General features: G+C 47.1%; 714 protein-coding genes, 4 tRNA genes, 32 pseudogenes and 3 riboswitches (1 of these 753 running past the window's edge). Of the genes and pseudogenes, 383 read left to right on the forward strand and 367 right to left on the reverse strand.

The annotated features are described in order from the left end of the window. Positions 1–71 carry the 3' end of a hypothetical protein gene (locus CEQ48_RS01645; protein WP_181710974.1) on the forward strand. Its footprint begins 118 nt before the window's first position, so only the last 71 of its 189 coding nucleotides appear in the window; its start codon lies beyond the left edge, outside the window; it ends in the stop codon at positions 69–71. A gap of 302 nt (positions 72–373) precedes the next feature. Here the strand turns inward: CEQ48_RS01645 and CEQ48_RS01655 are convergent, their stop codons facing one another. Then, entirely contained in the window at positions 374–952 is a 579-nt protein-coding gene (locus tag CEQ48_RS01655) for a class I SAM-dependent DNA methyltransferase (RefSeq protein ID WP_181713491.1), read from the reverse strand. Between the two features lie 180 nt (positions 953–1132). Between CEQ48_RS01655 and CEQ48_RS01660 the strand changes: the two are divergent. Further along, positions 1133–1312 (forward strand): annotated as a pseudogene (locus CEQ48_RS01660) (cation transporter); the annotation flags it as partial. A 31-nt stretch (positions 1313–1343) separates the two neighbouring features. On the opposite strand, the gene yddG reads toward CEQ48_RS01660, so the two are convergent. From yddG to CEQ48_RS01680, 4 genes are all read right to left on the reverse strand, one after another. Next, positions 1344–2291, reverse strand: coding sequence for an aromatic amino acid DMT transporter YddG (gene yddG, locus CEQ48_RS01665; RefSeq protein ID WP_198301108.1), 948 nt, complete (start codon positions 2289–2291; stop codon positions 1344–1346). Between the two features lie 76 nt (positions 2292–2367). Next, positions 2368–2940: a sugar O-acetyltransferase gene (locus tag CEQ48_RS01670; RefSeq protein ID WP_198301109.1), complete on the reverse strand. Its 573-nt coding sequence runs from the start codon at positions 2938–2940 to the stop codon at positions 2368–2370. Between the two features lie 143 nt (positions 2941–3083). Next, positions 3084–4397: a polyamine export protein PaeA gene (paeA, locus tag CEQ48_RS01675; protein WP_089069981.1), complete on the reverse strand. Its 1314-nt coding sequence runs from the start codon at positions 4395–4397 to the stop codon at positions 3084–3086. A gap of 154 nt (positions 4398–4551) precedes the next feature. Further along, complete coding sequence (locus CEQ48_RS01680; protein WP_089069982.1) at positions 4552–4956, reverse strand: OsmC family protein; 405 nt, start codon at positions 4954–4956, stop codon at positions 4552–4554. Between the two features lie 962 nt (positions 4957–5918). Between CEQ48_RS01680 and CEQ48_RS01690 the strand changes: the two genes are divergently transcribed. The 3 genes from CEQ48_RS01690 to CEQ48_RS01700 all read left to right on the forward strand — a co-directional run bounded on the left by CEQ48_RS01690 (position 5919) and on the right by CEQ48_RS01700 (position 9040). Further along, positions 5919–6404, forward strand: a complete 486-nt coding sequence (locus tag CEQ48_RS01690; protein WP_000624159.1) for a dCMP deaminase family protein — start codon at positions 5919–5921, stop codon at positions 6402–6404. A gap of 674 nt (positions 6405–7078) precedes the next feature. Then, complete coding sequence (locus CEQ48_RS01695; RefSeq protein WP_181710980.1) at positions 7079–8515, forward strand: glyceraldehyde-3-phosphate dehydrogenase; 1437 nt, start codon at positions 7079–7081, stop codon at positions 8513–8515. A gap of 300 nt (positions 8516–8815) precedes the next feature. Further along, a complete protein-coding gene (locus CEQ48_RS01700) occupies positions 8816–9040 on the forward strand; it encodes a hypothetical protein (RefSeq protein WP_089069985.1) in 225 nt (74 codons plus the stop codon). 40 nt (positions 9041–9080) lie between these two features. Here the strand turns inward: CEQ48_RS01700 and CEQ48_RS01705 are convergent, their stop codons facing one another. Next, entirely contained in the window at positions 9081–9695 is a 615-nt protein-coding gene (locus tag CEQ48_RS01705) for a LysE family translocator (protein WP_089069986.1), read from the reverse strand. Between the two features lie 186 nt (positions 9696–9881). Between CEQ48_RS01705 and yjeH the strand changes: the two genes are divergently transcribed. Beyond that, positions 9882–11126, forward strand: a complete 1245-nt coding sequence (gene yjeH, locus CEQ48_RS01710) for an L-methionine/branched-chain amino acid transporter (RefSeq protein WP_089069987.1) — start codon at positions 9882–9884, stop codon at positions 11124–11126. Positions 11127–11168: 42 nt separating this feature from the next. On the opposite strand, the gene CEQ48_RS01715 is transcribed toward yjeH, so the two are convergent. From CEQ48_RS01715 to CEQ48_RS01765, 10 genes are all read right to left on the reverse strand, one after another. After that, complete coding sequence (locus CEQ48_RS01715) at positions 11169–12149, reverse strand: GGDEF domain-containing protein (RefSeq protein WP_089069988.1); 981 nt, start codon at positions 12147–12149, stop codon at positions 11169–11171. Positions 12150–12279: 130 nt separating this feature from the next. Further along, positions 12280–24669, reverse strand: a complete 12390-nt coding sequence (locus CEQ48_RS01720; RefSeq protein ID WP_089069989.1) for a retention module-containing protein — start codon at positions 24667–24669, stop codon at positions 12280–12282. A 436-nt stretch (positions 24670–25105) separates the two neighbouring features. Continuing rightward, positions 25106–25891 carry a LytR/AlgR family response regulator transcription factor gene (locus tag CEQ48_RS01730; RefSeq protein ID WP_089069991.1) on the reverse strand — a complete coding sequence of 262 codons (786 nt, stop codon included), beginning with the start codon at positions 25889–25891 and terminating at the stop codon, positions 25106–25108. 128 nt (positions 25892–26019) lie between these two features. Next, positions 26020–27087, reverse strand: coding sequence for a sensor histidine kinase (locus CEQ48_RS01735; protein ID WP_089069992.1), 1068 nt, complete (start codon positions 27085–27087; stop codon positions 26020–26022). Next, a complete protein-coding gene (locus CEQ48_RS01740; protein WP_089069993.1) occupies positions 27088–28332 on the reverse strand; it encodes a hypothetical protein in 1245 nt (414 codons plus the stop codon). A 4-nt stretch (positions 28333–28336) separates the two neighbouring features. Then, a complete protein-coding gene (locus CEQ48_RS01745; protein WP_089069994.1) occupies positions 28337–29080 on the reverse strand; it encodes an outer membrane lipoprotein-sorting protein in 744 nt (247 codons plus the stop codon). Then, positions 29073–30332: an ABC transporter permease gene (locus CEQ48_RS01750; protein WP_089069995.1), complete on the reverse strand. Its 1260-nt coding sequence runs from the start codon at positions 30330–30332 to the stop codon at positions 29073–29075. Before CEQ48_RS01750 ends, CEQ48_RS01745 begins: the two co-directional genes overlap by 8 nt. Continuing rightward, positions 30320–31003, reverse strand: a complete 684-nt coding sequence (locus CEQ48_RS01755; protein ID WP_089069996.1) for an ABC transporter ATP-binding protein — start codon at positions 31001–31003, stop codon at positions 30320–30322. Before CEQ48_RS01755 ends, CEQ48_RS01750 begins: the two co-directional genes overlap by 13 nt. An 8-nt stretch (positions 31004–31011) precedes the next feature. Further along, positions 31012–31662 carry a hypothetical protein gene (locus CEQ48_RS01760; RefSeq protein WP_089069997.1) on the reverse strand — a complete coding sequence of 217 codons (651 nt, stop codon included), beginning with the start codon at positions 31660–31662 and terminating at the stop codon, positions 31012–31014. A gap of 437 nt (positions 31663–32099) precedes the next feature. Beyond that, complete coding sequence (locus CEQ48_RS01765; RefSeq protein WP_001187219.1) at positions 32100–33023, reverse strand: aldo/keto reductase; 924 nt, start codon at positions 33021–33023, stop codon at positions 32100–32102. 290 nt (positions 33024–33313) lie between these two features. Here CEQ48_RS01765 and CEQ48_RS01770 point away from each other — a divergent pair, with 290 nt between their 5' ends. Further along, a complete protein-coding gene (locus tag CEQ48_RS01770) occupies positions 33314–35386 on the forward strand; it encodes an alpha-amylase (protein WP_089069998.1) in 2073 nt (690 codons plus the stop codon). An 81-nt stretch (positions 35387–35467) separates the two neighbouring features. Here CEQ48_RS01770 and hapA read toward each other — a convergent pair whose 3' ends face one another. Then, positions 35468–37297, reverse strand: coding sequence for a hemagglutinin/proteinase HapA (hapA, locus tag CEQ48_RS01775; protein WP_089069999.1), 1830 nt, complete (start codon positions 37295–37297; stop codon positions 35468–35470). A gap of 15 nt (positions 37298–37312) precedes the next feature. Between hapA and CEQ48_RS20365 the strand changes: the two are divergent. Then, a pseudogene (locus CEQ48_RS20365) lies at positions 37313–37522 on the forward strand (hypothetical protein). A 221-nt stretch (positions 37523–37743) separates the two neighbouring features. On the opposite strand, the pseudogene CEQ48_RS01780 reads toward CEQ48_RS20365, so the two are convergent. Then, a pseudogene (locus CEQ48_RS01780) lies at positions 37744–37992 on the reverse strand (transposase domain-containing protein); the annotation flags it as partial. Between the two features lie 154 nt (positions 37993–38146). Here CEQ48_RS01780 and CEQ48_RS01785 point away from each other — a divergent pair. Beyond that, positions 38147–38989: a potassium channel family protein gene (locus tag CEQ48_RS01785; protein ID WP_089070000.1), complete on the forward strand. Its 843-nt coding sequence runs from the start codon at positions 38147–38149 to the stop codon at positions 38987–38989. 1 nt (position 38990) lies between these two features. Here CEQ48_RS01785 and CEQ48_RS01790 read toward each other — a convergent pair whose 3' ends face one another. Then, complete coding sequence (locus CEQ48_RS01790; RefSeq protein WP_198301130.1) at positions 38991–40274, reverse strand: Na+/H+ antiporter NhaC family protein; 1284 nt, start codon at positions 40272–40274, stop codon at positions 38991–38993. 242 nt (positions 40275–40516) lie between these two features. Between CEQ48_RS01790 and CEQ48_RS01795 the strand changes: the two genes are divergently transcribed. Continuing rightward, positions 40517–41512, forward strand: coding sequence for a 2-hydroxyacid dehydrogenase (locus tag CEQ48_RS01795; RefSeq protein WP_089070002.1), 996 nt, complete (start codon positions 40517–40519; stop codon positions 41510–41512). Here the strand turns inward: CEQ48_RS01795 and CEQ48_RS01800 are convergent. The 6 genes from CEQ48_RS01800 to CEQ48_RS01825 all read right to left on the reverse strand — a co-directional run bounded on the left by CEQ48_RS01800 (position 41501) and on the right by CEQ48_RS01825 (position 46097). Beyond that, positions 41501–42973, reverse strand: coding sequence for an NAD(P)H-hydrate dehydratase (locus CEQ48_RS01800; protein WP_198301110.1), 1473 nt, complete (start codon positions 42971–42973; stop codon positions 41501–41503). The genes CEQ48_RS01795 and CEQ48_RS01800 overlap by 12 nt on opposite strands. A 53-nt stretch (positions 42974–43026) precedes the next feature. Beyond that, entirely contained in the window at positions 43027–43470 is a 444-nt protein-coding gene (locus tag CEQ48_RS01805) for a PAS domain-containing protein (RefSeq protein ID WP_089070003.1), read from the reverse strand. Continuing rightward, positions 43470–44474 carry a response regulator gene (locus tag CEQ48_RS01810; RefSeq protein WP_089070004.1) on the reverse strand — a complete coding sequence of 335 codons (1005 nt, stop codon included), beginning with the start codon at positions 44472–44474 and terminating at the stop codon, positions 43470–43472. The genes CEQ48_RS01805 and CEQ48_RS01810 overlap by 1 nt, the downstream gene beginning before the upstream one ends. A gap of 86 nt (positions 44475–44560) precedes the next feature. Further along, a complete protein-coding gene (locus tag CEQ48_RS01815; RefSeq protein ID WP_181710925.1) occupies positions 44561–44800 on the reverse strand; it encodes a hypothetical protein in 240 nt (79 codons plus the stop codon). Between the two features lie 313 nt (positions 44801–45113). Next, entirely contained in the window at positions 45114–45491 is a 378-nt protein-coding gene (locus CEQ48_RS01820) for an NADH:ubiquinone oxidoreductase (protein WP_089070006.1), read from the reverse strand. A gap of 378 nt (positions 45492–45869) precedes the next feature. Continuing rightward, the gene (locus CEQ48_RS01825; RefSeq protein ID WP_000792012.1) at positions 45870–46097 is read right to left on the reverse strand and encodes an alternative ribosome-rescue factor A; all 228 of its coding nucleotides are present in this window, start codon (positions 46095–46097) and stop codon (positions 45870–45872) included. 358 nt (positions 46098–46455) lie between these two features. Between CEQ48_RS01825 and CEQ48_RS01830 the strand changes: the two genes are divergently transcribed. After that, entirely contained in the window at positions 46456–46665 is a 210-nt protein-coding gene (locus CEQ48_RS01830; RefSeq protein ID WP_000106983.1) for a cold-shock protein, read from the forward strand. Positions 46666–46809: 144 nt separating this feature from the next. Here the strand turns inward: CEQ48_RS01830 and hmpA are convergent, their stop codons facing one another. Next, positions 46810–47994: an NO-inducible flavohemoprotein gene (gene hmpA, locus CEQ48_RS01835; protein ID WP_089070007.1), complete on the reverse strand. Its 1185-nt coding sequence runs from the start codon at positions 47992–47994 to the stop codon at positions 46810–46812. Positions 47995–48184: 190 nt separating this feature from the next. Here hmpA and norR point away from each other — a divergent pair, with 190 nt between their 5' ends. Further along, entirely contained in the window at positions 48185–49777 is a 1593-nt protein-coding gene (norR, locus tag CEQ48_RS01840; RefSeq protein WP_089070008.1) for a nitric oxide reductase transcriptional regulator NorR, read from the forward strand. Here the strand turns inward: norR and CEQ48_RS01845 are convergent. The 3 genes from CEQ48_RS01845 to CEQ48_RS01855 form a co-directional block, all read right to left on the reverse strand. Further along, entirely contained in the window at positions 49774–50649 is an 876-nt protein-coding gene (locus tag CEQ48_RS01845; RefSeq protein WP_089070009.1) for a mechanosensitive ion channel family protein, read from the reverse strand. The two genes, norR and CEQ48_RS01845, sit on opposite strands and share 4 nt — an antisense overlap. Before the next feature lie 170 nt (positions 50650–50819). Further along, positions 50820–52052, reverse strand: coding sequence for a peptidase T (gene pepT / locus CEQ48_RS01850; protein WP_089070010.1), 1233 nt, complete (start codon positions 52050–52052; stop codon positions 50820–50822). Between the two features lie 234 nt (positions 52053–52286). Next, positions 52287–53495: a NupC/NupG family nucleoside CNT transporter gene (locus tag CEQ48_RS01855; protein ID WP_000986003.1), complete on the reverse strand. Its 1209-nt coding sequence runs from the start codon at positions 53493–53495 to the stop codon at positions 52287–52289. 646 nt (positions 53496–54141) lie between these two features. Here CEQ48_RS01855 and CEQ48_RS01860 point away from each other — a divergent pair. After that, positions 54142–54796, forward strand: a pseudogene (locus CEQ48_RS01860) (DsbA family oxidoreductase). A gap of 275 nt (positions 54797–55071) precedes the next feature. Here CEQ48_RS01860 and CEQ48_RS01865 read toward each other — a convergent pair. After that, complete coding sequence (locus CEQ48_RS01865) at positions 55072–55272, reverse strand: chromosome segregation ATPase (protein ID WP_000997601.1); 201 nt, start codon at positions 55270–55272, stop codon at positions 55072–55074. 59 nt (positions 55273–55331) lie between these two features. Continuing rightward, complete coding sequence (locus tag CEQ48_RS01870) at positions 55332–57248, reverse strand: methyl-accepting chemotaxis protein (RefSeq protein ID WP_089070011.1); 1917 nt, start codon at positions 57246–57248, stop codon at positions 55332–55334. 427 nt (positions 57249–57675) lie between these two features. Here CEQ48_RS01870 and CEQ48_RS01875 point away from each other — a divergent pair, with 427 nt between their 5' ends. The 7 genes from CEQ48_RS01875 to CEQ48_RS01905 all read left to right on the forward strand — a co-directional run bounded on the left by CEQ48_RS01875 (position 57676) and on the right by CEQ48_RS01905 (position 65407). Further along, on the forward strand, positions 57676–58632 hold the full coding sequence (locus CEQ48_RS01875) for an AAA family ATPase (protein WP_089070012.1): 957 nt from the start codon (positions 57676–57678) through the stop codon (positions 58630–58632). Between the two features lie 3 nt (positions 58633–58635). Further along, positions 58636–59568, forward strand: coding sequence for a DUF58 domain-containing protein (locus CEQ48_RS01880; RefSeq protein ID WP_044126829.1), 933 nt, complete (start codon positions 58636–58638; stop codon positions 59566–59568). Beyond that, entirely contained in the window at positions 59565–60053 is a 489-nt protein-coding gene (locus CEQ48_RS01885) for a DUF4381 domain-containing protein (protein WP_000665196.1), read from the forward strand. Before CEQ48_RS01880 ends, CEQ48_RS01885 begins: the two co-directional genes overlap by 4 nt. A gap of 16 nt (positions 60054–60069) precedes the next feature. Beyond that, on the forward strand, positions 60070–60996 hold the full coding sequence (locus CEQ48_RS01890) for a vWA domain-containing protein (protein WP_373419681.1): 927 nt from the start codon (positions 60070–60072) through the stop codon (positions 60994–60996). Position 60997: 1 nt separating this feature from the next. Further along, positions 60998–62884 carry a VWA domain-containing protein gene (locus tag CEQ48_RS01895; protein WP_089070014.1) on the forward strand — a complete coding sequence of 629 codons (1887 nt, stop codon included), beginning with the start codon at positions 60998–61000 and terminating at the stop codon, positions 62882–62884. Beyond that, complete coding sequence (locus CEQ48_RS01900) at positions 62878–64530, forward strand: BatD family protein (protein WP_089070015.1); 1653 nt, start codon at positions 62878–62880, stop codon at positions 64528–64530. The genes CEQ48_RS01895 and CEQ48_RS01900 overlap by 7 nt, the downstream gene beginning before the upstream one ends. 160 nt (positions 64531–64690) lie before the next feature. Further along, a complete protein-coding gene (locus CEQ48_RS01905; protein WP_089070016.1) occupies positions 64691–65407 on the forward strand; it encodes an SIMPL domain-containing protein in 717 nt (238 codons plus the stop codon). A 229-nt stretch (positions 65408–65636) separates the two neighbouring features. Here CEQ48_RS01905 and cspE (CEQ48_RS01915) read toward each other — a convergent pair whose 3' ends face one another. Together cspE (CEQ48_RS01915) and CEQ48_RS01920 are read right to left on the reverse strand one after the other, a co-directional pair. Further along, a complete protein-coding gene (gene cspE, locus CEQ48_RS01915) occupies positions 65637–65849 on the reverse strand; it encodes a transcription antiterminator/RNA stability regulator CspE (protein WP_000078819.1) in 213 nt (70 codons plus the stop codon). A 245-nt stretch (positions 65850–66094) separates the two neighbouring features. Continuing rightward, the gene (locus tag CEQ48_RS01920; RefSeq protein ID WP_198301131.1) at positions 66095–68092 is read right to left on the reverse strand and encodes a GGDEF domain-containing protein; all 1998 of its coding nucleotides are present in this window, start codon (positions 68090–68092) and stop codon (positions 66095–66097) included. Between the two features lie 552 nt (positions 68093–68644). Between CEQ48_RS01920 and CEQ48_RS01925 the strand changes: the two genes are divergently transcribed. Next, entirely contained in the window at positions 68645–69127 is a 483-nt protein-coding gene (locus CEQ48_RS01925; protein ID WP_089070019.1) for a L,D-transpeptidase family protein, read from the forward strand. Between the two features lie 69 nt (positions 69128–69196). Here CEQ48_RS01925 and CEQ48_RS01930 read toward each other — a convergent pair whose 3' ends face one another. Beyond that, complete coding sequence (locus CEQ48_RS01930) at positions 69197–69409, reverse strand: DUF3820 family protein (RefSeq protein ID WP_000462097.1); 213 nt, start codon at positions 69407–69409, stop codon at positions 69197–69199. A gap of 243 nt (positions 69410–69652) precedes the next feature. Here CEQ48_RS01930 and tnaC point away from each other — a divergent pair, with 243 nt between their 5' ends. The 3 genes from tnaC (at position 69653) to CEQ48_RS01945 (ending at position 72922) form a co-directional block, all read left to right on the forward strand. Next, positions 69653–69718 (forward strand): tryptophanase leader peptide, encoded by a 66-nt coding sequence (tnaC, locus tag CEQ48_RS20570; protein ID WP_369074896.1) that lies wholly within the window; start codon positions 69653–69655, stop codon positions 69716–69718. Positions 69719–70189: 471 nt separating this feature from the next. Next, complete coding sequence (tnaA, locus tag CEQ48_RS01940; protein WP_089070020.1) at positions 70190–71608, forward strand: tryptophanase; 1419 nt, start codon at positions 70190–70192, stop codon at positions 71606–71608. Between the two features lie 99 nt (positions 71609–71707). Beyond that, on the forward strand, positions 71708–72922 hold the full coding sequence (locus CEQ48_RS01945) for an aromatic amino acid transporter (protein WP_198301111.1): 1215 nt from the start codon (positions 71708–71710) through the stop codon (positions 72920–72922). A 42-nt stretch (positions 72923–72964) separates the two neighbouring features. Here the strand turns inward: CEQ48_RS01945 and CEQ48_RS01950 are convergent, their stop codons facing one another. The 8 genes from CEQ48_RS01950 to CEQ48_RS01990 all read right to left on the reverse strand — a co-directional run bounded on the left by CEQ48_RS01950 (position 72965) and on the right by CEQ48_RS01990 (position 86290). Then, a complete protein-coding gene (locus CEQ48_RS01950; RefSeq protein WP_089070022.1) occupies positions 72965–73849 on the reverse strand; it encodes an ATP-binding cassette domain-containing protein in 885 nt (294 codons plus the stop codon). A gap of 6 nt (positions 73850–73855) precedes the next feature. Next, positions 73856–75187: a ferredoxin reductase family protein gene (locus CEQ48_RS01955; protein WP_089070023.1), complete on the reverse strand. Its 1332-nt coding sequence runs from the start codon at positions 75185–75187 to the stop codon at positions 73856–73858. Positions 75188–75336: 149 nt separating this feature from the next. Further along, entirely contained in the window at positions 75337–75843 is a 507-nt protein-coding gene (gene def, locus CEQ48_RS01960; protein WP_000279461.1) for a peptide deformylase, read from the reverse strand. Positions 75844–75990: 147 nt separating this feature from the next. Then, on the reverse strand, positions 75991–79728 hold the full coding sequence (locus tag CEQ48_RS01965; RefSeq protein ID WP_089070024.1) for a M66 family metalloprotease: 3738 nt from the start codon (positions 79726–79728) through the stop codon (positions 75991–75993). 371 nt (positions 79729–80099) lie between these two features. Beyond that, positions 80100–81311 (reverse strand): L-2-hydroxyglutarate dehydrogenase, encoded by a 1212-nt coding sequence (lhgD, locus tag CEQ48_RS01970; RefSeq protein ID WP_089070025.1) that lies wholly within the window; start codon positions 81309–81311, stop codon positions 80100–80102. Next, positions 81308–83449 carry a TRAP transporter permease gene (locus CEQ48_RS01975; RefSeq protein WP_089070026.1) on the reverse strand — a complete coding sequence of 714 codons (2142 nt, stop codon included), beginning with the start codon at positions 83447–83449 and terminating at the stop codon, positions 81308–81310. The genes lhgD and CEQ48_RS01975 overlap by 4 nt, the downstream gene beginning before the upstream one ends. A 179-nt stretch (positions 83450–83628) precedes the next feature. Further along, positions 83629–84636, reverse strand: coding sequence for a TAXI family TRAP transporter solute-binding subunit (locus tag CEQ48_RS01980; protein ID WP_089070027.1), 1008 nt, complete (start codon positions 84634–84636; stop codon positions 83629–83631). Between the two features lie 301 nt (positions 84637–84937). After that, positions 84938–86290 (reverse strand): sigma-54-dependent transcriptional regulator, encoded by a 1353-nt coding sequence (locus CEQ48_RS01990; protein WP_089070028.1) that lies wholly within the window; start codon positions 86288–86290, stop codon positions 84938–84940. A gap of 289 nt (positions 86291–86579) precedes the next feature. Between CEQ48_RS01990 and CEQ48_RS01995 the strand changes: the two genes are divergently transcribed. Then, a complete protein-coding gene (locus CEQ48_RS01995) occupies positions 86580–88634 on the forward strand; it encodes a sensor histidine kinase (protein WP_089070029.1) in 2055 nt (684 codons plus the stop codon). Between the two features lie 112 nt (positions 88635–88746). Here CEQ48_RS01995 and CEQ48_RS02000 read toward each other — a convergent pair whose 3' ends face one another. Next, positions 88747–89916, reverse strand: coding sequence for a lytic polysaccharide monooxygenase (locus CEQ48_RS02000; protein ID WP_089070030.1), 1170 nt, complete (start codon positions 89914–89916; stop codon positions 88747–88749). Between the two features lie 568 nt (positions 89917–90484). Between CEQ48_RS02000 and CEQ48_RS02005 the strand changes: the two genes are divergently transcribed. From CEQ48_RS02005 to glpQ, 3 genes are all read left to right on the forward strand, one after another. After that, positions 90485–90832: a DUF3316 domain-containing protein gene (locus CEQ48_RS02005; protein ID WP_089070031.1), complete on the forward strand. Its 348-nt coding sequence runs from the start codon at positions 90485–90487 to the stop codon at positions 90830–90832. A gap of 420 nt (positions 90833–91252) precedes the next feature. Further along, complete coding sequence (glpT, locus tag CEQ48_RS02010) at positions 91253–92611, forward strand: glycerol-3-phosphate transporter (protein WP_089070032.1); 1359 nt, start codon at positions 91253–91255, stop codon at positions 92609–92611. A gap of 153 nt (positions 92612–92764) precedes the next feature. Next, positions 92765–93832, forward strand: a complete 1068-nt coding sequence (gene glpQ / locus CEQ48_RS02015) for a glycerophosphodiester phosphodiesterase (protein ID WP_089070033.1) — start codon at positions 92765–92767, stop codon at positions 93830–93832. A gap of 127 nt (positions 93833–93959) precedes the next feature. On the opposite strand, the gene CEQ48_RS02020 is transcribed toward glpQ, so the two are convergent. The 6 genes from CEQ48_RS02020 to rbsD all read right to left on the reverse strand — a co-directional run bounded on the left by CEQ48_RS02020 (position 93960) and on the right by rbsD (position 99917). Further along, positions 93960–94964 (reverse strand): substrate-binding domain-containing protein, encoded by a 1005-nt coding sequence (locus CEQ48_RS02020; protein ID WP_089070034.1) that lies wholly within the window; start codon positions 94962–94964, stop codon positions 93960–93962. Positions 94965–94973: 9 nt separating this feature from the next. Beyond that, complete coding sequence (rbsK, locus tag CEQ48_RS02025) at positions 94974–95894, reverse strand: ribokinase (protein ID WP_089070035.1); 921 nt, start codon at positions 95892–95894, stop codon at positions 94974–94976. 137 nt (positions 95895–96031) lie between these two features. Next, entirely contained in the window at positions 96032–96910 is an 879-nt protein-coding gene (gene rbsB / locus CEQ48_RS02030) for a ribose ABC transporter substrate-binding protein RbsB (protein WP_198301112.1), read from the reverse strand. 60 nt (positions 96911–96970) lie between these two features. Beyond that, positions 96971–97939: a ribose ABC transporter permease gene (gene rbsC, locus CEQ48_RS02035; RefSeq protein ID WP_198301132.1), complete on the reverse strand. Its 969-nt coding sequence runs from the start codon at positions 97937–97939 to the stop codon at positions 96971–96973. Positions 97940–97968: 29 nt separating this feature from the next. Next, a complete protein-coding gene (gene rbsA, locus CEQ48_RS02040; RefSeq protein ID WP_000189455.1) occupies positions 97969–99471 on the reverse strand; it encodes a ribose ABC transporter ATP-binding protein RbsA in 1503 nt (500 codons plus the stop codon). Positions 99472–99497: 26 nt separating this feature from the next. Beyond that, positions 99498–99917, reverse strand: a complete 420-nt coding sequence (rbsD, locus tag CEQ48_RS02045; protein WP_000749918.1) for a D-ribose pyranase — start codon at positions 99915–99917, stop codon at positions 99498–99500. 281 nt (positions 99918–100198) lie between these two features. Between rbsD and CEQ48_RS02050 the strand changes: the two genes are divergently transcribed. Further along, entirely contained in the window at positions 100199–100459 is a 261-nt protein-coding gene (locus tag CEQ48_RS02050) for a DUF3012 domain-containing protein (RefSeq protein ID WP_000786206.1), read from the forward strand. A 71-nt stretch (positions 100460–100530) separates the two neighbouring features. Here CEQ48_RS02050 and CEQ48_RS02055 read toward each other — a convergent pair whose 3' ends face one another. The 19 genes from CEQ48_RS02055 to CEQ48_RS02150 form a co-directional block, all read right to left on the reverse strand. After that, positions 100531–100974 carry a hypothetical protein gene (locus tag CEQ48_RS02055; protein ID WP_032473734.1) on the reverse strand — a complete coding sequence of 148 codons (444 nt, stop codon included), beginning with the start codon at positions 100972–100974 and terminating at the stop codon, positions 100531–100533. Continuing rightward, positions 100961–104026 carry a type VI secretion system tip protein TssI/VgrG gene (gene tssI, locus CEQ48_RS02060; protein ID WP_089070038.1) on the reverse strand — a complete coding sequence of 1022 codons (3066 nt, stop codon included), beginning with the start codon at positions 104024–104026 and terminating at the stop codon, positions 100961–100963. The genes CEQ48_RS02055 and tssI overlap by 14 nt, the downstream gene beginning before the upstream one ends. 252 nt (positions 104027–104278) lie before the next feature. Next, positions 104279–105541, reverse strand: a complete 1263-nt coding sequence (locus CEQ48_RS02070) for a type VI secretion system protein TssA (protein ID WP_198301113.1) — start codon at positions 105539–105541, stop codon at positions 104279–104281. Between the two features lie 50 nt (positions 105542–105591). Then, a complete protein-coding gene (tssM, locus tag CEQ48_RS02075) occupies positions 105592–109137 on the reverse strand; it encodes a type VI secretion system membrane subunit TssM (protein ID WP_089070040.1) in 3546 nt (1181 codons plus the stop codon). A 15-nt stretch (positions 109138–109152) separates the two neighbouring features. Further along, entirely contained in the window at positions 109153–110562 is a 1410-nt protein-coding gene (gene vasJ / locus CEQ48_RS02080; RefSeq protein WP_000426086.1) for a TssA family type VI secretion system protein VasJ, read from the reverse strand. A gap of 9 nt (positions 110563–110571) precedes the next feature. After that, positions 110572–111228 (reverse strand): type VI secretion system-associated protein VasI, encoded by a 657-nt coding sequence (vasI, locus tag CEQ48_RS02085; protein WP_198301114.1) that lies wholly within the window; start codon positions 111226–111228, stop codon positions 110572–110574. After that, a complete protein-coding gene (gene vasH, locus CEQ48_RS02090; protein ID WP_002156682.1) occupies positions 111225–112817 on the reverse strand; it encodes a sigma-54 dependent T6SS transcriptional regulator VasH in 1593 nt (530 codons plus the stop codon). The genes vasI and vasH overlap by 4 nt, the downstream gene beginning before the upstream one ends. Positions 112818–112819: 2 nt before the next feature. Continuing rightward, positions 112820–115429, reverse strand: a complete 2610-nt coding sequence (tssH, locus tag CEQ48_RS02095) for a type VI secretion system ATPase TssH (RefSeq protein WP_089070042.1) — start codon at positions 115427–115429, stop codon at positions 112820–112822. A 25-nt stretch (positions 115430–115454) separates the two neighbouring features. Then, positions 115455–116228: a type IVB secretion system protein IcmH/DotU gene (gene icmH / locus CEQ48_RS02100; RefSeq protein WP_000083407.1), complete on the reverse strand. Its 774-nt coding sequence runs from the start codon at positions 116226–116228 to the stop codon at positions 115455–115457. A gap of 2 nt (positions 116229–116230) precedes the next feature. After that, complete coding sequence (tssK, locus tag CEQ48_RS02105) at positions 116231–117565, reverse strand: type VI secretion system baseplate subunit TssK (RefSeq protein ID WP_000458007.1); 1335 nt, start codon at positions 117563–117565, stop codon at positions 116231–116233. A gap of 6 nt (positions 117566–117571) precedes the next feature. Next, the gene (gene tssJ / locus CEQ48_RS02110; protein ID WP_089070043.1) at positions 117572–118048 is read right to left on the reverse strand and encodes a type VI secretion system lipoprotein TssJ; all 477 of its coding nucleotides are present in this window, start codon (positions 118046–118048) and stop codon (positions 117572–117574) included. 2 nt (positions 118049–118050) lie between these two features. Continuing rightward, positions 118051–119538 (reverse strand): type VI secretion system-associated FHA domain protein TagH, encoded by a 1488-nt coding sequence (gene tagH, locus CEQ48_RS02115; RefSeq protein ID WP_089070044.1) that lies wholly within the window; start codon positions 119536–119538, stop codon positions 118051–118053. 2 nt (positions 119539–119540) lie between these two features. Next, positions 119541–120557: a type VI secretion system baseplate subunit TssG gene (tssG, locus tag CEQ48_RS02120; protein ID WP_089070045.1), complete on the reverse strand. Its 1017-nt coding sequence runs from the start codon at positions 120555–120557 to the stop codon at positions 119541–119543. Continuing rightward, complete coding sequence (tssF, locus tag CEQ48_RS02125) at positions 120521–122290, reverse strand: type VI secretion system baseplate subunit TssF (RefSeq protein ID WP_089070046.1); 1770 nt, start codon at positions 122288–122290, stop codon at positions 120521–120523. The genes tssG and tssF overlap by 37 nt, the downstream gene beginning before the upstream one ends. A gap of 5 nt (positions 122291–122295) precedes the next feature. Then, complete coding sequence (gene tssE, locus CEQ48_RS02130; RefSeq protein ID WP_000221000.1) at positions 122296–122733, reverse strand: type VI secretion system baseplate subunit TssE; 438 nt, start codon at positions 122731–122733, stop codon at positions 122296–122298. Between the two features lie 2 nt (positions 122734–122735). Continuing rightward, the gene (gene tssC / locus CEQ48_RS02135) at positions 122736–124211 is read right to left on the reverse strand and encodes a type VI secretion system contractile sheath large subunit (protein ID WP_181710700.1); all 1476 of its coding nucleotides are present in this window, start codon (positions 124209–124211) and stop codon (positions 122736–122738) included. 39 nt (positions 124212–124250) lie between these two features. Next, positions 124251–124757: a type VI secretion system contractile sheath small subunit gene (gene tssB / locus CEQ48_RS02140; protein ID WP_089070048.1), complete on the reverse strand. Its 507-nt coding sequence runs from the start codon at positions 124755–124757 to the stop codon at positions 124251–124253. A 437-nt stretch (positions 124758–125194) separates the two neighbouring features. Then, the gene (locus CEQ48_RS02145) at positions 125195–126115 is read right to left on the reverse strand and encodes an SEL1-like repeat protein (protein ID WP_181710709.1); all 921 of its coding nucleotides are present in this window, start codon (positions 126113–126115) and stop codon (positions 125195–125197) included. A gap of 67 nt (positions 126116–126182) precedes the next feature. Beyond that, positions 126183–126467 (reverse strand): type VI secretion system PAAR protein, encoded by a 285-nt coding sequence (locus CEQ48_RS02150; RefSeq protein WP_089070050.1) that lies wholly within the window; start codon positions 126465–126467, stop codon positions 126183–126185. Positions 126468–127091: 624 nt separating this feature from the next. On the opposite strand from CEQ48_RS02150, the gene CEQ48_RS02155 reads away from it, so the two are divergent. Next, on the forward strand, positions 127092–128771 hold the full coding sequence (locus CEQ48_RS02155) for an RluA family pseudouridine synthase (protein ID WP_089070051.1): 1680 nt from the start codon (positions 127092–127094) through the stop codon (positions 128769–128771). A gap of 41 nt (positions 128772–128812) precedes the next feature. On the opposite strand, the gene CEQ48_RS02160 is transcribed toward CEQ48_RS02155, so the two are convergent. Next, complete coding sequence (locus CEQ48_RS02160; protein WP_089070052.1) at positions 128813–130591, reverse strand: SulP family inorganic anion transporter; 1779 nt, start codon at positions 130589–130591, stop codon at positions 128813–128815. Positions 130592–130779: 188 nt separating this feature from the next. Here CEQ48_RS02160 and CEQ48_RS02165 point away from each other — a divergent pair, with 188 nt between their 5' ends. From CEQ48_RS02165 to CEQ48_RS02175, 3 genes are all read left to right on the forward strand, one after another. Further along, positions 130780–131418, forward strand: a complete 639-nt coding sequence (locus CEQ48_RS02165) for an HAD family hydrolase (protein ID WP_181710699.1) — start codon at positions 130780–130782, stop codon at positions 131416–131418. An 83-nt stretch (positions 131419–131501) separates the two neighbouring features. Next, a complete protein-coding gene (locus CEQ48_RS02170; RefSeq protein ID WP_089070054.1) occupies positions 131502–133058 on the forward strand; it encodes an EAL domain-containing protein in 1557 nt (518 codons plus the stop codon). Between the two features lie 58 nt (positions 133059–133116). Next, on the forward strand, positions 133117–133473 hold the full coding sequence (locus CEQ48_RS02175) for a rhodanese-like domain-containing protein (protein ID WP_089070055.1): 357 nt from the start codon (positions 133117–133119) through the stop codon (positions 133471–133473). 35 nt (positions 133474–133508) lie between these two features. On the opposite strand, the gene CEQ48_RS02180 is transcribed toward CEQ48_RS02175, so the two are convergent. Together CEQ48_RS02180 and pncB are read right to left on the reverse strand one after the other, a co-directional pair. After that, positions 133509–134549 (reverse strand): oxidoreductase, encoded by a 1041-nt coding sequence (locus CEQ48_RS02180; protein WP_089070056.1) that lies wholly within the window; start codon positions 134547–134549, stop codon positions 133509–133511. Positions 134550–134579: 30 nt separating this feature from the next. Continuing rightward, positions 134580–135887, reverse strand: coding sequence for a nicotinate phosphoribosyltransferase (pncB, locus tag CEQ48_RS02185; RefSeq protein WP_032472740.1), 1308 nt, complete (start codon positions 135885–135887; stop codon positions 134580–134582). Between the two features lie 283 nt (positions 135888–136170). Here pncB and CEQ48_RS02195 point away from each other — a divergent pair, with 283 nt between their 5' ends. Beyond that, positions 136171–136887, forward strand: coding sequence for an NUDIX hydrolase (locus CEQ48_RS02195; RefSeq protein WP_001887720.1), 717 nt, complete (start codon positions 136171–136173; stop codon positions 136885–136887). Positions 136888–136896: 9 nt separating this feature from the next. Here the strand turns inward: CEQ48_RS02195 and CEQ48_RS02200 are convergent, their stop codons facing one another. The 3 genes and pseudogenes from CEQ48_RS02200 to CEQ48_RS02215 form a co-directional block, all read right to left on the reverse strand. Then, a complete protein-coding gene (locus CEQ48_RS02200) occupies positions 136897–138120 on the reverse strand; it encodes a zinc-dependent metalloprotease family protein (RefSeq protein ID WP_089070057.1) in 1224 nt (407 codons plus the stop codon). Positions 138121–138162: 42 nt separating this feature from the next. Continuing rightward, positions 138163–138853, reverse strand: a pseudogene (locus tag CEQ48_RS02205) (protease inhibitor BamI-like protein). Between the two features lie 277 nt (positions 138854–139130). Further along, positions 139131–139487, reverse strand: a complete 357-nt coding sequence (locus CEQ48_RS02215; RefSeq protein WP_001887716.1) for a winged helix-turn-helix transcriptional regulator — start codon at positions 139485–139487, stop codon at positions 139131–139133. Positions 139488–139865: 378 nt separating this feature from the next. On the opposite strand from CEQ48_RS02215, the gene CEQ48_RS02220 reads away from it, so the two are divergent. Further along, positions 139866–140495: an esterase/lipase family protein gene (locus tag CEQ48_RS02220; RefSeq protein WP_089070060.1), complete on the forward strand. Its 630-nt coding sequence runs from the start codon at positions 139866–139868 to the stop codon at positions 140493–140495. A 170-nt stretch (positions 140496–140665) separates the two neighbouring features. On the opposite strand, the pseudogene CEQ48_RS20370 reads toward CEQ48_RS02220, so the two are convergent. Beyond that, a pseudogene (locus CEQ48_RS20370) lies at positions 140666–140963 on the reverse strand (DUF134 domain-containing protein). Between the two features lie 127 nt (positions 140964–141090). Then, positions 141091–142182, reverse strand: a complete 1092-nt coding sequence (locus CEQ48_RS02230; protein WP_089070061.1) for an ElyC/SanA/YdcF family protein — start codon at positions 142180–142182, stop codon at positions 141091–141093. Positions 142183–142482: 300 nt separating this feature from the next. Between CEQ48_RS02230 and CEQ48_RS02235 the strand changes: the two genes are divergently transcribed. Continuing rightward, positions 142483–143376: a DMT family transporter gene (locus CEQ48_RS02235; RefSeq protein ID WP_089070062.1), complete on the forward strand. Its 894-nt coding sequence runs from the start codon at positions 142483–142485 to the stop codon at positions 143374–143376. 264 nt (positions 143377–143640) lie between these two features. Then, complete coding sequence (locus CEQ48_RS02240) at positions 143641–144942, forward strand: dicarboxylate/amino acid:cation symporter (RefSeq protein WP_113598062.1); 1302 nt, start codon at positions 143641–143643, stop codon at positions 144940–144942. Between the two features lie 209 nt (positions 144943–145151). Here the strand turns inward: CEQ48_RS02240 and CEQ48_RS02250 are convergent, their stop codons facing one another. After that, positions 145152–145619 (reverse strand): YjiG family protein, encoded by a 468-nt coding sequence (locus CEQ48_RS02250; protein WP_000073204.1) that lies wholly within the window; start codon positions 145617–145619, stop codon positions 145152–145154. After that, positions 145616–146347, reverse strand: a complete 732-nt coding sequence (locus CEQ48_RS02255) for a nucleoside recognition domain-containing protein (RefSeq protein WP_000083618.1) — start codon at positions 146345–146347, stop codon at positions 145616–145618. Before CEQ48_RS02255 ends, CEQ48_RS02250 begins: the two co-directional genes overlap by 4 nt. Before the next feature lie 393 nt (positions 146348–146740). Here CEQ48_RS02255 and nhaD point away from each other — a divergent pair, with 393 nt between their 5' ends. Further along, a complete protein-coding gene (nhaD, locus tag CEQ48_RS02260) occupies positions 146741–148174 on the forward strand; it encodes a sodium:proton antiporter NhaD (RefSeq protein WP_089070063.1) in 1434 nt (477 codons plus the stop codon). A 65-nt stretch (positions 148175–148239) separates the two neighbouring features. Here nhaD and CEQ48_RS02265 read toward each other — a convergent pair whose 3' ends face one another. From CEQ48_RS02265 to CEQ48_RS02275, 3 genes are read right to left on the reverse strand one after another with little or no spacing between them, the layout of a single operon-like run. Next, complete coding sequence (locus CEQ48_RS02265; protein ID WP_001099812.1) at positions 148240–148641, reverse strand: hypothetical protein; 402 nt, start codon at positions 148639–148641, stop codon at positions 148240–148242. Between the two features lie 10 nt (positions 148642–148651). Beyond that, the gene (locus CEQ48_RS02270; protein WP_089070064.1) at positions 148652–149125 is read right to left on the reverse strand and encodes a methylated-DNA--[protein]-cysteine S-methyltransferase; all 474 of its coding nucleotides are present in this window, start codon (positions 149123–149125) and stop codon (positions 148652–148654) included. Next, complete coding sequence (locus CEQ48_RS02275) at positions 149126–150484, reverse strand: DNA-3-methyladenine glycosylase 2 family protein (protein ID WP_089070065.1); 1359 nt, start codon at positions 150482–150484, stop codon at positions 149126–149128. It abuts the gene before it with no gap. Between the two features lie 258 nt (positions 150485–150742). On the opposite strand from CEQ48_RS02275, the gene CEQ48_RS02280 reads away from it, so the two are divergent. Then, positions 150743–151186, forward strand: a complete 444-nt coding sequence (locus CEQ48_RS02280; RefSeq protein WP_029628525.1) for a DoxX family protein — start codon at positions 150743–150745, stop codon at positions 151184–151186. Between the two features lie 78 nt (positions 151187–151264). Here CEQ48_RS02280 and CEQ48_RS02285 read toward each other — a convergent pair whose 3' ends face one another. Continuing rightward, positions 151265–152149, reverse strand: a complete 885-nt coding sequence (locus CEQ48_RS02285; protein ID WP_000382702.1) for a LysR family transcriptional regulator — start codon at positions 152147–152149, stop codon at positions 151265–151267. Between the two features lie 150 nt (positions 152150–152299). On the opposite strand from CEQ48_RS02285, the pseudogene CEQ48_RS02290 reads away from it, so the two are divergent. Both CEQ48_RS02290 and CEQ48_RS02295 read left to right on the forward strand, forming a co-directional pair. Then, positions 152300–152660: pseudogene (locus tag CEQ48_RS02290) on the forward strand (MaoP family protein). Between the two features lie 78 nt (positions 152661–152738). Beyond that, positions 152739–154730, forward strand: coding sequence for a flavohemoglobin expression-modulating QEGLA motif protein (locus tag CEQ48_RS02295; RefSeq protein WP_001133570.1), 1992 nt, complete (start codon positions 152739–152741; stop codon positions 154728–154730). A gap of 125 nt (positions 154731–154855) precedes the next feature. Here the strand turns inward: CEQ48_RS02295 and CEQ48_RS02300 are convergent, their stop codons facing one another. Then, positions 154856–155107: a DUF3081 domain-containing protein gene (locus CEQ48_RS02300; RefSeq protein ID WP_089070066.1), complete on the reverse strand. Its 252-nt coding sequence runs from the start codon at positions 155105–155107 to the stop codon at positions 154856–154858. A 362-nt stretch (positions 155108–155469) separates the two neighbouring features. Between CEQ48_RS02300 and nagB the strand changes: the two genes are divergently transcribed. Next, on the forward strand, positions 155470–156270 hold the full coding sequence (nagB, locus tag CEQ48_RS02305) for a glucosamine-6-phosphate deaminase (protein WP_001237050.1): 801 nt from the start codon (positions 155470–155472) through the stop codon (positions 156268–156270). Positions 156271–156399: 129 nt separating this feature from the next. Here nagB and CEQ48_RS02310 read toward each other — a convergent pair whose 3' ends face one another. From CEQ48_RS02310 to lamB, 3 genes are all read right to left on the reverse strand, one after another. Then, on the reverse strand, positions 156400–157557 hold the full coding sequence (locus tag CEQ48_RS02310; RefSeq protein ID WP_089070067.1) for a tetratricopeptide repeat protein: 1158 nt from the start codon (positions 157555–157557) through the stop codon (positions 156400–156402). 152 nt (positions 157558–157709) lie between these two features. Next, positions 157710–158546, reverse strand: coding sequence for a MalM family protein (locus tag CEQ48_RS02315; protein WP_089070068.1), 837 nt, complete (start codon positions 158544–158546; stop codon positions 157710–157712). A 203-nt stretch (positions 158547–158749) separates the two neighbouring features. Next, a complete protein-coding gene (lamB, locus tag CEQ48_RS02320; RefSeq protein ID WP_198301115.1) occupies positions 158750–159931 on the reverse strand; it encodes a maltoporin LamB in 1182 nt (393 codons plus the stop codon). Positions 159932–160362: 431 nt separating this feature from the next. Here lamB and glgX point away from each other — a divergent pair, with 431 nt between their 5' ends. The 3 genes from glgX to CEQ48_RS02335 all read left to right on the forward strand — a co-directional run bounded on the left by glgX (position 160363) and on the right by CEQ48_RS02335 (position 164795). Continuing rightward, positions 160363–162333, forward strand: a complete 1971-nt coding sequence (gene glgX / locus CEQ48_RS02325) for a glycogen debranching protein GlgX (protein WP_089070070.1) — start codon at positions 160363–160365, stop codon at positions 162331–162333. A gap of 134 nt (positions 162334–162467) precedes the next feature. Then, the gene (locus CEQ48_RS02330; RefSeq protein WP_089070071.1) at positions 162468–162719 is read left to right on the forward strand and encodes a DUF2999 family protein; all 252 of its coding nucleotides are present in this window, start codon (positions 162468–162470) and stop codon (positions 162717–162719) included. A gap of 444 nt (positions 162720–163163) precedes the next feature. Next, positions 163164–164795, forward strand: a complete 1632-nt coding sequence (locus tag CEQ48_RS02335) for a methyl-accepting chemotaxis protein (RefSeq protein ID WP_089070072.1) — start codon at positions 163164–163166, stop codon at positions 164793–164795. Between the two features lie 71 nt (positions 164796–164866). Here the strand turns inward: CEQ48_RS02335 and CEQ48_RS02340 are convergent, their stop codons facing one another. Next, positions 164867–166294, reverse strand: coding sequence for an ABC transporter substrate-binding protein (locus CEQ48_RS02340; RefSeq protein WP_089070073.1), 1428 nt, complete (start codon positions 166292–166294; stop codon positions 164867–164869). A gap of 8 nt (positions 166295–166302) precedes the next feature. Further along, positions 166303–168283, reverse strand: a pseudogene (locus CEQ48_RS02345) (HAMP domain-containing methyl-accepting chemotaxis protein). Positions 168284–168486: 203 nt separating this feature from the next. On the opposite strand from CEQ48_RS02345, the gene CEQ48_RS02350 reads away from it, so the two are divergent. Continuing rightward, complete coding sequence (locus tag CEQ48_RS02350) at positions 168487–168735, forward strand: DUF3297 family protein (RefSeq protein WP_001000416.1); 249 nt, start codon at positions 168487–168489, stop codon at positions 168733–168735. A gap of 116 nt (positions 168736–168851) precedes the next feature. On the opposite strand, the gene CEQ48_RS02355 is transcribed toward CEQ48_RS02350, so the two are convergent. Both CEQ48_RS02355 and grxC read right to left on the reverse strand, forming a co-directional pair. Then, the gene (locus CEQ48_RS02355) at positions 168852–169334 is read right to left on the reverse strand and encodes a YkgB family protein (protein ID WP_089070074.1); all 483 of its coding nucleotides are present in this window, start codon (positions 169332–169334) and stop codon (positions 168852–168854) included. A 42-nt stretch (positions 169335–169376) separates the two neighbouring features. Then, complete coding sequence (grxC, locus tag CEQ48_RS02360) at positions 169377–169643, reverse strand: glutaredoxin 3 (protein WP_089070075.1); 267 nt, start codon at positions 169641–169643, stop codon at positions 169377–169379. Positions 169644–169758: 115 nt separating this feature from the next. Between grxC and CEQ48_RS02365 the strand changes: the two genes are divergently transcribed. Continuing rightward, the gene (locus CEQ48_RS02365; protein ID WP_089070076.1) at positions 169759–170610 is read left to right on the forward strand and encodes an AraC family transcriptional regulator; all 852 of its coding nucleotides are present in this window, start codon (positions 169759–169761) and stop codon (positions 170608–170610) included. 142 nt (positions 170611–170752) lie between these two features. On the opposite strand, the gene CEQ48_RS02370 is transcribed toward CEQ48_RS02365, so the two are convergent. Genes CEQ48_RS02370 through CEQ48_RS20375 form a run of 3 tightly spaced genes read right to left on the reverse strand, consistent with a single transcriptional unit; the run spans position 170753 to position 172319 of the window. Then, positions 170753–171187, reverse strand: a complete 435-nt coding sequence (locus CEQ48_RS02370) for a hypothetical protein (RefSeq protein WP_232477827.1) — start codon at positions 171185–171187, stop codon at positions 170753–170755. Further along, on the reverse strand, positions 171169–171741 hold the full coding sequence (locus CEQ48_RS02375) for a type VI secretion system amidase effector protein Tae4 (protein ID WP_089070077.1): 573 nt from the start codon (positions 171739–171741) through the stop codon (positions 171169–171171). The genes CEQ48_RS02370 and CEQ48_RS02375 overlap by 19 nt, the downstream gene beginning before the upstream one ends. Next, positions 171741–172319: a type VI secretion system PAAR protein gene (locus tag CEQ48_RS20375; RefSeq protein ID WP_308507407.1), complete on the reverse strand. Its 579-nt coding sequence runs from the start codon at positions 172317–172319 to the stop codon at positions 171741–171743. The genes CEQ48_RS02375 and CEQ48_RS20375 overlap by 1 nt, the downstream gene beginning before the upstream one ends. Before the next feature lie 369 nt (positions 172320–172688). On the opposite strand from CEQ48_RS20375, the gene CEQ48_RS20455 reads away from it, so the two are divergent. Further along, positions 172689–172814, forward strand: coding sequence for a hypothetical protein (locus CEQ48_RS20455; protein WP_258164891.1), 126 nt, complete (start codon positions 172689–172691; stop codon positions 172812–172814). A gap of 7 nt (positions 172815–172821) precedes the next feature. Continuing rightward, complete coding sequence (locus CEQ48_RS20380) at positions 172822–173187, forward strand: hypothetical protein (RefSeq protein WP_232477831.1); 366 nt, start codon at positions 172822–172824, stop codon at positions 173185–173187. Here the strand turns inward: CEQ48_RS20380 and CEQ48_RS02390 are convergent. Together CEQ48_RS02390 and ctlX are read right to left on the reverse strand one after the other, a co-directional pair. Next, entirely contained in the window at positions 173158–174462 is a 1305-nt protein-coding gene (locus CEQ48_RS02390) for a DEAD/DEAH box helicase (RefSeq protein WP_089070078.1), read from the reverse strand. The genes CEQ48_RS20380 and CEQ48_RS02390 overlap by 30 nt on opposite strands. Before the next feature lie 243 nt (positions 174463–174705). After that, positions 174706–175677: a citrulline utilization hydrolase CtlX gene (gene ctlX / locus CEQ48_RS02395; protein ID WP_198301116.1), complete on the reverse strand. Its 972-nt coding sequence runs from the start codon at positions 175675–175677 to the stop codon at positions 174706–174708. A 408-nt stretch (positions 175678–176085) separates the two neighbouring features. Here ctlX and vcaM point away from each other — a divergent pair, with 408 nt between their 5' ends. Together vcaM and CEQ48_RS02405 are read left to right on the forward strand one after the other, a co-directional pair. Further along, positions 176086–177945, forward strand: a complete 1860-nt coding sequence (vcaM, locus tag CEQ48_RS02400) for a multidrug efflux ABC transporter VcaM (protein ID WP_089070080.1) — start codon at positions 176086–176088, stop codon at positions 177943–177945. 151 nt (positions 177946–178096) lie between these two features. Continuing rightward, on the forward strand, positions 178097–178801 hold the full coding sequence (locus CEQ48_RS02405; RefSeq protein WP_055027956.1) for a DUF445 family protein: 705 nt from the start codon (positions 178097–178099) through the stop codon (positions 178799–178801). A gap of 75 nt (positions 178802–178876) precedes the next feature. Here CEQ48_RS02405 and CEQ48_RS02410 read toward each other — a convergent pair whose 3' ends face one another. Then, complete coding sequence (locus CEQ48_RS02410) at positions 178877–179920, reverse strand: alkene reductase (protein ID WP_089070082.1); 1044 nt, start codon at positions 179918–179920, stop codon at positions 178877–178879. Between the two features lie 149 nt (positions 179921–180069). On the opposite strand from CEQ48_RS02410, the gene CEQ48_RS02415 reads away from it, so the two are divergent. Beyond that, the gene (locus tag CEQ48_RS02415; RefSeq protein WP_001261552.1) at positions 180070–180645 is read left to right on the forward strand and encodes a TetR/AcrR family transcriptional regulator; all 576 of its coding nucleotides are present in this window, start codon (positions 180070–180072) and stop codon (positions 180643–180645) included. 71 nt (positions 180646–180716) lie between these two features. Here CEQ48_RS02415 and CEQ48_RS02420 read toward each other — a convergent pair whose 3' ends face one another. After that, positions 180717–181346, reverse strand: coding sequence for a LysE family translocator (locus tag CEQ48_RS02420; protein ID WP_089070083.1), 630 nt, complete (start codon positions 181344–181346; stop codon positions 180717–180719). A gap of 203 nt (positions 181347–181549) precedes the next feature. Here CEQ48_RS02420 and CEQ48_RS02425 point away from each other — a divergent pair, with 203 nt between their 5' ends. The 3 genes from CEQ48_RS02425 to CEQ48_RS02435 all read left to right on the forward strand — a co-directional run bounded on the left by CEQ48_RS02425 (position 181550) and on the right by CEQ48_RS02435 (position 183565). Next, positions 181550–182380 carry a helix-turn-helix transcriptional regulator gene (locus tag CEQ48_RS02425; RefSeq protein ID WP_198301117.1) on the forward strand — a complete coding sequence of 277 codons (831 nt, stop codon included), beginning with the start codon at positions 181550–181552 and terminating at the stop codon, positions 182378–182380. A 151-nt stretch (positions 182381–182531) separates the two neighbouring features. Then, positions 182532–183251: an AzlC family ABC transporter permease gene (locus tag CEQ48_RS02430; RefSeq protein ID WP_089070085.1), complete on the forward strand. Its 720-nt coding sequence runs from the start codon at positions 182532–182534 to the stop codon at positions 183249–183251. After that, complete coding sequence (locus CEQ48_RS02435) at positions 183248–183565, forward strand: AzlD domain-containing protein (protein ID WP_000605633.1); 318 nt, start codon at positions 183248–183250, stop codon at positions 183563–183565. The genes CEQ48_RS02430 and CEQ48_RS02435 overlap by 4 nt, the downstream gene beginning before the upstream one ends. 50 nt (positions 183566–183615) lie before the next feature. Here the strand turns inward: CEQ48_RS02435 and CEQ48_RS02440 are convergent, their stop codons facing one another. Beyond that, on the reverse strand, positions 183616–184230 hold the full coding sequence (locus tag CEQ48_RS02440) for a fumarylacetoacetate hydrolase family protein (RefSeq protein WP_089070086.1): 615 nt from the start codon (positions 184228–184230) through the stop codon (positions 183616–183618). A 253-nt stretch (positions 184231–184483) separates the two neighbouring features. Between CEQ48_RS02440 and CEQ48_RS02445 the strand changes: the two genes are divergently transcribed. From CEQ48_RS02445 to CEQ48_RS02455, 3 genes are all read left to right on the forward strand, one after another. Then, positions 184484–185479 (forward strand): anion-selective porin, encoded by a 996-nt coding sequence (locus tag CEQ48_RS02445; protein ID WP_089070087.1) that lies wholly within the window; start codon positions 184484–184486, stop codon positions 185477–185479. A 199-nt stretch (positions 185480–185678) separates the two neighbouring features. Beyond that, positions 185679–186536, forward strand: coding sequence for a DMT family transporter (locus CEQ48_RS02450; protein WP_181714843.1), 858 nt, complete (start codon positions 185679–185681; stop codon positions 186534–186536). Between the two features lie 46 nt (positions 186537–186582). Further along, positions 186583–187200 (forward strand): glutaredoxin domain-containing protein, encoded by a 618-nt coding sequence (locus tag CEQ48_RS02455; protein WP_089070089.1) that lies wholly within the window; start codon positions 186583–186585, stop codon positions 187198–187200. Between the two features lie 132 nt (positions 187201–187332). Here CEQ48_RS02455 and CEQ48_RS20460 read toward each other — a convergent pair whose 3' ends face one another. The 3 genes from CEQ48_RS20460 to CEQ48_RS02470 form a co-directional block, all read right to left on the reverse strand. Then, positions 187333–187467 (reverse strand): hypothetical protein, encoded by a 135-nt coding sequence (locus CEQ48_RS20460; protein WP_001058399.1) that lies wholly within the window; start codon positions 187465–187467, stop codon positions 187333–187335. Positions 187468–187570: 103 nt separating this feature from the next. Next, positions 187571–187921, reverse strand: a complete 351-nt coding sequence (locus CEQ48_RS02465) for a hypothetical protein (RefSeq protein ID WP_089070090.1) — start codon at positions 187919–187921, stop codon at positions 187571–187573. A gap of 132 nt (positions 187922–188053) precedes the next feature. Next, positions 188054–189265 (reverse strand): multidrug effflux MFS transporter, encoded by a 1212-nt coding sequence (locus tag CEQ48_RS02470; protein ID WP_089070091.1) that lies wholly within the window; start codon positions 189263–189265, stop codon positions 188054–188056. 89 nt (positions 189266–189354) lie between these two features. On the opposite strand from CEQ48_RS02470, the gene CEQ48_RS02475 reads away from it, so the two are divergent. After that, positions 189355–190242 (forward strand): LysR family transcriptional regulator, encoded by an 888-nt coding sequence (locus CEQ48_RS02475; RefSeq protein ID WP_089070092.1) that lies wholly within the window; start codon positions 189355–189357, stop codon positions 190240–190242. A gap of 267 nt (positions 190243–190509) precedes the next feature. Then, the gene (locus CEQ48_RS02480) at positions 190510–192351 is read left to right on the forward strand and encodes a putative bifunctional diguanylate cyclase/phosphodiesterase (RefSeq protein WP_089070093.1); all 1842 of its coding nucleotides are present in this window, start codon (positions 190510–190512) and stop codon (positions 192349–192351) included. 52 nt (positions 192352–192403) lie between these two features. Here CEQ48_RS02480 and shyA read toward each other — a convergent pair whose 3' ends face one another. After that, positions 192404–193696, reverse strand: coding sequence for a peptidoglycan DD-endopeptidase ShyA (gene shyA / locus CEQ48_RS02485; protein ID WP_089070556.1), 1293 nt, complete (start codon positions 193694–193696; stop codon positions 192404–192406). A 191-nt stretch (positions 193697–193887) separates the two neighbouring features. Continuing rightward, complete coding sequence (locus CEQ48_RS02490) at positions 193888–194187, reverse strand: isoamylase early set domain-containing protein (RefSeq protein WP_181710694.1); 300 nt, start codon at positions 194185–194187, stop codon at positions 193888–193890. 338 nt (positions 194188–194525) lie between these two features. Between CEQ48_RS02490 and CEQ48_RS02495 the strand changes: the two genes are divergently transcribed. The 4 genes from CEQ48_RS02495 to CEQ48_RS02515 all read left to right on the forward strand — a co-directional run bounded on the left by CEQ48_RS02495 (position 194526) and on the right by CEQ48_RS02515 (position 199801). Continuing rightward, entirely contained in the window at positions 194526–196187 is a 1662-nt protein-coding gene (locus CEQ48_RS02495) for a SulP family inorganic anion transporter (protein ID WP_089070095.1), read from the forward strand. A gap of 381 nt (positions 196188–196568) precedes the next feature. Then, positions 196569–197945, forward strand: coding sequence for a YjiH family protein (locus CEQ48_RS02500; protein WP_089070096.1), 1377 nt, complete (start codon positions 196569–196571; stop codon positions 197943–197945). A gap of 291 nt (positions 197946–198236) precedes the next feature. Continuing rightward, entirely contained in the window at positions 198237–198704 is a 468-nt protein-coding gene (locus CEQ48_RS02510) for a putative pterin-binding protein (RefSeq protein WP_089070097.1), read from the forward strand. Continuing rightward, a complete protein-coding gene (locus CEQ48_RS02515; RefSeq protein WP_089070098.1) occupies positions 198701–199801 on the forward strand; it encodes a GGDEF domain-containing protein in 1101 nt (366 codons plus the stop codon). The genes CEQ48_RS02510 and CEQ48_RS02515 overlap by 4 nt, the downstream gene beginning before the upstream one ends. Positions 199802–200002: 201 nt before the next feature. Here the strand turns inward: CEQ48_RS02515 and pstB are convergent, their stop codons facing one another. The 4 genes from pstB to CEQ48_RS02535 all read right to left on the reverse strand — a co-directional run bounded on the left by pstB (position 200003) and on the right by CEQ48_RS02535 (position 203476). Further along, positions 200003–200758, reverse strand: a complete 756-nt coding sequence (pstB, locus tag CEQ48_RS02520; RefSeq protein WP_220125351.1) for a phosphate ABC transporter ATP-binding protein PstB — start codon at positions 200756–200758, stop codon at positions 200003–200005. 28 nt (positions 200759–200786) lie between these two features. Continuing rightward, positions 200787–201650, reverse strand: coding sequence for a phosphate ABC transporter permease PstA (gene pstA, locus CEQ48_RS02525; protein WP_089070557.1), 864 nt, complete (start codon positions 201648–201650; stop codon positions 200787–200789). A 5-nt stretch (positions 201651–201655) separates the two neighbouring features. Beyond that, positions 201656–202576, reverse strand: a complete 921-nt coding sequence (pstC, locus tag CEQ48_RS02530; protein ID WP_089070100.1) for a phosphate ABC transporter permease subunit PstC — start codon at positions 202574–202576, stop codon at positions 201656–201658. Between the two features lie 78 nt (positions 202577–202654). Then, a complete protein-coding gene (locus CEQ48_RS02535; protein ID WP_089070101.1) occupies positions 202655–203476 on the reverse strand; it encodes a phosphate ABC transporter substrate-binding protein in 822 nt (273 codons plus the stop codon). 370 nt (positions 203477–203846) lie between these two features. On the opposite strand from CEQ48_RS02535, the gene CEQ48_RS02540 reads away from it, so the two are divergent. Further along, a complete protein-coding gene (locus tag CEQ48_RS02540; protein WP_089070102.1) occupies positions 203847–205490 on the forward strand; it encodes a methyl-accepting chemotaxis protein in 1644 nt (547 codons plus the stop codon). 130 nt (positions 205491–205620) lie between these two features. On the opposite strand, the gene CEQ48_RS02545 is transcribed toward CEQ48_RS02540, so the two are convergent. The 6 genes from CEQ48_RS02545 to CEQ48_RS02570 all read right to left on the reverse strand — a co-directional run bounded on the left by CEQ48_RS02545 (position 205621) and on the right by CEQ48_RS02570 (position 215634). Beyond that, positions 205621–206184 carry an Lcl C-terminal domain-containing protein gene (locus CEQ48_RS02545; RefSeq protein WP_001964121.1) on the reverse strand — a complete coding sequence of 188 codons (564 nt, stop codon included), beginning with the start codon at positions 206182–206184 and terminating at the stop codon, positions 205621–205623. After that, positions 206181–207623, reverse strand: coding sequence for an Lcl C-terminal domain-containing protein (locus CEQ48_RS02550; protein ID WP_089070103.1), 1443 nt, complete (start codon positions 207621–207623; stop codon positions 206181–206183). Before CEQ48_RS02550 ends, CEQ48_RS02545 begins: the two co-directional genes overlap by 4 nt. After that, positions 207620–209926, reverse strand: a complete 2307-nt coding sequence (locus CEQ48_RS02555) for a proprotein convertase P-domain-containing protein (protein WP_089070104.1) — start codon at positions 209924–209926, stop codon at positions 207620–207622. The genes CEQ48_RS02550 and CEQ48_RS02555 overlap by 4 nt, the downstream gene beginning before the upstream one ends. A 9-nt stretch (positions 209927–209935) precedes the next feature. Continuing rightward, on the reverse strand, positions 209936–212077 hold the full coding sequence (locus tag CEQ48_RS02560; RefSeq protein ID WP_089070105.1) for a TonB-dependent hemoglobin/transferrin/lactoferrin family receptor: 2142 nt from the start codon (positions 212075–212077) through the stop codon (positions 209936–209938). After that, positions 212077–214074 (reverse strand): prolyl oligopeptidase family serine peptidase, encoded by a 1998-nt coding sequence (locus tag CEQ48_RS02565; RefSeq protein ID WP_089070106.1) that lies wholly within the window; start codon positions 214072–214074, stop codon positions 212077–212079. The genes CEQ48_RS02560 and CEQ48_RS02565 overlap by 1 nt, the downstream gene beginning before the upstream one ends. A gap of 213 nt (positions 214075–214287) precedes the next feature. Continuing rightward, complete coding sequence (locus CEQ48_RS02570; protein WP_198301118.1) at positions 214288–215634, reverse strand: DEAD/DEAH box helicase; 1347 nt, start codon at positions 215632–215634, stop codon at positions 214288–214290. Positions 215635–216176: 542 nt separating this feature from the next. Here CEQ48_RS02570 and CEQ48_RS02575 point away from each other — a divergent pair. Next, a complete protein-coding gene (locus CEQ48_RS02575; RefSeq protein WP_001038496.1) occupies positions 216177–216425 on the forward strand; it encodes an Lpp/OprI family alanine-zipper lipoprotein in 249 nt (82 codons plus the stop codon). Positions 216426–216509: 84 nt separating this feature from the next. On the opposite strand, the gene CEQ48_RS02580 is transcribed toward CEQ48_RS02575, so the two are convergent. The 4 genes from CEQ48_RS02580 to CEQ48_RS02595 are packed head-to-tail and all read right to left on the reverse strand — an operon-like array spanning position 216510 to position 220604. After that, complete coding sequence (locus CEQ48_RS02580) at positions 216510–217436, reverse strand: L,D-transpeptidase family protein (RefSeq protein ID WP_089070108.1); 927 nt, start codon at positions 217434–217436, stop codon at positions 216510–216512. A gap of 8 nt (positions 217437–217444) precedes the next feature. Further along, positions 217445–218854 carry a deoxyribodipyrimidine photo-lyase gene (gene phrB, locus CEQ48_RS02585; protein WP_089070109.1) on the reverse strand — a complete coding sequence of 470 codons (1410 nt, stop codon included), beginning with the start codon at positions 218852–218854 and terminating at the stop codon, positions 217445–217447. Between the two features lie 9 nt (positions 218855–218863). After that, positions 218864–219661, reverse strand: a complete 798-nt coding sequence (locus tag CEQ48_RS02590) for a MerR family transcriptional regulator (protein WP_089070110.1) — start codon at positions 219659–219661, stop codon at positions 218864–218866. Then, positions 219651–220604 carry a YbgA family protein gene (locus CEQ48_RS02595; RefSeq protein WP_181710692.1) on the reverse strand — a complete coding sequence of 318 codons (954 nt, stop codon included), beginning with the start codon at positions 220602–220604 and terminating at the stop codon, positions 219651–219653. The genes CEQ48_RS02590 and CEQ48_RS02595 overlap by 11 nt, the downstream gene beginning before the upstream one ends. A 321-nt stretch (positions 220605–220925) precedes the next feature. Between CEQ48_RS02595 and deoD the strand changes: the two genes are divergently transcribed. The 4 genes from deoD (at position 220926) to CEQ48_RS02615 (ending at position 226375) form a co-directional block, all read left to right on the forward strand. Continuing rightward, positions 220926–221636: a purine-nucleoside phosphorylase gene (gene deoD / locus CEQ48_RS02600; RefSeq protein ID WP_000224891.1), complete on the forward strand. Its 711-nt coding sequence runs from the start codon at positions 220926–220928 to the stop codon at positions 221634–221636. Between the two features lie 66 nt (positions 221637–221702). Next, positions 221703–223172 (forward strand): lactate dehydrogenase, encoded by a 1470-nt coding sequence (locus tag CEQ48_RS02605; protein ID WP_089070112.1) that lies wholly within the window; start codon positions 221703–221705, stop codon positions 223170–223172. 154 nt (positions 223173–223326) lie between these two features. After that, on the forward strand, positions 223327–224814 hold the full coding sequence (locus tag CEQ48_RS02610) for a tetratricopeptide repeat protein (RefSeq protein ID WP_181710707.1): 1488 nt from the start codon (positions 223327–223329) through the stop codon (positions 224812–224814). Then, positions 224795–226375, forward strand: a complete 1581-nt coding sequence (locus CEQ48_RS02615) for a GGDEF domain-containing protein (RefSeq protein ID WP_089070113.1) — start codon at positions 224795–224797, stop codon at positions 226373–226375. The genes CEQ48_RS02610 and CEQ48_RS02615 overlap by 20 nt, the downstream gene beginning before the upstream one ends. 150 nt (positions 226376–226525) lie before the next feature. On the opposite strand, the gene CEQ48_RS02620 is transcribed toward CEQ48_RS02615, so the two are convergent. Further along, positions 226526–229780 carry a S41 family peptidase gene (locus CEQ48_RS02620; RefSeq protein WP_089070114.1) on the reverse strand — a complete coding sequence of 1085 codons (3255 nt, stop codon included), beginning with the start codon at positions 229778–229780 and terminating at the stop codon, positions 226526–226528. Positions 229781–229884: 104 nt separating this feature from the next. Continuing rightward, a complete protein-coding gene (locus CEQ48_RS02625) occupies positions 229885–230172 on the reverse strand; it encodes a GNAT family N-acetyltransferase (RefSeq protein ID WP_089070115.1) in 288 nt (95 codons plus the stop codon). Between the two features lie 131 nt (positions 230173–230303). On the opposite strand from CEQ48_RS02625, the gene CEQ48_RS02630 reads away from it, so the two are divergent. After that, positions 230304–231062, forward strand: coding sequence for a PilZ domain-containing protein (locus CEQ48_RS02630; RefSeq protein WP_089070116.1), 759 nt, complete (start codon positions 230304–230306; stop codon positions 231060–231062). 78 nt (positions 231063–231140) lie between these two features. On the opposite strand, the gene gltS is transcribed toward CEQ48_RS02630, so the two are convergent. After that, entirely contained in the window at positions 231141–232367 is a 1227-nt protein-coding gene (gene gltS / locus CEQ48_RS02635; RefSeq protein ID WP_089070117.1) for a sodium/glutamate symporter, read from the reverse strand. A 554-nt stretch (positions 232368–232921) separates the two neighbouring features. Between gltS and CEQ48_RS02645 the strand changes: the two genes are divergently transcribed. The 5 genes from CEQ48_RS02645 (at position 232922) to sstT (ending at position 237086) form a co-directional block, all read left to right on the forward strand. After that, positions 232922–233833 (forward strand): polyprenyl-phosphate transporter, encoded by a 912-nt coding sequence (locus CEQ48_RS02645; protein ID WP_001108567.1) that lies wholly within the window; start codon positions 232922–232924, stop codon positions 233831–233833. A gap of 201 nt (positions 233834–234034) precedes the next feature. Further along, positions 234035–234454: a hypothetical protein gene (locus CEQ48_RS02650; protein WP_000992651.1), complete on the forward strand. Its 420-nt coding sequence runs from the start codon at positions 234035–234037 to the stop codon at positions 234452–234454. Further along, the gene (locus tag CEQ48_RS02655) at positions 234451–235041 is read left to right on the forward strand and encodes an SCO family protein (protein WP_089070119.1); all 591 of its coding nucleotides are present in this window, start codon (positions 234451–234453) and stop codon (positions 235039–235041) included. Before CEQ48_RS02650 ends, CEQ48_RS02655 begins: the two co-directional genes overlap by 4 nt. A 4-nt stretch (positions 235042–235045) precedes the next feature. Further along, the gene (locus CEQ48_RS02660; protein WP_089070120.1) at positions 235046–235498 is read left to right on the forward strand and encodes a copper chaperone PCu(A)C; all 453 of its coding nucleotides are present in this window, start codon (positions 235046–235048) and stop codon (positions 235496–235498) included. Between the two features lie 364 nt (positions 235499–235862). Further along, positions 235863–237086 (forward strand): serine/threonine transporter SstT, encoded by a 1224-nt coding sequence (gene sstT / locus CEQ48_RS02665; protein WP_089070121.1) that lies wholly within the window; start codon positions 235863–235865, stop codon positions 237084–237086. Positions 237087–237166: 80 nt separating this feature from the next. On the opposite strand, the gene CEQ48_RS02670 is transcribed toward sstT, so the two are convergent. Then, on the reverse strand, positions 237167–237919 hold the full coding sequence (locus tag CEQ48_RS02670; RefSeq protein ID WP_089070122.1) for a phosphatase PAP2 family protein: 753 nt from the start codon (positions 237917–237919) through the stop codon (positions 237167–237169). A gap of 230 nt (positions 237920–238149) precedes the next feature. Here CEQ48_RS02670 and CEQ48_RS02675 point away from each other — a divergent pair, with 230 nt between their 5' ends. Beyond that, positions 238150–238980, forward strand: coding sequence for an HDOD domain-containing protein (locus CEQ48_RS02675; protein ID WP_000240501.1), 831 nt, complete (start codon positions 238150–238152; stop codon positions 238978–238980). Positions 238981–239040: 60 nt separating this feature from the next. On the opposite strand, the pseudogene CEQ48_RS02680 reads toward CEQ48_RS02675, so the two are convergent. Then, positions 239041–240919, reverse strand: a pseudogene (locus CEQ48_RS02680) (PhoX family protein). Between the two features lie 398 nt (positions 240920–241317). On the opposite strand from CEQ48_RS02680, the gene CEQ48_RS02685 reads away from it, so the two are divergent. Further along, a complete protein-coding gene (locus CEQ48_RS02685; protein WP_089070123.1) occupies positions 241318–241878 on the forward strand; it encodes a hypothetical protein in 561 nt (186 codons plus the stop codon). A gap of 97 nt (positions 241879–241975) precedes the next feature. Further along, positions 241976–243541 carry a methyl-accepting chemotaxis protein gene (locus CEQ48_RS02690; protein WP_089070124.1) on the forward strand — a complete coding sequence of 522 codons (1566 nt, stop codon included), beginning with the start codon at positions 241976–241978 and terminating at the stop codon, positions 243539–243541. Positions 243542–243661: 120 nt separating this feature from the next. On the opposite strand, the gene CEQ48_RS02695 is transcribed toward CEQ48_RS02690, so the two are convergent. From CEQ48_RS02695 to CEQ48_RS02705, 3 genes are all read right to left on the reverse strand, one after another. Beyond that, a complete protein-coding gene (locus CEQ48_RS02695; RefSeq protein WP_181712686.1) occupies positions 243662–244498 on the reverse strand; it encodes an arginase family protein in 837 nt (278 codons plus the stop codon). Positions 244499–244504: 6 nt separating this feature from the next. Beyond that, complete coding sequence (locus tag CEQ48_RS02700; RefSeq protein ID WP_001006058.1) at positions 244505–245239, reverse strand: IclR family transcriptional regulator; 735 nt, start codon at positions 245237–245239, stop codon at positions 244505–244507. Positions 245240–245625: 386 nt separating this feature from the next. Continuing rightward, the gene (locus CEQ48_RS02705; RefSeq protein ID WP_089070126.1) at positions 245626–248175 is read right to left on the reverse strand and encodes a glycosyl hydrolase family 18 protein; all 2550 of its coding nucleotides are present in this window, start codon (positions 248173–248175) and stop codon (positions 245626–245628) included. A 434-nt stretch (positions 248176–248609) separates the two neighbouring features. Between CEQ48_RS02705 and CEQ48_RS02710 the strand changes: the two genes are divergently transcribed. Next, complete coding sequence (locus tag CEQ48_RS02710) at positions 248610–249245, forward strand: DUF2057 domain-containing protein (RefSeq protein WP_089070127.1); 636 nt, start codon at positions 248610–248612, stop codon at positions 249243–249245. Positions 249246–249340: 95 nt separating this feature from the next. On the opposite strand, the gene CEQ48_RS02715 is transcribed toward CEQ48_RS02710, so the two are convergent. Continuing rightward, complete coding sequence (locus CEQ48_RS02715; protein ID WP_055031279.1) at positions 249341–250729, reverse strand: SLC13 family permease; 1389 nt, start codon at positions 250727–250729, stop codon at positions 249341–249343. Between the two features lie 313 nt (positions 250730–251042). On the opposite strand from CEQ48_RS02715, the gene CEQ48_RS02720 reads away from it, so the two are divergent. Continuing rightward, positions 251043–251999: an AEC family transporter gene (locus CEQ48_RS02720; protein WP_055029271.1), complete on the forward strand. Its 957-nt coding sequence runs from the start codon at positions 251043–251045 to the stop codon at positions 251997–251999. A 130-nt stretch (positions 252000–252129) separates the two neighbouring features. After that, positions 252130–253155, forward strand: a complete 1026-nt coding sequence (locus tag CEQ48_RS02725) for an acyltransferase (RefSeq protein ID WP_198301119.1) — start codon at positions 252130–252132, stop codon at positions 253153–253155. Positions 253156–253327: 172 nt separating this feature from the next. Here CEQ48_RS02725 and CEQ48_RS02730 read toward each other — a convergent pair whose 3' ends face one another. The 12 genes and pseudogenes from CEQ48_RS02730 to CEQ48_RS02790 all read right to left on the reverse strand — a co-directional run bounded on the left by CEQ48_RS02730 (position 253328) and on the right by CEQ48_RS02790 (position 271603). Next, positions 253328–253729 carry an MAPEG family protein gene (locus CEQ48_RS02730; RefSeq protein ID WP_089070129.1) on the reverse strand — a complete coding sequence of 134 codons (402 nt, stop codon included), beginning with the start codon at positions 253727–253729 and terminating at the stop codon, positions 253328–253330. A 102-nt stretch (positions 253730–253831) separates the two neighbouring features. Beyond that, on the reverse strand, positions 253832–254560 hold the full coding sequence (locus CEQ48_RS02735; protein ID WP_055029268.1) for an immunity protein TsiV2 protein: 729 nt from the start codon (positions 254558–254560) through the stop codon (positions 253832–253834). Between the two features lie 388 nt (positions 254561–254948). Continuing rightward, entirely contained in the window at positions 254949–255677 is a 729-nt protein-coding gene (locus tag CEQ48_RS02745) for an immunity protein TsiV2 protein (RefSeq protein WP_089070130.1), read from the reverse strand. Continuing rightward, a pseudogene (locus tag CEQ48_RS02750) lies at positions 255678–255869 on the reverse strand (hypothetical protein); the annotation flags it as partial. A 163-nt stretch (positions 255870–256032) separates the two neighbouring features. Beyond that, positions 256033–256980, reverse strand: a complete 948-nt coding sequence (locus CEQ48_RS02755; RefSeq protein ID WP_089070131.1) for a hypothetical protein — start codon at positions 256978–256980, stop codon at positions 256033–256035. A 37-nt stretch (positions 256981–257017) separates the two neighbouring features. After that, positions 257018–260554 carry a toxin VasX gene (locus CEQ48_RS02760; RefSeq protein ID WP_089070132.1) on the reverse strand — a complete coding sequence of 1179 codons (3537 nt, stop codon included), beginning with the start codon at positions 260552–260554 and terminating at the stop codon, positions 257018–257020. After that, a complete protein-coding gene (locus CEQ48_RS02765) occupies positions 260544–261347 on the reverse strand; it encodes a DUF4123 domain-containing protein (protein WP_198301120.1) in 804 nt (267 codons plus the stop codon). Before CEQ48_RS02765 ends, CEQ48_RS02760 begins: the two co-directional genes overlap by 11 nt. Then, positions 261347–263449, reverse strand: coding sequence for a type VI secretion system Vgr family protein (locus CEQ48_RS02770; protein WP_089070134.1), 2103 nt, complete (start codon positions 263447–263449; stop codon positions 261347–261349). Before CEQ48_RS02770 ends, CEQ48_RS02765 begins: the two co-directional genes overlap by 1 nt. A 127-nt stretch (positions 263450–263576) precedes the next feature. Further along, the gene (hcp-2, locus tag CEQ48_RS02775) at positions 263577–264095 is read right to left on the reverse strand and encodes a type VI secretion system effector Hcp-2 (protein ID WP_001142947.1); all 519 of its coding nucleotides are present in this window, start codon (positions 264093–264095) and stop codon (positions 263577–263579) included. A 393-nt stretch (positions 264096–264488) separates the two neighbouring features. Beyond that, positions 264489–266678 (reverse strand): 1,4-alpha-glucan branching protein GlgB, encoded by a 2190-nt coding sequence (glgB, locus tag CEQ48_RS02780; RefSeq protein ID WP_089070135.1) that lies wholly within the window; start codon positions 266676–266678, stop codon positions 264489–264491. A 205-nt stretch (positions 266679–266883) separates the two neighbouring features. Further along, positions 266884–269064 (reverse strand): 4-alpha-glucanotransferase, encoded by a 2181-nt coding sequence (malQ, locus tag CEQ48_RS02785; RefSeq protein ID WP_089070136.1) that lies wholly within the window; start codon positions 269062–269064, stop codon positions 266884–266886. 85 nt (positions 269065–269149) lie between these two features. Beyond that, positions 269150–271603 carry a glycogen/starch/alpha-glucan phosphorylase gene (locus CEQ48_RS02790; RefSeq protein ID WP_001886544.1) on the reverse strand — a complete coding sequence of 818 codons (2454 nt, stop codon included), beginning with the start codon at positions 271601–271603 and terminating at the stop codon, positions 269150–269152. Between the two features lie 577 nt (positions 271604–272180). On the opposite strand from CEQ48_RS02790, the gene malT reads away from it, so the two are divergent. After that, positions 272181–274889 carry an HTH-type transcriptional regulator MalT gene (gene malT, locus CEQ48_RS02795; RefSeq protein WP_181710688.1) on the forward strand — a complete coding sequence of 903 codons (2709 nt, stop codon included), beginning with the start codon at positions 272181–272183 and terminating at the stop codon, positions 274887–274889. Positions 274890–274956: 67 nt separating this feature from the next. On the opposite strand, the gene CEQ48_RS02800 is transcribed toward malT, so the two are convergent. After that, positions 274957–275313, reverse strand: coding sequence for a YibL family ribosome-associated protein (locus CEQ48_RS02800; RefSeq protein WP_089070138.1), 357 nt, complete (start codon positions 275311–275313; stop codon positions 274957–274959). 154 nt (positions 275314–275467) lie between these two features. Between CEQ48_RS02800 and CEQ48_RS02805 the strand changes: the two genes are divergently transcribed. Beyond that, positions 275468–277129, forward strand: a complete 1662-nt coding sequence (locus CEQ48_RS02805; RefSeq protein WP_089070139.1) for a methyl-accepting chemotaxis protein — start codon at positions 275468–275470, stop codon at positions 277127–277129. 101 nt (positions 277130–277230) lie between these two features. Here CEQ48_RS02805 and CEQ48_RS02810 read toward each other — a convergent pair. The 4 genes and pseudogenes from CEQ48_RS02810 to CEQ48_RS02825 form a co-directional block, all read right to left on the reverse strand. Beyond that, positions 277231–278127 (reverse strand): annotated as a pseudogene (locus CEQ48_RS02810) (NAD(P)-dependent oxidoreductase); the annotation flags it as partial. Between the two features lie 54 nt (positions 278128–278181). Next, positions 278182–278901, reverse strand: a complete 720-nt coding sequence (locus CEQ48_RS02815) for a YebC/PmpR family DNA-binding transcriptional regulator (RefSeq protein ID WP_000533704.1) — start codon at positions 278899–278901, stop codon at positions 278182–278184. A gap of 80 nt (positions 278902–278981) precedes the next feature. After that, positions 278982–279191, reverse strand: coding sequence for a DUF3283 family protein (locus tag CEQ48_RS02820; RefSeq protein ID WP_057555229.1), 210 nt, complete (start codon positions 279189–279191; stop codon positions 278982–278984). Between the two features lie 162 nt (positions 279192–279353). Beyond that, complete coding sequence (locus CEQ48_RS02825) at positions 279354–279551, reverse strand: PA3496 family putative envelope integrity protein (RefSeq protein ID WP_089070142.1); 198 nt, start codon at positions 279549–279551, stop codon at positions 279354–279356. Positions 279552–279869: 318 nt separating this feature from the next. Between CEQ48_RS02825 and CEQ48_RS02830 the strand changes: the two genes are divergently transcribed. The 3 genes from CEQ48_RS02830 to CEQ48_RS02840 are packed head-to-tail and all read left to right on the forward strand — an operon-like array spanning position 279870 to position 282099. After that, positions 279870–280712 (forward strand): ABC transporter ATP-binding protein, encoded by an 843-nt coding sequence (locus CEQ48_RS02830; RefSeq protein WP_089070143.1) that lies wholly within the window; start codon positions 279870–279872, stop codon positions 280710–280712. Further along, complete coding sequence (locus CEQ48_RS02835; RefSeq protein ID WP_089070144.1) at positions 280709–281641, forward strand: ABC transporter ATP-binding protein; 933 nt, start codon at positions 280709–280711, stop codon at positions 281639–281641. Before CEQ48_RS02830 ends, CEQ48_RS02835 begins: the two co-directional genes overlap by 4 nt. Continuing rightward, positions 281638–282099 carry a transcriptional regulator gene (locus tag CEQ48_RS02840; RefSeq protein WP_089070145.1) on the forward strand — a complete coding sequence of 154 codons (462 nt, stop codon included), beginning with the start codon at positions 281638–281640 and terminating at the stop codon, positions 282097–282099. The genes CEQ48_RS02835 and CEQ48_RS02840 overlap by 4 nt, the downstream gene beginning before the upstream one ends. Positions 282100–282318: 219 nt before the next feature. On the opposite strand, the gene CEQ48_RS02845 is transcribed toward CEQ48_RS02840, so the two are convergent. Beyond that, positions 282319–284295, reverse strand: a complete 1977-nt coding sequence (locus CEQ48_RS02845; protein ID WP_057558401.1) for a replication initiator protein RctB domain-containing protein — start codon at positions 284293–284295, stop codon at positions 282319–282321. Between the two features lie 1233 nt (positions 284296–285528). On the opposite strand from CEQ48_RS02845, the gene CEQ48_RS02855 reads away from it, so the two are divergent. Together CEQ48_RS02855 and CEQ48_RS02860 are read left to right on the forward strand one after the other, a co-directional pair. Continuing rightward, positions 285529–286746, forward strand: a complete 1218-nt coding sequence (locus tag CEQ48_RS02855) for an AAA family ATPase (protein WP_089070147.1) — start codon at positions 285529–285531, stop codon at positions 286744–286746. Positions 286747–286753: 7 nt separating this feature from the next. After that, complete coding sequence (locus tag CEQ48_RS02860; protein WP_000985780.1) at positions 286754–287725, forward strand: ParB/RepB/Spo0J family partition protein; 972 nt, start codon at positions 286754–286756, stop codon at positions 287723–287725. A 59-nt stretch (positions 287726–287784) separates the two neighbouring features. Here the strand turns inward: CEQ48_RS02860 and CEQ48_RS02865 are convergent, their stop codons facing one another. Continuing rightward, on the reverse strand, positions 287785–288816 hold the full coding sequence (locus CEQ48_RS02865) for an ABC transporter substrate-binding protein (protein ID WP_000846694.1): 1032 nt from the start codon (positions 288814–288816) through the stop codon (positions 287785–287787). A gap of 220 nt (positions 288817–289036) precedes the next feature. Here CEQ48_RS02865 and CEQ48_RS02870 point away from each other — a divergent pair, with 220 nt between their 5' ends. The 8 genes from CEQ48_RS02870 to CEQ48_RS02905 all read left to right on the forward strand — a co-directional run bounded on the left by CEQ48_RS02870 (position 289037) and on the right by CEQ48_RS02905 (position 297654). Next, positions 289037–291085, forward strand: coding sequence for a GNAT family N-acetyltransferase (locus CEQ48_RS02870; protein WP_089070148.1), 2049 nt, complete (start codon positions 289037–289039; stop codon positions 291083–291085). Positions 291086–291258: 173 nt separating this feature from the next. Then, positions 291259–291861 carry a thermostable hemolysin gene (locus CEQ48_RS02875; protein WP_071186894.1) on the forward strand — a complete coding sequence of 201 codons (603 nt, stop codon included), beginning with the start codon at positions 291259–291261 and terminating at the stop codon, positions 291859–291861. A gap of 10 nt (positions 291862–291871) precedes the next feature. Further along, positions 291872–293395 carry an AMP-dependent synthetase/ligase gene (locus CEQ48_RS02880; RefSeq protein WP_089070149.1) on the forward strand — a complete coding sequence of 508 codons (1524 nt, stop codon included), beginning with the start codon at positions 291872–291874 and terminating at the stop codon, positions 293393–293395. 42 nt (positions 293396–293437) lie between these two features. Continuing rightward, positions 293438–294121, forward strand: coding sequence for an iron-containing redox enzyme family protein (locus CEQ48_RS02885; protein ID WP_198301121.1), 684 nt, complete (start codon positions 293438–293440; stop codon positions 294119–294121). Between the two features lie 9 nt (positions 294122–294130). Continuing rightward, positions 294131–294928 carry an SDR family oxidoreductase gene (locus CEQ48_RS02890; protein WP_089070151.1) on the forward strand — a complete coding sequence of 266 codons (798 nt, stop codon included), beginning with the start codon at positions 294131–294133 and terminating at the stop codon, positions 294926–294928. 27 nt (positions 294929–294955) lie between these two features. Further along, positions 294956–295588 carry a tetratricopeptide repeat protein gene (locus CEQ48_RS02895; protein ID WP_001024366.1) on the forward strand — a complete coding sequence of 211 codons (633 nt, stop codon included), beginning with the start codon at positions 294956–294958 and terminating at the stop codon, positions 295586–295588. Positions 295589–295592: 4 nt separating this feature from the next. Then, the gene (locus CEQ48_RS02900) at positions 295593–296249 is read left to right on the forward strand and encodes a response regulator (protein ID WP_089070152.1); all 657 of its coding nucleotides are present in this window, start codon (positions 295593–295595) and stop codon (positions 296247–296249) included. A 61-nt stretch (positions 296250–296310) separates the two neighbouring features. Further along, complete coding sequence (locus CEQ48_RS02905; protein ID WP_089070560.1) at positions 296311–297654, forward strand: sensor histidine kinase; 1344 nt, start codon at positions 296311–296313, stop codon at positions 297652–297654. A 151-nt stretch (positions 297655–297805) separates the two neighbouring features. Here the strand turns inward: CEQ48_RS02905 and CEQ48_RS02910 are convergent, their stop codons facing one another. The 5 genes from CEQ48_RS02910 to CEQ48_RS02930 form a co-directional block, all read right to left on the reverse strand. Further along, complete coding sequence (locus tag CEQ48_RS02910; protein WP_089070153.1) at positions 297806–299440, reverse strand: phosphoethanolamine transferase; 1635 nt, start codon at positions 299438–299440, stop codon at positions 297806–297808. A 372-nt stretch (positions 299441–299812) separates the two neighbouring features. Next, positions 299813–301195, reverse strand: coding sequence for an ABC transporter ATP-binding protein (locus CEQ48_RS02915; RefSeq protein ID WP_198301122.1), 1383 nt, complete (start codon positions 301193–301195; stop codon positions 299813–299815). Further along, positions 301192–301983, reverse strand: a complete 792-nt coding sequence (locus tag CEQ48_RS02920) for an ABC transporter permease (protein WP_198301123.1) — start codon at positions 301981–301983, stop codon at positions 301192–301194. The genes CEQ48_RS02915 and CEQ48_RS02920 overlap by 4 nt, the downstream gene beginning before the upstream one ends. 1 nt (position 301984) lies before the next feature. Continuing rightward, positions 301985–302941 (reverse strand): ABC transporter permease, encoded by a 957-nt coding sequence (locus CEQ48_RS02925; RefSeq protein ID WP_089070156.1) that lies wholly within the window; start codon positions 302939–302941, stop codon positions 301985–301987. Beyond that, positions 302934–304466 (reverse strand): ABC transporter substrate-binding protein, encoded by a 1533-nt coding sequence (locus tag CEQ48_RS02930; protein ID WP_198301124.1) that lies wholly within the window; start codon positions 304464–304466, stop codon positions 302934–302936. The genes CEQ48_RS02925 and CEQ48_RS02930 overlap by 8 nt, the downstream gene beginning before the upstream one ends. 262 nt (positions 304467–304728) lie before the next feature. Here CEQ48_RS02930 and CEQ48_RS02935 point away from each other — a divergent pair, with 262 nt between their 5' ends. The 21 genes from CEQ48_RS02935 (at position 304729) to CEQ48_RS03035 (ending at position 327375) form a co-directional block, all read left to right on the forward strand. Beyond that, positions 304729–304998 (forward strand): STAS domain-containing protein, encoded by a 270-nt coding sequence (locus CEQ48_RS02935; RefSeq protein WP_089070158.1) that lies wholly within the window; start codon positions 304729–304731, stop codon positions 304996–304998. 10 nt (positions 304999–305008) lie between these two features. After that, on the forward strand, positions 305009–305368 hold the full coding sequence (locus CEQ48_RS02940; protein WP_181710683.1) for a response regulator: 360 nt from the start codon (positions 305009–305011) through the stop codon (positions 305366–305368). A gap of 47 nt (positions 305369–305415) precedes the next feature. After that, on the forward strand, positions 305416–307581 hold the full coding sequence (locus CEQ48_RS02945; protein WP_089070160.1) for a chemotaxis protein CheA: 2166 nt from the start codon (positions 305416–305418) through the stop codon (positions 307579–307581). 9 nt (positions 307582–307590) lie between these two features. Then, on the forward strand, positions 307591–308118 hold the full coding sequence (locus CEQ48_RS02950) for a chemotaxis protein CheW (RefSeq protein WP_089070161.1): 528 nt from the start codon (positions 307591–307593) through the stop codon (positions 308116–308118). Then, on the forward strand, positions 308115–308576 hold the full coding sequence (locus CEQ48_RS02955) for a chemotaxis protein CheW (RefSeq protein ID WP_089070162.1): 462 nt from the start codon (positions 308115–308117) through the stop codon (positions 308574–308576). The genes CEQ48_RS02950 and CEQ48_RS02955 overlap by 4 nt, the downstream gene beginning before the upstream one ends. Positions 308577–308589: 13 nt before the next feature. Continuing rightward, entirely contained in the window at positions 308590–310626 is a 2037-nt protein-coding gene (locus CEQ48_RS02960) for a methyl-accepting chemotaxis protein (RefSeq protein WP_089070163.1), read from the forward strand. 14 nt (positions 310627–310640) lie between these two features. After that, positions 310641–311471: a CheR family methyltransferase gene (locus CEQ48_RS02965; protein ID WP_089070164.1), complete on the forward strand. Its 831-nt coding sequence runs from the start codon at positions 310641–310643 to the stop codon at positions 311469–311471. Beyond that, complete coding sequence (gene cheD / locus CEQ48_RS02970; RefSeq protein ID WP_113624041.1) at positions 311458–312111, forward strand: chemoreceptor glutamine deamidase CheD; 654 nt, start codon at positions 311458–311460, stop codon at positions 312109–312111. The genes CEQ48_RS02965 and cheD overlap by 14 nt, the downstream gene beginning before the upstream one ends. Beyond that, entirely contained in the window at positions 312108–313148 is a 1041-nt protein-coding gene (locus CEQ48_RS02975; RefSeq protein ID WP_089070166.1) for a protein-glutamate methylesterase/protein-glutamine glutaminase, read from the forward strand. The genes cheD and CEQ48_RS02975 overlap by 4 nt, the downstream gene beginning before the upstream one ends. Before the next feature lie 42 nt (positions 313149–313190). Continuing rightward, positions 313191–314345 (forward strand): methyl-accepting chemotaxis protein, encoded by a 1155-nt coding sequence (locus CEQ48_RS02980; protein ID WP_089070167.1) that lies wholly within the window; start codon positions 313191–313193, stop codon positions 314343–314345. A gap of 9 nt (positions 314346–314354) precedes the next feature. After that, the gene (locus CEQ48_RS02985) at positions 314355–314654 is read left to right on the forward strand and encodes an STAS domain-containing protein (RefSeq protein WP_000110728.1); all 300 of its coding nucleotides are present in this window, start codon (positions 314355–314357) and stop codon (positions 314652–314654) included. Between the two features lie 32 nt (positions 314655–314686). Then, positions 314687–316369, forward strand: a complete 1683-nt coding sequence (locus tag CEQ48_RS02990; RefSeq protein WP_181710705.1) for an ATP-binding SpoIIE family protein phosphatase — start codon at positions 314687–314689, stop codon at positions 316367–316369. A 372-nt stretch (positions 316370–316741) separates the two neighbouring features. Then, complete coding sequence (locus CEQ48_RS02995; protein WP_089070169.1) at positions 316742–317551, forward strand: BtpA/SgcQ family protein; 810 nt, start codon at positions 316742–316744, stop codon at positions 317549–317551. Positions 317552–317632: 81 nt separating this feature from the next. Next, the gene (locus tag CEQ48_RS03000; protein WP_089070170.1) at positions 317633–318616 is read left to right on the forward strand and encodes an autoinducer 2 ABC transporter substrate-binding protein; all 984 of its coding nucleotides are present in this window, start codon (positions 317633–317635) and stop codon (positions 318614–318616) included. A 17-nt stretch (positions 318617–318633) separates the two neighbouring features. Further along, positions 318634–320139: a sugar ABC transporter ATP-binding protein gene (locus CEQ48_RS03005; protein WP_089070171.1), complete on the forward strand. Its 1506-nt coding sequence runs from the start codon at positions 318634–318636 to the stop codon at positions 320137–320139. Next, positions 320136–321164, forward strand: a complete 1029-nt coding sequence (locus tag CEQ48_RS03010; protein ID WP_089070172.1) for an ABC transporter permease — start codon at positions 320136–320138, stop codon at positions 321162–321164. Before CEQ48_RS03005 ends, CEQ48_RS03010 begins: the two co-directional genes overlap by 4 nt. Then, positions 321164–322174, forward strand: a complete 1011-nt coding sequence (locus tag CEQ48_RS03015; RefSeq protein ID WP_089070173.1) for an ABC transporter permease — start codon at positions 321164–321166, stop codon at positions 322172–322174. The genes CEQ48_RS03010 and CEQ48_RS03015 overlap by 1 nt, the downstream gene beginning before the upstream one ends. Then, positions 322174–323244, forward strand: coding sequence for an aminopeptidase (locus CEQ48_RS03020; RefSeq protein WP_089070174.1), 1071 nt, complete (start codon positions 322174–322176; stop codon positions 323242–323244). The genes CEQ48_RS03015 and CEQ48_RS03020 overlap by 1 nt, the downstream gene beginning before the upstream one ends. Before the next feature lie 15 nt (positions 323245–323259). Continuing rightward, positions 323260–324789, forward strand: a complete 1530-nt coding sequence (locus CEQ48_RS03025) for an FGGY-family carbohydrate kinase (RefSeq protein WP_089070175.1) — start codon at positions 323260–323262, stop codon at positions 324787–324789. A 3-nt stretch (positions 324790–324792) separates the two neighbouring features. Continuing rightward, positions 324793–325551, forward strand: coding sequence for a DeoR/GlpR family DNA-binding transcription regulator (locus tag CEQ48_RS03030; RefSeq protein WP_089070176.1), 759 nt, complete (start codon positions 324793–324795; stop codon positions 325549–325551). Between the two features lie 153 nt (positions 325552–325704). Further along, a complete protein-coding gene (locus CEQ48_RS03035) occupies positions 325705–327375 on the forward strand; it encodes a flagellar assembly protein A (protein WP_089070177.1) in 1671 nt (556 codons plus the stop codon). A 73-nt stretch (positions 327376–327448) separates the two neighbouring features. Here the strand turns inward: CEQ48_RS03035 and CEQ48_RS03040 are convergent, their stop codons facing one another. From CEQ48_RS03040 to CEQ48_RS03060, 5 genes and pseudogenes are all read right to left on the reverse strand, one after another. Beyond that, complete coding sequence (locus tag CEQ48_RS03040) at positions 327449–329377, reverse strand: metallophosphoesterase (RefSeq protein ID WP_089070178.1); 1929 nt, start codon at positions 329375–329377, stop codon at positions 327449–327451. A 185-nt stretch (positions 329378–329562) separates the two neighbouring features. Continuing rightward, entirely contained in the window at positions 329563–331677 is a 2115-nt protein-coding gene (locus CEQ48_RS03045) for a type I secretion system permease/ATPase (protein ID WP_089070179.1), read from the reverse strand. 14 nt (positions 331678–331691) lie between these two features. Next, positions 331692–333602 carry a bifunctional diguanylate cyclase/phosphodiesterase gene (locus CEQ48_RS03050; protein WP_089070180.1) on the reverse strand — a complete coding sequence of 637 codons (1911 nt, stop codon included), beginning with the start codon at positions 333600–333602 and terminating at the stop codon, positions 331692–331694. A 5-nt stretch (positions 333603–333607) separates the two neighbouring features. Then, positions 333608–334269 (reverse strand): annotated as a pseudogene (locus tag CEQ48_RS03055) (transglutaminase-like cysteine peptidase). Between the two features lie 8 nt (positions 334270–334277). Next, a complete protein-coding gene (locus CEQ48_RS03060) occupies positions 334278–335669 on the reverse strand; it encodes an HlyD family type I secretion periplasmic adaptor subunit (RefSeq protein ID WP_089070181.1) in 1392 nt (463 codons plus the stop codon). 223 nt (positions 335670–335892) lie between these two features. On the opposite strand from CEQ48_RS03060, the gene pdxH reads away from it, so the two are divergent. After that, a complete protein-coding gene (gene pdxH / locus CEQ48_RS03065; RefSeq protein WP_089070182.1) occupies positions 335893–336528 on the forward strand; it encodes a pyridoxamine 5'-phosphate oxidase in 636 nt (211 codons plus the stop codon). A gap of 29 nt (positions 336529–336557) precedes the next feature. On the opposite strand, the gene CEQ48_RS03070 is transcribed toward pdxH, so the two are convergent. The 3 genes from CEQ48_RS03070 to CEQ48_RS03080 all read right to left on the reverse strand — a co-directional run bounded on the left by CEQ48_RS03070 (position 336558) and on the right by CEQ48_RS03080 (position 340700). Further along, positions 336558–337298, reverse strand: coding sequence for a helix-turn-helix transcriptional regulator (locus CEQ48_RS03070; protein WP_089070183.1), 741 nt, complete (start codon positions 337296–337298; stop codon positions 336558–336560). A gap of 318 nt (positions 337299–337616) precedes the next feature. Beyond that, the gene (locus CEQ48_RS03075; protein WP_089070184.1) at positions 337617–339434 is read right to left on the reverse strand and encodes an SUMF1/EgtB/PvdO family nonheme iron enzyme; all 1818 of its coding nucleotides are present in this window, start codon (positions 339432–339434) and stop codon (positions 337617–337619) included. Positions 339435–339593: 159 nt separating this feature from the next. Then, on the reverse strand, positions 339594–340700 hold the full coding sequence (locus CEQ48_RS03080; protein WP_181710682.1) for a PEGA domain-containing protein: 1107 nt from the start codon (positions 340698–340700) through the stop codon (positions 339594–339596). 390 nt (positions 340701–341090) lie between these two features. On the opposite strand from CEQ48_RS03080, the gene CEQ48_RS03085 reads away from it, so the two are divergent. The 7 genes from CEQ48_RS03085 (at position 341091) to CEQ48_RS03120 (ending at position 350448) form a co-directional block, all read left to right on the forward strand. Next, positions 341091–341954 (forward strand): AraC family transcriptional regulator, encoded by an 864-nt coding sequence (locus CEQ48_RS03085; protein WP_089070186.1) that lies wholly within the window; start codon positions 341091–341093, stop codon positions 341952–341954. Positions 341955–342301: 347 nt separating this feature from the next. Next, positions 342302–345421: a bifunctional proline dehydrogenase/L-glutamate gamma-semialdehyde dehydrogenase PutA gene (gene putA / locus CEQ48_RS03090; RefSeq protein ID WP_089070187.1), complete on the forward strand. Its 3120-nt coding sequence runs from the start codon at positions 342302–342304 to the stop codon at positions 345419–345421. A gap of 21 nt (positions 345422–345442) precedes the next feature. After that, positions 345443–346141, forward strand: a complete 699-nt coding sequence (locus tag CEQ48_RS03095) for a 1-pyrroline-5-carboxylate dehydrogenase (RefSeq protein WP_000233685.1) — start codon at positions 345443–345445, stop codon at positions 346139–346141. A 72-nt stretch (positions 346142–346213) separates the two neighbouring features. Beyond that, the gene (putP, locus tag CEQ48_RS03100) at positions 346214–347704 is read left to right on the forward strand and encodes a sodium/proline symporter PutP (RefSeq protein ID WP_089070188.1); all 1491 of its coding nucleotides are present in this window, start codon (positions 346214–346216) and stop codon (positions 347702–347704) included. 183 nt (positions 347705–347887) lie between these two features. After that, positions 347888–348118 carry a hypothetical protein gene (locus tag CEQ48_RS03105; protein ID WP_089070189.1) on the forward strand — a complete coding sequence of 77 codons (231 nt, stop codon included), beginning with the start codon at positions 347888–347890 and terminating at the stop codon, positions 348116–348118. A gap of 230 nt (positions 348119–348348) precedes the next feature. Further along, positions 348349–348831: an Lrp/AsnC family transcriptional regulator gene (locus CEQ48_RS03110; RefSeq protein WP_000050915.1), complete on the forward strand. Its 483-nt coding sequence runs from the start codon at positions 348349–348351 to the stop codon at positions 348829–348831. A gap of 174 nt (positions 348832–349005) precedes the next feature. Further along, positions 349006–350448, forward strand: coding sequence for a coniferyl aldehyde dehydrogenase (locus tag CEQ48_RS03120; RefSeq protein ID WP_089070190.1), 1443 nt, complete (start codon positions 349006–349008; stop codon positions 350446–350448). Between the two features lie 121 nt (positions 350449–350569). On the opposite strand, the gene CEQ48_RS03125 is transcribed toward CEQ48_RS03120, so the two are convergent. After that, positions 350570–351739, reverse strand: coding sequence for a malate transporter (locus CEQ48_RS03125; RefSeq protein ID WP_089070191.1), 1170 nt, complete (start codon positions 351737–351739; stop codon positions 350570–350572). After that, positions 351739–352512, reverse strand: coding sequence for an outer membrane lipoprotein-sorting protein (locus tag CEQ48_RS03130; RefSeq protein WP_000269387.1), 774 nt, complete (start codon positions 352510–352512; stop codon positions 351739–351741). The genes CEQ48_RS03125 and CEQ48_RS03130 overlap by 1 nt, the downstream gene beginning before the upstream one ends. A 180-nt stretch (positions 352513–352692) precedes the next feature. Between CEQ48_RS03130 and CEQ48_RS03135 the strand changes: the two genes are divergently transcribed. The 3 genes from CEQ48_RS03135 to CEQ48_RS03145 are packed head-to-tail and all read left to right on the forward strand — an operon-like array spanning position 352693 to position 356768. Next, entirely contained in the window at positions 352693–353694 is a 1002-nt protein-coding gene (locus CEQ48_RS03135) for an AvrD family protein (protein ID WP_089070192.1), read from the forward strand. Further along, the gene (locus CEQ48_RS03140) at positions 353691–354413 is read left to right on the forward strand and encodes an ATP/GTP-binding protein (RefSeq protein ID WP_089070193.1); all 723 of its coding nucleotides are present in this window, start codon (positions 353691–353693) and stop codon (positions 354411–354413) included. Before CEQ48_RS03135 ends, CEQ48_RS03140 begins: the two co-directional genes overlap by 4 nt. 24 nt (positions 354414–354437) lie before the next feature. After that, positions 354438–356768 (forward strand): efflux RND transporter permease subunit, encoded by a 2331-nt coding sequence (locus CEQ48_RS03145; RefSeq protein WP_089070194.1) that lies wholly within the window; start codon positions 354438–354440, stop codon positions 356766–356768. A 53-nt stretch (positions 356769–356821) separates the two neighbouring features. Here CEQ48_RS03145 and CEQ48_RS03150 read toward each other — a convergent pair whose 3' ends face one another. Beyond that, on the reverse strand, positions 356822–357496 hold the full coding sequence (locus tag CEQ48_RS03150; protein WP_089070195.1) for a response regulator transcription factor: 675 nt from the start codon (positions 357494–357496) through the stop codon (positions 356822–356824). Between the two features lie 630 nt (positions 357497–358126). Here CEQ48_RS03150 and speFL point away from each other — a divergent pair. From speFL to potE, 3 genes are all read left to right on the forward strand, one after another. Beyond that, on the forward strand, positions 358127–358243 hold the full coding sequence (speFL, locus tag CEQ48_RS03155; RefSeq protein WP_001893294.1) for a leader peptide SpeFL: 117 nt from the start codon (positions 358127–358129) through the stop codon (positions 358241–358243). A gap of 341 nt (positions 358244–358584) precedes the next feature. Continuing rightward, complete coding sequence (gene speF, locus CEQ48_RS03160) at positions 358585–360747, forward strand: ornithine decarboxylase SpeF (RefSeq protein ID WP_089070196.1); 2163 nt, start codon at positions 358585–358587, stop codon at positions 360745–360747. A 67-nt stretch (positions 360748–360814) separates the two neighbouring features. After that, positions 360815–362134 (forward strand): putrescine-ornithine antiporter, encoded by a 1320-nt coding sequence (gene potE, locus CEQ48_RS03165; protein WP_089070197.1) that lies wholly within the window; start codon positions 360815–360817, stop codon positions 362132–362134. A gap of 21 nt (positions 362135–362155) precedes the next feature. On the opposite strand, the pseudogene CEQ48_RS19875 reads toward potE, so the two are convergent. Further along, positions 362156–362288 (reverse strand): annotated as a pseudogene (locus CEQ48_RS19875) (histidine kinase). 53 nt (positions 362289–362341) lie between these two features. Then, positions 362342–362480: riboswitch (FMN riboswitch) on the forward strand. A gap of 114 nt (positions 362481–362594) precedes the next feature. Between CEQ48_RS19875 and ribB the strand changes: the two are divergent. Together ribB and CEQ48_RS03175 are read left to right on the forward strand one after the other, a co-directional pair. Then, complete coding sequence (gene ribB, locus CEQ48_RS03170) at positions 362595–363251, forward strand: 3,4-dihydroxy-2-butanone-4-phosphate synthase (protein WP_002045535.1); 657 nt, start codon at positions 362595–362597, stop codon at positions 363249–363251. A 173-nt stretch (positions 363252–363424) separates the two neighbouring features. Beyond that, positions 363425–364579, forward strand: a complete 1155-nt coding sequence (locus tag CEQ48_RS03175; RefSeq protein ID WP_089070198.1) for a chemotaxis protein — start codon at positions 363425–363427, stop codon at positions 364577–364579. Positions 364580–364672: 93 nt separating this feature from the next. On the opposite strand, the gene trmY is transcribed toward CEQ48_RS03175, so the two are convergent. Both trmY and CEQ48_RS03190 read right to left on the reverse strand, forming a co-directional pair. Further along, positions 364673–365278 (reverse strand): tRNA (pseudouridine(54)-N(1))-methyltransferase TrmY, encoded by a 606-nt coding sequence (gene trmY, locus CEQ48_RS03180; protein WP_001256106.1) that lies wholly within the window; start codon positions 365276–365278, stop codon positions 364673–364675. A gap of 105 nt (positions 365279–365383) precedes the next feature. After that, positions 365384–366289 (reverse strand): LysR family transcriptional regulator, encoded by a 906-nt coding sequence (locus tag CEQ48_RS03190; RefSeq protein WP_089070200.1) that lies wholly within the window; start codon positions 366287–366289, stop codon positions 365384–365386. A 147-nt stretch (positions 366290–366436) separates the two neighbouring features. Between CEQ48_RS03190 and CEQ48_RS03195 the strand changes: the two genes are divergently transcribed. Further along, a complete protein-coding gene (locus tag CEQ48_RS03195; RefSeq protein ID WP_089070201.1) occupies positions 366437–367156 on the forward strand; it encodes an SDR family oxidoreductase in 720 nt (239 codons plus the stop codon). A 269-nt stretch (positions 367157–367425) separates the two neighbouring features. Further along, positions 367426–369729 (forward strand): methyl-accepting chemotaxis protein, encoded by a 2304-nt coding sequence (locus CEQ48_RS03200; protein WP_089070202.1) that lies wholly within the window; start codon positions 367426–367428, stop codon positions 369727–369729. Positions 369730–369771: 42 nt separating this feature from the next. Here the strand turns inward: CEQ48_RS03200 and CEQ48_RS03205 are convergent, their stop codons facing one another. Next, positions 369772–370662 carry a LysR family transcriptional regulator gene (locus CEQ48_RS03205; protein WP_181713408.1) on the reverse strand — a complete coding sequence of 297 codons (891 nt, stop codon included), beginning with the start codon at positions 370660–370662 and terminating at the stop codon, positions 369772–369774. Positions 370663–370794: 132 nt separating this feature from the next. On the opposite strand from CEQ48_RS03205, the gene CEQ48_RS03210 reads away from it, so the two are divergent. Further along, entirely contained in the window at positions 370795–371433 is a 639-nt protein-coding gene (locus CEQ48_RS03210; RefSeq protein WP_089070204.1) for an NAD(P)-dependent oxidoreductase, read from the forward strand. 113 nt (positions 371434–371546) lie between these two features. Here CEQ48_RS03210 and CEQ48_RS03215 read toward each other — a convergent pair whose 3' ends face one another. Further along, complete coding sequence (locus CEQ48_RS03215) at positions 371547–372440, reverse strand: DMT family transporter (protein ID WP_089070205.1); 894 nt, start codon at positions 372438–372440, stop codon at positions 371547–371549. Positions 372441–372543: 103 nt separating this feature from the next. Next, on the reverse strand, positions 372544–373476 hold the full coding sequence (locus CEQ48_RS03220; RefSeq protein WP_089070206.1) for an NADP-dependent oxidoreductase: 933 nt from the start codon (positions 373474–373476) through the stop codon (positions 372544–372546). A 167-nt stretch (positions 373477–373643) separates the two neighbouring features. On the opposite strand from CEQ48_RS03220, the gene CEQ48_RS03225 reads away from it, so the two are divergent. From CEQ48_RS03225 to CEQ48_RS03250, 6 genes and pseudogenes are all read left to right on the forward strand, one after another. Next, positions 373644–374273, forward strand: coding sequence for a DsbA family oxidoreductase (locus CEQ48_RS03225; RefSeq protein WP_089070207.1), 630 nt, complete (start codon positions 373644–373646; stop codon positions 374271–374273). 30 nt (positions 374274–374303) lie between these two features. Further along, positions 374304–374903 (forward strand): NAD(P)H:quinone oxidoreductase, encoded by a 600-nt coding sequence (gene wrbA, locus CEQ48_RS03230; protein WP_089070208.1) that lies wholly within the window; start codon positions 374304–374306, stop codon positions 374901–374903. Between the two features lie 180 nt (positions 374904–375083). Continuing rightward, a complete protein-coding gene (locus tag CEQ48_RS03235) occupies positions 375084–375983 on the forward strand; it encodes a LysR family transcriptional regulator (protein WP_089070209.1) in 900 nt (299 codons plus the stop codon). Positions 375984–376109: 126 nt separating this feature from the next. Next, positions 376110–376506, forward strand: a pseudogene (locus CEQ48_RS03240) (rhodanese-like domain-containing protein). Between the two features lie 194 nt (positions 376507–376700). Further along, complete coding sequence (locus CEQ48_RS03245; protein ID WP_089070210.1) at positions 376701–377423, forward strand: sulfite exporter TauE/SafE family protein; 723 nt, start codon at positions 376701–376703, stop codon at positions 377421–377423. Positions 377424–377498: 75 nt separating this feature from the next. Beyond that, complete coding sequence (locus tag CEQ48_RS03250) at positions 377499–377930, forward strand: YccF domain-containing protein (RefSeq protein WP_089070211.1); 432 nt, start codon at positions 377499–377501, stop codon at positions 377928–377930. Here the strand turns inward: CEQ48_RS03250 and CEQ48_RS03255 are convergent. The 10 genes and pseudogenes from CEQ48_RS03255 to CEQ48_RS03305 form a co-directional block, all read right to left on the reverse strand. Further along, entirely contained in the window at positions 377927–378793 is an 867-nt protein-coding gene (locus CEQ48_RS03255; protein WP_089070212.1) for a glycerol kinase, read from the reverse strand. The genes CEQ48_RS03250 and CEQ48_RS03255 overlap by 4 nt on opposite strands. A gap of 16 nt (positions 378794–378809) precedes the next feature. Then, positions 378810–379730 carry a Gfo/Idh/MocA family protein gene (locus CEQ48_RS03260; protein ID WP_089070213.1) on the reverse strand — a complete coding sequence of 307 codons (921 nt, stop codon included), beginning with the start codon at positions 379728–379730 and terminating at the stop codon, positions 378810–378812. Between the two features lie 115 nt (positions 379731–379845). Continuing rightward, positions 379846–380376 carry an MltR family transcriptional regulator gene (locus CEQ48_RS03265; RefSeq protein WP_000818298.1) on the reverse strand — a complete coding sequence of 177 codons (531 nt, stop codon included), beginning with the start codon at positions 380374–380376 and terminating at the stop codon, positions 379846–379848. A gap of 99 nt (positions 380377–380475) precedes the next feature. Next, positions 380476–381630 (reverse strand): mannitol-1-phosphate 5-dehydrogenase, encoded by a 1155-nt coding sequence (locus CEQ48_RS03270; RefSeq protein WP_089070214.1) that lies wholly within the window; start codon positions 381628–381630, stop codon positions 380476–380478. Between the two features lie 100 nt (positions 381631–381730). Further along, entirely contained in the window at positions 381731–383680 is a 1950-nt protein-coding gene (locus CEQ48_RS03275) for a PTS mannitol transporter subunit IICBA (protein WP_089070215.1), read from the reverse strand. Positions 383681–384352: 672 nt separating this feature from the next. Further along, positions 384353–386056, reverse strand: coding sequence for a phospho-sugar mutase (locus tag CEQ48_RS03285; RefSeq protein ID WP_089070216.1), 1704 nt, complete (start codon positions 386054–386056; stop codon positions 384353–384355). A 238-nt stretch (positions 386057–386294) separates the two neighbouring features. Continuing rightward, entirely contained in the window at positions 386295–387191 is an 897-nt protein-coding gene (locus CEQ48_RS03290; RefSeq protein ID WP_089070217.1) for an amino acid ABC transporter permease, read from the reverse strand. After that, entirely contained in the window at positions 387192–388028 is an 837-nt protein-coding gene (locus CEQ48_RS03295) for a transporter substrate-binding domain-containing protein (RefSeq protein ID WP_001175792.1), read from the reverse strand. A gap of 24 nt (positions 388029–388052) precedes the next feature. Next, positions 388053–388851 (reverse strand): annotated as a pseudogene (locus CEQ48_RS03300) (amino acid ABC transporter permease). Further along, positions 388851–389564, reverse strand: coding sequence for an amino acid ABC transporter ATP-binding protein (locus CEQ48_RS03305; protein ID WP_198301136.1), 714 nt, complete (start codon positions 389562–389564; stop codon positions 388851–388853). Before CEQ48_RS03305 ends, CEQ48_RS03300 begins: the two are co-directional and overlap by 1 nt. A 329-nt stretch (positions 389565–389893) precedes the next feature. Here CEQ48_RS03305 and aroG point away from each other — a divergent pair, with 329 nt between their 5' ends. Next, entirely contained in the window at positions 389894–390946 is a 1053-nt protein-coding gene (gene aroG / locus CEQ48_RS03310) for a 3-deoxy-7-phosphoheptulonate synthase AroG (RefSeq protein WP_089070219.1), read from the forward strand. Between the two features lie 57 nt (positions 390947–391003). On the opposite strand, the gene CEQ48_RS03315 is transcribed toward aroG, so the two are convergent. The 5 genes from CEQ48_RS03315 to CEQ48_RS03335 all read right to left on the reverse strand — a co-directional run bounded on the left by CEQ48_RS03315 (position 391004) and on the right by CEQ48_RS03335 (position 400668). Continuing rightward, a complete protein-coding gene (locus CEQ48_RS03315; protein WP_089070220.1) occupies positions 391004–392338 on the reverse strand; it encodes an MATE family efflux transporter in 1335 nt (444 codons plus the stop codon). Positions 392339–392735: 397 nt separating this feature from the next. Continuing rightward, positions 392736–394292 carry a methyl-accepting chemotaxis protein gene (locus CEQ48_RS03320; RefSeq protein ID WP_089070221.1) on the reverse strand — a complete coding sequence of 519 codons (1557 nt, stop codon included), beginning with the start codon at positions 394290–394292 and terminating at the stop codon, positions 392736–392738. Positions 394293–394735: 443 nt separating this feature from the next. Continuing rightward, on the reverse strand, positions 394736–397615 hold the full coding sequence (locus tag CEQ48_RS03325) for an FAD-binding and (Fe-S)-binding domain-containing protein (RefSeq protein WP_089070222.1): 2880 nt from the start codon (positions 397613–397615) through the stop codon (positions 394736–394738). 99 nt (positions 397616–397714) lie between these two features. After that, positions 397715–398851 (reverse strand): FMN-dependent L-lactate dehydrogenase LldD, encoded by a 1137-nt coding sequence (gene lldD, locus CEQ48_RS03330; protein ID WP_089070223.1) that lies wholly within the window; start codon positions 398849–398851, stop codon positions 397715–397717. A 122-nt stretch (positions 398852–398973) separates the two neighbouring features. After that, entirely contained in the window at positions 398974–400668 is a 1695-nt protein-coding gene (locus tag CEQ48_RS03335) for an L-lactate permease (protein ID WP_198301074.1), read from the reverse strand. Here CEQ48_RS03335 and CEQ48_RS20040 point away from each other — a divergent pair. Then, positions 400628–400774: a hypothetical protein gene (locus tag CEQ48_RS20040; protein WP_001897441.1), complete on the forward strand. Its 147-nt coding sequence runs from the start codon at positions 400628–400630 to the stop codon at positions 400772–400774. The two genes, CEQ48_RS03335 and CEQ48_RS20040, sit on opposite strands and share 41 nt — an antisense overlap. A gap of 99 nt (positions 400775–400873) precedes the next feature. Next, positions 400874–401773, forward strand: a complete 900-nt coding sequence (locus CEQ48_RS03340; RefSeq protein WP_001200835.1) for a LysR family transcriptional regulator — start codon at positions 400874–400876, stop codon at positions 401771–401773. A 182-nt stretch (positions 401774–401955) separates the two neighbouring features. Here CEQ48_RS03340 and CEQ48_RS03345 read toward each other — a convergent pair whose 3' ends face one another. Continuing rightward, complete coding sequence (locus tag CEQ48_RS03345; protein WP_089070225.1) at positions 401956–403575, reverse strand: ABC transporter ATP-binding protein; 1620 nt, start codon at positions 403573–403575, stop codon at positions 401956–401958. A gap of 13 nt (positions 403576–403588) precedes the next feature. Continuing rightward, a complete protein-coding gene (locus CEQ48_RS03350; RefSeq protein WP_089070226.1) occupies positions 403589–404083 on the reverse strand; it encodes a hypothetical protein in 495 nt (164 codons plus the stop codon). A 203-nt stretch (positions 404084–404286) separates the two neighbouring features. Between CEQ48_RS03350 and CEQ48_RS03355 the strand changes: the two genes are divergently transcribed. From CEQ48_RS03355 to CEQ48_RS03370, 3 genes are all read left to right on the forward strand, one after another. Continuing rightward, entirely contained in the window at positions 404287–406647 is a 2361-nt protein-coding gene (locus tag CEQ48_RS03355; protein ID WP_089070227.1) for a Lon protease family protein, read from the forward strand. A 270-nt stretch (positions 406648–406917) separates the two neighbouring features. Continuing rightward, positions 406918–408546: a methyl-accepting chemotaxis protein gene (locus CEQ48_RS03360; protein ID WP_181713410.1), complete on the forward strand. Its 1629-nt coding sequence runs from the start codon at positions 406918–406920 to the stop codon at positions 408544–408546. A 290-nt stretch (positions 408547–408836) separates the two neighbouring features. Beyond that, the gene (locus tag CEQ48_RS03370; RefSeq protein ID WP_089070229.1) at positions 408837–410114 is read left to right on the forward strand and encodes an MDR family MFS transporter; all 1278 of its coding nucleotides are present in this window, start codon (positions 408837–408839) and stop codon (positions 410112–410114) included. A gap of 8 nt (positions 410115–410122) precedes the next feature. Here CEQ48_RS03370 and CEQ48_RS03375 read toward each other — a convergent pair whose 3' ends face one another. Beyond that, on the reverse strand, positions 410123–410563 hold the full coding sequence (locus tag CEQ48_RS03375) for a DUF2850 domain-containing protein (protein WP_089070230.1): 441 nt from the start codon (positions 410561–410563) through the stop codon (positions 410123–410125). A gap of 394 nt (positions 410564–410957) precedes the next feature. Between CEQ48_RS03375 and ppnP the strand changes: the two genes are divergently transcribed. Then, positions 410958–411245: a pyrimidine/purine nucleoside phosphorylase gene (ppnP, locus tag CEQ48_RS03380; RefSeq protein WP_181712719.1), complete on the forward strand. Its 288-nt coding sequence runs from the start codon at positions 410958–410960 to the stop codon at positions 411243–411245. A gap of 365 nt (positions 411246–411610) precedes the next feature. Here the strand turns inward: ppnP and CEQ48_RS03385 are convergent, their stop codons facing one another. Beyond that, complete coding sequence (locus CEQ48_RS03385; RefSeq protein ID WP_089070232.1) at positions 411611–412459, reverse strand: pirin family protein; 849 nt, start codon at positions 412457–412459, stop codon at positions 411611–411613. A gap of 174 nt (positions 412460–412633) precedes the next feature. Between CEQ48_RS03385 and CEQ48_RS03390 the strand changes: the two genes are divergently transcribed. Further along, positions 412634–412930 carry a hypothetical protein gene (locus CEQ48_RS03390; RefSeq protein WP_089070233.1) on the forward strand — a complete coding sequence of 99 codons (297 nt, stop codon included), beginning with the start codon at positions 412634–412636 and terminating at the stop codon, positions 412928–412930. Positions 412931–412932: 2 nt separating this feature from the next. Here CEQ48_RS03390 and CEQ48_RS03395 read toward each other — a convergent pair whose 3' ends face one another. Further along, positions 412933–414111: a GGDEF domain-containing protein gene (locus tag CEQ48_RS03395; RefSeq protein WP_089070234.1), complete on the reverse strand. Its 1179-nt coding sequence runs from the start codon at positions 414109–414111 to the stop codon at positions 412933–412935. Positions 414112–414279: 168 nt separating this feature from the next. Continuing rightward, positions 414280–415185: a LysR substrate-binding domain-containing protein gene (locus CEQ48_RS03400; RefSeq protein ID WP_089070235.1), complete on the reverse strand. Its 906-nt coding sequence runs from the start codon at positions 415183–415185 to the stop codon at positions 414280–414282. A gap of 100 nt (positions 415186–415285) precedes the next feature. On the opposite strand from CEQ48_RS03400, the gene CEQ48_RS03405 reads away from it, so the two are divergent. Next, entirely contained in the window at positions 415286–416224 is a 939-nt protein-coding gene (locus tag CEQ48_RS03405; RefSeq protein WP_089070236.1) for a DMT family transporter, read from the forward strand. Positions 416225–416360: 136 nt separating this feature from the next. Here CEQ48_RS03405 and CEQ48_RS03410 read toward each other — a convergent pair whose 3' ends face one another. Further along, complete coding sequence (locus tag CEQ48_RS03410; RefSeq protein ID WP_089070237.1) at positions 416361–417563, reverse strand: DUF3541 domain-containing protein; 1203 nt, start codon at positions 417561–417563, stop codon at positions 416361–416363. Positions 417564–417851: 288 nt separating this feature from the next. Then, positions 417852–418460, reverse strand: a complete 609-nt coding sequence (locus CEQ48_RS03415) for an alpha-ketoglutarate-dependent dioxygenase AlkB family protein (RefSeq protein ID WP_089070238.1) — start codon at positions 418458–418460, stop codon at positions 417852–417854. A gap of 179 nt (positions 418461–418639) precedes the next feature. Between CEQ48_RS03415 and CEQ48_RS03420 the strand changes: the two genes are divergently transcribed. Further along, positions 418640–420013, forward strand: a complete 1374-nt coding sequence (locus CEQ48_RS03420) for a diguanylate cyclase (RefSeq protein ID WP_089070239.1) — start codon at positions 418640–418642, stop codon at positions 420011–420013. Between the two features lie 279 nt (positions 420014–420292). On the opposite strand, the gene CEQ48_RS03430 is transcribed toward CEQ48_RS03420, so the two are convergent. After that, a complete protein-coding gene (locus tag CEQ48_RS03430; RefSeq protein WP_198301075.1) occupies positions 420293–421726 on the reverse strand; it encodes a DUF3612 domain-containing protein in 1434 nt (477 codons plus the stop codon). A gap of 232 nt (positions 421727–421958) precedes the next feature. Between CEQ48_RS03430 and CEQ48_RS03435 the strand changes: the two genes are divergently transcribed. After that, positions 421959–422537: an aldolase/citrate lyase/malate synthase family protein gene (locus tag CEQ48_RS03435; RefSeq protein ID WP_001056770.1), complete on the forward strand. Its 579-nt coding sequence runs from the start codon at positions 421959–421961 to the stop codon at positions 422535–422537. Between the two features lie 118 nt (positions 422538–422655). On the opposite strand, the gene vdcA is transcribed toward CEQ48_RS03435, so the two are convergent. After that, positions 422656–423672 (reverse strand): diguanylate cyclase VdcA, encoded by a 1017-nt coding sequence (gene vdcA, locus CEQ48_RS03440; RefSeq protein ID WP_181710676.1) that lies wholly within the window; start codon positions 423670–423672, stop codon positions 422656–422658. Between the two features lie 171 nt (positions 423673–423843). Between vdcA and CEQ48_RS03445 the strand changes: the two genes are divergently transcribed. Then, positions 423844–424371 carry a MarR family winged helix-turn-helix transcriptional regulator gene (locus CEQ48_RS03445; protein ID WP_089070242.1) on the forward strand — a complete coding sequence of 176 codons (528 nt, stop codon included), beginning with the start codon at positions 423844–423846 and terminating at the stop codon, positions 424369–424371. Positions 424372–424445: 74 nt separating this feature from the next. Here CEQ48_RS03445 and CEQ48_RS03450 read toward each other — a convergent pair whose 3' ends face one another. Further along, positions 424446–425366 (reverse strand): chemotaxis protein, encoded by a 921-nt coding sequence (locus CEQ48_RS03450; RefSeq protein WP_089070243.1) that lies wholly within the window; start codon positions 425364–425366, stop codon positions 424446–424448. Between the two features lie 174 nt (positions 425367–425540). Between CEQ48_RS03450 and ppiC the strand changes: the two genes are divergently transcribed. Further along, the gene (gene ppiC / locus CEQ48_RS03455) at positions 425541–425819 is read left to right on the forward strand and encodes a peptidylprolyl isomerase PpiC (RefSeq protein WP_089070244.1); all 279 of its coding nucleotides are present in this window, start codon (positions 425541–425543) and stop codon (positions 425817–425819) included. 562 nt (positions 425820–426381) lie between these two features. After that, complete coding sequence (vpsT, locus tag CEQ48_RS03460) at positions 426382–427056, forward strand: LuxR family transcriptional regulator VpsT (protein ID WP_089070245.1); 675 nt, start codon at positions 426382–426384, stop codon at positions 427054–427056. 171 nt (positions 427057–427227) lie between these two features. On the opposite strand, the gene CEQ48_RS03465 is transcribed toward vpsT, so the two are convergent. Then, a complete protein-coding gene (locus CEQ48_RS03465; protein WP_089070246.1) occupies positions 427228–427548 on the reverse strand; it encodes a heavy metal-binding domain-containing protein in 321 nt (106 codons plus the stop codon). A gap of 216 nt (positions 427549–427764) precedes the next feature. Between CEQ48_RS03465 and CEQ48_RS03470 the strand changes: the two genes are divergently transcribed. After that, complete coding sequence (locus tag CEQ48_RS03470) at positions 427765–428373, forward strand: 2OG-Fe(II) oxygenase (RefSeq protein WP_181710675.1); 609 nt, start codon at positions 427765–427767, stop codon at positions 428371–428373. 87 nt (positions 428374–428460) lie between these two features. Here the strand turns inward: CEQ48_RS03470 and CEQ48_RS03475 are convergent, their stop codons facing one another. From CEQ48_RS03475 to malK, 3 genes are all read right to left on the reverse strand, one after another. Then, positions 428461–428706, reverse strand: a complete 246-nt coding sequence (locus CEQ48_RS03475) for a Rho-binding antiterminator (RefSeq protein ID WP_000253074.1) — start codon at positions 428704–428706, stop codon at positions 428461–428463. A 4-nt stretch (positions 428707–428710) separates the two neighbouring features. After that, the gene (speG, locus tag CEQ48_RS03480) at positions 428711–429232 is read right to left on the reverse strand and encodes a spermidine N1-acetyltransferase (RefSeq protein ID WP_001088091.1); all 522 of its coding nucleotides are present in this window, start codon (positions 429230–429232) and stop codon (positions 428711–428713) included. Between the two features lie 198 nt (positions 429233–429430). Further along, positions 429431–430552 carry a maltose/maltodextrin ABC transporter ATP-binding protein MalK gene (gene malK / locus CEQ48_RS03485; protein ID WP_069503848.1) on the reverse strand — a complete coding sequence of 374 codons (1122 nt, stop codon included), beginning with the start codon at positions 430550–430552 and terminating at the stop codon, positions 429431–429433. A 672-nt stretch (positions 430553–431224) separates the two neighbouring features. Between malK and malE the strand changes: the two genes are divergently transcribed. The 3 genes and pseudogenes from malE to malG all read left to right on the forward strand — a co-directional run bounded on the left by malE (position 431225) and on the right by malG (position 434958). Continuing rightward, positions 431225–432406, forward strand: a complete 1182-nt coding sequence (gene malE, locus CEQ48_RS03490) for a maltose/maltodextrin ABC transporter substrate-binding protein MalE (protein WP_089070248.1) — start codon at positions 431225–431227, stop codon at positions 432404–432406. A gap of 74 nt (positions 432407–432480) precedes the next feature. Next, positions 432481–434056, forward strand: a pseudogene (gene malF, locus CEQ48_RS03495) (maltose ABC transporter permease MalF). A gap of 11 nt (positions 434057–434067) precedes the next feature. Next, on the forward strand, positions 434068–434958 hold the full coding sequence (gene malG / locus CEQ48_RS03500) for a maltose ABC transporter permease MalG (RefSeq protein ID WP_089070249.1): 891 nt from the start codon (positions 434068–434070) through the stop codon (positions 434956–434958). 321 nt (positions 434959–435279) lie between these two features. Here the strand turns inward: malG and CEQ48_RS03505 are convergent, their stop codons facing one another. The 5 genes from CEQ48_RS03505 to CEQ48_RS03525 all read right to left on the reverse strand — a co-directional run bounded on the left by CEQ48_RS03505 (position 435280) and on the right by CEQ48_RS03525 (position 439189). Next, on the reverse strand, positions 435280–435531 hold the full coding sequence (locus CEQ48_RS03505; RefSeq protein WP_175249590.1) for a hypothetical protein: 252 nt from the start codon (positions 435529–435531) through the stop codon (positions 435280–435282). Between the two features lie 110 nt (positions 435532–435641). Then, complete coding sequence (locus CEQ48_RS03510; protein WP_089070251.1) at positions 435642–436130, reverse strand: acyl-CoA thioesterase; 489 nt, start codon at positions 436128–436130, stop codon at positions 435642–435644. Between the two features lie 163 nt (positions 436131–436293). Then, a complete protein-coding gene (locus CEQ48_RS03515; RefSeq protein ID WP_089070252.1) occupies positions 436294–437055 on the reverse strand; it encodes a DeoR/GlpR family transcriptional regulator in 762 nt (253 codons plus the stop codon). Positions 437056–437205: 150 nt separating this feature from the next. After that, positions 437206–438132, reverse strand: coding sequence for a diguanylate cyclase (locus tag CEQ48_RS03520; RefSeq protein ID WP_181710674.1), 927 nt, complete (start codon positions 438130–438132; stop codon positions 437206–437208). A gap of 157 nt (positions 438133–438289) precedes the next feature. After that, positions 438290–439189: a DMT family transporter gene (locus CEQ48_RS03525; protein WP_089070254.1), complete on the reverse strand. Its 900-nt coding sequence runs from the start codon at positions 439187–439189 to the stop codon at positions 438290–438292. A gap of 99 nt (positions 439190–439288) precedes the next feature. On the opposite strand from CEQ48_RS03525, the gene CEQ48_RS03530 reads away from it, so the two are divergent. Further along, positions 439289–440080: an AraC family transcriptional regulator gene (locus CEQ48_RS03530; RefSeq protein WP_089070255.1), complete on the forward strand. Its 792-nt coding sequence runs from the start codon at positions 439289–439291 to the stop codon at positions 440078–440080. Here the strand turns inward: CEQ48_RS03530 and CEQ48_RS03535 are convergent. Together CEQ48_RS03535 and cspE (CEQ48_RS03545) are read right to left on the reverse strand one after the other, a co-directional pair. Beyond that, entirely contained in the window at positions 440069–440998 is a 930-nt protein-coding gene (locus CEQ48_RS03535; protein WP_089070256.1) for a M14 family metallopeptidase, read from the reverse strand. The two genes, CEQ48_RS03530 and CEQ48_RS03535, sit on opposite strands and share 12 nt — an antisense overlap. Positions 440999–441544: 546 nt before the next feature. Further along, positions 441545–441745, reverse strand: a complete 201-nt coding sequence (cspE, locus tag CEQ48_RS03545; RefSeq protein ID WP_000148120.1) for a transcription antiterminator/RNA stability regulator CspE — start codon at positions 441743–441745, stop codon at positions 441545–441547. 455 nt (positions 441746–442200) lie between these two features. On the opposite strand from cspE (CEQ48_RS03545), the gene CEQ48_RS03550 reads away from it, so the two are divergent. Both CEQ48_RS03550 and rlmC read left to right on the forward strand, forming a co-directional pair. Next, positions 442201–443136, forward strand: coding sequence for a DUF808 domain-containing protein (locus CEQ48_RS03550; RefSeq protein WP_089070259.1), 936 nt, complete (start codon positions 442201–442203; stop codon positions 443134–443136). 113 nt (positions 443137–443249) lie between these two features. Beyond that, a complete protein-coding gene (gene rlmC, locus CEQ48_RS03555) occupies positions 443250–444383 on the forward strand; it encodes a 23S rRNA (uracil(747)-C(5))-methyltransferase RlmC (protein ID WP_089070260.1) in 1134 nt (377 codons plus the stop codon). Positions 444384–444432: 49 nt separating this feature from the next. Here the strand turns inward: rlmC and pyrC are convergent, their stop codons facing one another. Then, positions 444433–445461 (reverse strand): dihydroorotase, encoded by a 1029-nt coding sequence (gene pyrC, locus CEQ48_RS03560; protein ID WP_089070261.1) that lies wholly within the window; start codon positions 445459–445461, stop codon positions 444433–444435. A 423-nt stretch (positions 445462–445884) separates the two neighbouring features. On the opposite strand from pyrC, the gene CEQ48_RS03565 reads away from it, so the two are divergent. Beyond that, on the forward strand, positions 445885–447702 hold the full coding sequence (locus CEQ48_RS03565) for a hybrid-cluster NAD(P)-dependent oxidoreductase (protein ID WP_089070262.1): 1818 nt from the start codon (positions 445885–445887) through the stop codon (positions 447700–447702). A gap of 62 nt (positions 447703–447764) precedes the next feature. Here the strand turns inward: CEQ48_RS03565 and CEQ48_RS03570 are convergent, their stop codons facing one another. Next, positions 447765–449636, reverse strand: coding sequence for a methyl-accepting chemotaxis protein (locus CEQ48_RS03570; protein WP_089070263.1), 1872 nt, complete (start codon positions 449634–449636; stop codon positions 447765–447767). A 154-nt stretch (positions 449637–449790) separates the two neighbouring features. Then, the gene (locus CEQ48_RS03575; protein WP_089070264.1) at positions 449791–450399 is read right to left on the reverse strand and encodes an AraC family transcriptional regulator; all 609 of its coding nucleotides are present in this window, start codon (positions 450397–450399) and stop codon (positions 449791–449793) included. 177 nt (positions 450400–450576) lie between these two features. On the opposite strand from CEQ48_RS03575, the gene CEQ48_RS03580 reads away from it, so the two are divergent. Beyond that, a complete protein-coding gene (locus CEQ48_RS03580; RefSeq protein WP_181715081.1) occupies positions 450577–451683 on the forward strand; it encodes a 1-acyl-sn-glycerol-3-phosphate acyltransferase in 1107 nt (368 codons plus the stop codon). A gap of 56 nt (positions 451684–451739) precedes the next feature. Here the strand turns inward: CEQ48_RS03580 and CEQ48_RS03585 are convergent, their stop codons facing one another. Together CEQ48_RS03585 and CEQ48_RS03590 are read right to left on the reverse strand one after the other, a co-directional pair. Continuing rightward, positions 451740–452339 (reverse strand): leucine-rich repeat domain-containing protein, encoded by a 600-nt coding sequence (locus CEQ48_RS03585; protein ID WP_089070266.1) that lies wholly within the window; start codon positions 452337–452339, stop codon positions 451740–451742. A gap of 328 nt (positions 452340–452667) precedes the next feature. Beyond that, positions 452668–452970: a YfcZ/YiiS family protein gene (locus CEQ48_RS03590; protein ID WP_071179396.1), complete on the reverse strand. Its 303-nt coding sequence runs from the start codon at positions 452968–452970 to the stop codon at positions 452668–452670. Between the two features lie 521 nt (positions 452971–453491). Between CEQ48_RS03590 and CEQ48_RS03595 the strand changes: the two genes are divergently transcribed. Then, the gene (locus CEQ48_RS03595) at positions 453492–453953 is read left to right on the forward strand and encodes a TetR family transcriptional regulator (RefSeq protein WP_089070267.1); all 462 of its coding nucleotides are present in this window, start codon (positions 453492–453494) and stop codon (positions 453951–453953) included. A gap of 209 nt (positions 453954–454162) precedes the next feature. Here CEQ48_RS03595 and CEQ48_RS03600 read toward each other — a convergent pair whose 3' ends face one another. The 6 genes from CEQ48_RS03600 to CEQ48_RS03625 are packed head-to-tail and all read right to left on the reverse strand — an operon-like array spanning position 454163 to position 458647. Beyond that, on the reverse strand, positions 454163–454942 hold the full coding sequence (locus tag CEQ48_RS03600; RefSeq protein WP_089070268.1) for a heme ABC transporter ATP-binding protein: 780 nt from the start codon (positions 454940–454942) through the stop codon (positions 454163–454165). Further along, the gene (locus CEQ48_RS03605) at positions 454942–455973 is read right to left on the reverse strand and encodes a FecCD family ABC transporter permease (RefSeq protein ID WP_089070269.1); all 1032 of its coding nucleotides are present in this window, start codon (positions 455971–455973) and stop codon (positions 454942–454944) included. Before CEQ48_RS03605 ends, CEQ48_RS03600 begins: the two co-directional genes overlap by 1 nt. Positions 455974–455984: 11 nt before the next feature. Continuing rightward, positions 455985–456818 (reverse strand): heme/hemin ABC transporter substrate-binding protein, encoded by an 834-nt coding sequence (locus tag CEQ48_RS03610; protein ID WP_089070270.1) that lies wholly within the window; start codon positions 456816–456818, stop codon positions 455985–455987. 10 nt (positions 456819–456828) lie between these two features. Next, on the reverse strand, positions 456829–457245 hold the full coding sequence (locus CEQ48_RS03615; protein ID WP_000597688.1) for an ExbD/TolR family protein: 417 nt from the start codon (positions 457243–457245) through the stop codon (positions 456829–456831). Continuing rightward, positions 457242–457928, reverse strand: coding sequence for a MotA/TolQ/ExbB proton channel family protein (locus CEQ48_RS03620; protein ID WP_089070271.1), 687 nt, complete (start codon positions 457926–457928; stop codon positions 457242–457244). Before CEQ48_RS03620 ends, CEQ48_RS03615 begins: the two co-directional genes overlap by 4 nt. Then, positions 457928–458647: an energy transducer TonB gene (locus tag CEQ48_RS03625; protein WP_198301076.1), complete on the reverse strand. Its 720-nt coding sequence runs from the start codon at positions 458645–458647 to the stop codon at positions 457928–457930. The genes CEQ48_RS03620 and CEQ48_RS03625 overlap by 1 nt, the downstream gene beginning before the upstream one ends. Before the next feature lie 276 nt (positions 458648–458923). Here CEQ48_RS03625 and hutW point away from each other — a divergent pair, with 276 nt between their 5' ends. The 9 genes from hutW (at position 458924) to CEQ48_RS03670 (ending at position 469624) form a co-directional block, all read left to right on the forward strand. Next, entirely contained in the window at positions 458924–460285 is a 1362-nt protein-coding gene (gene hutW, locus CEQ48_RS03630; RefSeq protein ID WP_089070272.1) for a heme anaerobic degradation radical SAM methyltransferase ChuW/HutW, read from the forward strand. 23 nt (positions 460286–460308) lie between these two features. After that, positions 460309–460812, forward strand: coding sequence for a heme utilization cystosolic carrier protein HutX (gene hutX, locus CEQ48_RS03635; protein WP_089070273.1), 504 nt, complete (start codon positions 460309–460311; stop codon positions 460810–460812). Between the two features lie 23 nt (positions 460813–460835). Further along, entirely contained in the window at positions 460836–461366 is a 531-nt protein-coding gene (gene hutZ, locus CEQ48_RS03640; protein WP_089070274.1) for a heme utilization protein HutZ, read from the forward strand. 307 nt (positions 461367–461673) lie between these two features. Then, the gene (locus tag CEQ48_RS03645; protein ID WP_089070562.1) at positions 461674–463410 is read left to right on the forward strand and encodes a methyl-accepting chemotaxis protein; all 1737 of its coding nucleotides are present in this window, start codon (positions 461674–461676) and stop codon (positions 463408–463410) included. 314 nt (positions 463411–463724) lie between these two features. Continuing rightward, on the forward strand, positions 463725–464711 hold the full coding sequence (locus CEQ48_RS03650) for a cytochrome-c peroxidase (RefSeq protein ID WP_089070275.1): 987 nt from the start codon (positions 463725–463727) through the stop codon (positions 464709–464711). Positions 464712–464847: 136 nt separating this feature from the next. Then, positions 464848–465987 carry a PucR family transcriptional regulator gene (locus CEQ48_RS03655; RefSeq protein ID WP_089070276.1) on the forward strand — a complete coding sequence of 380 codons (1140 nt, stop codon included), beginning with the start codon at positions 464848–464850 and terminating at the stop codon, positions 465985–465987. A gap of 159 nt (positions 465988–466146) precedes the next feature. Further along, positions 466147–467499, forward strand: coding sequence for a GntP family permease (locus CEQ48_RS03660; RefSeq protein WP_089070277.1), 1353 nt, complete (start codon positions 466147–466149; stop codon positions 467497–467499). Positions 467500–467517: 18 nt separating this feature from the next. Beyond that, positions 467518–468651, forward strand: a complete 1134-nt coding sequence (locus tag CEQ48_RS03665; protein ID WP_089070278.1) for a glycerate kinase — start codon at positions 467518–467520, stop codon at positions 468649–468651. Between the two features lie 136 nt (positions 468652–468787). Further along, entirely contained in the window at positions 468788–469624 is an 837-nt protein-coding gene (locus CEQ48_RS03670) for a DUF6279 family lipoprotein (RefSeq protein WP_089070279.1), read from the forward strand. A gap of 33 nt (positions 469625–469657) precedes the next feature. Here the strand turns inward: CEQ48_RS03670 and CEQ48_RS03675 are convergent, their stop codons facing one another. The 6 genes from CEQ48_RS03675 to zwf form a co-directional block, all read right to left on the reverse strand. Beyond that, positions 469658–470287: a DsbA family protein gene (locus CEQ48_RS03675; RefSeq protein WP_089070280.1), complete on the reverse strand. Its 630-nt coding sequence runs from the start codon at positions 470285–470287 to the stop codon at positions 469658–469660. Further along, positions 470281–471144: an MBL fold metallo-hydrolase gene (locus CEQ48_RS03680; protein WP_089070281.1), complete on the reverse strand. Its 864-nt coding sequence runs from the start codon at positions 471142–471144 to the stop codon at positions 470281–470283. The genes CEQ48_RS03675 and CEQ48_RS03680 overlap by 7 nt, the downstream gene beginning before the upstream one ends. A 324-nt stretch (positions 471145–471468) precedes the next feature. Further along, positions 471469–471609, reverse strand: a complete 141-nt coding sequence (locus CEQ48_RS03685) for a hypothetical protein (protein ID WP_162484533.1) — start codon at positions 471607–471609, stop codon at positions 471469–471471. A gap of 153 nt (positions 471610–471762) precedes the next feature. Further along, entirely contained in the window at positions 471763–473211 is a 1449-nt protein-coding gene (gene gnd / locus CEQ48_RS03690) for a decarboxylating NADP(+)-dependent phosphogluconate dehydrogenase (protein WP_089070282.1), read from the reverse strand. A gap of 13 nt (positions 473212–473224) precedes the next feature. After that, positions 473225–473941: a 6-phosphogluconolactonase gene (gene pgl, locus CEQ48_RS03695; protein ID WP_089070283.1), complete on the reverse strand. Its 717-nt coding sequence runs from the start codon at positions 473939–473941 to the stop codon at positions 473225–473227. Further along, a complete protein-coding gene (gene zwf, locus CEQ48_RS03700) occupies positions 473938–475440 on the reverse strand; it encodes a glucose-6-phosphate dehydrogenase (RefSeq protein WP_181712714.1) in 1503 nt (500 codons plus the stop codon). Before zwf ends, pgl begins: the two co-directional genes overlap by 4 nt. Positions 475441–475966: 526 nt before the next feature. Here zwf and CEQ48_RS03705 point away from each other — a divergent pair. The 4 genes from CEQ48_RS03705 (at position 475967) to CEQ48_RS03720 (ending at position 479201) form a co-directional block, all read left to right on the forward strand. After that, complete coding sequence (locus CEQ48_RS03705; protein ID WP_089070285.1) at positions 475967–476713, forward strand: phosphatase; 747 nt, start codon at positions 475967–475969, stop codon at positions 476711–476713. A 76-nt stretch (positions 476714–476789) separates the two neighbouring features. Continuing rightward, positions 476790–477173 carry a cytochrome b562 gene (locus tag CEQ48_RS03710; protein WP_089070286.1) on the forward strand — a complete coding sequence of 128 codons (384 nt, stop codon included), beginning with the start codon at positions 476790–476792 and terminating at the stop codon, positions 477171–477173. A 156-nt stretch (positions 477174–477329) separates the two neighbouring features. After that, entirely contained in the window at positions 477330–477677 is a 348-nt protein-coding gene (locus tag CEQ48_RS03715; RefSeq protein ID WP_113599614.1) for a hypothetical protein, read from the forward strand. 111 nt (positions 477678–477788) lie between these two features. Then, positions 477789–479201, forward strand: coding sequence for a PepSY-associated TM helix domain-containing protein (locus CEQ48_RS03720; protein WP_089070288.1), 1413 nt, complete (start codon positions 477789–477791; stop codon positions 479199–479201). Between the two features lie 77 nt (positions 479202–479278). Here CEQ48_RS03720 and gloA2 read toward each other — a convergent pair whose 3' ends face one another. From gloA2 to CEQ48_RS03735, 3 genes are all read right to left on the reverse strand, one after another. Then, positions 479279–479662 carry an SMU1112c/YaeR family gloxylase I-like metalloprotein gene (gene gloA2, locus CEQ48_RS03725; RefSeq protein ID WP_089070289.1) on the reverse strand — a complete coding sequence of 128 codons (384 nt, stop codon included), beginning with the start codon at positions 479660–479662 and terminating at the stop codon, positions 479279–479281. Next, positions 479656–480594 carry a LysR family transcriptional regulator gene (locus CEQ48_RS03730; RefSeq protein WP_089070290.1) on the reverse strand — a complete coding sequence of 313 codons (939 nt, stop codon included), beginning with the start codon at positions 480592–480594 and terminating at the stop codon, positions 479656–479658. Before CEQ48_RS03730 ends, gloA2 begins: the two co-directional genes overlap by 7 nt. Positions 480595–480746: 152 nt before the next feature. Next, positions 480747–482015 carry an O-acetylhomoserine aminocarboxypropyltransferase/cysteine synthase family protein gene (locus CEQ48_RS03735; RefSeq protein ID WP_032474352.1) on the reverse strand — a complete coding sequence of 423 codons (1269 nt, stop codon included), beginning with the start codon at positions 482013–482015 and terminating at the stop codon, positions 480747–480749. Positions 482016–482325: 310 nt separating this feature from the next. Here CEQ48_RS03735 and CEQ48_RS03740 point away from each other — a divergent pair, with 310 nt between their 5' ends. Further along, positions 482326–483519, forward strand: coding sequence for a glycine C-acetyltransferase (locus CEQ48_RS03740; protein ID WP_089070291.1), 1194 nt, complete (start codon positions 482326–482328; stop codon positions 483517–483519). A gap of 2 nt (positions 483520–483521) precedes the next feature. Then, on the forward strand, positions 483522–484553 hold the full coding sequence (gene tdh, locus CEQ48_RS03745; protein ID WP_055030177.1) for an L-threonine 3-dehydrogenase: 1032 nt from the start codon (positions 483522–483524) through the stop codon (positions 484551–484553). A 902-nt stretch (positions 484554–485455) separates the two neighbouring features. On the opposite strand, the gene CEQ48_RS03750 is transcribed toward tdh, so the two are convergent. From CEQ48_RS03750 to CEQ48_RS03775, 5 genes are all read right to left on the reverse strand, one after another. Further along, the gene (locus CEQ48_RS03750; protein WP_089070292.1) at positions 485456–489355 is read right to left on the reverse strand and encodes an esterase/lipase family protein; all 3900 of its coding nucleotides are present in this window, start codon (positions 489353–489355) and stop codon (positions 485456–485458) included. Positions 489356–489781: 426 nt separating this feature from the next. Next, positions 489782–491005, reverse strand: a complete 1224-nt coding sequence (locus tag CEQ48_RS03760) for a tyrosine-type recombinase/integrase (RefSeq protein WP_089070294.1) — start codon at positions 491003–491005, stop codon at positions 489782–489784. Next, complete coding sequence (locus CEQ48_RS03765) at positions 490987–491169, reverse strand: hypothetical protein (RefSeq protein ID WP_089070295.1); 183 nt, start codon at positions 491167–491169, stop codon at positions 490987–490989. The genes CEQ48_RS03760 and CEQ48_RS03765 overlap by 19 nt, the downstream gene beginning before the upstream one ends. A 5-nt stretch (positions 491170–491174) precedes the next feature. Further along, positions 491175–491438, reverse strand: a complete 264-nt coding sequence (locus CEQ48_RS03770) for a hypothetical protein (RefSeq protein ID WP_089070296.1) — start codon at positions 491436–491438, stop codon at positions 491175–491177. A 218-nt stretch (positions 491439–491656) separates the two neighbouring features. Beyond that, a complete protein-coding gene (locus CEQ48_RS03775; protein WP_000781499.1) occupies positions 491657–492322 on the reverse strand; it encodes a LexA family protein in 666 nt (221 codons plus the stop codon). Between the two features lie 118 nt (positions 492323–492440). On the opposite strand from CEQ48_RS03775, the gene CEQ48_RS03780 reads away from it, so the two are divergent. The 31 genes from CEQ48_RS03780 to CEQ48_RS03920 all read left to right on the forward strand — a co-directional run bounded on the left by CEQ48_RS03780 (position 492441) and on the right by CEQ48_RS03920 (position 518763). After that, positions 492441–492677 carry a helix-turn-helix transcriptional regulator gene (locus CEQ48_RS03780; RefSeq protein ID WP_089070297.1) on the forward strand — a complete coding sequence of 79 codons (237 nt, stop codon included), beginning with the start codon at positions 492441–492443 and terminating at the stop codon, positions 492675–492677. Between the two features lie 300 nt (positions 492678–492977). Continuing rightward, positions 492978–493142: a hypothetical protein gene (locus CEQ48_RS20045; RefSeq protein WP_000532438.1), complete on the forward strand. Its 165-nt coding sequence runs from the start codon at positions 492978–492980 to the stop codon at positions 493140–493142. A 168-nt stretch (positions 493143–493310) separates the two neighbouring features. Beyond that, positions 493311–494279 carry a helix-turn-helix domain-containing protein gene (locus CEQ48_RS03790; protein ID WP_089070298.1) on the forward strand — a complete coding sequence of 323 codons (969 nt, stop codon included), beginning with the start codon at positions 493311–493313 and terminating at the stop codon, positions 494277–494279. A gap of 63 nt (positions 494280–494342) precedes the next feature. Continuing rightward, entirely contained in the window at positions 494343–495161 is an 819-nt protein-coding gene (locus tag CEQ48_RS03795; RefSeq protein ID WP_089070299.1) for a TIGR02642 family protein, read from the forward strand. A 113-nt stretch (positions 495162–495274) separates the two neighbouring features. After that, positions 495275–496120 carry a hypothetical protein gene (locus CEQ48_RS03800; RefSeq protein ID WP_089070300.1) on the forward strand — a complete coding sequence of 282 codons (846 nt, stop codon included), beginning with the start codon at positions 495275–495277 and terminating at the stop codon, positions 496118–496120. Then, on the forward strand, positions 496113–497810 hold the full coding sequence (locus CEQ48_RS03805) for a terminase large subunit (protein WP_089070301.1): 1698 nt from the start codon (positions 496113–496115) through the stop codon (positions 497808–497810). Before CEQ48_RS03800 ends, CEQ48_RS03805 begins: the two co-directional genes overlap by 8 nt. Further along, positions 497807–499894: a portal protein gene (locus CEQ48_RS03810; RefSeq protein ID WP_089070302.1), complete on the forward strand. Its 2088-nt coding sequence runs from the start codon at positions 497807–497809 to the stop codon at positions 499892–499894. The genes CEQ48_RS03805 and CEQ48_RS03810 overlap by 4 nt, the downstream gene beginning before the upstream one ends. A gap of 358 nt (positions 499895–500252) precedes the next feature. Next, positions 500253–501116 carry an endonuclease/exonuclease/phosphatase family protein gene (locus tag CEQ48_RS03815; protein WP_089070303.1) on the forward strand — a complete coding sequence of 288 codons (864 nt, stop codon included), beginning with the start codon at positions 500253–500255 and terminating at the stop codon, positions 501114–501116. Positions 501117–501450: 334 nt separating this feature from the next. Then, the gene (locus CEQ48_RS03820; protein ID WP_001128531.1) at positions 501451–501762 is read left to right on the forward strand and encodes a phage holin family protein; all 312 of its coding nucleotides are present in this window, start codon (positions 501451–501453) and stop codon (positions 501760–501762) included. 68 nt (positions 501763–501830) lie between these two features. Beyond that, complete coding sequence (locus CEQ48_RS03825; protein ID WP_089070304.1) at positions 501831–502349, forward strand: glycoside hydrolase family 108 protein; 519 nt, start codon at positions 501831–501833, stop codon at positions 502347–502349. 9 nt (positions 502350–502358) lie between these two features. Continuing rightward, complete coding sequence (locus CEQ48_RS20050) at positions 502359–502505, forward strand: hypothetical protein (protein ID WP_198301077.1); 147 nt, start codon at positions 502359–502361, stop codon at positions 502503–502505. Positions 502506–502509: 4 nt separating this feature from the next. Beyond that, positions 502510–502686, forward strand: a complete 177-nt coding sequence (locus CEQ48_RS20055) for a hypothetical protein (protein WP_000545258.1) — start codon at positions 502510–502512, stop codon at positions 502684–502686. A 94-nt stretch (positions 502687–502780) separates the two neighbouring features. Next, the gene (locus CEQ48_RS03830) at positions 502781–503002 is read left to right on the forward strand and encodes a hypothetical protein (protein WP_000835322.1); all 222 of its coding nucleotides are present in this window, start codon (positions 502781–502783) and stop codon (positions 503000–503002) included. 2 nt (positions 503003–503004) lie between these two features. Then, entirely contained in the window at positions 503005–503583 is a 579-nt protein-coding gene (locus tag CEQ48_RS03835) for a hypothetical protein (RefSeq protein WP_000228309.1), read from the forward strand. An 11-nt stretch (positions 503584–503594) separates the two neighbouring features. Then, positions 503595–503855, forward strand: a complete 261-nt coding sequence (locus CEQ48_RS03840; RefSeq protein ID WP_089070563.1) for a hypothetical protein — start codon at positions 503595–503597, stop codon at positions 503853–503855. A 117-nt stretch (positions 503856–503972) separates the two neighbouring features. Next, positions 503973–504977, forward strand: a complete 1005-nt coding sequence (locus tag CEQ48_RS03845; RefSeq protein ID WP_033933208.1) for a hypothetical protein — start codon at positions 503973–503975, stop codon at positions 504975–504977. 62 nt (positions 504978–505039) lie between these two features. Further along, a complete protein-coding gene (locus CEQ48_RS03850; RefSeq protein WP_000207893.1) occupies positions 505040–506245 on the forward strand; it encodes a phage capsid family protein in 1206 nt (401 codons plus the stop codon). 14 nt (positions 506246–506259) lie between these two features. Then, positions 506260–506640, forward strand: a complete 381-nt coding sequence (locus CEQ48_RS03855; RefSeq protein ID WP_089070305.1) for a hypothetical protein — start codon at positions 506260–506262, stop codon at positions 506638–506640. Between the two features lie 57 nt (positions 506641–506697). Continuing rightward, positions 506698–507162: a hypothetical protein gene (locus CEQ48_RS03860; RefSeq protein WP_089070306.1), complete on the forward strand. Its 465-nt coding sequence runs from the start codon at positions 506698–506700 to the stop codon at positions 507160–507162. A 2-nt stretch (positions 507163–507164) separates the two neighbouring features. Beyond that, positions 507165–507764 carry a hypothetical protein gene (locus CEQ48_RS03865; RefSeq protein ID WP_089070307.1) on the forward strand — a complete coding sequence of 200 codons (600 nt, stop codon included), beginning with the start codon at positions 507165–507167 and terminating at the stop codon, positions 507762–507764. Then, positions 507764–508393, forward strand: coding sequence for a phage adaptor protein (locus tag CEQ48_RS03870; RefSeq protein WP_069217328.1), 630 nt, complete (start codon positions 507764–507766; stop codon positions 508391–508393). Before CEQ48_RS03865 ends, CEQ48_RS03870 begins: the two co-directional genes overlap by 1 nt. After that, positions 508393–510912, forward strand: coding sequence for a right-handed parallel beta-helix repeat-containing protein (locus tag CEQ48_RS03875; RefSeq protein ID WP_232477796.1), 2520 nt, complete (start codon positions 508393–508395; stop codon positions 510910–510912). Before CEQ48_RS03870 ends, CEQ48_RS03875 begins: the two co-directional genes overlap by 1 nt. 72 nt (positions 510913–510984) lie before the next feature. Further along, the gene (locus CEQ48_RS03880) at positions 510985–512592 is read left to right on the forward strand and encodes a hypothetical protein (protein WP_089070309.1); all 1608 of its coding nucleotides are present in this window, start codon (positions 510985–510987) and stop codon (positions 512590–512592) included. Beyond that, positions 512592–514568, forward strand: coding sequence for a phage tail tip fiber protein (locus CEQ48_RS03885; RefSeq protein WP_089070310.1), 1977 nt, complete (start codon positions 512592–512594; stop codon positions 514566–514568). The genes CEQ48_RS03880 and CEQ48_RS03885 overlap by 1 nt, the downstream gene beginning before the upstream one ends. A gap of 4 nt (positions 514569–514572) precedes the next feature. After that, positions 514573–514935 carry a hypothetical protein gene (locus CEQ48_RS03890; protein ID WP_000989817.1) on the forward strand — a complete coding sequence of 121 codons (363 nt, stop codon included), beginning with the start codon at positions 514573–514575 and terminating at the stop codon, positions 514933–514935. Positions 514936–514975: 40 nt separating this feature from the next. Further along, a complete protein-coding gene (locus tag CEQ48_RS03895) occupies positions 514976–515317 on the forward strand; it encodes a hypothetical protein (protein WP_089070564.1) in 342 nt (113 codons plus the stop codon). Continuing rightward, positions 515317–515967: a hypothetical protein gene (locus CEQ48_RS03900; RefSeq protein WP_089070311.1), complete on the forward strand. Its 651-nt coding sequence runs from the start codon at positions 515317–515319 to the stop codon at positions 515965–515967. The genes CEQ48_RS03895 and CEQ48_RS03900 overlap by 1 nt, the downstream gene beginning before the upstream one ends. Positions 515968–515970: 3 nt before the next feature. Further along, positions 515971–516348: a hypothetical protein gene (locus CEQ48_RS03905; RefSeq protein WP_089070312.1), complete on the forward strand. Its 378-nt coding sequence runs from the start codon at positions 515971–515973 to the stop codon at positions 516346–516348. 2 nt (positions 516349–516350) lie between these two features. Further along, a complete protein-coding gene (locus tag CEQ48_RS03910; protein ID WP_000331793.1) occupies positions 516351–516611 on the forward strand; it encodes a hypothetical protein in 261 nt (86 codons plus the stop codon). Further along, positions 516611–518086, forward strand: coding sequence for an ATPase (locus tag CEQ48_RS03915; RefSeq protein WP_089070313.1), 1476 nt, complete (start codon positions 516611–516613; stop codon positions 518084–518086). Before CEQ48_RS03910 ends, CEQ48_RS03915 begins: the two co-directional genes overlap by 1 nt. A 242-nt stretch (positions 518087–518328) precedes the next feature. Beyond that, positions 518329–518763 carry an aegerolysin family protein gene (locus CEQ48_RS03920; RefSeq protein WP_089070314.1) on the forward strand — a complete coding sequence of 145 codons (435 nt, stop codon included), beginning with the start codon at positions 518329–518331 and terminating at the stop codon, positions 518761–518763. Positions 518764–519049: 286 nt separating this feature from the next. Here CEQ48_RS03920 and CEQ48_RS03925 read toward each other — a convergent pair whose 3' ends face one another. The 5 genes from CEQ48_RS03925 to CEQ48_RS20465 are packed head-to-tail and all read right to left on the reverse strand — an operon-like array spanning position 519050 to position 522992. Next, positions 519050–520147 carry an ABC transporter substrate-binding protein gene (locus CEQ48_RS03925; protein WP_198301078.1) on the reverse strand — a complete coding sequence of 366 codons (1098 nt, stop codon included), beginning with the start codon at positions 520145–520147 and terminating at the stop codon, positions 519050–519052. Then, positions 520144–521046 carry an ABC transporter permease gene (locus CEQ48_RS03930; RefSeq protein WP_198301079.1) on the reverse strand — a complete coding sequence of 301 codons (903 nt, stop codon included), beginning with the start codon at positions 521044–521046 and terminating at the stop codon, positions 520144–520146. The genes CEQ48_RS03925 and CEQ48_RS03930 overlap by 4 nt, the downstream gene beginning before the upstream one ends. Beyond that, a complete protein-coding gene (locus CEQ48_RS03935) occupies positions 521046–521915 on the reverse strand; it encodes an ABC transporter permease (protein WP_089070316.1) in 870 nt (289 codons plus the stop codon). The genes CEQ48_RS03930 and CEQ48_RS03935 overlap by 1 nt, the downstream gene beginning before the upstream one ends. Further along, positions 521915–522715: an ABC transporter ATP-binding protein gene (locus CEQ48_RS03940; RefSeq protein ID WP_258164890.1), complete on the reverse strand. Its 801-nt coding sequence runs from the start codon at positions 522713–522715 to the stop codon at positions 521915–521917. Before CEQ48_RS03940 ends, CEQ48_RS03935 begins: the two co-directional genes overlap by 1 nt. Further along, the gene (locus tag CEQ48_RS20465) at positions 522639–522992 is read right to left on the reverse strand and encodes an ATP-binding cassette domain-containing protein (protein WP_198301081.1); all 354 of its coding nucleotides are present in this window, start codon (positions 522990–522992) and stop codon (positions 522639–522641) included. Before CEQ48_RS20465 ends, CEQ48_RS03940 begins: the two co-directional genes overlap by 77 nt. A gap of 213 nt (positions 522993–523205) precedes the next feature. Between CEQ48_RS20465 and CEQ48_RS03945 the strand changes: the two genes are divergently transcribed. Both CEQ48_RS03945 and CEQ48_RS03950 read left to right on the forward strand, forming a co-directional pair. Next, the gene (locus CEQ48_RS03945) at positions 523206–524036 is read left to right on the forward strand and encodes a glycerophosphodiester phosphodiesterase (protein WP_089070317.1); all 831 of its coding nucleotides are present in this window, start codon (positions 523206–523208) and stop codon (positions 524034–524036) included. Between the two features lie 17 nt (positions 524037–524053). Next, positions 524054–525094, forward strand: coding sequence for an ROK family transcriptional regulator (locus CEQ48_RS03950; RefSeq protein ID WP_181710668.1), 1041 nt, complete (start codon positions 524054–524056; stop codon positions 525092–525094). 286 nt (positions 525095–525380) lie between these two features. Here the strand turns inward: CEQ48_RS03950 and CEQ48_RS03955 are convergent. Further along, positions 525381–525657: pseudogene (locus CEQ48_RS03955) on the reverse strand (IS5/IS1182 family transposase); the annotation flags it as partial. Between CEQ48_RS03955 and CEQ48_RS03960 the strand changes: the two are divergent. After that, positions 525654–526113 (forward strand): annotated as a pseudogene (locus CEQ48_RS03960) (IS5 family transposase); the annotation flags it as partial. The pseudogenes CEQ48_RS03955 and CEQ48_RS03960 sit on opposite strands and share 4 nt — an antisense overlap. A 131-nt stretch (positions 526114–526244) precedes the next feature. Here CEQ48_RS03960 and CEQ48_RS20575 read toward each other — a convergent pair. Next, positions 526245–526415 (reverse strand): hypothetical protein, encoded by a 171-nt coding sequence (locus CEQ48_RS20575; RefSeq protein WP_373419677.1) that lies wholly within the window; start codon positions 526413–526415, stop codon positions 526245–526247. A gap of 416 nt (positions 526416–526831) precedes the next feature. Then, entirely contained in the window at positions 526832–528388 is a 1557-nt protein-coding gene (locus CEQ48_RS03970) for a M85 family metallopeptidase (RefSeq protein WP_089070319.1), read from the reverse strand. A 168-nt stretch (positions 528389–528556) separates the two neighbouring features. Here CEQ48_RS03970 and CEQ48_RS20385 point away from each other — a divergent pair. Next, positions 528557–528743: pseudogene (locus tag CEQ48_RS20385) on the forward strand (IS5/IS1182 family transposase); the annotation flags it as partial. 75 nt (positions 528744–528818) lie between these two features. On the opposite strand, the pseudogene CEQ48_RS03975 reads toward CEQ48_RS20385, so the two are convergent. Next, positions 528819–529004, reverse strand: a pseudogene (locus CEQ48_RS03975) (IS5/IS1182 family transposase); the annotation flags it as partial. Between the two features lie 559 nt (positions 529005–529563). Between CEQ48_RS03975 and CEQ48_RS20580 the strand changes: the two are divergent. Further along, positions 529564–535401, forward strand: a complete 5838-nt coding sequence (locus tag CEQ48_RS20580; RefSeq protein WP_373419678.1) for a DUF8437 domain-containing protein — start codon at positions 529564–529566, stop codon at positions 535399–535401. Next, positions 535398–542273, forward strand: a complete 6876-nt coding sequence (locus CEQ48_RS20585) for a PLxRFG domain-containing protein (protein WP_373419679.1) — start codon at positions 535398–535400, stop codon at positions 542271–542273. The genes CEQ48_RS20580 and CEQ48_RS20585 overlap by 4 nt, the downstream gene beginning before the upstream one ends. A 145-nt stretch (positions 542274–542418) precedes the next feature. Here the strand turns inward: CEQ48_RS20585 and CEQ48_RS03985 are convergent, their stop codons facing one another. Then, complete coding sequence (locus CEQ48_RS03985) at positions 542419–544131, reverse strand: glycerophosphodiester phosphodiesterase family protein (protein WP_089070320.1); 1713 nt, start codon at positions 544129–544131, stop codon at positions 542419–542421. Between the two features lie 1123 nt (positions 544132–545254). On the opposite strand from CEQ48_RS03985, the gene CEQ48_RS03990 reads away from it, so the two are divergent. Next, complete coding sequence (locus tag CEQ48_RS03990; protein WP_089070566.1) at positions 545255–545482, forward strand: hypothetical protein; 228 nt, start codon at positions 545255–545257, stop codon at positions 545480–545482. Between the two features lie 155 nt (positions 545483–545637). Next, a pseudogene (locus CEQ48_RS03995) lies at positions 545638–545799 on the forward strand (L-threonine 3-dehydrogenase); the annotation flags it as partial. Positions 545800–546044: 245 nt separating this feature from the next. Here CEQ48_RS03995 and CEQ48_RS04000 read toward each other — a convergent pair. After that, the gene (locus CEQ48_RS04000; RefSeq protein WP_089070322.1) at positions 546045–546248 is read right to left on the reverse strand and encodes a hypothetical protein; all 204 of its coding nucleotides are present in this window, start codon (positions 546246–546248) and stop codon (positions 546045–546047) included. 989 nt (positions 546249–547237) lie between these two features. On the opposite strand from CEQ48_RS04000, the gene CEQ48_RS04005 reads away from it, so the two are divergent. Continuing rightward, positions 547238–547450, forward strand: a complete 213-nt coding sequence (locus tag CEQ48_RS04005; protein WP_089070323.1) for a cold-shock protein — start codon at positions 547238–547240, stop codon at positions 547448–547450. 308 nt (positions 547451–547758) lie between these two features. Further along, on the forward strand, positions 547759–549975 hold the full coding sequence (rnr, locus tag CEQ48_RS04010) for a ribonuclease R (RefSeq protein ID WP_089070324.1): 2217 nt from the start codon (positions 547759–547761) through the stop codon (positions 549973–549975). 123 nt (positions 549976–550098) lie between these two features. Here the strand turns inward: rnr and pbpG are convergent, their stop codons facing one another. Continuing rightward, positions 550099–551049 carry a D-alanyl-D-alanine endopeptidase gene (gene pbpG, locus CEQ48_RS04015; RefSeq protein WP_089070325.1) on the reverse strand — a complete coding sequence of 317 codons (951 nt, stop codon included), beginning with the start codon at positions 551047–551049 and terminating at the stop codon, positions 550099–550101. A 35-nt stretch (positions 551050–551084) separates the two neighbouring features. On the opposite strand from pbpG, the gene CEQ48_RS20065 reads away from it, so the two are divergent. Next, positions 551085–551228, forward strand: coding sequence for a hypothetical protein (locus CEQ48_RS20065; RefSeq protein ID WP_198301082.1), 144 nt, complete (start codon positions 551085–551087; stop codon positions 551226–551228). 297 nt (positions 551229–551525) lie between these two features. Here CEQ48_RS20065 and CEQ48_RS04020 read toward each other — a convergent pair whose 3' ends face one another. Further along, the gene (locus CEQ48_RS04020; RefSeq protein WP_089070567.1) at positions 551526–551762 is read right to left on the reverse strand and encodes a hypothetical protein; all 237 of its coding nucleotides are present in this window, start codon (positions 551760–551762) and stop codon (positions 551526–551528) included. Positions 551763–552002: 240 nt separating this feature from the next. Here CEQ48_RS04020 and ompW point away from each other — a divergent pair, with 240 nt between their 5' ends. Both ompW and CEQ48_RS04030 read left to right on the forward strand, forming a co-directional pair. After that, complete coding sequence (gene ompW / locus CEQ48_RS04025) at positions 552003–552647, forward strand: outer membrane protein OmpW (protein WP_089070326.1); 645 nt, start codon at positions 552003–552005, stop codon at positions 552645–552647. 124 nt (positions 552648–552771) lie between these two features. Then, positions 552772–553065, forward strand: a pseudogene (locus CEQ48_RS04030) (transposase domain-containing protein); the annotation flags it as partial. On the opposite strand, the gene CEQ48_RS04035 reads toward CEQ48_RS04030, so the two are convergent. After that, positions 553065–553613: an outer membrane beta-barrel protein gene (locus tag CEQ48_RS04035; protein ID WP_000251270.1), complete on the reverse strand. Its 549-nt coding sequence runs from the start codon at positions 553611–553613 to the stop codon at positions 553065–553067. The pseudogene CEQ48_RS04030 and the gene CEQ48_RS04035 sit on opposite strands and share 1 nt — an antisense overlap. A 657-nt stretch (positions 553614–554270) precedes the next feature. Here CEQ48_RS04035 and CEQ48_RS04045 point away from each other — a divergent pair. Continuing rightward, entirely contained in the window at positions 554271–555314 is a 1044-nt protein-coding gene (locus CEQ48_RS04045) for a GMP reductase (protein ID WP_001217706.1), read from the forward strand. Between the two features lie 75 nt (positions 555315–555389). Here the strand turns inward: CEQ48_RS04045 and CEQ48_RS04050 are convergent, their stop codons facing one another. From CEQ48_RS04050 to nadE, 3 genes are all read right to left on the reverse strand, one after another. After that, positions 555390–556784: a DEAD/DEAH box helicase gene (locus tag CEQ48_RS04050; protein WP_089070328.1), complete on the reverse strand. Its 1395-nt coding sequence runs from the start codon at positions 556782–556784 to the stop codon at positions 555390–555392. 191 nt (positions 556785–556975) lie between these two features. Then, entirely contained in the window at positions 556976–558304 is a 1329-nt protein-coding gene (locus CEQ48_RS04055) for an anaerobic C4-dicarboxylate transporter (protein WP_000967523.1), read from the reverse strand. 250 nt (positions 558305–558554) lie between these two features. After that, positions 558555–559385, reverse strand: a complete 831-nt coding sequence (nadE, locus tag CEQ48_RS04060) for an NAD(+) synthase (RefSeq protein WP_089070329.1) — start codon at positions 559383–559385, stop codon at positions 558555–558557. A gap of 102 nt (positions 559386–559487) precedes the next feature. Here nadE and CEQ48_RS04065 point away from each other — a divergent pair, with 102 nt between their 5' ends. After that, positions 559488–560015, forward strand: coding sequence for a nicotinate-nicotinamide nucleotide adenylyltransferase (locus tag CEQ48_RS04065; RefSeq protein ID WP_089070330.1), 528 nt, complete (start codon positions 559488–559490; stop codon positions 560013–560015). Between the two features lie 154 nt (positions 560016–560169). Further along, positions 560170–561711: a DUF3369 domain-containing protein gene (locus tag CEQ48_RS04070; protein ID WP_089070331.1), complete on the forward strand. Its 1542-nt coding sequence runs from the start codon at positions 560170–560172 to the stop codon at positions 561709–561711. A 30-nt stretch (positions 561712–561741) separates the two neighbouring features. Here CEQ48_RS04070 and CEQ48_RS04075 read toward each other — a convergent pair whose 3' ends face one another. Continuing rightward, positions 561742–563688: an ATP-binding protein gene (locus tag CEQ48_RS04075; protein ID WP_089070332.1), complete on the reverse strand. Its 1947-nt coding sequence runs from the start codon at positions 563686–563688 to the stop codon at positions 561742–561744. Positions 563689–563824: 136 nt separating this feature from the next. Here CEQ48_RS04075 and CEQ48_RS04080 point away from each other — a divergent pair, with 136 nt between their 5' ends. Next, positions 563825–564799 (forward strand): ABC transporter substrate-binding protein, encoded by a 975-nt coding sequence (locus CEQ48_RS04080; protein WP_089070333.1) that lies wholly within the window; start codon positions 563825–563827, stop codon positions 564797–564799. 77 nt (positions 564800–564876) lie between these two features. Here the strand turns inward: CEQ48_RS04080 and CEQ48_RS04085 are convergent, their stop codons facing one another. Together CEQ48_RS04085 and emrD are read right to left on the reverse strand one after the other, a co-directional pair. Further along, entirely contained in the window at positions 564877–566457 is a 1581-nt protein-coding gene (locus tag CEQ48_RS04085; protein WP_181713473.1) for a Na+/H+ antiporter NhaC family protein, read from the reverse strand. Between the two features lie 78 nt (positions 566458–566535). Beyond that, a riboswitch (Lysine riboswitch) is annotated at positions 566536–566708 on the reverse strand. A gap of 152 nt (positions 566709–566860) precedes the next feature. Further along, entirely contained in the window at positions 566861–568066 is a 1206-nt protein-coding gene (gene emrD / locus CEQ48_RS04090) for a multidrug efflux MFS transporter EmrD (RefSeq protein ID WP_181710608.1), read from the reverse strand. Positions 568067–568318: 252 nt separating this feature from the next. On the opposite strand from emrD, the gene CEQ48_RS04095 reads away from it, so the two are divergent. Continuing rightward, a complete protein-coding gene (locus tag CEQ48_RS04095) occupies positions 568319–568585 on the forward strand; it encodes a hypothetical protein (protein WP_089070336.1) in 267 nt (88 codons plus the stop codon). Positions 568586–568687: 102 nt separating this feature from the next. On the opposite strand, the gene CEQ48_RS04100 is transcribed toward CEQ48_RS04095, so the two are convergent. Continuing rightward, entirely contained in the window at positions 568688–569944 is a 1257-nt protein-coding gene (locus tag CEQ48_RS04100) for an SGNH/GDSL hydrolase family protein (RefSeq protein ID WP_089070337.1), read from the reverse strand. A 721-nt stretch (positions 569945–570665) separates the two neighbouring features. On the opposite strand from CEQ48_RS04100, the gene hlyA reads away from it, so the two are divergent. Then, complete coding sequence (hlyA, locus tag CEQ48_RS04105) at positions 570666–572891, forward strand: cytolysin VCC (RefSeq protein ID WP_089070338.1); 2226 nt, start codon at positions 570666–570668, stop codon at positions 572889–572891. Between the two features lie 283 nt (positions 572892–573174). Beyond that, the gene (locus CEQ48_RS04110) at positions 573175–574821 is read left to right on the forward strand and encodes a methyl-accepting chemotaxis protein (protein WP_089070339.1); all 1647 of its coding nucleotides are present in this window, start codon (positions 573175–573177) and stop codon (positions 574819–574821) included. 145 nt (positions 574822–574966) lie between these two features. Here CEQ48_RS04110 and prtV read toward each other — a convergent pair whose 3' ends face one another. Continuing rightward, on the reverse strand, positions 574967–577723 hold the full coding sequence (gene prtV / locus CEQ48_RS04115; protein WP_089070340.1) for a M6 family metalloprotease PrtV: 2757 nt from the start codon (positions 577721–577723) through the stop codon (positions 574967–574969). A gap of 84 nt (positions 577724–577807) precedes the next feature. Beyond that, on the reverse strand, positions 577808–578080 hold the full coding sequence (locus CEQ48_RS04120) for a hypothetical protein (RefSeq protein WP_198301083.1): 273 nt from the start codon (positions 578078–578080) through the stop codon (positions 577808–577810). Positions 578081–578759: 679 nt separating this feature from the next. Here CEQ48_RS04120 and CEQ48_RS04125 point away from each other — a divergent pair. From CEQ48_RS04125 to vctC, 5 genes are all read left to right on the forward strand, one after another. Then, the gene (locus CEQ48_RS04125) at positions 578760–579518 is read left to right on the forward strand and encodes a class II glutamine amidotransferase (RefSeq protein ID WP_000336884.1); all 759 of its coding nucleotides are present in this window, start codon (positions 578760–578762) and stop codon (positions 579516–579518) included. Positions 579519–579923: 405 nt separating this feature from the next. Further along, positions 579924–580835, forward strand: coding sequence for a siderophore ABC transporter substrate-binding protein (gene vctP, locus CEQ48_RS04130; RefSeq protein ID WP_198301084.1), 912 nt, complete (start codon positions 579924–579926; stop codon positions 580833–580835). Between the two features lie 52 nt (positions 580836–580887). After that, positions 580888–581826 (forward strand): iron chelate uptake ABC transporter permease subunit VctD, encoded by a 939-nt coding sequence (vctD, locus tag CEQ48_RS04135; protein WP_089070343.1) that lies wholly within the window; start codon positions 580888–580890, stop codon positions 581824–581826. Continuing rightward, positions 581816–582766 (forward strand): iron chelate uptake ABC transporter permease subunit VctG, encoded by a 951-nt coding sequence (vctG, locus tag CEQ48_RS04140; protein ID WP_089070344.1) that lies wholly within the window; start codon positions 581816–581818, stop codon positions 582764–582766. The genes vctD and vctG overlap by 11 nt, the downstream gene beginning before the upstream one ends. 2 nt (positions 582767–582768) lie before the next feature. After that, the gene (gene vctC / locus CEQ48_RS04145; protein ID WP_000615306.1) at positions 582769–583533 is read left to right on the forward strand and encodes an iron chelate ABC transporter ATP-binding protein VctC; all 765 of its coding nucleotides are present in this window, start codon (positions 582769–582771) and stop codon (positions 583531–583533) included. Between the two features lie 46 nt (positions 583534–583579). Here vctC and CEQ48_RS04150 read toward each other — a convergent pair whose 3' ends face one another. Continuing rightward, positions 583580–584596, reverse strand: coding sequence for an AraC family transcriptional regulator (locus CEQ48_RS04150; RefSeq protein ID WP_198301085.1), 1017 nt, complete (start codon positions 584594–584596; stop codon positions 583580–583582). An 86-nt stretch (positions 584597–584682) separates the two neighbouring features. On the opposite strand from CEQ48_RS04150, the gene vctA reads away from it, so the two are divergent. Then, positions 584683–586662, forward strand: coding sequence for a TonB-dependent iron chelate receptor VctA (vctA, locus tag CEQ48_RS04155; RefSeq protein WP_089070346.1), 1980 nt, complete (start codon positions 584683–584685; stop codon positions 586660–586662). A 314-nt stretch (positions 586663–586976) separates the two neighbouring features. On the opposite strand, the gene CEQ48_RS04160 is transcribed toward vctA, so the two are convergent. Then, positions 586977–587819: a LysR family transcriptional regulator gene (locus tag CEQ48_RS04160; RefSeq protein WP_232477800.1), complete on the reverse strand. Its 843-nt coding sequence runs from the start codon at positions 587817–587819 to the stop codon at positions 586977–586979. 153 nt (positions 587820–587972) lie between these two features. Between CEQ48_RS04160 and CEQ48_RS04165 the strand changes: the two genes are divergently transcribed. From CEQ48_RS04165 to CEQ48_RS04225, 12 genes and pseudogenes are all read left to right on the forward strand, one after another. Beyond that, positions 587973–588995: an ABC transporter substrate-binding protein gene (locus CEQ48_RS04165; RefSeq protein ID WP_232477802.1), complete on the forward strand. Its 1023-nt coding sequence runs from the start codon at positions 587973–587975 to the stop codon at positions 588993–588995. 6 nt (positions 588996–589001) lie between these two features. Next, positions 589002–590036, forward strand: a complete 1035-nt coding sequence (locus tag CEQ48_RS04170) for a FecCD family ABC transporter permease (RefSeq protein ID WP_089070347.1) — start codon at positions 589002–589004, stop codon at positions 590034–590036. Then, positions 590033–590785, forward strand: a complete 753-nt coding sequence (locus tag CEQ48_RS04175; protein ID WP_089070348.1) for an ABC transporter ATP-binding protein — start codon at positions 590033–590035, stop codon at positions 590783–590785. The genes CEQ48_RS04170 and CEQ48_RS04175 overlap by 4 nt, the downstream gene beginning before the upstream one ends. Positions 590786–590887: 102 nt before the next feature. Next, complete coding sequence (locus CEQ48_RS04180) at positions 590888–591766, forward strand: DMT family transporter (protein WP_089070349.1); 879 nt, start codon at positions 590888–590890, stop codon at positions 591764–591766. A gap of 35 nt (positions 591767–591801) precedes the next feature. Beyond that, a pseudogene (locus CEQ48_RS04185) lies at positions 591802–591987 on the forward strand (DUF2218 domain-containing protein); the annotation flags it as partial. Positions 591988–592256: 269 nt separating this feature from the next. Next, a complete protein-coding gene (locus CEQ48_RS04190) occupies positions 592257–593450 on the forward strand; it encodes an acetate/propionate family kinase (protein WP_089070350.1) in 1194 nt (397 codons plus the stop codon). A 436-nt stretch (positions 593451–593886) separates the two neighbouring features. Then, positions 593887–596529, forward strand: a complete 2643-nt coding sequence (locus CEQ48_RS20070) for a hypothetical protein (RefSeq protein WP_198301086.1) — start codon at positions 593887–593889, stop codon at positions 596527–596529. A gap of 252 nt (positions 596530–596781) precedes the next feature. Beyond that, positions 596782–597684: an N-acetylmuramic acid 6-phosphate etherase gene (gene murQ / locus CEQ48_RS04205; protein ID WP_089070351.1), complete on the forward strand. Its 903-nt coding sequence runs from the start codon at positions 596782–596784 to the stop codon at positions 597682–597684. Between the two features lies 1 nt (position 597685). After that, positions 597686–599053 carry a PTS transporter subunit EIIC gene (locus CEQ48_RS04210; RefSeq protein WP_089070352.1) on the forward strand — a complete coding sequence of 456 codons (1368 nt, stop codon included), beginning with the start codon at positions 597686–597688 and terminating at the stop codon, positions 599051–599053. 66 nt (positions 599054–599119) lie between these two features. Beyond that, positions 599120–599965 (forward strand): MurR/RpiR family transcriptional regulator, encoded by an 846-nt coding sequence (locus tag CEQ48_RS04215; RefSeq protein ID WP_089070353.1) that lies wholly within the window; start codon positions 599120–599122, stop codon positions 599963–599965. Positions 599966–599987: 22 nt separating this feature from the next. Next, the gene (locus CEQ48_RS04220; RefSeq protein ID WP_089070354.1) at positions 599988–600323 is read left to right on the forward strand and encodes a YidH family protein; all 336 of its coding nucleotides are present in this window, start codon (positions 599988–599990) and stop codon (positions 600321–600323) included. 5 nt (positions 600324–600328) lie between these two features. Continuing rightward, entirely contained in the window at positions 600329–600634 is a 306-nt protein-coding gene (locus CEQ48_RS04225; protein WP_232477803.1) for a DUF202 domain-containing protein, read from the forward strand. 51 nt (positions 600635–600685) lie between these two features. On the opposite strand, the gene CEQ48_RS04230 is transcribed toward CEQ48_RS04225, so the two are convergent. The 7 genes from CEQ48_RS04230 to CEQ48_RS04260 all read right to left on the reverse strand — a co-directional run bounded on the left by CEQ48_RS04230 (position 600686) and on the right by CEQ48_RS04260 (position 606716). Then, entirely contained in the window at positions 600686–601117 is a 432-nt protein-coding gene (locus CEQ48_RS04230) for a hypothetical protein (RefSeq protein ID WP_089070355.1), read from the reverse strand. 156 nt (positions 601118–601273) lie between these two features. Beyond that, positions 601274–602158: an L-ribulose-5-phosphate 3-epimerase gene (locus tag CEQ48_RS04235; protein ID WP_000284305.1), complete on the reverse strand. Its 885-nt coding sequence runs from the start codon at positions 602156–602158 to the stop codon at positions 601274–601276. A 12-nt stretch (positions 602159–602170) separates the two neighbouring features. Next, positions 602171–602818, reverse strand: coding sequence for a 3-keto-L-gulonate-6-phosphate decarboxylase UlaD (locus CEQ48_RS04240; protein ID WP_089070356.1), 648 nt, complete (start codon positions 602816–602818; stop codon positions 602171–602173). Between the two features lie 5 nt (positions 602819–602823). After that, a complete protein-coding gene (locus CEQ48_RS04245; RefSeq protein ID WP_089070357.1) occupies positions 602824–603645 on the reverse strand; it encodes a Cof-type HAD-IIB family hydrolase in 822 nt (273 codons plus the stop codon). A 5-nt stretch (positions 603646–603650) separates the two neighbouring features. Then, positions 603651–604343 carry an L-ribulose-5-phosphate 4-epimerase gene (locus tag CEQ48_RS04250; protein ID WP_000286764.1) on the reverse strand — a complete coding sequence of 231 codons (693 nt, stop codon included), beginning with the start codon at positions 604341–604343 and terminating at the stop codon, positions 603651–603653. 8 nt (positions 604344–604351) lie between these two features. Next, on the reverse strand, positions 604352–604858 hold the full coding sequence (locus CEQ48_RS04255; RefSeq protein ID WP_000523582.1) for a PTS sugar transporter subunit IIA: 507 nt from the start codon (positions 604856–604858) through the stop codon (positions 604352–604354). Between the two features lie 97 nt (positions 604859–604955). Further along, the gene (locus CEQ48_RS04260; RefSeq protein ID WP_089070358.1) at positions 604956–606716 is read right to left on the reverse strand and encodes a PTS ascorbate-specific subunit IIBC; all 1761 of its coding nucleotides are present in this window, start codon (positions 606714–606716) and stop codon (positions 604956–604958) included. 364 nt (positions 606717–607080) lie between these two features. On the opposite strand from CEQ48_RS04260, the gene ulaR reads away from it, so the two are divergent. Together ulaR and ulaG are read left to right on the forward strand one after the other, a co-directional pair. Then, a complete protein-coding gene (gene ulaR, locus CEQ48_RS04265) occupies positions 607081–607836 on the forward strand; it encodes an HTH-type transcriptional regulator UlaR (RefSeq protein WP_089070359.1) in 756 nt (251 codons plus the stop codon). Positions 607837–607961: 125 nt separating this feature from the next. Next, positions 607962–609029 carry an L-ascorbate 6-phosphate lactonase gene (ulaG, locus tag CEQ48_RS04270; RefSeq protein WP_000049013.1) on the forward strand — a complete coding sequence of 356 codons (1068 nt, stop codon included), beginning with the start codon at positions 607962–607964 and terminating at the stop codon, positions 609027–609029. A 168-nt stretch (positions 609030–609197) separates the two neighbouring features. Here the strand turns inward: ulaG and CEQ48_RS04280 are convergent, their stop codons facing one another. The 6 genes from CEQ48_RS04280 to CEQ48_RS04305 form a co-directional block, all read right to left on the reverse strand. After that, positions 609198–611429 (reverse strand): glycoside hydrolase, encoded by a 2232-nt coding sequence (locus CEQ48_RS04280; protein WP_157724683.1) that lies wholly within the window; start codon positions 611427–611429, stop codon positions 609198–609200. An 88-nt stretch (positions 611430–611517) separates the two neighbouring features. Beyond that, the gene (locus tag CEQ48_RS04285; protein ID WP_089070361.1) at positions 611518–612348 is read right to left on the reverse strand and encodes a DUF2861 family protein; all 831 of its coding nucleotides are present in this window, start codon (positions 612346–612348) and stop codon (positions 611518–611520) included. After that, positions 612345–612995 (reverse strand): response regulator transcription factor, encoded by a 651-nt coding sequence (locus CEQ48_RS04290; protein ID WP_198301087.1) that lies wholly within the window; start codon positions 612993–612995, stop codon positions 612345–612347. The genes CEQ48_RS04285 and CEQ48_RS04290 overlap by 4 nt, the downstream gene beginning before the upstream one ends. After that, complete coding sequence (locus tag CEQ48_RS04295) at positions 612992–614446, reverse strand: ATP-binding protein (protein ID WP_089070363.1); 1455 nt, start codon at positions 614444–614446, stop codon at positions 612992–612994. Before CEQ48_RS04295 ends, CEQ48_RS04290 begins: the two co-directional genes overlap by 4 nt. Positions 614447–614593: 147 nt before the next feature. Next, entirely contained in the window at positions 614594–615136 is a 543-nt protein-coding gene (locus CEQ48_RS04300; protein WP_089070364.1) for a GNAT family N-acetyltransferase, read from the reverse strand. A 10-nt stretch (positions 615137–615146) separates the two neighbouring features. Further along, positions 615147–616325: a MerR family transcriptional regulator gene (locus CEQ48_RS04305; RefSeq protein WP_089070365.1), complete on the reverse strand. Its 1179-nt coding sequence runs from the start codon at positions 616323–616325 to the stop codon at positions 615147–615149. Positions 616326–616508: 183 nt separating this feature from the next. On the opposite strand from CEQ48_RS04305, the gene CEQ48_RS04310 reads away from it, so the two are divergent. Further along, positions 616509–616889: a hypothetical protein gene (locus tag CEQ48_RS04310; protein WP_089070366.1), complete on the forward strand. Its 381-nt coding sequence runs from the start codon at positions 616509–616511 to the stop codon at positions 616887–616889. Positions 616890–616999: 110 nt separating this feature from the next. Here CEQ48_RS04310 and gbpA read toward each other — a convergent pair whose 3' ends face one another. Continuing rightward, the gene (gene gbpA, locus CEQ48_RS04315) at positions 617000–618457 is read right to left on the reverse strand and encodes an N-acetylglucosamine-binding protein GbpA (protein ID WP_089070570.1); all 1458 of its coding nucleotides are present in this window, start codon (positions 618455–618457) and stop codon (positions 617000–617002) included. Positions 618458–618574: 117 nt separating this feature from the next. After that, a riboswitch (cyclic di-GMP riboswitch) is annotated at positions 618575–618675 on the reverse strand. Positions 618676–618944: 269 nt separating this feature from the next. On the opposite strand from gbpA, the gene CEQ48_RS04320 reads away from it, so the two are divergent. Then, complete coding sequence (locus CEQ48_RS04320) at positions 618945–620495, forward strand: cryptochrome/photolyase family protein (protein ID WP_089070367.1); 1551 nt, start codon at positions 618945–618947, stop codon at positions 620493–620495. A gap of 321 nt (positions 620496–620816) precedes the next feature. Next, positions 620817–621488 carry a MaoC family dehydratase gene (locus CEQ48_RS04325; RefSeq protein WP_198301088.1) on the forward strand — a complete coding sequence of 224 codons (672 nt, stop codon included), beginning with the start codon at positions 620817–620819 and terminating at the stop codon, positions 621486–621488. A gap of 145 nt (positions 621489–621633) precedes the next feature. Here the strand turns inward: CEQ48_RS04325 and CEQ48_RS04330 are convergent, their stop codons facing one another. Next, on the reverse strand, positions 621634–622470 hold the full coding sequence (locus CEQ48_RS04330) for a phosphate ABC transporter substrate-binding protein PstS family protein (protein WP_089070369.1): 837 nt from the start codon (positions 622468–622470) through the stop codon (positions 621634–621636). Between the two features lie 208 nt (positions 622471–622678). Here CEQ48_RS04330 and CEQ48_RS04335 point away from each other — a divergent pair, with 208 nt between their 5' ends. Next, complete coding sequence (locus tag CEQ48_RS04335; RefSeq protein WP_089070571.1) at positions 622679–623032, forward strand: DUF3024 domain-containing protein; 354 nt, start codon at positions 622679–622681, stop codon at positions 623030–623032. Positions 623033–623098: 66 nt separating this feature from the next. Here the strand turns inward: CEQ48_RS04335 and CEQ48_RS04340 are convergent, their stop codons facing one another. The 17 genes and pseudogenes from CEQ48_RS04340 to CEQ48_RS04420 all read right to left on the reverse strand — a co-directional run bounded on the left by CEQ48_RS04340 (position 623099) and on the right by CEQ48_RS04420 (position 638337). Next, on the reverse strand, positions 623099–624328 hold the full coding sequence (locus CEQ48_RS04340; RefSeq protein WP_089070370.1) for a beta-ketoacyl-ACP synthase: 1230 nt from the start codon (positions 624326–624328) through the stop codon (positions 623099–623101). After that, positions 624325–625050, reverse strand: coding sequence for a 3-ketoacyl-ACP reductase FabG2 (locus CEQ48_RS04345; protein ID WP_089070371.1), 726 nt, complete (start codon positions 625048–625050; stop codon positions 624325–624327). The genes CEQ48_RS04340 and CEQ48_RS04345 overlap by 4 nt, the downstream gene beginning before the upstream one ends. Beyond that, the gene (locus CEQ48_RS04350) at positions 625047–625511 is read right to left on the reverse strand and encodes a hotdog family protein (RefSeq protein WP_089070372.1); all 465 of its coding nucleotides are present in this window, start codon (positions 625509–625511) and stop codon (positions 625047–625049) included. The genes CEQ48_RS04345 and CEQ48_RS04350 overlap by 4 nt, the downstream gene beginning before the upstream one ends. Further along, complete coding sequence (locus tag CEQ48_RS04355) at positions 625504–626691, reverse strand: beta-ketoacyl-[acyl-carrier-protein] synthase family protein (RefSeq protein WP_089070373.1); 1188 nt, start codon at positions 626689–626691, stop codon at positions 625504–625506. The genes CEQ48_RS04350 and CEQ48_RS04355 overlap by 8 nt, the downstream gene beginning before the upstream one ends. A gap of 14 nt (positions 626692–626705) precedes the next feature. After that, a pseudogene (locus CEQ48_RS04360) lies at positions 626706–627255 on the reverse strand (DUF3261 domain-containing protein). Positions 627256–627311: 56 nt separating this feature from the next. Then, complete coding sequence (locus CEQ48_RS04365) at positions 627312–629621, reverse strand: MMPL family transporter (protein ID WP_089070374.1); 2310 nt, start codon at positions 629619–629621, stop codon at positions 627312–627314. Further along, the gene (locus CEQ48_RS04370) at positions 629611–630231 is read right to left on the reverse strand and encodes an outer membrane lipoprotein carrier protein LolA (protein ID WP_089070375.1); all 621 of its coding nucleotides are present in this window, start codon (positions 630229–630231) and stop codon (positions 629611–629613) included. The genes CEQ48_RS04365 and CEQ48_RS04370 overlap by 11 nt, the downstream gene beginning before the upstream one ends. After that, complete coding sequence (locus CEQ48_RS04375) at positions 630225–630671, reverse strand: acyl-CoA thioesterase (RefSeq protein WP_089070376.1); 447 nt, start codon at positions 630669–630671, stop codon at positions 630225–630227. The genes CEQ48_RS04370 and CEQ48_RS04375 overlap by 7 nt, the downstream gene beginning before the upstream one ends. Before the next feature lie 8 nt (positions 630672–630679). After that, complete coding sequence (locus CEQ48_RS04380) at positions 630680–632224, reverse strand: HAL/PAL/TAL family ammonia-lyase (RefSeq protein WP_089070377.1); 1545 nt, start codon at positions 632222–632224, stop codon at positions 630680–630682. Next, positions 632202–633911, reverse strand: a complete 1710-nt coding sequence (locus CEQ48_RS04385; RefSeq protein ID WP_089070378.1) for a glycosyltransferase family 2 protein — start codon at positions 633909–633911, stop codon at positions 632202–632204. The genes CEQ48_RS04380 and CEQ48_RS04385 overlap by 23 nt, the downstream gene beginning before the upstream one ends. Beyond that, complete coding sequence (locus tag CEQ48_RS04390) at positions 633904–634275, reverse strand: ApeI family dehydratase (protein ID WP_039433870.1); 372 nt, start codon at positions 634273–634275, stop codon at positions 633904–633906. Before CEQ48_RS04390 ends, CEQ48_RS04385 begins: the two co-directional genes overlap by 8 nt. Positions 634276–634295: 20 nt before the next feature. Then, the gene (locus CEQ48_RS04395) at positions 634296–635669 is read right to left on the reverse strand and encodes an AMP-binding protein (RefSeq protein ID WP_089070379.1); all 1374 of its coding nucleotides are present in this window, start codon (positions 635667–635669) and stop codon (positions 634296–634298) included. A 7-nt stretch (positions 635670–635676) separates the two neighbouring features. Further along, positions 635677–636234 (reverse strand): COG4648 family protein, encoded by a 558-nt coding sequence (locus tag CEQ48_RS04400; RefSeq protein ID WP_089070380.1) that lies wholly within the window; start codon positions 636232–636234, stop codon positions 635677–635679. 3 nt (positions 636235–636237) lie between these two features. Continuing rightward, on the reverse strand, positions 636238–636492 hold the full coding sequence (locus tag CEQ48_RS04405) for an acyl carrier protein (RefSeq protein ID WP_039424926.1): 255 nt from the start codon (positions 636490–636492) through the stop codon (positions 636238–636240). 16 nt (positions 636493–636508) lie between these two features. Further along, entirely contained in the window at positions 636509–636769 is a 261-nt protein-coding gene (locus CEQ48_RS04410; RefSeq protein ID WP_045570971.1) for a phosphopantetheine-binding protein, read from the reverse strand. 81 nt (positions 636770–636850) lie between these two features. Further along, positions 636851–637609: a lysophospholipid acyltransferase family protein gene (locus tag CEQ48_RS04415; RefSeq protein WP_089070381.1), complete on the reverse strand. Its 759-nt coding sequence runs from the start codon at positions 637607–637609 to the stop codon at positions 636851–636853. Continuing rightward, on the reverse strand, positions 637606–638337 hold the full coding sequence (locus CEQ48_RS04420) for a beta-ketoacyl synthase chain length factor (protein WP_089070382.1): 732 nt from the start codon (positions 638335–638337) through the stop codon (positions 637606–637608). Before CEQ48_RS04420 ends, CEQ48_RS04415 begins: the two co-directional genes overlap by 4 nt. Positions 638338–638411: 74 nt before the next feature. Here CEQ48_RS04420 and CEQ48_RS04425 point away from each other — a divergent pair, with 74 nt between their 5' ends. The 4 genes and pseudogenes from CEQ48_RS04425 to CEQ48_RS04435 all read left to right on the forward strand — a co-directional run. Next, on the forward strand, positions 638412–638798 hold the full coding sequence (locus tag CEQ48_RS04425) for a hypothetical protein (RefSeq protein WP_089070383.1): 387 nt from the start codon (positions 638412–638414) through the stop codon (positions 638796–638798). A gap of 32 nt (positions 638799–638830) precedes the next feature. Further along, the gene (locus CEQ48_RS04430; RefSeq protein ID WP_089070384.1) at positions 638831–639904 is read left to right on the forward strand and encodes a class I SAM-dependent methyltransferase; all 1074 of its coding nucleotides are present in this window, start codon (positions 638831–638833) and stop codon (positions 639902–639904) included. A 20-nt stretch (positions 639905–639924) separates the two neighbouring features. Beyond that, positions 639925–640080, forward strand: coding sequence for an NAD(P)-binding protein (locus CEQ48_RS20590; RefSeq protein WP_373419680.1), 156 nt, complete (start codon positions 639925–639927; stop codon positions 640078–640080). Continuing rightward, positions 640029–640647, forward strand: a pseudogene (locus tag CEQ48_RS04435) (NAD(P)/FAD-dependent oxidoreductase); the annotation flags it as partial. The gene CEQ48_RS20590 and the pseudogene CEQ48_RS04435, both read left to right, overlap by 52 nt. Positions 640648–640728: 81 nt before the next feature. Here the strand turns inward: CEQ48_RS04435 and rnb are convergent. Then, positions 640729–642765: an exoribonuclease II gene (gene rnb, locus CEQ48_RS04440; protein ID WP_089070385.1), complete on the reverse strand. Its 2037-nt coding sequence runs from the start codon at positions 642763–642765 to the stop codon at positions 640729–640731. Between the two features lie 373 nt (positions 642766–643138). Between rnb and CEQ48_RS04445 the strand changes: the two genes are divergently transcribed. The 3 genes from CEQ48_RS04445 to CEQ48_RS04455 all read left to right on the forward strand — a co-directional run bounded on the left by CEQ48_RS04445 (position 643139) and on the right by CEQ48_RS04455 (position 648260). Continuing rightward, on the forward strand, positions 643139–645070 hold the full coding sequence (locus tag CEQ48_RS04445; RefSeq protein ID WP_198301089.1) for a DEAD/DEAH box helicase: 1932 nt from the start codon (positions 643139–643141) through the stop codon (positions 645068–645070). Between the two features lie 142 nt (positions 645071–645212). Next, positions 645213–646205 carry a GlyGly-anchored extracellular serine protease VesA gene (vesA, locus tag CEQ48_RS04450; protein ID WP_089070387.1) on the forward strand — a complete coding sequence of 331 codons (993 nt, stop codon included), beginning with the start codon at positions 645213–645215 and terminating at the stop codon, positions 646203–646205. A 90-nt stretch (positions 646206–646295) separates the two neighbouring features. Next, positions 646296–648260: an LTA synthase family protein gene (locus tag CEQ48_RS04455; protein ID WP_089070388.1), complete on the forward strand. Its 1965-nt coding sequence runs from the start codon at positions 646296–646298 to the stop codon at positions 648258–648260. 95 nt (positions 648261–648355) lie between these two features. On the opposite strand, the gene CEQ48_RS04460 is transcribed toward CEQ48_RS04455, so the two are convergent. Continuing rightward, positions 648356–649660, reverse strand: a complete 1305-nt coding sequence (locus CEQ48_RS04460) for an inosine/guanosine kinase (protein WP_089070572.1) — start codon at positions 649658–649660, stop codon at positions 648356–648358. A gap of 117 nt (positions 649661–649777) precedes the next feature. Next, on the reverse strand, positions 649778–650260 hold the full coding sequence (locus CEQ48_RS04465; RefSeq protein ID WP_089070389.1) for a CreA family protein: 483 nt from the start codon (positions 650258–650260) through the stop codon (positions 649778–649780). Between the two features lie 327 nt (positions 650261–650587). On the opposite strand from CEQ48_RS04465, the gene CEQ48_RS04470 reads away from it, so the two are divergent. After that, positions 650588–651094, forward strand: coding sequence for a hypothetical protein (locus tag CEQ48_RS04470; protein ID WP_089070390.1), 507 nt, complete (start codon positions 650588–650590; stop codon positions 651092–651094). 143 nt (positions 651095–651237) lie between these two features. Further along, a complete protein-coding gene (locus CEQ48_RS04475) occupies positions 651238–651918 on the forward strand; it encodes an HAD family hydrolase (protein ID WP_089070391.1) in 681 nt (226 codons plus the stop codon). 157 nt (positions 651919–652075) lie between these two features. On the opposite strand, the gene CEQ48_RS04480 is transcribed toward CEQ48_RS04475, so the two are convergent. After that, positions 652076–652297, reverse strand: coding sequence for a transcription initiation factor TFIIIB (locus tag CEQ48_RS04480; protein WP_089070392.1), 222 nt, complete (start codon positions 652295–652297; stop codon positions 652076–652078). Between the two features lie 284 nt (positions 652298–652581). Between CEQ48_RS04480 and cutA the strand changes: the two genes are divergently transcribed. Next, entirely contained in the window at positions 652582–652920 is a 339-nt protein-coding gene (cutA, locus tag CEQ48_RS04485; RefSeq protein ID WP_089070393.1) for a divalent-cation tolerance protein CutA, read from the forward strand. On the opposite strand, the gene CEQ48_RS04490 is transcribed toward cutA, so the two are convergent. After that, positions 652917–653504: a DUF2238 domain-containing protein gene (locus CEQ48_RS04490; protein ID WP_089070394.1), complete on the reverse strand. Its 588-nt coding sequence runs from the start codon at positions 653502–653504 to the stop codon at positions 652917–652919. The two genes, cutA and CEQ48_RS04490, sit on opposite strands and share 4 nt — an antisense overlap. 235 nt (positions 653505–653739) lie before the next feature. Here CEQ48_RS04490 and CEQ48_RS04495 point away from each other — a divergent pair, with 235 nt between their 5' ends. Further along, entirely contained in the window at positions 653740–654363 is a 624-nt protein-coding gene (locus CEQ48_RS04495) for a DNA-J related domain-containing protein (protein WP_089070395.1), read from the forward strand. Positions 654364–654445: 82 nt separating this feature from the next. On the opposite strand, the gene CEQ48_RS04500 is transcribed toward CEQ48_RS04495, so the two are convergent. From CEQ48_RS04500 to tesA, 4 genes are all read right to left on the reverse strand, one after another. After that, positions 654446–656095 carry an ABC-ATPase domain-containing protein gene (locus CEQ48_RS04500; protein WP_089070396.1) on the reverse strand — a complete coding sequence of 550 codons (1650 nt, stop codon included), beginning with the start codon at positions 656093–656095 and terminating at the stop codon, positions 654446–654448. A 128-nt stretch (positions 656096–656223) separates the two neighbouring features. Continuing rightward, positions 656224–658107, reverse strand: coding sequence for a sensor domain-containing phosphodiesterase (locus CEQ48_RS04505; protein ID WP_089070397.1), 1884 nt, complete (start codon positions 658105–658107; stop codon positions 656224–656226). A gap of 167 nt (positions 658108–658274) precedes the next feature. Continuing rightward, positions 658275–659483, reverse strand: coding sequence for an enoyl-ACP reductase FabV (gene fabV, locus CEQ48_RS04510; protein WP_089070398.1), 1209 nt, complete (start codon positions 659481–659483; stop codon positions 658275–658277). An 89-nt stretch (positions 659484–659572) separates the two neighbouring features. Then, the gene (gene tesA / locus CEQ48_RS04515) at positions 659573–660172 is read right to left on the reverse strand and encodes a multifunctional acyl-CoA thioesterase I/protease I/lysophospholipase L1 (protein ID WP_157724684.1); all 600 of its coding nucleotides are present in this window, start codon (positions 660170–660172) and stop codon (positions 659573–659575) included. Here tesA and CEQ48_RS04520 point away from each other — a divergent pair. From CEQ48_RS04520 to CEQ48_RS04535, 4 genes and pseudogenes are all read left to right on the forward strand, one after another. Beyond that, the gene (locus CEQ48_RS04520; RefSeq protein ID WP_089070400.1) at positions 660171–660848 is read left to right on the forward strand and encodes an ABC transporter ATP-binding protein; all 678 of its coding nucleotides are present in this window, start codon (positions 660171–660173) and stop codon (positions 660846–660848) included. The genes tesA and CEQ48_RS04520 overlap by 2 nt on opposite strands. Next, complete coding sequence (locus tag CEQ48_RS04525; protein WP_089070401.1) at positions 660845–663292, forward strand: ABC transporter permease; 2448 nt, start codon at positions 660845–660847, stop codon at positions 663290–663292. Before CEQ48_RS04520 ends, CEQ48_RS04525 begins: the two co-directional genes overlap by 4 nt. A 390-nt stretch (positions 663293–663682) precedes the next feature. Further along, positions 663683–664848: pseudogene (locus CEQ48_RS04530) on the forward strand (nucleotide sugar dehydrogenase). A gap of 108 nt (positions 664849–664956) precedes the next feature. Then, a complete protein-coding gene (locus CEQ48_RS04535) occupies positions 664957–666390 on the forward strand; it encodes an FAD-dependent oxidoreductase (protein ID WP_089070402.1) in 1434 nt (477 codons plus the stop codon). Positions 666391–666426: 36 nt separating this feature from the next. Here the strand turns inward: CEQ48_RS04535 and CEQ48_RS04540 are convergent, their stop codons facing one another. From CEQ48_RS04540 to CEQ48_RS04550, 3 genes are all read right to left on the reverse strand, one after another. Continuing rightward, positions 666427–667356: a 5-oxoprolinase subunit C family protein gene (locus CEQ48_RS04540; RefSeq protein WP_089070403.1), complete on the reverse strand. Its 930-nt coding sequence runs from the start codon at positions 667354–667356 to the stop codon at positions 666427–666429. Between the two features lie 70 nt (positions 667357–667426). Beyond that, the gene (locus tag CEQ48_RS04545) at positions 667427–668137 is read right to left on the reverse strand and encodes a 5-oxoprolinase subunit B family protein (protein WP_089070404.1); all 711 of its coding nucleotides are present in this window, start codon (positions 668135–668137) and stop codon (positions 667427–667429) included. Between the two features lie 3 nt (positions 668138–668140). Further along, positions 668141–668881: a 5-oxoprolinase subunit PxpA gene (locus tag CEQ48_RS04550; protein WP_089070405.1), complete on the reverse strand. Its 741-nt coding sequence runs from the start codon at positions 668879–668881 to the stop codon at positions 668141–668143. Between the two features lie 326 nt (positions 668882–669207). Here CEQ48_RS04550 and galE point away from each other — a divergent pair, with 326 nt between their 5' ends. Next, on the forward strand, positions 669208–670224 hold the full coding sequence (gene galE, locus CEQ48_RS04555) for a UDP-glucose 4-epimerase GalE (protein ID WP_000866935.1): 1017 nt from the start codon (positions 669208–669210) through the stop codon (positions 670222–670224). A 90-nt stretch (positions 670225–670314) separates the two neighbouring features. Here the strand turns inward: galE and CEQ48_RS04560 are convergent. Then, positions 670315–671736 (reverse strand): annotated as a pseudogene (locus CEQ48_RS04560) (methyl-accepting chemotaxis protein). A 227-nt stretch (positions 671737–671963) separates the two neighbouring features. Beyond that, positions 671964–673166, reverse strand: a complete 1203-nt coding sequence (locus CEQ48_RS04565; protein WP_089070406.1) for an aromatic amino acid transport family protein — start codon at positions 673164–673166, stop codon at positions 671964–671966. 575 nt (positions 673167–673741) lie between these two features. Here CEQ48_RS04565 and CEQ48_RS04575 point away from each other — a divergent pair. Next, on the forward strand, positions 673742–675010 hold the full coding sequence (locus CEQ48_RS04575) for a DEAD/DEAH box helicase (protein WP_089070407.1): 1269 nt from the start codon (positions 673742–673744) through the stop codon (positions 675008–675010). 98 nt (positions 675011–675108) lie between these two features. Here the strand turns inward: CEQ48_RS04575 and CEQ48_RS04580 are convergent, their stop codons facing one another. From CEQ48_RS04580 to CEQ48_RS04595, 4 genes are all read right to left on the reverse strand, one after another. Beyond that, a complete protein-coding gene (locus CEQ48_RS04580) occupies positions 675109–675843 on the reverse strand; it encodes a TetR/AcrR family transcriptional regulator (protein WP_089070408.1) in 735 nt (244 codons plus the stop codon). A 103-nt stretch (positions 675844–675946) separates the two neighbouring features. Next, the gene (locus CEQ48_RS04585; RefSeq protein WP_001266838.1) at positions 675947–676255 is read right to left on the reverse strand and encodes a c-type cytochrome; all 309 of its coding nucleotides are present in this window, start codon (positions 676253–676255) and stop codon (positions 675947–675949) included. Positions 676256–676382: 127 nt separating this feature from the next. Then, positions 676383–677390: a low-specificity L-threonine aldolase gene (gene ltaE, locus CEQ48_RS04590; RefSeq protein ID WP_000347564.1), complete on the reverse strand. Its 1008-nt coding sequence runs from the start codon at positions 677388–677390 to the stop codon at positions 676383–676385. A gap of 8 nt (positions 677391–677398) precedes the next feature. Beyond that, positions 677399–677914 (reverse strand): NUDIX hydrolase, encoded by a 516-nt coding sequence (locus CEQ48_RS04595; RefSeq protein ID WP_089070409.1) that lies wholly within the window; start codon positions 677912–677914, stop codon positions 677399–677401. Positions 677915–678250: 336 nt separating this feature from the next. Between CEQ48_RS04595 and CEQ48_RS04600 the strand changes: the two genes are divergently transcribed. The 9 genes from CEQ48_RS04600 to CEQ48_RS04640 all read left to right on the forward strand — a co-directional run bounded on the left by CEQ48_RS04600 (position 678251) and on the right by CEQ48_RS04640 (position 685213). After that, a complete protein-coding gene (locus tag CEQ48_RS04600) occupies positions 678251–679909 on the forward strand; it encodes an ATPase RavA domain-containing protein (protein ID WP_089070410.1) in 1659 nt (552 codons plus the stop codon). An 8-nt stretch (positions 679910–679917) separates the two neighbouring features. Then, positions 679918–681363 (forward strand): ATPase RavA stimulator ViaA, encoded by a 1446-nt coding sequence (gene viaA / locus CEQ48_RS04605; protein ID WP_089070411.1) that lies wholly within the window; start codon positions 679918–679920, stop codon positions 681361–681363. Between the two features lie 223 nt (positions 681364–681586). Then, a tRNA-Cys gene (locus CEQ48_RS04610) sits at positions 681587–681660 on the forward strand. Positions 681661–681955: 295 nt separating this feature from the next. Next, on the forward strand, positions 681956–682684 hold the full coding sequence (gene artP, locus CEQ48_RS04615) for an arginine ABC transporter ATP-binding protein ArtP (RefSeq protein ID WP_001964440.1): 729 nt from the start codon (positions 681956–681958) through the stop codon (positions 682682–682684). 73 nt (positions 682685–682757) lie between these two features. Continuing rightward, positions 682758–683489: an arginine ABC transporter substrate-binding protein gene (locus tag CEQ48_RS04620; protein WP_000722143.1), complete on the forward strand. Its 732-nt coding sequence runs from the start codon at positions 682758–682760 to the stop codon at positions 683487–683489. Position 683490: 1 nt separating this feature from the next. Further along, positions 683491–684180, forward strand: a complete 690-nt coding sequence (gene artQ / locus CEQ48_RS04625) for an arginine ABC transporter permease ArtQ (protein ID WP_055033684.1) — start codon at positions 683491–683493, stop codon at positions 684178–684180. Beyond that, on the forward strand, positions 684177–684845 hold the full coding sequence (gene artM, locus CEQ48_RS04630; RefSeq protein WP_089070412.1) for an arginine ABC transporter permease ArtM: 669 nt from the start codon (positions 684177–684179) through the stop codon (positions 684843–684845). Before artQ ends, artM begins: the two co-directional genes overlap by 4 nt. 184 nt (positions 684846–685029) lie before the next feature. Then, a tRNA-Leu gene (locus CEQ48_RS04635) sits at positions 685030–685116 on the forward strand. 23 nt (positions 685117–685139) lie between these two features. After that, positions 685140–685213, forward strand: a tRNA-Cys gene (locus CEQ48_RS04640). Between the two features lie 32 nt (positions 685214–685245). Here CEQ48_RS04640 and CEQ48_RS04645 read toward each other — a convergent pair. Then, positions 685246–686034, reverse strand: a complete 789-nt coding sequence (locus CEQ48_RS04645; protein WP_000803303.1) for a lipase family protein — start codon at positions 686032–686034, stop codon at positions 685246–685248. 362 nt (positions 686035–686396) lie between these two features. On the opposite strand from CEQ48_RS04645, the gene CEQ48_RS04650 reads away from it, so the two are divergent. Then, entirely contained in the window at positions 686397–686804 is a 408-nt protein-coding gene (locus tag CEQ48_RS04650) for a nitrous oxide-stimulated promoter family protein (RefSeq protein WP_089070413.1), read from the forward strand. 6 nt (positions 686805–686810) lie between these two features. Here the strand turns inward: CEQ48_RS04650 and CEQ48_RS04655 are convergent, their stop codons facing one another. Beyond that, the gene (locus CEQ48_RS04655) at positions 686811–687965 is read right to left on the reverse strand and encodes an MFS transporter (RefSeq protein ID WP_089070414.1); all 1155 of its coding nucleotides are present in this window, start codon (positions 687963–687965) and stop codon (positions 686811–686813) included. Between the two features lie 188 nt (positions 687966–688153). Continuing rightward, on the reverse strand, positions 688154–688588 hold the full coding sequence (gene trxC / locus CEQ48_RS04660; RefSeq protein WP_089070415.1) for a thioredoxin TrxC: 435 nt from the start codon (positions 688586–688588) through the stop codon (positions 688154–688156). 168 nt (positions 688589–688756) lie between these two features. Between trxC and CEQ48_RS04665 the strand changes: the two genes are divergently transcribed. After that, on the forward strand, positions 688757–689845 hold the full coding sequence (locus CEQ48_RS04665) for a ketoacyl-ACP synthase III (RefSeq protein WP_089070416.1): 1089 nt from the start codon (positions 688757–688759) through the stop codon (positions 689843–689845). A 141-nt stretch (positions 689846–689986) separates the two neighbouring features. Here the strand turns inward: CEQ48_RS04665 and glpC are convergent, their stop codons facing one another. From glpC to glpA, 3 genes are read right to left on the reverse strand one after another with little or no spacing between them, the layout of a single operon-like run. Then, positions 689987–691228 (reverse strand): anaerobic glycerol-3-phosphate dehydrogenase subunit GlpC, encoded by a 1242-nt coding sequence (glpC, locus tag CEQ48_RS04670; RefSeq protein WP_089070417.1) that lies wholly within the window; start codon positions 691226–691228, stop codon positions 689987–689989. Next, positions 691225–692535 (reverse strand): glycerol-3-phosphate dehydrogenase subunit GlpB, encoded by a 1311-nt coding sequence (gene glpB, locus CEQ48_RS04675; protein WP_089070418.1) that lies wholly within the window; start codon positions 692533–692535, stop codon positions 691225–691227. The genes glpC and glpB overlap by 4 nt, the downstream gene beginning before the upstream one ends. Continuing rightward, the gene (glpA, locus tag CEQ48_RS04680; protein ID WP_089070419.1) at positions 692532–694175 is read right to left on the reverse strand and encodes an anaerobic glycerol-3-phosphate dehydrogenase subunit A; all 1644 of its coding nucleotides are present in this window, start codon (positions 694173–694175) and stop codon (positions 692532–692534) included. Before glpA ends, glpB begins: the two co-directional genes overlap by 4 nt. A 654-nt stretch (positions 694176–694829) precedes the next feature. On the opposite strand from glpA, the gene CEQ48_RS04685 reads away from it, so the two are divergent. Then, the gene (locus tag CEQ48_RS04685; protein ID WP_089070420.1) at positions 694830–695684 is read left to right on the forward strand and encodes an MIP/aquaporin family protein; all 855 of its coding nucleotides are present in this window, start codon (positions 694830–694832) and stop codon (positions 695682–695684) included. Positions 695685–695813: 129 nt separating this feature from the next. Further along, on the forward strand, positions 695814–697331 hold the full coding sequence (glpK, locus tag CEQ48_RS04690; protein WP_000139396.1) for a glycerol kinase GlpK: 1518 nt from the start codon (positions 695814–695816) through the stop codon (positions 697329–697331). Positions 697332–697391: 60 nt separating this feature from the next. On the opposite strand, the gene CEQ48_RS04695 is transcribed toward glpK, so the two are convergent. The 3 genes from CEQ48_RS04695 to CEQ48_RS04705 all read right to left on the reverse strand — a co-directional run bounded on the left by CEQ48_RS04695 (position 697392) and on the right by CEQ48_RS04705 (position 698376). After that, the gene (locus CEQ48_RS04695) at positions 697392–697643 is read right to left on the reverse strand and encodes a YgjV family protein (RefSeq protein WP_089070421.1); all 252 of its coding nucleotides are present in this window, start codon (positions 697641–697643) and stop codon (positions 697392–697394) included. A 263-nt stretch (positions 697644–697906) separates the two neighbouring features. Next, positions 697907–698056, reverse strand: a complete 150-nt coding sequence (locus CEQ48_RS04700) for a hypothetical protein (protein WP_089070422.1) — start codon at positions 698054–698056, stop codon at positions 697907–697909. After that, positions 698056–698376: a DUF496 family protein gene (locus CEQ48_RS04705; RefSeq protein ID WP_001089529.1), complete on the reverse strand. Its 321-nt coding sequence runs from the start codon at positions 698374–698376 to the stop codon at positions 698056–698058. The genes CEQ48_RS04700 and CEQ48_RS04705 overlap by 1 nt, the downstream gene beginning before the upstream one ends. A 187-nt stretch (positions 698377–698563) precedes the next feature. Here CEQ48_RS04705 and CEQ48_RS04710 point away from each other — a divergent pair, with 187 nt between their 5' ends. From CEQ48_RS04710 to luxQ, 6 genes are all read left to right on the forward strand, one after another. Then, positions 698564–698761 (forward strand): hypothetical protein, encoded by a 198-nt coding sequence (locus CEQ48_RS04710; RefSeq protein WP_089070423.1) that lies wholly within the window; start codon positions 698564–698566, stop codon positions 698759–698761. A 41-nt stretch (positions 698762–698802) separates the two neighbouring features. Then, the gene (locus CEQ48_RS04715; protein ID WP_089070424.1) at positions 698803–699453 is read left to right on the forward strand and encodes a YceH family protein; all 651 of its coding nucleotides are present in this window, start codon (positions 698803–698805) and stop codon (positions 699451–699453) included. After that, the gene (locus tag CEQ48_RS04720; protein ID WP_089070425.1) at positions 699453–699758 is read left to right on the forward strand and encodes a GIY-YIG nuclease family protein; all 306 of its coding nucleotides are present in this window, start codon (positions 699453–699455) and stop codon (positions 699756–699758) included. Before CEQ48_RS04715 ends, CEQ48_RS04720 begins: the two co-directional genes overlap by 1 nt. A gap of 101 nt (positions 699759–699859) precedes the next feature. Next, positions 699860–701020: a conjugal transfer protein TraF gene (locus tag CEQ48_RS04725; RefSeq protein WP_089070426.1), complete on the forward strand. Its 1161-nt coding sequence runs from the start codon at positions 699860–699862 to the stop codon at positions 701018–701020. Between the two features lie 211 nt (positions 701021–701231). Then, entirely contained in the window at positions 701232–702326 is a 1095-nt protein-coding gene (locus CEQ48_RS04730; RefSeq protein ID WP_089070427.1) for an autoinducer 2-binding periplasmic protein LuxP, read from the forward strand. Between the two features lie 18 nt (positions 702327–702344). Further along, positions 702345–704918 (forward strand): quorum-sensing autoinducer 2 sensor kinase/phosphatase LuxQ, encoded by a 2574-nt coding sequence (gene luxQ / locus CEQ48_RS04735; protein WP_089070428.1) that lies wholly within the window; start codon positions 702345–702347, stop codon positions 704916–704918. Here the strand turns inward: luxQ and CEQ48_RS04740 are convergent. Continuing rightward, positions 704910–705575, reverse strand: coding sequence for a PilZ domain-containing protein (locus CEQ48_RS04740; protein WP_181713321.1), 666 nt, complete (start codon positions 705573–705575; stop codon positions 704910–704912). The two genes, luxQ and CEQ48_RS04740, sit on opposite strands and share 9 nt — an antisense overlap. A gap of 222 nt (positions 705576–705797) precedes the next feature. Further along, positions 705798–706316: a hypothetical protein gene (locus CEQ48_RS04745; protein ID WP_181710619.1), complete on the reverse strand. Its 519-nt coding sequence runs from the start codon at positions 706314–706316 to the stop codon at positions 705798–705800. A gap of 1 nt (position 706317) precedes the next feature. Here CEQ48_RS04745 and CEQ48_RS20525 point away from each other — a divergent pair, with 1 nt between their 5' ends. Next, a complete protein-coding gene (locus CEQ48_RS20525) occupies positions 706318–706497 on the forward strand; it encodes a hypothetical protein (protein ID WP_089070573.1) in 180 nt (59 codons plus the stop codon). 65 nt (positions 706498–706562) lie between these two features. On the opposite strand, the gene CEQ48_RS04755 is transcribed toward CEQ48_RS20525, so the two are convergent. Continuing rightward, entirely contained in the window at positions 706563–706961 is a 399-nt protein-coding gene (locus CEQ48_RS04755; protein ID WP_089070431.1) for a YgiW/YdeI family stress tolerance OB fold protein, read from the reverse strand. 177 nt (positions 706962–707138) lie between these two features. Here CEQ48_RS04755 and CEQ48_RS04760 point away from each other — a divergent pair, with 177 nt between their 5' ends. Genes CEQ48_RS04760 through modC form a run of 4 tightly spaced genes read left to right on the forward strand, consistent with a single transcriptional unit; the run spans position 707139 to position 711185 of the window. Continuing rightward, positions 707139–708602: a cobyric acid synthase gene (locus CEQ48_RS04760; RefSeq protein ID WP_089070432.1), complete on the forward strand. Its 1464-nt coding sequence runs from the start codon at positions 707139–707141 to the stop codon at positions 708600–708602. Between the two features lie 11 nt (positions 708603–708613). Then, the gene (gene modA, locus CEQ48_RS04765; RefSeq protein WP_198301090.1) at positions 708614–709372 is read left to right on the forward strand and encodes a molybdate ABC transporter substrate-binding protein; all 759 of its coding nucleotides are present in this window, start codon (positions 708614–708616) and stop codon (positions 709370–709372) included. 3 nt (positions 709373–709375) lie between these two features. Next, positions 709376–710071: a molybdate ABC transporter permease subunit gene (gene modB / locus CEQ48_RS04770; protein ID WP_181710621.1), complete on the forward strand. Its 696-nt coding sequence runs from the start codon at positions 709376–709378 to the stop codon at positions 710069–710071. A gap of 13 nt (positions 710072–710084) precedes the next feature. Next, the gene (gene modC / locus CEQ48_RS04775; protein WP_089070435.1) at positions 710085–711185 is read left to right on the forward strand and encodes a molybdenum ABC transporter ATP-binding protein ModC; all 1101 of its coding nucleotides are present in this window, start codon (positions 710085–710087) and stop codon (positions 711183–711185) included. Between the two features lie 110 nt (positions 711186–711295). Here modC and CEQ48_RS04780 read toward each other — a convergent pair whose 3' ends face one another. From CEQ48_RS04780 to CEQ48_RS04790, 3 genes are all read right to left on the reverse strand, one after another. After that, positions 711296–712549: a hydroxymethylglutaryl-CoA reductase gene (locus CEQ48_RS04780; RefSeq protein ID WP_089070436.1), complete on the reverse strand. Its 1254-nt coding sequence runs from the start codon at positions 712547–712549 to the stop codon at positions 711296–711298. Positions 712550–712635: 86 nt separating this feature from the next. Continuing rightward, positions 712636–712926 (reverse strand): hypothetical protein, encoded by a 291-nt coding sequence (locus CEQ48_RS04785; RefSeq protein WP_089070437.1) that lies wholly within the window; start codon positions 712924–712926, stop codon positions 712636–712638. 56 nt (positions 712927–712982) lie between these two features. After that, the gene (locus tag CEQ48_RS04790; protein ID WP_181714629.1) at positions 712983–713207 is read right to left on the reverse strand and encodes a hypothetical protein; all 225 of its coding nucleotides are present in this window, start codon (positions 713205–713207) and stop codon (positions 712983–712985) included. Between the two features lie 279 nt (positions 713208–713486). Here CEQ48_RS04790 and CEQ48_RS04795 point away from each other — a divergent pair, with 279 nt between their 5' ends. Together CEQ48_RS04795 and CEQ48_RS04800 are read left to right on the forward strand one after the other, a co-directional pair. Next, on the forward strand, positions 713487–714032 hold the full coding sequence (locus CEQ48_RS04795) for a heme NO-binding domain-containing protein (protein WP_181710636.1): 546 nt from the start codon (positions 713487–713489) through the stop codon (positions 714030–714032). Next, complete coding sequence (locus CEQ48_RS04800; protein ID WP_089070440.1) at positions 714029–714976, forward strand: sensor histidine kinase; 948 nt, start codon at positions 714029–714031, stop codon at positions 714974–714976. The genes CEQ48_RS04795 and CEQ48_RS04800 overlap by 4 nt, the downstream gene beginning before the upstream one ends. Before the next feature lie 9 nt (positions 714977–714985). Here the strand turns inward: CEQ48_RS04800 and yccS are convergent, their stop codons facing one another. Further along, positions 714986–717151: a YccS family putative transporter gene (yccS, locus tag CEQ48_RS04805; protein ID WP_146779565.1), complete on the reverse strand. Its 2166-nt coding sequence runs from the start codon at positions 717149–717151 to the stop codon at positions 714986–714988. Positions 717152–717349: 198 nt separating this feature from the next. Between yccS and helD the strand changes: the two genes are divergently transcribed. Continuing rightward, the gene (gene helD / locus CEQ48_RS04810; RefSeq protein ID WP_089070574.1) at positions 717350–719413 is read left to right on the forward strand and encodes a DNA helicase IV; all 2064 of its coding nucleotides are present in this window, start codon (positions 717350–717352) and stop codon (positions 719411–719413) included. A gap of 55 nt (positions 719414–719468) precedes the next feature. Here helD and CEQ48_RS04815 read toward each other — a convergent pair whose 3' ends face one another. The 3 genes from CEQ48_RS04815 to CEQ48_RS04825 all read right to left on the reverse strand — a co-directional run bounded on the left by CEQ48_RS04815 (position 719469) and on the right by CEQ48_RS04825 (position 720805). After that, positions 719469–720005 (reverse strand): cytochrome b/b6 domain-containing protein, encoded by a 537-nt coding sequence (locus CEQ48_RS04815; protein WP_001118402.1) that lies wholly within the window; start codon positions 720003–720005, stop codon positions 719469–719471. Further along, positions 719998–720282: a PepSY domain-containing protein gene (locus CEQ48_RS04820; RefSeq protein ID WP_000054775.1), complete on the reverse strand. Its 285-nt coding sequence runs from the start codon at positions 720280–720282 to the stop codon at positions 719998–720000. Before CEQ48_RS04820 ends, CEQ48_RS04815 begins: the two co-directional genes overlap by 8 nt. Before the next feature lie 166 nt (positions 720283–720448). Next, entirely contained in the window at positions 720449–720805 is a 357-nt protein-coding gene (locus CEQ48_RS04825) for a diacylglycerol kinase (protein WP_032470187.1), read from the reverse strand. A 443-nt stretch (positions 720806–721248) separates the two neighbouring features. Here CEQ48_RS04825 and CEQ48_RS04830 point away from each other — a divergent pair, with 443 nt between their 5' ends. After that, positions 721249–721791 carry a phosphatase PAP2 family protein gene (locus CEQ48_RS04830; RefSeq protein ID WP_181713318.1) on the forward strand — a complete coding sequence of 181 codons (543 nt, stop codon included), beginning with the start codon at positions 721249–721251 and terminating at the stop codon, positions 721789–721791. 96 nt (positions 721792–721887) lie between these two features. Then, the gene (gene pncA / locus CEQ48_RS04835; RefSeq protein ID WP_089070443.1) at positions 721888–722508 is read left to right on the forward strand and encodes a bifunctional nicotinamidase/pyrazinamidase; all 621 of its coding nucleotides are present in this window, start codon (positions 721888–721890) and stop codon (positions 722506–722508) included. A gap of 68 nt (positions 722509–722576) precedes the next feature. Here the strand turns inward: pncA and CEQ48_RS04840 are convergent, their stop codons facing one another. Then, positions 722577–723032, reverse strand: coding sequence for a methylglyoxal synthase (locus CEQ48_RS04840; RefSeq protein ID WP_000754102.1), 456 nt, complete (start codon positions 723030–723032; stop codon positions 722577–722579). Between the two features lie 54 nt (positions 723033–723086). Next, the gene (gene torT / locus CEQ48_RS04845; protein WP_181710622.1) at positions 723087–724079 is read right to left on the reverse strand and encodes a TMAO reductase system periplasmic protein TorT; all 993 of its coding nucleotides are present in this window, start codon (positions 724077–724079) and stop codon (positions 723087–723089) included. Positions 724080–724166: 87 nt separating this feature from the next. On the opposite strand from torT, the gene torS reads away from it, so the two are divergent. Further along, complete coding sequence (gene torS, locus CEQ48_RS04850) at positions 724167–727067, forward strand: TMAO reductase system sensor histidine kinase/response regulator TorS (RefSeq protein ID WP_089070445.1); 2901 nt, start codon at positions 724167–724169, stop codon at positions 727065–727067. A gap of 125 nt (positions 727068–727192) precedes the next feature. On the opposite strand, the gene pyk is transcribed toward torS, so the two are convergent. Further along, on the reverse strand, positions 727193–728653 hold the full coding sequence (pyk, locus tag CEQ48_RS04855) for a pyruvate kinase (protein ID WP_089070446.1): 1461 nt from the start codon (positions 728651–728653) through the stop codon (positions 727193–727195). 81 nt (positions 728654–728734) lie between these two features. Beyond that, positions 728735–730114, reverse strand: a complete 1380-nt coding sequence (locus CEQ48_RS04860) for an MFS transporter (RefSeq protein WP_089070447.1) — start codon at positions 730112–730114, stop codon at positions 728735–728737. 276 nt (positions 730115–730390) lie between these two features. On the opposite strand from CEQ48_RS04860, the gene CEQ48_RS04865 reads away from it, so the two are divergent. Genes CEQ48_RS04865 through CEQ48_RS04875 form a run of 3 tightly spaced genes read left to right on the forward strand, consistent with a single transcriptional unit; the run spans position 730391 to position 735292 of the window. After that, positions 730391–731686 carry an ABC transporter substrate-binding protein gene (locus tag CEQ48_RS04865; protein ID WP_181710623.1) on the forward strand — a complete coding sequence of 432 codons (1296 nt, stop codon included), beginning with the start codon at positions 730391–730393 and terminating at the stop codon, positions 731684–731686. Then, entirely contained in the window at positions 731683–734055 is a 2373-nt protein-coding gene (locus CEQ48_RS04870; RefSeq protein WP_089070449.1) for a sensor histidine kinase, read from the forward strand. Before CEQ48_RS04865 ends, CEQ48_RS04870 begins: the two co-directional genes overlap by 4 nt. Further along, positions 734030–735292, forward strand: coding sequence for a sigma-54-dependent transcriptional regulator (locus CEQ48_RS04875; RefSeq protein WP_089070450.1), 1263 nt, complete (start codon positions 734030–734032; stop codon positions 735290–735292). The genes CEQ48_RS04870 and CEQ48_RS04875 overlap by 26 nt, the downstream gene beginning before the upstream one ends. Here the strand turns inward: CEQ48_RS04875 and CEQ48_RS04880 are convergent. Continuing rightward, entirely contained in the window at positions 735289–735906 is a 618-nt protein-coding gene (locus tag CEQ48_RS04880; protein WP_198301091.1) for a lysoplasmalogenase, read from the reverse strand. The genes CEQ48_RS04875 and CEQ48_RS04880 overlap by 4 nt on opposite strands. A 128-nt stretch (positions 735907–736034) precedes the next feature. Further along, a pseudogene (locus CEQ48_RS04885) lies at positions 736035–737182 on the reverse strand (iron-containing alcohol dehydrogenase). Between the two features lie 545 nt (positions 737183–737727). Here CEQ48_RS04885 and CEQ48_RS04890 point away from each other — a divergent pair. Continuing rightward, on the forward strand, positions 737728–740886 hold the full coding sequence (locus tag CEQ48_RS04890; protein WP_089070452.1) for a chitinase C-terminal domain-containing protein: 3159 nt from the start codon (positions 737728–737730) through the stop codon (positions 740884–740886). A gap of 124 nt (positions 740887–741010) precedes the next feature. Here the strand turns inward: CEQ48_RS04890 and glgC are convergent, their stop codons facing one another. After that, positions 741011–742234: a glucose-1-phosphate adenylyltransferase gene (glgC, locus tag CEQ48_RS04895; RefSeq protein ID WP_089070453.1), complete on the reverse strand. Its 1224-nt coding sequence runs from the start codon at positions 742232–742234 to the stop codon at positions 741011–741013. A gap of 302 nt (positions 742235–742536) precedes the next feature. After that, positions 742537–744420, reverse strand: a complete 1884-nt coding sequence (locus tag CEQ48_RS04900; RefSeq protein ID WP_089070454.1) for a sensor domain-containing diguanylate cyclase — start codon at positions 744418–744420, stop codon at positions 742537–742539. A 421-nt stretch (positions 744421–744841) separates the two neighbouring features. Between CEQ48_RS04900 and CEQ48_RS04910 the strand changes: the two genes are divergently transcribed. The 15 genes and pseudogenes from CEQ48_RS04910 to CEQ48_RS04975 all read left to right on the forward strand — a co-directional run bounded on the left by CEQ48_RS04910 (position 744842) and on the right by CEQ48_RS04975 (position 761428). Beyond that, the gene (locus tag CEQ48_RS04910) at positions 744842–745498 is read left to right on the forward strand and encodes an SH3 domain-containing protein (RefSeq protein ID WP_198301139.1); all 657 of its coding nucleotides are present in this window, start codon (positions 744842–744844) and stop codon (positions 745496–745498) included. A 76-nt stretch (positions 745499–745574) separates the two neighbouring features. Continuing rightward, a complete protein-coding gene (locus CEQ48_RS04915) occupies positions 745575–746030 on the forward strand; it encodes a hypothetical protein (RefSeq protein WP_089070457.1) in 456 nt (151 codons plus the stop codon). 71 nt (positions 746031–746101) lie between these two features. Continuing rightward, positions 746102–747941: pseudogene (gene secD, locus CEQ48_RS04920) on the forward strand (protein translocase subunit SecD). A gap of 3 nt (positions 747942–747944) precedes the next feature. After that, positions 747945–748847, forward strand: coding sequence for a protein translocase subunit SecF (gene secF, locus CEQ48_RS04925; RefSeq protein WP_089070458.1), 903 nt, complete (start codon positions 747945–747947; stop codon positions 748845–748847). A 373-nt stretch (positions 748848–749220) separates the two neighbouring features. Beyond that, positions 749221–749547, forward strand: coding sequence for a PTS sugar transporter subunit IIB (locus CEQ48_RS04930; protein WP_005507415.1), 327 nt, complete (start codon positions 749221–749223; stop codon positions 749545–749547). A 3-nt stretch (positions 749548–749550) separates the two neighbouring features. Continuing rightward, on the forward strand, positions 749551–750894 hold the full coding sequence (locus tag CEQ48_RS04935) for a PTS sugar transporter subunit IIC (RefSeq protein WP_089070459.1): 1344 nt from the start codon (positions 749551–749553) through the stop codon (positions 750892–750894). Beyond that, positions 750878–751240 carry a PTS lactose/cellobiose transporter subunit IIA gene (locus CEQ48_RS04940; RefSeq protein ID WP_001100169.1) on the forward strand — a complete coding sequence of 121 codons (363 nt, stop codon included), beginning with the start codon at positions 750878–750880 and terminating at the stop codon, positions 751238–751240. The genes CEQ48_RS04935 and CEQ48_RS04940 overlap by 17 nt, the downstream gene beginning before the upstream one ends. Then, positions 751221–752101, forward strand: a pseudogene (locus CEQ48_RS04945) (DUF7916 family protein). The gene CEQ48_RS04940 and the pseudogene CEQ48_RS04945 overlap by 20 nt, the downstream one beginning before the upstream one ends. Before the next feature lie 137 nt (positions 752102–752238). Next, complete coding sequence (locus CEQ48_RS20390) at positions 752239–752538, forward strand: hypothetical protein (RefSeq protein ID WP_232477808.1); 300 nt, start codon at positions 752239–752241, stop codon at positions 752536–752538. A 203-nt stretch (positions 752539–752741) separates the two neighbouring features. Continuing rightward, the gene (locus CEQ48_RS04950) at positions 752742–755015 is read left to right on the forward strand and encodes a family 20 glycosylhydrolase (protein WP_232477835.1); all 2274 of its coding nucleotides are present in this window, start codon (positions 752742–752744) and stop codon (positions 755013–755015) included. Between the two features lie 646 nt (positions 755016–755661). Next, positions 755662–756402, forward strand: a complete 741-nt coding sequence (locus tag CEQ48_RS04955; RefSeq protein ID WP_089070460.1) for an SDR family oxidoreductase — start codon at positions 755662–755664, stop codon at positions 756400–756402. 12 nt (positions 756403–756414) lie between these two features. Continuing rightward, positions 756415–757620, forward strand: a complete 1206-nt coding sequence (locus tag CEQ48_RS04960) for an acetyl-CoA C-acetyltransferase (RefSeq protein WP_089070461.1) — start codon at positions 756415–756417, stop codon at positions 757618–757620. Positions 757621–757649: 29 nt separating this feature from the next. After that, a complete protein-coding gene (locus tag CEQ48_RS04965) occupies positions 757650–757997 on the forward strand; it encodes a phasin family protein (protein WP_000287820.1) in 348 nt (115 codons plus the stop codon). 57 nt (positions 757998–758054) lie between these two features. Then, positions 758055–759830, forward strand: coding sequence for a class I poly(R)-hydroxyalkanoic acid synthase (locus tag CEQ48_RS04970; RefSeq protein ID WP_089070462.1), 1776 nt, complete (start codon positions 758055–758057; stop codon positions 759828–759830). Between the two features lie 329 nt (positions 759831–760159). Next, positions 760160–761428: an HD-GYP domain-containing protein gene (locus tag CEQ48_RS04975; RefSeq protein WP_089070463.1), complete on the forward strand. Its 1269-nt coding sequence runs from the start codon at positions 760160–760162 to the stop codon at positions 761426–761428. A gap of 43 nt (positions 761429–761471) precedes the next feature. Here the strand turns inward: CEQ48_RS04975 and CEQ48_RS04980 are convergent, their stop codons facing one another. The 6 genes from CEQ48_RS04980 to napF all read right to left on the reverse strand — a co-directional run bounded on the left by CEQ48_RS04980 (position 761472) and on the right by napF (position 766054). Next, positions 761472–761600 (reverse strand): TIGR02808 family protein, encoded by a 129-nt coding sequence (locus tag CEQ48_RS04980; protein WP_000105479.1) that lies wholly within the window; start codon positions 761598–761600, stop codon positions 761472–761474. 11 nt (positions 761601–761611) lie between these two features. Next, a complete protein-coding gene (locus CEQ48_RS04985; protein WP_000670286.1) occupies positions 761612–762187 on the reverse strand; it encodes a NapC/NirT family cytochrome c in 576 nt (191 codons plus the stop codon). 17 nt (positions 762188–762204) lie between these two features. Continuing rightward, a complete protein-coding gene (locus CEQ48_RS04990; protein WP_000744358.1) occupies positions 762205–762660 on the reverse strand; it encodes a nitrate reductase cytochrome c-type subunit in 456 nt (151 codons plus the stop codon). Between the two features lie 66 nt (positions 762661–762726). After that, positions 762727–765216 (reverse strand): periplasmic nitrate reductase subunit alpha, encoded by a 2490-nt coding sequence (gene napA, locus CEQ48_RS04995; RefSeq protein ID WP_089070464.1) that lies wholly within the window; start codon positions 765214–765216, stop codon positions 762727–762729. Further along, positions 765213–765533, reverse strand: a complete 321-nt coding sequence (locus CEQ48_RS05000) for a chaperone NapD (protein ID WP_181715215.1) — start codon at positions 765531–765533, stop codon at positions 765213–765215. Before CEQ48_RS05000 ends, napA begins: the two co-directional genes overlap by 4 nt. Positions 765534–765559: 26 nt before the next feature. Further along, entirely contained in the window at positions 765560–766054 is a 495-nt protein-coding gene (napF, locus tag CEQ48_RS05005) for a ferredoxin-type protein NapF (RefSeq protein ID WP_198301092.1), read from the reverse strand. A gap of 232 nt (positions 766055–766286) precedes the next feature. Here napF and narQ point away from each other — a divergent pair, with 232 nt between their 5' ends. The 3 genes from narQ (at position 766287) to CEQ48_RS05020 (ending at position 770174) form a co-directional block, all read left to right on the forward strand. Further along, positions 766287–767975, forward strand: a complete 1689-nt coding sequence (narQ, locus tag CEQ48_RS05010) for a nitrate/nitrite two-component system sensor histidine kinase NarQ (RefSeq protein ID WP_232477836.1) — start codon at positions 766287–766289, stop codon at positions 767973–767975. After that, positions 767965–768588: a response regulator gene (locus tag CEQ48_RS05015; protein ID WP_089070468.1), complete on the forward strand. Its 624-nt coding sequence runs from the start codon at positions 767965–767967 to the stop codon at positions 768586–768588. The genes narQ and CEQ48_RS05015 overlap by 11 nt, the downstream gene beginning before the upstream one ends. A 215-nt stretch (positions 768589–768803) precedes the next feature. Beyond that, complete coding sequence (locus CEQ48_RS05020) at positions 768804–770174, forward strand: L-serine ammonia-lyase (RefSeq protein WP_089070469.1); 1371 nt, start codon at positions 768804–768806, stop codon at positions 770172–770174. Between the two features lie 97 nt (positions 770175–770271). On the opposite strand, the gene dcuC is transcribed toward CEQ48_RS05020, so the two are convergent. Then, positions 770272–771639, reverse strand: a complete 1368-nt coding sequence (gene dcuC, locus CEQ48_RS05025; RefSeq protein ID WP_146779273.1) for an anaerobic C4-dicarboxylate transporter DcuC — start codon at positions 771637–771639, stop codon at positions 770272–770274. A 347-nt stretch (positions 771640–771986) separates the two neighbouring features. After that, positions 771987–773765 (reverse strand): methyl-accepting chemotaxis protein, encoded by a 1779-nt coding sequence (locus tag CEQ48_RS05030; protein ID WP_089070471.1) that lies wholly within the window; start codon positions 773763–773765, stop codon positions 771987–771989. 135 nt (positions 773766–773900) lie between these two features. Between CEQ48_RS05030 and CEQ48_RS05035 the strand changes: the two genes are divergently transcribed. Next, positions 773901–774539, forward strand: coding sequence for a beta-phosphoglucomutase family hydrolase (locus CEQ48_RS05035; protein ID WP_089070472.1), 639 nt, complete (start codon positions 773901–773903; stop codon positions 774537–774539). A 198-nt stretch (positions 774540–774737) separates the two neighbouring features. Here CEQ48_RS05035 and bamJ read toward each other — a convergent pair whose 3' ends face one another. Beyond that, positions 774738–775211 carry a BamJ family beta-barrel-assembly machinery protein gene (gene bamJ / locus CEQ48_RS05040; RefSeq protein WP_089070473.1) on the reverse strand — a complete coding sequence of 158 codons (474 nt, stop codon included), beginning with the start codon at positions 775209–775211 and terminating at the stop codon, positions 774738–774740. A 222-nt stretch (positions 775212–775433) separates the two neighbouring features. Between bamJ and CEQ48_RS05045 the strand changes: the two genes are divergently transcribed. Then, complete coding sequence (locus CEQ48_RS05045; RefSeq protein WP_181710626.1) at positions 775434–776048, forward strand: OmpA family protein; 615 nt, start codon at positions 775434–775436, stop codon at positions 776046–776048. Between the two features lie 118 nt (positions 776049–776166). Here CEQ48_RS05045 and glpD read toward each other — a convergent pair. Then, positions 776167–777706: pseudogene (gene glpD / locus CEQ48_RS05050) on the reverse strand (glycerol-3-phosphate dehydrogenase). A 397-nt stretch (positions 777707–778103) separates the two neighbouring features. Between glpD and cscK the strand changes: the two are divergent. Beyond that, on the forward strand, positions 778104–779024 hold the full coding sequence (gene cscK / locus CEQ48_RS05055) for a fructokinase (protein ID WP_198301093.1): 921 nt from the start codon (positions 778104–778106) through the stop codon (positions 779022–779024). Between the two features lie 121 nt (positions 779025–779145). On the opposite strand, the gene CEQ48_RS05060 is transcribed toward cscK, so the two are convergent. Together CEQ48_RS05060 and CEQ48_RS05065 are read right to left on the reverse strand one after the other, a co-directional pair. After that, a complete protein-coding gene (locus CEQ48_RS05060) occupies positions 779146–780792 on the reverse strand; it encodes a glycoside hydrolase family 32 protein (protein ID WP_089070476.1) in 1647 nt (548 codons plus the stop codon). Positions 780793–780867: 75 nt separating this feature from the next. Continuing rightward, the gene (locus CEQ48_RS05065; RefSeq protein WP_089070477.1) at positions 780868–781860 is read right to left on the reverse strand and encodes a LacI family DNA-binding transcriptional regulator; all 993 of its coding nucleotides are present in this window, start codon (positions 781858–781860) and stop codon (positions 780868–780870) included. A 301-nt stretch (positions 781861–782161) separates the two neighbouring features. Here CEQ48_RS05065 and CEQ48_RS05070 point away from each other — a divergent pair, with 301 nt between their 5' ends. Then, positions 782162–783601, forward strand: a complete 1440-nt coding sequence (locus CEQ48_RS05070; RefSeq protein ID WP_089070478.1) for a sucrose-specific PTS transporter subunit IIBC — start codon at positions 782162–782164, stop codon at positions 783599–783601. A 182-nt stretch (positions 783602–783783) separates the two neighbouring features. Here the strand turns inward: CEQ48_RS05070 and CEQ48_RS05075 are convergent, their stop codons facing one another. Further along, positions 783784–784221, reverse strand: a complete 438-nt coding sequence (locus CEQ48_RS05075) for a DUF3069 domain-containing protein (protein WP_000005282.1) — start codon at positions 784219–784221, stop codon at positions 783784–783786. 271 nt (positions 784222–784492) lie between these two features. On the opposite strand from CEQ48_RS05075, the gene CEQ48_RS05080 reads away from it, so the two are divergent. From CEQ48_RS05080 to CEQ48_RS05110, 7 genes are all read left to right on the forward strand, one after another. Beyond that, positions 784493–785074 carry a DedA family protein gene (locus CEQ48_RS05080; protein WP_089070479.1) on the forward strand — a complete coding sequence of 194 codons (582 nt, stop codon included), beginning with the start codon at positions 784493–784495 and terminating at the stop codon, positions 785072–785074. Beyond that, on the forward strand, positions 785071–786207 hold the full coding sequence (locus CEQ48_RS05085) for an ATP-grasp domain-containing protein (RefSeq protein ID WP_089070480.1): 1137 nt from the start codon (positions 785071–785073) through the stop codon (positions 786205–786207). Before CEQ48_RS05080 ends, CEQ48_RS05085 begins: the two co-directional genes overlap by 4 nt. 88 nt (positions 786208–786295) lie before the next feature. Next, on the forward strand, positions 786296–786838 hold the full coding sequence (locus tag CEQ48_RS05090) for a hypothetical protein (RefSeq protein ID WP_000881788.1): 543 nt from the start codon (positions 786296–786298) through the stop codon (positions 786836–786838). After that, positions 786838–787584, forward strand: coding sequence for an NRDE family protein (locus CEQ48_RS05095; RefSeq protein WP_089070481.1), 747 nt, complete (start codon positions 786838–786840; stop codon positions 787582–787584). Before CEQ48_RS05090 ends, CEQ48_RS05095 begins: the two co-directional genes overlap by 1 nt. 10 nt (positions 787585–787594) lie before the next feature. Continuing rightward, on the forward strand, positions 787595–788041 hold the full coding sequence (locus CEQ48_RS05100; protein WP_000878533.1) for a YHS domain-containing (seleno)protein: 447 nt from the start codon (positions 787595–787597) through the stop codon (positions 788039–788041). After that, positions 788041–789774 (forward strand): bifunctional lysophospholipid acyltransferase family protein/GNAT family N-acetyltransferase, encoded by a 1734-nt coding sequence (locus tag CEQ48_RS05105; protein ID WP_198301140.1) that lies wholly within the window; start codon positions 788041–788043, stop codon positions 789772–789774. Before CEQ48_RS05100 ends, CEQ48_RS05105 begins: the two co-directional genes overlap by 1 nt. A 124-nt stretch (positions 789775–789898) precedes the next feature. Then, positions 789899–790279 (forward strand): VOC family protein, encoded by a 381-nt coding sequence (locus CEQ48_RS05110; protein WP_089070483.1) that lies wholly within the window; start codon positions 789899–789901, stop codon positions 790277–790279. Between the two features lie 102 nt (positions 790280–790381). Here CEQ48_RS05110 and CEQ48_RS05115 read toward each other — a convergent pair whose 3' ends face one another. Together CEQ48_RS05115 and CEQ48_RS05120 are read right to left on the reverse strand one after the other, a co-directional pair. Beyond that, positions 790382–791401, reverse strand: a complete 1020-nt coding sequence (locus CEQ48_RS05115; protein WP_089070484.1) for a DUF2955 domain-containing protein — start codon at positions 791399–791401, stop codon at positions 790382–790384. Positions 791402–791409: 8 nt separating this feature from the next. Continuing rightward, positions 791410–792474, reverse strand: coding sequence for an HlyD family secretion protein (locus tag CEQ48_RS05120; protein WP_089070485.1), 1065 nt, complete (start codon positions 792472–792474; stop codon positions 791410–791412). Between the two features lie 100 nt (positions 792475–792574). On the opposite strand from CEQ48_RS05120, the gene CEQ48_RS05125 reads away from it, so the two are divergent. Beyond that, complete coding sequence (locus CEQ48_RS05125; RefSeq protein WP_089070486.1) at positions 792575–793435, forward strand: LysR family transcriptional regulator; 861 nt, start codon at positions 792575–792577, stop codon at positions 793433–793435. 230 nt (positions 793436–793665) lie between these two features. Here the strand turns inward: CEQ48_RS05125 and narL are convergent, their stop codons facing one another. Next, complete coding sequence (gene narL / locus CEQ48_RS05130; RefSeq protein ID WP_089070487.1) at positions 793666–794346, reverse strand: two-component system response regulator NarL; 681 nt, start codon at positions 794344–794346, stop codon at positions 793666–793668. A gap of 1 nt (position 794347) precedes the next feature. After that, a complete protein-coding gene (locus CEQ48_RS05135; RefSeq protein WP_232477811.1) occupies positions 794348–795946 on the reverse strand; it encodes a histidine kinase in 1599 nt (532 codons plus the stop codon). A gap of 449 nt (positions 795947–796395) precedes the next feature. Here CEQ48_RS05135 and CEQ48_RS05140 point away from each other — a divergent pair, with 449 nt between their 5' ends. The 6 genes from CEQ48_RS05140 to CEQ48_RS05165 all read left to right on the forward strand — a co-directional run bounded on the left by CEQ48_RS05140 (position 796396) and on the right by CEQ48_RS05165 (position 805168). After that, positions 796396–797796 carry a NarK family nitrate/nitrite MFS transporter gene (locus tag CEQ48_RS05140; RefSeq protein WP_232477813.1) on the forward strand — a complete coding sequence of 467 codons (1401 nt, stop codon included), beginning with the start codon at positions 796396–796398 and terminating at the stop codon, positions 797794–797796. 102 nt (positions 797797–797898) lie between these two features. Then, positions 797899–801663 carry a nitrate reductase subunit alpha gene (locus CEQ48_RS05145; RefSeq protein ID WP_089070489.1) on the forward strand — a complete coding sequence of 1255 codons (3765 nt, stop codon included), beginning with the start codon at positions 797899–797901 and terminating at the stop codon, positions 801661–801663. Positions 801664–801665: 2 nt separating this feature from the next. Beyond that, on the forward strand, positions 801666–803204 hold the full coding sequence (gene narH / locus CEQ48_RS05150; RefSeq protein ID WP_089070490.1) for a nitrate reductase subunit beta: 1539 nt from the start codon (positions 801666–801668) through the stop codon (positions 803202–803204). Beyond that, positions 803204–803926 carry a nitrate reductase molybdenum cofactor assembly chaperone gene (gene narJ, locus CEQ48_RS05155; RefSeq protein ID WP_089070491.1) on the forward strand — a complete coding sequence of 241 codons (723 nt, stop codon included), beginning with the start codon at positions 803204–803206 and terminating at the stop codon, positions 803924–803926. The genes narH and narJ overlap by 1 nt, the downstream gene beginning before the upstream one ends. Next, positions 803923–804600 (forward strand): respiratory nitrate reductase subunit gamma, encoded by a 678-nt coding sequence (narI, locus tag CEQ48_RS05160; protein ID WP_089070492.1) that lies wholly within the window; start codon positions 803923–803925, stop codon positions 804598–804600. Before narJ ends, narI begins: the two co-directional genes overlap by 4 nt. Positions 804601–804697: 97 nt before the next feature. Continuing rightward, positions 804698–805168: a hypothetical protein gene (locus CEQ48_RS05165; protein WP_089070493.1), complete on the forward strand. Its 471-nt coding sequence runs from the start codon at positions 804698–804700 to the stop codon at positions 805166–805168. A 153-nt stretch (positions 805169–805321) separates the two neighbouring features. Here CEQ48_RS05165 and CEQ48_RS05170 read toward each other — a convergent pair whose 3' ends face one another. Beyond that, a complete protein-coding gene (locus CEQ48_RS05170) occupies positions 805322–807127 on the reverse strand; it encodes an amidohydrolase (protein WP_089070494.1) in 1806 nt (601 codons plus the stop codon). Between the two features lie 168 nt (positions 807128–807295). On the opposite strand from CEQ48_RS05170, the gene CEQ48_RS05175 reads away from it, so the two are divergent. Both CEQ48_RS05175 and CEQ48_RS05180 read left to right on the forward strand, forming a co-directional pair. Next, a complete protein-coding gene (locus tag CEQ48_RS05175; protein WP_089070495.1) occupies positions 807296–807835 on the forward strand; it encodes an isochorismatase family protein in 540 nt (179 codons plus the stop codon). A gap of 396 nt (positions 807836–808231) precedes the next feature. After that, entirely contained in the window at positions 808232–811009 is a 2778-nt protein-coding gene (locus CEQ48_RS05180) for an alkaline phosphatase family protein (protein ID WP_198301141.1), read from the forward strand. A 38-nt stretch (positions 811010–811047) separates the two neighbouring features. Here CEQ48_RS05180 and CEQ48_RS05185 read toward each other — a convergent pair whose 3' ends face one another. Continuing rightward, a complete protein-coding gene (locus tag CEQ48_RS05185) occupies positions 811048–811893 on the reverse strand; it encodes an AraC family transcriptional regulator (protein ID WP_001961797.1) in 846 nt (281 codons plus the stop codon). 121 nt (positions 811894–812014) lie between these two features. Between CEQ48_RS05185 and CEQ48_RS05190 the strand changes: the two genes are divergently transcribed. The 5 genes from CEQ48_RS05190 (at position 812015) to CEQ48_RS05210 (ending at position 817623) form a co-directional block, all read left to right on the forward strand. Next, a complete protein-coding gene (locus CEQ48_RS05190) occupies positions 812015–812548 on the forward strand; it encodes a carboxymuconolactone decarboxylase family protein (RefSeq protein ID WP_089070497.1) in 534 nt (177 codons plus the stop codon). 441 nt (positions 812549–812989) lie between these two features. Next, positions 812990–815110 (forward strand): anaerobic ribonucleoside-triphosphate reductase, encoded by a 2121-nt coding sequence (gene nrdD / locus CEQ48_RS05195; RefSeq protein ID WP_089070498.1) that lies wholly within the window; start codon positions 812990–812992, stop codon positions 815108–815110. 4 nt (positions 815111–815114) lie between these two features. After that, a complete protein-coding gene (gene nrdG / locus CEQ48_RS05200) occupies positions 815115–815582 on the forward strand; it encodes an anaerobic ribonucleoside-triphosphate reductase-activating protein (protein WP_089070499.1) in 468 nt (155 codons plus the stop codon). Between the two features lie 121 nt (positions 815583–815703). Continuing rightward, on the forward strand, positions 815704–816885 hold the full coding sequence (locus tag CEQ48_RS05205) for an amino acid aminotransferase (RefSeq protein ID WP_071178050.1): 1182 nt from the start codon (positions 815704–815706) through the stop codon (positions 816883–816885). Between the two features lie 57 nt (positions 816886–816942). After that, positions 816943–817623: an ATP-dependent zinc protease family protein gene (locus tag CEQ48_RS05210; RefSeq protein ID WP_089070500.1), complete on the forward strand. Its 681-nt coding sequence runs from the start codon at positions 816943–816945 to the stop codon at positions 817621–817623. 227 nt (positions 817624–817850) lie between these two features. On the opposite strand, the gene fruA is transcribed toward CEQ48_RS05210, so the two are convergent. Genes fruA through fruB form a run of 3 tightly spaced genes read right to left on the reverse strand, consistent with a single transcriptional unit; the run spans position 817851 to position 821757 of the window. Beyond that, the gene (fruA, locus tag CEQ48_RS05215; protein WP_198301094.1) at positions 817851–819587 is read right to left on the reverse strand and encodes a PTS fructose transporter subunit IIBC; all 1737 of its coding nucleotides are present in this window, start codon (positions 819585–819587) and stop codon (positions 817851–817853) included. Positions 819588–819605: 18 nt separating this feature from the next. After that, complete coding sequence (pfkB, locus tag CEQ48_RS05220; protein ID WP_089070502.1) at positions 819606–820559, reverse strand: 1-phosphofructokinase; 954 nt, start codon at positions 820557–820559, stop codon at positions 819606–819608. Between the two features lie 10 nt (positions 820560–820569). Next, the gene (gene fruB / locus CEQ48_RS05225) at positions 820570–821757 is read right to left on the reverse strand and encodes a fused PTS fructose transporter subunit IIA/HPr protein (protein WP_089070503.1); all 1188 of its coding nucleotides are present in this window, start codon (positions 821755–821757) and stop codon (positions 820570–820572) included. A gap of 337 nt (positions 821758–822094) precedes the next feature. Here fruB and cra point away from each other — a divergent pair, with 337 nt between their 5' ends. The 4 genes from cra (at position 822095) to cqsS (ending at position 829469) form a co-directional block, all read left to right on the forward strand. Further along, positions 822095–823075 carry a catabolite repressor/activator gene (gene cra / locus CEQ48_RS05230; RefSeq protein ID WP_089070504.1) on the forward strand — a complete coding sequence of 327 codons (981 nt, stop codon included), beginning with the start codon at positions 822095–822097 and terminating at the stop codon, positions 823073–823075. A gap of 53 nt (positions 823076–823128) precedes the next feature. Next, positions 823129–824268: an exonuclease SbcCD subunit D gene (locus CEQ48_RS05235; protein WP_089070505.1), complete on the forward strand. Its 1140-nt coding sequence runs from the start codon at positions 823129–823131 to the stop codon at positions 824266–824268. Between the two features lies 1 nt (position 824269). Then, complete coding sequence (locus tag CEQ48_RS05240; RefSeq protein WP_089070506.1) at positions 824270–827311, forward strand: AAA family ATPase; 3042 nt, start codon at positions 824270–824272, stop codon at positions 827309–827311. A gap of 97 nt (positions 827312–827408) precedes the next feature. After that, positions 827409–829469, forward strand: a complete 2061-nt coding sequence (gene cqsS / locus CEQ48_RS05245) for a quorum-sensing CAI-1 autoinducer sensor kinase/phosphatase CqsS (protein WP_089070507.1) — start codon at positions 827409–827411, stop codon at positions 829467–829469. 48 nt (positions 829470–829517) lie between these two features. Here the strand turns inward: cqsS and cqsA are convergent, their stop codons facing one another. The 3 genes from cqsA to clcA form a co-directional block, all read right to left on the reverse strand. Next, the gene (gene cqsA, locus CEQ48_RS05250; RefSeq protein ID WP_089070508.1) at positions 829518–830687 is read right to left on the reverse strand and encodes an alpha-hydroxyketone-type quorum-sensing autoinducer synthase; all 1170 of its coding nucleotides are present in this window, start codon (positions 830685–830687) and stop codon (positions 829518–829520) included. A 196-nt stretch (positions 830688–830883) separates the two neighbouring features. Continuing rightward, positions 830884–831846 (reverse strand): TDT family transporter, encoded by a 963-nt coding sequence (locus CEQ48_RS05255; protein WP_089070509.1) that lies wholly within the window; start codon positions 831844–831846, stop codon positions 830884–830886. 146 nt (positions 831847–831992) lie between these two features. Further along, a complete protein-coding gene (gene clcA / locus CEQ48_RS05260) occupies positions 831993–833399 on the reverse strand; it encodes a H(+)/Cl(-) exchange transporter ClcA (RefSeq protein ID WP_089070510.1) in 1407 nt (468 codons plus the stop codon). A gap of 466 nt (positions 833400–833865) precedes the next feature. Here clcA and CEQ48_RS05265 point away from each other — a divergent pair. Then, positions 833866–834854, forward strand: a pseudogene (locus CEQ48_RS05265) (CobW family GTP-binding protein). A 69-nt stretch (positions 834855–834923) separates the two neighbouring features. Here CEQ48_RS05265 and ylqF read toward each other — a convergent pair. After that, positions 834924–835868 carry a ribosome biogenesis GTPase YlqF gene (ylqF, locus tag CEQ48_RS05270; protein WP_089070511.1) on the reverse strand — a complete coding sequence of 315 codons (945 nt, stop codon included), beginning with the start codon at positions 835866–835868 and terminating at the stop codon, positions 834924–834926. A 353-nt stretch (positions 835869–836221) separates the two neighbouring features. Here ylqF and CEQ48_RS05275 point away from each other — a divergent pair, with 353 nt between their 5' ends. Next, entirely contained in the window at positions 836222–837844 is a 1623-nt protein-coding gene (locus tag CEQ48_RS05275; RefSeq protein WP_089070512.1) for a methyl-accepting chemotaxis protein, read from the forward strand. 72 nt (positions 837845–837916) lie between these two features. On the opposite strand, the gene CEQ48_RS05280 is transcribed toward CEQ48_RS05275, so the two are convergent. Next, positions 837917–838714, reverse strand: coding sequence for an EAL domain-containing protein (locus CEQ48_RS05280; protein ID WP_089070513.1), 798 nt, complete (start codon positions 838712–838714; stop codon positions 837917–837919). A 394-nt stretch (positions 838715–839108) separates the two neighbouring features. Next, on the reverse strand, positions 839109–839744 hold the full coding sequence (locus tag CEQ48_RS05285; RefSeq protein WP_089070514.1) for a hypothetical protein: 636 nt from the start codon (positions 839742–839744) through the stop codon (positions 839109–839111). Between the two features lie 386 nt (positions 839745–840130). Here CEQ48_RS05285 and CEQ48_RS05290 point away from each other — a divergent pair, with 386 nt between their 5' ends. Both CEQ48_RS05290 and CEQ48_RS05295 read left to right on the forward strand, forming a co-directional pair. Next, positions 840131–840676, forward strand: a complete 546-nt coding sequence (locus CEQ48_RS05290; protein WP_000797827.1) for a cytochrome b — start codon at positions 840131–840133, stop codon at positions 840674–840676. After that, on the forward strand, positions 840673–841242 hold the full coding sequence (locus CEQ48_RS05295; protein WP_089070515.1) for a YceI family protein: 570 nt from the start codon (positions 840673–840675) through the stop codon (positions 841240–841242). The genes CEQ48_RS05290 and CEQ48_RS05295 overlap by 4 nt, the downstream gene beginning before the upstream one ends. Positions 841243–841349: 107 nt before the next feature. On the opposite strand, the gene focA is transcribed toward CEQ48_RS05295, so the two are convergent. After that, positions 841350–842801 (reverse strand): formate transporter FocA, encoded by a 1452-nt coding sequence (gene focA, locus CEQ48_RS05300; protein WP_089070516.1) that lies wholly within the window; start codon positions 842799–842801, stop codon positions 841350–841352. Positions 842802–843017: 216 nt separating this feature from the next. Here focA and CEQ48_RS05305 point away from each other — a divergent pair, with 216 nt between their 5' ends. Both CEQ48_RS05305 and CEQ48_RS05310 read left to right on the forward strand, forming a co-directional pair. Beyond that, positions 843018–843923 carry a LysR substrate-binding domain-containing protein gene (locus tag CEQ48_RS05305; RefSeq protein WP_001270755.1) on the forward strand — a complete coding sequence of 302 codons (906 nt, stop codon included), beginning with the start codon at positions 843018–843020 and terminating at the stop codon, positions 843921–843923. A gap of 176 nt (positions 843924–844099) precedes the next feature. After that, entirely contained in the window at positions 844100–844597 is a 498-nt protein-coding gene (locus CEQ48_RS05310) for a DUF1097 domain-containing protein (RefSeq protein WP_198301095.1), read from the forward strand. Positions 844598–844831: 234 nt separating this feature from the next. On the opposite strand, the gene CEQ48_RS05315 is transcribed toward CEQ48_RS05310, so the two are convergent. Beyond that, a complete protein-coding gene (locus CEQ48_RS05315; RefSeq protein ID WP_198301096.1) occupies positions 844832–846463 on the reverse strand; it encodes an ATP-dependent endonuclease in 1632 nt (543 codons plus the stop codon). Between the two features lie 252 nt (positions 846464–846715). On the opposite strand from CEQ48_RS05315, the gene CEQ48_RS05320 reads away from it, so the two are divergent. The 3 genes from CEQ48_RS05320 to CEQ48_RS05330 all read left to right on the forward strand — a co-directional run bounded on the left by CEQ48_RS05320 (position 846716) and on the right by CEQ48_RS05330 (position 850453). After that, positions 846716–848458 carry a bifunctional metallophosphatase/5'-nucleotidase gene (locus CEQ48_RS05320; protein WP_089070519.1) on the forward strand — a complete coding sequence of 581 codons (1743 nt, stop codon included), beginning with the start codon at positions 846716–846718 and terminating at the stop codon, positions 848456–848458. A gap of 558 nt (positions 848459–849016) precedes the next feature. Beyond that, a complete protein-coding gene (locus tag CEQ48_RS05325; protein ID WP_089070520.1) occupies positions 849017–849973 on the forward strand; it encodes a TerC/Alx family metal homeostasis membrane protein in 957 nt (318 codons plus the stop codon). A gap of 291 nt (positions 849974–850264) precedes the next feature. Beyond that, complete coding sequence (locus tag CEQ48_RS05330) at positions 850265–850453, forward strand: hypothetical protein (RefSeq protein WP_089070521.1); 189 nt, start codon at positions 850265–850267, stop codon at positions 850451–850453. A 150-nt stretch (positions 850454–850603) separates the two neighbouring features. Here CEQ48_RS05330 and CEQ48_RS05335 read toward each other — a convergent pair whose 3' ends face one another. Further along, entirely contained in the window at positions 850604–851170 is a 567-nt protein-coding gene (locus CEQ48_RS05335; RefSeq protein WP_000102406.1) for a PhnA domain-containing protein, read from the reverse strand. Between the two features lie 192 nt (positions 851171–851362). On the opposite strand from CEQ48_RS05335, the gene CEQ48_RS05340 reads away from it, so the two are divergent. Beyond that, positions 851363–852445, forward strand: coding sequence for a site-2 protease family protein (locus tag CEQ48_RS05340; RefSeq protein WP_089070522.1), 1083 nt, complete (start codon positions 851363–851365; stop codon positions 852443–852445). Between the two features lie 53 nt (positions 852446–852498). On the opposite strand, the gene CEQ48_RS05345 is transcribed toward CEQ48_RS05340, so the two are convergent. From CEQ48_RS05345 to CEQ48_RS05360, 3 genes are all read right to left on the reverse strand, one after another. Beyond that, the gene (locus tag CEQ48_RS05345; protein ID WP_198301097.1) at positions 852499–852684 is read right to left on the reverse strand and encodes a hypothetical protein; all 186 of its coding nucleotides are present in this window, start codon (positions 852682–852684) and stop codon (positions 852499–852501) included. A 335-nt stretch (positions 852685–853019) separates the two neighbouring features. Continuing rightward, complete coding sequence (locus tag CEQ48_RS05350) at positions 853020–855377, reverse strand: fatty acid cis/trans isomerase (RefSeq protein ID WP_198301098.1); 2358 nt, start codon at positions 855375–855377, stop codon at positions 853020–853022. A 353-nt stretch (positions 855378–855730) separates the two neighbouring features. Then, complete coding sequence (locus CEQ48_RS05360; protein WP_089070525.1) at positions 855731–856963, reverse strand: L-lactate MFS transporter; 1233 nt, start codon at positions 856961–856963, stop codon at positions 855731–855733. A 421-nt stretch (positions 856964–857384) separates the two neighbouring features. Between CEQ48_RS05360 and CEQ48_RS05365 the strand changes: the two genes are divergently transcribed. The 5 genes from CEQ48_RS05365 to CEQ48_RS05385 all read left to right on the forward strand — a co-directional run bounded on the left by CEQ48_RS05365 (position 857385) and on the right by CEQ48_RS05385 (position 862547). Further along, positions 857385–857927 carry a DUF3332 domain-containing protein gene (locus tag CEQ48_RS05365; RefSeq protein WP_181713397.1) on the forward strand — a complete coding sequence of 181 codons (543 nt, stop codon included), beginning with the start codon at positions 857385–857387 and terminating at the stop codon, positions 857925–857927. Positions 857928–858240: 313 nt separating this feature from the next. Then, positions 858241–859626 (forward strand): transporter substrate-binding domain-containing diguanylate cyclase, encoded by a 1386-nt coding sequence (locus CEQ48_RS05370; RefSeq protein ID WP_198301099.1) that lies wholly within the window; start codon positions 858241–858243, stop codon positions 859624–859626. 123 nt (positions 859627–859749) lie between these two features. Continuing rightward, positions 859750–859824, forward strand: a tRNA-Gly gene (locus CEQ48_RS05375). A 96-nt stretch (positions 859825–859920) separates the two neighbouring features. Next, positions 859921–861489, forward strand: coding sequence for a gamma-glutamyltransferase family protein (locus CEQ48_RS05380; RefSeq protein WP_089070528.1), 1569 nt, complete (start codon positions 859921–859923; stop codon positions 861487–861489). A 119-nt stretch (positions 861490–861608) separates the two neighbouring features. After that, positions 861609–862547: a Solitary outer membrane autotransporter beta-barrel domain gene (locus CEQ48_RS05385; protein ID WP_232477837.1), complete on the forward strand. Its 939-nt coding sequence runs from the start codon at positions 861609–861611 to the stop codon at positions 862545–862547. Here CEQ48_RS05385 and CEQ48_RS05390 read toward each other — a convergent pair. Continuing rightward, complete coding sequence (locus tag CEQ48_RS05390) at positions 862544–863782, reverse strand: GGDEF domain-containing protein (RefSeq protein ID WP_089070530.1); 1239 nt, start codon at positions 863780–863782, stop codon at positions 862544–862546. The genes CEQ48_RS05385 and CEQ48_RS05390 overlap by 4 nt on opposite strands. 330 nt (positions 863783–864112) lie before the next feature. On the opposite strand from CEQ48_RS05390, the gene CEQ48_RS05395 reads away from it, so the two are divergent. From CEQ48_RS05395 to CEQ48_RS05435, 9 genes are all read left to right on the forward strand, one after another. After that, complete coding sequence (locus CEQ48_RS05395) at positions 864113–864487, forward strand: late competence development ComFB family protein (RefSeq protein WP_001177156.1); 375 nt, start codon at positions 864113–864115, stop codon at positions 864485–864487. Positions 864488–864496: 9 nt separating this feature from the next. Further along, positions 864497–864775, forward strand: coding sequence for an HlyU family transcriptional regulator (locus tag CEQ48_RS05400; RefSeq protein WP_089070531.1), 279 nt, complete (start codon positions 864497–864499; stop codon positions 864773–864775). A gap of 292 nt (positions 864776–865067) precedes the next feature. Beyond that, positions 865068–866606, forward strand: a complete 1539-nt coding sequence (locus tag CEQ48_RS05405; RefSeq protein ID WP_089070532.1) for a Re/Si-specific NAD(P)(+) transhydrogenase subunit alpha — start codon at positions 865068–865070, stop codon at positions 866604–866606. Between the two features lie 11 nt (positions 866607–866617). Beyond that, complete coding sequence (gene pntB, locus CEQ48_RS05410; RefSeq protein WP_001272522.1) at positions 866618–867994, forward strand: Re/Si-specific NAD(P)(+) transhydrogenase subunit beta; 1377 nt, start codon at positions 866618–866620, stop codon at positions 867992–867994. A 118-nt stretch (positions 867995–868112) separates the two neighbouring features. Beyond that, a complete protein-coding gene (gene vxrA, locus CEQ48_RS05415; protein WP_000891056.1) occupies positions 868113–869594 on the forward strand; it encodes a sensor histidine kinase VxrA in 1482 nt (493 codons plus the stop codon). Next, positions 869569–870225: a response regulator transcription factor VxrB gene (vxrB, locus tag CEQ48_RS05420; protein ID WP_000815041.1), complete on the forward strand. Its 657-nt coding sequence runs from the start codon at positions 869569–869571 to the stop codon at positions 870223–870225. The genes vxrA and vxrB overlap by 26 nt, the downstream gene beginning before the upstream one ends. A 2-nt stretch (positions 870226–870227) precedes the next feature. Continuing rightward, the gene (locus CEQ48_RS05425; RefSeq protein ID WP_000240569.1) at positions 870228–871112 is read left to right on the forward strand and encodes a DUF2861 family protein; all 885 of its coding nucleotides are present in this window, start codon (positions 870228–870230) and stop codon (positions 871110–871112) included. A 60-nt stretch (positions 871113–871172) separates the two neighbouring features. Beyond that, the gene (locus CEQ48_RS05430; protein ID WP_089070533.1) at positions 871173–872339 is read left to right on the forward strand and encodes a conjugal transfer protein TraF; all 1167 of its coding nucleotides are present in this window, start codon (positions 871173–871175) and stop codon (positions 872337–872339) included. 40 nt (positions 872340–872379) lie between these two features. Beyond that, on the forward strand, positions 872380–872541 hold the full coding sequence (locus CEQ48_RS05435; RefSeq protein ID WP_000459082.1) for a YoaH family protein: 162 nt from the start codon (positions 872380–872382) through the stop codon (positions 872539–872541). 836 nt (positions 872542–873377) lie between these two features. Here the strand turns inward: CEQ48_RS05435 and CEQ48_RS05450 are convergent. Beyond that, positions 873378–873776 carry a helix-turn-helix transcriptional regulator gene (locus tag CEQ48_RS05450; protein ID WP_089070534.1) on the reverse strand — a complete coding sequence of 133 codons (399 nt, stop codon included), beginning with the start codon at positions 873774–873776 and terminating at the stop codon, positions 873378–873380. A gap of 121 nt (positions 873777–873897) precedes the next feature. Between CEQ48_RS05450 and CEQ48_RS05455 the strand changes: the two genes are divergently transcribed. The 4 genes from CEQ48_RS05455 to CEQ48_RS19890 all read left to right on the forward strand — a co-directional run bounded on the left by CEQ48_RS05455 (position 873898) and on the right by CEQ48_RS19890 (position 876480). Then, positions 873898–875193, forward strand: coding sequence for a phage/plasmid replication protein, II/X family (locus tag CEQ48_RS05455; protein WP_089070535.1), 1296 nt, complete (start codon positions 873898–873900; stop codon positions 875191–875193). Between the two features lie 76 nt (positions 875194–875269). Further along, the gene (locus tag CEQ48_RS05460) at positions 875270–875548 is read left to right on the forward strand and encodes a single-stranded DNA-binding protein (RefSeq protein ID WP_089069804.1); all 279 of its coding nucleotides are present in this window, start codon (positions 875270–875272) and stop codon (positions 875546–875548) included. Between the two features lie 16 nt (positions 875549–875564). Next, on the forward strand, positions 875565–876224 hold the full coding sequence (locus CEQ48_RS05465; RefSeq protein WP_089069805.1) for a gcrA cell cycle regulator family protein: 660 nt from the start codon (positions 875565–875567) through the stop codon (positions 876222–876224). Between the two features lies 1 nt (position 876225). After that, on the forward strand, positions 876226–876480 hold the full coding sequence (locus CEQ48_RS19890) for a hypothetical protein (protein ID WP_061051257.1): 255 nt from the start codon (positions 876226–876228) through the stop codon (positions 876478–876480). Positions 876481–876873: the final 393 nt, after the last annotated feature.

Below are 876873 nucleotides of genomic sequence, written 5' to 3' on the forward strand. Positions count from 1 at the left end.
TACTCGGGAAACTGAGCGTCGTCTTTGATTATTCAATCATTAGTTTAGGCGCAAGGTTGGATTTTTGTTAGTGAAAAGAAGTAAATGGCCAATTTACGATTTGGAAAAGATAGGTAAATCACACTGTAAACGAAATTGAAATGCAATAACCCAATGAATGAAACAGTGGCGGTAAGATTTATACCCAAACAACTTGGAGTTGCAGGTAGGCGGCAAGTGAGTGAGTTCCCATGAGCATAGATAGACTATGTGATTGGGGTGAACGAACGTAACCAACACCGCTGCAGCTTCAAGTAGGAAGGGGATAGCAAGAAGCGAAAAAATAAAGCCGCTGTACAAGTAGCGGCTATAACGAACAATGTGAATCGATGAATTACTTACGAGCAATTCCAACAACGACAGATTGTGTGCCTTGTGCGGTAGTGACATCAAACGCCATCTGAGTCTCCACTGAAGAGAAACCCGCATTGTGAAGTACAGATTCAATGTCTGTCGTAGCCAAGCCAGTTTCAGATTTACCATCGGCTAACCAATCGAAATGCACAAAATATCCCCCCTCATCCACTAGAGTGAAGATAATATCGGCCACATCTTGTAGATTTGGTAAGAAAGCGCACACCGACGAAGCAACGACCAAATCAAACTGTTTACGAAAGGCAGGATGTTGAGCAACCAAACCGCGAGTTAAGGAATCAACGACTGGTTCTACATTGCGCAATTCTTTGCGATCAAGCTCCTCAATCATGGCCTCTGATGAGTCCAGCGCAACAATATCACGAGCAAGCGGTGACATCCGCTGACTAAGCAATCCTGTACCACAGCCAAAATCCAAAATATGTTTTCCCTGCAAAGGGAGGATTTTTGTCAGATGTTCAAATACGCTTTGCGCAAAAGCATGGGTCGCTGGGTCTTTTTCCCAATTTGCTGCGTACTCATCCCAGTCGTGTGCCATCATGGCCTCCGTATTACTTCTTGTATTCGGGCAATGCTGCCAAGAGTAAACCAAAATGAAGTCAAGTTCATAGAGTTACAACGCATTCTTTATTAAGAAAATCCGTTTCGACTCCATTTGTCGAGAATTTGTACCGATAAACAATACATCGAATTTTGCTTATGATCCCAAGAGTTTGACCCGCTTGAGCGTCATGACGTGACCAATGTCGGGCTTGAGTTACGTGATGAGGCAGCGCTAAAAACGGCCACGAATGATTCAGTTGAGGTAGAAGATATTGAGCGTATCGAAAACCACTTGCAGCAAAGCTTGGCGGCATTACCTTACCAATTACAGCTCACGGTGAGCGTTGCTCGCTAACTCATCTCAGCCCGCTGTCGCGGGCTGAATATTAACTTTGTTCTTTAAGCGGCGGGGGCGTTTCAGGCTCTTCCCCTGTTGATGAACTCGACTCGCGAGTCACCCACCAGCAGATCAGCGAACCGAATGTCACCATGATCACTCCCTGCCAGAAACTTAACCCGAGAACCACCCCTAAAATCAGCGATGAAAATAGGGTTGAGATAACCGGCGTAAAGTAAGAAAGCGTTGCCAGCAGCAACATGTTCCCCCGCAAAATGGCCACATTCCATAGTGCATAACCACTTCCCATCACAATGCCCGTTAATAACAGCGTCACCATGCTCGACCCAGTAAAAGAGAGTGCCGGCTCATTACTCAAAGCGTATTGGAGCCAGAGTGTGGCAGCGGTCGCGGCAAAAAACAGTACGATGGCATTCTGCCCTCGAGCTAAACGTTGGGTCACATTGCAGTAAATCGCCCAGATAAAAGCGCCCGTCAATGCCATAGCATAAACCGCTGGATTGGTAGCGATGCGAGCGGAAAAATCGGCGAGCGAAATGCCTTGTTCGGCGACAATAGTCCACGCGACACCAGCGAAAGCCAAACCGACGCTCGGGTAAACCCAAAAGCTGACCGCACGCTGACTGAGCAACACCGCGATCAATACGGTTAAGGCTGGCCAAAGGTAGTTAATCACCGACATCTCTATCGCTTGTAAACGATCGCTCGCCATACCGAGTGCTAAGGCAAGGCAAATTTCGTAACTGACAAACAGCGCACCGCCAATCAGAATATAGCGGCTCGATCCCGCTTTGAGTCGAGGCATCCCCATCGTAAACAGCAAAAACAGCGTACTCACTGTGTAGATGAGTGCTGCACCGCCAATCGGTGAAAACTCCTCAGCAACACGACGCGTTAATGCCATCAGGCTTCCCCAAAGCAAAATGGCCGCGACACCATACAAGGTGTGTTTATGAGTGATGAATTGCTGTTTCACAGTAAACCTCAAAGTGGTAACCCCTTCCCTACCTATCACGTCAAGCAGTTGAGGGATAAAACGCCAAGCCGTACGATCATTTTGCCATTAATTCGGCAGGATCTTTCAGTGAGCGCAAAATACGCGCAGGAGTGCCACCGACTAACGTATCAGGCGGAACATCCTGATTGACCACGGAATTCGCCGCCACGACAGAACGAGCACCAATCGTGACCCCTTGATTAATGACGACATTTCCGCCAATCCAGACATCATCTTCAATCACAATCGGTTTGCAGATGGTTTCCCACGCTTGGCGACGACGATAATCTAAAGAGTGCGATGCGGTGTAAAATTGAGTACTCGGGCCGATTAATACGTGATGGCCAATCGTGATGGGTGCGCCATCCAACATCACTACGTTCATGTTGATGAAGGTGTGATCGCCAATACGAATGGTTTTGCCAAACTCACAGTGAAAAGGAGGCTGTACGCAACTTTTATGACCGAGATGACCAAACAGCTCACGTTGCAGTGCATAGCGCTCTGCTTCATCAAGACTTTGGTTGATCTCGAGCTTGAGCCTTCCCGCTTGGCTGCGCAGTGCCTCAATTTCCGCGGATGCGCCGTCAAAGTGTTCACCCTTGAGCATTTTTTCTAATTCGCTCATCTTCATTCCCCCGTGATTTATGAACGTCCATTACTCAGCTATCCCCCAACCATTTGGCGATGGTGCCTCCAGTCGTAAGGGGATAACATGGTTAATCACCCATCAGTAAATGAAAAGTGCAAATAAGAGCAAATCGGTTTCCTCTATTCTTCTTTGACGATAGGTTCGAGAGGTTCAACGCGACTCACCAGGAGCTGATCGACTTTGTAATTATCGATGTCCACCACTTCAAATTTATAGCCGGCATAGACCACTGAATCCGTACGACGCGGGATCTTACGCAGCATATACATCATAAATCCTGCGATCGTTTCGTAGTTTTGTTGCTGAGGAAACTCTTCAATCGCAAAGGAGCGCATCACGTCGGTGATCGGTGTCACCCCGTCTACTAGCCATGAATTGCCATCACGCGCGACGATTTGCTCTTCCCCTTCGGCAAGCACCCAAGTGCCCATGACTGCGCTTTGTAAGTCGTTGAACGTCACAACGCCCACGACAAGCGCGTATTCGTTCATCACCACCGCAAAATCAACGCGGTTAATTTTGAAGTACTCCAACGCTTCCGAAAGGCTTAACGTATCGGGAATAATCGGACAACCAATGACCACATTGCTCTCTTTGAGATTCATTCCTTGACCATTAATCACTCGAATTAACAAGGCCTTCGAGTCAACGTAACCTTTGATCTGATCCAACTGCCCATCACAAACCAAGAATTTGTTGTGCGGATGCTGAGAAATTTTCTGCTTGATCACTTCCTCACTGTCGCTGAGGTTAAGAAACACCAAACTTTCGCGCGCCGTCATGGCCGATGTCACTGGAATGCTCTGCATTTCAAACACGCTTTCCATCATCTGTTGTTCGCCTTTATCCAGCACTCCGGCTTCTGCGCCTGCATCCATTACGGCATAAATGTCGTCAGAGGTGATCTCATCATTACGTTCGGTCGGCACACTTAATGCGCGAAACAGCAAGTTCGCCAATCCATTGAAGAACCAGACAAACGGCTTTAGCAGGGTAATGCAAATCTGCATGCCTCCCACCAAACTGGTCGCGATTCTTTCCGGCATCGCCATCGCAATCCGTTTAGGCATCAAATCCGCAATCAAAATAAACATACTGGTTACGAGCATAAAGGAGAGCACAAAACTCGCTTGTGACAGAAGATTGGCTGGGATCAATCCTTCCAGCAGCGCTCTGATATAAGGGGTAAACGCCGATTCACCCACAATACCGCCCATAATGGCAACCGCATTGAGGCCAATTTGCACCACAGTGAAAAAATTGCCTGGCCGAGCTTGCAGCTCTAACACCCGCTCGGCACGTTCATTGCCTTCATCGGCCATCTGCCGCAAACGAATTTTGCGCGCCGCAGCCAAAGAAATTTCTGACATAGAAAAGAAACAACTGGCAGCAATCAGCGCCATGATGATCGAGATGTTTTCGAAAAAACTCATAGGTGTACACCCAAAATCAATAAAACCAAACGGCTTAAAACACGAGTAACAGAGAAGATAAGCGAGAGATAAACACCTCTTTATCCGCCTCGTTCAGCATAGACGAACACGAGACGGATAGAGAGGCACACTGCAACGTCAAGCAGGAAAAGGATTATTCGGTGCGGATTTCCCACGAATGAGTCATCTCAACACCTTTTCCGAGCATTAAACATACTGAGCAGTATTTCTCTAGAGAATCAGCGGTGACGCGCGCTACGATCTCTTGATCCAGATCTTCACCACTGACGACAAAATGGATCTTGACTTGAGTGAACAGTTTCGGCGCGGCATCACGACGCTCAGCAGACAATTGCGCGGTGCAACCATGGATTTTTTGTCCCGCTTTTTTCATGCCATCCACAACATCGACAGAGCTGCATCCACCCGCGGCCATCAACACCATTTCCATTGGACTTGGAGCACTCGCTCCACCGTTCCCATCCATCACAATCGAATGACCGGAATTAGATAACCCAATAAAACGAAAATCTTCAACCCATTTGACTTGCGCTTGCATAACGGAACCTCACTAAAGTAAATGACCGCCAGTATGTTAGCACAGTGGCATACGGAAAGATGCCAAGAGACAAAAGCGAAGCTAAAAAAGAAAACCCCACTAAGCCTAAGCTTAGTGGGGTTCAGTTCTCACTCGCAGCAATCCCGCTACTAATAGGTGCTCCCTGCATCTATTCCTTGATAGTCTGCTGTGTCCTTCAGCGCAATCCGTTTCATCGCCTTCCTAGCGGTGTCCCTTCCTCTGTCATCCTGACAGAACTCGCTTAGTCCTTTAAGTTGTCCATTAACTCTCCGTTTATAACCATCCTAGTTATTAAGCGTCCAGCTAACGTCCTTTGCTCTCCTTGCCGACCATTCATCCTGAACAATCGAAATCTTCGTCCTGAAGATGACCAATCCTTGGGTCTTTCCTGTTCCGTGTCCGCTTCCTGCTGACGAATTGACTTTACGATATGAGCGTATTTCAGCAACCTATGTTGGGCGTTTTTATTACCGACTCACAGGAAAACCTTAATAAAAAATAAATTTAAATCAACAAGATAAAATAAAAACAAATTTAAAGTCTGCAATCAAAAACTAAAATATCTTACATCAGGTGTAAGAGATCTCGCACAAGATGAATCCTAAAATAAGAACGTTATACTTTTTCGACCGCCACGCAATCTGCGATGCAGATCGCAAGATATTTTCCACTCTTCCAACCCAAGAAGAAGCGCCGTTTTTGGCACAGGTATATACCCAAACGACTTGGAGTTGCCGATGGGCGGCCAGTGAGTTCATCCCCATGGGCATAAACAAAATCTATGCTTGGAGTGAATAAACGTAACCAACACCGCTGCCGCTTCCAGTAGAAAGGGTATAGACTCTTATCACAAAAATCAGGATAGTATCAGCGAGAGTAATGTATTTTGCGTACGTACTTGATGGCTTGACCAATGTCGCGAATGAATGAGGAACAACGACATGATTTCAAAATGGGCGCAACGTTTTTTCCAAATGGCTGAATTAGTTGGCTCGTGGAGTAAAGATCCTTCCACGCAGGTAGGCGCTGTGATCACCAAACAAAACCGAATTGTCTCCGTCGGCTTCAATGGCTACCCACACGGTATTTCTGACAGTGCCAGCACCGATGATCGTGATATGAAGTATTTGAAAACGCTGCACGCGGAAGAGAATGCGATTTTGTTTGCCAAGCGTGATTTGGATGGCTGTGAGATTTACGTCACCCACTTCCCTTGCCCTAATTGCGCGGCCAAGATTATCCAAACTGGGATCTCTGCCGTACATTGTCCTGAGCAATCCGAAGATTTTCTGTCACGCTGGGGCGATAAAATCAAAGTCAGCCAAGACATGTTCTTGCAAGCTGGGGTTAAAGTGCATTGGCTACCTTTGGTTGAGCTCAAACACATCAATACCATTGAACTGCCTTCAGAATCGAGCAATCCATAAACGAAGACGATAACCAGCAACCATCGCACTTAAAAATGGGACACTTTTGTCCCATTTTTGATCTTGATAACTGCGCCCTTCTTCCACTTTATCTGCTGGTTTTCTCTGTCTTATACTCAGATGACAAAGATCACCTTTCAACACTTTATTCCGCGATTTTTCGCGAATTAGCGCGCATTCAATTGCAAAAACTAAGGATTCTTACCAAAGAAACTTTGAACTTAGTCATTATCAGAACGAAATAAGTCACTGAGTCTGCCAATGTCAACCCTAACCAAACCTCGGTAAATAGACCAAACACTCGTCAAAATCGTCACTATTACGTGATATATCAATGCATTATTTTTCCTAGCAGAAAAACGATCACAACTTTACAATCGCGCCACATAAAAATAACAACCATCCGCTTGGGTATGCCGAAATCGGATATCCCAAACCACTTGGCGTTGCAGATAAGAGGTAGGTGAGTTCATCCCGATGGGTATAGGCAAACGCTATGCTCAGGGTGAATGAATCTAGCCAGCACAGCTGCAGCTTCAAGTAGGAAGAGTATAGGATGGCGCACACTCCCCTACTTAAGTGTGTATAACAATAATCTGTATCAACACTCTCCCGAAGCTATGGCGATGCGTAGCGAGGGAATTAACTCTAACGTGAAAGGTCCCAAGTCAACCATGAGCCCAGAGAACTACTTCCTAGACTGGCAAAAAAGCCAAACCCTTGCAGAAACCCTGTCTCCCTTAATTAGTCAGCTCTATCGCCAGAAAGGGGTTGAGGCCGTGTTATGCGGTAAAACCCTGATTAATGCGACCACGATCGACATCATTAAGACTCATCGTGTCGCTCGGCGCTATTTAAGTGAGCCTTTGCCACTCGATAAGACCTTACCCTTAGTGCAGCAGTTATCGACTCTCGAGCTAGCCCCCTGCCGAATTGATATTGGCCAACTTGCCAGCCAGTATTGGCAGCAACATGAGGATGAGCGTGGTTTACATGATTTTCTGCACACAGCATTAGACGCTGCGCTACAGCCCGCTCAGGCTATTGAGCCCAAAGATGTGGTGCTGTATGGATTTGGTCGGATTGGCCGTCTACTCGCTCGCTTACTGATTGAAAAGAGCGGCGCAGGTTATCCGTTGCGTCTACGGGCGATTGTTGTACGTGGGGGAAAAGAGGGCGATCTTGAAAAACGTGCCAGTCTGCTCCGTCGAGACTCGGTTCATGGTCAATTCAACGGCAGTATTACTATAGATAAAGAGCGTAAGGCACTGATCGCAAATGGTAACTTCATCAACGTCATTTATGCGAATTCCCCACAAGATGTCGACTATACCGCTTACGGCATTCATAACGCTTTGGTGGTGGATAACACGGGCGTATGGCGCGACAGCGAAGGCTTAAGCCAGCACCTTGCCTCTCCGGGGGCAAGTAAGGTTCTGCTTACTGCGCCGGGTAAAGGCGATATTAAAAACGTGGTGTTTGGGGTCAATGAATCGGTGATTCAGCCGGAAGACACCATTATTTCAGCAGCAAGTTGCACCACAAACGCGATTACTCCGGTGTTAAAAGCTGTGAATGACCGTTTCGGCATTACTTCTGGACACATCGAAACCGTCCACTCTTTTACCAATGATCAAAACCTGATCGATAACTTCCACAAAGGTGAGCGTCGTGGTCGAGCAGCATCACTCAATATGGTGCTTACTGAGACAGGCGCGGCTAAAGCCGTTGCTAAAGCGCTTCCTGAGTTAACTGGCAAACTGACGGGTAATTCGATTCGCGTCCCGACTCCGAATGTGTCGATGGCGATAGCCAATCTCAATTTAGCTCATGCCACGACTAAGCAAGAGCTGAATGCTTACTTGCGAGAAATGGCAACCCATTCTCCACTCTCAGGACAAATTGATTACACCGAGTCGACTGAAATTGTTTCCAGCGATCTGGTGGGTTCACGTTATGCGGGCGTGGTCGATGCCACAGCAACGATTGCACAAGATAGTCGTTGTGTTCTGTATGTTTGGTATGACAATGAATTTGGCTATAGCTGCCAAGTGGTACATTGCATGGAACAGATGATGGGTGTGCGTTACCCGACCTATCCCGCTCAATAAATCACCGTCTCCACAACAGACCCAAACTGCGTGCAGCGAAGCTCGATAGTCTCGTGGCAGGTGGAATGGGTCAAACAATAACAACCATAAGTCGTGCTGCGCTGATCGCTTCGGCGATGAGCAACACCGACCTCTCCCTCCTTGCCGCCTCACTGATGTGGGCGGTTTTTTTTTGTAACTACTCACCCGCTCTAGGTCAGAAATACGTCAAGTTTGTCCTGTTATGGTGAAAATGAACATTGTTCATTTTCGATTAATCTAGTTCAGGGTATGGTGGTTCTATTACTTGGAGGAACCATTATGAACCGATTCCTGATCACCTTACTGTCACTGATTACTGGCGTATTCGCTTTGATCTTCAGTCTGCTGCTCGCGATTCCATTGACTATCGCAGCGTTAATCACAGGCAAACGTTTAGAAAAACAGCTCAAAGCGCGTGCTTACCAATTTCATCAGCAAGCGGCCTACACCACTCATTCAAATGTTATTGAAGGTGAGTACGAAGAGATTTCGCCCCGGCGATAGCCTTAGGGTTTGAGTGAATCTCAAACCCAGAAAGGACGACTTATACCGTCCAGATCACTCGAATAGCCAGAGCTATCAACACGAGGCCAGAGAGGCGGTCAATCAGTACCGCGCGAGCACGCAGTTTGTCGAGCAAGCGTGGTGAAGACAAGATCAACGTAATAAACGTGTACCAAAGCCCATCGACGATAAACGGTGTAAACACAATCGCGGCTTTGCTCATAAAATCGGAACCGACCGCGACATATTGACTAAACAGCGCAATAAAAAACAAAGCAATTTTCGGACTGAGCAGCGAGATTAACAACCCTTCTCTGGCCGATTGCCAAACGCTGACCGATTCGCCCGACTCTAACTTAGCCGCTACCCCACCTTTTGAACGCAAAGCGTTCCAGCCCAAGTAGGCAAGATAGGCTGCACCCGCATAGCTAATGGTTATAAAAAGCACAGGAGATTGATGCAGCACGACGGCCAATCCAATCAGCGTAATAAAAGCATACACCCCAATACCAAAGGCATGAGCCCAAGCAGCGGCAAAGCCGTTCTTACGTCCCCCTGCCAAACTGTGTTTAGCCACCATAGCCAAACTCGGCCCCGGCGACATCGCCCCTAAAATACAAATCGTAAATAGCGATAACCACACTGTCAGTGTCATGCAAGCTCCTAAACTTATTCACTCTGCGAGCCACAATATAAGTAAACGGTTGGGAAATATAGATAAATGAGAGAGAAATATCGCTTCGAATTTTTGATTGAATGATTTTTGAGTGAATGTTTATTCTGTGAAAGGCCCTATGAAAGAGAGTATGCTAAAGCTCAAATTCTGTGCAGGTGGCGTAAAGTGAATCAACTGAAAAAGGATATTTCTCTGGGAGCAGGAATCGCTCAACTTTCCACGACGTTAATGGGGACCGGACTGTTTATGGTTCCAGCGATTGCCGCAGGGATCGCCGGTGTATTCTCACTCTGGGCATGGCTGCTGCTGTTTGTTGCGATTTGCCCGATCGCCTTGACCTTTGCGCAATTAGGTAAACGTTACCCCAATGCGGGGGGCACCGCTTACTTTGTACGCCAAGCATTTAATCCACGCCTTGAACGTGCAGTGGCATGGTTGTTTCTCAGCGTTATTCCTGTGGGCGTTCCGGCGGCAGTCACGCTCGCCGCCAGTTTTCTGCAAGCCTTACTCCCAGCGCCTTTGGCTAACCCACTGCTGACCCAAACTCTAACTATATTGCTCTTAGTTGGGGTTAATTTGGCGGGTACTAAGTCATCAGGCCGTTTACAAACCCTCATCGCGTTGGCCATTTTCAGTTTGGTGATTGCTCTTTGGTGGCGTGGTGAAGTAACCACGCAAGATTTGGTCATGCCTGCATTAACGCAGGAGGGATGGGCTTCGATCGGAGCCGCGCTGGCGGTCATGTTCTGGTGTTTTGTCGGCATTGAGGCTTTTGCCCATATGGGAGAAGAGTTTCGTAATCCGCAACGCGATTTTCCATTGGCGATTTTGATCGGCAGTTTTGTCGCTGGATTGACCTACTGGGCGTGTTCCGTCGTCGTACTGAAATTTGGTGCGTTTGGCACTCCTCAATTTGATAGTGGCGCGATTCCTTGGCTCAGTGACCAACTGTTTGGCACTCGCTGGGCAATCATGATCAGTGTGATTGGCTTTTTAGCCTGTTTTGCCAGTCTGAACCTTTACACTCAAAGCTTAGCGCGCATGGTGTGGGCACAAGCACGAGAATATCGTCCTGAAAGTGCGATCGCTCGCGTCTCGATTCGGGGAGTTCCTGCTCACGCAACGATACTCGTCGGAGTGGTGCTGTTTGCTTCTTGCTTTATTGGCCATTTGACTGGGCTTGATCTCGAATTCTTCCTCAAGCTGGCGAATGGTATTTTTGTATTGGTTTACTTATTGGCGATGTTAGCCGCATTCAAACTCCTGACGGGATGGAGTAAACACCTTGCTGGCTTAGCTTTGGTTTTGTGTGCTGGAGTGTTTATCTGTTTAGGCTGGTCAATGCTATACGCTCTAGGCGTCTTTGTGCTATTGATTCGGCCATGGCAAGCTCGGGTGCAAACAATCTAATGGTGTGGAGTGGTAGTTAAGATTAAGAAGGGAAACAGCGCTTTAGAAAAGTTCAACGTCATCAGAAAATGGCCGTTGCGCGCTGGCAATTTTACCGTTCTCACACAGCTGTTCATAGCAGTGCACCTGATTTCGACCATGCTCTTTGGCGTAATACAGTGCTTTATCGGCATGATCGAGAATGGTAGGTAAATAGTCGCCTGGTCTGAGTGAGCAAAAACCAGCGCTAAAGCTCAGTTCACCAATTCTCGGGAAGTTATGGCGTCGGATCTGCTGGCGAAAGCCATCCAACTGCTGTTTGATTTGTTGTTCATCTCCGCTTGAAAAAATAATCACAAACTCCTCACCACCAAAGCGAAATAGCTGAGAAGACGGGCCGAAATAGTGCTGCATCTGTTGAGCAAATATCAGCAGAATTTCATCACCTATCATGTGACCGAAGTGATCATTGATCGCTTTAAAATGGTCAATATCCAACATCGCGATCCAGAGTTTATGATTCTCTTCTATCGAGGGATTGATGGCAAAGGTGTGGCGTAATCGGTCTTCTAACGTGCGACGATTCAGTAATCCGGTCAGCTTATCGCGCTCACTCTCATGCAAAATCATCGTGTAATTACGATAAATTTTCGCAAACCCGTCGATCAACATACGATAAGGTTCAGGATCTTTATTGAGGATTAAGCAGAGTTCTGCGGAAAAATGCTCTTCTATCGGAATCGGGCAAAAGCATTGATATTGACCATTCGCTTGTTTAGAAAAGGCCATTGTAGATTGGGAATGCTGATAACCATTGTCAGCACACACTTGATCATATTGCCACTGGTACTGTTTTTTACCTGCAGCATCTTTGGTAATCATTAGGCGTGCCACCATAAGGGTTGAACGTCCAAGATGGTGAAATAAGGTCGCCGTGGAGAGCGGTAGCAATTCCGATAAGGTCGCCAAAATGCTGTAACTGAGTGTCAAAGAGTTTTTCTGCTCAGTAATTTCAATAACCGATTCAAGCACCTTATCATTCATACGTTTTTCTATCCGACTGAGAACCGCGTTTACTCAATTATAGAAAAGGAAATAAAGAATAGAAAAATCGCGAGAGGAAAAAATCAGCCCCTAAAAGAAGGGGCTGATGATTCAGTCGTAGAATGGATCGTTAGTCGTGACGCAACAAATTCTGATCCAACAAAGTGCCGATAATGTCCAGTGAACTCATTCCAGTGAAATCAATTTGAGTCGCGAGGTTTTCGATCACAATGGTTTGTTGAACCTGATTGTCGGCTGTCACTTGTAAGGTGACATCACTGTTCACGACTTGTGCCATCAACTGATTGGAGGAGCTCAAGTTAACCAACAGTTGGTCTAGATCCAGATTGTTGTTCAAATCTTGCACGACGTCCGTCAAATCAATGCTATCGCCTTCACTTACGTTGAAATCACGAATGCGATCTACCTTGTCATCAACACCGTCAAGCGTCCACTTGAACAAATCTGCGCCAGCACCACCCTCCAATATGTCAGCACCCAAACCGCCCACCAGTACATCGTCACCCGCACCGCCTTGAACAAAGTCATCACCGCTACCGGACAATAGCGTCATGCCGCTATTGTCCGCCACCAGCAAGCTATCATCGGTTGCACTGCGATGATCCAGCAGTGAACCATCTGCCGCAATCTCAATCCGATAATCGATGCTGTTTGCGGATGGCGCGCTGCTACCATCACTCTCGGTAGACAGTGCTGTAAGCGACAAGGTGTGTAATCCCTCCTCCAAACCGACTACTTTGAGACTCTCTAGCGCATCAGGAGAGACTTCCCAGAGGCCATTACCTAAATCGGTCACTGAGCCTGTCGTGCTGCTTAAGCTCGCCCCCGCTGGAAGATGATCGACACGCAAACTCAAGGTTTCATGTAAATCCGTTAAGGCCGCAATCGCGCCTAAAAGAGCAATCCCTTGTGCACTCACGCTCTGATTAGCATAAATCTGCTGGGCATAACCGAAGGCAGGATTCATGCTCAAGCTTGGCGCGTTAGCCACCGGATTGACCTGAATCGGGTAAGTTTTGCTCTCTTCCAATGCCATGCCTGAGGCATTTTCGAAGTAGACGCCCATATCCTGCGCAGTCACGGTGAGATTGATTTGCGTCCCTGCGATAGTCGCTGCATCCACAAATAAGCCGTAAGCGGAGTCACTATGGTTCAGTAGCGCGTTAATCGCCTCTGGACTGCCTTCGAGGATCACACTGCCATCCAATGCATAACTGACGGCCACTGAGCTGCCTGCTGGCACTTGTGCACTCAAAGTACCTTCGCTGACACTCAACGTCACCTTCATCAGATCATTGGCGTGAACACCCGCGTAATCGACATCTGAGACCGTAATGCCAGTCAGTTTTTGTCCTGATGCTTCATCAATTTGTGTGGTCATCGAAGTCGCATCAATCTCAGGTTTATCATTGATTGCGGTTACCTCAATCACAAACTGCGCGCTGTTATCGTGTGCGGTTGAAGCATCGCCCGCGATTTCAATCCCTGAGTTGCCGTTGTCGTTTACATTCAGTGTCACGGCTACCTGACCATAGAAATCTGGCGCTGGCACAAATTTAACCACTCCTGACGCAATCGCCGCATTGATATCTGCCACATTACCCGTGATGGAAAGCGCCCCCGTACCATCGCCCTGAATGGTCAAACCGCTGCTAAGCGATGAGTCGATGATCAGCACGCCGCTATTCACTCCGATTTGCAGCGTATAATCCGTATTCGGGTCATCCAACTGGGCATCAATATCAGCCAACGTGAAGCTATTGAGCAGTAGAGGTGTATCCTCTTCCGTCACTTGATCCTGCACGTTAATCAATTCTGGACGATCGTTCACCGCCGTCACATCTACATGCACATCAAACTCTTGCGCACTACCAAGGTGCTGATCACCTGCCAATCCGGTATCCACGGACTGCACTTTAAAATGCAGATTGCCATTCCAATTCAGTTGGTTGTTATCGCCGGAATTGAACACCACTTTATCAAGCTGCTGCGCATTAATTTCAAATACCCAAACGCCGCCACCAAGAGAGGTTCCCAAGGTGCCATCCGCCAAGCTCAAGGATGCGCCATCCGGCACACCGGAGATCTCAACACGCAAAGTCTCTGGGCTGTTTTCGGTGTAATTCGCCCCCCCCGGTAAGCTTGGTGCTTTATCGAGAATTTGCGCACCAAGAGCGATGTCGATCGCTTGTCCTTCATTGCCCACCACATCTTGCGCTGGCGTAATATCCACATCGTCGCCGACCGGCGTTATATTTAGGGTAAATTGGCCAGTATGTTCCACAGGTTGGTTAAGCAATGACTCTTGGGTATAGACCTTGATCCCCAATTGCACTTCACCACTGAAATCTTTGGCCGGTTTAATCGCCAGCGCTGATAGATCCAAGCTGGTTAAATTCGGATTGCGAATTTGCACGCTCCACTCGCCGCCGCCGTTATTTTTCACCACATAGTCACTCGACAGTGACTTGACGAGGAAATCGGTCGGCAATCCAGTGAGAACCAAGGAAACAAATTGCTCCGAGCCATCATTGTCATTCAGGCTAACGTTAAACGCACTGCCTTGATCGGCAAGGGCAATCCAACTGTCTTCATCCCCGGTCACCGAAATCGGACTACCAGAGCCAATCGTGATATCGTCCACCACAGGTTTCACTTCAAAGCTGACTTGAGAGGTGAAGGTTTTATCAGCATCGCTGCTGCTCACACCTTGTGAACTGGCGTTGGTTTCATCAAATACGGTGCTGTCAGTGACTTTTCCGGCCACAGTAATTCCCACGGTATTGATGTCGTTACCGCTTGGATAGTTCGGCGCAGGCTTGAAGTATATTTCGCCGAGTGCAGCCGGCAGCTGTGCTTGAGTGAGCGTAATGCTGGTTCCCAAACTTTGGCCATTGGCATCGACAAATACGCCCGCATTGGTGTCATTCAACGTCAGGGTGACTTCAGTTAATATTTCTTGCCCTTGCGTATTACCATTGAGGCTATCCGCCAAACCAATCGCGAGATTGAGGTGCACAATGCCATCTTCATAGGCGATACCGTCTTGCGTTGGCGTATCGTTCGCCAAATCGGTCGGTTGATGGTTTGCATCCAGTCCCAGCGTCTCTTGCACATTGAGTGTAATGCTTGGGGTCACATGATTATCGAGTGGCTGATCGCCACTGCTGCTGAGTACATCCGCAACCGGAGAGATCGCGACAGGCACTTGCGCCGTCAATGTTTTCTCATCACCCGACTGAGTATCTGTCGTCACAAACGTGATCGGCAGCTTAAAATCCCCCGCAAAATCGCGCGGTGGGATCAGCACCAATCCTTCCAATCCAGAAATCGAACCATCGGCATTCAACGTGCCTTTAAACACGTATTGGCCATCAACAAAGTTGAAATCTTGCCCACCAATCGAGGCTCCGGCAGGCAGATCGCTCGCGTTAATCACAATACTCAGTTCATCGGCTACCGCATCAAAGCCGGTGGCATTGACCATGAGTTTGTCTTGGATCTGTTGTCCCAAATCCACCGTGTTATCTTCTTTGCCAATCACCAAATCATCGGCATCGCCAACCCAGTTGAGCTGCGCGGCAACGCTGTTATTACCCGTGACCACGGTGGGGAAACTCAACGTTAACTCCGTGCTCACCTGCTCGGTGATTTTCGCTTCATTGCTGTCTTCACCTTGGTCATAGACTTTGGCGGTGATGGTGATCTTGATGTCGTTGAAACCGTTGTTATCCGGGTCGTTATTACTGCTGTACACCAAACCATTGGGCGCTTTGATGCTGAAATCAGCTTCGTTGGTGATTGTCCATGTGCCATCACCGTTGTTGATTGCGCCAGTGATCAGCAGTTGGTTCAATACCTCCGGCGGTACGTTGCCAAAACTGACCACCAGTTGATCCACCAACTCAGCGGACTGATAACTGCCTGCGGTGTTGCTATCAAGGTTATCAAAGCGAATCACATTCGCCCCCGCTTGACCGCCACTCGCATCATTGATGGTGAAATCAATCTTGCCACTGGCATCAGCTTGTACCGTTTGAGTAGCGCTGCCCGCGTTTTCGACTAACAGTTGCCCATCCGGCTCAGCGATCGGGTTCACTTTCACGCCAATCGAACCGTGGATCACTTCCTCAGCAATACCTTGACCTGGATTACCCGCATCCACGTACTCGTGATCTTGCTCTTTCACGGTAATCGTCGTATCCAGTGTGAAGTCGGTACTGGAGTTGTGCGGAGGAATGACCTGAATGTAGCCTGCCGCGGAAACCTGATTTGAGAAATCGAGATCCGATTGTCCTACTGCAGGTTCAAGTACCAGCACGCCATTGACTAAGGTCACTTCCACATTATTGACGAACACTCGGCTACCATCTGGGAAGCCAGAGATTTCAACTCGGCTGAAGTACTCTTGCGCATCAGGGTTTTGAATATTCCCCGGCGTGTTTTGCGGCACCCAAGTGACATGAATACGGCTGTCTTCATTGCCAGACACGGCATTGTGGTAGTTTTCGGTCACATCAATTTTGGGCTCAACCAAAATACGGATGGTTTCGTCCACTTGGCGTACATGACCATCGTTTTCGGTGACAATCACCGTCGCCTTAATATCAATATTGGCGGTTGATGAAGCCACTGGCTGAACCTGAATGCCGGTGATCACTTGCGCAGTCGTTAAGTTGGCTTGGTAAATCGGTTTATGGTTGCTGTCGTAGCCAGCAAACACCAAATCGACGCTCGTACCGTCACTGTCAAACAGCTTTACACCGTCCGGAATGTTCGAGAGCAGTACCGAAATGGTTTCTGAGCTGTCCGTCGGGCTGTCCGCGATTTCACCAGAAATGATACTGAAGTTGAGATCGACTAAGCTATCTTCCGCTACGGTAGCCATCACGCCTTGATGAGTACCGTCATTAAATGACTGCCATTGCGTATTGCCGCTAATAAAATCAACATTCGGAAGATCGGCGACTCCTTTCACGGTGACATTGACGGTTTTGCTGCCTAGCGATTCAATATCCTGAGCTTGACCCGTTGATAGGTTAGCCGTGTCTTTCACAATGCCTTCAACCACAAACGAGAAATTCTCGTTGCTGTGTTTCGTTGGTAGAACCTCAACCTGAGATAGCGCACTCTGCGGGATCTCATAGTAAGTTTCCCCGTTAGGGTAGGTTCCAACCGTGATCAGACTTGGGGCAGAGCCTAACCACACCAAAGTGGCGCCCGTGTCGGTAAAATCGGACAGACGAACGAACAGCGCTTCTGAGCCATCCGCATCGTTTGAGCCAGTCATGGAAATCACTTCACTGAGCAGGAGAGGATCGTGCTCAACACTCGGATCAACCGCATTTTGATTGGAAGCGTTATCTTCAAAAATCGAAATACGATTAACGGTAAAGCTGCCGCGATCCGCTTCTGGCGCAACATCAATCACAATCTCTTTGGTTTCTGATTGCGCCGTCTGCTTGCCAGCAACGTAATTGGTGGACTCTTTAGTGATGGCCGTGACATCCAGTTTGATTTGGCCTGCGAAGTTATCCGCCGGGTCGACCTGAACTTGGGCTATCTTGTTAGCTGGCACTTCATAGTAAGTACCATTAGCATCGGTTTTGGTTGGGATCGGCGAGCCATCGCTATACACCAAGTTGGCGTTTGCGCCATTTTCAGTAAAACGAATCTGGTAGGTGATCGCCTCAGGATTACTGTTGTCTTGAGTCTCCGCTGCGATATTGAGGCTAACATTACTGCCATCTTCCACCGCATCATAGTGAAACTCACTGCTGCTCTTCCACGTCGCAATATCCGCTACGCTTTCAATCTCGATGCGCATATTGCCGTTGGTGACATGGTCAAGCACACCATTGTGCAGAATTTCCACTCTCACAGAGGCATTCATGCCTCCATTGCCTGTCGAGTAGTGACGATCTGGCACAAAGTAGAGGTTTTCGACCGTGGCAATAGTGCCATTGATCGATTGTTGCAACAGTGCAGCAGGCAACACAACATGTCCGCTCGCCGGATCGACATCCAGTTTCACTAGTTGGTTGCCGCTATCCAAATAATAGAAATCGCCACGGATCTGGTTTGGATTCCAAATCGAGACTTCACCTAAGCTTTCCCCTTGGTCTACGTCATACAGGTTGACCTGCAAGGCGAGTTTCAGAGCTTCAACTGGCAATCCACCCAAGTTATCTTGCGCATTGCTTTGCTCACCCGCAGGCACCAAGTTCAGCGCCGCATCGTGGCCTTGGTCTTCATAGCCCGTAAATTTCTGCTGAGTAATGGTCGCCTTATGATCGGAAATCGTGATATTGAGCTGCTCAGTGGACGTGTCCTTGTCATAATCGGTCGCCGTCACATCTACTGTGAAATTGATGTCGTTCCCGTCAGCATGATCCAACTGCGCAACCGGAGTGAAACGCGCCTCGCCATTCGGTTGAATGGTTAGCGTACCAAGATCGCGACTCACGCCATTAACAATTTCCACCACAGTGACAGTTTTCACTGCGCCATTGAGCTCAATATCATTGCTCAGCACACTACCTTCACGGAACTGGATATCACGCCCCGCTTCGTCTACTGCGCTAAAGTGAGTCACTACTCCGCGATCAGCGCCTTGCGTATCTGGGCTTAAGTTATTGTCTCGCGAGAACAGGTTCACCGACGATGCCGCCGCCCCCTCCTGCACGGCGATATTTTTATCATGCAGGATCGGTACATCATCCACGATAGTGACAGGCAAGGTGATCGGTGAGGTATCGCCGTCCACATCTTGCGCGAGCACCGGAATATTCAGCGTTAGCTCATTGGCATTGAGTGGATGATCCACCACGCCATTTAAGGTAAAGCTGTAACTGCCATCGGCTCTTAACACGAGAGTAAATATCACTGCGCTATTGGCGATACCTTGATAGGTATAGACTTGACCACTACTGGTTGTAGTTATACTAGGCGCGCCCCATACCACAGGCTGACCTTGTGAAGTGAGCCCGGTGTCGCTACTTGTGCTGGTATCAATCTGATAATGGGCAATGCCATCTGCACCTTGGGCGGTCGTAAATTGGCCATTGGCGGTGGTTGATTCTTTGCTCTGATCTGTACCAGTGGCTAAATCATCTTCATTGACCGACAAGGCTTGCGCGCTGATCACTGAAGGCTGGTCATCAACCACGGTCACCGGCAATACAATGCTTGAGGTATCGCCATCGTAATCCGTCGCCACCACTTTGAAATTCAACAGCAATTCATCACTGCTTGCGGCGTGATCCAGTGGTCCTGACAAGGTGAACTGATAACTACCATCAACATTCAACTGTAATGTGAAAATCACGCTACCATCGGGTTTAGTTGCAGTGTAATTGTGGTTGCCACTGGCATCGATACTGTCTGCCAAGGTGAGCGCTTGCCCGCCGGAAGTCACTCCAGCTAACGGATTGCTGGCAAGATTCAGCGTGTAGGAAACCACATGATCCGCGCCTTGCGTTGTCGTGAAATGACCTGTAGCGGTTAAGGATTCTTTACTGGTATCCGAGCCTTGAGTCAGATCGTCTTCATCAACCGACAGCGCTTGTACAGCGGTAATGGTCGGTTTGTCATCGGCAATCGTGACGGGCAGATTGACACTGGCTTTGTCACCATCAAAATCCACCGCCAATACTTTAAAGTTCAGTTGTTTACTGTCACTGCCTACGGCGTGGTCAATCGTTCCTGACAGAGTAAAGGTATAGCTGCCATCAGTATTCAGCACTAAGGTGAAAATTGGATTACTACCCGCCGTTGCCGTGTACGTGAGATTGCCGTTACCATCATCTACAGGTGCAGAGAGCACCACTGCAACACCATTTGACGTTAGCCCTTGCACCGGATTGACGCTGCTATCGAGCGCAAAGCTCGCGACTGTATCTGCCCCTTCCACCAACTGGAATTGGCCATTAACGGAGACTGGCTCTTTAGTCGTATCCGAGCCTTGCGGCAGATCGTTTTCATGTACGTACAAGCCCTGCACATTGGTGAAGTAAGGCTTGTCGTCATTGATTTTGACGGGCAACACGATACTGTCGCTGTCGCCATCATAGTCGGTGGCAATCACTTGGAAGTTGAGCGTTAAATCGTTGCTATTGAGCGCATGGTCAACCGGCGCCGCCAACGTGAAGCTGTAGGTGCCATCGGTATTCAGAGTCAAGGTAAAGACGGTGACTGAACCTGCCGTCGCGGTGTAAGTCAGGTTACCATTGCCATCATCGACAGGCGCTGACAGCGTCACCGCCACGCCATTCGACATCAGTCCTTGAACTGGATTGACGCTGCTATCGAGCGCAAAGCTCGCGACCGTATCTGCCCCTTGCACCAACTGGAATTGGCCATTAACGGAGACTGGCTCTTTAGTCGTATCCGAGCCTTGCGGCAGATCGTTTTCATGTACGTACAAGCCCTGCACATTGGTGAAGTAAGGCTTGTCGTCATTGATTTTGACGGGCAACACGATGCTGTCGCTATCGCCATCATAGTCGGTGGCAATCACTTGGAAGTTGAGCGTTAAATCGTTGCTATTGAGCGCATGGTCAACCGGCGCTGCCAGCGTGAAGCTGTAGGTGCCATCGGTATTCAGAGTCAAGGTAAAGACGGTGACTGAACCTGCCGTCGCGGTGTAAGTCAGGTTACCATTGCCATCATCGACAGGCGCTGACAGCGTCACCGCCACGCCATTGGATGTCAGTCCTTGCACAGGATTGACGCTGCTATCGAGCGCAAAGCTCGCGACCGTATCTGCCCCTTGCACCAACTGGAATTGGCCATTAACGGAGACTGGCTCTTTAGTCGTATCCGAGCCTTGCGGCAGATCGTTTTCATGTACGTACAAGCCCTGCACATTGGTGAAGTAAGGCTTGTCGTCATTGATTTTGACGGGCAACACGATGCTGTCGCTATCGCCATCATAGTCGGTGGCAATCACTTGGAAGTTGAGCGTTAAATCGTTGCTATTGAGCGCATGATCGACCGGAGCCGCCAGCGTGAAGCTGTAGGTGCCATCGGTATTCAGAGTCAAGGTAAAGACGGTGACTGAACCTGCCGTCGCGGTGTAAGTCAGGTTACCATTGCCATCATCGACAGGCGCTGACAGCGTGACCGCCACGCCATTCGACATCAGTCCTTGTACAGGATTTACGCTGCTATCGAGCGCAAAGCTCGCGACTGTATCTGCCCCTTCCACCAACTGGAATTGGCCATTAACGGAGACTGGCTCTTTAGTCGTATCCGAGCCTTGCGGCAGATCGTTTTCGTGCACGTACAAGCCCTGTACATTGGTGAAGTAAGGCTTGTCGTCATTGATTTTGACGGGCAACACGATGCTGTCGCTATCGCCATCATAGTCGGTGGCAATCACTTGGAAGTTGAGCGTTAAATCGTTGCTATTGAGCGCATGGTCAACCGGCGCCGCCAGCGTGAAACTGTAGGTGCCATCGGTATTCAGAGTCAAGGTAAAGACGGTGACTGAACCTGCCGTCGCGGTGTAAGTCAGGTTACCATTGCCATCATTGACAGGCGCTGACAGCGTGACCGCCACGCCATTCGACATCAGTCCTTGAACTGGATTTACGCTGCTATCGAGCGCAAAGCTCGCGACTGTATCTGCCCCTTCCACCAACTGGAATTGGCCATTAACGGAGACTGGCTCTTTAGTCGTATCCGAGCCTTGCGGCAGATCGTTTTCGTGCACGTACAAGCCCTGTACATTGGTGAAGTAAGGCTTGTCGTCATTGATTTTGACGGGCAACACGATGCTGTCGCTATCGCCATCATAGTCGGTGGCAATCACTTGGAAGTTGAGCGTTAAATCGTTGCTATTGAGCGCATGGTCAACCGGCGCCGCCAGCGTGAAACTGTAGGTGCCATCGGTATTCAGAGTCAAGGTAAAGACGGTGACTGAACCTGCCGTCGCGGTGTAAGTCAGGTTACCATTGCCATCATTGACAGGCGCTGACAGCGTGACCGCCACGCCATTCGACATCAGTCCTTGAACTGGATTTACGCTGCTATCGAGCGCAAAGCTCGCGACTGTATCTGCCCCTTCCACCAACTGGAATTGGCCATTAACGGAGACTGGCTCTTTAGTCGTATCCGAGCCTTGCGGCAGATCGTTTTCATGTACGTACAAGCCCTGCACATTGGTGAAGTAAGGCTTGTCGTCATTGATTTTGACGGGCAACACGATGCTGTCGCTATCGCCATCATAGTCGGTGGCAATCACTTGGAAGTTGAGCGTTAAATCGTTGCTATTAAGCGCATGGTCAACCGGCGCCGCCAGCGTGAAGCTGTAGGTGCCATCGGTATTCAGAGTCAAGGTAAAGACGGTGACTGAACCTGCCGTCGCGGTGTAAGTCAGGTTACCATTGCCATCATTGACAGGCGCTGACAGCGTCACCGCCACGCCATTCGACATCAGTCCTTGAACTGGATTGACGCTGCCATCGAGCGCAAAGCTCGCTACGCGATCCGAACCCTGCACTAATTCAAACTGACCACTCGCAGTGAGTGGTTCTTTCGTCAAATCAGAACCTTGCGGCAGATCGTTTTCGTGCACGTACAAGCCCTGCACGTTAGTGAAATAAGGTTTGTCGTCTTTTACCGTCACTGGCAAGGTTATGCTTGCCGTATCGCCATCAAAATCGGTCGCGACCACGGTGAAGTTGACCAACAACTCATCGCTGTTGACCGCGTGATCGAATGAGCTTTGTAAGGTAAAGCGGTAGCTGCCATCTTGGTTCAGCAGCAGAGTAAATACCGGCTCACCGCCAGCCATCGCGATGTAAGTGTAATTGCCGTTGGCATCAACCGATTCGGTTAACGTCACCGCCACACCACCTGACGTAATACCTGCTACGGCATCGGTTAAGCTGTCTAAGCGGTAGGACACTACTCCATCTGAGCCTTGGGTGGTGGCAAAGTTGCCATCAGCAATTAAATCTGCTCCACCACCAATCGAACCGTCATCCAAAGTTTTTTCAGCAACAGTGAGCGACTCTGCTCCAATAATGATCGGCTTGTCATCTTGAATTTCGATGTTCAAGTTGCCCGGCTCTGAGCTGTCGTTATCGTAATCTATCGCAACAATTGGCAAGCTAATGGTCAGAGCATCACTGCCCGCAGCATGATCCAGTGTGCCTTGTAACACAAACTGGTAACTGCCGTCAGCATTGAGCGTCAGTTGGAAAATATCACGCCCACCCGCAGTGGCTTGATAAACGCGGTTGCCATCAATCAGAGTTGGCTCGCCTAATATGACCGCGTCACCTTGCGAAGTAAGCCCAGCGATAGGATTAGCAGTGCTGGGATCAATTTGATAGAACGCCACCTGATCGGAGCCTAACTGAGTATCAAACTGGCCAGACACGGTCAGTGGATCCGCGCCATCCGATCCGGTTGGCAGATCATTTTCATTCAGACTTAGGGTAGGTTCATCGACCATCACCGGCGCGCTACCATCATTAATGGCAACAACAATATCAATCGGTGCTTGGATCGGGTTGCCGTTACTGTCGGTGCCAGTAAGTTGTAAGGCAATCGAAATTTGATCGCCAGTGATCGACACTAAACCGCCCCCTACAGAAGGCAAATGGTCAATCGGCTGATTCAGTGTTGTGGTGATCGTCAGGTTTAGATCTCGCCCAACAGATTCGGCGCCAATCGCGATATTCAGTACTTCGCTGCCATTTTGCTCACCAATAATACTGTTCGTCGCCGCATCATAACGGAAAACCACAGGCTGACCAGACGAGGTAATGTCTTGGTTCAGCTCGGCGAGCAGTGAGGTCAAAAAGGCCGCTTCAGGTACAAAGGAAGCAGGTAACAACGCAAGGCTACCCGCAGTAATAAAACTGGTCACGATAGATGTTTGGGGGTATGTACCAAGCGACAAGGAGCCTTCGGTAACTTGCGCGCTCAAGCTTTCACCACCAGCTGCAAAACGTAGTGGGTTAACCAGAATTTGAGTCGTCGAAAAAGCTTGGCTATAGCCTTGAGTGTCAAAAGCAGTACTGGCGAGCACTTCCAAAAAATTATAAGCGATAGTAATCGCGCCACCGTTAGCCGAACCTCCCGCACCCGCACCTGCGCCTGCAGCGGCCGCTTCTAATGCGGTAGTTGGATCGACACCGTCTAAAATCGCTTGCTGAATCGCTGCGATGGCTTGCTCATCAAAGTTCGCGGTATCCAGTTGGGTTAAATCTACGTTGATTTCCCCTTGAACGGGTGTGGCTTGCACTTCAGGTTGCCCATCTGCCGCGAACTCTGGCAGGCAAGCAACGCAGTTAGCATCAACCTGCACAGCACCTTGTGTGGTTTGTAGCGTAATCCCGGACTCATTCACCGTGATGATGATGTCACCAGGCTGCAATGCATCTCCTGCATTCACAATCCGTGCTTGGCCTTGCGCATTCACAACAACAACATTGCCAGACAAGCTTGTGACTGTTACAGGTTGAGTGACGACTTGAGACTCCATACTGCCCCCATTTCTCGCGGTAGATAATCGGTAATACGTCTATTTTTATTGGAATAGTATTTATTGTTTTGTAACTAAACTTCCTGCTTAAGTTATAAGCGAAACATAACTAAATAACTACTGACAAGATGGTTAAATAACACAAGTCTCAATTGTGAAATGACTCGCAAGCCCTGATGTAATTTAAATTTTACCCCCCCCCCCCCAACGACTTGGAGTTGCAGGTAGGCAGAACATGAGTGGCAAATTGGCCTGAAACAAATTTGCACTGCCGTCGGTTGGCCTTTGGTGAGAACCAAAGATGGCTCTGATGGTCCATGAGCATAAACAAACTATGTGATTGAGGTGAATGAAGGTAACCAACACCGCTGTAGCTTCAGGTAAGAAGGGGATAGACGACAGGGAAAGGACAAAAATAGGACGGAGTTCCGTTAGGTTAGCTCGCTTTAAACAGGTGTTGCAGTGCTCGGCTCACTGGCAGTTGAACCCTCTCAATATGTACCCACATTTTGCCGCCGAAATCGCGGGTAACCTTATCGATTTTCGCTACATTGACCACAATAGAACGGTGGATTTGCCAAAACTGGTTAGGATCGAGCTGCGCAAGCAGCTCTTTCAAGGATGAACGTAACAAATATTCCTGCGTTGTCACACCATGCATTTTGTACAAAGAAAGATACTTATCCTCCGCTTTCACGTAGAGCAGCTCATTCACGGCAATAAGGTGAATCTCCTCGCCTTTACTGGCCTTTAACCAGACTTGATATTCTGGTTTAACACTACGAGTCAGTTGTTCAAATTGACTCAGCAACTGAGCTAAGTCGCTGCTTGGGGTGATATTTCGCCGCAACTGTTGCCGCAGTTTTTCGCAACAGATCGCTAACCGAGAAGATGAAAGTGGCTTTAGCAGATAGTCGATAGCATGCGTTTCAAACGCGCTGACCGCGTACTCATCATACGCGGTGATGAAAACTACTAATGGAACTTTCGATTGTTGAAGTAGACGCCGAGCCACTTCGATGCCATCGATTTTCGGCATTCTAATGTCTAAAAAAACCACATCAGGCTGATGCTGTTCAATTGCCTGCAGAGCGATTTGACCATTTTCCGCACTGGCCACAATCTCCAGCGCTGGCCATAACTCAGCCAAGAGCTTATTGAGATGATGGCGCAGTAAAGGTTCATCATCCGCAAGAACCGCTGTATAGGTCTGATTCATCATTCGACGTCTCTTTTTCTATTTTTATTCCCAAGGGTGGCTGAATTAACGAGCAGTCATTTCAGTTCCAATTGGACAAGTAAACTGGAGTGTAGGAATGTAGCCAACGCCACTTCCAGTTTAGTGCAACTTCAACGAGTAAGAGGATAAGCATAGAAGGAGCGCTGCAATGTCTGCAAATGATGCAAACGGATACGAATTGTGGCCGTAACACCGCCAGAGCAATTTTGCGCCACCGTCAGCAAACCTTCATGCCCAAAGAGTCCGGACAGCCGATCACGAACATTCTGCAAAGCAATACCGTTGCCCTTGGGGGTATCACTTAACCCCATACCATCATCTTCAACCGATAGATCAAACCAGCCATCGACCACTTCAATATCGATCCGGACCGAGCCGCCCTCGGCTTTAGGTTCAATACCATGTGACACCGCATTTTCCACCAAAGGTTGGATCAGCATAGGCGGCATGCCGAGTGTGCCCCATTCAGACAACTCGGGCAGGGTGTATTCCAACCTGTCTCCTAAGCGTATCTTCTGAATGCCTAGATACGCGTCAATAAGTTGTATCTCTTCACGCAAATCCCCTGTATTGCCGCGTCGCAAGCGCATAGTTCCGCGCAGTAACTCGGTGAGTTTTTCCAACATTAACTGAGCTTTGTAGGGTTCTACCGCAATCAAAGCATTTATATTGGCCAATGTATTGAATAGAAAATGGGGCTCCATCTGGCTTTGTAGCTGCTTGAGCTGGCTCAATAACAGGGCTTTTTCTTGCTCCGACTGACGGCGGCGAGCCGCTTCTAATGCGCCTTGAGCCAAGATTTTTTGCTCGTGAGAATAGAAATACAGGAAACAGACTGCCGAGAAAATAAAACCCAAAAAAATGATTGGCTTATAAGCGGAAAATTCATCAAAACCGGGGTAGTTGTGCAGCCACAAATAGGCACTACCTGTGCCCAGTACCACCGCACAGCTTAAGGCTAAGATATTCACTAAACGTTTTGATAATTCAGGCCAGCGTCGTGCAATCCATTGTGCTGAGATAAAAGCACTGTAACCATAACTAAAACTAATGGCGAGATGCTCTCCAAATAGCCCGCCCCAAATTGACATAGTCGCGAGGGCGATCACGATGCAAAACAGTGTGGTAAAACCAAAACTTTTCAAATCTTGTGCTGAAATATCAAAGCGCTCCATCATCTAGAATTTTCCTTTTAGATTGAACAAAACCCTAACGCTATCGGGCAAGTTGGCATACGCCGAATCCGTTTCACCACCAAAGAAACGCGCGGCCAGTTCCAGTTCCAAAGAGGCAGAGCCCGTGTCGTAAGCCTGCCAATTGATCCATTGGGTAATCATCCAACCGCCATCTTCTGGCGACCACAAAACATCAAGAGTTGGTGTGAGGTCATCAATTCCAAGCAGTTGACCATTACGGCTATCCCATGTCCAATGCAGCATAAAATTATGCGCCATCAGGTTCGTTGCTTGATAGCCTTGTGCATACGCAAAAGCCATTGACGACCGTCCCTGTTGATGCAGCAAAGTCGCGTCAGCCAGTGTTTGCTGCCATTCATCGGCATTCCAACTGCGTCCGTCGTACCAATATTCGGCTATGACATTGTGCCCCTCTGGGTTTGCCCAGTTTACGCCAAACAAAAACTGCGCCGCATGTTGTTGTTTAACCAATTCGATCGGCTGCTCAGTTTGTCTCTGGTATTGCCAATATTCTCGTTGATAAAGCCAAGAGCTGTGCATGCCCCATGCGCTATTGAGTACAGAAACCCACGAGCCGCCTACTAAACCGCGCCGGACATTGTCGTAATAGACGATGCCTTGGATTTCACTGTCTCCGACTAAGCGATAATGGCGTAATCCAATGCCTTGTTGTTCATTTTGAGTCACTAACTGCGCTTCGCTCGAACGCCCCCAAGCACTATCCGTGGCGATCAAAGTCCATTCACCTAACTCTTGATAGGAGGAGAGCGCGAGCACACCAGCCCCTTCTTCCACTTGAATACCTAATGGATTGCGCCGATAGGGTAAAAAAAGATCCAGCGGTCGATAACCATAGCCCACCCCCCAATCGAGGCGAATTTTTCCGGCGGTAATATCTAGCGTTTGTCCAGCAAGCGTGCTTTCTCCTTGCCAAAACAGTTCACTGAGTGTCAGCCTCGTTTCTTTTGCCTGCTCATCACTTCGATAGAGCGCGCGGCTAGTGAACGCCAAACTCGCCGTCCAACCTTGCCAACGAGACTGTAAATCGAGCCCGATATCCACTTGCTGCTGTTCATCATCTTGAGCAGCAGCCCACACCAAGGAGTCATTACGTTGAGCATGCGAAGCGCTCACCATCCAATCCCAGTCTAACTTGAGCGGCTCTTGTGTCCATGCAGGAGGACAACTCAGTAGCCCAATAATTCCTAACGCCTGAGCACACCTCATAGCATTACTCCAAGGCAGGATTTTGAATCAAATACGCGGGGTTGTAGAACTTATCCTCCAAACGTTTCGGCAGTACGGATTGATATTCGATCACGGTTCGTCGCAAGGGTTGAATTTTATCCAGCAACGTCATCTCAACCACCCGATCACCTTGCACGGTAAACCAAGCCACCTTGGCCAGTTTGCCGGAATGCAGATAGAGTTCAGCTTTGACTGGTGAAGCATCCGCACGATTAAGCCATAAGGTGAGCGCTTGATAGCTGGCCCCTGCGGTTTTCGCTTTGAGCGCCAAACGGTACGTTTCAACGCTGGATTGATCTTCACGTTGCACCGAGTCTTCTCCCTCCAAACTCGCTTGATAATCATCACTCCAAGTCAGTGTTGAAATATCACCGACTGAAGCTTCACCGAGCAGTTTTTGCATCGGTGTAATACGGATTGGGCGGCGACTTTTCGGCATCAGTAACCAGTAGTTATCTCCGAGCATCAACATTTTTTGTCCCGCTTCTGTCGCCGATTGAAACAGCACTAGCGATTCGCGATTTTCACGCACATAGACATCATACTGATTGGTTTTTTCCAACTGGCCATCATGATAAAGCTGCACCACAGAGACGACTTTCGCTGCCGCTTCTTTAAGCCGATACTCATCGGCACGCTGCACCATGCTGCTCACATCCATCTCGACCGCGAAAGATCGACCCATCACCACAAGCCCTAAAACGGCCATAAAAATGAGTTTATACATACGCTAACGCCTCCGTAATTGGCTTGTTCACACCTTTGCGTGCAGAAAACCACGCCGCCAGTACACAAATCAGCACTGTGCCTAGGGTGCAAAACCCAACCAGAGTGAAGGAAAAATAGAGATCGAGCGGATAGCCTTCGGTTCTTCCCGGTGGAGGTGGCATTTGAATCTTAGCCACTCGCACTACTGCGATAGTCAGCAGATTCAGTAACGTGCCGCATACACTGCCACACAGCGCCAACAGCGTCGCTTCGCGCACAAAACCCGCCAAAATGTCGCTTGGGTACGCGCCAAGGGCCGACAAGGTTCCGATTTCACGAGTTCGCTCACTGACCGACATGGTTAAGGTATTGAAGAGCGCAACAAACACCACCATCGCCATCACGGTTCCCATCACGCCAAACAGTCGGTCATACAAATCTTTCACTCCGGCGTAGAAGAAAGCGCGCTGCGGCCAAGGTGTCACTTGCAGATCTTGTGCTAAGGACAACTGATTCAGTTGATTTTCCACCCACGTTTGTAGCGTTTGAGTATTCTCGGTGTTAAACAGATACACAGACAAGGTGCTGACTTTACTGGAGTTGAGCAGCTCTTGAGCCGATGCTAAGTGCAAATAGAGCTGCCGTTTATCCAACTCAGGCACTCCTGTCGAATACAGACCACGCACTTGAAAATCCAGTGCGTTCAGTGCGCCATCCGCCGTGGTGGCGAGCAGCGTCACCCAATCACCAACGGCAACATTGAGGTTGCGAGCCAGATCCACGCCAAGCATCACCTGAGGTTGAGTCGGGTCAAAGCGCGGAGACTTAGGATCTTGCAAGGTTTGCCCTGCTCGCAGATCCAAAAACGGGCCTTTCATATCAAACTCTTTGTCATCCACACCAAGACCAACAAAAATCGTTGATTTTTGGCCATTCGAAACCAGCCCTGTTAACTCAATACGTGGCTGGATGCCACGAATCGCCGGATTCGCCAGCAACACTTGGCGAATGTGGTCGCTGCCTTCTAATCCATTCGCCAAAGGTGTCTCTTCCTCTTGTGCAAAATAGCCACGCTGGCTCAGCGTTAAATGTCCGACATCCCGCGCGGTCGATTCACGTAGCGAATCATAGGTATAAAGACCAAAGCCGCCTGCAGATGTTAATGCCAATACTGCAATCGCGATGATCGAAATAGAGAGTAAACTGCGGCGACGATTACGCTGCAGGTTTAACGCCGCCAATCGCCATGCTTGTGAGATCAACTTGCCCATTGCATCGCCTCCAATGAAATTTGTCCGTCCACCAGATTGAGGGTGCGATCGCACTGAGCTGCCATGCGCCCGTCATGAGTGGCAACCACAAAAGTCGTGCCTAACTCATGGCCAAGACTTTTCATTAAATTGATCACAAGGTTGGCTGTTTGACTATCCAGACTCGCGGTCGGCTCATCCGCGACCACCAATTTCGGGTTGTGAACCAAAGCCCGAGCTATCGCCACACGCTGCTGCTGACCACCTGAAAGATGATCTGGCCGCTGCTGCATCACCGCTTCTAATCCAACCTTGGTTAGCATGTCATGTGCTAACTTGTGCTGATCACGACGGCTAAAACCGTTAAGCATCAAGGGATATGCGACATTCTCTAGTGCCGTCATCACGGGTACTAAGTTGAATTTTTGGAACACAAAACCAAACTGGGTACGACGCAGTAAGGCGGCAGACTTACCATTGCGCGGGTATACGCATCCCTCTAACGCCACGTCACCTTGGTAATTAGGGTCAAGTAATCCCAAGATGTTGAGCAACGTGCTTTTACCTGAACCGGAAGGGCCACACAGCGCTAACATCTCACCTTGCTGTACCACACCGCTCACACCACGTAGAGCTGGCACGCTTTGGACTCCCAATGAGTACTGTTTTTCTATACTTTGAAAATGCAGCATGCGCCCTCCTACCCCTGACTCAGCAGGGCTTGTACTTGCTGGGTATCGGGATGTTGAGCATCTGCTTGCTGCATGGTTTCTAGCCAAAGGCGGGCTTGCGCTTCATCTTTGGCGCGCAAGGCAGCAACAATAGCTAAACGATAGATCCATGCGGTAGCCGCAAACGGCTGTGTTTGAAATTGCGGGTCGGCCAATAGATTCAGGTAGAGATCGTATCCGCGTTCAAAGTGGTTAAACATATCCGGCATCGAAGTATAAGTGGCCGCCGCCACTGCCATAGCAAGCATTTGAACTGGTAAACCGTTGCGTATCTCTTCTGAATTTGACGTGTTGGCACTTAATAAAGAAAGCCCTTTTTCTATCATGGCAAGCCCCTCTTCGCTATAACGCATTTTCTTCCACGGTAAAAAAGCATCGCGTCCCATCAAGGTGCGTGTACTGCCCAAATAGACCAAGCTCAGTGCTGTCGCCCCTTCTTGCGCAACCAATTTTTCTAAATCGGCGTACAAGGGTTCTACTAACTTTTCATCACCTTGTGCGGCTTGGTTATAACGTTGGATCATGGCTTCGCTTGGCAGCGCAAATACAGGCCAAGCAGATAAGGTAAACAACAAAACGGCGACATAAGCAGTCAAGCTTAACGAAGTTCGAATTTTCATGTGAACGGTCCTTTTCAGTAACGTAATTGTCAGTAACGTAAACGTCCTCAACTGCTCATCGTGTTTGTGCCACGACGCAGCAGCCATCAAGAATGGAGTGAGCTTACTGAACTTCGTCTGTCGTTATCGAGCTTTGCGACCAATGGTCTTTATGGGGCGTGAATGGACAATATCGGGAGCGAATGGGTGGCAAGAAGTGAAGAGCTATACCCAAACTACTTGGAGTTGCAGGTAGGCGGCAAGTGAGTTCATCCCCATGAGCATAGATACACTATGTGATTGGGGTGAACGAACGTAGCCAACACCGCTGCAGCTTCAAGTAGGAAGGGTATAGGATGACTTGAGAAAAACTGCGCCAGTACAAAGACTGGCGCAAGAGTATCTCCTCAAACAACGTGGAGCTGCAGGGTGGAAGAAGATTGAGCCGTAATAACCCGTTATGGCACGCCATGACCTTTGGATGCGACCCACACCCGATACCACTGCTCACGAGAAAGCTCTAACGACAAGGCTGCTATTGCACTTTGAACTCGCTCGATTTTTCCGGATCCGATAATCGGTAATGGTTGGCTCGGTAAACGACGCACCCACGCATAAATCACCTGCTCAATCGACTCTGCGCCGAGCTCAACTCGGATCTCTTCCAGCACAGCTCGTACGCGCTGCGTTTGCTCGGTTTGGCCTGAGAAAATCGCGCCGCCACCGAGGCATGACCATGCCATTGGGCGAATGCGCAGACGCTGCAGTTGATCCAAGGTGCCATCGTGTGCCACATCAAAATTGAGTGGATTGATTTCGACTTGGTTAGTCACCAATAGCTTACCTAAGCGTGACTGCAGCAAATCAAACTGCGCTGGGCTGAAGTTTGAAACACCAAAGTGTTTCACTTTACCGACCTTGTGCAGTTCAGAAAACGCTTCCGCGACTTCATCAGCATTCATCAGTACATCTGGGCGGTGGATCAGCAAGACATCAATCTCATTGACTCCCAAACGCTCAAGCGAGTGATTGACCGATTGATAGATATGCGCCGCGCTGGTGTCGTAGTGATTAATTTTGCGCTCAGGAAAGCGATCGCTACACAGTTTAATGTCGCATTTGGTCACAATCTCGATCTGCTCGCGCAGTGAAGGTTCCAACGCGAGGGCTTCACCAAACAGTGTTTCACATTGATAGTTGCCGTAAATGTCCGCGTGATCAACGGTACTGATCCCCAGCTCAATATGCTGCTTCAAAAAGGTTAAGCGCTGCTGAGGCGTCATGTTCCATTCCGCCAGTCGCCAGTAACCTTGAACCAGTTCAGACAGCTCTGGCCCTTGTTGCGCCATGGTCACTTTCTGTACGGTTGCTTGTTGTTGCATGGTTATTCTCCTGTTTTTCACTCAGCACATCCTATGCAGCTGGCCGTCTATGTGCAAAAACTATCAATATCGAACCATAAAGTTGTGACTTGAATTAGATTTTAGACGATAACGCATGGCGGCAACATGGCTTTCTACGCCCTATCCTGTTGGGTTGTGACGCAGTGCAAATTAACAAGGCGTAGCGCTAAGAATGATGTTGAGTGACGCGGTGCAATTTATCCTTTATCGATACAAAAATCGGCGCCATTTGGGTAGGAAAGCCGAATCAATAATAAGAAGGATAGACAATGAAACTGAACGCCTTGACCCTATCGCTGCTCTCAGCTCTAGCTTTGCCAGCGCTGGCCTCGCCAGCTTCCACTGCGAATTTAACGGTAGCAACCACCACCAACAGCCGCGATTTTCCGCTGCAAGCCGATGAACCACTGGTGATCCCGCTCACTAAGGGCGACTACACCTTGACCATTAGCGGGATTGGCGGTGATTGCCCACCTGCCCCCGAACAAGAGATCAAATTCAATACGCCAATCGCTCTCAATTGCCATGTCCCGACTCAGTTACCTTTGAGTATCCGTTTTACCGGGGATTACGCATTTCAGTGGCAAGCGCAAAACAATACGCTCACCTTCGTGCGTCAAACCACTAAGGCAGCCAAAACTGAGTTTCGTCGCCCGATCCCAAACGTCAGTTGCGAAGTGTATCAAGGCGGTGAAGTGACTTTAGATCTGGCGAGCAGCTTTGCCGATGGAACCGAGTTGCAAGATGCTATGACTGGGCAAGTAGTGACCGTCGAGCAAGGCAAAGTGCGCTTAACCCCTTCCGCTAACAGCGGCGGCTTGGTGTTGTTGGAACCCAAACAGACAGCAAAAGCCGAGCCCAAACAGCCCTTTACCTATCGAAATGCCAATATTTATTTTGTGATGGTTGATCGCTTCTACAACGCTGACCCAAGCAATGATGGCAGTTATGGTCGTCACAAAGATGGCCAAGAGGAGATCGGAACGTTTCATGGCGGCGATCTCAAGGGTGTGATTGCAAAACTTGACCATATCCAAAGCTTAGGCACGGATGCTATCTGGCTCTCTCCGATTGTCGAACAGGTACATGGGTTTGTCGGCGGTGGTGAGAAAGGATCATTCCCGTTTTATGCCTATCACGGCTATTGGACCCGCGATTTCACCAAGATCGATGCCAACTTTGGGAAAGATGAGGATTTACAAACCTTAGTGCGTGAGGCGCATCGTCGCGGCATTAAAATTTTGATGGATGCGGTGATCAATCATGCAGGTTACGCGACACTCGCTGATTTACAGCAAGATGCGGTACAAGTGGTGAACGCACCTATGCTGCCTGAACGTTGGAATGACTGGAAACCCAGCGCCGACGAAAACTGGCACAGTTTCCATCAAGCCGTTGATTACCAGAGCAAGAATTGGCAACAGTGGTGGGGGCCAGACTGGGTACGCGCAGGCTTACCGGGCTATCCTGCGCCGGGCAGCAGTGACATCACCATGAATCTCGCCGGTTTACCGGATTTTCGCACTGAATCCCCCCAAGCCGTTACCCCGCCACAGTGGCTACTCAACAATCCCGGCACACGAGTGGTGAGCAAACCCAATTACACTGTCGCTGACTATTTAATTGAATGGCAAAGCGATTGGGTACGCCGCTTTGGGATCGACGGTTTTCGCATCGACACCGTCAAACATGTGGAAGGGGAAGTGTGGCAACGCTTAAAACAGCGCGCGACGGAAAGCCTTGCAGCGTGGCGTAAAGACAATAATCAAAGCGGTGAGCCGTTTTGGATGATGGGCGAAGTGTGGGGGCACGCTGCCTATCGCAGCCCTTACTTTGATGATGGCTTTGATGCACTGATTAACTTTGATATTCAAAAACGTATGGATAACGGCGCAGCCTGTTTGAGCCAGATGGCGATGGTGTATCGCGATTACGCGCAAACCCTCGCCAAATATCCCGACTTTAACCCCGTCAGTTATATGTCTTCGCACGATACTGAGCTGTTTTTCGGACGCTTTAAATCACTGGATATGCAGCGTAACGCCGCCAATGCCCTGCTACTGACACCGGGTGCTATCCAAGTGTATTACGGCGATGAAGTCGCCCGCGAAGCGGGACCGTACGCAGACGATTTCCATCAAGGCACTCGCTCTGATATGCCTTGGGAATGGAATACCGAACGCCAAGCACTGCTCAAGCATTGGCAAACCTTAGGTCAATTCCGTCAACGTCACCCTGCGATAGGAGCGGGAGATCATCGCGAAATCGCCCAATCCAACGCTTATGTTTTCACTCGCACATTGGGTGAAGATAAGGTGGTCGTGGCGTTCGTTGGCCGCTAAGTCAGTCCATCAGGAACATACACTGTATGCTCCTGAACTTTTACTGTACTAAGGGTTTTGCGTTATACGGCAAGGAAGTTCTTAGTCCAAGCGTAAAGTCACACCAGAATAGTTACTGTAACCACGTAACATGACATGGTATGTCGTACCCACAACCGCAGAGATGGAACACTGCTCGACATTGCCTGAACGGTATGGACGACAATCCCAAGAAGAAGTGGTGGGTTTGCTGCCTGCTTTGACATACAGATCCGCATCGCCTGTCCCACCACTGATGGACACAACGACACTGCCTGAATTGGTCACAGTGAAGGTATAGAAATCTTCTCCTCCACGTGAGCCGCTCAGTCCCGTGATCGGTTTACCTTTCTCAAGCACTTTGCCGACAGGTGGTGGCGTGGTGCCACAAGAAGCATTGACCCCCACGGTATTAAAGGCTGCCACGACGTCTGCGGTGTTGTAGTTGAGATCCTGTGCAGCTTTCACTACCCCACAGCCACCTTGATCAAACGTACTGTTCGGTGTCCAGTACAACTGGTTAGCCACGGCAAACACTTCAAAGCCTTTGCGTACGTTCCAACCCGTTTTATTGGCTAATAGGTAAAACGCGCGGTTAAACACGCCACTCGAATGGTGAACGTCAATGCCGCTGTAATACTGTGAAACATGATCTATCGAGCGGCCATCACGTGACGGCTGATCGAAATAACGTAGACCACCGGAGGATTTAAAAATATCCGCGCCGACAATCCAGTCGACATTGCCACGCATAAAGTACTCTGCCGCTTCCCCTGCGATATCCGAGAATGCTTCGTTAATACCACCGGACATATCTCGGTAAACGAGGCCTGAATTCTGCTCAGTAAAACCGTGGCTGACCTCATGGGCACTAACGTTGATATCCACCAAAGGATAGAAACGGGTATAGCCATCACCAAAAGTCATGGCGCGGCCATCCCAGAAGGCATTTTCATAGTTATTACCATAGTGCACACGCATGGTTAATTGGAAAGTCAGCGGCGAAGTATTCAACCACTGCTGATACATATCAAACACCACTTTTCCAAAGAAGTGCGCATCGTTAAGCGGAGAGTAAGCACCATTCACGGTTTTCACGCTGTTGTAATTAGTGCTGCTGTTACAAGCATAACTGAACGCCGTGTTACCGGATGTGCCACCATTGAGGTTAACGGTTTTTACTGCACTGTTGCTCATCGTGCAGGTGGTTCCCGTCTTATCAATCGTAAAACCGGGTAAACCGTTACTGCCGTATTCATAGCGTCCCGTTTTTTGGTTACCGCCAGGGCCTGTTCCTGTCGCCTGTGCGTGGTTAATGCCATCCCATTGATCTAGCACTTCTCCCGTTGCTGCACTGATAAAGTAGAACGGACGAGCTGGCGTTTCTGAAGCAACAAAAAAGTCGACCAAGTACACTAACTGGGCCTGTTGGTTATCATCCAGGCGTACCATCAGTTGCACGTTTTCGTTTTCAACCGGGAGCAATTCTCCAGCGTGTTGTTCACCAAAATGGCTAACCGCTAAAGCGATGGCCTGCTGACTTTCAATGTCGGGGGTCACGGTTGGGAGATCAGCATCCAACTGCTGAGCCATTTGACCATACACTTGCGAAATCCCTTTACTGGATTCGGTTGCCACCACAACGGTGCCATAGACAGGAACCCCGTTATACATCTGCTGGTAACGCACTTTCACCTTACCATTCGGCAACTTTACCGTATTGACGGCTTTAAAACCGCTGGCGGCAGACACCATGCTGTACTGTTGCTGCGCCAGAGCTTGTTCAACCATTGATGCATCATCAATTGTGACCATTTGTGCCGCATAGAGAGGGAAGCCAGTTGCCGCTCCGGCCAGAACTAACCAATTCAGAGGACGTTGTATCATTTTCATTTCTCAATCCTAGAGATGTTGAATGTATTAAGCGTTGAACCGCTCCCATCAACGCCGATTGCACGCGTTATTTCGCGTTCAATCACAGTGGTACAGGTCAATTGAAAACACCAAATCTAGGTTAATGAAATGTTAATGTTCAATGTGAAGTTTACGTGTCACAAACTACTCAGTAAGCAGGAATGCTCTATAAAAAAGCCTGTAATAAAGAGGAGAAAATCATGAGGATAGGATCTTACTGATAGATTTGCGCCTTTAGAATTTGACACCTAATTTAACAGTGTCAGAAAGGAATTGGCGTGCGTCTCGTGTTCTGGATGGACATCACCTTAGAAAACCACCATTACAAGCGCAATGGTTTAGTGATGACAAAAAAGCCCCATTAAGCTAACTCCTATCACTTAACGTGTTTGGAACGAACAGGGTAGCGAGTTTTACTCATACGAACCTAAAGAGTTAGATAGTTTTAGATCTAACTTCTCCAAAACATCAGTAGTAGGTCTATCGCGATACAAGCCAATACCGACTAGTAGCCAAACGACCAACTCAGCAGGTAGCTTTCGTCTTCTCATGCTGGCTTTATTCGTTTCATCAAGCGCTTGATTTATCCATTCTAATGGAAGCTCTTTTTGAAAAAGCGCAAGTGAATCAGGAGAAGCGAAGTCATCAACATCAATAAGCCAGTGAGCCAACATAAAAAAATACCCTCAAACATGAAATGCTTGAGGGTATTTTCAACCAACCACAGGATCGTTCAACTGATCATTTGCTTAACTGATCGGAGTTAACACTTAGACAGCATTTTTTGATAGGCTAAGGCCACGATTTGCTATTGACCACTTTCGTTTTATGAAACTCACCCTTCGCAAAAAGCTGTTAGAAAAAGTAGAAAACACGACAGAAACCCCGATGCTGATCCTTTCTGTCGTTTATGTTGTCGTCGCGTTGCTGCCTGACATTGCCGTTTTATCTCCCGACGATCTTGAGTTTCTTGATGGCTTACTCTGGATTGTGTGGGGCATTTTTGCGACAGAGCTGTTAGTCAAAATCTTCGTCAGCCCTAAACCACTGCAATATATGATGCAGAATTGGCCGGACGTACTTATCGTGGCGATGCCGTTTCTGCGTCCCCTGCGTTTCCTACGTATTTTGTTGGTACTGCCCAAAGCGTGGAGACAAACCAAATCGGTTCTGCGCCAAAAAACCTTCAGCTTTATCGGTCTGACGAGTCTTTCTACTGTGCTGCTCTCTGCAGCGTTTGTGTATCTGGTTGAGAAAGGAACGCCTAGCCCCATCAATAGCTATGCCGATGCGCTGTGGTGGGCGATGTCGACCATTACCACGGTAGGTTATGGGGATATGTACCCGGTAACTGGGTTTGGACGTGGAGTGGCGGTGTTTTTGATGCTGACAGGGATCACCCTGTTCGGGCTATTAACCGCGAGTGTGGCTTCTTTTTTTGTTGAGGATGATACGGCCAAGCAAGACCATGTCTCCCTCAATCTCTTGCTTGAAAAAAACCAGCAGTTGGAAACACAGTTGAATCAATTGGTTGAAACTCAGCAACCTAGAAAGCGTTTTCATCTAGCGAGCTACCGTCGGCAGCTCGCGGAACGTGAAACAGAACGGAAAAATCAGAAACCAAAGCGTCGTCGATTAAAACTTCCGTCGCAAGACAATCGCAACTCCTAATTCAGGCGTGACGCATGGTGTGGCGGCGAAATACCGCCACTGATGCGGCAACCGCCAAAAAGAAGCAGTAATAAGAGTAACTCACCACACTCAATGGCGACATTTGAAAAATAGAGCCAAGCAATAACGCTTGTGCACCATAAGGCAACACACCTTGCATGATGCACGAGAAGATATCCAGCAAGCTGGCAGAACGCTTTGCGGTCACGCCATTGTGTTCAGCCAGCTCTTTAGCCACTCCGCCACTCACAATGATGGCAACCGTGTTGTTCGCCGTGCACACATTAGTCAGTGCCACCAAGCCTGCAATCCCCAATTCACTGGCTCGCATTTTTTGTACGCTGCTGCGTGAGCGAGCAAATTTATTGATCAATCGACTAATTTGGTGAGTGAGGAACGCCAATCCGCCTTGCTGTTTCATCAGTTCACCCATACCACCGATCAGCATCGATAATAGGAAAATCTCCTGCATGTTGCCAAAACCCGCGTAAACATCTTTGGTTAATGCTGACAAGGAGTAACCGTCACTCAAACCACCGACACCTGCGGCCATTAAAATGCCCACCAGCAGTACAAGGAACACATTCAACCCCATCACGGCCAGCACGAGAATGGTGAGGTAAGGCAGCACTTTTAGCCATTCAATGTCACTGGTTTGCGGTGATTGTGCCGTTTGGCTACTGAAGGTGAACACCACAAGCGCCAACAGCGCCGCTGGCAAAGCAATGCGGATATTCTCTTTAAATTTGTCACGCATATGGCAGCCTTGTGAACGGGTCGCCGCAATGGTGGTATCCGAAATGATCGAAAGATTATCACCAAACATGGCTCCGCTCAGCACGACCCCAGCCGTTAAACCAAGATTCAAATCCGCCGCTTGGGCAATACCTAACGCCACGGGTGCAATCGCTGCAATCGTCCCCATTGAGGTGCCCATTGCTGTGGCAACAAAGGCTGAAATGACAAACAGCCCCGGCAGAATGAGACTCGCTGGCAGCAATGCTAAACCAAGATTCACTGTGGCATCCACGCCACCAGTGGCTTTGGCGACGGCGGCAAAGGCTCCGGCAAGCAGATAAATGATGCACATCGCCATAATATCGCTGTGACCCACACCACGTAAAAACTGCTCGATAGCTCGATTGAGCGACTCTTTGCTCAAGGCAATTGCCAAAACGACCGCTGGTATAACAGCGACAGGGGCAGGCAGTTGATAGAACGCAAACTCAACCCCTTGCCAAGTGAGATAGCTACCCACCCCCATAAAGAGCAGTAAGAAAACCATGAGTGGCAATAGGGCAAAGGCATTCGGTTGTTGAGGCTTTGAAGACGGAGTGTAGTGCATACAAATAACAAATTGTGGTCTCGAAATTGGGCGCAAAGCCTAAAGGTAAGCCGAATGCATGTCAACAGTCTAGACGTCCAAACATCCATTTGTTGCACATTTATACCTAATGATTTTGGGGTTTATTTTTCCCACTAATGGGTATATCTATAGGCCAGATACTCTAAGAGACAGGAATTACTATGCTCAACGTCATTTTTTTTAGTGCAAAACACTACGATATCGCCTCTTTCAACAAGTTGGTTGATCCCACAAAACTGTCTTTACACTTTCATGATTTCCGATTGACCGATAAAACGGCTCAGATGGCAAAAGGCTGCGAAGTGGTCTGCGCTTTTGTCAATGATGAGCTTCACGCCAGCGTATTAGAACAGCTTTACCAAGGGGGAACTCGTCTTATTGCCATGCGCTGTGCTGGCTTTGATAAAGTCGACCTTGAAGCGGCGAAGCGACTTGGAATGCAAGTCGTCAGAGTGCCAGCCTATTCGCCAGAAGCGGTGGCTGAACATACGGTGGGGATGATGCTGTGCTTGAATCGCCGCTTCCATAAAGCGTATCAGCGTACCCGTGATGCCAACTTCTCTCTTGATGGCTTGGTGGGTTTTAACTTCCACGGCAAAACGGTCGGGGTGATCGGCTCAGGCAAAATCGGGGTGGCAACCATGCGCATTCTGCAAGGGCTCGGTATGCAGATCCTCTGTTTTGACCCTTATCCCAATCCCGATGCGATTGCACTGGGTGCGCGCTATGTAGAGTTGTCCGAACTTTTCGCGCAAAGTGATGTGATCACCCTGCACTGCCCGATGAGCAAAGAGAACTATCATTTGCTCAATGAGTCAGCGTTTGAACAGATGAAAGATGGGGTGATGATCATTAACACCAGCCGAGGGGAATTGCTTGATTCTGTGGCAGCGATTGAAGCATTGAAACGGGGGCGAATTGGCGCGCTAGGCTTGGATGTTTACGACAATGAGAAAGATCTGTTCTTCCAAGACAAGTCTAACGATGTGATCGTCGATGACGTATTCCGCCGCCTTTCTGCTTGTCACAACGTGTTGTTCACCGGTCACCAAGCTTTCTTGACCGAGGATGCACTGAGCAATATTGCGCAAACTACGCTCAATAACATCCAGCTCTTTTTTGACAATCAAGCATCGGGTAATGAATTAATTCAATAGCTCACGCAGGTGAGGCAATAAATCGCTGGCCAGAAGTCCTCTCTGGCCATGCGATTTGGTATTGAGATCCGCAGCGCTACTGTGTAGCCAAACCCCGAGTTTTGCCGCATCCGCTAAGGGAATTTTTTGCGCTAATAGCGCCACAATAATGCCGGTAAGTACATCGCCCATTCCCCCACTGGCCATTCCTGGATTCCCCTGTAAGCAGACCGCGATCTCTTTCCCATCATCCACTAAAGTCCCCGCACCTTTGAGCACGACAACACCTCCATAGCGTTGCTGAAGCTGACGAATAGCCGCAAAACGATCTCGCTCCACCTCTTCCACTTCACAGCCCAATAAACGCGCCGCTTCGACGGGATGCGGTGTAATGATCCGCTGTTCATCATAGCTGGGGTTATGCGCTAGAAAATAGAGTGCATCCGCATCCCACACTTTCGGAACCTTCAAGCTACTTAAGCGCTGCATAATCTGCTGCGCTTGAGCATCTCGCCCTAATCCGGGGCCCAAAGCAAGGGCATCACACCATTCAATGCGCTCTTCAAATAAATGATGTTTGTTCCAGCTCGTGCTCATCACTTCCGGTGTAATCGTCAGCATAGCGGTAACGTTATCGGGATGGGTCATTGCCGCGCTCAGCCCTGCTCCCGAATGAGCACAAGCGGAAGCACACAAAATCAAGGCTCCGCCCATACCTTCATTGCCCCCGACAATCAAAGCTTTACCATTTTGGCCTTTGTGAGTACAAGCTTGACGTGGCGGCAGTAAACTGTGTCTTAGCTTGCCTTCTATCGCGACCAAAGATGGCGAATTGTGCAGGGCAAACACTTCTTCAATCCCTAATCCCGCATAGTGTAGCGTGCCGACATAGCAGCGCGCTTGTCCAGTCACCAAGCCTTGCTTCAAACCAATCAAGCTCACCGTGTGTTGCGCTTTAATGCAAGCGCCCATCACTTGGCCAGTATCGGCACACAGCCCTGAAGGCACATCGACCGCCACAATCGGCTTGCCGCTTTGATTGAGTAACTCGACTAACGGCACAACCTGCGGCCGTAACGCCTCTTTCAAGCCAATGCCAAATAACGCATCAATAATCACATCTGTCGATGGCGGCAGTTCAGATTGTGGGGCATAGACAACACCGCCCAACTCTTTCCATTGCAGATAAGCACGATGGGCATCGGCTGGGAATTTTTCAGGGTCGCCTAACTGCCATACCGTGACATCAATCCCCATATGCCTGGCTAATACCGCAACGATATAGCCGTCCCCACCATTATTTCCACCACCGCAACAAATTAACCAGTGATGACTGGTTGGAAACTGAGCAAAAGCAATGGTAAACACCGCTTGTCCTGCGCGCTCCATTAAATGAAAGAGCTCAAGACCTCGCTCACTCGCGGCATCTTGTTCACCCTGTTTGAGTTGCTGCGTAGTATAAAAATGGCTGGGTAACGGCATAATGGTGTCCAACAACTGACAAAACGGCCATATCCATGGCCGTTTTGAATTTATTAAGAAGATGCTTGTAGCGAAACAAGGGCTTCACTTGTTGCATCCTGAATCGATAAGAATAGTGAATTTATCGCGCCTGTTGGCGTACGCATTGGGTTAAGCGTAACGTTTTGATACATAAATTTGGCTTGCTGAGTCACAGGACGCACATTACGGCAATGGAACAAATAAGGGCGCTGCTGCCAAGTAATAAAACTACGGCAACCCAGATCGTACACAGGTTTGGTTTTTAACTTAAACCACTCCACAGGGATCTCTGGAAAAATCTCGAACAGAGATTTACCAATAACATCATGAGCTTGCTTACCGCTATGATGGGTCATAAACCCATTCCACACTTGCACGTTATAGTCTCGGTTAATCACAATCAATCCCATATCGACATTCTGAACCATATCGACCATCCAATGGAATTGCTCAAACTCCGCAGGTAACGCTAGCATCAGAAGTCCTCCATTAAATAGGAAAGTTTGTTATCCAGCAGCGGTAACGATTCATCGACAAACATAAACAGTAAATCACAACGAATCGAGGTGCCTTCAATGTTATAACTCACCTCAAAGGTCATGGTTTTTCTAAATGCCCCTTCAGTCGACTGAATCACAGAATCAATGGAGATGTGCTGCCCCAATAATACGGGCGAGCTTTGGAAAAAACGCACTTCAGCTTGGTGGCCTAAACCATTTAAAAATGAGCCCACCAGAATATTAGAAACATCCATCAGCAGCTCTAACTCTTGCAAGTCTTCACTATCGACCGGCACCTTCATCAGTTTTTTGAGATCCGCAACGCTAGAATCGCTCAATAACACCAGAGCTTCACCCGCAATCCCTTCGCCGCTAAAACCCTGACAAACGCCCGAAACTTGACTGTTTTCAGCCAAATCACGAAGTGCCATGTGTAACTCACTCACCTCAAAGATGTTCACATTGGGCAGAGGTAATTGGACAAACACATCAAAGTGGCGCGCCAAGGCATCAGCAGCTCGACCAATCGACACGTTAGCGACTTCCATGTAAATATCGCGTCGTTTTAAAATCGGCAACTCAAGCGAAACTGGCGTGACAATGCGTGGCTGCGTGGGCGGTTCCACCAACATTTTCAGCACATCATTGAGCACATTCTTATCGATGGGCTTTTGAATGAAGGCTTTGGCTCCGAGCGCTAACACCCGCTCTTTGGCTTTCGGTTGAATATCCCCCGATACCACCACTACAGGCGTCGTGTAGCCTTTTTTCCCCATTGCTTCTAATGTCTCGAAGCCGTCTAACTCCGGCATCGTGAGATCCAAAAACATGAGCTTAAAACTTTGCTTCTCTAAAATGCCCATCGCATCCAAACCATGTACCGCAAAGGTAATGTCTGCGTTAAGCGATGCAGGAAGCGAACGCGCCATCTGTTTGCGCGCGAGTGGAGAGTCATCACAGATGAGAACAGGGAAAGACATGCCACCACCTTATTGGTTTTATCAGTAACTAAAGTGTATACCCAAAATTCACACTACAGCTAGGTAAAAGGTGGTGGGATCGTAAATCAAATGGCTGGCCAGAAGGTCATAAGAGCAATTCGTAAGATAACAGCAAACACAATACAACTCACTCCGAGCCGATACCACTTATACTCTTCAATTGTCATTGGGATGCGTTTATAGAACATAGTCACCACCCCTTTCCAATCTTGACTGCGACGGCCGTAACGCATAACTCCGGTCAACACCAATAAAATTCCGCCAACCAGGATCATTTTTTCCACCCAAAACAGTACGACTTCCATGATCATTTCCTCTGATTCAGTTTTCCTCAGTGTAATCATTGTGCTGAGATTTGGCTGTTGTACAAAAGTCTAAGGTTTACGCTACCTTGACCTGATGGTGAGATGAACAAAGTGAGGTGATTAGGATGAGCCAAGCCAGTAAGCGTGGCGACAGTTTCAAGTCGGCGTCGAAAGAGAATAGACAATCCATCGAATCGCTACGCAAAACAATCACCACCGCTAAAAGCGGTGGTTTAAGGATGACAATCAAAAAGCAGAGCTCAGTGGCTCTGCTTAATTGTTTGGTAAGTGCTGTTAATTAAAAAGCTAATGGTTAGTGAGAGTGCGATTGGTGCTGCGTCGCGCTAATTTTGGCTTTGAGCTTTGCCACCAACTCACGATAGCGAAACCAGAAATAAGTCGCGACAATCGAGAAGAAGAGATAAGACAACGCAAAGACAAACGGTGAGGTCATCAGTTCATTTGAAATTCCCCACATCACGCCCACGACGGTCACAGCAACCTTAGCAAAGAAACCGCACAGGAGCAGAAAAACGGCGAGTTGCGGAAAACGCGTACTGCGAAACGCAAGCCAGTAACAGCTACCAACGGCTAAAGAAGCCACACCGAAACCGAGAATAAATGATTGGATGTGATCCGCTGATGCGATGCCACCCGATACAGAAAGCATGAGAATTAAAAACAGTTTCATGATGCACCTACCTTAAATTACCACTAAAAGCATCCATTCATTTTTGAAAACTCATTTTTAGTTAATTTTGAACCTTCAAAAAATTATTTCAAGCTCAAAAAACATGCAGAATTTGTATCCAAATTTTAATGAAACCTATTGTTACACAATGGTTAAATGCAAATAGCTTGAGAATACTAGGCAAATGACAAGGCAAAGCGCCAGAAGCAACAAAACTAAACATTTGAAACAAGATTGTTACATTTCAGAATTGCCAGAATTTATCTATTTTGAGATGTAAGACTAGTTTCACAGCATCGATAGCAGATGCGTTACATCAAAGAGAAATGACTTAAAAGGAAAAGAGGAGGAAAGAGGCAAAACACAGACTAGAGAGCCTTACGCAAACACAACGAAATCCGTAAGGTTTGCGTAAGGCTCTTTGCCTTTGTACTTCATTTTACGTGAATAGCTACCTTTACCTTTTTTCGCCTTTTCCACTCGGCAGCGAAATAAGGTACTGGTGACGACGGCTTTCAAAGCATTGTCTTTCACTACACCACGCCCACACTCCGTATCCCCTACGGATGAAGTCGATACTGGTATTACTTCTGGTTTGTTTTTCATTGATAGAACTCCATACAATTTACTGCCACATTTCGGCAGTCACGACATTTTGTGCGCAATTTAAGCAGTGTCAACTCATAAATGAGCGGAACAAAGAGAAAACTTAGTTACATAGAAATGGCATTCACTGCAAAAATTTGGACTATTTTTGTTAACGGGTTTCGACTCTGTTCAAGATTCGATTGACAACCCAAAGGTTTACACTAGACTCGATCGCGGCTAGAAAGAGTTCTTTGTATACACATCGCTTGGTTGGATTATTCGTAACCGTCCGTGTCGTACGCAATAGCAAGCTACTTTTCCACGCTATCCGCGCCGTAATCGGCCTACGTTAAAAAATGTTTTTAGGATATTTATTATGTCTACTCCAGTTACTGGTACCGTGAAATGGTTCAACGAAACTAAAGGCTTTGGTTTCATCAAGCAAGAAAACGGTCCTGACGTTTTTGCTCACTTCAGCGCAATCCAAGGTGACGGTTTCCGCACTCTGGCTGAAGGTCAAAAAGTGGAATTCGTGATCACTCAAGGCCAGAAAGGTCCACAAGCTGAAAGCATCAAAGTTCTGTAATAGACTTGCCAAAGATTTTAATAGCCAGCCTCACTAGGCTGGCTATTTTTATGCTTCTTTTATATCGATTTTACAAAAGCTCCGATTAGAAAAGGGACATCAGCGGTTACTTAATGGCTTAGATGCCTCAAAAGACAGAGACTCTTACGCCGCAAGCTGTGCATGTGGGCCAAACACTTCGTAGTGAATTCGCGCCTTATCTACCCCAAGCTCTAGCAACTGCTTAACCACATACTGCATAAAACCGATCGGACCACACAAATAGAAATCTCCATCCTCAATCGGCAGAGTAAGCTCGGCTAACTGCATTTCACCTTGTAAAACATCATCTGCACTTTCATCACGGTACCACACTTGCTGCATCCAGCCCCGTTGCGCAATGAGCTGCGCGGTTTCCTGAGCAAAAGTATGTTCCTTAGCAGAATTACACGCATAAAGATAAGTCACTCCAGGCTTATTTTGCTTGGCTAAGGTGTGCAGGATAGCCTGCATGGGCGTTGCGCCAACACCAGCAGAAATCAGTACCACAGGCCGCTCACGCTCAACATAGAAAAAATCTCCGGCGGGAGCATAGAGTTTAACGCTGTCCCCAACTTTGACGTTGTTGTGCAGATAGTGAGAAACCAGCCCCAGATTATCACTGCCCACCCCTTCGCGCTTAACCGAAATGCGATACTCACGACCATTCGATGCATGCGACAAGGAGTATTGACGAATTTCTCGATAATCACTTCCCTCTGGCGTCACTTCAATCCCAATGTATTGCCCCGGTTGATAATCCAGTAGCGCACCACCATCAGCGGGTACGAGCACAAAACTGGTCACGTAAGCAGACTCTACCTGTTTCTCGCGTACAACAAAGGTTCGGCCATCACGCCATCCACCTAAAGCTTGTTTGCGCTCTAAATAGAGTGCGCCTTCGCGGTCGATAAAAACTTGAGCCAAAAAGAAATACGCGGCTGTCCAAGCCTCTTCAACCGGTTGGGTAAAGGCATCTGGGGCTAATTCACGTAAAGTCTCCAGCAGATGATGCCCGACAATCTGATAATGCTCTGGCTGGATATTAAAACTGGTGTGTTTATGGGCGATACGTTCAACGGCACTGGTTAATGCGGCTAAATTATCGATATGCTTGGCATAAGCCGCAATGGCTTCAAACAGCGCAACACTTTGACGTCCTGTTTTCTGGTGGGTCATATTAAAAATATGCTTCAGCTCTGGATTATGGCTGAACATACGTTGGTAAAAATGTTGCGTCAGCGCAGGACCTGCAGACTCTAGCAAAGGAATGGTGCTTTTAATGATATTGATGTGTTCTTGGGTGAGCATAACTTCTCCTCGATAGGCAAAACGGTGGCTTGAGCCACTCTACACAAGCCTTCTTAATGAGCAGATTGCATGCCAAAATATAATTTATTGAAAAATAACAATAAGCCATTTTTCAACAGGTCAATTTAACTCTTCTCACCATGTCGATTTGACACTACACTATCAAAAAATCCGAACCTAAGAAGCCAAGATGCAAGAATTCTCCTTGAGTACTTTGTTAGAAATGACCGTCGGGCTCGCCAGCGGAGCCAACAACGAAGAGCGTTTTCATCGCCTATTGGATGCAGTACGTAAAGCGGTGATCTGTGACTGCGTCGTTCTAATGTCTCTGCACAACGACACCTTAACTCCTCTGGCGATGCAGGGATTAACTCGCGACACCCTAGGCCGCCGTTTCGTAGTCAGTGAACATCCTAGATTGGCTCGAATTTGCAGCGCGGATTTACCCGTCCGTTTTGCGGCGGATTGCCCACTCCCCGACCCTTTTGATGGACTGCTACTCGACAGCGAAGACGATCTGCCTATGCACTCATGTATGGGCTTACCCCTCCATTTTGGTGAGCAGTTACTGGGTATATTGACGCTCGATAGCTTAAAGCCCGATGCGTTTGATCATCTCTCACCTCGCAGTTTAGAAATGCTTGCGGCCATTGCAGCAGCAACGTTGAAAATGGCGCTCACCTTTTCTGAGCTGGAAAACCAAGCCAAACAGACACAATTACGGCTGGAAGAGCTCAACCAAGAAGCATGGAGCCGTGACAGTGTCGAAATTATTGGTAATAGCGGCCCCATGCTCGCCATGAAAGCGGATATTGATGTGGTTGCGCCCTCGCAATTCAATATTCTGATCCACGGTGAAACCGGTGTAGGTAAGGAGCTGGTTGCTCGCACCATACACCAGCGCTCAAATCGCAAACGGCAGCCTCTGGTGTATGTCAACTGCGCCGCTATCCCTGAAAACCTGTTGGAAAGCGAACTGTTTGGCCATGTTAAAGGGGCGTTTACCGGAGCTGACCGCGCGCGAATGGGTAAGTTTGCTCTGGCGGATGGCGGCACACTGTTTCTCGATGAGATAGGTGAATTACCCCTCAGTGCGCAAAGCAAAATTCTGCGCGCACTGCAAAACCATGAAATTCAACCTGTTGGCCAAGATCGAGTACAAACCGTCGATGTGCGGATTCTAGCAGCCACCAACCGTGATTTGAAAAAAGAGGTCGAAGCTGGCCGTTTTCGAGCCGATCTCTATCACAGATTGAGCGTGTATCCGATCTACGTGCCGCCACTGCGTGAACGCAAAGGCGATCTCTCTTTACTCGCGGGATACTTCGTGGAACAAGCGCGACGTAAACTCGGCATCACTCAACTAAAGCTGCATAGCGATGTGTTAAGTCAGCTTATCCAATACCCTTGGCCGGGGAATGTGCGAGAGCTAGAGCATGTGATTAACCGCGCGGCACTCAAAGCCAAAGCACGCCAGCGGGGGCGCCCAGTCACGACATTAAAAGTTGAAGACTTAGGGGAATTACAAGGGCCAAGAGCAGCGATGGTTGAACCGACAGCGCAAGATGAACCTATGCTGGGTGAATGGATTGGTGAGTTGGGTTTACGTGACGCGACGGATGAATTTCAACGCCACTTGATCAGCGAAACCCTCACCCAAGCTGACTTTAATTGGGCAGAGGCGGCACGCCGCCTCCAGACCGACAGAGCCAACCTGACACGGCTGGCCAAACGACTCGGCATTACTGTATCCCGCAGCCACTCAATAGAAAGGTCTCGTTAATTGGCGCTAGGCACAGGAACTATCGGCGTGGGAGTTGAGCGTGGAAATGCCCGCTCATACTCCTGCATAAAATCACGCCGGATCAGTTGTTCAAGTTGGTTCGCGCGTTCGGTCGGGCAGAAAATCATCACATGCACCACTTGCTCTCCCGTTGATGAACTGCTGATTTCAATGTGCGGCTCAGCACTGGGCAAATCCACTCCAGCATGGCGCTCAATCACCGTATTGTAGCGGCGTGCCACTTCCATAAAGTGGGCAAAATGCCCTTCAATCCTTTCGTGCAGTATCGGCACCAGTGGGAAAAGATTCACAAATTCTGGCACCACAATCTTGAAGTTATGGAACACATAGCGCTTCATAAAATTGAGGTTTTTCACCGGATAAGAGAAAAACATACTGTTCGGTAACGTCGCGGTTTTTCCGGTGTAGTTATACTGGCCGTGGTGTAAATCGATCTCTTGGATCACGGTCGCCATGAGGTTGTGCTCAATCACCTCGCCACACACACTCCCTACTTCAATCCAGTCCCCGATCCGAAATGAACGAGAACTCGCGCGCTGAATCGATCCGGTGAAACACAAAATGATCTCTTTTGAGGCCACCACAATCGCTACTGCAATCGCCGTCACCGAGAGTGCAAATTCGCTAATTTCCGATTGCCAAAGCATGAACAGGGCAAGCAAAGTGACCGTAAATACGCCGTTTTTGGTACGTGACATCCATTTGCGTTGCTTTTCGGTGATGAGCGCCGCATCACCACGAATATGTTCTAAAACAAGGCGGCGCACTGAAATCACGCCCAATAAAATCAACGCTGTCAGCAGCAACTTATGGGTGAGCAAAAAATCGACCGCTATGCTCAGATGTTCCATCTCTTTCTCCTACTACGGCTTAACCCGCCTCTTTATCTCGTGGTGTTGCGTGTCGCGCAATTTCAACATTGAATCCCCTTGCCTGACAAGCGCTATCCCCAAACTCTTGGCTGCTCGGCAAATTTCATCATAAAAAAAGCCGCTTAAGCGGCTTTTCAAAGGAAAAACGTTTATTGCCGATAATGCAGTGCCGTTTTCTCTACAAGTTTCACAATCACTTGTACCGCAGCTTCCATCCCTTCAATGGTGATGAACTCATGAATGCCGTGGAAATTATAGCCACCAGTGAAAATGTTTGGACAAGGCAATCCCATAAATGACAACCGCGCCCCATCCGTCCCACCACGGATAGGTTTAATGTTCGGCTCAACATCGCAAGCCACCATCGCCTGTTTGGCCAACTCAATAATATGTGGATGCGGCTCAACCTTCTCCTTCATATTGGAGTAGCTCTGCTCGAAACTCACCTCGACACGACCTTTTTTAAGCTGCTGATTGAGCTCGGCTACTTTAGCTTGCATTAACGCTTGGCGAGCTTGTAAACCGCTCGCCTCAAAGTCACGCAAAATGTATTTGAGCTCTGATTTCGCAACACTCATGGTCGCGCCAGAAAGATGGTAGAAACCTTGGTAGCCTTCGGTATACTGAGGCGTTTCGTTTTCTGGCATCATCAGAATAAATTGCGCTGCAATGTGCATAGCATTGACCATTTTGTCTTTGGCTGTCCCCGGATGCACATTCACTCCATGACAAACAACGGTCGCAGTGGCGGCGTTGAAGTTCTCATACTCCAGCTCTCCAATCGGGCCGCCATCGATGGTATATGCCCACTGCGCCGCAAATTTCGCCACATCAAAATGATTGGCACCGCGGCCAATCTCTTCATCTGGCGTGAATGCAATCGAGATATCGCCATGGGGAATCGAAGGATCAGCAAGCAAGATTTCCATCGCGGTGATGATTTCTGCAATCCCCGCTTTGTTATCTGCACCCAATAAGGTTGTGCCATCGGTCGTGATGAGGTTATGGCCATGCAGCAGATGCAAGTCAGGGTATTGAATGGGCGACAACACTTCGTCCCCTTTACCAAGGGCAATATCACCACCTTGATAATCTTCAACGATTTGCGGTTTAACATGCTTACCGCAAGCATCTGGAGAGGTGTCCATGTGGGCAATAAAGCCAATCGCGGGCACTGGGTAGTTCACATTCGATGGGAGTTTGGCCATCACATAGCCATGATCATCCAGCGAAACATCACTTAAGCCTAATTCAAGTAGCTCTTCATACAGCGCTTGGGCAAAGACTTTCTGACCCGTAGAGCTTGGGCAGTGATGGTTTTTCGGTTTCGATTGAGTATCAAAAGTGACATAGCGCATAAAGCGCCCAACAAGATTTTTCATAAACAAGCACTCATCATTCAAATACGCAGCGTTGATTTAACCTCGCTGAAAGGGAGCATAAGCAGTGAATTGCACCCCATACTACGTATTCTCAGCGCCGATGAGTTGTTACAAATCAGTTTTTCACCGATTAATCAAAATCAGCGATACCCAAACGGCTTAACAACCAAACGGCTTAGCAAATAAAAAAGCCTATCCGATGGGATAGGCTCAATAGGTTGCTTGTTGAAGCGATTATAGCGAGATGAAAATCCCCGCTAAGCAAGCGCTCATTAGGTTGGCTAAAGTGCCAGCAATGACCGCTTTAATGCCTAGGTTCGCCACTTCCGAGCGGCGCTCAGGGGCTATCACGCCAATGGAGCCTAATTGGATCGCGATAGAGCCAATGTTGGCAAAACCACACAATGCAAACGTGATGATGACTTGGCTATGCTCAGAAAGCAGCGCTTTATGCTCAACAAAGTCAATGAAAGCCACAAATTCGTTCATCACCACTTTCTGACCGATGTAGGAACCTGCCGCCAGCACTTCGTGACTTGGAATGCCAATCACCCATGCCAGTGGAGCAAACAGATAACCGAACATGGCTTGTAAGGTAATGCCGCTAAACCCAACCAGATCGCCCAGATTTTCAAGGCCAGTGTTGACCATAGCGATCACGCTGACGAACGCAATCAACATAGTCCCCACTGCAACGGCGACTTTCATACCATTCATCGCACCGCTAGCGAGAGCATCAATCAAGTTGCTGTCTTGCGCTTTATCTAACTCGACTTGGCTTTGATCGATTGGCACACCACGCTCAGGAACGATGATTTTCGCCATCATTAAACTGCCCGGCGCCGCCATGAAGCTCGCTGCAATCAGGTATTTCAGCTCAACCCCTAAACCTGCGTAACCACCCAGCACAGAGCCAGCTACCGATGCCATACCGCCTGCCATGACCGCAAACAGTTCAGAGCGTGTCATATTGGCAAGGAATGGGCGCACCAAAAGTGGCGATTCGCCTTGTGATAGGAAAATATTGCCTGTCGCGACCAGTGATTCCGCCTTACTGGTGCCTAAGAAGCGTTGGATGCCACCGCCGATCAGGGCGATCACTTTTTGCATCACACCAAGGTAATAAAGGGCAGAAATCAGCGCACTGAAGAAGATGATGATAGGTAATACACGAACAGCAAAAATAAAGCCCGTATCGGCAAGATCACCAAACAGAAAGCGAATGCCGACATCGGCAAAACCGAGCAAACCAGAAACCCCATTACTCAAGCTGCTTAGCGCGGTTTGCCCCAATGGGAAATAAAGCACAAGAGCCGCAAAACCAATTTGCAACAACAAGGCTCGGGAAATGGTTTTCCAATTAATCGCACTGCGACTTTCAGAGAGCAGATACGCGCATAAGATCAGTACCGTAACACCGATGATTCCAAACAAAATCGCCATAATTTACCTAGAAAAATGTGAGTAAAAACAGGGAAACCCATGGCTTGATCAGTGTGTAGGCAGAGGCAACCTCAAAAGGAGGGAATAAAGTTTTATTGCTCACAGGCCATCAACATCAACAGACACAAGCTTGGGAAATAGCTGGTCCTGTCCTTGGGGTCATTCACATTTCCTTGTGACGGCTTGTACTGGCAGAGCAACCGGCTCTTAGCCGGGCGCAAAGTATAACGATAAAAAAATGAGTTTCATCACATTTTTTCGCGCAAACGTTTATTTCGGGTATTTTTTATCTCATCGCTCACTAGGCGTGCAGCGCTTTACAAAAATGGCTCTTTATCATGACAGTTCAAGAACTTGTTACTTATTGAATGGAACACATATCACAAAGTTGCATTCTTTTATCGATTGGTCGAAAAACAAGCTGGCATAAAAGTGCGAAGCAGCCTAGCTTTAATGCAATTTGATTATTCTGAATAACCATTACTAACAACGTCAGTGTCAACGCCTCACGTGTTTCAAAGAAGCCGTGAGGCGTTTTTTCAGCGCTATCCCCATGACTCGGAGTTGCAAGTCACTCACACGTCACTCGCTGTACATTTAATCAGAAAGCCTATACTTTTCATCAGCACTGATTAAGGAGGAAACGATGCACAAGCTAACGATAGATCTTGTCTCAGACATCGTCTGCCCTTGGTGCGTGATTGGCTATTTAAGATTGCGCCATGCCCTCGCTCGGCTGCCAGAGGTCGATGTCACACTCAGGTGGCATCCTTATGAACTGAACCCACGGTTAGCCATGGGCGGAGAGAACCTGCGCGAGCACCTGAATAAAAAATATGGCACCAGCCTTGAGGCGAGCCAGCAAGCACGTAAAACGCTGACTGAGCTTGGAAACGACGTGGGATTTGCGTTTCACTTTTTTTGATGAAATGCGCATCTACAACACGCGCAAAGCCCACCAGTTACTGCTATGGGCTCATCAGCAAGACAAGCAGTTGCCTCTCACCTTAGCCCTCTGGTCAGCCTACTTTCAGCAAGGCAAAGCGATAGATGAGGATGAGGTACTGCTGGAAATCGCGCAGACGGTGGGTTTAGACCGTAGCGCCTGCCAACAGATCCTCGCCGATGAATCATGGGCGAACGCAGTAGCCAATACTGAGCAACAGTGGCTACAAGCAGGCATTCATGCCGTGCCGACCTTGATCATTGAGCAGAAATATTTAATCTCAGGCGCACAAACCAGCGAGATTTTGCTGGATGTGTTGCAGCGCCTGACCATAAAAACGGATCGCGAGCACTAAGCGCCTCTCACTTTCACTTCAACGGCTTGAGCGGAACCCTCACCTTGAGAAGCATGGTGCAGAACACAAATATTATGAATATACCCCTCCTACTTGAAGCTGCAGCGGTGTTGGCTACGTTCGTTCATCCCAATACATAGTCTATCTATGCTCATGGGGACTTACTCACTTGCCGCCTACCTGCAACTCCAAGTGGTTTGGGTATAGGACAAGCCGATAAACATCGAGCCGCAAAGCGGCTCGATGATGACATCTGGACTAACTCGGTACCCACCTTAGTGAATAGGCGTTTCCGTTTTCGCGTAATACTGACCAAAATAGGCTTCAAGCACTTCTGGGGTCAATTTGCCTTCGGCTTCCAACTGTTTGAGTTTTTCTGCAATCGCTTTTTGCTCATCCAGACTGGGCAGTTGCGTTTCTGGCTCTTCTGCAACTTGCTGAGACATCAACTCCAGCTCTTTTTCGAAATCGTTCATCACTCTGTACCTACTTGGTTTTTACTGGCCGGAAGTGTAACGAACTCCCGGCAAGGTTTCTAGAGTTTAAAGTTGCCCACCAACTTATCTAAACGGCCAGAGAGTTCACGCAATGATTTGCTCGCATCAGCCAGCTCTTCTGCCGTTGAGGTGGTCACTTCATTAATCGCGTTAATCTCTTCGATATTTTGGTTAATGGTGTGTACAACGGTCGATTGCTCTTCGGTTGCTGTAGCGACTTGTGTGTTGCGATCTGAAATATCGTGGATTCGATCCGAAATACTCATCAGCACCTGTACTGCTTCATCAGAAGCGGCAACCCCTTGATGAGTCACCGTTTTACCCGCATCCATTGCCGATACGGCATTCTTAGCATCATTTTGCAGTTGGTTAATCATCTTCTGAATTTCTTCCGTCGAGGATGCCGTACGACTCGCTAAGTTACGCACTTCATCGGCCACCACCGCAAAACCGCGGCCTTGATCGCCAGCACGAGCGGCTTCAATCGCCGCGTTCAGTGCCAGCAAGTTGGTTTGCTCTGAAATGCCGCGGATTGCATCCAAAATCGACCCAATCTCTTGAGTGGTCGACGCCAATTGTTCCACCACTTTGCCCGTGTTTTCAATATCGTGAGCTAAGCGGCTGATCGCCTCTTTGGCTTTATTGACGACATTACGCCCTTGATCCGCATTACCAGACGCTTGATTCGCCGTTTCGGCCGCAGTCGCCGCGTTAGAGGCGATTTCACTGATCGTCGCCCCCATTTGGTTGATGGCGGTAACCACTTGGATCGTTTGGTCGCGCTGCTGCTGGCTATTATCGTGGGTGACTAACGCTTTACGTGATACCCCTTCGGCGGCCACTTGCAACTCACGGCTGGTTTGGGCAACGTCTTTTATCGATTGATGGATCTTGTCAATAAAGCCATTAAAGCCTTTGGAAAGCTGAGCGATTTCATCATTGCCTTTCACTTCAATACGCTGCGAGAGATCACCATCCCCTCTGCCCAAATCGGTAAAGCGTTTGGCTATCTGATTGATCGGCATAGCGATACTGTTAGCCAGGAAAATCCCCATAAAAATAAAGATGGCAGCTACCGCCAGCGTCGTGAGCATCATACGCTGTGCTACGGCATCCAATTCCGCAAACACCTCATGCACAGGCACGGTGCCGACCAAGAACCAGTCCATGCTGTCGATGTAGAGGCTGGCTACCATCACTTTTTGACCTTGATCGTCAGCCGAAATCAAATTGAAGCCCGATTTGTTCAGCAGCGCACTCGCGTCTGAACCATAAATTTGCTGCAAGCTCGATTTCACTTGCTCTTTCTGCCGATGGATTTGTACCTCACCCTGTGCATTGGTCAAAAACACAAAACCGGTGTCTTCAATTTTAAAACTGTTGAGCAGACGCACCATGTCATCCATCGACTTAGACATACCAGACATGGTATTGCCATTCACCAACTGGTAGTTGGCAAACATTTTGACTTCGCCATTCGCCTCTTGGAACATGCTGACCATGGTCGGCTTTCCTGAGCCGATAAAGCCAAAAAACCACCCGTCTTGCTGCTGATTCAGCTCGCGCAGAAAGCCGTTTTGGTTCCAGTAATACGCCGTTTTTCGGTTGGCTACCGACGCATCATTCAAGCGGTATTGATCGCGTAAGTTGTTCAACTGCTTCACTAATAACGCTTCTGTTGCCGGATCTCTTTCTGTGGTAGCAATCGCTTGCTGCACAAACTCATTGCTGGCAATTTGCTGAGCAGAAGCAAGCAGTTGTAGCACTTCATGGTCAATATCACTCTTGATCAGCTTCAAAATATCGGGTAATTCCAAATTAACTAAGCGATGCTCTAGCACTTCTCGCGCTTGGCGCTGTGCCATCACACCCACAATCAGGGTGGATGCCAGTACGGCGAGTGTGACCCCTAACACAACCTTTTGCTTAATACTCATCTGATGCAGTTTGAACATATTCTCCGCCTAATCATGGCTATCTACGAAACCTCTACATTATCGACTTAAGATCACGCCACTTAAGAAAATTCTCACAAAATCCAGCTTCAAAGTTGCTATACATCACACTTTCGACTGAAAATATCCAAGTGCTGTTTATAAATCGCTGCTTATACCCAAACAACTTGGAGTTGCAGGTAGGCGGCAAGTGAGTTCATCCCCATGAGCATAGATACACTATGTGATTGGGGTGAACGAACGTAGCCAACACCGCTGCAGCTTCAAGTAGGAAGGGTATAGCATTCACTAAAATAGTCGCTTTTTATGTTCAACCACATACAAATGCGCATTTTTTCAACACCCATGCTGGCTGTGGGATTTTTTGTGGAACTTTCTGGATGTTACGCCACACTAACCGCTGAGAAATCTAGGAGTAGAAGTTTTCATGTCGTTTCAATCCTTTCAAACTTTGCAGCACTACCTAAACCAACAAGTCATAGGTCAAATGGATTTAATCAACCAACTGCTGATTGCTCTGCTGGCTGATGGACATATTCTGGTGGAAGGCCCGCCGGGGCTGGCGAAAACACGTGCCGTCAAATCACTGGCTGATTGTATTGAAGGTGATTTTCACCGCATTCAATTTACCCCTGACTTACTCCCAGCCGATCTAACCGGCAGCGATGTGTATCGTCCAGAAACGGGCGAATTTGTCTTTCAATCTGGCCCCATTTTTAACGCCTTGGTGCTGGCCGATGAGATAAACCGTGCCCCCGCTAAAGTGCAGGCGGCAATGCTCGAAGCGATGGCGGAGAAACAGATTTCTGCAGGCCGTAAAACCTATCGTTTACCTGAACTTTTTTTGGTGATGGCAACCCAAAACCCGATTGAGCAAGAGGGGACTTACCCGCTTCCAGAAGCTCAGCTCGACCGCTTTTTACTGCATTTAGAGGTGAACTACCCCAATGCGGAAGATGAGTTGGCGATTTTGCGCCTCAACCGAGGTGAGGCAAAAGGGCAACAAGCCATCAATAAACCTTTGCTAACCCAGCAGCAGGTGTTTAGTGCTCGCCAAGAGGTGCTCAATGTGCATATGGCTGAAGCGATTGAAAACTACCTCGTACGACTGGTGATGGCGACACGCCATCCTGCCAACTACGATGCCAAACTGGCACAATGGCTGACGATGGGAGTCAGCCCACGCGCGACGATTGCGCTGGATCGCTGCGCCCGTGCTCACGCTTGGTTACAAGGACGCGATTTTGTCACGCCGGATGATGTACAAGTAATGGCATTCTCTGTGCTGCGCCATCGACTGTTGCTCAGCTATCAGGCGCAAGCGGAAGGAATTCACCCAAATCAAATCATCTCACATCTGTTGTCACTGGTTGGTAGTGCATAAATCATGACGATGCCACACGCCCTCCCCTTACATGCTAATGGGGTGTCTTTGTGTTTGGAAGAGTTGCTCGCTTATGAGCAGCAGACCGTGCATTTTTTACCCCCAGCACGTCAAATTTGGTCACAGCGCGTCGGCCAGCATCAGAGTCGGCGTTTAGGACGTGGGATGGATTTCTCGGAAGTGCGCCAATATCAAGCGGGTGATGACATTCGTTCGATTGATTGGCGAGTCACCGCACGAACAGGTAAACCCCATACTAAGCTGTTCAGTGAAGAGCGCGAAAGAACGGTGGTGCTCTATATCGATCTCAGTCCCTCGATGCAGTTTGGTTCCTGTTTACTGCTGAAATCGGTGCAAGCGGCGCATTTGGCAAGCTTGCTAAGCTGGCTTGCCGTGAAACAACAAGACCGAGTTGGCGCAGTGATTGATTTGGGGCATCGGCTGATCGAAATCAAACCCGGTAGCCGCCAGCGCGGCGTGCTTGCCATCTTAGCGGCATGCGTTGAAGCGCAGCATATTCCACCCACACAACCCACGACGCGCACACTGGCGCTGCATGAGGTGCTCAGTACCCTTAACCGTTTGTGCCCAAAAGGCAGTGAAGTGGTGCTGATCAGCGATTTTGTCGATTTGGATACCGAGCAACACGCACTATCGCTGCGTCAACTCTGTCGCCATAATCGCGTGCGGCTGGTACAGATTCATGATCCTTTAGAGCAAGGAGACACCTCATTTCGTGGTATTGAGCAAGTACAAAATAACCAAGAGACGCGCTGGCTCAACTTTTCGATAAATAGTACGCGGGCAGGTATCAAAAAAGCCTTTGAAACTCAAAAAGAAAAACTAAAATCACTCTGTCTATTATTGGAAATGGACTACCGCTCAGTTTCAAGCGGGATACCTTTGCTGCAACAATTATCGGACCATAAGAAATGAAGGAATCGTCAACCACATCACTGGATCTCAACGGCCTACATCTGCCTGAACTCCCTAGCTGGTTTCCATTGGCTTGGGGATGGTGGGCAAGTTTAGCCGGCATTCTTATCGTGATGCTTATTATCGGATTGGCAGTGCGTTGGCATCGCCGTCGGCTGGCCCCTAAAAAAACCGCATTACGCCTTTTGAGTTTGACAGTGACTCCGCAAACGCCCTCTTCTGCTATTGAATTGGTTCGTCAGGCGGCACTGTGCTACTACCCTCGCGAGGAGATTGCGCATTTAACCGGTAAAGATTGGTACGCCTTTTTAGATGCCCAAGTGGGCCATCCACTCTTCGTACCCAACGAAACCTTGTGGCAGCAAGCCTTATACCAGAAACAAAAAGTGAACAATGCTGATGAGCTGGTTCACCACTGTTATCACTGGGTAGAAAGCGCCTTGCCGCCGAAAAAGCGGAGAAAATCAGGCATTGGCAAGTTTTGAGTTTATTTGGTGGTGGATGCTGTTTTTTCTACCACTGCCTTGGGTTATCTATTTTTTTACTCCAGCCCTCAAACCTCGGGCGGCGATTAAGCTGCCCTACCTTCCCAGCACATCAGGTTCACGCCCCGCGACTTGGCTTCCTCGATTACTCGCGGTTGGTGTATGGTTTTTGCTGCTCACCGCTGCGGCAAGACCCGTGTGGTACGGAGATCCTATCAGCACCAGTACGTCACATCGCGACCTAATGCTGGTGGTCGACCTCTCCTACTCGATGAGTCAAGAGGATATGCAGTCCGGTCAGCAGATGGTGGATAGGTTAACTGCAGTCAAACAGGTATTGTCTGAATTCATCGCCAAGCGCGAAGGCGATCGCATCGGACTGATCCTGTTTGCCGATCACGCCTATCTGCAAACGCCTTTGACGTTGGATCGGCAAACCGTCGCCAACCAGCTTAATCAAGCGGTACTTAAACTTATCGGCACTCAAACTGCAATTGGTGAAGGGATTGGACTCGCGACCAAAACCTTTATCGACAGTAATGCGCCGCAACGCGTGATGATTTTGCTCAGTGATGGCAGCAATACCGCGGGAGTGCTTGACCCGCTTGAAGCCGCCAATATCGCCAAACAGTACCACACCACGATTTATACCGTCGGCGTCGGTGCAGGTGAAATGGTGGTCAAAGATTTCCTGTTCAGTCGTAAGGTGAATACCGCGCAAGATCTGGATGAAAAGACACTGCAAACCATCGCGACCACCACAGGTGGACACTATTTCCGCGCCCGTAATCAACAAGATTTGCAAAACATCTATGACACCATTAACCAACTGGAGCCAATTAGCCAATCCAATCAAACTTGGCGCCCACAAACCGAGTGGTTTTCCTATCCACTGGGTTTGGCACTGCTGCTCTCGGTCATTTTGGTTATCGTGAGGAGATAACATGTCATCGTTGATTTTTCTCTACCCACACTGGTTAGGGTTGTTGATGCCTCTGTTGTTGCTCGCCGCTTGGCGAGGGCTGCGCCAAAACCAACGGGGATTGATTGCCCCTCATCTCGCGCAAGCGTTGGGGATTGAAACTCGCACGCGGCGCTCTTTTGGGGGTGTATTGGTACTCAGTTGGATCGTCGCTACCCTTGCGATGGCGGGCCCAAGCTGGCAATCCGCTGAACGTCCGAGTGTGCAAAATAGCGCCGCACGTGTGTTAATTATGGATATGTCACGCTCGATGTACGCAACCGACCTAACGCCAAACCGTTTAACACAGGCGCGTTATAAGGCACTTGATCTCCTAAAAGGTTGGCAAGAAGGCAGCACGGGCTTAGTGGCTTACGCCGCCGATGCTTATGTGGTGAGTCCGCTGACGAGTGACAGTGCAACGCTCGCCAATCTGCTGCCGAATCTCTCCCCAGACATCATGCCTTATCAAGGCTCAGATGCCGCTGCCGCAGTGAGTTTAGCGATCACCATGCTCCAGCAATCAGGTCATCAGCAAGGGGATCTGATTCTTATCACCGATGATATGAGTGTGACAGAACGAGAAAAACTGATCTCGTTGTTACAAGGTAGCCCATGGCGTTTGGTGACGCTTGCGATCGGTACTCCTAGCGGCGCGCCCATCCCTTTAGGGGATGGTAGCCTGCTAAAAGATCGTCAAGGCCAGACCGTGATTGCCAAAACCGCATTTGACCAATTACAGCAGCTCTCACAACGCGTTCAAGGCGTGCTGACCGCGTATCGTGCGGATGGCGCAGATGTGGCGCACATCCTCAGCCTGACTCAGCAGCCGATTGATATTGCCGAATCGACTTCTCGTCAAGCCATCACGGAGCGCGTCAATAACGGTTACTGGTTAATATTGCCCCTCCTGATCGCCGCTTTATGCCTATTTCGCCGTGGGGTGATTTTCAGCTTACTGCTGCTTTTCGGAGTGAGTTTGCCCAACCAGCAGGCTTGGGCCTCTGCATGGTTAAATCAAGATCAGCAAGCGATGCGCATGTTCAACAATGAGCAATATGCGCAAGCCGCTGAAGCCTTTCTCGATCCACACTGGCAAGGTGCGGCTCGTTACTATGCCAAAGATTACCAAGGGGCAATTGACGCCTATTCGCAAATCGCTAACCCTGATACTGCCACGCAGTACAATCTCGCCAATGCTTATGCGCAAGCAGGAGAGTTACAGAAAGCGCAGGATTTGTACGAACAAGTGCTCAAGCAAGAGCCGAATCATCAAGATGCACGACACAATTTAGACGTGGTCAAAGCTGCACAGCAACAGCAACAGCAACAGCAACAGCAACAGCAACAGCAACAGCAACAGCAACAGCAACAGCAACAGCAACAGCAACAGCAGGATTCGTCATCAGGCGCCTCCGGTCAAGAAGCGCAAGAAGGCTCATCAGCAAATCCCTCAAATACAGCTCAGGAGCAAGAGGCGAGCTCTCAAACAAAAGGCGCATCGGCGCCTGACCCACAGCAGGACCAACAAGAGAGTAACGAGCCCAAAGCGAATGCAAAACCACAGGAGCAACCAAGCGCTGTGGATGATGCGCAAGCTGGGGAACCCAACGCGCACCAGGAGCAATCAAAAGATCCGAAAAATGGGCAGCCAAGTGGAACCGAGCAAAACGATGAGCAGAGTGACAAAGCCAATGCCGCTCAGCCCTCCGAGTCGGTCACCACCTCTTCTGATCCCAATCTTGACCCTATGTTACGTAAGTTGGAGCAAGTCGAGAGTGCTCGCGATCCGAGTGCACTACTGCGCGCGCAATTTATTCTGCAAGCCCAACGTAAACCTAAACCCACGGAACCCGATCAGCCATGGTAAAGATACACGCACCGTTTCAATCCGTACTTTTTTGGCTAACGCTGCTGGTAAGTTTGCTGGCACTTCCCGCGCATTCCGCTGATTTAGTGGCCAGTGTCAGCAAAAATAAAGTGGTCAAAAATGAAGTATTTCAGCTGCGAATCGTCAGTCATGACAAAGTCTCTGCCGATGCCCTCGATTTTTCCCAACTGGAGCCTGACTTTTTTGTTGGTCAGCCGAGTTTTGCCTCCTCGACCAATATCATCAATGGCAACTACTCACAACGCAGTGAATGGACCGTTGCTCTTGCGGCGCAAAAAGTAGGCATAGTGACTATCCCAAGTTTCCAGTTAGGGAGTCACCAAACCTCCCCCATCGCGATCCAAGTGGCTGAAGATCAAGACCAACCTGCCCAAGAAGAGTTGGCGGAGGTACGCAGCCGTTTAGAACGAACAGAGCTTTATCCTGGTGAAAGCACACTATTCCACGCGCAGTTGATCATTAAAGAAGACATTCGTCGCCTGCGCGACCCCGACATTACCCCACCGAAAGTCGAGGGCATGCGTTTAGAATCGGCGAGCGAGCCGAAACAGTATCCGAGTGTGCTCAATGGGGTAGAAGTGACGATTGTCGAACAATCCTTTCGCGTCACCGCTGAACAGGCAGGCCAGTTTACCTTAAGTGAGCCTGTGCTTAAGGCCGGCTTACTGTATGGTAACCAATACAGTGGCAATACTCGCTTAATCACAATACTGACTAAGGCCAAAAACTACTCAATCCAAGTATTAGAAAAACCCAAACACTATCAGGGCACTTGGCTGCCCACCGCCAAGCTGAGCCTGACTCAAGAGTGGCAGGATGGGCAACAAAAGCTCGAATCAACCACTGCCTACTCGACTCAAGTTGGTCATGCCATTACACGTGAGATTCGTCTGCAAGTCAGTGGGTTGACTCAACAACAATTGCCAAACATCCACATCCCATACCCAGAGAGCATCAGCGTCTATGCTGAGAAGCCGCAATTTAGTACGCTGGATAATGGCGATACCGTAATGACCTTCAAGCAAGTGCTGATCCCGCGTCAGGCAGGAGATATTCACTTACCCGAGTTCAGCCTCAACTGGTGGAACACCCAGACACAAGCGGAGCAGACCAGCCAAGTGGCAGGCATGACTTTGCAAGTCAAACCCAGCGAAGAAACGCCTGTATTACCCACGCCGAGCCAGCCCAGTGCTCCTGAGATCCAGCAGGTCGTCGACGCTGGCTATTGGCCATATATCACTCTGCTGTTTACGCTGCTGTGGCTCAGTACGGCCCTCTTGGCTTGGATGTTGTGGCGTCACAAGCACACCGACTCTCAGGCGAACCATAAAACGAAAGCGGCCTCTAACGCACCGTCTTGCGCCTATCAAGCCGTGCTACAAGCTATCGAGCAACAAGACTTACTGGCTCTGAGCCCAGCGTTACGTACTTGGCAAAAGGAAGTGATACTGAATCAAGAAGAGGAGCAAACCCTGACGGCTCTTGTCCATACATTACAGCAAGCTTGTTTCTCGGAGCGGACAGAGCAACCGGATTTCAATCCCTTGAAAAATTGGCTTGTGGCTAAACAGAAACAGCAAGGAAAAATGCAGCGCAGCCGCTCATCCACGTTACCGCCGTTATAACTTTGGCTTTGACAGGAGGCTGACAATTTCATGTCCTCAAGGGATAGCTTGTTAAGCGTGGTAAGAGTAATTTAGAGCGCGATGAAAAATGGTGGAGAATGTGACTAGGTGTAATACTTCTCTGTCGTCAGTTAAAAGGTCAATCAATGGGAGGACATCCATGACCAATATCAATACCAAAGCCGCCACTGTGCTGGGACTGAGCCTGATTATCGGGCTTTCCGCACTGGGCTTCTTGGTACAACAAATGGCGGTTAAGTTTAAAGAGTACGAGCGCGTTGTGACGGTGAAAGGGCTGTCTGAACGTGAAGTGGTGGCCGATACCGTCATCTGGCCCATTCAGTTTACCGTTGCGGATAATCAACTCTCTTCTCTGTTTGCCACTGTCGATCAGCAAACTCAGCTTATTACCCAATTCTTAGTGGAAAAAGGCGTGGATCGCGCAGCGATTTCCCTTTCAGCACCTGCAGTGATCGATAAAAAAGCTCAACAATATGGTGAAGATCGCGCTGAGTTTCGCTATTTAGCGACTCAAACCTTGACCGTGTACAGCAAACAAGTCGATCAAGTACGAAAAATCATTAGCGAAATTGGTCAGCTGGGTAAGCAAGGCGTGGTTTTTAACCAAGATCCTTACAACAATCGCGTTGAATTTAGCTTCACCGGGCTCAATGACATCAAACCAGACATGATTGAAGAGGCGACGAAGCAGGCAAGAGAAGTCGCGCAGAAGTTTGCAAAAGATTCGCAAAGCACACTAGGTAAGATCAAAACGGCTTCACAAGGACAGTTTTCCATTACTGATCGTGATAACAATACGCCATACATCAAAAATGTACGCGTGGTCACCACCGTTGAGTATTACCTGTCCGATTGATACACCCTAACCACTTCTTGCAGCAACAGTGTGGGCAAGATGAGAATCGCGTCTTGTCTATGCTGATAAGGATGAGGCTGATGGGGATGAACTCACTGACCAGCAACACTAGGGTGTTTGGGATAAGAGCGCATTCATCGAAAGCAAAAAATGAATGGAAAACCATTCATTAGAAAGTAAAAAGGGGCGTGGTTTTCACCACGCCCCTTTTAGAATCAATCTGAGCTAATTACAGCGCAGTAACTTGAGCAGCTTGTGGGCCTTTTTTGCCTTGCTCAACGGTGAAGCTTACACGCTGGCCTTCAGCCAGAGTTTTGAAGCCTTCAGAAACGATAGACTTGAAGTGTACGAACACGTCTTGACCGCCGTTGTCTTGAGAGATGAAACCAAAACCTTTAGTTTCGTTGAACCATTTTACTGAACCAGTCATTTTCTGAGACATAGTAACCTCTGATATATATTTGCTATGAGTTTATTTGGCTGATAACGAAAGCTATTGAATGGTATATCAAGACAAAGTTGACGCAGGTTTAACGAGATATCGAAAACGATCTGAGATTGAACTTTCACTGAATTTAACATTAACAACTCTTACCTAAGAGCCGAGGTAAACTATACACGTATTTTTTCGAAACGCTACATTTATTTGTGTTATTTGCCAAAGCGTAAGAAATCTGCTGGATAATGCTACATTTCTGCCTGTATGCAGTCGATATTTTCAACAATAACGCCAATAACCTGATTCCGTCCTTGGCTTTTCGCTCTATACAAGGCTTTATCCGCCTCTGCATAGAGCTGATCAAATTGAATCTCTCGCGGTTTATAGCGAGAGGCTGCATAACCGATCGATACGGTCAGTAGCTCACCACTGGGATTTTCGCAGTGTTCAATACATTCTGCTTCAATACTTTTACGAATATTTTCAGCCAGTAAATGAATCTCTTCAGCGCTGCGATTCGCCACCAAGAGCAGAAACTCCTCCCCACCAATACGACAGAACAGTTCATGCTCAGATTGCGCATGTCGACTGAGGATATTACCAATCCGCATCAGAGCAATATCGCCTTCAAGATGCCCATAGCAGTTGTTGAAAAGCCCGAAATGGTCAATATCGAGCAAGATCACGCCATAATTGACCACCTCTTTGATGGTCTGTTCGCAAGTTTGCTCCAGTTGGTGCTCAAGCATACGGCGATTACCTAAACGAGTCAGCGGATCTAATTTCGCCATTAAATCGAGTTTTTCGTTGGCCTTTTGCAAATCACGAGTGCGATTGCGCACCTCAAGTTCCAGCGTTTCATTGAGTACCGAGATCGCTTCTTGGGCTTTGGCTCGCATCAAGACTTCGGTGAGGTTTGAAGCAAACATACGAATCACTTCACGCAGTTGTGAAGTCAAGGGGGAACGTCGGATCAAATTATCAGCCGCAATAAAGGCAATCGGGGTGCCTTTGTCGGTGAGCATGGTCATCGCCGTCCAACCATAACCGACAATTTTACAGTCGTGATAGATGGGAACCCCCTCTTTAAACACCACTTCGTTTGGGTACACTTTGGCAAGGTCGACAATGTCATTTTCATGCGTTGAACCACGGAAATAGGATTCATCGACAATGTTGCCTTGAATATCCGTCCCCCACGTTCCCTGAATATAAGAGCAAGCTTCATCCGTCAAAAACACCGCCATGCGATCAATCCCCATTCGGTTGATCGCAAAGGTGACTGCCGATTTACACACTTCACTGACTGTCATACAGCGAGACAGTTCGACCATGCTGGCATGCAGCATACGTACGTTTTGTTCCTGCTTTTTACGAATATAAATTTGCGCGAGCAGTGAGCCAAACGACTCAAGCATCTGTTTTTGATACTCGGTAATCGGCTGCCGATTGATATAGTTGTCGATGGCAATCCAGCCTATGGTGTCATTACCATCACGCAAAATCAGCATGGCGTTCCAGCCTTGTCCCACCACCTGTCCGACGGTGTACAGAGGCACATCTTCCACCACCATCAAAGTGCACTCTTCATTGGATAAAGCTTCGAGATATTGAGGCTCTAATTGGTGCAGATCATACTGGGTGTGCTGTTCATCAATCGTATTACCGTGCTCATCGGTACCATAAGTACCACTGAAGCAACGCTTTTTCATATCAAGCAACAATAGCGCGGATCGATCAAACCCGAGACGATGTCGCATTACTTCGACCGATGCACGGTGTAACTCATCAAGATTGGCGGGGTTGGACAACTCGAGCGCGACTTGATGCACCAGCTTCATGTTGTCAATAAACTGCTCTCGCTGACGAATTTCACTAAGGTACTGCGCCTCACGTAAATCACGATTTTTAAACTCTTTCGATGCTTCAATTTCCGCTCGTAAGCATTGCCATTTCGCCGCAATTAACTGTAAAAAATCCAACTCACCAGATTGGGTACTCAGGTGTATTTTTTCGACGCATGCCGCTTGAATGATCAGGTAAGTCCGATGCTGAGGATGGTTATCCAGCATAAAAATAAACGAATCGCCGCCCATCACCGGCAAATAGTTCCAACGACAGGTATTGATGGCAAAAGGGATCAAGCCATCGGAAGTATCAAACTGCGCAGCCCATGCCCAAAAGGCTTCAGGGTACGCTTCTAGCGGCGTAAATGTGTTGGAAGAGAGTAAGGTGTGACCTGCCACGTCTTGAGATGGTGCTCGTACGATCCCTGCTGATTGCGATAATAAAAATGTCGTTAAGTACTCAAACGTGGTCTCGGCCAACATTCGATAATTACGACTTGAAGTAACTCTTTTGAGTAGGATTCGAGGAAACATGCGCAGCCTGACTTAATATTTGTTTTATGCGAAATCATGGCCGAAATTCTGATAAGCAATCAATTGGTTATCCTTCTGGCTGTTAACTACGCCGCACTTTTTTTAGATAACTGATCGCATCCTCGGCACAGCCAGCATTTTTGCGAGGTTGTTTCCATTTATTGCATCAATGATACATACTTTTTGAGTAATTTCTCATTATTGAATCATTTTTTATTATCACACCCTACTTGTAATAGGCACTGATTTCTTAAATCTATCCCCAAACAAACTCTTTGGAATTGCCTGTAGACAGCAAGTGAGTTCATCACAAGGAGCTTAGGCGAACAATGTAATTAGCCAACACTGCTGCAGCTTCAAGTAGGAAGGAGATATCTGCTAGAATTAGGCGCAGTTTGTTTCCATCTTGGGTCTCCTATGCGTCTTTTCTCTGCCGTACTGCTGTTATTGCTGATTTTCCCTAACCTGAGTTATGCGCAAGTCGATTTAGTCAGAGTGGATAAATCAAAGCGGCGTATGTACTTACTCCAAGGCAATGAAGTCATTCGTGAGTATCGTATTGCTCTAGGAAAATCCCCTAAAGGACATAAGCAGCAAGAAGGCGATCAACGCACACCAGAGGGATACTATCTTTTAGATTTTATTATTGAAGATTCGAGCTTCTACCGTTCGATACACATTAGCTATCCCAATGCTCACGATCAGCAGCTCGCTCAATTGCGCGGCGTATATCCCGGTGGCGATATTAAGATTCATGGCTTAAAAAACGGTGATGAGAGAGAGCCGGGTTTCGTACAAAGCTTTGACTGGACGAACGGCTGCATTGCAATTACCAATCAAGAAATGGATGAGTTTTTAAGCCTAGTTCAGCCCGGTGTGCCCATCCATATTGAGTGGTAAATGAGTTGGTCTCGCGCTGAAAGCGCTGACCAAGAGATCGCCACAACATGGCGCAGCAATCCAGTTTGGTTACTGTTTTAAAGGTTTGACTAAGGATTCTAGCCCCTCAATTTTGATCGCTAGGCAGAGCTCCAGTAACACGCCTAGCTCTCCTTCTGGAAAACCTTGTTTTTGAAACCAAAGTAAATAAGGTTCTGGCAAATCAATCAAAACTCGACCTGCGTATTTACCAAATGGCATTTTCATTTGTGCCAATTTTATAAGATGCGTTTTCTCAAACATTGTGAATATTGAATATCGTCGATAACTCAGCGGGCAGACTAAAGTGAAGCGTGAGAAAAGTAAATATCTTCCTGCATCTGGATGCAGAGAAAAATAGCGGAATAAATGTGATTCACCACCCACTGTTTTATTTTTTGTTAGCGTATTCTCAATTTGTTCATTTGTCAGATGACGAATGGCTATTTTCATCCATAATCAAAGTGGGTTTGAAATGAATCATTTCAAATAGGTGAAAATATGAGAATGCACAACAACTCTAGTATCTGGTTTACCCTCGATTATAAAATCGCTTTCTTCTTTCCTGCGTAATCCCTTCTCGCGTGAATGACTAGGCATGTTTTGCAGTCAATCGACTGCAATCCGGTTTTGTTATTCCGCTTTCTTACTCGCTTGACGCATGGCTTTATATACCCAAACCACTTGGAATTGCAGGTAGCTGGCAAGGGTGTTCATCCCCATGAGCATAGATAAACTCTGTGATTGGAGTGAACGAACGTTGCCAACACCGCTGCAGCTTCATGTAAGCATGGGGACATCGCTTACTGCCAGATATCGACAATTTTAAGTCTATCCAATGACTTATATTGGTATTTATCTGTGTTTAGTTAAGCCATTGAAGAAAATATAAATATGCGTTTTAAGCTTTGTAAGCATTAAATATGCATTCGCTTCGACGTAGATATTATTTACGTCATAGCTGCATAGTGAATCAATCTCAGCACAAGGAATTTAATTTATTCCTTGCACGACTTTATATTTTAATTTTTAGGAATACCCAGCATGGAAAATTTTAAACACTTACCAGAACCTTTTCGTATTCGTGTTATTGAACCTGTTAAACGTACCACACGGGAATATCGTGAAAAAGCGATTTTAAATGCCGGAATGAACCCCTTTTTGCTCGATAGTGAAGATGTATTTATTGACCTGCTCACCGACAGCGGCACTGGCGCTATCACCCAGGAGATGCAAGCCGCCATGTTCCGTGGTGATGAAGCCTACAGCGGCAGCCGAAGCTACCACGCACTCGCGAGAGCGGTTAAAGATATTTTTGGTTATGAATACACGATTCCGACCCACCAAGGACGTGGTGCAGAGCAGATTTATATTCCTGTTTTGATTAAAAAGCGTGAAAAAGAGAAAGGACTCGATCGCAGTAAAATGGTCGCCCTATCTAACTACTTTTTCGATACCACTCAAGGCCATACCCAAATCAACTGCTGTGTTGCCAAAAACGTATATACCGAAGAAGCGTTTGATACTGGCGTAAAGGCCGATTTTAAAGGCAATTTCGACTTAGAAAAGCTCGAACAAGCGATCCTTGAAGCGGGCCCAGCAAACGTCCCATATATTGTCAGCACCATCACTTGTAACTCTGCTGGCGGCCAACCGGTTTCGATTGCTAACTTGAAAGCCGTGTATGAGATTGCCCAACGCTACGACATCCCCGTGATCATGGATTCCGCTCGTTTTGCTGAAAACGCGTATTTTATTCAGCAACGAGAACGCGATTATCGCAACTGGAGTATCGAAGAGATCACGCGTGAAGCTTACAAATACGCAGATGGGCTCGCGATGTCGGCCAAAAAAGATGCCATGGTGCAGATGGGCGGCTTACTCTGCTTTAAAGACAAAAGCTTCTTTGATGTGTACACCGAATGCCGAACTCTGTGTGTGGTTCAAGAAGGCTTCCCAACCTACGGCGGCCTAGAAGGCGGCGCGATGGAACGTTTGGCGGTTGGCTTGTATGACGGTATGCGCCAAGATTGGCTCGCATATCGCATTAATCAAGTCGAGTATTTGGTGAACGGTCTTGAAGCGATTGGCGTGGTTTGCCAACAAGCCGGTGGCCATGCCGCGTTTGTCGATGCGGGAAAATTGCTACCTCACATCCCAGCAGATCAATTCCCTGCACATGCTTTAGCTTGTGAACTCTATAAAGTCGCAGGTATTCGCGCAGTAGAAATTGGCTCACTCTTGCTTGGCCGTGACCCGGCAACGGGCAAACAGCACCCTTGCCCTGCCGAATTGCTCCGTTTGACCATTCCTCGCGCGACTTATACGCAAACCCATATGGATTTCATCATCGAAGCGTTTGAGAAAGTCAAAGCCAATGCGCATAAGGTCAAAGGGTTAGAGTTTACCTACGAGCCTCCAGTGTTGCGCCACTTCACTGCGCGTTTAAAAGAAAAAGCCTAATACGGTGTTTAAAAAGTGCAGCCTGCAAAGGCTGCCTTTTTTTGACCTAAACAACATAACAACAAAATCAACAATAACGTGAAACCCAAGGATTTTATCATGTCGAAACAACCCTCTCTGTTTGGGGGAGCCTGCATTATTGCCAGCGTCTGCGTAGGTGCTGGTATGCTTGGTCTCCCCAGCGCAGGTGCCGGAGCATGGACTCTCTGGTCTATGTTGGCGCTCGCTTTAACCATGGCGGTCATGACGCTTTCAGGCTGGATGCTACTTGAAGCCTTTAAACACTATGATCTTCGAGTCTCGTTTAATACCGTGACCAAAGATATGCTAGGCAGCCATATCAATCGCTTTAACAACCTGACCGTTTACTTTGTCGGCGGCATCTTGCTGTACGCCTACATCACCTCTTCTGGTTTGATTTTGCAGGATTTACTGCATATCAATAGCAAAATAGCCTCGATACTCTTCGTGGCGGTATTTTCCGCTTTCGTTTGGCATTCGACTCGCGCAGTGGATCGTATCTCGGTTATTTTGATCGTGTTTATGGTTCTGAGCTTTATTTTTGGTGTTTCAGGATTAGCGATCAATGTGAAAACATCCATCCTATTTGACACCCTAAATAAAAGTGGTGAGTACGCTCCTTATGCGATGGCAATGCTGCCCGTTGCGCTGACCTCGTTTGGTTATCATCACTCCGTTTCATCCATGCGTGCCTATTACGGCGAAGAGCACAAAGCCAAGTACGCGATTTTGGGAGGCACAGTGATTGCGTTAAGTCTTTATGCGCTTTGGCTGTTCAGCATTTTTGGCAATTTACCTCGTGCCGATTTTGCGCCTGTCATACAGCAAGGTGGGAATGTGGATGTGCTTTTAAAAGCCTTAGGTTCGGTGGTGGAGTCGGAGAAAGTCTCACAAGCGATCAACGCCTTTTCGATGGCCGCGATCCTATCTTCCTTTATCGGCGTTGGCTTAGGCGTATTTGATTTTCTGGCCGATTTATTTCAGTTCAGCAACTGTAAACAAGGGCGTACCAAAACTTGGCTGGTCACCTTTTTGCCACCTCTCATTCTCTCTTTGCTGTTCCCATTCGGCTTTATCATTGCGATCGGTTACGCAGGCGCAGCCGCCACTATTTGGGCCTGTATTATCCCAGTACTGCTTGCGCGTAAATCGCGCACTTTAGCCAATGGAGCACAAGGTTTTGTTGTACCAGGTGGTAATGTGGCGCTGGGTGTCGTGTTGATCTTTGGTGTGCTGACTGCGGTTTTCCACATGATGGCGATGGCCAATTGGTTACCGACTTTTACTGGGTAAAATGATAACCACCTACTTAATAAGTAGGTGGTTATTCACTTGTTACTCAAGACTCCAGCATTTTTCTACCTGCGCTTCTGCCACAAAATAATCATCATGACTGACGATAATCAATGCGCCTTGGTAATGCGCCAGTGCCTTGGCTAAGGCTTGTTTGGACTCCAAATCGAGATGATTATCAGGCTCCTCGAGCAGCAAAATAGGTTCATTGGCAACATGGCTGACCATGAGCATCGCCAATTTCATTTTTTCACCGCCACTGAGGTGTTTGGCAAGCCGATACACCGTGTCTCCCCGAAAACCAATCCCCGTCAAATTGTCGAGCAGTGACTGGTTTAAATCCACTAACCCATAATGCTGATCGAGATACATCACAGGCGCGTTGCGCTGGATATGGCCTTGATATTCATCATGCAAACTCGCAACCGCTTTCAGAAAACGGCTTTTACCGCCTCCATTGGCAGCCGAAAGACGGCAATGCTCTCCCTGCCTTAGAAGCAAAGTCAGTGGTAAATGGTTAACCCCGTCAGCGCGGTAATTCTCGACACTCAACAAGGTACGTTTTTTACCGTTACTGATCTCGGTAAGATAAAGTTTGGGATCCGACTCTCGCACCAACGTCGATTGCAACCCTTGCAATTGCTGCTGATTTCGCTGGCGTTGGTTGTGATCGTTCACTAACGCCGCAGAGCGGATTTTCTCGGTACTGTTCTTTTTCGCATCCATCAATATTTTCGGTTGGCTACCCGATTTCAGCGCTTTAGCACCTTGATTGGCACGCTTTTGCGCCTTTTCCTGACTCTTTTGTATTTCACGCTCAATCGCTTTCTGATCATTTTGTAATTGAACCACACGCCGACTCAGCGCCTCTTGTTGTCGCTGCCATTGCTGTTGATAGTGAGCGTAGTTTCCTTCAAACCAATGCAAAGGAAATTAGCGCATGACAAATTGCTCTTCGTGGAACTGGCGCGGCAGGTCAACTTGGTACGGTTTAAGCGCTTTTTTCAGACTATTAGAAAATGCGATTGGCCCACAGAAATAGATTTCGAAACGGCTTAAATCTCCACATCGGCGCGCAATGTCATCCGCTGACAGATGAGGATCAACACTCGAATCTATGATGGTTAATAAAACTCCAGCCAACTGCGCTTTGTGGCGAAGTTCTGCGCACAAATTCGGATCCATTTGATGGCAACAGAAAAACAGATGTACTGGTGGATGTGCTCTCTCCGTCATTAACCAATCGAGTCCAGCCATAAATGGCGCAATCCCAACGCCACCACCGATCCAAATCTGAGGTTGCTGAGTCGAAAAATCAAACTTGCCATAAGGGCCTTCGACTTCCAAAGTTTCTCCGTTTTGTAAGCGCTGATGCAGCCCCGTTGTAAAATCACCCAGCTCTTTAATCAAAAAGCGAAGTTGGGAGCCCTGATGAGCACAGGCGATGGTGAACGGATGTGGTTCTTCACCGGCAAACTTTAAGTACGCAAACTGCCCAGCCTTGTGGCCTAACCAAGGTTTATCTAACTGAATGGTTAAATCCAAGGTTTGACTGTTAGGGCAGTAATGAAACGCCTCAACATGAGCCGGATAACGAGATTGTCGACCAACTAAACCGAGCAAGCTATAACATGCAGCCCATGAACCCACCACAATAAACAGCATTGTTAGCCAGTAAATTGGCTCGCCCCAATAGGCTTTTTTCAGCAAGATCACACTGTGCAAAGCAATCAACAAATACACCACCGCCATCAAGCGGTGAGTCAGTCGAAACGGTTTGTATTTAATGGCCGACCAAAGCGAAACCACCAACAGCACAATCAAGGCGTAGAATCCCCACTCCCCGACTTCCATCGCCAAAGGCTTAGCCTCTTTCAGCCATAAAGCCAAACCAGATAGGTTACCATGTGGACCAGTGCCGTTAAGGCGGGCGGGTTTCGTCAGTAGTTCGAGTGAGATGAGCCATTTAGGAATCTGGTAAGCCAGCCAATGCAAGATCCCCAGTAAGAGCGCGGTGATCCCGAGCCATTTATGAATGCGATAGCCTTTGTCTATGCCACGCGTCCAGCGTTCTACCGAAGGTAAACGTAGCGCTAATAACATCGCCAACGACATCAACATGAGCGCCAGAATACCGGAGAACTGCACTAAACCTGATCGCCACTGAAATAAGTTTGTTGACCCAAACAGTGTAGGTTCAGCCTGTACCCATAACAGAGTGACGATGCCAACCATTACCCAGAGAGTATATTTAACCCTGCTCATAACCTAATTCCGCTTTATCAATAAGGTTATTTTAGAGTAACAAACCTAATGTAAAGCGCTGTCGCAGAAGGGTAAAGTTGAGTAAAGATCAAAAAGGCCGCCCGTTATACAGGCGGCCTTTTTATTTTGAAATAATCAAGGTGTCACGATTAACGTGCGCGATTCTTCACATGTTTTTTGACTTTTTTCATCGCCATTTGCTGTTTTAGTGGTGATAGATAGTCGATAAACAGATTGCCAGAAAGGTGGTCAATTTCGTGTTGCATGACAATGGCAAGGAAATCGCTCGTTTCGATGCGCAGTGGCTTACCCTCACGATCCAGCGCTTCCACCACGACAGAAGTATAACGCTCCACATCCGCGTAGTAGTCTGGCACCGATAGGCAACCTTCTTGACCCATCTCTTTATTGCTGCCACTGACCACTTTTGGGTTGATCAGCACAAGTGGCTGGTCACGATTGTCTGACAAATCAATCACCACAATCGCTTCTTCGCGGCCTACTTGCGGCGCTGCCAGACCAATACCGTTGTCCGTGGCGTACAGGGTATCAAGCAGGTCGTCAATTAAGGTTTGTACTGAGGCCACATCCGTGACCTGTTTGGATTGAACACGAAGTCTTGGATCGGGTGCAGTAAGAATCTCTAGAACAGCCATGGTTTCCTTGGAGCATTAGTTGAATAAAAATAACGCGGCGTAAGATAGTGTTTTCTCTCCCAGTTGTAAACCAAGGCCGATAGTTGCAAAAACAATGTTTGGCGAAAAAATAAAGCCAGTCAAACGACTGGCTTTGCAATGAATAACTTAAAACTGGCCTAGATATTCCCAGTGTCCATTGGTTGGATTGGGATCGGTTGGGTAAGGAAAATAACCGTATTTCGTCACTTTTAAGCGGTAGTAGTGGTAGCCACCTCTAAACGCATATTGATAAATATCGTTCACGTTGCCACGCTGACCATCACTGCCCCACACGCCCATAGTGTCTTGTTGATACCATTCCAGCAGCATCCGCTCAAAGCTGGCCAGATCGCGATTGAGCTCAGTAAGAGTCTCTTGAATAGAAGAGTCACTGCCTAGCCAAATCCAATCTTGGTTTGACGCTCCGCGCGTTGGGAATGCCTCCCCTTCGCCCGGACGTTTTTGGATGAAGTAATGGTTTTCCCCCTCGATTTGACCAACAAACACTGCGTTAGAAGCGTTGTCCCACGTGGTTGAGGTGCGTTCATCCCATGTCAGCAAGCGAGATACACCAAAGTAGCTTTGCACACGTGCTTCAACGCTCACACCCTCGGCTCTGTTGAGCTTGATTGGGTTGAAAGCAAAGTTAACGTGATCATCTGCCGAACCAAGGTATTTCCAACCTTGATCACTGGTTTGGTCGGTCGGGAACGCCCCAGCTTCAAGCGTGCGCATCACAAAGTAGTCGCGCGTGCCCGTTTCTGGATTCGGGTAAACATACAACGCCCCTGCACGGCGCTCCGCTTTTGTCACACCATTGTTGAGCACGCCGCGCCCATAGTGTTCGGCCACAAACGCATCAAACTCAGCGATGGTCGCAAAATCCGTGTTCAGCAAAGTCTGGTTCTGGGCGAAGGTTTTCGTCATATCGATGACTTGGCTGTAACCGTATTCCTGACCGATGATGATTGGACCTTTGAGCTTATCCAGCGGCGGATTCTGATCTGGCGTCATTCGAGTCAACTCCGTCTCACCCTCGCGGTTAGAACAGTGCAGGCTCACTTGCGTGGGAACCCCACGCTCCATCGATAAGTTAACGTGGAACTTGTTACTTTCATTACCAGCATGACGAGAGGCACTCAATTGCACTTGCTCACGCACACCGCCAGCAAACTCAACATCTAATTGGCACTGGCCCTGAGCCTGATAGGTTGGACGCAACACCTCATTGCCACGGAGCGCATATCGCCACGTTTGACCATTTTTATGCATCACCCCTGTGATCTGTTCACATTGGTTGCCGACAACAAATCCGGCGCCATCGTGATCCTGTCCTGACTTATTGAGTGTGCATAGGTTGACTTCACCAACATCGGCCGTCGGCGTGTACGTCACCGCACCACGACCATACTTAGAGAGCAGCTCATAATCGCCTGGCGCAGAAGTCATGTTCATATTGATATTCCACTTCACATCACGTCCAGCAGAACAGCGGTCAGTACTGGCTTCCACACCACCAACAAACTGAGCGCGATCGCCATTGGCCGCTTGGAAAGTAAACTTACACAGCCGTTGCTGCTCACCATCCATGCGCAATGTTTGCCAAATATCGCTATCGAGCTGTGCCTGAGTCAAGTGAGCTGCCGCTTGCCAACCTTCTAGCTGATACTCACCTTGCTCTGGCTGTGGCAGCTCAAACAGGTTGCCATAATTTGAATAAACCAGAGGATAGATTTGGCTAGGGTTCTCATTCTGCGGATCGTAAATCCCCAATAAGGTCACTACCGGCACACCCACTTGCTGGGGTTTGGCTGTATCCGTTTCGACGGCTTTATAACGTTGCGTCGCCTGATCCCATTGCACATAGCCGCTTGGGCTGCTGCTATCTAGGTTGAAGCCGTTGTTCATCCAACGCTGTGCTTTGCGCGACTGAGCCGGATGCTCCAAGGTAAAGCGGCTGATGGTGCCAACGTACTCTTGCTCTCCGCCATTTTGCGCATCACGTAAGAAACGGAAGGCATCTTTAAACGGTGGCACAATATCATCACCTTGCTGTTGAGTGTAAACATCGCCTTTCCAGTGTAAGTTACCAATAAAGCGTTGGTGGAACGCATCCCAACCCCAGCCGGACTCCATATCGTGAATCGAGGCCATGTACGGCCAATGACCTAAGCCATAGTTATGCCCAAGCTCATGAGACCACTCGTTACCTGTCGTCGCCTCCAATGTCACGATGCCGCCGCCACCACTGCCGCCATGCACGACGACTTGCGGCAAATCCGTGTCTTTTTTGGTGTAGATGCCCACGTTGGTATGGGCAGTGATGTGGTTAAAACGTCGATTGTACTGCTGCGAATAACCCGCACTGCTCACAATACCGACGTTGGCATTGTTGATACCCGTAGAGACCATGGCTTTACCGATCGCTTCACGCATATCACCGCTGTGCCAACCGCCCGTACTTGCACTCTTATCGGTATACACCACACCGTTTGGCATGGTCACGACTGGGAAATGCGCAGGGGTATAATCGGCCATCACCAGTTTAGAGGCAGGAATTTTCTGGAAATAATCCGCCGCAAGCGTAGGCAAATTTTGGATCATGGTGTTGCGATCCCGCGGTGGCATTAACATGCCGATATCGATGTTCTGGATCACCAACTCAGGCGCACCGCCAAACTGGATTTCACCTTGGCTGAGCACACCCTCACGGCCTAAGTTGTCAGTCAGGCGCAGCGATAGTCCCGGCTTCATCCAATCCCATTGCAGGGGCAGCGACCATGCATGATGCGAAAACACCACTTTCATGCGACCATTCTCTGGCTGATCCGACGCAGCCAGAGCACTGGGCGGCAGCATCAGGGTGGTTTGCACTACTTCGCCATCGAGTAACACGTCGGCGCGGACTTGGTTAATCTCCTCACCTTGCTGCGGCGTAAACAGCAGTAAAGCTTCACGATGCATGATCGCATCGAGATGGCCTTGCCCAGTCAGCTCATTGCCCTTGGGCGCAACCGAAGTATGGGTTTGCGTGATGCTCAACCCGCCTTCTAAACTGCCTTGCAAATGGTTCGGGGTTGGGATCTCATCAGCAAAGCCAACTCGAGCTTCCTGAGTCGTGAAGCGCACCACTTTCGGCTCAGCGCAATCGACCTGACTGCAGGAACTGATGGCAATTTCATACTGGGTTTCTGGCTTAAGCCCACCCACAAAGAATCCCGCGGAAACATGGTCATAACGACGAACATCACTGTGATCACTGAGGTTGGTAACCGTGAGTGTCACTGAGTCCGTTTCGTTTTGCCCAAGCCAGTCAAATGACACACCAGCATCAGACAGGCTCGAAACGGTTAACGAGGCAATCTCTGGCTTGACTAACGCACCGCAATCATTGGTTTCGGTGCGATAGATGACATCGCGCTCCCAAATGTAGCTGCCATCGGCGCGCTTAGAGCCGTGTGACGCAGGAATGTATTCAATAAAGCAGCCTTGCTCGTCTGATTCGTAAACACCAAATTCGCGGCTCATGAGATAAAAACCGCCGTCATACATCATGAATTCCCAACTCTGATCGACAAAGTCAATCACGTTGCGATAAGGCGTATCATCGCCGCCTTGATAAGGCAGAAAAGGGAACTGCAGATCATTTTTGTAGCTCAGGCGATAGTCCGTCCCTTTGTAACGGATCCAGCGTTCGCCATTGCGCTCAAACACCCCTTCTCCGCGTTCGGCCATCGCTTTAATCGATTCTAGCCGCTCAACGGTTTTTTCGCCGATCTGCACTAGCGTGAGCTCATGTTGCGCCCACGCCGATGTGCTTCCCAATAGCCCAGCTATCAGAAGCGTTAATGGTTTCTTGTTCATGGTTGGATTTCTCATTTTGTTTTTCTTGTGGTTAGCGTGCGTGATGTGACCTGAATTTCGGCCGCAGTAACCCTCGAAACCTAGGGTATTCACACCACAATAGGTTCCGGACATAGACAACCGAGTTACGGATTTATTATTAGTTACCGAATGGCATTTCGGTAGATTCACTACATCGACAACGAGATAAGGGTTCCAACTCTGTGAAGATGGTTTCTTAAAAATGAGAATCCGTGCCAAAAAACATGCAAATAACTACACATGAAATCAGCAAATAGTTACACAACAATCAATTAAAGATAATGATATGTAAGCACTTTACAATTCGAGGTGAAGAAAATGCCCACCTTCATTGATGGGCATTGAGAGGTTCAAGCGAGCGATTTTTCCGCGATTTTGTCGCACAGATATTCGCCGATTGGCATTGCGGAAGTGGCCGCTGGAGAAGGCGCGTTACACACATGCAAACTGCGCGGACTTTCGGCAAACAAGAAATCGTGCACCAGCGTGCCATCACTTAATACCGCTTGTGCACGAATGCCCGCAGGGTAAGGTTCAAGATCGGTCAGTTCAATACTTGGGCAGTATTTACGTACCAACTGTAAATAGCCCGCTTTCCACCATGAGTTTTTCATTTCAACCATGCCGGTTTTAAAGTGCTTAGTGCTCACTTTCCAAAAGCCGGGGAAGCGAAGCATATCCCACACATCGCGTAGGCTAACATTCCATTTACCATAACCTTCACGCTTAAAACCTTGTACGGCATTGGGGCCAACGGTCACGCTGCCATCAATCATGCGGGTTAAATGTACGCCGAGAAACGGTAATTCAGGATCGGGGATCGGGTAGATAAGATGGCGCACCACTTGGTTATGCTTGGGGGCCAAACGATAGTATTCGCCACGGTAAGGAATGATCTGAAAATCGGTCGGCAAACCGAGCATCTTGGTTAAGCGATCGGCCATTAAGCCCGAGCAGGTCACTAGAAATCGCGTCTGATAACTCACGCGTTGGTTCTTCTGTTGGCAAGTCAGCGTGACCAAGGATGGCGTTTCTTCCAAGCCCACCACTTCCGTGCCAATTTTCACGTCACCCCCCAACTGCATAAAGGCTTCAGCCATTTTCTCTGTCACCAGACGATAATTGACGATACTGGTCGCTTTCACCAAGATCGCCCCCAAGCCACGAATATTGGGCTCCGCCAGCTTCAACTGCACAGCATCCAGCTTTTCAACATCAATCTGATTTTGTAAGCAGCGATCATAGAGTGCGTGCATGCGTTCGAGTTCTTGCTCATTGGTGGCCACCAGTAACTTGCCACAGTTTTCCACTGGAATATTGTTTTGTGCACAAAACGCCAAGGTGCGTTCGACCCCTCGCTTACAAAAATCGGCCTTCAAACTGCCGGGAGCATAATAAACCCCCGCATGGATCACTCCGCTGTTGTGACCGGTTTGATGGCGGGAAAACCCCGCCTCTTTCTCAATCAACAGCACCGATTTTTTCGGATAACGCTGTTTAAGCTGCCAAGCCGTGGAGACGCCGACAATCCCACCGCCAACAATCACATAATCATAAGTCATGCGGATTTTGCTCCCCGTACTGCGCTGTGGGCACGCTCAACACGCGCTGCCGTTTTTCCAGAGTAGATAAAGATAGCGATAAACAGCGCCACACAGACTAAACGGATCCACATTGGCAAATTTGGCCACACCAGCAGCACACCAATCACCGCCAGCAGCAAACGCCATAAGAGATTCAGCTGCCCTTCCAGATAGCCTTCAATCGCGCCAATCATGGCGTAAGTGCCAAAAATCGCAAAGATGCCGATGGTGACAACCGTGGTCGCATCCCAACTGATGAGTTGGGTATAGGCAATCAACACGGGAACCAAATACAAGCCTTTGGCAATTTTCCACGCGGTAAATCCGGTGCGCATCGGCGGGGTTTTGGCGATGGTGGCCGCTGCAAAGGCCGTCAAACACACCGGTGGCGTCACGTTACTGTCTTGCGAGAGCCAGAAGATAATAAGGTGCGCCGAAAGCAGAGCCAGACCAATCGCTTCTAACCCTAAGCTTTGTTGTAGCAAGGTTTCCACAAAATCCGCGGGGACAAGACTAATCAGCTCATGGGCTTTTTCCGCCGCCATAGGTGCATTGAGCAAGCTCAATTGATCCGGCGCCGCCAGCATGAAAATCGCTTTGGCTTGTTCCGGTAATTGCCCCGAAACCATTAAGTCCACCAACTGGCTTTCGGCCAACAGTTTGTACAGCGCAGGGGCCGAAAGCGTACCCAAAACAATGTACGCTGCTGTTACTGGCAGCCCCATACCAAGCACCAAAGAGGCCAAGGTAATCAGCACCAACATGGTCAGCAGATCGCCATTCGCCCAGTTGTTGATCATCAATGAGAAGGTATTGCCGATGCCCGTTGTACTGATCACATTAATCACCAAGCCGATACCGACCAGCAATACCGCGGTCGTCGCCATGTTTTTCGCCCCTTGCTCCAACGCTTCAATGATCGCTTTAGGACCCATTTTGTGATTTTTGGAAAACCACGAAGCAACAATCACCGACAGAATCGACAAGCCCGCCGCGTACGTTGGGGTAAAGCCTACCACCAATAAGGTCACTAACACGGCGAGCGGGATCAAGTTATGCCAACCCGACAGCAGCACTTTCATAAACGGCTCTTGGCTCGCCGCGACAATTTGCACGCCCATGCGTTTGGCTTCAATCCGCACGAAAAACGCAACAGAAAGGAAATAGATGAGTGCAGGAATAAACGACACCGCGACAATATCCACATACGGAATTTGCGTGTACGACGCCATGATGAACGCGCCTGCGCCCATCACCGGCGGCATGAGTTGCCCGCCGGTCGAAGCTGCGGCTTCCACCCCTGCGGCGAAACGTGCGGGAAAGCCCGCTTTTTTCATCATGGGAATGGTGATGACACCCGTAGAGACCGTGTTCGCGACACTAGATCCAGACACCGACCCCATCAAACCCGAAGCCAGTACAGCAATAAAACCGGGGCCTCCCACCACTTTACCTGCCGCAGCGCGTGACACATCCATGATGTAATCGCCGACACCAGAGCGCACTAAGAAGGCACCAAACAGGATGAACATGAACACGAAGCTCCAGCTTATCGCCGCAATCGAGCCAAACATGCCTTCCGAGGAATAGAAACTGCGATAGAGCAGGGTTTCGGCACTTAAGCCGGGGAAATGGAAAATGCCGCCAGCCCATTTGCCCCAGACCGAAACATAGGTCAGACAGATCAAAATCAGCGTGGGGATAAACCAACCCATGGTGCGGCGGATCATCTCCATCACAATCAAGATCGCGAGAATTGAGAACACCCAATCGCTGGTGACAAATTTCACGCCGCGCTCATAGAGTGCATCTTCTGCCAGCATCAAATAGATCAAGCACGCCAGCGCCAGCAGCGCTAACAACACATCAAACGCCAGCGCAACTTTGCTCTCGCGCCAACGAGGCAAGGCGGGATACCACAGCGCGCAAATCATCGCGAACCCCGCGAAGTGGATAGCCGAAATCCACAATTCTGACCACGTGGATAACGTATTAAACCAAATGTGCGCCAGTGACAGCAGCACACACAGTACGGAAATCGTGCGCGTGACCCAGCCAAAACGGGTACGGGTCGGCACTTCGAACTTTTCCAGTTCTTGTTCTACTGAATTGCTCATTGCGTTACTCCAACAGCGAGACAACTAAGCCATATCCCCCCGCGAAGCGGCCGTATGGCAACCACTTCCGGCGGTTTGGGGATAGACGAATGGAAACAGAGATGCCCTTTCTTTAGATTGACTTCATGTTGAAAGGGCAAGACTGCCCGCTCCCGAGCAGTCTTTCGCGTTCACCGAACTTACTGTGGCATCAAGTGGGCTGGAATTTTAATTCCCACTTCTTGGTAGTAACGCGCCGCACCGGCGTGCAGTGGCATGGGCAAGCCTTCGATGGCTTTTTCAATCGCCATATCTTTGGTCGCTTTGTGGATGCCTTGTAGGAAAGCTAAGTTCTCGTACATGGCTTTAGTGAGCTGATATACATCCTCTTCCGATATGTCGGTGCGTACCGCGAGGAAATTCGGCTGAGCAATGGTGGTGATGGTTTTATCGACGCCCGGATAGGTGTTCGCCGGAATATCAAACTTGGTCCATAAGTTGTAGTTACCGTTGGCTTGTTTGATCTGCTCATCAGTGAAAGAGAGGATCTTGATGTCGCTGCCCATCGCTGCAAAAGCTTGAGTCACCGCGCCCACGGGCACACCTGCTGGCGTGTTCATGCCATCAATGGTGCCGTTTTGCAGCGCACTAGCACTCCCGCCGTAGCCCAAATAAGCCAGATTAAAGGTATCAGGGTCAACGCCAATCCCTTGCATGATCTGCCGACCCGAAAATTCCGTGCCCGAGTTTTTCGAACCAATCGAGAACTTTTTCCCTTTCATGCTGGCTAGATCGGCAATGGTTCCGGTTGGCGCAAGATCAGAGCGCACAATAAAGTGTTCCACGTTCTGCCACAGCATAGAAACCGAACGTAATTGGTTTTGACGCTCCGCATACGGGCCTTCGCCCGCCCATGCCCAAGCACCGTACAAACCTTGCAAAATCGCGAACTGGGCTTCGTTATCGTTCATCAACTTCACGTTTTCACCCGATCCGGCCGAGCTAATCGCGGAGAGTGAAAAGTGGTAGCTCGGGGTGAGTTTGACTTTGGTCAGGGTCGCCAGAGCTACACCTACGGGGTAATAGGTTCCTCCGGTTGACGCGGTGGCAAGAATGTAGCTGCGTTCTTCGGCTGCATAAGCTCCACCGATTAAACCAAACGAAGTGATGGCGGCTAATAGGGTTTGCGTAAGGCGCTTTTGTTTCATCGTGACTCTCCATGTTGTGATTATTTTTCGATGCTGCACCGTTTCCAAACGTACAGCATGAGCAATATCAGTAAGAGCAAAGAAGATGCCAAAAAATAATCCATTGTTTTATAAGGTATTAATTTTCCAAACAGATAAAAATGAGCAAAATCTTGCTGATTGAGCCTCAAGTACATCAGCAAAAAACCGCCGATCATCGAGCGTGTTTTAGGCTCAAAAATCAGGAGAGCGATCACGCAAGGTTAACTAAATGTGATCGATGTTAATAAAAACTATTGAAAAGTGATGAGCAAAATTTTGCTCATTCCTCTTGCGCAGTAAAATCACCGCGAAGCAAACCAAACTTCTGCATTTTCTGATTCAGAGTGCGCCTTGGCAAATCCAGCTCTTTCATCACTTCACTGATGTTACCTTGATGGCGATGCAACGCTTGAGCGATCACTTTACGTTCAAAGTTGTGCACTTGAATCGCCAGCGGTAACCCCGCCGAGGCTTCTTCTTCAGTCATTCCCGGACGTGAAACCAGAATTTCCCCAACACTAATGCTGTCATCCAGCGCATAACGCAGCGCGACATTACGCAGCTCGCGCACGTTGCCCGGCCAACGATAAGTAAGCAGCGCCAACCGATCCGCTTCACTTAAGCTGCCCCAAGTCGGTTTCACTTGTACACAGAAGTGTTCAAACAGCAGCAAAATATCGTCGCCTCGCTCACGCAGCGGCGGTAAATAGAGATGCGCGACATTGAGGCGGTAGAACAGATCTTGGCGAAATTCCGCGTGTTGACGCAGCTCTTCCTTGGCTGCCGCGATGACCCGCAGATCAATGGTGATCGGCTGATTACTGCCCACCCGCTCTACCACATGATCTTGCAGCACGCGGAGCACTTTCACCTGCATGGCCAGCGGCATGCTCTCGATTTCATCCAGAAACAGCGTACCTTTATCGGCCAGTTCGAGCTTGCCAATCCGCCGCTTTACCGCGCCAGTAAACGCGCCCGCTTCATGACCGAACAGTTCACTTTCAAACAGGTTTTCTGGGATCGCGCCACAGTTGATTGCCACAAACTGACCACGCTGACGCTCGCTGGCTTGATGCAGACACTGCGCCACCAGTTCTTTGCCACAGCCGGTTTCGCCGTAAATGATAACGTTGGTATCCATCGCTGCGACTTTGGCGATTTGCTCGCGCAGCAGTTGAATCGACTTACACTGCCCAATCAAGATCTGCTCTAACCCTTTGGCAGAGGCAAGATAGTGGGCACGCGACTGCGATGACAGCGCGTTTTGGTACTGACTGACCGCTTGCGCCACCGTGTTGGCAAGGCGTTCTGGTTGAAATGGCTTCTCGATAAAATCGAACGCGCCTTGATGCAGCGCTTTCACCGCCATATCGACATCGCCATGTCCAGTGATCAAAATTACTGGCGTTAGCGGCTGCACATTTTTCAACGCCACCAACAGACTCAACCCATCGGTATCGGGCAGGCGTACATCACTCACCACGGCCGCGAAATTCTGCTGCTCAATCGCCTCTAACGCGGATGTGCCATCAGCAAACATCTCCACGTCAAACCCCGCCAGTTGTAACCACTGGCCTGTGGCTTGGCGCACAATGTCGTCGTCCTCAATCAATGCAATCCGTTGGCTTTCCACACTTGACCCCTTGTTCTATACCCAAACAACTTGGAGTTGCAGGTAGGCGGCAAGTGAGTGAGTCCCCATGAGCATAGATAGACTATGTGATTGGGGTGAACGAACGTAGCCAACACCGCTGCAGCTTCAAGTAGGAAGGGTATACTTGTTGTGCGGCTAAAGTAAGCAAATTTGTCGGGCTTGGAAAGGAGCCGCCTCTCACTTCTGAGTTACCCGTCATTAACATTTATCGCTTTCGTTGCTAAGTTGAACCGTCAATCTCGGTGCTCGTTTTAAATAGGGAAATGCTTTGAAGCTCAATAAAGCAAGTTGGATAGTGTTGGTGATTTTACTGCTGATCGCGGTGCGATGGGGCTCGCATGCCGTCAGTGAAAACTGGCAGCTGAGGCAAGCGCAGCGCCACGGCGAGCAGCGTTTGCTCGATTACATTAGTGATGTGAGGCGCACTCTCAGTCGCTTTTATCATTTGCCCTACTTGATGACCAATGAAGCCAACACACTCAAACTGTTTCAGGGCGATGATCGCCCGCAAGCCCAATTACAGCAACAATTGGCGCAACTCGATAAAGCCGCGAATACCAAAGGTTGGTACATACTGACACTTTCCGGTTCACTGGTAACGGCCAGTAAAAATGCTGAAAACTGGAAGCTCTCTGATGGCAAAGCCATCATCCATAAGATTTTGCAGCAGCGCGAAGGGATTTCGATTGTCACCAAATCCGTTGGCAGCACCCCCACCTATTTTGTTGCTGCGCCAGTTTATCTGGATGTCGAGATCGTCGGTGCGGTTGCCGTACAAGTGGATTTAAACGTGCTTGCCGATCAATGGTTTGCCAGTGATGAGTTAATCCTTTTTCAAAATGCTCAACGCCATTATTTTCTCTCCAGCAGTTCAGTTTACAGCGCAGACTGGATAGCGACTCACCCCGAAGTGGTCGCAGCGGCGCAAAAACGTAGCTTATTTGATGGAACACGCCTAACACTGTGGCAAGTTGAACAAGCGCCTTATCTTGCCCAATCCGTCACGCTGGATGATCTGAATTGGACGCTCACTTACCTCACGCCGCTTAAAAATCTTAATGCCACGGTTAACTGGATCAGCACCAGTGCTATGGTCGGCGTATTATTGCTGCTATTACTGATGCGTCTGCGTTACGAGCAGTATCAAAAGCGCCTCAGTGAAGCCAAGATTCAACAAGTGTTGTTTGAGGCCGAAGAGCGCCAACGCAATATGATCAACAAAACTCATGTTGGACTGCTGCTGATCGATGGACAAGGCCGCATTGAAGAGATCAATCCGATGGCGAAGCGCTATTTCAGCCTCTCGGAAAGTATGGTGCGTCAGCTGCAAGCGTGGTCGCTGTTTGATACTGGAAACCCGAATGCCACCGTACCACTGCTGCTGAAAAATCTCACCGAGCATCAAGAGCTGGCCGACATCACCAACGTGGAAACAGTCGCTCGGCGCAGTGATGGCAGTTTGTTTCCGGTACTGTTCTCCCTGATTGCGGTCAGTTGGAAAGATCGCCGCCACTATTTGGTGACTCTGATTGATATCAGTAAACGCAAGAAGGCGGAAATCGCACTACAGAATGCCAACCACGATTTGCAAGAGCGGGTGGAAGAGCGCACCGCTGCGCTGAAATCCGCTCAACAAGAGCTGATTGAAGCGAGCAAAATGGCCGCACTGGGACGTATGTCAAGTGCGATCACCCATGAGCTCAATCAGCCCCTTACCGGTTTGCGCACCCTACTTTCTAGCAACGAATTGCTCCTTGAACGCGGTGAAACTCAGCTGCTCAAAGCCAATACCAAGCTGGTGCATTCTTTGATTGATCGTATGGCGGCGATGACCTCCCAACTCAAATCCTTCGCGTTCAATCGACCCGACGCTTTGCAAGCCATCTCGCTGCCCGATGCGTTACAGGAGATTTTGCGCATTCATCAAGCACGCTTAACTCCGGTGGATGTTCGAGTTCGACTTTCTAGCGATCTGCCGTTGGTGATGGGGGAAGAACAACGCTTGCGCCAAGTGCTCGGTAACTTGGTGTCAAATGCGTTAGATGCGATGAGTCAAACCTTAGAACCGAAGCTCAGCATTAGCGCCGTGAGTGAAGAAGATCAAGTGATCGTGCGCGTGAGTGACAACGGTTGTGGGATTGCCCCCGAGCTTCTCACCACCATGTTTGAGCCGTTTCAAACCAGCAAGAAAATGGGCGAAGGATTAGGGCTTGGCCTAGCGATTGTCGCCAATAGCCTGCGAGATATGCAAGGCAGTATTGTGGCAACGAATAATCCCGATGCGGGCATGAGCTTTGAGATCCGCTTGCATGCCGCACAATAGCGGCAACCTGCTTGTTAAAAAGAAAAACAGGTTGTGCGAGACAACCTGTTTTGGCGAGTGACAGCCCTTTTGACTGCATATAAACGCTCAGTTCGTCAAATAGGCAGCGCGCTTAGCGCCACACACCCCATTCGCCCGTGGTTCCCGGCTCTTCACCTTGTGTCCACCACTGGGCAGTCCAGCTCTTGCCTTTATGAGTGACTACCGCGCCTGCGGTATAAGTCTTGCTCTTATCCCATGCATTTTCGGGTTGAGTCGGTGGAGTGGCATCTCCTTTGGTGAGCGATAAGCGGTAAGTGAGGTTACTGTTTGGCGCAAACACTTGGTTGGCGTACAGATTTTGCGTATCAAACATGTAGTGGTTCATCTCTTGGTGCCAAATACCAATAAACCATTCGCCGTTTTTGAGTTGATTGAACTGACCCGCTAGCTCGGCAGGCCAAGTCTCCAAATTGTTGGCACGGATTGGCAAGGCAATATCTGTCGTCTCCATACCTGTCGCATCAAATGTTCGCAAGCGAACACTATCTCCGACTTCAACAGGGCCAAACCCTTGCGGTACGTAGTAACCCAAAGCGGTGAGCTTAACCGGATCGGTCGGGTCCGTCGGATCTGGTGGCGTGGTAGCGCCGCCAAAGGTGATGTCACTACAGTTGTAGAAACCTTCACCACCTGCATCTACCCGCTGCCAGCGCGTGTAAAGAATCGCATCACCACTGCGATCTTGTGGCAAGGTGACTTTGAAACGGTATTTCTTATCACTTCCCGCGGCCACATCGTCCGAGCTGCCGACCAATTCCAAGTCATCCCACGTCAGTGGCTTGGTGTGGTCGTAAGTCGCTTTACTTAAATAAAATTGCCAATACGAGGGATTGTGAGGCGTTGCCGCATGGAACACGACCTCAATTTGACCATTGGCATCTAGGGTGATTCCGGTTTTTTGCCAATGGGCAGAAGGCACATTCAAGCCCGCTTTGGCTTTATCACCCGCCGAACAGAGCTCGCCATCTTTCACCACCGCTTTTACTGCGGCCATATCCCGATACTTCTGCACATTGGCCGAGACCTCATTGCGCTGCACAAACGGAAAAGCGCCGGACACATCATACGCCGCCTTACACGCTTGATTCGGAATGGCGTTATCCCAAAATCCGCCGTCGAGGTAACAGGTGTTTTGCCTAGCACTTGGGAACTCCACCCAGCCATGCGCTTGTACCTGCGGCGTCGCCAAAACGCCAAGAGCGACTGAGCCTAGCGCACTGATTTTTAATCCGTATTTCATGGTTATTCCTCTTCAATTGTGACTTTTATTATTCGCCATTACTTATTTACAAATGGCTAACAAAAGCTAGCAACAACCCCAAAATAGCGTGTCAATTTCAACACAATGCATTGATAAAAATGGTCAATTTGCCATCTGCTTTCCAGCACTTATATGCAATAGCAACCCATTACGATTAATCTTCGAGGCACTTCAAAACCGTCACAACAACAATATGGTGCAAATAGAAGATCGGATTTTTGGCTAATCACTAACAATGTCAGTAAAACCGCCAGAAAGCCGCTTAATCTCAAAAAATTCAACCGTACATTTTCAAAAGCTTTACGGTACTTGACAGACTCTTTACACAACCATTGATAGGATAAACATATCTCTCGAATACTAGAGAGTCAGCCATCATTTTTAATAATAAATAACATTTGCTATCCCAAAACTGCTTGGAGTTGTAGGTAGGCGACAATAAAGTTCACCTCTATGGGCATAGATTGATTCTATGTTTGGAGTGGATGAATGTAGCCAGAACCGCCACAGCTTTAAGTAGGAAGGGATAAACAAGAAGGAAATCTAGATGAGAAAAATTACCCTAGGGCTTGCTACTTTTATCCTCAGCACCAACGTTTTTGCATCCATGGATACTAGCTATGAAGCTCGTACCCTAGATGCTGGTATCTATACCACTCAAGACCAAGCTTATGCTGCTGGGGCTAAGAAAACAGAGCAGTTAAAAACTCTGCCAACCAAGACGCTCGCGAATGAACTATCCGTGTGGGGCAGCAAAGTTTTACCGCAAACCTTAAAAATCGATAACACTGAGGTATTAGTCGAGTCGATATCCGCGAAAGCGGGTGATACCGAATATCGCTCCATGGTGAAAGTCAACTATCACTATCAAATACGCGATAATGATCGTAACTAACACCCTTATTTAAGATGGCAAAGGATTGCCATTCATTCACTTTCTACCCGTTGAATCTATATTTTTTCGCTCCTTCTTCGTATCATCCATTCGATTAACGAAAGCATTTCATTTTCGTTAAATCCACATTTAATTTCAGACGAAAATTTCACCGCCACAAAAGCAATGGAAATGATCCAAACGCTTAATTTTGCGATTAAAGTCAACAAAACCGAAAATTTACAATTTGTTTCTATTCGTAAAATAATTCACGTGCTACATCAATCACAGTAATAACAATTCATAAACATAAGAATCTCGATACTTTCGAACGAAAATAAATTGCTCGTTCGCCATTTCTTTACTGCAGTGGTGCTCACTTCTGTACTGTGAGTTCCGATAGTAGAGGTTTATACCATCGCAAAAAACAATGAGGTCACTATGTTCGAGCTCTTCAAACCGGCTGCGCATACGCAGCGGCTGCCATCCGATAAGGTGGACAGCGTCTATTCACGCCTTCGTTGGCAACTTTTCATCGGTATTTTTGTTGGTTATGCGGGTTACTATCTGGTCCGTAAGAACTTTAGTTTGGCAATGCCTTACCTGATTGAACAAGGCTTTAGTCGTGGCGATCTGGGTGTGGCATTAGGTGCGGTTTCGATCGCATATGGTCTATCTAAATTTTTAATGGGTAACGTTTCGGACCGCTCGAACCCTCGCTACTTCCTCAGCGCGGGTCTACTCCTTTCTGCCTTAGTTATGTTCTGCTTCGGTTTTATGCCGTGGGCAACTAGCAGTATTACTGCAATGTTTATTCTGTTGTTTTTAAACGGTTGGTTCCAAGGTATGGGTTGGCCGGCTTGTGGTCGAACCATGGTGCACTGGTGGTCACGTAAAGAGCGGGGGGAGATTGTTTCAGTATGGAACGTCGCTCACAACGTCGGTGGTGGCTTGATTGGCCCTATTTTCCTGCTCGGCTTATGGATGTTTAACGATGATTGGCGCACCGCCTTCTATGTACCTGCTTTCTTTGCGGTTCTGGTTGCTATTTTTGCTTGGGTCATTATGCGTGATACGCCGCAATCTTGTGGTTTACCCCCCATTGAAGACTACAAAAACGACTATCCCGATGATTACGATACATCACATGAAAATGAGATGAATGCGAAAGAGATCTTCTTTAAGTATGTCTTCAACAACAAACTGCTTTGGTCGATTGCGATTGCTAACGCCTTCGTTTACCTGATCCGCTACGGTGTACTTGACTGGGCTCCGGTTTACCTCAAAGAAGCCAAACACTTCACGGTTGATAAATCTTCTTGGGCTTACTTCCTGTACGAGTGGGCGGGCATCCCGGGTACTTTGTTGTGTGGTTGGATTTCCGACAAAGTGTTTAAAGGCCGCCGTGCGCCAGCGGGCATCCTGTTTATGGTGTTGGTAACGCTTGCGGTTCTGGTTTACTGGTTCAACCCAGCAGGCAACCCAACTGTGGATATGGCCGCTCTGGTCGCGATCGGCTTTTTGATCTACGGCCCTGTGATGCTGATTGGCCTTTACGCTCTGGAACTGGCTCCGAAGAAAGCCGCCGGTACCGCAGCAGGTCTGACTGGTCTCTTTGGCTACTTAGGTGGTGCTGTGGCAGCTAACGCGATATTGGGCTACACCGTTGACCACTTCGGTTGGGATGGCGGCTTCATGGTATTGGTTGCCTCTTGTGTACTCTCAGTGATCTGCTTGATTTACGCTTTCGTTGGCGAACGCGCTCACCATAACGATAAGCTTAAACAAGCGACCATTTAAGAGCGTGTGTCATCAAGCAATAACATCGTCAGTGTAGCTTGTCCCCCTCGCCGCGCACTTGCCTGATTAGGAGCGCGGCAACTCTCTCTCCCACCCTAACGTCACGTGCCATTTGACGCCTTAGGGCTGGGAAGAACAAAAAAGGAATTCATGATGCTAAAACCATTCTCGCTTTCTCTGCTGGCTCTGGCCTGCTCAACCTCGCTATTTTCAAGCATTCTTTCTGCAGAACCGTTAGTGATTGCTCACCGCGGAGCCTCTGGCTACTTGCCAGAACATACTCTAGAAGCCAAAACACTGGCTTATGCGATGAAACCGGATTACATCGAGCAAGATGTGGTGATGACCAAAGACGATCAATTGGTGGTATTACATGATCACTATTTGGATCGCGTCACCGATGTTGCGGAGCGTTTCCCTAACCGCGCACGAGCCGATGGCCGTTATTACGCGATTGACTTTACCTTAGCCGAAATCAAAACCCTGCGCGTGACAGAAGGGTTCGACATTGATGATCAAGGTAACAAAGTCGCGGGTTTTCCTGATCGTTTTCCGATCTGGAAAAGTGATTTCACCGTGCCGACTTTTGCGGAAGAAATTGAGCTGATCCAAGGGCTCAACAAGACGCTCGGTTATAACATTGGTATCTACCCTGAAATCAAAGCGCCTTGGTTTCACCGCCACGAAGGCAAAGATATTTCTCAAGCAGTCCTCAAAGTGCTAAAGCAGTATGGTTACGACAGCAAAGACGACAAAATCTATCTGCAATGTTTTGACCCTATCGAGCTAAAACGCATTCATGATGAACTGCAGCCAGCGATGAAGATGGATCTCAATCTAGTTCAGCTACTAGCGTACACCGACTGGAATGAAACCATGGTTTATCAAGCAGACCAAGCCACCCCCTATGACTATGACTGGATGTTTGCCGAAGGCGGCATGGCCAAAGTCGCGCAATACGCCGATGGCATCGGCCCTTGGAAACCTATGTTGGTTGATGATGTTTCCACCAAAGACAACATCATTATTAAGCCGTTGATGAAACAAGCGAAAGAGGCTGGCCTCGTGGTGCATCCTTACACCTTCCGTGCCGATAAAGGGCGCATTGCACCTTGGGCAGACAACTTCGAAGGGATGCTGGATGTGTTCTACAACCAAGTGAAAGTCGATGGTCTGTTTACGGACTTCCCTGATAAAGCGGTGGCTTTCTTAAATCAATAATACGTTAAGCAGAAATGTTTGAAGTGATTGGCCATCAAAGAACCAGCGGGGTGAAAGCCGCTGATTCCTCCAATTTAGATTAAGACTGTCGTTATCCAAGAGCATGTAACAAGCTAATAAACCTGCTTTAACTCAGCTCTCTCACACTATTACGTACCGTTAAAGTCGGCTCTAATTGCACAACTTGCGCGGTAGTGTCTGGGTTTTCCAAGCGATAAAGCAAGGTATCCACCGCCGCTTTGCCGAGACGGTATTTGGGTTGATGAATGGTGGTTAACGCCGGGGTCATAAACTTAGCAATATGCACATCATCGTAACCAATCAAGGAAAGATCGTCCGGGATTCGCAAACCTCGTTGGCTGGCGGCTTGAATCACGCCCATCGCCATCATGTCGTTACACACAAACAGTGCGCTTGGCAGCTTTCCTCGCTCATACAGCTTTTCAAAAGCTTGGTAGCCACCTTCACATTCGAAGTCAGATTCAATAATCCAGTCAGGATGAATTCCAAGCCCAGCTTCCGCTAACGCACGTTTGTAACCTTCATAACGCATCTGTGCTTGGTGGCGAATCAGCGGACCTGTGATACAACCAATCTCTTTATGTCCACACTCGATCAGATGTTTGGCCGCCATGTAGCCGCCTTGCAGTGAGTTGTCTTGAATTTTGTCACTGGCAAACAGGATTGGGCCCCAGTCCATCACGACAACAGGAATATCGGGATAACGATCAAACACATCCAACCGTTCTCCCTCAAGGGTTGAACACATCAGCAATAAACCATCGACACGCTTTTGCAGCAAGGTATTGATGCTGGCTTTCATGCGTTGGTTATCGCCTTCGGTGTTACACAGAATCAGGTTATAACCTTTGTGATAACAACTACGTTCTACGCCTTTTACCACTTCACCAAAAAATGGGTTGGTTGAAGTGGTCACTAACATACCGATGGTTTTGGTGCGGTTCATTTTTAGGCTACGCGCGAGGGCGGAAGGCGCGTAATTGAGTTGCTGAGCCGCGTTGTTCACCCGCTCAGCAATTTCATCACTCACAAAACGGCTTTTATTGATGACATGGCTCACGGTTGAAGTGGAGACGCCTGCAAGTCGAGCGATATCCTTCATGGTGGCCATGTTTATCTCCTATGAGTGTTCTTTTAAAAAGGTATCGACTTCCATACGAGTGGGAATCGAAGTTTGCGCGCCAAAGCGCGTCACTGAGAGCGCCGCAGCAGCATGGGCAAACTTAATGGCTGATTCTAGTGGCATTTCTTGCAACAAGCCAGTCACCAATGCACCGTTAAAGGTATCACCTGCGGCAGTGGTGTCCGTGGCTTTCACCACAAAACCGGGAATTCGTTGCCCACGACCATTTTCGCTTAGCCAAACACCTTTTGAGCCAAGAGTAATGATAACAATCTCGATGCCTTTACAGTGTAAAGCGTCCGCCGCTTGCTGCGCACTGGCCTCATCCGAGACCGTAATTCCGGTGAGCACTTCCGCTTCGGTTTCATTCGGCGTGATCAAATCTACACACTTCAGCAGTTCATCTGGCAATTCACGGGCAGGCGCAGGGTTAAGAATCACATTGGTTTTAGCCGCTTTGGCCTCTTGCGCCGCTTTTAAAATGCCATCAAGCGGCGTTTCTAGTTGCATCAGCAGATAACGTGCATCCCGAATCGCCGTAAGATCGGGCTCAATAGCAGCGGCCGTCAGCTTGGCATTCGCTTCCGCAGATATGCAGATACTGTTCTCACCACTATCTGAGACTTGAATCATCGCAATGCCGGTTGGGCAGTTCGGTTGCAGCTTCACGCCCGCCGTATTGATGCCATCTAGCTTAAAACTTTCACGAATATTAATGCCAAACGAATCATCGCCAACACAGGCAATGAAACCCACATCCGCTTGCATACGCGCGGCGGCAACCGCTTGGTTTGCCCCTTTTCCGCCCGGAATGACTTGATAATTGCGCCCGTGTAGGGTTTCTCCTGGGCGAGGAAATGAAGGCACTTGCAGCACATGGTCTGCATTGACGCTACCCAGAACCACCAACTTATTCATACGGTTATCCTTTGTATTGATGAGGAAAAACAGAGTGGTTTAATGGCTGATACCCTTTTTATTTGTTGGGCAGCAGAGGAAAATAAAACCAGTAAACCGCTCGGTTTTCCCTCCTCATGCGAGGAGGGAAACGGGTATTATTTTGAAATCACTTTCAGAGCGACAGGGATGTAAGCTTCCACTTTTTCACCCTTGAGCATTTTGTCAGCGGTTTCAACACCAATTGCGCCGATCATGTCTGGCTGCTGTGCGACAGTGGCTGCTAATTGGCCGCGCTCTACCGCTGCGATGCCATCATCGGTGCCATCAAAGCCAACAATCATCACAGACTTGCCTGACGCTTGAATCGCACGCAGTGCACCCAATGCCATTTCATCGTTTTGCGCGAAAACCGCTTGAACATCTGGGTTCGCTGCCAGTAGGTTTTCCATCACGTTCAAACCTTTAGTGCGGTCGAAGTCCGCTGGTTGACTGGCCAGCAGTTGCATCTTGCTGCCTTTCACCGCACTCATGAAACCTTCACCACGCTCACGCGCCGCTGAAGTTCCGGCGATACCTTCCAGTTGGATCACTTTGGCATCGCTGCCCATTTTCGCTTCAATAAAGTGGCCGGCCATTTCGCCGCCGACTACGTTGTCGGACGCAATGTGGCTCACTACCTCACCACGGCTCGCGCCACGGTCAAGCGTCAGCACTGGGATCTTTGAGCGGTTCGCGATACGAATCGCGTTAGAAACCGCATCCGAATCGGTCGGGTTGATCAGAATCGCTTTTACGCCGCGCACAGTGAGGTCTTCCACGTTCGAAAGCTCTTTGCTTGGGTCATTTTGCGAGTCCAGTACAATCAGGTTGTAGCCAAGTTCTTTGGCTTTCGCTTCTGCCCCATCCTTCATGGTCACGAAAAACGGGTTGTTCAGCGTTGAAAGTACAATCGCCACGGTATCTTGCGCTTGCGCCGCAAAAGAAACCGAAGTGGAAAGTAGAGCAGCAGAGATAAGAGTGGTCAGTTTTTTCATTCTCATAGTCCTTTTTGGTTGCGCCTCGCAGTTCTTGCCCTGCTGAGGCGGATTCACGTTTTATTTATTTTTGTTGTCTACCAAGACCGCCAGCAAAATAACCACAGCTTTCGCAATCATTTGGTAGTAGGAGGAAACATCGAGCAAGTTCAATGCGTTGTTTAAAAATCCGATGATGAGAGCGCCGATCAGCGTGCCCATGATGCGGCCTTTACCGCCCATCAAACTGGTGCCCCCGAGCACCACAGCCGCAATCGCGTCCAATTCATAGCCCATACCTGCGGTAGGTTGCGCTGAAGAAAGGCGAGAAGTGACAATAATGCCCGCCAGCGCAGCCAGTAGACCACAGATGGCATACACGCCGATTTTGACGCGATCTACGTTGATACCTGAAAGGCGAGTCGCCGATTCGTTACCGCCCACCGCATACACATAGCGGCCAAAGCGAGTGTGATTGAGCAAGTACCAAGCGCCGGCAAATACCACGACCATCAGCCATACCGGAACCGGAATACCCAACGCGTAGCCAGTACCAAACCATGCAAAGGTGTCCGCTGTATCGGTAAATCCGGTCGAAATCGGACGACCATCGGTGTACACCATAGTGACACCGCGCAGCAGAGTCATGGTTACTAATGTCGCGATAAAGGCCTGCACTTTACCTTTGGCAATGATGATGCCGCTGATTGCACCAAGCGCAGCACCAGCCAGCAAAGCCGTAGGCACAGCTACCAGAACAGGAACTTCCATCGACACTAAGGTGGCCGCAAAAGCGCCACATAAGGCGAGCACAGAACCGACGCTCAAATCAATCCCTGCGGTTAAGATGACCAAGGTCATACCCACCGCGATGATCGCGTTGACCGAAGTTTGGCGCAGAATGTTCAGTAAGTTATCAACCGTGAAAAAATTCGGGTTTAAGAAAGAGACGACAACCACTAAAAACAGCAGTGCGATCAGCGATTTTTGTTCAATCAACCACTCTTTGCTGAGCAGTTTTTTACGGTTATCAGATGTCGTATTAGTCATGGTTCGGGTACTCATGCTGTATCCTTGTTTCATGCTGCGTGAGCAGGGTTACGCCCTACCGCACACGCCATTAATTTTTCTTGATCGGCTTCGCTCGCCATAAACTCGCCGCTAATGCGCCCTTCATGCATCACCAGAATACGGTCACTCATGCCAAGCACTTCGGGCATTTCTGAGGAGACTAAAATGATGCTCATGCCTTCAGCTTTGAATTGGTTGATCAGTTGGTAGATCTCTTTTTTCGCGCCAACGTCAACACCGCGAGTCGGTTCGTCCAATATCAGCACTTTGGGTTTGGTCATCAGCCCTTTGGCGATCGCCACTTTCTGCTGATTGCCCCCAGAAAGGTTGCCAATGATTTGCTCACGACTTGGGGTTTTGATGTTGAACAGACGAATAAAGTCATCCACAGCAATCACTTCATCGGCATGACGAATTTGCACACCTTTGCTCAGTTGATCGAGCGCGCAAAGTGACATGTTCTCTTTCACCGAAAGGCCAAGCACCAAGCCATCGCCTTTACGATCTTCAGAGATATAGGCGATGCCATTGGCCAAACCATCTTGCGGGCTGACGGGGTTAACAGTGCGCCCGTTGAGGTTAATGACGCCACGCTCCGAAGGCAGCGCGCCATAAATCACCTTCATCAGTTCAGTCCGCCCAGCCCCCATCAGGCCAGAAACGCCAAGTATTTCGCCTTTTTTGAGCGTAAAGCTGACATCGTGCACACCCGAGCCAGTTAAGCCAATCACCTCAAGGCTGATGTCACCTTGCTGGGCGGCAATACGTGGGTACTGCTCTTCCAGTTTACGGCCAACCATCATCTCAATCAGGCCATCTTCATTGGTATCGCACACGCGGCACTCACCAATAAATTTGCCGTCACGCAGCACGGTGATGTCGTCACAAATCTCAAAAATCTCTTTCAAACGGTGCGAGATATACACAATGCCGCAGCCTTGTTCGCGCAGTTCATTAATGACATTGAACAGCGATTCGGTTTCGGTATCGGTCAGCGCATCGGTCGGTTCATCCATGATGATGACTTTCGATTCAAACGACAGCGCTTTGGCAATTTCCACCATCTGCTGCTCACCCAAGCTCAGCTCTCCGAGCAAGGTTTTGGCACTGTGTTTCACATTCAAACGTGCGAGCAGTTGATCCGCTTTACGATGCATTTCATCCCACAGAATGCGTCCGAATGGCGACGTCATCTCGCGGCCAAGGAAAATATTTTCCGCAATCGTCAGCTGCGGGATCAGGTTGAGCTCTTGGTGAATAATGCTGATGCCCGCCAGTTGCGAATCACGCGGACCTTTAAAACTGACAGGTTGGCCTTGATACTCGATGCTGCCCGCATCTTTGCTGTATATCCCAGTCAGTACTTTCATCAAGGTTGATTTGCCAGCACCGTTTTCACCCATTAACGCCATTACCCGCCCCGGATAGACATTCAGGCTCGCTTTGTCCAAGGCTTTTACGCCAGGGAACGCTTTTTCAATTTGGCTCAGGGCTAAAATTGCTTGAGTCATAGTGGTTCCTCCATGGTTGGGCGTGGTTAAAACACGACACCCGCTTGGAAAATCACATTGGCGTAAGGTGTACATTCACCGGTGCGCACTACGGCGCGGCTTTGCAACGTGCGTTGTTTAAACGCTTCATGGCTGATGTATTGGATGGCAATTGGCTTACCGCACAACTGTTCTTCTGCTTTCAGCTCGCGACATAAGGCTTCATGCAACACCGGGCTTACTTGAGCAAACTCTTGTGCCACGATGACACTTTCGATCTGCGATTCAGACAAAATCACCCGTACTGTTTCCAAAAAAGAAGGCACCCCGTGAGTCAGCGCGAGATCAATACGCGTCACTTCATCCGGAATTGGCAGCCCAGCATCACAGATCGTGATTTCATCGGTATGGCCGAGTGTTGCCACCAAGTAAGAGAGTTCAGAGTTTAGTAGGGTACTTTTTTTCATGGTGATACCTTTTATTGATTCACGTTTGAATAACGACAGCATCACTTTCAATTGGCGAAAAAATGCACATCGAAACGTTTCGATGACATAATAGTTTACTCAATTAAGTTTGCACGCGACAAATCGGCAGAATGTGAAAACGATCAGCAAAATGAGGCTTCACATACGCAACTGAATGAGTTCAATTCGAGATTGCACCATCTTTTCGCGCTGATTTAACACAGCGACCTCATGGTTCGGTATAGTGACGCCAACAAACTAAAGCAGTGAATGAGGATCGAATGAAAAACGCTCTACTAGTAATCTTGAGTGCGCTAGCGCTTTCAGCCTGTAGCGAAGTCGGCAGCAAAGCTTGGTGTGAAGATATGCGCGAAAAACCGAAAAGCGAGTGGAATACTCAAGACACGCTCGACTTCGCCAAACACTGCATTTTCAACAATGAAGTCGGCAGCAAATCTTGGTGCGAAGATATGGATGAGAAATCCAAAGGTGACTGGACAGCCAAAGAAGCAGGCTCTTACGCTAAATATTGTGTGCTGTGAGAAGGAAAGACCCCAGAGCACATTTGGCTCTGGGAGCAAAGTTTCACAATAATTTTTAGAAGTTAGAATATTTAATCACAGCCAAGTGCAGAATCAGTGTCACAAGCTAACTTTGTTGATAGATCACTAAGGCGATCGATATGTACAGTTTCACATTCGTAATTTGATTCTTTTTTGTTGTTTATATTAGCAACAATTATTCCACGTTTTTCCTGATTGCTCTCATAATTACTGAAAATAGTATATTTGTACTCTAAATTAATAAATGAAACATTGAAATAGTCGGTTTGAAACCTTGAGTAATGATTATATTTAAAGCCTAAAAATCCATCACCTTTTGACTCAAAGACAATCTCATTTTTCTTATCTTTTACTAAGGTGTAACTAAGTACACCTTGACTTTCCTCCAGAAAAACTGTTCCCTTTTTTGTATCACAAGAAAAATACAATTCATTTCCAAATGATGAACCACAATATAAAAATGACAACAGTGCAATAAATTTATAATAGGTCATTGTAATTTTTCTCCATTTTCAAATCATAACCTTTCTGTCTTGGACCATTATATCTTCTGGCGAATGAAAGCCAGTTTTTAGAGCGTATAGAACTAAGTAGAACCTTATCAGACTTAATGAAGTTAACAAATGATTTCAGTTGATTTTTCTCAGATTTACTTATGTCTAGAATAAAATCTTCTGGACTTGAATACCCTGCTTCTACATAATTCGATGCTAAGATCTGAAATTTACCCCAAGACACGGATTTTAATGCTGCTCTTTTATCGAGAGCATATGCCTTCATTAATTTAGAATACTGCGTTGATATAGTTCCGTAGCCACCAGCGATAGGATTCGATATGTCTTCATACATGTCATATTTTCCGTTTGTATATTTATGAAAATGATGTCTTTCAAACAATATAGCGGGAACATCATCATCACCTTGTCCAAAATTAAAATATGCACCATAAGAGCCTGTTTCAGTTTTTGCTACAGCTTTAATTGCAGCCACCTCACAATTTAACTCTCTTGCAGCTTCCTCATAATCAGACTCTTCAATTTCATCACCATTATAAAAATTGAGAAACTCTATTGGTGCTAATTCTCCATTAACCAAAGTCATAGGGAATCGGGGACTTTCATACACCCACCCATCCATCAAGGCTTCGTCTAGAGCCAGTAGTGTACCTTTGCCGACAATACCGTCAACGGGGCCAATGCTGTAAGACGGGTGTGTTTGGTGGCTTGGTTGATAGCTTTTCTGGAACTGCTCAATCGCGGTTTTAGTTTTGCTCCCAAAGTCACCATCAGCTCCTGCTTTCCCGAGATCAAACCCAAGTTTTATTAGCGCTTCTTGTAATAACTTAACCTCATCGCTGTGATTACCTTGACGATAAGCACTCGCTTGTCGCTTGGCGAGTTTCTCTAACTCATCGGATGGTTTGAGAAGATCGGATTTTAAAATTCGCTCCGGTGTTTTCTCTTCGGCCACAGGCTCATCATTTGCCGTGTTATTGGCTGAACTCGGCATCATAGTGGGGAGTGATGTCACATCAATAACACGCGCCGCGCCTGATTGCATTGAGGCAGCAATATCCGGCTGAACCAATTCTCCTACTGGTTTAGCTTGCGCTAACATTCTCGGTGCTGCCGCTAATTGCCCGCCATAAGCGCTACCGCTGCCTGCACTGCCGCCCGCGTTTAGGTTAATGGCAGGACCGACTAAGTGCACGCCACCTGCATCGACTTTTACAAAGCTGCCCCCTGCTTTTAGGGTTAACTCCGCTCCGGCTTCAACCACGATTTTTGCGCCGCTTTTGAGTGAAATCTCTTTGCCCGCCTCGACAGCAATGCGTTGCCCTACTTTGTGTTGTCGTGACGCGCCGACTTCATGGCTGCTATCGAGTGCGATTTTGCTACGGACTTCACCTTCAACCGTCAAATGTTGGTTGCGCTGAATGCGAGTAAAGCGATCATTGTCCACAGTGAGATGCTGATCGTGGCGAATCACTTCGGTGTGATCATGCTCAATCAACGCATCCCAATCTTTTTGCGCATGCAGCAAAATCTGTTCGCTGCCCGCTTGATCCTCAAAACTCAGTTCGTTGTAACCTTGCCCTTGATGAGTCTCAGTGCGCAGCACGGTTTTGGTTTTGTGATCAGGCAAGGCGTAAGGCGCGGTATTGGTCGCATGGTACGTACGACCCGTGATGATGGGTTGATCCGGGTCGCCATTGAGGAACGAAACAATCACTTCATGGCCAACTCGCGGAATCGCCATGCTACCGTATTGGCTACCCGCCCATTCTTGTGCCACTCGCACCCAGCAAGAGCTTTTTTCGTTGCTACTTGAATAGCGATCCCACGGGAAATGCACTTTCACACGACCAAAGTTATCGCAATAAATCTCTTCACCTTGTGGCCCAACCACGGTGGCGATCATGGGGCCATCCACTTGCGGCTTAGCACAAGGCCTTGCTCGCCAAGTGATGTGAGCAGGGATAAGTTTTAGCTGATTGCTATAAGTGGTGGCACCTGAACCGCCCTCTTCTTGTAACGCTTGTGGCTGCGTCCCTTGGTGATTGGCTTGTACCACGAGCCAATCTCGATTCATTGCGAGATCAAGGTGATCTTGCAAGTCAAAACGTACTCCAGCCAACAGCAAAGGTTCGCCACTCTTCGCATAAGCCAGCAAAGCATCGCGGCGTAAATACTCTAAGCGAATTTGGCTAAAGGCCTTGCCATTTGCATCGTCTTTGTAGCGTCCCGGAGCATCAAAATGCTCATAATTTGGCTGCTGATAAGCGATGTCTTTGCCCTGCGTGCGCTGAGTAAATCCGTAAGCAGGCTTTTTAAAGCTGTAATCCTTTAGCTCGGTATGGCTCACTTGTGCGGTGGTTTTGAATTGCAGATCGACCACATAAGGGAGATTGATCTCGCCACCCGCCAGCGCATTATAAGGTACTGGCTTGGCTAACTTCGGTTGGCTGTCCGAGCTATCGGTAAACAACAAGGTGTGTTTCTGCGCTTCATGTAGGTGACTGTATACCAAGCCTTCTTCGGCGGCGATACGGTGTAAAAACTGCAAATCCGTTTCACGATACTGTACACAAAACTCTCGCTGGGCACACTCACGCTTAAGGGCAAAGGCGTAATCTTCAATCCCCATCTCTTGCAGCAAAATAGAGATAATTTCCGGCACGCTTTGCTGCTGGAAAATACGGCTATTACTGCGTAAAGAAAGCCTTTCCAACGCAGGAACTAGCGTTAATGAATAGAAAGTATGTCGATGGCCGGTATCCCCTTTGCTGAATTGACGCACAATACCGTTTATTTGCTGCACCACTTGCCCGTCACGCAGAATGGTTAAATGCGCGGTTTGGTCGACAAATTGCTCAGCCGTGAGGTTACTTAGCGCACTGGCTAAATCAACCTGATAGCGAAAACCATAGCAGGGTTCACTGCTCCATACAGAATCAGACAAGGACTCTTGCCCTTCAAATCCGCGTACGACGAGGGATTCATCCTCAAGGCCATCCACCTTTAATTGAAACTGTAACCTTGCCATGCTGTTTTCCTTGTTCTTTTTTTCGACGATAGCACTCGATATGTGGCCATCTTAAGTTCGATGAAAATGGTTCGTTGAAAATGGTTCGTTGAAAATATTGTGTGGCAGTCAATGGCAAACTCAATGCCAGCTTTTTGTCTACTTTTCCCTATTTCGCACCAGGGTTAACGCTGATCACTGAGCAATCCCTTGCCCCAATCAAGCAAAAAACTGCCTATGAGCGAGTTTTTGCCCCACCTCTTCCTTCAGCCATCACTGCAACAAAGCCGCATCGCCGATACGCTGCTCAAGCTCGGCAATTTTCCAACTTAGGCTATCTAGCCTTTGTTTGAGGATCGCAAACTCTTTCTGGGCATTTGTGACATCGCCCTGTTCAAGGAGGCCTTGCACATAGTCAACTCGACCATAAATCGGTGATAGGCTGACCGCGAACTCTTCTAATGATTTGGTCTGCTTTTCTAATTCAGCCCATTTCCCCCGCTTAGCCAGTAACGAGATATTGGCCATTTTGGTGCGAATTTCGCTGAACTTAGCCACGAACAGCGCGGTTTGCTCCAACGCTTGTTGCTGCTGAAGGGCAAACTCTTGACTCAGTGCATTCACTTGCTCGTTTTCAGGATAAAGAGTGCGCAATAGATTCAGCTGAGTGATGGCATGTCGCTTAGGTTCACTAAACGAGATGGTTAAATTCTGCTGCAAAGTATCGCGATACAGCGGGATCAGATCATGTTGCCAACGCGCACGCTCACTTGTGGAAGAGTCGTTGAGCAGTGCTTGAGTTTGAGAGGCCTCATTCAACGTGGTGATGCGCTGTGGCGCGGCATAAGGCGTGGTATAAAACCAAGGCCCCCCCCAGTAGCCCCCCACTACTCCCAGTGCAACCCCAAGTACACCTAGAGTGAACAACGCGTAACCGCGCTGCCAAAACTTAAGCTTAGGTGGCTGAGCCTTCTCCTGCTTTTTCAATAAGCTGTGGTATTGGGTTTCAATTCTGTCTATGTGTTCAAACAGAGCAAACCCGACCCCTTCAAAGTCTACTTTGTATTCGGTTTGTTGTTGTTCAAACAGCTGATGTAACCGCTCGCAATGGCGCTCAGCCCGATACAGATCTCGCAGCGACTCATAAGTTGGTTTAAGTGCTTTCAGTTCCTGCACCACGCGTGCATTAACCCAATCAAGGATCTCCTTGCGTACTTTGGCGCTTTTCACATCACACTCACCTTGGTTGGCAAGGCTTGCACTCATCAGCTCCATGCCCGTGGCATACCCCGTCAGCCCCTGAGTTTTCAGGCAGGCTACCGCATAGTAACCACAGATTAGAAAATCCATTCCTTGGTTACAGGCCAGTTGTTCACAGTACTCTTTTACCACTTCCCAATCCGTGCCCCCAGCAATCGGATTGAAGCGGCGGTTTATCTCCTCACGAACCTTCGCATAGGGCTCTAATCCGCGAATCTCCTCAGAATCATTGGTTAATCGGTAGCAAACGTTATCAATAAAAATCACATTGGACATCACAACTTCGTCCTAAAAAGCCAGAGCGAAAAACTCGCTCTGGCAACTTATTAATAGAGTGTTTTAGATAGTTTGAACGACTTGAACAGGCGTTCGGTAAATGGGTTGGCATCGGCCTCTGCGTTAATGCGGTAGATCATCTCACCGCCATCGACGATAAATTTGAAATCAACCGACGTTTGACTCGCCGAAACCACATCACCTTGATCCAATAAGCGGAAGAATGCCCACGGTCCTTGGATTTGCAAACTGCGCGGTGACATATTGGTTTGGGTTGGAATCAAGGTCACCTTAGACACCACAGAATCACGCAGCGTGTTAGGCCAAATAAGCTCCACATTTTCACGCGGGCCATGGCTGTAAGCTAAGAACTGACCATCCACATTCAGCACACTACGACGCTTGTTGTTACTCAAACTGAGCGGCTCAACCGAGAAGCTGACATCCAAAATCCCTTTACGATTGAAGAAAGCCTCACGAATTTTCTGCGCTTGCTTGATCTGATCCAGCACTTCTTTACGAATGATCGACTGCGCTGAGTCATCCGACGCTACGCTGATGTTCTCATCAATAAACATCTTCAGTTGCTGATTGTAGAAGTTGTCTAACGTGCCATTCGGCGCAAAGAAGGCTTCAAAATCGGCCAAGGCCACATCTTTATTTGATGCGGGGTTGAATGGATAACGCCCAGCCAGCTTGCTTTGGAAGGTTTTATACACATCCTCCGTCCAGCGTACTTCCAGATGCTTAATCGCTTCTTGCTTGACCACATACCAGCTCTCATCTGCAAGCTTCGCCATCATGCTATCCAGCGGCTTCGGCAGTCCTGACGAGATTCGTTTTAAGGTATAGATAGGGTCAGCATTAACCAGCTTGACCCGCGCTTTGGTCGCATCGAGCGCAGCCATACCGACATCGGGAGCATCTTGAATCGATTTCAAGTAGCTTTTCAGCTCATCCACCGAAGCCAAGACTTCCGTCATGTACGCTGGTTTGCTGCCCACCGGTTTGAGCATACCGTTCAGATCAGCAAACGGAGTTTCAATCATCGAAGCCACTTTGTATTTCGGGCTTTTCAGCAGCTCTTTTAACGCCGATTCATCTTTAGGTAACGCACTGTACAGTTGGGTGTTGTCATCTAATGTGCGCAGTAGACGCTGCATCGGCTCAAGGTTACTGGTGATATTTTCCAAAACCATGACCGCATCATTGATGTCATTGAAATACTTCACATCAATTTCATTGAGTGCCGCGCGCCATGTGTTGGTGTAATCCGCCACATAAAGATCGCGGATTTTTTCGCGCAGTGCCTGCTTGTCTGCTTCACTAAACTGCGCCGTTTTGCTCTGTCCCAGAACCCAACTGTCAATCAGTGCCAACTCAGAGACCGATTCAGATTGCGGCATAAAGTAGTCATCAAAACCACGCTTGGTGAGCATTTGAGGAATAAACAGGCTGCTACTGTTAAGAACGCGCTCTTCAAACACCACATCGAACACCGGCCCAATCAAGCTGCGCAAGTTAACCGAAGGACCAAGCACCGTTTGTGCGCTCAACTTCAAGTTACGATAGACGCGCTGGTCGTTTGGCATTGAACCCAGTTCAACCTGAGCACGAGCAATCACTTTATCGTAAGGGCGCATCACCTGCTCCGCCCCTTTATCACCATTGAGACGCTCTGCAGTGAGATCAGTATGACGCATCGCGTAATCTAAGTGGCCGAGCAGCTCTTCCTGAATTTGACGCTGACCTGAGAAGGATTTTTGCCAATACTTCGCAAAATAATCCATCACATAGTCTTGGTAACGACCACTTTTATCGACCAGCATGCGATACACGCGCAGCACCGCTAATTTTTCTTCATCTGTCTCAGCTTGATTGAGCGCAACAATGGTGTCCGCCATCAACAGAGGTAAGAAGCGAGTTTCGAGTAAGTTTAAGTAGGTCTCTTCTACTTTCGGGCCAATGGTGTGCCCTTGGTAGAGACCAAAATCGGAGATGTACTGAGGTTTATCACGGAAGAAACCAAACTCCAGTGTCGCCTCACGGATCTTGTTCAACGGATCCAATACCTCTCTTTGTGAGGCCAGTGAACGGCTGGTCGGGAACTGCTCTTTATACTGATTCACTTTGGTTAATACAGTATCGGCGTGTTGCACGTTATTGAGGTAGTTACGATGCCAAGTACCTGCCAACAGCAAAGTCGCCACTGAGCATGCGACAAAAGAGAGCCCCATCAAACGGCGTTTGTTTTTTGCAACCCGGAAATTATCCGACGCTAAACCCGCTTCAGGATAGATGATGTGGGTAAACAGTTTTTGCGTGAAATAGACCGTGGAGTTTTTCGCGCGCTGCGCCGTATTAATCGCATGAGACAGACCATAACGACGGGAAGCCGCATCATCAAAAGCGTTGGTGGGTACACCTTGTTGGTAAACCGACGTGAAATAGGCACCACGCACCAGCGCTGACGTTGAGAATTGATCGCTCGCCAAAGCCTCTTGGAAAAACTGTTGCAAAATCTCTTTCAAACCTGAGAGTTGACGCGTGAAGCTGTAAATCGCGTTACGTTCTTCAAGCGTCATTGGCGCTGCGACCGCATGTGGCAGCATGCCATTAACTCGTGACACAAATTGGGTGTACTCGCTGGCAAACTCTTCCAACCAAGAATCTAGGTTATCTACCGAGTCCATTGAGAAGGTAAAACCCAACACCTCTTCGCGCTGACTTTTGGTGTAGTGCTTAAAGAAAGGCTCAAAACCGTGCAGTAAGTCGAGCTTAGTCAGTGCAATGTACACCGGCAGGCGAGTCGATAAGGTTTCCATCAACTCACGCAGACGAGTACGCAGCAAATTGGCATAAGCTTTACGCTCTGAGGCGGTGGCGGTAGCAAGATGCGCCACATCCAACGCCAACACGATGCCGTTCAGCGGGCGGCGGCTACGAGTGCGGTCGAGCCAATCGACAAAATGCAACCATAAACGGCGCTCTAACGCACCATCATTCTCTTCACTACGATTGCCTTGCGTTAACAGCTCACCATCAGGATCAATCAGGACAGATTCATCACCAATCCACCAATCAAACGAGTATGGGTTTTCGCTTTTTTGTCCCGAAGCTCGCATGACCGAAGAGAACACAAAGTTCTGACCAGAACGGTTGATCAGGCTGGTTTTACCCGCATTTTCTAAACCCAGAACCAAATACCAAGGTAGTGCATACAAGTAGTTGTGTTTATTTAGGCTCTGCTTCATGTTGAGCATCACCTGATTCAGTTCAACCTCTTGGCGCTGCTCATACACTTTGATCGGATCTTGGCGCAGTTGCTCTTCGCGCTTTTGTTCCGATTTGAAGGCTTGCAACTTACGCCACTGCCAAATGCCCCACACGGCTAAACAGCCGAGAGTAAACAGACTGCTTGCCACAACTCGAGCCATGATCGACTCCAGCGGTTTATAGCCAGCCACTTCCAACCAAGGGCCTGCCCACCAAATGGCAACGTTCAGCAAAATGAACGTAGTGAATAGCAAAATGGGAAGTGCTGCCACCACCGTGGGTTTAAGCCGCCTTACTATTCCAACAATGAATTTCCACATGAATTGTGTCCTTGTTTACTCTGACGTTGTATATCTTTGAATTTGTTCCACTAAACTCGGCTCCCACTCAGGAACAGACAGCGTCGTTACCTGATTGAGCAGAGTTTGATACTGTTCACCAGCCATCGCATCGAGATGATTTGCCCGCAGCAGATCCGCCGATAGCAATCGCCAGTAAAATTTGTCTCGCGGCTCCACCGCACTGACCAAGCCATCATTGAGCATGGAAAGTGCCACCGCGATTCCGCCTTCTTTGGCCAGTTGAAACGCCTCTTTACGCTTCTCTTGCCAATCTCCGCCGACCGATTGCCCCGCAGCACCTTGGCTCTGACCTACGCTCGCCAGCCACTCTTTGACCGAATCGCTGACAAACGGCTCTCCGCCTTTGAATTTGAGCTCAAGCAGCGAAGGCAAACGACGTAAAAACTGTTGTGTTTCTTCGGCAATCGCCTGACACCAATCACTTTTTCCCAGTTGCTGGGCAATGGTGTAACTCATCCACTGTCCTTCAAACCAATAAGGAGCCATGGTTAAGCTCTGTTCGACTTTGCGCCACAAGGCTAAATCGGGGTGACGGAGTTGATCTTGGTAATCCTTGACGCGATCCGCCTGCATTCCACGCAGCAGTGTTTCACCATCGGGTTTATGATCGGGCAATGAGGTAATGCTGCCCCACACCGCAAAGCGGCGCAGACGAATCGAAAGAGCGATACCAAACTCTTGTTCGGCAAGAAAATCGGCCACTTTGAGTAGGGTTTGTTTCGCTGCTTTGTCACTCGAATGATCCACCACCATGCTCGCCGCAGGAGAAGGCGTTGCAGCACTTGGTGTTTCACGCTCCGCGCTGCTTTGCGCCGTCACTTGCTGGCGCTGCTCTGCGCGTTTGATCTCCGCGGTAATTCGCACCACCACAGACTCCACCAACTCAGAAGAGAGCCCTTGTTTCTCAACGGCTTGTTGCCACTCTTCAACCGCCGCTTGCAGCGCTTGGCGATCCGCTTCATCCAGATGATGAAAATCGAACTTTTCGATCACCGTTGTAAAACGTTGCGCCATCTGGCTGAAAAATTTACGTCGCGGCAGATTGCCACGCGCGCCCGGCGCTGGGTAACTGTCGTTCCAATATTGATTGAGGAACTCACTCATCACCGCAAACGAGGTAATAAGGCGCGTCGGGGTAACTTGGTTATGCAGACACTGCAGCAGGTAAACCAAAAGCTTGATGTCTTTACTCTGTTCACCAAGCAGTTTGAGTGTGCTGTGCTCCACTTCATCCCACTGCACTGAAGCGTGAGATAGAGAACCCACTTTCATCATCTGATCTTCAATAAAATCAAACAGTGGGTGATCGACTAGCCGCTCTCCGACAGGATTGCTACTGCTGATCGGTTTGGCCACACACTGACGGTATTCAGTCATTTCCATACGGGCTCCTTACCAACCACAGCGTTCGCGCAAAGCATCAAGGGCTTGATTGACACCTCGAGTATCAAACTGCAACCCGTCAGCAAACGGCGCATTAGAGCGCAGCAACAGGCGAGGCTCACTGGCGGCCAATTTCATCATTTCGATCGCAGGCATGCCGCGAGCCGAGGAAAACAGTACGCCGTGATCGTCACTGCGCCAGAACTGTGTCTCTTGTCGGATAGAGACTTGAATCCGTGCATCAGCCACTTCTTTCGGTAAAGCCAGCTCAATGCGGCTCAGGTTATTAATGCAACTGAGCAAGAGCACTGGCGGAGATGTTTCCCCTGAGCTGCGATTTTGCGCAGGCAAAGCAATCCAAGCGCTGCTGCCCCGCCCTTCACCTTGCGTGCCTAATACCCAACCCGCTTCGGACTGCGACTCAGACAATGCCGCCATGGCGCGTTGCCACTCTGCGGGATAAGGATTGGACGGTGCGATAGCCACTTGCTCAAGGGGCGTGGCAAAGACACGGTCAAAACAGGCCAAACGCTCTAAACGCGCAGGTATCTCGCGGCACAGCTCAGCTTGCTCAACCTGTGATCCCGACGCTTGCGATGCCGCTAAAACATGCGCAAAGCCCGCGCAACCCAAGATCAAACTGGCCATTAAAACGGTAATTCTCATGGGGTTTTGATCTCCAATTTCAGGCACTTGTAGGCTAAGGTACGCTTAGGGATACCGAGACTTTTCGCCGCTTTCGCGCGATCGCCAGCAAAGCGGTTCAAACGCTCACTGATGATCAACGCTTCAAACTGACTGACCGCCTGTTTCAAATCATGGATAACCGCAAAATTCGGTTCTCCAGCCAACGCAACCGAGGGTTCAAGATCCACGTTCTCAGTTTCGACGGAAACGGCTACCGGCGTCGCCTCAGGCGCAAGACAGGGTAGGGTTTGTAAACGATGGGCAAAGCAACTAGCTTCCACCTGCGTACCATCTGCTGTTTGCGCGCAGCCAAACTCAATCAAATGTTTCAGCTCACGCACATTTCCCGGGAAGTCGTACTGCTTAAGGCAGTCGATGGCTCGATAGTTCAAACCACGAATGCGCGTGTTATGTTGCAAGTTGAACACGCGCACAAAGTGCTCACTGAGCAGCTCAATATCTTCCAAGCGTGCCGCCAGACGCGGCAAGGTGATCGGATACTGGAATAGACGGTAATAGAGATCTTGGCGAAATTCTTTTTTGCGTACTTGATCCAGCAGATTGACGTGTGTGGCCGATACCAGACGGAAATCGGAACTGAGCTCCTGCTTACCACCGAGCGGTCGGAAAGTACGCGATTCAAGCACACGCAATAATTTGGCTTGTAAGGTGAGCGGCATATCGCCGATCTCATCCAAAAATAGCGTGCCACCATTCGCTTGTGCGATAAGTCCCTGTTTATCGCTGTCCGCTCCAGAAAATGCCCCTTTGCAGTAACCAAACAGTTCACTTTCCAGTAGATGCTCAGGGATCGCCGCACAGTTGATCGCAACAAACGGCGCAGACTTACGTGACGAAAGTTCATGCACGGCCGCGGCGACTAACTCTTTACCCGTGCCAGTTTCACCTTGCACCATGACCGAGAGCTGAGAGTTGGCGGCAGAGACAATCTGCTCACGCAGCTTTTGCATCGCAGCGCTTTCACCAATCAAAGTACGCGATAATGCATTGGCCAGTGAGCGCTGCGCCGAGTCGCGTTCAATATCCGTCAGCGATTGTTTCAGCTCCAAGCGGCGCTGCTCTTCACGTTCCATATCGTTGAGCAGTGACCATTGCTGGGAAAAAACCTCGATAAACTTCAAAAAGTCCGCGTTTTCAAAAGCGCTCACGATACCGTGACTCTCGCCCATCAACAGCAAGATCGAGTGTACTTGGCGAGTATCCATCGGCAGGGGTTGGATCCATACCGAATCAAACATCCCCACACGAGAGGTTAACTGGCTAAAAATGCGATTGGATTGCCAAAATACCAACTCTTCCGCAGTCAAATGCATCGCATTCGATGACTGCAAAACATGGGCAAAAGGCACATCAAAATCCGTCACTGACCACGCGAACTGACGCTGTGGATCATGAGGCACAAGTAAACGCCCATCCGACGATGGCAACAACAAAAGGCTATCACTCAGATCTAAGCCTTGAGTCAGCAGATCAACAAATTGCAGCGCAAGCTGGTGGGACTTCCTTACTCCCACCAATTGGGTTGCAAACGCCAGCCATTGACTCATGGTTACGCTACCTCTCCGATAAATTCACCCGCTTCTGCCGCTAAACGAATGCGCTCAACGGGCGCTCTTTCGGCGAGTTTATTCAGCAGCGCCAATGAAACGGGCGGCAGCAATTGCCCTTCAATGATCGCCTCCAGCATACGCGCACCGTTTTCGCTGCGTGTCGCACGGCTTAAGATTTCGTCAATTAAGCTCTCTTCAATCACCACTTCTGCGTTGTAACGTGTCTTGAACAGTTTCTCGAGACGAGCCAGCTTGCCGCGAACAATCTGTGCCAACACTTCTTTACCCAGTGGTAAGTAAGGGATCACTTCCATACGCGCCAGCAGAGCAGGTTTAAAGAAAGCGGCCAATTCAGGGTAAAGCGCTTCATCAAGCTTGGCGGGCTCATCGGCATAATCGACTATGGTTTGGTAGCCTAAGTTCGATGTCAGGAAGAACACAATGTTTTGGCAGTCGATGACACGACCTTCACCATCGGCGATTTCGCCTTTATCAAAGCCTTGGTAGAAGATATTTAAAACTTCTGGATGGGCTTTTTCGACTTCATCAAGCAGAACCACCGAATAAGGCATCTTACGGATAGCCTCCGTCAGCACACCACCTTCACCGTAACCAACATAACCCGGAGGTGAACCAATCAGGCGGGAAACGGTGTGTTTCTCTTGGTATTCCGACATGTTGATGGTGGTGAGGAACTGTTTACCACCGTAAAGCTGCTCTGCTAGTTGCACTACCGTTTCGGTTTTACCTACACCGCTTGGCCCCACCAGCAGGAATGCCCCTTTCGGACGTCCCGGACGACGCAGATCGGCACGCGCTGTCAGTAAATGACGATGGATACGTTCGATGGCCGTTTCTTGGCCTTTGATCGCTTGGCCTAAAATCGAGGTCAAATGGGTGATTTTATGCAGCTCATCGGTGTTCATCTGATCAACAGGCACGCCCGTCCAATCGGCGATCACTTCAGCAATCTGATCCGCATCGACTTGCGGGTGCATCAAACGCTCAGCATGATCAATCGCATCGAGTGCTTGATACTGCTCTTGCAGCGCCGTACGCACCACCAATAAATGGTCGGGATCTTGCTCTTGCGCTTGGCTTAACTCCATCAGCTCAGCACGCAGTGCGATGATCGACTCCACCAAGCTTTTTTGCTGCTGCCAACTCTGTGTCAACGCGGCTTTTTCCGCTTCATCGGCCAACTCTTGATTACGCAGAACATCAAGGCGCTCGCTATCGACCTCTTGGCCAAGGAATTGCGCCCGCTCTAGCATATCAATTTCGAGTTGACGCTGATGGCACAAGGTTTCAAGTAGCGCTAAACGCTTAGGTGGCGTGGTCATATTGATCGCAATCCGCGCACAAGCGGTATCCAGCACATCAATCGCTTTATCGGGCAGTTGACGACCTGAGATGTAACGCGCTGACAGTTCAGCGGCAGCTTTTAGTGCATCATCAGTGATGAGTACGTTGTGTGCCTTTTCATAGACACTGTTAAGACCGCGCAGAATATCGACGGCTTGATCGATCGTTGGTTCATCGAGTTTGACCAGTTGGAAACGGCGCGTCAGCGCGGGATCTTTTTCAAAATACTTTTTGTACTCTTTCCACGTCGTCGCCGCCACTGTGCTTAACTCACCACGCGCCAGCGCAGGCTTGAGCAAGTTTGCCGCATCACTGCCCCCTTCTTGGTTACCAGAACCAATTAAGGTGTGCGCTTCATCGATGAATAAAATGATCGGTTTAGGCGATTGCTTAATCGCATCAATCACCCCTTTTAGGCGCTTTTCGAACTCGCCTTTCACCGATGCACCCGCTTGCAAGCGACCAAGATCCAACGAATAGAGTTCTACATTTTGCAGTTGGGTGGGCACTTTGCCAGCCACCACACGCAGCGCCAAACCTTCAATCATGGCACTTTTACCAACACCTGCTTCCCCCACCACAATCGGGTTGTTTTTGCGGCGACGGCACAGAATATCCACCATCAAGTTGAGTTCATTTTCACGGCTCAGGACAGGATCAAGCTCACCGTTACGGGCTTGCTCAGTCACATTCGTGCAAAAGCGTCCGAGTGGTGTTTCTGCGGCGGCTTGCAGTGGATTGGCCGCGTTTTTCTCTGTTTTAGCCACTGCGGTTTCTGCAGAATCACTTAAGATCATCGCAAAGTGTTTTTTGAGGTTTTCGCGGTTGATGCCTTCAAACAAGCTGATCAATTTGAACGACAGATAACGGTCTGCACGGGTGAGCGCGGCTAAGAAAATCGCCCCTGAACGCAGCTCAGCCTGCTCTAACTCGGTACTGGAAAGCAGCCAAGCTTCTTGCAGTAACTCGACCAGCAGTGGCGAAAACGCTGGATAGGTATCCAAGACCTGTTCACGGCTATAGGTTGAGGCGATGGCCTGTTTCACCTGATCGACTTCCAGCCCCGCTTGCTTGAGTACGAGACGCACATCAGAGAGGGGATTATCCAGTAACACATCCAGATAATGTTCTAGAGTGACTTCAGGGTGTTGGCGCTCAATACAGAGAGAGGCCGCTTGCTCCAGAGCCAATTTGCTTTGTGCATTCAGTTTTGCAATAAGAGTGGGTAATTCAATACGGATCACAACGTACCACCTAGCCTAATTATGTTTAAAGTATTTGATTGAGTTGATTGAGCACATCGCTGGATTTGCTATGCAGCACATAGCTGTAGCCGAGAAATAGACCTATCCAAAGCACGATAAAGCCAGCAAACACAGACCAAACAGGCATCTGTCTGCTTAGGGTGTATTTCGCACGCACCACATGATCGGTCGGACGGGTTAAGTCTTGTGGCTCGCTCTCTTCCAAGCTGCTCAGCAGTTGATGCAGGCGGCTGATCACTTTTTCGCGCTCAGCTTGTCCCCCTTCCATCACACGGTATTTGCCTTCAAAGCCCAAAATCAGGCAGTGATAAATAAAGGCCAATAGCGCTTGGTAACGGTGTGGTTCACCCTCAAGACGGCTCAAAATCGTAAACACTTTCTCGCCACCCCACGTTTCATTATGGAAGCGTGACAGCATGGAGTGCTCGGCCCATAAACTGGACGCGCCCCACTCGGTTCCCATCACGGATTCATCCAAAAAGGCGCACAAGATGTAGCGATAGGCCATCAAAATGGCGTGTTCGTAACCTTGCTCCGTCAACTCAATTTCAATCGCTTTGATCTCTTCAATCGTCTGACGGTATATCTGTTCAATGTTGTCGCATTCGGTGAGGGTGCGAACCCGCAGAGAAAGCCCAAACAAGGGTGTCGCGGCATCAATCAGCACATTCGGATTGTCCCCACGCAATTGGAACCAGTAGTCTTGGTCGTGGTTAATTTTTTCCACATCGTCGAACAACAAACTGGCTAATGGCGTCTCTTTTTTACTCTGTGACATGGTTAGCTCCTGATAGCCCAGAATTGCAGCTCAAGATCATCAAAAGCTGCAGCAACGTGGAACGCAAAACCGCTGGAATGAGTCAACATCGCCCATGCAGCGCTGGTTTTATCCAGTTGGTAGTAGGTGTAGCCAGCGTGGTAAGGCAATTGGCGCGGTGCGACGGGTAATGGCGTCAATGGAATACCCGGCAGTTGCAGTGAGATGAGTTCACGAATTTTCTCAACCGATGCCACTTTGGTTTGCTGAGTAAACAGACGACGTAGCTCATCCAACGGCATGCGAGCTTTAACCGCGATGATAAACTCTGCACTCTCCATCAGTTGCGGATCATGGATTGGCGCAACCATCAAACCGTACTTACGTTTATCCAGTTGGATAGAGACGGCGCGCGGCTCTAGCACCACGCTCAAGCTCTGACGCAAGCTGCGGATCAGCGGCTGGAAAGAGTGGCTGGGTGAATCATGGTTATAGCTTGGCAAACTGGGCGGCAGACGACTTTCGTCCGTAAAGGTAGCAAGCTCACCGCACACACACGAGAGACATTCAAACAGACGCTCTGGGTGTAAGCTGCGCAGCTCTGCCAAATGCTTCATTTGTGGTTGCAGACGGTTTAAAGCTTGCAGCAACATAAAGTCCGAAACATCAGCAACCCCACCTTGTGCTGGAGAGCTGATCCGCTGAGCAATATTTTTCGCTCGCTCACGCATCAGGCCTGACATCTCATTAATAAAGCGGTGCAGCGCAGAGATGCCCACAACATTCAAGTGACAAGGGATGAAATCCGGATCGAGCACCACGCTGCCATCAGGACGTTTTTCTAAAATACGGCCAATAGCAATTGAGGCATACGCACTGCGATCCTCTCGCTCAAGCATGAGTTGCAAACGCACAGGGGAAACATCAATCGTCGTGGTATCACCCTGCACGCTGTGGACATCACGGACTTCGAGACGACGGCTGACATAGCGCCCCGTACCACGCTCTTCTGGCCAGTTAATCTCCATCAGCGACTCACTACGTAGCGGTACGGCTAAGTAGACAATCTGGTTTGCCAATGACGCATCGGTCACTTCGAGCGCATCGGGAAGATGATCTTCTTGAGGAATACGAAAGGTGGTGCCATCGGGCATCACGCCGACCGCACGCTCAATCGCAATACGGCCAAACGAGAGGTATTCCGGGTTGAGCGACAACTCGGAAATCCCATACAAGTAACGGCTCACGGTGCTCAGGCGCTCGTCTAGGCAGTACTCCGTATATCTCTGCTGTTGCTGGAAATGTTGCGGCTTAATAAATAGCCCTTCATTCCAGATCACTCGGTTACGCGCAAACATCGTTTGTTATTCCACCCTATCCAATTTCACATCGTAGTCTTTAAACAGCATCAGCAAGTGATACTCTCGCCCTTTATTGATCACCTTGACCGCTTTCTTCCATTCGCTGAGTTCAGGCTCGGCAAAATGAGCCATCACGCCGATGTAGTTGGTCTCCTCATCGACTTCGAAAGCGTTGACGAATTTGAACTGCCCTGGAGTCAGTACATAGTCGTAGTTTTTAACAAAGTTACTGCGCAGCGCTTTTTTATAATCGGTTTTGATCTGGTCGTAGTCGGACGACATAAACATCGAGTCATCCTTTAGCTCAAACACTTGAATTTCTATCGGTGACGCTTCACCCCAGATGTTTGGGTTCACTCCTTCATCGCTGACCAAGCTAAAGGTCACCTTGGTTGGCTCTTGCTCAGGCTCATACTTATCAGACGAACTGCACGCGGTCAGCACCGTCAAGGCAAACAGCATCCACAGCACTTTGTTCACGGTTATAGCTCCAGTTGCTTCTCGCGAATTTTGCGATCGTAGGCTTGCTCAAAGATCTCCCAGAACAACTTCTCAAAGCCGCGTTGGCGGTTAGAGGTCAGCTCTTGGTAGTAGCTGCAGTACATATTCCACGCCCAAGCATCCGTTGAAGTTTGTGTGGTATCAGAATTGCGCTTGTAGTGGTGGAAACGGCGCAGCATCACCTGTGGTGAGAAAGCGTTGAGAATTTGGCTCAAGGCTTCTGAAGTGGCAAACTGCATCGCTTCATTATGATCGCGAACGGTTTTTAGGCTTTCAGCAATCGCCGCAGGGGCAGAAAGGTGCACAACGCTCTTATCAGCATCGTACAGAGTGCGGATCGTCTCTTCATAGGAGAGACCTAAACGCAGCGGGTTATCTTCAATGGGTTGCAGATTACGGTTCAAAGTACCGAAACGGCTTTCACTCACTTGTTGATGCAAATCGAGTAAACCGCGCACACAAGCTTGTAAAGACTCACCCAACTCTTGCGATAGAAGATGCATACGATTCATATCATTTTCATCGCTCAGGTCTACGCCGAGCCCTTCCAAGATCGGACCTGTGACCAAGTGGTTAGCTTGGCTGGTTGAGCTTGTGTGCATAGTGGAATACGCGCTCTTCTCCAACTGCGGCTGGAAACTTTTCGCGACTTCCTCTTCTAACAAATCCAGTACTTTTTCATCCATTGTGAAGCCCTCTGATACGTTGCTTTCGCTGGTTTTATATTGAGAAATTGTGGGGGTGGTAGAAGTCACGCTCGGTGCTTCTGTTTTGGTTTGCTTAGCAAAAGTGGCCTTCGCAAACCCAAGAATTTTCTTAAGGCGGATCGATGAAGTCATCTCATACTCACTGTCCGCTTGTGGCGTAAAATCGGCATTTTGCAGCACTAAGTTATCTTGTGGCACGAGGTTAGGTTGGGCGGATAACGGCTGCTCACTTTTCGGATCATCCAGTAAGGAGGTCGAACTGCCCGCCGCACCCATCAGGTTATCGAGCGCCTGTAATGGGTCTGTATTGGTTGGTAATTCGTTTTTTTCTGGTTCGATGTCGAGCGTCAGATCGGCCAGCAGATCCTCATCCTTAGAGGCAAACAGCGCATCTAAAGATCCATATTGTTCTTCCACTTCGATGGCGTTACCAAACAGCACTCGCAAACGGTAAGGCCCCACACTCACTTCATCTTTGTGGGTCAGGCGTGCCATTCGCCCAACACCCAGTGGCATGTCTGCCCCGTTGACATACGTGCTACCGCAGCTGTCTTTTAAACAATACGCCCCGTCCACCATCATCACTTCACAGTGCATGGGTTTTACACTGCCTTGCGCATCGACCAAACGCCACTGCGCATTCGGCGATGAGCCGATCACCCCACCTGACGAGGTCCACGTGTGCTGAGCGGACAAGCCAGACTCTAAGTGCTGAGCATTGGTGACTAATAGGGTCAACGAAGGTAATGTCTCTGAGTTCATGGTTATTGCCTTACTTGAATTAACACATGTTTATTGGCTGCATCTTGGCCAAGAAACGAAGTCCAGCCGAGGGCGATATTCTGTTTGGCATCCAGACAAAACAGCGGCGCTTCCCGTTCATCCATCGCCAGCTCGAGGTCATACGCCATCTGTTCGCGCAAAATAAACTCCACTAGCTTACAAAGCGGCTGATACTCTTTACCTGAAGGTAAAAAGTCGGCAAAACGGTTGCGAGATAACTGATTGATACAGATGATAAACTTTCCACTACAATCAATAACGGACTCGCCGATCACTGTATCCATCCCCAACCGAGCATTCTGCTTGCCCAGCGCCAGTTGCTGACTCGGATCAATCGATACCCGACGTCTAACCCACTGGCGAATAGATACATCCGGTAAGTCAAAACAGTGGGCAATAATGCCTGCCACGACTTGTGGTGAGCGGCTGCGCCCTGCCAAAGTGCCCGCGTACGCCAGCATTTTGCACCAGTTGATCGGCGTTTCGCCGCGCAGATCAGGGTCGCCCAATCCCACCAGCGCAAACAGTTGTGCAGAGAACACATCCTGCGCGCCGGACTGAAAACGTACGTAGTAACGGTATTTACGCCAAACGCGATAAACCAAATTAATCAATCTGTTATTGAAAAAATCGAGAAACGGCTGCTTATACCCCCCAGGCTCTTCCGTCACCAATTGCTCAAGGATGAACCCCGGCAGAGGTGACTGTGCACCGGAAAGGCCAAAAAAGTTGGTCAACATAACCCAACGCTCATCGTCACGCGCTTCAAGCGCCATCACATCACTGGGCGAAAATCCAAGGCTCGGGTTAGCACTGAACACCAAGCGGCAATCGCGCTCCCACTCTTCCGATTCGGGATTGATATCAGCCAGTTTTTGCAACAGCTCAACCAGTTGGTAGAAGTTGTATTCCCGTACATTGCCCGGCAAGCTCAACGGAGAGGCTTGCGCTGGATCTGAATTCAGATCAACGGCTGCATTCCGCTCTGTGTGCCCCATGAGTACTTCTCTTGATTGCTGATGTTAACCACGACTAATTCGTGAAATGAGTTGATGCTGGCGTAAAGTGCAAAGAAATGACTGAGTACCGTACCAAACAGGAACAAATCACCTTCTGAGCCAAATCCCGTTTGATCCACATACAAAGTCGATTGCAAACCACGCACTGGCAGACCACGTAGGATTTTATCAACCGGTTTAGATTCAATTTTAACTATGCCATCGAGGCGCATGCGGGCTACGCGCTCAGCTTGTCTATCCACCAAGGCGCGAAAATCATAGGCACGCAACACACAACCTAAGGCATCTTTTGATAGCAGTGATAAGTAGTTCAGCGATAGGTTCGAAATCAGCGTCCACAGCAAACTGCCATCGAGTACTGGGCGTAGTGACTGTGATGGCACAGTAATATTTTTAAATGTGGCAAAAGGTGGTGAGCTGTCGGTCGCCACACAAATATCCCCCACCCCAAGTTCCAATGGCAGCAAGCGATTGGTGCAGGTGAGTTTGATCGATACGGCTTCATCCACGCCCATTGATAAGGTTTCATCACCGCGCACAAAAGAGATAAATGAATCAAAACCATCCCCCCGGATGCTCTCTTTGACTCGTGTGCGATAGTAAAGCGCTTGACGATGACGAACCCGTTCCACTTCATGTTGGAAGCTTTCAAAAGAAGAGTAGATACGTTTCTCTCCGCGGATCCGTTTGCCTTCTGACTGGGTATCTTGCCAACCAACCACTTGATCCACGCTGAAAATTTCATAGTGGGCAGGATAGCGACTGGACGGGACGATTCGATACTCTGAACGACGCCCAGTCAAATCGATCGGATCGGCATCATGCTCAAACAGATTGATGACCGGTGTGCAATAGAGTTGAAAATTGTCCTGACGCACTCGCGTATCAGCAGGCAATGTTTTCGAAAAATGGATGCGTAAGGTGAAATCACCGCTGACCGCTTTCGGTAAAGCTTTGGCAAAACCTTTTACATCAAAGAAGTGAAAGGCTTCAGGAAACGACAGGTACTCTTGCAAAATACGATAACCGTCATAGACATTCTTTGGATAAGGCAGCAAAGCTTGGTCACTTGAGAAACCAACGGTTGAAAACGCATCAGCAGGCAGTGCGAACTCGACCCCCTGCACTTCAATGGTCATTTTTTGTAGATAATGGTGTAACCAAAGATAGAGAATCTGCGAGCTGTATTTATCACCACCTAAGTAAAAACGTACGGTATCGAGCTTAGCGTCGCCTACTGTCATATCGCCCAGCATGCGCAACGAGATCTGAATGGTCGTGGCTTCACGTGTGTGTTCGGCATGAACACCTTGACACTGCATCGGATACAGCGCGACATCACGGCAAGTGTTGAAATGACACGCCGTGCCAAAGACTGGCTTGCTATCCAATTGGGTATTACGTGGGATGACTTGCTTCTCGCTGACACTTTTGTCAGGTTCAAACGCCACCACACTCATGCTCGGGATAGGGCGCAGATAATTTGGCCACAGCATGTTAATGATGGAGTGAGTAAGTTCAGGGAACTCATCCTCCACCTTTTCGCGCAAACGCGCGGTAAGAAATGCAAAACCTTCCAAAAGACGCTCAACGTCAGGATCGGTCGTACGGCCATGAAGAAAACGCGAAAGCTGAGGGTGAATTTCGGTAAATTCTTTCCCCTGCTCTTTTAAAAAAGCGAGCTCTTCCCTGAAATACTTGTCTTGCGTCATAGAGGTTAAAACACTCGATATTTTCTGCTTTGATCCAATAACAGACTGAACTGGACTTTTTCGTGTAACGCTTCGCTATTGATGGTCGCGGTAATGTGGAACCTTAAAGTCAGCGGGTTAAAGCTATCTTGATCCGCTCTCACCAGAACGCGAGTTAAACGCGGCTCATAGCGCTCAAGGCACTGTTGAATCGCCAATTTAATTCGCACGGAGAGATCTAAGGTTTCCAGCGTTGCATCATTAAAATCCACCAACCCGAGATGAGGGGCACTTTGCGCTCCACCAATTCGAGTGTTCAGAATGTTAGAGACATTCCGTTTGATCGATTCGAGTACATCCCACGCGTCTGGCCCACGGGTCAGCGACATAGGTTTGGCGTTGGCTTCCAAACGTTCGAAAAAGCCAACACCAAATGCACTCTCTTCAGGTGCGATGTACGTCATAATCAGGCTTGATCAAGACGTCCAACTAATGACAACTCAAAGTTCGCACCCATGTACTTAAAGTGAGGACGAACCGAGAGTGACACCTGATACCAACCTGGATTGCCTTCCACATCCATCACTTCAATGCGCGCAGCACGAAGTGGACGGCGGCTACGTACGTCTGCGGGTGGGTTCTCTTGATCAGCAACGTATTGTTTGATCCATGAGTTCAGTTCACGCTCAAGATCTTGACGCTCTTTCCAAGCACCGATCTGCTCACGTTGTAGAACTTTCACATAATGCGCCAAACGGTTGATGATCATCATGTACGGCAATTGGGTACCCAACTTGTAGTTGGTTTCCGCTTCTTTGCCTTCTTTGGTATTTGGGAAAACCTTAGGTTTTTGAATTGAGTTTGCAGAGAAGAACGCTGCGTTATCACTGCCTTTACGCATGGTAAGTGCAATAAAACCTTCTTCCGCCAGTTCAAACTCTTTGCGGTCAGTGATCAGGACTTCGGTTGGGATCTTACTTTGCAATGCACCCATAGACTCAAAGACATGCACAGGCAAGTCTTCAACTGCCCCGCCGCTTTGTGGACCGATGATGTTTGGACACCAACGGTATTTAGCAAAGCTATCCGTCAAACGAGTTGCGAAGGCAAATGCCGTGTTACCCCACAGGTAGTGCTCGTGCGATGCACTGACGTTTTCCGCATAGTTGAACGACTTCACTGGATTTTCGATAGGATCGTAAGGCACACGCAGAAGGAAACGAGGCGCTGTTAAACCAAGATAACGAGCATCTTCTGATTCACGCAGAGCACGCCATTTGGCGTATTTAGGGCTTTCAAAAGTAGACTTGAGATCTTTAATATTAGGCAGTTCTTCAAAGGAATCGATGCCAAAGAACTCAGGTCCTACGCTTGAAATGAAAGGAGCATGCGCCATGGCACCTAGTGCGCCCATGTATTGCAGCAACTTCATATCTGGGGTTGAAGGGGTAAACGCATAGTTACCAATGATCGCGCCAACAGGTTCACCACCAAATTGACCATAGCCCGCAGAATAAACGTGTTTGTAAAGACCGGACTGAGCCGTTTCTGGAGCAAACTCGAAATCTTCCAACAGTTCGTCTTTGGTTACGTGAAGGATTTCGACTTTGTTATTTTCACGAAAATCAGTGCGATCCACGAACAGCTTCAAACCACACCACGCCGATTCCATTGCTTGGAATTGCGAGTTGTGCAGGATTTCATCCATCTGTGCGCTGATTTTTTTATCCAGTTCAACCAACATTTGGTCAACCAGAGATTTGTTGACAGGTTCAGCAGAGTGCTGTGAACCCATGAGGTTTTCGATAAACGCTGCAACACCTTTTTTCGCGATGTCATAACCCTCTTCGCTTGGTGCGATGCGGGTTTGCGCCATAATTTCATCAAGAAGGCTGCCTTGATCAAGTTGCGGTCTTTCCAATACCTTTTCAGTAGTAGACATCATTAGATTCCTAAAGAGTAATGAATTGATAACGTTTGCTTACGCTTGTGGCTCTTCTTGACCACTGAGCAGATTCAGTTCTGCCAACAGTTTTTCTCTCGACTCTTCTGAGTTGAGTAATGACTGTAAACGCTCACGAAATGCAGGAATGTTGCCTAGAGGCCCTTTAAGGGCGACTAACGCTTCACGCAACTCAATCAATTTTTTCAGTTCAGGAACTTGCGATGCCACAGCATCAGGAGCGAAATCGGCTAAAGATTTGAAATTGAGTTCAACAGGAAACTCGGCATTCTCATCGTCAGTCAGCTTGTTTTTCACCGTTGCGGTGATTTTCAGCTCGCTCTCGCGCATTACGGCTTCAAAGTTGTTCTTATCTACCGTTACTGTTGCACGTTCTTCCAATGGGGTTTGCTCCGCATGCCCTTTGAAATCACCTACAATCAGCGTTTTGAGCGGTAGCTCAACCTCAGCCTGTGCATCTCCCGTCGCAGGAATATACTTGATATTAATCCGCTCTTTGGGAGCTACACTTCCTTCTTTAGACATATTACGTCTCCAATACCTATGCCAAACGTTGTCAATGAAACCGTTGATTGAAATACGTTCAATCAACCCAGAATCTTGAACTTCTCCTTAGTGAGAACTAAAGATCGCTCATTTCAAAATATGAAATAGAGCCAATCACTTCCGTAACACTGCAAGATAAAAAATCTCGCACTAAGCCATGCGTTTACAGAGTGTTGTTGTATTTTGATGTATTGATGAATATATGGGCTTATTATATAAACTTGTCATTAGCATCTTTTTATTACTAATGGCGAGTCATCTAATCTAAATATCGTTTACTACGATCTAATACCCAACAAATATGAGATGGCATTCTATTCATGGAGATAAAAAAGTAATCGAAAAAAAAACCAAAGCGTGATCTTTTACCCAAAAATATATTCAACAACCATACTTAAATAATATTTAACAAGGAACTAATTATCCCAATAGGTATCATGGTTGAAAAAAGGCTGATAGTTTTCGAGTTGAAGATCTATTTTCTTTGCAATTTCTTTTTCATGCTCATTTAATTGCATTGAAATATCAAGCAGTTGCTTCTGGCTATTTTGATAAATATGACTCAACCGATCAGTGCCGGCAACGTCTAAATATCGATTGAAGTAAGCTTTGGCTTGCTTGAGATCTGGCTCGATAAAGCGGTAAAGCTCACTTTGCCCACTGAGAATGCCCCCCATAGCCACCAAAGAGGTGAGATCGCCACGCTGTACGGCTTGCTGACGCCAATAATAGGCATCTTGGTATTTCCCTTTATTTTCAAGAAGTTGAATATAGTTTCTTATCGCAGGGATATAGCCCGTTTCCGCCGCTTTCAGATACGTTTTTCGGGCTTCGGTTGATCGGCTACCAGGCATGGGATAACTGCCCTCTCCTTGCTCAATCTGTTGCGCCATAAGCATCAAAGCTGCAGGGTGTTCAAATTCAACTGCAATCGTTAAATAATGCAGGGCAAGCTTGGAGTTCTCCTTTTGATGGTACAGCGCGAGCTCATAAGCGGCCTGACTCGGTTCACGAGAGCCTAATTCAATCAAAGTATCGTAATAAGTTTGTTGCCATAAACTGCGTTCTGCAGCTCTGAGCCACTCACCGTTTTGATACAACACTCGCATCGCTTGACGGCTTCCACCTTGGGCAGCGAGCAACAAATAGTGCTGACTTTCAGGGGGAGTTCGAATGGTAGTACGATAGTTTGCTACTTCCATTGCATATAGATAAGCCGCATTAGGCTCACCAAGGTCTGCCGCGTATTTCAAGTATTCGCGAGCCGCTAAATTCTTAAATTGCGCACGCAGCAAACGACCATTTTCGTAGGCTTGCTGAGCACTCAACTGCCGCATATCGTAGTTTATTTCTTCGCTAATACTACGCCCTGCAAACAGAAGAGTTACTATAAAAATTAGGGCTTTAACCGATATTGACACTGCTTGCTCCCTGTAATACGCCACCACAATCGACCGCATCTCCAGCCCTTGCGGCGGGTTTACCATCAATCATCACCGTGCCTGAGCCTGCGGCAATCGCACGGCCATGGGGAGGATGCTTTGGTTTGTCATGAGGAGCTAAAGGATCACCAATCCGAGCCGCTGGAATCCCATCATAACGCACAGTTGATGAGCCTGCGGTCACTGGCGTTGGCGGGAAGCCATCATGATCTGTACCTAAATGCCCTACTACGATTCCGTTGCCCATATTCTGTCCTCACCTGTTAGTGGAATAAGTGAAAGCAATTAACGTTCCAGGCGTTTTAGTCAATTTTTTGCTTATTAACCGCACATTCGAGCAATTTATTGCCCAGAAAAAGCCAATATTCACAATAGCGGGCAATAAATTGCCTAAGCCTATGCGTGTCAAAACAATGTCAATAAAATTGAAATTAATATCAAGATGCGATACTTGTCCATTAAATACGTGATTATTAATTACGAACCGTAATTTAAAATCAAATATGTCTCTATTTTGAGATTCTAGACTAATTAAACCCTAATAATTAAATATGCATTATTGGTTTATTTTGGATAATATCTCAATATTGAGATTGGCGAGGTTCAGAATGAATTTGTTGAACTTATATTTAATGCCAAGCATTGAAATAAGTTTGATATGTTAATTATCAATTAATGTAATTTACTACTAATGGCTTATGTCCCAATGACTGACGTAACAGGCAGGAGACACGTATGTGAATAACATTTTTAAATAACTGACATACAGGGTTCTTTTAATAACCCAAAAGTGTGCTGACCCAAACTCTACCTGACAAGTTTCCCACAAGCAGGTAAGATGCGTCTTTGCTTTACCCACTCTGTCATTTGTATGTCTGCACTGCCCGATTGCTTCACTCGTTTTACTTCTGTCATCGCCCATATCGCGCTACCCGAGCGCTTTACTTATCCATTTTGTTATCAGCCACACCCACTGTCTGAAATCGCAGCCGATGAGCTGCAGCAACATTTGCTCACTCAAACCGATTGGTATCACCCTTTTGGTTTAACGGAAACCGATCCACAGGCTCACGGCAAAATGTTTGGGGTACTGGTTGTGCAGCACCGCTCTGGAACCTTGGGTTATTTGGCGGCGTTCTCTGGTCAACTGGCTGAACAAAATCGGTTGCCGGGATTTGTTCCTCCTGTGTTTGATCGCTTTGCTGATGCGTCTTTTTTCAGAGTGGATGGCGATCAGATTGCGGTCATTAACCAACAAGTGCGAGAGCAAGAAACTGATCCGGAGCTTGCGGAACTCGCTAGTGCCCTTAAGCAATCTCAGTTACAAGCCGAGCATGAGCTGAGCCAGCGGCGTACATTGCACAGCAAGCTGCGTCACTTTAGAAAACAGCAGCGCTTACAAGCAGAAGAGTTACCAGAAAAAGAAAAACACACTCTGTTGGCCCGCTTGGCGGAAGAAAGTGTGCAACAAAAGCGTCAGTTACAGTGCCTCAAACAAGAGTGGGAACAGCGTATTGCGGCTTTACAGCATAGGTTAGATCATAAACTCATGCGCATTGAGCAACTGAAACAGCAACGTAAACAGCGCTCTGCGGCGCTGCAGAAAAAACTGTTCTCCGCCTATCGTTTTGCTAATATCCGTGGCGTTGAAAAGGATTTGGTTGAGCTATTTTCCGTGACCAAAAATCCGCTCCCACCCGCAGGTTCAGGCGAGTGCGCGGCTCCAAAACTATTACACTATGCGTTCCAACATCAGCTGCGACCCATTGCATTGGCAGAGTTCTGGTGGGGGCGTTCCCCCAAATCGGAAATTCGTCAGCATAAGAAGTTCTATCCTGCTTGTCAGAGCAAATGCCAACCGATTTTGGCGCACATGCTAGAAGGGATGACGCTGGAAGACAATCCACTACTCAGCAATCCGGCGCAAGGTCAAGACATCACCATTGTGTATCAAGATGACGCCATCGTGGTGGTCAATAAGCCTGCTGAATTTCTCTCTGTCCCCGGTGTGCATGTGCATGATTCTGTATTGACGCGCTTAAAGGCTCAATTTACCCAAGCAGAAGGGGTATTTGCCCTACATCGTCTCGATATGTCTACTTCTGGACTTTTGGTGTTTGCGCTGACGCGACGTGCTAACAAACAGTTGCAAAAGCAGTTTATTTCTCGAGCCGTCCAAAAGCGCTATGTCGCACTTATCGAAGGAAAATTGAGCGAAACACAAGGAGAGATCCAGTTGCCTTTGTGTGGCGATCTGGATGATAGACCAAGACAAAAAGTGTGTTGGCAGCAAGGTAAGCCTGCACTCACTCGTTGGGAAACCGTGCAAGTGGAGCAAAACCGAACTCGTGTTTACCTCTACCCACATACAGGACGTACCCATCAATTGCGGGTACATTGCGCCCATCACCTTGGCTTAAATGCGCCGATTGTCGGTGACGATTTATATGGCTTGCAAGACAAACGTTTGTTTTTGCATGCCGAACAACTGAGTTTTGCTCATCCCTACACTAAGCAGCCCATGACTTTCCAAGTCGATGCGGATTTTTAACCGAAAAAGAAAAGGGGCTCAACTTGAGCCCCTAACCATTCTTAAGCCACTTCGGTCGTGGTTGGTTTTAACAGCACACTGATGTCTGGCTCCTTCTGTACCGCAGGGACATGTCCTTCTTCCATCGCACTTAAGTAACAACCACTTAGTTTGATGGCTAAGTACATATCGGCACGCAGGACGATTCCACCTTCTGCAGTATTGATCCCAGTAAGGTCACACCAATGGCGTAAACTGCGTTTGCGTCCCGCCAGAATGAGGCGGATACCGCGTTTTTTCAGGATGCCATGTAAGTCAGCTAGCATCGCCATCACACTCAGATCTAAGTGGGTAAAACTGGCCACGGCATCAATGATCACACAACCCACTTGGGTGCCTTCACGCTCCGTCTGATCGAGAATACGCCGCTTAAAATAAGGCGCGTTAAAATAGGTCAGCGGAGAATTGAAACGGAAAATCACCATGCCGGGGATCGGTTTTGCTTTCTCTGAACCATCGAGTGTGCGCAGCGTTCCTTCCTCATCCAATCCCATCATTTGATCGGTGGGGCGCATCACCAACTTGAGAAATTGGAATAAACCAAGCAGTACCGCCAAGGTGATCCCAGGGATCACCCCAATCACTAACACTGCGATAAAGGTGATGAGTGCGAGGTAAAACGCATCTTTATCACGCTTTCTTAAATTCCAAACGCCTTTTAAATCGAGCAAAGACAATGAGGCGATGATCAGCACCACGCCCAAAGCCGCGACAGGGATAAATTGCAAAGGCTGATAAGCAAAAACCGCCACCAGCGCAATAAACAAGGCTGCGATGACCGAAACCAGTTGCGATTTACCACCATTGGCGTCATTGACTGCGGTACGGGAATCGGCACCACTGATCGCAAAGCCTTGCGAAAAGGCTGCTGCGACATTCGCGACACCAAGCGCTCGGAACTCTTTATCCGCATCAATATCGTAGCCATTTTTAGCCGCAAAGCTGCGAGCGGTGAGCATCATACTCACAAAGCTCACCATCGCTAAGTTGAGCGCAGGCATAACGAGTTCACGGCTGATCCCTAAATCAAAAGCCGGAGCTTGGAACTCAGGTAAACCGCCTTGGATAACCCCCACCACTTGTACACCCACGCTTTCAAGATTCAGTGCCCACACCAGCAAGGCCGCGACCATGATTGCAAACATCGCCGCAGGCCATCTCGGCTGCCAGCGCTTGATCACTAAGTAAATCGCTAAAGTGAGCGCACTCAAACCCAAGGTTTGCCAATGCAAGGAGTACAGCAGCTCTGGCGCTTCAACAATCCGCTCGAGCAGATAACGTTTTTCATACTTGAGTCCCAATACTTTGGCAAACTGACCAACAATAATCGTCAGCGCCACACCGTTGAGCAGGCCTAATAAAATCGGCCGCGAAAGAAAATCGGCAAAAATACCCAGTTTGAGTCGGCTCGCCAGTAAGCACCATAAACCAGTCATGGCGGTCATGGTCATCACCAACTGCCAATGTTTGGTGGTATCACCCGCTGCCAGCGGGGTCACCACGGCCGCAATCACCGCACAAGTGGCGGCATCTGGCCCCACAATCAATTGGCGTGAGGTACCCATCAGCGCATACACCAGCATAGGCAGAACACACGAATAGAGCCCGACAATAGCAGGCACACCGGTTAACTGCGCATAAGCGATCGCGACAGGCAGCGCTACAGCAACAACAGAAAAGGCCGCTCGCACATCATCGGTTAACCATCCCCGTTCGTAATCTTTAAATTGGTAGAGTCCGGGGAACCACTGCCTTATCCACACTGCTTTCACTTCATTCACCTGCTGACACTAAATTGTCATTGTTTTGCAACAGAGTTTAGCGGAAATTGCCGCAACACTCTCGCTAATTTGCTGATCTAAAATGCACTTATGCGCAGATCCAACCACTGTAGTTTCAAGTTTGGGTTCTCTTGCATCAAGAAAGTATGGAACAATAGCCGCTCACTTTTCTGTGGTAGGTGGGAACGATGACATTTCAAGCCGCTATTTTTGATATGGATGGTCTATTGCTCGATACAGAGCGTGTCTGTATGCGAGTGTTTCAAGAGGCGTGCGCCGCTTGCGGATTGCCTTTTCAGCAAGAGGTGTATCTCTCGGTGATAGGCTGTAATGCCAAAACCATTAATGGCATTTTGAGCCAAGCTTATGGTGAAGAGTTACCAAGGTTGCATAACGAGTGGCGGCAGCGTTATAACGCGGTTGTGTTGCATGAAGCCATTCCACATAAAGATGGGGTGATCGCACTACTGGAATGGCTGAAAGCCCGTTCAATTCCAATGGCGGTGGCGACCTCTACCCAAAAAGAAGTGGCGCTCATCAAGTTGCAATTGGCTGGTTTAGATCACTATTTTGCGAATATCACCACGGGCTGTGAAGTGACTCAAGGTAAACCTCATCCCGAGATCTATTTACTCGCGGCAGAGCGCTTAGGTGTCGAACCTCAGCAATGCCTTGCGTTTGAAGACTCGAATAATGGCATCAAAGCCGCTATGGCAGCGCAAATGCAGGCCTTCCAAATCCCTGATTTAGTCAAACCGAGTCTCGAGGTGATCGCTCTTGGTCATCCTATTTGCACGAGCCTAAATGATGTGATCGACCTGTTATAAGTCTCAACCTGCAAAGCAATGCATTGCTTTGCATTACATTGTGTTACATAGTTTGGACTAATCTGCCACGCTGAAGCACCATAATGGCTAAGGAAACGGCTGTGATTTCAAAAGTACCGAAAAGAATCGCGTTTGCCATTCTACTCTCGCCACTGATTATTTTCCTACTGACTCAGAAACTCTGGGCTTCCCTTGTCGCACAACACTTACTTAATCAAAAATTTACTCAAATTAATCAGTACCTCGAACAACGCAGTGTTGCTTTAGACAGCATGATCACGCAACAAGTACAATTGCTGACGTTTACCTGTAATAGCGATGATCTAAAGCTGATCCGTGACCCACAGTTTTATAACCGATTTGTTCGTTTAATTGGCATTGAAAAAGCACAAGGCGATGGTTGTTCTACCATAGGTTATTCCATTGAGCTCGGATCGAATTCATCCACATCTGAGCCGATGGGTTTCACTCTATCAGCAACACCCAAAACCCAAACCGCCTCACGAGAATTGTTGATCCAGTATAGCGAGCCAAGAGGTCGCGTATTTTGGGTAGTGGATGGCAGTTGGGCACAAGAGCTGCTTCGCGAACCTTGCTCTGACTGCTTTTATCTAAAGTTTCATTTCTTAGATCCAGCCCTCAGAGAACTCGACATTCGGCGTGGTCAGCCCGAGATACTTGAGCAAGCGGCAGGAATTTCTGTACATCGAGTAACTGGGGCTGCACCGTTTCACAGTGAACAAACCTTATCTGCTGGTGACGCATTACGCCACTATGTTCGCCAACATGCGCTCATTTGGGGAGTACCGATCACGCTGCTACTTGGCCTTCTTTTGACTTGCGGCTATCTGGTGTTACGTAACTATCGTAATTCCATTGAAGGGCTGATCGAGAAGGGGTTGCGCGATGAAGAATTTATTCCCTATTACCAACCCATTGTTGACTCACGAACCTGCAAAGTGGTCGGCTATGAAGTGTTGTTACGCTGGCAAAAAGGCCATCAATTGGTTCCACCTGGGTTATTTATTGCTGCCGCAGAAAGCTCAGGTTTGGTAGTAAAAATTACTAATCAACTCATGCATCAGGTCTATAGAGACCTCGCCCAGCTTCCTAATTCACACTGGGTTAGCATCAATGTTGTAGCAGAGCATCTCGAACAACATCATCTCTCTCATTTACTTCAAGAGCTGCAATGGCCATACCACGAACGCCTGAAGTTCGAACTGACCGAACGTGTCCCGATCAAAGCCATGACTCAAGCGCAAGAAGAAGTGTTTTACCTCTTGAAAAAAGGGTATCAGTTTAAAATTGATGATTTTGGTACTGGCTACGGTGGCTTTGCATATATTCAAAACTTGCAAATCAGTAGTATCAAAATCGACAAAATGTTCGTCGATACCATAGATACCAGCGACGTAAAAATCAGTGTTTTAGATTCGATTATCGCCTCCGCCAAGCATGGCAATATCGAAGTGATCGCCGAAGGTGTAGAAGGCCAACATCAAGTTGATTACCTCGCGGAGCGTGGCGTTTATTGGATTCAGGGCTATTTTTACGCCAAACCCATGCCACTGGCTGAAGCCTTGGCTTTTGAAGCCCCAGAGAAACGTTGCTATGAGAGTAATGCCCAAACAGTTTGACCTTGTAGCGAGATAAGATAAAACAAACCATCAATAGTTATAGAATGGAGTCGTTAATATGCAGAAAAATTGGCTTAAAGCTGTTTTAGCCTTGTTCACCGCGGGAGTTGGTGTCGGCGCACAAGCTTCCGAACGCGCGGATATCGCATGGCAAATGATACGGGAAGGCGCGTTATTAGTTGACGTCCGCACAACTGAAGAATATGCCCAAGGCCATCTAGACAATGCTTTAAACTGGCCACTCAGCGAGGTAGAAACTGCGTTTCAATCCATCGCTAAAGATCGACCGATTGTAGTTTATTGTCGCAGCGGCAATCGTTCAGGGATGGCTCAAAAACACTTAATAGGCCAAGGTTACACACAAGTACACAATGGCGGTGGCTATGAAGAAATACGCCAAGCAGCGAAGAAATAACGTCGCCACTTAGCATAAAAGTGAATACCTTAACGTTAGAGAGCAACCGTTAAGCGTTGGCCTTTGGCACTGCTTTCTAAAGCTAACTCAATCAGTTGGATCGATTGCAGTGCCGATTCTGCACTCACTGGGTTGGCCTTGCCATGACGAATCGCCAACGCAACTTGTTGAAAGTAGTGTTGATATCCACCTTGCTCAGTCGGAATAATCTCGCTTCCCTCAGCGTGATAGAAAACCCCAAACTGCTCTGACGTTTCTTGCGCCCATTCGGGAGTACAAGGCACAACACCCGTTTTCAAACGATCTTCCTGCGGATCTAATCCGTATTTCAAGAACTTACCTAAGCTACCGAGCACTTGATAACGCACGTTTGGTTCCGGGCTATACAAGTTCGCGTGCAAGCGCACCACATGCTGTGGGTAATACAATTGCAGATCAAAATAATCAATCGTGCTCGCCTCTGGCCTCATGATTCGGCAATCCGCCGATAACGACTGCGGAAGACCAAACAACGCTAAAGCTTGATCAAGTAGGTGTGGCGCTAAATCGAACAAAATGCCGCCGCCTTCTTGGGCTTGCTCACGCCAACGTTGACGAACGATGGGGCGATAACGATCAAAATGCGATTCAAACACCTTCACTTCACCTAGTCGACCTTGTTCAATCAGCTTTTTGACTGTCAGAAAATCCCCGTCCCAACGACGATTGTGGAACACACTCAATACCAGGTTTTTCTGTTGTGCTAATTCGATGAGGGTTTTACCTTGCTCAATGCGCGTAACAAAAGGCTTTTCCACAATCACGTGTTTGCCCTGTTCTAACGCCAGTTTAGCGAGAGAAAAATGCACATCATTTGGCGCGGTGATAATCACCAAGTCGACATCACTTTCTGTGATGAGCCGCTGCGCCGAATCAAAGTAGGCGATCTGTGGCCAATCTGCTTGTACCACTTGCTGCTGGCTAGAGCTGATCGCGCTTAAGGTGAGCGATTCTAACGTGTCAATAAACGGCAAATGAAACGTTTTCGCAGAGTATCCATAACCGATAACGCCAACCTTAAGTGGGGTATTGGGCATAGCAAGTCGCCTCCAATGGCTTCGCGGCGATTAGGCCGCTGAAATATAGTGTCGTGGTGAACGCTTTTGATGACGCAGCTCTTGGATAAGCGCATCCACATCCAATTCGATGTTAAAGCGCCGTTTGAGATTGGCCAAAAAGATCGGATCTTCACACATGGCTTTTTCCGGTTGATCGCTGATTTTCGCCACAGGGCGACCTTGACACTCCGCAAGCTTAATCACAATCGAGAGTGGGCGATACTCAACCCCCGCCGCATTACGCCAATTCGCTAAATCATTGGTTAAAAAGGTGCCGATCCCGAAAGAAATCTTCACTCGCCCAGCAAAATATTCACACAGATCCAGTGCCTGATCGAAATCCAAACCATCCGAGAAAATGAAAAGCTTGGTGGTGGGATCAATCCCCAACTGCTGGTAGTGGGCAATCATTTTATCCCCCCAACGGAATGGGCAGCCCGAATCATGGCGCACACCATCATAAGCGTTTGCCAAATGACGGTTGAAATCATTCAAGAAGGCATCGATGGTTAAAGTATCGGTCGGGGCAATGGCGAGCATGCCATCAAACGCCGTCAACCAGCGCTCTAACGCCACTTGTTGTGAATCGCGCTCATTAACCAAAGCTTGATGCCCCATAAACCATTCATGGGCTATGGTACCAATCGGCTTTAAATCAAATTCGCGAGCGAAATGATAGTTGCTGGTACCCAGCACCCATTGTGGGATCTCTTGCTTAAGGCAAGCCAACACATCACGCTGCACTTGGCTAGAAAAGCGGCGACGGGTCCCCATTTCGGTCAAAGAAAAGTTGTTGATCCCACGACGCTCAATCTCCGCTTTTAATTGTTCAAGCTTGGTTTTGAGCACCTTCAGTGGTAAATCAGCAGGTACCTCAGCCCAACGCTGACGACTGCGTACTTCAGATACGATCGCCATGACTAAGGTTTCATACAAAATCGTGTCACGCCAACTGCCACGAATACTGATCCGCAGTTGCTGTTTTCCACCTTGTTTGACAATCCCCATTTCTACTTGCTCTTCAGGCACAAAATGGAAATAACGCAACGATTGCAAGAAGGTCGCCTTGAGATGCGGCGCATGCTGAGTCAAATAATGAATATCGGCATCCGAAAAGCGCAATCTGCCAAGATGAGCGATCTCTTGACGTATTTCATCAAGAAGTCCGCTGGCATCCTCTTCACTGCGGACTATCAATTCATAGCGCACCGACACATCCGGATAAAAATGGTGTATCGCTTGCATCATATTGATTTTATAAGCATCAAGATCGAGCAAGCTACGAACGATGTGGGGAGAAAACAGGCGTGGATTCATGATTGCCGTCCTTCAGTTCACTTCGGATGTTAGTAACATTTTGTTGCTAACTTTTGCAGGCACGATAATGGAGCCCTCTATGTTTGTCAACTTTTGTGACAAACCCACAATAAAGAGCAGGAATCCTCGGTTAAAGCACCATCAACGTGCTGCCAATACTCTTTCTATTGTGTTCAGCCTGCAATAAACTGCCCAACATTCAGTTAGTCACATTTCGTTATTTACATTTGACCCTTACCATTCAGTTACCTAGAATAGCCGCATCCCAATGTAGGAAGCTTGTATGATTGTCACCATTGATATGATCTGTTTGCGCCTTGCCCCCAAGGGCATTGAGACGTTATTAGTCAAACGCAGCAATCCGAACCGCCCTGATTGCGGTCTTTGGGCAATTCCCGGCGGCTGGGTGTTTGATGAAGATCTCAGCGCGCAAGGTGGCGAGCCCGCTGACAAAGATTTTGATTCTGCGCGTCGACGCATCTGCCGCCAAAAGATCCATACTTACCCCAACTTCATCAGTGACCCTTTAGTGGATGGCAATCCTAAGCGCGATCCAAGCGGTTGGAGCATCAGTATTTCTCACTATGCTCTGCTCAATGATTCCAACGTCAAACAGATTGAAGAGGCCGGGATGGATAAGAGCCGTGTCGATTGGTTTGCGTTAGAGACAATTTTGCAAGGTAAACAAGTGCTGGCGTTTGATCACGTTGCACAAATTCAGCATGCATGGAAGAAACTGCGCGCAGCGGTTGAATACACCTCTGTGGTGCTATTTTCACTCGAACAAGAGTTTCTGGTGGCGGATATTATTGAGGCTTACGCCAAATTCGGGGTGGACGTGAATCGCATGACGGTAAAACGCCGGCTGATTGATACTGGGGTGATTGTCAGCACCAATAAAATTGCCGCCTCTAACAAAGGTAAAGGCGGCAAACCTGCAACAATTTATCGTTTAGCTAGCAATGAAGTGATCTATTTTCAGACCTGTTTACGTGGCTAGCAGAAAAACTTATTGGAAGGTGATTTGGAACTTGTTCAACGTTCCCACTTTGCCACCAAAGTGATCTTTAATGTCAAGACGCCACTCCCCTTCAGTCGCTGATGGGTCAATGTCATTCAAAGTGAACTTCACTTTATAACTTTGGTTACGATCGTAACGGTTGACTTGTTTCAGCATCCAGTAACTTTTATCGGGGGCATGCAGAATAAGGCTCAGATCGCCACGGTATTGATGAGTAATATCAATGTCAACTTGCGCAGTGGTCGATTGCTGAGCACTCACTTTGATCGGTAAAGTCAAGGTTTTTTTATCTGGTAACGCGAGTGGGACTTTTACCGCAAAGACTTTATTCGCATTGTCTGTGGGCTCTGCTCCTCCTAGGGTTCCTTCATCATTAGGTGTAGCCGTGCTGTTATAAGCCTTGGCAATATGCGGCGAAGTAAGGCCAATCGCGCGCACAGAGTTGGCGTAATCTTTCACACCACAGGGTGTGCCTTCACACTGTAAATCTGGGCTAGAAAACTTATAACTGCGCCCTACGCCAAATAAGTGTGGGTATGCCATGATGGTGGCAAATTGGTTTTTCACACCATAACCATAAGCATCCACCGCAGTTCCATTGCTGAGATGAGGGAGCCCTTTGTACTGTTCGTGGGCATGGTTCAGACCGAAATTATGTCCTAATTCATGGATAAAGGTTTCCGCTCCACACTCATTTAAATAGCTATGGCTGTACATGCGCTTCTTAGCATGTTGCGGATAGTTCCACTCCGAGGGAGCTACAATCCAAGCTACACCGCAGCTCATTGAGTAACGACCGTTCGAGAAACGCTCATAATCGGGCGAGTTATTGACATCAAGGTAACGGAAAATGGCCACCATATCCGCACCAACCTTTTGACGATAAGCTTCAACATCCGCAAAAGCAGGGTCGATTCGATTAAATGGAGTAGCAGCATTTAACACTTGATCCAGAGATTTTTTTTGTCCCGGTTGCGTGTCGTAGTTGACCTCTTTGGTCGCCGCCAAGTTCACTTGAATATCCAAGCCACTGTCTTTCAACACTTTATTGGCCACATTCACGCTGTGCTGCATTTGAGCGACATGCTCTTGTTTAAACCCTTTTGCGGTATCTGGGGTGTATAAGCCTAACACATCAATTTGGGTTGTTGCCCAAATTGCGGGTGAGCAAAACCCGACACTTATGGCCAGTGCCAATGACGCCTTTTTCATAATAACTCCTAGTTTTTGTGTAAATGCGCAATACGCGCAAGGTTAATGAGCGCGATCGTGTAATGTCGGATCGTGCTCGAAGCCATGGCTATCTGGGACTTGGTACACCCATGCTTGATGTCCAGTCCCTTCTATTTTGATGGAGCCTTGCGGGTGGCCGATAAACCCCATGATTGAATTCTGGCCAAACGTAAACGTGACCGGAAAAGTGCTGCCTTGCGTTTCAAAGTTTCCAGCCCACGTTTGTACGCCTTGGGTTTGAGTGCGTGATTCATCAATCAAGACTTGAATGCTTTCCCCATTCGGAAGCAACAATGTGGCGGAATCCCCCTCCATTAACACGCGAAACTGTTCGATGTTCTCAAATTCAATCGCTTGAATATCCGTGACGGCTTGGCTCTTCGGCTTCAGATCAGCCAGTTCAGGCGTTGGGTTGATGGGTAACCAGACTTGCTCTACGTTTTGTGGCTCGGTTACTCGAGGATCTTCATCTTGCCTCTCCAGCTCTTCCATCAAATTCACAGCCTTACTTTCCGTTGACTCAACCTCAACAACAGAATGATCATGCACCGATAACTCAACCTCAGGTACAGGTTTAGGAGTCATGACGTGTTCTTGCCTTTCATCAGGCAAGTCATAGTGAGGGGTTTGTGAATAGGTAAAATAGAGTAAGGAAATACCTAAAAAAAATAGAATAACAAACGATAAAAAAAAATAGCCTCGATGCCTTCATTTGATACACACCTATGATGAATAATTTTTATGTTTATAAATAAAAATGCCATAGGATCACAACCTATACTGTGTGATGCTGTGCCAAAAATAAAAATCAATATTGTAAAATTAAATAAATCACTGAATGGTGATCAAATTTTACCAACACCTGCATTTATCATAAATTATTCCATGACATGGATTTTAATATTTCATGACATTATTAAAACAATTTAGATTAGGCAAATAAAAAGCCTGCAAATGAAATTGCAGGCTAGAAAGAGTTAATTCGTTACTTAATTACTTTCTAAAAGTAGTTCTCGTTCATTTTCGACGACTTGATCTATCCACCGATATAACCCGTTCGCCACGACTCTACCCGAGTTGGTCAAGCCGTAATAAACCGTTACAGGTATGGTAGGCTGCTGCTCACGCCATACCCAGCCAATCTCTTCAAGCATTTTCAACCTGTGGCTTAACATTTTTGCTGAAATGCCACTCAATGAATATTGAAGTTCTCCAAAACGAGCAGACTCCGACGAGTCTAAATACCAAAGTATATGCGTGACCCACTTGGCTGATATTCTTTCCAACTGTTGCAATGCGACGGTATCATTAATAGGTATTCTTGAAGATATTATTTTTACGTCCACGTAATATTCTCTATTTCTTGCTGTGTTTGACTTATCATCATAACATTTGAATAGATTCATTCAAATTATTAACCCACAATGATTAACTTACTATTTGTAAGTAAGTTAATCATTTTTTACCTATTCTTTCTTAAGCAAAAAATAATTGCTTTGCTTAGGACGCTTAGTTTCATATTAAATGCAATCCATGAAACATATTCGCAACAAAAACCATGTTGATGGCTAAATCTTAATCTAACTTTTGTTCTGTTTTTCTGAATAACAAAATTTGGACATTGTCATTCCTCTCTGCCATTAATCCTTTGTTTACACTCTTTTTATTCCTACTCAAGCATGGTTAGATAAGAGGCATTACTCTCGGCAAAGGTTCTGTAACTGATGAAGATTGTTATTCTGCACGGTTTGTATATGCATGGGTTGGTGATGCAACCACTCGCGCAGCGCCTCAATAAACTCGGATATCAGACAGAAGTGATCAGCTACAACACTTTAGCCATCGATGATGAGAAAGTGTTTCAGGCTATCGATCGCGCACTGGCAAATGATCGCATCAACGTGTTGGTGGGGCATAGCTTAGGTGGGTTGATGATCAAACACTACCTACGCTCTCGCCATCCTTCACCCAATGTGATTTCCCATGTGGTTGCTTTAGGCTCACCACTCAAAGGAGCATCGATTGTCGCTAAAATCCAGCAGCTAGGGCTTGGTGCCATGTTAGGTAACGCTCATCTGTATGGTTTGCAGTTGCATCAAGATAGCTGGAACTTGCCACAATTGCTGGGCTCTATAGCAGGGACGTTACGTATCGGATTTCGTCCTATTTTACTCGGTGGATCAGGGCTGTGTGATGGTACTGTCACCGTTGCAGAGACTCAAATCTCAGGAATGACAGATCATATTCTGCTGCATCAAAGCCATACTGGATTGGTCTATAGTCATCAAACCGCTCATCAAATTGACTACTTCATTCGCCACAATCAATTTCAGCATAAAAAAATCCCCGAATGAGATGATAAGGCTCTATTCGGGGGAGCCAGGTGAATAATGCTTTTGGCAAAAGAACCACTCTCAACGCATGGATAGAAGAAGAAAGTGGTTGGTCACAGCGGTTCTGTGACAGACAATCTATCACTCACTCTGGCATTTCGCAGGTTGTTTATCCCAATTGGTTTAATAGCTTAATCCGATGACTCATTATCAATAGATTGAATATAAAGTGCTTTTTGATTAAGCAAACAGTCGACTACTTTAAAACGTGCCGCTTTGACTAAATTGGCTAAGGTTTGCCGAGACACCTGCATTTGCAATGCCGCTTGCTGTTGCTGTAAGCCGAGCTGATCAACCAATCTCAATGCTTCAAGCTCATCGGGCGCAAGTTGAGTACTTTCGAGCTGACTTAACGGCATCCCGTTAGGTTTAAAAACACGATGCGGGTGGGTGACACCCAATTCGGCGTGGAATTTTAGGACGAGCCACGAGAAAGATTCCTTTTGCTATTCACCGAGCTATTGAAAAGCAAATACGGAGGGAATTCAACTGACAAAGCACCGCACAAACACAGAGGCCGCAATAACGCGACCTCAAATTTACATCTTTAATCAACTTAGCGAGATTCTAATGGGTAAGAGCGATAGCTCCACATGCCGTAAGTACGCAGCGCATCGCGGTAAATCCCTAGCAGTTCACTACTCGAAGCCTTTTCAAGCTCATTTAAAGGTTTGTCAGGATAGGAAATGGTATCGAAAGTAATACCTTTCGGACCTGTTTGCCAACTCGCAATTTCAAACAAGGCTTGCCCGCGACGAACATGGCTTGCCGAGCTGATGATGGTCGCATGCTTAATACCATGACGAGCTAAGGCGTAGCTACTGAACAAGGCGTTATCTACTGTACTCGTCGCGTAGTTTTCCTCAATAATTCGTGCTGCACTCACTCCGCGCTCGATCAACCAATCCGCCATCAATTTCCCTTCGGTTTTATGGTTTTGCGGTACGCCGCCGGTCAAAATGATCACGGCGTCAGGGTTTGCTTTCGCCATTTCAAGTGTAGTTTCCAAGCGTTTGATCAAAACTTCATGCATTGAACCATCGGGATTCAGTGCATAGCCCAAGGTAACTATCGCACCATCTTTACCTAGTTTTTGGGTCGCTTCTGCTTTCAACGGCGTTGCCACGATTCGGTCAACCGTATCCAAAATACGTTGCAAATCTGCCGCTCGTCCTACATTTAAAGATTGCACCGCTTTAACGTGTTTCTGGTAATCCGCATCATTGCCTTTAAATTTTTGCCATACTGCAAGATAAGTGTGCAGATCAACGTCATCCGGCGCGACACTGAGCGCTTGGTTGAACAGTTCAATCGCTTGATCAACATTCTTGTTGTAAATCTGCGCATTCGCAGCAGAAATCAGTAAGTCGGTGCGATAAGGCTCCAGTTGATAAGCTTCAAGCAGGCGCTGAGTCACAATTTCCATGTTGCTCGGCATTTTGGCCGTAAATCCAGCATGAGAGACTCGCGCTGGAGACTTAAATGCAGTTAATGCCTCTTCGAGAAGTTGATCCACCACCTGGCGTTGGGTAACAAACTGACTGTATTCCACACTCGGCTTAGCTACATTCTCCTTCGCCACTACCGAGTAAGGTAGGGAAAAAGCCACGACACTGGTGATAGCAAGGGTAAGTAGTTTTTTATTCATTATGATGATTTCCTTATTTAGAGCAGCAAAAAAAAGAATTTATGAATTCACCACCAAACAAACCGTGACTTATTTCGCATAGTAAAAATTCATTATTGATAAACAAATCTAATATTGGCGGAGCTCTCATTTTCTTGTTGACTTCACGCCTCTATGCTTCACCTTTGAGGCAATCGCTTGATTACCTCACTTTGTGCGCTAATCGACATACGCCATTTCCGACAATCTAATTGATTTGCTGATTGCATATTTTCTCTTTGTAGCCGAGAGTGAGTGCTCTTTAGATTGAGGGAGAGAGGTATGTCGTTAGCGAACTTGCTGCAACTGTTATGTTTAGCTGCGATTTGGGGGGGATCATTTCTTTTTATGCGAATTGCTGCCCACAGCTTTGGTCCTGCTTACCTGATAGAAGCTCGCGTAGGATTTGCCGCGCTCAGTCTCTTTTTGGTGGCACAGCTATTCAGGCGATCGCTGCCGATACGCCAGCATTGGTCGCATTTTTTAATCTTGGGTTTAATCAATACCGCCGTTCCCTTTTTACTCTTCGCTTATGCGGCGTTAACACTGAATGTTTCAACACTTTCCATACTCAATTCCACGGCTCCCATTTGGGGAGCCGTGATTGGCTTTCTCTGGCATGGTACCCCCCTCTCCCGTAAAGCGGTTGCTGGACTTCTGTTAGGCGTAAGCGGTGTGGCTGTGATTGTAGGATGGGATATGGTGGCGATGGGTAATCAAGCTGTGCTGCCGATGATATGTGCCGCGCTCGCCGCAGCCAGTTACGGCTTAGCCACCAACTACACCAAACAAGCACCACAAGTCACTGCTTTTGAAAATGCCCATGGCAGTATGTGGGCGGCTTGTTTATGGGTTGCCCCATTGATGTGGTTTATACCTCTAAATGAAATGCCTTCCAACCTTGAATGGGGAGCGGTGATATTGCTTGGAGTCATATGTACTGGGTTGGCCTACTTGATCTATTTCCGTTTGGTGAAAGCGATTGGCGCTGCATCAACGCTTTCCGTCACCTTCCTCATCCCCGTTTTTGGCATCTTGTGGGGCTACTGGATCCTCGATGAACCGATAGGGCTCAACACCCTGTTCGGTACTTTATTAGTCTTGGCAGGTACCATGTTGGTTACCGGTTTTTCTCTACGTAGCGCCCTATTTTCACGCCAGCCACAGCCGCATTAACCCTCTTCAACAACGCCATTTTCACCCGATGAGAATGGCGTTTTTTGTTGCATATTCAAATTTATATGTTGAATTTGATAAGAAAGACAAGATTTAAAGCTAAAACTTTGTTACCAAATACGACAAAAACCAGCCATTTAAGTGATAAAGATCACAACCAAACAGCGAGATTTGCTTTTTATTTTCGAGTTTTTGATTACGCCTGCTAACCTCCGGCTCGCTTTGCAATGATGTCAGAGCGAAAAACTATAAGGAGTGTTCTGGATGAATACCAAAAAACCGTTATCGCTCACCGCTAAGGTCATCCTTGGTATGGTAGCCGGTATTTTGACTGGATTTGCGATTCGCGCCCTGTTTGCAGGAAATGGATTTGTAGACGCATATATCGTTAATGGACTGTTTGATGTTGGCGGCAAGATTTTTATCGCCAGCTTGAAAATGTTAGTCGTGCCACTGGTGTTTGTTTCACTGGTATGTGGTACGAGCTCACTCAAAGATCTCTCCACATTGGGCAGAATGGGCAGTAAAACCTTAGGTTTTTATCTCGCCACCACCGCGATTGCCATCACTCTTGCACTCACTATGGGCAGCTTATTTCAACCGGGAGCAGGGGCAGATTTAACCGCCGCCAGCAATTTTACCTCGGCGGAAGCCCCGTCTCTGGGTAAAGTGATTGTGGATATGTTCCCAACTAACCCAATCAGTGCAATGGCGCAAGGCAATACCTTGCAGATCATTATCTTTGCCGTTCTGTTTGGTGTGGCGATCAGTGCTGCTGGCAAACCCGGAGAGCGTATTGCTCAGGTGTTCAATGATCTCAATGAAGTGATCATGAAGCTGGTTGCGATGCTAATGCACTTGGCGCCTTACGGCGTATTTTTCTTGATGGCCAAGCTCTTCACCGGACTCGGACTGGGGGCAATTTTGAATTTAGCGGAATACTTTGTGGTGCTGGCGGGGACTTTGTTACTGCATGCCTTCGTCACCTATGGGTTAATGCTGAAAACCTTTGCAGGCCTGAACCCAATGGTGTTTTTCCGCAAAATGGAAGATGCGATTATGTTTGCATTTTCGACCGCGTCATCCAATGCCACCATTCCTGTCACCATGGAAACGGTGAAAAACCGTTTGGGCGTCGATAACAAAGTGGCTTCTTTCACCGTACCACTTGGTGCAACGGTGAACATGGATGGTACTGCGATCATGCAAGGTGTCGCGACCGCGTTTATTGCGCAGGCCTTTAACATCGACCTCACCATGACCGATTACCTGATGGTGATTCTGACCGCGACACTGGCTTCTGTCGGCACCGCGGGTGTGCCTGGCGTTGGCTTAGTTATGCTCGCCATGGTACTTAACCAAGTGGGTCTGCCACTGGAAGGGATTGCGCTTATTATGGGTGTCGACCGCCTACTGGATATGATCCGCACTGCGGTGAATATCACTGGCGATGCCTGTGTCTCTTGTATTGTGGCGAAATCTGAAAACGCCTTGGATGAAGCACGTTTTGCCGATCCAAAAGCGGGTGAAAAAGAAGAAGCGGTTCACTTATCTCAAGCTCAGTAAACTTAGCGACTTCACTGAATGTAACGTAGAAAAGGCCTCGCACTGTGCGAGGCCTTTTCTATTTTAGCGAGGAGATTATACCCAAACTACTTGGAGTTACAGGTAGGCGGCAAGTGAGTTCATCCCCATGAACATAGATACACTATGTGATTGGGGTGAACGAACGTAGCCAACACCGCTGCAGCTTCAAGTAGGAAGGGTATAGCTGATTATAAAAACAGGTTCATTACCCACATCGCACCAAACGCGTTCAATACTGAAATACCAATCATCACCGGGATGTAGCGCCCTTCAGTACCAATGGGACCAAGAATACGGCCGATGTATTGCACTTGTGAGCCCATCAGATAGATAGCAGGAGCCAAAATTGCGATGTGCGTACCGTTCAAAATCCCTTGGTCAAACAAAGTGATCACGACACCCACAGCGCCGCCCATCGACATCCATGCACCAATCAGCACCGCAGCCGCTTCACCCGGCAATCCAAAGACCGCCATCACTGGAGAAAATACTGTCCCCATCAGCTCCAACGCGCCGGTAATTTGCAACGCTTTGATGATCACAAACGCCATCAATACATTAGGTACAGTTGAAGTCGTGGCAATTACCCAGCCTTTCTTCGCCCCTTCGACAAAAATATCCGTCACCATTGGTTTTTTCATATTGACGTTACTCATCGGGTCGCTTCCTCTAGTTGGGTCTCTGGGTTAGATGATTCTTCTTTGCCTTCCGTAAGATTTAGATAGAGACGGAACAGGTTGGCACCGACAATTTTAAAGATAAACATCACACCAACCGCAAGACCGATAGAAGAAGTGACCGCCGCGGAACCATCCGCTAACGTGAGCGTAAACAGCACCGCACCCGATGAGAAAAAGTTAACTATGGTGGCACCTGCAGAGAATTGGAACATGGTAAACACATCCGCTTCACGCTTAGTCATATGCCCTTCATCTTTGAGCTGACGAGTCATCGCCGCACCCGCATCCGTACTTTGCAGTGAAGCAATTAATGCCAAGCCAGTATTACCCGGAATTCCCATGATTGGGCGAAGTAGAGGGGTCAATAGCTTACGTGCCGCATCAAGCGCACCGTAATGCTCCAGCACATTGATCATGCCTAGTGCAAACATCACGGTTGGAATTAAGGTCAGTGCGAAAAGAAAACCATCACGCGCACCGCTACCGCCTTGACCACGCAAAGAGGTGGTCGCCACTTGTAGGCCGTCGGCCGTTTCACTCACGTTGTAAGCAACCTTGCCAAAGGCACCGTTTAACGTGGTGAAATCAAATACTCCATACCACTGGTTGGATTGCAGCAAGCCAGAAAAAAAGACTACGGCGAAAGCTAACGCAATGTAGCATCCCCAAGTCACTTTTCGCTCCTGCGCTGTCGATTGACTCATAATTACCTCTATGAAGTTAGAACAGATTTAGCATCATGGTGCACGGATTGCGTGCTAGAGATAATGATCGAGGTCAATGAGTCGATGAAACTAATCTCACAATGAAAAATAAAATTTTATTTTGTTAAAACAATACGAGAAAGCATGATGAATTAATTTATTTCAGCCCAAAACCACAACAAACCACTTCACGCCATCTATGGCATACACCCCTTTTCTAATGTTAAGCAAGTCGCACCTTCCTAAAAATTGATGAATAAACAACCATTTCTAAGCTAAGTCACAACTTCAAATTCCGCATAGGTCTACTCTTTCTCAGGACTTTCTCCCATCACCACCTTGCACACTTGAAGTCTCTCTTCAAGAAAAGGGGATATCAACAGGAGCTTTGTTATGACGGGCCGGATCGCACTATTTTTTCTTACGCTTTTTTCGCCACTCAGTTTAGCATCTACCCCAGATGGACAAGCTTTAGATTTCACCCATTCGACGATCGGCTATGCCGCACTCCTCATTTTCGCCATTGCTTATACCTTGGTGATGCTGGAAGAGTATCTACATCTGCGTAAATCGAAACCGGTATTGCTGGCTGCGGGGCTGATTTGGGCCATGATTGGCTATGTTTACCAACAAACAGGCTCGACCGAGATAGCGCGTCAGGCGTTAGAACACAATTTGCTTGAATACGCCGAGCTGCTGCTGTTTTTATTGGTCGCCATGACCTACATCAGTGCGATGGAAGAGCGGCGTCTGTTTGATGCACTCAAAGCGTGGATGATCAACAGAGGCTTTAATTTTCACACTCTATTTTGGATAACGGGTTGGCTGGCGTTTTTCATTTCCCCGATTGCCGATAACCTGACCACGGCATTATTGATGTGTGCCGTGGTACTGAAAGTCGGAGGCGAAAACCCTAAATTCGTCAGTTTAGCTTGCATTAATATCGTGATTGCGGCCAACGCGGGGGGAGCCTTCAGTCCCTTTGGCGATATCACCACTCTTATGGTATGGCAGGCTGGGCATGTTAGCTTCCTTGAGTTTATGGATCTGTTTATCCCATCATTAGCCAACTATCTGGTGCCTGCCTTGATCATGTCGCTCTTTGTCCCGCATCAAACGCCGTCCAGTATCCAAGAAGTGGTCGAGCTGAAACGCGGAGCAAAACGCATCGTCGTTCTGTTTCTCTTTACCATCCTCTCGGCCATCGGTTTCCATGCATTTTTCCACTTCCCGCCAGTGATCGGCATGATGATGGGACTTGCCTATTTGCAGTTTTTTGGCTATTTCCTACGCAAAACGCTGGCCAGTTCACTGGCTAAGAAAACAGCGATTGCCATGGCAAAGAATGATGAAGCAGCACTTAAACGTATTGGCTCTGTGGTGCCTTTTGATGTCTTTCGCAGCATTTCTCACGCCGAATGGGACACCTTGCTGTTTTTCTATGGGGTCGTGATGTGTGTCGGAGGCTTGAGCTTACTCGGCTATCTAGGTTTAGTATCGGAAATCCTCTATACCGAATGGAACCCCATCTGGGCTAACGTACTGGTTGGGCTGCTTTCTTCGGTGGTCGATAACATTCCTGTGATGTTTGCTGTACTGTCGATGCAGCCCGAGATGTCTCTCGGCAACTGGTTACTGGTCACTCTCACCGCAGGAGTCGGCGGCAGTTTGCTATCGATTGGCTCTGCAGCAGGTGTGGCGCTCATGGGTGCGGCTCATGGCAAATACACGTTCTTGAGCCACTTGAAATGGACTCCCGTCATTCTGCTTGGTTATGTGGTCAGTATCGTGTTGCATTTGCTGCTCAATCATCAATCATTCACATAACATGTCTGATTGAAGCTGCTACCCGCGTCAAATGGTTCCAAAGAAACCACCTCTCTACGTTTGACTCATTGAGTGTTGCTGGCTGACGCATTTTGCGGTTCTGCGTTCAACTTGACCCAGTTATTACTGAGATGGAACATGGCACAAGCGCTGCAAGTGAGGACTTCACCTTGTCCATGAATGGTCATGACCAAATCATCACGTTTTTCTTTGGAGTTATTACGGATCTGGATCCGTAATGTTTTGCCATCAACGCTAAATGGGCGCTCCCATTTTTGCTGCGCCGAATGCATGTACACGACGCCCTGCCTAAACTCCAACACATCTTTGTTGTGCGGATTATCATACAGACCATTAAAGGCCAAGGTTTCGCGGTTCACAAAGTTTTCCAGCTCCTCTTGAAAACAGCCGCTTAATAGCAATACGCTCAAAATGAGAATGATGGGTTTCAAGTTGGCCACGTTCATAATCTTATCCTTATCTTCGTTGCTCCAACTCCAGCAGGAAGGCTTTACGTTCTAAACCACCCGCATATCCGGTCAGTTGGCCATTTTTTCCAACGACGCGATGGCAAGGCACAATGATCGAAATCGGGTTCTTACCATTCGCTAGTCCAACGGCTCTTACTGCCTTAGGGTTGCCTATTGCTTCTGCCAGTTGTTGATAGCTCCATATTTCCCCATAAGGGATCTTGCATAGTGCGTGCCAAACCGACTGCTGAAATGCCGTGCCGCTGGCGGCCAACGGTAGCTCGAATTGAGTGCGCTGACCTGAAAAATACTCATCCAGTTGGCGTATCGTTTTGTTAAGTATAGGACATTCTTTCACATAGTCGCCCAAATGCTCAGGTTGAGTCATTTGGGTAGCAAACCATACGCCTAATAAGCCTTGAGAGCTCGCTTGTAAGGTCATTGGCCCGAGGGGGGATGAGTAGTAAGTAAAATGGCTCATTTAGTGGCTCCAGCAATGAAAAGTGGCATAACTGCCCCAAGGGGCGACCGATTCGGCAGTTAACTGAGGAAATTTCGCCAGTGCTTTTTTCACGATCAAATCTCCGGTTAGAAAACAGTGGCTACGTGATTCACCGCGCAATTGCGCGTAGTCGACGGTCCAAGGACCAATCCCACTTAGCGATAACCACGCCATTGGTGAATCCATAGGATGCAACCGGACGTAGTCCGCCAAACGTTTTAAGGTTTCCTTACGCCTTTCCGGCATACGTAAAAAGCTTAAGTCGCTCATTTGCACTTGTTCTGGGGTTGGGAAATAACGCATTGACCCTTCGCTCGCCGCCAGCGTGGACACTAACAAGTTCAATTGTCCAATTGCGGCTTTGACTGAAACTTGTTGACCGAGCACTGCACGCACTCCCGCTTCCCATGCATTCCATACCCCGGGGATACGGATCCCGGTGCGCCGTACCAATCCCGGAGCTAACTGCTCTAAATAAGCCTCAATACTGATCAGGTCTGCATCGAGATCAAACATTCGTCGCAGCCGAGCGACTAAGTGGCGAAGATCACTCAAACGCTCCATCTCAAACTCAATATCCAAATGCGACTGTGCCATGCTCGCCTTAAACCATCCTTTACCTTCACCAAGGATAAAATAACGTTGATAACTCTGTTCATCGACCTGTTCCATGCCTTCAATCGCTCGCAGACGATAAAAATCCAACATATGCGCCCAGTCAAAAGGGCCGCGAAAAGCTAAGCTCAGATGATTTCGAGAAGGAAGGGCGGCTCGTTCTCGCCGAACTTGGGTCGGCGTCAACCGAAATAATTTTTGGAACGCATCATTAAAACGGCGGGTGCTCTGAAATCCACTGGCGTAAGCCACTTCGGTAATCGAAATTTGGCTCGTATGCAGTAATTGTTTGGCAAACATGAGCTGCTGGATCTGCGCATATTGTTTAGGCGGCATCCCTAAATGGCGCTGAAAAAGCTGGCGCAGATAACGGTCACTGATACCTAAGCGTGAGGCTAAAGTCTCTAAACTGCCGTCCAGCTCTCCCTGCTCAATCAGAGTCAAGGCACGTAGAAATGTGGTTTCGGCTCCTTTCCACGCCCATGAATGGGGAGCGCTTTCTGGCCGGCAGCGCAAACAAGGTCGATAGCCCGCCGATACCGCTAACGCTTGCGAGGAAAAATACTCAACATTCTCTTCTTTCGGTAGGTTGGCTGGGCAAATCGGGCGGCAAAAAATCCCTGTGGTTTTAACCGCAACAAAAAAACGCCCATCAAACCGTGGATCTCGGCTCATCCGAGCGCGTTGGCACACCTCTGCGGATAATTCATTAAGCAATGTCATCCAAGCCTCCTGCTCGCTTTTTTGTTCAGTCTACCCAGTTCCGCTGTCTAGACTAGCCATTTTCGGAACAGAATGCAGAGACTAAGCCGCAAAAGTTTCTTCAATAATTATGAACAAGAACGTCAGCCTAATGGGATTCTCTGCGCAAGGCTCATCCCATAAACTTCATTTCATCAAACATACAGACCATTTGAGTCGTTCGAAAATTTCAACCCAGTCTATCACCGTATAGCCTGAGTCAACCGAGAGGATTTATTGATGAATACTTTATTAAAAACTGCTCTAACTTCACCAAGTTCATGGGCTCCCCTAGCACTGCGCCTTCCCCTAGCCATCATTTTTATGGCGCACGGTGCACAAAAGTTGTTTGGTTGGTTCGGCGGTTACGGCCTTGAAGGCACAGGTCAATGGATGGCTTCGATTGGCTTAGAGCCTGGCGTAGCGATGGCATTTCTGGCCGGAAGTGGGGAGTTTTTTGGCGGATTAGCCATTTTGCTAGGTCTGCTGACACGTCCTGCCGCACTGGTACTCTCCGTCACCATGCTGGTCGCGATTTTTAGCGTGCACTTTAGCCACGGCTTATTCTTAAGCAACGGCGGTTACGAGTTTGGCTTGGCTCTGTTGGCAGGCTCTGTTTCACTGCTGATTTCAGGTGCAGGTCGTCTGAGCCTCGATAATCTGCTACTAAAGCGTCTGGCATAAGTCACTTCAGGCAGAAAGGGGGGAATCGTGTTAAACGATTCCCTCCTTTCTCGTACCTACGACTTAATCAGTACTCAATCACACGGCTTCCACTTTGCCCACCGTACGCACCACACTGAAAGGATCTAACGTTTTCATCAACTTCTCCACCTGCACTATCGCCTCAATGGAAGAGCTGTTTTTGCGATAGCTCAGATAAAGTGGGCGCTGCCAATCATTTACTTCGGACACACGATGTAATTGACCTGCATCCAATAAGGGTTGCACCATGGTTTGCGGTAAGTAAGCGCTGCCCCCTTTCTCCAAAATGAAATCTAACGCAATTCTTGCCGTCGACGTTCTTAAAAAAGGCGCTGGCGCTTTAGGGTGGCGGTCGGCATGCTCTGAAGCAAAACGCGCGCCCCAATCGACATAAACGTAGCGATTTTCAAACACGCTATCGGCATCGTCAGGCTTGGTTGATACCAACACGAGAACCAAATCAGCCACTTTTTTGCATTGCAATTCTTCGGCTTTGATCGGATCCAGAGCGAAAGCCATATCCAAAGTACGCTCTAGCAAGCCGCGATTGAGTTGCTCTCGCCCCATCACTTCCGCCAAAAAGCCATAGCCTTCAAATGTATCGGTGATGCGGCTTAAACAGTGCTGTAAGTAAGCATCCCAAATGTTTGGCGTACCGCCTAATGTGAGCTGCAAAGCCTTACCGCTTTCAAGTGATAATTCAAATTTCGCCTGCTGCAGCGTTGCAACCATGACCTCGGCATACCCCACCAAACGCTCGCCTGCTGAGGTCAATTTGATGTTGTTACGGTCACGGGTAAACAACTGAGCATCGAAATGATTTTCAAGTTGCTTGATGCGCGCACTCACCGCCGCTTGCGTCAAATACAGATTTTCAGCAGCACGACCAAAATGGCGAACTTTGGCCAGTTCAAGAAAGGTGCGAAAGACTTTTACGTCCATATAGTTTCCTCTGATGTTACCCGTGAAGATTAACAAGTAAGAAGTATTATGACGATAAAAAATTTTTGTTTTTCTTTTCCGAAGATTACGCCTAACTTTCGCCGTGACCCACGGCTACAAGGTGGTTGAACATATTCACACGAGGTTGACATGTCTGAGACAGCATTTCGTCAAGGAAAAAAAACGTTTTTTCGATACTAAGAAGTTCCCAAGAGGCTTTGCTAAATCTGGAGACTTTACTCTAGCAGAAGAGGATATCCTAACTCGGTATGGCGACACTATGCTCGGTTTGGAGAGTGGTGAGCTACAGCCCGAAAATGCCGATGAAGAACATTTTCTAAAAGTGCTCGCAAACCCAGAGTTAGCAGAAAACAAATTAGACAAAGCTTGGTTGAAATACACCCGTCTGGCTCGTGGCCGCAAGCGTTTCCATACCTTGAATGGCCGCAACAAGCCTGATGGCGTTGAAGATTACACCGACGACGAACCAAGCTTGACTGAGGAAGATTAATCTTTCCTTCGGGCTACATAAATCATTTGTAGCCCTCTGACATGGATGGACGACTATTGGCGTCCTTTGGGAGGAAAGATGCCCAACCCAGTTTCTAACGTTTATTCTCTTGAAGAGATGTTATCGCTGATCCAGCGAGAGCAGCCTTTCGCCGGAGAGCTCGAATCTGCTGGCTGTTTTATCAAGATAGAAGACTATCTGCCCGTGGTTTGTACTGCTATCCATGCAGGAAGCCGTTTACGCGAAGATTTGCTCAAACAGTGCCAACTGAGCAAAACGGAACGTAATCTTGAAGAAGCACCTTATACCGATCAATTTATTGCCTCCCAGCCCATCACTTTGTGTGGCCTCGATTCTCGCTTCGAGTACGATCTGAACCGCGCGAAAACCCTCAGTACCCGCTATAAATCTGCCTGGAATCGCCCTTTGAGCGATAAACAGCGTACAGAGAGCCATCGTAAGCACAGCGAGTTTTATCAACTCTATGAGGCGTTAATCCGCAAACTTGAAGCGATGCATGGCATGGTGATTGTGTTTGATATGTACGCTTACAACTATAAACAGCTGGGTGATAAACCCACTCCAGTGTTTAACGTAGGTACCGCACAAATCGACATGCAACGTTGGGGCTCCGTGGTGAAGCGTTTCTGTGCTGAACTGAGTAAAATTCAGCTACCGCACATCGAAAATAGCACCGAAATCAACGCGGTATTTGAAGGCCGTGGCTATTTAATTGCCCATACCAACGCTCATTTTGACCGAACGTTAGTACTCCCCACCGAAGTAAAAAAAGTCTTCATGGAGGAGGATACTGGCACTGTCTATCCCTTGGTGTTAAACGCGCTGTGTAGCGGCCTTAAAGGTGCATTGAGCCAAACCAGTGCCTATTTTCAGCGTCGTCATAATCGTCGCCGAATAAGCAAAGCGAAAATGCTTGGCTCATCGATTGAACCAGCGATTTTGAGTATTGATGATGCGCTGTCCAAACTGACGCGCAAAGTTGAGACACTTAAATACGTCAACCCAACCAATATCAATATTGAGCAAAAGCGTTTTGAAGCGGCACCGAGTCGCTACAAACCCGAGTTTCGCTACAAACAGTTACCCATCAATGCCAATGAATTTAAACAGCAACTGTATCAATTGCCAATCGAGACCATTTCCGATCCTGATTTGAAACAGTTGTACGGCTCGATGGTCGATAAACTGAGCGAAAAAATCGACTTGCTCACCAGCATAGGTCAGGAATCCTTCCTGTATAACTCGCTGCGTTTTTATGGCCGACCGAATCGTACCGCGATAGAAAACGCGAAATTTCTACTCTACGCCAAGACGTTACCGGAAGAGAAAGGCGAGCTGTATAACGCGGATCAAGCCGCTGAAATCATGCTCAAAAAAGCACAGGAATGGGGTATGCATTGCCATATTACACCCACCGCATCACTGGCAGCGCGGGCTATGGTGAGTGGCAAAAAGCCTCCAACCTTATATCTCAATAGCAAGGTGATGTACTCACATGCAGAGATACAGCGCCTAATTCAGCATGAAATTGGCGTTCATCTCGCCACTACCTTTAACGGCCGCATGCAGCCTTTGCGCGTGTTTTCGATTGGTTTACCCGGCGCAACAGAGTCACAAGAAGGGTTAGCCATTTTGGCGGAATACAAAGCGGGTTATATGTCGCATGAGCGACTCAAAACCTTGGCAACGCGAGTGTTGGCGGTCGATTCCATGCTTAAAGAGCACAATTTCTACCAAACCTTCAGCTACTTAACCGAAGAGTATGGTGTCGATCGAGAAAGCGCCTTTGTGACCACCACACGGGTATATCGCGGCGGAGGTTTCACCAAAGATCACCTTTATCTCGAAGGGTTTATCAATACCTTACAGCAAGCGCAAAAGCGCAGTTTAGATAATCTATTGGTCGGGAAATGTAGCTATCAATATCTTGATTTAATTGATGAACTGGTCGAGCGCGGTTGGCTGATTAAACCCCAATTCCGTTTCGATGATTTAGGCAGCGAGCCAGAGCCCACCCTCAAATATTTGATTGAGTCGCTACGCCACTAACTCACTCGATGCAATAGGATCTTTCTCCTAAAGCCCTGACGCAGGCCACTGCTCAGGGCTTTTTTAGGGAGATGAATCAGCACTATATCCAAATGACTTAAAACATCAGGTAAAAATATCCTGTTTTATTTCGCCAACATGCTCAGTTTTTTCAGAAAACTGTCACGTAAGTGCTCCTGCTCATAGGCCAAATGGTAGGTATTGTGGAAGCCAATTTTCAGCTCAACTCCATTACCACGCATGAAAATGTTGTAGCCATCATAATCCGCATACGCTTCAATCCCTTCATAGATCTTGCCGAACTCGGTAGGTGAGCCATTTGCCATTACCGTTTCATACGCCGATAAGACTTTGCTCGGTTCCAGTTCATTTTTCATGATCTTGTTCCTCGACATGTGCCCATAATCAGTATTGGCAGTTAGACGCCAGCTTGCCAGTTTATGATCTGCGCTAGCGCAAAAAACCACTTAATTTTGGCCATAAATTTTTTGTAATCCGTTATATTGGCTGGAACTTACTTTGATAGTATACGGCTCTAAATTGCCGAACATACACTCAATTTAAGCCTATTGGCTGGTCGCTTTTATCAAGAGTATAATTTTTTGACCTAAAACAATGGCGGTTCAAACTTACTTATTTTATAATGCAAATTAACATAAACCCAATCTACTTTGTTTGCGCCATTGCATTCAGTAGGAAGGGAAAGCAGGCATCATAAATTCAAATCTAGGGGCAATACATGAGACTTATCCCACTGAAAGCGGCAGCACAAGTTGGTAAATGGGCAGCTGCACACATTGTTAAGCGTATCAACGAGTTTCAACCAACGGCTGAACGTCCTTTTGTATTGGGACTCCCTACTGGTGGTACGCCACTAGCGACTTATAAAGCGCTGATCGAAATGCATAAAGCGGGTGAAGTGAGCTTCAAACACGTCGTCACTTTCAACATGGATGAGTATGTTGGCCTCGCCGCAGACCACCCTGAGTCTTATCGCTCATTTATGTACAACAACTTCTTCAATCACATTGATATTCAAGAAGAAAACATCAATCTGCTGAACGGCAATACTGATGATCACGAAGCAGAATGCAAACGCTACGAAGACAAGATCAAGTCATACGGCAAGATCAACCTATTCATGGGTGGTGTAGGTAATGATGGCCATATCGCCTTCAATGAACCAGCGTCTTCTCTTTCTTCACGCACTCGCATCAAAACCCTGACCGAAGATACTCGTATCGCTAACTCACGTTTCTTTGATGGTGATATCAACCAAGTACCTAAGTATGCACTGACTATCGGTGTGGGCACTTTGTTGGATGCACAAGAGATCATGATTCTGGTGACTGGCCACAACAAGGCGCTGGCGCTGCAAGCGGCAGTTGAAGGTAGCGTAAACCACCTATGGACGGTGTCTGCACTGCAACTGCACCCTAAAGCCGTGATCGTGTGTGATGAACCGTCAACCCAAGAGCTGAAAGTGAAAACCGTTAAATATTTCACTGAGTTAGAAGCCAAAAACATCGTAGGCTTCTAAGATAAATCTCAATCAAGCTAATAAAAACGCCCCGATATTCGGGGCGTTTTTATTGCTATCTCTGCTCAACCGACTGCGAGTTGCGACTCAAGTAAGAAGAGCCTCGATAGAAGTAGAGTCTTTTCCTCATTATCTTTTGTCAAACGGGAGGCTATCGATTGGGCCTTGTGAGAAATCCAATCGCTCACTGGTAGCATGAGACACGTCATTGAGAGCATTAGGTTCAATTAAATCAATTAAAGACTCGGCTTCTTGTTCTGCCACCGGATCCACGACATGCTTCGTCGGGATGGGGATTTGGCGTTTATACAGTTTATTCAGCGCACGAATCATCGAATGTTTAGTCACCGAACTGGTGGCTAATTTACGTTGCAGCGGTTTGGCCAAGGCTTGTAAACCGACAATCGATTCCACTCCGAGCTTACCACCCACCAAATCACGCAGATTTTTCGCAGGCTCATACCCCATAGAAGCCGAAAGGAACAACCAAATATACGCAATTGCTTTACCGTGAGCACCACGGTCAATCCACGCTTCACCGGCATGATACATGGCTTCAGGGTGCCCTTTTTCTGAGGCACGCTCTAACCAGTAACACGCCATCGGGAAATCACTGGCCCCACCAATGCCGTGCAACAGATTTTGTCCCAACTTCATCATGCCTTCGGCACTTCCCATATGGGCAGCTTTGCTGTACCAGAAGGTAGAATCGGCAGGCGTTGGAGCAATGTTATCTTTCGAAACACACCACCCTCCCATAAACAATATTGCATCAATGAAATTGGCCTCTGCCGCCTCTTGAATTAACCCGATACCTTTCGAAACGTTAACTTCGATTCCTCGCCCGTAAAGCCATGCTACGCCAGTTTCAAATTTGGCGGCCAGATCGCCTTCTAAACCGCGCACACACGTTTGCCAAAACTTTGCCTTCTCTTTCGCAATCACATCTTCACGGATACGTTGGCAAACACGCACAATGCCGTACATGGCTGGGATATTGTCGAGATGGGCGGCTTTTTCATACCAAAACAAGGCTTCTTTTAAGCTGTTGCGTTCCGCTTCTTTGGCTAAAAACAAAATGGTTGGAATGTGTCCTGATTCAGCTTTAAACAATCTTTCTTTACGTTCTTGCTCTCGGTTGCGCTCTAAGGCTTTGCGATACGCTTCTTCTCTGGCTCTGCGTTCTGCTTCTAACCGCTTACGTCTTACGGATAACACAATCATCCAGACGAAGATCAGGATAAGTGTTAGCCCGGTAGCGCCAATCGCAATTCCGATAATATTCATAGTTTCTCTAACTGGGTCACTGCATTTGCCATCAACGATTGAAGGCAGGCAAAACTAAACGATGATTGAATTGTACTGTACATCCAACGTAGAAACTATGTGCGATAAAAAATGGGTGGAGATCCTCCACCCATTTTTGTTGGTCGGTCTGATTATTTGCGAACGTTAACCGCTTTCACAAACACTTCTTGGGCGCCTTCAATTCCCAGTGCTTTCGCTTCATCTAACAGACTCAGCGCCTTAGGTAAATCATTCGCTTGTACGGCTCGTTCTATGGAAGAGAAGTAATAGGTTTGCGTATCTGGCTGAACCTGAATTTGAGTTTTCGCAGCATCCGTTGATGTCGCGGATTGGCGATCTTCACTGCGTACAAAGGACAAGAAAGAAGGCCCAGACACATCCAGTTCAATCGTTCCAGTTAAGGTATGCGGTACAGGAATATCTTTCACTTCAGGTAGATAGTTTCCCCGAGCCTCGGCATCAATCCTCGCGGGATGAGCAACATATGTGACGCCTTGTAAATCTTGCTGTTTGGTATAAACCAAAACAAACAGCGATTTGTAACCTTGTGGCGGATAAAAATCCAACTCCGCGACTAAGCGATTCCCTAAATGTAAACGGGGTTTACGGTACTCAAAGGTCGTCTCTTCGTAGGATTCCACGACTTGACCTTGAGCATCGACAATCATCACATGCGGGTAAAACACCGAATCACCAATTTCACTGGTGATCGTCAATGTCATTTGGCCACGATCTGCGGGGATCTCAAACAATGCGACAGGGCTTGCAATCACCTGATTGCGCAAATACTGCGTTTCCTTGGTCAACGCCATCTTAGTCGTGCTAGGCAACTTCACTTTCGTCGCTTGCAATTGACCAATCTGCTGAACCTCCTGCCCTGCATTAGATTTTACTTGCTCAACGACAGTTGCACTCTGACAACCGGCTAATGCAATGCATCCCCCGAGTAATAAGGCTCTAAACATCATAACAACTCCTTTTTTATCATTTTTTTAAAGACTCTCATCAAACCTACTGGCAAGAAACTAGAACTGTACAAATTTGTGCGTTAGCCCCGAACTAGGTGGTCTTGTCGCTTCACTTTTGAGGTGATATGAGCCTTGAAAAAAATAGCCGATCTGCATCGGCTATTTGAATTATGGACAATAAATTTTAAAAATCAGTGGATTAATTACCACCAAGCTTCAACTTGAATACCCATCACGAAATCTGAATCACCTTTGTTACCAAAAGTCGTACCTTCATGATCCGTCAGGTATGAGCCGTAAACACGCAGTTCAGGACGAGCCCAGAAGCTGTTACCCATTGCCCAAGCTTGAGCAACGGTGAACTTGCTGTATTCGAAATCTTCGCCTTTGTCGTTGTCACCGCTGTTGTAACCGGCTTCAAACACAGTGCGCATAGTGTCGTTCCACTTGTACATTGGACGAACAACTACTGAGTACTGATCGATATCTGCTTTAGCAGTACCAATGTCAGAGCCTGATAGATAAGCCAATTGATGGCCCATTTCCCACGCTTCACCAAGGTTAATCACACCCCAGTTCAATAGACGGAAACCGTTCGCATCATTGTTGTCTGCAGAGCCGCGACCATAGTAAGTACCCGCCCCCCAGAAATTAGCCACTTGAGCGCCGTAACCTGCAGTACCGTATTGGAATACAGTTTGGTTAAAACCATTGCTCAGACCTTGATGCAGAATCGCCGTACCCATTACACCGTCATCAGCCAGTTCAGTTTTACCATCTTTCTCAGTGGCGAAGTTGTATGCCACTGCTAATTCAAGAGTCGCGTTTTCCCACAGACCGATATTCGCTAGGCGAGCATCAAAAATGTAACCGGAAGAATTGGTATTATCGCCATCTTGAACCAAAGCGACTGACAGTTTTTGATTACCGACAGACAGATTTTCAATACCACCACCAGTACCAGATGTGTTTAGGAAGTAGAAATCCGTGATGTGAATATCTTTACGTTGGTAGTAACGCTTACCCGCCCACATCACCGCTTCCTGATCAGATGCAAGTAAACCTTTAGCCTGAACGTTGAACTGTGCTACGTTAAAATCGCCATCTTCCCAGCCATTTGCGCCGTTATTGCCTTGCGCAATCATTGACTCCACTTTCCACGTTTGTTCACCGGTTTTCAGCTCTTCTGAAAAACCAAACTCATAGTAGTTGTCGTTTTCGTTACCAAGACGACCAACACCCGCTTTTTGAAACGCAATGTCCGCATTGCCGTTACCACTAATTCCAGTACCTGCGCGGAAGTAGCCATTGAAATCGACAGCGAAAGCAGAACCAGCTGCGAGCGTCGCGGCCACTGCGGCAGCAATTACACTTACTTTTTTCATCGTTAACTCCATTTAGGGTTTTTATTTTGGATTCTTGACCCTCTTTTCTGTCGAGCCCCCAAAGGCAGAAAGTTGGCAGCATAAAAAGAGAGGTAAGATGGGAACGAGTCCCCAGTTGTTTCAACTGTGGTGAGATTACGTGAGGAGGATAAAAGGCACTTCCTCCACCCCATTTTTATTTGGGGGGGAGGAGAAAGGATGAGAAAAATTACAGTATGTTGTTTTTAAAACTTAGATCACGTTATTTGGGGGGAGTAGGTTAGCCACTTTCTAAATAAACCAATACAAAGTGTCTAAACGATCACTATTCAGCCCAATTTCCACGTTCAATATGAAAGAAAATTACAGATAAATATTTGTGACAGCGCGCTTGACCTAAGACAAGCAAAGCCTTTTACTTAATAACGTGGTGCGCTAAAAAACGATTAAAAATGAAAATGAACCTGTCAACGCCTTTCCCATTAGGAGCAACACTCGATGCAGAGGGTTGTAACTTTGCGATTTATGCTCCAGCCAATCGAGATATTCTCTTGGCTCTCTTTCATGCTGACGGTAGCTATGAAACACATCAGCTTGAACATGAATATGCAGGGGTCAAACATACGCATATTTCTGGCATTCATGCTGGGCAGAAATACGGTTATTTAATCCAGCTCAATGATGAATTGCATTATATTTCTGACCCTTACGCGCGAGCGTTAGAAGGGCCGCTGCATTATGCTCCCCCATTTGACAGCCATAAAAGTTTTGATCTGCCAAAATGTGTAGTCACAGATACCCACTTTGATTGGCAAAACGTGGCTAAGCCGCGTATCGCCCGAGATGAAATGGTGTTATTTGAAACCCATGTCAAAGGGTTAACCCAATTAAATCCGGATGTAGAAAAAGCACTGCGTGGCAAATATTTAGGTTTGGTGAGCCAGCCTATGCTGGATTTTTATCGCCAGCAAAATATTAATACCCTGCAGCTACTCCCAATTGCAGCTTGTATGCATGAGCCCCATCTCTTGGAAAGTGGCAAGGTCAATTATTGGGGCTATAACCCTTATGTATTTATGGCCCCCGATCCACGTTACGCAAGTAAAGACGCCGTCAATGAACTAAAAACCACCATCCGTGAGCTGCATCGCAACGGCATCCAAGTCATTTTGGATGTGGTGTATAACCACACGGCAGAAGGTGGAACCAATGGACCGGTGTTCAACCTCAAAACCCTTGATCCAAACTACTATCTGCACCATGGCGATCACTACGCCAACTATACTGGATGTGGCAACACGGTCGATCTCTCCAACCAAGCGGCACTGAATTTGGTGATGGACACGCTTCGCTGTTGGGTAACGGAATATCAGATTGACGGTTTTCGTTTCGATTTAGCCGCCACCCTCGGCCGCCGTGGTGATGAGTTCAGCAAAGAAGCGGCCTTTTTCAAAGCCGTTGCACAAGATCCGGTGCTGCGCGAAGTGAAGCTGATTGCCGAACCTTGGGATATTGGCCCCAATGGCTACCAAGTGGGTAACTTTCCTTTTGGTTGGAATGAAACCAACGACAAACTACGCGATATTACCCGTAGCTTCTGGCGTGGCGACCTAGGCTTTTTGAAGGAGTTTGCGACACGCCTCATGGGTTCACGCGACCTCTACAGCGCGGCTAACTGGCCTTACAAACTGACCGTCAACTACATCACCTATCACGATGGGTTTACGCTGCAAGATTTAGTGTCTTATAAACACAAACACAACGAAGCGAATGGCGAACAAAACCGCGATGGCCATGGTGATAACCGCTCAGACAACTACGGTTTTGAAGGTGACACCGACAGTATCGTGATCCGCGCGACTCGTGAGCGGCAGAAACGTAACTTTATGGCCAGCCTGCTGTTTGCTTTCGGTATTCCACACATTCTCACCGCCGATGTGCTCTCACACACTCAAAAAGGCAACAATAACGCTTACTGTCAAGACAACGACATCAGCTGGTTAAACTGGGAAAACAACGAAACCAAACAAGATTTTCGTGAATGGCTTGCCGGAATGGTAGCGGCAAGACAAACCTACATGGTGCCCTTTATTCGCGCATTTAGTGGCGAAAACCGTAACAATAACCGTATTGCTTGGCGTAGGGTGGATGGCAAACCTATGGAAATGGATGACTGGAATCGCCTCTCCTCGGTCGCTTTGCATATCGGCATTGGTAGTGATGGCCCTGAAATGTTGTATTTGATTAATCAAACCAACGCGCCAGCGCGCTTTGTGCTCCCCAAAGATAGGCAGCAGGATTGGCGTTTGATTTGCGATACCAATATGCGCCATGCTCAACATGGTCATGCTGAAGGTGAAGTGTTGCAACTGCCTGTTTCAATGTCGATTTTGCACTATCAACCGAAGAAAAAATCGGCTTAAAAGTAGCGAAGAGAGCAGCAAGCTGCGACAATGGCGACCTTTAGAGCGGCACCGTCTCGTGCCGTTTACACCAACAGAAGCAACGTTCTCGTTGCTTTCGCGTTACAGAGCTATAGAAAAACAGAGGAAATTGAATGAACCCCATTCTAGCGATGCTGAAAGAAAACAATATCAGTAACGAGCAGATCAACGAGTTGTTTCAAACTCTGACCCAAAACCCGCTTGCCGCCATGGCCACATTAGCGCAATTGGGACTTCCCCAAGACAAATTGCAAATGCTGCTTGCGCAAGTGATGCAAAATCCAGCGCTGATCAAACAAGCCGTTGAAGAGCTGGGACTCGACTTCGCGAAAGTGGAAGAAGCGAAAGCCAAACTTCAACAATAAGCTCGTTATCCACTCATAAAAATCATGCCCAAACTACTTGGAGTTGCCGGTAAGCGGCAAGTGAGTAAATATCCATGAGCATAGACAGACTATGTGATTGGAGTGAACGAACGTAACCAACACCGCTGCAGCTTCAAGTAGGAAGGGGATATTAGGTTGGATACTTACACCCAATAGTCTATCCGAAACCGCCATAGGACTAGAACCCCGCTATATCACACAGGCCAAATACGGTTTAAATCTCATTTTCATGTCATTTATCATTTTTTTGCATAAAAATGCGATATCAATCGCAAAAATGCATGTCATTAGTAGAATTGGTGTTATACTCAGGCGAAATCATTCACCAGCTTTATGTAATTTGGCTAGTGAAACGCAACTTGGATAGCACATTCAACATATGGACGTGACCAACCCGCTTCACCACAAGGTCACAAAATCTTTATGGTTTTCTTCAAAAATTTAGCGATAGGCAAAAAAATTGCAGCCGCGTTTGGTGTGATTGCCTTAATCAACTTTGCTTTTGGTAGCTACCTTTATAATTCCCTTCATACCATTAAAAGCGACGTACTCAATCTGACCAACGATACTATACCTTCGATGATGTTGGTGAATAGTATCAAATACAACATGGCCTCAGTGCGTAGAGCGCAAGTCCGCCTTCTCTCATCAACCGATGAAGCAGAAATCGCGGACGACATTCGCTGGATGAACGACCGCTACGAACAAATTGTCCAAGATCTGAGTCGATATGAGAACAGCATTTGGACCGATCATGAACGCAGCATCTTCATGCCAGTGAAAAATCTATGGCAAGAATATTTACGTCAGCCTGGTTCTTACAATAACGATATTCAACGAAAAGAGATGATTACGGCGCGGCAAGATCTGCAACGCTCTCTGCCAACGTTTGAAAAGCTGGAATCAGCGATTGATGAACTGCTGAAACTCAACCTCTCTTACGTGGATAATAACCGCAATGAGTTGACCGAGCTCATCGATAAAATTAGCCAGTTTTCTGTCACCAGTATTGTTGCCTTACTTGCCTTTATGAGTGCGGTGACTTGGTTATTAACCAACCTAATCTGCCGCCCACTGATGCAAGTGGTGACACAGGCCAACGCGATTGCCGAAGGTAATTTATCGCACCGCTTAGATCGCAAAACCATCGGTCATGACGAATTAGGCGAACTGGCTGATGCCTGCAGCAAAATGCAAAATAACTTGCGCCTGATGGTCGAAGAGATCATTACTAGCGCCACTCAATTGGCTCATGCGGTTGATGAAGTGAGCGCCGTTTCAGAGCAAACATCACAAGGCATGCAGATCCAGCAAGAAGAAGTGATGCAGATTGCAACAGCCATGGCCGAGATGAAATCGACCGTAGCAGAAGTAGCACGCAATACCGAAGTGGCTTCGGATGCATCCCGTGACAGCAGCCAATATGCAAATGTAGGCTCACAACAAATGTGCGCTGTGAATGAATCAATTCAGCATGTGAATCAAGAGATCAGCCACACCGAGCAGCGTGTACTTGAGCTAGAAAGCCAAGCACAACAAATCAACATGGTGGTTGATGTGATCAGTAACATCGCAGAGCAGACCAACCTACTCGCACTTAACGCAGCGATTGAAGCGGCGCGTGCGGGTGAACAAGGCCGTGGCTTTGCGGTGGTCGCCGATGAAGTACGTTCGCTGGCAGGTAAAACCCAGCAGTCCACAGGCGATATCGTTGAGATCATTCAAAACTTACAAGCCTGCGCACAAAAAGCACGTGAAACCACCAACAACAGTCGTGAATTGATCAACCACTGTGTAGAGCAAAGCCAAGAAACACAACAAGCGATTGAACAAATTCGTCACCAAAGTAGCCAAATTGCGGAGATGACGATTCAAATTGCCAGCGCCTGTGGTGAGCAAGATTCGGTAAGCGAAGAGCTAAGCCGTAACATTGAGCGAATCAACGAGTCGGCCAAGCAAGTCGCACAGGGCTCATCTAGCGCTGCGCAATCTTGCGCAGAACTCAGCCAGCTAGCGAGTCAATTGCAACATACGGTACAACGCTTCAGTTTATAACCTCATCTTGCGATGAAAAACGGCCTGATATCAGGCCGTTTTTCATTGTATAACCATCACGCTCAAACGCTCTATTCCTGCTTGGGAATAACGATGGGTAATATCAGCTCAACAGCATCCGAAAACTGACTTTCTTCATCATTAATTACGGCTTGTCTCGCTGATTCAGCATTATCCGTTGCCGCAGCCACAGGCGACACTACAGCTGGGGCAGGAGGCATAAAGCCTTGCTCAACACATTGACACTCTTGCTCTTTCGCTTTACGAGTTTGATGGGGAGCGTACCAGCGTTTTAAACCTTGCTCTAGACGCTCTGCCGCAGCGGTTGGTGTCATTTTGCCAACTAATACCGCTTGGCTCACTTCGGCAAGCTCATCACCTAACTTAGGTTGACCACGCGAAAGAATTTGAGTGGCAACCCGAATGGTTGAGTCACATTGATCGCGCCACTCCATCATTTCACGCGCCGCAGGATTGGTGACGTCAAAGAAGTGGTTAGACAACGAGAAAAAACCCGGTAGCGAATTGGTATACAACTCAGCAAACTCTGGTGTGGTTAACCATTGTAAAAAGGCCATCGCTGCTTGCGGATTTTTGCTAGCCGGGTTCATCCCCATACCGATGTCAGTATGGTCAGTAAAGAAGCAGCCATCTCCTTGCTTCGAGACAGGAGGACGTATAACCCCAAAATCGACTTTATCGGTAAATGGTGCAATTTCCCATGAACCCGCCACATAAAGTGCGGCTTTACCCGAGGTAAAGAGCTCATTACTGGTGCCATAATCCCTCAGCTCACCGCCCTCACCTAAGTAGTCTCGCCAACGCGCTAGCTCTTCAAACACCTTCACGTACTGTGGATCGCCTAAGTGCTCTTGGCCATTAATCAACGCCAAACGACCATCTTCCCCTTTCCAATAATTGGGGCCGATGTTTTGATAGCCCAATTCAGATGCGACCCAGCTTTCAGAACCACTCATCGATAAGGGGATATAACGTCCATCCACTTTCACTTTATCGAGAACGGTAAAAAACTGTTCACGGGTTTGCGGAACACTCAGTCCTAACTCATTGAAAATTTTCTTATTATAGAAAAAACCATGTATCACTGAAGCCATAGGGACACAGAAGGTTTGTGCCCCAGAATCGGTTTGCCAAGGCGCTTGGGCAAAGCTCGGGAAATTTTCCATCCCAGCCATTTCGGTGATTTCTGCCAAGTGTCCAGCTTTGAAAAGTGCCAAAGAATCATCAAACGGGCGGCAAGTGATCAAATCTCCCGCTTTTCCAGCTTTTAAGTTTTCCCACAACGTTGGCGTATAGTTCACATTCGGCACTGGGTTAAATTTAACTTTGATGCCAGGATTCGCAGCTTCAAAAGCGGGGATGATTTTTTGCTCCCACAGCGCCTTATCATCGGCGCGCCAACTTTCAATCACCAATTCGCTGGCCATCAACTGACCCGATAGTAGGAGACCTAGAGCTCCAATCCACTTGTTCGTCATAAGCCCTCCTAGACCTTAAAGTGTGCAATGAGTTGCTGCTGCTTAGCCGCGAGATCGGCCAACACTTCACTGCTGTTGGCCGATTCACGCGCTTCACACTCCGTTTCATGGGCAACTTCTGCAATCCCAGTTACATGGTGCGCAACACTTTGACTGACTACGATTTGCTCTTGCGCCGCATGGGCAACTTGATCGGCCATCTCTTTAATCGTTCCCATACGATCAGCGATCGATTGCAGCGCAGAATCCATTTCCCTTGTTTGCTCAACACAAGCACGAGTCTGCTCTTGGCTGCGTCCCATCACCTCAACCACTTGCTTACTCGACTCCTGCAAGTTCTCAATCATATGTTGGATCTCTTCGGTCGAGGTTTGAGTGCGCGTAGCCAAAGCACGAACTTCATCCGCCACCACCGCAAAACCGCGTCCGGCATCTCCGGCACGCGCGGCCTCAATCGCCGCATTGAGTGCCAACAAATTGGTTTGCTCGGCGATACCGCGGATCACATCCAAAATACTGCCAATGTTGTTACTAAACTCGCCCAGTTTATGGGTAATGCCCACGGCCGATTCCATATCACTCGCTAACTGCTCGGTAATACGACGTGTCGTGGCGACCTTTTGACGTCCTTGTTTTGCTTCTGCATCCGCGCGATCCACCTCGTCTTTCGCGCCATCGGTTGAACGCGCTACTTCGGTTGCACTGACTTCAAGCTCAGTAATGGCCGCCGCCACTTGGTCGGTTTGGCTCTTTTGTTCTTGCACCCGCGCCATAGCGCGTTCACTGATCTCAGCTGAGCGGCTCGCTTCATTCACCAGATGGCGTGAACCGGCGTTGATTTGTGACAGCAGCTCACCGGTTTTGTCCGCCAGAATATCAATTGAGCGAGAAAGCGCACCAAACTCGCAACGAGTTGGGTAGTTAATGCGCCGAGTCATATCGCCTCTGGCCATATAAGCCAGCTCGTGATTAATTTTTTGCAACGGCTTTTGAATACTGCGCGCAGTGGTGTAACCAATCACTAAGGCAACAGCAGCGGAAATCGCCGAGACCGCCATAATCCAGAAATTCGCACTGCTCACCGCAGCATCCGCCAGCACACGACTTTGCTGAGCAATTGAGCCGGCATATTTCGCCATGTCATCCAGTTTCGCTAAGCTATTGGCAAGACTGGCATCGACCTGTTGGTTTTGAATGAGCAGAGCATTTTCCAACTGCTGCGCTTTACGCATGGTTGCCAGCAAACCATTTTGACCCAAAGCGAGCTCTTGTAGGCGGTTGAGGTTTGCGATGTAGCGCGCTTTTACATCGTCAGGAACGAATACACGATCGAGCCGTTTTCGTGCCATTTCGATGTCTTTACTGAGTACTTTTTCCAGTTCATTTAAATCTGTCTTGGCATCCGCTCGGCGAATATTTTTTTAAATCGCGGGCAATTCCTGACGTGATCAACTCGGCTTTGTTACGCATCGAACGTTGACCCGAGCTCTGTTGTAATAACAAATCGGCAGCCCATTGATAGGTATCTTCTAAACGAATAAAGGCAATTTCTAATTTGCGACGTTGCACCAGCGCATTCACCCATTCACTATGTTGAGCCAGTACTTGATCCGCTTGGCTATAAAACTGATTGGTGGCCTGTAACACATCTTGGAACTGCTTTTGGCTCTCGGTTGAATCCGTCAATGCGTTCATTTGCTGACTCAATTGTCGAAAGCGAGCTTGCTGATCTTTGAACTTGTTCGACAGTTGGGGGAGTTCACCAGCCTCTTCACTAGTGCGAAATTCCAGCACCCAACGGTTGCTCTCTTGTAACGCTTCCTTAAGGCCCGCAACCGCCATCACTAAAGGTGTGGCTCGATCTGACACTTCTGATAACCCATCGTTAATACCGCGGATTTTCAAAGTACTAATGACACCTAATAGGATTAACAACAGGAGCATCAATACGAAGCCAGCGATAATGCGCTGCACGATAGATAAACCCATGAACCTATCCTCATGATTCAATGAAAAGATACGTTAAACATAGACAGATTAAATAAAAGCCGCGAGTTGAACATCACGATTTGTGACACGCACTTTTCGCGGTTGTTTAAATTAGGAAGGCTTGGTGTGGGATATTGGCATACTTGAACCCTACGCACGCTCTGTCTACAATGGCGCACTTTTATCGAGTCAGGTCACATACAATGAACGACACTACAGCAAAACCAACCCTACCCGATCGCTTATCCGGTAATTCACGCAGCCCATTTTTTATCAAAGAGTGCTTTGAGCACCAAATCGGTATTCGTTTTAACGGTAAAGAGCGTACCGATGTAGAAGAGTACTGCATCAGCGAAGGCTGGATTAAAATTCCATCACCAAAAGCGAAAGATCGCTACGGCAACCCTATGCTGATCCAATTAAAAGGCACGGTTGAAGCTTATTACGTGTAAGCGCTCACTTTGAGGCTAAGCTTGCTATGGCAACCTTCTTCTCTCAACACGCCAATAAAAAATCCGCCCTATAAAAGAAGGCGGATTTTTTATTGGTGCTTTATTTGCGAGCGTGATTATTCGTCACGCAGCAGCGCTTTGGCAAGCAGTGATACTGCGGCAGAAAGCAACACAATATCTTTTAACAGGAATTGCCCCGGTACAACGGAGATAGCTGGGAAACCACCCAAACTTGGTTCTGTAATTGGAGCGCTCAGCAAGAAGCTACTGGTTACCGCAAACGTAACAGTGGCACTTGCTGCACCTAGCACGGCAACCGTACGGTGATAAGGCGCCAGCAGCAAAGCAACCGCGGTTGTCACCTCAACCAAACCAATCAGGTTTGATGCGCCTTGCAAACTGAATACACTGTACAGCCAACTGGTCAGTGGACTTGAAGCCACTAATCCTTCAATCGCTCCGGCTTCATAGCTGGTAAATTTCATCGCGCCGATCCAAGCTAACACAATAGCAATGGAGAGACGCACGGCGTTAGCAGCCACTTTATCTAACGTTGATACCCAAACAGGGTGATGTTGAGCATGATGATGGGTTTTCATTTTGTATTCCTTCTAAAAACAAATTTATCTATGAATGCTGCGTTATCGGTTAGTCTGACTCATTAGCACTTGCGTAAATTGGCCATTCTTTATGGCGGCTATTAGGTCGTCATGACCACCGATATGCACGCCACCAACAAAAATTTGCGGTACGGTTTTGCGTTGGCTGCGATTAATCATTTCGTTAAACAAAACCTGACTAGTGCTGACTTCGATTTCGCGATAACTCAATCCCATTCCGGTCAGAGTTTGCTTTGCCGCTTTGCAGTAGGGGCAGTAGCTTTTGGTATATATTTCAATTTTCGCCATAGTCGTTACCTCGTTGCGTTGTGTATGGTGCTACTTTAGGGCTTGCCATTCGGACCATCTATGCATGACAATCTTGAATTAATACATCGATCGTACATTCATAATGAGGATTCAAATGGAAGTGATGAGCGACATTCTCCGCGCGATACGGGTGTCTGGCAGCGTCTATTTTTGCAGTCAAGTTGAAGCACCTTGGACAAAAAACTTTCATGATGCCGAACAAGCCAGCTTTCACATGATTCGCCGTGGTACTTGCTGGGCAAATGTGGATGGCTATGTTGAACGATTAGAAACGGGGGATTTGATTTTTCTTGGCCCAGGGCAAGAGCATGTACTTTCTAGCCAATCTCCCGTTAAAGGACAACCCGATTTTGAAGAGTCAACTCTGCTGCTGTGTGGATCATTCAGCTTCACACGCACGGCGACTACACCACTATTGAGTGTGTTTCCCCGCGTTACGATAGTGCGAGACAAGGACTTTACTAAGTACCCTTGGCTGCGCAGCACTTTTGACCAGTTAAGTGCGGAATACCTTTCGCAAGGCCCCGGATCTGAGTTGATTGTGAATAAACTGACCGAGATCATTTTGGTTGAGCTGATCCGAATTAACTTTGGCCGTGAACAAAACAGCCCATTCTTAGAGGCATTGAACGACAAACGTATTTCTCGCGCTCTACAACTGTTGCATAATCACCCTCAGCAAAGTTGGACACTCGAATCACTCGCTAACCAAATTGGCATGTCGCGCGCCGCTTTTGCTAATCGTTTTTCCACCTTGGTTGGCCGCCCGATGTTTGAGTATTTAACTCACCTGCGGATGCAAAAAGCGCAGGAATTGCTGCAAGAATCCCTGCTACCCATTGATGACATTGCCGAGCAAGTGGGCTATGAATCCGAGCGCGCTTTCACCCTGACCTTTAAAAAGCACACAGGCACAACGCCGAAACGCTTTAGGTCACAAAGCTAACAAAGCAAAAATATATTCTGTGGGGTAGCTTCCCCTTTCAGATTTCTATTTTGATTTATTCGCCTTGCCTTGAAACAGCTTAACGCTCTTTTTATTCTGCGTGCGGCGGTATTTTTTCCGATCATGTGAAATTAGATTAATACTATTTTTCAGTTATATAAGAATCTTGACTGACAATAAAATCATTGAATTTCTTAGATTGAGAGGCTCTAAAACATCCATAACTCTTAGAGGTTTCGCCATTTTTCATATAACCGAGTAAATGAACAGCCTCATCGATCAAAACACTAGCCGCCTTCGCATACGGGTCGTGTTCAGTATCGAATGTCTCTTCGTTTTGAACAACCATATGTCCGCCATTACCCATAAAAGAGAAAGCCCGTTTGCTGTATTTCAAGTCTTCAGCCAACGTACTTTTGGGATCAATAGCAATCAAACAAGTCACCAGTGCATAATCTTTTAGCTGATTCCTAGCATCAAGTACTTGTTCATTTGAAACACTTACAGATGCAACACACCCTATTGAGAAAAAGAAAACAGAGAGAAGTAGAGAATGAACTAATTTTTTAGTTCCCATAGCATTACCCTTTTAGGCTTCACAGCCCCATTATAATGTTCGTAGTAACCTAACTCTTGGTAGCGACTTCCATCTCCGGTAGATGAACCATTCCAAAGCGTCACGTGCCCAGACGCATCACCCCATCCGCTGACTTCAATAATGATCAATCCTTTTTTTCCAGAAATTGCTGAAATATCAGAAGGACTCATATCGTATTCCGGTTTACCCCAATTAAATTCAATATACTTAATTAGATCTTTAACTCGAAGTATATAAACTTTATTGTCAGCACCTCTGACACGATATATTGGGTAGGTTTCAATAATTGTTCCACCAGGAATAAGAAAACCACCATAGTTGAAACCGCGGCTCATCCTTAGAGCACAAGCATTTGCATAACTTGTATTGTCAGATTCATAAAGTTCAAAGGCTCGTCCTCCGACTAACTCATACACTTCTGGAGCTGGTTTGAAACCAACTTCTAAATAAGCAGACCAGAGGTCTGAAAAACGAGGACGCTTAATATTTACTGTTGTCGCAGAGTTTCCAGCACTTGCAGTAATATTTCCCATTACATTACCTTCCCTTCAAGTTCCAAGCGGCTATCTTTCAAAACATCAGCAATACAAACTTCACCTCTTTCGTCAACATACCCAATGACAGTTTTGTTGACCACTCCAGTTAATATGATTGAAACTGCCTCCCCAGAAAGGTAACCAACTGTTTTTGCATGTACATTAACATCGGTATAGTGGCGAGATACTTCCGAGAGTATTCGCCTATCTGAACCATAAGAAAAGAAAACCTGAGTAATCCTCTTCGGCACTCCTACACCTAATGGCAGGCTATTTCCAGTCGATGGTGCATCACCAATATTAACTGTACCACCACCAATAGTGATACCACCGCAACTTATCGCACCACCAGTAATTGCAGCCGCTACCCCATTAATAAACACAGTAGAAGAACCAGATGCGATAGCACGACCGTGTGGTGGATGTTTTGGTTTATCGTGAGGTTCTAATGGATCACCAACTCGAGCAGCAGGAATACCATCAAATTTCACATTAGGTGAGCCTACAGTCACTGGTGTGGGTGGGAAACCATCGTGATCAGTTCCTATGTCACCAACTCTAACTGCCTTCATAATCACATCGTCCTTGTCATTTGATGGACTCTTATTTAAAGGATTCCATAACAGTAGGCAAGCTCGCTATGTTTAAACCTGAACACAGGTCATTAGCAGGCAAGTTCTTGCTTGATAGGAAAAATTAGCCCAAAGATCGATTTAAAAGCCTAATGAACACAACTCGTTAAAACACACCAACTCTATCTCAGCGAATCAAAAAAGAGGGACATCCAGTACTGCAGCTGAAATTACAAGATGATCTTCATACTCAACATACTTTCATTCACCATGCCAATCTCATACCTGTGATCTTGCTGCTTTATCTATGCTTTCGCGCACGCTGTTGGTAGTTTCAACGCTTACTCTGGCTATCCAACTCATGCTATTAAAATGACGGATAAAGAGATCGAACTGAGCATCAATACTCAGATCGCTTGGATGAAAGATGAAGGGGCTTTTACCGATATGGCCGCCTGCATTGGCAAACCAGAAGGCACCATCATTAAAGGTACTTGAGAAGTGTATGAAAGGTGATGAGAGTCAATATGAGCTGTGTTACAGCAATGGATTTAAGTCTGTACTCGGGGTGACAAATGAACACTTAGAAGCCTGCATGGACCAATACGGCGACGATGAAGAAGATCAGTATTACGCGCTACAAGAGAAAGAAGAGAAGTTAAGGGTTGAGCTCGATGAACTGCAAAGCCGCAATGACCACTCAGGCGCCCATTGGAGTAAAATCGAATCGCTCGAGCAGCAAGAGCTACGTAAACACTATCATGCTCCGAGTGGCACTTTCCTCGATAAAATAGATGAGAATTACCCCAAATGTCATCTTATGGTTCCAGCCACAAATAGCTTACTTAGCTCGAGGCACGGATGGTTTTGACTTACCTTGAAACTGCTTAACGCTCTTTTTATTTTGCGTGCGGCGGTTGGCCTGTTTATCACGCGGAGCACGTTTGCTTTCACCTGTTGATGGCTGATCGGTCACTGGAAAACCATCCAGATTCTGTATGGGTAAATCACGTTGGGTTAGGGTGCGAATGGCATTCAGTGCATCCATTTCTCCGTGACACACTAACGAGAGCGCAATGCCTTGCTGCCCCGCTCTGGCGGTGCGGCCTACACGGTGCACGTACGTTTCTGCGTACATCGGCAATTCAAAGTTGATCACAACGGGAAGCTGCTCAATATGAATGCCGCGAGCGAGCAGATCGGTGGCAATCAATACTTGGGTTGAGCCGTTTTTAAATTCTGCCAGTGCCGCTTCACGTTCCGATTGGCTTTTATCACCATGCAGCGCAGTTGCCACTATACCCGCTTTGTTGAGTTTTTTGGTCAAACTATCGGCATTCTCTTTTGCGCCGATAAACACCAGCACTTGCGGCCATTGGTGCTGCTTTAAAAGGGCTACCAAGGCTTGCGTTTTACTCCCCTTATTCACCAAATACAGCGTTTCTTGCACCGCTTGGTTAATGCTGTTCTCAGGGTTAGCAGAGACTTGGGTTGGCGCATGCATCAATTGCTGCGCTTTGAGTTTCAAATCATCAGAGAAGGTCGCAGAACACATCACGGTTTGGCGCACACCGGCGGTTTGACTGGCTAACGCTTGCACTTGCGGCCAAAAGCCCATGTCGAGCAGACGATCGGCTTCGTCTAACACCAGCGTCGTTACGCGGTTCAAGCTCAATCCACTTTGGGTTAAATCGAACAAACGTCCCGTGGTTGCCACCAGAATATTCGGGTTCTCAGCCAGCGCATTTTGCTGCTCAGTCTTATTTACCCCACCGCACAAGCAGAGCGTGTTCAGCCCTAATGCTGTACCAACGTGAGTGAGCACTTCGCTCACCTGCATGGCTAATTCACGCGTGGGTACCAACACTAAGGCTTGCTGCTCAGGGCTAGTTTTTAAACGTTCAAGCAGAGGCAGACCGTAAGCCAAGGTTTTTCCACTTCCCGTATTCGCCAACGCCAACACATCTTTGCCCGTTAACATGGCTGGGATCACCAAAGTTTGAATGGCGGTGGGTTGGGTGATCGCTTTAGGCAGAGCTTGGATTAGATCAGCGCTTAACGCGAGAGAGGAAAATGACATGGGTTGAGTACCTGAATATTCAAAAAACAATATGGGGCGAATTATCGCAGGCGTGGACTTTATCACAAGCGCATTTAAGAATACTCAGTATTTCAAGATCCAAACAACTTGGAGTTGTAGATATACCCTTCCTACTTGAAGCTGCAGCGGTGTTGGCTACGCTCGTTCACCCCAATCACATAGCTTGCCTATGCTCATGGGGATTCACTTACTTGCCGCCTACCTGCAACTCCAAGTTGTTTGGGTATAGGTAGCTATATGTAAAGCAAAGGAAGATCACCTCATCTCCCTTTGTTTTGCTGATTCACCTTACGCTTGTTTTGGCAAGAACAACTCAGCCAACATACAGCGCACACTGCCGCCACCAATGGTTTCTATGGTAGGCACAGAAAATGGCAGTAACTTACCGTGGGTGGCAAGTTGGTTAAGTTGAGCGGGAGTAAAAGCCTCATAAGCCGATTGCGACATTGCAATCACTTTCTGGCCGTCAGCGGTTTCGAGTTGCAGGATATTGCCGCAAAAGCGGTTCATCTGCTCAATCGAAATCGAAATTACCTGTTTATCTTTAGCGAGAGACTTTACGACAAATCGGCGCTCATATTCGGGGATAGCTTCATCGCAAATCACGCAGAAATGCTCGCCTATCGCCATCATCACATTGGTGTGATAAATCGGCGAGCCAGAGGGCAATCGAGTTTGGAACGAAACCACGCGCGAATAGCCGATCTGTTCGGCATACACTTCCAACACTTCACGATCACAGCGCTGTGAAAGCCCCGCATAAATGGTGCGATTAGGGTGATCCATTACCATCACGCCGGTGCTTTCCAAAAACGCTTGCTGCTCAGTAAACGCCAGTAAAGAGTGCTGTTTTTTCACAGCAAAGCCTTGCTTTTGTAAGGTATCAATCAAAGCTTCAGGGCGCACTTCCAAACGGCGGTTGGCGCACGCCATCGGAAACAAAAACAGCTCGCCCGCGTCAGTGGTACTGAACCAGTTATTCGGGAACACCGCATCCGGTGTTTCACCTTGGCCTAGGGGGTAATCAAATATCACAACGTCAACGCCCGCTTGGCGAAGACCGTTTACCATGGCGTTAAATTCGGCCATAGCGCGCTGCAAAATGGTTTCAGCGCTGAGTGCCAGCGGGTTTTGAAACGCATTATCTTGCGCAGTTTGCCCATTAAAGCCGAACTCTTTTGGCGGCACCATAACGACAGCGCGAGCCGTTTGCGCAGCAGAGCGCGGAATCAACATATTGGGTTGTAGATGAACATTCATAATAGGCACTCATCACCGATTTCACCCCAAAAGTGTAAACAGAATGTTAACTAAAGATTTGCTGATTTTGATGAATTTCAATCGATAAATTTTATCTTTTTACTGAAAAAATGGTTCATCACAGTCAAATTTGCTGGCGTTATGGATTACATCGGCTGGATTCGCTTAGAAATACCACGCCAAACGAATTAGCTCACTCGCCTGTAAGCAAACAACTTGGAGTGGCAGCTTCGACTCGGAAGGTCTATACGCAAATGACTTGGCGTTGCAGGTCGCAAGGGTATAACTTCAAGTCACCAATGGATAACGTTATACTGCTTCCGTTTTAACAGAAAATCACATTTTGGCGGACGCTCGCACGCGTGCTCTCTCCCTCACTGCCGCCCTATCACAGCAAGGATCTTGTTCATGTTTAAGCTATTTGAAGGTTTCACCGAACCGTTTCCCAAAGGTGAACCCCAACGCCCACCCAATACTTTGTGGGCATTCTGTCGTCACTACACTCGTGGCTTTGAAAAACCGCTGATGGTGATGGCGTTACTCAGCACTTCAATCGCGATCATTGAAGTTTCCCTGTTTGGTTTTATGGGAAAACTGGTGGATTGGCTTTCCACTAGCCACCCAGAAACCTTTTTGGCGGAGAATCAAAGCACACTGATTGGACTAGGTTTACTGGTACTGATTGGTATGCCGATGCTCATCGCCCTCTATTCGTTGCTGATCCATCAAACACTCCTCGGTAATTACCCGATGTCGATCCGTTGGTTGGCTCATCGCTATCTGCTCAAGCAAAGCGTGTCGTTTTATCAAGACGAATTTGCAGGGCGCATCTCAACCAAAGTGATGCAAACGGCGCTCGCGGTACGTGAAACCGTGATGAAAAGCCTCGATGTGTTTGTGTATGTGATGGTCTATTTCACCGCGATTGTGGTGATTTTGGCACAGGCCGATTGGCGCTTAATGATCCCGATGCTGATTTGGCTAGCGATTTACGTTACGGTGCAAATGTATTACGTGCCTAAGCTGAAAAAGGTCTCTTCCGAACAAGCCGATGCCCGTTCACTGATGAGTGGCCGTATCGTCGATAGCTACACCAACATCATGACCGTAAAGCTGTTTTCACATAGCCAACGTGAAACGCAATACGCCGAAGAAGGCATGCAAGATTTTCTGGGCACCGTACATCGCCAAATGCGTTTGGTGACCGGTTTTAATATTTGGGTTGAAATGGCCAACTACTTGTTGGTGTTTACCATTGCTGCCCTGTCGATTTATCTCTGGACCACTAGCGCCATCAGCGTCGGTGCCATTGCGGTTGCGGTCAGTTTATCCTTGCGTATCAACGGCATGTCTAAATGGATCATGTGGGAAGTCAGCGCCCTGTTTGAAAACATCGGTACCGTTGTGGATGGCATGACCATGCTGGGCAAACCCATCACAGTCACCGACAAACCTGACGCGAAACCCTTGGTGGTTAAGCATGGTGGCATTACGTTTGATGATGTGAGCTTCCACTACGGTGAAAACAAAGGCGTGATCAATCATCTCAACCTCAACATCAAACCGGGTGAAAAAGTCGGTTTAGTGGGGCGTTCGGGAGCCGGTAAATCGACCTTGGTGAACCTGTTACTGCGTTTTCATGATGTGGAAAGCGGCCGCATTCTCATTGATGGTCAACCCATTTCGGAAGTGACCCAAGAATCGCTGCGCAGCAAAATCGGCATGGTGACACAAGATACGTCACTGCTGCACCGCTCCATTCGCGACAACATTTTGTACGGCAATCCGAACGCCACCGAGGAGCAGCTGTTGAAAGCCACAGCGCAAGCCCACGCTCATGAGTTCATCCTCGGTTTAACCGATCCACATGGCAACAGCGGTTATGATGCACAGGTCGGTGAACGTGGCGTCAAACTCTCCGGCGGGCAACGCCAGCGGGTTGCGATCTCTCGCGTTCTGCTCAAAGATGCGCCTTTGTTGGTGCTCGATGAAGCGACTTCCGCGCTCGATTCCGAAGTGGAAGCGGCGATCCAAGAGAGCCTCAATGAGCTGATGCAAGGCAAAACCGTGATTGCGATTGCGCATCGTCTTTCGACCATCGCCGCGATGGATCGCCTGATCGTGCTCGATAAAGGCCAAATTGTTGAGCAAGGCTCGCACCAAGAGTTGATTGCGCAAAACGGCATTTATGCTCACTTGTGGGCGCATCAAACCGGTGGCTTTATCGGTTGTGATGAAGACGAAGCGGAAGAAGCCATACTGGCGTAACTCGAATCAGCACAGAATAAGCCCGCGACCATTCGCTGGCTTTCCTCTTTCAGGGCTTTTGACTTAGAATTTCGCTACTTTTTCCATGCATCAACCAAGAAGCGCTTGGCCGTTATGCCAAGGTGAGACTTTGAGTAACGAAGAGAACACCATGAATAAAAGCCTTATTACCAATGTAGTGGCGCTGGCCCTGATGGGTGTCGGCTATTTCCTGCCTAACCACTATGCCTTTTACGCGGGGCTGTTTGCCTTTTCCGGCGCGATCACCAACTGGCTCGCCATCCATATGCTGTTTGAAAAAGTGCCAGGACTGTATGGCTCCGGCGTGATTCCCGCACGTTTTGAAGATTTCAAAGCCGCCATCAAAAATCTGATGATGGAGCAGTTTTTTACCGATGCCAATATCGACCGTTTCCTCAATAAAGAGATGAATGGCGCGCTGAACCTCGATCTGCAACCGGTGATCGCCAAAGTCGATTTCAACCCGACGTTTGATTCTCTGGTTGAAGTGATTAGCCAATCCTCATTCGGTGGCATGTTGGCGATGTTTGGTGGTGCGCAAGCGCTTGAGCCATTGAAACAACCCTTTGTGGAGAAGATGCAAGATGCGATTGTTGAGATCAGCCAGAGCGAGTCGGTACGTGAAGCCCTAAAGGGGCAACTGGAATCCCCAGCGATGCTGGATGAGATTAAAGCCAATATCGAAGGCATCATCGATCAGCGCTTAAATGAACTGACCCCGCAATTGGTCAAAGAAATCGTGCAGAAGATGATTAAAGAACACCTTGGCTGGCTAGTGATTTGGGGCGGCGTGTTTGGTGGCGTGATTGGCCTTGTTTCCGCGGCTTTGGTTTAAACATCCGCACTGTAAACCTAAAAAAATCAGCCCCAATAATGGGGCTGATTTTATCAATAAAGGTAAAACACCGAGTTAATAAAGCTCCGTTAACATCGAATCTTGGTACGCTTTTAGCTCTTCACCCTGTTGAACACGGGCGATGTAATCTGGGTTAGCGATAAATGGACGACCAATCGCGAGCAGATCAAACTCATTATTTTCAATCGCAGTGGCACCCGTTTCTGCGCTAAAACCGCCTACACCCATCAGCGTTTTTGAGTAGTGCTGACGCAAGTAAGTCGACACTCGGCCACCTAAGAAATCAAAGGTCACACTGTCATCAAACATCCCTTCATGCAGATAGGCCAAATTGCGTTTTTCCAGCTCCGGCAATAGGTAATCAAACACTTCACGATCACGCGGGTCCGCTTTGATGTTGAAATACGCCCCCGGAGACACACGCAGCGCAGTGCGCTCTGCACCAATACGTGCGATCACGGCATCCACCACTTCCAAAGCAAAACGCGCCATATTGGCCGGCGTTTCGCCGTACTCATCGCTGCGTTGGTTCGAATCAAAATGCAGGAACTGGTCAATGAGATAGCCGTTCGCGCCATGAATCTCGACGCCATCAAAACCTGCCAAGCGTGCATTTTCCGCTGCTTGTGCGTAATCGGCCACCAGTTGCTTGATCTCCGCTTGGCTCGCCGCTTTCGGTACTGTGTACTGCAATTCACGGCGACGTGGCACGCTGCCTTCAACACCGAGAGCTGAAGGCGCTAAAACATATTCGCCCGCAAAAAAGGCAGGGTGCGCCACGCGTCCGGTATGCCATAGCTGAGCGAAAATCTTACCGCCATTGGCATGCACCGCTTCTGTCACTTTCTTCCAACCAGCAATTTGTGCCTGTGTAAACAGCCCAGGAGTATTCGGGTAGCCTTGCCCGTCGGGGCGAATAATCGTGGCTTCGGAAATGATCAGCCCAGCATCGGCACGGCGTGCGTAATACGCCACCATGGCATCGGTCGGCACCAAATCATCATCAGTCATGCAGCGCGTCAGTGGCGCCATCGCAATTCGGTTGTTTAAAGTAATCACATCATTGAGCGCGTATGGCTGAAAAAGAATATCGGTCATTTGAGTTGTCCTGTGGTTGTCTGTTGCGCTTATGCTAGATCATTCTTGAACAATCGTTCAAGAACTTTTTTGAATGAACGTTCAAGATACTTTGTCATCGACTCGGTTTAGCGCTAGAATCGCGCCATGTTCGATGAAGAGAGTGTGTTGTGCGAGTAGCTGAATTTGACCGAGAGCAGGTGTTGAGATCCGCGATGGATGAATTTATGTCCAAAGGATTCAACAAAACCAGCATGCAAGATTTAAAACGCGTGACCGGTTTACACCCCGGCTCGATTTACTGCGCGTTTGAAAATAAGCGCGGTTTGCTGATTGCCGCCCTTGAGCAATACACCAAACAACGCGTCTCGGAATTTAATGCGATTTTCGCCGCACATCCCACCATCTTAGCGGGACTAGAGCAGTACATGGCGATGGTGGTGGATGAGTGTGAACGCGATGAGATCAAAGATTGCTTGCTGCAAAAAGCGCTCAATGAACTCTCTTGTCAGGATGAAGAAGTCGAAACGCTGATCCGCGCCACAGTGGGTACTTGGAAACAAGGCATGCTTGCGCAATTACAAGAAGCACAGCAGCGCGGCGAGATAAACCCAGACAGTGACTGCGTGCTGCTCACCGAATATTTGGTGATGGGCATTTATGGTTTACGCTCGTTTGCCCACACTCGGCCGGAAAAGGGCTTACTCAGAAAGCTCGCCGATAAACTGTTGGACGCGATTCGCTGATCCGCCAATGTTGGTCGTTCTGACAAAAAAGCCACAGATGCGGTCTGTGGCTTTTCACTTTTTTGGCGATATCACACAAAATCGCTGAGCATCCAGAGCGCCAGCAGCAAAAACACCGCGCCCATCACTTTGTGCTGGTAAGTGCGAAAACGCTGATTGTCGACCAGCGAGTGACCAAACACGCCAATCAAAGCCACCAGCAGCAGATTAAACAGCAAGCCGCACACATTCAGCACCATACCTAGCGCGAACATCTGTTCGGCGGAGCTCGCCGCGATATTGGTTGAAACAAACTGCGGCAAAAACAGCACAAAGAACACCAAGGCTTTGGGGTTCAGCAAATTACTCACTAAAGCCCGTTGGTAAAAGGTTTTTGCTACCGCTTGTGCCTCATCCAAGGTGGGCGCTTGCGCCGCATCGGCGCGTAGGCAATCCCACGCCATTTTGAGCAGGTATGCTCCACCCAACAAATGCAGCACATTGAGCGCCAACGGGTTCATAGCAATCAGCGCGGAAACCCCAAGCGCTGCGAGTAAGGTTAAAATCATCCCTGATGTGGCATTGCCCAAGCTGGCAAACAAACCGACTCGGCGTCCGTAGCTCATACTAGAGCTCGCAATCAGCAGCATATCTGGCCCTGGGATCAGCAACAGCGCCAATACCGCGGTGAGATAAACTGGTAATACCGAAACATCAATCATGTTGAAAATCTTGTTAAAGCTGGAAAGCGGCGGATTTTATAGGAGACATACCGCCATTTCCATATGAAAGATAATCCAAATAAACTCATTTCTAGCCAGAGATAAAATAGTGCGGATTTCGATTAGTACAGAAGCGCAATTTTGTACAAAAACTTTCCTGCACTTTGCAGTAGACTCATTAGGGAAAAGCACAAGGAAGCGTGATGGGCGACTCAGCAGGCAAAATTAAAGAACAAGCAAAATTTCAGATTGCCGAAGAGTTTGGCGGCCTAGAGCTGCTCGATGCGCAATACGAAACGCAGAATTTTTCTCGCCACAGCCATGAAGGCTATACCGTGGGAGTGATTGAGCGCGGTGCACAATCTTTCTACCGCACCGGCGGCAATCATATTGCGCCGCAAGACAGCATTATTTTGGTCAACGCCGATGAAGTGCACACCGGACACTCCGCCGTCGAAGGTGGTTGGGCGTATAAAGCCATGTACCCGCTGCCCGAGCAGTTTGCCACGGTTGCCAAAGAGATTGGCGCCAATACCGGAGCGCCTTATTTTCCACAAGCGGTGGTGTATGACCCCGAGCTTGCGAGCCAACTGCGCTTAGTGTTTGAAACCCTTGAAAAATCGACTAACCGCTTGCTACGTGAAACCCTAATTTACGCCAGCTTAGTCAAGTTGATGACGCGCCACGGCCGCACTGCGCCAAAAACCGATCAACCGCTATCTGCACTGCGGCCATTGTTGCTGGTTAAAGAGTTTCTGGATGACTTTCCGCAGGCCGATGTTTCACTCGAAGAACTGGCACAACTGGCGGGATTAAGTCCTTTTCATCTGGTGCGTACCTTTCAAAAGCAGTTTGGTTTACCACCCCACGCTTATCAAATCCAAGCCCGCTTGCGCCTCGCGAAAACCCTGTTAAAGCAAGGCGTAAGTATCTCGGAAACCGCGCAAGAGTGTGGCTTTCACGATCAAAGCCATCTGCATCGCCACTTTAAAAAAGCGCTCGGCATCACCCCAAAACAGTACGCAAGACCTTAGATAATTAGCACTCGTCACCTGAACGCTACCGCGCAAGATTATCCAAGCTTATCGGCTTATCCCTGTGTTCTGATAACCCTGACGATACCCAAATCTCTTGGAGTTTCAGGTAGGAAGGGTATAAGGTTTTCTTCTATAAATTGGAAAGAGTATGAATAGCCAAGTGTTAACCATTGATGATTCACCCACCCCCACCCGGCTGTTTTGGCAGGGCACAGTCGCTATGCTGCCGTTGAGCATTGTGGTATTACCTTGGGGTTTACTGGCCGGCTCGTTTGCGATTGAAGCGGGGTTATCGGTCATCGAGAGCCAAGCCTTGTCTGCAATCTTGTTTGCAGGAGCGGCACAGTTAGTCGCTATCGGCATGTTTAAAACGGGGGCGGGGTTACTGAGTTTGTTGATAGCCACTTTTTTTATTACCTCACGCCATTTTCTGTACAGCGTATCAATGCGCAGCAAAATCAGCCCATTACCCTTGCGCTGGCGGCTGACACTGGGCTTTTTGCTCACCGATGAGCTGTTTGCGATTTGCGGCGCGCAGTCCGATAAGCAGTTTAATCGCTGGTATGCGTTAGGCGCAGGGCTGAGTTTTTATCTGATTTGGAATTTAGCCAGCTTGGTCGGCATTGTCGCAGGCAGCTATCTGCCCGATCTCAATCAGTGGGGATTGGAATTCGCGGTCGCCGCCACTTTCATCGCGATTGTGATCCCGAATATCAAAAGCTGGCCTGTGCTGATTTCGGTACTGACCGCCTTGGTGTTATCAGTATTACTCACCGTGATGGGGATTGAAGGCAGCCTAATGTTCGCCAGTATTGGCGCCATGCTCGCCGGCTACGGTACTGAACGTTTATTAGGAGCTCACCCATGATCATGCTTTCGATATTCGCGATGACGGCACTGGTATTTCTCAGCCGTTATCTGTTTCTTGAACCTAAGCTACCCCTGCGTTTGAGCCCCACGTTGCAACGCTTACTTAGCTACTCGGGGCCTGCAGTACTCACCGCGATTTGGGCGCCGATTGTGTTTATGCCAGAAAAAACCTTGTGGTTAGAGTGGCACAACCCCTATCTTCTCGCCGCACTACTTTCCGGTGTGCTGGCTTGGTTAAGCAAAAATGTCCTGCTGACGACCGTCGTGGGGATGGGGAGTTTCTTACTGCTCAAGCTGGTGGTATTGGCCTAAGCCCGTAAAAACGGGCTTAGTGTATGTTGGGCGAGAGGGCGAAAGCTCGGTTATTCAGCCAACCATTCCACTTCAATCAAGGTCTGTTCACCACATTTCAGGCGGCCCACAAAACGGTCGCCTTGATGTACTTCTCCAACGCCTTGTGGTGTACCAGTCATCACCACATCACCATCTTCCAAAGTCAGATAGCTTTTGAGCTCTTGCAATACCGCTTGAGGCGAGTAAAGCATTTGGCTGACATGCCCTTTTTGCACACGTACGCAGTTGATCAGCAGTTCCAAATTGAGATCGGCGGCATCCAACCCGTCAAGCGCAACAAATCGGCTCAAGACTGCAGCACCATCAAACGCTTTAGCGCGCTCCCAAGGCAAGCCTTTGGACTTGAGATAACTCTGCATTTGGCGCTTGGTCAAATCTAGGCCAATTCCCACCGCGACATATTGTCCCTTTTCAACCAGAAAACAGATCTCTGCTTCATAATGCAAAGGCTCTTGATGGAAGGCGCGCAGCTGCGATGTAACCGCTGACGAAGGCTTATGAAACAGCACCATCTGTTCTGGAATGCTATTGTGCAGTTCCTGAATGTGTTCAACATAGTTACGCCCGACACACAGCACTTTACCCACGGATATGTTTCGGTTGGCAAATTGGATATGACTCATCTCTCTTCCTTGACCAGACACAAAGCCGCGATTCTAAACTAACCTCGGCTCAACTACGCAGAAATGAATCACACAATTGTGGAAAATGCACACCGCAGCCTTGTCATCATTTTGCCTTATATCTGTCATCCCTGCGCCATAAAAAAACAATCAAACCGTCACCGAACAGAAACGCATTATTCATTTTCAATCAGTACCTTAGCGGCATCACAAGTCGGGCAGTAAAGCCCAATCAAACTAATAGGGTAGAAAAATGAAAAAGGCAGCAATCGCAGTAGCAGTTCTTTCCGCAGTGGTATCTGGCTCAACCTTAGCCGCAACCGTATATGATGCAGAAGGCACTTCACTCAAAGTGGGTGGTCGTCTGGAGTTCCGTGGTGACTTTAATGGCGACGACAAAGGCAAAGAAATTGAAGGCACAATGCTCAACAAGAGCCGTGTGCGTTTGAATGTAGCCGGTGAAACCGACATTGGTGCCGGCATGAAAGGCTTTGGCTTCTGGGAAGCAGAGCAAGGCGTAAAATCGTCCGCAGGAACGTCAACAGAGCAAGAAACCACATTCAAACAACGTTATATGTACGTGGGTATGAAAGGCGATTTTGGTAGCCTCTCCTTTGGCCGCCAAAACACCGCTGGCGTGCAAATTTCTGATATGTCTGATATCGGTACCTTTACTGGCGATCAAAAAGCCTTCATCAGCGCAGGTAACGAGCAGATCAACAACACTATCGCGTATGGTTATGACTTCGAAAGCTTCAAGCTAAAAGCAAGCTACATTGCTGATGATGAGAAAAATGCCGATGGCTATGGCCTGTCAGGCATCTACTCAGCGCCATTTGGTTTGGATATCGGTTTAGGTTATGCCGCGAATGATCTGGGTACAGATAAAGGTTCAGCGGATCAAATTATTGCGGGTTTGGGTTACACCATGGGTGACCTCTACTTCGGGGCCACTTACACCACGGGTGATAAAAATGACAAAGCAGACACGGAATTTACCGGTATCGAAGTCTCTGCACAGTACAAAATCACCAAAGAATTTCGCCTGATCGCGGCTTACCAAAACCAAGAAGAAGAGACCAAGAATGTCACTAAAGACACTGCGGACTTCTTTGAGTTAACTGGCCGCTATGATTTCACGAAAAACTTCCGCTCTTACATCGCTTACAAAGCGAATGGGCTGGATGACAAAGATGCTGGCTACAAAGTCGAAGACACCATCCGCCTAGGTCTACGTTACGATTTTTAATCACACTGCCTTAAACTCCTGAATATTGTCCTTCTTTGGCCAAGCGATTGCTTGGCCTTTTTTGTTGCAGAATTTCGAACGTCATGAGCAACCACAGCGATTGGTTTTCTCACTATTACCACGTATGATTCAGCCCACTTTCTGACTACCTCTTTGATTCATGAGCATTAAACATCACCCATTGCAAGGTGCGCTTTGGATGCTGACGGCAGGCCTCGCGTTCGCCATCGTCAATAGCGTCGCACAATACGCCAGCATTCAATTTGGCCTTCCTTCCACCACCGTTGCCTTAGTGCAGTACGCGATTGCGATTGTGGTTATCCTGCCTTATCTCAAAACCCTTGGCATTCGTCAGTCACTGCGTACTCAGCGCTTTGGTGCACATTTGTTGCGCGTGTTTCTAGCGGTAATCGGCATTCAACTCTGGTTGTGGGCGCTGGCTTACCCTGTTCCCATCTGGCAAGGTATTGCATTGCTAATGACTTCTCCCCTGTTTGCCACCATCGGCTCTGGCTTATGGCTACGTGAGAAAGTCGGCATGGCACGTTGGCTCGCGACTGTCACAGGATTCATCGGTGCGATGATCATCTTGGAGCCTTGGGCGGACGATTTTAATCTTGCCTCTCTATTGCCGGTGGGAGCAGCCTTCTTCTGGGCATGTTACTCGCTGATGGTGAAAAAGCTTTCCGCTCATGATTCGCCTTCGACCATGGTGGTTTACCTGCTGCTGCTGATCACCCCCTTCAATCTGCTCCTTGCGCTCCCCGACTGGCAGATGCCAAGTGGCCAAATGCTATGGGGATTACTGATTGGCGCAGGGGTCATGACTGCGCTGGCTCAATGGGCGATAGCCAAAGCCTACGCGGTTGCTGATGCATCTTTTGTACAACCGTTTGATCACGCAAAACTTCCCTTAAACGTGCTGGCTGGCTGGTTAGTGTTTGGTTGGGTACCACCGGGCAGACTCTGGCTAGGCGCAGCAATTATCGTTCTATCTGTCGCGTTCATTACTCAGTGGGAAACAAAAAAATCACGGCGTGAAAGAAACATCGCCTAAAACCTTTCCTATCTTTTAATGAAAAGATTTGTATGAGGAATACCTGATGACCACGCCAATTAAAGTCACACTCTATCGCTGGGCTGGCAGTTTTGGCCCATTTAAAGTGAACATTCCCTGTGGAGAATGCACGCTGACGAAAGATATTTTGGCCGATACCTTTGCCAATGAATTGGCTGGCGTGCCGATTGAATTAGAGGTAAAAGATTGGCTTAGCTACTGGTGGGAACCCTTAAAGCTTAGGGCATGGCATGCGCCGATTGTGGTCATAGCAGGCAAAGTGATCAGCCAAGGAGAAGCCCTAAACCGCGGTGTATTGGTGCAATCCATCATCAAAGAGTGGACTAAACAAGACACGTTACAAGGCAATATTGTCTTTGGCAAAGCCACCTGCCCTTACTGCGTGAAAGCAAAACAGTTGCTGGATACTGCAGGAATCGACTATCGCTACCACGATGTAGTGAAAGAGAGTGCTGCGCTATACCGAATGATCCCTGAAGTGAAAGCGATCATCGGTGAAAAAACACCCGTCACGGTACCGCAGATCTGGTTAAATGGTCAGTACATTGGGGGCTGTGATGCGTTGGAAAAATGGCTGCAGGATAACCCGCATTCGCTACCTGATAACGTGGTAGAAATCGAAACTACGCGTGTAGCTCAGTAATTCAAATCGTTTGGGTATAGCCAAAATCAGCAAAAAAATCGCCCCACTCATTTGTGGGGCGATATCATTCTTAGCCTAGCGTTTTCCAGCTTTCGACTGAAAATTCAAACGTGAAAGCTTAATCAAATAAGCTTACTGGCTGAATTTTTGACGCATTCTCTGTAATAAAGAGCGCTTTTTCGTTTTGCTTTTGCCAAACTGAGCTTGATGCATCGCTTGTTTAGCGATCATTTGGCCTAGATAAACAGAACCGAGTTCATTATTCATAACGCATGCCTCTTTGTTGTTGAGTGACATTTTTCGCTCAATATAACAGCAAAAGACAACAAAACAAGAGTATGATCACGTTTTTTTGTAGTTTTATTACAAATTAATGGCGCTTTGGTTGTTTGTAAGTTTTACCTGCTGCTTGGTAAACGTCTTTTTGCTTGATATCGAAAAAGCCATCAAAAAACCAAGCAACAAATTTCACCACATCATCACCCTCGTTCATGATGTGCTCAACATATTCTTGCTCTTCGCCCTGTTCATCCACTTCAGTCGTCACATGGTAAATACGTTGCTCACCTTCCACTTCTGCTAAAGCAAACTGGCCAGAGAGTGACTGTGCCGCTTCGGCAATCGCTTCATCTTCGCTATTCTTCAGTAGCGTTAATGCTGCCGGTAACGTGGTTTGCTCACATAAAAGTTTAATTAAGGCTTCAAATTGACTCTGTTGCATGATGATCCCCGTAGAGAGTGCTTTCCCGTAAAAATAAGCGCCGATTATATACACTTCTCACGGCAAGCGGCAGTAGAACCTGTATTTACCTGCCCTACGGGCGATTGAACTGAGTTTTCATCACACCCGCTCTCATGCCTGCATTTGTACTGCGCTCTCTGGTACGTGGGCTTTTTTCGTTGCGATCAACACACTCAACATCGTGATACCGACCAGAATATAAAACACACCCATTGCATGTTGGTTAGTCACACAATGCTCAACCAAAAAACCACCCAATAAACCCGCGATCGCCATTTGAATGGAACCCGACAGCGCAGAAACGGCCCCCGCTTGTGATTTATGAGGTGATAACAAAAGCGTGGTTGCCAGCGGAAAAGAGATGCCCTGCGCGATACTCAGCCAAGTAAATGCCCAAATGAGATTGAAAACAGAAAACTCAGTAAGCAATAACCACAGCCCGGAAAACACCATCAAGCTAATCGCACAGGCAAGTAACTGGCGCGAGGAAAATCGAGAGGTCAACATATTTACCAACAGGCTTCCTACCAGTAAACCTGCTGAAGGTATGATTAAGGTAGAGCCATAATCCGCCGCCGTCATTCCGAGCTGTTTTTGCAACAAGAAGGGAAGAATCGACAATGTCACTAAACTGGCTAAATAGCTCAGCCAGTTATAACTGGCACTGCTGGTGACTTGGTGATTGGTCAGTAGTTTCGCATAATTCATCACAATGCCACGCCACTGAACACGCCGCTTCGGGTAAGGCAACGTTTCCGGCAAAATCATAACGCCGAGCGTAAAAATGGCCCCGATATAAATCAATACAAACATAAACACGGACTGCCAACTCAAATGATAGGCCATCCAGCCCCCGAGCACTGGCGCAATAATCGGCATGATCGATGCAGTAATCGACAAATAGGAGAGTGCTTTAGTGAGATGGAAACCATCATAGCTGTCGCGTAATACGCTACGCCCAAGCACAGAAGCGCTTCCAGCCCCCAACCCTTGCAGTAAACGACCAAACTCAAGCGCCTGAAAATGATCTGACATCATCACACACACGATCGTGCCAATAAGGTAAATACCTTGACCGAGCAAGAAAGTGGGACGTCGGCCTACCGCATCAGAAAGTGCGCCATAAAACAGCTGCGAGCCACCAAAACCCAGCAAAAACAGCGTGACAAGCATCTGCGCACTCGCTTGATCCACCTGTAAATCACGGCTAATCAGAGGCAGTGAGGGTAAATAAATGCTCACGCCCACTTGGCCAGTCGCGATGATCATCATCGCAAGTAGCATTGGGGTGCGGCGAAAACGGGAGGAGGTTTGTGCGTTCATGGCGAAGAGTCTATATTGGCAACTCTAATTTGATAATCTCGCAAATTGGAAATAAATTAGTTCCAATAAAGAATGAGTAAGGTCATGAGATGGATTGGTTACAGAGCGCAAAAACTTACATCAAAGTCGTTGAGGAAGGCAGCTTCAATGGAGCGGCGCGCAAACTCAACACCACCAGTTCAGCGGTCAGTAAGCGTATTCACTGGCTTGAAGATCGCATTGGTGTCCAGCTGCTTAAACGCACGACACGTTCAGTCACACAGACCGAAGCCGGAGCGCTTTTTTATCAACGAGCCAAAGCGCAGTTAGAAAGCTGGCAATCCGTGGTCGATGAAACGCGCTCCGTCAACCAGACACCCGCCGGATTGCTACGCATCGGTGCAACCTTGGCGGTCGGTTCTAAATTTTTGATGCAATACCTCGACGAGTTTTTACAACGCTATCCTGATATTCGCATTCAGCTCATCACCACCACACCAGGCCAGTTGCCTGAATTGCATCTCGATCTTTTTATCAGCCGTGAAATTGAGCAGCTCAATTCGCTTAGTTTCAAAGCCACTCCTCTATTTGAGTATCAAGCAGCGTTTTATGCCTCTCCGAGCTATTTGGCTAAACATGGGGTTCCACAATCGTTACAAGAGTTAACCCAGCACAATGTGCTGTGCTGGGGGGAGCAAACGTATCGCGAAGTAAAAACAGCTCAAGGTAAGCGCCTCACTTTGACAGGCAATTTCGCCACCACCAACCCTGAAGCTCTGTTCTATGCTGGAAAATCAGGCATGGGGATTATTGTCACTGGGCATATCATGATCAAAGAAGAGCTGAAACAGGGCAATTTGGTTCGCATACTGCCCGATGTCACCATAGATCAGGCCACCGTATATGCGTACTACCCTAAATTGGAGTACCAACATACCCGAACTCAGCTATTCCTTGATCATTTGAAGCAGAAGCTAGTACCAAACAAGGCCGAATAACTGACTTCAATATCAATTAATCATGTTAAATTCCTACTGATACTCTGATTTTTTTGTTCAGTAAGCGATTGAAATAAAAAAGTAAGCCTAAATAGTCATGGCTAATCCATAAAAATTGAGTGGAAAATCACCCAGAACTCATCAATAGTAACAACATGCATATAAACCCAAGTAGTTTGGAAGCAAAGACTACCTTCCAACTTATCGGGTAGAGAGCTTTGCAACGACAAGCTCCACGTTGTCAGTTACCGCTAGAGAGATCACAGTATGACGAGCACTCAATTGAAATCAGAGAAACTGAGTCTGGATGCCATACATCACTTCAATGGGCTTTGCGGTTCAGAGCTACTTTCTCAAGCCACGCAGTTTCTCCATAAAACGTTTAATAGCCACAGTTCAATGGTGATTGAGCTCGACAAAATGCGCTATAAAGCACGCAACTTGTCTTGTGCCAGCATTGAACCCAGTGGTTTAGAGCCTGATTACGAGCTGCATGGCACACCATGTGAGCAAGTTGGGCTGATGCAGCAACCTTACTGCCTATTCACTCATCAAGTCGCCGAACGGTTTCCTACGGATGGCTATTTGGTAGAAAACCAGATTGAAGCCTATCTCGGGATCCCAATTTCGTTCTCCAATGGCGAAAACTACGGCATCCTGATCTCAACCTTTACTCGACCACTAGAAGAATACGATAACTTAGTTTTGACCCATCAAATCTTGGCTCAAATGATTGCACATGATTTGGAATGTCAGCAGATCGCCGTCCGCTCGCAGAGTTTAGTCAATCAACTGCGCCATGAAATTTCCCACGATAACTTGACTGGGTTAATGAACCGTAATGATCTGGCCGATAAACTAGCCACACTCGTTCATGAAGATCGGCACCATTTCACCCTAGCGTTTCTTGATATTGATGAATTTCGTTCGATAAACGATCTGTATGGTCATTATTTGGGGGACCGAGTACTCAAATTTGTCGCAGAAGCGATAAAGCAGGCCGTACCTGAGGAAGGATACGCTTTTCGAATCGCAGCCGATGAATTTGCGTTTTTGACCACAGCTCGTGAGCCGATGAAAATATGCCAAGCCATACTCAACAAACTAGCGCAAGACTATATCGATCAAGATCGGCGACTCAAAATCAGTGTCAGTATTGGTATTGCCAAATACAATGGTGAAAAGCTCAATGCTGATCAGTTACTGTTTAATGCAAGCCTCGCTTTAAAAGAGTGTAAACGGAACCATAACACTCGTATTCGTTTTTACGATAACTTACTTAGCAATCAATACTACCGACGCACACAAATCATAGATGCTTTGCGTAGTGAATTGAGTAAACCGATTCATCAAACTGAACTGTATGTGGTCGTACAACCTATTGTGAAAAAACATCAAAACCGTTGGGACTATTTTGAGATCTTAACCCGTTGGAACAGCAGCGCACTCGGTTTGGTAACACCTCTGGAATTCATTGAAGCAGCAGAGCAATCTGGTCTGATTGTCGAATTTGGTGAACGTATTCTCGAATTAGCCTGTATCGCAAAACAGGAATTAGAACAAGGCATTGGCCAAAAAATTCGCTTAAGCATCAATTGTTCAGCCGATGAGCTGACACATTCCAACCGCTACCTTGAGCATCTATTAAAAACCATTAAAGTCTATGGTTTTCAAGCTAACGAGTTCACGATTGAGCTGACAGAAACCGTATTACTCTCCAAAGCTGCAGAAGTGTGCAGTATTCTTACCATATTGCGCGAACTGGGTTTTAAAATTGCCTTGGATGACTTCGGGACGGGCTATTCGAGCCTTAACTATATTCACAGTTACCCGATTGATTGCATCAAGATTGATGCAACATTTGTGCGTAACTTACTCACCAACCAAACTTCTGAAAGTATTGTGTGGTTGATTATTCAGCTTGCCAACCAGTTGAAGCTAGATCTCGTCGCTGAGGGAGTAGAGAACCAACAAGCGTTGGATAAGCTCTACCAAATGGGCTGTGAGCAAATACAAGGCTATTACTTTAGTAAACCCGACTTACCCAGTGTCATGGTCGAGCGGCAGTTATCTTCAACCCAGCAAACTCCGGCCAACCCGAATCACTAAGATGCAGAAAAAACAAAGCCCCTGATAGGGGCTTTGTTTTGAAAGTTTGGTGCTATTGCACAGCAAGCATGCTTTCTTGGCGAGCAAGCATCTGGTCAAGCTCTTTGCGCTTAGCAATAAATTGCGCCATCTCTTTCTTAGGTACTGAACTTGCCATCGGAATATTGGCTTTCATGGCATTGACAGGACGACCACGCACGATTAACTCATAGTGCAGATGAGGCCCAGTCACACGCCCTGTATTACCCGACAAACCTATGCGCTGGCCACGTGACACTTTTTGCCCTTTCTTGACCAAAATTTTGCTCAAGTGCAAATAACGCGTCATATATGCGCTGCCATGCTGAATCACCACATAGTTACCCGCATAAGGATGGCTACGAGTCATGACCACAACACCATCACCGGAAGTGTACACTGGGTTACCAATTGGCATCGCAAAATCTGTACCGTTGTGTGGTGCTACGCGCTTGGTAACTGGATGCAAGCGTCTTGGATCAAAGTTCGACGATATGCGCCACTTGCTATCCACAGGATAACGCTGGAATGCCCGTTGTAAGCTATCACCATTCTTATCGTAATACTGACCATCTTGGTGCAGATACGCGGTGATCTCTTTGCCACGATTGAAAATCTTAATCGCCTGAATTTCAGAGTTGCCAGTCAGTTTCTCTCCGACAAACTGACGCGATAATACGACTTCAAAACGATCACCACGGCGCAGATCTCGACCAAAATTGATTTTGTCTTTCAGCAAAGTGACGATCTGATCTACATCAGCTGAACCTAGTCCAGCACGATTGGCCGAGAGAGAAAAGCTGCCATCCACTTCACCAATCAGTGGTTCAACCTTCCACGTACCAGGAATTTTTTGCTCTTCAAATTCGTAGCTACCATCGTTCAGACGCGTATAGACTGCGCGATCAACGAGGCTGAATTCCAGTTCCATTTTGGTCAACGTATTATCACTGCCTTTCCAAAAACGCAGCACGTTGCCCGGCCTTAATGTATCAAGAGCAAGATAGTTTAAGTCGGTTTCCATGACTTTCATCAGCTCGGTATAAGCAAAACCAAGCTGATTAAAAATTGTACTTAAGTTATCGCCCGGCTTAATTTCATACTCATAATCCGGATGACCTACTTTGACCACTTCTACAGTATGTTCTGCTGAAGATAACTGTACGAGCGGAGATTCTGGAAGGGACAACTCAATACGTTGTTGCCGCGTGGGGCTGTTCAGCGAAGAAGATATCGCGGCCACAGCCAAAAGCGGCAAACCTACTAGTGTCGCTTTCTTTCGCATTGAAAGCTCAGAAAACCGCAAAATAATAGATTTAGATATCACCAGTTTACCTGTGGAAAAAAGCCAAAACTCGGCCAAGAGTAAGGGTTTCAGCGAGGTTTGTCACCTACGCTTTCGTCAATTTAAAGCAAAAAAGGCACATTTGTGCCTTTCAAAAATAAAAGATTTTGTATGCAGACAGCAACTTAGTTGTTTGTGATTTTTTGAGCTTTCGTCAAAAAATGCTACCCAAATCACTGATAAGTGGTTAACAAGCAGTTTTCTTCACCAAAACCGTTAGCGATGTACTGATCGGCATGAGGGTCATTGACCCATTCTTGTTTATCGAGCAGATAACGGAACTGAAATTCGCGATCTTTCGGCAAACGAGTTTTAAATTTGAAGGTACTCGATTTGGCCATTTTTTTCATAGGCTCAGGCTGCCAATCTAAAAAGTCCGCCACAATCGCCACTTCAGAGGCCGCTTGCGGGGCATCGCATTCAAAAGTGACTTCCACTTCATCTTTTGTTTTAAGGAACTTCTTGTTAATCATGTCAAACTCCATCTTCGAACAAAAAATAATCAACCGAAAGAATCATAGGTAATTTGCCATCTATACTCAACCTACAATCCCTCAATTAAGTGCATATCTTGAAAATCATCAGCACTCTATTTTTCCACATGATATTCCAATTAATCACAGATCCTTGAGTTAACGTTGGGAAAACATGGCGTTACATGAGGTTAATATAATGAAATTAAAAGATTAATTCCTTTAACGCGGTATGTTTGAATATAGGCTAGTCAACTGAAGCAGCCCTTTACAGCCTATAAAATGAGCGTAGAATCCTCGGCGTTTTCATTTCCCTATTTTTGTTAAGGTGATCAACTATGTTTGCCATCTATGAATCCTATAAAGCCGGTCAGTTGCAACCCAAACAATGGGTCAACAATATTACAGCGGGGTTGATAGTTGGGGTGGTTGCACTGCCGTTAGCCATGGCATTTGCCATTGCATCGGGAGTAAAACCAGAACAAGGAATTTATACCGCTATCATCGCGGGGATCATTGTTTCCCTGTTTGGTGGTTCACGCGTACAAATCGCCGGCCCAACCGGCGCGTTTATTGTTATTCTTGCTGGCATCGTAGCCGAACACGGCGTTGCTGGATTACAAATCGCCACGATTATGGCTGGCTTTATTCTCGTGGTATTAGGGCTCGCACGTTTAGGTAGCATCATTCGCTATATTCCTGACCCAGTTATCGTGGGTTTTACCTCAGGTATTGGGGTGATTATTTGGGTGGGTCAATGGCGTGACTTCTTTGGCCTTCCTGAAATTAAAGGTGAGCACTTCCACCAAAAACTGGTGGCGATTTTTCATGCTTTCCCGCAATTTCATCTCACAACAACGTTGTTAGCGATGCTGTCTCTGGCTTTAGTGATCTTTGGGCCGAAAATTCCCAAACTCTCAAAAATTCCGGGGCCACTCTTGGCCCTAGTGGTGGTTACTTCACTACAATATGTGATGGGATTTGAGGGAGTCAGAACCATTGGGTCAGCGTTTGACGGTATTCCACAAGGCTTACCTGAATTTGCGCTACCGGATCTTAGCCTAAGCCAAATGATTCAACTGATTGGCCCTGCCTTTGCAATTGCGATGCTGGGTGCGATTGAATCTTTACTATCAGCTGTGGTTGCTGACGGTATGGCGGGCACCAAACACAACTCAAACCAAGAGTTGGTTGGACAAGGAATTGCAAATATTGTGGCCCCTCTATTTGGTGGTATTGCTGCAACCGGTGCGATCGCGCGAACCGCGACCAACATTCGTAACGGCGGCAACAGCCCAATCGCTGGTATCATGCACGCCCTGACGCTGGTCATTATTCTGTTGGTACTCGCGCCTTTAGCGGTGAATATTCCTCTCGCGACTTTGAGCGCGATTCTGTTTGTGGTGGCTTGGAATATGAGTGAAGCGCCACATTTCGTGCAACTGGCTAAACGCGCGCCGCGTGCTGATGTGGCCATTCTACTGCTCACCTTTGGTTTGACGGTGTTTGCCGATCTGGTCGTAGCGGTGAATATCGGTGTGATCATTGCCATGTTACACTTTGTGAAACGCATGGCATCGAGTGTTGAAGTCAAAGCCAACGGCTCGCAAGAGATGAGTTATGAACTGGCACAGCATGGCAAAACTACCTTGCCACGCGAGCTCGCAGTGTACGCACTGGAAGGACCCTTCTTCTTTGCTGCAGCAGAAACGTTTGAACGCGTGATGGGCAGCATTCAAGAAACGCCGCAGATCCTAATCCTGCGTTTAAAATGGGTGCCTTTTATGGATATTACTGGCATTCAAACGCTGGAAGAGATTATTCAGAGTTTCCATAAGCGTGGAATTAAGGTTTTGATTTCAGGTGCCAATAGTCGAGTCTCACAAAAGCTGATCAAAGCAGGCATTATCAAACTCGTCGGCGAACAAAATGTCTACCCGGTCTTTGAAGGCGCGCTCAACGCGGCATTAAGCGAAATTGAAACCAAACCGACAGAATAACCGACCTTAACAACCTGACGTTGTAGCTTCAACCTAGTATGGAAAGATTTTATTCCAACCAAAAGCCTCCTATGCCAAGGAGGCTTTTTTATTTTTATGCTTTTGCGCCGCATCTTTACCAACAAATCTATTTACGATGCTATTCGACAACAATGATAGATTTAACAATAAATATACAAAAAACCATCAAGGCTTGAAACATCAGGAAATTAATTTGAATGTATACCCAAAATAAATGAATAGTATTGCGTAGGGTGTCAAAAATAGATATTCTTGCGCACGCTGATTAAATACGGAAATGCAGTGAATTTTTATGCCAAGGTGTGGCAAATTTCGACTGAACAGTGTGTCTGAATGACGCAGCATGAATAGAGATGAATAATGCAAGATAACGCGCAAACCTTAGAGCCACCAGTAAAGGCTAACACGGGTAATCTGTGGATGTTCCTGATCCCTTCTCTGATCGGGCTTTTCCTCTTTATGGCTCCCATCAGTTACGATGGATCGTTAACCATTCCAGTGGCGGTGTTGGCCAAGTCCGTTCAAGCGCTGTTTGGGGATTATCTGGTGACTGTCGTTACGGCAATCATCGCCTTTATGTCAGCCGCTTCTGTTATCTGCAAAGTCTTTAAACCAAGTTGGGTAATGTCTCGTCCTTTCTTAAACAGTTTGTTTAATCCTTCTTGGCTTTGGTTAACCGTGCGTGTGATTGGCGGAGCTGCCGTGATCATGACATTTTTCCAAATCGGTCCAAAAGTGATTTGGGAAGAAAACACGGGTGGACTGGTCTTGCAAGGCCTGCTCCCAACACTATTTTCAGTGTTTATTTTCGCAGGCTTACTGCTGCCTTTGCTGCTTAACTTTGGCTTATTAGAGCTGTTTGGCAGCTTACTGAGCAAAGTGATGCGCCCTTTATTCAATCTACCGGGTCGCAGCGCCATTGACTGTATGGCTTCATGGCTGGGCGATGGTAGCGTAGGCATCCTGCTCACCAGTAAACAATACGAAGAAAAATTCTACACCCAACGTGAAGCGGCGGTAGTCGGCACAACATTCTCTGCGGTATCGATTACTTTTAGCTTAGTGGTGATCGCCCAAGTAGAGCTTGAACACCTATTCCTACCTTTCTATGGTGCGGTCTGTTTAGCGGGTGTGGTGGCAGCGGTAGTTATTCCTCGCCTTCCTCCTTTGTCATGGAAAAAAGATACTTATATCGATGGTAGCAAGCCTCATCCTGATGCTGATGCAATTCCTGAAGGCCACACTGCGTTTTCTTGGGGTATGGAACAGGCTTTAGCCAAAGCAGCAAAAGTTAACTCTGTGAAATCTGTGATTGGCGAAGGGGTGCGTAACGCGGTCGATATGGTGTTTGGCGTACTGCCTGTTGTAATGGGACTAGGCACTATCGCCTTGGTGATTGCTGAATACACTTCCGTATTCTCTCTGCTTGGCCAACCTTTCATTCCATTTTTAGAGCTACTCGGAGTGCCAGAAGCCGTCGCAGCCTCGAAAACCATTGTGGTTGGCTTTGCGGATATGTTTATTCCAGCCATTTTAGCGGCTTCCATCGATAACGAAATGACACGTTTTGTGATTGCGGCCATGTCTGTAACTCAGCTTATCTATATGTCTGAAGTCGGCGCACTACTGCTGGGTAGCCGTATCCCAGTCAATATTGTCGAGCTGTTTGTCATTTTCATTTTGCGTACCCTGATCACCTTACCTGTGATTGCCGCGGTAGCACATCTGCTGTTCTAATCTGTCTCCCTATTAAGAAGCGCCATCAACATGGCGCTTTTCTTATAAAAAGTCTCAATACTGAGTCTTTTTATCATCAATCTTGTTAATATCAGTGATTTTCATATCAGCCGACACCGCCTATAATTCAACCAATTAACGATAACTAACTATAAAGTTGTAATCAGTACCACTGCAACTTTGGGTTGAAAAATAAAACACAATCGATACCCAAACTACTTGGAAACGAACGTAGCCAACACCACCGCTGCTTCAAGTAGGAAGGGGAATAACAGTGCGGAATAACCAATAATGAGATGGATATTGCTGATCTTAACCCTGTGGTGCAGCTCTTTCGCTTTTGCATCGAACATCACGATACAAGTAGCAGACGCGCCACCTAAGGTTCTTTCCTTGCAAGAGTTGACCACCAAACTGCCTGCGGTCTCTTTTACCACCGAACTACCATGGCTTCATGGTTCACATCGCTTCACAGGCTTTAAAGTAAGCGATTTGCTCGAGTATTTGCAGCAGAGTCAAGTGAGTTCGGTGACTTTTATGGCATTGAATGACTACGCTGCTAATATTTCGATAGCGGATATTCAACAATATGAACCGATTGTTGCGTACTTCATGGACGGTAATGAAATGAAAATTCGCAACAAAGGCCCTTTTTGGTTGGTGTATAACTTAGATCAAAATCCAAAACTGAAAAACACCGTTTACTATACCCATATGGTTTGGCAAATAAGTCAAATTTTGATTCATAAGAAGCCATGAATACACAAACTCAGAAAACGCTCCACCCGCTGATCTTACATGCCAAAACACTGCTGATCTTCATGTCGGCATTTTTGATTTTGGCGAATTTGTATTTGATCAACAATACTCGCGATTTATCTAAGTCCTACTCTTCGCACACCAACCAAGCGATCTGGTTCTTATTCCAACTGAATAAAGAGTTTACTGAACTGCTGGCACTCTCTCCTTATCTATTGGAATCCGAGAACAATCAACGCAGTGTGATGGTGAAATATGAGCTTGCTTGGAGCCGTTTTGATCTGATCCTCAATAGCAAAGAGGCCGACGGCATTATAGGTATGCCAAGCACTCGCGAATTCTTCCAAGCCGCTTTTGCTCGGTTTAAACAACTTGAGCCGCTACTGCTCGCCGCCAAAAACCCAGAAAGCTTACAAAGTTTTATTTTGGCAGCCCAACAAGAGATGGATATTTTTATTCAGTTCATAAACCGCACATTTGGGGTACAAAGCCCTTTGTATGTGGAGCAAAAAGAGCAACTGAATTACCTCAGTCGCATCCAGTTTGCGCTGATGTTATTGATGTTTAGCTGTGTCGGGCTGGTGAGTTTTATTTTGCATAAAGAAGCGGCATACCATCGGATTTTGGCATTGACAGATCCATTAACGGGGTTGGAAAACCGCACGGCTATGTTCGCCGAATTAGAACGCCATCGCCGTAGTGGCGGTTTCTCATTGTTTTTGCTCGATCTCAATGGATTTAAAATGATTAATGATACTTACGGTCATCAAATGGGCGATGCGGTGCTCAAACAGGTCGCTTATCGCTTAAATCATTCGATTCCTGCATTCGATTATCGCGTTTTCCGGATGGGAGGAGATGAATTTGCCATCATCTTAAGCAGCATCAACCCTACCGAACAGATGATGATGCAGCGCATGATTAAGCAATCTTTCGATCAAGAATTTGAGTTAACTGGTGATTTACGAGCCAAGCTCAACACGAGTATCGGGGTCAGCACCTATCCACTCGACACCACTAATTTGAACCAGTTGATTTATCTGGCGGATAAAAACATGTATGAAATGAAGTTTCTACAAAAAAGCCCCTCATCATGAGGGGCAAAGTTTACCATCGCTTATAGTTATAATTCGCCAGTTCTATAAACCTATACCCAAACTACTTGGAGTTGCAGGTAGACGGTAGACGGTAACAACCCTCATTGCCATGAGCATTGACCGGCACGGTGATTAGGGTGTACGAACATAGCCAACACCACTGCAACGTCTACTTCTAGTAGCAAGGAGATCAAGGAGATATTAGCCGAAGTCACCATTCACATAACCACGGGTGCGATCATCACGTGGGTTACTGAAAATGACTTGAGTCTCATCGTGTTCAACCAACTCACCCATTAAGAAGAACGCGGTACGGTCTGAAATACGGCGGGCTTGCTGCATTGAGTGAGTCACGATAACAATGGTGTAGTTCTTCTTCAGATCTTCCATCAGCTCTTCAATTTTGTGGGTCGCAATCGGGTCAAGTGCCGAAGTCGGCTCATCCATCAAGATCACATCGGGTTCCATAGCGATGGTGCGCGCGATACAAAGACGCTGCTGCTGACCGCCTGATAAACCAAAGGCATGAGATTTAAGACGATCTTTCACCTCATCCCACAGCGCTGCGCCACGCAGTGAACGTTCAACCACTTCATCAAGATGCTTTTTATCCTTGATACCTTGTGCACGCAAACCATACGCCACGTTTTCATAAATGCTCATTGGGAATGGGTTTGGCTTTTGGAACACCATACCAACGCGGATACGCAAGTCAGACACATCGATATTGCCATACACATCTTGGCCATCCATGGTCAGCTTACCGGTAATCGTGACTCCCTCAATGAGATCATTCATACGATTCAGGCAGCGCAACAGGGTTGATTTACCGCAACCAGAGGGGCCAATCAGTGCTGTCACTTGACGCGTAGGAATCGGCAGATTAATCGATTTCAGGGCTTGGTTCTCACCGTAAAACAGGTCGAGGTTTTCAATATTGAATTTGGTCGTTTTCATTGTGTTATCTCTAAATTCTGTCAATGACTTAATAGGTCGCAGTATTGAATCGTTTGGCGATGAGCTTGGTGATCATGTTGATCAGCAAAACCACAACAATCAGCACAGTGGCGGTGCCATAAGCTTGGTTCCATTCTTCAATGGTGAACAGCTCTGTGGTCAGTTTGTACAAGTGAACGGTCAAGGTGCGTCCAGAATCGAGCAGAGAATCTGGAATACGCGCCACCATACCCGCGGTTAAAAATACTGGGGCAGATTCACCAATGACACGGCCAATACTCAAAATGACAGAAGTTAAAATCCCCGGCATAGCACTTGGCAAAATTAGCCGGCGGATGGTGTAAATTTTTGAAGCGCCCACGCCATACGAGCCTTCACGATAGGTTTGTGGTACCGCCATTAAGGCTTCTTCCGTGGTACGGATAATGACTGGCAGGATCAAGATACTGAGAGTTAATGCACCGGAAAGAATCGAGAAGCCTAAGCCCAAAATCGCCACGAAGAAGGTCATACCAAACAGACCAAAAATGATCGAGGGGATACCCGCCAATGACTCGGTACAGAAGCGGATGATTTTGACCAAACGGCTGCCGACTTTGGCGTATTCCGTCAAGTAAATCGCCGTCATGATACCGATAGGTGCGGCCACCGCGATCGAAGCAACAACCATATATACGGTCGAGACAATCATCGGGAAAATACCGTGTTCATCGCCCGTGTGGGTGTAGTTGTCGGTAATGAATTTCCAGTTAACGTGTTGCAGACCATTAGACAAGATGTACCAGATGATCCAGAACAGGAAGCCGACGGTCAGCGCCGCAGAAATCCAGATAAAGGCACGCAAGACATTATCTTTGAGCACACGCGCTTGTTTCAGTTTTACGCGATCCATCGTCATTACCTCGCTTTCTCACGGTTTAAATACAACAACGCACCGTTCAGCATCATGATGAACACCAACAACACCACGCCGGTAGCGTAAAGCGCGTTAGCATGGATACCACTGGCGTAAGACATTTCAATCGCAATGTTGGCGGTCAGAGTACGCGCCGAATCGAGTATGCCTTCTGGCATCGCAGGTGCGTTACCCATCACCATGATAATCGCCATGGTTTCACCCAAAGCGCGGCCGATGCCTAAGATAACGCCCGTCATGATCCCCGAACGAGCAGCAGGAACCAGCAGTTTGAAGATGGTGTAGATGCTTGAAGCACCCAGTGCGAGTGAACCTTCTTTGTAAGCACGCGGTACCGCGCGAATCGAGGTTTCAGAGACCGTAATCACGGTGGGAAGGATCATGACGCCCAACACTATGATACCTGCCAGAATCGTGTTACCCGCAGGCACATTAAAGACATCTTGAATCAGCGGAACGATGATCACCAAGCCAAAGAAGCCATAGACCACAGAAGGAATACCGGCGAGCAATTCAACTGCAGGGCGTATCACATCCGCTACCCGTTTGGGAGCCACTTCAGCTATAAAAATAGCCGTGAGAACGCCAACCGGAACCCCCACAATCACAGCCCCAAAGGTTGAGACGACAGAAGCGACAATCATGGTCGCGACACCGTACAGGGCAGGTGGTAACCAGTCTTGTCCAAGCACTATGCCAGTTACTCCCGCTTCTTGGAAAGCAGGGATACTTTCACGAACAATGAAGTAAGCAATGATGGCAAGAGACAGAATACCGATCACGGCACTGGTTAAAAACAAACCGTGAAAGATACGTTCTTTCCAGTCAACACGTCGTTGCTCACGCAAACTACGCATAGAGGTATTATCCATAAGCTTGTCACTATTTGTTGCGATGGTCATAAAATCACCTATCGAACTAAGGTCGATGTAAACAAAGTACCCGACCCAAATTGGGTCGGGAAAAGGGAGCAAAGCGTATTAGTTAACTGTGATGTAGCCTTTGTCAGCGACAATCTTCTGTGCGTCAGCAGAGAGCATCCACTCTAGGAATTTTTTCGCTTCCGCAGATGGCTTGTCTTGTTTGTACAGAACTAGGAATGGACGAGATACTTTGTAAGTACCGTTTTTCACGTTATCTACGCTAGCTTCAACACCGTTCACAGCCAGTGCGTGAACTGAAGTATCAACAGTACCGAGTGAAATATAACCAATCGCATAAGGGTTAGAAGCGACCATAGTTTTCAGTGCGCCGTTACCGTTTGCGACTTGAGCACGTTGAGAAATAGCAGAGACTTCTTTATCCGCCACTTTCTTTTTCAATTCCATGATGTCTTCGAATGCACCACGAGTACCCGAAGCGGTGTCACGAGTGATGGCAACGATTGGCTTATCTTCACCACCAACTTGTTTCCAGTTAGTGATTTCGCCTTTGTAGATTTCAGAAACTTGTTCTGCTGTCAGACCTTTCACCGCATTGCTTGGGTGAACGACGACTGCGATACCGTCAAGCGCGATCGCTTCTTCAACCAGAGTCGCTTCTTTTTCAGAATCTTTCAGATTGCGCGATGACATACCGATGTCCGCGCTACCATTTTTTGCGGCTTTGATACCCGCAGAAGAACCTGGACCTTGTACTTCAATGAAAACTTCAGGATTCATTTTGGCGTAAGTTTCAGAAAACACTTCCATCAGCGGAGTAACACTGCTTGAGCCCACTGCTGAGATTGTCTCTTTTGCCATCACTGGAGTTACTGCAAGTGCGCCCATAAGAGCGATAGCACCGATTACTGTCTTTTTCATCACGAATTTCCTATAAGTGGCTGGGTTGCCGTTGTGTTTCACTTGAACGAGGCTCACTTTAGGCGGTGAATATGACAATTATGTTTCACTTAATTGAACCCTCTATGACACCTTTCGCTTATTGTTCATAAAATCCACAGACATAGCGTTTTCACCCAAGCCGTTATCAGGGCTGCAACAAAAAATTCACCCCTAAGGCTAAATGTTTCTTCTATCCAAAAAAATGCGCAAAAATGCGACCGAAATCAACATATTGTTGTAACTACTGGTTTACTAACGATTGCAATCTCATCGGTGATACTTATTATCAATGGCCAATTATTCAAAATAACAATAACAATTCTTACTTATATTTCAGAAGAGGACCATCATGCGCCAGTTACTCAGCGGTTTGTCTATCAAACTGCAGGTTGTAGTACCTGTGTTTTTCACAATGCTTTTACTCGGTAGCGGAATCGTGTTCAGTACATCGACACTCAAAACGGCTTTCAGCCAAGTTTCTGATTCCACCGAACACCTTATTATCGACAAGGACAATCTCACCAACATCATAGACAACACTTATGCGATGCGTATCAGCGCAATCTATAGCCTCTTTCGCCCTGATGAAGTGAAGGTATTAGCTTCCGTACTCAGAGACAAACAAAGTCAAAACTTACAACTGATGCAGGTTTTCAGTGATAACCCAGAGCTACAAGATGAAGTACATGCGTTAACTAAAGCCATCCAACACTATGTGGATTACTCCATCAATACCATGATTCCGCTGCTCAATATCAAACACAATGCAGAGCAAGACAGTACAGATTTTGACAGAAAGTACCAACAAGCCTCCGACGCTTATCGCGCTGCAGGGAATGATATGGTGAAAGCGATCAGCGAACTTTCTCAAGCCTTGAATACGTTGGCTATGCGCACTCTTAAAGAGAGTGAAGCACAACATGATGGTGTACTGAGCAATTCGACCATTTCATTGATTGCGGTTCTGTTAGCAGCGGCAGTATTAAGCTGGTTTTTGGCAGGCATTATTGTGAAACCGCTGCGTCAGCTTCAGCAGACGGTTCGTGAAGTCGCAAAAGGCAATTTGCTGGTTGAAGTCCAAGAAGAAGGTAATAACGAAATCACCCTTCTGGCACGTGATGTCAATGCTACCGTTACTCAACTGCGCCAAACCGTAGCATGCCTAGTGCGCATCAGTACCGATGTCGCTTCCGCTTCGACCGAATTAGCGACCGTAATGACCCAATCCAGTGTCAACTCCGATCAAGAGAAGCAGGAAGTGGAACTTGTGGCATCGGCGGTCAACCAGCTGCAAAGCACCGCGCAGAGTGTGACTGACCATGCACACAGTGCGGATGGCGCAGCACAACAAGCCAACCAACTGGCATCTCAAAGCTTACGGATGTTTGAAGAGAGCCACCGCGCAACCGCGAAAATGGCTGATCAACTCACAGAAGCCGCACAAGTGGTCAATCAACTGAAGGAGCAGTCTGAACGCATTGGTAATGTGACAGACGTAATCCGTAGTATTTCTGAGCAGACTAACCTTCTGGCACTGAATGCCGCGATTGAAGCGGCTCGCGCCGGAGAAAGCGGACGCGGTTTTGCTGTAGTAGCCGATGAAGTACGTATGTTAGCCGCGCGCACACAGACCTCGACTCAAGAGATCCAAGCCATTATTGAAGAGCTGCAAAACCAATCCAATACCGCTAACAGCAGTATGCACTCAAGCTTAAGCCTGCTTGAGCAAAACCAATCTTTAGCAGCCAAAGTCAGTGCATCTCTCACTGAAATCAATCATTCGATCAGTGCCTTGGGGCAGATCAACGCGCAAGTGGCAACCGCTTCGGAAGAGCAAAGCCAAGTGACCAAAGACATCAACCGCAACCTCAGCAATATTTATGAACTGGTTAGCCAAAATGTGACCGGCATTACTCAATCAGCAGCAGCAAGCCATGAGCTGTCCAATCTTGCTGAGCAGCAACACCAGCAGCTCCAGTATTTCCGAGTGTAAACGAGTCGACGTTCTTGATGACATAAAAAAGGTCTGGATAAACCAGACCTTTGTCTTTTTCGTGCCACTTACTTTTAGAGCTAACACCACCGCCCTTCAAGCAAGATGGGGATAGCAGAAATAAGCATGCCTATTGCTCATCCGCCACAAGGAGCAACCCCATCTCATGGGCGTGAATCGAGTACGCATAAATCTCGCCGTTAATCGCATCCCACGTCCAAGCTTCTTCACGCTCAATACGCGTGGTATTACTCCATAAATAAGCGGCATAGTTGCCCACCTCGGTCACTAAGCCAGAGGCAAACGCCGTCTCATTCGCCGCTGGCGCAAAGCAGGCTTGTTCGGTCAAACTGCTCAGCTCTTTGATGTTTGGCATGCGCCACTGTTTAACACCCGCAAACTGGTGTAAACGGTGACGGCTACCCGGGTGATTGATCGCTTGCACTTCTTGGAGTGCCGCTTGCCAGCGCAGAGGTTGCGCCTGTCCTGTACAACGTCCTTGCTCAGCATTCCACTCCTTACCAAAGGTGCAGCGCATCCACGTTAACCCTGTGTGCAGGTCTTTTACTGTTCCTTGGGTGCTGTAAACATAACGTAAGTTGGGTGCGGTGCGCACAATATCACTCGCACACTCTTGCGCCATTACCGGTAAGCTCAACGCCAACAGAGTAGCCATAGTCGAGAGGGTTTTCATTCTTGATTCTCCACTGGGTTGGCAACCATACGCACTGGAAGCAGCAAGGAGCTACCCGAATCCGCTTCTTTATTCTGGTCATAGATTTCGATCACGCTGACTTCACCCTTAGCTAAGCCTAAGTGACTAATAAATCTGTAGGAGTGGGAGCCATTAGCCATTAATAACGAATAATTCATATAACTCACGGCAGAAGTCCAAGTATGTCCAGAGTAATCTTCGTTCTGGCTTTGCTGCGGAAAATAGCTCACGCTCAATGCCTGCGCCTCTTCGCCCGTCTCGCCAAAATCAAACAGGTTGAACAACTCTAGGCTGGTTGGTAATCGCCAATGACGGATCCCACAACGCGCAGTTTGGTTTAGATGTGTAATGTATTGCGCCGTCGTACAGACTTCATCACCAGCACTATTGCAGGTGGCTTCTTCCACATCCTCAGCATAAGGACTAAAACGCCCAGGGATCTCAAGGGCAAACAGGCGTTCTTTGTGATTAAGCGAGGTCGTATCTGCACTTTTCACTTCCCACACCAATCCGGTTACTTCATCGCGTACACAAGACCATTCACTTGCGCTGTCGCTCAGTGGGTTGCCCGCTGCATCGAGTTTGCGCATCGTGAAGGCTGACTTGCCCGATAGAGCATCACGACCATACTCGGCATCCTGCTCTGGATAATCACTGTTGGGGATATAACCGACGATCCCCCCTTCTTCATAAAAAGTGACCAGCCCAGTATCGTTTAGTGGCACTTGGCGAGGAACGCGTTTCGCCAACTGTGTCACGTACTCCGTAAGCTGCGCCTCATCCAAAGCATTGTGCACTATGCCGGGATGTTCATCACCAAAGGTTTGCGCTAAAGCGGCTAGCACTTGCGTGCGCTGCTCAGTGGCGATGAGTGGCAAAATCTCCAGCATATTGGCTTCAAGCTGGGCTAACGAATTTTGCGTAAACAGCGCCTGCAGATCTCGAGGGGCGGAGATGCCACGTTGTTCAAGCTGCGCGAGAAAGAGTTTAATTGCGTCGGCTTCCGTGTAACCAGCCACCATTAACGCCGCAAACAGGGTGCTCACACCGTTGATGAGTCGATCCCCCGCTCGGTTTAACCCCGGAGCGGCAAGCACAATATTGGCTGAATCATTGTCTGCCGAGCGCGCAGCACTGGCACGGCTCACTTCAGCCAAAATAGGCAATGAATAGAGTGATTTATCCAAGCTTCTTAGCGTAAAACGACCATTGCTGTCCGCTTGGATGGTGAGTTCGCCGCTATCACAAGTAAAGTTTTGGTTACGGTCTAAGCAGATTTTGCTGTTCAGTGCGACGTTTTGCGCGCTCAACGAGCCCGATAAAACGTATTCAGGCAGACTCGTCTCCTGCGCAGCATCTTCACCACCACAACCAGCCATCAGTAGCGCCATACTGATCAAAGAGTAGTGAAATTTCATGATTGAGTCCCCTTGTTAGCCCAACGACGACGAGAGAAAGCACCCAGCAGAAGCAGCAAGCCTAAAGTGAGAGAACCACTGCCCGCCGCGACGTCTTCTTCACTATTGGTCGTGCTTGTTTGATCTTTGACTTCTTTATCACAGGTGTAGTGGGTCACTTCACCGACTCCCCATAAATGTAAAGTACCCACATTGCCCACGACATTATCGAGGATCTCCAAGCGCCAATTACCATCTAAGCGTTCACCGCGTAACACGTGTAGTGCCTTTTGGTGAGCCAATACCCAGTAGTCATCTAACTGAGCAACCGGCGTGGTTTGGTTGTTGAGGATCTCGACTCGGGTGCCTTGCGGTGAAATCAAGGTGATACGCAAATCCTGTATATTGCTGTGGCTGAGTTTCAAACTCAGCGCAAAATCATCGTCAACGGTGCGCTCTTCTCCAGTAACAAAGAAGTTGTAACTTTTGAAACCCGAAGCAAGTTGACCATCACTGCCCAACTGCGCATCACGCAAGGTTGAGTTCAAGGTCGTAAAGGTTTGTGTCATCTTAGGAAGACCAAACACAACGGGTAACTCCGCCTGCCAAGTTTGCTGTCCTAAAAAGTCTGCATACTGGTAATTAAGGTCAACCTTAACCGAGGTCGCGACACCACATTGGTAATCGGTTGGTGCAGGCAATCGCCACACCACATTAGCCAGATTGTCTTGGCTAAAAGTATGAGTTTGTCCAGCAATCACCACCGTGGCTTGCGTCGTTGCCGAGCGCTCTATCGCGTTGACGTAAAGGTTTTGAGTTGCGAGCGGATCAAGGTACTTTTTAGCGAATGCCGCTTGGAACGGCGCTTGCAGTAAACCGTGATGCTGCAAATTGCGCTGTAAGATCTGCTTATAGTCTTTATCTGGATACAGTGCGTTGGCCACATACAGCATGTTTTGTGCAAGGTCGTGCATCAATACCCCACGCCCTACGCCAAACATGGACTCCAACACTACAGTATTGAACTCATCAAAGGCGCTTACCCCATATTGCTCAACCGCCTGCTTCAAGCTTTGAAACAAAGGGGTCGACCAGAGTTCATCACCTAAATGACCCGCTTCACGCTCATGGGCACGATACCCCCCCGCTGAGTAATAACGCGCCGCGAGGTTAGCCAAACTGCGGGTGGAAATTGTGGTTCCAAAATAACCATCCCAGTTGAACAGGGTATCAATTTCAAACGCTTTGCCTTGTTCATACTGGTTACGGTAGCTGTGCGATCCCGCCCAATAGTCGCCAAAACCTTCGCCTAATGCGCCAGTATGACCGTATGCCCAGTCCGGCACCATGTGGTAGTGGATGGCATGGCCAAGTTCATGCCAGATGATGTCGGCATCCAGCGCATCGGGAGAGACGCCTTCGCCAAATAAGATGGTATTGGGGCCCAAATAATATGAGGAGTTGTTGGTTGGGAGTGCTGCAGCATCAAACAACACCGGCTCAGTGCCTGAGCCATCAGCTTTATCAAACAGGTGATAGCCGAGCGAATTCAAATAACGCAGCGAATTATCCAGATGTACAAACGCCATCATCTGCTTAAAACCGCTATCCCCCAGTTTTGTAGCTTGCAACTCGGCGAGTGAACTCCAGCTCGTTATTGCGCTATCAACCGGTGAAAGGCTAATACCGCTATTAATGTAGTTATTACTGTCTGCTTCTTTTCTTAAGATGGCTTGCGCATCCACCATCTGCACTCTTGTGTTAGCAAGATAGTATTTCCCACCCGATGCCAGCAATTCCACATTCGCTTTAACGTATTGTGGCGGGTTTGAGTAGCCATCCATCGACGTCCAAGGCGTAGCAGGGGCTGCCAGACCGTCCATCGTGCGCAAATCGGGATCAAAAATTGGCAGTTCAACATTCAACGTAACCCCAGTGTTCAGTTCTGGCACACGCAAAGCATTAAGACGTTGTGGCGCGACAAGCTCAGCCGCGATGCTCGGAACACCATTGACCAGCACGGTATTATTCAGGCTTTTAAACACTCGGGTGACATTACCCTGCTTATCGGTGGAGATAACCACCGTTTTTTGTGCCTGCACTTCCCCATTTTGGGTCAAGTCAAAATTGTAATGGGTACCAAGCAGGCTGGTTTTGCGATAACGCAGTGCTGGCTGGCCCACTTGTGGATAGTACTTTTCGACAAACGCTAGTGCCTGCGCCTCGTTCAGCACTTTATCGCTGGTGGCCGGATAATCCCACTGCGCCGCTGAGGCTAAGGGGGCCAATAGACTGGCTATAATTAAGGTCAACGTTGATTTCATCTTAAGCTCCTAGAACACATACTTAGCGTGCACGGTGAAATAGCGTCCCGGCTCAGTGGAATAACGCGTGTCACTTGGCGTCACACCAGCGACATCTTGATAGCGCGTGTATTCTCGATCGAGCAGGTTAACCACGTTGAAACTGGCACTCAGTTGTGCGTTCCATTGGTAGTTGAGGCCGATGTCCCAACTCACCCAACCTGTGGTCGTGGCACATTCAGTTTCTTTGCCTTGCTCTGTGGTGCAAGTCGGCACTCGGCTCATGGCACTCGCCCAGTTCAGTCGGCTGTAAGCGTCCCATCGATCTCGTTGGTAGTTGAGCTGCACACTCCCTTCTAGTGGGGTTAAGGTGCGCACGTATTGGTTTTCACCATCTTTACCATCGACGTATCCGAGTTTATTTTCGACACTCCAACGATCATCTAGACGATGCACTAACGACATTTCAGCCCCGTAGGTTTTGACGCCAGCGATATTTTGGTACTGCTGGATAACTGATCCTGTCGTATCGTCATAATCAATTTGTTTGATATCGATAAAGTTATCGAAGATGGAATAAAACACGGCTACATAGAGCTGAGTCTGACCATTGTCGTATTTGCTGCCCAACTCGAAACTGTCGCTGGTTTCAGCGCGTAACTTATTGTTGGGCTTGATGATAAATGGCGTTAGCGGGACGAAACTGTGATCGCTTGCGCCATACGCTTTGTCATAACTTGGCGCACGGAAGCCGTGGTTGTAGCTCAGATAAGTATTCCATTCTGGATGCCATTGATAAGAGATTGAGGCACTGGGTGACCACTCACTGCTCCCCATGGTCACCACTTTGTAGCCATGAATACGATCGGTATTTTTAGGGCTCAATTTTTGCGCATCAAAACGCAAACCCGCAGCCAGCGTCCAATCTCCTAAGAGGAGATTGTCTTGTCCGTAGACGCCAAAACGGTACTCACGCGCAGGAGCAAACGGCTCATCGGCTTGTAAATCGTCACCTGAAGATTCCATCCGTCGAATCGATTTCGGACGCTGGTAATCATGACCATCAACGCTCATACCGTAAGCAAACTGATGCAGCCACTCACCTTGTTGCCACTCTTTTTGCGCATTGAGCGTGGCTCCTAATGCCTCATCATTGAACCCTTCATCACGCAGTTCACGGCGATAGGAGAGGATGCCAGCGCCAGACCGATCATTCGCCATCAAACGGTTCGTCTGTGTGATGTTTTCTGTACTGCGCCAGTAGAGTTTGCCTTCCAGCGTATCCATCCAACTTAGATTAGCCGTGTAATCAGCACCAACGCTGGCCAGACGCGTTTGGCTGCGTTGATACTCGTAAAAGCTGACCAGATCCCACTTGTCGTCTTTTTGAATAGAAGAGGTGCCTTCGCGACGCTTGGCATAATCATCAAAATACTCTAAGTGCGTTTTTAAACGCAGCGCATCGTTTAACCAGTAGTGGTGGGTGAAGCCAAGGTTGTAACCATCCACTTCGCGGTTATACAGATCTTGGTTGAAGTTACGCGTCTCTTCACCTTGCCAGTAGTCGATCGTGAGCAGCGTCTCGCCATCACCGCGACGCATGGCTAACGCGTGATTGCCTTGGTAGCGGTTGCTGATGCCTGAGTAGGTCAATGCGGCATCCACGTAATAATCACGGTGATACAGATAATCTTCCGGCGCTTTACTTTCGATGATCACCACGCCACCAATCGCACCAGAACCGTATAGGGTTGAGCTTGCGCCTTTCACCACTTGGATCTGTTTCACATTGCTCAGGTTAAATGTGTTACGACCATACTTATCGTTGATGTCTGCTGCACCATAACCATCCGCACTTTGAATACCATCACGGACAATCGCTATCCGGTTGCCGGTCATGCCACGAATCGTAATATTTTGTGGGCGTCCCGCTCCGCCAGTCACGCTGACACCCGGCTCCTGATTCAATGCATCGTACAACTCGGTCTTGCCTTGCTTTTCAAGGGTTTCCCCTTCAAGCACTGCCACTGACCCCGCCACTTCTGACAAAGGCTGCTCAATGCGATTGGCCGTCACCACCACTTCTTCGTAGTGGCTAGGCTCAGTTTCGGCATGAGCGAACCCGGCCGCGAGTACGCTAAGTACCGCAGCTGATACTGGAGAAAGCTTCATTACTGCCCCGCTTTTCTGGTTTTATCTAAGGTGAGAAAGAAAGCATATTCACGCGCCTGCTTTTCGAGCGCTTGACGCCGATCACTGGAGTGACCCGCCTGAAAATCGGTTGATAAAAGGTAAGGTCCAGCCCCTTGTGAGACCTCACGCAAACGTGCCAAATAGTGAGCGCCTTCCCAATAGGGCACTCGATTGTCCCACCAACCAACGTTAACCAACGTCGGAGGATAAGGGGCAGTACGTAGATTGCTGAGTGGATCATAAGCTTGCATCACTTGACGCTGCTCTGGCCGTTGAGGATTACCCCATTCTTGATACTGTTGCACCGTCAAGGCTTGACTGGTATCACTCATACTGGCTAACACATCGACAAACGGCACTTGCAGCACAGCTCCCGCAAATACGTTGGGCTGCTGATTGAGCGCCGCAGCAACCAAGGTGCCGCCGGCACTTCCGCCTATCGCATAAATGGCGCGCTCACCTTGCTGAAAATGGGTGAGATATCGAGCAGCCGCGAGGAAATCATCAATGCCGTTTTGTTTATTGAGTCCAGCGCCAGCTTGATGCCAAGCCTCGCCAAGGTATCCACCACCACGAACATGAGCGATCGCGTAAATCATGCCTCGATCAAGCAAGCTGACCATTTGTGGCATGAAATAGGGCTTCATCGTCACGCCATAAGCGCCATAGCCATACAGCACCACACTGCTATTGGGGGTCAGCTTGTCAGAACGGTAGGCCAGTGTCACCGGAACTTGGATGGCACCTTGCGTCACCCATACCGTTTGGGTTTGATACTGTTTCGGGTCAAAGTCTGCATAGTGATCTTGGCTTAACCGTTGCCACTGTAGCTTCGCCACATCCAACTCATGCCAGCTAGCAGGCTCCGTCATTGACATGGCGCGTACACGTAGCCGATTGCTGGCGGCATCACCATTACGAGAGATCCACGCCACTTGACCTAAATCTCTTAGTTCAAAGTGAGTACGCACTTCGCCTTGGTCATCGAGAATCCAAACTTTCGGTGCTAAGGTTTGGTTCTCCACTAACACAATCCCAGCATTAAACAGATAAAAGTTGCTCAGTGAGCCGATCTCTTTATGTGTGGTGACGCTTTGCCAGTCCTGTTTAGCGTGTAGCGGCTGACGATAGAGACGAAATGCCCCCTGATGGTTACTATTGATGTAAAGCGTTTCACCCAATACATCGGCGTAGTATTCCAGCCCCGGTTCGATAGCGCGCAGCCATGGCATCAGCTCACCGGTTTGGGTATCCAAAAGGCGTTGCTGAGTCGAGCTTTCATTATTTTGCTGTACCACGATATAGCGTGGATTGCTGGCAGAATAGAGCGAGAACAGCCACTCTGCCGAGCGCCACTCAGCGAGCGGTGTTGATTGACTATTTTCCAGCTCAAAACGCTGCAGTTGGGTAGACCCATTGAGATCAGATAAGTAGTAGAGGCTTTTGCCATCGGCCGCCCAAGCAAAGTAAGTGCTCGCTGTTTCTGAAACGATCTGCTCGGTGCGATCGGCTAAACGCACGATCGTCAGCTTAAACTGCTCGTCACCCCGCGTATCTTCTGTCAACGCTACCCATTGGGTTGAGCGATCAAGTGACCAAGAAACCAATTGGTAATAATCAAACGGCTCTGCACGCGCGCTAAGATTCAGCAGCGGCTCAATTTGGCCTTGTGCACTGATTTTGACGATGTGTCGATAACCATTCCATTGAATGTCGTTGTACTGCTGCTTTGCGTAGATAAGCGCTGGGGGAGACGCTTTATGCTGAGCCATTTGCTGCCATTCATTAGCCAACTCTTCCACCAAGGGCTTGGCAGGTGCAAACCAATGATCGGTTTTTCGGTTATGCTCAGCCAAAAACTGCTTCACCGCAGGTTCCGAACGCGAGTCATCGCGTAACCATTGATAATCCGTCTCTGCGTAAGTAGAAAAAACCGACAGAGATGTCGTTAACAGCAATACATTGAGCAGTTTCATCGAAAATGTGACAACTATAACAAATAAAAATCGGTCGCCACTCTAACACAAACGCAAACAATATCAATTATCATTTGTATTATTTTAGAGTAAAGATTCTATTTTTTTAGAAATGCACCACTAAACCACTTTACTGGGCATAAAAAAACCGCCCATCACAGGCGGTTTTTTCATTCAAAATCAACACTTGCATTCAAAGCTGCGCAACATCGCTTATTCGGTTTCGTCTTCCCGATCCACTTCTGGCTTAGGCGCGACTTTCTTTTTCGGGATAAAAACCGTGTCGCCCACAGCCACATTTTGGTAGAAACTCTTGTCACGCGGCGCGGCTTTCTTGGCTTTGCTTGGCGCTTTCGCTTTGTTAACCCGTTGACCTAGCGCAGCTTTAGGTGTCACTTGACGTGGCTTCAACCCTTTGAACTTACCTTCTAAGCCTTCTAAGACTTCAAACTGAATGTCTTGCTGTAAAAAGGCTTCCACCCGCTTAAAGCTATCCCAGTCTTTTGGCCCGACGAGAGACATCGCATCACCTTTATTTCCCGCACGGCCAGTACGACCGACACGGTGAACATACTCTTCGGTATGCTTTGGCATATCAAAGTTGATCACGTGAGTTACAGCAGGAATATCAAGGCCACGTGAAGCAACATCCGTCGTCACGAGAATCTTAAATACCGCACGCTCAAATTGCCCCATGATGGTGTTGCGCTGCGTTTGATTAAGATTACCACTGAGTGCAACCGCTTTGAGGTTGTTTTGATTGAGCTTCTCAGTCAGGCGATCGGTATCAGCACGCGTTGCTGTAAAGATGATCACTTGACGGTACTCAGCATCGGCCAAAATACGATCGAGCAGCGCTTCCTTGTGATCCAGATGGTCACACAAGTAGAAATGCTGAGTAATGTCTTTGTGCTCTTCGCTGCCCACCCCGATCGCGATGCGTTTCGGTTCATTAAGCAGCTCCATCGCCATATCATTCACATCTGCATGATCTAATGTGGCAGAGAACATCAAGGTTTGGCGACGACGGTGCTTTGCCGCGTTATGGATACGGCGCAGCTCTTTGGCAAAGCCTAAATCCAACATACGATCCGCTTCATCCAGCACTAGCGTTTCTAGGCCTTCCAAAAACAGCGAACGATGGTCAAGATGATCGGCTAAACGTCCTGGAGTTGCGACAATAAAGCGAGGCCCACGCGCTAACGCTTTCACTTGGTCATTAAAGTTTTCACCGCCCGTGATCAAGGTTGCCGTATAACTTAAACCACCCAACATGGAGCGCAGCTCACCATAAACCTGCTTTGCCAACTCACGGGTTGGAACCAAAATCAAGCCACGCGGATCTTTAGCTGAAAAGGCTTTGGTTTTTAAAGATTTATGCAGCATAGGCAGCACGAATGCCAACGTTTTGCCCGAACCTGTCTTAGAGGAGGCCAACAAATCACGTCCCGCAATAGTGAGCGGTATCGCCTGTTGTTGGATCTCCGTCGCTTGTTTGAAATTGTAATGCGCTAGATTTTTCAATAAGCGATTATCTAAGCCTAAATCTTTGAATTGCAAAGTACTCTCCATCTTGGGTTGTGCTTAAAACTGTAAAGCAGATCACGAAAAAGGCCATTATAATAGCGCAAATCGGCTCTCTATAGATAGCTGACCTATAAAATAATCCCAAAATCCATAAGGCAAGTCTGGGTATACCAAAACTACTTGGCGTTGCAGGTAGGCAGCAAGTTGAGTGACAAATTTGTCTGGAACAAATTTGCACATCCATCGGCTGATCTTTGGTGAGAGCCAAGGATGGCTCTCACCATCCCCTATGAGCATCGACAAACTCTGTGATTGGAGCGAACGAACGTAGCCAATATCGTTGCGACTTCAAGTAGAAAGGGGATATCGGTTTATCGAATAGAAAACGCATTATTCATAATCTAATAATTAAGATGTCGGACAATTAATTGATTCGTTGTCAAAATCTTGGATTTTTTTAGCTTTTGAGGGCTAGTTTTGCGCGAAATTGCGACTACAATAATTCCGTCCATATTTTAATTTTCGATAAGTATAGGACGTCAATAACACCGACTTACCAAGTTAAGGAGTTCTCTATGAACAAGATGTTAATCGCAGCAGCAGCGTCTTCCGTACTTCTACTAGCGGGTTGCGCCTCTGGTCCTGATGAAGCTACCACTGCAAAAATGAACGAAATCAGCACTCAGGTCAGCGAACTGAATTCGCAAGTTGCTGCACTGGCATCAAAAGTGGATCAAGCTGCTGAAGCAGCGAAAGCCGCTCAAGAAGAAGCTGCACGCGCTAACGAACGTATCGACAATATTGCTCAGTCTTACACTAAGTAATCTTTGAGTGATATAAATTTAAAGAGCCAGCATTTGCTGGCTCTTTCTTTTTCTCACACAACGAGTTTTGACTAAGGACAATGGCTATTGAGCTATCGATTCCGATTCCCATTGCGGTGGAGCAATCTCCACCGGAACCCCATTTTGCGCTAAAACCGCCGCGCGAGCTTTCGCATCGGAGATTTGGTGCTCTTGCAGCCACCAACTCAGCTCTTCAGGCATCACCAAGCTTTTTTTCACTCCATTGCTGCGAGTAAGCGGCTCATGAACTTCGATAAATACACTACGATCAGGTTCAAGAGCAACCTTGATTGGTTCGTTGATGATCCGTACTTTTTCTCCGCGGTCCACTTGCTGAAAGAGCCATTCAATGTCTTTCGGATCCATACGAATACAGCCAGCGCTGACCCGCATCCCGATCCCAAAGTCTTTATTGGTGCCGTGGATCAAATATTCGCCAGATCCGTAGGCGAGACGCATCGCGTAATCACCGAGCGGGTTTTCTGGGCCTGCGGGCACGACTGGCGGCAAATCAATCCCTTTGGCTTTGTATTCTTTACGAATCGACGCTGGTGGCGTCCAAGTTGGGGATTTGCGTTTGCTGCTGATTGACGTTTGCATCACAGGTGTATCGCGGCCGATACGCCCAATGCCAACGGGGAAGATATGCACTTTACCTTCATTAGGACGGAAATAATAAAGGCGTAACTCAGCAAGGTTAATCACAATGCCTTCATAGGCCACTTTCGGCAAAATGATCTTTGCGGGGATGGAAATGACAAAGCCTTCTTGGGGTAAGAAAGGGTCAACGCCGCGGTTGGCAGCCATTAACGCTAGGAAACCAATATCATATTTTTTTGCAATGTCGGCTAAAGTCTCACCTTTCTCAATTTTATGATATTGCGTGTTACCGACTATGCTACTGCCTTCGATAGGTAGATCAAACACGGCGGCATTGATACTCCAACTGACCGCCAATGCACAACCGATTACCCAAACTTTCCACCACATCTTTTTGGTTATCCCTTCGCTGTTTTATACAGACGTAAGGTTACTTCTCTTTCCTGCTTATGATCAACTAGTCGCGCAGGATATAACACGCTATTGACAGCCGGATAAGTCCAAGGTTGGTGAATATAAGCCGAAGAAACTGAACGCAGCTCCGGCACCCAACGGCGGATGAAGTCGCCATTCGGGTCAAATTTCTCCCCCTGACTGACCGGATTAAAAATCCGAAAATAGGGCTGTCCATCACACCCAGTGGATGCACACCACTGCCAACCACCATTGTTGGCCGCATAATCACCATCAATCAGGCGACTCATGAAATAGCGCTCACCCCAGCGCCAGTCGATATGCAGATCTTTGGTAAGAAAGCTCGCCACGATCATCCGTAGCCGGTTGTGCATCCATCCGGTTTGGTTCAGTTGGCGCATTGCCGCATCGACGATCGGATACCCTGTCTTACCTTCACACCAAAGCTGGAACTTTTCGTTATCATTCCACCACTCCAAACGCGCCCTCCACTCCACAAAGTCACGACTTTTCGAGAGATTAGGCTCAATCGCGACCAAATGCTGGTAAAACTCGCGCCAGATGAGTTCACTCAACCAGACTTGCGCCCCTTCACTGAGTGCGCCGGTTGACGACTCGCGATACAAACGAGCCACGCATTGCCGTGCCGATAACACGCCAATCGCCAAGTAGGGTGAGAGCGAACTGGTGCCTTCCCGAGCCGGGAAATCGCGCGCTTGATGGTAGTCCTGCACTCGTTCACGACAAAAATCGCGCAATTGAGCGCGCACAGTCTCAAAGTCCACGGCCCATGGCGTGCTGTCTACTCTGGGGTAATCCAATGTTTGTTCTGGATGCCAAACCAATTCGGCCAACGCACTCGGTACGTTCCAAAGCGCTGCGGGACGATTTTTTCCAATCACAGGCGGCTGAAATAGAGTGAGCCATGCGCGCTTGAAAGGGGTGAACACTTTAAAAAATTCGCCCTGTTTCGTGCGCACCGAACCAGGAGGTAATACACATTTATCATCAAAAGCAGACCATGTTATCCCTTGCTCAGCCAGTAACTGCTGTGCCGATTGATCACGTTGCTGCTCGTCCAATTCGTAATCACGATTGGCGAGAACTTGTGTGGCATTAAGCGTTTTCGCCAACTGGCTAACCGCCACAGCCGCCGCTTGAAAATCCGCGACTTGCTGATAAAAAAGTGGCACGTTAAGCACAGCAAGCTCTTGTTGCAACTCTGCCAAACGTCGCCAAATCAAATCGGCTTGAATAGGCGCTAGATGGTGCTGATGCCACTGCTCTGGAGTAGCGATATACATCGCCGCAACCGGATCACCACTGTTTAACGCAGCGGTGAGCGCTGTATTATCAAAGCTGCGCAGATCACGACGAAACCAAACCAGTTTCATACAAGCTCCCTAAGATTGTAGCTGTTGTAGTACATTCGATAGTACACACTGCTCGCCAAACTGCTGTTGGAGGCTCGCTAAAGCTGACTGTTGAGCCGCAGGTAGTGCTCGATGGGCGTGCAGAGCCAGAATCTGGTATTGCGCTAATCCCGGATTCTCTAGCAAACCACGAATATCGTCGACGGCTTCCAACAGCGTCACTTGGTGACCATTTTCAGCCCACGCTAGAGCCCACAACCAAGCATTCAGCGAACCGGCTTCATCCAAACTAATGCATAAGCATTTGCCTTTCACCGCCGCTTTGTTCTCGGCATCAAGAATAGAAGCTAATTTGCTGAGCATGAGCGTGCGAAACAGGCCAATCTGTAGTGAACGTAAAGGCCCTTTCACTCGCTCAAGGGCTTCTGTGACTGGTTGTACAAACTGTGCTTGCATCACACTGAGCGGATACTCTTTAAGCACGGTGGCAATAATCTGCTCCGCTTTGGAACGTTGTAGCGCGGCCAGCGCAGTGAGGAGTGTTTCGCACTCTTCCAACTGGCCGACAGTTTGCGGGGCGGATTCGCTCTCCGACACCCCACTTTGTAGTAACGCGCCCACTTTTCCAATCGCGACCCCTTTCGCCAACCAACTCTGGATCTGACGGATCATCTCTATGTCCTGATCAGTAAACAGGCGATGCCCTTTCTCGGTACGATCGGGTTGCACTAGGTTATATCGACGCTGCCACGCGCGCAGAGTAACCGGTTTAACCCCCGTAATTTCCGCGACTTCACGGATCGCGTAGCGTTTTTCATCACAAACCATAACGTAATTTCAACTCCTGAGGATGAGGGTTTAGATAGCGCTGCTGAGCGAGATAAGCATCAGGAAACAGGGCTAGATAATGTTTGAGAAGCGTGATTGGCGCTAACAGTGGCAGCTCACCCACCCGATAGCTTTCGATCACTTGAGCCAGCTCGGCTTTTTGTAATTTGTTCAGCGAGCGCTTGAAATAACCTTGCAAATGCATCAGCACATTCGTGTTATTTTTGCGGCTGGCACGGAGAGCCAGAGCTTGCATCAAACCTAAACGGTACTCTTGGATAAAAGAATCCAATGGATACTGTTTCACATTCGCCACTAAGCGCCCTAACGCGCGGTACGCCTGCGGGTTATGTGCCATCAAGGTTAATTTGTAGCGAGAGTGAAATTCGACGATTTTTTTCGCGCTCGGAGCATCGCCCATGCTGGTGTAAAAATCATGCAAGCAGAAGACTCGGGTGATGTAGTTTTCCCGCAATACCGGATCATTCAATCGACCATCTTCTTCAATGGGTAGCCACGGCATTTTTTCCATCAAAATTCGAGTATAGAGGCCAACGCCGTCTTTTTCGGTGCCATTGTGCTTGTAGACTTTGACACGCTCCATACCACAACTGGGTGATTTTGCGCAGACGATGTAGCCACACAACTCAGCATTTTGTAACTCAGCAACTTTCTGCTGTGAGTAGCTCTCTAACGCTGCGGTGTGATCACGCGAGCTGTCTTTGGTTTCCACCAACGCAATCCGTTCATTTTCCGAGATAAGTCGTAATGTGGGACGCGGGACAGGTAGCCCCATTCCCATTTCTGGACAAACGGAAACAAACTCCGCATAACGTTCGAGTTCATTGGTCACGAAGTGGCTAATTTTATGCCCGCCATCGAAGCGTACTTTTGCTCCAAGTAGACAAGCACTGATCCCAATTTTGAGTGGCGTGGTCTGCATACGAGTCTCCAACACTTATCTATACAATGAAAATTTCCGTACAAGATCTATAGCACGCTGCCTATCACTGTACAAATAATTTTTTTGTACAGAAATTTTCAATACCACCAGCCAAACGATTAGCTCAACGTTTGCCTTATCAGTTTCAACATATTTCGTTATCAATAAGTCGTTTCGATTTTAAAAGAGAGTATTTTGTGACAACCCTCTCAAGGAGCCCTGTAGATACTGGCTAGTATTGGCACAACAGATAAGCCTTGAGCCAACAATATCCGTAATTAGTATCTTTGTCTGTTGGCTAAATTGAATTGGAGAGTAACCATGGCAACCCCACACATTAACGCTCAACCTGGTGATTTTGCTGAAACCGTATTGATGCCGGGCGATCCACTACGTGCGAAGTACATTGCAGAAACCTTCTTGGAAGACGTCAAGCAAGTGTGCGATGTACGTAGCATGTTTGGCTTTACGGGCACATATAAAGGCAAAAAAGTCTCTGTGATGGGTCATGGCATGGGTATCCCTTCTTGCAGCATTTATGTGCATGAATTGATTGCAGAATATGGTGTTAAAAACATCATTCGTATCGGCAGTTGTGGTGCAGTACGTGATGACGTCAAACTGATGGACGTGGTGATCGGTATGGGAGCATCAACCGACTCAAAAGTGAACCGCATCCGCTTCAGCGGCCATGATTTTGCGGCCATCGCCGACTACGACTTGCTGGAAACGGCGGTTAACCAAGCTCGTGCTCAGCAAGTGCCAGTGAAAGTGGGTAACGTATTTTCTGCAGATCTGTTCTACACCCCTGAGCCTGAGATTTTCGAAAAGATGAAAAAACTCGGCATTTTAGGTGTGGATATGGAAGCAGCAGGTATCTATGGTGTAGCCGCTGATCTCGGCGCACGTGCGCTGACCATTCTGACGGTGTCTGACCACATCTTACGTGGTGAAAAACTCAGCTCTGAAGATCGTCAAAAGTCTTTTAACGACATGATGAAAGTGGCGCTTGAAACCGCAATCAACATCTAATTTATCTTGTCATCACCGTCAGGCTGAAATACTCCTGACGGTCAGAAATACCCCGAGGGGGAGATCGTGCCTAACGACCAACTACCACCGGACGCAGAAGGTTTACAACTCAACTTTTGTAAAACATTGGCGTGTGACAACTTTGGATTGAGTGAGGCAAAGCATTACGTTTTGCAGCGCGTAAACCCGAAACGGCCAGCGATGGTTTGTCGTGAATGTGGAGCTTTCCCCCCCTTACTTAATAACCGCGATGTGGTGAACGAACTGCACCGCTTACGCCAACTGCATAGTGATGGCCTACCGGCTTGCCATAACCCGGCATGCCCGAATACCGGATTATCCGTCCATACTCACAAACAGCTTTATCACGCCTTTGGTTACAGTGGCGATCGCCAGCGTTATCGTTGCAAAGCCTGCCATGCCACTTTTGTTGATAAATGGTCAGGTGCCAACCATAAACTCCACTTTCAAGAGTCACTGCTTGGGTTGCTGTTTACGGGCTACTCGGTTCGCGAAATCTGCCGCAAGCTGTCAATCAATCCAAAAACCTTTTACGACCATCTCGACCACATCGCTAGCCGCTGCCGACGTAAATTAGCGATGATCGACGCTCGCTGGGTTAACCATGCCAAAGCATATCAGTTTGCCTCGCATTACCAACCTTTGCAGGCACACAGCCATAATGGCGTTTACTGGCTTGCCACTGGTGATGCGCAAACGGGTTACATTCTGTGCCAACATCTTAACTACTCTGCTGATGAACAGCCGACGGGCAACCTAGACCACGATCCTTACCAAATGCCAGCGCGTTTTGTGCCGCAAGGGTATGTCGCAGAAGCACAAGCTGCACCCCATAAACCGTTAACCTTGTTGCGAGAACGGATTGATAACCGCTACCAGCTAATTTTGGCGCGTGCCAACGTAGAAGATCCGATGGGTAATTTGACGCAGTTCCACTACCCCTCAAAAGGTGCGGTGATCCGTCCGCCTTACACCTCTTACGCGCATTATCTGCATGTGCTGGATATGTGCGACCCAGGCAAACGGGTTTCAATCTTCATGCCGCAAGATCCTCTATTACGTTCTGCGGCGTTAAGCGTCAGCTTGTCCCGAATCCGATGTCAAAATGTTGACCTTATGTACGTAGAGGAAGATCCAGATTGGCAGGCACAAAGCCCATTGGAGAAAACCGATATTGTGCACATGGGGTGGTGGCGTGATCGTTGGGCTATCGCTCATTCAGGCACCAAAGCCAAAGGGATTTGTTACCTAGCGGGCAACAACCCTGACCCACAACACTGGTTACAGCACGCTTCTATCCGACAAATCGAATACTATCAAAATCGATTCCAACTCCTGTTTGAGTCCTTCATTAATGAGCCGCGTCGCAAACTGCGGCCGGGCGGGATCCAGCCTCTGCTGGACATATTCCGTGCATGGCACAATTTATGCTACCAAGATAAACATGGATTTACTGCGGCACAAAACCTAGGTTTATCGCAGCATCCTCTAACATTAAAGGAACTTTTGTCCTAAATTGCTTAGAGGAAGAGTGTGAGATAACACTAATTATTATCGAATGACTTGATAAAAGTGTCCGTTTTTTCACATGAATTCGTGTTTAATGGCGTCTTCTCCCTATAATGGGCAAGTCATGACGAGCATGAAATCGCCTAAGGACGACTGTATTTTGGACAAAAGCCAGTATCTTCTTGAACTAGAAATAGAACAGCTCAGGTTACGTATCGAATCTGAGCCTGAGAAGGTATTGACCCAAGCAGAACAGTGCTTAATCCGAGCTCGGCAAATTCACTTCACCTCAGCGATTATCGAGTCTTTGATCATCATGTCCCGTTGCCTCTGGTGCAAGATGGACTACCGAACAGGGCTTAAGTACATCAAAGAGGCTTACCAAAATCAACTTAACCTTGAGACAGACCATTTCCTGCCTGAAATTTTGCACATTCACGCCTTGCATCACTGGGGGCAAGCCAAATACTACACTGCTCAACAGTTTTGGATTAATGCCCTAGAGCAATCCGCTCTGGTGGATGAACCGCAAATCGAGATTGAGTGCCTGATTGGCCTTGGCAACATCTGGCGAATCACGGGCGAATACAAACTCGCGTGTTCCACCCACGAGCTGGCAGTCAAGGTCGCCAATAACACCCGCATTGATTGGTTGGAAGGCAAAGCGCGAATTTTGTGGGCATGGGATCTGTACCATCTCAATCAATACGTGGATATGCTAACCGTGCTCGATGGCGCTGAAGAGGTGCTGCAAAATAACAGCAATGTGACATGGCAGGCCGAAGTATGGGACTTCCGCGGCTTGGCTCTGCTTGGCTTAGAGCGGATTGAAGATGCCGAAGAAGCCACCCGTAAAGCCCATGAATTGGCGGTTGAAAATAATCTCACTTGGATGAAAGCCCACTCATTTATCAGCCGCGCTCGTCTAGAACTGCTGCGTAAGAATTTTTCGGTGGCTGCCGAGCTACTCAGCAATGCAGAAAAAGCCGCCAGCTCCTTTGATAACGGCGAGCTTCTTTCGCAAATCTGTTATCAACAATCCCGCGTTGCGGAAGAAAATGGCGACCCTCAGGCGGCGTTAATCGCCTTTAAAAAATACCGTCGCTACACAGTGATGATGCTGCGCGAACAGACGATGCGCGTGGGCATGGACAAAGCCCGCTCATCCAAACGCCAACTTGAGCAACGTGCGCGCAAACTGATCAACCGAATTCGTGGACAACACGAGTTTGACCCGGAAAAACATCTCTCCAACGTGGTATCAGAAACCTATTGGTGGGAACAATTGGTACTGTTCAAAACCGAGCTGAAAAAATCCAATCACGCCGTTGTTGTCATCCAGCACCCTAACGCCAAATACATTGATGTGTGCACCGAAGTAATTCACTCACTCTGCGCTCCGCAAGATTTATTGTCGCGGATCAGCAGCGACCGTTTGGGGCTACTGCTGGCAGAAAAAGGCGATGCGGCGCTAGAAATATTCCAAGTGATGGCCAAAATGATTGAAATTTATCCTTGGCACCGTAAGGGATTAGATGGACCACTGCCCAAAATCATGCTGCAAGATATTCTGTCCTTCCCGTTTACGCTGGAACAGTTGATTGGTAACCAAGCACAGGAAAAGTCGTATGGAAACCCTGCTCAATAAGATCAAAGAAGCGGGACTGGATGCGACCGCTGTCGCTGGTGAAGAGGCGATCATTTTCTGGAACCATGTCAGACAGCATGTGGCTACCACAGCCCAAGAGCGCGCACAAAGTTACATCATCAGCGCCGAATATCGCCGTGAAATGAAACAGTGGCAAACCAGTATTGAAGAGCTGCGCGCTGCCCTCTCCCTTTTAGAGTTACCCGCGGATCTGGAATTACTGCTCTCGGTCAAACACAGCTTGAGTGAACGTTTACTCGATCATGGTGAATATGTCGCGGCACTGTCTGAATACGTCGCGATTTCCAACATTGCTGTTGAGCATGGCATGATTGATGATTACGTGCTTGCTGTGCTCGGAATGGGCAATTTATGTGATGCTTATGGCGATCACAGTCGCGCGTTACGCTACTATCAAAAAATTGACAGCATAGATCATGCGATTTCTAGCCGCTCACTCCGCCTGCGTTACAAACTGTATATGTTGGCTTGCTACATCAGTCTTGGTCGTTATGCCGCCGCCAATGATCTGATCAAAGAGTGTGAAGAGTTGAGTATTCTGGTCAGCGATAAACTGCTGACTGGGCAGATCATGCTCTATCAAGCCAAACTGTATCTGCAACAAGGCAAAGTACAAAGGGCGATGATGACACTCGCCAGCGCCCAGTATTCCTCGTCGCTTACCCCATCGGATTGGCTCTCAAGCATGCTGCGTATTGAATTAGCACATTGCCTTTCAAGAGCGGGAAAAGCGCACTTTGCCACCCTAATTCTCAGTAGCACAGAAAAGCGCTTACAAAACGTCCACTCGCCTTTCCTTGAAAAACGCCTCTATGAAGCGTTCAGCGAAGTGTGTGAACTCGAAGGGATGTTCAAAACCGCACTAGTTTATGAAAAGAAAGTATTTCGCATCGAAAGCGATTTAATGAAGCGAATCCCAATCAGTGAATTAGGCCCAATTCAGCTGCGTCGCCTATCCCGCTTTGAGCTGCAACTTAAACTGATTTTGTCGGAATTAGAAAATCGTGAACTTAAAGAAACCACGGAAAATCAAAAAAATACCGTGTTGCAACTACAGCAAGATGTGTTCACTGACCCATTGACGAAACTGCATAATCGCCGTTGGTTGGATGTGAAACTGAAAGATCTGCTGCTACACGAGACCCCGTTTGCTTTCTTGGTGGTGGATATTGACCACTTCAAATCGATCAATGATGAATTGAGCCACCTCGTAGGAGATAAAGCGATCGTCAATGTGTCCAGTGAACTCGCAACCTACTTTAAATTCCGCGGAGCCTCCTGCGTACGCTTTGGTGGCGAGGAATTTCTGGTAATTTTGGAAAACGTCACCAGTGAAATGGCACAAATGCATGCAGAAACCTATCGACAGCGTATTTTTGATTTCCCATGGCAAGACGTGCTTGGCGAACGGGGACTGACGGTCAGTATCGGTATCACCTTGCATCGCGAGGGGGAAAATACCCAACGCACGTTCTACCGTGCTGACAAAGCTTTATATCGCGCCAAAGCCAATGGCCGTAACCAAGTGTGTGTTGAATAAAGTACTGACACCCAAGCTACTTGAATTTGCTGGTAGGAAAGGGATATCCGCATGAAAAGTTGGCAGAACTCCCTCTACCTTGATCACTGATCGCCTTTCGATTAATCGCCAAAGCCGCTCAATCGAGCGGCTTTTTTGTTGGCTTACTGTTTATTTTGAGGAGATCTCGAGCAGCAGGGCTTCTACGGCGGCAGCCAACTGGCGATCCTCGCCAGCGACAACCGATTCTGGATCGTTATAAACCAAAATATCCGGGATGATTTCTTGGTTTTCGAACCAACGACCTTGCTCATCCTTGATACCGAGTTGTGGTACTCCGTAGATCAATCCGGGTTCTTGTTGCTTCTCCCAAATCACAGCCGTGCCAGTGCCGGGAACTCTTTCTCCAACCAGTTTCCCTAGCCCTTCTCTTTGATAAAAATACGGCACGATCGAACCGTCCGAATAGCTGTCCGCGTTAGCGAGCATAATGCTCGGTTTAGCCCAGCGACGCTCTGGGAAAGAGGAGACCACATAACCATCACGCGTCTGCAATATCGAATGTCGGGTTCCTGATAGTATCTCCATCACTTGATCATGCAGCCAACCGCCAGCATTAAAACGCACGTCAACCACTAAGCCTAATTTGTCTTTTTCAAGGCCAAACATATCATTCTGCATCTGCTCAAAACTGGCTGCATCCATCGCGGCGAGGTGCACATACCCAAGACGTCCGTCGGAGAGTTTCTCGACCAAAGCTCGGCGCTGCTCAACCCACTGCTCATAAAGCAGCTCACTTTCCTCTGCAAGACTGATAGGCACTAACGTAAAGTTCTGCGCTTTCTCCGCACCCGGTACCAGCACACTTAAACGGGTCAATTTACCTTGGGTAAAATTCAGGAACGGATAAATATCCTGTTGATCACTAATCTCTTTGCCGTTTACGGAGTAAATAATCGCTCCTGCTTTGATGGGCGATTGATAGGCATCCGCTGGGCCTCCGGGCAACAGTGACTTCACACGTATTCCCTTACCTCGATAACGATCATCATAATAAAGCCCTAAGGATGCAGGCTCCTCCCAACTGGAATCGCCAGCCATAAAAAAGGCTCCGGTATGCGAGGCATTCAACTCGCCCACCATTTCACTTAATAGCTCGGCAAAATCGCTGTAGGTACGGATGCTCGACAAGTGTTTACGATACAAATCACCATGCTGTTTCCAATCCACACCATGCATTTGTGGGTCATAAAATTTGGTTTGAGTGAGCCGCCAGACATGCTCAAACAAGTAGGCGATTTCCGCACGAAAATCGAAATTGGCCTTTGCTTCGTAACGCACAAACTTGCTCTCACCCGTCACGACATTTAGGCTCTCGATACCGTGTTCACCCATGATCAGAAGGCTTTCATCATCAGAAGCCATAGCAAGTAAAGCCGCATCCTCACTCAAGCGGCTAAACAGCACAGTCACCTCACCATTGCGCAGATTGATTTCTGAGATTTGTACTGAATCTCCCGACTGATAAGCGACGATCAACGCTTGGTTATCGTGCGTCAAATGTTTGAAAATAAGATTGAGTGAGGTTGGTGTCAGGCGTATAGTGCGCTGCTTAAGCCCTTTGTTTTCCACCGCCGTTAACTCTGCTGGCGGGTTTTGGCTAGGCTCAAGATTTTTCTCAGACGCAATTTTATCGTCAAACCATAACTGCTCTTCAGTTTTCTTGAAGTTAAACTTAGCCTCACGGTTTAGCGCAACGCCATGCACATCATATTGCACAGCAATATCATCAATGCCGCGCAAGCTTTGTGCATCGGTTAACCAGTAAACCCACTGCCCATCGGCACTAAATTGTGGGGCAAATTCAGAAAATCCACTTTGGCTCAAATTGATAGGCGCTTCACTTACATCAAATTTTAGAAGTTGAATATCGCTATTCCACATCGCCCGATCACGCGTGACTAAATATTCGCTATCTGGCGACCACTGGTAGCTAAGATCCTTGTCGAAATAAGAGTAAATGGCGTGAGCGTCCAACAGGGTATAGGTTTTATCTTGTTCAATGTCATACACTTTGAGCGTATTACGATTCTCGCGGTAAGCAACTCGCTTAAGGTTAGGGGAATAAAGTGGCTGAATGACATCTTGCTCGGTCATCAGCACTGGCTCTTCAACAATATCCAATGAGGAGGAGAAGCTTTTCCCGCTATCATTCACATAGCTTTGATAAAGATTCCAACTGCCCTCGCGCTCAGAAGCGTAGATCAACCGATACCCATCACTGGAAAAAGAGACATCTCGCTCTGCTTCTGAGGTATCCGTAACTCGTTGCGTTAAACCTGAAAGCAAAGACACGACATAAACATCCCCACGCGCCACAATCGCCACTTCAGCGGCATTCGGCGCGACCACCATTTCTGTGGCTTCAAGGTTAAAATTCACATTGTGACGGCCATCAGGCATAGTGCTACGACGAATGGAAACCGCCACTTTTTCTGGTTGCTTAGCACCCGCTTTAAGTCGCCAAATTTCGCCATCAAAGCCGTAGGCCAAATCGCCTTGTAAGCTGGCACTTAAGAAACGAACGGGCAGCTTTTGGTGGTCGGTGATTTGTACGGGTTCTGAACCATCAAATCGCTGCTGCCAGACGTTGAAACTGCCCGCTTGTTCAGACAGATAGTACATAGAGGAGCCATCTGCACTCCACACAGGGTTGCGGTCTTCGCCGCGAAAAGTGGTGATTTGGGTATGTTTGCCCGTGAGCGGGGACCATTGCCAAATGTCACGTGTAGCATCGGATACCGCACCTTTACGCCACGGTTGTTCATCGGATGGTTGATTGGTATAGAGGATGTCGCTATGGGAAGGCGATATGGCTAAATCGCTGACGGCAATAGGCAAAACGCGTTGCTCACGTCCTCCCGCTGCAGGCACCGAGTAAAGCTGAGCCATAAAGCTGCCCTGTTTAACATTCGCATTGGCTTTATCATCGCCCAGTCGGCGAGAAGAGAAATAGAGCTGCTGACCATCAGCCGAAAACGCATATGGAATATCTTTCGCTCCGTGGTAGGTTAACCGACGGCTCTCCCCCCCTTGAATCGAGAGAATAAAGACGTCACCAAGGCCATATCGATCAGCCGTAAAGGCGATCGATTGGCTGTCAGGCGACCAAATCGGGGTTTCGCTGTACACGCCACTTTCCGTGAGCGCCACGGCATCACCACCTTGAGCGGGTACAAGCCAAATTTGTCCTGCATAGGTAAACGCTATCTTTTGGCCATCAGGGGACAACGCAATATCCCTTAACCAGGTCGGCCGAATCTGCGTGGCATCTTCAGTTTGGTTGGTGCTTGCAAACCCGAGATTCGATATCCCAAACGACGTCAGCAGGAGTACTGAACTCAGAGTAAAATGTGGCAAATGCATCGCCCGTCCTTATCAATATTTTAGATTTCAACAATAAGTTACCTCAATATGACTAGGACGTCTAAATCATTTAAAGCCAGCGATGCTCTTTAACATCTCCCCTTTCAGACGGGGCGATAGCGCAAATGCTGCCACTCAGGGTGACGCTCAAGATAATGTGCGACATAGCTACAGACGGGCACAATCGTTAAACCCGCACGCTCAATTTCAGGCAACACACTTTCCATCATCACTTTGCCGTATCCCTTACCTTGCAGCTCATCCGGTACACGGGTTGAGGTAATATGCAGCACCGTTCCCTGCTGCTGATATTTCACTACGGCTTGATACTCTCCTTCCAAAGCGACACGATAACAGTGGTTTGTCGCATCATGCTGCACAATATTGTTCATACTAAATCCTTTTCTGATAGATAGATCAAATTAGTTGGTGACTCGCTGAATTGAATCTACACTTATCTCACCATAGAATTCAATGGACTCTACGACCCTATCGACGTCGTATCGCAACACGGAGAAGTTAAATGAATTCACGGCCCGCTGAAAAAATTGATGATAATGATGGCCAAACGCACATTCAACGCAGCAAAACGGTTTCGACCATCAACAGCACGGACGCGTTGGCCATGGTTGAACACAGTAGTGAGCTGACCTTAAGTATTACTACACCAGTGGGGACAAAATTTGTCTGCCGCACCCCGTTTATTGGCACTCATACCGACAAGTTTTTACTGGTGGAGATGCCCAAAATATCGGCTGACGATTTGCAGTTTTTTTTCCAAGAAGGGTTTTGGATGAATATCCGCGCTATTTCACCACGAGGAGAAGGAGCGCTGATCCATTTTCGCAGTCAACTGATGCATATCTTGATAGAGCCAGTACCCATGGCTTTTCTCTCTATTCCCAATACCATGCAAGTCTCTCAATTGCGCAAAGAGCCGAGATTTGAGCTAAATTTAGCCGGCAAAGTACTGTTTGATGAGCATCGTGGGGATTGTGAATTGCGTGATTTATCACGCAGTGGCTGCCGATTTATCACGCCGCCTTTAGGCAAAACGTATCAAGTGGGTGATTTGGTCGCGTTAGAGATTTTTTCAGACTTACGGGGCACAAAAACCTTCCCGCCGTTGACCGGAAAAATCTGTAACTTACAACGCTCACTTCACCATGCTCGTTATGGTTTAGAGTTTAATGATGAGGGTCGAAGTAACGCCAAACACTTGCTCGCACAACTTAAGTTTAATGGCACTAAACTGACTCTCAACGCCGATAAGAAAACGTAACTGATTTGAATAGAAAACCCCCAGCCACGAAGAACGCGACTGGGGGTTTTTCTCAGTGAAGTGGAGAGCTAGCAGGCGTTATCCCAAAAACGAAATATACCCCTGCAAGATGATTAGGTTAACGATATCGATAAAGAAAGCACCGACGATCGGCACTACCATAAACGCTTGCGGTGAAGGGCCAAAGCGTTTTACGACCGATCCCATATTCATCACCGCGGTGGGCGTAGCCCCCAAACCAAAGCCACAATGCCCTGCAGAAATCACCGCCGCATCATAGTTAGCCCCCATCACTTTGAAGGTGACAAAGTAGCAAAAAATGCCAAGCACGACGGATTGAATGGCGAGGATCACCAAAAACGGTAGTGCTAGATCGAAGATATTCCACAATTTCAGGCTCATCAGAGCCATAGCGAGAAACAGCGACAAAGAAACCGTGCCTAAAATATCCACCGTCTCCGCATCCACCTTACGCAGCTTAGTGACTTCGAGTAGATTGGTGATAAAGACACCAATAAACAGGGCGTAAACGAAGTCAGGGATCATTAACCAACGGATTTCAAAGGTTTTAACCCAAGCTTCAAGATATTTTGCTCCGGTAACGCATATGAGCAAGATAAACAATATTTCGATCACCTTCTTGGCCGTGACTTTATCTTCTTCATATTCGTTATAAGTGACCAGTTCAGGGAAACGAGAATGCGTTTGCGTGCCTCGCCCGTACTCGGATTCAATACCATGTTTATCAATCAGCTTTTGCGCGACTGGACTGCCGATAATCCCACCGATGATCAAACCAAAAGTGGCAGATGCCATCGCGATTTCTAACGTATTGGCGAGGCCATAATTTTCGGCAAACGTGTTTGCCCAAGCCGCTCCCGTACCATGGCCTCCGGAGAGTGTGATAGAGCCTGCGATCAAGCCCAATAAAGGATCTAAGCCTAAACCCGCTGCAAGCGAAACGCCCACACCGTTTTGAATAATGATGAACACCGAAGCCACGGCTAAAAACAGAAACACCTTCGCGCCACCCTTAATCAGTTGGGTGTAGTTGGCCGCAAGGCCCACCGTACTAAAGAACATCAACATGAAGACATTTTGCAGCGGCAGTGAAAATTCCATATCAATACCGTGAAAGTGCAACGCAGTAATCACACAGGCGACGATAAGCCCACCCACAATCGGCTCTGGAATGTTGAACTTGGTTAAAATGGGCAGTTTGGCATTAATAAAGTGACCTAAAAACAGGACACTGATAGCAATAAGAAAAGACTCTAATGCTCCAATTGAAATGATCTGATTCATAGTACCTCTTTATTTTTCAGGCTCATCTCTCCTTGATAAGCGGGTGTCTTGACCCGTTAGGACGACACCAAAACACAACATCAGCGATAGTTATCCTCTAATAAACGGCCACAAGGCCACATAAAGCAATGATATTGCACGGACAAATTTCCATTTAATGCTAATTTTCAGCAAAAAAGCAGTGAAAATAGCGGGCGATAATACCCAAAAGACAAAAAAATAGCCAATCGCAAGAACCGCGATTGGCTTATATATGATGTGAACAATACTATTCACTAACAACGTCAGTTGGCTAGGTGACCCTCGGCTTAACAAGGGTCGCTTATAAATAAGCACGAAGCGTGCCAACTAATTAACCCCTAATTTTTGTGATACTTTGTCAGAAAATAATCACTTCACTCATTGTTTGTTGCAATTTGCAATTTGCAATTTGCAACAAGCCGCAATATGAATATGAACCTTATTGTTGAGCAAGAAAGAGACACGTTGTGTCTGGCTGCAAGTTAACAAAGAACAGGTATAATGACGGCCTTATTCAATTGGCAGGAAAAACAATGAACTACTTGAGCACCTATTTAAAAGGTCTAGCTATGGGCGCCGCTGATGTGGTACCGGGTGTATCAGGCGGCACAATCGCCTTTATTACTGGCATTTACGATACTCTGCTTGAAAGTATTCGCCGCATCAATCCTAGCTTACTCAAGGTATGGAAAGCGCAAGGCTTGGCGGGGGTATTTCGTCACATCAACGGCCTGTTTTTGATCACGCTATTCGGTGGCATTTTTACCAGCATCGCAACCTTAGCCAAACTTATCTCTTGGCTATTAGTCACGCATCCTATTCCTATTTGGTCATTCTTCTTCGGCCTGATTTTGGTGTCGGTATGGCATATGCTGCGCCAAGTCGAACAAAAAAAGCTTTCTCGTCTCCTGTGGCTGATTGCCGGAGCCATTTTCGCCTACGGCATTACCGTGCTTAAACCACTACACCTTGAGCCCACTTACATCAATGTGCTGATTTCTGGTGCGATTGCGATTTGTGCCATGATCCTACCTGGCATTTCCGGCAGCTTTATCTTACTACTGATCGGTATGTATGCGCCTGTTTTGGGCGCAGTGAAAACCTTCCAACTGGACATTCTGCTGATTTTCTTAACCGGATGTGTGATTGGATTACTCAGTTTTTCCCATGTTCTGTCATGGCTTTTACGCCGTTACCGCGATGTGACTCTGACCTTCCTAACCGGATTGATGCTCGGCACTCTGCCTAAAATTTGGCCATGGAAAGAAACGCTCTCTTGGCGGGTAAATTCCAGCGGAGAGCAAGTACCACTACTGCAACGCAACCTATCACCGTTTGAATTTGAAACGCTTACGTCACAGCCATCACAGTGGTTGTTAGCGCTGGTACTCATGCTAGCCGCAGTCGCTTTAGTTCTCGGTTTAGAAAAATACGCCGAAAAGTAGCCAACCCCTTTGAAACAGGCTCACCACCGCACAATGCGGTGGTGAAGTTACCTCACTAGTACTGCGGTTTCTGCAAGTAGAAAGACAATATCACCTTGATTTTTCTAAGAGCCACGGCACATTTCCTCGGTGTTCAATCTCGACACAGATAGAGAGCATGCTAACATCTTCCCCACTCACGCAACTTCGGAATACGATGTGATGAACGCACTGAAAGGGATTGCGATCCTGCTGGCTCTTGGGGCTGGCTTTTTTGCCAGCGACCTTGTTGCTTGGTTCCAGTCGCCTCAACCTGATCTTAACGATTACTGTCAACTATCACAGCAAAGCTGTGAGCAAGCGGGTGTCACCATGACGCTAGCTCAAGATAAAGCCCACCCATTAATTGCTAATCGACTCACCGTACACTGGCCCAATACGGATGCACAAAATTTGATCCTCACTTTAGAGGGACTTGAGATGAATATGGGCAGTGCCAAGTTTTCTTTATCCTCCAACGGTGATGGCCTATACAGTGCCGACATTATTCTGCCCGTTTGTACTTCGGATGCGATGACTTGGATTGGTGAGCTCAGCGATGGCAAACAGACGGTTTACCCAGCAATTAGGATGGAACGATGAGTAAAAATTGGTCATTGATATTAGTGATGGCGTTTACCCTAGGATTTGGTGTCAAAGCCTATTTGGATAGCCAACAGAAATTAGCCGCACAGGTGACTACCCCACTGACCTTATCGGGAGAAAATCAGCAAGCTGTCGCCATTTTCGATCAAGCCGATCCACGAATTCGAATTGTCTATTTTGGCTTTACACGTTGTCCAGATGTCTGCCCAACCTCTTTAGCCATGCTCTCCGCAGCCTTAAACCAAGTCGATGATAAAACGAAGGCGCAGTTACGCCCGATGTTTATCTCCCTTGATCCGGAGCGAGATGATGCCAAACTCGCCGCACAATACGCCCACTACTTTCATCCGATGATTGAAGGTTTATCTGGCTCCGTTGCAACCACCAACCAGATTGCAGAAAAATACGGTGTGATTTTTCGTAAAGCTGAATTGCCCAATTCTGAGTTGAAATACACCTTAGATCACAGCTCTTATTTCTATTTCTTGCAGCCGGATGGCACCTTGATCAATAAAGTGCCACATACCCAAGACCCCACACCCATAGTGGATGCCATCAAGAAAATCATTCAATCAAAAGGATAATTTAATGAAACTGAACGCCTTGCTTCTTGCTAGCCTACTGCTTAGCACATCTGCCTTAGCTCAATCAGACATCATGGTTCACCAAGCTTATGCGCGCGCGACTCCTCCTGCCGCAGTCAATAGCGCCTTTTTTGGTGAAGTCATGAACCACAGTGATGTGGAGCGCTACATTGTTTCCGCCAGCAGCGAAGTGGCTGCCAAAGTGGAGCTGCATGACGTCATTAAAGAAGGCGATGTGATGAAAATGCGCCAAGTTCCTGAGTTTGCGATCCCCGCTCAAGGGACTTTAGTGCTCAAACCGGGCAGTTTTCACATCATGCTGCTTGAATTGAAAAAACCACTGCAAGAGGGCGAGAACATCGAAGTGGAAATCACGTTCAAAAATGGTGAGAAACAGGTGATCACTGCGCCAGTGAAAAAAGTGATGTCCGGTATGGCTGAGCACAGCTCACACTAAGTCTCGTTGGGCAAATACCTTGCTCAACAACACACCTCTTAGATAACACATTGCTATACCCAAACTACTTGGTGTTGCAGCCAAAGAAGCTGCAGCTTCAAGTAGGAGGGGTATATCTAAAAAATTAAGGGCGATGATACATTCACTTTTTTTTGTTGCCCTTGTTATGCCCAAACGAAACGGAATCTCATCTTTATCAAGGTTAAGCAACAAATTACTTACTTCCTCTCAAAATAAGCAACTTATCACGCTAAATATCAATTATCGGTAGACACATTATCTTGTGCGGTTAATATTGGAATCCTTCAGGATTAATGACTGAAGCTACAATAATTCAAATTTTTTATGATTCGCAGGGATAACTATGCAAAACAACTCGTTTCTAGCCCGTTTGGTGCGTGGAAATCTGGTCTTACAAATTTTAGCCGGCATCCTACTTGGCGCAGCACTGGCTACTTTTTCACCAGAAAACGCTCAAAAAGCGGGATTAATTGGTAATTTATTCGTAGGGGCACTCAAAGCTGTAGCTCCCGTGCTGGTGTTTATTTTGGTTGCATCTTCGATCGCCAACCAGAAGAAGAACCAACACACCTATATGCGTCCGATCGTTGTGCTGTACCTATTTGGCACCTTTTCAGCAGCACTGACCGCCGTTATTTTAAGTTTCCTATTTCCGACCACGCTCGTACTTGCAACCGGCGCTGAAGGCGCAACACCGCCACAAGGCATTGCCGAAGTACTCAACACCTTGTTGTTCAAGTTGGTCGATAACCCAGTCAGCGCTTTGATGAATGCAAACTACATCGGCATTTTAGCTTGGGGCGTGGGGCTAGGTTTGGCGCTACACCATGCTTCCTCCACCACAAAAGCAGTATTTGAAGATCTTAGCCATGGCATCTCCCAAATCGTGCGTTTTATCATTCGTCTCGCACCATTCGGTATTTTTGGCTTAGTGGCCTCAACTTTTGCCACCACAGGCTTTGATGCGCTTGCTGGTTATGCGCAGTTGCTGGCGGTACTACTTGGCGCAATGGCCTTTATCGCACTTGTTGTCAATCCAGTGATTGTTTACTACAAAATTCGCCGTAACCCTTTCCCTCTGGTTTTACAATGCCTACGCGAAAGTGGTGTTACCGCATTTTTCACGCGTTCCAGTGCTGCCAATATTCCGGTCAACATGGCGCTGTGTGAAAAACTCAAATTGGATGAAGATACATACTCAGTCTCTATCCCACTGGGAGCCACTATCAACATGGCGGGCGCAGCCATCACCATTACCGTACTGACTCTTGCTGCGGTACACACCATGGGTATTGAAGTGGATTTGATGACAGCACTGCTTCTGAGTGTGGTTGCTGCAGTCTCGGCTTGTGGTGCTTCTGGGGTTGCGGGCGGTTCATTGTTACTCATCCCACTCGCGTGTGGTTTATTTGGGATTTCCAATGACATCGCAATGCAGGTTGTTGCGGTAGGTTTCATCATCGGCGTAATTCAAGACTCTGCCGAAACGGCACTGAATAGTTCAACCGATGTAATTTTTACTGCGGCAGTATGCCAAGCTGAGCATGAACAAAATCGTACGAGCTAATATTAATATGTATCATCAACGCTGCTACTAAAGAGAGCAGTTGAGATACACATAAAAAATGGGCATTAAATGCCCATTTTTTATACCAGATGCATTCGCTGTAACCACGGTTTAAAACGTGGGTGTTGCAATGGGTACTGCTGTGGCACCAACAAATACAAAGCACCAACCAATAAAGCTGCACCCAGAAGATCGACCGGATGGTGCATACCAAGCCACAATCGACTATACGCCACTCCACCCGCCCAAATCAGTAACGCCCCTACGCTGATATAGCGTTTTTTCTCCGCCAATAAGCTACCAAAATAGAGCAGGCAAACCATCACAAACACTGTGTGTCCAGAAGGGAAAGAAAAATCCGTTTCACCTTGCCAATGCATTACCCGCCAAGGGCTTACTTTATCTTCCATTGCCAACAATAAGGCTTCTTGCTTAGGATGTGCCAGCTTATAAAAATGGCCAGCATTAGGCAGCAGTAAGGATTGGGTCATCAGCTCAGTATAGGGTCTTGGCTCTTGAGTGATCGCTTTTATACCCACTTTCATCACCATGGCTAAACCGAGTAACAGCATTAATTGAATGGATTTATTCAGCCATTGATGACGAGGAATTTGACAACGCCATCCAACCCAGCACACCAAAAAGAGCAATGTGAATAGAAAGCCCTCTTTACCTGCGGAATGCGTTAAGTAAGTCATTGCACGACCAACCGGATCAGTCACGGGTTGCGTAAAATCCAGCTGCAGCGACAACAGGGTTAAAGGAATTAATAGAAGGATAAACGTCAGCAGCAATACCAAGGCACGTTTGCAGCTCATGATGCGTGCTTTCATAACCATACTCCACCCGAACACAGTATGCGCATTGTAGAAAACCTCTGTCCGGTAATGCCAATATCGTGTCAATTTGCTGGAAAAAAAACGTTCATTTTCCCCTTCGGTTTGCCACTAAATTTATTAACCCCCAAATAACAATAATGTAACTAAATTTTTCATGCCTAGGTTGGATAGTAGAAAAAGCTTTGCCTATAGTTTGGATTAGTCACCAGATAAGGAGAATGAACATGGTGAAAAACACAATGCTCAACCGTTTAAATGAGCTACCAAGACTGTCTAAAGTTCTGCAAGAATTGCTGGATATGGCCAATCAGCCTGATGTGGATTTTCATCAGCTCAGCAAAAAAATCACGCTGGATCAAATCCTGACAGCGCGTTTGCTCCGCATGGCTAATTCTGCTTATTTTGGTGGTAACGGACATATCGCTACCGTAAACGATGCCATCATCAGGGTCGGCATTGAGTCGGTTCGTACTCTTGTTGTTGCTTCCGTCCTCTCCAGTACTTTTCCAAAAATTGAAACTCTCGATCTGAATGATTACTGGACCAATACCTTTGAAACAGCGTTAATTGCCAGCAAGATTGCCGAACAAGTCGGTTTGGATAAGTCAGAAACGTTTACCACTGGCGTGCTGCATAACATTGGCGAACTCATGATTCATACTTTGATGCCCACCGAGGCCTCACTGATCCAACAGAAAATCGCCCAAGGCATGGATCCGCTCAGCGCTCAAGAAGAGGTCTTAGGTATTTCAGCGCCTCGCATTGGTGCGATGTTGGCAAAAGAGTGGAAATTCCCTTCGGAAATGGTTGATGCCATTAAACATTTTGATGAACCCCGTGAAGCCGAAATCTCCCCCAAACTGGCGGTGGCGATTCACTTTGCCCGCGATATTAACTTCAGTTGGGATAAGCTCACGGAAAGCAAAGAGAAATCGATCTACCTTGCTGACCATCCTGACTCGCGTTTACTCAGCATTTCTGCTGCCTTTCAATCCACCATTGATCGGGTACGCGGCAATGGAAAGGAGTTGGCCACACAGATGATGGCGGCCTAAAAAAAACATCCCAAGAAGAGGCTGGTTCTTCTTGGGATGAAAAGGGCAATTGATAACGCTTTATGCGCCGATGACACCACCGTCTTCACGGGTGATCATCATGATGGTTGAACGAGGTTTGCTTGTACCACCGTAAGGGAAATGCGATGGAGCAGCCTCTTCACCCGGGTGCTGAACACCAACAAACATGGTTTTGTGATCAGGGCTGAAGGTTAATCCCGTGATCTCACACGCGATAGGGCCAGTTAAGAAGCGTTTCACCTCACCTGTGATTGGGTCACCACACAGCATTTGGTTATTCCCCTGTCCAGCAAAATCACCTTGGTTAGAGTAGTTACCATCGGTTTGGATCCACAAGCGACCTGCAGCGTCAAAAACCAATCCCATCAGGGCTGTTAAACATATTGTCAGCCGAAATGTTTTCGCTACCTGCGTATAGGGTGCCTTTGTGAACGGTTGGATTACCTGCAATTAAGTAGAGGTCCCAAGCGAACACATCACTGGTGTGATCACCCTGTGCTGGCATCCAACGAACGATCTGCCCGTAGTTATTCTTCTCGCGTGGATTCGGGCCACCAACAGGTTGACCTTCTTTACCACGGTTTTTGTTGTTGGTGAGCGTACAGAACACATGCTTTTTATCAGGATGCACGGCTACCCATTCTGGTCGATCCATAGTCGTTGCACCCACTTGGGTCGCTGCACGACGAGCAAAAATCAGCACTTCAGCTTGATCTTTGAATCCATTTTCAGGAGTGAGGCCATTCTTGCCAAAGCTCAGCTCCATCCAGCGTCCGCTGCCTTTCAGTTCGTTTTCATTGATATCGAACTTAGCGACATACAAGGTGCCCTCTTCCAGCAGATTACGGTTTTGCTGATCATTACCAGCTTGGTAGCGATGCTTGGAAACGAATTTATACAGATGTTCGCCGCGCTCATCATCACCAAGATAAACCACCACATGGCCATCGTTATTAATCACCAGTGCCGCATTTTCATGTTTAAAACGGCCAAGAGCGGTACGTTTCAGTGGCGTAGAGTTCGGATTATGCGGATCAATTTCGACAACCCAACCAAAGCGGTTTGGTTCATTTGGATTTTTTGCCACATCAAAACGTGCATCGTGCTTGTGCCACTGATAGTCAGATTCACCCGTTTTAACACCATAACGTTTATGTTGATCGGTCAACTTGTTTTGTTCGTCATCAGAACCAAAATAGCCATTGAAATTTTCTTCACAAGTTAAGTAGGTTCCCCAAGGCGTCTCACCATTCGCACAGTTATTCAACGTGCCGAGAACATTCAGTCCTGTTGGGTCTTCTGCTGTTTTCAACAAATCATGTCCCGCTGCAGGGCCTGTCACTAACATCGGAGTGTAAGCCGTAATGCGACGATTACGTTGACCTTCGCGATCAATTTGCCAAGTGTTGCCTCGCTTGATGATTTCCACAATAGTCACACCATGCGCGGCTTGCGCTTTACGTACATCATCCGCCGTCATCGCTTTACCTTGATGATCAAACAGATACTCGTAATTGGTGTATTCATTGTTGATCGCGAGCACACCGCGATCTTCGCTGATCGGGAAAAAGCTCATGCCATCCGTATTATCGCCAAACTGTTTCTCTTGTGCTTTTGAGTCTTGCTTGCCGCTTTGGTCAAATTCTGGCGCATTCGTAAAAATAGGATCGCCCCAAGACATGAGTGGAGTGGCTTTATAGCCTTTAGGCACAATCACTTTATCTTCTGTTGACACTGGGATTGCTGAGAAATTCAGTAGGTTTGATGTGGCTGGCGCAGCCACCGCACTCGCAACCGGATTTAAGGCTAAAAACGCGCCGGCACTCACTGCCGCACTGCCCGCCAAAAAATGGCGTCTAGACAGTTGCGCTTCAATCATTTCACTAAACTGGGATTCTTGCTCATCACGCTTCCACATTGGGGGCTCCTTGACTTTGTGTTTATATCCTGAGAATTCAGGTTAATTAGATGTTGCGCAAGAGTAGCTACCCAAGATGACTACTCGGTGAAATTTCTGTTGCTAAAACATGACAATACAAAAAATAAGACTAAAGAGTTAATTCATTTTTTAACTATCAAACCAAGCAACATTCAACAATCTGTACTACTTTTTCTCTAGCAGCCATTCTTTAATCAACTGGTTGGATACCGAAACAGCATGGGGTTGTAAGCAAGTGATGAGTGAGTTCTTTTATCAGCATGAAGAAATTCTATGCATTGAGAGCCCGCGTATATCACGGCCGCTTTATGCAAAAGATAGATAACCATTGTTCAATACCCACTTGACACTGTGTATCAAGTAGATAAGGAGTTTTTATGCACAAATCTTTGGCACTCTTAGTTCTCGCTAGCCTCCCAGCAATGGCCAACGACTACCAAGTCCAGCTCACGGAATACGTTCAAACAGAGTTAAAACAAATCGCAACCGAACCATTGATTGTCGAAGCAATCAAAGCGCAAAACGCTAAAAATGCAAACCTAACTCAAGGCGACATCGATCAGTTGGATAAAAAGTGGCGTGCTGAGGTAGGGAAAAATGACACTCCAATGATCCAATCTGTGCTGAATACACCAGCCTCACAAAAGCTGATGGAGATTCAAAACGCCAGCAGCGGCAAAATTACCGAAGTATTTATCATGGATAATAAAGGCCTCAACGTCGCTCAAAGTGAAGTTACCTCCGACTATTGGCAAGGTGATGAAGCCAAATGGCAAAACAGCTACTCGAAAGGCGCTGGAGCATTCGATATCAGTGATATTGAACAAGATGAATCGACCCAAGTATTTCAGGCTCAAGTGAGTTATACCGTGACTGATCCAAGCTCAGGTGAAGCGATTGGTGCGATCACTGTTGGGATCAATGTTGACGCCTTGTAATACCCTATTCGCGAGCCCAGCCTTAAAGCTGCAGAGCGAGTCTCTGCAGCTTTAAGTCGATAAAAACAAAGCTCATACACTTTGATTTGGTGGACTTATGAAGTTAAACATTAGTCGTGTTCTTTTGCTGAGCGTATCCATTCTCTTCTCCCTTGCGCTGTTGTCTATAACGTATTTGACCTGGGCGAAAAGCGTGAAGGAGATGAACACCATCAGTGCTGAGACTTTCGAGAAAACGTCACTTTCTCTGGCTGACAATATTGCGACTGCTGTTCGTTTTAATAAAACCAACGCAATTTCGGAGCGCGTGACTATTGAACTCAACGCCAATCCAGTGCAACTCAAAAATGTGTATGCCTTCAACACCAAGGGAGAAGTGCTGTTTAACGCAAAAAATACCAACGATATTCCTACCAACCTGAATCAGTGGGTTGCTCAACCACCGTTAGATCAAGCTGTTCGTATAAGTACTAATGGCAATCAAGGGCTTCGGATTATCGTACCGCTCAAAGCTGGGAAAAATGCAGATTTAGTAGGCTATCTGGTTACAGAATGGGCATTTGACCAAGTTCAACAAGCCGCAGCTCAATTACGCAACCAAGCATTTATGTTCAGTATTGGTTGTCTCTTGGTGGCTTTAATTGCACTGTACTGGCTATTACAACGTACATTATTTGGCCCTTTAAATGATTTAAAAGTGCTTTGTAACGCTCTGGCAAATGGCAATTGTGACCTAAGCTCACGAATTAACTTTCGTAAAGACAATGAACTTGGCCAACTAGCCAACGCGATTGATAACTTTATCGCCAAAGTGGAAAGCACCTTTGCGCCCATTAAAGACCGCATTGTGGAAGTCACCGATATCAGCCATAAAGTGGAGCAACAAATTAGCCGCTTAGAACACAATATACATAACCAACAGAATGAGATTTCCAGTTCAGTCACTATCGGTCATCAAAGCAAAGACAGCATCAAAGCGGTCACTGAGAGTATTTATGCAGCCTCAGAGTCTTTAAAACAAGCAGTCACCAGCAGTGAAGACAGTAAAGCCCAGCTCCGTGAGGCACAAACCCAAAATCAGCAACTGGTCGAAAAAGCTGAAATCACCACAAAAACCGCGACTGAATTGAATACACAAGTCGAAAAAGTGACCGACATCTTACAAATGATCCGCAGTATTGCTGACCAAACCAACCTCTTAGCTCTAAATGCAGCAATTGAAGCCGCCAGAGCGGGGGATAATGGCCGTGGTTTTGCTGTCGTCGCCGATGAAGTACGCCACTTAGCAGAGAAAACTTCCGCCTCAACCAATCAAGTAGAAACGCTATTAACTCAACTCGCGGGTTACTCAAAAAACCTGATTGGCTATATGGAAGAGAGCTTAGTCGCGGCGCGAAATTGCGTACAAGCCATCGAAAGTGGCTCAAATTTGGTCGATAAAGCGATTATCGATGTTAATCAAGCCAACAGTACAAACCAAAACGCCGTGCATGATAGCGAGCAGCAGAATCGCTTGGTTGAACAACTGCTTGATCAACTGCGTTTGTTGGACAACCATGCCCGTGAACTATTAACGGATAGCGCAACGATAAGTGAGCACAGTAAAGAGCTACTCCGCTCCGCAAGCCAGACCCGCAGTAACCTCAAGCAACTTTCACATTAAGATGAGTGTTATAAACCAACGACTTGGGGTTACTGGCAGGCGGCAAGTGAATTCATCCCTATGAACTTAGATACACTCTATGATTCGGTTGAACGCATCAATCACGCCAAGAAGAAAGCGCTATGCTGCATGCACCAAGTGTGGAGCTAAATTCATCAGTTCATCGACAATTTCTTTAGCCTGCTTTGAGTAAATTAGCTTATCTTTTGCGCCGACCAACTGGATGTAACGAACTTTGCCAGACAGTATCATTTGTCGCAGGACACGTAATACCACTTGATTGTCCAAAACCTTATGGGTTTCCAAACCGTTCCCAGGGACTAAAGAAGCAAGGTCAATATTGATCACCAACTGCTCACAGTGTTCGACATAACCACTCAGTTGGGCTTTGAGTTGAGTGCGATTTAAAAAACCGCACTCTTCATGACTGACCCAATCGCACCCCAGATCCTCGGCATACTCTAAGGTCTGGGCGTGGGTGTGCTCTGTATCAATCCCAATACAAAACAGCTTAGCTTGTGCAAAGCGCGATAAAGCAAAGTGAAAAGCGCTGCCCACTTGCAGATCCAGTGTTTGCTTAAGTTCAAAACCATGCCCGATATGCACCATTCCTACACTGGCACCGTCTTGCGTTAACGCAGGCAAACTGTGCAATAAAATTTCATGGCAGTTAGTTAAAGCAACAGGGATACTCCCAAGAGCCACCGATTGATTCAAGGCTTGTTGGTATTTAGCCTGAGTTTGGCCATCCAACACATAATGACTGGCATCGGCGTATTTCGGCGTAGATTGCTGCTGATACAACCAATCTGAAGCGACATCCAAGCTTTGCTGCGCAAACTCAAACTCTACCAGCGACATCGGCTTTACGCGCTGACACACGGTCATAAAGCCAAACGTAGACGTTGGATGACTGGATGTACGATGTAAACGGTAGCGTTTGAATAAGCTAAGCATGATCAATTACCTTTCTGGTGGCAACGCCCGTGCGGCTTGCAATACATGTAAAATTATCCGTTGCTTGTTGCTTTCGACTCGGTGGGCTGGCGCCATCACCGAAATTGCCCCAATCAACTTACTCCCTTTCATCACCGGAGCACTGATCCCCGAAACACCGGGATCAATTTCAGAGGTACTCACGGCATATCCATGGCGACGTATTTTTTCAAACTCGCTCTGCCACTTATCTAAGGTCGGATCTTCGCCAAAATAGCGCAGGATCTTTTCACAACGAGCGGCAGGCATGTACGCCAACATCACTTTAGATGAGGCACCTCGAAGCAGTGGTTGACTTTGACCCTGGACGAAGCTGCATCGAAGCGCCTGCATACTTTCTCTTTGGCTAACGCATAGGGCTCGATAACCGACAGGCACCATATACGCGGCCATTTCCCCAGTCTGTTTTTGTAGACGACTTAACACAGCTTCAACCGCATCGAGGTTATGTTGGCTGGTTTCGTAACTTCTCATCAGCAGTAATGCCGCTGGACCGATGATCAAGGTTTTGTCGTGCGGACTCTCTTCAATCAAGTTCCATTCTTTCAGCAGCTTCAAATGTCGATACAGGCTACTGAGCGGTACTTGCAGTTGTTCACTGAGTCCTTTTGCAGAGACAGGTTCTGGGTTTACTGCGACTTGCATCAGCAATTGCAGTGATTTTTCATTAACTTGGTTTGCTGAAATCTTTGTTTCGTTCATGTGTGCTTTTTAGCCTTTAATGGTGGGCACCTCAAATCTTGATTCTTGTATATCGAGAAATAGAGAAGAATTAAAGGATTGCATTCCCACATGGTGAGAATGAACGAAAAATTGGGCAAATTAACCAGAAAATAAGGCTCACTTAGGCTTGAGACGAAGCTTGCTCAACTTAACTGCCCCAATTTGCTTAACCGTTGTTTGCGCTTTTCAAAAGAGGATATCGTCATGCTATTCCCTTCTCCTCCAAGAAAGTAGCAACCTAATCATGTCCATTACGCTGCAAATTCGCAGCAAAAACACGTCAATAGAAAGAGGCTCTACATCTGTAGAGCCTCTCTATAGGTTGAGAATCGTTACATCACTGAGGCAAGCTCAGATGAGGCCGATTAATGAGTAGAACAGCTCGCGGCACCGAGATCTTTCCACACACCCCACTCACCAGATTTACTTGGGTCTTCTCCGCGAGTCCACCATTTGGCTTCCCACGTTTTTCCGGCCCAAGCCACTTGCTGACCACCTGTGTAAATGACATCAGCACTCCACAAGTTAGTGCAGGCATCACCACCAGTACTCGCTTTTTTCTCAACCAATACAACGGCAGATGCCTTACTGGTTGCTTTGCCATCACTCACGGTAACAGTGAAGTTTAAGCTGGTGTCTTGGCTATATTCACCAGCAACAAAAGTCACTTTTGCACCTTGTACTGTGGCGTTAATGCCAACAGGCAGATCCCAAGTAAAACTCAACGGATCTTGATCAACATCACTCGACACTGAGGCATCGATCACCACCGTAGCACCTGCTTTTACTGACGCTGGGGCTGAAACTGCCGCAACGGGTGCTGTGTTCACAGGTGTCGTGGACTTCGGATTCACCGTAACCACCACAGTATCAGTTGCCGTAGCACCTTTGTTGTCTGTCACCGTCAGTTTGAATGTAAGCGTTTGCTTCTCCGTCACTTCTGCGGCGTTAAAGCTCGCTTTCGCGCTATTAGCTGCCGTTAACGTCACTGTCGTGCCTGCAGTTTGTTCCCACAAGTAGCTAGCAATGCTGCCATCACTGTCTTTTGAAGCGCTTCCATCTAAAGAAACCGCTGAAGGACCAGTGACTGTTACATCCGCTCCAGCATTTGCAACTGGTGCTTTGTTCACTGGAGGAGTGGTTGTGCCACCCGCTAAGCTCTCATGCATTGCATTGAGGATGTCGCCGTTGTCCGCATCAATTTCCCATGAGAACAAGCCTGCCAAACCAAGGTTACGTACGTAAGAACCTTTCGCTTTGATAGAACGATCGTCATCAAAAGTGACGAGCTGACCGGTTGTACGGTTCCAAACCCAAGGCGCTTCCGCTTGCTCATCGTAACCGTATTCAAAACCATTCACGCCTGTTTTGTTAGCGCCAAGCATGTACGTTTTAATACCTTTATAGTCGATGACACCCGCTTCCCAAACACCTTGTGTCGTTGTGCCTTTCAGCTTGCCATTACCAACACCCGTCATCGGGTCGTTAGGATCTTTCAGTGAGGCTGGAGTCACACCTTCCCAACCACGACCATACATAGCTGCACCCACTACAAGCTTGCTCGGTGGAACACCTTGTGCGAGCAGTAATTGAATACCATTGTCGGTAGTATAAGCTGGGCCTTTGTACGGTTCGCCGTTTTCATCCACGCCTTTACCATCACATTGACCAGGGCGCATGAAGGAACCACAGTACAACGCCGTTTGGTGACCCAATACGTTATTCCAGCCACCGTAGAAGTCATAAGTCATCGCGAAGATGTAATCCATGTACTGAACCGCTTGACCGTAGTTCACATCTTCAATCTTGTCGTGGCCGACACCGATTGCTGAAGTCAGTTCATACTGACGGCCAGTTTCCGCTTCAAGCTCATCGAGCATAGCGCGCAGCTCTGCCATCAATGCTACGTACGCTGGACCATCTTTTACTGGATCACCCAGGTTAGCCGCTTGGCCGCCGCCACCAGGGAATTCCCAGTCAATATCGACACCGTCGTAGAATTTCCATGTTTTCAGGAAACGTTTCACAGAAGCGACAAACACGTCACGCTTCGCTTTGTCGGTAAAGCTGAAGAATGGATCTGAGAGTGTCCAACCACCGATCGATGGGATGATTTTCAGATCAGGATAAGTTTTTTTCAGCGCCATCAACATGGCGTAGTTACCTTTGATCGGTGAGCTGTACTGATGACCCGCTTGCGGGAAGCTCTTCTGATAAGCAGCCCAAGGATCGTGGATGACCACTTCAAAATCAGGCACACCCTGACACGCGGTTTGCAGAGCGTTAAAGCTGTTGCCGCCAACTGATTTCAACGATTCGTTTGGACCACAGATCGGAATAAAACCATACAGAATATGAGTGAGATTCTGCCCAGGGATGTTATCCACTGTGTATTTACGATCATAAATTCCCCACTCAACAAAATAAGTCCCAACCACAGTATTTTGTGGAATGGTGTAAGACTTGTTGTTAGGGTCAATATTCATCGTCAACGGCTTGAGGTGCGAACCATCGGTATCCGCAATAGTGATTTCACTTGGCGCACTTTTAGAACAGCCCGTGGCATCACACGCTTCGATCACTAATTGATAAACACCACCTTTAGGATAGGTAAACTTGGCGGTAGTTTGGCTACCAGTGATTGGGCCGGTGGCGACTTCAACTCCATCAAAATAGATCTTATAGGTATTCCCTGTCACACCACTCCACTGGTTGAACTTGAGAGTGATGGGGGCTTCTTCATGGTATTTGACCATTTGGTTGTAACCCGCAGTGGTTTCCATTGCGAGTTCAACTTTCGAAAATTGCAGATTGTTCGACCCATACACGTCAACACTAGGAGCCGAGGGTGCTGCCATCGCGGTACTCGCAAGAGCACATGCGATACTTGCGGCGCACAAAGTCATTCGATTCATAAGTTATATCTCTCTTCCTTAGATATTTCATTTTTATCAATGGCTGCCAGCACACTCAGTACATTGCATGAAGGCATCGATTGTCAGTATCAGAGAGACTTTTTTATTTGCGAAAAAAAATTAATCACTTTTCGAGTCACAAGTCGCTAATTTTCCGAAATCAGCGAGGAGTTGCAGAAATTAAGCAATCTTGAGTCAAGAATTCAGAATTTTGACAAAACAAATTGGTATTAATTATTGATTTACGCTAACAGGCTCCATGTTTACAGCATATTTACCCTATATTGTACGAAATGCAGCCAGATCCGTTTTTCTGTTAAGTTTCAGTGAATTTGCTTCACTTTGTGGGAGTCAAACCTTGCCTTTTCGCCATCAAAAGCGCACCCTTTGCAACACTCGTCACAGAACGAAATACACAAGAAAAGGATTGAAAAATGAAACCTATGCAGCGTCTTACTTGTTTGCTTGCCCTCTGTTTTGCTGCTTCTACAAGTGCCAAAGTCACTATGGAGATCCCAGATACGATTGATCTATTGGTCGTAAATGGCAGCAGCCCTAAACTTTCTGGCGGCTTTTTTGACGCCACGAAAAAGCTAGAATTAGACGATGGTGAACAGCAAATTGTCTTTCGTTATGCGCCATATTTCAGCCAAGGTAATGATCGCATCATCATCGATAGCGAAGTGGTGATTGCGACTTTTGACGCTGCCAACCAAGAACTCCGTTTTGATATGCCTAAGTATCGAGATGCTCCTCAGGCGACCAAAGCCATCAAAACCATGCAGTGGCAACTACTTGATCAACAAGGTAAAGCTGTAGAATTACGCCAAGATCGTCTTATCAAAGAAGGCATGCAGATTGGGCGTAACTTTGAGTTTGAAACCGCTGAATATAATAAGAAAGGGGGCGTGGCGGCCTTAACCAGCTCAATGGCGGTTCAGCCTATCGCTCAGCAAGAGATTTCCAATGCGACGGCCATAGCTGCAGCCGAAGAAATGCTGCACTTTTGGTACAACAAAGCGGATGCTGAGACCAAAGCTCGCTTTAAAGCCTTTGTTAATCAACAATAAATACTCTTTTTCTGCTGATTGCTCTACACAAAGCGGAATACAAAACTAAACGAGGCCTCAAGGGCCTCGTTTTTTATCGCTCTATAAACAGTGACTTACTGCCAAAACAGCATCGCAATCGCGGTGAGCAGTCCAATACACGCAATATTGAGATAGAGCCCTACGCGCATCATCTCACTCTGCTTGATATGACCGGAGGCAAACACAATAGCATTCGGCGGGGTTGCCACTGGCAGCATAAAGGCGCAAGAGGCCGCAACTGCAATCAATACCGACAAGAGCACTGGCGACATGCCAAACGCTTCTGCCACGGTGGCAAAAACAGGGATCAGCAGAGCCGCACTAGCGGTGTTACTCGCAAACTCAGTTAAAAACACCACAAAGGTCGCCACGACTAGAATCACCACGAAGATCCCCATATGGGAAACCATATCGCTCAGAGCGTTGGCTAAAAATACACTGGTTCCGGTTTGTTTCAGCACGTTACTCAAACACAGGCCGCCACCAAACAGTAGCAAGACGCCCCAATCAGCGGTTTTCTGGATCTCTTTCCAATGCACCACACGTGCAAAGCTGAGCATTAAAATCGCCCCTAGCGCCACCAACGTATCAAAGCTTTTGAAACCACCCAGCGCAGCGTTGATTGGGCTACTGAAAATCCATAAAAATACGGTTAAGCCAAAGATGCCAAGGGTAACAACTTTGCCTTTATCCCAATTAACAGGAGTATGATCTAATTCAAACGTGCCATTGAGCGTTGGCTTTAACAGGAAGTAAAGGATTGCAATCGCCATTGGCAACATCATCATCGCCGTCGGTAAACCAAACTTCATCCAGTCAGTAAACGAGAGTCCGACCTCAGCCGCTGCAATCGCATTCGGAGGACTACCAACCAGAGTCGCGATACCGCCAATGCTCGCGCTGTAAGCAACGCCCAACAGAACAAACACGTAAGTGCTGCGTTGTTTGTCTGCATCGACTTTACTTAATACCCCCAACACCAGAGGTAACATCATTGCGGCTGTGGCGGTATTGCTGATCCACATCGAGAGCAGCGCAGTAACACCAAACAGCATAAACACCGCCACGCTCATCTTGCCTTGTGCCATTGCGAGGACTTTATCGGCAATCACTTTATCCAGTCCTTGATGATGCATGGCTGCCGCCAGTGCAAAACCACCTAAAAATAGGAAAATGATCGAGTTAGCGAAGTTATTCAGCGCCGCTTGGGTTTCGAAAATACCAAAAAAAACCGCCATCACGGGGACGAGAATCGCGGTGACAGTGACGTGCAGCGCTTCAGTTAACCAAAGCACCGCAATGAAGGCGAGCATACTGATCCCCAACACCACATTGTGTTCGAAGGGGAGAAAATGGTAGAGCGCGAGAAAAAGTGCAACATCCGCCAAAACAATCAGGCTGTTACGATGAAGAAACCATTCTCGGGTATTGGTGGGCAAAGGGACACTATCGTTTCTGTTCATTATTATTTTCCTTATGAGGGCCTTCAGGCGACGCCATGATCCCACAAATTCAAACAGAAAAGATAATTGTCATTACAAATTTGTTAACCACATCAAAGGCGTGATTACAATTTTAACACATTGAAATAATTTGAGATTAATCAGGAGCACGCTTAGTAATCAGATGAGTTATACGAGTGTTTAAAACTCATTCACCACTTGGATATAAACACAACAAAAGTCGCAGACTGATAATTGCCGCAAATTCCAATTTGCCTTCATATCGATCTGTGGAAGAATGCAAAGCTTGCGAGCGTATATCCAAAGGATTGATATGACAGACATCATTGCTCAACTACAGTTTTCCGCCACCATCACAGGCCCCATCTGCCTTATGCTCGGTTTGGGCGTGTTTTTTAAACGGATTAACCTGATCAATGAAAATTTTATTGAAGTCGCATCGCGGATTGTTTTTCAGGTAACCCTCCCAGCAATGCTGTTTTTGAGCATCGTCAGTTCAAAACACGATTTTTCCTCAAGCACTTCCTTAGTGATATACAGCTTAATCGCTAATGTGCTGTTTTTTCTCTTCACTCTCTTTAGCACTCGAAAACTGATCGACAAGCCTCATGATTGGGGAGTGATCACGCAAGGCGGATTTCGAGCCAACACCGCCATTATTGGTTTGGCTTATGTCGCGAACACTTATGGCAACGCGGGTGTTGCTCTGGCGGCTATCTACGTCGCCTCAACCACAGTTTTATTCAACATTCAGGCGGTGATTGCCCTCACCCCGCGAGGAGAACACAACGGGTGGCAGGCAGGAAAATTGATGTTTAAAACACTGACCAAAAACCCGTTGATCATCTCCATCGTGCTTGGTTTTCTATTCTATCTCGCCAGTGTACCTGTTCCTAAAATTGTGACGGATGCTGGACACTACTTTGCCAATATGACCCTGCCATTAGCCCTGCTTTGTACAGGAGGTTCGCTGAATCTCAACTCGTTGAAGGATGATCGTAACTCCGCTTGGTTTGCGACCGGTTATAAGCTGCTTCTCTCGCCTTTACTGATCACAGGAGGAGCTTGGTTATTTGGTTTTAGAGGTTTAGATCTTGGTTTGCTTTTCTTAATGACTTCCGCCCCCACAGCAGCAGCTAGCTATGTGATGGCACGAGCGATGGGAGGGAATTCAGCTCTTGCCGCTAATATAATCGCCCTCACCACCGTATTTTCACTCTTTACCTGTACGCTTGGTATTTTCTTGCTTTCTAGTTTTGGATTGATCTAATCACCACAGGTGAGCACTGGATCGCAAATTGGCGATCTCCTTTTTTGACAGCAAAAAAAGGCGATGGAAATCAAAAGAATGACCATTTGATTAACGTAATGTCGGCCTTTTCATTTTGCCGAGTGTCGTTATGCCTAATAATCCGAAAATCGCCAGCCTTGAGCTTGGGCGAGTGATCGCCATGCTGGCCATTATTGCTTTGCATTGCCAACTGTTTACCACTTATTGGTTCCTCGATGATGAACCGTGGGTAGCTTATTTATTTAACCAATCCACCCGTTTTGCCGTTCCACTGTTTTTCCTTATTTCGGGCTATTTAATTCAACCCAAACTCAGCCACAACCCAATACAAACCTTACGTAATTACTGCTCACCATTACTGAGGATATGGGTAATTTGGAGTGTGATTAGCCTATTGATGCCCTTCAATCTCGAAGTGATGGTAAATCAAGGCTACCTTGCCGAACGCTCTGGCTATTGGGGATTTTTGCTGCAACACCCGCTTAACTCACTGTTTGAAGGCGGACTGGTACACCTTTGGTTTTTACCTGCACTGATGATTGCGGTTGCCATCATGGCACTGTTGATCCGCCAACAAAAAACACACTGGATGCTACCGATTGCCATCGGGTTATACCTCTACGGTGAATTTGCAGGAAGCAGCGCAGTCGTCACTGGCATGAGCGCGCCCATCTATACTCGTAACGGCCCATTTTTCAGCACCTTGTTTGTCGTGGTCGGTTATCTGATTCGTGAAAGGCACATCCTGTGGCAAGCGCGCTCTGCGCTGTTATTGGCGATGATGGGAATGGCTTTTCACTTCGTCGAAGCCTATGGCTTACATCAACACAGGCAGGTGTTTAACACCAATGATTATCTGTTTGGCACCGCTTTGTGGGCGATTGGGCTGTTTCTTTTCCTACTCGCCAAACCCGATCTAGGCCGAAAGCCTTGGGTATTTTCACTATCACAAAGCATCCTCGGCTTTTACGTTAGTCACTTGTTAGTGGTGATCATGATGATGAACCTTGCCAGATTTTTAGGGCTTACTGGATTAGAAAAAGACACACTGGTTCTATTTGGCACTTTGCTCACCACTTATCTACTCGTAAAAGGCTTAGAACGTACACCATTCAAGCACCTGTTATTTCGATAGCAATAAACGTGAAACCACAAAGGGAGCCATGGCTCCCTTTACTGTTTACCGGAAATAGTACTTATCCCCAAACAACTTGGAGTTGCAGGTAGGCGGCAAATGAGTTCATCCCCATGAGCATAGACAAACTATGTGATTGGGGTGAACGAACGAAGCCAACACCGCTGCAGCTTCAAGTAGGAAGGGGATAGAAGAACTTGCTATAAGGCAATGCCCATAGGTTTAACACCATCAGCACTGCTAAGGAGCCAAAAGTGAGCTGCATACCGCGCACACGATTAGGAATGGTGGCTTTAAACATCGAATCAGCGTGTAACACCCGCCCTACCACAAAGGCCACGCCGAGTGCGTGAATCCACCACACATTAACCCCATTAATTTCAGCTAAACCGAGTAGGATTAGGAAAATGGGAATGTATTCCGTCGCATTACTCTGCGCACTGCGCGCCCGAACTAAGGCATCCACACCACCATCGGCAAACAGCACCTGATGTTTACGTCGCTGACGAATCACCTGTACGGCTAAATAAATCAACCAGCCGCACAGCACGACGGCATATCCTGTTGTGACCATAATCTATCCTTATTCCTTATTGGCTTGACGTGATGAGTGTAAGTGCAAATCAGAGAAAAACAAAAGCGCCGCAATGCGGCGCCGAGCGTAAGTAGTTCTGAGCTATTCTTCTTTCAGCTCTTGCTGATATTTACGATGCTCAAATTGATCATTAACTCGCTGTAATAGACAATAGTCGACATTGTGGTGAAGACCTTTAACCAGCTCAATAAAGCGTTGCTTTTCATCAAATGAGCCAAAAAATAGCGATCTCCTAAATCTCGGGTCTCTCACCGATTCTGTATTCAAAATCACCATCTTCTCCTTGATTGGATCAAAAACAATCAATTGGTCAGCAAAGTAAACATTCTCATGATCCACTGTCGGACGAAAATTGGTCAAACCAAAGGCCAGCAGGGCAAAACCGCCCGCACCGACAAACGCTAACGGGCCAACGACGGCTAAGGCCAGCAAACAGACCGCAATCCCCACCCAAGCAAAACCGCGTACAAAAGTGTAGGCCGCATCCGGGATCACTTCTTGATCGGTATAATGCACACCCGCTTGCGTTAAGCTGTAACAATAGCGGTGGTCGGGCATAAAAAGGTATCTCACTGCAGCCATGCCCGCAGCGCCAAAGCTGATAAAGCCCCAAAACTCTGTACTGTTAAAAGCAATATCCCCGAACACAAGAAATAGTGAGGGAAGCAAAAAACCAACACCGATCGCGGTAAGCCAACGTGATAAATAACTCTCATTCATATCACCTGTCGTACACTCCCACTGATACAAAACCTCACTATTGTGTAATTGTTCCTTTAACCGCTCTAACTCATCTTTATCAATTAACATTTAACCCTTTCCTACAACGAGATTTCTTGTGGCAATATCATTCGCCTCTGCAGATTGTAAATCTAATTCCCCCACGCGAGTTCCGCGGGCGCAAAATTTGAGGCTCAGCTCCTTGCCCTCTGTCCATGCCCCATACGCCCCGTTGTTGATTGTTAACATGCTATCGCTTAAAGGCTTTGTTGCGTAAAAGAATAATCTACTTCATCAGTTATTCCTCAAGCGGTAACAAGCCCATTAAAGCCTTATCTCTTGGTAGATAGCTGGAATCACCGAAGAGTTTTGTTCTGAATTTTGGCTCCGATTATTCGTGAATTCACTATTACGCAACAAAGCCTCGCTTAAATAACAAAAGCGCCGCAATGCGGCGCCGAGCGTAAGTAGTTCTGAGCTATTCCTCTTTTAATTCTTGATTAAAGATTGGATGCTTGTACTGATCGTTAACTCGCTGTAACGGAAGATAGTCGACATTATTATGAATACTCTTCACGAGCTCAATAAAACGTGTTTTTTCATCAAAGGAACTAAAAAAAAGTGTTCTACTAAATCGAGGATGTCTTCTGCTTTCGGAATTCAATTTCACCATCTTTTCTTTGATCGGATCAAAAACAATCAATTGGTCAGCAAAGTAAACATCTTTCTGATGTACGGTGGGATGGAATTTGGTCAAACCAAAGGCTAGCAGGGCAAAACCGCCTGCACCAACAAACGCTAACGGACCAACGACGGCTAAAGCTAGCAAACAGACCGCAATCCCCACCCAAGCAAAACCGCGTACAAAAGTGTAGGCCGCATCCGGGATCACTTCTTGATCGGTATAATGCACACCCGCTTGCGTTAAGCTGTAACAATAGCGGTGGTCGGGCATCAAAAGATACCTTCCCGCCGACATGCCTGCCAAGCCAAAGCTGATAAGCCCCCAAAACTCAGTACTGTTAAAAGCAATATCCCCGAACACAAGAAATAGTGAGGGAAGCAAAAAGCCTGCAATGACGGCAATAATCCAACGAGCGATATCACCTCGTCGCTCTGAAAATGCCACACATTCCCACTGATACAAAACCTCACTGCTGTGTAAATTTGCCTTTAACTGCTCTAACTCATCTTTATCAATTAACATTTAACCCTTTCCTACAACGAGATTTCTTGTGGCAATATCATTCGCCTCTGCAGATTGTAAATCCAATTCTCCGGCGTGAGTTCCGCGGGCGCAAAATTTGAGACTCTGTTCCTTGACCCAGTGCAGGGGCAGTGCAACGCAAACTCCAACGGTATCCTTCTCACTGCCACCCAGTGTAATGCGATACACTGGCTTGACCTCTGTCCATGATCCATATGCCCCGTTGTTGATTGTTAACCTGCGATCGCTTAAATAACAAAAGCGCCGCAATGCGGCGCTGGGGATCGTCCATACTAAACAAAACTATACAAACGATAAGCAATAAACCTCGTTTAGATAAAGGCAGTATCCATCACTAAGATGGTGAAAAAACATTCAATACTGGGCCGCTATCTGGCTGATTTTTTTGCTGCTCTGCGATTTTTTTCAGAGTTTGCTGGTATTCTTCATCACTCATATCACGCCAGTATCGCGGATTGCGTCCAGTCTGCTTATCATAGGCGGCAGTGGTTGGGTCTCTTTCACGTGCAGGCTCAAGCACTAAAATATCGGGCATGGGTTGGCTGATATCCATGTAACGTTGGATCATATTCCACAACCGATAATACTCTGCCACCCTCTCATTACTGCCAATTAGATTACCGATAGGCACCCCAACGGAATAATCATGGTATCGATGCACCAACATCAGGTTGTAATTTAAGTGCCCTTGTGGGCTAGGGGCGGACATCAACACACAATCAAACTCAATAAACGGATGGCTAAAATGCTCTTTATTGCCTTTTTTAAACAGCGTTACCATGCCAGTTTGGCGATTGAGGCTATACACTCGTTTACTTTTTAAAAAGGGAGCCAGAAAAAGATGCCCAGCACTAACCAACTTAAAATGACCATAAATAAGTAAAAAAGGAAATGTTATATATAGGGTTAATCCATAAAAGGTTTCAGAACGAGCAGACCATTCACCACTTCCAAATATTAAGCCTATAAAAATCAAAAAATATGCAAGCGGTAAGAAAAAAAACAATGCTGCTTTAGCTAGACCTACAATAAATAAGTACAACTGAGTCCAATTCGAAAAAGTTTCACTATTTAAACGTTCTTCATTCCAATAAGACGATTTGCCTTCTTCTTTCTCGAGCTCCTGATGATATGAAGGTGTAATTTCCCCCGCTAAAGAGAGAGCAATGGTCTCATTGGCTTTCGTAAAAGGAAATACCTGCCCTTTGGTTAAGACGCGTCGTAAAAAACCTTGCGCTTCTTTAGGTGGTTGGAGGGTTAATTGCTCTGAGTTATAAGCCATTATCATTCCTAATTTTTTCGATAATCGATTCTACGCTTTACGCTAATACGGTATTTTGCGCCCAATCTTGATCACTGTTGTTATCTAAACGAAACGTTGGAACCACATTCACAGCGCGAGAATCATCACGCTCTTCTAATGCTAACGTGGGAAAGCAGGCCTGCTCAACGTGCAGCTTGGTTCTGAGCACAAAAACAGGCTGGTAGCGATACTGATAAGAACGCATCATCAGTAGGCTAAAATCGGTACTGTATTCGGGTACGGTTAAATCATATTTAACAAAATAGGCAGTACCTTCATTACGCTGCTCTTGATGGATAACACTGACATTGTGCGAGCTTAAGTTAATCAGTTCACTGGTTTCCCTTGAACCCGTTCGGCTACTTGTTATGGTCTTTTTTTCAATCGCTTGTCGAGCATAAAACTCAACCGTGACCGATTGAGCATTGAGTAACGCCGCTAAATTGGTGTTGACATGAATAACATGGGTAGCACCTAATGCTTGCATCTGCTGAGTAAACACCTCGGAGAATTCGGTTTGTGGGCCTAAGCGGTACGCTTTAACCGATAGAGTAAAAATCAACCCAATAAACCGCTCAAACGCCGTCGTCGGGTCTTGCAAATGTGCGTAAGTCGCCGAGGGTGACTGACCAAACGGGCCGTTTTTCAGCCACGCCTCCATTGGGGTATCCTTCCAAAACATGTAGAGCGCGAAACCTACAACAGACAGCCCAATCCCTAACCATGCCACAGGTCCCATACCAAATAACACCGGAGCGCTGGTAGTAAAAAAACCCGTTGCGACGGTGGTGGTTAACGTCCCTATCGCCACCATACCCATCGCAACGCTGGCATCAAGATCATTTTCTTGCCAACGGCGCATCGCATCCCAACCAGCAATACCCGCAGTTAAAAAACCAGCACCAATACTTATGACACCTAATCGACTGATGCTGGAAACCAAACGCACCTTACCATTATCAAACGTCATTTTTTTCACAAGGAAATCAGGCATAACAACTGCGGTTTTATGTGAAGCTGTTGCCAAGCGAGAGGCATTTTGTGTATACAGATTTGAAGCATGAGTGAGCGCAATACTAAGATCCGCCGCGGCACTTAGCGCGTTAGCAAGTGAATATGAATAGTTCGAATCTACACCTATAAATGTATTTATTAAATGCTGCTGATTATTTTTCAGGTTAATCAATTCCACTACAGCAATAAAGTAAGGAATTCTGAATTTTTCATAAGCATTACTGACGTTGAGATCCGTACGATTCATATCCCGTAACGCTCTTTGCGTATTCGCTTGATTTAGGGCCGCAGCCATGCGGCTTTCTTGAGAGATCACCACCACTTTAAGTGGTGATTTAGCCCCGACTGAACCTCGACTTTCTGAAATCAGATCACTAGAGCTAAAAGCATTTTTATTGGTCGATGCCACCAATTTGCCCGAACGATCATACAAACGACCAAACGCTGATTTCTTTTTCGAGTCGACAAATTCACGATCAGCAGCGCTCAATCCATAACTCAAGCCATGACCATGCACACCAACCACCGTACCTTTCAGCTCAGCACCACTGACGGGTACATAAGTGATATCTCCCCACATTTTGGCATTAGTGGCTTTCATTAAACCGAGTACAGGGGCATAAGCGGCGTTAAATTGGATCACTTTCGCTTCACTGATGAGATCTTGGCTTAGGTTCAGCAACGTATCAAAGTAACCCTTTAAAATATCATTCATGATACCGGCAATACGCCGTTCAAGGTTAAAAGCCTTTTCCTGGTTGCTATTGGAAGGCGACATAAAAGCCAGATCCATCACTTGTAACTGCTCATCTTGAATGAGCATCTCCTCTTTCGACCACAAAGCTAACGATTCAAGCGTTGCATATCCAGATCCCGAGTTAAATGGCGGTGGTGCGCTATAGCTAGCTTGCTCCAAATTTATCGTACCTTCTTCTGGAAATAATATTCGGTGCAAAGGATGGTTATCTTTTGGAGAGAGGATTTGTCTAGCGGTTTCTAAATAAGGTGAACGAACGTCACTTTCAGGGTTTGACATTTGATCCAATTTATCAAAATTCACGCTCAGAGCGCTCAGCGCATAGCCAACAATCACATGCGCAGCCGATGCGTTAATATCGTTCATTGAACTGATATCACGCAGCACATGAGCCAATCTCTTCTGGTTCACCTGCAATTGGAGTTTCTCTTGCAATACCTTTACATCTTGGCAACAAAACTGTCGCTCAGTAGTACGTAATGTTCTGTGGAAAACGCCTCCATAGTAATTGTCTATAGCATTACGATATTGATAGTAAGGATTTTCTTGTTGTCCGAACTTGGCTGGAACCACCAATTTTTGCACTAGCTCTGCAGTGCGATAGTACTTTTGTTGACTCATATCGATATAGACTTGCTGTAAATACCCAACAGCAGATTGAGTAAGAAAAGCGTGATGTCTTAAGTCAAAAAGAGGATCGTCCAATACAATTGCTCTCAGATGACGCTTTTTTGCATCTTCTAAAAAATCTTTCGAGTCATCAATAGTCCACAACTTAGCTTGATTTGGATCTGAGTTGATAATCTCAATCAGTGCGGCTTGCTTAATAGCATATTCATATCGATGAGGTTGAGCATATTTAAAAACCTGTACCGCCTTATCACCGTCGTCATTCGCGGATAAGATTTCCTCTTTAATGGTTTGGTAAGTGCGTGTTACCCACTCCCCAGAGAGATCACGGTTGAGATTACTTGGCTCAGCAAGAAACAACTCCAACTCTGGCGCTCTTATTCGCATTGGTGGCAGTAAGCTAGCTTTCAATACATCGACATTGCTATCCACATTCAACTGATGAAATGCAACAGCTCGTTGAACTAACTCGTTTTGATTCGCCTCAAGATAATTAAGGTATTGTGCACTCCACTGAACTTCTGAAAAGGCAAGATGGATCCGTGCCCCCTTGTTATTCTCTTTAGCCGGTATCCAAATCTCTTTTAGTGCCACACCAGTTGCGATTCGAGCTTCATCTTTAAACGGTTTATCTCTACCAGTACGATATTGGTAAAGATTGACATCTTTAAGAGAGTAATCACCGCTATCTTCTGGGCTAATTTGAATTTCACGCCATACTTTATGGTTGTAAAAGATATAAATAAAACCTGCTCGAACAGGAGCAATTCTCTCTTTATAAGTTAACGATGATTGATAAGTAGGTAAAAGCGTTAAAGGTAAAACTGCATGTACCAAATAATCTTGCTCGTCTTTCTTTCTTGGTATGTCTGCTACATTTTGAAAAAGCGGTAATTTGATTGGATCACCTTCCGCTTCAATTTTCAGCCAAACATTTCGATTGGCACTCTCATCACACCAATCCCAACTGTATACCGTACTTTCATCAAGTTCAGGATCAATACTCTTTTTCGCTTCTAGAGCAGCCAGCTGTGACATATCAGTTAAGTCATAAAACTCAAAGTCTTGTTCAGAGCCATGTTGTATACCCGTTACTTCAATGAAAAACTTTTTACCATCACAGCTCGGACTTGAAGCAAACTTAGTAGACATATGCGTTCTCCCTAGACATTAAGTATTCTATGTGTTCGACGATATTTTCTGATGTTTGATGTGACTTCGAATGAAAATTAAGATCATTGAGGGCAACATCATAGCGCTGTATTAAATGGCGTAATCGAGAAGAAATTTTAGGCTCTGTTATCTGGTGTTGTGAGCAGAATAAATGAACCATTTTCTGTTTCTGCCAATTCAACTCTTTAATATTGTTTTCTGTAGCCCACTGCACGATCTCATTTTCATGATATTTATCATTGAGCGCATTTTCCTGAGATTCTGTAAGAAGCCAAAGATTTAAAGCAAGCTCCCCCCCCTCACCAACGACTTTGCTCCATTTAGCTAAATCACTGTATGTTTGACGATAAAAATAAAGGCTGCTGAAACATCCCAACCATTTGCCAGTATCGTTCGTATATGAACGCTCAAAAAAATAACTTGCCACTGAAGGACAATAATAATGAAACAGCCCTCTTCGATTACCTGAGAATTGAATATGTAATCGATTCCTTAGTTGAGCTAAGGCAACATTAAAAGAGACATTAAGTGGTGCAGAAAAATACAGTGTATGTTCTTTAGGTAAGATGTTTGTCATTGGATCTTGCTCATACAATGCAATCAACAAAGGGCTACGATCTAGTAATGACTCAACTGATGTCGATAAATATAACGGCTCAACCAAATGTCCAGAGATGTTGTTATAAACCTCAGCGTGCATATTATGATAATGATTAACTAGAGCGAACCAGTTAACTGTAACTCCATTGCAATGGCTATCGAGAACTAACATTATTTATTGTTCCCACAAGGGCAATCACTTAACGGGCAGCTTCCATCAGAGCGCTTTTGACATACCTGAGTGATCGGCATTTCTATTTTTACATCAGCAATGACCTGCTGGATTAGGCTTGCTGTCGGTAAGATAAAATCTATCTCATCTGGCGCACTTAGAGCCTCTAATCCAAATGGCAACTCGGCCATTTTACCGCCATAGCCTGAACCGCTGCCTGCGCTGCCGCCGGAGTTGAGGTTAATAGCAGAGCCGACGACGTGCACACCGCCGGCATCGACTTTGATAAAACTGCCACCCGCTTTTATTGTAAGCTCGTTGCCTGCTTCCAAGACCAGTTTGTTACCCGCTTTAAGGTGAACCTCTGTGCCTGCATCGTAAATCGCTTTGCTGCCGATTTTTTGCTGCAATGAACCACCGATTTCGCTACTGCTGTCGAGTTTGACGAGCGTACGACTCTCCCCCTCGACCGTCAGGTGCTGGTTGTGCTTAATCTGAGTAAATTGGTCGTTTTCAACGGTCAGGTGTTGGTCATGGCGAATGACCGCGGTGTGGTCGTTTTCAATCAAACCATCGAAGTCTTTCTGCGCATGCAGGTAGATTTGCTCTTTGCCCGCTTGGTCTTCAAAACTGAGCTCGTTAAACCCTTCCCCTTGGTGCGTCTCGGTGCGCAGCACGGTTTTGGTTTTGTGCTCTGGCAGGGTATACGGCGGCGTGTTGGTCGCGTGATAAGTACGTCCGGTGATAATGGGTTGGTCTGGGTCACCATTTAAGAAGGAAACAATCACTTCATGGCCGATGCGCGGAATGGCGATAAAACCATACTGACTGCCCGCCCAACCTTGCGACACCCGTACCCAACAGGAGCTTTGCTCGTTACCGTTCGAGTAGCGGTCCCACGGGAAATAGATTTTCACCCGCCCATGTTCATCACAGAAGATTTCTTCGTCTTCAGGGCCTACGACCGTGGCGATCATTGGGCCATCGACTTGCGGTTTGGGTTGTGGCTCGGCGCGCCAGTGGAGATGCCCCGGAATTAAGCTGAACTGATTACTGTAGGTAGTGGCACCACTGCCGCCCTCTTCTTGTAGCGCTTGCGGCTGCTCACCTTGGTGGTTAATGGAGACCACCACCCAATCGCGGTTCATCGCGGGGTCAAGGTGCTCTTGCAGGTCAAACTTATAGCCAGCACGCAGCAGCGGTTCATTACTCTGCCCTGTTGCGGTGTGGGCATGGCGGCGCAGGTAATCTAAACGGATTTGGCTAAAGGCGGCACCGTTCACATCATCTTTGTAGCGCCCCGGCGCATCAAAATGTTGGTAGCGTGTTTGCTGATAATCCAGCTCAGTACCCTGCACGGTTTGTAAAAAGGAGTAGGCTGGCTTTTTGAAGCTGTAGTCTTTGAGCAGAACTTCGCTCACTTCTGCTTGGGTGCGATAGGTTAAGCCGTGGATATACGGCGTATCCATCGTACCGCCCGCTAAAGCGTTGTAAGGGATGGGCTCCGGCAGTTTGCTTAAGCTGTCACTGGCATCACTGAAATAGAGGGTATGTTTGCCCGCTTCGTGGACAAAGCTGTACACCAAACCTTCTTCAGCGGCGAGGCGGTGCAGAAAGTCGATATCACTTTCACGGTACTGCACACAGAACTCACGCTGCGCGCAATCACGCTTGAGCGCAAAAGCGTAATCGTTGATGCCCATCTCTTGCAGCAAGATAGAAATAATCTCAGGGACAGTTTGCTTTTGGAAAATGCGGCTATTGTGGCGCAGGGATAAGCGCTCTAAGGCAGGCACTAAGGTGAGTTCGTAGAAGGTGTGGTGATGGCCGATATCGCCTTGGCTAAAGGCGCGCACAATGCCGTGTACGCGCTGCACCAACTGTGAATTGCGGTAAAGCTTGAGCTCAGCACGCTTATCCACCATCTGCTCGGCAGTCAGATTGGATACCCGACTCGCCAGTTGCACTTGATAGCGAAACCCGTAACAGGGTTGCCCTAAAAAAACACTGTTGGAGAGTGACTCCTGCCCGTGAAAGCCTCTGACCACCAGAGTCTCATCTTCCAGCCCTTCCACCTCAATGCTGTACGCTAATGTCGCCATCCTGCCTTTCCTTCCCCTACATTAAAAATGGCAAAACCTTAAACCCACAATACCGCGCCAAACGATACTCTGGGTTTAAGGTTCACAGCCGCCCACCCGAAGGTGAGCGACATTCTCGCAGCGTAAATTACGCTTCGATTGGCTTACGCCAGTCATCAGAGCCTGAGGTGCCCGCGTTAACGTGGTCCCAAGTGATTTTGCGGTAAGACAGAGACACAGTCACATTCTGAGTAAAGTCAGATTTTGCTGGGTCTTGGCAGTGTGGCATTTCACAGTGGATATCAACGATAGACGCGTTTTCCAGCTTAGTGGTGAAGAAGTTTTCTTGTTTGCCTTCGATAGAGGTACGGTACCATTTCAGCTCAACGGTTTTCAGCTTCTCACCAGAAGAGAGCGCGTTGTACAGCAGAGGAACCGCTTTGTTCAGCGCCACAGTGAATTTGAATGGCTTGTGCACACGTTGGCCTGAAGGCTGACCAGATTGTGGGTCAGTCGGTACAGTCACAACGTGGTCAAACTGCTGAACCAGCATCTCATCTTCGTGGCCTTCAACGAATGAATCGCCGATAGAGTCAGCAGTACATGCGCCTGCAGTGATAAGACCCTGAGTTTGGCCTTCGATAGAGATATAACATGGAGTTGGCATGGCTATTTCCTTTCAATAAATCATTTTTAAATAAATGAATGAGTTAACGCGCTCTGCGCACCGTCGCGATACAAAGAGCAAGTGGGATGCCAACTTTCACACCATTCAAAATCAATAAGTTATAGAAATAACCCCATCAGCAAAGCAAAAAGCTGCCCAAGACTGAGCAAGATCTTGCTTGGCGGGCAAAAAGTCACGAGTTTAGGAAGCTGAGATCTTTGGCAAAGATCCCGTATTCAGAGAGATCCACTCACCACTTAGCGCTGCAGGTAGAAGATCATGAGTAGGGAATCAACAAAAAACCGCCGCAGCGGTTTTTTTCATAAGGTATACCCTTCCTACTTGGCGTTGCAGCTCCAAGTAGGAAGGGTATATAACAACAAACGGGAAGAGCTACTTCGCACTCCATTGATAAAATAGCGTCGCGAGCGGCGGCACACTCAATAGCAGCGATTGCTCCAAGCCTTCACTGCTGATCGCTTCCGTGCTCACATCCTGCAATACCCGATAATCACTGCCGTTGTACTGCTTGGCATCGGTATTGAGCAACAAGCGGTACTTCCCTGTTTTAGGAACGCCTAAGCGAAATGCCTGCTGTGGAACAGGCGTGAAGTTGGTGATCACTAACACACGATTACCAGCTTCATCCATCCGTTCATGAGCGATCACGCTGAGATCGGCATTATCTTGTAAGCGCCATTCGAAGCCGCGCGGATCGCAATCAAGCTGATGCAACGCGGTTTGGGCTTGGTACAGATGGTTCAAATCACGCACTAGGCGCTGAACCCCAGCATGGCGTTCAAATTGCGTTAAAAACCACTGCAACTGACCATCGTGATCCCACTCCGCAGTCTGTCCTAACTCAGTGCCCATAAAGTTGAGTTTTTTGCCCGGCTGACCATACATATAACCCAAGTAGGCGCGTAAGTTGGCGGTTTGCTGCCACTCATCACCCGGCATTTTGTACATAAGTGAGCGCTTACCATACACCACTTCATCGTGTGATAAAGAGAGCACATAGTTTTCACTAAACGCGTAAATCAGCGGGAAAGTCAGGGTATTGTGGTGGTATTTACGATGCACCGGATCCTCTTTAATGTACGACAAGCTATCGTGCATCCAGCCCATGTTCCACTTAAAACCAAACCCTAGACCGCCCATAAAGGTCGGGGCAGAAACACCGGGAAACGCGGTCGACTCTTCGGCAATCGTCATCGCATTCGGGAAGTGTTTGTACACCTCCTCGTTCATCCATTTGAAGGTAGCAATCGCATCGTAGTTTTCACGTCCACCATCAACATTCGGGATCCATTGATCATGGCTACGCGAATAATCGAGATAGAGCATCGACGCGACCGCATCAACGCGAATGCCATCGATATGGAACATCTCAAACCAATACAGCGCATTAGCGACTAAGAAACGGCGCACATGCTCGCGACCAAGATCGTAGATGTAAGAGTTCCAGTCTTGGTGCCAACCGCGGCGTGGATCCGGATCATGGAATAAGGGCGTGCCATCAAAATTGGCCAGACCGTGAGAATCTGATGGGAAGTGCGCAGGCACCCAATCGAGCACCACACCAATCCCCGCTTGGTGGCACAAATCGACAAAATATTTGAAATCATCCGGCGAGCCGTAACGGCTAGTGGGCGCAAACAGACCAACCGGTTGATAGCCCCAAGAACCATAAAATGGGTGCTCAGCGACAGGCATTAACTCAACATGGGTATAACCCATCTCAACCAGATAAGGCACCAATTGATCGGCCAATTCACGGTAATTGAGGAATTCACCGTTTTCGCCTCGCTTCCATGAGCCAACGTGCAGCTCATAAAACGAGAGCGCTTGTTTACGCTTTTCAGTCACAGGGCGCTGCTGCCAAGCCGTATCTTGCCACTGATAACGACGATGATCATAAGTCACAGAAGCAAAAGAAGGGTATTGCTCAGCATAAAAACCCCACGGATCCGCTTTATGCGGCAGACCTTCTCCATGTGGGCCTTTCAACTCAAATTTGTATTGCGTGCCTTCCGGCAAGCCGGGGATAAAAATTCCCCAAATTCCGTAATCGAGACGCTGCATCGGATGGCGACGCCCATCCCAATGGTTAAACGCACCAATCAAACTGCACGCCGCAGCGTGAGGGGCATACACCAGAAAACGTACGCCAGAAACCATTTTTCCATCACGCTCTAGGGTGACAAACTGCGCCCCCATATGGTGATACATCTGCTTTGGCGTATGCAGATCTTCATATTCAGCGTAGAGGCCGTGATATTGATACGGATCATCGAGTAACTGCTCGGTACCCGCCCAATCGACAGCCAATTGGTAGTGCGTAAAACGCAGATTACGGCCATCTTTCAGCACAAAGCCGCCCTCGCCTTCACGCTCTAACGCCACACGAGCTTGCCCTTCAACCACCAACGCGACGTTATCAGCCCCCGGCATCCACACTCGCAGCGCACCTTGTTCAGCGGGAATGTAAGGGCCTAGAAATGAAAAGGGATCAGCAAACGCTGCACGCGCCAACTGATCATAAAATTGTTGAACCTTGGATGGTTTTTTTGTGATCTTCAAACCTAACTCCTAACCTAACTAGCGAATATCCCCTTCCGGCTTAAAGATCGGCGTGTTAGCGCCTCTTCAAGGTATTTGGGTATAGCAGAAAGCCCGCAAACCGCGGGCAAAGCGTGTGTCCATCTTACCGGACTTCTCAAGGAGGAAAGAGTGACCAACCCTCAACTTCTTTGGGTCATAGTTAAGAAATTGGTCACTGAGTTCCTTATTGGCTGGCTTTGCTGCGCACTTCGGTCAGACGTGCCGCAATGCGGTTCACTTCTTCGCGCGCAAAAATCTCGTCCAGATTCATCGATAACTTACGTCGCCAGTTCGGGTATTCATTGACCGTTCCCGGAATATTGACTGGCTTATCCATCTCTAGCCAATCTTCCAACTGCACGCTCAGTAACGCGGAAGAGCCTGCCGCCACATGCAGTTGCAGAGCTTCGCTCAAGTAGGAATCCATCGGAACCTGAGTCGCATCACGTCCAACGCCATCCGGCAAATAGCCGTGCCACGCCACTGAATCGAGAATGCCCTGTTTGGATTTCAGGCGATCATCAAACAAACCTTGCAGCTGCTCTTCATCGGGATAGAAGCCTATTTCACGTCCCATTTTAAGATCATCACAGTGCCAGAAGCCGCGCAGGGTTGGCATGTCATGGGTACAGAGTGCCGCCATGGATTGCTCTGCGTAATGCGCCGGAGAAACGTAACCGCCATCTTCCTTCGACGTTTCGAAGAAGAAGACTTTGTACGAATGCACGCCCGCATCGCGCAGCAGCTCAACAATTTCATCCGGTACGGTTCCCAGATCTTCGCCAATCACGCTGCACTGGTGACGGTGAGATTCGAGCGCCAAAATCGCCAACATATCTTTGACTGGGTAGTAAATGTACGCGCCTTTCGTCGCGTTTTCACCTTTCGGGATCCACCATAAACGCAGCAAGCCGAGCACATGGTCGATACGCAAGGCGCCGCAGTGCTTCATATTGGCACGCAGCAGTTTGATGTAAGCGTCATACGCCGTCGCTTGTAACACTTGCGGATTGAGTGGCGGTAAACCCCAGTTCTGCCCCAAAGGCCCAAGCACATCTGGCGGCGCACCAATGCTGACATCTTGCAGCAAGTTGCCCTGATCGGCCCACGTTTCGCTGCCAGAATCGGCCACGCCAACCGCGAGATCGCGGTATAAGCCAACTGCCATACCTTTTTCTTCGGCCAGTGATTGCACTTCGTGGATCTGTGTATCGGCAATCCACTGTAAGTACATGTAGATGTGCACCGTATCTTGATGATCTTCAATAAATTTTTGTACCGCACTGTTATCAAAACGGCGATATTTCTCTGGGAAAACAGGCCAGCCCCACACCGACGCATCTTGTGCATGTAACTCGGCATGCAGCGCATCAAATGCCGCTTGATGCAGTAAGCTCTCACCGCCCTGTTCCACGAAATTCAAGAAAGCATGAGCACGATCAGAATGCTTATCCAGATGACGTTTTTTAAATTCGGCAAACAACAGCGGTAATACGCTCATTTTAAGCTCAGCCACTTCGCTGTAGTTTACCCAATGGGCATCACGCACTTTTTGCAGGCGCAGCTGGAACTCTGGACTCCCCACTTTTTGCTGTGCTTCGGCACTGAGTGCAAACTCAGGCACTGAGCTGACATCAATGTACAGAATGTTGAGCCAACGGCGAGAGGATGGGCTGTACGGACTTGCGCCCTCTGGGTTGGCTGGAAACAGCGCATGGATCGGGTTTAAGCCAACAAAATCGCCGCCGCGTGATGCAATATCCGCCACGAGCTGTTTCAAATCACCAAAGTCTCCCATGCCCCAGTTGTGCTGAGTACGCAGGGTATATAGTTGAACGCTCGGTCCCCACAGCTTTTTGCCTTGTGCCAAGGCTGGTTGCTTGTAGCAAGCTTGTGGCGTCACAATCAGTGTCATTTCGTAAGGTGCTTTGCGACGCTTACGGGCAATCAATAAGGTGTGATAACCGAGCGGCAGATCATTCGGCAGAGCAAACACCAGTGGGCCGCCTTCGGCACGTTCATCACGTACAATTTGTGATTGCAGATAGCCTTCCAGCACCTCGCCTTGCTCGGTCTGCAAGCGCCAATCAAATTCGCTTTCGCGCGCACTCACGCCAAGGTAGAGCGGGACTTCGATCGCCGAACCTTGATGTACAACGAGTACCGGATCCACCACATCTTTTTTGTGTTTCTTCTCTGCCGATTGCAGCAAGGCTTCATCGCTACTGGTGTCATAGCCAAGAGACGCCAAAAGACGACGGATCGTGTCATCTTCCACTTGAGCTTCACTGCCCCACGCGCTGACATATCGATCGGCAATTTTTGCCATTGCAGCGACTTGTTTTAATGCATTGTCTTGATTCATCGCTCTCTCCGAAGGGACTGCTTTCCCCTTCCGTGTAGGGTATGTAAAAAAGGTGAGCCAGAGGGGTCTGACTCACCAAAGGGGCTTAACGCTGTACAGCGCTCAGTTTCCAAATGTTATTCACGTAGTCGCGGATACTGCGGTCGGAGCTGAATTTGCCCACTAACGCGGTATTGAGGATGGCTTTTTTCGCCCAGCCCGCTTGGTCACGATACTGTTTATCGATCGCTTCATGCGCTTTCACGTAAGAGGCGAAATCTGCCAGCACCAGATATGGGTCACCACCATCGAGCAAGCTGTCATAGGTCGCGCGCAGTTTGCCCGGAGCACCCGGCGTAAACTCTTCACCCACCAGCAGATCCAGCGATGCTTTGAGGAGCGGATCGGCATGATAGAAATCGTATGGGTTATAACCACGCGCTTTCAGTGCTTCCACGCCATCCACTTCCAAACCGAAGATGTAGATGTTGTCATCGCCCACTTCTTCACGAATTTCGACGTTCGCGCCGTCCATCGTACCTATGGTCAGAGCACCATTGAGCGCCATCTTCATGTTGCCAGTACCGGATGCTTCTTTACCTGCGGTTGAGATCTGCTCAGACACATCTGCCGCTGGAATGATGATTTCGGCCATGCTGACGCGATAGTCAGGGATGAATACCACTTTCAGCTTGTTGCCGACCCGCGGATCGTTATTGACTTTCTGCGCGATCATGTTGATGGCGTAGATGATCTCTTTCGCCAAGTGGTAGCCCGGCGCCGCTTTTGCCGCGAAGAACACCACACGTGGATGCATGTCAAAGCTTGGATCATTGATGAGACGGTGATAGAGCGACAAAATGTGCAGCATATTGAGGTGCTGACGCTTGTACTCATGCAGACGTTTGATCTGCACATCAAAAATCGCATTGGTATCGAGCTCGATGCCCATGTGATCTTTCACCCACTCAGCCAGACGCGCTTTGTTGGCTTTTTTCACTTCCATAAAGCGTTTTTGGAACGCCGCATCTTCGGCGTACTGCGCCACTTTGGTCAGTTGATCCAGCTTCGCAGGCCACTCATGGCCAATCTTCTCTGAAATCAGCGCCGATAAACCAGGGTTACAGAACTTCAGCCAGCGACGTGGCGTGATACCGTTGGTCACGTTCTGGATTTTGCCCGGATAGAGCTCAACAAATTCAGGGAACAGGTCACGCTTCACCAATTCTGAGTGCAGCGCCGCTACGCCGTTCACCGCATAAGAGCCGACCACACACAGGTTGGCCATGCGCACCATGCGGTGGAAGCCTTCTTCGATGATCGAGAGCTTTTGCTGTTTCGCCACATCACCCGGCCATTTGGCACGCACTTGTTGCAAGAAACGGTGGTTGATCTCGTAGATGATCTCCATGTGACGTGGCAGCAGGCGTTGGATCAGTGACTCACTCCACGTTTCCAGCGCTTCTGGCAGCAGAGTGTGGTTGGTGTAAGCAAAAGTGTGCGAACAGATCGCCCACGCCGCTTCCCACGACATCAGCTTTTCATCGATCAGAATGCGCATCAGCTCAGGAATGGCGATGGTTGGGTGCGTATCGTTAAGCTGAATGGTTTCGTATTTCGGCAGATCCGCCAACGCGTGTCCTGCCGCCTCATGACGACGAAGAATATCGCGCACCGACGCTGCACTGTGGAAATACTGCTGCATCAAACGCAGGGTTTTGCCTTTTTCGTGGTTGTCGTTTGGATACAAAACTTTGGTGATGTTGCCAGCATCGATCAGCGCATGCTGCGCTTCAAAGTAGTTACCGTTATTGAAACTTTCTAGCGAGAAAGGCGCAATCGCGCGACATTCCCACAAACGCAGCGGGTAAACCGTATCACTTTGGTAGCCGACAATCGGCAGATCCCACGGCATCGCTTGCACCAGCATGCCCGGTACCCAACGACGACGCTCTTTGCCATTTTCATTGACGACTTCAACGTGGCCGTAGAAGCCAATTTCCTGCTTCAGCTCAGGACGCGCTACTTCCCACGGGTAGCCTTCGACTCCACACCATGCATCCGGCGCTTCTTTTTGACGGCCTTCTTCAAAAGACTGTTTAAACAGACCATATTCGTAATGCAGACCGTAACCCACGGTCGGATATTCTTGCGCCGCGCAAGAATCCATAAAACAGGCGGCAAGACGGCCTAAACCACCGTTACCTAATGATGGGTCGCGCTCTTCTTCCAGCAAGTCACTCAAGTTCTGGCCAAGCTCTTCCATCGCTTGCCCTACGGCTTCATACACACCCATGCTGATCAAGTTGTTGCCCGTTAAGCGGCCAATCAAAAACTCCAGCGATAGGTAGTTCAGGCTTTTGCTATTGAGAATGCGTTCATCCTGTTCGGTTTCCAGCAAATCAAACGTCGTAAATTCAGCAAGGGCACGTCCCATCGCCAAATACCAAGCACGCGCCGAAGCGTGCTCTACTGTTGTGGCATAAGTTGCGGTCAAATGACGCTTCACATTTTCTTGGAACAACTTCTTGTCAAACTGTTTCTGTTGAGTAGGTTTCATTGTGAACTCTCACTGTTTGGTTCTAATCCATCTGAGCCCTATCCTGCCTCTACGACTTTGGCAAAACATCCTCCCACTTTTCTCATACATTGGGAGGAGGAGCCAAGGCGTAGAGGCACAGGAGTCCGGTAGTGAGTGATCTAGCTCTCATCAATGCTCGGTTCAGCCAGAGATAGCAGTGATTCGGATCACACCACCTGCCGATTAACCATAGCTAGGCTTTATGAAGGTTCGGAAAACAAGAGGTTGAACATTTGTCCACTCTGCTAAATAGATCACAATAAATTCGCTTTCGTTACCCATTTTTCACTCAATAACGTAGAGGCAAGAGCAATATCGTCAGCCAAAGAAAGATTGATTAGTGATAATCATCACAAATATAGGGCGTAATGAGTATCGAAACGTGAAGAGCACAGAAAAGTCAGTATGGATCAATAAACGCACCGAATAACTTCAAGTAACATTCGTCCATCTGAGTGTGATACGCCTCGCGTATTCACCTCTGCCATAGGCTTGGAACTTGCGTTTCAAGTTAAAAGAGCATGAGGCTCTGACTGAAATAGACGAGAGAAAGAAGATGTGGATCCCTTCGAAACTGACTCGCCCAGGACGTTTGCATAACGCCATCGTCCGCCCCCGTGTGCTGGATTTATTGCAACACGCCACTTGTTATAAATTGGTGCTGTTTCGTTCCCCCGCTGGCTATGGCAAAACCACTATGGCAGCGCAGTGGCTTGCCGATAAGCCGAATCTGGGTTGGTACAGCATTGATGATAGCGATAACGATCCGTTCCGCTTTATGAACTACCTGCTGCAAGCGATTAATAAAGCAACCCATAACGCCTGCCCCAATGCGCAGAAATTGGCAGAAAAGCGTCAGTTTTCGTCATCACATTCGCTGTTTAGTGAGGTGTTTGCCGAGATGGCTGACTACCACGGCGAGTGCTATGTGGTGCTGGACGATTATCATCTGATCCATGATGAAGCCATCCACGAAGCAATGCGCTTTTTTTTAAAGCACATGCCCGATAACTTAACCTTGGTGGTAACGAGCCGTTCAACTCCTCCTTTGGGTACGGCTAACCTGCGCGTGCGTGATTTAATGATTGAGATCGGCAATGAGCTTTTGGCGTTTGATACCGAAGAGACGACGCGCTTTTTCAACCAACGCGTTTCCGATGGGATTGATACGCTGACCGCCAATCACCTACGCGATTATGTGGAAGGTTGGCCTTCTGCGATGCAGCTCATCGCTCTCCAAGCGCAGCATCAGCACCGCACGCTCGCTCAAACCATAGAATCAGTTTCGCACTTTAATCATGCGCATCTTTGGGATTATCTGGTCGAAGAAGTGTTTGATCTACTCGACGATGAAACTCGCTATTTCTTGATGCAGTGCTCGGTACTCGACCATTTTGACGATGCGTTAGTCAGCAGCTTAACAGGGCGTGACGATGCTCTGGCGATGATTGAGTCACTTAACCGCTTCGGGCTATTTATCTCACCGCTGGAAGGGGAAACCAACTGGTATCGCTTCCACAATCTGTTTGCTGAGTTTTTAGCGCACCAACGTCAAGCGCGCATTCCGCAGCAAGAACAAGATTTGCAACGCGCTGCCGCCAAAGCGTGGTTAGAAGCCGCAGCACCTCATCAAGCGCTGCGTCATGCTCATTTAGCACAAGATACCGAGCTGCTGGCGAGCATTTTGAGCCAATATGGTTGGAAAATGTTTAACCAAGGCGAACTCGAAGTGTTGGAAGCGGCGATCAATCAGCTCTCGCCTGTCCAACTGTATCGCGAGCCCAAATTATGCATGTTGCAAGCTTGGCTGGCGCAGAGTCAGCATAGATACAATGATGTCGGCGCACTACTTGCCAAAGCGGCGAAAGAGATGAAAGAGCTCAACGTTGAGCTCTCCACCAAAGAGCAAGGCGAATTTAACGCCCTGCGTGCCCAAGTCGCGATTAACCAAAACGAGCCAGAAAAAGCGCTGGAACTGGCTGAACTCGCGTTAAGCCAGTTGGATCACACGACCTATCGCAGCCGCATTGTCGCGACCTCTGTCGTTGGTGAAGTGAACCACGTATTAGGTCATCTCAGCCGCGCACTCTCCATGATGCAGCAAACGGAAAAACTGGCGCGCCAATATCAGGTGTATCACCAAGCTTTATGGGCACTGCTGCAACAGAGCGAAATTTTACTGGCGCAGGGATACGTGCAAGCGGCTTACGAAGTTCAGGATAACGCGTTTAAGTTGATTGAAGAGCAGCAACTGCACCAAGTACCGCTGCATGAGTTTTTGCTGCGGATTCGCGCGCAAATTTTATGGTGTTGGAACCGCTTAGATGAAGCCGAACAAGCTGCTTATAAGGGGCTGAACGTGCTAGAAAACCATTCGCAAAGTAAGCACCTGCACTGTTATTCGATGCTGGCTAGAATTGCGATTGGCCGAGGCGAGTTGGATAAAGCCGGACGCTTCATTGAACAGATACAGCATTTACTCAAGCAATCAACTTACCATGTGGATTGGACGGCGAATGCGTCGCTCTCTTTGCTGCTCTATTGGCAAGCTAAAGAGAACAGCACCGAGATCCGCCAGTGGCTACAAACCAGCACTCGGCCGGATAAGGCGTGTAACCACTTCTCCCAATTGCAGTGGCGTAATATCGCGCGTGCGCAGATCCAACTGGGTGAACTCAGCGAAGCGCACCATACCTTGGACTTTATTCAAGAGCAGGCGCAAAAATATCAACTCGTCACCGACATTAATCGCAATTTGATTGTAGAAGCGCTTCTCGCCATCACCGAAGGCAATGATCAGCAAGCCTGTGATAAGTTAAAGCAAGCGCTACGCCTTACCAATCAAACCGGCATGATTGGTAATTTCTTAATTGATGGCGGCAAGATTGGTTATCTGCTCGAAAAACTGGTGCACAAAGGTGAATTAGGCGATTTGGAACGCCATCGCGCTCATTTGCTGCTCAAGGAAATCTCAACCACTCAACGCAGCCGCTCCATTCATTTTGATGAAGAGTTTGTCGAAAAGCTGGTTAATCACCCGAACATTCCAGAACTGGTACGCACTAGCCCGCTCACGCAGCGTGAATGGCAAGTGCTTGGACTTATCTACTCTGGTTTCAGTAATGAGCAAATTGCCCATGAATTAGATGTGGCAGGTACTACCATCAAAACCCACATTCGCAACCTGTATCAGAAGCTCAATATCGCCAACCGTAAAGAAGCGGTACAAACGGCAGAGCAGTTGTTGCAACTGATGGGCTACTAGGTTTTCCTTGGCCAAACGCAAAAGAGCCAGCAAACGCTGGCTCTTTTCATCTCTATGCTTTGCTCAATTAGAAAGGCTTAGGCGCAAAACCTGTCATCACTTCTACACGCATTGCTTTACCGATTTTAGTGGTGGGATGCACGATCACTAACCCTTTCACCAACTTTTTCAACTTACCTAAATCCGCTTGCTCAAGCTTAGTCAGCTCACGAGAAAAAGGCATATCGGCAATGGTTTTACGCATTTTATTGAGATCGTAATCTTGTTTGCCTTTCACGCTATTCAAACGTTTAGTCAGGACTTCTAATTCATCGGTGAACTTGCTGACCATCTCTGAATCGGCGCGACTTTTTGCAGCATCCAACTTACGGCGGCAAGTATCGATGCGATTGTTGAGTTGTTGAATATCGGTTTTAAGGTTCATGATGGTCGCTCTATCGAACAGAAAGGGCGCAGAGTATAGCACGCTCTGTCAGCTTATACTCAAACAACTTCTAGCACTCAGCTACACAAACTCCCTTTTTGAACTAGGCTTATTACTAAAGTTCTCATGATAACTAATGACGTGAGCCACCACTATGAGCCTAACCATTCGACAACGCCTGTACATCCTTTCCTTGGTACCTTTACTTATCATAGCGTTAAGTATGATGTACTTTACCTTTAGCGAAACCCGTCTGCTCAGTCAAGAACAGATGCGCAATACCCGTGAAACCATGATGGAAATGAAGCAAGCTGAGCTGAAATCTTATCTACAAATCGCGGATACCGCGCTCGCTCCACTCAAAGCTCGCCAAGCTACCCTCGATGAAGCACTCGAGATATTGCGTGAAATTCAGTTTGGGCAAAGTGGTTATATCTTCGGTTACGATGCGAAAGGCACTCGCCTGTTATTGGGTAAAGCGACGAATGGCCTAGGCGACAATTTTATGAACATGCAAGACACCCAAGGCAACTATCTCATTCAAGATTTGCTGAAAAATGCCAAATTGGACAAGTTCACGACTTATTATTTCCCCAAACCCGGTGAACAGACTCCCTTGCCTAAACTGAGTTATTCAGTCTATCTCCCGCATTGGGATCTCACCATTGGCACTGGTTTTTATACCGACGATGTGGATGCTGAAATTGCAACAATGGAGGCGCGTGCAGAAGAAAGACTAGAGCAAGGGTTGTATACACTGGCCGGCATTACGCTGCTCATTGTCATTTTGGTTAGTGTGATGGCGATTATGATTAACCGTAGCATCATGCGCCCACTCGAGCTGTTTGATGCATCCATCAGCTCATTTGCCAGTGGCGATGCCGATTTAACCGCACGCATGGAGAGATTCAGTGTTCCTGAATTCCATAAACTGAGCCACAACTTCAACCGCTTTGTAGAGAGCTTGCAAAACATCATTAAACGGGTCAATCAAGTTGGACAGCAGGTCGTTGAAGAAACGAATGCCATGAGTCAACGGGCCACTCAAGTTGACCATTTAGCGTCGAACCAAAGAGAAGAGACCGAACAAGTGGCCACTGCGATGACCGAGATGACGACCACAGCTCAAGAGATCTCTAACAACGCAAATAATGCCGCGCAGTCAGCCAAAGATGCAGAAGATAATGCAACCGACGTTCATAACATCGTTAACGCTGCAGCTCGCTCAGTCCAAGCCTTAGCGGAAGAAGTGGCTGATGCGAGCAGCGTTATTGCGAAACTCGAAGGGGATGTCAACAACATCACTAGCTCATTAGCTGTAATTCAAGATATTGCCGAACAAACTAACCTACTCGCCCTCAACGCGGCAATTGAAGCTGCCCGGGCGGGAGATCAAGGCCGCGGGTTTGCAGTGGTAGCCGATGAAGTTCGTAAGCTTGCCAGCCGCACCCAAGAGAGTACTCAGCAAATTCATACCATGATCCAACAGTTGAAAGCGGGCTCAGACGCTGCAGTGAAAGCGATGGGATCTAGCCAACAGCGCAGCATTACCACAGTGCGTGAAGCCAACGCAGCGGCCGAAGCCTTACAAAAAATCCAAGCGTCAATTGGCACTATTATGGATATGAACGCGCTCATCGCGACAGCAACCGAAGAGCAGAGCATTGTCGGTCAAGAGATCTCACAGCGTATTGTGGTGATTTCTGATCAAAGTAGCGAATCGGCATCTCTGGCAAACCAAAATCGCCAAGGTAGCCAGACATTAAATGGAAGAGCTCGCGAACTGTATGAGCTGGTGGCGCGCTTTAAGGTGTAAGTTGTTTACAGTGTAAATTGAATCGTAATACCACGAACCGCCCCAAGGTCACCGATGACAAAAGCGCCTCTCTCACTGAGGCACTTTTGTTGTAAGCGTGGTTATTTCTTACCTGCGCCTTTTACCGCTTGAATCAGTACGGAAGTATCCATACGACCTAACCCCTGCGCAGAAAGGTACTGGTAAGCGGCCATCGTGTTTTCTGTCATCGATAATCTCAGGCCTAACTGCGCGGCTTCATCAAGGCAGAAACCCAAATCTTTGATCATCCAATCAATCGCAAAGCCAAAATCAAACTTCTCTTGGCTCATAGTGAGCGCGCGATTTTCCATCTGCCAAGAGCCAGCCGCGCCATTTTTCAAACACGCCACGAGATTCGGGATATCCAGCCCAGCTTGCTCTGCCAGCATCAATCCCTCAGAGAGGCCATTCAACACACCCGCAATACAGATTTGATTGACCATTTTGGCACGCTGCCCCTGCCCTGCCGCGCCCATCAAAACTGAAGAGCGTCCGTAAGCAGCAAAGATAGTTTGCATCTCAGTAAAGAGTGCTTCATCACCACCACACATGATGGTCAAGACACCATTCTCAGCCCCAGCCTGACCGCCAGAAACAGGGGCATCCATAAAACGTAAACCCGCTTGCTGCGCTGCAGCAGAAAGTTCCTGCGCCAGCTGCGCTGAAGTCGTGGTGTGATCAATCAAGACAGAGCCGGGCTTCATCGCCTGAAAAGCGCCATCAGCGGCTGTCGTCATACTGCGCACATCATCGTCATTACCTACGCAAGTCAGCACCACATCAGCGTTCTTGACACATTCTGCCACCGTTTCAGCATACTGCCCGCCAAACTGTTTCGCCCACGCAGCGGCTTTCGCTTGAGTACGGTTAAAAACCGTCACCTCAAAACCGGCTTTTTGCAGATGTCCCGCCATGGGATAGCCCATCACGCCTAATCCAATAAAGCTGACTTTCATTTTGTTCTCCTTTTTATTTTTTGTTCTTTCCCTAAAAGAAAAAGCCGAGCTTTCGCTCGGCTTCCAAGATAACGATTATTCGATATCCGCGTTATGGTAAACCTGCTGTACATCGTCGCAATCATCCAGCATGTCGAGGAACTTCTGGAATTTTTCTGCGTCTTCACCGCTTACTACTGTGCGGTTTTGTGGAACGAAAGTGATCTCTTCTACATCCAAAGTCAGGTCTGGAAAAGCTTCGTTCAACGCGGTTTTTACTTTGAAGAATTCGGTGTTAGGTGCAAATACGGTGATCACCCCATCCTCTTGCTCGATGTCTGTCACTTCCGCGTCAGCCATCATCAGCGCTTCAAGAATCGCTTCTTCATCATCGCCTTGAAATTGGAACACCGCTTGGTGATCAAACATGTGCGCAACCACACCTGGAGTACCAATTTTCGCACCCGTTTTCACGAAGCATTGGCGAACGTCTTGATATGTACGGTTACCGTTGTCACTTAGACAGTCAACGATCACACTCGCGCCACCAGGGCCAAAACCTTCGTAACGTGCTGGTTGGTAATCTTCACCTGCGCCACCGCTGGCTTTATCCAGTGCTTTTTCGATAACGTGTGCGGGTACTTGGTCTTTTTTCGCTTTCGTGATCAGATGACGCAGCGATAAGTTCATGTCAGGGTCAGTACCGCCGTTTTTCGCACAAACGTAAATCTCTTTACCGTATTTTGAGTAAACTTTAATCTTTGCGCCTTGAGTTTTCGCCATTGAGGCTTTGCGCACTTCAAAACTTCTTCCCATTGGGATGTTCTCTCTAATTCAATGTGTTGCGACGGATTTTAGCAGAAGGCTTGTTGTTTGCCACCTGCAGAGCATAGGCGCTACACAGCGCCCATCACTCTTTTGTACTTATCTATCGACTGTTGAAACCACTGCTTTTCGCTTTCAGAAGCAATCTTGGCCATCTGCTTAGTGATCTCTTCCGGTCCTGCTTTTGCTTGCTTAAGGCGCCAAACAAGGTAAGAAGCTTGTTTATCAAGCTCTACTCTGTTTTTTTCTTCCGCAGTCAGTAGTGCAAGGTTGAAAGACATTAGTAAGCCCACAATCAATAAAATCGTGGGGCGAAATATAACATAGGAATGCGGAAAATTAAGAGTCAAAATGTTGCTTTGGGTGCTTCAAATCAACTAAAGCAATAAAAATAAGTAAGGGTGACCTAAGTCACCCTTCATCGATATCTTTGATACCAAAGGCTAGTGCAACAAACCCAGCTCTTTAGCTTCCTCGATAGTCAAACCACTTTCACGTATCTCACGTAGCGTTTCAATACGGCGTCGAGCTTGCGCTGACTTCAAGTTCTTTGTTGGTCGCTGTGACTCAATTTCCTCAATTGAATCCCATTTGTTGGCAATGTTCGTCATGTCATCATGGTCAATAGAATTAATGGACATAGATACCTCCGATAAACCATGCTAGGAACAGCTAATCTGTAGCAAAGGCGCAGCGCTTTGTTAAGTAGATTTAATCCATATTGTGATTGTGGCAATACTTCAGAAAACCTATCAATAGAACTATAGATATTCTTTTTGCTAATACCCAAACTCATCGCTAAATTGGCGCGTTGATTCGATAGTTTTCCGCAAAACTCTATTGTGCATAACCTTGCACCAATCCTCACTTCTTCGAGTCAAGTCACTTTTTTAATGCTGCATATTCTTACGTTATCTTTAACATAAACGATAATTATTATTATTTATGTTAGGTAAGCTATGACAACCCACACTTTGGCTTTTCACTCAGACCCTTTACTGCGAATACGTAATCTTTGCGTTGATTACATTACTGATCATGGTGATTTCGCAGCAGTTAAATCGGTCAGTTTTGATATTGGTAAAGGCGAAATTTTCGGCCTTGCCGGTGAATCAGGTTGCGGTAAAAGCACTATTGCTTTTGCTATCAATCAGCTGCATAAAGCTCCAGCCAGAATCTCTAGCGGGGAGATATGGTTTGAAGATAAGGATTTACTGCGTCTCGCTCCGAATGAAGTCAATGCATTACGCTGGAGCCAAATCGCGATGGTTTTCCAAAGCGCAATGAACTCTCTCAATCCTGTCCTCACCATTAAAGAGCAATTTGCCGATGTACTGCGCTTTCACTTAGGGATGACCAATCAACAAGCGCAAGATCGTGCAGAAAAACTGCTTGATTTAGTGAATATTCCGCGGCATCGATTGAGCGAATATCCGCATCAATTCAGTGGTGGAATGAGACAAAGGCTGGTCATAGCGATTGCGCTCTCGCTCAATCCTAAAATGATCGTTATGGATGAGCCAACTACGGCATTAGATGTTGTGGTTCAGCGTGAAATACTGCAGCAGATTTATCAATTAAAACAGGAGTTTGGCTTCTCAATATTATTCATTACCCACGATTTAGCGCTCATGACACAGCTTTGCGATCGTATCGCGATCATGCGTCACGGCGAAATTGTCGAAGTCAACACTTCTCATCAAATCCGCAACAACCCTCAACATGCTTATACCCAAAAATTATGGGCTTCGTTCCCTAATATCCATAGTGCTCGCCATCAACAACAAGGAGTCGTCGCATGAGTGACTGCATTTTAGAAATGAAAAACGTGGTGAAAGATTTCACTGTGGGTGGAGGTTTAGCGAAAACGGATATTTTTCGGGCACTTACAGGTGTGAGTTTTAAATTACGTGCAGGAAGAACTTTAGCGCTAGTAGGAGAATCCGGTTGCGGTAAAAGTACCTGTGCCCGTCTGATCACTAAAGTTTATCCAGCGACCGAAGGCGACATCCTGTTTTACGGCCAGAGTATAGATGAGATTAAAGGGCGCAAGGCACTCCTTAATTACCGCAGTAAAGTGCAAATGGTGTTTCAAGATCCGTTTGGATCCCTCAACCCTACTCATACCATAGCGCACCATCTTACACGTCCATTAAAAATACATAAGCAAATGACTGATCCATCGCAGATCCCCAAGCGCCTTGATGAATTATTGCAATTAGTTGAATTATCTCCCGACACTTTAGCAAAATACCCTCACGAGCTCAGCGGTGGTCAGCGGCAGAGAGTGAATTTAGCGCGTGCTTTAGCTGTGGGGGCGGAATTAATTCTAGCCGACGAGCCAACTTCAATGCTTGACGTTTCAATCCGTCTTGGAATTTTGAATCTGATGCAGCGGATGAAAAAGGAGCTCAATATTGGCTTTTTGTACATCACCCATGATTTGGCCACTGCCCATTACATAGCCGAAGAAACGGCAGTCATGTATAAGGGTCAAATTGTTGAATGGGGAGACACATTATCAATTTTGACCAATCCTCAACATCCTTATACCCGTTTGTTGATTTCAGCCGTTCCCGATCCCGATGTGTCATTTGGCAGACTGGTTGATAATGAGCCAAACTACTCAGTAGAGGCGGATCAAATCCGAGAAAAAAGTGCTTCTCTTCAGCCTCATATTGATCAAATCGGATCAAATCACTTTGTCAGACGTTGGGATCTTGCCGCATGAGTGAACTACACCACTGGCTGAATACTGTTCACCAATGGTATCAACACAAAACAGGTGAACATGTAGCCAATTTGCAACCTTTGATTTTGAATGCCCCAGCTCAGATCTGGGGCCCAAACGTTGATGAAACGCAAAGCAAAGCGATTGCCTGCTGGCTTGATGCCTGTTTGCGTCAATTTGAGTTTTATCGCGAGACGGATACCGAGAAGGCCTTGCAATATCTCAATTTGGCTTACGGTCGATTCCAGCTCTGCGCCGCTCAACCTGAGTGTGACTTGGAGTTGAAATCTTGGTGCTTGCTACGGATGCAACAGCTGATGGTGCTGAGTCTTGAACATCTCAACCATCAAGTGGGTGGAGAATCTCAATCTCACGCATTGATCGATGCGCATGTACGTTTTATGGCGTTTCATGCTTGGAACGATGATCAAGGAACTCGAGATCCGATGCGCGGATAGTCGGGATCGAAAGCACTGAGTCGGGATTTTGCCAAATCGTAGGCAAAAAAAGAGCGAGCTATTTAAACTCGCTTAAAACATATGAGCCAATCTACAATTCATCAGATAGGACAAAAGGTTGTCTATTCGTGAAGCAGTGTATCGGCGGTTATTCGGTTCAATGTCAGACTGTTGTCAGGTTTAAGTCACAAAACCAACACCCAGCCTAATCCGTTTTGGTTAGGCTCCCGCGGCCATCTCATCTAAGGCTCGATACACCGTCTCGTCAATGTGCCCATCTTGAACCAATTTACAGACTTTACGGCGTACCGCTAAACCTGCGATCAATTTTTCGATCGACAGATGTTTACTCTCATTTTGGCTGTTGTAGAGCTCAAGCAGCTTGCTCAAGGTCGGGTATTGGATCACATCGTTTTCAACACGCAGCCAATCTAGCTTGTCTATGAGCTCTACACACTCTTCTTTGATTGATGAAGGGGCATGTCCCGTCATAGCCGCTAAAGCCGTTATACTGCGTTCTAGCGCTTCTGGAGATGTATAACGCGATAGAGTAATGGTGATTTCATCAGCATTGATTTCGACCAGATGTTTACGTAGCTTCACGCGCCGACCTAAGCGGCCTCTCGGCGAAGGGGCTTTGCGCTGGATTGGTTCAAATTCACCATCGATGATGCTCGATAACTCAGCCAGTTTCTGCTTGGAAACCAGCTCGTTACGTAAAGGGTTAGGCAAGGTTGGAGCCATATTGCGTTTACCCGCGTTGGTGGTTTTGGCTCGTGAATAGCGCAGTACCTCTTCCACATCACATTTGATATCGACTTGGTAATCCACCACTTTGCCTTTTTCTTCGATGCTTTTCACTGTCAAGTGGTAACCCCAAAGATTGACCACAAACAGATCCTCGCTTCCCTTCCCTTCGGAGAGACGACGAAGTTCGCGGATCAGATCCATAGAAAAACGGCGCCATTCGATATTTCTGGCCAATTTTTGGTTGAGTTCACTCAGCATCATCACATCGGTATGACGACGAGACATTCGGCTACGAAAATAGGAGTAGAGCTGGAATACCAAGGTATGCTGTTTCAAGATCTCCGGTGGAAACAGGAAGAAATAATCTCGCGTTAACAGCTCTTCAAAAAACGAAGGCTCCCACACCAGAATGTACAGATTGGGTTTGATACGGATCTCGCCATCACTGCCCTCCACCGGAGCCTCTTCGGAGGCGGTGATGGTGCGTGCTAAAAAGCGAAAACGATCGCTTTTAAAGCCTTCGGGCATGTTCTCACTGAGCCAACGCCCCGTCAGTTCATGCAGCTGAAAATCGGTAAATTCAATACGATCAATACTGTCTCGAATCGAGTCACGCGCTGGGCCGCTGTCTTTTTTGCCACGCAAAGAGAGAATATCGGTGATATACAGCGGTGTTTTGTTTGGTGCTTGTTTGGCGTTGAAATGGTAATCATCTTGGTGATGATCATGGTACTGCACCGTTAAAGTGAACAGTGCAAACAAGGTCATCAGATCATCGACTGTCATGATATTTTTTGACGACCGTGTTTCAATCACAGCGCGAGTACCCGATATAGAAACCATGGACTTTTGGTAACTTTTGCGAGTTCTGGGTGGGGCTAACGCTTGATCTATGATCCCAGCCCAATTCGTGGGTGAGACCACAAACTGTTCAGCTTCATCTTTCATGGCTGGCGGGGTATTTAAACCATGTTCATGCAGTAAACGTTGATTGACTTGCGTCTGCGCTAACGCTTTCGAACGCTTTTGCTTTTCATTTTGCTTAACCGATTCAGTGACTAAGCTGGTTGAGCCGAGTACCGAGATCAATTGGTTGGGGTTAATGAAACGATGGAGCATGGTTTTGCCAGCCAGCCCCTCTTCAAAACGGACTGGGATTTGTTTGAATAATCCAACAGCTACCGCTGCTCTCAACCGCTGCTGGATGGCTGCACGCGTCAGCTGCCCATCGGTTGCATCAATCAGTTCTGTGGTTGAAACTAAGCCATCTCTACTGCGTAATCCACGCAGTGAGATCAGATTCAAAAGTTCAACAATGCTTTTCGTGACACCTTTAAAGTGTTGATACTGTTCAATCCAGTCAATCGCTGCTTCAGAGACTTCAAAAAGATGACCATCTTTGTGAGTTCTTGGCAGTTTGATCAATCGTTTTTCTTCTGAGCTCATGGTTAGATCCGTATCACACTTACCGTAATATCACTATAGTTCCAAGAGAATAAAGAAAAAGAGATCATAAATAAAGAAAAATTTGTTGTTTTTAAATAACTGATCTTTCTGATTTAAATGATTAAATATGATTAGAGTGATCTAATGATCTGTGACGGTTTTTAGTTCTAATTTATTGTAATAAAAAGAGATTATTTTTAGCCATTCAGAAGCATGATCATGTATTGATGGAAACCATGATCAATACAAGATCGAAAGCATGATCATTTGTTCCTCTAAGCATGATCATCAGTCAACAGAATCAATGATCAACGTAAGCTTCTAAGCATGATCAAGGTGCTCACACAGTTTATCCACAACCTGAGCGGATGACATCAAAATAGGTCGTTGCATCTCCTACCCCTAGTGCTCTCATTACCACGGAAAGATGATCAAGAGAGGATGATTTCTTGGCCATATCGCAATGAATGCTTGTGGCTTGTGCTTCCAATTGACATCTTCAGCGCCATACTAGGCTGACTAAGGTGTCTGAGCGGGATTTCGAATGCATGATCATGGCTGTTGTTCTGCTTATCTTGTTTTGATTGAGACTTGTAAGGATAGACTGTTTTTCATCACTGACTAGCCAAAGCCTTACTCTGCCTGACATCGACCGTAAATTGATAATGAATTTACATGCTTCCGCGACTATTTACCTCTTGATCATCGATCCGATTAAAGATCTTCAATTATTGATTCTCTTGCGTCGATTTATAGCCAAGATGAACTCTTGATCATGTTTCCTTACCTCCTTATTTTTACGGAAGAATGATCAAGATGCTGCTCTTGATCATCGTTTCGGTTATACCTATTCACTGGAGGAAAGATAGGCATTCTCTCATCTTGCTTGAATCCTGCGTATGATTTCAATCAGAATGGCACTCACCGTAACTTAGTGGTGCTGTTTAATCGTTCCGCTTACTGCACGCTTTTATTTCTTCATCATTGCTTCAAAATGTGGCTTTACATTGTAAATAAGTGACACTGTAATATTTAAAATATTTTCGTCTGATAGAAGCAATAGGAGGTTATTTAAACGCGATTTTTATGCCTAACTTTGTTCGTTTGGTATCAATTTTCTGTTAATACTCCAATATGTGTGATTTTGATTCATTGTTTTGTGTTCACCTTTTTGTTGTTTTAAGTAAATTATGCTGTACAATCTGTTTGAAGCCCTAATAACGGAAATTGGCAATGAAAAGAGAACAAACGATAGAGAATCTCTACCAGCTTGCACAACTTACCCAACAAGTGCAGGCCGATCGTATTGAGATTGTATTAGAGGAACGCCGTGATGAGCATTTTCCTCCAATGTCTAAAGCCCTTATGGAAACTCGCTCTGGCTTAACACGTCGCAAGCTTGATGAAGCTATCGCTAAGATGGAAGAAGCGGGACATCAATTTACTAAAAATAACGCGAATCACTACTCTATCTCTCTTTCTGAAGCGCATATGTTGATGGATGCCGCTGGCGTGCCTAAATTCCATGAGCGCAAAAAAAATAATGAGAATAAACCGTGGATCATCAACGTGCAGAACCAAAAGGGTGGTACGGGGAAATCAATGACCGCGGTACACCTTGCCGCTTGTTTAGCGCTCAATTTGGATAAGCGTTACCGCATCTGCTTGATTGACTTAGACCCACAAGGTTCATTGCGCCTATTTTTGAATCCACAAATCAGTCTGGCTGAGCATACGAATATCTATTCCGCGGTTGATATCATGCTGGATAATGTGCCAGATGGGGTGCAAGTGGACACTGAGTTTTTGCGCAAAAACGTGATGTTGCCAACTCAATATCCGAATTTGAAAACCATTTCTGCGTTTCCTGAAGATGCGATGTTTAACGCAGAGGCGTGGCAATATCTCTCACAAAATCAATCACTAGATATTGTTCGCTTACTCAAAGAGAAGCTGATCGATAAAATTGCCAGCGATTTTGACATCATCATGATTGATACTGGTCCACACGTTGATCCACTGGTATGGAACGCGATGTATGCCTCGAATGCCTTGCTGATCCCTTGTGCGGCGAAGCGACTGGACTGGGCTTCTACGGTCAATTTCTTCCAACATTTGCCCACGGTGTACGAGATGTTCCCTGAAGATTGGAAAGGGCTCGAATTTGTACGCCTGATGCCAACCATGTTTGAGGATGACAACAAGAAGCAGGTGTCGGTACTGACCGAAATGAATTATTTGTTGGGCGATCAAGTCATGATGGCGACCATCCCACGCAGCCGCGCGTTTGAAACCTGTGCGGATACTTACAGTACCGTCTTTGATTTGACCGTTAACGATTTCGAGGGCGGTAAAAAAACGCTGGCGACCGCGCAGGATGCGGTACAAAAAAGTGCGTTAGAGATTGAGCGCGTACTTCATTCATATTGGTCTTCACTGAATCAGGGGTAAGTAACTTATGGCAATTAAAACTTCTGAACTGAACGCAAAGCTGTTTGGAAAGGCGGATAAGCGCCGTGCAACGACGCCTGCAGAAGCGCAATCTGCGGTGAAAGCGCAAGCACAGATGATTGAGTTGGCTGTAGCGGGTGAAGAGGTAGTGACCTTTGAACTAATGCGAATTCCGGCTGATGAAGTCGCGGAAAAAACCGTGGTGTTTGCTCAAAATGCCCGTGAACAGGCGTTTTTAACCGAACATGCCTTGGCTGATGTTCTGACCACATTGCGTGAGCGTGGACAGCAATACCCAGCCGTTGGCCGTAAAACCGCAGATGGCAAAATCGAAGTGCTCGATGGTAGCCGTCGTCGCATGTCTTGTATCTTGGCGGGCAAAGAGTTTTTGGTGTATGTGGCTGAAAATATCAATGCTGAGCACGCTAAGTTTTTGTCTGATGTCGCGAATGCGCATAAACCTCTTTCTCTGTATGAGAAAGGTAAAGAGATGCAAGCCAAGCTCGATAGTGGTGAAGCGGAAGACCAAAAAGCGCTTGCCAAAATGTTCCAGTGCAGTGAGGCATTGGTCAGTGGTGCCTTAAAAGCCGCCGCTTTACCGCTAGAGCTTTTGCAGGCGTATCCGAGTGTTGTCGAGCTGGGCCGCCCTACTATCGTTAAATTACATAAACAGTTTAACGAGTTGAATGAGGCTCAGCGTGAGCAATTATTAGCGAAATGCCATCAAGAAAATGGTTTCGTGTGGCAGCAATCTCAAGCTCAAGGTGTGGCGCGTATTACCAAAGAAGTCACGGAAACTATCGAAAGCTGGATTCAAGATGTGTTACCTCCTAAGCGCACCGAAACACCGAAGGTGGAGCTCATCAAAGGCCGCGCCAGCTATGCTCGTAAAGGCAATAATTTGGTGCTGAATTTGAAGAAAATTGATGATGAGCTGATGCAAGATATTCTTGATTTTGTGCAGCGTAAGCTAAACTGAGTCAACTCAAATAACAAAGCCCGCTGATGCGGGCTTTGTGCGTTTTAGGGGCCTTAGCCTTATTGGTTTCTTAGGCGCTGCCAGTACTTCTCATAAATCGCCAGCGTCTCTGGGCCGACATCGTTGATGAACTCGCCTTTTTTCATATCTTCATCCGATGGGAAGATAGTCGGGTTATCACGCAGTTCTGCCGGTAGCAGCGCTCGGCCGCCTTTGGTTGCTGAGGCATAACCTAAGCTTTGTACAATCTCAGCTTGGTTTTCTGGTTGGTACATAAAGTTAATAAACTTGTGCGCCAACGGAATGTTCTTGCTGCCTGAAGGAATGGTGAAGTTATCCATCCACAGTACAGCGCCTTCTTCTGGCATAACGAATTTCAGCTCAGGCATTTCCACTTGGCCTTGGTAAGCGTTGCCGTTCCACTGCATGCCCAGTGTGGCTTCGCCAGAAACGTAAGGCACGTGTGGTGCATCTGAGTTATACAGCAATACGTTTTTCTTCAGTGCCACCAGAGATTCGTACGCTTTCTTGATTTCCTCTTCATTTTTGGTGTTGATGCTAAAGCCGTTAAGCTTTAGAGCCATACCAAACACGTCGCGGATATCGTCAATCAGCATGACTTGTTGTTCGTATTGCTTATCCCATAGATCTGCCCATTTTGTGATGCCGTTAGGCAGGGTCGACGAGTTGTAGTACAGACCCGTAATCCCCCAAATGTAAGGGAGTGAGAATTTGTTTTGAGGATCGTGCGCCAGTCCTAATACGGTTGGCATTGCATCTTTCATGTTCGGGATTTGGTTATGATCGATTTCTGCCAGTAGCCCTTCACGGCCCATCTTTTCGATAAAATAAGCGGACGCAAACACGACATCGTAACCAGTGCCTTTCAGAAGTTTGAGTTTGGTATACATTGACTCATTATTCTCAAAGGTTGAATAGTTAATAGTAACGCCTTCTTGTTGTTCAAAAGCTTTCAGCGACTTCTCTGGCAGATAGCCACCCCACGCATACACGTTTAGGGTTTGCTCTGCATAAACCTGAGAAGAGGCAACGACTGCAGAAAGTACCAATCCTTTAATGAAAGTTTTCATTGCATTTTGATTCCTTTTTAGCCCAGCCCAATGCCGGGGTTAGAGTGCATAATTAGTGAATTTTTTGCTGTGATAAAGCAAATATAATTTGTCGTTAAGAAAAAATATTTTAGCCTTCTGTTAACAAATGTTTCCTCTTTCTTACGATGCCTTTCAAGGCGTTACAGCGATCGGTTGGGCTTGTGCTAACATGACGCATCATTTTTGAATATCGCTCGTTATGACTCAGCCAATCACCTATTTATTGCAACTTCAGCAGCTCGCCAAGCAAGGACAGACTCGCTTTGGCTGTTGGCTGCGTGGTGATGCACAGTGGCAGCATCACTTATTGAAAACACTTGTTCCGCACTTTGCCGAACAACCGATATTGATGTTAGGACAAACTGAGCTAGAGGGTGTGACTTGTGTCGACTATCGCCAAGGTCAGCAATGGTTAGGGCGAGAATGCCAACTTCTGATCGTAGATTTAACGCAAGGTTGGGATGCCAATAGCTTTAATGCGGTGCTGGGTACCTTGGTGGGCGGTGGATTACTGTTGGTGGTTGGCGAACCGACGACCCTCAACCATTGTGCACGAGTCTGGCTAGAGCGCGCTTGTCATCGCTTGCTTGTGATTACGCCACAAACGGTCCCGGCTTTACCCCATTCGGCTTCGGTTACGCGAACGAATACCGAACAAATTTATACCGAACAAACTTATACCGAACAGAAAGTGGCGATCGACAGCATCATTAAAGTCGTGACTGGGCATCGCAAGCGTCCTTTAGTGCTGACTGCGGATCGCGGGCGTGGAAAAACCAGCGCACTGGGATTGGCGGCCGCAGAGCTGATGTCATCGCGCTCTATTCATATTGTGGTGACTGCGCCTACTTTGGCTGCCGTGGAGCCGCTGTTTGCGCATGCTCAGCGCATATTACCGCAAGCCCATCGCCAGCGCGGTGAGGTGCAAACGGAACAGTCAAGCTTACGATTTATGGCTCCGGATGAGCTACTGCGCACTCAACCTGAGTGTGATTTATTGTTGGTTGATGAAGCCGCTGCGCTGCCGTTGCCATTTTTAAAACGTTTTGTGGAGCGCTATCACCGCGCAGTATTTTCTTCGACCATTCATGGCTACGAAGGGTGTGGGCGCGGTTTTTCTCTGAAATTTCAGAGTTGGTTGCAAGTACAGCGTCCGCAGATGCGTTCACTGCATCTTGAGCAGCCGATCCGCTGGGCGGCGGGAGATGCGCTGGAACAGTGGCAAAATCAGGTATTTCTTCTACAAAGTGAGTTGCCTGAAGTTGCCCTGGGGCAGGCGAGAGAGCCACTGTCTTTTTCTTTATTCAGTCAGCCTGAGTGTGTTGAGCAACCTGAACGGTTAGCACAAGTGTTTGCACTTTTGGTCAATGCGCATTATCAAACCTCGCCTAACGATCTCTTTGCTTTACTGCAAGATGAAGCGATGATGTTGTTCGTCGCTTATCAAGGAGAGGTGTGCGTCGGTTGCGTTTTGGCGGTCCGTGAAGGGGAGTTAGATGCGCCAATGATTGAGGCGATTCAACTTGGAACGCGGCGTCCGAAAGGGCATTTAACGCCCGTGACTTTGGCGAATCAATTAGGAATTAGCCAAGCGGCGCGCCAATCTTGCTGGCGAATATTACGCATTGCCGTCCATCCCGACTGCCAACGCCAAGGTATGGGTAGCCAATTGTTGACCCATTTTATTGCGCAGCATCACGCGGATTATTACGCCACCAGCTTCGGGGTGAGTGAAGATTTGTTGCCATTTTGGCTAGCTAACCACTTCGTACCAATAAAACTCGGTTCACATCGAGATCAGGCGAGTGGTTGTTACTCTCTCTTGATGGTGCGCGGAGAGCATCTCGATTGGTTGGAGCAAGCCAAAGAGCAGTTTAGTGCACATTGGATTTTTGAACTCAGTGATTCTCTGCAAGCGTTGGAGCCACAAATCATCCAACAGCTTTTACCTAGCACTGTCGCCTTGCCTCAACCTCAGATCCCTTTGGATTTGATCGAGCGTTACGCGCGAGGTGGAGCAAATTACGAAAGCGTGGCGGTGTGGCTTTATGCTTGGCTACTGGCAACGGCTCCATCACTAGAGAGCCTATCCCCTTTGTTGATCAGTAAAATTCTGCAGCGTAAAAGTTGGGTGGCCTGTGCCGAGCAGTTTCAGTTAAGTGGGAAGCGGCAAGTCGAGCAAGCGGTGCGAACGGAAATCTTGGCTTTGCTAGCGAATTTACAGTGTAAATATACTCTTCCTATTTGACGTTGTGGCGGTGCTGGCTAGGTGGGTTTGCCTCAAGCATCGAGTTTGTCTCTGCTCATCAGGATGAACGCACTGGCTGGCGAGCTGACACTTTAAGTCGTTTCGGTATATTAAGGGATTCTTAAGTTAGGTGGATTACTTTTGACTTACAGAGTAAGCAAAGGGAAACACCAATGAAACCTCTACCTTGTCTAGCCGATTTGACACTGGAAGTCATTACACCCACGCATCCACGTTGGAATGAGGCGATCAAACTGGTTGATGAGCGCTATCAGCAAGCGTTTGATGCCCACCTCACCGCTTATATGCCTGCTTATTTAGCGCTACTTGATAAACAGGTCATGAAGTCTGTTTGTGGATACCGGATTGCAGAGCAAGAGCCGCTGTTTCTTGAGCAATATCTGGATGAGCCTGCCGATCGTCTTCTTGCACAACGTTTTGCATGTTCCATTCCTCGTGGCAAGTTGATTGAATTTGGCCATCTTGCTTCTTTTGGTCGCGGGCTTTCAGCGTTTCACTTTCGTTTGATGGCACAGCAGTTGGTCGCCATGGGGTTTGAGTGGTGCATTTTTACTGCAACCGATCCTCTGCATGCCCTGATGCGTCGTTTTGGCCTGCAACCCACCTTAATTGCTCAAGCTTCTCCAGCTCGTATTCCCAATGCCTCTCAAATCTGGGGAACTTATTATCAGCACCGTCCGCGTATTTTGGCGGGCAATTTAGTACATGGTTGCACCCATCTCAATCAATTACACCTTAATCAAAAGCAAGCGTGAGTAGTGAAAGATGAATCGAATTCTCGCTGCGCTGCAGCAGCATGCCTTGCACCAACCGCAGAAAATGGCTTTTGTTGGCCATAACTCTCAGCAAGAGAGGATTGCTCTCAATTATTCTCAACTGTTAGAGCGAGTCGAGCTGATCGCCAATCAGCTGCAGCGGTTATCCGCAAACTGCATCGCACTACGTGCACAAAACAGTGTCGACTGGGTTGCGCTCGATTTAGCCGCGATGTGGTCACACATCGTTATGGTTCCTGTCCCGACCTTTTTTACATCAGAACAAGTCGCTCATTTACTGAATGAGGCGAATGTCGAACTCTGTCTTGGTGATTGGCCTGAGTTGGGTTCGCCTTCACTGACAGTCGGTGGCTTTGACGCTTGGCACTATCAGGGCAATAAACCGAGCAATAGACCCAATCGCGTTTTGGCGGGTACACAAAAAATCACGTTCACCTCTGGCTCAACAGGCACTCCGAAAGGGGTTTGTTTGAGTGAAGAGAATCTAGAGAGCGTTACGCTGGCGATCGCAGAGCAGATGAGCGCGCAAGTTGAGCAGCATTTGGTGATGTTGCCGCTCGCCACGCTGCTGGAAAATATCACAGGAATTTACGTGCCTTTGCTGCTCGGGGTAACTTCAAGCGTACTGTTTGGTGAAGCGGTGGGGCTGTCTGGCTCTAGTCAATTTTCTCCCACTCAGTTTGTCAACGCATTGAGCGTTTATCAGCCATCCAGTTTGGTTCTTACCCCAGCGTTATTGATGGCGCTGATTCAGGTGGTGAAACAGGCTCCCGAGTTGGCGAAGTCACTGCAATGGGTGGCGGTCGGGGGGGCGCGTGTTGCGGCTGAACTTATCCATAGCGCACGAGCTCTGGGCATTCCTGCTTATGAAGGCTATGGACTTTCTGAATGCGCCTCGGTGGTTAGCATGAATACGCCGCAACATGACCAGCCCGGTAGTTGTGGCAAGCCGCTGAGCCATCTACAAATCCAATTGGCTGAAGATGGTGAATTGTGGGTTCGTGGCAATAGTGCGCTGGGTTATATCGGCGAGCCATTGACCGACGAATGGCTTGCCACGGGTGATCTGGCGACACTCGATGAGCAGGGATTTCTTTGTATCGTAGGGCGCAAAAAAAATCTCATCATTACTCCCTTTGGGCGCAACATCGCACCGGAATGGATTGAGTCTCAAGCGCAAGTTTGGTTACCGCAATGTCGTTTCGTGGTGGTCGGCGATGATGAGGTGGGGTTAGTGGCTGTGATTGATCGCCTAATGCCCGATCTAGAGCAACGTGTGCAACAAATAAATCGTCAGTTACCCGACTACGCACAGATCCAACAACTGCTTTTCGTCAATCAACCGAGTACATGGCAGGCTTGGTTGACGGCCAATGGCCGACCCAAGCGAGCGTTGATTGAGAACGCGCAGCACACTTTTCGTCGAGTGCGTAATGCGCCCGACCTCAATTGGCAATACCTGTATCCCCTTCCGGCAAGAAGTGGTAGCGGTATTGGCGACATTTCACGGTAAGTCGTTCGGGCCTCTTTGAGGCTCACGATGAGGAGAACTCTCATGACAGGATTTTTTCAACGTTTACAAAAAGAGACGCAAGCGGCTCAGCAACAGATGTTACAAGCTCCAGTATTTGCAGCTTGTGCTCGCGGCGAGATCACGCTTGACATGTACCTAAGCTTTTTGACCCAAGCCTACCATCACGTCAAACATACCGTACCACTGTTAATGGCGTGTGGGGGACGATTGAGTGATCGTTATGAGTGGGTGCGTATTGCCATTGCCGACTATATCGATGAGGAGAAAGGTCACCAAGAATGGATCCTCAATGATATTCGAGCTTGCGGTGGTGATGCTCAAGCAGTGCGAAATAACCAAGGGGTGGGTCAAGTCAGTACACCGATTGAATTGATGGTCGCTTATCTCTACCACCAGATTGATCGCGCCAATCCGCTCGCGTTGTTTGGTATGGTCTGGGTGCTCGAAGGGACGAGTGTTGGCGTGGGCGGCAACATAGCGTACTTGGTCAAACAGCAGCTCAATTTACCTGCTAAAGCCATGAGCTATCTCACCTCACACAGTGAACTGGATCAAGACCACATTCGCTTCTTCGAATCCTTAATGGACAAAATTACCGTGGAAGAGGATCAGCAAGCGATTATCCACTCGGCGAATCAGGTGTTTTATCTGTATGGGCAGATGTTGCGTGAATTGCTGCCCCAGACCCAGCAACAGGCAGCTTAGGAGGCGTTTATGGACATTCATCAACAATATGTGTTGTTAACGGGCGCTTCAGGTGGCATTGGCGAGCCTATCGCCCATACTTTAGCGGCGCGTGGTGCGCGGTTAATCTTGTTAGCGCGTGATGCACAAAAACTTGAAGCATTGCGTCAATCACTCCCCAAGCCTGAGCTGCATCGGGTTGTGAGCGCAGATTTAACCAGTGAAGCGGGAATGGAGCAACTGCAGGCTTTGGTGGAAGAATTAAACCGCGCCCAGCAGCGCATCGCCGTCGTGATCAATAATGCAGGGACCAATCAGTTCTGTTTGCTGGCGCGTCGTTCGATGGAGTCGGTGCAGCGTGAGTTAGCTCTGAATTTAATGACGCCAATCCAAATCATGCACCACGTTTTGCAATGGAGTCATAAACCGCAGATGGTCATCAATATTGGTTCCAGTCTCGGGGCGATAGGGTATCCGGGCTATGCCAGCTATTGTGCTGCGAAAGCGGGATTGCACCGTTTTAGCGAAGCGATGAACCGAGAGCTCGCGGGGACGGGAATGAAAGTGCTCTATTTAGCGCCACGAGCCACCAATACTTCGCTCAACAGTGAGGCCGTTCAGCAGCTCAATCGAGCACTGGGGAATCGCAGTGATGAGCCTTCCTTGGTTGCTGCGCAGGTGGCCAAAATGATCGAAACGGAGCAAAACGTCATGTGGATCGGTTGGCCGGAGAAACTTCTGGTGCGTCTTAACCAATTAGTGCCGAGCTTGGTTTCTCGGGCAATTAGAAAGCAACAACCCGTCTTATTGTCATTTTTAAATCGCTAAAGCGTGATAATTCAAGGAGAAGAGTTTATGAACATTATGCTTAAATGGATGAGTCTTAGCGCACTGTTGCTCGGGTATGCCCACTCAAGTTACGCGATTACGCCTTTAGAACAAGTGCAAACGGATTGGGCAAAATGCCAATACCGTACCGCTTCTGCTAAGGAGCAAGAGCGCTGTTTTGAACGCACGATCGCGCGTAATCGACTGGAGTTAACGATTTCGGGCGATAACCCTGAGTTGAAAGTGTGGCTGGCCATCAATCAATCTTCTTTAGCGGGAGTGAGGGGCGGATTGGGGGCTTTATCGCTGGTGAAAGAGGCCAAAAGTTTATTTGAAGAGGTCATCGCGCAAGCGCCAAATACTCTGGAAGGCTCCGCGTTGACCAGTTTGGGCACGCTATACTATAAAGTGCCTGGTTGGCCTGTCGCTTTTGGGGATAAAGAAAAAGCAGAGCAGTTGCTCAAACAAGCCTTGACTGTGAATCCCAATGGCATTGATGCCAACTATTTCTACGGAGATTTTTTGCTGCAAGAAGGCCGTAGCGCAGAGGCAAAGCGCTATTTGCTGCAAGCTCAGCATGCACCCGCAAGACCGAAACGAGAAATTGCGGATGCGGGACGTCAGGAAGAGATTGCGCACTTATTGGAGAGCATCAAGTAACCTTATGCGTTTATTATTAGTTGAAGATGACACGTTGCTCGGTGAATCAATGCAAGTAGCGTTAAGCCGACAAGGCTATACGGTTGACTGGCTGGAGCGGGGTGGTGGCGTAGTGACCGCCCTGAAAACCGAGCAATTTACGGCACTGATTTTGGACCTCACCTTGCCAGATATGGATGGCTTGGAAGTCCTGCGCCAAATTCGGCGAGCGGGTTACACATTGCCTGTCATGATACTCACGGCACGGGATGACATCCGTGATCGGGTCAAAGGGTTGGATGGCGGTGCAGATGAGTACATAGGTAAGCCGTTTGCCCTCGAAGAGCTGCTCGCACGTTTACGCTTGATCATTCGTCGTAGCTCAGGGAGTGCAGAGGAGCTCATCTCCGTGGGGGATCTTGACCTTTCGCTCTCTAAACAAGAAATTTACTACGCTCAGCAAGCTCTGAAATTAACGCGGAATGAGTACAAAATCCTCGCCAGTTTAATGACGCAAGCAGGAAGAGTGATGAGTAAAGAGCTTTTGCAGCAAGCGCTGCACGGCTGGGAGGAAGGCAGCAGTGATAACGCAATCGAAGTACATATTCATAATCTGCGCAAAAAATTGCCGGATAATCTGGTTAAAAACGTACGAGGTGTGGGGTACATGATTGAAAAATAAACCTCTTTTTTCCATTAAACGCCGACTTACCCTGACTTCTGTTTTGCTGAGTACCGGTTTGATGCTGGTCTCGTTTGGGTTCAGTTATTCCAACGCCCAACATGAAGTGGGAGAAGTGTACGATGCCCGTCTTGGGCAGTCCGCCAAATTATTACTGATCGCCACTTCTGTTTCGGCCAATGAATTTGCAGATCGTAATCAGCATGAGCAGTTCGATCTTTGGATGCAGCATATTCAGCGCCTTTCCAAAGCCAATGATGATGTCGCCACACTCTTTGGCCACCCGTATGAACAGTATTTATTATTCCAGTTTTATCGAGAGGGCGAGCTTCTCTTTAGCTCTGATACTCACTTGCCTGCGCTGAGTCTCGGCCGTGATGCGAATGGTTTTAGTGATATCACGCTCAATGGTGAAAGCTGGCGTTATTTCCAGTTGAGTCTCCCTGATCAAGAAAAGGGTAAACAGTATGTTTTGGTTGCAGAAAAGCAGAGCATTCGTGATGAAGCGATTAATGAGATCGCCTTATCCACCGCACTTCCGCAATTAATCTTAATTCTGTGCTTGATTGTGGTTTTGGTGGTGCTGATTGAACGTAGCTTTCAGCCAATCCAAGCGCTGAAAGCAGCGATTGCTCTGCGCAGCATCCATAAGCTAGATCGAATTTATGTCGAAAAGCCTACGGTGGAACTTTTGCCTTTAGTGGAGACGTTGAATCAACTGCTCAATGAGCTAGAGCAAGCATGGCAGCGTGAGAAACGTTTTACTCGAATGGCGGCACATGAGTTAAAAACCCCGCTGACCGTTTTAAGATTGAATGCTGAAAATGCCCTGCGTAGCACCAATCCGGAACAGTTAAAGCAAGATTTAGAACGTATTTTCAAAGGTATAGAACGCACCGATAGATTGATTCATCAGCTCTTAATGCTGGCCAAAGTAGAAAGTACACATACCTTAGCGAAACAGCCGGTTGAGCTGGCAAACCTCATTAAACAAGTGATAGCGGATTTGGCGCCTATCGCTTTTAAGCAGGATCAGCAGCTGAGTTTTGATGGCGAAAGTTCGCGTTTATGGGGAGATGAGTTACTCCTAGGCATTTTATTTAAAAATCTGCTGGATAATGCCATTCGTTATTCCGGCCACTCTAGCCAGATAGCGGTAGAGCTAAGTGACCACGATGGTGAGATTGAAGTGCGTGTGTCGGATACGGGGTCTGCGATTGACGATCTGACTCGTGAAAAAATGTTTGATAACTTCTATCGTGCCAACAGCCAAAAAGGCGATGGCGCAGGGCTTGGCATGTCGATTTGTCGTGATATTGCAGCGCTTCATGGCGGTCAAGTACTCTTGCTGCCACGTACTGATGAGCGCAATACCTTTGTTGTTCGTTTTCGCAATTGCGAATAACGTCCTAACTTATCATGTGACTTTATCCGCTTCCTGCTTAACGTTGTCGCGGTGTTGGCTACGTTCGTTTACCCCAAGCCATAGAGCGTGCCTATGCTCTTGGGGATGCACTCATTTGCCCGCTACCTAAGGCTAAGTTGTTTGGGTATGGCTAAGATTGGCTGGTTCTACACTTCGCAAACAGATCCAAATTGGCTTGGTACGCTTTGGTTGATACATCCATCACGCCGAGCAGTGAGTGAAACAGATTCTGGTGCGCATAAGGTAATTCACTGTTACTGCGCAGGCATGCAACATCAATCCCTTTACTTTGGCTAAACCCAGAGGACATCCAGATGAGGAGAGGGACTCGAGTCTGGTACTCAGGCGCTAGGCTATAGGGCATACCATGCAAAAACAGGCCATTTTCACCTAATGATTCACCATGATCGGAGATATAAATCAGCGCGGTATTATATCGGTCTTGCAGTGAGTCGAGCTTGGCGAGGAGCTGCGACATCACATAGTCGCTGTAGCGAATGGTGTTGTCATACGTGTTTACGATCTGCTCGACGCTACAGTTTTCAATATCTGCTCTTGGGCAGTCAGGCTGGTAAACTGCCATTTCTTTTGGGTAGCGTTTAAAGTAAGTGGGGCCGTGGCTACCGATGAAATGCATGAAAATCATTCGGTTGCCCTGCTGCGTGGCGATCTCCTGATCTAAATTCTCTAACATCGCAATGTCGTAACAGGTGTCGCCATCGCAAAGCCCTTCTCGGTTATCTCTAGCTAACTCTTTTCGCGGGATATTCTTCGCGACATTTTTATCGCCACCGTCATTTTCCTTCCAGAGCAGACTGATGCCCGCACGCTGCAGAATATCCAGCACATTGTCTTGGTTGTCCGCTCGGGAGCGATCAAAATTTTGGCGATTCATGTTGGAGAACATACAAGGCACTGAAACGGCGGTTGCTGTACCGCAACTCGCCACATCTTTAAAAAAGATCGGCTGGAAAGGGGCGGTGTAAGTATTGGTATCGCGCGGATAACCGAAGTATTGGTAGTTTTGTACTCGTGCGGTTTCACCTAACACAAAAAACACTAAGGTCGGCTTTTGGGTTGCGTGACGAACGGCGCTTGGCTTTTGCTGCGCATCCTGACCGATCTCCTGATACACCATTGGCTCCGTGAAATAACGCTGTTTGACTAACCCAAAACTGCTGTAGAGAAAATGGGTCGGGATGATCATTTTTTTGAGTGAGCTGTTGTTGCGTCCAACGGACGAGTAATTCTGATAATAAAGCCCAGCGATCACCCCAATCACGACAACGGAAACCAGCATGGATAGCCCCTTTTTCATCAAAAAACGCAGGGCACTTTTTTCTGGGCGGATCGGGGTAAAAAGCAGAGCTAGCGCAGGCACGAGGCCCAACCCGAGCAACCAAAGTACAGAGTAGATCGTGAGATAAGATCCCGCTTCGCCGCGGTCGGTTTCCAACACATTCACTAACATATCTTGATCGACAATCACACCGTATTGAAAGCCAGCGAAGCTGATTAAGGCCGACAGCACAAGTAACACAGCAAAAAAGGGCTTGAACAAGTAAGGCCAACTGAAAATCTGGAAGATAAAATTCAGAGCAAACAGGAAAAAAAGCGGAATAGAAAGAGCAAACCCCCAATGAATTTGAGAAGCCTGAGCGAAGATTTGCTCTAACTTGGCGTAAACCGGTAGATTGATCGGCAATGCGAAATAGACTGCCAGCAGAAATACCAACTGATTATATGAAAAGGCTTTTAGCTTCATGATTCGTATGCATACCTCAAAATTGCGATTCCATTGATGGATGCTGACTCCCAACAGTTTCTTGGCGATACAACACTTAAAAACTCAACGAAGAGTAATGAAGAGGCTCTCCGCACAAGTGAATGAGGTAGGATATTTTCAACATGAGCTCTTATACATGAACCCATATAAGAAAAGTCACCTAAACTAATTAGAAACTTAGCAACGGTTTCTTAATAAAACCTTAAGAAAACCAGAATCAACTTCATTATATGCATTTGCTAACATATAAATTGATATGTAGTGTTGCTTTCAAAAATAATTGCGATCTATGTCTATCATCTCAGTCCATTTACCCTGTAAAAGGGCTGAGATGATTTGGCCTCATGTGGGTTACAAAGTGAGGATGCGATGACAAGTTTTCTCAAGCATGGTTTTTTCATGGCTAATTAACACCAATGCACAGCCAATTTCTTGAGTTAATTCGATAATCAGTCTGAGAGTGCTGGTGGCCGTGATGGGATCCAACCGAGAGGTAGGTTCATCCGCCACTAAGATCTTGGGGCGAGTCAGTAAAGCGCGCAGAATCGCAAAACGTTGTAATTCTCCGCCTGAAACTTGATTGGCTTTGCGTGACAGTAAGTTAGGTGACAAAGCGAGGCGTTCCAGTAAACGAGGAATTTGGCTGCGTTCGACCGTATGCTGACGACACACATCTTCCAATAGTGTCTGTAAAGTGACGCTTTTCGCCAAGGCGCTAGGCGGATCTTGATAGAGTTTTAGTGCTTTACCTACCGGGATCGCTTGTGGGCGATGAATACGGCCTTGGCTGGGCTTGAGTAACCCGAGTAATAGATCGGCAAGGGTAGATTTTCCGCAGCCGCTGTCACCACTGATGCCAAGAACTTCCCCGGCGCTGAGGGTAAAACTGAGCGAATCAAACAAGCACTTCTCCCCGCGATGCATGGCGATATTGTCCACGGTCAACAGGGGCTCTCCTGTTTTACTCTGCGGTGTTGTTGGCCAATATCTGGGGTCGGCGCTAATCAGCGCCTTGGTGTAATCTGATTGAGGATGGCTCAACACTTGTTGGGCTGGCCCTTGCTCTTGAATAACACCTTTGCGCATCACAATGATGGTTCCACCCAGCTTTTCGGCAACTTCGATATCGTGAGTGATGGTTAACAACGCGCCACGAGTTAATTGTGCTTGCAATAAGGCAATGATTTGATCGCGGCGGCTGGCATCTAAACCTTTGGTTGGTTCATCGGCGATAAGTAAAGGCGCCTGCGTTTGGGTGGCACACAAATAGGCGACGCGCTGCGCCATGCCGCCAGAGAGCTGATGTGGGTACTTGCTCTGATCCTGATGAAGTGCCACTTGCTGAAAAGCGGAGTCGGTTAATGCTGCGCTAGCGGCGTGATTGCCCATCACCAAGCGATGCACCTCCGCCACTTGTTCGCCCGCGCGCATGATCGGGTTGAGCGCATGCCAAGGCTCTTGGGGCAAGACGGCAAGTTGTTTTCCCCATAGCGCTTCACGTTCTGCTTGAGTTCGCTGATGTTGATATTGGCCAAATAACGCAATCTTACCTTGGCTGCGCAGCCCGGCGGGCAAATTGCCAATAATCGCATTCGCCAATAAGCTTTTTCCCGAGCCCGTTTCACCTAATATCGTCAGCGCTTGGTGAGCATGCAGTTCAAAGGACAAGCTTTCGACTAAGGTTTCTTGCACACTAGAAATCGCGAGTTGTTGTACAGAGAGGAGCGCGGTCACGATATTTTTCCTTTGGCCAGCAGTTGAAAACTTAACACTAAAATAAACACCACTAAGATGGGTTGGGCGAGTACCCAAGGGGCTTGGTGATAGTAGCGAAAGAGCTCCACCATCATCATGCCTAATTCCGCTTGGGGTGGCTTAAGTCCAACATAAAGAAAGCCGATGGAGGCGAGCGCTAAAATCGCGTTGCCCGCACCAAAACAGGCCAGCGTGAAGAGATCTTCCCTTAGCTCAGGCCAAAGATGTCGGCGAAATAGATACCAAGCATTGAAGCCATACAATCGTGAGGCTTCAATTTGTGGCTGTTCAAGTAATGAGAGGGTTTTGCTGCGCACTACGCGGAAAAATTCCACCCATAACATTAAGGCAATGGCGAGATAGAGGATGAAAAAAGAGCCCGGCACCATAGCGCCAAACAGTAACACCAAGATTAAACCAGGCATGGCCAGCAACATGTTGAGTAGCCAAGAAAAGCCTCTATCCCACCAACCGCGTTTCCATGCTGCGACCACGCCAGTGACTAACCCCAGTAACGCGGAACTGCTTACGCAAGCGACGGCCATGGTTAACGAGGTCGCAATTGCAGAGCTTAAACGTGCGAAGTTACTGCGCCCATAGTGATCGGTACCCAGCGGTTCACCCCAACTGGGGGCGGCTAAAGCGCGATTGAGATCTTGTTTGGCCGGATCGCCGCCATACAGCAGATGTTCGATCAGCACGAGCGTCACGAGCAAAATCAGCAGGCTAACGCCAAGCCATTGTGGTTTCGATAAGTGCAGTTTCATGTTAGGCCTCTGGTTGAACATGTCGGCTTAAACGCAGTCGAGGGTCTAATGCGTATTGGGCTAAGTCGACCAGCGTATTGAGCGCGACAAACAGTAATCCCATCACCAGTGCAGAGCCTTGGATCATTGGAATATCGCGTTGGAAAATCGCATGTGACAAGGCATGCCCCACACCGGGCCAAGAGAACAGGGATTCAATCATCACTATCCCTTCTACTAAGCTCACCGCCTGAATGCCGACAAACGCCATAACAGGAAGGGCGATATTACGCTGTGCGTGGCGCGTAAAGGCTTGCTCGTGATTCAAACCTTTCAAACGCGCGAAAGCGTAATAGGGAGATTGCAACACTTGAGCGGTGGCATTACGGATCATGCGACTCGACATTGCTGCCATACCCAGTGCTAAAGCCAGCGCAGGCAGAATAATGAACTTGGGATGACCAAATCCAGCAACAGGCAACCAATTCAGTTGTAAGGCAAACAGGATGACAAGCCCTAAACCAATCAAAAATACTGGCTGCGCTTTAATCATGATTGAGGCGAGCAGGGCAAGGTTATCTGCCCACCGATCTGTGCGTTTACCGCAATAGACCCCAACTGGGATCGCGATAAACAGCGAGATTAGTGTCGCAGCGCCCGCAAGTAAAAGGCTGTGTCCGAGATTATGCATAATCGCATCAATGACGGGCTCACTACTGACCAGAGAATTGCCTAAATTGAGATGCAGTAAATCCCACAGCCATTGCAAGTAAAGCTCAAAAGCGGAGCGATCCAAACCTAACTCAGCACGTACCGCAAGCGCGGCTTCGGCATTGACATAATCATAGCCGTAGCGACCGGCTGCAATGCGATAAGCCACATCGCCCGGGATAAAGCGCATCAAAATAAAGGTCAGTGTGCCAACGGACCAGGCCACAAAGAGGGCCTGGTAAAAACGGTGAACAAGAATCTTAGTCATTGAAACTCATCTGTGCGACGCGGTAGTTAATTTCAAAGGGATCGAATGAGAACCCCGCGACTCGTTTATTGACCGACACAATTTGACGGTAATAAGTAACAGGGATGAGCGGCATCTCATCGGCCAGTAATTGAGAGGCTTGGGCGGCCAATTGCTGATAACGCGCATTGTCTGATTCGGTCGAAAGCTCAGCCAGCAGCTGGCTAAATTGAGGTGATGACCAATTGGTAGGTCCCCAATCAGAGCCTTGATGTGTTGCAAAATCACTCAAAAGCAGTGGCAGCGGATCGGCAATGGTGCCGAAGTTGCGAGCAATCAATGCCATTTCTAGGGTGCCATCATGATGTTTGGCGGGGATGGCACTTGAGTTATCAATCGCAATATCCACTTGAATGCCAATCTCTTTGAGCTGGGCTTGTAGCGCGGTGGCGATCAAAGGTAGTTCAGGGCGATCAGCATAAGTCAGCAATTGAACTCGGAACGCTTGGCCCTCTCGCTCCAGTAAACCTTGGTCATTGAGTGTCCAGCCTTGATTGGCTAGCAGGGTTTGCGCGGTGACTAAATTACGTTGCGGTTGTGTTTTTTCTGCTAAGTACCAAGCTCCGAGTGCGGGAGAAAAGAGCTGATACGCTTCTGATCCCGGTAACTTAAGTACCGATTGAGCAATACCTTCACGATTGATTGCCAAACTGATTGCTTGACGTACGTCGGCGTGATTAAGCAAAGGGTGTTCGTTATTGAGTTTGATCAGAACCGTACGCGGCATGGATTCAATATAGAGATCCAAATCATTACTCTGCTGCAAGCTGGGGATGCTAATAGGATCAAGCGTGTAGACCAGATCGGCCTGCCCAGTTTGTGCTAACAAAGCGCGGCTTTCTGAACGATGGCCTGCAAGATAATTGATGGTTTCGATATTGGCTGGCTTACCCCAATAGTGGCTAAAACGGGTGACGCTCGCCTTATGAGGAGCTTGCAACTGCGCGATTTGATACGGGCCAGTACCAGAGAGTCGAATCACGTTACCGCTGGCATCATAAGAGCTCGGTGCAGCAATCGCGAGTGAGTAGTGAGCAAGTACAGCTGCCATCGGACGATATACAGTATTAAGTTCAATCACCACGTCATTGTTTTGAGAGGTAATCGCTTTGATCGGCACTTGTTTTATCACCCCAGGTTTACTCAGCGCATGATTAAGCGCCGTTGCCACCGCTTGTGCTGTTAATTGACTGCCATCGTGAAATTGCACCTCGGGACGTACTTGAAAACGCCACACCAATCCATCGTCACTCACTGTCCAGCTTTTTGCCAACAAAGGGTATGGCTGTGAGTTCTCATTGATGCCGACCAAGGATTCAACCACTTGCAGACGCGAAAACAGGAATCCGTCTTTAGACAAATCTTGGCTATTAAACTCAAAGGGGCCTGAAATCTCTAGCGAACTCGGTGCAGGTTCCGTTTTAGTCAGCCAAAACGCTGCGCTACCGAGTGCCAAAACTAAACCGAACAACAACCTTTTTTTCATCAAAATGTCCTTAATTAAAATGTTATAACATAACAGTCAATTAAATCATGAGAATGAAAATCATGTCCATATGTGTCTGGTTGAAAAAAGAAACAATCTTGATATTCGCTGATGTTTGCTGATTGTTGAAGGCTCATCACACTACGACTTTGGTGAGAGATATTCTTGTTGCATTTGATAATTGGCTAATCCCTCCTAAACTCAAAAACAGAAAGTAGGAAAATAGTTGATTATTCGATTCATCTGAAAGGTTTGAATTTCCATGTTGATACTGAATGAAATTCTGGACATTGCGCACGTACAAGAGTGCAAGCAGCAGTTTTTGCCGTGGATGACCCAAGACGAACCGATAGTGATTGATGGAAGCGCGGTTGCTAGAGTCGATGCGGCTGGTATTCAACTGTTGGCTTCCTTATTTATCACCGCACAACACAATGGACAGCAGATCCATTTTGAACAGTTATCCGACGTGTTAGCAGAAGGACTTGCCCTACTGGGGATGGCCGACCTGATGCAGCTAAAGAGTGAATGAGGGAAACACTATGGCAAAAGTTTTGGCAGTGGATGATTCAATTTCGATTCGACAAATGGTGTCTCATACTTTGCAAGATGCGGGCTATGAAGTTGAAACGGCAGCCGATGGGCGTGAAGCTTTAACCAAAGCACAGAAAACTCGTTTTGACGTCATAATATCGGATGTCAACATGCCCATCATGACTGGTTTTGAGTTTGTGAAAGCGGTGCGCATGCAAAGCCAGTACAAATTCACTCCCATTTTGATGTTAACCACTGAAACCAGCCCAGAAAAAAAACAAGAGGGTAAGGCAGTCGGAGCGACAGGATGGCTAGTCAAACCCTTTAACCCAGAAACCCTGCTAAAAACTTTGCAGCGCGTTTTGTAAAAGCTGAACTCTCAAATAATCAAAACTATTCAGTGGGCGGGTGAGTTATGGCTTTAGATATGGAACAACTGCGCAAGATTTTTCATGTCGAATGCCGTGAAAATCTTGAGACTTTAGAAGGGGAACTGTTGCAACTGGACCCTTCTCAGGTCGATCTTGAGGTGCTCAATACGATTTTTCGTGCGGCTCACTCGATAAAAGGGGGAGCCGGAACTTTCAATTTGCATGAGATCAGCGAATTCACTCATGCGGTTGAAACCTACCTCGATTTAATCCGTAACCAGAAAAAACAGCTCACCGCTCAAGGTGTCAATACACTGCTCAAAAGCTGCGATGTGATCCGCAACATGCTGGATAGTCGGGAGCAAGAAACTGCGATTGACGAAGCCTTGAAACAACAAGTTGGGGCAGAGCTGCAAGCTTTGTTAGCGGATCAGGGAGCAGACAAGGTCGTCGATAGGGCAACCAGTCAAGTGCAGCCAGTGGCATCCAATACAAAAGCCAATTCTATTGAAACCCCTGACGCTACAGTTATGGCGCAAGGTTGGTGCATTCGTTTTGTTCCTCATCAAACGCTGTTTTATAGCGGTAATGACCCGCTGCGCATCTTACGTGAGCTGCGTGAGTTAGGATCTGAATATCAAATAGAGTTAGACCATCAAGCCTTACCCGAGTTGGCCGAAATCGATCCTGAACTCTGCTATTTAAGTTGGACGATTCGATTAACAGGAGAGGTTTCGGAAAACGACATTCGTGAGTTGTTTGACTGGGTTGAAGATGAGTGTGATTTACACATATCCCCAATACTCTGTGACGATGCCATCGGTCAGATCGGGGATGAGCAGGACGCTTCTTCAGTTGCCCTTCAAATCAGCACCCAAGCTCAGGTCGAGCCCGTTGCCATCGCTAACTTACCTGCGGTAGAACCGCCGGTTGCAACTGTCGCTCCTGTCATCTCTAACCCCAAAGAGTCCGCGACTAACAAGCCTGCGAAAACGGACTCAAGTGTTTCCTCTATTCGCGTCGATATCGAGAAAGTCGATAACCTGATCAATCTGGTCGGTGAGTTGGTGATTACTCAATCCATGCTCACCGAACTGGGCAATGACTTTTCTATGGATAAGTTGGATAAGTTAAAAGCCGGTTTAGCGCAGCTGCTGCAAAACAGTAAAGATCTGCAAGAAAACGTACTCAACATTCGCATGTTGCCGATGAGTTTTGCATTTAGCCGTTTTCCTCGTTTAGTGCGAGATTTGTGTGGTCGATTGGGAAAAAAAGTCGAATTACAAATCCAAGGTGAACAAACGGAACTGGATAAAACCGTGCTCGAACGGATTGTTGATCCTCTCGTGCATTTGGTGCGCAACGGAATCGATCATGGTGTTGAAATGCCGGATGTCCGCCTTGCCAAAGATAAACCTGAAACGGGAGTGATCACGTTAAAAGCCTTTCACCAAGGTGGCTCGATCATTGTTGAAATCAGTGATGATGGCGCTGGAATTGATTGTGACAAATTGTGGCGCAAAGCGGTGGAAAAAGGGGTGTTAGAACCCCAGACCCAACGTAGCGATCTGACTGATAAACAGATCATCAATTTAATTTTTGCGCCCGGTTTTTCTACCGCAGAACAAGTGTCTGACATCTCTGGCCGTGGCGTCGGCATGGATGTGGTGAGACGCAATATTGAAGAGCTCGGTGGACAGATTGAAGTGGATTCAGTATTAGGCCGCGGAAGCCGTTTTACCATCAGCCTGCCTCTGACCTTAGCGATTTTGGATGGTCAATTGGTCAAAGTAGCTGATCAGGTTTATGTCATTCCGCTACTGACGATTGTCGAATCGATTCAGATCAACACTGCCAGTGTTAAACATGCTGCAGGCGGGATCGAACTCTACCGATTGCGCGAAGAGAATATCCCGATTTTACGTTTGCAAGATGAGCTTGCGATGGGCCGCAGTGGCAGCTTAGAGAAACGCTTGCTCTGCTTTGTCGAATCGGCAGGGCACAGGGTTGGTTTGCTGGTGGATGATCTGCTTGATCAACAGCAGGTGGTGATCAAAAGCCTAGAATCGAATTACGCCAAAGTGGCTGGCATCTCAGGAGCCACGATTTTGGGGGATGGCTCCGTCTCTTTGATCCTCGATATTCCTGGGTTGATCGCGCACTTTATGAAGCGTAGTTCATCTTCCTCTAATAAAGGTATAGCGGCATAAGGAGTAGGCATGAATTCAGCGAATCTGACCACATCATCCAGTTCTTTCCTTGAGCCAATCTTATCGATGGATATGGGGCTGACTGGGGGCGCAGATTTTTTAAGCTTCATCTTGGGAACTGAGCTTTACGGCGTGACCTTATCTCATGTGGAAGAGATCCGCGTTTGGGAAAAACCTACGCCTATCCCGAGAGCGCCGCATTTTGTTAAAGGGGTGATTAACCTGCGCGGCATGATTGTTCCCATTATCGATTTACGTCAACGATTTGGACTCACCCAATACGAGTATTTGCCAACAACGGTTGTCTTGATCTTGAGTGCTCGCGAACAAGAGCAAAAACGCCTGATGGGTTTAGTGGTTGATTCCGTCAGCGATGTGATTGGGCAAGGCGATTCGCCACTGCACCCTGCGATAGGTGAGAGTATGGTGGTGCCTTTTTTAAGCGGCATTTTGAATGTCGGGGATGAGGTGATGTCACTGCTGGACAGTGATGCGTTGCTGGATATGGACCGAATCCTCAGTGAGGGACAAGCATGATGCAGCGTGAATTTCTCAGTTTCGTTTTAGATGATGAAGAGTACGGCATCCCGATCCTAGAAGTGCGTGAAGTGCGTGGGTGGAGCCCAGTGCGCATCCTGCCTAATGCGCCACCGTTTGTGATTGGCTTGCTGGATATTCGTGGCGAGTACATCCCGATTGTCGATCTCAAACGCCGTTTAGGCTTAGTTCCGGTTGAAATCAACGCGACCACAGTCGTGGTGGTGATTAACGCGGCGAACCAGCAACCGTTGGGGCTGATTGTTGATGCAGTGGCTGAGGTGTATGCCTTGTCTGAGCAAGAGATCAAACATGCGCCCAGTATTTCCACTGTGATCGGCAACCAATACGTGAAAGGGATTGCGGCAGTGAAAAACAAACACTTAGTTCTTATTGATATTGATGCGTTGTTTGATGTTGAGACGCTGCGCTTAAGCACCACTGCCGAAAGCATATAACGAGGGAAGACACATGGCATTTTGGAATCGTAAACAACAGGTTGCGCCCCAGTTTGTTGAGCCAACCAAGGAGAGCGTCAGTAGCGAATTTGACGAGCCAGAAACTCAAAATGGCTTATCCAACTATCAGCTACTTTCCGCACTCAATGCAGCGCAAACGGCATTGATGATGATAGATCGCGATTTTCGGATCACCTTCTTCAATAATCAAACGCTCAAGTTGCTGAAGAAACATGAAGCCTTGTTTCGCACGGTATGGCCTGATTTTCGTGCCGAAGCCGATTTTTTACAGGGTTATTGCATCGACCATTTTCATCTTAATCCTCGCCATCAGCGCACCATGCTCGCAGATCCGAGCCATTTACCCTATACCACAGTGATCAACATCAAAGGGGTCAAAATCGAGTTGATTGTAGGCGCGATTATTGATGATCGCGGTGGGTACATTGGCAATACCTTGGAATGGCGTGATGTGACAGAAGAGCTCCTGCGTGAGCAGCAAATAGGTCGTTTAGCTTCGGCGGTCGAAGGCATGACGACCAACCTGATGATGGCGGATAAAGAGGGAATTATTCAATATCTTAACCCCGCACTGTTGCAACTGTTGACCCACCGTGAACCAGAACTCGCGCAGGCCTTTCCCGGCTTTAAAGCCGCAGAGTTGGTGGGGAAAAATATCGACATTTTCCATAAAAATCCTGCACATCAGCGTTCGATCATCAGTAACCCCGAACGTCTGCCCTTTACCTCCATGATTAAAGTTGGGTCTTTAGAATTTAACCTGACTTGTATTGCGATGCGCGATACGAAAGGGCAATACATAGGCCCCGCTCTGCAGTGGATGGATATTACCGAGCAACGTGATGGTCAGCGCCAAGTGGAATCCTTGATCCAAAAAGCGATCAAAGGTGACTTACACGACCGGATTAACACCAGTGCTTACAACGGCTTTATGCGTGAATTAGGTGATGGCATCAATAACTTGCTTAACACGCTTGTGGAGCCATTGGGCCAGTGTATTACGGTGATGAGTCGAGTGGCAGAAGGCGATCTCAATACCAGCATGTCTGAAGAGTACCAAGGCGAATTTGGTCGATTAGCTAGCGCTGTCAACGCTTCGATTGTGAACTTACGCAATATGGTCGACAAAATTACCGTCTCATCTGCTCGCGTCGCGACCGCTTCTACAGAGATAGCGGATGGCAATAACGATCTCAGCCAACGGGTAGAAGCTCAGGCCTCTAACTTGGAAGAGACCGCCGCCAGCATGGAAGAGATCACGGCGACGGTGCGCCAAAATGCGGATAACGCGAAAGATGCCAATGTACTTGCGACCGATGCCGCGAAAAAAGCGACCAGAGGTGGCGAAGTGGTTGGTGAAGCCATCAATGCAATGGGGGCGATTAACACCGCCAGTAAGAAAATTGCTGACATCATTAGCGTGATTGATGAAATCGCTTTCCAAACCAATTTGTTGGCCCTCAATGCAGCGGTGGAAGCCGCGCGGGCTGGCGAGCAAGGCCGCGGCTTTGCCGTGGTTGCCGGAGAGGTGCGCAATCTCGCCCAGCGTAGTGCTGGAGCGGCAAAAGAGATCAAAGGTCTGATTAACGATAGTGTCGATAAAGTGAATGAAGGCTCCCGCTTAGTGAATGAATCTGGCTCGACACTCAAAGAAATCGTCGAAGCCGTGGTGAGAGTCTCAGATTTGATTGCACAGATTGCCGCTTCCAGTGTTGAGCAATCAACCGGTATTGATGAAATCAACCGAGCGATTGCTGCCATGGATGAAATGACTCAGCAGAATGCTTCGCTGGTGGAAGAAACATCGGCGGCGAGCCAATCACTCAAAGACGAAGGGAAAGAGCTGCTCAATCTGATGAATTACTTTGTCACCGAGAACAATGTCACCACCTTTGAGCGCAAACCTCGCCAGTCAACGCCACCAAAAACCAAGCCTGCTGTTGGCATGCATAAAACGCCAGTACATCAGGCTGTGCATAAAATGCCGCCTCGTACTGCAGAAGAAGGTGACGAGTGGGAAGAATTCTAATTTAGGGATAACGTATGTTGGCGGTCAATGAGCAAGAGTTTGAACTCACAGATAAAGATTTCAAATTCATTCAATGGTTTATGCATAAAACGGTTGGCATTTATCTACCGGACTCCAAGCGTACCATGGTGTATGGTCGCCTGAGTCGGCAGATGCGCCGTAAGGGTTTGCGCCGTTTTAAAGAATTTCGTGAGCTGATTGAAAGTGATGAGCAAGAGCGTATTCACTTCGTTAATACTTTGACCACCAATAAAACTGAATTTTTCCGCGAGAGTCACCATTTTGATTTTGTTGAGAAAGTGCTGGTGGAAGAGTGGAGTAAACAGAGCGTAGGTCAACTGCGTTTTTGGTCGGCGGGATGCTCAACCGGCGAAGAGCCTTACACCTTAGTGTCAGTTTTAGACCACGCGGGAGTCATGAATTTTTGCCCTGATGTCAAAATCTGGGCAACCGATCTGGATACCGCAGTGTTAGAGAAAGCGCGTTTAGGGATTTATCCGATTGAATCGCAAAACTCGATTCCTGAGCGGTATTTGCATCGTTGCTTCGTCCGTGGGGTGAAAGATCAACAAGGCAACATGAAAATTAAACAGAGTTTGCAACGCTATATCGACTTTCGCCAACTGAATCTGATCCAAGAATGGCCGTTTAAACAGAAGCTGGATCTGATTCTGTGCCGTAATGTGATGATCTATTTTGATCGCCCGACCCAAGAAAAGTTGATCGAACGCTTTCACCAGCAACTCAAACCGGGTGGGGTGTTAATGTTGGGGCACTCAGAGAGTGTCGGCCGATGCAGTTCTCTTTTCCATCATTTGGGGCATACCATTTATGTCAGACAGTAAACTTGCCACCAAGCGCAGATTGAAACAGGAAGAAGCGAATGGTCACTACCATCGCTTTAACCACCCTAGCGATCATAGACACTGGGTCAAAGTCATGCCGGGCGGTGTGTATGCTACGTCTGATCAGGAAATCATCCATACTGGCTTGGGCTCTTGTGTGTCGGCTTGTGCTTGGGATATTGAGATGAAAGTGGGAGGTATGAACCACTTCTTACTGCCTTTTCATAGCCAGTTTGAAAGCCAGCATTGGCATCCACAAGCTTTACTGTCGGACTCCTCTCGCTATGGATGTTATGCAATGGAACTACTGATCAACCGATTATTGTCTATGGGGGCTGAACGAGAAAGATTGAATTTCAAACTGTTTGGTGGCGCTCACTTACTGGGGTATCAGTCGCTGGTTGGGGAAAAAAACGTCGAGTTTGTTCTTGAGTATGCCAAACGTGAGAAGCTCAACGTAGTGGCTCAAGATTTGGGGGGAGCGCAACCGAGAAAACTGCTGTTTGACCCACAAACGGGTCAAGCGTGGGTTAAACGCATTGGTTTTGGTTTGGCACATACGATTAAACAGGATGAAGAGCTCTACCAGCACAACATAGGCAAGAAAATCCCCTCTGGTGATGTGGAGTTATTTCAATGAAAAAAATCAAAGTATTGATTGTGGATGATTCTCCGGTATTTCGGGCTTTATTAACCCAGTTGATTGATAGTGACCTTGCGCTACAGGTGGTGGATTGTGCTGAAGATCCTTATCAAGCGCGTGAACTCATTAAGCACCATCAACCCGATGTGGTGACCTTAGATGTTGAAATGCCGAAAATGAATGGTGTGCAATTTCTTAAAAATTTGATGCGCCTTCATCCATTACCTGTGGTGATGATTTCAACCTTAACCCAGCATGGTGCAGAGGCGACTTTAGCGGCTCTTGAGCTTGGTGCTGTGGATTATTTCCCTAAGCCTTCCTCTGATAATCCGGCAGAAATGCTCAACTATAAAAACTTGGTGAATGACAAAATCAAAATGGCAGCGCAAGCCAATGTAGGGTATGCGCAAAATACAGTGGTTCCCGCGCCCATTAAGGAGCGAGTATCCACTGATTACCAGTTGATTGCGATAGGTTCCTCCACTGGTGGTACCGAAGCGGTCAAACAAGTCCTCTCTGCATTGCCTTCTGGTTTACCTCCTATCGTTATGACACAGCATATCGGTGCGCAGTTCACGGCCTCGTTAGCGAAGCGGTTAAATGACAGTAGTGCTCTTCATGTTCAAGAGGTAACGCAACAGATGACAGCGCTTGAGAACGGTTGCGCCTATCTGGCTCCCGGTGACAAGCATATCGTTATCGTGAAACGGGCGGGGAAGCTGTATGTCGAGTTGGATGACAGACCTGCGGTTAATCGGCACAAGCCTTCGGTTGATGTGATGTTTGATTCGATTGCCCAGCATGTAGGCAGTAAAGCAATAGGGATTTTGTTGACTGGAATGGGACAAGATGGCGCGAAAGGCATGTTGGCGATGCATCAACAAGGAGCGGCGACCGCAGCGCAGGATGAGCAATCAAGCGTGGTTTGGGGCATGCCGCGAGTAGCGATTGAGCTCGGCGCGACCGATGTGGTTAAGCCTTTAGGGGCAATAGCAGCTTGGATTGTTGAACAACTGCAAAGAAAGCACGCATAACCGCAGCATGCATAACACCAGAAAGACGTCGAGAGGCTTAGGATGATAACGAGAATACACAAAATAACGGCGATACTGATTGGGCAAATACTCTTGCTGCTGGTGATTTTTCAGTTTGGTCAGATTTGGTGGTTAGGATTGATCGCTATCTGTATTGGATTACTGCCATGGTTGGCGGGGGTTACCCCGCAACCGAGTATCGCAAAAGCTCAACCAACGGACGATGTCCGCTTATCGGCAGAGCAACAACAGGCTCTCAGCCTGCTTGAACAGGTTTTAAAAGAAAACATTCAGCGTGTTGCAGAACCTTTAGAAAAACAGCGCCTTATAATCAATAGTTCAGCGGAGACACTCAACAACAGTTTTTTTGGCTTGCAAAGAGTCAGCGAAGAGCAATCTTCCGTTTCAACTCAATTAGTGGACAACTTAATGGCCAACCAAGGCAGTGAGTTTGATCTGATGCAGGTGTTACCGAAGACAGAAGCGATCATTCAGCAGTTTGTACAAATCTTGGTTGATATCTCAGAGAAAAGCATCTCAGCGGTTCACAGCATTCACGATATGTCGCAAAAGCTGGATGTAGTGTTCAAGCTTTTAAAGCAAGTGCGAGGGTTGTCTGAACAAACCAATTTACTTGCGCTTAATGCTGCCATTGAAGCAGCGCGAGCCGGAGAGGCTGGGCGAGGCTTTGCGGTGGTAGCGCAAGAAGTGCGTAATCTCTCTATTCAGGCTGCAAATCTGAACACTCAAATTGAAACTGAAATGAAAATTGCGCAAGAAACGGTGGCGCTCGCTAACCGAACCGTAGGCGAAATGGCGTCATTTGATATGACTCAAGCGATTGAGTCGAAAGAAAAAGTGGATTACATGCTGCGTGGCGTTCAGCAACTCAATACCGAAATAGAACAAGAAGTGAATAAACTTCAACGGCTAGGGCAACAACTCACTCAACAAGTTCGTGAAGGCACTCGGGCATTGCAATTTACGGATATTGTTTCTCAACAAGGCGAGTATGCATTCGGCTCAATCACCTTTTTACAAGAAACGTCCAACTTGCTGAAAGCAGTTCAATCCAACTCACGTAATGCGCAACAACTCATTGAGAGCATTAAAGCATTACAAGAACGTTCACGTGAACGTGGAGCATTGGCTGCGAACCAACACAGCATAGATGAAGGCGAAGTCGAGTTATTTTAGGAGAACACCATGAGTGTGCATACGGACATTGATAGTCACAACAAACACATCACCATTTCGATTGAAGGGGCTTTTTGCTTCAACCTTGTTCACGACTTTCGCGCGAGTTATGCCAAACGGCATGATCATCGATTCACCATAGATTTGCGCAAAGTTGACTACATCGATAGCGCTGGGCTGGGCATGCTGCTCAATATGCAGAAATATCTCGAGCAAGCTGATGGTGCTATCCGGATTGTCAACGTCTTACCTCAGGTGAGAAAAATCCTCCTGATATCGCGTTTTAATAAGAAATTCGATATCGAATAAATCGCTCACAAGGAGAGATAGCGGTGAGAGTAATGATAGTGGATGATCACGGTACTAACCGTGAATTGTGCCGGTTTATCTTGGCGCACATCGCATCACACATAGATACGTTTGAAAATGGGCAGCAAGCGATTGATGCGATGCGAGAAATGGAAATCTTGCCTGATATCATTCTGCTGGATGTGATGATGCCGATTAAAGACGGGTTTGCGACAGCAAAAGAGATCCGCCAAGCGTTTGTGAAGCACCACATCCCGATCATTTTTCTAACGGTATTGGACGACCGTGATTCGTTTGAAAAGTGTTTGGCACTGGGTGACGATTTCATCCTAAAGCCGGTGGAACGCAGTGTGCTGATTGCCAAAGTGCAGGCGCATTATCGCATCGTGAAGATGCACAATGAGGTTATGGAACAGCGCGATGAGCTGCGCCATTTCCGTGAGCAAGTCCAATATGACTATGCGATTTCTGAATCGATTTTCACTAATTTGATGGAAGAAATGTGCCATCAAGTTGAGCACATTTTCGGGATCCACTATATCTCGACAGCATCAACCATTTTTAATGGTGATTTGATTGTGGTCGCGAACCGACCTCACGGTGGGGTATACGTCATGATTGCGGATGCCACAGGCCATGGTTTGCCTGCGGCTATCTCGACCATCCCTGCCACTCGAACTTTCTTCTCCACCGCACAAAAAGGCTTATCGCTGGGAGAAATGGTGATTGAACTCAATCACTCTTTAGAGCGTTTTTTACCGGTAGGAATGATGCTGGCCGCCAGCGTGTTTGAGGTGCGTGCCAATGGCTTTGAAATTTCTTGGTGGGGCGGTGGTTTGCCAGAAGCATATTTACTTGATCATCAAGGGAATATTGTGAGTCGCTTAATCTCCAACCATATGCCGCTTGGCGTATTGCCTTCTAATGAGTTTGAAGCGGATGTGCAGCATTTCAAACTGGAGCCTAACCAAAAGCTGGTGTGCTATACCGATGGCATCATCGAAGCGATGAACGAAAAAGGTGAGCATTTTGGCCAAGCTCGTCTTGAGCAAGTACTCACCAAAGCTTATTCAGAAGCCTTGATCCCTACTTTGTATGATGCGGTTAAAAAATTCTCCAATCGCGGGAAAGGGGATGATCTCTCCATCTTGACCATGACTTTCCCTATTACCAATAGCAACTCGAGCGATAAAGCCTTGCCCAAGGTGGTGCTGAGCTGTATCCCACTACAGACGGAATTGCATTTCCCAGCCGATGTACTGCGAAAAGTTTCACTGATGAATGAGGTACGTCGCTTTTTAACTGGGATTGTCAGTGGTGGCGAAGATCTCGATTTACTCTGCTCTGTACTGTCGGAGCTTTTTGCCAATGCCATAGAGCACGGGCTATTGGAGCTTGATTCCTCATTGAAAGAGACACCGGACGGATTTTTTGAATTTTATCAGCTACGTGATAAGCGCTTAAAAATCTTGCCGGAGTATCACTGGCTGATCCTCAAGGTCAACTATCAACCTGACAAGCAGCGTATCGAAATCGATTTAGAACACAGTGGTAAAGGTTTTGACTGCCAAGCTTTAAAGGATACGAACAATCAGAAAAGCTATGGGCGAGGTATTATGCTGGCTACCCAGTTGTGTGAATCACTGGAATACTCGAATCAAGGCCGCCGCGTCACGGCGACATACATTTTTAATTCTCGGGATACCTTCATCTAACCGTCGGTTTTACAGTGTAAAGTGTCAGTGTTGAATATAAAAGCAGCCTGTAAACCACGTTAAATCTCCCATTGTTTGCGCTCAATCTGCCTTTTTGATGAGTGGTTTGAGTTGGGAGAACACTTACTTTCCCTGCTTTCCTTCCCCGCTCTTCTGTATTCATCTCGATGAGTATTGTCGTTGTTTTTGGCTAATAAACGCTCATTTTTTGTGATTGTTTCTTTGATTGTTCAATCACATCTTGTTCAATATCTACTCAAAAACCCGAAATAGTGTGATGTGTGTCGATATTTTAATCTCTATTAGTAATTAGTTTTCTCTTTAGCGTAACCGAGGGAACTTGGTTTCCTTTCCTTGTTAAGAGAGCGAATTATGAACTGGACAAAGCAGATTTTAAAAACCGACAAACCGATCATCGCCATGTGTCACATCCGTGCCTTGCCGGGCGATCCGGGGTATGACAAAGCGGCAGGAATGAAATGGGTCATTGAAAAAGCCCGTGAAGATTTACATGCACTGCAAGCAGGTGGAGTGGATTCAGTCATGTTCTCCAATGAGTTTTCGTTGCCCTACCTGACCAAAGTGAAAACGGAAACGGTGGCGGCGATGGCGCGCATCATTGGTGAATTAATGCCAGAGATCGATGTGCCTTTTGGCGTCAATGTGCTGTGGGATCCTGTGGCTTCTATGGACTTGGCTCAGGCAACAGGGGCGAAATTTGTACGCGAAATCTTTACCGGCGTATATGCCAGTGATTTCGGAATATGGGATACCAATTGCGGTGAGACGATTCGCCACCAATACCGGATTGGTGCGGATGAAGTGAAAACCTTATTCAACATTGTTCCTGAAGCAGCGCAGTATCTCGCGCATCGTGATATTGCCAGCATTGCTAAGACCACCGTCTTTAACTGTAAGCCGGACGCGGTTTGTGTTTCAGGTATGACGGCAGGGGCGGCGACCGACACCAATATGCTGACGCAGGTCAAGCAAGCCATTCCTAATACGCTAGTGTTTGCAAACACTGGGGTACGAGTGAATACCGTGCGAGAGCAGTTATCCATTGCGGATGGCGCGGTGGTAGGCACTACTTTTAAACAAGATGGAGACTTCAATAAATTTGTCGATGAACAACGAGTTAGAGAATTTATGTCAGAAGTGAAGCGTTTACGTAACCAATAAACGCCGCTTGATAAGTCCAGCCGAATAACGCCAACCAAGTGTTCGAGCTGATTAACGAAAGGATTTACAGGGAGTAAGGGTATGAAACTGTCTACAACAAAAGTGCTGGCGGCATCGTTGCTTGCCGGATGCATTTCCAGTGTAGCGAACGCTGCCGACAAAGAGTTTGTCACCGTGCCAAAAGCGGTTGGACTCAACTGGTTTAACCGAATGGAAGAAGGGGTGGTGCGCTTTGGTACGGACAATCCGGGAATCGCGACTTTCCAACAAGGTCCATCCAAGTTTGATGCAGCGTTGCAGGTACAGGTGATTGAAGATCTGATTGCGCGCAAAGTCGATGCGATCAATGTGGTGCCATTTCAAGCCGAGTCGCTTGAGCCAGTACTGAAGAAGGCTCGTTCACAAGGCATTGTGGTGGTCGCGCATGAAGCATCCAACCTCACCAATATCGACTATGACGTAGAGGCGTTTGACAATCAGGCGTATGGCCGCTTCTTAATGGATCAATTGGCGCAAGGGATGAATCAAGAAGGCCAATATGCAGTGTTTGTCGGAAGTTTAACGTCCACCACTCACATGACTTGGGTTAATGCAGCGATTGATTATCAAAAAGCCACGTACCCCAAAATGGAGTTGGTGGGAGGCATTAACGAAAGCAGTGATGACATCAAAAATTCTTACGCGAAAACCCGAGAATTATTGAGAACCTATCCGAAACTAAAAGGCATCCAAGGATCCTCTGCATTGGATGTGGTGGGTGCAGGTCAAGCCATTGAAGAAGCAGGGCTAGAAGATAAAGTCACTGTAGTTGGAACCAGTATCGTCTCTTATGCCGGTGATCTGCTGAAAACCGGAGCCATCGATGTGATCACCGCTTGGGATCCCGCCGTTGCAGGCTACGCAATGAATAAAGTCGCCAGCATGGTGATCAATGGAGAATCGATCACTGACGGTATGGATCTTGGTGTTGAGGGTTACAACAAAATCACCTTGGATGGCAAAGTGATTTATGGCTCAGCGTGGATCCGTGTCACCAAAGACAACATGTCTGACTATAACTTCTAGGTTAGGGGGAAGCGTCAATGCAAGGCCTACCACTCGTTCAAGTGAAAAATGTCAGTAAAAGCTTTGCCGGTGTGCGGGCCTTAAATGACGTCTCATTCAGTATTTATCCGGGTGAGCGTCTGACTCTAGTCGGGGAAAATGGTTCAGGGAAATCCACCATCATCAAAATCATCGCGGGAGTCCAACCGTATGATGAAGGCGAGATTCTGATTGCAGGGCATGATTACCCCAAGCTAACGCCAAAAGAAGCGATTAGCGCAGGCATTCAAGTGATTTACCAAGACTTCTCGCTTTTCCCCAATCTTACCGTGGCGGAAAACCTTGCGTTTAATGCCCATGTTGCATCGGGTGATTGGCGGATGGATTGGCATCAAACGGAACAGATTGCCAAGCAAGCCTTGGCGAGGATTGGGGTAGAAATCCCGCTCGATGAACTGGCGGGTAATCTTTCCGCTGCGGATCGCCAATTGATTGCCATCGCCAAAGCTCTGCTTAAAAACACGTCGCTGATCATTATGGATGAACCCACCACCGCACTGACCAAGAAAGAGGTGAAAAACCTACTGTGGATTATTGATGAACTGAAGGCGCAAGGCATCGCCATCGTCTTTGTCAGCCACAAAATGGAAGAAGTGTTGACCGTTTCGGATCGCGTCGTGGTACTGCGTAACGGTGAACTGATCATGGAACAGCCGATCGAAGTGTTAGATCGCCAAGCGATTGTCGAGGCCATGTCAGGGGTTCGACTTGAAGAGACCAAAGCGCAAGCCAAACCGCGAACGGGTCAGCCTCTACTCACAGTAAAAAGCTTGGCATTACCCCCCGCGTTAGTTGATGCCAGTTTTGATCTCTACCCTGGGCAAGTGTTGGGAGTCACGGGCTTGCTTGGTTCAGGCCGTGCCGAATTGGCGCGTGCTTTAATGGGGATTGTCCCGGCAAGTTCGGGCGTTTTGTGCATTGATGGACACCCCGTCACCATCGGCAATGTTGCCGATGCTTTGCAACATCGTATCGCTTTAGTACCGGAAGATCGCTTGTCTGAAGGCTTATTCATCGATAATTCCATCGGCTTTAACATGATGTGTCGGGTTCTGCACGAGTTTGAATCAGAGCTGAAGTTATTGGATTGGGCAGCACTTAAGCAGAAAGCCCAGCAGTGGGTCGACGCCTTAAAAGTCAAAACCAATGACTGTCGGCTGCCGGTCAGTTCACTCTCTGGTGGTAACCAGCAAAAGGTGGTGTTAGCCAAATGGCTGGCCTTTAACCCGCGAATTTTAATTCTGGTTGGCCCGACCGTGGGGGTCGATATTCGAGCCAAAATGGAAATCATCGACAAAATTCATCAGTTGGCTGAACAAGGGCTGAGCGTCATTGTGATCACCGATGATATTCCCGAGCTACTGCAAGTTTCCAATGCCGTGATGGTCATGACCAGAGGCCGCTCATCCGAGGTGGTATCGATTGATGAAGTGGATGAGCAATGGGTCATTCGACAGCTGGCTTTTGAGGGAGAAGAGGCATGAAAGCATTTTTAAAATCACATGAGTTCATTATTTTGTCTGCCATCGTGTTGTATGGCGCGACCGTTGCGGTGATCAACCCTGAAGCCTTTTTTACCCTCTCAACCTTATTCGACCTTTTAAAAGGGGCTTCGATTCACGGCATTTTGGCGCTTGGAGTACTGTTGGTGATTTTGACCGGTGGGGTCGATCTCTCTTTCCCTGCAGTCGGTGCATTTTCGAGTTATGTCGCGATCTTGCTTTTTAAATCCATGGGGTGGTCATCACTAGCCGGAATTTTTGCGGTGGCGATAGTGATCGGGATTGTGCTCGGCATGTTCAATGGCTATTTGGTACATAAGCTGCGAGCTCCTGCCATGATTGTGACACTGGGGACTTCAAGCGTGCTTTACGGCACCTTGCTGTTTGTGTTTGGCAGTACCGTGATCTTCTCGCTGCCTGTTGCGTTGCGGAAATTTTCAAATACAGCCGTTGTATCGGCGGAATCCGTTGCGGGTACCACCTCATTGCATCCCGTTGTACTTATCTGGCTGGCTCTGGCGGCGCTGTGCTTTTTCTTTCTCACTTACACTTTACGTGGACGGTTCTTGTATGCCGCAGGGGGCAACTACAGCGTATGTGAGCGTGCGGGCATTCACATGCTTGGGCTGCAAATCATGGTCTTCTCCGTAGTAGGTGCTTTGTCTGCGATTGCAGCGGTGTCCTTCAGTGGCCTGTATCGAATGGCATCTCCGATCACCTTTTTAGGAGAAGAGTTAGATGTGATTGCCGCTGTGGTTTTAGGGGGTACCTCAATCATGGGGGGGCGCGGAACCGTATTAGGCACTCTACTTGGGGTTTTGCTGATCACCTTGATGAAAAACAGCTTAATCCTGATTGGTATCCCCTCTGAGTGGCAAAAATTTATGGTGGGTGTGTTGCTACTGATTGGCGTGACAGGCCCAATACTCCATCAACGCTATAAACAGAAAAGTGCGGTGAAAGCTCGTGCTAAAGCTCCCCTGACTCTTCATATGGAGAAAAGATAATGTTTGGTCGATTTTCATCGGATCACGGCATGCTAAGTCGCCCGCAAGAACGCTTACATGTGCGTGTACTCGCTATCGCGATTGCGATTGTGTTGGTGGTTTTACTTGCGGTACAAGGCAGCCAATTTTTATCGGTCACCAACTTCCAGTCGATGGCATTTCAAAGTGCGGAGTTAGGGCTTCTGACATTAGCCATGGCCTTGGCGATTTTGTTAGCTGGGATAGATCTGTCCATACTGGCTATCGCTAACCTCTCAGCCATCGCGGTGGCCAGTTACTTGAAAAGTGTGGATGGCGCGGCGTTTGGGCTTTTCGATGTTGGCATTGCGGTCATGATTGCCATTGTGGTTGGGGTAGTGTGTGGCGCAATCAATGGCTTGTTGATCGGTTTCCTCTCTGTTCCTGCAATTTTGGCGACACTAGCCACGATGACGTTATATGGCGGTTTTGCCATCGGGTTTACTGGGGGTTCAGCCATTTCAGCCATGCCAGAGGGATTTGCTGTGCTCGGTAATGGGACTCTCTTCGGGGTGCCCGTCCCTCTATTGATTTTCTTGCTGTTTGGTCTTGGGTTATGGCTGATTTTGGAAAAAACCATTTTGGGTACAGAGATGTATTGCGTCGGCAGTAACCCGAAAGCTTCACTTTATAGCGGTATCGATATCCGTTGGGTTTATTTTAAAACCCATACCCTCATCGGTGTTATCGCTGCGATTACTGGGTTAGTTATCCTATCGCGCACCAACTCCGCGAACCCCGATTATGGTTCTTCTTACATTTTGAGCACCATATTGATTGTGGCACTTGGCGGCATCTCCGTCTTAGGGGGAAAAGGCAAGATTTCAGGGGTGATACTTGCCATAGCACTACTACAGCTCTTTTCTACAGGTCTAAACATGATGCTGTACAAAACCAGCGGCAGTAATTTTCTTAAGGATGTGATTTGGGGGCTGTTACTGCTCTTCGTCATCGCCGTCATGCACTTTTTCCAACAACAAGGACGAAAATAATGAAAGATAAAAGAATTCATGAATTAGCAGAGTTGCTGGTTCACCACTCTTTGGCGATTCAACCCGGTGAGAAGGTGATGATCGCCGCGATGGAAGAGTGCAGCATTCCATTTGCAAAAGCATTGAATCGCGAAATTGTGAAAGTAGGAGGGAACGTGCAAGTGCAGTTTCTCAGTGAGGAGATGCGCCATGATCTGATGAAATATGGTTCTACGGAGCAGATGGCTTGGATCCCTGAGATTGAGCGTTACGGGATGGAGTGGGCTGATGTGTACATTGCACTTCGCGGTGCTTCAAACCTCTATATGCATTGGGACATCGCGCCAGAACATAAAGCGATTAGCCAAAAAACGCAGGGGATCATCTCGACCGATCGCTGGATGAAAACCCGCTGGTGCTTACTGCGTATTCCTAATCTCAACATGGCGCACCAAGCCAAAATGGATGAAGAAACCTTGACTGAGCAGTTCTTCAACGCCTGTTTGCTCGACTGGGATAGCTATACAGCAGATTGGCAGAGATTGTGCGATCAGCTAGAGCAAGGCAGCGAAATTCGCATCGTCGCGCAAGGGACCGATTTGAGCTTCTCAACCAAGGGGCGCAAGTGGGTAGTGTTTGATGGCCGAGCCAATATGCCGGATGGCGAAATTGCTACCGCTCCGCTCACCGAGACCATTAATGGTTACATCTCGTTTGAGACACCGGGCGTGTTAGGCGGACAACTGATCGAAAACATCTATCTTGAGTGGGCGGATGGAAAATTAGTGAAAGCGAATGCCAGCTCGAATCTTGATTATCTACAGAAGATCCTTGCCACCGACGAAGGCGCGGGGTTGATTGGCGAATTTGCTTTCGGACTCAACCCAGAAATGAAGTTTTTTACCAATGACATTCTGATCGATGAAAAGATTGGTGGCAGCTTACATATCGCACTGGGTCGAGCCTATCCGCAATGCGGTGGAACCAATATGTCCTCAATTCACTGGGATATCATTAAAGATACTCGTGAAGAGGGAGAAGTGTATTTGGATGGCAAACTGATCTTTAAAGCTGGACAGTTCTTGTTCTAAACCACAGAGGTCATTATGGGTGCGTATTATTTAGGGATCGACATTGGTACATACTCCAGCAAAGGCGTGATCGTGGATGAACAAGGCAAAGTGGTGGTCTCCCATGGCATTAACCACTCATTGAGCATTCCTCACGATGGATGGGCAGAGCACGATGCGAAGCAGGTTTGGTGGGGTGAGTTTATCGAAATTTGCCAAACTTTATTGCGCAAATCAGGTATCACACCAGCACAAATCAAAGCGGTAGGCCATAGTGCGATGTCTCCCTGTATCTTGTGTGCTGATGAACAAGGTGAGCCATTACACAACGCGATTTTGTATGGCATAGATACTCGAGCGGTAGAGCAGCAGCGCAACATTGAACAGCAGATTGGCCATGACCAAATTTATCAACTCAGTGGCGTCACGCTCTCTTCTCAATCGGTCACGCCCAAACTGCGTTGGATTCAAGAACATTTACCGCAGGTGTGGCAAAAAGCTCACTTCTTGTTCTCGGCCTCCGGCTATCTGACTTATCAATTGACGGGACAATATTGCCTGAATTACTACGATGCGATTGGTTATCCCGGTTTGTATGATGTAGAAAACCGCACGTGGTCAGAACAATTTCGTCGCGCATTAATCGGCGATAAAGCGCTACCTGATTTGCTTTGGGCGAGTGAATTTGCTGGGTACATCACAGCGCAAGCCGCCAAGTTAACAGGCTTACAAGAAGGCACACCAGTATTACCCGGTTGTGCTGATGCGGCCTCTGAAGCATTGGCGGCAGGGATAAAAGCCGTTGGCGATACTATGATGATGTACGGCAGCTCCACCTTTTTCATTAGCCGAACCAAGCGCTTACCCCATTCCCCCATTTTTTGGGGAAACCACTTTTTAGAGCCTGAAACCTATGTGATTTCAGGTGGAACAGCAACCTGTGGCAGTTTGATCACATGGTATCTCAAGCAATTTGGAGCAGAAGCCTATTGTATTGCGACGGAAACTCAGCAAAGCCCCTATGCGGTTTTGATGCAAGAGTTTTCCATGTCCACTCCTGGAGCGAATGGGCTTATTTGTTTGCCATACTTTTCTGGCGAGCGAACGCCAGTATTGGATAACCGAGCAAAAGGAGTGCTAATGGGACTTTCACTTCATCATACCCATGCGGATGTTTATCGCTCCGTACTGGAAGGGATTGCGATGAGCCTTCGACACAATCTGGAGACGCTATCGAAAGAGGGATTTGCTATCGCACAACTTTTTGCCGTCGGAGGCGGAACGCACAATCCTTATTTAATGCAGGCGGTGAGCGATATTGCGCAAAAAGAGCAGCGAGTTCCGCAAGTGGATTTGGGCGCGTGTTATGGAGACTGTTTGATGGCCGCAAAAGCGGTAGGGCAATTTACCTCATTAGATGAGGCAGTAGAGCATTGGGTTACACATACGCGTCACTATACACCGCAGGCGCTAACGAACATCTACGACCCTTTATATTCGCTATACCTTGAACTCTATACGCACACCAAACCACTCATGCAACAACTTCATCAGCTAAAGGGGTGAATTATGCAGGCAACTCAGCGGCGGCAACAAATCCTGCGTTATGTTTGGCAGCACGGAGAAATACTTACCAACCAAGCCATTGAACTATTTGGTTTTTCCGCGCCTACCGTACGGCGAGATTTTCTCAAGTTAGTGCAGTCACATCCCTCCATTCATCGTATTCATGGCGGCATTCGCTTTAATCAACAGAAAACCGATTTGGAGTTTGAATTCGATATCAAGCTGCAGTTACAAACCAAGGCCAAGCAAGAAATTGCGGCCAAAGCTGTGGCACACATAGAGCCTAACGATTGTTTGTTTCTTGATTCAGGCTCAACTTGTTATGAATTGGCCAAATATTTAAAAGAGATGGAAGTCACCGTCATCACTACCGATTTGAACATTGCTCATTTATTAGCAGGAACCTCAAAAGTGGATGTGTACATTGTGGGTGGAAAAGTGAGAAATGGTTTCTTCTCTATCGGAGACAGCATGGCGGTTGAATCTCTGCGCCAGTTTTCTGCCGCTAAAGCCTTCATGTCTTGTGATGCAATATCACTCAACTCTGGCATCACCAACTCCTCCATGTTTGAAGTAGGAGTCAAAAAGAACGTCATTCAACAATGTCAGGCTGTGTATATGTTGGCAGATGACAGCAAGTTTGAACGAACAGAGCCTTATGCAGTGGCCGCGCTTTCGGTTATCTCGTACCTGATTACAAACACAGACCTCGATAGCTCTTTAAAAAAACAGTACTTAGCCCGTGGTATACAGATGATCTGAACCTTTCTCTTTTATAAACCGCAGAGTATATCGACAAATTCCATACTCACAGAGTGACATAAGCCTTAATTTGCAGGCAGCAACATTCAGCTATCTGCATTCTTCTTATACACTTAGTTCATGGATATTCTGTACCGTAAAAGATAAAGCGCTATGTGGAAAGAGATACTCGAATTCACGCCAGATAAACAAAAAGTGATCGCGAAATTAGGGGCGCAAGGAGCAGCAAAAGCGCTTAATCGCAGCGAATTGCCTATGGTGTTGGCGCAAATTGGAGCGGGTAAACTGTTCATATTGGATGAGGAAGTCACTCGTTTTATCAATTGTGTTAAAGAAAGCAAACGTCCTGCGTTTGAAGGCATAGCGATTGCTGAAGTGCGTAATGCGACGGTTTCCGTTGCACTTGGCGAAAAAGAAATGCTAGCCAGTATGGTGGTGACCGGTGCCTATGGGGGGCGTGGTCTACGTGGCAATGAGTTGGTGCATGCCCTAGCACAGGCCAGTGTTCTCAAAGGCATCAATAAACTGGCGCTAAAAAAAGTGCTGTTAGTGAGTAGCCAATTAAAACCGGGTGAAGTGTTTACTCAGCCCGTAGCGCGAGGCAAGGAGCCAATCCAAGGGCGTGATACTCAATTTGTTCCATTAGTGGAAGATGTCTCGAAGCGTGTGCTGCGCCCTCAGCAAAAAGCGGGTGAAAGCAAACTCGATATGCGCAACTTAGGTGAAACCATCACAGTCGGTGAAAATGATCCTGTGATGCGTCGTTTGCCCGCGACTAAAGGTGAAATGGGTTATACCGTTCAGGGTAAGCAGATCCCACCCAAACCCGGTAAGGAATCGGCTTTGGTTGCAGGTAAAGGTACTCATATCTCACCCAATGACCCCAATTTATTACTCGCTAGCCAAGCGGGCATGCCTATTATCAAAAAGAACACCATAGAAGTGGATAGTGCGCTTTGCCTCAATCATGTCAGTGTGGCCACTGGGCATATCCGTTTTAAAGGCAATGTCGTGATTACTGGGGATATTGAACCTGGAATGATTGTTCGCGCGACGGGGTCGATTACAGTTGGTGGTTTTATTGAATCCGCCAATGTTCAAGCGCAAGGTGATATTGAAGTCGGCAAAGGCATCATAGGCCATATGGTGACGGATGACGAAGAGCGTAGCTGTGTTGTGAAATCAGGAGGCTGTATTCGCGCTAACTATGCGCAGTATGTTGAGCTACAAGCCGCAGACTCGATCCATCTTGGGGTACACAGTATCGGCAATATTATTCGCTGCGGGAACGATCTGACAGTACTCGATAGCAAAATGACTCAAGGCACCTTAAGCGCAGGGAGCGCCAAAGTTGGTGGTAAAGTGCTCTGCTTTAATCTCGGTGTGGAGGGCGACACAGCAACCCATGTTGAGGCTTTTGCGCGTTACCAAAACTATAAAGAAAGAATCAACAAACACAAAGATCTTTACAAGCAAGCGCAAGACACCACTATGGTACTGATTCGCCGTGAAATTGAGTTCAAAAAACGCCCCAAAGCGGAGCGTAGTGATGAAGAGGCTCAAGATATCGAGACCGAGAAAGCCGATGCTGCGACTCAGATGGAAAAAATTAAACTCGCCTTGGATATGCTCAATGAAGAGTTTGAGCAGCAGTTATTGGAAAATACGGTGGAGGCGAAAAATAAAGTTTTTACCCATGTCACTATCCAGTTTGGTGATGAAAAAGTATTGACCAAACGTGAACATGGCGCTTCGATTTTTAGCTTTAATCAATACGATATTAAACTCTCTTCGCTATTGGAATCCGAAGATATTGGGATTTGAGCGATAAAAGGGCACTTAAGTGCCCTTAGCTTGAAAAGCATACATATCATCATTGTTTGCTCAAAGAATTACTCTATTGAATAGGCGTTTTCGTCACACCACTTTCTTTACTCGCGATGAAGTGTAAAAATTGTCCGTTTTCAAATTCTACACCCTGAACGAATTTATTATTCTGGTAGTCTTCATGGTGGTGGACATCAATAGCTAAGACTTTATTGGCATACAAATAAGTTGGTTTATCAAATACTGTATGCCCAATCATCATTTTCTGAGCATTAAAGAGGTTTAGCCCTCGCTCGACTTCTTGTTGAGTGACTAAGTTTCGAGCAATGTCCCTATCCCAATAAAAGCGTGAGACTAAATAGAAGTTTCTGTCTGATGAGTTATAACCATTAATGCTATGTTGTCGGCCAATACTATTAATCTCATCTAGAGGAATTGAGCCATCGCTAATTCTGTCGATCAACTCAGATGTAAAACCCGCATGCACAAATAGATACTCTCCGGCGACTTCTACGATGTTTTTGGATCTGAGCCAACGACCGAGCTCTGTATTTTCCCCATACATTTCAATTAATGGTTTACCTACATATGCGGCATTCTTGTAGTAACGTGGGTGAACATATCGAAAGTCACCATAGAGATTCATCATATCGTGGTTACCCATGAGGAAATGGACGTTACCTCCTGCCGCTTGGGCTTGGGTTTCTAAGTGATAAAGAAGCCACAGAGATTCAGCAACATAATCCCCACGATCAAAGAGATCACCTATGTGATAAAGGTGCCCAGTACCATATGTCCAGTGAAAATCTTTATCCATAATTCCCGCATTGATTAACATATAAACTAAGGCTTCGATATTCCCTTCAATGTCAGAGGTTACGAAAAATTTTCCAGGCGCTTCATAACGAAATGGCGGTGGAGTAAATTCACTTTGTAACTGAACATCAAATTGGCCTAATTCTGCAGGGAGTGTCACCGTTACTTTTGCATCATTGTAGCTATTGTAACGTTGACTTTTGAAACTATTCTCTGTGAAGGTGTTAACGACAACTTGCTCATTTTGATAGAAGACATATGGGCCATCCGAGTAACCTTGATAAACATCAATTGACTTTAAAGTGGCATCAAATGCGATGTCAGAGCTGGAAATTGTTTGGTTGACAACATGGACGGCCAGTACATTCTTACCTTGGTTCAGTGCACTTGCCGGAATGACGAATGTGAACTCATCGTTAGGAAATGCGGTTGCAGTTGGCAACGTGGAATCATTTTTTATTTCACCTGAGACCATGTATGGAGTCCGAGCAATCTCTGCACCATTTACATAAATCACAGCCGCATCATCGACAATCATTTTCAGATAAACATCTTTCACAACGTTTATGTTGTCTACAGTCAGCTCTTTTCTGAAGTAATAAGAGGTAGGCTTATCTCCTCCAAAATTTTGAGTGGAGTAATTCGCTAAAAATGTATTTTGCGCATCAACACCATATCCAAACAAACCACGGCCCGTTTTCCAGTTACTGTCATCAAAAGTGACTGAGGCCCAATCTTCTGCCTTAGGAAGGCCATCATCTGAATATTTCCAATAAGAGCCATAGCTAAAATAGAGTTTTTGATTAGAACGACCACTGATACTAAATTGGATGCTGGCAACAGATTGAGCGGAAGTAAGTTTATCCGTTACTGTTAGTTTTAAAAGATAGTTGCCATCTTGTAATGTGGTCAAATTTACGTCACTTTCTGTGGAAAGTGTTTCTCCATTTAATTGCCACAAGTATTCAGCACGAATATTCGTATCTACTTTTGCCTGTGCTGTTATTGCTTGGTTACCCATGATTTGGGCGGGTATCCCTTCTATTGATATTGAAAATGCTGTTGTTGAACTTTGGTTAGTTGATTGATTTGAATCAGCAGTTTCGCCGTTACAGGCAGAAATGAATAATGTGATCAGCATTAATCTAATAGTCCGGCATCTCATGACGCTTAAAAATTTCACAATAGTACTCCATTTAGGTAAAGCACCAATTGTTATTTTCTAATGTGAAGTAAGGTCGACAGTTTAATGACGTTTTTATGTATAAATAGGTTTTTGTTAAGTAAAACACAGTAAAAATGATGTTTTTTACTGTAATAAAAAGCCAAGGGGATCTAATGATCCCCTTGGCTTTTACCTCACTTTATCTATTGCACTGCGCGTACATTACCTTGGCGCAGGTCATTTAGCACTTCATGCTTTGGACCATCGGCAATAATGCAGCCTTTCTCCATCACAATCACGCGGTCAACCACATCCAGCATCGAGGTTTTGTGGGTGATAAGGATCAGCGTCTCACCAGGCTTTAGTTGGCTAAGTTGCTGCTTAATGTGCATCTCTGAGCGGTTATCCATCGCGCTGGTGGGTTCATCCATCAACAAAACGGGAGGGCGGCCAAGAAAAGCGCGCGCAATCGAAACCGATTGACGTTGACCACCCGAAAGCAGCATACCTCCTTCACCTACTTGGCGTTCCAGCCCCGCAGGATCTTGCTGGGTAAATACCGTAACCCCCGCTCGGTTGGCAGCATCCATCACCTCACGATCATCGGAGAGTGGGCGGCCAAGGGTAATGTTGTCGCGAATCGAGCCATAAAACAGCACACTGTCTTGCGGTACACAACCAATATTGCGGCGAATATCGATGTGATGCAGCTGCGAGATATCCGTATCATCGATTCGCACATGCCCTTCAGTCGGTTTGTACAGTCCCATGATCAAGCGTTCAAGCGTGGTTTTACCCGAACCAATTCGACCAATAATCGCCACTTTTTCACCCGGATGAATGGTAAGGCTCAAATCACGGACGGACGCGATAGGCGAGTTCGGATAGTGGAAAGTGACTCGGTCCAGCTCAATCTTGCCTTGAATGATGGGACGGTGGATATAGCGTTTACCTTCTTCTTGTTCATCTGGCATCGACATCACTTGTTCAATGATGGTCATGGATGATTTGGCTTGGTTGTAACGGGTTGAAAGTAGTGAGAGCTGCACTAAAGGGCCAATCGCGCGGCCACTCAGCATAGTCGCGGCAATCAGTCCACCCATGGTCAGGTCACCGTTGGAAATCAGGTAGACCCCAACAATGATCATGCCAATATTGGCGGCTTGCTGCACAAAACCTGCGGTATTTTGAATGCTATCTGTGATACGACGGCTTTTAATGTTCCAGTTAGCCATGTGCGCTACGGCTTCTTCCCAGCGGTACTGGAACTGTCCTTGCGCGCCAAACAGCTTCACCGTTTCTAGTCCTGCTAAGCTTTCGATGAGGTTGGCATACTTTTGTGAGGCGAGTCTTGAGCCTTCTTCAATCGCCCGTTTTAAGCGGCTTTGAATGAGAATCGAGTAAATCACCAAAATCAGTACACCGACGACGGGCACCCACACCAAATGTCCAGCCATTAACCAGATCAACACTAAAAAGAGCAGGGCAAATGGCAGATCAATCAGCGAAGAAATCGTCGCGGATGTAAAAAATTCACGAATCGATTCAAACTCTTGCAAATGGCGTGCAAAAGCACCAACCGAAGGTGGGCGAGCCTCCATACGGATGCCCATCACTTTGCTAAACAGTTTGGAAGAGATCAGAATGTCCGACTTTTTTCCGGCGACATCAATGAAGTAGTTGCGCAGCATTTTGAACACGAAATCGAACAAAAAGATCACTAAGATGCCGCTAGAGAGTACCCACAAGGTTTCAAAAGCCAAGTTGGGGACGACTTTGTCGTACACAATCCGTGAAAACATCGGGGCGGCAATCGCAAATAAGTTAATCAGCAGTGATGCGATCAACACATCACGATAAATGTGTTTGGATTTATAAATGGTGCTCCAAAACCAGTGCCCATCTCTTGGTTTCAAGACTTCCGGTGAACGCTCATCAAAGCGAAACTGCTTTTTGACCATAAAGTAACGGCCAATATACATCGCTTCTAAATCGCTGATCGAGTAGGCGACAGGCACCAATCCCGATTCAGCGGTGACAATTTCAGCCTCTTGTGTTTCTTGGTTGATACTACTGAGTACGCAAGCTTCACCGCCTTTGAGCAGTAATACCACAGGAAAAACCAGATGGGGAATTTGGCCTAACGGCGCGCGGTTTTCTTTAGCGATTAGCCCAGCTCTTTCTGCCGAGCGAGGAAACAGAAAAGGCGTGAGCTTGCCGTCAGCCAATGGTAGGCCGTTGATCAGTGCTTCAGGAGAATTCGCTAAACCATAATAACGGCTTACGTAAACCAGCGAATTGAGTAACGTATCTTGCATGCCTCTGACCTTGGTTACTTATCAACAATGAAGCCTTGGAAGACTTCGATAAAATGTTCTGAAAGAAAATCGAGCTGAGTTTGTGTTTCAACCCGTGATGCAATGGTGGTGATCCCTAAGTTGTGCGCGGTGCGCGAAATAGAGGTAAGGGTAAATTTCTGACGTTCATTATCTAAATGGTGAGTAAACAGATAATCCAGTTTGACGTACTTAGGACGGAATTCATTGATGTAGTCGAGAGATTGGAAGTTACGTCCGTAGTTATCTACCCCAAAATCTGCCCCTGCGTTACGTACCGCGTTACAAAATAGCGCGGTGTAATGCGGTTCATTGACGAAACAGCCTTCTGGGATCTCAAAATGCAGTAAGTTGGCTACAGAAAGATGTTTGTTTAAGGTTTGGCTGATCCAACGGATAAAGCTTGGCTGAGAGATACTGCCTTGCGCGATGTTGATCGCGAGTGGTTCCGTTTGTTCACCTTTTTCAAGCTGGCTGATCACTTGCTCAATCACGTATTGATCGAAAATATGGCTAGCATTGAGCTGTTCAAGGGCAAACAGGAATTGGTTTGCGGTATAACGAACCCCATCTTTCTCAAATGCAGAAAATACTTCGCGATGGAACGTTTTGCCCCAACTGCTGTTGGCAGCTTGGTAGCGGAAAGTGAACCAGTCGTTATGGATTGCCTCTTCAACCAGAGTTTTCCACTGTTTTTTACCTAAAATGATCTTATCAGTATCACCACTAATGAAGCCATAACTCAAATCTGGATTGGTTTTTGCTTTTGCCAAGGCATTATCCAGCAGAGAAAGGAGCGTCGTACTACTCGATTGACGTTTATTGCTGACCACTCCGAGCGATAGATTGGCTTTCGCCATGCCCGTTGGATCGGGGTTAATGTCTTCCACACAAGTCACAATGCTATCAGCGACAATTCTGAGTTCGGTTTCATCCATATTCGGCATAATGATACCGAACTCGTAAGTGGAGATACGGGCAATCGAGATATCCTTAACGGTGATTGAATGTTTAAGGCGATCCGCCAATTCGCGAACCATGCCATCGCCCGCTTCATAGCCCTTATCTTCATAAAGCTCTTTGATGAATTCTGCTTGTAAGATAGCCACGCCACCAATACCGCTTTCAGCGAGCCAACCACTCAATTGACTCATGTAATAAGCACGGTTACCGAGGTGAGACACTGGGTCAAGATAAGCGCGTTCACGCAACTGTTGCGCTTCTTTTGCTTGCGCTTTAAAGGCCTTTTCAACTTGTTCGGACATCTTATTGATGCCATCTACCACATAAATCAGGTCTTGTGTGTTTGGGCGTGGTAGCGGCTCACCAAATTGGTTGTTGGCGACCTGTTCCATTTTGTTGACGATCAGTTGTAGTGGTCTCAGAGAGCGTTTCAAAATGAAGGCGACGGCAAACATACCAATCACTAAAATGGCTAAAAACGCGATACATAAACGAATCAAGGCTTTCCAGAGTTGAGCGTAAGCCGCCCCAGGATGGCTGACGATTTCCACTTCCGCCAACTGCATCCAGCCACTGGTCACGACGCGCCGATCATGGATAGGTTCAAACAGATTTAACTGAGTAAACCAAGCAGGCACGTCATTAGGTTCGATTGGATAGGAGCGGAGAATTTCAGTACCGTCATCGAGGAAAATTAGACGTACGATCGAGTAGCTGCTGCCATCAAATAGCGCATTGATCACTGATTCTACCGCAATGGTGTCTTTCTTCTCCAAATAAGGCGCTAAAGCCAAACCCACCGTATTTATGGTGTTGTTGACCTCAGAACGTTGTTGTTGCTCGAGACTGTTGCGAGTGGTGTTGAATTCGATAGTAAAAACCGAAATCAACAACAGAATAAACACCGCAATCATCCCTGCGACTAGTTGTTTGTATAGCGTCATAGTGCCTACTCATCATAGCTAACTAGAGGTTTATTTAATTTTAGTGAGCGCTCTCTGGCTCTTAAGTCATTCCACAAACTGAGTCTCGACGACTCCCCAGCAAGTTGGCCGTTATTCGATTTCATTAACCACAAATTCTTACCGTTAAAGCTGTAAATCGGCAGTAAATCTTTGCGTTTCGAAGCGGGTTTAATCTGTGGGTTTATATTGTCCAAAATCACCGGTTCGGCACTCGGGTAGAGTAATACGCCAACACCATATGAAATTGATTTAGCTCAATAGCTTTAACATACACGAGACGAAGTTTCTTATCTGATACACCGAGTTCTAACAGCGAGAAATACTTCGCAATTGTGAAATCTTCACAATCTCCCGCGTTACTGCCGAGAAACTCTAACGGGGTCGCCCAGTAGTCTTTAGAGCCCCATAGGTGAATATCGTTGACAAAGTTGAGCTGATTAAAAAAGGCATTCACTTCTTTTAATTGCTCTTGCTCCGATGTGGAAGCAAGCTCTGCCATCTTGCGACGCCATGTTTCGACGCGTTTGCCTGCTCGCTGGCCATACGTTGCCTTCACCGCATTTACCCACTGCTGCTCTTTGGTATTGAGCGCTAGCGAGAATGAGGAGGCACAAATAACCAGAGACAGCACAATCCAACGTTTCATAGGGCGGGCTATTCTCTCAGCGCATTGCTTTGCGCACTTAAAATTGGTTTCAGCAGATAATCCAGCACGGTTCTTTTACCGGTAATAATATCGACGGAGGCAGTCATCCCCGGGATGATCGGCAAGTTCTGATCATGGCCTAGAGTGGTTTCTTTGGTTCGTACTCGAACCAGATAGAAGCTATTCCCCTCCTCGTCCTGTGTGGTATCGGCACTGATGTGTTCGAGCGTGCCTTCCAAGCCACCATAGCGAGTGAAATCATAAGCACTAAACTTCACAATAGCGGGGAGATCTGGGCGCAGAAACGCAATGTCTTGCGGTGCAATTTGAGCTTCGACCAGCAAGGTATCTTCAGTCGGTACGATTTCGATGATGTTCATCCCCGGTTGAATTACGCCGCCCACTGTATTCACATAGAGAGTTTTGACGGTGCCTGTTACGGGGGAAATCACCACCGTACGATTCACTTTATCCTCAAGTCCAACCGCCGATTCGGTGAGCGCCGAAAGCTTATCTTGCGCTTGGTTGAGTTTATCTTGCTGTTCAGTTCGGAATTTTTGCGCAGCATTAATTCGACTGAGCATCGCTTCACGTACTGCTGACTTGAGTACAGGAATTTTTAGCTCAGTGGAGGTTAATTCTCGGCGAGTATCATTCAGTTGGCGTTGTAGCTTCAGCAGTTCAATTCTCGGCACTACGCCTTCGTTGGCGAGTGGCTCAGTGATGTCGAGCTCTTTTTTCGCGTAATCATAACTTTGACGAAGGTTGATGATCCGCGCTTCTGATTCAATCAAATCTTGTTGTTTTTGCTTGATTTGTTGAGAGAGAACGGACAATTGGTTGCGCAGGTTATCGAGATCTTGGCGGTATTGATCTCGTTGACGTTCAACCAAATCCGGTTGGCTATCACTCAATACAGGAGGAAAAGCGAGCTTACTGTAATCAAGACGTACGCTGTTGGACCAGTTTTTTTCTTCAAAATTCTCATCGATAATCACACTCGAAATCGAGGCGGAAAGCTGTAGAACACTGGCGGTTAAGTTTGCAACTTGCTGCTCGCGCTCGCGGAAATCGGAGCGAAAGCGTGTATCGTCAATCAAAATAAGTTGTTGGCCTTTTTGAACTTGTTCCCCCTCACGGACGAGGATCTGCTTAACCAGTCCCCCTTCCAAGTTTTGGATGACTTGCACTTGTGAGGAGGGAACCACTTTCCCTTGGCCGACCGTGACCTTATCGATTTCTGCCCATGAGGCCCAAGCGAGCGCTAGAATAAAAAATGCCACCATGATCCAGAGAATAATTCGTGCGCTGTGCGGCGTATTGAGCAGCAGTGCGGCGGTTTTATCGTCCACATAGTCTAATTCTTCGGTGGTGAGCTTGTTATAACTGCGATTGCTCATGAGTGGTTCCTGTTCACACCATTGATAGTCGGTTGATTTTATTACGTGGGCTAATAATTGTTAAGGATATGCTATCTGCGACGAAAGGCCTATTCGGCATTTTAATAAATTACTTAATTTTTAGAATTTGTGATCTTATTTTGACGTGCTTGGCATATCTTTGCTCGCTTGAGTTATCAGCGGGATAGGCGCACAATCGGGCAAAAATCAGTGAGGAGCAGAAATGGATCTTTCAGATATTCGCCGCGAATACATTCATGGTGGTCTAAGAAGAAAAGATTTGCAGGCCAACCCAATTGACCAGTTTAATCTTTGGTTACAGCAGGCGATTGACGCTAACTTGTCCGATCCAACCGCGATGACGGTCGCGACGGTAGATGAACATGGGCAACCTTTTCAGCGTATCGTGTTACTGAAAAATGTCGATGATGCCGGTTTTGTGTTTTACACCAACTTGGGCAGTCGCAAGGCGCAGCATATTGCGCACAACAACAAAATCAGCCTCCATTTCCCGTGGCATCCGCTGGAGCGCCAAGTGCATATCACTGGTGTGGCGGAAAAACTCACCGCCTTGGAAAACATGAAGTATTTCATGTCGCGTCCGAAAGAGAGCCAGATAGCGGCAATCGCCAGCCATCAAAGTAGCCGAATCTCCGCTCGTGGAGTGTTGGAAGGTAAGTATCTTGAGCTTAAGCAGAAGTTTGCAAACGGTGAGATTCCTGTGCCTAGCTTCTGGGGTGGCTACCGCATCAAGCCTGAAAGTATGGAGTTTTGGCAAGGTGGTGAGCATCGCCTGCATGACCGCTTCTTATATTCGCGAGAAGGTGACGTTTGGTCTGTGGATAGACTTGCGCCATAAACCCCAATCAATAAGCTTGAAGTTGCCGCTTACTGGGCTGCAACTTCAAGCCGTTTGGGTATTGTGTGATCGCTCAACACAACGGAAAGCTGTTTTCTAAGCAAGGTCTTCGGGATCACCGAGCCGAATCCCCTATCCAACGCGAGATCAATCATTTGATCTTTGCTTAATGCACCAAATTTACTGCGTAGTTTGGCTTCATATCCTTCCACGGTTTTAATCGAGATCCCCATCACTCGTGCAATGTGTTGTGGCTTTTTGCCATACAAGAGCAAAAACAGAACTTCGGATTCACGGGCGGTCAATTTCAACGTATCGCGATCGGCGACCGATTTAAAAGTGGTGGAGGTGGATAACCCGGTTGCGCGGCATACCCAATGACCGACTTCTAGAATGGCTGTGTCGGTTAAATCCTGCCCGAAAAAAATGGTGCCTTGGATCTTACCTTGGTTATCATGCCAAGGCGTCTTAGTAAAAATATGCGCATGCCAGTGACCATCGGGGTAGGGGTGAATATCAAGCACTTTGACGGAGTGCCCCGTTTCAATCACATAGCGATCTTGCTGTTGAAAGTCGGCGGCACAGGCTGCCGTTGGGCTAGGCATGTCGAAATCGGTGCGCCCGATGCAATCTTCGGCGCGCTTTAACCCGATCAATTCGCCATAGGCTTGGTTGGCATACACAAAAACCGAGTTTAAGTCCTTGCATCCCCAATAACCGGGTAATTGTTTGAATAAAGAAATCTGCTCTAATGTCAGATGGTTAGGCACGCCATATCCTCCGTTGGAAATGCGGCGATATGATACCAAGAGCATTTCTTGTTGTAAGCTGATCTTGCCTGTTTTGGGACTGTTTGGATGAAAAAAAGCCAGCCTGAAGACGGGCTGGCATAAATACAAGAAACATATCTTGTCGACGTGTAGAAGAGGTTCCATGAATCCAGCGAGGGTCTGCTGAATACACAGAGGTATCATATTGATACCAAGCATCAGTCATGCAACTCATGCTCTGATTTGTACTTTACCGAACGCGGTACAAATGAAAAAGGGGGGAAATCCCCCCTTTATGCATGATTGTTCGAGTAAACATTACAGCTCGCGCAACACTCGGAAACCGACATAATTGGCCGCTGTCGTTGGGCCAACAAAGAGCTCACTATAGGCTTTTGCCATTTCAGGCGAGAAGCTCCAAGCGCCGCCTTTGGCCAAACCGCGTGAATCGCCAGTCCATTCCCAAACATTACCTACCATGTCGTAAAACCCTAAGGCGTTAGGAGCGAAGGCTTTGACTGGGGAGGTACTTTTGTTAGACCAAGAGGTTCCTGCCCACCCGGTGTTGGCTTTACCAGCACCAAATTTATTGCCCCACCAGTAATCGGTTTTACTGCCTGCACGAGCGGCGATCTCCCACTCTTCTTCGGTTGGCAAACGGTACGTAAAGCCCGTTTCTTTGGAAAGCCAACGAGCATAAGCTTTGGCATCATTCTGACTAACACACACGACGGGGGAATCTTTACTCTGTTTGAAACCTGGGTTGCGCCAATCGCTATCTGATACCGGAGCAATTTCCGATTCATTCACCGAAATACAGAGGTTTTTGAGCTCAGCATCAGTTTTATATTTGGCTTGAGTAACGAAGTTTTCAAACTGGCTAACCGTGACTGGCGTTGAGCTGAGTGCGAAAGCATGATCAAGGTTGTATTGCTTGGCGGCATTTTCACCCAACAGATACTGCCCCGGTAGAATGGTGATCACCTCAGGAGCGCTGACTTTACCTTTCCCTGAATCGGCAAATTTTTGCCCGACACGTAAAGGATTGGCCTTTTCATGTAGATTAACCCGTATGGTTTGATCGGAGGTGATGTTGACTTCTTGCTCAAAAGTGCGGAAGCCCTCTTTTTCAATTCTTACTTTATGCTTACCGACAGGCAGCAATATTTCAACCGGAGTACTGCCATAATTGACACCACCAATGGTCACTCGATCACCATGTTGATTGGAGCGGATGGCTAAGTTAATCCAAGCTACCTCTTGTTGTTGCTGTGATATATCACCTTGACCCGGTGCAAAGCAGTATTGCGAGTCAATATTCAAGAGCTTACAAGGCGTGTTTTCTGCAGGGCGAGCTTCAAATTGGGCATTCACTATGCTTCGAAAACGCATGCCGTCATAGAAGCCAGAATCGACCACGTCATGTTTTAGCAGATGAATATTGAGTGATACATTACTCAATTGAGCTTTGATCGTGTTGGATTCACTGCTTTCATCGATAAGCCAAAGTTGGAATTGGCTTACCGCTTTCTGCAACGCCAAATCCGTGGTTTGTTTGCTACATTGCGCAAAAGTCATATCCGCACTACACAGATTGGTGAAGCTGACTTTTTGCTCACCAGAGCGTTGCAACTCCTCGCGCAGTCTATCCACGCGGGCGCGCATTTTGTCTTGTTGGAGTAGTGCAATACTCTGCTCTATGGTCTGCTGTTGTACCTGGTATTGTGCCAATACTGACTGCATCTCTTGCAGTTTTTGTTCAGCATCCAAACGTGCGACTTGGTTCTGTTTGACCTGAGCCCATGCGGCTTGATACGCGTTTTGTGATGGCTGGATGTCGAGATCTGGCTCATCAATCATTTTTTGATAATCACGCTCAAGGTTCGTTTTGGCTGCTTTTAACGCCGCATCCAAAGCTTTCGCTTGCTGAGTCAAGCGATTGAGCTCGGCCTGTTGGTTACCGACGGCCACTTTTTGAAGCTTGGCCGCATCCGTGGCATTTTGCAGCTCGGTATGTTTGCCAAACAGCGCATCGTCAATGGCAAGAACAGAAGAGGTGACTTCTTCTGCTAGCACTGGTGCTGCCATTAAGCAAGGTGAAAGTGCTAATAATAAAGCGGGAATCCCTTGTCGCATGGTGGTCTACTTCAAGTTAGGAAATTAAGTCTAAGTTATGAGCATTCTAAACGAAAACGCCATTTTGTCAGAAGTCATCTTTCAATAACTTAGTGACAAAATGGCGTTTTATCGACAGGTTTGTGAATTCCGACAAGAAATCGTTGGATTTTTGTGCGGCTAGCTGTCTTTGTTTGGTCTGAGTTTTACCCATACCGTGTCATTACTATTGACCGTAATCACACGATTGTAGGTTTCATAACCTTCTTTTGATACGGTGACTTGGTGTTTACCCGCTGGCAATACGAGCTCAACAGGGGTACTACCATAGTTGACGCCATTAATGGTCACAGAATCATTGTATTGATCAGAGCGCACTGTCACGTTCGCCCACTGTTTATCTTGTTTCTTGGGCGCCGCTTGTTCTGACTCACCCTTTAAACAGTAACGGGTTTCCACATTCAGCAGTTTGCACGCCGCTACAGCTTCTGGTTTTGCTTGTAGCTGAGCTTGCATTTGAGTGAAGTACTCGTTATTACCTTCAAAACCCGAGCGGATCATTTGGCTCTCTTGAACGTGAATATTGAATTCAACGCCTTTTAAGTTTTGTTTCGCAATCGCCGATTCAGTGACATCATTGATGAGATTGTCGCGGAAGGTTTTCACCGCTTTTTGCTTCGTCAGGTATTGACCCTGATTAGCACATTCACCCAGTGTCATGGTGGTTGAACAGGTCGTCTTGAAGGTAGTTTCCAACACGCTACTTTCACGCAGTTCTGCCGCTAAACGCTTAACGCGAGCCTCAATTTTGGCTTCTTCCAAATTGGTCAGCTCAGTATCCAAACGTGCTTGTCGCTGTTTGATTTGCGACAGACGCATTTCAATTTCAGTCACTGCTTGTTCGTTGTCGAGCTTTTGTGACTGATTTGATTTGAGCGCATTCCACGTTTCTTGGTAGCGTTTTTGAAAGGTGACTAGGTCAGTGTCTGGATCTTCAAGAAGGCGAGTATACTGTTTGTCCAACTCTGACTTAGCACGATTACGCTTGGCGTCTAACTCTTCGCCTTCACGTTTCAATCGACTCTGCTCGTTTTTCAGTTGTTGCAGTTTACCGCTCTCCACCTCGTAGTCGGTGAGGATCGCGTTGATTTCATTCTGTTTGTTACTCAATTTCTCATCGATAGCCGCAACGGGGTCAGCTTGAGTGACCTCCTCTGCGTACACCGATGCAGATACCCATAAAGGGGATAGCGCAAGCAAAAGCGCTGGGATGCGACGTTTAATCATAGGTCCCTGCAACATATTTATGTTTAGCCACATAAAGTGGGAAAGACAAACTTTTGACAGCTTTGTAGATAGCTGAATTATTAATGCAAATATTATTCCGCTTAGTCAGAAATCATCACAAATCTGTGCACTAGGTGACTGATTTTTTGAACTTTAGATCTAAGCATTTTTATTTTGAGCAGATTCGAGAAATATGCAAGCTGAGTTTTCCGATCTACTTTAACGTTTTTTAATTGAGTACACATTGACCGTAATTTATGTGCACTTGATCATTGTTCCGAGATGAGAATTGAACCCAATTGCAGCCAAGATTTTTAATCAATATGTGTGTAATTGGTTATTAATGCCTCTAAATGGGAGTGATTTCGTTTTGGAACAATTTGAGATACCATGGCCGCGCAAATACCACCCGATGAGGTTGAAATGGCTCAATCGAATGCCCCAGAGGCTGGCAAGGCTTCTTCCATTGCCAAAGTTTTGTCGCCTAAACCAGCAGAATTGATCACTTTGCCTTCGCATATGGCTTGCCATGATCATAGTTACACGCAAATTGTGATTGGTTTGAAAGGGCAAGCTGAATTTGAAGTACGTGGTATGGGGAATATTGTCGGGCCCGGGCAGGGTTGTGTGGTGACATCGGGGTCTGATCATGCGTTTGGTGGTGTCGTGGGGCAGTCGGATATTCTGGTGCTCAATATGCCGATTCCGAGTGATGATGATCCGTTATTGCTGCGTAAACTGAATGAACTTGCGGTGGGCGATGTCTATTTTCAACTCGATGGTCAGATCCAACGTTTAATTCAAATGCTGGTGCAGGAGATGCAAGCCAGTCCTGATGATCTTCTGCTTGGCCGAGCTTGTAACGATACGGTCGTTGCGCTTTTGCAGCGCCACATCAGCGCGCTTGCCAGTGCGCATAAAGAATCCCGTTTTGATATGGAAGTGGTGGATCGCTATATCGAGCAGCACTTGGCGCACCGTATTTCCGTTGCGCAGCTGGCGGGAAGCGTGTTCTTAAGTGAAAGCCAATTCCATGCTTTGTTCAAAGAACAGATGGGGCTCACTCCACATCAATATGTGTTGAATAAGCGCGTCGATATGGCGAAAAAGCTGATTGAGCAAGGTCGGCTCAATTTGGGGCAAATTGCCGAATTGACGGGATTTTCCAATCAAAGCACTTTCGCGCATACCTTTTCTCGGTTGCATGGCATTTCTCCCTCACACTATAAGCGACGTTTTTCTTCTACGTCCTAATTTTATGGATCCTAACAATCCTCTCTCATCGTGTTCACTAAGATCGCGAGGCTCTCAATCTCTATAACATTTCTTCTTGATGGCAAAACAATAATGAATACACATCTGTTTGCTTATTGATGACGGGTGGCTCACTTTTTATCGTTGTTGAGTTGCAATGATTGCAAAATAATTGGCGATGAAACTTGCTTGAATTGGTGTGATCTTGTTTTTGTTTTGTTAAAACTCAGAGTTATTGACAAAATACTAGGACTTTTTGACAAGTTTTCTTCTCACGCTCAAAATACACTGCCAGCCATTGCAGGAAACCTGACTCAATCTGTCAGGTATGAGATGAAGGAATCCACATGTTTACAGCAACCGATGTGTTGAACGCAGCGTTTATCGAGCAGCCGCTGGATAAACTATGGTCGCTGATCTCGCCACTGTATATGGTGGACGAATCCCAATGGCTGACCCAATTATTGCCTCTCGCAACGCCAAGCCATGCTGAAAAAGTAGCAATGGCGGAGAAAACCACGCGCTTAATTGAAGCGATCCGCAGCGATAAAAAAGCGGTGCAGATGATTGATGCACTGCTTTTGGAATACAGCTTGGATACCCAAGAAGGTATTTTGCTGATGTGTTTGGCTGAAGCGTTAATGCGCATTCCTGATGCAGAAACGGCTGACGCGTTTATTAAAGATCGCTTGGGCGTTGCGGATTGGAAATCCCACCTGAAAAATTCAGATTCGGTATTCGTGAATGCTTCAACTTGGGGCTTGATGCTCACCGGTAAAGTGATTGGCTTGGCTGATGGGGATACCGCAAGCCCAGTGCAAGCGGTGAATCGTTTAGTCAATAAGTTGACTGAGCCTGTGATCCGCAAAGCCATGCATCAAGCGATGAAGATCATGGGCCATCAATTTGTGCTTGGACGCACCATTGAAGAAGCGCAGAAAAATGGCCGACCCATGCGTGATAAGGGTTATACCTATTCGTTTGACATGTTGGGTGAAGCGGCGCTGACTTCCGCCGATGCACACAAGTATTTCAAAGATTACTTGATGGCGATTGAAGCGGTAGGCCGCGACAAATATGGTCTGGATACCAGCCCAGCGCCGTCGGTCTCGATCAAACTTTCTGCTTTGCATCCTCGCTACCAAGTGGCGAATGCCGATCGTGTGATGACCGAGCTGTACAGCACACTTATCCAACTGCTTGAACGCGCGAAAGAGCTGGATGTCGCCATCACGATTGATGCCGAAGAAGCGGATCGTTTAGAGCTGTCACTGCATCTGTTTGAAAAGCTCTATCGCAGCGACACGCTGCGTGGTTGGGGCAAGTTTGGTTTGGTGGTTCAAGCCTACTCCAAACGTGCGTTGCCAGTATTGGTTTGGCTGACGGCACTCGCGAAAGAGCAGGGCGATCTCATCCCTGTCCGTTTAGTCAAAGGCGCGTATTGGGATAGCGAAATTAAGATGTCACAGCAACGCGGTTTTACTGGCTATCCGGTTTATACGCGCAAAGAAGCGACCGATGTTTCTTACCTCGCTTGTGCTCGTTTCTTACTGAGCGAATCGGTACGCGGCAATCTGTTCCCGCAATTTGCTAGCCATAACGCGCAAACCGTTACCGCGATTGCGGTGATGGCACAACACAAAGATTTTGAGTTCCAGCGTTTGCATGGCATGGGGGATGCGCTTTATCACCATGCGAAAGCGGCTTATCAGCAGTCGGTACGGATTTATGCCCCCGTGGGCAGCCATAAAGATCTGCTGCCCTATCTGGTGCGTCGATTACTGGAAAATGGTGCAAACAGTTCGTTCGTACATCGCTTGGTGGATTCTCGTTGCCCGGTTGGTGCGTTGACTCAGCATCCAGTCGATATGCTGCTTGCGTTTGAAACCTTAAATAACCGTAAGATCCCACTGCCAACGGAGATTTTTGCCGAGCGCAAAAACTCATTGGGGATCAACATTGATATTGAGAGTGAAGCGAAGCCGTTTGAAGCTAAGATCCACGCTTGGTTAGATAAGACGTGGCAAGCGGCACCGATCATTGGCGGGCACTCTTATTACGAAAGCATGATCAAGGCTGATCACAGTGCAGAGCCCGTCACTGCGCCTTACGATCGCCGTATCCAAGTCGGTCAGGTGTTTCACGCTAACCTTGATCATGTTTCCGCTGCGATCGAATCCGCTCAACAAGCTTTTGCAACTTGGAATGCGCTCGATGCCAGTGAGCGTGCGAGTAAATTGGATGCGCTGGCAGATCTGCTTGAACTGCATATGCCTGAGTTGGTGGCCTTGTGTCATCAAGAAGCGGGCAAAACCATTCACGACAGCATTGATGAAGTGCGTGAAGCGGTTGATTTCTGTCGTTATTACGCCAAACAAGTCGATGTGCTGGGCGAGTTCAGTGTTGAAAGCTTTGATGGTTCAACACGTCGTGTCAGCCATCAAGGTCGTGGTGTGTTTGTGTGTATTAGCCCGTGGAACTTCCCGCTGGCGATTTTCCTTGGCCAAATCAGTGCCGCCTTGGTGGCTGGAAATACCGTGATTGCCAAACCTGCCGAGCAAACCAGTTTGATCGCGTATCGCGCGGTTGAGCTGATGCAAGAAGCGGGTTTCCCTGCTGGAACCATCCAACTTTTACCGGGGCGCGGTGCCGATATCGGCTGCGCACTCACTTCTCATCCGGCTATCGCGGGTGTGGCGTTTACCGGTTCAACCGCCACGGCGCAACGTATTAATCAAACCCTCGCGCAACGTGAAGCGGCTCCGGTGCCATTTATTGCAGAAACCGGTGGCCAAAACGCCATGATTGTGGACAGTACCGCGCTGCCAGAGCAAGTGGTGCGTGATGTGCTGCGTTCCGCTTTTGCCTCTGCTGGCCAACGCTGTTCGGCACTGCGTGTGCTGTTTGTACAGCAGGATATTGCCGATCGCGTGATCACTTTGATTCAGGGCGCGATGCAAGAGCTGAAAGTCGGTGTACCACATCTGCATCAAACCGATGTCGGGCCAGTGATTGATGAGAAAGCCAAACAGAAACTGTTGGCGCACATTGAACACATGAGCCAAACCCAGAAGAAAATCGCTCAGCTTACTTTGAGTGAAGCTTGCCAGCATGGCGACTTTGTTGCGCCAACTGCCTTTGAAATTGATGACATTGCCGCGCTGAGTGAAGAGCAGTTTGGCCCGATCTTGCACATAGTGCGGTTTAAAGCGCGCGAACTGGCGCAGATCGTCGACAAAATCAACCAAACTGGTTTTGGTTTAACCATGGGCATTCATAGCCGTAACGAAACCACGTATCGCTGGATTGAAAAACATGCCCGAGTGGGCAACTGCTACATCAACCGCGATCAAGTCGGGGCTGTGGTGGGGGTACAACCGTTTGGCGGACAAGGGTTGTCTGGTACCGGACCGAAAGCGGGCGGGCCTCACTATCTTTACCGCTTTACTCAAGTGCAATACCAGTAACCCACAGCAAGGAGACGTATCATGGTGCATCAAGTAACCCGTTTTTCAGACGCCTTTTCTGCTTGGGAAAATTGGAATCTGACCGACTTTGACTCGAAATGTGAGTGTTTACTCGCGTTGAAATCTTTATTGGAAAATAGCATGCCCGGTGTGGCAAAAGTGATTTCCTACCATCTTCAACAGGCATCGACTTTGTTGGCGCATACGCACCAACTGATTGGGCCTACCGGAGAAACCAATGAGCTTTATACCGCAGGGCGTGGTGTTGCCCTGATCATCCAAGAGGATAACGGTATTCAAGCCAAACAAGCCGTAGTGGCTCAACTGACTGCTGCACTCGTAGCGGGGAACAGTGTCGTTTTTTGCAGTGACGATAAAGAGTTGAGTTCTGCGTTAGTGGCTGCTTACCAGCAGTCATCTCTTCCGGCAAATTTGTTGCAGTTTGCTTCTTTCGATGCGTATCACCAACTGATCGAATCAGATGTGAGATGCGTTGGATATGTCGGAACCCCGTCGGTTGAGGCCACGATCAACCGTCAGCTCGCGAAACGTACAGGCGCGATTGTCAGTCTCGTTTCAGAAACGGATCTGCTTACCTTGCCGGTGGCACATGATCCACATTTATCACTGCGCTTTATTACCGAGCGCACACGCACAATAAATATAACAGCAGTGGGTGGAAACGCGACGCTCTTGGAGCTAGGTGTGGATACTCATTAGTCCTTTCTGCGTTTGCCCCCTTTGGATAAGAGGGGGCATGAAAGGCGATCTTGAAAAAGAGGACAAAACACAATGGAAAATAGCTTCGCTATTACAACCACCTTTATCGTCTACCTCATTTTGATGTTGGCGATTGGGGTTTACGCTTATCAGCGAACGAAAAACTCAGCCGATTACTTTCTGGGTGGCCGTTCATTAGGGCCATGGCCTGCAGCACTCTCTGCTGGCGCATCCGACATGAGTGGCTGGTTACTGCTCGGTCTGCCGGGTTACGCGTATGCCGCCGGTATTGAATCATTCTGGTTGGCTGGCGGCTTGCTCGTTGGTACTTGGGCTAACTGGTTAGTGAACGCTAAGCGTCTGCGTACCTACAGTATCACCACGGATTCTCTGACTTTACCTGAGTTTTTGTCACGCCGTTTTAACGACAACTCAAAACTGATCCAAACCATTTCTGCGTTTTTCATTCTGCTGTTCTTCCTTTTCTATACCAGTTCGGGTTTGGTTGCCGGCGGCAAACTGTTTGAAACCGTATTCGGCTTGGATTACTCCACTGCGGTGATTGTGGGTACGGTTTGTGTGGTGTCGTACACCTTGTTTGGTGGCTTCTTAGCGGTATCCTGGACTGACTTGGTGCAAGGCTTGCTGATGGCAGCGGCGCTGATGATTGTGCCAATTACTGCGATGGAAGGGGGCTTTACTCAGCTTGATCACGATTTGACGGCGATTAACCCTGAGTTGCTGACTCTGTGGAATGATGCGAAAGGTGAACCTCTGTCTGCGATTGCGATTATCTCTTTAGTGGCTTGGGGCTTGGGCTATTTTGGTCAGCCGCACATTTTGGCGCGTTTCAAAGCCTCACGTTCTAATAAAGATCTGACCACGGCGCGCCGTATTGCCGTGATATGGACTGGCATTTCAATGGCGGGTGCGATTCTGGTCGGTTTAACGGGTCTGATTTTCGTTACTCAATCAGGCACGATTGGTTTGGATGATGGCGAAAAAATCTTCATGCTATTAGTGAACTCGCTGTTCCACCCAGTCATCGCTGGTATTTTGCTGGCCGCAATTTTGGCGGCAATCATGAGTACGGCCGATTCGCAGCTGCTGGTCTCTTCATCGGCGCTCGCGGAAGATTTCTACAAGCAAGTGTTCAAAACCGATGCCAGCTCAGAAGAGATTGTGCGCGTTGGCCGTGCCGCAGTTGTGATCATCTCGCTGATTGCACTGTTTTTAGCGATGACCCCAGATAGCTCAGTGCTGGGTTTGGTGTCCTACGCTTGGGCTGGCTTTGGTGCGGCATTTGGTCCTGCGCTGGTATTGAGCCTCTACTGGTCACGCATGAACCGCCATGGTGCGCTAACGGGGATCATTGTCGGTGGTGTGACGATTGTGGTTTGGAAACAACTCTCTGGCGGTTGGTTTGATGTGTACGAAATCGTACCGGGAATTATCCTTTCAACCCTGTCAATCGTTGTGGTCAGCCTGCTCACCGGTGAACCTGATGAGAAGGTGAAAGCGCAACACGCTATCTTCAAAAAACAGCTGATTGAACTGGAATAAACTTCTTTTACTCTATGGAACAAGCCTCGCTTCGCGAGGCTTTCTTTTTGCTCTGCATTGGTATTATTGAGTAATTTTCAAATATAGGTCACGAAATTTGCACAAAAAATTATGTCTTCGGAACTTACCGCTGCAAAATGCGTCAACTGTCAATAGTAACCAATCAGATAGGAGATCTCCGTCATGCCTAAAGCGTATTGTCGTGGTTGTGGTAAACACACCGCACACAAAATGGTGATGAAACGTGTGCAGTCACAACCTGAAGGCTGGCAAGGTTTCCAACAATTTCTCACCATGTTGATGCAAGGCCAACACTACTATCAGATGGAGAAACGCTATTTCTGCCGAGTCTGTAACCTGCAGAATGAGCGCGTTAAGTCGCATGATCTGCTAACGAGTGCACGAGTTTCTTAAATTCGATCGCTGCCAATTTCACTCAATATCAAACAGTATCACGCCTTTCTGACGTGGTTGATGTTCATGCGGATTGATTTCCGCTGCACTCATTTTCTTTTGTTTCCCTTTATCACCCTCGCTTAATGCCCTTTTGCGTGAGGTACATCACGCCTTGCCGCACACTATTTCTGCCGATTGGGGGTTATCAGTATTGTATTCGGGTCTAAACAGTCAAAGGATGTTGCTGTATGAGTCTGGATCGAGTTGACCGCGATATTTTGCGGATCTTACATGCCAAAGGGCGTTTACCGGTCGTTGAGCTGGCCAAGTTGGTTAATCTCACGACATCGCCCTGTTCAGAGCGGGTAAAACGTTTAGAAAAAGAGGGATACATTCGCGGTTACCACGCGGATCTCGATCCGGGAAAGTTAGGCTTGGATGTGCAGGTCTTTATCCATATTCGGCTTGATCAAAGCAGCTTCTCAATTTTTGAACGTTTTGCTCATGCTGTTGCGGATATCCCAGAAATCGAAGCCTGTTACTCGCTCTCTGGTGATTTTGACACCATGATTAAAGTGCGCGTCAAAGACATGAAAGCGTATCAAGCGTTTATGTCGGGCAAGCTGGGCTCTTTACCCGGCGTGATTCAAACCCGTAGTGAGTTTGTGATTGAAGAGCACAAAACCAGTTTTGGTATCAACCCTGAGCTGATTTACAGCTTGCCAAGTTAAGATACTCTACGCCCGAGGGGTGCTTATACCCTTCCTACTTGAAGCTGCAGCGGTGTTGGCTACGTTCGTTCACCCCAATCACATAGTGTATCTATGCTCATGGGGATGAACTCACTTGCCGCCTACCTGCAACTCCAAGTAGTTTGGGTATATTTTATTTCTGCGGAGTTTACTATGGTTCAACTCTCTGTGGTGTCTCGTGCTGAGTCACCGGAAATCTCGTCAGCAATCGAAGCTTTGCAGGCTGAATTTACGCGCCTAAAAAGGCAGTATGCCAATACGCCTTATCCGAGTTTGACCCACCGTTTGCAACGTTTAACCCAGCTCAAACAGGCTTTATTGCGTGAAAACGAAGCCCTGATTGCCGCCGTGAATCAAGATTACGGTTTCCGTAGTCGTTTTGATAGCGGCCTGTGCGATTTACTGCCAACGTTAAATCATCTCAATTACACGGCTAAGCAACTGAAAAAGTGGATGAAGCCGCAGCGGCGACATGCAGGATGGATGCTGCTGCCTTCACGTGTTGAAGTGCAATTTCAGCCCTTGGGCGTCGTGGGGGTAATGGTGCCTTGGAATTTTCCTATTTTGCTTAGTCTTGCACCACTGATCACCGCTGTTGCTGCGGGAAATCAAGTGATGGTGAAATTGAGCGAGTACACACCTGCCACCAATCAGGTGTTAGCGCGTGTGATTGCCGCGTTAGGCGATATCGCGGTTTGCGTACAAGGTGATGCGAAGGTTGCCGCGGCTTTTAGTGCCTTGCGATTTGATCATCTGCTGTTTACAGGCTCAACCGCCGTAGGCAAGTTAGTGGCGCAAGCGGCTGCGAAAAATTTAACACCTGTGACGTTAGAGTTAGGGGGCAAATCTCCAGTGATCATCGCTGACGATGCGGATCTCGCGCGCAGCGTGGATAACATCATGCTGGGTAAAACCACCAATGCCGGGCAGATCTGCGTAGCACCGGATTATGTCATGCTGCCGCAAGCGAAAGTCGCGACCTTCGTTGAGCTTTATTTGCAGCGTTTTGCGCGCCGTTTTATCCGTCATGGTCGTATGGATGTGACACAAATCATTAACCAAGCGCAGTTTGACCGATTACAACACTGTTTGGATGATGCACAGCAAAAAGGTGCCAAACTCAATACTGTGGTGGGCAAAACGGTAGAACTCGAAGCAAGGCAGATGCTGCCGTATCTGTTAACCGAAGTCAGTGATGACATGCTGGTGATGCAACAAGAGATCTTTGGCCCGATCCTGCCGGTGATCGGTTATCGCAATATTGAAGAAGCGATTGAGCGAGTCAATCAAGGCCCACGGCCATTGGCGCTGTACGTGATGACCAAAGAGAGCCATCTGGCTAATCATATTTTGCAGCGTACCCACAGTGGTGGTGCGTGTGTGAACGATACCTTAATGCATGTTGCGGCGGATGATGCGCCATTTGGCGGCATTGGTGAATCAGGGCAGGGGCATTACCACGGAATCGAAGGCTTTAAGACTTTTTCGCACAGTAAGACGGTGCTGCGTTCAGCCGCGTGGTTGCCACGTAGTGGTTGGCTGCTGACTTATCGTAAATCCGTGCAGCGTCTGCTAACACGGTTTTTCTTACGTTAATTCACGATGATTAATAGTTACTTCAAGCCGAGTTTCAATTCGGCTTGAAGGTTTTTAAATTCTCGATCATTAAACCCAAGATGTATACCCAACCTACAGCTTCAAGTAGGAAGGGTATAGGTTAAAAGTAGAATTCAGCTTTAATAGAGAGATAACTTTCACTGCTCAGGTAAGCCATCGGCTCATTATTGGCCATGGCAGATAAATAGTAACTCTCAGCCACCCAGCGCCAGTGATGGTTAATCCGACCGGAGGCAGTGAGTTTATAAATCTGCGAAGCATCCTCTAAATCAAACAGACCGGAGAGCAACAGTTCGGTATCACTCACATCGTTGGCTTGCCAACGTAGCCCTAAAAATAGGTCGTTGTCATAAATGGTTGCCGGGGCAGAAGTATCTCGGTTATCCCAAGTGTATTCCGCAATCAGTCCCAATTGCCCTTGAGAAAAACTAAAACCATACAGGGAATATTCAAAGCCAGCGACGAGTGTTCCGTAGGTACTGCCTTCTCCCGATTTCAGTGTTCCTTCCCCTTTGACTAAAAGATCATCCTTTGTCCATTGCAGCTCAGTGCCGAACTGAAAAATTTTGGCGTAACTTTGTTGCCATTCACTCGCTGCTTCTATCAGCAAGGGCTCACGGCTATTGCCATAGAAAGCGCTCAAGGCAATATCCAATTCATCCTGCCAGAAACTCACACGGCTCGCCAAATCGAGAGGCTGTTCGCCGTCAGGATAAAGTGCATCACGGCTTACAGGTTTAGTTAAAGCTCGCCTTTGATTGGGGTCACGCCACGTTCTGGTTTGATGAAATGGCAGTATAAGAAACTGCGTTTCTCCCCACTCTGGCAACCAGCGCATTTGCAGCATAGGTTGCCCCATTTTTTCCTCGTAACCCAATGCGATGCGCCCATCATACTGATTCACAATATTGACGGGTTGGTAGACTTCCGTAACGCCCCAATACACCAATCCATAGCCAATGAGCCACTCAGTGGTTTCCGCAGCATAGGTCAGGTTTGCTTCCCGAAAATTGATCAACCCTTGTTCGGATGGTGCTTCGTATTCCATATAAGGGGTGACGTTTACGGTCCACCCTTGTTCATTCCACCAAGACATTCTGGGTGCAAGGATTAGGCTTGCTGCAAAATGATCACAACACGCCGAGCTGGGAGAGGACTCTTGATAAAAGTCCGCAGCAAGGCCGATATACCCTTCAACTTTCTCCTCGGCGCCGGAGAATGACGCCCAAAGAGAGAATGGCAATAGGGCGTAAATCAGTTTGTTCGCCATCAGTTATGCCTGTATGCATTGCGAAGTTGATTCGGTTCAAAATAAGAAGCGGGAACGTCAACACCCAGCTGCATGTTTTGCCAAATCAGTGTTGAGCTGCGCTGGTTTTGCAGATTGTCCATTTGCGCGAATTTGGGTCGCCAGTAACGCTGGTTAAACTGCTGATACTCCGTTAAAGAAAGCTGCTTAAATAAGCTGCCTTTACGGTCGTAATACTCAATCTTTCTGGGTTGGTAGATGGATTGGTCGATCCAGGCGACCAGTTTGGAATAGCCAGAGTTTTCATATTGTGGGTAGCACGCCAATAGCCAGAATTGCTGGCCGTTTTCCGTCTTTTCCTCAATTAGCTCGTAACGATATTTATCCAGTTCCCAAGAACTCATGTCTTCATAAGCGAATTCACTACCCATAAATGGACCTGAACGGTTATTGGATGAAATGCGTTTAACCCGTTTGACCGAAGGCAGGTAGAGCCATTGATCATCCGCCTCAATCGCGTGGCTGAACGTGAGTAACGCGGTTCCCGCAATGTCCAAAGGTGCTTGAAAATAGGTCACGATTTTGTCGCCATCGTTCTCTTGTTCAATTCCTTTGATCATCAATTGGCGCGTCACGGTATCACCATTCGATGCACTGATTTTCATTTGAACATCAGCGGTATAAGAGAGATAGCCACTATCTCGATTCACCATTTCCGTTGCGATATCTAACCCTGACAGAGTTTGTTGTGCCATCACACTACTGGAAAGTGCTAGCAACATGGCTGACCACATTCTCATCTTCATTTCCTTATAAAAATCCCAATCTCGCAAGCAAAGTACCGGAGTTCGGAGAAAGTGGAACCTGTCCAAGTGGACAGGTTTAAGATCTGAGTGGACAGGGTAAAAATAGAAGGGCAATAGGTAGCATAAAAACTCCAATACACAAATTGTTACGTAAGGAGTTTTTATATTATGGAATTAGAACTGATTAATCTGAGAAGCCAAGGAAAAGAAATCATTGCAACGATTGATGATATTCTTGGCCCTGCTGAACAGCGTTATTTTGGTGAGGGTTATAAGCGCACTCAGTATCAATGTAGTATTCATTATCAAGAAAAACACGCTCAGGGATTAATTAGCGTTTCTTATAAAAATGATTGGTCTAAGAAAAAAACCAAAGAACGAAAGCCGCATTTGAGTACGATCGATGCATTTTTAATTGCAGGCCAAATTTCTTATGGTCTTATTAAGAGAAGCTTCCATCTTTCTAAAGATCAAATGGCACAATCATGGATTAGAAATATATCCATAAAAGCAGGGGCAGAAGCTTTGGAAAATTTAGACTCCGTCATTGTGAATGCTACTTTGATTAATTCTGAACCATCTATAGACAGTATGTTTGGTATGCTCAGTCGTGTAAAAACAACATTAGATAGTATGGAAGTTGAAGTCATCATTGATCATTCCATCGGGAAGTTGAATCTTTGTGAATTATCTTCAGAAGATAATGATGAATATTTTAGCGATGATTTCCGTCTTAGACGCTGTCAATTGGAAAATAGCACATTTAGCGACTCCGTCTGTGCGGTTTCCAGTGAATTAGTTTTCCAATGCCCTGAAAAACAATCTGTTGGTGCTATGGGGCAATACCCTAATGCATTAATGATGGTGGATTGGCTTACCTGTTTTGCTCAATTAGCTCAGCTCATCATGTACCGACTGGATAACTTGGATCGTAGTAATACTCACAACCTTTGGATGCGCTCAGTTTCTGTATCTACACCATATCCCATTATCCCTCGTCGTAAGCACATACTTACATTGAGAAGTTTAAAGAATGCTTTAGTCAGCAAGAATGACCAATCATGGCGTTTATCCACGGTATCCGGCTCTGTTGCGGGACACCCTGAGTTCAACTTAACAGCCAAGCTTTGCCACCAATTACCACAGATGCCACAAGGAGAAGTAGCGTGAAAATTGCCATATCAGGAACCTATTCCACAGGAAAGACAACATTAACCGAAGCGCTTTCTATCGCTACTCAAGTACCACGTACTCAGGCAAGAACAATGCGTGAGATCCTTCCGGATGCTGTACCTGGAAAAACGCTAGAGCAGTGTAACCCTGCTGAGTTGCTTAATTTAGGTTTAAGTCGTTTAAGTGAACGAGTTGTCAATGAAGAGCGGTGCGGTAACAAATTTTTCTCAGATGGCTCATGTTTACACGAATGGGTTTATGGGGCTGCACGCCTTGAAACAGGAATTAACCCTAACGACAGTGATTTAGTGTTGGCTATAAAACGTTTAATGGGGAAACCTTATTTATCGGTTCATCGTGGTTATATTGATGCATTTGGAAATGTCGCTAAACGCCATGCTAAGAAGACGTATACAAAATTTGTCCATTTGCCCATTGAATTTGATCTGGTAGCTGATGGTCATCGACCTGTATCAGAAAGATTTCGACAACTTTCGAATGATCTTCTTTTATCAACAGTTAAAGAGCTGAATATTCCCTATATCACAGTAGGTGGGGATCTTCGAAACCGATTAATTACGATTGCTGAGCATTTTAATTTGCCAATCTATGTTGATGTTGATGAAGCAATAGAAATGGCAGTAAAGAAAGTGAAAACAGAAGCGATTGCGATAGAAAATTACCGACTTTCTATTTTGTCTCCACAAAAAGCTTAAATAATATATAGGAAATAATTCACCATGGAAAAATGGACAACGCCCAGAGCTTGGCTAGTTATAATGGCGTGGCTTGCTGTTATGGTTATTGCTTTTATGGGGCTAGGTAAACTCAGCCTAAATAATGATTACAAAGTCTTTTTTAGTAAGGACAACCCAGACTTAGTGGCTTTCGAAGCAATTGAAAATAAATACAACAGCAATGACAGCGTGTTGATTGTTGTACATCCAAAATTGGGTGATGTATTTCAGCCGGAGGTATTGCAAGCGGTATTGGAACTTACCGATTACGCATGGCAAACCCCGCACTCATATCGTGTGGATTCGATAAGCAATTACCAGTACACCTATGCGAAAAATGATGATCTGATCGTTGAAGACTTCATCACTCAGGCCAACTTGAATCAGCCTCAAGGCTTACAAGAGAAGAAAGCGTATGCGATAAAGCAACCGGAGTTAGTGAACCGCTACTTGGCTCAGGATGCACACTCGACAGCGATTAATGTGCTCGTCAGTTTGACCACCGAAGGGCAATCTGAAGAAGTGCGTGAAATTGCTCAATTTTGGCAAGACAAGAAGCAAGAGATGCAAGCTCGCTATCCAAACCTTTCTTTCTACTTGACTGGGCAAGTGATGCAGAACGATGCGTTTGGTGAGGCCGCCCAACGTGATATGGGGAGTTTGGTTCCAGCAGCATTACTGCTGATCATTGTTGGAACGGGCATTTACCTACGTAGTGTCTGGAGTTCAGTCGTGATGACACTCACGATCGTCTCATCCATCTTTATCGCTTTAGGATCAGCCGGGTGGCTTGGTATGGCCATTACCTCGCCATCGGCTTCTGCTCCTTTGATCATCTTAACGATGGCGGTAGCGGATTGTATCCATTTCCTCCAAGGATACCGACAAGGGATTCAAAATGGGCTGGTGAAAAAAGACGCGCTTCAGTACTCCATGCGTAAACACCGCTTACCGATCATTTTGACCAGCTTGACCACCGCGGTGGGCTTCCTTTCGATGAACTTCAGTGATTCTCCACCGTTTAACGATCTGGGTAATATCACGGCTATGGGTGTGCTCGCTGCCATGTTGTTGACCTTATTCTTGGTCCCCGCATTGCTTGCTGTGCTGCCGGTAGGCCGTCAGCGTAAAGTGAAACCGCTGCCCGTTTCAAACCCACAAGGTTCAGCAAAGCCACTAGAGCGTATTGCTCAGTGGTCAATGGTCAAACCAGTGTTGAAAATCGCGGTTGTTGTGGTGTGCAGTCTAGTTGTCGCCGTGAATATGGTTCGCAACGACATTGATGACACTCTATTTGAGTATTTCGATCACTCTTATGCGGTGCGCCAAGCGAATGATTTTACCTATGCGAATCTCACTGGTGTAGCGAGTATTCAATACGCGATCAGACCGGAAAAAGGAGAGCTGGTGACATCGCCCGATTTCCTGAACAAGCTAGACCGCTTTGTGGCAACCGCGCGTGAAACACAGGGTGTTTATCATGTGCAGTCACTCACTGACATCATGAAGCGTTTGAATAGCAGCTTGCACAACGATGATCCGGCTTTCTACCAATTGCCAACGGATCCCGATTTGTCTGCGCAAACCTTGCTGCTTTATGACATGTCTCTGCCTTATGGTTTAACCCTCAGCAATCAAGTTGCACTGGATAAACAAGAGCTGCGAGTGGTTGTGACGGCGAAGAAGATGTCTTCCAACGATTTGGTGAGCCTTGAAGCAAACTTACGCCAACAATTGTTAGCTCTATTTCCTGAATCGAGCGTAAGCCCTGGAGTAAGTGCCGACATCATGTTTGCTCATATTGGTTACCGTAATAACGTCAGCATGTTAACGGCATCTGCGGGAGCTTTGCTGGTGATTTCATTGCTCATTGGCCTTGTGCTGCGTTCGGTACGTTTAGGCTTAATTAGTCTGTTACCTAACGTGCTACCTGCTTCCATCGCATTTGGTCTGTGGGGCATTCTGGTGGGCGAAGTTGGGCTTAGTCTATCCGTCATTGCGAGTATGACATTAGGTATTGTGGTCGATGACACTATCCATTTGCTCTATCGTTTCCATACTGCGCGTAAAGAAGGGCAATCAGAAAATGAGGCGATTGTGGCAGCAATCAGAGAAACAGGTGTCGCCATTATCGGTACCACTTTGGTGCTCAGCGCTGGTTTCTTGGTGTTGGCAAGCAGCAGCTTTAAGATGAACGCCGATATGGGCTTGATGACGGCCATTACAATAATGATTGCACTTATCTTGGATCTCTTGTTGGTTCCTGCATTACTCAAAGTCACAGGACAATCGAAGAAAGTGCTGAGACAGCAAACGCAGACTGCCTCAGTTTAGCAATGTATCTTGATGATAGGCTTAGGAATTTCTAAGCCTATCCATTTTGTTGTTTATTCTTTGTACCAACCGAGCTCAATCGCTTTCGCAATCGCATGGGTACGATTATGCGTTTCCAGTTTCCGATAAATGTTTTGCAGATGGTACTTCACTGTGCGTTCACTGATGTTCAATAGTCGGCTGATTTCCCAGTTACTTTTTCCTAGCTTTAACCATGGCAGCAGTTCGCATTCTCGATCGGTTAATGGATTGAGAGGCGGAGGTAGATGCAACTGCTGTGCTTGGTGTGCGATAGCGTCTGACGCACTATACAAATGGGGCGTGAGTAAATAGAGCGTATCGATTTCATCACTGGATGGGTGCCTATTGCCAAAGGAAGTCAGAAAAATCGCTTTCTTTTCGCCATGTTGGCCAGCGAGAAGTAATCTTTTTCCGTAATCGGGATGATTATAGGGATCCATTAAAGCCATTATTCCTCGTCCAGATTGCAGTACTGCCGCGACGAAAGGATCGTTTTCTGCTCTTTTATGGCCAAAGCAAGTAGAAAATTGGGTTGGAGAGAATCCATAGCAGAGTGGTTCTAGAGGCGAACGCTCTCCAAATGTGCCTAATATGCTGAATTCAAATGAAATGTCTTTTTTAAGCTCATCGAACCAATGGTGTATCGATGCTGAGTTTTCTGCGCACCTAAGTTGGTTGGCTAATTCAAAAATCCGATGCTTATCCATAAGCTATTGTGTGTCCTAGCGATTGGGTGTTGAGTTGTAACATGAAAGAAAGGATCTCGTTCTTCTTTTCCCTCTGTTTATCTCATTACTACTTGAGACTGCAGCCGTGTTGGCGGCAACGTCAAGTCATTTGGGTACATGCCGGAGTGACTTGAAGTGCAATCAGTTGCGGCATTGTGCGGCAATTTTTGCTAGGTGAGCAAGTGCCAAATATTGGTTTCCTTAGATTACACGCATTTTGGGGTGATACGAATGTTGTACAGTTCTTTTGATGGTGGGTAGCAGGATGTCACGTCAAATTGAAAAATAGCAGTGTTATTGAATGTAATTAAATATGTGGTATTTGTTATTAGAGTTGCATTTTTTCTCTTTGTTTATGGGGTGATAAATAGTGTGTTGTGCTGTTTTAATGCGGATTTTGTAATTCAATCAACGTATAAATAGGCGTCTATATTGAGGTATATATGGTAATACCTATTATTGTTGGTAAATAAATCTAAAATATATATCTATGCTTATTAAGGTGTGATGATGGTCAAATTTTAATTTTTCCTTGGGGTATAGAATGCGCCTGCTTTCTAAGCAAAACGACGTAAACTGGTTTCTTGATTATTTGTAACGGAGTTGTATATGAAAAAGAAATCAAAAATCATGGCACACATTCGCAGGACTCGGCACATCATGATGCCGTCTCACCGTGACTACTTTGACTACTCTTTCTTTACCCAATCGACATCTCATCTGTAACGAGAGCTTTAGGCTGCTTGTCAGCTAAAGGTTCGTCCTATACCTGCTTTCCTCATGTTGAGGTATTAAGGCATATTCATTGATTTTTACGCCCTTTGGCGTGATGTGAAATCATGTTGGTTTTGCCTGCTCCTACCGTAACTGAGTGAATCTCTAGGTATGCCCAAGAAAAAATATCATTATTAAGCAAAAGAATATTCACTGGTTCTTAGGCTGAGGCTCTCCATTATTTCTATCTCAGCCTTTGTGACGGCAATATTTATTTTGCTGAGCGATTTCCTGCACGCTAAAAATAATTTGGCTTGGAATTCGTTTATTCAAAAAAATAAGAAAGGCTAAATATGAATTCATTAAAAATTGCTACGAGTTTATCGGTTCGCTCTTGCTTCACGACCCAACGTGAAGTGGTGGATGTACTGAAAACCGACTTCTGTGACATCGGTGCGGCGGTGGTTTCCGTCGAAGACGTACAAAACGGCGTCATAGATAAAATGAATGCGACCGGTTTGAAACTGCCGATCTTTGTTGCTGTGTGCTGCGAAGACCAATTCCCAGATGATTTTTGCGCTGATATCACCGGGGTATTTGAGCTGTGTGATGCCAAAGTCGAGTTCTACGGTAAGCAAGTGGAAACTGCCGTACGTCGTTATCAAGAAAGCCTGTTGCCACCTTTCTTTGGTACATTGAAAAAATACGTAGACATGGGGAACTCCACTTTTGCTTGCCCAGGCCATCAAGGTGGTCAGTTCTTCCGTAAGCATCCGGTTGGTCGCCAGTTCTTTGATTTCTTTGGTGAAACCTTGTTCCGATCGGATATGTGTAACGCAGACGTGCGTTTGGGCGACTTGCTGATCCATGAAGGCGCCCCACATGATGCGCAGGCTTATGCTGCGAAAGTGTACAATGCGGATAAAACCTACTTCGTACTCAACGGCACATCGGCCTCCAACAAAGTGGTGTGTAACGCGCTGCTGACACCGGGAGATTTGGTGCTGTTTGACCGCAACAACCATAAATCCAACCACCACGGTGCGTTAATTCAAGCGGGTGCGACACCGGTTTACTTAGAAACGGCTCGTAACCCATTTGGTTTTATCGGCGGGATTGATGCACACTGCTTTAACGAATCTTACCTGCGTGATGCGGTACGTAATGTCGACCCAAGCCGCGCGGAAGCGAAACGCCCATTCCGTCTTGCCATTATTCAGCTCGGTACTTACGACGGCACGATTTACAACGCGCGTCAGGTGGTGGATCGCATCGGTCATTTGTGTGACTACATCCTGTTTGACTCAGCGTGGGTCGGCTATGAACAGTTCATCCCAATGATGAAAGACTGCTCGCCACTTCTTCTCGATTTGAAGCCTGAAGATCCGGGCATCATCGTGACTCAGTCCGTGCATAAACAGCAGGCGGGTTTCTCACAAACTTCGCAAATCCACAAGAAAGATCACCACATCAAAGGTCAAGAGCGTTACTGCAACCATAAACGCTTTAACAACGCCTTTATGCTGCACGCCTCAACCAGCCCATTCTACCCGCTGTTTGCGGCGCTCGATGTGAACGCCAAGATGCACGAAGGGGACAGTGGCCGCTACCTATGGCGTGAAGCGGTGAAAACTGGTATTGAAGCCCGTAAGCTTCTGATGAAAAAATGCAAATACATCAAGCCGTTCATCCCACCAATGATCGAAGGTAAACCTTGGCAATCTCACCCCACCGAGCAAATTGCCGATGATTTACGTTTCTTTGAATTTGAGCCGGGTCAGAAATGGCATGCGTTTGAAGGTTACGAACATGGTCAGTATTTTGTTGACCCTTGTAAGTTCCTGCTCACCACACCGGGGATTGACCCAGAAACCGGCGAATACGAGCACTTTGGTATTCCGGCCACCATACTGGCCAACTTCCTGCGTGAGAACAACATCATCCCAGAGAAGTGCGATTTGAACTCGATCCTCTTTTTGCTCACCCCAGCCGAAGATATGGCGAAGATGCAGCATTTAGTGGCGCAAATTGCTCGTTTTGAACGCTTGATTGAAGAAGATGCACCACTGAGCGAAGTATTGCCGAACGTGTACCGTGCGAATCGCGAGCGTTACAAAGGCTACACCATCCGTCAGTTGTGTCAGGAAATGCACGATCTGTATGTCAGCCATGATGTGAAACAGCTGCAAAAAGAGATGTTCCGCGCGCGTTATTTCCCACGTGCGGTAATGAACCCACAAGAAGCGAACTTGGCCTTTGTTCGTGGTCAGGTTGAGCTAGTCCCACTGCGTGAAGTGGAAGGCCGTATCGCCGCTGAAGGCGCACTGCCTTACCCTCCAGGCGTGTTGTGTGTGGTTCCGGGAGAAATATGGGGCGGTTCAGTACAGCGTTACTTCCTCGCTCTAGAAGAAGGCATTAACTTGCTGCCGGGTTTTGCGCCTGAATTGCAAGGGGTGTATCTGGAGCCGACAGGCGAGGGACGAGTGCAAGCCATGGGTTATGTACTGAAACGTTAATCGGGGCATCGGGGCAGAGGTTTCTGCCCCGATGACAACACGAAAAGACCCATAGAAGGGGAATACCATGAGTAAATCCAATAACAAAATTGGTGTAGTGCAACTCACCATTCTGACCATCGTAAACATGATGGGGTCGGGCATCATTATGCTCCCGACTCAACTTGCCCAAGTCGGCACCATTTCTATCTTATCTTGGTTAGTCACTGCCGCAGGCTCAACTGCCTTGGCGTTTGCCTTTGCAAAATGCGGTATGTTCAGTAAAAAATCCGGTGGTATGGGTGGTTACGCCGAATACGCGTTTGGCCGCAGTGGCAACTTTATGGCCAACTATACCTATGCTGTTTCCTTGTTGATCGCCAACGTGGCGATTGCCATTTCCGCTGTCGGCTATGCCGATGTGCTGTTTGATTTTCATCTCACTCCGATTGAAACCTGTATTGCGACTATTTTGGTATTGTGGGTAGCCACTGTGGCCAACTTTGGTGGTGCGCGTATTACTGGCCAAGTCTCGAGTGTCACTGTTTGGGGCATCATCATTCCGGTGATTGGAGTATCGATCATCGGTTGGTACTGGTTTGATTTTGACTTGTATCGTGCGGCATGGAACCCACATGGCTTGCCATTCTTCCAAGCGCTCGGCGGCTCAATTGCAATGACGCTCTGGGCATTCTTAGGTTTGGAGTCGGCGTGTGCTAATGCTGATGCGGTGGAAAACCCAGAGAAAAACGTACCGATTGCGGTCATGGGCGGCACCTTGGGGGCTGCGGTGATTTACATCATCTCGACCAACGTGATTGCTGGGATTGTACCAAACGCCGATCTGGCTAACTCGAATGCACCGTTTGGTCTGGCTTTTGCGCAGATGTTTAACCCAACCATGGGCGCGATTGTCATGGCGTGTGCGATCGTGTCTTGTACTGGCTCTCTGCTTGGCTGGCAATTTACCATCGCGCAAGTGTTTAAAGCCTCGGCCGATGAAGGTTTCTTCCCGAAATTGTTCTCTAAAGTGACCAAAGCCGATGCTCCTGTGGTGGGTATGCTGACCATCGTGTGTATTCAAACCGTGTTGAGTTTGATGACCATCAGTCCCTCACTCAATAAGCAGTTTGAGGCGTTAGTGAATTTGGCGGTCGTGACCAATATTATTCCGTACATCCTCTCTATGGCCGCGCTGGGCGTGATGCAAAAGCAGCTCAATGTGCCTGTCAGCCAAGCGAAAGTGGCCAACGTGATGGCCTTTATTGGTGCCATGTACAGCTTCTATGCGTTGTACAGTTCAGGTGAAACCGCGGTCATGCTTGGTTCGATTGCGACCTTCTTCGGTTGGGTGCTGTACGGTGCGATCTCGCGCTCACAGCAAAATACCCCGTTGAAACACGCCTGATCAGGGTTAAAGCTTAAGCCATCAGGTCAACAGCGCAGCGAGTCTGCGCTGTTTTTCTATCCGCGCGGTTTTCTCTCTGATGCTTCTGTTTCATCGACTTTTCTTGCTCAAAAACGGTGATATTCAAAACAAGTTTATCCATAACGCTTTTCAGCGCCTGTTGAACTGACTACACTAAGCGGCGTTTCAGAATCGTCTGAAACACAACAATATTCTCAGGGCGGGGCGAAATTCCCCACCGGTGGTATGCCGCAAGGCGAGCCCACGAGCGCTCGATTCGTCGAGGTCAGCAGATCTGGTGAGAAGCCAGAGCCGACGGTTACAGTCCGGATGAGAGAGAATGACAAACACACTGAATCTCAAGGTGCGGCGTTGCTACATCTTTCGGTTTTCAGTGCTTTTCGTTTTGGATTTTGATCCCTCATAAGCCCTGATTCTGGTCATTTTTTGGAGTATTACCATGAATCAGTCCTCATTACTTGCCGAATTCGGCGACCCAATTACTCGTGTAGAAAACGCACTGCAAGCCTTACGTGAAGGGCGTGGTGTGCTGCTGCTCGATGATGAAGATCGCGAAAACGAAGGCGATATTATCTACGCAGTAGAATCTCTTACTACAGCGCAAATGGCGCTGATGATCCGTGAATGCAGCGGCATTGTCTGTTTGTGCCTAACAGAAACACAAGCCGATCGTTTAGCCCTGCCGCCTATGGTGGTCAACAACAACAGCGCTAACCAAACGGCGTTTACGGTATCCATTGAGGCCAAACACGGCGTAACCACGGGAGTTTCCGCGCAAGATCGCGTCACCACCATCAAAACCGCAGCGAACCCACAAGCAAAGCCAGAAGATTTGGCGCGTCCCGGCCATGTATTCCCATTGCGTGCTCGTGCGGGCGGGGTATTGGCGCGCCGTGGTCATACCGAAGGTACGGTCGATTTGATGCAGATGGCAGGCTTACAACCAGCCGGTGTGTTGTGCGAACTGACCAACCCAGATGGCAGCATGGCAAAAACGCCCGAAATCATCGAGTTTGGCAAACTGCACAATATGCCCGTGTTGACCATTGAAGATATGGTGCAATACCGCATTCAGTTTGATCTAAAACTGGCTTAAAGTTCCACATAATGAAAGCCCATGATTCGTCGCTAACACATGGGCTTTCATTATTCTTTTCTGTTGTAAACTCTTTTTATTTCAGCTAAATCCACTTTATGTATCGGTATTCTTATATTTTTCTGACGTAATAGTGCTAGCATTGCAGCCAATTGTTATACAGGAGGTTGTGTATGAGTTTTCGCCATATAATTACCAGCATCATGGCATCGCTCTCCTTGCTACTCGGTGGGTGTTCTTTATTGGAAGTGAAGCTGGATAGCCAAACTACGCCATTGACTCAGCAAGAGTTGAATATGCGGCTGATGACTCGCGAATATGCCCACCAGTTTTTCTCTGCGGTCGAGCAAAGTGCCGATCAAATCGCTGCGCAATATGAAGCGCAAGATAAGTTGCATCAATCCTATGTCTTACTCTGGAAAATCAATGCGGAAGAAGGTTTACAGCGTTCGGCTTATCAACTTTCACCCATGGCTGCACTGATTGATAGTTGGGTATTTACGCAACAGATGGACAATTTTTTCCAAACAGGGAAAGGGCAATCTATTTTTAACGGTGAGCAGGCTAAGCAAACGGCAGCCCGATTAACTCGCGATATGGAGCAATTGGCTCAGTCGTTGCTGAAAAAAGAGCGTTATCAAACGACGCAAACCTTTGTGAAATCTTTTGCTGTCGCGCACCCTTTTACTGATCTCACTTTCACGCGCACTCCGGCTTATCGAGCTTGGTTGCAAGAGAATCAGATTGATGAAGCGCAAGCCATTTCCACATTGGGAACTATGCCAGAAGCGATGAGTGATGTTTCGGATCGGCTCAGTCTAGTATCGGAACAGACCCCGAAAATCATGACGTGGAAAGCGCAGTTGATTGCGATGAATAGTGCGCTGAGTGGCGAGCAATTGACGGAAACGCTACAAAGCATTCAAGCTTCATCCGCATCATTTCAAGATTTCGTGAATAATAATCCTGAATACATGCGCAACCTTGCAGAATATATGGTCATTGAGCTGCAACCCTTGGTGGAAGATATTGACCAGAAAACCCAGCAACACTTGGATAAACTCAGTGATGAGCGAGCGGCGTTGGAGGTGATGGTAGCCAGAGAGCGAGCTGAAATCGCGGCGATTATCCATACCGAACGTGCACAATTTGCCGCCGATATCGATCAGATTTCGCAGAATGTGTTGGCGTTAGCGATGGATAAAGTCACGCAATTTATTAAGAGCACCATCATATACTTTGTGCTGTTTATCGGGGTGATCTTTTTTGCCCCGCTCGGTCTGGGTTACTGGCTGGGTAAACGCTCTACTGGAAAACGAACAAGCTAAGTTGTTCTGTAATAGAAAAAGGCGGGATTCCCGCCTTTTTGCTTGTATGCTACCAATTGGGCGAATGTTTATTTCGCCCACAAATTGTTCTGCTTACCAACCCGCTTCTTGGTGATCAATCTCGTTATGGATGAGGGTGACACACTGTGAAGCAAACAGCATTTTGGGGCCAAGGCTGATTTTTTCTACCCCGAGACGCTTCATCGAGTTACCGCTCTTTTTCGGCATCGGGATATGGTCGGTCAGAATAAAACACGGGTTCGGGCCAATCTTAATATCGCGAATGGAATCGCCTTTTTTATCCATCATGTACAGCGAATGATGCTCCGCCAGCTCACCGAGTAGGGCTTCAAAGCTGATGGTACGCACGGTTAAGCCCGGTTGAACCACACGCGTTTGTTCTTTGCCCATGCCAACAGAGGCATCCAGCGCTTTCACCAATAGAGCTATCAAGGCCGCTTCATGGAAGCCGCCCACATCGCTGATTTCATTCGCTTCGACGGTGATGGTGCGTGAATAATCGCGCGTGCTTTCCAATACCAGATGAATCACCACATCTTCACGATGCGACTGCGCGGTAAACAGGCTGTTCATCATGCAGTGCGCTAAAATTTCGGTATGGCATTTGCCACCAATTTCGTCCAGTAGGCGTTGGCTATCGGTCGGTGCGGAGCGAGCTCGAAGGATAAAACTGCGCATGGTATTTCTCATTCGTTGTCATTCAAAGTGCGGTATTGTCGCTAAGCGCGCCGAACTTGACCAGTCTTTTATGCTGCCGGACTACGAGAGTCGTGACTCGCCGATTTATTCGATGACGCTCTGCTCAAAATAACGCTTACTGAACTCAATAAACCGCTTTAAGCGCACCGGTTGATATTTGTCTTTATGGTAGATCAGGGAAAACTCAACGCTTGGGATATGCCAATCCAGAAACACTTCGACCAATTCGCCGCGGGCGATCTCTTGGTGGCAGTAGAAAGTGGGTACGCGAATGATGCCGTTATGCGCCAATGCTGCTCGAACTAACACTCGGCCGTTTTTACACTGTAAATCTCCATCAACAGGCACATCGAGAGTTTGCTTCGTCTCTTGGTGTTGGTAGCTCCAACGTTTTACCGAACCGGTTAAGCAGCGATGCTCGGCGAGTTGTTTGGGATGTTGAGGTTGACCACACTGCGTAAAGTACGTGGGGCTAGCGAGCGTGCTCATGCGGATTTCAGTGAGTTTACGCGCCACAAAGCTGGCATCTTCTAATTTGCCCATCCGAAATGCTACGTCAAAGCCTTCTTCAATCAAATCAACACGATGACTACTGAAATCAAGGTGAATACGCACATCGGGGTTTTCCTGCATAAAAGCACTGCAAATATCGGCAATTAACTCTTCCCCAATATGCCCGCCCACACTGTTGATGCGTAGCTCACCGCGCGCTTCTTGCACATCATCTACAGCGGCTAACACGGCTTGTTCAATACTGCTCAGGGCTTGTTCACATTGACGATAGAAGAGTTCTCCGGCATCCGTGAGCGAAAGGCTGCGTGTGGTGCGGATGACAAGAGTGACGCCCATGCTGTTTTCCAACTGGCTCAACTGGCGTGAAACATGTGAGCGAGAAACCTCTAGCTCTTCCGCCGCTTTGGTGAAATTGCCGAGTTTGGCAATCAGTACAAAGGCGCGAATGTCGGCCAGATTGAGTTGGTTAAGTTGCATTGAGAGTCCCTTTTATTTGTCATTATATGGCAACAGTTTGTGAACCTGTCGACTATATATCAACAATCTGCTTTCGCCTAGACTGCACGCATTGCAACGAACTCCTGTGTTCAGGAGAATTTTTCTCAGAATCAATAAGGTAATCCCATGAAATCATTAGTCGTTATTACAGGTGCAAGTTCTGGTATTGGTGAAGCTATCGCACGCCGTTTCAGTGAAGCGGGTCATCCACTGCTGTTGGTGGCACGCCGTGTGGAGCGTTTAGAGGCGCTGAATCTGCCCAATACACTGTGTGAAAAAGTGGATGTGACGGAGGCCGCGACCTTAGTGGCTACGATTGGGAAAGCCGAAGCGCTGTATGGCCCTGCGGATCTGCTGGTGAACAATGCTGGTGTCATGCTGCTTGGGCAGATTGATACTCAAGAAGCGAATGAATGGAAGCGCATGTTTGATGTGAATGTGCTAGGCCTGCTCAATAGTATGCACGCCGTGTTGGCCGATATGAAAGAGCGCAACCACGGTACGATCGTGAACATCAGTTCTATTGCGGGTAAGAAAACCTTCCCGAATCATGCTGCTTACTGTGGAACTAAGTTTGCGGTACATGCGATTTCTGAAAACGTGCGTGAGGAAGTGGCCGCCAGCAATGTGCGCGTGACGACGATTGCTCCAGGAGCGGTAGAAACAGAGCTGCTTTCACACACCACATCAAGCGAAATTAAGGAGGGCTACGATGCTTGGAAAGTGGATATGGGCGGTGTGTTGGCAGCGGATGATGTGGCGCGTGCGGTGCTGTTTGCTTATCAGCAGCCACAAAATGTGTGCATTCGTGAGATTGCGTTGGCACCGACTAAACAGCAGCCATAGTCGCACATGGATGAAATGTTCATCCAACGTTGAACAGTTGAAGAGAGCGATCTGAGAGGGTCGCTTTTTTGCTAATTAATCAACTTGTTGAGCTTGAATTATTAATGAGCCTACAACTTTTGTTGTATTTTTTTTGTGAAAAGAAAGTGTGCTAGCTATGCTTGTTATGAGTGTTCATTCCTATTACAAAATAGTTTTAATTTGATGACATATTTCGTTGGCGAATTTTTGAATCTAAGCAGGGCTGAATATTTTTCAGGGGTACAATAATGAAAATTGCCAACAAAATCGTGTTTTCAATGACTTTACTTTCAGTTATTGCGGTGGTTCTTGCAGGGGTGTGGATCGGTTGGAGTGCGGTAAATCTTTCCAAGCAAGCGATCTATCAACGAGCATCCCATCAACTTTTGTCGGTACGAGAAACCAAAAAAACTGAAATTGAGCGCTATTTAAAACGAGTTGCTGGTCAGTTGATCACACTCGCCAATGTCGTTTCGACAGTTGATGCGATGGAAAAGTTAACCCAGGCCTACCAAGCTTACCCCGTTGATCAAGTTCCTGCTTCTTCGTTTAGTGCTTTGAAGGATTACTACACAGCTCAATTTGGTCAGAATTACCAGAAGTTAAATAACGGCCAAGAAGCAAACCCGTTAACGCGTTTGAGCCTGTTATCCAAACCTGCGGAATCGTTACAAGCACGTTATATCGCCAGCAACCCTAATCCGCTCGGTTCCAAGCATGAATGGGTGAGTGATTCGCTAGGCAGCGAGTATGATGCTCTACATCAAAAGTACCATCCTGGAATTAAGCAGTATCTGGAGCAGTTCGGTTTATACGATGTGTTTATGGTCGATAACGACGGTAATGTGGTGTATACCGTATTCAAAGAGCTTGATTTTGCGACTAATTTACTTAATGGGCCCTACAAAGATAGCGGGCTAGCAAGAGCTTATGTGCAAGCCCAAACATTAGCCAATAATCAGTATTACCTCGATGATTTTGCTCCTTACTATCCTTCTTATGAGGCTGCGGCTTCGTTCATTTCGACCCCTATTTTTAACGGTAGCACCCGAGTCGGGGTACTTATCTTTCAGATGCCAGTGGATGAAATCAATAGCATTATGACGTTCGATTCACGCTGGAAAGAGAACGGGCTGGGCAAAACGGGGCAGAGTTATTTAGTGGGCAGTGATCAACTGATGCGCAGCCAGCCTCGTTTATTATTGGAAGATGAATCGGCCTTCATTGGGTCATTAGCGAGCGACAGAGCGGCAGTCAATCAAATTCGCAGTAAACACTCAGCGATTGGCTTGCTTAAGGTCAGTTCACAAGCGGTGGACAATGCCTTGAAAGGAGAAAATGGGCTAGTGATGGAGAGTCACATTTTGGGCACTGCTTTACTTTCCGCATACACTCCACTTGATGCATTGGGTCTACGCTGGGCGCTGGTTACTGAAATACAGGCGGATGAAGCCTTGACGGATGTTGCGAAGCTTTCCAACGAAGTGATTGTGAAAGTGCTGGTCGCCATCGTCGTCGGTGCGGTTATTGCGACACTTGCGGCGCTGATGGTGGGCAATGGGATTTCTAAACCCATTCGTGATTCGATTAGCCAGATTCAACTGATGAGTCGAGATAATGATTTAACCATGCGGTTGTCCGAACAAGGCAGTGATGAAATCCGTCAGTTGGCGCAAGCGCTCAATAGCATGTTGAACCATCTGCAAGAGACTATTCGTCAGTTTGCGCAAGCGACTGATAAATTGAATTCCCATACCCAAGTTATTGCACACAATATGACGGGAGCGCGTAATTCGGTTTCCGACCAGCACGAACGCACCGAATCTGTGGTCACCGCGGTGAACGAAATGAGCGCGTCGATTACCGAAGTTTCTGAATTTGCGCAGCGAGCAGCAACGTTCGTGCAGGAAGCCAATCAAAAGGGCCACGGCGGTGTCTCGGTGGGCAATGAGCTAGCACGAGATATGACATCAATAAACCAACAAATGGCCTCGGCCGTTGAAGCGATTTCACGGCTAAATCATGAAAGCCAATCTATCGCCTCGGTACTGGATGTGATCCAAGCCATTGCCGAGCAGACCAACTTGTTGGCCTTGAATGCCGCAATTGAGGCCGCTCGTGCTGGAGAGCAAGGGCGAGGTTTTGCGGTAGTAGCGGATGAGGTGCGTAACCTTGCTGCAAAAACGCAAACATCGACCGAAGAGATCCGCAATAAAATTGATCGCTTGCAACAGGAAACACAATCTGTAGTCAGTTGTATCGAAGGGGCGAATAATACCGTGCTTCGCGGTGTCACGACCTGTAACAGCAATACTGACATGCTCAAGCAGATCGTCGATATGCTCAATGACTTGAACGAGATGAACATCCAAATCGCCACTGCAACTGAGCAACAGCGTGGTGTTACCGAAGACATTAACGCCAATATGACTTCAATTTCAGATGTTTCTGCTTCCGTGACGGTTCAAGTTGGCGAGGTGGGCTCTATCGTGAATGATCTGTCTTATGAAGCGACGGAGTTAAGCAAACGGATGGGGCAGTTCCGTTATTAGTCTCTAGAAAGCGTCCCCGATTGTAAAATCGGGGATTGGCTTTTATGGCCACAGCAAATCTTCTTGCCAACGCTCGGCGAGAAAATCAATGAACTGTCTGACTAAAGGTGTCTGGTAACTGCGTGACAGATATACCGCCCAGATTGAACTGCTTGGCAGATAATAGTTCGGTAGCAAGGCTTGCAGTTGTCCAGCTTGCAACAGCGGATTGGCCAAATCACAGGGTAGACGAATGATCCCCTTATGATTTAATGCGGCGCGGCACAAGGTGCCCATATCATTGGCGCGAATATTGCCATTGACCAAAACGCTAAACTGCTCGTTATTTTTTACGAAATCCCATTTATTGCCACTGATATGCACTAAGCAGTTATGGTGTGCCAAATCTTGTGGCAATTCGATAGGCGCATGTTGTACTAAATATTCCTGAGTGGCGCACACCACCATTCCGACTTCAAGCAAGCGGCGCGCGATCAAGTTTTCATCGGGCTGTTGCGTAAAGCGCAGCGCGATATCGACACGTTCATCGACCAATTGTGAAAAACGATCGGAGGCAAGCACATCAAAATGGACTTGCGGATGCAGATCGGTAAAGGCGATTACGGCATCGAGCAGCATGTTTTGTGTTAAACCTATCGGTGCCGAAATGCGAATGCTGCCGCGTAATGCCCCTGATTGCTCCAGTGCGCGCATTTCCAGCTCCATGGTCTGATGGAGAATTTGCTCACAGCGTTGTAGCGCTTCCTCACCGGCTGCAGTCAGGCTGACTCGGCGTGTCGTACGATGCAACAAGCGCTGCTTAAGCCAATCCTCAATCTCTTGAACATGGCGCGATACCTGTAAACGGCTGAGGTTTAGGTTATCTGCCGCTTGGGTAAAACTGGCGGTATTAGCGACTTCAATAAAGCTGCGCATGGCCGTTAGGCGATCCATAAGTGCTCTCATTTGCAAACTAACTAGATACAATGTACATCATTTTTGCGCATTTATCGCTCTCGATGCGACAAACTATACTTATCCTCGTTGAACACACTCATCTAAATAGATTCAAGAGGAAGGTAAAAAATGAAAGTCGCAATTCTAGGTGCATCTGGTTGGATTGGTAGTCATTTAGCTGCTGAAGCGAAAATGCGCGGACATGAAGTGGTTGCGATCGTTCGTGACCCTGCCAAAGTCACCCTCAAAGGCGTAGCGATACAGCAACTGGATATCCTAAACCCAGAGAGCTCACTCAAATCTGTGCTAGAAGGCGTGGATGCTGTGATTGCCTCTATCGGCGGTCGTGCCGCAGGCAACCATGAAATGGTCGCGAAGACCGCGCAGCGTCTACTCAATGAGCTGCCACAAGCTGGTGTTGCTCGTTTGTTATGGGTTGGTGGTGCTGGTTCTTTGGAAGTGGCTTCGGGTGTGAAATTAGTCACCGTTCCGGGTTTCCCAGAAGAGTACAAAGGTGAAGCTCTAGCACAAGGCGAAGCGTTGGAAGTTTTCCGCGCAAGCAACAGCGATGTGAACTGGACTTTCGTCAGCCCAGCGGCCGAAATTTTCCCAGGCGACAAACAAGGCCAATACCGTGTGGGTGGCGATCAACTGCTGACCGACAGCGAAGGCAACAGCCGTATTTCGGTTGCTGACTATGCGGTAGCGCTGATTGATGAATTGGAATACGCCGATCATCCTCGCCAGCGCATTGGTGTAGCGTATTAATCCAAACAAGCGGTTTAATCAAAGGATGGCTCAGAAAGGTGCGCGGCATCTTTCTGAGTTTTGATATCCACTTCTTATTGGACGTTACTGCGGTGTTAGCGAGATTCGCTTCTTCACTTTGCGAGAACAGAACGGTTAGGTTTCGAGTAGCGAAACGGCCAGAATTGGAACAGCAAGATAGCGCCCAAGATCCCCGCCAAACTCAATAGTGTACGATTATCCACAGCACCATCTTGCACTAAAACAGACAGTAACACCCCCACGGTAGGTACCAGATAGTTACTCAAAGAGGCGTAAGCAGGGCCTTTGCTCATAATCAGTTGCATAAAGAGAATGTAAACCACACCGCCGCAGAAGACCCCCAGATAAAGGCTAGCCAGACCGGATTGGATTGAAATGTGGCTATACGTGAGCTCACTGCTCAGTAATGCTACGGGCAGTAATTGTAGTGCCGACAGCACAATCACATCACGAGCGACCACAATGGGATTTAGTTGATCGAGTTTTTTAACCAAAATCATGCTCAGGGCGAAACTGAGCGCAGCAATAAAAATGGCCGTAGCACCATAAAAACTGCTCACGCCTTGCACCTGTAACTGGGGATAGAACAGATACAGTAAGCTTGTAAAGCCTAACATGCCGCAAATCAGTGATTTGGCATCCAAACAAGCGTTTTTCAAAAACAGCGGAGCAAGCAAAATGGTGAGCAGTGGATTCATACCCGTAATGACGGCCGCATGGCTTGATGGGGTTGTTTGTTGCCCCCATGCCACCAAGAGAAACGGCAAGGTAGCTTCCAATGTCGCGATTAAAAACAGCAACGGCCAGTGTCCATGTTCGCGCTTCAATTTCAACCAATAACACGCCACAATCAGGATCAGCGCACCGAAGGCTGAGCGTAGAGCGGCAATCCAAATCGCAGGGATTGATTCCAATGCAATACGATTGAACTCGTATTGTGATCCCCACAAAATCCCGCACATAACCAACATAACTAAATATTTCATAACGAGTCCTTATTCCTACCCATTTGCCGCTAAGCTTCAACGGCAAATGGTGCAGATGTAAATCAAGGCGCGGATGCGCCTTGGTTGTAACATCCCGCCACGGCTAAATTTGCAGGACAATTTTTCCTTGCACGTGTTCGGTTTCAGACAATGCATGCGCTTGTGCCACTTGCTCAAAAGGCATTTCTTGAATGTTCGGCAGTCGGATCTCACCGTTATCAATCAGTGTGGCAATGTGTGATAACTGCTCGCCACTTGGCATCACCAGTACGCGCTCGTGGGCAAAAGTGTAGTGAGCCGGGATCTGGTGTGTTTTTAGCGTTGAAATGTATTTGCCTGATGGCTTCACTGTGTCGTAGATACCACGCGCATCGTTATCCACCACATCAAACACATAATCAAACTGACCAAGTGTTTGCAGATAATTGGGTAATCGGTAATCCACCACTTCTTCAGCACCGAGTGATTTAAGGTAGTTATGATTATTGGCAGAGGCGATGGCGGTTACCTTCGCACCTAAGTGAACCGAAAACTGTACTGCGAAGCTCCCTACACCGCCACTGGCTCCGTGAATGAGAATTGATTGTCCTGGTTTTATCTCAGCTAACTGGGTTATGGCTTGCCACGCCGTTAATGAAGTAAGGGGCACCGCAGCAGCCTGAGCAAAGGTGAGAGTGCGTGGTTTTTTCGCCACTAAAGACGCATCAACACGGATGTATTGTGCATAAGCGCCATCTTTGGTTAAGTCACCAAAAGCAAACACTTCGTCTCCAATTTGAAACTGCGAAACTTGTTTCCCAATTTGAACCACTACTCCAGAAAGATCCCAACCTAGGATCAGCGGTAGTTGATGCAAGTTCTCACTCGCTAACCAGCCTTCACGCACTTTCCAGTCAACAGGATTGATCCCGCTGTATTTCACCGCGATCAGCACATCATGTACGCCGATTTTGGGAATCGCCACTTGCTCTGTAAGTAGGGTTTGTTGCCCTCCGTATTGATGTATACGGATCGCTTTCATGGTTGTCACATCCATTTTTGTTGCTCCTCACTGTCATACTTAAGTCATTGGGTGTGAAACAAGAGTAAGGAGATGAGGCGATTATTTCTTCGCAAAAAGTAGGTAGGTATTAGTCACTTTGTTCATTCGTCGTAAGGCAAAAACCGCCTTAGGATGAAAGCACATTCACAGAGGATACGACTATGAACAAACAACTTACTCGTCAAATTGAATTCTTCCATGATGCGGTCTGTGGCTGGTGTTATGTGCTCAGCCCACGTCTGCGTAAGCTCGCCAAACAGCAAAATATCCAGATTGTGCAGCGCTGTTTTGTGTTGCAGCGCAGTGATGAAGAGATGATTGAGCGCTTCGGCTCATTAGCGCAGGCCAAAAGTGAAATTCTCAACCACTGGATCGCTTGTCAGCAGGCCGCGGATGACAAGACGTTATTCAATATTGAAGGAATGCGCGCTCAACCTTTCCACTATCCGAGCGGTTATTTAGCCGCTGTTGGTGCAAAAGCCGCAGAGCGATTAGCAGGCAATGAGGCGCATTGGGACTTCTTTGACGAGATCCAACGCTTGCACCTACTGGTGAACGACAACATTGGCGATTTGGAAACGATCGTCAAAGCCGCCGTCAATATTGGTTTAGATGAAGTGGCGTTTCGCCAGATGTTTCATGCGCAAGAAACGCTTGATGCCGTGGAACAGGATCTCGCATTGGCACGCCAATACCACATTCGCAGCATCCCAACCCTTGTTATCAATGGTGAACAAGTGATCTCAAAAGCGCTGACTAACGAAGAGTTAGCACAGATTTTCCTCAACTGATCGAACAATTAAGCATTCAAGGAAACGAACATGACAAAAGTATTGGTTCTGTATTATTCGAGCTACGGCCACATCGAAACCATGGCAGACTACATTGCCCAAGGTGCGCGTAGCGTAGAAGGGGTGAGCGTGGACATTCGCCGTGTGCCTGAGTTGGTACCGCAGGAAATTGCGACAAAATCGGGCATCAAGCTGGATCAAGTTGCGCCGTTGGCGAAAGTTGAGGAACTCGCCGATTATGACGCGATCATCTTTGGCACGCCAACCCGTTTTGGCAACATGGCTGCTCAGATGCGTAATTTTCTCGATCAAACCGGTGGTTTATGGGCTGCAGGGAAACTGGTTGGTAAAGTGGGCAGTGTATTTACCTCGACAGGTACTGGCGGTGGTAATGAAACGACGATCCAATCATTCCACACCACTTTATTTCATCATGGCATGGTGGTCGTTGGTTTGCCTTATGGCATTCCGGAAACCATGGATGTCAGCGAAGTGAAAGGCGGTTCTCCGCTGGGGGCGGCGTGTATTGCCGGGCCTGATGGCAGCCGAGCGCCTTCTGAGAAAGAGCAAGCCACCGCTATATATCAAGGGCGTCACGTTGCGTCAATTGCTGCCAAACTTGCGCGATAAATGTCACAGGCGGTGCAGAAGCACCGCGCTTTTACAGAGTGTAATCAAATATCTTTCTTGCCACTTTCGGTTCGGTATACTCTTTTTCCATTTACTGCCATTGACGGCATTAATAAAGCGCGTAGCGATGAGGTTAGTGGGTTACGCACGCGCTGAAAATGGGATGAGAAGGATACGAGAATGTCAGCAAGGATCTCTCTGGAAATGTGGCGTGCGTTTATCGCTGTCGCGGAACATGGCAGCACAGTCAAAGCTGCTGAGCAGTTGCACAAAAGCCAGTCAGCCATTTCTCACAGCATCAACAAAATGGCAACCATGCTGGGTCAAGAGCTGTTTATCATAGAAGGTCGCCAGTCGGTGCTCACTGAGCTTGGTAAACAGCTTCTGCCTAAAGCACAAGAACTGCACCACAATGCATTGCAAATCGAAAAGCTGGCGATGAAATTTCAAGGCGAACTTGCGCAGGAAATCAGCATTGCTGTGGATGTATTATTGCCTGCCCGTTTTGTGTTGGAAGTGATCGACCGCTTTCATTTGGTTTATCCGCATATCTCACTGCGTGTTTATGAAACCGCATTGTCCGGTGCTTCACAACTACTTAATGATGGCAGTGTTTCTCTTGCTATCGCTAGCTCGTTGCCTAAAGGCATCATTCTTGAATCCTTGTTTGAAGTGGACATGCTGTGTGTTTGCGCCAGTGATTTCGAGTTGGCGCAACGAAAAAACATCATGCAGGCAGAGCTGAAAACGTTTCGTCATATTGTGATTCGGGATTCTGGCAATCAGGATGTGGATAGCGGTTGGATCGGTTCCCACTTACGTTTAACCGTGACTCATCCTAGTACCGCACTCAGTAGCATTATTGATGGTATCGGGTTTGGTTGGCTACCGAAGCACCTAGTTCAGCCATACTTAAATGATGGACGTTTGGTGTTGGTGGATCTCGAACATGGGCAAAAGCGCAGCGTAAAATTTCAATTGGGCATGAGAGCAGATTCATTGCAAAACAGCGAGTTGATGACCTTATTTGAATTTTTTAACGCCTTGTGCACCATGCCAACGGTGTTGAATGAAGAGTGACAATTGAGCGATGAAATAAGCTAGGTTCATCGAATAAAACCAAGATCTTTTTCTTCGCAGCAGCTTGGTTTGCTTATCCACCTTGTGGCACACTGCATGCTCATTAAACCGACAAGGAGAAGTCGAATGTCTAGTGCCGTATCTCGCGTGCCTGCGGCGTCCAGTGCCGATGCTCTGGCGCATTTTGAAGCGTTGTTGCAGTTTGAAACCGATTGTTGGGACGTGCACCACGCGATCACCAATGAAAGACAAGATTTTGTGTTACTCGATGTTCGCGGTGAAGCCCTGTATGCCGAAGGACATGTGCCATACGCCATCAGCTTGCCGCACTCACGCTTGAACGAAAAAAACCTTAGCCGATTACCCTATGGACACACTGTTTGTGGTCTATTGCGCGGGGCCTCACTGCAATGGCACTGAAAAAGCGGCGATTCGCTTAGCCAAATTAGGTCGCCCAGTGAAGAAAATGATCGGCGGTGTGACCGGTTGGTTGGACGAAGGTTTTACGTTGGTTACTGAGTAACGTGTTTCGACACTCCACCATTTGGATGCCATGTAAGATAAGCGGTCGCCTTTGTAAGCGGCCGCTGGTCGTTTTTATTGGTGAGTGAGTCTAAATTTCTGATAAGCCCGTTCGGGCGAAACGTTTCTATTGCGAAAAATTGCTGAACTGATACCGTCAGTGTCATTCGATACATCGCAGTACAAGGGAACGAAATGGAGTATTTAGGCGCGAGTGCGTGGATTGCCATGCTATTGGTTTTCATGGGTTCCTTTGTGCAGACCGCGATCGGCTTTGGGCTCGCGGTCGTTGCATCGCCGCTGCTGTTTCTTATTTCGCCGGATTATGTGCCATCACCAATCTGCTTAGTCGCGTTGTTTATTTCGGTGCTCAATGCGATGAAACATCGCGAGAGTATTTCGATTGGCGGCTTAAAAATGGCCTTAATCGGGCGCATTCCGGGATCGATTGTGGGTGGTTTGCTGCTGATGTGGATTTCCACGCAGGCGTTGGCGCTGTGGCTTGGCTTGTTGGTGCTGTTTGCGGTGGCGGTAAGTTTGCTGCCACTGCGCATTGAGCCGAACCCAACTCGAATGGGGATTGCGGGATTTTTCTCGGGCGTATTTGGTACCAGCAGTGGCATCGGCGGTCCTCCTATGGCGCTCCTGCTGCAGCATCAAGAAGCTAATCAATTGCGCGGTAATTTGTCAGCCTTCTTCGTGTTTAGCTCGATCATCTCTTTGATGGTGCAGTGGCCGACGGGTTTTTTAACGTGGCACCATGTGCTACTGACTCTGCCGCTGCTCCCCGCCGCATGGCTGGGCTATGTGTTAGCTCGTAAAACCACTCACTCATTGCCGAAAGAAAAAATTCGCTTTGCGGCGCTGGCGCTCTGTTTGGTGAGTGGTGCGACTGCGGTGTGGCATGGATTTTTCTGATCATTCATTTTCTGTTCATGGTCGCCGAATTAGCGTTAGGCGCATGAAACACCTTCAACAACGTGAGGTAAGGTAATGTTAAGAACACTAGGCAACATTATTTGGTTTTTATGCGGTGGCATAGTGATGGGATTGGCTTGGTGGCTATTTGGCGTGCTGGCGTTTATCAGCATCATTGGTATTCCGTGGGGACGTGCTTGCTTCGTAATGGGGAATTTCTCATTTTGGCCGTTTGGTTATGAAGCCATTTCCCGTGATGAATTGACTGATCAAACCGACATAGGTACCAGTGGCTTTGGCGTTTTGGGCAATATTATTTGGTTTATTTTGGCCGGTTTTTGGTTGGCGGTGGGGCATATTTTGTCTGCGGTGGCCTGTTTTATCACCATCATCGGCATTCCGTTTGCCCTGCAGCATTTAAAATTGGCGGTAATCTCATTGGCGCCGATTGGTAAAACCGTGGTGCCAATTGAAGAGGCCGCGCGAGCGCGTTATCGCGCTCGTTAATACGCTTTAATGCCGAATTCACGCAATTTGGCGGGTAAAATGTCATCCAGTTGCGTGATCTCATGAGATTGGATCTCAATCAGTGCTAACCCGTGTGCTTGATAAAGTGCGCGGGTTTTTTGTTGCTCACTCGGGGCAATGTCACCTTCATCTGTTCCCCAAAATTGCAAATAGACCTTGCCGCTTGGCAGATAAAAATCACTGGTCACTTCTTCTTCAATCGGCAGTGGGCGCTGATAAGCGTGTACCACGCCAGCCAGATACAGCCAGTTATCAATCAGCAGTTCACCCGTTGAACGCACATAATGCCCATCCAAAGTACGGTGTTTGGCAGCAAACTTCTGGCGAAAGCTGGAATAAGATTTATCGGTCGCGTGAGCCTGTGCTTCTTGGCCGAGAAATTCCACCACGGATTGGCGTAAGTGGCGGTTACGCAGGATGGCTTCATGCCAGACCACAAACCCATTACCTGAGCTTTTCTCTTCACGCTGCTGCGCTCCGGCACGTAGGCCGCTCTCGGTGGCGTGCCACCCCGACTCGCTGCGCGCTATCCAGCCTAATTCACTGAATAACTGATTCATTTTCTTCGGGTTTAATTTGAAGTATTCCCCGACTTGCGTGGCGGTGAGTGTCTGGCCTGAAGTGGCGTGTAAGTCGATCAGCAAGTTTTCCGGCCAGACAATAAAACGCCCATACTTAGGGTGCTGGGCATATTCTCCCCCAAATTTGGTGCCGAGATCGGTCAATATCCACTGCTCATCGTGGCGATGGATGTAACCTGCGGTTTTCAAATCCTGAAACAGCTGTTTGGCATCTTGCTGGCGCTTTTTTGCCAAGGCGGAGGTGGAAAGTTTGTTGACCATGCGAACTTCCTTTGTGTTACTGACTTAAGTGCTGACAAATGGCATCAGCCAGTTGGTGACTGGCTAAGTTACGTTCAATGATATGAGTGGGTAGTTTGCCTGCCGCTGCAACCTGTAACCAATCTTGCACCATAGCTTCAAAGCCTTTACTGGCGAGCATCGGTGTCCAATCTTTTAAGGCCACTCGACTTTCTTGGTTATCTCGCCACCTTTTTCCTTGAGTAAAGGAATCAAACTGATAAGCCACATTGTCATAGCTCGCGGTCACCTGTTCGGTAGTGATACCAAACTGACGGTTCATCGAAGCGTGCAGTAAGGTATCGCCCGCTTGCCATTGAACATCAAGGCGTGCAAGTTGCCCGCCGCTGATGTGATGGGTCAAATGAATATCGTCTAAGTTGCGTTGACGCGAAAGGTTGACGCTATCTAGAGGATGAATGAAATCATCAAACACAAACGTGCGAATATCGCCGGGCAGGGCATGGCGATGTTTTTCCCAACGTAGTGAACGCAGTGCACCGCATTCCTGTTGGTGCAGCTCGGGCAGATGTTGGTTATAAAGCGGGATATGGCGACGGTTAAATCCGACATAAAGTGGCTGGCGATGCTTTTCGGCAAGCTCATACAAGGTTTCACATTCTTGTGCGCTCGCCGCGAGCGGTTTATCGACAAAGGTTGGAATGCCTTGAGCGAGGAAAAAGGCCGCCAAGGTGCTGTGTACCTCTGTTGCGGCGTGGATCATCACCGCCTCGACACCATGCTTCAACACATCACGATAGTCAGTGCATGCGGCACTGACTCGATAGCGTGCAGCCAATGCTTGCAGAGTGTGCGAGTTGCGAGTACATAAAATCAGTTCAACATCGGGTAGTTGGGCTAATACGGGCAGGTAGGCTTTTTGGGCGATATCCCCTAGACCAATCATAGCGATTTTCATGCTTCACTCATCTGTCATCCGAAATAGGTCTCAGGCTAACACGATACGCAAACAAGATGAAAAATGGATGTGGAAGTTGAGCGGAGATCACGCGAAATCGGCGTGCACCTAAACGTTAAAACGGGCTGTCTTTGTTGAGTGCATTACAAATTTGAATGATTGCCAGAGAGAGCCCAGATTTGATCACTTGTTGTTGGCGCTGCAACTGCAGGTGGTAAAAGCTGAGGTCAATATCGTCATCGGGCTCCACCACGTTTAAGTGCAACATGCCCATTTTTTTGACCAGATTGAGTGCTTTGATTGGCGCAAGAATTTGCGGGTCAGTGAATTGGTACTCGGTGGCATCATGGTTGAGCTGATTACGCAGTTTGATCAGGTGTTCAATATCGTGGAATACCTCATCTGGGATCACGCCCAAACCAAACAAAAGTTTTAGGCGAACGGTAAGATCACCCAGCGGCCCTGTATCGTGCAAGAGTGGTTCGACTACGGATTTCACCGCGAAATTGTCTTTACGGAAAATACGTTGCATCAGTGCATCAATGGCTTCGGTTAGCACATCAACCGTTGTAATGAAGAATCCTCGTACCGTGTGGGTCTGATTCAAGCGCTCCAGAATGTCGGATTCGTTAATTTTTTCTGCCATAAACTGATCTGTTGTTGAGTTAAGTCGAGAGCGAGTGACAGCTCTCGACATTTTAAGACTACCGATAACCGCATTTTTTCAAACGGTTATCCTGATACTTCAATCCATTTGTTGATAGAGAGCTTCAATTTGTTGCGCTTCAATACTGTCTGCTGCCAACCCTGTATAGCGGGCAAGTGTAGAGCGAATGCCTTCTTTTTCAATACTTTGTTGTAATTCGACGGCTTGGGGATCACTGCTATTGCGATATTTCAGCGCTGCGGCAATCCCTTTCAATAACATGCTGTTTGGTAAGCCGTACTCAATTGTACCGAGTAAAGGTTTGATTAATCTATCATTTGTGCCAAGTTTTCTCAGCGGTTGGCGCCCAACGCGATCCACTTCATCCACCAGATAAGGATTGGCAAAGCGGCTTAGGATTTTCTCGATGTAGGCGCTGTGCAGGGCGCGATCAAAACCATAGCGGCGGATCAGCACTTCACCGCTCTCCTGCATCGCTTGTTTCACCTGTGCATGAATGCTCGGATCTTCAATCGCTTCACGGATGGTGCGGTGACCTTTTAAACAGCCCAGATAAGCCGTCACACAGTGACCTGTGTTGAGGGTAAACAGTTTGCGCTCGACAAACGCCATCAGATTGTTCGTTTTTTCCATCCCCTCAATTTGTGGGATCTCGCCTTTAAACTGCTGCTCATCAACAATCCATTCGCTGAAGCTTTCTACGGTCACTTCCAGCGGGTCGTCGTTAGCCGCTTGCAACGGTGGCACAATGCGATCGACTGCGGAATCCACAAAGCCCACTAATGCATCGGCTTGTTGTTGTTCTTCGGTAGTGAGGAATTGATACACCTGCTGCTTAAGGTGAGTCGTGCCGCGCACCATATTTTCACAGGCGATGATATTGAGCGGTTGCGTATTACCCGCAGCAAAGCGAGCGCTCAAACCCTTGGCGATGGTTTTGGCAATAATATCGAGTACCGTTGGCCCCACTGCTGTGGTGACTAAATCGGTTTTGATAATCCGCTCGATCAAAGCCTCACTGGCACTGTTGACAGCGGTGACGTGGCTAACGGTTTCCATTTTGCATTCGCTACCGACCACTTTGACTTTGTATGCTTGTTGATGACTTAGTTGATCCACGAGAGGCTCGTTGACATCGGCGAAGGTGACGGCAATGTCCGCATCCGCCAGAAGTTTGCCAATAAAACCGCGGCCAATGTTGCCTGCACCAAAATGAACTGCATTCTTTTTCATCTTTACCTACCTCAATGTTGAATATTTCTCTCACTGCCTGAGGTGAGGTCAGCCACATAGGGGGCGTCGCTGACCTCGTTTTGCCTCAGGAGCAAAAACGTTATGCCGCTTGGCTGGTGGCCAAAATGCTCAATACATCACTCACATCCTTGGTGGAGGTGAGTTTATCGATAGCATTTGGGTCATCGAGGGCATTGGTAATGGTGGTAATGACTTGAATATGTTCATCATTCTTGGCCGCGATACCAATCACGAGTTTGGCGACATCGCCGCTGTCTTCACTAAAGGCTACGCCTTGTGGGTATTGGCAAATCACAATGCCGGTTTTAATCACGCGATCTTTGGCATCCACAGTACCGTGCGGTACGGCAATAGATTCACCGAGGTAGGTCGAAACCAGCTTTTCACGCTCGAACATGGCATCGACGTACTCTGGGTGGGCGTAACCCAGTTCAACTAATTTGTTACCAGCGAAGCGAATCGCCTCTTCTTTATTTTTGGCGTTCAGGCCAAGGTGAATGTTCTCTTTTTGCAGTTGGAATACGCTTGGCTGCTGTACTTCATAGCTGTCATCGTTAGCAGCCAGAATCGAAGGCTTGATCAGCTGACTATCGTTGGCCGCTTGGCGCTTTGCGGCGATAAGCTGAGTCACGAGCTGGCTGTATAGCGCACTGTCTAGGAAGTTATTGAGTGAAATATGCTCGGCATTTGGCGCATGTTTGCGTGCACGGTCTGTCAAATCTTGATGGGTAATCACGATATCCACATCCGCGGGCAGTGAGTTAATCGCCATATTGGTCACTTTGACAGGCAAGCCGACTTCCTGCACTTTTTTGCGCAACATGCTCGCACCCATGGCACTGGAACCCATACCCGCATCACAAGCGACGATGATGCTTTGTACATTCGCCATGTCGATTTTTTTGCTTTGAGTAGCTGCTGGTGCCGCTTGACCTTTTGAACCCGCTTTCATCTCTTGCATTTTCGAGGTGGCTTTCACCAACGCGTCTTTATCGCCATCTTGTTCTGTCGAGGTTTGTGCTTTCATCAGTAGCGCTGCGACGGCGAAAGAAACCGCTGCTGCTGCAAAGATAGAGCACAGCACGCCTAAGATTGAGCCCTTATTGGTCATCAGCAGAACCGCGAAAATCGAGCCGGGAGAGGCTGGAGATACCAGACCTGCATTAAATACGGTGAGCGTAAACACACCGGTCATACCGCCCGCAATCGCCGCCAAAATCAGGCGTGGATTCATCAGGATGTAAGGGAAATAGATTTCGTGGATACCACCAAAGAAGTGGATGATGGTCGCGCCGCCCGCGGTTTGGCGAGCCGTACCCTTACCAAACACCATGTAGGCAAGCAAAATACCAAGGCCAGGACCTGGGTTGGCTTCAATCAAGAAGAAAATAGATTGGCCTGTTTCATTGGCTTGTTGGATCCCCAGTGGTGAGAAAATACCGTGGTTGATCGCGTTGTTGAGGAACAGGATTTTGGCTGGCTCAACAAAGATGGACGTCAGAGGGAGCAGGTGAGCGGTTACGAGGAAGTTAACCCCAGCCGCTAATGCGCCTGACAACACTTTCACAAATGGGCCGATCAGGAAGAAGGCGATGATGGCACAGAGCATCCCAATGATGCCGGCTGAGAAGTTGTTCACCAACATTTCAAAGCCACTACGTACTTTGCCATCCACTTTGTTATCGAAAGTTTTGATCGCCCAACCGCCCATTGGGCCGACGATCATTGCGCCCATGAACATGGGAATATCAGTACCGACAATCACGCCCATCGTGGTGATGGCGCCCACCACCGCACCGCGCTCGCCGCCGACCAGTTTACCGCCGGTATAACCGATCAAAAGCGGCAGTAAATACGTAATCATAGGGCCAACCAAAGAGGCTAACGTCTCATTGGGTACCCAACCTGTTGGAATGAAAAGCGCAGTAATAAAACCCCACGCAATAAAAGCGCCGATATTCGGCATGACCATGTTTGATAAGAAACGGCCAAAATTTTGTATCTTGACCTTGGCGTCTGATGATATCATCGCGTCCCCCGTTGGATGTTCCGTTTGAATTTAATCGTAGTAACGGTTTGGCAAAAAACCGTTGATTGCTTAGTACACAATCACTCTACCACACAAATTTCGAATGGAATCACCAACGGGTTTTTTGTGATCTTTGTGGCGAATATGTTGAGTAAATGCCGATTTTTTAGTGATCGCTTTCAACTTTTTGTCATGTAAATTTAATACAAATTCTGCTTATTTATTTTGTCAATCTATTTTTAATGCTCAATATCTCAATTTTGTTATTTTAAATAAAAATAAAATAGCGACTTTGCTCACAATTGTGAGTTACCAATAGACGGAAAATAAGTCCGATGGTGATTCTTGTCACATTTGATGCCTATTCTTTGCGTGCTCATCCTATACCTTATTTTAATTATTGTTCGTTTTGTAATTTAGCTACGAAATATACCCTTTAACTTTTAGCCTTGCAGCGTTAAGCCGCTAGGTAATAGCACTGCGTTGTTGTCAAAAAGGAGAGGTTGGCCTCTCCTTCGCATTATGGATTATCCCCTTCCTACTTGAAGCTGCAGGGGTGTTGGCTACGTTCGTTCACCCCAATCACATAGTTTCTCTATGCTCATGGGGACTCACTCACTTGCCGCCTACCTGCAACTCCAAGTTGTTTGGGTATATCTTGTTTTTTGAGTGTTACAAGCTGGTTTGATGCTCTGCAATCAGCAGCGACATCTGCTCATCGGCCCGCTCTTGCGCGCTCACAAAATCTTCCCCAGCCGCAAACGGAGTCACCACCTCGTAGTAGCACTTGAGCTTAGGTTCAGTACCCGATGGACGCACAATCACGCGAGCGCCACCGTCCAGATGGTAAATGAGCACATCACTGGTTGGCAGGGTAATCGCTTCGGTTTTACCATCGGCAAAGGTGCGGCGTGCCAGTTTAAAATCTTCCACGATGAGCACTTTACGCCCTGCAATGTCCTTTGGTGGCGTGGCTCGCAATTTATCGCCCACCGGTGGCGAGTTCGGAGCCAGCGCAATGCTGCGCTGCGCATTCACGTGCAGACCATGCTGGCGATACAGGGCTTCAAGCTGATCCCATACCGTTTTGCCTTGTGCATTAAGCTCTGCCGCCAGTTGAGCAAATGCGACTAGAGCAGAAAGGCCATCCTTATCCCACACTGTGCTACCAATGGTGTATCCCAAGGCTTCTTCATAAGCGAACAGGAATTGGTGCTGCTCGGTTTGCTCTTGCATCGCCACGTTGGTCAACCATTTAAAACCAGTGAGGGTTTGGTAATAACGCGCGCCATGAGCTGCGGCGATTTTACTGAGCAAGCTGGAAGAGACGATAGTGTTGCCGACCAGTTGACGATGAGCATCGGTTTGCGAGAGCAGATAGTGACCAAACAGTGAGCCGACTTGATCGCCGGTCAGCATTTGATATTCGCCATCGGCTTTACGCGCGGCAACCGCAAAGCGATCTGCATCTGGGTCATTAGCACAAGCAAGCTGAGCGCCGACTTTTTTGGCCAGTGCCATCACCATATCCATCGCGCCCGCTTCTTCAGGGTTCGGGAAGTTGACCGTTGGGAATGTGCCATCCGGCTCGCGCTGTTCCTTCACGCTGCTGACGTGAGTAAAACCGACATCGGCGAGTAAGGTTTCTGCCATATTGGCACCCACGCCATGCATCGCGGTGTAAGCCAAGCTTAGCGCTTGCGGCTTAGTGTGATGTTGCAACAGTGGGCTTGCACCAATCGTTTTACGGTAAGTTTGGTAATACTCATCACGCAGCCAATGCAGCAGGCCTTGTTGCTCTGCCTGTTCAAGGGCTAGGTAAGGGATCGCTTGCTGCGCCGCTTGGTCAATACAAGCCGCAATACCTGCATCATGCGGCGGAATAATTTGCGCGCCGTTTTCCCAATACACTTTAAATCCGTTGTATTCCGGCGGGTTGTGGCTTGCGGTTACTACAACCGCGGCGGCCGCATTGAAATGGCGTACGCCGAAAGCCACGATAGGGGTCGCCGCGACTTGATACGTCAAATACGTTTTGATGCCGAGTGAAGTCAGCACGCTTGCGGTATCATGAGCGAACTGCTGTGAATCTGGGCGGCCATCGTAACCAATCACAACGCCGCGTTTTTTGGCATCGGGTAATTGAGCAATCAAGTACTGCCCCAGACCCGCCGCCGTTTCTTGGATCACTAAACGGTTCATTCGGTTCGGGCCACAGCCGACTTTGCCACGCAAACCCGCAGTACCAAATTCAAGGCGTGATTGAAAGCGCTCGGCAATCTGCGCGTCTTGCTGAGTATCGATCAACTGTTGCAGTTCTTGACGAGTTTTAGGATCCGGATCTCTGGCCAACCAGTGTGTGACTTGTGAATTCATGGGGTCACCTTTGTCTATTGAGGTTTTGATAATTCAGTCTATACCCTTCCTACTTGAAGCTGCAGCGGTGTTGGCTACGTTCGTTCACCCCAATCACATAGTTTCTCTATGCTCATGGGGATTCACTCTCTTGCCGCCTACCTGCAGCTCCAAGTAGTTTGAGTCTAATTGATATTTATTCTCAAAAATATCGAAGCAATCGCTAAACTGGCGTTGCTTCGATACCGTCTTTCATCGTTCAACGGCTTAAATGGCGTAAGCTGCGCTTCTCTACTTGTTTAAACAGCATAGACAGGGATAAGCAAAGCATCAGATAGGCTGCGCCGACAATCAGCCAAATCTCAAAAATTAGTCCAGATGAGTTGGCGATTTCGCTGCCGACAAAGGTCAGTTCTTGAATCGAAATCAGCGAGATGATCGACGTGTCTTTGATGAGGGATATCGTCTGTCCTGCCAGCGCTGGGGTAATGGCGGTCAGCACTTGTGGGGCAATCACATAGCGGTATTTGACCCACGTTGGCAAGCCAAGCGAATCCGCAGCTTCCCATTGTCCTTGCGGGATGTTGGCAAGTCCCGCCCGCACGATTTCGGCAATGTAAGCAGAAGAGAGCAGCCCAATACACAACACACCGGATAACAAGTTTTCCCACAAGCGGGCAGGACCAAACAGCCAAGTGATCAGCGGGTGAACTTCCGCTGTGTGGTCGCGCAGTAGCTCATCCAACCCCAGCAGCGGAATAAGTTGATTGGAGATGAAAAAATAGAAGATGAAGACAAACACCAGTGGTGGAATATTGCGTACTAGCTGCACAAATGCGTTAGCGGGTAAACGCACAAACCACGCCTTTTGGCTGCGCGCGATGCCGATCAATGACCCTAACACTAAAGCCAGTACCATGCCCCACAAGCTTAAACGTAACGTTGCGCCTAAGCCTTGTAAGAAGTAGGGTAAGCTGCCATCGGCACGCGGCGTGAAAATTAGCGTCCACGCTTCACGCCAATGCCACTGATAGTGAATGCCTACTTCCGAACGGTAATAGAGCCAGCCGATTAGGCTGGCGATTGCGAGCAGTAATCCGCCATCCAGCAAAGTAAAACGATAGCCCGAGGAGGATTTTGCGCCATAGTTATTCATTTACTGACCTGAGGCGATCTGATCCTGCCAATCTAAAGTGGAGAACCAGTATTCGTAACGCGCTTGTAACCAGCCATCGGCCGTGCGATCTGCAATCCATTGATCAAAATAGGCTTTCTTGTCTTCTTCCCCTAAACGCACTGCAAACGCTTCATTGCCTTTACTTAAACGTTCACTGAAAGGAAGGAACAGCGAATCACTGTGTTTGATGCTTTCATGCTCGGGTTTTGGGCTTGAAGCAATCACCGCATGCGCGTTGCCGTTGATCACTTCTTGGAAAGCTTGGGCATCGTCATCAAATTGCAGCACGCTGGCTTTCGGGAAGGTTTCACGCGCCACTTGCACGGTGAAAGCGCCACGGCGAGCCGCGATTTTTACGTTGCGCTTGTTAAAGTCTTCGAGCTTAGCGAAGCCTTCAGCGAGCTTTTTGCTTGCGGCCAGTTGCACACCAGAGTGAGAGTAGGGTGCCGTAAACAGCACACTTTTGGAACGCTCAGGCGTGACTGACATTCCGCCGATGATTACATCAAATTTTTTGGCCAGTAGCGCCGGAATAATGCCATCCCATGCGGTCGGCACAAATTCCACTTGCCAACCTGAATCGGCGGCTAAGCGTTTAGCGACATCAATCTCAAAGCCAATCAGTTCACCCTGCTTATCGCGCATTGCCCAAGGCACAAAGGTCGACATACCCACGCGCAGCGTGCCGCGCTCTTTAATCGCATCAAGATTGGGTGTGTCGTTCGCCACTGCTGGCAAAGTGAAAGCCAGCCCCAACAAGCCCGTAAGTAAGGTTTTGACGCTGAATCGACCTAAACGTTGTCCGAATAATTGCATAAGAGTTCCTTCTTTATTTCATCGTTACTGTGAGCGCCACTGCGCGCCCAATTTATGTTCTAGCCAAGCTGATAATGCTGACAGAGTCAGGGTTAACAACAGATAGATCGCCGCGACGCTGAACCAGATCTCAAACGGCATCGCGGTTTCCGAGACGATATTGCGCCCCTGAGTGGTGAGATCAAAAATCGCCATCACACTGACAATAGACGAGTTTTTAATCAGCGACACCATTTCATTGGTCAGTGGCGGTAATGTACGTTGCAGAAGTTGCGGCAGGATCACATCGTAAAAGGTAAAAAAAACGCGATAAGCCGAGTGAGTGTGCCGCTTCATATTGGCCTTGCGGAATGCTGTTTAACCCGCCGCGAAACACCTCTGCGGTATACGCACCTTGAAACAGAGCGAGGGCAAGCACCGCGGTGGCAAAACGGTCGAGCCCTATCACTGGGCCAAACACAAAGTAGAGGAGGTATATTTGTACCAAAAGCGGCGTGTTACGCACCACCGCGATGTATCCGGTGCCTAAAGCGCGCCCGACCAGGGAGTGTGACTGACGCAGCAAAGCGGTGGTTAAACCCAGAGCCAAGGTGAAAATCAAACTGATCCCAGTCAGCTGTAAGGTGACCAACAGGCCGTGCAGCAAATCACCTGCCCACCACTGCCCATCTTCAAAAATCAGCACATACTCAGGCACGCGGTGCCACTGCCATGTATAGCCCATGGCTTGTGCGCCAGAATCAAGCAACCAGACCAATCCGGCAAATACCAAGATCATTTGCAGGGTGGCAAACAGCAGTGGGCGAAGAAAGCGTTTTATCATCAATGGCTCAAGATCTGATTGAGAAATTGTTGGGTACGCGGATGCGTTGGGTTTTGGAACAACTGTTCAGGTGAACCCACTTCGAGAATTTCCCCTTCATCCATAAACATCACGCGGTGCGCGACTTTACGCGCAAAGCCCATTTCATGGGTGACGCACATCATGGTAATACCATCTTGCGCGAGGTCGACCATCACTTCGAGCACCTCGTTAATGGTTTCAGGATCGAGGGCAGACGTGGGTTCATCAAACAACAAAATCTCCGGCTGCATACAGAGAGAGCGAGCAATCGCGGCTCGTTGCTGCTGGCCGCCAGAGAGTTGAATCGGGTACTTATGTGCCTGATCGGTGATTTTCACGCGCTGTAGAAAATGATAAGCCCGCTCTTGGGCTTCTTGCGCCGAGAGCTTGAGAGTGCGAATGGGGGCGAGAGTGAGGTTCTCCAATACCGTTAAGTGTGGAAACAGGTTGAAATGCTGAAACACCATGCCGATCTTGCCACTGCGTCGGGTTCGCTCATCAAGATCGGGCAACACTCGAATTTCCCCATCATCGATATTTTCTAGGCCATTCACGGTGCGGATCAGGGTTGATTTACCGGAGCCTGAAGGCCCGCAAATCACCACAATTTCCCCTTTATTCACGGTCAGAGAAATGGATTTGAGTGCTTGAAATTGACCGTACCATTTGCTGACTTGGTGAAATTCTATCACTTTCATATTGTTATCTTTGTTGTTCTTCTTGGCATACCTTAGCAACATAAAACTCACATTGCATTAATTGATTCATCCCCATCGGCAGCATTTTTTGTTTGTATCAATACAGATATGGTTTGCGATCTTGGGGGAAATGGGTGTAATTAATTTTTTACGGATTGCTTTGTTTGTAAAGAAAGGTGGAATCTTGCCTTTGTTTAAAAATAGTGCTTGCGATATTTTGCGAGTGCCGATAAGTTACCCGAAGAAACGACAGGTGCAGTGATTACCAAGGCTAGAGCCGTTGACTTGGCTAGGTAAACTAAAAAGTAAAGGAAGAAGTAAAGATGTTGCAAACCGATGATGTAAAAATTAAGAAGATCAAAGAACTACTGCCACCGGTCGCAGTGTTAGAAAAATTTCCAGCGACAGAAACCTCGGCATCGACCACGTTTCAAGCGCGTGAAGCGATTCATAATATGCTGCAAGATAAAGATGATCGCCTGTTGGTGGTGATTGGCCCTTGTTCTATTCATGATCCGAAAGCGGCCATCGAATATGGTCAACGTTTAAAAGTGTTGCGTGATGAGCTCAGTGGTCAGCTAGAAATCGTGATGCGTGTGTACTTTGAAAAACCACGTACCACAGTGGGTTGGAAAGGGCTAATCAATGATCCGTACCTCAATGACACCTATGAAATTAACGATGGTCTGCGTATGGGGCGCAAACTGCTGCTTGATTTGACCGATATCGGCATGCCGACCGCCAGTGAGTTTCTCGATATGATCACGCCGCAGTATGTGGCGGATTTGATCAGTTGGGGCGCGATCGGAGCACGCACCACGGAATCACAAGTGCATCGTGAATTGGCATCTGGGCTGTCTTGCCCTGTGGGTTTCAAAAACGGTACCGATGGCAACATTAAAATCGCCTCTGATGCGATTCGCTCAGCAGGTGCTTCTCACCACTTTTTGTCGGTGACCAAGTTTGGTCATTCGGCGATTGTCGAAACCGCAGGTAACCCTGATTGCCACATTATTTTGCGTGGCGGTAAAGAGCCAAACTACAGCGCGGCGCACGTAAGCAATATCAAGCAAGAGCTGGAAGTGGCTGGCTTACCTCAGAAAGTGATGATTGATTTCAGCCACGCGAACAGCTCTAAGCAGTTCAAACGTCAAATGGTCGTGGCGGAAGATGTTGCGGCGCAGATTGCTCAAGGCGAGCATGCGATCTTCGGGGTGATGATTGAATCGCATCTCGTTGAGGGACGTCAGGATCTGACCCCAGGCTGTAACCTGACTTATGGTCAATCCATCACGGATGCGTGTATTGGCTGGAAAGACACCGAAACAGTACTTCGTCAACTGGCTGCCGCGATTGAAGCGCGTCGTCAGCGATAAGTGAACGACAATTAAAAATGGGCTTCCAAATCGGAAGCCCATTTTGCTTTGCAGGCACTAAACCTGTGCGGAGGTGAACTGAGTTTCCTCCAGTTGACGCAAGGCTTTTTGATAAGCGAGCCATGCTGCCCAACCCGCAATAATGTTGCCGACTAACACACCGATAAGAAGCCCTTTTATCGCGTAGAAATGCGCACCGATCCACAAACATGGTATGTAAAAAGCAAACAAGCGCAGCGCTGAGATAGTCAAAGCCAAGTAAGACTTTCCAAGCGCGTTAGCTACGGACACCATCAACATACAGATCCCGAGTGCGCCAAGGCTTATTGGTACAATCACCAAGTGTAGATTCAGTATTTGGCTTACCTCGGTTTCGCTGGTCATCAGCTCGGCTAACGGTGTGGCAAAAACATACGTCACCAGAGCGATCAGCAGTTGAAAACCTAACACAAATTGACAGGCGATCCGCACCAATTGCCGAATATGGGTGATCTCTTTAGCTCCTAACATGCGACCAATCATAGGCGGCAGTGACATGGTCATCGCTAACACGGCCACTAAGGCGAAAAATTCAACGCGCGAGCCAAGTGCCCACGCGGCGACGGTGGCAGTACCAAAACTTGCCAGTAGTTTGGTGGCAAACATGGAAGATATCGGAGGTAACAGTTGGCTTAACATCGCCGGTCCCATGATATGGCCAAGTGCGGTGAGGCTTTGCGAGATATTCAGATCTTGCCACTGATAACTCGTCCATTGGCGCTGGGCAACCTTAGGTGCGACGATAGCGATACCGATGCCAAAAGCAATAATAGTGGCGATCGCTGCACCATCAATCCCAAGATCGAAAGTAAAGATAAAAATCGGGTCGAGGATGAGGTTCAGGACACTGGTCACCATCATCATGGTTCCTGGCAGTAGAGTATTGCCATTGGCGCGGCAGACACTGTAATAGAAGTACAGCATAGCGCCTGTCCATGCACTGGTAAGCCACCAAAGCCAGTAGTTATCTATGATGGCAAAGACGGTTTCCGGCGCTCCGAGTAGGCCGAGCAAAGGTTGGCGTAATAGGTAAAGCACAAGGGCAATCAGCGCTACTCCTATACCTCCGATGACGATCACCAAACCGCCTAACTGTTTGGCGTATTGAGTTTTTCCTGCACCGATGGCTCGAGAAATCACGGCAGTGGTGGCGATACCTAAACCGACTTGAATACCGATGATCACCATCTGAATCGGCATAGTAAAGCCTTGAGCAGCAAGAGGCAGAACCCCGAGCTGACCGATAAAGGCGCTATCGATCAACTGAAAACTCATCAGTGATAGGACGCCAAACAGCATGGGCCAAGTCATCTGAAATAACTGCTTGGCTATGGAAGAAGTTGAAGTTTGCATACACTCTCGCGCTTTATGAGGAAATTATCCCCTTCCTACTTGTGGCTGTGTTGGCTACCTTTGTTCATCCCAACCGCATCATAGTTTGTCTATGCTCATGGGGATTATGAGAGGCAATCATGTCTCTCACCAAAGGCTAACCTTTGGCAGTACAAATTTGTTCCCAGCAAATTTGTTACTCACTGGCAGCCTACCTGCAACTCCAAGTCGTTTGGGTATACAGCCTATGTTGGGGTGAAATGATTTTTCACAAGATAGGGTTTGTAATTGTCACGAAAATGTTATGTTTTCACTAGGATGGCTTGCGTTCAAAAAAATTCGCCCCAAATTAGATTGAGGGCGAATTTCCTATCTGCAATACCAAGCTTGTTGATTAAATTATGCTTTTTGTCTCGCCCTATACACGACGAAATTGAGCAACCAAACTTGTCTGCTGAGCAAGATTTTGTACTAGTTGACTACACTCTTTTTGAGTATTTTCGGCTAATCCTAGCGTTTCAGTCGAGACATCACTGATGGATTGCACACTGCGGTTCATATCTTCTGCAACGTTGGCCATCTCTTCGATAGCGGTCGCGATTTGCTCATTACGCAGTGTTATGTCTGAAACCTGTGATAGCAGAGCAGTCAATTTATCTCCTGATACATGTGCACTTTCGACACAAGAGACGGAGAGTTTATTTCCTTGCTCAATGGTATTAACGGCGTTACGGGTACTGGTTTGAATTGAAGTAATGACACCTTTAATTTCTTCCGTTGATTCTGTGCTGCGCTGAGCTAGTTTACGAACTTCATCGGCAACCACAGCAAAACCACGCCCTTGCTCGCCAGCACGTGCCGCTTCAATGGCCGCATTTAGTGCTAACAGGTTGGTCTGCTCGGCGATACTCTGAATGACTTCCATGACTTGTCCAATCATCGCACTTTGTGAAGAGAGCTGCTCAATCACAGAAGACGCAGTTTTTAGTTGGCTCGCCATTTGCCCAATCGCATCTACGGTTTGCTCGACAGCATACATACCATCGCGTGCGGCATTTTTTGCATGTACTGTGGCATCGGATGCCGCTTGGGCATTTTGAGCAATTTCAGTGGCGGTGATGTTCATTTGAGTAATCGCTGTGGCCAACTGTTCAGTTTCGCGAGTTTGGGCATCGAGATTATCTGCGGTTGTCTCACTGTTTTTGGACGACATTTTGGCGGCTTCACCGATTTGAATGCTGGAGTCTTGAATTCGGCCAACTATTGCATTGAGTTCAGATTGGCGCATCTTCATCGCAAGTCGAATCTCAGATAAATCGTCTACTCTATCGTTGTACACCAGTTCCATCAGCGGGTTATCAAACACTTTGCGTGCATCTTGTGAAATAGCCTCTAGGCGACGAGTCAATTGAAAGGCTATAAGAATGGTTAACAGAAGCATCAAAGGCAGCCCTGCTCCGGCGAGAAACAGATCGGCCGCAAAACTTAATCCAGCCGCTACGATAAAACCTAAACCAAGGCGCTGCCATAGCCGAGTCCGTGGCATTTTTAAACGCCAATGGGTTTTACCTGCTCGAATTTGTTGATAGAGCTTTTCTGCGTTGTCGACATGTTGCCGGCTGGGGCATAAGCGCACCGATTGATATTCCACCACCTTGCCGTTTTCTTTGATTGGCGAAGCAAAGGCATCCACCCAGTAGTGATCACCGTTTTTGCAGCGGTTTTTCACCATCCCCATCCATGATTTCCCTGCTTTAAGGTGCTCCCACATATCCTTAAATGCTTCTGGCGGCATATCGGGATGGCGAACCATGTTATGCGGTTGATTGACGAGCTCATCAAGTGTGTAACCTGCGACATCGCAAAATTCTTTACTGGCGTATTTAATATGACTGCTGAGAGTAGTGGTCGACAAAAGGTTAAAATGAGGTGGATAAGTGACTTCCTTTTGAGTAACCGGTTGATTAATGCGCATAAAAAAGCTCCAAATCCTAGGTTTTGTTGCGCCAAATACTGTGCGTTGTAATTGTGATAATGCTTGTCTTTTAATGTATAGGTGGGGTTTTGTGAGTAAGCAACTGCGGAAAGATAAATTTTATGAACCTAAGGGTGAATCAGGTGTTTGCCTTTATCTTTATCCCATTTCTACCTGAATCTGTAGCAGTGTTGGCTACTTTCGTTCACCTCAATAATATAGTTTGTCTATGCTCATGGGGATTATGAGAGCCGTCCTTGGCTCTCAAGGCCAACACACCTGCAGCTCCAAGTAGTTTGGGTATGGTTATGACTGATGTTGTGAAAGGGCAGAAAAGTCAGCCTTAGTTTGTTCTAACTTCTGTCGTTATAAGGTTTGGTTGGTGAAAGGGGCGCAAGCGCCCCTTCTCTTTTCCCAAATTGATCGGTTTGGAAAAGTATTTTTTATGCGTACTCGCTTGGCTGCTCTGTACTCTCTTGCGTTGCCAACCGTGGTTTGGCGACTTCATCCACCAGATACAAGATGGATTGATAAGGAATGCCGCTGTGGTGTGATAAGCCGATTTCACACGTGCGGCTGTTACTAAACCCACGGCTGCAGTGCGCTGGCACTTGCTCTTTGAGCGAATGGACCGCGGCGGCATTGAGCTCAGGCGTAGTAAAACCTTTGTCACCCGCCCAACCACAGCACTGAATGTGCTCAGGCACAATAACTTCACTGGCGCAGGCTTTGGCCAATTTCAGCATATCGCCTTCTAAGCCGAGGCGGCGCGAGCTACAAGTGATATGCAGCATGATGGTTTCTTGCTTTGGCGCGAGTGTGAGGTGATCCAGTAAGTAACGACTTACCAACCCAGTTGGCTCCAGAATTTCCATCGGTTTGGTGAACTGCTCAATGCTGCGTTTGGCGCACGGGCTGGTGTCCATCAATATCGGATAACGCCCTTCTTGGCTAGCTTGCCATAAAGCGTTCTCTAATTGCAGAGCTTTGCTCTGTGCAATCTCAGTCATCCCTTTGCTGTCATAAGGCATACCGCAGCACTGGCTGCTGAGCTCTGTAGGCAGGATCACTTCAAAGCCGGCTTTATTGAGCAGGGAGAGGGTAACTTCCGTCAATGGACGCTGATCGGTCGCGCTTGCTTGTTGCCCCATATTGCGGCTGGCACAGGAGGGCAGGTAAACCACTTTTTTGTCACTACGCGGTAGATTTTCGACGGCGAGTTCCAGCGAGTGAGTGTTTGCTTGCGGCATTTCCGGCATCCACAAAGGGGTTTTGCCTTTGCTGATCCGGCGCAGACCATTCACCATCGTACCCACCGATTTTTCTCCGAGCACTTTGGTCGCCAGTTGGTTAGCTTTTAAGCCTATGCGAGCGAGTGTGGTGGTCGCGCTAAAGTGCTCTGCTGTCCAATGCGCAATCGGGGTGAATTTTTGGTATTTGGCGGTGCGCAGTTTTTTGACCAAATCGCCCGTATTGATCCCGACGGGACAACGCTCGGCGCACAATCCAGTCGCGGCGCAGGTATCTAACCCTTGGTATTCAAACACTTGCTCTAGCTCGCTAGAAGCCACGTTTTCACCCGCTGCGCGGCGGCGTTTCAATTCGCGATACAACACAATGCGTTGGCGTGGTGATAACGTGAGGGTGCGTGATGGGCAGACCGGCTCACAGAAACCACATTCGATACAGCGATCCACCAAGTTATCGGCTGCAGGCATGGGTTTGAGGTTACTGATGTGCGAATGCTTATCTTCGTTGATGATAACGCCGGGGTTGAGTAAGCGTTTGGGGTCAAAGAGCGCTTTGATTTTCTGCATCAAGGCGTAGCCTTCTTTACCCCATTCCAGCTCAACATAAGGCGCCATGTTGCGCCCTGTACCGTGTTCCGCTTTCAGTGAGCCTTGGTATTTCACGGCGACGAGTTCGGCCACATCGTCCATAAACGCGCCGTAACGTTCGATTTCACTTTGTTTATCAAAGCCTTGAGTGAACACAAAATGCAGGTTGCCTTCAAGAGCGTGACCAAAGATGATCGCTTCGCTGTAGTGGTATTTGTCAAACAGAGCTTGCAGATCGCGCACACCGGCCGCGAGGTTTTCCACCGGAAAGGCCACATCTTCAATGATGACCGTAGTGCCCACTTCGCGTACAGCCCCCACCGCTGGGAACATGCCTTTACGAATGCCCCATAAGGTCGCTACGGTTTTGCTCTCGGAAGTAAACGGAACCGATTCGATAATGTGGAAGCGTTGCAGCGCGCTCATTACTTGTTCGCACTGAGCGTGTAAGGTTTGCGCATCACTAGCGTGGGATTCAACCAGCAGCGCCGCGGCTTCTAAATCGAGCTTGGCGATAAACTCTGGCATGCCTTTTTTATCGGCCACTGAGCGCAGCGCACGTCCATCCATCATTTCTACCGCTGCCACAGGCGTTTTGGAAAGCGTGGTCACTGCTTGGCTGGCTTGTTCTATATCGGCAAACACCAGTAGTGCAGAGGCTTTGTGTGCGTGTTCAATCACGGTGTGATAGGTGATGTCGGCGATAAAGCCGAGTGTGCCTTCTGAGCCAATCATCAAGTGGGTCAGCACTTCGATTGGATCAGAAAAATCAACCAAGGCGTTCAACGCATAGCCTGTGGTGTTTTTTAGGCGGTATTTGTGGCGGATGCGTTCGGTGAGCTCAGAATTGGCTAGAGTCTCTTGGCACAGCGCATTAATGCCTTCCACCAAGTCGGCACGCTCTTGTTTAAAGCGTGCCACGCTGCCTGAGTCGCGTGTGTCGAGCACATAACCGTCGGCAAACACAATTTGCATGCCATCAACGGTGCGATATGAGTTTTGCGCCGTACCGCAGCACATGCCGCTGGCGTTATTGGCCGCAATGCCACCGATTTTACAGGTGTTGATGGAGGCGGGATCGGGGCCGATTTTGCGCTGAAACGGGGCAAGATACTTGTTGGCATCGGCGCCAATCACCCCCGGTTGCAGGCGAATTTTCAAGCCTTGGTTTTGCACTTCATGCCCGCGCCAATCGTCGGTTAAGGTGATGAGTACCGAGTCGGAAACCGCTTGACCCGATAAGCTGGTGCCTGCCGCGCGAAAAGTAAAATGAATGCCAAGTTGGCCACAACTCTGAATAGCAAAAATCACTTCATCGAGTGATTTGAGGCGTAACACGATTTTGGGGATCAACCGATAAAAGCTGGCATCGGTACCGTAGGCGAGCCGTTTCGCTTCTTGAGTAATAATGCGCTGCGGATCAATTCGGCTCGCTAAAATCTGTTCGAGCTGCTGATAGAGACGATCGGCGATCGGTGGGGTCATATTGTGCTTCCTCGTGTGTTCCCTCAATTCACTTTTTACCTGAAGTTGCAGGAGTATTGGCTGCAACTCCAAGTCGTTTAAGGTTAGGGGATATTTTTATTATCTTTTGACTAATGAATCGCGTGACAGTTCGGCAATGCTCTTTGCGCCAGTCAGCGTCATGGCAACCCGCATCTCTTTTTCATACAGATCGAGCAGGTTTTCTACCCCTGTGCGTCCTTGTGCTGCCAGAGCGTAGATAAATGAGCGGCCGAGCATGGTGCAATCTGCGCCGAGTGCCAACATGCGTACCACGTCTAGACCGGTGCGGATACCCGAATCGACCAGAATTTTCAGGTCGCCTTTCACCGCATCGGCAATCGCGGGTAGCGCTTGTACGGTAGAAAGCACCCCATCTAACTGGCGGCCACCGTGGTTAGACACCACAATGCCGTCTGCGCCGAAACGCACCGCATCTTTTGCATCTTCCGTATCCAAAATGCCCTTGATGATCATTGGGCCGTCCCAGAAATCACGGATCCACTCCAAGTCTTTCCATGAAATGGAAGGATCAAAGTTCGCGCCCAGCCAGCCGATGTAGTCTTCCAGTTTGGTTGGTGAGCCACGGTATTTGGAGATGTTGCCCAAATCATGCGGCTTACCAAGCAAACCCACATCCCATGCCCAGCTTGGATGTACCATGGCTTGCAATACGCGGCGCATCGCTGCGTTAGGGCCACTCATACCGGAATGCATATCGCGGTAACGGGCGCCCGGTACTGGCATATCGACGGTGAACACCAGATTTTTTACGCCAGCGGCTTTAGCACGTTCCAACACGTTTTTCATAAAACCGCGATCTTTTAAAACGTAAAGCTGGAACCAGATAGGACGCTGAATCGAAGGCGCCACTTCTTCAATCGGGCAGACTGAAACGGTAGACAGTGTAAAAGGAATACCTTTCGCTTGTGCGGCTTGTGCGGCTTGCACTTCGCCACGGCGGGCGTACATGCCGGTTAAGCCGACAGGAGAAAGGGCGATCGGCAGCGCCATTTTTTCGCCAAACAGCTCGGTTTCTAAACTCAGCTCAGACATATCACTCAGCACGCGCTGGCGCAGGGCAATGTCGGCCAGATCATCGGTATTGCGTCTGAGCGTGTGTTCTCCATACGAGCCGCCATCGATGTAGTGGAACAAAAAGGGCGGGAGTTTGGCTTTGGCTGCCGCGCGGTAATCGGTCGAAGCGGAAATGATCATAATGCAATCCTATTCTGGGCCTATTCTGTGAATGTTTCTTTTTTGCTCAAGCCCATACACGAGGTGCAAGGTGAGTTTGAGCGATGAGAGCGAGACGCTCGCTCTCGGTACTGATTAAAGTTTTAGTGGTTCATTAAAGCATCGGTCATGTTGAAGCCGTAAATCACGGTCATGCCGATGATGCCGGTCAAAACAAGATAGTAGAGGGTTGGCAAAACGGTTTTGCGCAGTGTCGCACCTTCACGACCGAGCAGGCCAACCGTCGCGGATGCCGCGACCACGTTATGGATGGCAATCATGTTACCGGCGGCTGCACCAACGGCTTGCAGGGCGATGATCACCACGCTAGAGATGGTCAGCGTTTGTGCCACTTCAAACTGGAATTGGCTGAACATCATGTTGGACACTGTGTTAGAGCCGGCAATGAAAGCGCCTAGCGCACCGACGGTCGCACTCAGCATTGGGAAAGCTTCACCCACTAAACCTGCTGCAAAGTTGGCGGTCGTCACAGGCATACTGGCTAAATCTGCGCCGTTAACACCAGAGTTAATGAAAATCCGCACCATCGGGATGGTAAACACCAGTACAAAGCCTGCGCCAATCAAGGTTTTGGTCGATTCACCAAACGCTTTGCCCATCGGTGCTAAGCTGCGAGCTTGAGTGAGAACCGCAATCAAGGCCACAAACACCAGAATGCCACCAGGTAGATAAAGCGGCTCAATGGCAGTGCTGATGCCGGTTTCACCTAAAATATTGCTAAAGGAAACCTTGATACCCAGTAGCAACGCTTTGAAATCCGCACTCACACGGCTAGCGACAAGGATCACCGCGAGCAGCACATAAGGTGCCCATGCGAGAGCAAGGCTCATCGGCTTGGCTTTGACCTCATCCAGATCCATTTTCAGTGAGCCTAACCACTCCGCAGGCCATTCGTTTTCAGGACGAAAATCCCATTGGGTTTTGGGTACCAAGAAGCCTTTTTTCGCCGCTGTTACCACAATTGCAAGGCCAACGAGACCGCCCATTAGTGAAGGAAACTCAGGGCCGAGGAACACGCCGGTCAGCGCGTAAGGAACAGTAAAGGCAAGGCCTGAAAAAATCGCGAAAGGCAGAATGTCCAAACCTTCCGTCCAGCTACGATTCTTACCGAAGAAACGGGTCAACATCATCGCCATCAAAATGGGCATCAGTGTGCCGACTGAGGCGTGGATCAGTGCCACACTGGTGGTGATTTGCTGCAGATACACATCCCAGTTTGAACCGTTAGCCAGCAGCGCTTCCGTGATGTTGTGGGTGTCCAGACCTTTGTTGACGCCAACAATGATTGGCGTACCAACGGCGCCAAATGAAACGGGCGTCGATTGGATCATCATGCCCATTAACACCGCCGCAAGGGCTGGGAAGCCAATCGCAACCAGAAGCGGTGCTGCAATGGCTGCAGGCGTTCCGAAACCGGAAGCCCCTTCAATAAAGGAGCCAAAACACCAAGCGATGATGATGGCTTGCACGCGGCGATCCGGTGAAATGTTGGTAAAGCCGTTACGAATCGTGGTAATTGCGCCAGTGTATTTAAGCGTGTTGAGCAGGAAAATCGCACCAAACACAATCCACAACACAGAGACCGTGATGCCCAAACCTTGCAATACGGAGGCGATCACGCGGTTAGCCGACATATCCCAAAATATCAGGGCAATCGCAACGGTAAGGGCGAAAGCCACGGGCATGGCTTTCTTGGCTGGCCAGTTGAGGCCGACCAGTAAAATAGCGGCCACCACTATGGGTGAAAAGGCCACCAGTGCGAGCAGTGTTTCATTCATGGAGTACTTCCTCGTCCTTGAACTCTCCATCAATCGGGATGAGCTAACGCGCACAGAATGTAGGGTACGGCTAACCAGTAAGAGTTCGGTTGTTGATTTTTTATAGTTGTGATGGGGTTGTTAATCTGGCGTGAATTTACTGCTTTATTTTTTGTGGATATAGGGAAATAATGAAATTCATTATTTCCAAAAATAACAAAATCAGATGCGTGCCGATGACTTAATTTTGTTTTATCAAGTTATTGAATTGGGGAGTTTCAGTAAGGTTGCAGAGCAAAATGGCCTTACAAATTCGGTGGTTAGCAAAAGATTGGCGCGATTGGAAGAAGAACTCGGCGTGCAGCTATTGTATCGAACAACGCGTAAATTGACCTTGACTGAGGCAGGCAAGGCACTGTTGCACGGTGCTAAAAATGTGAAGCAAGCCACTCAAGAAGCGCTGGATGCGGTGGTGGGATTTGGCGAAAACGTCAGTGGCCACATCAAAATGTCGGTGCCGACCATCTCGGGTGACTTGATTTTGGCCGATGCGGTCGCTGAGTTTTGTAACCTGCATCCGGGGCTGACGGTAGATATGTCGCTGGATAATCGCTTTGTGGATTTGGTGGAAGGCGGCTATGACTTGGTGATCCGCACCGGTTATTTGGAAGATTCGAGCTTGATTGCGCGGCATATTTTGGACTCGCAGTGGGTAGTGTGCGCGTCTCCCGCTTACATTGCCCGCAATGGTAAGCCGCTCAAGCCAGAAGATTTAGCCAGACACAACTGCTTGCAATACGCCTATCAAACCACGGGGGCGACCGATTGGGAATTTAAAGGGGCAAAAGGCAACTACATAGTCAAAGTATCCGGCACCTTTTCGACCGATAACGCCACCGCACTGCGTAAAGCCGCGCTTGGTGGGCATGGCATTGCTTATGTACCGCGCTGTTTGGTGTATCACGATTTTCGTAATGGCGAATTGGTGGATGTGTTTCCGGAACAGGTCGGCAAAAAACTCGGCATCTATGCGGTTTATCCTTTTACGCGCCAACCGCCCAACAAAGTGCGTTTGTTGATTGAGCATATCCGTACGCGCTATCTGACCATTTCTCACTATTTCTGAGGCTCTTCACTCAGAGGCGATGATGGTCCGTTAGAAATAAAAAACTCGCTCAACTTGAGCGAGTTTTTGTTGTCGGCGGCCAAACCGAAAAGGCAGCTATGCCATGGAAAATCAGTGTAATGTACGTTTAATCTTCATTAGTCTGTAGTAAGTGTAGACGTCATTCGTGAAGTTAATATGAATCATGCTGCATTTTCTTCCAGAATGTCGAAGGAAGCGGCGATCAGCTTTTTGGTGTACTCATGCTGCGGATTATGGAAGATGGATTCCGCGCTGCCTTGTTCCATCACTTGCCCTTTTTGCATCACCAACACGCGATCCGATAAGGCTTTTACCACCGCAAGATCGTGGCTGATGAACAGATAGCCGATGTTGCGTCGTTTTTGAATCTCTTTCAGCAGTTCAATCACTGTCAGTTGTACGGAGCGATCCAGCGCTGAAGTGGGCTCGTCCAACAAAATAAAGGAAGGCTCGAGGATCAACGCTCGCGCAATCGCAATCCGCTGACGCTGACCGCCGGAAAATTCATGTGGGTAACGGTTAATCGAATTCGGATCTAACCGCACTTCTTCGAGCGCGCGTCTTGCCCGTTGCATGCGTTCCAACTTACTGATGTGCGGTTGATGGACCAAAAGCCCTTCAGTGATGATTTCACCTACGGTCATGCGCGGAGAAAGGGAACCATAAGGGTCTTGAAACACCATCTGAATGTCTTTCTTCAGGGCTAAGCGCTGTTTCTCGCTTAAAGCGCGAAAGTCTTGTCCTTTAAAAGCAATATGACCGGTTGAAGGCAGCAAGCCGATTAAAGCGCGACCTAAAGTGGATTTTCCGCTGCCGGATTCGCCAACGATGCCGAGGGTTTCACCTTGTTTAAGTTCGAGAGAAATGCCTTTTACCGCCTCAAAGTATTGGCTTCGTCTGCTGATAAAGTGTGGTTTGACCAAAAACTTCACGCGAATGTCTTCGGCTTTCAGCAAGGGTAGCGCATCGAGCGCTACTGGGTCTTTACTGCCTTTGGGTATCGAGTTAATCAGCATGCGTGTGTAATCATGCTCAGGTTGCTGGAAAAGCTGTTCAGTAGAGCCTTGCTCCACCACATCCCCTTTACACATTACCAGCACCCGGTCGGCAACAAATTTCACCACACCTAAATCGTGGGTGATAAACAAAATCGCCATGCCCATATTGGCTTGGATCTCTTTGATGAGTCGGAGCACTTCGGCTTGAACTGTTACATCGAGCGCCGTGGTCGGTTCATCGGCGATCAAAATATCCGGCTCATTGATCAGTGCCATCGCAATCATAATGCGCTGTAACTGACCGCCGGAAAACTCATGCGGGAATTTTTGGTAAGCGCCTTTGGGGTCGGGCAGATGAACGAGCTGGAACAGCTCCAATACTCGCTGTTTCGCTTGATTCTGGCTGACATTGCGGTGGCAACGAATGGCTTCAGCAACTTGAACGCCAACACGCATATAGGGATTGAGCGAAGTCATCGGCTCTTGAAAGATCATGCCAATCCGATCCCCACGGATGCGGCGCATCTGTGTGTCCGTTTTATTGAGCAGCTCTTCACCTTCAAACATGATGCTCGATTCTGGATGGATCCGCGCGTTTTTAGGCAGCAGTTGCATCAAGGCGTTGGTGGAAACCGATTTACCACTGCCAGACTCACCTACAATCGCAAGGGTTTCTCCTGGGCGAATGTCAAAACTGACGTTTTTCACCGCATCGACAACACCATCATTGGTAGTAAAGCTCACGCTTAAATTTCGAACTTGCAAAAGTGGATTGGGTGACATTGTACTTCCTTATTCAATTTATCACGGGTGATACGGTAGGTAGAGCCATGCTGCTTCTTAACTGGTTAAAGTAGAAGTGTGCTTTCTCCACTTGTTGATATTCCAACTGCCATTCGGCACTGCGCTGTGCGTAGCAAAAGGCATTGATATGGCGCAGCAGGTATTCGCTCACTTGGCATAAGGTAGAATTGAGGCGGCGCATCAAGTCAACTTCTTCAATCGATAGAAACTGCAACAGAGCATAGGTTTGATTGAGTACATCAAACGCGCGTTGGCACTGGCCGATGTTGTTGAAAATTTCAGACTGTGCAATCGCGGCATCACGCAGTCCGGTGATCAAGCAAGCCATCTGGCATGGTTTTGTTTGCTCATCATGCGCGGCACTCTGAATATGTTGCGGCATGTAGTGTAGAACATCTTCTAACAAGTAATGGGCTTGCGGCCAGTGCCCTTGCTTGAGCAACTGTTCGGCCTGCAAAAAACTGTTCCAACACTGCTGTAATTCCATGGTCTATTCTCCCCACCAAGAAAGTGATATTTAAATGCAATTCATTCTCAAATGCAAATAATTACCGTTTTGTATTTGGGCGGTTTTGGCGATTATTTGTCCGCTTGGTCTTGAATTAGGAATAAGTCACTAAAAAGACAATGATTTATCTCTACACTTGAGCTACATATGAAGTAAAGAACCTCGAAGGAAGGAGTGGAGCCATGGCGATTCAGCATCTGAGTTTTGAGCAGCTCTACCAAGTCGCAAAACTGGAAAAGCTAGAGTGTAAGTCAACCAAAGAACTTGCACCGATCGATGAGATCGTTGGACAAGAGCGAGCGCAGAAGGCGGTCGAGTTTGCGATGTCAATCAAAGAGAAGGGATACAACATCTACGCGATTGGCCGCAATGGGCTAGGCAAGCGCACCATGATTTTGCGTTATCTCAGCCGCCATCAACACGATGTCAATAAACTGTATGACTGGTGTTATGTGGCGAATTTTGAGGATGTGCGCGTACCTAAAGTGCTGAAATTACCCTGTGGGATAGGCATTCAATTCCGTCAAGATATTGAAAAACTGATGACTAAGCTGGTCACGGCTATCCCATTGGCATTCGATAATGAAATCTACTTCAGCCGTGCTGAAAAGCTAAAAAACCAGCTTGCACAAAAGCAAGAAAGTGAACTGGAAAGCATCACTCGCACGGCGAAAGAGCGGGGAGTGAGTTTAACCTTGACTCCTCAAGGGGAATATCAGTTTGTCGCACTGAATGGTGAGGAGATGCACACCGAAGAGACGTTTGATGCGCTCTCTAAACGTGAGCAAGAGCAGTTCAGTAATACGATTGATGAGTTGGAAGTCAGCTTGCGCAATATGGTGCGTCAATTGACCGAGTGGGAAGAATCATACAGCGAGAAAATCAAGAAACTGAATGATGAAGTCACCTTAGATGTCATTGCCCACTTTATTAAAAAACTGAAGCTAGATTATAGTAAGTACCCGGAAATTAAGGCGTATTTGACCGATCTGCAAAAAGATATTGTTGAAAATGTCGAGATTTTTCTTGATGAAGGCGGCGACCAAGGTGAGCTTGCGAATGCGTCTTTGGATAAAAAATTGCCGCGTCGTTATAAGGTGAACGTGCTGGTCAGCCGCAATGCACAAGAGTTTCCCATCGTGGTTGAGGAGAGCCCAAACTACCACTCACTGTTTGGCTACATTGAAACCGCGACCTACAAAGGCACAGTGTTTACCGACTTCTCTCTGATCCGCCCCGGCAGTTTGCACAAAGCCAATGGTGGTGTGCTGCTGATGGACGCGGTAAAAGTACTTGAACAGCCTTACGTGTGGGATGGCTTGAAGCGTGCGTTGCGTTCGCGCCAACTCAGTTTCACTTCGCTAGAGAAAGAGGTGACCTTAACGGGAACCGTGTCACTGGATCCAGAGCCTATCCCACTCGATGTGAAAATTATCCTGTTTGGTGACTACCGCACTTATGAACTGCTGGCGCATTATGATCCTGAGTTCAGTGAGCTGTTTCGCGTGACTGCCGATTTTTCGGATGAGATGCCGCGTGATGCCGACTCCGAGCTGCACTACGCGCGCTTTATCTCCAGTATTGTGCATGATGCCAATATGCTGCACTGTGATCGTAAAGCGATCGCGCGCATTATCGAGCACAGTTCGCGCACCACGGGCGATCAAACCAAACTGTCGTTGCATTCGGCCCATATTGCCAATTTGCTGCGCGAAACCAACTATGTGGCCAAGCAGGCCAATGCAAACCTGATCCGCCAAAGTCATGTGGAGGAAGCGCTGCGTAACCAAGAACTGCGCGTGAACCGCCTGCAACAGAGCATGATGGAAACTTTCGTCAATGGCACCACGCTTATTCAAACTGAAGGCGTGGCGGTTGGGCAAGTGAATGCGTTGTCGGTATTGGCAACCAGTGATCACGCGTTTGGTATGCCGAATCGAATCACGGCCACTACCTCATATGGCGAGGGAGAGATCATTGATATTGAACGCAATGTCGATCTTGGCGGCAGTATTCACTCCAAAGGGGTGATGATTTTATCTGCCTACCTCAGCTCGGTGTTTGGGCGTACCGCACGTATTCCGTTGACCACTACCATTACCTTTGAGCAGTCCTATGGTGGGGTGGATGGTGACAGTGCGAGCATGGCGGAGTTTTGTGCGATTGTTTCTGCGTTTTCGAAACAACCGAATCGACAAGATATCGCGATTACTGGATCCATGAACCAGTTTGGCGAATCGCAGCCGATTGGCGGCTTAAACGAGAAGATCGAAGGCTTCTTTGATGTGTGTGCCATCAAAGGACGTAAAGATACCCAAGGGGTGATCATTCCACGCTCTAATATGCATAACCTGATGCTGCGTGCTGATATTGTGAAAGCGGTGGAAAAAGGTGATTTCCATATTTGGGCGATTGATCACGTCACCGAAGCAATCGAGATTTTCACTGGCAAACCGGCTGGCATTGCCACCGATGATGGCAGCTATCCGGTCGATACGGTGTTTGGTCTTGCTCAAGCTAAGCTCAACGCATTACGTAAGTAACGTCTCCTCTCTCTGCCAAGAATATGAACACAACAATGAGTTCGTGTTCATATTCTTTCATATAAGAGCATAAATTGTCATTTACGCAGTATTTGTCATTATTTTGGCTCATTTTTGTATTTTTGACGCTTATATACTCATAAATATCTGAAAAATAAACTCATTTAATCTGGACAATTATGTGATTAAGATCTAGTATTTTGGCGATTTTTTGTGCTGGGAATACTCCCATTTGCATGGATGCACGTGTTATGTTTAAAGAGGTTAAGCATGCCATTTTCTCTGAAAAACTTGTCCATCCGGTTTCAAGTTTTACTTCCTGTTTTGTTTACTATGATCGCGTTGGTGATTGCTCTATGGATCACTAAAGCCAACCTAACTCATGAGCAAAAAGCGATTGCTGATAACACCCATGCGTTGGTGCATTATAAAGACACTATCGCTCAAGTCGACGATACGATTTATCCGCTACGCATTAGCGCTGTGTATGCCATTTATGATGCTGAGCGCCGTAATAGCTTCATCGCTGAACTGCGTGAAGGTTTGAAAGATGTGCAATCTGCGCTGAGCTCGATGGAACAAGACGCGCAATTTAGTCGCGATGTTCGTGTGGCGAAGCTGTCTATTGAAGAGTATGTGGCTGAATCGCAAAAAATGGTCACGCTGTTTAATCGTTTAGATCAAGGGTTAGCTACTCGAGAAGAAGCAAACGCCTTCATCCAGAACTTTCGCGAAACAGGCAACCGCATGATCAATGCGGTCAACGAACTGTCTCAGAAAGTAAACCACTACGCGACCACTTCTATGGATCAGAGCACACAAAGCAATGCGGTTGTGATGCGTAATGCGATGATCACTGTACTGTCGGTATTGGTGCTGTCTGTTGTTGCTGCTTGGTTGCTATCAGGCCAAATTGTTGCTCCGATCAACAGTTTGCAAGCGGTGATGCGTAAATTGGCGCAGGGTGATCTGTCGGTTAAAGCGGATGACACTGGTGAAAATGAGATCGCCAAATTAAGCCAAGATGTGAATACCACGGTTAAACAACTGCACACCACCGTTGAGCAACTGACCCGTATTAGTGAAGAGGTGGCATCGGCATCGACAGAGCTTGCAGCAGTGATGACTCAAGCTGAGTCGAATGCACAGATGGAACTGATGGAAATTGAACAAGTGGCTTCAGCGGTGAATGAACTCGCGAGCACGGCAGATAACGTGAGCGATAATGCCTCTGCTGCGGATGCGACAGCGCGTGAAGCCGATGAGCTGGCAAAATCAGGTCTAGCTATTTTCAAAGAAAGCAGCCAAGCCAGTGAACAAATGGCGCTGGCTCTGAATGATGCTGCGCGTGTGGTTCTGCGTTTGAAAGAGCAATCTGAGCAGATCAGCAACGTGATTGAAGTGATCCGTGGTGTGTCTGATCAAACGAACTTGTTGGCACTGAACGCAGCGATTGAAGCCGCTCGTGCAGGTGAGTCTGGCCGTGGTTTTGCTGTGGTAGCTGATGAAGTTCGTATGTTGGCTGCACGCACGCAATCATCTACGAAAGAGATCCAAGCGATTATTGAAGAGTTACAAACTCAGTCAACGATGGCGAACGACAGCATGCAAACAAGTTTGGATATGTTGACTCAAAATAAAGCGCTGACATCCAAAGCGAATGACGCCTTAATCGGTATTACAGAATCGGTTTCTGATATTAACGATTCGAATGCCCAAGTGGCGACTGCGGCTGAGCAGCAGTCTCATGTGACTCAGGACATCAATCGTAACGTATCGAACATGTCGACTTTAGTGCATCAAAACGTGACTGGCATCAGCCAAAGCGCCAGTGCCAGTAATGAGCTTTCGCACCTAGCTGAAAAGCAAAAAGCGCAACTGTCTTTCTTCAAGCTATAAAGAAAAACGAGAATTTAGCGAGCCGCATCCAACCAAGTGTTAAACGCTAAATAAACTATCGAAAAGCCGCAGGATAATGATGATCCTGCGGCTTTTTTCTTTTCATTCAGAATAGATAACTACCTGTTTAGGAAGGGGTTAATTATATCGTTGCAACATTTATTTTTGTTCTTAATGGCTTGCTAAATTCAGCTATCTTTCCCCATTTTTTCTCTTTATATTGAGGGAATAATGAACAAAGTGTGATGTAAGTCGCCAAACAATGTCAGTACACAAGGGAAGGAAAAGGTATGGGGAAAAGTACGGAAAAATGCACAGAAAGAAGTGAGAGTTTGTTTCAGTGGGAAAGGGTGAGGCGATTTAATTTTCCCGTATGGACTGTGCTAATTGGCACTTTATTTGCGCGCACCAGCTTTTTTATGGCTTGGCCATTTTTAGTCGTTTTTCTGTATCAGGATTATCATGCTACGGCGACGGAAGTCGGTGCGATGTTGGCAACATCGGCATTGGTGGGGTCGTTAACTGGGCTTTATTCAGGGTATTTATCTGATAAATTTGGCCGCAAATGGGTCATGGTGAGTGGGAGCCTTATCGCGACGTTTGCTTACGCTGGTATTGGGCTTTCAAATCAAATCTGGCAATTTTTCATCATGATCGTATTGACGGGTTTAATGCGGCCTATGATTGAAGCGCCCGGTAAAGCGGTGATTGGTGATAACTTACCCGATGAAAAAGATCGTGAATTGGCGCTCAATGTACGTTATTTCCTGCTCAACCTAGGGGGAGCCATTGGCCCATTAATAGGAATTACCCTTGCGCTTGCTCATCCGCAAGTGCTGTTTATGGTCACAGGCATCGCTTATTTGCTGTTTGGTTTGTGGTTGCTTGCCACTTTAGAACGTAAAGGACGCTTTCAACAACCCGATCGCTCACTTCTGCCCAATTTTTCTGCCACTATGCGAGTGATCAGTAAAGACAATGTGTTTGTTAAAATGATGCTGGCCAACTTTCTGATGATGTTTGTTTATGGTCAGGTCGAGTCCTCGTTGCCGCAAGTGATTGTGCGCTCTGGGATTGCTGATGCTGCGCAGTTGGTGGCTGGATTGGTATTGGTCAATACTATGACCATCATTTTGTTCCAATTTCCAACGTTGAAACTATTGGAAAACGTGCCGCTGTTTACACGGACGCGATTGGGAATGGCTCTAATGGGCATTGCACAAGTCGGTTTTATGTTTACCCCAGAAGCCTTTCCACTAGGTTGGTATTTGGCTTGCTTTATATTGAGTATGGGCGAGGTGATCGCATTCCCGACGTTAAATGTGCAGATTGACCGTTTAGCACCCGCCCATTTACGGGGTTCCTATTTTGGTGCGGCAGCTCTCTATTCGTTAGGTTTTGCGATTGCCCCGCTGGCAGGAGGTATGATGATCGAATATCTCAACGCCCAGTGGCTGTATGGGCTCTGTTTTGTATTGTGCTTAGCTATGATTGGCCTGTATTACTTAGCGCAACGAGAACAAGAAACGGGAGAGAAAGAGAGGTTATCTCGAGCAACGGAGTGTTAAAAGGGACGTTATTTTTCGTTGAAGTGTTCGGATAACGCCGAGCGCCTGAGCTGCGCGGCGTTATTTCCTTGATCACTGACAGTCTGCTCAAAACCTTGTCGAATAAAACGCTGTACAGGGTTGGTTGGTTGAATTCGTTTCAGTTGTGGTGAGTTAAAAGTACCAGACAGCTCGTAGATGAAGGTGCCATTACCTGTGCGAATGGTGATGGCGGTTCCGTCAAATTCAAAGTTGGTACTGATCAAGCGATCATTACGATAGACGCCTTGCTCATTAAAGCGTAGCACTTCGGTTTGGTAATTTGGCGCACCGATTTCAATCCAAGAACCAAAAACGTGTTTAGGATTCACGTAGTCTTGGTAACTCACGTAGAGCAGCATAGCAAACGCCCCCCCGAGAATAGAGAGTGATGACCAGAATACAGATTTAAATACCAGCTCTTTTGACATGTTCTCACTTGGTTTATGACAAACAGCGAATCACCCAACACCCAGTGTTGAAGTGTAGTTTATGGTGTCAACAGTATCAGACAATCCAAAATCTTGGGCTCGGCGATAGAACTCGTCCTTTAGTTTATGCCGCTGCTTAGCTTGTGCTAAGCGACTTCTAACCGCAAAATGCATACGGTAAAAGCGTGATTTTATCCCCAAATATAATGGGTACTTAATGAGGGATGTTTCATATCCGATAACTAGCCAACCTTACAGCCATTGCTATGAGTATATACCTCCTAGCAAAAGGCGTATTGCTGGCACTTGTACAAAGTGAAGTGATGAGTTACAACTCTCGCTTGAATTTTGCAGTTAAACGACTGTAGTGATTGATGACAGACAGGAAGAAAAAATGATCAAGGAAAACGTGTATTTTGATGGCAACGTAAAGTCACTGGGTTTCAGTCAGCAAGACGGTGAGAGTACGGTGGGCGTGATGGCTCCTGGGCAATACACTTTCGGCACTGGCGCTCCAGAGCGCATGACTGTGGTGAAAGGGGCGCTTACCATTAAGCGTGTGAATGATGCTGATTGGGTTACCTTTACTGCCGGTGAAGCGTTTGAGGTGGCGGGTAATTCCTCTTTTGATCTGCAGGTTGAAGTGGCAACGGCTTATCTGTGTGAATTTTTGCCTGCCTAACTTGAAAAAAAGCCACACCTTTACAGGTGTGGCAAACCCTTTGTGATATCTCGCCCATGTGCCATTTCCCTTTGCTACTCAACGCTGCAACGGTGTTGGCGAAGTTCATGCATCCCAATCACATAGTCTGACTATGCTCATCGGGATAAACTCACTCGCTGCCTACTTGTAACACCAAGCAGCTCAGGATAGCCATAATCTTTGTTATGACACATTAGGCTGGCAGTGGATCTTCACTCTGGTTGTCCCCAATCATTAGGACTTAGTTAAGCACCTCAAATCTCTTACTTAACGTGCTCGTAGGATTGGCCATCTGGCAATACCTCTGCTGCGTCAAATAAGGAATATAGGCACTCTAAAAAGTATCAGTAGGTCTCAAAATAGCCAGCGTTGTAATCGCGTATTGCTTGCTCAATCTCCGCCATGCTATTCATCACGAATGGACCATAATGCACAACAGGTTCATCAATCGGCTGCCCCATTAAAAGCAAACTGCCGTTGGGTTGTTCTGCATGCAGAGTGAGGTACTCTCCTGCTGTTAGCATTGCGATGTGTCCCGCTTTGACCAATTGTTTTCCTACGCTCAGGCTCCCACGATAGACGTACAACATGGCATTAAAGTGAGGCGGCGTATTGATGCTGATGTTTTGACCAGCTTCAGCTCGCCAATCGACGACGGTGGCAGGCACGCCAGTATCGGTTAATGGGCCTGTTATCGTTTGACTCTCTACCTCGATGGAACCGGCAATCACACGCAGTAAACCTTGTTGTGGATGATGGCGTTCAACAATATTTTCTGGCTGAAAATCTTGATATTTCGCGGACGACATTTTGTTGCGAGCTGGTTGGTTAATCCAGATTTGGAAGCCGTGTAATTGACCTTCTTGCATAATCGGCATCTCACTGTGGATCACACCACGCCCTGCTGCCATCCATTGTGCGCCGCCGGATCGTAATTCACCCACATTTCCCATCTGATCTCGGTGCTGAAAATGCCCTTGCAGCATATAAGTCAAGGTTTCAATACCGCGATGCGGATGAGGTGGAAAGCCGCCGATGTAGTCGGCTTGGGAATCGGCTTTAAGTTCATCGAGCATCAAGAACGGTGAGAAATTTGGACGTTGGAATCCTGCAATGCGCTGAATTTTTACGCCATCACCGTCTGAAGTGGGTTGTGCGGGAACTGTTTGGCGAATTTCGCGGTCTTTAGTCATAAGGCTTCTCCATTGCAGACTGAGCGCTGATGGAGAGAATTGTAGATAAGCCAGAGATGAATGAGCAGCAGAGGAAGTTGAGCTTCATATTCGAGAAATTTGAATGATTGGGAGCCATGACGTGGGTCAATCCAAGATTAGCCGTTACACTCAACAATAAGGGACAACGCATGAATGGGAGGGATTGCCATGGCCATTTTGCCCAAACATAACGATCGATATCCTAATTACGATCCAAGCAAAGATTTGACTAAAGAGCAGTTGCAGCGTTTCACACAGACCGCGAATTCTGCCCAGCATAAGCGTGAAGAAATACGCGAAGCGGATCCTAGCCTTATGCAATACGCTAAACGGACGGCGTTAAAACAGGTAGTAAAACCTAAGCCTGACAAGCCTAACATGGCTCGCTATGCAGCATGGATGACAGTATTTGGCGCAGTATGTTTATGGCTGATGTACATGTTTGGGTAAGCTTAATGCGCTTTTTTCAGCGGAGTCACATTGGGTGCATCGACAGGAGTATCATCTAATACGGTTTCAATCGCAGGAGGAAAAGCAGCATCATGGTAGTAGCGATACTGATTTTTCCCGCCATGTTTGGCAGCATACATGGCTTTATCCGCGCAGCGGGTCAATTCGTGTAGAGTTATGGCATCTTTTGGATAAATCGCCACACCTATACTCACAGTAAGGTTGTTGAGCATATCTGTCTCTGGATAGCGGTCGATAAACAGGTAACAGATACGACTCAGAATATTATCGAGATCGCGTAAATTACGTATGCCATACAGCAACAACACAAACTCATCACCGGCAAAACGAGCGATTGAGTAATCATGCTGATTGGTTGTCCGATCTTTATTACGGATATTATTGCGTAAACGGTGCGCGAAATGTTTTAGTACCTGATCGCCGACATCGTGGCCGTAATTGTCATTAATGCGTTTAAAATTATCGATATCAAGAAAAATGAGCGCGGTTATGGAATTTGATTCCTGTTGCTCTTTGATTTTTTCTGTCGCCCAAGTTTCAAAGCTCCAACGATTGGCTAAACCCGTTAACGGATCAAGATAAGCCAACTCTTCAATGCCTTCTTGGTATAGGGTGTGAATATAATTAATCGCTCTTGAGAAAAAGAAAGAAGCGGTATTACAGATAATCGTTAGCGCAAATAAGCTCATTAAAAAGTAATTGTGTGCAATGTGGTGGTTAGAGCCTGTTTGGAGATGATTCAAAAGTATTGAGGCTGTCATCGCTAGACAGATCGTGGCACTGTAAACTAAGCCCATCCGAAAAGGGTTGATCATGACTAAAGTGGTGATAAGCGGATATAACCATAAGAGATGCGATAATTCATGCTGAGTATTGCTGACTAAGGCAACCGCATAAGTGAGTAGGATTAATGAAAGAATTAAATCAGCTTGAGTATGTAATTCGCGATGACGATTAAGCGAAAGCATATTCAATAAAGTGGCTATGCCACTCAGCAGCAATAAACCCGATGACAGAGGCTGGTGGTTAAAATAGTAGTAAAGTGCAAACACCAGAAAAATAGCGGTAGCAACACCAGAGCTGATCAGGACAATATGCTGCTTACGAGCAAAACGCATCTCTGTCATCTCTTTTAATTGGTTGCCAGCAAAGCTATCCATCCCAAATTCAATCCATTCAGTGAAGTTAGATAAAGTTTAGATGAAATTGGCTTATTTGAAGTCTGAAAATAACGAAATAGTGTGATTTTATTCATCTTTTAGAAATGCAATATGGTTATATTTCCATAAATACAATGACCCTAGTCGAGTATAAAGAAAAATAATCTACTACTTTTGAGTGTTTTGATTTTTCCTAAATTCATGACGCAACCAACTTCTTAGTGTCAATACCGCTTCAGAACGTAATGCTTCAGGCCGGCAAGCGAAATAGTATCCCTGATCGCGATGAGTCACGGGTTGACCAATTTCTTTTAAAATCCCACTCTCCAATTCTTGTTTAATAAAAAGTTTGTGGGTGACAAATACTCCTAAACCACTCAGTGTGGCTTGCAGCGCTTGCGCTGATGCCGAAAAAGAAAGATTGCGCTGTTGTGGTGGTGGTGTGACTTGATTGGCTTGACACCAAATATCCCAATCGGTTTGCCGCCTTGGATTATTCACAAAAATCGCTGGAAATTGAGCCAATGCCTGTTGGGCTGTCATCGTCGCCGAAACCATGGTTTGGCTGACGACCATCACCAGTTCGTCATCGGCTAATTGTTCACAATAGTAGTCTTGCCATTCACGTAATTGACCGTGGATTAAAGCAACATCGACGCCTTGTTCCTCCAAAGAAAAAGCACCGGTTAAGGTTGAAATGCGTACATCAACATCTGGCGCAAAGGCTTGAAAACTGCTGACGCGTGGAATCCACCAGTGGAGTGCCAATGAGTTGATCATATTTAAAGTGATGCGATTGGAGTGCGTTGGTTTTAGTAAAGACTCCGTTGCCTCGACAATTTGTTCGAGAGCCGGCGCTACTTTTTGGTAATAGCGTTTGCCTGCACTATTAAGGACAACTTGACGACCCACTCGATGAAAAAGCGGCTGACCGAGTTGCGATTCTAATGACTTTATCGCTTGGCTGATGGCCGAGTGACTGACGTTGAGTGCCTCTGCTGCCAGTGTCATGCTGCCTGTTTCCGCCACAGCGACAAAAGAGTAGAGGGATTTTAAGGGGGCCAATTTACGCATAAGGTGATCTGTAAGTATCTCTAACAGGTTTAGTCAATATTACTCGTTATTTTTTATCCGGTCATCTGCTTACAATTGGCGGCAACGTAAGGAGAGTTGTATGCCAAACCATGTTTTCCCAGTGTTATTTATGTTGTTATCTACCTTTAGTTTGTCGCTAACCGGTTTACTGACTCAATATTTGTCGCACATTATCCCCATCACCCTATTGGGATTTTTACGTTTTATTATTCCGGCGCTATTTTTACTGGTTGCAATGAAGTTGACCCATTTTCGTTGGCCGCAGAGAAACATGTGGTTTTCTTTGTTGATCCGTGCTGTCTGTATTGCTGGTAGTCAGATCTGTTTTATCTATGCATTGCAATCCCTTTCGCTGGTGGAAAGCGTCGTGCTATTCAGTACTGGTCCATTCTTCATTCCTTTATTAGAAAAATTGTTATGGGGTGGTCAATTGGCTTGGCGAACGGTGCTGAGTGTATGCATTATCTTCGTCGGAGTGATTATGCTGGCAGGCAATACGGGCTCGATTGAGTGGCGACCAGAATTGCTTGCAGGTCTGAGCGCAGGTTTATTTAATGCGGGTTCGCAGTTAAGTTTGTATCGTGCAGCGCAAAGTGACATGCGCTCGATAGAAATTCATGGCTGGACATTTTTGGTCGCAGCGTTATTACTCAGTCCACTGTTATTGTTGGTGCCTTGGAGTAGCGATGTTGGGGCAAGTTTAGGGATGAGTTGGGATATCTCAGGAGCTGTGACATTCGCGGCTTTATTGCTCAGCGCCATCCTCGTCGTCAATACACAAGTATTTCGCGCAAAAGCTTATCGCTTAGCGAAATCGGGCTCGCAACTGGCTCCACTTATCTTTACGAATCTGTTGTTCAGTGCCCTATGGCAAGGGCTGTTTTTTGATGTCGACTACACTTTCGCTCAGCAACTGGGGCTGGCAGTGATCATAGTCACCACCGTGATTAATGGGATTCTTCCTCGTTTAATAGAGCGTAAAACCAGATTAAAAGCCGCTTATACCCAAACTCATTGAACATGCAGATAGGCGGCAAGTGAGTCCCCATGAGCATGAATACACAATGTGGTTGGGGTAAACGAATGTAGACAACACCGCTACAGCTTCAGTAGAAAGGGTATTGTCACATGACTGGTCGAGGATTATTTCATCTTTAGTCTTTTAATGGTTTGGGTAACTGTTTGATTAAGCCATAAGGCAAACCAGTAAATACATCGGGGTGTTGACTTGCCAGCGGGGCTGGGTTTACCGAACGCCAATCAAGCAGCATAATCGCCAATACATTACGGTGTTCACCAAGGGATAAATCGAAATCACCTGAGGTGGAAGGGATCATTCCTCGCTCTTTATCTACGGCTGATTGAATAAATTGGCGAGTTTTGAGCACCACAGGATCATCTTCTAGCCCAGCAAGTAGGAAAGAAATGCCCACTTCGGCCACAATATCCGGTTTGGCGCGCAGCAAGATAGTCTCTATGTTGGCGCGGAAATAGTCGTAGATCCATTGATGTTGCTGCTGACTCACCGAATGTTGGTAGTACTCTGAGTCCGCAAAGATAATGTGCGTCATACCATACAGTTTATTGCCGTACTGTTGGTCATTCAGTTCACTATCACGCTGATCCGGATAGGTATCGCGAAAGGCTTGAATAAAAGGCTCAACCACGTCTTGTTCACCGAGTTGGCGTAACCAATACACCTGATTAGCTAGTTGTGCCGCCCAAGCTTCAATCATCGCTCTCTCTGTAGCATAGGGGGTGAAATCATACCGACGTATAACTTGGCGCAGTTTAGCGTCTTCCTTATGTTGAAGCCCATATTCGTTGGCGCGAGCCATTGAACCGAGCAAATCGATCCCGAGATAGAGGTACTCCGGTATTGTTTGAGTTGCTGCGAAGCGGCGTTGGGTGCGCTCATCATCACTCTGTTGATAGTTTTTTAGACGTTTCTGAGCGTAGCGTTGAATTTGCTCTGGTGTGTTCACTTCAGCGGAAAAATAGTTTAAACGGCTGGCCACTCGCGATAAATCACTACCAATCGCCGCAGCGTATTTGCTGTCTAACGTTTGGCGATACATACGCAGTGCATAATGACCTTCTTTAAAACTGGGTAGTGTAAACAGTTGACTTTCATAAGTTTGCTTTATGAGGTTAGCTGTCGCCTTAAACGGAATTTGCGCCGCTATGCTGAATGATGGCTCTGTATGGTGGCTTAAGTTTTCGAGAGAACTTTGCGCGCTATTTTCGGCTTCAGGTGGTGTGGCTACAGCATGAGTTTGTGCGTAACTCGTAAAAGTGGTGAGAAGCAGTGCCGCGATAAGGCTAGACACAACCGCTATTTGAGTTTTGTTCATCATTACAGTACCTGATCAATTTTGCGCATTTTTAGACCAAAAAACTCTAGCGCAGTGGAACTGGGTCGATGTGAGGCTCTGGTTAGTGGTATGTCAATAATCCGAGTTTGTGTCAGCACTTCTCATTTATTATCAGCAACACAAGCGACAAGGTATGAACACTTTGAATTAATATCCCCTTTCTACTTGAAGCTGCAGCGGTGTTGGCTACGTTCGTTCACCCCAATCACCTGTTTACCTATGCTCATGAGGATAAACTCAGCCTACCTGCAACGCCAAGTAGTTTGGGTATTAAAGAATATTACGGAAAGTAAGATTAATCCGTGTTTGCTTGGTTTGACGAGTTTTAGGGATGGCGTGTTGCCAGAAGTGCTGAGTATTCCCTGCCATAATCAGCAAATCCCCATGATTCAATTCGCATTCGACTTGCAACGCATGATCCTTGTGATGGCGCAACAGAAATCGGCGACTCTCTCCTAAAGAGAGGGAGGCGATCACCGGATTAGGGCCTAATTCAGGCTCATTGTCTTGATGCCAGCCCATCGAGTCTTGTCCATCGCGATAAAGGTTCGCGAGCACAGAATTAAAGGGGGCTTGTGCGGCCTGTTCGCACTGCGTCTTTAAAGTAAGCAACGGTGGCGGGAAGGGTTGAGCAGATAAAGAGAGACCCGAATAACGGTAGCCTTTTTCTCCATACCAAGCGATAAGTCGAGGTTGAAGCACGCTTTTACCAAACAGGTGAATACTCTTCTGCTGCCAATCCAAGTGCGCGAGCATTTGCTGAAAAGCTTGGTCGGCTTGAACGGCGGTGAGGAATTGTGGAAACCAGTAGAGCAAACCATCCGTTAAAGTTATCTCACCAGAAGCGGAATGAGTGTTCAAAAGCAGTTTTTTTATCATGGGTTATATTTACAAATTTATAATCAGTTAGTTTCTTTATTGTACATTTACGTTAATCTATTAAATATACCCAAACTCCTTGGAGTTGCAGGTAGAAGGTAAGTTGTAGTGCGTTTGCGAATGGATCTGTGTGGTTCACTCAGTAATCAATAAACAATAATAAAACTGAGGGTTGGGGGATGGGGTTAACCTCGCACAAATATAAGTATGTCTCAATTTATTTTCTGGCTTTACTCTTTTTAGGCATAGCGGTGATTGAGTCCCTTCACCTCAATTACAAACGTACTCTGCAAGATGATTTACGTAAGCATGCTAAAGAAGAGCTCTCCATTGTACGTTTTCAATTGGAAGCAGAGATTTTGGGCGATATCTATGCCGTAAAAGGTTTAACAACATTGTTAACCTTAGATCCTGAGCTCAATATCTACCAATGGGAACCGCTTTCGGCTGCTGTGATCAGGAATAGCGATCACTTAAGCTCATTGGGCATCGCACCCAATGATGTGATCGCTTTCAGCCATCCGCTTCCTCAAACTAATGCGCTGCTCGGTTTGGATTACCGCACCGTGCCTCAGCAGTGGCAGTCAATAAAAAAAGCACGCGAAATCAAACAAACTTTTGTCTCTGGCCCCGTCGATCTTGTTCAAGGAGGTCGTGCGCTAGTAATTCGAGAGCCGATATTTTACGACCCACCCAATAATTCTCATTATTGGGGAGTGCTAAGTGTCGTGATGGATTGGGATTCTTTGCTTTCAGCCACCAGCATTTACAGCTTTGGCGAACATTTTCAGATTGCGATTCGTGGACTAGACAGCCGTGGCAGCGAAGGAGAGGTGTTTTTTGGAGAGCCTCGGGTATTTGAGCACGCTTTCGCGCAAGAGAATGTCTACTTCCCTTACGGGAGTTGGCGAATTGCTCTGGCTGAGAAGCAAGATTTACTGCAACAGTTACCTTGGTATACCCGAAATTTAGTGCGCTTGCAGGGTTACTCGGTGCTATTGATGTTGATGGCAGGATTTGGCGTAATCATGCGTCTTTATCAAGTAGCTGAAGAGCGCGCATTACATGACCCTTTAACTCAACTGCCAAATCGGCGTTATTTTATCTATACCATTGAGCGTTACTTTGAAAACGCTAAGCGTTCGCATAGTGAAGGTAATTTTGCTTTGTTGAATATTGATATTGATCGTTTTAAATCGATCAACGATTCCCATGGTCATAGCGCTGGCGATAAAGTGTTGATTGCTTGTGCGGAGCGGATTAAATCTGGCTTGCGGGTTTCCGATCTGGTGGCGCGGATAGGGGGAGATGAGTTCTTAGTGTTGATCCCACGTATTCATCGTGATCAAGATGTGCTCAAAGTCAGTGAAAACATTCTAAAAAGCATTTCTGAAACGCCCATCATTTATGAAGACAAGCTCATCCATGTTCGTGTGAGTATTGGATATGCCTTGTATGATCAGGCTTTTGCCACATCTGATGAAATGTTCAAACTGGCCGATGAACGTATGTATACCGCTAAGCGTAGGCAAAACCCACTCTATCGCTTTTGAGCTTTACCAAGCTCACTTTTGCATTTTGCTAATTTATATTTTGCAATTTGCAAGTAAAATCGCATTTCGTCATTCATTTATGAGTGTGGTTGTAATGAAACTGTTCGTTTTTTGCCCGATTTTCATGTAAAAGTCGCTAATGAAAAGTTGGCACGCAATCTGCATTTATTAGATTGACCCTTCTAAGCCGAGGGTCACCTAGCCAACTGACGTTGTTAGTGAACACCATTGTTCACACTTATAGACGGCCAATCACACTTCTTGTGGTTGGCCTTTTTTTTATTCACCACATTCGCCATAGCATCTTGGCTTTCGTGGACAAACCGCGCCGCGTGAACAAATTAATCTCGCTTCATTCTCGATACCTCGTTCAACCCAGTTGATGTTGAGAATTTTGGCGATAGTGCGCAAATCACGTTTAATCGGCGCTGGAATCGCGGTGGTTCCTCCTTTCTGCACACAACTCATTTTGAGCTCTTGAGCAATAGCGAGAGCGTCACCACCTTGCGCATTAATCGCAGGATTCAGGTCGATGCCCGCACACAATACACGGTTGTTGCCGGCAGGATCGACAACGTTGAGTGATTCACAGCAATAAATCCGTGGCTCATCACCCACAGTTAAAATCGAAATTTGGGCTGAACTGCCTTGCTGTGGCTGTGAAAGACGACGAAAAACGGCCCAATGCTGACAAGGGTCATTCACTTTACGCATATTTCCCCAAGGAAGTGGGATACCATTTCCACGGTATACGGCCTTGAGTTTCCCTTCACCATAGGCATCAAAATAGTGCCAGTGAGGGTAGGGAGAAACGACGGTCATCCGCCGCATGGCGACAGAAGGTGAGACTCCCGCTTTCTGATGAACGCTGATTTCATATCCGTTACGATCGAGCAGTTGTCGAAAGGGCACCTTAGGGCACAGTAGTGCCCCAGCAAAAAAGCTGGATTCAAAATCTCGCCAAGCTTGCAAGATATCTTGTGAGTTCAGCTCTGAAGAGGGGGAGGTTTCCACCATCTCATCCCACCCTTGAGTGTGACCGACGGAGAGGACGCTTTTTAGGCCATCTTTGTTGTGCAGCACATTATGTCCGATATAAACCGCAAGGTCATATTTCAATCGCGTTGGGTATTCACGCAGGATCTCATTCAGGTAAATGCGCCCAGGCGGCTCAAAAAAAGAGGTAACGAGCTGTTTGGCACTCACCCCAAGTTCGTCTGTTACATCATGCGGCGTACGCTTTACCCAACGCACGTCCAATCCAAGCCCTTTGGCAATGTCCAGCAAATCGGTGACAGATAAATTAAGGCGTTTTAGCCCCACCTCTTCTGCAGCGCGTTCAAGATCCGGGAAATGATTTTGCAGACTTTCTTGATGGGCTCGAATTAAGAGATGAGCAAATTGGCGGCCAGTAATCCCAGTTTGCGAGAGCATCTCGGGAATAGCAATTTGTAAAATATCATTGGAAAACAAAAAACTGGGCTCAAGAGCCATTCCACTAATGCCACCTCGATTGCCTTTTTCGGGAGTGATATCAATGTGCTCTGGCTCATCATCTAAAAACCAGATGGGATCTTTTTGAAACACTTCCGCGATCACTTCCAGCATCTCAACGCTCGGTACTCGTTTTCCGCGCTCAATCATAGAGAGATAAGAAACTGATGGTGCGTATTCAGGACTAACACGAATGCAGCGCGCAGAAAGATCCTCCATAGTTAAGTGGTTCCTTTTCCGAAGGTTTCTGACTTTAGTGCCCAGAAAATGGGACTGTCGAACAAGACTTTTAGACACACTCATTTTGTAAAATTCACATTGTAAAATTTTTGTTGTGAAATTGTAGTCAAAAATCCGCTAGTCTTCCAAGTAAGCGAAGTCACAAATCCGGCGAAAATATCGCCAGTGTCTTTGCAGCAAAATGACATTGAATCTGGACGAGGGAACGACGATGAACATGCTGACGTTTGATAAAACAGAAATCCAACACCAAAACAAACCCTTTATCGCTGAAGCTGTGTTCGCCGTAGAAACGGTCGCCGCCAATCAACAGCGTGAAAAACAAACCAAAGCCAAACAGTTATTGGATCGCCTGTTTCCGCTTGAAAATGGTACTCACCAAGATGTGACCGCATACGTGATTGATTACAATCACCTGCTCGCTTACTTTCAAGATGGCCGTCATAGTGGCTTGAAATACCCAAAACAGTTTGTGGCGTTTAATGGCAGTAAAGAAAATCCAAGCCATCTTCTGTTTCGTGATGGGCAAGGTAGTCACGTCGAAATGACATTAGGTTGCCAGCGCGGCACGGGTTGCATTGAGTTACGAGAAATCGCAGATATTCAATTAGAAACGTGCACGGTACTCAATCATTCCAATGATCACGCACAACCAAGCACCACTATTCGCCACTGGGTAAGTTTGATCAAAGGCGATGAACAAGGTCGCCCACAGGCTCGTATCGAAGAGAAAGAGTATACGGCTCGAAATGGTGACGAATATTTCCTCGGAGACTGTTTTTCACATTAATCCGCTATCGTATGAAAAAGCCAAGAGTCAGAGATTCTTGGCTTTTTTGTGGCAATTTGGAGCGGTGTAACTTTTCCTGTGCCGTCTATTTACAACGTGTGGGTAGGTATCGCAGAGTTTAGAGCGGCATGACTCGATTGCGGCCCAGATTTTTCGCTTCATACAGCAATCCATCCGCTCGACCGATGAGAGACTCCAAAGAGTCACCTTCAATCTTTTCTACTACACCAAACGAAGCGGTAATGCTACCGACCGATTGACCGCTACGCCGATCTTTTACGGTGAGCTTTTCTATTGAACGTCGCACCGATTCAGCAAACTGTCGTGCAATACGTAGCGATTTGTGCGGAGTAATCAGTGCGAATTCTTCACCGCCATAACGATAAGCGGTCACACCATCACGACACAGGCTTTGAAGACGTTTGGCAATCGCTCGGATAATTTGGTCACCAAACAGGTGGCCATAGTTGTCATTAAGGGCTTTAAAGTGGTCGATGTCGAGCATGATCAGGCTGACTTGCTGACCAGCATGGATCAGCGTGAACATATCGCCATCAAAAGCTCGGCGGTTATAGAGTCCGGATAAACTGTCAAACAGAGCATCTTTCTGAACTTTCGCCAGTTGCTCTTTAAGACGAGAGATTTCTAAAGTTGCTGCGTTCAGTTGATTGTTAAGGAAATTGGTCGAGTGTCGAATATCTTTAGAGTCACTCACCAAGCGGCGGATGACAGTCATCACTTCTTCAATCGAGAGATTGTCTTGCTCGACGCGTTCTAACTCCTTAAAGCTTTTATCAATCACATTCGCAAAGGAACTGGTGTCACTGAGCGTATCATTCATTGAGCTGCTAATTTCACTGAGCAGCACCTCAACATTTGCGCGTAACTGATTGATATTGGTTTCTGCTTTGGTTGCAATGTATTGTTGATAGAGATGCTCACCAGAAGCGGGTGGGCAAAGACCAAAGTTTTGCAATACAGAGTCCATTTCCGCATTCAGTTGCGGAATGGCTTGGTCGACATAGGTATACCATAAGGCATAGTTCACGGGGGTGGCCGCGACATGATGTTTCATCATTAAAGGTACGACTTTTTTTAAGTTAGCCGTGGATTTTTTGAAATCTTCAGTTGTCATCACTTGGTTAGGATACGCAAGACATTTTCATAACCTTAAGATTAGCGGATTTACTGTAGAAACGCTGCAAATTTGTTCTTGCTAGAGAGGCTGCTCAATGCGTGCCATTTTCCTCATCCTCTTTGAAGTGTTAACGTCAAGGAGTAATGGGATCAACACAGGATAAAACGAATGGATTCAGTGCAAAAATCCGTCATGGAATGGGCAAATGAGCTGCCTGAGTTGAATACTCTGCCCATGTCGGTACTTCATCGGTTACAACGGTTGGCGAGACGTATTGAGTTAAAAATGGAGACCTTCTATCAACAAGCGGGACTGACCGCTGGAGAGTTTGAAGTGTTAATGACCTTGCGTGGTGTCGGTCATCCTTATTGCCTAAACCCTTCGGACTTGCAAGTGCGGTTATTGCTCAGCTCAGGGGCTATGACTAACCGTTTAACGCGGCTTGAACGCAAAGGACTTGTAGAGAGAAACCTCAGTAAGTATGACAGGCGTAATGTTGAGGTGACACTGACAGAAGCAGGGCGACAACGCATCGAACTCTGGTTGCCAGAGTATTGTGATTTACAGTCGAGTTTGCTCACGAAGTTTTCCGAGGTGGAGCAAGAGACGTTATCGACACAATTACAAGAGTGGTTGAGTCATCATGAGCAACTATGGTGTATACCTGATTTGCTGAATTCAGATCGGCAGCGCTAGGGCTGCCGAGAATTCATTTTTATTTGTTACAGCAAATAGTCTTGCGATTGGCTTTGGGTTAAATACTTAACCGATCACGATTTTTGCAAACGCTGCGTCTCAAGCTTCTTGGATCCACGCAACATGGCTTCGACTAACTCGGTAGCGTTAAATTTCTCCAACGCTTCGTGAGCGCCAACTTGATGGGCACGATCGACACAGATCTCACTGGAGAGCGAAGTGTGCAAAATACAATAAGCATGGTTTAACTGCGGATCATTTTGCATTTCAAATGCCAGCTCATAACCATCTAATCCCGGCATTTCAATATCACTCACCAAAATGTCGATGGCGCGGTGGTCGCGTGCCATATCGCGCATCAAATCCAGCGCTTCACTGCCATTTTTACAGATATGATAAGGAATGTTGATGCTATCCAGCGCATCAGAGAGTTGTTTACGCGCAATAGAAGAATCATCGACCAACAAAATATTGAGGGGTTTTAATCGCTCTCGTTCGATATCTGTCAACATCGGAACCTTGGTCGATTCATACTGTGGGTAGATCTTCGAGAGTAGTAACTCCACATCCAGCAGTTGCACAATCTTGTTTTGGAATCGAGTGATCCCAGTGACGAAAACATCATGCCCTGCTGTTTCAGGGGACGATTCGATTTGTCGCCAATCACACTCGATTATCTTTTCTATCGTGCGAACCATGAAAGCTACAACCGTGCGTAAGCAGTCTGTGACAATCAAATAGCACTTCTGATACTCGCTCGGTTGGATTGGGCGGAAGCCAATCGCTGCGGCCATATCAATCACTGGCACTGTAAGGTTACGAATCGTGACCGTTCCTATCACATGATGGTGTGAATAGGGGATCTGAGTCATAGGTTGATAAGTGACAATTTCCCGGACTTTCAGTGTCCCGATAGCGAAAAGTTGCTGCTGGGCACTGAGCGTGAACATCAACATTCCTTGTGATTGGTTCGCTTTACTGACGACTTTAGCCATAATATTTTCTTTAACTGTTCGGACTCTTAGTAATACTAAACGAAATTACCGTATCGGCAACGGAATGGCTTGAATTTAGTCGATATTCGACCGATTTGTATTGATCTCAGCCATGCGTTTACATTTATTGTTGATCGAGTACACTACGCGGCTCGACAAAATAGGGGAAACATTATGGCTCGCACTGCGGCAGCTTTGCATATTTTGGTTAAACACAAAGAGCAAGCCGATGATATTTTGGCTCAATTAAAGAAAGGGGCGAAGTTCCACGTGTTGGCTAAGAAATATTCGATTTGCCCATCTGGAAAAAAAGGTGGTGACTTGGGTGAGTTTCGTCAAGGTCAAATGGTTCCTGCTTTCGACAAAGCCTGCTTTCAAGGTGAAGTGCTAACCCCACAATTGGTCAAAACCAAATTTGGTTGGCATGTGGTGAAGGTGTTGTATCGTACCTAGTGGTGTTCTTGTTCATTGAGCCACCTAACCTACTGCAAGCTGCAGTGGTTTTGGTTACGTTCGCTTGCCCCGGCTACATTGAACCTGTCTATGCTCATGGGGGATGAGCTCAAATGTTCCTACCTAAAATTCCAAGTAGTTTTAGAACACTTATTTTTCTCATCGAATATATTGAACATTAGAGAGATAAAATATGATTAATATCAATTTCTGTTATTAATGTATTGATTATTACTATGGATTTTTATTCTAATTTTGATATTCAACGAGTAGATTGGGTAGTAATCATACCAACTTATTTTTTATATCGAATGGAAAACACATAAGAGCCTTTTTGCGTATCTATGGTTTTTATTAAGCAACTTGACTTATATAAATGAAATAATGGTGTTTTCGCTATTGATATTCTTAATATTGAGAAGTTTTCTTAACCTCATGAATTATACAGATTAAATTTCAGATTCAATCTGCTTATGCGTTTGTCTTATTTTCTGAACATTGACTTCCCTTTTCTTAACGTTAGTTTTAACCATGTTAGCCTTGATGTGTTAGGAGGGGTGAAATGAAAGATGAAAACAAACTAAACGTTAGAATGCTTTCTGATGTTTGTATGCAATCCAGATTGTTGAAAGAGGCGTTAGAATCAAAACTTCCTTTAGCGCTGGAAATGACACCATTTTCTGAGCTCTGGCTCGAGGAGAGTAAACCAGAAAGCCGCAATATTCAGATGCTGGTGATTGATTATTCTAGAATTTCTGATGATGTATTGACCGATTATAGCTCGTTTAAGCACATCAGTTGTCCTGATGCTAAAGAAGTAATCATTAACTGCCCACAGGATATTGAGCATAAATTACTCTTTAAATGGAATAATTTGGCCGGAGTATTCTATATCGATGATGATATGGACACGCTGATCAAAGGCATGAGTAAAATTTTGCAGGGTGAAATGTGGCTAACTCGTAAGCTGGCTCAAGAATATATTCTTCACTATCGTGCTGGCAACTCAGTTGTTACCTCGCAAATGTACGCAAAATTAACCAAAAGAGAACAACAAATTATCAAGTTGCTTGGAAGTGGTGCTTCTAATATTGAAATTGCAGATAAACTCTTTGTGAGTGAAAATACAGTAAAAACACATCTGCATAATGTCTTTAAAAAAATTAATGCCAAAAATCGCTTGCAGGCACTGATTTGGGCGAAAAACAATATTGGAATCGAAGAAGTCAATTCTTAATTCGTGTTGTAATTCCTCTTCTATTTTCTTCATTCGATAGTCTAGGTTTCGCCAAAAATAAGGCAGCATAACGTTGCCTTATTTTAAGCCCTTCAAGCGTACCTACGCTCATCGAGATGTACTCACCAGCTCCCTACCTGAAAATCTCAGTCGTTTAGATACAGTTGTTGACTATTCGACGACAACTGCAGTGCCACTGATGGAAACCATCAGCATGCCATTGGCTTTACCAAAGGTTTCATAATCTAAATCGATGCCGACCACGGCATTTGCGCCCAGTGCTGCGGCGTGTTGCTGTAATTCTTCCAATGCAATTGCACGAGCTTTTTCGAGCTCTCGTTCATAAGTACCTGAGCGTCCACCTACAATATCGCGGAGCCCAGCAAACAGATCTTTAAAAATGTTGGCACCAAGAATGGCTTCGCCTGCAATCACTCCGCAGTAACGAACGATGCGTTTGCCTTCGATATTGGGTGTCGTTGTAACAATCATGGTGTTTCCTCAAGGGATGTTTTTGATGTTCAGATTGGATTACAAAATGGCAGTGAAGTTCCGCCATCGCCTCAATCTCTTTAAGTGACAGGCTTGAATCTTTTTTGCCACAATCCCTCCATCAGAATTATTGATCTTGGAGATTAATAACTCGAATTGCTGAGTGGAGGTAGGCCAGATATAACCGCGTTTCTTATTGTTCGTGTAGTGAGAATCATGGCGTTAGATGGATTGATGGATGCAATTGCAGACCGAGGTTGGTATGTGTGGGATGATTTTCTGAAGCCGCAAGAAGTGCAAGCTTTACGAGAGTGCATTCCTGAACGTTGGAAACGAGCAAAAATTGGCAGAAATGAAGAGACTCAGCGTGCGGCTGATATCCGGAGCGATAAAATCCAATGGCTTGATGTATCAATGGATCAACCTGTTCAAGACTATTTAGAGCGGATGGAACAGATCCGGCGTGAAGTGAATCGTCACTTTTTTCTTGGGCTGTTTGAATATGAAGCGCACTTTGCAAAATATGAGGCAGGTGATTTCTACCTTAAACATCTCGACTCGTTTCGCGGCAATGAAAATCGCAAATTGACCACAGTGTTTTACCTCAATGAAAATTGGACTCCCACCGATGGTGGTGAATTAAAAATCTACGATTTGCAGGATAACTGGATTGAAACGTTAGCGCCCGTTGCGGGACGTCTGGTGGTATTTCTTTCGGAACGATTCCCTCATGAAGTGCTCGAAGCGCATGCGGATCGCGTCAGTATTGCGGGCTGGTTTCGTACTAATGGAGTGAGCGGTAATAAGCTGGATATCGCGAATTAACGCATTCCATAACAGCTTTAAGCTGCGAGGTGAAAACACACAAGGCAGCTCGTTATAATCGCGCTACCTTGTGTCGTTCAACGTGGTTTATTTGAAATGAATAACAGAGAAATGGGGCTGTTCACTTAAGGCTTCCATCGAACTCAGTTGATCAGTTTCGAGGAGCCAAGTTTCTTCTTCACCTCTTAGCGCAATACACTCCTGCTTTTGACTATTACGTTGAGTGTCGGCGGCGACTCCGTAATACACCTCACCACTTTTCATTGTTAATTTGACTGGCAGATGAAACAAACAGGCCAGTTCAATGTAATCGTATTGACTGCAGCTAACCATGTCTTTACTCGCTTCTATTTAAGTACTTACTTTGCAGTATATACATCCTCTTAACATCTTGGTAACGGCCGTTGATGAAAAATTCCTCGACTAAGTGGCCTTCCTCTACAAATCCGCACTCTTCGTAGAGATGCACTGCTTTAGGGTTCTCGACGGCAACGTGTAAATAAATCTTATGCAGATTGAGAATAGTGAAGGAGTAATCTAACGCTCGGTTGATTAAGGTACGCGCAAAGCCTTTGCCTTGGTGCTCTGGAGCGATGATGATTTGAAATTCCGCGCTGCGATGGATGTAGTTAATCTCAATCAGCTCGACGAGGCCAATCAAGTTTTTTTGCGCATCTTCAACCACAAAACGTCGTTCAGCATTATCGTGAATGTGTTTGTTGTAGAGCTCTTCGAGTTCATCAAAGGATTCATAAGGCTCTTCAAACCAGTAGGACATGATGTTGCGGTTGTTATTGAGATTGTGAATAAAGCGTAAGTCGCCGCGTTCTAATGCTCTAAGCGTTAACTGACTGTTCATATTCTTACCTAAAGGATGCTGTGAGTCTCTCGACTCGGTTGGTCTTCTTAGACCATAGAGGAAGAGAGGGCTTATTCACAAGGGGTATAACATCAATTTATTGCAAAATGAGTGGGTTGAACGAACTTGGTCAATTTGAGGTTGGCAGAAAGAAAAGCCCTCTCAAGATGAAAGGGCTAAGCAAGCGAAGGATAAGTATTAAGCCGGAAGGTCAACACCTTTTTCTTGGTGCAGACGGCGACAGGCGCGACCGTCACTGTGAAATAGATGGCAGCGATGTGCTGGAATGCCAATCGTGAGTGTGTCGCCGATTTCGACATCGAGCGTATCGGGCTGGCGGTAGATTACGTCAGAATCTGAGCCTTTTAGGTTCATATACACCTGAGTTTCGTTACCCAACTTCTCAACAATCATCACTTTGCCTTCGATTTTGGCATCACTATGCTCGGCTTCAACCAGATGCTCAGGGCGAATGCCGAGCGACATACGCTCTCCACGAGTGACGGTGGTGCCATCGACAGGGATCCAGAAGGTCGTACCGTTAGAAAGCTGGACCTGTACCCGATCTTTTTCTACTCCTTCAATGAAGACGCTCATGAAGTTCATTTTCGGCGAGCCAATAAACCCGGCCACAAAGCGGTTTTGTGGATAATGATACAGTTCGAGTGGTTTGCCGACTTGAGACACGAATCCTGCATCCAACACCACAATTTTGTCCGCCATAGTCATGGCTTCCACTTGATCATGGGTAACGTAAATCATGGTGCAGCCTAGCTTACGTTGCAGTTTAGTGATTTCAGAGCGCATCTGTACGCGCAAAGCTGCATCTAGGTTCGATAAGGGTTCGTCCAGCAAAAACACATTCGGCTGCGAAACCAGAGTACGACCGATGGCGACACGTTGCCGTTGACCACCAGAGAGCGCCTTGGGTTGGCGATCCAGAAGATGGCTGAGTTGTAGAATTTCTGCCGCATGATCAACGCGCTTTTTGATCTCGCTCTTGTTGGCTTTCGATAGTTTTAAACCAAATGACATGTTGTCATACAGATTGAGGTGCGGATACAGTGCGTAGGATTGGAAAACCATGCCTACACCGCGTTTGGAAGGTTCGACATCATTCATGCGCTGTTCGCCGATATACAAGTCGCCAGACGTAATGTCTTCCAAACCCGCAATACAGCGTAGCAGTGTGGATTTACCGCAACCTGAAGGACCGACGAACACCACAAATTCGCCTTCTTGAATCTCTAAGTCGACATTCTTTGAAATCAGCACATCGCCGTACGCTTTACATACATTTTTTAACGTGACACTCGCCATCTAGCTCGTCCTCGATCAAGATTTTTAATCGTTATCGCGGCTCATTATATGAATTATTGTGCACGCAATAACAGTAGGAATTGGATAAGGTGAACCACATCAAGTGGTTTCGTTGGCAGCGCCGCCTTATTGGGTAAGAAAAGAAAGGGTGAACGCTCCGGCTATGAAGCCGTTCACCCGACTGCCGCGAAAAGTAGGTTGTTTCCCCCTACACAAAGCCATGTCTCTCCCGTAACGCTTTCACCACAAACATGACTTTATATCGACAACCTACTTGGCGGTGGAACCAGTTACAACACGTAAACTGGAAAGGCTCTTACCATCCTCTCTGGGATGAGGCTAGTTTCTGTGAAAGAGGTAAATCGTACATCCTCCTCTTCCGCTTTTTTGTAGGGGGAGTAGGTGAGGAGGAGGTGGAGGAGTGGCACTAAGGCGTAGTTAGATCCAGTTCAAATTATTGAGGGTGGATAAGTTGAGTAGGATCACATCAATCCTGTTTTTTGTGATTTGGCTCGCTCACATCAAACGATAGAGATCACGAAAATACGCCATAATATCGAGGGCGTAGGGGTTAGGAGGATGAGTTAAACGCGTTTTTTTCTGATCATAAATGGCGAAATACGGCAAAACCTCTTGGTGAGCCCTACAACACAAAAAGAAAAGGATATGAACATGAAAAATGCCCTAAGCACAGTCGCGCTGAGCACTCTGGTGGCTCTTGGTTCGTTTGGTGCCCATGCTGCTATTGAAGAAGGACAACTCACTATTTGGATCAATGGTGATAAAGGCTATAACGGTTTGGCGGAAGTCGGTAAGAAGTTTGAAGCAGACACCGGAATCAAAGTCACCGTCGCTCATCCTGATGCGCTACAAGATAAATTCCCACAAACCGCAGCAACTGGCGATGGTCCTGACATTGTGTTTTGGGCTCACGACCGTTTTGGCGGTTATGCGGAAGCTGGCCTGTTAGTCGAAATCAAACCTTCTACAAAAATTCAAGAAGGCATCGTAGATTTCGCATGGGATGCAGTGAAATACAACGGCAAAATCATTGGTTATCCAATTGCGGTGGAATCGTTATCACTGATTTATAACAAAGACCTTGTCCCTAACCCACCGAAAAGCTGGGAAGAAGTCGCTGAGCTGGATGCCAAACTGAAGAAAGAAGGCAAATCGGCCATCATGTGGAACCTGAAAGAGCCTTACTTCACTTGGCCTTTGATGGCGTCTGATGGCGGTTACGCATTCAAATACGGCGTTGATGGCTATGATGTGAAAGACGCAGGTATCAACAATAAAGGCGTAAAAGACGCGATGAATTTCGTGAAAGGCCTTGTGGATAAAGGCGTGATCTCTCCAGATATGGATTACTCAGTGTCTGAGTCTGCCTTTAACCAAGGTAATACCGCGATGACCATCAACGGTCCATGGTCTTGGGGCAACATCGAGAAATCAGGCATCAACTACGGTGTGACTACTTTGCCTAAATTTAACGGCCAAGCGTCGAAACCTTTCGTTGGCGTTCTCACCGCAGGTATCAGCACCGCTTCTCCAAATAAAGATCTGGCGGTGGAATTCATCGAAAACTATCTGCTGACTAACGATGGTCTGCGCATGGTAAACAACGATAAACCACTAGGTGCGGTTGCGCTGAACTCTTTCCAACGTGAACTGGATGCGGATGCGCGCATTGCGGCGACCATGGATAACGCCATGAACGGCGAAATTATGCCTAACATTCCACAAATGAACGCGTTTTGGAGCTCTGCGAAAAACGCCATCATCAACATCGTTGATGGCCGTCAAACCGTGGATGCCGCTCTGGCTGATGCTGAAAAGCAGATGACGAAATAATCCATCGTCATACCTTGGAGGGGGTAACTTTCCCCCTCCACATTTCTTGGTAACAACACGCTAGCAGGTTCTTTATGCAGTCAGTTCAAGGTACACAGGCTATGTCCGATCCAACTGCGGTACGTCCAGCCGACAAACGTGCGTTTTTTAAAATGGGCAGTACTTGGCGCGGTAGGTATCGTGAATGGCTACGCAACCATTCTTATGTATTCTCGTGGGGAGGTGGCGTTTGCATTGCTGACCCTGATCCTTACCACATTAGCGCTGTATATCTTCGGAAGTCGTAAAACATACGCGCACCGTTATATTTATCCCGGCATTGCAGGGATGATCCTCTTTATTCTGTTTCCACTGGCTTACACCGTTGGTCTTGCTTTTACAAACTACAGCGCGAAAAACCAACTCACTCTTGAACGCGCACAGTCAGTGTTGATGGATCAAACTTTCCAAAGTGGTGAAAGTTATGCTTTCCAACTTTATAAAACCGAGCAAGGCTACCGCCTATTGATTGAGGACGGAGATGAGCGTTTGGCGACCGCGCCTTTTTCGCTCAGTGGTAACGTACCGACCGATCTTAATCTTGAAGTGATTGGCGGCATTGACGGTGAAGTAGAGCCGATTAAAACCATCATCGGGTATCGCACCGAATTGAGTGGCATCGATCTGCATTTCCCTGATGGTGAAGACATTCGTATGAGTGGCCTGCGCAAATTTGCTGCAGTGAAACCACTCTATACCTTGCAGAGCGATGGTGAAACACTCACCAACAACCAATCAGGTCAGGTGCTGCGCCCCAATATGGAGATTGGTTTTTATCAACCCATCAATGAGAGCGGCGAATTTATCGGTGAGCGAGTTTCACCAGGGTTTGTGGTGTCGATTGGTACCCATAACTTTGAGCGAGTATGGAAAGACGAAGGCATCAAAGAGCCGTTTATCAATATCTTTATCTGGACTGTCATCTTTTCCGTATTGACGGTGATTTTCACCCTGATGATTGGCCTTGTATTAGCCAGCGTAGTGCAATGGGAAGCGTTGAAAGGCCGTGCGGTTTATCGTGTACTGCTGATCTTGCCTTATGCCGTTCCTGCCTTTATCTCGATTTTGATTTTCCGTGGTCTTTTCAACCAGAGTTTTGGTGAGATCAACATGGTGCTCAACGGTTTGTTTGGCCTCAGTCCCGCTTGGTTCTCGGATCCGCTATTAGCGAAAACCATGGTGCTTATCGTAAATACTTGGCTGGGTTTCCCTTACATGATGATTTTGTGTATGGGCCTACTGAAAGCGATTCCCGATGATCTGTATGAAGCATCGGCGATCGATGGGGCAAATTTCATTCATAACTTCACCAAAATCACTCTGCCGATGATGATCAAACCGCTGACGCCGTTGCTGATTGCTAGCTTTGCTTTTAACTTCAACAACTTCGTAATGATTCAACTGTTGACGCAAGGTGGACCAAACCGCATTGGCACCTCAGAGCCAGCAGGGTATACCGACCTTCTGGTGAGCTACACCTACCGCATTGCGTTTGAAGGTACAGGTGGTCAAGACTTTGGTTTGGCGAGTGCGATTGCGACGCTGATCTTCTTGCTGGTGGGCGCGTTAGCTCTGCTCAACCTGCGCTTTACTAAGCTGAGCCAACAATAAGGAGCATTCATATGGCTATGGTACAAGGCAAATCTCTCAAGTATCGCGTGTGGGCAACCCACGCGGCACTGTGGGTGTTCTTAGCGTTGATTATTTTCCCGCTGCTGATGATTGTCGCGATCTCATTTCGTGAAGGTAACTTCGCAACCGGCAGCTTGATTCCGGATCGCCCCTCATTGGAACACTGGAAGCTGGCACTCGGTATTGCGGTACAGAATGCTGATGGTTCAGTCACTCCACCGCCATTCCCTGTGATGACATGGTTGTGGAATTCGATAAAAGTGGCGGGCATTACATCGGTATTGATTGTGGCGCTTTCTACTACTTCGGCTTACGCCTTTGCACGTATGCGTTTTAAAGGCAAAGAAACCATCTTAAAAGCGATGATGATTTTCCAAATGTTCCCTGCGGTATTGGCCTTGGTCGCATTGTATGCTCTGTTTGATAAGCTTGGGCAGTACATTCCCTTCTTGGGCTTAAACACGCACGGTGGTTTGATTTTCTCTTACCTCGGCGGGATTGCGCTGCACGTTTGGACTATTAAGGGGTACTTTGAAACCATCGATCGTTCACTCGAAGAAGCCGCGGCTTTGGATGGTGCGACACCATGGCAAGCGTTCAGATTGGTGCTACTTCCATTGTCTGTGCCTATACTTGCGGTAGTATTCATTTTGTCATTTATTGGTGTGGTGGGCGAAGTTCCGGTAGCGTCACTGCTGCTTTCTGATGTAAACTCGTACACGCTTGCGGTTGGTATGCAGCAGTATCTTTACCCTCAAAACTATCTGTGGGGTGATTTTGCGGCCGCTGCGGTGCTCTCAGCACTCCCAATCACTATCGTATTTTTACTTGCACAGCGTTGGCTTGTCGGAGGACTTACCGCCGGCGGAGTGAAAGGATAATAACGATAAGGGCGACGTAAAGTCGCCCATTTTGTCTCTTCTTAACATTAATTGGTTTGGCCGCCGACAAGTTAAGAAGCTTCAATTCTGGCGTTACGCATAGCTGGCTGTTAGCTCTATTCCTTACTAGTTCACGACTAACAGTTTTTGTAACCGAAACCTGAGCTTAGCTTGGGTTTTTTTATGCCTGAAGCCGTGACAGCCTTCGTTGCGAAACGGTTGCCAGTATAAGCACAACGCATTTTCTCAACAGTGAAACAAGGACGGGATGCGAGTCAGATCGAATATTGATTTGTAACTTGCGTAAAGGGTGCAGAAAAATTAGAACTCACGACTGGAAGGTGCACAACTTAAGTATTGCAGCAGTAAATACAAACTCTCTTCGTGCATGGCAACCCGGCGGAAAAGATCCGCAAACGTCTCGTCTCCCCCAAAACAAGCTTGAATGTAATGGTTGATCGCTTCAGGCTGATAACCTTGCACGTACAGTGTTCTTACCCATTGATATTCGACCGCTTTGGGGTTAGTCAGAGTCGTCTCGGTGAGGGTGATTTTATCTAGGGTAATCGCCATAACAGAAGCGTGAAATCCATGTGCCAAAGATGGGCATGGATTAAAACAAAGCTTGATGACAGTTCGATGACAAGCGCTCCACCCAAGTGACTGGAGCGCAGGATAGGCCTTTAATTTTTCAAATATTTCACGTGCGCTTCCATCTCTTCACCAATTTCTGTGCGCATGTTCATTAAGCGGATCGCTGAAGTGCGTAACTCCTGATCTTCCTGAGTTTGCGGAATCCATTCAGGAACAGGAGATGGTTTGCCCGCCTCATCCACCGCGACCATAATCACAATACAGTGAGTCGTGAGGTGATTTTTCAGGAACTTAGGATCGCTCGCCTGCACATCAATCGCTATGTGCATAGAGGTTTTTCCGGTATAAATCACCTTAGCATTCACTTCAACCAAGTTACCGACATGGATTGGAGCGACAAAACGAATGCCACCTGCATAAGCCGTGATGCAATATTTACCGCTCCAAGCCGCAGCACAAGCGTAGGCTGCAAGGTCAATCCATTTCATTACTGCGCCACCATGGACTTTGCCACCAAAATTGACATCTCCCGGCTCTGCCAGAAAACGTAATGTGATCTCTCGTTTGCCACTGCTCATCGGCTTATCCTTCATTTTCACTTTGAGCCTTTTGCTCAAATAAGTGTAGAGCCAATAACAACAAATTTTTTACACACAGGCAATAATTTGTGCATTTTGTGCATGCAACAAAAAAGGCGCGTTAGCGCCTTTTCGTGGTATCGATGAGTGATTGTCTATCGAGTTACACCACTTGAATCGTGACTTCATTCTCTTTCGCGAACGCTTCAATCTCTTTTGGTGGCGTTTGGTCGGTAATGATTAAGTCGACATCGGCCAATGTGCCAAGTTTGACCATCGCATTGCGGCCAAATTTACTGTGGTCGACCGCAAGGAATACACTGCGGCTGTTTTCGATAATCGCGCGTTTTACACGTACTTCATGGTAGTCGAAATCAAGCAGAGAGCCGTCATAATCGATGCCACTGATCCCCAAGATGCCGAAATCCAAACGAAACTGAGAGATAAAATCCAATGTAGCTTCGCCCGTTACACCGCCATCTTTGTTACGTACTTCACCACCCGCCAGAATGATGCTGAAATCCGGCTTACTCATTAGCATAGTGGCGACGTTTAAGTTGTTAGTCACCACTCGCAATTGATGATGATTAACCATTAAAGCGCGAGCGATGGCTTCTGGGGTTGTGCCGATATCAATAAACAGTGTGGCACCGTCAGGAATGTGCTGTACCAAGGCCATGGCGACTTTCTCTTTTTCATTTTGGTAAGAGACTTGCCGCGTGTGATAGGAGGAGTTCTCCGAGCTGGTGGCAATTGTTGCACCGCCATGGTTGCGGCGCAATTTGTTGGCTTCGGCCAACTCGTTGAGATCTCGCCGTATGGTTTGTGGGCTGACATCAAATCGTTCAACCAGCTCTTCCGTACTCACAAAACCTTGGGTTTGAACCAATTCAATGATTTCTTGATGGCGTTTTACTGCTTTCACCGGGAATATCCTTATGGTTTAAATTGCTTTCAGTGTACGGAGCCAGTGCTTGATTTCAAATCTTGGTTTGCGTTTTCTTACGTTTTCTTTTCGTTTTTAATCATTTTTCACAAAAACGAAAAGAAATAGGCTGAAAGGGCTTGGTGAGGCTTATTCTGTGGATTGACGATAGAGACAACAGCGATTACGACCATTACGTTTGGCTTTATACAGCGCTTGATCGGAGCGTCGATAAATATCGGAAATGTCATGATCTCCATAATGTAAGCAGGAAACACCTGCACAGAGGTAGATGTGTTCGTGTTGCTCAAAGAATGGATGTTCTGCGAAACATTGGCGGATCTGTTCGGCTAAATTAAAAGCCGTCTCTACGTGTGTATTTTCCAAGACGATGATGAACTCTTCTCCTCCCACACGACCACAAAAATGGTGATCAGAGATGACGTTTCGGAGCAGCTTTGCGAGAAAGCACAGTACCTCATCACCTTTATCGTGACCAAATTGGTCATTGATCAGTTTGAAATTATCAATATCGATAGAGATGCAACTGAGCGGCTGTTTTGAATGTTTTGCGCGAGCGAAGGCTGCACGAAAATCCGCCCACAGTTTACGCCGATTACACAACTGAGTTAAAGAATCGGTATTGGCGAGCTGATAAAGCTGTTCGCGAAGTTCTACGATATCAGTGATATCCGTTGACACGCCAATGAGCCCAATCACTTCGCCAGTCACGCGGTGTAAAATAGGGTGTTTGACTGCGCGATAAATACGAACCAAACCATTAGATTTAGCGATCGCACGTTCTTCATGGGTTACGGATGATCGGGTTTCAAAAACGTGCTGATCGGAAGCCAAAATATCGTTGAGTTGACCATCATGGAAAAAGTCGTGATCGGTTTTGCCGATCAAAGATTGTTCATCCGTTTCAAACAACTTTAGAGTCAGAGGGTTAGCGTAGAGATACTCACCGCGGCGATTTTTGACGAAAACATAGACACCCAGTTCGTTCAACACGAGTTCGTGCAAGGAGAACTGTTGGTTATCAAAAAGCTCTTCAATTCTATCAAGTTCAATCATAGGCCCACCTCTCACTGCCCGCATCACCGATTCTTCATCGGCTGTTTTGGGCTTAGGGAACCTAGCCAACCTTTATTTTTTTAACGTCGTACGACGTGTTCTTTCTTCTCTAAAGATAGCGTGAAGAGAACCATTTTGCGCGTGAAAATACTCGCTTTTATACCTGTGTCACTTTTTCGACGCCGTCATCATTTCGACGTTGGATTTTCAACTGTGAAAGCGCGACACCACTGATGACTAATAAACCACCAATCAAATGGTAGGGGTGAACTTTTTCGCCCAATAAAGTGGCGGCCAAAGAAACTGAAAATACAGGCAGCAGGTTCATAAACATGGCGGTGGAGTCAGCACCGATAGCATCAATGGCCTTTACCCACATCCATGGCGCTAACAGTGAAGCAGCAATGCCAGCATAAGCGATCAGGGAGAGTGAACCTTCGGTCGGTAATAACGTATCGCTGGTTAGCCATAAAGGAATCAGCATGAACACGGCGCATACCCCTTGCAGATAAATTAACGTCCAGTTGCTAAACGGCATTTTCCAGCGTTTCAAAAGCACGCAATACAAGGCGTACACTAGCGCTGCCATCACCATTAAGGCATCACCTTCGGTTACGCTTTGATGGATGAAAAACAGCGGATTTCCTTCTCCGAGCATGTAGGCAAGCCCGCTGAGTGATAATACGCCACCTACTATGCTAAGGACTGAGATTGGTTTATTAAGTAACGGCAAGCTAATGAAAACACTCATTAAAGGAACAAAAGAAGTGATGAGTGACATATTGGTCGCCGTGGTGGTGAGCCCCGCGTAGTAGCCGAGGGATTGGTTAAGCACCATGCCGAGCAAAGCCAAAAATGCGAGTCTACTCAAGTAGCGTTTCACTGTTGACCATTGGCGGATAGCGCTAGGTAAACAGAAAGGCGTGAGGATCGCCATAGCTAATAGCCAGCGATAAAAGCTCATCGCACTAGGTTCGATGGTCGAGGCCGCGAGTTTATTGACAATCGAGTTACCACCCCAAATCAGCACAGTAAAAAATGGCAGAAGATAGATCATGTGCGCCTCGCCGCAATTTGTTCTTTGGGTTATAGTGTGGCAGGTCTTTATAATTACAACTATCTCCAGAAAGACATTGCGAGCGATAGGAAGACAAGATTGAAAAAACGCACTCGACACTTGCATCCCTCATTATCTATCGAGCATCCACCTTCGGATGTTTTTATGAATTTTGAAGCGTTTCTGTCCAATACAGAAACTCGTGAGCACAGCCACCCTTGGGGCCAGGTGCAGCTCATTTCTGGTGGAATTTTGGAGATGGAAGCGGAAGATACGCGTTTTTTGGCTCCGCCTCATTTGGCGATTTGGGTCCCTGCAGGGATTCGTCATCGAAGCTACAACCGCAAGCCCATCGAATACTGCTCACTGAATATTGCTTCGCAACTGACCAGGGCATTTCCCGCCAAAACCAGTTTAATTAAGGTGACATCGATTGTTTCGGCGATCATTGATGACTTTCGAGAGCGAAACATCAATGTGGCGCAGAGCAGTGAAGATAAGCGCTTAGTGCAAGTGTTGCTCGATCAATTGGCGACTCGTGAAACTCAGCACCATTTTCTTCCTTCAACCAATCATAAATATTTAGCGCCGATTTTGGCTTTTGTGGAAGAGAACCCAACCGATAATACGACCTTGCAGCAGTGGGCGGAAAAAGTGCATACCACAGAGCGAACATTGGCGCGCCATTGTCAGGCTGAATTGGGGATGAGCTTTACCGAATGGCGGCTACGGGTACGCTATCTCTATTCGATGGAATTGTTACGTCAAGGGCATGCGGTGAAAGAGGTGGCGTTAACCTTGGGCTATAACCAAGCCAGCCCGTATATCACCATGTTCAAAAAGTACTCCGGGTTAACCCCGGAGCAGTATAAAAGCCGATTACTTGCCTAGCAGACCCTGCTCATTGGCAAGCACATAATCAAGTGCACCGATGATGGCAGCGACTTGCGCATCATTACAGAGTTGTGCGGTGACTTTAGGGCTATCTGGATAGACTTCAGTGGTTGTGCTGTAAGTACAATCAGTCATGCCGCCGCACAAGCCGAGTTTTCTCATCGGATAGAGGATGACACCCTCAGCGACAACAGGTGAACCAATGATTTCATGGTTTTCATCCGCTGGCGCGATATGCGTGACACGGCGGACGGAATCAATCACCGCTTGTTGGAAAGCCAATTGTGGATTTTCCGTATCACCCACTGTGTAAAAGCCATCAGGGATCGAACCTTCGAGGTAGGTTTTACCATCGCGCGCCGCCAAGGCAGGGCGAAACTCTGATTCATCTGTATCGGTGGTTTCATGCAGATCAATGTGCAGCAAAATCGGCCCGTGCTCTGTCACCATCGCCATCAATCGAGCCGCCTCTTCTGCAGGACTATCCTGAACGAAAGAGCGGTTAGGATCGATCGCATTTGGGTTCCAACGATTGATGGTTTCATAGCCCCAAGGGCTGACACAGGGCACGGCAAGCAGATTAAAGTGAGCCAAATAAGGCTCTGCGGCGGTTGCTAAAAATTGCAGCACACCGTGTACACCACTGGTTTCGTAACCATGCACTCCGCCTGTGATCAATACTGTCGGCTTGTTGGCATCCCAGTTGCGGCTTTTCACCACATACAGCGGGTAACGTGTTGGCTCATAAGAGAGGGCACCATAAGTGCTTACGTCGAATAGGCCGTTCAAGGCCAGAATTTTGGGCACCACATCTTGCTGATATTCGCGCTGAATATGGCGTTGTTCCAGCCAAGCTTGGCGCTCTGCGGCTTGCCAAGGTTGACCGAGCGTACCAATCGGATAAAAGGTTGACATCCTAATTCTCTGTTTGGGGATTAGTTAACAAAGAGTAAGACCTAGGTAGCGTCTGAGCAACAAGATTTTAAAATAGCAGAATAATTGGGCTAAGAAGTAAATTCTATACTTCAAAATAATAGAAGGATAAATTAAATATTATTGCTTTGTTTTTATGAAATTAATGAATATTAAATTCACCAAGTTCAATTCCTGAATCGGAAAGTATTTTACCTGTTTTACTCACTTCGCAGAAATCAAAATAAATTGGGTAATGATTAGAGCTTATTCTGGGTAGGATATGGCGCTGTAGAATGTCACTATTTAATTGATGAATTTTAGATGACCAGCGGAGATTATTTTTCAGAAGATGGAAGTGGATGTTTATCATGAATTAAAATTTCTTTTTGGTGAGATTTCTCTCGTAATAATTGATACCAGTGTCGCTGGCGAGATGTTCTGCGAGACATGAATTCCTCGATGTAATACAGATAAATGAAAATGGAGGAGTAGAGAGATAAGGGGGGGAGCAAAGCGTGGCGCTGAGAGCACCACGCAGAATTTGGCTTACAGCGCGACTACGTTAGACGCTTGAGGGCCTTTCTTACCTTGTTCAACGATAAAGCTAACACGTTGACCTTCAGCTAAGGTTTTGAAACCTTCTGACTGAATAGAATTAAAGTGAACAAACACATCGTTGCCACCGTTATCTTGAGTAAGAAAACCGAAACCTTTAGTTTCGTTGAACCATTTTACAGAACCAGTCATTTTAGACATAGAGACCTCTAGAGATAATTTTTACAATAATTTATTAGGGCTTAAAACAAAAGCTATTATATGGATTATAAAGGAGAAGCTATCACAGAGGTTGAACGAAGGGCATCGAAAAAAGACTGAGGTAAAACTTTACTTAATTTTCATTAATAGCTCATTTGCTTGAGCTGTGGTTGAGTATACACGGAAAAAGAGTTCTGACTAGGATTATTTTCAATCTAAGACAATTATTTTATTTTCTTCGTAAGCTTATGCAGCGAAAAAGGTGAAGCGCTTCCGCTTTTGTCACGTACCAGATGAATATACCCAACTCCTACACCCTTCGGATAAGACTTAACAGGGCGTAGATCTTGTTTGGCGTGGTCACATTCTCATTGCTGAGTTTCCTTCTGCCGTTCGTTAATGTTACATTTTGTCACGCTTCTACCAATCAAATAGAGAGAATTTCCATGGCAGGCGCAAGCTTACTGACCTTGCTTGATGATATTGCGACGGTGCTGGATGACGTGGCATTGATGTCCAAAATGGCCGCTAAAAAGACGGCGGGTGTATTGGGGGATGACTTAGCGCTCAATGCGCAGCAAGTCTCTGGTGTCGCGGCAGAGCGTGAAATTCCGGTGGTATGGGCGGTCGCCAAAGGCTCGTTTCGCAATAAGCTGATTTTGGTTCCGGCAGCACTTATTATTAGCTCGATTGCTCCTTGGTTGATCATGCCTCTACTGCTGCTCGGTGGTCTGTTTCTCTGTTTTGAAGGCGCAGAGAAGATCCTCGAAAAATGGTTGCATCCAGAACCCAAACAGAATGCTGAACAGCGTGCTGCCGCGATGGTCAATGAAGGTTTAGAAACGGAAAGTTTGGCGACAGAAAGCTTAGCCGAGTATGAAAAGCGTAAAATTGGTGGCGCGATCCGCACCGATTTTATTCTGTCGGCAGAAATCATTGTGATCGCTCTCGGGACCGTGCAGGGGCACTCGATGCTCACACAAATTTTGGTGGTTAGCTTGATTGCGGTCATCATGACGATTGGCGTGTACGGCCTAGTGGCAGGCATAGTGAAGTTGGATGACTTAGGTTTTTACCTGCAACGCCAATCCAAAGGCCAAGGACTCAAAGCCAGTTTTGGCGGCGTGCTAGTACGTTTTGCGCCCAAATTGATGAAAGGCCTGACGGTCGTTGGAACTGCGGCGATGTTTTTAGTCGGCGGTGGGATTGTGGTACATAACGTGCCTGCGGTGCATCATATTCTTGAACCTATGCTTAATGTCGTCCATGCATGGCCAGTTGTCGGGACACTGATGCCAACCCTGATGAATGGTGTGATTGGCGTGGTGGCTGGCAGCCTCTTAGTAGCGGTAATGGAAGTGTGGCACAAAGTTCGCGGTTAATTCTCCTTCTGACTTGTTGTCTACAACATGAAGTAGGGTATCCGTAAAATTCTCATTGTTATTTTTGGGAAGGCAAATAAACTAGCGGCTTTTGTTTTTCGGCGGTCGATATTATGCAGTGTGAGTTCTTTATTCAAAAACGGTGTACCTCTTGCCACCTATGTGCGCAGCCGTATTCCCAACAAGTTGAGAATAAAGATCAGCAGTTGCGTGAGTTGATTGCGCCAGCCATGGATGTGCAGTGGTTACCTCCTGTCACCAGTGCTGACACCGCGTTTCGCAATAAAGCCAAAATGGTGGTGCTCGGTGCGGCTCACGCGCCGATTTTAGGCATTGAAGATGCGCAAGGTCAGCCTTTGTCGCTAGTGACTTGCCCGCTTTATCCGCAGCCGATGCAAGAGCTGCTCGCTTATCTGGAAAACTGGATCCGCATCGCGGGTATTCCGCCCTATAACAAGCTGAAGAAAAAAGGTGAACTGAAGTTTATTTTGCTCACCCGCAGTGAAAACAGTGGCCAATTTATGCTGCGTTTTGTGGCGCGCAGTCATACGATGCTTGAGCGAATTGAACGCAATTTGCCGACATTGATCGCGGCTTTCCCGACGATCGAAGTCGTTTCCGTCAATATTCAGCCAGTGCATATGGCGCGTCTAGAAGGTGAAGAGGAAATTTTCCTCACCGAAACGCAAAGCCTGCTCGAGCAGTTTAACAATGTGCCTATGGTGATCCGCCCGAAAAGCTTTTTCCAAACCAACCCCAAAGTGGCTGAGCAGCTATACGCGACCGCACGTGCTTGGGTGCGCGAGATGGCGCCAATGCAAATGTGGGATCTGTTTTGTGGCGTTGGTGGCTTTGCGCTGCATTGCGCCGCGCCAGACACCTCTGTGACGGGCATTGAAATTGAACCAGAAGCGATTGCCAGTGCGCAACGTTCGGCGCAAATGATGGGGATTGATAATCTTAGTTTTGCGGCGCTCGATTCTGCCAAGTTTTCACAAAGCCAGATGAGTGCACCAGAGTTAGTGTTGGTCAACCCTCCGCGTCGTGGGTTGGGCAGTGAGCTGACCGCACAGTTGGAAGCGCTCGCGCCACAACACATTCTTTATTCCAGTTGTAACCCGCAGACCATGGTCAAAGACATCGCTGAACTTGCCAGTTACCAAATGAGTCGCGTGCAGTGGTTTGATATGTTCCCCCATACGGATCACGCTGAAGTGCTGACCCTGTTGGTCAGAAAAGACCACTAAAAATGAAAAAGGAGAGGCGAACCTCTCCTTTCGTACATCTGAACTGAGTTTACTTCACTGCCCACTCGATATTTTCACCAGCACGGATCGGCACCACGATATCGCTGCCAAACGGCATGCTTTCCGCGACGGGCCAGGCTTGCTTGGTGAGCGTGACGGTCTCTTGATTGCGTGGCAGGCCGTAGAAATCAGGGCCATTAAAGCTAGCGAATGCTTCCAGATTTTCGAGCTTACCTTCTTTTTCAAACATTTCGGCATACAGCTCAAGAGCCGCATGGGCGGTGTAAGAGCCTGCGCAGCCACAAGCGGCTTCTTTTCGGCCTTTGGCGTGCGGGGCAGAGTCCGTACCTAGGAAGAATTTTTTGCTGCCTGAGGTTGCCGCTGCCACTAACGCGTGTTGGTGAGTCGCACGCTTTAGAATCGGCAAACAGTAGAAATGTGGGCGAATGCCGCCAACCAGCATGTGGTTACGGTTAAACAGCAAATGGTGCGCAGTAATGGTGGCGGCAACGTTTTCATTGGCTTGGCGAACAAAGTTCACTGCTTCTGCGGTAGTGATGTGTTCCAGCACGATCTTGAGCTGCGGGAAATCGGCCACGATCGGCGCAAGCACGGTGTCTAGAAAGGTCTTTTCACGGTCAAAAATGTCGACTTCGTGCGTGGTCACTTCACCATGTACCAGTAGCAACATGCCGACTTCCTGCATTGCTTGCAGAACTGGGTAAATGTTTTTGGCTGAAGTGACGCCAGAATCCGAGTTGGTGGTCGCACCCGCTGGGTAAAGCTTGGCTGCGACAATTTTACCTGACGCTTTGGCTTTGCGTATTTCCTCAGGTGAAGTGTTATCGGTGAGGTAAAGCGCCATCAAAGGTTCAAAGTGCGGCTGTGGTTGAGCGGCCATAATGCGCTCACGATAGGCTAAGGCCATCTCAGTGGTGGTTACAGGGGGAACCGTGTTAGGCATGATCAGCGCGCGGCCGTTATAACGGCTGATGTCGCGTACAGTATCGGCCAGTACATCGCCATCGCGAAGGTGAACGTGCCAGTCGTCTGGTCGTGTAATCGTCAGTGTTGTCATTGAGTGCTCCCACCATGAATGCATGAAATGATTGGAGCCTAAAGCGTCGCGCAAACGCTTCCGCTTAGGCGACAGGATGATAGTGGAAAGTGTAATCCATTTCATCCTTTATTTAATTTCAGCAGGTTATCCCTTGCCTACTTGAAGCTGTAGCGGTGTTGACTGCAACTCCAAGTCGTCTGGGTATAGCCACGAATTCATCGGGCTGGAAATACCCCCTTGTTGCAACAACTTGTTAGTCTGAAGTGACAATTTGTTCTATGATGTTGCGCAAATTCCCCCGTTCTACTTGAAGCTGCAGCGGTGTTGGCTACGTTCGTTCACCCCAACTACATAGTTTGTCTATGCTCATGGGGATTCACTCACTTGCGCCTACCTGTAACTCCAAGTCGTTTGGGTATTACAACAGCAAAAGGAAGCAGCATGTCGACGGGACACTTATCTCAAATCAATGTCTTTCCAGTGAAATCGTTAGGCGGGCTGGTGCTGTCGTCCGCTTGGGTAGAAAAGCAAGGCTTAACCTTTGATCGTCGTTTTATGTTGGCACTGTCTGACGGAAGTATGGTGACGGCGCGTAAATTTCCGCAAATGGTGCTGATCAAAACCTCGCTGCGCCATGACGGTGTACTGTTTTCCGCACAAGGTCATCCCTCGCTTATCATCCGTTATGCAGATTTCAAGTTGCAACCTGTACCCGCGCAAGTTTGGGCGGATAATTTCACCGCGTACACCACCACCGATGAAGCAGACGATTGGTTTAGTACGGTATTGGGGATTCGTGTTGAGCTCTTATACAGCGGCGAGCAATCCAATCGTGTGCGTGAAAAAGTGGGACACAATGTCAGCTTTGCGGATGGCTATCCGATGTTGGTGATCAGCCAAGCATCGTTGGATGAACTCAACCGCCGCAGCCCTGAGTTTCATTCAATGGATCAATTTCGTACCAATTTAGTTGTTTCTGGGACAGAGCCCTTTGCCGAAGACAGTTGGAAGCGTATCCGTATCGGCGAAGTGGAGTTTGAAGCCGTCAAACCTTGCGAACGCTGCATTTTAACCACGGTTGAAGTGAAGAAAGGGGCGTTTAGGCCAACCAAAGAGCCGCTGCGTACTCTCTCACAATTTCGTGCTAATGAGCGCGGTGGCGTGTTTTTCGGGCAAAACTTGGTTGCCAAAAATGAAGGAATGATTCGAGCGGGCGATCCGATTGAAGTGTTGGAATATAAAGAGAAAGAAGTTTACCCAGACCAAGGGATCAGCCACTTCACATTGACTTGTGTTGAGCGCGAAGAGATCGCCCGTGATTTTGTGACTTTCTGGCTAGAGCCAACCCAAGAAATCGCTACCCAGTATTTGCCGGGGCAATATCTGCCAATTGAAATGGTGATTGAGGGTGAGCCTGTGCAGCGTTACTACACGCTTTCCTCTAGCCCATCGCGTCCGGGACGTTTAGCGATTTCGGTCAAGCGTATTGATGGCGGGCGAGTTTCTAATTGGTTGCAAGAGAATTTGCAGATTGGCACGACCTTGACCGCGCAGCATCCGGCGGGTCATTTCCATCTGGATACCACCGCACCACAACCACTACTGCTGCTTTCGGCGGGCAGTGGTGTTACGCCAATGTTGTCTATGCTGCGTTATCTGGCTGACCATAACCAAGTGGATGATGTGGTGTTTTATCATCAATGCCGCAGTGAGCAAGACATTCCTTGCCGAGCGGAACTGGATGCGTTGGCAAAACAACATGCTGGGTTAACGCTCCTCTATGCGTTAACCCAACCTTCGCCGCAGTGGCAAGGGGAGCAAGGTCGCTTATCTCTGTCGCACATTAAACGCATTCCCAACCTTTCTTCTCGCCAAGTGTTTGTGTGTGGCCCAGACGGTTTTATGCAAAAAGCTAAGAATTTGCTGCTCAAACAAGGGGTAGCGGAATCGGCCTATCATCAAGAAGCCTTTGGTGCGGTACAAGTTGCACCGCGAGAAAAGAAAGAGGTAACTCTCAGTTTCAATGGCATTCAAGTCTCTGCGGATAATCAAAAAACCTTGCTGGAGCATGCTGAAGACGCTGGTGTGAGAATACCCAATAGCTGCCGTGCGGGTATTTGTGGGGCGTGTAAAGTGAAAGTAAAGTCAGGTTTAGTGGAGCAACCTAAAGTCCCAGCTTTGATGGATCATGAACGCTCGATGGGAATGGCTTTGGCTTGCTGCTCGGTGGCCGACACGGATCTGGATGTTGAGTTTTAGCCGTTCTCGTTTGAGCACATAAAAAAACCTCCCGATGGGAGGTCTTTGTTTATTGGCTAAGGTTACACCTTGAATTTATTCAAGATTGCATCCTGTTCACGGATATTTTCCGTTTGGATCTGCATCGACATGTTCGCTTCATCAGCGGACTCAGCAACTTGATCCGACAGGTCTTTAATCTTAACGGTGTTGTTGTTGATCTCTTCTGCAACTAGGCTTTGTTCTTCTGCAGCGGAGGCGATTTGAATATTCATATCGCTGATCTGCTGAATCGCAAAACGGATTTTTTCTAACGCTTCATTCGCACCTTGTGCTTGGTTGACTGCAGTGGTCGCTGTATCTTTACTGTGACTCATCGCAACCGCAACCGCATTGGCTCCAGATTGCAGCTTCTCAATCATGTTGCGAATCTCAGTGGTCGATTGTTGCGTACGCTGTGCCAGAGTGCGTACCTCATCGGCGACCACCGCAAAGCCACGGCCAGATTCACCGGCTCGAGCCGCTTCAATGGCTGCGTTGAGTGCGAGCAGATTGGTTTGATCTGCAATGTCATTAATGACTTTCAGCACGGTTTCAATGTTTGCGGTCGCACTTTCCAGCACTTTTACATCGTCTACCGCGGCATCAATAGTGGCAGAAAGGGTATCAATGGCTTTAGTGGTTTTTGTGACCACGTCGGTCCCCGATGCCGCGGCTTCATCGGCTTCTTTTGCCGCTGAGGCGGCACCTTGCGCATTATTGGCAACATCGGATGAAGTCGTGGCCATTTGATGCATTGCGGTGGCAAGCTGTTCCAACTCATGAAGCTGAGAACGCATGGCTTCCGCCGATTGATGCAGCGTCATCGATGTGGATTCTGAACCGCGTAAGATCTCGGCACCAATCGCTTTTGATTGAATCAACTGTTTCTGTAAGTTCTCAGTAAAGGTATTAAAACCAATCGCAAGTTTGGCGAATTCTTCATCTGTATTGGTGCTCAAGCGTTGTGTTAAGTCACCTTCACCGGATGCCACGTTTTGAATCGCGTCGTTAAGAGTGTCGAGAGGTCTCATTAATATACGAACGATAAACAGCAGAATAAACACGCTGATCACGAGGGCGACAACAGTGAAAATAAGCGTGCTTCTTCGTAATTCATCTAGCGCGGCGTAGGCAATCTCCTCATCAATCACTACCCCGACATACCATTCTTCACCCTCTATATTCGAGAAACTGACTGCATAGGGCTTGCCGTTGATCATTACTTGATGTGTATCTACGCTGATTTTGCTTTCACCTAAAAATTCAGACATGGGTTTTCCATTGAACTCTTTTTTCGGGTGGGCGATGGTGGTGCCTTCTTTGTCGACAATAAAAACGTAGCCAGCATCAAACAATCTGACTTTATTAACGATTTCAGCAAGTCGCGCTAAGCTAACATCATAAAATATCGATCCGATGAATTGACCACTTTTATCTTTGACTGGTGTGGCGACAGAGATGAGAATCTCACCAGTTGCTGAGTCGGCATAGGGGGCGGTAATAACCAGTTTGCCTGCATTTTTGGCATCTTTGTACCAAGGCCGAACACGCGGATCCCACGTGGGTCCTGGGTTCCAACTGGGATCGTTGTTGATATTTGAGCCATCCTTTTCTAAACCGAAGCCAACCAATAAGAAGGTGTTTTTGACAATAGGTTGAGTAATTATGGTTCGAATATTTTCTGGTTCTGGGTTACTTTCAATTAGGTCGGTTGTGTACTGTGCGATTCTCTTTCTTCCATTGAGAACAGATGAAGCGGTTTGACTGACACCATCGGCAATCTCGTCAACACTGTCAGAAACCATGCTGCGGATTTCATCTCGGACTTTGAAGTATTGGCTCCCCGAAAGTAGTGCGACAGTAGCAAGCAAAAGTACAGATGACGCAGCAACAATCTTATGACTGAATTTCATCGTGATTCCTTTTTGTAACTAACTATAGGTTTATTGTTATTAATAAGTTTATAGTTAGTTTTCCGGGGTTAAGCCAGTTAGGGATCACATTTTTGTATGAGGTTTGTGATAAAGGTTTGATTTGTATTGGGATATATTCAGTGCATTTACGCTCTTATAGTGGATAACCTAAAATCAGCGTACAAAGCTGGTGGTAATGCTCGGCATTGCCGGAAAACAGTTCTTCGATAATGCTGTGTGTCTGAGCGCCGGATTGGGAACGTTTGAGCGCTTCACGCACCAGCAGCACCACATGCTGTTCTTTGCTGACACTCGCATGCGCTTGCGGTTGCCATTCCGTGATGGCTTGGGTGAGTGGTGACATCTTCAGTTTGGGGTCACAAGTGGTCAGCTCAAGCATGAGTAATTGGGTGAGATGAGTAAACGCTGGGTGGTGGCGTTCACAGTTTTGTAAGCGGTGTAATATTGCCAGCGCAAGCTCAGAACCTTTGATTAACCCCGCATTGTGCGGTAAGCGCACGTTTAAACGCAGTGAAAAATCGACCCGTGTGATTTGCGTGTCTGGAAAAAATGTGAGGCTACACAAGCAGTCGAAAGGAATCCAAAGCGTTTGTCCGCGTTCCACGGCATACTCGTGTTTCCCGAGTCGACAGAGCAATAAACCTTGCTCAACGCGGATCAGGCTGTTTTTTAGCGCACGTTTCCGAGCCGATACCTCAAGGTAAGGATAGTGGCGCGTTTCAGACTGAATAGCGTAGTTCATAAGATGCCTCGGGAATTTTAAGGGCGCTAAGATTAACGCTTATCGCAAAAAAAGCCAATTCCCGTGATTGGGGTAAATAAAGGGATACACAATTCTGGTCTGACCTTAGACATCCTTGCTGATAGCAGGGCTAACTATGCGTAGAATAGGCCAGTTTTTTATCTGATGTACAAACCTATGACTTCAACAACTGATCCTTATATTGATATTCGTCCTTACAATGATGACGAGATCCCCGCGGCGCTCTCTCGTCTCATCAATGACCAAGAGTTTATTTCAGCGATTTTGAAACATCGCTTCAAACACCATTCTGCTTGGTTGCGCGACTTGATGGCACCGCTGGTTAAGTTTTACCTAAAGCGTAAATGGGCGAAGTTGGACAGCGTAGAAGCGATCCAACTTGAGGTAAAAAAATACCTAGACCAAACCTTAGAGCAGACCACGAAAGGGGTGAGCTACAGTGGCTTGGATAAGTTGGATAAAGAACAAGCCTACTTATTTATTTGTAACCACCGTGATATCGCGATGGATCCAGCCCTAGTCAACTACGGACTGCATATGGCAGGTCATCGTACCGTACGGATTGCGATCGGCGATAACCTCTTGAAAAAGCCTTGTGCGACCGAGCTGATGCGTTTGAACAAAAGCTTTATTGTGAAACGCTCGGCAAAAGGTCCAAGAGAAATGATGAAAGCTCTTGGTACGCTGTCGGCTTACATCAAGCATTCACTGGAGACTGGCCATTCCATTTGGATCGCTCAAAAAGAGGGGCGTGCCAAAGATGGTAATGACCAAACCGATCCGGCTATCTTAAAAATGTTCCACGTTGAAGGACGTCGTCAAAAAATGGAATTTGCCGATTATGTTCGTTCACTCAATCTGGTTCCGGTTTCGATTTCCTATGAAAACGATCCTTGTGACATCGCAAAAGCGCGTGAGCTGTATGAGAAAGCGACGCAAGGTAGTTATGAAAAAGGTGAATTTGAAGATATCGAAAGCATCATCCAAGGTATTGTGGGTGATAAAGGCCGTGTGCATGTCGCGTTTGGTGAGGTCATTACCCAGCCATTTGATACACCAGATGCCTTGGCGCAAGAGATTGACCGACAGATCCATCAGAACTATGTGCTGTTCCCGATCAACCGTTTAGCGGCTGGACAAGAGGATAAAGACATTACGCCAGAAGTGCGCGCAGTGTTACAGGCAAAATTGGCACAGCTGCCTGAGCCTGCTCATCGTTATTTGTTGGATGCTTACGCCAATCCCGTACGTAATCACATCTGATCCCCTCGCTTAAGCAAAAGAGGAGCTCAGTCGGCTCCTCTTTTGCTTTTTCTACTTTAGCGAGCGACAGCGCCCCCGAGTGTGAGTTTGCTTGGCCATTTACTGATTTGGTTACCCCCTAAGTAAATATTGCCCTTAACTGTCATTGTGTCTGGGAAGCGAGTGATTTGTGAGCCGCCAATGAAGAGGTGCCCTTCGATCACTATACCCTCAGGCAAGTCGGTTAGCGGTGTGCGGATCACACGGAGATCACCTTTTACTGTCATTCGCGCAGGTAGGGTGGTTAATGGGGTGTCAGTAAAGTTGAGATAACCGCCCACTTTTACACCGGATGGCCAAGATTGAATTTTGGTCCCGAGTAAGTTGGCGTAGCCTTTGATGCTTGTCCCTCGCGGTACTTTTTCCAGCAAACTGTTTGAGGCATCCAAGCTGCCCTCTATGATGGTGCCTTTCGGTAGCGATTTGAGCGCAGTTTTAGCGATATTCAAATTCCCTTTGATCGTGAAGTTTTCCGGCAAGGAAGTGTAGGGCTTGCCGCGCAGATCAAGGTTACCGTAATTGTCGAGATGGTTGAGGACCATGTAGAGATCCAAAGCCATCGCATGTGTGCAACCCGCGATAAGCGACACTGAAAGGGCAATAACACGAAGCATCATGGCGAAGCGTTTATCCTGTGTGGCGAGTTTTGTCAGTATAAAGAGTATCGGCGGCAGTGGAGTAGGCTTTATGGCTTTTCCTATTTATTCCCTTCCTACTTGAAGCTGCAGCGGTGTTGGCTACGTTCGTTCACCCCAATCACATAGTTTATCTATGCTCATGGGGATGAGCTCACTTGCCGCCTACCTGCAACTCCAAGTAGTTTGGGTATATCCTCTTCCTAATTGAAGCTGCAGCGTCAAGTCGTTGGGGATATTGGGTTGGCGTCGACGAGGAAGTGAGAAAAGAAAAGCGGGCTTGAGCCCGCTCGATGTGATGAGGTGACGATTAGCGTGCAAGCGCCCGTGTTTTCAGTTCGAAAATCAGTTTTTCAGCACTCACTTCAAATTTAAAACGAGCGTGCAGTTCTGTCGCGTTATCTGCAATGGGAGCCACTTCATACTCAACATTCGCACAGACTTGCTTGGCTAAGCTAATGTATTCCGCCAGCTTGCCTTCTAAATGCGCTTTATCCGAACCAAACAGAGAAACTTCTGCGACATCATCACCTTCGCGAATAATAAAACCGATTTCACCAGCACAACCACAAGCTTCACATACTTCATTTTCAACACAAGTTTGGTTACTCATACCCTAATCCTCTTACGACTTAATCTGCTTACGAATAATGGGGCCATTCTAGTCCCCTCTCCGTACTTATGCCACAAAAATGGTCTGCGGTTTGAACAACAGAAAGGAGAAGGAAATGCAATGAAATACATATTGAAAGCAAGATTGTGTTACTGAGTAGAGTAGGGACTTCTGTGATCTTCTCCGGTAATTTGGCGTTCCAAGTGTCGGAAAATTGTCAGAATTTCGACCAGTTCATTGTCACACTCAATAGATTGTTGGATTATTTGCTCACCAAAATATGATTTATTGCGGTTATCCAGCCAACAGCGGTTTGTACCAGTGACCTTGTTCAAAAAATCAACAAAGGTTTATACAAATGTAAGAACTCACCGTCTGGCTGTCTAATATTGAATTGGTGAGTCAAACAGGAAAAGTGAGTTCACTCCATCTTTGTGTTTGCCCTGATCATTTTAATGATAATTATCGTGCTGCTGACCTTTTAAGCAGACAAAGAATTGACGTTAGAAAAGAGCCTGACCATGCCTAAGCGTAGTAAAGAAGATACTGAAGTGACGATTCAGACCATTATGGATGCGGTTGTCGACCAGTTGCTTCGACTGGGTTATGACAAAATGTCTTACACCACTCTCAGCCAGCAAACTGGGGTATCCCGAACGGGGATCAGCCACCATTTTCCGAAGAAAACCGATTTCGCTTCTGCGTTAGACGGACGGATATTTAAGATGTTTATGGAATACCTCGATTTTGAACACGATATTGAGACATTCCGTGACAGTTGGCTCAAAGCCATGGAAAAATCCGAATTTGTGGCCATTTTACGCCTGCTGTTTCACCACATTGTAACGGCGGAGCGTGCCCATGATTTTGCGCACAAAGGCGTGAATCGCCTGTATAAATTGGCCGAAGATAAATTCGGACAAGAGAGCCAAAAAGAAGTGGAATGGTTACTCGGTCGCTCATTAGTCAGCATGGTGAACTAAGCTTTCACCATCCGTCTGTTAACCAGTAAAAAAGCTCTGTACCTAAACTCAGCGGTTAGGTACAGAGCTTTTTTGTATCAGACTCAGGCAAAAAAAAGCGTTTATGGCACCGCGCCTGCAAATGTGATTGAGGCATGGCAAGCCGCCATCGACTCAAAATATCAAGCAACGCCATCCTCAGAATAGATAAAACTGACTTGAGATACGCCTCAAACTGGGTAAACCATAGGGAAATCGCGGGTTGGATGGGCGGCAACCAGCGCTTGATAGCCATAAACCTGCTCAATTCTTTCTGCGGTCAGCGCCTGCCAAGGCGCCGCATCACACACAATTTTGCCTTGATGAAGCAGGATCAGGCGATCTGAATATTGTGCGGCAAGGTTTAAATCATGCAACACAACGACGACGGCGCATTGTTCTTCATCGGCTAACTGACGTGCGAGTTGTAGCGTGTTGTGTTGATGAGCAAGATCGAGCGCTGATGTCGGCTCATCCAGCATCAAAATACGCTGTTGACCGGCTTGGTGCAGTTGAGTGAGTACTCGCGCGAGATGCAATCGCTGCTTTTCACCACCAGAAAGAGAAGGGTAAAGACTGGCTGCGAGGTGTAACACATCGGTTTGCTGCATGTAATGACGGGCGACGCGCTCTACTTCTTTGCGCGGTAGATTGAGTGGGATAGCCCCAAGTTCAACCACTTCTTGCGCGGTAAAAGGAAAAGTTAGCGAGCTCTGTTGGGGTAAAATGCCCAAATGGTTAGCCAACTTTTCTGCTGGCCACTGCGACGCAGGAACACCAAAATAATCGAGTTTGCCAACTCCATCCATTTCACCGCAGAGCAGCTTCAGTAAGGTACTTTTCCCAGCTCCGTTAGGGCCAAGTAAAGCCGCGACTTCGCCACAGCGCAAGGTGAGATCCACATGATCGAGCACTTGGCGAGAACCATAGGTGACACAAAGATCCCGGCCTTGAATTGCAATAGTCTGCATCAGAATATTCGACCTTTTTGTTGGAAGAGGAGATACAAGAAGAAGGGTGCCCCGACCAGTGCGGTGACAATGCCAATAGGTAATTCTGCAGGCGCAACCGCTACCCGAGCGACCATATCGGCAAGGGTGAGCATCAATGCGCCAAGTAAGGTGGAAACTGGCACTAGGTTACGATGATCGGGCCCCACTAACATGCGGCCAATATGGGGCACCACAAGCCCCACAAAACCGATCATACCGGCGGCACTTACGGCAACCCCAACGCCTACCGCCGAAAGCAGAATCATCTCTCTTTTGAGCTTTTGTACTGGAACACCGAGATGACGCGCTTCTGCCTCCCCAAGCAATAAGGCATTGAGCGCCATCGAACGCCAATGGAAATAGGCAAATAGCACGATTAAAGTGACACTGCACAGCACAATGCTCGAGGTCGTCGCGCCTGCCACTGAACCCATGGACCATAGGGTTAAGTCGCGCAGCATTTGATCGCTCGCTAGATAATTAAGATAACCAATACCTGCCCCTGCAAGGGCCGAAATGGCCACCCCAGCCAGCAGCATGATAGTCACCGATGTACCAAATTTAGAAGTGCCGAGACGATAAACCAATACGGTGGTCAGCGCGCCACCGATAAAAGCCGCGATAGGCAGCAGCAAGCTATTCACCCAAGGTAGTCTTGAAACCACATCGCTGAATAACACGATGGCGAGGGCCGCACCAAGAGAGGCGCCAGAGGAAACACCTATGATCCCCGGCTCGGCTAACGGGTTACGAAATAGCCCCTGCATGGCGGTGCCGCACAGCGCGAGAATTGCCCCAATCAACAAACAGAGGATGGTGCGCGGTAAGCGAATGTCGTGGATCACCAGATGGATGGCGTTCGTGAGTTGCTCGGAACGAAAAAGCAGGCTTTGAATACTGTCGGAGATGGTGATGTTCATCGGTCCGACAGTGATCGAATACAGCCCTGCAAAGAAGACCGCCAGAGTCAGGAAGCTGACTGTCACGGCAAAAGGAAATCGTCTTAACACAGGGAGTGGCCTCAGGGGTACAGCAGAGCTTGAATACGCTGCGCTTCTTGCAGACTTTTCAGACCTAAGCCGCCGACTAAGGCGTGGCCATCAATCGCGACAATATTCTTGTTTTGTCCTGCTGGTGTTGCCGCGAGCATGGGCACGGCATTCAACACGGCATCGGCACCGCCCAGTTTTTCTAGGCTGCGACCACTGACCAGCACCATGTCAGGTTGCATCTCTATCATGGATTCCATGGACAGCGGTTTATACGAAGCAATCGAGGGAGAGGCTGGGTTTTGAGCACCGATTAAACCAATAATGGTATCGGGGACGGTATCGCTACCCGCCACGTTGGTCGCACGGCCCTCATGCAGTAATAAAAACAGCACTTTCTTGGGTTTTTCAGGCTGTTTGGCCTGCAATGCGTTGATCTGCTCTTGAACGCTCTGTTTCAGCTTTTGAGCATGCTGCTTGGTATTGGTGAGCTGAGCAATCTGGTCAATGCGCGTTAACAGACCTTGAGGTGTGGACTCGCTGTTGATCACATGGACTTGAATACCTGAGCTGCGCAGTTGTTGTAACGCGGTATCGGGTCCCATTTCATCTGAGCCAATCAGTTGGGTTGGCTCTAGGGCTAACAACCCTTCAGCCGCCAAACGGCGGTGATAGCCTACGGTCGGCAAATTGAGTGAATTCGGCACTTCGCTTGTGACATCGACTGCCACCAATTGCTGCTCAGCACCCAGTGCCAGAATCAGTTCGGTCACCGCACTACCAGCACTGACGATCCGTTCTTGAGCGAAGCTGATGCCTGAGGTGCAGCAGGCCAGCAATAAAGCCAATGATTGAGTGATTTTCATCTTGTATCCATTAAGAGTGAGAAGGTTCAGTTAATAACTGGGTGGCTTGAATGCCGTTTTCTTGTAAAAAGCTCAACAGTTTGACCAATTGTTGAACCTCAGCCCCTTGATCGGCGGCGATCACCACCGGGCGCTTGTCCACTTGTACAGACTCTAAAAGCGCCAACGAGAAGTTATGCCAATCGAGGTAGGGCTTACCATCAATCGCCCAATAAGGTTCGGTGGCTAAGATATTGACGGTGATAGATTCTTTATTCACTTCATTCACTACGGGGGAATCGGTCGTGGGCAGAGCCACTTCCAACGATTCCAAACGCACCGATGCGGTGAGCAGCAAAAACACCATCACGATAAAGATGATATCAAGTAGCGGAGTGAGATCTGGAGTCAGGCCGAAGTCGTTGTGTTTGGCTGAGGACTTGATCATAGGTTTTCCGTTGTGGCCTCTTGCGGTGTCACGACTGTCAGTGAAGCGTCGGCGTGCAGCATCATGCCTTCTAGCCACAGGTTAACGTAGTTCAGTGTATGTTCCAGTTTGGCCATGGTGCGATCCGCCCACAGATTGAGCAGTTGGGCACCCGCAACAGCCGGAACCGCAATCAGCAGACCTGCTGCCGTGGTGTACATTGCAACTCCTAAGCCATCGGCTAACACATTCGGAGTAATGCTTCCGGTCGTGGCGGCAACCCCTTTAAACATTTCAATTAGGCCAAGTACGGTACCTAATAGACCGAGTAAAGGGCTGATCACGCCAATCAAAGTCAGGAGACGCAACCCTGAGTTAAACTGGTGACGCTGCTCCTGTAGCCAAATGCCCGCCGCATCTTCACGCAGAGATTTATCAAACTGGTGATGGGCCAAAAGCATCGCCACTCCGCGATACAGCACCGGACGCTTACTCGCGAAATGCTCTGTAAGTTCAGCCAGTTGCTTTGAGTTTTTTGGGGAGGTAGCTTGCAAAGCGTGACGAATCGCTCCTTTGCCTACGGTTAAACTGAGCAGCACTTGAAATAGGCGCTCCGCGAGCAGCATTACCGTTAATGCTGAGCAAATGAAAAGTGGCCAAGCCATCAGGCCTAGCTGTTGTTGGAGTTGTTGTAACGATTCCATTAGCCTTCCAATTTAAAACGAATAGGGATATGAATTCGGTGAGCTACGGGCACACCGTCAAGAATATGTGGAGAAAATTTCCACTGTTTAATGGCTTCGAGCGCCGATTGATCTAGGGCTTCTGTGCCGGATGAAGAGAGCAACTGCTGCTTGATTTGATTACCTTGCGCATCCAGCCAAATTTCATACATCACTGTGCCTTCGATCCCGCGCTTACGAGCAATACGTGGATAACGTGGTTGAACTTGCGCGCTCACTAAAGCGGGTTTATCCACCAAAATAGGTTGACTTGTGATGCCTTGGCTAGCCGCCGTGGGCTGGCTCGGTTGCTGGTTAGGCGTTGGCGCAGGCTTTTGTGCCGTTTCAGCGGTACGCTCTACCTTCTCCGGTTGCGGCTTCTCTACCGATTTGGATGGGACTTGCTCTGCCGGTACGGGTTTTTTCACGGTTTGAGGTTTAGGTTTGTGCGGCTCCACCTTCGGCTTAGCTGGCGGAGTTTTTACGGCTTCTTGTACCGGTGTCGGCTTTACTGGTTCCGGTTTGGCTTGCTCTGGTTGAGCCGGTGCTGCTTTGGGCATCGAAACCATATTAATCGAAACCGATTGGGTTGGGTTTCCAGCAGGCATCGCAAATACCTGAGCTTCATCTGTCGTGATAAGCAAGAGTGCGTGAAAAGCTAGGGAAAGCCCTCCAGCAATGACATATCTGTTCAGATTCACGTCCTTCTCCCTCGCGATGATCAGCGATATTTCCCCCCTTCTCTCTGAAAACTTAGCAAGAGGTAAGCTGATCAAACTGGTCATTTCAATTAATGCAGCTAATTGAGTATGGATGGTCCCATGCTCAATTAGCCTCAGTGGGCAAATATTATTGCTCAGCATACTAATAATATCAATTATCAATTGCATTATCATTAGCGTCAATTTATGATTTTGCCTGAATGAGATGAATAAAAGCGCAACCCTTGTCGTATAGGGATTGACTGAGAAAGAAGTATGTTGATTTTAGATAATTTTGATGAATCTGTTTTGGGGGCGAACACATCAGATCCGTTGCGTTTTGCTTTCCAAAATAAACATTCAGCCCATGCAAGCGGTATTGCGATGCCTGTACCTAGCCATGAACAGGCAAAAGTTTGGCAACAGCTCACCCAACAAACCAGTCAGCGTCAACAAGTTCGGTGCCTCTACATCCATATTCCTTTTTGTCGCGTGCGATGTACCTTCTGTAATTTTTTCCAAAACGCGGCGAGCCGCCAGTTGGTGGATGCTTACTTCGCAGCGTTACTTGAAGAGATTAAACAAAAAGCCGCACTACCTTGGACACAAACCGGTGTCTTTCATGCGGTGTATATCGGCGGGGGAACACCGACCGAACTTTCTCCCGAACAGATCCGGCAATTAGGCACCGCAATCCGTGATTCGTTTCCGTTAACCCCAGATTGTGAAATCACCTTAGAAGGGCGTATTCATCGCTTCAGTGACGAGATGTTTGAACATGCTCTGGAAGGCGGCTTTAACCGATTCTCTTTTGGTGTGCAGAGTTTTAATACTCAAGTTCGACGCCGCGCCAAACGACTGGATGATCGTGAAGTGGTGATGGAGCGTATCGCTTCGTTGGCTGCGACCCAACAAGCGCCGATTGTGATTGATTTACTCTACGGCTTGCCTTACCAAACGCCGCAAGTGTTTGAACAAGATCTGCAAGACTTTATGCAGACGGGCGCGCAAGGAATCGATCTGTATCAGCTTATGGTCGGGGGGACCGCGCCCATGCTCAACTTAGTTGAAAAGGGTAAATTGCCACCGCCAGCGAGTACACCCGACAAGGCTACCTTGTACCAAATCGGGGTGGAATTTATGGCGAAGCATCATCTGCGTCCATTGAGCGTAAACCACTGGACTCGCGACAACCGCGAGCGCAGCCTATACAACAGTTTGGCCAAAACCTATGCCGAAGTGCTACCGATTGGTTGTGGTGCGGGTGGGAATATAGGCGGTTATTCACTGATGCAACATCGCCAACTCGATGCTTACCTGGAAGCGATGAAAAATGGTCAACCGCTTGTCGCTATGATGGCTCGCCAACACGAATATGAACCACTGTTTGCCGCATTGAAAGCAGGCTTTGATTCAGGCGTCATCGCCAAACAGCGCTTACCAACATTTTATCATCACCAAGCATTTGACTGGTTAATGCCACTCTTTTTGCGTTGGCAGGAGCTCGGTCTGGTGGAGATTGAGCAAGAATATTTAACCCTGACAACCGCTGGGCGGTTTTGGTCTGTGAGCCTAGCGCAGGCCTGTATTCAAGTACTCATTCACTCGTATAAATATCAACAGCAGCGTATCGCATAAGCATAACTAGACTGGAAAAAACAATGGAATCATTACAACAGCAAGTCGCTCAACTGCTTGAGCAGCAACCCACGTTATTACCTGCCGCGATGGCCGAGCAACTCAATGTTACCGAGTTTGACGTCGTTAATGCACTTCCTGAAGAGATGGTCGCTGTGGTGGATGGCTCTCATGCGCAAGCGATTTTAGAAAGCCTACCGGAGTGGGGACCTGTGACCACGATTATGACTATCGCGGGCTCCATCTTTGAAGTGAAAGCGCCTTTTCCAAAAGGTAAAGTCGCGCGCGGTTACTACAATTTAATGGGACGTGATGGCGAACTGCATGGCCATTTGAAACTCGAAAACATCAGCCATGTTGCCTTAGTGAGTAAGCCATTCATGGGACGTGAGAGCCATTACTTTGGTTTCTTTACCGCTCAAGGTGAAAACGCCTTTAAAATTTATCTGGGACGAGATGACAAGCGCGAATTAATTCCAGAACAAGTTGCACGCTTTAAAGCAATGCAACAACAACACAAACAATAATAAACCATCGTGAGGAGAAAGAGATGGATCAGCAAGTTAAGCAAGAGCGTTTGCAGGGACGTTTAGGGCCAGAAATCAAAGAGTTCCGTCAAGAGCGTAAAACACTGCAACTGGCCACTGTCGATGCGCAAGGCCGCCCGAACGTTAGCTATGCGCCTTTCGTGCAAAATCAAGAAGGCTACTTTGTGTTGATTTCGCACATCGCCCGTCATGCACGTAACCTTGAAGTGAATCCGCAAGTTTCGATCATGATGATTGAAGACGAATCAGAAGCGAAACAGCTTTTTGCCCGCAAACGTCTGACGTTTGATGCCGTTGCCAGCATCGTTGAACGTGAAAGCGAGTTATGGTGCCAAGTAATTGCACAGATGGGTGAGCGTTTTGGCGAAATCATTGATGGTTTAAGCCAGCTACAAGACTTTATGTTATTCCGCTTACAACCAGAGCAAGGCTTGTTCGTGAAGGGTTTTGGCCAAGCCTATCAAGTCTCTGGTGATGATTTGGTTGATTTTGTTCACTTGGAAGAAGGCCACCGTAAGATTTCCAATGGTTAGTCGTCAGTCTTGAGAACGATAAATCTAATACACTTAAGCGGCTTTTATAAAGCCGCTTTATTTTTGCTCTCCCTAAAGCGAGCAAAAATGATGCGTGAGCAAGCTCATGTTTACTCCTGAGATGATTGATGGATTTTCAGGAAAACATGTTAAACAAGCATCATGCAAACACGTTTCAATGATTATCCTCAGAAAAAAAATCAACATTTTCCTACCAGATCATTAAACATCTTCTAAGCTGAAAGTAACAATAAGAAGGTTATTATAAATGACCGAATATGCACTGTTTTTCTTAGAAGGATCTTCCATGAAAATTAATACAACGATGAAGCTTGTTTTTGCAACTATAGGTGTGGGAATTGCGATAACCATGGTAACCGTATTTCAACTTGATGCTCTTGAAGAACAAGTTGATAAGCTCTCGTTAATCCGTTATCAATCTTATCAAGCGGCGGATGAGCTACGTCAGAGCTCTGATGACTTAACGCGCTTAGGTCGTACCTATGTGGTCACTGGGGATGAAAAATACGAAAAGATGTATATGGATATTCTCGATATTCGCAACGGCAAAAAGCCCCGCCCCGAGAGTTACCATACGATTTACTGGGATCTCGTATTGCAATACGGCCAAAAGCCTAAGCCTGATGGTCAAACCATCGCGCTTCAACAAACGATGAAAGATCTCGGTTTTAGTGACAAAGAATTTGCTTTGCTTAAAGAAGCACAAAATAACTCAGATGCGTTAGTTAACATGGAAGTGAAAGCCATGAACGCAGTAAAAGGCTTATTTCCCGATGCGAGTGGTAACTATACGGTAAAAGGTGAGCCGGATGTGAACATGGCGGTACAGCTGCTGCACAGTGAAGAGTACCATCGTGAAAAAGCCAAGATCATGGCTCCTATCGATCGCTTCTTCCAAGAGCTAGAAACACGAACCGCACAGCAATTTAACCATGCAGCGGAACAAGTTCAAAGTACTGTTTTGATTGGTAATATCTCATTACTCATTGTCGCCATCATTGCCATCACAGGGTACGTTGTGGTCAACCGTAAAATTGTTACGCCGATTGATCGAATGGCAAACATTTTGCAGAAAGCTGATGATAATTCTGACCTTACATTAAGGGTTGACGAAAAAAGTGATGATGAGCTCGCTGTGATCGGGCGCTCCATTAACAAAGTGCTGATCAGTTATGGGTCGACCATCACAAAAATCAATCAGGTTAACCACACCATCTCCTCCATTTCCGACACCATTCGTAGCATCACGGATCAAAATATGAAGATGTCGAGCCAGCAAGACCAAGAGCTGGAGATGGCGGCTACCGCAATGGAAGAAATGACCTCTGCACTATCGAGTGTTTCTCAAAGTACCAATATGGCAGAGGAATATGCGGGTAGTGCAGAAAAAGAAGCCAATAGCAGCAAACAAGTGTTTGAAAAAACCATTCGCGAATTTGCGGAACTGGATGGGGAATTCCAGAAAACTTCCGATACTATTCAGCAATTGGCAACTGAGTCTAACAATGTTGGTAATGTTTTGGATGTAATTAAAGCGATTGCAGAACAGACCAACCTACTCGCATTGAACGCTGCGATTGAAGCTGCCCGTGCTGGTGAACAAGGCCGAGGCTTTGCGGTGGTAGCCGATGAAGTGCGTTCTTTGGCACAGCGTACGCAAGAGTCGACTGGCGAGATTGAAACCATGATCTCTATGCTGCAAGAAAAGGCTGAAATGTCGACTAAAACCATTCGCGTTAGTGCCGATAAAATGCAATCGACAAGAGGGAATATGGGTGTTGCCAATGATTCTTTAGTGGCGATTCAAGGTTCAGCCAAAGAGATCCATAAACTCAACACTTCAATTGCTGCTGCGACTGAAGAGCAATTATCAGTAAGCGATGAGATTTCAAGTAATCTCACTACCATTAAAACACTGTCCAGTGAAATGAACCTAGCGATTAAACAACTCGGGCCTGTCGTGGTTGATTTGCAACGTAACGTTGATGACCTCAATAGCGCGATTGCACATATTCGCACTTAACTGCATGACGTAATATAAAAATGCCTTCGCTTGCGAAGGCATTTTTGTCATCAATAAAATTGATTTAAGTCAACACAAGGTGTGATTGCACTTGTTGAAAAATTGTTTCATTGATCTTGGCTTTTGCGCCAGATGGTTTTATTTATCTCACGTCTGGGTGTTTACTTCTTTGTAACATCGATTTTTGTCATCAAGTTTATCGCTTTTTTCCTTTGTCACTTCCTTTGACTTTCCCTTACTTTGACGCCAGCGTATCGATTAAGAAATGCGCAGAGTAGTGAGGACACACTCCATTTGCTTAAAAAGGAAGTCATATGAAGCGTATGTTAATACTGTCTGTGTTGGTGGTTGCCACGAGCCCAGCTCTGGCTGAACGCATAGCACAGGAACCCATCAAGCCGATTGAACTTATTCAAGGGCTTGATAGTAAGAAAGTAGAACTAGGTAAAACGCTCTGGTTTGATCCTCGTCTTTCTGCCTCCAATACTATTTCGTGTAATTCTTGTCACAACATAGCTAAAGGCGGTGTAGATAACTTACCAAGTTCGATAGGCCACAAATGGGCGATAGGCCCGATCAATTCACCAACAGTGTTTAACTCGGATCTAAATTTTGTTCAGTTCTGGAATGGTCGCGCGAAAGATCTTCAGGAACAAGCTGCTGGTCCTATTGAGAACCCGTTGGAGATGGCGTTTAGCCATGACCTCGCTCTTGAAACATTGCAATCTATTCCACAATATCGTCAATGGTTTAAGGCAGCTTATGGCAAAGAGAACTTCACGATCAACGAAGTAACAGATGCGATTGCTACCTTTGAAAAAACGTTGCGTACCCCTAATGCTCCCTTTGATTTATGGTTAAAGGGGAATGCTGATGCGCTCACTACGGCTCAGCTACAAGGCTACCAACTTTTTAAAGAGAAAGGGTGCACTGCTTGCCATAGTGGAGAACTCGCAGGTGGGCAGATGTATCAAAAAATGGGCTTAGTGAAGCCATTTGTGACTCAAAATCCGGATGAAGGTCGTAAAGCTGTGACGGGGAGTGACGTCGATAAATTCGTGTTTAAAGTTCCTACTCTACGTAACATTGAATTGACGTATCCCTACTTCCATGATGGCTCTGTGTGGGATTTGCAACAGGCGGTTGAAGTAATGGCTGATATTCAGTTGGGGCAGAAATTAACCCGCGAAGAATCTGGCAAAATCACCGAGTTTTTGAAGTCGCTGACAGGTGAACAACCGCAGGTCGTCTTACCTAATCTTCCACCATCAACATTAGAAACGGCTCGCCCACAAATCTAAAAAGGAAAAACGCTATTTTTAAGCTGCCTGCGGGCAGCTTTTTCTTTTTGTGCATAATCACAAAAATGAGTAATAGTGATGTTGGAAATCGACAAGAGCACTTATAAGTCTGCGCTGAGTGGATAGGGAGTCGGTCATGATACTGGATAGTCAATTAGCGCAACAAATCGTCGATCGTACTATGGCGATCATCGGTTACAACATCAACGTGATGAACCAAGCTGGAGTGATCATTGGCAGTGGCGAAAAAAACCGGATTGGGCAAGTACATGATGGCGCAATTTTGGCACTCAAACATGGCGATTCGGTAGAGTTAACGGCAGAAAGCTGCGTGGCGCTGAAAGGTGTGAAGCCAGGAATCAACATGGTGTTGAGAAATCAGCAGCAAGTGGTGGGGATTGTGGGGATCACCGGAGAGCCGAATGATATTCGAGATTTTGCCAATCTGGTCAAAATGAGTGCCGAAATGATCATTGAGCAAGCAGCCTTGGTCGAACAATTGCAGTGGGATCGGCGGCATCGTGAAGAGTTCATTTCCGCTTGGATCCACAATACCTTATCGGCGGCAGAGCTCGATGCATGGGCGGCGAGGCTTTCCATCGATCTCTCTAAGCCGCGTGTGGCGGTGGTCATCGCCTTTCGCCAACCAAAAAGTGGGCAAAGCTTGGATCAGATCCGTCAAGTGGTTGAGCTTTTGGAGCATCCTGAACGGGACAATCTGGTCGCTGTGGTTTCTATGCAAGAGATAGTGGTACTCAAACCCTGTCGAACACCAGAGCATTGGACCAGTGAATACGAAAGTCTGCGGATTGATAAGCTTATGGCAAGGCTCAAAACCTACGATATCAAGGGGTATGACATTGCACTAGGCCAGCTTTTTATCAACCCAAACGCGATTCATCTCTCTTATCAGAGTGCCAAGCAGGTACTGAGGATTGGCCAAGTACGCCAACCAGAAAAACAGAAACATTTGTACGAGGAACTGCGTTTACCGGTATTGCTTTCGCCTTTGAATGAAGGATGGCAAGGTGAACAATGGCGACGAATCATGAAGGAGTTGCAGACACAGGATAAGTCAGGACAACTAGTGAAAACGTTAAAAGGGCTATTTGCGGCAAATGGCAACTTGAATCTTTGCGCCCAACAACTGTTTATCCACCGAAATACGCTGCGCTATCGATTAGAAAAAATTACCGAAATCACTGGGATTGATACCAACTCGTTACTGGGTTTGGCCGAGCTGTATATTGCGTGCCAGCTCACAAGTTATGATTAAAGTTGTGCATTTGCACAGTTTTTAACATTTTACTGATAATTGTATTTGTTGTTCTGCCTAAAGGAATCAGGCAGATCAACGAGGATAATAGCTCTACCCTACGAAGAGGCTGGGGAAATTGATTCACCTAGCCTCAGAACATAAAGACATGGAGTTATTATGAGTCTGATCTTAATCCTACTAGCGGTAATTGCCTTTATTGTGCTCGCTACCACCAAATTTAAAGTACACCCTTTCTTAGCGTTACTTCTTGCCGCATTCCTTGGCGCTTTTGCTTATGGTTTGCCTGCAGACACCATCGCCAAAACCATTACCACAGGCTTTGGCGGTATTCTCGGTTACATCGGTTTAGTGATTGTACTGGGTACCATCATTGGTGTGATTCTAGAAAAAAGCGGCGCAGCCATTACCATGGCTGATACTGTCATCAAACTGCTTGGCGAGCGTTTTCCAACGTTGACCATGAGCATTATCGGTTACATTGTTTCGATCCCAGTATTTTGTGATTCTGGCTTCGTTATCCTTAACTCATTAAAAGAGTCGTTGGCTAAACGCTTAGCCACCTCTAGTGTGGCTATGAGTGTGGCACTCGCCACTGGGCTTTACGCTACGCATACTTTTGTTCCACCGACTCCGGGACCGATTGCGGCGGCGGGTAACTTAGGCTTGGAATCTCAACTGGGCTTGGTGATTGCCATTGGCCTGTTTGTCGCGGCAGTTGCGGCGATCGCTGGTATGTTGTGGGCGAACCGTTTCCAATCAGTTGAGGCTGATATCATTGAGCCGCAAGAAAGCCCAAAACAAGACTGGCAAGCGCTTAAGGCTTCTTATGGTCAACTACCAACGGCTAGTCAGGCTTTCGCCCCAATTTTCGTACCTATTTTGTTGATCTGCCTTGGCTCTATCGCAAAATTCCCGAGTTTTCCTTTCGGTAAAGGCATGCTGTTTGAGGTGCTGGGCTTCCTTGGTCAGCCATTGACGGCACTACTAATCGGCCTGCTTCTTGCGGTGCGCCTATTGAAATCAGCCGACAAAGTGGCTGAGTTTGGTGAGCGTATCAGTCAAGGTATTACCGCTGCAGCACCAATTCTGCTGATTACCGGTGCAGGTGGTGCATTTGGCGCCGTCTTGAAAGCCACACCACTTGGTGATTATCTCGGTACAACGCTGTCAGCGTTGGGTGTCGGCATCTTTATGCCATTTATTGTGTCCGCAGCGCTGAAATCGGCACAAGGTTCTTCGACCGTGGCCTTGGTAACCACTTCTGCGCTGGTTGCGCCACTTTTAGGCCAACTGGGCTTGGATAGTGAAATGGGACGAGTTTTAACCGTAATGGCGATTGGTGCGGGTGCAATGACGGTTTCTCATGCCAATGACAGCTTCTTCTGGGTTGTTTCACAGTTTAGCCGTATGAGCGTGGGCTTGGCTTACCGCGCACAAACCATGGCGACTCTAGTCCAAGGGGTCACTGCGATGGCTGTGGTTTATGTTCTAAGCTTAGTATTGTTATAAAAATTAGGAGCTCGTGATATGAAAGTGGTTATCGCCCCAGATTCCTTTAAAGAAAGCCTAACGGCAAAGCAAGTGTGTGATTCAATTCAGGCTGGGCTTGCTCGGGTATGGCATGATGCAAAATTTGTCACTATCCCAGTCGCTGATGGCGGTGAAGGTACCGTGCAATCCTTGGTCGATGCAACACAAGGACGACTTGTTGAAGTCATAGTGATGGGGCCACAAGGTAAGCGAGTGGAGGCCTTCTACGGAATGTTGGGGGATAACCAAACTGCGGTGATCGAAATGGCCGCGGCCAGTGGCTTGCATCATGTGCCAGTTGCGCAGCGCGACCCTAAACTCACCACCAGTTTTGGTACGGGAGAGCTGATTCGACACGCGCTAGATCAAGGTGTCACTAAGCTGATTATTGGTCTAGGTGGCAGTGCGACCAACGATGGCGGTGTGGGCATGCTCGCGGCACTTGGCGCGCGCTTTACCAATGCCGATGGCGATCCCATCCAGCTTACCGGCGGCGGTTTACGCGAATTGTCCAATATTGATTTACAAGATTTCGACCCACGGTTACAGCACTGTGATCTGTTGGTGGCTTGTGATGTGAACAACCCACTGTGTGGCGATAAAGGTGCTTCTGCGGTATTTGGCCCGCAAAAAGGGGCAACGCCGGAAGATGTTGAATTATTGGATGGTGCCTTGCAGCAGTTTGGTTTACTCACGGAAAAAGTCACCGGCAAAGCGGTTCTCCAGAGTGCTGGTGCAGGGGCAGCGGGTGGCATGGGTGCGGCGCTTTTGGCCTATACTCAAGCTAGGTTGCGACCGGGTATTGAAATTGTGCTGGAAACGGTTCAGCTTGCTCATCAAGTCAGTGATGCGGATTTAGTGATCACCGGCGAAGGGCGCATCGACAGTCAAACGGTACATGGCAAAACCCCAATGGGGGTTGCCAAAGTCGCCAAGCGCTTTGATGTTCCTGTGCTAGCTTTGTGCGGTTGTACCGGAGATAACTATCAAGCCGTGTACCAGTGCGGGATCGATGCTGTTTTTGCTGCGGTGCCGCGGGCAATGTCGCTTGAAGATGCGCTTAAAGAGTCCGATTTTAACCTTGCCGATTTGGCCGAGAATGTCGCCAGATTGTGGGTTCTCTCCAAATAAATCTGAAAGCTGGCCTTGGCCAGCTTTCTTTCTATCAAGGCTTAAGCCATTCTTTTTTTAAGTTTCTCATTGGTATGTTGAACGTTAGCTTGAATTGCTGCGTAAAACCCAGAGTGATTAGGAAAGGACTTCTCTTATGTTGAAATGGCTTCGTGTACTTCTGCTCTGTACCTTTCTGGTTGGTTGTGCGACTAAGTTGGTCTACCACAATCTTGATTGGTTTGTGATTGATTATGCTGAGGATTTTGTTGACCTAAATACGCAGCAGAAAACCTTGATTGAACAAACGATGCCGAGTTTACAGAGTTGGCATCGTGCCCAAGAGTTGCCCGATTATTTGGCAATGATGGATGAACTTTCGGCGCTCTCTTTACGTGAGGCAACGGCTCCGCAAGTAGCCCAGTACCAAGAGAAGATGCAATTTTACTATCAGCGTCTGATTATCAAGGTTCTGCCTGACATCCGCCGGCTGGCAGCCACGCTCAGTGAGGAGCAAACCGAGCAATTTATGCAAGCCTTCATTAAACGACATGACAAATTTGCCAAAAAATTTATAGATATGGATGAGGATGAGCTGCGGAATTTTTATCAAGAGCGGATCACAGACCGCTTAGAAGATTGGCTTGGACAATTGAATCCGTCCCAACAAGAGTTGGTTAAGGTTTGGAGCAACAATATTCAACCCACTGCCAACGATTGGATAGGATTTCAAACGACGATGCGTGAGCAGGTGCGTACATTATTGCAACAAAGAACACAACCAGAAGCATTTCAGGCCCAACTCGAATCTTTACTACTAAACCCTGAGCAGCATTACGGGATGATTTTGAAAGCCAAGCTGAGTTATAACCGCGAATTAGGTCAGCGCTATGTTGTGCAAATCTTGCAAAACAGTTCCGATAAACAGCAACAACATTGGCAAGATGAGCTGGCGAATTGGCGAGAAAGAGTCTCTGATTTATTAATCGAGTAAAAATTGACACCCCCATTGTGGGGTGTCAATTTTTTATGCTGTCACGCTGAGTGATTCTAACCAAGCTCGCCACTCTTGTGGGCGGCGATAGTAGTGGCTAGGGCTTAAGGTGTACCACTCGTTATTTTGCTCAATGGCTAACGACGGAAAACCATCTAAACCCAGCTGTTGCATTAAGCGTTGGGTTTGAGCAATGTCACTGCGTACTTTTTCTGCAGCTTGTGGCATCACGTTTTGCCATGTTTCAGGGGTAATGCCCATCGCTTGCGCTAACTGTTGCATTACATCTGTTTGTGTCACATCCAGACCTTGCTGGTAGTGCGCACGCTGAATGGCTTTCAACATGTCGAAATCACGTTTGCCTGCAAGGCGTGCCGCAATGATGGCTTGGGCTGTAAAGTACGAATCGAGCATGAGTGGTTGAACACTGCGTACACGCTCCAAATACGCCTCGCCAAACTGTGCGCCGGTTTCACGCTGAATGCGTTGGTCAGCTTGCAAAATATGCGCACGAAAATCAGGACTGATCTGTGCTTTGTCCACCATGCCACCGGGGTGTAGTACCAGTTCAAGATGGGATTGTTGTGCCAGTTGTTCCATCAGTGAGGTGGCGCCGAAGCACCACCCACACATAGGGTCAAAAATGTAGTGAACCCTTACCATTTCATTTCACCAGTATGAACTTTCGCACCAATTTCAAGCGCCATAGGCAGGCCTGCATCCGGATAGATTTTGCTCATTTTTTCAATCAGTTGCGCACTATTTTTACTAGAGGCTTTCGCTTTAGCAAAATCAGCTAGGTATTTTTGTGAAAACGTAATCGCACTGCTGTCCATGGCGGTTCCCGGTGTCATATGCCCTGGGATGACCACTTTTGGCTTAAGCGCTGCCATCTCATCGAGTTGTTCAGCCCAAGCTTTGCGCTCACTGTCTGTTTGTGCATCGGCCATCCATAGATGAACGTTACCGTACACAGCCACATTCCCCAAGATCGCTGCATTGGCAGGGATCCACAAGTAAGGACGATGTTTTAACTCACCTTCGGTACCACGAATTTCGATTGTTTGGCCATCAATTTCCAGTGTTTTACCTTGGTATGCGGTTGGCAGAACTGGTTTCACTGGCGCGTTGGCGCCCATTTTCGGTGCCCAGAAATCCAGCTTACCTTGCAGTTTCTGTTCGATTTTCGCTTTCACACCTGGGGTTGCAATCACTTCTGCTTGCGGGAACATCTGCTTTAACACTTCTGCGCCAAAGTAGTAGTCTGGATCCGCTTGAGAGATGAAAATCGTTTTTAAGGTTTTACCTGAATCCAGTACTTTCGCGCCGATGCGCAGCGCATCTGCTTTGGTAAAGCCAGTATCCACTACCATCGCTTCGGTTTCACCGTACACTACGGTTGCATTCACATGGAAGCTGTTACCATCGGCGTTGTAGACATCCAAAGTCAGTGGGGTCGCAGCCATGGCTTGAGCAGATAAGGTTACAGTAGCAGCAAGTAGTTTAGTCAATGTGTTCATGTAAGACTCCGTTGTTGGGACGTTTGTTTTGTTGCGGTGAGTTTAAACAGAGCATGAGGTTGGATATATAGCGACTTGGTAACAGGATTGTTTCATTGATTGAACTAATTGATGGGAAGGCTTGAGGATTAGTTTACTTTCTATTTCATCCCTAATTGAAATTGCTGCGGTGTTGACGAGGTTTGTTCACTCCAATCACCTTGTCTATTTGTGAGCATAGGAATGAATTCATGTGCCGCCTAGTTACCACTCGCTCTTTGGGTATATTGCGGAAAATAGAGATAAAAAAAAGCACCCTAAGGTGCTTTTTTCTGGTGGTTTGAATTACAAACCGCCTTGATTTTGTGCTTCTTTCACCATTTGTTGGCGCTGAGCTTCCATGTCAGATGCAACGTCACTGTCCTTATGTGTTGACTGTTCCAAAGCCTGTGGAACCAAAACATAGTACTTGTTGATTGTCATCATCGATTCTCTTAAAAGCGAAATGTGCAGAAAAAAAATAGAGGATGTCGGCAAAACCGACATCCTCCCTGAACGGCGAAATTATAGGCTGATACGAAAGAAGTAGCTAGCCCTAATTTCATCCTTATCAGTATGACGCTTTCCTACTAGGTGTCATTACACGTCGTAAGTGGTAGACGCAGTATTACCGCCTGTACCCGTCCAGTTAGTGTGGAAGAACTCACCACGCGGACGATCGATACGCTCATAAGTGTGCGCACCAAAGTAATCACGCTGTGCTTGCAGCAGGTTCGCTGGCAGGCGAGCCGTAGTGTAACCATCAAGGAAGGTCAGTGCTGAAGTCGTACATGGCATTGGAATGCCGACTTCCAGCGATTTTGCTGCCACTTTACGCCATGCAACCAGACAGTTGTCCAGAATACCTTTGAAGTACGCATCAGAGCCTAAGAACGCCAGTTCTGGGTTCTTTTCAAACGCATCACGGATGTTGCCTAGGAACGCAGAGCGGATGATACAACCACCACGCCACATCAGAGCCACGTTACCGTAGTTCAGGTTCCAACCATTCTCGTTTGATGCTTCACGCATCAGCATAAAGCCTTGCGCGTAAGAGATGATTTTTGAAGCCAGCAGCGCTTGACGCAGTGCATCAACCCAAACTTGTTTGTCACCTTCCACTTGAGTTTTGGTTTTACCAAACAGTTTTTCTGCTTCAACACGTTGATCTTTCAGTGCGGATAGGCAGCGAGAGAACACGGATTCCGTGATCAGCGTCAGTGGGATGCCCATGTCCAGCGCGTTGATGCCCGTCCATTTGCCTGTGCCTTTTTGGCCAGCAGTATCGAGGATCTTCTCAACCAGCGCTTCACCATCTTCATCTTTGTAGCCAAGGATGTCAGCGGTGATCTCAACCAAGTAGCTGTCTAGCTCAGTTTTGTTCCAGTCAGCAAACACGGCTTGCATTTCATCTGCCGACATTCCCAGACCATCTTTCATGAACTGGTAAGCTTCAGTGATCAGCTGCATGTCGCCGTATTCGATACCGTTGTGAACCATTTTCACGAAGTGACCGGCACCATCGTTGCCCACCCAGTCACAGCAAGGCTCACCAGCGTCAGTTTTTGCAGAAATGCCTTGGAAAATCGGTTTTACCGCTTCCCATGCTTCAGGTGCGCCACCCGGCATGATGGAAGGTCCGAAACGTGCACCTTCTTCACCACCAGAAACACCCGTACCGATGAAGTGAATGCCTTTTTCACGCAGTGCTTTAACACGGCGGTTAGTATCAGGGAAGTTGGTGTTACCACCATCAATGATGATGTCACCTTTGTCGAGCAGTGGAAGCAGTTGCTCGATGAAGTCATCAACCACTTGACCTGCACGCACCATCAGCATCACTTTGCGTGGTGTCGCCAGTTTATCAACCAGCTCTTGCAGCGTGTAAGCGCCAACAATGTTAGTGCCTTTGGCTGGGCCTTCTAAGAACTCGTCCACTTTAGCCGCGGTACGGTTGTGTGCCACCACTTTGAAGCCGTGGTCGTTCATGTTGAGGATCAGGTTTTGGCCCATGACTGCAAGGCCGATTACACCGATATCACCTTTCATTTATTGCTCTCCTTCACGCAATCTTTGCTGCGGCGTCTGAATCTAAGTACCACTCGGTCACTCCTGAAGTGGAGTGAATTTTGGCTGCCGGATAAGGCAGTTGCTCGGCTGGAGTGGTGTGAATTTGTTCTACGATCTCGGCTTTACCTGCGCCAAGAACGAGATAACTCATGCGTTTTGCGGCTTGCAGCACTTTCGCGGTTTTTGAAACGCGTCGCTGTCCGGATTCCGGATGGCTTGCCACCACCGAAAGATTGGCGTCTGCATAGTCGGTTTGCCCTGGGAACAGGGATGCGGTATGACCATCGGCACCGACACCGAGTAGAATCCAATCAAACACAGGCGTGCCGTTTTCGGTTGGGATCACATGCGCCATCGCTTGTGCAAAACGTTCCGCTTCCGCTTGTGGCTCGTTTTCTCCCAGAATGCGGTGAATGTTTTGCGCAGGCATGTTGATTTTGCTAAACAGCAGCGCATTGGCTTCACCGTAATTGCTTTGTGCATCATCGGGAGCCACACAGCGCTCATCCCCCCACCAGAAATGCAGGTTTTGCCACTGAATGTCGTTCGCGTAAGGCTGGCTTGCCAAAAGCTTAAACAGCATTTTGGGCGTGCTGCCGCCAGACAGGGAAATGTGTACTGGCTGACCTTGCTGGCTGTACGCCAACATATCGTCAGCAAGGCTTTTCACCACGGCATCCGCCGTTGGGAAAATTTTATGGTTGATCATAATTCGCAGTAATCCGTGTTAGTGAGGTTTTTACAAGGGAAGCGCCACTCACGGCCGTCACGGCGCAGCAAGTCATCCGACTCTTTAGGGCCCCAAGTACCACAGGCGTAGCCATACAGCGATTGTGGGTCTTGTTTGAAATCGAGGATCGGCTGCACAAACTTCCAACAAGCTTCTACCGCATCAGTGCGGGCAAACAGTGTCGCGTCACCATTGAGTGCATCCAGCAGCAAACGCTCATAAGCGGTGAGCATTTTGATCTGCTCCAGTGAGGCGTAGTGGAAATTCATCGACACTTCTTTGGCTTTGAAACCTGCGCCCGGCTCTTTCAAGCCGAAGCTCATCAGAATGCCTTCATCAGGCTGAATACGGATGATCAGCTTGTTCTCTGGCGCATTTTGCCCAAAGACGGGGTGCGGTGTGCGTTTGAAGTGAATGACCACTTCGGTGACACGCGTTGGTAAACGTTTACCGCTGCGCACATAGAATGGCACACCATTCCAACGCCAGTTATTGATGAACATTTTCAGAGCAACATAAGTTTCGGTGCGTGAATCCGCCGCCACGCCAGGCTCATTACGGTAGCTGGGTAAAAACTGCCCACGCACTTCCGATTCGGTGTATTGGCCGAGCACCAGATTGTTGCGCAGATCAGATTCAGAAAGTGGTTGTAGGCTTTGCAGTACCTTGTTCACTTCGTTACGAATGGAATCCGCGTTGATCGCCGCAGGCGGTTCCATGCCCACCATAGCCAGCACTTGCAGCAGGTGGTTTTGGAACATATCGCGCACCGCGCCAGAACCATCGTAATAACCGCCGCGCTCTTCCACACCTAGGAATTCTGCGCCTGTGATTTCCACGTAATCAATAAAGTTACGGTTCCACAGTGGCTCAAACATGCCGTTGGCAAAGCGGAATACCAGCAGGTTTTGCACGGTTTCTTTACCAAGGTAGTGGTCGATACGGTAAATCTGGTGCTCTTTGAAGTGGCGGTGGATTTCCACATCCAGCTCTTGCGCAGATTGCAAATCGTAACCAAAAGGTTTCTCGATGATCAGACGCTTCCAACCTTGAGTCTCATCGTTGAGGCCATGTGCCGCAAGGCAAGCTGGGATCACGCCATACAAGCTTGGTGGCGTCGCGAGATAAAACAGCGTATTACGCTGTTCAAACTGATAACCGTTAGCCAGTGTATCAAGGCGAGTCGCTAAGTGCTGATAATCAGCTACTTCTGAGGTGTTCAGCGCTTGATAATGCACATGCTGCATGAAAGCTTCGAGAGCGGCTGGTTCGGTTTTTTCCAGCTCTTGCAGTGAGCGCTTTAGCTTCTCGCGGTAAGACTCGTCACTGTACTCTGTACGGCTCACACCTAAAATCGCAAACGATTTAGGCAGTTGCTGACTGGCATAGAGGTGATACAACGCAGGAATAAGCTTACGGTACGTCAAATCTCCCGAAGCACCGAAAATTACGATGCTGCTGTTTTCAGGTATTACCATCATCTTTCCTTTAGAAACGAGGTACTCCCTTGATTTTGCAGTGAATCAATATCCATATTCACCGGAAAACCTTTGGGTATTGTTAGCATGCGCCAACCCTAGCAGCGCAATACACAAATCAAAAACCGATCTTGCCTATAGGTTTAATAGGAAAAATCAATCGGCGGGGAGGAACTTGTGCTAGCGAAACTCATCCCCGACTCGGGGACGTATTGTCTACGACTCTTTGACATACATCAACTATTGATAACGCAATCGATTGAATTGTGGCAGGTGAAAATGTTAACCATTAGTTTTTAAAGAAAAATTCAAAATAAGTTGAATGACTAGTTCTAAATGACTTGAAGTGACGCTCGGTGAGAAGGGAATAACAAATGGCACAGTGATAGGCCGACCTTTGATGAGAGCTCAAGATGACACTCATCATCCCCGTGACATTCGCCTTGGTGTCAACCATGATTGTAAATAGCAACCCGAGGGGGAGACTGCTACACTGGCCGACAATGCGTTAGGAAGGACTGTTGAAATGAAATTAGCCGTAGATACTCACACTCACACTTACGCCAGTGGCCATGCTTACAGTACGCTGATTGAGAATGCGCGTGCGGCCAAGCAAAATGGCTTGACGCTGTTTTGTACCACTGACCATGCCGAATCTATGCCCGGAGCGCCGCATTACTGGTTTTTCTCCAACCAGCGCATTTTGCCGCGATTTCTTGAAGGGGTGGGCGTAATTCGTGGTGTGGAGGCCAACATCCTCAATCCGCAAGGTGATATTGATTTGCACCCAAGCGTTGACCAGAACTTAGATTGGGTGATTGGCAGTTTCCACGAACCAGTATTTCATCCCGCCGATAAAACCGTGCATACCCAAGCCTTGATTGAAACCATCAAAGGCGGCCGAGTGGATGCGCTAGGGCATCTGGGTAACCCGCATTTTGATTTCGACTTTGAACAGGTGATTGTCTGTGCCAAAGCGCATAATGTGGCGATTGAAATCAACAACAGCACTTTAAAAGGGCATAGTCGAGTGGGCAGTATTGATCGTTGTTACGAGATTGCCCGTGTCGCGAAATCGCTCGATGCCTACATCACGACTGGCAGTGATGCCCATTTTTGTCTGGATATCGGCGGTTTATCCCTAGCCAGTCAACTGATTGATGAAGTGGGCATTAACCCGCAACGCGTTATCACTCATACCGCGCGTCAGTTCCTCGATTTTCTTGAGTTGCGTGGTCGCCAGCCGATTGAAGAGTTTGTCGGTGTACTTTAATTTTGCAACAAAGCCAAGCTCACTTTTGCAGGCAGAATGGCGTACAATTCCACTCCCTTCAAAAGTGAGTAGAAAAATGAAAAGAACACTGATTCTAACGGCGGCATTGCTCGCCACTCCGGTTTTTGCCGCTGGGCAAGATCTTAAATCGATCATGCAAGACATGAAACTGGCGTTTAAACAAGCCGCGGAAGCCCAAACCGTCGAAGCAATGCAAGTTCCTGTGACCACCCTGGAAGGCTTAGTTAAGCAAGCGACACAGAGGTCGTATCCCGCTGAAAAAGAAGCCACTTACCAAGAAGGCTTCCAAAAGCTCGCGGTGACTTTGGATAAAATAGACGCTCATTTGCAAGCCGGTGAACTCGAGGCAGCAAAAGCTAGCCTAAAAACCGTTGATGATCTGCGAATTGAATACCATGACAAACGCAATCCAAGTATTTGGAAGCGGTTGTTTGGTTAGTCTGCCTTTTCCTTCCTGCTTGAGAGCGACTTAAGTGGGAAGGAACGCTTGTTAGATGTAAACAACCCTCATCTTTTTGTTAAAACTTGGGTGTAACACACTGTTATGGTTATCACTAATGGTTATAGTAGTGAGCAATCCATAAAGAGTGTTGTTATGAACCCGCAACGTACCTTTCACCGCTTGATGCTGAAACTCAGCCTACTTAGTTGGCTGCTGGTTTCGCTCATGCCTGTGCTCAATGCGCACGGCAATGCGGCGGGCGTTTGGGCAACGCTTTGTACCATCAATGGTTTTGAACTGGTCAAAATTGAAGATGGCAAACCGCAAACTCAGCACAGTAAACCGTGTCCGTTTGCCCATTTCTCCAACTTTCATCACACCGAACTTCCAACCACACGACTTCCAATTCGACAAACGACGGCGCAAGTAGATGGTTACACTTTTTTGGCTCTAAGTGTCCGTTTTGAAAGTGCTGTCCCGCGTGCTCCGCCAGTGGCTTAACTGAATTCATTACCCAATAACAATAAAACCATTTAGTAAAGTCACACGCTCATATCCCATTTGGTTTCTCCACCGAAGGGATAATTTGCGTTTAAAAAAGGAAGAAATACGTTGAGTACCGTTACTAAACCTCAACCGACGGCGGCTGCGCGTCGTAAAACCCTCTATTTTCTCACTTGGCGTTGGCATTTTTATGCGGGCCTGTTTGTGGTGCCTTTTATGTTGATGTTGGCGCTGACGGGCTTAGTCATGTTGTTTGATGATGAAATTGAACAAGCTCGCTACGCCGAGGTATTAAACGTTACACCACAAGCGCAGGTCATGCCTGTTTCTCAGCAGCTTGCGGCAGTACAAAAGGCGTATCCAGAAGCGCAAGTTACCCAGTTTATTCCTGCGCCTCAGCCGGATTTAGCCAACCGTTTTTCTGTACTGTTTAGCGATGGTTCAACCCAATTTGTCACGGTTAATCCGTATAGCGCTGTGGTTCTGGGCACTATTGATCGTAGCGAAAGCTGGTATGAATGGGCGAACAGCATTCACGGCACCTTATTGATTGGCGATTGGGGCGACTATTTGATTGAAGTCGCGGCCAGCTTGGGGATGATTTTACTGGTGAGTGGCATCTACTTATGGTTGCCGCTGGATAACGCACGTAAAGCGGGGTTTCTCAAAATCCGAGTGGGCAGTGGTGCGCGAATTTTCTGGCGTGACCTGCACGCAAATTTAGGTGGCATGCTGTCCTTAGTGCTGCTGTTTTTCCTGATTTCCGGTCTTTCGTGGGCGGGCATTTGGGGCGGAAAACTGGTGCAGGCATGGAATACCTTCCCGACGTATTACACTTGGGGAGAAAAACCGCAATCGGTACTCACGCATGCGAATTTAAACCATGGTTCAGAAAAAGAGATGCCTTGGAACTTAGAGCAAACGCCAGTACCGCAATCGCATCATCATGGGGGTGAGCATGAAATGGTTGCGATTAATCCTCAATTCGGTATCGATCAAGTGATTGCTCAGGCTAAGGCGCTCGGTTTTACGCAGTACCGCGTTGCTTTTCCGCGTGGAGAAACGGGTGTGTATACCGTTTCTGCCAATACCATGGCAGGCGATATTGTCGATCCGCGTGATGATCGCACCGCGCATTTTGACCAATATTCTGGTGCATTACTCACCGAGGTCACTTGGCAAGATTATTCGCCATTTGCCAAAGCGATGGCGGCGGGGATTTCGCTGCATCAAGGCGATCTGAGTGTATGGAACAAAATAGCCAACGTACTGTTTTGTCTCGCTTTCATTCTGATCTCTGTCACAGGTGTGGTGATGTGGTGGCTACGCCGCCCAACTGGTCAAGCTCGGCTAGGTGTTCCGCCACGTTTTGAGCAAGATGGAGTATGGAAAGCAGGCTTAGCCACGTTACTGGTGATTGGCGTGGCATTCCCACTGGCGGGAGCGACGATTGTGTTGGCTTTGCTGCTTGATGGATTACTGGTGAGTCGTATTGCTAAGCTGAAAATCGCTTTCAGTTAAGTGCAAAAGTAGGAAAGTAAATAGAGGCCAGATTTTATCTGGCCTTTTTAGTTCACATGAGTACGAGTCGACCTCGTTTAAGCCTGATACAACTCAAGTGGTAATCCATCCGGATCAGCAAAAAAGGTGTAGGCTTTGCCTGTGTATTCATCAATGCGGATCGGCTCTACACACACGCCTTGTTGCTCTAGCTGAGCCTTTATTTCCGCCACGTCATCCACCACAAACGCCAAATGGCGTAGCCCTTGCGCTTCAGGAAAACTTGGCCGCTCAGGTGCGTTAGGAAAAGAGAACAATTCGATTTGTGAGCCATCAGGCAGGGCTAAATCCAGCTTGTAAGAGTCTCGCGCGGCGCGGTAGTTTTCTGCTACAACGCGCAAGCCGAGAATTTCTGTATAAAACGCTTTCGAGCGAGGGTAATCCGAACAAATGATCGCAGCATGATGAATGCGTTTTAGCATGTGGACTCCTTACCATTGAGCTTAGGACTGAGGTGCTCGAGCACAAAATCAATAAACACTCGCAAGCGAGCTGGCATGTATTTGGTCTGCGCGTACTGCATAGCAATCGCGCCGTGATAATTGCTCTTAATATTCCACTCTTGCAGCACTTGCACTACCTTGCCAGCCGTCAGCGCATCTTGCACCACAAAATCATGGAAAATCCCGATGCCGAGGTGATTCTTCACCCCAGTTAAACGCAGTTGCGATTGGTTCACCGCATAACGGCCACTCACCGCCACTGTGTGTGTTTCACGGCCTTTGGCAAACGTCCAGATATGATCTTTATCGGTTTCCGCGAGGTAGAGACAATCATGTTCGGCTAGATCGGTGGGGTGAACCGGCGTACCACGCTGCACCAAATATTCAGGGCTGGCACACAGGACCAAATTGGTTTTGCACAGCTCTCGCAGCACTAAGTTTTCATCTGGCTTATCCGTCAAGCGAAAGGCGACATCAATATTGTGTTTGAACAGATCAATGTCACCATCGGCGGCACGCAGCTTGAGCTGAATATGCGGATATTGGGCGAGAAATGGCACCACAAACGGCTGCAATACGGAATTTAAAAACGCCTCTGGCGCAGCAACCGTCAGGGCGCCAGCAGGTTCGGCATGTTCCGAACTGGAGATTTCAATGGCTTGCTGCGCCGCATTGACCATCAATAAGCTTTGGTCATACACCTTTTGCCCTGCTTGAGTAATGATGAGTTTGCGCGTCGTACGTTCAAACAGCTTGACCGACAAGGCTTGCTCAAGGCGAGTAATCAGCTTACTGAGCGCAGAAGGTGTTACGCCAAGTTTGCTGGCCGCAGCGGTAAAACTGCCTTCATTGACCACCACAATAAAAGTGGCGAGGTCGGGTAGTAGGGTAATCAATTTGGGAAGTAACATAAGTGTCGATGAGTCGGCCAACAAGTGGCGTCACTGTCGCAGAATCATCGGCTAAATGCAATTTGGTGAAATTAAAGTGAGGAGTTGTCGGGCAAGAACAGTATCCCGCCTAGATCTAGATCTAGATATAGACGGGACAAGGTACGCATCGCTTAAGCGTTCAATGCTTGTTCTAAGTCGGCCAGAATGTCATCGATGTGTTCAATGCCGACTGAAAGGCGGATCATCTCCGGTTTCACGCCCGCTTTGAATTGCTCTTCTTCACTCATTTGGCGGTGAGTAGTGGACGCAGGGTGGCAAGCGAGTGATTTAGCGTCTCCAATATTGACCAAGCGTTTGAAGATTTGCAGCGCATCGTAAAAACGCACGCCTGCTTCATAACCGTCTTTCAAACCAAAGGACAAAATCGCCGAAGGTTTACCGCCCATGTATTTTTGCGCCAGCGCGTAATACGGCGAGTCTTCCAATCCGGCATAGCTCACCCAACTGACTTTCGGATGCTGCTTGAGGTACTGCGCGACTTTCAGCGCGTTTTCGGTGTGGCGTTCCATACGCAGTGGCAGCGTTTCCAAACCTTGCAGGATCATGAAGGCGTTCATGGGTGAGAGGGCAGAGCCAGTATTGCGCAGCGGCACAGTACGCGCGCGGCCAATAAAGGCAGCATCGCCAAAGGCTTCGGTGTACACCACGCCGTGATAAGACGGTTCTGGTTGATTAAATACGGGGAAGCGGTCTTTGTGTTGCGCCCACGGGAACTTACCTGAATCGACAATCACGCCGCCCAACGTGGTGCCGTGTCCGCCACAATATTTGGTCAGCGAGTGGACGACGATGTCCGCACCAAAGTGGATGGGTTTGCACAATGCAGGGCTGGCGACCGTGTTATCGACCATCACGGGCACACCTTTGGCGTGGGCTAAATCCGCGAGGCGTTGTAGATCAATAATGTTACCCGCTGGGTTGCCAATACTTTCGCAGTACACCGCTTTGGTCTTGTCATCGATAAGCTCAATCAAACTCTCGGGGCGATCGTCCTTGGCGAAGCGCACCTCAATCCCTTGGCTTGGCAACATATGCGCAAATAGGGTGTAGGTGCCGCCATACAGTTGCGGTGTGGAAACAATGTTATCGCCCGCTTGCGCCAACGTCAGAATCGCGTAGTTGATGGCAGCGCTGCCCGCACTCACTACCAACGCGCCAATTCCGCCTTCGAGTGCGGCCATGCGCTTTTCCAACACATCGTTGGTCGGGTTCATGATCCGCGTATAAATGTTGCCCGGCACCGCCAAGTTGAATAGGTCTGCGCCGTGTTGTGCGTTATCAAATTCGTAAGCGACCGTTTGGTAAATCGGAGTTGCCACAGATTTAGTAGTAGGGTCGGTGGTGTAACCAAAATGGATAGCCAGTGTTTCGTCTTTCATCGTCTGTCCTTTGACTGGGTTGGTAATGAACCATCTTTGAAGTTTCATGCTCATAAATCAAGCGTTCGCGATTCAACACGAGATGCATGACACAACGAATCCTCAATAAGATTGGCTAGAAAAGTGTATCTGTGCCTGAGATTCACGAATGCTTTTCCGTTACCGCAGATAATCGCTTGCGTGACCTTGGATTACACTAAGGGAAAGGTTTTTACAGTGTAAATATACCCTTGTGACTTGAAGCATTGTCGCTAAGTGTCTTAGGTATAGATCCTGTTACCCACAAAACAAAAACAAGAAGGAACACGCAATGTCTTCTGCTTTTTATCAGCAAATCCGAACTCAGCTTGAGGAAGTGAAAGCTGAGGGGCTTTATAAATCCGAACGTGTGATCACCTCGCAGCAACAAGCGGCGGTCGAAATTTCTACGGGTGAACAAGTACTGAACTTCTGTGCGAACAACTATCTTGGCTTGGCCAATCACCCAGCGCTGATTGAAGCAGCGAAACAGGGGATGGACAGCCACGGCTTTGGTATGGCTTCGGTGCGTTTCATCTGTGGTACGCAAGATATCCATAAACAGCTGGAACAGAAGCTCTCTCAATTCTTAGGTAAAGAAGACACTATTCTTTACACCTCATGCTTTGATGCGAATGCGGGTTTGTTTGAAACTCTGCTCGATAAAGAAGATGCGATCATCTCTGACGCACTAAACCACGCTTCGATCATTGATGGTGTGCGTCTGTGTAAAGCGATGCGTTTCCGCTATTCAAATAACAACATGCAAGAGCTGGAAGAGCAGCTCATCGCGGCGGATGCAGCCGGTGCTCGTCACAAGCTGATCGTGACTGATGGTGTGTTCTCAATGGATGGCGTAGTCGCTAACTTGCCTGCAATCTGTGATTTGGCGGATAAATACAACGCTTTAGTAATGGTGGATGATTCTCACGCAGTAGGCTTCATGGGCGCGAGTGGTCGCGGCACACACGAATACCACGATGTGATTGACCGCATCGACATCATCACCGGTACGCTAGGCAAAGCCATGGGCGGTGCATCCGGCGGTTACACTTCCGGTAAGAAAGAGGTGATTGATTGGCTGCGCCAACGTTCACGTCCATACCTGTTCTCTAACTCGGTTGCACCTTCGATTGTTGCAGCATCTCTGCGCGTATTGGAGCTGCTACAAGAGAGTGGCGATCTACGTGAGCGCCTATGGGAAAACGCAGCGCACTTCCGTACTCGTATGGAAGCGGCGGGTTTCACCATGGGCGGCGCTGATCACGCCATCATTCCCATCATGCTAGGCGATGCCAAAGTTGCCGCAGAATTTGCAGAACGCGCACTGGCCAAAGGCATTTACGTTATTGGTTTCTCATTCCCGGTTGTACCAAAGGGACAAGCGCGCATTCGTACGCAAATGTCAGCCGCACACAGCCGTGAACAACTGGACAAAGCCATCGACGCCTTCATTGAAGTCGGTCGTGATATGGGATTAATTTAATTATGAAAATCAAAGCACTTTCAAAACTGAAACCAGAGCAGGGCATCTGGATAAACGAAGTGGACATGCCGGAGCTTGGCCACAACGACCTGCTGATCAAAATTAAGAAAACCGCCATTTGTGGTACGGACGTACACATTTATAACTGGGATGAGTGGTCACAAAAAACCATTCCAGTGCCTATGGTAGTCGGTCATGAATATGTGGGTGAAGTGGTTGGGATTGGCCAAGAAGTGCGTGGTTTCCAACTGGGTGATCGCGTTTCTGGTGAAGGTCACATCACTTGTGGTCATTGCCGTAACTGCCGTGGCGGCCGCACGCACTTGTGCCGCAACACTATTGGTGTGGGCGTAAACCGCACGGGTTGTTTCTCTGAATATTTGGTGATCCCCGCCTTTAACGCATTCAAGATTCCTGATGGTATTTCAGATGATCTGGCGTCTATCTTCGACCCGTTTGGTAACGCAGTGCATACCGCGCTTTCATTCGACTTGGTGGGTGAAGATGTGCTGATCACCGGTGCTGGACCCATCGGCATTATGGCTGCTGCGGTTGCAAAACACGTAGGTGCGCGCCATGTGGTGATCACCGATGTGAACGAATACCGCCTCGATTTGGCCCGTAAAATGGGTGTGACTCGTGCAGTAAACGTCGCTGAGCAAAACCTAGAAGACGTGATGAAAGAACTCGGCATGACCGAAGGTTTTGATGTGGGCTTAGAGATGTCTGGCGTACCAAGTGCGTTTAGCGCTATGCTCAAAACCATGAACCACGGTGGCCGTATCGCTCTGTTAGGTATTCCACCGTCATCCATGGCGATTGATTGGAACCAAGTGATCTTCAAAGGTCTGGTGATCAAAGGTATCTACGGCCGCGAAATGTTCGAAACTTGGTATAAGATGGCGAGCCTGATCCAATCGGGTCTCGATATCAGCCCAATTATCACTCACCACTTCAAAGTGGATGACTTCCAAAAAGGCTTCGACATCATGCGCAGCGGGGCTTCCGGCAAAGTTATCCTCGATTGGCAGTAACCGAAAATCTCTCCACAAAGCGCTCCCGAAGGGGCGCTTTGTTTTTGGCTAACACTGTTTTTATAAACAGTAAAGTGGAAAATAAAACCGAATTCAACCTTTCAAAAAGCCCCAATTTAGCCCCAAACACTTTCAAAAATTCCACTGCTAGTCGCTAGTTTAGCCCCAAGATTTCGAATCAAAGTTGAGGTGTCTTTTCTTCAAAAGGCTAATGGTTGGAGTTTTTTTTTGCTCAAAATCGTTTTTTGGACAATTCCGAGTTAAAGCCCTAACTCTAACTCGTCATTTTCGGATGAAAATTCCTATGGGCTAACAATTCATTTAAGCCGCACTGCGAAGCTGCGTCGGCTTAAATGAATTGTTAGCCCTTTGGAGCAGATTGCAAGTCAGTGACTATTTCCAATACGCCCCTATTAAATCCGACCACATCCTCAGGCGAGATGTACAATTTCAATTCATCCATGAGCGGCTTTGTTGCGTAAAAGAATAATCCACTTGATCTGTTATTTCTCAAGCGGTAACAAGCCCATTAAAGCCTTATCTCTAGGTAGATCGCTGGAGTCAGAGAAGAATTTTATTCTGTATTTTGGCTCCGATTCTTCGTGGATTCACTATTACGCAACAAAGCCTCTGATTGAAGAAAATTAATGGCAAGCAGCCTCGCAAGATCGCCAAAGTATAGACTGGATATAAATCTAGGCGGCGAGGAGAAAACTCTAAATTTTTATGCTGATCTAGGCATTGCAAAATACTAAAAAAATGTGTTGCCCAGTAACTTCTGTAGCTTGGTATCAAGCCCAATGGAACCGGGGTGATGATGCTCTTTTTTGAACTTTCCACTATCGCAACTTCTCCGCGTGCAGCAACTTGTTATATGACACCTTTAAAATGCTACCCCCATACTAATAAAGCCCAAATCCATGCTCTTCATCTCGCTTCGACTCTTCAATTATTTGCCGGTTTATATATGCAATATGATCTTTAACCCAGTGCCTTACATTAGAATTTTCATGTTCAACCAAGTGGCTTAGTGCTGCTTTATCTGATTCTAAGTAGGGTACTAGAGACCCTGACCAACCACGGGTTCCCATATTAGCGCTCAGTTCATTCGCTACCCGTTGGTCATTTCCAAAGTTCTCAAGCAAGGCGATAAACAAAGCCGAAGGCTGTTGCATCTCATCAACTGTTTCGATGACATTTAAACAACGGGCAACAAAAACTGGGCCAATATCTGGTTGCTTTAAGCACCATTCCATAACGCTTTCAACTGGAATAACAGAAAATACACTTGGCACATTTCTTACCAAACTTGTTTCCCTATCTAAGAGTTGCTGTAACCAATACTTATCCATCCCTTCAGCTCGAACGATAGCCTCACCAAATATCGGCCAGATTACGTCACCATAGTCGCTCATTAGGCTTAACATTAAAGGTTTGGTATAAGACCAGATATCACCATGATTTAAGCCGAATTTACTCGCCGCAATTAACTGATTAGTTAGCGCAACCGCAAGCTCTTCATCTCGCTCTTTTAATAACTTTTCAGCCATGTCATACCAATGGTGAGTATCTGTTACGCTATTCTCTTGCTCTTTATGTAAAGGTACGGCTGTGACTAAATACTTAAGCTGATCTCTTAGCTCATTGACGCTGTCTTTATTGCTAAAACAATACATATAAATCACATTGAGTGCAGACCAGCTTGCCTGTTCGCCCAGATCAGCTAACTGTAAGCAAAAACCGGCCATCACATCCGGTTCAATGCTGTCAGTCACACTGCCATAACTCAATGCATTCGCACTATTTGGCGATAACACACCTCGCTGAATGAGCTCCAGCAGATTATCTAAATGTGCCTTTTTAATATCACCTGTTCGTATAAAATCTGGATAAAATTGAACCAATTTCTCATCCGCAACTAACCGATCGATATTCTCTTGCCAAAGCTCTTGCGACTGCTCAAACAAACCTCGATATAAACCTAAAACTAACCGAGAGTTAGGCTTTTCAATGGCCTCTAAGCACTCTAGAGCCAAACCAAGTATCGGCACAACATCAGTTAAGTCATGAGCCAGTTGGTGGCCAAAAGCATAGGACTGCTTTTGCTCCCCCTGTAACAATAAGCCGAGGTGAGGGAGTAGTTCTTCAATATTATGGGAGAGTTCTGTCGCAAGTGCTTTCGCATTCTCTGCTGCCACATCAACGTAATGACCATCCTCACCTTTATGATGCTCCCAGGGAGGATTGGTTACCAAAATCTTTAACTTCTCGGGCAGTTCTGCTTCATCGGGGCTTAGCAGCTTTAACCAGTTATTCAGTGCATCAGTCGCTTCTTGCTTGATATCTTCTGAATCATACTCAAAAGTGTTTTTGACACTGTCTAGAGCTTCTGGCCAATAGCAGCCATTGATACTTACAATCTTCCTAATCGCCGAATCCAACATTTCAATACGGCCACGAGCAACAAAGCCTCGAATTGAATGACCTATATCTGACAGAACTTTTTCTTTTTGTGCATCGCCCCTTTCAAAAAGAACCAGCATTAAATCAAAAGCTTGTTGCCAGAAATCAAAAATATCTTGCCATAGCTCTGGCCGCCACTCTTCAAGCGGTGCTTTAGTCCCCTGATACTCGGCTCCAATAGTTCGTGTGCCTCCATAAGTACTAATTGCTTGACCTAAAGCCTCAAGAACCACGATATCTATATCGGTCTGATTAACTGCAATAGCGCGCTTTAAAATATCAAAGCGAATACTAGGCTTCGCTTGCGTTCCAGATAGATGCACTCGAAACAACTGAGAAAACATACCCGTTGCATTGTTGCTCCAACTTTCATTTTCAGCTGATGCCAGCAACAACATACACCATGCAGATTTTTCAAATACATCCGCATGAAAGCATAGCTTTTCCAATGCCCATACTAGGTTTCTTCGCGTATCACCATCTATAGCCTGAAGTTGTTCATGGCTGTACCCAGACAAAACTCGGTATAAAGCATCGCTCGTTGACTCGGGGTTCACCTCAACAAATGCGCGGAAGAGTTTCGAACCCCTTTCTGTAAGCAGCTCCTCCGCTTGGACAAAAGGGCTTTGTCCCCCAAATAGTCGATCTGAAAATCTTTGAACACTCGGCTGGTCATCAAGATATGAAGCCTGAGTACAAAAACTCTGCATTAAGGAATCGGGAAGGGTATCAATTAGCTGCTTTTGACGATCATATGACGTCTCCTCCCACCATTCTGACGCCAGTGTCAGTGCCAGCGGCTTAGGCACCAGTCTTGCGTACCGCCCCGCGCGATTTATGATTTGCCGACTGGTAAATATTTTTAATACTCTGTCAAATGTTTTTAGGTCAGACCCTGCAACATATTCCGCAATATATTTAGCCTCTTCGCCGGCTGTCCCTTCAGCCGTACCAAAGACATCGAACAAGGAACAAGCAGATAACATTCCCTTCTCAACATCTGTTATACCGCCGTCACCATCGATTAATTTTCTTACGACAGAGCTACTTTCTATCGAACCAAGCAACCGACCCTCTTTCTGATACTGCCCTGCGATTAGAGTAGCCATAAGAGGATAACCCTGAGCAAACCGAGCTACACGCTCAACGTCTCTCGAATCCATTCCAACTAATATTGGGGACAGGACCTGCTTTATGGCCTCATCTGACAATGGGGAAAGTTGAATATGAATAGATTCATCAACTTGTTCATCTGAATAGCCAACTGTAACAAGTTTTAGTAAGCAATCTGTTTTATTGACCTCCTTGGCCAAATGGTTGTGCAAATCAATATTACAATTTTCAATTACTACTAGGCCATGAACACGATCTTCAACCATTGCCCGAATACTTTCTTTAATTATGGTGTCGTAACCAGGTGCATTAAAAATAAGAACACAGGAATCATCAATAGAAGTAGATACATCAATAGCTTCTAATAATAAGCGTGTCTTACCTAACCCAGATGCTCCTGTTAGCCTAATCACAGCTCGTTCTAAATTAATAGCAGCAACAAACGACTCAAAATCTTTTGTTCGATTTTCATCAGTCGCATAATGGTAACTATGATTTCTTTCTACACTTTTCCAGTCTTCAAGGTCTCGTGAGGCAGTATTTTTATACCTATTTACGGTATGTTCTTCCAAAATAAATTTTTTAAAAACAATATATGAAGATGATTCCATACTTTCCGGTTTAACAATTGAGCGGTGATCAACATCGTTAATTGTTTCAACCTGATGATGCCTGAAGATACTCTTGGAACTAGAAGAAGATACAATGTCGTCATTTGCAGCGATAATGCTCATAATCTCCAGAGCATTGTCCAGCTCACTATCTACCCACTGATCATTTAAATCATCGAGTTCGCTGGAATCACGACACAGACTTTTGAGATGTCGATTTCTAAATGAAATATACTTGCCAACATTTGCGAACCCTGACCCATCATGTGGAACGTCAAAAAAGCATACTTTTCTGATTTTATGGTTTATTTTTTTATCCTTCATGCGAAGGAGAAGTTTTTTCACCACTAAGCCACCCAAACTATGGCCAGCAAGAATAATTTCATCATTATCCAAGTCACACCTAGTTTTTATATCGGTGAGTAGGCCATTTGCTATATTCAGGATACTGGGGGCACGCTGATAAAATTGTTTAATTATATGGGGCGACTGATAGCCATATGAAACAATGCTGTAATCAAGGTCTGCATCCTGCTCAAGGAACTCTGGAAATCTTCCCCATGTTCCGTCGGAGGAACCGCCCAGTCCGTGGACGAGTATTATTTTTTTTCCCATTTTTAAACTCTAATCTAGTGAACTCTTAGGAAACGATAAAACAATATCGCTCTTCGTTTTCCAGTACACATACTTGGCTGCCACCGTCGATAGCCATGGTGCTAAAGGCATATAACAGTGTCTTTTCTGCAGACATTATTTTTACAATATTTTTAGAAGATACAGACACCATATCAACAACATACTGTTCTATAGGTATTATCCTTCCACTCATAAATTGCATAACATGTCTGTATAATCATAAGTAATCAACTAGGCTCATAATCTGCCATTAAGAAAAGCAGGTCAAGAACTGACTTAAGAAAGTGGTCAGGAATTATTTACTAGATGATTTTGGGGCAAAAGTTTGTTGTCATGTCGATCTAGTTGGTTGTAGGAGTTATGGGGATTCTGTTCGGTAGGAACAAATAACCGCCTAATTGGCGGTTATTGATTCCTTACTTTTTCTAGTTCTTGCCAAACGCGTTCAGACTCTTTCTTGTTCGATTCAACCAGCCATTTACCGTAGACCCTTGCGACCATGGTGATATCTGCGTGACCCATTTGTTGTGCCAAGTAACTCACGTTGACGTTAGCGTGAGTGATCATCCAACTGGCGTAGGTATGTCGAAGTTGATACTGATTACGGTATCGGACGCCTCCTTTTTTACACAGTGCCGTCCACATTCGGCCTAGTGCACGTTTACCGTAATAGTCATATCCACTGACCTTCTGCTCCCGAACGACCTTAGGATTAAACACAAAACGCAGAGACTCTTTTCTGTAGGCCTGACCGGGTAATTCGACATCGTACTCTTTAGGCTCTAACGAGTAGGTTAAATATTGTTGAGCTTTTAAAGCATCTAAAGCGGGTGGCAGTAGGTCAACAAACCGCTCTTTGTCTGTTTTGGTGGTTTTTAATCCGCGCATATCATAAGTTGAACGGCGGATATGAATCGTTTTATTCTCAAAATCCACATCCTCCCACGCCAGAGCACAAAGCTCGCCACTGCGTATGCCACTATAGACAAGCAAGGTCACGATATTGCGGTGCTGCAGTTGGTGGCAGTGTTTCAAAATACTGTCGATCTCCGCCATCGAAAAGGGCTGAATATCGACTTCGCTTTCTTTCACTCTTTGCAAAACCTTGGATAAATCGCGACTGACGTATTCCATTTTATAGAGCCAAGCAAGGAAGGCGTTGATTGTCACCAGATTTCGATTAATGGTGCGACCCGTTTTTCCTTTAACGAGCTCTTGGCGAAACTCCGTCAAAGTCCGCGGTGAAAGAGTATCGCTACTTCTGGTTTTTCCATATATTTCAATAAAATCTCTTAACACCCAATCATATCTTTGCAACGTAGATCGGCGGATATCGTGATCTTTAGAGGCAAGGAATTGCTTCGTGAGTTGTAGTAAGTTCTTTGCTTGAGGGACACCTGATGCGTGTTTCGACTCTGGAAAATGCGCGGAGTAGTTAAAAGTCCCGATTTTCATTTCATAGAGAATGGCTTCTCTTTTTTGTCTAGCAAAGTTTATGTTTTGTTTGTTTGGTGTTAGACCTAAGGATTCTCTATATCTTTTGCCGTTATAGTAAAAGACGATCCTTAAGCTGTTGCCATGTACTTCAATGCCTGATGGAAGATTATCCGTTATTTGGTTCGATGCCATTTATTCCACTCCTCAATATCAATCATCCAAGTACCACGAATTTTTTTCATGACCGTTGATGGATAAAACCCATCGAGAGCATTCTCTCTTAGCGTCTTTGCACTGAGGCCTATTACCTCGGCTGCTTTTTTAAGAGTGATGATGGAAATTTGTGATTGACTCATATTGCCTACCTCTCGATGACATCTTGTTCACCAATCTTTTTGGTGGAGTGCATTGCGCCAAGCTTTTTAGCGAGTGGAGCGGCATCATTGGCAAACATGTTGAGAAATGATGGTGTAATCGTGATTTCTGCTGGGCATTCTCGGCTTAGCACCCAGCTATCGTCAGTGGGATAAAGCGTTAGCGCGATTACTGAACGATGTAATCGTTGGCTAAAGTACGGCGGTGAAGTAGTTACTGTTCCGTATTGGGTATCAATGGTTGCCGCCATGGATATTTCCTCGCATTGTAATTTTGGACTATGAGCAATAGTTGCCCTTGATATGCGTCATTAGTCTCGCATTAGTATCCAGAATTACATATTGGAATTTTTTTGTAAATTACAAATTGGAGTTTTTTGGTTTTTTACAAGATAGGGGATGTCTGATGGTTACAATTTGGATAATAAAAAACCGCCTTGTTTGGCGGTTCGTATCTAGTAGGAGGTTGCTAAAAGAGTTTTAACTTTGCATCAATAACAACACCGATAATTTTACAGTTACCATTAACGGCGATGGCGTTATAGGAGGGATTGAGCGGTTTTAAGTACTTCTGACCAGCATCAATAACTAGTTTTTTGAATGTTGCTTCATTTACATCAGTCAACTTGGCCACAACCAGAGAACCATTCTGATGATCTCGCTCCGTATCCACCAGAACAAGAGTGCCTTCAGGAAAACTGACTCCTACGCCAGATGTCATAGAGTCACCTTCAACTCTCAACCAAAAGCAGCGTTCACTTGTTCGTTCAGTGGTTTCGTACCACTCATTAATTTCCTCAGCTGTATAAGGCTCAATTGCTTCTGACCACATTCCTGCTTGTACTGAACTTAAAACGGGGAAAGACTTCTGGTACGAAGGTTGTATTTGGGGACGTGAAATATTCGCCCATGCTTCATCTGGATACTCCACTAATCCATCAGAATTTAGAGTGACGTGGTCTAACCCTACGATTTTCATCATAGCGGCTATCTCTTCGATACTCGGCTTACGATTTCCACCCAGCCAATGAGCAATCGCGCTTTGGGATTTGTCCAAACGCTCTGCAAGCACGGCTTGAGTGATGCCGTTATCTTTCATTCTGGCCTTAACCAGATCTTTCCAATCCATCTTCATAACGATGATTATTACTTAATGTAATCACACTTAAAACATCCAAAATGTAATTTATCTTGTTTTTGTAAATTCCATTTCGTAATATTTATGCGTGTTCCTATGGAGGCAAAATGTTTACATGACCAATATCAAGCAGATTCTTAAAAACATTGGCAAGTCACAGGGATTGCTTGCGAAAAGTATCGGTATTTCCCAAGGGGCCGTAAATCACTATGCCAATGGTAATCGTAAGCCTAGCTACGAGATGGCATGGAAAATTGTTAAAGCTTTGAATGAACTAGGGGCAAATTGTTCATTCGATGATGTTTTTCCTGAGCCAGCTTTTGAGACGCGGCAGGAAAAAAAGAGTGGTTAGTCGTTGGTCTACCAAGCAAACAGTAAATCTAGAGGTGCAGAGCATGAGAACAAACTCATTTTGGACCACGGTGGAGCAGCTTGCCTGTATCACAGTGAATACCTGTCGCGTAGCGCTATCGCAGGGGCAGGAGACATTAACTTTCGAAAGAGATCAAATTCAGCGATTGAAGGATAAGTGTGAGCATTACCTTCGGGTATTGGATGAGGAAAGAGAGTTGGCTTTAAACCGCGGCAACGGTTTAAAGCCGAGTGAAAAGTCTTGCGAGGAAATTTCACATACCACTTCGGAGAAGCAGTGATGGGAAGAATAGCATTAAGAGCTCGGATTGAGAATCTTCAATGGCGTCTGTTCAAAGTTGAGAAAGGCCAGCAAACCGAGATTACCTACGACGAAATGGCTGACCTTTATGAAGCTAAGCGTCTGTATGTCAAAGCTGTCTATGAGGGATTGGTTCGTGGTTAGAAAGAGGATGCCATGTTTTCCGTACCGAATGCTCGGTGAGTGGATCTGGTTGGTGGCAAGCTTACTTCATCACTTTCTGATTGCGAGGGAACGGGCTTTCTATTGGCCATGGGGAACTATTCGTAGACGGCCAGTAGCTTTGGATAGATTGATCATTGAGGTAATACTATGTCCGTTAAGGTAATGAGCTACGTATGGGATATTTCTCTTTTCAAAGGCTCTGACAAACTCATTATGCTTTGTCTGGCAGATCATGCTGATGATGCCGGCGTGTGCTGGCCTTCGATTGAAACCATCGCTCGTAAAAGTGGAGTATCTCCAACCACAGTCAAAGCAACCTTAAAGAAGTTGGAAGCGGGGGGCTGGATTGTGAAGCGAAACCAGTTCAAGAAAGCCGATTCAGGTCGATTAGTGCGTTCCAATAACCAGTATCAACTGCCCGTGAAGCGATTGAAATCTACCGCCGATGAACAGTCGGATTTCGAACAGACGGATTTCGTCCATTCAAAACTCGAACATTCGAAATACGAACAGACGAATTTACCCGAGGGGGTAGGTCAGATTTCGGCTGGGGGTAGGTCGGATTTCGGCTATAAACCATCAATAGATCCATTAATAGATCCACCAGAAGGTGATGCGCCGCTTTTCAGTGCTCAAACTGATCCGATTTTGGATCCGGTTGTGTTTGCGATCCCACTCAAAGGTAAAAACGTTTCGTATCCGGTGACCCAATCTCAGTTGGTGGAGTGGCGCTCGCTCTATCCTGCCGTTGATATTCGCCAACAGCTTCGCAACATGATCGGTTGGTGTCAGGCAAACCCAACACGCCAGAAAACCGCGCAAGGGATCCAGCGATTTATCCACGCTTGGCTTTGCAAAGAGCAAGACAAGGGGCTAATCGTCGCGGGGTCTCAAGCTGCGTCGAAACCCATTGATGATGCACAGTTGTTGAAGCGAAAGATCCAGCAAATTGAAATCGATATTAATAACGAGAACGTCGCGCTGATTTCATTTAAACAGCGAAAGTCCGCGGTATCAGATCAGGCTGCGCAATCGGCTGAGCGTAAAATCAAGGCCATGATGGCTCAACGAGAAAGTTGGCTTCGAGAGCTTTCGGTGCGAGCGAATGAGCCTTAATGTGTTGAGCCCATACCGTTTTGCCATTTTTAGACCATATTCTCAGAGTAAGGAGTCACGACAGTGAGTAAAAAGCTTGAGCTTTTAACACTATTAAGCGCCGCAAGAACCATGAAATGGGAAGAGTCTGTCAGTAAAAATGGACCGACCAAAGAGCAGCTTCTCGGTGCGATGGGCTTAGCGCAGCGCGATAATCCTATTGGTATGGCAATCCTTAATGCCAAATACTTGCATTGTGCTTATTCGTTGGTGGTATTGAGGGATTTTCTTGGATCACTGGAGGTTCATCGCTTAGAGATCGGTTTGGCTTCGAATGAGCTTAAACATTTGCATTATCTGGTCATGGCGGATGTGTTGAATGTTCCGATAGACAGTCAGCAAGCTCGTTTGGCTTCGGTTTGGCGACGATACAGCGCCTACGCAGCGAGGACCCAGAAATCGATTGAAGCACTTAGTAAAGCCATGCGCTCGATGGAGCGAGCAATAGAGATCAAAGCCAATCCATTTGAGAGCCGTCGTTTGCAGGCCAACATTGCGTCACACCAAACTCGTATTGATGCGCAGAAGCAGCTATTGGCCGATTACGCACAGAAAAAGGCCTCAGAATCAGCAAAATGCCCGCGTTGCAAAGCAACAGGCGTTATTCCCAAAACGCAGCGACCTTGTGAGAGTTGTGATGGCGTAGGTGAGTTTCGAACGACGGAAGCGGATTGGAAATCCTCATTTTTGGGTGCAGCTTTGCCGACTCACAAAGAGTTTATTATTCGTCATTGGCCTGCGATTGTTCACCTACTTCAAGAGTGGAGAACGCAATTGTATCGGCATGAAGCCGAGGCACTTTCGACGCTTGAAAAGCGCTTATCTGCTGAGTTTGAAGATTGAGTAAACTCGAGTCGCTCATTGATATGACAAGGTAATTGCGGTAGATTTTCCAACAATACCGAGGCTGCATCTTTTGATGCGGCCTTTTTTATTGCTCGCAATTCGGAGCCTTAATGATGGCAAAACGAGATTGGAAAGCGCTGCAACAAGAGTACAAACTCGCGTTTGAACAAACAGGCATCACAATCAAAGCGTGGTGCGATCAAAACCAAATCAATTACAACACGGCGCGTCGATATCTGCAGGTGTTGAATTCGCCACTCGAAAACAGCGAAAACTCCGCAAAAAACGTTCAATCCCCACGTGCTATCACTTCTTTGCCCGATGTGGAACGGCTCGCTCAATGTGATCAGTTAGGAAAAGGTAGGGAGGAAAAAGTTTCTAAATCAAAAGGTAAGGATAACAAAGCACCAGTGATCAGTGAAACTGATCAGTTCACTGATCACGTGACTGATCAAAACTCACCGAAACCGACCCATGCGCAATTTTTACAGCGTGTTTTGCATCTAGATACGACTCATCAACGCGATGAAAGTGGGCGGTTTATTCATGGCAACCAGTGCTCAACCAAACACAATGGCTATGCACAGCGCTTAAATGATCCAGATGCCATTTTTGATGCAGCGAACTCGGACATTGACCACGAGATTGTGTTTTGTCGGGCGCGGGTGCTGAAAGCCATGGAAACCTACCAGAAGATAGGAGCCGAGCTTGGCAAGGAGGGCTTGGCGCTGGCTGAACGCGTCAAACTGTATGAGCTCTATGTCAGCACCGACAACATTGTTGATAGAAACATGGCGCGCGTGGAATCTCTACTGCGAACTAAAGCTCAGGTGAAGAAAACGGAATTGGAAGCTGAGCGTATTGCACAAGAGTCTGCCGGGCTTGGAACTGCGATTGCCGACATTGTGCAAGAAATTCAAGAGATGGGGTCGGACGGGTTCGTACTGAATGATTAACCTTGGTTACGTCCCTCAAGAGAAGATAAGCGCGCAGGATCGCGCTTTTCTATTTTCTCGGCTGAGCAATAAGTGGTGGCGGCTCAATCATCTTTACAAGATAGAGAATGAAGATGGCGAGCTGGTGACGTTCAAGCTTCGCCCTGCCCAAGCATTGCTGTTTAAGATGATGGGCCATCGCAACATTATCCTAAAAGCGCGCCAGCTTGGTTTTTCGACCGCCATTGATATCTACCTACTCGATGAAGCGCTATTCAATAAACGGCTTAAGTGCGGCATCGTCGCGCAGGACAAACAAGCCGCGGGTGAGATTTTCAGAACCAAAGTGGAAGTGCCTTACGACAACCTTCCGGCATGGCTCAAGGCGGCAATCCCAACCGAAGAGCGTAAGAGTGGAGCCAACGGTGGGCGCATGGTGTTTAAGAACGGCTCAAGTATTCAGGTTGCCACCTCCTTTCGTTCCGGTACTGTGCAGCGCTTGCATATTTCTGAGCATGGCAAAATTTGTGCGAAGTACCCACACAAAGCCAAAGAGGTGAAAACCGGTACGCTTAACGCGATACATCAGAACGCGATCTGTTTTATTGAGTCGACGGCAGAAGGTGTCGGGGGCGATTTCTATACCATGTGCATGCGCGCTATGGAGCAAGCCAAAAGTGGGGTAGAGCTGAGCCGCGAGGATTATCAGTTTCATTTTTTCGCATGGTGGCAAGATCCGAAATACCGTTCAAAAGTGCCGATGAATGGGCTCGTTGTGCCGAAAGTGATGGCTGAGTACTTTATCGGAGTCGAAAAATCGATGGGCTGCCATCTCGATGATGAGCAAAAGCAGTGGTATCTCGAGAAAGAAGCCATGCAGGGCGAGGAGATGAAACAGGAATTCCCGTCCACGCCGCTGGAGGCGTTTTTAACCTCAGGGCGTCGGGTGTTTAATCCTGTCCATATTATGGCCGCAGAAGCGGATGTTCTTGCCCCCTTCTTGGTCTATGACCTTGAACCTATGACGGGAAACCTAACTCGGGTGCACTCGATAGAGAGTCACGATCCGCTTCGCATGCAGCGTAATGCGATGAACCTTTTGCTGATGTGGGAAATGTTTGATGAGGATGAAGAGTATGCGCTGGGTGTGGATATTGCCGAAGGGCTAGAGCATGGCGACCGCAGTAGTATCGATGTTGTGAAAAAATCCGATGGTGAGCAAGTGGCCCACTGGTTTGGCTATATCGATGCTGAGTTATTGGCTTATCTGGTTAAACATATCGCGATTTTATACGGCAACGCTTACGTGATGCCTGAGCGCAATAACCACGGCCATGCCTTTATTCAAAAGCTTCGAGAAATCTACCCCACACCTTACATCTATTCAGAGCAATACCTAGATCGCGACAACGATGATGAGACGGTCAAGCTCGGCTGGTTAACCACCAAACAATCCAAACCTATCCTCACGGAAGGCATGAAGACGCTCTTTCAAAACGGCGTCTCTGGCATTCGTTGGATGGGGACTATTTCGGAATACCACAGCTATGTGTACGACAAAAAGGGAGCGATGAACGCTCAGGAAGGGTGTTTTGATGACCAAGTGATGAGTCATATGCTCGCCCAAGAAGCCCGTGCACGTATGCCAAAGCGTGTGAAGTCAGAAGACCTCAAACGCGATCCTTCTAACAATCATTGGCAGACCAAATGATGCAACACGCAAAACTCGATACTTTTATGCTGCGTATTCTCTCCGATATTGATGGACAACCTGACTGGCGCAGCGCTGCAAAAGTTGCCACCGCGTACTACGATGGCGATCAGCTTGATCCGCGAGTCAAAGATAAGCTTAAACAGCGTGGCCAGCCCACCACAATCCATAACCTGATTGCGCCGACCATTGATGGTGTCCTCGGGATGGAGGCCAAAACACGCACCGACCTTTTGGTGTGTGCAGATGATCCCGATGAACAAATGGAACTGATGGCGGAAGCCGTGAATGCCGAGTTTGCAGATGCGGCTCGGCTAGGTCGACTCGATAAAGCACGCTCAGAGGCGTATGGGTCACAAATCAAAGCGGGCGTGGGTTTTGTTGAGGCATATCGAAATCCCAACCCGTTCGGGCCTAAATACAAAATTAAGCTTATCCCTCGTGATGAAGTATTTTGGGACTGGTTCTCCACTGAACCCGACTGGAGCGATTGTCGCTGGGTGATGCGTATGCGCTGGATCGATATTGATGAGCTCGCGAGTTTGGTTCCCCATAAAGCGAAGGTACTGGAATACGCGAAAAAGGATTGGCGTGGATTCGTTGATGTTGAAAACCTCGAAGGGCTCGACCCACTGTTGACCAGTGCACATGAGGCGTTTAATCACTGGTCACGGGATCATTCGGAGTATTTATCCCATAACCGTGAGCGTATTCGTTTGCAGATTGTGTATGTGCGTCATATAGAACGCAAAGCCGTGCTTGAAACCCAAGATGGGCGTGTGATGGAGTTTGACCCGAACGATCTGGCTCATGCGATGGCACTGGCGATGGAGAGAGCCACACTGCGGCAGGCTCAAGTCAGCCGGATTAAAGAAGAGTGGTACGCCGGAATGTATCACTTATTGAGCCGTGACTGTGCCGCGCCTAATGGCCAGTTTCCCATCGTGCCGTTTTGGGGATTTCGCAAAGACGCCAGTGGTGAGCCCTATGGTCTGATTGCTCGAGCCATTCCTGCGCAAGATGAAGTCAACTTTAGGCGCATTAAATTGACATGGTTACTGCAGGCCAAACGAGTCTTAATGGATGAAGATGCCACCAATATGAGCCAACAACAGATTTTAGAAGAGGTTGAACGACCCGATGGCCTGATTAAGCTCAACCCACAGCGGAAAAACCAAAAATCCATCAGCGAAGTGTTTCAGGTCCAACAAGATTTCAATATCGCCGCGCAGCAATTTAATGTGATGCAGGATTCGATGAAGCTTATCCAAGATACCATGGGTGTTTATGGAGCCTTCTTGGGGCAAGAATCCAACGCGACCAGTGGGATTGCGATTGCCAATCTGGTGGAGCAGGGGGCGACAACGCTTGCCGAAATCAACGATAACTACAACTTTGGATCGCAGCTATTGGGTGAACTGCTATTGGGATACATCCTTGAGGATATGCGTGAGCAGCACAATAAAGCGATTGTGATCAACCGCAATGACAAGCGAAAGCGCAAAACCGTGGTAATGAACCATGTCGATGAACAAGGGCTACTGACCAATGATTTGACCCGCTTACGCGCCCATATTGCGCTCGCTCCCATTCAGCAAACCGCTGCTTACAAATCGCAGTTGGCAGAGCGAATGATGATGATCACCGCGCAGTTGCCGCCAGAGGTACAAATCACCGTGATTGATTTAGTGCTTGAGCTTACCGATGTGCCGAATAAGCAAGAGTTTATGGAGCGTGTCCGCGCGGCGCTGAATATTGAAAAAGAGCCGGAGGATATGACTGAGGAAGAGCAGGCCGAGTTAGCCGCGCAAAAGCAGCAGGAGCAACAGCTTCAGCAAAAGCAGCTTGAATTGCAGATGCGGGAAATGGAGGCCAAGGTCCTCAAACTGGAAAGCGAAGCAAAGAACATCATGGCCAAGGCGCAGCGCGAAGAAGGTTTAACCGATAGCCAGCGCTACGACAATGCCAAAACCCAAGCCGAAACCAAGCGGATTTTGCAAGAAATCGAAAACCTCAATCTCGAAATGACTCAAATGCAAAGCCAGATGCTGCAAACCGTAGAGGCCATGATTGAACAGATGTAGAGGATTTATTTTACTTATTGTTATCCCAAGCTTCACGATGATTTTGAGGGCGAGTTTTGGTTGTTAAAAATAACTTACTAAGTGCTTGCAGCTAAGTTTTGTTTCAATTGAACTTGCCATGTGTGAAATGTAGAAAACCAAACTTGGTATATATTTGGTTGTTTTGCGCATAAGTCGGCTTGTTTCTCATCAATAATAAAGTGTTCTGTGTGCATATGGGGTTTGCATGTGACTACGATATAAAAATGATATTTGTATTATTTAAATTCCATTTATTGCGATTCATATCACATAAGATTATTTTTTGTTCACTTATTATTCTATGTAAATTTTCCATGAAAAATAACAAGGGATACACATGAAACTTACACATCTTGCTGCAATAACTAATTTAATACTTCTTTCGACTTCTAGTTTGGCTTCTGATTTCCTTATAGATGGTTCAGTGAAAACGAACAATATTCGCGTTGGTTCATATAATATTATGGCTTCTAGGATGGGAGATACGGATGCTATCGTTGAGGTGATTCGTAACATGAATGTTGATATCATTGGGTTACAAGAAGTTGATAACATGACCGGACGTTCTGGTAAGAACTTTAGCAAAAGTGGCTCAAGCCCTCTCAATCAAGCCGAATATATCGCCAAAAAATTAGGAATGAACTTTTATTTCTGTAAGGCTATAGAGCATGACGGTGGGGAGTATGGAACTGCTGTATTATCTAAATTTAAATTAAAATTAAATAAAAGTATGATTCTTCCAAATATTGAGGGGGCAGAGCAAAGAGCTGCTTGTGCTGTGGAAATTAATATTCCTAGTTATCCCGCACCTATTATGTTGGTCACTACTCATCTAGATTTTACAACTCAAGCGTTACGTGCAGAGCAAGTCAGAACACTTCAAACACAATTTTCATATTGGCAATTCAAACACGCCCTTCCTATTATCGTAGGTGATCTAAACTTACCTCCTCAATCAACAGAGTATCAAGATTTAACAGCGTGGTACAACGATACAGATAGTGAATTAAAATATACGGCCCCTTCATGGAATCCAGACCGTAAAATTGACTATATACTTACATCGAGTGCCCAAAAATGGGATATTAATAGTGTCTTTGTTCCGAAACCAACAGATAAAGCAACGACTGATAGTAAGCCATATGCCTTAATATCAGATCATTTACCGTTGATTGTTGAAATGAAACTTACTGAGCAATAAACTCAAAAAAATTATAACAAGAAGTTGGCCAATAAATTTATGGGCAACTTTGTTTTTCATCCATAAACCAACTTTTTAGTCGTGGTCATTGTTTTGCAATCTTATTATAAGGTCGATTGCTGGCATAACCATCCCTCATGAAAGGGAGTATTCTTGAATTTAGTAGGTCTTATGACTCAAGTTTTCAAACTAAATTCATCATCTATCCGCAACAGTTGAATTCCCAACCAACTTGCGGTAGATTTTCCAACAATACCAAAGCTGCCTCCGGGCAGCTTTTTTGTTTCTGGGCCCTGCCATTGGCGGGGTTTTTTATTGGCTGTCGGGAGTTGAGATGCCATTGAAAGAGCCGGAGAGCTGGACCCAACTCCAATCCATAGGCCTTGCGCTGATGGCGATTTGGGGAGGACTGGTGACTTATATCATCGATATTCGCAAAAAAAATCGTCCCTTTCGTTGGGTAGAAGCGCTGATGCAAATCATCGTCTCTGGATTTGCGGGCGCATTGTGTGCTTTGGCCGCGATGTACTTTGAATGGCCGCAAGAATTGGCGGGGTTTGCTTGTGGTATCAGTGGTTACGCAGGCTCGCGGATCCTTGCCATATTTGAGCGCAAATTTATTAGCTCTATCTCAAATCAGCCTTAAACGCCGAATGCTTTGTATTGCCCTCACATGCTTGGTTGGATGTGGGGGCTTTTTATTGGAGAAACGTCATGTTTGATGTGGTGTTCGAACGTCTCATGCCCCACGAAGGTGGCTTTCAATGTGACCCCAAAGATCGCGGCAACTGGACGGGAGGACGTATCGGCGTTGGTGAGCTTAAGGGCACCAATCGTGGTATTGCCGCGATGACTTACCCACATCTTGATATCAAAAACCTCTCTTATGAGCAGGTGAAGGCGATTTACTTCGAGGATTGGTGGCAAGCACTCGGTATGGCGCGTTTTCGTCCGGCGATGCAATACCAACTTTTTGATGCTGCGGTGCAGCATGGTTGGCATCGTGCCGTGAAAATGCTGCAAAACGCAGTGGGTGAAAAGCCTGACGGCATTATCGGCCCGAAGACGCTGTCGGCGACACAAACGATGGATCTCAATGATTTATTGATGCGCTACATCGCCTATCGCATCACGTTTTACACCAAAGTTTCGACCTTCAACGAATACGGACGAGGGTGGATGCGCCGAGTCGCGCAGTGCTTGCTATTCGCCGCAATGGACAATGACCTTTAAGGGGAACTTATGGATATTTTGAAAAGCCGTAAAGTGATCCGAGCGTTGGTGGCGTTATTGGCGGCACTGATGCTGTCATTAGGCTACCAGATATCGCCGGAGTTTCAGTCGCTGGTGTCACAGGCGGTGTGTGAAGTGATGGAGTGTATCGAGTAACACAATGCACGAGTGGCTATCCCTTTTGATGAGGCTAGTGAATGCGATTTTGGATTCGATTAATCGGTCGCGTAAACAAGCGGCAACCGATTCTCCTAGTGAACATATTGCTAATGGTGGTCTCGTGCAGCGGAGTGAGAAAACCTTCGCCGATGTGGCCAACCAACCTGACCGTGATTGAGCTCGCTGATGGCGGACTTTGCCTTGACCGAGCTTCGGCAGAAAAGCTTGCCGCTTTTAAAGCGGAATTAGAGTCGTTGTAAGCGGGAGTATTGATGAAAAGTATCGCGCATGAACTTACGGTATTGGTGGATAAATCCAAGCCGTTTCGTTCGTTGTTGGTAAAAGCTGAGGTGGGTGGCTCCGTCGAACTGCAATATGAGCTCGATGGTGAGCGGATCACCGCACAAACCTTTACTGCGACAGGTCACTATGAGCTGGTGATCTTGCGTAGCGGATACCTTGTTCCAAATAATGCCCTCTTTTCCTTGGTGTAAGCATGGTCGATCAACAGCCACTTTGGGTACGCCGAGTCTTGGTGAGCCGCGAACGCTACGCCCCATATTTTGATGGTTTAACGCAATATGCCGTATTGGATAAACCTATGGTTTTCACTGGTGATTTTGATATTTCTATTGAGGCCGAAGGGTTAAGAAACGACAGTTTTCAAGCGCTCTTTTCTGGAGAGACGGTCGATAACTTCTTTCGATTGCTTCAAGGTGGCAGTGGGATCCAGTGCTATATCGGTGGTGCAATTGTCTCTTGGTTGACCAATCAGTTTGATGCGTCTCAGCCTCATCATTACCGGCTGAAACGGGTGGGGTCCGTGGCCTCCATTGGGGTTGATGGCGAATGGAAAGTCAGCCGTGAAGGTATTCAAACGCCGCTCACCGTCACTCGTATGATGCGCTCTTGGACCACCTCACTTTTCACAAGAGGGCAGATCCGCGAGCTCATCATTCAAGGGGCGGTGTATCCCTTAGATCAGAAAGAGAGTGCTATTCAAAGAAGCCAGCCAGATAACGGTAATTCGCTGACCATCATCAACCATACCAAAGCGATGTGGAGACGTGTATGAGCCTCTATCAGATGTATGCTTTTCTTTCGCTGCCCGAGTGGCAAATGCGTTTTATATCCCGATTTCCTGATGCGGTTAAGGTTCAGGGCTATAAGCTGGCGGTGTTTTTGAATACAGAAAAAGAGGCGTTGATGCGTCAGGCGAGCCAAGTAGTCGAACTGGAAGCGAGCGCCATTATCACCGCACTGGCCACACAAAATCACGCCTGCATGATCTGTGATTACGCTGCCGCCATGCAGGTTTGCCAGCATTTCGAGTCCAGCGAGCAATAGTCCCCATGAGTATTCAGTGCCGAGCCTTGTGCTCGGCTTTGTTGTTTTTGTCGCTAAGCGTTTTTTCGAGAGCGCTTAACCGCACAGACAGCGACACGTCTAATCAAAGGAGTCACCATGAATACCCATCAAGACACGATTGCCGTCACTGGTAATGAAACATTGGAAGAGCTGGAAGCTTTGTTGGAATCGATGGAAGCGGAAGAAAGTCGCCCAACAGTCGAGAAGGAACAAGGCGCTGACGAGCACCTTGCTCCCTCTTCACAATCGCAAAGCGTGGAAGGTTTAGACGGCGATACCGATGCAGCCTCGCCAACTGCAGAGCCTAACGCAAAGCCAGACGGTATTCTTGCCAAAGACCAAAAGCACATTATCCCGATGGAGGTGCTCGAGCGAGAGCGGCAAGAAAAAGCTCAGCTTCGCCAAGAGCTTGAAGAGTTAAAAGCGCATTCAGCGCAGCTTGAAAAAGCGCAGCGCATGATTGATGTACGTAATAAACAACTCGAGGAATTGGGCGTTGCGCCGGCTGACTTACCTGAAGATGTCACCATTGATGAAAAAAAACTTGCTGCGTTACAGGAGGATTACCCCGAGCTCGCCCCTTTCTTTTTGGCTATGAATAACAAAATTGAGGCGTTGGTTTCTAGCGGCACGGTGGCGGCCTCGACCACACCACCGGAGACTGAAAGCGCCGCACCAGTGGACAACGCTGAGTTGACGACGGCGCTACAAGCAAACGCGGATCTGCAGTCGTGGATGAGTGAAGGTGGGGCGCGTTGGAATGCCGCGCAGCAAATTGATGACCATTTGGCTTCAAGTTCTGAATGGGCGAATCGAAGCTACGCCGAGCGATTTGAAGAGGTCAGTAAGCGGGTACGACTGGCATTTGGTGATGAGCCGAAATTGTCTGCCCAAGAGGCTCTGAGCGCGGCGCAAGAAGCAAGCCGTAAAGCGAAAAACGCTTTGCCTGCGTCACCGAGTGAGCTTGGCAATACTCATCGCACGGGGGATTCCGATCTGATGAACCGGGTACAGAGTGCTAACCACGAAGAGCTGGGTAAATTGTTTGACTCTCTCAGTGAAGCGCAAATCGAGCAACTGCTTTATAACGCTGGATTCTAAACCCGTTTTTCAAACACTAAGCCTCAGCTGACACGCTGGGGCTTTTTTATTGGAGTGAAAGTATGACAACCATTACTGACGGCGTGAAGTTACAGGAAACCGCGCTGTTCAAAGCGACCCTGCGCAATCGCTCGTTTACCAATATGTTGACCGAAGATGCGCCGCAGAGTGTGACCAGTAATAAAAAAGGCAATGAGCAAACCTCACCTCATGCTCCGATTGTCCGCTGCGCCGACTTAAGTAAATCGGCAGGGGATGAGGTAGAAATGCAGATTGTGCATGGTTTGACGAAAAAACCGACCATGGGCGATCGCCGAATTGCCGGACGGGGAGAAAGTTTAGAGTTCGCGGACTTCTCACTGAAAATCAACCAAGGCCGCCATCAAGTGGATTCTGGCGGTAAGATGACGCAGCAAAAGACTCGCCATCCACTGCGTAAACTCACTCGAGCTTTACTGCCGGATTACGTGAATACGTTGCAAGATCAGGTTACGACCGTGCACCTTGCCGGAGCGCGGGGGGATTATGCGACCGATGACATCATTGTGCCATTAGAAAGTGATACTGAGTTTGCCGAGATCATGGTCAATGATGTCTTGCCGCCAACGTATGATCGCCACTTCTTTGGGGGCGATGCGACCTCCTTTGAAGGACTCGATGCGGCGGATATTTTCTCGATTGAAACATTGGATAATATCGGTCTCTACCTTGAAGAGATGCCTCATCCACTGCAGCCAATCCGTTTTAATGACGACAAGATGGCGGGTGATGAGCCCTTCTATTTACTGAGTGTTACCCCACGTCAATGGAGTGACTTCTATACCTCAACCTCAGGTAAAGATTGGCAAAACCTCACTGCGAATGCGATTTCCCGATCGCGTAACTTTAATCATCCGGTGTTTCGTGGCGACTGTCTGATGCGGGGCAATATCTTGGTGCGCAAATACAAAGGTATGCCGATCCGTTTTAATCCTGGTTCTGTTGTCTCGATTTCCAATAACGATAAAGCAGCCAGTGTGCGTCAAGTCAATGCGGCCACCACCATAGATCGCGCCATGTTACTCGGCGGGCAGGCGTTGGCATACGCGTGGGGAAAAACGCAAGGTGGCCAATCCTTCCGTTATCACGAGGAAGATGTGGATGCGGGTAACCGTACCGAAGTCACGGTGTATTGGATGAATGGCTCCAAGAAAATTCGCTTTAAAGACAAAACGGGTCGCGTGAACGATCACGGAGTGATTGCGCTCGATACGGCTGTGAACCTGTAGTGGAGTAAACGTGAATGACTCATCGACAAAGTGAAACCTTTAACAACCGCGTCTACGTTGGGGCGCATGGCAATTTATCGCTTGAAGAAGGAAAACTCAGCGCCAAAAACACGCCTATCGACACGGTATTCGCTGTCTTGGAGCTGCCGATTGGTTTAAAGCTGACGGGGGTACGTCTAGTGACCAATGGGCTTGGAGCCTCGGTCAGCGTCGATATCAAAGTCAACGATATCGCCCTAGCGCTTGGGGAAGCGGTCGCCAATAAAGTCGCCAAGCAGATCCCGATCAAACCCGTGTACCTCAAAGAAAAGGGCACCCTGAACGTCACCATTAAAGGTGGTGTCGCCACAGGCGAGCTTCTCATCTTGCCGGAGTACGTCAACGTTGGGTATTAAGCCCAGCCACAGTAGAGAGGGAGGCTAAGAGCCTCCTTTGATTTTTGGGAGAGAGTGATGACGCATAAAATTGCTGTGGTCTATATCGGGCCTAAGCCAAAGAAAAAAGACACGGTCGCTGGCTCTAGGCTGGTGTTTCCGCGCCATAAGCCGGTGTTGGTTGAACAAGATTTGGCTTATCAGCTACTGGATTTTCCGAGCGTATGGATAACGGAAGAGGAGTTAGAGGATCATCTGAAGCTTCTTGATGAAAAGGCCCAAGCGATGGCTCATCAACGGGCAGTGCAAGAAGCAATGCAGGAGGCAGAAGAAAAAGCGGCTTCCATGGTTGTGATGCTAAATGGTGAGGAGTTGGATCTCGATAAGCTCAACTCAGCCAAGTTAAAGACGCTGATCGCTGCTAATGAGCTAGATATTGCCCCCAAAGGCGCGCAGGAAGAGGTGACAGAGTATCGAGTACGAGTGCGCGATTATCTGCGTCGCATGAGTGAAGAGAGTGAACCGGCAAACCTCGCGGAGTGATTATGGAAACCGTCGCTATCGAACAGTTTGTGCCTACCCTTCGGCAATTGGTCAATGTCTCACTTGCGCCATTACTGCACAGTGCTTTGCTGCAAGCTGGGCAAGAGTTTTGCCGAGAAAGTGGTCTTGTGCGTTACACGAGAACAATCGACAGGGTTAGTGCGCACCAAGTAGTCGCGATTGTGGGTAGCTCTGAGTTGAATTCACCGAGTGTTGGTCGGTACACCACTGCTGAGTTGATGGCGGTGGTGGATGATAACGGCTCGGCATTAATCAAAGGTATTGATTATCTGCAAACCAGTCGTGATGAGCTGCGCTTTCTAAGGGAGGGGGAAGATTTTTTCATCCACTGTGCGATAGAGCCACAACGTGACTCACAGACCTTACCCAAAGTGCTTTGGGATGAGTATGGCCAAGCGATCTGTTATGGCGCAGCCCATTGTCTGATGTTGCAACCCGATAGTGATTGGCACAATCCATCGCTGGGTCGTGAGTATCGAACGTGGTTTGTTGAGGCGATCCGCTGCGCTAAGCGTTTTGGCTTAGAAACGGGTCAACAACAGGTCTTTACCAATCCGGTACGTCAACGGGAGTTCTTCTGATGAGCGTCACCATTAAAGGGCTTATTGATCGCGTTGCGCGCGATCTCATCGATGTTCGACATGTGCGCTGGTCGCGCCCTGAGTTGATGGACTTTGTGAATGATGCCATTTCAGCCATGGTGATTCGCCGGCCTGATTTATCTCGAACAACGGCGATGATCGAATCAAGTTCTTATCAAGTCAGTCTACCGGCGGATGCCTATCAAATTTTGGCGGTCAACCACATCAATCAACAGGCGGCGCAGTTTGTGAATATTCATAAACTCAATCAACTCTATCCAGAGTGGCGTAAAACCGCAGGGGTACCTGTTTGTTGGACGCGTAATGAGCTCGATGAAACCACCCTGTTTTTATACCCGTCGCCTCAAGCACCAGTCAATGTGGAGCTGGTTTACTCACGGACGTTACAAGTGGCGAGCGAAAGCGATGCCTTTCCACTGCCTGAGATCTATTTAGGGGTAGTGTCGGATTTTGTGATGTACCGAGCCTATAACAAAGATTCGCAAAATCCTGCAGAAGGCCAAAAAGCTCAGTTGCATTTACAAGCCTTTGCTACCGCGTTGGGCGATAAGACAGCCACCGATAATGCTAAGGCGCAGATGATCCAGAGCAGTGAAGGGGCACGTTAATGAGTTCGCCGTCGATGGAAGCACTGGTGAAAACGATTGATGCGCTCGAGAAATCCACCGCAGAGCTGGTGGATCTATACACTCAAGCGCTGTTTGGTGTGGATTCGAGTGCCCATGTGCTCAGTAGTAACGTCAACGCGAAAGCGCTGCAAGTGGCTGAGAATGCTATCAATACGACGGCGAAAGCAAGAGAAGCGGCGCTATCGGCGCACATTGCCACCGAACAAGCCTCTCGCTCTGCGCTGCATGCCGACCGCTCTGAAGCGGCGACGCAGATTGCGGTGATTCATGTTTCGCATTTAAAAGCGCTGCCGACCTATGAGCTGACTGACGGGAAACAGTTTTCTGTCGCGGGGTTTTACGCGGGGAGTTATGCAGGCGGCGGCTTATTTGTGTTCGATAGTGAGCGAGATTTCTCGGAGCATAATGGCGCAGAGGTCATAGCACTCGATGCACTAAAAGCTTGGGATGGCGAAGAGCAGACGGTAAACACATTTTTAAGTTGGTCGGGTGTGGGTCAAGGTTGCTTTGTGCAAATCGGTACGCAAACGCTGTATGCCAGCCAGTTTGTGACAGATCCCAATGATCCCGTCTCTGTCTATCGAGGACTCGATAGGCTCAATAAGCAGGTGACCCACGGCTCAATCATTTATCTGGATAGGCCGATGGTTGCGCCGAGTTCTGCACTCATCATCGACAAAAATCAGGTCAAAGTGATTGGTGGAGCCCTGACTCGAACGCTTGGTGCGACCGAATACCCATTTTGGGTTGGTCGTGCGGATACCCAAGTCGACGGAGTCACTTTTATTGGTCTTTCCTTGACAGGTGAGCGAGAGGACAGCAATCCGCAGTGGGGTAAGCAAGGGGTATATATTCGTCGGGCCACCAATACGGCGTTTATCGGCTGTCAGTTTAAAAAAGTGGGGGATGCTGCAATTCGACTGGCCGCGTCTCTCTCTAGCCATACAGTGGAGGGCGCTTTAGAGTCGCAAACCGATGGGGTTCAGTTGATTGGTTGCGTCTTTGAAGATTGTACGCAGGTAACCACCAATAACACGGGGGCGCAGAGTGTGATTTTCAGTGGCTGTGTGCTGCGGCGCATCGGCTCGGTGAAGTTCACACAAAGAAATTTAGTCAAAGGCAAACCCAGTCTGCTCATCGGCTGCTTATTTGATGATGTGTCAAAAATTGTTGAGGTACAGGGTGGGGGCAATGTAGAGATAGTCAACTGCTCTGGGACAGCAGAAATGCTGATTGCCGCTTACCCAAACGCTTCCACCTTTGTGACGGGACAACCTATTCCTTACGGCAATATCCAAATTCGCGGGGGCAGCTTTGTATTGAGCTGCCCCTCTGGGAACGCCTGTTATCTGGAAACCCTCGACTCTCCCAGTGGGGAAAGAGTGGTTAACTACGGCTCAGTAGCCATTTTAGGTGCGAAGCTCACGTCGTTAAATCCTCAAGCTCGATTGCTGCGTGCACACGCCAATCCTTCGGTCACGGCCTCAATGCATCCCAATATTCGCGTGGATGGATGCCAACTGAATAACTTTCTTGGTGATGGATTGGTCAGTGTGAGTCACAGCGTGGTGGATGAGTGGTCGCTAGAGATAGCGAATAACCAGTGGGATGAGGTGAATCGCGTGTTGGTGGCCGAATTGAGAAGCGGTGGAGCTTGGTCCATCGATCTCTCCAATAACCGCGGCAAAGTTCGTCTAGGGTCCCACAGTATCGCTCGTGCTGCTTTGGGGCGATTACTCAAAGTTCATCGTAATCGCTTGGAATGCAGCTCGAATGAGGGCAACAGTTTTGCCTTCTTTGATATGGCGTTCTTCGCGTTTGCCTTGGAATTGACCGAAAACGAGCTAGATGTTTCCCAGTATTGGCGACCTGTTTGCGCCTCATTTGCTCAGCCCAGCACTTCGGGATGCACCCTGAAAATGGGGGGGAATAAGCTTTATCTGCCTGCCTTGGGGGCAGAAGGTACTCTGCCAAGACCTGTGTATGTCAGTGCTGGTGCGGGGATAGGTTGGCAGGGCGTTTTACAATGTTACCCAAGTTATGTGTTTGGAGAGGGGCGCAAACTCAGGGCGGAAACGGCCAGTGGCCTCAGTTTTTCGGTGATTGAATTTGAGTACCTCTGGGTGGGTAAAGAGTCGAGCCGCCGATTACTGAAAAGAGTCTTTGCAGAAAACATCGCAGGCGTCAGTGGTGCTTGGCGAGTTGTTGAGGTGTACAGCGATGGCGTGGTGAGAAGCCATGGCCGGCACCAAAACCAAACCTCCAATGATTTTAACCTTTACTTTCCCTTTTCTGGGTCGACTTTACTTGCTGAGCCATTCGCGCCGCAGATCATCCCTGAAGAGCCTTGCTTACCTTATTTTGTGCAGCAGATCAGTAATGGGTTGGTCGTCAGATTTATGAATTTAGCGGGTCAAGGCGTTTCGCCATGGTTTCGTTATTCGGTGGAATACAAGGTGAGTCTGAATGAGCTGGCGAACTGGACCGGCGGCAGTTAATGCAGAAAGAGAGATTGAGTCATTTTCCGATGCGGTTTGTGGCCGTAGGGTTTGTTTTTTTAAGGGGAGCGTATGCGTATTGAGATCTCGACAATGAAAGGTGAAATACCTCGCCTTGAGTCTCATCTATTGCCAAACGAAGCGGCTTCTCTGGCGTTTGACTGCACTTATGAGCGTGGCGTGGTTGCGCCGATGCGCTCAGATCAAGAGCATGGCACCTTGGCGACTCTGTCACCGGTCACGCTGTTTTATTATGCACACTCACATTGGTTTACCTTCACTCAACGCGTGAGTGTGATTGCTAATCCGATGGCGCAAGATGCTTATCAACGAGCCTATTGGACAGGGCAAGGTAAACCCAAGGTGACCGCACAAGATATTGCGGTTACACAAGGTCAAATGCCAGCCGCGTGGTATGACTTAGGTGTGCCAAGACCTATGGGTAAGCCCGTTGTGATTAAGGTCGATGCGACGACCGGCGACAATCCCCCTGAGGGCGAGTTACCCGCCTACGATGATGAAGACAGGCTCTACATTCAAACCTACGTGACACGCTTTGGGGAAGAAGGGGCACCGGGTTTGCCGAGTGTCCCTGTATTGATTGAGAAACCTGGCTCGACGGTGACGGTGCAACTCGCGCCAATGTCTGTCAACACACACAATATCACTCACACTCGCTTGTATCGTTCGGTATCTGCAAGCGGAGTTGGGGATTATTTACTGGTCGCTGAGCTTCCCATCAGCCAAACCGAGTACCTAGATTCGGCACGCAATGTCAATGGACCACCGATTGAAACATGGGACTACGATATGCCCGATGCCAATATGCAGGGACTGTGCACAATGGCGAATGGCATTTGCGCCGGCTTTGCGGGTAACGAGGTGATGTTCTCTGAAGCCTATTTGCCCTATGCGTGGAGTAAGAGTCATCGTGGTGTTACGGATGACGATATTGTAGCCATCGCTCCGATTGAAACGTCACTGGTTGTAGTCACTAAAGGCAAACCATACCTCTTTTCTGGTGTCACACCGAGTATGGTTACCAGCATGCGCCTTAATGTTGAGCAAGCCTGTGTGAGTGCCCCCTCCTTGGTCGTTATAAACGGGATGGCGATGTATGCCTCGCCGGATGGTCTAGTCGCGATTTCGGGAACGAGCGCCATCGTCATCACCGAAGGCATTATGGATAGAGAGAGTTGGCAGAATTTCATGCCAACGACGATCAAAGCGTGGGTTGCCGAAGGCCAATATATCGCTCAATACCAAGGCGGAGCGTTTATTTTTGATCCGAGTACGCACAGCCTGACACGTTTATCGAATACTTGGGATAGTGCATTTCACTACTTGAATGACGATACGTTGTTCATTGCCAAGGGCAATACGCTTAACGCTTGGCAACGAGGTCATCAACCGGTCGCCATGACATGGCAAACCAAAGCTTTTCTTATTCCTCAGCACGCCTTTTTGACTTGCGCTCGCCTTGAAGCGAAAGCGCCTGAACGTTTAAGGGTAACGGTTATCGTCGATGGTGAGGCGATTTTCAAGCTGGAACAGGGCGAGCTCACTCACGCGCCATTTCGGTTGCCCGCAGTACGCGGCAGCCGATGGCAAATCAAGGTAGAAGGGACCAGTCAGGTCGAGCGGATTGTCATGGCAGATAGCCTCTCGGAGTTGTACTGATGGCAAAGCGATCGCCTTTTCGGGCAGGACGTTCACTGGAGGCGTTGTACGAAAACGTCGAAATTTTAACAGGGCAACGTGGCGATGGTCGTTACCGAGCGGTGACCGAAAAAGAGGTGGTTACGCTCAATGCGAAAAACGCGCAATCGAATGTGAATCAAAGCAGCGAATCTTCATCGAGTTTGGTTCAAGTCCCGCATGCACCCCACCACGTGCAAGCCTTTGGTGGGTTTACTGCCATCTTAGTGCAATGGGATACGCCACAATTTAGAGGATTTGCATACGCTGAAGTATGGCGGGCAAATCACAATGACTTTTCTCAAGCGGTAGTCGTGGCTACAACGCCGGCTAATGTGTTTTCTGATGTGGTCAATGCAGGGAGCCGATTCTATTACTGGGTTCGCTTCATCAATACGAAGAATTTTGCGGGACCTTACCATGGCGTAAACGGGATAGTGGGTGAAACCTCGCAAGACATTGGTCAAGTGATTGATGAGCTGGCCGAGCAGCTAAAACAATCCGAGCTTATTCAACTCTTGCAACAAGAGATAAGCGCTAAAGCGCCCCAGACTTTGCTGGAACAACTGGATAGTGAGCTGGCGGCTTCTGGAGAGCTGATCTCGCAAATCCAGCGCCAATTGAAAAGTGCGACAGAAACCTTCGTGGCTCAAGTGACTCAGCTTCATGCATCTTCACTGGCAAGAGATGAGGCGCAAGCCGCGTTGAATGAAGCGAAACTTCTTGATGTCTCGACGGTGTTTGCAAATGCAGATCAAGCATTAGCCGAGCGAGTGAATACCGTTGAAGCCGTCGCAGGTAACGCCAAGGCCGCCGCGCAAACCAATGCCCAAGCGATAGCGACCATCAATCAAGATGGGAGCGTGGCATTTAAGGCAATGTGGGGGGCGAAAGCGCAAGCGGGCGAGATTGGCGCTGGGATTGGTTTGATTGCTAAGAGCGATGGCACCAGCCAAGTGGCAGTCAGTGCCAGTCAATTCTTTGTCTACGATCCCAATAAGCCCGGAACCTTAGTGCCGACGTTCGCGATTGATAATGGCGCAGTCGTGATCCCCAAAGCGATCATTGAAAAAGCGACTATTCAGATCCTGCAAGCACAAACCATTGTGGCCGATGAAGTGAAGGTGGGAATCGAAATCGCTTCGCCTGTTATTCATACCGGTCAATTGCGAGGCGGTGACGCAGGATTCGGTGCGGGTGGTCCTTATAGCGGCTATCACACCTTTATTCACTCAAACGGCCTCTTACAAACCAACAATTTACAGGCCAATAATGGTTATTTTCGTGGCAACATCGAAGGGACCACCATTAATGGTGGTGTGATCAAAGGGGCGACAATTATCGCCAGCACCTTCTATCAATCGGTAGTGCTCTATACCACATTTGGGGATAACGCGACGACCAGCCTCTCTTACCCTTCTGCGTTAGGGGGCGGGTTAGTGGTCACTTCTGAATCGGTTCGAGTGACCTTGCCGGAAACAAGCTACTACAGTGATGGCGCTACCGCTCCGGTGGATTTTTTCCCAGCAGGGGATGTGTCCATTAATACTATGAACCGAGCACGTTACCGCACTATTCCAGATGGAGTATTTAACTTTACGGTGAGGCGGCCAAGAGTGGGGGGCTCTGGTTTTTTACAAATCTTTGTACAGGCCATCAATCTCAGTGGTGGAGTCGTTGCCGAGGCAAGGATTGTCGGAACCGATACCGCCAATGCGGTAGGCACGACCGTAAATGTGGCAGGGGTGAGTTTTGCGCTGACTTATTACCGAGGAGGGAGCAGCGGTTATGCTGTCGAAGAGGCGCACATTGCGAGTCGTCGTTCGCTGTTGGGTTCGGGCTGGACTTACTCTGCTTCCCAATCTTTACGCTTTCGGCTGCGTTTAACATCGCTGCACGATGGTGCGGTGATCGTCAACATGTCGGCCTCTATCAATAACAGTATTGACCCAAGGTGATGGCATGATGGTGACAACTGAAAAAGAGCCATATCGCTTTTACTTCCAAGGCGAAGTGACCGACTGGCACACGTTCAAGGCGGCTTATGATGCCGGAAACATCTCCGATGAACTTTATTATGAGCGATTGGCACTACGGCAAACGTGGCTTGACGGTCATGAGGTCAATGAAAGGGCTTGGGCGCGCGCTGAACTTGCGGCTACCGATTTTATGGAGTTGCCAACGGCGACCTATCAAGGAGAGCGGTTAGTGACATCGCCAAAGCTTGCTGAAATGTTGGCCTATCGCGAAGCCGTGCGACGTTACGATTTACGTGAAGAGTCTCGCCCATTGAGACCAACATGGTTTGTCGATGAGTCTTTATAAACTGTCTTACGAATCGTGGCGTTCTCGAGTATTGCCGTTGATGGAACAGACCGAGAAGCGCAACCAGCACCGGTTCGCCAAACAAGTGGACGAAGCCCTACTCGATGGTAGGGCTTCGCTGTTTTTGGTGGAGGAGGGATTCTTCGTCCTTGAGCCCAGTTTGGACAATGGTGAAATGCAGGTATGGGTACTGTTTGCTTGGAGCAATAGAAAAGGTGCGTTTAAGCGCCATTTACCGACGGTAGAGCAGTTAGCTAAGCGGATAAAGGCCAAGAGGTTACTGCTGAATACTGCCGTGAAAGCTTTGCAAGTAAGCCTTATTGACGGTGGGTTTTGTTGTATCGAAACCGGTGATGTTGAGACTTGGTGCAAGGAGATCTAATGGGTGGGAAAAAAGATGGCCGCGTTCAGGAAACCTCGGCGGAAATCGCCGCTTCCCAAGTTGCGGCGAAAGAGTGGAACTTATACAACACAGAGCTCAAAGCGTTTGAAGATATCTTCATACGGCGAGTGAACAACCTTAACTCAGAGGCCAATATGGCCGACGTGAAACAGGCGGCAGATTTAAATTATCAAAGCGAGTATGGCAAAGCGCGAGAGGCGGCCACTGAGAATCTTGTGGCCTCCGGTGTTGATCCGAGCTCCGGAACATTTAAAGCAACGTTAAGCCGTTTGGCGACAGACCAAACTCTCGCTCAGGGCGATACCGTAAACCGCGCTCAAGTCAATGAGCAGGACAAGTATGTGGTGGGTAAGCAAGATATCGTCGCTCTCGGTGCTGGTCAGAAAGCCGAAGGCTTGGCTGGTATGGAAGAGACCGCGCGGCTCTCTTTGAAAAAAGCCACAAGCGATGCCGCCAAAGCGTTTAACCGACGTAGCGCGAATGCTCAGGCTGTAGGGACGTTAGCGGGAATTGGAACCAGTATGTACATGAACCGTGCCAAGCCAGATACGAGCTTTGTCAATGTCGATACTAAGACGCTGAAAGGTCAAGCGGGCATGGATCAGAACTATGTACTCAACAGAGGGTAAGTGATGAGCGTTAATGTTTCAGGTTCGGCGGCCAATAACTACGCCAATATCACTCATGCCATGTATCAAGACTGGTTAGAGCGATTTTATCCGCAGCAAAAACAGCTTTTAGAGCAAACACAAAATGGCGAGTTACTGACACAACAACTTGGCCGAGTTGGAGCCAATTTTTCGAGCGCGCAACAGAGTGCGCGGCTTGCGAATGTTAACCAAATGGCACGTTTTGGGGTTGGGGCAGACACCAATTCTAACGATGACGCCAAGCTCTCTCTGGCACAGGTGACGGCCAAGAACAGTTTGCGTGAGAACGAGCAAGAGCGTGCGATGAGTGTGCTCAGCGGTGGCGCAAAAGGGAAATTATCACAGCTTAAAGTGCGTTAATCATGGCATACAGTTTATTGAATTTAGGTGCAGATACCCGCAAACGTGCATTGGCAGGGATGCAAGAGTCTGCCCAGCGTGAAGAGCAGCGTAATCAAACCAATCAAAGCCTCAAAGACGCGCAGCGTACCAAGCGTTTATCCAGTGTCACCACGGGGGCTGGCATGGGCATGATGGCGGGCATGCAAGCGGGTAGCGTGGGTGGACCCATGGGCGCGGCGATGGGGGCGGCAGCTGGTTTGATTCTAGGGGAGCTTTTCTAATGCAGTTAGATACACGCAGCGCTATTGACGGTGCAATCCGCGGATTTCAGGTCGCAGAAGGTTACTACCAGCGTAAAGCGGATAATGAACGCCAAGCGAAATTGGATGAGCGCAACGAGGCTCGCTATCAAGATGAGCGGTCAAGACTCTCTCAGATTGAAGCCAAGAACGAGCAACGTTATCAAGACGAGAAGGCATTTCGTCAGGCTGAAACGGAAAAAGCCGATAAACGTTATCAAGATAGCCTTAAACGAGAAAAGGAGGATCGCATCCAGCGTGATCGACTACTTGCTGTACAGGTTGATGCGCAGAAAAGTGCAAAATCACTGAGCCAATACCAGCTCAATCAGCAAAAGAAAATGGCTTACATGCAGGAGAATTTGCCGCTAATTCAATCTGGCCTCAAACGTTACATGGAAACCGGAGAACTTGATCCCTTGTTTGAGCAGGAACACATTAAGGGCGGTGCTTACGACCCGCGCCGTTATACACCTCGTGTGGTACAGGCGGCCTTTGATATCGAATCGACTATGCCTAAAGTGCTTGATGGCTCTATTTCTTACCAAGACTCACAATTCACCAAATCGATGGGCGTGTTGCTTGAGCGTAATGTTAAGCAAGGGATTGGCGATAAAGATCCTGAATCGGGTAAAGTGATTAAGGATAAAGAGTATCTGCGTCATGATTTTGTTGCCGATATTGACCCAAATCGCGAAGGCGATCAGCCGGGCGTGGTGGTCGGTTTGAAAGTCACTTATGAGGATGGCACGACCAAAACCGCGCCAGTAACCGAAAGCCGTTTGGCTGGTAGCCAAGAAGCCGTAAAAGTGATCCCGCTCGATGCGTTAATGAAAGACGTGACAGGTCAAATCCATATGGCTAAGCAGTTTTTTACCAACGAGCACTATGCCAACCTTTTCAATGTGGCAGAGACAAAATCACGCACTGAAATGGATAAGCAGTGGCGAGAGGCGGTGACTGAGCTTGAAAAAGACCGTACTGCAGCGCTGAATGACTTGTTGGAACCCACCCCAGAGCAAATTTCCGTGGTTAATGCTCGCTTTGATGAAAGAAAATCGATGATTAATCAAGTGTATGGACGATTAGGTGAGAATCAATCCAATCGTGAAGTCGGAAATGCTGCGCAGAAATGGGCAGGCGAAGACCCACAAAAGCGCCAATTCATCAATGAGCTCAGTCAATCCATGAATCTCGCAGAACTGACACCCGAAGCGTTGGAGCATAACTATCAGCGAGTTCTGACAATAAAGGCGAATCACGAAGCCGAATTGAAGAAGCAGCAACAGTTAGAACGATTACGCCAAAGCCAGCAATCTCAAAAAATTTATGAGGATTCTGGGGTGTATGGTGCTGCTCAGCCAACCGACAATAGAGATGCGATGAAGTATGGCAGCCACAGCCTACTTAACCGCCATGAGTGGAATACTACCCCGAATGGAGAGTTGAAGTTTTAGAATTTCAGTTTTTTTAAATTCAGGTTACAGATTGAAGGATTATTAACTTTTAACATGATTGCACTTGGTTTCATAAAGGTTGTGTTAGTGACAACAGAAAAATAAAGACAACGAGAATAATGAGAGAAACGGACTAGATTGTTTAGTGAAGTGCTCGTTGCTACATATGAAGCGAGTACAGCACAAAGTTTATCCTTTGGATAAACATAAAAACTTAAACGTCTAATGGAAAGGTAACTCTCATGGCATATGCACAATGGGTAACAATTACGATTTATGCAACCAACTATGATGTGACTCTAAAAAATGTGAGTCATTCTTGGGGCAAGTTTTATGATTCAAAACAGATCGGTGCTGCGGGTGGTAGCAAAGATAACGAATATGAGCCTAGTGCGATAGATGGACACATTATTGAAAGAGGCACATCGTTCTCGATTAATGCTTGTGGTCGCTCGGATGCGTCATCAGGTACAGAAGGCTCATTCGAACTATACGACGGTTCAACACACGTTGGGACTTATTCTTGGGATTGCCCTTGGGGAAGTAAAACAAACACTTCAACTTGGACGCCATCAGGCCCTCAGCCTCCATTCAATAAGTACATCACGTCTCAAACAGGCGCAAATTTAGACTCCGGCGCGCTCGGTACTGTCATCATTCAAACTACCAAGATCTAACCCATAATTTTTGATTATTAAAACGGAAATAAGCTCAAGTATCCGATAATTAAGATGCTTGGGCTTTATATAGTCTACAAGTCAATATTTTCATATTCCCAGCGATAATTTTTATACATAATTCTATGGAAATAATTCAAGATGCTAAAATTTGTTCGGCTATATTTTCTAATGGTTCTAACTTTACTCCTAGATTTAATTATTTATTTTTTAATGCTTAGGAGGTGGTTCTTTTATATGAAATACCACTGCCTTAAATTTAAAAGAACCACCTATATCTATTCTGTTAGTTTCCTAACACTACTTTATTGATAAATTGCTTTTTGAGTTCAATACTGAGATCCCTATCAAAATTAGGAACCTCTGCTTGAGGTTTATCTTGGCTCGATTTCGTCATAACGACTGAACCAAATATTTCGTGCATACGTTGTTGTGTTTCTGGATCAATTAACCAGTTTGTAAAAAGTAATGATGCAGCTGGTTTTTGGGTATTTGCTGCAATTACAACAACATTGCCTCCACTAGGCATACCAAATTCAGGAACATAAAATTTTAAGCTTTTAGAAACAGCCCCTGAATTTTGTAGCCCAAGTAGGTGATCTTCCCATGCGGGAGCAATGGCTATCTCTCCATCGTTTAAACGGTTGATACTATCCGCCCCAGAAGCAGATATAACCATTTTCTTTTTGTTAGCATTGAACCATTGCCAAGCTTTCAACCATTTAGCACTGATCTCTTCATTGGGCTTTGATTGAGGGTTAAAATGATCTGAATTAATTACCACCATACGTTCAATGAAGCCTGCTCCGGCTCCACCAGTGTTAGGGTCATTGTATCCAAATCGGTTTGGATTAGTATCAATAAATTTTTGAAGTTGTTCAAACGTTTGAGGAACATCTTTATCATTAATAAGAAGAGAATTATAAGCTAATCCAGTTTTATTGCCCCAGAATCCCACTGCATAACCGTTTAAATCTATATTACTTACTCGGTGAACACCATTTGCATAATTATTAATTTTATCTAGTCTCGTAATAGCATTTTGACTTACAGCTAAACTAACTTGATTAGGGCTTAACGCAATAACATCCATGCGCCCATTATTCCGTTTTTGCTCAGCCAAAAGTTTATTAAATGTTCCATCAAGAGAGCCTTCTGGGATGTGGACTTTGACATCATATTTTTCTTCAAATTCGCTAACAAACTCTCTCCATTTTGGTTGTAGATACCAAACTGAGAAAATAACAGAGCCTTCTTCTTGTGCTTGTTTTATTAGAGTATCATTAATGCCACTTTGATGTAGCTGTTCGTAAGTTTGAGCATTAACAAAGAATGAAGCTGAAATTGCAGTTAATGTAAATACTTTTCTTAATAGTTTCATCATGCTTTTCCATTTGATTGAGAGGCGTAATTGCCTTTTAAAAGTTTTTCAATAATAATCATTAAAATTACATTGGGAATTACTAGAATCATCGAAACTACAGCTGCATCTGGGCGTACAAAAGAATATCCTAAAAAAGAATACAGTATAGTAGGCACGGTGATGAAATCTGGAGAGCCAAGTACGAAAGAGATACTAAACTCTTCTAAGCTTTTGACTAAGCAGAATATAACTGCTGCCAATAAGCTTGGTTTTAAAAATGGGAAAAATGCGTTGTAAAATACTGCCCAATAGTTTCCTCCTAAATTACGGGTTGCGTCAATCATGTCTTGAGGAACAGATTTAAATCCTGCAGCCATGATCCTAATGGAATATGGTAGAGTTAATACTGTATGGCCTATTACAATGCCAATGAATTGGTTTTCAATACCTAGATTCAAAAGAGCTGAACTGAAAAAAATTGCAATTACCATCCCCGGAATAACTAAGGGGATTAAGGCAATCATTTCGCAAATATGCTTACCTCTAAATTCTAAACGACCAAGTGCATAAGCAGTTGGTATAGAGAGTAAAATACTTGTAATAGCGACCGTAGGAGCAATACGATAACTATTCCAAATAGCTTCAGCAAGAGAGGTATTTTCCCACATGTATGACCATCGACCAAATGACAGCACTTCTGGAAATAATTGTGGATATGCCCAAGGGTGATCTGGGTCTACAAGAGACCACAGAATCGCCATTATGATAGGAATCCCTATCCAGATAAAATTCACAATAGAAAAGAAAATAATTGAAATTTTAGTGACTTTCTTCCCATTTGTTGTTTTCATCTTAGGTTTTTTTTCATTTTTATTAAACAAGCGCTTCAAGGAGTTACTTCGGCTGATTAGGGTATTCATTACTTCACTTCTCCTTTTTTGCGAGAGAATGGCTTGATTACTAAAGTTATGATAGTGGCAGCAATACCGGATGTAAGCATTATTATTGCAGCTATAACACCTGAGCTATTCCATTCCGCATATTCCATTGCAGTAACTTGCATCAATCGAGCTAATGCATAAGTGTTTCGTGGTCCGGCAATAGAGTAAAATGCAAAATCACCTAAGGCACCGATAAAAATAAGGATTAGAGCAACCTGAACAGCGGGTAGAGTTAATGGAACAATCACGGAAAAAAACTTGCGAGTTTTTGATGCTCCTAAATTACTTGCCGCATCAAGAACATCAGCGCGAATACTATTCATTGATCCTGAAATAAGGATTAGAGCAAAAGGGATGTTTTTCCACATTTGCAGAATAATTATTCCCCATCCAAAGGAGTCATTCTGTAAGCGCAACGGTTGTTCAGTTATACCAATATATATAAAAAACTGGTTAAGAATACCGTGATATGAGATGATATTGACATACAAAAATGCTGCAACTAGACCCGTAACAAACATAGGAATACGCATCACGGAAACAATAATCTCTTTACCGACAATTTCATTACGTAGCCATAAACAAATTGGGTATGCAACTATAATTGAAAACAAAGCGCCAAGTGTTGCAACTTTAAGTGAGTAGAATAGTGCACTTTGTACTTGTGGACTCTGCAGATTTTTAACCCAATATTGTAAAGTGAATCCGCTTTCTCCATTCATGTTATAGTAGCCAAATGATTGCATAACTATGGTATAGACTGTTGATCCCATTAAAAGCAGAATTGTTCCTACTCCAGTGAGCATTAGCAACCAAGCCAATCCATTTTCTTTAAATAGTCTTAACATTAGATTAATTCCAAAGGTTTTATATGCTCAGGCCTAACAAAGAAAGAATATATTTGACCTTCTTGCACATCTAAGTTTTTAGACAGTTGTAGACGAAGTTCCTTATCTGATCCTTGAGTGATACCATATGCTTCTATCAAATTTCCAATAAACGATATTTTAGTGATATGGATATCTAAAGTATTTGTTTCAATATTATTGATATTTGGCTTGATATCTTCTGGCCTGAAGCAGAAATAACGATTTTGTCCCTCAATACTCTGTATTGGATATTCAGATGAAAATGAAAAATGACCAACTTTGGAACTAATTAATCCTGATTGTCCTTCAATCTTTTCGATAGTACCTTCGAGAATGTTTGCTGCACCGATAAAATCGGCAACAAATGAATTTGCTGGGTTGTTATAGATTTCCTTTGGTGTTCCCATTTGTTCAATACTGCCTTTATTCAACACCACGACTTTGTCAGATAAAGATAGAGCTTCAGATTGGTCATGAGTCACATAGATCGAAGTAAGCTTATATTTTCTTTGAAGTTCTTTTAACTCCATACGAACACTGTCTCGCAACTTAGCATCAAGATTCGACAGTGGTTCATCAAATAAAATTACGTCTGGCAATGTGATAATTGCTCTAGCGAGAGCTACTCGTTGCTGTTGTCCTCCAGACAATTGAGCAGGCATTTTTAACCTGTGCTCCACAAGACCAACTTGGCTGAGAGTTTTATTTAATTTTGATATTTGTTGATCGAGAGGGGTTTTTTTGTTGTACCAGTCCAAAGCAGATATTGTGTGATACATTCATATGAGGGAATAAGGCATATGATTGAAAGCACATAGCTGTGTTGCGATGCTCAGGAGCCAACCTATTTACAACACGTCCATTGATCAGGACATCCCCACTATCCTGGGAATAAAACCCTGCGATAATTTTCAAAAGAGTCGTTTTTCCACAACCTGATGGTCCTAAAAGAGTAACAAATTCTCCTTCTTTGACATTTAGAGATATCTCATTTGCAGCACAATAACCGTTGTCAAAGTACTTCGTGATTTTTTTGAGGATCAATCTATCAGTCATGCTCTCTATCCCTATCATTCATTTTCCCTATCCATTCTTTGGCTTGCACTTATTAAATTATCATAATGAATTTAACTTTCTAAGATCAAGATCACAATTAAAAAATGTCCTTTTTATTCAATTAGTTACAAGTGATAAATAAATGTATTGCCACATTATGTTTTTTTAATTAATTTAATTAAGACTTAAACATTACTTGAAGATGACGAGACTATGAAGTTTGAATTCCATAATGCGAAAAATGGTATTATTCTTGCTAATACCCACCGTGGGTATAGTGAGGCTTACCCTGAAAATACGATGCCAGCTTTTGAAGGTGCATTGCGGGCTGGTACTCACTGTATTGAAATAGATGTGCAGCTAACGAAGGACAACCAAATAGTTGTTATTCATGACCATGTTATCGATAGAGTGTCGACTGGAAGTGGGTTTGTCGATAAGTTGACATATGCTGAGTTGTTAAACTTTGATTTTGGGATTAAATTTTCTAGTGAATTTCAAAACACAAAAATTCCTCTTTTTAGCGATGTGTTAAGATGGTCAATAGCTAATGGTGTTGGGCTTATCGTTGAAGCTAAACAAAGAATCAGACAAGAAGAATTTGTAAATTGTTTTGTTGAGATTTTACACTCAATTCCAAACTCTGTTGGGTTTATCCAACTGCTCTCATTTGATCATGTATTAATTAATAAAGTTAAAAAATTAATTCCCGAACTAGCATTACAGGTAGTGACTCTTGAGCGTTACAATAATCAACTAGAGTGTGTACTACTATCAAATGCATCTTGTGTTTGTTTTGAATATGAGTTTGCACATGTTGACGATCTGAGAGCCTATAAACAACATGGTTTAGGAACTCGTTTGTATTTACATGCGTATAGCAATAATAAAACACCTACAGAAAACTATGTCGATAAGTTTGGTGTAGACGCGGAAAAAGAAATAATTAATTGGATTCGCGAAGGACTAGTGGATATGATTAGCCATGATGATGTGAATTATATGATAAAATTGATAAAAATGGCAAACATGGTTGCGTATTAATGAACATAAAGAATTATTTGTTTGATACATTAACAATGAATCATCGAAAAATTATTTCGATAGTGTCAAAGCATAGATCGATTAGTCGTGCTCAGATTAGTGAGATAACTGGTCTAACGCCTAGTTGTGTCACACAAGCGTCGAAACTACTCATCAACATGGGGCTAATTAGAGAAGGAGAAAGACAAAAAATAGGGAGAGGCCAACCACCTATTCCATTAGAGATTAATTCTGAAGGAGCATTTTCGCTTGGCATCAGTATAGAGCCTAATTTTATCGCAATATCTATTTCTAATTTGTCTGGATTAAGCGTATTTTATGAAAGTAAACCAATAATTCACTCGCTTAATTTGAGGGAAACACTTGATTCAATTAAAGAGTTAGTAAGAACCAGCATTATAAAAACAAAAATACCTAAAACAAAGATATTAGGTATAGGTTTTTCGTTACCTGCATATAAAGATATTCATCAAAATTGGGTTTGTGTTCCAACTCTTAAGTGTTTCAATGATCCAGCGTTAATTACTATTTTAGAGGAATGTTTTGAATATCCAGTATATATAGAAAATAATGTCAACGCATCTGTAGTCGGTGAATATTATTTTAATGTCAAGAAAGAATTTTCTACGATGGTTTTTATTGACATAGGCTTTGGTATTGGAGCTGGAATTATTTATAACGGGATTTTATTTAAAGGAGGGTTTAATAATGCTGGTCAAGTTGGACTATCTTTCCCATATGGTAAAGAACGGCCATCATATCTTGATTTTATTCAAAATAAAGATATACCTTTAGAGCAATGGGTCGAAAGAAGTTCTATACAGATTGAGCAAATATTATCAAACTGCATTCAATGGATCGACCCTCAACTCATTATTATTGGTGGTTCTCTTCCTGATGAAGCTTCTATAAAAATACTCAATATATTGGCAGAAAGAGTCACCCATCTTACGCCAGACGATGCAAATTCACCGACTTTGATTTTATCACCAAATGGAGAGCGTAGCTCTTGTCTTGGAGCATCAATTATTCCTTTTTATAGAGAGTTTTATTTATAATTACTATTAGTGGCTTTGTTGATATATTGAATGGAGCTATATTAAGAACTGGCGATTTTACCTCCAATAGCTGTAGTTTCACGCATAGATGTAACTTAGTCACTACCGCCACATTGGTGTATTTTCAATACGCTACTGCTCGTCCTTGACTCAGTAAGCTTGAAGGTGCATGGAAGCGCAAAAGTGTTATAGAATAAATTTCCTATCTGACAAAAATTTAAACTTAATAAAAGTTGTTCTACCTTCATTCGATTTCAGTTAAAAACACGCCTAACATGACTGATTGTTAGGCGTTTACCATCGTTTCGGGCATACCTAAGTCCTGTGAGCTTGTTTAACGCTTTTATCATGGCATAAGCCTCACCAACCTGAGCATTGTAATTTCTTAAGCTTAATGTCCCACCAAGCAGTTTCTTCACTCGAAACATCGCTGTCTTTGAGAGAGAACGTTTATGGTAGCCGTACTTCTTTTTCCAATGCTCATTTGAACCATAGAGTTTCTGACACCCGACCGCTAGATTGCGAGGATGACCTCGCTCCCAGAAGGCTGCGCCTTCCCTCGGCAGAACTGAGTTTATCGAATGTTACCGATGCAGAAGTCCTTCCTAACTTGCTCGAGCAAACACGCCGAAGAATAATCGAGATATCTGGTGATGGCGCTTATGACACAAGGGATTGCCATGATGCCATACGGTTCAAGCGAGCTATTCCACTCATCCCTCCAAGAGAAGGGGCAGCCTTCTGGGAGAATGGCCACCCTAGGAACTTAGCGGTAGGTTGCCAGAAGCTCTACGGCTCCAACAATAAGTGGAAAAAGCGGTACGGCTATCATAAACGCTCACTATCAGAGACAGCAATGTATCGAGTGAAGCAGTTGTTCGGTGGACGGTTAAGCCTGAGAAACTGTTGGTGAAACTTACGCGATGATTAAAGCGCTGAACAAGCTTACGGGGCTTGGTATGCCTGAACACAGTGTGTTGTATAAGAACTACTCAATTGCAGGCATTTTGGTTCTCTGACCGAATTACGCAACAAAGCCATAAGGAGTTTTCGCCAAACTCTGCACTTACCGTCCGTGCCGAGCTTTTTGACTTTCCATTCACTTTCACCGTAAACCTTGAGCCACTGGCATCAATAGCTAAATGTCTTATCACTCCAGAAATTTGAGATTTGAATGAGATTTCAACCTGTCTAATACGGCGACTGATACAGGTGTAATGTGGAGACTGCAATGAAGCGTAAATATTGAGTTAGTGAATCCTTGTAAAGTTCGTAACGGCATTGCAAAGATGCGTCTCATCATCAACGCTGTTGTAATCACAATAGCACTGAAACAACAAGGCCTCTCACGCTTTTTTTTTGGTACTGTTTCCAGTTGGTTGTTTTGTAACGAGGTTTAGGCATGATGTGACGGTGGAAAGTGAATGTAGCTGCTCAGATCGTAGAATAGAAACTGAGTTCCATCGATTTACGCAACAAAGTCCTCCACTTGCTCTGATATTTTGAGCAGATCAACGCAAATTACTGTTCTTCAATCGCGATTATTTGGTATTTTTAAAAATATGTTGAATACGATATATTTACTTCCTACTTGAAGCTGCAGCGGTGTTGGCTACGTTCGTTCTCCCATTTGCCCATGGTTATGAACTCACTTGCCGCTTACCTGCGCTGCAACTCCAAGTAACTTTGATATATATTAAAGCTTCAACAATTAATAATGTGAAGAATTATATCGAATTAAGGCTTGAATTTTGGTGCGTAAGGATCCAGTGATAATGTCGAACCTTTAAATAGACGATCATCCCAGTCATCTTTAGATTCATACTGCCATTTTCCATTTTTATAAATAAAAGACCATCCTGAGCCGAATCCGCCAGTAATGGGGTCTGTTATAACGAGAGCAACAGGTCTTCCATTTCTGTCAAAAAACATCTGACCAGCGTACTTTATGGTTGTCCAATTTGTACCAGCTAACTTCGTAAAATTATCACTACTTGTGCTTTCTTTAACATCATTCCCTATGACACCAATAGAGAATGAACCATCATTAAAGGTTAAACCATATGGATTATAAATATCATTTCCCTCTGCCTCATCAAGTCCATATCCATAGATACCAAATCCAAATACGTGTTTCCATCCAGAAGCTTTATACCACTCTTTCCAAGAGTCCCAATTTTTACTGTAAAACCCATCTCCATTTTTAGCTCTCAAAAAGGCTAACTTTGCTACAAGCAAATTTAGATTTTTCAGGTCTCTTTTAATCAGTACTTGCCCCCCTTCAAATGTGATAGAGTTACTGACAGGATTGACTCGATCATCTGCATCAAGGCTACATTTACCCAAGTTACTAGCAGTAGCGCCAGTGAAAAATGCAGCTCCCATACTGAAATCGTCACCATCAAAATCGGGGAGTTTAGGTAACTCACTGATACCTGATGAGCAGAAAGATGTCAGTGGGCTGAAACTAGCAGAAGTATTCGAACCATCAGCAATAGTAGCAAGCCTACTCAATAACGCCTTAGCCTCCGCGGGATGTCTATTGATAGTATGAAGGAGCGCCTGGAAATTACGTTCTTTTAGTGCTTGAGTTCTTTCTGGATCAGCATATCCTCTGAAAGTTGGTATTGGCCAATTAAGCTCATTTGCGATTCTTTGAGCTAAAATTTCAGTTGGTCCGTGCTTATCTTCTGCATCAGTGTCTGATGAACCTGTAATGTGATGAATTACTTCATGAATTAATGCTTCTTGCCACCAAGGGTATTCACTTGAATGAATATCAGGGGCGGCACCAATATTTACGAATGGTGTACCGTTATTATCTTCTCGTGCTTCATGACTTGCAATTAGGGGAACTTGGTTAGCATCAGAATCTTCGATATCATCGATATCTACATCACTTACATCAGAAAAATCGATCTCTCGCTCTTCGTTAATTTCATATTTATTGGTAAATAAAATATGACCAACATTTTCGCGATTATTATTTAAACCAAATGAAACAGCGCTTTGAAATGTATTAGAATGGAATAATGCATCTAGCAATGTATATTCGATTGCTGCTGCAGTATGTCGGTCTACTATACTTTCGTAACTGGCAACAACAGAGTTCGATATTGCAGAAGAAAGTTCGACCATTTGAGTATATGTTAATGGCTGCCCTGATCCTGTATTGACAACATAGTCTGCATACTCGTCACTATAACGATCCGGTTTACCATTATTAGCTAGAACAAAAGTTGTATTCATCGCTAGAGAAAATATAGTTATCATAATCAATTTATGTTTTATCATTATTTACTATCCTTAATATAAGATATGGTTGAATGGTATTTATCTATCCACAAGGGAAAATAAAGCAATATATTTATATTTTTTAATATATAAATTGTGATCCTTAACCAAAACATTACAAATTTAAATTTGTTTTTACTCATGGGTTATCTAAATAAGCGTTGTCTGAATAACAGACTTTTTATACTGAGAACAAGCTGTCTGTGTAATACACTAAATGCACAAGTATTTGCACCTCTAGCTCTGCACATCATAATTTCAATAGTGGTAAAACGCAGGTGTATTTAAGTGATTTTGGCAAAATGGCTTAATTTACGAAGGTGTTGATTGTAGATCTATATCATTGGATGCTTGCTAAAATAAAGCGCTTTAGCTGGGCTTTGTTGCGTAATTCAGTTTAGAGACAGATTTTCCCTATTTCGTACTTCTCTTAGTCAACATGACACGTTTCAGGCATACTTATCCCAGTAAGTTTGTTTAATGCTTTTATATTGTATAAGTTTTACCCACTTGAGCATTGTAATTTCTCAAGATCAACCGACCACCTAGTAATTGCCTCACTCGATGCATAGCCGTTTCTGAGAGAACGCTTGTGATACCCATACCGCTGTTTCCAATGCCAATACAAATTATCTGGTGAGGCTTGTAACTTATTCATCTGCATGTCGGTGAAAGCTTTATCGCTAACCTATATGTTTGCTTTTCTTTGAGCTTCCAGCTTTTCTTTAACCGTATTTTAGAGGGTATTGGTGCAAGAAAGCTTTGAATATTAGGTGCCGCAGTGCCAGTTGGAGTGATGTTTTTTTGCTTCAGCCGTTTTTAGTGCAGAACGACTTGTGATCACTAACTTTTGGTTAAAACAAGAAGCGCAAGAGCAAGTATCGGGGCCTTTCCAAAAGGGTAGCGATATTCTATTTCATTATTAAATATATCGAGCATAGCATGGGTGAAATCTTTGACGTTTTTGAATTTGCCTATCATAACCCTAACAGTTCACAGGCAAAAATTTGTCAAGAAATGCCAGGCTTATCAAAAGAACTAGCTTTACGATTTTTCGCCTAGTAGCTGTATATCCCAAAATGTGTTAGCGTTTCCCACACTAACACCAGTCTATTAATTAAGCCGCTGCCCTTCGGGGTGGCGGTTTTTTTTATGCCTGAAATTTGGAGCCGCACATGCAAGACAAGAAGTTATTGGGCGATGAACTCTCACCAAAATCGACCATTAATGCCACTACGGATATGAGTCTGTCTGCTTTTCTACCGAAAGGCTTTCAGTTTGAAGTCCCTAAAGCGCCGCAACGGAACTACGATGTGACGTTAGGGGATACCGCTAAAGCCGTGGGTAGTGGCGCTCTGCGTTCACTGGCTGGCCTTGGTGAACTCTCGGATAACTTCCTTGGTGTGGGGGAGGGCTTTCGAGATTTGATGTCGTCTGGCTCGGATTATCTGCAAGAGAGTATGACTCAAGATGGCCGTGACGCCCTGAACTCCAGAATCTTTGAAGAAAACGAAAATGGCAATCCGACGTTTGCCGAAGGTGCGGCGGATATCGATGTGTGGGCGATGAAAATCGCTGACGGGCTAGGTTCGCTGGCGGCCAACTTTGCCGGTGGTGGTTTTGCAGGTGCGGGTGCAAAAGTGGCACTGCGCTCAACCATTACTAAATCGATGCTGAAAAAGGGCATGACAGAAAAGGCTGCGCAAGCCGTGGCTGATAAAGCGATCTCTCGAATGGCGGCCACCGGCGCGGGTGCAACGGGTGTAGGAACGTCGCTCGGTGGTGCAAGCATGGATGCGCGTGACGCGGTAATGCAGATGGATAGCTCATGGCTTGCGGATAACTCGGAGTATTTTCAGCAATCCTTGCTCCGCTTTGCCGATGATCCGCAATATCAGGGGATGAGTGCGACGGAGTTATTCGATCTCGCCAAGGAAGAGACGGCCAGTTATGCCAGTTTGCAAATGTCTACCGACCCGACCGCCGTGGCGGCCTCTGTCGCCGGTGCGATGGGTGATAAGTATTTGTTTGGCGCGTTACTCGGCAAGATGGGTAAAAAGGGTATGGTTGCCGGTGCGGCGAAAGGCGCACTCGCCGAAGGCGGTACGGAGTTTATTGAGGGCTATGGTCAGACTTATGCCCGAAACCAAGTGATCAATGAGGTGACGGGGCAAGAGATTGACCCTACGACCGGTGCTTTGGTGGATGGCTTGGAAGGTGCGGTGATCGGTGGTGCGCTCGGTGGTCCTATTGGTGCTGTCGGTGGGTATCGAGCTAAAGGGCAACCGACTGAGAATACACCGGCGCAAACGAACCCACATAATGTCAGTGATACTCAAGAGCAAGAGATTGCAGAGCAAGCCGCAGATGAAGCGCAAGCGATGCCTAACAATGGGGATGCACCTGCGCAAACTGCCGCGATGAATGCGGTTGATCCTACGTTGAACCCACAAGGGCAATACGATGAGTTGCTGCAAGGTGCGCAGCAAAGACAAGCCGATAATGGCAGGGATGCTGCAATCCGCTCTCGCTTTGCGCAAAGTCGCCAAACGCTTACTGAGAATGGTGTGCTGCCAGAGCGCAACGCTTACCAAGAAACGATTGAGATGGCTCGCGCCGTAGACCCCACACGAGCTACGGAGATTGAGCAATTCCTGAAAAGCGAAGAGGCTGACCAAAATCCAGAGTTGACCGCACAGCTAGAACGAGAGTACGAGTCTCTTGCGCAAAAAGGGCGTGATCTCGATATTGACCCGACGTTAACCCAAATTGAACACCGCCAAAACCAAAACCGTTTGGATATGGCCAAGCGTGAAAAGCCGCACCAGCGTATCGAGCGCAAGCAGAATGAGTACCAGCTCGATGATACGGTAAGCTCACGCAAAGCAGCGATTCGCGCAGAAATGGAGCCTCAGTTACTCCAGGAAGACCGCAATAAGCCTGAGCTTTTAGAGCGTATGGTGGAGCTGGAATACGCCCGCCGCTACCCACAACCTGAGAAAGCGAAAATAACCGGCGATCAGGATGATGGCTTAGCGCGGTTTAAGTCTGCCCGTTTTGACCGTGATACGGCGCAAGCGGCGATTGAAGCTAAGGCGCAGGAGAGTAAGAACGCCGCGCAATTGGCCGCCGCACAGCGCGAAAGAGACAGCCGCCCTGCTTCACCGGATGAGAATCCAGCATGGTTTGGTGTGCATCCTGAATCGGGTGAACGCACCACGCGCGCTTTTATGCGTGACTTAGCCAACCAGAAAGGACAGGTACAAGCTTCTGAGCGCCAAATCGATCTCGATGCGCGCCGTGAGCGTTTAGGTCAGCCGGTATCGAGCTTTATGGAACGCCCGAACTCGATGAAAATGCGTGAACAAGGCAAGACGCCTATCCGTGATTTTGCGGGGATTGCGGGAAAAACGTCAAGAATGTCGAAGCGTTTACGCAAGCGCTTAAGTCGTGCTAAAGGCTTTGATACCGATGCGGTTTTAGCGGAATTTCAAAACCATGAGAAGCGCCTCGCCGCCTATGAAGAAGCCGCCCGCAGCCGTGCTGAGTATGAGGCGAATCTGCCTGAGAATATCGAGCGTCGTAAGAATGCCGAAGCGCTGTTTAAAGAGTTTGTTAGCGACACTGAGGCGCGTACCTTTGCTGAGAACGAAATCACTCAGACAATCAAACGAATTAATGCGTTAGTTGATGCCTCGCCACAAGGTTCGGTATTAGAGCTGGATGGGCAAACCAGCTCATTACCGGTTATTAAAAAGCAGATGGCACACAGTGTGCGCAATTTGGCGAATCAGTTTGTGGGTAAAACTGCCGTGATGATGAACGCCGCCGCGATTAAGGAAGAGGCTAGTACACAGTCCATAGGAAGCTTGGACGAGCCCAATATCATTCGACAAGCAAAAGCGGTGATCCGCGAGGTCATTGATAACAATGGTGGAGCCAAACCCAAGCTTAAAGGCGTACGCGAAGCTTATCGAGATAAAGGTTTTACCGCAAAGGCGCTGCAAGAAGCGCTAGGCGATAAGTCCCTTGCGGATTTCGAGCGTGAGCAAAAAGAGAGCTATACCGATAAGCTATCTGCTTTATCTGAACCTTCAATTCATTCTGGCCAAGAAGTACCACTACAGTCAAAAGGAGATATCGACCATGGCAACGAAACCTCAAATACAGCAAGACTTGATGAAAGATCTTCGCCGCAATCCGAAGTACAAGAAAATGAGCAACGAGGAACTGACGCCAATCGCTCAAGCGTTAGCGAAGAAGACGCGAGCGCGGGAAGACGAGCTAATGAGTCTAGGCGTACATTACCTGACAGCACAGAGCGAAGCGTATCGAGAGACGCTATTGAACGCCTAGCGCTCGATGAGGTGGATAACCTCGCCAATGGAACTGCTACAGAAAGAATAGCCGCGAATATTGCGGCGATTCGCTTAATGAAGGATCTCACTCAGTCAGGAATGCCCGCTACGCTTGAGCAGAAAAAGGTACTGGCACAGTATGTGGGATGGGGTGGTCTCGCTTCTGTGTTTGATAACACGAACACCTCTAAATCACAGCAAGCCGCACACCAAGAGCTAAAAACGCTGCTGACCGAAGAGGAATACAACAACGTTCGGATGAGTACCCGTAACGCCTTCTACACCTCAGAGGCCGTAGTGAAAGGTATGTGGAGTGGCGTGAAAGCGTTGGGTCTTGGCAACAGCCCGATGAATGTGGTCGAGCCATCGCTGGGTTCAGGTAACTTTATTGGTTGGCAACCGTCCGACATGCGCGATCAATCGCGCTGGTTTGCCTCCGAACTCGACCCCGTGACCGGCAATATTGCCAAACTTATCTACCCCGAAGCCGATGTTCAGGTAAAAGGATTCCAAGAAACGCCGTTTAAACACGGCGTTTTTTCTTTGGCGATTGGCAACCCACCTTTTGGCAGTCAGTCTATCCGTGACAACAAGAACCCTGATATTTCAGGGATGGCGATCCATAACTATTTCATCGCTAAATCAAGCAAGCTTTTGCATGAAAACGGTTTGCTGATGATGGTGGTGACAAACCGCTTCCTCGATACGCTGAACAAAAACCACAAACAACTGAACCAAGAGCTGGATTTTGTCGGCGCGGTGCGCCTGCCGAATACGGCGTTTAAGATCAATGCCGGTACGGAAGTGACCACGGATATCGTGGTGTTTCGCAAGCTTAAGCAGGGGGAAACCGCCAAGAATACCGTTTGGACGGACGTAGACGGCGAGGTGAACGGTTTTCGTGTTAACCAGTGGTTTGCGCAAAACCCGCAATACATTCTGGGCGAAGTCGCGCAAGGCAAGATGTACCGTGGGGATGAAAGCGAATCGACGGTGAACCCTGTTTCTCAACATGCGAACCTTGAGCAGTCAATCAGCAAAGCGCTGGCCTCACTCGCACAAGGGCAAGATTTAGCGTTAACCCCTGAAACCAAAGATGCGATTGCCGGTGAAGTGATGTTGGCGGAATCCGACCTTGCGATTGGCGGCATGATGGTGAACGCCGACGGTAAGGTGATGCGCCGTGGCGACGATCGCCCGACGAATGGTGCTCAGGTGTATGAAGTGACGCCCGATTCGATTTGGAGTGATGATGGGTGGCGGTTGGATTTAGCCCGCCATTATGTGGAACAAGGTGATAAAGCACGCCTACAACGGTTTGTGGATGATGAGTTTCTAAACAAAGGCAAAATCAAAAGTGATTTTTCTGGCGTTAAGTACAAAGCGGCGGCGGTTCAGGCGGCGCTGGATTACTTAGCCGGCAAGCAGACAAGCGCGCAAGCGTTAAAAACACTTGGGGATTCGATTGATCAAACCCGCCTTGGTGAGAACAATTACCGCAAGGTTAAGGCGATACTGACCATTCGCAATAGCGCACTGGCACTGCTGCGCGCCGAGAAAACCGGTGCGGGGGATATCGAGCGTCTGCGTCAGCGCCTGAACGTGCAATACGATGAATTTGCTCAGGCGTTTGCGACCAAAGGCAAAAACAGTAAGCCCGCGACGCTGACTGAGAGCTTGAATCTTCTCGATGGCGATACAGGGATTGAAGCGGGCTTAGATAACGTCAGTGAGAGCGGTGAAGTCACAAAGAGTGATCTCTTCTCAAAACGCTTGCTCTTCCCTTACAAGCGCCCTGAATCAGCCAGCAACGTGGCGGATGCGGTTAACTACTCGATGCGTGAACGCGGTAAGGTGGATATCGAGTACGTGAGCGGTTTGCTCGGTCTTGGCCATGATGAGGTGCTGGCGAAGCTGACCGAAGGTGAAAAGCCGTATTTGTTGATGAACCCTGAAACGCAAAAGTATGAGTTCATCGACGATTACTTATCGGGCAATGTGAAGGTGAAGTACCAAGCGGCGAAGAGTGCAGGGCTAGACACCAACGTGAAGCTTTTGGAAGCCGTGATTCCTGAAGACAAAACGCCAGAGCAGGTGAAGCCCTCTATCCGTGCAACATGGATTGACTCTGATGTGTTTGAACGCTTTGCCGAAGCGTTAGGTTATAAGGCGACGGTGACGGTTAACCGTCATATCGGGGCTATTTCAGTGTTGGGCGAGGCGGGCGGCACACTGAGTGCATTAGGCTCACAGTTTAAGCATGCCCGCGCCACGTTGGCGGATTTATTGAACTCTGCCGCTAATGGTAAATCACTGGTGATTTACGACACCAATGGCAAAGAGCGCACCAAAAACGAGAAAGCGACTAAGGAAGTTAACGCGCTGGCCAACAAGCTCGCTTCGACGTTTGTGACGTGGGCGAAAAGTGATGCGCAGATTGCTAAGCAAATCGCCGATAACTTTAACGAGCGGATTAATACCCACGTTAACCGTAAATACAACGGGCGTTTGTACTTGCAAACCGTCGGGATGAACCCTGCGGTCGATATGCGTAAAACCCAGCTCGATGGCGCGCTTCGCATGATCCAGAGTAAAAATACGTTACTCGATCATACCGTGGGGCGGGGAAAACCTTTACGGCCATTACTGGCATGATGGAGCGTAAGCGTCTTGGCCTAAGCAAAAAGCCGATGGCGGTGGTTCCGAACCATATTCTAGGCTCCTTCCATAAAGATATTTTGACGCTCTACCCGTCGGCTAAGGTGCTGGTCGCGGATGATAAAGCCTTTACCGCCAAGAAGCGTAAGCAGTTTTTCTCACGCATTGCGACCGGCGATTACGATGTGGTGCTGATGGGGCATAGCCATTTGCGCGCCATGCCCAATGATATTGAGCATTTTCGCACGGTGATTAACGAGAAAATTGACGAGCTGCGCAGCGCACTGGAAGAGGCGAAAGCCGAAGCTAAGCAGTCTGGGCAGCGTGGGGCGACGGTCAAACAGATTGAGGACTCGATTTCCCGTCTGCAAGACAAAATCAAAGAGAAAGAGGAAGCGCTGAGTAAGAACGCTGACCAAATCGGGTTTACCTTTGGGGATTTAGGCGTGGATTACTTGGTGGTCGATGAGGCGCACGAGTTTAAAAACCTGACTTACGCGACACGTACTGACCGTGTGGTGGGGATGAACGATCCGAAAGGCTCTGAAAAAGCGCTCGATTTGCTCATCAAAACCCGCAGTATTCAGGGCTTAGAGAACGGTGGCGTGACCTTTATGACCGGTACGCCGATTTCTAACAGCTTAGTCGAGGTGTACACCATGATGTATTACCTTGGCCACGACACGCTGAAAGAGCTGAAAATGTCTTTCTACGACTCTTTTGCTGGCTCTTTCTTCAATACGGAAATTACCTTGGAATACACGCCAACCGGCACGGTGAAAGAGCGCAGTGTGTTGAAGGGACTCAATAACATGCAGCAACTTTCGACCCTGTATCGTCAGTTTGCCGATGTGATCACCCAAAAAGATATGGTGAACATCTTCCGTCAGGATGTGGAGGCTAAGAACAAGGCGACGGGCGAGAATAAAGCGACCCGATTCCCTATCCCTAATATCAAAGGCGGCAAACGTCAGCTTAACATCGCACCGGCGACCGAAGCGCAGCGCGAGTACAACGACTATCTGATTGCCCGTATGGAGGCGTTTAACCAGCTCAAAACCAAAGAGGAGCGGATCGCTTACGCTAAGATTGATAACCCACTGTGGGTACTGACCGATGCGAAAAAAGCCTCGCTCGATGTGCGCTTGGTGGACCCGACCGCACAGCGTGACCCAACAGGGAAAGTGGCTCGCGCCGCCGAGCGGATCAAATCGATTTACGACCAGTGGCAGGAAGATAAAGGTACACAACTGGTGTTCTCCGATATGGGGACGCCCGCGAAGTACGCGATTGCAACCGTGAAAGCAGACCTGAAAAACTTGGCGGAAACGGTCTTAGGTAAGGGCAAAGCGGCAGCATTTATTTCCAGTCGTTTGGAAATCTACGAGGTGGAAATGCCTTACTCGCAAACGCTAAAAGAGTTGGTTGATAAGGTGAACGCTCAAGCGGAAACCGGCGAGATTGATGCTGACCAGTACGAGAAGCTGGAAGAGCAGATCCGCGAACTGACCGCCTCTACCATGACGGCGGATACCGGCTTTAGTGTGTACGATGACCTGAAAGCCTCGCTGATGGAAAAGGGCATTCCCGACGATGAGATTGCGTTTATCCACGACTACAACACCACGTTGAAAAAAGAGGCGCTGTTTGATCGCGTTCGCCGTGGTGAGGTACGGGTATTGATTGGCTCATCGATGAAGATGGGCGCGGGAACCAACGTGCAAAATCGTTTGGTGGCCTTGCATCACATGGATGCGCCTTGGCGTCCGTCTGATATGGAGCAGCGCGAAGGGCGAATTGTGCGTCAGGGCAATGAGTTTTACCAACGTGCTGCGAACGCGGGTAAACCGGAAGACTTTGAGGTTGAGTTGATTGCTTATACCACTCAAGGTTCGAGTGACCCTGTGATGTGGCAAATCCTAGAGCGTAAAGCGGGCGCGATTGAGCAGTTCCGTAACGGCGAGTTAGATCAGTTTGTTGAAAACAGCAATTCGGATGCGGATAGCTACGCGGAGTTTAAAGCCGCGTCAACCGGCAACCCTATTTACCGTTTGAAACTGGAATCGGACGCTAAGCTTTTGGATTTAGACAGCTCTTACACGGCGCAAGCCAGCTCGATTGGCGCGGCCAAGCGTTTTGTAGAGCGTTTTGACGATGAGAAAGCCGCGATTGAATTGCGCCTTGAAACGCTGCGTAAGGCCGATATCACGGAGTTTGATGCACAAGCGTTCACAGAGCTGTACCGTGATGCACAAGCCGATTATTTAGCGGCGGATAATGAATACGATGCGGCGATGGCGATTTACTCTGAGCTGGATGCGAAAACCCGCAAAGAGCGCGGCTTGAAGAAGCCGCAAAAGCCTAAGCGCCCAATGATCCATGAACTGGATGATGAGTATTCCATCGAGCTGAATAATTCCATCATTCAGCCCGCGATTGCGGCGGTCGAGCAATCTCGCCGTTGGCAGGGGGAAATCAAGCTGGGTAAGCAATTGGGCTTGGTGATGGACGTGGATTACTTCACGCATGAGGGGAGCAAAACGCCTCTGATTGACGTGCGCTTGGTAGATGGCAAGGGTAAGACCATCGACTATATGGCGCGAGGGATGCAAAGCAGTTCGATTGTACAGTCGCCTAAGCTGATGAATGCGCTGCACCTCAATGCGATTGCCACGGCGTTAAATGGCGAGCAAGAGCGCTTCGAGAGAAAGCTGCAAAGCTTGCAAAGTACGCTCAAGGATTCGCGCCAGATTGCCAAGATGGATATCACCGCGCTCAAACAAGAGCTTGATGAGGCGAAAAGCCGCAACCTGTGGTTGTCGGTAGAAGCCTCGATGGCCGATATCAAAGAAGAGCTACGCCGCAGTGAAACGCCCAACAAGTTTGTTGACCGTGAAAAGCTGCGCAAAGTGAAGCGCTCCACCTTTGACCCGAACTCTATCCGCCCTGAAACGGTTGAGCATAACGGCCAGCGTTACCAGACAGTGGGTGTGCGCATTCCTTATCCCGGCTGGCAATACGATTCAGTGATGCCGGCGCTCGATGCTAACGGGGATTATGTGCATCTTCTTCTTTCACACAACTCAAAAGTGGGGGAAGCGCCGGTACTGTCAGAGGTGATACCGCAACCGACTCAAACGCCCAAAGCGGAGTATGCGTTTTTAGCTGAGGCTAAAGCGCGCCATGAAGCGCGCCAAATTGAAGAGGCCAAACGCGAGATAGGCTCGCCAGTGGATGAGCCGTCGAGGGATTCAGCGGCGAGAGATGGCGTCGTCTTGTTTAGTCGTACCAGTACGAATGCAGGGCGTACCGGGGTGAAAACTGGAAATATAGCCGGTGGTATCACTGTGAAACGGAGCGCCATTGATGCGGTGACTCGCACGGCGCTCGGCAAGCTCGGCCTCAAAGACTTCACGTTCCGCTTTGAGACGGTGGATACGGAGACGGATCTTCCTGATTATGTAAAAACAGCCATAGCCAAGAATGATGCCCAAGGCGAAGTGTACGGGCTTTATGACACCAAAGAGCACAAAGTCTGGTTGGTCGCTGAAAAACATAATTATGCCTCAGAGGTAGAAGAAACGATTTTTCACGAAGTGGCTGGTCACGTTGGATTAGCGCGATTGCTCAAAGAAGGTAAGGCGCAACCGGATATGAATACCCTAGCCTTAAGGTTAGGCGGCATCAAAGGGATTCAACGGCTTGCAGAGAAAAATGGTGTGGATTTAGCACCTTACTTAAATTCCACGCAGACGCTCACTAAGGCAGATGCCGAGGAAATACTGGTACAGGAGCTGGTGGCGCATCTTGCTGAGCAGCAAAAGTTTGCGACCCCAATTCAACGTTTATTGGCGAAAGTGCGCGCTATGCTGCGCTCGTTATTTGGTTTTATTTACTCCCCTGAGTTTAACAATAATGAATTACTCACCTTGGTATTCAAAGCGAAGGAGCAGCTAAAAGCGCCGCCGCCAAAAGATAAGGTGACAAGACCTGAGAATAATACGCTGTTTTTCTCTCGCTCAAAATCGCAGGGCGTGCCAGCGGATACGGCCTCTACATCAAACCAGATGAGCGCCGATGAGGCGCTGGCTCAAAAGCAAAACGCTTTGGTGAGTAAAATCAAACAGGCGCTGTATGGTGCGCCTGTGATTGGGCAATCGCTCGATGCGCTTGGCCGCAACAAATACGCGATGTTGACGCTGCGCCAGATGGGGGAAGTCTCCACCGTCATTGATAAGCCTTTGGGCAAGATGATTGACGCCTACCAAGATGAAATCAACTCTATGGTGGTGACACAGAACATGTTGGCCGAAGAGGCGGCCAAGATGGCCGAAGACCTTAGCGATTGGGCTAAGGCGAACCCGAAAGAGGCGGATGAACTCTTTGCTTTTGCGCACGAGGCGACCTTGGCGGATGTGGACCCGTCAGAGGCGTTCCAATCCCGCGAGGAAGAGCTTAAAGAGAGTATTGCTAAGCAAGAGCGGATTTTGAAAGAAGAGGGCGGCTTAAACAGTGAACGTGGCTCTAAGGCTTGGAAAACCCTTCAAGAAGAGCGAGAGCTTTTAAAACAAGAGCCAAACCGCCGCAAGCGCCATGTGGAGTTACGTCCCAAATTTGCCCGCCTCAACGCTGAGCAGAAGCACCGTTATCGACAAATGCGCGATCACTATTGTGCTCAATCTGAGCGGATGAATAAAGCGCTGGAAGAGAACATTGTCCGAGCGGTGTTTGATGCCAAGATCCGCAAAGCGATGCTGGCCGAGTTGCGCCAGCGTCACGAGCGCGCCGCCAAAGGGTTGTACTTCCCATTGTCACGCCACGGTGATTATTGGATTGACTTTGCTGATGAGAACGGCGAACGCCAATTTATGATGTTTGAAACCAAAGGCGAAATGGAACTGGCCGCTGAGAAACTGCGTAAGGCGGGCTTTTCTCTCAATTCTGGTATGAAAGCGCAATTTAATGCGGTGCAGAAGGCGTCGCTGCCGTTTGTGGCCGATGTGTTGCAGTTGGTAGAGCAAGCGAACATGCACACACCGGCGAAAGAGTCGCTGAGTGATGAGATTTACCAGATGTATTTGCGCACCTTGCCCGCTCGCTCGATGCGCCGTAACTTCATTCACCGCAAAGGCGTTGCCGGTTTTAGCCAAGATGCGGTACGAGCACTGGCCGACCAAGGCTTTAGACAATCGCGCCAGCAAGCCAGACTCGACCATATGGATATTCTGGATAACCACCTCGATAGCATTCAGAAGTACGTGCATGAGCTACCGAACAATGTGGAAGCCGACCGTGTAGTGGAAGAGTTGAACAAGCGCCATGAATGGGTTCGCAATCCTTCCCGCGCTGGTTGGGCGCAAAAGCTGACCAGCTTAGGCTTTGTGTGGATGCTGGGTTTAACGCCTGCCGCAGCACTGGTGAACTTAACCCAAAACCTTCAAGTCGCCCTGCCTATTTGGGGTTCCCGCTACGGTATGGCGGAGTCTTCCAAAATGATGAGCCAAGCGACGGCGCAATACCTGAAAGCAGCATTTACCCGAAACCGCCCGAAAGGTCAGGGGATATTGGGAAGCGTGCTCACCAGTGGCGAGAAAGAGGCGATGCGCCGTGCGGTTGCGCAGGGCGTGATTGATGTTACGCAAGCGGCGGACTTAGCTGGTTTGGCAGAGAACCCCAACGCGAAGTATTCAGGGACTTGGAACAAAGCGATGAACATCATTGGTTGGGCTTTCCACCATGCCGAAGTGTTTAACCGCGAAGTGACCTATATTGCGGCCTATCGTCTTGCTATGAAGAAACACGGCGACCATGAAAAGGCGATCGCAGATGCGATTAAAGATACGTGGGATAGCCATTTTGACTACTCATCGATTAACCGTGCGCGCTTTATGCAAAGCGATATGGCGGCAGTCGCCCTACAGTTTAAGCAGTACAGCCAGAACATGACTTATTACTTGTGGGCGAACCTAGCCAAAGCGCTAAAAGGGGAGACGCCCGAAGTCAAATCGATGGCACGTAAACAGCTTTTAGGAACGTTGGCCTCGACCTTTTTTATTGGTGGTGCGGGTGCGTTGCCATTGTGGGCGATCACCACGGCGATTGAAGCGGCGCAAGAGATTGTGGGGGATGACGACGAGCCATTTGATGCGGAAACTGAATTAAAACGTATGCTGGCCGAAGCATTTGGTAAAGAGAACGCGGCGTTAATCTGGCATGGCGCTTTACCAAGTATTTCTGGCCGTATCTCACTCAATGATTTGTGGGTGCGCAGCATTAATCGTGATGTGGATGCCTCCGCCGCGTATGTGGAATACATGAAGCAAGCGTTAGGACCAGTGATTGGTGGTATTGGTGTTTCATGGGCGCAAGGCTTGGCCGATATTTCTAACGACCAATTTGCTCGCGGTATCGAGCGTATCCCGCCGAAAGCGATTAAAGACGTGCTTAAAACCGCTCGATACATCAATGAAGGTGGCGTGAACACGAAGAACGGCGACGAGATTGTGAGTGATCTAACGGCCTTTGAGCTGCTTGGCCAAGCGTCTGGTTTTGCGATTGGCCGTGCGAACCTTCAGTATGATGAGAACAATGCGATTAAGAACTATGAAACCTTTATCGTTAAGCGCCGCCAAAGCTTGATGAACGCCTACTACACGGCCTATCGCCTGAAAGATGGTGAAGCAATGAAGTCGGTGATGGTGAAGATCCGCAAGTTCAATCAATCGCAATATGGTAAGCGTAATCCTATCACTACTGAAAGCTTAAGGCAGTCGCTGAAAGTGCGAGCTCGCAAGCGGTCAATTACGCAAAATGGAGTTCAGGTGAACCCCAAAATGAATTCACTCGTTATGCAGTATGATTATTTCTAATTATTTGGCCGATAGGGTGGCTTTTAACCAATGATATCCTTTAAATAAATTCTGTTAGTCACTAGGTGATCATAGGAGAATGCTCGGTCATTAGGCCGAGCATCTGGGTCAAAACCATTTTCTATTGTCTTTGAACAATGAATTTTTAGTTTGGTAAAGGGGTATATGTCCATGGATCTTTAGTAAATAACCAATGTTGCCAAACATCATTGATGTCACATCCAGCTATATATGTTGTTCCATACTCATTCGCCCAATATAGTCCACCTTTTTTCGAACTTAGGCAAAACCCATCATTTGCTGAAGTACGAATATGTCTATCTTTAGTCCGGAGAAACGTAGCAAAGGCACCAGAACAATTTTTGTCATAGTATGTTTCATTTGAACTTATGTTATAGTTCAAGCATTTTCCTGTTTTATCCTTAATTTGTATTTTTGTACCAAGGTTATCTGAAGCGAATTGTGAATCTTTTGTAGGTGTTAGAGCACTCACAACGAGTTCGGCAGAATAACCAGCGCTGTATGGTTGAGCAAGAGCACAGGCATACATCCAAGAGTAACTAGAATTTAAAGTTGGGTGCTTTTCCGTAACATTAACAGGGTGATCAAACAGGCATACGGGACCTCCTCCCCAAATGTAGCTGCCGGGTTCTCCATTCCATGCAAGAATAGCAACATTGGCTTGTGGTCCACCATAATTTAAAGTATTTCTTAATCCAATTATCTCCAATTCAGATATTGTTTTAGAAGGTGCATCGGTCGTGATAACCGAGAAGTTTTGACTTTCTTTACCAAAAAGAAATGCCCTATCACCTCGTTTATCATCAGTATCACTTACACCTTCAAAAGTAGAATATCTATCAGATAATTGATAACAACATGTACCGTTACTATCGTAAAATGCCTTATTTCTAGGAATGTCTCTAGGAATTGGTCCTGGCCCAGTATAGTCTGGTATTGCATTAAAATTACCTAGTGCAACTTTAGCACTATGAGCAGTTTGAACTAAATCATTCAACAAACCTTGAGGCTGTTTTAAATTTATTTCAGCCATTTTATCTCTTGCTATCCATGCTTGCAATGAATCGCCAATATTCCAACCCTTGTCTTTAAATTCCTGAAGCATATTGGTTGTGTATATAGGCATGACCATAGGCTGCACAGCGATATTATTCTGACGAAGATCATTAACAAACTCATCAGGGAAAGGATACATCGTAGCTTTAATTTTAAATATTGTGAGATCAGATGCCTTTATGCCTGCACCATAATCTCTAGTATCCTCGTTGATCAACTTTGCGATAGCGATTGCACTCTCTTTTGATTTTATATCAAAGATTAATAATGTGCTCATTCGATTATCGAAATAATGATCGTACACTTCTTTTATTGATACAACTTTTTCTGAAGAAACACTTTTTCTGTCAGGGTTTAACAATTTCAGATTCTTGATGGTATCCCAAGGAAGAGTCGATGAATTTGGGTTTGTACCTGTATTTTTCTCAGGGTTAAACTTTGTCCCACCTAATATCTCATAAGCATTTGTTGTGCGCCCTAGAGTAAAGTCGTGCATCAAAAATGGGACTCCATCCTTTGTTTTTCTTACATCTAATTCGACAGCTTCGATACATTCTCTATCGGCTGCTTTTAATGCAGATAAACTGTTTTCAGGGTTATTATTAGTTTCATCTCCAGCCCATAACCCTCGATGAGCAATGACTATTGGTTTGTGTGTTATGCCTACCGTTTCTTTAAGCGCTTGAGTGACAAGTTTTGGATTGAAACACCCAGCGTAAGCCGTATTCGCTAGACTAAATATCGCAGTAGCCGCTATCCATTTCCATTTACGTTCAAGCATTATGACCTCCTAAAATTAACTGAACTTCAACTCAGTGTATGCTTGTTTTCAGAGCGTCATTTTAAATAACGCTCAACATAGACTACTTTGGATTTGTCATACTTATTGCGCAAAATGTCACATTTATATAACACCAATGCTAAAGTTAATTTGATGAAATTACTAACAAATAATAACTAGGTGAACTAAATATACGCTAGAATCTAAGATTTATGCTTTATGGGGAAACAGGATTGTATGCTGTTATTTTTACATGAAGAACAAAGTATAGTATTGTAGGAATAATAAATTTTAAAGTAAATCCATAGGTCCATTTGGCACTATGTGGACGCATAAGTGCTGGAATTATAAAGTTTGATGATTCGCGCTAACTCAATTAAATGTATATATTCTCTAATAGATATACATTGTATGAATGCGATTTTATATTAAAACCAGTTGAATTAAAGATTTTATTGTCGAATATTAATTTCATTTAAGCCATTGATTTTAATATTTATTTCATGGTGACAGGGTTTGAAAATACTTTTTCACACGGTTTTTATATTTTTTCATACGATATGACTTATCTAATAAAGCATGAATGATTTAGTATGTTCAATATTGTCTTTAATTATTTCACACAAATGTGACTAATCTTCATTAATCTATTAAGAATAGAAGACTGTCTAATAACGTTATTTAACAAGGATTTGCTAAAATAAGTATTGATGTTCTTGAGAATACAATAAATAGGCCTGTACATTGAATTCTAATAGGGGTCAATTTTTAGCATGCGAAATGAATTAAACAGATTGTATAGGATAGAATTCTCTAGAACTCCTATGTTAATCTACCCCCGATTTCTATGATTACTTATCGATAGACTTAGACCACTGCTCAAGATGATTATCGAACACTAAATACTAACAGGTTCAGGTCATTATTTTGCCAATAGATGGTTGTCTTTGATTCTACTAAAAATCAAGATTCATAAGGAGCGCAGCATTTTAACATGAAAGAACTCATTAAATGTGTTCTGCTCTTGCTTTTATCTACCAGCTTAGCGGTGGTGATATTGGGAACGATATTGTTCAAGTTAGAGTCTTCATATACCCCAGAAAGTGCTCAGGTTATTGGTCGCATGCTTTGGTTTCCAGAGCCTACTGCAAGAGGGCTTAGTATTGTAGAAAACATGCACCCTATATACAGGATTAGAGTCACTTGCGGTTCGCCTGATGAAATTTGTTATGAAGGTCAGTTTGCGTATAAAGGTGACAAACTCAGTGGCATCGAACTGACAGATTTTGCGAGCTACTTAGGGGAAGATATCGTATTAATAAATGGCGAAAGTTTAGAGCCTGTAGAGTAGGAGCTGTAACTTTCTGATTTTATAGATTATTCATCTAACGAATCAGTTTCTAAGTTGTAGAAATACAAGGGTTTAAACTTATAGCCCCATTTTAGCCCCAATGATGATGATTCTGCCATTAATGCATTGATTATAAAGAGTATAAATGAACAGTGCGTAATATGTTTGAAACTTGGTATAAGATGGCGAGCCTGATTCAATCGGGTCTTGATATCAGCCCAGTTATCACGCATCACTTCAAAGTGGATGACTTCCCAAAAGGCTTCGACATCATGCGCAGCGGGGCTTCCGGCAAAGTTATCCTCGATTGGCAGTAACCGAAAATCTCTCCACAGAGCGCTCCGTAAAGGGCGCTTTGTTTTTGGCTAACACTGTTTTTATAAACAGTAAAGTGGAAAATACGATCGAATATAGCATTTCAAAAGGCCTTGATTTAGCCTAAAGACTTCCCATCATCGTTTGAATAAAGGCATTATTTTAATAAGAGGCGGGAAGAGGAGAATGATGTGAAATGGAATAAGACTTACACATCATAATCACTAGGTTCTTAAATAAACAAAGACTATTGATTTTGTTTAAAAAAGCGCTCTGCATGAGCAAAAAGGTTATCACAGAGGATCTTTTGTTGAGCGTACTCTTCAGAATCCACGGACATTTCTCCAAGAACCGCTTGTGCACTGTGGTACTCTTTTACCATTTCTTCAAATTTTGCTTCATAAGCGCCCTTTTTATTTTTTTTAGGCAATCTAACTCTTTTGTTTTTCATGGGTTTACCTTTTAATGTCATGTGACGAATATTTATTTTTACTTGTCAGGATATCTATATTTAATAAATGTTCATCAATATTAAAATCCAAGCTGTTAAGAAATTATTTAAGGCTTGACTTATATCTTGAGAAATAAGAATTCACTTAAATAAAACGATAGTTCTACACTTCATTGGTTATATGACATTGAACTTTTTAAAATTTCAATGTAGGCGTTTTCTTTGCTTTCTATAGATAATCTCGTGAGAGATGCATTAAGAAAGTCTAATAAAAGTAAAGAGTGCGCTACTAAGTGCTTAGTTCCACTACGTCACTCAAAACAAAACCGAGAAGAGATTCAGACTAACCACGGAATGAATATTTCAAGATAAAAAACGAGGCTCACTATACACGGATAAAATGAAATAGATAGAAAATTTATTATCCCTTGCATAGTCACTCTATCGTAGCGCTGAGCGTAAAATCTGAATTCATATCCCTTAACTACTTGAAGTTGCAGGTAGGCGACAAATGAGTGACAAATTTGCACTGATGTAAGCTGGCCTTTCTTTGATGAGAGCCAAGGATGGCTCTCAGAAGCCCCATGAGCATAGACAGACTATGTGATTAGGGGGAACGAAAGTAGCCAACATCACCGCATCTTCAAGTAGGAAGAGTATAGACCATTTGTCCGAAATACCCAGTATGGAGAGGTGGTTCCCCGTGTAGAGATTCTGTCACAATAAGCAAACGGATGATTGTCAGACATCTAGCCAAATGAGTTCTAAGAAAAATAAAAAAGAAAAGGCTGGCTATTCTCGATTCTATCGGTATACTGCACATCAGCTCCTAAGAAGAGAGCTATTTAGTTTTAAGATCGACATTTCTCTCAGTTCATCATCGATACCCTCGTTTACGTTCCTGCGACAAAATATTTATCTCTAAATCATGAAATAGCACTTATTAGCTAAAATTAATCCTAAAATTCAATATCAATATAGAGGTATCTATGTCTACTAAATCAACTGGTTCAGTAAAATGGTTCAACGAGACTAAAGGCTTTGGTTTTCTTTCTCAAGACAATGGTGGTGATGACGTTTTCGTTCATTTCAATTCTATTGTTTCAACTGGATTCAAGACGCTAGCGGAAGGCCAAAAAGTGTCTTATGTCGTTGAAAAAGGTAAAAAAGGTTTACAAGCTGCTGAAGTAACAGTGCTGTAAAACTGTATGTGGCACCACTCTATTGTGGTGTCACACATCTCCCTGATTTTTCTTCAGTCTATATACCCAAGCTATCTTAAAAAATTTCACAGCATTAACTGCATCAGTCACGGTTAATATCTATTTAATACTTTCCGTATAAATACCTTTGGTATATATCTAATATTAGGTAATGTTCGCCTAATCCTTCAGTTCCATCTTCTGGAATTTATATTAATAGGCTCGTAGTAGAGTCAATTTCGCCTAGTGCTTTATCCATATAAATTGGTTTATATATTGAAAGCGGTTGGCGAATAAATGAGAAACACATGAAATTAAACTTATCCGCACCTACAATCAATATTACCCATTATGATCACGTTATCCCTAGTCGAGATTGTATTCTTAGTCTATTCGATAAAGTAAAACACTATTTAAGTCACGAACAGATCTCGCATTCGACGGGGCTAAGTGAGAAAAATCAAAAAGAAGCGCTGAAAAAACGGCTCAGAGCAATGGAGCGTGACGGCCAGCTCACCTTTACACACAGAAGAGGCTATCGAAAAGTTGATCAAACCGCGTTAGTCTCGGGCCGAATTAGCCTGCATGCTGATGGTTTTGGTTTTGTCTCGTATGACGATAATCAAAAAGACCTATTTTTACCTAAACATCAGCTCGACCATGTGTTTGACGGCGATATCGTACAGGTTTTAAAAGGACATGCTCAGCAACAGGGCCGTTCAAATCATCGTTTGATAAAGATTGTTGAGCGAAAGACGACTCACATTGTCGGTTTGCTTAAGAAAAAAGGCGTTAATTTCTATCTATCTCCAGAAAAATCAACGTTTTCACAGATCATTCATGTCAATCCAAATCAATTTACAGCCAAAAGTGTGGGGAAATTGGTTTACGCCCAAGTGACTCAATATCCTGATCACAAACACTCTACTATGGTTGAGATCACCGAAGTTTTGGGGCGTCCGGGTGACTCTGGGATTGAGGTAAAGCTGGCATTACATCGTCACGGTATCAATGAAAAGTGGGAGAGTGAGGTATTGAGCGCTGCCCTAGCTTTGGGAACGGATGTAAATGAAAAAGATAAAATGCAGCGTGTGGATTATCGAGATCTGCCTTTTGTCACTATAGATGGTGATGATGCCAAAGACTTTGATGATGCTGTCTATGGCTACCCGATGGATAATGGTCAATGGAAACTGTTCGTAGCTATCGCAGATGTATCTCATTATGTTCAGCCGAATGATCCCTTAGATCTTGAAGCCCAAACTCGCGCAACGTCAGTTTATTTTCCAGGTTATGTCGTCCCTATGTTGCCTGAAGCCTTATCGAATGGTTTGTGTTCTCTCAATCCGAATGTTGACCGCTTGGTCTTAGTGTGTGAAATGACCTTTGATGATGCGGGTATTATGCTGGATGCCGAGTTTTCTGAAGGCCTTATTCACTCCCATGCTCGGTTGACCTATAACCAAGTCAACGAGACGATTCTCAAACCGAATCAATGGAGTCATTCTCGTTCAAACAAGGTTGAGAAACACTTACTCAACCTGCATCGTTTATATCTGAATTTGCTGGGGCAACGTCAAGTGAGAGGAGCGATTGATTTTGATACTCAAGAACTCGCGTTTACTTTAGATAATAAGAAGAAAATTGCCTCGATCGATCCTGTTATTCGTAATGATGCGCACCGAATGATTGAGGAATTCATGTTGTGTGCGAATGTGGCTACCGCGGAGTTTTTACAAGAGCATAAAATACCCAGCCTATATCGTGTGCATGCTGGCCCTCAAATGAAAAAGCTTGCTTCACTGCGCATGATGCTGGCCGACAAAGGCTTAGTTCTCGGTGGTGGTGATAAACCGACGTCGCATGATTACAACGTGCTGTTAGAGCAGGTTCATGATTTAGAAGAAGGGGATGTGATTCGTACTTTGTTGTTACGTTCGCAAAGCCAAGCTGAATATTCACCGAAAAATCAGGGACACTTTGGCTTAGCTTATGGGGCTTATGCGCACTTTACTTCACCCATTCGCCGTTATCCTGATTTGCTGGTACACCGAGCGATCCGTTCTAAACTACGTGAACAAGCGAAAGGGACGTTTCAGCGCCTACTGAGCAAGCTCAAATCACTCGGTCAATGCACCGGTGGGTCAACCAATTATCCTTATGATAGCAAGGCGATTGAGCAATTAAGTGTGCATTGTTCTCATCAGTCTCGTCAGGCGGATGAGGTGAGCCGTGAGGTCGAGAATGCGTTGAAGTGTCACTATATGAAGCCCTTTATCGGTCAAAACTTTACTGGTCGAGTATCTGGCGTAACCCATTTTGGTCTGTTTGTTGAGCTAGAATTAAACCGAATCGAAGGTTTGATTCCCCTCTCTAGCTTCCAAAATGGAGAGTTTGAGTTTGATGGGGTGAGACAAAAAATCGTTAGTCAAACCGCAACTTTTGCGTTGGGTACTCAAGTCGAAATTATAGTGAAAGAAGTGGATGCTAAACAAAGGAGAATTCTGTTTAGTTTTGCTGAATAGAAATATTGATTATGTTCATTCAGCCCCAAGCTGTTGGATGAATCGCTATTGCTGAACAATCCGAGTGTATTCGATACACTCGGATTTTTTATGGCATTTCGTTTAGGGTAGGGGGCTTGTCTGCTAGCTCGTGTAATCACTGATTTTGGCGATTTGCCCTTGGTTACGCTGCTTTTTGTATTGCTTAGCTTCCGATGAAAGAGGCGTGACCTTGCCGGTTTCTATCCAAGTGCGAAGGCGGTTAGCATCACCGACGGGTGACAGTTTGCCTTTGGTATCCAGCACGACGAAGGCGACTTGGCGTTTACCCATTTGTGTGCGCATGACAAGACAATGTCCTGCGGCATTGGTGAATCCGGTTTTCGTGAGGTCAATTTTCCAATTGTCGTTGTGCACCAATCGGTTAGTGTTACGAAAATCGAGCGTGTATCTAGGCTTAGAAAAGGTAACGGTTTTCTTATCGGTGGCGCTCAATTTACCCAGTAAAGGGTATTTTTTACTGGCTTTCAGTAATACCACCAAGTCGCGAGCCGTTGAGACATTTTTCGCTGAGAGCCCGGTTGGCTCGACAAAGCGCGTATTTTTCATACCTAATGCTTTCGCTTTGGCGTTCATGGCTTTAATGAACGCTTTATAGCCGCCCGGATAGTGGTGGGCAAGGCTTGCCGCGGCGCGGTTTTCAGATGACATCAATGTCAGCAATAGCATATCTTTTCGACTGATTTCACTGCCGATTTTTACTCGAGAGTGCACGCCTTTCATCTCTTTCGCGTCTTTGATGGTGATGGGCAGTTTGGCATCCATGGGCAGCTTGGCATCTAAGGTCACGATGGCAGTCATTAATTTCGTGACTGAAGCGATGGGTTTTACCGCATCAGGATTATTGGAATAAATAATCTCATTGGTCTTAAGATCGATCACCAATGCACTATTGGCAGAGAGTTCTTGCTTCTTAACGGTTTTTTTTACGCCAGCTTTGGTCGTAGTCGAGGAATCGGCGGAATGCGCTGGTATGGCAATGATTAAACTGCTGCATATCAGAAGAACATGACCAAGGCGAGAGAAGATCTTCATTTTGAATTCACTGAACGGTTAATTAAGTCAAAGGTTTGTCATCTATACTCAATCTACTCGAAACCACAGCGTTAAACCGCACTTACGAATGCCCATCGCGCGATTTCACTATGCCGTTGGTGGCTTACTTTTTGCGCCTACCTGCACATCAAGCCGTTTGGGTATTACCGACAAAGTAAGTATAAGAGGCTTAGTTTCGGAGCAATAGAAGCACCATTGAAAATATATTTATCTTTTTTTGGCGCACAACTACTGGAAAATTCGAGATTTTGGTATAGGGTCTGGCGTGCTGAGCTTATGTGAATTTCAATACTTAGAAAAGGCGTCCATCTGAAGCGAGTCGCACCTAATGATAAAGTTTGAGTACGAAAGCACAGTTTGTTGCGCTCATTTATTTCAAATAACCAAGGTGAGCCATGCCCATAAGCGCGATGCCATATGCAACGTATCTATCCTCAACTTAACAACGAGCACCATTAATGGGTGACTTCGCTCACCAACTCTTCAAATTGGGTGATATCCCAATCACTTAAACTGTCCGTGACTTTTCCGACCAGCGGCAATAAACGCCACGCTTCATTTTCTCGAAACGGGTGATTGGTGATGACGGCGTAACTGGCGACGCAACATCTGCCGCCTTTGGAGCGGATGAACTCGGCAATGGTGTTAACGGCTTCATCACTGTATGACTCTATCTTGTAGAGAGTGTCCATATCGTCATCCTCGATTGGGGAACAACGAATCTTTTGCATATTTGATGCCATGATGGCACGACAGGATTGCACTAGATGAATGTTAACAATGTTTGCAAAAAGTGACGCAAGTTGCAAAAACACATTATTAATGTGCATAAATGATGCAAATTGATTTCCATCAAATTTGTGTGGTTTTTGTGTGCTACTGTGCGCGCAACACAAAGATAACAACATAGCCCTACAAAAAAGGAAAACGTCATGAAACAAACCATTTGCGGCCTAGCCGTGCTTGCAGCCCTAACCTCTGCTCCTGTATTCGCTCACCAAGAAGGTGACTTTATTGTGCGCGCAGGTATTGCTTCGGTAGTACCAAATGACAGTAGCGATAAGATTTTAGGTAGCCAAAGTGAATTGGCGGTTAATAGCAATACCCAGTTAGGGTTAACGCTTGGCTATATGTTTACTGACAACATCAGCTTTGAAGTCCTTGCTGCTACACCATTTTCACACAAAATTTCGACTGACTTGCTGAGCCTAGGCGACATTGCTGAAACCAAACACCTGCCACCAACCTTTATGGTCCAGTACTATTTTGGCGAAGCAAATTCGACTTTCCGCCCTTATGTTGGCGCGGGTTTGAACTACACCACTTTCTTTGATGAAAGCTTTAATGGTACGGGTAGTAGTGCCACATTAACGGATCTTAAACTAGATGATTCATGGGGTTTGGCTGCTAATGCTGGCGTAGACTACATGCTCAATGATAGCTGGTTCCTTAACGCTTCTGTGTGGTATGCCAATATTGAAACGACGGCAACATACAAATATGGTGGTGCTGCTCAATCAACTGATGTGAAAATCAATCCGTGGGTATTTATGATCGCAGGTGGTTATAAGTTCTAACGCCTTATTTTGAGAAAAAGCCGCGATTTCGCTAACTCCGATCAGTTAAGCAAATGATCAGTTGAACGATCCTGTGGTTGGTTGAAAATACCCTCAAGCATTTCATGTTTGAGGGTATTTTTTTATGTTGGCTCACTGGCTTATTGATGTTGATTACTTCGCTTCTCCTGATTCACTTGCGCTTTTTCAAAAAGAGCTTCCATTAGAATGGATAAATCAAGCGCTTGATGAAACGAATAAAGCCAGCATGAGAAGACGAAAGCTACCTGCTGAGTTGGTCGTTTGGCTACTAGTCGGTATTGGCTTGTATCGCGATAGACCTATTACTGATGTTTTGGAGAAGTTAGATCTAAAACTATCTAACTCTTTAGGTGAATCTATTGCTCCAAGTGCTATTCCTCAAGCCAGAAAACGTCTTTAAAAACGATATTGCCCGCCCACGGTGAAGGAAAGACTCGAATAATCTTGCTCTAAGGGGTAGTAACTGAGCTCCATAGTCAGCGCCAAGCTTTTGTCGATGCTCGATTGCACTTTCGTACCGATGCCGATATACGGATTGGTTCCTGAAAATTGACGGTTATCGCCAATCGCGCCCAATTCATAGCGCTCTTTCACTTTGAATTGTGATAGCCCGCCGCGAGCGTAAAGAATCGTCAGGTTATTGATAGGCTGTTCGAAAAAAGCGCCAAAATAAAAACCTTCAACTTTGACATCAATCTTCTGTTTTTGCGTGTTTAACATTTCGGCTCCGTTGCCGATCATGCCTGAATAGCCGAGATCTAAGCCGATAAACGGTGAAAACTGGTAATTATACCCAAACTGAGTAACCCAAGCTTCATCACTACTGGAAGGGCTATCGATACGGCTAAAGCCTGTGCTTAACGAAAATGAATAAGGGCTATTTCCCGCATAAGCAGGAAGTGCAAAGCAACAAAAAACCATTAACCAGCCGCAAAAACGTACCATAGCCCACCTGTTTCATTCCCTGAAAGGATTAATATTCCCTCCTACTTGAAGCTGCAGCGGTGTCTGTTACCTTCGTTTACCCCAATCACATAGCCTGTCTATGTCATGAAGATTGTCATGAAGATTCACTCACTGACTGCGCATCTACAAATCCAAGTAGTTTGGATGCCGAATGCAAGAATAGATTTAAAGTTAAGCAATAAATGCGCCGAATGGATAAGCGTGGTGAATTATTTATACGTGATGTGAGCTTGATCGACTTCGAAAACGAAGCTTGTGAGTTGCTGGAATTTTGCCCTACAAAAAGGTGATCAAAGTCTAATTTATGGCAATTTAAAGCGAGGGCAATCGATTGTTCAGCCAAAAGCGATATGTCGGTAATTTGACAAAATAGAAGTAACGTACTGTTTGGTAAGCAATTTAAGAGTTGAGTGTTACAGAGGGGATTGTCTGGGTATGAAAACTTCGGCAGGGTAACACAAAAAAAAGTCAAATATCAGTCTTGAGAGAAAAAAAACGCGGCCTATAATGCTGAAAACCGGAGCGTCTGCCAACGCTCCGGTTTTTTTGTGTCCGAAATGTACTGACGTCTGCCAACGAAGGTACTACGCACTCTGCTAAGAGACACAAATGGTCTATTAATCAAGGAATTACACAATGCGTATCGAACAAGAACTTAAGTTAGGTTTTAAAGATGTCCTGTTTCGCCCGAAACGTTCAACCCTGAAAAGCCGTTCTCAAGTAAATTTAACCCGCGAGTTTACTTTCAAACATAGTGGTCGTCAATGGTCAGGCGTACCAGTGATTGCCGCCAATATGGACTCGGTAGGCAGTTTTGCCATGGCGAAAGCACTGGCTGAGCATGGTGTAATAACCGCAGTGCACAAACATTACACTGTGGCTGATTGGGCCGAGTTTGTGAAAAGTGCTGACAAAGCGACGCTGAACAATGTCATGGTTTCAACCGGAACATCTGAAGCGGATTTCCAAAAAACCAAAGATGTCATGGCACTGTCGGATGAGTTGATCTTCATCTGTGTCGATATCGCGAACGGCTACTCAGAGCACCTTGTCGAGTACGTGCAAAGAGTGCGCGCTGCGTTTCCTGACAAAGTGATTTCTGCCGGCAACGTCGTAACAGGCGATATGGTAGAAGAGCTTATCCTAGCGGGTGCCGACATTGTTAAAGTGGGCATTGGCCCAGGCTCTGTATGTACTACACGCGTAAAAACCGGTGTCGGTTACCCACAATTGTCCGCGATTATCGAATGTGCGGATGCTGCGCACGGCCTTGGTGGTCGTATCATCGGTGACGGCGGTTGTACTTGCCCTGGTGATGTCGCGAAAGCTTTCGGTGGCGGCGCGGATTTCGTGATGCTTGGCGGTATGCTGGCAGGCCATGAAGAAGCGGGCGGCGAACTCATCGTAAAAGATGGCGAAACCTTCATGAAATTTTACGGCATGTCATCGAAGAGCGCGATGGACAAGCATTCTGGCGGTGTAGCAGGTTACCGTGCAGCCGAAGGAAAAACCGTACTATTGCCATACCGTGGCAGCGTACACGGCACCATTCAAGATATCCTTGGCGGCGTGCGCTCAACCTGTACCTACGTAGGCGCGGCGGAGCTTCGTGAGCTAACTAAGCGTACAACTTTCATCCGAGTTCAAGAGCAAGAGAACAACGTCTACGGGCGTGAGTAATCACTGTTGTTGCGATAAGAGAGAAGCCAACAAAAAGAGCCACATGATGTGGCTCTTTTGCTATTGGTTTCACACCTAAATCGGTTTAGCCGATGATGACTTTGTCACTGGTTTTGAAGAACTGCGACGAGAGCTGTTTGCGGGTTTTTGCGGTGCTGAATGAGTGCCGCCTTTTTTCGCTGTGCGAGCTTGTCCTGTAGGCTGGCCTCGGTGGCCAGCTTTAGGTTTGTTTTCAGCTGCGCTGCCTTTGTTTTCTCCAGCTCCCTCTACCTTTTTAGGCTTTTTGGGCTTTTTCGGTTTCAAAGGTCGAGTGTCTAACTTTGACTCAGGGAGTTGGTTGGTCGGCTCAAATCCCGCTAAATTTACACGAGGCAATAAGGCTTGTGTTAAACGCTCAATCGCAAATAATTCCGGCGCTTCAATGGTACTTACCAAAGAAATCGCTTTACCGACCTCACCAGCTCGGCCTGTTCGACCAATTCGGTGCACGTAATCTTCAGCAATTTTCGGCAATTCAAAATTCACCACTTGAGGCAGTTGCGGGATATCAATGCCACGCGCAGCAATATCTGTTGCGACCAGAATACGCACCTCTCCCGCTTTAAAATCCGCCAACGCTCGTGTGCGTGCGCCTTGGCTCTTATTGCCGTGAATCGCGGCCGCGGTTAAACCTTGCTCGTTGAGATAGGTCGCTAAGCGGTTGGCACCATGCTTGGTACGCATAAATACCAGCACTTGTTGCCAATTCCCCTCTTTGACTAATTTCACCAGCATATCCGGTTTCTTTTTCACATCAGCAGGATAAATGCACTGCTCAACGGTTCTTGCCGTTGAGTTGGCTGGGCTGACTGAAATTTCGACAGGGTTATTCACTAAGCCTTTGGCAAGCTCACGGATTTCGGCCGAAAAGGTGGCTGAAAACAGTAGGTTTTGGCGCTTTTCAGGCAATAATTTCAGTATCTTACGAATGTCACGAATAAAGCCCATGTCTAGCATGCGATCCGCTTCGTCAAGTACCAAAATTTCCAACTGATCAAATTTGACCGCATTTTGGTTATACAGATCCATCAACCGGCCTGGGGTAGCCACTAAGATATCCGCACCTTTACACATTCGCTGCATTTGTGGGTTAATTTTCACACCACCAAACACAACCGCGCTCTTGAGCGGTAGATGGCGGCCATAGAGCATGACATTGTCTTGGATTTGTGCGGCCAGTTCACGCGTTGGGGTAAGGATTAAAGCACGAACTTGATTGGCGCGAACTTTTGGTCCTTTTGCCAGCAATTCTAAAATGGGTAGCGTAAAGCCAGCCGTTTTTCCTGTGCCAGTTTGAGCTGCGGCCATCACGTCTTTGCCTGCTAAAACCGCAGGAATAGCCTGTAACTGAATCGGTGAAGGCGTGTTGTAGCCTTTCTCTTCAATCGCTTTAAGGATTGGCGCAGACAGACCGAGCGAGGTAAAACCCATATATCATTCTCAACAGTAATCAAATAACGCGGCAAATCCGCGCAAAGCCTGCCATTCTGAGGCCTTTAGTGATTAGTAGCAACCGCTATCTACAATGCCAAGTCAATTTGGATAGAGAGAAAATGAATATGTGGTTGTTAACCAAAAGAGCCACATGACGTGGCTCTTTACTCTTTATTACATACCTCGGTTTAGCCGATGATGATTTTGCTGAGCACAAAACCCACACAGCAGGCAGAGATAACCGCAATGAGGCCGATCGACATAAAGGAGTGGTTGAAATACCACTTACCGATCTTGGTGGTGCCTGTGTTATCGAAGTTCACGGTGGCGATATCTGATGGGTAGTTCGGAATAAAGAAGTAACCGTACAACGCTGGCATCAAGCCAATCAGCAGTGCGGGTTCTAAACCTAGCCCTAAACCAACAGGGAGCATCATCCGTGCTACTGCGGCTTGTGAGTTCACCACCACAGACACAATGAACAGCGCCAGAGCAAATGTCCAAGGGTAGTTGGTCACCATCTCCACGATGCCAGATTTAAATTGCGGCATCGCGTATTGGAAGTAGGTGTCAGACATCCACGCGATACCGAAGATGGCAATCGCAGCAACCATGCCAGACTTGAACACCACGCCGTTTGGTACAGAGCGCGGGTCTGTTTTGGTGGCGAGTAAAATGATACCGCCGAAACAGAGCATGATCATTTGAATCACCATGTCCATGCCAATTGGCTTAGTGCCTTCTTGAATGGTGCGGATCTCCGGCCACATTGCAATCACCACGATCACTAAAATCGAGGAGATGAACAGCAGCACGGAGTTACGTGCTGATGCTGGCAAGGTTTCATCGAGTGAGGTGGCGGTGGTATTGAGGATTTTTTCACGCCAAACCGGATCTTGCAGTCTTGCTTGATACTCAGGATCGTTTTCCAGCTCTTTACCGCGTCTCAAACTGTACAGCGACATTAAAAGCGTACCGAATAAAGTCGCTGGTACCGTGACCATCAAAATCGATAGTAGGGTGATTTCATGGTTAATGTTGGAGAGTTGTGCCAAGTAGTAAACCACGGCGGCCGAAATCGGCGAGGCGGTAATGGCGATTTGTGACGCAACGGATGCTGCCGCCATAGGGCGCTCAGGACGAATGCCATTTTTCAGGGCAACGTCACCAATGATTGGCATGATCGAGTAAACCGCATGACCTGTACCCAGCATAAACGTCATTGTGTAAGTGACAAAAGGGGCAATTAAAGTGACGCGTTTGGGGTTTTTGCGCAGCATACGCTCCGCCACTTGCAGCATGTATTTTAAGCCACCAGCCGCTTCGAGAATCGAGGCACAAGTGACAACCGCGAGGATGATTAACATCACGGTGATCGGTGGCGAGGTCGGTGGCATCTTGAAGACGAAAACTTCGATAACCAAACCGATCCCTGAGACAACGCCAAGTCCAATACCGCCATACCGAGAGCCGATATACAGCATCAGAAGTAGAAAGAGAAATTCCACATACAGCATTTGATGTTCCCTATATTTAAATGAAGTTGTATGTATTGTCTGGTTTCATTTGCAAAAATTATGAAGCAGAGTTCACAGAATCCTATGCGGGAAATATCAGATGCTGATATTCAGGAGGGAATCACACTATCAGGCTGAAAAGTAAAGATTTTAGGTGGTTTTGTGTAACGAGTATGTTGCGCCACACAAAGCGTTATTTTGACCATCAAGCCAAGCGAAAGACTTGGCTTGATGTTGGTCAAGAAGTCGTCTAGTCGTAAATGGTTGGAATCGGCTGACGCTTATGTTGAGTCGCGTTATAAATCGCGATCAAACGTTCACTCACGTGTGCTGGAACGGGGTTTCCTTCCAGAAAATCGTCGATTTGCTCATAAGTCAGATTCAAGGCTGCTTCATCGGCTTTTTGCGGCGCGAGTTCTTCAAGATCCGCGGTGGGTGTTTTGTGTACCAGTTGTGCGGGAGCACCCAAGGTTTCAGCCAGCAAACGAACTTGGCGTTTGTTGAGGCCAAACAGTGGGGCGAGATCACAAGCACCATCGCCAAACTTGGTGTAAAAACCGGTAATGTTCTCGGCTGAGTGATCCGTCCCTAGTACCAATCCACCTACATAACCAGCAATTTCATACTGCGCGACCATGCGCGCGCGCGCTTTCACATTGCCTTTAATGAAATCGATCTTGGCGGGATCGCTTGGAACCAGACCGGTATTGGTTAAGGCTTGTTGTGACGCCGCGTGTAAGCCATCTACCCCCGCTTTGATGTTCACCGAAACCGAGTGAGTTGGACGAATAAAGGAGAGTGCAAGTTGCGCTTCATCTTCATCTTTTTGCTCGCCGTAAGGCAAACGCACCGCGATAAATTGGTAGTCAGAAGTATTGTGCTGCTGATTGAGCTCTTCAACAGCGAGTTGGGCTAAGCGGCCACAGGTCGTTGAATCAACACCACCACTGATGCCCAAAACTAAGGATTTGCAGCGAGCTTCGGTGAGCTTACGTTTAATAAAAGCCACGCGGCGTTCGATTTCAAACTGCGGATCAATCGAAGGCAGTACGCGCATTTCTTCACGGATCTTGTGTTCCATAGGTTCCTTTCCTGCAAGCAATGTCAATTTTTCGGTGTATGATACCGCAATCGTTGAATTAGAAAACCGAGAAAGGGCATTTCCTGATCGGCAAGGTACACAATGAAAAAGATTGCGGTGTTTGGCAGCGCCTTTAATCCTCCGACCTTAGGCCACAAAAGCATTATTGATTCGCTTGGTCATTTTGATTTGATTCTGTTAGTGCCGAGCATTGCCCATGCTTGGGGAAAAACCATGCTCGATTACGAGTTGCGCAATCAACTGGTCGATCAATTCATTCAAGATATAGGCTCAAGCAAAGTGCAGCGTTCCGATGTTGAGCAAGCCTTATTTACTCCGCCAGAGGCCGTTACTACTTATGCGGTGTTGACGTGTTTGCAAGCTCTCTATCCTGACGATGAGTTCACCTTTGTGTTAGGGCCAGACAATCTACTTAATTTCGGAAAATTCTACAAAGCCGATGAAATACTGCAGCGTTGGACAGTGATGGCATGCCCTGAAAGGTTGCCTATCCGCAGCACTACGATTCGTGATGCTCTGCAAAATAGACACCCCATTACAGGCATGACCACAGCTGGAGTTGAACGCTTGTTACATCAGCAGCAGCTTTATACAAACCCAAGCTTCTAATTCTAATATGCATTGGCTGAGTGACTGAGGGTTGTTCGTCATTCAGCCAGTGGATGCCAAGTATTACTCATTGATCTCGTGAAATATCCTCCTCCTATCTGCGCTATTGTGCTAAAACTAAATAAGGTCAAAGTAGTTGGAGTGTGGAGACGACATGGATCTGTTTGCAGATATGCGGCAAGACGCCGCCGAGGAAAAAGAACGTGTAGTCATGCACTGCCATGAACCTTGGCGCGTTTTACTGGTCGATGATGATGAACAGATGCATCAAATCACCCGATTGGCATTAGCGGGTTTCCAATTCCAAAATCGTACATTGGAGCTGATTTCGGTGCTTTCTGGACAAGAAGCCAAGGCTGTGATGGCTGAAAAATCCGATATTGCTTTGGCATTGATTGACGTGGTGATGGAAACTGAACACGCGGGTCTAGATTTGGTGCGTTACATTCGTGAAGAGCTCCAAAACCGTCAAGTGCGTTTGGTGCTGCGTACCGGACAAGCAGGGCAAGCTCCTGAAGATAAAGTCATCAAAGAGTATGAGATTGATGATTACAAAGAAAAAACCGAGCTGACCACCCAAAAATTGCGTACCTTGCTGTATTCGATGTTGCGTGCTTATCGCGATTTATGTTTGATTGAAGATCAAAAACGAGGGTTAAGCCAAGTGATTGAGGCTTCTGCGAATGTCCAGAACACCAGAACCCTACAAACCTACGCGACAGCGGTGTTGAGCCAATTAACCTCACTGCTTAAATTGCATGCTTCCGCATTTTACTGTGTGGTGAACCCGCGCCCAGGAGAAGAGCAGTACAGTGCATTAACCGTTGCTACAACGGCAGAATGTGTGGATTTGTATGTGGAATCTCCGTTCAAAGGGCTCCCCGAAGAGGTTGAAATTCGCTGTAAAGAGGTGTTGAACAACGGGCGTACCCGTGATTACGGGGATGCCTATGTGTTCTTTAAACAAGATGAACGTGGTGTTGATAGCGTACTGTATGTCGATCTTGATCAAGAGCTTTCCGAGTTGGATAGAAAGCTACTGGAAATCTACATGTACAACATTGGGCTGACGTTCGAAAACATTAACTTGATGGTGGATCTACGCGAAACCTCGAAAGAGTTGGTGTACAACCTTGCGAATGCCGTAGAGGCGCGTAGCCGAGAAACGGGAGCGCATGTTCAGCGAGTTTCGTTGTTTTGCGAACGGTTGGCGTTGCTATACGGGCTACCAGATGCTGATGCCGATATGATCAAAAGTGCAGCCCCCCTGCATGATGTCGGTAAAGTCGCCATTCCAGATAGTATTTTGCATAAACCCGGCAAGTTGGATGCTCAAGAGTGGGCGATTATGCAAAAGCATGTTGAGTACGGTGTAGATATTCTGAGTCGTTCTAAGCGGCGATTGATTCATGTTGCGAAAGAAATTGCTGCTACCCACCATGAGAAATGGGATGGCAGTGGTTATCCGAACCGCTTACAAGGCGATGATATTCCCATTTCAGGCCGTATTACTGCTTTAGCCGATGTCTTTGATGCTCTAGGGGCAAAACGTTCCTATAAAGATCCGTGGTCAGATGAACAGATCCGAGAAGAGTTAATTGCGCAAAAAGGGCGTCACTTTGAGCCAAAACTGGTTGAACTGTTACTCAAACATTGGGATGAGTTTATTGCCATCCGTGCTTCGCTGCCGGATTAGGGTGGCTAATGGCGTCGGCGCGAAGTATGGCTAGGTCACGGAATCGGGTATTTGAGGCATCGATAGCGCTTTGGGTAATGTGATCACGTAATGCACACCGTGCCCCGGTTCGGAGGCAAAAGCCAGTTGGCCATGCAGCTTTTGCTTAACCAAATTAAACACTAGATTTAATCCCAATCCTGATCCACCTTGACCTCGTTTAGTGGTAAAAAATGGTTCAAAGATTTTCTGATGCAGCTCTTTTGCCACACCGCATCCATTGTCTCGATACTCAATAATGATCTGCTGCTCTTTTTGATAGAAGTGAATATCAATCGCTGGTTGAGAGGTCTCTGCGAAAGCGTGATTCACACTGTTCATTACCAAATTAGTCATTATCTGCGTTAGTACGCCAGGTAAGCTGTTCATCATCACGGCATCATCCCCATGCAGTTGCGGCGTCACCGGAATTTTTCGTGTTTCACTGTGTAAGCTGGCCATCAGTGCGTCGAGGACTTGTTTTACGTCAAATTGGCTACGGCTTTCCGAAACTTGATCGACGGCCGTCTGTTTAAAATCTCGAATCAGTCGCGCGGCTCGGTTGAGGTTAGTTTCTAACATGAGGGTGCTCTGAGTCATCCTCGCCATCAATTCTGCAAACTGTTGGCTGGTGAGTGTTTGTTGGTTGAAAGCGTTCAGCAAGCTTTCTCGTGTTTCTTGAATCACAGAAGTGGCCGTCACCGCAATACCTAATGGCGTATTCACTTCATGTGCGACGCCTGCCACTAAGCCACCGAGAGCGGCGAGCTTCTCAGATTCAATCAGTTGGGTTTGGGTTTCTTGTAAACGGGTTAGACTGAGCGCTAAGTCTTGCGTTCGAGTCGCGACTTGTTGCTCCAGATCTTGGTTCATGATTTCTAAACTCAATTGAGCCAGTTTGAGTGATGTAATGTTGATTGCGGTACCACGAAATCCGAGAAATTGCTCATCGGTATACCGAGCAATGCCTTGGAACAGTAAATAAGCTTGAGAGCCATCGCTGAGTGGGAGTTCCACTTCACAATTGGAGAAATCTTGCTGTTTGAGTAAGCAGTTCATGAGCGCGGCTGAGGATTGGATCGGCGCAATACGCACCATCAGTGGTTTGGATTCTTCATCAATCGCTAACGCAGTAGACATGGCTTCTGAGCTATAAATCAGCTCGCCATGGCTGTTGGTTTCCCATAACCAATCGGAGGCGGCTTGTGCAAAATCTTCCAATCGCTCTTGTTCCGATTTGATGGTGCGGTAAAGGGTTGTCACGTTGTTCGCAATTCGATTGGTTTCATCCCCCAGCCATTGTAACTCGTCATTTTTCTCCATAATCCAAGGGTTATAAGGCAGTTGCAGTGGCTTTTTAGGGTGGCGGGGATTGTAGCGGCGTAGAAATTGCGCGATCGCAAAAATCCGCTGATTCACACTGGCGTGGAAAATCAGCAAGATTAAATAACACACAATGGCGGTTTTCAGTGCATTGACGGCTAAGGTGAGCAGAAACTGGCGAATCAAATAGTTGTAGATACCTTGAGCATCAGATTCAACATATAAAGTGCCGATCTTTTCAGTTATCTGAGTATCAGGGTTGGTGTATTCCAGTGGAATCTCACTATTCAATGCCATGCTTTTTACGGGTTCTCCGGCTGAAAAATGGTAGTCACCAGAGGTGATCTTCATATAATCGACATTCGGTAAGTTGACTAAGCCTTCCAGCCTTTGGGTGAGCACCACTAAGTCATAGTTCCACAATGAGCTGGCGAGAAGCTCTGCATGAATGGTTTGAATTTCATCATGCCTAGCTTGGACGTTGTTGAACTCTCGGTTGTAGTCGATGAAGGTTTGGGTAATCGTCATTGCTAAAGTCACTGCACCACTGAGGATCACCATGATAAGAATGATGCGTCGGCCAATACGGCTGAACATCGGGTTGCTGTCTATTTCTTCTGCGTCACGTTTTTTCATTATTAACTATTGTGTTAGAAGCGATTCATTTCATTATAGATGGAGTACTTACCTTCTTCCTACAAGCAGCGCCAAGCGGTTTAGGTATAGAAGAATGAAGATCAACTAAACTTGCTAGAAATCAGGAGGAAGCCTTATGCGTTGGTGGATAGTTTTAGTGTGGCTGTTGAGTGGTCAAACATGGTCGGCCAATGTTTTGGTGATTCAAAGTTATCACTCAGGTTATGCTTGGGATGCGGCCTACACAAAAGGATTGAAAGAGGGGATTAACGCCCAACATCAATTACACTTTTTTGAAATGGATACGAAACGGATTCCCGCTCGAGAATACAGCGCGGCTGCCGATCGTGCATTTCAAGCTTATCAGCGATTGAAACCTGACTTGGTGGTCTTGGGTGATGACAACGCGCTCTATTATCTGCTGCCCAAACTGTATAACGAGCCCATCTCGATTGTTTTTCTAGGGATTAACTCAAATCCTAGAGAGTTGCTGGATGAATATTCGGGGATTGCGCAAGTAACGGGCATTTTAGAGCAACCCTTATTTGTCAAAAATATGGCTGAAATCGGCCGTTTGTTACCGAAAGATAAACGGCGTGTTTTGGTGTTGTTTGACTCAGGTAATACCTCAAAAATTGCCTTGGATTATATGCAAGATCAATACAAGCTGATTAAGGAGAACTTGGGGATAGAGGCGGACATCCGCTCTATTAAGAGTGAGCAAGAGTGGAGGCATGCTGTTGAGTATGCCAATCAAGAAAGCTTTGGAGCTATTGTGGTTGGTTTGTATCAAACTCTTGTCAATACTGATGGGCTACATGTTCCACCAGAAAACATTTTGAGTTGGACGAATCAACATTCTCAACTGCCGTTGTTTGGCTTTTGGGATTTCTCCATCGGCAAAGGTAAAGCAGCGGGTGGGGTGGTGTTATTTGGATTAGAACAAGGAAAAATGGCCGCGGAACTGGCGACGCGTATTTTGGATAAACAAGAACCCGCCAAATACATTCCGATCCAGATCAACCGTCAAGGGCGAGGCCTTTATCAGCCAGATGAGTTTGCACGCTGGGGTTTAACGCCGCCGAAAGATTGGACACCTATCGATGAATAAGCGCTGTACTTAGCCTATGAATCCAAGGTGAGTTATAGAAAACAACACCGCCCATAAAGGGCGGTGTGAAAGAGAATTTAAGCTTCAACTGGCTCTTGCTGCCAACGTTTTTGGCGTAGATTAAAGGCGCAAAACAGTACAAACCATACGCTGCTGGCTGCCAAACCTGCCCAAACAGAGTGCAATAAGCCCATTGCCAAATAACCTAGTAATGCCCCCATTGCTGCGCTGATGGCGTAAGGAAGTTGAGTCACCACATGGTCAATATGATGACTACCCGCGCCAGTGGCGGACAAGATACTGGTGCTGGAAATTGGTGAGGCGTGATCGCCAAACACAGCGCCTGCTAATACGGCAGAGAGGGTTGGTAGCATCAGGCTGATGTCTGATGCAGCAGCAATATCACCCGCGAGTGGCAGCATAATGCCGAAGGTGCCCCAACTGGTGCCAGTAGCGAATGCCATTAAACAAGACAGAACAAACACCAACGCGGGTAGCAGTTCAACTGGCAAATTGCCTTGAGTCAGGGACGCGAGATAAATGCCGGTTTGCAGATCACGCACCACACCACCTATCGTCCAAGCAAATAGCAGAATGATGATCGCTGGCATCATCGCCATAACACCTTTTGGTGCGGTGGAGATCCATGTTTGCACCGAAAGTTTTAAGCGCAGTGACAGGACAATCGAGACGGCCAAGCTACACAACGCCGCATAAACCAGTGATTGCGCCACATTGGTATTTTCGAGTGCGCCAATCAAAGAGAAAGCCTCACCGTTAGCGGCTAAGACGGCGTTACCGGTTTGGATCATGAAAATCAAGGTGGTGATGGTCAGTGCTGCGATGGGCAACACCATATCGATCATGGTGCCGCGAGCGGTTTCTCCGCCTTCCATATCTAAGCCCGCAGGGCGGCCTTTGCTTTCGTCCCACAATTTACCTTCACGAGCCCACGCTTCGTGTTGGCGCATGGGGCCAATATCCATCGGCAGGAAAATCACCGCGAGCACCATAAGCAGGGTAAACACTGCGTACAGGTTCATCGGGATCATCTGTACAAATGCTGAAATCGCACTGATTTCCGTCATTTCGTGTGCTGCTAAAATGCCGCCAATGAGAGCGATAATGTAAGCGCCCCAAGAGGAAATCGGCGTAATCACACACACGGGGGCTGCTGTAGAGTCGAGCAAATAGGCGAGTTTCGCGCGCGAGATTTGGAAGCGATCCGTCACCGGGCGGCAAATTGCGCCTACAGACAGGCTATGGAAAAAGTCATCGATGAAAAAGGCAAATACCATTAACCCTGTCAGAGCTTTTGCACTGCGGCGATCTTTACATTTGCGCTCTGCCCACACCGCGAAAGCACGCGTTGCGCCTGAGGCGGTCATTAAGCTTATCAAACCACCCAGCAGCAGCATAAACAGCAGCATATTGATGTTATCGCTGTTGGCTGCACCTTCCGCCCAGAATAAGCCGCTGATCTTTCCAAACAAGTACTGTAGTGTGCTTAGAGGTGAAAAATGGTTAAGCATGACAGCGCCAGCGGCAATGCCAGCGCCTAAAGAGAGTAATACTCGGCGTGTGGTAATCGCGAGCAGCACTGCGAGTAGCGGTGGGATGACCGAGTAAATCGAGTCAGAATAAGGGGCTAAATTCATGGATCTCACATCACCTTTTCAGGTGGAGATCTACCAGCAGGATAAAAAACACATTTCAGCGAAATAACACTTCTTATCCTTCAAGGTAGCGCTCCATAGACAACACACTATGGCAGTCCGGCATTTGTTCAATGCTGGCCCAGCGAACGTTGATGACGCAACGATCACTTCGGCGCTGTACCCTTTAACCAGTCATCATCGGGGTCAACCTACGACTGGCGACTCATGAACAGCGCGCCTCTACTTAAAGGAACTTGTGCCAGTTGGAGAGCTTTGCTCAAAAACTGTGACACGCAACGTATATTACTGCCTTTTCAGGTGACGACAAGATTTAATTTCCCCATTTCTGCAGTGAAATTGATCTCGTCCGGTATATTCGCTAAAGGGTCAGAATTTTCTCTCATCAGATCGCAATAGGCATCTCATCTGAAGGTGGTTGTTTGGTGTAAACGCGTTTGAGCCCCCACAACGCCAGTACCGACATCAGAAGCATGATAATGCCGAGTGGTAGTTGATCGGATGCTGGGAACATGGCGGCGAACAGCGTAGCCAGACCTGCCCCTAAGTTTTGCATTCCACCTAAAATCGCACCGCCAGTCCCTGCGTGATAAGGGAAAGGAGAGAGTGCACCAGTGGTGGCGGCCGGGAATAAAATGCCAGCCCCTAAGAAGTAAATCGTTGCGCCGCCAATTAAGGACCATGCGGTTGTCAGGCCAAGCAAACCGGGCAACATAATCACCAGAGAACCGGTGAGGATGGCGAGCAAACCGATGCGCATGGCGGTTTTTTCACGCCAGTGGCGAGCAATCACGTTAGAGAGCCAAGCGCCCGCCAAATAACCGGGTATGGGTAACACAAACAATAAGCTTACGGTAGTCGCAGGTAGGCCCAATACACCGCCTAATAATACTCCTGCTGCCGCTTCAAACACGGCTAAGCCTGCAAAGGTTGCGACAAGACAGATTAAGTAACCTTGGAAGCGGCGATCTGACAGCACATAATGATAACTGCGCAGTACGGGCTCTTTTTTACGCGCAGCCGCAGGTAGCGTTTCCACCATGCTGGTCATCATGGTAATCACCACGGCAATCGCAAATAGAGACAAGAACAAATAGCTTGAACGCCAGCCAAAACTTTCGGTTAAGTAGCCCCCTAAGACCGGCGCAACCAGAGGTGAGAAAATCAGGCACATACTGATTAAGCTGTTGACTTTATGCAGCTCAGCCCCGTCGAAACAGTCGCGAGAGAGCGTACGAGACATCGCGCCACCACAGCCAATCCCAAGACCTTGTACAAAGCTACCGACCAAAAACCATGAATACTGATGGGCGAACAGCGCAATCAAAGAACCGATAATGTAGATTGCCAATCCAGCAATAATGATCGGTTTGCGACCAATACGATCAGAAAGGGTGCCGTAGACAAATTGCGACAAACCGTATGGGATCAGGTAGCACGCCATCACGGCTTGCAGCGCCGCCGGCGAAACCAAAAACTCTTGCGCCATGTAACCAATAGAAGGCACATACATAGTTTGTGTCGCTTGGCCGACAGCGGCCAGAATAGCGATAAAGAAGGTCAGTTTTGCAACAGAAAGCGAGGCAGACATCGTTATCTCCAGATAAAAACAATATCTTATTAAAATCATCTAATGAAAAAACTTGAGAGAGCTTAGCTCTCGGCGCGAGATGTTATTGCTGTAAGCCTTATCTAGCAAACGATTATTGCTGTTTTGTTCACGATAAATATCTATGATTTGGATTATTTTTTCTAATGATTATTTTGGTTTTATTGTACCTTGAACCCAAACTCAAGTCAGACTATGATAAATGAGAATTAATATCATAAAGATGTTGTAAACATGATGTCACTTGCTGTACCGCTGCTTTTCATGAGCTTGCTTGGATTTAAATTAAAACTCCCTTATGGGTTATTGATTGGATTAATCATACTGACGCTATTGCTAGGCTGGCTTGGTAACATCAGCTTATTACCAGTGTTGGTGGTGCTGTTCTTTATGTCTCCGCTCTTGCTGGCGACAAAGCGAGCGCAATGGCAGAGCATGTTGTTCTGTGTTGGTTGCTTGTTGCCCCAACTGTTGCAATTTGTGATGTTAAATCAGCGATGAGTGGCCGTGTGTTGCAATGTTCACTCTCATCTAAGCTGGTGTTTATTTTACTGAAGAATTAAGGATAGAGTTTTTGCTCTACCCTTAAGAGTCCGCAGGATTCTAGAGTGGAAATTGTGCCATTTCGGTAGCCAAAATCTGTTCTGCAATATAGTGATGGGTTGCCGTCGTTGGATGAGTGACCTCCCAGAATACAAAGCGATCTGAGCCTTGCTTAGCACACTCTGCAGAAAGCGAGTGAGAAAGCAGGTAATCGGCGGCAGAGCTTCGTCGAATATCTAAGCAAGGCGTACTCGCGTGGGCAAACCCATGTTTCTCCGGCTGAGTCGTGATGCTGTCAAACAGTGCATAAGCATCAAACAACGCTACCCGAATACCTTGCATTTGGTAGTAGCGAGCTTGCTCGCGGATAAAGGCATTCATACCGATGATTTTGCTGCGCACCGTATCAATTTGCTCTTGCGTGGTATATTGAAATTGCGGAGCGCGAGTTGCGTCCGGCAAGGTGATCAGAACAAGATTTTTTGCTCCCGCATCAATAAGACGGATCAGTGCTGAACTGTAATCGGCTTTGACATCCGCCAATGAACGGTTGTAGTTCATAAAGTCATTCAGGCCAAACTCCAAGGTAAACAAGCTATTTTCAGGCTGATAGTTTTTAGCCAATCGCATATAAGAGAGATAAGAACTGACCTGCTCGTAAACACCTGTTAATGCCACATACTGGTTACGCCCTGCTGCGCCACCAACGGCCCAGTTATACAGAGGTACATTCAAACCTTGTGCTAGGTATTCGGTCCAAACGAATCCATTCGAAAAATGGCCTAGGAACCATGAGTCAGGGTTGGGGAAGCGCCACTGCGAAGCATTGAAAATGTTGCCTGTATCGGAAAGGCTATCGCCAAACGCGATCACTTTGCTGATTCGGTTAGGCTGAACTTGCGGATCATTACTCCAAATAGTGTGGTTGTATGAAAAGCGATGATCGGCAGCGAAATAGGTAATATCAGCATAACCATGGTTGATGTCTAACGTCTCTTCGCAGCGTTCTAAAAGGGTCTCTGGCCGGGTCGTCGTGTAAAACATGTTTTTTTGTCGAACACTCGACCACCAATAACCCTCGATAGTGTAATAGCTACCATCCGCATTCTTTGCCCACTCCCAAGTTGTGTAGGGGTCATCATGGGTGGCTGCAGGACGATACCAACAACGCACATAGGTATAGGTTTGCTGACCTTGTACTTGTTCTACTTGAGCTCGGCTAAGTGGTTGTATCTCTAGATTTTCCCACGGTTCGGTAGCGGCGGAGGCTGTTAGGCTGGCTAGACCAGCAATCAAGGTGAAGAGCTTTGTTTTCATAGTTTGTCTTCTTATTGGTTGAATAAACAGATTGGCGATCTGGTCAGATCTGTTTGTATTGTGAATGAGACATTCATCGGGTCAATGAAAAATCGCCAATGGCATCTTTAGCTTGGAAGTAAGATCAACAGTTGCTTGTTTAATCACTAATGGGATTTTTCGGAGAGGTTTTTAATTTAGGTTCAGAAATAAATTTAAAAATAATATCTAGCATCGGTTTCTGTAAATTAATTCAGACTAATTTAGTTCAATTTAAATTAGAGTCGTTAAATAATATAAATATTATGGATTGTTATTTTAGTAAAAGATTATTTTCCAATAAATAAAAAGTCTTTAGAGGGTGAAAACTGTGATCTGCTGTGAATTTTTAAATTTACCGTATTTTACATTTAGAAACATAAGTGATATTTCAGTAAGTATGTGGTGGCAGAAGTTATATAATGCATTTCTGCTGAAAGGATACGCGGGTACAGCCACACGCAAACTCAAGGATGACGAGGGTAACCCATGAGACACAATCAAAATGGGTATATTCTGATTACTTGGAAATACAGTAATATTACTCAATTTTACTCAAAATATAATAGATGGCTTATTAGCACCTATTAATATGAGTGCTTGGTGTATTATTCGTTATTTTAGTAATTTGAGTATAAGTCACTTTGTTTGAAAATCTCATCTTGTAATAACACAAAAAAATAGCAGGATCAGAGAGGTTTATATGCCAAAACTCAATCGTAGTACAATCGCGATATTCACGATATTAAGTGCAATATCCAGTCCAACTCTGTTGGCGAATATTAATGAACCGAGTGGCGAAGCGGTGGGTATTATTAGCCAAGTCACTGATAATCATGTAATAAAATATTTCAATGCTGCTGATTGGCAAGCTGAAGACAACGCATTACCGAGCTTAGCTGAGCTGCGCGATTTGGTGATTAACCAGCAAAAACGCGTTTTGGTTGATTTCAGTCAGATCAGTGATGCTGAAGGTCAAGCAGAGATGCAAGCCAAATTCAGAAAGGCTTACGGGGTAGGCTTTGCTAATCAATTTATTGTCATCACTGAACATAAAGGGGAGCTGCTGTTTACACCTTTTGATCAGGCAGAAGAAGTTGACCCTCAATTACTCGAAGCGCCGCGAACTGCTCGCTTATTAGCTCGCTCTGGTTTTGCAAGCCCGGCACCGGCAAACAGCGAGACGAATACCTTGCCGCATGTGGCTTTCTACATCAGTGTTAACCGTGCGATCAGCGATGAAGAGTGTACCTTCAACAACTCTTGGTTGTGGAAAAACGAAAAAGGCAGTCGACCGTTCTGTAAAGATGCTAATATCTCATTGATTTATCGAGTTAACTTAGAACGATCGTTGCAATACGGCATTGTTGGCTCCGCCACACCGGATGCCAAAATTGTACGGATCAGCTTAGATGACGACAGCACAGGCGCGGGGATTCATCTGAATGATCAACTCGGTTATCGCCAGTTTGGTGCCAGTTACACCACCTTAGACGCCTATTTCCGTGAATGGTCAACCGATGCAATTGCGCAAGATTATCGTTTTGACTTTAGTACCTCAAATAGCAAAGCGCAGATCTTAAAAACCTTCCCTGTCAGTAACGTCAACGCTAATTTTGAGCGTAAAGAAGTGTCAGGCTTTGAGTTGGGGGTATCTGGTGGGGTAGAAGCGGATAAAAATGGTCCGAAAGCGAAGCTTGAAGCGAAAGCCAGTTACACGCAAAGCCGTTGGCTAACCTACAACACGCAGGATTACCGTATTGAGCGTAACGCGAAAAATGCGCAAAACGTCAGCTTTACTTGGAATCGCCAGCAATATGCCACGGCAGAATCGCTACTCAATCGTTCGACTGATGCGCTGTGGGTAAATACCTACCCAGTTGATGTGAATCGTATCAGCCCACTCAGTTACGCGAGTTTTGTGCCGAAAATGGATGTGATTTATAAAGCCTCACCGAAAGAAACGGGTAGCACGGATTTTGTGATCGATTCTTCAGTCAATATCCGCCCAATCTATAACGGTGCTTATAAGCACTACTATGTGGTGGGTGCTCATCAGTCCTACCATGGCTTTGAAGAGACTCCACGTCGCCGAATCACTAAATCGGCAAGTTTTACCGTCGATTGGGATCACCCAGTGTTCACTGGCGGTCGCCCTGTGAACCTACAACTTGCCAGCTTCAACAACCGCTGTATTGAAGTGGGTTCTCAAGGTCGCTTAACTGCCAATACGTGTGATAGCCAGCAAGCAACACAATCCCTCATCTACGATCAGCTTGGTCGTTATGTGAGTGCGAGTAACACCAAGCTTTGTCTCGATGGTGCTGCATTAGATGCGCTGCAAACCTGTAACCAAAACCTGACTCAACGTTGGGAGTGGCGCGAAGGTACTGATGAACTGAGCAATGTGTACAGTGGCGAGTCGCTTGGACATGACAAACAAACCGGTGAGCTTGGCCTGTATGCTGCCAGCAACGATGCTGTAAGTTTACGTACTATCACTGCTTATACAGATGTGTTCAATGCACATGAAAGCTCTCCGATTTTGGGTTACACGCAAGGAAAAATGAACCAGCAGCGCGTTGGACAAGATCATAGATTATATGTGCGAGTAGGAGCCGCCATCGATGCGTTAGGTTCCGCCCCTGATTTATTGGTTGGTGGTAAGGGGGGCAGTTTGAGCTCGGTGGACCTTGCGGGCGTGAAATCTATCACAGCAACCTCTGGCGATTTCCAATATGGAGGCCAGCAGTTGGTGGCTTTGACATTTACCTATCAAGATGGACGTCAACAAACGTTAGGCTCGAAATCATATGTCACTAATGCTCACGAAGATCGTTTTGAGTTAGCTGATGCTGCTAAGATCACTCAACTGAGAATCTGGGCTGATGATTGGTTAGTGAAAGGGGTTCAATTTGATTTGAACTAGGAACCTTAAAAGTGGAAGCATGCCCTGAAATTTCGGGGCATTTTATGTATTTAATGTTTTTTATTCACACATTTGTCGACTTAACAATTCAGAAGCCGAATAATTTTGCCATACTACTTCAAGGGCTGATTTTCTTTTGATGATTAGCCTGCCCTTTCATACTAGGGTAAAAATACGCAATAACAATATAAGGCGCGATTCACGCGCTTTTGATGTTTGTCGATGACCCTACAATCTTTACAGGTCGGCAAGCATTGTGACTTCTGAATGATAGGTACGAGACATGATCATCAATAAATTTTCTCTGAAATGGATGCTAGTAATCGCAGTGGCGATCCCTGTGATTGCGCTACTGTTTGTGGCTTTCACCAGTTTAAACACTATGTCAGCTATGCAAGCTCAATCCAACAGCTTGTATGCCAACACAGCAGCTCCGATGCGCGCAATGGCAGAGGCAACGTCGCGTATTCCTCGGATGCGAGTTGGGATTGATATGATGTTGCTGCAAGAAACAGCACTCAAAGATGCGAAAGGGGTGTTAAAACGAGTCGAAGAGGCTCGTACCGAAGATATCCCAGAAATGCGCCAAGCAATGCAACTCGCGGTCGATTCTCAGGTGAACCCAGAACTTAAAGAGCAGGCACGTAAACTTCAAGCTCGCTTTGAACAAATGGTTCGTGAAGAGTTAGAACCTATGTTACAAGCCTTTGCGAATAACGATATGACCACTGCGCAAAATATTTACCGCGATAAATACGCTCCGACCTATGGTGAAATGCGTAAACAAGCTAATCAAATCCTTGATACGCTTTTGCAGCAAGCGGAGCAGCAAAACCTAGCCAGTGTGGAAAGTTTTGAAGCAGGGCGCACCAAAAAAATGGTAATTATTGCGGCAGGGTTGGTGATTTCGTTTATCACTTCATTAATCATCATTACTAACTTACGCAGTCGAGTGGCTTACCTGAAAGATCGCATGAGTTCTGCAGCGGCTAATCTTTCACTGCGTACCCGATTGGAGTTGGATGGTAACGATGAACTGTGTGACATCGGCAACAGCTTCAATGCGTTTATTGATAAAGTACATCATTCGATTGAAGAAGTGGCAGAAAACTCAAAAGAACTGGCGACGATGGCTTCTAGTGTGTCGCAGCGCGCGCACATGACTCAGTCTAACTGTGCTTCACAGCGAGACAGAACGGTGCAAGTGGCGACTGCTATTCATGAGCTAGGTGCGACAGTTTCTGAAATTGCTTCCAATGCAGCTATGGCTGCCGATGTCGCGAAGCAAGCGACATTACATTCTGGTGAAGGGAAAAAAGTGGTGGGTGAAGTTCAAAATCGGATCCAAACTCTGGTGAATGAACTTGATAATGCCACTCAAGTCGTCGCGTCATTGGCGACCCAAATCAACGGTATTAGCTCAACACTCGATACCATTCGCAGCATTTCTGAACAGACTAACCTATTGGCACTTAACGCTGCGATTGAAGCGGCGCGAGCGGGTGAGCAAGGTCGTGGTTTTGCGGTGGTCGCGGATGAAGTTCGTACACTGGCAAGTCGTTCGGCGGCATCAACGGAAGAGATCCAGCAAGTGATTAATCGCCTCCAAACCGAGTCAACTCGCGCAGTGGAAGCAATGGAAAAAGGTCGCTCACAAAGTGATGCAGTGGTCGAATTCTCCGCGAAAGCGAACCAATCTCTCTCCGAGATCAACAGCCAAATTGACCAGATTAATGATCAGAACATTCAAGTTGCGACAGCAACTGAAGAACAATCAACCGTGGTGGAAGACATTAACCGTAACGTTGAAGACATTAACCAACTGACGACAGAAACCTCGCATGTCGCGGATGAGTTAAGTCGAGCCAGTGCCAACTTGCAACGTTTGTCTTCACAGTTGGATAAATTGGTGGGCAGTTTTGAGCTGTAAGTTGATTTACTGAGCTAACCTCATTTTTCCCAGCCCCAACCAGCGTTGGGGTTGTTTTTTGTGTTCATAAATATGGCTGTTAATTTCTCTGTTATGTCAAAAAAGGGGCACCCGAAGGTGCCCAAATCCACGGAAGAAGAAAGAATTACAGTTTGACTTTGACGGTTGTGGTAGTGACTGCGCCGCGGTCATCCATCACTTTGAGCCGCACATCATGGTGACCATAGCTTGGGAAAATCGCAGTAAACATGCGACCACGCTTGATTTTACCATTCGGCAGTGTCCATTCGGTGTCAACAATACGGCCATCACTGTCGGTGCTGGTTGACCACATGGTGACCCAGCGACCTAAATGGATATAGTTGGCACTGGCTTGTGGTAACGCATTCGGTGTGTCCACTTTAATGGTTTGCTGATGAGTATCGCTATCGCCTTTGTCATCCGTCACCGTCAAAGTGACCGAGTAACTGCCCGCTTTGGTATAAGACCAAGTTGGAGCGGCTTCGGTACTGGTTTTACCGTTACCAAAATCCCACAAATAGCTGACGATATTGCCATCGCTATCACTACTGGTGTTTTGTGACGTCACAGAGAGCCCCTCGACTTTCAGTTCAAAGCGAGCCACAGGCGCGATATTTTCCGTGGTGACTTTCGACAAGCGAACAACACCGTACTCATTCTCTTTACTTTGTGAGAGCAGGTCGATCTTCAAACCAAATGGCATTACTTTGCGGCCAGAATCTGGAGCTTGAGGCGAGCTGTAATCTTGATCGTCCGAGAACGAGGCATTCGCGGTTAAGTTCATATCTTCCAGCGTATTGCCATCAGCCGTGACCAGTTTGAGCGGCGCTTGATCAAAGAGTGAGAAGGTTGCATCACGCACTTGGAAACGCGTTTGTGCCACTTCCCCTGTTTTTGACCAGATCAAGGCATTTTGGTCGGCATCGACAACGCCTAGCCAGCCTTCACCCGGATGTTTGCCAACCCAGTTATCCGCGTAAGATTCGTCCACATACCACACCAGCAAGCCCGGTTCGAATGACATCAGTTGCCCGAAGCGTTTCAAATTGGCTAAGCCTTGGTCTACGTCATTGTGGCTTCGCCATTGCAGCAAGTAATAGTGATTGGCTTCGTGGAAGCCACCATTTTTGGTGAAACCTTGGAACGCAAAGCTGGATGTGCCTTCTGCGTTATCGATCAAGCTCTGATTACCATCCACCTCAAGGCGTAAGTCATCGACATACAGACCTTCCATGGCCAGACCGCCATCCGTCAAATAATCAAATGCCAGCTCAACGGTTTGGCCTGTCCAAGCCGAGAGATCAAATTGCGCATCTACCCAGCCATCAGATTGGCCTGAGATCGCAGGCACTAAACCTGATTTAAACGGATCATCCATCGTCGTGATATTACCGGCAATCGGTTTACCGTTAATCAGCACACGCGCGTAGTCGTAATCTTTTTCAATCTGGAACCACGCTTTAAAGCGCAACGTGGCTTGGCTACCTGCTGGGATCGTCAATGGACGGCTCATGCGGTTTTTCAGATCATCGCCACGGTTCGAGTAGAAGGAGAACTCGCCTTCAGCAGGTTTAATGCCATCAACCCGTTTCATCGGCAGAGTCACTTTCACCATGTTCGGGCGTGAGTTATCTGTGGTTTGGAACAGCGTAACCACGCGCGGTTTGGCTTCTAACTCATTAATCGAAAGCTGCTCATGGTTAATCCAGCGTCCGCCAATCGAGTTTTGTAAGAACTGCTTAGCCCATGAACTGAAAGCGGTGGGCTGTGTACCGCCAATTTTGCCCGCCCAACTGCCAGATGACATGATTGACCAATAAGAGACGGGCTCTCCCGTACCTGTGTACTGGGTGTCATATTCATCGGGCAGACCTAAATCGTGACCATATTCGTGGGCACACACGCCGGCGGCCGCATCAATCGGTTGAATGGTGTAATCAAAGGCAGCGAATTGGCCATTGAAGCGTCCTGGAACGTTGCTTTTCGTGCCTTCAAGAACATGATAGCGGCCGAGGTTAAAGCGGTGTGACCAAATCGCATCCGCGCCCAACACACCACCACCCGCTTCTTCACCAACAGAGGCATGGAAAATCATCAAGTGGTCTATCACGCCATCTGGCTCACGGAAATTACCGTTACCGTTGTAGTCATAGCGATCTTCGATATCGTAATCGGCAAGGTTAATGTTTGGGTCGCGCGCAAGTTGATCCAGTGCTTCGCGAACCAGCTCCCGAGCATTCATATCATTATTGGTACCGGGAGAGTTGCCACCGTAATAAGCCGCATTTTTTGAGGCACGATACCATCCTGCTGCTTGACCGGAGACACTGTAGCTGTTGCCAGATTCACTCTCGTAATATTGACGCATTGAGATAAAGTTTTCACCGTTTGGACCGGTATAGCCTTTGTCCGAGAACAGCAAATCTTGGTAGTGAGAAGGCTCATAACGATCGTAGAGCATCTCAGTATGCTCTTTAGTCAAGCGGTTATCATCCCAAGGAAGATCCGGGAAATCGATCAATAGCGCGAGCACTTTGTCCGTGCGCTTTTGACCAACATCTAAAGCAAAAACACGCGCCTTGTGCGGGCCTTTTTGCTTATCGATCACTTTAAGAATTTTCGCACGCTGCTCGAGCGCTTTCTTACCAAATTGCGCATCACCTTTGAAGCCGGAGCGAATTTTCTCCTCCAGATAACGTTCTAGCGCAATACGTTTATCAACGTCAGAGGCATCGGCAGGAATTTGTCCGGTGCGGACTAACATTTCAATTAATTTATCCTCATTCACCACGCCTAAATCAATGGGTGTTTGAGCATATAATCCACTGCTGAAAAAACTGGCTACGGCGGCAGCTAATAGCGTTTTTTTGATCGTTTTCATTTTATTTCCTTAATATTTCCTTATTTAAGGTGTGAAAAGGCCAGCCGAAAATAACAATCTTCGGTTAACCAGATTGGGTGATGGTTATGGCGATTTTGGATTAATACAGCGTGGCTTTAATTCAGGGTTTTCACCTAAAGAAGAGGATTCGCTATCAGCTTTGATATCGTTATTCTTATTATTAAACCTTTGCTGTAAGTAGAGGGATAATGCTTTTTGTTGCTGCTCATAAGAAAGCCCTTCGCAGATAATGCCTTGTTCAATCAAGGCATTAATTAGCTTTTCATCATTAGGCTGGGCATTAGCAAATAATAAGGTGGAATAGCAGATTACCCATAATCCAAATAGGGTGCGCATAGTACACATCCATATGTAAAGTATTTGTAACAATTTATGGCTGGCGATAATTCATAGCAAGTCTGAATTATTCATTGTTTGGCATGACATCACATTTACAACAAACTCAGTGAACAAATTACCAATCGGTTAAATTACAAATATGACAATTAAATATTCACATGATTAGCATTAATAAATAATATCTATGTCGATATAAAATATCGTAATTGTTAGTTTGGTCTTGTAAATGGTGTAATTGTTTTTCAAGAGGAAATCTGCGAGAAATGAGCGTTCTATGAATATATGTAAAATGCCATTAATTTATTGACGAATAAACAAAGGGAAATAATTTGATCTTGCTTCATTTATTTCCTTTCTATTTGAATCTGCGGTGGTGTTGGCTTCGTTCACCCCAATCATATAGTTTGTCTATGCTCATAGGGATGAACTCACTTACCGCCCACCTGCAACTACAAGTGGCTTGGGGATAGTTTCGGTATGGGCAATATTCGATTTAACTGAAAAAGCTCGGTGTTAATCTGTTACAAAGAGGGGGTTGGGCAACGAATCGAGAGCGGATTGAAGCCTTATACTGCAAGCGTTGGCTAGAATTCAGTTATATTTTTCACCCCGTATTGCACCCTGTAACTAAACATGCTTTATTGAAATCAGAAATACTTTTTTACAGGGCGTGGTTATGTGTCGCTGGCTGGCTTATCAAGGGAGCCCCATCTATTTAGAGCAGTTGGTTTATCAACCAGAGCATTCGTTAGTTCACCAAAGTCTGGAAGCGCGTAAAGCGGTAACACGAGTCAACGCGGATGGATTTGGCCTAGGTTGGTACACAGAGCGCAGCACGCCGGGACGCTTCCACGAAGTGTTACCGGCTTGGGGAGATGAGAATCTACGCTCATTGGCTCACCATATTCGCTCACATCGCTTTATGGCTCACGTTCGTTCATCGACGGGCACGCAAGTATCGCGTTCAAACTGTCATCCCTTCATGTATAACCACTGGATGTTTCTGCATAACGGCCAAATTGGTGACTATTGCGCAGTGAAATATGAGCTGGAGCGCTCACTGCCTGAGCATTTATACATTCGGCGCATCGGTACGACAGACAGCGAATTGATTTTCTTGTTGATGCTCAAAAATGGTTTAGAGCGAGATCCGGTGGCATCCATTCGCCAAACCATTGCGGAAATAGAAGCCTTGATGGTCGTAAAAAGCGTCGTGTTACCGTTTAAAGCCTCTATTTGTCTCTCTGATGGTCAACAGTTTTGGCTGGTTCGTTACAGTACCGATGGTCAACCGCCGACGGTTTACCGCAAACCTTGGCAAGATGGAATCATCTTAGCTTCCGAACCCTTGGATGCTTGTCCTAATTGGTTATTGGTAGAGCCGCAAACCATTACGCATGTGCTTGGGGCAGAGTGTCAGTCATACCTTATTTAAGCTATACCCTTCCTACTTGAAGCTGCAGCGGTGTTGGCTACATTCGTTCTCCCCAATCACATAGTCTATCTATGCTCATGGGGATTATGAGAGCCATCCTTGGCTCTCACCAAAGGCCAGCCGATGGCTGTGCAAATTTGTTCCAGACAAATTTGTCACTCACTTGCCACCTACCTGCAACTCCAAGTGGTTTGGGTATAAATCAAATTCATTAAATGAATCTTGTAGACCCTTGCTATTGATAAGAATTGGCGAGGGTTTGTGCATTTCTAAATTGTTCAACGATATCTTCCCTCACACAGTTGCATTGCCAAGTTGGTTTTGATTATAGTACGCACTCTCTTAATGAGAATAAGTATCAAAATGATTCCGCTTGCTTATCTCAACCACCTTCGGAAGGAACATATGAAATCTCGTATTCATTGGGCTGCATTAGGATTATTGGCTGCGTTTGCTGCACAAGCAGAGACAGTAACGATTGAACATCGCTTGGGTAAAACCACCCTTGAGCAGAAACCGCAACGTGTAGTGGTTATTGGTGTGGGTGCTCTGGACGCTATCGACAGTTTCGGTATTGAGCCAGTTGCTGTTTCCAAATTTGATGGTACTCCTGACTATCTTGCCAAATACAAGAGTGATAAGTATCCAAGTGCAGGTTCGTTGTTTGAGCCAGATTTTGAAACGATTTATACCCAAAAACCGGATCTGATTGTGATTGGGCCGCGTGCATCGAAAAGCTACGACGAGCTATCAAAAATTGCACCGACCATCGTTTTTGCTGCTGAAGCTGACCAAGGTTATTGGGAAAGCACTCAACAGCAGTGGCGTAATCTAGGCAAAGTGTTTGCGATTGAACCTGCGGTCGAGGCCAAAATTGAGCAAGTTGACGCGCAATTTAAATCCATCATGCAATACAACCAACAACATAAAAGTGATGTGATGTTGGTCATGAGCTCTGGCGGCAACCTGACGACTTTTGGTGCCAATTCACGCTTCTCTTCGGTGTACAAAGATTTTGGATTTAGTGAAACCGTGCCAGTCAGCAAAGAGAGCAGCCATGGTGATCTGATCTCATTTGAGTACATCCGTGAACACAACCCGAAAACCTTGCTGGTGGTTGACCGAGATAAAGTGGTTACTAAAGGTGAAACCAATATTCGTCAAACCTTTGAAAATGATCTGGTTAAAGCCACCACAGCTTACAAAAACGGCCATATTGCTTATCTCGATGTGAATGCTTGGTACATCGCTATCTCTGGCGTGAAAGCGACAGAGCAGATGGTTGCCGACATGAAAGCGTCAGTTGGTATGCAGTAGATAAGCACGGAGGAGGGGGAACTCTCCTCTTGCTGACAGGCTGAGGTTTACTTTGAAAAAGTTATTGCTTGTTTTAGTTGTTATTAGTTTTTGTTCCCTGTTTGTTGGCGTGGGCAATTTATCCCTCGCAGCCTTGTTTCAAGGTGATGAGTCAGCTTGGCAGTTACTGCTGACTAGCCGAGTCCCCCGATTATTAGCGATTTTGCTCTCCGGTGCGGGTTTAAGCATCGCGGGTCTTATCATGCAGCAAGTGAGTCAAAACCGATTTGCCTCACCATCGACTTCCGGCACGATTGAGTGTGCCATGCTCGGTTACGTGCTTAGCCTAGCTCTGTTTGGCCATGGTCAAAACCTCTGGTTGATTTTCGGCGTCTCCATGTTGGGTACGCTGGTCTTTGTGTTTTTCATTCAGCTCATTCAGTTTAAAAACGTCATTTTCGTGCCGCTGATCGGCATCATCTTTGGCAATGTGATTGACTCGTTAGCGACCTTTATTGCCTACAAATATGATGCTATCCAAAATCTCTCCGGTTGGGCTATCGCCAATTTTGCCAACCTGCTTAAAGGGGATTTTGAACTGCTTTATATCGCAATCCCGGTGGCTATTTTCAGCTATTTGTATGCCGCACGCATTTCTGCCGTGGGGATGGGGAAAGATTTTGCGACCAATCTGGGGTTGAATTATCAACAGGTCATTATCATCGGTGTGGCCTTAGTCTCCATCATGTCGGCGACCGTGGTCATGATTGTCGGTCAACTGCCTTTCTTGGGCTTGATTGTGCCTAATCTAGTCAGCCTCTATTACGGCGATAATTTGCGTAAAAATATTCCGCGCACTGCCATTTTCGGGGCGATGTTCGTGTTGTTATGTGATTTAGTGGGGCGCGTCATCATCTTCCCGTATGAAGTCCCCATCTCTATGATCATCAGTATTTTGGGTGGCTCGGTGTTTATAGCTTTGATTTTGCGAGGGCAGCGTCATGCAGGATAGAACTAAATTACTGCTGCTGATCGCGATTTCTCTGCTGTTTGCGGCGCTGTTTATTGGTGTCGGGCTCAATGCGGACAACTACCATTATTTTTTATCGCGTCGCGTGCCGAAAGTGTTGGCTATGGTCTTTGCTGGCATTGCGATTGCGCAGTCGTCGTTGGCGTTTCAAACCATCACCCATAACCGTATTTTAACGCCGAGTATCATGGGGTTTGATGCTTTATACATGTTCACCCAAGTGTTGGTTGTAGTGCTGTTTGGGGGCATGAGCAGTATTGCGATGAACGTGTACTGGAATTTTTCACTGTCGGTGGCGGCGATGCTCAGTTTCTCGACGCTGCTGTTTGCCTTTTATTTCCGAAGTGGGCATCGCAACTTGATTGTGCTGTTACTGCTTGGGGTGATTTTAGGCCAGCTTTTTTCCAGCATCGCCTCTTTCTTTGTGATGTTGATGGATCCGAACGATTTTGCTTCGGTACAGGCTAACATGTTCGCCAGCTTTAATAACGTCAACACCAAGTTGGTGTATGTGGTGTCGCCTCTGCTGCTGTTGGCTTGCGTGCTGTTGTTCCGTCAGCATCGTGTGCTCGATGTGTTCTGGTTAGATAAAGATAACGCGGTGAGTTTAGGTGTCGATGTACACAAAGTGACGCGTAATGTTTTGCTGATCAGCGCGCTGCTGATTTCGATTTCCACCGCTCTGGTCGGGCCCATTCTGTTTTTTGGGCTGCTGGTGACCAACCTGACTCGTGAATGGTTCCACTCTTATCGTCACTCCACCTTGCTGCTTGCAACCTCGGCGATGTCGGTGTGCGCCCTATTATCAGGCCAATGGATCATCGAAAAAGTGTTTCATTTCGGGACCACCTTGAGTGTGGTGATCAATTTTATCGGCGGGATCTATTTCCTCTCGCTGTTACTTCGCAATAAAGTGGTTTAGTAATGATTCAACTGGAAAAGCTCACCAAACATTTTGGTACCAAGCGCGTGGTACATGACGCCAGTGCTCAGTTTGATAAAGGGCAGGTGACGGCGATTATCGGCCCCAATGGCGCAGGCAAAAGTACGCTGCTTTCAATGGCGAGCCGTTTGGTCAATCGGGATGCCGGTAAAGTCTGGATTGAGCAGCGTGAGTTGGTGGAGTGGAACACCAAGGCGCTGGCTCAAAAGCTGGCGGTGTTGCGTCAATCGAATGTGCTCAATATGCGTTTTACGGTGCGAGAGCTGACGGCTTTTGGCCGTTTTCCTTACAGCCAAGGAAAATTGACCGCACAAGATGAGCAGATCATCAACCAAGCGATCGAGTATCTCGATCTCGAAACCATTCAGTATCAGTATCTGGATGAGCTGAGTGGTGGTCAGCGTCAACTCGCGTTTATCGCCATGGTCATGGCGCAAGATACCGATTACGTCTTCCTCGACGAGCCGTTAAACAATCTGGATATCAAGCATTCGCTGCAAATCATGTCTACGCTGCGCCGTTTAGCCCATGAGCTGAATAAGGCGGTGGTGGTGGTGATCCACGACATCAACTTTGCTTCCTGCTACGCCGATAAAATCGTCGCATTGAAAAAAGGCGAAGTCGTAGCCACAGGCTCGGTGCGTGACGTGATCCAATCTGAAGTGTTGAGCGCCATTTACGATACCCCGTTTAATGTGATTGAGATGCAGGGGCAGCGCTTATGTCTCTATACTCTTCCGACATGAGGCAGCAGTACCAAGTAGGGGATAAGCTTAGCCAGAATCATGGCGATTAACCCGCCTGTTTCAATTCCACAAAAGCCTGCGGAGAGATACCAAAGGCTTTTTTAAACGCTGCGGTAAAGTTGGAAGGGTGCAGGTAGCCCGCTTCATACGCGGCCTCTGTGATGGTGACCAAACCTCGCTCTAATTGCTGACGCGCCAGTTGTAACCGTCGGTGCCGGATGTAGTGTGCAATCGTCATATTCAGGCGAGTTTTAAATTTGCGTTGTAAGTTGGAAACGCTCATCGTATGGCGTTCTGCCAGTTGCTCTAAGCAAATCTCTTCATGCAAATGCTGATCGATATAGTGCAGCAACTGATTAATCCATTGCTCAGATTGTCCCTCTTGGTGCTGAGATAATGAGGTGGCGTTTTCAGGGCATTGCAACACGGCGTCATGCACCAAGCGCCAAACCGTGGCTTCCCGAGTAATATGCGCACTGATGGTGTGGGTAACACGACTGTTGAGCAGAGACTCAACGGCTTGCCAACTTTCCTCGTTCAGTGAAAGTGGAACCTGTGCTTTGTCTTGTTGCAGAAAATGTTGCAATGGGCAGGAGTGTTGCGCGAATTTTTGCAATGTATCGGGCGATAAAACGATGTTGAGTTTGCGTACTGTCATCCCTTGATGCAGACGGCGATGGAAGATGCACGGCTGCTGCAAATTGACCATCAAAGCTTGTGGATGCTGATTGGCACACAATTCAAGTTTGAGATCATCATAGGCAAAGCGTAAGGTGCCTTCCAGCAAGAGAATGATGACAAGGGCTGGCGCGCTGGTGGTCATCACATCGCAATCGGCCAATTCAAGGCTAGACCCTCCATGCAAGGTAAACCCGTTTGGACTGACGTATTCCACAAAGTGGCCTTGTGCCATCACGGGTTGATTCAAATTTTGCGCAACAATTTGCTCATCTCGCTCCTTGACCACATGACGTGACAAGGTGACCGTTTGGCGTGCGCCGTTTTTGGTTAATACCTTATGTTGATTTTGCGTGTTTTCCATAACTGATGTGCGATTTTGCATAATCAATTCAACTTCTCTATTGGTTGAGCTCAATTTAACATATATGCGAATCGTTATCATTTGTATTTTTGAGGAATTGAGTCAGTATGGATATTTGCAAGAAGTCTGCGTTATGGCTTGCGATCACCGCCGCGATGTCGGCCAACGCGGTTGCTGAGCAGAAAGCGACATCGGAGCAAGACAATGTGGTAGTTTGGGGTACGAAAGTATCGAGTAGCTCGGAATCTCTCACCTCGGACGACCTATCACTCAAACAAGCCGATCACATGTCGGACTTGCTGCGTGATATTCCCGGGGTTGATGTAGGCGGAACGCACTCGGTTAACCAACGAATTAACATTCGCGGATTGGGTGAAACCAACTTGGATATTCGTTTGGATGGCGCTTCACAGCACGCCAATATGTTCCACCACATTGGTAACTTAACGCTTAACCCAGACATTTTGAAATCGGCCGATGTGCAGGTGGGTAACAACTCGGTCACGCAAAGTGGCCTTGGTGGTGCGGTCTATTTTGAAACCAAGAATGCGAAAGATCTGCTGGTGGGCGGCGAGCAGTTTGGTGCCCGTATCTTCGGTGGTTATGCCTCAAACGATAACCAACAAGGCTCACTCACGGTTTACGGTCAATTGAGCGAAAAGGTTGACGCCATGGTTTATGGTCAAGGTATCTCACGCGATAACTTTGAAGATGGTGCCGGTAAAGAGACCTTTGGCGTGAAAGGGGACACCTATAACGTTCTTGCAAAAGTCGGTTTTGAACCTGCTGCGGGTCATCGATTCCAAGTTTCTTATGATGTCTATCGTGATAAAGGGGACTATAGCCCACGCCCTGATATGGCAGGAAGCGCCAACGAAGGTTTGACCAAAAACCGTTTGATTCCGACGCATTATGATCGCGATACCATTACTGGCTCTTATGAACTCAAGCAAGATAAGCATCGCGGTAAAGTCACCCTCTACAGTAGCCAAACCGAAATTGATCGTGATGAAAGTGTGATGGCAGGCGCTTGGCCGGGCAACCGTGTCTCACGCAATACGGCGACAAACCGCAATGTTGGCATCAACGCGCTCTTCCAATCTGACTACGAACTGGCAGCCCACCGTAACCAAGTAAGCTATGGTATGGATTATGTCGATCAAACTAGCAAAGCGACCTACGGCAGCACGCCATTTATGGAAGAATCTGCAGTTTCTACCGCCGTGTTTGCGGAGAACAAACTGTATGTGAATGACGTTTGGTCAGTGACCGCCGGTCTGCGTTTTGATGATTTCAAACGTAAAGCCATGACAGGCAAGAAAGATTTTGATGAGGTGACTTGGTCACTGGGTACTGAATGGGATGTGACCAGTTATTGGACGCTGTTTGCCAACGCCCGCTCGCTGTTTAAAGGCCCAGAGCTGCTGGAAACCTTTATTCGTTACCAAGATCAAGCTCGCTTAGCGGATAACATCAAACCTGAAACGGGCTTAAATACCCAAGGTGGTGTGCGCTTTGATAAAACCTATGGCGACCACTTTGTTGGTGCCAACTTCACCCTATTTAAAACCCAAATTGATGACCACATCCGCACCAGTAACAGTTACCTGATCAGCAACGTAGGGGATATGGAAATCAAAGGCTTCGAACTGAGTAGCACTTATGCTTATCAAGCGACGAGTGCCAAACTCTCTTACGCACGCTCGGATGCTAACGATGTGACCAAGGGTGGTCCTATGCTCAATTCTGTTGGTACCAGTGCCGACATGGGTGACAGCATCGCGCTGAGCTTGGGTTATCAAGCAGATTCAATTGATACCTTGTTTGGTTGGACATCAATTGTGGTTCTGGATGAAGACAACGTGGTGGCTGGTTCGGCGAAGAAAGAAGGCTATGACGTACATAACCTGTACGCGCAGTGGACGCCATATTCAGTCCCGAACCTAGTGCTAACGTTTGGCGTGGATAACGTGTTTGATGAGCTGTACACCTCTCATGCTTCACGTTTGGGAGTTGCTCGCGGCTTCACTTTGGATGACAGAGAGCCGGGACGCAGCTATAAGCTATCCGCCGCTTACCAATTCTAATCATTCTTACTCTATTTAAGCCCGCTTTGTGCGGGCTTTTGCACTGGAGATTTTGTTATGTCGTCTCAATTTAACACCTTCTGCCAACAATGATATCAACTTAAGCCCTTTCGTGGCGGAAGCAATCGGATAGCCTCCGCATTGCGGATTATATTTTAGTGTGTATATGGGCAGTCCTAGATCATGCTGGAGTTGTATGATCTGGAGATGATTATTCAGCAGGTTTTGGGCAAACCGGCTGCATTTTATTGCAGCTAATATTGAAGGTTTGAGCATGAACTTGATTCATACATGCAGTGAATGACTGAATTAGATCAGCATTGTGTAGGTTTTTGATCATGACAAAAATAATACGAAATAGGTGTTTGGGGAAAAAAGGGTTTGATGCAAAGAGTGGTTTTTCGCCAATAGGCTGTTGCAGGATGAACGAGCCCTACGCCAAACCCTGATTCAACGAGGTTCATGACTAACGAAGCAGTGGTTGCGTTTATCGTGAGTTTAGGACGGCAGTTAAACTGATCAAATATTTTGCTTTGTACTGCACTACATTGGTCATTTGGATTGTAATCAACGAACTCAAACTGATGAAGATCTTGTACGTGAATGACGTCTTTACTCGTGAGCGGATGGTCTTGCGGCATCACACAGACTAAGGAAGAACCTAACACCGACTCAGAGACAAACGCTGGGTGATTAATTGGGGTTGAAATAATGCCCACATCCAGTTTTCGGCTCATGAGTAAATCTTTGATGATGGCGGTATTACCTGTCATCAAGGAAAGGTGGATCGTCGGGTGCCGTTCACGAAACGCTTTACACACCTCTGCCGAATAGCGACTCGCCAGTACAGGCAAGAGTCCAATTGAAAAGACTCGAGGGCCTTCATTTTTTAACAGCTTGATTTCTCTGCCCAGTTGAGACAGTTCGGTAAACACGCGATCGCTGTGTTCGTAGAGTTTTAATGCGGCTGGTGTGGGTTGCAGGCGTCCAGATCGCCGTTCAAATAAGGTTAATTCAATATCCTCTTCCAATGCTGAAATGAGTTTGCTAACGGCCGATTGAGTGATAAATAAACTGTTGGCTGCACGGCTGACAGAACCATGCTTAATAACTGCTCTGAAGGCTTCCATTTGACGAATATTGAAACTATCACACATACGTTGCCAGCCTATTGAGCGCAAGTTGAGAAGAGGGTATTCCATTTTGGAATGTTAACTTAATAATAAATCAATTGATAATCATTAGCAATTGCAAGAATGATAGCCTTCTAATTAAAATCACACACTGCGTTTGAACTGAAGGAGATCTACATGGCAGTTATATTTTCACATCCTATTTCACGAGCTTTGCTAATGGGCAGTCTAATGACTGGACTTTCGAGCATTGCCATCGGTCAAACGCAAGAATCGCCTGAAACACTGCATAACTGTGGTTATCCACTCAATCTGAGCGCTCCTCCTGAACGTGTGATTACCGTTGGGCAAGCCTCCACTGAGCTGCTGTATCGCTTGGGTTTACATGACAAAGTGATTGGTACGTCTAACTGGTTTACAGATGTTGCAAAAGAGTTTGAGGATGTAAATGTTAAGATCGAACGCTTAGCGGATAATTTTCCCAGCTTCGAAAGCGTTGTGTCAAAGCGCCCAGACCTAGTGACGGCGGATTTTCTGTTCGCGGTGGGCCCTCAAGGTGTAGTTGGTACGCGTGAGCAGTTTCAGTCCCTCGGGATTGCAAGCTATGTGCTTGACTCTGAGTGTGCTGGGGTGAACTCGGATGGCTCTCCTAAGGCATTTCGCTTGGACAGTTTGTTCCAAAGTATTAGAAATCTTGCAAATATGTTTGATGTGCAAGCGAAGGGCGATGAACTGATTCGTGAGATACAAGGACGTGAGGCGGCTGCCATTACAGATGCGCAACAGCATAATCTGAATCGCCTATCAGCCGTGTTTTGGTTTTCCAGCGCCGATATAAAAATGGATCCTTGGGTTGCCGGAACAACGGGGGTGCCCGCTTGGATGATGTCAACATTGGGCATTAAAAATATCATTGATGCACCGGAAGAATGGCCTTCTGTAGGTTGGGAAAGCATAGCCAAAGCAAACCCTGATGTGATCGTTATTGCAAACATGACTCGTCGTCGTTTCGATGCTGATGATTATCAGAAAAAGTTGAATTTTTTACGCTCAGATCCTCTGACACGCCAGATGTCAGCTGTGGTGAATAATCAAATTGTTGTCATGGATGCTCATGCAATGCGAGCTACGTTGCGTTCGATTGAGGGGCTTGAGCACCTGGTCAAAACCTTGAGTCTAATGAATTTGGCTGGGAAATAGTTACACATGTCCACACTCGTTTGGCAAAAAACCGCAAGCCTTGTGATTCAGTCGCTCAGAGGTTTATTTCTTGCGATCGGTATTCTTCTGGCTGCTATTTTACTCGCGGCAACTGTTGGTGAAAGTTCGATTAGCTTACAAACGGTGTATCAAACACTGGCCAATAATCTGTTGGGTGCTCAGTATGCCGTTGATTTGATCGATGCCGGTATTCTATGGGAGTACCGCTTGAGCCGAGCCGTTATTGCCTCTTGCTGTGGGGCCGCTTTGGCAGTGAGTGGCGTAATTTTGCAGTCGTTGTTACGAAACGTCTTGGTTGACCCCTATATTTTAGGGATCTCGGCGGGGGCCTCTGCGGGGGCTGTCGCTGTCACGATTGTAGGCATAGGTGCAGGTATGCTCTCCATGTCTGCTGGTGCGTTTTTAGGCGCACTTTTGTCCTTTGGCCTTGTTCTCGCTCTTTCCCGAGTCACTGGGCAGATCATCTTAGCAGGTATCGCTGGGGCTCAGCTGTTTCATGCACTCTCCGCATTAATGATTACTAAATCAGCTAATGCCGAGGCTGCTCGAGGCATTATGTTTTGGTTATTAGGCAATCTCAGTGGTGTGCGTTGGGAAGATGCTTCGCTTGCGGTTCCCATCGCTCTTATCGGTCTAGTGATTGCTCTATACCATGCCCGCGCTCTTGATGCCTTCACCTTTGGGTCGGAGTCTGCAGCGTCTTTAGGGATCCCAGTGAAGAGAGTGCGGTTAATTTTGATCTTGGTAACGGCATCAATGACAGCCGTTATGGTGTCGATGGTTGGATCAATTGGTTTTGTGGGTTTGGTGATTCCGCATGCTGCACGATATCTTGTTGGGGTACGTCATGCTGTGTTACTGCCGGTTTCCGCCTTGATGGGAGCGGTATTTCTCATCATGTCCGATATCCTCTCTCGTATTGTCGTGCCGGGACAAGTCTTACCCATTGGTGTTGTGACAGCCCTGATTGGTGCACCTGCCTTTGCCTTGATTCTGATTCGGGGGGCGAAGCACAAATGATTTCTGTCCAGAATGTGAGTTACAAACAAGGTGGTAAAACCTTGATCAGCCCGCTCTCTTTTGATGTGCAACCTGGTGAGGTTCTAGGGTTGATTGGCCCTAATGGATCAGGGAAATCAACACTCTTACGCTTATTGGCCGGTATTACTAAGCCAAGTCATGGGCAAGTACTCTTAAAGGGGAAAGCGATACATCAGCTGCCACGAGGTGAGGTCGCACGCCAGATGGCCTTTGTTACACAACAAGCCGAAACACACGAGCATATTCAGGTTCGTGATGCTGTTGAACTAGGGCGGACTCCTTGGCTTTCTCTGTTGAACCCTTGGTCAGATATGGATCGCCACATTGTCGATGATGCCATGCGCGCGCTCAGTATTCAGCACCTTGAGGATCGTATTTGGCAGACTCTTTCTGGAGGCGAGCGCCAGCGCGTTCATCTGGCCAGAGCTCTAGCACAGCAACCTGAAATACTGCTGCTGGATGAGCCGACCAACCATTTAGACATCCAAAATCAGCTGGCTATTTTGCAGTTGGTCGAAACGTTAAAGACGACCATCGTCATTGCGTTGCATGATTTGAATCAGGCTGCTCGCTGTGATCGTTTGATCATCATGCATTCCAGTCATCTGGTTGCGATTGGTAAGCCTGAAGAGGTACTAACACCTGAGCGTATTTGGGACGTGTTTGGGGTAAAGACCCGAACAATTCATGACCCTGAACTGCAACGACCTTTACTTCACTTTTTCTGATTACACAGGATACCCTGATGAGAACATTGCTATTGCTAATGTGTGCATTGTTTATGCCGCATCTCGCTGCTGAAACGAACCATGAAGTGAAAATGCTTTAACATGAACGCTTGGAAGGGTATTTCGCTGCGACTCATAGCGACGGGTTTATTTGCTGGGATGGCGCTCTGTGTGAAGATAGCATCAGCCGACGCTCCTGTAGGGCAGATTGTTTTCTGGCGGAGCAGTATCGCGTTGATTCCCATTGTGCTCTATTTGATGCGGATGAATGTGTTTCCTGATGCTTTGCGGACGCGGAACTGGAAAGGACATCTCTCGCGCAGTACATATGGCTGTCTAGCTATGTTCCTATCTTTTATTTCTTTGGTGTATTTACCTTTGTCCTTGGCTACCGCACTAAGTTTTTTGGCTCCAATTTTTGCGATTCCTTTAGCGGCTATGCTGCTGGGAGAAAGACCCTCTTTTTATCTGATTAGCATGGTATTGACAGGGTTTCTAGGTGTTTTGATTATTTTATATCCTTCTTTGGAATCGCCAGATATGACCCAAAGTACGTTACTGGGCTGTATGGCTGGGTTGGCGATGGCGGTCACCACTGCCATTGCAAAAGTGAAAATCAAACAGCTAACGCACACGGAGCATGCGGGGAGCATTGCTTTTTATTTTGCGCTGATTTGCAGTCTGTTTGGCTTGTTGACTGCTTTCTTAGGGTGGAAGCCATTGAATTCGCACACCCTCTTCTGGCTAATCAGTGCAGGTTTATTTGGAGGCGTAGCTCACATCGTAATGACAGAAGCTATGGCGAGAACATCGGTTTCTACACTGGCCGTGTTTGAATACACGGCTATCTTTTGGGCGCTCGGGCTCGACTATAGCGTCTTTGGCGGCTTGCCCGACCTCATCGAGCTGGTTGGTGTAGTAGTTATTGTATTGGCTGGAGTTGGTGTGCTGAAAATAGAGTCACGTTCAGCCAGAGCCTAGTCACTCGTATAGTCTATTGAGGCGTAATCAACTCAATCGAGTTTCCAGCGGGAGTGACCACCTTAACCGTGTGCGAGAAAAACCAAACGCTGACGTTTGTTTGTCAGGGGGACAGCGAGCAAAATGTGGCGGCCCAGCAAGCGGTGATCAACTCTCATATCGATATGTTCTCACGCCGAGAGTCAATCACGCTCGATTGGCAAGCGATATCGATTGCATAGCCGTTAAATATCCCAGCCGAACACTGGATTCATCCCTTTCTGCATCAGCGCTCGTGGTGATGAACGAGCGCTTTTTTATTTGCTTAAAAATTGAAATATTTCTCGGCTAAAAAGAAATCGCTTCTTGCTTAAGATCAACAAAAAAACGTTTCTATCGCACAAAAAACTAAAACAAAGTTGAAAGATTCAAAATTTATTGAATAATGCTATTTCTATAATGACGAAGCAAAAACGCTTCCCCTTAACGTCTGAAACAGGATACAGCCCCCATGTCGAACTCGTATGTGTTGGTCATAAACTCTGGTAGCTCATCATTGAAATTTGCAGTGATTGATTCCCAAACGGGGGAAGCGCTGATCTCAGGCCTTGGCGAGTGCTTCGGTCTGCCTGAAGCCGTGATCAGTTGGAAATACCAGGGTGAGAAAGCGGAAGAGGCGATTACCGCCGCCGATAATCATCACCAACATGCGATCAACCGCATTGTAGGCTTAATGGAAAGCTTGGGCTTTGCTCAAGGCTTAGTAGCGGTAGGACACCGTATTGTTCACGGCGGTGAGAAATTCACCTCGACCGTTCGTATTGATGAAGAAGTGCTGGCAGAAATCGAAAGCTTGTCCGATCTTGCTCCGCTCCACAACCCAGCCGGTGCGAAAGGTATTCAAGCGGCTATGGCGGCTTTCCCAAGCCTGCCACAGTTCGCTGTGTTTGATACCGCCTTCCACCAGACCATGCCTAAAAAGGCATTCACTGGTGCTATCTCTCATGAACTGTACAAACAATACGGTATCCGCCGCTACGGCTTCCACGGTACCAGCCACTACTATGTAAGCCGTGAAGCAGCCAAAATGCTGAATAAGCCGATTGAGCAAGCGAGCTTCATCTCGGTTCACTTGGGTAACGGCGCTTCAGTCTGTGCTATCAGCAATGGTCAATCTGTCGATACTTCCATGGGCTTCACCCCATTGGCGGGTCTTATGATGGGTACGCGTTCTGGCGACTTGGATCCCGGCATCATCGAATTTTTGATGAAGAAAGGCTGGAGCCAAGAGAAAGTGTTTGAAACTCTTAACAAGAAATCTGGTTTCTTGGGTGTGTCCGGCCTCACTTCTGACGCTCGCGGCATTTTAGAAGCGATGGAAAATGGTCATGAAGGTGCAAAACTGGCGTTTGAAGTGTTCACCTACCGTGTCGCAAAATACATCGGTTCTTACCTTATCCCGCTAGAGCATCTGGATGCGATCATCTTCACTGGCGGTATTGGCGAAAACTCACTGCCGATTCGTCGCGAAATTCTCGGCAACTTGAAACTGCTTGGTTTTGTGGAAGATGAAAAAGGCAACGAAGCAGCGCGTTTTGGTAACGCGGGCATCATTGCAAAATCTGAACTGCTTAACGCCGTAGCCATGGTGATCCCAACCAACGAAGAATTCGTGATTGCCCAGCAGTCGGTTGAGCTGCTGTAATCATTACGACCATATCTTAATAAAGGCGAGCCCAAGGGCTCGCCTTTATTTTTTCGGCCATTCAAAATCTGAATAGTTTGTTTTTATTCACTTCTAAGTCGAATTAATAATAAAGAGATTACATTTTCGGAATGAGCAAATCAGAGTCTCACTTTCCTAAAAAATTCGGATACATCATTTCTTCCCATTAAAAGTGTAAGAAATTATCACTTTAGATCAGTCAGTTACTCTATTGTGTATTTAGAAGTGACACGCAAAATTATTATAAAATCCATCATTTCAATAAGCGTGAGTTATGAATCATGATCACACAGAGGTTAGATAATAATACGTTCTGCTATTTTGCAAGCCGATTACTCTGAGTAATAAGTAATGATGGCTAAATAGACTAGCTGTCATGGATAACAGCGAAATTTTTATATTAATGGAGATTATTATGAGCCCTCAACGTTCTGTATTGGCTATGGCTATAGCTTTGACGCTTGCTGCGTGTGGCAGTGATAGCACTCAGTCGAATCCGAGCCAACCAAGTGTTGATAAGCCCAGTCCAGATATGTCATTGACAGCACGAGCAGCAGACGGTTATCTGATTGGCGCCAACGCGTGTTTAGACCTCAATGCCAATGCAATGTGTGAGCGTGATGAGCCGTCGGCAACCACTGGTGAAAATGGACAGTTTACGTTACAAGGCCTAACGCCAGAGCAGGTTGCGAAAGGCAGCTTGTTGGTTGAGGTTATCGCAGATCAAACCAAAGATGCTGACTATGGTGACAAGCCACTGACCAAAGGTTACCGCTTAAGTGCACCTCCTGGTTCTCCATTTATCAGCCCATTGACTACGTTAGTGCATAACGAAATTGAAAATGGCCGCACGCTTGAAGAAGCTAAAGCAGCAGTACAAGCTAAACTCGGCACCAAGCTTGATTTGGCCGCTGATTATGTCGCAGGTAAATCCTCAAAAGAGCTTAGCGCTGCCGATCAAAAAGAATTCGCAAGACTTCATCGCATCGCACAAGTCACCGCTACCATCATGGCCGAAAATACCGATAAGTTAGAGCAAGCAGCCGCCAATGCAGGTATCAGTGTTGACAAGCTAACGTCACTGATTGCAACTGAAGTCAGTAAGGTGCTTTCAAATGTCGTGACTACGGTTGAAACTGCAGGGGAAAATTTTGACCCCATAAAAGCAGGCCAAGACATTGATCAACAGCATGTGGGCATTAGTGATAAGAACCTAGAAGATAGAGTGAATATTAACGAGGCGGCAAAGAGTGCCACTGAAGCTAACTTAGCTGAATTGATCAAAAATGAAACATTGATATGGTTTGCCGGTGAAGAAGAAAACGGTCTCAAAGAGTTGAGCTACGGCTTTGTGGCGCTGGGTAAAAATAATGAGGTGATTGATCAAGAGTATCAATTTGATTACACCTCAGGTTCGTTTGTTCTCGTTACTGACATGACGAATCCAGAGCAAATGATTCTGGATAAAGAGGGATGGGAGACAGAAAGTGATGCGATTTCAAAGATTACCCTCAACAATGATGGTTCAGTGATTTTTGAAACCAGCAACTCCGCCAAGAGTGAGAGAATCTCGGCAAAAAGAATGGATCTCAGCGGCCTGAACGTAGCTTCAGTGCTCGAGAAAAGTGCTGACGATGAAGTATGGGCGAGTGGCATTCCACAAGATCTGACTTTCCCTTCGAATAGCTATGCATACTTGGTTTCGTCCGAATATCTTGAAGGAGGCTTCTATACCTTCAATAAAGGAAGTTGGTGTAAGGAGGGGAGCCCTGAGCGCTATGCAGCCTTAAATCAAATGTGTAATGGCATCAGTGCTATTAAGAACGAGAAAGATACATGGATTGCCACATTGGCTGAAACCGTAGCCGCTAATGCTCAAAGCCGTGATGGTACCACTGATTCAGTTGACTTAATTCCAATCGCTGGTTTGGATGGAGGTGATGTTTTTGCTCAGTTATTATCCAATGGCAAAGTGGCATATTACTCAAGGAGTTGGGACTGGAATGAGAACTTTGTTAAGTATGCCGATGAAGGTGAGTGGCAAGATATTACTCAGTATGGAAAGACGCTGCGCAAAGTCACACTGCCTGCTTCTATTGCTGACAATATAACTTGGAGTAATTTCAACAGAACGGATAATGCACTGTACTTTGCCGAATTCGATGGCTTTGTTCGAGTGACGCACTTTGTTGCTCAAGAGAATGAAGCTGATTCAGACTATGTGTTCGATTCTACTGCAGCCGATCTGATTGTTGATAAATTTTCACAGCCAACGCCTCCGACTCCCCCATCACCACCGGCCACATTAGCCGCATGTTTAGCTTCGCTGCCTGACGCTGGCTATACCAAGAAAATTGGAGACACTGCAGAATACGCGGTGGATCGAGATGTAAATGGCTCAGCTTCAAAACTAACCTTTGAATATTCTTATCAAGGTAACAGTTATTCTTGGTTAAACGATGTGACTCTAGTGTCAGGAATGCCAAGTTGGATCTCTGACTGGAATGGTTCGCTGGAAAAAACCATCATCAATGTTAAGGATCTGGATGGGAATTTATTAGGGTATGAAGAAGCCTATTCTGCACAGGGCTATGATCTGGGCCAAGAAGGTTTTAACCCCGATAATTCTTTTGGTTGGGGGATTGCCAAAGTCGCTTTAGAAGCGAAAATCGCGGATGCGGATAAACACTTAGGGATTCCAGTGTTTTCAGGCCCTGCGCTCAATGCGCCTTTGGCCAGCTTTAACGTAGGTGAATCAATGGTGCAAGGCTTGCGCACTGTAACCCAACAAACAGAATTGACGGAGATTACCAAGGCATGGTCTAACTCAGAGTTTAGTTACTCGGATACCTATGTGGGTAAAGAAATGGTTGAAGTTGCAGCAGGTAAGTTTGACGCTTGTAAAGTCACGCGTAAAACCACCTTTACTCAATCAGGTATTGAAGAAACGAGTGAAAGCTGGTTGACCAACCGCGGCTTCGTAAAACGTATTCGTGATGAACAATCTTGGAATGCTTATCTCGTACTGGAAGCGAAGTCATTTCCTGCTAGTCACTAGTTGATTTCTCGTCTTATGACGAGGAGAACTAAAAACTTATAAGTCATATCTGCTAATCCGAGTGCCATGTGCACTCGGATTTTTTTATGGTCAATTTTTGGGCGTTGCATTGTTAATCGTGATGGATGCTTGATACCAATTCGTATCGTTAATGAAATTCCTTGTGACGAATCTCGACTTTTACTAATTATACGGTTGTTGATTTTCGACATTAAATTATTATTTCAATGTCGAAAACCAACGGAGAGCGTTATGAGTGAGTTGTTATCCACGGTGAGTCAAGAGTTAAACCCAGAGACTGCGAATTTGTCGGATCTACCAGTGCTCAAAATTCTTGAATTACTGAATGAACATGATGCCAGTGTCGCGCTATCGATTCGTCGCGTATTACCGAAAGTCGCCGAAGCGGTAAACCTTATTGCTGAACAGATGCGCCAAGGTGGGCGTTTGTTCTATGTCGGTGCGGGAACCAGCGGACGTCTTGGTGTACTGGATTCTGCCGAATGCCCTCCGACTTTTGGCACCGAACCGGAATTGGTTCAGGCGATTATTGCGGGTGGTCATGCGGCGATGCTGAGTGCAGTAGAAAATATCGAAGATTGTCGAGAGTCTGCACCAGCTGAGTTAAGAGCTCGACAGCTCAATGCACACGATGTGGTACTTGGCATTGCGGCAAGTGGACGCACACCTTTTGTGCTATCTGGGCTTGAATACGCAAGAAAAGTCGGCGCTAAAACCATTGCATTGAGTACTCGCGGATGGGGTTTGATCTCCGAACTGGCGGATGTTGCGATTGCGCCCGACGTTGGTGCAGAAGTGCTGTCAGGTTCTACGCGTATGAAGAGTGGTTCTGCGCAAAAGATGTTGCTTGGCATGCTCAGCACGGCGGTGATGATTCAGCTAGGTAAAGTGCATGGCAACTTAATGATTGATGTCAAAGCCAGCAACGAGAAACTCCGTGTGCGAGCTCAGCGCATCGTCAGTGAAATCTGTGATGTGAAGAGAGAGGTGGCGCAAGCCTTACTCAATCAGGTCAATTACAATGTGCGCGCCGCGGTATTGCTGCACTGGTTGGATATTGAGCCATCCCAAGCTCTTCTTATCGCCTCTAAACCTTTCCAATCCCTCAAACAGCAGCTACTGCAAGGAATCTGATATGGCTAACAAGATAGAACATTTGGAAATCATTGCCGACGAGATTGAACGCCATATTGGTGGCTTCGAGAATGTCGCGACTTTAACCAACTGCATGACAAGGGTTCGCCTTGCGCTTAAAGATCGCAGCCAGTTCAATATGCAAGCGCTGCGTGAAGTTGATGGCATTAAAGGCGTGGTAGATGCGGGCGAGCAGTATCAAATTATTGTGGGCATGGGTACGGCAGCGAAGGTAACGGGTGTGCTGCAAAAGAGAATGTCAGGCAGTGGTGTAAAGGCTCAAACCAGTGCGCCTGCAGCCGCTCAGCCATTCTCGGTTCGCCGTGCGCTGAACACCTTAGCCGCGATTTTTGTTCCAACGATTCCCGCGTTGATCGGCTGTGGCTTGGTTTTGGGTATCGTCAATATTTTTAAACTGGTATCGCCAGAGTTTGTGGCGGCTTACCCCGAAATTTTTGACCTGTTCACAGTGGTGGGTAAAGCGGTATTTGCCGTGTTGTCGGTGATGATCGGGATGAACACCGCGAAAGAGCTGCACGCTTCACCCGCGATTGGCGCAGTGATGGCGGCGATTTTAGCCGCGCCGGGGCTGGCCAATATTCAACTGTTTGGAAATACTTTAGTACCGGGCGGCGGTGGCATGTTTGCCGTATTACTGGTGTGTGTGTTTTCATCCAAATTTGAACTCTGGTTTCGCAGTCACTGTAAGGAAAGCCTTGATTTGATTCTCACGCCAACCCTAACAATTCTGGTTTCCTCTGCGGTTGCGTTGCTGGTGCTACAGCCGATTGCACACAGCATCAATGTTTGGTTAGGCAATCTGGTTTCTGTTGCACTGCTTAATGAGTCAGCGGGTTCTGTTGCTGTTGGTGGTGTGCTTGGGGGCGGTTTCTTGTTCCTACTGTTAACTGGCTTGCACCAAGGACTTATCCCCATTCACGCGCAAATTCTAGAAACGTTTGGCCTTAATTATCTGTTCCCTATTTTGGCGATGGGCGGTATGGGTCAAGTGGGTGCGGCGGCCTATGTGTTCTTGAAAACCAAAAACGAGCGCTTAAAGAAAACCATCACCGGTGCTTTACCTGTAGGGATTCTGGGTGTGGGCGAACCGCTGTTGTTCGGTGTTTCGCTACCGCTTGGAAAAACCTTTATCGCAGGCTGTATCGGCGGTTTTGCAGGAGGCGCTATGATGGCGGCTTTTAAAGTGGGGATCATCATTCCATTTGGTACGGCTGGTCTATCGTTAATCCCACTCGTGGGTGAAGGGCAAATTCCTTCTTTCTTGTTTGCGGTGTTGGCTGCATGGGTGGTGGGTTTTATTGCCTCTATGTTGCTTGGCTTCACTGAGCCAGTCGAAAAAAATCAGTAGAATCGGTAGTATCTGGCCGTCACCGCGCTAATGGGTGGCGGCTTTTTGAGTTAACAAGGATCTTCGATGGATAAACTCATCAACAAGGTAAAAACGTTAGTACATTCGAGTAATCAAAATGAGCAAAAGCTCTCGCAATTGATTGTTGAACGACAGTTCGATTTATCGGAGTTGAGCGCAACGAAAGTCGGCGCGCTGCTTGGGATCAGTGATTCGTCAGTGATTCGTTACGCGAAAAGTCTCGGTTGTAGTGGTTTTCCTGATCTGAAGTTAAAACTCGCCGCCCAAGCGCCACAAGTTATGGCGCGTAGTGCTCAATCTGTCTATGCCAGCATTGAGACAGGTGATTCCACGGCGCAGATTATTGAAAAAGCCAAACATCTGTTTGTTTCGACTATCGAACAATCGATTGGTCTGATGGATGCGGAATCGGTAGAGCAGTGCGCGCAGCAACTGCTCAAGGCTAACAAGATTGCGTTGGCGGGGATTGGCGCTTCGGCGATCGTCGCGGCAGATATCAATCACAAGCTGATCCGTGCGGGTTTTAACGTACAGTTTAATCAGGATTATCACATTCAAATTGTGCAAGCTTCACTGCTCAAAGCGGATGATGTGCTGTTGGTGGTTTCTGCGCGGGGGAATACCCAAGAAGTGTTGACCGCAATTGAACGTGCTAAACAAAACGGCGCGCAAGTGATTGCTTTAACGCGCTATGGGCGCGATAAAGTGGCGCAACTGGCGGATTATGTGATCCCTTACAGTTACACCGAAGAGCATTCTCAATTAGGCATGGTGACACCACAACTTCTGCAAATGGCGGCTTTTGATATCGTCTTTTTCAAACTTATTACTTTGACAGATTCGTTCAGCATGCACACCGCACTGAGCTCGATTCAGCATATACAACAGTGATTGCAGATTAAGGTTTTTCACAATGAAGATGGGTAAAGATCCGGATTATCGTTTTTCGCTGGCGAATGAACGGACGTTTTTGGCTTGGATACGTACAGCATTGGCCTTTCTTGCTACTGCGGTGGGGGTAGATCTGCTCAGCGCAACGCACGATTCGACGATATTAAGCCACAGCCAGTGGCTAACGCCGGCATTGGCGGGCGTTGCATTTGCTACGGCCGTGTGGGCATTTCTGCGTTGGTACCAAAACGAGAAAGCGATGCGGCTTGAAGGGCCGTTTAAATACAGCAAAAGCCTGATGGTGATGACCGGTGTGGTCATTGCTTTCGCTATGTTGATTGGGTTTTGGGCATTATGAGTGGGATGAAAACTGAGGTAGAGCGCGACCCCGGTTTACAGCGTGAAAGAACGCAACTGGCGTGGACTCGCAGTTCGTTAGCACTAACGGCAGGTATGCTATTGCTGATCAAAATCGGGCTGTTTTCTGCATTGCAACTGGCGCTCGCCTTGTTGGGGTTATGGTTGTTACTCCAGCAAATTCTAAAGCGTAAAAATGAAATCGCGACTCAGAGTCGAGTGTTTCACCGTGCAATGCTATTGCGAAATTTATGGATAAGTGGTGCGGTGGCGATATGTGCACTTTGGGTATGTTTAGACCGGATAATCTGAACAACAAACCTAATAAACCGGAAGGCTAAGGAGACGGTGGCTTTTGAAGCGCTATTCTTTCGACGCCAATTGGGCAAACTTGCTGTAGCTACTGACGCGGCCATTGATGTATTCAATGCCGCAGTGCACTGGTTGAGGTTGGTGGCCGACAATTTGGTATTCGACAATAAACTCGCCACTGATCACTTTGACGAACAAGAAGCCATCCATCACTTTCCACAAACCATGCAGTGCTTTGTCGCTGAACATGTCTTTCTCAATCAAGGTGCCGTTGGGTTTAAAGGTCAGCAGTGATGAAAAACCATCGGCGTTGACCTTAATCCACGCGTGTTGATGCACTTCATAACTGAGAATTTTGCGCCGTGTTTTGATCCACTCTTCAAATTCTTGCTGTTGTGCCGGGCTCAGTTGCGGCAGGGCTTCTAATTCAAGTAGGGTGTGGTGCTTTTCGTACCAAAACAACTGAAGGTGGAGTAATTTCATGCTAACCGGTTGGAATTTCAAACAAACAGCCGCCACTGTGCGTCAAGGTGGGGATGAAGTCAACCATGAAGATGTGCTTGAAAAAGTGCGGTAGAGCGGGGGAAACCTACCGCACATTCCCTTTTCGGGAAGTGCCGCGTTGCGCGGCTCAGGAGCTTAAAGATGAGGGAACAAGCGAGGGAGTTCGGCGCGATCACAAGCTTGGTTTAATCGACGCTGCGCGGTGTGAATATGCTGTTGCCACTGTTCATCGTGCGCCCACATTTCAATCACTAACGGCACCACGCAATCCAGTGCTTTTAAGCGGCAGAACAGTCCATCAAAGTCGACGTCCCCTTCGCCAATCACTAAATCACGAAACTGTCCGGCGTACTGTTCGCTCACCTTGTAAGTGTCCTTGAGGTGGATCTGAGTGATGTGAGGTTTGCTTAACGAGAGCTCGGTCAGCAAGTCATAATTCCAGCCTGAGATGTTGCCAACGTCTGGATACGCCGTAAAAAAGGGCGATTGGATCTGCCGATTCAGCACTTCAAATTTACTCAGCGCATTGAGATAAGGGGTATCCATTATCTCAACGGCTAACATCACGCCAGCGCGCTCAGCTAAACGGGCGGCGTGTTGCATGCCCTCAATAAAACGCTGATGAGTGGCTGAGTTGGCGGGCTCGTAATAGACGTCATACCCCGCCAATTGGATGGTGCGAATACCCAGTTTGTAGGCGAGGGTAATCGCCTTTTGCATAATTTTCAGTGCCTCATCGCGCAGCGCGGGATCGGCCGAGCCAAACGGAAACTTGCGATGAGCGCTAAGGCACATGGATTGCAGCGGCACGCCATACTCCTCACAAAGGCGGCGCAATGAATAAATGGTGGCATCATCCCAATCGAGGCGGCTGCGGCGCTCGTCACTTTCATCCACCGAGATCTCCAGAAAATCGAAGCCGAGCTCTTTGGTGCAGGCCAGTTTTTCCTCCCAACTTAAGTGATTGGGCAGTGCTTTTTCATACAAGCCAACGCGGTGGCGCAGTAAATGTTGATACATGATGGGCTCCCGTTATGGCCAGAAACGGTCGATTTGCTCACGCAGAGCCGCCGCGGTTTGTTGGCCTTCGGCGCCTGCTAATGCACGTCCGGCAATAAAGGTTTTGGTTTTGATCCCTTCAAACAGGTAAATATCTTCTGGTACGATGCCGCCGGTTATCGAAAGCTCAATGCCTAGCGCAGAGAGCTGGCGCATTTTGTCGAGATCGTCCGTTGTCCAACCAATCCCTGCCAATTCCGCATCGCGTGAGCGGTGGTAAATGGCTTGAGTGATGCCTAAATCGACCCACGCTTTAGCATCTTGCATCGTCCAGTTGCCATAAATCTCGATTTGGATTTCGCCATTCAGCTCATCCGCCACTTTTTTACACGCGGCAATGGTCGCGATGTGCGCGGCGGCTGAGACGGTGATCCAATCGGCCCCCGCTGCAAATGCCATGCGCGAGAGAATGGCTCCGCCATCGGTGGTTTTCATGTCACACACCAGAATATGATCCGGATTGTTGTGGCGCAGAGTCGACACCGCTTTCATTCCTTCCGCGAAAGCCAAAATGGTGCCAACTTCAATTACATCGACGTAACTGGCGACATTACTCGCTACGGCCACGGCATCGGTTAGGTTGGTTTGGTCGAGGGCGATTTGAATCATTGGTTTGGTCATACTGTTTATCCTTGAATATGTTCACGTATCAGTTGGGCAAGCCCAGCGTGGTTGTTATCGGTTGAGCAAAGGCTGCGCGCGTAAGATTTCACGGTGTCATCGGCATTGGCCATCGCCACGCCGTGGCCGGCATAGCGCAGCATGGAGATGTCATTGTGGTTATCGCCAATCGCCATCACATGGTTGGCGGCGTAGCCAAGCTGAGCAACGTATTGCGCAAGGCGCAGACCTTTGCTGTTGCCTTTGGCGGCAAAATCAATGCGGTTGGACCAAGAGCGTTCACCATTAAAACGGGTATTCACCCACGGATGCTCTAGGAGTCGTTCGACCGAGCTTGGCAAACCTTCGACGACAAATTTCCATACAAACTCAGAGTCACGCGCAGTTTGGTGAAAGGAGTCAATCGCATAAATTTGCGGTGGATGAGTGAGAGAGGCCGCTTGCGCCCATTTTTCCAATGCTTGCATGTACGCGATGGGGCTGCGCTGCGAGTAAGTCATTGCATCTTTGATGTACATCACCAGCTTGAGCTGAAACTCTTGGGCCAGATCGATAAAGATCAGTGCATCTTGTTTGTCGATCGCATTGTGCTCCAGCACCGTTTCGCTTGCGTAGTCATACACATACGTGCCGTTGCAACAGATGATGGGCGTGGTCAGACCCAGTTCATCGTAGTAAGGGCGCGCAGCGGTGTGATGACGACCCGTGACGATCAGCACATGGCAATGCTGCTGAGCCGCGCGAATCGCGTCTTTGACTTGTGGATGGATGGTGTGATCGTCACTGAGCACAGTGCCATCAAGATCCAAGGCGAGCACTTTATACATAGCGATTACCTCTGGCCGTAGTAAGCGTTCGCGCCGTGTTTGCGCAGGTAGTGTTTATCGGACAATTCGGGCTGAATTTTGATGCCGCTATTGAGCGAGCGAGTGGCGAGTGCCATTGCGGAGATCTCTTCCAGCACCACGGCGTTGTGCACCGCATCTTCGGCATTTTTGCCCCAAGAGAAAGGCGCATGTCCGGCCACAATCACACTCGGTACCGCCATCGGATCGATATGACGATGACGAAACTCTTCGACGATCACTAGGCCTGTGTTTTTTTCATACTCACCAGCAATTTCGCTGTGCGAAAGCTTACGCGTGCAGGGAATGTCGCCGTAAAAGTAATCAGCATGGGTTGTCCCGAGCGCGGGAATATCAATGCCCGCTTGAGCCCAAATCGTGGCGCTGCGCGAATGGGTATGCACTACGCCGCCGACGTCGGGAAAGGCGCGGTAGAGTTCAATATGGGTTGCGGTATCGCTCGATGGGTTCAATTTGCCTTCCACCACTTTGCCCGAGAGGTCGACAATCACCATATCTTCGGCGCGCATCGCATCGTATTCCACGCCGCTCGGTTTAATCGCCAGTACGCCGAGTTCGCGGTCAATTTCCGACACATTGCCCCAGGTAAAAGTGACTAAACCGTATTTGGGCAATTTGAGATTGGCGTTGAATACGCGCTGTTTCAGTTCGCTGTACATACTCCCTCCTACGCGGTGTGCGCAAATGCGGGTTGTGCAGTCGCTTGGGGTGAGAGTGCTTGGTCAATCACCGCATACACTTGCTGTTTATCGCGGCAGCGGCGCAGCTTATCCAGATCCACTCCGGTGTCGCTGTTTTCATCATCCAGCACTTGCGTCACTTCCATCAGTCCTTCCATATGCTCATCCGAAGAGCTGCCCGCTAAGGTAATCAGCACATCCACTGGCTCATCTTCGCCTTCGAAATAGATCGGCTCTTGTAAGGTCACCAGTGCAAAAGCGGTTCTCAATACGCCGTTTTCAGGGCGCGCATGGGGCAGAGCAAGATTAGGAGCGATGCAGATGTAGGGGCCGAGCTGCTCGACACTGGCGATGATCGCCTCGTGATAAGCTGGCGTGATTGCGCCTGAGGCAATCAACATATCGGTGCCAATTTTGATCGCTTCACGCCAGTTATTGGCTTTGGCTTGCAGTTGGATTGAGTTGTTTTCGATTAAGGATTGTTTGAGTCCCATGGTTCTATCTCCAGAGTAGAGCTGATCAAACCAGCTTCTTATTGTCGTAGGGGGCGGTAGGCAACCAGAGCGGTGCGGCTACCCACCGCCTGCCGAGCTAGCGAATTTTCACAAAATGGTTATGGATGATGTCGAGCAGTTCATTGCCAAACGAGTTTGGGTTAAGCATGTTCTGCACCCCGAGCACAAACTTGCCTTCGCCCGGTTCCATCTCGGCAGAGAGGTGTTTCGAGGAGACAATGATGTCGGTGGTCGCGAGTTTGGATTTGTAATCAGACACCGCGCAAGAATCCATCACGTGTGGAATGCCTTTTTGCTCCAGATACTTGCCGATTTTCATCTTCATCATCATCGATGAACCTTGGCCGTTACCGCACACTGCCAGAATGCTCACTGGACGAGTGCCTTGCGCGGCTTGTAGAGCTTGTTCAACCGCTTCAATCACTTCCGGCTCGTCACTGACCGTGATGTTGCCTTGCGCATCTTCTTCGGCGCGTAACTGTTTGGAGGCAAAGAACATGTAGACCAACGCCAGGGCAACCAGTACGAAGAAGAAGAGTTTCGAGGCGGACAAACCTTGCATAATCGGTGGGAAGACCAAAGCCCAGTCGGCCATGCCCATCCAGCCACTGAATTCGGTGCCTTGCTGGGTGAAGAGGTGAATTGCCCATGCCGAGCCGAGCACTTCGATAATGCCCATCACAAAACAGATCTTCATCACCGCTTTCCAACCGCCGAAATGGTTCGCAAAGACGCCAATCGTTGCGTTGGAGAAGAACATAGGAATGAAGCCGGGGATGATCATGATTGGCGCATTAAACGCCAGCATGGCTAAGACTGCTGCAAACTGGCCGAGTGCGCCCCACATAAAACCAAACACCATGGCATTGGGGGAGAATGCGTAGATCGCCGCACAGTCAATCGCGAGCACAGCATTAGGAATAACGCGCTCGGAGATGCCTTTGAACGCTTCGGACAGCTCGGCGACAAACATACGCACACCGGCCACAATCACTTGGATCGCGACGGCAAACTTAAGGCCCGTTTCGAGGATGTAGATAGTCCAGTGAGTGGAGCCCGCCATCTCTTGCAGATTATCCAGACCAAAAGAGAGCAGAATGATGCCGAAGAACACCGTCATCACAATCGCGGTGGCAGCGATGCTGTCGTGGAAAATATGCAGCCATTTAGGCAGTTGCAGGTGATCAACACTGTCTTTTTTATCCCCCAGTTTGGGAGCAATTTTGGTGGCGATCCATGAAGCGACTTGCTGTTGGTGGCCGATGGAGAAACCCGCGCCGCCAGTGACTTCTTCGGTCGGTTTGAACATGATGTTAGAAGAGATGCCCCAGTAGAGCGCCATCAATACCGCCGAATAAATGATGGTTTCCCACATGCCAGCGCCGAGCACAAAGTAGAACACCGCAATCAAACCCGCTTGCTGGAACATGATGTGTCCAGTCAGCATGATGGTACGAATGCCGGTGTAGCGGCGAAACAGCACCAACAGAATGTTGATCGCCAGTGCTAGCAGCACGGCGTACCCGACCCATGAATAGTTATCGCCCATGGTTTCCATGGTGGCCATCATCGAGGTGTAGGGGTCAATCACTGATCCGGTTAAACCGTGGTATAGCGACAGCTTTTCAATCACAGGTTTAAAGCCGGCGACCAGTGTGCCTGCGCCCACTTGTACCAGCATAAAACCGACAATGGTTTTGATTGAACCTTTAATGATGGTTGTCGCATCGCGTCTTAGCAGCCAATAGCCGATTAAGGTGACTAGCCCTAGCAGCAAAGGGGCTTTGGTCATTACTTGGCTGTAAAAAATATAGAAAACGTCGTACAAGAACTCCATATCTCTACCCTTAGTTGTTTTGATGTAGGAAGAGTGATTTTTGGTAGTGCGTAAAATCGCTCCTTTTGCTCACAGAATAGACTTTAACAATCAAAAGTAATCATTCAATGCTCATTTGTGATTATTTTGATTTTTATCAATTTTGGCAAAAAATAAACCACACAAATGATAGGTAGATCACTTATGATTAATTAAATTATTTAAATTCAATCACTTATATTTGATTGTGATAAATGTATGATTTCTATGTGCAGAAAGTTTGACAAGTCTATGGGTGATTATTAGAATCAAATTCAATCAAGATTAATCACCAAGTAATCACTAAGTCGACATTCGGTGAGTTTTTTCTCAGTTAGGTGATGGTATGAATGAAGTCCAACGACATAACGGTATTTTGACTCTGCTTGAAGAGAATCAAGCGATTAACGTTTCGCACATTATTGAGCGCTTTAATGTCTCTCCGGCCACGGCGCGGCGCGATATCGCCAAGCTTGATGAGCTAGGTAAACTGCGCAAAGTGCGTAATGGGGCAGAGCGGATTGAAACGAAAAAAAGAAAATGGTCACCGCTCAATATCAACAGCACAGAGCATTATGAAGAGAAATCGCTGATTGCCTTGAAAGCGGCGGAGCTGTGTCAACCGGGCGATAGCGTGGTAATCAACTGTGGTTCGACCGCCTTTTTGCTGGGTCAGCAGTTGTGTGGCGAAAACGTGCAGATAGTGACCAACTATTTTCCTTTGGCGAGCTATCTGATCAATGAAGATCATGACGATGTGATCATCATTGGCGGGCAATACAATCGAGCGCAAAGCATTTTCCTTAATCCTGCGCCGGATTCACTCGGTAGTTACGCAGGAAACTGGATGTTTACCTCTGGCAAAGGGCTGACTGAAGCGGGATTGTATAAAACTGATATGCTCACGGCGGTTGCTGAACAGCAGATGCTGGAGCAGATCGATAAGCTAGTTGTAGTGGTGGACAGCTCAAAAGTCGGGCAGCGTACCGGCATGCTGTTTTGCCCTACCAGCAAAATTGACATCGTCATCACAGGTAAAAATGCGGATGCACAAGTGGTTAAGGCCCTTGAGGCGCAAGGAACGCAAGTCATTTTAGTGTAGCGTTTCACTCACTTTTACCAAATTAAAATAACCAACCCAACCGCCAGTGCCAATCCTCAGGATTTAGGCGCTTGGCTCCCTACATCCAAAATTTATCTTAACGTTGTGAAACAAGAGGTGTTGTTATGAGTAAAGTGAATGAAATCACTCGCGAATCCTGGATTTTGAGTACGTTCCCTGAGTGGGGAACTTGGCTAAATGAAGAGATTGAACAAACGGTTGTGGAGCCAAATACCTTTTCGATGTGGTGGCTAGGCTGTACGGGGATTTGGCTAAAGAGTGCTGGCAACACCAACCTTTCCATCGATTTTTGGTGCGGAACCGGTAAAAAAACGCAGAAAAACCGCTTGATGAATACCCAGCATCAGATGATGCGTATGGGCGGTGTGGAAGCGTTGCAACCGAACTTGCGTACCTCGATTTTCCCACTCGATCCGTTTGCGATTAAAGAGATTGATGCGGTGCTGGCTTCGCACGATCACGCTGACCACATTGACGTTAACGTTGCTGCAGCGGTGCTGCAAAACTGCGGCGAGCACGTAAAATTCATTGGCCCACAAGCCTGTGTTGATTTGTGGCTAGGATGGGGTGTACCGCAGGAGCGCTGCATTGTGGCAAAAGTCGGTGATGTGCTTGAAATCGGCGATGTTAAGATTCGCGTGCTGGATTCGTTCGACCGCACCGCGTTAGTGACCTTGCCAAAAGGCGTATCGTCTTACGACAAAGCGATTTTGGATGGTATGGATGAGCGAGCCGTCAACTACTTGATCGAAACCTCTGGTGGCTCTGTGTACCACTCTGGCGATTCACACTACTCAAACTACTATGCGAAACACGGTAACGATTACCAGATTGATGTGGCGCTGCTGTCGTACGGTGAGAACCCACGCGGAGTGACCGATAAAATGACCTCTTCGGATGTATTGCGCGCTGCAGAATCGCTCGATTGCCAAGTTGTCGTGCCATTCCACCACGATATCTGGGCGAACTTCCAAAATGATCCGCGTGAAATCGAAGTGCTGTGGAATATGAAAAAAGATCGCTTACAGTACCAATTTGCGCCGTTCTTCTGGCAAGTTGGAGGTAAATATACCTACCCAACCGATAAAGGACGCATGCATTACCAGCATTTCCGTGGCTTCCAAGATATCTTCAAAAATGAGCCAGAACTGCCTTATAAAGCCTTTTTGTAAGGATGAATGATAAAAAGCCACCATGCGTTGGTGGCTTTTTCTATGCTTGCTGCTAGTAACTTCCGCTCAGCGCGATGATTTGACTGCCATAGCCTGCCTTGATTTATCTGTCCATTGAGCCGTTTTCGCGCGCGATGGTTATTCGCTAGATCGTTATTTGCCCGATTTCTACTTAGACTGCCATTGATGGGTTTGCCCATTCGCCAATTGAGCCAATAGGCTGTGCGGCGCGATCATTTCTCCTCCTGCGAGCTTAAACGGCTGCGCGCTAAAATTCGCACTGAGAATCGAGCCATCACTAAAGCGCGTTTGTTGCACTTGGCCTTGCTTATCCAGCCAGCGAAAATCGACCAAGGCTTTATCCCACAACTGCTCATGCAAGGGCAAAAACCCTTGTTGATAGTGCTTGAGCTGCTCGATACGCGCGGAGTTTTTATGCATTTCATCGCGGCTTAAATGCACCATCGCCGGAGTGTTAAACAGCATGGCACGCAAATCACGCACGGCTTTGACATTCGAAAACTTCAAACTGTCGCTGTGCCAGTGGTGGCTACTGATCAGTTCATCATGAAACACCACTTGATAGAGCGGCACTTTGTACTCTGGGGCAAAAAGTAAGCTGCGATAAGGCTCTTTGACTTGCGCTGATTTAAAGAAAAAATCCGGCTTTTCATCGGGATACCAGTTGCCCAAATAATAAGGTGACTGCTTGTCACTCTTCATAGCTTGGTCTGTCCAGCCAAAGCCGACTGTTTCCATACCATGAGCAAACACCAGCCCTTGAGTGGTCAGGGCATTGCCATCTTCCGAGCCCAAAATCAGCGTCGGCGTGTTTGCAATATCCTGCATTCGGGTGTTAAAGGCGGCTAGCATCGCGGTTTCGTTGCTGCGCGAGCGGTAATCTTCCCGCGCCATGGCGGTGCCATCCACATCGAGAAACAGGCTGTTAAAGCGCCCGAAATGGAGAATATCTTGCACGCGCTGTTTAACGTAACCGAGTTCACAGGCGGGATTGAGATAAAAGCCGTTACCGCGAAAGCCCAGTTGTAACGTGCCATCGGCTTTTTCAATCGCGCAGTTTTCGCGCATGCGATCCGGCAGCTGCGCGGTCAGCCAACTGTCGTTGATGCCTTTTTCAATCGCGGTATTGTATGAGTCATACACGCCAATCAAATAGCCGGCTTGTTTGGCGCTATCGACCACTTGCGGCTGATAAAAAGCTGGCATCCAGTTATCAAGACCTAGCCAGAGTTTGCTTAATCCTGCTTGCTGAAGGGTGCTGATCATGGGTTGCGCTAACCCTTGTCCCCATTGATCGCTTGGTTTGAGGTATGCGCCAGCGTGTTCAGTCAGCCACGTTCTGCGCTGCTGCGTGGCTTGGTACTGCGCTTGAATGGACGATGGGTCGGCGCTGAACTTTTGGTTCAAGGCTTGGTTTATCTCTCCGACCAGCAATTTTTTCTGATACTGATTAAGCCAGTCTTGGCCTTTTTTTAGGCTCGCCAGTTCCTTTTGTAATTCTGGTGAAGGGGTAAACTCAGAGCGACAAAACCAATCGCGCAACCCCCACCAATCCACCACATCTTGCACTGCGATTAAATCACGCCCGAACAGATAGACGTGGCTTGCGCCAATCATTTTTTCGATCTGCGGATTTGCCTTGCGTTTTTCCGCAAGTGAAACACGCAGCCCCGCGGCATCGCGCCAGTCGCGATAGGCTTTGGCTCCGGCCAGCATCTCATCGCCCACGGTGATGCGCACGCTAAAAGGCTCACTTTGGTTCAGCGGGGTAAACCAGTGCTCCGCTTGTAAGTCCAACTTATTTTGCTGCTCACTAAAGTGCAGCTGGTTATTGGTGGCGTTGAGCAGTTGATAGCTGATGAAGTGTTCGCCCTGCTGCGCGCTCCAGAACGGCATTTTGAGATCTTGCGTGGTATTGGCACCCGAATGATTGTCTATCAAATAACGTGTCCAAGTCGGGTTATCGGTTGGCACTCGCGTTCCTTCGTCAAACGGCAGTAAAAGCGTTTGGGTCGATGCTTCACTGAGATCAAACCAGCGCAGTGCTTTAGGAGCTTGGCGTTCAATCTCACGAGCACTTGGCCAGCGAAAATCGATGTTCAACCCTTGTTGTAACTGTGCAGACACTTGCACGCCACTTGGCTTAAGTGTCCATGTGGCTTGCTCGGCGCTTTGGGTTAATTGCGTTGCCTGTTGTGTCTGCCCGTCAATCTGTAGGCAGCCTTGGTTGATAGCGAAAGTTTGTGAGTCTTGCTTGAGGCTGATGGCCAGTGTGTCGGGGTCAATCTGCCAGTGCTGATCGCCCTGTTTTAAGGTCAACGCAAAGCTCGGCGCGCTCACCAGCAGCAGTAGCCCCAGTGAGGAAAAGGTTAATTTCATATCGGTCTCCTATCGTGTAACCCAGATATTTAACCTCGTCCATCGATAGGTTTTGTCACCAGTATGTCTTTCCCTCTTTTGCCTGAACTTAGTCAATGGGTATCGTCAGGCGCTGCATTTGCTCCACGCGAATGGTGCCTTGGTATTCACTTTGGATAACGCTGAGGCTACGCCAGCGCGCTTGAGAAGGGGCTATGGGTGGGGCAGGATGCTGATCACGGTTGACGGTTTGTGAGTGCAGCAGGGTAAAGTTTTGATCAAAAAATTGCCAACGAGCCAGTGACGATGCGCAGCCCGAAGGCGTGGCGGGGAAGCGGATAATGAGATCGGCCGCGCTGGATTGTTCAATCCACGGTGTGCTGGAAGGGGCCGAAATCAGCAGCGCCATGCGCTGCTCGCCCAGCGTGAGCCAATAGACACCTGCGGCATACGGCGAAAGCAGATCGCGACTTTCCACTTCGGCGTAATCGGCAGGCGCAAGCTCTGCTGCTAACAAGGTTGCACCTTGCGCAGAAGCCAGACGCACCGCCAGCGGCTGGCTGAGGTTTTCGGCGCTCAGCCTCACTTGGTAGCCTTGGAAGGTCTGATTGAACTTATGAATAAAAGTCACCGCAATCGCGAGATCGTTAGGCGATGTGCTTGGAAGTGCTTGTCCGCATTGGGTTTGACTGAGAATGGCCTCTTTAATTGGTTGCCAAAAAGGCTCGGCTACGGGCGTGGTAGACAGTGTGTGGATGAGCTCGTGCCACGCTTGCGTGGGATGCCCCTCAACCAATAGCTGGTAACTGCTTTGCAGCGGTGTGGTGCGAAACCAAGCATGGGTGGGGCTTGGCGGCGTTTCCGCTATCGCGGCGCCGCTTAGTAATGCGCTGAGTATGCCAAGTCGCGCAATGTGATTGCGAAAAGAGGCGCAGATCATACGGAGGCTCCTTTGAGGCGATAACCCACGCCGCGCAGGGTCTCGATATCCAGTTGTGGCAGTTTTTGTCGCAAATGCAAAATGTGGTTATCCACGGTGCGCGTGGTTGGGAAATATTGATAACCCCAAATAAGATTGAGCAGCTCATCACGGTGATAAACGCGCCCCGGATTTTGCAGTAGCATCAGCAGCAGTTGAAACTCTTTCGGTTTGAGCTCAACCGGTGTTTGGTTATTGAGTACAGAGCGATTGGCCACATCGACCACAATATCCGCGTAGCTGAGTAAGCTACTGCCGAGCGGGCGCAGCTGCGCTTCGATGCGTGCCAGCAACTCTTGGTGGGAAAAGGGCTTGAGCACATAATCTTTCGCGCCCGCTTTGAGCCCTTCAATTCGTTGCTCCACTTCAATTTTGGCGGTCAGTACGATCACCGGCAGGGCTTTAAGCATCAACCAGTGCGGCAGATGTTTCAGGCTGTCACCATCGTGTAATTGCCGATCCAAAATCACCAGATCGGTACTGAACCAGTGCTTTTCGACCTGTTGGCTCTGCGTTACCCACTCGCATGCATAACCATGGTCATGCAGATAATCGCGCAGACCTTGGCCGAGTAAGGTGTCATCTTCAATCAGCAAAATACGCTTCATAGCGGCAGCTCCAAAATACAACGGGTTGGATGACGACGGATAACCAGTTTGCCGCCCATTTGGGTGATGAGTTTTCGCACCAACTGTAAGCCAACGCCCATGTTATCTGTGTTTGGGCGAGAGTGAGTGTCTTGATGCCTCGAAAGTCGTTTACGCAGACGTTGGTAGAAAGAGGGAAATTCACCGCAATCTTCCACTTCAATGCGCAGCGTTTGTGCAACCACACTCACCGTCAGGCGAATGGGCGGCACGCCATGCTGCTTGGCATTGCTGAGTAAGTTGGTGACGCACAGCCCAAGCCAGTAATAAGGTAGTGCCAGTATTGAGTCGTGTTTGAGATGAAGCTCAACCTCAAAGCCCTCGATACAATGCTCGATGAAGTCACTCAACTGCGCTGGATGGCGCGCCATGCTGTCGTGGCTTGGGCTCAAGTAGTGGCGGCTGGTTTCGCTCAGTTGTGCTAGCCGCTGATGATCGGCCATTAATCGCCATAAGCTCTCTTGCGCCTTGGGAGATAACTCATCAAATTGGTTGCGTAGTGATTCGACGGTAAACCCTAAACTGGTGATGGGCGTGCGCAGTTCGTGAGTCAGCAGTTGCAAAATAAAGCGCCGCTCGCGCCCTTCTTGATAGCGCAGCCAAAGTGAACGCAGCGCAGCGCCAAACGCAAGCAACACGCCGATAACCAAACCGCTATACAGCAGCGCATGACTGCTCACGCGCTGATTAAAGCAGAGGTTACTGTAACGATCATCGCAAGGCTTTTGCGCTTGATAAGGCTCAAGTGTGAATGGCAGTGGTGCGGTGAGTGCGCGCCACTGCACGCTCGAAAGCACATGCCAGCCCGCTTCGCTGCTGAGCCACAGCTCATCATTTGGCGCAAGATACAGGCGAAAACCGTTGAGCAGTGCATCTACCCCGGCAGCGCCCGGTCGTTGCCATAAGGCATGCAACGGATGATAGCGGCTCGCCAAGGTGAAACGTGTTGGATGCGCCGAGGCAAAGGCTGCCTGCTGCGTATCCGGTAAGTGCTCAATATAGCGATCTGCGTAGCTGCCTCCCGCCGGATGTTGCCACGCAACACGCTGAAACCATTCTGCGCCGAGCGGCGTTTGGCGACATAACGCCAACTCAAATTCGACCGCTTTCGCCAAATACGGCGAAGAAGAGTTGAGCGGCAGACACTGCTTGGCCGTGGCGGCTAAATCTGCGATGTCTTGCCACGTATATTGAGTAAAATCAGGGTATTGGCTGTGACTACTGAGCTGGGCAAACGGGTATCGATTGAGGGTTTGGCTGGTCACCAGTGGCGTGCTTTGCTGCTCAAGTGCTGCTCGATAAAAAATCGACCAACGCTGAGTTTCAGGTAGGTCAATATTGGCCAGTGCGGGCACTGCCCATAAGCTACACAGTAAGAGGCTTAACCAGCGGTGAGTCAGCAGCAACGTCATGATTTAAATACTTAGAATTGGGTTCATGCCAATAGTAGCCGCTTCATCACAAGATTTGTAATCCGAGTGTCAACAAACAGGAAAGTGCAGGGAAGTTGGCAGTAAAAAAAACATCGGGTCACACAGAGTGTCATCCATAATTTAAGCCTACCAGTAAATAGGATTTGCTATCGCCTCTAAGCATGTGGGTTTACCGCTGATCGGGGTGATCGCTTTCCCTGTTAACGATTGAGCAAGCCAACCTTCAGGATAGGACAAAGTCAATGGCGCTTGAATCCTCTCTTCATTAATCGCAGTAAATCCGACTTTGGAGTAAAAGCGAATATCGCCGTAGGTCATAACAATACTGACACCTTTTGCTTTTAACGTCTCTAATCCAAAACGGATCAGTGATTGTCCAATGCCTTGACCGTGCCACTTCGTTGCTACTGCCACTGGCGCGAGAAGATACACGTTTTCCTCATTAGGAAATGAGAGCTTAGAGAAAAGGATGCTGCCGACAACACGTTGGTGGTCATCGCATGCGACAAACACGAAAAGATCATCTTCTTGAAGGGAGTTGCTGAGAAAATCGGAGACCAGTTTTCCAATCACAGTGCCTTCTTCTGATCCTTCAGAATCAGAAAAGGTGTTTTGGAACAGGTCGATAATCTCTAGTTTTTGCTGTGATTTGTATAAAGAAAAATTCATTCTTAAGTCTCTAGTGGTTAAGTTTCAAAATAAAATATTGATAAGTAAAGTCTTTGGCAGCACTTCGTTCATAGATAGCAATCTCTTTTTCTATGTCAGACAAGGCTTGGGAGTTTGTCAGCCGAAGTTTTAACTCTTGGACACGGTTTTGCAGTGGTAGCCAGTAGTTTTGCCATGCATCAACGCCTAATGAGAAATGCTCCATCACCTCATAACCCAGCTTTTTGAAAAGCTTGATTCGAGAAGGTATCGATTGGATATCAGGGTATTCGGATTGCCAAAATTGTTGAGTTTCCGGTTCCGGATTCTCAGTGAGCCAGACCAAATCACTGACCATCAAGATGCCGTTATCAGCTAAAAAAGGTTTCCACTGCTTGAGGGCGTTCTCCATGCCCATGATGTAAACACAGCCTTCTGCCCAGATTGCATCAAAGCTTTTCGCTGCAAAGGGGAGCGCTGTCATGGAACCCAATACTGGGGATATCCGCTCTTTCCATGGTGAGTGCTGGCGTTGCTTCTCAAGTTGTTCAATCGCGATGGGTTCATTATCGACGGCAGTAATGTGTGCCGAACTGTTTTCAGCCAGCAGGAGTGTCGAAAGGCCCGTTCCGCAGCCGATGTCGAGAATGTGCTGCATGTTTTGTATCGACATCAAGGAAATGGCTTTTAAGGTATCTTGCTCACCACCGGGGCCCCAGCGTTGCAAAGTGGCAAAAACCTTCATGAAATCTTGCATATAGATGTCGTGTTCATTCATATCTTTCGATAACCATTTTAATCGGAACGCCTCTTTTTCACTGTAACCTTGCGTGTTGAGCCAACTTAAGTAAGCGCTCGGAGCATGTTTACTGAGAGAGTGGTGTAACTCTCTTTGTGGACGTTCGCCGAGCAAGGCTAAAAGCAACTCTCGAGCACGAACCTTTTTCTCAATTTCATCATCGAGTTGGCTTAAACGTCTTTCCAATAGGGTTCGGTCTAGTTTCGCCTGTAAGCACTCTTCACACTCTTTCAATGAGAGCCCCGCACTCTGAAGCTGTTGGATAAGAAACAGTTGCTGCAGATCACTCTCGTTGTAGTAGCGATAGCCATTATCAAGACGTTGTCCCCGAATCAATCCTAATTTCTCGTAGTAAAGCAGAGTGGTTCGAGAGAGCCCCGCCTTAAACGCTAATTCTGAAATTAAATACATGCTTTATCTGAGCTCAAAAGGCTGAATATGCGGCTAGTATGAACTGTAGAGCTATAGACAGGTCAAGCAGCGTTGAGCGATTTTTTACGCACACACTCAGAGATTCTTTCCTCATGATTAAGATAGTAATTTGCGAGAAATCGCGCATAATCTGGCTACTCACTCTGAAAGAAGACATGACCTATGACCAATTTTGAATATTACTTTCATCAACTGCCTTGTTTTGACTGTAAAAAAACCACCGTTAGTACGGATTTAGGCTGGTTAACGGCGGCGATGAAAGAGGATTTATTAGCACAAGTGGCAGAGCTGATTGCACAAGACAACGTTGAGCCAGATCTTTCAGTGAACGTGACTTGTACTAAAGAAGAAGCGCGCGATTACTTATTGCTGAACTTCTACGGTTACTCAGAAGAAGAACTGGCAAATCAAGTAGAAGCGGAAGATGAGCAAGAAGTCGCGGATGAAATTGCAGAACTTGTGGCCGAAGGTAACGAGACAATCGTGTTTGAACACGAAATCGCTCTGCAAAGTTGTACTGATTGCGAAATGGATGAAGAGTAAAACAAGGTTTAATCCTGTTACTTTTGTTCTATCGGTGATTAGGCTCTCTCTAACCGAAATAAAAAATCCCTCAGCGTTGGCTGAGGGATTTTGTGTTTTAGGGAGGGAATTTATAGTTTATCCCACGCCATATCCCAATGGCTGCCTGTACCCGGTTGGTACTGATTTACGCTGGTTGACCATTGTTGGCAGTAGCCAGAGTATGGCCACGGTTTACATTGGTAGATTGCGCCATCACTAGCGAGCACTTTGGTGCCAGCCACGTACTCTTTCAGGCCATTCGGGAACACAAAGTCGTAGTCACCCGGTGTTGGTGGTGTTTGCGGTTCAACCAGCATGAAATCGAGAGTTTGCTGATCTTGCAGATTGCCATCACGATCTTTGATGCGAGAAACCAACATATGATGTCCCGGTTTAGCTTCGCTCAGCTGTAGCGTGATGGATTTCAGCTCGCCATTCGTCATCGCTTGTGACCAACTTGCCAGCGGTTTTTGGTGGTGATTATAAACCGTCAGCTCTGCGCTCATTTCACCTTGCGCTTCTAAAGTCAGGTCAAGCTGAATCGGTTGTTCGCCAATCTCATACTCTTTCGCTAGACCAGAAACCGTCAGTGAATACTCAGGTTGTGGTGCTTCAATTTGGTAGCCAATTTCAACACTCTTCAAGCCACTGCCTTCTTTCAGATAAATCGGGTTGGTGCCGTAAACGGGAACAAATTGATCGCCGTTAATCTGACCTGCGCGAAGTTGACTTTGTGTTTGGTTAATCTTAGTTGCTAATGCGTAAGACCATTGATTGGCTTGGGTTAGCGTCTCAGAGTCAATTCTCAGCTCAGTGCGATAAGCTGGGTTTTCCCCCTCGTTATCAAACACGCGAGTGTACACGGTATCGCCAATGCTGAGATCCATACTTGGAATGATTTGACCTGCAGGGTTCCAATCGGGTAACACTGGGCCGCTCCCGTCGAATTTCACGTCGATCACGTTGTAGAAGGAAGCTGCGGTATCGCCCACATCCCATACGGCGAGGATGACCTGATACCCTTCGCGCTCAGGCACGATACATTCGTGGCTGACACGTTTGGGTGGCTGCACCATATTTCCTTCAACGACACAGAACGGATTGAGGTCAAATGCATCACGCGACAATGGCTGGTTTGGGTTCCAGTTTGGTTTGGTAATGTAGTATTTCCAGTCCTTCGTGACGTGGTTGGCGGTAAACGTCCACTCGAAGGTTTGTGGGCCAGCTTGAATTGGGCGTTTTACCCAACGGTCAGCGGTTTGCTCATCCAGCGCTGCCGCCAATGCCGATTCCGCACTGGCAATTTTGCCATCGCGAGGGCCAGTGACCGGGAAGCCATCTGGGCCTTCGACACTTTGTGGTTCGTATTGAATCGCGCCACAGTGAGTGTTTTTTTCTCCAGTGCCGTTAGCGGCAAATTTACACAAGGTGACACGTCCTTCGGCGACACCGTTTTCCACTGCGGAAACGTAGCCGTGTCCATACGCTAATCCACTGATACCAGAGAGGATCAGGGCGATAGCGGTCATTTTAGGTTGTTTTTTCATCACAGACTCTTTTTTGTTAGCTGACATAGTTTGCCTGACAAAGTGCCAGACGTAGTTCAGAGTGAATCTGAACTTCAGCACATTCAGCAACGCATAAGACAAAACGGCATAAGCCGAAATGGCAACCCCGCTATCATAGGTTTCAAAAGCGCTGAGCTTTTGCCGACAGACCGGAGGCTTTGCGTCCCATTTTTTCAAATGGTTTGCCGAAGCGTGACCGAGAGCAAATTTACTTAAGACCAAGAGAGAAAGCGAAGTCATTACTCAATATGTGGAATCAAGCTCTCACGCTTATTTTTTAGAGTTAAATAACTAATATCTTCATGAAATATATAATGTTTATTCAATATGAGAGGTTGATGCTTTACTCGGTTTCGACCATGTCAATACAGGTTAACCACTGATCGGAGTGCGGTTTTAAACGTATACCCAAAGCATGAATGGAAGATAATGCATTCTTCTGTCGCGGTATTGATTAAGGAGCACCATGCGCTATTCCGTTGTGCGATTGATATTGGGTGACCAACTCAACTATGCTCATTCTTGGTTTTCTGAGCATAGGGATGATGTTTTATACCTGATTGCAGAGCTGCATCAGGAGCAGGAGTACGTTCGCCATCACATTCAAAAACAGTGTGCATTTTTTGCGGCCATGCAAGCTTTTGCTGATTATTTAAGTGCAGAAGGGCATCACGTATGGCATCTGGATCTGGATGCCAGCGCGCAATATAACGATTTACCCGATCTGATCGCGCAGATTTGCCAGCAAGTTCAGGCCGATGCTTTCCAATACCAAAGACCTGACGAGTATCGGCTGCTTGAGCAAATGGCCAATTTGCGCCTATCCGGCATCACAATAGGGTGCGTTGACACTGAGCACTTCTTGCTACCGTTTGCTGAGATCCCAGAGCAATTTCCCGCAAGCAAAGCCGTGCTGATGGAACACTTTTATCGACGAATGCGTAAGCGTTTTGGTTATTTGATGACGGCTGATGGCAAACCTGAAGGCGGACAGTGGAATTTTGATGCCGACAATCGTAATAAGCTGAAAGCGCCAGATCTCGTTCAGCTGCCGGCGCCACTCTGTTTTGATAATCCCGTTGCGCCCATCAAGGCGCGATTAGAACGTCATCGGATTCCGTCTATCGGACAAGTCGGGGAGTCACTGCTTTGGCCTATCAGTCGTGCCCAAGCGCTTTCCTTATTGGCGCATTTTTGCCAAATTTGCCTGCCTAATTTTGGCCGCTTCCAAGATGCGATGACGGCGCAGCATCCCCATCGCTGGAGCCTGTATCACAGCCGACTTTCATTTGCGCTCAATAGTAAGCTACTTTCACCTCGCGAAGTGATTGAAGCCACTATTAGTGCTTATCGCGCAGCTCAAGGGCAGATCTCGTTAGCTCAAGTGGAAGGATTTGTGCGGCAAATTCTCGGTTGGCGTGAATATGTGCGCGGCATGTATTGGAGCAATATGCCTCATTACCAAACACGCAATCATTTAGGAGCGCAGCGGCCGTTACCAAGCTATTTCTGGAATGGACAAACCAAGATGCGTTGCTTGCAGCAGGCGATCACTCAGTCACTGGATTTTGGCTACGCGCATCATATTCAACGCTTGATGGTGACGGGGAACTTTGCCTTGCTGACGGAGTGTGACCCTGATCAAGTCGATGCCTGGTATCTAGGTATCTATATCGATGCGATTGAATGGGTCGAACTTCCCAATACGCGAGGTATGGCGCTGTTTGCGGATGGCGGATTGATCGCCACCAAACCCTATTCAGCCAGTGGTGCCTACATCAATAAAATGAGTGACTACTGCGCCTCTTGTGCTTATCAAGTGAAACTCAAATCCGGTGAGAAAGCTTGCCCGCTAAATTCGCTTTACTGGCGGTTTATGCTTAAACATCGTGATCGACTCGCCAACAATCCTCGCATCGGAATGCTATACAAAACGTGGGACAAGATGACGAGCGATTCTCAGCAAGCGATCCTGATCACGGCTGATGCGTATCTGAGCCAGATTGAAAGTTTATGAATGAAGGGCAGGAAGTACCTATGCTGCAGCTTCAAGTAGGAAGGGTATATTTGGTGCAATATTTGTTTGGCATTCTAAACCCTTTGCAAGTTGCCGATGAGCTTGCTTGGCTAACGTAGCGCAAAATGACTGAAATGAATGGTGTGTTTGCTCTAATCGCTCAAACACTAATAAAATAACGTTTTATTGATAAGTTTTTGTTTTTAAAAGTGTTTGTCGGTTACAGGTTACGCATGTACGCCCGAAAGTGATTGCAGCTTATTGTGAAGTACTTCAAAATTAGGTCGTTTCCATTTCTTCTTGGTTAAGAATGAGGTTTTGATGAGAGTCGCGGATCTTTTAAAGCATCGAGCTGAAAACTTGGTTAAGCACACTGAATTTAAACAGTGGATGTCTCCGTCTGTACGCGAGTACTGGGGTGATATTTTAAACAAGACCCAAAACCGCCCGCTGTTTGCGTGGGTAAAAGATCTACATCTGCCTGCCAATGAAGATACGCCGATCCCTGAGCCGATTGTACTCAAACCCGAGGCTCAGGCGTTGTATGACGAGTTGCAAACCCAGGTGGGTGAAGTGATCCATACGGGAGATTGGTTGCTGGTTGATCAAGAGCGAATCAATCAATTCGGTGCAGTCACTGAAGATATGCAGTGGATTCATACCAATCCGGATCGTGCGGCGTTGGAGTCGCCATTCAAAACGACGATTGCGCATGGATTTTTAACACTGGCATTGCTGCCAAAGTTAACAGACAGCGTTGATGAAGAGAAAACCTTGTTTCCAACTGCGAAAATGGTGGTCAATATTGGCTTGAACTCGGTACGTTTCCCTTATCCAGTAAAAGCGGGTAATAGAGTTCGTGCCGTGAGCACTTTGTCGAAAGTTACCCCGATTAAGAAGGGACTTGAGATTGAGCGTGAAATCAAGGTTGAGATTGAAGGTGTTCGTCGTCCGGGTTGTGTTGTAGTGTCAGTGATCCAACTGCACTTCTAACCCATTCTGTCATCAGCATAAATCAACAAGGAGAGCCTATTTGCTCTCCTTGTTCGTTTCTGAAGCACACTGTCTGTGGTAAACCATGAAGAACTATGGTGAAACCATGCAGAAACTCATGCAGTAAGAGTGGTGCTCTTGCGGTTTATTCCACATCACTTGGCATAATGTAGCCGTATTCCACAATCAATTTTTTAGTACGCTCTGACTTTAAAAAGGCAATGAACTCTTTAGTTTGTTCATCGGCTTTATCGGAGTAATACAAAATTAAAAATGGTCGCGATAATTGGTAAGTGTGCTTAGCTATATTGTCAGAAGTGGGATCCGTTTTCTCAAACTGAATTGCTTTGACGGATTTATCGACTGAACCAATCGAGATAAAGCCAACTGCTTGTGGGTTATGGTTGATCAAGGTTTTCATCATACTGTTGCTATTGACTACTAAAGCGGTGGGGGCAACATCAGAGACTTCACGATCTTTAACGATTTTGGTCAGTCCCATCAAGCTTTCAAAACTGTAACGAGTGCCTGATGAAGCTTCACGAGTTACGACTGCGATTTTTTGATCGCTACCGCCCACTTGTTTCCAGTTTGTGATTTGGCCTTTGTAAATGCCGTATAACTGCTCTCGTGTTAGATTAGTGACTGGATTGGCTTGGTTAACCACAATCGCTAAACCATCAAAAGCCAGCGTAAAAGTGTGCAGGGTGTTTTGGGCTTCACTTTCCGTGAGATAGCGTGAGGTCATAGCGATATCCGCGACGCCTTTTTTCAAAAGAGAAATCCCAGCGGTAGAACCCACACCTTGGACTGCGACATAAGTCTCGGGATATTGTTGGTTATATTTTTCAGCCAGTACGTCCATAATTCTGGCCACTGAGGTGGAACCTGAAATGGTAATTTCACTTGCTTGCACAAAAGGTGTCATCGTTGTGATGGAAAAAAGAAGTGCGCAAACGGCGGCAAGTGCCATCCTGATCATAAATTAGCTCCCATATTGTCAAAAAAATTTTACGCAGTATGCCTGAAACGTATGACAAAAATGTGAAGGCATCGCTAGGTTGGTGAGTAGATTTGTGAAATTCATTAGGTTAACGCGAATTGCTTATACATCAAATGATGTTGAGATCATGGAATTGCATCGCTGAGATAGCCATACTGAGCAGACTAAGTCACCGATGGGGTTAAAAATGATTGTCAATCTTCTCCAGAGACAGCTTGAACGCCGTGCAGAATTGCTTTGCATGAGCCGCAACCAGAGCTTACCTGCTGAGCTGGGCAAGTCGAGCTTTGAGCCTATCGAGCACGGGGTGCAGTTTATTCTGTGCCACTACAAACTCGACTCAACCCGTTGTGACTACGAAAGTTTGGTTGCAAAAATCGTCTGGGAAGAAGCGTCTAAACAGTGGGCGCTTTACGCCTACGATCAACAAAAAGCGCAGAGTGAAGCTTGGATCCCTTATCCATTTTTAGCGCGTAGTGAAGATTTGACGGCAATGATGCGCGAAGTAGAAAAAGACCCTAAAGCTTATTTCTGGGTTTAGTTTCAGTGATATAGCGTGTGGTTGGCGAAATAAAAAAGGCATTCCTGAGAATGCCTAGCACAGTGATTAAGCTTGGGCTCGTTTAAAAATGATCGAGGTGTTAATGCCACCAAAAGCAAAGTTGTTGCTCATCAGATACTCGATATCCATCTCGCGTCCGCTGCCTGTGATGTAATCGAGATCGCCGCATTCGGGGTCGAGGTTGTTGAGGTTGAGAGTGGGGTTAAACCAACCGCTGTTCATCATCTCAATCGCGATCCAAGCTTCAATTGCGCCGCAAGCGCCCAGCGTGTGGCCAAAGTAACTCTTTAGTGAACTGATAGGCACCTTGCCGACGGCATTTTGAGTGGCGTTGCTTTCGGCAATGTCACCTCTGTCGGTGGCGGTGCCGTGAGCCGACACGTAGCCGATGTGTTTCGGATGCAGATTGGCGTTTTGCAGTGCCATCTCCATGCAGATTTGCATCGTTTCCATTTGTGGCTGAGTGACGTGCGCCGCATCGCAATTGCTGGCGAAACCGATAATTTCTGCGTAGATCTTCGCCCCGCGAGCCACCGCATGTTCATACTCTTCCAGCACCAGTGTTCCCGCGCCTTCGCCAATCACCAGCCCGTCACGATCTTTGTCGTAAGGGCTTGGCGTCGTTTTCGGTGCATCGCTTTTCAGACTGGTGGCAAAAAGGGTGTCAAAAACGGCGGATTCTGTCGGGCATAACTCTTCTGCTCCACCTGCGACCATGACGGTTTGGTAACCATGCTTGATGGCCTCATACGCATAGCCAATCGCTTGGCTACCGGACGTGCAGGCGCTACTGGTGGGAATTACTCGGCCACGTAAACCGAAAAACAAGCCAACGTTAACGGCGGTGGTGTGCGGCATCATCTGTACATAAGTGGTCGCAGTGATCGCTTTGGTGGTTTTCTCGTTAAGCATCACGCCGAAAGCACCGATCGCATCGGTAGAGCCAGTTGATGAACCATAAGCGATGCCTGTTTGGCCGTTGGTTAGCACCTTGTGACCTATTAAACCAGCTTGCTTGAGTGCATTTTCCGTGGCGACGGTGGCGAGTTTGGAGACGCGCCCCATGCCACGTACCTGCTTGCGTTTATAGTGCGATGGGAGTTCAAAATCGACCACAGGGGCGGCGAGTTTGGTGTTGAGCCCTTCATACTGCGCGTAGTTTTCCATGTAGCGCGTAGCATTTTCTAAAGCTTTGAGACGCGGCTCAACGCTGGCCCAATCATGACCAAACGCGGTCACACCAGACATGCCAGTTACAACGACTCTGCGGTTCATATTAAACCTCCGTTGACCGAAATGACTTGGCGGGTAACATACCCGGCGATGTCGGACATCAGATAGCTGACCAAACCTGCAATCTCTTCAGGTTGCCCCATACGGCGCATCGGCACTTGCGGTAATGCATGTTCTTTGACGTGTTCATCGACCATACCTGTATCGATTAAGCCGGGCGCAACACAGTTAACGGTGATTTTGCGTTTCGCCAGTTCAAGTGCCAGCGATTTGGTTGCGCCAATCACGCCCGCTTTTGCCGCCGCATAGTTGGTTTGACCACGGTTGCCCATCAAGCCAGACACCGATGCCAGCGTGACGATGCGTCCACCTTGACGCTTTTGCACCATAGGCATGACGCATGGGTGCAGCACGTTGTAGAAACTGTCGAGATTGGTGTGGATCACGCCATCCCATTCTGCCTCTGTCATCGCTGGAAACGCAGTATCGCGTGTGATGCCAGCATTGTTGACCACGCCATAATAAGCGCCGTGAGCGGCGATGTCGGCTTCAATCTGTTCTCGGCATTGGGCGCGATTACTGATATCAAACTGGATTAAACGGCCTGTGCCACCTTGTGCCTGAATGGCCGCTAAGGTTTCTTCAGCGCCATTTTTGTCTCCCATGTAATGAACGGCGACGGAAAACCCATCTTTGGCCAATTGAATCGCAATGGCTTTACCAATTCCTTTACTGGCCCCGGTGACTAACACTTGTCGGGTCATTGTTGACTCCTGATTTTCATTTCTTGTAATTTTTCTTCGCTTGGTACGTAAACATTCAACTGGCATTGTGCCAGCAATTGGCCAGCCAATTCGATTTGACCGCTAAAGACGGCCATACCACTGTCTTGCATGATTTGTTCGGCGAAAATATCCAGCGTTTGGCCCTGGAGGAAAAGATCGCAATGGGCTTGATAACGACGGCTGCCGAGTAAGAAACCGATCGGTGGCTGTTCGCCTTTCTGCAGTGCATGATACCCTGACCAAGCGGCAATCGACTGAGCCATAAATTCAATGCCGACGTAAGCGGGAATGCTGCATGTTTGGCTGTCAAAAAAGACATTATGCTCACCAATGTCCACCTGACAGTGAATGCGAGTTGGCTGCACGTCTATCGCGCGATCAATCAAAATCATCGGCGCATCGTGTGGCAGCAGAGTGGCGATGTCAGCAAGGTTATTCATGAGTGAGTCCAAAAATTAGCGCAATGTTGTTGCCACCAAAGGCGAATGAGTTGCTTAAAATCGCTTTCTTCTTAAGCTTGGTAGGCGTTTCCACCAAGCGGATTGCAATATCTTCTGCTTTGTTCGGGCATTCTTGCTGCGGCAAATCCAGATCGTATTTGAGGATGTGCCAAGCGATAGCTGCTTCTACCGCGCTGGCGGCGCCCAAGGTGTGACCGGTGAGATGCTTGGTTGAGCTGACGGGCACTTTGTCACCAAATACACGATAGATGGCTTTACTTTCCATGCTGTCGTTGAGTGGAGTAGCAGTGCCGTGTGCGTTGATATAGCCAATATCCTTGGCAGAAAGATGGGCATCGAGCAGTGCCTTTTGCATCGCTTCTTCGGCGCCGTTACCTTCAGGATGAGGTGCGGAAATATGATGCGCATCTGAGCTGTCGCCGCAGCCAAGCAGAGCGACATCACTGGATTCTAAGCTCAGCAACATAAAAGCCGCTGCCTCGCCGATATTAATCCCATCGCGATCAGCACTAAAAGGCTGACAATGCTGGTTTGACAATGCTTCTAAACCGTTAAAACCGTTGAGGGTTAGACGGCACAGGGTGTCTACACCGCCGACAATCACAGCATCGGCCATACCCGTTTGCAACATGCGTTTGGCCGAGATAAACACGCGGCCGCTGGATGAACAAGCGGTCGAGATGGCGTAGCTTGGGCCTGTGAGGGCGAAATAGTCGGCGACAAAATCACTGACGTTGCCGAGCTCTTGTTTCCGGTAGTGAAAACTGTCAGGAAATGCACCGCTTTCGATCTTCTCTCGATAGGCGATTTCACCGTCGGCAATGCCGGAGGTGCTTGAACCGATGACAACCGCGATACGATGACTGCCAAAGCGCTGCTTGGCTTGCTCGACTTGCGCTGCAATTTGCTTTAACGCTGAGAACGCTAGACGGTTGTTGCGTGTGTCATAATCCGTCAGTTGCAGCGGCATGTCAGGCAAAGGTTGGGTCACTTTTCCGACGACCGTTGCGGTTTGAGTGTTGAGCAGCGAAGGCTCAACGATCATTTGTTCGCTGCGGTTTAGCGCTAGGCGTTGATGGATCTGCTCTGGGGTTGAACCTAATGCAGAATGAAAGCCACAGCCATGAATATAAATGGGTTGAAAAGAGTGCGAATTCATTTGGCTTATTACAGTTAGGGTTGTGTTATCTGGTAGTTGAGCGTCTCAATGGTAATACTGTAGTGATTTTGCACCGAGTAAAAAATGGACAGTGCCGTCAAAACCGCGGCCATTCTCATACTGAATCCGGAGCGTCTCTTTTCCGTTATTATCAATGATGATGCGCTTATTGGTGTTATCAATAAGTCGCCACTTTACCTGATTTAGCGGTGCTTCCCAAGCTTGTTGCGGCCAGAGCGTGATCATCAGATTAAAAAGAACCTGCTCCGGCTGTGGTAGGGTATTTTCTAACCCGCTTAAGACTTGCGTTTCTATCTCGCCATCTTGATAAGTTAGTGAGAGCAGCCGTGTTCCCCACGACGAGAAACCCGCCAACACCACTTTATTCGCATCGACTTGCAACTGCACAGGAAGCTGCTGGGTCTGCTGGCCTTGTTCTGTCTGCCACGTGGCCGTGATGAGCTGAGTGGCGCTGATATGTTGGCCCAGTTCATTTGGTGAGGGTAAGGTGACCTTGACCTCTGGCGTTATCTGCACCGTTGAAAGTGGGGCAGACGGTGTCAGAGTGCATCCTTGCAGCACAAAGCTGACGATGGCCAAAAGCCATAAGCGTGAAAGCGTCACGATGATTTTCCTTTGTTGTCAATCGCCATTGGTGCGAGAAGCCATGCGACAAAAATTCCACTTAGGACCGTTAGGCCAAAACTGTGAATGGCGTGTGTGGCACTCAGTGCTAGCAGGCCAAACGACAGCAGGGTGGTGATGGCGGAGAGTGTCACCGCGAGCAAGGTACTGTGCCTTGCTTGTTGCTCGGCAAAAAACAAGGTGTAGTCGATCCCAATGCCAATCACCAACACCAGTGCAAGCAGGTTAAACAGATTGAGTGTGGATCCAGTGAACACAGATACTGCTAGACCAGCAAGGCAGGCGATGAGACATGGCAAAACGATGCGCACGCTGTGGCGCACTCCGTAGCGCCAACTGAGTAAGCTGAAGATAACCAGCAGAGCGGCGCCGATTAATTCCATCACTTTGACGCGATACTGGCTAAACAGCTGCGAGATATCTTCTGTTTTGTTGAGATAAAGGATTTCGGCATCTTGCTCGGCAAACTGTTTGATTGCGCTTGAATTACTGACTTCTTTGAGCAAAATTGCGGCAGAAACCTTTTCGTCGATCAGCCCAAGATACATAAAACGCACAGGCTCGGAGACGGGAGATTGCAGATAATCTTGTAAAAAGACCGGATTAAAAGCCGCGTCGAAGCTGGCGACCTGCTTGAGCCCCAAATTTTGACTCAGTGAGCCGGAAAACCCCTGATAAAGCGCTTTGATTAACTGATAATCCTGTTGCTGCTGGGCGACCGAATGGATCGTTTGTGCAAGGCTTTGATGAGCAGAAATGAGCCCCTGATGTTGCCAATCGGCCAGCGTGGGTTCCAGTGACTCTAAGCGCTGCAGCAGTTTTTCGTTGTTCTCGGCGAGAACAAGTAACATTTGCTGTGAGGCGTGCACGCCAGTGAGCTGTGCAATAACACTCTCTTGGCTCTTGAGCTGTGGCGGCAACGCTTGCAACTGGCGGATATCATCGTCGTAACGGATCTGGGTGACGGCGAGTAGGCTGGCTAGGGTAATAGCTGCGGGAAGATAAACAGCGACGCGTTTTTGTTGCCAGCAGGCAAGCCAAGCCTGCCAAAGAGCAAGGCCCGGCAAAGCGCGTTCTTTTGATGGGCGCGCAGCCAGCCAGGGATACCAAGTGACAACGGTTAAGTAGGCAGCAAGAAGGCCTGTGGCGGAGAAAAGCGCAAGCTGCTGTAAACCGGGAAAAGGCGCAATCAGTAAGCCCAAATACCCAATTAAACTGGTGATCAAACCTAAGGTGATGGCGGCAAAAATGTGTTGCAGCCCCGAGATGCTGTGCCACTTTCTGCCAGCGGCTAAGCGGTCGGTGAGGTAGTGAAACGAGTAGTCAATCGAAACGCCAATCAGGCTGGCACCAAAGACTAAACTGAACAGATGAACTTTGCCAAACAGCCACAAGGTGACACAAAACGCCACCAGTAGCCCGATAGTGATAGACAGCAGGGCGTGCAGAAGTGGGGTGGCGCTACGAAACACCCAAAGCATCAATAGTACAATGCCTGCAAGCGATGCCATGCCAATGGTGCTGATCTCTTGCTTTGCGCTTTGAGTGCCAAAATCGGCGTAAAACAGCACCCCGGTATGGTAAAACTCGCTGCCCGTCTGTGCCGCCAGTTGCTGCTGCCACTGTGAAATCTGCGCGACCGCGCGTTGGGCATCCAAACTGTACGGCGAATCGGCTAATTGTGCGCTGAGCAACACATAGGTGGTGTGATCTTTCTCCAAGGTGAGAAATCCATCGCGTACTTTAAACGTGCCCGCGCGCTGTGAGAGCTCATTGAGATAATCACGAAATAGCAGAAAAGGATCGTTAGCGAGTTCAGTGCCAGTCACGCCTGAAAAGGGGTTATACAACGACTGAAGCACGTATTGCACTTGTTGCTGGGGTTGTTCACTGAGCCTTTGTCGCTGCTGCGCAGTGAGAAACTGAAAGCGATGAGTGAAATAGTAGTTGGCCCACTGCTGCTGAGCGTTGGCATCAATCTCGCCAATCACTTGGTGGAAATAGCCGCTTTGTTGCAGCTTTTCCGCCAGTTGGCGACTGGCTAAAAAAGCAGAGGAGGCGTCTTGGTTAGCCACCACAAACACCACCTGTTTGCCCATCGAATCAGCCATGTGAGAGAAGGCTTGTTCGGCCACGGGATTTTGTTTGTCTTGTGGCAAAAGCTTGAGAATATCCGTTTCGATCGGGGCGCTTGCGCTTTGATTCCACAGTTTCAGCAGTAGAATGAGCGCGGCGATCACCAGCGCAAGCCAGCCAAAGGCGAAGAGAGGAGATTTAAAACGCAAACTGTTGCTGCTCCGTGCTGGTCAATTGAGCGGGTTGATGGCTGTGTGCTTGGAAATGAATTTCGCTGCGATCGCCACGTTTTTCCAGCAGCTCAATCTGCTCTATCTCATCTTCGCCCTGCAAAACAATACGCTCAAACACCGCATTTAAAGGGGCGGATTTTGGCGCTAAGGTCAGCGTCCATTTGGCATCATCGGTGCTGAGTGACAGGTCAAACTCGTTTTGTAAGGCGTTGGTATCGCCATGAAATACGGCTAAAAAAATCCGGCTGAAGTAAAATGCCATCGGATTTTGTGCCGACGTGATCACCTCCGGCGCTTGACCAGCAATACTCTGCCTGAGTTTATCTTGCGTCAGCACCAAATTGACCGGAAACGGCTCTGTTTGTTGCCACAGCAAACCGTGCTGCTTATCCAACACAAACTGGCCTTGCGAGCTGAGGGGCTGGGCAAACATCTGCAAATGGCGAAGCTGGGTAAACTGACCGCGCACCAGAGCATGGCTAGAGAGCTGTTTTTGCAGCGAATCTAGGTTGTCCACCTTGGCAAAGGTGACGAAAGAGAACAAGCTGAGCAGCAGACAAAGCGGGTTTTTCAAGCGGTTTAGCATTGATATTCTCCATGCTGATGCCACTGTGCCACGCGCTCAAGGAGTGCCGCTGGCGAAGCAAGGCGCATCTCTTTGTCTTCAATCCCCACCGCCACTTGGGTGGTGTGGCCTTTTGTCATGCGTTGACCAGTCTGAGCATCGTAGATTTCATAGTGGACACGCAGCCGATTTTCCCATTCCGTCAGGCGGGCTTTGACCCGAATCGGATGATTAAATGCAATGGCGCGGACATACTTTACCTGAACATCAATCACTGGCCACATAAAGCCCGATTCGGTCATTTTCAGATAGCCGTAATCGATTTTCTCCATCATTACCCGGCGAGCTTCTTCAAAAAAGCGAAAATAGTTACCGTGATAAATCACGCCCATCGGATCGGCGTCTTGAAAGGTGGTGACCAAAGTCACCTCCGCTTCCAAAGGGTAAAGTATCTCTGTCATAGAACCTCTTAATACAATGACCAGTGGCGCTGTTGAATACGCGCGATAAAGTGGCGCAGGTCCTTCTCTAGCGGGCGATCTTCGCTCAAAAAATCAAACTCTTCCAACACGTGAGCGCACATCGCACGCAGTTGGTCGCTCATATGTTGCTGGTTCAACTCACCGCGACGGCGGCGAATTTCGATCGCTTGCGTGGCGGCAAGTAACGAGGCTGCGGCCACTTGTTCCGTCAGCTCCAGTACGCGTAGACAATCGCGCGCGGCGATAGTGCCCATGCTCACTTTGTCTTGGTTGTGACATTCGGTTGAACGTGAGAACACGCTGGCTGGCATGGTGTGTTTCAGGGCTTCTGCTGTCCAAGCGGAAATGCCGATCTGCACCGCTTTAAAACCGTGGTTGATTGGTTTGCGCTCGCCTTCAGCACCACTTAGGTTAAATGGTAGGCCGTTATTGAACTTATAGTCCATTAACTGCGCCATTTGTCTGTCCAGTAGATCCGCCAAGTTGGCAATCGCCGTTTTTAGCGTATCCATCGCCATAGCGATGTGGCCGCCGTAGAAATGTCCGCCGTGCAGAACGCGTTCATTGTCGCCATCGATGATGGGGTTGTCATTGGCGCTGTTGAGCTCGTTTTCGATCAATTGGCGCAGCCAAGGCAGGGCGTCTTGCACCATGCCAATCACATGTGGCGCGCAGCGCAGCGAGTAGCGATCTTGTAGACGATCGCTGTTACGCGGCGGTTGTTCAGCTTTAAGATCGGCACGCAGCCACGCCGCGATCTGTTGCTGACCTGGGTGCGGTTTGACGGCAAACAGGGCTTCATCGAAATGGAAGTCGTTGCCTTGCATGCCAACCGAAACCATCGCGGTGATTTTGCTTGTAAGCTGAGTGAGATATTCGGCCCGTTTAAATGCTAGACAAGCGAGTGCGGTCATGACCGAGGTGCCGTTCATCAGCGCCAAACCTTCTTTTGGCCGCAGCTTAATAGGTTGGATCCCCAGCTCAGCAAACACCTCCGCGGTGGCGCGTTCTTGGCCGTGATATAACACTTCGCGCTCGCCAATCAAGGCCGCTGCAAGATAGGAGAGCGGCGTGAGATCGCCACTAGCGCCGACCGAGCCTTCTTCTGGAATTCGCGGGGCGATGTCATGATTGATCAGCGTGACAATCTGCTTGAGCAGCTCGTGGCTTACGCCGGAAACACCTTGCGCGAGTGAGCAAAGGCGTGTCGCCAGTACCGCGCGCGCTTGCTCATGAGTGAGCACTTTGCCAAGGCCGCAGCCGTGAAAGCGAGTTAGGTGCAGCGGAAGCTCTTCAACCAGTTGGCTTGGAATTGCCACGGTACAAGAGTCACCGTATCCGGTGGTGACACCGTAGATAACGCCTTCTTCTTTGAGTAACTTCTCTAAAAAAGCCACGCCACGGTCGATTTTGGCGTTGAACTGGGCTGAGTCATTTAAGCGGGCTTTTGCCCCCTGTGCAATTGCGCTGACGTCTTCAATCGTCAGGCGTCCCTGGCCAAAGGAGATGTTATGTTCTGTTTGCGTTGTCATGTTGCTGATCTGTCAGGTTCCAAAAATCGAAAAAGTTATACCACTGCAAAGGAGCTTGCAGCGTGTAATGTTCTAAACGTTGCGCGTATTGTTGCACAACCATTTCTAAAGCGGCTTGTCTCTCTTTGCGAGGCAGAACAATTTTGTCGCTAAAATGCTCGAAATAGACATCAAAATGCGCTGTGGAACTGGTGTCATCCCGTAAACCAAACAACAAATAAACCGGTGCTTTTAAGATGGACGCCAGCATAAATGGCCCTTGAGGGAAAGGTGCTGGCTTACCGAGAAAATCGGCCCATACCGCTCTGCTCTCTTTGCTGGTGGAGGTGCGGTCGCCGACAATCACTATCCACTCACCTTGCTCAATTTTCTGTTGCAGCAAGATAGCGGTGTCCGGCCCTAACGAACTTACTTGGATCAAGTTCAGCTCCGAGCTTGGATTCACCGCTTTCATCACAGCGTTAAAGCGCTCGGCATGCTCAGTGAACACCAGCGCATTGATCTTGACGTCAGTATGGCGTCGCCCCAGTGCGCGACACAGCTCAAGGTTGCCTAAATGTGAGCCTAAGATCACCACGCCCTGCTTACTCGCGACCATTTGGTCGAACTGTTGTTGGCCGTGAATAGTAAGATTGTGCGCTGAAAAGTCACCTTTCCACGCGGCCAGTTTGTCGAGCATGGTGTGACCAAACGAGAACAAATGATTGTAGCTGGTGAGGTGGTCGGGTAGCTCGATCTGCTTGTCACTGGCGTAGTGTTGCAACTGAGCCAAATAGGTTTGCGAGGCGCTTTTTGCCTGCTTGCCTGTGGCATGGTAGTAGCCCATCACCAAACGCAAAATTAGGTTAAAAGTCGGCCTGCCAAGCAAAGTATAAATCGCCAGCAGCAGCTTAATCCCAAGCACGGTGCCTTTTTCCTGCTGTTTCGACCAATGGGTTCTTGGCTGCGAATTGGGCTTTTTTCGGCCAAGAAGTTTGGGAATACGCGGCAACATGCCGAAAAATAGCCGGGTGTGCATCCAACTGATTTTGACATTGTCCCACAGCGCATCGAAGTGGGAGATGCCGCCTTCGGGGTAAATGACCCGAGTTTCGATAAACTCAATATCGGCCCCCTCCCAGTACATCCGCACTAAGATCTCGATATCAAAATCCATCCGACTGCCAATTCGGTACTTATCGAGCACGCTGACGGTTTTCTCCACCGGGTAGGCGCGAAAACCGCACATGCTGTCTTCGATGGCCAAGGATAAGGTTTCAATCCATACCCAAACGTGCGTCACGTAGCGTCCATAGAGTCGAGATTTAGGCACGCTTGCATCGTAAATCGGCTTGCCAGAGATGAGGCGCTCGGGGAGCCTTTTTGACGTTTCAAGCAGTTTTGGTAGAGCTTGAATATCATGCTGACCATCGGAGTCAATCTGGATAGCATGAGTAAAACCGAGTTTATTGGCATGGCGAATCCCCGCCATGACCGCGCCACCTTTGCCTTGGTTGTGCGCCAGCCTGACCAAATGAACATTGTTGCGCTGCGCTTGCCGCTCGAGTTGCTGCTGTGTAATGAGGTTACTGCCGTCATCAACCAAAATAACCGGCAGTTGGTATGGCAGCAGGGCATCAATGACCTGACCAACGGTGCTACCGTGGTTGTAGCATGGGATCAAAAAGCAAGCGTGGTAATTACTCACTAGCGTTCCCCAACTTCATTTTTCCAGTAGAGTGATTGACCACTGCGCCATTTCGTTGTGACGTGTAGGCAAAGTGCAATTTTTGTTTTTCGTCATCCCATTTGAGCTGTAGCGACACTTCGCTATCTGGCAAAATCGGTTCTTGGAATTTGATCACTTCCATGCCTTTAAAGGAAGGTGGCGTATGCAAAAACTCCTTGGCATAAGCGACCGCCCAATCAATTTGGGTCACGCCCGGCAACAACGGAAAATGGCTAAAGTGACCGGAAAAGTCCAGTATGTCGTGATCAACACGCAAATGCAGTGTGGCTTGGTCTTGTTCGACCACAACGGATAACAGCGTTGGCTTTCTTTTTTGGGTCATGATGTTCTATTTTTTTGTCATTAATTGGACTGAAAAAGCATCTCGATTTCGTTGTTCAGCCGTTTTCCTTGGCTATTGAGTGGGATGTGTTCCACTAGGCGATAGCGCCGAGGTATGGCAATCGGCTCTAGCCACTGGCGCAGCTCAGCGCGCAGCTGCAACCAGAATTTGCCTTTGCCGATATCTTCTATCTGTTGTTTGCCTGTCTGATTTAGGACCAGCGCAGCGACCAGTACTAAGCGATCATTTTCCTGCATCGGTATGACCGCACTTTCGCTGAACCATGCTAACTGCTCAAGACGCTTTTCCACTTCGACTAGCGAAACACGTTTCTCTTCGATTTTAATCACGCGGTCAGTGCGTCCTTTGAGGATAAATTGCCGCTCACCGAGCAACTCACATTCATCGGCGGTCTGATACCAGTGGTGCGGATAGATATGCGGCGAACGTAAGCGTAAACATCGTTCTTCATTAAGCATAACCTCAACGCCGGGGAACAGCGTCCACGGTTGGTGCTCGCAAACCTGCTGGCGATAGGCAATTCCGCCCGTTTCGGTGCTGCCAAACACTTCTATCGGCCACTGAGTAAACAACTGCTGCGCATCGTGGGCGGCCTGAAAACTCAGTGGTCCGCCGGATGAGAAAATAGCCGCGAAAGCGCCAGTCTGATGCTCCTGAGCCAAACGTTTTAAGAGCGCAGGGCTACTGATCAGCGCGACTTTCTCCTCAGCGTGGGCGATCAACTGCTCAGGATATTCCAAGTTATAGCGTGCAAATGCTCGACCTGCGCACAGAGGCCACAACAGGCGAAATAGTAAGCCATAAATATGCTGATGGGAGACAGTACTCTCAATGCGACAGTTCGTCAGTTGAGCACCAAACAGACGTTGTAATATCTCAATCTCGATATCAAGTTGTTTGATTGTTTTGGCGATTGCTTTTGGCACCCCACTTGAGCCAGAAGTAAATAAGGTCAGGGTGAGGTTTTCCACATCGAGCGGTTTAAACACATAGCTGGCGCTTTCCATCGACTCTGGCTCAAGCAAAAGATGAGGAAGTGACGTGCTTTGTGCAATCTTATGATCGCAAAGGAGCAGATCAAACTCACTGCTGAGTTCTGCCAAAGCGGATGGCTGATAGTTACCCGGCAGAATGAGCGCTTTCTGGCTGTAACACAAAGCAAAAAAGCCCACGGCAAAGTGGTAGCTGTCCAAACAGCACAGAGCGACCTTCTTCGCTGGCTCGCGGTTGAGTCGCTGGCAAAGCGCGGCAACCTGCGCCAAGAACTGCTGCCAGTGGCGCTCTCCCTGCGCATCAAATGCGATCGGGTGATTGGGCGCTCTGCCAGTTGCAAACAGCGTCGACAAAGAGAGAAATGGTTGAGTTTGACTCATCGAATGTTTAGTCCTTGCGAACACGTTGGCGTACGATCCACTCTCCGGCAAATAAGCTCCCCGCCGCCAAATAGCTGATCAAACCGTTGTACAGTGTCCAGACGTGCAATGGCTGAAAGCAGGTATACAGAGCGATGGCCGCGTTGCAGACAAAAAATGCGCACCACACTTTGGTGACGGTGCGCGTGTAGCGCACGCCACTTTCAGGCAGATCCGGTTGCTGCAATCTGGCCAAACGTTCAATCACCGTTTGTGATTGAGTCAAACTGAGGGCAAAAACGGCCAGCATCGACAGGTTTATCACCACCGGATAAAAGGTCAGCCAACCTTGCTGCTTAAAAATTGCCCCAAGCGTGACCAGAGTGACACCGACCATGCCGCTTAATACAGCAAGATGCTTCAGCTCTTTAAGCTTGGCCTGATGGCCAGAAAAGATTCTTAGTAGGAACACTGCGCCTAAAAGGAGAGCAACCACGTTAAGACCAAGCTTATCGAGACCGAAGTAAACCGCAAATGGGTAAGCGAGCAGTACGATTGCAGACAGAACTGTCAGCAATGTGCGCATCGGTTAGCCCTTTACGAGTTCAACAACCGCGTCGACTACATCATTGACGGTACGTACGGTTTTGAATTCCTCTGGTTGAATCTTTTTGCCGGTCACTTTTTGCAAGTGCACCACAAGGTCAACCGCATCAATACTATCTAGATCTAGGTCCTGATACAGATTGGCTTCGGGCTGGATATCATCTTCATCCAACTCAAATAGCTCAATCAGAGCGGCTTTTACTTGCTCAAAGACTTGTTGTTGATTTACTACTGACATATCAGGGCCTACTAAATTAATGTTCGGTTTGTGAAGAAATATAATTCGCCAAATTAGCGACAGAGGCGAAGTGTTGACGGGTGTTATTATCATCCGCATCAATAACGATATTGTATTTCTTTTTAATGGCCAAACCGAGCTCTAATGCATCGATGGAGTCTAAGCCTAAACCATCACCAAACAGCGGTGCTTGCGTTTCGATATCATCAATCGAAATGTCTTCAAGGTTAAGGGCGTCGATGATCAGTTGTTTGATTTCGTTATGTAGTACTTCCACTGGGACCTACTTATATTGACTGATATTGTGAAAAAAACCGAGAATGAGCGAAAATTGCCATAAGAAGGGCAAATAAGTCACTTAACTTGGGAAAATGGTCTCAGCCAGATGTTGATTTAATCTTCTAGCTGCTGACGTTGGGTTGCTAGTTTGCTCTATAAATGGTTTTACCTCAACCTTATGTTTTACCTCTATATGAAAGAAGGGTTTGCTCTCTGGCACTTGATACCACTTTTTCTCTTTTGTTAGAAAACTAGGCGTTACGGTAATGTGCACAACGCGCATATCACGCTCAGTACGAACTGCCACTTGGGCTGCGCCGCGTTGTAAATTAGATTTTATTCCGGGTGTTGTACGGGTTCCTTCAGGAAATACCAACAATACATTTCCACGCGCAAAGCGCTGTTCACACTGGCTGAGTAATTCATCAGGGGATTTATTGGGAATATAACCTGCGCCTTTTACTACGTGCTTCATAAAAGGATTATCCCAAATCGCTGCTTTAACTAAACAATCGCATTGTGGCAACTGTGAGGCAATTAACACGTAATCAATCAAACTGGGATGATTAGCAATTATTAAACAGTTTCTATCACTGGCTAAAATGTCAGTACCGGTTATTTTGTAGTCAATTGCGCCAGTGTATTTCATCAACTTGCAAAATAGATTGAAGGTTTTTTGGATCGTGTTTTGTACGCGATATTCACGCCGCGTTTGATCTTTTTCAAGCAAGTGAATAAGAGGGATAATCACAAAACTCAGTGCTAATCCACCAATACCAAACATGGCAAAACAGAAACCCGTGGCGACAATACGCCAGTACTGACCAATTTTTCTCATTTCTGCTGCCATATCCAAGTGTGACGACGAGTGGAAACTGACCATGTGCGAACTGAACTAGCTAGATAGTGTTGCAAAAACTGCAACGCTTGTGGGCGTGGCGTGATTGGTTCCACCCTGGGTGCGGCTTGACTGATGGCGAATTGTTCACCTTGACTAATCACCAATGCAAGGGCATAACCGCGATACGACTGTTCTTCGAATTCGGCATAATCCTCGGGCAAAGGCTCATCGAAATCCACCAATAAGACTTTTTTGTCATGGTGTTGCTGTAAATAACAGAAGGTTTCAAGTAGCGCGCTGTGGAAGGTATTTTCGCCCGCGGCTATAGAGGTCAATGGAATGGGCTTTTTACTGGAGATGGTGGCCAGCCCCGCTGCGGTATTATGTACAGATTGAGAAAACGCCATGGGTGAGGCCTCTTCACCTAGTAAAATATCTTTCACTAATGCGATGCTGCGATGTAACTCACCATGCCGACTGGAAAATACCATATAATCGACCGAGGTTTGCGAAAGTAATTCCAGTGCGCTGTGCACCGCGTGTTTACTTAATTCGCTCATCCGCCGACGCATCATCGCTGGTATATTAGTAAATATCGTTTTGTTGTTTTCGGGATATTGACCGTTCAAAGCCCAATCTTGCCAAGCTTGGCTGCCATTCAGCCCGGCTGAACTTGCATACCACTTTTCAATATTTAAACAGATAAAAGAGGATGAATTTGACATAGGTTGTTGATTTGTTTCCAACGGAGTTCATACTAAAGGCTTCTATTTCGTTTGAATTCAGGAGCAATATCTAGATGAAAACCTTTAAAATTATAATTTCTTTTTGTTTGACGTTGTTGTTAGTTGGCTGTGGTCGTTTACAACCAATTATGCAGGTAGAGAATACTCCTATCAATTATGATCTTCAAAGCAAACAAGTAAAAAGCGCGATTCTGTTAGCGGCAACAAATCGTGGTTGGGTAGTAAATGAAGTTGCGCCCGGTGTTTTAAGTGCGAAACTGCATGTTCGCTCACACTTTGCTGAAGTTAAAATACCATACAGCACGAAGTATTATTCAGTTCTTTATGTTCAGTCAGAAAACCTAAAAGCAGATGATGGTAATATCCACCGAAACTACAATCGTTGGATCAATAATTTAAATGTTGATATTCAGCGTCAACTTGCTTTGGCTGCGCAGTAACGTTTTCTTCTCACTATTAGTTAGGTTTTTCCGTGTTAAATCATTATTTAGATCCTTATAACGCTTTTGAAGCCAAAACAGAGGCACAAAAACTCTCCTTTGCCCCGATTCTTTTCCATACAGCCCGAACTCTTAGAGACTTAAATATACTTGGAGTTTTGGACTCAGCAGGAGAAACGGGGCTGACAGCTACAATCATTGCTGAGCAAACTAACGTATCTGAATATGGGGTTAAAGTTTTGCTAGATATGGCTTTGAGTGCCCACATTGTGGTCTGGAGAGAGCCTAACTACGTACTGGCGAACCTCGGACATTATCTACTGCATGATGGGATGACTAAGACTAATATGGATTTCACGGCAGATGTATGTTACGCCGCGATGGGGCATCTGACTGAATCAATATTGGAAAGGAAACCAGCTGGTCTGAAAGAACTGGGCGATTGGAGCACCATTTACGAAGGGCTTTCACGTTTACCGGATAAAGCTAAAGAGAGTTGGTTTCAGTTTGATCACTATTACTCCGACCGTTCTTTTCCAATCCTACTAGAGCGGGTGTTTGCAGACAAACCCCAACACATCATAGACATTGGTGGAAACACCGGAAAATGGGCTCTTCAGTGTTGCAATTATGATCCAGATGTTAAAGTGACCATTGTCGATCTGCCACGTCAGTTAGAACTGGCGATGTCCAATGCCCGTGAGCAAGGTTTTGCTGAGCGAATATCCCCTTTCCCTGCCAATATGTTGGATAAAAAGCAAGCTTTGCCGACACAAGGCGATATCTGGTGGATGAGCCAGTTTCTTGACTGCTTCTCGCCAATGGAGATTCTCAGCATTTTGACTCGCGTTAAAGAGAGCCTTCAGCCCGGAGCAGTGGTGTATATTCTTGAGCTCTTTTGTGATGCTCAGAAATACGACGCGGCATCTTACAGCCTTAATGCGACCTCGCTGTACTTTACCTGTTTGGCCAATGGTAACAGCCGTTTTTACCGCAGTGACGATTTTCTGCAAATTGTCGCCGAAGCGGGGTTAGTGGTGATTGAAAGAACTGACAATATCGGTCTTGGTCATACCTTGCTAAAACTGGTCGCAAAATCACATTAAAAAACTCAGGATAAAATGAGATGCAAAAGCAATCGACTCAGGTTGTGATTATCGGCGCTGGCCCTTCAGGGGCGACGGCTGCTGCGCTACTGAAAGCGCAAAACATCGATGTCATTGTATTGGAAAAAGCGCAATTTCCGAGCATCCACAACATGCGGATGTCTGGTACTGGCTGATTCCATTCTCTAGCGGTACTTGCTCGTTTGGTATCGCCGGTACGCCGGCGTTTTTTGCCAACTACCTGCAAGATAAAATCGCAGCGATGCAGCAGCTTGCTAGTGCAGAGTCAGGGTTTAATACCCCAATCCTGCTGGGGAGCTTGGCGGTTATTCGGCCAACGTGAAACATTTGGCAACGAATCATTACGCATTGCTTGGTAACGCAGGTGAGTTTCTTGACCCAGTGTTCTCGTCTGGCGTGACTATTGCGATGAAGTCGGCACAATTGGCCGCCTGTGTGTGGTTAGACAACTTAATGGTGAGAGTGTTAATTGGCAGGCAGACTATGCGCAACGATTAATGGTAGGGGTTAATACTTTTCGAACCTATGTTTAAGGGTGGTACGACGGTACATTGCAGGATGTGAACTTCTATGAAGAGCCGAATCCACGTATTAAGTAGATGATCTGTTCAATCCTTACAGGATATACTTGGGGTCGAGAAAACTCATACGTAAAAGATTCACATCGACGTTTGAATAATTTAGCGGAAATTATTGGTGAAAACAGAGTTCTTGCTCAGTAATAAAAGTAGTGAACTTGAGTGCTGAGCAAATAAAAGGGTGATGGTGCTACTCACCATCACCCTTGAAGAAAGATGGATTTACTAAGCTTGTGGCTCGCTATTTTCTGCGCCCTCAGCAGGTTGCTCTGCGCTGGTTTGCGTCTCTGAAACCAGATCAGCAAACACTTGCGTTGGTTTACCCACTAAGCTTCGGTTTTCTTGATTGACTTCTGTCAGGACGATTTCCAGCACATCACCAAGTTTGTACACCACTTCTTTATCGATCAGTACCGTGCCGTCTTCACCATTACACTCGATACGCTCTTTGTTATCGAGGATCAGGGCTCCCGGAATAAAGGCCATTGCACCATTTTCGAGTAAGCGCACACGCATGCCCGGACGGTTGATATCGAAGATCTCGGCTTGGAAGCGGGTTTCTTTCGCTGGCTCATCAGCCAGTGTGCGCGCATACAGCCAATCTGCCACATTACGTTCAGCAATTTTGTGGTGTTTACGGTGCAGAGCCAGTTCTTCACCAACTGTCTCATCCGGCGTTTGCACCGGGGCTTTGCCCAGAATGTGCGCTTTCAGTAGGCGATGGTTGATCATGTCGCCGTATTTACGAATCGGCGAAGTCCACGTTGCGTACACATCAAGGCCCATCGCGAAGTGGGGGAGAGGCTGGTTGCCAATCTCACTGTAGCTTTGGTATTTACGAATACGATTATCGAGGTAGCTGGTTTCTTGTGTGGCTAGCCAGCGGCGCAGAGCAGCAAAGCCTTCCACCGTTGCCAGCGTTTCAGCGTCCGCATTCGGTGCACTGTGAACAGCCATTAACTCCACCACGTCGGCCATTTTCTCCGCTTTAAAACCAGCGTGGGTATTGAATACACCAAAACCAAATGTGGTTTGCAGCGTTTTACCCGCACAGATGTTGGCAGTGATCATCGATTCTTCGACCAAGCGGTTTGCCGTACGGCGCATGTCAGCATGAATCGCCACGACATCGTTTTCGGCGCTAAGTTCGAAGCGATAGTCTGGACGATCTGGAAATACCACGGCATGGGTTTCACGCCAAGTCGCACGCGCTTGTGAGAAAGCGTAAAGGTCGCGCACCACTTGGGCAATTTCTTCGCTTGGTTGCCACTGTTCCGAGCTGCCAGTCTCCAACCAGTCAGAAACATGGTCGTACACTAGGCGTGCGTGAGATTTGATGTTGGCTGCGAAAAAGCGAATATCATCGCCAATCACGCCATCTTTACTGATCGTGACTGAGCAGCATAGGGCTGGACGAACTTGGTCTTCCATCAGAGAGCAAAGCTCATCGGCGAGATCGCGTGGCAACATAGGAATGTTGCGACCTGGCAAATAAATGGTAAAGCCACGCTCACGAGCCACTTTGTCCATCTCATCTTCTGGGGTGATGTAAGCGGTTGGATCGGCAATCGCGATGGTCAGCGCAAAATCACCGTTTGGCAGTTGCTGTGCGTACAACGCGTCATCCATATCTTTGGTGGATTCACCATCGATGGTGACAAAAGGCAGTGCGGTCAGATCTTCACGAACCAAGTCTGCATCATCTTTGAGTTGCCAATCGTCAATGCCCGCAGGCTCGCTGTTAGGCAGATCGTTTTCCGCTAATGTCACCCACCAAGGGGCAATTTTGTCATTCGCATCGGTGATTTTGTGTGAAATCTGCACAAAGAAACCATCGTCACCTTTCAAAGGGTGGCGGACAAGGTGAGCGACGACCCAATCACCTTCTTGGAAGTCAGCTTCGTTGAGGCCTTTCTTGGTTTTGGCCTTCAGCGACAGCTTTTTCAGTTGTGGATGATCCGGCGCGACGTTCAGTTTGCCTTTAAATAGTTTTACGCGGCCAATGAAGCGAGTCAGCGATTGCTCGATGAGTTCAGAAGGCTCAGCCACTTCGCGTTCATTTTCGGTACGGATGAAAGCCACGACTTTGTCGCCATGCAAACACTTCTTCATATAAGGAGGCGGAACAAAGTAGCTGGTTTTGCTATCGACTTCGAGGAAGCCAAAACCTTTGTCACTGGCTTTGATGGTGCCTTCTTTCTTAGGCAGGGTTTCTTGGATTTTTTGTTTAAGCTGCGCGAGGAGCGGATTGTCTTGGAACATCTTTTTTATCTAACCGTTTAAGTTGGGCACACTATAATCATTGAGGGGCTGGATTACTACCGAAAACGTGAGATTGAGCGCCGTTGGCTGTTTATTTATTCGCTGAAATTGTCAGCAGTTTTGGTGTTTTAATGGGATTTTTCGGTCAATCAGGCATCATTTTTCCTTTGCTAAGAAATTTTTGTGATGAAATTCAATTTTTCCTAGCTTTTTTTATGCATTTAAGGAATAATCCGCGTCCCTTATATGTCCCTAGCGGCTTGATGCGTTTTAATACTTATCCGCATCTGAACGGACTCAGCAATTCATTGGATTGGTTGGAAATGGTAAAGCACGTGGGACCTTGGTTATTTCTTCATTTAGTGGGATCCCCATGCAAGATACTGCAATTCAATTCAGTGATTTAGCACTGAACAGCGCCATCCTTTCTGCCCTAAACGAAATGGGCTTCGTATCACCAACACCTATCCAAGCAGCAGCAATTCCTTTTTTGCTTGAAGGTCGTGATGCACTGGGTAAAGCGCAAACAGGTACAGGTAAAACAGCGGCATTCTCTTTGCCTCTGCTGAACAAACTTAATCTCTCTCAGTACAAGCCACAAGCTATTGTTATGGCGCCAACGCGTGAGCTGGCGATTCAGGTAGCGGCTGAGATCAAAAACCTAGGCAAAAATATCAAAGGCCTCAAGGTTCTTGAGATCTACGGTGGTGCATCGATTCTTGATCAAATGCGCGCTCTGAAATCTGGCGCTCACATTGTTGTGGGTACTCCAGGTCGCGTAAAAGATCTGATCACTCGTGATCGTCTACACCTAGACGAATGTCATACTTTCATCTTGGATGAAGCAGACGAAATGCTGAAAATGGGCTTCGTTGATGACGTGACTTGGATCATGGAGCAAGCGCCAGAGTCTGCACAACGCGTACTGTTCTCGGCCACCATGCCGCCAATGGTGAAAGAGATCGTGGAACGTTTCCTACGTGATCCAGAGTGTGTTGACGTAGCGGGTTCTAACCAAACGGTCGCGAAAGTTGAGCAACAATACTGGGTTGTAAAAGGTGTAGAGAAAGATGAAGCGATGGCTCGTCTGCTTGAAACCGAAGAAACCGATGCTTCTATCGTGTTTGTCCGTACTCGTCAGGATACTGAGCGTCTAGCGGATTGGTTGTGCGCGCGTGGCTTTAAAGCGGCGGCTCTGCACGGTGATATCCCTCAGTCGCTACGTGAGCGCACCGTTGATCATATCAAACAAGGTGTGATTGATATTCTGGTTGCGACCGACGTCGTCGCACGTGGTCTGGACGTTCCTCGTATCACTCACGTATACAACTACGATATTCCATTTGATGTGGAATCTTACATCCACCGTATCGGTCGTACTGGTCGTGCTGGACGTAAAGGTAAGGCGATCCTGCTGGTTCGTACTAACCAAATCCGCATGCTACGCACTATCGAGCGTGTCACTCGTTCTTCAATGGAAGAGATCCAACTGCCACACCGCGATAAAGTGGCTGAATCTCGTCTGACTAAGCTGGGTCAAGAACTGGCAGCAGATAAAGAGTTCAGCTCGCTCGAGCGTTTCGCTGATTTGGTTGAAAAACTGCAAGCGTCACTGGAAATCGATGCAACGACTCTGGCTGCAATCCTGCTGAAACGTCAGCAAGGCAAGCGTCCACTGTTTTATGTCGGTGCTGATCCAATGATCGAAGCGATGGAGCGTGAAAAATCACGTCGTCGTGAGCGTCGTGATGACCGCCGCGATAGTGATCGTCCTGCTCGTCGTGAATTTGGTGCCCGTGAGCAAGAGAACCATGATTGGGATACTTACCAACTGCAAGTTGGCCGTGACCAAGGCGTTCAAGTAAAAGACATCGTCGGCGCTCTCGCAAACGAACTGGGTCTGACTAAAGGTTCTATCGGTGCGATCAAACTGGCCCAAGGCCATACGTTTGTTCAGCTACCAAAAGCCATGTCAAATGACGTTTCTAGCAAGCTACGTAAGCTGCGTATCCGCCAGAAAGAAGTGGGCGCAGTCGTGTGTGACTTCGACGATTTCCGCGAATCTCGTGGTGGTGCTCGTCGTGAAGGTGGTCCACGTCGCGAAGGTGGTCGTCGCCCAGAAGGCAACCGTGAAGGCGGTTTCCGTGGTGGTCGTGAAGGCGGCCGCGAAGGTGGTCGCGCACGTAGTGGTGAAGGCCGTCCTTTCCGTGAAGGTGAGCGTCGCTTTGAGCGTAACCGTAGCGGTGAAAGCAGTGGTAGCTACCGTGGTGAGCGTGGCCATAGCCGTCGTCGCGAAGAAGCGTAATACACTGAATTGATTGAATTGATAAACCCGCAGATAAAAATGCGGGTTTTTTGTTATCTGCGTCGCATGATTCCATTTCATTGCTACACTTTAACTGGGTGATAAATAAGCAGAACAAACAATTCAACCAATGAGGTGAAGCATGCGCAAATGGCTATGGCTCCTGTTACTGCTGACGATGCGAGTTTCTGCGGTTGAAATTTCGCCGTATATTGTGAATGGTACTAATGCGAACGTTGCAAACTACCCTTCATTTGCCAGCTTGGCGATTTATATCTCTCCCTATCAATACAGCTCAGGAACCTACTGTGGTGCGACGGTTCTTAACTCGCGTTATATCCTCACAGCAGCACACTGCATTTATGGTGATAGCTATGCCATGCTTTACACAGTAGCCATCCCTCAGTTACAAGATGAAAGTGATTACCCGAATGGGAATGTTCAATTTGCACGTGGTTCAGAGTTCTATTACCCAGACAGCTATGTGAATTCATCTTCCGTTTATTGGCCAAATGATATTGCGATCATCAAATTAGAAAGCGACCTTAATGTGAGTAATTTCGTTGGGGTACTCAATAGCTCAATCAATAACAGCTATGACGTGAATGGGACCTATAAAGCGATTGGTCACGGCTATGTGAATGGCAATGTCGCCGGAGGAACCCGTTTATTAGAGACCACCTTAACCTTTGTTCCGTTTGCGACCTGCTCGGCTTATTACGGTGCTAATTTAGGCTCTGGGCATGTCTGCTTCACTGGTGTACAAAGTGGTTCGTACCGCAACTCAACCTGTTCTGGGGATTCTGGTGGCCCTGTCTATTGGGAGAGTGGCTCTGGCTATGTGCAAATCGGGATCACCAGTTTTGGACCATCTACCTGCGGTAATCCTGCGCTTCCAGTCACTTCGGTATTCACTGAAGTATCCGATTACTACGGTTGGATATTACGTGTTATGAATGGCCTAGAGACACCGAAGTATTATGTGACGGAAAGTAATGGTGTGCGGCAGTTGATTGTAGGAAGAACCACAGCGGCTGTCGTGAGTGAAAGCTCATCCGGAGGGAGTGTCTCTTTTCTTGTTGCTTTCATTTTAGGCATATTGATGATTATTCGACGTAACAATCTGTATATTTGAAATTTATGTTCAAGGGTTGTTTGATTTGAGATGTTAATCTGACATTATCGGTATTCACTTTGTCAATTTATACAACCCTAGGTAACGACTTTGAATAAACTCAAATTATTCTTTGGGACTCTTTATCCTATCGCTTGCGCTGTGCTCGCTTTATTAGCCATCTTTACGCTATCACGTTTAGGCCTTGCGATATGGCATTTTGACCGCATAATGGATGCAGACGGTTGGATACGCATTTTTGCTAGTGGCTTACGGGTGGACTTTGCGTCAATCTGCTACTTATTTATTTTGCCTGCACTTTTAACGAGCCTAATTTCAGGCGAACACTGGCTTGGACGTATTTGGAATTGGGTGTTGCGTCTTTGGATCACGGCTGGGTTATGGGTCGTTGTATACATGGAAGTCGCTACGCCACCTTTTATTATTGAGTACGATCTGCGTCCTAACCGTTTGTTTGTGGAATACCTTATCTATCCGAAAGAAGTCTTCGGTATGCTGTGGTCAGGTTACAAACTGGAGCTATTTATCGGCCTAGTCGTGAGTCTTATGACGGTTGTGCTCGGCTGGCGATGGAGTAAAACATTGGTTGCCAATTTACATTATCCGAAATGGTATTGGCGTCCAGTGATTGCTGTGCTTGTGGTAGCAATTGGGATACTAGGGGCTCGTTCTTCTTTAGGGCATCGTCCAATGAATCCGGCAATGGTCTCTTTCTCGAGCGATCCTTTGATGAACGATCTTGCGCTCAACTCCTCGTATTCAGTTATTTTCGCTGCCAAGCAAATGGGCTCGGAAGCCAACGCGTTTGAATTTTATCCGAAAATGGATAAACAGCTTGTGATTGACGAAGTTCGTTCTTCAATGACCGTCGTACCAGAAGATTTCATTAGTGATGACAAACCCTCTTTAGCCAATCATGTCGCGACGTACCAAGGTGCTCCTAAAAATATCGTCATTTTGTTGATGGAAAGTCACGGCGCACGTTATGTAAAAAGTCTTGGGGGAATTGATGTTTCTCCAAACATGGACAAGCTGATTAATGAAGGCTGGGCATTTACTCGTATGTACGCTACTGGTACTCGCTCAGTACGCGGTATTGAAGCAGTAACGACAGGCTTTTCTCCAACGCCTGCTCGCTCAGTGGTGAAGCTAGGTAAAAGCCAAAATAACTTCTTCTCAATTGCAGGTTTGCTGAAAGCTCTACAGTACCATACGCAATTCATTTACGGTGGTGAGAGCCATTTTGACAATATGAGGAGCTTTTTCCTCGGTAATGGCTTTGTGGATATGCAAGACCTAGCTACCTTCTCTAAACCCAAATTTATCGGTTCATGGGGAGCGTCAGATGAAGATCTGTTCAATAAAGCGGATGAGCAGTTCAATCAAATGGCAAAAGAAGGTAAGTCTTTCTTTAGTTTGGTATTTACCTCGTCTAACCATAGCCCGTTTGAATACCCAGATGGTGTGATTACTCAATACAACGAACCCAAACAGACGGTAGAAAATGCAGTGAAATACGCTGACTATGCATTGGGTCAGTTTGTTGAGAAGGCGAAAAAATCACCTTATTGGGATAACACTGTGTTTGTGGTTGTCGCAGACCATGACGCGCGTACACAAGGTACCAATCCAATCCCAGTTGAATATTTCCATATTCCAGCAGTTATTTTTGGCGGTGGCATTGAAGCGCGTAAAGATGACCGCTTACTCAGCCAGTTAGACTTAGCGCCAACGTTGCTGTCTTTAGCGGGTATTAGCAGTCAAAACCCCATGATAGGCTTTGATTTAACCAAAGATGTTCCTGTTGAAAAGCAACGCGCGATGATGCAACGCGACAAAAATTTTGGTTGGTTAACACCGGATAACCAAGTGGTTGTATTACAGCCAGGACAAGATATCACAACCTATCAATATGATTCAGTGACACATAAGATGACACCGATCCAACTTGATGCATCCATTGTGACTAGGGCGCATGCTAATGCGATGTGGGGTAGTTTGGCATTTAAAGAGAATTACTATACCGCACAAAAAAGTTATGAATTGGAAAAATAAGCCATTTCATTAACCGCCAAACAGAGAAGGCGACCTTAGGTCGCCTTCTTTATTACCGAGTGAATCGTTTACGAGTCTCGTTCCACGATAAGGAATTAACGATCCCAGTACGCTTCTTCCAAGCTATCTTCGCGCTCAGGTAAGGCACGTGATAAGCGTGGTGAATGCTGAGTCAACACTTCATAGCTGACGCGGTTTGCGTACTTACACACTTGAGAGAGCGAGGAATAGGTCAGATATGGCTGATCATGCTTGGCAGAATTGGGCACATTGCGTTGGTGATACGCGTTTGCCGCCATATCGTGCAGCAACGCAGAAAGTGCGCCATCGCCAGCCCCATTGGTGTTTTTAATCTCTAGCGGGCCGCCTAAGTATGGGCCAATGTGAGAGTAAACTTTCAGCGGGGTGCGGCAATCCTCTTTACGCATTGCGCGGCTGAATTCGTACTTATTAAACTCAGGAATATTACCCGGTAGCAGAGGTAGCTCTGTTTCACGCTTAGCTGACTCGTCAATATAGCCCGCCATATACAAACCCACAGGGCCTGCCGTGCACAGCACTAAGTCAACCCATTGCAGGGCTTTATCTGCAGCGAGCAGAGGGTCGCGTTCACCAGTGAGCGCTGCGCCTTCTTCTTCATTCATCGCAACAACGGTCACATGCTCTTTCATGTAGTTTTGCCACCATTCGGCGTTACCTTCGATCACATATTTTGTGCCTAGGGTTAGAACCACAGGAATACTGCGTGCTTTTGCGATTTCAATGGCGCGTTGCACCGCTTGTGGCATCGGATCTTCAGGTTTACCACGCATCAAATAGGATGACACAACCAAAGCCGAAGCTTTATCAAACACTTCTTCGGGAATGCTATCAGAGCGCAGCTTATTCATGTGCCCTTCATTGATCGCAAACGTTCGTTCACCATCTTCAGAAATCAAGGTGTAGCAACGACCGATAGGACCATCCACCGTTTGCAAGTGGTTTAAATTCATCCGAGCTGAGGTGCGGCACAGGTAGCGATAAGCGTATGAGCCGACTTCGATATTTTTCGACATCACACCCAGCAACACCGATTTGCTGTCCGCTAAAACCGAATAGTTGTGCAATGTGTTACCAATGGTATCTCCCGGATACTGGTGAGTGATCAACCCACGTACAACCAATTCGTGGTAGAGCGCATCCGCTTTGCTCTCTTCCAATACCAGTGAGTGACCTTTACTGAGTTCGTAGCGAGTTAAAAACTCGTCATCGACGCGAGCTTCGATATCAACGATGGTTTGACCGACACCGACAACAGTAGGGCGATTGAGCTTTGGTGTTTGCTGAATTTGGTTGACGAGTGGATCGCGGGCGTGAGTTGGAAAATAGTGCTTAGATTTGCGCTGACCGGGAAACTTCATTTTGAAAGTGTTAATTGACAAATTTTCGCGCATCATATCACAGATGTGGCAAATTACTTTCATTTTTATTGCAGCCTGAAGTGATGTGAAACGCGTATCAGGCTGCGCAGTGTAGGACTATTTGCTCTGTGTTTCAGGGAAGGCGTTGTAGGCTTGAGTTCCCCACAGTGGCACGGTAGAAAGGCTGTGTTTGAAACTGCCGGATGTTTCTTTGGTCGAATAGGAGAGGTACATCAGGGTTTGGTTTTTGGCATCAAAAATGCGGCGAATTTTCATCGATTTGAAGAAAATACTTTTGGACTTTTGAAACACTACTTCACCAGAGGCAGATTTATCAATTTGCGCAATCATCTCAGGGGTAATTTCGCCCGTCTGGCGGCAAGAAATGGCGGAGTCTGATGGGTCGGCCAAACTTAAATCGGCTTCAATGCTCGCTACATGGCAAGTCACGCCAGTGACAACCGGGTCGGTCAGGTTATTGATTTTAATGTCTTTCAAGGTAAACATGCCGAGGCTAACATCACCGACTTCTGAGCGATCACAACCACTCAAAACGAAAGCGAAGGAAAGAAGCAAGGCAGTGCGAATTGGATTGAGCATAATCAAGTTCCGTTTAAGTTAATTGTGTATCCCCTTTCTACTTGAAGTTGCAGCGGTACTTAAGCGTCTACCTGCAATTCCACGTCGTTTGGGTATATATCACCTTTCTACCTGATACTGGGACACTCAGTGCGGCAACTTCAGGCTGTTTGGGTTTACATCATACTGATTTTCTGGCGATAGTGCAGCCTCATGGCTAAGACCTTGATACGCAATTCGCTATGAACAGGGATTAAAGCTTGTTCCGTGCTGGCTTGATGAGTATGCTGCGTTTACTGCGACGCTTATTGATTAGGTGTTGCTTCACCAACCAAGAAGAAGTCCCCTATGATTTACTCTCCCTCACCTGTGGTTGCAGCCAAAAATCAGTGGTTATTAAGCCAAGTGGATGTCGAATTCCCAACTGCTGAAAGTTTAGAGGGGCGCGATATTTACCATGCGTTAAACCTACAAACTGAAGTTTCGTTGTTTCAGCCGCAGGCATGCAGTGTGCCCTTGCTGCAAGAGATCTATCTGGTGGATTTTCATCGCTTAACCATATTGTTTGCTCTCTTGCAAGCAACGCGTAGCCCAGAAAAGCATGATCAAGAACGTTTGGTTGAATTTTTTACGCAAATTATTTATTCACCGCCATGTCAGCTATTCCTAGGATTTCATCTTGGTGAGCCCGTTGCGGCCGGTATGGTGACCGAGCATGAGCAAATGGTTTTGCTCTCAGATCTGGTTGTGAAACCCAACAACCTGTTTGAAACTCGCGAAGCGTTTGCCCATGCACTGTATGCAAAATGGCAAGCGATGACGGCAAGCCAAGCGATCCCTTACATCGAACTCTGAGCCAGTTTAGTTTCTGTTCGCAAAAGAGTGACTTCAGTAGAAGTTATGCACGTTTGTGCATGGTTTTCTGCCATTCTGTTAACTCCATCCTTTTTAGTGCCACAGTGAGATATACACTGCTAATGAGGACGGAGGGATAAGTAATGACTGGATCCAGAGTAAAATGTGTCATTTTTGACTGTGAAGGAACCTTAGTAGACAGCGAACGTTTGTGCTGTGAAGCTCTGGTACAAGTGTTTGGTGAGCTTGGGGTGTCATTAAGCTATCAACAGGTAGCGGAGCATTTCTCTGGCGGCAAAATTGCCGACATTCTCCATTCCGCCTGTCAACTGGCGCAGATCACCGCCGATATTGACTTGCTTGAACAGCGTTATCGTTCGATTGTCGCAGCAACGTTTCGGCGTAAACTTTCACCGATGGGCGGCGCTAGGGCATTGCTCAACTACTTGAAGCGTAACCACATTGAATTTTGTGTGGCTTCAAACGCACCACGAGAAAAAATCGCGATGACCCTGACTCTCGCTGGCCTTGAGCACTATTTTGAAGGGCGGATTTTTTCTGCTTTTGATGCCAACAGTTGGAAGCCTGAGCCAGATCTCATCCGTTATTGTGCAATGAACATGGGCTTTACATTGGATGAGTGTATCTATGTTGACGACACTCCAAAGGGTGTAGAAGCGGGATTAAATGCTGAAGTGCTGACATTTCAATTAAGCCCATTGAATCCGCAAAATCGCAGCCATTCTCAACAAGTCATTGTCTTGAGTAATTTACTCCAATTAGCGGAATTCTTGAGTGGTAATATGATGCGCCAATCTGCGTAACCGAACCTTTATCGACGTCACTCTAGCCTGTTGATCGCAGTCGTTTGATTAAAGAACTTAAACGAGTGAAAACTGAATACTTGCCATACTTTTCACAACCGCATTCTTCATCCTTGAACAGAAGAACAATGCGGTTGTGATGAATGCCGATTCTCTACTATTGACGAGTTTTGATACCAATGTGAACAAAGCGATTCGTGAGATTCGCTTTAGCGGCCAGCATAGGTTGAATGCTGGTAAGGGTATTGGTGTGAAAGCCACATTTCGCGCAGTAAAATTTTTCTCTATCGGCAGAAATGAAAAATTCATCGTGTTGGCAGAGGGGGCAGCAATCGAGCGTTTCTTCTGCAACGGTTTCTTCGACAAGTCGGTTATCCATAGTTTTATTCTCAGCAGCAAAAAAAGTGAGTATTGCTTCGCGTCTTTGGTGACGCTAGGCTTGTGATGTAATTTTATATTTGCATTTAGCATAAACACTTTCTGAAAGTTTGTTGGTGAGCCGTTCTATTTTTGTTCCAAAATTGAGATGCAATTCATAGAAAATACATGCACAAATTGTCATCGATCATACTCTTATCGAGTTCTGTCGGAACTTGAGGTTAGCTTTTCCAGTAGGGCGGAGATGACGCCAATAAACATCACTTTGACGAGTAAAAAACATCGATGAAGCCAGCAGATTTGAATCCCACTGACTATTGCGTGGTACTGACGACCACTAACGACAAGCACAATGCTGAGCACATTATCCATCATCTGCTTGAACACAAGCTTGCTGCCTGTGTTCAAGTTTTGCCGATAGAAAGTCATTATCTGTGGCAGGGCAATTATTGTCAGGACAAGGAGCTGCTGCTGGTGATCAAAACCCAAGTGGCTTGTTACGCTGCGCTTGAAAGTGCCGTTCAGCTGCTTCATCCGTATCAAGTACCACAGATCGTGCAACTGCCGCTTACTCAAGGTTTTGAACCTTATCTAGCTTGGCTTAAACACAATACCCAGCCTTAGCCTCTAGTTCGCTGCCATGCGAGTAAGCAAAGTGCGGTGATGGCACCTAAGGTATCGCACAACATATCTTTCTGGGCATCCCAAACATCCCCTTGTGAGCCTAAAAACGCGATACCTTCTTCGCCACCGGCGAGCGCGGCGTACCACCATTCAATAATTTCGTAAGCCGCAGCAAGGCTCATTAAGCTAAATAGTGCAAAGCTGTAGGCTAGCCAAGGTTTCGTTTGCTGCTTACGTAACAGCCATTCCGCAATAGGATAAGCATAAAGACCGATGGAGAAATGGGCGACGCGATCGAATTGATTGCGTGTTGAGCCGATCAGGGCATTAAACCAGTCAAAAGGGACTTCCGCGAAGGTGTATTTTGCGCCTATGGTGTGCAAACAGAGCCAAACAAACATCAATACATAGGCGGTCGTGCTCATTGACCAGCGTAAAGAGACCCACCAAACCGTGGCCAGTACCAGAATGGCGGGGATGATTTCGGCAAACCAAACGGCACGTGAAGTAGGCGCTATGGCTGAAAAAACAAAAACCAAGCTGTAAAAAAGGGTCAATCCGATAAGAGGTCGCGACAATGGCATAGTAAATCTCCGTCAATGGAATGGGTACTATCCTGCCATCATTATGAACATTGTTCAATTTTCAAATATCCAGAGCGAATGAAACGTCAGAAATCTGGCTTTTTCAGTGTCAGAAAAACAGCCTGCAAGCCTTATGGGCATTGATCTTCACACAATCAATATTTGCCATTTCACCGCCGTGACAAATGGGTTAGATTGACCTTGAATTAGAGTATTTCGTGGGAATGGAAGCCTTATGTCAGACAGTCGCCAGCTTGCTGCAACGTTTCAGACTTATATGGAAAATCCGCTGTTGTGGCCGATTTTTGAGGTTCTGAAACGCCAACCTTCAGGATGGAAAGTGCATACCTTAGCCGCTCACTTGAGTGAGTTAGGCATCATGCCGGTCTTAGACCCTCAGCCGGAAAAAGATCTGTTCAAGCGAAATTTCCTAATCATGAATGCGCTCTATCAGCTCCAAGAAACTCTGCATCCAGATAAATGGTTGCAAGTTGAAGCGATGAACATCATTTTAACCCCGATGATGCGTAGTGAATTCCACGACATTGATGTCAATGATCCTTTGCGAGATTACTACACGCAGTGGATGAACTATGAAGCGAATGAAGGGGAAGTGAAGCGTTTGCTCAATGAGTTTTGGAGTCGATATCGACACTCAGTGGGCAGCCATAACGGTAAGGATTTAACTCGAGGACAAGCTCTGCGTCTGTTTGAATTAACCGAAGAGGCGAGCGCCGTTGAGATCCGTAAAACGTGGCGTAAGCTTGCTTTGCGCTGGCATCCCGATCGAGAAAATGGCAATGCCGAACGTTTTCGGATCTTATGTGAAGCGTGGAATGTGCTTAGGCAAGAATTCTAATCAGGCCTTAGAAACAGTAACGCGACGCGTTGGTCGCGTTACTGTTTTGAAGCTCATTGGCGCTGGAAACTCAGTTAATGGCTTAGGCTTTAAATTGTGCTTTTCGCATCCGGTTTAGGGCTGCCATTGCATCTAAAATACGCGGCTTAGCTAAATCACCGTGGTTTGGCATGGCTTGATACCAGTTACCTTCAAGCATTTTAGTCATGGCTTTGGCTGGATTGTCTGTCCAACCTGGCAGTTGTGCCAGTTGGAACCACAGCCAACCAATGGCATTCACTTCACTTGAACTTTGCAACTGCTCCAGTGCGGAAATGTCCGTAAACTCTTTACCAAAACGCAGAGCATCCAAGCCTTTAGCCGACACACGGAATTTGCCATCCAGCAGCAGTTTTTGCAAAGTGGCACAGTTGAGAGCTCGTGGTGTAAAGGTCGCGAGTGGGGTTTCACACTCATTACGACGCAGCGTTGGGTGCTGGGCAATCACTTCACGCGCTTTTTCTGTTACGTCGACGGGTTGGTAGTCGTGCATCTGAATGACGGTATCGGCTACATCCAGATAGTCACCAGAGCCCCCCATCACCACCAGTGTCGAGATGCCGAGATCATCACGTAACTGACCGATACGATCCACCAGCGGCGTGATCGGCTCTTCACCTTTGCTAACCAGTGCCTGCATACGCTCATCACGGATCATAAAGTTGGTGGCAGAAGTGTCTTCATCAATCAGCAGGGTTGTTACGCCCGCTTCAATCGATTCTTGTAACCAAGCCGACTGCGAGGTAGAGCCAGAAGCATCTTGCGTGCTGAAATCGGTCGTGTCTTTACCCATAGGTAAATGATTGATGTAGTTCGATAGATTGAGATTGTGTACACAACGGCCTTCTTCAGCGCGGATCTTCATCGCTTTAACATCAGTGACCATGCGCTCACGACCATCACCCGGAATATGGTTGTAGACCGAACGCTCAAGCGCGGTCAGCAAGGTTGATTTGCCATGGAACCCACCGCCCACGATCAAGGTAATCCCTTGTGGAATACCCATACCCACCAGTTCACCTTGGTTAGGCGTTGAGAGGGTGACTTCGAGAGATTTCGGGGCGATGAAAGGAACCGCTTCTTTCATTGGCAGATCGCAGTTACCGGCTAATCGTGGCAATACACTGCCGTTAGCGACGAAAGCGACAAGACCGAGATCGTCCAGTTGAGTGCGCATCGCTTCCTGATCTTCTACGATTTCACAATGATGCAGTAGCGCGGCTTTATCTAACTCGCGTTCAAGCGTGGCACGGCGAATGTATTTCGGCAGGTGAAAGGTTAAGATATTCAGCGCTTTTTTCGCCAGAATATCGCGTCCTTCCGCTGGCATACTCATGCGAAAACGCAGTTCGATACCGTGTTCGTTAAACAGAACAGAGGTGCTATCGAGAACCGTTTGACCGCTAATAGCGATCGATAAGCTGTTGTCTTGTTTGGCGAACTCTGCAAAAGCACGAGCGATGAAATCACGCGCAGCCATTTGATAAGCCGGGGATTTCTCTTTCAGCCAATCTAAACCGGTCAACGACCAAGCGCGCGTAGCACGCAGGCGAGAGGCTGAAGCGTATGGATCAGACTGAATGTGATCGATGAACAGAGTAAAGTCGCCAAAGTCGTACTGACCTTTGATCTGCTGATAAGCACGATAGTTCTGCTTTTCGAGTTTCTTGAGTGTTGCAATTAGTCGATCCATCTCGATTATCGCTCATAGGGAAAGAAAAAGAGGAGCGCGATTATAGGTAGCGCCCACTGAAGAGTAAAGGAATGATAAGCCAATCTGTTTGTGCTCGACAACCACAGACCAAGGAATGATGACTTCGATTATATCTGAGCTCGGCTTTCGAGCTTTTGCGTAAAGGCCTCTCTGGGCATGGGCTTACCATATAAAAAGCCTTGGCCGACATCGCAGCCATGTTCAAGAATGAACTGTTCTTGTTGTGTCGACTCAATACCTTCCACCACCACGTTTAAGTTCAGTTTTTTCGCCACATGCAGCATAGAGCGCACAATTTCCTGATCGCTTTCACTGTGTTCGATCTGCTCCATAAAACTTTTATCAATCTTGATGCCATCAAACGGGAATTTTTTTAGATACTGAAACGAAGCGTAACCCGTACCAAAATCATCGAGTGACAAAGTCACGCCCAGTGTGTGTAGTCGATTGAGAATCTCACTCGCGGTCGGTTCATCGACAATCAAGCCACTTTCGGTGATTTCCAGTTCCAACTGATGTGCAGGGAAATGGTATAGAGCCAGCAGATCGCGAATTTGCTCAACAAACCCACTGTTCTTAAGCTGCACGGAAGAGACATTGATGGCGATATGAAAAGTTGGACACATCACTAACCAGTCACTGGCGGCTTTCAGAGCTTGGTGCAAAACAAAATCTCCCACTTCGAAGATCAGGCCGTTTTGTTCTGCCATATGAATTAAGGTTTCATTGGAAAACTCACCCAGCACTGGGTGCTTCCAACGCAATAATGCCTCAGCACCGACCCAGCGCTGGGTTTTCATGCTGACTTTGGGTTGAAAATAGAGCAGCAGGTCATTGTTGCGCACCGCTTGCAGTAAATAGTTTTCCAATTGATTTTGCCGCGCATGGTTATCGGCTAATGCGGGGGAGTGAAAAAACACTTTGTATCCCGAGTCCTTACACGCCAGCATGCTGCTGACGGCATGGCGCAGTAGCTGCTGCGGATCGCGCGTTTCGTGGCTAAGGGCTACGCCAATATAAGGGTTGAGGTGAACGGGAAGCCCGTCCGTCACAAATTGAGCTTGCCCAGCGTGAATTAAACGATGGCAAAGCTGATTTAATTGGGTGTCGAGCGGATGGGCTTTTAAGATCAGCGTCAAATTAGTCGAGTTAGGGCGAGCGGTCAGTAATTCCCCTTCCGTCACCGGGCCAAGCCGTTCACGTAACTGCTTTAACACATCATCCCAAAGGTGGTAACCCAGTCGTGCTTGTAATTGGCGGGCATTGGCAAAACCGATATGAATCACGGCGAGCTCTTCGTGCTCAGTTAATTGAGTCAGTTGCATCGCGAGCTGATGCTCCAATGCCGTGCGATTAAGAAAGCCAGTCCCAAGGTCGTGACTGCGCTGGTACTCAATCTGCTGTTCTGCGGCGCGGCGCTTATCGATCTCCTGATGGAGAGATTGGTTCAGCGAGGCGATACTTTGCATTTTATGACGAACTTTGAAGTGCAAATCTTGGTTCATTTGCAACAGCGTTTCGCGTTGGTAAAGGGTTTTAAGCTGAGCTTCAATCGATTCAGCAAAGGTTTTTATCAATTGCTGATCGGTACTAAGAAACTGGCGAGCTTGACGATCGGTGACACACAAAGATCCAAAAAGCTCACCGTTTGGCCATTGCAATGGCACGCCACAGTAAGCGCGCATGCCCAATTCTAGATCTGGGTTATCCTTCCACAATGGGTCGAGGTCGGCGTTACTGACCAGCAATAACTGGCGAGTATTAACCACAGTTTCACAATACAAGCCTGTGCCTAACCGTTCGGTCATGCCGACTTGATATGGGTTATCACTACTCACACTCGTGCAAAACACATCAAGGTCGTGATGACGTAAACGCATGATCAGGGTGGCTGAAACTTTCAGCACTTCGGCCAGCAGGTTGAGCATCTCCTGCCAACTTGCTTGCATGCTGGAAGGGATCGGGATCGAGTGCGAAAGGATCGGTGCCATTAATGAGTCCTTGATAGTGGCATGGATTTGGTGCCTGACTAGAGTGACTGACAACTGAAGCCACACCTTTACTTCAGCTGTCAGTCACTCTAACAAATGCCGATCAGAATGGCAGAGCGAATTGAGTCAGCTTGTGTGAATTCTCAAATCTAAAACAGAGGAGAGTGTCACTTGTTATAAATAAAGTTATGCATATCAACAGATTGGCTATAATCAATCTGGTCAAATTCAAACCCGTTAAGCTGCATAAACTCACGTTTAAAGCCCGCATAATCGCCTAACTGCTGAAAATTGCTGGCATTCATTTGTTGTAAACGTTCACGAACTTGTACTTGCGTATCAGGGTTCATCTCCCAATCATCCATGCGGATCAAACGTTCGCTATCGAGTGGAATTCGTGAATGACCATACAGCTTGTCGCTAAACAGGCGTTGCATCTGTTCAATGCAACCTTCATGGGTGCCTTTATTTTTCATTACTTGGTACAGCGCGATTAAGTAAGGACTCAAGCCGGGAATAAACACGCTGGCTTTTGTCACCAGAGCCTTGCAGACCACGGCATACGCACCACCATTAAAATTGGCGAGTTTCAAATTAAGAGAATGGCTAGTTTGGTGTAAATCGATTTTAGCGCGGCCTAAAGTACCATCCAGATAGATAGGGTGAGTAACGTCAGGACCCATATAAGAAAAAGCGATCGTTTTGCACCCTTCAGCGAGTGATTCGGCATTGATCAAGGTATCAATCCAGTTTTCCCAATCATCGCCGCCCATGACGCGTAACGTCCCTTCAATTTCCTCTTCGCTGGCTGGTTGCAAGGTGGTTTCCATCCACGTGTCATTTTCAAGCAAGAGGGTTGCGCCAGAGACCGCTTCACCAATCGGCTTAATCGCGGATCTCCAAAATTCAGCGTCAGCTTGTTCGCTTCTAGGCTTGCGGCGCATGCCACTGGCAATGCTGTAAATGATGAGATCCACTTCCCCTTCAAAATAGGTTTCTATCGCTTCAATCACTTGCTCACGCATCTCGGCGGAAAAAACATCGCCTTCGAGATTGACCGCGATGCGACCTGCTTGCTCGGCATACTGTTTAAAAAAGAGATTGTTGTAGTAACCGGCACTGCCGGTTTGTGTTTCACTCGGGGCACGTTCAAAGGAGACCCCAATCGTATCGGCTTGCGCGCCACCAAAGGTCAGCGCAATCCTTGCCGCGAGGCCAAATCCGGACGATGCTCCGAGGATGAGAACACGTTTGGGGCCTGACTTGATCGGGTTTGCTTGTTTTACGTATTGGATCTGCTGTAGGACGGCTTGTTCACAGCCATAAGGATGGGCGCTGCGCGCCACAACGCCCTGAATGAGTGGCTTGATGTGCATAGGGTCACCTATTCTCTAGTTAAGGGCTCAAAAATAACGTAAAGCTGAGTAAATTTTATTGAGCTAAACCAGTAAATCGGTGGATGGTGTTACCAATGTGCGGCAAGGTGTTCGGCCACAAACTTGGCTATCCAAGGCTGCGCTTCAGGTTTGGGGTGTAAACCATCTGCCATCATCCATTCTGGTTTGAGGATCACTTGCTCAAGAAAGAACGGGATAAGCGGGATAGAAAACTGCTCAGCTAGGCTAGGATAGATCTGGTAAAACGCATCACTGTACCGTTTGCCATAGTTAGGTGGGATACGGATCTGCATTAAGATGACTTTTGCGTTTTGAGCTTGGATCTGTTCAATCATAGTGGTGAGGTTATGAGTGACCGTTTGCAGTGGGAAACCACGTAAACCGTCGTTGGCTCCTAATTCTATCAGTACGGTATCGGGCTGATGTTGGCTCAGAAGAGAGGGCAGGCGGGCGAGCCCGTTGCCTGTGGTATCACCAGAAATGCTCCCGTTCACTACGGTAACGGTTTGACCCTGTTCCACTAGCTCTTCGGCCAGTAAACTTGGCCAAGCTTGTTCGATAGGCATTTCGTACCCTGCGCTTAAACTGTCGCCGAGTACCAATAACGTTTTACTGCTGGCTGCAGCAGAAAAGAGAACAACAAACAAAAAGGAAAGTAGTCGAGTCATGCAATCATCCATCATTTCAGCGCAATCACTATCCAAATTAGTCTCCACTAATCAGGAGCATTTAACAATCCTTAAACAGGTGAATCTCTCGATTCAAGCGGGAGAAAGTGTGGCGATTGTCGGTGCATCCGGCGCGAGAAAATCGACGCTGATGACGCTACTGGCGGGGTTAGATACGCCAAGTGAAGGGGAAGTGTATCTGTTGGGGAAGCCACTTTCACAACTGGATGATGAAGCCCGCGCCGCACTGCGCAGTGAATCCGTTGGGTTTGTGTTCCAAAGTTTTCTGCTTATTCCGAGCCTGTCGGCGCTAGAAAATGTCACTCTGCCTTGTTTGTTAAAAGGTGAGGCGGAGGATCGCGAGCGCGCCCAGAAGCTGCTCAAAGCGGTCGGTTTGGAGCATCGAATGCACCATTCGCCCGCACAACTGTCGGGCGGTGAGCAGCAACGCGTAGCGATTGCTCGCGCATTTATGATAAGCCCCCAAGTGCTGTTTGCTGATGAGCCAACGGGCAATTTGGATCAAGAAACAGCTGCAAAAGTGATTGATTTACTGTTTGAACTGAACCGTGAACACGGCACCACACTAGTGCTGGTGACGCATGACCCTAAACTCGCGCAGCGTTGTCAGCGCCGATTCTTCATGCAAGCGGGTGAACTGGAGGAGCGCGTATGAAGGCCTTGCCTCCCGCATCGCTCAATCGCCGCTTGTTGCGTTGGAGCTTAAGTGAAATTCGTCACGGGCAGTTATGGCCGGTGACTGTTGCGCTGACCTTAATCATTGCCTCGATTTTTGCATTAACCGCACTCGCGCAGCGTATGGAGCAAGTGATTGTGAAACAAGGGCGTGATGCGTTAACCGCTGACACGGTATTTGTTTCGGGCAACCCACTTCCTGAGTCCTTATTGACCCTGACCGCGCAGCAAGCCAGTCAAACATCACAAATGACCCGTTTTGCGACTATGGCCTTTAGCGATCAAGGCATGCAGTTAGTCACTGTCAAAGCGGTAGATAGTGCTTATCCATTGCGTGGTGAGATGCGTTTAAGTGATGGTCAGCAAACCTTTAATCATGTGGCGAGTAACCAACTTTGGCTTGAGCCGCGAGTCAAAGATCAGTTAGGAGTGAATATCGGTGACAATGTCACGATTGGTGATGCGGACTTTGTGGTCAGCGGCGAAGTGTTGGAAGAACCAGGACTGAGCTTTAACCCATTCCAGCAAATGCCATCGGTTTACATCCATGCTTCTGATGTGGATAAAACTGGCGCGATTCAGCCGGGGAGTCGGGTGCAATTTAGCCTATTTATGACTGGTGATGACTCTGCGATTGAATCGATAAAACAACAAGTGAGCTTAACGGCGAGCGATCGCTGGCGCGATCAAGAAAGTGGCAGCCGCACTAATGAGGTGTTTGAACGCACTCAACAGTATTTATCCCTGACTGTAGCGATTGTGATCTTGATGGCCGCGACCACCCTAGTGCTGACCTGTCAGCATTACGTTTCCACCCGCACGCATACGATTGCGATGTTAAAAAGTCTCGGAGCAAGTCGCCGCTGGTTACGCCGTTGGTTAGCGTTGCAAGTTGGATTGTTATTGGTATTTGCGGTGGTGTTGGGCAGCGTCATTGGTGTTGGGCTGGAGTCGTTGTTACGTTTACCACTAAAAGATTTGTTGCCCGACCCGCTCCCCAGTTACGGTTTGCGTCCGCTGTGGATTGCACTTGCCAGCAGCTTATTGATTGCGGTGCCGGCTCTGGGGATCCCGCTGGGGCGTCTATTGAGCGTGAGTGCGGTTGCGGTTATGCAGCCGGTGGCGGCGCAAACTCGTTGGCAGCGCAATCTACTGCTGATCATGGTACCGATTGTGCCGCTACTGCTGGTGTATTGGCAAAACCAACTGATCTGGATTGTGCTGATCGGTATTGTGGTGCTGTTTGCGGTGTTAGCGGTGGTCAGTGTTCTTGTAACTCGTCTGCTGGCTAAGCTACCGCTCAATCCTGCTATGGCATTGGCTCTGAGCCGAATTAACCGCTCTGGTACAGCAAGTGGTTTGCAGTTTGGCGCGTTAGCCCTCTCTTTGATGTTGCTCGCCATCATCTGGTTAGTGCGTACCGATTTGCTCTCAGATTGGCAGCGCACCTTGCCGGAAAATGCGCCGAATGCGTTTGCACTCAACATCAGTGAATCCGAAAAAGCCAGTTACCTTGCGGCATTAGATACAGCAAGCATTGAGCGCTCTGCTGCTTATCCCATCATGCGTGGACGCTTAACGCATATTAACGGTCAAGAGGCGAAACAATACGCGCAAAATGGTGAAGAGAGTTCAGATGCGCTGCGCCGTGAGCTGAATTTAACCTGGGCAGAGCAGTTACCCGATTACAACCCCATTTTGCAAGGAGAGTGGCAAAGCCAAAATGGCGTATCGGTTGAGCAGGAAGTGGCGAGCGACCTCGGGCTTAAACTTGGGGATACGCTGACGTTTATGATCAATAGCCAAACGGTGAGCGCGCAAGTGAACACCATTCGTCAGGTCGAGTGGCGTGAAATGAAGCCCAATTTTTACTTCATTTTTAGTCCGGACGTGGTGCAAAACTTGCCAGCCAGTTATTTGATCAGCTTCCGCATTCAGTCCGAACATGATGCGTTGCTCGGTCAGCTCTCACGGCAACACCCGACGGTGAGCTTGATGGACATTCGCACCATGGGAGCCAAAATCCAAGCCTTGTTGACCCAAATTGTTTGGTCTGTGACGGTGTTGGCGGCACTCGGTGTGCTAGCAGGGGTATTGCTGATTTTTACTTTGCTGCGCTTAAGTCTCAGTCAGCGTCAGCAGGAGATCCGCCTGTATCGCACGTTAGGGGCGAGTCGCCGCCGAGTTATGCACACCATTTGGGCTGAGTATGGGGTGATGGCGTTAGTCGGAGGGTTAGTGGCCAGCGTGAGTGCTGATGCAGTCGTCGCTGCAGTCATGAAATGGGGATTTAGCCTGACTCCGAGTCTGCATATGGCGCTGTGGTTCGTGCTCCCTGCGTTGACTTTTTGCACACTTGCTGTGGTTGTGAGCAGTTTGTTGAAACGCCTGTTAGCCCCCGTCAATAAAGCCTTCAGCGATTGAGCATTGGGGTAAATGGGTTAGTTATCCACAAAATCAGTGGATAACTTTTGGGATAAGTAAAGTAGCGGATGAAGGGGGTTGGGTTGCCAGCCCCGTAGTGGCCGAGGTTTGCGAGGATCGGTTATTCACAAAGTGGTGAAAAGGGAAAAATGGCAAATCTCAGTCAAGCGTTTTTTTTGACTTTTTTTCGGCTAAAAATCCGCTTTGTGAGCCATGAGTGTGTTTGATCAAAAAACCTTATGTTACAGGTTGTTTTTGTTACTTAAGGTCAAATTAGGCAAGCCATTTGCAGTCACTAAATCGTCAATTTTGTATGGCATGGTAAAACTTGAATCTCTCCCGATAACCGCTTGGGTTGGGAGAAAGGGCATCAAGTGAAAGGGAACCACCATGAAAATTGCCATTGCAGGAACGGGGTATGTAGGATTATCGAATGGAATACTGCTTGCTCAACACAATGAAGTGGTCGCATTGGATATCGTGGTCAGCCGAGTAGAGCAGATTAATGATAAGATTTCACCGATCGCCGATCCCGAAATTGAATCTTTTCTACAGCATCAACCCCTTAATTTTCGAGCGACTTGCGATAAACGAGACGCCTACCAAGACGCACAGTTTGTCGTGATCGCCACGCCTACCGACTATGACCCACAAACCAATCACTTTGATACACGAACCGTGGAAGCGGTGATTGATGATGTGTTGGCGATCAATCCACAGGCCATCATGGTGATTAAATCCACCGTGCCTGTGGGTTACACCAAACGCATCAAACAACGGCTCTGCTGTAACAACCTGATCTTTTCGCCAGAGTTTTTACGCGAAGGGCGTGCCTTGTATGACAACTTATACCCATCTCGGATCATTGTTGGAGAAAAGTCGGAGCGCGGCCAAGCGTTTGCAACCTTGTTGGCTCAGGGGGCAAAAAAATGGATATTCCGATTTTGTTGACTCACTCGACCGAAGCTGAAGCGGTCAAACTTTTCTCCAACACCTATCTTGCAATGCGTGTATCGTTTTTTAATGAGTTGGATACGTACGCGGAAACCCATGGGTTAGACACCAAACAGATCATCGAAGGCGTAGGGTTAGATCCTCGCATCGGTAACCATTACAACAATCCTTCTTTTGGTTATGGCGGTTACTGCTTGCCGAAAGACACTCGCCAGTTACTGCGCAATTTTGAGGATATACCTAATAACCTGATCCGTGCGATTGTCGATGCCAATACCACGCGCAAAGACCATATTGCGTTTTCCATCTTGAACCGCAACCCGAAAGTAGTTGGTATTTACCGCTTAATCATGAAGTCTGGCTCTGACAATTTTCGAGCTTCATCCATCTTAGGCATCATGAAACGAATCAAAGCACAGGGGGTAGAAGTGGTGATTTACGAACCCGTGCTGAATGAATTGACCTTTTACGGCTCACCTGTGATTCGCGATCTTGCCCAGTTTAAAGCCATGGCCGAGGTGATAGTGACCAATCGCTGGGTGGCTGAGCTGGAGGATGTCGCGGAAAAAATCTACACCCGTGACCTGTTTGGTCAGGATTGAGTGATCGGCCGAGGATAAGTCCGCGTAAAAAATGTGATTTTATTAACGTTTCATACCCTTTAGAATGGCGACCACATTTCTTAGCCTTGATGTAACAGTAGGTAAAATATGACATTGCGATCTCAAGATCCCCGAATTGCTATCATAGGGGGCGGTATTGCTGGTGCGACGGCGGCCGTCCATTTGGGTGAGCTGGGACTCAATGTTGTCCTGATGGAAAAAAGTGCTGGTTTAGTCAGTGGGCCACCGATTTGTCATCTGCATGCCGGGGGCAATCTCTATCGAGAAATTCCCGAGCAGCAGTGTATCGACCTATTGGAGCAGTCAATTGAAACGGTACGCCTTTATCCACACACTTTAAATGTTCGCCCAACCTTAATTGCTATCCCGCAATCCGATCTGGGTCAACCCGAAGAAATTCTGCCGCGCTTAGTGACCATTCAAAACGCGTATCGTAAGTTGGTGGAGCAAGATGCGGCCAATCAAGTGCTCGGCGCGGTCGATAATTACTATCGCTTGTATCAGCGTGAAGAGTTAGAGCGTTTGGCGCAGCAGCAACAAGCCAATCCACCGCAAAGCGATGATGAGTGGGTGATTCCGTTTGCTCAGCATGCCGATCTTACACAGCTCAAATATCCTGTCGTGTTGGTTCAAGAATACGGTTGGAGTGTGTTTCGCTTAGCGGCCAGTGTCGATCTGACTCTCGAAGCCTTACCCAATTGCCAAGTGATGTTGCGCACTGAACTGGTGGATGCCACGTTTCAAGACCACCAGTGGCGATTGACTTATCTTGATGCGCAAGGGGAGCGCCATACTCAAACTGTGGATTATCTGGTCAATGCTTGTGGCTTTGAGACAGGACGGGTGGACGATATGGCTCGCCACCACAGACAACGTTTGGTGGAGTTTAAAGCGGCGTATGTCACTCACTGGCCTGCATGTCATCAGTGGTGGCCAGAAGTGATTTTCCATGGCCCACGTGGTAGCGAAGATGGCATGGCGCAGCTTACCCCTTATGCCGATGGCACGTTCCAACTGCATGGCATGACGGAATCCATCACCTTGTTTGCGGATGGTTTGGTCGCCTCGACTCCGACATCCGCGCAGCCACAGCTGCCTTTGTATCTGCAACACAAGATTGAGCGTGGCTGGCCGATGTCGGCACAAAAAGATCGCACTGTGCGTGCGATACAGCATATGAGCCGCTTTGTGCCCAGTTTTGATAATGCGGAGTTTGCGGGCACACCGCTATTTGGTGCGCAGCAGATCCCCGGTGACGATGTGACACTGCGTGCGGCGGACGTCAGTTTTGAAGCCAATCAGTACGCGAGACTCGAAGTGGTCAAAGGTTCATCGGCGCTGAGAGCCGCTCGCCAATTGGTTGCGGTTTGGCAACTCAAGCCAGATGCTGGTGAGTTATCGATTGAGGCTGAGCATCCATGCAGTATGGCCTTCACTGCGCAGCAGGTGGAGCAGCAGGCGATACGCTTATGCCACGCGCGTGGTTATCCCGCCGCGTTAGCCAAGGTGTATGGGCTTTAAAGTCTCAATAACGGAAGTTTCAAAAAACGGAAAGGATCAGTAACCGAAAAATCGTGCCCACTGACACCATACCGCTTGAAGCCCAGCGAGATCGCCAGCGACAAACTGTACTGAATGTCCCGGCTTGGCTTGCGCTAAACGGGGCAGATCGATTCTCGCCACACAACCTAGCTTGGGATACCCGCCAATCGTCTGCCGATCATTGAGCAAAATGATTGGCTGACCATTCGGCGGAACTTGAATCGCCCCCAAGGCAATCCCCTCAGAGAGAATGGCTTGATCCGGTGGCGATATGGTTTCACCTTGCAAGCAATAGCCCATGCGATCGCTGTTTGGGGTCACGATAAACTCGCTGCGGTAGAAGCTTTCCATCGCGGATGGTGAAAACGCTTGATATTGGTAACTCTCAATCACGCGCAGTCGCAGAGGTAAGTTGTAATCAGGTCGAAAACGAAACGTCATCTGCACCGGTTTCTGGGCAATCTGCTGCGCGGAAAATGCTAAGTCATCACCCGTTTGCAGCGCCAGCCCTTGCGACGTCAGTCCCCCTAAGCCTTGCCGAACATGGGTAGATACAGAGCCCAGTTGTGGGGAGACCGTAAACCCTCCTTGAACCGCAAGATAGGCGCGTAGCCCGTTGCGTGGTAAACCAAAGCGCAGCGTTTGTCCTTGCTTGGCATAAAATCGGCTCCAACTGGCGATGGGGTGACCGTCTAGCGTGGCATTGAGATCGCCACCGGCAATCGCCAATTGCGCGTCGCTGCGTAAAAGAAATTCCGCTGGACCGAGCGTGATTTCTAAGGTGGCGCAATTGACGGGATTGACGAGTAAATGGTTAGCCCAACTGTAGGCGTATTCATCGATAGGGCCGGAAGGGGTGATCCCGAAATGACTGAACCCATAGCGACCCAAGTCGTGAAGTAGCGTGAGAGGCCCCGCTTTGAGCACGTGCAGCTTACCTAGCATGTTCCTTCCTTATGGAAAATATTCCCTGCTTATTCCTCTGTTACCTGAGGCAGCTCCGGTGTTGGCCATCTTAAGCTCTGTGGATTGAGTGCGGCTCAATCACACCGCCCAACTGAATAAACTCATCACGTCGAATCGAGCGAAATCGTACTTGAGTGCCAATCTGCCACGGTGACATCGGTTCTTGTTGCGGGTCAAACAAGGTTTGCGGACAGTTACCGATAATGTTCCAGCCGCCCGGAGAGGCGTTGGGATAAATGGCCGTTTGTTGCTCGGCAATCCCTACGCTGCCTTTGGGGAGCATTAGGCGCGGGGTAGCACGTCTGGGGCGGCGCAGCGGCTCGGCGACTTGAGTCATAAAGGCAAATCCGGGAGCAAAGCCAATCGCCGCCACCGTGTAAGTCACAGAGGTATGCAACTGAATCACTTCTGCTAATGCAAGCCCTTGTTCCTGATAGCGAATGAGGTCAAGTCCCACATCAGGATGGTAGTACACGGGGAGCTCAATGAGATTGGCGTTCGCGTGGTTGGCCTGTCGCGGTTGATTAAGCAGTAAAGTCAACTGCGCCACCAACTCCTTTTGTGTTAAACGGTAGGGTAAATAATCAATCAGCAAGGTGGTGTAAGAAGGAGTGACGTTCATCAGTCCATAGGCCAAACTCTGCATGATGTCATGCGCACATTGGCCAATATGCATCGCTAAGGTTGCATCAGCCGGATGCAGAAAGCGCACCAGTATGCTGCCTTCTGCAATCGGCTCAATTTCAAACGGGATGGACATGGCCTACTCATCCAACGCAGCACGAATTCTGGCGATGAGCGACACGGCGTTTGGGTTATCGCCGTGCACACATAAAGTATCCGCTTCAATCGGGATGACGAACCCATCAGAACTGGTGACTTTGCCGTAACGGGCGATTTGTCGCACTTGGTTGAGAATGGCTTCTTCGCTACTGAGTACCGCATTGGGTTGTGAACGCGGTGTCAGCTTGCCATTGGCGAGATAGGTACGGTCGGCAAAAGCTTCAAACAGCAGGGGTACATCAAAACGGTCCGCAATATCGAGATAGTCTTGATTGTTGGCAGAAGCGAGCACCATCAAAGGCAGGTTAAAACAGGAAACGGCATCGACCATCGCACGAAAGATGCTCGGGTCGCTCATCATGTCGTTATACAGCGCGCCATGAGGCTTCACATAGCTCAATTGGCCATTTTTACTTTCACACAGCGCCTTCAGTGCGCCGACTTGGTAAAGAATGATTTCACTCACTTCTTGCTCATTCATCGCCAACGAGCGGCGCCCAAATCCTTGCAAATCTGGGTAGCTAGGATGGGCACCTATCATCACTTCATGCTCAAGCGCTAAATCTATCGTACGGCTCATAACATGAGGATCGGACGCGTGAAAGCCACAAGCGATATTGGCCATATCAATCCAAGGCATCACTTCTTCATCGGCCCCCATAGTCCAGACGCCGAAGCTTTCGCCCATATCGCAATTGAGTTGGATTGTCCGTTTGCTCACTGATGTACATCCTTCTGTAAACTCTGCCCGCTAAAGTAGCGAAAAAGAGTGATTTCGTCAGCCGAATTCGCTTTCTCATTGAGAAATTTGCGTGTTTACAGAGCATCCCACATCATCAGGAATCTCATCGGTTGCTTTTGTATTAACCATGAAAAGCGGAAATAGCTAAAAATGAAACGTCGTTTCTAAGAACTTAAGTGTGGATCTCAGATTTAACATGATGTCTTCAGGTATAGTGCAACCTATTTTTAAAATCCAGAGGCATCAATGCTTTGGCGATCGCTGAAAAGCCGTTACAATCGCCGAAAACATGAAGGAGGCTAGGTATGAAAGTATTGGTTACAGGTGGCATGGGTTACATTGGCAGTCACACCTGTATTCAGATGATCCAAGCGGGAATGACCCCAGTGATCCTCGATAATTTGTACAACAGTAAAGCAACGGTCCTTGATCGTATTGAAAAAGTGATTGGCATTCGCCCTCAGTTTGTTCAAGGTGACATCCGTGATAAAGCTTTGCTGGTTGATCTCATGCAGCAGCATAACATTGAGGCGGTTGTGCATTTTGCGGGCCTCAAAGCGGTGGGTGAGTCCGTACAAAAACCGCTCGAATATTATGATAACAACGTGAATGGCACCTTAGTTTTGGTGGCGGCGATGCGTGAAGCGGGCGTGAAATCGCTGGTGTTCAGCTCATCTGCAACGGTATATGGCGATCCTGCGTCTGTGCCGATCACCGAATCTTTCCCAACCAGCGCGACCAACCCATACGGGCGCAGCAAGTTGATGGTGGAAGAGTGCTTGACCGATTTCCAAAAAGCTAACCCAGACTGGAGTATTACGCTACTGCGCTACTTTAACCCGGTTGGCTCTCATCCCTCTGGCGAGTTGGGTGAAGATCCACAAGGCATCCCTAATAACTTGATGCCGTTTGTGTCTCAGGTTGCGGTAGGGCGCCGCGAGTATCTTTCCGTGTTTGGTAGCGATTATCCGACCAAAGATGGCACAGGGGTGCGTGACTACATCCATGTGATGGATCTGGCGGACGGTCATATTGCCGCGCTGCAAAAAGTCGGCACTCGTGCGGGTCTGCATATCTACAACCTAGGCACAGGGAATGGCTACAGCGTGCTTGAAATGGTGAAAGCGTTTGAAGCGGCTTCGGGTTGCGCTGTTCCTTATAAACTGGTGGAACGTCGTCCGGGGGATATCGCGGAGTGCTGGGCTGACCCGACAAAAGCTGCGCAAGATCTCGGCTGGAGAGCAACCCGCACCTTAGATGAAATGACGCAAGATACTTGGCGCTGGCAGTCGAATAATCCGCAAGGCTACCCAGAAGCTTAAACAGTCATTAGTGACTGTTGCTATTGAATACAAACGCCCATCAATCATGATGGGCGTTTGCTTATGCGCATCGCTGAGTTGAAACCTAAATTAGGTGCGGTAGCGCGCGAGGATCTCTCCTAAATTGCGTGTCGCTTGAGTAATTTCACTGACACCTTGCGATGTCTGCTCTGCAACACGGCGCAGCGTGTTGGACTGGCTGCGAATATCACTTAGTTCGGATGAAATATCGCTGGCAACCGAGCTCTGTTCGCTGGCTGAAGTGGAAATTTGCACACTGAGATCATTGATAAGCTGCGCCGAATGCGCGATGGCTTGTACATCGTTACCTACTTCACTGACCAATTGGCTGCTGGTGTGTGCTTGGCTCACCGTCTGCTCGGTAAGTTTGGCGATGTTTTGGCTTTCCACCTGTAGCTTTTCAATCATGGCTTGAATTTCCACTGTGGCCGATTGAGTGCGACTGGCCAAAGTGCGGACTTCATCGGCAACCACCGCAAAACCTCGACCTTGTTCACCGGCGCGAGCTGCTTCAATGGCGGCATTGAGTGCCAAAAGATTGGTTTGCTCTGAAATGGCATTGATGGTGGTGATCACCGCATTAATCTGCGTTGCATTGGTGTTGAGGGTTTCGACTGAGGATGACGCTTGGGCGATGTAACGTGAGAGCTGTTCAATATCTTGAATCGCTTTTCTTACTCGCTGCTGGCTGCGTTCAACCTGCTTGGTGTCTTGTTCCGTTTGTTCGGTGGCACGCTGTGAGGTCGTCGAAACTTCGGCTGCTGAAGCCGTCATCTCTTCCATCGCGGTGGCCACCGAATCGAGCGAACTGTATTGATTCTGAATCTGTACTTCCGATTCTTTCACTTCGTGAGCAAAAGTCATTGCGGTGTCACGTAGTGTGGCGCTGTTTTGTTTTACGGCCACAATCAGTTCTGCAAGTGTATCCATGGCTTTATCGAGCGCACAACCAATCGTACCGAACTCATCACGTCCGGGATGGAAACCGAGTCGTGACGTAAGATCGCCTTCAGCGATTTTTTGGGTGGTGGTGTAAAGCACTCACAAGGCACCACCAATAAAGGTCGCGACCCAGTAAGTGAAAATGGCAAAAGGAATGGCCCACAAATAGGTGAGTAAAAAGCTGCGCAGGGCTTGCTCGCGAGCCGGCTGCTCATACTGTTTCATTGATTCCGTATAGGCATAGGCCTGACCGTTTGCGCTGGTGGCACTGGCTGTGACGACACCTTGTGAATAGATCGTGTCGCTTACGCGATTTTGCACTTTCAGTACGGAAAGTTGGCTAGGGTCGGGATGGTTGAGTAGCCCTTGTAATTTGTATTCCACTGCCAATTGAGACTGCTGCTCAATGCTGGCAAGAGTGTGCCAATAGCGCATACCTGCAATTGTGGTGATTGCGCTTAAAAACAGTAAAAAGATCACCCACATTTTGTCGTTAATCGACATGCGAATGAACACTCGGTCAATCGTCCTGAATTGAATTTCTCTCATGATGGCTCCTGCATAGCAAAAATAGCTGGCACAAGTTAATCATATTCAAGTGACAAAAGTGAGATTCATGTTCAATAAAAATGAAAGAATAAGAGAGGGTTATTTCAATAATGAGATTTGCATCAAGAAGTCGAGTTGCATAAAAATAGGGCGAATAGAAGCCTATTCGCCCTTAAAATCTGCTTTTATCTTTAAACGCTACCTAAGTCATAAGGGGAGCGTTAGGGTTAACCGAGAGCGGGGAGTATGCCTAACGTAATCAATAGCTGTGCGCCGATGATGAGCAGCCCGACCAAACCTGTCACAAGCAGGGCCCCCTTGCCCCCTGTAACTTGATAGTGTTGCTCGGTGGCTTGTTGGCGCACTTTGATCACCATCACCAGAGGTAAAAAGATGGCCAGAATGGCGAGCGCAATCGCGGCATAGCCCAGCGCCATAATGAAGCCTTGCGGGTAGAACAGTGCAAAAATCAGTGGTGGTAAGAAAGTGACGACAGACGCTAATGGGCGGTTCATTTTACCTTGTTGGTTACGTAGAGAATCCCCCATAAATTCAAACAAACCTAGACTAACACCCAAAAACGAGGTGAGTAGAGCAAGGTCAGCGAAAACACCGATGATGTTGCCAAGATTCGATTGGTGCACCGTGGTCGAGAGTACACCGATGAGCGCCGTGAGCCCCATATTGTCGAGTAGGGCAGATTGACTTACTACCCCAAGAGTGACCAACTGCCAGAAAATGTAAATCACTAGCGGAATCGCAGAGCCGATCAAAATCGCTTTGCGCAGCGCAGGGGTATCACCATCCAAGTAATTCACAATCGCAGGAATACTGCCGTGGAAACCAAAGGAAGTAAAAATGACGGGAATGGCCGCGACAATCAAGCCCTGCTGAATCGGCATACTCAGTAAGTAAGACTGCGAAACGTTGGGCGCCAGGAAAAACAGTACCGCTACCATAGCGATCATCTTTCCGGCAAATAATACGCGATTGACGCGATCCACTGTGCCTGTTCCAACGGTGACGACCAAAGCGACAATCAAGGTAAACAGCAAAGTACCGCTCGAACTTTCAACGTTCACGCCGGTGAAATCGGTAATTCGTTGGGTAAATTGTGCGCCGCCGCCAGCAATGTAGGCCGCACACAGCGAGTAAAACAAAAATAACATAGCGAACGTCGCTACCCATTTACCTTTATCGCCTAAAATCTGTTTGGCGAGAGTATGCAAAGTTGCCTCTTTATCCGCGTACTGGTGGATTTCTACCATCAGCAATGCAGTAAATGCCATCAGCATCCACAAGCCGAGCATAATCATCAATGAGGTTGAGAAGCCAATACCGGCGGAAGCTAGAGGCAGAGCTAGCATTCCTGCACCAATCGTGGTGCCCGCGATAATCAAAGTACTGCCTAAAAGCTTTGATTGCGTCATATGTAAACTCTTTTATACGTTATTAGATGTTGCGCTTAGTGGTTTGTGCGAAATTTGACCGATTAATAATCTCATTTCGCTAATTTTTGGCTATTCTGTAGAAGCTTTCGATTTGCGTCAATTTGTTTGTAAAAGTTTAAATCCGAAACTGTAATTAATAATTTACACTTTGTGTGACTGAGGTTTTTACCACAAAGAAACCTTGGTACTTACTACAAGCTGTGGTAAACCTTATTGGCGTTTCTGGAAGCGGTTACGATGAACATCTCACCAGAAACCGTTATCCCCATTCAACGTGAAGCTGAACCTTCAAGTCGAAAGGGTATAAAAGGATGAAATAAGTATGAATTAAGGAGGTCAACAATGAGTGACCACAATCACAATGATGAATGTCTAGAGCTGCTTGATGCGATGGAGATTGGTTTTACGCTCAGCGATTACCAAGCCAAAGAACACGCTGAATCTGACGTTTCACCAGCATAAATTCCCCCCCACGCTTTTCGCGACGTTTAGAGAAAGCCAAACGCCGTTCACTTTGATACAATCCGCGCCCCAAAAGCTATTAGGTACGCGACATGTCAGAACTCTCCATCACTTTTTCGCAATTAGGCTTGGATTCTCGTCTGCTGAATACATTGAGCGAGCTTGGGATCGTCAATCCCACTCCAATCCAACAGCAAGCTATTCCTCATGTATTGCAAGGAAAAGATGTACTGGCAGGGGCGCAAACCGGAACCGGTAAAACGGCGGCATTTGGTTTACCTTTGATCCAACGCTTTATTGAGCAGCCTTGGCAGCGTGAAGCAAACAGCAAAGAGATCCGAGCATTAGTGCTTGTGCCAACGCGTGAGTTAGCTCAGCAAGTATTGGATAGCCTACAAGCCTACGCGAAAGGAACGGAGCTTAAGATCGTAGCCGTTTATGGCGGCACGAGCATGAAGGTGCAACTCAATCATTTGCGTGGCGGTGTGGATATTTTGATTGCGACGCCGGGGCGCTTGCTCGATCACGCCCATGTGAAATCACTGTTTTTGGGCAAAGTTGAAGTGTTGGTACTCGATGAAGCGGATCGAATGCTGGATATGGGCTTTATGCCAGATTTGCAGCGCGTGCTGCGCCGTTTATCGCCACTGCGTCAAACGCTGTTTTTCTCTGCAACGTTTGATAGCAAAATCAAAGCGGTCGCGTATCGCATCATGCGTGATCCTATCGAAGTGCAGGTGACGCCATCCAATTCCACGGCAGAAACCGTGCAGCAGATGGTGTATCCAGTGGATAAAAAGCGCAAGCGTGAACTGCTCTCTTATCTGATTGGCTCGAAAAATTGGCAGCAAGTGTTGGTGTTTACCAAAACCCGTCAAGGCAGTGATGCACTGGCGGAAGAACTCAAGTTGGATGGCATAAAAGCGGTGTCGATTAATGGCGATAAAAGCCAAGGCGCTCGCCAAAAGGCTTTGGATGATTTTAAAGCAGGTAAAGTGCGTGCTTTGATTGCCACCGATGTGGCCGCGCGTGGGTTAGACATTGCCCAGCTTGAGCAAGTGGTCAACTACGATATGCCATTTAAAGCGGAAGACTATGTACATCGTATTGGGCGTACGGGGCGCGCAGGTTTAGCAGGGTTGGCGGTCTCTTTGCTGTCGCATGATGAACAGCCACAACTTGAAGCGATTGAGCGTTTACTCAATACACGCCTGCCGCAAGAGTGGTTGAAAGGTTTTGAGCCTAGCCCTGTGGTGCATGAGGAGAATTCACCGCGTCGCTCGGTTGGTCGTTCGTCAGAAAAACGCAAACTAAAAGCACAGCTGAAAATCCATGCGCAGCGCGGTAAAAAAGCGCGTTAAGTAGGGTCAATAAGTAGCACCCATCGATATCCCGTTTGCTATCCCCAATCACAGCACATCGCAAATAGTGCATCGGAGGGGATAGCTCACATCGCCTATTACTCTTCCGTCTCTTTATAGACATCTCGCCAGTCGCAACTGAGGGTATACACCAGCTCATCCACCGAGTTGGGCTGCATAATGTAAGGCTTGGCGATATGAAACTTCTCAACCATCAATGCGTTAAACAACTGCCAATGTTTGAGTAAACAGGCGGAAACATCGTCAATTTCCGGGGCCCAAGTTGCACGCATAAAAGGCGTCAAACTGGCGGCGCTGTGAGTGTACATGATCATCTGCCATTTGATTTCCCACAAATGGATCGGAGATTGGGGATACTGACAGTTGTAGTCGTCCGCCAAGGATTCAACCAAGCGTTCAATCTCTCCAGAAGTATCGAGGAAATAATCGAATAATTTATCTTCTTGGCGTACGGCATCCGCAATCAATTGGATTGGCTGTTTAATGATTAAGCCATGTGCCAACAAGCGCATGATGAAAGAGTACAGCTTTACGTTGACGGGAGTTTCTGCCGGCATGGCTTGGAGCACCGTCTGCATGTAACGAATCATATAATCATGCAGGCCATCACTGATGCTGTGCCAGATCTTTTCTTTACTGCCGAAATGATGGCGGATCAAGCTGTGTGAGACGCCGGCCTTTTCACTGATATGGCGCAGAGAAACGCGTGAATAACCGAGCTCGCAGAACAGCTCTGCCGCTATGGTGATAATGTGATAACGCGTTTTTTGGGCATCTTGCGCACTACGCCGCCCCTGTTTTTTTTCAATCATGTCAACCTAATGTATAACGGTCACTGAGACGTCCCGATTTTTACCAGATCTGCGCCGATTTTTCATGGCTCTTGTGCTTAAAAGTGGAATTTTTGGGAAAAACTCATTGGGATGAGGCATAAAAAGCAGCAATGTCGCGCAAATCTTGATCATTTAAACGTTGCAACTGAGCTCTCATCATCTCCGCCATTGGGCCTGTGCGCTCGCCTAGTTGATAAGCCTTCATCGCGCTATACAGGTATTCTGCGCTTTGCCCATCAAGGTTAGGATAGCTGACCTGAGTAGCTTTGCCGTCGGTGCCGTGGCAAAACACACAACTTGGTGCTTTTTGTTTACCGAGTACCGGATCGCCACTGGCGAAGAGCGGAGTCGAAACAAGGGTTAAGCAAAGCAGAGAGCACACAACGCGCATCAATAAACTCCAAACAAGAGGGTGTAAATCAGTGCGCGGAGTATAAAGCTTCCCCTAAGGGGAAGCTCAAGAGAGCGCGAGCGAGAATGAAGAGAGTTTACGAGCCTGTTGGCATTCTCAACCTCACTCAAGCCAGTAAGGTGCGCAGTTTGGCGAGTAGGGTATCAATATCCTGACGTGTAATGTCTTTATGTGTCACGAAGCGCACTGGATTACCCGCGGTGATGATAATGCCTTCTTGGCGAAGTTGCTGGGCGATGGACTGGATATCGACTGTCGCGTCCAATTTAGCAAACACAATATTGGTCTGTACCCATTCGGTATTAACCGAAAACCCCGGTAAAGCATTCAGCCCCAAAGCCAGATGACGAGCATTATCATGATCGGTCTTGAGCTGCGTGACTTGCTCGGTGAGCGCCAATTTCCCCGCTGCGGCTAAAATGCCCGCTTGGCGCATACCGCCACCGACCATTTTTCGCCAGCGTCTCGCTTTGGCAATAAAGTCCTTGGAACCGAGCAGTAACGAACCGACTGGCGCGGCTAAGCCTTTGGATAGACACACGGTGATCGAATCAAAATACTGCGCGATCTCTTTGACATCCACATCCAGTGCGACCGCCGCGTTGTAGACCCGAGCCCCATCAAGGTGCAGTTGCAAACCATGTTGATCAACAAACTCGCGCGCCTTCGCCAAATAACTGAGTGGAAGCACTTTACCATTGATGGTGTTTTCCAAGCTGAGCAGTTTGGTGCGGGCAAAATGCGCATCATCCGGTTTGATCGCGGCTTTGAGTTTGGCGAAATCGAGTGTGCCATCCGGTTCATTGTCAATCGGTTGTGGCTGGATAGAGCCAAGTACGGCGGCTCCGCCAGCTTCATAACGATAGTTATGGGCTTGCTGGCCACACAAATATTCGTCGCCGCGCTCGCAATGAGCGAGTAAACCTAACAAATTGGCTTGAGTGCCTGAGGTGGTAAACAGCGCTGCTTCAAAGCCATGGCGCTCGGCCGCCCACTGTTCTAACTCGTTGACGGTGGGATCATCGCCATACACATCGTCACCCACAGGGGCTTGTGCCATCGCTTGACGCATCGCGTCGGTCGGTTGGGTAACGGTATCCGATCGAAAGTCCATCTTTTCTCCTACAAATATCCGCAAAGTTTGGCTTTACTTAAACAAGCAATGGTTTTGGAATCGGTGATTTCGCCGAAAACAATTTTACGTTCTAATTCTTGTGGGGTAAGAAAGAGGACTTCAATCACTTCGTCCTCATCGCAAGAATAGCGCGCCGTTTTGCTTAGGTTTTTTGCGACAAACAGATGTTGAATTTCATCGCAGAAACCCGCGAGCGGCGTGACTTGACCGAGTTCGATAAATTGCTGAGCGCTAAAGCCGGTTTCTTCCTCTAATTCGCGCTGCGCACAGGAAAGAGGCGGTTCCCCCTCTTCTATAGTGCCAGCAGGAAGTTCGAGTAACCATTTTTTGAGCGAGGGGCGAAATTGGCGTATCAGTACAATCTCGCCTTGGTCAGTCAGTGGCAAAATCACTGCCGCACCGGGGTGTGAAATCGTGGTATGTGTGACCGAGTGGCCATTCGGAAGCAAAACCTCCTCCTCGACCAGTGCGATGTTTTTCCATTGATGGATGATTTTGCTCATGGAGTGTGTCTTGTCAAAATAAAGCGGTGATCAGGGAGTCACCTTACCTTAGGTTCAGTGGCATCCCCAAGAATAAATTGTACTTTTTGCGTCGTGTCTGTGGAAATGGCGAGAAGTTGAGCCGCTAAATGTGCAATCAATGATTACCAATTGTTTCAAGGAAATGAGATCTGTTATAAGGATGCGCAAAACAAAAAATAGACTTTGTAACAAATCGACAACAATTGTATAAAGCGATTGTTTATTGAAACTATTGTTTATAGAGCCATTGTTTATAGAAACAGTGCTTATTGAAAACGTGTTACCCAATTTGGGCTTTGTCTGAGGAATCAAGAGATGCTGCAACCCACCCACAGCTCACATGCGCGCAAAGCGCTGCTTTCAGAGCGAATCAATAAGCTGGCCAAGGCGCTCTCTGATGGCGTGTATGAGCGTGAAAATACCATCAAGCTCTGTTTATTGACCGCATTGGCTGGTGAAAGTGTGTTTTTGCTCGGCCCACCGGGGATCGCCAAAAGCCTCATCGCTAAGCGTTTGATTCAAGCATTTGATAACAGCAGTTATTTTGAATACCTGATGACCCGCTTTTCAACCCCCGAAGAGGTGTTTGGGCCGCTGAGTATTCAAGAATTGAAAGACAATGGTCGTTATGTGCGCCTCACCCAAGGTTATTTGCCTACCGCACAGGTCGTGTTCTTGGATGAAATCTGGAAGGCGGGACCTGCCATCCTCAACACCTTACTGACGGTTGTCAACGAGAAAACCTTCAAAAATGGCAGCGATATTGAGCGCGTACCGATGCGTCTCTTGGTGACGGCCTCCAATGAACTCCCAGATGAAGACAGCGGCCTCGAAGCACTCTATGACCGTATGTTGGTACGAATTTTTGTAAATCGAATTCAAAACAAACAAAATTTCAAATCCATGCTTACCGTTGGTACAGCGCAAGAAGCGCAAATTCCAGCAGGGCTGGCGATCACCGATGAAGAGTATCACCAATGGCAGCATCAACTGGATAAGCTTGAACTCAGTGATGACGTTTTCGAAAAGCTCTACCAGTTGAAAACCATGGTTGAAGAGCGCTCAAAAGAGAGTGCGGGTTCAGATTTAGAGATGTATGTGTCTGACCGCCGTTGGAAAAAAGCGGCCAAACTTTTGAAAGCCAGTGCATTTTTTAATGGCCGTGATGAGATTAACCCGTTAGATCTACTGCTGCTGCAAAACTGCTTGTGGAATACCCCAGAATCGCATGATGTGGTGCATGAGGTGATCCGCGAATTTGCGCTGCGTTACGCCTTTGACCAAGCAGAAGTGGAGCAACAGCTCGATGTATGTCGACTTGAACTTGCCCAAATTCAAGAAGAGTTAGAGTCTGAGTTTGCCATGGTGCTGTCACTGGAAACCACCAATGGCTTAATCAAAAAACAAGTTCATCATCAATATGACCTGTCTGATGCCAAAATTTACAAAGTGGGCATGACGCCTGATTTGATTAAACTGGTGTTATTGCAGAGCAATATGTCCGTTTCTGAAGGTGAGAAAGGCGATAGCCGTTGGATTTACGTACAAAAAAGTGAATTAGAGCGCGTGATTAAAGAAGGGCACGGCGAAGCCTATGGCTATGTGAACCAAAACACCAATCTATGTCGCTTACGCTTTGATCTCGATGCCAGTAACAATCTGGTGATTAAAGATATTGCCAACCGCTCCGTGCTTCTGGCGATGGTCACCAAACAAGGTTTAGATGAGTCGCTGTATCAGAATTGGCTGACGAAAGCGGATCAAGCCATGGCGCAGCTCACTCATGCGGAACACCATTTACGTAAAGTGCGCCTCAAATTTCACGATGCGCTGCCGCACAGTTTCATCGACCCTGAATTGCCGACGGCAATGCAAGCGACCTTGCATGAGCTGCAGCAGCAGTTGGATGCCACTCAAGTTGAATGCGAGCGTAACGTAATGCGCATCCGTAACCTCAACCAATTTTTTGAATAGGGGTCAGTATGTTAGGGGCGGATGCGTTAAATCTGGTTGTTGCCATAGCAGAATCTGGCTTGATTGATACCGCCGTCAATGACTTGGTTGCGCGCTCCCAAGTGATGATGATGGCGGAAAACCGTGGTGTGGGCACGTCAGTGAAAAATCATCTGATCAAGTGGCGCGCCAGCGTTCGTCGTCGAATGACAAAAGTGTGTGAAACCGAACGTTTCCAACGTGAGTTAGCCCTCTACCAAGAAGTGATTCACTGGGATGAAGAGACGTTTTTTACGCAAGTTCCAGACGTGGTGAAGAAACTGGAATGGGACTCCGCATTCTATTTAGAAGCGCGCCGCTTGCTCGAAAAAGAGAAGCTGCATCATAACCCCATGTTCCCTCATTTCTTTTGTGATCAGTGGTATAAATCACTGTCTGATGCGATTCGCCAAGCGCAGGTGATCGAACTTAAAGCCAACAAAGAGCGTATGTTGGCTGATCTCTATCAGCGTATGGAAACCATGCGCAATATGGATAAGGTCACTGAAGCGGGGGATGAAGCGATCGTCGGCCGACTTTGGGATATGGCGGCGGCGAAATTGAGCCGCAATGACCTCACGGTCATGAAGCGTTACGCTGAGTTTCTCAAAAAACACAAAGGCATGCAGGACATCGCCGAGCAGCTCGGGCGAATGGCTGGACAGGTTGACGATCCAGACCTAAATCGTGCGCCCGCTGAAGAGATGCAAATGGTCGAAGAGCGTTCAGATGAAGCGACCGATGACATTGTGGGTATCCACGAAAGTGACGATTTGAATAAGCTACTGCCCAACGAAACCATGTTTTTAGCTTATCCAGAGCTGGAAGTGGTGTTTTATAAGCACTTGGTCGATAAACGGTTAATGAACTATCGAATGCAGGGGAAATCACGCACTCTGCGTAAGGTGCGTGCCCATCGTCCTGACAACAAACAGGTTGATATCGAAAAAGGGCCGTTCATTCTCTGTATTGATGCCTCAGGATCCATGAGTGGTTTTCCCGAGCAGTGTGCCAAAGCCATGGCTTACGCGCTGATGCAAATTGCGTTGGCAGAAGATCGTGATTGTTATGTGATGCTGTTTTCTTCCGAATTCATCACCTACGAATTGACTCGCCAAGATGGGCTGCGCGAAGCGAGTGATTTCTTAAGTTATTCGTTTCATGGCGGTACAGATTTTGAGCCCGTGATCCTCAAATCGATTGAACTCATGAGCAGTGATAAGTATCGCAATGGCGATTTGGTTGTGATGTCGGATTTCATTGCACCCAAACAAAGTGACGAACTGCTGGCGCAAGTGGCGGAACTTAAAACGCGCAAAAACCGTTTTCATGCCATCAGCTTATCAAAATACGGCAACCCGCAGTTGATGAGTATGTTTGATCACTGCTGGAGCTATCATCCGAGCTTGGTTGGGCGGCTAATGAAGAAGTGGTAACTTGAATGCTTCATACCCAACGACGGGAAGTGGCAGGTCGTCAACGCCACTGCAGCTTCAAGTCAGAAGGGGATAGGTTGGTTTGCTTGCGACGGTCAGTTGAGCAGATTGCGCTAAATCTCAGCAAACGATCCGGCATTTCCTTTTTTTGTTTGACTCAGGTCGCATAATCCGTAAAGTACGCAGCGCAAGCAACGAAGCAAATCCTTCGTTTGACTTCAGAGGCGCGTTGGCAGAGTGGCCATGCAGCGGATTGCAAATCCGTGAACCTCGGTTCGACTCCGGGACGCGCCTCCATTTCTTTTGAAGTCATCGCTTAAGCCAGCCAAGTGCTGGTTTTTTTGTGTCTGCGTTTCTTCAATCGAGTCCCCACTCTATATTCCATTTATATCTCATCGCTCCCTACTGAGTATTTCCGGTTTACTTATCACGCTTTATGCATTTGGTTGTGGTTTAACCAGTCGTTTTTGCTATTCTTATGACGTTTTTTTATACAAACAGTCTGTGGTTTTGGTTTTTATACATTTTTATTGCATAAAAATACGTTCGTAGTAGTATGAACGCCAGATGATAATTAATGCAGTATGTCAGCATGAGTATTCGAGTTAACGGAATTAACAAGTCTTATGGCACCACTCAGGTGCTGCACGACATCCACTTTGAATGTGCGAGTGGTGAAACTTTAGTGCTACTTGGGCCAAGCGGTGCGGGTAAAAGCTCACTGCTGCGTGTGCTCAATCTTCTTGAAACGGCCGATAATGGCCAACTGCATATCGCCAATCAATCGTTTGATTTCTCAACGCATCCGACCGAGCAGCAAGGCTTAGCGCTACGTCGCAAAGTGGGCATGGTGTTTCAGCAATACCATCTATGGCCGCATATGACTGTGCTGGAAAATCTGGTGGAAGCCCCCGTGAAAGTCGCAGGTATGGTGAAATCGCAAGCCAAACAGCAAGCCATCGAGATCCTGAAAACGTTGCAACTGGCAGATAAAGCCGATGCGTGGCCGCTACAACTCTCGGGTGGCCAGCAGCAGCGAGTGGCGATTGCGCGTGCACTGATGATGAAGCCGGATGTACTGCTGTTTGATGAGCCGACAGCGGCTCTGGACCCTGAGATCACCAATCAAGTTGTGAAAATTATCAAAGAGTTAAGTGGCACAGGGATCACGCAAGTGGTGGTGACTCATGAAGTCGACTTTGCCAAGAAAATCGCCAGCCATGTGCTCTACCTCGAAAAAGGGCGCATTGTTGAACACGGCACGCACGCCTCCTTTACTCATCCGCAGACTCAGCAGTTTGCCGATTATTTAAAACATTAAGAAGTTACTGATATTAGCCCACAGATTCTGGCCAGTGATGCGCCAGATTTCGCAGAACACATGGAGTATTGCAATGAAAAAGATCCTACTCGCGTCTTTGATTGGTTTGGTTTCTGCTAGCGCAGCTGCGCAACAAGAGATCAAGTTTGTGATGGAAGCGACTTACGCGCCGTTCGAATACATGGATGAGAACAACCAAATCCAAGGTTTTGATGTGGATTTAGCGAATGCGCTGTGTAAGCAACTTGAAGCGAAATGTAGCTTCCACAACCAAGCATTTGACAGCTTGATCCCAGCACTGAAATTCAAACGTTATGATGCAGCCATTTCGGCAATGGACATCACCGAAGCGCGTTTAGAGCAGGTGAATTTCTCCAATCCGTACTACGACAACTCAGCCGCCTTCGTTTCTCTGGCGGGCAAAGTGGCGGATCAAGCCGCGCTGAAAGGCAAACGTGTTGGTGTGCAAAATGGCTCGACTCACCAAAGTTTCCTACTTGAGCAACTGTCGGACGTGGTCGCGGTGCCATACTCAAGCTACCAAGATGCGTTCATCGATATGAAAAATGGCCGTATTGATTCGGTATTCGGTGACACGGCCGTTGTCGCGGAGTGGTTTAAGGGGGATAACAACCTCGCTTACGTTGGTGAGCGTGTCACGAATGCACAGTACTTCGGTAATGGCTTTGGCATCGCCGTCAATAAAGATAACCAAGCGCTGCTTGATCAACTGAACGCCGCGTTGGAAGCCGTGAAAGAAAATGGCGAATACGCCGCGATCTTCAATAAGTACTTCGGAAACTAAGATGGTGCTAACGGGCTACTCTTTATCACTGGTACAAGCAAGCTGGATGACGCTGCAAATTGCGTTGGCTAGCTTGCTGGTCGGTTTACTGCTGGCACTGGTGTTTGCTGGCGGTGAAATGGCAAAACTGAAATTGATCAAATGGCCAACCACCTTGTTGGTTACCGTGATCCGTGGTTTGCCTGAGCTTTTGGTGGTGCTGTTTATCTACTTTGGCTCGACCCAAGTGTTGTTTTTCATCACTGGTGAATTTATTGAGATCAGCCCGTTTATCTCTGGTGTGATTGCGCTCTCGCTGATTTTTGCTTCGTACGCTGCGCAGACGTTGCGCGGCGCACTCAAAGCCGTGGGCAGAGGTCAGCGTGAAGCGGCCAGCGCATTAGGGATTCCTCCTAGCCATGCATTTATTCGTATTGTGCTGCCGCAGGCGGTACGCCACGCGTTGCCCGGTTTAATGAACCAATGGTTGGTTCTACTAAAAGATACGGCATTAGTTTCTTTGATTGGGGTGACGGATCTACTGAAACAAGCGCAGCTCACTTCCGCGGCCACCCATGAAGCCTTTACTTGGTATGCAACGGCGGCGGCGGTGTATCTGGTGATCACATTGATCACGCAGCGCGCCGTAAAAGTCATAGATAACAAGTTTTCGATACAAGGCATGAGCCATAGCCAAGGAGCCAGCGCATGAAAGAGCAACACCTATGGCAACTGCTTGAAGGCTTAGGCACCAGTTTGCAACTGACGGCGGCTTCGCTGCTGGTGGGCTGTATATTGTCACTCTTGATGACCGTAAGCTTAGTGATGCGCACACCCGTCGTGCATTGGTTTAGCCGTGCGGTGATCACCTTGTTTACCGGCACTCCGCTGCTGGTGCAAATTTTCTTGGTGTATTACGGCCCAGGGCAGTTTGAATGGATCCGCGAAAGCGTACTTTGGGTATGGCTCAGCCAACCTTGGTTTTGCGCTATGCTGGCTTTGGCGCTCAACACGGCGGCGTACAGCACGCAACTGTTTAAAGGCGCATTTAACGCCATTCCTAGCGGACAGTGGCAAGCGTGCCGCGCGTTAGGCATGAATAAAATTGCTACGCTACGGGTGTTGCTGCCTTATGCATTACGCAGAGCTGTGCCAGCCTATTCCAACGAAGTGATTCTTGTCTTTAAAGGGACTTCGCTGGCCAGCACGATCACCATTATGGATTTGATGGGCTACGCGCAGCGCATCAACGCCCAAACCTACGATACGTTGACAGTCTTTGGGATTGCTGGGGCATTTTACCTTGCAGTGAACGGCATTCTGACCCTGATCTTCTGCCAAATCGAGAAAAAAGCGTTAGCGTTTGAGGCGTATTGATTTTTAGTGTTGAATGGTTTTTGTGCGTTGTGCACGCCATTTGTACGCGATGGCGTGCTTTTTAATCACTTGATTAAATTGCTGAAATTTTTTATTGACCAGAAATCTCAATCCGTTAAAGTACGCCTCGTTCTCACGGCAAAGCTCGTTAGAACAGATGGTGTCTTCCATCGCAGTATGCGTTGCCCTGGTGGTGAAATCGGTAGACACAAGGGATTTAAAATCCCTCGACTTTCGAGTCGTGCCGGTTCAAGTCCGGCCCGGGGCACCATCATCCTCAAGACACATCACTTAGGCGCGTTGGCAGAGTGGCCATGCAGCGGATTGCAAATCCGTGAACCTCGGTTCGACTCCGGGACGCGCCTCCATTATTTCCTCTCTTGTTGATACAAAACTCTTTCTAGCGTTCATCAAAAAAATCTTTATTGCGTATGTATTTACTCATCAAGTGATAAGAGAACGGCCGAATTAACCAACTGATGATCGAACGCCCTAAACGCTCCCATGTCGGTGTGTTTTCGTAAATTCTGCCGTTGTACAGCCAGAGTAATTTTCCAGCATGCCAGTACAGGAATGGCACGGGTGGCATGAAGGTTACGATGTCCAGATCGCAGCAGATGCGATAGGTTTTATGAGCCAGCCCATAGTATTTCGGAAAGCGCCAATCCCCGATCGCAGGTTGACCAAAAGTGACGACTCGCTTGATCGTGCGTGGATATTTTCGCTCAAAATAGTCCGCAAACACGCAGCCAATCGCGCCGCCGGAAGAGTGTCCGGTGATCGCAATGCGTTTGCCTTGTTCAATCAGCGGCAGTAGGGTTTGTTCCAGTTTTTCAATCACCGTCATGCCAAGCGTATCTTGGTTTCGGCTCGGTTGGCTCTCTTGATGCAGTAAGTGATAAAAGCCGGCATGAATGCGGTATTGCAGCCCTAAATGGCGGCAACTGCGTGTCCAAACCGCGAAGTTGAGTAGCCAGTCGGTGAGGCTGTGTGAGCCTTTAATGACAACAACCACTTCATCGCTCGCTCGGCTCCACAATACTCGGATCATGATTTTGCCAAACTGATTGGTGATCACACGCTGTCCGTTAGGATCAAATCCGTAGCGAGTCTGCTTAAAAATGCGCGGATAAGCGAGGTTGCACAAAACGGCGTAGCGTTCGTATTGGTAGCGTTTGAGTGGTTTCACAATGTCATAGAGTTTGCGGTTTACGATGACTCTATGTGTGGATTATGAAGCTTAGATGAAATGGCATATATCCTTCCTAGTTGGATCTGCAGCGGTGTTGGCTATGTTCGTTCACCCACATAACAGAGTCTGTCTATGCTTATGGGGATTATGAAAGCTCTTCTAACCAAAGGCCAGTCTACGGCTGTGCAAATTTGTCACTCACTTACCGCCTACCTGCAACTACAAGTAGTTTTGGTATAGAAGTACGGGTGAAATCCCTTTGGTTGCGTAAAAGGAGATAACGCACCTTTAACCTCAATCAATTTTCTGCGATGTAGATTTTGTTATGGTGGCGACAGTTATTTTTTGGAGTACAACTTGTGCCACAACCAACATCTTCCATTTTATCTGGTGCTTTGCTTACTGAATTTCGGACTGTGCAAGCGATGATTGCTATTTACTGTCGTGATCATCATCAAAAAACGGGGATGTGTTCTGAATGCTTGGCTTTGATGGAATATGCGGAAACGCGCCTAGATCGTTGTCCTTATGGAGAAGAGAAGCCGACCTGTAACCGTTGCCCAATTCATTGCTACAAACCAGAACAAAAAGCGATGATGAGAGAAGTCATGCGTTATGCTGGGCCAAGGATGTTGTTACCACACCCCATTTTGTCGTTTCGCCATTTATGGCATGAAAGAAAAGCCATCCCAGAAAAACCGAAAGCAGAGGCTTCTAACCGTCATCAACGGTTAAAAGCAATGAAAATGGCAACCAAAGCGCCGTAAAGAAGGTTATTCGCCCGCCACCCATTGGCGTTTGGTTTTGACGCTTTTGATCAGCATATACAAACAAGTTGCGAGTAGGATGGCAAACAAGTAAGCCATCAAGCCGTGGCGATCTTGCATAAACCAATCGGCCAATACCGGACCTACCACCGAGCCTACGCTGTAGCTGAGCAGCATCACTTGGGTTGCGGAAACAATGTAGCTCGCATCCAATTTATCGCAGCCTAAATTAATCGCGATTGGGTAGAGGGCGAAGGTCGCCATGCCTAAAATAAATAGGCTAACGCCCAGTACGAGCAGCGAATCATCAAACACGGTCAGCGTAATGGCTGCCGTGCCAAGTACGCAGAACAGCGCCATCTGCAGAGTGCGACCTAAAAATTTAGACAGCCAAGGCACCAAAGGTTGAACCGCCATGCCGCCCAAAATCACCAGCGCCATTAAGTTACCCAGATCGGTGTGGCTAATGCCACGATTGGCAAGTTCCACCGGCATCAAACCGTAAATTGCTCCTAATGTCAGGCCCGAAACTAAGCAGCCGATCATCGCCGCTTTACTGAGCTTGAAAATCTGACGCAACGAAAGTGAGCTAGCTTGTTGTGTGGAAGGCTGATCCGAATCGACGTACATCAGCACCATGGAAGCAATCAAAAGTAGTGTGGTGATCGCAATAAAAGGCACGGCACCTGCCACACCCAGTTGGCCAATTGCCATTTGTCCGAGTGCAGTACCGCCATAGAGTGACACCATGTAAATGCCAAGACGCTTCGCGCGACCTTGTTCATCGCCATGCAGTAACCAAGATTCCACCACCACAAAAATGCCGGCCACGGCGATACCTGCGACCAAGCGCGCCAAAAGCCAAACACTGGCGTAGGGCAATAGCGGCATAACCACAATCGACAGTTGCAGTAAGCTCAAGCACCATACAAAGGCTTTACGGTGGCCTAAACGATTAACGAAAGGTTCTGCAACCAGCGCGCCCGCTAATAATCCGGCATAAAAAACGCTTGCCAGCCAACTGGCCAAATCAGATTCGAGTTGGTAATGCTGCAGCATTAAGGGCACTAGGCTCATTAAGTAGCCAGCGGCAATTGCATACAGAGTTAAGGCAATAACAGGCACCGCAATGCGGTTTGGTGCAGAAGAATGGATTTCCACAGCAGGCCTCGGGAACAGCAGAAGGAACAGTTGGCGCGAATATGGGACGAATAGTGCGCAGAGTAAAACGAAAAAAAACGTTCTTGACGATAAACTTTGCTTGTTGAGGAGAAGGGCGGGGAAAGTGCGAGTTAAGTTGGCATAATTTTATCGAAAATGCCAACTTAATTGTGAATTGCAAGATGCGATTATTTAGTCAGCGCTTGGTTTAACCATTGATCAAATTGAGATTTTGGCAGTGCGCCATTGATCATGTCGATGCGTTGGCCATTTTTGAACACCATAATGGTGGGAATACTGCGAATTTGAAAATGTGCAGCAAGGTTTTGCTGCGCTTCGGTATCAATTTTCACGCAGCGGATCTGGCCTTTCCGCTCGGTGGCAACATCACTAAAAATCGGTGCGAAGCCGACACAAGGGTTACACCACGGAGCCCAAAAATCGACGACGACAGGTTTGTCGCTTTGCAGCAGCGCGGAAAAATTGGCTTCGGTACCTTCAATTGGCGCGCCATCAAGTAATGCGCTTTGGCATTTTCCACAATTTGGGCTTTCGGTAATCCGCTCTTCTGGCACACGGTTAAGGCTGTGGCAAGATGGGCAGCGGGTATTGAATGTTGACATGACTTCCTCTCTTTATTTTGCGCTTTCGTTACCAGTTTAAGCTCAATGGTTAACCATGGTTCGAAAATCGGCGTATACTTCTGCCCATTGCCGACAATGGCGACGGGCGTTGCTCAATATCTTGGGGCGCTCCGCCAAATTACAATAAGCAGCATAGACGGAATTTTTATGACTCAATGTTATGCCGAAATCACCGGGTGGGGTAAATGTCTGCCACCTGCGACGCTCTCCAATCACGATTTGAGCACCTTTCTTGATACTTCCGATGAGTGGATTCAATCACGTACTGGGATTGAACAGCGTCGGATCAGCCACGTGAATACTTCCGATCTCGCTACCGTTGCCGCTCAGCATGCCATTGCCTGTGCGGGCGTCAGCGTTGAAGAGATAGACCTGATTATTGTGGCAACCTGTTCACCGGATTCGTTAATTCCCAATATTGCTTCAAAAGTGCAGCAAAATTTAGGTATTCCTTCTGCCGCCGCCTTTGATCTCAACGCCGCCTGTACCGGTTTCCTCTATGGCTTAGAAACCGCGACACGCTTGATGCAAGCGAGCCATTATCGCCATGCTTTGGTGATTGGTGCTGAGCGCCTCTCTTTCTATCTGGACTGGACGAAGCGTGACACCGCCGTGCTGTTTGGAGATGGCGCAGGTGCTGTGGTATTGAGCAAGACCGAACAGAAAGTGGGCTTGCAAGATGCGCAAATTGGCTGTGATGCCCAAGGACGAGATATTTTAGCGGTACCTAAGTTTGGAACCGCGATGGATCGTTTTGATGCAGACAATGGTTACTGGGCGTTTGATTTCGTGGGTAAAGAGATCTTTAAACGCGCGGTGCGTGGCATGGGGGCTGCGGCGCAGCAAGTGTTGGCGCGTAGCGGCTTATCGACCGAAGAAATCGATGTGGTCATCCCGCATCAAGCCAATATCCGCATTATTCAAACCCTGTGTGATTTGGCGGGCATCGCGCAAGACAAAGCCTTTGTGAATATTCATCGCTACGGTAATACCTCCGCGGCTACGGTGCCGATTGCCCTGTGCGAAGCGTTAGAGCAAGGCAAAATTAAACCTCATGATAATCTGTTGGTCGCCGCTTTTGGCGCGGGTTTAACTTGGGGAGCGGGTCATATTCGCTGGGGGGAGCGGGTAACGCCTCTGGGTAAAAGTGATGCGCAATTGCCTTCTTGTGATCACACTGCGTTAGATCTGTTGAGCAAGGCGATCGAGCACTGCAAGCGTCATCAATCAGAATGATTTTCTGAATGTTGGAATAAGAATAGGGCAAGTTTTACTTGCCCTATTTACTGTCCTCCCTAAACCACGGCTTTCAGCAGTGGTGATTGTTTAATATTTCCGTCCAGCTTTTGGCTTCTAGTAGGAAGTGGCTATTCACGCTCAAGCACTAGGCTCATTGGTCAGCGCCATCGCCAGTAAACTCACCGGATGAATGGTTTCCAAGTGCGCGTTTTCTTCGATTTGCCACTTACAGGTTTCGCAATCGGTCACCGCATAATCGGCATCAGAGGTTTGAATCGCATCAAACAGATGCGAACCAATTTTCTTCGATACCTCGTAGTTCTCTTCTTTAAAACCATAGGTTCCAGCTAGGCCACAGCACTCACTGTCGAGCACCACCAGCTCTAAGCCGGGGATCATTTTCAGCAGCTCAATCGTAAACATCACATTACCACTGCGCTCTAAATGGCAAGGGGTGTGATACACCACTTTTTTGTGCACGGGTTTCATCTTCGGCGCGTTACCGCTCATAAACTCTTTGAGCAGAAAACGCGTGACGTAATGGATTTGATCCACCACTTGGCTGTTATCTACCCCTAGCACATGCGGGTATTCTTGCTGCAAGGTAAACGAGCAGGTGGAAGAGGTGGAAAGCACCGGCGCATGGTAATCATTGACCATAGCCGTAAGGTATTTGACGTTGTGCAGCGCGTTTTTACGCGCTTTGTTGTGAAAACCGTTGGCGATCAGGGGCACACCGCAACACTTTTCGCTATCAAGCAAACGCACGCCTATGTTCATCGCGTTCATCACTCGCACAAAGTCTTTACCCAGTTGCGGGTGGTTGTAGTTCACGTAGCAACCATGGAAATAAGCCACTTGCCTTTGGTAGAGCGGCTGGCTGGTGCAGTTTTGTTTAAACCAGCGACGGAACGTGCCGTGCGAATATTTGGGTAAGGTTTTATGGTCATGCACGCCGATGGTTTTGTGCATCAGCTTTTTCACCAATGGCAACGAGGTTGCGGCGTTGACGAGTGGTGCAAACGGCGTGGCGATCGAGCCAAATAAGTCGGTGTGGCTGAGTACAAAATCACGCATCAATTTAGGGTTGAGTGGCTTTTTGCCGTATTTGCCACGCGCCACGGCGATCATATCGCCAATTTTGACGCCTGAAGGGCAGGCGGTTTCACAGCGTTTGCAGTTGGTGCACAGCTTGAGCGCGTCATCATAATATTCGGCATTTTTGATCCGTAAACGCTCACCATCTGGGCCACACTGTTTGGGGCCGGGATAGTTTGGGTTGGCTTTGGAAACGGGGCAATACACAGTGCACACCGTGCATTTGATGCATTGATCAAAGGTGGTATTTTGCGGTGCAGAGTGAATAAAGGCATGGTTCATAGCAGCACCTCCGGTTGTTTGGTTTGCGCATAAGTCGCAAGGATCTGTTCTACGGCATGATAAGCGGTTGCAATCGCTACGCCTCCGCCACAGCCTTCAAACACGGGGTCGTACCCACTGAGCATTGCGCCGCAACACCAAAGATTGTCAATGGTTTTGCCTTGGCGTGACGGATGCAAATTGGCATCGGTAGTGACGCCGAAAGTCATAAACGGGTGTGATTGTGCGGCAATAAATTGGGTATGTCGCCACTGAGCGCGGTCAGGGTTTTGCTGGACGTCCAGCGCAAAGATCGGCTCTTGAATCGCATGTTGTGAGGCTTGTAATCCTTGGCTGAAGTAACTGCCGGTCGCCATCACATAGTGCTCAGCACTGATCGGAAAATCGCGCAGATTTTGAGTATGAATAGCAGTGAGGCGAGAGCCTGCAAAATCGCCACCAATCACTTTGTCTCCCTTGAGTTGCACGCCGCCACCTTGGATGAAACTACGATGCAGTGCTTCTTCAATGCGGATCCCGAGCAGTGATGGGGGCATAGTCGGCACTTCATGAAAGCGCAGTTGGGTTACCTGTTGGAGTTTGCTCATCAAATGCAAACCATCACCGTTGCCCATGATGGCAGGCATGATCACCAGATCATCAGCACGCGCAACGCGCATCAGTTGGTCGCACAATGCATTCCACGCCGATTCTTGGCGTAGCAAGCGCGCAATATCAATCGAACGTAGCTCGTTAGGGTTACGTCGGAACCCTTCAAAGCCGGGGATGGAAACATTCACCGTGAGCATTGGCGTGTTAGCAAGCTCAGGGCGCTGAGCGAGGTTATCGCGCAGCATCGTAGGTTGAAAATCGCGATAGCCGTCAATCGCAACAATGATAATACGTGAAAAGTCGGCATTGCCGCGATAAGGGTAAACAAAAGGCTGTGATAGCCATGTATTTTTTAGGGTACCAAGTGGGGTAATGCGCCAGTGGTTGGCACCATCGGGCTCGTGATGCAAAGGGACGTGCGCACTGTCTAAAGTACGTTTGAACCACATCAAACCTTTTTCGCTGTTTTTGCGCCCGACTTTGCTGTAAGGGTGCTCTGGTGCTTGCTGTTGTAAAGCTGAAAGTGCGTCAAACGGCTGATTCACTACGCTGCCATCTGGCAAACGTCCAAGCACATCAATCGAGCCGGAAGAAAAATGCAGCGCACTTTGCCCTTGGTTGATTAACACCACTTTTTTTCCGGCTTGCAGTGCGCGCAGGGCGGCGCTGTATCCGGCAATTCCGCCACCGATGACGGCCACATCATAATGCATCATTGTTGTTTCTCCGTGGCTGAGTCGAAGGAAGGTAAATCGCTTGCACCGAGCAAGCCTTCGTAAATCCAGTAGCTAAATTCTGCTTCGCGTAGCGCATCGCCCCAGAAAATCGGTTTGATGCCTTTCCAGCGCTCTTCCAGAAAATCGACCAATAAGTGGCTCGATTGGCAACCAGAAACTTGTCCGTATTCACTAAACAGACTGGCTGCGCGATAGCTGCACAGCTCGCCCTGACAAGGCCCCATACCCAAACGAGTACGGCGTCGTAGGTCGACCAAATTATTCACATCCAACTGCTTGATGGCGTACTCAATTTCACCGGCGGTGACCATTTCGCACTCGCAGATCACCGCTTGGCTTTTCGCATCATCGGCTAAAAAGCTCGCGGCACGTTCACCGTGGCGATAAATGGCGGATTCATAAACCGGTTTGGCGATACTTGCGGTCTTTTTGAGGGTTTTTGGTGCTTGCTGAGAGCCTGGTAAAGGGCGCAGATGCGTTTGGCAGCTTTGGGCATTGCCAAGTTTCTTGGCGACCAGATCGGTGGCCCACTCGGCCATCAAACGATAAGTCATCAGTTTGCCACCGGTAATGGTGGTGAAGCCTTTCAAGCCGTCACGCTGCTCGTGATCCAGCAAAACAATACCGCGACTGATATTGCGGCCACTGCCATCATCATCCACTGCGACCAGTGGGCGAACGCCCGCATAAGCGCGCAATACGCGAGTGTTGGCCATAATGGGGGCGAGTTTTGCGCCCTCGGCGAGCAAAATATCCACTTCTCGTTCAGTGACATGCAGATTATCGATCTGGTCATAATCAATATGCTCGGAAGTGGTGCCAATCAGCGAAATGGTATCGCCGGGAACCAAAATGTCCGCATCGGATGGTTTTCGGCAGCGGTTGATCACCAGATTATTAATGCGGTAATCCAAGATCAGCAGTGAACCTTTAGCGGGGAACATCTTGATGTTGAGATCCGCATATTCGCAGATGTTTTGTCCCCAAATGCCTGCTGCGTTAATCACTTGCTGGGCTAAAATATCAAACTTAGCGCCACTGCCTAAATGCTGGCAACGCACGCCGAGCACGGTATCTCCCTCACGGATCAACTGGGTCACTATGGTGCGGTTAAACATTCGCGCGCCATGCTCTTTGGCATCCAGCACATTGGCCGCACACAGGCGAAAAGGGTCGAGCGTACCATCAGGCACTTTCACCGCGCCAATCAAAGCAGGGTTGACATTCGGCTCAAGTAACAAGGCTTCTTTAGGTGTTAAGCGCTGCGTTTCAATCCCTGCATCACTGCAGGCGTGAATAAACGACTCCTGAAAGCCTAAATCATCTTCTGGCAGAGTGATAAACAAACCATCGGTGGCTTCAACGCAGTGGCGCGCGATGGATTTCAGAATTTTGTTCTCTTGGATACACTCGCGTGCCGATTCAGAGTCAGTGACCGCGTAACGAGCGCCGGAGTGCAGCAAACCATGATTGCGACCTGTGGTGCCCGCGGCAATGTCATCTTTTTCAACCAGAATACAGCGTAATCCGCGCAATGCGCAGTCGCGCAAGATTCCGGTTCCTGTTGCGCCGCCGCCAATGATGACTACGTCGGTTTCCATTCTTTGATAAGCCGTCATGAGCTCAACCTTATGCAATCAAAACACATACGGTTAGTGTGCCATTATTTTCATTTCATGTTCGTTGTTTTGCTCACAAAAGCGCGAACGAGCATTGAATGACGGACAGAAGTGGATGGAACCTTTCAGTGGCGTAATTTTATGCGATTCACTTATTGATGATTAACACTGTTCGTAACATGTATGACACATTTAATGTTCGTTTGAGTGAATATGTTCGTGACTTAATAAGGGAATATCTGTCGATTTTTTAGCGCGATCGTGCGTTAAATCTGGCTTGTACTCATGATTTAGTGATTGCTAAACCAAAAGATTAGCCATTTTCAGACATCGGAGAAGAGAGAGAAAAAAGATGCGTTGTTTAACAAAAAACGAATTTGTTAATAACAAAATTGTGCTCGAACACTCATTAATTGCGGTCGTTTGTTTTCGAGGTGATATTTTTGTGCCAGATTCACCGCGAACAGTGAGATTGTTCATCCAATAACGGCTATTTCATGATGCGATTAGAGCCGACGGGTGTAGGCGGCGACCACAATATAAACCGAAAAATAGTGAGACTGCAGATATTTATGCTGACTTTCTAAGTATAACGGGTGTGGATGGCTGTTCGATACGGCTCTGGTAGCAAGATAACAAAAAGGACTCTGAACTATGAACCAAACAAAGCAACATACTCTGCTCGGGCAGTGTATCGCCGAGTTTATCGGTACAGGATTACTGATTTTCTTCGGCGTCGGCTGCGTGGCCGCACTCGTTTTAGCAGGTGCTCAATTCGGACAGTGGGAAATCAGCATTGTCTGGGGTTTTGGCGTATCGATTGCCATTTATTGTACGGCTGGGGTTTCTGGCGCGCACATTAACCCTGCCGTCACTATCGCTCTGGCCGCTTTCCACGGTTTTGATAAAGCGAAAGTATTACCTTACATCGTTTCGCAAGTGGCTGGTGCGTTTTGTGCTGCGGCACTGGTCTACAGCTTGTACAGCAACCTTTTTACCGACTACGAAATCGCCCACAATTTTGTACGTAGCAGCCAAGATGCCTTAGCGACAGCGGGGATCTTCTCAACTTATCCGCATGCTTCTCTCTCTTTTATGGGAGCCATGGCCGTTGAGTTCACCATTACAGCGGTACTGATGTTCGCGATTTTGGCGTTGGGTGATGAAAACAATGGCGCGCATCGCAATGCGATGAACCCCTTGCTAATCGGTATTTTGATTGCGGTGATTGGTGGCTCATTAGGCCCATTGACGGGCTTTGCCATGAACCCTGCGCGTGATTTCGGTCCTAAACTGTTTGCCTACTTCGCGGGATGGGATTACGCCCTGACTGGCGCAAAAGAGATCCCTTACTTCATCGTACCGATTGTGGCTCCGATTCTGGGCGCATGTTTTGGCGCGTGGGCATATCCAAAGTTTATCGCGGCTTATCTGCCAAAAACGGGTACGGGTTGCACTATTCCGAACCAATGTGACACGGCAGAAGAGAGTGAAGAAGCGCGCGCATAGCGGGTATAAACTTAAAAAAGTATATTCAATAACAATAGAGACTACCCCAGCACTTCGGTGTGATCGCCATGCGGCTTAAGTTCGCAATGCTGGGGTAAAGCAAGAACGTGAAACCATAAGGAATAGAACATGACTGAGCAAAAATACGTCGTCGCTCTCGATCAAGGTACTACCAGCTCTCGCGCCGTGGTGTTAGACCATGATGCGAACATCGTGAGCGTTTCTCAGCGTGAGTTTACCCAAATCTACCCGCAAGCCGGGTGGGTGGAACACGATCCAATGGAAATCTACGCTACGCAAAGCTCAACATTGGTTGAAGCGCTAGGTAAAGCCGGTATTCGCAGTGATGAAGTTGCCGCTATCGGTATTACCAACCAACGTGAAACCACGGTAGTGTGGAATAAAGAGACGGGTAAGCCTGTCTACAACGCGATTGTTTGGCAATGTCGCCGTACTGCTGCCATTTGTGAAGAGCTGAAAGCGCGCGGTTTAGAAAGTTACATTCGCGACAATACCGGTTTGGTGCTCGACCCTTACTTCTCAGGTACCAAGATCAAATGGATTCTGGACAATGTAGAAGGCGCACGCGAGCAAGCTGAAGCAGGACAACTACTGTTTGGTACGGTTGATACATGGCTAGTGTGGAAAATGACTCAAGGCCGTGTGCATGTGACCGATTACACCAACGCATCCCGTACTATGCTATTCAACATCAACACCTTGCAGTGGGATGAAAAGATCCTCGCCGAATTTAATATCCCGCTCTCCATGATGCCGGAAGTGAAAAAATCGTCTGAAGTGTACGGTCAAACCAACATTGGTGGTAAAGGCGGTACGCGTATTCCAATCGCGGGGATTGCAGGTGACCAACAAGCGGCGCTGTACGGCCAAATGTGTGTACAAGCGGGACAAGCGAAAAACACCTACGGTACGGGTTGCTTCTTGCTGATGAACACGGGACAGGAAAAAGTGACCTCGAACAACGGCTTGCTGACCACGCTAGCGTGTGGTCCACGCGGTGAACCGGCTTATGCACTGGAAGGGGCGGTGTTTATGGGCGGTGCATCGATTCAATGGCTGCGTGATGAGCTGAAACTGATTTCCGATGCTCGCGACTCTGAGTACTTCGCCACCAAAGTGGATACTTCAAATGGTGTGTATGTGGTGCCAGCCTTTACGGGTTTAGGCGCTCCGTACTGGGATGCGTATGCGCGTGGCACAATTGTCGGCTTAACCCGTGGTGTGAACTCAAACCACATTATTCGCGCAACACTGGAAAGTATCGCTTACCAAACGCGTGATGTGTTGGATGCGATGCAAGCGGACTCTGGCATTAAGCTTTCTGCGCTGCGTGTCGATGGTGGTGCGGTCGCCAACAACTTCCTGATGCAGTTCCAAGCAGATGTATTGGATACCGAAGTACATCGTCCGAAAGTCACGGAAGTCACCGCGTTAGGCGCAGCTTACCTCGCCGGTCTGGCCGTTGGTTTCTGGGATGGTTTGGAAGAGCTGCAAGGCAAAGCGGAAATCGATCGCAGCTTTAAACCGCATCATGATGAAGAGAAGCGCCAACGCCGTTATAAAGGTTGGAAGCGTGCGGTGAAATGTGCTCAAGCGTGGGCTGTGCTGCACAACGAAGAAGAGTAATTTTTCTTTTCGATAAGAAACAATGCCCGGGTAAACCGGGCATTATTTTTTCAGGGAGAACTAAGCCGCGCTCGAAGACGCGTCAGGCTTTTTTTCCTGTTGCATTTTCACCAAGAAGTAGATGTTGACGCAGGCAATAAAACCGTTAGTCACGACAACAGGCCAAGCATCAATCATCAAACCGTATGCAGTAAACAGTGCACAACCAATAAAATTCAGTACACGCAGCCTGACGATGTCTTTCATTGTCAATGATACCGCCACCATGACTGATGCCGCGTATCCTAAAATTTCAACCATACTCATATCCATTATTTGACCCTCGTTAATAGTGTGGACAGTGTCAGTGTCGTGCCAATCTTCTCATCGTGAGAGTAGTGAGGAAGCTCCATGCCTCGAATGGTTTCTTGGTGGATTTGCCATGGGTTGAGTATGGCTAAACCATCAAGAAAAGAGGCCGCTCTATCGCTATTTTAGTCAAACCTGCGATTTTCAGGGCACTCTGTTGATTCACTAATGACACTATAGCAATGGAAAATATGTGACGAAAGGCTCGGAATTTTGTTCGGTGAAGGTTAGCGATTACGCAAACGTTTAATGTCGATCACGTTCAGTTTTTGCATGGCAGACATTGATAGAAACGTTAACGCTTTTACCTTAACTCGAATGAGAGAAACGGATTGGCGCAATAAAGAAAACCCACCTTGCGGTGGGTCTTGAATCATTAGGCTTTTTTGCCTTGAGTCATCTGCTTATCGTGCTCAGTTAAGTCTTTGATACGACGGCTGATGTCGCGGCGCTCTTTAGAAATTTCCGCGCTCTTGATGATGTGATCATCGACACGATCTTCGTAGTCAGACTTCATGTTTTTGATGATGCCGAGAATCTCTTCGTGGCTCATGTTGGGCTTGATGTAGTCAAGCAGGTTTACCAGCAGTTCAACACGCTTACGGTTATCACGCACTTTTTTCTCGTTATCATCGAGTTCGCGTTGAAGTTTATTTTTGCGACGAGCCAAGCTCACAATTTCAAATACGCTGTTCATAGGTTCCTTTTCCTACTTCTAATGCAACTGCGAAGATTAAAACACAACAATTCTTTTCATAACAGACTTAAGATCAATATGCGGCCTATCTTGACTAATAAATCATCATTCAAAGCACGAGCCAATTGTACATCAGAAATAATGCGCTATATCATGTGCGCCATTCATGAAGACATGATGAGCAACCATGCGTAATTCAGAGATTTTGGTTCCCACACCGCCGCTGCAAACTGAACTTGATGCTGTCGCAGTGAAACTACGAGAGGCTTACATTAAAGAGCGTCAGCAGCTTGAGTTGACCGAAATTGAATTAAACCGCGCCAGAATCATTATGATTGATGAGAATGGCAAAATGATTCGGTTACCTCTGTTAACTGAGCATTAAATACCGACTGCGGGTTCGCCCGCCAGCAGAAGGACAGCACGATGAATATTCAACTCTCCCCACTCGAAGCCCGTGTAATTGGCTGTTTAATTGAAAAAGAAGTCACTACGCCGGATCACTATCCACTGACACTCAATAGCTTAACCACCGCCTGTAACCAAAAAAGCAACCGCGAACCAGTACTTAACTTGAGCGAAGCGGAAGTACAAGACACGGTGGAAGGGTTAATTGCTCGTCGCCTTGTGAGTGATGAAAGCAGCTTTAATAGCCGTACCAGCAAATACCAGCACCGCTTCTGTAATACAGAGTTTGGCGATCTCAAACTCAATCACCAAGAACTTGGACTCATCTGCTGCTTATTGCTGCGTGGTGCGCAAACCCCCGGAGAGCTGCGCACTCGAACCAATCGACTCTGTACATTTACTGATGTGAAAGAGACTGAAGCGGTACTTGAGCGTTTAGCGAATCGTGACTCAGGTGCGCTGGTGGTGAAATTGCCGCGTGAGCCGGGTAAGCGTGAGTCTCGCTACCACCATCTGTTTTGCGGTGAAGTGGATATGACGGCTTTTGCCACGAGCTCAGACAATGAAACGAACGCCTCTTCTCAATACGCTGAGCTAGAACAAGAAGTGGCAGCACTGCGTGAAGAAGTGGCCGAGTTGCGCACACTGATTGAACGACATTTAGGCTAATGGAAACCTTGGCTGAGTTGCCTTCAACTTGGTTTGTTTATTTGGTGCGTTGTGCAAATAACGCACTCTATTGTGGCATCACTACCGATGTATCGCGCCGCTTTGCCCAACATCAAAAGGGCAGTGGTGCGAAAGCGCTGCGTGGCAAAGGCCCACTGGAACTGGTGTGGTCATTGCCCGTTGCTGATGGCAAAAGTGCGGCATTAAAGCTCGAATACCGAATTAAAGCGCTCTCCAAATCCCAGAAAGAAGCGTTGGTGGCGGGGATGGCGCGAATTGATCAACTGGAGATTATTTTCCAGTGATCGTGCCTGTTTAGTGAGCCTTATCACTCTATTTACTGGGAAAAAATCATTCATGTATTAACCTTGTTTATGGGATAACCCAAAGTGAGGTTGGTAACGGAATGAATATTCAAATAAAAAGTACTTTAGCAGTGGTCATGTCAATGGCCTTCTCTTCTTCGGCATTGGCTTCTAATTTGTTGATGGATGCTCGCGGTGCCGGTATGGGGAATACGGGCGTTTCTACGGCAGATTATCTGCTGGCTCCCTACTACAATCCTGCATTGACGGCGGTGTATCGTAAAAATGACTCTTTCGGCATTTTGCTGCCTAGCATCGGGCTGCGAGCAGAAGATAAGGATGAATCACTCAAAACGATTGATGATTTGCAAGATTCCATTGAACAGTTTGAGCGCGCAGGAGCCGGGGCGGCAACGCAGGAAAACGTGGATCAGCTCAATCGATATCTTGATCAACTGGCGGATGATAAACCTTTGGCCGTCACGGCTGGGATTGGTATTGCAGTCGCCCTACCTCTCGATGCAGTCTCCCTCAACTTTTTCTCCCGTGGCTATGCAGAAGTGATTGCGAAAGCCAATGTGGCCACGAAATCTGGCAACAGTGCCAATGATGTAAAAACTCGCTATGAAAGTTCCGATGTCGATTTAACCGCGTTTGGTTATACCGAAGTGGGCTTGGCAGTAGGCAAACAAGTGGTACTCGGCGGGCAGACGGTTGCGCTGGGCGTAACACCGAAAGTGCAGCAACTGCGAACTTATCAAGATAATGCGTCGGTCAAATCTTTCGAACTTGATGACTATGATAAAAGCGAAGTGAAGGACAACGCCTTCAACTTAGATATGGGCGCAGTGTGGCTTATTGATCAATATCGCGTAGGTATCGTAGCCAAAGATTTGTTTGCGAAGGATATTCAAACCCAGAACCGAAACAACACTTACAAGCTAGATACCCAAATAGCGGTTTCTGGCAGTTATGTGAGTGATTTCTTTATCGCCGCGGTGGATCTTGATCTCACCAAACAGCGCCGCTTCAACGGTGACAACGATGATACCCAATTTATGCGTTTCGGGGTGGAAGGGAATGCATGGGGTTGGGCGCAGCTCAGAGCCGGTTATGAAGTGGACTTACAAAACTCGTTGGATAATTCGGTTTCTGTCGGTCTTGGCATCAGCCCGTGGGATATCGTCAGCTTCGATTTGGCAGGTTCTTACGCTGGCGACAACCAATTTGGGCTTTCGGCGAACCTTGCTTTTACTTTCTAAGTTGAAATTGCTGAATAAGTAAGCTGTCGCAGGTGTGAGAATCTACTTTTCTCACACCTGCACTATGAATTACCTCAATCATGCTTAATAATCAGTGACAACGATTTCCCGATCTGGGCAAAAAGAGTCCTTTTTGATTCAATGAGATGTCAGCGTTTGACGGTGGTTTTCATTCAAATTGAATAATAGGAAAAAAGCTCATGAGGAAGCTATGAAAAGAAAGTTAATATTTCCGCTGCTTCTGATGGCAGCTCTCTTCAGCTCAACTGCCCAAGCCGACTCATTAAAAGGCTATTGGCACTATGATGAATTTCTTGCTGAGTTTCCTGAGCAGCGGCCAATTTCCGAACTATTTGCACAAACGGTACGTGATAAGCCGATCGCGTTAAGTGTTGCGCAGAAGCAACCCGTGATTATTTCAGTGGTGTACCCCGGACAGCAAATTTCCGACTACTGGGTCCGCAACATCAAAGCGTTTGAAAAGCGGATGGATGTACTGGGGATTCGCTATCAAATCAATCAGGTGTTTACTCGCCCGAATCTTGATACTCGCCAGCAAAGCGTCTCTTTGATGGAAGCGCTGAAAAATAAGAGCGACTATCTGATCTTTACCTTAGATACCACCCGTCACCGCAAATTCATTGAACATGTGCTGCATTCCTCTGAAACGAAACTGATTTTGCAAAACATCACGACGCCAGTCAAAGATTGGCAAGGCAAGCAGCCCATGATGTACATCGGTTTTGATCATGAGTATGGGGCGCAATTATTGGCAAAATATTACCAAGAACATGCACCGAAAAAACCGTACTCAGTACTTTATTTTTCCGAGGGTTATATCAGTGAAGCACGGGGAGATACCTTCATTCAAGATATGAATGCGGTGCACCATTTTCCGCTGGCCTCTTCCTATTACACCAAGGCAACCGAGCAGAGTGGCTATGAAGCGACCTTAAACATAGTCAAAAATAATCCAGAAATTGGCTTTATTTATGCTTGTGCGACGGACGTGGCTTTGGGAGCTGCGCAAGCACTGAAAGAACTGAATCGACAAGATATTCTCATCAATGGTTGGGGTGGCGGCTCAGCAGAGTTGGAAGCGCTTGCCAAAAGAGAATTGGATGTCACTGTAATGCGTATGAATGACGATACCGGTGTGGCGATGGCCGAAGCGATAAAATGGGACTTGGAAGGGAAAACTTCGCCTTTGGTGTATTCAGGCGATTTTGAAGTGGTCACTAAGCAAGATTCCAAGGCACGTATAGAAGAACTGAAAGCTCGGGCTTTCCGTTATTCGGATCGTTAGGGTAAGAGGATTACGTGTTTGGACATTCGACCTAGCCAAATCAAGCATAAACAGCGCATCGCATCTTTTATCACTCATGCCGTAGTCGTGGTGATGGGCGTTTTGATCGTCAGTGTATTATTCCAAAGTTACCAGATCAGTAGCCGCTTGATGGCTCAGGAAGGGCAACGAACCTCAGTTCAAACCGCGAGCCTAATCCAAAGTTTGTTTGATTTTCGTCTTGCAGCACTGCGAATTCATCAAGACAGCACAGCCAAGAACGCCAGTTTAATCAACGCACTTGTCAGCCGAGATTCGAGTCGGCTGGATGAGTTCTTTTCCAGTGTCGATGAACTTGAACTCTCTAATGCGCCAGATCTGCGTTTTATCTCCAGTCACGATCAAATTTTGTGGGATGATGGCAACGCCTCTTTTTACGGCATTGCCCAACAAGAGCTGAATAAGCTTATCCGTAAAGTGGCGATCAGTGGCAATTGGCACTTGGTTCAAACGCCCAGCGAGGGAAAATCAGTCCATATTTTAATGCGCCGATCATCTCTGATTGAAGTGGGAACCGGGCAGGTTGTTGGGTATCTGTATGTGGGGATCGTGCTTAATGATAACTTTGCGCTGTTGGAAAATATCCGCAGTGGCAGTAACTCAGAAAACTTAGTACTCGCGGTGGATTCCACACCGTTGGTATCCACCTTGAAAGGTAATGAACCTTATTCGTTGGACTATGTGGTACGCAGCGCCAAAGATGCCATGAAAGACAGCTTTATTGTCGGACAAACCTTTTTAGAGGTAGAAAATGTACCGACTTATCTGTGTGTCTATTCGATTCAGACCAACCAAAATGTATTGACGCTGCGGGATAATTTCTATTTTTGGATGGCGTTTGCGTTGGTCAGTATGATCGGCGTTTCGATAGCGTCACGCTGGTGGCTACAAAAACGCATTCAGCGTGAAATCGAAACCTTGATGAATTACACCCATAAATTGATGGATCTGGACACGAAAAGTGACTTTATCGGTTCAAAAATTTATGAGTTCGACTATTTTGGGCGAACGCTGGAACAATCATTCCGTCGTCTTGCCAACAAAGAAAAGCAGTTTGAAGATCTGTTTAATTTCGCGCTCTCACCGACCATGCTTTGGAATACGTCAGGGCGGCTTATCCGTATGAACCCGTCAGCGCAAATTCAGTTTTTGCGGGAAGACGCGCAAAACCACTTCTTATTCGAGATTCTTGAACACCAACTGTTGCCTATGATCACCTATGCTGCACAAGGCAAGAATCCCAGTGAAGTGACAACGGAAGTGGATGGACGAGTGTATCGTTGGAACCTTTCGCCAATCATGGTGGAGGGGCAGATTATTTCGATCATTACTCAAGGGCAAGACGTTACCTCCATTGCAGAAGCAGAGAAGCAGAGCCAAGCGGCAAGGCGCGAAGCGGAAGAATCGGCACGGGTTAGAGCAGAATTTTTAGCCAAAATGAGCCACGAATTGCGTACGCCACTCAATGGTGTGCTCGGTGTTTCTCAATTGTTGAAACGTACGCCACTCAATGATGAACAGCGCGATCATGTGGCGGTGTTATGCACCAGTGGTGAGCATTTGCTCGCGGTACTGAATGATATCTTGGATTTTTCGCGCTTAGAGCAGGGTAAATTCCGCATCCAAAAAAATGAGTTTCGCCTTAAAGATCTGGTGTGTGCAATTGACCGTATTTATCGACCTTTGTGTAATGAAAAAGGTCTTGAGCTGGATGTGAATTCCAATATCACCGCCTCCGCCATCGTGCGCAGCGATCAGATCCGGATTAACCAAATTTTGTTCAATTTGCTCAATAACGCGATCAAGTTCACTCACCAAGGCTCGATACGAGTCGAATTGCAATTAATCGAAGGCGATCCATTAGCCCAGTTGGTGATTCAAGTCGTCGATACCGGAATTGGTATTCGCGAACAAGATTTAACGGTGATTTTCGAGCCCTTTATGCAAGCCGAATCTACCACCACTCGAGAATACGGTGGTAGTGGTCTGGGCTTAACAATTGTGCACAGCTTGGTGGAAATGCTCAGTGGTCAACTGCACGTTAACTCCGAATATGGCGTCGGTACACGCTTTGAAATTCAGTTACCAATTGAACTTGTGGAAAAATTGGATGAGCCGCAGCAATTGCTGCCTGCCCCAGATCCCCAACAATTATTTGATAAACCCCTGCGTGTGTTGTTGGTCGAGGACAACCACACCAACGCATTTATTGCTCAAGCTTTTTGCCGTAAGTATGGTTTGGATGTGAGTTGGGTAACCGATGGGCTACAGGCGATTGAAGAGCTCAAAATACACACCTATGACTTAGTACTGATGGATAATCAGCTACCTTATCTGGATGGAGTAGAGACGACTCGCACTATCAAAAAAATATTGCACCTCCCCGTTGTGGTGTATGCCTGCACAGCGGATGGTTTAGAAGAAACACGGCAGGCGTTTTTCCATGCAGGTGCGGAATATGTGTTAGTTAAGCCGCTGAAAGAGCAGACTTTGCATAAAGCGCTGGAGCATTTCAAACATCATCACGGTGAGAAAAACGCTGGCTCAAATTGAGCCAGCGAGAAAAGCGTGTTCGAGAACTTGCTTTTTCAGCGTTTCTGTCAGCGTGATCGGTTGTTCAAACTGAATGCCAATTAAATGTCCGTTGGATTGGCGACGAATATTGACGATATGACTTTTGACCCGCTTTGGCAGAAAAGGGTCTAGCGCACTATTAATACGCACCTTGGAGCCCGTGTTTAACTCATTTTCACCACGAATGAACACACCGCAGCCTGAAATAGAAAAGTCTACCAAGGTGCCTGCATAGTTTTTGTTGCCTTCACTCACTTCTGCAGGGATCGCCACTTTATAACGTTCATGGCTACGAATGGCTTTGGTGGCAAAATGTTTGGGCGGGCGTATGAACAAAACACAGAAAGGCTTAGTGCTGGCTTGCAATACTGAGCTTTGAAACGCCAAAATGTGCCCTAACTCAGTATCACACATGCCTCGTAATACAATTTGGACATTCTTGAGTTTACGCATCACCAAGGCTTGATGCGCCTTGAGCGGCAGATCCAACACAATATATTGCTCAATCTTGTGACCAATGAGGGTGGTGTGGAACGCGTAAGTATCCTCAGGACCGAAGTGAATTTCAGCCGCGACCTTCATGCCCGGTTTTAAAAGCAACGCCAGTTTATTTAGATCTTCAGAACCGACAGCCATGCAAAAAACTCTTAACTTGTTTTTATTATTGACAAAGTTATACACCTGAAGGCGGGGTATTGCCTACTTGGATAGAAAGATTCTTGCACTAAGTTGACGAAATCACCGCTCCAGCTTCAAGTAGGAAGGGGATGGCGATATTTAAAAACAGGAGCAATATTCATAAATGAGGTGCAGGGCAACACCTCTAGCGTGTTGTACGGTATGTCTTAAACGGGAAACTTAAAACTGGAAGCGAACGCCCATACCGACTTGTGGCCCCCATACCCCTGCATTACGCGCTTCGGCACTCAATGATAGCTGATCTGTCGAGTGAAAACGTACGCCAGCAATAAACACCGAATGATCATCTAAGCGGCCAAATCTTAAGTGGCCTTCCACTTGATTGGTGAACCACGCACGAGCGCCAAGGTTGAATTCCAGTTGAGTATCTTTCTCGCCGCCCAATTCTTTAGGCATACGAATGTTGTGTACCAACATCTGCCCATACACATCGGCAAATTGATTAATCGGGCCATTAAAACCGATGCCGCCTGCGATATCCCAATCACTATCCAATTGAGAGTCAATACGAGCAATAAAGTGCGAGTTATCGGTAAAGTAGGTGCTCAATTCCACACCGCCAGACTCTGGGTTCATTGCGGTTCTTAACTCAAGAAAATTGTAGTTAAAGTTATTGGCAAGGGCAGGAGTGGCAAGAGTAAGGCCCAGCAGCAGGCTCAGGTGCGTTTTTTTCAGCATAATGACGTTGTCCGCAAGCAATCAAATAGGTGGCAAAGATACCGTAACAAGAAGCAAATTACAGGCCATTTGTTTCAATACCTTACTTTTTGAAGGTTTTTTCGGCAAAAGAAAAAGAATAGACGAAGAGAAAGGCGTACAAGCTCAAGCCATAAAAAGCGGAGCGAAAATGGGGATGTGAACAATGAAGCAAAAAAGTACAGCGATGTCCGGAAACATCGCTGTGTAACTGATATTGCGCAGTGATTACAGCAGCTCGATATGATCCACTTCAATCTCAGGCGTGCGGCCGTTTTCAAACTCACCAAACAGGCGCACTTTAGTTTCCGGCGTTAGCGTCGCGTTCAGGTGAATATCATCATCCAGTTCGACCTGAATTTCATTGCTGCCATCGGAAAACATAAAGGTGTCTTTGCGTAGTTGGCGAACCAAATTGCCTTCCACAACGACTTTCTTCTCCATAAATGGATTGGCTGAATCCAGCAAAGATTGCACTTTCACCACTTCCACTGGGCCTTGAAACTGCACGCCCATTTGGGTTTGGTTGTCGCCAATAAATTTGATGTGTTGAGCATTATCCGCCGCCATTGCCAACGTCGGAGCCAGAATCAGAGCAGAAGTCAGAGCGAAAATTGTACGTTTCATAGTTTTTCCTTTTTTATCAGTTTGTCTCTTAGCGAGACTGTTTGTTGTCTTGATGTGGCTATTAAACGCTATCGGATTTGAACCAATACTGAGGCGACGATTAATATTCGGTTCATTTTGTTGAGTGAGTGTGGCGCAGCACTTATCATGTTGCCAAATTCAAAAGGTTAAGTTGAAATGATTCCGACATCCCAAGCCTTGATGGTACAAGGCACCACCTCAGATGCAGGCAAAAGTGTGTTAGTTGCAGGCTTATGCCGAGTATTGGTGCGCCGCGGCATTCAAGTTTGCCCTTTCAAGCCGCAGAACATGGCGCTCAACAGCGCGGTAACGCCTGACGGGGGCGAGATAGGTCGCGCGCAAGCGGTACAAGCGCAAGCGTGTGGTATTGCGCCGAGCGTACACATGAATCCGGTGCTGTTGAAACCCAATTCAGATACGGGCGCGCAAGTGATTTTGCAAGGCCGCGCCTTATCCAACATGGAAGCCAACGCTTATCACGACTACAAAAAAGTCGCGATGGATACAGTGATGGATTCCTTCCAGCGCCTGCAACAAGAGTATGAAGCCATCATGATTGAGGGCGCGGGCAGCCCTGCGGAAATCAACTTACGTGAGAATGACATCGCCAATATGGGCTTTGCCGAAAAAGCCGATGTGCCGGTAATCATCGTGGCGGATATTGATCGCGGCGGCGTGTTTGCCCATTTATACGGCACCTTGGCGCTGCTTTCTGAGTCTGAGCAAGCGCGGGTAAAAGGCTTTGTGATTAACCGTTTTCGCGGCGATATTGGCTTGCTGCAATCGGGGCTCGATTGGTTGGAGCAGAAAACCGGTAAACCTGTGATTGGAGTGTTGCCTTATCTGCATGGCTTTGATCTGGAAGCAGAAGATGCGATTGCCGCGCAGCAAAACCTGTCGGCGGATCGCCAATTGCGTGTGGCGGTTCCGGTGTTTACGCGCATCAGCAATCACACCGATTTTGATCCGCTGCGGCTCAATCCCAATATCGATTTTCGTTATGTCGGGCAGGGCGAGTCACTGTCGGGCGCAGATTTAATCATCCTCCCCGGAAGCAAATCCACCCGTGCTGATCTCGCTTATTTACGTTCACAAGGTTGGGATAAAGAGATCCTCCGTCACTTGCGCTTAGGTGGCAAAGTGATGGGCATTTGTGGCGGTTTTCAAATGCTTGGGGAATGGGTACATGATCCGCTTGGCATTGAAGGTGCGGCTGGCAGCAGCGAAGGGCTGGGGTTGTTTGCGATGCAAACCGAGCTTACTGCTGAAAAGCGCTTAACTAACGTGCAAGGTCATTTGACCTTAGATGGCCAAACCGTGGCCGCGCAAGGTTATGAGATTCATGCGGGGCGCTCAAGTTGGGCAGCCGATCAAAAAAGCCCGATTATACTCAGTGATGGCAGCTTGGATGGGTTAGTCAGTGACTGTAATCAAGGCTTTGGTACCTATTTACATGGTATTTTTGACCGCCCTGAAACGGCATTGCGCATTTGCCAATGGGCTGGCGCAAAAGAGATAGAAAAGTATGACCACCGTGCGGCGCAAGAGCGGGCGATTGACCGTATTGCGGATGCGATTGAGCAGCACCTCGATCTCACGCTTTTGTGGCCTGACTTATAAGGAACATGCCCATGTTGAAATGCATTCTGCTCCTGCTGTGTGTGGCGCTTAACGCCCCGCTGGCGAGCGCGAAAGAGACACTGCACATTTACGCGGCCTCATCGATGACCAATGCCGTCAATGCGTTAGTGGCTGACTACTCGCAGCAGCATGATGTGAAGCTGGTGACGGTGTACGGCGGCTCTTCTTCGCTGGCGCGTCAAATTGAAGCGGGCGCACCAGCCGATCTGTTTATTTCCGCCAATGAGGAGTGGGCGAATTACTTAGTCGAGAAAGGCTTAGTGAAACCGAACAAGGTGGTGACGTTGGCGGCGAATAGTTTGGTGCTCATTCGCCCGACTACGCAGCCGGTGGCAAGTTTTGATCTGCAAGATGCTGCAGCTTGGCAAGCGGCCTTGGCCGATTCTCGCTTGGCGGTAGCGCAAGTGGATGCGGTGCCTGCGGGCATGTATGCCAAGCAAGCGCTGCAACATGCGGGTGTGTGGCCTGAGCTGGAATCACGCTTTGCGCAAACCAATAACGTGCGTTTGGCGCTGGCGTTGGTCGAGCGTGGTGAATCACCGCTTGGCATCGTGTACAAAACCGATGCGCTACTCAGTGATAAAGTAACGATCGTGACGGCATTTTCGGCGCAGTCTCACCAGCCGATCCGCTATCCGTTGGCGCAATTGAATGATAAAGCGGCGAGCGCCGAATGGGTGGCGTATTTGCGCTCAGATGCCGCGCAGCAAATCTTGCAACGCTTTGGTTTTGAGTCGGTGAGTGAGTAATTGATGGGGCTTACCGATTACGAATGGGCGGCGCTGGCGCTGAGTTTAAAAGTGGCAGGCTATGCGACCTTGTGGTTGCTGCCGATAGGCATTGTGCTGGCGTGGGTGCTGGCGCGTACCTCTTTTATCGGCAAAGGGCTGATTGATAGTTTGGTGCATTTGCCCTTGGTGCTACCGCCGGTGGTGATCGGTTATTTACTGTTGATCAGCATGGGGCGGCAGGGGTTTATTGGTCAGTGGCTTTATCAGGTGTTTGGGTTCAGTTTTAGCTTCAGTTGGCGCGGTGCGGTGCTCGCGTGCATGGTGATTGCGCTGCCCTTGATGGTGCGCTCGATACGTCTCAGTCTTGAAAGTGTCGATCAAAAACTTGAGCAAGCGGCGCGCACCTTAGGCGCATCGCCAATGCGGGTCTTTTTTACCATCACGCTGCCATTAACCTTGCCGGGGATACTCACGGGCGTCATGCTCGCGTTTGCGCGTAGCCTTGGCGAGTTCGGTGCCACCATCAGTTTTGTCTCCAACATTCCCGGTGAAACCCAAACCATTCCGCTCGCCATGTTCACCTTTTTAGAAACGCCGGGTTCAGAAATGGAAGCGGCACGCTTGTGTGCGATTTCGATTGCCATCGCGCTCGGCTCGTTATTTATCTCGGAATGGTTAAGTCGGCGTATGCAGCACCGCTTAGGTTTAGCGTCATGAGTGGGTTAACATCATGAGTGAAGTGATTCTGCAACTGCAAAAGCGGTTGGGCGAAACCCAACTTGACGTGGATTTGCGTTTACCCGCCGTGGGAATTTGCGCGATCTTTGGGCGCTCTGGTGCGGGTAAAACGTCCCTGATTAACCTTATCAGTGGGTTAACCACGCCCGATGTGGGCGAAATTCACCTCGCAGGGCGCACGCTCTTTAGTTCATCACAAGGCATTCAATTGCCGATTGAGCAGCGCAAAATTGGCTATGTGTTTCAAGATGCGCGACTGTTTCCGCACTATACGGTGCGCGGCAATCTGAATTACGGGGTGACTCACGCTGATCCTGAATACTTTGCCAGTGTGACCCGCCTATTGGCGTTGGAGCCGCTCCTTGCCCGTTATCCTCGCGATCTTTCCGGCGGCGAAAAGCAGCGCGTGGCAATTGGGCGAGCGCTACTGTCAAAACCCGATTTACTGCTGATGGATGAGCCGCTGGCTTCGCTCGATATGCCACGCAAAAAAGAGGTGATGCCATTTTTGGAAAACCTCGCGCAGCATTTTCGGCTGCCGATCCTCTATGTCTCGCACAGCATGCAGGAAATTTTGCGCCTTGCGGATCATCTGGTGGTGTTGGAGCAGGGCAAGGTACTGAGCGCAGGGCCGATTGAGCAAGTTTGGTCATCCAAAGCGATGCGGCCTTGGCAATCATTCAGTGAACAAAGCACACTGTTTTCTGCCACCGTAGCCAAACATCACCAAACCTATGGTTTGACGCAAGTTCGTTTGGCGGAGGATGTGTGGCTTTGGGTTCAGCAAGTGGAGGCAGACGTGGGCAGCAGCGTGCGTATGCAGGTGCGCGCGAATGATGTGTCGATAGCGCTGGATAAACCGACCGCAAGCTCGATTCGCAATATTTTACCGGCTCGCATTGTCGCGATTGAGCACCAACAGCCGAGTAAAAAAAGTGTCTCGCTCAAGTTGGAGCTCGCGCCACACTGCTACTTGTGGGCGGTGGTGACGGAGTGGGCTCACGCCGAACTCGCGCTAGAGGTCGGTATGCCAGTCTTTGCCCAAATTAAAGGGGTGAGTGTGGCGCAGCGTGATGTGATTTTAACGAACTAACTGATGGTTATCCCCTTTCTTTGATCCCCTTTCTACTTACAACGCCAAGCAGAAAGGGGACAGTCGCAGAACAAATTTAGGTAACGGTATACACTCAATGTGCTCAATGCTCAGCGTGCGAGCTTATGGTGCGCACGGGAAAAATGTCCCGCGCAAAATGCCCCGACGATTGATAATTCACCGGCTAAACAGAGTGCTGCGGCCACTTCGGCTAAGGCTCGCGCGTGCCCTTGCCCGGCCAATCCCATTAGCGATAAACAGGCGTGTTGGCTAGGGAGATGGGTGCCGCCGCCAACGGTTCCGACCATCAAATTAGGCAGGGTGACACTGGCGTATAAACCGCCGTGAGGGTGGATCTCCATGCGCGTCATCCCAATTGCGGATTCGGCTACACACGCGGCATCTTGCCCACACGCAATATAAAGCGCGGCAAGGGCATTGGCGTAATGAGCATTCACACCGATCGCGCCGCTCAGTGCGCCGCCTACTGTCGTCATTTGCCCAAACTGCACCATCTGCTCTGGCGTGGTGTGGAGGTACTTTTTGACTAACTCGGCAGAGAGATGCACCTCAGCGCTGACTTTTTTGCCGCGCACGCTGCGCAGCGTATAGCTATTGGCTTTTTTGTCACCGGAGAGATTGCCATCGAGAAAGGCTTGCACTGGTGCAACCGGTGAGTGGCGCATGATGAACTCAAAAACAGCGTGAGTGGCAATCGTCACCATGTTTTGACCGCTGGCATCGCCTGTGGTGTATTCAAACACCAGATAGACGTGATTCCCTTCGATATTGACCTGAATATCTTTCAGTTTGCCGTGCGCGGTGGTGGACTGCGCTACCTCTTTCATCTGCTCAAATTGGCTGGTTACCCAACCGACAAATTGTCCGGCTTGCGCCAGCGAAAGAAAGGCAAACACGGGTGTGCGAGTCACCCCTTCATTAAGCAGTAGCGCACTTGCGCCGCCTGCTGCAGTGATGAGTTGGCTACCACGATGGTATGAAGCCACTAACGCCGCTTCTGTGGTGGCCAGCGGAACCAAATAGTCCCCTTGTGCATGAGAGCCGTTAACACGCAGTGGGCCAGCAATACCGACAGGCAATTTCACTGTGCCGATGAAATACTCGATGTTTTTTTGGTAGGCCTGCATGGTGCGCTCGGTTTGCTCATCCAAAAGCAGAGCTTGTGCTTCGGGCACGGCGAGTTTTTGCCAACGCTTCATCACTTGTTGCTCGGTAAGAGCCGGGCTTGGTGTCAGGCGGACACTGGGTCTATCAAATCGGGGAGCAAGCTGATCTATCAATCTATCGGGAGCCAGCGTCGCCACATCTGGCGAATAAAGAGGTTGCAAAGCAAGCTTAGGCATAACAGTTCTTGGTATTGAGTTTGCTGGGCATTGTAAAGCCAATGAGATGAATTACAACGCGAGGATAAAAAAGCTTACAGTTTGGTTTAAACACGCACATCCAACATGGTGCCGAGCATATCTTGTTCGCGCTGAATTAGGTTTGTCCCAATTCGGCTGTAGTGGGAGGCTTGGTTGAGGCTATTGAGCGCATCAATGTGGTTGGCGTACTGCTTTTTAGGCGCGGGAGACACAGGTTGCAGCGTGGGGTCTATCGGTTTTCCGACGGTGGATTCCACGGGCAAGCTCGCCTGTTGGATCTCGCGCGCGGCATCCTCCATCATTTTGGAAGAGTGCATGACCATGGATGAACCATTAGAAACTGCTGATACAGACATCGCGCTTACCTCATCGTTACGGTTAAAGTTTAGTCGTATCGCCTGAGTTACTCAAGTTAGGAAAACAGATGTGCAATCGCATCGCGCTCTTCTTCGGTGAGCAACGAAGTTTCATTCTGATGCAGAGAACGATCGATTTCCCCTTGCAGGGCGCGCAACTGCTGCGGGCTTAATTGGCTCAGTTGTGATTTCCAGCGTTCAAATTGTTGAGGGTTCATTGGGTGTTCCGGTATTAACAAATAGAGGTCTTTATTGAGACGTCTTCGACAATCGGTGCTCATGGTGTTGCTCCCTGTTGCCGCATTGCAATAATCGAAAATTAGCGCTGAGCTGCTGGTTTTTTGTCCGAACAGTGTCAAGGTTATCAAAAAAACTGGTGATATAAACACAAGTGACTCACGGCTTCCATTTATCACACCTCAATTTGAAGCTGTCGTTTCCAGTTGAAGGTTATAGGTGGACAAGTTTAAGAAAATACTACTTTTGATTGATACGCTCTTGCGGCTTTTCCTTCTCTCAACAACACTTGAATGAAAACCAGTGCAAGTGAGGCAATCCAGATGCAAGGCATTATCTATACCGTTCTCTCCGATATGGTGATTGAAAAATTCGGTGTGCTGTTTTGGGATCAGTTGTTGGAGGATCTAAAGCCCAGCTCCGAAGGGGTGTATACATCCGGTCAGCAATACAACGATGATGAGTTACTGGCCATGGTGGGCTATTTGAGTGAGAAAGCCCAAATCCCAGCGCCTGATTTAGTCCGTGCTTATGGTGAATACCTGTTTACCCATTTATTTAATAGCTTGCCGGAAAACTACCCGCATAAAAGCGACCTCAAAACCTTCCTGCTTTCGGTGGATAAAGTGATCCACAAAGAAGTGCAGCGACTCTATCCCGATGCTTACTTGCCTCAGTTTGAAAACCGAGTTGAAGAGAAAACGCTGACCATGAGTTACTACTCGAAACGACAATTGTGCGCGGCGGCGGAAGGGTTAATTTTAGGCGCGGCCAAGCAGTTTAATCAGCCGGTAAAGATCACTCAGCCCGTCTGCATGCATTGTGGAGCTGACCACTGTGAGATTGTGGTGGAATTTTTGCCATCATGAGTGCCGAAGCGCAATTTCAACGCATTTACGAGCGAGAACGCAAAGCTCGGATCCTTGCGGAAAAACTCCTTGAGGAGAAAAGCCGCGCCTTGTACGACAAAGTGCTGGAGCTGCAATCCACCTTAGAGCAGTTGAGTGGTGCTCAGGCGCAGCTATTGCAGTCAGAAAAAATGGCGTCAGTCGGTCAGTTGGCCGCTGGGGTCGCCCATGAAATCAACAATCCGATTGGATTTTGTCTGAGTAATTTGAATACCTTGCGTGATTATGCCGAGGTGTTTGCTCAGTTAGCGGATCTCGTTGAGCAGTCAGCGCCGAGTCTTGAGGGTAGCGAGTTTTATCAAGCTTTGACGTGCTTTAAACAGCAGCACGATTTGGCGTTTGTGCGCGAAGATGTGGTCAGCCTTGTCGAAGAAAGTGCCAGTGGTTTGCATCGGGTTAAAGACATTGTCACTAGCTTACAAAGTGTTTCGCACAGCAGTGATGGCCGTTTTGCGGAATGCAATCTCAACGACTGCATAGAATCGGCACTGCGCATTGTGTGGAATCAGTTTAAATACACCATGATGGTTGATCGGCAACTAGCTGAAAATCTACCCAAGATCAAAGGGATTGCCCCTGAAATACAACAGGTGCTGATGAACATGTTCATCAATGCTTCTCACGCTTGTGATGAGCACGGCGAGTTAACCATTACTACCGATACCTTGAATGAGAAGGGCAAAACTTGGGTACAGGTGCAAATTGCTGATAATGGCCATGGGATTTCACCAGAACACTTAGCCAAAATCTTTGACCCCTTTTTCACCACCAAACCTGTCGGGGTTGGAACCGGGCTGGGGTTATCCATCGCGTTTGGAATTGTGGAAAAACATCAAGGTAAGATCTCGGTGACCTCAGAAGTGGGGCAGGGAACACGGTTTACCTTGTTGTTCCCTGCGATCTGAATGGCTCGTTCAGTCGGATTGAGAGTCGACCTTGACCGCAAACTTGCTGGCGAGCGTGTGCAGCTCAGGCAGCATGCGATAAATCAAGTGCAGCTGTTGCAGTACCATGCGCGCCGAGCCTTCATCATCCTCACGCCACTCAGCAAGGCGTTTCTCTAATCCTGAGCTATCAATACCGCTGGTATCACACTCTTCACAGTGGTTGGACAACTGTTGATGCAGCAAGTCGAGATGCTGATGGATCACGCGATGTGAATCGAGTACCAACTGATGCACGGTTTCATCATCCAGTCGGGTTCGATGCGCTCCAAGCGCTGAGATATAACTGAGCAGCGCGTGGTTAAGAGTCAGGAAACGAAAGCTCTCATCGGCCGCCGCACGATAACGCCCCGGTTCTGCCAGCATATTGGTGACCGCGGCAGAAAGTGCGGCATCTTGGTTGTGGGCATGACGCCGCGCAATCCGGTAACTCAAGCTGTCTTTTTTACCAATCCGATATTGACCAATGATCTGCGCCAAGTACTGCTTATTGGCATCAATTGCTTCCGCCATCACTTTATGCAGCCGTTTCGATTGCCAGTCCGGCAGAATGAGCACCACGGCCGCTACCGCTAAGGCGCAGCCAATGAGGGTATCCGCCAATCTTGGTAATACCACCGCATAGCCTTCACCTAACTGATTGAAACAAAACAGCACCAATAAGGTGATAAAACCGGTCGCGTAGCCGTAGTTGTTGAGGCGAAACGCAAAAAACATCACACCGGAGAAGACAATAAACACCAATTGGCTCTCTTGTGATGGGAAGAAGGTGAGTAGCGGCACGCCAATCAGCAAGCCGGCTAAGGTGCCAATGATCCGCGCGGTGAGTTTTTGCTTGGTTGCGGCGTAGTTTGGCTGGCAAACAAACAGGGTGGTGAGCAAAATCCAGTAACCGCGCTCAATGCCAAACCCTTGAATGATCGCATAGCCCAGCGTTAGGGTGGTAGACAAGCGCAGCGCATGACGAAATAACAGCGAATCTTTATTGAGATTGGCGCGAATACGTTGCCACATGCTGCCTAAGGTGTGCGCTTCAGTGTCATCCAGTACCCCTTCTTCGGGTTTGGCCACATCCGGGTTGCTGACGTTACTGAGCTGTTTTTCAACGGTCGCTAAGTTATTGAATAGATAGCCTAACTGACCCAAAAGACTTTTCCAGTCTCGTCTCTCTTGTTGGCGAAGATAGCTGAGTGATAACTGCAGTTCATCCAACGCGACAATCGAAGCGGAGTCGTGTTGGTAACTGTGTCCAAGGCGAATCGATTGAGCGATATCACGGCACGCTTTCGCTTGCGTCTCTAATAAATATTTAAAGCGGAACAGAATGTCTGAGCGGCCAAAGTGATCGGCCAGCTCTTGGTAACGGTAATGGCTGGAGCTCACTCGTTCGTGAATGTCTTGCGCCAGAAAATAGATGTTTAAAAAGCGATCGCTGGCGCTGTCCACATGCCCCCGTTTGGATCGGGTCAGAAACACCGCCTTGCACTGGTTTAACGCATTGACTGTCGCGGCGTTAAGATTGGCCTCAATGATCCGGTGGGGCTGCGGAATCATGTTGGAAACCGGGTGGAAAAGGGTGGATTTCGCCTCTAAATAATTGGCCAGTTGTAGAAACACATTAGCGAGGTTTTGTTGTACGGGCTGCATTGGCCAAAAGGCATGCCACAGCATCGACATCAAGTAGTACCAAGCGCTGCCGCTGAGTAAAAGTAACGGCTGAAACCAGATATTAGTGCTTTGATGGGCACCGAGCATGGTGTACACGGCAATCAACAGAGAAGCAAACGCTATGCTGGCGTAGCGAGCTCCCATAGCGCCGAGCATGATAAAACCAAAACTTGAGGTGAAAAGGCCAAGCGCAAACAGCCACGGGGTTTGAAACAGAATTTCAATCGAGAAGGCGGCAATCGCAAAACAGATCAAGGTAAGAGTGATGGATTTCAAACGGCCACTAAAGCGGTCATCTCGATCGGCGAGTGCCGCGGCAATCACCCCGAGAATCAAAGGGGTGATCCAAGTGTTGAGCTGATAATACCAAGCGGGGATCACCACACCCAGTAAAGTCAATAAGATCAAGACACTGTAGTTAACAGTTTTATTCGCCCAATACAGGCGCAGTTGGTTAATTTTCGGCACAGCGCAGCACATTCATCAGTGTAGAAAGGGCAAAGTCTAGCAGATTACACCAATAAGATTCTGATCAAGATAAAGAAAACCTCGTTCTGCCACTTCTGCGCTATGCTCGTTAACCGTTAAGAATATTGACATTATCTTTTCATCGGCACCGGAGTTTGGGGTATGATTGCCGACAACTTTGTTAGTGGGCTTTTACCAATGCAGCTGAATGCGAATAAGACTGCACAATTTTTTATTGCCAATGAATATTACCAAGTCCAGCTTGAGAAAGAGTGGTTGGTGTTAACTTCGCTCAGTAGCGAAGAACGTATTCCCTTTCATGTCTGGAACGGTGAAGTGCAGATCCGCAGAGGCGTATTTTGGGGAACGTTGCAGTTTTTTGCTCATCCCGAAGAGGGCGTGCAGCGCAGTTGGCTGGTGCAGGGTCTCCCTTGGCCGGAATGTCGCCATTTTGCGCACCAATTAGTGGCGCATTATCAAGCGTGGCACAATCGCCAATGTGAGCAATTAAGTCTCTATTTTCCGCGTTGGCAGCAAGAGTTGTCTCGTCTAAAGCGCCTGCCGTCTTTTCTATCCCACTCCTCCGTTGAAGCTTGGGTCGCGCAAGTGTATGCCGATTTAAAACTGATGGACATGACGCTGCATGAAGCGCAAAAACATCTTCCCACGGTTTTCGATACCTTACTGCCTTGGCTGCTCGATACCTCCGCGACGTTGTATGAGCGTAATAAAGCTTGGCTCGAGATAGAACGCGCGAACTGGACAGTCTTGTTTTCCCAGTGTGAATCGTCGCCGCTCAATGTCTCGCAGCAATACGCTGTGCTGCTGAATGACGATCACAACTTAGTGTTGGCGGGCGCAGGTTCAGGTAAAACCAGCGTACTGACTGCGCGCGTTTCCTATTTATTGCAGAGCCATTTGGCGAAACCAGAGCAAATTTTGTTGGTCGCTTTTGCACGCGATGCGGCACAAGAGATGGCCGAGCGCTTAAAAAACAAAATTGGTTTGGAAGCCGAGCGTTTGCACATCAATACCTTCCATCAGTTGGGTCTGCGCATTATCAACCGAGTGGAAGGCAAAACGGTGATCATGTCGCCACTCGCGAATGACAGTAAGCTTAAGCAGGCTTGGTGTATTGATTGGTTAAAGCGCCACTGGATGACGCCGACCAATTTTAAACGTTGGCAAAAACATCTCGCCAAATGGCCGATTGCGTATCTGGCGGGGGATGATGAACTCGGTAGCCACGTAGAAAACCCGAAATTGATCGCATGGCTCGAGAAGCAGCTCGATCAATTGGCACAAATGGGATTGAGTAAAAAAGAGCTGCAAGAGCGGCTGGTGGATCACGATGACTATCCGCGCTTAAACAGCGAGCTTTCCTTATGCTGGCCGTGCTATCAAGCGTGGCAGCAGATGCTTAAAGATCAAAACCAGATTGATTTCAACATCATGATCACCAGAGCGACCGAGTATGTCGAAAAAGGCAAATTCCGCTCGCCGTGGAAATTTATCATGGTCGATGAGTATCAAGACATCTCGCCGCAGCGTTTACGCTTGCTACAAGCGCTGTGTGAGCAAAACCAAGGCCAGTGTAACCTGTTTGCGGTCGGCGATGATTGGCAATCCATCTACCAATTTGCAGGTTCCGATGTGGATTTGACCACCGGTTTTGCAACCCGTTTTGCCAATTCGACGGTGCACCATCTCGATACGACTTATCGTTTTAATGATCAGATTGGTGCGGTCGCCAACCGCTTTATTCAGCAAAATCCGCATCAGTTACCCAAAACGCTCAATAGCTTTAAAACCGAGAAGCAAAAAGCGGTCATGCTGGCACCGAACCATTCGGTTGAAAAAATATTGGATGAAATCAATCGCTCCACCAATAAGCTGAAAACCGTGCTATTGCTTGGTCGTAATCACTACCATAAACCTGAGTTACTGAAAGATTGGCAGAATCGTTATCTCTCTCTCAAGCTCGATTTTATGACTTGCCATGCCAGCAAAGGCAAAGAGGCGGATTATGTGATTATTTTGGCGGTCGATGATGGCCAATTCCCTGCTCGGGTGAAAGCTTTGCATTTGGATGATGCGTTGAACCAAAGTGAGGATGATTTCCCGTATGCCGAAGAGCGGCGCTTATTCTATGTCGCGTTGACTCGTGCCAAAGAGAAAGTGTGGGTGACTTATAACGGCAACGGCTCCAGCTTTGTTCAAGAACTGTTGAATGATGACTATCCGGTTGTTAAGCAAAAATAGAATTTGGAATAATTTTAAATGGAGAGAAAAGGCGAGCTAAGCTCGCCTTTTTCAATTAAGACTGTTCACTATTTTGTGAAGATGTTTTATGCCCGATCAGCATTCCATGCACATAAGGATGCCCAGTAAATTTAGACATAATAATGACCGCTGACACATGGACGGCAACGGCAGCCATGGTCAGATTAGCTAAGGTTTCATGCACCTCTTTAATCCAGTCTTCACCCCAAAACAGATCCCACTCACTCATCCAACCCGATAAACCGGTGGCGAGCAGTAAAAACCACATTGCCCAAATCATAATCGCACCAGCAGGGTTATGCCCAGTGTGATTATCTTGTTTGGTTCGCACCACTTCTTTAATGTGCTCAATGGCTTTGGGAATGGATGGCGTAAAAGCCGTTAGCCGAGCAGGGGAGTGAGTGATTACCCCCCAGCCTAAACGCAGGATAATGGCTCCCATAACCACATAGCCAACCCATTCGTGTAAATCACTGCCCTCTTCAATTGCAAAAAAATTAGCCAAGAAAAGGGCGGCAACCAACCAATGCGTTACTCGAACAAAAAGATCCCATGTGTATGGTTTAGCCATCTTTTTCCTCTTTTACTTTCTCCATATTGGTTGGGTTGAAATAGATTTCGACTCGTTTACCCTCTTGGTCGTGACCATACAATTCATAGCAACTGGTTTTGGTGATTTTGAACACTTTAATCTTATAGCCCATATCTTCCACTTGTTGCTGAGCTTGTTCAAAAGGAATCCAACTGCTTTCGGGTTCTGTTGTACAAGTCGGGTCAGCGAATGCTGCCGCAGAAACTAAGCCAAGAGAAGTAATAGCGAACAGACGAGAAATTTTGAGTAGTGACATAATGCGCTCCTTTACGTTATGCATTGACTTCATCTTACCGATTTAATCTTAATGAATACTTAAGAATACGGTTAGAATGCGTTCATAATTGAACCCAATAATCTTAGTCCAATAAAAAAGGTTTGCTGACGCAAACCCTTAAAATTGTTTCTATGGCAACGGATGTTTACAACAATATCCAAGCCCAAGTAAAAGCTGCAAAGCAGAGCGCAACAAATACAGCGGCAGAGCCAATATCTTTCGCCCGTCCACTGAGTTCATGATGTTCAGCCCCAATCCTGTCTACGACAGCCTCAACGGCAGAATTTAAAAGTTCAGCGATTAAAATAAGAACAAGGCAGCCAACAAGTAATACTTGTTCAACTTTCGTCACAGATAAGAAAAAGGTAAGAACGGTTAAGGGTAACGTTAAGGCAACCTCTTGACGAAAGGCTGCTTCATTTTTCCATGCAGCGGCAAATCCTTTCATCGAGTACCCAGTCGCGTAAAAAATACGCGCTATACCAGTACGTGAATGCTTCATAGTGTTTGTCATGTTGTGTTTGTTTTTGAATGGCTACGGATTATAAAGATTTATCATCAGCTGCCAACTAATAAGGTTTTTTTTCATTAAAATTTGTGTTCTTAAGTATTTTTTAAGATTTAATTGCAAGGCTAGAGTTAGGATGTATGAATCAATGGTAAATGATAATAGTTGTAATTCTGTTATTAAAATTGTTGATTTTTTAGACATGGGATTTAATTGATATCTTTATTCGGCATGAATTCTGCATTCATAACGAATGCTCGCGATGCGTATTGATGGATCATTACAAATTGTTACTTATTTTATCGACAAGTTTTCACGGTCAATAGTAATAATAAGTACGATTGGTGGTGGGGTGTTTGAACTTAATATTCACCACAAGCCAATGGAAAATGAATAAAAAGAATACCATTTAAAAAATAAATAATAGGGATTTTATTATGACGCCTCGTCAGTTATTGGCTATTTCAATAGTTATGTGTACCTCTCCAATCTCCTATGCAGCTGAAAAAAGTAAATTAGAGGTATATGGGGATATTGCTCAATACGGGATTCCTCTTACCGCTGGATTGATTACGGCCATTCATATGGATGGTGAAGGGATGATGCAGTTGGCTGAGGGGGCATTCTGGACTGCGGCGGCAACGGAGGCGCTGAAATTGTCGGTTGATGCCCAACGTCCAAATGGAGGAAGCCAAAGTTTTCCTTCTGGCCATACATCAGCAGCGAGCCAAGGGGCGGCTTATCTGCAGTTTCGGTATGGTTCAACTTACGGTATCCCAGCTTACGCTGCGGCAGCGCTAGTGGGTTATTCACAAGTTGATGCGAATAAACATTACTGGCGAGATGTTGCCGCCGGCATGGCATTAGCCACTGGCATTCAATATGCGATTACTGTTGGGGGGATCTCCGCCACCAATTTAGTGCTTGTGCCTTATTTTGATGGCGACGAAACAGGAATTTACGCCAGTTTGTCATTCTGATGTGGTGATGACGCGGTAGCATAATGCCAGAGCGTGAAGGGGATGTTATTCTATGCCCAGCAAATCTAGCACTTTATGATTAATAGGCGAGAATGAATGGCCAAAGCACTTCTATTAGTTGATATTCAAAATGATTTTTCACCCAGCGGTGCGCTGCCTGTACCGGATGGGGATGCCGTTGTCCCTGTGATTAATCAATTGCTTCCGCTCTTTGAACATGTGATTGCCACCAAAGATTGGCACCCAGCCAAACACGCGAGTTTTGCGTCCGTGCAGGGGAAAACTCCGGGCGAAGTCATTGACCTTAATGGTATTCCACAAGTGATGTGGCCTGATCACTGCGTGCAAAATACCCATGGCGCAGAATTTATAGCAGGGTTGGATGTGCAGCGGATTACGCACATTGTCACCAAAGGCACTCATGCTGAAGTCGACAGTTATAGTGGTTTTTATGATAACCAACGCTTCCATGCTACAGGATTGGCCGAATACTTGAGTAATCAGGGAATTTCAGAGGTTTACATTGCAGGTTTAGCCACCGACTACTGTGTGAAATTTACGGCGTTGGATGCGGTTTCACTCTGCTTTAAAACTTGGGTGATTCAGGATGCCTGCCGTGGCGTTGAACTCAATGAGGGTGATTGCGCGGCTGCATGGCACACGATGCAAACGGCAGGGTGTCAGTTGATCACCTCTCAGCAGTTGCTTGCGGGTTAATGATCTACCTCAGGCTCTATAACCATGACTATCTCAAGAAATAGCCATGGTTGCGGTTAGATCAAGTGTTAGGTGCGTTCAGCGAGATAAGCTTGGTAATCCGGAATTTCAATTTGCACTTCCTGCTCCATCAAAGAGGAAGAAAACAGGAACTTAGCGCTGGCACGGTTGGTGGCGACGGGAATATTCCACACACTGGCGATACGCAGTAGCGCTTTCACATCGGGGTCATGCGGAACGGCATTGAGTGGATCCCAAAAGAAAATCAGCACATCAATTTTGCCTTCAGAAATTAACGCGCCCAGTTGCTGATCACCGCCCATTGGGCCGCTGATCATACTTTTGATCGCCAGTCCCGTTTCTTTACTGAGCATATGCCCCGTGGTGCCAGTGGCATACAGGAAATGGCGTTGCAGTTTTTCCTTGTTCTCTGTTACCCAGCGCAGCAGTTCACCTTTGCAGTTATCGTGAGCCACAAGAGCAACGTGTTTGTGCGCTGCCATAGTGCGGGTGGTTTTTTTCATGGGTACATTTCCTAATGATTTTGGATGAGAGGTTTGATAACCAAATTTTCGAGTTTATTCAACCGTTTTTACTTGAAATACGGGCCTGTATTCGGACGGAGATAACGAATCTGCAATGATCTTTTTCTCTAGGTGATTAGGGGTTAACGCTTCAATCTTAGGTGCTTGTAGCACAGCGTACGGCTGCTGACGCAAAAATGCCGCGGCTTGACGTACTGAAAGGCGGCCTTGTTCGACCATTTGATCGCTTGGGGCAAATTCAACACGGCCTCGTAATAATCCTCGATAAACACCATGACTCAAATAGGTTGCGATAAGGCCGATTTGGTCACTTTTATTGAGTGAACGCAATTCGCTGATCGCCGCTTCAATCGCCACCGCACTGCCAACCAAATAACGCACGTTCGGTTGCTCTAATGCTTGCTGTATCAAATTACGTTGTAGCTCTTTATCGTTGTCCGCCCACAAAATTTCAGTAATGCGCACGTCGCTGTCACGAATCGCCTCTTGCAGCCCTTGTAAAACGGGTTTTGTCCCGCCACTGGAAGCAGGACCGGGCAGCACCACAATCTTGATGTCGCCGCTGCCTTTGGGGTGCTTACGGGCTAAATATTCACCCGCGTAAAAACCCATCCAATACCAATCGACGCCCACTTCGCCTTTTAGGTGTTCTTGCTGTTTCTCATCCAACAGCAACTGATTCACCGTAGCAAACACAGGGATTGAGCGTGTGTAACGTGCCAAATCCTCTTGATACAGCTCGGGTGATACGGTGCCAAGCAAAATGGCGTCTGCCCCCCAACGTACGCACAGTGCAATTTGCTGTTGTTGCTTGCTGTGGTTAGGGTAGCCACCCGCTTCCATAACACGCAAATTGAGGTTAAGTTTACGCGCTTCCTCCACCATGCCGTAGTTGACCGACAGCCAGTAAGAGTCTTTGAGATGAGGGTAAAGCGCACAGAGTTTTTCCGCCGCTGTTGCTGGAAGTGCAGAGAGCAGCAAAAGTGCAGAAATCAGTGAAAATGAGTGCAAACGCAGATTTGGCATGAGGTTATTCGTTGGCGAACCGGAGTAAACACTGCACAATATAGCCCAATCCGTCACGCAGAAGAAGTCAACAAGAAGGTTTTCCCCATGCGTCTCGCTAAAGCCAGTATTGGTCGCAAGCTCTTATTTTCTTTCAGCGCGATGGCATTGCTCGTGCTTCTCTCGGCACTGATCGGTGTTTTAGGCTTTTCTCTGGTCGCGAAAACCGAGCGCGATGTAGTCAATAATGCCATTCCTTCGATGATCGAGGCGCGCCAAGTGGCCGAACTTAGTCATCAAATCATTGCCTCTGTGCAGACTCTGTCTAACGCCAAAAATGAGCAAGAACACCAAGCCGCAGGGCAGAAGGTTTTCTCGCAGTTAGAAACTTTACTCACCCATATCCAACAATTGGGAGAGGAGGCGTTTGATAGCGTGCTGCTGGATAGGTTAGAGCAAGATGTGCAAAACGTAATTGATACTCTGGCGCAATTGGGACGGCGCGTTGAGCACAGACTCACGCTGGAGAGCCAACTGAGTGCGAGCGTCAAAGAGATGCGTAAATTGGCGCAAGAGCTGGAACAGTTAACCCGCACCCAAGTGCTCAATACCAGCACGATTGCGGTCGCCAATGTCACGCACATCTACGATTTATTGCAAAAGCAGCAGCAAGCGCAGGTTTATCAGGCATTAGACAATCTGGTGGAAGTCGATTTGGATTTGGCGGAGCGCTTACATGAGCTGCATCTTCTGGCTTTTAAGGTGCTCAATGAGATTGAAGAAACGCAAACCGTGACCGATTTAGAGCGGATTTTAGCTTTAGATAGCGAATTTGCTGCCAACTTAAGCATTATGCAGCGCCGTGTACAAGCGGTGGAAGATCCGACCCGCTCTAAACAAATGATCGGTTTATTGCGCGAACTAGAAAAGCGCCGCATCGTATTCGAGCTACTGAAACAGCGCTACAGCAATGAACAGGCTGCGCAACAATTACTGCAAGGTAGCTTGACTCAATTCGCCAAGCTCAACAATACCGTCAACCAACTGGTCGATGCGTCAAATCAAGTGACAACCACCGCGGTGAGTAAACTCTCTAACACCCTCTATTACGCACAATTGATCTTGACCGTACTGGGGTTACTCGGCTTAGTGATTGTGGTGTGGATAGTGTGGAAGGTTGTCTATCGCTCGGTCATTCAGCGTCTCGATCAACACACCGCGGCGCTGCTCTCAGTGGCCAAAGGGCAGCTCGAAGTTGAGATCTCGACTCAAGGCAATGATGAACTGGGTCAGATGGGGCAGGCGATTGCCCATGCGCGAGATACCGCCAAAGCGCTCAAAGTGGTGGTAGAAAGTGAAGTGCTAGCCAAACGCGAGTTGCAACAGCACAAAGAACATTTGGAAGAGTTGGTCGAGCAGCGTACTCATCAATTGAGCGAGATGAACCATAAGCTCAATCAAGAAGTGCTTAACCATGCCAAAGCGCGTTATCAAGCGGAACAGGCCAGCCGCGCGAAGTCAGCCTTCTTGGCCACCATGAGCCATGAAATTCGTACCCCAATGAATGGTGTGTTGGGCACGGCGCGTTTACTACAAGAAACCTCGCTCACTTCCACTCAACAGCACTATGTACAGGTGATAAACCGTAGCGGACGGTCGCTGTTGGCAATCCTTAACGATGTACTCGATTACTCCAAAATCGAAGCGGGACATCTGGAGATTCATCAAACTGATTTCGATTTGTATCGATTAGTGCGTGAAACTTACGATCTGATGCAAAGCCGGGCGCTAGAAAAAGGCATCAGCCTCACTTACCACATTGATGAGGATGTCACGCAATACTGGCAAGGTGATGAAATCCGTATCGGACAAGTGCTCAATAATTTGGTTGGCAACGCGATCAAGTTTACTGAGCAGGGCGAAGTGCGTATTAGTATCCGCCTAGGCCTCGATGGGCAAGGCATTCGCTTTGCAGTGGAAGACTCGGGCACTGGGATTGCCGAGGAGGAGCAAGCGACCTTGTTTGACGCCTTTACTCAAGCCGAAGCCGGCCGCCGAAAACAATGTGGCACTGGCTTAGGTTTAGCGATCAGCCGTAAGTTGGTGCAAGCAATGGGCGGCGAGTTGCAACTCGCTTCGCAGCTCGGTCAAGGTAGCTGTTTCTGGTTTACCTTACCGTTAGCGGTTGGACAGCCTGTTGAGACGCCAGCACTAGCGGTCGATGATGTGCCTGTCGCTAAAGTGCTGCTTGTCGAAGATAACGAAGTCAACTGTTTGGTCGCACAAGGCTTTTTAACCGGTCTCGGCCATCAAGTGACCTTGGCGAAAAGCGTACAAGAGGCGAAACTCTGCTTCCAGCAGCAACGCTTTGACATTGCACTACTCGATATTCATTTGCCCGATGGGAATGGGGTTGATCTGCTGCGTGATTTACGCCAAATGGAAGACAGTATTCATAATGCGGTGATCCCTTTTATTGCCGTTTCTGCTCATGTGTTTAATGAAGATGTTGCGGGATATTTAGCCGCAGGATTTGATGGTTATCTGCCTAAACCGCTGGTCAAGGAGCAATTGGCGGTCATGTTACGTCGGCAGTTAACCGGAAGGGGAGGGCATGACGTTGACGGCAAATCGCAACACGAATTCTCGACAGTGAAAACTTCAGCGTTAACGGAAGATGTTGCAGTCCTTGATAAAGCTAAGTTTGAACAGGATGTGCAGATCCTTGGTGTAGAGAAAATGCGAGAAATTGTCGGCTATTTTGAACAGGGCTGTGCCGAGTTCTTCGTTATTTGTGAAGCGCAGAAGGATAACGATGCGCAGATCAAAAGCCAAGCTCATAAGTTAAAAGGTTCTGCGGGGGCGTTATGGTTAACGGCGCTGTACCAGCTTTGTCAGCAAATTGAGCAAGCGGATTCCCCGGCGAAAGCATTCCAAGCTAGCCCACTCGTCGAGGCGGTGGAACACGCGAAAAGTGCGCTGGTTCAAACGTTGAGTGACATGAAATAAGTATAAAAAAAGACCTGCGACAAGCGCAGGTCAAATCCCTATGTGGAGCATTTGGGAGAGTATGATTACAAAGTTATGGGGGATATTAGTGACGCCGAACCCTACTTTCCGCGTCACTAATTGGGTTAGGCGACCAGTTCTTCCTGTTGCGCCAAATTCAGTAGTCGGCACACGTTAATGTGACCAACCCCTTCTACAGACTCCAATTGAGTCACGAGAATGGACGATATTTTTTTCTCTTGCGCAGATTTGCGCAGCAATTGGATCAATTGAGTAGCAATATCACCTTGCTTGTCTAAATGCTGGAAGTACGTTGGTGTGACACCACGCAAAATGGAGAGCTTACGCAGCAGAGCTGGCTTGTCAGACACTGCCCAAATGGTGGCTTGGCTTTGACAGCGTGACATCAAAAGCGGCGTTTCACCTTGCTCAGTCACAATCGCTACACCGAGATCTTTATTCACTTTGGATGCTGAAATCATCGATGACAGAGCGAAGCTTTTGCCCGCATCGTTGCACAGATGCTGTAGCGCATCCCAACAATTTTGCGCGCAGTGAGTTTCGTGCTCAACCCCTTGGGCGATACGCACCATGGCTTGTACTGCTTCAACGGGGTAACGTCCCGCGGCTGATTCCGCAGAAAGCATGATCGCGTCAGTACCATCAATCACCGCATTCGCCACGTCTAACACTTCTGCACGTGTTGGCAATGGGTTTTCGATCATGGATTCCATCATTTGTGTCGCGGTGATCACAGGTTTACCTAAGTGTTTGGAACGAGCGATCAACGCTTTTTGTACGCTTGGCAAACGAGCATCGCCAATCTCAACCCCTAAGTCACCACGAGCAACCATGATCACATCTGACGCGCGAATAACGCTGTCCATCGCTTCTTCAGTGGCTACCACTTCGGCACGCTCAACTTTCGCGACAATGTGTGCATGACAACCTGCTTGTACGGCGAGTTGGCGTGCGTATTCAATGTCTTCGGCATTACGTGGAAAAGACACGGCTAAGAAGTCTGCTTGCAGTTCAGCGGCGGTAATAATGTCGAGCTTGTCTTTCTCTGTCAGAGCAGGAGCCGATAGGCCACCACCGAGCAAGTTAATACCTTTACGGTTGGAAAGCTTGCCGCTATTCAGTGCAACAGTGTGTGCGATACGAGTTTGCGTATCGACCGCTGTCACTTCCAGTTGAATGCGACCATCATCCAGTAGCAGGATATTGCCCACTTTCAGGTCATCGATCAGCTCTGGGTAATCTAAACCCACGCGCTCTTGCGTACCAGCTTGACGATCTAAATTCCCATCCAGAATAAAAGTGTCGCCTGCAGCGAGTTGAATCGCGCCTTCTTCAAAACAAGCGATACGAATTTTAGGACCTTGTAAGTCAACTAATACACCCACGCTCACATTCAACTGTTGCGCGATGTCACGCACCATTTCCGCGCGGGCAATGTGTTCTTCAGCGCTGCCGTGAGAAAAGTTCAAGCGAACTACGTTCACGCCAGCTTGGATAAGTTGAGTCAGAGTTTCACGAGTTTGGCTAGCTGGGCCTAAAGTGGCCACGATTTTGGTTTTACACATATTGCAATTCCTATAACGACGCTCAACAAGAAAAATAAAAAAGAGAAAGTAAGCAGGAGCTAGGCTCCTGCTTGGCGTAGGTTAAGAGGCTGCTTGAGTTTTCAGAGGCTTGCCTTCTGCTTCGTCGATATCGACGACCTTCTTCGCATTCCACACTGTCAGCGCGAGCAGTACTGAAACCACACCTGCTGCTAGCCAGAAGTACTGAGCGTTACCGAAGTCGTAATGTTTTACGCCTTCAACTTCAGTCACTGTGATCAGTGATGCAGAGATCAGTTCTTGAGCAGAAGCGGCGATGTAAGAACATAGACCGATCAGACCTTTTACTGCACCTACTGCGTTTTTCGGCATCAGGTCACAAGCGATAAGACCTGCAAGGAATACTACCAGACCACCGATAGAGAAGCCGATCATGCTTAGTGCCACAGCGTCGATAACACGGTTATCTGGGCCGAAGAACATCAGGCACATACCCGCGACGTTAGTCAATCCGTACAGCAGGTTCGGGATGTTACGGTTACCGTTGAACACTTTGTCAGACAAGACACCAGACAAAATTGCACCCGCTAGACCCGCTGTTGGGTACATAGACATGGCAAAACCCGCGTCAATCAGTGAGTAGCCTTTTTGTTCTTGCAGGAACAGTACCGCCCAAGAAGACATTGCGTAGCGAGAGATGTACATCGCCGCACAAGCTAGAGCGATAAGCCATACTACTGGTTGCTTCAGGATGAACATTTGCGCACGACGAGTTTCTTTCGGGTCGTTGGCTTTTTTGATTTCAGTACCTTCGTCAAACGCTGTACCTGGATCTGGCATACCGTAAGTTTGTGGACGGTCTTTCAAAAGTTTAAACATGATGAGAGAAGCCACGACACCAGCGATACCTGCACCGATGAAGCCTGCGCGCCAGCCGAAATAGCTCACCAAGCTTGCGGTTAGGATCCAAGTGATACCTTCACCGATGTTACGTGAGCCACCCCAGATGGAGTAACGGCTACCACGTTGTCTTGGCGAGAACCATTGGTAGAGAGATACACATGATGGTGCAGAGCCGACCGACTGGAACCAACCGTTCAAACCCCATAGCAGAACGAAGAAGAACGCGACGGTGTTCATCCCCATGAAAATGGAGGCGATGCCAGACAGCAGCAGCGAGAACGACATAAAGCGGCCAATGTTGGCATAGTCAGACAGGAAGCCGTTCAAGAACTTACCAAATGCGTAAGTAAAGAAGAATGCTGAACCCATGATACCGAGTTCTTCGAGGGTTACGATACCTGCATCCAGCATCGGTTTTTTCACTACGCCGAGTGCCATACGTACAACGTAGAACATAGCGTAACCGAAAATCAGGCCAATAAAGACTTGCCACTGATAACTTTTGTAGCGTTTTTGCATTTCCGCTTTTGACATGCTGCTTAAAGGCAGGTCGGGGCGGGTTTTAAAGAAATTAAGCATAAGAGCTCTCCCTAGTTCACAAGATCAAACGGGCTGTTTGTCGGGAGGCATCATCATCCAAAGCAAATTTGCGCTCAAAGTCACCCTTTTGGGACAGAAATGACTCAATTGCACGGTATGAACGAGTCAAAAGTGGGAATTTACCCCTCGGTAGATAAGCAATTGCTGATAATATTAATGGCAATAGAGGTCAGAGTTGACCCAAATGCGCTGGCGACTTTTTTTGAACAATTGATAGAGATTTGAGTGAACGCACAAAATCTAGGGGTTTATCGAATGCAGCGATGGATTTTTGCTTTAATTTTGCCCAGTGTCCTACTGAGTTTTGGCATGTTGCCAACCGCGGCTCAAGCTGGTGAAAGGGAGTTGGTGATCCTCACGACTTTTTCACGTGAGCCCTTATTGCCATTAGTTGAGGAGTTCAGCCGTCGCTATCAAGGGATTGAAGTGCAAATTATTCACCGACGCGCTCAGTCCAGCGTGCAGCTGCTTAACAAGAGCTATATCCAGAACATTGATTTGGTGCTGAGCTCATCACCTTATTTGATGCAGCACTTAGCGGAGAGCGGCAAGCTGGTCACTTTGCCAGAGCCGATGCAAACTCCGGAATGGTTGAAGCCTTATGCACTGCCCATCACCGAACAGGTGGCGACGATTGGTTACTCAGGCGCGGGTTTAGTATGGAACCAAGATTACCTCAAAACCCATCAACTTCCCGAACCCAAACAATTTATTGACTTGGCTAAGCCTATCTATTTTGGTCATGTCACCATGAGTACGCCTTCACGTTCAGGTACAACGCAGATGATGGTGGAAAGTATTCTAGCCAAATATGGTTGGCAAAAAGGGTGGGAGATTTTGCTGCGAGTGGGTGCCAATTTGGCGACCGCGTCAGCCAGAAGTTTTGGGGTGAGTGACTATATTGCTAATGGTCAATTTGGTATCGGCCCGACCATCGACAGCTATGCCTTGATTTTAGGTCGTAAACTCGATTACGTGCAGTTTGCGTACGACGAGAGTTTTACCTTAATGCCAACCTATGTCGCGCAAGTCAGACAAAATCACAATGACCAATACGCCAAAGCCTTTATTGAACTTCTCATGTCTACCTCAGTACAAACCAACATGGAAGGGAACGATTTTGCAAAACACAGTCTCCAAGATAAATCGCTGTTTAATGAACAATTTACTCGTTTACCTATGGGCAGCATTATTCGCCGCGAAGAGTGCATTAACGCCTTATTCGATCTTGCGATTACTAAGCAACTGCCGCAGTTGAAAGATACCCTACTCGCGGTGCTTGAAGCGAAGGCGCAGTTTGCTCGGCGTCCTACTGTGTTGGACAAAATTGACCAGATAGAACAAACCGTCTTTGCTATGCCGATCACCGAACAAGAAGTTGATACACTGGCAACCCTACTTTCTCCAAGTTCAGAGCTAAATGAGGAACAACAAGCTGAACATGCCATGCTGCTTGCAGAAAAAGGGCATGAATGGCAATCGCGTTTGGCAAAACAGTTAGAGCAAGCCAATCAGCAATTGAAAATTTTGCTTGCTGAGGAAGCGCAATGAGCCTGACCACTCGCCATACTATCGGCGCAAGATTGCTGCTGGCGTTTGCATTAAGCACCTCTCTGCTCACTATCGTCAGCTTGGTGGCGTGGGGAACGTGGAGTCGGTTGGACTATCAAGTAGAAGAATTACTTAATCAGAGCGTGCCGAAATACAACACCAGCTATGTGCTTGAAACACGCAGTTCAGAGATCCGGCGTCGAATTCAACTGATCGTCAGCGCGACCAGCAAAGTTATATTGAACCAGCAATATCAACGTTTGCAGGACGATTTCGCCGCTATCCATTCGGCGTTAGCAAGTTTGCAGGAAACGGAAGAACAAGCGGCACTGCAACAGGGTTATACCGAACTTCAACAAACTACGTTGCATATTAATGATCTGGTTTCATCCCGTATTGACGTCAATCGCCGTTTAGCCCTATTTGCTGAACAGTTGGATTGGCTGCATCAAGATATTGGGATGGAGCTGTCACCAATGCGTCAAGAATTGCAGTGGCAATTAGAACGAGGTGGTGCTGCACAGCCGCAAGCTCAAGTGATGTTTCAAACCATCAATTTGATCCAAGCCATTCTGGATGGGGAGACACAAGCCTTTCTGTTTGTGGATGAGCTGCTTAGAGCCAAGCATCTCACCCAAGTGGATAACGGTATGCGTGTTTTGCAGTATCGGCTTGATGAATTAAACCGATTAAGCCAACCACTGTTTTCTCAGCCATCGTCAATCGCTTATCAACAATTGTTGGAAGAGTGGCGTGATGTCTTGCGCCTTGATGGTGATTTTCACCAAAGTTTGCGTGATATGGTGGTGCTGACTCAGCATTTGGATAGCACAAGTGAGCAGCTACAAACTCAGTTAAATCAGCAGCATATGTCTATTGCGGATTTGGTGGCGAACGCTGATGCACTGTTTGTGCAAGTCAAAAAACAGACCGCCCAATTGGTGAAAGAAGGCAACCGAGTGTTGTTGATCTGTTTTGGGCTTTCCATCGGCTTGAGCTTACTTCTGATGTACTATTTTGTGCATAAACGTATTGTCGGACGCTTACATCGATTAAGTGAAAGCCTAGATGCGATTATTCATAACGATCTTTCTCACCCGATCACTGTCGATGGTAAAGATGAAATCGGCATCTTGAGTGAACAACTGATCATGTATGGCAAAAAAGTGGAAGAGATGGAACGCACTAACGCGTTAAGTCTGATCAACAACACGCAGGCAAGCTTGATCACTTGTGATCTGCTCGGGCAAATTGAATCCGCCAACCCGAGTGCTATGGCGACGTTGCGGTTGGAATCGATTATCAAGCCGCTCACTTTATGGAGCTGCTTTTCTGAGCGTGTACAACTTAAAGTGAGCCAACTCTTTGATGAGCAGGGGCAGTTAGTACGTAAAGGCGCTGATAGTTTAACTCTGTCGCTTGGTAATCCTGAAAAGCCTTATTACTTACGCTTGTATCTACGGCGTTACAACCAAGGCCTGAACGACAAGATCATTGTGACCATTACGGATGTTACTGACCAAGAGCACGCCAATCGCTTATTGGAGCAACGCGTCAAAGAGAAAACCCAATCACTGCGTGAGAAAAACCGTCAGTTACAGGCGGAAGTGGAAGAACGCCAACGTGCAGAAGCGCACTTGAAAAAAACGCAAGGTGAATTGATTCAAGCTGCGAAAATGGCAGTAGTCGGGCAGACCATGACCAGCCTTGCTCATGAACTGAATCAGCCGTTGAGTGCGATGTCGACGTATCTGTTTTCCGCCCGATTGGCCCTAGAAGAAACGCCGCAAGCTCAACTTGCGGAATCGCTCGATCATATTGAAAGTTTAACTACGCGGATGGGGAAAATCGTCAATAGTCTGCGCCAATTTGCCCGCAAAAATAGCAGCGATGAATCTTTGCAGCCGATGCGCCTAAACAGCGTTGTTGAACAAGCATTCGTATTGGTGCACACCAAAGCCAAACGACAACAGGTTCAGCTTATTAACGAGTTATCCGATGATTTAACGGTTATGGCGGATGCGTTGAGTTTGGAGCAAGTATTAATCAATTTGATTGTTAACGGTTGTGATGCTTCAACCACCAGTGCACGGTCGTGGGTTAAACTGATTGAATTGGAAAACACGAGCAAAGGGATGCTGCGTATTGCAATAGTGGATAGTGGGCCGGGGTTTGAACACGATGTCGTAGACAAATTATTTACCCCATTTACCACCACCAAAGAGGTGGGATTGGGGCTCGGGCTGAGCATTTGCCAGTCGTTAGTTGAGAAGATGCAAGGCCGAATTGCACTGGCCTCCGATCTGGAAAAAGGTGCAATGGTAATTTTGGAGTTACAGCAAGATGAAAAGTACCGTACTACTGATTGATGACGATCAGGATGTGTTGGATTCGTATCTACATTTAATGTCGATTGCCGGTTTGACTGCTAAAGCAGTCATCGATCCAACCCAAGCGATGAACCACATCCAGCCAGACTGGAATGGTGTTGTGCTGCTTGATATGTATATGCCGCAGTTGCATGGTATGGAATTGCTCAAGCAGATCAAAGCCGTAGATGACAAAATCCCAATCATTGTGATCACGGGCCATGGTGATATTCCTATGGCGGTGGAAGCGGTGAAAATGGGCGCGTGTGATTTTCTTGAAAAACCGATCAATCCTCCGCAATTGCTCACACTGATCAAACAGCATCTTGAGCTGCGTCGCTCGTTCATCGAGCAAAAACTACTGCTATCACGTTCGGTGAAGCGCGAATTAGTCGGTAAATCGGCGCAAATGGAGCAAATCCGCTCCCATGTGGCGCAATATGCGCTGCTGAATCGCCATGTGGTGATTGTGGGAGAGTCAGGCTGTGGGCGGCACACCATTGCGTATCTTATCCATCAACTGACCATCAATAACGGCAACTTGCCCTTGGTTGAGTTAATCGCCTCAGCGAAAACAGAGTGGAGCATGGTTGAACCTAAGGTACAGGAAAGTGCTGGGGGAACCTTGTTGATTGACCATATTGAGTTGCTCTCAGAAGAAGTGCAGCGTAGTTTGGTGCAGAGCTTGCTCAATCAAGAGCGGCTCAATCGCCCAAGAACACGAGTGATTGCAGTGATTGATCAGCTTCCCGAACAGTTGATTGCACAAAACCAGCTTCTGCCAGAGCTTTACTACCTGCTTAATCAGGGGCAGATCGATGTGCCTTTGCTGCGCCAAAGACCGGATGACATCGCAGCGTTGTTTCACTATTTCTTAAAACAGAGCTGCTACAAATTGGGGAAACCCATGCCGAATGTCGAGCCACATTATCTCGCCTTGCTGCGCGCCCACCAATGGCCGGGGAATGTACGCGAATTGCGTAACGTGGCGGAATTGTACGCGATTGGCATTGTAAAACTGGCGGGCAAAGAGCGTATCTACAATCAAGAAGAGATGCTCTCGCCATTGGATGAGTTGGTGGATGACTACGAAAAACAAGTGATTGAAGATGCGCTGTTTTTATTCTCTGGCCGCGTGGCAGATGCCGCGAATTACCTGCAAGTGCCGCGCAAAAAGCTTTACTTGCGGATGAAAAAACACGGTCTAGAGAAAGATTCGTTTAAAGCCCGTGGTTAAGGGATCACGGATAAGGTGAGCAAACTCTGTGCGCTGTAATAACTAAACATTACCACATGCCGTGAAAACTGCGATGAGGAGCGGAATCGGTCAATGGCTAACACCATATCTGAGAGCATAAACATGGCCGCTCCCATCAGAGCGAGGCGTGAGGCATTGTTATTGTAGCTGAGCCAGTACTCGGTAGCGGCGCATGCCATCAATACGATGACTGCGATATAGCCTGCGACTGGGAATATCATTTTGCCAAGATTGGGCAGTAGCAATAAAAAGGCTATCACGCCCAACGCTGACCAAATGGCGAGTGGCCACCATGTAAAGGCGGTGATGGTGGTGCTAAAACCGAGCGTATAGGCGATGTGTGCCAAAAGAAATGCCAGCAAACCAGAGACAAATTTATCCTTTGGATGCATCAGTAATATGTCGCCAAGCGCTGAGAGCAAAAGGCCTGCGACGATCCACCACGCAAAATCGGATAATGGGTTAGGGGTGATCACAATCGACAAAGCCATCAGTAGGATCGGGGTGGGCTTCGAGAGATAGAACATCCAACGTGGACCGTGATCAATCGTGATTAATTGAACAACACAAAGAGCAATAATCAACAGCCACATAACTCTATCCGCAATAACGTGTCATAAAGAAACCCAAAAATATTCAGCACGTCATCCGTATTGGGTTGGCGTGCTGCAAGAGTGTAACAGGATTTACTGGCTAACGAATAGCGTGGCTTGGCTCAGATTTAATACAAGGCGTTTTCTAAGATCTTGCGTGACTCTTGCAAGTCAATCGAGCCTTGTTCACCCAGTTTATGCATACCGTGGGCTGTCAGTTGCTGCAATACCGCATCGACGGCGGCCTCTTTTGCCATGCCGTGTTCACCAAATCGAGTCGCCACATTCAGTTGGTGGTAAAAAGCTTCAATGGCAGCAATGGTTTTTTCCGTTAAATCGTCGGTTTGCGGTAGACCAAAGACATTTTTGCCCATCTGTTCGAGTTTGGCTTTTTTGTGCTCCAGTTGATTGCGTAGCAGCCAAGGTTGCACAATTGCTAACGAACGAGCGTGGTCGACATGCCATAACGCAGTGAGCTCATGACCGATCATATGCGTCGCCCAGTCCTGCGGTACGCCAGTGCCAATTAAGCCATTTAACGCTTGGTTAGCGGTCCACATTAAATTGGCTCGCCATGCGTCATTGTCTCGATTCGCAAAATCTGTGCCTAAGGCTAGCAGGTTGCGTAGCAGTACTTCGGCATAGCCTTCTTGCACCATGGCTTGAGTGGGGAGTGTCAAATACTGTTCACAAACATGAACCCAAGCATCGACTAAACCATTCACCAACTGGCGTTCTGGCAAGCTCTTCATCACATCAGGGTCAAGCACGGCAAAACGTGGCTGAACGGCGGGAGAGAGAAACGCCAATTTATCTTGAGTTTCTGCTTTGGTGATTACCGCTCCAGTATTGGATTCAGAGCCGGTAGCGGGCAGAGTCAAAATCGCGCCGATCGGTGTGGCTTGTTGCACTGTGTGTTGGCCGGTCAAAATATCCCAACCATCTCCTTCATAAAATGCCGCTGCGGCCACGTACTTCGAGCCATCGATGACCGAGCCACCGCCGACAGCAAGAATAAAGTCAATGTGTTGGTTTTTCACTATGTGCACCGCTTTATCCAGTGTTTCCTTGGTTGGATTAGGCTCAACACCGGAAAACTCAACCCATTGATGTTCGCTCAATGCTTCAACGACTTGATCATAAACACCATTACGCTTAATGGAACCACCACCATACAGCACTAACACTTTGTGATTTTTTGGAATATCCCGACGGATGCTGGCGATCTGCCCTATCCAAAGTGGATCATGGTTGGGTTGACGTAACTAAACTGCATCTGCTCACCTCATTAGTATGGTTTTTGGAGTAGCCGTGAATCGGAAAAACGAGCGGCCCAAGCTGCCGTTTGCCCACAATTTTATAGGCTGAATGCTATTACGCATCTTCCAGGCACAATAGGCCATTTTGCGAGGAAATTTTGTGTATTGTGCGATGAAATGACCACTTCAAGCTAAAGGATTGATAAAAGAGGAAGTCAAACTAATGATGTTTACTCTTTTGTAACAATAAGCATAGCTGTAGGCTTGCCTTCCCCATTAGGAAAAATTGTCATACAAAATTTGTTGAACCCCGTATTTTGTTCTGAAAATCGGGGCTTTTTTTTATAGTGAAAAATTAATGAGGAATTAGTTGTTGATGCAAAATAACTCCGTATAGGTTGCATAAAACAGACACTCATTTGCGAGTCATTATTAAAATTCACACTTTTCCGAGTGCCAAATTATCCCTCTATTCTAAAGTTGTTTTACGCAAGAATTTAAGTGAGCCGATTTCGACGTGGTTTATTTAATTATTGAAACAATAACTTGAGGGAAAACAACAATGCGTGTACTTGAAGGAAAGGCTGTGAAGAGTGTTTTTACGCTAAGCACTTTAACCGCTTCATGTTTAATGGCTTTCAGCAGCTATGCAGCAGTGGATTGCTCGACGTTAGCTGAATGGCAATCGTCTGCGGTTTACACTGGTGGTGCCAAAGTGCAGCACAAGGGCAATGCTTATCAGGCCAACTATTGGACACAAAATAATGATCCGGAAAAATTCTCAGGCAACTATGCTCAATGGAAACTTCTGGATTCGTGTGCTATATCTGGCGATACCAACCAAGCACCTAGTGTGACGTTAACTGCTCCGCTTGCTACTGCGCAGGTGAAAGCCGGAGATGTGGTTACACTCGCAGCAAATGCGTCCGATGCTGATGGTTCGGTTGCACGTGTTGAATTCTCGGTTGATGGTGTACTGGTTGGTCAAGCAACCAAAGCACCGTACACAACAAACTGGACTGCCACCAAAGGAACTCATGAATTTAGCGCAGTTGCGTTTGATGACAAAGGTGCTGTTAGCACCAAAAATGCTGTGACTCTGACTGTGACAGAAGCGACAGGACCGGTGAACCAAGCACCAACTGTGGCGGTTGCTCTCTCTGCGGCTAAGGTAGATGTAGGCACTGTTGTGACTCTGACCGCCGATGCCGCAGATTCTGATGGTTCAGTGGCGAAAGTGGATTTCTATGTTGGTGGTGCGCTGGTAGGCACATCGGCGAAAGCACCTTACACCCTCAATTACACGACAACCAAAGCGGGTTCACTAGCGGTTTACGCGCGTGCCACCGACAACTTGGGGGCAACGACTGATTCTGCATTGGCAACGTTGGTGGTGAATGGCATCGCACCAGTCGCAAGCTGTCGTCCTGATGGCTTGTACCAAACTGAAGGCGTACAAGTACCATACTGTACCGTTTACGATGAAGATGGCCGCGAGAAAATGGGAGTGGATCATCCACGTCGTGTGATTGGTTACTTTACCAGTTGGCGTTCAGGCGATGACCCGCAAGCCGCTTACTTGGTCAAAGACATTCCTTGGGAACAACTGACTCACATTAACTATGCGTTTGTCAGCATTGGTTCGGATGGCAAAGTGAATGTCGGTGATGTGAACGATCCAAATAACGCGGCTGTTGGTAAAGAGTGGCCAGGGGTTGAAATTGATCCAACACTAGGCTTTAAAGGCCACTTTGGTGCTCTAGCCACTTACAAACAAAAATACGGTGTGAAAACCCTGATCTCTATCGGCGGTTGGGCAGAAACTGGCGGCCATTTTGATGCGAACGGTAACCGTGTGGCTGATGGTGGCTTCTACACCATGACCACTAATGCTGATGGTTCCATCAACCACGCAGCGATTGAAAAATTTGCGGCATCTGCAGTTGAAATGATCCGTAAGTACAAATTTGATGGTGTGGATATCGATTACGAATACCCAACCTCCATGGCTGGGGCAGGAAACCCAGATGATAAAGCCTTTATGGAGCCACGTCGTGCTTACCTGTGGGCTTCTTACCAAGAGTTGATGCGGGTTCTGCGTGAAAAACTTGACCAAGCCTCTGCGCAGGATGGTCACCATTACATGTTAACGATCGCCGCGCCATCTTCTGGTTACTTACTACGTGGTATGGAAACCTTCGATGTCACCAAGTATCTCGACTACGTCAACATCATGTCTTATGACCTACATGGTGCATGGAACGATCACGTGGGTCACAACGCCGCGCTCTACGACACAGGCAAAGACTCTGAATTGGCACAGTGGAACGTTTACGGCACGGCACAATACGGCGGTATCGGTTACCTGAACACTGACTGGGCATACCATTACTTCCGTGGCTCAATGCCAGCGGGTCGTATCAACATTGGTGTGCCTTACTACACCCGTGGTTGGCAAGGTGTTACCGGTGGTGAAAATGGTCTGTGGGGCCGTGCAGCACTGCCGAACCAAAACCTCTGTGCACCAGGCACCGGTGAAGGGGAGAAAAACAACTGTGGTCACGGTGCAACGGGTGTTGATAACATGTGGCATGACGTTAACGCTGCGGGTGACGAAATGGGCGCAGGCTCTAACCCAATGTGGCATGCGAAGAACCTAGAAAAAGGTATTTGGGGTTCATACGCAGCCGCTTACAAGCTCGATCCAACTACCACACCGCTGATCGGTACTTATGTACGTAATTATGACAGTGTGGCCGTTGCTCCTTGGTTGTGGAACGCAGAGAAGAAAGTGTTCTTATCTACCGAAGATAAACAGTCTATTGATGTGAAAGCCGATTATGTTATCGACAAAGAGATTGGCGGTATCATGTTCTGGGAGTTGGCGGGTGACTATAGCTGTTACAACCTTGATGCCAACGGCAAACGTACTTCAGTGGATCCTACCGAGCAAGCGTGTACCACCGGTAAAGGTGAATACCACATGGGTAATACCATGACCAAAGCTATCTACGACAAGTTCAAAGTCGCCACGCCTTATGGTAACAAGGTAGCGACAGGAGCAATCCCTGCTGAAGCGGTGAATATTGCGGTGAAAGTCGGTGGCTTCAAAGTCGGTGACCAAAACTACCCAATCAATCCGAAGATTACCTTCACGAACAACACAGGTGTTGATATTCCAGGAGGAACGGAATTCCAATTCGATATTCCGGTTTCAGCGCCAGATAACGCGAAGGATCAATCGGGCGGCGGCTTGAAAGTGATTGCGTCGGGTCATACTCGTGCCAATAACATTGGCGGCTTAGACGGTACGATGCATCGCGTGGCGTTCTCTCTACCCGCTTGGAAATCACTTCCTGCAGGGGCAACCTATGAATTGGATATGGTTTACTACCTGCCAATTTCAGGCCCAGCGAACTACACAGTGAAGATCAACAATGTGGAATACGCTTTCAGCTTTGAGCAGCCGGATCTCCCTGTCGCCGATTTGACTGCAGGAGGTAATACCGGAGGCGATACTGGCGGTAACGCTGGCGGTGGCACAGGTGGTGGCTCAACGGGTGATGTCACCCAATGGGTTCCCGGCTCTACCCAAGTGAAAAATGGTGCAACTGTCATTTATAACGGCAAATGTTTTGTGGCTCAAAACAGCCCAGGTGTATGGGAATCACCGACACAATCTAACTGGTTCTGGAAAGACGTGACTTGCCCTCAGGCGTAAGTGACTGAATCCGAGCATCAAGAACCCCCGCATTGCGGGGGTTCTTCTTATTCTATCACTGACGAGTTTATGGTTCGTGATAGATGAGCCATAAAATGGCGCAGTGTCCCATCTTCTGGGAAAGCTACTCTGTCGAAAATTGATAACTTTCTGGTACAACGACAACACCTCGCTCTGAAATATGGAAGCGTTTTCTATCCTCGATAGGATTAAGGCCAATTTCGGTATAGGGCGGAATTTTTACGTGTTTATCGATAATGCAATGAATGAGCTTACACCCTTCACCCACTTCAACATCATCAAACAAAATACTGTCGACAATCAGCGCGGAATCATTGATGCGCACATTGGAAGAGATGATCGAATGTTGCACCGAACCGCCCGAGTTGATGACGCCGTTAGCGATGATCGAGTTGATAAAAATCCCTTCGTTACCCGTGGCAGATGAAACCGTTCTTGCAGGCGGGTACTGCTGCTCATAAGTGCGTATCGCCCAGTTTTTTTGATACAAATTCATGGGCGGAACAGGTTGTAATAAATCCATATTGGCATCATAGAAAGAGTCGATGGTTCCGACATCTCGCCAATAGCAATCACGTGCAACGCGGCCTTTACCTGAACAAAACGCATAAGCAAATACATTGCCAGTCGCGATCAATTTAGGAATGACATCTTTACCGAAATCGTGGCTGGATTGCTCAATTTCAGCATCTTCTGTTAATGCTTTTTTCAGCACATCCATATTAAAAATGTAAATCCCCATTGAAGCTAAACTGTGGTCTGGTTTATTGGGAATACAAGGGGGATCCGCGGGCTTTTCAACAAAGCAGGTAATGCGAGATTCGTCATCAATGGCCATCACACCAAACGCGGAGGCTTCATGTCGAGGCACCTGCATACAGGCAATGGTTAAGGTGGCATTTTTGCTGATGTGTTCTTCGAGCATAGCGGCATAATCCATGCGGTAGATGTGATCACCAGAAAGCACCACGACGTATTTTGCATCACTACGCGCAAGCAACCACATATTGTGAAACAACGCATCGGCTGTTCCTTCGTACCATTTTCCGCCTTTGCGCATTTGTGGCGGAACAACGGTAATGAACTCACCAAGCTCGGGATTGAAAATGGACCAGCCATTACGAAGATGTTTATGCAAGGAGTGCGATTTGTATTGAGTTAACACCAAGATGCGGCGTAACCCAGAATGCAGGCAATTGGTTAAGGTGAAATCGATAATCCGATATTTTCCACCAAAAGGCACAGCGGGCTTGGCTCTGTCATCCGTCAGCGGGGAAAGGCGTGAGCCCATTCCTCCAGCCAGAATCACAGCTAAAGTGTCCTGCATAAAGCGTCTCCATGAATCGATATGTGACTAGCCTCTTCCTTCTTGAAGCTGCAGTAATGTTGGCAATATTCATTTGTCCCAATTACATCGTCTGTTTATGCACATGGGGCTTCACTCACTTGCCGCCTAGCTGCAACTCCAAGTAGTTTGGGGATATTTGTAGTAAAACCAACCTATCAAGCGTAGTACAAGACGCGAAAGTTAGCGGAAGGCTTGCGAGCACAGGCTATGAGGCAGAGTGATAATCGGCACAGGCTGTGAAGTGGCTCATAATAATCTTTGATACTTACATCAGCTTTGCATTACGCTAAGTGATGCATTTCCATAGCTGTGAGTACTGATATTTGGTTGCGTCCCGATGTTTTGGATTCATATAAAGCCAGATCGGCCCTTTTGTAGCTTTGGTCGGGCGATGTGCAAACATCGGTAACACCACCACTTAAGGTTACTTGCTGATGGTGTAATGAAGCGATATGCAGGCGTACGCGGTTAAGTACTTGTTCGGCTTCTTCAATGGAAGTGTAGGGGAAAATAATGGCAAACTCTTCTCCACCAATCCGTGCGATAAAATCCGATTCACGTAACTGATCTTGGATGCCTTTAGCAACAGTCCGTAACACCAGATCCCCTTCGTTGTGCCCGAATTTGTCGTTAATGCGTTTAAAGTGGTCTATATCAATGATAGCAAGGCAGCTCTGGGCTTGATCGGGATAACGGCGACGCTTAGCGCACTCTAACGAGATGGTTTGATCGAATTTACGTCGATTCCACAAGTCGGTTAACGAATCTTTTTCACTCAGCTCACGCAGGCGATTCTCTAGCGCCTTGCGATGTGAAATATCCACAAAAGAGGCAACGTAGAATTGAATGACATTGTTTTCATCGCGGATGCTTTGAATACGGAGAATTTCGGTGATGCTTTCGCCATCTTTGCGTTTGTTGATCACTTCACCTTCCCATACGCCATTGTCTTGCAGAGCTTTCCACATCTGCATATAGAACTCGACTTTGTGTAATCCAGAAGCAAAAATGGACGGCTGCTTACCTTTGACATCTTCAAAAGTGTAACCACTTAGGCGGGTAAATTCGTTGTTTACTTTGATGATGCGATTCTGACGGTCGGTAATGACCACCGCTGACATGCCATCCATCGCTGCCCGAGCCAATTTACTGTCAAGGCTATTTTTCAAATGGTTGATGTTCCATGCCGCAAATCCAGCCGCAATGATAGAGAGTAGCGATAACACCGTCACCGCTTGACTCATCAGTGCCCAGCGCGCATTCGCATAGATCTTATCTATTTCTGCCTTATTGATGCGCAGTACCAATACCAAAGGTTTAAAGTCAGGTAAGACAGAACTGAGATCCACTTTGATATAGCTAAACCAGGTTTGATTGGATAGAGCAAAGCCTTGTTGGTTGAGTTGGATTTTTTGCCAAAGCTCTGGGTGTTGGGCTGAAAAGTGGAGGGAAGAGGTTGAACGCGTACCGGATGGCTTGTGTTCACTGAGCAGTAATTCTCCTGCCGAATTCAAAATATCTGGTGAATCAAACTGATCATAAATAAAAGAGAGACGTTGATAGAGAGACTGTAGCTTCACCGTCACGACGAGAAAACCTTGCCGTTGGCCTTGATGCTCAATGCCCGTCACAAAACGAAAGGTCGGCAGCATACCAGAAGGCGTTTCTGCTGACATCGCCACTTGCGTTGCCCACACTTGAGGCGTAGTGAGTTGGGCGTATTGAGCCACAATTTGTTGACTGAACGGATCTGAGGTTTGGGCTGATTCCACAAAGGCGACTTGGTGACCATCGTAAATCGCTTTGAGTTGTTCTTTTCCTTGTCTATCCAGCAATCTGAATGAAGAGAAAATCGCTTGCGATCTTAACGTCACATCCCACAATGTTTTGAGTTGACTGAGTGCTTCTTTGGTTGGTGTGGTGACAGCCGTGAATAAAAGGTCGTTTTTGGCTAACAGTTGGGTGGCTTGGTGTGTGCTTTCCAGCATTCGTAACAAGTCATGCTGACTGAACTCAAGCTGTAAGCGAGTCTGTTTTTCAACGCTGCTGACCGCTTGAGTCTCAAGCTGGCTAGCGGCATGTATGAAATACAGTGTAGGAATGAAACCAAGTACAAACGCAACAATGGCAAATTGTATGAAATATTTACGGGCAGAAGAGTACATAATTCGATGTATAAGTCGTTGAGTGCATACTATAGAACGAATTAAATGAGATTTCGCTTCCAAAAAATCACTTCGTGCGCTTGATCATGGTTTGCATCAGCCAATAAACGAACGGCGTTCAATTTTTCAGCAGAAATTACAATAAAGAGTTTCAATAAAGCTATGCAAGCGTCATTTACATTGTAAATCTCATATTCACTCAGATAGTCGATTGGAAAGAAGTTCTGTGAGTTGTGATTGAGCATGAGATCACCATGAAGTGTGTCTTTACTTCAAAAAATCTTTTTATCAGAAGATTTCTGGTCAAGCTTTGTTCAAATATCCCGCTATATTGATAAGAAAGTAAGATTCGTCGCATTTTCATGTCAATGACGTTGCGCTAGAGAAATTTTACGAGCGGGGGAAAATGAAAAAAATACTCATGCTACTCGTGCTGATACTCGGATTAGGTGGAGCAGGTGCGGGATTTTATCTGTTTTATCTCAAACCGCAGATGGATGCGGAAGCGGCTAAAGCCAATGAAGTACCTGAAACTGCGCCTGAGGCTCCTGCAGAGCCAACTCCTGCTATGGAAGCTAAACCTGAGATTATGGATTTTTATGTCGATGCGGTGACATTAAGCATTCGTGAGCAACCCGATCCCAATGCTTATCCGGATGTTGATAAGCAACTCTATCGTGGTGACAAGGTTCATTTGCTTGAAAAAAAAGGGGGATGGGGGCGTATTTCGGATTATTACGTGTATGAGGAAGGGGGGCCTGAAGTGGCAGAGTGGATCCCCTTAGAAGGATTGACCGTCGAACCACCGGTGATTACGCCAGAAGAGCGCACTAAAACCTTAACCGGCTACATCGAAAATTCGGATGATTTTCTTTTGCATCAAGAAAAGTTCCTGACTACAACCGATACCTTATTAAAAGAGGGAAATTGCTCGCCCAAAGATTTTGAAGAGCTCGGAGGCTGGGTGCGCTCAGTCACTTTCGGAGAGCAGCCGGTGTATTTTATCTATTGTGGAGGCTTGAGTCAGGCACATAAGATCTACCTGAACGTGCAAACTGGCCAAATTTTCTATCGCTAGATCACATTTTTTCACTTGAGCTTCACTGAGCATCGGCCTAAACTGCCTTCTTGTCTAAGAGGCGAGAGCTGAAGTCATGTACTTGCGTGTCCTGATCCAGTGTTGGTTTGCTTTACTTGCGATGGTACTTCCTTCGCAGGTTTTTGCTTATGCGCTGGAAAGTGAAGCAAGCTCCACATGCCCAGAAGCCAGCATTTCGACAAATCCGACCCTTGACTCTGATTGGCTTTTGAGTTCAGCACCACAGCCTGCCATACCGAGTTCGCAGTCGCATGTTAGTCATAGTGCTTATGCCATTTTAAATCATTCGCGTCATGCCCCGACACAACGTCTTCTCGTAGGGTGTGGCTCTGATCTGCCGTTGGACGCTGATTTTGATGAGCCCCAATTAGGCACTTCTCACAGTCGGCCGCTTTTTGTTACAACAACCAACTACTGCAACCGAAGTTACGACTTTTTCACCTCCTCTCACCGACTTGCGGGTTGGAAAGAGAGTAACGCTATGTATGTAGCGCTCAACAGCCAATTCTAACGTTCCCATATTCATTTTTTAGTGTGACATTGTCACTTGTTGAATCACTCAGTTTAGGCTGAGAGGGAACTATGAAGAAAAAAACACAAAATCAGGCTGCAAAACGCCTGATCAACCACTATTCCGCTTGGAAGTATGTGGTTCTGGTGACCACCATCATCATTCTAACCTTAAGTGCTATTCCTACTTGGTATGGCGAACAACCTTCTATTCAGTTGCAATCTAAAGATGCAACGAGTGTATTACGCAACGTTCCTGAGCTGGCGCAACTGCTCAATAAGCAAAATATTCAGGCCGATGAAATTACCCAACAAGGGGATAACACCACCTTGGTTTTTGCCAACGAAACGCAGCAGTCACAAGCCAGAAATGCACTGGATGCGCTTGTGAAAGAAGGGGATACCATCACCTATTCTTATGTGTCTGTTGCGCCAAAGTGGCTAGGCAATTTGGGTTTTTCACCCATCAAATTAGGCTTGGATTTACGCGGGGGCGTACAGTTTCTGCTGAATGTGGATGTCGATAAGGCCTTCCAAGAACAGCGCGACAGTATGATGGATGCAGTAAAAGACTCGCTGCGTACAAAGCGTTTGCGCGGTGTTGCAGTACAAGCGATGGGTAATGATGCTTTTGAGGTCAAAACTGAACAGCCGCAAGCCTTGAGCCATGTACGCAAATACTTGCAAGAAAATTATCGAGGCTGGGAGATTCGTCAAGGCTCAGATCAGTTGCAGGTTCAGCCATCACAACAAAATAAATCAGAGTTTCAAACCGCGACGATTCAACAGAACTTGAAAATCATGCGTGATCGGATTGAAGAACTTGGGATTACAGAAGCTCTGGTTCAACGTCAAGGTGAACATGCGATCCGTATCGAGCTGCCCGGTGTGCAAGACCCCTCACAGGCGAAGAATGTGATTGGTGCGACCGCAAGTTTGGCGTTTTATGAAGCAAAATCTCCAACGGATGCGCGCAGTTACGACGATTTAATCCTAGAAGATGGCAATGGACGTCCTGTGATTCTGGCCAAACGTCCAGTGTTGAGTGGCGAGCATATCGTCAATGCCCGTGCGGGTGTGGACAACATGGGTATGTCTGAGGTGAACATTTCACTGGATCACGCAGGCGGCAAAATCATGAGTGATTTTTCCGGTAAACACATTGGTAAACCGATGGCGACCGTCTATCGCGAATATAAAACCAATGCGCGTGGCGAAACCGTTCGCAGTGAGAAAGTGATCAGCGTTGCCACCATTCAATCTCAATTGGGGAGCCAATTTCGTATTACGGGCGCAGGTTCAATGGAAGAAGCACAGCAGCTCGCCCTACTGTTGCGTGCAGGCTCGCTGACGGCACCTGTCACCATTGTTGAAGAGCGCACCATCGGTGCTTCTTTGGGTGAAGAAAATATTGCCAACGGTTTTTGCTGCTTTGGCGCTTGGTATGGCAATGACGCTGACTTTCATGGCGCTTTGGTATCGCCGTTTGGGTTGGGTGGCAAACGTCGCTTTGTTGGTCAACATGGCTTGCTTGTTGGGTCTGATTGCTTTATTGCCAGGGGCAGTATTGACCCTACCAGGTATTGCAGGTTTGGTGTTAACCGTGGGTATGGCGGTGGATACTAACGTGCTGATCTTTGAACGTATTCGCGACAAACTCAGTGAAGGGCGTAACTTCGCACAAGCTATTGATACCGGTTTTGACAGTGCTTTCAGCACGATTTTAGACGCCAACATTACCACCATGATCACGGCAGTCATTCTGTATTCGATTGGTAATGGTCCTATCCAAGGCTTTGCTTTGACTTTGGGCTTAGGCCTACTCACCAGCATGTTCAGTGGTGTATTCGCTTCACGAGCATTGATTAATTTGGTTTGGGGACGCGATACGCGTCGTGATGTGAGGGTATAAGCCATGGTTGACTATTTAAAATCTCGAATCCGTCCGATTCGCTACATCACTGGCATTATTTCAGTCTTATTGATGGTGATCTCGCTAGGGGCTTTTGCAATCAAAGGCTTGAATATGGGCTTAGATTTCACCGGCGGGATGGTCACGGAAGCGATCATTAATCACTCGGTGACCAAGTCTCAGCTGATGGATCAATTACAGCCGGTACTGGGGGAGTCGGTTTCTGCCACGCCTTCGGGAGAAGAAGGGCGTTGGGTGATCCGTTATCCACTACCCGCTGAAGATGCTACGCCTGTAGACATTGCGACAGAGCTGCATCACATCTCAGATCAAGTGCAAATTGTCAGTAACAGCATGGTGGGATCGCAAGTTGGACAAGAGTTGATCGATCAAGGCGGACTCGCTTTGTTGATTTGTCTGCTCTCAATACTGGGTTACTTGAGCTTTCGTTTTGAATGGCGTTTAGCGAGCGGAGCCCTACTAGCCCTGCTACACGACGTGATTTTGGTACTGGGTTTCTTTGCGATAACGCAAATGGAATTCAACTTGACGGTATTTGCTGCAGTCTTAGCGGTGCTCGGCTATTCATTGAACGACTCGATCATTATTTCGGATCGTATCCGAGAATTACTGCTAGCGAAGCAGCAGACGCCAACCGCAGATATTAATGACCAAGCCATTATTGCCACCTTCTCACGTACTATGGTGACATCCGGTACCACTTTGATGACCATTTCGGCACTTTGGCTAATGGGCGGTGCTCCGTTACAAGGTTTCGCCATCGCCATGTTTATCGGCGTAATTTCAGGGACTTGGTCATCGATTTCTATTGGTACTGTGTTACCTGAGTGGTTAGGGCTAGAGCCTAAACATTATCTTCCTGTCGAGTTAGATGCAGCTCCTTAGAGTTCTCAATAGCACCTTTCAAATCACGAATCCGTAATAAAAACATCCCATTTAAAGAATATCGCTCTGTAAATGGGATGTTTCATTTCAATAAAAAAGTGATCTCAAATCCTACCGAATACAGCAAAAGACCTCAAAAAATCGTACATGGAATAAGGGTTTTATGCGTTTTTCATTCACAAAAATTCATTATTTACCAATTTATCAAAAGATAAATGTTCAAATTATCGACTTAATTCACACTGGTTAAAAAGTAGACTTGTGTAACAGATTTCATATTCATATCACCCGTTTACGTTCGATTGGAGTATAAGTGTTATTGATTATTTAGTTGTATGTATTGTTTTTGGTGATGTGTATAGGGGTTAACAGTATGAAAATATTTTTATGTTGTGCAGCTGGCATGTCGACAAGCATGCTCGTCAGTAAGATGGAGCTCTCAGCAAAAGAAAAAGGGATCGATTGTGAGATTTCTGCACATTCTATTGCGGAGTTTGAGGACTGCTTGCAATGGAGTGATGTCTGTTTAGTCGCTCCACAGGTGAGATTCAAATATGAAGAATTTAAGCGCGCAGCGAATGAGCAGGGTAAAGGCTGCGGGCTTATAGACATGATGAACTATGGCTTATTGAATGGTGAAGCAGTACTTGAGCAAGCGATAGCACTTTTTAATGCACAACGTATTACAGCGGAGATCTAAGTCATGGCATTTTTCGACAAAATTTTAAAATTTATAGAAGAAGTAGTGGCACCTATAGCAGGTAAAATCTCTGCACAAAGACACGTCAATGCGATTAAGGATGGCTTTGTATCAACAATGCCATTTTTGATTGTGGGGTCGCTATTGCTTGTACTTGCTTTCCCTCCTTCTGAAGGTAATTTTTTCTTTGACGGCTGGCATGGACTCATTGACGTTATCGGAAAAGATAACATCATGGCGCCGTTCCAATTAAGCATGGGTATCTTCGCACTCTATGCAACGTTTGGTATTGCATTCAGCTTGGCTGAATCTTACAAACTGCGCGCGATGAACACTGGTATGTTGGCCATCTTCGCATTTTTACTTGCTGTTGCCCCTATGGTTAACGTCGAAATTGGTGGAGTATTACCGGGGGCATTCCTTGGCGGTACAGGTGCTTTTACTGCAATTCTTTGTGGTCTTTTAGTTCCTGAAATGCAACGCTTACTGATCAAATACAATATCCGTATCAAGATGCCAGATGCGGTACCACCAAAAATTTCTGCGTCATTTGACCTATTAATTCCGATTGTGTTTATCTCGATCATTATTATGTCAATCAACGTATTCTTGGCCCAATATAACCTCAAAATTCCATCAGCAATTATGCAGTTATTCCAACCTTTAGTGATGGCATCGGATAGTTATATTGCTTGTTTAATTGCAGTACTTATTGTTCAGATTCTGTGGTTTAGTGGTATTCACGGTGGTTCGGTTGTGGGCGGTATCATCGGACCAATGCTCCTGATCAACCTAGGTCTTAACCAATCGGCACTTGCTGCAGGTGAGCCTCTGCCAGCAATATTTATTAACCCTGTTATGGACTTCTTTATCTTCGTTGGTGGTGCAGGTGGTACTTGGGGTCTGGTTGTACTAATGATGCGCTCTAAAGCTACTCAGCTTAAAACAATCGGTAAAATGTCGATTGTTCCCGGAACATTTAATATCAACGAACCTGTTATTTTCGGTACGCCAATCGTGATGAACCCAATTTATTTCATCCCATGGTTACTGGCACCAACAATTAATACAACCATCGTATGGCTTGCATTTAAAACAGGATTTGTTGCAAAAATCATCGCTATTCCACCATGGACAATGCCAGCGCCAATCGGAGCAATTATTGCCACGAATTCGGGCACGGCCGCATTAGTCGTACTAAGTAGTGTGATTGTCAGTGCCTTAGTTTTCTACCCATTCCTTAAAATTCATGAACGACAACTACTGAAAGAGGAAAATGCACTCAGTGAAGCTGCAGCTGCAAATTCTGATAAAGCCAAGAGGAAATTAGATGAATGTCGAAATTAATAGCCCGCAGGATATAACCGAAGAATTTCTAATGATGCTGTTATGTCAGGTCGGTGAAGCACGCTCTTCTTGTATGGAAGCGATGGCCTTAGCTCGCAAAGAACAGTTTGCTCAAGCGCAGGAAATGTTAGGTGTTGCTGATAAAGCTCTGATTGCTGTGCATAAGTCACAAACTTCCCTTATTTCCTTTGATGAGGGAGCTGGTAAAGTTCCAATGACATTGATTCTGACCCATATTCAGGATCACATCATGACAACCATGTTATGCAGGGAAATGGCAGAAGAAGTCATTGCTATTCACAAAAAGCTAGAAAAGGTCGTTCAGTATGAAAAAGCGCATATTTGATTATACCTCCGAGGATTTTCGAAATGCTTCTCGCACACAGATCGTTGAGAGTATTCGAAATTCTGAAGGTCGAACTATCATGGTGGAAAACGTTGTTGCTATTACTCCGCCAATTGATGTTGTGTCCGGTGCGGAAATAGCTGCCGCTTTCGGGGCTGATATGATTACGTTGAACTGCTTAGACGTAATGAATCCAGCAATAAAAGTGCTTACCAATGATCCTGAAGAAGTGATGTCAATTGCTGAGATTAAACGGGCAACGGGGCGTCTGATTGGATGTAACCTTGAACCGATTCCTGATAACGTTAATCACGTTGATATTGGTCGAACGGTGACGAAAGAAACAGTCGAGCGAGCTATCGAATTAGGTCTCGATTATCTTATGTTGACTGGTAATCCAGGTAACTGCGTGACTCAGGAAACTATTCTGGAAGCTATTTCACTGGTACGTAGTGTTTCGCAAGATATCATTATCGTCGCAGGGAAAATGCATGCTGGTGGTGTAGGTAATGACTACAACCTGAGTATAGTGCCTGCCTTTGCTGAAGCGGGTGCTGACATAATGATGTTTCCTGCACCATACACCACCCCCGGTGTTGATCCAAGTCTAGCGCGTGAAATGATTCAAGCCGTACACAATGCCGGAATGCTTGGAATGCTCGCCATTGGTACTTCTCAAGAAGGTGCTGATGAGTCTTACATTCAGCAAGTTGCTTTGGCTGCAAAAGCTGCTGGTGCTGATATTGTTCATATTGGTGATGGTGGTTACAGCGGTATTGCTCCCCAGAAAATATCATGAAACTTGGTATTACTTTACGTGGTCGTCGCCATCAATATAAGCGCATGGCTAACAGACGTTAATTCATTCAATTTCATGTAACTATTGACGGATAATGTGGAGACACTTATCCGTCAACATTCATATTTTTATGATTCTCGTATCTGTAGTTTAGATCGCGAGGGATTCTTCTATGTGATTTACGATAGGATTTATATTTATGAATAAAGTTAAGTTTCCACTTAAATTATTAACACTAGCATTGGTTTCCCAATTTTCTTTTTCTTCACTTGCTTATGCTACAACGCCGCATCCTCAAGCTGATAAATTAGATTTGCTTTGGAAAGTCGTCGATCATGATATTGGCGAGAATATATTTCTTGGAAGTCTAACTATTACTAATAATGGGACGGAAGCGTTGAGTGATCAGGGTTGGTCTTTGTATTTCAACTCAGTTCGACCACCAGCCTCAGTGCTGCCTGATAGTGATCCTAATGGGTCAACGCGCGACAACAATTAGCATCCCAACATGTTTCTATCCGTAATGCAGATGTCGCCAAAAGCGGAGATTATTTCGTTCTTGAACCAACGAGAGGTTTCGCACCTATTTATCCTGGTGAATCTCGCGAAATAATGATCACAGCACAATATTGGCAAATGCTGAAAAATGATTCGCCGTCTGGTTTCCATATTTCATTCAACGGTACTGCTCCTCAAGCGGTGATGGTGGATGTGTTCATGGATCCCTCAAATCCAAAGCATACGCGACAAAGTATCCATGACATTAAGCCTGTTGAAACAGCAGCACTGCGCTTTGCTGAAAATACCTCGGACAAGCAAGTGGTCTCAATTAAGAATCAAGTTGTGCCACAGTTGCAATCGGTTGAACCGACAGATGGATCATTTTTGAACCTCTTAGGCTGGTTGGCCACAATTAATGCACCAGATAACTTGAAAAATGAAGCGCTGTACTTACAAAGTGCTCTGAAAGATCTAATTCAAGGTGACTTTCTCATTAACACCGTGAATCAGTATCCAGACCAACAAATTACTTTGAAGCTAAATCCTAACCTCGATACCGATGGTGACGGAAGTGCTGATAATGAAGGTTATAAACTCACCATTGATCCATTCAATGGCATTACTATTGAAGGGAAAGATGAAGCTGGGGTTTTCTATGGAATTCAAACGTTACGTCAGTTGATCCCATCGGATGTATATAAAAACTCCACTACGGCCTATAAAGAAAAAAATGCGGTGTTATCTGCGTTTAGTGCAAAAGATGCCCCTCGTTTCGAATATCGCGGTATGATGCTGGATGTATCAAGAAACTTCCAGAGCAAGGAAACCATTTTCAAACTCATTGATCTCTTGGCCTACTATAAGATCAATAAATTTGAATTAAACGTTGCGAATGATGAAGGCTGGCGACTTGAAATTCCAGGGATTCCTGAATTAACAGAGTTTGGTGCGAAGCGTGGCTATGATCTTGAAGAAGAGCAGATGCTGCACACCTTTATGGGCGCAAGTAACGGTTTTGCAGTCGGTGATGGCATTCAAGGTAAACCTGAAAATGTGACGGTTGCAAATAAGGGTGTTCCACCAAAGTATCAAGGGTTTGAAGTAGCTCAGCAAAACTTTTTAGGAGAAGGCTGGGGCTATTATACGGTTCAAGACTTTAAAGAAATCCTGAAATACGCGGCGGATCGCCATATTGATATTATCCTTGAATATGATTTTCCAGCACATGCGCGAGCTGCAATCAAAGCCATGGAGTACAGATACAACAAATATAAAGACACCGATCCTGTGGAAGCTAATCGCTATCGTTTGATCGACCCATTGAACGAATCACGTTATTACACACCACAATTTTACACCGACAATATGGTGAACCCGGCTCTTGAAAGCACATTCACTTTCTTGGAAAAAGTGATTAGTGAAACCAAGAAGATGTATGATTCCGTGCCTGAGGCTGAAGTGACACGTTTACACGGTGGTGGTGATGAGCTTCCACATCTTGGGCCAAATGAATGGTGGGCGAAATCTCCATTAGTGCAGCAAAACCCAGTGACAGCGGGTAAATCGGATGCCGAGTTGTTCGACTATTTCTTTACACGCTGGGCATCCATTATTCGTCAAAATGGTTTCCAAGTCGCAAGCTGGGGTGATGTGTTAACCCACAACGGCACGGGTAACGCTAACTATGGTGAACTATTCCCATTATTCTGGAATAACGTTTGGGGTTGGGGGAATGAACACCAATCTTATGTGTTCGCCAATAAAGGCTATAAAGTTGTTCTTTCACATGCAACCAACCTTTACTTCGATCTTGCTTACACCAAACACCCTGACGAAGTCGGGTACCACTGGGCGGGATATACAGATACGAAAAAGGCTTTCGAATACAGACCATTTAATATCTATGCCAACGGTAAAACCGATAAGTTAGGCAACCCAGTGGCGTGGAATCCTGATTGGGTTCATCTCACCGAGGAAGGTAAGAAAAATGTGGTGGGCCTTCAAGGGCAGCTTTTTGGTGAGAACTTAAAATCGCCAGAAATCATGGAATATCTGACATTCCCTAAACTGCTTGGTGTTGCAGAGCGTGCTTGGGTGACAGATATGCCGATTGAAGATGCACCGGATGCAACAGGCAAAACGTCTATGGATCGAGCGTGGGATACATTCTCTAATACGCTTGGGCAATATGCATTGGATAAACTTGAATACATCCAAGTTGTTGATATTTATAATCAAGTGCCGAGCACACATGGTGTGAATTATCGTGTTCCTTTACCTGGTGCTGTGATTGAACAAGGCAAACTGAAAATCAATAACCGTTTCCCTGGTTTAACAACGCAGTATTCATTGGATGATGGGCAAACATGGATTCCTTACTATGGACCTGTCGATGTCAACCATGTCGCGAAAGTGCAAGTTCGGTCGGTAACTGCTTCTGGTCGAAGCAGTCGAACGGAATACATTCCTCAATAAGCATTATTGCGCGTAGGAATAGCCAGCTTAGTTCCCCCTAAGCTGGCTTTGTTTTTATTCTGTTAAACGTAGAAAGGGTAGTTTTATAGATAGGAAATTATAAGCTTTGGATTATATAGAGCTGATAAAATTATTTAGTTAAGTAGATTCTTAATTAAAAATTCTTATTGGAATTCTGAATCATGTAATCGATAGTTTTGATATTTATTTTTGATCTCAATCTTGTTGCTAATAAAAACTTATGAGAACAGATTAACTTTTGTATCTTACTGAAAACGTTATGCATTTCATTAGGTATGACAATGTCATTAATTCATATTCCTTTACTTTCATGGTTATATATTTACTTTGGTGTTTATTGCCATTTCATTGAAATGTAGATTTAGATCAACTTTTTAAAAAATACACAGAACTGAATTTGAAATGTCATAAACCTGGATTAGGTTTAAAGATAACAAGTAAATTGAATTAGCCTATCTAATTGATTGTTTAATAAATAATTTAAAGAAGGCGATGACTTGTTATTACACATTAGTTTTTAATTTTGAGCGTAATATGCCTGCGACTATTGATGATGTAGTTAATTTATCTGCCGCTTTAGTCGAACAGGCACGAGTTAGTATTGCTGTTGAGAATGGAGTCTTGAATGAGAAAAATCGCTTTGATCACAGGATCGAAAGGCGGGATTGGTTCTGCAATTTCAACCCAGTTGGTCAGTGAAGGTTATCGAGTCATTGCCACTTACTACACGGGCAATTACCAATGTGCGTTAGATTGGTTTAATGAAAAACAATTTACCGAGGATCAAGTACGCCTCTTAGAGCTAGACGTCACCAATACCGAAGAGTGTGCTGAGCGTTTAGCCCAACTGCTTGAAGAAGAAGGCACCATTGATGTGGTGGTTAATAACGCAGGTATCACGCGTGACAGTGTGTTCAAGAAAATGCCCCATCAAGCATGGAAAGAGGTCATAGATACTAACCTCAATAGCGTATTCAATGTCACCCAGCCTTTGTTTGCCGCTATGTGTGAAAAAGGGTTTGGTCGAATCATCAATATCTCCTCGGTTAATGGTCTCAAAGGTCAGTTTGGTCAAACTAACTATTCGGCTGCCAAAGCTGGGATGATTGGTTTTTCTAAAGCATTAGCTGCAGAAGGCGCACGCTACGGTGTGACGGTTAACGTGATTGCACCCGGCTATACGCTGACGCCAATGGTTGAGCAAATGCGCGCTGAAGTTTTGCAATCCATTGTGGATCAAGTGCCCATGAAACGCTTGGCTAAGCCGGAAGAGATAGCCAATGCCGTCAGTTACTTAGCCAGCGATGCCGCCGCCTATATCACAGGGGAAACCTTGTCGGTGAACGGCGGCTTATACATGCGCTAAGTAGGAGGAAATATGGAAAAGATCTATATCGTGGGCGCAAAGCGCTCAGCTATCGGAGCTTTTGGTGGTTCACTTAAAGAGTGTTCGGCAGGTGCTTTGGCAGGGCAAGTCATCCAAGCCGCTCTTGAAGCCGCACAAGTCAAACCTGAAGCTGTTGATGAAGTGATTGTTGGTAACGTTGTGAGTGCCGGACAAGGCATGGGTGTTGGGCGTCAAGCGGCTTTAGCAGCTGGCGTTCCACAGTCGGTTCCAGCTTACAGCATCAATATGGTGTGTGGCAGTGGGATGAAATCGGTGATGGATGCAGTTGCGCACATCAAAGCGGGGGATGCTTCTGTCGTTGTGGCTGCTGGTGTTGAGGTCATGTCACAAATCCCATTTGTTACGCCTGCCAGCTTACGAGATGGGCAGAAAATGGGAGCGTTTGAAGTAAAAGATCTGCTCATTCATGACGGTTTGACCGATGTTTTCAATCAATATCACATGGGTGTGACGGCAGAAAATATCGCCAAACAGTTCGACATCGCTCGTCAAACACAAGATGAGTTTGCGCTGGCAAGCCAAATGAAAGCGACAGCGGCTATTGAGGCCGGACACTTCAAGCGAGAAATTGTGCCTATTTCGGTCAAAAAACGCCGTGAAACCGTCGTGTTTGATACGGATGAATACCCCAAACCGACGACCACGTTGGCAGCATTGCAAGGCTTGCGCGCTGCGTTCGATGCTCAAGGTACGGTTACCGCAGGTAATGCTTCTGGAATTAACGATGGTGCCAGTGCGGTGATTATCGCCAGTGAAAGTGCGGTAAAAAAACTAGGCTTAACCCCTATCGCAGAAATTATGAGTTATGCACAAACAGGGTTGGATCCGAAAGTCATGGGTTTAGGGCCTGTGAGTGCAGTCACTCAAGCATTAGCGAAAGCAGAATTATCTATCACTCAGGTTGATCTGTTTGAACTTAACGAAGCGTTTGCTGCTCAAGCATTAGGTGTCGTTTACGGTTTAGCTGAGCAACACGCGATTCAACCTGAGGCGATTTTAGAAAAAGCCAACGTTAATGGCGGTGCCATTGCGTTAGGGCATCCACTAGGGGCATCGGGTAACCGCATTCTGGTGACTTTAATTCATGAATTACAGCGTCGCCAAAAACACTATGGCGTTGCTTCACTCTGCGTCGGCGGTGGCATGGGCACCGCGATCGTGATTAAAACAGTTTAACTTTAGATTCATTCACTAGGAGATAACGTATGTACACGGAATTTTTTAAAACATTCAGCGATCAAACTGAGAAGAACTTCGAACCGTATATCAAGTTCAACAAGTTGGTGACCAAGAATGTTGAAGTGCTGACTGAGCTACAACTCAATGCCATCCGCACTTATAGCGAGTTAGGTCTGGCGCAGATGAAAGCTGCCAGTGAAATCAAGGATGTAACCTCTTTAACTGCATTTAACTCACAGCAGTTAGGCGTGCTGAATAAACTCTCTCAGCAAATGATGGATGACAGCAAAAAACTGCAAAACATCGCGAAAGAGTTTAAAGATGATGTAGAAAAACTTGCCTCTGAAAACCTTAAGACAGTGACCCCTGCGTAACACTGTATTTCGCGCCGCCTACGGGCGGCGCTTTTTTCTGTTTTAAGGAGTAAGTGTATGTTCCAACATGCCTTTACGGACTACCTTGTCCAATTACAACAAGTGAATCAGCGTTGGTGGAAAGAGGTCGAACAGAGCAAAGCCGCCGTGAATTCCCCACTCAATAAAGCGATGCAAGAAGTGAATCTGGAAGACTCGCTCAAGTTCTTTGAGCAAGCCGCCAATCAACCTGCAGCTCTGCTGAAAGTGCAAACCCAATGGTGGGAGCAGCAACTCCAGATTTGGCAAAAAGTGGTGCTTGAGTCGAAAATTCAATCCATCATGGAAGCCGAAAAAGGGGATAAGCGTTTTAGCCATGAAGCGTGGCAGCAAGATCCTTTCTTCAACTTCATCAAACAATCCTATCTGCTGTTCAGTAAGACTTATCTTGACACGATCAATGCTATCGAAGGTCTTGATGAAAAAGCCAAAGAGCGGATTTTGTTCTTCTCTCGTCAGATGATCAATGCGCTTTCTCCGAGCAATTTTATTGCGACGAACCCAGAGTTGCTGCGTCTAACCTTAGAGAAAAACGGTGAAAACTTGATTGCGGGTCTTGAGCAACTGAAAGAGGATGTCGCGTCCAGTGCCGATATTCTCAAAATCCGCATGACCAACAATAATGCTTTCCGCCTTGGTGAAGATGTGGCTAACACGCCGGGTGAAGTGGTGTTCAAAAATGAGGTGTTTGAGCTTATTCAATACAAACCTCTGACTGAGCAAGTGGCAGTAACGCCACTGTTGATCGTTCCGCCTTTTATCAACAAATACTACATTCTTGATTTGCGTGAGAAAAACTCCATGGTGCGCTGGCTAGTCGAGCAAGGACACTCTGTGTTTATGATCTCATGGCGTAATCCGGGAGCAGCGCAAGCTCAACTCAATTTTGAAGACTATGTGCTCGAAGGCGTTGTTAAAGCGGTGAATGCGATTGAATCGATCACTGGGCAAGAGCAGATCAACGCGGCAGGTTACTGCATTGGTGGAACAGTATTAGCGACAACCATCGCTTACTACGCGGCTAAACGCATGAAAAAACGCATCAAAACCGCGAGCTTTTTCACCACTTTGCTGGATTTCTCTCAACCGGGAGAAGTGGGAGCCTACATCAACGACACCATTATTCGAGCCATTGAGCTGCAAAATAATGCCAAAGGCTATATGGATGGCCGCTCACTCAGCGTGACATTCAGTTTGCTGCGTGAAAATAGCCTGTACTGGAATTACTACGTGGACAACTACCTGAAAGGGCAGAGTCCGGTTGATTTTGATCTTCTGTACTGGAATAGCGACAGCACTAACGTGGCAGGTGCTTGCCATAACTTCTTGTTACGAGAGCTCTATCTTGAGAACAAGTTGGTTCAGGGCAAGGGCGTGAAAGTCGGTGGTGTCTGGATTGATTTAGATAAAATCAAAGTGCCGAGTTATTTCATTTCTACCAAAGAAGATCACATCGCTCTGTGGCAAGGCACTTACCGCGGCGCATTGCGTACGGGGGGTAACAAAACCTTTGTGCTGGGTGAATCTGGGCATATTGCGGGAATCGTTAACCATCCTGACAAACGTAAGTATGGTTACTGGGTTAACGACACCTTGGATGATTCTGCGGAAGATTGGCTGGAAACGGCTCAGCACCGAGAAGGTTCATGGTGGGTGCATTGGAATGAGTGGTTAAACGGCTTTGCAGATGGCAGCAAAGTTGAACCTTATCCATTAGGCAATGCCGACTATCCGGTGTTGTACAGTGCACCGGGTGAGTATGTAAAACAGGTGTTACCCATCCAAGAAGCTTAAAAGTAACGCCACCTTGGGGTGGCGTTATTCTTGCTCAAAATACTTGTTCTACCTGAAGCGGCAGCGGTGTTGGTTACGTTCTTTAGGCTCACCACATTGATTGCCTGTGTTCATGGGAGAGGAAGCTACTTCCCGCCTAACTAACTACAACGCCAAGTAGTTCGTATAGGATGTCAAATATCCTGCCGATTTATTATTTCCATTAAGATTTTTTACGCACGAAGCATCACTGACAGGCAGAGTTGGTCATTTCGTTGGGCAAGATTGAGGTGGTCTACTACATTCTTATTATGGAATGAGCAATGAGATGATGATAAACAGGCTGCACTATGAAATCGGTAAATATCGAATGGAACGTCAATCTAAGGCAGGCATTTTTTTGTATCGCAAGAGCGCTCGACTCGGTCGGTGTGGATGATATCAATCACGGGCATCGTGTCGGTTATATGGCCTATTCTTGTGCTCAAGCCATGGAGTGGAGCGAAGAGGAGTGTCAACTGGTGTTTGCGCTGGGTTTGATCCATGACTGTGGCGTGGCTCAGAAGCGTGATTTCTATCGTTTACTCGAAAATATGCAACCCGACAATACCCAGCAGCATTGCGTGCGAGGCAATGAGTTGCTGTCGAATTGTCCACCGCTTGCGCCGTTTGCGGATGCGATTTTGTACCACCATACACCTTGGGATGAGCTGAAAAATATGGCTATTTCGGATCGAAACAAACGGTTCGCGGCGTTGATTTTTTTAGCGGATAGAGTGGATTACCTTAAAGAGCTCTATCCAAGAGATGAGTATGGCAATGTGACTCAGGAAGCTCGTAATCAAGTCTGTTTAGAAATTGGCCGATTAAGCGGAAGCTTGTTCGAGCGTGACTTGGTACGCACCATGCAACATTTGCTGAGTAAAGAGTTCATCTGGTTTTCAATGGAGCATCATCATATTGAAGCGATGGGTCACAATTTGCCATCCACCCCATTTTTTGAGCAGAAGTTGGGGGTGGAAGAGATCATGTCTATCGCGATGTTGATGGCAAACGTGGTGGATGCGAAAAGTCAGTTCACTTTTCAGCATTCGCAAAAAGTGGCAGAGCTCTGTCAGCACTTAGCGAAAGAGCTAGGGCTGAACGTGGAGATGCAAAAAGCCCTTTACCTGACAGGATTGGTTCACGATATCGGCAAGCTGCACACCCCAGAAGAGATCTTGCATAAACCCGGTAAACTCAACGAGAGCGAGTATCTTTGTATTCAACGCCATTCGACCGACTCTCGCTATACCTTGCAAATGGTGTTTGGCCAATCTGTGGTGTGTGAGTGGGCAGGAAACCACCATGAGCGTTTAGATGGTTCGGGTTACCCAAGAGGACTCCAAGGGTCGGCGATTGATCTGCCTTCACGGATCATTGCGATTGCGGATGTGTTTCAGGCGCTCACTCAAGCAAGGCCATATCGCGGCAGCATGTCGCTCAATGAGGTGATGAATATCATGCGTCACGAAGTGAGTTGTGGTCGGTTAGATAGCCAAGTGTTTGATGTGATTGTGCGCAATAGCCAGCAATACTATCAGCTCTCGATAGCGGAAAGCCCAACCGAATGGGCATAAAAAATCCGGTGCGAATAGCACCGGATTTTCTCTCTCTGCATTCCTATTTGTCTTTCGTCATGGCGAGCAAGCCAATTGAGACGACGGCAACCCCAAGGAAACCGGCCAGAATGATGACTGGCATGGCGCTGTAACCGAGCACGTGCCAAAAAATCGATTCAAGAGTACTCATAGTGGCTCTCCTTATTGCCAGCCTTCAACACCATGCATATCGGGTAGGTTGTGTGCGATGCCTTTATGGCAATCCACACAGGTTTTTTCACCAGAGGCGAGTGCGGTCGAGTGTTGCTTCGCTGCTCGGCTACTTTGCTCAGAAAAATCCATGTAGTTGAACTGGTGACAGTTTCGACATTCCAACGAATCGTTCTTTTTCAAGCGTGCCCATTCGCGTTCGGCTAAGTGTGCGCGGCGTGCTTGAAACTTTTCTGGTGTATCAATCGTGCCGATAAAATGTGCCACCAATTCCTTGGAGGCTTGCACTTTACGCACAATTTTATCCGTCCATTCATGGGGAACATGGCAGTCAGAACAGATGGCGCGAACCCCAGAGCGGTTGGAATAGTGAATCGTCTCTTGGATTTCGGCCACAATCGGCGCGTGACAGCCCGAGCAAAACTCTTCGCTGTTGGTCGCTTCCATTCCCGTATTGAAGGCGCCCCAAAATAACAGGCCGCCGACAAAACCCATCAGCAAAACCACACCCACGGCGGCTTTACTTGGGCTCGATAAACGAAGCCAAAACGCTTTAAGAAATTTCATAAATGGCCTCTTTTCGGTTAACGAAGTGAATCAACGCGTTCGAAATCGTTCTCAACCAGCGGTTTTGCATCCGCCTGAGGGACGTGACACTGTAAACAGAAGTAGCGGCGTGGAGAGACGTCCGACAGTACCGCATCTTCGCGGTTCACAAAGTGAGTGACACTGATCTTGGTTGCGCCCATTTCTTTGGCGTTTTTCCAACTGTGGCAAGCAAGGCACTTGTTGGCGTTCAACGATACTTCATAGTTGCGAATGTTGTGCGGGATGAGTGGTGGTTGATACACAAAATCACTCTCTAGCGCTTGTTCGCGTGGGTATTTCTTCATTGGATCAGCGGCGCGAGTCGCTTCAATTTCTGTTGCTCCGCGCAGTGATTCTAGACCTCCGATACCGCCTGGATTGTTCAGCTCAGCATGAGCAATGCCAGCCAGTACGGTAAACACTGAAAGTAAGGCAATGAGTTGTTTTTTCATCGTAAATTCTCCGCCTTGCGGCTTAATACTTGGTCTGGGCTGACGGGCAGCCCAGTGCAATCAGGGTTACGCGACTTTGGTGATCTTAACCGGACACTTCTTGAAGTCAGTCTGCTTCGAGAGTGGGTCGGTCGCATCGAGGATCAACTTGTTGACCAAAATGCGAGCATCAAAGAAAGGCACGAACACCAAGCCTTTTGGCGGCTTATTACGACCGCGAGTTTCTACGCGCACTCGAACTTCACCACGCGAGTTGGAGATCAGCACTTCATCGCCACGGCGTAAACCGCGCGCTTGCGCGTCTTCATGGTGCATAAAGCACAGTGCATCTGGTACCGCTTTATACAGCTCAGGAACACGACGGGTCATAGTGCCTGTGTGCCAGTGCTCAAGAACACGGCCAGTACAGAGCCATAAATCGTACTCTTCATTCGGCATTTCTGGCGGCGCTTCATAAGGCGAGGAGATGATCCACGCTTTGCCATCCGGTTTGCCGTAGAAATCCCAACCTGAACCGGCTTTGGCATAAGGGTCAGAGCCTTCTTTAAAGCGCCATTTAGTTTCTTTGCCATCGACAACCGGCCAACGCAGACCGCGTACTTGGTGGTAAACATCGTAAGGCGCTAAATCGTGACCATGGCCTCGGCCGAACTCGGCATACTCTTCAAATAGACCTTTTTGGATATAGAAACCAAAGTGGTGGGCATCATCGTTGAGTTCACGTGCTTCGCTCAGTGGGAACTTGTCCACCTGACCGTTTTTGAACAGCACGTCATACAGGGTTTTGCCACGGTATTGCGGTGCTTTTGCCAGCAGTTCTTCCGGCCACACTTCTTCGACTTTGAAGCGTTTTGAAAACTCAATCACTTGCCATGAATCTGAGTGAGATTCACCGATAGTCTTCACTTGTTGATACCACACTTGGGTACGACGCTCGGCGTTGCCGTACGCGCCTTCTTTTTCTACCCACATGGCGGTTGGCAGAACAAGGTCAGCCGCTTGCGCCGTTACGGTTGGGTAAGCATCCGATACCACAATGAAGTTTTCAGGGTTGCGGTAGCCCGGTAAACGCTCTTCATTGATGTTTGGACCGGCTTGCATGTTGTTATTACATTGCACCCAGTAACAGTTCAGTACGCCGTCTTTGAGCATGCGGTCTTGCTGCACCGCATGGAAGCCTGGTTTTGGTGGGATAGTGCCTTCAGGCAATTTCCACACTTTTTCGGCAATCGCACGGTGTTTAGGGTTAGCGACCACCATGTCGGCTGGCAGACGGTGTGCAAAGGTACCCACTTCACGCGCCGTACCACAGGCTGATGGCTGCCCCGTCAGTGAGAATGGGCTATTGCCTGGGGTGGCGATTTTGCCAGTAAGCAAGTGCAGGTTGTACACCAAGCTTTGCATCCAAACACCGCGAGTATGTTGGTTCATCCCCATGGTCCAGAGTGACATCACTTTGGTGTTTGGATCGGCATACTGCTTTGCGAGCGTGATCAGTTTATCCGGTGATACTCCGGAAATTTCAGACGCTTTTTCAACCGTGTAAGGCGCAACCGATTTTTTGTACTCTTCAAACGAAATATCGCTGACATCACCGGAGTTGGCGTTTTTCGCCTTTTTCTGTAGAGGGTGATCGTCACGCAGACCGTAACCGATGTCCGTGACCGCTTGTTTGAAATGGGTGTGCTTGTTGACAAAGTCCCAGTTCACCGCATCGTTTTGAATGATGTAGTTGGCGATGAAGTTGGCAATCGCTAAGTCAGACTGTGGGTGGAAAATGTAGCCATGATCCGCCAACTCAAAAGAACGGTGGTAATACGTTGAGAGCACATTCACTTTGACATGAGGATGACTTAGGCGACGGTCAGTAATGCGTGTCCAGAGCACTGGGTGCATTTCCGCCATGTTGGAGCCCCAAAGCACAAACGCATCGGCGTGTTCAAAGTCGTCATAACAGCCCATCGGCTCATCAATACCAAAGGTACGCATAAAACCCACAACCGCAGAGGCCATACAGTGACGCGCGTTCGGGTCAATGTTGTTAGAACGAAAGCCCGCTTTCATCAGCTTCACCGCCGCGTAGCCTTCCATCACTGTCCACTGGCCAGAGCCGAACATGCCGACGCTGGTTGGGCCTTTGGCTTTAAGCGAGGCTTTCCATTTTTCCGCCATCACATCAAATGCGGTATCCCAAGAGACAGGGGTAAAGTCACCATCTTTGTGGTATTGGCCATCTTTCATGCGCAGCAGCGGCGTTTTTAAGCGATCTTGGCCGTACATGATTTTGGAAAGGAAGTAGCCTTTAATGCAGTTAAGGCCTTTGTTCACTGGCGCTTCAGGGTCACCTTGAGTTGCGACAACGCGACCATCTTGGGTACCGACCAGCACAGAGCAACCTGTACCACAAAAACGACAAGGCGCTTTGTCCCAATGAATCGCGGTTTGATCGGAGCTAGCGATCAAGTTGGTGGCAGAAGCGGGGAGGGTGATCCCTGCAACCGCCGCAGCTGAGGCGGCTGCGTTTGCTTTCACAAACGCACGTCTGGTCATTTTCATACATTACCCTCGAGTTCAGAAAAGGTATTTCCAGTGTGTAATAGTTCGTCTTCCGTTACCGTCTCTACCTGATGAAACACCAGAAAAGCGTTGAGCACATTGGGAAGATTATTGATATGTTCTATGGTTTCGGTGATGAAGCCTTGACGATCGGTTTCAATCACCACGACGAGTTTGCCTTGCGGATCCTCGCCGTAAATTTCCACATCACGCAGCTCGCTCATCTGCTGTTTCACTGTGAGCAAATGCTCTGGCAAGGTGTGAACCACCAAGCTGGAAATGTGTACTTCGTGCAGTGAAGCTGAGGGTTGTGACATCTTGCTCTCCAATTTATCCACGCTGTTTAAGCGATGTGTTGGGTGTAGTGAACCGTCATTGCGTTACTGGGACAAACCGAAACGCAAGCTCCGCAACCGGAGCACAGGTCGTTGTTAACCTGCGGGCTTGCGGTGCGGCCGATTTGCAAAGCAAAATGAATCGCCTCTTCTGGGCAGGCATCTTGGCAAGAGCGGCACTCCACTTGCTGTTGAGCCAAACAGTGATGGGCAATGTGCACCTCTGCTTGCCATGGCGCTTCGTTTTGCGCCACGAAGAGTGGCTCCGGACAGATCTGTGCGCACTGGTAACAAAACGTGCACTCATCCATCGAAAAATTAACAGTGGGAAAGCCGCCATCGCCTTTTTCGATAATGTGAGTTTCACACGCGGTAACGCACTTGCCGCAGCGAGTACATTCATCGGTAAACGCGTGTGGACGCGCTAACCAAGGCAGCCGAACTTGGCTTTGGTTGGGCTGACGATTCGGAGTGAACCAACGTCGTTTATTTAAGTCGACCATGTTTTTCTCCACACCTGTTCACAACCTGCCATATTTCCACACACAAATTGTAGTTTTTGACATATTTGTATAAATACCTCTTAGGAGGTAAATGGGGTGGTGGATTGTTTTGGATCAATAAATTAACCTGCTCGTTTCGGATAGTGTGTAGCCCTAAAGAGGTGGAAGCTTGGTTATCAATCAGAGAGACACTGCATTGTTCAGTTCAGTACGACATTCATTAACCCGTACTATGGCGAAAGCCATGTTATTGATTTTGTTTCTCTCGGCATTGACGACTGGGGTTGCCATTGTCACTTTGGCGTCTTCTTTGAATGATGCAGAAGCGGTGAACGTTTCCGGCTCTATGCGCATGCAGAGTTATCGTTTGGCGTATGACATCCAAGCTCAATCCCATGACTACAAGGCGCACATTTTTCTGTTTGAAAACTCACTGTACTCACCCTCCATGCTCGCTTTGCTGGACTGGACGGTACCCAGTGACATTCAACAAGATTACTACCAATTAATTGAACGCTGGCATGAGCTCAAAAAAGTGCTCAATAGTGACCAAAAAGCGCAATATCTTGACCAAGTCGCGCCTTTTGTCAGCTTAGTAGATGGCTTTGTACTCAAGTTACAGCGCTTTTCTGAGCGTAAATTGATTGCGTTAGCCGCAGTAGGCAGTTTTGGTTTAGGTGGGATTTTTGCGGTATCCCTATTTGTGGTTTATTACATCCGCGAGCAAGTGGTCAGGCCGCTCAATGCCATGGTCGATGCCAGCGAAAAGATCAAAAATCGAAATTTTGATGTCACGCTGGAGGAAACCAGCAGCACTGAAATGGGGATCCTCAGCCGAACGTTTAACAGTATGGCAGGCGATCTCGGCAAACTTTATCGTGGGCTAGAGCACGCAGTGAATGAGAAAACCTACAAGCTGCAAATGGCCAATCAATCGCTGCAGCTCTTGTATCACTCTTCGCAAGAACTGACGGCTTCAAGGATCACGGCGAGTAACTTCCAAACCATTTTGCGTCATTGGGTCGCGTTGGAAGGGATTTGTGCTCTTCGATTAGAAATTGAAGAGGAAGCCGGCAAGCCATTGATTTTGCAAGAAGGGAAGCCAAGTGGCGCCGCGATGTTACAAACGCCACTCACTTTAGATGGCCGCCATCTTGGCTTTTTGTATTGGGAAGCGGGCTCGCCTGAGCCAGATCGGGCTCTGATTGATAACTTTGCGCTGATATTGTCGCGCGCGATTTACTACAATCAAGCGCAGCGCCAAGCAGAGCAACTACTGTTAATGGAAGAGCGAGCCACTATAGCGCGAGAACTGCATGATTCGCTTGCGCAATCGCTCTCATATTTGAAGATCCAGTTGACCTTGTTGAAACGCTCAGTTATGCCTCTAAAACCTTGTGGAGATTTGAGTAAGACTGAAAGCATCATCAGCGAGATTGATAAAGGTCTGTCGGATGCTTATACACAGCTGCGTGAACTACTTACCACCTTTCGCCTAACCTTAACCGAAGGCAGTTTTGGTCAGTCTCTACTGGGCATGCTGACCCAGCTTTCGGGGCAAACGGAAGCGAAAATTGAACTCAATAACGCGCTTTCCTCGATTGCGTTGGATGCTCATCAGCAAGTGCATTTGGTGCAGTTGATTCGTGAAGCAACGATTAACGCGATAAAGCACGCTAAAGCCACTAAAATTAATGTCAACTGCCAAGAGCAGCAGGGGCAAGTCCAAGTCACGATTGAAGATGATGGGGTTGGCTTCGATCCGCAAGATTACAAGCTCAACCATTATGGTATGAGCATAATGCAAGAACGCGCCGCCCGTTTACGTGGCGAATTAAAGGTTGAATCCGCTCCGGGTAAAGGCTGCAAAGTGGTGCTGACTTACCAACAAAGCGAGGAGAAAAATAAAAATGAGTTGTAGAGTCCTTTTAGTGGATGATCACCCGCTGATGCGCCGCGGTATTAACCAGTTATTGAGCTTTGAAAAGGAGTTTGACGTAGTGGCTGAAGCAGGTAATGGCGCAGAAGCCATTGCGTTAGCCCACGATTTGCAACCGGATTTAATCTTGCTCGATCTCAATATGAAAGGGATGTCGGGATTGGATACACTGACCGCGCTGCGCACCGATGAGTGTGATGCTTACGTGGTGATCCTCACGGTTTCAGACAGCGCCGCAGATATTGAAGCATTAGTCAAAGCGGGGGCTGATGGCTATCTCCTCAAAGATACTGAGCCGGATCAACTGGTGGCGCTGCTTAAACAAGCTATGCAAGGCGAAAAAGCTTTTAGTGAGTCGGTCGAACGCTACCTTTTAAATCGCGAGCATACGAGTAATCCTTTTGAAGCACTGACGGAACGCGAAATGCAAATTATGTCAGAAGTGGCAAAGGGTTATCGCAATCGACAAATCGCCGACCGCCTGTTTATTTCTGAATCTACCGTCAAAGTGCACATGAAAAGCTTACTGAAAAAGCTCGATGTGCCGTCACGCACCGCCGCCACGATTCTTTATCTAGAGCGGTATGCTAACTGATAGTGAAAGCTTTCCCCTGAGCGAGAGCGTTGAACGGGTATATACTTACGGGTAACGATGACCTAAGGTGTTCAACCCTTCCTACTTGAAGCTGCAACGGTGTTGGCTACGTTCGTTCACCCCAATCATACTGTTTATCTATGCTCATGGGGATGAACTCACTTGCCGCCTACCTGCAACGCCAAGTCGTTTGGGTATATACAAAGGGGAAAGTTATGCTCTCAATCTTTGATATTTACAAAATTGGGGTTGGCCCTTCCAGCTCGCATACCAATGGGCCGATGATTGCAGGTTACCGTTTTGTGCAGCAGTTATTGCCACAACTGAATAAAGTTGCTCGCATACAAGTGGATCTGTATGGCTCGCTGTCTTTAACGGGAAAAGGGCACCACACTGATCGTGCTACCTTACTTGGCTTAATGGGAAATCAACCTGCCACCATCAAGATTGGTGAAGCTAATCAGACTCTTCGTGAAGCGTTGCAAACGGGTAAGTTGCGTCTCAACGGTCAGCATGACATTACCTTCGATTACCATCAGGATCTTCTTTTTCATCAAGATAATCTGCCGCTGCACGAAAATGGTATGACGCTGAGCGCGTTTGATAATCAAGGGCAACAGCTTGATTTTGAAACCTATTACTCAGTAGGTGGTGGTTTTGTTGCCACCGCTGAACAGCTGAAAAATGGCACTACCAGTGCCGATGTTTCCGTTACTTATCCTTTCCGAAGCGCAGATGAAATGCTCGACCAAGCTGAAAAACATGGTTTGAGTTTAGGCGGAATGATTTTGCGTAATGAATTGGCGTTTCAAGACATGGCGGTGATTGATGCGAAAGCCGATCAAATCTGGCGAGTGATGAGTCAGTGTATGGAGCGTGGTTTTACGACCGAAGGCATTTTAGAAGGGGGATTAAATGTCACTCGCCGTGCGCCGAGTTTACTGAAAAAACTTGAAGCCAATGCGGCGATTGAAAATGATCCGATGGAAGTGATGGACTGGATTAACCTCTTTGCTTTTGCGGTGAGTGAGGAGAATGCCGCTGGCGGGCAAGTGGTGACATCGCCCACCAATGGAGCCGCGGGCGTGATCCCTGCGGTTTTGATGTATTACCACCGTTTTATCAAGGCGCTTGATACCAAGCAGCTTAAGGATTTTCTCGCCGTGTCTGGCGCGATCGGTATCTTGTACAAAACCAATGCCTCCATTTCCGGAGCTGAGGTGGGTTGTCAGGGCGAAGTAGGCGTTTCTTCCTCTATGGCCGCCGCAGGCTTAACGGCTTTGCGTGGTGGCAGTAATGAGCAAATCTGCATGGCGGCAGAAATTGCTATGGAGCACTCATTAGGGATGACTTGCGACCCGATAGGCGGTTTGGTGCAAGTACCTTGTATTGAGCGTAACGCGATGGGCGCAGTGAAAGCGATCAATGCTTCGCGCATGGCGCTCAAACGTACCAGCAAATGTCTGATTTCACTCGATAAGGTGATTGAAACCATGTATCAGACTGGAAAAGATATGAATAAGAAATATCGCGAAACTTCGCTCGGAGGATTGGCGCTAATCCACCTCGCGCCCCCTTGTGAATAATCCAGAATTTGAAATGTTTTTACGAGTTGCTTATACGACTCAAAAAGAAAAGGGCGTGATTTCACGCCCTTTTGAATGTTGGTCATAACACGGACAGTTAAGCGTGCATGGGTACCAGTACCATAGTGCCGATGATCACCGTAACAAGGCCCAGTAACACAGGCACAGAAGTACGTTTTACCACTTCGAATGGGCTGATTTTACCCATACCCGCGGTTGCCACCACCACGCCAGAAACTGGAGAAATGGTGCGGCCAAGGTTTGAGGCTTGCAGCATAGGAATAATCAGGAATGCGGGGTTGAGTCCCATTTTCGCAGCCAGCGACGGAGCCAATTCCACAAACGCATAGAAAGGCGCGTTGCCTGAACCGGTGGCAATCGCAGCGGCGACGGTTAAACCAGTCAGAATCAACATCAGAGCAATACCGCCAGCACCAGCGACTTCTGCTAAGTGCAGTAGGTTGTCAATGGCTCCAATCGACATCAAGCCTTGTGCAAACACACCCGCTGCGACTAACAGCATTACCACGCCTTTGAACGCATCCGCCATACCTGCATAGCAAGCTTCCAGATCTTCCAGTGTTTCTTTGCCTTTAAAGCGTTTAGTAATGTAATCCACTACCACGCCGATAAAGATAGACAGAACAACGATGGTGTAGATGTCTAGAGTAATACCAGGCAGAGTTTCACCGTTGAAAACGAACACACCGATGATCGGTAAGAAAGGCAGAATCGCATAATACGCTGGCGCTTTCACTTCCATCTCAGAAAGATCCACTTTCTCCATTGGCGTATTGTCTTTCTGGTCGAGGTATTTATTCCAGAAGTATGCTGCTGCCGCCATAACAATGATGGCGCAGATCGAGACTGGCAATACGGTTTCAACCGCAAATACGTGCAGAGGTAAGCCTGATTTTTCTGCAGCGATCACCACGTCACCAGAGGTTGGAGACAAAATGATTGCAGCAGGCGATGCACACACCGCCACCGCAGCAGGGCGAGAAATACCCATCGCGGTCATCATAGGGAATAGGGTCGCCATTAACAGCACGCCAAGACCGGTTGCAGAGCTCACCGCAAGAGACATCAAACAAGCAACAATGTAGGCTGCGACCAACAAGATGTAAGGCGATTTGATAAAAGAGAGTGGTTTAGAAAACTGTTTTACCACCACATTATTGGCACCTATGTGCGTCATGTAGGAAGCAAAACCGCACAACAGCATGATTTGCATACCTAAGCCACCGCCACGGTTTTGCAGCATGTATTTAACATACTCCATCGCATCGGTGAGTAGGTTACCGGTTGAAACCATTTTTCCGGGCAGCACCTTGTGACCCAAGATACCAGTTAAAATGAGTAGCAAAATCCCTGCGGTGAGTAGGATTCCCGCAGGCTTATAGCCTTTAACGATGAAATAGCCAACCGCAAAGGTCACGACTAAGCCAATCAGAAGCTCAAGCATAGCAATCTCCAAAAATTTCCGTTTATTTCAAACTGTAAATAGTATGTCAGGAATTTACTGAAAATTAATTTGTAGCACGAGTTCAACTTGCACTTTGCATGATCTACAGCAATAAAAATATCAATTATTTTTAGTGATTAATTCTTGTTAAGAATTTTTTTATAACTGCTTAGTGTTGTAATAAATGAAAAATTGGTTATTTATTCTGAAAATGGATACTTGGTTGGTATTGACTATTGTTGTGTGAATGAAAGTTCATCACAAAGTAGCAGAGAATTTCAAAAAGAGTAAAGATGATAGAAAGAAGGCTCCACATGGGAACCTTCTTTAAGAAGCAAAGAAACCAGTTATTGGCGGCGATCGATTTGACGATTGGTGCGAAATTCCGCTACGGCAGCATCCATCGCGTGTGCTTGGCTAGACACTGTGTCAACTTCGATGAGACATTGCTGCGCTGAACGCATATTGTTTTCAGAAATAGTATTGAGTTCCGAAATCGATTCACTGACGTGGTTCATTACGCTGCCTTGTTCTTCAATCGCGGCGGCAATGCGCTGGGAGTTATCTTGAATCGTGTGCATATCGCGTAGGATTTGCTGCAAGCTTTCATCCAGTTGACGAGAGGCGCTGAGGGTTTCCTGTCCTTGGTTGTTACACAAATCGATATCGTCCACTACTTGGCTCATCTGTGACTGGATATTGGCGACAACTCTCGTGATCTCTTCGGTTGATTGATGAGTTCGAGTCGCTAGTGAGCGCACTTCATCCGCGACTACAGCAAAACCACGCCCTTGTTCACCAGCGCGAGCGGCTTCAATTGCTGCATTCAGGGCTAGAAGGTTAGTCTGTTCAGCAATCCCTTGAATAATGCTTACAGCACCACCAATTTTTTCGACAAAGGCATTCAGTGAGTCTATCGAGTGTTGGCTTTTCTGTAGGGTTGAGGAGAGCAAATCGATATTCTTTACGGTAGTCACCACTACGCTACGGCCATGTTCCGCATTGCGAGCCGCTTGATTGACTCCATCCACTGCGATATTAGTACTTTCTGAGATTTCACTAATGGTTGATACCATTTGCTGTACCGAAGTTGCCATCAAGCCCATGTGATCGGATTGAATATTAAATTGTTCAATTACTTGTTCGAGCTCGTCATGCATACTGGATGTGCTGGTATAAAGTTGGTGCGATTTGGTTTGTGAACCACTGATCAAATGCTCAAATTTATCTAACAAGCCATTGAAATAGCGTGCCACGGCGGTAATTTCATCTTGCCCTTTAAGCTCGGCTCGTAGAGAAATGTCGTTAGATTCCGCAATGCGTTGAATCACCTGCAACAGTTGGCTGACTTGTAGGTTTATTGAGCGGCTGATTTGGAAAATCACCAGCAAAATAATCAATACCACAGCGATGGTCACTGAAAGTTTAATGGTGGTCATTGTTTGCTGCTTTTCATCAACCGCTTGCGTCAGTGTTTTCGAGAAAGCCTTAAACATCTCTTCGACATCGTGAGATTGTGAGCGAGTGGCACCCAGCAAACCTTCGTTATATTTCAAGCCGATTACTTTTGTTTGAACTACAACGGATTGGGCAGCTTTGATCAATTCTGGGTATTGGTTGAGAGGGGTTGAGTTAACAGAGCCCGCTAATACCTGCTGATGGAAATCCACTAGGGCTAACAACTCCTCTGCGGAGGCTTGTTGTTTGGCTTGCTCTAGCGCCTGATAGTAGCTTTTCCACAGGCCACTGTCCGGATTAAGACCTAGGGTTTGATAGGCACTCACCAATCGCTCAAAACCTTTTTTATATTCAAGTAGATCGGTGCGTAAAGCATTGGAATCACCCAGCTCATATTTGAGCATGATAGCGTCAAGCTCAGTTTGTAAGTTGAGGAACAGATCGCTATTTTTTTGAAATGTATCCAGGTATTTGGCATCGCTGCGCAATAGAAAGTCTTTCTCGTTGCGCCTTAAATTAAGTAACCTAACTTCCAGTTTATCGACTTGATTGATGGCTCGATTGAGTTCATCGTTGGTATGGGCAAATTGTGAGGTAGTAAAGAAAATCGCGATAGAGCCCAAAATCGCAATGAGGCCTAAAGTATAAAGTTTATTGCGAATATTCATGGTGTTACCTACATGTTATTTTTATCCCATCAACGAGATAGGCGTCTGACTGCAATGTATGCAGCAGTGTACTGAGAATAATTAAACTATCAATACTAGTGTTGTTCATCACTTTCAGCTTTATATGAAATATTAATGACATATTTATTACAAATAATTGGAGATACCGTGACTGTTGTCAATTTTAGCCTGTATGACGGATTTATATTTGATATGGATGGAACTCTACTTGATACCATGCCTGCCCATTTAGCCGCTTGGGAAGCGACGGCAAAGCACTTTGACTTCCCATTTGATGCGCAGTGGCTCTATGGATTAGGAGGGATGCCAAGTGCGAAAATTACAACGCACATCAATAAAAAATTAGGATTGGCGCTCAATCCCGAACAAGTCGCATCTTACAAAATGGATTGGTTTGCCAGCATGGGGCTGCAAGCGGAGGTGATTCCCGCAACTTATGAATTACTGTGCCAGTGGCAGGGTAAGAAAAAAATGGCAATAGGTACGGGGAGCCAACGTGACAGTGCGCTGCGTTTATTAAGTAATGCGCAAGTGTTGGATAAATTTGATGCTGTTGTGACTGCTAGCGATGTACAACAGCATAAACCACACCCAGAAACCTTCCTTATGGCTTGCGAGCTAATTGGTTTACAACCTAAACAGTGTTTGGTGTTTGAAGATACCCAATTAGGACTGCAGGCCGCGCACGCGGGTGGGATGGATTGCATGTTAGTGACCGAACAAGGTTTGGTCTTCTACCCCCTCTCTCATTGAAGCGGATGTAGTCTTGGTTACGTGTTTTCTTAATCGTAGAGTCGGTCTATGTTTATGAAGAGAAGGACTATGAGTTAATGCTCGTAGCTCAATCTTGGCATAGCAATCTAAACATAGACCTAGACAGAGCTTGTGCATTTTAGGCAAAAGAGCGAGTGAAAGCATGGTTTTCACTCGCTCTTCGCTCAACTCGGAACCTTATTCAATCGCCAGTAGCTCGACGTCAAAAATCAGCACAGCAGATGGTGGGATTGGGCCTGCGCCATTTTTGCCATAACCTAAGTTGCTCGGGATATAAAAGCGAGTTTTTTCACCCACCACCATGAGTTGCACCCCTTCTTGCCAACCTTTGATGACTTGATTTAAGCCAAAGCTGATTGGCTCACCACGTTCAACCGAGCTATCAAACACCGTGCCATCAAGTAATTCACCGTGGTAATGCACCTTCACGCGGCTTTTCGGCCCTGGATGCTCAGTTCCTGTTCCAGCTTGCAGCACTTCATATTGCAAACCGCTATCGGTAGTGATGACGTTTTCGCGTTGTCCATTCTCGGCCAAAAACTGCTGTCCAGCAGAAAAATTGGCATCCGCCGCCTTATGATTGGTCCAAGTACGGTAAATCATGAAACCTGCGAGCAAGAAAACAACTAAAGGGATAATAATTTTCGACATAAAACGTTTGATGTCCTTTAACAGCGATGATCTTCCCCGTTTAACGTGAACCAGACATGTTCAGTTGCTGGATCCACTCATGAGGGAATAGAGAATGGCGAACATTCTAACCACGGATTATGTGATGGCAAGCAACCCATTTGTAAAATGTTGTTGATGGCAGATAAAGTTTTTAGAAACATGCCGATAAACTATAAGAAGTTCAATAACTGAGTGTTTGAGATGAAATTCTGGATGTTGTGCATTGCATTTTTTCTCACTGGGTGTGGTTCGTTGGCGACAGATCGCATGTTTAACGACAACCTACTCGATGTCGCCCCGAAAGGCGATTTTGATGTGCGCTACCCAGAATGGGGCTATGCATCGCAAAAGAATACGAGTGTTGCACAAAGCTCGATGGCGCAGCCGCGTTCAACCGGTTACGAAGAGTTACGTCAGTATTTATTGAGTAACGGCATCCAGCACGAAGTGGTACCGGGGGATTACCCGATGATTAAGTTGAGTAATACCGTTCGATTTGAAACGGGTTCCGCGAAAGTATCCATGGCTTCCAAACAGTGGCTAGATACAGTTGCCCGATTTTTAGCCACCGAATCTGGCATTGATATTGTGCTAGAGGGGCATACGGATAATACGGGCACAGAGAAACTGAATGACAAGTTATCCGAGCGACGCGCCAATTCAGTCAAAGCGGTTTTAGTACAGAGCCGAGTGGCACAAAATGCCATTTATACCCGCGGATTTGGTGAGAATGTTCCCGCATGCACCAACAGCACTAATAATGGCCGTGCTTGTAACCGCCGAGTAGAGATCCAATTCATTATTTCTTCAAACTAGCTTGAAGTATTTGAAATCAATTTTCGACAGTTTGCTCGTTTTGCTGTTCTTGATGATTAAAGCTAAAACTGAAATGGCCACGAATGTGGCCATTTCAGTTTTAGCGAGTGCTTGGATTTTAAACGGTCGCTTTTAGCGGCTGCTCAGCGTGGAATTTCTGCTGTAAATAGGACTCCACTTCCTGAACCACACTTGTATCGTGATTTAAGCCGAGTTTGGTTCTGCGCCAGAAAATATCTTGCGCATGACGAGCAAACTCTTTCTCGCACAGATAATCGATCTCTTTTTGGTAGAGCTCACCGCTGAACGCGATGCCGAGATCCTCAATGCCTGTCACTCCCGCCAAAAGTTGCGTGGTGCGGCTGCCATAGCTGCGCAGCCAACGCTCAATCACTGACTCAGTGATAAAAGGAAAGGCCACAACCAGCTGGTTTTTTTAAGGCTACATAGTCAAAGTTTTCACCACCTGGAAGGGGAGCATCCGCTGTCCAAGGGGCTTTCATTTTCGGGAAGAAAGGAGCGAGATGTTTCATCGCCGCTTCGCCTAGTTTGCGATACGTCGTGAGTTTACCGCCAAAAATGGACAGCAGCGGCGCTTCATCAGCGTGTTGATCCAGAGACAGAGTGTAGTCACGAGTAATGGCTTGTGGCGAGTTCGATTCGTCATCACACAGTGGGCGTACACCACTGAATTCAGCAATGATGTCTGAGCGGGTGATTTCGCGCATGAAATGCTTGTTCACAATCGAAATCAAATAGTCACGTTCAGCATCCGTGATTGCCACTTTTCTTGGGTCGCCTTTGTATTCGACATCGGTTGTACCAATCATCGAATAGCGATCGAGATAAGGAATGACAAACACAATGCGCTTATCTTCATTTTGCAGAATATACGCCTGCGGCTCATCGTGAATACGCGGCACGATAATGTGTGAGCCTTGGATTAAACGAATGCCGTAAGGGGAGCTGACGTGAGCATTCTCGTTTAAAAACTGCTTTACCCAAGGGCCAGCAGCATTCACAAGTGCATGACTACGGCGTTCAAAGCGTTGTTGAGTTTGTCCATCAAGCAAAGTGACATGCCATAAATCGCCGATACGCTCAGCTTTTTCGACGGTGCAGTAGTTCAACACTTCTGCACCTTGTTCTTGAGCTTGCATGGCGTTGAGGATCACCAAACGAGCATCATCAACCCAGCAATCGGAATACTCAAAACCGATTTGCATTTCAGGTTTAGTCACGGAGCCAGCTTTTAATGTGACTTTGTGGCTTGCGGGTAGGGATGTGCGTTTGCCCAAATTGTCATAAAGAAACAGACCGGCGCGGATCATCCATGCTGGGCGTAAGAAAGGACGATGTGGCAAACGAAAACGCATCGGCGTCACGATGTGCGGCGCTTTTTTCAACAGCACTTCGCGCTCCGCCAGTGCTTCACTGACTAAGCGAAATTCATAATGTTCCAAATAGCGCAAACCACCGTGTACCAGCTTTGAGCTGGCAGAAGAGGTCGCACTGGCAAAATCTTTGGCATCGTATATGCCAACTTTTAATCCTCGCCCTGTTGCATCTGCGGCGATGCCAGCGCCATTAATGCCGCCACCAACAATTATCAAATCGAGCACTTCATCTTGGGTAAAACGTGTTGAGCGAGCATTCATTTTCTTTCTCCGAGCCTAAATGTTTTCGTTTTTGTTCTTTAATGTTCGTATGAAAGCATTAAAACATAGAAATGCGCAATATTTCTACTATGAATTTTGATCTTGATCATAAATGAACGAGGGAAATGGGTGTAATGAGCGCTCGAATATTCCATTTTTACCGGATCCGTATGTGTGTGGCTGCTGCACCAATCCGTTTGGGTATGAGATGAGACGTGATGATTTTTCTAATAGGTAACGTTCCCGAAAAAGTAAAGAGAAACTTACTATAGAGAGCACAATCTCTATTTAAGCTCACAGAAATGAGCAATTCCTGACCTGAACTCGAATATGGCAGTTTTCCCACTTGAACGCTTTGGTTAGACTCAGCTCAAACCACATTTTGAGGAGTGATTCTATGTCAAGAGTATGGCTGACAGGCGATGCCGTGGTCGATCTGATCCCAGATGGGCAACAGCATTATTTAAAGTGTCCGGGTGGTGCACCCGCTAATGTTGCCGTCGCGATCGCCCGCTTATCCGGTCGCAGTGCTTTTTTTGGTCGAGTCGGGAACGATCCCTTTGGCCGATTTATGCAGCAGACACTCACTGCCGAGCAAGTGGATTGCCAGCACTTGTATTTCGACCCCGTACATCGAACTTCCACTGTGGTCGTTGACCTTGATGAGCATGGAGAGCGCAGTTTTACCTTTATGGTGAAACCGAGCGCAGATCAATTCCTGCAACTCAGTGATATTCCCTCTTTTCAAAAAGGGGAGTGGTTGCATGTCTGTTCGATTGCTTTGGCCAATGAACCGAGCCGCAGCTCGACCTTTGCCGCAATTGCGCAAATGAAAGAGGTGGGGGGATATGTCAGCTTTGATCCTAATCTGCGTGAAGAAGTATGGTCAGAGCCGCAAGAATTACAGGCCACTGTCATGTGTGCCGTTCGTTTGGCGGATGTGGTGAAGTTTTCGGAGGAGGAATTACAGTTGCTAACCGGGACTCAGTCGATTGAAGAAGGATTACAGGCGATAGCTGATTTCCAGATCCCTCTTGTTGTCGTGACATTAGGCGCGAAAGGGGCGCTGGTGGTCACGCCAAACTCGCAGCAAATTGTGTCGGGCAAGGCAGTCAAACCGATTGATACAACGGGCGCGGGAGATGCGTTTGTTGGCGGCTTGCTCTATCGATTATCCGTGGCGCAAGATTGGCATAACCAAGCCACGATTTTAGATGCCGTCAAATGGGCTAATGGCTGCGGCGCTTTAGCGACCACACAGAAAGGAGCCATGACCGCACTTCCGAATCAAGCGGCGCTGCATGCCTTTTTAGAATGAAATATGGCCAGAGTGAAGATTGACTCTGGCCATATTGACTCTTCGCATAGTGGGATATATCTCTCTGAGATATATCCCCTTGCAACTTGAAGCGGCATATCTGCCACGCCAAGTTGTTTATTCAAGGCTGCACATTCACTTCTCGGTTAAATGGCGCAGAAGCTGGAGCCATGTAGTACAGCTTTGCGTCTACGCTCGCGCCATGCAATGAAATACCGGTTGCATCCAGTGGGGTAAAGATGCGGCTGGTCATCACATGTTCGCCTTGATTGATGAAAATCTCTAATGAGGATTGATCAGCCAAGATGTGCAGCTCAACCGTTGGGCTATCGAGCTTCAGCTCCCGAATGGTGTCCCCTTGGCGAATTTGAGTCGCAGAGCGATCGAGGCGTAATAGTCGATTTTCTGCATCTAACGTTAGCGTGACGCGATACTGCGCATTTTGCATCAAGCGTAGCTCACATCCCCAAGGCAGAGTCACTTGCAGATCAAAGCTTTTAGCCTCTAGCTCAGTGACGGTGTCACTCAAAAGCAAGGTGTGCGGTTCACTTCGCAGTGTGTCGAGTTCACGCAATGGGCGCTGATAAATCTTGTCTTCACGCCATTCTAGTTCACGGAGTGCGGTCAGTTGATGAATCCAGCCTTGGTCGCAGCTTGGGTGTTGCGTTTCATCGGGTAGCCCCATCCAGCCACACAATACTCGCCGTCCATCGGCAGTTTGCGCGGTTTGCGGTGCATAAAAATCAAAGCCTTCATCCAGTGGCCAACCCTGCAGTAACGCTATTTCGCCTTGTGCATTCTGGGTCGCTCGAAAGATCCGATTTTGATGTTCAATGGTGTGATGAGGATTCGCTGATGCGATGCCTTGTGGCCCGAACACAAAAAAGTCTTCACCTTGCAGTTCAAACCAGTCAGGACACTCCCACATATACCCGTAATCGCCGAGTTCATCGCCATAGAGCTTATCGAAATGCCAATGGAGTAAGTCATCTGAGTGGTAGACCGCCAGTCGCCCTTGATGAGCGAGCGTTTGCGCGCCAAGTAACATGTGCCACTTTCCTTGGGTGTAAATCACTTTAGGATCCCGGATATGTTCGGTCACGCCTTCAGGTAAACACCGAATCACAGGTCCTAATTTTTCAAACTCACCATTGGCGTTCATGCGCGCGGCGCACTGCATGGTTTGGCGTTGGCGCTTTGTACCTAAGCGCGTGTTGCCGGTATAGAAAAGCCATAAATCTTGTTGATGGCTGACCGCATGACCTGAGAATACCCCGTGGCTATCAAACCAATCCGAAGGTGTCAGGGCGATCGACTGCCACTGCCAATCGACTAAATCGAGGCTCTTGAGATGCACCCAATATTTATCTTTGTGTTCGCAAGCGAAAGGATGCCATTGATAAAAGAGGTGGTATTCCCCCTGATGATAAATAAAGCCGTTGGGGTCGTTGAGTAAGCCCTGTGGTGGTGAGATATGCCACAGGGGCCGATAAGGGCAGTCTAAGGCTGTTTGATAAGGGAGAGTTTCAAGCTTTTGGCGCTCGGCAATCGCTTTACCTATCGCGGCGAGTTGCTGATTGGACACTTCAGCAGTGCGTTGGACAGAGAGTTGCCACTCTCCGAGTACCGATTGCAAACTCACATCATCAGGAAGGTGAGGGGTATGCGGGGGATGCTTCAGTGCCAAAACCACTTGCCCCTGTGGAGCTAAAATGCGCGTGACATTGTTTATTCCACCCGCGAGTTCGAGCAGCGTATCTAATAACATGGACTTACCTAACCACTATATTCGGGAACGTTCTCAATTTAGCGCCGCAAAATCGGTAAAGCAAGTGTTTCATGGTTAGACTGGGCAAGTCTCACGTTGAATGTTTTGGAAGGTCAGTACCACTTTGCTCATCTCTTGTCCGCGTCCGGCGATGCGTTCTAATAGCATTTTTGCAGCGTTTTCTCCTGCTTTATCAAAAGCATAGTTAAACGTGGAGAGAGGGGGATTGCTGACATAAGCCAACTCATCATTACCGACACCGAGCAGTTTGACTTGCTGTCCAACGTGAACCCCAAGCTCTTGCAAGGCTTTAATGGCGCCAACCGCTAGCCTGTCGGTGGCACAGAAAAGGCCATCGAGCTGTGGATAGTCAAGGTAGGCTTGTTTTGCCATTTGGTAGCCCGATTCTATTGAAAAATCACCGCGCGCATGAAACAGCAACGTTTGTTGATGGAACCCCAGAGCTTGCTGCAAGCCTTGTGAACGCAGCACATCAACCGCAATGTCATCACTTTGTACCCCAATAAAGCCGATCTGTTTGCAGCCTGCTTTGACTAAGCGTTGTCCTGCTTCGAAGCCGACACGGTGATCGTCATGCACAATACTGGGAATGTTATACAAAGAGCCATCTTGGCCAACCAAAACCACAGGTACCGCCGAGTGTTGAATCGCATGAACCAGCGGCTGATCAAGGTGAGTGGCATAAAACACAATACCTTCCACCCGCTTTTGATTAAATATCTGAATATATTCAATTTCCTTTGCATGGACTTGATGAGTGTTGGCCAGTAAAACATGTTTACCTGCTTGCTCAAAGATAGCGGTAAGTCCATCCACACCTTGCGCTGTTGCGTGAGAGGAGACGCGCGGCACAATCACGCCAATTAAGTTGGTTTTTTGTGATTTGAGGTCTTTAGCAACTTGATTGACCATATAGCCACACTGCTCAACTGCCTTTAACACTTTGATTTTTGTAGACTCTTTAACGCCATATTCATCATTGATGACGCGTGAGACGGTGGACTTAGAGACACCCGCTAAACGGGCGACATCATGCAAACTGGCCATAACGTATCCTGTAGGCTCAAAAACTGGGATTGATTGCAGAAATCAGTACAGCAATCAAACGAATGATCGGATTTTAACCCCGTTCTAAGGTTTATCCTCACGAAATTTGGCGATCCTATTCACATTTTCACTGTGTTGATTTTGACCATCACTCCGAAAAAGACAAGAATCAATTTTGCAAACGTTCCCAAAACTAATATCGAAACCAACGAATCATTCAATTACACAACAACATCCAAACGACTTGGAGCAGCAGGTAATACAGCTTCAAGTTGAAAGGGGATAACTACCGGGGTGAGTTATGGACTATCCAGTCATAGCAAAACAACTTCTTGAGAGCTTAGGTGGCAAAAGTAATATCCAAGCACTCGCGCACTGCGCGACTCGTTTACGCTTAGTGCTTAACGATGAAACGCAAATTAATGAGAGCGCCATTGAATCACTGCAAGGTGTCAAAGGACAATTTAAGGTCGCAGGACAGTATCAAATCATTTTCGGCTCAGGCATTGTCAACCAAGTCTATGCTGAGATGGCGAAATTGACCGGTTTGGTTGAGATGTCAACCAATGATGTCGCTTCCGTGGGTGCCGAGAAACAGAATTGGGCACAGCGCGCAGTAAAGGGATTGTCCGATATTTTTGTCCCTATCATCCCCGCGATCGTGGCCGGTGGTTTATTGATGGGGCTGTTCAACGTATTGACTGCACCGGGACTGTTTATTGAAGGCCAATCTTTGATTGATGCCAATCCGGGATTGGCTGATCTCGCGAGCATGATCAACACCTTCGCGAATGCCCCTTTTGTCTATTTACCCGTATTGTTGGCTTTTTCTGCCTCGCGCAAGTTTGGCGGCAACCCCTTTTTGGGTGCTGCGCTGGGTATGCTGATGGTACATCCCGATCTCTTGAACGGCTGGGGTTTTGGCAGTGCATCCGTATCTGGCACCGTTCCAACTTGGAATATTCTCGGTTTTGAAATCGAAAAAGTCGGTTATCAAGGCTCGGTATTGCCCGTGCTGGTTTCCGCTTACATTCTGGCCAAAATTGAAAATGGCTTACGCAAAATCGTACCGTCCGTACTGGATAACTTGCTTACCCCAATGCTGGCGATTTTTATCACGGGTTTTCTGACCTTTACTTTGGTCGGACCGCTAACGCGTGATGTCGGCTTCATGTTGGGCGATGCACTGAACTGGCTGTATGACTCCGCAGGTTTTGTCGGTGGCGCACTGTTTGGCTTTATCTATGCTCCTTTTGTGATCACTGGGATGCACCATAGCTTTATTGCGATAGAAACTCAGCTACTTGCCGATATCGTGACTACAGGTGGCACCTTTATTTTCCCTATCGCTGCGATGTCTAACATTGCGCAGGGCGCCGCGGCTTTAGCTGTGGGTGTGATGACGAAAGAGACCAAACTCAAAGGGGTTGCGATTCCTTCGGGTGTGACCGCACTGCTGGGGATCACTGAACCTGCCATGTTTGGCGTGAATTTGAAATTGCGTTATCCGTTTATTGCTGCCATCTGTGGTGCGGCTTTATCCAGTGCTTTCATCACCTTATTCAATGTAAAAGCCCAAGCGCTAGGCGCGGCTGGTTTGCCAGGGATCATTTCGATTAATCCACAGCAAATTGGTTACTACATCATGGGTATGGCGATCTCATTTGTGGCCGCCTTTGCGTTGACTGTCCTGCTAGCGATGCGTGAAAAAACCAAACAAGCGGCTCAGGTCACCGCGTAACTGCCTCCCCCTATCTTGGCTACACAGCCCACTCTTTGAGTGGGCTTTTTTGATAGTTCAATACCAAGGTGAATCTCTGAAAGATAGAAAAACGAAAGGAGCGCTTTGGCGCTCCTTAGTTATCTTTTTGCCTTTTAAACACGTGCCTTTCAAACACGAATGTGCATGAGGGCTAGGTTTACTTACTTAGCAAACACATCTTTGAAGTCACGCTTCAGAATCGGGTCGCGGCGGGCTTTTTTGATCTGCTTAACCATGTCTTTCACACAGTTGTGTAGCACTTGATCAAGCAGTTGAGCGCGGTACGCGTCTTTATCTTCTTCGCTCATCTCTTTAGGAAGGTTCAGCGTTGGGAACTCTTCCATCACGTTTAGACCAGCAAATGCTTGGCTTACCGAGATCAGTGCGTGGAACTGCTCAAAGTTATCCAGAATATTTTGCGCGCTCGCTGGCAGTGAATCCCATGCTTCGCGAACCACTTCTTCAGAGACTTCATGGATTGAAGTCACCATATGGAACATCGCTTCAGGCACCTGATCAAACTCTAGAACCTGACGCAGTTCAGGAGAGATGGATTCGAGATCCACTTTTGGTGTTTCGGTTTGGTTTGTCTCAGACATGGAAAATTCTCATTAGAGTAAAAAACGCCATGCTAAAAACTTATCCCAAAATGTCAATACAACAGCGATAAATTGCCGTTTAGAGCACGTTTAACGTTGCTTTTGTCACCAATGCCTTCTTTTATTCTGTCACTTAGCATGACGGGGGAGCTTAAAGATCTCCGTCTTCTTTTCTGAATCGTTTCTTTGTGGCGTTGAGTGTCTGAAATTTTAAATCCACCGATTCGGTCTAGAGTAATAAGTACAGTGAATGATTGGTTTGGATTGATTTATGGAAGCCGCTTTTAGCGAATGGCTCACCTTGCATAGCAGCTCACCCTTTTGGGTGTTTCTTGGCATCGTTGTGCTTTCTTATTTATTAGAAGATGTAGCGATCGTTATGGCGGCGGGGCTCGCCAGTCAACAGCTCACGCCTATGCCTTTCGCTTTGCTGGCGATATTTATCGGCATCGCAACAGGAGATATTGCGCTTTATTACCTTGGGCGTTACAGCCGTTATTTTCGCGCCATGCGCTACCGATTATTGACCAATCCATATTTTCGACAGGTCCGTCGCCGCTTATTAGCCAGACCTTTCATTAACCTGTTTACGATTCGTTTTATTCCGGGGCTTCGCACGGTCGGCTATACGTTAAGTGGTTATGTCGCTTTGCCGCTGCGGCTATTTACGGTTGCGGTATTGATGGCAACCGCTTTGTGGACGATGGTCGTGTTTTTCGCCATCTATCAATTAGGCAGTCAGGCTTGGTTTCAGTCCAGTGAATACCGCTGGTGGTGGCTGTGCTTATTGGTTGTGTTGTTACTCGTTTTTAATCGCGTCTTCAGTACTAAAATGATTAAGGAAATCGCATGACGGTTCTTTCTCCCGTGGCATGTATTGCCGAGCATAAAGTGAATGCGGGTATGCCGCTATTGGTTGAGGCCGCCAACGAACGGGCGATTTCGCCCTTTGAATTTCTGCCGAGCTGGTTTTGTTACGCGCCTGTGGTGGTGCAAAGTGTGCTGCTGGGGCTTTATTACCGTGATTTACGTCTGCCTTTGGTAGCAAATCCCTCCGTTTATTTAAGCGGCATGGTCGGTGAGTCCAAGCACGATATTTTGAGCCTAGCTGGCGACCAAGCGCGGCGCTGGATCTCGCCGTTTATCACTTGCACGGTGAACGATCTGCCGCTCACCGAACAGGTAAAGACCATTGAACAACGTTTACATGACGCAGATTTGCGCTTTCCTTTAGTGGCTAAGCCCGATCTCGGTTGCCGTGGTGTGGGGGTAAAACTCATCCAATCTCAGGAACAACTGAGTGAGTATCTACGCCGTTTTCCTGTCCAAGCGCGTTTTCTTTTGCAGCAAAAAGCGCCGTATAGCGCTGAAGCGGGGATTTTCTACGTGCGTTTTCCCGGTGACGCGCAGGGGCAAATCATCTCAATAACCTTGAAATACGCTCCGAGTGTGATGGGGGATGGCGTGCGTACGCTGCGTGAATTGATCCACGCTTGCCCGCGAGCTGGACAACTGGCGCACCTCTATTTACCCCGCCACCCTGACAAGCTCGACTGGGTAGTTCCGGATAAACAAGAGTTCCAATTAGCGTTTGCGGGCAGTCACAGCCGGGGTTCGATTTTTCGTAATGGCAATCGCTACATCACGCCTGCTTTAGTCGAAAAACTGGATGCGATATTTGACGATTTCCCCGGTTTTCACTATGGACGACTCGATGTGAAATTCAGCCATATTGATGCGCTCATGCGTGGTGACGCGTTCACCATTCTTGAGGTCAATGGCGCGAGCAGCGAAGCGACGCATATATGGGATCGCGAAACGCGGCTCGGTGAAATCTTCACTACGCTACTTAAGCAATATCGGATTTTGTACGCGATTGGCGCTGAGCAGAAAAAGCGAGGCCACAAACCGCCAAGTTTGCGCGCTTTATTACGCGCTTGGCGGCAGGAAAAACAATTGATCCAGCACTATCCAGAGACAGATTAGCGGAACGCATGAGCGCCGAATGCTCTGGAATAACCATAACCAGATATTACAAAGACCGGATATTGAATAAGACATTGAAGGGGATTTTATGCTTGCTGTGACAACCTTAGCGCAACCATACCGATACTCAGCCGCCATTCATGGCTGTTTGGAGACACTAGAACAAGGGCGCGATTTTTTAAACACGATTGGAGACGATCACTACACCTACGTGGCGAAGCCGCATGTGAGCAGCAGTATTGGCCAGCATTTTCGCCATTGGTTAGACATTTTCCATGCGCTGTGCGCTGCGCCAAACACCGTCGATTACAACCAGCGTCGACGTGGGCATCCGGTTGAGTTGTCTCGCCAAGTGGCACTTAAGGAGATTGAATCGCTCATCGCATGGTTAGAGTCTGATTTACTACAGTCACCTCAAATGGCCATTGATGTGGTGATGGAAGTGTCTTTATCGCAAACCGAAAGCTGCACTTTTCATTCAACCTTAGAGCGTGAATTGGCCTTCGCTGCGCTGCATGCGAATCACCATTTTGCGATGGCAAAAGTGGTGACCAGTTTACTGAACGTGCAAACGCCGAGTGATTTTGGTTTAGCGCCCGCGACCGCCACTTTTTTACGAGGCAATGCCTAATGTGCTCCGTCACTTGGTCTTTGAGTGACACCGGTTATCAGGTGTTTTTCAATCGCGATGAGCAGAAGAGTCGAGCTTTAGCGCTACCACCAGCCATCTATGATCGACAAGGAGTTTCAGTCATGATGCCGCTCGATCCGCAAGGTCAGGGCAGTTGGATTAGCCTTAATCAGTTCGGGTTATCGCTGTGTCTGCTCAATAACTATCAAGGCCGAGTGCCAGATGGAACGCTGATCAGCCGCGGATTGTTGCTCAAATCCCTTGCGGGATCCTCTTCGATTGAACAAATCACGCTTGCGTTTGAAAAATTGGCGTTGTCTCGTTTTGCTCCCTTCACTCTGCTGGCTTTTGATCCTTTGCTTACTCAACAGCAAGGTGAGGTATTGGCTTATGCGTGGGATGGCGAACAATTTTGCTCAGGCGTGACTTCATCACCCCTTTTTTCATCCGGTGTTGCGCTTGACGAAGTGCAGCGCTATCGCACGCAGGTCTATCAACACCTCACTGCCGATGGAGTAACACCGGAAAAGTTGTTGGCGTTTCACTGCCATCAACACCCACAGTGGCCGCATCTTTCGGTGGCGATGCAGCGAGACGATGCCCATACCGTGAGTTTTACTCACATCAAGGTCAGTGATGGACAACTGGGAATGAGTTATTTCTCTGGTCGCCCAACGCAACTGACAGAGCAGATATTGCATCAGTCGCAGTATCCATTTCCTCAAATAATATCTTTGGTTTCTTAAGGAGTTCGTAATGAAATATTGGTTTGGTTTAATCCTGTTCTTTTTCAGCACATTCACCATGGCGCAAGATCCGATTTACACTGGCACGTTTAGCAATAAAGCGCTGGATGGGTATGACACGGTCGCTTATTTCACCGAAGGCAAACCCGTTAAAGGGGCCGCGCAGTTTAAAACTGAGTACCAAGGTGCCGAATGGTTGTTTGCCTCTCAACAAAACCTCGACGCGTTTTTAGCTGACCCTGAAAAATACGCGCCGCAATATGGTGGCTACTGTGCATGGGCGGTGTCTGAGAAGAAGGATTTCGCGCCTGGTGATCCACAATATTGGGCGATCGAGGACGGTAAGCTTTATCTGAACTACAACAATAAGATTAAAGGATTGTGGGAAAAAGATCGGGCGCATCATATCGCTCAAGGCGACCAAAATTGGCCTGCGCTGATTGGGACAAGCGAATGATGCAAACCCAGCCATTTCGATTGCCGCGCTTCACCCCATTTGGGGTGATAGAAAAGGGGGTAGAGTTAGCGACAGGTCTTAGTCAGCTAGAGCGCTATTACCAACAAAGGCCAACCACGCGTGATGGTTTTGAGTTTATGCGTTACACCCTTGAAGCGCTCAATGTGCATTACCAAGTGGATAGAGGCCGTGTTGAACAGATCCCCACACAAGGGCCGGTAGTGATCGTAGCTAACCATCCGCTTGGTGCCATCGAAGGGGTGATTTTGGCCGATTTGGTTGGGCAAGTACGCAAAGATGTCAAAGTGCTTGCCAATCAACTGCTTAAACGCTTACCTGAAATTGAACCACTGTTCATTGGTGTGGATGTGTTTAATGGCGCGCAGGCGAGTAAAACCAATGCCAGAGGGATTCGAGAAGCACACCGACATTTAGCGGACGGTGGTGTACTGATCGTATTTCCCGCCGGTGAAGTTTCGACACCGCAAAAAGAAACCGGACAGTTGAGTGATATTGACTGGAGTCAATCCGTTGCGAAATTCATTCAGCGTAGCCAAGCGACGTGCGTGCCGATTTATATTCATGGTCGTAACAGCGCGTGGTTTTATCGCGCTGGAAAAATTCATCCGCTCTTGCGCACCGCCATGTTAGGTCGAGAGCTTTTGAATAAAAGCGCGAGCACCATTTCCCTTTGCATTGGTCAGCCGATTCCTTATGCGGAATTAAAAGAGTTCACCAAAGATGAAGATGTGGTCAATTACTTGCGGCTCAATACCTATTTGATGAGCCCGCATGGCCAAGCTGAACCGGCAAAAGTCTCTTTTACGATTCCGGTGATTGAGCCTGTACCTAAAACAGCTCTCATCGCAGAGCTTGCTCAATTAGATAAGAAAGCCAAGTTATTGGAGCAGGGCGAATTCACGGTGTACTGCGTACCTTCAACGCACATTCCCCGCATGATGCAAGAGATTGGTCGTGTGCGTGAAATCAGTTTCCGCGCGGTGGGTGAAGGCAGTGGGCATGCCTGTGATGTGGATACGTATGATCAACATTATTGGCAACTGTTCGTTTGGAACCGAGATAAAAGCGAGCTAGTGGGTGCATACCGCATGGGGCTTGTGGATAGAATTTTGGCGGAAAAGGGGTTACAAGGCCTCTATTCGCGTAGCTTGTTTCATTACGATCACGCATTTTTGGCGACCTTAGATAATTCGATTGAGCTTGGACGCTCGGTGGTGGCAGAACAGTATCAACGAAATCTCAACTCGTTGCTTTTACTCTGGAAAGGCATTGCGCGTTTCGTAGAACTGAACCCGCGTTATACCCATTTGTTCGGACCAGTCAGTATTAGCAATGATTACAGCCCTGCGGCTCGACAATTGATGGCGGCGACGTTATCGATCCATCACTATGATCAAAATAAAGCCGCATTGGTTAACCCGTCGACACCATTACGGGCTGGGGCGGAAGTATTCTGGCAAAAAAGCCTATTATCCGCACTCGCTAGTGTGTCTTTGCTTTCTAAAGTGATCGCACGAATGGAACAGGGCAACGGACTACCCGTGTTGCTGCGTCAATATCTCGGTATGAATGGTAAGTTAGTCTGCTTTAATGTTGACCCTGCCTTCAACGATGCCTTGGATGGTTTGATTGTTGTGAATCTAAAACAAGTACCACTGAAAACGTTGTCTAAATACATGGGTAAGGAAGCGGCGCAGCATTACCTTTGCTGAGTTGCGTAGCAAAGATAAGACAGCAAAATCCGCAGAGTTTGACTATGGTGATTGAGAATAAATTCGGTCCCGTGGATTCTCTGTTTTTCTATGGGATTGTGACACTCCAAATAAAGGTGACATCATGCTCAATAATCCGGTAGGTTGGTTTGAAATTTATGTAAATGATTTGGAACGTGCAAAAACGTTTTATGAGACGGTTTTGAAGGTCTCTCTGGAAGAAATGCCTAATCCAACGTCGATGCCGATTAAAATGCTCGCATTTCCTTCCAATATGGAAAAGTACGGCGCATCCGGCGCGTTGGTCAAAATGGAAGGCATTTGCGCTGGTGGTGGCGGCACACTGATTTATTTTTCGAGCGACGACTGTGCCGTTGAACAAGAGCGAATTGTCGCAGCAGGTGGTCAAGTTCATACGCCGAAAATGTCGATAGGCGAATATGGCTTCATTACTTTAGCGGTCGATACCGAAGGCAATATGTTTGGTTTGCATTCGATGCAGTAAATGCTACAAACGGCACCATCAAAATAGAAAAGAGATGGCATACGCCATCTCTTTTTGCGTTTATCCAACAAGATCCCTTATGGAAAGAGTGATTGTTTACAATCAAGGCTTCATGGCTATTTCAAGAAAATTTTTATGTTTCAATGACATTACGCGTATCCAGTGGTGTACTGCCCACATCAACATTGCGGTTGCGATGACGGTGATGAAGATGGAGCTAAAACGGTACAAGATGGAAAAGAAGGCATCGTTCGATTCAGGCACAATCGCGGTAAGTGGAACCGCCAGTGCAGACATCGCTGAAAAAGCAATGGCACTTTTGATTGGGCCTCTAGTGAGTAAATAACAAAATGGCCCCATGGCGATGGTAAAAGCCAGCCAAAACAACAAACCGTTGCTATACCAGCTACCTAAAATCAACTGAACAGCTAAGCCTGCGAGACAACCAAGTGCAGTACCGATCACGCGAATTTTTGCCATCGCCATCGAGCCCGCCAAGGTCATCGGGGTCAGAATGATGATGATAGAGGCTTGCGCCGAGAGAGAATCATAGAGATCTGCCACTTGAAACAACAAAAAAGCGCTCATGGCGACAATCCATCCCATTGCGACTTGACTAATGTAGTCTAAGTCACTTTTTACTGGTGTGGTCATGGGGGGCTGTATTTCGTCCCTTTTGGGTTCTGGGAATAACCAAAACGCCAAAGCACAAATAGCAATATTGGCTAAGGAGATGACCCATAAGTTGACGTTAAAATCTTCGATGTCGATAAAGTCGTAGCTGGCAAAATTGAACACGATAGACCCTACCAGAAGCCCCATATAGCCAAATAAGTAAGTCTTAGCGCTCATCATGGCGATGCACTTGAATAGGAAAAACACCCCAACAGCCACCGTCATCAGTACTGGGTGAAACTGGAGATATTCCAACAAGAAGGTGGCCTGTAATGTCGTCCACACTGCAGAGAACAGTACCATCAATAGTGGCTTTAGCTGAAAACGCTCAGCTCTACTCAAAATAAACAGTGGCAACATGATGGCAAAAAAACCGTAAGACCAACCAAAAAGCATGCTTAAGGCAAGGCCGCAGGTGCAGCCAAACCAAATTCTCTGAGTTTTCATCACTGGCCTTAGTATAAGTAATGGAAGAGGCTGACGATTTTGATTTGCCAAGTTGCCATCCAGCGCCAAAACATCCCTTCTTGGGGATAGAGCACAATCGTGGCGCGTGAGCCAACAAAAAGTGCTTTTGGCAAGGCGGCATTACTGGCAAGATTGACGCGAGTTCTTTGTGCATCACGAACCCAACGGTTGTTGATTTCAACACTGGTTAAAGAGCCATTTGGTGTTTGCTGTGCGGCGGCAACCCCATAATCCCGACTGGATAGGGAAAAATCGAAAACTTGGCCAGGGTAGGCATCAAAAGCTACCATTGCTTTATAGCTTGTATCCACCTTGGCGACGGACTTTTCGCGAAAATCCCCAGTAACCCAAAGGGATCCTGTGGGTATAAAGCTCAGCATTGGTTGGTTAGCATTGGCCATGCTGCCAACTTCTAGTTGCAAATTGGTGACGACACCGTCGTTAGGGGCGAGCACCTGAGTGTTCGACAGATCCAACTGCGCTTTTTCAATGCCATTTTGCGCCACGCGTACTGCAGTACTTTGCCCTTCGCCTTCTCCTAGTTGTGCTTCAATCACTTTCAAGCTCTGTTGTTCGGCTTTTAAATTGGCATGTGCTACTTGATTTTGAGCAAAAGCATTATCGAGAGTCGAGCGTGAAATTACTTTTTGTGTCGAGAGTTTTTGTAAGCGCAAATATTCATTGTGAGCATTGTCATAGGTTGCTTGCGTGCGAGCAATGTTAGCCAAAGCGGCTTCACGTTGTGAATAGAGAGTCGCTTCTTTCTCTAAGGCAGATTGCAGCGAGAGTTTTGCTTGTTCTAAGGCGATACGATATTTGCGTTCATCAATGGTGAACAGTACCTCACCTTGTTGAACGTGCTGATTGTTGTGGAGCAGCACTCGAGTCACTTTGCCTGACACTTCGGGCGCTATTTGTACAACATAACCTTGAACACGGCCCTCTGTCGTCATTGGAGCGTGCTGATCTGCAAAGATGATGTAGAAAAATAGCACTATGAATAGGACAATAAGTGTGCGCATCCAGAGTCGAAATTTGTATTCTGCTGTCATGGAAAAAATCATTTAAATAAAGAAAGATCGGGATTATAGAGAAGAGTGGTACAGTGCAGTAGAATGTGAAAAAAGACATTAGTGAGCTAAAAATAGGACAATGAAAGTTAATCTTGATGATCTGTATCTCTTTACTCAAACAGTGATGCACGGTGGTATCAGTGCCGCAGCGCAAGTACACCAGTTACAGCGCTCAAAAGTAAGCCGTCGTTTGCAAGAGCTGGAAAAGGCGTTAGGTTGTCAGTTATTAATCCGCACAACTCGTTCGATTGAATTAACAGAACACGGCCAACGTTTAATTGAATTGGTCGGTCAGCCGATGATGCACATCCAACAAGGATTAGCAGTTATGTCTGAGCATAATCAATCGTCTGAAGGTAAAGTGCGCTTGGCAATTCCTTCCGCGTTGATGACATCGGCGGCATTTAACACCATTATTAGTGAATTTAGTCGGCGTTATCCTGCGGTGGCTTTGGAAATCGAAAACCATCAGCAAAGTGTTGACCTGCGCCGTCAAGCTTTTGATCTTCAACTATTACCTGACATGGTAAAAGTGAGTGACGACAGTTATGTGCAGTTTAGTCTATTGCCTTATCGTTCACATTTAGTGGCATCTAAAGAATACTTAGCAAACCACCCACCGATTAATAGCGTGAAAGATTTGCGTCAACATAGGTTACTCACCAATCGCTATAACGTGGATTTGCTTGATTCCAGTTTACCGCTGGCATTGAAATCGGATGATTTGCATTTACTGCGTTCGATGGCAATTTCTGGGCAAGGTATTGCTTTCATTCCACAAGTTCACTCAAAACCTGCATTAGAGGAAGGAAACTTAGTGGAGGTGCTACCCAACCTACGTTATCCCCAGCAGCATTTGACTTTGATCTATCCATCGGCACTCTATCTTCCTCAGAAAGTCAAAGTACTGATTGAATTGTTCCGTGAAAAATTCCAATGAAAAAATCATGGTTTATCTTTGTTAAGGTTAATTCATTCAAATCTCATTGAGAGTGGGACTGGAGAGTAATCGACACTAAAATAGAAAGCTGCCAATCACCTTGAATATATTGACACTAGTTTATCTACTATTGATTTCAGCAGTTAAATTGTGGACAAAGCGAGAGGTATTATAAGTGCAGTTGAAGTTGGGTTTCTGCTTGAACTAGATGTTTAGGCAGAGACCAATAACTATTCAAACCTAATATTTTCTTGATGAACCCATACTGCTGCTTCAACTCGAGATCGTAATTGTAATTTTTTTAAGATACTTTTTACATGAACTTTCACTGTACTTTCCGAAATGAAAAGTTTATTAGCAATCATTTTGTTTGATAAACCAATAGCAATGTTTTTTAGTATATCTTGTTCTCGAGCACTAAGAATATCAATGGTTAGATTTGTTAGCTTTTCCTTTTTCTTTTCCTTTAGGTTATCTACTAAAATAGCAGTTAATTCAGGACTAATGACGGTTTTACCTAAGCAAGCATTTTCAATAGAAAATAGTAATTCTTCAGGTTCCATATCTTTTAAAAGATACCCATCAGCTCCTAATTTTATTGCCTTTGACACATCTTCATTATAATTTGAAACAGTGAAAATTATAATTTTACTGGAGATGTTTTTTTTGCGTAATAATTGCAGTGTTTTCAATCCATCTAATTCTGGCATATTAATATCTAAAAGGATTAAATCTGGCTCATAGTCAATGGCGTATTCAATCCCTTGATGCCCGTTACTTGCCTCTGCTACAACGGTGAGGTGCTTTCTGGTATTGAGTAACTGTTTAATACCATTTCTTAGCATGGGGTGATCATCTATTAAGAGTATTGTAGATGCATCAGCATTAGTAAATGTTTGTTCTTTAATCATATCAACCTCGTGAATAAATAGGAAAAGTCAGATAAAATTTAGTGCCTTTGTCAGGATAAGAAATAATGTCCCATTTGCCTGATAAAGATTGTGCTCTATCACCAATAATTTTTAATCCGTAATGAGAACTTTCTTGTGGTATGGAAAATCCGCATCCGTCATCGATCATAACTAATGATATGTCATTGCCTTTTACGGACAAGTTCAATATTACATTGGAGGCTTGTGCGTGTTTATAAATATTGTTTAATAATTCTCGAATGATTTGTATCAAATGTATGGATTGATGAATAGATACCGTATTGGCTGGAATTTTATAACTAAAATTTATTTGTATCCCTAATTTCTTATTATATTCTTTTATTGTATTTTCTAGTGCAGGTAAAAACCCTAGACCATCTAACTTCAACCTGAAAGTAGTCAGCAACTCTCTAAGTTGGCTGTACGCAACATTTACTTCTTCCCGCATTTCCTCAATGATCAATGATTGTTCATTTTTTAATTTAGACTGGTCCATCTGTAAAATGCTCAATTTTATTTTAAGGCAAGAAAGAGACTGAGCGATGGAATCATGCAGCTCTCTAGCAATTGTATTTCTCTCTTTTAAAATTAATATTTGTTGGTCTTGTTGAACTTTATAATAAACGGAAAGAGATTGTGTTAACAACTCTGAAAATGCAACTATTATTTGTTCATTTTCTATATTTAAAGGTGATTCATAATTTGATGATATGACAATTGCTCCATAATCATTAGTAGAATCCTTTAGTTTTATACTAGTTTCAAATACATTTTCAATAGGTCGTTTGTTTTCATCGAAGCAAAGATTGCAGTTGGAATTTTTACAAGAAAGCGGTCTGTTTAATGAGCCGAAATCAAAGATTTGATTACTTTCACTTTCTTGGTAATCTTTAATTGAAATTGTCACGCTACATATGCTTGTTAATTCAATTAATTCTTTAATTAATGGTGCTAAAATATCGCAACTATATTGCTCATTATTAAACATTTTGCATGCTCGATAAAGAAAATATAAGTATTTGTTCTTTTGATTAAGGTCTTCAGTTTTTTGGTATACTAATTGTTCTAAGTTTAGATATATTTCTTTTAGGCTGTCTGACATTAGATTAATTGAATCACCCAGCTCATTCATTTCATCTTTATTTTTCTGTACGATAAATTTCTTGCTAAAGTCACCAGATTTAATTGATCTTGATATGTCAAGTAGTGACATCCAAGGTTTGAATAATCTTGAATATAAGTTTCTTATTGCATAAAGTCCAAATATTATCACGAGAATACTGAATAGTTTTTGAATATTTTCTAGTGATTTAATGTTTTTCTCAGTGTTGTGTTCGACTTTATCAATTAGATTGTTTGTTTTTTTTACAAATTCCTCTGAATTAAATTTCATTGATTTTATATCTTTATCTTCTATATTTGTGTGGAAAAAATTTATTAGGTCACTATATTCAATATTTAATTTGCTCTCTATCATGTATTCTTTTATTTTATACTCAGACAGTGTTGATTTGATGGTTTGTATGTCTTCTGAATGGGTTTGATTTTTTGCTGATGAAATGGATTTATATATCAACATCCTTATTGACCCAATTTGATTAACAATATGGGTTCGACCTTGGATGTTATCGACTATGACTAATGAAGTTACCATGCCAGATGTTGATATGGTACAGAGCATGAGTATAAAGAAGGATATTTTTTTTGTTATAGATACATTTAACAAGTGCATTATCTCATGTAAACAACAAGTTTGGTGTAAGTTTAATAACACACCATATCGCTTTTCTACGCTGTACAACATACTACTTGTGGGTTACTACTTAATAGTTGCTTGAAATTTTCACTTATATTTATCTCATTTTTCTTTTGTATATCAATAACCTACAATCTTTTATTGTAACCACTATGAGTAGCGTCATTGAGTTAGGTTGTTTTATTAAGATAATGTCTTTGATCTAAATCAACAATTTTCAAGTGAGGTTATAACTAAATGTAATGGTTTTCCCAATAACAATGGTGTTAATCATGCCAGTAAATATAAATACAAAAAAACTGAATTCGACCACTCAATTAAGTAACCGTTCAATTAAGCAATGGTTTCCTGAGGATAAAGCGTTTTGGCTATCTCAAGGGCAATATATTGCAAAGCGAAACTTATGGATTTCGATACCCTGTCTTTTATTGTCCTTTTGTGTCTGGATGATCTTCAGTGCCGTTGCAGTTAATTTGCCTAAAGTTGGCTTTTCATTTAACACTGAGCAGCTTTTTTTGCTAACAGCATTACCCTCTGTCTCTGGTGCGATAGGTCGTATTCCTTATTCTTTTACAATTTCAATATTTGGCGGTAGACGTTGGACTGCATTTAGCACTCTGATACTAGTTGTACCAATGGTTTGGTTAGGTATCGCAATCAGTAATCCTGATACCTCATACTCTACTTTTGTCATGATTGCGCTGTTATGTGGTTTAGGCGGTGCAAACTTTGCGTCGAGTATGGCCAATATCAGTTTCTTTTATCCAAAGGAAATGCAAGGAAGCACGCTTGGTTTAAATGGGGGGCTTGGAAACCTTGGTGTGAGCGTCATGCAATTGGTGGTTCCTATGGCCATTTCTATTCAATGGTTTAATTCACAATCTGATGGACCACAACTACAAAATGCTGCATGGATTTGGGTTCCCTTTATTTTTCTTCTTAGTGTCATTTCTTGGTATGGAATGAACGATATAGAAAGTGCAAAAGCGTCATTCAAAGAACAGGTCAAAGTGCTTAAACAAGGGCACTTATGGTTGATGAGTTTATTGTACTTGTCTGCATTTGGTTCTTTTATTGGGTTTTCTGCCGGTTTTGCTATGTTGTCTCAAACTCAATTCCCCGAAGTTGATGTTTTGAAATTTGCGTTTATTGGCCCACTTATAGGTGCGCTTATGCGGCCTGTTGGTGGTGCGTGGTCGGATAAATATGGGGGTATAAAAGTAACATTTTTAAATTTTGTTCTAATGGCGTTATTAACAATTATTATCTTCTTCACTGTTCCATCTGAGAGTGCATCAGGTAGCTTTGTTCTCTTTCTTATCATCTTTATGGGATTATTTGCCTGCTCAGGTATTGGTAGTGGATCAACATTTCAAATGATAGCGGTGTTGTTCCGGCGTATAGTCACACAACAAGCGAGAGAAGCTGGTTTGAATGAGGATGTTATCACTCGGAAATCAGGAACAGATACGGCCGCAGCGTTAGGATTTATATCAGCCATTGGCGCGTTTGGTGGTTTCTTTATTCCTCAGGCTTTTGGTTTATCGCTTTCTCTAACAGGAACAGCTTCAAGTGCCTTAATGTTATTTCTATTTTTCTATATCGTTTGTTCAATCATTACGTGGCTCGTTTATGGACGAAATATAGAGAATGGTTACGCAACAAAAATATGAATCATATACTTTTAATAAATATTTATTTCACCATCAATATTAGCTTTTAATTGATATTTAAATATAAATAAAATTAATTCCTAAATATAGGAGACACACTGAATGAGCAAGTTTTTGGATCGATTTCGATACTTTAAACAAGTCGGAGATTCATTTTCAGGTGATCACGGGCAAACACTTAATACAAACCGTGATTGGGAAGATGGATACAGAACGCGTTGGCAGCATGACAAAATCGTTCGTTCGACACACGGCGTTAACTGTACAGGCTCCTGTAGTTGGAAAATTTATGTAAAAAATGGATTGGTAACTTGGGAAACACAGCAAACTGATTATCCACGAACACGCCCAGACCTTCCTAATCATGAACCTAGAGGATGTCCACGTGGAGCAAGTTATTCTTGGTATTTGTATAGCGCCAATCGGCTCAAATACCCTATGGTGCGTAAGCCTTTATTAAAATTGTGGCGTGAAGCAAAGCGACGTTTTGCCGATCCGATAGAAGCTTGGGAATCTATCGTCACGAATTCTGATTCAACGGCAGCTTATAAAACAGCGCGTGGGCGAGGAGGATTTGTACGTAGCTCTTGGACTGAAGTTAATGAAATTATTGCTGCTTCCAACATATACACCATTAAAGAACATGGTCCAGATCGTGTGGTTGGATTTTCTCCGATCCCCGCAATGTCTATGGTGTCCTATGCTGCTGGTGCCAGATATTTATCACTAATTGGTGGCTCTTGTCTGAGTTTCTATGATTGGTATTGTGATTTACCACCTGCATCACCGATGACATGGGGGGAGCAAACTGATGTTCCTGAATCAGCAGATTGGTACAATTCTTCATACATTATTGCTTGGGGATCAAATATCCCTCAAACCCGCACACCTGACGCTCACTTCTTTACAGAAGTTCGCTACAAGGGGACGAAAACGGTCGCTATAACCCCCGATTACGCTGAAGTGGCAAAACTCTGCGATCACTGGCTTAACCCTAAGCAAGGCACGGACAGTGCAGTCGCATTAGCAATGGGGCATGTAATACTCAATGAATTCCATGTGAAACGTCAGTCTGAATATTTCCAGAACTACTTACGACAGTATTCAGATATGCCAATGCTAGTGAAATTGGATCCTAGAATTGATGGTAGCTACAGTGCTGGTCAATTTTTACGGGCATCAGAGCTCGTGAATAACCTCGGTGAGTCCAATAACCCTGAATGGAAAACTATCGCCATTAATGAAGCCGATGGAGAGTTCGTTGCACCTAATGGTTCTGCTGGTTTCCGTTGGGGAGAGAAAGGTAAATGGAATCTTGATCAGTTAGCTGGAGATGCTCAGGATAATGTGAAATTACAACTTGGCATCAAAGATGCGGATGACATCGTCGATGTTGCCTTTCCTTATTTTGGCGGTTTAGAACATGAGCACTTTACTCATGTACCGTTGTCTGATCTCATTAATCGAAAATTGCCAGTTAAGCGGATCACTTTAAAAGGCGGAACCGAAATATGTGTTACGACGGTTTATGATTTAACACTCGCTAACTATGGTGTAGAGCGAGGTTTTAACGATCCTAGTTGTGCGGCCGAATATTCTGAAATCAAAGCCTACTCTCCAGCATGGGCTGAACGAATCACAGGAGTATCGGCGGACGAGATCACTCGAATTGCCACTGAATTTGCGGACAACGCTGAAAAAACGCATGGCCGTTCGATGATCATCGTCGGTGCAGGCTTAAACCACTGGTATCACATGGATATGAACTATCGCGGCTTGATCAATATGTTGGTCTTCTGCGGCTGTGTTGGCCAAAGTGGTGGCGGTTGGGCGCACTATGTCGGACAAGAAAAACTTCGCCCTCAGACCGGATGGCAACCCCTAGCGTTTGGCTTGGATTGGCAGAAGCCACCGCGTCATATGAATGGCACATCTTTCTTCTACAACCATTCGAGTCAATGGCGATATGAGAAGTTAAAAGTCGATGAGCTACTGTCTCCATTGGCGGATAAAACACGTTATAGCGAGCATTTGATCGATATGAACGTAAAAGCCGAACGAATGGGGTGGCTACCTTCATCGCCTCAACTTAACGTAAACCCACTCAATATCGCCAAACAAGCACATCTTGCAGGACTATCAGCAACGGATTACGTCGTGAATGCGTTGAAAGAAGGTGAGATTCGCTTCGCATCAGAACAGCCTGAAAAACATTATCCACGAAATATGTTTATTTGGCGTTCGAACTTATTGGGCTCATCAGGTAAAGGCCATGAATATATGCTCAAGTATCTGCTTGGAACCGAGCATGGCATTCAAGGTAAAGATCTGGGTGAGTTTAATGAAGCAAAACCGAGCGAAGTGGAATGGAATGACCAACCAACGCAAGGCAAGCTTGATCTTGTTGTCACGTTAGATTTCCGGATGTCGAGCACGTGTTTATTCTCCGATATCGTTCTTCCTACCGCTACGTGGTACGAAAAAGATGACATGAATACTTCGGATATGCATCCGTTTATTCATCCGCTTTCTGCGGCAGTTGACCCTGCTTGGGAAGCAAAGTCTGACTGGGAAATATACAAGGGTATAACAAAAGTATTCTCTAACCTTTGTGAAGGTCATTTAGGCAATGAAACCGACATCGTTACATTGCCTATTCAACATGATTCTCCAGCGGAAATTGCTCAAGCATTTGATGTGAAAGATTGGAAACTTGGTGAATGTGACCTGATCCCCGGTAAAACAGCGCCGCATATTGTGACGGTGGAGCGTGATTATCCCAATACCTATGCGCGATTTACTTCTCTAGGACCTCTATTAAATAGTCAAGGTAATGGTGGCAAAGGAATTAGTTGGAACACCGACAGTGAAGTTGAACTGCTTAAAAAGCTTAACTATGTCCATCATGATGGTGTGGCAAAAGGGTTAGCAAAAATTGAATCAGCGATTGATGCAGCCGAAGTGATTTTAACCTTAGCGCCAGAAACCAACGGGCAAGTGGCAGTAAAAGCATGGGATGCATTAAGTGAGTTCACAGGGCGTGAGCATCGCCATTTAGCCATCAATAAAGAAGAAGAAAAAATTCGCTTTCGCGATATTCAAGCGCAACCGCGAAAAATCATTTCTAGCCCAACTTGGTCTGGCTTGGAAGATGAGCATGTGTCTTACAACGCTGGATATACCAATGTTCATGAGTTGATTCCATGGCGAACAGTAACAGGGCGGCAACAGTTATATCAAGATCACCAATGGATGAGAGATTTTGGTGAAAGCTTAATCGCTTATCGCCCACCTATTAACACGCGTACTGTTCACGACATTATGGGTAAGAAGAGCAATGGCAACAAAGAGAAAGCCTTGAATTGGATTACTCCACACCAAAAATGGGGAATTCACTCTACATATAGTGAAAACTTGCTGATGTTAACGCTATCACGTGGTGGCCCAATTGTGTGGATGAGTGAGATTGATGCAAAAGATCTTGGAATTGAAGATAACGATTGGATAGAAGCATTTAATACAAATGGTGCATTAACTGCACGCGCTGTAGTTAGCCAACGTGTGCCAGAAGGTATGGTGATGATGTATCACGCGCAAGAGCGACTTGTGAACTTACCTGGTGGTGAAATTACTGGCCAGCGAGGCGGAATTCATAATTCAGTCACTCGAGTATGTCCAAAACCTACACACATGATCGGCGGCTATGTGCATCAGGCGTATGGCTTTAACTACTATGGAACGGTCGGTTCAAACCGAGATGAATTTGTTGTAGTGCGCCGAATGAAGGATGTGAAATGGCTAGACGGTGAAAATAACGATTACACACAAGCACCAAACATGTATAGCGGTTCGGCGGGAGATAAATAAGTATGAAAATTCGTTCACAAGTCGGCATGGTATTGAACCTAGATAAATGCATCGGATGTCATACCTGTTCAGTTACCTGCAAAAATGTTTGGACTAGCCGCGAAGGTATGGAATACGCGTGGTTTAACAACGTTGAGAGCAAGCCTGGCACAGGATATCCAAGTGATTGGGAAAACCAAGAGAAGTGGAAAGGGGGATGGATTCGCAATATTAAAGGGAAACTTGAACCCCAAATGGGTAGCAAAATTGGCGTATTGGCGAAGCTGTTTAATAACCCCGACATGCCAACCATAGATGATTACTATGAGCCGTTCACTTTCGACTACGAGCATTTACAAAATGCGCCGCAAGGTCAGCATCAGCCTATCGCTCGCCCTCGTTCTCTGATCACTGGGCAGCGAATGGATAAAGTAGAGAAAGGACCAAACTGGGAAGAAATACTGGGTGGTGAATTCTCAAAACGCTCTGCCGATCAGAATTTCAATAATATGCAGAAGGAGATGTATGGCCAGTTTGAAAATACATTCATGATGTATTTACCGCGTTTATGCGAACACTGTCTAAACCCCGCTTGTGTAGCGACTTGCCCAAGTGGCGCGATATATAAACGGGAAGAAGATGGCATTGTGCTCATTGATCAAGACAAATGTCGTGGATGGCGAATGTGTTTGACAGGGTGTCCATACAAAAAGATTTACTTCAATTGGAAGAGCGGGAAATCAGAAAAATGTATCTTCTGTTACCCAAGAATTGAATCAGGCCAGCCGACCGTGTGCTCAGAAACCTGCGTAGGGCGTATTCGGTATTTAGGTGTGATTCTATACGATGCAGATAAAATTGAGCAGGCAGCATCCGCGGAAGAAACGACGGATCTCTACCAAAATCAGCTAGATATTTTTTTAAACCCGAATGACCCCGCGGTTATTGAAGAGGCGCTCAAACAAGGTATTACGGAAAATGTATTGGAGGCAGCGCAGAAGTCACCCGTTTATAAAATGGCAATTGACTGGAAACTTGCGCTACCTCTACACCCTGAATATCGCACTTTGCCAATGGTTTGGTATGTGCCACCTTTGTCACCAATTCAGTCTGCGTTGGATGCAGGATATGTTGGTAAAAATGGAGTTCTGCCAGATATTGAAAGCTTAAGAATCCCAGTGCAATACCTTGCAAATCTTTTGACTGCGGGTGATACAGCTCCAGTATTGAGGGCGCTAAAACGAATGTTGGCGATGCGACATTTCAAGCGTGCTGAATCGGTTGATGGAGAAATCGACACCAGCGCTTTGGAGCAGGTTGGCTTAACTGCACAGCAAGCGGAAGAAATGTATCGCTATCTGGCAATTGCCAATTACGAAGATCGATTTGTCATCCCGTCGAGTCATCGAGAACTCGCGCGTGAAGCTTTTCCAGAAGCCAAAAGCTGTGGGTTTAGTTTTGGTAATGGATGTCATGGCGGTGATGATAGCCGAATCAATCTATTCAATAGTCAGCGCATCAATTCGATAGATATCACCGCAAAGACGATAGGAGATAAATAATGGAGTTGAAATCTCTCAGATTAATTTCTGTTTTATTAGATTATCCCAGCTGCGACGCTTGGGATTATCCACATGAATTGATCGGTATCGTAAAATATTGCGATGAATTAAACTTTAATCAAAAGAAAACACTGGTGAAATTTATCAGCAAAATTTTAGATTTAGAACTAATGGATGCACAATCTAATTATGTTGATTTGTTTGATCGAGGTAGTTCACTATCCCTTCTCTTATTTGAACATGTACATGGAGAGTCAAGAGATAGAGGGCAAGCAATGATTGATTTGATGAATCAATATGAAGCAATAGGTTTGCATATTAATGTCGGTGAACTTCCTGACTATTTGCCTAGATATTTGGAATATGTATCTCAGTTAAATATAAAAGATGCTAAAGAAAGCCTAAAAAACATCGTGCCAATTTTAGCGCTTTTATCTGAGCGATTAAAAAAAAGAAACAGTGATTACTTTGAATTATTTGAGGTTTTATTAGAGCTTTCGGAAGAAAATATAGACTCAGCAGCATTGCATCAACAAGTATCCAACGAAAATGAGGATTATACACATGAAGCCTTAGATGCTGTTTGGGAAGAAGAGCAAGTCCGATTTTTGGGTGAAGAAGGTTGTAACTCCGCATTACAAAATCAGCATCAAAGGCGATTTTTAAATAATGTTTCGCCACAGTATTTAAACATTAGTGATATTCATGGAGTGCAGCAATGAGTTTCTTAAATGGTTTCTTTTTTAATATCTATCCCTATATCGCTGGTTCCGTATTCTTGATAGGTAGTTGGGTAAGATATGACTATGGCCAATACACTTGGCGTGCAGGGTCTAGTCAAATTTTAGATAATACTAATATGCGGTTAGCTTCTGGGCTCTTTCATGTCGGTATTATAGGGATATTTCTCGGGCATTTTTTTGGAATGTTAACGCCTCATTGGGTCTATGAATCATTCCTATCATTAACCACAAAACAGTTGCTTGCGATGATCGCTGGTGGTGTGTTCGGAATGATGACCATAGTAGGAGGCGCAATGTTACTTAGACGACGCTTGACGAATGCTCGGGTTCGTGCAACGTCATCTTTTGCTGATATATTGATCCTTACCCTGCTTGTGATTCAAGCATGCTTAGGTGTATTGACTATTCCTTTTTCTGCACAGCACTTGGATGGCAGTGCAATGATGAAATTAGTTGGTTGGGCGCAAGATGTCGTGACATTTCAATCTGGAGCGGCAAATAACTTAGATGGTGTCAGTTTTATATTTCGCATTCATATGATATTGGGAATGACGATATTCCTTATTTTCCCATTCTGCAGATTAGTTCATATTTGGAGTATTCCCTTCGAATACATATCAAGGCGTTATCAAATTGTAAGAAGCAGAAGGTAACCCAGATCGGAAAAGTGAGTGAATTGATATGACACTCACTTTTCTAAAAAATAATTATCGAGAGTATTGCTCATTATTTTAAATGGTAAGGTAGTTTATGGTGTACCATGTTTCAAAGAAGTTTCTTTTAAAAAAAGGAGCTGAGCCATTTTTTATTGCACTTTTTTGGCCTTTTGGGGCTTATCTAACCTCAATGGTTATTAATGTTGACATGGGTGATGAATTTGTTATCAGTCTAAAAAACTTTAGTGTTGCATTGTTTTTAATAGTATTATTTATAAACGTAATACGTATTTTTTATTTAAGAAAAACAGTTCTAGTTATAGACAAAAAAGGGATTGTTTATCGTGTTAGAGATAATGTTATTAAATTTTTATGGACTGACTTGTCAGGAGTTAAAATCTACAAAATAAGGGGTAGAATCATAAAGCTTGAGCTGCTTCCTTACAAAAAACAAATAAATCTATATTTTTTTGATGGATTGAATGGCTTAGTGGTAGATATAGATAAAAATAGAAAAAATAAAGAATGTATTTTTATGGATTTTATTTATATTCAAGATTTATAGTGTGAAGATTATCTGGGAACAAATGAAATATATAGCCTTTTATTTAAGGATAAACTGGCTTTGATATGTAATTCAGCTCCCAAACCACCATTTTGTATGAACAGTAGGCAGATAGAGGGTAAACCTTCTATCTGCCGGATGAAAAGTTGAAAGTTAATGTGAGTGGTGCAGCATACCGGTTGAAATCATCGCCGTTGTTGCGATGGCCTGACAACGCGGTGAGTCTGCACAACTGCCAACAAGAGCATTGGTCTGTTCATCGCGTTTATACACTGTTTTACCTTCTTTTATCGTTTCCAGTACCTGAATATCGGCTAGTGTTTCTGGGGCAACGTTTAGTGGATTATCTGACAGGATAACCAGATCAGCCAATTTGCCTACTTCGAGTGAGCCTTTATTGTTCTCTTCTTTATATTGAATTGCTGCCCAGAGTGTTTGAGCTTTTAGGCCATCAAGCGTAGAGACTTTCTGTTTTGGCCCTAGCACTCTTCCTGTGCGACTGATCCGATTTACGGTTGCAGAATAAACACGCATTGAATTGGGAAGAGCAACAGGTGCATCATGATGAGAGGTGTAGATCATCCCCAAATCACGAGCCCAACCGGTGGGAGATATGTTTTGTGCTCTTACTCCACCAAGCACTGAATCCATATGCCAGTCCCCCCAATAAAAGGTATGCATGGGGAAAAATGAAGGGAATATTCCTAAACGTTTGAAGCTTTCCACTTGATCTTTACGTGCTGTTTGAGCGTGTATGGCAACAAATCCTCTGTCTGGTTTTCCGTATTTTTTCTCGCTGGCTTCAATCCCTTTGATTAATTGATCAATTGCCGCATCACCATTCACGTGGGTTAATAATTGCCAACCATTTTTTTGGGCTAACTCAATGTATTCCGTCGCTTTTTCATCGCTCATGCTCGGGTAGCCTTTGTAGTTTGCTGGCTGCCCTGCGGGGGGAACTAAGTAAGGCTGAGTTAACCAAGCTGTTTTGCCCTGTGGAGAACCATCAAGATTGAGTTTTGCTCCAGCAACCCGAAAGCCATTGGCATATTGGTTTGCGTAGTAGGGAGGAGTGATCACATCCTGCGCAATTTGAATATCTGGATAAGCCGCGACATCAATCGGCAGCTTATTCCTTTGAGCTAGGTTATACATGGTTTTTACTGCGGAACTGGAGGCGCGGCCTTCTTGAGCTGTTGTATACCCAAAACTGGAATAGAGCTTCATGCCTGCTTTGAAGATGACCTCATTTTCCTGATCATTGAGTTTAGAAAAAAGTGGGAGCAGCATACCAAAAAATGCGGTCTCTTCTAAAACGCCGTTGGGCGTTTTGCCATCCGCTTCACGACGGATTTTTCCCCCTTCAGGATCTTTGCTATCGGTTTGAATTCCAGCGAGTTGTAATGCTTTCGTATTTAAAGTCGCCAAATGTCCAGATTGATGAATGATCAGGATAGGAAGGTCTTGGGATACTTCATCTAACTCTTGGCGGGTAGGGTGTCTTTGTTCTGCCAATTGTGAATCGTCATAACCAAAACCGATAACAATACCGTGTTTAGCATTATTGGTTTTGTTCATCCATGCTTTTAGCTCTTGTTGCAACGATTGAACATCTTTTACGTCTCCATCTGGCGCAGCTAACAAATTGGCAGACAGGGCTTGAATCCCAGTGTTGAAAACATGCCCGTGTCCATCGATAAAGCCCGGTATCATGGTTTTGCCATTTAAGTTCACGATCTTGGTATTCGCATCACGGAGTTTCATAATTTCAGATTCATTACCAAGAGCTAAAATGCGACCATTTTTTTCGGCTAGAGCTTCAACGGTGAGTGCTGCTTCATTAACGGTGATGATGTCTCCACCCAGATAAATGGTTTGTGCAAACGGTTTTGCTGGGCTTGACGCTTGAACGAGTGAGCTTACGCTCAAGCAGGCTACGGCAAATGGTATAAACTTCATCAGGTTACCCCCATGATGGTAGTGAATATGAATGAATAGAATTTTGATGATCACAGAACTTTAAAAAGTCTTATTGTAGATTATTCATCAAGTTGTATTTGATATGGGCGTCGGAGTTTTACTGTTTACATGGTCGCTTGACGTTTTTTTGTTAAAGAAGGATTCGAAATGCTCAGCAAAGAAGATACAGGACTTATTCTGATTGATATTCAAGGTAAGCTGGCTCGTATAGTGTCAGAGAGTGATCTACTCATAAAGCATTGTCAGGCGTTGATCTTAGGTGCACAGGCTTTAGACATGCCAATACTCTGGTTAGAACAGAATCCGGAGAAACTCGGAGAAACGGTTGAAGAATTGCGTGAGCTCCTCCCTAATGTTAAGCGCATAAAAAAATACACGTTTGATGCCTGTGTAGAATCCAATTTCATGCGTGCGATTCAGGAGTCGGGCTGCCAATCATGGTTGGTAGCGGGGATTGAAGCTCATATTTGCGTTTATCAAACCGCCAGCCATTTAAAGCTGATAGGTTACGATGTGCACTTGGTCGTTGACTGCATATCCTCTCGAACTCAAGTCAATAAAGAATTAGCGATCAATAAACTGATTCAGCAAGATGTAGCCATAACTGGTGTAGAGATGTGCCTTTATGAATTGGTGCAAGATTGTCGAGTTCGTGAATTCAGCACCATTTTGAAGTTAATTAAATAGTTTGTATCTCATAGTCGTTTTCGAACCGTTGTTCAGTGACGCGCATTGCTGCTTTGCAACGTTATTTATTCATTGAGTAAAAGTTCACCGTTTTCATCAATCAACACACTCGCTTTACGCATTTCAATTCGCCTTACTGCACAAAATGGTGTGACCGGAAAATGTTTCAAGAATAAAGAGATATAGAGTCAGAATTACGAAACATGTGTTGATTCATTATGTTATCGAAGGCAGAGTGTTGGTTTTTCAAGCGCTTTAACCTTTAAATTGATGCATTATCAAACTGAAATAGGAAAGATTATGTACGCATCTCATCAATATAAAAGACTCTCAATAATGGCTATTTTGGGATGTTTGCCCTTTTCAGTAAATGCAGCAGTGGAATCAATACCTCTCGTGGGGGGCGTATATAACTCGGCGCATGTTTTTAAGCATCAAATCACCAACTCGTTGAGTTATTCAACTCGATTAACACGCGATACCGCGCTGTTTACTATCGCTGGCCTCACTTTGGATAGTTATATCCTCACCTTACCATTGGACGTAAAAACGAAAGCGCGAGTCATAAAGCAAATTTCCGATCCCAGTTATGCAATCCCGTTAGGATATTTTCTTTATCAGTATTATGACCGTTACACCGGCATGACAACGGAAGATCAATTCAAAAATTATTTATCCACTGTGTATGATGAGCTAGCCTTAAAGGGGTTTGAACATAGTTTGTTTCAGCTTGGCAAGTCTGTTGTCACAGAACAAACGCAACATAGTAAAGATCAAGCTCACCAAGAAGGAATTAAAGTCGATAATCAATTTATCGCGACTATGGTGACCTTGTATGACGCTTTAGTACAGATTGGTGAGTGGCGTGATCTCAAACAACTGCCTTCCCACTACCAGTACTTGTCGGATACGCCTGCTGATAAAGCCTTAGTCTCAAAAATTCAACCACTTGTCGTGGATATTCTGCGTCAAACCGCCAACGGCATGGATGAGGGGGAGATGAAACATGCACTTCTGTCGGTTCTAGAAGATGCGAAACCAGAAAACGCCAATAAAGTGAACAACAAAGCGCAAGCGATTACGGTTAGCCTAATTGATTTTGTACGTTTGAATGTACTGAAAGGATATCGACAATTTCTTTATCAGGAAGAGCGCACAGCGCGTTTAAAAGAGTGGTTAAAAAAAACATTGGATAGTGACCCTGAGCAATTAGTCACTTTTTTAACTTCACAACAGCAGCGCCGTTTTGCGGTACAAGTGACAGTGGATGGTTTGCAGCAAGGCTTGATTGAAGGGCTTGTTCACCCAGAAAACCCCTTTATCAAACAAGTCCATGCAGAACATCAACAAGCTGAAAAAGACCAGCATTCAACGCTGATTGAGCCGCTAGAGCATAAGCAACAAATCCGTTTCCTCTCTACCTTGGCTGAGCAAAATTATCAAGATCCTTACTATTTGCCCTTCTTCAAACAGCTTTATCAACATTATCGTCCAACCATTGTGCAAGTTGGTATTTCTTCGACACCGACAATCAGTGTGCGTAATTTACCTATCATCAAAACCGGCGCTAAGGTTTCTGGGCTTGGTGGCACTGGTATTCCCAATTTTCACTTCGTTGATCGTCAAGCAGATCGCGCTTACTACTTTTTTGGCAACGATGCTTTGCAGCTCGATCGCTTGGTCAATGAACGAGGTGTGAAGACAATGTTCGATCGCCTAGATTACTTGAAAACACTCAACTGTAACGCTCAGTACGATTGGAATGCACACACTACCTACGATGGACTGGTGAATCTTGGTGCTGGCGAAGCTCTACGTGATTTCGGTGAAAAACGTTGTTTGCGAGAATTAAATGAAAGGGCGGAGGTGGAACGTCAACTTACCGCATTAAGAGCGAAATTAATTGAGCAGATCACCGCTTACCAAAATTCGTCGAAATGGATGTTATTGGCGCGAGCGACATTAAAGCAGCGCCTTGAGCAACAACTGGCTGAATATGCTGAGTGGGACATCTTTGGCATGCCAGATTACACGCTGATTTATAATCCTTGGCCCGATCATTTTGCCCATTTCGCTGGACCGTTTAGCGATGAGGTGATCATGCCAACGGGAGAATTGAATCGCTTAGATTACTGGTTGAGAGAAACAGAAGCCGCATACAAAAAAGCTGGAATTTATGAGCGTACTTTATGGGGAATGGCGGGCGATCACGGTTTAGCTCCCGTTTACGGCACCTTAAATCCAGAACGTAAAATTTTTGAGTCATTACAAAAAGATCTGGGGATTAAGATTGCGCTGGAGAAAATTTCCTCCGATGAAGGAGAGGGGCCGAAATTAACCAATGCTCTTAATGCGCCCAGTTATCAGAAGATTGATGTTGTGGTGGCCTCGACTGCCGGAGGTAACTTCATGCTCGATTTCTTTAATTCAGCGGCAGGGTGGGCAACACAACCTATTTATCAAGAATTGACCCAGTGGCAACCCAAAGGGAGTGATAAACCCCTTGATATTGTCAGTGAAAGCCTTGTTCGTTTAGGGGATAGCTTGGATTACTTAGTGGTTAGAGAGAAAACCTGCACTGTGGATGATTGTGCTGTGCGGGTGATCGGCATGCGTGAAGGTCAGCGCTTGGATGAAATCATACGCCTAGTGGGTAATAAGCGTTTTTACACGTCACAGCAAGGCCAACCTCAGCTATTACAGCTACAGCAACTGAATCCATATTTACCTAAGCCTCAAGCAAAGGCTCTTGAAGAGTTCGCGCAGTTGGTGGACAAATGTCTCTATCGTGCTGAAGAAGCGAACATAGCGACTTGGTGTGATGAGCAGGAATGGCGGCAGCTAACCCGCTTCACTCTTCGTCCTGACTCTGTGAATCAGCTTGCGGCACTTTATGAAGAAGATCGTGCCGGCACGATGAATCTCTTCCCTAAACAGGGCGTCGGATACAACACCAAAGTTCCGGGACGACACGCTGGTGAAAGCTACTTAGAAAAAGATGCGTTTTTGGGATTCTGGGGTAAGCCGATTGGGCCTAATGCGATTGCACTACAATCGGAACAAAATGGATCTTTGGCTCCTACACTTTATGAGTATTTAACAGGAGAAAGTATTGAGGTTGGCCATGATGGCTGGGGCTACCCTTCTTTACTCAATAAGTTAGATATTCAGTAGTTTCTAATATTCTCGGCGTTCGTTATTGAACCTGCGATTCACTCTGCGGGTTCAATAACCTCGCTGCTATTTTGCTTGTGCTGTTGTAGCCAACGTGTTGGCGTTAAACCAAACTGGCGCTCGAATGCGCGAGAAAATGCTACGCCACCGCTGTACCCCACTTCTAAAGCAATAAACTTTATCGGTTGCCCTGCGAGCAAGAGCTGTTTCGCCAGTAATAAGCGTGACTCTGTCACGTAACTTAGCGGTGGCTGGCCGATCACTTGATGAAACCGTGCTGCGAACTGAGCCCGAGACATACCAGCCAAGTTGGCTAATTCCGCAATGGTCCACGGAGTATCGAGGCTAGCGTGAATGGCTTCAATGGACTTGGCGAGCTTTGGATCTGTCATTGCAGCCAACAAGCCTGATTCACATAAATGGTGTTCAACCAGATGACGCAAAAGCAGCAGGAGGAGGAGATCCAATAAACTCGCCACCACTGCAGTGTGGGCGTAACGTTGAGAAAATGCTTCTTCAAATAGCAGGTTGATGGTTGGGGTTAACCCATCAAGCTGTGCAAGCGGAATAATTAATGCATCCGGTAACGCACGAAATAGGGGGGAATCTCGAAACGTTAAGCGAGCACAAACCAAATCGCATCCACTGAAATGCATAGGTTGTAAACGATGATGCCTGCCGCGAGGGTATACGATCAGTGTGGGTTCGCTAAGTAGCAAGGTGGAACTACCCGTTTGATGAAGAGCCAACTCGCCACTGCGTAATAAGTGGAGTTGTCCTGCGTTGCCGTAATCTACGCTTTCTGTACTTTGACAAAGATTACCAGAGAAAAACAAGCTGGCTTTTGGCGCTGCATGTTGAATTAGGGTTGATAGAGCATCCATAAGATAAGACGTAGTGTATGAATTTGTGGATTTTTAGTGATAATTCGTATTTTTCATTGTGTCAATATAGATAGCGTTAATTCACTGAAACACAAATCACAAAATCAATAAGGAGCTTATCATGAGCCGTATTACCCCTGTATCTCAGCCACAAGGTGAAGCCGCTGTAACATTGAATGCGATCAAACAAAAAATCGGTATGGTCCCGAATCTTTATGCGACGGTGGCGCACTCATCAACGGTATTGAATGCTTATTTGGCATTCAGCGAAGCGCTAAGCCAAGGTCGCTTAACCGCAAAGCAGCGCGAGCTCATTGCACTAGCCGTTGGTCAAGCTAATGCGTGCCAATACTGCTTGTCTGCACATACCATGATTAGCCGTAGCACAGGTTTATCTGATGAGCAGATCCTCACTGCTCGTCAAGGTACAGCTGCGAATGGATTGGATAATGCCTTAGTGCAATTGGCAGTCTCTCTGGTAAAACAGCGTGGCGTGATTACGGATGAACAATTGGAAGCTGCGCGTAAGCAAGGAGTTGATGAAGGGCTCGTCTTTGAAGTATTAGCTCAAGTCAGTGCGAATACCTTCACAAACTATGCAAACCACGTAGCAGGTACAGACATTGATTTCCCAGCAGTCAACGTGCAACTGTAAAAAAGCTTGAAATGAGAGGGCGCTGTAATGGCGCTCTTTTTTCATCTGAAACTATCTGTCGATAGAAATTTCAGATGAAGTCCCAAAAAATTGAGAAGTTAATCCGTATCTAAGACGTTAAATCTCTGAACGCATTCTTGGTTTAACAATCGATTTGCCGCGGTAACTCAACAGCAGCAATAAGCCTGCTCAAACTTTCTTTAGTTCAGTTACTAAAATCACAAAAATAGTAATTTTCAAGGTTTCTTTCTGGTTTGAGATCTTCCCCAATAAGATCGCATTGATCTTGTTCATTGGTCGGTTTTCATTGATCTAAATCAATACTCTCACTTGATGCATTTCGTTAAATACGCCACAACATATAGTGTCAGTCGCAGAAAAATTAGCCCTATATAGTGTATTTGTGGATAACTCTGTGAGTATGCTGGGTAAGGAGAGAAGGTGAAACCTATCGTAATCAAACGTGATGGCTCAAAAGCGCCATTCAACAGGGATCGTATCCAAGCTGCTGTAGAAAGTGCTGCGGAATATGCCGATCAGGAAATCGCTATCTACGCACTCAATGTGGCATTAGCCGTTGAACTCAAGCTGCGTGATTACGATGAGGTACACATCGCCGAGATTCAAACCTTAGTAGAGAACGAGCTAATGCAAGGCCCGTACAAAGCATTAGCTCGTTCATACATTGAATATCGCCATGATCGCGATGTCGCGCGTGAGAAGCAGAGCAAGCTGACCAAAGAAATCGAAGGTCTGATCCAAGAAAGCAATGCGGATCTGCTCAATGAAAACGCCAATAAAGATGGCAAAGTGATCCCGACTCAGCGCGATTTGTTGGCGGGTATTGTCGCCAAGCATTATGCCAAAACGCGAATTTTGCCACGCGATGTGGTGCAAGCTCATGAATCGGGCGATATTCATTATCATGATCTGGATTACGCGCCTTTCTTCCCGATGTTTAACTGCATGTTGATTGACTTAAAAGGCATGCTGACTCATGGGTTTAAAATGGGTAATGCTGAAATTGACACGCCTAAGTCAATTTCAACCGCAACGGCAGTTACCGCGCAAATTATTGCTCAAGTCGCGAGCCATATTTATGGTGGCACTACCATCAACCGGATTGATGAAGTACTGGCTCCTTATGTGACAGCAAGCTACGAAAAGCATTTAGAGATTGCCCGTGAATGGGATATTCACAGCCCTGAAGCGTTTGCTAAAGCGCGCACGGAAAAAGAGTGCTATGACGCTTTCCAATCGTTGGAGTATGAAGTCAACACGCTGCATACCGCGAATGGGCAAACACCGTTTGTGACTTTTGGATTTGGTCTGGGCACAAGCTGGGAATCGCGCTTGATCCAGCAATCTATCCTGAAAAATCGCATCGCAGGTTTGGGTAAAAACCGTAAAACTGCGGTATTCCCGAAACTGGTGTTTGCTATTAAAGATGGACTCAACCATAAAGCAGAAGATCCTAATTACGACATTAAGCAGCTCGCGTTAGAGTGTGCTTCTAAACGCATGTACCCAGATATTCTCAACTACGACAAAGTGGTTGAAGTGACGGGTTCATTCAAAACCCCGATGGGATGCCGCTCTTTCCTAAATCCTTATGAGGAAAATGGGGAGTTGATCCATGAAGGGCGTAATAATCTCGGCGTTGTAAGCTTGAACCTGCCACGCATTGCCTTGCAGGCGAAAGGCGATATAAACAAATTCTATGCTCTGTTGGATGACAAACTGAAACTTGCTCGCCGCGCATTAGATACTCGGATTAACCGCTTGGAAAATGTGAAAGCACGTGTTGCGCCAATCCTATATATGGAAGGTGCGTGTGGTGTACGTTTGAAAGCGAATGATTCGATTGCGGATATTTTCAAACATGGCCGTGCTTCTATTTCATTGGGTTATATCGGTGTACATGAAACCATCATGGCGCTGTTTGGCCAGCAAAAGCATGTTTATGATGATGTGCAACTGCGCGAAGAAGCCGTGAAAATCATTCAACATCTGCGCAACGCGGTTGAGCAGTGGAAAAAAGAGACCGGTTACGCGTTCAGTCTGTATGGCACGCCAAGTGAAAACCTGTGTAGCCGATTCTGCCGGATTGATGCCAAGCAATTTGGCGTGGTGGAAGGGGTGACGGATAAAGGTTACTACACCAACAGCTTCCATTTGGATGTTCAGAAGAAGGTGAATCCGTACGACAAGATCGATTTTGAAATGCCGTATCCGGAAATTTCGAGCGGTGGATTTATCTGCTACGGCGAATTTCCGAACATGCAACGTAACGTAGAAGCGCTCGAAAACGTATGGGATTACAGTTATCACCGCGTGCCGTATTACGGGACCAATACGCCAATCGATGAATGTTATGAATGTGGATTTACGGGCGAATTTGACTGTACCAGTAAAGGGTTTGTTTGCCCGCGATGTGGCAATCATGAGCCGACCAAAGTCTCAGTGACGCGTCGAGTATGTGGCTATTTGGGCAGCCCAGATGCACGTCCATTTAATGTCGGTAAGCAAGAAGAAGTCAAACGTCGGGTAAAACACCTGTAACAGTATGAATTACCATCAATATTATCCGATTGATGTGGTTAACGGGCCGGGGACACGCTGCACGCTGTTTGTCTCCGGTTGCGTTCATCAATGTAAAGGATGTTATAACCAAAGCACGTGGTCACTGTCGTCTGGACATCGCTATACCCAAGAGATGGAAGATAAAATCATTGCGGACTTGAAAGACACACGCATCAAACGCCGTGGACTATCGCTCTCGGGTGGCGACCCGATGCATCCTGCCAATTTATCAGCGGTGTTACAGCTTGTGCAGCGGGTAAAAGCCGAGTGCCCAGATAAAGATATTTGGCTGTGGACGGGATATACCTTGGCGGAATTGGATGATAGCCAACAAGCTTTACTGCCATACATTGATGTGCTGGTGGATGGCAAATTTATCCAAGAGCAGGCTGATCCGGGGCTAGAGTGGCGGGGCAGTGCTAATCAAGTGATTCACCGTTTTACCTTGTAAATTCTTGTTCTCAGCGCTCTAGTGTTTAAGGTGCGACTGAGAACAAAAAATCCCTTTCGGTTTTCTCTTATCTGGTTTACTTTGTGAGTTGTTACCTGAATTTCAAAGGGTTGTGACTTTCATGTTTACTCATTTACCAGCACCAGTTTTAGATCCAATACTTTCTCTCTCCGTCGCCTTTCGCAATGATCCTCGTCCACAAAAAGTGGATCTAGGAATCGGCGTTTATAAAAACAGTCTTGGCGAAACGCCCATCATGCGTGCCGTTGCGCTGGCGCAAGATAAAGTGGTGGCAAGCCAAAAAACCAAATCTTATGTCGGCCTTGCTGGTTGTGAAGAGTTCAACCAGAGCATGATGCAGCTCGTATTAGGTTCAACCTTGGATAAGGAGCGCACGATTGCAATCCAGACTCCGGGAGCCAGCGGCGCGCTGCGTATGCTGGGGGATTTAATGCGCGTGGCACAACCGGATACTACCGTGTGGATCACCGATCCTAGTTATGTAAACCACAAGCCCGTGATGGAAGCGGCTGGTCTGAAAGTACGCTACTACCGTTATTTCAGTCGTGAAACCAAAATGGTGGATACCGAACAAATGTTGGCTGATCTGGCACAAGCGGGAACAAAAGATGTGGTGTTACTGCATGGTTGTTGTCATAACCCGACAGGTGCCGATATTGATTTTTCTGCGTGGCAAGCGATCACTGAGTTGGCTCAGAAAAACGGCTTTATTCCTTTCGTCGACATCGCCTATCAAGGTTTTGGTGACGGCTTAGAGCAAGATGCACAGGGTTTGCGTTACATGGCTGAGCGCATGGAAGAGATGCTGATCACGACATCCTGCTCTAAGAATTTCGGCTTGTACCGTGAGCGTACGGGAGCGGCGATTGTGATCGGGAAAAATCAGCAAGAGGTGACCAATGCACGAGGCAAAATGCTGACCTTAGCGCGTTCCACTTACACTATGCCACCCGATCACGGTGCTGCTCTCGTCAAAACGGTGTTAAGAGATGAGCAGCTCACGGCAATTTGGAAACAAGAGTTGAGTGAAATGCAGCAACGTTTGTTAACTCTGCGCAAAAATTTGTGTAATGAGTTGAGAAATCAACACAATACGCGACAATTCGACTTCATTGAGAGCCATAGAGGCATGTTTACTGTACTGGGATTCAGTGCAGAGCAGATGGGAAGGCTGCGTGAAGAGTTTGCGATTTATGGTGTCGCAGATGGACGAATTAATATCGCAGGGCTGACCGAAAAAGACATTCCTTATGTGGCCAATGCTATTATTCATGTGTCGTAAATGAAGATGACAGCAATATGCCCAATCAGGAAGGGTGGTATTTGATTAGGTGAAAGTATGAGTCAACCACTGAAGTTGTTAGTACCGTTAATGTTAAGTAGTGGATTGGTGGCTTGCGCTACCAATCCTGTGTCTACACCCGTGCAAGTGCCTGAGGTGGTGGAGACACAAACTCAGCCAGCGGCAACTGTGCCTGAAGAGATCGTCGATCCTAATGCTCCTCTGGTCGAGACTTTGCCCTTGCTTGAGCCTGCACACTCGTTTGAAGAGAAAGACGATTTCTCCACGGCGACCAAGAGCTCCGATGGCAAGATTGTGTTAGGCGATAAAGAGTGGGTCTATCTGCCAGGCTTAAAAGAGAGTTTTAAAGCGCGAATTGATACTGGCGCGACGACGTCATCGATCAGCGCAGTAGATATTGTGCCTTTTGAACGCGGTGGACAGGATTGGGTGAAATTTCGTATTGAGCACGACAACGTCCGTAGTGAGGAACTTAGTTTACCTGTCGAACGTTGGGTGAGAATTCGTCAATCGAGTGCCGAGGAAGCACAGCGTAGAGCCGTTGTGGTGGCATGGATCCAAATTGGTGATTTGAAAGAACAAACGGAGTTTACTTTGACCGACCGCACGCACTTAACTTATCCACTGCTACTGGGGCGTAGCTTCTTTAAAGATGTCGCGGTGGTGGATGTCTCTCGTCACTATATTCAACCCAAACATCCAAGCCCTAAAAAATAGTCCGAATGTTCTCGCCTAACTTGAGGCAGTTAAGGTGTTGGCTATGTTCCGCTCACCCATGCACATAGGGAATCTACGTTCATGGAGAAGCCATTTTAGGTTCGCCATTCTAAGTCCTTTAGGAATAAAAATGCTCTTTAGGTACAAAAAGCCAGTGGAATTCCACTGGCTTTTTCATTTCACTGAGCATTTATGCCACTAAGTACGCCTTTCACCGCGCGCTCAGATTAAGCCGCGACCGCTTTGGCTTGTGCCGACTTTTTCAGCATAGCGTAGCCAAAACCGGTAATAGCCGTACCGACAGCAATCGCGACCAAGTACAGCAGCACTGGGTTTATCGCATTCGGGATCAAGAGCACAAACAGACCGCCGTGTGGCGCCATCAATTTCGCGCCAAATAGCATCGAGAGTGCGCCTGTCACGGCTCCACCCACCATACAGGCTGGGATCACACGCATTGGATCTTTGGCGACAAAAGGAATCGCACCTTCAGAGATAAAGCATAGGCCCAGAACAAAAGAGGCTTTTCCTGCTTCGCGCTCTCCCGCTTCAAACTTGTCTTTCGCGATAAAGGTCGCTAAGCCCATACCCAATGCTGGCACCATGCCTGCCGCCATGATTGCGGCCATTGGCGCATAAGTTTGTGAGGCGAGTAAGCCGACGCCGAAGGTGTATGCGGCTTTGTTCACTGGGCCACCTAAGTCGAAACACATCATGGCACCAAGCACAATACCGAGCAAAATCGCGTTGGTTGATCCCATGTTGTTTAGGAAGCTGGTCATGCCGCTCATGATGCTCGACATAGGGCCACCCACGACGTAAATCATCACTAATCCGGTAAATAAGCTGGTAATAAACGGGATGATCAAAATCGGTTTTAGCGCGGCCATCGATTGAGGCAGTTGCACTTTATCGGCAATAAATTTGGCGCTGTAACCCGCGAGGAAACCTGCAACGATACCGCCAAGGAAACCGGCGCCCGTTGAGCTTGCGAGCATACCGCCAATCAACCCCGGAGCCAGTCCCGGACGATCGGCAATAGAAAATGCAATGTAGCCAGCAAGCACCGGAATCATCAGCGCAAATGCTGAACCTCCGCCAATCTGCATTAAAGCAGCAGCTAAAGTGCCTTCTTCTTTGAACGCTTCAATACCAAATACGAAAGAGAGCGCGATGATAAGACCGCCAGCGACCACGACAGGCAGCATGTGCGATACGCCCGTCATCAAGTGTTTATACACGCCTTTTTTCTCTTCTGCTTTCTCGTTAGTCGCGCTGTTGGCAGAGCCTGAGAAAGTTTTCGCTTGCGCAAAGGCATTACTGAGCTCCTGCGCGGTTTTCTTCAACGCGAGGCCAGTACTGGTTTTGTAGAGTTTTTTACCATTGAAGCGATCCAGAGGAACATCAATATCGGCCGCGATGATCACTAGATCGGCGGCAGCAATTTCTTGCTCCGTCAGTTGGTTTTTAGCACCGACTGAACCACGCGTTTCAACTTTGATCTGATGGCCTTGACGTGTTGCTTCCGCTTCTAATGCTTCCGCTGCCATAAAGGTGTGTGCAACCCCCGTTGGGCAAGCAGTAATGGCGACGATTTTTTTGGCAGAAACAGGCGCTGTGGCGGGGGAGTGACAGCGTGTTGCCTGCTCGGAGCTGAGTTCAGTCGCTTGTTCTGCGGCTTGCTTAAGGTAACCGACGGGATCGGAAGTACAGGCAGTAATAGGGCTTTGGTAGACTTTTTTACCGACAAAACGCTGCATATCAATCTCGCCGTTAGCGGCCAGTATGACCAGATCGGCTTTATTGATTTCCTCTTCGCTTAAGGTGTGGCCTGCAATCACTGTTGAGTGACATTCGATATAGGCTTCCCACCCTAACGTTTTACTGGCTTGCTGCAGTAAACCCGCTGCAATAATGCTATTGGCAACGCCACTTGGGCATGCGGTTACAATGGCTATTTTCATCTTCACGACCTTCTGTCCTTAGGCACCCATCGTAGGATGGAGTGCGGATACTTGAATTTGTTGTTGTAGGGTATTGAGTTGCTCCCAATCACCAAGACCAACGCCGACTTGGGTTACCGCAAGTGCAGACAAGGCCGTTGCGAAACGGAGCAAAGATTCTTTTTCCATACGTTGCATATGTCCCCAGCATAGACCAGCAACCAGCGTATCGCCTGCGCCGACTGTGCTCACCACCTGCATTTTGGGTGGTTTTGCATGCAACCATTGGTTTTCATGCAGCCACATCACGCCTTCGGCCCCCATCGAAATAACAATGTTTTCAATCTGTTTTTGAGCAAGTTCGGCGGCGGCTTGCTGGCAGTCGGTTAGGGTAGTGAGCTCACGACCACACCATTGAGAAAGCTCTTCATCATTGGGTTTAATCAGCCAAGGTTTGGCATCCAATCCTGCCAACAGCGCATCGCGGCTGCTGTCAAACAGCACCTTTTTATTCATGCTGCGCAGTTGGGCAATCCACCCAGCGCAGCGCTGTGGTGAGATACCTTGTGGCAAACTGCCCGCGAGCACGAAATAATCATGATCTTGTGCTAGACGCTGTAAGGTCGCTTCGAAAGCCTCAATATCCGCTTCCGTCACCTGAATACCGGGAAAATTGATGTCACTGACTGCGCCGTTTTGTTCAACCAGTTTGACGTTAATGCGCGTCGCTCCCGCGATGCGAATAAACGCATCCTGTACGCCCAACTGCTCAAACAGTTGGCAGAAGAGTTCTTGATTATCTCGGCCAAGAAAGCCCGTGACTGTCACTTGTGCGCCAAGTTCACTGAGTACTTTGGCAACGTTTACCCCTTTGCCCGCAGCATGCAGTGAACTTTGGCCAACTAAGCTGACTGAGCCAACGTTAAGCTGGTTTACACTGCCCGTTAAATCGAGCGCTGGATTTAAGGTGATGGTGACCACTTTTTTTGTCATGTGATGCCCCTTAACCTTCGCCTAAGCCAGCATTGATCGCTGCGCCTAGCGCTTGCAGCGCGGCTTCTGCATCTGGGCCTTCTGCGGTGAACTGCAACTGATGATTGTGTTTTACGCCCAGCGCAATCACTTTCATCAAGCTTTTGGCATTGACGACTTGACCATCGCCATCCAGGTTAGACACACGGATATTCGATTCAAACTTCTTGGCTTCGGCGACTAACATCGCACCGGGACGAGCGTGCAAACCATGGCTATTTTTAATGCGGAAAGTCGCCGTATGAGCGCGAGAAGAATCAGGCTCCTCCACCGTTTCTGCGGCTATCGTTTCCCCAGCTATTGTTTGCTGAGCGATGGTTTGGTCAGCATTGCCGCTAAACAGATTAAGCAGTTGCTGAACATCGGCCTGCAAGAGTTGATCTTGTTTTTGCTCAAACACGCACCGAGTAATGGTGTTAAGCAGAGGCTGGTGGACGTCATTACACACCGAAAACGCAATCAGCGCTTTCACCGGTTGTTGCTCATATTCACAATGGTTGGCCGTAGTGACAATCGACATCCCAGTCCGTTTTACTGCGCGATCGCTGGCTACTAACCACAAACCGCGTCCCAGATGAGTCGGTGCTTTAGTGACTAGATCGGCAACAAATTCATTGTCTGCGCAGCCCGTGTTTTTCAACAACCCCCCCGCGACAGCGCTCATTTGCACCATATCACTGGCTGGAAACTGCAATTGGATCAACGAAGCGTCAAAATCTGCGGTTAACTGGGCTTCACCTTTGATAATGGCAATGATTTGTTGCGCTGTTTTGGCTTGCTGGAGCGCTTGCTCAACGCCATCGGCAGACAGCACTTTGGTCAGCTGCTTTAGAATGCCCAAGTGTTCATCTGATTTCGCGGCGATACCGATGGCTACATACACCAGATTACCGTCTCCCCAATCCAAACCTTGCGGGAAGTGCATGGCGGTGACACCTGTCTGTTTAACCAGTTCGCGGGTATCGGTTGTGCCATGGGGAATCGCAATCCCATTACCGAGATAGGTGGAATGCTGTGCTTCGCGATTGAGCATACCTTGCGCATAGCCTTCTGCCACTAAGCCTTTCGCGGTTAATGCGTGAGCCAGTCCTTGAATCGCAGCTTGCTTATTCGCAAAGTGTTGCTGCAATTGAATATCTTGTGTGGTGAGTTCTAACATTCTTAACCCCTGTCTGCCTCTATAGGCGGGATGTGGTGTATCGCTGCAGGTTTTCAGTTGAAGCAATACCTTGTCATTCATCCCGTCTCGTTTTCCTTTGGGCTGAATCGGTTCAGCACAAAGGGCAAAAAAATTCAGCAAAACCTCGAATACTCACGATCTTGCTGCTGGATACTCGACACAATCTGGCCTGTGTAGTGGGTGAGATTGTGAATCAACAGTACTTTTGCTGAATCCTTTCAGCTTTAATACTGAATCGATTCAGCTTATAATTCAACACTAGGCTAGGATCAAAAATCGCGTTCTATGATCAGACGCACATAAAAGAGACCCACTTATGACACTGGATGAAATCGCGAAATTAGCTGGCGTATCGAAAACCACCGCCAGTTATGTGATCAACGGCAAGGCGCAGAAATATCGGATCAGTGAGAAAACGCAGCATAAAGTGATGGCTGTGGTGCAGCAGTATAATTTCCGGCCGGATCATGCCGCATCGGCATTGCGTGCAGGCAATAGCCGCTCGTTTGGTTTAATCATTCCGGATCTGGAAAACACCAGTTATGCGCGTTTGGCAAAATTACTTGAACAGAACTCGCGGCAAGCTGGCTACCAAATTTTGATCGCTTGTTCGGATGATGATCCACAAATTGAAATGGCAGCGGCTGAAGCGTTAGTCTCTCGCCGAATCGACGCTCTGTTTGTGGCGAGCGGTATTCCGAATGCCAGTGAGTATTACCTCAAGTTGCAACAATCCGGAACGCCTGTAATTGCGATTGACCGTGCTTTGGATGATGAGTATTTCTCCTGCGTGATCAGTGAAGACTTTGGCGCTGCATTTGAATTAACGTCTTCCGTGCTCACTCATGATGTACACAGTGTAGGCTTGGTGGGTGCGCTGCCCGAACTGAATGTGTCGCGTGAACGGGAACAAGGGTTTGCCATGGCGGTTAAGCAGCGCGGTTTACCAACCACGCTAGGTTATGGTGAGCATTTTAACCGTGAAGAGGGGCGTAAAGTATTTGCCAAGTGGGTGGCGAATGATCAGTTGCCTGATGCGGTGGTGGCGACATCTTATACGCTCCTTGAAGGCATTCTTGATGTTTTGCTTGAGCAGCCAGAATTGATGCAAAAAGTTCGCTTAGCGACCTTTGGTGATAACCGCTTACTCGACTTTTTACCCATCCGAGTGAATTCTCTGCCTCAGCAATTTGAATTGATTGCCGATAGCGCATTAGCCTTGGCGCTGAACGCGTCGGCGAAACGTTATCAAACGGGGATCGAGCTCATTCCACGTCAGTTAAAGGTGCGCACTTAAACAAAATAAAGGTATGATATGCGCCAGTTTTCGTTTCCTCCCACAGGCAAGGCATGAAGTTTCTACATACTTCGGATTGGCATCTTGGTCGCCAATTTCATCAAGTCTCATTATTAGATGATCAAAGCGCCGTTCTCGCACAACTGATCGACTTTCTGCGCGACAATCCGGTGGATGCCGTGATTGTCGCCGGTGATATTTATGATCGGTCGATTCCACCCACGGCGGCGATTGATTTATTGGATGAAGTGGTCAGCGTGATCTGTGGCGAGTTGAAGACACCTTTATTGATGATCCCGGGCAATCACGATGGTGCGAAGCGTTTAGGCTTTGCCGCGAAGCAGATGAAAAATTCGGGCTTACATATCTTTGCTGATTTTGAACAGATGATGCAGCCACTTGTGCTGCATTCACCGCAAGCGGGCGAGGTCGCTTTCTGGGGAATGCCGTATCACGACCCAGAGTTAGTGCGCCACTACTATCACAACGACATCACCACGCATGACGCTGCACACCAATTTTTGTGCGAGAGTATTCTTGCTCAGCGCAATCCATCACAACGTCACGTATTAATCAGCCACTGTTTTGTCGATGGCGCGATGGAGTCGGAATCTGAGCGGCCGTTATCGATTGGTGGATCAGATCGTGTTGACCATCGCCATTTTTTGCCTTTTGACTACGTCGCACTCGGGCATTTACACCAGCCGCAGATGAAAGGGGCGGAACACATTCGTTACTCTGGCTCATTGATGAAATACAGCTTCGGTGAGCAGCACCAAAGCAAAGGCGCTACCTTGGTAGAGCTGGGGCCGCAAGGTTTTATCAGCGCAACGCATATTCCTCTCACCGCGCCTCATCAAATGCGCATTATTGAGGGAGAGTTGGAGGCGATTCTTGCGGCGGGAGCCACCGATCCGCAGGCAGACGATTACCTGCTAGTACGTCTTTTGGATAAGCATGCCATTCTCGACCCGATGGAAAAGCTGCGTCAGGTTTATCCGAATGTGCTGCATCTTGAAAAGCCGGGCATGTTGATTGGTGTGGACCAAGAGATGGGCAAGGCACGATTGGCACGAGGGGAATTGGATATGTTTCGTGATTTTTTCCTTGAGGCGAAACGTGAACCTCTGAGTGAACAGCAAGAGAAAGTGGTGATTGAGGTGATTGCGCGCCTGAAAGCGGAGGGCATGTAACATGCGTCCGTTAAAACTTATTCTACAAGCTTTCGGCCCTTTTGCGGGACGAGAAGAGATTGACTTTACGAAGTTGGGTGATGCTCCACTGTTTTTGATCAATGGGGCAACCGGTGCAGGTAAAAGCTCGATTCTGGATGCGATTTGCTACGCCTTGTATGGCGAAACCACGGGCAGTGAGCGTACCGGCGACCAAATGCGCTGCGATTACGCGGATCCTGAGTGTCTCACCGAAGTCAGTTTTGAGTTTGAGCTGGCGGGGGCGCGTTACCAAATCACCCGTCAGCCCGATCAAGAGATCCCGAAAAAACGGGGGGACGGGATGACGAAGAAATCCCATTCCGCCACTTTGGTTGCACTGAAAGCGGATGGAAACGAGCTGATTGCCAACAAGCCCAATCCTGTCGCGAAGGCGGTGGTCGAATTGATGGGACTTGATGTTAAGCAATTTCGCCAAGTCATGGTGTTGCCTCAAGGCAAGTTTCGTGAGCTTTTAACCGCCAATTCAAAAGAGCGTGAGCAGATTTTTGGTCAGCTTTTTCAAACCCAGCTCTACAGCCAAATTGAACGGGCGCTGTTTGAGCGAGCAGCGGGCATTCGTAAAGAGAAAGAAGAGTTTGATCAGCAGATCAAAGGTACGTTAAGTGTCGTCGGACTGGAAAGTGAAGAGCAGTTACAAACCGAGTTGACCGAACTGGCCCCAGTATTAACCCATGCGCAATCACAACTCAAAGTTGAGCAACAGCAGTGGGATGAAACAAAAGCGCACTATCAAGCTGCGCTTGAGTTAGAACAGCAATTTATCCGCAAGCAGCAATTGGTGGTAGAAATCGCTACTCACCAAGAGCAGGCCACGCACATCGAAACACTGCGTCAGCAACGCCAGCAAGCCCAAAAAGCAGCGCGTTTAACCGCCGCCCATCAACAGTGGCACCAAGCTCAAAAAAACCTACAGCAAGCTAAGCTTAAGGTTGAGCAGCAGCAGACTCTGTTGCAACAGGCGAAAGCTCAGCAGCAACAGGCTCAACAGGCCAGTCAGCAAGCCAGTTTAGCCTGTGAAGAAGTACCCAAATTAAACGAGCAACGCATCACGTGGCAGCGTGCTGAGCAAAAATTGTTGGCACAAGAAAATGTTCAGCAAGCGGTGGCCAAGGCTGAGCGTGAACTGCAACTGGCGACACAAAATGCGCTTAATTTGCAGCAAGCGAGCGAAAAGCTAGAGCAAGAGCTACAAAACCAACGCCTCGAATGGGAACAGCAACAGCGCCAATTAACGCGCTTAGAAGTTCAAAAAGCGCGAATGAATCAGTTGGTGCAGCAAGTTCAGGCTCGCGAGCGAGAACAATCGCTACTCAATGAATTACAAACCGCTCAACAAGCTGTGTTGCGCTTTGAACAGCAACATCGCCACATCCAAACTCAGGCCGAACAAGCGAAACTGACCGCGGATAAACGGGAGTTCGCCTGGCATACCCAGAGGGCTGCGGAGCTTGCTCTCGCACTCACACAAAATGAACCTTGTCCGGTGTGCGGCAGTTTAGAGCATCCCAATAAAGCGCAATATTCGGGTGACGTTGTCACCAAGGTTCAAGTTGAACAAGCCAGACAGCAGCAACAAGATTGGGTGCAGCGTCAGCAAGAGGCATTCCATGTTTGGCAACAACAAGGGTTTAAAACCGAGCAGATAGCGCAAAATCTCACGACTTTATCGAGTGAGCTAGCTTTGCAGCAAGTGGCGTTATTGAACGAGCTAATTGAACAGCAACAGATACTTCACAGTGACATTGCTGCGCTACAACAGCTTAACCCTGATTTGCTGAAACGGCAGATTGAAGAGGGGGAGCAGCGGTTAGCGCACACCAAAATGACACTCGAAAAACAGAATCAAAACCAGCAACAAGCTTGGCAGACTTTGGCTCAGTTACAGGCGGAATTGGCGAGTTTGCGCCAAGAAATCCCGCCGGAGCTTCCCGATCTTGATACTTTACGAAGCGCGATTGGGCGTGTGCAGAACCAAATAGAAATCTTACAAAAAGCGGAGCATACGGCTCGTGAACAGTGGGTGCAGGCGCAAAAGCAGTTTGCCAGTGTGCAGGCGGCTCATCAGGCGGCGATTGAAGCGCACCGTGAGTCTCAGAGTCAACAGGAGGAAACCACAAGCGCATGGCAGCAAGGGTTACTCCATTCTGGATTTAGCGATGAGTCAACCTATCTTGCCGCTCGTTTAACCGATGAGGCTATCGTCAATATTGAGCGCCAAATCGCCCAGTATGAAGAGCGCAGTGCGATGCTCAGTGGTGAGCAGCAAGCCTTATCACGTAAATTAGCAGAGAAAAGTCGCCCAGAGCTGGCCCCACTTATTGTCAAAGTAACTCAAGCTGAAGAATCAATGGCACTGGCGTTGCAGGTGTTTACGCAACATCAATCGCGTATGGACGGTTTGCAACGTGTCGCCAAGCAACTGGCTGATCTGTATCAGAAAAATCGTGCACTAGAAGCCGAATATCAGGTTGTGGGTACCTTAAGTGATATTGCGAATGGCAAAACGGGCGCTAAAGTCAGCTTACACCGCTTTGTGCTTGGCGTTTTGCTGGATGATGTCTTGCTACAAGCTTCGCAACGACTGATGAAAATGAGCCGAGGCCGCTATTTACTCAAACGTAAAGAGGAACGCGCTAAAGGTAATGTAGGCTCAGGGCTGGATTTGATGGTCGAAGATAGCTACAGCGGTAAATGGCGCGATGTGGCAACCTTGTCCGGTGGTGAGTCGTTCATGGCCGCCTTATCGCTTGCGCTTGGTTTGTCCGATGTGGTGCAGTCTTACAGCGGCGGTATCCGTCTTGATACTCTGTTTATTGATGAAGGTTTTGGTAGTTTGGATCCGGAATCTTTAGATTTAGCGATCCAAACCCTGATCGATCTTCAGCAAGGTGGCCGGACGATAGGAATCATCTCTCATGTTACCGAGCTTAAAGAGCAGATCGGTCTAAGATTGGATGTGTTGGCGACAAGAATGGGTAGCACGCTGCGTTTAATCACATAAGATAAAAGATAGGGGATTTGATGGTTATCACTGACCTCGAATTAGCGAAACGTTAAAGTATGCGCATGTTGATGATTAGCAAAAGAATGCACTGGTAGTGATAGTGAGCATGGATGTAATAAAGAGAGTGTATCAATACGCAGAACCCAATCTGTCCTTAGTTGGATGGATGGGCATGCTCGGCTTTCCTGCCTACTACTTCGTCTGGGAATATTGGTTTCCGCAACCTTACGAAAATTTAGGGTTGCGCTGTGCGGCGGCGGTGCTATTCGCTGGACTGGTGTTTCGTGATTCGCTGCCTAAAAAGTGGCAACGGTACATGCCGGATTACTTTTTATTCACCATAGGTTTCTGCTTACCTTTTTTCTTCTGTTTCATGATGTTGATGAACGACTGGTCGACAATTTGGGCGATGTCGTTTATGGCGTCCATTTTCCTTCATATTCTCTTAGTGCACGATACGAGAGTGATGGCGTTACAAGCCCTATTCTCGGTGTTAATGGCTTATCTCGCGGTATATGGTTTGACAGATTTTCGTCCGACCACTTTGATTGAGTGGCAATACGTACCGATTTTTTTGTTCACTTATGTGTTTGGGAATTTGTGTTTTTTCCGTAACCAGATTTCTCACGAAACCAAAGTCTCGATTGCTAAAACCTTTGGTGCTGGGATTGCTCATGAGATGCGTAATCCACTTAGTGCACTAAAAACGTCGATTGATGTTGTACGAACCATGATCCCTAAACCGCAAGTCGCGGCGCATGCGGATTATTCCTTGGATGCGCAAGAGCTGGATCTGCTGCATCAAATTTTGAATGAAGCTGATGATGTCATCTACTCTGGCAATAACGCGATTGATTTACTGCTCACCTCGATTGATGAAAACCGTGTCTCTCCGGCGAGTTTTAAAAAACACTCAGTGGTAGATGTGATTGAAAAAGCGGTGAAAACTTTTCCGTATAAAAATGCTGCGGATCAGCATTCGGTACAACTTGCAGTACACCAGCCGTTTGAGTTCTTTGGAAGTGATACTCTGCTTACTTATGCGCTATTTAACCTGTTGAAAAATGCCTTTTATTACCAAAAAGAGCATTTATCTGTCCGTATTGAAATCGGTCAAACTCGTGAACACAACTTCATTCGAGTCCGTGATAACGGAGTGGGTATTGCCCCTGAGATGTTGGAAGACATTTTCCGTGATTTCTATACCTTCGGTAAAAATGGCAGCTATGGGCTAGGCTTGCCATTTTGCCGCAAAGTGATGACAGCATTTGGCGGCGCGATTCGCTGTGCGTCTCAACAAGGTCAATGGACAGAGTTTATATTGACCTTTCCTCGTTACGATTCCGACACAGTCGACGAGATAAAAACAGAACTGCTGAAAACCAAATCGCTTATTTATATCGGTTCAAACCAAACCATTGTTCGAGAGTTAAATCAGCTCGCAGTGGAAGATGAGTTTGGCTTTACCGCCATTTCTGCACAGCAAGCAGTAAGACGTCAAGACTATGAATTTGAGTTTGATCTTATTTTGCTCGATCTTGATGACGCGACAACACAGGGGGAAATACTGCCGAAATTGGAGGGGACATTGAGTTTTACACAAGGCTGCATCGGTTATGTGTATGACCCAGGTAAAACGTACGCGGTAAACATCAACCGTTATCTGCGCATTCAACCGATCAGTATTAACTCTATTCTGAGAAAGCCGCGGAAAATCATCGAACGCTTGTTGTTTGAGCAAGAGTCTTTAGCGATGAATCGTAACGTGATTCCTCTGAAAAAGAGTCGACACGAACGTCGCATCTTGGTGGTTGATGATAATCAATCGATCCGAACTTTTACGGCTATTTTGCTTGAACAGCAAGGTTATGAAGTAGTGCAAGCCAATGATGGCAGTGAAGTACTCAAGCATATGAATAGCCAAAACATCGACTTAGTGTTGATGGACATTGAAATGCCAAATGTGGGGGGATTGGAAGCGACTCGCTTAATTCGTGGTTCTGAGCATGATTACAAAAATATTCCGATTATTGGTTACACTGGTGATAACAGCCCTAAAACCTTGGCTTTGGTACAAACTTCGGGCATGAATGATTTTATTGTGAAGCCTGCCGACCGAGATGTATTGCTAAATAAAGTGGCATCGTGGGTATAAAGTGGGAGTAAACCTCCCACTGTAAAAATGAAATAGATTTTTTATTTACTATCGAAAATAAAAATCACCACATTTGATCGCATTGGAGCAAACCTCAATTATTTTGGTGATTTGCTCATCATTCACATCACTATTGAGTGATAAACGAATAATATTTTTATTCTTTGAAGTCGCAGGGCGACAGAATACTGAGCCAAACAATCCATTACTTTCTAAATAATCACGTACTTTTTCGGTATTCCGTTCATCTCCCGTTTCTAAACCAATAATTTGGCTTTCACTACGAATGGTTAATCCCAGTTGGGTTAATCCGATACGCAATTTTTTCGCCATACGATCTAAATGCTGACGTCGATTGTCCGCAGACTCAATAATTTCTAATGTAGTTTCCAATCCTGCCGCTTCATAAGGTAGCAAAGTAGAGCTAAAAATAGCCGGATAACTAATGAAAGGAACGCAACGATTCACTTCATTGTTACACCAAATGGCTCCTGCGCGATAAGCAAAGGTTTTGGCCAAACTTGCGGTCATAAAATGCACTTCACGAGTGAGGCCTAATTCTGACAATAAACCTGCACCATTAGGGCCATGTGTGCCCAAAGAGTGGGATTCATCGACTAATAAGGCGCAGCCAAACTCTTTGCTGATATTGACTAGTTCCGCTAGCGGTGCAATCGTACCTAAAGTGCTGTAAATCGAGTCTACGACAATGATCCCAGGACCATGACGTTGAATCAGCATACGTAAATGGTCACAGTTATTATGCATAAAAGGATGCGCCTGAGCATTGGCGTAGCGTGCCCCTTCCCATAACGACATGTGCGCGAAAAAATCAATGTAAACATTGGTATTGGGCTGGCAGATGGTTTGTAACAAACCGACGTTTGCGTTCCAACCAGATTGAGATAATAGGCATTCATCAAAGCCAGTGAACTTGGCCAAACGTTTCTCAATCATGGGTTTGTCATAGTCATTTTGTAGAAATGAGGCTGACATAAATAAACTTTGTTGATCTTCCAGTAATGATTTAGCTAAGCGAGCTTTAATCAATGGATGATTTGCTAGCGCCAAATAGTCATTACTTTGCAAAATAATGTCATCTGAGCTGGCTTGTTTGCCTAATACTAGATGTTTACCGTTTTTGTTTATATCGAAATAATTTTCAATATAGTGATTTATCTTATCCTGAATAAAATCAGGAAGTTGTGGTTTATTCATCGCAATATGTCCTAATTCTTAATAATTTAACGCCAGCTGACGGGTGATATATTGCGTAATTAAAAAAATCTGTCATCTAGGAAAAATCAATTTTATTAGTGGTATAGAAGAATTGATAATTATCGATGGTGAGAGGAGGGGAAATCATTAGGGGTAGGGACTCTACCCCGAAGAATATTCTGATATTAAAAATATTTTAAGTTCTAGCTGAATTATTTTTAAATAGCTCAGGCCAATACATTTTAATGTATCCCCAAGATACCCAGATAACCAAAATAGTCGCAATAGTGATTTCTAAAAAGCCAAAATAATGTAACCAATACCAGTGTGGATGATCGGTGGCGAAAAACTCCGTTAAACGTTGCATGGCAACTGCACTGATCACCGATGGGAATGTGACCGCTGCAATGGAAGGTTGAAATTGCAGACGTAGTAAACGCAGATAACAGAGGTAGATAAGTAAGGTCATGGTGATGGCAATGCCCGCTAAAGCCCCTGTCAGAATCGGGTCTGGCTGCGCAAAATTGACCAGATAAGTTGCTAAGGTCAGATTAATGGGCGCGGCCATAATCGCCAGTGTTGGACGCGCTCTTTTCGGTAACGTGCCCGCAAACACCAACCGGTAAAGCACGAGAGGCAGCATGACGAAATAGATAGCGATACAGACGTTAACCATGGTTTCCGAAAACAGGGTGTGTCCAAATTGGGTGCCTGCAAGTGAACTGCTGATGACGCCGACCGGATACAAAAACCAGCTAGGCACAATGTTTGCGAGCTTGAATTGACGTAGCTGAAAATAGAAGAACAGTGTCATCATGGTTAAATGCAGTAATAGGGCTGCCGCCCAGATCGGATAGGCAATGAAAGGGGATAGAATCGCGAGATAGTCGCATAGGATGAGTAAAGCCATACTCATCGGCGCCATTAAACTCCCTGATACGGGGTGCCTAAGATCGTTAATGAAAGTACGCCAATGAAGATATTTGAGCAGCACAGGGAGCAGTAGCAAGGCTCCGCTGAACGCTAAGTAGGGGCGAATCGCCATGCCAACGGCGGGATAATAGAGCACCCAAGCATGGCCGAGCCCAATCATGCCTAACGCTAATGCTGCTTGTGAAGGGGGCACGTTTTGTACTTGGGTAAATCTATGCCAATTCAATTGCTACTCCTTAGTATCCCCTTCCTACTTGATGCTGCAACGCCAAGTCGTTTAGGTATAAAAATCCTGATTTTAAAATGATAAAAAGCCGCTTGTTTTGCGAGCGGCTATTATCTGGGTTCCCTTTACTTTAGGCAAATTGACTTTTATGAGTTGGGGCTCTGCGGTGGTAAATCTTGTTGCTGTAATTTTTGGTTTTTCAGAGTGCGATGTAATAGTTGGCTATAGATGGGTTGTCCACCCAGTAATTGGGCAAAAATTACCGCGCCTAAGCTGGTAATAATCAGTGGGAGGATCAGGTGATAGTTATTGGTCATTTCGATCACCAATAAAATACCCGTGATAGGTGCCCGCACGGTTGCGGCGAATAACGCACCCATACCAGCAATTGCAAACATCCCAGGTTCAATATTCAGTTCTGGGAACCACACTTTAGCGATCAAGCCGAAGGCATAACCAAACAGGGTACCTAGTGCGAGCATAGGAGCAAAAATCCCCCCGGGCGCACCTGAGCCAAAGCAAAGTAAAGTGGTAAAAATTCGGCCAACAAACAGCAGCAATAAAATACCCGCTCCGTAGCCGCCATTCGTGATAGTGGGAATTAAGCTGATACCGCCACCCGTTAACTCTGGCACATAGAGCAGCAATAACCCGAAACAGCCACCGATCATTGAACCCGTTAATAAATAGCGTTTACGGTCATTGCGATGAAATTTAACGAACAGATCTTGGGCAAGGGTAATTAAATAGTTAAACAGCACGCCAAATACGCCAAATAGTGCACCAAGAAGTAAGAATAACCCTAGCGTCGACAATTCCGGCGCATCGTATTGTGGCATCGTGATCACCGCATCTTGTCCGTTGATCACGCGAAACACAATGTTGGCCGCTACTGCAGAGATAATCACCGCACGTACCGAGATCAGGGTATAGCGAAACTGCGGTCGCATCTCTTCGATCACAAACATAATGCCAGCAAGAGGCGCGTTAAATGCGGCAGCAAGACCTCCTGCCGCACCCGCGGCCAGCAATGAGTGGCGCGTATCTTCATTTTTGACACGGAAAATATCGGAGATCATCCGCCCAACGGCGCCGCCCATTTGTACTGTAGGACCTTCGCGGCCGAGCACCATACCTGAGCCCAACGCGCCCATGCCGCCAAAAAATTTCACCGGTAATACTCGCCACCAACGCACGGGGCGCATGCCATCCATCGCCCCTTCAATTTCTGGAATACCAGATCCCGCAGCTTCAGGAGCAAAGCGGTGGACAAGAAAATAACCGATGAAAGCGAGAAATGCGCTGATCAGAAAAGCAGCCAACCAGAGTGGTAAAAAGCTACCAATTTCACTTTTTAGCCAATCGGTACGAGTTTCTGAGACTAAATGTACCGCCTGTTCAAAATAGGTGGCGACCAAGCCAGCCAAAATGCCAACCAGCAATGATAAAAACAAAACTGAGAAGGGCGCCTTATCTTTTGAGAGAAATTGATTAATCACATCTTTAGGCATTTTGGCCAGCAAACTGATCTTAAACGTCTCTCTTGTTGACATACGAATGACACCTACTGATGAATTGGAGGAAAAGATGTGCCGGAATTATACGCTGCATAAGGTTCAACTATAGCGACAAAGTTGAAATATTGATTTCCATATATAATTGATTTAATGGATCATTCTGAAAAAATTGAGATCTATACCAAAAAATGAGTAACTTTTCTGGAAAATCCAGCGTTATGTACCATAGTTAAAGCGTAAGGTTAGTGAGAACATTTCTGATGGAGGATATGGAACCTTACAGACAATTTGGATGGAATCAAAACGTTCATATCAGTACCTCGGCTAAGAGACGCTTGCATATATAGCCAAGCGAATTCGCAAAAACTCACGATTGAGTCTACGAGGAAAAAGGCGCGCTTTTCAGTGCGCCTTTTGCATTTAAGCTTTTACGCTGTCCATGAAAATTGAAACTGCTTCTTTAAAAGCTTTTGGATATACTGCGGCCAAAAGGAGAATCAGCATGATCAATCGAGTTCCGACCAATATTATTACGGGTTTTCTGGGCGTTGGAAAAACCACCGCGATTTTGCACCTGCTAGCCACGAAACCTGCGCATGAAAAATGGGCTGTGCTCGTTAATGAGTTTGGTGAGATTGGCATTGATGGTGCCATCATGAGCGAGCAGGGTGCGATGATCAAAGAAGTACCGGGGGATGTCTGTGCTGCACGGCTGGGGTTCCAATGTCCGTTGGCATTAACGCCTTGTTGCGTCAAAAGCCCGATCGTTTAATCATCGAACCCACAGGATTAGGGCATCCTAAGCAAGTAGTCGCCACGTTAATTTCTGAGCAGTATCAGCCTTATGTGGATTTAAAAGCCACGATTGCGTTGATGGATCCACGCCACTTGAGCATGGATAAATACCGCAGTAACCAAAATTTCAATGACCAACTGGCGAGCGCGGATATTGTTTTGGGTAACAAAGTCGATCAGTGCAGCAGTAGTGACATTGATACCTTTAATGCTTGGATCACTGACCAGATGCCAGCAAAAACGTTTAGTCAGCTCATCAAGCAAGGGCAATTCCCTATTGAGTTACTGGATATGCCGCGTTTAGTCGGCCATGCCTCGACTCATATTCATTCCCATCACCATCATCACGCTGCTAAAGAGCCGCAATTCCAGCTTGCACCACAGCAGTCGTTTTTGCGTAAAGAAAATCGTGGCCAAGGTTATTTTAGCTGTGGTTGGCTGTTTGGCGCGGAGTATCAATTCAACTTTGATTTGTTGTTTCAGCTGCTCAATGATTTAACCGCCGAGCGAGTGAAAGGGGTGCTAAACACTGATCGTGGCTGTTACGCCTTCAACGTGGCGAATGGCGTGGTTTCTGTGACTGAAATGAGCCTAGAAGGTTTTGAATCACGCTTAGAAGTGATTGATTCACAACTGATGCCTTGGAGTGATTTAGAAAGCATACTGCTTAAGATTGCGGGCATTCCACAAGCGTAAATCACAGGCGTTTATTTGTATTCATGAAAAAGGCGAGTAAAACTCGCCTTTCTGTTATGAGCGGAAATATTAGCGTTTATTACGCAGATAACGCTTACGGCGCTCTTCTTTGCGTTTGGCTTTCTCTTCCGCTTTCATCGCTTCATCAATTTCAACTTGTTGTAACTCTTCGGTGATCATTTCTGGACGCTCTAAGGTTATTTGTCCAAGTACACCTTGGCGCAGCTCATGCAGTAGGATTTCAGAAGCTTTATGCAGATCCACTCGCGCGCCCGCACGTAGTGCGCCACGCTTACGACCGATTTCTTCCATCAATTCAACATCGGTTTCTGGAAGTTCATCGATTTGGTAACGTTCTTTCAATCTTTCTGGGTAGTGCTTAGCCAGATACTCGACGGTGTAAAACGCGACTTCATCGTATTCCATTGCGGTGTCTTTTACTGCACCGGTTGCCGCTAAACGAAAACCGCTATGAGGGTTTTCCACTTTTGGCCACAAAATTCCCGGAGTATCAGAGAGCACTATTCCGTTTTGCAGATTGATCCGCTGTTGACGACGAGTCACTGCGGGTTGGTTTCCGGTTTGAGCAATCGCACGACCCGCTAATGTATTGATAATGGTGGATTTTCCTACGTTAGGAATGCCCATGATCATGGTGCGAATGTTTTTGCCGATCTCTTCACGCTGTGGAGCGAGCTTGCGGCACAGTTCTAAGATCTTATGCACTTCTTGCGGATTGGATGTGGTGATCGCCATCGCTTTCACCCCTTTTTCTTGCTCAAGATGAGCAATCCACAGCTCGGTTAACTCAGGATCCGCAAGATCGCGCTTATTCAGTACCTTCACACAAGGTTTTTCCCCACGGATATGCGAAATCAGCGGGTTTTCGCTACTGAAAGGAATACGCGCATCAAGCACTTCGATAATCACATCGACTTGCGGAATCGCTTCTTCGATTTCCTTGCGTGCTTTGTGCATGTGTCCCGGAAACCATTGGATTGAGTTGTTAACCATTTGAAAAATTAGCCTTTTAATACAGTCTTAAATGAGTTGAGTGATAAGAATGGCGCTTAACATGGTGTAAGCAGGAGCCACCTCGCTCTCAACTCTGTGACGCTATGGTCATTAGAATGCGCCAATGCTAACACTTTACGCAGGATGCGGGAATCTTACCTTATAGATTTGATACCTTACTGTAAGCGCACTGAATCAGAATGTTTATTTCTTTCCGTTGTGGGAAAAATGAACGTTTGGGTTGAAATTGCCCCAAATAACATGAGTTATCAGTACAAATTATTGCATACATCAAAGAATTTCTAGATTCTCTTTTAGAGAATGACATTCTATCTTTTATCTTGGGAATGATGATGAAAATTCAATACAAACTCACTATACCTGTTGTCGCAATTTTAATTACTTTTCTCGCAGTTTCGTTGGTGAATCTTTCTCAATCACGTAAGCAAAGTGAAATTGCAGATGCACTCAATCACAAAATCTACCCAGTCATGATGAGTCTTGAAGATGCTTATCGAGATTTGTATCAAACAAGTGATGCGGCGCAAGGGCTGCTTCTGGCTAGGTCGGCAGATAAAGTTGAGTATCTTAAGAACGAATTTAAGATCAATACAGAAAAAACTGTACAACGCCTAGCAAAAGTCAAAACGTTGCTTGATAGTGGTTTGTTAGCAAAAGAGCAAAGTTATTCTTTTAACCAGTTATTAGACAAAACAGAAAATTGGATCGAACTTTATCGACCTATGTTCGAAAAGCCTGAACAGGCTGAAGCTTATTACCGTGCTCACCAACAAAGAATCCATGACGAATTTGTTGTTATTCGCGCATTGCTCAAAGAGTTCAGCGTATCTATTGATGAATTGCTTGAGGAATTGAATAGCGAATATAAAACGATTGAAGCTTTTAATGATAAAGTTTTATTTGTTGGCCTTCTTGCTGTTTTGCTCAGTGCAACGATTGCTTTTTGGGGTATCCAACGTTTTGTTGTTAAGCCAATTAAAAGCATTGAAGGTGCTATGGCGGACATTGCTCAAGGAGATGGTGACTTAACTCGTCGCCTCGATATGTCAAGTAATGATGAACTGGGGCAACTCTCTGCAGAATTCAATCATTTTGTGTCCCGCATTCACAATACCATCAGTGAAGTGGTTGGAGTGACAGTTCACTTACGACATGAGATGCAACATATTCTCAAGTCCACCCAACAGATAAATTCATTTGCATCAGGCCAACAACAAGAGAGTGATGCTGTTGCTGCAGCTGTGAATGAAATGCAAGCAACGAGTCAGTCGGTCAGTGATAGTGCCAGCCAAGCGGCTCAATCTAGCCAGATGGCTGATCAACAAGTTGAGCAAACGCAACAAACGGTTCGTCATACAGTGGCGTCTATCGAGCATTTATCAACAGAAATTCAAAGTGCCACCACGGTCATTCACCAATTAGATCATGAAGTAAATAATATTGCGTCTGTTTTGGATGTGATCCGTGGCATTGCAGAGCAAACCAATTTATTGGCATTGAATGCGGCAATTGAAGCTGCCCGAGCAGGAGAGCAAGGGCGGGGGTTTGCAGTCGTAGCAGATGAAGTTCGTTCTTTGGCGAGTCGAACCCAAGATAGTACTGGTGAAATCCAAACTATGATCGAAAAATTGCAACAAGGAGCGAGACAAGCGGTTGATGTTATGTCGCGTAGTGCCGAAAGTCGTAATAAAACTCTAGAAAATGCTGATAAAGCACAGCAATCACTGCAGCAAATTGAAACGTCTATTACTCACATGAATGATATGAATATCCAAATTGCGTCTGCTTCAGAGCAACAAAGCGTGGTGAGTGCCGAAGTAAATCTGAATATTCAAAATATAGCGGACAGCTCAAAACAGATGGTGGATATGGTTCGACAGGCTAGGTCAGCTTGCGAAAGTTTGAGTAATCAGTGTGAGCATCTCGATCAACTAGTAGGAAAATTTAAGGTTTAGTCAGTTTGATGTTAAAGTGAATAAAGGGAGATGTTTTCTCCCTTTATCATATTGATTAATAACTAAAAATTACTAATTTGAATTGACAACTTTAACGGCTTGAGCAATGCCTTCTGGGAGCGCTAGGTAGTAACCTTGATACATATTGATATCGAGTTTTTGCATCGCGGCGAGTTGTTCCGCTGTTTCAATACCCTCTATAACCGTATGTGCGCCTGTTTTCTGTGCCAGCTTTACTCCAGCCAGCAATCCACAACAATCACCCGCCATAAAATCGAGCAGTAATTGTCTATCCAGCTTGATGATGTTGGGACGCAGCATCGCTACTCGTTCTGGAGTGGAGGCTTTACAACCAAAATCATCGATCGCGATTTGAAAGCCGCTTGCAACAAGTTGTTGTGTGGCGAGTTGTAGCGTCTTTTCATCGCCAGATTCAATTTCAACTAATTCCATCACCACTTTCTGATGAGGAATATTTAATTCGGCAAGCCTGTGAGCAAGTAAAGTAGTGCTGATGTTGCAATTGGCAAACTGTTCACCAGCAACGGGTAATACATTAAGAAACAAGCGTGTATCGCGATAAGGCGAAAGGCTGAAATTGCGGATATGAATAGCTCTGCTTAAGCGCTCAACATTTAGTTTGTCATCATCAGCAAAAATCTCAGAATGAAAAAACAGATCAGGTCGGATTTGTGTGTGATGCTGTGTAAAAATCCTAACCAGTGCTTCAGCGCCCACAACCTGATGTTGCTTATCAAAAATGGGTTGAAAGACACTGCGCAAGGTTAATCCATTATATCTCGCGTAATACTCGCCATCTTCATCGTAATGGATGCAGTCGAGAAATTGTTTTTTATCAGTCAGAACCATACAAATTGAGCATCCTTAGGCAAATACAGCGTGATGTTTCCCTGAAGTAAGACTTTTGACGCACGCCATGTTATTGGCGAAACGTTCATACTGTCAATCTTGCTGTAGCACGATAGCATGAGTCATAAAAATGAATTTTTGAGCTAAATTAAGCTTTATGCAGTCTCAATCAAAAGTAGGCATTGCTTAAGTAACACCTTAAATTACATTGTGTTAGGCATGGATGATGGGGTTCACATAAATATGCATAAAAAATACATCAATCCGTCATATTGCGGTGCTCAATAAATAAGGTTGTAGATTGTGCGCAAAAAGGTTTTACAAATATCGACGTAGCTCACTTTTTGTGGCGATAGAAGTAGGGTGAAATCTAAATAATCAGCGGAGCAAACGATTAGCCCCACTGTAAAACGGCATAAAGTTGTACATATTTTCGAACCAGTTGTTGATTCTTAGAGCGTTTCAGTGGGTGCCCAAATTTTATGAAACAAGGGCTGATCTGGTAATAATGTTCTAACGTTTGGGTTAATTGAGAGTCACTTTCTTGTAGCCCTATGCCTTGAGCATGGTATTCCTCCATTTCATCTGGCAACTGCCCAGTCCACCAATGGAGCAGCTCACGGCTTTTTTGGCTGCGTCCCATCCAGTGATCGCTCAGTAGCAGCAGTAAATCATTAGGCTGAATCACATAAGCATATTCTTGTTTCCACTGGCTAATGTCTCGCATCAACTTGGCTCGGCAAGCTTTACCCGCGCTCATTAGATGATGAGTTAAGATCCACACCGTACCTGCGTCACTGGATACTCGGAAGTGGTGAGGTAAATCGCGTTGATATGTCGACTCGATGGGGGCGTATTCACAAGGATGGCCAAATTCACTTAGGGTTCTGGCAAGACGTCTTGCAAACGCTAAACCTAAGTGGTGTTCACTCATTCCTTGATTATGAATGGTTGGATAATGCTTCTCACATAATCTGAGGCAGTCCACCTGAAACTCATTGACACTTTGCGTGACGATATCCAGTAGCAAGATGTTGTTCTCCCTTACAAAAGCAATGCAAGATTATCACAGTTACACTTTGTCACTAGCAAGAAAGGGGGACTTCTTGATCTCTAGCGCTTTTCTGTTGAATAAATCTTGTTCGGTTTTTATTTCTCTATGCTTTAGCTAATTTATATTTTGTTACAAGTCAGTGATGAAACATCATTTGTGCCAATGAGTCTTTAAATGGTGTTGAAAGCCAGATTTGGTGGGTGTTGTCTATATTCGGCAAAAGTTCGTTCTAATTTTTTGATGTACTTCTTCAACTCGGTTGGCTATGCGCAACGTAAAAAATGGTAAATACTCTTTCGTGAATAATTGTTAACCAATAAGCTACAACCCTGTAACTGAAACACGATAAGAGCAATGACGTAATGAAAAATTCAGACAGCCAACACTATAACTTGGTCACTCGCAGTATCCATTGGATTTCTGCTTTGGTCGTTATCGGTATGTTTGCCGTTGGCACTTGGATGATGGATCTCTCTTACTACAGTGAATGGTACCGCACAGCACCACACTGGCATAAGTCGGTAGGTTTGTTACTGGCAGGTTTGACGTTATTTCGTCTGATTTGGAAAGCGCTTTCTTCATCTCCGAAAATTGAAGGCGCACGCTGGGAAATCGTAGCGGCTAAAAGTGCTCATCACTTGATGTACGTTGGATTGTTTGTTCTTTTTGTCTCTGGGTATCTCATCTCAACGGAAGATGGTCGAGGTATTGAGGTGTTCAACTGGTTTACGGTACCTGGGGCGGGGGCTCTATTTGAAAACCAAGCGGATATCGCAGGCAACATCCATTTTTATACTGCTTGGGGCTTAATCATACTGGCGGGGCTGCATGCCGTCGCCGCACTTAAACACCACTTTATTAACCGTGATAACACGTTACGTAAAATGCTGACAGGAGCATCAAAATGAAAAAAACACTAATGGCAGTTGGTCTTGCTGCAGTCATGTCCATCCCATTTGCAGCTAATGCCGCTGACTATGTGATTGATACAAAAGGCGCGCATGCTTCAATCAACTTCAAAGTGAATCATTTGGGTTATAGCTACATTAAGGGACGTTTCAATAAATTTGATGGTGAGTTTTCTTACGACCCTGCCAACATTGCTGCTTCGAGTGTTGTGGTGAATGTGGATACACGCAGCCTAGATTCAAACCATGCGGAGCGTGACAAGCACATTCGCAGCGCAGATTTTATCGATGCTTCGAAATATTCGACCGCGACCTTCAAGAGCGCCGAAGTAGTTGATAAAGGCAATGGTCAGCTTGAAGTGAAAGGTGATTTGACTCTGCATGGTCAAACTAAACCCATCGTGATCAATGCTGAGTTTATCGGCGCTGGGCAAGATCCATGGGGTGGTCAGCGTGCTGGTTTTGTGGGTACTACCCGTCTTGAACTGAAAGATTTCGGCATTCAAGTTATGGGGGCTTCTAGTTATGTCGATATGGAACTGCATGTGGAAGGCGTTCAAAAATAATCGATGTTAATTCCTTACTCATTCATGGCTTAGATGAGTAGAAAAAGCCCCCAAAATTTGGGGGCTTGCTTTTGGTTAAGCGACTTATTTCCTAACCAAAACGAGAGCTAAGCGCGAGCCAACGCTTTATCTTTGACAATTCTTACCCGTTCACCATAAATCGGGCGCAGTGCTTCAAGCACATCATTACGCTCCAGTACTCCCACTAACTGACCATTGTGTAGAACAGGCAGCATATGTGGTTTGTTTACCTTCATACTTTTCGCGCGTTCTTCTAATGACAGAGCGTTGAAGCGAGTGGCAATGCCCATGCTTGTAGTTGGGAATAGCTGTTCTTTATCAATACAGAAGAACTCAGCCACATCCACCAGCTTGTCATTGATGTCAATCGCAATCACATCGCGGGTCATCAGATCTACCACTTTTTGGTCTTGGCTTGGCAAGTAGTCTTGGCACCACAGATCCACCATTACATCATGGCAAGAAAGTACGCCAACCAAGCGACCTTGCATATCGACAACTGGAGCGGAGGACAAATGATGGTCGAGCAGGGTGTCGATCGCGGCTGGAGTAGTCATATCAACGCTGAGAGTAACAGGTTGAGTGTTCATCATATCTTTTACTGTAATTGTGCTTTTCATAAGAGTTTCCTTGACTGACGTAAGTGCTTGAGTTTCCGTAATCGTGACAACATTGGCGGCTTTTAATTGAGGGCGGCGGTAAATGCTCCAGTTGGCGAGGCCAACCAGCACGGCACCACCCACAATGTTGCCGAGAGTGACGGGTATTAAGTTCGCCGTAATAAATTGAGTGACATTCAAATCGCTGTATTGGCTGGCTGTCACACCGACCTGTTGCCAGAAACTGTCTGGTGCGAAGTTTTGAATGACAATACCTAGTGGAACCATGAACATATTGGCCACACAGTGCTCAAAACCGCTAGAGACAAACATGGCGACAGGCATGATGGTCATGGCCGCTTTAGTCATGGCATTCGCTGAACTGAACGTCAGCCAAATAGCCAAACAAACCAGTAGGTTACATAGAATTCCCAAGGCAAAAGCTTGTACTGTGGTGTGATGAAGTTTGTGCTGCGCGATATTGAGGGCATTTAAACCCCATTGGCCGTCATCAAGCTGGTAAAGGCCAGCCGCCGTCACCAACAGCAATAGAAAAATGGCACCGATAAAGTTACCGACGTACACCTTGCCCCAGATAGAGAGCATTTTTCCAAAACTGATCTCGCGATTTGCCCATGAGATGCTAGATAGCACAGAACTTGTGAACAACTCTCCACCGCAGATGACGATCAAAATCAGCCCCATACTGAACGCTACACCACCCGCCAGTCGGCTCAATCCCCAGCCGGCAGAAGCGCTGCCCGTGGTGACGGTAATGTAGAACAGAAAAGCCAAACCGATAAAAGCGCCCGCCATGACCGAAAGACCTAAGATCATACCGCTGGTTTTTTTTGCTTTACTCAGCGCGAACTTTTCTGCTTCCGCCATCATTTCAGTGGGTGAAAAGCAGTTTTGATTTTTAGAGTAGGCTGCAGACATATTCGCTCCCCAAACTCAATTTCATGTTTACCTCCGTTTAGTACACAACACCTTATGCGTTGCTACGCCATCAGATTAGGGGGGCAAAGGAGTAAAGGTAAAATTGATAATTTTTAAAAACCTCATCAATTCTATTGATATGGCAAGGATGAAGCGTAAAATGAAACCGCTTGCTCATATGGAGCAAAACAATGAATGAAAAGAATAGGATAGGCAGTGCGGTATTCATTAAAGCAATTAGCGGTATTTGATGCAGTTGCCGATTGTGGCAGTGTCAGCCAGGCTGCGGATAAACTGGCGCTCACTCAATCAGCAACGAGCATGTCTTTAGCTCAGTTGGAAAAAATGCTCGGACGTCCTCTGTTTGAAAGACAAGGTAAACAGATGGCATTAACGCATTGGGGCATGTGGTTACGCCCTAAAGCAAAACGTTTACTGCAAGATGCCCAGCAGATCGAAATGGGCTTTTATGACCAACATCTTTTAAGTGGTGAGATTCGCTTAGGAGCGAGTCAAACCCCTGCGGAACACTTGGTGCCTGATCTCATCAGCATTATTGATAGTGACTTTCCTGAGATTCGCATCTCATTGGGCGTGAAAAGTACCAAGGGGGTGATCGAAGGTGTTCTCGACTATAAATACGATCTTGGCATTATCGAAGGGCGTTGTGATGACAACCGCATCTATCAAGAGGTGTGGTGTCGCGATCACTTAACCATTGTTGCTTCGGCACATCATCCATTTGCGAAACGTGAATCGGTCAGCCTCGCTCAGCTTGAACAGGCGAAATGGGTTCTGCGCGAGCAAGGCGCAGGAACTCGCAATATTTTTGATAGTGTGATCCATCCGTTAATCCCAGACTTAGATGTTTGGCGCGAATATGAACATGTTCCTGTGTTACGCACGCTGGTGGCCAACGGTCCTTATTTGACTTGCCTACCGTATTTGGATGTAGAACGCTTTATCGAAAGTGGATTACTGGTTGCGCTCAATGTACCGGAACTTAATATGGAACGTACTCTCTCTTTTATTTGGCGTGCGGATATGGAGGAGAACCCACTGGCAGAGTGCATTAAGCGTGAAGGATTACGCATGATGAAAGGGAAACCGAGCATCTTATAAGGGGTATCATTTTTCCTGAACCTGTTGATTTATCGGTTGCGTCACCAAATGAATGTAATAAAGTATTTCACTATCATTTCATTGTGACTTTTATCACTAATATTCCTATTCTCTTAGGTTAGCATGTCGCCTTAATTCACCAAAGCTGAAAACTTTTCAGCATGTATGAGGCGGGTATGAGCACTCTGTTTGCTATTGCGTTAACCACAGGAATTCTCTCTGGTGTTTGGGGATGGATTGCGGTTTCACTCGGCTTGCTCTCATGGGCTGGTTTTCTTGGCTGTACGAGCTACTTTGCGTCCCCTAAAGATGGCTTGAAAGGGCTAGGTCAGAGCTTATTAACCAACCTAACGGGTGTTTTCTGGGCAATGGTGATCATTCATGCCAGTCAATGGGTTGGCATTGAGATTATCGGTTACGTTGTGACGGCTTTAGTGGCTTTTATCATGTGTATCCAAGCGCAAAAATCCTGGTTGGCTTATATCCCAGGTACCTTTATCGGTTGCTGCGCAACCTTTGCTGCTGCGGGAAACTGGCAATTGGTGATCCCGTCTTTAATGCTCGGTGGTGTGTTTGGTTATCTGATGAAAGCCAGCGGTCTTTGGTTACATCACAAGCTCAAGCAACCTCGCGCTGAACAAACGCACATCGTGAGCGAAATGACTTCTCGCTAAGCGTGAAGGTCAGTGTGAAACTATTCTCAGAATCGATTGGTGTCAAAGCTATAGGTGAAAGAACCTATTGGTGAAAAAACCTATTAGTAAAAAACGATTGGTAAAGAGTACCCCTGATAATTCGTATCGAAAGAATTTAGATACCGCCACACAATTTTGTGTGGCTTTTTTGTACGAGCCCCTAGCTAGGTTGGGGGGATTCAATCCGTGTGTAGATGAAAACCTTTACCAATCCTAGGTATTGCCGTTTGCCATTGTGATGACTCGTTTTAACGTCCAGCGTAGGAGTACAGGAATACACTCTGTCCCGTTGCTTTCACAATGTGAAACGATCGCCAAAGCCAAATCCGGTTTCGCGTGTTTTTTCAGAACTTTAGAGACCACTTTTTTGGCGGGGATCGGGTGGTCATGAGGAATTTTAACCAGCTCTTTGAAGAAGTATTCAAATCCGTTTGAGTAGAGGAAGTGTTCAATATCTCGATCGGGCAATTCGGTTAAGCGATGCCGCTCTTGATCATGTCCCAATAATCCCCGCACGGTCGACGAGTATTTTTTTCCCGCAGGATCGCCATCGGTCACCACATGCCAGTCAATGCCAAACGCCCGCGCAACCTTGATTAAGGATTTTAGCCCTGATTGAGCAAATTCGATGATATGCACACCTTCTGCAGCTAAGTTGTATCCGCATTGATGGGCGAGCTCGTTAAATAGCCACACTTCCGTTTCACCTTCAACCAGCAGCCAGCAGCGAGCAAAGAGCGCTCCCGAGCGGTGAAAACGGATATGGAAACCAATGCGGCGCAACTCATCTCGACTTAAACTGCGCTGCGAAACGGAGGTCGCAATGGTGCGATCGGATTTTCTCACCAAACGACGAATCGAATGCAAAGGCACTGCCCCCAGTAAATCACTGCTGTTGGTGGTGAGAATTTTCTGCATGGGGAGCAAATCTAAAAAGCTCCAAGCTCGGGCAAGGTGCGTAGGGTGTAAACGACCTTCCGGATCTTCAATGATCAAAATCGGCCGAGCACAGCGGCGCAGCTCTTTGGGCCCTTTGCCTTGTAAATACGCGTTGAGTAAACCAAGAAGTAGCAGCTTAGTCTGCTTATTTTTGGTTTCATGAATGATTTGGCTGAGGCTTTTTTCACTCGGAGAGACGGCATACAGTAAGCTGTCGCGTTCGCGGCGCGGATTTTTCCGGCTTTGACTTTTGAACGAAAAGTAGTGCTCAACCAGAGAGTTCATCGCACTCAAACTGCTGCGGATCTCGCCTTTATTAACGTGTCCGGGCGTCGCCATTAAACGTCGCCACGTATTGCTGATCCGTTTCTCGACACGAGCATTCTTGCCGTTGCCATTGGCGAGCGATTTTTCAAAACGTCGAGAATCTTTTAAGCGGATCACTGGATGTAAACTCATCAACTCTTGCGCCAATTTTTCTGAGTGATGCAGAGTGAGTGAGTTGCCCTCTAAATCTAGAAAAGCGTATTGAGTGCTGATGTCATATTTGACCCTTGAGGCGCTGATCCGATAAATGATTTTTTGCGCCCCTTGTTCATCGGTTTGCCAGAGCGGTTTGAGTTTGCGATAGCGCCCAGCCTTGGGCTCATGAAGGTCGCTGGCGGCGAAAACAAGGATGATCTGCAAATTTTGCGTCTGCGTATCGGCAATGGAGTAATCAACGTGGAAATCTTGCAGGGTGAATGGGTACAGAGTGCCATCCGCCGGCAATACCACAGATAGGGCATCCAGCAGGGACGATTTACCCCAAGTGTTTTCTCCAATCAGTGTGGTGATTTCATCAAAGGTCAGTGATAGGCGGCGGATGCCACGGAAACCAGCGATTTCAATTCGCTCTAAATGCATAGGCTGCTCCTTAGATTCCTCACCAGAGCCCATATCTTATGAGGTTTTCTTTAAGAATAAAGGAAAAAACCAATATAAGCAGGGTGTTAAGCTTGGTTTTTCAAACCAGAGTTCACATTTTTGTAATGAATAAGGCCAAGAAAATGTGACATAAGTTATTTAGCGTCACTAAAATTTCAGAGAGGTTTCATAAAAGTCACGATTCTGTCATGATCGGCGGGCTAGGATAGGAGTGGAAAAGAGAGAAGACGTATGCCTATGAGAAGAAAAAATCAGCCAGCGTCGATCACGCTGGCACACATTAATGACACCCATTCCTACTTTGAACCTACCTCGTTACAACTGACGCTGGAACATGATGCGGACATTTTAAAACCCTTTGTCAGTGCTGGGGGCTTTGCTCGAATTGCAACCCGTATTGCTCAATTACGCGATGATGCGCAGCGCATGCAGCGCGAATTTCTGTTTTTACATGCGGGGGACTGTTTCCAAGGAACACTCTACTTTTCGCTGTTCAAAGGTAAAGCGAATGCCGACATGCTCAATGCACTCAAGTTAGACGCGATGGCCATCGGTAATCATGAATTGGATATGGGAAATTATCCCGTTGCTCAATTCGCGCAGCGCATTCAGTTTCCTTTGCTGGCAGGCAACTGGGATTTATCACAAGAACGAGACAGCAAATCACTGCGTTTGGGGAGCAACCCTAAAATTTACAGTTATGATGCGCTTCAGGGCCATGCACGCTGGATTGAGAAAAAGGCGCAGGGTGAAAGAATTGCTATCTTTGGCCTGTCGATTGATAAGATGGCCGATATTGCCAACCCAGACAGTGATACTCCGTTTGTGAACGCCATCGAGACGGCTAAAAAGACGATTGCGGCAATCTACCAACACGGTATCAATAAGATCATTTTGCTGAGTCACTTAGGCTATGACGGTGACATTGCATTAGCGGAACAAGTGTCTGGGATCAGTGTGATTGTGGGAGGGCATAGCCATGTACTACAAGGTGATTTCTCAGCCCTTGGCCTCGGCAGTCAAGATGAATATGGCTTAAAAATCAATCACACCTATATCGTTCAAGCTGGATTTTACGCGCTTACTCTTGGCCATTGTCAGATTGATTTTGCCGCCAATGGTGAGGTGACCCGATTTGAAGGGCGGAATGAGCTACTGCTCGGGCGTCGGATGTTTGTTGATGCCAGCATGAGCCAAGAGCAGATCAGTGAGCGTTATAGCCAAGCGCGTGATGAAGTGGATAACCATCCGAATGTGGTGGTGTGTAAAAAAGATCCTGTGGTGCAAAGTCTATTGCAGGAGAAATACATCCCCCAAGTGCGTCAATTGCAACAACAAATTATCGCTCACGCGGATCGCACTTTACGCCATTTGCGCATACCGGATGCTGAAGGTGGCAGTGAGATTGCCCCTTTGGTCGCGAAAGCATTTGTGTATGCATTGAATAAGCGTGGCTTAGACGTTCAGTTTTCCATCCATAATGCGGGTGGTGTCCGTACGTCAATTTTGCCGGGTAGCATCTCGGTTGCCGATGTGGCAGGAAAGCTTTTGCCATTTGCCGTGCCGATCGGCGTTTACCAAGTGAAAGGTGAAGTGATCGCACGCGCTCTTGAAGGGGCGATCAATAACGCGCTCAGTAATGGCGTGCAAGGAACAGGCTCAGGTAGCTATCCATATTGCCATCACCTGCGTTATCAATACTTAGCGGATAAGCCCATAGGTCAACGCATTACACAACTGCAGATCCAATTAGATGGTGAGTGGCAAGCGGTGGATTCTGAAGCCTTGTACTGGGGAACCTCTTCCGCTTATACCATGAAAGGCAAAGAAGGGTATGATGCGCTGCTTGATATGGAAGGTGAGGGTATGGTGACACAGATTTCTATGGCCGATGCCTTTATTGAGCTGCTGTCGGACTGCCCGTCCTTGCTCTCTTTTGATACGCATGATGCTTGTGAATGCCACCATCATTAAAACTGATATCCCTTTGCCTTGCTACCTATCTGTGACTCCAAGTGGTTTGGATGTTACGTCAACACCAAGTTGATCAAGTAGGTTGGCATACAGCTTGCTTTGTTTTGCCTAGTTTTTGCTCAATATTGCTGAGCAAGGGGAGGGAGAACATGTTAAGCCGAGATTGGTTCGATACATTAGTGGTAGTGGCTTGGGTGGGGATATGGTCCGCCCTTATCTATCTATTGCCGTTTGCGGGAGTGTAATCATCACGCAATGGTGTATAGAAAAATGGTAAGCCGAACGTGAAGGAGTCATTGAATATGGCTCCTTTTTTTGTACTAGACACTGTCAAACCACAGGCATAGAATGGCGGCGTTTTGGGGAGTAGTCGCCTTAGGTTTATTTGTCGTCATCACGTTGAGTTTGACTCAACCGGCAGATATAAGCTTTGAATCCAAGTTCAACGCTTCGACGAGACCAACGCATTCAATACTGCATTTGTTGCAGTAATTATTGGTATGCGGAAGGTCTTGAGGTCTAGCGACGGAGCAAGATCTTCCGTTTTCGGAGGAAAATATGTCCCCAATCACTTATCTTGGCTTTGGCCTACTTACCTTAACTCTTGTGGCTATCGATCTCTGGCAAACCCGTGGTGGGAATGTCACGATCAAAAAAGCGGCCATCTGGAGTCTCTTCTGGTTTCTTCTCGCGTTTGTATTTGCGCTTAGCCTTTACTACGGCTGGCAATGGTACGCTCCTGATAGTAGCTACAGTGCAGAGAAAGCCACCCTCTCTTTTATCACCGGCTATTTGCTCGAAAAATCGTTAAGTGTCGATAACTTATTCGTGTTTGCGATTATTTTTCATCAATACTCAGTGCCAGAATACTTGCGCCCTCGCGCACTGCTTTGGGGAGTAATCGGTGCGTTGGTTCTACGTGCGATCATGATTGCCGTGGGTGCGCAACTGCTCAGTCAATATCACTGGATCTTATATGTGTTTGCTCTGTTTCTTATTTGGACAGGGATCCAATTGGCGCGTGATAAAGGTGAAGATTCGATTAACCCGCTACCTGAACGTTTGATTCGTCGATGTTTTAAAGTGACTGACGATTATCAAGGTAATGCGCTCATTACCAAACAAAATGGGCAGTGGTGGGTAACCCCGATGTTTATTGTGATTGGCGTCATTGCATTTATGGATGTGATGTTTGCCCTAGATTCGATTCCTGCGATTTTTGCTGTGACCCAAGAGCCATTTTTAGTGTTGGCGGCGAACGTGTTTGCATTATTAGGATTGCGTTCTTTGTACTTTGTGCTTCAGGGGATGATGGATAAATTTTTCTATCTTAAACCGGCTTTGGCTTTCATTATGGTGTTCATCGGGGTGAAGATGATGTTAGTCGATTCAGCTTGGGCAATTCCAACGCCGATCTCACTCTGTGTATTGCTTGTCACTATGAGTATTGCGGTGATCGCTTCTATGATCCGTGAGCGCTCTCAGTCCAAACCGATCACTGGAAAAGTCTCTTAAATATCGAAAGTTATCTCCCTATGTTGGGTCACGGGGAGATAAAAAATATTTTTGGTAAATAAATTGTTAAAAAATTTTGCATTATAAAATTCGATGTAATACTTATGCTGGAAAGTTGCTTAAAATTTGAACTTTGGAATGTCTTGCTGAATATCTAAATGGTGGCATGTTAATGCTTTGTTTTATTAGTTTTTGTAATCTGAATCGTCAAAATTAGTCATTTTCTAACCAGATATTCATTGTCTAATATTCACCTCAACAAAGTAAGTTACCGATTCAAGAGAGGCTACCATGGCTCATGCAATGCAAATGGGAACAATGACAGTCCCAACCTCTAAGGATAAAAAAACCTACACGGTTAACTTCAAAGGATTGATTGCTCATCTGCTCGATATTCTGTTTGTAGATAATGCGCCACGTCATTACTACGCGACTGAAATGTCAGCACACATCCAAAAAGATGTGGGTTTATACCGTTAAGCGTAAAAATAGAATTTAAAAAGTCGGCATTTGCCGACTTTTTTGTTTCTTGAAGAGAGTGTTTGCTACGAATATGCTTCAAATAAGAAAAAGCGCCTAAAGCGCTTTTTCTTATTATCTTAATCAAGCTTTCACTCGCTCAATCATCGATTATTTTTTACGGCAATACTCAGCAATGATGTACATGGTTTGGCCGTTCACCTTACCTTGAATGTGCTTTGGATCTTCGGTTAACGCGATACCGCGTACCGCAGTACCTTGTTTGATGACCATGCTTGAGCCTTTCACTGGTAGATCTTTGATGACGGTGACATCGTCACCTTTTTTCAGCTCGACACCATTTACATCGCGTGGCTTTTCCGCATCATCGTCCATGCCAATTTCTGCCCACTTAGCGGTCTCTTCATCGAGATACATCATATCCAGCAGATCACGAGCCCAGCCTTCCGTTTCAGAAATACGTTTCAGTTGGCGCCATGCGAGAACCTGAACAGGTTGAACTTGGCTCCACATACTGTCATTCAAACAACGCCAATGGTTCATATCCACCGTTTCTGGGTTTTCGATTTGCCCTTTACAGGTGTCACACAGCATCACAGCATGATCGACAGTGACGAGGGCATGCGGAGCAACCACAAAAGGAGAAAGAGGAGCAGAGGCCGCGCATAGCTCGCATTGTGATTGACAGCGTTCAAGTAAAGTTGCTTCAGTAGACATAGTACCCACCTTGTAAATAAATGTAAGCGCGTATTATCCATTTTAAACTCAGAATTTAAAGGGATATTCGGTAATTTCCGGCAAAACACCGCTTTTCTGCGCCAATCACTTGGATCAAAAAGAGTAAATTTCTGCCTCTTTTCAAGGCATTCGGTATAATGAGCATCATTTTTTTGACGACTGGATTAAAACTTGGAACTGCTTTGCATTGATTACTTAGGTAAACCACTACGACTTGAAGGAACGATGGCGGGTTGGCAGCAGCTGTTTTGGAACAACATTCTGGTTGCTCAACGCCCAGCACAAGAACAGTATGAAGGCGATATTCAACATCATTTTCAACTGACTCAAGGGGATAAAGTGTTGGATTGTGGTCTAGAGATCGCACTAACTTGGCAGCCGTTTCAGTTAAAATACCAAACCAAACTCAACGGTGAACTTGTGACACAAGGCGTTCGTAGTGAAAAGGATATTGAACGCCAAATGCCACATGAAGCCCCTAAGGTAGAACGTCAATTCAGTGTTATCGGCCTTGTTTCTTTAGCGATGAAAGCACTCAAAAGTGCCAAAATGATCAAAGTGGTCATGGCATCGGCCAGTTTGGCCGCCTACTCTTGGCTTTTTTCGTTTCAATTTGCGCTTGCCCTGATCGGTTGTTTGGTTTTCCATGAGTATGGCCATGTAAGAGCCATGAAATATTTTGGCATGAAAACCAAAGGCATCTATCTAGTGCCATTCCTTGGCGGACTCGCCCTCAGCGATGAAAAGATCAATACCCGTTGGCAAGACGTGGTGATTTCGATCATGGGACCGTGTTTTGGTTTCCTATTGTCCTTGTTGCTCGTTGGGGTGTACTGGGTGACGGATTCCCCTTTCTGGGCGGCATTAGCAGTATTTAATGCGTTTCTTAATTTGTTTAATTTATTGCCTGTTTTACCGCTGGATGGCGGGCACATTCTCAAAAGCGTGAGCTTTTCGATGAACAGTAAAATGGGGGTAATCCTCTGCGTGCTCGCGATTATTGGTGGGATTGCGTTAAGTTACAGCTTGGGCTTAACCCTGTTTGGTTTCTTACTTTTGATGGGCGCACTAGATATTGTTTTTGAGTGGCGTCAGCGCCATCACAGCCATTTGTTACCCCTGAATCGTTATGCACAAATGGTGTCCACCGTCTGGTACTTTGCCTTAGTCAGTGGATTGATTGCCATCATCATAGGTTTTGCTTCGACAGGAGATACGTTGCTAAGCCTGCCGCTGTTGATTCTGGGCACATAATTAAAAGGAAGCCGAATGATTCACGTTCGGCCTCCTTAACTGTCTATTAGGCATCAACGCCAGTCACTATCCCAGTAATCTCGTCCTTCAGGAGCGTAAGGCTCATCAGACCAAGGCTGCGCTTTACCGCGTAGCTGCTCCAATTGCTGTTCGAGTAAGTTGACCGTTGACAAATCTCCTTCTGAGCAAGCCACATAAATTTCTTGCTCAATGGCTTCGATGCGATCACGAATGTTCATCCAATACCTCCTGTGATGGCTCTCTGCATAGTGCATGTCAGTGATTAGGACTATGCGAAGATGGTTTTTCTCCCATCTATACCCTTCCTACTTCAAGCTGTAGCGGTGTTGGCTACATTCGCTCATCCCAATCACATAGTGTATCTATGCTCATGGGGATTCACTATTTGCCGCCACCTGCAACGTCAAGTTGTTTGGGTATAGTGCAAGTGTAGTTCACCAGACATTGCACAGCATGCGGATATAATGAGAAAAAGAAGTTGTGTTGCTTGATACGAGGCTGGGTGTGAAAAAGTTTCCCCTCAAGTCTGATTTTCTTGAGGGGAAAAGAAGGGTTAGCGGTTTTCGAAACGGTTGTAATCGAGCAAACCAAACTCAATGGGTTGATCTTGGCGATACCATTGATGCACAAGATCGCTAAATGCCCAAAACTCGGGTGAGCTGCGGCGTACTGCAAAACGATCCAATAGGGCAACATAGTCTTGCTCTGACTTCATCGCCGCAAGGCGTTGATACAGCTCCGGGATCTGGTTTTCTTTCAGTGTTAAGTACGCCGATGGATAACTGCCGACCACTCCGCGCACTAAAGTCAAATTATCATTCTTGGGGTCGCGATTGTTCTGTTCATCAAACAAGCTCGAGATATTGGTGTGGGCATTGTTGTGGATGAGCGTAAACAGTTGCGGTTTACCTTGTTCACTTTCAATCATCAACATCATCAATTGCGGAATGGGCAGCAAACCTTCACCACGCAGATGATCTATCTGGCGCAAAGCAAACTCATGTTCGGCTTTGAATCCCGTTTGAGTTATCACGTATCGATCACTCAATACCGGCTGTACTTGCTTGCGGAGTTTAGCAAACAGCTCCGGTTTCGGGTTATCAGTCACATAGTTAACGCTGGTTGGCTGATCAAAGGGTTTTACGTTACGTTGCAAGAAATCGGAAAACTGTACACTTTGATTTTGGTACCAACTAGATAACTCCTGATGGCGCATATCGCGTGGTAGCAGGGCAACAAAATTACTCTCACCCTCCATGCGCAGAAAATCCATGAACATACGGGTAATCAACTGATGACCGAAATTACCATACACATCAAAACCAGCAACAAGCAGATAATGAATGCGCTCAAGCAGCGCATAATCCATTATCCAAGCGGTTTTGGGAGGCTCACCCACCAATCCTTGCACGACAGATGCACTATCGAAATGGCGGAAAATCGTTAATGCGGCATTAGGGTTTGTGCCCGCTCCATCCCAAATGATGTCCGTGGTAAGGTGCGTACCATTTTTAAACCATTGATTAATAAATTCAGATTTTGCTTCGAGATAACGGCTTTGTTGTAGCGAATAACGTACCCAGTTACTCAGCGGCAGTGCCGTATTCTCTTGTTCTGCAGGTAGCTTCAAATTGTCGACTTGTGAGCGATAGAATTCGTTTACTTCTGGAAGATCGGCTTTCTCCGGATCGAGGAAGAAGACCCAGAATCTATCGTTAATCACATTCAGCGCCAACTGGCCTCGACACACTGGGCCTTTGATAAAGGCCATCACCGTATTTTGCGCATTATCGAGCAAGAACTTAAAGCGCGCTTTAACGGGAAGGTCGATGAACGCGGACATCGGGTTTGCGGCAATATCCGGACGATAACTTGGAAGCTCGGCAACCTCATAATCCGCATCAATAAACCAGAGTTTCCAGTTGGCAATTCGTTGCTTGTGGAGTGCGAAAGGCATGTGGGTTTTATCGACAATCGTCTCTTGTTCTGGCACAAGGCGATAATAGACTCGCTCAACGCTCGGGTCATCGTACGGACGACGCGTCACGATTCGTTTTACAGGCTCACCCGGCGGAGTACTGGACCGGATGAGTTTAAAGAAACGAGGCCGCTCCTGCGCTATTTCTGAAAAGTACAGATGTGAGAGGAATAGATGCTCGTAGATATAGCGTGCTGCGAGCTGATTTTTACGCGAGCTGTGATTCAACAAGGCTTCGTATTCCGTAACCAAAGCTTGTTCTTGCGCACTCAGCGGGAGCGCTTGATTCATCACAGCTCCCTCTTGTAGCCAAGAGAGCAGGGTAGCGTACTCCTTGGGTGATAAATTCGGCATACCAAAGGGCATTCCCCAATTAGGATTCACTTGTTCGAAGTGATCCATTTCGTTGATCGTTGGGCAGGTTTGCTCACGATCAATAGAAAAATCAAATCCTTGTAACTGATCTTGCTGTGGCAGTGGATGACGCTCTTTCTGCATCAGCAAACGTGCCATCACCCCAGCATCAAGATTGGCTTGCGCGGTTTGATCTCGTTCATTCAGCACGGGATGAAAACCAGCAGCTCGCCACTCTTGGGTTAACTGAGCATCTTCGTAGAGACGAGTTGGAGTGGCTGCCGTCAGCCGGGTTCCCTGATAAACCAACGCTTTGCTCGCCCCGCGATTAATGCCTTCAGCCGAGGTCATTTTGAGCTGACAGGGGGCATCGTAACAGGCGTGACAGACTACACAGCGGTTATCTAAGATGGGTTTTACTTCGTTTAAAAAATGCTGAGCTTGGCTAGAGTGCAAGGGCAATTGTCGCTCTCGTACCTGCTCTGTTCCAAAGAGCTGATCATAGTTGATGCCTGCGTACATGGCGCAACCAGAGAAAATCGTAGCCAGCAGCAACAGAATCGAAGATTTGAAATTCATAATGACAAAGTTCAAGAAGAGAATGGGTGAATTAAAGCAAAGGAAGAGGGGAGATGTCCAACTCACGGTGCACTTTCATTCCGCTTGCTTTAAAGAAACAAGTGTATACCCAAACCACTTGGAGTTGCAGGTAGCTGCAAGTGAGTGACAAATTTGTCTGGAACAAATTTGCACAGCCATCGGCTGGCCTTTGGTGAGAGCCAAGGATGGCTCTCATAATCCCCATGAGCATAGGCAAACTATGTGATTGGGGTGAACGAACGTAGCCAACACCGCTGCGCTTCAAGTCGGAAGGGGATAGAAATGCAAATAGCCTGACTGGGTCAGGCTATTTATATAAAAGCTAACGCTGCTTAGGCGGTTTGCAACTGAGCCACTTTCTCCGCTGAAATAGGCTTGGTGATCAGAGCAAGAAGGATACACACGGCCATCATTGCTGCGGAAATGGTGTATGCCAAGTTGTAGCCGCCACCATGAGTCATTGAGTAACCCACGACTGCCGCACCAATCGCGCCACCAATGCCCCATGAAGTGTAGAGTACGCCATAGTTGGTGCCGTAATTTTTCAAACCATAGAATTCTGCCGTGATCGATGGGAACACCGCCAGTAGCGTACCGTAACCAACCGCGGCAATCGCCGTGCCGATGATTAAGGTGAATTCTGAGTCAAATGTGGCGAACAACACCATGTTTCCACCTTGCAGCAAAAATGCCAGCAGCAAAGTACGCACGCCACCAATTTTATCTGACAAGATACCCGCAGCAACGCGGCCGCCTGAGTTGAAAATCGCCAAGATTGAAGCAAGGTATACCGCGTTCGGTAGGTTTGCTTGCACGCTAGCGATGTTCGTGATGTTACCGATGATCATCAAACCAACAGAAGCGGCAAGAGCATACATCAGCCACAATGCATAAAACTGAGGTGTTTTCAGCATGGCTTTCCAGCTTAAGTTGGCGACTTTGGCAACTACTTTTGCTTCTTGACCGGCTTTCAGTTTCGGCTCAGCCGGCACATAACCCGCTGAAGGGTTGTTAATCGTACAGGCGAGCGGTACCGCAATTACCAGTACACCCGCGCCCAGAATCATAAAGCTGGTTTGAATGCCTAAGTGAGTAATCAAGGCTGATGTCAGTGGTGCAAGATAAATCGCTGCCAGACCAAAACCCGCTGCAATCAGGCCATTTACCATGCCTTTTTTACTTGGGTGGAACCACTTCATAGCGGATGGGGAGAGGCAAGCATAGCCAAAACCGATACCTGCCCCCGTCATCACGCCGAAGGTGAGATTGAGCATCAAAACAGAAGAAGCAAAACCTGAGGCAATCATGCCTAAACCCGTTAAGGTGGTACCTAAAATCAGGATATTACGTGGACCCATGCGGTCTTGCAGAATGCCAGCAACTAAAAGACAGACAGAAAAAGCGATGGTTGCAATAGCATAAGGGGAAGAGGCATCCGCTGCACTCCAGCCAAAGTCGGTGACTAGGGCTTTATTAAAAACGCTCCAGGCATAAAGAATGCCAAGACAAAGGTTGATACAGAAACCCGCCAGCAGAATGCGCATAGCTTTATCAATCTTGCTCATTATTTGTGATACTCAGTAAAAATTAGGATAGACAACCCCGTTATCTGGGGTATTTGTTCAAAATAACTTTGCAAAATTCAACAATTCTGGCAAAGCGCGCGGATTATAACCAATAGCCTTGTGATTGGAATCACTTTTTAAGTGCAGATAAAAAATAAATTTTACTTGTTTCGCCACTGTTGTATTTGTGAATAAACATGGTGGTTTTTGGTGAGTCACCGAGTCATTCAACATAATGAATCATCGATTAATATTAAGCGGGATTGATGTTAGCTGTTTGTTTATAACTATATGTTTATTAAATGGTTTAACCAAAAAATAAAGTACTCAGTCAAAATAGAGTTAATTCTCTTTTTGCCCCCTTCAAAATCGGGAAAAAGCCTCTACTATCGCCCACCATTTCAAATGAGTGGAGATTAATATGAATCAGAAAGCATTAAAGATGGCGCTTATCGCCGGATTGGGCGTAACTTCCCTAACAGGATGCATGGGGCAAATGGCTGCGACTGGACTGGTCAATAAATTCAATTTAGAAGTGGTGGATAACCGCTACGCGCGTGAAGGCCTGTTTTTACTACTTTCACCGGTATATGGTTTAACCAGCACAGCAGATCTGTTTATTTTTAACTCAATTGAGTTCTGGACCGGTAAAAACCCAATTTCAGGAAAATCGCCAGCGGTTGTTGATATTCCTGCTAAAGCGATTATCAAAGTCAATGATCAGTTGGATCGTTCTTTGACAGAAGCACCACTGCAAACTCAAGTGCGCCCGATCGAAAAAGCGACGCTACAGCAACTGGATTCGCATACGTTGCAGATGGAAGTGACCTATGTCGATGGTACTCATAAAGTATTGCGTGGCGAAAAAGGTCTGGATGAGGTCACTTTTTATCTTGATGGTGAACTCTTTACCGTAGTTAGCCAACAAGAGTTGAATGCTTATATCGAGGCAAGTCAAATCTAATCATTTGATTAGTAAATTTGATTAGTAAATGGTTTGGAGCAAGTTATACGTGAAGCCAAAGCGCGCGCAGTATATCTGCTGCAATAAATGATGACTAAGAGCCAAGGAAGGTTCATATCCAGTGGATGTGCGAGAAAAAAGATCACCCATAATCAAAAGGTTGCTTTTTACGTTGCAATAAAATCTTTCATTTAGTCGATACTGATCGTTTGTATTCCCCTGCTGTCAGCGCCATACTTTCTATTCACCTGCTTTCATTCAATACTGGCCACCGTCATCGCCCAATAATGTGACTTACAAAGGATATGAGCGAATGGATCATCGCTTTTCGACCAAACTGTTTCTGTTTCTCATGATTGCTTGGCCGCTTTTATTTGGATCAATGAGTGAGGCTGTAGAGCGCCAAACCTTGACTATTGCCAACTCAAAAGCATGGAACCCCTATTCTTATTTAGATGAACAGGGGCAGCCTTCTGGCATATTGATTGATTTTTGGTTGGCTTTTGGTGAAGCGAATCATGTCGATATTGAATTCCAACTGATGGATTGGAATGATTCCCTAGAAGCGGTGAAGCTTGGCAAAGCCGATATTCAAGCTGGTTTGATCCGTTCTCCTTCGAGGTTGGTGTATCTCGATTTTGCAGAACCTTTACTGAAAATCGATACACAACTCTACGTACACCGCAAACTCTTGGGTGATGAACTGGATACGCTTCTAACGGGAACCGCCGAGGTCTCATTTGGTGTAGTAAAAGGGGGATTCGAACAAGAGTTTATGCAACGAGAATATCCTCAGCTCAAATTGATTGAGTACGCCAACAATGAACTGATGATGTCTGCTGCAAAACGTGAGGAATTAGACGGGTTTGTCGCGGATACTCAGGTAGCCAATTTCTACATAGTGATTTCCAATGGAACAAAAGATTTTACACCAGTGAAATTTCTTTATTCAGAGGAATTACGTCCTGCTGTGGCCAAAGGTAATGCTGATTTATTAGAGCAAGTGGAGCAGGGGTTTGCACAATTAAGTAGTAATGAGAAAAACCGTATTTTAAGCCGCTGGGTTCATATTGAAACCATTTATCCACGCTACTTAATGCCAATTTTGGTTTCTGGTATCTTGCTCAGCGTCATCATCTATACTTTTCAATTAAGACGTACTGTTCGATTACGAACGAAGCAACTCGAAGAAGCCAACCAAAAACTCTCCTATTTAGCGAAAACGGATAGCTTGACGGATATTGCTAACCGCCGTTCGTTTTTTGAATATCTTGAAGCAGAACAAGCGCGAGCAGGCAGCTTAACACTGATGGTCTTTGATATTGATGATTTCAAAACGGTTAACGATCAGTTTGGCCATGGCGAGGGAGATAACGCCATCTGTTTCGTCGTTGGGTGTGTGCGACAAGCTTTAGCATCGGATACCTACTTTGCAAGGATTGGTGGTGAAGAGTTTGCTATTGTAGCGCGTGGTAAAAATGCCGAAGAGTCGCAACACTTAGCTGAGCGAATTTGCCAACGAGTAGCAGAAAACAAGTGGGTTGTGAATGCCCAACACTCTCTTTCGCTCACCATCAGCCTTGGTTGTGCATTTTACCTACACCCAACTCAACCATTCAGTTTGCATGATGCTGATAGCTTGATGTATGAAAGTAAGCGCAATGGAAAGAACCAAGTTATCTTTCGCACATGGTCATAACTGCACTCTTTTTAGTCGAAAATTGGATGATTTGTGCAACTCATAATCAAACGGCATGCAAATGATTAAAAAGGGGTTTTCTTTTCGTAAGAGTGTGGCATAGTAGCGACGTCTCTTCGATGCGCGGGCATCGTATAATGGCTATTACCTCAGCCTTCCAAGCTGATGATGCGGGTTCGATTCCCGCTGCCCGCTCCAATATCCTGCACGTTACCTCATATCTACCAACGTACAATAGCCTGAATAAATCAAAAAGCTTAAGTTAACTTCGTGCATTTTGTTACGAGGTAAATTATGGCTCGAATTGCCTTTACGGCTCCCCATCACAAAGCAAGTGAAACAGGTTTAGATATCCTTTGCCAAGGAGGAACGGCTTGTGAGGCTATGGTCGCAGCAGCGGCGATGATCGCAGTACAATACCCACACATGAATAGTATTGGAGGGGATGGCTTTTGGCTTATTGCCGCTAAAGATAAGCCTCCTGTAGCTATCGATGCGTGTGGGGCTTCTGCGCAGAGTGTTGCTCTGACGGATTATGACCCAACCCAAGGGTTACCAGAGCAAGGTGGTGCCGCAGCACTGACGATGGCGGGAACCATTTCGGGCTGGCAAACGGCGTTGCAGCTCTTTTCATCAGGGATTTCTCTCTCAACCCTGCTTAATCCTGCAATTCAAGCGGCAGAGCAGGGAATTCTTACCACTTCGAGTCTGGCCGCGGCAAGTCAGAAAACGTGGAACCGATTGGCTAAGTTAGAGCATTTTGCGCAGGTCTATTTGAACCCTTCCCTAGGAAAGCTCAATTCCGGTGACGTTGTCACTCAAGCGGCGCTAGCTAATACTTTAACTCATTTATCCCAGTTTGGGCTTGATGCCTTTTACCAAGGCGAGTTAGCTCAACAAATGGCTAAAGAGTTGGAAGAGGCGGGAAGCCCCCTACGTTTAGCTGACTTTATCCAGCATCAAGCTAGCATAGTTACCCCGCTCACTCATAATACGTCCCACGGTCAGTTCTATAATCTGGGGGCTCCGACTCAAGGATTAGCCTCGTTATTGATTCTGGGAATTTATGATCGACTGGTGCATCAAGCGAGATCGCAAGCCGATCATGTCCATCTGCTCATTGAAGCAACCAAAATTGCGTTTGATATCCGTAATCGAGCGATTACTGATGAAAAATATATTCCGATCGCGCTGCAAGATTACCTCATTGCCGATCGAGTCGATAAACTTGCAGAGAAGGTAAATCTCTCTCAAGCTGCAGCTTGGCCGCAAAAAACGCAACTTGGAGATACTGTCTGGATGGGCGCAGTAGATCGATATGGCACTATGGTAAGTTTTATTCAAAGTATTTACTGGGAGTTTGGTAGCGGTGTCGTTCTACCTTCTAGTGGAGTGCTCTGGAACATCCGTAGTCAAAGTTTTTCTTTGGATCCCGAACACATCAATTGTCTGGCCCCCCGTAAAAAGCCTTTTCATACCTTGAATCCTGCTTATGCCGAGCTTAAAGATGGCCGAAGAATGGTTTATGGAACGATGGGAGGAGATGGCCAACCACAAACTCAAGCGTGTTTGATCAGTCGTTACCTATATCAAGGCGATTCACTGGAGCAGTCGATCGCAAAACCACGTTGGTTATTGGGGAGAACGTGGGGAGATAGCACCACAAAGTTGCAAATGGAGTCGTCTTTGATTGGGCAACTTGGTACTGAGTTATCTGCACGTGGCCATCAACTCAATTCGGTTCCCGATGGCGTTGAGCTGATGGGACATGCAGGGGCGATTATTGTTGGCACTGATGCAAGCCTGGAAGTCGCAAGCGATCCTCGCAGTGATGGCGAAGCATTGCAACTGTGGCTGGAATAATTCCTTTAAACAGTACATTATATCGGTTAAGTCGATTATTATTTACAGCCCGACAGTAACATGAGAACCAAGATTTGATGAAGTTACCATTACGCCTAAGCTGCGGATGTTTGCTTATGATGTCGTTTTCTGCAACGGCAAAAAGCTATGATTTTATTCAAGAACATCTTGAGCAAGCTTTTTCATCAAGTGTGGTTTTGTCGGATAGTGATGTTTTTACTGCGGGGTTCAACAATTTTGACCCTAACGAGTGGTTTAACACCGACAATGACAACTTGGGTACGACAGAATCAATTGAAAACCGCAAGAAATATCAATCAAGTACATTGCCATTCTCGATTTCTTTAAGTGATGAAGAAGAGTATCACCAGCACCAGCTTTTATTACGCCTTTCCGCTTCTGTGATAGATGATGAATTGCGTATTGCTAATATACCCGGAGAAACGGAGCGCTATCGTCAATCGGTGTTAGGTGGGGCGATGTTTTATCGTTATCAATATCGATTGACCGATCACTGGACTCTGACACCGGGCATCGGAACTCATCTGCTCTATTACCGTAACACTCTGACCGATAACAACCCTATATATAAGCAAATCCTATCTCCGTGGGATGGGTTACTGGTTAACACTTATGCTTGGGCAAGCTTAGTTGAGGCGAATCTTAAAATTCAGTACGAAGAAGAAAAAAGCTGGGGTCATTGGAAAGCTTCATCGGCATGGCACTATTTTGGTGGCTACGGTTGGGGCAAAGCCAATAATGGTGAAGTTGGTAATCCAGAAGGATGGTATATCGCCAATACATTAACGGGGGTTTATGACTTCACTCAGCTTGGCCGTTCCGTTCAATCAATTTATGGCAGTATTAAGCGAGTTGATGTGGGTAGTACACCACAAGAGCCGTTAGGGACATCCAATTATTATGAGGCGAGTTTTGGTTGGTTAATGACACCGCCTTTTGAGATGGAACTCGTTGACAATATTGGCTTAGGACTGACGTTTAACTATGGTAGTGCATTCAAGGGCGGGAGCATTGTGCTGTTTTTCAACCAAGATTAACTAGCGACTTTGACACAATTGCGCCCAGCTTGCTTCGCTTTATAAAGTGCCCCATCCGCTGCTTTGAGTGCCTCAATGGGATGACGGTACAGCTCAGAATCACACACGCCAATGCTGATGGTAATGGTGACAATGTCATTATTACTTTTTCGGCTGCGTTTTTTCGCACCTTCAGCATGACTTTTCGGGCGCTGATTGGTGTCACGAATCACCAACTCGTAGGACTCAATATCCTGCCGTAAGGCTTCGATGAAAGGCAAAACGTCCTTTGCCAATTTTCCTTTGTAAATAATCGAAAACTCCTCACCACCATAGCGGTAAACCCGTGCTTTACCGTTGATTTCACGTAATCGAGAGGCAACCAGTTTTAATACATCGTCCCCCGTATCATGCCCGTAAGTATCGTTAAACTTCTTGAAATGGTCGACATCGAGCATAGCGAGGGTAAATTTTCGACCTATATGTTTTAAATCCTGATCAAGCGCTTGCCGACCAGGAATTTGGGTGAGTGGGTCGTTAAATGCCATCTCATAGCCCGCGGAAATGAGGTAAACCAGAATAAGCAGCCCAGATAAGGTAAACATGATGGTGGAAATATAAGGCACATGAAACAGCACAAACGCATTCATGCTCAACACAATCGAACTATAAACCACAACGTCAAGAATTTGATTGCGCGTTAATACCGAGATAGCAGCAATACCTGCGAGTGCGACAAGATAGGCAACAACCACCAAGGGTAATCGAGAAATTTGCGGAACAACGAAAAATATTCCCTCGGTCATGCTGGAATGGTCTGTTTCACCTATGTGTAGCTGAGTCAGCCAAGCCCAAAAGATGAACAACAACAAAATAGCCAAGTAACTGAGGAAGGATTTACTGAATAATCCAGCATTCTTGTAGGCGTAAGGTAAAAAACAGGCCACAGGCAAAAGCAGGCTCAGCATAATGAGTTCAAGCATGGTGGAATTGACGGTTAAAGGCGTTTGAAGTCGAATTTGGATCAACCAGTAAGCCAGTAACATCGTCATCGCTACCATGGCGATTCTGCTTTGTTTAAAAATGTGAGCAACGGTTAGCGCAATCAAAAATAGAATGTAGGGGAGGTTGACCGCCATGCCTAAGTTAGACTTTATCACCAGTACCACATTGCTCAGGCCTAGCCATATGGCGATCAGCAGCAATAGAGGAAAACCGAAACGGAACCAAGGTGAAGTAACAAAGCTAGAAGACATGAATTCCTGAGGTGCTACATTGAATTAATGATAATTCTACAATTAAAAATTGTAACCAAGGATACTTTGATTTCGTGAATTTCCAAGCTTTTTACTCGAGTTCAGTGATGAAAACTATGCTTATTGCGTAAGTATATTGTGACAAGTATAGGCTTGATTAAAGATAAAGTTTGGTAGATTCGGCTACAGTGATCTCATGGCGTCGTGCAGAATCTACAATCTATACACAAGCTACTTGCCGTTGCAGCTTGCCGACACTGGTGCAACTTCAAGTAATAAGGTCACTATCGATGAAAAGTGCTGTTTTGACGGTTTAGCAGGAGAAACAAGATGCAATTGAGCGAAGATGTTCATAATTATATGGAAACTCTGGTTGGCCAAGTGCTTGGGCAACCTGAATACTCAGAGACTTACGACCAAGATCAGCTCGCTGATTTGGCCTGCTTGGCTTTGTGCCAATTACGACCTATCTATATTCGCCATGACATCGATTTTCTTTCTGCATTGCCAGAGGCCAAACTGGTTATTCTTAAAGATCATGCTCTGATCGCTGTTCAAGCTGCTGAATCCATGATAGTTAATGATCGGCGTCGTAATCGAGACAGTGATGTGCCCGTGATTTTCACACATGCGCGTTTTGATGATGATGCCGAATTGGAGTGGTTTGAAACTCCGATCGTCAATCAAGTTCAGCACCATAAGTAAGGAATCAAAGTGGGATTATTTTCGCGCCTTTTTGGTAAGTCAAAGCAGCAAGAGCAGGTTCAGGTAGAACCCATCGAATATAAAGGTTTTATGATCTATCAAGAGCCCATTTCTGAAAACGGACAGTTTCGGGTTGCGGGTCGAATCACACAAGAAATCAATGGTGAGTTGAAAACCCATCGTTTTATTCGCTCTGATTTGGTTTCTAATAAAGCGGATGCGGAAGAGTTGATGCTCAAGAAAGCGCAGCTATTTATCGACCAAATGTCCGGCCAAATCTTTTCCTAACACACCCAGATATTGATAAATATCATGAATATCACTTATGCCAGAGGCTATGCTTAGGCTCTTTTCAATACTGGCATAATCTAACTATCTGTTTTTATAAAAGATAATTACAACTGGTTTGACCTCTGCTTTGTGTGAAATCCGTTGTAATTATCTAACAGACTTCACACAATCAGTCTCAACTTGACATTAAAAGTAACCAAGCTTCGTAATTGAATTACAAACAGCTTGCAGTTCATGTCATCGTCCGATAAAAACAGATAATCATTGTGCCAATAGTCAAGGAACCGCTATGCAAATTGGTGTACCAAGAGAACAACTCACTGGTGAAACACGAGTCGCTGCTTCTCCCTCATCGGTAGAACAGCTTATTAAATTAGGATTTGAGGTTTGTATCGAATCAAAAGCCGGAGCGCTTGCCAGTTTCGATGATGCCGCTTATACCGCAGCCGGCGCTACGATCGGCTCACATGAAGAGATTTGGGCTTGCTCACTTATCCTCAAAGTCAATGCTCCTTCAGATGACGAAATTGCTCTTCTTAAGGAAGGCGCGACACTCGTAAGTTTTATTTGGCCAGCCCAAAATCCTGCTTTGATGGAAAAACTCTCAAGTAAAAACATCAACGTGCTGGCGATGGATGCAGTGCCTCGTATCTCTCGTGCGCAAGCATTGGATGCACTCTCGTCGATGGCGAACATTGCGGGTTACCGTGCAGTAGTAGAAGCCGCTCATGAGTTTGGTCGTTTCTTTACTGGTCAAATTACTGCAGCAGGTAAAGTACCGCCCGCGAAAGTCTTTGTTGCTGGTGCTGGCGTTGCTGGCTTAGCGGCAATCGGTGCTGCGGGTAGTTTAGGCGCTATCATCCGCGCGTTTGACGTTCGTCCCGAAGTAAAAGAGCAAGTGCAGTCTATGGGGGCTGAGTTTTTGGAAGTTAACTTCCAAGAGACTGCAGGCTCAGGCGATGGTTATGCTAAAGAGATGTCGGATGAATTCAACCGTAAAGCGGCTGAACTTTACGCCGCTCAAGCGAAAGATGTCGATATCATTATTACTACCGCGCTGATTCCAGGAAAACCTGCACCAAAGCTGATTACCAAAGAGATGGTAGATAGCATGAAAGCGGGAAGTGTGATTGTCGATCTGGCGGCAGCCAATGGCGGTAACTGTGAATACACAGTCAAAGATCAGGTTATTACCACAGACAATGGCGTTAAAGTGATCGGTTATACCGATATGGTAGGGCGTCTGCCGACCCAATCATCGCAACTGTATGCAACAAATCTAGTTAACTTGCTTAAACTACTCTGCAAAGAAAAAGATGGCAATATCGACATCAACTTCGAAGATGTTGTGCTGCGTGGCGTCACCGTAGTTAAAGCCGGCGAGATTACTTGGCCAGCGCCGCCCATTCAGGTATCCGCACAGCCTCAGCAAAAAGCCAAAGTACAACCGACCAAAGCGCAGAAGAAAGAGCCAGAACCGACTTCTCCTGTTAAAAAACTGGTTGGTTTAGCCGTGGGTGTCGGTCTGTTTGCGTGGGTAGCTTCTGTCGCACCTGCCGCATTCTTAGGACACTTTACTGTGTTTGTACTGGCCTGCGTCGTGGGTTACTACGTGGTATGGAATGTAACTCATGCTCTTCACACACCTTTAATGTCAGTGACTAACGCGATTTCTGGCATCATTGTAGTAGGGGCATTATTACAAATTGGTCAAGGCAGCGGTATTGTGACTTTCTTGGCTTTCATCGCTGTCTTAATTGCAAGCATCAACATCTTTGGTGGCTTTACCGTTACCAAACGTATGCTTGAAATGTTCCGTAAAAACTAAAGGAGTACGCAATGTCTGCAGGATTGGTACAAGCAGCGTACATTGTTGCTGCTGTGTTTTTCATCATGAGTTTGGCGGGTTTATCAAAACAAGAGTCAGCTCGTATGGGTAACTACTATGGTATTGCTGGTATGGCAATGGCCTTACTGGCAACCATTTTTAGCCCAAATGCTGAAGGTCTCGCATGGGTTTTATTGGCTATGGTGATCGGTGGCGGTATTGGTATCCATTACGCAAAGAAAGTGGAAATGACGGAAATGCCAGAGCTGGTTGCAATACTGCACAGCTTTGTGGGTATGGCCGCGGTACTGGTAGGTTTTAACAGCTACATTGATGCCCCTGAGGCCGCTACCCACGCGGAACATGTGATCCACTTGGTTGAAGTATTTCTCGGTATTTTTATCGGTGCCGTGACCTTTACTGGTTCTATTGTTGCGTTTGGTAAACTGCGTGGCATCATCAAGTCCACACCACTTAATCTTCCTCACAAACACAAACTCAATCTGGCGGCATTAGTCGTTTCAGGCTTATTGCTGATCCACTTTGTGAATGTCGATGGTAGTGTGTTTGCGCTGATTGTGATGACGTTAATCGCTTTTGCTTTTGGTTATCACTTGGTAGCTTCGATCGGTGGCGCAGATATGCCAGTGGTCGTGTCTATGCTTAACTCCTATTCTGGTTGGGCAGCGGCAGCGGCGGGTTTCATGTTAGCCAATGATCTATTGATTGTGACTGGTGCGTTGGTTGGTTCATCGGGTGCAATTCTGTCTTACATCATGTGTAAGGCGATGAACCGCTCATTCATTAGTGTGATTGCTGGCGGTTTTGGCCAAGAAGTCGTGATCAGTAGCGATGAAGAGCAGGGCGAGCATCGTGAAACCAGCGCTGAAGAAGTGGCTGAAATGCTGAAAAACTCGAAGTCAGTCATCATCACACCGGGATACGGTATGGCTGTCGCGCAAGCGCAATATCCCGTCTATGAAATTACTGAAAAACTTAGAGCTCAAGGTGTTACGGTACGATTTGGTATTCACCCAGTCGCTGGGCGTTTGCCAGGTCATATGAACGTACTCCTCGCTGAAGCGAAAGTACCTTATGACATCGTATTGGAGATGGATGAAATCAACGATGATTTCTCTGATACCGATACTGTACTGGTTATTGGCGCTAACGATACCGTAAACCCTGCGGCACTTGAGGACCCCAATAGTCCAATTGCGGGGATGCCAGTGTTAGAGGTATGGAACGCGAAAAACGTTATCGTCTTTAAGCGTTCAATGAATACAGGCTACGCAGGCGTGCAGAACCCCTTATTCTTTAAAGAGAACACCATGATGTTGTTTGGTGATGCAAAAGAGAGTGTCGACTCGATAGCCAAAGCTCTATAAAATCGACGCCGTTAAGGAGCCAGCATTATGCTGGCTTCTTTGTTTTGTGGACTGTCATTATTGACATCAATATAACACTCGAATATCTCTTTACCGGATAATGCGTTATAGTTTTTGCATGTTAGAAAAAACCAATATTCCCTTGATAAGAGCGCTTAATCTCACCTTGGTAAGCTTATGTTTTGCCATGTTACCGAATCCAGTTCACGCCGATTCGCTTCCTGAGCGCATCGACTTGTTTGTTTCGCTCTTTGATTATAATTCTGCGACGACGTCTTACGATATCCGATCGATTCAAACCGATTTCCCCACGCGCTTATTAACGCCAGATAGCATGTTGCCGCAAACGTCTGAATATCCGCTTAAAGATATTCAACTGCTTTATAAATTGGCGCAGAGTTGTACAGGTAAGTTGCCGTTAAGCCCATTGATCACTGAACCTCTGGTGTTTACTCGTTCACTCTGTAAAGGCTCCAGCTTGTCACCACGCTGGTTTGCCCGCAGTGGTTTGATTCATCCTGGCGGTGGAACTTACGCATTTCGCTATGCGGAAAAATACCCAGCCCAGTTTGCGAACTTGCTGCCTTACATGCACATCCAAGAGCGTCCCAATGCCGCAGAGGGAACCTTGCTGTACCACTTACAAAATATGGGTGAAGATGCGATCAATGCTTTGGTGTCTGGTGCATCCATGTTTGGCTCCGGTAGTGATTTATGGTTAAGAAAAGGGGATATCTACTACCTTTTTAATGAAGAAACGTGGTTAACCAATGCCAATAAAGCTGGGTTAAGCTATAGCTTGCTATCAGCAGATAACACCTGCTTTATTCAGCGTGGCAACATCTGTTGGGATGTGGAAGATCATTCAGATCTTTTACGAACTAGCATGATCATTCTTGTTATTGCCAATATCTTCCTTGTGCTTGGTTGGTCTGGGTATCGTTGGAATTCAAAACGACAAGAAATGCGCAGCCGGATGCTCATTTTGCAAATTCTCACCCATGAGCTGCGAACCCCAATCGCGAGCTTGTCACTCACCGTTGAAGGCTTTCGACGTGAGTTTGAGCATTTGCCCGAATCTCTGTACGATGAGTTTCGTCGATTGTGTGAAGATTCCCGACGATTGCGCCAACTCGCCGAAGCGAGTAAAGACTATTTGCAGTCTGACAGTAAACCACTCGCGTCAGATTGGGTTCCTTCGGTGGAGGAGTGGCTACAATATAAAGTCGAAGAAGAATTTAGTGGTAATGTGACTCTGAAACTTAATCAAGATATCGCTGCCAAACTCAATGTTTATTGGCTAGGAACTTGTGTGGATAATTTATTGCGTAACGCTGTCAAATACGGCGTTGCACCTGTCACTCTCGAAGTGATAACACAAACTAACTTAGTCACTTTCAAAGTGACCGACCAAGGCTCGTTGACTCACCGTGATTGGCGTCATTTACGCAAACCATTTGTGAGCAAAAGCGGTTTAGGCCTTGGATTGACCATTGTCGAATCAATGGTGGGACGAATGGGCGGAAAAATGTCACTCGAAGGCCCACCGACAACTTTTATTTTGGAGATACCTTGTGAAACAGACACTGCTTCTCGTTGAAGATGATAAAAACCTCGCTGACGGTCTACTCGTCAGTTTAGAGCAAGCCGGTTATGACTGTTTACATGCAGAAACGATCGCAGATGTGAAACAGCATTGGGACAAGGCGGATCTCGTTATCCTCGATCGCCAACTGCCTGATGGTGATTCTGTACAGCATCTAATGGATTGGAAAAAAATTAAAGATATCCCAGTGATTCTTTTAACTGCATTGGTCACAGTAAAAGACAAAGTGACTGGCCTTGATGCAGGCGCAAACGACTATCTCACCAAACCTTTTGCAGAAGCTGAGCTGTTTGCACGTATCCGCGCACAGCTGCGCTCACCAGATAGTGGGCAAGATGACAGTAAAGTGGTGACGTCTAACTTAACAATTGATAAAGCGACTCGTGAAGTTTTCTTCAATGGCGAATCGATCACCCTAACTCGAACCGAGTTTGATTTACTGCTCTTTTTAGCGAGTAATTTAGGCCGAGTATTTACTCGCGATGAATTACTGGATCATGTATGGGGATATAACCATTTCCCGACGACGCGTACCGTAGATACTCACGTTTTGCAGCTGCGCCAAAAGTTGCCTGGGCTTGAAATTGAGACGCTACGCGGTGTTGGTTACAAAATGAAAGCGTGATCATGGTTAAGCCAAATCCTCTTTTATGGTTAACAGGCATGCTACTCAGCACGCCTGCTTTTGCTGATCCAACGGGGTGGTTTGAAAAGAACACCCCGTTAACTCAAGCTCATCAACATCTCTTAAACAATGATTTAGAAAGTATGTTCAGCTCATTGGTGGAAGTGTGGCAGCTTGAAAAAAATAAAAACCTGAAAACACATCTGAACAATTTATTGATTCAGTCTTTAAGCGTGGATTGCGGTCGAGGGCTAGATAACAAGCCATTTCCAGATTGGATTCAGGGAGTGACCATTCGACGAGTTGATGTGCAAAGCCCTGGACGAGATGCTTATCAAGTTGCGATTGATACCAAAACCAAAGTTCCTATTACCGATATTCGTCTGACCAAATGGGTGGACAAAGTCGTCTCTACCGACAGTTCACTTACCAATAGAAGCGACAGTGTCACAACAAACATTTATACCTATGCTCAACGCTATAATTTGACGAACCCATTGAGTGCAGGGTTGTATCGCATCGATATTACCGCCGCAGATCAGGAATCATGGAGTGCATGGGTCATTTTTGGCGACACGATAGCCAAGCAAGTAGTGCGTTGGACATCAAAAGATGAGTGGCAGATTCAGAAGACCGAATTGCTTAATTCACACTGTCCGTTACCGAAATTATCTATTTCAGTCTTTGATCATATTGATGGTAACTATAAACAGATTTGGAGTGAGAGTTATGAATCGGATTACCCAACCACGTTAGATAACGTTTCGTTACCGTCAGATCGTTACATTGTCACAGTTTCTATGATTCACCAACGTTGGCAAGGACCGCTAGCTATTGAACAATCTCAAGTTATTAGCAAAACCTATGATGTTAATGTAGAGGAATAGCTGAAGATATTGGACAATATGCCGCTATAGAATAAAAAGGACGAATAGGCTTATATCATTATGAAAAGAATTTCTCTTTCTGTTGGTTTTTCATTAGTTCTCACATCTCCGCTCGCCTTCAGTGCAAATTATGCAGTTGAAGCACGCGGAGATGCTATGGGCGGTGTCGGGGTTGTATCAGGTAACTTTCTCACGGGCCCCTTTTACAACCCTGCTCTGGTAGCCATTTATCGCCGTAATGATGACGCAGGTATGATTTTACCGAGTATTGGTTTGTCTTATAACGATCCCAATGACCTCATTACTGATTTGGATAAGGTGTCTGACATCATCAACCAAAGCTCTAAAGGTGATTACAGCAATATTGGCGAATTAAATAAGAGCCTAACCGCAATGCAAGGGGACGTACTGAATGCCGAACTCGGCGGTGTAGTAGCTTTTGCCATTCCTAACCAATTTATTTCTGCTAACGTTTTTGGTAAAGCCTACACTGAATCCTTTGTTTCACCGATTATTGATAGCCGTGTCTGTACGGATGATCTTTGCGAGCTAGAGCGCGCAAAAGCGAGTTCGGTAAATGCCGTTTCTGTGGGAGTTACTGAGCTCGGTATTACTTTAGCCAAATACCAAACTTTCCTTGGGCAGCATATCGCTTTTGGTATCACGCCGAAGTTGCAACGTGTGTATACCTATGTCTACGAAGCAAGCCTAAATAGCTATGATATAAAGGACCTCCGTGATAATGGAAACGGAGAAACCATTTTCAACATGGATGCTGGTGCATTATGGTTCTACGGCCCAATCCGCATTGGTTTTGCTGCAAACAACCTAATTTCTCGCGAAATCAAAACTAAAACGATCACTTCTGCCGTCTCAGGCAATCCTATCTCATACTCATACGATATGAAACCGCAGTACACGGTGGGTGCTGGGATTGTTGCTGATTACTTCACACTAAGCGTGGACTACGACCTTAATGAAGAAGAGCGCTACAAAGACTTCAAAGACAACACACAAATGATCCGTGTCGGTGGCGAGATCGATATCATGCGTCAGTTAAAATTGAGGGCAGGGTACAACAAAAACCTCGCGTACGATAATACTGAAGGAACGCTTACGGCTGGTATTGGCTTGTCGCCATTGAATCTCTTCCAATTGGATCTCGGTGCAAGTTATACCAATGAAAATGCTATGGGTGCCTATATCAACTTTCTTGCGAGTTATTAAGCATCTCTTTATAGTGTGGCTCCTTTAAGGAGCCTTATTAATGTTTGATGATCTACCCACATTAACTCACGCTGAACAGCAAGTCGCCGTAGAGAAAATTCAAAAACTGATGGCAGAAGGCATCAGTACCGGAGAGGCAATCAAGATTGTTGCCCAGCAAATCCGAGAGGATAAAAAAGCGCAAAACCAAGGCACTCATTGAGTGCCTTTTTTATTATCCGCTTTAACGGTGGTAATAATCGTAGCCAGTTTTTTCATAGTTCAAACCAGTTAAAAATACACCACCACTCGTTCATTTTTGATTTTTAATCATTAAAACAACAGGTTGCAAAAGAACATTACGCTGCCTGCTTTCGGTTTTCTTATGGAGAAATGATCTGTGTGTAATTAAATTACACCAAATAAATACCACATTGAAACGCCAGCATAATCAACTGATAAGGTTGCAACGTCACGAAATGCTACGGTCATTAAGTGCGTATTATGTGGCCCGTCATTATGTTGAGGGGCAGTCGTCAGTACCATTGCGCAAGCACTGGCGACTTCATTTGCAGCAGAACGTGGGCAGCTTGCTGCATCGTTCTGCAAAAATGAACCCGTAACATAATGTCGAGTAATACGAATTAAGGTGTTGCCCGTTTTTAAATCACGGCTCGATTTTCTCTGCTATACGCTCGCGTGTAGAGAGAAAATGAGCAGCCAAGCGGAAAGAACGCCAAGCACTTCCCATCATGCCGACACCGCGCGGCAGTTTCCCTCACCGTATTTTTGGACTATCTCGCGCCTCTGTGCGCGACCCTCACGTTACTGCGTGACCACAATGACGACCAAACGACGGAATGACGACGACGAGAACTGAGGAGGAGGATTGGAGGAGAGCTGGGAGTAGCTTAGTGCGAATGGATGTGGATGCGGGCTTCATCCTGAAGACCGCGCCGCACCATCGCACAAGCATTCACGTAATCGGCCAAACTGACCACAGGGTACACTATCTTTAATAGTGTACTCTTGTCTCATTTTGAGACAAGTTTGGATGAATCACCGCTTCTTCGTTCTGGGATAAAGCAACTCGCTTGCGTGCATCTCGTCCATCTCGTCATGGTTAAGTTGCTGATACTTTAAGCTATTTATAAAACTTTCGTGATCCTTGATATGTTGCCATGTTCTTAGCGTGATCACATCTGTTGGTGCTTGGCTAATGTGTTGCTCAATTATGAAATCATCAAGTGTGTAACGACCATAAAGGTATCCGTTGCAAATTTCGTCTGCGGTTATACCCAAGTTTTCAGCCAACAACTTGATCTGGCTGGCTTTAGGCTCAGTATCTCCATTTTCCCACTTTAGATAAGTCTGCTTCGCAACTTTGACCCTCTTAGCGATTTCTTCTTGTGTGAATCCACATCGAGAGCGTGATTCCCTAAGTACGTCTTTAATCATTGTATCCTCCATATAGGTACGCTTTTTTATTAGTTTAACACCACCTTTTTACACCAATCGCTTGAAATACGCATTATTAGACTGTAACTTATAAAAAAACGTACTTGACAGGGTTTTTGGCGTGATAGATAAGCTTAAAATATCAATACCGTTCAAAGCTGAATTTACCTTCTCGACGCATCAAGCGAAGTCGGGCGAGGCTGTGTCTTATGTTGATATTAAAGAGTGTTCACGCCGTGGCATTGGTCTTGAAGCTAAGACCATCTTCTTTACTGGTGAGGTTGGGGCAGAGCAGTACGAAGTCGCAGACCTCCGTCATCCGTTCGAATCATTGCCAACACACTTCACTGGAATGGCATTCAAAATTTATCAGGGTACGTATCTCCGCTCCCCATGTGTTGAGTTGAAAGCGTCACCAGCCAAAATCCTCCAAGGCCATAACGTCTACGGCCCAACATCTATCGAGGTTGGAGCCATCGAAATGTTGATGGCGTTCTACAACAATTATTCTGACGTCTACGAAATGCTAGATGTTCACTTGGCAACGCTGGATGCCATTGATGCCACTTACTCAGCGCGTGTGAAAACTGAGCTTCAAGCTAGACAAGTTATCCAGCAACTGAAAAACGTATCCAATAAGCAGATGAGAACCGCCGTACGCAATGAGCATGAAACCACTGTGTACTTCAATAAAGGCTCTCGCCACTGCGATCGTAAAGCCTATCTAAAAGGCCCCGAATTTAACCATCAATTAAATCATTTTCGGTCACTTCAAGAAAAAGGTGATACGTCGTATGACCGTGTTATTGACGTTATGTCTGACCCAAGATTGATTAACTACGCTCGGCATCTTGTTCGCCTCGAAGCCGGAGCACATCGCAGATACCTAGACGACTTAGACATACCAAAGAACCTGTTCGACGCAATTAACTACCAGAAACAATACGAATCTACGGGACGCAACTTAATCGCTGACATCTGGACAAAAGCGTTCACACCGTTACTAGAAGCACTGGAGGGGCAACACATGAACATCTTTAACGACGAAGAAGTGCACAACAAACTCAAGCAAACTTACTTCCGGTATACACCTAAAGGTAATGTGTCATACGCTAGAGCTGACAAGCTTTTCAGGTTCTATCGTCAGTTAGTATCTGATGGATATCATGCTACTTATCAATCGTTCACATCTCGACAAACTTTCGCTCGTCACCTAAACGACTTGCTTGCAATCGGCTTCTCCAAAGCTCAACTCCAAAACCTTCAAGGCAATGGCAACGACAATGTTGTTCCGTTGCTTCAGGTTATCGAAATCAATTTCTCACAGCAGCATCCGGCTGACTATGTAGAGCCTATCGTCGGCCATATCTCTCGCATGTATGGGTATGGTGACAACGTTATCCGTTTAACCGCTTAGTTCAGGGGTGTGTACTCATAGGAATAGGAGCGGGTACATACCATAGAACGGCACCAACACACATAAGGACTCATTAATGCTTAAAATCGAAATCTTCCCAGAAAATGCACATATCGAAACCCGCACTATCCCAAGCAAGGATGACCAGCCTGGTCGTGAGATATATGAGCAAATAGCTTATGCACACCTCGGTGGTAAGTTCCCCGTAGAAATGAAGCTTCAACTGGAAAAAGGACAACCAGCGTATGTTGCAGGACAGTATGCAATACATCCCTCTAGCTTTGCTGTTAATAAGTACGGCTCTCTGGAGTTGAAGCGCTTCGGCTTCCTGATAGAACCCATAAACCAAAAATAAAGGCTAGGTTAATGTTATGGAAAACGTCAGTTCAATTTTACCGGAGCAAGACTTCTCTTGCTCCTTTGCAGACCTTTTAAAACGTCCACGCCACGCGCAAGAGCCACAAAAACTAGAGCCAAAACGCACGATTATTCGATGGACAGAAGAGGAGAAAACACAGCTTACCGCCTTGTTTAAGCAGGGCACTAATATTGAAATCATTGCATCTCAACTCAATCGTCCGGTCGATGGCGTTCTAGGTCAAATCCGCAAGCTCGGCTTAAGACGTTGCAAGACGCTAACGCTTGAGCAAGAGCAATTCTTAAAACGTGACTTCTGGCTTTTGGGTGTCGAGGGTTGCGCTAAAAAGCTCTGTCGTAACCGTAGCACCATAGCTTATTACGCCAAGCTACTTAACCTCAAAAAACCCACTCGAGACGAAGTTGACCCACCAATCCCACGCTGTTTATTACCTTATGACATGGTTAAACGGGTAGCGATTCTACAGCGCAAATCACCGACATCGAGAAACCAAGTTGAAGATGCGGTGGTTATCTTTTACGACAAGAACGGCCCATCAACCGCAATGATGGCCATGCACTTAGACGAACTCTGTGCAGCATTGGACACACACTTTAGACGTAAGTCTGGCGTCACCGCATCAGCTTTGATGTATGGGTATAAGGCGGTGTGATATGAGCACTCGTTATAGAACTCACCGGTTTAAACGCCGTGATCATTGTCCCCAATGTGGGGATATCGACTTCCTATGCACCGAGTACATTATGGATAATCAGGTTTACATGTACGAGGAGCAGTGTCCTAGGTGTTACGACTTCTGGCAAATAGGCCTTGAAGACTCACTCAACGATTACCGTAAATTCAACAACATCACATCTGGAGGCAAGTGTGAAAAAGATCTTCTACAAGGGCGGCGTCAGCATGGTTAATCGCCAAGATGACCCAACATATCAATGCACATCTTGTTATAAACCGTGGTTCCAAGATGAAATTTTTACAGGCTTAGTCATTATGCAGCCGCAATGTCCATCCTGTGGGGCTGTCATTCGCAAGCTCACCAAAGACCAACCATTAATCACCAAATGACAGGGAGCTAACTGCCATAAGGCTTAAGCTTTGTGGCAGTTGAAACCTGTAACACTAATCAAGCCGCTTGAAATCTGTTACAAAAATCATCCATAAACTAAAACACCTTAGTGCGTATTATGTGGCCCGTCATTATGTTGAGGGGCAGTCGTCAGTACCATTGCGCAAGCACTGGCGACTTCATTTGCAGCAGAACGTGGGCAGCTTGCTGCATCGTTCTGCAAAAATGAACCCGT

Origin of the sequence: Vibrio tarriae (genome assembly GCF_002216685.1) — a bacterium.
GTDB classification, from domain to species: Bacteria; Pseudomonadota; Gammaproteobacteria; order Enterobacterales; family Vibrionaceae; genus Vibrio; species Vibrio tarriae.

Bases quoted from the DNA above. Each gene is read 5' to 3' on its own strand.
- CEQ48_RS01655 (WP_181713491.1), bottom strand. From the start codon at position 952: ATGGCACACGACTGGGATGAGTACGCAGCAAATTGGGAAAAAGACCCA.
- CEQ48_RS01670 (WP_198301109.1), bottom strand. From the start codon at position 2,940: ATGAGCGAATTAGAAAAAATGCTCAAGGGTGAACACTTTGACGGCGCA.
- paeA (WP_089069981.1), bottom strand. From the start codon at position 4,397: ATGAGTTTTTTCGAAAACATCTCGATCATCATGGCGCTGATTGCTGCC.
- CEQ48_RS01680 (WP_089069982.1), bottom strand. From the start codon at position 4,956: ATGCAAGCGCAAGTCAAATGGGTTGAAGATTTTCGTTTTATTGGGTTA.
- CEQ48_RS01690 (WP_000624159.1), top strand. From the start codon at position 5,919: ATGATTTCAAAATGGGCGCAACGTTTTTTCCAAATGGCTGAATTAGTT.
- CEQ48_RS01695 (WP_181710980.1), top strand. From the start codon at position 7,079: ATGAGCCCAGAGAACTACTTCCTAGACTGGCAAAAAAGCCAAACCCTT.
- CEQ48_RS01700 (WP_089069985.1), top strand. From the start codon at position 8,816: ATGAACCGATTCCTGATCACCTTACTGTCACTGATTACTGGCGTATTC.
- CEQ48_RS01705 (WP_089069986.1), bottom strand. From the start codon at position 9,695: ATGACACTGACAGTGTGGTTATCGCTATTTACGATTTGTATTTTAGGG.
- CEQ48_RS01715 (WP_089069988.1), bottom strand. From the start codon at position 12,149: ATGAATGATAAGGTGCTTGAATCGGTTATTGAAATTACTGAGCAGAAA.
- CEQ48_RS01720 (WP_089069989.1), bottom strand. From the start codon at position 24,669: ATGGAGTCTCAAGTCGTCACTCAACCTGTAACAGTCACAAGCTTGTCT.
- CEQ48_RS01730 (WP_089069991.1), bottom strand. From the start codon at position 25,891: ATGATGAATCAGACCTATACAGCGGTTCTTGCGGATGATGAACCTTTA.
- CEQ48_RS01735 (WP_089069992.1), bottom strand. From the start codon at position 27,087: ATGATGGAGCGCTTTGATATTTCAGCACAAGATTTGAAAAGTTTTGGT.
- CEQ48_RS01740 (WP_089069993.1), bottom strand. From the start codon at position 28,332: ATGAGGTGTGCTCAGGCGTTAGGAATTATTGGGCTACTGAGTTGTCCT.
- CEQ48_RS01745 (WP_089069994.1), bottom strand. From the start codon at position 29,080: ATGTATAAACTCATTTTTATGGCCGTTTTAGGGCTTGTGGTGATGGGT.
- CEQ48_RS01750 (WP_089069995.1), bottom strand. From the start codon at position 30,332: ATGGGCAAGTTGATCTCACAAGCATGGCGATTGGCGGCGTTAAACCTG.
- CEQ48_RS01755 (WP_089069996.1), bottom strand. From the start codon at position 31,003: ATGCTGCATTTTCAAAGTATAGAAAAACAGTACTCATTGGGAGTCCAA.
- CEQ48_RS01760 (WP_089069997.1), bottom strand. From the start codon at position 31,662: ATGAAAATTCGAACTTCGTTAAGCTTGACTGCTTATGTCGCCGTTTTG.
- CEQ48_RS01765 (WP_001187219.1), bottom strand. From the start codon at position 33,023: ATGCAACAACAAGCAACCGTACAGAAAGTGACCATGGCGCAACAAGGG.
- CEQ48_RS01770 (WP_089069998.1), top strand. From the start codon at position 33,314: ATGAAACTGAACGCCTTGACCCTATCGCTGCTCTCAGCTCTAGCTTTG.
- hapA (WP_089069999.1), bottom strand. From the start codon at position 37,297: ATGAAAATGATACAACGTCCTCTGAATTGGTTAGTTCTGGCCGGAGCG.
- CEQ48_RS01785 (WP_089070000.1), top strand. From the start codon at position 38,147: ATGAAACTCACCCTTCGCAAAAAGCTGTTAGAAAAAGTAGAAAACACG.
- CEQ48_RS01790 (WP_198301130.1), bottom strand. From the start codon at position 40,274: ATGGTTTTCTTACTGCTCTTTATGGGGGTGGGTAGCTATCTCACTTGG.
- CEQ48_RS01795 (WP_089070002.1), top strand. From the start codon at position 40,517: ATGCTCAACGTCATTTTTTTTAGTGCAAAACACTACGATATCGCCTCT.
- CEQ48_RS01800 (WP_198301110.1), bottom strand. From the start codon at position 42,973: ATGCCGTTACCCAGCCATTTTTATACTACGCAGCAACTCAAACAGGGT.
- CEQ48_RS01805 (WP_089070003.1), bottom strand. From the start codon at position 43,470: ATGCTAGCGTTACCTGCGGAGTTTGAGCAATTCCATTGGATGGTCGAT.
- CEQ48_RS01810 (WP_089070004.1), bottom strand. From the start codon at position 44,474: ATGTCTTTCCCTGTTCTCATCTGTGATGACTCTCCACTCGCGCGCAAA.
- CEQ48_RS01815 (WP_181710925.1), bottom strand. From the start codon at position 44,800: ATGGAAGTCGTACTGTTTTGGGTGGAAAAAATGATCCTGGTTGGCGGA.
- CEQ48_RS01820 (WP_089070006.1), bottom strand. From the start codon at position 45,491: ATGAAACTGTTTTTAATTCTCATGCTTTCTGTATCGGGTGGCATCGCA.
- CEQ48_RS01825 (WP_000792012.1), bottom strand. From the start codon at position 46,097: ATGAAAAACAAACCAGAAGTAATACCAGTATCGACTTCATCCGTAGGG.
- CEQ48_RS01830 (WP_000106983.1), top strand. From the start codon at position 46,456: ATGTCTACTCCAGTTACTGGTACCGTGAAATGGTTCAACGAAACTAAA.
- hmpA (WP_089070007.1), bottom strand. From the start codon at position 47,994: ATGCTCACCCAAGAACACATCAATATCATTAAAAGCACCATTCCTTTG.
- norR (WP_089070008.1), top strand. From the start codon at position 48,185: ATGCAAGAATTCTCCTTGAGTACTTTGTTAGAAATGACCGTCGGGCTC.
- CEQ48_RS01845 (WP_089070009.1), bottom strand. From the start codon at position 50,649: ATGGAACATCTGAGCATAGCGGTCGATTTTTTGCTCACCCATAAGTTG.
- pepT (WP_089070010.1), bottom strand. From the start codon at position 52,052: ATGAAAAATCTTGTTGGGCGCTTTATGCGCTATGTCACTTTTGATACT.
- CEQ48_RS01855 (WP_000986003.1), bottom strand. From the start codon at position 53,495: ATGGCGATTTTGTTTGGAATCATCGGTGTTACGGTACTGATCTTATGC.
- CEQ48_RS01865 (WP_000997601.1), bottom strand. From the start codon at position 55,272: ATGAACGATTTCGAAAAAGAGCTGGAGTTGATGTCTCAGCAAGTTGCA.
- CEQ48_RS01870 (WP_089070011.1), bottom strand. From the start codon at position 57,248: ATGTTCAAACTGCATCAGATGAGTATTAAGCAAAAGGTTGTGTTAGGG.
- CEQ48_RS01875 (WP_089070012.1), top strand. From the start codon at position 57,676: ATGTCGTTTCAATCCTTTCAAACTTTGCAGCACTACCTAAACCAACAA.
- CEQ48_RS01880 (WP_044126829.1), top strand. From the start codon at position 58,636: ATGACGATGCCACACGCCCTCCCCTTACATGCTAATGGGGTGTCTTTG.
- CEQ48_RS01885 (WP_000665196.1), top strand. From the start codon at position 59,565: ATGAAGGAATCGTCAACCACATCACTGGATCTCAACGGCCTACATCTG.
- CEQ48_RS01890 (WP_373419681.1), top strand. From the start codon at position 60,070: ATGCTGTTTTTTCTACCACTGCCTTGGGTTATCTATTTTTTTACTCCA.
- CEQ48_RS01895 (WP_089070014.1), top strand. From the start codon at position 60,998: ATGTCATCGTTGATTTTTCTCTACCCACACTGGTTAGGGTTGTTGATG.
- CEQ48_RS01900 (WP_089070015.1), top strand. From the start codon at position 62,878: ATGGTAAAGATACACGCACCGTTTCAATCCGTACTTTTTTGGCTAACG.
- CEQ48_RS01905 (WP_089070016.1), top strand. From the start codon at position 64,691: ATGACCAATATCAATACCAAAGCCGCCACTGTGCTGGGACTGAGCCTG.
- cspE (WP_000078819.1), bottom strand. From the start codon at position 65,849: ATGTCTCAGAAAATGACTGGTTCAGTAAAATGGTTCAACGAAACTAAA.
- CEQ48_RS01925 (WP_089070019.1), top strand. From the start codon at position 68,645: ATGCGTCTTTTCTCTGCCGTACTGCTGTTATTGCTGATTTTCCCTAAC.
- CEQ48_RS01930 (WP_000462097.1), bottom strand. From the start codon at position 69,409: ATGTTTGAGAAAACGCATCTTATAAAATTGGCACAAATGAAAATGCCA.
- tnaA (WP_089070020.1), top strand. From the start codon at position 70,190: ATGGAAAATTTTAAACACTTACCAGAACCTTTTCGTATTCGTGTTATT.
- CEQ48_RS01945 (WP_198301111.1), top strand. From the start codon at position 71,708: ATGTCGAAACAACCCTCTCTGTTTGGGGGAGCCTGCATTATTGCCAGC.
- CEQ48_RS01955 (WP_089070023.1), bottom strand. From the start codon at position 75,187: ATGAGCAGGGTTAAATATACTCTCTGGGTAATGGTTGGCATCGTCACT.
- def (WP_000279461.1), bottom strand. From the start codon at position 75,843: ATGGCTGTTCTAGAGATTCTTACTGCACCCGATCCAAGACTTCGTGTT.
- CEQ48_RS01965 (WP_089070024.1), bottom strand. From the start codon at position 79,728: ATGAACAAGAAACCATTAACGCTTCTGATAGCTGGGCTATTGGGAAGC.
- lhgD (WP_089070025.1), bottom strand. From the start codon at position 81,311: ATGACTTATGATTATGTGATTGTTGGCGGTGGGATTGTCGGCGTCTCC.
- CEQ48_RS01975 (WP_089070026.1), bottom strand. From the start codon at position 83,449: ATGAGCAATTCAGTAGAACAAGAACTGGAAAAGTTCGAAGTGCCGACC.
- CEQ48_RS01980 (WP_089070027.1), bottom strand. From the start codon at position 84,636: ATGAAACAAAAGCGCCTTACGCAAACCCTATTAGCCGCCATCACTTCG.
- CEQ48_RS02000 (WP_089070030.1), bottom strand. From the start codon at position 89,916: ATGAAATACGGATTAAAAATCAGTGCGCTAGGCTCAGTCGCTCTTGGC.
- CEQ48_RS02005 (WP_089070031.1), top strand. From the start codon at position 90,485: ATGAGAAAAATTACCCTAGGGCTTGCTACTTTTATCCTCAGCACCAAC.
- glpT (WP_089070032.1), top strand. From the start codon at position 91,253: ATGTTCGAGCTCTTCAAACCGGCTGCGCATACGCAGCGGCTGCCATCC.
- glpQ (WP_089070033.1), top strand. From the start codon at position 92,765: ATGCTAAAACCATTCTCGCTTTCTCTGCTGGCTCTGGCCTGCTCAACC.
- CEQ48_RS02020 (WP_089070034.1), bottom strand. From the start codon at position 94,964: ATGGCCACCATGAAGGATATCGCTCGACTTGCAGGCGTCTCCACTTCA.
- rbsK (WP_089070035.1), bottom strand. From the start codon at position 95,894: ATGAATAAGTTGGTGGTTCTGGGTAGCGTCAATGCAGACCATGTGCTG.
- rbsB (WP_198301112.1), bottom strand. From the start codon at position 96,910: ATGAAAAAACTGACCACTCTTATCTCTGCTGCTCTACTTTCCACTTCG.
- rbsC (WP_198301132.1), bottom strand. From the start codon at position 97,939: ATGACTAATACGACATCTGATAACCGTAAAAAACTGCTCAGCAAAGAG.
- rbsA (WP_000189455.1), bottom strand. From the start codon at position 99,471: ATGACTCAAGCAATTTTAGCCCTGAGCCAAATTGAAAAAGCGTTCCCT.
- rbsD (WP_000749918.1), bottom strand. From the start codon at position 99,917: ATGAAAAAAAGTACCCTACTAAACTCTGAACTCTCTTACTTGGTGGCA.
- CEQ48_RS02050 (WP_000786206.1), top strand. From the start codon at position 100,199: ATGAAAAACGCTCTACTAGTAATCTTGAGTGCGCTAGCGCTTTCAGCC.
- CEQ48_RS02055 (WP_032473734.1), bottom strand. From the start codon at position 100,974: ATGACCTATTATAAATTTATTGCACTGTTGTCATTTTTATATTGTGGT.
- tssI (WP_089070038.1), bottom strand. From the start codon at position 104,026: ATGGCAAGGTTACAGTTTCAATTAAAGGTGGATGGCCTTGAGGATGAA.
- CEQ48_RS02070 (WP_198301113.1), bottom strand. From the start codon at position 105,541: ATGTCCAATGTGATTTTTATTGATAACGTTTGCTACCGATTAACCAAT.
- tssM (WP_089070040.1), bottom strand. From the start codon at position 109,137: ATGTGGAAATTCATTGTTGGAATAGTAAGGCGGCTTAAACCCACGGTG.
- vasJ (WP_000426086.1), bottom strand. From the start codon at position 110,562: ATGGAAATGACTGAATACCGTCAGTGTGTGGCCAAACCGATCAGCAGT.
- vasI (WP_198301114.1), bottom strand. From the start codon at position 111,228: ATGAGAATTACCGTTTTAATGGCCAGTTTGATCTTGGGTTGCGCGGGC.
- vasH (WP_002156682.1), bottom strand. From the start codon at position 112,817: ATGAGTCAATGGCTGGCGTTTGCAACCCAATTGGTGGGAGTAAGGAAG.
- icmH (WP_000083407.1), bottom strand. From the start codon at position 116,228: ATGTCACAGAGTAAAAAAGAGACGCCATTAGCCAGTTTGTTGTTCGAC.
- tssK (WP_000458007.1), bottom strand. From the start codon at position 117,565: ATGTTTGCGCGTAACCGAGTGATCTGGAATGAAGGGCTATTTATTAAG.
- tagH (WP_089070044.1), bottom strand. From the start codon at position 119,538: ATGAACTCAGAGACATTACCTTCGTTGACCCTATTAGTCACCAATGCT.
- tssG (WP_089070045.1), bottom strand. From the start codon at position 120,557: ATGGGGCACACAGAGCGGAATGCAGCCGTTGATCTGAATTCAGATCCA.
- tssF (WP_089070046.1), bottom strand. From the start codon at position 122,290: ATGACGCAAGACAAGTATTTCAGGGAAGAGCTCGCTTTTTTAAAAGAG.
- tssE (WP_000221000.1), bottom strand. From the start codon at position 122,733: ATGACGTACATCGCACCTGAAGAGAGTGCATTTGGTGTTGGCTTTTTC.
- tssC (WP_181710700.1), bottom strand. From the start codon at position 124,211: ATGTCTACTACTGAAAAGGTATTGGAAAGACCGCAACTTGATCAAGGC.
- tssB (WP_089070048.1), bottom strand. From the start codon at position 124,757: ATGTCTAAAGAAGGAAGTGTAGCTCCCAAAGAGCGGATTAATATCAAG.
- CEQ48_RS02145 (WP_181710709.1), bottom strand. From the start codon at position 126,115: ATGCGGCAGTTGAGTGCTCAGCAAGCCTACGAAAATGGTCGTTTGCTG.
- CEQ48_RS02150 (WP_089070050.1), bottom strand. From the start codon at position 126,467: ATGGGCAACGGAATCGTAGTAGGGCATTTAGGTACAGATCATGATGGC.
- CEQ48_RS02155 (WP_089070051.1), top strand. From the start codon at position 127,092: ATGTCTGCACTGCCCGATTGCTTCACTCGTTTTACTTCTGTCATCGCC.
- CEQ48_RS02165 (WP_181710699.1), top strand. From the start codon at position 130,780: ATGACATTTCAAGCCGCTATTTTTGATATGGATGGTCTATTGCTCGAT.
- CEQ48_RS02170 (WP_089070054.1), top strand. From the start codon at position 131,502: ATGGCTAAGGAAACGGCTGTGATTTCAAAAGTACCGAAAAGAATCGCG.
- CEQ48_RS02175 (WP_089070055.1), top strand. From the start codon at position 133,117: ATGCAGAAAAATTGGCTTAAAGCTGTTTTAGCCTTGTTCACCGCGGGA.
- CEQ48_RS02180 (WP_089070056.1), bottom strand. From the start codon at position 134,549: ATGCCCAATACCCCACTTAAGGTTGGCGTTATCGGTTATGGATACTCT.
- pncB (WP_032472740.1), bottom strand. From the start codon at position 135,887: ATGAATCCACGCCTGTTTTCTCCCCACATCGTTCGTAGCTTGCTCGAT.
- CEQ48_RS02195 (WP_001887720.1), top strand. From the start codon at position 136,171: ATGATTGTCACCATTGATATGATCTGTTTGCGCCTTGCCCCCAAGGGC.
- CEQ48_RS02200 (WP_089070057.1), bottom strand. From the start codon at position 138,120: ATGAAAAAGGCGTCATTGGCACTGGCCATAAGTGTCGGGTTTTGCTCA.
- CEQ48_RS02220 (WP_089070060.1), top strand. From the start codon at position 139,866: ATGAAGATTGTTATTCTGCACGGTTTGTATATGCATGGGTTGGTGATG.
- CEQ48_RS02230 (WP_089070061.1), bottom strand. From the start codon at position 142,182: ATGAATAAAAAACTACTTACCCTTGCTATCACCAGTGTCGTGGCTTTT.
- CEQ48_RS02235 (WP_089070062.1), top strand. From the start codon at position 142,483: ATGTCGTTAGCGAACTTGCTGCAACTGTTATGTTTAGCTGCGATTTGG.
- CEQ48_RS02240 (WP_113598062.1), top strand. From the start codon at position 143,641: ATGAATACCAAAAAACCGTTATCGCTCACCGCTAAGGTCATCCTTGGT.
- CEQ48_RS02250 (WP_000073204.1), bottom strand. From the start codon at position 145,619: ATGAGTAACGTCAATATGAAAAAACCAATGGTGACGGATATTTTTGTC.
- CEQ48_RS02255 (WP_000083618.1), bottom strand. From the start codon at position 146,347: ATGAGTCAATCGACAGCGCAGGAGCGAAAAGTGACTTGGGGATGCTAC.
- nhaD (WP_089070063.1), top strand. From the start codon at position 146,741: ATGACGGGCCGGATCGCACTATTTTTTCTTACGCTTTTTTCGCCACTC.
- CEQ48_RS02265 (WP_001099812.1), bottom strand. From the start codon at position 148,641: ATGAACGTGGCCAACTTGAAACCCATCATTCTCATTTTGAGCGTATTG.
- CEQ48_RS02270 (WP_089070064.1), bottom strand. From the start codon at position 149,125: ATGAGCCATTTTACTTACTACTCATCCCCCCTCGGGCCAATGACCTTA.
- CEQ48_RS02275 (WP_089070065.1), bottom strand. From the start codon at position 150,484: ATGACATTGCTTAATGAATTATCCGCAGAGGTGTGCCAACGCGCTCGG.
- CEQ48_RS02280 (WP_029628525.1), top strand. From the start codon at position 150,743: ATGAATACTTTATTAAAAACTGCTCTAACTTCACCAAGTTCATGGGCT.
- CEQ48_RS02285 (WP_000382702.1), bottom strand. From the start codon at position 152,149: ATGGACGTAAAAGTCTTTCGCACCTTTCTTGAACTGGCCAAAGTTCGC.
- CEQ48_RS02295 (WP_001133570.1), top strand. From the start codon at position 152,739: ATGCCCAACCCAGTTTCTAACGTTTATTCTCTTGAAGAGATGTTATCG.
- CEQ48_RS02300 (WP_089070066.1), bottom strand. From the start codon at position 155,107: ATGAAAAATGAACTGGAACCGAGCAAAGTCTTATCGGCGTATGAAACG.
- nagB (WP_001237050.1), top strand. From the start codon at position 155,470: ATGAGACTTATCCCACTGAAAGCGGCAGCACAAGTTGGTAAATGGGCA.
- CEQ48_RS02310 (WP_089070067.1), bottom strand. From the start codon at position 157,557: ATGAATATTATCGGAATTGCGATTGGCGCTACCGGGCTAACACTTATC.
- CEQ48_RS02315 (WP_089070068.1), bottom strand. From the start codon at position 158,546: ATGATGTTTAGAGCCTTATTACTCGGGGGATGCATTGCATTAGCCGGT.
- lamB (WP_198301115.1), bottom strand. From the start codon at position 159,931: ATGAAAAAAGTAAGTGTAATTGCTGCCGCAGTGGCCGCGACGCTCGCA.
- glgX (WP_089070070.1), top strand. From the start codon at position 160,363: ATGAAAATGAACCTGTCAACGCCTTTCCCATTAGGAGCAACACTCGAT.
- CEQ48_RS02330 (WP_089070071.1), top strand. From the start codon at position 162,468: ATGAACCCCATTCTAGCGATGCTGAAAGAAAACAATATCAGTAACGAG.
- CEQ48_RS02335 (WP_089070072.1), top strand. From the start codon at position 163,164: ATGGTTTTCTTCAAAAATTTAGCGATAGGCAAAAAAATTGCAGCCGCG.
- CEQ48_RS02340 (WP_089070073.1), bottom strand. From the start codon at position 166,294: ATGACGAACAAGTGGATTGGAGCTCTAGGTCTCCTACTATCGGGTCAG.
- CEQ48_RS02350 (WP_001000416.1), top strand. From the start codon at position 168,487: ATGAACGACACTACAGCAAAACCAACCCTACCCGATCGCTTATCCGGT.
- CEQ48_RS02355 (WP_089070074.1), bottom strand. From the start codon at position 169,334: ATGAAAACCCATCATCATGCTCAACATCACCCTGTTTGGGTATCAACG.
- grxC (WP_089070075.1), bottom strand. From the start codon at position 169,643: ATGGCGAAAATTGAAATATATACCAAAAGCTACTGCCCCTACTGCAAA.
- CEQ48_RS02365 (WP_089070076.1), top strand. From the start codon at position 169,759: ATGGAAGTGATGAGCGACATTCTCCGCGCGATACGGGTGTCTGGCAGC.
- CEQ48_RS02370 (WP_232477827.1), bottom strand. From the start codon at position 171,187: ATGGGAACTAAAAAATTAGTTCATTCTCTACTTCTCTCTGTTTTCTTT.
- CEQ48_RS02375 (WP_089070077.1), bottom strand. From the start codon at position 171,741: ATGGGAAATATTACTGCAAGTGCTGGAAACTCTGCGACAACAGTAAAT.
- CEQ48_RS20455 (WP_258164891.1), top strand. From the start codon at position 172,689: ATGACGGATAAAGAGATCGAACTGAGCATCAATACTCAGATCGCTTGG.
- CEQ48_RS20380 (WP_232477831.1), top strand. From the start codon at position 172,822: ATGAAAGGTGATGAGAGTCAATATGAGCTGTGTTACAGCAATGGATTT.
- ctlX (WP_198301116.1), bottom strand. From the start codon at position 175,677: ATGAATGTTCATCTACAACCCAATATGTTGATTCCGCGCTCTGCTGCG.
- vcaM (WP_089070080.1), top strand. From the start codon at position 176,086: ATGTTTAAGCTATTTGAAGGTTTCACCGAACCGTTTCCCAAAGGTGAA.
- CEQ48_RS02405 (WP_055027956.1), top strand. From the start codon at position 178,097: ATGAATAAAAGCCTTATTACCAATGTAGTGGCGCTGGCCCTGATGGGT.
- CEQ48_RS02410 (WP_089070082.1), bottom strand. From the start codon at position 179,920: ATGACCGATATTCTTTTTCAGCCATACGCGCTCAATGATGTGATTACT.
- CEQ48_RS02420 (WP_089070083.1), bottom strand. From the start codon at position 181,346: ATGATTGATGTTTCGGTATTACCAGTTTATCTCACCGCGGTATTGGCG.
- CEQ48_RS02425 (WP_198301117.1), top strand. From the start codon at position 181,550: ATGGGCGACTCAGCAGGCAAAATTAAAGAACAAGCAAAATTTCAGATT.
- CEQ48_RS02430 (WP_089070085.1), top strand. From the start codon at position 182,532: ATGAATAGCCAAGTGTTAACCATTGATGATTCACCCACCCCCACCCGG.
- CEQ48_RS02435 (WP_000605633.1), top strand. From the start codon at position 183,248: ATGATCATGCTTTCGATATTCGCGATGACGGCACTGGTATTTCTCAGC.
- CEQ48_RS02440 (WP_089070086.1), bottom strand. From the start codon at position 184,230: ATGAGTCATATCCAATTTGCCAACCGAAACATATCCGTGGGTAAAGTG.
- CEQ48_RS02445 (WP_089070087.1), top strand. From the start codon at position 184,484: ATGAAAAAGGCAGCAATCGCAGTAGCAGTTCTTTCCGCAGTGGTATCT.
- CEQ48_RS02450 (WP_181714843.1), top strand. From the start codon at position 185,679: ATGCTGACGGCAGGCCTCGCGTTCGCCATCGTCAATAGCGTCGCACAA.
- CEQ48_RS02455 (WP_089070089.1), top strand. From the start codon at position 186,583: ATGACCACGCCAATTAAAGTCACACTCTATCGCTGGGCTGGCAGTTTT.
- CEQ48_RS20460 (WP_001058399.1), bottom strand. From the start codon at position 187,467: ATGAATAATGAACTCGGTTCTGTTTATCTAGGCCAAATGATCGCTAAA.
- CEQ48_RS02465 (WP_089070090.1), bottom strand. From the start codon at position 187,921: ATGCAACAGAGTCAATTTGAAGCCTTAATTAAACTTTTATGTGAGCAA.
- CEQ48_RS02470 (WP_089070091.1), bottom strand. From the start codon at position 189,265: ATGAACGCACAAACCTCCTCCCGTTTTCGCCGCACCCCAATGCTACTT.
- CEQ48_RS02475 (WP_089070092.1), top strand. From the start codon at position 189,355: ATGGATTGGTTACAGAGCGCAAAAACTTACATCAAAGTCGTTGAGGAA.
- CEQ48_RS02480 (WP_089070093.1), top strand. From the start codon at position 190,510: ATGACGAGCACTCAATTGAAATCAGAGAAACTGAGTCTGGATGCCATA.
- CEQ48_RS02490 (WP_181710694.1), bottom strand. From the start codon at position 194,187: ATGATTAACAAGAAGTTCCTTAAAACAAAAGATGAAGTGGAAGTCACT.
- CEQ48_RS02495 (WP_089070095.1), top strand. From the start codon at position 194,526: ATGTTTGCCATCTATGAATCCTATAAAGCCGGTCAGTTGCAACCCAAA.
- CEQ48_RS02500 (WP_089070096.1), top strand. From the start codon at position 196,569: ATGCAAGATAACGCGCAAACCTTAGAGCCACCAGTAAAGGCTAACACG.
- CEQ48_RS02510 (WP_089070097.1), top strand. From the start codon at position 198,237: ATGAGATGGATATTGCTGATCTTAACCCTGTGGTGCAGCTCTTTCGCT.
- CEQ48_RS02515 (WP_089070098.1), top strand. From the start codon at position 198,701: ATGAATACACAAACTCAGAAAACGCTCCACCCGCTGATCTTACATGCC.
- pstB (WP_220125351.1), bottom strand. From the start codon at position 200,758: ATGAAAACGACCAAATTCAATATTGAAAACCTCGACCTGTTTTACGGT.
- pstA (WP_089070557.1), bottom strand. From the start codon at position 201,650: ATGGATCGCGTAAAACTGAAACAAGCGCGTGTGCTCAAAGATAATGTC.
- pstC (WP_089070100.1), bottom strand. From the start codon at position 202,576: ATGACCATCGCAACAAATAGTGACAAGCTTATGGATAATACCTCTATG.
- CEQ48_RS02535 (WP_089070101.1), bottom strand. From the start codon at position 203,476: ATGAAAAAGACAGTAATCGGTGCTATCGCTCTTATGGGCGCACTTGCA.
- CEQ48_RS02540 (WP_089070102.1), top strand. From the start codon at position 203,847: ATGCGCCAGTTACTCAGCGGTTTGTCTATCAAACTGCAGGTTGTAGTA.
- CEQ48_RS02545 (WP_001964121.1), bottom strand. From the start codon at position 206,184: ATGAAAACCCTCTCGACTATGGCTACTCTGTTGGCGTTGAGCTTACCG.
- CEQ48_RS02550 (WP_089070103.1), bottom strand. From the start codon at position 207,623: ATGAAATTTCACTACTCTTTGATCAGTATGGCGCTACTGATGGCTGGT.
- CEQ48_RS02555 (WP_089070104.1), bottom strand. From the start codon at position 209,926: ATGAAATCAACGTTGACCTTAATTATAGCCAGTCTATTGGCCCCCTTA.
- CEQ48_RS02560 (WP_089070105.1), bottom strand. From the start codon at position 212,077: ATGAAGCTTTCTCCAGTATCAGCTGCGGTACTTAGCGTACTCGCGGCC.
- CEQ48_RS02565 (WP_089070106.1), bottom strand. From the start codon at position 214,074: ATGAAACTGCTCAATGTATTGCTGTTAACGACATCTCTGTCGGTTTTT.
- CEQ48_RS02575 (WP_001038496.1), top strand. From the start codon at position 216,177: ATGAACAAGATGTTAATCGCAGCAGCAGCGTCTTCCGTACTTCTACTA.
- CEQ48_RS02580 (WP_089070108.1), bottom strand. From the start codon at position 217,436: ATGTGGTGGAAAGTTTGGGTAATCGGTTGTGCATTGGCGGTCAGTTGG.
- phrB (WP_089070109.1), bottom strand. From the start codon at position 218,854: ATGAAACTGGTTTGGTTTCGTCGTGATCTGCGCAGCTTTGATAATACA.
- CEQ48_RS02590 (WP_089070110.1), bottom strand. From the start codon at position 219,661: ATGGTTTGTGATGAAAAACGCTACGCGATCCGTGAAGTCGCGGAAATT.
- CEQ48_RS02595 (WP_181710692.1), bottom strand. From the start codon at position 220,604: ATGCAGACCACGCCACTCAAAATTGGGATCAGTGCTTGTCTACTTGGA.
- deoD (WP_000224891.1), top strand. From the start codon at position 220,926: ATGGCAACCCCACACATTAACGCTCAACCTGGTGATTTTGCTGAAACC.
- CEQ48_RS02615 (WP_089070113.1), top strand. From the start codon at position 224,795: ATGGAAACCCTGCTCAATAAGATCAAAGAAGCGGGACTGGATGCGACC.
- CEQ48_RS02620 (WP_089070114.1), bottom strand. From the start codon at position 229,780: ATGCATTTGCCACATTTTACTCTGAGTTCAGTACTCCTGCTGACGTCG.
- CEQ48_RS02625 (WP_089070115.1), bottom strand. From the start codon at position 230,172: ATGAACAATATTGTGCAGCATGATGCGACAAACCACTGTTATCGTGTC.
- CEQ48_RS02630 (WP_089070116.1), top strand. From the start codon at position 230,304: ATGAATTCACGGCCCGCTGAAAAAATTGATGATAATGATGGCCAAACG.
- gltS (WP_089070117.1), bottom strand. From the start codon at position 232,367: ATGAATCAGATCATTTCAATTGGAGCATTAGAGTCTTTTCTTATTGCT.
- CEQ48_RS02645 (WP_001108567.1), top strand. From the start codon at position 232,922: ATGAACTACTTGAGCACCTATTTAAAAGGTCTAGCTATGGGCGCCGCT.
- CEQ48_RS02650 (WP_000992651.1), top strand. From the start codon at position 234,035: ATGAACGCACTGAAAGGGATTGCGATCCTGCTGGCTCTTGGGGCTGGC.
- CEQ48_RS02655 (WP_089070119.1), top strand. From the start codon at position 234,451: ATGAGTAAAAATTGGTCATTGATATTAGTGATGGCGTTTACCCTAGGA.
- CEQ48_RS02660 (WP_089070120.1), top strand. From the start codon at position 235,046: ATGAAACTGAACGCCTTGCTTCTTGCTAGCCTACTGCTTAGCACATCT.
- sstT (WP_089070121.1), top strand. From the start codon at position 235,863: ATGCAAAACAACTCGTTTCTAGCCCGTTTGGTGCGTGGAAATCTGGTC.
- CEQ48_RS02670 (WP_089070122.1), bottom strand. From the start codon at position 237,919: ATGAAAGCACGCATCATGAGCTGCAAACGTGCCTTGGTATTGCTGCTG.
- CEQ48_RS02675 (WP_000240501.1), top strand. From the start codon at position 238,150: ATGGTGAAAAACACAATGCTCAACCGTTTAAATGAGCTACCAAGACTG.
- CEQ48_RS02685 (WP_089070123.1), top strand. From the start codon at position 241,318: ATGCACAAATCTTTGGCACTCTTAGTTCTCGCTAGCCTCCCAGCAATG.
- CEQ48_RS02690 (WP_089070124.1), top strand. From the start codon at position 241,976: ATGAAGTTAAACATTAGTCGTGTTCTTTTGCTGAGCGTATCCATTCTC.
- CEQ48_RS02695 (WP_181712686.1), bottom strand. From the start codon at position 244,498: ATGCTTAGCTTATTCAAACGCTACCGTTTACATCGTACATCCAGTCAT.
- CEQ48_RS02700 (WP_001006058.1), bottom strand. From the start codon at position 245,239: ATGAACGAAACAAAGATTTCAGCAAACCAAGTTAATGAAAAATCACTG.
- CEQ48_RS02705 (WP_089070126.1), bottom strand. From the start codon at position 248,175: ATGAATCGAATGACTTTGTGCGCCGCAAGTATCGCATGTGCTCTTGCG.
- CEQ48_RS02710 (WP_089070127.1), top strand. From the start codon at position 248,610: ATGAAACCTATGCAGCGTCTTACTTGTTTGCTTGCCCTCTGTTTTGCT.
- CEQ48_RS02715 (WP_055031279.1), bottom strand. From the start codon at position 250,729: ATGAACAGAAACGATAGTGTCCCTTTGCCCACCAATACCCGAGAATGG.
- CEQ48_RS02720 (WP_055029271.1), top strand. From the start codon at position 251,043: ATGACAGACATCATTGCTCAACTACAGTTTTCCGCCACCATCACAGGC.
- CEQ48_RS02725 (WP_198301119.1), top strand. From the start codon at position 252,130: ATGCCTAATAATCCGAAAATCGCCAGCCTTGAGCTTGGGCGAGTGATC.
- CEQ48_RS02730 (WP_089070129.1), bottom strand. From the start codon at position 253,729: ATGGTCACAACAGGATATGCCGTCGTGCTGTGCGGCTGGTTGATTTAT.
- CEQ48_RS02735 (WP_055029268.1), bottom strand. From the start codon at position 254,560: ATGTTAATTGATAAAGATGAGTTAGAGCGGTTAAAGGAACAATTACAC.
- CEQ48_RS02745 (WP_089070130.1), bottom strand. From the start codon at position 255,677: ATGTTAATTGATAAAGATGAGTTAGAGCAGTTAAAGGCAAATTTACAC.
- CEQ48_RS02755 (WP_089070131.1), bottom strand. From the start codon at position 256,980: ATGGCTTATAACTCAGAGCAATTAACCCTCCAACCACCTAAAGAAGCG.
- CEQ48_RS02760 (WP_089070132.1), bottom strand. From the start codon at position 260,554: ATGTCTACTAAGTTTGCTTCAAGTCCGAGCTGTGATGGTAAAAAGTTT.
- CEQ48_RS02765 (WP_198301120.1), bottom strand. From the start codon at position 261,347: ATGTTAGTTCTCGATAGCCATTGCAATGGAGTTACAGTTAACTGGTTC.
- CEQ48_RS02770 (WP_089070134.1), bottom strand. From the start codon at position 263,449: ATGGCGACATTAGCGTACAGCATTGAGGTGGAAGGGCTGGAAGATGAG.
- hcp-2 (WP_001142947.1), bottom strand. From the start codon at position 264,095: ATGCCAACTCCATGTTATATCTCTATCGAAGGCCAAACTCAGGGTCTT.
- malQ (WP_089070136.1), bottom strand. From the start codon at position 269,064: ATGAATCAAGACAATGCATTAAAACAAGTCGCTGCAATGGCAAAAATT.
- CEQ48_RS02790 (WP_001886544.1), bottom strand. From the start codon at position 271,603: ATGAAACCTACTCAACAGAAACAGTTTGACAAGAAGTTGTTCCAAGAA.
- malT (WP_181710688.1), top strand. From the start codon at position 272,181: ATGTGGATCCCTTCGAAACTGACTCGCCCAGGACGTTTGCATAACGCC.
- CEQ48_RS02800 (WP_089070138.1), bottom strand. From the start codon at position 275,313: ATGAACCTTAAAACCGATATTCAACAACTCAACAATCGCATCGATACT.
- CEQ48_RS02805 (WP_089070139.1), top strand. From the start codon at position 275,468: ATGAGCCTAACCATTCGACAACGCCTGTACATCCTTTCCTTGGTACCT.
- CEQ48_RS02815 (WP_000533704.1), bottom strand. From the start codon at position 278,901: ATGGGAAGAAGTTTTGAAGTGCGCAAAGCCTCAATGGCGAAAACTCAA.
- CEQ48_RS02820 (WP_057555229.1), bottom strand. From the start codon at position 279,191: ATGTCTTTCAACCTTGCACTACTGACTGCGGAAGAAAAAAACAGAGTA.
- CEQ48_RS02825 (WP_089070142.1), bottom strand. From the start codon at position 279,551: ATGTCCATTAATTCTATTGACCATGATGACATGACGAACATTGCCAAC.
- CEQ48_RS02830 (WP_089070143.1), top strand. From the start codon at position 279,870: ATGACAACCCACACTTTGGCTTTTCACTCAGACCCTTTACTGCGAATA.
- CEQ48_RS02835 (WP_089070144.1), top strand. From the start codon at position 280,709: ATGAGTGACTGCATTTTAGAAATGAAAAACGTGGTGAAAGATTTCACT.
- CEQ48_RS02840 (WP_089070145.1), top strand. From the start codon at position 281,638: ATGAGTGAACTACACCACTGGCTGAATACTGTTCACCAATGGTATCAA.
- CEQ48_RS02845 (WP_057558401.1), bottom strand. From the start codon at position 284,295: ATGAGCTCAGAAGAAAAACGATTGATCAAACTGCCAAGAACTCACAAA.
- CEQ48_RS02855 (WP_089070147.1), top strand. From the start codon at position 285,529: ATGAAAAGAGAACAAACGATAGAGAATCTCTACCAGCTTGCACAACTT.
- CEQ48_RS02860 (WP_000985780.1), top strand. From the start codon at position 286,754: ATGGCAATTAAAACTTCTGAACTGAACGCAAAGCTGTTTGGAAAGGCG.
- CEQ48_RS02865 (WP_000846694.1), bottom strand. From the start codon at position 288,816: ATGAAAACTTTCATTAAAGGATTGGTACTTTCTGCAGTCGTTGCCTCT.
- CEQ48_RS02870 (WP_089070148.1), top strand. From the start codon at position 289,037: ATGACTCAGCCAATCACCTATTTATTGCAACTTCAGCAGCTCGCCAAG.
- CEQ48_RS02875 (WP_071186894.1), top strand. From the start codon at position 291,259: ATGAAACCTCTACCTTGTCTAGCCGATTTGACACTGGAAGTCATTACA.
- CEQ48_RS02880 (WP_089070149.1), top strand. From the start codon at position 291,872: ATGAATCGAATTCTCGCTGCGCTGCAGCAGCATGCCTTGCACCAACCG.
- CEQ48_RS02885 (WP_198301121.1), top strand. From the start codon at position 293,438: ATGACAGGATTTTTTCAACGTTTACAAAAAGAGACGCAAGCGGCTCAG.
- CEQ48_RS02890 (WP_089070151.1), top strand. From the start codon at position 294,131: ATGGACATTCATCAACAATATGTGTTGTTAACGGGCGCTTCAGGTGGC.
- CEQ48_RS02895 (WP_001024366.1), top strand. From the start codon at position 294,956: ATGAACATTATGCTTAAATGGATGAGTCTTAGCGCACTGTTGCTCGGG.
- CEQ48_RS02900 (WP_089070152.1), top strand. From the start codon at position 295,593: ATGCGTTTATTATTAGTTGAAGATGACACGTTGCTCGGTGAATCAATG.
- CEQ48_RS02905 (WP_089070560.1), top strand. From the start codon at position 296,311: ATGCTGGTCTCGTTTGGGTTCAGTTATTCCAACGCCCAACATGAAGTG.
- CEQ48_RS02910 (WP_089070153.1), bottom strand. From the start codon at position 299,440: ATGAAGCTAAAAGCCTTTTCATATAATCAGTTGGTATTTCTGCTGGCA.
- CEQ48_RS02920 (WP_198301123.1), bottom strand. From the start codon at position 301,983: ATGAAACTGCACTTATCGAAACCACAATGGCTTGGCGTTAGCCTGCTG.
- CEQ48_RS02925 (WP_089070156.1), bottom strand. From the start codon at position 302,941: ATGACTAAGATTCTTGTTCACCGTTTTTACCAGGCCCTCTTTGTGGCC.
- CEQ48_RS02930 (WP_198301124.1), bottom strand. From the start codon at position 304,466: ATGAAAAAAAGGTTGTTGTTCGGTTTAGTTTTGGCACTCGGTAGCGCA.
- CEQ48_RS02935 (WP_089070158.1), top strand. From the start codon at position 304,729: ATGTTGATACTGAATGAAATTCTGGACATTGCGCACGTACAAGAGTGC.
- CEQ48_RS02940 (WP_181710683.1), top strand. From the start codon at position 305,009: ATGGCAAAAGTTTTGGCAGTGGATGATTCAATTTCGATTCGACAAATG.
- CEQ48_RS02945 (WP_089070160.1), top strand. From the start codon at position 305,416: ATGGCTTTAGATATGGAACAACTGCGCAAGATTTTTCATGTCGAATGC.
- CEQ48_RS02950 (WP_089070161.1), top strand. From the start codon at position 307,591: ATGAATTCAGCGAATCTGACCACATCATCCAGTTCTTTCCTTGAGCCA.
- CEQ48_RS02955 (WP_089070162.1), top strand. From the start codon at position 308,115: ATGATGCAGCGTGAATTTCTCAGTTTCGTTTTAGATGATGAAGAGTAC.
- CEQ48_RS02960 (WP_089070163.1), top strand. From the start codon at position 308,590: ATGGCATTTTGGAATCGTAAACAACAGGTTGCGCCCCAGTTTGTTGAG.
- CEQ48_RS02965 (WP_089070164.1), top strand. From the start codon at position 310,641: ATGTTGGCGGTCAATGAGCAAGAGTTTGAACTCACAGATAAAGATTTC.
- cheD (WP_113624041.1), top strand. From the start codon at position 311,458: ATGTCAGACAGTAAACTTGCCACCAAGCGCAGATTGAAACAGGAAGAA.
- CEQ48_RS02975 (WP_089070166.1), top strand. From the start codon at position 312,108: ATGAAAAAAATCAAAGTATTGATTGTGGATGATTCTCCGGTATTTCGG.
- CEQ48_RS02980 (WP_089070167.1), top strand. From the start codon at position 313,191: ATGATAACGAGAATACACAAAATAACGGCGATACTGATTGGGCAAATA.
- CEQ48_RS02985 (WP_000110728.1), top strand. From the start codon at position 314,355: ATGAGTGTGCATACGGACATTGATAGTCACAACAAACACATCACCATT.
- CEQ48_RS02990 (WP_181710705.1), top strand. From the start codon at position 314,687: ATGATAGTGGATGATCACGGTACTAACCGTGAATTGTGCCGGTTTATC.
- CEQ48_RS02995 (WP_089070169.1), top strand. From the start codon at position 316,742: ATGAACTGGACAAAGCAGATTTTAAAAACCGACAAACCGATCATCGCC.
- CEQ48_RS03000 (WP_089070170.1), top strand. From the start codon at position 317,633: ATGAAACTGTCTACAACAAAAGTGCTGGCGGCATCGTTGCTTGCCGGA.
- CEQ48_RS03005 (WP_089070171.1), top strand. From the start codon at position 318,634: ATGCAAGGCCTACCACTCGTTCAAGTGAAAAATGTCAGTAAAAGCTTT.
- CEQ48_RS03010 (WP_089070172.1), top strand. From the start codon at position 320,136: ATGAAAGCATTTTTAAAATCACATGAGTTCATTATTTTGTCTGCCATC.
- CEQ48_RS03015 (WP_089070173.1), top strand. From the start codon at position 321,164: ATGTTTGGTCGATTTTCATCGGATCACGGCATGCTAAGTCGCCCGCAA.
- CEQ48_RS03020 (WP_089070174.1), top strand. From the start codon at position 322,174: ATGAAAGATAAAAGAATTCATGAATTAGCAGAGTTGCTGGTTCACCAC.
- CEQ48_RS03025 (WP_089070175.1), top strand. From the start codon at position 323,260: ATGGGTGCGTATTATTTAGGGATCGACATTGGTACATACTCCAGCAAA.
- CEQ48_RS03030 (WP_089070176.1), top strand. From the start codon at position 324,793: ATGCAGGCAACTCAGCGGCGGCAACAAATCCTGCGTTATGTTTGGCAG.
- CEQ48_RS03035 (WP_089070177.1), top strand. From the start codon at position 325,705: ATGTGGAAAGAGATACTCGAATTCACGCCAGATAAACAAAAAGTGATC.
- CEQ48_RS03045 (WP_089070179.1), bottom strand. From the start codon at position 331,677: ATGCAAGATACGTTACTCAATTCGCTGGTTTACGTAAGCCGTTATTAT.
- CEQ48_RS03050 (WP_089070180.1), bottom strand. From the start codon at position 333,602: ATGACGCTATACAAACAACTAGTCGCAGGGATGATTGCGGTGTTTATT.
- CEQ48_RS03060 (WP_089070181.1), bottom strand. From the start codon at position 335,669: ATGAGCAATCGCAGTTATAACAAGCTCACCACCGAAGAATTAGACTAT.
- pdxH (WP_089070182.1), top strand. From the start codon at position 335,893: ATGGATCTTTCAGATATTCGCCGCGAATACATTCATGGTGGTCTAAGA.
- CEQ48_RS03075 (WP_089070184.1), bottom strand. From the start codon at position 339,434: ATGCGACAAGGGATTCCCGCTTTATTATTAGCACTTTCACCTTGCTTA.
- CEQ48_RS03080 (WP_181710682.1), bottom strand. From the start codon at position 340,700: ATGATTAAACGTCGCATCCCAGCGCTTTTGCTTGCGCTATCCCCTTTA.
- CEQ48_RS03085 (WP_089070186.1), top strand. From the start codon at position 341,091: ATGGCCGCGCAAATACCACCCGATGAGGTTGAAATGGCTCAATCGAAT.
- putA (WP_089070187.1), top strand. From the start codon at position 342,302: ATGTTTACAGCAACCGATGTGTTGAACGCAGCGTTTATCGAGCAGCCG.
- CEQ48_RS03095 (WP_000233685.1), top strand. From the start codon at position 345,443: ATGGTGCATCAAGTAACCCGTTTTTCAGACGCCTTTTCTGCTTGGGAA.
- putP (WP_089070188.1), top strand. From the start codon at position 346,214: ATGGAAAATAGCTTCGCTATTACAACCACCTTTATCGTCTACCTCATT.
- CEQ48_RS03105 (WP_089070189.1), top strand. From the start codon at position 347,888: ATGCCTAAAGCGTATTGTCGTGGTTGTGGTAAACACACCGCACACAAA.
- CEQ48_RS03110 (WP_000050915.1), top strand. From the start codon at position 348,349: ATGAGTCTGGATCGAGTTGACCGCGATATTTTGCGGATCTTACATGCC.
- CEQ48_RS03120 (WP_089070190.1), top strand. From the start codon at position 349,006: ATGGTTCAACTCTCTGTGGTGTCTCGTGCTGAGTCACCGGAAATCTCG.
- CEQ48_RS03125 (WP_089070191.1), bottom strand. From the start codon at position 351,739: ATGGCGAACAAACTGATTTACGCCCTATTGCCATTCTCTCTTTGGGCG.
- CEQ48_RS03130 (WP_000269387.1), bottom strand. From the start codon at position 352,512: ATGTGGTCAGCCATGTTGCTAGCACTTTCCAGTAGTGTGATGGCACAA.
- CEQ48_RS03135 (WP_089070192.1), top strand. From the start codon at position 352,693: ATGGAATTAGAACTGATTAATCTGAGAAGCCAAGGAAAAGAAATCATT.
- CEQ48_RS03145 (WP_089070194.1), top strand. From the start codon at position 354,438: ATGGAAAAATGGACAACGCCCAGAGCTTGGCTAGTTATAATGGCGTGG.
- CEQ48_RS03150 (WP_089070195.1), bottom strand. From the start codon at position 357,496: ATGGATAAGCATCGGATTTTTGAATTAGCCAACCAACTTAGGTGCGCA.
- speFL (WP_001893294.1), top strand. From the start codon at position 358,127: ATGAAAAAGAAATCAAAAATCATGGCACACATTCGCAGGACTCGGCAC.
- speF (WP_089070196.1), top strand. From the start codon at position 358,585: ATGAATTCATTAAAAATTGCTACGAGTTTATCGGTTCGCTCTTGCTTC.
- potE (WP_089070197.1), top strand. From the start codon at position 360,815: ATGAGTAAATCCAATAACAAAATTGGTGTAGTGCAACTCACCATTCTG.
- ribB (WP_002045535.1), top strand. From the start codon at position 362,595: ATGAATCAGTCCTCATTACTTGCCGAATTCGGCGACCCAATTACTCGT.
- CEQ48_RS03175 (WP_089070198.1), top strand. From the start codon at position 363,425: ATGAGTTTTCGCCATATAATTACCAGCATCATGGCATCGCTCTCCTTG.
- trmY (WP_001256106.1), bottom strand. From the start codon at position 365,278: ATGCGCAGTTTTATCCTTCGAGCTCGCTCCGCACCGACCGATAGCCAA.
- CEQ48_RS03190 (WP_089070200.1), bottom strand. From the start codon at position 366,289: ATGCAACTTAACCAACTCAATCTGGCCGACATTCGCGCCTTTGTACTG.
- CEQ48_RS03195 (WP_089070201.1), top strand. From the start codon at position 366,437: ATGAAATCATTAGTCGTTATTACAGGTGCAAGTTCTGGTATTGGTGAA.
- CEQ48_RS03200 (WP_089070202.1), top strand. From the start codon at position 367,426: ATGAAAATTGCCAACAAAATCGTGTTTTCAATGACTTTACTTTCAGTT.
- CEQ48_RS03205 (WP_181713408.1), bottom strand. From the start codon at position 370,662: ATGGATCGCCTAACGGCCATGCGCAGCTTTATTGAAGTCGCTAATACC.
- CEQ48_RS03210 (WP_089070204.1), top strand. From the start codon at position 370,795: ATGAAAGTCGCAATTCTAGGTGCATCTGGTTGGATTGGTAGTCATTTA.
- CEQ48_RS03215 (WP_089070205.1), bottom strand. From the start codon at position 372,440: ATGAAATATTTAGTTATGTTGGTTATGTGCGGGATTTTGTGGGGATCA.
- CEQ48_RS03220 (WP_089070206.1), bottom strand. From the start codon at position 373,476: ATGGATGTGACAACCATGAAAGCGATCCGTATACATCAATACGGAGGG.
- CEQ48_RS03225 (WP_089070207.1), top strand. From the start codon at position 373,644: ATGAACAAACAACTTACTCGTCAAATTGAATTCTTCCATGATGCGGTC.
- wrbA (WP_089070208.1), top strand. From the start codon at position 374,304: ATGACAAAAGTATTGGTTCTGTATTATTCGAGCTACGGCCACATCGAA.
- CEQ48_RS03235 (WP_089070209.1), top strand. From the start codon at position 375,084: ATGTCAGCAAGGATCTCTCTGGAAATGTGGCGTGCGTTTATCGCTGTC.
- CEQ48_RS03245 (WP_089070210.1), top strand. From the start codon at position 376,701: ATGGAGTATTTAGGCGCGAGTGCGTGGATTGCCATGCTATTGGTTTTC.
- CEQ48_RS03250 (WP_089070211.1), top strand. From the start codon at position 377,499: ATGTTAAGAACACTAGGCAACATTATTTGGTTTTTATGCGGTGGCATA.
- CEQ48_RS03255 (WP_089070212.1), bottom strand. From the start codon at position 378,793: ATGGTCAACAAACTTTCCACCTCCGCCTTGGCAAAAAAGCGCCAGCAA.
- CEQ48_RS03260 (WP_089070213.1), bottom strand. From the start codon at position 379,730: ATGAAAATCGCTATGATTGGTCTAGGGGATATCGCCCAAAAAGCCTAC.
- CEQ48_RS03265 (WP_000818298.1), bottom strand. From the start codon at position 380,376: ATGGCAGAAAAAATTAACGAATCCGACATTCTGGAGCGCTTGAATCAG.
- CEQ48_RS03270 (WP_089070214.1), bottom strand. From the start codon at position 381,630: ATGAAAAAGAATGCAGTTCATTTTGGTGCAGGCAACATTGGCCGCGGT.
- CEQ48_RS03275 (WP_089070215.1), bottom strand. From the start codon at position 383,680: ATGATATCATCAGACGCCAAGGTCAAGATACAAAATTTTGGCCGTTTC.
- CEQ48_RS03285 (WP_089070216.1), bottom strand. From the start codon at position 386,056: ATGAATTCACAAGTCACACACTGGTTGGCCAGAGATCCGGATCCTAAA.
- CEQ48_RS03290 (WP_089070217.1), bottom strand. From the start codon at position 387,191: ATGAATAACTATGGCGCAAAATCCTCCTCGGGCTATCGTTTTACTTTG.
- CEQ48_RS03295 (WP_001175792.1), bottom strand. From the start codon at position 388,028: ATGCAATTATTCGGACAACGTTTAGGTCGATTCAGCGTCAAAACCTTA.
- aroG (WP_089070219.1), top strand. From the start codon at position 389,894: ATGTTGCAAACCGATGATGTAAAAATTAAGAAGATCAAAGAACTACTG.
- CEQ48_RS03315 (WP_089070220.1), bottom strand. From the start codon at position 392,338: ATGCAAACTTCAACTTCTTCCATAGCCAAGCAGTTATTTCAGATGACT.
- CEQ48_RS03320 (WP_089070221.1), bottom strand. From the start codon at position 394,292: ATGCGCATTAATCAACCGGTTACTCAAAAGGAAGTCACTTATCCACCT.
- CEQ48_RS03325 (WP_089070222.1), bottom strand. From the start codon at position 397,615: ATGACCCCACCGATCGCCGATCGTCTCTATCAGCAGCTCGAACAGATT.
- lldD (WP_089070223.1), bottom strand. From the start codon at position 398,851: ATGATCATTTCCGCTTCGACCGATTACCGCGCGGCAGCCAAAGCCAAA.
- CEQ48_RS20040 (WP_001897441.1), top strand. From the start codon at position 400,628: ATGGGTGAAAAGGCCACCAGTGCGAGCAGTGTTTCATTCATGGAGTAC.
- CEQ48_RS03335 (WP_198301074.1), bottom strand. From the start codon at position 400,668: ATGAATGAAACACTGCTCGCACTGGTGGCCTTTTCACCCATAGTGGTG.
- CEQ48_RS03340 (WP_001200835.1), top strand. From the start codon at position 400,874: ATGCGTGCCGATGACTTAATTTTGTTTTATCAAGTTATTGAATTGGGG.
- CEQ48_RS03345 (WP_089070225.1), bottom strand. From the start codon at position 403,575: ATGTCACCCAATCCACTTTTGCAAGTTCGAAATTTAAGCGTGAGCTTT.
- CEQ48_RS03350 (WP_089070226.1), bottom strand. From the start codon at position 404,083: ATGGAATTACAGCAGTGTTGGAACAGTTTTTTGCAGGCCGAACAGTTG.
- CEQ48_RS03355 (WP_089070227.1), top strand. From the start codon at position 404,287: ATGGCGATTCAGCATCTGAGTTTTGAGCAGCTCTACCAAGTCGCAAAA.
- CEQ48_RS03360 (WP_181713410.1), top strand. From the start codon at position 406,918: ATGCCATTTTCTCTGAAAAACTTGTCCATCCGGTTTCAAGTTTTACTT.
- CEQ48_RS03370 (WP_089070229.1), top strand. From the start codon at position 408,837: ATGGGGAAAAGTACGGAAAAATGCACAGAAAGAAGTGAGAGTTTGTTT.
- CEQ48_RS03375 (WP_089070230.1), bottom strand. From the start codon at position 410,563: ATGTCAAAAGAGCTGGTATTTAAATCTGTATTCTGGTCATCACTCTCT.
- ppnP (WP_181712719.1), top strand. From the start codon at position 410,958: ATGATCAAGGAAAACGTGTATTTTGATGGCAACGTAAAGTCACTGGGT.
- CEQ48_RS03385 (WP_089070232.1), bottom strand. From the start codon at position 412,459: ATGACTAAAGACCGCGAAATTCGCCAAACAGTTCCCGCACAACCCACT.
- CEQ48_RS03390 (WP_089070233.1), top strand. From the start codon at position 412,634: ATGGGAGGGATTGCCATGGCCATTTTGCCCAAACATAACGATCGATAT.
- CEQ48_RS03395 (WP_089070234.1), bottom strand. From the start codon at position 414,111: ATGGATAGCTTTGCTGGCAACCAATTAAAAGAGATGACAGAGATGCGT.
- CEQ48_RS03400 (WP_089070235.1), bottom strand. From the start codon at position 415,185: ATGCGTAAATTGGCCCCCTTAAAATCCCTCTACTCTTTTGTCGCTGTG.
- CEQ48_RS03405 (WP_089070236.1), top strand. From the start codon at position 415,286: ATGCCAAACCATGTTTTCCCAGTGTTATTTATGTTGTTATCTACCTTT.
- CEQ48_RS03410 (WP_089070237.1), bottom strand. From the start codon at position 417,563: ATGATGAACAAAACTCAAATAGCGGTTGTGTCTAGCCTTATCGCGGCA.
- CEQ48_RS03415 (WP_089070238.1), bottom strand. From the start codon at position 418,460: ATGATAAAAAAACTGCTTTTGAACACTCATTCCGCTTCTGGTGAGATA.
- CEQ48_RS03420 (WP_089070239.1), top strand. From the start codon at position 418,640: ATGGGGTTAACCTCGCACAAATATAAGTATGTCTCAATTTATTTTCTG.
- CEQ48_RS03430 (WP_198301075.1), bottom strand. From the start codon at position 421,726: ATGGAGGATCTTTCTGCGCGCTGCATTCGTGTTAGTCCTGAATACGCA.
- CEQ48_RS03435 (WP_001056770.1), top strand. From the start codon at position 421,959: ATGAACATGCTGACGTTTGATAAAACAGAAATCCAACACCAAAACAAA.
- vdcA (WP_181710676.1), bottom strand. From the start codon at position 423,672: ATGACAACTGAAGATTTCAAAAAATCCACGGCTAACTTAAAAAAAGTC.
- CEQ48_RS03445 (WP_089070242.1), top strand. From the start codon at position 423,844: ATGGATTCAGTGCAAAAATCCGTCATGGAATGGGCAAATGAGCTGCCT.
- CEQ48_RS03450 (WP_089070243.1), bottom strand. From the start codon at position 425,366: ATGGCTAAAGTCGTCAGTAAAGCGAACCAATCACAAGGAATGTTGATG.
- ppiC (WP_089070244.1), top strand. From the start codon at position 425,541: ATGGCTCGCACTGCGGCAGCTTTGCATATTTTGGTTAAACACAAAGAG.
- vpsT (WP_089070245.1), top strand. From the start codon at position 426,382: ATGAAAGATGAAAACAAACTAAACGTTAGAATGCTTTCTGATGTTTGT.
- CEQ48_RS03465 (WP_089070246.1), bottom strand. From the start codon at position 427,548: ATGATTGTTACAACGACACCCAATATCGAAGGCAAACGCATCGTTCGT.
- CEQ48_RS03470 (WP_181710675.1), top strand. From the start codon at position 427,765: ATGGCGTTAGATGGATTGATGGATGCAATTGCAGACCGAGGTTGGTAT.
- CEQ48_RS03475 (WP_000253074.1), bottom strand. From the start codon at position 428,706: ATGGTTAGCTGCAGTCAATACGATTACATTGAACTGGCCTGTTTGTTT.
- speG (WP_001088091.1), bottom strand. From the start codon at position 429,232: ATGAACAGTCAGTTAACGCTTAGAGCATTAGAACGCGGCGACTTACGC.
- malK (WP_069503848.1), bottom strand. From the start codon at position 430,552: ATGGCGAGTGTCACGTTAAAAAATGTATGTAAAGCGTACGGCGATGTG.
- malE (WP_089070248.1), top strand. From the start codon at position 431,225: ATGAAAAATGCCCTAAGCACAGTCGCGCTGAGCACTCTGGTGGCTCTT.
- malG (WP_089070249.1), top strand. From the start codon at position 434,068: ATGGCTATGGTACAAGGCAAATCTCTCAAGTATCGCGTGTGGGCAACC.
- CEQ48_RS03505 (WP_175249590.1), bottom strand. From the start codon at position 435,531: ATGGCGATTACCCTAGATAAAATCACCCTCACCGAGACGACTCTGACT.
- CEQ48_RS03510 (WP_089070251.1), bottom strand. From the start codon at position 436,130: ATGAGCAGTGGCAAACGAGAGATCACATTACGTTTTCTGGCAGAGCCG.
- CEQ48_RS03520 (WP_181710674.1), bottom strand. From the start codon at position 438,132: ATGATTGAACTTGATAGAATTGAAGAGCTTTTTGATAACCAACAGTTC.
- CEQ48_RS03525 (WP_089070254.1), bottom strand. From the start codon at position 439,189: ATGATCTATCTTCTGCCATTTTTTACTGTGCTGATTTGGGGTGGTAAC.
- CEQ48_RS03535 (WP_089070256.1), bottom strand. From the start codon at position 440,998: ATGTCAACCTTTTATCCGATTGGTACGCTCGGTCAACCTTGGCAAGCC.
- cspE (WP_000148120.1), bottom strand. From the start codon at position 441,745: ATGACTGGTTCTGTAAAATGGTTCAACGAAACTAAAGGTTTCGGTTTT.
- CEQ48_RS03550 (WP_089070259.1), top strand. From the start codon at position 442,201: ATGGCAGGCGCAAGCTTACTGACCTTGCTTGATGATATTGCGACGGTG.
- rlmC (WP_089070260.1), top strand. From the start codon at position 443,250: ATGCAGTGTGAGTTCTTTATTCAAAAACGGTGTACCTCTTGCCACCTA.
- pyrC (WP_089070261.1), bottom strand. From the start codon at position 445,461: ATGACAACACTGACGATTACACGACCAGACGACTGGCACGTTCACCTT.
- CEQ48_RS03565 (WP_089070262.1), top strand. From the start codon at position 445,885: ATGTCGACGGGACACTTATCTCAAATCAATGTCTTTCCAGTGAAATCG.
- CEQ48_RS03570 (WP_089070263.1), bottom strand. From the start codon at position 449,636: ATGAAATTCAGTCATAAGATTGTTGCTGCGTCATCTGTACTTTTGCTT.
- CEQ48_RS03575 (WP_089070264.1), bottom strand. From the start codon at position 450,399: ATGAACTACGCTATTCAGTCTGAAACGCGCCACTATCCTTACCTTGAG.
- CEQ48_RS03580 (WP_181715081.1), top strand. From the start codon at position 450,577: ATGACTTCAACAACTGATCCTTATATTGATATTCGTCCTTACAATGAT.
- CEQ48_RS03585 (WP_089070266.1), bottom strand. From the start codon at position 452,339: ATGATGCTTCGTGTTATTGCCCTTTCAGTGTCGCTTATCGCGGGTTGC.
- CEQ48_RS03590 (WP_071179396.1), bottom strand. From the start codon at position 452,970: ATGAGTAACCAAACTTGTGTTGAAAATGAAGTATGTGAAGCTTGTGGT.
- CEQ48_RS03595 (WP_089070267.1), top strand. From the start codon at position 453,492: ATGCCTAAGCGTAGTAAAGAAGATACTGAAGTGACGATTCAGACCATT.
- CEQ48_RS03600 (WP_089070268.1), bottom strand. From the start codon at position 454,942: ATGCAGACTATTGCAATTCAAGGCCGGGATCTTTGTGTCACCTATGGT.
- CEQ48_RS03610 (WP_089070270.1), bottom strand. From the start codon at position 456,818: ATGAAAATCACTCAATCATTGGCTTTATTGCTGGCCTGCTGCACCTCA.
- CEQ48_RS03615 (WP_000597688.1), bottom strand. From the start codon at position 457,245: ATGATCAAGTCCTCAGCCAAACACAACGACTTCGGCCTGACTCCAGAT.
- CEQ48_RS03620 (WP_089070271.1), bottom strand. From the start codon at position 457,928: ATGGAATCGTTACAACAACTCCAACAACAGCTAGGCCTGATGGCTTGG.
- hutW (WP_089070272.1), top strand. From the start codon at position 458,924: ATGTTGATTTTAGATAATTTTGATGAATCTGTTTTGGGGGCGAACACA.
- hutX (WP_089070273.1), top strand. From the start codon at position 460,309: ATGGAATCATTACAACAGCAAGTCGCTCAACTGCTTGAGCAGCAACCC.
- hutZ (WP_089070274.1), top strand. From the start codon at position 460,836: ATGGATCAGCAAGTTAAGCAAGAGCGTTTGCAGGGACGTTTAGGGCCA.
- CEQ48_RS03645 (WP_089070562.1), top strand. From the start codon at position 461,674: ATGAAAATTAATACAACGATGAAGCTTGTTTTTGCAACTATAGGTGTG.
- CEQ48_RS03650 (WP_089070275.1), top strand. From the start codon at position 463,725: ATGAAGCGTATGTTAATACTGTCTGTGTTGGTGGTTGCCACGAGCCCA.
- CEQ48_RS03655 (WP_089070276.1), top strand. From the start codon at position 464,848: ATGATACTGGATAGTCAATTAGCGCAACAAATCGTCGATCGTACTATG.
- CEQ48_RS03660 (WP_089070277.1), top strand. From the start codon at position 466,147: ATGAGTCTGATCTTAATCCTACTAGCGGTAATTGCCTTTATTGTGCTC.
- CEQ48_RS03665 (WP_089070278.1), top strand. From the start codon at position 467,518: ATGAAAGTGGTTATCGCCCCAGATTCCTTTAAAGAAAGCCTAACGGCA.
- CEQ48_RS03670 (WP_089070279.1), top strand. From the start codon at position 468,788: ATGTTGAAATGGCTTCGTGTACTTCTGCTCTGTACCTTTCTGGTTGGT.
- CEQ48_RS03675 (WP_089070280.1), bottom strand. From the start codon at position 470,287: ATGGTAAGGGTTCACTACATTTTTGACCCTATGTGTGGGTGGTGCTTC.
- CEQ48_RS03680 (WP_089070281.1), bottom strand. From the start codon at position 471,144: ATGAACACATTGACTAAACTACTTGCTGCTACTGTAACCTTATCTGCT.
- CEQ48_RS03685 (WP_162484533.1), bottom strand. From the start codon at position 471,609: ATGATGACAATCAACAAGTACTATGTTTTGGTTCCACAGGCTTTGGAA.
- gnd (WP_089070282.1), bottom strand. From the start codon at position 473,211: ATGAAAGGTGATATCGGTGTAATCGGCCTTGCAGTCATGGGCCAAAAC.
- pgl (WP_089070283.1), bottom strand. From the start codon at position 473,941: ATGATCAACCATAAAATTTTCCCAACGGCGGATGCCGTGGTGAAAAGC.
- zwf (WP_181712714.1), bottom strand. From the start codon at position 475,440: ATGGTAATACCTGAAAACAGCAGCATCGTAATTTTCGGTGCTTCGGGA.
- CEQ48_RS03705 (WP_089070285.1), top strand. From the start codon at position 475,967: ATGAAATTAGCCGTAGATACTCACACTCACACTTACGCCAGTGGCCAT.
- CEQ48_RS03710 (WP_089070286.1), top strand. From the start codon at position 476,790: ATGAAAAGAACACTGATTCTAACGGCGGCATTGCTCGCCACTCCGGTT.
- CEQ48_RS03715 (WP_113599614.1), top strand. From the start codon at position 477,330: ATGAACCCGCAACGTACCTTTCACCGCTTGATGCTGAAACTCAGCCTA.
- gloA2 (WP_089070289.1), bottom strand. From the start codon at position 479,662: ATGCTAAAACGCATTCATCATGCTGCGATCATTTGTTCGGATTACCCT.
- CEQ48_RS03730 (WP_089070290.1), bottom strand. From the start codon at position 480,594: ATGTTACTTCCCAAATTGATTACCCTACTACCCGACCTCGCCACTTTT.
- CEQ48_RS03735 (WP_032474352.1), bottom strand. From the start codon at position 482,015: ATGAAAGACGAAACACTGGCTATCCATTTTGGTTACACCACCGACCCT.
- CEQ48_RS03740 (WP_089070291.1), top strand. From the start codon at position 482,326: ATGTCTTCTGCTTTTTATCAGCAAATCCGAACTCAGCTTGAGGAAGTG.
- tdh (WP_055030177.1), top strand. From the start codon at position 483,522: ATGAAAATCAAAGCACTTTCAAAACTGAAACCAGAGCAGGGCATCTGG.
- CEQ48_RS03750 (WP_089070292.1), bottom strand. From the start codon at position 489,355: ATGGGAAAAAAAATAATACTCGTCCACGGACTGGGCGGTTCCTCCGAC.
- CEQ48_RS03760 (WP_089070294.1), bottom strand. From the start codon at position 491,005: ATGGCATCGAACCAAATAACGGATAATCTTCCATCAGGCATTGAAGTA.
- CEQ48_RS03765 (WP_089070295.1), bottom strand. From the start codon at position 491,169: ATGAGTCAATCACAAATTTCCATCATCACTCTTAAAAAAGCAGCCGAG.
- CEQ48_RS03770 (WP_089070296.1), bottom strand. From the start codon at position 491,438: ATGGCGGCAACCATTGATACCCAATACGGAACAGTAACTACTTCACCG.
- CEQ48_RS03775 (WP_000781499.1), bottom strand. From the start codon at position 492,322: ATGAAGATGGATTGGAAAGATCTGGTTAAGGCCAGAATGAAAGATAAC.
- CEQ48_RS03780 (WP_089070297.1), top strand. From the start codon at position 492,441: ATGACCAATATCAAGCAGATTCTTAAAAACATTGGCAAGTCACAGGGA.
- CEQ48_RS20045 (WP_000532438.1), top strand. From the start codon at position 492,978: ATGGGAAGAATAGCATTAAGAGCTCGGATTGAGAATCTTCAATGGCGT.
- CEQ48_RS03790 (WP_089070298.1), top strand. From the start codon at position 493,311: ATGTCCGTTAAGGTAATGAGCTACGTATGGGATATTTCTCTTTTCAAA.
- CEQ48_RS03800 (WP_089070300.1), top strand. From the start codon at position 495,275: ATGATGGCAAAACGAGATTGGAAAGCGCTGCAACAAGAGTACAAACTC.
- CEQ48_RS03805 (WP_089070301.1), top strand. From the start codon at position 496,113: ATGATTAACCTTGGTTACGTCCCTCAAGAGAAGATAAGCGCGCAGGAT.
- CEQ48_RS03810 (WP_089070302.1), top strand. From the start codon at position 497,807: ATGATGCAACACGCAAAACTCGATACTTTTATGCTGCGTATTCTCTCC.
- CEQ48_RS03815 (WP_089070303.1), top strand. From the start codon at position 500,253: ATGAAACTTACACATCTTGCTGCAATAACTAATTTAATACTTCTTTCG.
- CEQ48_RS03820 (WP_001128531.1), top strand. From the start codon at position 501,451: ATGCCATTGAAAGAGCCGGAGAGCTGGACCCAACTCCAATCCATAGGC.
- CEQ48_RS03825 (WP_089070304.1), top strand. From the start codon at position 501,831: ATGTTTGATGTGGTGTTCGAACGTCTCATGCCCCACGAAGGTGGCTTT.
- CEQ48_RS20050 (WP_198301077.1), top strand. From the start codon at position 502,359: ATGGATATTTTGAAAAGCCGTAAAGTGATCCGAGCGTTGGTGGCGTTA.
- CEQ48_RS20055 (WP_000545258.1), top strand. From the start codon at position 502,510: ATGCACGAGTGGCTATCCCTTTTGATGAGGCTAGTGAATGCGATTTTG.
- CEQ48_RS03830 (WP_000835322.1), top strand. From the start codon at position 502,781: ATGAAAAGTATCGCGCATGAACTTACGGTATTGGTGGATAAATCCAAG.
- CEQ48_RS03835 (WP_000228309.1), top strand. From the start codon at position 503,005: ATGGTCGATCAACAGCCACTTTGGGTACGCCGAGTCTTGGTGAGCCGC.
- CEQ48_RS03840 (WP_089070563.1), top strand. From the start codon at position 503,595: ATGTATGCTTTTCTTTCGCTGCCCGAGTGGCAAATGCGTTTTATATCC.
- CEQ48_RS03845 (WP_033933208.1), top strand. From the start codon at position 503,973: ATGAATACCCATCAAGACACGATTGCCGTCACTGGTAATGAAACATTG.
- CEQ48_RS03850 (WP_000207893.1), top strand. From the start codon at position 505,040: ATGACAACCATTACTGACGGCGTGAAGTTACAGGAAACCGCGCTGTTC.
- CEQ48_RS03855 (WP_089070305.1), top strand. From the start codon at position 506,260: ATGACTCATCGACAAAGTGAAACCTTTAACAACCGCGTCTACGTTGGG.
- CEQ48_RS03860 (WP_089070306.1), top strand. From the start codon at position 506,698: ATGACGCATAAAATTGCTGTGGTCTATATCGGGCCTAAGCCAAAGAAA.
- CEQ48_RS03865 (WP_089070307.1), top strand. From the start codon at position 507,165: ATGGAAACCGTCGCTATCGAACAGTTTGTGCCTACCCTTCGGCAATTG.
- CEQ48_RS03870 (WP_069217328.1), top strand. From the start codon at position 507,764: ATGAGCGTCACCATTAAAGGGCTTATTGATCGCGTTGCGCGCGATCTC.
- CEQ48_RS03875 (WP_232477796.1), top strand. From the start codon at position 508,393: ATGAGTTCGCCGTCGATGGAAGCACTGGTGAAAACGATTGATGCGCTC.
- CEQ48_RS03880 (WP_089070309.1), top strand. From the start codon at position 510,985: ATGCGTATTGAGATCTCGACAATGAAAGGTGAAATACCTCGCCTTGAG.
- CEQ48_RS03885 (WP_089070310.1), top strand. From the start codon at position 512,592: ATGGCAAAGCGATCGCCTTTTCGGGCAGGACGTTCACTGGAGGCGTTG.
- CEQ48_RS03890 (WP_000989817.1), top strand. From the start codon at position 514,573: ATGATGGTGACAACTGAAAAAGAGCCATATCGCTTTTACTTCCAAGGC.
- CEQ48_RS03895 (WP_089070564.1), top strand. From the start codon at position 514,976: ATGGAACAGACCGAGAAGCGCAACCAGCACCGGTTCGCCAAACAAGTG.
- CEQ48_RS03900 (WP_089070311.1), top strand. From the start codon at position 515,317: ATGGGTGGGAAAAAAGATGGCCGCGTTCAGGAAACCTCGGCGGAAATC.
- CEQ48_RS03905 (WP_089070312.1), top strand. From the start codon at position 515,971: ATGAGCGTTAATGTTTCAGGTTCGGCGGCCAATAACTACGCCAATATC.
- CEQ48_RS03910 (WP_000331793.1), top strand. From the start codon at position 516,351: ATGGCATACAGTTTATTGAATTTAGGTGCAGATACCCGCAAACGTGCA.
- CEQ48_RS03915 (WP_089070313.1), top strand. From the start codon at position 516,611: ATGCAGTTAGATACACGCAGCGCTATTGACGGTGCAATCCGCGGATTT.
- CEQ48_RS03920 (WP_089070314.1), top strand. From the start codon at position 518,329: ATGGCATATGCACAATGGGTAACAATTACGATTTATGCAACCAACTAT.
- CEQ48_RS03925 (WP_198301078.1), bottom strand. From the start codon at position 520,147: ATGATGAAACTATTAAGAAAAGTATTTACATTAACTGCAATTTCAGCT.
- CEQ48_RS03930 (WP_198301079.1), bottom strand. From the start codon at position 521,046: ATGAATACCCTAATCAGCCGAAGTAACTCCTTGAAGCGCTTGTTTAAT.
- CEQ48_RS03935 (WP_089070316.1), bottom strand. From the start codon at position 521,915: ATGTTAAGACTATTTAAAGAAAATGGATTGGCTTGGTTGCTAATGCTC.
- CEQ48_RS03940 (WP_258164890.1), bottom strand. From the start codon at position 522,715: ATGTATCACACAATATCTGCTTTGGACTGGTACAACAAAAAAACCCCT.
- CEQ48_RS20465 (WP_198301081.1), bottom strand. From the start codon at position 522,992: ATGACTGATAGATTGATCCTCAAAAAAATCACGAAGTACTTTGACAAC.
- CEQ48_RS03945 (WP_089070317.1), top strand. From the start codon at position 523,206: ATGAAGTTTGAATTCCATAATGCGAAAAATGGTATTATTCTTGCTAAT.
- CEQ48_RS03970 (WP_089070319.1), bottom strand. From the start codon at position 528,388: ATGATAAAACATAAATTGATTATGATAACTATATTTTCTCTAGCGATG.
- CEQ48_RS20580 (WP_373419678.1), top strand. From the start codon at position 529,564: ATGCAAGACAAGAAGTTATTGGGCGATGAACTCTCACCAAAATCGACC.
- CEQ48_RS20585 (WP_373419679.1), top strand. From the start codon at position 535,398: ATGATGGAGCGTAAGCGTCTTGGCCTAAGCAAAAAGCCGATGGCGGTG.
- CEQ48_RS03985 (WP_089070320.1), bottom strand. From the start codon at position 544,131: ATGCTTGAACGTAAATGGAAATGGATAGCGGCTACTGCGATATTTAGT.
- CEQ48_RS03990 (WP_089070566.1), top strand. From the start codon at position 545,255: ATGCTTTGGTTTCCAGAGCCTACTGCAAGAGGGCTTAGTATTGTAGAA.
- CEQ48_RS04000 (WP_089070322.1), bottom strand. From the start codon at position 546,248: ATGAAAAACAAAAGAGTTAGATTGCCTAAAAAAAATAAAAAGGGCGCT.
- CEQ48_RS04005 (WP_089070323.1), top strand. From the start codon at position 547,238: ATGTCTACTAAATCAACTGGTTCAGTAAAATGGTTCAACGAGACTAAA.
- rnr (WP_089070324.1), top strand. From the start codon at position 547,759: ATGAAATTAAACTTATCCGCACCTACAATCAATATTACCCATTATGAT.
- pbpG (WP_089070325.1), bottom strand. From the start codon at position 551,049: ATGAAGATCTTCTCTCGCCTTGGTCATGTTCTTCTGATATGCAGCAGT.
- CEQ48_RS04020 (WP_089070567.1), bottom strand. From the start codon at position 551,762: ATGGACACTCTCTACAAGATAGAGTCATACAGTGATGAAGCCGTTAAC.
- ompW (WP_089070326.1), top strand. From the start codon at position 552,003: ATGAAACAAACCATTTGCGGCCTAGCCGTGCTTGCAGCCCTAACCTCT.
- CEQ48_RS04035 (WP_000251270.1), bottom strand. From the start codon at position 553,613: ATGGTACGTTTTTGCGGCTGGTTAATGGTTTTTTGTTGCTTTGCACTT.
- CEQ48_RS04045 (WP_001217706.1), top strand. From the start codon at position 554,271: ATGCGTATCGAACAAGAACTTAAGTTAGGTTTTAAAGATGTCCTGTTT.
- CEQ48_RS04050 (WP_089070328.1), bottom strand. From the start codon at position 556,784: ATGGGTTTTACCTCGCTCGGTCTGTCTGCGCCAATCCTTAAAGCGATT.
- CEQ48_RS04055 (WP_000967523.1), bottom strand. From the start codon at position 558,304: ATGCTGTATGTGGAATTTCTCTTTCTACTTCTGATGCTGTATATCGGC.
- nadE (WP_089070329.1), bottom strand. From the start codon at position 559,385: ATGGAACACAAGATCCGTGAAGAAATGCGCGTACTGCCTTCGATTGAT.
- CEQ48_RS04065 (WP_089070330.1), top strand. From the start codon at position 559,488: ATGAAAAAGATTGCGGTGTTTGGCAGCGCCTTTAATCCTCCGACCTTA.
- CEQ48_RS04070 (WP_089070331.1), top strand. From the start codon at position 560,170: ATGGATCTGTTTGCAGATATGCGGCAAGACGCCGCCGAGGAAAAAGAA.
- CEQ48_RS04075 (WP_089070332.1), bottom strand. From the start codon at position 563,688: ATGAAAAAACGTGACGCAGAAGAAATAGACAGCAACCCGATGTTCAGC.
- CEQ48_RS04080 (WP_089070333.1), top strand. From the start codon at position 563,825: ATGCGTTGGTGGATAGTTTTAGTGTGGCTGTTGAGTGGTCAAACATGG.
- CEQ48_RS04085 (WP_181713473.1), bottom strand. From the start codon at position 566,457: ATGAATTTAGCCCCTTATTCTGACTCGATTTACTCGGTCATCCCACCG.
- emrD (WP_181710608.1), bottom strand. From the start codon at position 568,066: ATGTCTGCCTCGCTTTCTGTTGCAAAACTGACCTTCTTTATCGCTATT.
- CEQ48_RS04095 (WP_089070336.1), top strand. From the start codon at position 568,319: ATGATGTCACTTGCTGTACCGCTGCTTTTCATGAGCTTGCTTGGATTT.
- CEQ48_RS04100 (WP_089070337.1), bottom strand. From the start codon at position 569,944: ATGAAAACAAAGCTCTTCACCTTGATTGCTGGTCTAGCCAGCCTAACA.
- hlyA (WP_089070338.1), top strand. From the start codon at position 570,666: ATGCCAAAACTCAATCGTAGTACAATCGCGATATTCACGATATTAAGT.
- CEQ48_RS04110 (WP_089070339.1), top strand. From the start codon at position 573,175: ATGATCATCAATAAATTTTCTCTGAAATGGATGCTAGTAATCGCAGTG.
- prtV (WP_089070340.1), bottom strand. From the start codon at position 577,723: ATGAAAACGATCAAAAAAACGCTATTAGCTGCCGCCGTAGCCAGTTTT.
- CEQ48_RS04120 (WP_198301083.1), bottom strand. From the start codon at position 578,080: ATGCGCACCCTATTTGGATTATGGGTAATCTGCTATTCCACCTTATTA.
- CEQ48_RS04125 (WP_000336884.1), top strand. From the start codon at position 578,760: ATGTGTCGCTGGCTGGCTTATCAAGGGAGCCCCATCTATTTAGAGCAG.
- vctP (WP_198301084.1), top strand. From the start codon at position 579,924: ATGAAATCTCGTATTCATTGGGCTGCATTAGGATTATTGGCTGCGTTT.
- vctG (WP_089070344.1), top strand. From the start codon at position 581,816: ATGCAGGATAGAACTAAATTACTGCTGCTGATCGCGATTTCTCTGCTG.
- vctC (WP_000615306.1), top strand. From the start codon at position 582,769: ATGATTCAACTGGAAAAGCTCACCAAACATTTTGGTACCAAGCGCGTG.
- CEQ48_RS04150 (WP_198301085.1), bottom strand. From the start codon at position 584,596: ATGCAAAATCGCACATCAGTTATGGAAAACACGCAAAATCAACATAAG.
- vctA (WP_089070346.1), top strand. From the start codon at position 584,683: ATGGATATTTGCAAGAAGTCTGCGTTATGGCTTGCGATCACCGCCGCG.
- CEQ48_RS04160 (WP_232477800.1), bottom strand. From the start codon at position 587,819: ATGTGTGATAGTTTCAATATTCGTCAAATGGAAGCCTTCAGAGCAGTT.
- CEQ48_RS04165 (WP_232477802.1), top strand. From the start codon at position 587,973: ATGGCAGTTATATTTTCACATCCTATTTCACGAGCTTTGCTAATGGGC.
- CEQ48_RS04170 (WP_089070347.1), top strand. From the start codon at position 589,002: ATGTCCACACTCGTTTGGCAAAAAACCGCAAGCCTTGTGATTCAGTCG.
- CEQ48_RS04175 (WP_089070348.1), top strand. From the start codon at position 590,033: ATGATTTCTGTCCAGAATGTGAGTTACAAACAAGGTGGTAAAACCTTG.
- CEQ48_RS04180 (WP_089070349.1), top strand. From the start codon at position 590,888: ATGAACGCTTGGAAGGGTATTTCGCTGCGACTCATAGCGACGGGTTTA.
- CEQ48_RS04190 (WP_089070350.1), top strand. From the start codon at position 592,257: ATGTCGAACTCGTATGTGTTGGTCATAAACTCTGGTAGCTCATCATTG.
- CEQ48_RS20070 (WP_198301086.1), top strand. From the start codon at position 593,887: ATGAGCCCTCAACGTTCTGTATTGGCTATGGCTATAGCTTTGACGCTT.
- murQ (WP_089070351.1), top strand. From the start codon at position 596,782: ATGAGTGAGTTGTTATCCACGGTGAGTCAAGAGTTAAACCCAGAGACT.
- CEQ48_RS04210 (WP_089070352.1), top strand. From the start codon at position 597,686: ATGGCTAACAAGATAGAACATTTGGAAATCATTGCCGACGAGATTGAA.
- CEQ48_RS04215 (WP_089070353.1), top strand. From the start codon at position 599,120: ATGGATAAACTCATCAACAAGGTAAAAACGTTAGTACATTCGAGTAAT.
- CEQ48_RS04220 (WP_089070354.1), top strand. From the start codon at position 599,988: ATGAAGATGGGTAAAGATCCGGATTATCGTTTTTCGCTGGCGAATGAA.
- CEQ48_RS04225 (WP_232477803.1), top strand. From the start codon at position 600,329: ATGAAAACTGAGGTAGAGCGCGACCCCGGTTTACAGCGTGAAAGAACG.
- CEQ48_RS04230 (WP_089070355.1), bottom strand. From the start codon at position 601,117: ATGAAATTACTCCACCTTCAGTTGTTTTGGTACGAAAAGCACCACACC.
- CEQ48_RS04235 (WP_000284305.1), bottom strand. From the start codon at position 602,158: ATGTATCAACATTTACTGCGCCACCGCGTTGGCTTGTATGAAAAAGCA.
- CEQ48_RS04240 (WP_089070356.1), bottom strand. From the start codon at position 602,818: ATGACCAAACCAATGATTCAAATCGCCCTCGACCAAACCAACCTAACC.
- CEQ48_RS04245 (WP_089070357.1), bottom strand. From the start codon at position 603,645: ATGTATAAAGTGCTCGCCTTGGATCTTGATGGCACTGTGCTCAGTGAC.
- CEQ48_RS04250 (WP_000286764.1), bottom strand. From the start codon at position 604,343: ATGTACAGCGAACTGAAACAGCGCGTATTCAACGCCAATCTCAAATTG.
- CEQ48_RS04255 (WP_000523582.1), bottom strand. From the start codon at position 604,858: ATGGGACTCAAACAATCCTTAATCGAAAACAACTCAATCCAACTGCAA.
- CEQ48_RS04260 (WP_089070358.1), bottom strand. From the start codon at position 606,716: ATGGAGTTCTTGTACGACGTTTTCTATATTTTTTACAGCCAAGTAATG.
- ulaR (WP_089070359.1), top strand. From the start codon at position 607,081: ATGAATGAAGTCCAACGACATAACGGTATTTTGACTCTGCTTGAAGAG.
- ulaG (WP_000049013.1), top strand. From the start codon at position 607,962: ATGAGTAAAGTGAATGAAATCACTCGCGAATCCTGGATTTTGAGTACG.
- CEQ48_RS04280 (WP_157724683.1), bottom strand. From the start codon at position 611,429: ATGAAATTAACCTTTTCCTCACTGGGGCTACTGCTGCTGGTGAGCGCG.
- CEQ48_RS04285 (WP_089070361.1), bottom strand. From the start codon at position 612,348: ATGATCTGCGCCTCTTTTCGCAATCACATTGCGCGACTTGGCATACTC.
- CEQ48_RS04290 (WP_198301087.1), bottom strand. From the start codon at position 612,995: ATGAAGCGTATTTTGCTGATTGAAGATGACACCTTACTCGGCCAAGGT.
- CEQ48_RS04295 (WP_089070363.1), bottom strand. From the start codon at position 614,446: ATGACGTTGCTGCTGACTCACCGCTGGTTAAGCCTCTTACTGTGTAGC.
- CEQ48_RS04300 (WP_089070364.1), bottom strand. From the start codon at position 615,136: ATGAATTTTTCTTTATACAAATCACAGCAAAAACTAGAGATTATCGAC.
- CEQ48_RS04305 (WP_089070365.1), bottom strand. From the start codon at position 616,325: ATGTATTTAATTTCAGAATTAGCGTTTAAGGCGGGGCTCTCTCGAACC.
- CEQ48_RS04310 (WP_089070366.1), top strand. From the start codon at position 616,509: ATGACCAATTTTGAATATTACTTTCATCAACTGCCTTGTTTTGACTGT.
- gbpA (WP_089070570.1), bottom strand. From the start codon at position 618,457: ATGAAAAAACAACCTAAAATGACCGCTATCGCCCTGATCCTCTCTGGT.
- CEQ48_RS04320 (WP_089070367.1), top strand. From the start codon at position 618,945: ATGCGCTATTCCGTTGTGCGATTGATATTGGGTGACCAACTCAACTAT.
- CEQ48_RS04325 (WP_198301088.1), top strand. From the start codon at position 620,817: ATGAGAGTCGCGGATCTTTTAAAGCATCGAGCTGAAAACTTGGTTAAG.
- CEQ48_RS04330 (WP_089070369.1), bottom strand. From the start codon at position 622,470: ATGATCAGGATGGCACTTGCCGCCGTTTGCGCACTTCTTTTTTCCATC.
- CEQ48_RS04335 (WP_089070571.1), top strand. From the start codon at position 622,679: ATGATTGTCAATCTTCTCCAGAGACAGCTTGAACGCCGTGCAGAATTG.
- CEQ48_RS04340 (WP_089070370.1), bottom strand. From the start codon at position 624,328: ATGAACCGCAGAGTCGTTGTAACTGGCATGTCTGGTGTGACCGCGTTT.
- CEQ48_RS04345 (WP_089070371.1), bottom strand. From the start codon at position 625,050: ATGACCCGACAAGTGTTAGTCACCGGGGCCAGTAAAGGAATTGGTAAA.
- CEQ48_RS04350 (WP_089070372.1), bottom strand. From the start codon at position 625,511: ATGAATAACCTTGCTGACATCGCCACTCTGCTGCCACACGATGCGCCG.
- CEQ48_RS04355 (WP_089070373.1), bottom strand. From the start codon at position 626,691: ATGAATTCGCACTCTTTTCAACCCATTTATATTCATGGCTGTGGCTTT.
- CEQ48_RS04370 (WP_089070375.1), bottom strand. From the start codon at position 630,231: ATGCTAAACCGCTTGAAAAACCCGCTTTGTCTGCTGCTCAGCTTGTTC.
- CEQ48_RS04375 (WP_089070376.1), bottom strand. From the start codon at position 630,671: ATGACAGAGATACTTTACCCTTTGGAAGCGGAGGTGACTTTGGTCACC.
- CEQ48_RS04380 (WP_089070377.1), bottom strand. From the start codon at position 632,224: ATGACAACGCAAACAGAACATAACATCTCCTTTGGCCAGGGACGCCTG.
- CEQ48_RS04390 (WP_039433870.1), bottom strand. From the start codon at position 634,275: ATGACCCAAAAAAGAAAGCCAACGCTGTTATCCGTTGTGGTCGAACAA.
- CEQ48_RS04395 (WP_089070379.1), bottom strand. From the start codon at position 635,669: ATGAGTCAAACTCAACCATTTCTCTCTTTGTCGACGCTGTTTGCAACT.
- CEQ48_RS04400 (WP_089070380.1), bottom strand. From the start codon at position 636,234: ATGCGCACATTGCTGACAGTTCTGTCTGCAATCGTACTGCTCGCTTAC.
- CEQ48_RS04405 (WP_039424926.1), bottom strand. From the start codon at position 636,492: ATGTCAGTAGTAAATCAACAACAAGTCTTTGAGCAAGTAAAAGCCGCT.
- CEQ48_RS04415 (WP_089070381.1), bottom strand. From the start codon at position 637,609: ATGAGAAAAATTGGTCAGTACTGGCGTATTGTCGCCACGGGTTTCTGT.
- CEQ48_RS04420 (WP_089070382.1), bottom strand. From the start codon at position 638,337: ATGTCAAATTCATCCTCTTTTATCTGTTTAAATATTGAAAAGTGGTAT.
- CEQ48_RS04425 (WP_089070383.1), top strand. From the start codon at position 638,412: ATGAAAACCTTTAAAATTATAATTTCTTTTTGTTTGACGTTGTTGTTA.
- CEQ48_RS20590 (WP_373419680.1), top strand. From the start codon at position 639,925: ATGCAAAAGCAATCGACTCAGGTTGTGATTATCGGCGCTGGCCCTTCA.
- rnb (WP_089070385.1), bottom strand. From the start codon at position 642,765: ATGTTCCAAGACAATCCGCTCCTCGCGCAGCTTAAACAAAAAATCCAA.
- CEQ48_RS04445 (WP_198301089.1), top strand. From the start codon at position 643,139: ATGCAAGATACTGCAATTCAATTCAGTGATTTAGCACTGAACAGCGCC.
- vesA (WP_089070387.1), top strand. From the start codon at position 645,213: ATGCGCAAATGGCTATGGCTCCTGTTACTGCTGACGATGCGAGTTTCT.
- CEQ48_RS04460 (WP_089070572.1), bottom strand. From the start codon at position 649,660: ATGAAGTTTCCCGGTCAGCGCAAATCTAAGCACTATTTTCCAACTCAC.
- CEQ48_RS04465 (WP_089070389.1), bottom strand. From the start codon at position 650,260: ATGCTCAATCCAATTCGCACTGCCTTGCTTCTTTCCTTCGCTTTCGTT.
- CEQ48_RS04470 (WP_089070390.1), top strand. From the start codon at position 650,588: ATGATTTACTCTCCCTCACCTGTGGTTGCAGCCAAAAATCAGTGGTTA.
- CEQ48_RS04475 (WP_089070391.1), top strand. From the start codon at position 651,238: ATGACTGGATCCAGAGTAAAATGTGTCATTTTTGACTGTGAAGGAACC.
- CEQ48_RS04480 (WP_089070392.1), bottom strand. From the start codon at position 652,297: ATGGATAACCGACTTGTCGAAGAAACCGTTGCAGAAGAAACGCTCGAT.
- cutA (WP_089070393.1), top strand. From the start codon at position 652,582: ATGAAGCCAGCAGATTTGAATCCCACTGACTATTGCGTGGTACTGACG.
- CEQ48_RS04490 (WP_089070394.1), bottom strand. From the start codon at position 653,504: ATGCCATTGTCGCGACCTCTTATCGGATTGACCCTTTTTTACAGCTTG.
- CEQ48_RS04495 (WP_089070395.1), top strand. From the start codon at position 653,740: ATGTCAGACAGTCGCCAGCTTGCTGCAACGTTTCAGACTTATATGGAA.
- CEQ48_RS04500 (WP_089070396.1), bottom strand. From the start codon at position 656,095: ATGGATCGACTAATTGCAACACTCAAGAAACTCGAAAAGCAGAACTAT.
- CEQ48_RS04505 (WP_089070397.1), bottom strand. From the start codon at position 658,107: ATGGCACCGATCCTTTCGCACTCGATCCCGATCCCTTCCAGCATGCAA.
- fabV (WP_089070398.1), bottom strand. From the start codon at position 659,483: ATGCACATCAAGCCACTCATTCAGGGCGTTGTGGCGCGCAGCGCCCAT.
- CEQ48_RS04520 (WP_089070400.1), top strand. From the start codon at position 660,171: ATGCAATCATCCATCATTTCAGCGCAATCACTATCCAAATTAGTCTCC.
- tesA (WP_157724684.1), bottom strand. From the start codon at position 660,172: ATGACTCGACTACTTTCCTTTTTGTTTGTTGTTCTCTTTTCTGCTGCA.
- CEQ48_RS04525 (WP_089070401.1), top strand. From the start codon at position 660,845: ATGAAGGCCTTGCCTCCCGCATCGCTCAATCGCCGCTTGTTGCGTTGG.
- CEQ48_RS04535 (WP_089070402.1), top strand. From the start codon at position 664,957: ATGACATTGCGATCTCAAGATCCCCGAATTGCTATCATAGGGGGCGGT.
- CEQ48_RS04540 (WP_089070403.1), bottom strand. From the start codon at position 667,356: ATGCTAGGTAAGCTGCACGTGCTCAAAGCGGGGCCTCTCACGCTACTT.
- CEQ48_RS04545 (WP_089070404.1), bottom strand. From the start codon at position 668,137: ATGTCCATCCCGTTTGAAATTGAGCCGATTGCAGAAGGCAGCATACTG.
- galE (WP_000866935.1), top strand. From the start codon at position 669,208: ATGAAAGTATTGGTTACAGGTGGCATGGGTTACATTGGCAGTCACACC.
- CEQ48_RS04565 (WP_089070406.1), bottom strand. From the start codon at position 673,166: ATGACGCAATCAAAGCTTTTAGGCAGTACTTTGATTATCGCGGGCACC.
- CEQ48_RS04575 (WP_089070407.1), top strand. From the start codon at position 673,742: ATGTCAGAACTCTCCATCACTTTTTCGCAATTAGGCTTGGATTCTCGT.
- CEQ48_RS04580 (WP_089070408.1), bottom strand. From the start codon at position 675,843: ATGATTGAAAAAAAACAGGGGCGGCGTAGTGCGCAAGATGCCCAAAAA.
- CEQ48_RS04585 (WP_001266838.1), bottom strand. From the start codon at position 676,255: ATGCGCGTTGTGTGCTCTCTGCTTTGCTTAACCCTTGTTTCGACTCCG.
- ltaE (WP_000347564.1), bottom strand. From the start codon at position 677,390: ATGGACTTTCGATCGGATACCGTTACCCAACCGACCGACGCGATGCGT.
- CEQ48_RS04595 (WP_089070409.1), bottom strand. From the start codon at position 677,914: ATGAGCAAAATCATCCATCAATGGAAAAACATCGCACTGGTCGAGGAG.
- CEQ48_RS04600 (WP_089070410.1), top strand. From the start codon at position 678,251: ATGCTGCAACCCACCCACAGCTCACATGCGCGCAAAGCGCTGCTTTCA.
- viaA (WP_089070411.1), top strand. From the start codon at position 679,918: ATGTTAGGGGCGGATGCGTTAAATCTGGTTGTTGCCATAGCAGAATCT.
- artP (WP_001964440.1), top strand. From the start codon at position 681,956: ATGAGTATTCGAGTTAACGGAATTAACAAGTCTTATGGCACCACTCAG.
- CEQ48_RS04620 (WP_000722143.1), top strand. From the start codon at position 682,758: ATGAAAAAGATCCTACTCGCGTCTTTGATTGGTTTGGTTTCTGCTAGC.
- artQ (WP_055033684.1), top strand. From the start codon at position 683,491: ATGGTGCTAACGGGCTACTCTTTATCACTGGTACAAGCAAGCTGGATG.
- artM (WP_089070412.1), top strand. From the start codon at position 684,177: ATGAAAGAGCAACACCTATGGCAACTGCTTGAAGGCTTAGGCACCAGT.
- trxC (WP_089070415.1), bottom strand. From the start codon at position 688,588: ATGTCAACATTCAATACCCGCTGCCCATCTTGCCACAGCCTTAACCGT.
- CEQ48_RS04665 (WP_089070416.1), top strand. From the start codon at position 688,757: ATGACTCAATGTTATGCCGAAATCACCGGGTGGGGTAAATGTCTGCCA.
- glpC (WP_089070417.1), bottom strand. From the start codon at position 691,228: ATGAACCATGCCTTTATTCACTCTGCACCGCAAAATACCACCTTTGAT.
- glpB (WP_089070418.1), bottom strand. From the start codon at position 692,535: ATGATGCATTATGATGTGGCCGTCATCGGTGGCGGAATTGCCGGATAC.
- glpA (WP_089070419.1), bottom strand. From the start codon at position 694,175: ATGACGGCTTATCAAAGAATGGAAACCGACGTAGTCATCATTGGCGGC.
- CEQ48_RS04685 (WP_089070420.1), top strand. From the start codon at position 694,830: ATGAACCAAACAAAGCAACATACTCTGCTCGGGCAGTGTATCGCCGAG.
- glpK (WP_000139396.1), top strand. From the start codon at position 695,814: ATGACTGAGCAAAAATACGTCGTCGCTCTCGATCAAGGTACTACCAGC.
- CEQ48_RS04695 (WP_089070421.1), bottom strand. From the start codon at position 697,643: ATGGATATGAGTATGGTTGAAATTTTAGGATACGCGGCATCAGTCATG.
- CEQ48_RS04700 (WP_089070422.1), bottom strand. From the start codon at position 698,056: ATGATTCAAGACCCACCGCAAGGTGGGTTTTCTTTATTGCGCCAATCC.
- CEQ48_RS04705 (WP_001089529.1), bottom strand. From the start codon at position 698,376: ATGAACAGCGTATTTGAAATTGTGAGCTTGGCTCGTCGCAAAAATAAA.
- CEQ48_RS04710 (WP_089070423.1), top strand. From the start codon at position 698,564: ATGCGTAATTCAGAGATTTTGGTTCCCACACCGCCGCTGCAAACTGAA.
- CEQ48_RS04715 (WP_089070424.1), top strand. From the start codon at position 698,803: ATGAATATTCAACTCTCCCCACTCGAAGCCCGTGTAATTGGCTGTTTA.
- CEQ48_RS04720 (WP_089070425.1), top strand. From the start codon at position 699,453: ATGGAAACCTTGGCTGAGTTGCCTTCAACTTGGTTTGTTTATTTGGTG.
- CEQ48_RS04725 (WP_089070426.1), top strand. From the start codon at position 699,860: ATGAATATTCAAATAAAAAGTACTTTAGCAGTGGTCATGTCAATGGCC.
- CEQ48_RS04730 (WP_089070427.1), top strand. From the start codon at position 701,232: ATGAAAAGAAAGTTAATATTTCCGCTGCTTCTGATGGCAGCTCTCTTC.
- CEQ48_RS04740 (WP_181713321.1), bottom strand. From the start codon at position 705,575: ATGGCTGTCGGTTCTGAAGATCTAAATAAACTGGCGTTGCTTTTAAAA.
- CEQ48_RS04745 (WP_181710619.1), bottom strand. From the start codon at position 706,316: ATGCTGAAAAAAACGCACCTGAGCCTGCTGCTGGGCCTTACTCTTGCC.
- CEQ48_RS20525 (WP_089070573.1), top strand. From the start codon at position 706,318: ATGACGTTGTCCGCAAGCAATCAAATAGGTGGCAAAGATACCGTAACA.
- CEQ48_RS04755 (WP_089070431.1), bottom strand. From the start codon at position 706,961: ATGAAACGTACAATTTTCGCTCTGACTTCTGCTCTGATTCTGGCTCCG.
- CEQ48_RS04760 (WP_089070432.1), top strand. From the start codon at position 707,139: ATGATTCCGACATCCCAAGCCTTGATGGTACAAGGCACCACCTCAGAT.
- modA (WP_198301090.1), top strand. From the start codon at position 708,614: ATGTTGAAATGCATTCTGCTCCTGCTGTGTGTGGCGCTTAACGCCCCG.
- modB (WP_181710621.1), top strand. From the start codon at position 709,376: ATGGGGCTTACCGATTACGAATGGGCGGCGCTGGCGCTGAGTTTAAAA.
- modC (WP_089070435.1), top strand. From the start codon at position 710,085: ATGAGTGAAGTGATTCTGCAACTGCAAAAGCGGTTGGGCGAAACCCAA.
- CEQ48_RS04780 (WP_089070436.1), bottom strand. From the start codon at position 712,549: ATGCCTAAGCTTGCTTTGCAACCTCTTTATTCGCCAGATGTGGCGACG.
- CEQ48_RS04785 (WP_089070437.1), bottom strand. From the start codon at position 712,926: ATGTCTGTATCAGCAGTTTCTAATGGTTCATCCATGGTCATGCACTCT.
- CEQ48_RS04790 (WP_181714629.1), bottom strand. From the start codon at position 713,207: ATGAGCACCGATTGTCGAAGACGTCTCAATAAAGACCTCTATTTGTTA.
- CEQ48_RS04795 (WP_181710636.1), top strand. From the start codon at position 713,487: ATGCAAGGCATTATCTATACCGTTCTCTCCGATATGGTGATTGAAAAA.
- CEQ48_RS04800 (WP_089070440.1), top strand. From the start codon at position 714,029: ATGAGTGCCGAAGCGCAATTTCAACGCATTTACGAGCGAGAACGCAAA.
- helD (WP_089070574.1), top strand. From the start codon at position 717,350: ATGCAGCTGAATGCGAATAAGACTGCACAATTTTTTATTGCCAATGAA.
- CEQ48_RS04815 (WP_001118402.1), bottom strand. From the start codon at position 720,005: ATGGCTAAACCATACACATGGGATCTTTTTGTTCGAGTAACGCATTGG.
- CEQ48_RS04820 (WP_000054775.1), bottom strand. From the start codon at position 720,282: ATGTCACTACTCAAAATTTCTCGTCTGTTCGCTATTACTTCTCTTGGC.
- CEQ48_RS04825 (WP_032470187.1), bottom strand. From the start codon at position 720,805: ATGAAGCATTCACGTACTGGTATAGCGCGTATTTTTTACGCGACTGGG.
- CEQ48_RS04830 (WP_181713318.1), top strand. From the start codon at position 721,249: ATGACGCCTCGTCAGTTATTGGCTATTTCAATAGTTATGTGTACCTCT.
- pncA (WP_089070443.1), top strand. From the start codon at position 721,888: ATGGCCAAAGCACTTCTATTAGTTGATATTCAAAATGATTTTTCACCC.
- CEQ48_RS04840 (WP_000754102.1), bottom strand. From the start codon at position 723,032: ATGAAAAAAACCACCCGCACTATGGCAGCGCACAAACACGTTGCTCTT.
- torT (WP_181710622.1), bottom strand. From the start codon at position 724,079: ATGCCAAATCTGCGTTTGCACTCATTTTCACTGATTTCTGCACTTTTG.
- torS (WP_089070445.1), top strand. From the start codon at position 724,167: ATGCGTCTCGCTAAAGCCAGTATTGGTCGCAAGCTCTTATTTTCTTTC.
- pyk (WP_089070446.1), bottom strand. From the start codon at position 728,653: ATGTGTAAAACCAAAATCGTGGCCACTTTAGGCCCAGCTAGCCAAACT.
- CEQ48_RS04860 (WP_089070447.1), bottom strand. From the start codon at position 730,114: ATGCTTAATTTCTTTAAAACCCGCCCCGACCTGCCTTTAAGCAGCATG.
- CEQ48_RS04865 (WP_181710623.1), top strand. From the start codon at position 730,391: ATGCAGCGATGGATTTTTGCTTTAATTTTGCCCAGTGTCCTACTGAGT.
- CEQ48_RS04870 (WP_089070449.1), top strand. From the start codon at position 731,683: ATGAGCCTGACCACTCGCCATACTATCGGCGCAAGATTGCTGCTGGCG.
- CEQ48_RS04875 (WP_089070450.1), top strand. From the start codon at position 734,030: ATGAAAAGTACCGTACTACTGATTGATGACGATCAGGATGTGTTGGAT.
- CEQ48_RS04880 (WP_198301091.1), bottom strand. From the start codon at position 735,906: ATGTGGCTGTTGATTATTGCTCTTTGTGTTGTTCAATTAATCACGATT.
- CEQ48_RS04890 (WP_089070452.1), top strand. From the start codon at position 737,728: ATGCGTGTACTTGAAGGAAAGGCTGTGAAGAGTGTTTTTACGCTAAGC.
- glgC (WP_089070453.1), bottom strand. From the start codon at position 742,234: ATGCAGGACACTTTAGCTGTGATTCTGGCTGGAGGAATGGGCTCACGC.
- CEQ48_RS04900 (WP_089070454.1), bottom strand. From the start codon at position 744,420: ATGTACTCTTCTGCCCGTAAATATTTCATACAATTTGCCATTGTTGCG.
- CEQ48_RS04910 (WP_198301139.1), top strand. From the start codon at position 744,842: ATGCTACTCGTGCTGATACTCGGATTAGGTGGAGCAGGTGCGGGATTT.
- CEQ48_RS04915 (WP_089070457.1), top strand. From the start codon at position 745,575: ATGTACTTGCGTGTCCTGATCCAGTGTTGGTTTGCTTTACTTGCGATG.
- secF (WP_089070458.1), top strand. From the start codon at position 747,945: ATGGTTGACTATTTAAAATCTCGAATCCGTCCGATTCGCTACATCACT.
- CEQ48_RS04930 (WP_005507415.1), top strand. From the start codon at position 749,221: ATGAAAATATTTTTATGTTGTGCAGCTGGCATGTCGACAAGCATGCTC.
- CEQ48_RS04935 (WP_089070459.1), top strand. From the start codon at position 749,551: ATGGCATTTTTCGACAAAATTTTAAAATTTATAGAAGAAGTAGTGGCA.
- CEQ48_RS04940 (WP_001100169.1), top strand. From the start codon at position 750,878: ATGAATGTCGAAATTAATAGCCCGCAGGATATAACCGAAGAATTTCTA.
- CEQ48_RS20390 (WP_232477808.1), top strand. From the start codon at position 752,239: ATGAATAAAGTTAAGTTTCCACTTAAATTATTAACACTAGCATTGGTT.
- CEQ48_RS04950 (WP_232477835.1), top strand. From the start codon at position 752,742: ATGGTGGATGTGTTCATGGATCCCTCAAATCCAAAGCATACGCGACAA.
- CEQ48_RS04955 (WP_089070460.1), top strand. From the start codon at position 755,662: ATGAGAAAAATCGCTTTGATCACAGGATCGAAAGGCGGGATTGGTTCT.
- CEQ48_RS04960 (WP_089070461.1), top strand. From the start codon at position 756,415: ATGGAAAAGATCTATATCGTGGGCGCAAAGCGCTCAGCTATCGGAGCT.
- CEQ48_RS04965 (WP_000287820.1), top strand. From the start codon at position 757,650: ATGTACACGGAATTTTTTAAAACATTCAGCGATCAAACTGAGAAGAAC.
- CEQ48_RS04970 (WP_089070462.1), top strand. From the start codon at position 758,055: ATGTTCCAACATGCCTTTACGGACTACCTTGTCCAATTACAACAAGTG.
- CEQ48_RS04975 (WP_089070463.1), top strand. From the start codon at position 760,160: ATGAAATCGGTAAATATCGAATGGAACGTCAATCTAAGGCAGGCATTT.
- CEQ48_RS04980 (WP_000105479.1), bottom strand. From the start codon at position 761,600: ATGAGTACTCTTGAATCGATTTTTTGGCACGTGCTCGGTTACAGCGCC.
- CEQ48_RS04985 (WP_000670286.1), bottom strand. From the start codon at position 762,187: ATGAAATTTCTTAAAGCGTTTTGGCTTCGTTTATCGAGCCCAAGTAAA.
- CEQ48_RS04990 (WP_000744358.1), bottom strand. From the start codon at position 762,660: ATGAAAAAACAACTCATTGCCTTACTTTCAGTGTTTACCGTACTGGCT.
- napA (WP_089070464.1), bottom strand. From the start codon at position 765,216: ATGAAAATGACCAGACGTGCGTTTGTGAAAGCAAACGCAGCCGCCTCA.
- CEQ48_RS05000 (WP_181715215.1), bottom strand. From the start codon at position 765,533: ATGTCACAACCCTCAGCTTCACTGCACGAAGTACACATTTCCAGCTTG.
- napF (WP_198301092.1), bottom strand. From the start codon at position 766,054: ATGGTCGACTTAAATAAACGACGTTGGTTCACTCCGAATCGTCAGCCC.
- narQ (WP_232477836.1), top strand. From the start codon at position 766,287: ATGGCGAAAGCCATGTTATTGATTTTGTTTCTCTCGGCATTGACGACT.
- CEQ48_RS05015 (WP_089070468.1), top strand. From the start codon at position 767,965: ATGAGTTGTAGAGTCCTTTTAGTGGATGATCACCCGCTGATGCGCCGC.
- CEQ48_RS05020 (WP_089070469.1), top strand. From the start codon at position 768,804: ATGCTCTCAATCTTTGATATTTACAAAATTGGGGTTGGCCCTTCCAGC.
- dcuC (WP_146779273.1), bottom strand. From the start codon at position 771,639: ATGCTTGAGCTTCTGATTGGCTTAGTCGTGACCTTTGCGGTTGGCTAT.
- CEQ48_RS05030 (WP_089070471.1), bottom strand. From the start codon at position 773,765: ATGAATATTCGCAATAAACTTTATACTTTAGGCCTCATTGCGATTTTG.
- CEQ48_RS05035 (WP_089070472.1), top strand. From the start codon at position 773,901: ATGACATATTTATTACAAATAATTGGAGATACCGTGACTGTTGTCAAT.
- bamJ (WP_089070473.1), bottom strand. From the start codon at position 775,211: ATGTCGAAAATTATTATCCCTTTAGTTGTTTTCTTGCTCGCAGGTTTC.
- CEQ48_RS05045 (WP_181710626.1), top strand. From the start codon at position 775,434: ATGAAATTCTGGATGTTGTGCATTGCATTTTTTCTCACTGGGTGTGGT.
- cscK (WP_198301093.1), top strand. From the start codon at position 778,104: ATGTCAAGAGTATGGCTGACAGGCGATGCCGTGGTCGATCTGATCCCA.
- CEQ48_RS05060 (WP_089070476.1), bottom strand. From the start codon at position 780,792: ATGTTATTAGATACGCTGCTCGAACTCGCGGGTGGAATAAACAATGTC.
- CEQ48_RS05065 (WP_089070477.1), bottom strand. From the start codon at position 781,860: ATGGCCAGTTTGCATGATGTCGCCCGTTTAGCGGGTGTCTCTAAGTCC.
- CEQ48_RS05070 (WP_089070478.1), top strand. From the start codon at position 782,162: ATGGACTATCCAGTCATAGCAAAACAACTTCTTGAGAGCTTAGGTGGC.
- CEQ48_RS05075 (WP_000005282.1), bottom strand. From the start codon at position 784,221: ATGTCTGAGACAAACCAAACCGAAACACCAAAAGTGGATCTCGAATCC.
- CEQ48_RS05080 (WP_089070479.1), top strand. From the start codon at position 784,493: ATGGAAGCCGCTTTTAGCGAATGGCTCACCTTGCATAGCAGCTCACCC.
- CEQ48_RS05085 (WP_089070480.1), top strand. From the start codon at position 785,071: ATGACGGTTCTTTCTCCCGTGGCATGTATTGCCGAGCATAAAGTGAAT.
- CEQ48_RS05090 (WP_000881788.1), top strand. From the start codon at position 786,296: ATGCTTGCTGTGACAACCTTAGCGCAACCATACCGATACTCAGCCGCC.
- CEQ48_RS05095 (WP_089070481.1), top strand. From the start codon at position 786,838: ATGTGCTCCGTCACTTGGTCTTTGAGTGACACCGGTTATCAGGTGTTT.
- CEQ48_RS05100 (WP_000878533.1), top strand. From the start codon at position 787,595: ATGAAATATTGGTTTGGTTTAATCCTGTTCTTTTTCAGCACATTCACC.
- CEQ48_RS05105 (WP_198301140.1), top strand. From the start codon at position 788,041: ATGCAAACCCAGCCATTTCGATTGCCGCGCTTCACCCCATTTGGGGTG.
- CEQ48_RS05110 (WP_089070483.1), top strand. From the start codon at position 789,899: ATGCTCAATAATCCGGTAGGTTGGTTTGAAATTTATGTAAATGATTTG.
- CEQ48_RS05115 (WP_089070484.1), bottom strand. From the start codon at position 791,401: ATGAAAACTCAGAGAATTTGGTTTGGCTGCACCTGCGGCCTTGCCTTA.
- CEQ48_RS05120 (WP_089070485.1), bottom strand. From the start codon at position 792,474: ATGACAGCAGAATACAAATTTCGACTCTGGATGCGCACACTTATTGTC.
- CEQ48_RS05125 (WP_089070486.1), top strand. From the start codon at position 792,575: ATGAAAGTTAATCTTGATGATCTGTATCTCTTTACTCAAACAGTGATG.
- narL (WP_089070487.1), bottom strand. From the start codon at position 794,346: ATGATTAAAGAACAAACATTTACTAATGCTGATGCATCTACAATACTC.
- CEQ48_RS05135 (WP_232477811.1), bottom strand. From the start codon at position 795,946: ATGTTGATATATAAATCCATTTCATCAGCAAAAAATCAAACCCATTCA.
- CEQ48_RS05140 (WP_232477813.1), top strand. From the start codon at position 796,396: ATGCCAGTAAATATAAATACAAAAAAACTGAATTCGACCACTCAATTA.
- CEQ48_RS05145 (WP_089070489.1), top strand. From the start codon at position 797,899: ATGAGCAAGTTTTTGGATCGATTTCGATACTTTAAACAAGTCGGAGAT.
- narH (WP_089070490.1), top strand. From the start codon at position 801,666: ATGAAAATTCGTTCACAAGTCGGCATGGTATTGAACCTAGATAAATGC.
- narJ (WP_089070491.1), top strand. From the start codon at position 803,204: ATGGAGTTGAAATCTCTCAGATTAATTTCTGTTTTATTAGATTATCCC.
- narI (WP_089070492.1), top strand. From the start codon at position 803,923: ATGAGTTTCTTAAATGGTTTCTTTTTTAATATCTATCCCTATATCGCT.
- CEQ48_RS05165 (WP_089070493.1), top strand. From the start codon at position 804,698: ATGGTGTACCATGTTTCAAAGAAGTTTCTTTTAAAAAAAGGAGCTGAG.
- CEQ48_RS05170 (WP_089070494.1), bottom strand. From the start codon at position 807,127: ATGAAGTTTATACCATTTGCCGTAGCCTGCTTGAGCGTAAGCTCACTC.
- CEQ48_RS05175 (WP_089070495.1), top strand. From the start codon at position 807,296: ATGCTCAGCAAAGAAGATACAGGACTTATTCTGATTGATATTCAAGGT.
- CEQ48_RS05185 (WP_001961797.1), bottom strand. From the start codon at position 811,893: ATGGATGCTCTATCAACCCTAATTCAACATGCAGCGCCAAAAGCCAGC.
- CEQ48_RS05190 (WP_089070497.1), top strand. From the start codon at position 812,015: ATGAGCCGTATTACCCCTGTATCTCAGCCACAAGGTGAAGCCGCTGTA.
- nrdG (WP_089070499.1), top strand. From the start codon at position 815,115: ATGAATTACCATCAATATTATCCGATTGATGTGGTTAACGGGCCGGGG.
- CEQ48_RS05205 (WP_071178050.1), top strand. From the start codon at position 815,704: ATGTTTACTCATTTACCAGCACCAGTTTTAGATCCAATACTTTCTCTC.
- CEQ48_RS05210 (WP_089070500.1), top strand. From the start codon at position 816,943: ATGAGTCAACCACTGAAGTTGTTAGTACCGTTAATGTTAAGTAGTGGA.
- fruA (WP_198301094.1), bottom strand. From the start codon at position 819,587: ATGAAAATAGCCATTGTAACCGCATGCCCAAGTGGCGTTGCCAATAGC.
- pfkB (WP_089070502.1), bottom strand. From the start codon at position 820,559: ATGACAAAAAAAGTGGTCACCATCACCTTAAATCCAGCGCTCGATTTA.
- fruB (WP_089070503.1), bottom strand. From the start codon at position 821,757: ATGTTAGAACTCACCACACAAGATATTCAATTGCAGCAACACTTTGCG.
- cra (WP_089070504.1), top strand. From the start codon at position 822,095: ATGACACTGGATGAAATCGCGAAATTAGCTGGCGTATCGAAAACCACC.
- CEQ48_RS05235 (WP_089070505.1), top strand. From the start codon at position 823,129: ATGAAGTTTCTACATACTTCGGATTGGCATCTTGGTCGCCAATTTCAT.
- CEQ48_RS05240 (WP_089070506.1), top strand. From the start codon at position 824,270: ATGCGTCCGTTAAAACTTATTCTACAAGCTTTCGGCCCTTTTGCGGGA.
- cqsA (WP_089070508.1), bottom strand. From the start codon at position 830,687: ATGAATAAACCACAACTTCCTGATTTTATTCAGGATAAGATAAATCAC.
- clcA (WP_089070510.1), bottom strand. From the start codon at position 833,399: ATGTCAACAAGAGAGACGTTTAAGATCAGTTTGCTGGCCAAAATGCCT.
- ylqF (WP_089070511.1), bottom strand. From the start codon at position 835,868: ATGGTTAACAACTCAATCCAATGGTTTCCGGGACACATGCACAAAGCA.
- CEQ48_RS05275 (WP_089070512.1), top strand. From the start codon at position 836,222: ATGAAAATTCAATACAAACTCACTATACCTGTTGTCGCAATTTTAATT.
- CEQ48_RS05280 (WP_089070513.1), bottom strand. From the start codon at position 838,714: ATGGTTCTGACTGATAAAAAACAATTTCTCGACTGCATCCATTACGAT.
- CEQ48_RS05290 (WP_000797827.1), top strand. From the start codon at position 840,131: ATGAAAAATTCAGACAGCCAACACTATAACTTGGTCACTCGCAGTATC.
- CEQ48_RS05295 (WP_089070515.1), top strand. From the start codon at position 840,673: ATGAAAAAAACACTAATGGCAGTTGGTCTTGCTGCAGTCATGTCCATC.
- focA (WP_089070516.1), bottom strand. From the start codon at position 842,801: ATGTCTGCAGCCTACTCTAAAAATCAAAACTGCTTTTCACCCACTGAA.
- CEQ48_RS05310 (WP_198301095.1), top strand. From the start codon at position 844,100: ATGAGCACTCTGTTTGCTATTGCGTTAACCACAGGAATTCTCTCTGGT.
- CEQ48_RS05315 (WP_198301096.1), bottom strand. From the start codon at position 846,463: ATGCATTTAGAGCGAATTGAAATCGCTGGTTTCCGTGGCATCCGCCGC.
- CEQ48_RS05320 (WP_089070519.1), top strand. From the start codon at position 846,716: ATGCCTATGAGAAGAAAAAATCAGCCAGCGTCGATCACGCTGGCACAC.
- CEQ48_RS05325 (WP_089070520.1), top strand. From the start codon at position 849,017: ATGTCCCCAATCACTTATCTTGGCTTTGGCCTACTTACCTTAACTCTT.
- CEQ48_RS05330 (WP_089070521.1), top strand. From the start codon at position 850,265: ATGGCTCATGCAATGCAAATGGGAACAATGACAGTCCCAACCTCTAAG.
- CEQ48_RS05335 (WP_000102406.1), bottom strand. From the start codon at position 851,170: ATGTCTACTGAAGCAACTTTACTTGAACGCTGTCAATCACAATGCGAG.
- CEQ48_RS05345 (WP_198301097.1), bottom strand. From the start codon at position 852,684: ATGAACATTCGTGATCGCATCGAAGCCATTGAGCAAGAAATTTATGTG.
- CEQ48_RS05350 (WP_198301098.1), bottom strand. From the start codon at position 855,377: ATGAATTTCAAATCTTCGATTCTGTTGCTGCTGGCTACGATTTTCTCT.
- CEQ48_RS05360 (WP_089070525.1), bottom strand. From the start codon at position 856,963: ATGAGCAAGATTGATAAAGCTATGCGCATTCTGCTGGCGGGTTTCTGT.
- CEQ48_RS05365 (WP_181713397.1), top strand. From the start codon at position 857,385: ATGAATCAGAAAGCATTAAAGATGGCGCTTATCGCCGGATTGGGCGTA.
- CEQ48_RS05370 (WP_198301099.1), top strand. From the start codon at position 858,241: ATGGATCATCGCTTTTCGACCAAACTGTTTCTGTTTCTCATGATTGCT.
- CEQ48_RS05380 (WP_089070528.1), top strand. From the start codon at position 859,921: ATGGCTCGAATTGCCTTTACGGCTCCCCATCACAAAGCAAGTGAAACA.
- CEQ48_RS05385 (WP_232477837.1), top strand. From the start codon at position 861,609: ATGTCGTTTTCTGCAACGGCAAAAAGCTATGATTTTATTCAAGAACAT.
- CEQ48_RS05390 (WP_089070530.1), bottom strand. From the start codon at position 863,782: ATGTCTTCTAGCTTTGTTACTTCACCTTGGTTCCGTTTCGGTTTTCCT.
- CEQ48_RS05395 (WP_001177156.1), top strand. From the start codon at position 864,113: ATGCAATTGAGCGAAGATGTTCATAATTATATGGAAACTCTGGTTGGC.
- CEQ48_RS05405 (WP_089070532.1), top strand. From the start codon at position 865,068: ATGCAAATTGGTGTACCAAGAGAACAACTCACTGGTGAAACACGAGTC.
- pntB (WP_001272522.1), top strand. From the start codon at position 866,618: ATGTCTGCAGGATTGGTACAAGCAGCGTACATTGTTGCTGCTGTGTTT.
- vxrA (WP_000891056.1), top strand. From the start codon at position 868,113: ATGTTAGAAAAAACCAATATTCCCTTGATAAGAGCGCTTAATCTCACC.
- CEQ48_RS05425 (WP_000240569.1), top strand. From the start codon at position 870,228: ATGGTTAAGCCAAATCCTCTTTTATGGTTAACAGGCATGCTACTCAGC.
- CEQ48_RS05430 (WP_089070533.1), top strand. From the start codon at position 871,173: ATGAAAAGAATTTCTCTTTCTGTTGGTTTTTCATTAGTTCTCACATCT.
- CEQ48_RS05435 (WP_000459082.1), top strand. From the start codon at position 872,380: ATGTTTGATGATCTACCCACATTAACTCACGCTGAACAGCAAGTCGCC.
- CEQ48_RS05450 (WP_089070534.1), bottom strand. From the start codon at position 873,776: ATGATTAAAGACGTACTTAGGGAATCACGCTCTCGATGTGGATTCACA.
- CEQ48_RS05460 (WP_089069804.1), top strand. From the start codon at position 875,270: ATGCTTAAAATCGAAATCTTCCCAGAAAATGCACATATCGAAACCCGC.
- CEQ48_RS05465 (WP_089069805.1), top strand. From the start codon at position 875,565: ATGGAAAACGTCAGTTCAATTTTACCGGAGCAAGACTTCTCTTGCTCC.
- CEQ48_RS19890 (WP_061051257.1), top strand. From the start codon at position 876,226: ATGAGCACTCGTTATAGAACTCACCGGTTTAAACGCCGTGATCATTGT.